Origin of the sequence: Sporofaciens sp. JLR.KK001, from assembly GCF_036941055.1 — a bacterium.
Lineage (GTDB): Bacteria > Bacillota > Clostridia > Lachnospirales > Lachnospiraceae > Sporofaciens.
In genome coordinates this window covers 115,344-1,038,089 of sequence record NZ_JAYMNO010000001.1, presented here as the reverse complement: position 1 = coordinate 1,038,089, position 922,746 = coordinate 115,344, and the positions used below count along the sequence as shown (strand labels likewise).

Sequence of the window (922,746 nt, the reverse complement as noted above, 5' to 3'; positions counted from 1 at the left end):
TCTCCTCGCTTAAGCCCCGCAGGGTAAATACGATCGGTAGACGGCCAAGGAACTCCGGTATCATACCGAAGCTTCGGAGATCTTCCGTCGCAACCTTCTCAAGGATCGTCTTATCATGGTCATATCTGTCTTTCAGTTCCGCGCCAAAGCCGATCGAGGACTGCTTCGTCAGCCGTTCCTTGATGATCATATCCAGATCCGGGAACGCGCCGCCGCAGATGAAGAGGATATTCTTCGTATTCACCGTAGTGAGCGGCACCATGGCATTCTTACTGTTGGCTCCCACCGGAACCTCCACTTCACTTCCTTCCAGGAGCTTGAGCATCCCCTGCTGAACGGATTCCCCGCTCACATCCCTCTGGTTCGTATTCTTCTTCTTCGCGATCTTGTCGATCTCGTCGATGAAGATGATCCCCTGCTCCGCTTTCTCCACATCATTGCCTGCCGCAGCCAGGAGCTTGGATACCACGCTCTCGATATCATCGCCGATATAGCCCGCCTCTGTAAGCGAAGTGGCGTCCGTGATGGCAAGCGGCACGTCAAGAAGCCTTGCCAGCGTCTTGACCAGATACGTCTTCCCGGAACCGGTCGGTCCGATCATCAGCATGTTCGACTTCTCGATCTCGATCTCGTCCATGGTCCCAGTCGCCACACGCTTGTAATGGTTATAGACCGCCACAGACATGGCCTTCTTCGCATATTCCTGCCCCACCACATACTCGTCAAGCTTCCCCTTGATCTTGTGGGGAGCCGGAATATTCCGGATGTCGATCAGAGGCTTCTTCTCCTCCCCTTCCTTCTTCTTCTTGACCTTCTGCTTCTTGGGGATGTTCTTCTCCATATCCGCCATATTCAAGATCTGAACGCCCGGTATATTCATATTCATCAACTGGCTGTAATCGATCTGTCCGCTCATCATAGCGTCAAAGCTCTTCTGCATACAATCGCTGCAGATGGAGATCCCGTTGGGAAGGTCGATCATCTTCCCCGTAACCGTCTCCGGCCGCCTGCACACGAAACAGATCTTCTCATACTCGTCCTCATGGTTTTTGGTCTCTTCTACCTGTCCATTCTCTGCTTTCTCTATATCGTTCTCATGATTATCCTGACTGGACATCTTTTTTCCTCACTTTCTGCTCAATCTATACCTAAGCCCAGCTGGCTAACTCCCTACGCTTCCGCAGTATTCTGCTGCACCATATCAAGAAATGTCTCCTCAGATATGATCGGGATACCCAGGTCGTTCGCCTTCTTATTCTTAGATGATGCGGACGTCACGTCATTGTTGATCAGATAATTGGTCTTGGATGTGACAGACCCCGTCACCTTGCCGCCCAGACTTTCGATCAGTTCCTTGACCTCTCCCCGGTTGGCAAAATGCTCCACACTGCCGGTGATCACAAAATTAATCCCCGCAAATATCTGCTTCGCCTCTTCCGCCTTTTCTTCCGGGATATTAAGCTCCTCTAAAAGCTCCCGAAACCGCCTCACATGCAGCTCGGAGGAGAAATAATCTACGAACGCCTTCGCGATCACTTCCCCGACGCCCGGAATCTCATTTAACTCTTCCTGCGTCGCCCGAAGCATGGCTTCTGCATCATACCCAAATTCCCTGCAGATCATCTTCGCATTGGCAAGACCGATGTTGGCGATCCCAAGCGCATAAATCACCCGGGGCAGCGTCGTCGTCCTCGCCTTGTCTGCGCTGTCGATCAAGTTCTGATAAGACTTCTCCCCGAATCCCTCCAGAGACCGGATCTCATCCCGGTATCTGTCCAGATGGAAGATATCCGCATATTCCCGGATATATCCAAGGGTAATGAATTTCTCCAGAGTTGCCTCAGACAGTCCTTCGATATTCAGCGCGTCTCTGCTGACGAACAGAGCAAACGACTTCACATGCTTGGCCTGGCAGTCGGGATTGGTACAGTACAGCGCCTTCGCATTGGCGACCTGCCGGATCTCGGTCTTCCCCCGGCACACCGGACACTGCTCAGGGATATCCTTCACACCGCTTCGCGTGAGGTTCTCCGCGATCTGCGGAATGATCATATTCGCCTTATAGACCTCGACCCGGTCGCCAATCCCAAGCTCCAGATCCTCCATAATACTGATATTATGGACGCTTGCACGGCTGACCGTCGTACCCTCTAACTCCACCGGCTCGAATATCGCGACCGGATTAATAAGCCCTGTCCTCGACGGACTCCACTCGATCTCAACAAGCTTCGTCTCCCGGATCTCATCCGCCCACTTAAACGCATAGGAATCCCTCGGGAACTTAGACGTCCGTCCAAGAGACTGACCATATGCTATATCATCATATATTAGCACAAGTCCATCCGACGGAAAATCATTATGCGCGATTTTTTCTGAAAATTTTATAACTTCCTGCTCTGCCGTATCCGCCGTCACCATATGGTACTCGACGACTTCAAAACCCTGCTCCCTAAGCCACTCCATCTGATATGCCCTAGAATTATGGAAGTCTACATCCTCCGCCTGCACTAGTGAAAATGCGAAGAACCTGACATTTCTCCTGGCTGTGATCTCATTATTGAGCTGCCTTACAGAACCGCTGCAAAGATTCCTTGGATTCTTATATCTTGCATCCGCATCCTCGATCTCTGCATTGATCCGCTCAAAATCCCGGTATCCGATCACTGCCTCGCCTCTTAAGATCAGCTCCCCCTGATAAGCGATCTGAAGCGGAATATTCTTAAATACCCTGGCATTGTTGGTTATCACCTCGCCGACTTCTCCGTTTCCGCGGGTTACCGCCTTATAGAGCCTCCCCTCACGATAAGTAAGGACGATGGTCAGGCCGTCCAGCTTCCAGGACATCAGCGCCTTCTGATCTCCCAGGAACTTCCTTAATTCTTCCACCTCCTTCGTCTTATCCAGCGAAAGCATCGGACTTTCATGCCGCTCCTTAGGAAGCTCGCTTAACACCTCGTAACCTACGTTCACCGTAGGGCTGCCCGCCAAAGTGATCCCAAGCTCTCTCTCCAGCCCCAGAAGCTCATCATACAGCTTATCATACTCATAATTACTCATAATCTCCCTGGATTCCTGATAATAGGCGCGTCCGGCATCACCCAAGATCTGCACCAGCTCCAGCATTCTGTCTTTCTTCGATCCGCTCATATAATTCCTTTAACTCCTGTTCCGTTAATTTTCTGCTCTCTCCCGTCTTAAGTCCCGAAAGTTCAATATTCATGACCCTTATCCTTACCAGTCTGGTCACCCGGTATCCCAGCGCCTCGCACATCCTGCGTATCTGCCGGTTAAGCCCCTGGGTCAGTACAATGGTAAATGTATATCTGCCTGCCGCCTTCGTCCTGCACGGCCTGGTCACCGCATCAAGCTTCTTCTCCCGGTCTGTGATCCTGACACCTTCTGCCATCTGCCTTAAGAATCCGTCTGTCACCGGCTTATCTACCGTCACCTTGTATTCCTTCTCATGCCCGTATCTTGCCCGCATCATTCCATTGATCAGATCTCCGTCGTTGGTCATGATCAGAAGGCCCTCCGAGTCCTTATCCAGACGGCCCGCATACGTGATCCTCTGAGGGTAATTCAAGTACCGGATAATATTCTTCCGCTCTCTTTTGTCCTCTGTACATACGATGCCCGCGGGCTTATTCACCGCCAGGACGATCCGTTTGCCGCCGCCCCCGATCAGCTTCTTCCCGACTCTGACCTCCTGATGGGCCTCCACCTTCATCCCCGGGACAGCCCTGATCCCGTCAACCGTCACCCGGCCGCTCTCGATCAGCCGGTCTGCCTCCCGCCTGGAACACACTCCGGCATCACTTAAGTATTTATTCAGCCTTACCATCACCTAAGCACCCCGTTTATATTCTCATCCTCTGCAAAAGTATTTCCATTATACAGGAATAATACGCTTGTAATCTTATTCTCTTCCATGATATCATCCAGGCTGCCCTTGTAATACGCCGGGTCGATCACGATCACTTCTCTGTAATAAGGCGTCAGAAACGGAATCAGGCAGTTCGCGTAGGAATCCTTCACAAGCAGCAGCCGGTCCGTAGTATCCGCCGTAGTCCGAATATTTACCCTGGCATGGTCGCCGCCAAGGAACAGACTATATGCGTCAGTTTCCTTAAGCTTCGTCCGGTCATACAGGGTAGACGTCTTCCTGCCCTCATCCACATATTCAACCACGATCTGAGGTTCTTCCCCCTTCTTCTCTGCGTCATATATATAGATGGACTCTTCCACGCCTCCCCCATATCCGCTCCTGGCCGACAGATTCCCGTTAAATATATTCGTAACCACATATTCCTGCCACTTAGGCGTCTTCTCCTGATCAAGCCCCATAGTCTCCGAGAGCTTCTGAAAAGCATAATATGCTCCCCGCGTTGTCCACCGGCTGTCCGTGCGGTAGTAGATCTCTTCCTTCCTGTGCTCCTTCAATGTCTTGCTGACATCTACCCAGACGACCTGCTCTCCAAGCTCCTGACGGATATCTTCAAAGATCTGCTCCTGATCCGCCGTGACCGCGAATCTGGGAAGCTTATCCTCCAGAATATTGGCAGAATTCGGAACCAGCATCAGATACATGGGAACCTTACCGTAGCTTGACCGGAATTCTCCCATGGCATCCAGCTTCTCCTTCATCTGCTCCTGATCCGGCCTGGCCACGTCTTCCAGCAGATATTGATCCTCTCCCTTGAATACACCGTTAGAATCCCGCCTTCCCGCCAGCAGATCCATATCGTTCCGCACCGACAGCCACAGGCTCCGCCCCGTAAACTGATCGGACCGGTACTCCTCATACTGTCTCATAAAGCTCCCGTCTGCGACCGCCTTAAGAGATATCTCTGGCCGTCCCAGGAGCTTGCGGTTCTCCTTTCCCGAGTATGATCTCTGGATCGGAATCAGCTCAATCAGGAACATCAGCCCCAGCATCCCCAGGAGCACTGCCGCCGCTGTTTTTCTTCTATATAGTTTTCCGGCTTTGTTTGATCTCTGTTTCATCATTCTTCTCCGAATTCCCAGAATATCCCTAAAAGGCAAGATACAAAAACGGTCCGTGAGGTCCCGTAGTCAGATACGCAAAACACACCGCAAAAATCAGGGCATATACCGCGGCATTCACCACGGCCCAGCCCTTGTCTCCCTGATCCGCAATGCTGTCAAATCCCTTATGTATGAACGGCATCAATCCCAACACCATGATGATGAACCATGACAGATTCGTGACCAGAAGGTACATTCCCTGATCGTCAACCAATCCAGAAGCTCCCGCCCCGAACATGACTCCCAGATAAGACAAGGCTTCACCGATTCCCGGACTGAAGAAGAATACCCAGCCGATCAGTACCAGCACAATACTGTATATATGTCCCAGGAATCCCGGCAGCCCATCCAGCATTCTCCACAGGAACAGCTTCTCCGCAGCCATCAGGATTCCGCAATACAATCCCCACACTATATAGTTCCATGAGAGACCGTGATACAGACCGACCAGAAGCCATACCGCAAGGATATTCCTCACCTGCCTGCCTTCATCTGTCTCCCCGCCGCCAAGAGGATAATACACATATTCCCGGAACCATCCCCTAAGAGACGTATGCCACCGATACCAGAACTCCGTAGTGCTCCCCGCAATATAAGGATGGTCAAAATTCTTCGGCAGGTCGAATCCCAGCATCTTCCCAAGTCCAACCGCCATATCCGAATATCCGCTGAAATCATAATAGATCTGAAGCGCAAACGCCGCACATCCAAGCCACGCACTCAGTACAGACATCTGCCCGGTCTCGAGCGATATGACCTTCGCGTACACCACTCCTATCGTGTCCGCCAGCACCGCCTTCTTCATAAGCCCAAGAACCAGATACATCATCCCTTCTCCAAGCTTCCCCACCGATAGCTGCCTTGTATGAAGCTGTTTCTCAATGTCGGGATACCTCACGACCGGACCTATAAGAAGCTTCGGGAACATGGTAACATAAAGCGCAAAGTCCATGATATTCTTCTGCGCCTTTACATTCCCTCTGTAAACTTCTATAATATAAGATAATATCTGGAAAGTATAGAAAGTCATGCCGATCGGCAGCCTCTCTCCCTGATACGGTATATCGACCGGAAGCACAGCGCCCAAACCAGTAAGTACCGCTCTTCCGTATTTAAAAAATCCCAGAACACCGAGATTCACCGCCAGATTGATGATCAGACTAAGCCTTGCTCTGCGGCGGTTCTTCGTCTTGCCCGCAATATCCAGCCCGCAGATATAGTTAAATATGACAGAACATATAAGTACAAGTACCCCCACCGGTTCTCCCCAAGCGTAGAATACCAGATTTGCCAGAAGAAGCACCGCCTCCTTAAGCCTGCCCGGCGCCAGGTAATACAGGATCAGAACCACCGGTAAAAATGAAAACAAAAAAACAACACTGTCAAATAACATGAATATAAGCTTCCTTTACTATCTACTACAATTCCGCAATCTCAGCCATATGATCCGCCCATTCCGTGTAGTATTCCGCCGTCAGATGAATGCCATCCTCATAATAGTACTCATCCTTGACCAGACTGCTGTTATCAATAAAAGTTACGCCCACTTCGGCGCATAATTCCTTAAGCTTCTCATTATATTCGGGAATACAGCCGTACAGCTCGTTTTCGTCGGTCACAGCCTGCTCGACCGGCAGAACACTGTTGACATAGATCCTTGTCTCTGGCAGCTTCTCCTTAAGCGTGTCCAGTACGCTCTTATATGCCATTGCAAATATATCCGCATTCCCCGACGCCGCTTCTACATCCTTAAGGCCGTAGCATAAGAACAACACCTGCGGACCTACCTCCGCCGCTCTTGAAACATGATTCTCGATCATGCTGACTTCCGATCTGCATACGCCTGTATCCTGCTCTGCCGTAACATATGCACCGTCCAAAACCGCCTGCTCATACAAGCCCTGGGCAATTGAATCGCCTATCACATATGAATTGGCGAACTTCTCGCTCAGCGGCCTGTTGGCCCACGCCTCATCCGCCGCCCGCTCTGCCTCCTCTAACGCCTGGATCTGACCGTCGATCTCTTCCGTATCTTCCGCCTCCATCTGTTCAAGCCTTGCAAGACCCGCCCTTGGATCTTCCCTGGGGTTCATCACGCCTATGGCAAAAACGATCCCTCCGAAGATCATCCAGACGATCATGGCAGTAACCGCCATGCGCAGGACGATATCCCTGTCTTCACTTTTCTTCGTCTTCTTCTCTTGTTTCTTCACGATAGCCGCGTACTCCCTCTGTCAGGCAACACTTCAGACAAACTGCCCTGTTACATCCATACAGCTTATAATCTGTACACATTGTACTGTTTTTCCCCTTAAAAGTCAAATATATGCTATACTAAAATTATACCCATCAGAACACACCCTAGCGGAAAGGAGATCATTATATGAATCTGTTTACATTATCAGCCAAATCCTGTATGTCTCATCTGCTCCTTCGTGATACCTTCGATCAGTTTGCATTGATCGAGGGAGAGATCACCACATTCTGCAGATATACCATAGACGGCTACCTTCACAAGGATTTCTTCGATGAGAAGCCGGAGCAGGATTACGCCTGCTGGAAGGATCTGCGCGAATATTGCCTGAGCATCATCCGCGGGAAACGCACCCCGCTGAACTTCAAGATCATACTGTCGCTTGCCCCCGGAGACTTCAAAGCATTCCTCCTGGAACATCAGATAACCTCTTTCAGCCCACAAGACATTACCGGGTTGTATCTGAACTTTCATTATGACGGATCGATCCTACAATGTGTCACAGGCATTTCCATGAACACCTTCTCCATGGACAAAACACTGGAAAAGGAATGGGACGCCTATGCCGAAAGATTCCTCTCGTCAAAGGGAATCGAGCGGGAAGCATAGCAATGCATATTGCTGTCGGGGCTTATTTCTGATTGGCCGGCTCGACTGCCACTGATTTCCCTTTGATCTTCGTATGATTCACAGAGTTGATGATCTCCCTTGCATACTCTGTAGGGACCTCTACAAACGTGTATTTATCGTACATATCGATCGTGCCTACGACTCTGCCCGGAATTCCGCTCTCGCCTGCCAATGCCCCAAGGATATCTCCCGGCCTTGCCTTATCCTTCTTACCGACATTAATAAACAGACGGACCATCCCCGGTTCTTCCGCCCCCGTATCGGCAAATGTCTCCTGTGGCTCTTCTTTGCCCCCTGCGCACAGCTTCAAAAGCGCCGCCGCAATATCCATACTGGTATAATCAGAATCGTTGACCTCCGACTGGACCAACTGCAGATATGCGGTCAGATCTTCTTCTTCGATCATCCGGTTCACCGTATCCATCAGCTTCTCTATCTTGGTATTCGCCACGTCATTCAGCGACGGAACCTTCTGCGCATAGATCTTCGTCTTGCAGTACCTCTGTATCTCCTTAAGCTTGTATGCCTCCCTGCCGGAAACAAAGGAAAAGGACCGTCCCACGCGTCCCGCTCTTCCGGTCCGGCCGATACGGTGTACATAATATTCATCATCCTGCGGAAGATCATAGTTGAAGACGGCCTCCACTTCATCCACGTCGATCCCTCTCGCCGCAACGTCCGTCGCCACCAGGATATCCGTCTTCCCCTTGCGGAAGCCCTCCATGACCCGGTCTCTCTGCGCCTGCTTCATATCTCCGTGCAGCCCCGCGGCAAAATATCCCCTGCCTAAGAGCCCGTTTACCAGAAGATCCACCTGCTTCTTCGTATTGCAGAACACGACCGACAGCTTAGGATTATAGATATCAAGGATTCTTGATAACACTTCTTCCTTATTCTTCGGCTTTACTTCATAATAATACTGCTCAATGCTTGGAACCGTCAGTTCCTTCTTGGTCACCTTGATAAGCTCGGCATCCGTCTGGTATTTCTTCGTGATCTCCAGGATCGGCTTAGGCATGGTCGCAGAAAACAGTACCGTCTGACGCTCTTTTGGCACCTCTTCCAATATCGTCTCAATATCCTCCCTGAAGCCCATGTTGAGCATCTCGTCCGCCTCATCTAATACGACCGTGTGAAGCTGGTCCATCTTCACCGTTCTTCGCCGCATATGATCCATCACACGTCCAGGTGTTCCGATAATCAACTGTACGCCGCTCTTCAGGGAGCGGATCTGCTTCACGATCTCCTGCCCGCCGTAGATCGGCAGCACCTTGATGCCGTGCATATAATACGCCAGATTGCGGATCTCCTCCGCTACCTGTATGGCAAGCTCTCTGGTCGGACACAGTACGATCGCCTGCAGCTTCTTATTCTTAGGATTGATCTTCGTAAGAAGCGGTATCCCAAATGCGGCCGTCTTGCCGGTCCCGGTCTGTGCCTGTCCGATCAGATCCTTCCCCGACATCATAACCGGGATCGCTTTTGCCTGGATCGGCGACGCTTCCTCAAAACCCATCTTCTTCACTGCTCTCATGATTTCCGGACACAGTCCCAGATCTTCAAATCTTACTTCTTCCATATAAAAACATTCCTTCCTGATTTATCATATGAACATCATAGACTTTAACACTTTATAACAGCACGGTCTTTGGTAAGATAAAAAATACCCCCTGCCTGATACCAAGCAAAGAGTATTCACATAGTGTCGGTGTTCATCATACCACATCCGCATTCAAGTTGTCTATAATATTTTGCATTTCTAAGTCTCTGCTTGACATTTTCTCAATGTTCCCGCACGATTATATGGAGGTCTCTGATTATATGGCTGATCATCTGATTGGCAGATTATACGAATAATAAGGAGAATTCCTGTAACAAAACGTACCCCGGGGAGTCTAATTAATAAAGGAGGTGATACACCATGGATTTCGAGGAAATGTACCGATTGTATTTCAAAGACGTCTATCTCTTCATCCTGGCCATGAGCAAAAGCCCGGATATTGCCGAGGAGATCACTCAGGAAACCTTCTTTAAGGTATTGAAGAATATCAACAAATACCGCGGCGAATGCTCCGTTAAAACCTGGCTCTTTCAGATTGCCAAGAATACTTACCTGTCCCACATAAAAAAGACGAAACACCAGGAGACAGAAGATAAGATCTCTGACAGTGAGAGTTCTTCACAGCACAGCATGGAATCCATGTGTATCAGCAAGGATGAAGCGCTCTCTATCTATAAGGTCCTTCATTATCTGGAGGAACCTTACAAGGAAGTGTTCACGCTGAGGACGCTCGGCGAGCTGTCCTTCCGGGAGATCGGCGAGATATTCGGCCGGAAGGAAGGCTGGGCAAGGGTCACCTATCACCGGGCAAAATCAAAAATCCGCGAACAGATCATTTTCAAATGAAAGGGGTACGAATATGAATACTACGAATAATACGAATTCCAAACATGACCAAAGCTATCTGAACGCTTCGAAGAATGCACCCGTACCATGCGAGGTGATCCGGGATCTGCTGATCCTGTACGAAGACGACGTTTGCAGTGAAGAAAGCAGCCGAATCATCAAGGATCATATCGAAGACTGCGCCGGCTGCCGCAAGGCCTATGAACAGGCCAAAGAGACGTTCCCGCCTGTCTCTGCCATCCCGGAAGAGACTGACAAAGAAGGGGCGCGGTTCGTAAAATCTCTCAGGAAGTACCGCCAGAAGATCACCTTCCTGAACATTATAATACTCGGTTTCTTTCTATTGGTTGGCGGAGCCTTAGTTAAGATCGGCTGGACGGAATTCCTGGAATCAAGCGTCTTTGCCGTACCGGCAGAAGATATTAAGATCACGGAACTCTACCAACTGGCGGGCGGGGACATCTACTGTACGCTGGAATTCCCGAAGCTGGTCAATCCGCCGATACTGGGATCAATGGACATTATTGACAAAACCTCGGACAAACACGAAGGCTTTTACGAATTACATTGTCAGTATCCGTTGTCTGTAGACGAAGAAAAATATTTTTATTATGACACCATGAGCATCATATTCCCCGCGGAAGTTTCCGGAGATTTCTATTCAAATCTTGACCCTGATTCTACTTATACTTGTACTTCTATCAATTATCGGGGAAAAGGCAAGAAAGACAAGCTTGTGATCTGGGAAGAAGGGCAGACGCTTGAGAAGGCCCCGAAGCATATAGAAGAAAAAGCGATCCAGGCATACCAGATTGACGGAAATGCTCAGAAAGCGCTTGATGAGATGGAATTAATCGGCGAGACAACGTCTCAAGATGAACTCCTTGAACGCTTCATAGATTATTACCGCAATATAAAAAATCCTGCAGATTGCTTCCCTATATATGTTTCTAAGGAATAAAGACAATGCTAAGGGGCAGTCGGCTAATACCGATTTCTTCCGATTTTAAAGAAAAATAGAGACACCCTGCGGAAATGATGCCGTTTAGCACTGGCACATTCTGTGGGGTATCTCTATTTATAGGAGGAAGCATTATTTTTGGCTACACTAAATAAAGGTTCCCCTTCTGTTGAACCACACCTTTCATGAAGCGATATTTTCTTCTTTTTTTCCTTTAAATTTTTGGAGTTTGCTGTTCAAGAAGCGATGATATTTATTGTTATTTCTACCTATCGCATACAGCATAAACTCCTTGTATACATTAGTAATCATTTTACTATATACCACTTTGCATACCGGTTTTTACCTTTTGTCGCAATAATTTTCTCATTTTTTAATATTTGCAATAGATTTGATACTTTTTTTGATTTTTGATTTTCACTCAATACATCCGGTAATGCCTTGTCTAATATATCCATCAATTCATGCTTACTTGCTTCTCCCATAGATTCTAAGGCCTTTACTATTAACTGTTTGCAAATATCATCATCTAATCCTTTGTTTCGTATATAGTCCGCTTTTTGTCCCACAATATCTGCTACTTTAAAAGCCACAAATAAATTTGGATACCTCCCCTCTATCAAGCCTTGCTTTTTTAATATCCTAAAATTTTCTTTAGATATTGTTTCTTTCTTTTGAACCTTATCTAACAAAAATACAGTTTGTATATCTAAATCGCCATTTGAATATAAAAGTTGTGTGTAATTTTTATCTATGATTTTTCCAAATACAGTCACCTTAACCCGGTTGAGTGTTTCTAAATCATATGTTGGTAAAGGAAAACACTTATCTCTTTGAATTTGATACATCATCGGTATTCCCATAGAATTAGTATCAATCATATACAAATTTACCATTGCATTGCACAAAAATACATTTCGATAATAAGGCGGTTTATATCCTGGCTCCAACGCTTGTTCAATAGTTTCCGGGATAAATGCTCCTTCATTCATAAAAACAAGTTTATCCTCAAACTCTTCAATATTGATTTTTCCACGTAAACGATAATCTTGATGAGCAATACAATTATTTATAATCTCCTTTATCAATTCTGGCTCATACTGATCAACCTCATCCGGAAATAGTGTTTGCTGCCCAGCAATATAGCGATACTTTACATTTCTAATTCGAGAATATACTTCGTCTACTGCCAAAAGTAGAGGCATGTCAAAATGCTCATATGTTTTCACTGTATTGTCAGCATTGTACAAAGTCCATGTTAATCTTGGAATAAAACCGTCAAAAAAATAACTGGATTCACTTTTCCCTAAAAGAAGCAATGCTGTCCTGGTAATTTCTCCTTTAATTGTTATTCCCGCTTTATTTAACACTTCAATGTCTGATAACTTTTTTAAAATCTCCTGCGCTTTCTTACGATCCTTTTGGCGTTTTGAAAAAAGTTCACGTGCCCGTTTAATTGCTTCCTCATCCAAATCTTCTATAGATGCTCCTTTTACTATCTCCTTTGACCAGTCCACTCCTATCTGGCTTCTGATTAAATCAACCTTATTCATAGGCAAAGGCGATACAGATTCATGTTCTCTTGCATATGCCGCTCCTTGCCATGTGGTCGGTATTCCCCGTATTGCTGGAGGGATCTGAAATGCAATAATTCGACATCCCTTCATAGTTAGTTCATAGATTTCCATAAATGTCAATCGCTCATTTGTTCCATTCACTATTTCCTTCTTTAGGCTGTGCAGTCCTCCTTGTTTCCGAAATTCCGTTCCAACAATCTCTTTCTCATCAGATATTCCAAAGACCAGCCATGCTTCTTGCAATCCTCGCAAATTAGCTTCATTACTCAAAGCATAAAAATATTTTCCAATATCATTGAAAGAATAATTGCTCCTTGCTTCTTTAAATTCAATTACTTCATTTTCAAAAGTATCCATTAATTTTAAGATCTTCTCTTTTAGCTGATTGTCTGCATAAATCATAGTATCCACCGCCTTTTATTATTTCTATGACTAAATTCTATGACTAATCTATAACTTTCTAGAACTAATTTAAAACTATTTTATACCAAATCAAGTCATTATACAACGACCCCCACAAAATTAGTGAAGCCTTTCAGCATAAAAGACTCCACTTCACTTTGTGTTTCCATTTTTTCTGTAGTTTCCTGTAACACTTGGTCAATTTTAACCTGATTGACCCTCGAGGCAGTCGCCAAATAATTATGCTAGTACATCATTGCGTTAATCTTGAAGTAATAGTGCTTGATATTCGTGTCAGCTGTGCGTCTACGAACCGACGGTGTAGCGGGCTACATCTAGGTTCGAAGGCGTGCAGATGGCATGGATAGCAAGTGCTTATTACTCGAGAATTAATGCAATGTTGTACTAGCATGCTCACTTGGCTTGTTACTCGCAGGAATAGATATACTTGTTTTTACTCAAGAAACTTAGATTTTCTTCCGTAGCTTGTAATGTAAACGCTTTTCTGTGCACGGGTCATCGCAACATACAGCAGACATTTCTCTGATGTTAAAGATTCTGCTTCAGAGATAGAATCCGTTTTGTTGATTGCAGATAATAACGGAATAATTCTGTTATTCACGGCGGCAATAAACACATATTTGAACTCCAGCCCTTTTGATTGAGAGCAAAAAGCAGTTTTCATTTATCTGACTAACTTATTCATTAAAAAATCAATCCGATGTCATTCAGAAAGGCGCACAATCGAATTAGCTATTTCTGCCATATGTGAATCATGCGTGATAATGATACAAATTTTATCTGCAAATAATATATTTACCGATTCCCGCACCAATTCTTGGGTATCGACATCTAAGTTGGATGTTGCTTCATCAAAAATCACAACATCTGGATTTTTGATAATCATTCTTGCAAACGCAATTTTCTGTCTTTGTCCACCAGATAAATTCTTCCCGTTTTCACTTATTATAGTTTTTAGTCCATTTTCAAATTCAGACATATCAAGTCCCGCTTTTTGGAGAATTGAAGTAATTTCGTTTTCTGTCAGCTGTGGTGCAGCATACATCAGATTATCTATCAAAGTTCCAGAGAACAAAACAATATTTTGTGCCACAATGCCTATTTTTTCTCTTAAATCAGATAACGAGATTTCTTTCAATTCTATGTTGTTTATCTTTATAGAACCTTTGTAGTTTTTATAAAATCCCATGAGCAACTTAGCAATCGTTGTCTTACCGCTTCCGTTTTTTCCGAGTAATGCAATTTTCTCATTTTTATGAATAACCATATTAAAGTCTTGAATAACATTGTGGTTCGTGTACCCAAATGAAACATCTGTAAACGATACTTTGGTAACTTTCTCTATTTTTCTCTTTCCCTCAATTTCATTCTCTGTTTTAAGCCTTAAAATAGTACCGATTCTAGATAAAGCAGCAGTCCCCGGCTGCACCATAACACTAATACTTGCCAAAATTTGTATAGGTGCAAATATTACTGTTGCATACTGTGAAACTGCCCAGTAATCGCCCATAGACATTTTTCCATTAATTATAAATAATCCAGAACAGATAATGAGTAAAACTGAAAATATATTAGTAAAACCTTGTATACCCTCAGAAGCAAGGTTCATTTTCTTATTACGTTTTATGGATTGGTCTGCAACATTTCTTATTTGCTTAGCCATTTCATTTGACCGCTGTTTTTCTAAATTCATTTCTTTAATCGTTGAAATACCACCTATATTTTCTTGAATCTTCCCGGATGTTTGTGCATTAGATTCAAGTAATGTTTTTGAAACTTTTTTAATTTGTATACTTGAATAATTAGTAAAGTAATACAAAACAGGCAAAAATATAATCAATATCAAGGATAATTCCCAACGTATCGACAATATAAATATCCACGCTCCAACACACGAAAATATACTGGTCAAAAATTTTAAAAATACAGGTGAGAAAAAAACATTTAGGGAATCAGTTTCTTTTACACGTTCTAAAATATAGCCTGTCTGTTGTTTATCAAAAAACTCCATAGGTAATTTTAAAACCTTTGAAATCAAGTCATTTTTAATATCTGCAACAAAGTAGTTGCTAGTCCGGATCAATGATTGGCTGATTAAATAATTAGCAAAAAAACTGATAATATAAACAAATAGCAGACATATTCCACTCAACAAAACGGTTTTTATTGATAGACTTGCAATACCGTAATCCAGAAGGATTCTTGTAATGAACGGCGGACACAAAGTTATAAAGGATGAAAAGAGCATTAGTGCAAATAACGCACAAACTTTTTTCCTTTTGAAATAGGATAATAAATAGCCATAGTTTTTCATAAATATTCCTCCAATATTTGATTTAATTCAATAAATGCAGACGTTTTTCTTATTATATCAAACGGCTGGCTTGAAAAGCCTGACACAAAAACATTGATAAGCATACTATCTTTTATGGGATTCTCCTTATACATTGTGATAAATTTTTGTATTAATTCTAAAGCTGCATTTTTTTGACTGCTTAGACAATAAACATATGCCATGTTCATATAAACCATAAAATATAAATTGCGGCTTAGCCCTAATACTGTTATAAGAGTGCATTGCTTTTCTAAAATATCTTTTGTGTATGTCAAGTCGTTTTTTATCCAATATGATACCTTATTACGCAATTCATATATCAACTGTATTCCTAACATATTTATTGTTGAATCTATTATGTCAATGGCATTTGCATTATTTTCTCTTAGTATTAGGCTATTCTTCATGTCTATTGCCATAAATTCATTTTCATCAACAAGGCAGGCAGACGCATCTTCGTATTTTTTAATCATAATAAACAAATGTGCAAGCAAGAAATGTTTTTGTGATTGAACGCTATCATCTATACATCTCTGACATATCAAAATCATCTGACGGATTAAATTTTCACGAATTTCGGAATCTTTTTCTAAAACTAGATATGGAAGTACATTTTTTAGCAAATCAATCTTTATCCTATCATTTGTTGGATATAAATAAACCAGCCTTTTAATCCGTTCAATTCCATTAAGACACTTTCCACTTGCAAATAACTTTATACATTCCTGCCTGTTTTTTAGATATTCTTCTTCCGACAAATCATTTGAAAATCCAAACAGACAATCAATGGAAATATTAAAATATCTGGCAATCACGGGGAACAGTGTAATATCTGGATACATTTGTCCATGTTCCCATTTAGAAATTGCTGCGCTTGAAACGCCCAATACTTCCGCTAACTCTTCTTGTGTAATACCCTTTGCTTTGCGTAATCCTTGTATAATTTTTCCAACAGGTAATCGCTCCATAATATTTTTCTCCTCTTCGTATTGTACGATTTTTAAATTCTGATTTCCATGTATAAGCGGTTAACAATAACTACAATTTTTTATAACCTATTGTTAATATAGCATTGTACCCACAAATTATCTACAATAGGTTTTATGGAATAAAGAATGAGAGGGATTCCGTAGTAGTCGGCATTGTGGAAAAATCCAAAAGTTTAGATTTTTCCATAATGCTTATTTTTTGGTCTTTTGTTTCTTTGGTTCGGAATAGTGTGGTACTGGCGGTCTATCTCTTGTTTTCGGTTGCTTGCTTCTTTATCGTACATGAGCATTTGCGCCAGGGTTGTCGTTGCCGTAACCTTCCAGCAGATTGACAACGCCCCAAACGCCAAGGCCAGCGCCCAGCGCGATAACCAGTACCTTCAAAGTGTCGATTGCGCTTGTAAAAAATTCCATACATTTTCCTCCTTAAATTTGTTGTGATTGGTTGGATAGGGACAAAAAAGCCCGCCGGTTGAAAAGTCAATCGGCGGGTGCATCAGACGCGGGCGGCGCTTCGAGTTCACAGCTTTCAAAAGCGTCGTCCGGTCGGACGGTCAATCTCCGGCTCAGATATTTTGCAATCAATGTTAACAACTTAGTAGTGGCATGATATCACAATAGGATTAAGCTATTAAACCAATAATAGCAGATGATAGAAATGATTAAAATACACTGAAAAAAGGGCAGACTTTCCCCTTGGTTGCTATCAGCTGTTTTTTTAGATATGGCGTTTGTATTGTAGAATATAAAGAAACTGGCACCACCACCTTTCTTAAATGGTATTAGTGTGTAGTCTTGTTATTGTAATGATGTTTGACTTTTCTTGGAGTTGTACGTAGATTTGATTCCCCGCTGCCCTTTTTGTCACACACCCGGTGAGATACGGCAAAATCAAATATACAGCGGATGATGCCATACTTTTCTGTGTCTGTATCAGCATCCATATATTCTCCTATATGACGGCTCAGGTATCCGACAAGCTCATTCATGTTTGTCATATATTTGTTCTGATTCCCTTTCTGGTTTATGGTGCTGTCAACAATGCCGTCCGTCTCCCGCTTTATGGCAAGAGCCAGGTTTGCAAGCAATACCGATATCCAGAATTCCTGGAGAACGGAGTTCTCGGAATAGCCCCGGAAATTAGTGAGCCCGATCTTTTCTTTGACAAGCTTATAATTCTCCTCCACCGGCCATCTAAGGAAGTAACACTGGCGGAACAGTTCTTTGGCAAGGTCAAAATCATTTGTGATCAGCGTTTCCACCGTCCCACTTGGGAGGTAAAATTTAAGGATGCGTACTTTCCTGCCATCAAGGAAAAAGATATAGTCACTGATTCCATTTCGATCCGCCGGTACAGGGAGTGCATCAATATCCGTGTTAAATTTAGTCCTTAACCGGAAGAGATATCCGGCATGTAAGGTGTCTTCGATAAAAGAAAATAAATTTTTTGAAGCATATCCCCTATCGAAGACAAATATGGTGTATAATAGATTCGTCCGTGCTTTGCTTTTTATATTTTGCATATGCCTTATGGCAAGGGTACGTTCACCGACGCTCATGGGTTCGAGCTGTGCATCAAGGATGCGGTGATTCAGTACATCAAAAGCAACACTGGCAATGGCAGTGGGAGAGTTTTGGCCTCTCCCTATGCTGCCGTATTTATCAAGAAGAGTCTTACGGTTAGGAAGAGGTATTTTAGAGCCGTCAACAGCAATGATCTGCCGTCCCCATACACCCATGAAACGTGAATGGAAATCCAGGGAATCCCTGCTGCAAAGGAAGTCAAGTACACGTTCGAAGCATTCTTTGAAAATAGAGTGATCAATGCCGGAACGGGCCTTGCTGAAAGCCTGTTGGGAACATTTCACAGTATCAGAGATTGGAATTCCTGATATATGCCGCAATTCGGTAAAGAATTCATCCAGTGATGAAGAAATAGTTTTCTTGGAATTTCTTAATAACAGTTTGATCAATGTCCAATAGGGAAGTTTCCCGCAATTGCGTGTAAAAGCCCCTTTTCTGTTTCTGACCCGTTCAAGGACATGTGGATCAAGTAATGTGTTACAGATAATATCGACTAAGATTTGAATTAAATTCATACGATGCAGCCCCCATAAAAAAGTAATATAAACAAGGGCTGCGCCGCATTTTTTGGAGCTTATGTCAATAGTAAATATGCTGGTTTTTATGGGCGAATTTTGTACAATATTTTAATCGTATTAGTGGTTATAAATAAAGAAAGACACAGGGAATCCCGTGCCAATTAAAAGAAACACTATATGTTGTAGTTGCTTGAGTTAGGTTGTTAACATTGATTACCAATCTGCTGGCTCTGGCGATACGCATACAAACAATGATAGCATCCATCCTTCTGAGGATCGTCCTTGCAGGAGCAATTTCCCATCACATGAAGTGCCTTTTCAAAAATCTCAATCAAGGCATTTTTCTCATGCATCAACTGTTTCAGATAACCAGTACCACCTGGGACAGAATCATAAATCACAAGATACTGCTTACGATAGTCTGCATCAGGAACAGGCACTTCACTTACAGTTGCTCTCAGATGGTCAACATTGCCGAAATACTCTTTCATGCCAAGCATAAATGCCGCAACAAAAGATTCCATTTTTACAGAAGTGGAATCCATTGTGGTTGCAGGAACAAGCAGGCGAAGGATTTCAGTGCTGAATTCACGATACATAAACAGGCATTCTTCATAAGCGTCTGTCTGCATCAATGCAGGCATCTTCCTGGTTTTACAAACAAAGCTATGGTTAGCTTTGCCGTGTTCGGTCTGAATCTTTCCGCAATACCTACAAATTCTAAAGCCCTTACGAACTTCTTCTACACCAGAAACCGATAATTTCTCGCCCGTCATATCACTCTCACCAAAATTGATTTCTCGAAGCGTAGCTTTACGAACAAACTCATAACCAAACGGAAAATCTTCGTTGTCCATACGATATGCACTAGAAATATCTTGGTCTTCATCCACGTCCACCAACAGCTGCTTGCAGTAAAAAACGTTGTTTCGATCATCACTTTCATCGTTAATCAGGCTCTTGGTATTCAACCGCTCTGCACGCAAAACCACACCGTTGAAATCATCTGCCGGGAAGCTGTCTTTATCATACACACACCAAATCTGCCCCTTTTGTAGCTTATTCTTTTTCACGTACCTCTCAGCCATACCAATTACGCGCATTGTCTCTGCAGCACAAGGTACTTTTTCTTCTCCAGATGTTCTTGACGGCGTTTCTTCTTCCATGCCTCCATCCCTGCTTTTTTAGGCACCTACATCACTCCAATCTATAATCTTTTTCAGATAAGGATCTGCACCATATTTACCTTCCAAATACTGTTTATCATACTTTGCGTCCTTACGAACAGATTCTCCCTTATCATTTTTAAATTCAACCAAAGAATATAATCCTGAATTCTGTCCCCTTCCCTTTGCCACAAACCAGATTTCGTCTCTCCTGAATACTTCGTTATTCATGGTAGACAGATCATGTGAAGTAAAAATTAACTGCCCGCCCTTCTTGTTTATACTCATATCTGTAAACAACTTAATTACATATTGAAGTAATACTGGATGAATCTTTGCGTCCAGCTCATCTATGACCAGCGTAGTTCCATAAATCAGACTTTTTGCAATAAACGGAAGTAACCCGAACAATTTTCTTGTACCACTGGATTCTTCCGACAATGTGATTTCTGCACTATACCCATCTACAGTATGCTTTGTAAAAACCTCAATGCGGTCATTATCCTTTTCTTCAATTCTAAAATCTTCGATATCCAAATCCATCTCTTTTATCATATTCAATATTAAATGTTTTATATCTTCGGACTTTGCTATCGCTGTTCTCAGTTCCTGATAGGGATTTCCGTAATTCAGAAAATCAATAGCATCTTCAAACCACTTCAATACATCGCTTACAACCTCATTTTTCTTGTAAGTAATCCCAAGATAAGAAATCAGCGGCAAGGTTGCTGAAAGATCCTCGCTTATCTTTAGTCTTCCAAAAATCCCTTTTAATTCTGTTGAATCTGTATCTCTTCTGAAAAGCGCCGAACGTCTTCCCGTATCCATTTTCACTCGGTCAAGACTTTCATAAACAACTTCATCCTCTTTCACATGAAGAATATAACGATACTCTGCTTTTGCTGTTCTAAAAAATAATTCAAATTCCGTAGGTTCTTCTTTCGCCTGTTCAGAAAACGCAAATGGTTCTACCGGGATTTTACGGGCTTTATAATCGCAATCAGCTTTATCACAAGTAGCGCAGAGCGGTCTTAACACCTTGGAATCCAATGTATGCAATGCTTCTAAAACATTAGATTTTCCGCCTCCATTTGGACCATAAATCGCAGAAATTGGCAAAAACAATTCCCCATCTATATCTTTAATAACTTTATTATCATGATCTCATATTTATATATTTATCGTTCTTTTCATGATAAAATGGGGCAGTCGGCTAATACCGATTTTTTCCGACTTTAAAGAAAAATAGAGATACCCTGCGGAAATGCCACCGTTTAGCACTGGCATATTCTGTGGGGTATCTCTAATCACCAACCCCCACTTCAAGTGGGGGTTTGAAAAACGCCCCCAAGGGCTCTGTTACTGCTCGCCTAAAAGGCGGGTGTCGCAAGCGTATATTACTTGCTGCCGCTAAAAAGCGGCTCCTTCACTTTCTTCTTTCCGGGATTCTTCTGACTGTTCCCGGATGTATTTCTTTATGGCATCCTCTGTTACATTTCCTACTGTTGCCACATAATACCCTCTTGCCCAAAATGCCTTATTCCACTTACTTTGTTGTTCCGGATGCCTGTCATATATCATCAGCGTACTCTTCCCCTTCAGGTATCCCATAAAATTTGAAATGCTTATCTTGGGCGGAATGCTCACGCACATATGCACATGATCGGCACACACTGCGCCTTCTATAATTTCTACTCCTTTGTATTTGCATAAGGTACTTAATATCTCCCGTACATCGTATTTCAACTGACCGAATAATTTCTTTTTTCGATATTTTGGTATGAATACAATATGATACTGGCATTTCCATCTCGTGTGTGATAAACTTTTACTGTCCATTTGGACCGCCTCCTATTCTTGAGATTGGCTTGCGACACCTTTCTCATTTTAACATAGGAGGCTTTTTTATAATATCCTCTTCGTCACAACCTACTCTATTCTCCCCAGCATAGCTGGGGGATTAGCGATTTCATTTATAGGGGGAAGTATTATTTTGGGACACACTAAATAAAGGTTCCTCTTCTATTAAAGAGCTATAAGCATCTTTGCAATGATTCCCGCACATAAAAATGGTCCGAATGCGATCCGCTCCCTTCGGCTAAGCTTCTTTCTAAGAAGCATCCAGATACAATAACCCCCGGCCAAGAAAACTGCCAGTGCGAATGCCTCAAGATTAGCTTCCCATCCCAGGAATATTCCGCTGGCAGCCATTAACTTAATGTCTCCGCCGCCGAAGCATCCCGGCACGATCCATGTAAGGACCAGAAGGGGAACGCTCACACAGAATATCCCGATCCCTCTGTCCGCAAGACTGATTGCAGGGAAAAACGGAATAGAGAAGATACCTGCCGCCGCTATTCCAAGGACGATCACATTGGGGATGCGCCTTGTATGGATATCTTTCCATGCGGCCGTGGCTAATAAGAGAAGAAACATATATTCAATCAATCTTTTCATAATCAATAAATGAAATATCCTATAATAACTTCTTATACATCTGAGAACTCATGCCATACAGCGTCCCTATTTTTTTCAAGTTTACTTACCTCTTGTATTAATCCATAACAATATTCATCATATTCTGGTTTTACAATTATCAGATCATCTTCATCACATTCATAAAACTTGAATGCATTTTTATAATATCTTACCAGTTTTTTCATATCTGACACTTCAAATTCTTCCGTTCTGTCTGCCGCAAACAAATATATGTATTTGCATCCTACACGCTTCGTTATATCTAATATTGTAGGTACTATTTGTTCCCAAAACAACCAAAACCCTAAAGGTATTCCCACTTTCTCAGGTATCTGATAGCTTTCATTTTTACAAAAATGTCTCAGTTCGATTGCCGATACACACTTTTCTACCTTCCAATTTTCAACTTGTCCTGTAGCCTTGGCTTCCATCTTTGATTCCACTCTTTTATCCGCTATCTCAAACAGAACGTCTACTCTTTCACCATATAAGGACAGACCTGCATCATAGTAATTCTCTCTTGCTTTCTCATTCCCCTCTTTTTTGGCTTCAATCAATATATCAACAAACTGTCTTTCATCCTCTGTCAATCTATATTTAAGATTTTCACCGATCAGCAAACCGCATTTAATAGAAAAAAACAAGGCAATTCTGCCGGATTTATCTTTAATCAAGTAAACTCTTGTTTCACCTTCAGTATCCTCAGCCCATGCCTTGTCTTCGCTTGTAATATATAATTCAAGTTGATTCCTGGCTTTTTTCGATACAAAGCTTTTAACCAACTCTTTGTTATAGGGAGTAGATGTTAGTACTTCACATTTGAATTCTCGAAAGTAATTCCGCTTTTCCGCCGTGTTAATAATACTCACCTCATCTCTATGTTAACGCTCTCTTGCAACAAGTTCTTTCGTTGCATCCACCTTCATTGCATCCAGAGAAAGTGCGACATCCCCATCTTCACCCGATGCAAGACCTGCCCTTGCCTTTTTCCATGAAAATTCCTCATGCGACAAGCTACTCAATTTCCAAGAAGAAAGCGATCCATATCTGTCAAGCACTCTTTTCAGCAACTTCTGAGTAGTTTCACTTACCCCTTCCACAGCCGATACAAAGAATGTCTCAAACTTATACTCTCTTCTGACTTCTTTCAATACAGGGCCATACTTCCAACCATAAAAAGTGCCGTCAAATAAAGGCTGATTATAGCACATGAGGGATTCTCTCTGTGAAAAATACATAAGCTTATGCATTTTCATTTCATCCATATATACACCAAATTGCATATAATACATATCATACAACGCTTTTGCTACACACATTGTCTTTTCCATATACATCCCTCCTCGTTTTATTCCCGCTTGCAGCGGATCTTTGATCGTAGTATTAATAATTTACCATTTCCAATATTATTTTACAACATTATACCCCAAAATGACACAGTAAATTTTGTTAAATGATTAGCAAAATGGTAACAGCTTAAACTATCGGCATAGGAATACCTAAGACAGCAGCAACAACTGCTCCTCCCGAAACTGCAGGTAATCCGGCATCCCCTTATCTTCCAGCATCCGCCACTTATCCTTCTGAAGAAACCAGCACAAATTCTGCATATCCTGCCGTTCTTCCCCGTCCCCTTCTTCGCCGCATGGATCCGTCTGCCCTGTCTCCGGGAACAGATAAAAATTCTTCTCAAAAGGCAGCTCCGCCTGTCCCGCAAGCCGCACCCTGATACAGTTCTCCCGCCGTTCTCCCCAGACAGGGATAAATTCATGCGCACGGAATCCGACATAAGCGGTCCCCTCCGGTATCTCTCTTTGAAGCGTAAGCTTCGCGCCCCAATCAAGCGCCTTCATCCTGTGGGCATCAAGCCGCTGGATCCTCGATATATTCTTACATCCGGTAAGGCGCGCCGCCTCCCTCTTGCCGGGATTGGCGAAGATCTCTTTCGTCTTCCCGGATGTGACCACCGCGCCTCTGTCCATGATGATCAATTCTTCACTGAACCGATAGATCTCATCTCTGTTGTGGGACACCAGGATCACAATTCCGCGATAATCCGAGAGCATTTCGATCAATTCCTGCTGCAGCCGGTCCTTAAGAAACATATCCATCGCGGAAAACGGCTCGTCTAATAAGATCACATCCGGTTCATAGGCCATGATCCGTGCGAGCGCCGCCCGCTGCTGCTGCCCTCCGGACAGTTCTCCCGGCAGGCGGTCCTTTAACCCCTCTAGTTGGAAGGTTCGGATCATCTCATCCACTCTCTTTTTCTTCGCCTGTTTCGATCCTTTTAACCCGGCCTCAATATTCTTCGCCACCGTCATGGTCGGGAATAATGCGTAATTCTGAAAAAGATAGCCCACCTTACGCTTCTGCGGCTTCACATTTATCTTTTCATCTGAATGATAGAAGGTATGCCCATTCACCGTGATTTCTCCCTGATCCGGCGTCTCGATCCCTGCGATGCTCTTTAGCGTCATGCTCTTCCCGCAGCCGGAAGCGCCAAGGATACCGATGCGTGAAGACTCGCTCTGAAATTCAACATCCAGACAGAAATCTCCTAATTTTTTCTTAATACGAACCGCAACCCCCATCTGATTTCCCTTTCTTTCGTCATTACTGCGCTGCATTGTCTACCACCGCTTCACCGTCTTCATCCTTTTTCCTAAGATCAGGTTCATCAGGATAATCACCGCAAGCGCAATGAGTATCACAGCCGCGACCCAGATTCCCGCCGTCGCGTAATCACCGTCCTGAATCACCATGGCGATCTTCTGGGATATCGTTCCCGTCTTCCCCGGAATATTTCCCGCCAGCATAGAAGTCGCCCCGTACTCTCCAAGAGCCCTTGCAAATGTCAGGATCGTGCCGGATGCGATCCCAGGCCCCGCACTTGGAATCACCACCGTCCAGAAGATCCGCATCTCGGACATTCCAAGCGTCCTTCCCGCATAGACAAGATTCACGTCGATCTGTTCAAACGCCGCCCTGGCATTCCGGTACATCAGAGGAAATGCGATCACCGTCGCCGCGATCACGCATCCAAGCCAGGTCTGCACTACCTTGATATCAAAATTCTCATAAAGCAAGATTCCAAGAGGTCTTCTCCTGCTGAATAAAAGCAAGAGGAAGAAACCTGCAACCGTCGGCGGAAGAACCATGGGAAGCGTCAGGATCCCGTCTATGACCGCCTTCTTCCCCGACGCCATTTTGACTGTTTTTCTTGCGGCATAGATTCCGAGAAAGAAAGATATAAAAGTCGCCGCCGCTCCTGTTTTCAAGGAGATCCACAGCGGACTCCAGTCCAGATCATTCATAATTTCCATTATCGCTTCCATATCATTACTCCCATCACATTCAATTACTCCCATCATATTCAAAATCCCGCCGCTGGCAGCGGCGCATCAGACATAGAATATGGAACTATTCTACATCCGTATCAAAATAATAAGAATCGAATATCTCCTTCGCCTCATCCGACAGGATAAACTTCATAAAATCATCCGCCGCTGCCTTCTGCGCAGCGTCCGCCTCATCATTCACCACCCGGGCAGCGGGATAGATCACATTCCCTGTCAGATCATAACTTACCGTCTCCAGAATCTTAAGCTGATCCTCATATCCGTAGATATCAGAATAATAAACGGTCCCGACCTCGCAGGAGGCTTCCGCCACCGCAGACAATACCTTGCTCACATTGTCCTGCTCGCTGATCTCTAATCCTCCCAGCGCTTCCGAGACCTGCTCTGCAGTAATCGCAGACACATCCTCAGCTTCCTCTAACACTCCCAGATTCACCAACGCCTGTCTGGTATACTTCCCGGCCGGAACGCTTCCTCCTGCCAGCGCGAAGCTCTCTGCCCGGTTTATGTCTTCAAGCCCGGTCACCTTCGTCCCGCTGTCCTTTAAGGTCACGACCACCACCTGATTGTTGAGCACATCGGCCCTCGTCCCTTCCTCCATAAGCCCGGCCGCCTCTAACTGGTCCATCTGCTTCGACGCCGCTGAGAAGAAAATATCGCACTCATACCCTTCCTGGATCTGAGTAAGCAGCGTACCGGAACTGTCCGCATTATACGTGATCTTCACCTCCGGGTGCTCTTCATTGTATTTCTCCGCCAACTCTGTCATAACCGCATTCAGGCTGGCTGCAATGAATACCTGGATCTCCGTCTCTTCCGCGTCGCCGCCTTCTGATCTCTCTTGCGGTTCTGCGCCGCCTTTCGCGGACGGTTCCTTCGACGCCTGATCCTTGGACAAACTGCCGCATCCCGTCAGCATAACTCCCATCAGGATTCCAATCAATAAATCGCTTACCGCTCTCTTAAACATCCGTATCCTCCTTTTTCGATTACTTTTTTCAAAGTAATCGCTGTCCATTGAAAAAGTCTGCTGCAAGCAAACTTTTCAAATCATATTTTCTCTATCTCCTCCCACAGTCCGAGGTATCTCCCATCAATATCTGGATTCCATGCTCCAGATGCGGCAATATGTATTCCAAGCTCTCCTGAACTGCCTTCCTGCTCCCCGGCAGATTCACGATCACAGTCTTGTTCCTGATCACGGATGCGCCCCTTCCGAGCATAGCCCTTCCGGTTATCGACAATGAATGCATACGGATCGCGTCCGCGATACCCGGCGCATTTCTCGTGGCGACTGCCATGGTAGCCTCCGGTGTCCGGTCACGCTCGGAGAACCCGGTTCCTCCCGTCGTAAGGATCAGGTTCACCTGCCTGCCGTCGGACAGCCGGGTCAGTTCCCTCTCTATCCTCGCCTGATCATCCGGGATGAGCAGCTTCTCCGCGACCCGGTATCCCGCCTTTTCAAGCATCTTACAGATCAGAGGCCCGCTCGTATCCTCCCTCTCTCCCTTGGCGCCCTTATCGCTCATGGTCACTACCGCCGCTGTATACCGCGTATCCTTATCTTCAAGCATCCGCATCTCGTCCCCTACGGAAATGCTTCCGCCGCGGATCACCTGGGCGAATACTCCCTGGGTCGGCATGATGCATTCTCCCATCTTCTGATAGATCTGGCAATGCGTATGGCATTCCTTCCCGATCTGCGTCATCTCCAGGATCACATCATTGCACTGGAATCTCGTTCCTACCGGAAGATTCCTGAAATCATATCCTTCCACCACCAGATTCTCCCCAAAGGCTCCGGGTTTCACCCCCGCTCCCTTCTGGTTAAATGCATCTATCTTCTCCGCTGACAGCAGGCTCACCTGCCTGTGCCAGTTACCGCCGTGGGCATCCCCCTTAATTCCGAATCCCACCTGAAAATCAGCGGTCCCCACATCCTTCTTCTGAATCCCGCGCCTTTCACTGGTGCAGACTGCTCTTACAACTCCCATCTTTATCCTCCTATCCCCGCCATCCGGCGTTTCTCCTGTATATCCTTCTTCGTCTCATCTCCAAATGCATGGCATCTGGGCTTATGATAGATCACATTTTTAAGCAACCTCTCTAACTCTTCATCCGTCATCCCGCTTCGCATCTCTTCTTTGAGATTCACCCGGCTCTCGAAGTTCAGGCAAGGCTTCAAGATCCCGTCAGCAGTCAGACGGATACGGTTACAGCTTTCGCAGAACTCATGGCTGACCGCGCTGATGAATCCGATCCGCCCCTTAAAATCCTCTATCTTGTAATAGCCCGCCGGGCCATTTCCAAGGATCTCATCTACTAATTCCATCGTTCCGAAACGATCTTCCAGAAGTTCCTTGATCTCGTCCTGCAGAATCCTTGCATACCCGGTTCCCATCCCGATCGGCATCATCTCAATAAAGCGGACCGTAATCGGATATTCCTTCGCAAGCGTCGCTATCTTCGCAAGCTCCTCTTCATTGCAGCCCTTCATGGGAATGCAATTGACCTTGACCGGAATCTTCGTCTGCGCAGCTGCATGAATCCCGCTCCACACCCTGCCGAAATCATCACACCTTGTAATCTGGTGAAATTTCTCAGGATCCAGGGTATCCAGGCTAACATTGATACCTGTGATCCCTGCCGCTTCCAGTTCAGGAAGATGCTCTTCCAGTAACGCCCCGTTCGTTGTCAGGGTGACGGATTCGATTCCCGGGATATTCCGAACCTTGCGGATGAACCCGCAGACCCCTTTGCGCACAAGCGGCTCCCCTCCGGTGACCTTTACCTTCCGTATCCCGGTCCCGGCGGCGATCCTTAAGAACCGCAGGATCTCTTCATAAGTCATGATCTCGCTGTGCTCCACGAACTCCACGCCCTTTGCCGGCATACAATACCTGCATCGGAAATTACAACGGTCCGTTACCGATATTCTCAGATAATCTATTTCTCTTTGATACTGATCTCTCATGACATCCCTTTTCCTCTCCGCTCTTATCTATACAGACTCCAGGAATACGTCGATTACGCCGCCGCAGACCATACCTTCTTCTTCGGCATCCTTCCCGGTCATATTGACCTGGCATAATTTCGTCTTTGGTTCCTGACTCCTAAGCATCCACAGCGCCTTTCGCAAGACCTCCGCCTCTGCGCAGCCGCCGCCTATGGTTCCCACACATCTTCCGTCCGGCAGTATCAGCATCTTCGTGCCGACCGCCCGAGGCGCGGAACCCCTGCGGGCTACGATCGTTGTCATTATCTTTCCCTCGTTCACCGAAGCATCCGCATTCTCCTTGCCCTCACCCTGCGGCGTCTCTAAGATTGCCCGAAGCATCTCTTTGGAATACCCGCCGCTTAGCTTCTTCCTGTTCTTTGCTTCTATGATCTGAGCAATAATGCAGACCGCGATCTCCTCCGGCGTCTCCGCTCCAATGTTAAGCCCGATCGGAGAATGTACGCGGTTCACCACATCCGTATCTCCTCCGGCTTCGATCACAAGCTCCTTCACCAGCGCCGCACGTCTCCGGCTCCCGATCATGCCGATATATGCATGCTGCTTTCTCACAATACTCTCCAGACACGCCTGATCATACCGATGCCCTCTCGTTACGATCACAAAGAAGGTATCTCTGTCTCCTTCTATCTTCTTAAGCCCTTCTGCAAATGATTCGCAGATCACCTGCGAAGCTCCTGCCCGCCTTGCGTTGTCTGCAAACATGGGGCGGTCCTCCAGCACCGTAACATGGAACCCTACCATCAATCCCATCCGAATGATAGGAATAGACACATGTCCGCCTCCGCAGATCACCAGCTTCTTCTCTCCTCCCAGCAATTCGCAGAACACCTTCTGACCGCCGACAGATACCAGGCCGTGATCCTGAATCTGTTCAATCTCTTCTCTGTGCTCTGTAAAATATCCTTCATCAGAGGATTCCCAGGCCAGCCTGCGGTCTATGACCAGCGCCTTCTCCCCCGCCGCCTGTCCTTCTACGACGGTCAGTGCAAGATTCTGACGGTTAGGATCCGCATTCTCTATCCTGTTATAAAATTCCATCATATTATGACCACCTTCATTCTTCTTCTCTCCTCTTTGCGCCTACTTGCCAAACCCGCAATTGGGGAATGTACAGACCGGACAGGACAGGCATAAGCCCCCTTCTCCAAGGATATCCAGGTCCTTCTTCTCTAATATCTCTCCCGCCATCACTCTCGGCAGCACCAGGTCGAAGATCGTCCGCTTCGCATACATGACGCAGCCCGGCAGTCCCATAACAGGAATATTCCCCTCATAGTACGCCAGAAGGAACATCGCCCCCGGCAGTACCGGCGCCCCGTATGTTACAACCTCTGCGCCGGAGTTACGGATCGCAAGCGGCGTCTTGTCGTCAGGGTCCACACTCATACCTCCGGTACAGATCACCATATCCGCGCCCTGTCCGATCAGCTTCTGAATACATGCCGTAATACGCTCGTGATTATCGTCGCTGACCTCATGACCGATAATCTCCGCGTCATATTCCGACAATTTTTCTGCGATCACCGGGGTAAATGTATCCTGTATCCTCCCGTGAAATACTTCATTGCCCGTGGTGACGATCCCCACCTTCTTCTTCTGAAACGGCAGGATCGTGAAGACCGGAGCATCACCGCCCGCCTCTTTCGCACGTTCCATCTTCTCCTTCTCGATCACCAGCGGAATGATCCTCGTTCCGGCGATCTTATCTCCCGCTTTCACCGGGAAATCCCCGTGGCGGCTGGCGATCATCATCTCACCCAGCGAATTGATCCGGTTAAGCTTCTCCCTGTCGATCTTGAGGACACCGCCGCACTCTGCGACCAGCTCAATCTTGCCCTCCTTGACCTCGGTCGGCCTCATATGGTCATTCTTGCAGATATCGTATAGAATCTGCGCCGCCTCATTCTCATGGAGCATGTTCTCGTTATTCTCCCAGATATAGATGTGATCCTTGCCTACGCTTAAGAGAACCGGAATGTCCTCTTCGCGGATCACGTGCCCCTTACGGAACACCGCGTCCTTGGTGACTCCCTTGATGATCTGTGTAATATCATGACATAATATCTGTCCTGCTGCATCTTCTGTCTTCATTAATTTCATCTGTGTCTTCTCCCCATTATCTTTTTTTGTTCGATTATTTTTTCAAAACAAATCGGTGTCCAAAAAAATATCTTCAAATAATTCCAGCGCCGCCTTCTCCACCTGTTCTTCATACCGTTCGAACTTATATAACAGCTTCTTGCCGCGCTCCGTTATATAAGCCGCGCCGCCGTTCTTCCCGCCGTGCCGCCGTTCAACGATCTTGTATCCAAGTTCTTCCTCCGCCGTGCGGATGATCGTCCATCCCTTACTGTAGGAGATCCCCATCTTCCCGCAGGCTTCTCTTACCGATTCCAGCCTGTCGATCTGCCGAAGCAACGTCACTGCCCCGGGCCCGAAGAAAGGTCTGTGATTCGCAAGCCTTACCTTCACCTGCGGCCGCATCAGCTTCTCATCATGAAGCTTAAGAATATGCTGATAATTCCCGGGTTCGTCCGCATCCACTATGACTCCTTCATCATCAACCGGCACCTCATACGCCGCAATTCCCAGGGAATCCAACGCACCCTTAAGCCCCCGATCTCCCTGATACTTAAGTATAGAAGGAATCAGCCCTGCATCAAAACGTACCGGATGCCCTCTTCTGCCGTTATACTTAGGGATCACGATCTCCCCCGGCTGCTCTAACAGACTTCTTAATGTCTGCTCCGTAAAAAAGGGAATGTCCACCGGACAGAAAAAAACCTGATCACAGCGGTTCTTCAAATACTCCAATCCCATTCTGGCAGAATCGAACAACTCCGAGCTCTCATAATTCTCCTTCTTCAAAAACGTGACGCCGAAGCGGTGCAGCGACTTCTCAACCTGCTTTGCCGAAGCACCCGTTATCACTGCAATATCCTTAATTCCGGCTCTCTGAAAATTAATGACGATCCTCTCGGCTAACGTCAAGTTCCCGATCTTCACGATCTGTCCGCCGTCATCCGTTCCAAGAGGCCTGTCCGCCGCTGCGATTACTGCACCTACATTCATATCTGTCTCTTCCTTCTGCAAAATATAGCTGCCATTACCTATGAGTGAATGGCCTGATACTTATACAAATGATTGTAACATATTTTATTATTGTAATAATAAATTATCACATTTTAACAAATATGTCAATAATATATATTTATAAAGTAAATAATTCAACACAATGCCTACACATCTTCCTTGAAGCCTTCCCCCACAACCTCATTAGATTCCATAATGATCGTAAATGCCTTCGGATCGATCTGCCTCACCAGCTTCTTGATCGTATACATCTGCTTATTATTGCATGCACACATCACTACATCCTTGTGCTGCTTGGAATAGCTCCCCATTCCCTTCAGGATCGTAGACCCTCTTCCCGAATATTCGTCGATGCATTCCGCAACCTGCGAGCCATGCTCCGTCACGATCAGCGTCATCTTGCCCTCATCGATTCCATACAGGATCCGGTCCATCACGATCGCCATCAGATAAGTCACGATCACACCATAGATGAATCCGTCAATGTCCTTGAACACAAGCACGCTTCCCAGCACGATCGTCGACACATCCAGGATAAAAGTAATGATTCCAAGCGTGATATGAGGCTTCACCTTCTTAATCGACATGCTGATAAAGTCCTGTCCTCCCGTAGATGAACCGCGCATGAATACGACCGCATAGCCCGCGCCGCTCAATATCCCCATACAAAGCGCGGCAAGCAGCCGGTTTCCGTCATACACCGGAAACATCGGCGCAACGTAATCCATAAATACCGAAGATATGATCATCGTCTTGATGGATTTAAGGAAAAACGTCCTGCCAAGGAACTTATAACAGAAGATGGAAACCGGCACATTCAAGAGAAGCGTCCCCGCACCGACCGGAAGCCCGCACAGATGGTAGAGAACGATCGCAATTCCCGAGAACCCTGCCACCGGAAAATTCGCATTCAGCGCAAAATTATAGATCCCTACGGCGATCAGCATGCTCGCCGCAATGTCGACCAGAATATCTATCCCTAATTCTTTCCATTTAATACTCTTCATCACAGTTACCTCCCGCTTCACAACTAATAGCTCAATGATAAAAGAGCAGCTGCAAACTATAAAAGTATAATTCGCAGCTGCTCTTCTGATTATTAGTATATCCAGTAATTATCTCTTTGTCAAGACATCCCTTTCCTGACAATCCTGTCTCCGTACTTCTCCCGCACCTTTGCAAGCGCCTGGTTAAGCTTCTCCCGCTTCGGATCCGGCTGAAACTGCGGGTCAAACAGGCTTAGCTGCTCCGGTTCGTCCTCCTGGACAAGCTTCGAGCTTCGGATACCCAGAAGACGGACAGGCGTGCCGTCCCATAATTCCCGGAACAATACTTTCGCTTCCTCATAGATATCCTGATCCTGGTTCGTTGCCCTGCCAAGCTGCCTCTGATGGGACACGCTCTCGAAAGTATGGTACTTGATCTCCACACTCAGCATCTTCGCCTTCTGTCCTGCCCTTCGAAGCCTTCTGCCGACGCTGGCGGCAAGAACTCGCAACACCTCTTTCGCCTCTTCTTCAGAGACCGCATCCTGAGATAAAGTTGTAGAATTCCCGATCCCTTTCGCCTCCGCCGGCTCAGCCTCAACCACGTCGCTTCCGATACCATTGGCGAATTCCCACAGTTTCCTGCCGTGGCTCTTCAGATGCAGTTCTATAAGCTTCGGATCCATACGCGCCAGATCTCCGATGGTATGGATATCAAGCTTCTGCAGTATCTCTACACTGGAATGCCCCGCCATATAGAGTTCAGATACAGGCAGCGGCCACATTTTCACCTGTATTTCTTCGGGAAATAATGTATGTACCTTGTTAGGCTTCTCGAAATCCGACGCCATCTTCGCCAGAAGCTTATTGCTCGAGATCCCTACATTGACCGTATATCCATATCTTCGGCAGACTTCATTCTTAATCTCCATCGCACCGTCGACCGGCGAACTGTAACGCTTCACGAATTCAGTGACGTCCACATAACATTCGTCCACACTTACCTGCTCAATGCTGGCCGTATATTCTTCCTGACCTCTTGCCGTACCCACCCGGGTATATTCCCTCAGGAAATCCATAAGCCTGTCGCTGTACTGCCTGTACAGCTTGTGATCCGGCGGCTCCATCACAAGTCCCGGGCACTTGCGGAAGGCATTCACGACAGGCTCCCCTGTACGGATGCCGTACTTCTTCGCCGGGATCGACTTCGCAAGCACGACACCGTGCCGTGACTTCTGATCTCCTCCGATAATGGACGGAATCTGTCTTAAGTCTCTCTTCGCACCGTTTTTCAGTTGTTCCGCCGCCGTCCAGCTAAGGTAAGCAGAATTCACATCTATATGAAATATGACTGACACACTTTCCGCCTCCTGACACAAATTTGTTCCAATCATAACACAGATCCGGCTCGTTTGCACTACACAGCTGTGATTCGCTGATACATCAACGGCGCAGTATACACTGCGCCGCCATCCTCTTATACGACCGCTTCTATCAGCAGCTTGCCGTCTAATTTAATCTGCCGCATCCCGGTCTTCTTGCTCTGATTAAAATTAAAACTGAGCATGTATCCCTTTTTCAGATGATAATATTCCAGATATTCCGCCAGTTGCGCTTCACCGCGCCGGTTGTATTCCTGTCCATGCCAGATCTTGAGCTCGACAATACTTTGAATGCCTTTGTAATCAATAATGATATCCGTCCGCTTCATATTACGTGTTCTGGCCTCGATATAGTAATTCCCGCTTCCGTTGATGATCGGTTTTAAGAACATCAGGAATATTCTTCTTCCGTTCTCCTCGATAAATCTGTCGTCTGCATTTGCATAGATCTCTTCAAAATATTCACAGAATTTCTGCATTACCAGCTCCATATGGAGGATGCCGTCTTTGACGAACTGATTCTTCTCCATATCGGCAACTGTAAAGATCCTGCTGTCTGTCTCATTTTCAGAGCTCAGAAGATTATATAGTTTCATCTCGAAAATTCTGTTAGAGACGCTGACCATTCCCTGTTTTTCGGCCAGAAACCCGAACATCTTCCCTATATTGACCTTGTGGTTTTCGATCTCGTAGGCATATTTTTTCCCCTGAAACAGAATGCTATGGATCATCTCTTTTAGTTCAGGATATTCTGCAAGCTTCTTACTCATATCGTCAAATAATGCATTGGGCGCTTTCAACAGTTCCCGGACCGCACCTTGGAACCCCTACCGGCTCCACCCTTCCCGACCGTTCTGCGCCATAATCTGGCACAGCCTGGATACCAGGAATGGATAGCCGGACGTATATTCATATAAGATACTGCTCATCCAGGCAATATCGATCCCCATATTCCAGTCATTTTCATAATCCCTGATCATCGAGGCAATCTCGTCCGGAGAAAAATTGATATCCAGATCAAAGTCAGCCGCGACATTCCATGGGCTGTTGTATTTGGGTTCCGCACCCGGATGGAGCTTGAGTTTCAGATTCTTTATATCGTATACACCGGCAAGTATCACCGATCTGAAAGTCTGATCCTTCCCCTTCATCTGCTCCAGATATTTTTCTCTGAGGAGCCCCAGGAAGGACAGGAAGATCTGATTGTCCGAACTCTTGTCTACTTCATCGATCATCAGAATGACATCCCGGCCGCAGCTCATGCAAAGTTCTGTGATCCTCTGTCCCAGATCATCAAAAGGGAACTCCTGTGATATGGGCTGCTGCCAGTCATTGAGTATAGACCCCTCTATCCCCTGCGCCTTCAAGATCCGCGCAGTCTTACGAATGAATCCCGCGGCCAGTGTATAGAGCGAAACGAATAGTTCGTCTGCGGATTCAAAACTTAAGCTTAACACAATATAGTCATTTTTCAACTGCTCTTCTAAGAGATATAACGTCGTCGTTTTCCCGCATTGTCTTGGACGGTCTATTGTAAAATACTTTCCGGGCGACACATAACGGGCAATAATCTGCTCAATCACCGCCGATGTATCTGCCATGTAATTGAGCTTTGGAATACACACTCCCGCCGTATTAAAACATTTCATAAGATACACCTTTCTTTTACACTGTTGATGACTCATCCGCTTCCTGAGTATAATTATATTCCAGCTATCGTTTTTTTACAAGTGCATCTCCCTCTGGAATCGTTTCCCGAAAAAGTATTATTATTTTACACCCGTACAGGCTGTAAGCTTCCCGTCCGCAACATCGATCAGAATCGTATCCTGTGCACCCACGTCGCCCTTAAGCATCAGCCGCGCGGCAAGGGTCTCCACATTCTTCTGCAGATACCGCTTCAGAGGTCTTGCTCCGTAGGTCGGGTCATAACCGCCCTCCACCACATAATTCTTCGCCTCTTCCGTAAGCGCGATCGAGATCTCCCGGTCTGCCAGCCGCCTGTTCACATCCGCCACCAGTAAGTCAATAATGCCGTAAATATTTCCTTTCGTCAGCGGCTTGAACAGGATCATCTCATCCAGACGGTTCAGGAATTCCGGTCTGAAATGCGCCCGCAGATCATCCATCACAAGCTTCTGACTCTCTTCGCTGATATTGCCCTGCTCGTCAATTCCGTCTAACAGATAGGATGAACCGATATTCGAGGTCATGATCAGAATCGTATTCTTGAAATCCACCGTGCGTCCCTGGGAATCTGTGATCCGCCCGTCATCCAACACCTGCAGAAGGACATTGAACACATCCGGGTGGGCCTTCTCCACCTCGTCAAAGAGCACCACCGAATAAGGCTTCCTGCGGACTGCTTCCGTCAGTTGTCCGCCTTCATCATATCCCACATATCCCGGAGGCGCTCCGATCAGCCTGGATACCGAATATTTCTCCATATACTCGCTCATATCGATACGGACCATGTTGCTCTCATCATCAAACAGATTCTCAGCAAGCGCTTTTGCAAGCTCCGTCTTCCCCACGCCCGTAGGACCAAGGAACAGGAAGGAACCGATCGGCTTGGTCGGATCCTTGATCCCCGCCTTGGAGCGGATGATGGCTTCCGTTACCAATTCTACTCCTTCGTCCTGGCCGATCACACGCTTATGAAGCTCCTCCGCCAGATGAAGGGTCTTGCTCCGCTCACTCTCGTTGAGCTTCGTAACCGGAATACCAGTCCAACGCGACACGATCTTGCCGATCTCATCATCCGTCACGCTCTCATGCACCAGAGACTTGTCTTCATCCTTCACCTTCGCTTCCTGCTCTTCTAACTGCTTCAAAAGCTGCGGCAGCCTTCCGTACTGCAGCTCCGCTGCTCTGTTCAGGTCGTAAGACTGCTGGGCCTTCTCAATATCCTTATTCACCTGCTCGATCTCTTCCCGGATCTTCTGCACACGCTCCACATCGACTTTCTCATTGTCCCACTGCGCCTTCTTTCCGGCAAATTCTTCCCTGTACTCTGCCAACTCCTGCTGCAGATGTTCCAGACGTTCTCTGCTTAAACGGTCGTCCTCCTTCTTAAGCGCCGCCTCCTCGATCTCCATCTGCATGATCCTCCTCTGCAGCTCATCCAATTCCGCCGGCATAGAATCAAGCTCCGTCTTAATCAGCGCACACGCCTCGTCCACCAGATCGATCGCCTTATCCGGCAAAAAACGATCTGAAATGTAACGCTGTGACAGTGTGGCAGCCGCAACCAGCGCGCTGTCCGTAATCTTCACGCCATGAAAGACCTCATATCGCTCCTTCAATCCCCGTAATATAGAGATTGCGTCTTCCACCGTCGGCTCCTCTACCATAACCGGCTGGAAACGGCGCTCTAAGGCCGCGTCCTTCTCAATATACTGACGGTATTCATCCAGCGTCGTCGCACCGATACAGTGAAGCTCTCCTCTTGCGAGCATAGGCTTCAGCATATTGCCCGCATCCATGGCCCCGTCTGTCTTGCCTGCGCCTACGATCGTATGAAGCTCGTCGATAAAGAGAATGATCCTCCCGTCGCTGTTCTTCACATCCTCAAGCACTGCTTTCAGACGCTCCTCGAATTCTCCGCGGTATTTGGCTCCTGCCACCAGGGCGCCCATATCCAATGAAAATATGGTCTTATCCTTAAGACCTTCCGGCACGTCGCCACGGACGATCCTCTGCGCCAGACCTTCCACGACCGCCGTCTTGCCGACGCCCGGCTCCCCTATGAGGACCGGATTATTCTTCGTCTTCCTGGAAAGGATCCGAATCACATTGCGGATCTCCGAGTCACGCCCGATCACAGGGTCTAACTTCTGCTCCCGCGCCCGCTCTACAAGATCTGAGCCGTATTTATTAAGCGTATCGTAGGTGTCTTCCGGATTGTCGCTGGTCACACGCTGATTGCCTCTGACCGTAGACAAGGCTTTGAGAAAATCATCCCTCTTGATCCCCATTTCCCGGAAGATCGTCTTAAGCTCCTTATTCGGATGCTTCATCAGAGACAGGAACAGATGCTCTACCGATACATACTCGTCTCCCATCTGCTTCGCCTCGTCCTCCGCATGGATCAGCGCCTTGTTAAGATCCTGGCCCACAAACTGCTGCCCGCCCTGCACCTTCGTGCGCTTGCGCAATGCTTCCTCTGTACGGTTCACGATAATGTCCTTGTCAATCCCCATCTTCTCCATAAGCTTCAGGATCAGGCTGTCGTCCTGGGTAAGAAGCGCATACAGAAGATGCTCCTGCTCGATCTCCTGATTGCCGTATTCCATTGCTGTACGCTCACAGTCCTGGACTGCCTGGATAGACTTCTGCGTAAATTTATTTATATTCATAGTTACAGCCTCCTTTTAAAAATGCTGAATAGGTAGTTGTTCTATTTACGATATAACAATAACGCATTTTATTAGCCAAGTCAATGGGTGAGTGCTGAAATTGTATGAAAATTTTGTTAAGTCTTTTTAGGCGCAGCAAATCAGCCCACCAATACTCCGTTATTTATGTGGTGGGCGCTTGTAAAATGATTATTCGTTATTTTTCATTCTCATCATCTTTATTTTTTTCATTCTTAATCAATCCACGATAAAACAGCATGGCACAAACTGCTGATATCGTACCTGTCGCTGTCTGGTCTAAGTGAATGTTATGCATATTGCAAAATATACTGATAATCATTAAAGTAATCAATACCACTGCTGCTACAGCAGCCCCTTTTAATAAATGCTTCATAGCTTCCTGCTTCCTTTCCAACAATAAATTCATTTACCATGGAGGTAGTATACCAAAGAAAACGGCAATTTTTTCAAAACAGTCATAAAATGCCCTAATTCATGAATAAGTGCGTTTTTCTTTTCACAAAACACTCGCTTATTCGTCATTTTTGCAAGAGGACGGTTGATATAAAGAATGGTATAAAGTATAATTAGGAAGGTGTTAGTCAATAACTGTGTTGGTAACTCTGTTTGGCGGTTTATGCAATCACTTGAACCTCTATATTTATGAATATTTTGGGTTTACCAACATCTATATATAGTGCTATAAATGTTACCAACACACTTGTTGACTAACACCATTAGGAAAGTAAATATCGTAAGAAGGAATATATTGAAATGCTGCTTTCTTTTTTTCGGCTTTCCCTTGCTATTCGCAATGTATGGCCCCAACATATGAACATCAAAGCGTTTAGTGTGCTTTATATACTGCTGTTGGCTGCCGGAATGCCTGTAACGCTCTTCGCCTGTGTTCCATACGGTCTGTTCGGTATTCTGGCGGCGGTATGTATTTATGGATTGGTTACCTGCCGGGACACCGCACCACAGAATGTTTTTATGGGCATGACCGGATGTGTGCTTGCCGTTATGACAGAGAATTTGTTGTCAATTTTTCTTTATACACTGATTCCCTCACCTTTATCAAATCAGTGGTATTTTTCTTTCGGCGTCAGTTTGATTTATATTTTTCTGTTTTATTGGATCACGCTGCTTTTCGGCAAGCTGCTGAAAAAGATATTCCTATCTGGCAAGGGCATTTTGCGCCTTTCGCAGACATGGTATGTGATAGACGCTGCATTACTGCTCCTTATAACCATCTATCTGTTTGATAATTTGATTCCAGGCCAGAACGGTTCTATCGGCAGAATGATCTACAATAACGTCTTACACATTTCAGGGTATCTGCTTGTGATGTGTTTTTTACTTCTGTCTATGCGCCGCTCCTATCTGGAACAGATACAGGCCGAAGCAAAGCAGAAAGCCCTGCAGGACTTACAGAGCTACACTCAGAATTTAGAAGCTATGTATAACGGCCTGCGTTCCTTTAAGCATGATTATGTTAATATTCTGCTCTCTCTTTCCGGTTATATTGAAGATGGTGATATGGATAGATTAAAATTCTTTTTTGAAAGCAAAATCTTCCCAACGAAGAATCTGATTACGAAGGGAGATTATAAGCTAAACCAGCTTAGCAACATCGGTGTATTAGAAATCAAAAGCCTGCTCTCCGTAAAAATGATTTACGCCCATGAATTGGGGATCGATATCACCATTGATATTCCCGGCAAAGTGGAAAGTTTTCTGATAGACACGGTAGACCTTGCCAGAATACTGGGAATCTTTTTAGACAATGCAATTGAAGCCGCATTGGAGACAGAACAGCCGCAAATAGGCTTAAATATTATTCAAGATAAAGCCGGCGTATCAATCATCATAAGCAACAGTTTTCGGGATAACGGTGTAATGCTGCATAACTTAAAGCGAAAAGGCTTTAGCACAAAAGCCGGGCATCAAGGAATCGGGCTTTGGAACGCCCAGAAAATCATCAGTTCTTATGACAATGTGCTATTGGAAACGACAATGAAATGCAGCTATTTCATACAACATATAGAACTTACTGACAAAAAGGAATAACATCATATTCAGAGAGGAGCTATCTCCCCCCTCTTTCATGAGGGGAATCAGGGGGCTCATAAACAAACTCTCTCTATCACACAGCTATGCGGCTTATCCTTATTATCTCTGGCATAATTGATCCCTATCAGCAGGATTTCTCCAACATATCCGTCAAGCGCCTGAATATACTGTCTGTCCTTAATCTGCTGTATAGCTGCATTTGCAGTTTTGTCATACTTCAGTTCTATCACAAGCGCAGGCTTATTGACTTGCGAAAGCGGCAGAAATACCACATCCGCGAAGCCCCGCCCGGAAGGTAATTCCCTGATGAGCCTGTAGTCTCTCCTCGCGCTGTAATATGCAAGCCCAATTGCACAGCTAAGGGAATTCTCATCATTATAAGTTAATATAGACGCCGCTTCCATATGTGCTTTGTCAAGCCCTAAGGCAACGCTTTCCTCATTCCCGTTCAAAGTATCCGAAAGAAGCTGTTCTGACGCCCTAAGAATACGCATAATCTCCGACCAGCCGCTTACACTCATGGCATTCTCAAATTCTCCGATAATCTCCTTATTCGGAATGAACGCCTCCCCTGTCTCTGGTTCATACCCCAGGTAGCCAAGGTGGATCAGCAACGTAAGGACATCATCCTTCGTCTTAAAATTACGCATATCATTCTGGAAACTCAGAGTATTCACTTTCACCCGCTCCCCGCCGAGCATCTGCACAATATCCATCCTAAGCCCGTCAAAATCCATATCCATATAAATCTTCAGCGCCTCATAAGTCTCCGTAGAAGTCCAGTAATTAGAGAAAATGCGATTCCTCATTGCCGCTACGACCGATCTTGGATTATAGATATGTTTAAACTTTCTAAGACGGTATCCGTCGTACCAATTACTGACCGCGTCAAAGTCCATATTATACCGGCCGCACAGACCTTTTACTTCATCTTCTGTAAAACCGGTATATTCTTCAAAGACAAACTGCTCCGTCATAGAATATTCCCAGAACATATTCAGTGCAGAATGCTGCCCGTACTTCTTCACAGGAAGAATCCCTGTCATATACGCAAGCGCAACATAAGGCTGGTCTTTCAGAAGATTCCTCAGGAAATCAAGGTATCGCTTCTGCAGCGTCTCAGATTCCTGCCGTTCCCGCATCACACAATCCCACTCATCTATCAGAAAGACAAACCGGCTGTCTGTCTTTACATAGATCCGCTCAAGAGCCTCCGCTAAAACAGTTATCCGTTTGGGGATCAGATCGCCGTATTCCTCCCTGAGTTCTTCTATGACAGCTTCTTCGATATATTCTGTCACCTGCCGGTTCTTCGCCCTAATCACAAATTGCTGCATATTCAAGAGAATCACATCATATTGATTCAGATGTTCCCGAAACGTCCCGTTATCTTCTATCTTAAGTCCTTTGAACAGATCGGAAGAATCACACCCCCGGCTGTAATAAGCAGCCAGCATCTTAAGCGCCATCGATTTGCCGAAACGCCTGGGCCTGCTGACGCATACATATTTATCCTCCGTATTAAGAAATCTATTCGTGCATGCGATCAGATTCGACTTGTCCACATAGATCTCAGAATGAACGGATTCCCAAAAACCTTTATTCCCCGGATTCAGATAAATCCCCATAAACCACACCACACTTTCCACAGAACTTAAGAACTCGCCTTTTTATTTAGTTTACCATTGGCGTATGCGGTAACGCAAGGTCTACTTATTCTCCTCCCGCAGAAGCTTCGGTTCCACCTTACTGATATGCGTCTCCAATGTATTCCGATCCACCAGCGCAGGCACAACTCCCTGTCTGGATACACAAAAACCCGCGGCATACGTCGCTATTCGGATCGCGTTATCCATTGAAAATCCTTCGCTCATATAGGATGCAAAAGCAGAGATGAACGCATCCGCCCCGCCCGTCGCGTCAATCGAGACAAAATCCGCCGCCGGATAATACTTCGCAGTATCATCCGTCTTCAGATAACATCCATCCTCCCCAAGTGTAATAATAACCGCTTCTATCCCTTTTTTCAGAAAATATTCTGCCTGCTCCTCCACCGAACTTAAACCGGGACACAATGTAGCCGCCTCCTTGCGATTGGGGATAAAGATATCGGTAAGCTTAAGAAGTTCGTCTGGAATCATCTTTAAAGCCGCAGGCTTCAGAATATTCTTCACACCGTATTCTTTCGCCGTCCTGGCCGCTTCGATGACCGTCTCAACAGGGATTTCCGTCGCAAGAAGACAGAACCCGGCATTCTTGAACAGATACTGCCGCTTGCGGATCCCTGCTGCCGACAGATTCCCATTCGCCCCCGACAGAATCGTTACTGCACTCTCGCCGCCTTTCTCAATATAGATATAAGCCTTCCCGGTCTGTGCGTTCAGATCTCTGTGCACGCCCTGCGTCGTTACATTCTCCCGCTCTAACGTATCAAAGAGAAACGCCGCGTCTGCATCATTGCCGATCTCACCGATCAGAGAAACTTCCCTGTTAAGCTTCGCCGCGCCTACCGCCTGGTTAGCCCCCTTCCCGCCTGCCGCAGTAGCAGAATTCAAGATCGTTGTAGTCCTTCCCGACTGCGGAAGCCAGTCTACATTGAATGTGACATCAAGATTGATACTGCCGACAACCACGATTTTTCTGACGCGCATAAATGACGGCGGCTCCAGGCTGTCCTCATTGTCAAAAACGTACGGCGCCGCAAATAAATATTCCGGGTCATGCTCCCTCTTCTCACATTTATCGATCAACTCCCTGCATATATAACTGCCGAATTCACAATACGGAATCTTAACGCTTGAAATATGAGGAAAGGAAATCCCTTCTCTGACATCGTCCTTCAAACTTACCAGCGACAGATCCGACGGAATATAATAATGCAGCCGTTCCATCTGCTCGTACAATATCAGCGACGACGCAAAATGAGAACTGACAATCCCCGATATCCCGTAATTGATTATTTTAGAGAAATATTCCCTGTCCGAAATATATAACTCCATCTTCTCACTGTATGGTATCTGATTCTCATAGAGACACTTCTTGAAGCCTTCTAACACAAGGGCGGAACGCTGACTCTTCTCTTTGAGCAAACAGGCAAGTCTCGTGTGCTTGTAATCCAACAGCTTTTGAGTCAGTATGTAGCCCATCCGTGCAAAATCTATAAGAAAAGAACACTCTGTATAGCCGTTAATATAATAGACCGAAATGTTCTGCTCCGTAAAATAGCGTTCATACTGCATACTCTGTTCAGATACCGGCTCCCATATGATCCCGTCTGCATTATTCTTACACAGAGACGTAATATGCTTAAGTTCCATCTCCATGTCGTTCCCGCTGTCATACAGCAAAATGCTGTACCCGCTCTCCTGTGCCGCATGCAGGATACCGTTCAGCATCAGGTTCGTCTGAGAACCGCTTCTTAACAGCACCCCAATCTGAAAGCTTTTTGCAGTAGATATGTTTTTCACGTTACCATATGGCGTATAATTATAATCTTTTACAATTTTCAATACACGGCTGCGGGTTTCTGGATTGATATTCTGATCTTTGTTATTAATGATCTTGGAAACTGTAGATATGGAAACACCGGCCAGATTCGCAATCTCTTTAATTGTCATAAGTTTTTCCTCGTCTTATGTTTTATGTAACCATTATGTATGATAATCCATATTTTGTCAACGTCCAAAAGCGTCAAGCTGTATAATATGCACAAGAAAATGCTATAAGAAAAAATTTTTATTATATATTTTTCAAAATATATGTTGACATCCGTAAAAATGTAATGTAGTATATACGCATAAGAAAACTGTTTAGGAAAATATTTTCCTAAACAATATGCCAATTCATACTTTTAACAAGCTTTACAACAGAAAGGAGAATTATGAGTAAGGACGAAGCAAAGAAAGAATGGGAAGCATTTACCAGAAAAGTATTGATCTATATCGCCCTGATCATTATGGCTGTCGCAGCGCTTTTCCCGATTTTATTCTGCCTTTCCGCGTCACTGCGCACACAGGATGATCTGTTTCGGAACATGTTTCCGTTCTCGATCAAATCCCTGATACCCACTGCCGCTACTCTCGAGAATTATGTGATCATTTTTACAAAACATGAATTCTGGCGTCCGATCATGAATACGATGATCGTAACCGTATTCACGATCATATTCGGATGCATCTTAAATTCCATGGCGGCCTTCGCATTCACGTGCTTTGAATTCAAAGGCAAGAAGATTCTCTATCCGCTGGTTTTGATCTCTTTCATGGTGCCTTTTGAAGCTATTGCCATTCCATTATACAGTGTGGCAAGCAACCTCAGTATGGTGGATACATACGCCGGAATGATCATACCCGCCGTTGCCGACGGACTGGTTACTTTCCTTTTTATCCAGTTCTTCAAGGACATTCCCCCAAGCCTGGTAGAAGCGGCAAGAGTAGACGGAGCCAAATGGCCCACGATCTTCACCAAGATCATTATGCCGATCTCCGTTCCCGTGTTTGTTACGGCAGGACTCATGATCTTCATGAACCAATGGAATTCTTATATGTGGCCGTTGCTCGTCGCACGCTCCAAGGACATCCGCACAATCCAGATTGCGATCAGCCAGTTCAGCGGAGAACGTTCTATACAGTGGACCTATATTTATGCAAGCTCCATGGTATCCGCAATCATCCCAATCTGCCTGTTCCTGCCGTTCCAGAAACATTTCGTGGAGGGAATCACAGCAGGCAGCGTGAAAGGATAGACTATGAAGAAAATATTAGTAATAGGAAGCCTCAACCTGGATATGGTCGTGAATGTAGATCATACGCCGGCGACAGGCGAGACAATCTTAAGCAATAATATGGAAATGATCCCAGGGGGCAAAGGCGCCAACCAGGCATGCGCCGCAGGATATCTGGGCGCCGATATCACCATGCTCGGCGCTGTCGGCTGCGACATGTATGCAGATATCCAGATGGCGAGCCTTGGCAGCGCCGGCGTAGACACGTCGCGGATTATAAAAAGAACCGATACAATGACAGGAACCGCACTGATCACCGTAAACAGCGATGGGGACAACTGCATTGTGGTCGTCTCAGGCGCGAACGCCACCTTATCATGCAGCGATATTGACAATAACATAGACCTTCTAAAGGAAGCTGACCTTATCATCTTCCAATTGGAGATCCCGCTTGAAACCGTATGTTACGGCGCAAAAAAAGCAAAAGCATTAGGGAAGACAGTTATTCTCGACCCGGCTCCTGTTCCGAAGGAATTCCCTAAGGAACTATACCGCTATGTAGATATCATCAAACCGAACGAGACTGAGCTTCGGATGCTGACGGGGATCGACCGCATCGAATCTCACCTTCCCGAAGCCTCCAGACAACTCAGAAATCAAGGAGTTAAAAACATTCTGGTAACCCTTGGAGAGAAGGGCGTCTATGTGGATTCCGAAGAGGCCGGGATATGCAGGATCCCCGCCATTCCTGTAGACGCCATTGATACAACCGCTGCCGGCGATTCCTTCACAGCGGCGCTGGCTGTCATGCTGGCAGAAGGAAAGAGCCTCCAAGAGGCCGCCGTCTTCGCAAACTATGTATCCGCTATCGTAGTTACACGAAAAGGCGCCCAATCCTCTATTCCTACGCTTCAGGAAGTACAGCAATACATACAGCATATAGAAGCCGAGAAAGCAAACTGATACAAGCCAAACTGCCCCGCCCAAACTGCCGCGTTCAATCCTCACTCTCCTGCGGCGCGGCGATCCGCAGGAATTCCTGCATAGCCCGTGTCAGATAAGCATTCTTCTTGTAATACAGATATACATCCCTCTGAGCCTCCGGGGCGTCCAGCTTATAATAGATCACCGTCGAATCCGCATGCAGATGCTTGATCAGGGTATCATTGACGATCGAGATCCCCATTCCATACTGAGTGAGATGATAGGTCGTCATTACCTGATCCAGCTTCAGTATATAATTAGGCTGGATATTCTCCCTCTGGCAGATCGCGTCTATCCTCTCCCGCGTATCGTTGTGGGCGCGCAGCACCACAAAAGGATCATCCTTGAATTTCTTGAGCGGCACCCCGGGAAACCTGGGATTCCGGTGAAGGTCCTTCTCCACGTCAGACGCAGTCAACTGGTAATTCGCCGCTCTCCGATTGCTGTCATATGACGCCGGAACCGCCAGTAGAAGCTGTTCGCGAAAACAATGCTTCCTATGGTAGATCTGCGGATTCAGATCATAGTTATCTATCACGATATCCAACTCCCCGTTAAATAACTTCTGTTCCAGCTCCATCGTTGATCCCTCGTAAAAATCCAGGTTCACATGGGGATATTTCTGCCGGAACTGTTCTATAAACGGCGGAAAGATAAAAGAAGCGAAAAAATACGTGCCCCCAAGGGACAGATGGCCTGCCCGAAGTTCCTGGAGATTCCCGACATGATAAGCAAATTCATCCTCCAGATCCAGTATCTTCTCCGTAGTCCGTATATATTCTTTCCCGCACTCCGTCAACTGGATCGGGCTGACACTCCGGTCGAACAGCGGGGCGCCTATCTTTTTCTCTATCTTCTTGATCGCTGCGCTGAGCGCCGGCTGAGAGATATAGAGATTCTGCGCCGCTTTCGAAAAACTTTGCTCCTTATACACTTCCATCACATAGTTCATTCCATGAAACATCTTCTTACCTCATATTCACGGCAGATCATCCGGTTTTTTAATTTATAATATCCCACTTTGCCATCTAATGCAAGTATATGTACATAACCTTTTGACTCTGATATTATATAACATATATAAGCATTTCTTTATAAGCATTTCTTTTACTTACACAGCAGACTATAGTTTTTTTGCAATATTTTCCACATATCATAAGTATTTACTTATAACAAATATATAATTATAAGTATTTGATTTTTATGTCCTGAATTCCTATAATAAAATCATAAGTCAGAATAAACCAGTCAAAAATAATATAACCTGAAAACAGCAAGATAGCATGGAGGACAAATTATGAACTATGCTGAAGAATCATTGAAAATGCATTATAACCTGAAAGGGAAGATCGAAGTCGCTGCAAGAGCCGCCGTAGATTCCAAGGAAGCTCTAAGCCTTGCCTACACGCCCGGAGTTGCAGAGCCTTGTCTGGAGATCCAGAAAAATCCCGACAAAAGCTTCGATCTCACCCGCAGATGGAATACCGTAGCCGTCGTAACCGACGGAACCGCGGTCCTTGGATTAGGAGATATAGGACCGGAAGCCGGAATGCCTGTAATGGAAGGCAAATGTGTCCTGTTCAAGGCATTCGGCGATGTTGACGCGATCCCATTATGTGTACGCAGCAAGGATGTCGACGATATTGTCAAGACTGTGAGTCTTCTGGCCGGAAGCTTCGGAGGCATCAACCTTGAAGATATCTCCGCGCCGCGCTGCTTCGAGATCGAAGAAAAGCTGAAGAAATGCTGCGATATCCCGATCTTCCACGACGACCAGCACGGAACCGCGGTAATCACCCTGGCCGGACTTCTCAACGCCCTGAAGGTAGTCGGCAAGAAGCTCAATGAGGTCAAGATCGTCACTTCAGGCGCCGGAGCCGCCGGAATCGCCATCATCAAGCTTCTGATGTCTATGGGGCTTAAGAACGTGATCATGACAGACCGTCAAGGCGCTATCTACGAAGGACGCGAGGGTCTGAATGATATTAAGAAGGAAATGGCTAAAATTACCAACAGCGCCCGCCAGAAGGGAACTCTTGCTGAGGTAATCAAGGACGCCGACGTATTTATCGGCGTATCCGCTCCTAAAACACTGACTGCCGATATGGTAAAGACCATGGCCAAGGATCCCATTATCTTCGCCTGCGCCAATCCTACCCCGGAGATCTTCCCGGAGGAAGCCAAGGCAGCCGGCGCAGCCGTAATATCTACCGGGCGTTCCGACTACCCGAACCAGGTCAACAACGTGCTTTGCTTCCCGGCGCTGTTCAGAGGCGCTCTGGATGTACGGGCTTCTGAGATCAACGACGAGATGAAGGTAGCCGCAGCGCATGCGATCGCGGACCTGGTGTCACCGGATGAACTGAACGCAGAATATATCCTGCCGCAGCCCTTCGATCCAAGGATCAAGGACGCCGTAGCCGCAGCAGTAGCCAAGGCCGCAAGAAGAACCGGCGCGGCAAGGATCTGACGCATATATTCTGCAGCTCTCAAAACCATGCAATAACAGATACCAACAGAAAGGACGAAAAATAATGAATACAGATAACATGATCACAGAAGAGAAGGATTACCGTACAGAAGAAGACTCTATCGGAGCAAAGGCCGTACCCGGAAGCGTTTACTATGGTGTACAGTCCTTAAGAGCCGCCGAGAACTTCCGTATCACAGGGCTGAACATGCACCCGGAGATCATCAACAGCCTGGCATATATCAAGAAAGCATGCGCGGTCACAAACTGCGAAGTGGGTATTCTTGACCGGAAGATCGCCGACGCCATCGCTAAGGCCTGCGACGAGATCTTAGAAGGGAAGATGCACAAGGACTTCATCGTGGACCCGATACAGGGCGGCGCCGGAACCTCTATTAACATGAACGCCAACGAAGTGATCGCCAACCGCGCTATAGAGATCTTAGGCGGCAAGAAGGGGGATTACTCCATCGTCAACCCCAACGACCATGTAAACTGCGGCCAATCCACCAACGACGTTATCCCTACGGCCGGGAAGATGACCTCCCTGCGCCTCCTTAAGAATCTTAAGGAAGAGCTGCTCCGCCTGCATAAAGCATTGGTTGCCAAGGCCGAGGAATTCGACCATGTGATCAAGATGGGACGCACCCAGATGCAGGACGCCGTACCGATTCGTCTGGGGCAGGAATTCCGCGCGTATTCCGTCGCGATCATGAGAGATATCCGCCGTATGGACAAGGCCATGGAAGAGATGTGTACTCTGAATATGGGCGGTACCGCAGTCGGAACCGGAATCAACGCAGATGCCGCTTACCTGAGACGGATCGTTCCTAATCTTGCGGAGTTATCCGGTATGGAACTGGTACAGGCCTTTGACTTGATCGACGCCACACAGAATCTTGATTCCTTCGTAGCCGTATCAGGAGCCATCAAAGCATGTGCCGTCACATTATCGAAGATCGCCAACGACCTGCGTCTGATGTCATCCGGTCCCAGAGCCGGATTCGCAGAGATCAACCTGCCCGCACGGCAGAACGGTTCCTCCATCATGCCGGGTAAGGTGAATCCGGTCATCCCGGAGGTTGTAAACCAGGTAGCGTTCAACATCATCGGCAATGATGTGACCATCACCATGGCTGCGGAAGCCGGACAGCTTGAATTGAATGCATTTGAACCGATCATCTTCTACTGCATGTTCCAGTCCATCGATACACTGGCCTACGCAGTACAGACCTTCGTCGACAACTGTATCACCGGAATTACCGCCAACGAAAGCCGCTGCCGTTATCTTGTCGAGAACAGCGTTGGAATCATTACCGCCATCTGCCCTCACGTCGGATACCAGAAGGCCGCGGAGATTGCCAAGACCGCTATGAAGACAGGCGAATCCATCCGCTCCCTTATCTTGAAGGAAGGAATCTTGAACGAAGAAGAGCTAGATGAGATTCTGGAGCCTACACATATGACCGAGCCGGGAATCTCTGCCAAAGAACTATTGAAGAAGAGAAACGCAGAAAAACTTTAATATTACTAGGGTGTAAAGTCCTTAACAACTGAACAAGGACTTTACACCTTTAATTTTGGTCATTTAATTGTTACTCTTTTATCTTATCAAGTTCAGTCAGATTAATTCCTGAAGCAGTTAAAATAATTTTTAATTCAATGTACCTGTCTTTCATAACTCTGTACGCCTCAGAATTCTTATCAGATAGCAGCATATAATTCTGTAACCGGGAAAACTCTTCTACATTTTTTTGAAGCATTTCTTTTTCTGTCATATCTTCACCACCTTTTTTAAAGTGCTGTTTACTTGGTACTTTTATTATATCAATCGGTGATTGTGGTGTAAAGCCTTTCCCTTCTTCTAATGAATCCGTATGATCTGCTCATACAGAAGGATCTCCTTGTTGTTCACGCTTCGGTTATCATGGTAATGCCCGAAAAACCACTTCTTATACCGGCACATCTCCTTGATCTTATCAAAATATCTGGTCAGGATGTCCGGCTGATAGGTTCCGTCCGCTATCCTCTCCTGCGTACTGGTCGCGCAGCAATGCGAAAAGATAAAATCCACCTCCCAATCATTCCTGATCAGATTGCGGAGCCCCTCCGCCAATTCATCCTCCGTAGGCATCTCTTCCTTCCACCAGCTTACATGGTTGATCCTGTACAGTTCCTTCTTCTTATCCAGCTTCTTCCTCTTCTCCCGAAGCCTTGGATCTCCAGCCTCCAGGATCCCTCCTGATATATCATGGCTCTTCGCGCCGCCAAAGGTAAATATCTTAAGTCCGCTCAGTTCATAGATCTGTCCCCGCATCAGATGAATGACCGACGGCATGATATACTGCACCTTCCCGCCGCACCACTGTGATACTTTCTGTTTTTTTAACAAATCATAATTCTCATGATTCCCATCTACCCAGAGAGTTGTGAAGGGCTTGCTGTCCAGCCATTTCAGCCAATACTTCTGCTCCCGCGATTCATCCCAATAGCCAAAATCCCCACAAATGATGACATAATCGTCCTTGCCCATACCTTTCTGCTCCGGGAATATTCCTGTGCCAAACCGCCGGTAGTCCCCATGACAATCTCCGGTTACATAAATCATATTCCCCAGTCTCCTCGCATTCTTCTCTTAACTTTAGATTTTAACATTTTTTTACTCTCCAGGCAATTGTTATGCCCATATTCATAAAAGATTATCAACTGGGAAGTCTTTCCAGAAAAAAACGAGGCGGTATCCCGCCCCGTTATCTTACTCAGCCTTCACCTGAACACAATTCTCAGTCAGCCACTCTCTCACCAAATTGTTAAGCACCATATCCTTCAGATCATCTTCCTCTGCAGAATCCTTCAGCGCATCTACATCCTCGTAACCAAAGCTCTCGGCAATCTTCTTGAGCTGCTCTTCGTATTCGTCGTCGCTCATCTTGATCTTCTCTTTGTCCGCGATCGCCTCTGTCACCATAGTCTGTTTGATGCTTGCCTTAGCAGCATCATCCACCTGCTTCTCGAACTCTTCCACGCTGTATCCCATCTGATCCTGGATAAATGTCTCATAATCCTGCTGGTAATACTCTGCCGTCGTCTTATACTGCTCTACCAGAGCGTCGGAGACCTTCTTCACCTCTTTCTCTGGATACTTCTTGATCTCCGTGTTATCAAGAACCTTCTGCCATACAGACTGGCTGATACCGTCTTCATAGTTCTTCTTGTTATCCGATTCCAGACGCTTCTTGACCTCTTCCTTATACTCCTTCACATTCTTGGACTCACTGGACACGCTCTTCACAAACTCGTCTGTAAGTTCCGGAATGGACTGCTTGGATATACCCTTGACCGTGATAGAAAATACAACATCCTTACCCGCATATTCTGCATTATTGTAATCGTCCGGGAACTTCCCCTGCCAGTCATATGCATCTCCGATATTATGTCCGACCACGCTGTCTTCAAAACCCTCGATAAATGTACCTGAACCGATCACCAGCGGATAATCCGTAGAACTTCCGCCGTCGAATTCCTCTCCGTTGATCTTACCTGTGAAATCGATCGTCGCCGTGTCTCCTGACTCTACCGCACGGTCCGTGATCTCTTCCGGGGTCGCATTCGTCTGGAGGGTCGCCTGAATCGCATTCTCCACATCCTCATCCGTAACCTCACCCGGCTTCGCCACTTCGTTAATCTCAACTCCTTTATAAACAGAGATCGTCATCTCATCCGTCTCCAACCCCTTGCTGCCGGAACATCCCGCCAACATCACGGAAGCCGCAGCCACACCTGTTAATAATACTGCAATTCTTTTCTTCATACTACACCTCATCTAAATCATACTATAAATATCGTTTTCATCCTATTATGTTATACCACATTTGCCCCAACTTTCAAAGCATTTTCACATATATTTCACCATTTCTTTTAGAGCACCGGCGACAGCAGCCTGCAGAACTGCTCCTTTATGCGCACCGTAAGATCCCGCTGTTCGTATTTCTTCCGGGTCACCAAGGTACTCCTGGTGATATCATTCTCAAACGCTTCCATCAGCTTCTCCGTAGTCCTCGCGCTGTATACCACCGCATTGACTTCAAAATTCAGGCTGAAGCTTCGGATATCCATATTGGCCGTCCCCACGCAGGTGACCAGACCGTCTACACACATGCATTTCGCATGGAGGAACCCGTTATCATAGGTATAACATCTCGCCCCGGCTTCGATCATCTCCCCGATATAAGAATAGGTCGCCCAATATACGAAGGGATGGTCCGGCTTGCACGGGATCATGATCCGCACATCGATCCCCGACTTCGCAGCGATCACCAGCGCATCCCTGATATCATCATCCGGTATGAAATACGGCGTCTGGATGTAAATGTTCTTCCTCGCCATATGGATCAGCCGCAGATAATTGTCGCGGATCTCCTGGCTGCTGGAATCCGGACCGCTGGAGATGATCTGAACCGGATCCCTTCCGCCCCGCACATAGGTCGGGATCTCAAAAAGCCGGTCCTCCAGGAACAGATTCTCCCTTGCCGCATAATTCCAATCCAACACGAACCGGACTGCCAGTGAAGTGACCGCGGAACCTTCGATGCAGATATGCGTATCTCTCCAGTACCCGAACTTCTTGTTCTTACCCAGATATTCCCGCCCCACATTGAAGCCTCCGACGAATCCGATCCTTCCGTCTATCACCACGATCTTCCTGTGATTGCGGTAATTCACACGCAGCTGCAGCTTCCCCAGAAGCGCCGGGAAGAACTCGGCAACCTTGATCCCCGCTTTCTCCATCCTCGCCCAGTCAGAACGGCGCATGCTTCTGCAGCCCATGCTGTCGAACAGGACACGGATCTCCACGCCCTGCCGCGCTTTACGCGCCAGGACCTCTTCAATCTCCTTCCAGAGTTCGTCATTTCTTATAATATAATACTGCACATGGATATAATTCCTTGCATGGTCCATCTCTGAGAGAAGTGTCTGGAACTTCTCTCTTCCGTCGGTAAATATCCGGATATCATTGTTGTCCGTCAGCACCGCTTCTCCTTCGTTGAGATTATACAGGATCAGCCGCTTGAAACGCTCAAGCTCCGGATCGCGGAGCCTTAATTTCTTCCGGTATATGGATTCCTCCTGTCTGCGGACGGCATACTTGATCTCACCCTCGATCTCCTTCATCTTGAACATCCTGTCCTTGCGGAAATTCTGTCCAAGGATCAGATAGAGGATGAATCCAAGCCCCGGAATAAAATACAGCAGAAGAAGCCACGCCCATACTGTCGTGGGATTCCTCCGCTGAAAAAAGATGATCAGCAATGAAAATACAATATTGATCAAAAAGAGATGGTCAAGCATCCATCGGTATCCTTCGACGGCGCCTTCCCCTATGATCTCCAGCATTCACTTCCTCCTGTCTATACTACTGCTCCATCCGGCCGGAAATTGAACCTCTGATCGGATGGAGCGCTGCGTCACGCCTTGATATATCCCAGGAGCGACTGTGCATCCATCGTAAGCTTGCTCATCTTCCGATAGTTCGCACATTGCGCCTGTCTCTGGCCGTCCGCCACGATCTGCGCGCCGTGAGCCGCAAGCTCCTGCGTAAGCCTGGCGCCTATATCCTCCGGCTTCTCGGCCTCCCCCTTAAGCAGTTCTTCGATCTCGGCAATCAACCGCTCCAGTTCATCTAGCATCTCGTCGGTCACCTTCGCCGTCTTCCAGAACGCATCCTCAGCCGACCAGGCCTCTTTATCTTCCTTCTTGTCGGCTCCCTCCTCAAAACAGTAAGTCTTCTGAGCATTCTCCTTGGCAAGCTGCACGGCAACGTCTTCCTTCAGAAGGCCGAACGCCTTCTCCATGCTGTCAAGCTCTTCCTCCATCGTAAGCTTGCGGTAACGCACAGCGCGGCCCTCGATCTCAAACTCCACACCGTTGAAATCCTCTCCCGTGCTCTGGTCTAACACCCAGACCTCTCTCGTGCCATTCGCATAGCCTTCCCTGATCTTCTCCTGCATCGCCAGATGGGTGCGCGCCAGACTCTCGGCATGATCCCTCACTTCCCTTCCGTCCCTTAACCCCATCTCTTCCTCGTAACGGGCCGACATCTCATTATAGAGATTGCTGCTGGCGCCGTTGGCGCCGATATTGTCAAGCCTCTTCAATATATAAGACCTGCACAGTCCGTCCATCAGGGACAATCCGTCTCCCATAACCAGCTTCGTGCCGTTCTTTGGCAATGCTCCCTCCTCCATAACCGTATCATCCGGTAAATGATCGCGCAGGAAATCCATCCCCTCTTTCGAGATCGACACCTTATCCTTCGATACCGCCTTCTGGGATTCTATGAACTGGTCCGCGAATTCCACGATCTTCGTGCCATTCTGGAATACCTGGACCTGAGAATGATTCCGAACATTCAACTTGTCCAGAAGAAATGTATAATCTCCGTAAATCTTCATAATAAGCCACCACTTTCTCTCTTGGGAACCGCCGCTGCAATTCCTTCCCTTACCTTAACTATCGGCTGTCCTTTTATAAAAGATAAGGTAATACACAAATCTCTTGCACTTGCCTTTAAAGAATGGTACAATATTTCTCATGAAACGCAAGATTTTAGGAGGTTCACTCATGAGTACGTTTACCATCGTAATGCTTGTCATACTGATTGTTTTGATCATTGCATGTATTGTACTGTATTTTCTTGGCAAAAGAGCCGAGAAGAAGCAGGCCGAACAGCAGGAGCAGTTAGCCGCCGTAGCTCAGACCGTATCCATGCTTATCATTGATAAGGGACAACTCCGTCTGAAAGACGCCGGCCTTCCCCCAATCGTTCTGGAGAATACGCCCAAGTATCTCCGCCGTTCCAAGGTTCCTGTCGTCAAAGCGAAGATCGGCCCTAAGATCATGACTCTGATGTGCGACGCAGACATTTACCCGCTGATCCCGGTCAAGAAGGAAGTCAAGGCTACCATAAGCGGAATCTATATCACCGCAGTCAAGGGTCTTAGAAGTCCTCTCGAGACGCCGCAGAAGAAGAAGGGCTTCTTCGCAAGGATGCGTGACAAGGCAAAATCAGCCGCCAAGTAACACTAACTTACATTGATCAAAAGCATTGGATCATTACCGGTCCAATGCTTTTATATTCATATCTATGTTGCAGTCCGCGATCGTCTCGCTGTTGACGTCCAGTGCATAGTTCACATGAACATCGATGCTGCTGTCCGTCACATCCACCTGCATATCCTTCGTATGTGTTCCAACCAGCAGTTCTCCGTAAGGAGTCTCATACTGCGTGATATTGATCTTGTCCTTCTCGAAGATCATATGGGTATTCGATAAACCGCTCTTCATGATCTCAAGCTTCCCGCTCTCTGCGATCCGCACTTTATTCCTGATGGTTCCGGGCATCCCTTCCACCACCTCGTCATAGATGACATAATGCTTATCATTCTTATAGTAGTACGTTGCCGGAGTGATCACTTCAATGGGTTCTTCTCCTCCATCCTCCGGCACACCTGCCGTCTCATAGTGCAGGCCGGATATTCTCAGTAATACTTCCTTCGTCATAACCTCACCTAATATTCTTCTATATTAACTACCTTCGTTGCCGCCACATCATAAGGAAGGATGGTATTCGCAAGCCGGGTGAACTTCTCCGCGGCATCGCTTACATAGAACTCATACGCCGCAGCCTCCTCTGACAGATTCGCCGTCCCGCTCTCATCCAGTATCTTCTTAAGATCCACCGCCGTCTCATATGCTGGATTTACTATATGTACCTTTTCACCGAAATATGCCATGATCCTTGAACGAAGCAGCGGATAATGGGTGCACCCAAGAATCATCGTATCCATATCCGTCTGTCTCATATCCGACAGATAGATATCGATCACTTCCTCCGTGATCCTGTGCTTGGCAAATCCCTCTTCCACTAGCGGTACGAACAGAGGGCACGGCTTCCCGATCACAGCCGCATCCGGACACATCTCCCTTATCACCTTGGTATATGTCTCGCTCTGTATGGTCGCCTCTGTACCTGCGACACCGATCACTTTGTTCTGGGTCGCCTGCACTGCTGCCCGGGCTCCCGGGACGATCACTCCTATGACCGGAATATCCGTCTCTTCCTTCACCGCATCCAGCGCCAGCGCGCTCGCCGTATTACAGGCGATCACGATCGCCTTCACGTCCTTCGTCCGCAGGAATCTGATGATCTGCCTGGAATACCGTATGATATTATTCCTGGACTTACTTCCATAGGGAACCCTTGCCGTATCTCCGAAGTAGACCATATTCTCCCGCGGGAGCTGGCGCATGATCTCTCTTGCTACCGTCAGGCCCCCCACTCCGGAATCAAACACTCCGACAGGCGCCGTTCTATTCGCATTACTCACATCCTGAATCTCCTTTATTCATTCGTAATACTCATTGTACCGCCTGAGGACTGGAATTTCAAGTTCTATCTTCATCATCCAGCTCTGACGCTTAAATTTATACTTACACTCTCAGAGTACATTGGATTTTATTTTCTCATTTTGCTTTATCAACGCAATCTTATTTAAGCCATAAAATCCCTGTATTCTGCTTTTTTAACTTTTGTTGTTATCTGCTCCTTCACCACCTTTCCACATGGTCCTCTATATCAACCGTATTTGTATCTTTTTAGCGATCTCTTCCTTGTATTCTCTCAATGGAGTCTCTTTCATGGATTCCAGTATCCTCCTGTGCTTTTGCTCCCTACTCTGCTTTACCTTTTTCCATATTTTTTCCCAAGCCTCCATGATCTGGCTGATCATGTGCCCAATCTGGATCAGATAATAATGGTTTTTCAGTGCCTGATAATTCCTGCTGTACTGGTGTTCCAGATGGTATCCCTGCCTTTTCTGCGCGTTGAACCCATCATTCTCGATTCTCCATCTCATCCTTCCGCGCTCCACCAGTCCTGCCACATTTTTTCTGGTGATTGGCAGATCTGTGAGAAACCAGAATTCTTTCCGGATCGTTTCTGCTTTTCCCTTTTTCCTGCCCTTTTTGCAGATATGCTCCCCGCTTTCTCCATACTCTGCCAGATTTACCTGATGTCCTTTATAATCTATATCTGTCACGTAATCATACCATTCCTTCCCAGTCTGTGTTTCGCGCTCCTGGTAATTCTTCTCCATTTCTTTCAGTTCTCTGTATTCTTCCCCAATGCTCGGGATGCTCCCCTCCTTATACCGCAGGATATACCGCCAGTTTTTTCCTTTGCATCTCTCAAAGAAACCTTCACAGGCATACAGACTGTCCCCGCACAGGCAGATCGGCAACCTTGGAAACGCTTTTTTCAGCTTTTCCATTAAACGCCAGCAGGCCTTCCTTTCACAGTCCTGTTTCTCCATTTCTTTTCCCTCTTCATTATCCACAAATTCCGTCTGAATACTGATCAGGATTTTCGGATGCAGTACCAGCTTTGCTTCCAGCACATAATAATAGTTCTCCTGATACTCTTTTTCCGTCCCCTTGTTATGGGTCCGGTGCAGGCTTTTCCCATCCAGTTCCCTCCGGCTGCTGCAAAGCTGCGTTCCATCTATGATCACCTGCCAGTACTTGCCCCTGATTCGCATATTTTCAAAAGCCCGGCTGCAAAGAAGCCTGCTGCAAAGGCGGTTTAAGATGTCCTGCAATTTTTCCGGATCTACTTTTTCCAGATACCGGTTGATGGTTTCCCAGTAGGGAAGCTCCTCCACGGTCTGTTCCTCCCCGGATAGATGCCAGATGTTTTTGATCATTTCACTGGAATTGAATTCTTCACTTGTTTTCCTCATACTGCTGATGTAAAATAGAGAAGAAAGGATACGGGTCATAAGAAGTAACACAGCAGGATAGGTAATATAGCTCTGGTTTCTGGGATCTGGAATCTGTTTTAACAGGGGTAAAAGATCTGGGAAAAAATGCCGGATTAGCTTGGCTAATTCACATGCAAGGTTCAACTGTTCCAGGTGTTCCCTAACCTCTTTTCTTCTGATTTTTATTCTTGCTTCATAGTAAAACCTCCTCTCTTTTATGGTGGTGCGAAAAAATAGTTGTTTGGTTACTTCTATTATCGCGCATCTTCCCATAAAATGGGAGGTTTTTTTATTAATTTTTTTTTAAGCGTCAGAGCTGTTCATCATCACGCAATAAAACGCTCCCCAAAAAGGGGAGCGTACATAATATATTCTCACTACAGTGCCAGTTCCTTCGCTATCTCATACTGATATACCGGGATTCCCTTCTGCATGCCAAGCGCCTCATTGATATCAAAATCAACATACTGTCCATGCTTGTATCCCACAACGCGGTTGGATTTGCCTTCGATCAGAAGATCAACCGCCATCGCTCCCATAATAGACGCATAGACTCTGTCCTTACAGGTCGGGCTTCCGCCTCGCTGCATATGTCCGATGATCGTAGCTCTGGTCTCCATACCGGTCGCAGCCTCGATCCTCTCTGCCATCTCTATGGAGCCGCCAATACCCTCTGCATTGATGATGATATAATTCTTCTTGCCGCGCTTCCTGCACTCCTGGATATCCGCCACGATCGCAGCCTCATCATAACCATGCTCCTCTGGCAGAAGAATACGCTCTGCACCATTGGCAATACCGCACCACAGAGCCAGATACCCGGCATCTCTTCCCATAACCTCGATAATGGAGCATCTCTCATGAGATGTGGACGTATCACGTACTTTGTCAATTGCTTCCATCGCCGTATTCACAGCCGTATCAAACCCGATCGTGTACTCGGTACAGGCGATATCCAGGTCGATCGTTCCCGGAACACCGATCGTATTGATCCCAAGATTCGCCAATGCCTGCGCTCCGGCGAAAGATCCGTCTCCGCCGATTACTACCAGCCCGTCAACGCCGTATTTCTTAAGGATCGCAGCAGCTTTCTGCTGCCCTTCTTCTGTACGCATCTCTTCACAGCGGGCTGTCTGAAGAATTGTCCCTCCGCGCTGGATCGTATCAGAAACATCTCTCGCGGACAGGTCAATGATCTCTTCGTCCAACAAACCCTGGTAACCCTTTCTGATTCCTCTGACTCTCAGGCCCTTGGTAAGACCTGTACGGACAACGGCACGGATTGCCGCGTTCATTCCCGGCGCATCGCCTCCACTGGTCAATACTCCGATTGTACGTATTACTTTTGCCATAAATCATTCCTCCATTGTAGTCATTTTATGTACTCTGGGATAGAGAGAACTCGTTCGTATCAATGTTTCCCTTGTTTTTCTCTCGTGCTACATTTTACAGGAATTACCTGACGTTTTCAATGGCTTTTTCTATCACTTTTACACAAGATTCTCCCAGATAATTCGTCATTTTGTTCAGCAATAATTTATCGGCATTCACGCATCTGTTCGCCGGCAGGCGCTTTATGGCCTTCTCCTTCTTGCAGTATATAACAACGCTGTCCTGACCGTCCGAATCCGCAAGCAGCCCCAGCAGTTCTCCCTCCTGCCTAAGGTAGGTATCCTTATCCGGATACTGGAGCCACAGCTCCCTCTTCGTCTGTTCAAACGGAATCACCTTCTCGCAGATCAGCTTGCTGGCCGCCTCGTCCTCCTCGGATACCCTTCCCCGGATGAACACCTTCCCCTCTTCGTCCAGGTATTGCTGATTCTTCTCATAATCCCGCGGGAAGACCACGACCTCCACGGATCCCGCCAGGTCCTCCAGGGTGACGAACGCCATCACCTTATTCTGTTTGGTGTATTTGATCGTCTTCGCCGTGATCATGCCGCCGATCGTCTCCCTGGCTCCGTCGTGTACCTTGGTTCTTCCGGTATCTTCATCCAACTGGAAATCAAGAGTCGTCCTGGTGATATTCTTCCTCCACTTCTCCTCGTACTCTTCCATGGGATGGCCGCTTAAGTAGACGCCCAGCACCTCTTTTTCGAAGGCAAATTTCGTCTCTTTCTCATACTCTCCCACATCTGGAAGCGGGACGTCAAACTCCGCCTTCTGGTCGTCGGCCACCATATCGAACAGGGACATCTGACCCGTCATGGAATATTTCTTCTCCCGGTTCACCTGATCCATGATCTGTACATAGATGACCATGAACTGCTTCCTGGTCCCTCCCAGGCTGTCGAAGGCGCCGGATTTGATGAAGTTCTCTATGGTCCGCTTATTGATATCCTTGCCGGACAGGCGTTCGATAAAATCCTTCAGGTTCTTGAACTCTCCTCTGGCCTCACGCTCTTCGACGATCGCCGCGATCACCGGACGTCCGATGCTTTTGATCGCGGTAAGCCCGTACCGGATATTCCCGCCATCCACCGAGAAATTCCCCACGCCCTTATTGATGTCCGGCGACAGGATATCGATCCCCATCTGCCGGCAGGTATAGATATACTCTGCCACCTTGCTCGGCACGTCGATCACGGACGTCATAAGCGCCGCCATGAACTCTACCGGATGGTACTGCTTAAGCCACGCTGTCTGGTACGCCACCACCGCGTAAGCAGCCGCATGGGATTTGTTAAACGCATATTTGGCAAAATCTATCATCTCGTCATAGATCTTGTTGGCTGTCGTCTCCGGGATCCCGTTGGCGATACAGCCCGGCACTCCCTCGTCTGCATTCCCGTACACGAAGCTCTGGCGTTCCTTCTGCATGACGTCGCCCTTCTTCTTGGACATGGCGCGGCGCAGCAGGTCGCTGCGTCCCAGGGTGTACCCCGCCAGATCGCGCACGATCTGCATAACCTGCTCCTGATAGACGATACATCCGTAGGTCGGCGCCAGAATCGGCTCTAACTGCGGACAATCGTAGGTGATGGTTTCCGGATTATTCTTCCCCTTGATATACTGGGGAATGAAATCCATCGGCCCCGGCCGGTACAGGGAGATCCCCGCGATCACATCCTCCAGGTTCTGCGGTTTCAGTTCCTTCATGAATCCCTTCATCCCGCCGCTCTCCAACTGGAAGATGCCGTCTGTCCGCCCGGTTCCGATCGAATCCAGGACATTCTTATCATTATAATCAATCTGCTCCATATCGATCACGGCGCCCGTGCTCTCGCCTGCCAGCCTTGCGGCGTCCTGGATCACCGTCAGCGTCCGAAGCCCCAGGAAATCCATCTTCAGAAGCCCCAGCTCCTCCAGCGTCGTCATGGTGAACTGTGTCACCACAGAACCGTCCGACCCTAAGGAGAGCGGCACATACTCATCTATGGAAGCCTGACTGATCACGACGCCCGCCGCGTGCATGGACGTGTGTCTCGGAAGCCCTTCAAGCCTTCTGGACATATCGATCAGCTCATGGACCTGCTCGTCCTCCTGGTAAAGCTTCCTGAAATCCGGATTCATCTCCAAGGCGCGCTCTAACGAAACCGGCTGGTTATTCTGCCCTCTCGGGATCATCTTCGCGATCCCGTCTACAAACGCATAGGGAAGGTCCATGACTCTCCCCACATCCCGGATCACACCCTTGGCCGCCATGGTACCAAAGGTTACGATCTGCACCACCCGGTCGGTCCCGTATTTCTCCACCACATAATTGATGACCTCCTGTCTCCGCTCGAAGCAGAAGTCCACGTCAATATCCGGCATGGACACACGTTCCGGATTCAGGAAACGCTCGAACAAGAGCTGATACCGAATCGGATCAATGCTGGTGATCTCAAGACAGTACGCCACGATACTCCCGGCGGCAGATCCCCTTCCGGGGCCCACCATAATCCCGTGATCTTTCGCGTATCTGATAAAATCCCACACGATCAGGAAATAATCTACATACCCCATGGACTTGATCACAGACAGCTCATATTCCAGGCGCTGCGTCAACGCCTCGTCCACATCGGGATAGCGCATCTTAAGCCCCTCATAGCAGAGGTGGTTCAGATATTCCCATGAGGTATATCCCTCCGGGACTTCGTACTTCGGCAGCTTCGTGACTCCGAATTCGATCTCAACATTACAGCGGTCGGCTATCTTCTGGGTATTCTCAAGCGCTTCCAACGCATAGGGGAAGAGCTTCCTCATCTCATCCTCGGATTTGATGAAATACTGACCGCCCTCATAGCGCATACGGTTCTCGTCGGAGAGCTTCTTGCCGGTCTGGATACACAGGAGCATATCATGAGGCTTCTCATCCTCCGCGTAAGTATAATGGACGTCATTCGTCGCCACCAGCTCGATCCCCGTCTCCCTGGACATCCGAAGCAGGGACTGGTCCACAAGCTTCTGCTCCTGCATCCCGTGATCCTGAAGCTCCAGGAAGAAATTCCCCTCCCCGAAGATCTCCTGATACCTAAGAGCGGCTTCCTTCCCCTCCTCATACATATTCCGCAGGATATTGCGCTGAACCTCCCCCGCAAGACACGCGCTTAAGGCGATCAGCCCTTCATGGAATTCCCGCAGGACCTCCATATCCACACGGGGCTTATAATAATACCCTTCCGTGAACCCCTTCGATACGATCTTCATCAGATTGTGATAACCCGTGTCATTCTCGGCAAGCAGCACCAGATGATAGTACCGGTCGTCTCCGCTGCCCGCCGCTTCTTTGTCGAAACGGGATCCCGGCGCCACATAGACCTCACAGCCTAATATCGGTTTAATCCCTTCTGCCTTCGCCGCACGGTAGAAATCAATCACCCCGAACATCACCCCGTGATCCGTGATCGCAACACTGTCCATGCCCAGTTCCTTTACCCGCGCAATACATTCCTTTATCTTATTCGAACCGTCCAACAGACTGTATTCCGTATGGACGTGAAGATGTGCAAAACTCATACTCCCTCCTCGCTCGCTGCCTGTAGAAAAAAAGTGCTCCCCTTCCGCCAGGGAACACTTCGCACATTAGTACACTACTCTCCGTCAACCATGAACTTCACCAGTCTGTCGATATCTTCCTTCTCATATGCAATGATCTCAAGCTCCGGAATCTCTCCGTTGGAGAAGATGTTCGCCATAGATACATACTGTGACAGCTTGGACTTCAGATTCAATCTGTCTCCCTCGCCGGTCACCAATTCAACCTTACCGGCACAATCGTCGATCACAGCAAAAAATTTATCAATATTAGTTATATTCTGCACCTTCATAGTGACATAAGCTCCCTTCTCGTTCTGATACCATCATGTGTCTACTCAATTATATCCTATTTTTGACAGATTTCAATAGATTTTTCACGAATTTCAATCTTTCCTGACTTCAAGAGCCGCCCGACTGCCCGCTTGAACGCATTCTTGCTCAATCCTAATTCCCGCTTGATAAGCTCCGGGTCTGCCTTGTCTGTAAACGGCAGCTTTCCGCCGGATGCTTCCAGGCGTTCCATGAGCATCTGTGCGTCCGTGTCCATCTGAAGAAATGCTTTCTCCCTCACGGCAAGATCCAGTTTCCCGTCCTCCCGGACCTTGATAACACGCGCATGGACACGCTCTCCTACTCTAAGGTTTCCAAACGCCTCTCTCTTTGGTATCAGCGCGGAATAGCAGTCATCTACCGCCACAAAGACGCCGAAATTATCGCTGGTATCGTAAACGATCCCTTCTACCTGGTCGTCCTTCTGGTACGGCGCATCCTGCCGCAGCTTCTCATACACCTTCATCGTCGCGCACAGACGGCCGGACTTGTCCACATACAGGGCTGCAAGCACCTCGTCCCCTTTCCTGACCTTCGCCGTCTGCTCCCTGAACGGAAGAAGCAGATCCTTCTCAAGCCCCCAGTCAAGGAACGCGCCGATCTTTCCCACATCCACGACCTTAAGCACCGCAAGCTCTCCTAATGTGAGCTTAGGTTCGTTCGTGGTTGCGATCAGCCTGTCCGAAGAATCCTTATATAAGAATACCTCCACCGGATCTCCCGCTTCCAGGCCTCTTGGCACCTGTTTCTTCGGGAGCAGCACCTTCTCTTCCTTGTTGCCGAGATATACTCCGAATTCCACTTCCTTTACGATCATCAATCTTACTTTCTTTCCCAAATTATCTGCTAACGCCATAGCTTACCTCTTCTTTCCGTATCACTGAAACTCCACCGCCGCGTAAGGCTTCCCAGCCTTATCACACAGTTCCACTACTGTCCTGCCTTCTTCCTTTGCGGTTCTTGGATAAATAATATCGCCGTATACCGCCGACTTCTTATATTCTACCCGGAGCTGACGCACTTCCTGCGTCTCCTTAATTACTTCTAACGCCATCTGCACATACTGGCAGTTATTCACATGTTCGTTCGTATCGATATGGTATTTCCTGACCGGAAATGCCTCCCCATACTCAAAATCTTTCGGAAGTACGATCTTACGCGGCGCATATTCCATCGGGAACGGTTCTCCTGTACCATAAAGTTCGATCTCACGTTCATCCGGTTTCGCAGGCCGTCCCTTCTCTATATCCATATAGACCCACACCGAATTCGCATATGCCGCTGCCTGCTGCCTCTCGTCTGACATACAGAAATTCCGTGTTCCGAACAGCCCATCGAACTTCGTTGCCCAAGTGCTGACTCTGATCTTTTCTCCCATTACCGGATATCTCTCAACCACCACCTGCCAGGCCGACAATACCCATGCCCTTCTGCGTTCGGCACAGTGATCGATCCCTACTCCCAGCTCTTCCGAATGGAATGTACTGCAATCCTGAAAATAATTGATGATACCCGGCAGCGTGATCCTCTTGGTATGATCCACCTCACTGAACCGGATTCTTCCTTCAAATGTATATCTGTTATTCTTTTGCACTAGCCACATAACTCCTTTCTGCCGTGATCACACACTCATAACGCGGATCTGTGATCTGAAGAAGCTTGATCAGGGTCGTCTTAAGCTCATCCTGCCTCTTCGCATCATATTCATAGGGAATCTCCATATCGAAGATCAGGTTCACCTGTTCCTCTCCATTTATCATACGGAAATCATGGATGGACACCGCCGGATCCAGCGCCTTAACGATCTGCTCCACCTGGCTGTGTACCTGCATCACATGCACATCCTTCGTCTCTACCGGATCCATATGGATCACTAAGAACACGCCGAGCATACGAAACGCATCCCGTTCGATCCGGTCTATAATCTCATGGGACGTCTCGATCTCCACATCGTTAGGCACCTCTGCATGGATGGACGCCATATTCCTGCCCGGCCCATAATTATGTACGATCAGATCATGGCTTCCAAGGACTCCCTCATACCCTTCCACAAATTCCTTGATCCTGGCATATTCTTCCGGCTCTACCGCTTCCCCGATCAGCGGTTCCAGCGTATCCTTCGCGATTCCGATCCCTGCCCACATGACTACCAGCGACACTCCAAGCCCTACGATCCCGTCGATATTGACGCCCGTTATCCGGAAGAAAAGAACCGAAGCAATCGTCGCCGTCGTTGTAACCACATCACCCAGAGCGTCCGCCGACGTTGCCAGCATTACCTTAGAATCGATCCGCCGTCCAAGCTTCCGGTTAAAGAAGCACATCCACAGCTTCACACCGACAGACAGTATCAGAATCACCACCGACACCGCCTGGAACCTTAACTCCTCCGGATCGCGTATCTTCCCCACCGCATCCTTGAGAAATGTGAAGCCGACCTCCATGACCAGAAATGCAACGATCAGCGCGGCGATATATTCGATCCTTCCATGGCCGAAGGGATGATCCTGATCCGCCGGCTTGCTCGCCATCTTCACTCCCACCAGCCCTATCACCGAAGAGCCGGCGTCGGACAGGTTGTTGAACGCATCCGCCATAACAGATATACTGTGCAGGAGATAACCTATCGTCCATTTTACTGCAAATAAAAGCACATTGCAAAAGATGCCCACCACACTTGCCAATACTCCATAGGCAGTCCGGACAGACACCTTCTCTATCTCCGTATATTCCTTCACAAAATGCCTGACTAAAAATTCAGTCATGAATTACCTCCATTATCTCCAAAAAAGAACCATTTTATCTTAAAGTCTGACGTAGCCGTGACCATCTCGTATTCTTCTGCCGTCAGGACCTCCTTAAGGCCCTTCCTGCCCTCATCGCTGACCACCGTACAGGTCGTGTCGGTAAAGCATAAGCTTGGATACAGGACGCACCACCAGTTATGCCCTCTCGCCTCTCCAAGCCTGACTCTGAGCGCCTCATACTCCCCCTGCGGGAAGAAGATGTCGCCGTACTGCTTATCCGGGAAATACGCCAGCTCAAGCTCCGAAGCACAGCCGTATGAGAACCCCTCTTCCTTAAGCACCTGGCCGGCCGTATCTGTGATCTCGTCAAGATGCGCTTCTATCCAGGCTCTCGTCTTCCCGGCATCCGGCTCTTCCTTAAGCTCCGGCGTCATATTCTCTTCCATATATGCAAGAACTCTGTCCCGCACCTTAAGCTTTACTGCCTGGTCTTCTTCACTGTCGCTGTTGGCAAGGACATGGAACCGCAAGACCTCCTTAGCCAGCGTCTCCTGGGTTCTGCTCATCTTCGCCTCCACCCATTCTATCCTGCGCTCCACTAAGATCCCCGTCAGCAATGCAGCAATACAGACACCCAGTATAGCACAGATCACCTGCCGAATTCTATAACGAATCTCAAAATCTTTTCTCATATTCATATGTAACTGCCTCCTTACCTGATCTCTTACTTGATCTCTTATTTGATATCAGGAGTCTTGACATATAAATGAGATTTATTCAGACATTCTGTTATTTATTCAATTCTTCTTAGTGCGTATCACATCCATGACCGCCTCTACCTGATTGTCAATATGCTTACACACGATCCTGGCCGCATCTTCCTTCTCCTTATTCTCGATGTGCCGGATGATCTCTTCATGCTCGGCGAGAAGCTTGGGGTAGGCTTCCGGCCTCTTCAGATATTCGATACGGTAACGGTACATCTGTTCTCTTAAGTTATTCAATAGCTGGATAAGCTTCTGATTGTCCGTCGCCATGTAGATAATATCATGAAAGGCCACATCCGCCTCCGCGATCTGGGTGATATCACCGCTCTTAAGCGTCTTCCTGAATTCTTCCGCCGCACTCTTAAGGTCCGCGATCTGAGCCTTCGTGATCTTGCCACAGGTGAGTGTGACCGCCAGCTCTTCCAATGCCTTGCGGACCTCCAGAACATCCCTTAAGCTCTTCTCCGAGATATCCGCAACCTCTGCCCCCTTCCTTGGAACCATGTGTACAAGCCCTTCTAATTCCAGCTTCCGGATCGCCTCTCTGATGGGTGTCCGGCTGACCCCAAGTTTATTCGCAAGCTGAATCTCCATAAGCCTCTCTCCCGGCTTTAATTCCCCGCGCAGGATCGCCTGGCGCAGCGTATTGAACACCACATCTCTCAAGGGCAGGTATTCACTCATATTCACCTTAAGCTCCATCCTTTATCCCCTCCTTGCATTATGTATGCTGGTCACGTATGTCTGTCTCGTGAGCTTAAGCTCCTTGATCCTTACAGCCGCGCGCCGGGCCTTTCTCTTATCGTCATACAAACCGAAAACCGTAGGGCCGCTGCCGCTCATCATAGCGTTTAATGCACCTTCCCGGCACATGACTGACTTAATCTTATCAATCACCGGATATTCCTCTATGGTGACTTTCTCAAGAACATTGCCCATGTTGGCCGCCACCTCATCCAGATTCTGTCTCTTAAGGCCGCCAATGATCCCGTCGATATCAGGGTGATCTGCGATCTCATGGGAATCAAGCTTCTCATATACCGCCTTCGTAGACACACTGATCGGCGGCTTGGCAAGCAGCACATAACACTTGGGCATAGCCGGCAGCGGGGTCAGCTTCTCCCCGATCCCTTCTGCAAGCACGGTTCCTCGCAAGATACAGTACGGTACATCCGCCCCAAGCGTCACTCCCCGATCCATCAGCTCTTCCATGGTAAATCCCAGCGAGAACATGCGGTTCATTCCGAATAGGACCGCCGCCGCATTCGAACTGCCTCCCGCCATCCCTGCCGCTACCGGGATGTGCTTATCAAGCGTAATCCTCACTCCCTCCCGGATGCGGCATTCCTTCATCAAAAGATCTGCTGCCCGGTATGCTAGATTATTCTCATTGACCGGAAGATAGAAGAGATTGGACGATAGATGAATCCCCGGTTCCCTTATCCGCTCAATCAGGATCTGGTCATAGAGATAGACCGTCTGCATGACCATGCGCACATCATGGTAGCCGTTCTCTCTCTTTCCTAATACATCCAGACCCAGATTGATCTTGCCCAGTGCTTTTAATTCTAATTTATCCATAAATGTTTTCTCCTTGTATCTTGTATACAGTGTACCTATAGTATACTCATATTTTCCTTAAAAATCAATAACCTGTCTCCAGCTTTTATATCTCCAGACTCCAGATCATTGACTTCCATGATTCCTTCCACCGTAGTATTGTACTTCTTGGCAAGATCCCACAGGATATCCCCGTCACGGACAATATACCCCGTGATACCCGGCCGCTTCTCTATCTCCTCCATATCAAAAGGCACAAATTCTATCTCCTTGATATTCCTGATGCGGACCGGCGCTTTGAGGAAGCTGTTGAATGCCAGGACTGCCTTGACTTCGATCTCATCCGTTCCAAGAAGCCCTACCGACAACTGTTCCACCGCATAGGTAAGCCCGTATCTCATATCATCCGCCGTCCCATTGCTTTCCAGCAGATAGGCGAAGGGCACCATCCCCTGCCAGGTATCAAATGGGATCTCATCATCCGCTTTGACATACAGGAAGCTTAAGTGCAGCACTCCTTCTATCTGGATCCCTCCCTCCGTACTCTCGGTATGCTCTATCTGTATCCGCGCGCTGTTGTGGCAGATCTGCAGGATATCGTCCTTGATCTCCGGCAGGGACAATTGTTCGGATACCTTGCATTTGGAATGATTCTGCAGCAGCAATCGTTCCATCTCTTCCTCAGTGATCTTCGGCGTGCATATCTGATCCAGGGAATACGCGTCCGCCAGGATCTCAAGCCGTTCTTCCTCGTACACGGTCAGCCGTACCTCCAGGGTAGCCTCGACTCCAATCAGACGCATCTCGCCGTCTTCGTCCATCCTTACATCTATATTCACATCCGTAAGCTCCGGATAGATCTGATGATACATATGATCCTGTGCCCCGTAACATTCAATCCGCCCTTCATATGGAACTGCCTGCTCGATCCAGTCTGTCTTCCCGTCCAGCGATTCATAGAAGCAGAATAACTGTAATTCTCCCTGAAGCCGCAGCTCGTCGGCTTCCAGACGGGTGTCCAGCTTCCTCCCGGTCACCTCTGTCCACAGCAGTGTCCCGATATTCTCCTTCGTTCCGCTTATAGATACTTCCTCCTTGATCCGATAGGTATCCTTCTTCGTGGTAAATACCTTTAGGAACTCTTTGCTCTCGAACCTCTTGTAGAGCGGCGTCTCACACTCGATATCCACCGTAAGCTCAGACTCCTGTTTCCCTTCAGAACAGATACTAAGCTCCGCCAGCGTCTTGATGCTCAGTTTCCTCGAATGAATCGCCGTGACAGTGATATCTGCGCTTGACGATTGCACAAACAGATTCCCTGCCGGTTCCTGCTCCAGATAGATCATTTCCTCGAAAGGGATCCTCCCTTCCAGGCAGGACAGCCTGGTCTCTCCTTCTTCTGTCACATATAACACTTTAAAATTCAGCTTCCCGGACACCCGTATGTAATTCTCTACCACCTTCATATCTTCTACGGTGAGCGTCCCTTCCCCCAGGATCACCTTCTTCACATCATTCTTCGCGTCAGGTACATTGTAGTCGTCATCAATATAAAACTGATCGGTGATGATATTTCCAGTCTTGTAGGTCTGCATCTGCTTCGTCACATATTCCATGATCGAACCTCCTAATCAAATTCTATCTGCTTATCCGTATACTCTGTCTTTATCACCACATAAGGGCAGGTCTTCTTCTTCAGGATCTTCTCTTCCTTTCCCGGACCTAAAAGGCCGGTCTCTATGTGTATCTCATTCTCCGTCTCATAGCATTTATGGACTTCTACGCTGTATCCGCTGGTCTCCTTCTGTCCATATCCTCTGGCTATATACAGATATCCCTTGTCCCCATAGCTTAATTTGACCTGTCCTTCCTTCGCCTCCTCGATCTGCGCCATGAATTCTTCTGGAACATCATCCTTGTCAATTACGGTAAATTCTATATCTCGCAGTTTTTTATCATCCGCCTTCCTGACAGAGCATGCCGTCAGTATCAGGATGCATATCGGCAGCAGGAGAAGATATGTTTTCTTCACGGGTACTCCTTGGCATAAGGTAATCTCTCTACATCATACACAGTAACTCTATGAAAAATTCCAATTTTGTAGTATAATTAATTTTATTTGACTTGACACTCAACATGAAGGAGATATTTATGAGAGACAAAGAACGACTTTCCGGAATTTTGCTGCACCCCACCTCCCTTCCTTCAGCCTATGGAATCGGAGATCTTGGGCAGGCTGCTTATGAATTTGTTGATTTTCTTGAGAAGGCGGGACAGCACCTATGGCAGATCCTTCCTTTGACGCACACCGGTTACGGTGATTCCCCGTATCAGAGCTTCTCTGCTTATGCAGGGCAGCCGCTTCTGATCAGTCCCGACCACCTGTTGGAGCTTGGACTGTTAGACGCCTCCGATCTTGCCGGCGTACCCGCTTCTGACCCGGAGCATATTGATTACGGAAGCATTATTCCCTGGAAACAGGCCGTCTTCGAGAAGGCATATGAACATTTTACGTCTGACGCGTTCCAGGCGCTTCCGCTTTATTCGGAATTCTTAGATTTTACGGAGAAGGAGAGCGGATGGCTCGATGATTATGCCCTGTTCATGGCCTGTAAGGCGGTGAACGGCGGAGTTAGCTGGTTAGAATGGGAAGAACGGTACCGGCTTCCTACGCCGACCTTCAAGAAGAGACTGCGCAGCGCTCTCAGGTCGCGGATCGGCTTCTATCAGTTTTTGCAATTTCTATTCTATAAAGAATGGCTTGCCCTCAAGGCATATGCCAACGCGCATGATGTGCGGATCATAGGGGATATCCCGATCTTCGTGTCCATGGACAGTGCTGATGTATGGGCGAACCAGCATCTGTTCCAACTGGACTCCAAGGGATTTCCGCTGAAAGTAGCCGGTGTTCCCCCGGATTATTTCTCTGCGACAGGGCAGTTGTGGGGGAATCCGCTGTATGACTGGAAGGCCCATGAGAAGGAAGGCTTCTCATGGTGGATTTCCCGTATCAGGCATCAGCTCCGGTCCATCGATATCCTGCGGATCGATCATTTCCGCGGCTTCGAAGCTTACTGGTCTGTTCCGTACGGCGAGAAGACCGCCATCAACGGCAAGTGGATCCCCGCGCCCGGATATGAACTGTTCCAGGCGATCCAGGATGCTCTTGGAGACGGTCTGCCTATCATCGCGGAGGACCTTGGCATCATCACACCGGAGGTTGACGCATTGAGGAAGGCTTTCCATTTCCCTGGAATGAAGGTGCTGCAGTTCGCTTTCGACAGTCTGGGTGAGAGCAGCTATCTGCCTCACCGGTTCACCACTGTGGACTGCGTCTGCTACACGGGTACCCATGATAATGACACTTCCCTTGGCTGGTACCGAACCCTTGACCCGAAGTGCCAGAGGAAGGTCCGCCTATACACCAACAGTACAGACGCCTTGAAGCCGGGATGGGCGCTGATACGATCGGCCCTCTCAAGTATCGCCGCTTATGCCGTCTTCCCGCTTCAGGATGTCCTGGGATACGGTTCCGACGCCAGGATGAATACCCCCGGCAGCGCTTCCGGCAACTGGGACTGGCGTTTTACGGGCGGCGCCCTGCGTGATGAGCTTGCCGAAGCTCTGAAAGAGATCACTGTATTATACGGAAGACATGTACTGCGGGACACCCCCGAGGATACGTCAGACGAACCGCAGGAGGAGACATTACCCGCCAAAGGCAGCCTGACCGGGGAAGAGACACCGGTCAATGAGAATTCTCCGGCAAAAGACAACAGCAGGACAGGAGGAATCGGCAGATGATACGGTTTATATTATTAGTCCTGTTCCTGTTCTCTTTCTTATTATTCGGGATTCCGGTGTTGATCGTCGAATGGTTCCGGCGCAGGTTTGATCAGGAGGCAAGCGACTACCGCTGCCTGCGGATCGTTCAGTGGGCATTCAAGGGCATTCTTAGGATCACCGGAGTAACGGCTACCGTGATCGGCGAAGAGAATATCCCGGATGAACCTGTGCTTTTTATCGCGAACCACAGAAGTTATTTTGATATCCTGCTGACCTACTCCCGCTGCAAGAGACTGACCGGATATGTGGCCAAGAAGGAGATGCTGCGCTATCCCATCCTGCGGGACTGGATGACACGGCTGCACTGTCTCTTCCTTGACCGGGATAACCCCAAGGAAGGCTTAAAGAGCATCCTCCAGGCAATCGACTATGTGAAAAGCGGAATATCCGTATGCATCTTCCCGGAAGGAACACGCAACGACGGCGAGGAACTCAGTATACTGCCCTTCCACAGCGGTTCCTTTAAGATCGCTGAGAAATCCGGCTGCGCCATCATACCGATCAGCATGAACAATACTCATACCATGTTCGAGAAGCACATTCCAAGGATCGAGAAGACCCATGTGGTGATCGAATATGGGAAACCGATCTATCCCGGAGATCTGGATAAGGAGACCAGGAAACGCATCGGAAGCTATTGCCAGAGTATCATACAGGAGACCATTAACCGCAATCAGGAACTGGTATAAGCAAAATATTAATTTACGAAACGATACACTAGTGCTATAATAGGAAACACTACATTCCAATTCCAAAGGAGCTAGAGAAATGAACAGACGAGATTTAACTTTGCTGACAGACCTGTACGAACTGACCATGATGCAGGGCTATTATGCCCAGGGGCAGCAGGAGAAGGTCATCTTTGACGTTTTCTTCCGTCAGAATCCGTGTAATAACGGATATTCGGTCTGCGCAGGACTTGAACAGGTGATCAATTACATCAAAGATCTTAATTTCACCTATGAAGATGTGGATTATCTGAGAGGTCTCGGCATATTCAGCGAAGATTTTCTGCAATACTTGAGCGGTTTTCATTTTAGCGGCGATATCTATGCCATTCCGGAAGGAACCGTTATATTTCCCAAAGAACCGATCCTTAAGGTCATCGCGCCGATCATGGAGGCACAGCTTGTAGAAACGGCTATCCTTAACATCATCAACCACCAGTCGCTGATCGCCACCAAGGCGTCGCGCGTGGTATTTGCCGCTAACGGCGACGGGATCATGGAATTCGGTCTGAGACGCGCCCAGGGACCGGATGCCGGCCTGTACGGCGCCCGCGCGGCCATCATCGGGGGATGTGTCGGTACCTCCAATGTCCTGGCCGGCCAGCTCTTTGACGTTCCCGTGATGGGAACCCATGCCCATAGCTGGATCATGAGCTTCCCCAACGAATATACGGCTTTCAAGACCTATGCCGAGATGTACCCCGACAACTGCACGCTTCTGGTGGATACCTACGACACCTTGAAATCAGGCGTCCCCAATGCCATCCGTGTATTTGAAGAATTCCGTGACGCGGGGAAAACATTCAAGAAATACGGAATCCGTCTGGACAGCGGCGACCTTGCCTATCTGTCAAAAGAAGCACGGAAGATGTTGGATGCGGCTGGATTCGCGGATGCTTCCATCTGTGCTTCCAACGATCTGGACGAATATCTCCTGCACGACCTTAAGATACAGGGCGCCGCCATTGATTCCTGGGGAGTGGGAACGAACCTGATCACCTCCAAGGACAACCCTTCTTTCGGCGGTGTGTACAAGCTTGCCGCGATCCAGAACGAGGCAGGTGAATTTGTCCCGAAGATAAAAATTTCAGAAAATACAGAGAAAATCACGAATCCCGGTAACAAAACCATTTTTAGGATCTATGATAAAACAACAGGAAAGGTTAAGGCCGACCTGATCTGTTTCGCCGACGAGATCTTTGATACCGATGAGGATATGCTTCTGTTCGATCCCATCGAGACCTGGAAGAAGACGAAGCTTCCCGGCGGATCTTACACCATGCGCGAGATCCTTGTACCTATATTCCGAAACGGTGAATGCATCTATAACTCGCCTTCTGTCAAAGAGATTGCAGAATACTGCAGACAGGAGAAGGAGACTCTGTGGGATGAGACGAAGCGGTTATTCTACCCGCACAGAGTCTATGTGGATCTGTCACCCAGGCTATACGAAGTGAAGAAAGCTCTGCTGAATAAAATGAGTGTTACCGAGTAAGTTACAAAAAAGGAGACTATTGTATGAAGATAATTGTATTAGCGGGCGGGCTCAGCCCGGAGCGCGATGTTTCACTGACTTCCGGCGCCGGAATCTGCAGGACGCTGCGCGGGATGGGACATCAGGCATTTTTGATGGATGTATTTTTCGGTTTCCCATATGACGCCGATAAGCTTGAGGAGGTGTTCAGCCTTCCGGGAGCCGGGCTTGAGATCGCGGACGGTATTAAGACTACGGCTCCGGATCTCGATGCTCTCAGACAGTCACGTCCGGACCAGTCTGACTGTCTGCTCGGCCCTAATGTCATCGAACTCTGCCAGATGGCTGATATCACATTTATGGGGCTTCATGGCTCCATCGGGGAAGACGGCAAATTACAGGCAACCTTCGACGTCCTGGGAATCAGATATACCGGACCCAATGCACTTGGATGTTCCCTGTCCATGAATAAACTTGTGGCAAAGCAGATCTTCAAGATGTCAGGAGTTCCCACGCCGCGAGGCACTTCTCTGACCAGAAAGACGAAGGATACACCGCTTGCAGAACTTGGTTACTATCTTCCTCTGGTCATCAAGCCATGTGCCAGCGGTTCCAGTATCGGCGTATATATTGTACATACTGAGGAAGAATATACAGAGGCAATCCGCCGCTCCTTCGATACCGATATGGAAGAGGAAGTCGTAATCGAGCCGTATATCAAAGGCCGCGAATTCGCCTGCGGCATTATCGCCGGCAAGGCGCTTCCGCTTGTTGAGATCATCCCTAAGAGCGGATTCTTCAATTATGAGAACAAGTATCAGGACGGCGGGGCACAGGAGATCTGTCCGCCCCAGTCTATTGATGCCAAGACACAGGCACAGATACAGCAGGCGGGCGAGAAGGCGTTCGAAGCGCTGCGGATGGATGTATATTCACGGGCGGACTTTATCGTTGACGATGAGGACGGAAGCTTCTACTGTCTTGAAGTGAACGCCCTTCCGGGAATGACCCCTGCAAGCCTCCTTCCTAAGGCGGCCAAAGCGGCCGGTCTTGAATACAACGCCCTGTGCCAGCGGATCATCGAAGAATCCTACAAAGCACGATATTAAGGAGGCCCGTCCCATGAAGAACCTCACATTGAACAATATTACACAGACCTGCCAGGGGACTTATCACGGAGATCCTTCCATCCTTGACAGGGAAGTGGAAGGCGTCGTTATTGACAGCCGTAAGGTCAGACCCGGCTATCTCTTCGTTGCCATTGACGGCGCGAATATCAATGCACACAAATTCATCCCTGATACGATCCGTTCCGGAGCGCTCTGCGTCGTATCCCACGAAGATCTCGGTGAGACGGATTACCCTTATATCCTGGTGGAATCCACCGGACAGGCGCTTCTTGACATCGCGAAGCTCTACCGGGATTCCTTCGATGTAAAAGTTGTCGGTATCACCGGAAGCGCCGGGAAGACTAGTACCAAGGAGATGATCGCCTCTGTCGTCGCACAGAAATACTGTGTGCATAAGACACTGGGGAATTTTAACAACGAATGGGGGCTTCCGATCACCATTTTTGAGATGAACGAGGAGCACCAGGTCGCTGTCTTGGAGATGGGCGTGAATCATTTCGGCGAGATGCGCAGGCTCTCTTCCGTCGCGGCGCCGGATATCTGTGTAATCACCAATATCGGTGTGGCACATCTGGAATTCTTCAAGACCAGAGAAGGGATCTTCCGCGAGAAGACCCAGATGATCCAGGACATGAAGAACGGCGGAACCATCATCCTGAACGGAGACGACGATCTGCTGGCTCAGACGGCGCCTATCAAGGGCGTAAGCCCCGTCTTCTTCGGATTCGGCGATAACAGCCAGTTCCGTGCCGGCAATATGCAGGCTCTTGGACTTAAGGGAACCGCCTGTACCATCTATCTGCCGGACGGAACCTCTTTCGGCTGTACGATACCGCTGCCCGGTATCCACATGGTAAGCAACGCCCTTGCCGGCGCTGCCGTCGGCTATACGCTGGATCTTACTCCTGATGAGATCAAAGCGGGCATCGAAGGGCTGCCCTCGCTTCCGGGACGCAATAACATTATCAAGACCGAACGGCTGATCATCCTGGATGACTGCTACAATGCCAATCCTGTCTCAATGAAAGCCTCGATCGATGTGTTAAACATGGCGATCGGACGCAAAGTTGCGATCCTTGGCGATATGAACGAACTTGGCGAGGATGCGCAGGAGCTGCATCTGAATGTGGGCGAATATGCCGCCCAGCAGGGTATAGACCTGATCTGCGGGATCGGCCCCCTCTCCCGCCACTTAGTTGACGGCGCTGCGGGATGTGATTCCCTGGCCGAAGCGCTCTGGTTTAAGACAAAGGCCGAATTCCTGGATGCAGCAAAAGACCTGATCAAAGAAGGGGATAACGTTCTCGTCAAGGCCTCCCATGGCATGCAGTTCCCTGAGATCGTAGACACATTAAAAGCCTTAGGAGAATAGTATGGAATATCAGATACTTGCTCTGGATCTGGACGGTACGCTTACGAATTCTGCAAAAGAGATCACGAAGCCCACTCTGGAAGCATTGACCAAGATACAGCAACAAGGAAAGAAAGTAGTTCTGGCAAGCGGACGCCCAACCAAAGGCGTCCTGCCGCTTGCCGAAGAACTTCATCTAGAAGAATACGGAAGCTACATCCTCTCTTTCAACGGCGGACGGATCACCGACTGCCGAAGCCAGGAGATCATCTATGAGAAGCATCTCCCGGCGGACGTGGCGGAACCGCTCTTTTATATTGTCAAGAAATATTCCGGGATCGACATCGTCGGCTATACGCCCGATACCCTTCTCTCCGGCATCCGGCCGAATCAATATACGGAACTGGAATCAAGGATCAATCACATGCCGATCATCGAAGTGGAGGATTTCCCTTCACACATAACAGAACCGGCCAATAAGATCCTGATCACCGGTTCACCGGAGATCATCTCTCTAGTGAAAGCAGAGGTTGCAGATTATTTCCACTCTTATCTCTCGGTCTACTGCTCCGACCCCTTCTTCCTGGAGATCATGCCAAGAGGAATCGATAAGGCACATTCCCTGCTGCGGCTCTTAAGCGGCATCGGACTGACTGCCGACCAGATGATCTGCTGCGGCGACGGATACAACGATTTGACCATGATCGAGACGGCAGGACTTGGCGTCGCCATGGCGAACGCGCAGCCGGCGGTACTTGAGAAGGCCGACTATATCACCCGATCGAACGACGAGGGCGGCGTGCTTCATGTGATCAATAAGTTCATGCTCCGCCAAACTCCGGAATAAAGCTCTCAAGGGCGGCTTCGCCCTCCTGGATATAGCCGTATTCCACACCCAGCTCTAAGGCATAATCCACCACCTTCTCATATTCTCTCTTCGTCACTCTTCTCCCCAGATGCTTATGGTCTCTTACCTGCGGCATCGGGGTATACTGGTTCATGATACTGAGCAGGATGCGGTTCCCGTATGTCTCATACAGATAACGAATCACTTCTCTGGACTCCCTTACATGGCCCGGAAGCACCAAATGACGCACAAGGACACCTTTTGTCAGCAAACCGCTCTCTTCTTCTATCTGGAATCCCCCCGTCTGAGATACCATCTCTCTAAGCGCCTCTTTCGCATACGGCGGATAGTCCGGCGCCCCGGAATATTCCGCTGCCAACGCCGAATCCATATATTTCATATCCGGCAGATAGATATCCACATAGCCTTCCAACATCCGGATCGTCTCTGCCCGCTCGTAACCGCTCGTATTATATACGACAGGAAGGTTCATTCCCTTCTCCCTGGCTATCTCTAACGCTTCTATGATCTGCGGCACATAGTGGGTCGGCGTGACCAGGTTGATATTGTTCGCTCCCTGGCTCTCAAGTTCCATGAATATCCCGGCAAGCCTTCTTACCGTGATCTCTGTCCCGATCTCTTGCTTCCCATGCTGCCGTCCGTTTCTGGAAATCTTATAATTCTGGCAGAAGATACACCCAAGATTACAGCCCGAGAAAAATACTGTACCGGAGCCGTTTACCCCGGAAATGCAAGTCTCTTCCCACATATGAAGGGCCGCCCTGGCAACAATAAGCCCGGCGGCCTTCCCGCAATATCCGCGCTGTCCCGCCAGACGGTCGGCATGGCACTGTCTGGGACACAATGTACAATCTGTAAGATAAGCTTCCATCTATGCCCTCCTGCGCACGAACTTAAGCGCCGGATACCGGTATCCGTTGTTCTCGATCTGCTCCGGTTCCTCTTCCAGCAGCATGTATCTGCTGCTCTTTCTTGTGCTGTAATCGTATGCCAGGATCAATTTCTCGAATTCCTCTTCGTCCGCTATATCGATCGCGGCTGCATCCATGATCTCATCCTTCATATGACTCTCTATGAATTCCTCGATCTGTTCCTTGCTGTAGCGCACCTGAATCCGATTCAGTCTCAGCACGTCTTCTTTGTTAAGCTCTTTCGTCTCCTCGTCTTCTGCAACACGGCCCATGAAATCCTTCCTGGACCTCCTCCGCTTATACAGGGGCTTCTCCGACAGCATTTCCACAAGAGACAGATTCAGCTTCTCTGCTGTCTTACAGAGCATCCCGTCCGGATCTTCACTCGCTGCAATGCGGTTCAAGAGCTGCACCACAAGCCCCTTCGTATCCGACTGGCCGCTCAAGAGATAATTAAGCCTCGTCACCGTCGCCCGCACGTATTTCGTGTGCTCCTTGTCCATATTGGATATACGGTGTTCAATGTCGTCGAATCCCCTCTCGATCAGATCCAGGAGTTCATAAATATCGTCTGACATATCTCCCATCATTCTGGCGGTCTTCTGAACATTCTCGATCCAGCCCTCATCCTCGCGCATCTCTCTGAGACATTTCTTAATATCCATCTTATAGATGTAGAAATTGTCGGAGGTCTTCAAGATATGGTATTTCCTGCGCACGACCGCTTCTACATAGCCGTTGAGGTGCTCTTTCAAGAGTTCACCGTATGTCTCCTGTTCCAATAATCTGGCAAAGAACTTGTCCATGTTATGAAGCATATCCTGCAGCGCCTTGTTAAGTCTCCTGGTATTCACGAGGGCTGTGCGCAGCATGCCAAGGTTCCCCCTGGGATCGTTCCGGAAGGAGAAGAGCGTGGCATAGACATTCTGGATATAGATATCCGTCTCCTCCAACTCATCTGAATCCAGGCGTTCGAATGCATCGATAAATACTGCCGAATAGTCCGGGATCACGATATTCGTCACCAGGGTATGGTAATCTTCGATCCGCTTAAGCCATCCAGTCTTAAGAAGCCAGCTTAAAATCCGGGAAGAGGGTGTCTCCAGCATGTCGTACTCGGTCTCATTCTCTTCCGCCTTAAGATCAAAACGCTTCCTGGCGTTCATATCGCTCAATGCCTGGATGCACACTTCCCGGGTGAGAAAGTAGTTGCTGTATTGATATTCTTCGTTAATGCACAGAAGTGCTTCTATGTAAATCTCCCGGTTTACACTTCGGAAGAGACTCCAAAATGTATCCGGGATTTCTTGTCTAAGCTGCATTATATGGACTCCTGAATATTATTTATCTTTGGAAAACAGGGATTTCCAGAAGCCGGGTTTTTCTTCGGGAGCTTCTTTGAAGCCGATCGCAACCGGAGCGCATGCTGGGACTACGAATTCCAGTCCGTCTTCGCTCTCGGTAACGTCCGGGTAGATAATAGTTCCTGCTTCCGTTCCGTCTATTGTGTGGGGATAAATGTATGCAACGACGGCTTCATGGCTGTTCTTCCCTACTCCCTGAGGATACGGAATCTTGATAGTCAGGCCGTCGGAGGATACTTCGTCGGTGTCGGCGCGTTCCCATTCGGCAGCGTCCTGGTTCTTGCGCATCAGGGTGGGATCGTAGGTGTATATGTAGGTCTGGCGGATATCCTGCTTCATGACTGCACCGATCAGTCCTTTCTCGATCTCGCTCGGCGTATCGAAATCCGGGATCCGCCTCAGGCGCTCCGGAACTCTGGATACTCCGGTCTCCAGATCCAGCCTGTACATCCTACCCTTCACTACTGCCACTCCGTGGGGTACCGGTTTCTTCACCACATCATTGATAACGCCAAAGACAACCGGCAATTCTTCCGGGAGCACATAATTCTTGGTGGCAGGGTTGTCGCCAAGCGAATACTTCTTATTCTCGTCTTTCCAGATGAGCCGGATCTCCTGATCGTTTCCCGCTTCCCTGGTGGAAACACCTGTGATCAGATCCGCCGGGAAACTTACCGGCAGCTTCTCGTCAGCCTGATCGGCGGAGAGATACCCTTCCACGCGCAGATCTCCATAGATAGTTACGTCGTTATCCCTGATATTCCCAACCACTTCCAGATCGCCCGTATCCCATTCCAGACGCTTCGGCGTGATGCTCCACTCCTTCGCGGCGCTGACAGGGCCTGTTATGACATAATTGCCCTCATATCCTTCTTCCAGGAAGAAGTCAACCGTGACTCCATAAGTACCGACCTCTGTAGCACTCACAGTTCCGCCGACCGACACCTTGAGCCCTTCCGGCAGGTCTGCCTTAACCTTCAGTGTCTTCTCTGTACCGTCATACTCATAAGAGGTATCTGTCTTCTCCTCCCAGTTGATCTTCGTGACGTCTATCTCTCTCGGGGATACGCTGACCCCAAGAGAACATGCCGCTTCCTTCCCGTTCTCCTTATAGACCAATGTCACGGCAGTCTGTCCTACCCTTAAGCCGCCTTCCTTAATCCCTATTTTATTATTAGATGCAGCCTTGGTTGCTCCCGAGCTGTAGGTCACCGTAACTACCATTCCCGTCCGGTCAAACCGCTCTCCGTAGGTATATGCAGTCTTCTTCGGCGGTGTGGTAAGGCTAATCCCCGTCATCTCACCGGCATCCAATACCTCGAAGGTCTTCGACACCTGATCGTCTCCGTCTTCCGGGTTGGTAAATGTAACCGTGTAGGTTCCTTTTTCCACGACTTCTGCCGGGCTGATCTCCATCTTCCATTCGTCGCTCTTCATCCTGTTAAAAATACGGTTCCTGACTACAACCGTACCGTCTATACGGATGCTGTCTTCGATATATTTCTTCACATATTCGGTATGGTCTTCTCCCGTACCATACAGCATCCTGTCCGGCACCGAGAACATATTCTCCGTCATACCGCTGAGTATATAGAACGCCCCGTCTCCGCCGATATAACCGTTACCTGTCAGGCAGTCCGCGCTTCCGATCCTCAGCGTGCCGTTATTCATCAGGTTGCCGTCCAATGCCAGCGAATACGCCGAAGAGATAGTAAGCGTCTGTCCGTTTGCAATCGTCAATACCTTATTCACCGGTATAGATAAATCTTCTTTGTTCAATGTATACGTACCGTAGACCTGTCCGGCATTACCCTCGAACAATACGCCGGATATAAACCCGTCTTTACCGGCGCTTACGCTCCCTGCATCGATCCATGCCGTTCCGTCCTTATCAGAAACAAGCGAGCCTCCCCCTGTACCTCCGATCTTCGTTGCGCTGATCCTGCCGCCGCTGATCTTGATAGTTCCGCAGTTGGTATTCTTCGTATCCCTTCCGCCGTTATCCTTAGACGTTCCTCCGATCCCCGAACCGGAATCCGGCGCATCCGTTCGCGCTTCCAGCGTTCCGCCTCTCTGCGCGGTGATCTCTACAGACGCCCCCTCCGGTACCGCAACTGCCGCATAGCCTCCGGAATGCAGGATATTCTCTCCCTTCAAGGTCAACGCAGCCTTCGCATCCGGCGCGATATAAAGAGGGTTATACCCGCCGCCGGACGCAGTATTGATCTCTACCTCATCGAACATAATATCATGCTTCTTACCGCTTGCCACCGTAACTACATGATCTGTTTCCTTCCCGTTCGTGGTTATGATATAACCGTCTCCGCCTGCCGGACCTGTCTTCTTCTTGCCGTCTCCCTGCCTGTAACCGTCAGAGCTGATCTCAATATCTCCCTTCGTTAGATCAAGCTCCACATCGGCCGCACAGACCGACATCCCGAGCCACAGGAAACACAGCGCCGACGACGCAAATATGGTTAAGGCTGCTGTTCTTATCCCCTTGATTCTATTCTCCATATGATCCCCTATCTCTTTCTCTTTGTTCTAACCCTTCTTCTGCCAAGCCGGCGGATCTGAAGCAATCCCCATATATCTGCGGCAGCAAGGGCAGCTAAGGCTGTATAAACACCAATCTGTGCCTGATCACCGGTGGAGATTCCCCGGCCATTGCCGGTTCCGCCGCCGGAAGAGCTGCCTGTGCCAGTTCCGCTTCCGCCGCCACTGCCAGTTCCGCTTCCGCTTCCGCCGCCGGAACTATTGCCCGAGCCGTCTCCGTCTCCATTTCCATCTCCTGAACCGTCTCCGTCTCCTGAGCCATCTCCATCTCCTGAACCGTCCCCGTCTCCTGAGCCATCTCCTGAGCCGTCCCCGTCTCCTGAGCCGTCTCCGTCTCCGCCCGGCGGGTTATTGTTATCTCCAGGGTTATTATCATCTCCATCGTTATCAGACGGATCTTCGATCTCCTCCCATCCTACGGCAACCGGCGCCGGTGCCGGGATCGTAAAGCGTATTCCGTCATCCGTCTTAGTTGCCCTAAGATACACGACGGTTCCTGCTTCTACTCCATTGATGGTCTCCGGATATATATAAGCAACGACTCCGTTATACTTATCTCCCGTGATTCCTTCCGGATAAGGCATGGTAACGGTAAGTCCTGCCGAAGGAACAGCGGAAGCCTCCGCCCTCTGCCATCCGGAATCACCCTCACCCCTGCTAAGAAGTGTAAGGTCATAAGAGGTAATGTATCCCGGGGCAACTCCCCTCTTCACAACCTCTTCTACCAGCCTGCCCTCCAACGCGCCCGGAGTCTCATAATCAGAGATCAATCCATCCGGTACCTTGGATATCCTCGTCTCCAGATCCATCCGGTATTCCATCCCGTCTGCCGGCTCAAGCTCCGGCGGAAGACCGATCTCCTCCACTTCATTGACACTGCCGGATACTACCGGAAGTTCCTCCGGCAGATGATAATTCCCCGCTGCGCTTCCTTCAAGGCTTAGCTTATCATCTTCATTCTTCCACTCTAATGAGATGTCCTTATCCTCTCCGGCAACCTTGTCATGTATCCCTGTGATATTCTCTGTGGAATAGCTTGTATTGACATTGCCGTCTCTGATATCGGAATCCACCACTCCGCTTACGCCCAATTCTCCATAGATATTGGCCTCGTCATCTCTCGTATTGCCCACTGCTTCCAGATCGGTTGTATCCCACTCCAGCTCCTTAGGTCTGATGGTCCACTCTAATTCTCTACTGACCACCGTACCGCCTGCATCATCCAGCATGTAACGGTCTTCATATCCCGGCTTCAGCCTGAACTCCACCGTCACCTTGTGCGTACCGGCGTCTGTCGCCTCACCCGTTCCTGTCACGGCCATCTCTACCCCTTCCGGCAGAAGCTCCTCGTCGAAAATAGGACTGTGGGGCTCTCCGTCATACTCGAAGGTTGTATCTTCCTCGTTCCATTCGATCCCCGAGAGGTCAATCTTCTTCTTTCCTACGGTGATTCTCGCCTCGCACTCCAGATCTTCGTCATATCTGCCCGTATAAGCGATCGTAACAGATGTCTGCCCGGCTCTGAGACCTGTGCCGTTCGTGATACTAATGTCGTCTGTGATATCCTCCGTTCTGCCATTCCTGTAGGTTACCGTCACGACCATTCCTGCCGGATCGAAATTATCGCCGTCCACATAGGACACTTTATCCGGAGGCGTAGTCACTTCCATCTTAACTGCCGTGTCGTCAGAATATACCCGAAAGGTCTTCTCTATGGTCCGGTTAAACGGAACCGTTGTAAATGTAGCCGTATATGCTCCTGCATTTCTCACCGTCGCCGGCCGAAGTGTCAGATTATACGGCGGATTCGTAAACTGCCTCCCTTTCAGCGATGCCCGGCACGCAGCCTTAAAGCTGTCCTCCAACTTCGTCTTCACCGACTCCGTCTGATCCTCTCCTTTATCTATCAAATCCTGCGGACCTTCAAAATCATCTGAGAACAGATAATAATTCCCCCCGCTTCCCAGATCCCCATTCCCGGCCAGGCAATTCCTGCTGTCTATGACAATACTTCCCGCTTCTGATGAACCTGCGGCCGCCGCACCAAACGCAATACTATCGGTTCCTGATAATGTCAGTATATGCTTCTTGGGTATGTACAGCACTTTACCTGCATCAACCGTCAGCTTCTTGCCCTGGGAGATTGCGATATTCTGACTCAATGTATAAGTAGTCCCATAAATCTTGCCCTCATCCCCCGAGAATAAAACTCCGCCTAAGAATCTGTTTGTTCCGTCTGTTCCGGAGCCGGTACCCAGCTTCAAACTATCGGCCTCTATCCATGCATTACCGGTTCTGTCGCTTACTAATTCGCCGCTTGGACTCACGCTGCCGCCGACACCGATTCCTGCCGCGTCCGTTCCTCCGGATTTCGCTGACACATAACCGCCGTTGATCGTAATCGTACCTACCTGAATCGAGTTTATGCTGTCGGAACCCGCTACGCTTCCGCTCCCGATCCCTGCACCGGAGCCTGTACCCATGGAGCCCGAAGGCCATGTCGGACCTTTTCCGCCGGTTGCTTCCACATATCCGCCGGTTATCTCAATATTTCCACAGCCGTTGCCATAGTCACCGCCAATCCCGGCAGCTCCGTCTCCGCCGACTGCTGTCACGTGCCCTCCTTTAATTACCACCCGATTCCCCGATGCCGCATTGCTCTCTGCTCCGATGCCTGCAGAACGCTGCCCTCCATTGGCGGTAATGGTTCCTCCGTTGATCTCAAGAGTCCCATAGGACTGGATTCCTGCCGCCTCGTTCGCATTGCCTCCCGTTGCAGTCATCACACCGGTACTATCCTCTGTTATAGACAGAAATGCATCCGGAAAAGCCGGCATTCCTACCAGAACGGCAGATCCAATCCCATGGAATGTATTATTTCCCGTCAATGTCAAATAAACTCTCGGCGCACTGCCGCTATTGTTAACACGCGTCACCGCAAAACAAGTTGCTGCATCCGCTGTCCCCTGCTTCCTGCTAATATTCACATTATCAAACGTAATCTTATGCTCTCCGCCTCTGACGACAATGCCGCAGTCGACCTCTTCGCCGCCGCTCGTGATGATAAAGTCCTGCCCTTCCTGATACTGCCCGCCGTTCGCACCGTTCTGCCTATACCTGTTCTCCTCGATCTCAACCGAACCATTCCGCAGATCAAGCTCGATCACCTCACCGGCGGCGCGCACTGACCCGCCCTTCCATACAAAAGCCAATATAACTGCCAATACTCCCAAGTATATCGCTGCCTGTATATTCTTCTCTCTTATCATATCTATATTCAACCTCATATTCTCTTCCAAGACCGTAATATCCCATTAAACATGATAAGTATAACACAAGTATTTCTAATTTTCTATAAGGCTTTTCGATACTTTTCTGGCTTTTCCGGCAGTATTTTCCATTGGATAAACCTAGTACAGCATTGCATTAATCTTCGAGTAATATGCAATGCTGTACTAGAGCCAGGAACCTGTTTTTAGATTCCTGGCTCTATGACTCTGCCTATGCGCTTCTATCAGCTTTCAAATCGCTATTCATATACTTTACCTGTTTAACTTTTTCTTGTTGGGACATTTCAAGTTCATCAAGGATATTTGTTACTTCTGCTGAAGTCACCGGCTTTTTGGATACGTAGACAGAGCCCTGTAACCAGGAAAAACCGTTTTTCAGCATATGACGTTTAATTACTTCATAAGCGTTATTCCAACTTTCGCTTGGATAATATGTCTCTAAAGCTTTTGTGTCGAGGTCAAAAGCTATTTGTTTTCTCGTCTCTGCCATATCAATACACTGGTGCTGCCAGAACCTTGAGAATGTCACAGTTTTCACCAGGATCATCCTCATCAATCCAGCGCCATGATGCGATTTGATTGAGAACATCATGCTCTCGTTTTAATTCTAGCATCCCTACTTCAAGACAGCCAAACTTATCCTCACCACCGCTAAACACAAGTTCATAAGGATTATTACTGGAATTCTCAACACTGCCGGCACGGTTAGAAAAGGCTTTTTCTGCAATTTTTCGTAATCTTACTAAAGATTCACTAGGTACTGTCTTTTTTATTTCGATAATTGAACTATACATATGGCACTCTCCTTCGAAATGTTTGCCGTTGCTCTTTCAATTTAGTATATAAAATTTTGTACCGGAATTCAAGCCGAATTTACGGTTTGACCATCTGCCATTTAACCCTGACGATACTCTACATTGCATAATCACTACGAAAGAGACGTACATTGTCACTACATTTTCTTCCTGACAGGAATCCATATCTCTGTATAGTAATTCTCGTCACTTGTTCCCTTCGGATACTTGTCCGGCGCGTCATACATCTCAACACAGTATCCCGCAGCAAATTCATAATCCTGCAGTGCCGGAAGCCACTCGGAAAATATCTTGACATTTACATCCTGCATGGACTCCGGGAGTGAGCCCTTACATGGAAAGACCGCCCATGTGAACGCAGGAATGGTCCTCACAGTATACCCTTTGGGGATCTCTGCCGCCGGATGATAAACATCCGCGATCAGATATTCGAACTGCTCGTTCCCCATCTGCGGGTCGATATTGATACCGAACATCCCCCGTACATGTTCACATCTCCCCGCGGTATAATGCTCCTGCCAAAACATTGAAACCGCCTGCTGTGCATTCTCATAACTGAACTCCTTTGATACGCCCAATACCGTAAAAGCCTCTTTTTTCGTAATTCTGTAATCCATAACATAACCACCTTTCAATGCAATTGTGAGTTTCAGCGGTGCGAAGGTCTTAAGCATCGTATAATTCCTGCGCACTGCCAGAGGCGTTGACCCATGAAACCGCGAGAAAGACCTTGTAAAGCTGTCCGGAGAATCATATCCATACTTCATGGCAAGCTCCATGACCGTAACATCACTGGTAATCAATTCCTCTCCCGCAAGCGCCATTCTGCGCTTTCTTATATATTCCATAACGGAATATCCGCACAGCATACTAAACCCCTTGTGAAAATAAAAAGGAGACATATTGACACTGTCCGCCACATCATACAGAGTAATGTCTTCTGTGATATGCCTTTCAATAAATCTAACTGCTTCACTGATTGCTTCTGCCCATTCCATAATGACCAACCTCCTTGCTTCCAAATATACACCTGTTCCTCTCATCTGTCCCGTCATTGTTTGTTTTCTTTTGTCGTTTTTCTTTTGTCTGGAATTTTCTTGAATTTTATGTCGAAAATTGTTATGATATAGGAAATGTGGTATACGCATTAGAATATTAACACAAAAAGGAGGGAGTATTTGTGTCTAATGAATTGAATATTACCAGTGGAGAAGCCGCAGGAAATATCGCAGAGACGTCTACAGGGGAGAATACAGGGGTTATAAGCGATAACAAGATTGTTCCGATTGCGAATAAAACAAACGCTGTTGAACCTGCCGCTGATCCTATACCATCGGCCGCCGATGCCGGGGCTTCTGTTCCCGCTCAGGCAGCACCGCCGGTGATACAGGCTCCGGTACCGGATGTTCAGACATCGGCAGTTCCGGCCCAGCCCATCACCGGGAGTACAGCCACAACCATTCCGGAGCAAGCCGCATCAGAGAACCAGGCAGCGCCTCAGACGGCAACAGAGACCCAGACATCTGCGGCTTCATCCCAAACCACTGCTGAATCTTTGGCACAGAGCAAAGCACAGGAGTCTGAAGCTGCCCCAAAACGTATTTCCAGTACTTCTTCGTACAGAGAAGACCGGGAAGATTCTTTTGATTTCGACGAGGACGACAGACCTAAGAAGCGTTTCTTCCGTTCCCGTCACGAGGAAGAATCTAGAGATAAGCTGATCCTTTCCCGCATCAATGACGATGACCTCTTAGAGTATCTTGCCCTTGAACAGCGCAGGCTTGAATTCCTGCAACAGGCCAAGGAAACCCGTGAGAAACGGCTTCTCATGGCATTCCAGCTTCTAATCTCACTGGCAGCCATCGTTGCGGTTACCTATCTGTTGAAAGATAATCCGACGATACTCATAAGTATCCTTTATATTGTGGGAATCATCGCTGCTCTAATCATATGGAAGAATCCTCATGATAAGGGAAAATGGAGACATTGATGATAGAATATTGGAATATAACTATGCACGCCCGGATTGTTATTAATCTGGACGTGCATTTTCAATTCAGTATATTATCGCAGAGATATTTATTTCGCTTGCGCCATTGAGAATAATGTGTCTTGTAAAAGTTTAGAGAAATTGATATTATTTTTTTCAGCAAAAGTATTCAGCCATGCAGGAATAGTAAGGTTCTTCCTTACAGCTTTTTCACCATATTTTTCCTCATAGGCATCAATGTCCAATAATAACATATTTATCATACACCCATTTTCAGCAGTTATTTCAGAATAGTCTGAAGCATGCGGGATTTTTTCTCCGTCTTCAAGTTCTCCTAATATCCAACCGCTAGCTGCGTCAATCCCCATTTCAATAGCTTGTTCTAAGTTTTTTCCCTCTGTTACACAGCCAGGCAAATCCGGAAATTCCACCATATATCCACCGCTTTGATCTGTAAAAGGCTTAAATACTGCCGGATAAATTAATTTCAATATATTCACCTCCATTAATATCGTTTGAGCAATGAGCTTAAAGCCCCGCTTGTCTCATAATTGATTTTACTGTATCAGGATTCAAATCCCCTCCATGTTCCGGGATTGTAACTTTTCCAGGCATAGTCGGATGTTTGTACTGATGGTGTGATCCTTTTTGCTTTACTTGATACCATCTTTGCCCCATTATAATGCGCATTATGCGCATTGTCAATATACGAATCAGAAATTTAATACATCCCCGCCAGAACCACGCTCGCCGCTAGCCCGGCAAATGTAGCAAGCATCGCCCCCGTAAGCGTATACCTTGTCTTCGTCACCTTTGCCGTCATATAATAGACACTCATCGTATAGAATATGGTCTCCGTACAGGACATACTGATCGACCCGATCAACCCGATATAGGAATCCGTTCCATGCTCCTTGAACAGATCAAGCAGAAGCCCCGTAGCCGCAGAAGATGAGAACATCTTCACCACCGTCAGAGGCACAAGTTCTCCCGGGAAACCTATGTATTTCGTGAATTCCCCGATCAGCTCCGACAGGAAATCCAGGAAACCGGATGCCCGCAGGATTCCCACAGCCACCATCAGCCCCACCAGCGTCGGCATGATCTTGATCACGGTAAAAAACCCGCTTTTCGCCCCCTTAATAAAGGTGTCATATACATTCACCTTCATCATGATCCCATAACATACGATTCCGAAGATCACAAGAGGTACGATAAAATCCGTCATATACAGCAATAATTTCACAAGGCATCCCAACTTCTGCTAACATTTATTTTATTGTATGAACCATCTCCTCGTTTTATACGGATAAGTCAGGACCGCAGGCTGCCCGTGAAAAAAGCTGCCCATAACCTATGAACAGCTTTTTTACAATCATCATATATTTTTAGTAAGATTTGCCCCAGTAAGCCATATGCTTCGCCGGTTTCCCACACCAGATACACTTGTCTGAGATCATATCCTCATCCTCGATCAGACATCTGGTCGCCGCGCCGCCCGTCACATACTTCACTTCGCCTTCACACTCCGGATCACCGCACCAGCAAGCCTTCACGAATCCGCGGTTCGCCTTGAACTTCTCGGTCATCTCGTCCATCGTAACCGCCGTGTCGATGTGGCTCTGAAGGAAATCATCCGCCCTGTCGTACATATCCTGCTGGATCGTCTCGAGGATCTCCCGAAGCTTCGTCTCGATCTCATCCATGGATACCACGATCTTCTCGCGGTTGTCACGGCGTACAACTACTACCTGGTTCTTCTCGATCTCCTTAGGCCCGATCTCGATACGGGTAGGTATTCCAAGGATCTCCTGCTCTGAGAACTTCCATCCCGGACTCTTCTCCGAATCGTCGATCTTCACTCTGTAGCCCGCCTTCTTAAGCGCCGCCAGCAGCGCGTGCGCCTTATCAAGCACGCCTTCCTTGTGCTGTGCGATCGGAATGATCCGGCACTCAACCGGCGCAACATGCGGAGGCAGTACCAATCCGTCGTCATCACCGTGAACCATGATCAGGCCGCCGATACTTCTCGTGGACCATCCCCAGGAAGTCTCATAAGCACTCTGTAACTGGTTATTCTTATCCACATACTTGATGTCGAACGCGTCCGGGAACCCGCTTCCGAAAAAGTGGCTGGTCGCAGACTGCAGCGCCTTGCCGTCGTGCATCAGCGCCTCTATTGTATAGGTATCCTGTGCTCCCGCGAATTTCTCATGCTCCGCTTTCCTTCCTGATACAAAAGGCATCGCCATCGTCTCTCTGTAGCAGTCCTCATATACATGCCACATCTGGATGGTCCTCTCCTCTGCCTCTTCATAGGTTGCATGAAGCGTGTGACCCTCCTGCCACAGGAACTCTCTGGAACGCAAGAAAGGTCTTGTCGTCTTCTCCCAGCGAAGAACAGAATTCCACTGATTCCATACCTTAGGCAGATCTCTGTAGGAACGTACAGACTTCGCCCACAGATCACAGAACAACGTCTCTGATGTAGGACGGAAGCACATTCTCTCCTGTAATCTCTCCATACCTCCGTGAGTTACCCATGCAACCTCCGGTGCGAAGCCCTCTACATGGTCCGCTTCCTTCTCAAGAAGGCTCTCTGGGATCAACGACGGCAGATATACATTCTCTACGCCTGTCTCTTTAAAACGTCTGTCCAGATCCGCCTGGATCAGTTCCCAGATCGCATAACCATTCGGTAAATAGTTAAGGCATCCTTTTACACTTGAATAGTCGCACAGTTCAGCCTCACGCACAACATCCGTGTACCACTGTGCAAAGTTTTTATCACGAGGTGTGATATTTTTTACTAACTTTTCCTTTGCCATGTTTCTCTTCTCCTTTTCTTCTCCGTCAGGGCCCCTGCCCCGCGATTCTAATATACACGCTCGGAAGTTCCCGGCTGCATTTTCCTATGCTGCAGAGCGGTCTTTGCTGCTCAATATTACGCAGGACCGCTTTTCCGGCATAAAAAAACACCAAACCATCGACTCCCTCTGTCAACAAAAGGGACCGAAAAGCTCGGCGGTACCACCCTAGTTAACTGCGACCCTTTCGCAGTTCTCTCTTAACCGTCATTAACGCTGACGAACGCTGCATTTTCACACAGCGGCTCCAAGGTAGGTTCATCACAAGTCAATCCAAGAATCTCTCAGCCGCGGACTCTCTCTCTGTGGGATCTCTTCTGCAATTACTATTCCTCTTCACAGCCAAACCCGCTTAACGCAACTAACATTGCCGGCGGGTTATTCGATTAAACGTAATTCTAATAGACAATGGGCAATTTGTCAAGGAGATTTTATCACCTTCCCAATATATATACAAAAAAGGTCAGATACGCCAATAAGAACAGCGCCCCTTCATTCCTTCTTATCTCCCGCTTGGAAAGCGCCGCCCCGTACACGATCAGGCTGGCCGCGATCAGGATCAGTGTATCATATACCGCCGTAACGTCAAGTACGATCGGCGTGATCGTCGCGGATACACCAAGGATCAACAGAATATTGAAAATATTAGACCCTACCACATTCCCAACCGCAAGGTCGTTCTCCCCTTTGCCTGCCGCCACCATAGACGTCACCAGCTCTGGCAGCGACGTCCCAAGGGCTACGATCGTAAGTCCGATAAATGTCTGGCTCAAGCCGAACCTCACAGCGATCCCCGTGGCGCTGTTCACCACCAGTTCCCCGCCCAAGACAATCCCCGCAAGACCGCACACGATATATACCGCACTTCTTGCCGGAGTCAGCACCTTATATTCCTCTCTGTCTTTGCCTGCTTCGCCTTCATCTTCATCCGTTCCGTCTCTGGATGTGAGCGCCTCTCTCACGGTCGCGTAGAGGAACATCCCAAACAGAATCAAAAACAACATACCGCCCCATCTTCCCAGTACGAATGTCCCGCTTCCGCTTAATACCTTCGTGACAGAAAAATCAGAATTCAGCAGCAGCAATATGACCGCAACGAATATCGAGAACGGAAATTCCTTCTTTAGCAGAGACCATTTTGCCTGCACCGGGTTCACAAGCGCACAGCAGCCCAGGACAACCAGCAGATTGAATATATTAGACCCCAGTACGTTACTCACCGCAAGATCATTCTCCCCCTTAAGGGCCGCGGTGACACTGACCGACAGCTCCGGCATACTGGTCCCAAACGCCACGACCGTCAACCCGATAATGATCGTCGGCACCTTCAGGATACGCGCCACGCTGGAACTCCCGTCTACAAAATAATCGGCCCCCTTGATCAGCAATACAAATCCCAGAATCAACAATATATAATCCATAATCCCAATCCTCATTCTATCTTTTTCTATTTGCATATTTTAACAGATTATGCTTAAATGATAAGAGCAATTCCAATTAAAGTCAAGGAGAAGTTACATCAATGAACTCACGCACCCAATTTCCGGAAATATTATACGAAGACGCACACATCCTGGTATGTGTCAAGCCTCATGGAACCGCTACCCAGAGCCGGCAGGCCGGGAAGTCCGATATGGTGAAGCTGCTGAAAAACTACATTTATCAGAATGCTCCGGACAAAGGCGAACCCTATCTGGCTGTCATCCACCGCTTAGACCAGCCGGTGAAGGGCATACTCGTCTTCGCAAAAACCCCTTTTGCCGCCAGGGAATTGAACCGCCAGCTTACGCATCAGGGATTCGGCAAATACTACCGGGCGCTTGTGGAAGGACGGCCGCCCAAGGATGCAGACACCCTGGAAGATTATATGGCAAAGGATAACCGGACGAACCTGTCTTATATCTGCGCCCATGATACCGCCGGCGCCAGGCTTGCGAGGCTTTGCTACCGCGTTGTCCCTGAAGACAGGCGTTATTTTCGGGAGCCGTCCGGCGATCCGGCCAATCGCGGTATCTTGGGACCGCAATCCGGTACGCCAAGACCGCTGCTTCACGGGGATCATACGGAACTTGAGATCCGTTTGGACACCGGCCGTCACCACCAGATCCGCGTGCAATTATCACATATGGGCTGCCCTATCGCCGGCGACACCAAATATAACCCCAACTGTAATCCTCACGGCTCCTTCTGGCAGAACATCTGCCTGTGCGCCTGCCGCCTTGAATTCCGTCATCCGCAAACCCGTGAATTGCTGCAATTCCGATTGGAAAATGCCGTTATATAAAGAGAGAGAGGGATCAATCCCTCTCTCTCTTTTACTCTTCGTTTTCTTCCAGTGCTTCTTCGTATCTCTCGAGTATAATACTCTGTATACGTTCCCGCGTTCCAGAATTGATCGGATGCGCGATATCTCGATACTCTCCATCCAGTGCCTTCTTACTAGGCATGGCAATAAAAAGACCTTTCTCACCTTCGATGACCTTGATGTCATGTACTACGAACTCATCATCCATGGTAATAGACACAACAGCCTTGAGCTTGCCTTCTTTTGCCACCTTTCTCACTCGTACATCTGTGATCTGCATTTCACTTGCCCCTTTCTTTTTCGTGCACTAACATATCGATAGAATTCTTTCGCAAGTCTCACCAGATATTGAGGAACTGTGCAGAAATAATCTGTACAGCTCCCAAGTAGTCCGCACACTCGAAACAGCACTACAGCGCATATCTCTCGTTCTTCTCAACAACTACTTTAACTCCATTTGCTCCAACATGCCGTGTGTTCGCTCTGATTGTATCGCGGCTTTCAACGATGCAGTTCTCAATGTAAGTATTATCCCCTAGATACACATCATTCAGAATAACTGAATTCTTGATCACACAATTATTCCCGACGAATGTCTTCTTGAATAAAACAGAATTCTCGACCGTACCATTAATGATACTTCCACTCGCCACAAGACTGTTCTTTACGATCGATCCTGGATTATACTTTGCCGGCGGCAGGTCACTCACCTTGGAGTAAACTTCCGGGTCCTCCTTGAAGAAATAATTCCTCACTTCCGGCTTAAGGAAATCCATGTTCGTCTCATAATAAGCCTCTACCGTTGATATGTTGCTCCAGTAATCTTTTATCTCATAAGCGTACATCCTCTTCAGCTTCTTATATCTGATCAGGATATCCGTTACGAAATCATGTCTCTCTTCCTCTGCGCAATGCTCGATCAGATCGATCAGAAGTCTCCTTCTGATAATATAGATCCCGGTCGATATCATATCCGAAGACGCCAGCATAGGCTTCTCTTCGAATTCCTCAATGCGCATGGTCTCATCCATCTTCAATATTCCAAAGCGGCTGGCATCATCATTCGGGTTGCGTCTCTTGCAGACGACCGTCACGTCTGCCTTCTTCTCAATATGATATTCCAGCACCTTATTGTAATCCATCTTATATACGGCATCCCCGGATGTGATGATCACGTAGGGTTCATGGCATTTCTTAAGGAAATCCAGATTCTGACAGATCGCATCTGCCGTTCCCCTGTACCAGTATCCGTTATCTGCCGTTATCGTCGGGGTAAATACATAGAGTCCCCCCTGCTTCCTTCCGAAGTCCCACCATTTGGATGAGTTCAGATGTTCATTCAGTGAACGGGCATTATACTGCGTCAGGACCGCCACCTTCTGGATATGTGAATTCGACATATTGCTCAATGCAAAATCAATCGCCCTGTAGCTTCCCGCAACCGGCATGGCCGCGATCGCCCGCCTCTGAGTCAGCTCACGCATCTTAGGACTGTTGCCGCCTGCTAAAATAATACCTACTGCTCTCATACTCGTCCACCTGCCTTTATCAATGTCTCTCCGCTCTCCAGGATACCGCCTGGATAGTCTTCTCTCGCTGTCAATCCGCTGATGGCCGTATTCTTACCAACCTGTACTCCGTCCGGAATCACAGAGTTCTCACCCACCGTTACAAGGCCGAATGAGTAGATCGCCGGCTTAAGCTTATTCGGCACATCACTGCCGATCCCGAATGTTACATTGTCACCGACCACACAATTCTCTGCAATAATCGACTTGTCGATCACACAGCCCTTCCCGATCCGGACGTCCTTCATAATAATAGAGTCCCTGACCACCGTGCCCTCTTCGATCGTTACGCCTGATCCGACCACGCAGTTATGCACCTCTCCGTATACTTCCGAACCATTGCCGATAATACTCCTGTCAACCACAGCCTGTCCGGAAATATACTGCGGCGGAAGGATCCCGCTGTTCGTATAGATCTTCCAGTATTCCTCGTAGAGATTGAATTCCGGAATAATATCGATCAGCTCCATATTCGCTTCCCAGTAAGACCCCAATGTCCCTACGTCTTTCCAGTATCCGTTATACTCATACGCGAACAGCCGTCCTGTCTTCTCATGGCAATACGGTATGATATGCTTCCCGAAATCACAGCCCGGTACATTCTCCAGCGCGATCAGCGCCTCCTTCAGTACCTTCCAGGTGAAAATGTAGATCCCCATGGAAGCCAAGTTGCTCTTAGGCTCCGGCGGCTTCTCCTGGAACTCTGAAATCTTGCCCTCATTGTCCGTCACCACGATACCGAATCTGCTCGCTTCCTCCTTAGGCACCGGCATAGCCGCGATCGTCACATCTGCATGGTTCTCCTTGTGATAATCCAGCATCACCTCATAATCCATCTTATAGATATGGTCACCGGACAGGATCAGCACATACTCCGGATTAAATGTCTCCATATAATCAAGGTTCTGGTATATGGCGTTCGCCGTACCCGTATACCATTCACTGTTGCTGCTCTTCTCATAAGGCGGAAGAATCGTAACTCCGCCGAAATTACGATCCAGATCCCACGGAATACCGATTCCAATATGTGTATTCAGTCGTAACGGCTGGTATTGCGTTAGCACACCGACAGTATCAATTCCTGAGTTAATGCAATTGCTGAGCGGGAAGTCAATTATCCTGTATTTGCCTCCGAATGCAACGGCCGGCTTAGCCACTTTTGCCGTGAGGACTCCTAATCTGCTCCCCTGGCCTCCTGCAAGCAGCATCGCTATCATCTCTTTTTTCCTCATGTCATCACCCCTTCTCAGTAGTCTGGTTTTCATTATACCACATATTTCGCTCTTAGTGAACAATCTTTACAAAAAAATTGAATAATTTGTAAACATTTTATTAAAATATCACAAAAAATTTTGACTTGGTTTTTTTACCATATATGTATATAATAATATGAATAGAATATTATTTTTATGACCGCTATTTTTTTATGAGGAAGGTATCTTATGTATAAAATTAATTTTCAACAGCCTGTACACGTACACTTTATCGGCATTGGCGGCATCAGCATGAGCGGTCTTGCCGAGATCCTGCTGAAGGAAGGATTCCGCGTCTCCGGATCCGACAACAAAGAGTCCGCCCTGACACATCATCTGGAGAATCTGGGCGCCGCCGTGTTCTGCGGGCAGAAAGCTTCTAATATTATATCCGGGATCAACGTCATAATATACACGGCAGCGATCCGCGAAGACAACGAAGAATACCAAGAGGCAAAGCGTCAGGGACTTCCTATGCTGAGCCGCGCCGAGCTTCTCGGCCAGCTTATGACCAATTACGCTACTCCTGTTGCAGTATCCGGCACCCACGGCAAGACGACGACAACTTCCATGCTGTCCCATATCCTGCTTGCCGGCAAGAAAGACCCGACCATCTCCGTTGGCGGCATCCTGAAGGCCATCGGCGGCAACATCCGGGTCGGAGGTTCGGAAGTATTTGTCACGGAGGCCTGCGAATACACCAACAGCTTCCTGCATTTCTTCCCTAAGATCAGCATCATCCTGAATATTGACGCGGACCATCTTGATTTCTTCAAGGATCTTGACGACATCCGCAACTCTTTCCGCCGGTTCGCCGCCCTTCTTCCAGAGGACGGGACCCTGATCGTCAACGGAGCCATCCCGGATCTTGCCGAGATCACGGACGGTTTGCGCTGCCGGATCATAACATACGGCAATGATCCTTCTTATTGTTACAGCGCCGGGAATATCTCTTACAATGAGATGGGCGAAGCTTCCTTTGACCTGTCCAAAGACGGGAAATATATAGATCGGATCTCTCTTTCCGTAGGCGGAGAACACAATGTATCCAATGCGCTGGCGGCGATCGCGGCAGCCGGACTCCTGTCGGTTCCTCCCGCTGCGGTCAGGGAAGGCTTGAAGGATTTCCGCGGAACAGACCGGCGTTTTGAATACAAAGGCGAGAGAGACGGCGTTACCATCATCGACGACTATGCGCATCACCCGACAGAGATCAGGGCTTCCCTGGCAGCCGCGCGCAATTACCCCCACAGAGAGCTCTGGTGTGTCTTCCAGCCTCATACCTACACCCGTACTAAGGCGCTTTTCCCGGAATTCATCGACGCCCTGGCGGATACCGATCATGTGATCCTTGCCGACATCTATGCCGCAAGGGAGACGGACACGCTTGGAATCACTTCGGAGGAGCTTGCCAAGGCGCTGAGGGCGAAAGGCTGCGATGCATATTACTATCCTTCCTTCCGTGAGATCGAAGATTTCTGTGTGGAAAGATGCCAGAACGGGGACTTGTTGATAACTATGGGCGCCGGAGACGTTGTAAACATTGGGGAAGAGCTTTTGAAGCGTTAGTTATCCACATTTTCCACAGATTTTTATCCACAAAAAACATGGATTTTGACTCAAAAATTACTTTTTTGTCCGGCCTTCTGATGCTATAATAGCTCTTACGAATGAACCAACCGCAAAAGGAGGCTTGGCATAAATATCATGACGAAATTAACCCTGACTAATTACGCACAGTGCAATACCACTGTGCTCGAGAATGAATTTATAGACCGTTATATGCCCATGGCGAACGGCGAATACGTGAAAGTATATCTCCTTCTTCTGCGTCACATGAACAGGACGGAAGGGATTCTGTCAGTCTCTGAGATGGCAGATATCCTGGAATGCACGGAGAAGGATATCCGCCGTGCATTAAAATACTGGAAGAATATGGATCTGGTGGATTACCATGAGCAGTCCGAGACGGACGAGCCGCCGGCTCCATCTCACACGCCGTCAGTCTCTGCGTCCTCCGATGCTCTTCCTGACACTGACACGCCGCCGGCTTCCGTACCGAATATCCAACAGTACCGGGAACGCAAGGAATTCAAGGAGCTGCTCTTTGTTGCGGAGCAGTACCTAGGCAAGACACTCTCGTCTGTAGATATTGATACGATCACTTACTTCTACGATACGCTCCATATGTCGGCCGAGCTGATCGAATATCTGATCGAATATTGTGTCGAGAACGGTCACAAGAGCATGCACTATATCCAGAAGGTTGCCCTGTCCTGGAGCGAACAGAAGCTCACCACGGTATCTGCCGCCAAGGCGAGCGCCGTTCTGTACAACAAGAACTGCTATTCCATACTGAACGCCTACGGTATCAAGGGCCGGGCTCCGGCTGCTGCCGAGACCGCCTACATTAAGAAGTGGAATGACGAGTACGGATTTTCTCTGGATATCATCTTAGAAGCCTGCAACCGGACGATGAATACCATTCACCAGCCGAATTTCGAATATACCGATACGATCCTTAAGAACTGGGCGGACAAGCAGGTCCGCTGCCGCAAGGACATTGACAGCCTGGACGCTGATTTCCAGAAGGAGAAGGAACGCCGCAAGAAGCCTGCCGTCAAGCCGGCAGCCGACGCCAAGGCCAACAAGTTCAACAATTTTACCGGACGGTCTTACGACATGGATTCCCTGGAGCGGCGTTTGGTCCAACAGTAACTAACGGGCTGCATACTGTACCCAATACATTACCTGCAAGGAGAGATTTCCGACTATGGCGCTCACCAACTCACAATATGACCAGATCATGCATGTCTACGAACAACGCCGGCTTAACAATGAATACCGGCTCAGAGACCGTTTTCAGAAGGCGTATACCCTGATCCCCGGCCTTGAAGATCTGGACCGCTCCATCGCATCCCTGAGTGTTCAAAAGGCGCACAGGCTTCTTAGCGGCGATGACGACGCCCTTGATTCACTGCGCGGGGAACTGCATACACTGATCCATAAGAAACAGCAGCTTCTTACTTCCCACGGGCTGCCCTCAGACTACCTGGAGCTTCATTATACTTGTCCGGACTGTCAGGATACTGGATATATTGGAGACCGGCAATGCCATTGCCTTAAGAAGGCAGTGATCGGGCTGCTCTATGAGCAGTCTAATCTTCAGAACATCCTTAATAAGGAGAACTTTTCCACATTTTCACTGGAATACTATTCCCGCAGCCATATTGATCCTAAGACCGGACGGTCTTCACTGGAAGCAATCCAGACCGCATTGAAAGTATGCCATAATTTCACAGATACATTTTCCGCTGAATTTCATAATATTTTGCTATATGGGGACACCGGGGTCGGCAAGACATTTCTGTCGCACTGTATCGCGAAAGAGCTGATCGATACCTCTTATTCCGTGATCTACTTTACTGCCGCCCAGTTATTTGATCTGTTTGCACAGAATAAGTTCGGCAGGCGCGAAGAGCAGAATCCTGACATGCAGAGCCATATCTATGACTGCGACCTGCTGATCATCGATGATCTGGGAACCGAATTGCCGAACTCTTTTACCGTTTCACAGCTATTTACCTGTCTGAACGAACGGATCCTGAGACAGAAATCAACCATTATATCAACCAATCTCGCATTGGATGATATACAATCCATCTACTCGGAGCGGACATTTTCACGAATAAGCAGCAATTATACGATCCTGCGTCTGACAGGTGACGATATCCGCATCCAGAAAAAATTACTTAACCTGGGAGGTACGAATGATGCTACGCCGCAATGACCGTATTCTTGAGAACATACCGATAGGAGCTTTGGGGATCATCGCTCTTGACGGCTGCAAAGAGATGGGCAGCAAAGTAAACGATTATATTGTAAAATGGCGCAGAGACGAGGGACATGCTTTTAAGGACGATGTTGTTTATAATGGTTATGAACGGGATACTTACCTGATCGACGTGAAGGTGCCCCGTTTTGGCTCCGGGGAAGCCAAGGGCATTATCAACGAATCCGTCCGCGGCAAAGATATCTATCTCATGATAGATGTCTGTAACTACAGTCTGACTTATTCACTGACCGGACATATCAATCATATGTCCCCTGACGACCACTATCAGAATCTGAAACGTGTGATCGCCGCTATCGGAGGCAAAGCAAGACGGATCAACGTCATAATGCCGTTCCTGTACGAGAGCCGGCAGCACAAGAGAAGCAGCCGCGAATCTCTGGACTGTGCGCTTGCTCTTCAGGAGCTGGTACGCATGGGTGTGGATAATATCATCACCTTCGACGCACACGACCCGCGCGTACAGAACGCGATTCCTCTGAACGGATTCGAGACCGTGAGGCCGGCTTATCAATTCATCAAAGGGCTTCTCCGCCGTTTCAACGACCTCGAGATCGACAGCGAGCACATGATGGCGATCAGCCCGGACGAGGGCGCCACCGGACGCGCCGTCTATCTTGCCAATGTGCTGAACCTGGATATGGGGATGTTCTACAAGCGGCGTGATTACACGAAGATCGTCGACGGACGCAACCCGATCGTAGCCCACGAATTCCTGGGTTCTTCCGTGGAAGGCAAGGATGTGATCATACTGGATGATATGATCTCCTCCGGCGACAGTATACTGGATGTTGCACGCCAGTTAAAGCAGCGCAAGGCAAGGCGGATCTTCGCCGCTGCAACCTTCGGATTATTCACGAACGGACTTGAGAAGTTCGACAAGGCTTACGAAGAGGGGATCCTGGATGCCGTTCTTACGACCAACCTGATCTATCAGACGCCGGAACTTCTTGAACGGCCTTATTATGTCAACTGCGATATGAGCAAATATATTGCACTCATGATCGATACGCTGAACCACGACGGATCTATCAGCAGTATCCTGAATCCTGTAGACAGGATCCACCATGTAGTGAACAGATACAAAAAAGGAGAGACAGTCTGACGGCTGTCTCTCCTTCTTTGTATCCGTCGGTAACGGTTCAAATCCTTTCTAGGCGATACTCGATCCCCAGTTCATCTAACATCTGCACCTCTCTCTTCTGGCATGTGAAGATCAGCGCCTGCTTCCTGTACCCGGCGAGCCACTTCAGCGTATTCTTAAGACGTCTGTCATCATAGAAGACGAAAGTATCGTCCAATATCACCGGATACTCTTCCTCCCGCAGCACGTCGCCGGCCGCCATGCGAAGCGCAAAGTAGATCTGCTCCACCGTCCCGCGGCTCAGCTGCTCAAGCGGGATTCTTCTGCCTTCCTTGAGCACGCTCATATGGAGCTTCTCTTCGATCAGAAGCTTCGTATACCTGCCCTCAGTGATCTCAGAAAGAATCTCGGAAGCCGCGCCGTTAAGACGTTCCTCAAGCTGCCTCTGCAGTTCGCCGGACAGCTCGTTAAGCCTCTCTTCCGCCAGACGGATCGCCATCCTCTTCTTGTCAAATTCCCGGAAATCCTCGCTGACCTCATCCAGCTCGGCGAGCTGTTCCTTAAGGTTGTCATACTGGATCTGTCTCTCCTTAAGTTCTTCCCGCACATGCGCATACTCCCACCTGAGCTTCTCTAACGGGATCTTCTCTTCCTCAGGCGTGATCTCCTCCAGTATGATCTCCGGCAGCGTCTTCTCCTGCTTCTTGCCCACCTTCATCCGGTTCCACACATACACCCCGCAGGTCAGAAATATAATGATAGAAACCAGATAATTCCAAGGCTTTGCGATGAACATAAATGCCAGGACGATGATCACCGCGAACAGGACCAGCTCCACAGGATGGATCCTCCACTTATCCGGCCTCAGCTCGTCGATCATCCGCTTATTCTCCGTGTTCTCCGCCTCTTCGTATATCTCTTTCTCCTGCCGGTGTCTTAGCTCCTCCGCGATACGTCCGCACTCTTCTTCCAGATGATGTACGTCCCGCCAGACATAGGACGCCTCCTGTTCGATCCGTTCACGCTCTGCCTGCTTCCTGACAAGGGACTCCTTCACTTCCCGCTCCAGCATCTTCTTCTTCTCACGCAGGCATCCAAGCGTCTCCGCAAGGTCGATCTCGTTGTTCCCCGTCGTATAATAATTGGTCGCATAGTTTTTGAATTCTGCCTCCAGCGCCTGCCCGGTCTCTACCTTCATCTGTCCCACAGAGATCGTATTCTCATAGCTTGCAGCCTTCAGCCCGCCAAGCAGCATCTCCAGATCCCCGTCCGCAACCGAGAGCTGCTCTCCGTCATCCTCGCAGATCAGCTCTGCATTCTTCTTATATCTGTCAAAATTCCGGTCTATCCGGAATATCTTTCCTCCGCTCTCAAACCTCAGTGAACCGGAATAATAATTGGGATTCTCCCACGGCTCATAGATGCTGAATGTATCATATACAGACGCCCTTCCGCGCCCCCTCTCCATTCCATACAACATTCCCTTGATAAATGTATGGAGCGTAGATTTACCGGATTCGTTCTCTCCGTACAGGATATTGATCCCGTCTTCCATCTGTATGCGTCTGTCAGTAAATTTACCAAAATTTTTAACTTCCAATTCCTGAATCTTCATAAACCTCTTCTAGTCTCCATTAACGCCTGCACGCCTTCACACAGCGCCAGGTATTCCACGCTGTCCTCATCATAATCCATCAGGCTCTCGATAAATCTCCCCAGAAGGTCTCCCTTGTTCTGCCCAAGAAGTCTGGCAAAATCATAGGCCGGCTTCGTCTCATCCGTCAGATCCGTAATATTCCCGTATGGGTCCATATCGTTAAGATCGAACAGGATATCCGGGTCGCGGAAACCCTTCACCGTCACCCGGTAAATATTCTGCATTCCCAGCTCCTTGATCCTGTCTCTGATACACTCCTTAAGACCATGGCCTGTCATCTTCTTCTGCACCATGACCGGCAGATGAATATACTCTCTTAAAGCGCACGGAATGAATTCTATCCGGCAGCCCGTACCGGTTAGATCTCCTTGAATATATCCGTGTCTGCCCGTATCATTCTTATCGATCGGCTCTAACGCGCCGGAATATGCGATACGGCTCTCATACACAGTACCTGCTTTGGACTGCGTCTCCATCAGATTCCAGCGGTTATCCGCAAGGATCTGCGGCTTATGGATATGCCCAAGCGCCACATAGTCATAGCCAAGCACACTCAGACGCTCTTTCTGTATCGGAATATGCCTCTCATCCCCGCCGTGAGCCAGCAATATCTCATATCTCTGACGCCCCTCAGGCAGCGCCGTGTCATATCTTCCTTCCCTGATCTCTCTTGCGTAATAACTCATGCCGTATACCGCCAGCGATAATTCCGGCAGTTCAACACAGGACAGTTCCTCGCTCAAGATCATATGTACATTCTGCGCCCATTCAAACGTCCGGTAATAGGAATCCCTTTTCAGGTAATCGTGGTTTCCGGCTGTCAGCACTACCTGTGTATCCGCCATCCTCTCAAAGAGACTATTCACTTCCTTCAATTCTCTGAGGAGGGGCTGCCTGTGGAACAAATCTCCCGCGATCAGCAAAACTTCTGCTTTCTCTTCATTACAGATCTCTGTCACCCTTGCCAGGCTGTTCCAGATCTCCTTTTCCCTCTTTGCGCTGTACGCGCTTCCTGCGTCCGGTTTTGCCCCCAAATGCACGTCTGCGATGTGTATGAACTTCATCTGCTGTCCCTTCTTCCTTCTCCGTCTTCACCGGCAGCTCCACAATAAACTGTGTCCGGATATCGTCGCTCTTCGCGCGGATCCTGCCGCCGTGCAGTCCTACAATCTCCTTTGCAATCGCAAGTCCCAGACCTGCGCCTCCGGTCCCGCTGGAACGGGAACCGTCGACACGGTAAAACTTCTCGAATATCGTCTGGAGCATCGCTCCCGGGATCTTATCTCCCTGATTCACAAATACGATCTCAACGTCCCGTTCCTTCATCCGGGCTTCTATCCGTATCTCCGTATTCTCATGGCAGTATGCGATCGCATTCCGCAATATATTGTCAAATACCCGGGCAAGCTTATCCGGGTCCCCGTATACGACCAGGTTATCCTCCACGTCCACCTCACAGGCCAGACGCTTCTCCTGCAGAACCCCGTACAGCTCGTCCGCCAGCTGCTCCAGCATAAAAGACAGGTTGATCTCCACCGCTTCCAGCTCAATATCCTGGAAATTATACCGGGTGATATCGAAAAATTCATTGATCAGTTCTCCTAGACGGATGGATTTCTCCAGCGCTATATGCGTATATTTGATCCGGTTCTCCTCCGGCATCTCGGTATGGCTGTCCAGCATACTCAGGTAGGCGACGATGGAGGTCAGCGGAGTCTTCAGATCGTGCGCCAGGAAGAGTACCAGGTCGCTCTTCTTCTTCTCACCCTCTTCCGCCTCCAATTCCTGCCGTTTTAGAGTCGCTTTGATCTCATTTAACCGGATCTCGATCGGCTTCAGCTCTGTGATGAGATGAATCGGCTCCGTGGACTCCGCAAGGATATTCTCGATCCCGTCCCCGATCTGGTCTACATACTTCATCATCTTGGACAACGCCGCATAATAAAACAGCGCAAAAAGGAGCAGGAAGCCGACGATAATAAAGAAGTACTTATTATTGCCGATCAGCTTCCAGTACAGATTAATAGCCGTCTTCTCCTTCATATTCAGAGACATCAGGAATTCTACGAACATCTCCGCGAAGGTATCGTTATAGATACCGTCGATCACATAATTGAGAATGAATCCTCCGACCAGGACCGTCAGCGCGGTGACCAGGACCGTCTGGAGCAATATGCTGAACTTCAGCTTGCGATAGTTATTCTTCAATCTTGTACCCTACTCCCCATACCGTCTTGATAAAGTCTGATTTGCCGGTGGGTCCGCTCATCTTCTCCCGGAGATGCCGGATATGCACCATCACCGTATTGTTGCTGTTCTTATAATATTTCTCATTCCATACTTTTTCAAATAATTCCTCAGAACTGATCACCTTGCCCCTGTTCTCACACAGAAGCCAGAGAATATCGAATTCTATGGGCGTAAGCGTAAGAGGCACCTCGTTATACACACATTCATGGGAGGTACGGTTCAGCAGAAGTCCGCCGAAATCAATAATGTCTCCCTCTTCCTTCACACCGTCATTATACTGGGTATATCTGCGTATCTGCGCCTTCACCCGTGCAACCAGCTCCAACGGGTTGAAGGGCTTCGGAATGTAATCGTCCGCCCCCAGCGTAAGCCCCGTGATCTTATCCATGTATTCCGTCTTAGCCGTCAGCATAATAACCGGAAATGTGTATTTCTCGCGGATGATCTTCAAAAGCTGAAAACCGTCGATATCCGGAAGCATGATATCCAGGATCGCCAGATCGATCTTCTTGCTCCTTATGCAGCTAAGCGCATCCTCACCTGTATAGAACTTGAACACGCTGTACTGATCGTTCTGCAGATATAATTCTATAACGTCCGCAATCTCTCTTTCATCGTCTACAACTAAAATATTCATACGCTTCGTAATCCTTACAGTTCACAATTATTAACAGTTCTTGGGAACGGGATCACGTCACGGATGTTGCTCATTCCGGTCAGGTACATCACACATCTCTCGAATCCAAGACCAAACCCGGAGTGTCTGGTAGAACCGTATTTGCGAAGATCCAGATAGAACTTGTAATCTTCCTCTTTAAGCCCCATCTCCTTCATCCTTGTGAGCAGCTTATCGTAATCATCTTCCCTCTGGCTTCCGCCGATGATCTCGCCGATCCCCGGAACCAGGCAGTCCACTGCCGCCACTGTCCTTCCGTCTTCATTCTGCTTCATGTAAAACGCCTTGATATCCCTGGGGTAGTCCGTCACAAATACCGGACGCTTGTACACCTCCTCGGTCAGATATCTTTCATGCTCCGTCTGCAGATCCGCGCCCCAGGAAACCTTGTATTCGAACTTGTCATTATTCTTCTCCAAGATCTCGATCGCTTCTGTATAGGTCACTCTGGCAAAATCCGCGGACGCAACATGGCGAAGCCTTTCAAGCAGCCCCTTGTCGACAAATGAGTTGAAGAAATTCATCTCCTCCGGCGCTTCCTCAAGAACATAGTTGATCACGTATTTTAACATAGCCTCCGCCAGCATCATATTGTCATCCAGATCTGCGAATGCCATCTCCGGCTCGATCATCCAGAACTCCGCAGCATGCCTTGTGGTGTTGGAATTCTCCGCACGGAAGGTCGGTCCGAATGTATAGATATTACGGAATGCCTGCGCATACGTCTCCCCGTTCAACTGGCCGCTCACGGTAAGGCTTGTCTCCTTCCCGAAGAAATCCTGGCTGTAATCCACGCTGCCCTCCTCCGTCTTCGGCGGTTCCTCCATATCCAGCGTGGTCACCCGGAACATCTCCCCGGCGCCTTCACAGTCGCTTCCCGTGATCAGCGGCGTATGCACATAGACAAATCCTCTCTCTTGAAAGAACTTATGAAGCGCGTATGCCGTCAGCGATCGCACCCTGAATACTGCCTGAAATGTGTTCGTCCTCGGCCTAAGATGTGAGATCGTCCGAAGATATTCGAAGCTGTGTCTCTTCTTCTGCAGCGGATAATCCGGCGCAGACGCTCCTTCCACCTCCACGGTATCGGCTTGGATCTCAAAAGGCTGCTTCGCCTGCGGCGTCGCAACAAGCGTTCCCGTCACGATCACAGCCGCGCCTACATTCAGCTTGGAAATCTCAGCAAAATTATCCATCTTGTCATGATACACGATCTGCAGCGCTTCAAAAAATGTCCCGTCATTCAACACGATAAATCCAAATGTCTTGGAATCCCTGATGCTGCGCACCCAGCCCCCTACCGTAACCTTCTGATCCAAATACTGTTCTTTGCTCTTGTATAACTCCTTGATCGTCGTCAATTCCATATTCTTTTACTCCTTTTTCAATATATTTCTTTTCCAGATATAATGCACTCTCTTTTGCGCGTGCAGGATTCCTTGACCCGCAAAAGACCGTTTCATACAGCCTGCGGCCTGCACATGTACCCTATTATAACACAATGGAGATATTTTTTAAAGGCAGAGCTTAAGTTCACGTGTCAGTCACGTGTCAGTGAAAACTCCTCAAACTCTGTTTGACTGAAAGCTTGATTTTTTCTATATTCCATGTTATACTTTCAATCGTTGCAAAGCCCGCAAAACCAAGGTCATATTGGGCTTGCCGCCGATTTCCGGCGTTATGGGAAGACAGCAGAGACATCTGCCGGATATCTTTGCTGCCCGCTATGGCGCGTGTGTTCGAGACCTTCCACACGTAAAACAAAACTAAAGGAGACAAAACAATGAACAAATCAAACACAGCTTTTCTAAGCCAGGCAGCTATGATCGCTGCCGTCTATGTGGTGCTCACTTATGTATTCGCACCATTTTCTTTTGGAGAGATACAGGTTAGGATTGCCGAAGCGCTTACTATCCTGCCGGTATTTACCCCCGCCGCCGTCCCCGGTCTTTTTATCGGATGCCTGATCGGCAATATATTAGGCGGTGCAATACTCCCTGATATTATCTTTGGAAGCATTGCTACTCTGCTCGGAGCCTTCTTCACTTACAAATTGTTCGGAAACCGTCCGCTGCTGGCGCCGCTTCCGCCTATCATTGCCAATACGCTTATCGTACCTTTTGTACTGCGTTTTGGATATGGTGTGGCTCTCCCGATTCCGTTCATGATGCTTACGGTAGGGATCGGAGAAGTCCTGTCCTGCGGCGTACTTGGGTTAGCGCTGTATTATGCATTGAAAAAATATAAAAATATCGTCTTTCTTCCGGCTAAGAATTAAGAAATAGAAATGAGGCATAACTTACCGTGTTGGGTGTTATGCCTCATTTTTAATTCGGGGTAACAGGATTCGAACCAGATAAACATAATTTTACGGAAACGGCGTATTTTCAATAAATTCTGAACAGAAGAAACGGCCGTTATGCTCTACCGGACTGGCATAACGGCCGCTTCTCTCTTTCTACACGATTATCTCTCTATCTATATTATCATTCTGCCCTTCTTCTGGCAATCTTTATTTTTTCCCCGGTAAACTACCATCCTTATCCAACGAATTACGCATCATCTCATACAATCCTGTACTGGCCAATCCACACAGCACTATGGATAGGATGATATTTCTTTTTATTGGTACTATTTTCTTTCTACTAATTCCGGCATTTTTCATTTTTTATGTTTTTTCTTGATGATATGGACTTATACAGCATCCCATTTAATATTTTCCGGCATATTCTTTATTCCTCCATCGTTTATTCTGATGTTCTACTACCATCCGCTTGCAGGACAGATAAGTGGCAAGAAAGCAGCTCCCATATACCACAAGGAACAGTACAACTGTGAAACCTAAGTTTGTTGAAATATGGATGTTCATAAAATCCTCTACGATTTCCATTGCTTTTCCCATCAGGACGGCAGAAAAAATACCTGCCACTGCAAGCGGAGCCGCAAAGAAGATTGCTGTCTGAGACAGCAGGGCTCGGTTGATCTGTTCCTTCTTTGCCCCCAGCTTTTGAATCCATAGAACATATCATACATCATGTTCTTTTCCGCATAACGGTAACCGTGGGTATCATCCAGCCCAATCGGGATCATTTTCTGCAAGACCGCATCCGAATCAGCATCTGGCCGGTATAGCACCAAAAGCACATTTACATCTTTCGTAAGACTGTGAACAACCGCATCCGGGACAATCAGCGTCCCCCGGTCATTGTTCCCGACAGAGGTCATAAAGTAGGTTTCCTCTAAAACCGTATCCGATGCCCTTTGCAAAGGAATTCCTGCCAGCACTAAATCCGCATGGCTTTCCAATGCTTCTTCCACATACTGAAAAGTTCCCTTGTAATTACAGTTCAGCAGGTATTGATTTTCTGTCAATGCCACAGGTTCTTTTCCCTGCATTTTAAGGGCGCGGTTAAAATCCGAAACAGCAAGTACAGAAACACTGCTGTCTGAAATCCCTTCGTCAATGGGCCACAGCTCCACATTCTGACCTTCAAACAGACTGCCATAAGTAAAATCTGCTTCATAAATGCTGATCTGCTCCATATTCTCCGCATAGCCGGATAAGTCGGCATCTTTGGATGCGAGATATTCCAAAATGCTGCTGTCACCGTCCATGCTGACATTTGACAGCACATTCAAGTCATAGGGTGTGGCAGACCCGGACAGTTCATTCATGGCAAGCGCGGTGCTTACGCCAACCGATACAGCGCAGATCGTCACTGTGAGCAATCCGCAGACAATCGTCATGATAAAATAATTCGTGCGGATTTTACTGCCAACCTGACGGACGAGGAATGTGTTCAGCCCCCTCAAATAAACGTTACTATTTGCCCGGAGTACCTGGACAAGCACAGTAGACAGGGAATAAAAAAAGAGGAATGTCCCTGCCACAATCAGGATGCCCGCCGCCTGAAAAGACCGGTTCTCCCGCGAGGGCAAAATACCGTTTCTGTAGAACATCACCCCGGAAGACAGGATGCAGGCCAGGGAAACCAAAAACAGCAGCACGGGCAAAAGGCGGCTCTGATTTTGTGATGTTTCATTTTTCCTGCCGGCTGTCAAAAGGTCGATCAACTGTACGCTGGAGACAGACCATACATTAAAGGTCATGACAAGCAGAAAAATAACCGCAAAACACAGGACAGTCTTCTGAAAAGCCCCCATTGAAAAGACAAGCCGGAACTTTGACAGTTCAATGGCAAACAGTTTTAAGGCGACTAATGATATTCCCTGCGATAATGCAACACCAAGGCATAGGCCTGTCACAAGCGCAATCACCCCAACGCAGAATGTTTCCCCTGCAAATATCCGGGAAATGCGGCCCTTTTTCATGCCAAGAACCATATAGAGGCCCAGTTCTTTTTTCCTCCGCTTCAGTAAAAACTGGTTCGCATAAATGATCAGGAACGCAAGGACAACGGCAATCAGCACTGTCAGTGTAGAAAGCAGGATGCCGAGCTGGTCATACAAAAGCGTCTTTGTCATACCCATTTCTGAAAAAGCCGGCTGGTCTGAAATGGAATTAAATGCGTAAAAGACACTTACCGAGATCATAAGGGTCAAAAAGTAGATCAGGTAATCCCGGATATTCTTCCTCACATTTTTTATAATCAGTTTACAAGAGGTCATTCTGCTCACCTCCCAAAACGGAAACAGATTTTCCCATCCTTGATAAAAAGAATGCGGCGGCAGTAGCTTGCAGAAAAGGCGTCATGCGTTACCATGAGGACCGTAGCGTCAAGGCGTTCATTCATTTCTGTCAGCAGCAAATGTTCCGTGAAATGAAACAACAGATCCATGGATTCTCCTATCACTTTTGGAATTCAAAAGTTCCGAAGCTCAACAAGTATAAAAAGAAATCGGATCCAGATCCATTAACATTAATCCGAGAAGAAGACCGACCGTCTGTTTTATCAACCATAGAAGCAATCGAGCGTTTTGTCCTCTGCTCTGAAATCTCTATGGGGATTATCCAGATGAGTGCATTGAATTCTGCATTCGTAGAAATGATTGAACGGCACCGTTACCTCCGGACATCTCACAAAGGCAAAGTGTCCGAGTCAACTGTCATTGATTATCTGAGAAAACATTTTTTTCGGCTTTTGTTCCTGAACCGCCATTCACACATAAGTCGATTAATTCTCAGCATGCAGGAACCGAGTTTTGAAGAAGATAAATCGGCGTAATCACTTAAATCTCTCAAAAACGTTGATTCCTACATATACAATACATTTCTATGCTCCAATATGCAAGCTCTGTAGCTTTTGGGAAAAAGCTCACATTGGACTCGCACCATCATCTTCGTGACCGTTTAGCGGAAGTATCATTATCAGGAAACAGTGTCATGGCGCAAGGTTCCCACACCTTGTTTGCCCTAAAACAGTTCTCGCTCCTGCCTGTTCATCACAGGCAGTCATGGCGTGTTCCGGCACAGCTCGGCTGTTTCATACGTCTTACAGGATTGCCAGTATTCAGTTGTCAGTGATCGGCTCTTTTTAAATCCACATCACAAATAAAATGGTTTCGTCTGTCCAGTTAAATTTCCAGCTTGTCCGCACCGTACTTGCGGATAATCCGGAACAGGATTTCTTTCTCTTTCCCCTCCGATTTTCCGTACAGCCTGCACAGTGTTTCAAGCTCTGTTTCTGTAAGGGTATTGGTATAGGGCTTGTAATTTTCTGTAATGAAAACCCCGCCGCAACAACCCGGTTTTGTATAAATTGGATAATCAAAAGACAATACGAAAATATCATGGTGTATCGTGCGCATAGTAACGCCAAGTTCCCACGCAAGCTCCCTTGACGTTATATGTCTTTTGACGGATAAAATGCTGATAATTTCCATCCTCCGGTGTGCCGTATCCATGCCGCACCTCCTCTCACTTCTCGGCTTGAAAACTGCCGGATTTTTTTATGTATTCCTTTCACAGTACGGTCCGAATTCATGTATGATTGACAGTACGGTTTCCCTGTCTTTTCCCGTACAGTTTACAGCGAGTTTTTCCAAGCATTCCAGTTGTTCATGGGAAAGTGAGTTCTGGTGTTTCCCTGCCCCGTCCATGAGGAAATAGCCGCCGTTATATCCCTGTTTTGCTATCACGGGAAGTTCTTCGCCTATGACTTCAAAATCCCTGCGTATGGCATTCTTCCCGACACTGTACATAGCCATGAGTTTTGGCACAGTCAGCCTTTTCCCCGACAGCAGCATACGCTCAATTTCCCGCCGCCACTGGAATGCGTGGTCTAACATTTTTCCACCCCCTTTCTCCGCTGTTTGTGATGTTAATTGTAGATAAAGGAAGTTCCCGTATACGGGTATGTTCCTCAAAAAAAATCCTGCCTTTTCTTTCAGACAGCTAAAACCAAAAACTTTCCCTTTGAAGTAATAGCAAGCACTGCCTGTGTTCCCTCACAGGCTCCGATTTTCCCAAATCCCCACTTCTGGGAATTTTGAAAAATCTGCTTGCAGGGGGAAGTTTCCCCCTAGCCCCCTCTGCGTTCAGAAACCACGAAATGCCCTGCCGGGATTTCTGATTTTTTCACTCATTTTTTGCACGAACATCCCCCACGGCAGGATTGAATATTGTGTAAAATCTTCTCAAAACCCCATCCGAAGAAAGGAGATAAAAAATGGCAAACAGGGAACGCAAAAATGAGCTGAAAATATACCTGAGTGACAAGGAGCAATACATACTGGAGCAGAAAGTAAAAATCTCCGGCATGAAAAGCAAATCCACTTTCCTCCGCCGGCTGATTTTGTACGGCTTTGTCTATGACATTGACTATTCAGACCTGCGGGATTACAACTACACGCTTGGAAAAATCAGCGGCAATCTGAACCAGATAGCAAAGCGCATGAACGCAACGGGCAACGTATATAAAGCCGATGTTGAGGAAGTGAAAAAACTGATGAAACAGGTATGGGATACACAGAAAGCCATGCTTGCAAGGCAACCCACCATGAAACAGTAAATTATTTCCAAATTCCTTCCGAAAACAAAACATCCCCGTTAAATTTCTCCCACAAATCTGCAAAAGCAAAACCGCAACAGAACCCAAAATCAGACAAATTTCGCACCATTAAAAAAGGTGTACCGCAGGTAAGTTTCATTCTTCCTTGCGATACACCTTGATGTGTAAAGTTATCAATAATTCTTTTGTTTCTTTTAATTCTTTGCATCAATATTTTAAGTTTTCTTTTTCGCATGATTTATCTCCTATAACAACTCGTTTTTCACTAAATTTATCAAAAAGAAATTTATAAATTAGTTCAAAAAAACGGCAGCTTTGATTTTCACAAAGCCACCGTTCCATAGGCATCCACAAGCAACTCTACTCTGCAACAGCTTTTTCTTTTACCGCCATGTGGCGATGATGTCGTGCGGCAAACATTCTTCAAAATATCAATTGTTAATTACCTTGATTTTATAAACTGTTGGATAGTAAAAAGGTGTTTCTTCAACAAAGGAATCTTTCAAAATAACTTCAACGGTATTTCCCGGCTGTAAATCTTCAATTTCTATCTCTTTTCCGTCCATCCCAACTAACTCTGTTTCTTCGCTTATATGAAGAGAATTGAGGGGATTAGAATAGATTTCTGTTGTACGTTCAACGATTAAACGAATTTCTCCATCCGGCTGTATAATGGTTTCTTGAATGACAGCTTCAAAAGATTTTTTTGACCATTTTGGCGATTGGGTAACAACCACCAAAACAGCAACAACTATGACTAAAATAGCCATAACTGCAATCATCAGTTTTTTCTTTTTCATCCTTAACCTCCTTTACGCTGAAACTTGATGTTTTTTGAAACCAAGTCTGGAAAGCGGTATGAACACCGCCGTTAATATCGTGTACACGATTGCTCTTACGGCAAGTGCATCCATAACGAAACCGCCAAATTGATAGGAAATATATTTACTGATTTCGGGCATAGTTGCACGATAGGGCAGTAAGAACAATATTAAGTTATATAATCCGGTTGTTCCATTGGGCGTTAAGAACATGGGGATAAAAAGTACAGGTACAAGCACAATCAATACTACATATGGACTTTTCATATTTGCAGAGAGAACCAGTGTCAGCCCGATCATTGCAAACAAAATCAGGTAGATTACTCCCAAATTGATAAGAACAGCCTGCATAAATGTAAACGGATAAGGTATTGTCGTCCCTGCAATCTGCAAGGGAAGATTCCACCCATCCATGCCAAAGGCTGCAAGCGGCAATCCACAGGCAATTAAGACATGAAGCGTAAACGCAATCAGACCAAAAAGGAATGAGGATATGATTTTTGCTGTTATCAGCTTTGTTTTTCCATATTTGCCCGCCAAAATAACTGCATCCGTCCCCGTCTGGTACTCCCCGGAAAAAACAGGGGCAATCACAATACAAACACAAAGCAACGCAAACATGAAAAGTTCAAAGCTGCTAATAATGATTTCCCATCCTCCGTAATAGCCATATTGTAAGGGTGTATCTACTTTACTGTTCATATTGCTCCAATATGTCTTTTGGGCATCAGATAATTTGCGGGACGGCATATTTAACAATGCTTCAATTTTTTCTTCCCTTGTCTGATAAAAACCTGCTCCGTTTGTCATATCCAAATCCGGCAATTTTTTCAAACCCGTGTTTTCACCCGGCGCATCATAATTTGCGGCTATTGTATTCAAGAGCTTCTCACGCGGAGCAACAAAGTTCCAATAGGCATCACCGATTAAAAACTTTTCATTCCCGTTGTATCCTACTCTTCTGTATCAGGAACTAATATTTGGGAAAAAGCCTTATTCGCAGCCTCCATAGCCTCTATTATTCGGGACTCCCCATCCTCTTTATTCAATACTTCATAAAATATTTCTGTCAAACTCATGATATACCACCATCTCCACTACTATGATGATTTGTTCCAAATGATACCCCAGCTTATCCAAACAAACATATCCTGCCGGCCATACTTTTTCTTTCTGATATTTTCTTTCTGACAGTTTCTTTCAGCATGATCCGAATTAAGCTTCAAAAGCCTGCAAAACAGGGATTTAACAGCATAGTAGACAATAAAACATAATCCTTTTTCTACTTATCCATATGATTATTCTTGACCATACAAATCTATGTTGGATACCATCCTGGTTACTTCTTCATTTATATCTTTTAATTCCTTCTCATCCACCGGATGATTGCCCAAAACCAGCAGAAATCTGCTACTCCAAAATACACGATAAAATCTACCAGATCCTTTCCTTTACATCCACTTTCTATAGCGCATGAAAACCGGCAGTAGGACTATATCCCCTTCCGGCTGCTTCGATTATTTATTGTATTTACGGTATTTTATTTTTAAACCGTACCTCCAATAAACGGGATTGCGCCATATCATCCCTACAGATAAACCCTGGAAATAGTCCTGCCTTCCCCTAGAGAGAACTCTGACAGTGCATAAATACCGCTGCACTTGCCCTATATTATCTTGAATGAAGCTATGATTAATTACAGAAATTACAGTGGCATGACATACCCTCTCAAGTTGGACTTTGGCTTTATCTTAATTTCAAGTTGTCTATAAGTCAAGGATTATCATCATTTTTTTCACTAACTCTGCAATTTATTTATTGCCTGCCGGCATCCCGCCTCAAACATAGGTTCATTTTGCAACAGTTCGTCCTCCTTTTAGAATATATGTTTGTTATATAAGTATTATAATACTTCTTATAGATTACAGGAATACTATAATAAGTATATAATAAAAATGCAAGTAAAATTTCCACATATATCAACAGGAGATGGCAAACGTGGATGAAAATTATGGACGCTTAGAGATTCGGCTGAATGAATTGCTAAGAAAAAGAGGATTAACGAAAAATAAATTATCGCACAAAGCGGAAATGAACTGGAAACAAATTGACAATTACTGTACCAATAATATTACCCGGTTAGATGTATTTGTTTTATGCAAGCTCTGCACCGTACTGGATTGCAGTATACAAGATCTATTGGTTTTTTACCCGCCAGAAAAATCCTGACATCGCGCCATCCTCTTTATGCCCGAAATGTTAGAAAGAAAAAAATTCCGTAAACAAAGAAGCAGGCATATATAAAATACAAGCCGGCATACTTGTGAAAATCACAGTCTGCCGGCTTTTTATGCCAAAAATAATATCTAAGCTATCTTGCTATTTATACACTATTTATTGCAGTTTTCATAGCCTTTACATATCCGCCCACATGCTCCGGCGCTTCTTCCCCATACTTTTCCAGCAATTTGATGATTGCGGACCCTACGATAGCGCCGTCGGAAAGAGCTGCCATTTTTTTCGCCTGCTCCGGTGTGGAGATGCCGAAGCCGATGGCGCACGGCACATCCGTGTTCTCCCGTACTACTTTAATAATTGAGGCAAGGTCGGTCTTGATCTCGCTCCTTGTTCCGGTCACGCCAAGGCTGGACACGATATAGAGAAACCCTTCCGCCTTCTTCGCGATCATAGCGATACGGTTTTGGGACGTAGGCGCAATCAGTGAGATCAAATCCACGCCATACTTACGGCAAAGCGGCAGGAACTCCTCTTTTTCTTCAAAGGGCAGGTCCGGCAGGATCAGCCCGTCAATCCGGATCTCCTTACAGGCGGACAGGAATGCTTCCGCGCCGTAAGAAAAGATCACGTTCGCATACGTCATAAAGACCATCGGGACTTTCACATCCCGGCGGAGCCCACGGACCAGGTCGAAGATCTTGTCTGTCGTCACGCCCGCAGTAAGCGCCCGGAGATTGGCCCCCTGGATGACCGGGCCCTCCGCGGTGGGATCGGAAAAAGGAATCCCAAGCTCGATGAGATCCGCGCCGTTTTCTGCGGCCGTGCGGACAACGGCGGCAGTGGTTTCAAGATCCGGGTCCCCGCAGGTGATAAATGGAATAAATGCTTTCCCGTTTGCAAATGCTATTCTGATATTACTCATGGATATCCTCCCCTCTGTAGCGTGCGATCGCAACACAGTCCTTGTCGCCTCTGCCGGATATTGTAATGACCAGGATCTTGTCTCTTCCCATCGCCGGCGCAAGCTTCATCGCGTGGGCGACGGCATGGGCTGATTCGATGGCGGGGATGATCCCTTCCGTTCTTGAAAGATACTCGAAGGCTTCTACCGCTTCATCATCGGTCACGGGAACATACTCTGCCCTCCCAATATCGTGCAGATGGGCGTGTTCCGGACCGATGCCGGGATAATCAAGCCCTGCGGAGATAGAATAAACCGGCGCGATCTGCCCGTATTTATCCTGACAGAAATAGGACTTCATCCCATGGAAAATCCCAAGCCTTCCGGTGGCAATGGTGGCCGCCGTCTCAAATGTCCCGATACCTCTGCCCGCCGCTTCGCAGCCGATCAGCCTTACGCCCTTCTCTTCAATGAAATGATAGAAACTCCCCATGGCATTGGAGCCGCCCCCGACACAGGCAAGAACGGCATCGGGCAGCCGCCCCTCTTTCTCCTTAAGCTGCTCCTTAATCTCCCTGGAGATCACTGCCTGGAAATCGCGGACGATCGTCGGGAATGGATGCGGTCCCATCACCGACCCGAGGCAGTAATGGGTATCGCTGATCCGGGATGTCCACTCGCGCATGGCCTCGGATACCGCGTCCTTGAGGGTTGCCGTGCCGGTCTTCACCGGGACGACCCGGGCGCCAAGGAGCCGCATGCGGTACACATTGAGCGCCTGACGGACCGTATCTTCCTCCCCCATGAATACCACGCATTCCATCCCCATCAGGGCAGCGGCGGTGGCTGTTGCCACACCGTGCTGTCCCGCCCCCGTCTCGGCAATCAGGCGGGTCTTCCCCATCTTTTTGGCAAGCAGCGCCTGGCCCAACACATTGTTGATCTTATGCGAGCCTGTATGATTGAGGTCCTCCCTCTTTAGATAAATCTTCGCACCGACTAAGTCCTCTGTCATCTTCCCGGCATAGTAAAGCCGGGATGGCCTTCCTGCATACTCGTTGAATAATTCCATCAACTCCCTGTTGAACCCGGCGTCATTTTTATAGTGATTATACGCTTCTTCCAATTCAATCACAGCGTTCATCAGTGTTTCGGGAATATACTGCCCGCCGTGGATGCCGAAGCGTCCGTTTGGATTTGTCATAGCTTCTCTTCCTTTCTGACAGCGGCCGCAAACGCCGCCATTTTTATTTTATCTTTTCTCCCGTCAGTCTCAATGCCGGAGCTTACGTCCACGGCATAGGGGTACAGATACCTTACCGCCTCTCCCACGTTGTCAGGCGAAAGCCCTCCCGCAAGGAAATACGGCCTTTGGATATCTTGTATCAGCTTCCAGTCAAATATCGTCCCCGTGCCCGCGCCGGAATCGAGTAAGATATAATCTGCCGTGCTTCGCTGTGCCTGCGCGGCGTCATATTCATTTTTTACGCAAAACGCCTGGATCACCGGGCAATCCGTAAGCGTCCGCAACTTCTTTATATAGCTTTCATCCTCTCTGCCATGCAGTTGGACAATATCGATAACGCCTTGATCCAGGAGATCCGTCACGGTTTTTGGATTCTCGTCTACGAATACACCCACGGCCCGGATGTCCGGCTCAAGCAGCGCTTTTAATTCTGACGCCTGTCCATAGGTCACATACCGCCTGCTTCCCGGCGAGAATACGAATCCGATATATTCCGGCTTTATCTCATTGGCGGCCCTGATATCGCAGGGATGAAAAAGCCCGCACATCTTAATCTTTGCCATCTTAATCCTTGCCATCATACACCCCGCAGTTCCCGCAGCCTTGCTTTTTTATCAACCGCCCTCATCAAAGCCTCTCCCACCAGCACCGCATCGGCGCCAATCTCCAAAAGCGCCGCCACATCATCCGCGCTATGGACGCCGCTCTCGGAAACGAACAGTACATCCTGCGGAATCAATTTCCGAAGCCTTCTGCTGTTAGCCGTGTCCACGGAAAAATCCTTCAAGTTACGGTTATTGACACCGATCATCCTCGCCCCTGCCCGGAGAGCCATCTCCACTTCGGTTTCATCATGGGCCTCCGCAAGGGCGGACAGGCCAAGCTCGTCACAAATGCCGATATATTCTGCCATCTGTTCTTCTTCCAGAATAGAACAGATCAGCAGCACAGCCGATGCTCCTAACACCTTTGCCTCGTAGATCATATAATCATCCACCGTAAAGTCTTTGCGGAGGCAGGGAATCTTCACGGCATCTGCAATCTCCCGGAGATATCTCTCACTGCCCAGAAACCATTTGGGTTCGGTAAGGACGGAGATGCAGTCCGCCCCTGCCTCCTCATATTCCCCGGCAATCCGGACATACGGAAAATCCGGGGCAATCAGCCCTTTGGACGGGGAAGCCTTTTTACATTCGCAGATAAAAGAGAGCCCCGGCTTTTTCAGCGCGTTTTCAAACGCAAAGCGTTCTCTTGCCGTTCCTGTCAGTGACATGGCCTGTTCTTTCAGTCCTTCAAAAGGCACTTTCTTCCGTGCTTCCTTCACCCGCTCCCTGGCATGTTCTGCAAGCTGGTCTAAGATTGTCATGACTCCGCCTCCGTCATATCTGCAGTCTGCGTTTCCGAAGCGCCTCCCGGACAATTTAAGATCGGCGTTTCCGAAGCATCCTGCGGACGGTTGCTGACCTCGATGAACTTTTTGAGCGTGTCAAGCGCCTTCCCGGAATCGATGAGCTCTGCGGCAAGCGCGATGCCGTCTCTCATGCTGTCTGCCTTTTTGCCGATATAGAGCGCAGCGCCGGCATTCATCAACACAGCGTTTCTTTTGGGTCCCTTTTCGCCGTTTAAGATGGCGAGGACGATCTTCGCATTTTCTTCCGGCGTACCGCCCCGCAGCTCCTCTTTCGTGCAGCGTTCAAACCCGAAGTCTTCCGGTGTGACCACGGAGGATTTGAACCATCCGTCGCGGATCTCACATATCTTGGTAGGCGCGCTCATGGAGATCTCATCCAATTTATCCTGACCGTACACTACCATGCCACGCTTGATCCCCAGATTGATCAGCACCTGCGCCAGCGGTTCCACCAGATAGTCGTCATAGACGCCAAGAAGCTGCATCGACGGCGTGCCGGGATTGGTCAGGGGCCCCAGGATATTGAACACGGTGCGGAATCCAAGTTCCTTACGGATGGCGCCCACGTACTTCATGGACGTATGGTACTCCTGGGCAAAGAAGAAACACATGCCTACTTCTTTCAGAAGTTCTATACATTTGTCAGGGCTTTGCCGAATATTCACCCCAAGGGCTTCCAGGCAGTCCGCCGTCCCGCACTGGGAGGAGGCGGCGCGGTTGCCGTGTTTGGCCACTTTCATTCCGCCTGCCGCCGCCACAAGCGCGGAAGTCGTGGAAATATTAAAGCTATGCGCATTATCCCCGCCGGTGCCGACAATCTCAAACAGTTCCATATCCGTCTCTACTCTGGTGGCGTGCGAGCGCATAGCGGCGGCACAGCCTGCGATCTCGTCGGTCGTCTCGGCCCTGGCGCTCTTGGTGGAGAGCGCCGCGAGAAAAGCGGCGTTTTGTGTAGGCGTCGTCTCGCCGTTCATGATCTCATTCATGACGGTGTATGCCTCGTTGTAAGTCAGGTCTTCTTTGTTTACGATTTTGACGATTGCTTCTTTGATCATTGCTCATATCTCCTTTATGAAATTTCTAAGTATTGTTTTACCGTCGGGCGTCATGATGGATTCTGGGTGAAATTGCACGCCGTAAACCGGATAGTCTCTATGCTGTATTGCCATCACCTCGCCGTCTCTGGTGAACGCGGTTATTTTTAATTCTTCAGGGATGGTATCCCTGTCTGCCGCAAGGGAGTGGTATCTGGCAACAAGAGCCGTTTCAGGGCAATTTCTAAATAGCGGGGAACTCCTGTCAAAGGTCACCTCGGACTGCTTGCCGTGCATCAGTTCCCTGGCATAAGTTATGACCGCGCCAAACGCCGCGCAGATGGCCTGATGCCCCAGGCAGACGCCAAGGATAGGGATATCCCTGCCAAGCTCCCTTGCCGCTTCCATGATCACCCCCGCATCCTGGGGTCTTCCGGGCCCCGGTGAGAGTATGATGCGGCCGGGATGTGTTTCTCTGATTTCTGTTACTGTCATCTCATCATTGCGGATCACCTTGATATCCGGTTCAATCTCCCCTATGAGTTGATAGAGATTATAAGAAAAGCTGTCATAATTATCAATCAATAAAATCATCATTCATCCTCCTGTGCAAGCTCCAATGCTCTAAGAGAAGACTTCGCTTTGTTCAAACACTCCTCAAATTCTTTCTCAGGAACAGAGTCCGCAACAATCCCGGCTCCGCTCCTCACAAATACACTGCCGTTTTTCTTATAAGCAATGCGGATAGCGATACAGGTATCCATATTGCCGGTAAAGTCAATATAACCGACGGCGCCGCCGTAGATGCCGCGCTTGTTGTCCTCCAGTTCTCCGATCAGCTGACAGGCCCGGATCTTTGGGGCGCCGGAAAGTGTGCCCGCCGGAAGCACCGCTTCGATAGCATCCAGGGCGTCGTAATCATCACCGATCTCACCGCTGACCGTAGAACCGATGTGCATCACATGGGAAAACCGCTCGATAGAATGCAGCTTTTCCACCCGTACTGTTCCAAATCGGCTGATCTTGCCGAGATCGTTCCGTCCAAGATCCACAAGCATGTTGTGTTCGGCAAGCTCTTTTTCGTCTGCAAGAAGTTCCGCCTCCAATGCCCGGTCTTCTTCCTCCGTTTTTCCTCTCGGCCTGGTGCCTGCAAGGGGAAATGTGTGGAGAACGCCGTTTTCCAGCTTTACAAGGGTTTCCGGCGACGCTCCCGCAACCTCAACATCCGTACCTGAGAAATAGAACATATACGGAGACGGGTTGATCGTGCGCAGCACCCGGTAAGTGTTAAGAAGGCTGCCTTCAAAGGGCGCCGACAGGCGGTTGGAGAGCACGATCTGGAAGATGTCCCCCTCGCGGATATGGCTCTTTGCCTTTTCAACCATGCCGCAGAACTGTTCCCTGCTAAACAGCGGCGTCACATCCCCGGTCAGCCTGCCTCCCGGTTCCTTTTTCTTTGTGCCGTTACGGAGAAGATCCGCAAGCTGCTTTATCTCCATTACTGCTTTATTGTAACCGGCTTCTGAAGCGGAGAGCCGCATATTCACAATCAGAATGATCTTCTGCCTGACATGATCAAAAGCAATGACCTTGTCAAACAGCATCAGGTCAACATCTTTGAAGGCTTCGGTATCCTTCACCCGGCAACGCACGGCCGGTTCGCTGTATCCCAGATAATCGTAAGAAAAATATCCTACAAGCCCCCCCGTAAAGGACGGAAGATAATCAAAACGGGGACTCTTATAATCAGCAAGGATCTGACGCAGGTAATCCGACGGCCGATCCGTCTTTACCTTCAGATTGCCTGCTTTCATCTCACCGTCAATGCAGGTAATCTCCATCTTAGGATCAAATCCCAGGAACGTATACCGCCCCCATTTGTCATCAGGCTGCGCTGACTCAAGCAGATAACAATGGGCAGATACGTTTTTCAGTATCCTCAGCGTCTCGATCGGTGTGGTAAAGTCAGATAACATCTCACAGCTTACCGGCGCCACATTATATCTGCCTGTTGCTGCAAGCTCCCTGATCTCACTTATGTGTGGTAAAATTTCCATCTGTCTGCCTCCCTAAAAAATAAACCTTTTTGGCTTCACTTCTGCCAAAGGATTTCAGAATACAAAGTTCTCCGTATCATAAAAAAACGCCCCTGACAGAATCATAGAATCTGTCAAGGACGAATAAAGTACATCATCTAAATGTACAACGCTATCCGCGGTGCCACCTTGATTCACGGCATGAGCCGTGCACTTAGCAGGATACCAGCATATCCCCGGCATATGACGTCTGCCTGCAACGTCGCAGAATACTCTGGGAACTCCCCATTTGACTGCGCCCTCCGCGGTCCATTTGACAACTTGTTTCTCACCCGGCTCTCAGCATCCCGGACTCTCTGTAAAGGCATCATTGCCGTTATCTCCGCTTCAACGGTTTGAAGTATTAAATTATTAAATCGTTTTAAACTATAGCACAATATTTTCTAAAAGTCAACTACATATTTTTGCGTCCAGCTCTGAAGAATGAATTTTTAAAATCGAATCCTCCTGCAATGCTTTTCAATGACATTGCTTAATTCCACATTTATCCTGTTTTCTCGGAAAGTTATCCACATTCATATGGTGGACTTCCCCTGTCTAAACTTAAAATGTGGATATTTTTTCAATTTCCTATTTCATTCCATCACCACCTGTTGTATAATAATCTTGCTATTCGAGATATATTGTTGTATATCTCTTGATATACGATACATCTTCATTCGTTACTGGCTGTCTTCGAAAACTTTCCAGCAATCTTGAAGATGTATTTTTTATACTTTGGTTTATGTCCTTTATCAGCGGACTCCATGACAGATAAAGCTGCATCACTATATCTGCTATCTGGGTGATCAGGTAATGATTCTTCATGGCATTGCTGTCTCTGCTGTTTAAATGTTCAATGTCATAAATCCCGTTTTTCTGGTTATTGAATCCTTCATTCTCGATTCTCCAGCGTCCGCGCCCCGCTTCTATCATCTCTTCCAGGTTCCGCTCTGTCAGTTCTATATTTGTGATCCATTGGTATTCATGGATCTCTGTCTCTCCATCTTCCTTTTCTGCTTCATACCAATATCGGTACATATTTGCGGTCTCTTCTTTTCCCGCCACATCTTCCACATGGTTGATATATTCTCCATCCCCACTCTCTCTTCCTATTCTCCCCACTTTCCTTGCCCCACCGCTTTTCTGTATCCACTCGTAACTCTCTGCCAGTACTTTTTGCCGTGTTTCCTTCTGGGTCAGGATATACTTCCAATGATTCTTATTACAGATCTTCATGATCGATTCCGCTGCATATAAAGCATCCCCTTGCAAACAGATGGGCAGTTTCGGGTAATCCTTCCTCAGTCTTTCTAATAGTCTTTTTGCTGCATTGATCTCACAATCATTCTTCGATACTTCCTCATTTTCGTTTTCTATAAATTCTGTATCCAGACTTATCATTATGTCCGCAGACAATACCAGCTTTGCTTCAAGAACCTTATGATAATAACGTTTTACCTTTATTTCCTTCCCGTCCTCTTCACGGGTAATTGTCGTTACAAGGCAGTTCCCGCAATGCTTTTCCTTGAAATAGAACAGTCCTGTCCCGTCAATAATAATTCTCCAATATTTCCCCATTAGTCTTGCACGGTTAAAACTTTTCATCCGGATCAGGCTCTTTACCATATGTTTTCTTACATCTGCCAGACACTTGGGAGACAATTTCTCCAGATAATAGTTCAGAGTATCACAATGCGGCATTTCCTTAAGTTTTTCATCACCAGATAAAATCCGCAGAGTACCACCAAAGCATTGGCAAAAATCACACACAAATCAAAATCATCTATTTTGCAGGGGTTTGGAAGGAGCAATGAAACCTCGACTGCAATTCCATCCGCTTTTGCCATCTTTATCTTCTCTCTCAGCAAAATATCCACTACTGGATTACCCGTCTGACAAGGAAATGACAATGTGGCTGAGACCGTTTTCAGCTTTTGCAGATAGACTTTGCTCTCTTCCAGTTCGTTATTGTTAAGCAGGGCGCTCAATACAGTAAGATGATTTTTAATATCGTGGCGGAATGCTTTTGTCTGTTCATAGCGCATTTGTGCCTCGGCAATATATTTTTTCTGTGCCTGGACTGCCTGGAGCAAAGACTGCATTTCTGTTTTGGTCTGCAAACTGCGGCATAAGTGACGATAGGCATACAAGGTACAAAGTAAAGCTCCCAGCCCTAGGGCTTGCAAAAACAGCAACGCAGTATGTTCCAACAGCAGGGCAGGAGACAGAACATCATAGTAAATCTTTGTGTATGAGGTCTGCATGATATACAGTTCAGCGGTAAAGAAAAACAGAACAGGGAACAATAAGCATCCCATGTTTGTCATGTGCCCAATTTCTTCCGGCGATATGGATTTTATTACGATTGTATAACAGGCAGCACTTATGATCAGGGAGACCGCTGTTGCCGTTATGATCATTGAATATAAAAGTAAGTGGGACGTTACATGGGGAAATATCGCCGCCTCTACCGAGTTGATAAGCCCAAAGGAAAATCGGGAGATGTAATTCGCGAGAATTGCCGCAGCCCAGGACGCAGAGGGACGATTACCCAGAATGAAACGGTTTACCCCATACAAAATAAGCAGCTCTATCCCAATCACTATGACCCACGGGAAAGAAAACTTATTTGCAGTCCAGTCCAAAATGCAAGAAATGAAAATGTATATGGCAAAATGATATGCCCTCTGTTCTTTCCCGGTAAGGCTGGTGCAAAACAGATGTGCATAATGCCCTGGGCAATCAGGCAAAAAATATTAAGCCCTATGCTAAAATAATCCATATCAGCCATTCCTCTCTTTTAAAAGCAATCTTCCGTCCATTCATGTATTGTGAAAGCTGGTTTGAAATTTCCTGCATTATAATCGGTTCATCATCGCAGATTGCGAATTTAATCATTTGTTCACCTACTTTCTTCTGCATGTTATATAATATCAATTTCATAGTAAAAGGACAACCTCACTGTCACAGAATGTCTAAATTATGTAATGAAATGTTCTTGACAAAATGCAGGCTCCAAAAGCCTTGATATTTCCTCTGCACGGGGATGTGCGAAGAAAAACCACAGTTTACCGTTGAAACTGTGGCTTTCTGATACCCTTCAAGAATATATGCTAATTTTTAAAGCAAAGTGCGAAACCCATCTGTGCCACGATATCACTGTAAACCTCACGCCAGGCTTCTTCTATAATTTTTGACCTATTACGCTCCTCTCCCTCGGCAGACCGTCCGAAAACTCATTCCCACAGTCTGCCGGATTTTCTAAGCGGCAGTCGGCTTTCTAAACATCCTGGCAGGATATACCTCATGGACGGCGTCCTCAATGATCTCAAACGCCTTTTTACAATCCTTCGCAGTGACGATAAGCGGCGGAACCATACGGATAATATTGGTTCCGATTGCAGTAAGCAAAAGCTTCCTCTCAAAGCAGGCGTGCTTGATCTCCACACTGCTGATCCCATCCTCAAATTCCACGCCAACCAGCAATCCCTGGCCCCGTACCTCTTTGACATGCGGAAGCGTCTTAAGCAGATCCATGAAATATTCTCCCATCTTCTTCGCATTTCCCGCCAGATCATTATCTAACAGTTCCGTGACTGCCGCCAGCGCCGCCGCGCAGCAGACAGGATGTCCTCCGAAGGTCGAACCATGTGCCCCTGCTGTAAATGCCTTTGCCACTTCTGCCGTTGCGCAGATTGCTCCGATGGGCATGCCTCCTCCCATGGCCTTCGCCATGGAGACGATATCCGGTTTTATCCCGTAATTCATATAACTCATAACCGCGCCTGTTCTGCACCAGCCGGTCTGAACCTCGTCAAGCAGCAGCAATATATCCTTCTCATCGCAGAACTTGCGAAGCCCTCTCATAAATTCAGGCGCCGCCGGATTTACTCCGCCTTCTCCCTGGACCGGCTCAATCATAACCGCGGCTGTGTTCTCAGTACAGGCGGCTTTAAATGCATCAAGATCATTATATTCTGCATAGGTAAAGCCCGGCGTCATATCCCCAAACCCAATCTGGCACGCGTTGTCCGGCTGTCCCGTCGCGCTCATCGCCCCAAAGGTCCTTCCATGAAACGATTTTGCCGCCGTAACGATATTATATCTATCGGGGCCGTATTTTTCAACGCTGTATTTTCTCGCCATCTTGATCATAGCTTCATTTGCTTCCGTTCCGCTGTTCTGGAAGAATATCTTATCCATTCCTGTCGCGGTGCAGACCTTCTCCGCCAGAAGAGCCTGCGGAACAGTATATGGATAATTGAAGGTCTGCATGATCTGCCCTGCCTGTTCCCGGACTGCCTCTACAACTGCCGGATTGCAGTTGCCGACAGAATTCACCGCGATCCCCGCATAAAAATCAAGATATTTCTCGCCCTTCTCATTCCGGACGTACATATCTTTCGCGGTTTCTGCCACAAAATCAAATCTTTCATAAGTCTCAATCATGTATTTGTCCACTTTGTCCTTGATATCCTGTGCGGTTAACCCTGCCTCTTTTAATAACATATTGTCCTCTCTCCCGTCTTAAGCAAATTAGATTCTGTTGTATTTTTCATTTCACCAAATAAAAAAACGCCTACCTACCTTTATGGTAAATAAGCGTCTTTGCTAAAAAAACTGTTTCAGTTGTTCGGAGCTCTCACAACATCTTTACTAGAATCCTAGCACTTCTTTTCACAAATATCAATTGCACAAATTCACAAAAATCTCTTTTTATTTTATGATAAATCTCTCTTTTGCACAAACAGACTGTCAATACCATCGAACTCTTCCGCCGCCAGCCATTTATCCCTCATAATTTCGCTAAGAGGTCTGGAATCAGCCGTTTCAAAGTCTGTTTTTTCCCTGATCATTTCACCTAAAAGCAATGATGAGACACATCTGCGTTCCGGACGGTTATCAAAAGTTCTGGCTGATCTTGCCGCCTCTTCTAACTGTTCGTACATCTGATCAAATCGTTTCAGGCGTGCGAACACGGCAGCCATATCACAGTGAAGCTTCACCGTCCTCCATTCTGCAGGAGCTTCGCCGTCAAAAATAAGTTTCTCCAGCTCAAATGCTTTCCGGCATACCTGCAGGAGTTCTTCATCCTCAAGAAGCCTTTCGTCAATAAGCAGATATATTCCGTGGCAAAGCCCCTCATAGCTCTCCCGTATCCTTCTGTAAACGAACGGGAGTCTTTCGTCTTCATTTAATCCCCACCAGATCTGTGCTTCCCTGCAATATCTTTGGGAGGGCAGCGTCTCATAGATCGCCCTTCCGATCTCCCTGCGCCCCATCTCACAATGGTTAAACGCAAGCCTTCCTGCAGCCTCCAGCCGGATATCCTGATCGGGGCAGTATTTCATGATCCGCTCCCCAAGCATCGTGATCTCAGAGTCATACTTCTGCATATTTTCCTGCCACTCCGGAATGTTTCCGTCACTGTCGCCTGCCAGGAACAGCGCATACATCAGCTTATTCAGCAATTCAAAATTATTGGGATATTCGGCCGTCCCTTTTCTCGCAACAGCGATACAGTCATATATTCTTCCCTGACTGACCGCTTCCTGAAATTGATCCAGATACTCTGCAATCTTCTCCTTTTCCACCGCTTCATCCACGCCCATCAGGCTGTCAACTGTGACTCCGAAAAATTCGGCGATTACCGGTATCAGTTCTATATCCGGATAGCAGATACTATTTTCCCAGCGGGATACGGATTGGCACGCAACTCCAAGGAATTCAGCAAATTCTTCCTGGGTAATATCTTTTTCATGGCGCAGACACCTGAGCTTATTTCCAATATTCAATTTCATTGTTATTCTCCTATATCGTTTTATTCATGTCTTCAACTGAAAGGTGCGCCTCTTTCTGCCTGTTAATTTACCAGATTTACCCGAAACTGACCATAACACGGTGGATGATATTTATTCACGCAAACCGTGATTGGGGTTTAAATCTGTTATGTGAACTCCCGTCAAATACAGAATATCTGTCGTGTCAATTCTTTTCCACTGTTCGTCCACATGATTCTATTGATAAAATCTTCAATTTTCTCCTTGCTGTACCCATTTTCAGAGGCATTGGCAATATAGTCCGCCTCCATTAGAATTTGATAGTCTGCTCCGCTGATGTCGATATACGTGTGATGATGGCCAACAAGAAATGCCACACGGTCAATCTGTTCCGCCGTCAAGCCAGTATCACTGAGGAAATCCCTTGCCATAGTCATTCCCTCAGTCTCCTGATATTTCCCGTTGGTATTGCCATATTTTTCACGGCACAATGGACAGGCAATGTCATGGATAATGGCTGCAATTTCAAGAATATACTGCGTATTAGCATCCAGACATTCCAGTTCTCCAATAGTCCTGGCATACGTCCATACGCGGATAAAGTGATTGATGTCATGAAGATTACCTTTAGAAAATGCAATCATCTTTTCCATAATCTGTGAAATAGTTATCATAAACTGCCTCCCTATAAATCCATATTATCATTTTCTGCCAAACGAGAGAATAAATTTGGAAGTCTGTCAGGCAAATAGTTAATATTTTTTTCCACACTCTTTCCTAAGTCAATTTTAACAATAAAACCTCCATATTCATTTCGCTTTAATAAAACACATCTTCCTGATGGGTCAAAAGCATATGCTAATGGAATTTTACCAGCAAAATGAGAACACCCAATAACATGTATTTCATTTTCAATGGCTCGTGCCTTTGCTAATGAAGTCCATTGTTCAAACTGTAAATTATGATACATTCCTGTTCCGATTATATTAATCAATAAAACCGGATTATCCAAACACATAATCCTCGCTACCTCTGGGAAATGTATTTCATAGCAGATTGGTATTCCAACCTTTCCAAATTTAGTATTCACGCAAGCAATTTTTTCCCCATTCCGTTTTCCTTTTTGCTTTTCTCCTTTAGTCAAAATACACTTCGTATATTTATCAACGATTTTACCATTATCTATGACCAGTGCTTTTTGCTGCCCGTTACTGTCTAAATCCTTGAAACCAGTAATAACATATTTTTCTTTTTCTTTTATAATATCAATTGCTTCCTGCAAAACATTATTATCTAAAAAACCTTCTGGAAAAATATAAAGGTCTGCATTATTTTGCGATAAAAAACTATTTAATTCTTGTACACTGTTATTTTCTTGAGGAACAGCTAACAAAACATTCAAATTCATTTCCTCCCTGTGTTCAAAAAATCCCGATTTTTTCTATTCAAATAAATATGCACACGGCATGGTGATTAAGGCTGCTCTTCTAAGCTGAAAATCTCTGGTCACCATCCAGCAAGCCGGCCACCATCTTAATTGTGATCTTAAAAACTATATTAACCTGTATGAATAAGAAAGCGGCAGACTTGAATTAGTTTACTATTGACGTTTCGCACTCTTTGACAAGTGAATCTAACTTATCTTTTACGGCTTGTTTAGCAATTCTATCCATTTCATCTACTGTTTTTGTTCCACCAGAGGAAGCTAATGCATAGGGATCATTTAACGCCACATTAAAATCTGTCAGCATTGACCAAAGCTGATGATGTGTCCACTGTCGTTCCTCCTTCGGAATATTGGGATCATAATAGTCAGACCAATCACACAAATATTTTGCAGAAATAAATGTCAAACTGTCAATTGGGGCAGAAACAGCTTCTTTGTAAGCGTCAGCATAGTAAGATTTGATAGTATCCTCCGTATCTTTCAACTGCCCTAAATAGGATTCAAAATAAGTCTCACGGGCAATGGAACCGTCGGGGTCAACTTTCCGATAAGGATCAACCTCCAACTTAGGTTGATTTTCACTTTTCCATTGCTTGAGCATATCCATGAAATCTTCTTTTGTCATAGCGCTAAGTTGATTTTCAGCTTTATCCGCCAAAACTTCCAATCTGTCACGCCCCTCTTGAGATATTGTTACTTGATCTCTATTAGAGGTATGATTTACCGCCGTGTTTTTATCTTGTGCCGTTGCAAAGTGAATGGCTCTCATAGAAGAAATTCGGCGATTATCAGTGTTCAATGTCACGTTCATAAAAGGCCTCCTCTGTTAATAATATGACAGAAACAATTATATCATATTCTATATTGAAAGTATATACTCAGCCTTTAGGGCTATACGCTGCTTCTGGCCTCCGCTAAGCTCCACCACACGCAATCAGAAGGAGGTGCCGGTAATGAATCATAATACCGGTGAGGGATGTGCAGAACTCCATCCTGGTGAACATGGGAACCGATGGACAGGTATCCGTCTATTCGGAGAATTACTTTGCAGAAGAAGAGGTGGAACCGAGACCGTTTATCAAGGACAGCTACATTCTCTGCGGTTCTTCTCTTTGCGGCGGCAGAGCTTATGCACTTCTGGCAGATTTTTTTAAACAGACCGAAAAGGCAATGGGTGTAGAGGATGTTGATCCCTACCACATAATGGAGTCTCTGCTGGAGTCGAAAGAGGAAGCGCAGAAAAAAAATAAAACGCTGACCTTTTATTCAGAAGCGCCGCAAGCCGTATAATATTTTCTTCAGATATAATTACGCCGCTTGGATTATTGGGAGAATTTAAAAGAACAGCTTTTGTTTTTTCTGTAATAGCCTGTTCCAACGCTGAAAAATCAATTTGAAAATCTTCCTGCCTGGTTTTGACTTCTACAAATTTTCCTCCCGCCGCTTCGACAAACACTTTATACTCAGGAAAATAAGGGGCAAAAATAATATATTCATCACCCGGAACTGTAAGCGCCTGAGTGATAATCCTAATCCCCGAAGCAGCGCCGCAGGTAATATAGAAATTGTCTGGCCGAAAGGAAGTTCCAAAGCGGAAGTTCAGATTATCCGCAATCGCTTTTCGTGTTTCGAATATTCCCTGCGCTGGTGTATATCCGAACAACTCCACATCATCTTTCTGATTTAACAGCTTTTCCATTGCTCTACGGACACCCGCAGGTGCCGGAACATTCGGATTGCCCAGACTGAAATCAAAAACTTTTTCTTTTCCAATCTGTTCCATCCTCTGTCTGCCATATTCAAAATTTTCTCGGATAGCGGATTTCTTTTCCCCTAAATTTACCATTTCCTCTGCTATCATTTTAACGCCTCCCGTTTTCTCTGGAGATAACGTCCTATCCTCACCATTGCCTCCTTCAATTCATCAATAGAATAAGCATAGGACATACGGACGAAGCCTTCGCCTGACCTGCCAAACGCACTTCCCGGAACAACAGCAACTTTTTCTTTCTCCAGCAGTTCCATAGCAAATGCTTCGCTGGACATTCCAAACTCACGAATGTCCGGAAACATATAGAAAGCCCCTTCCGGTTCAAAACAGGGAAGACCTAAATGTTCTAATTCATAATATAAATAGCGGCAGCGCTGATCATAAGACTCCCTCATGCAGGCAGCATCTGCCTCTCCATTTTTCATTGCTTCAACCGCCACATACTGGCTGACCGTGGGTGCACACATGATCGCATATTGGTGTACCTTTGTCATCTGCTCCATAATTTCCTTATGGGCAAACACATAACCCAGACGCCATCCGGTCATTGCAAAATTTTTAGAAAACCCATTTATCAGGATCGTCCTGTCTTTCATTCCCGAAATGCCGGCAATGCTTATATGCTCTTTTCCATAAGTAAGTTCGCTGTATATTTCATCAGAGATTACAAGTATATTATGTTTTTTAATAACTTCTGCCAATTCTTCCAGATCATCTCGTTCCATAATTGCCCCGGTTGGATTGTTTGGATATGATAAAATAAGGGCTTTGCTCCGTGGCGTAATTACATTTTCGAGCCGCTTTGCGGTTAAACGAAAACGGTTTCCTGCTTTCAGCTCGACAGGCACAGGGATTCCATCTGCCATAACAATACACGGCAAATAGGATACAAAACTCGGCTCAATATATAAAATCTCATCTCCCGGATTGATGATCGTCCGCAGAGCAATATCAATCGCCTCGCTTCCGCCGACTGTAACCAATACTTCGCCCTCCGGCTGGTAAGACACCCCAATCCGTCTTTCCGTATAATTACATATTGCTTTTCGCAGGCTGTATAAGCCACTGTTTGACGTATAAAAAGTCTTGCCTGACTGCATAGCCCATGTTCCCACCTCACGTATATGATACGGTGTTGCAAAATCCGGTTCTCCCACGCCGAGTGATATCACACCCGGAATCTCATTAGCAACATCAAAAAATTCCGGATTCCCGACGGTTTCAGCTGTAATATTTTTTGCGACAGCAATTCTTTCATGGTGTCACCACCATTCTCTCATCCGGCCTGTCCACAGCAAGGCTTACCCCTGATTCTTTATATTTCGTCAATGTGAAATGGGTTGTTGTATTTTGTACTTTGTACTTCCTCAATGGACGCCAGCTTGCCGGACACAAACAGCGAGATTTCCCTTAATGTTTTTCCCTTTACCATTACCATAAAATCATAAGCTCCCGACATCAGGTAAAGCATAACCACCTGGGGAAAATCTTTAATCTTATCTGCCAGCTTTTCATATCCGTCGCCGCCCTGCGGTGTTACCCTCAATTCTACCAGCGCAGTGACATCTTCATCGCTGATTTTGTTCCAGTCAACCAATGTATGATAACCACATATGATATGCGCTTTCTCCAATTCCGCAATTTCCGTATGAACCTTTTCCTCTGGCACTCCGACCGGGCAGCTTATCGAGGACTGCGGTCGGTCAGCAGGTTGTAGGCAACCGCCCCGGAAAGGAGCGGGTCGTACTGAAACACGGTCAGGCAGTTGCTCATGCTGTTGCGGAAGCCGCCTTTCTCGGTGGTTTCCAGCATGGCCTTGACTTCCTCAACGCTCCGGGGCGGCTCGGCGCTGTCTGCCATGTTCACTATTTCCTGCCGTATCTGGGGCGGTAAATTCTGCCATTCGTCTTTCAAGGTTCCTCACTTCCTTTCCGTGTCCTGTGATAAGCGCCGCCCGCTCCTGAATGTCCCCGGAGAGAAGCACGTCCATCAGGTATTCCACCCGGCTCATGTTCTGCAGGGCTTCCACAAACCGGGGGTTCCATGCTTCATCGGGCTGGTGTGGGGCGTATTCCTCCTTCCAGCGGCGCAGGAGATGGTAATAGTCGGACAGCACCCGGAAGCAGTGCCGCTCCATGCGCTTAAATTTCTGTTCCTCTGTTTCCTTCCGCAGTCGTGGCCGGATAGGTTCTTTCCCGGCGTTCCTCCCGTCCTCATAAGGGATGGAGAAGTCCTGTGCCAGCATGAGGGCGGCTTCCCTGCTCCCGATACCGTGGAGCAGGGAAACAAAGTCAATCACGTCCCCGGTGGCTCCGCAGCCGAAACAGTAAAAGCGGCGGTCAACTTTCATGCTTGGGTTCCTGTCGTTGTGGAACGGGCAGACGCACATCCCGTTCCGGTTCACTTTAATTCCATAACGCTCCGCAGCCTGCCTTGTGGTGACGGACTGCTTCACGGCTTCAAATACGTTCAATAGGCGTTCCTCCTGATAATCCCAACGTGGGCGACACAATGTCGCTCACGTTGCCAATAAATTCTGTTCAAAAGAAAAAGGCGCTTGTCTGCGGTTATAAATCACAAAACAAGCGCCGATTTAAAGTTCCATATTCTGTTGTTTCTCTGTCCGGGGCGGCTGGCTTTTTGCTGCCTGCTCCTGCCGGATGCGTTCCTGCCGCCCTTTCAGGCTCTCCTGTACGGACGGCTTCCTCCCCGGATCGGCGGTCTGGCGGTACTGTTCGGATGGCAGCACTTGGTTTAGCCAGTGACGCACGTCACGGAGTACCTTCACGTCCGCCTGAACCGCTTCCAGCTCCTTCCTCTGTCCGGGCAGGGCGGCGGCAAGCTGTTCCCGTTCGGATTCCAAATCTTTACGGGAGTAAGAGTTGCCTTTCAGGTTGGCTTTCAAATACCGGATGGCGGCATTGTAAGCGTCCAGTTCCTCCCGGTGGCTCTCCGCAAACTTTTCCTTTTTCTTCTTCCAGCCGATGGCGGCATACTCCGCATGGACTGGCTTGTTTGCTTCGTATTTGTCAATGTAGGACAGCATGGTGTTGATGGCTTTTATGCGCTTCTCGCTTTTTTTCATGCCCCCCATGACGGAAACAGCGGCATTGCTGATTTCGTCCAGCCGGGTGTCAAGGCTCTCCACGGTGGAGATTCCTTTCTTCCGCAGGAAGTCCATAGCCGCCTGCACTTTATTGTAGTCGGCAACGGTTCCTTTCAGCTTCCCTCTGGAAGTCCAGTCGGCACGTTCCCCGCTCCGCAGTTCCAGATACTGAAAAAGCAGCTCCGAGAGTGTCGGCTCCTTGGCCTCCTCCAACGCTTCCAGCAGCACGGCCTTTTTCTCCTTTAAATCGGCAATCCAGCCCTTTAAGTGGCGCACCATCTGGCGGATGGACTGCATGAGGGAGTTGGCGGCTCTGATGTCCCGGTTCAGGTTGCCGATGTTGGTCTGGATTCCCTTCTTCTCCATCTGGCAGGCGGCTGGCCCCATGTGGACGGTGGGGATTTGGTCAATCCCTTGTCGGGCATAGGAGCGCAGGTCAAGGCGTTCCGGGCGGTCGTTTGCTTCCAGATAGCGGTTGGCCGTGTCCGCCCATCCCTGCCGCCAGATTTCGGCGTACTTCTGGTCGTTCCAGTCCACGGTATTTTCCTTGTGGCTTTTCCATCTGCCGGATGGGAGCCGGATTCTTTCGCCGTTTTCATCAAGGTCGTATACCTTGCGGCTCTTGGGGAGCCATTTCCCTTTTTCGTCCATCGCCCGCATGGTGAGCAGGATATGGGCGTGGGGGTTCCCGTCCCCCTTGTCATGGATGGCAAAGTCGGCAATCATGCCTTTGGAAACAAAAAACTCCCGGCAGTAGTCACGGAAAAGGTCGGCGTACTGTCCCGGCGGGATTTCCCTTGGGATGGCAAGCACGAACCTCCGGGCAAGCTGGGAGTTCCATTGTTTTTCCTGCGCTTCGGCAGAGTTCCATAGGGTGTTGCGGTCTGCAAACTCCGGCGGCACATGGGGCGGGAGCATGATTTCTTTGTGGGTGACTTCGTTCTTGTAAGGATAGTATTTCTGCTCTTGGTCGTATTCAGAGAACAGCTTTTCGCCGCTCTGGTAGGCGGCGGCAGAAACAGCGGATTCATTGTTGCTCCGCTTGATGATGGTGATTTTACAGTGCGGGCATGGCAAGTGTGCGCCCTCCTTTCTCCCGGATTCGGGGCAAAAAATAGCAGGATACCTTTTCAGATTTCCTGCTTGGGTGTGCCGCCGGTGGGCGGCAGGTATTTAGTTTTTTGATAGGCTGTCAGTTCGTCAAACTGGAATTTTATTTCTTATCATTTTTCTTCATTCTTACTTTACCAGTTACGTTTTTTACTACTAGCTTAAAAACTTTTGTATGCGGCATTACTAACTTGTTAAATGGAAAATCCTCTTGATGATAATGCCTCATCAAAATATATAAAGCATTGTATTTTTCGTCATCGGAAAGCATTTCTATGTATCCTTGTCCAATAACGCTTTCATATTCCATTGTACAACTCCCACGTTCCATTTCTGTTACTAATTTATGCTCACAATCCATTTCAAAGCTGGCTCGATTATCTTTTTTGATTAATTCATACTTAGTACCCTCCATAGCCCCATGAAAATACAATTCTATTTTATCTTCTTTTATATCCATTCCAAAATTGAGTGGTAATATATACGGGTAGCCATTATTGTTTAAAGCAATCCGGCACACATCACATTTTTCCATGATAGCTACAATATCTTTAAATTCTTTTACTTCTCTATCCGAACGACGCATTTTTTATCCTCCCTCGTATAACCACGATTTATCGCTGGCACTATTATACAACTTTAACTCGATAAATGGAATACGTTTTCTGAAAGATTTTCGGGCGGCAAGCCCACAAAGAGGTAGCTGGCAGAGCCAGCGCAGGGGAAGGGTAGCTTCCCCTGTGATGATTGGAGCAGATTGGAAATCTACGGAAATCATCCGCTGTCCGCAGGACGCTCCCGGCAGGGCGCAATGCACCACTTCCCTAAGTGGTGTATAATTGCGCCCTATCCAAGAACTCGGATAGGGTGCATTATCCGAGATTTTTAATTATCCGAGGAAATTCTTAAAAACCTTTTGTATGCGGGGGTTCATGCAAAAAATCTCGGATAAAATTTATCCACATGGGCATAGTACAGTTAAAGCTATCAAACAGGAGGTTTTAACTATGGGTTACCATACAAGGGAAACCAACACAGTGCCATGCGGATACCACGAATTGAATCCGGAAATGGAGGCTCTTTTAGCGGAGTACCTTGAAGACGGGAAACGCAAGGGGCTTCAGGAAAGCAGCATCCATCTTCACGATAAGATTGGGCACTACTTTTTATCCGCCCTGGCTGATACAGGCTGCGCAGCGCCGCAGGCAATGAACGCCCAAAATGTAGGAGCGCGTGTTTAATGGTCAGCAGCAAATGGTACCTTTCACACATCCGGACATTCCTCAGATATGCATATCAGGCCAGACATACCGACAGGGATTACAGCGGCATCGTTCCTCTTTTCAAGAGGCCGCAGCCGTACCCTTCTGTTTATACAATAGAAGAAATCCTGAAAATTGAAAACAGCGTAGACCGGGACTCCCCACATGGAAAGCGTGATTACGCAGTGCTGCTTCTTGCGACACGGCTGGGGATCAGGAGCGGGGACATCTCATCCATGACATTCCGGGAACTGGATTTTGGCAGGAACCTGATTCTGCTTACACAGCACAAAACCGGCGTTGACATTGAACTTCCCATGGTCCCGGATGTAAAGGCCGCCCTGAAACAGTATTTAGAGGAAGAACGATCCTGCTATGACAGCCCGTATGTATTTCTCCGCATCGTTCCCCCTTACAGCCATATCTCTGTGCAGGCAATCACCAAGATCGTCAGGACTGCCATTATGGCAGCTGGAATTGATCCGGCGGGACGCAAACAGGGCGCACATGCTTTCCGGTCGTCCCTGGCAAGTTCCATGGTCAATGACAACATCCCTTATGAGGCGGTAAGGAAAGCCCTTGGGCATACAGACCAGAACGCCATCCAATCCTATGCCAGTCTGGATGTGGAGCAGCTGCGGAACTACGCCCTCCCGGTCATGGAGGCGACAGGTACATTTGCCGCTTTTCTGGAGGGGAGGTGGAGCCTGTCATGACACAGTTCCAGTCGGTTTTCAAACATGAGCTTGCAGAATATCTGGAAATCAGCCAGGGGACTGTCAGCGATGGTACTTTGCGGAGTACACGCAGAACCCTTTTTTCGTTCGATTCACTGCTGGTGGCAGAAAACGCCGACAGGGTTACGGAAACAGCCATCAATCACTGGATCAGGGAACTCCAGCAGATAAACGCGCCCAAAACGGTCAGCGATAAGGTAAGCTATCTCCGCAAATTTTTGCGGTACCTTCAATACAAGGGGTACAGTGTTTTCATGCCCGCCTGCCCCAAAACATCAGACAGCTATGTCCCATATATTTTTTCGGACAGGGAAATCCAAACGCTTCTGTCCTGCGCCGACAGCTGGGCCAACAGGCATACAGACCCGAAAACCCGCCGGACAGACATGGAGTTCTGTATGCTGCTCCGGATGCTCCTTGGGTGCGGGTTCCGCCTGGGAGAACCGCTTGCCGCCAGGGTAAAAGATATAAATTTCCGCAATGGGACCATCCTGATTCGCCATGCCAAGAACAACAAACAGCGTGTTGTTCCAATGGACAGGACATTGACAGAGATGCTGGAAAGATACTGCATTGCTATGGGGATCAAAACAGAACCGGAAAGCTGTCTGTTCCCGGCAGCCAGGGGCCAAGAGTTTTCCGTCAGTAAAGGAACCTTTGATTTTCGGTTTAGGAACCTCTTGCGGGAAACCGGCCTGTATGTACAGGAAAAATCCCATTCCAGAGGGCAGTGCCTTCATTGCTTCCGTCACTATTTTGCCATCCATTCATTTGCGCAGGCAGAGAAAAACGGACGCCCGACAGATGACTCTGTTCCTTTCCTGTCAGTCTATCTTGGGCACCATGACATGGACGAAACGGAGAAATATCTGAAATTCAGTGGTGATATGTTCCCTGAATATACGGAGCTGTTTGAAGATTATGCCGCTGGCGTATTCACGGAGGTGGCGTATGAGGAAAAATAAGCTTCCTGAATTCATGCTCCTCCTGGAACAGTTTTTTACGGAATATATGCCGCTCTCGTCAGGGCTTTCCCCTAATACCACGAGATCCTATAAACATGCCTTCCGCCTTTTGTTCCAGTATGTTTATCAGGAAAAGAAGAAAAATGCTGGCGAAATCCTCTTCCGGGATTTGAATTTCGAGACTATTGACGGCTTCCTGAAATGGATCGAAGCAGAACGGGGATGCTCAGTATCCACAAGGAATCTCAGGCTTTCAGCATTGGCCTCTTTTGCCGGTTACGCACAGAACAGGAATTTTGAAGCAGCGACTGTGTTTGCAAATGCGGTGAAAAGAGTGCCTGTAAAAAAAGAGGCCGTCCAGCCGAGGATCACCTTTACGCTTGATGAAGTTTCAATCCTGCTCCGGCTTCCTGATCCCGGGAAACGGATGGGCTTCCGTGACCAGGTCCTTTTGAACCTGATGTATGCCAGCGGAGCCAGGACACAGGAAATCTGCGATCTCAAAGTCAGGGACTTCCTGGCCGAGAAAAACCTCTATAAGCTTACAATTACTGGAAAGGGAAACAAAACCCGGAGGATCGTGATTGCAAGGCCTAGCGGAACTCTCCTGGAACGATATCTGGAGGAAACGGGAAAGGCCGGTCGGTTGGAGGCCTACATCTTTTCCAGCCAGACCCATCCGCAGATGAGCATTTCCTGTATTGAGGAGATTTATAAAAAATATATCATGCTCGCAAGAACCGGGCATCCGGAAATGTTCCTTGAAAAACGCTACACCCCGCACACCATGAGGCATACGACCGCCACACATATGTTGGAAGCCGGGGTACCAATTATGGCAATCAAAAATTTTCTCGGACATTCCTCGATCTCCACAACAGAACGGTATGCTGAACTTTCACAGGGAACCGTAAACAGGCATATCCGGGATTGGAACGAAAAGTGGTTTTCCCATCAAAAAGAAAATCCTGTTACACAAAAGAAAGAGCATCAGCTCCCTGACTTCCTGAAATAGTTCTTACATTATCCGAGGCAACTTCTCCGAAAGCCTTTTATGCTGGAGGTTTTGAGAGTTTCCTCGGATAATTGATTATCTCGGATAATGCACCCTATCCAAGAACTCGGATAGGGCGCACTTATACACGCTTCGCGTGTGTGCGCCCTGCGGGGCTTTGCCTGCCTTCGGCAGTCAACAGGGGAAACGACAATTCCCCTACGGGCTTGCGCCCTACCCTTTAGTGGACTTTGCGTTCAGATAAAGGCTAAAAAGCAGCCTTTATCTGCCCACAAAGTTTTATAGTGCCGCCCGCCACGTTTCGGCAGATAATTTCTATGAATGCTCTTTATTCATTTCCGTCGGGGATTGTGGGTTTACTTTTTCTGTCAAAATATTTTGCATCGTCCGGCGGAAATACGAATCAGAAAAGAGAGTATTCAGAATATCTTTTACTGAATCATCATTCAGGGCGGCAAGCTGTTCTTTGGCAATATTCAGCCTTTCTCTGATAAGGTATTCAAAGTGGCTTCCCCATACGATGTTGCGGTGTCGGCGTTCCTTTTCTGTCATACCTTTTATCTGGTTACGGAGTTTCGCCTGCCTGTGTTGTGCAATGGCAAGCTCGGCTTTCGTTTTCTGCAATTCCGCATCAATTACCGCTCTGTTTCTTAATTTATTTTCGCTCATTTTCTCACTTCCTCTCTGCCTGTAACGCTGTTAATATTGCATATCAATAACAGGCACACAAAAGAGGACACCCGTATCCGGAATGCCCTCTCCTGTGTTTCATCACGCCTGTTTATTTTTCATCATAATCCGTCTTAAACCGTACCGTTATAAGCATAACTTTCCGCACGAGCCTTTCGTACAGTTCCCTGTTGAATCTGCCTTCCTCAATGCTAAGCCTTGCCATGTACGGCTTGAACAGCCGAATCACCTCCTGCATAGCAAAATAATCGCCATTTACTGCCTTTTCCAGTGTTTCAAAGGAAATGTCCCTGTCTTTAAATTTATTCTCCATGACACATTCCCTCCACCAGCCACCGGAGTGTTTTTACCGTATCATTCCTCCATTTGCAGACAGTGCTTTTTCCGTCCATCCGATGAAGTAATACATCAGCACAATCTGTAACTGTCTGTCCGACAGTTCCCTTAATGCCTGTGCCAAATCACCGTCCACTATGCCGATTTCATAACCCATGACATAAAAATAGTCAGCGTGGTATGTATCAAAGATTTTATCAACCGTTTCCAACTGCTTTTCGGAAAACATCTCCATGTGCGATTCCCGTTCCGCCATGCGCTTGCGTTCGTTGTAATAGTTAATTTTTTCGTATCTCAATGCCATGCGGCAGTATGTCACAAACTGGCGCACCACCCTGTCTTTTTTATCTTTGTTTATCAATGTCCTGTCCTCTATTTCTGAAAAATTGATTTATCTGAAACGAAGTTAGGACTGGCGGGGAACGGCAGTGTATTGTTGCTTTTAGAAACAGAAAAGCGCTCATTGGTTTTCTTCCAACAAACGCTTTCCCGCCTAAGTTTCAGTGTAAATATTCCTTTTTCCTAATTTGGGACAACTTCCAAATCAAGCTCTTCTGCAATTTTTCTTATAGTTTTTGCCGAATTGTGAAGTTTCTCCATTTCCTTTTCATTCAAAGAAATAGGAACATGGGTTTCGATTCCGTCTGCCCCTATAATAGCGGGCATACTAAGGGCAATTTCTTTAATCCCATAATTTCCATGCATGATAGAAGATACCGGAAGAATAGATTTTTCATCCCTTACAACGCATTCACAGATACGCTTAACCGACATAGCAATTCCATAATAAGTAGCCTGCTTTTTAGAAATAATATCATAAGCGCTGTTTTTTACATCTTCCGCAATCTCCCGCATTGCTTCCTCATGGTTGAAATGTCCACGCATCTCACAAAAATCATTCAATGGAATACCAGATATATTCGTGCTGCTCCATGCTGCAATCTCACTATCCCCATGTTCGCCAATGATAAAGGAATGAATGCTACGGCTGTCTACCCCTAAATGTTTACTAAGCGCATATTTTAGCCTTGCGGTATCAAGAACCGTTCCGGAACCAATTACTCTTTTTTCAGGAAACCCGCTCAGCTTTACAGCAGCATAAGTAAGAATATCAACCGGATTTGATACAATCAGCAATATTCCTTTAAAATTGCGCTTTGCAATTTCAGGAATGATGCTTTTGTAGATAGCAACATTTTTATGTACTAAATCGAGCCTTGTTTCATTCGGCTTCTGGTTTGCCCCGGCAGTCACAATGACAATAGAAGCATCCATCAGGTCATCATAGCCTCCTGCATAAATCTTCATCTGTCCGGCAAACGGAACGCCATGCGAAATGTCCTTTGCTTCTCCGTCTGCTTTATCATAATTTGCATCAAGAAGCACCATTTCAGTGAACAGCCTGCTCTGCATCAGTGTAAATGCTGTTGCAGCGCCTACAAATCCACAGCCGATGACTGCTGCTTTTCTTGGGTTAATTGTTTTTATCATCTCTATTCCTCCCATTCAATAGCGGGTAGTGTCAAATCTACCACTATATTTTTTGTTGCAAACCTTATAATTCCAAGGATTACACCACTTTTTCAAGAAAAAAAGCAATGACCTCCCTTTTTTGTGTCAATACTATTACTAACCCACAAACACTGAAAGGAAAATCATTGCTTATGGATATTATTACCTATTTACTCTCTCTCATTCAATCTCTTTACCAGCAAAACTGCTGGTTGATCAACTTTATCTGCAGATACATCCCTCTGAAACAGTGGGCCTTTGATGATTCCCATTCTCCAAAATACCAGAAGTTCAAGATTGATGAACTCCCTCTTATCACCGACTTCCGCCAGGACTGGACTTATAAAGAATTAATCCCTTACTTTGAAAAACGTTATGGTAAAAAGATCCGCCCTGTCAGCCGCCGGTCAGAATGCGATATCCCGGATGAATGCACCTGCCCCCGCTGTAATGCGCCGAAACCTTTCCTTTACAAAAATAATGGTTCCAAAGGGCAGCTTCTCTGCAAGGTCTGCAGCGCAAGGTTCTCACCCCATGAAAGCCGCTTCTCCTCTGTAAAACTACGCTGCCCGCACTGCGGCAATGCCCTGGTTCCCAAGAAAGAACGCAAACACTTTATCATCCATAAGTGCGTCAATCCCAAATGCCCTTATTATCTCTACAACCTCAAAAAAGTGGATAAAGAAGACCTCCGAGAGGATTACGGCAAAAACAAATATAAACTCCACTATATCTACCGTGAGTTCACGATGGATTTTTTCAGCATGGATCTAAATACCCTTCCTAAAAATGCCTCATCCCTGAAATTTAGCAAACATAATGCCCACGTAATGTCCCTGTGTCTGACCCTCCATGTCAACCTCGGCCTCTCTCTGCGAAAAACCTCGCAGGCCCTGAAAGACCTGTACAACATCAACATTTCCCACCAGCAGATCGCCAACTACTGCAAGACTGCCGCTGTCTGCATTAAGCCCTTTGTTGACCAATACCCTTACGAAAAAGGGGATGTATTTACTGCCGATGAAACTTATATAAAAATCCGTGGTATCAAAACCTATGTCTGGCTTATTATGAACGCTGCGTCCCGATCCATCATCGGCTATCAGGTATCGGATAACCGTGGTGTCGGTCCCTGTATCCTCGCCATGCGTATGGCTTTCCGGGGACTGACAAAGCTGCCGGAAAACTTCAAGTTCATTGCCGACGGTTACAGCGCCTACCCACTCGCCGCAATGGAATTTGTAAAAAAGTTGGGGAAAGATTTTACCTTCAAAATCACCCAGGTGATTGGGCTTACCAACGACGATGCCGTTTCTACAGAACATCGTCCGTTCAAACAGATGATTGAACGCCTCAACCGCACCTATAAGGCCTCTTACCGTCACACAAACGGCTTTGACAACATCGACGGTGCTAATTACGATCTTGCCCTCTGGGTCGCATACTATAACTTTCTCCGTCCGCATAAACACAAGAAATACAAAGTACTCAACGAAGTAGAAATGCTACAGAGTGCCGACAACATGCCGGGTAAATGGCAGCTTCTCATCTTCCTCGGTCAGCAGACTATCCTGAACATGCAGAAAAATGGAAACCCTGCATCGGAGCGGAGCTGTTGTCAATAGAACCGTGGAATACCGGAGCAGACGGTAGCGCCGTCTGTGAGGATATGCCGCGAAAGTCTATTGACATAAGGCTCACGGATTATCCTGTTTAGCAGAAAAGGGGCAACTGCGCCCTTTTCCTGCCTTCCGGCGAGGACGGGTTCGGGCAGAGCCCGAAAATGGGTCAAGGGACTGGTCCCTTGTGGGTTCTTAGGGCAACGCCCTAAGCCCTCGGAGAGCTTTTCGGAATCAATATCTGCAGTTTTCAAGGTTCATTTGAGCCTATTTTTTTCAGCTCGTTTTTTCATAGATTACTTGACACTACCCAATAGCGGAAACAGGACAGGAACGAACGGCATCCTGTACCATGCTTTCGTTTTCCGATGCAGAGTCCTGATACCCCTCCGCCTTATCATCGTCATTCATACGGAATACATCAGGTGCCATCCCAACACACAGCCCGCATCCAATACAAGCATTCTGATCTACATTCACCCTCATGCCGCATCCCCCTTTCGCTAAAATACAACAACCAGCAACATTTTAAACTGCTCTTTACCCAAGACCGCATGAGGGTGTTTTGCGGGCATTACGATAGATTCTCCCTCATGCAGTTCATACTTTTTGTCATCAATCGTAATCTCGCCAACGCCATCCAAACAAATCACAAAGGCATCACCACTGGACTCATGGCTGCTGATTTCTTCTCCCTTGTCAAAAGAAAACAATGTGACACTCAGCGCATTATTTTGTGCTAAAGTCCTGCTTACAACCTGATTGCTTTGGTAAGCAACCTGTTCCTTTAAAACTAAAATTTCTGCCTTGTCTATATTTTTTATTTTTTCCATACTGTTCGTTTGCTCCTTCCCTCAGCCTGATTTTTAACCACCCGTTCAAGATGTTTCTGTTTTCACCTCAAACCCATGTTTCTCAAAAGTTTCAAAAACTTTGTCCATAGGAATATTTTTTATGGCAGCTCCATTTGGTATCGTCATTACCTTACCCATTACAGCTAAAGACATAGGCTTTATAATTTCCTTAAACCCTGCTTCTGCCAATACCTCTTTTATTTCAGGATTTTCACTTACCAGCTCTGAAACTGTTTTTGTGAAATCAACAACTTTACCCATTCGCCTATCTCCTTTTTTCTAACCATGTAATATATTTCTCCTGTATGCCGTCCTGTTCCGCTTTTTTCTCAAACGCTCTTGTCTGTTCATCAATCTGCGCTTTGCATTCCTCTGACAGTGTTCGTAATGCATAAGTGTAGCAGACGGTATCTTCTTTCTCAATGTGACGCTGCAATAAATCCACATAACCCGATGCATGGGTGACGATATCCAGCTTTCCTTCTGTAGTCGGAACACTGGCATACTGCTTAACTGCGTTCTCCAATTCCCCGATATGGAATCTTCCGAAGTCATGTTCCACCAGCTGTCGCCCAGCAAACTAAAGTTCCTATCTCCCACACAAAAACATCGAATTAAAATCTCATCTTCTTAATACTGTCTATCAGAGCGCGCTGTAGGAAACGGCGCATTTTCCTCTTGACCATTCCTGCCTGTTCCGATATAGTTTTTTTTGGAACAAAAAAAAGAGAAAGAACACCAACCTCCTACAGTTTGTTCTTTCTCTCACACCAGCGTGCCTGCCATATACGGGATCATGTCCCACTCGTGAGGCTTTGGCACTACCGACATATACTATGATAAGAGAAAACTCCCTATTTTGCAAGCTGATCCGTATAAAAACTTCATCAAAAGCACTATTTGAGTCTTTCATGGTTGGATTCCGTCCCCAGCTGCAGACCTGTCCCTTCTGCGGGGCAGCAGGCAGCTGCAAGATCCATGCCTATTATGACCGTTCCCTGGTGGATTTCATAGATGGCGCCCCTGTCCGACACAGCCTCTGCATCCTTCGCCTCATCTGCACCTGCGGCCATACCCATGCCATCCTCCCGGATTTCATCATCCCCTATTCCGGCTACGGCCTGTTCTTCATCCTCCGTGTCCTGGCAGAGTATTTCCTGCACCTCTCTACTATAGAGGGCCTCTGCAGGCGTTTCTCCATCACCCTTTCCCAACTGCACCGTTTTCTGGAACTCTTCCTGGTGCAGAAGGAAGAATGGCTCGGGGCACTTTCCTCTATGGAAGTCTCTTCCCTCTCCTTCCTGAAGACACTGTTCTCCCAGCCCTCCTATTCTGATTTTGCTTCCGCCTTTGTCCGCCGTTTTGCAAAATCCTTCCTCCAGTCCCATAAAAATCCGGCGTCTTACTGCCAACAAGTGTTCGGTCCCTGAACTGCTTTTCCACGACCACACGACCAGGCATGGTCTCCCTGAGGAAACTCCTTTATAATGGCAGAAAACCATTTAAGGAGGATATTTTTATGGACAACAAACAAAAGAACCTTTCGGACGCTGCCGCCATGGCACAGTTCCGGCTTGCCCTCATCGCACCGGTCATCCATGGCCTTTATCCTGATGCGTCCAGAAATGCCTATTACCAACGCATCACCGAGAACCCGCTCACCCTGCCTGATGGTTCCGCCTTCCGCTACAGCCCCAAGACTATCAGCAAGTGGGTGTCTCTCTACCAGAACGGCGGCATCGATGCACTTATGCCCCGGGAACGCTCCGACAAGGGCGGCACACGGGTCCTGACGGATACAGCCATCGAGGAGATCTACCGGCTTAAGGAAGCTTTCCCAAGGCTTAACTCCACGCAGATCCACCGCCACCTTGTGGAAGAGGCGTTCATCCCTGCCTCTGTCAGCGTGTGTGCTGTCCAGCGTTTTGTAAAGAAACATGACCTGAAATCGGCACGTAACCCGAACATGCGGGACAGGAAGGCTTTTGAAGAGGACGCCTTTGGGAAAATGTGGCAGGCTGATACCTGTTACCTTCCATATATCACAGAAGACGGCCTGCGCAGGCGGGTCTACTGCATCCTGATCATCGATGACCATTCCCGGTTCCTGGTGGGCGGCGGGCTCTTCTATAACGACTCAGCTTATAACTTCCAGAAAGTGCTTAAGGATGCTGTGGCTGCACATGGAATCCCTTCTAAGCTCTATGTCGATAACGGTTCCAGCTACTCGAACGGGCAGCTTTCCCTCATCTGCGGCTCCATCGGAACGGTCCTTTTACATACAAAAATCCGGGATGGCGCATCCAAGGCTAAGATAGAACGCCAGTTCCGGACACTCAAGGAAACCTGGCTCTATACCCTGGATCTGGATTCCTTAAGCTCCCTGGCACAGTTCAATGGACTCCTTAAGGATTACATGCGCTCCTATAATACTTCCCTCCATTCCGGCATCGGCACTACACCCCTTTCCCGTTACCAGCAGACCCGCGCTTCCATACGGACACCTGCGTCCAGGGAATGGCTGGAGGAATGTTTCCTGAACCGCATTACAAGGAAAGTGAATAAGGATTCTACCGTCTCCATCGACAAGGTATCCTATGACGTCCCTATGCAGTTTATCTCATCAAAAGTGGAGATCCGCTTCCTCCCGGATGACATGTCCTCCGCCTTCATCCTTTACGAAGGGGTGCATTATCCCATCCGCCCTACGGATAAGAATGAGAACTGCAGGACGAAGCGCAACAATACACCTGGCATCGACTACTCAAAGTTAGGGGGTGGCTGTTGATGTTCCGTTCTTACTATGGATTGTCTTTCAATCCTTTTGACAAACAGATGGCCCGGGAAAAAGACCGTTTCCTTTCCAGGGACATCTCTGAGATGCTCTCCCGGCTGGATTACCTCAAGGATACCAGGGGCATTGGTCTGTTCACGGCACGCCCGGGCATGGGGAAGTCTTTTGGACTCCGCTGTTTTGCAAAGGGGCTCAACCCGAACCTTTACCATATGGAGTACATCTGTCTTTCCACCGTAAGCGTCATGGAGTTCTACCGCCAGCTCTGCTCTGTACTGGGAGTAGAGCCTAGAGGCGGCAAACCCGGGATGTTCCGGGCCATACAGGAGCAGATCCTCTACCTTTACCGGGAAAAGAAGCAGCCCCTTCTTCTGGCCGTTGACGAGGCCCAGTACCTCTCCACAGGCATCCTGGAGGACATTAAGATGCTCATGAACTACGGCTATGACTCCCTGAACTGCTTTACGCTCATCCTGTGCGGGGAACCGCACCTGAACAATACCCTGCGCAAGCCTGTCCACGAAGCCCTGCGCCAGAGGATCACCGTGCATTACAACTTTACCGGGCTCACAGATTCAGAAGTGGCGCAGTATGTACTCCACAAGATCTCCTGTGCGGGAGGCTCTGCCTCCATCATAGAGCAGGCCGCCCTTTCCGCTGTCCACAGCCATTCCCAGGGGAATCCGCGTCTGGTGGATAACCTGATGACAAATGCCCTTACCCTTGGCGCACAGATGGAGAAGAAAGCAATTGACACGGAAGTCATACTTGCCTCCGTCAGCAGCCAGAATCTTGGATAGGGGGTGTTGTTTTTGGAATACAGATGTTTTTTCAGGGATGGTTCCCGCATAGAAACCTGGACAGGGGAGATTATCCTGCTGCGATGGCGGCCTGGATGGTATGAAGCTGAGATGAATGGACGGGGGACATACTTCCACATCCTGGCCGGAGTGCATAAATACGGAAACTACCTGTGCATCCCGAACCATGATGTGGGATGTGAACTATCCGATTTTTCTGATATTTTCTGGAATGAGGGGCGGATCAGCAATCTAATGCGGAAGGTAGATGCCGTAACTGTTGCTGCCGGTTTGGCTTATCTGCCGACTCTGGCTGACAAACAATAAAAAATCCAAATACATCATGTGGCTATGGATCTCATAATGGGATTCATGGCCTTTCGATTTCGAAAGAAAAGCTATACCAACAGCGTGCTGCATTTTCGGCGGTATTATGCATTTGTAGACAGCACTGCGCAGTCAATGCGAAAAAGGTTGGAAAAATAATTTGCCGTTTATGTCTCCCTCAATTCGCCGTCCAACAACCAGCATTCCATTGCGCACCAGTTTTTCTGCAACAGGATCGGAATTATTAAGCATAAACCGAAACAATATCTGTTCTTCCTTTCCATGATGATGCTTGTCTGCATAAGTTCTTGCAAAATCAATACACTCCAGAAACTCCTGAACATCAATGTCTGCCCCCTCAATCACAGCACAGCAGGTTCTCCTTAAATGCTTAGTCAGTGCTACGATATTCTCATGTTCTTTCATCAGTAAATCAATTCCATACATTATTTATCCCGCCTTAATCAATGTGAATGTCTGATTTCCTAAATATTTGTAGGAAAAACCGCTGCCCTCCAAAATACCTGCGACCAGCCTCTCCTTCAGGTCATAATAATGACTGACATCTCCTTGTAATGCTTCCCAATATGGCAAATGTATATCCACAGTCTGTTTCCATACTACTGCCTCCTGACTTATGGAAACCACAGTATTAACCCTGTCACAAGGCATTCCGTTCAATAGCAGATTATCTAAATGCCTATAAACTTCTTCTGCGCTTGTTTTCCCCGACAGTTTCCTGCTCCGTCCATACTCATATGCAGCATTCGCAATATCCGGCATACATTCAGAATGGGCATCCATCGTTGAGATGACCAGAAAAGCAAGGCGGTTTTCAGCGGCAGCGATTTTATCCTGTAACCAGCCATGTATATTACTGTTATCAATCATATTTTCAAGACTGCCTTTCTCCACCGCCCCATACTTTTGTTCCATTTCGGAAAGAATGCCATCATCATACCCGTTTTTGCTTATCATATCTGATAATCTTTCAACTAGCCCGTTTTGGAACTCTATTTTTCCGTATAGCCAGTGATGAATCGAACCTAAAAATGCGCTCATTGCACTCCTCCTATGAATTCAGCTTTTTCAAGAGTTCATCGGCATCCAGCCCATGCACCATGCAGGCATCCGCAAGGCTCTCCATCTGTGAGGACGGGCACCCTAAACAGTGCATCCCCATCTGCATCAACACCTCTGCCGCCTCCGGTTTGGTTCTTAAAATTTCTCCAAGTAACATTTCCTTTGTGATTGCCATATTATTTTCCTCCTATCTTTCTTTCCTGTTACAACACTTGCACTTCCTGATTTTTTTCGCCAAACTTTTCTTTTATCTCGGTGCAGATTTCTTCCCTGCTTATGCCTCTTTGTTCCTGCGTCTTAATCATCTTATACGCTTGAAAAAGCGGTGAAGGTCCAATTTCCGAGCTGAAAAATCCGATCCCCTGATTCCATGCCAAAAGTTCAAACACATCATCCAGCGCTGCGGATTCAAGACCATAGATATATGCCTTTACCAGTTCCCGCACAGCCTGCCTCATTCTTCCTGCGCCAACTGCATTTGTCAGGGAAAGAAGCAGACGCATTTCATAGGGGAGAGTGCGCTTCTCACTCTGCCATGTTGCCTGCCAAAAATCCGCCGCGATACGCCCTAAGTCCTCATCAATCATAGGATAATTCAGCAATGCAAGCGGACGGTATGGTGCAGAGCCTTCCGGCTCTTTTTCCTCTGTCCGGTAAAACCAGACATGAAACTCATTTTCTGCCAGCTTCTCTGTATGATGTATATACCCCAGCATATCCATCTCCTTATATAGCGGGTAAGGTTCAAAAGTCTGTATGACCTCAATTCCCTCCCCGGCTTTTAGCGTCATGGCACGTCTTTGTAAGCCGGGAAAGAAATTTCCCTGCACATGGCGTACATCCACTTTGAAGAAGTCTTTCTTTTTATCCTTCCATTCCTCGTACTTTATCATGATATCCTCCTTTATTTATTTTCTTGCTTTGGTGATTACATTATAGTAAAATAAGCAGAGCAAGTATGTTTGAATTCAAACAAAGAGGTGAGATTTTGGAAAAATTTTTAAACGTATTAAAAAAATGCCCGCTGTTTGCAGGATTATCCGATGACGAGATTTTAACCTCGCTAAAGTGTATCGGAGCAAAAGTCAGAAAAAACGCCAAAAATCAATACATCCTTCAGGCAGGAGATTGTACGGACTGTATCAGCCTGCTTGCGTCTGGGACTGCTTTAGTCATTCAGGAAGATTTATGGGGAAACCGGAACGTTATGACAAATCTTATGCCGGGCGACTACTTTGCCGAACCCTTTGCCGCCATTCCTGATGCAGTTCTCAGCGTCAGTGTTGTTGCGACAGAAAATTGTGAAATTGTGGAAATAAATATGAACCGCCTGATTACCATGTGTTCCGCTGCCTGCAGCCATCATAACCGCCTGATTAAAAACCTGATTACAGCTTTTGCCCAAAAGACACTGTTGTTTAACGAGAAGATAACGCACATGAGCAAGCGAAAAACACGTGATAAGCTGCTTTCCTATTTATCTGCTGAAGCAGCCAGACAAGGATCACTTTCTTTTGACATTCCCTTTGACCGCCAGCAGCTTGCCGACTTCCTCTGTGTAGAACGTGCAGCAATGTCTGTAGAATTATCAAAGCTGCAAAAAGAAGGGCTTCTGAAAACCTTTCATTCTCATTTTGAATTAAGTCCAAATGCCACAAATTAAAACAGGTCAATCTATACATAGCAGATTGACCTGTTTACAAAATACATATTTGTTATCAAATCAGCGGTTGCCTTCTGCAATCCCATAAACGGATTGCAGAAGCATTTTTCCTGATGATGTCTTAAAAACACAATCTATAACATTTCTGATATTGGCTTCCTGATATCCGGATTCGTCAGCATTAACCAAATAATCAGCTTCCAGCAAAATCTGGTAATCAATCCCGTCAACCTCCTGAAAAGTATGATGATGTGCGACCAAAAAGATGATACGGTTCACCATCTCGTTCGACAGCCCTGTACCCTTCAGGAATTCTTCAGCTAATACAGCGCCTTCTTTTTCCTGAAGTTTTCCATTTGTATTTCCGTATTTTTCCCGGCACAAAGGACACGCAATATCATGTATAATAGCCGCAATTTCTATTATTCTCTGTTCATCATCCGCTACTTTCTCACACTCTGCAATCGTTTTTGCATAGGCATACACTTTCATAAAATGATTGATATCATGAAGATTTCCTTTTGAATACTTTACCATTTTAACCATGATTTCTGAAACAGTCATATCATTTCCTCCTGTTATCTATACATCGTCTATAACCAATAGTCCACAAACTTACCAGTCACATCGTACAATTAAAAGCCAACCTTATGGCGAATCGTCATCCAAAACATCAATCCGTTCTATTTTAAAGACATTTAATGTGTCCACATCAGGGCAGGCAAAAACCGCTGTCCCCTTCTCCTGTCCGGGTATTTCGCCGCCGTATCTTAAAATATCAATATATGGAAATGCAACATGCATAGCCATAGGACAGAGTTTTCCACGCTCAGTATCAAAATCAAAACTATCACCTATTTTGTGACCCCTATGACATCCTTTCGTGCCTTTTTGATCAATCAATGTGATCTGGATTCCAGGTTTTTTCATATTTTAAGCACCTCCAACTCCTTCTCAATCGGTATTCCCTTATATATATCTGTATTGTTTCTATTGTTTTCAATCAGGCTGCTCACAGTGTCCATGGCTTTTTTTGTACTGTCATACAGGCTGTTTCCCTCCATCAGTTTTCCCAATAAAACGGAAGAAAAAATATCGCCCGTACCCGGAAACCTGACCGGAATGTTATAAAAAGGAATTGTAAATCTTTGTTTCGTTTTATGATCGAAGCCTGCAACCACATCTTTGCCATCCTGCTGAATGCTTGTGATGATTACCGATTTTGCGCCCATATTACCAAGCCTTTGAATCATTTCATCTACCTCCGAGATTGTTGCAGATTCATGATACTCCACTCCTGTAAGTCTGGCCGCTTCAGTATAATTTGGTACAATATAATCGGCTACTCCTACCAGTTTCTTCATATGTGCAACCGTTTGCTCTGTAACTCCATTGTACAGGGTTCCTTCATCTCCCATAATTGGATCAACAAATATCAGGGTTCCTTTCATGCTTTCCTTTCGACAAAATTCTTCTATGATTTTTACCTGCTCCTCTGAAACAATAAAGCCTGTCGCTATCACATCAAAGCAGAATCCCAATTCCTCCCATACTTTAATAGTGTTCTTCATATAATCTGTTGTTTCAAGAATATCGAATTTTCCATAATCCAACGTATTTGATACTAACGCAGTGGGAAGATTATATATTTGGTACCCCATATATGACATCAATGGAAGCATGACCGATAATGCCACCTTTCCATATCCTGCCAGATCATTTATCAACAATACTTGCTTGCCCATTTTCATCATGCCTTTCAGTTAATTCAATTCATCTATAATGAAATAATTATATACAGGGAGCAGGTTTTCGTCAAGATTTGTGTATACAAGCACCAATATATACATTAAATATCCGCCACACTCCGGAATTTTATGGATTTCTGTTACGTGACTGCTTTTATTGACTTTACCCATTTCACTCAATCCGAAATTCTTATCCCCTGTTCTGCAACTCCCGTAAATGTCTAAGCTGAGCTTCGCTTAATGTTCTCGGTTTCCCAATCCTGACAAGATTTTTGGGTAAAACATAGGTCTTACTTACTTCCGTCCATGACTTTAACCTTATTACCTCTGGAAACTCTTTACATAGCTTATCCATTTTCCGTATCCATGCCAGATTAGCTGTGTAAATTGTTGCTTCGCTTTCATCTGCATTAAAGTTGATAACAACCTCCTGCTCATATCTTGATAATTTCATTCCATGCTCCTTTCTCCAGTACCGAAACTGGCACCAATCCAATTTAACGGTACCCTTCCGGTACCAAATAAATATACTCAATCTTGGGCGGTTTTCTATCATTGCTGTTTTCCCCTTGCTGTTTCCTGACAGGCAACCCTTGTCGGCACTGTGTCGTCCAATATTGGCGCTCAAATTTTCTTAAAATTGGTCTTGGCGGTTTATATCAGCTTGGACAGTCATTCAGTTGTACTGTCATTATCCAACAAAACGCCCTGCTTTCCCGTATATCCACCATGTCAGAAATCTTCCAAAAAACAGATTTTTTCTATCATGCTGGAAATTTTCGGTAGGAATCCGCCTGTTTGTGTGATATTCTGTTTTCGTAAAGGAGAGATTTATCTATGAAAACGCAATTAAGCATACAGGAACGCCTGAAAGACCTGCGTGTAGAAAAGGGAATGACTTTAGAACAACTGTCACAGCAGACAAAAATTCCTGCTTCCACGCTTGGCTCTTATGAATCTGATGATTATAAAGAAATACCCCATAGGAACATCATCGAATTAGCAAAATTCTATGAAGTATCAACGGATTATCTGCTTGGTATGACTGAAAACAGACAGCTTGACAACATTGCCCTGTCCAATCTGCACCTGAGTGACGCTGCCCTGACACTTCTCAAAGACCGCAAAATCAACACACTGCTCCTGTCAGAGCTTATCACTCATGAACAGTTCCGAAAACTCATGCTTGACTTGGAGATATATGTTGACGGTCTTGCTGATATGCAGATCAAATCACTTAATTTTGTGGTGGACACAAGCAGAAAGGCACTGATGAAGCGGCACAATCCTGATGAATACAACCTGCAATTAAACACGCTGAAAGCACAGCACCTTGAACTGAATGAATACTTTTCCCATGTGATTGATGACGATATGCACGCCATTATCAAAGACATCAGGAATGCCCATAAAGGCGATATTGATTCTGCCCCTCCTAAGACCATAACCGAACATTGGGAAGAAATTCTTGAAAAAGCTGAAAACTTTGCAGGCACTTCCAAACAGAAACTTGCTTACATATTCACCCAATTTCTAAAGATTAAACCAACCGAAAAGAATATTGATGATATGGCAGATATGCTTGGACAGTCTGAAATCTTAGAACCTGATGCAAAAAAACGCCGGAACAGTACGAAAAGGAAACAGTCTAAGGACTAAATAACTGCAAAACAAAAGGAACTGCATCTATCCGCAATTCCCTGTTACTGTAACCATATTTTATTATTCCTCTGTCTTAACCAGCTCCACCACATCATTCAAATTGCAATCCAGCGCATCACAAATCCGTATTAGTGAGTCCATAGAGATGTGCTGCCCCTTGTTCATGTTGGCAAGTACATTTGTGGTAAGCCCTGCTTCAATACGCATTTGGCTCTTAGTCATTCCCCTCTCTAAGAGCAAATGCCACAGAGGTAAGTAACTGACTTTCCGCATAGCAACCCTCCATTGTTCGGCTAATTTTTCCTGCCCGTTTTCTGTATCTGTTTTGTTTATTCTATCAGAGATATTGCCTTTTATCAATCAAATCTTGACTGTTGACGGTATTTCCTGTTGTTTTGCCAATCATATTTTTGCTACACCTATTTGGGTATGAAGTGCTTCATGCCCTGGCTTTTTGCTCATGTGAGATAAAGAAGTAAAAGAAGTGTAAAAAATTTTGCCGTTCCCTGTCCGGCTGACTGCCGGACGGGTCGGGCTTTAGTCGGGCAATTCTACCTTGCCGACAAAAGAATAATAGATTTCGATTTCCTGTCTGCGGAGCTTCCCCCGGCGTTTCCCGTCAAGTGAATATTCTAATGCTTGAGAGCCACCAATTTAAAGCTTCGGAGCCACTTGTAATTTAATGTTTGAGGGTCATCTAAGAATACTAGATATAGTATGTGCTATTTTATACCGCTTATTATATTGTTCCAGAATTGCTTTAGAACTGCAAGGGTAAATGCACTGCATTGCAGCCCTTGCAGTTCTAAAGCAATTCTGGTGTAGGGTAATCAAGCGGTTAAGGATAACCTTACTATGCCCGTGGTGTTACTACATATTGTGGTGGCTCTCAAGCATTAAAATATACAAAATCGGTGGCTCCGAAACTTTAAAACAGTGGCTCTCAAGCATTAGAATAATCAATATTTTGAAATCCACAAAATTTGATATTGCATTGGTAAAACCATATTTTAAGACAATTTGCTTTACCCTGCTCCTGCCGATTGTGTTTGCTGCAATCAACCGTTCTTTGCTGACGGGGGTATCATTCGCTATGTGCTTTATTGCCATGACAACGGGATATACCTTTTCCATCACAGAAAAAAACAGCATGGATCGTCTGTTTGGTATTTTACCTGTTCGTAAAAGCGAGCTTGTAATCGGACGATATGTTTTCGTCCTTGCAATGGGGCTTCTTTCCCTGATTATTTCTTTGATTGTACAGCCGCTTGTCTTGAAAGTGCTGGGGGAAACAGTTGGTGTATTTGACATTGTGACTGCCGCTATTGCAGGAATATTCTTATTTGCACTCTATACGGTGTTCCAGATTCCGGGATATTACAAGTACGGTTCAATCAAAGGACGGGTATTTATGTATATCCCAGTGGCCGGTTTTTTGGTGACTTTACTTCTTCTCTCTAAAATTCCAGCTATTGGAAACTCAATTATTTCAGTCGTTGAATCTTTCCCGATACTTCTCGTTTTTCTTGCAGTTTTTGCTATTGTCGTGATGTATGCGGTTTCCATCATCTTGTCCATTAGGATTATGAAGAAGAAAGAAATGTGAGGTGATTGTATGGATTTCACAATTTTAGCAGTTGTGCTTTTGATCGGTGTTGGTGTTCCTATCCGTAATAAACTCATACGGAAATATCGGGATAAAAAGAAACAAGAAGATAATAAGGATAAACTGAAATAATTTATAAACAGCGCCGAGAAGAATATGAAAATATCTTCTTCGGTGCTGCTTTTTAATAGAGTCATATTTTGCTGATAGATTTTCAAAAATCCGTCCGCTGTAACATTTCGCGGACATTTGCCTGTTATACTATCTGCAAAAAGCAAAGGAAGTGAGGATATGAAACAGATTTTAATTGTCGAGGACGACAGTTTTTTGAATAAGATGTTGGCCTATAACCTGACCGCAGACGGGTACGGCTTGACTTCTGCCCTAAATGCCAGGACCGCAGCCGATGTCCTACGCCAGCGGGAATTTGACTTAGTGCTGCTGGACATCAACCTGCCGGACGGGAATGGTTTTGAGCTGTGCAAACTGATAAAGCCCCAGCACCCGGACACCATTGTAATTTTCCTGACCGCCAACGATCAGGAGAGCGACCAGATACGGGGCTATGAGGTGGGCGCGGTGGACTACATCACAAAGCCCTTTGTGATCGAGGCCTTGCAGCGAAAAATCAAAGCCATGTTCGCCATGCTGGAACACCACAAACCGGCCAAGGACATTTACGACGACGGGCGGCTGTTTCTGGACTTCTCGGAGCAGACGGCTTCCTTAAACGGCAAGTCCCTGACCCTATCCCCGATGGAGTATAAAATGCTGAACCTGTTCCGTAAAAATCCCCGGCAAGTGCTGACCCGTGGGCAGCTTTTGGAAAAGCTGTGGGATATAGACGAAAGGTTTGTGGACGAACACACCCTGACAACCTCCATCAGCCGGATTCGCAGCAAGATCGAATCCGACGGCGGCGCGCCCTACATCAAGACCGTTTACGGCATGGGCTATCAATGGACGGGAGGCGAGGCAAAATGAAGGTTAAGAACCTCTCGGTAAAGCGGCTGTTTGGCCGGGTGGCAATGGGGCTTGTCCTCTCCATGTCCGGAATCACCATAGCCCTGTTTCTTGTGACAAAACAGATTGCGGTGCTGCTGACGGGCGGGGCGCTGCTGTTGTGCGCCCTTGTGGGGATTTTTGTACTGACGCAGGCGTTTGGAAAGCGGCTGTCGCAGTTTACCGCTGACCTGTGCCAGACTTTAGACCACATGATCGCCGGGAATGAAGCGCCCCAGCGCCCGGAGGACAGCGAAACCCAGCTTGCCAGAATCGGACACCGGCTGGCAAGGCTTTACCAGATCATGCAGGAGAACCGCCGCCGGGTGGACGAGGAACGGCAGGAGTTACAGACCCTTGTATCGGATATTTCCCATCAGGTGAAAACGCCGGTAAGCAATCTGAAAATGGCGACGGACACCCTGCTGGAAAAGCCTATGACCGAGGCAGAGCGCACCGACTTTATCCGGGGAATCCGCAGCCAGACGGATAAACTGGACTTTCTCTTTCAGGCCCTTGTGAAAACCTCCCGGCTGGAAACGGGCGTGATCCAGTTGGATAAGAAATCGGGCCGCCTCTTTGATACCGTGGCGCAGGCCATGAGTGGGATCGTGTATGCAGCGGAGAAAAAGGAAATCGCCGTGTCCGTGGACTGCCCGGAGGATTTGACCGTTTCCCATGACAGCAAGTGGACATCCGAAGCCCTCTTTAACCTGCTGGACAATGCAGTGAAGTACACCCCGGCAGGCGGGAAAATCACGGTGTCTGTGGTGCTGTGGGAAATGTATGTGGAGATCAAAGTGACCGACACCGGCAAGGGCATTTCCGAAAGCAATCAGGCCGCCATCTTCCGGCGCTTTTATCGTGAGGAAGAAGTACACGAACAGCAGGGCGTGGGCATTGGCCTGTATCTGGACCGCGAGATCGTAACGCGGCAGGGCGGCTATATCAAAGTGTTTTCGAAGCCGGGCAAGGGTTCGGAATTTTCCATTATGCTGCCTACAAAATAGAACGCGGCGGACGGCCATTTCCGGCTGCCCGCCGTAAATTTTTTTGAAATGTCCGAGCATTGTAACATTTCACCCCGATTTTCAATGAAATTTTTTGGCCGCTGTAACATCTCGCGGACATTTGGGTTTTACAATGACCTTATCAACAGGCAAAAAGCCTTGAAAGGAGTTTTGAGTATGAGCGTTTTGCAGACGATTGATCTGAAAAAGTATTACGGCACAGAGCCGAACATCACCCGCGCCCTTGACGGCGTGAACTTCTCCGTGGAGGACGGCGAGTTTGTGGCTGTTGTGGGAACCTCCGGCAGCGGCAAGTCCACCCTGCTTCACATGATGGGCGGGTTAGACACTCCCACCAGCGGAACCGTGATCGTCCGGGGCGAAGAACTGGCAAAGAAGAACGACGAACAGCTCACCATCTTCCGCCGCCGCAACATCGGCTTTATCTTCCAGAATTATAACCTTGTTCCCATCCTGAATGTGTATGAGAACATCGTCCTGCCGGTGGAGCTGGACGGGGACACGGTGGATCAGAAGTTTTTGGACGAGATCGTTCACCTGCTGGGACTGGAAGATAAACTGAAAAATATGCCGAACAATCTTTCCGGCGGACAGCAGCAGCGTGTGGCGATTGCCCGCGCCCTGATTACCAAACCGGCTATTGTGCTGGCCGACGAACCGACCGGCAACCTTGACAGCAAGACCAGCGCCGAGGTGCTGGGGCTTATCAAGCGCACCAGTGCGGAGTTCCGGCAAACTGTTGTGATGATTACCCACAATGACGACATAGCCCGTCTTGCAGATCGGATTGTCCGCATTGAGGACGGCAAGATTGTGGAATAAGGAGGTGGCAAGCTATGACATGGCCTTTTGAAAATGATACCAGCGCCATTACAAAGAAGCTGGCAAACAGAAGCATTAAAGCAGATAAGCGAAGAAACATCTTTATTATTGTAACGATTGCTTTTGCTGCCTGCCTTATGACCGTTCTTGCGCTCTATACATTCGGAAAATCACATGAATTGAAAACATTCTTACAGGGGCGCTACCAAGCGGCAGTTATTGATGTGGATTTGGAAACAATCAATGATTTAAGGCAAGATTCCAACATTGAAATGGTAGGAACAGAGGCTTTAGTTGATAGTTTCCGTGTTGATGATTATACATTGAATGTTAATTTTCGGGACAGCAATAATCTGTATTTGTATTCCACAGAATTTGTTGGGAACTTACCTGATAAGGAAAATGAAGTTGCAGTTTCGGAAGCCTATTTGAAACATATTGGCCGCCCTGTTGAATTGAACCAAGAAATCGAATTACCGTTGCAAAATGGGAAAAATGCAAATTTCACTGTATGCGGTCTTTTACATGACGATGGTGCAAATAGGCGGTATCAAGTATTGGTATCTGATTCTTTTCTGCAATCGTATTTTCAAGATCACATCCCTTATAATGCTACACTACGGATAATGGGAAGCGGATCATTCAAAGAGGACGAATTGAAAAATTTGATTAAATCTTGTTTGACCCCTTATGGAATCAGAGAAGAACAGATCGCTTATAGTTCGTCTTACTTTGATAGTGTTGATAACTCAAGCCGAGATATGCTGGGTGTAGCGGCAATTAGTATTCTAATTGTGATTGCCTGTTCCACCGTTATATACAGCCTATTTTATATTTCAGTCGTTGGGAAAGTCAAAGAATATGGCCGTTTAAGGGTAATTGGCATGACCCAAAAACAGATTAAACGCATGGTAAAAAGAGAAAGCTGGCAATTATCCCGCACTTCAATTCCATTAGGGATTGTAGTTGGCTGCTTAATAGGATATGTGCTTGTACCCAAAGGCTGGAATTGGCTTAATACATTGGCAATTATCGTTGTTATCTCCATATTGACTGAATTATCGGTTGTTCTATCAATTCGCAAGCCGATTAAAATTGCAGCAAGCATTTCTCCCATTGAAGCTGTACGCATATCAACGACAACTGAAAACGAAAAGTTAAACACCAAAAAATTAAGGAGAAAACTAACTCCTGAAAATTTAGCTAAAATCGGTTTTATGCGAAACCACAAAAAAGTGATTTTGACTTTAATATCATTGGGATTTTCAGGAATTTTACTGATGAGTGCAGCAACATTTCTGGCTTCTATTGATGAAGAAGATATGGCCCGGCAGTCATTTGGTGATAAGGAATTTTTGATTACACTTTCCGATGAATATAGCGACAATTCCTTGAAAGATAATCCGCTGGACGATAGCATGATAAATCTTTTGACAGATTCTCCATATATCACAGATGTTAAATCTATAAAGGGATGTTCCGCAGACATTTTACTTCCAGATAAAAAAGAACCGTCCTCGTTCCGTGAAATTATAGGATTGTCGGACGATGAATTTTCCAGCTTATCGAATAACCTACTATCAGAGGAAATAAGCTACCAAGAACTTGTCGAGAAAAATGGTATCTTAATTGACGACACAGCCGGTATGCTAAAGTCATGGGAAGATTATAGTGTTGCTTTAGGAGATGTGGTAACAATAGTATCTTCTTCTGGAAAGAAAATCGAATTATCTGTCGTCGGAACTATTGACATGAGCGATACGGACTACAACGGAACATATTTCTTTGTCCCGGAAAATATACTATCCGAGATATATCAAGAGAAGAAGAATTTTAATACTGAATTTGTCATAAATGCAGATGTGAACCAACTTCCTGCGGCAGAAAATGTCGTCTTAAATGCAATCGGTGACAATCCTGATATTCAATTTAATAGCTTTGATGACGCACTATCTTCCATAAAAATGCACATGACAGGGTATCAGATTCCAATCTACGGGTTAATTGTTTTTATTGCAATTTTCGGTATTATCAACCTTTGCAATACCTTGATGACGAACCTTGTATCCAGACAACAAGAATTTGGCGTATTGCAATCTATTGGTCTATCAAATAAGCAATTATATAAGATGTTGAGAATGGAATGTTTGTATTATGTGTTTGGGACAATGGCAATAACATTTATTTTCGGCACAGCAGCAGGTTATATTCTATGCCAGATATTTAATCAAGTTGGAGTGTTCGGAAAATTGCATTATACTTTCCCATTCTTGCAAGTGCTTCTATTTTTTGCAGTCCTCGTAGTAATTGCATTGATATATTCGACTTTAGCCATTCGCTATTGCCATAAGCAATCTCTTGTAGACCGCATTAAGACAATGGAATAACCTTTTGGGATCGGCGGGGCGGCGTGTGCTGCCCCGCTTTTTTCGCCATTTCTCAAAAAATTTTTGAAATGTCCGAGCTTTGTAACAATTCAGCCTGTTTTTCTGTCGAAATCAAAGGCACCTTGGACATTTGTGTAACATTTGTAGTTTATGCTTGTGGTAAATCAATATTGGGGGTGAGGACATATGAAAAAGATACTGCTGATCGACGACAGCGACACCTATACATGGTGTCTGCAAAAATACTTACAGCACCGGGGCTACCCGGTGAAAACGGCTTGTACACTGAAAGAAGCGCGGGCCGCCATCCAAGAGGAAATGCCGCTGGTGGTCTGCTGTAATCTCGATCTGCCGGATGGTTCCGGCATGGACTTTCTGAACGAGGTGCGGGCCGCAGATAAGGAGCTGCCTTTTATTCTGGCGTCCTGCCATCACAAGGACGACTACGAACAAGAGGCTATGCGCCGGGGCGCGACGCTGTGCATGGACAAAATGAAAGGACTGCTGCTGCAAGATAAGCTGGTGGAATACGCCTACCGGCAGTTATCCGGCGAACCAGATTCAACTTTTCATAAGCTGCTCTTTGTCCATGCGGAAGATACCAGCGCCGGAGTGCTGCGGGCTGCTATGCTGCAAAAGGGCCTTGACCTGATTCTGGTTTCCTCGATTGGGGAGGCCGAGCGCCGGATTTTTGAGGATGAGGAAATAGACCTGATCTTGTGCGATCTGGAACTGCCGGATGGCACAGCAATGGAGCTGTTTCATACGCTGCGGCGGGTGGCAGGGATGTTCCAAATGAAGAATCCCCCTGTCCGGCTTCTGCCGTTCTTTATCCTCACCGAGAACAACGACCTTGCCACGGAATATGAATACCGGCATGAGGGCGTGAACGACTATATAACCGCCCCGGTAAATATCCCGGAGCTGGCCCGGCGGGTTCTGTTCTTTGTGGAATGAAACGAGCCTACATATCCAAACATCTGCCTCCACAGCGGGGAAAAGAAAAAAACCGCTGACGGGCAGAGGATTTCTTGCGCTTTCCTGTATCACTGACGGATACGGCGGTTTTGAGTAGATCAAGGCCGCCGTTTCTTTTTGCTAAAAAGCAGACCTCCAGATGACCCTCAGCAATCAGCATGGGCGGTGTATAGGAGGATACCGCCATGTCTGCAATATTCATTTGTAATAGCTATGACATATATCAATTAAAAAAAGCATAGGCCCTCCTCCGGGATATTATAGTTATCTATCAGTATTATCAATCCATATAAATCAGCATAATCATGGTGTTTTTTGTTGCGCCAGTTTCTCATTGCGAGAAGCTGGCGTTTCTTATTGTCGATTTTTAGGGAAACCTCCCGATGTGTACCGCTGCCGGTCCCCGCCTCCATTCGATTCACCCGTCAACCACGCCTGAATCGAAATGGAGGAAAACTATGGGATTTCACTATGGATACGAAAAAAGGAAGTTTGATGCAGAATGGACCCGGCTGGAACAGGAATACCGCGCAGCCGGTATGGACGATAGGCAGATCGCGGCCATGAAGGAATATGACTGGACCTGGTTTTGCAGCCAGCGGACCTATCAGAACCGCGTACAGGCCCTTCCCAGCGAACAGTGCGAGGATGAGAGCGAGCAGTCCTGCCTGTTTCGGAAATTTGAATCCCTGTCCTGCACCTGGGACACCAGCGATGTGGATTCTCGGCGGTTTGGCTGGCTGTCCTCCCTGGAGGATGAACTGCTGTACCGGCGGCTCTGCAAATTGCCGGAGGACGATCTGGAACTGCTGACCCTGCTCATTGTGGACGGATACCGGCAGGCCGATGTCGCAAGGCTATGGAACTGTTCCCGGAGCGCAATCACACAGCGAATAAATAAAATCAAGATTTTTTTGAAAAAGGCTTAACAAATCGCCTTTCCCAATGCCTACACATTGAAGGGACAAGTCCTCTTGCCCCTCATTGCAGCTTGACAACTGAATATACGGCATAACAGGTACATAACCCGTATCGAAGCGGAAAAGGCGCGCCGCCAGGACGGTTGCTTGCAGGAGGTGATGACAGACAGGCAATCCGAGCGATCTACGTCCAGCCTTAAACCCGGAGATGGCGTTCCGGGCGCGATGATGGTGCGGGGGCTTAAAGATACTTCCTCACGGCCCGCCAAAGACTTGGGGGGAACCCTGCGGCGTGCGAGAAAAACGGCGCTGCGGAGTTATGACAGCTCTGCCGGGAGCGGCCTGTTATGTCCCCGTCGTCAGGGGGCGTGGCAAATATGACGAACCATCCAAACAGAATTGCAGCAGCCGTACCGGACGGTATCCAGCGGCAACCGCTGCCCTTATCTTTCGATACGGCTGCTTTTTAACCATAGAGCAAAAACAATTTTTGAACGGAGGTGCGTCTTTATGACCAAACAGACAACCCCGACAAGCTCCTACAAAGAGGTGCGGATCGGGAAAACAATTTATCGCGTCACCAGCTTTTTTTCGGGAGAAAAGGACCTGGGAAAGACGCTGGAACAGCTGGCAGTCAGACGCGCCATGTCGGAAGCCATTCCAGCTGCCAGCGGTTCCAAATAACAGAAAGCCTCGCGGCCTGCCGTATCCTTGCGCGGCGGTGGATTCTCCGGTAAGATATTCATGCAGGGTAAAACCTGCGGAGCCATTTTGCCGCACGAGGTATGGATTCTGAGATGGTCGGGAGGTAAAAGAAAGATGATGGATACAACATACAACGTGGGCATCTACTGCCGGTTAAGTAACGACGATGAACGTGATGGGGAATCGGTCAGCATTGAGAACCAGAAATTGCTGCTTCAAAACTATGTCAGGCAGCGCGGCTGGAATGAGGTCGATGTCTATATCGACGACGGATACTCCGGCACGAACTTCAACCGTCCAGGCGTCAGGCGGTTAATCGAGGACGCAAAGGCCAAGCGGATCAATGTGATTCTGGTGAAGGACCTTTCCCGTTTTGGCCGCAACTACATCGAATTTGGGCAATATACGGATTACCTGTTCCCCTCTCTTGGATGCCGGTTCATCGCGCTGAACAACGGCATTGACACCATGAGTGACAACGGAAGCACCGATGTCATGTGCTTTTTGAACTTATTTAATGAGTTTTACAGCCGGGACACCAGCAAGAAGGTCAAGGCGGTCAAGAGGGCCTGTGCCGAAAACGGAAAATTCATGGGAACCTACCCCGCCTATGGCTACCGGCGCGACCCGCTGGATAAGCACCATCTGGTGATTGACGAGGAAACCGCGCCGGTTGTCCGCCGTATCTTTGAGATGCGGGCATCAGGCATGGGATTTCACGCCATCGCGGTGGCGCTCAATGAAGAAGGGATTCAGCCGCCCGGTGTGCTGTACTACCAGCGAAAGGGCCAGAGCGACCCCCGCAGGGTCAACCACAAATGGGCTGACCAGACGGTAAAAAACATGGTCCGCAACGAGGTCTACATCGGGAACATGGTACAGGGCAAAAGCGGCACTCTCTCCTATAAATCCCGCAAGCTCGTCAATAAAGCCTAAATGCGTAGAAAGGTGGTATCTTTTCCGCTGACGCTCGGCTTCTTTCCGGCGGCGCACTCTTGCGGCGCAGTCCGGGCAGTATTTTCCACGGTTTGACTTGGGGAGAAAATACCCGCCGCACTCGGTACAGCGTTTCCTGTCTGCCCGGTGGAGTAGGGCGGCTTCCAGTTTCCCGTCCAGCGGCAGCACGGCGGCAATGAACCAGCGGCATAAAAGAGAATAGCTGATACTCTGCACACATACGCAAGGCTCGCCGTTATCCAGCAGGATACAGTTGCCGTTATCGTAGTTGCAAGCTGCGGAAACATTTCTCCCTCTGATACCTACAAACCTGCAAAATGCAAAATGGACGTTGATTTGCGGAAATTTCCCCTTATTCCTTACAACACCACACAAGCCGGAATAGGCGGAGATTTACGGAAATTTCTCTTTGCCTGCCCTCCACGGACAGCTTGCGTATTTGCCAAATGGGAGAGGAAATTTCTTTCTATCCCCTTTGCACGGCATAATACTGGCGATTTTTCAAAATGCCAAAAATGGGCGCAAAAAAACAGGAAACCTTTTCTTGATTTCCTGTCTTGGTGTGCCGTTCCATGTAGCGGCGGTTATTCAGTTTACAAATAAGCCGGATTTAATTTGCCCCAGTGTTGTTCCTTTTCGCAATTACAGCAAGTAATTATTTTCCCGGTTTGCAATCTGCAAACCAACCAATTTGTAGGTTGCATATCCTCCCATAACCAGCGGCTCTGCTTTGCAAATTTCTTCTGCTTCTTCACGGCTCTCTGTTTTTAGGATATACATACCTGCCATTCCCGGATAGCCTTTAAAGACACCGCAGATTTCCAGCTTTCCCTCATCGTCCAGCTTTCTTATGTTCTCAACGTGTTCCATAACTACCTGTTTTGTCATTTTATTATAGGTCTTGCTTTTCTCAATCATCATCATATACATCAATTTTTCCATACGATTTTCTCCTTTACATTCTATGGGGATTCACTGAGGGTATTATATTATATTTATCCGGCAATAGCAATCTGTCTGTCATTCTCTGGAAACAAACTTATAGCCCACGCCTATAACGGTCTTTATGTAGGTAGGCTTGCGGTTGTCCGGCTCTATCTTTTTTCGCAAGTTGCAAATTACATTGGCAACGCTTGACTGGCAGCTTTCACTTTCCATGCTCCATACAGTTTCAAAGATTTGCGCCTTTGTAAATACCCTCCCCGGACTGGTGGCAAGGCAACAGAGTGCGCCATACTCTAAACGGGTGAGATTTATGTCTGCCCCGCCTTTCAGTACCCGGCGTTGGTGTAATCTGATTTCCAATCCTGGAAAAATCAGTGTGGGGAAGTGCGGCGGCGGCATGGCTTCCAGCGGTATTATATGGGCAAGGCCAGCTATGGCTTTTTCAATCGCTTTTTCTTCTGTGCCATTGAATGTAAGCATGACTATTTTCCCGACAAATATCACCTCCCATTATGTAGCCTGTCCGTCAAACCGAAAACGGAACAAAGCAGAGATAAGCCGCTGTTTTATGCTATCCTCGGTGTCTGTATCTATATGACCATTTTCAAGGGCTGCCATACGGATACGCTTGCTGTAATGTCGTAAAACCTCTTCCACGGCTTCCGGCTCTCCGCTGGTCGCCCGGACAATCGTTTCATAAGGCAAAAGATTCGGATTCCCCATGTGAAAGCACCTCCATTTCTTTATGCAGGAGTTGTAAAGTCCTATGGATTTGATACCCGGTCGTACTCCGGCAGCGTCCGTACATTTCCCCGATTTCCCGCTGTGTGTAATGCCTGAAAAAGTAAAGGAAAATGATTTCCCGGTTTTTCTCCGGCAGAGCTAACAGGGCGGCGGCAAGTTTTCCGTTGGTGAGGATAACTGTCTGACCGCACATCGTAATGGAGTATTCTTCATAGGGTGCTTCAAAATATTCGTCTGTTGTGCCTAAAGGGTAAAACTTTTCTTCTGTGAGGTATTCAAGGGATATTTCTTTTTGTCGCCGTCTGCTCCTGTCACGCCATGCGTTGATAGCCGCAAAGCGTATGACGGTCTTGCAAAAGCCGTTGAACGTATACATGATATGTTCTTTGTATGCTTCTGTACAAGCCATAAATGATTCCCCCTTTCTCCCACATGGGGCGTGCATGGTTTCGTTTTAATGCTATATTGCATTTGGTACATGGATAGTTTATCATAGAATAGTGACAAGGGCTGTCACCATTCGGAAAGGAGTTCAAAAATGTCAAAAGCAGAACGGCTTATCGAGATGATGATAACAATAAATGCAAAAAAAGATTTTACTGTAGGCGAATTGGCAAATGAATTTTCCGTATCAAAAAGAACCATACTACGTGACTTGCAAGAATTGGAACAAGCTGGTTTCCCTCTTTACTCCGAAGTTGGGGCGGCGGGTGGGTATCATATCTTAAAAGAACGCATTTTGCCGCCTATTGCTTTTTCAGAAAGCGAAGCAAAAGCTATTTTCTTTGCCTGTCAAGCCTTGCAATATCACCGTGACTTGCCGTTTGAACAGGAAACCATATCCGTCCTAAAAAAATTTTTGAATTGTCTGCCATTAGATGTACAAAACAGTATTACGCAGATTCAAAACAAGGTAGTATTTTGGATTCCAGACAGACATTGCGATTCGCCATTACTTAAATCAATGTTCCTTGTTGTGATAAACCGTCATGCCGCAACAATACGGTATTCGTCAACATATTCTGAAAGTACACGCACAATTATACCTATCGGCTTATATGCTATGAATGGACTTTGGTATTGCCCCGCCTATTGTACAACGGCAAATCAAATCAGAGTATTCCGGGTTGACCGTATTAAAGAAATCATAGAGGAAAAGCCCTATCCAAAAGGGAAATACCCTATTCCTACGTCTATTCAAGAATATCTTGAAAAAACAGATGTTAGGAATGATTACCATATGAAAATCCAACTAACGGATATAGGCGTTAAACGCTGTGAAAGTGAATGTTTACTTGCAAGCGGATTAACAACATTTCCAACGGGCGGCGGGATAATCGACATGGAAATAAATCATGCAGCTTTAGAATGGGTTGCCGATTATATATTGCCATTTGGGAACAACGCCACTGTGTTAGCACCATTGGAGCTAATAAAACTAATGCAGCAAAAAATATATGAATTACATCAGCATTATTGCAGTTTGGAAACAAGTATGAATGAATGAGAGGGATTCCGTCGTCATCGGCATTGTGGGAAAATCTAAACTTTTGGATTTTCCCACAAATCCAAACTTAGAAGAAATCCAAACTTTCCTCTGTAAATCCTTTATTCAAGGCATTTTCTGATATAAAAGTTTGGATTTTGTTTTGTACTTCTCTTGTCAGAAATGAGAATAAATTGATTGAAACAGAGCTAAATAGCAATGTTTTACGCATTTTGTCATAATTGGAGTATTGTACTTTGTGAAACGAAATCCAAACTTTTTTCGGCAAGAATCCCCAATTATCAAGCTGTTTTCAGAAAAGTTTGGATTTTATATAAGTTTGGATTTGTGGGAATGTGTATAACTGGCTGTCTCATGGAATTGTGGGTAACTCTGTTTGCAGGACGTGGGAAAGCTGCACTTTAGCTTTTCCATGTGCTGTGAATAGAGTTATCCATGATTCCATAGCCTGTTATGCACATTTCCATAATGTTTGTCTTTTGGTCTTTGGCTTCTTTGGTTCGGAATAGTGTGGTGCTGGCGGTCTATCTCTTGTTTTCGGTTGCTTGCTTCTTTACCGTACATGAGCATTCGCGCCCGGATTGTCATTGCCGTAGCCCTCCATCAGATTGATTACGCCCCAGATACCAAGCCCGGCTCCAAGTGCTACAACAAGGGTCTGCAAAACGTCTACTGCGCTATTGAAAAATGCCATAAATATATCCTTTCTGCCGCGTCTGCGGCTGTCCGGCAAGCGGACAAAAGGCGGTCAGCGTATGGTCGCCGCCGCATAAAAAAACCGCCCTCTGGTAAAGGCGGCTGTCCCCGCGCTGCGTAAGTCCTGCGGCGCGGCGGTATTCAGTTGTAAGGGGTGCGGCTCCTGCCGCTGTGTACTGCGCCGGAAAGTGGGGGCGCGTATCATGTAGCCGGTATGGATAGATGTGATTGCTTCAATCGCTCCCTTCTGTGTCCTGCTGTGCTGCCGGACGTTTTTTTCAGACTTGCGGGAAGTGAATAGCTTGCGTAGCAAGGTGTTCGCTTCCCGCAAGTTCACAAAGGGGTAGCTGCCGCCAGGCAGCGTAGGGGAAGTGTAGCTTCCCCTGTCCCCCGGCGGTCTGCCATGCTGTCACTGTTGCGGGATAAGCCCCCGGCGCGTGACATACTCCGTTGCAAAACGGCGGTGTTCCGCTTCCTTTTCCCGCCAATACTCCCATAATGCAGCGTCGGCGGCTTCCGCAACATTCATTAAAAACCGTTCAAGCTGCTTTTGTTTTTCCTCTGCGCTACGTTTCCTCATGGTCTGCGCCCTCCTGTAAGTCTGCCGCGTCAATCTCGTAATAGTCAAAAACCTCGTCGGGCTTGACAATGGCGGGGCGGCGTTTAAGGTGCTTTTCCATGTCAAAGGCGTTCTTCGGGTCTGCGTCGGACAGGTACTTGTATTTCGGGTGCTTCGTTATGTCGAATTTGTCCGAAAAGAACGGGCGCACCCCGCGTAGCTGCAAGATACATTTCCCTCCGTCCATGACTGCGATTTCATCTTCCGTCATAAGCTGCTTTCCCAATTTCTGATAGTTCAGCCCATGCGAAAGCTCCCGCCCCCTTGTTTCGGAAGTGTTGAAGCTGTCTATCGTTTCCTTGCCTAAAATCTCCGATATTTCTTTGAGCGTCGTTTTTTCCTTGCCGCCCAAGAAAAGCGTGGTGTCGCAGTTGCCGACTATGGTATCGGCGTTGTCCTTGTAGATTGCTTTTAGCTGTGACTGGCTCTGCAAGATGATTGACGCAGATATTTCCCGGCTTCGTATCGTTGCAATGAGCTTTTCAAACTTTGGTATCTGCCCGATATTGTAGGCTAAGAATCCGGCGCCTTACTGCCTCACGACAGCAGGTTTCCGAACCCTCGCCCCGGAACCGCACGTACACCTCTCGATGTATACGGCTCCCCACTATACATCCTCTACAATTATTTATGGATTCTGTCATAGCAGTCTCCACACACTACAAGCGTTTTTCTTTTCTTCTTGTTCATGATCGCTCCCCATTCTGTATTAACATCAAGGTCGCTCATACTTTTTACTTGATACACTTTGACCGCTGACACGTATGCACCGCACATTTCGCAGACGTTCGCCTTGTATCTGAAAAACAATTCTTTTGGCTTGTTCATCTGCTCATATTCGGGTATGATGTCTGCATAACTCCCAAGGGCATATTTCACCCTGCGGAATCCCTCATTATAGAGGACTGCATACTTTGTACCTTTCTGTGTTTTGTACGGCACTTTAAACTCTTTGTTTTTGGTATATTTTAGCTTTGCTTTTGTCATTGTGATACGGTATTTTGCCGCAACGGTCTTGTACAGGCTGTATTCCATGACATAATGGAACTTATTTAATACGGAAACATTGCTCGCAAGACGGTAGTAATTGTAAATCCCCCGAATCTGCGCATTGTACTTCCGCACCATTTCATGCACTGGCAGGAAAATATAGTCGTTCCGCTGTAACGGCTTCCAGACTTCCTTTTCCCCTGCCCTTGAAACGATTTTCAGCACACCGTAATTTAACAGCTTCCCCACCCATTTCTCTTTTGGCAGGTACAGCTTGATTTTGCCGGTGTAGGCTTTAACAGTCCCTTTTCCTTTGGCTTTTTTCAGCGCACTGTCGTTGCATACCGTAACGTCATAGCCGAGGAACCTCGCTTTGTCGTCACTGTTCGTGATGAGCGTCTTTTCCGCAGACAATTCCAGTTTCAGCGTTTCCTCAAAGAACCTCCCAATATCGGACTTAATCTTTTCAGCATCTTCTTTGCTTCCGATTACGCCGATAAGAAAATCATCGGCGTAACGCACATACTGTATCCGCTTATAGCCTGTGTCCATTGGGTCGCCCATAGGGATTTTCTGGAACTCCCTCTTTAAGTCTGCCAGTCGGCGTACTGCTTCCTGCTTTTCTGTATCACAGTAGCCGTCCCATTCTTTTCGGATTTTGGCTTTGCACCTTTGGCGGTATGACTGTTTTCTGGAGTACTCATTGTTCCTTTTTCTGCCCGTGCCTTTATCAAATCCCTTTTTGTAGTCCTGCATAAATCGGTCAAACTCATTAAGGTAGATGTTTGCAAGGATTGGGCTGATGCCAGAACCCTGGGCTATGCCGCTGAAAGTGGCATTGTACTCCCAGTTCTCCATATAACCTGCACCCAGGAATTTCCAAATCAGCTCAATAAAGGCTTCATCTTTAATCCGCCTGCGCAGGATATTTACAAGGCTGTGGTGGTCTATCGTATCAAAGTACGATTTTATATCCCCCTCCACAAACCATTTCACACCCGTGAAGTTCTGCTGTAACTGTAAGAGTGCCGTATGGCAGCTCCTGCCGGGTCTGAAACCGTGGGAATAGTTGGAGAATGTCGGGTCATAAATACTTTCAAGAATCATCTTAATGACTTCCTCCACCAGTTTGTCGTCTGACGACGATATCCCAAGCGGTCTCATTTTCCCGTTTTTCTTTTTGATATACTGTCTGCGGACAGGGTTCGGTTGATAACTGTGGTCTTTCACCGCATGGATGATTCGCTCCACTCTTTCTTTACCGTAACCGTCGAGTGTCAGCCCATCTATGCCGGGTGTCATTGCGCCCTTGTTGGCGTAGATGTTTTGGAGAGCCTGCAAGTAGAAATCCTCATTATAAAGATTCCTGTACAGTCTCTCATACCTGTAGTTTTCCTCTTTCGAGTGTTTCTGTAGATTCTCCAAAATAATCTTTGGACTTCTCATGATGTCTCACACACCTTTCCTAAATTATTTCAGTCGTATAGCTGTCTCCCTTCGCCATGTGAACGGTATTACCGCCTCGGACTACTATGGAGACTCCGTAGCCATGCAGGATATTCAGACACTGTATGCCATAGCTTAAAATGGTAAGCGTTCCTGTTTAGGCTATCCTCGTTTAGGCTTGTCTGTACAAGCGTGTCATGCTGTCGGCTATGACGTTCGCCGTTTTCCGCTTATTGCGGCTGGTCAGTGCGGAATGTGATGTGTAGACGCAGTTCGCAAACTCTGCGTACACCCTGCACTGCCTGACGTATAATAGCTATCTTCCGTCAGTGCTGACGATAAAGCCCCTCTGGCTGTCATTTAAGCAGTGTAGCTGTTTAACCTCATACATGACATTTCATCTTGATGCCCGTTCACAGCCTGATAACTGGCTGAATAGCACCGTTGCCGACATGCTATACTCCCCGTCGGGTTTCCCTTTCGGATAAGTCGGTTGATGATAGGAATTAGGCTTCAAATGAAGCCCTCACATTGAACCTACTATCTTGCTAAAGATAGATTACAAACAAGCCCGCGCGGAACGAATGGGTTCCGCTTACGAGCGCACCGCAAATTCATCAAGTAAGCACCTTACATGGACGGGAAGCCGCCCGCCGTATTCATCATCTGCTTTGTCGCACAAGAGGTTGAATAGCTGTGTGTAGAGAATACTCACGACAAAGTTAAAGGTGTCGTCGGTGTCGCTGATAATCACGAAAAGGGCGGTCTTTCTGTCGCCTATGGTGTCAAGCTCCATTTCGTCGGTTTCCATAAGCTCCCGCAGCTCCTTAATGTCGAATGGGGCTAACCTCGCGCCGCATGAGATAAGTATGCTTTTTGCGGTCTTTCCTGTTGCAACTTGTCAAGGACATATTCATCATTTTTCATCACTTTTTCTTGGCTTGCCTTGTTTTCCATGCTCTAAATCGTGGAGAATGACACGCTTTAGCTTGTCCTTTACGTTTTGGGTACTGGTATCAGAAAAATGTACCTCGACTAAGTAGGTTGTCTTATCAATCTTCTTTTGCAAACAGGGCGTTAATCGCCCTGTGATGTTGGTCTGAATATTGTCGCTCATGTTCCTCCTTTTGGACGAAAAAAAGGCACATGGTTTACAATTTACTATTCCATGTGCCTTTACGCTGTTATAAGATTGTTTAATTTCTTGCTATGCCATAACTGGTGTTGCTAACTCCTTGACTTCATCAACTGACAAGCCAGAATACAATGCTATTTTTTCTAATGGCAGTTCTCCGTCTTTAATCATACGGAGCGCATTATCTATTCTAACTTCTTTTGCTTTTTCATTCCTCATATCTTCCATAATTTTGCACATGATCGCCACTCCTTTCTCGTCTTGCTTGAAATATCTTGCTTTTTTAGCAAGTGCTTCATAGTTCATATCATCGGGATTAGTGCATGAAAAATCGTGCATTAGTTTGCCGATTTTATCATTGCCCCTGTATTTCCCATTAACATATATGATATGCGAACCGTCACCAAACAATTCATTTCCCTCATTGGTCTCCACATACCGCTGTATGTGATATACAGCTTGATTTTTGCCCATAACATCATTCTCTGTAATAAAAATAACATAACTGTCGGGAATATTTTCTGTGTCATCTCCAGACTTCAATATATGTGCATCTAACAGACTGCTGTTGTGCCTTGCCCTTTTTGCACCTGCTCCTGCGTCTGACCTTTGAATTTCTACGTCAAATTCTCTCTTGGTGCTATCAATTGCATGGACATCTAAAATAGCAGAACGCCCTTGTAAATTCTTCAACAGTTCTTGAGTACGAACCGACTTTATTATTATATCCTCCCGTCCTAAAACAATCCGAAGTATCAGTTCCACGCCCTCATAATTATCTGCAAGGCAGACAGTCATAAAATCATCATCTATATATCGGAGCGATTTCAGACGCTCTAAATCCTGTTGATGAGTATTCGCTGTTATGCTCAAAATATCACCTTCTTTCGCTGTTTTCATTATACATCAGACAATGCCTTTTGAAAATTAAATTTTCCATAAAGTTTCCTTAGCTTTCTATACGCTCTGACACTGTGTAATTATTTTGTTGTGATTGTAGTATGGTAATGGTTGGTAACAAGTTGGAACTTTACTACTGCTTTTTACTAAGTTTCTTTACGCATATCCAAATTACGATAGCAGTAATATTTCCATCTGCCGGGCAGTTCTGTTTTCAAAGCATCAAGTTCCGCATCAGAAAGGAGAACATTATGGAATCTCCCATAAGCGGCGGGGGCGGGCGTGTCTTTCTCTCCCTCTTTCTCTATCTCTTTATCTCTCTCTATCTCTAACTCTCTCTCTACGCTACAAACCTGTTTCAGATTGTTACCACCCGTTTCATCCGTGTTACATTGTAACAGCCTGTCATTTCCGGCAGCCTGTTTTTTCCTCTCCCTATGCTCCCTCACACGCATAGCTGAAGCCGTTTCAGAACCGATGATTGTCGGCACTTCCGTTAGCTGGTACTCGTCATCATCGCCAATCTCTATCAGCCCGTGCCGCTGTAAAAACGCAAGCGTCAGCTTCACATTCTCTGCGTCCTCGTCAAGCGCAAGGGCAATCTCCGAAGCGAAATTGTCCTCCACGCCCTCAAAGTAAAGTTTCCCCTCGTCCTTTAACGACAGCAGCATCATTTTCAGGTAGATAATCGTATGCGTATCGCCGCCCGCTATGGAGCGCAGCTTCTTGATACGCTTGTCCGAAAACCAATCCGCTTTCAGCTTCAGCCAGTAATACCTTTTTGCCATAAATGCCTCCTTAAACGCACAAAAAGGACAGCCCAGACTTTTCCCATAAGTCTGTGACTGCCCTTGCGCTGTGTTTGATGATAAATATTCAAAATCCCTTAAAACATTTTCTGCAAACAGTTGGGAAGAATTGCAGAATCATATGTGGGATTATGTATTCAGTTTTTGATATTTTTGTTCTAAATTTTCAGCTTGTCCGCACCGTATTTGTGAATGATGCGGAAAAGGATTTCTTTCTCTTTCCCCTCTGCTTTATCATATAAGCCGCATAAAGTTTTCTGTTCCGTCAGCGTGAGGGTGTTAGTATAAGGCTTGTAATTTTCTGTGATGAAAACCCCACCGCCCTCGCCCGGCTTTGTGTAGACAGGGTAATCAAAAGACAGTACGATAACGTCATTCATTATCGTGCGCCTTGAAACCTCCAGTTCCCATGCAAGCTCCCTCATTGTCGTGTGCCCTCTGGAGGATAAAATACTGATGATTTCCATTCTCCGGTGTGCAGTGTCCATGCCACGCCTCCCGTCATTTTCTATGTAAAACTTTCACAGTACGGTCCAAATTCATGTATGATTGACAAAACAATTCTCCTGTCCTCTGAACCACAGGTCACAGCAACTTTTTCCAAGCATTCCAACTGTTCCTGCGTGAGTGTGTTCTGGTGCTGCCCCACACCGTCCGCAAGGAGATAACCGCCGTCATATCCCTGTTTTGTGATAACGGGGAGTTCTTCGCCTATGATGTCAAAATCCCTGCGTATGGCTTTCCTGCCGACACCGTACATCTTCATCATTTCCGATGTGGTCAGCTTTTTCCCCGACATCAGCATACGCTCTATGTCACGCCGCCGCTGGAATGCGTTGTCCTTCATGTTTCACCTCCTTCCGCTGTTTGATTTCCTGTGACTATTATAGAAAAAGTAATGTTCCCCCTATGGCTACCTTCCTCAAAAAAGTTGGGTTATTTTTTCAAAAATGGTAAAAGTTATACCGACTTTTTTTGAATAAATCCCGTATTTATCAGCGTTGTCGAAAAAGTCGGTATAACGTCATAGCAAGCACTGCCTGTGTTCCCTCACAGGCTGAATTTTTCCAATTTTCCCAAAAGCGGAAACTTTAAAAAATTGCTTGTAGGGAGAAGTTTCCCCCTAACCCCCTCTGCGTTCAAAAATCACAAAATGTCCTGCCGGAATTTCTGATTTTTTCACTCATTTTTCTGCACGAATATCCCCCATAACGGGATAGAAGATAGTGTAAAATCCTTTCATAATCCCATTACAGAAAGGACAATAAAAATGGCAAACAGAGAACGCAAAAACGAGTTAAAAATATATCTAAGTGACGATGAGCAGTACATACTGGAACAGAAAGTAAAAGCCTCCGGCATGAAAAGCAAATCCGCTTTCCTGCGCCGCCAAATTTTGTATGGTTTTGTCTATGACATTGACTATTCCGAACTTCGGGAATACAATACCGCACTCGGAAAAATCGGCGGCAACCTGAACCAGATAGCAAAGCGCATGAACGCCACAGGAAACGTATATGCAGCTGATGTAAAGGAAGTCAAGGAGCTGATGAAAAAAGTGTGGGATACACAAAAGTCCATGCTCTCAAAACAGCCATGCATGAAACAGTAGACCAAAACAAAATGTCTGCTGAAACACAGGGCAGCAGCAACCGTATTTCTTATACAAATCCTTCAAAGCGAAACCGCATCAAAATCCAAAATCAGACAAATTTCGCGTCCATTAAAAAAGGTGTACCGCAGTGAAGTTTTAATCTTCCTTGCAGTACACCTTGATGTGTAAAGTTGTTCGTGATTCTTTTGTTTCCCTTATTCTATGGAGCGACATTTTCAATTTCCTCTTTCTCATTATTTACCTCCAGATTTAACCCATTTCATTTTAATTTTCCAAATAAAAACGGCAACTTTGTTTTCCAAAGCCACCGTAAAATCAAGGCACTAAAACATGGCTGCTGTACGACGGCTTTTTTTCTTTTGCCGTCGTGCGGCAGATTTAATAATTTTTCTATATGGACTATGCTGCGATATAATTAAGAAAATAACAGTAGTGTCATTGCTGAAATCCTCATTTTATCTCGGCTTTTCTGAAAACTAAGTGTGTTGCTGTCAGTGAAATAACAATTACCGCTGCTGCAAACACCGCCGACAATGCCAGTGTTCTGCTATCGCTCGTTTGTGCAAGGCTAAAACAGGTCAGCCGGAAAACACTCTCGCTGATGAAGTTTCTAAGGATATTGCAGGACACAAAGCTGAACACAACTGTTACAGCTATTCCCGATGTAACTTTTTTGAGGGCAAAGACAATAAACATAACGATACAGATGTTAGCACATATCTGCAATATGACAACCAGCAGCCAAACAAAATCCGTTACAGAAAATATACTGGTGTCAAACCTGTACTTAACAGCAAATCCAATAACTGTTGCAAAAACATAGGTTAAATGAAGCAGCACTGCCATGATAATGGTAGTAATAGTTCTTGCAATAAATACTGAAAAACGGCTGTACCCTGCCTTTATCTCATTATGTATCGTTCGGTTTAGAAAATCATTTCCAGCAAACCAAGCTGCAACAAGTGAAATGATAAACATAAAAGATGTATCGCAAATCGAAAGAGAAAACACCGTTGCTGTATCAAGATTTTCCGGGAGTTTAAGAAGTCCAAGGAAAAATCCTGCTGCTGCAAGAACAATCGCCGCAAGATACATGATAATAAATCTTTTCGCTTTGTATTTTTCAATGATTAACTGATTATACATTGCTGTCACCTCCCGTAATTCTAAGGAAGTATTCTTCAAGACTTTGCCCCGTAACGGAAAGTTTTTTGTCCACGTTCTCTTTGTGTTTCCACCCAATTTTCAACATATCCGCAATCACAGCAGACATAGCGTATAACCGGGATTTTTTTCATCAATGTAAAGGTCGAAGTATAAATATTGTTCCCGCTGGCATGGCGGTTTTGGTTATCGGGAACACGGACAATATTTTGTGAGCTGCATTTAGGGCAGCGTTTTGTATTTTTCATGGTATTATATCCTCCTTACGACAAGTGATAAGCTTAAAACTTCAGCTATGACAATGCAGAGCAAAACCCATATACTTATAGACCACATACCGATAAGCCCTGCAACCAAAAACATAATCAACGGTACAATATACTTTCGTGGGTGGTGCCATAAATCATTTTCCGCAGAATCTATGACCTTGCCCTGAACGGCTGGGGGTGTATGCGGATTGCCAAACAGCTTATGGAGGATAAAATCCCTTCCTTGCTTCCAGCCGCTCCCGTTCCTTCTCCATCTCCGACGGATATCTTCAATGGAAATTTCCAGTGTCCGCAAATAAGCAATTCCGCCCTGTTCCAGTTCCGTTTTGACTGAAAAAAGAGCCGGATAAGCACAGACAAGCCTACATAATCGCTTTGGAAAACCACAACAGGATAACTGCCGTTACTAGCGAAGATACGAAACAGGAAATCGAGATAAAGGTTTCCTGTTTTTTTACGCCCATTTTGCCTATCTTCGGCTTTACAGCGGAGAAAATACCGCCACAAAGCTGGCACAATCTCTGCCACGCAAGCCGGGTGAAAACAGCGAAAGTCAGCACAGCGGAATCCGTCAGTTACTAAGAGCAAGCCCGCCTTTTTGCGGCTTGCGCCGCTTGAAAAAATCCACCCACGAAAGGAGGTTCACAGCCATGAAAAAGTACAACACGCCCCACCGTCACCGAGTTATCAAGACACGCTTGACCGAGGAAGAATATGCAGAGTTTTCCGAGCGTGTCACCCTCTGCAAAATGAGCCAAGCCGAGTTTATCCGGCAAGCCCTAACCAAGTCAAGCATACGCCCGGTCATTACCGTTTCCCCGGTCAATGATGAACTGCTTTCTGCTGTTGGGAAACTCACAGCCGAATATGGAAAGATAGGCGGCAATCTCAACCAGATTGCCCGCTGTCTGAACGAGTACGGCGCACCTTATAACGGCCTCTCCCAAGAGGTACGAGCCGCCATATCCGGGCTTGCCGCTTTGAAGTTTGAAGTCTTGCAGAAAGTAGGTGAAGCCGTTGGCAACATTCAAAAATATCAGCTCTAAAAATGCCGACTATGGGGCGGCTGAACAGTACCTAACCTTTGAGCATGACGAATTTACCATGAAGCCCACGCTTGATAAAAATGGGCGGCTTGTTCTCCGTGACGATTACCGCATTTCCTCTTTGAATTGCGGTGATGAAGATTTTGCAATCGCCTGTATGCGCTCCAATCTCAAATACGGCAAAAACCAGAAACGGGAGGACGTAAAGAGCCACCACTATATCATCAGCTTTGACCCCCGTGACGCACCCGACAACGGCTTGACAGTTGACCGGGCGCAACAGTTAGGCGAGCAGTTTTGCAGAGAACATTTCCCCGGACACCAAGTCCTTGTCTGCACCCACCCGGACGGGCATAACCAAAGCGGCAACATTCATGTGCATATCGTCATAAACAGCTTGCGGATTGCCGAAGTGCCGCTATTGCCCTACATGGAAAGACCAGCCGACACAAGGGAGGGCTGCAAGCACCGCTATACAGACGCAGCTATGGAATACTTCAAAGCGGAAGTCACTCCAACACCTATGACATCATCCCCCGTGAGGAATGGGAAGTCCTTGAGGGCTGCCATGAAGCCATCGTAAGCCCGGAGGACTGGGAGAAGGTGCAGGAACTGATTGACCGCCGCCCTCCCATCATGGAGGGGAACGCCTGCCCCTTCTACAACCTGTTCCACGGCATTATCTACTGCGCCACCTGCGGGAAGTCCATGCAGGTACGCTATGAGAAGGTAGGCAGAACCGGGAAGAACCGCTTTACCGGCGAGGAACGGGAGCCGATAGACAAGGCGTATTATATCTGCCAGACGTATAACCGGCTGGGGAAGAACTCCTGCACCAGCCATAAAGTGGAAGCAAGGGATTTATATAACCTTGTATTGAAGGATATTCAGGAACTTGCGGCAATGGCGTTGAAAGACGTGGAATCGTTCTACCAGCGGATTAGCAGCCGCATGGAGCGGCGGTATCTGGCGGACGCTTCGGAGATGGAGAAGGAGCGGGAACGGCTGGAAGCAAGGAACCGGGAGATTGACGATATGTTTTTGAACCTGTATACCGACAAGGCAAAGGGAATCCTGTCGGAGCAGCGGTTTGTGAAGCTGACGGCGGCAATGGAACGGGAACAGGAGGAAAACCAGAAGCAGCTAAAAGAATTGACCCTCTCCTTGCGCCGTTCCAATGAGCAGGAAAGCGATGTCCGCACCTTTATCCGTGAAATCCGGCAGTATGCCACGATACAGGAATTGGACGAGGGTATCTTAAACCGCCTTATCAGCCGGATTCTGGTGGGTGAGGTGAAAAAGGTTGACGGGGAGAAGTTTCAGTGGACTTTATTGAGGTATTGGCTAAGCTGGAGCCGCCCCTTGACAAGCGGTTTATTAAAATCATGGACGAACAGCTTGACGTAATCCCGTTTGAGTTCTCGGAAATGTTCATTGACGGTTTTAAGCTGGGGGCAAAGATGATGGCGGAAGTTTTCAGAAGCGAGTAGGAGGACGGGGACAGGAAAAAGGCAAACGCTTTGAGGGGAGCGGCTGCCTTTTTTGGGGCTTGCTGATAAGTTGGAATTTACAAATCAACCATCCATTGAAAAATACTTTAAATCTTGAAATTCGTCATCCATAAATTCAAAAGTAAATATATGTATATCATCAAATGATTGTTGTAAATAATTTACTTGCCCATTGTCATAGTTAATAACAGGCTTTCCCAGCTTCTCTTTGATTTCATCAGTGCTGAAATCTCCAAATGGAACCATCCATCTGTATAATCCACTAAAACACTATTTGCCTTATCCCATATATCAGAATTTTTTCCTGACATAATAGAATCCCAAAATACTTTATCTCCTTTTGGGTAAATACCGTTTGGCAAAGTATCCACTGCTGCATTAAGAGCGGCAGCACATTGAGATGCTCCAATTTCATCCAATGCTTGTACCGCTTCACGACCATAGACTGAAAAGCCTTCTTCAAAAAAATTGGGCAAAGCATCGGCTTGTGTTGCACTCTCCATTTCCAATACCAGAAAAAGCACTTTTTGCGTGTGGTTCAGGTTAGATAAATCAAAATCCCCATCCACTCTCTTTGTCACGAAAGACCACAATATTTGTTCTAATGTCCGGGAAAAATCATCATTTTCATCCATAGCAAACAAGGCATTCCAATCTAAGTTTTTAATAATATTCTGCATTTTTGCTTCTTTTTCTGCCCATCGCCTTTGCATATCTTTTTTTGACATTGGCATTTTAATCTTTCCTCTCATTAAATTACGATTATTTAGTTCTATAAACTGGAATTTATCTTTCTAACTTAACAAGATATTCGGTGGTACCTTCTTCATACTTTTTCTGACCTGTCAAATGAAAGCCATGCCTTTGGTAAAAAGAAATTGCTCTAATATTTTTTTCTAATGCCCATAAATTATTTGCATGGAGTTCTTTAATTGCAAATTCAATTAGTTCATTGCCAATTCCCTCACTTTGAAAAGACGTATCTACATATAATTTACAAATTTCTGTTCCGTCCATTTGAATAAAGCCCTTTATCAATCCATTATCAAATACATATATGTTTTTGATAATTTCATCTTTTTTGAAGTAATTATCTACTAATGAAACAACCTGCAACTCCCCAAAAGAAAAACTTTCATCTTTGAATATAGGGAAAAAATTTATCCTATTATTGAATACATATATTTCAGCTACTCTTGATAAATCATCTATTATTGCTTTTCTGATATACATCTTATATCTCCTTTACAAATCCCGATTTTCCAGTATGCCAAACTGGAATTGCTTTTATTGTAAATCATTTTTAGAAATTGCTATTGAAGGATAATGAGAAAGTTCCGTCAAATCAACATTTAGTGGCACACTATAAATCATGTAATAATTATTAGGATTGACGGCAATCAATTCATTCATTTTTTCTTCTGCTAAGTCCTTATTATTCGTAGCATACACAACTGATACAACACCTACTTTATCATTTTCCGTCCCCTGTATATTTCCGCATAATATTATTTTTAATGGGGCGTTCCCATTCAAGCCTTGCTTAATATAGTCCTTATATTCAATAGTTTGCCCTCCATCAATACCGATTTGTTGTTGCGTTCAGTTTAGCACATTTATAGAACATCTACAAGATTCCGTGTATGAAAAAGCAAAAAGAACGCTTTTGATATTGCAAAATATCTGAGCCGGAGATTGACCGTCCGACCGGACGACGTTTTTGAAAGCTGTGAACTCGAAGCGCCGCCCGCGTCTGATGCACCCGCCGATTGACTTTTCAACCGGCGGGCTTTTTTTGTCCCTATCCAACCAATCACAACAAATTTAAGGAGGAAAATGTATGGAATTTTTTACAAGCGCAATCGACACTTTGAAGGTACTGGTTATCGCGCTGGGCGCTGGCCTTGGCGTGTGGGGCGTTATCAACCTGCTGGAAGGTTACGGCAACGACAACCCTGGCGCGAATGCTCATGTACGGTAAAGAAGCAAGCGACCGAAAACAAGAGATAGACCGCCAGCACCACACTATTCCGAACCAAAGACCAAAAAACAAGCATTATGGAAATGTGCATAACAGGCTATGGAATAATGGATATCTCTATTCACAGCACATGGAAAAGCTAGCTTGTTTTATCTGCCTAATCGTATATGATTATATATATGACTGTTAAAAAAAACGAAAAAAATTAAAATTGTTTGTAACAAATCGCACTTGAAAAGAACTAACAATATGAGGTGCTGATATGGATAAAGAAAAAATTGATGAAATATATCGTGAAAACGCCGCCATGATATATAAATATCTATGCGGCTTAACGCAGGACAGCGGACTTGCCGAAGAACTGACGCAAGAAACATTCTTTCAAGCAATTAAAGGAATTGATAAATTTAGGGGAGATTGTAAAATTTCCGTCTGGCTATGCGGTATTGCCAAAAAAATATGGTACAAAGAACTGAAAAAAAGAAGCAGGCACAAAACCGCCCCACTGGACGACACGATACCTTCCACAGAAAATGTTGAAAGTAAAAGCCTTGACAATTTAGAAAAAATTGAAATATTCCGCCTAATGCACAACCTTGATGATGTAACAAGAGAAGTCATGTATTTGCGATTAGCAGGAGAACTACAATTTTCTGAAATTGCGGCTATTTTGGGAAAAACGGAAAACTGGGCAAGGGTAACTTATTATCGGGGAAAACAGAAAATAATGAAAGGAATGAGAGAATGGAACTAAGGGAAAAAGAATTAGCTTGTGAGATTGTCAGAGATTTACTTCCTCTCTATATTGACGAAATGGTAAGTGATGTTTCTAAAAAAAGCATTGATAACCATTTAGAGCATTGTACAGAATGTAGTGAGATATATCACGATATGGCTTGTCATTTGGAAATGGAAACGCCGTCAACAGAAATTTCAGATGTAAAAAGATTTTTGAATAAAACAAAGAAAATGTATCTGTTATATGGCTTAGGTTGTCTTAGCTTTATTGCAATACTGATCTGTCTGATTGTGGATTTGGCGGTAAACAAAGGACTTACATGGTCTTTAATTGTCGGAAGTTCCTGCCTGTTTGCAGACGCTTTTATATATACTCTTTCAACCTGTAAAAAGAATAAAGGCTGTATTGCAATGGCAGTAATAAGCATTGGGGTGTTTGTCCTGCTTTCTGTCATACAGATTACCTGGTATTATCTGATTGGAACAGGGACATTTTGGCTTTTCCGTTATGGTGTGCCTATCCTGCTGTTATGGCTTTTTGTCCTTTGGCTTCCAGTGCTTGCAAGAACATTTCTAAAATGGAATATTTGGGATTGCATAGCATTGTTCCTATTTTTGGTAATCATAGGAAACTATGTCACAAAACTAATCACGGGAGATTATATGTGGGAAGACGCGCTCCATATGCAGGGATTTATAGGCAATGCCCTTGGAGAAGTAATTGGAATTATAATATTTGGAATGATAGGGAGGATTGAAAAATGGAGAAAATAATCAGTGTAAAAAATCTAAGAAAAGCATACAAAAAATCGAACCGGTTCGATTCGGAAACTGCCGTTCAGAATGTATGCTTTGAGCTTGCACCCGGAAATATCATGGGACTATTGGGGACAAACGGGGCGGGCAAAACTACGACATTAAAGATGATTACAAATTTGTGTTCCAAAGATAATGGGAAAATCATCATAGACAACGTATCATTAGACGAAAATCCCGGACTGGCATTGTCAAAGGTTGGGGCGGCACTTGACACCCCTAGTTTTTATCAAGAACTGACTGCAAGAGAAAATATAGAATGTTTTGCACATCTATATGAAAATATCCCAAACGGGCAGGTTATGGAATTGCTTGATTATGTCGGACTTAGTTCACAGGCTGAAAAGAAAGTGAAAAAGTTTTCTCTTGGAATGAAACAAAGACTGGCATTGGCAAGGGCTATGTTAGGACAGCCAAAACTGATTATTTTAGATGAACCGGCAAACGGATTAGACCCGCAGGGACAGATTAACCTATACCGTCTGATTTGCGATATGGCGAAAGAACGAAACACAACATTTATCGTTTCATCACACCAACTGCATGATATGGAAAAATTCTGTACCGATATTTTAATTTTGGATAAGGGAAAAAGTATCTTGCAGGGAAAAACGGAAAACATTTTATCCGAAACAACAAATATCGTGGACTGCATACTGGAAGAAACAAACGCTGCCCGGAGTGTCCTCTCCGGGTGTAACGGAATTAGTTTGGTTTCACAGAAAGGAAATCAGTTTACAATCAGACTTGAAAATATCTGTTTTGATGAATTTGTCAAAAACCTTGTAGCAAGCCATTTGCATATTCACTATCTTTCCATGCGGAAACACTCATTGCAGGATCTTTTTCTAAAACTGACAGGGGGAGCAGAGTCATGTATCCATTAACAAGATTATATGCAAGAAAACTATACAGACAAAAATTGATTTACATTTTTTTTGCCTGCTTTTTTACAGCTTCTTTCTTTTACGCTTTTCTAATTTCAACACCGCAAATGGAAGAAATGCTGAATATCAATATTGGAATTGTCGGGAGAAAAAATTTCCCTGAATTTATGATGCGGTTTTATATCGGAACAGTAGGTATTCTTTTTAATGTATTTCTGCTGACGCTGTTTATTTGTGAAGAAGATAGGAACAAAATGCTTTACCAGCCTTTATTGCATGGAGAAAACCGCAGCAGAATGATACGTTCAAAAATCTATGTTGCTGTCAGTATGTCAATGATTTTTGTTTTGCTGGTGGCTTTTATCAATTACATAACAGCCTTTATGCGTTGGGGCTATGAAATCTTTGAACAGGCAGCCTTTATCAGAACCATAATAAAATATCTGTTATCGGGTATCTATATGTCGGTTATAACGCTTGGGATATTCACACTTTGTATCTGTACCCGAAACGCATGGAAAACAATATTTTTTGTGATTATTTATCTATTGATTGACCAGTTTATATACAGTTCCAATATTGCTTTATTACAAAAAATATGGGTTGGATATTACCTTAATCTTTGGACGTTTGCATATGAGTATCAGAAAATACCATTTAGCGAACTGCTTATAGGAATATCCATTATGATACTGTACGGAATTGCTTTTTTTCAAATATCCCTATACAGAACAAAAAAAATAGATTTTTGAGAGAGGTAAAAAATGATTATAAGATTATTAAATATACAATTTGCACGACTGAAAAGGCAAAAGATATTATACTTATTTTTTGTCGTAATGGCAGTGATTATCATTTCCAATGCGCTTCAAGAAGATAGTGGCACGGCGAATTTCGCCGCGGGATATTATGCAGGCGGTAAATTTCCAACAATGTGTATGCAGTCCTATATTGATATTGTCGGTACACTATTTCTTAGTTTTATCAGCGCAATATTGATTTGCGGAGAAAAGGCAAGCGGTATGTTCAGACAGCCTTTGTTGAATGGCGTTTCCAAAAAACAGCTTTTAATCGCAAAAACTGTCAGTATTTTCACAGTAGCGCTGATCTGTTTTTTGTTTGTGATAATCGTCAGCATTGTAACAGGTTTCTTTTTATGGGGCAGTCATATCTTCGATCATGCACAGGAATATTTGTTACAAATGTTGTTATTGGCTTTTCCGCAGATAACAATGGTTCTGTTTTTAGTGCTTTTATCCTTGTATATGTCGAATATATCCAGTATGATGTGCGCTTCTCTGATTATTTTATTAGTCAATAATTTATTCAGCCAGTTTTTTGGCAGTTACATATCGTTTATAGACTTTATGTATTATCTGTATGCTTTTTCCGGGTATAACGGAATGGAATTAACAGGCAAAATGATTGTATTAGGAATTGCTGTTAATGTCATAACAGGAATTATCCTTGTTTATGGAATTAGCAGACGCACGAATAGTATGATAATGTAAAAACACATTGCACTTTGAAAGTGGGCGATAATATTATGAAAATACTGTTGCTGACATTTGATGAACATGAAGAAAAAGCGATTGACAAAATCTTAGCAACAATCTCTGACTGCGTATCACTTGAAGCTGTTCAGACTATTCCAGTCCCTGCTTCGGCAATGTCTTTTCCGGGACTGGAAATAAGGCTGCACCAACGCCGGGTATTAAAAGACGGGGCAGACATATACCTCACACGTTTGGAATACGGCGCACTCTGCTATCTTACTGCCAGTCCGGGACGGGTATTCACAAAGGCACAAATCTTTGAATCCGTGTGGAGTATGGAAAGCGAAAGCTGCCAGTCAAGCGTGGCAAACGTGATCTACAATCTGCGGAAAAAAATAGAGCCGGACAGTCGCAAACCCACCTACATAAAAACCGTTTTAGGTATAGGCTATAAGTTTGCTTCCGGGGAATAATAACCGAATAACCGCCGCCCATCACAGCGGCATACCATGACAGGAAATCAAAAAAGGTTTCCTGTTTTTTTGCGCCAAAAACCGCGCTGATTTTTCAACTTTGTCGAAAAGTTTTATCAAAAAGTTTCCCAAAACTTTGCCATATTTGCATTTTTCTGCGTAGTAGGAGGAATCCGATATACCGATTGCTCTCTACATTCTAACAGCTTAAGCAACAAGATGGGTAATTCCTTACTGGCTGTAAGGGAGATTAACCATAAATATATTGTAGTAGGCGGAATTGTCATCCCCAATATCACAATCGCATTTACTATGCCGCTATAGTAAACTATCCAACTAAAAAAATATAATAAACAGCAGATAACTATGATGATAATAAAAGGGGATACGCATATTTTTCTGTTTTCTCTGTTTCTAAAAATACATAAAGCAACAATCATCAATACTTGACATACAGATGCTACTGTATCAATCGTTTCTGTGATTGATTTTGACTTTAATATATCGTTTGGCGCAGGAATAGCAAACCAAATAAAATTTGGTATCATAATAATTAGAAATAGCAGTAATCCCCAAATATCAAAACTCAACTTGTATTTTTTTAACATATAATTTCCTCACAAACTTGAAGTTACTCGTCTTTTGGTCTGGGACCATTTGGCAGAGGTTTTCCATTTTTATCTCGGTTAATAGGAGTTGCTTTAAGATGAAATTGTATACAGCCATCAGCACATGGTATATCCATTTCATATTTTTCCTTTTCACCTCTATATGTAAAATCACCACCACATCGGATAACTTCACACCATGTGTATACTTTTATCATTGTTTTAGGACACATTCCAGCAGGACATTCATATGAAAAGACAAATTTATCTCCTTTTTCCAATCCAAGCCGACAGTGTCCTGCTTTTCCCTCTATTGCTGTTAATTCAAATTGCCAATCTTCAGTACACCATTTTTGCATACTAATAACCTCTAATGTTAATATAAATAATCTGCTCAACAATCTCGATTTGTTATTGCGTTTAGTTTAGCACATTTATAGAACATCTACAAGATTCCGTGTATGAAAAAGCAAAATGAATGAATTCTTCACTTGACAATGTGGCAAAGAGTTGATGAGCCAGGATGAGCTTGCGGTGATGGACGGGGGAAAATGTATCCTCCAGCTGCGGGGCGTCCGCCCGTTTTTGTCGGATAAGTATGACATCACCAGGCACCCCAATTTCCAGTACACCGCCGACGCGGACGATAAGAACGCCTTTGACATTGAAGCGTTTTTGTCCACCCGGCTCAAACCAAAACCCAACGAGGTCTACGATGTGTTTGAAGTTGACGTAGACACCGAGGGCGAATAATCCCGTTCCGCGAGAAAGGAGTGATCTTATCTACCCGCCAGGGTCCCTGAAACCTGCCTCGGTTGAGGCCATTGGCGTACAAAGCGGACAGCTCAACAAAAAAATGAAGAAGGAGGATAGCCGGAATCGAGCCGCCCAAAACGCAGGGCGGTTTTGTTGTCCGGCTTTTGTATGCCTATGAACCAACGCTAACCACAAAGCGATTCCGGCTAAATTAAAGTATGGAATTTTTCAACAGCGCAATCGACGTTTTGCAGACCCTCGTGATCGCACTCGGAGCCGGCCTTGGAATCTGGGGCGTCATCAACCTGCCGGAAGGTTACGGCAATGATAACCCTGGTGCGAATGCTCATGTACGGTAAAGAAGCAAGCAACCGAAAACAAGAGATAGACCGCCAGCACCACACTATTCCGAACCAAAGAAACCAAAGACCCAAAGACAAGCATTGTGGGAAAATCCAAAAGTTTAGATTTTCCCACAAATCCAAACTTATATAAAATCCAAACTTTTCTGAAAACAGCTTGATAATTGGGGATTCTTGCCGAAAAAAGTTTGGATTTCGTTTCACAAAGTACAATACTCCAATTATGACAAAATGCGTAAAACATTGCTATTTAGCTCTGTTTCAATCAATTTATTCTCATTTCTGACAAGAGAAGTACAAAACAAAATCCAAACTTTTATATCAGAAAATACCTTGAATAAAGGATTTACAGAGGAAAGTTTGGATTTCTTCTAAGTTTGGATTTGTGGAAATGTGCATAACTGGCTATGGAATCATGGATAACTCTATTCACAGCACATGGAAAAGCTAAAGTGCAGCTTCCCCACGTCCTGCAAACAGAGTTACCCACAATTCCATGAGATAGCCAGTTATATACATTCCCACAATGCCGACTACTACGGAAGCCCTTGTCAATTCTTAATATCTTGACATAACTAATTGAATTTGTTAAAATACAAACTGGATTAAAAAAGGAGGAGCTTTATTTTGCCGAAAATAAAAATTGATAAAGAATCGGTTATCAAGGAAGCTGCATATATAGCAAATACGATAGGCATAGAAAACCTATCTTTAAAAACGCTTGCATCGCAATTAGGCGTTAAGTCGCCATCGCTTTATAACCATATAGATGGGCTTGACGACCTAAAACAGCAGCTTATGCTATATGGTTGGAAAGAATTAGAAGACAAAATTATTCAATCTGTAATAGGATTTTCTGGATATGATGCGATTAGAGCTATGTGCTACGCTTTTCATGAATATGCAATAGAGAATCAAGGAGTTTTTAGCACAATGCTTTGGTACAATCAATTTGAGAATGAACAGATGAATGAAGTGACTTCAAAAATGTTTTCAATTTTTTTCAAAATAACTAAGTCACTAAATATTTCACAAGATAATTGCATTCATTTAGTCAGAATGTTTAGAAGTTTTTTAGAGGGCTTTGCATTACTTGAAAATCATAACGCCTTTGGTAATACACAGTTGATAAAAGATAGTTTTGAATTATCAATAGACATTTTAATTGAGGGAGCAAAAAAATTAGAGGGGAAATGATAGCGCATGGTATATCAGAAAAAAACAAGGGAAAAGGTTTTATGAATCGAAAAATCAGGCAAATCATTTGTGTAATACTGTCACTAATTTGTGTTATTGCTATATGGGATAAGCCTGTTTTGGCATATGAAAAAAGTAGCAATTATAGCGATATTGACAGCCAGATAAAAAAAGAAATAAAGGAATTACATATTCCCGGAATGGCGATAGCCATTGTAGACTCTAAAGAGGTTCTGTTTTCTGAAGCTTATGGAAATTGCGATAATTTAGATACGCCTTTTATTATAGGCTCATTGAGCAAATCATTTACAGCATTAGCTGTTATGCAGCTTGTGGAAGAAGAAAAAGTAGATTTAGACACGACAATATCTGATTATATTGATACATCTGATTATTTTATAAATGTGTCCGACGGAGATAAAATTACTGTAAGACAGCTTTTGAATCAGACAAGCGGTTTAGGGACATATCAGCGTTTTGGAAATGCAAAAATAACAGAAAGTTACGGACAACATCAATATGCAAATATCAATTATGGATTGTTAGGAGAAATCATAGAAACAGTCAGCGGAATTAGCTATTCAGAGTATATGGATAAAAGCATTTTTTCTCCACTAAGTATGAATCATACGGCAGCAACACTTGTACAAAGCAAAGAAAACGGATTGATAACAGGATATCGAAATTATTTTGGACTTCCGATTGCGGGAGAGCCGGACTATCCCGATAAACATTCATGGTCTACCGTTCCGGCAGGTTATTTAAGTTCCAGTGTATCAGATATGGCAAAATATCTGCAAATGTATCTAAATGGAGGAATGGGAATAGTCAATCAGAATAGTTTAAATACTATGCTTTATGACAATGTATATGTAGATGATAACACTCCCTATTATTACGGAATGGGGTGGACTTTGACAGAAGAATATACAGAGCCTGTATTGGGGCATTCAGGGCTGGTTGAGAATTATATGTCTAATATGTATCTATTGCCGGAAAGCGGATTAGGAATCATTTTCCTTATCAATATGAACGATTATCTTGTCACGAATCAATTGGCAGATATTATCTCCCAAAATGTGATATTTGCTCTTTTGGGCAGAGAACAATATGATATATCTGGCAGCCCGTATATTGTAAGACACCTGTTGCTGAATGGAGCATATTTAGCGTTGGTTGCAGTGGCAGTATATCCGATAGCAACAATAAGAAAATGGAAGAAAAAGAAACAGACAACAAGACTGATACTCTTTGACATTACAAGGCATGGCATATTGCCACTATTGTTACTCTGTTTGCCCTATATGGTAGGTATTCCATTATGGGTAGTATGGTATTTTGTAAAAGACTTGTTCATTGTATTGCTGTTAAATTCAAGTTTGCTTTTGGTTATAGGCTTATACAAAATATTTTTTGCAATATTCAAGATATGACAGACTACGTGCTGTTATTTCTCTGAATTATTAAATGTAACTGTCAACCATAAAACGCCCATGTGGGAGAAAGGGGGAAATCACCTATGCCTTGCACAGAAGCATACAAGGAACACATCATGTATACCTTCAACGGCTTTTGCAAGACCGTCATACGCTATGCAGCACTCAACGCATGGCGTGACAGGAGCAGACGGCGGCAGAAAGAAATATCCCTTGAATACCTCACAGAAGAAAAGTTTTACCCTTTAGGCACAACAGACAAATATTTTGAAGCACCTTATGAAGAATACCCTATAACGATATGCGGTCAGACCGTTATCCTCACCAATGGGGAGCTTGCCGCCGCCCTGTTATCCTTGCCGGAGAGAAACCGGGAAATCATATTCCTTTACTTTTTCGGGGATTATACACAACAGGAAATCGGGAAAATGTACGGACGCTGCCGGAGTACGACCGGGTATATAATCCGCAGGACGTTAAAACTCCTGCAAAGGAAAATGGAGGTGCTTTCGCATGGGAAATCCGAATCTTTTGCCCTATGAAACGATTGTCCGGGCGACCAGCGGAGAGCCGGAAGCCGTGGACGAGGTTTTACGGCATTACAGCAAGCGAATCCGAATCGCCGCTATTGAAAACGGGCATATAGACAGGGATACCGAGGACAGCATAAAACAGCGGCTTGTCACTGCCCTGTTCAAGTTCCGTTTTGATGAACAGCCATACCGAAAAACTGAATAACCGCCGCTACATAGAAGCGGCACACCAAGACAGGAAATCAAAAAAGGTTTCCTGTTTTTTTGCGCCCATTTTTGGCATTTTCAAAAATCGCCAGTATTATGCCGTGCAAAGGGGGATAAAAAGAAATTTCTCAAAATTCCCGCCTATTCCGGCTTGCGTGGTGTTGTAAGGAATGAGGGGAAATTTCCACAAATCAACGTCCATTTTGCTTTTTGCTGGTTTGTAGGTATCAGAGGGAGAAATACCGCCGCTGCTTTGGCAAAATCCCCGCTTGCGGCACTAAAGGTATTGAGGGAAGCCCATACAGAGGAAGCCGCCACTTTTTAAGAGCAAGATTCTACCACAGTACCAAAATTCGCTTATCGCTCATTTTGTCCTATGGGAATCTTGTTGGGGTTGCCACCCCAAGCCCGCCTTTTTGCGGCTTACGCCGCTTATGATTACCGCCGCTTTTACGGCAAGCGAAAGGAGGTTCACAGCCATGAAAAGATACAACACGCCCCACCGCCACCGGGTAATCAAAACACGCTTGACCGAGGAAGAATATGCAGAGTTTTCCGAGCGTGTCACCCTCTGCAAAATGAGCCAAGCCGAGTTTATCCGGCAAGCCCTCATTAAGTCAAGCATACGCCCGGTTATTACCGTTTCCCCTGTCAATGATGAATTACTCTCTGCCGTTGGGAAACTCACAGCCGAGTATGGCAAGATAGGCGGCAACTTGAACCAGATTGCCCGCTGTCTGAATGAGTACGGCGCACCCTATAACGCCCTATCCCAAGAGGTACGAGCCGCCATAGCGGAGCTTGCCGCCTTGAAGTTTGAAGTCTTGCAGAAAGTAGGTGAAACCATTGGCAACATTCAAACATATCAGCTCTAAAAATGCCGACTATGGGGCGGCTGAACAGTACCTAACTTTTGAGCATGACGAGTTTACCATGAAGCCCACCCTTGATGAAAATGGGCGGCTTATTCCCCGTGACGATTACCGCATTTCCTCTCTGAATTGTGGTGAGGAAGATTTTGCAATCGCCTGTATGCGTTCCAATCTGAAATACGGCAAGAACCAGAAACGGGAGGACGTAAAGAGCCACCACTATATTATTTCCTTTGACCCCCGTGACGCACCCGACAACGGCTTGACCGTAGATAAAGCGCAGGCGTTGGGCGAGCAGTTTTGTAACGAGCATTTCCCCGGACACCAAGCCCTTGTATGCACCCACCCGGACGGGCATAACCACAGCGGCAACATTCATGTGCATATCGTCATAAACAGCTTGCGGATTGCCGAAGTGCCGCTATTGCCCTACATGGAAAGACCAGCCGACACAAGGGAGGGCTGCAAGCACCGCTGTACAGACGCAGCTATGGAATACTTCAAAGCGGAAGTCATGGAGATGTGCCACCGGGAAAACCTCTATCAGATTGACTTGTTGAACGGGAGCAAGAACCGAGTTACCGAGCGTGAGTATTGGGCGAAACGGAAAGGACAAGCCGCACTGGATAAAGAGAACGCTTCCCAAGCCGCCACAGGAGAGCCGCCCAAACAGACCAAGTTTGAAACCGACAAGGAGAAGCTACGGCGCACAATCCGATCCGCCCTGTCCTCTGCCGTTTCCTTTGAGGACTTTTCCGGGAAGCTGCTGCAACAGGGCGTGACCGTCAAGGAGAGCCGGGGGAGATTGTCCTATCTCACGCCGGACAGAACGAAGCCAATCACAGCTCGGAAATTAGGTGATGATTTTGACCATGCCGCCATACTGGAAGCACTCACCCAAAACGCACAGAACGCCGCCAGAGCCGCCGAAACGTCCGCACCCAGACAGGAATGCCCCCGCAGCATAAAAGACCGTTTACAGCGGAATAAAACCGCCATAAACGCACCGAAACAAGACGCTTCCCAACGGGAAGTTGTACAGCGCATGGTAGACATAGCCGCCAAGAAAGCCGAGGGCAAGGGGAAAGGCTATGAGAAATGGGCGACCTTGCACAACTTGAAGCAAATGGCGGCTACCATGAGCGTTTACGAGGAATCCGGCTTTTCTTCCCCGGAGGAACTGGAAGCCGCCCTTGCCGCTGCCAGTGCCGGACTGCATGAAGTGACCGGGAAACTGAAAACCGTGGAAAGCACCTTGCAGGAGAAAAAGGACTTGCAGAAACAGCTATTGGCGTACATCAAGACCAAGCCAGCCCGTGACGGACTGCGGGCGCAGAAAACGGAGAAAGCCCGAAAAGCCTACCGGGAGCAGCACGAAAGCGAATTTATCATTTCCGAATCTGCCGCCCGGTATTTCAAGGCACAGGGCATTACCAAACTGCCAGCTTCCAAGACCTTACAAACGGAGATTGAGCAGCTTACCAAAGAGAAAAACGCCCTTTACAACGAGTACCGGGAGAAGAAAGCAAGCGTCCGGGAATTGCAGACCGTAAAGGGCAACCTTGACAAAATATTGCGCCGGGAGCCGGAACGGGGAAAGGGGCGGGAAAATGAACGGTAAACGCCCCTACATGGACTACCAGCAGTACAGAGCCGCCCGCCGTCTTGTGCATGAGTGCTGCAACTACGATAACGGCAACTGTATCTTGCTGGATAACGGCGAGCCTTGTGTATGCGTCCAGAGTATCAGTTATTCGCTTATATGCCGCTGGTTCATTACCGCCGTTCTGCCGCTGGACGGGAAGCTGGAAGCCGTCCTTTTGCACCGGGCAGACAGGAAACGCTGTACCGAGTGCGGCGGGTATTTTCTCCCCAAGTCAAACCGGGGGAAATACTGCCCGGATTGCGCCGCAAGAGTGCGCCGCCGGAAAGAAGCCGACAGACAGCGGAAAAGATACCACCTTTCTACGCATTTAGGCTATGAAAGAAGCCCGTAAATCAAGGCTTTTTTGACCGCCCTCAACAGGTAGCCGATACATTTATCCTTTACCCCCGAAAATGTCGTTTTAACTGCGTAACAAGAAGCCACAGACAGGAGGTGAGAACCATAACCGAATACATCACAGCCGACACCATATTGCCCCGTTTTCTGCCCTATCCCTATTTTCTGCTGAAAATGGACTTGTCGCATACCGCAAGGCTGCTCTATGGGCTGCTTCTTGACCGTTCCACCCTCTCACAGAAGAACGGCTGGCATGACAGCGAGGGCAGGACGTATATTGTCTATCCCGTTTCGGAGATAACGGAAATGCTGGATAAAGGCAGCACCGCCATAAAAAGCGCACTGAACGAGCTGGACGCTGCCGGGCTTCTGGTGAGGGAACGCCGGGGCTTCTCCGCACCCAACCGCCTTTATATAAAAATACCGCAAATGCCAGTGGTACAGTTTTCCGACCATATGACAGCCATACAGCCGGAAAACCGACCCTCTGATAGCCGGAAAACCGACCCTCATAAGGGCGGAAAACCGACCTTTGCGTTGGACGGAAAACCGACCCCTAACCAACTTACTATAAACCAACTAAAAGAGAACCAACGAAAAGGAGTGAGTGGGGAGCAGCCCGCACCCTTTGGCAGATATAAAAACCTTTTCCTCTCCGAATCCGAGTATGCGGAGCTGAAAGGGGAATACCCGGACAGGCTGGAACGGTTCATTGAGGAATTGAGCGAGTACATAGCCGTCTACGGGAAAGTGTACGCCAACCATGCCGCCGCTGTCCGTATGTGGGCAAAACGTGACAGGAAAGGCACAGGAAAGAAAGGAATCCCCGATTATTCCTACAAGGAGGGCGAAAGCCTTTGACCGCATAGACACAACGCCCCGTAAACAGGGCGTAAAAGACCATGAACAAGGAGGACGATTTTATGAGTGATTACGATAACGCCATTTTCCGGCTTGCCACGGCACAGGAAGCAGAGCTGGAGGACTATATTGGGGAGGACGGGCTTTTATATTGCGCGAGCTGCCGCCAGCCCAAAGAAGCCTACTTCCCGGAGGGCAAGACCTTTTTTGGACGTGACCGCCACCCCAAAGAATGTGACTGCCAGAGAAAACGCCGGGAAACGCTGGAAGCCAGCCACCGGGAATATAAGCACCGGGAGGAAGTGGAACGGCTGAAACGAAAGGGATTTACAGACCCGGCTATGCGGGAATGGACGTTTGAAAACGACAACGGGAAATGCCCCCAAATGCACAAAGCCCATGCTTATGTGGAGTGTTGGGAGGAAATGAAAGCCGGGAATATCGGTTATCTGTTATGGGGCATGGTAGGCACAGGCAAAAGCTATTTCGCCGGGTGTATCGCCAACGCCCTCATGGAGAAAGAGGTTTCCGTGTGCATGACAAACTTTGCCTTGATACTCAACGACCTTGCCGCCAGCTATAAGGACAGGAACGAGTACATAGCCCGCCTTTGCAGCTTCCCTCTGCTTATCCTTGACGATTTCGGCATGGAGCGTGGCACGGAATACGGGCTTGAACAGGTTTACAACGTGATAGACAGCCGATACCGAAGCGGCAAGCCCTTAATCGTGACAACAAATTTGACGCTGGAAGAATTGCAGAACCCGGAGGACACCGCCCACGCCCGCATTTATGACCGCCTTACGGAAATGTGTACCCCCGTCTGCATTACCGGGGGGAATTTCAGGAAAGCCAGAGCAAGGGAGAAAATGGAACGCCTTAAAAAGCTGCTGAACGGAAAGGAGATTTGCCTATGACCGACACGCCCAAGAAAAGCACCGCCACCACCGCCCGCCGCCCGGATTGCGTGACCGAGGTACGCCGGGGGAACACCGTCCTTGTGGTTTCCGGCTACTTCAAACAAGGCACTACCGCCACCGCCGCCGACAAGATGATGAAAGTGCTGGAAGCCGAAAGCGTAGCCGGACACAAGCCGCCTTTTACCGCCTAAGTTGTGGCATGGAAAAGCGGTCATGCCGTGGAGCGTGACCGCTGGAATAGTAATAAATGACACCATGTTTATTTCTTGCTTGATTGCCGTATTTCATTTGCCAGCAGCACGATACCATACAAACCGCAAATCAGTAGAATTATATCTTCATAGGCATTGAAGATGACTGATTTTATTCCGGTCAATCCCCATATGGTCAGTAAAGCGAGGAGCAGCTTGTTTTTTCTTTTATAGCCAGCATAAACCGTCATGCTTATGCTGATTACGGGGCAAGGCATGATGTATGTTACCATTTGCGGGAAAGAATTACCTAAAAGAATGGAAACAAAAGGGTACGCTAAATAAAGCACCAGTAGAAACATCTGAAATGCGGTAGGTGTTTTGAGTATATCGTCCTTGTTATGCAGACTTTCGTATAGGAACAGAACACCGCAAGTGATATACAACGGAAATGCAAAAAATTTCTGAATAGGCTCTGTTCCATACCAAGCGAAAAATCCAATGCCTATAAAGAGGTTAATAATCCCAAGCGAGAATTTTGCCGCCCACTTTATTTTTTTTGTATAGGACAAAGCAACCGCTATGAGTAAAAAAATGAGTAATGCAATTTGGATTATCCATGTTTGTCTGTTGTAATTGCCGATAACATCCCAAAAAACTTGTGCGTCCATGTGTTGCCCCCGTAGATTTAGTTTGTCACTTTGTAACGAACTAAAGTATAGCATAAAAATTTGATATTTTCTATAATAAGCTACTTGCTATAAACCGTAACAAAAAACCGTGATATTTTTCGACATAAAGTAGCAAAAAGGACTGTACAGACAGCCCCGCCCTATGTTATTGCTTTCTCAAAACATAAAAATAGAACGATGTATTTTGATTTTGGGCATAAACATTGAGCCTGACGATTTGGCAGACTTGAGAAAAAGTATTAACAGGCTGGATGTTTATTGTGCTGCTAGTTCCGGATAGATTTTCCGTTTGGTTTCAATCAGGGCTCCCATAACCCGCCTCCCTTTATCGCTGACCAGATATCTTCTGGAGTGTGGGATTTTCCGGATCAATCCATGGCCCCTGAGTTTTGAAAACTCCCGGCTCATTTTCCCACGACTTTTTGCAGATTCAGCCCCTTTTTTATAGAGACTTTGTCGGATATCGCGGTTGGTAAATCCACGGATCAGATAGCGGCCATCACAAATCGTTTCGAAAAGATGGAAGGTTTCAGGGGACCATACATTATATCCACTGTAAGTTTTTCCCTTTACTTTCTTTTTCTGGCAGACATGATTGATTTCCTCTTCCACGCTTTTTTGAGGAATCACATGGCACATGGATTCTAAAAACCGTTTGTTTGCGGTTTTTGAAATCTCTGCGTACCGATAGAGGTTAGCAATGGATTTCCCCATGGGAACCCACTGCCTGGAAGCCGTTCCGTCCTTATGATGGACCTCCTTATAAACCTTAAATTCCTTTGGGTCATTGATCGTCATTTCTATCCGCAGGCAGTTAAATTTATCATACATCTTGATACTGTTGGACTTCAGCTTGAATTTAATCCTCCAGCCTACTGGGCGTTTTCGGTAATCGGAGACTGCTTCTCCCAGAAACTTTGCATTTAGTTTACGTCCCAGAAAGGAAAATACATCTGTGCATTTGAAGTCATAGAATGCGTGCCCAACCAGGGAGGGATAAAGATCCTCCAGAGCTTCACGGCTCTCAAACATCACATCGGTTGCGAACTCGCATTGGTCAACAGACCAGTGGTAACCCTGATGGAAGATGGTTTCCAGCATATCAAGATAAGGGTTTACTTTATGCGCAAAGAAATCGAGCTGGCGGCAGAGTTTTTTTGAGTCAAATTGATCTGCCAGTTCCTGTGCTTTTGGAATGTCACTGATTTCTGAAAAAGAATTATCATACATACGGTAGGTGATCCCGTTTTTATCAAACACATGCTTCATCATCTCCCTGCCGTTGATGTACACCTGGATCAGAAATGGGAACCATGTTTGGAGTTTTACATGCATGAATCCAAACTCTTTATCGAGGTAATAGAAGTAATAGTATTTACATTTGCGGGTAACGCTGCGCAGTTCCAGGAGCCCGGAGGAGTTCTTTACTGGTTGGAGCGTCTGGCATCCTTCCACAACAGATAAGATACAGATCAGTCCTTGCTCAACAGGATTTTCGAGAAGGATTTTTCGAGCGTTTTCCTCTTTTGATATTTGTGAGGAAGAGAGGTAGACCAAAGGCCGGCCTTCTTTGGCGGCCATTTTCTCAACATAAGAGACAAGGTCATTGGTCATTTGGTTTGCATAGGCAGAAAAGTCTTTGAGAAGGAGGTTCATCTGTGACAAAAAATACATTCTACCCGATACGGAAAAGAAGGGGAAAAGGTAACCTTTTATAATCATGCGGTCAAAAAACGCAAAAGTACCATTGATTTTTTTCTGGAATTGTTCTAATATAGTGTTCATAGGATCATCCTTTCGTATGAATGCTTGCAGGGGAATTTAGTTCCCGATGGATTTGGTACAAGATACCGTATATGTGCATTATAGCACGTGCATCTACGAATAGGATGATTCTTTTTGCTTTTTTGCTTTTAGGTTTGATTGCAGCCGTAGGCTGCGGTATGGTATACTAAGCCTACGGAATAGTGGGACTGGCTGTCGGAAACGGAGGACATTATGTTAAGACAGACCACCCAACAACTCATTACCGCCCTTTATCCGAGATTGTCGCACGAGGACGAGCTTTCCGGGGAATCCAATTCCATAAGCAACCAGAAGCGGATTCTGGAAGCCTACGCAAAACAGAACGGCTTTTCCAACCTCAAATGGTACACGGACGACGGATTCTCCGGGGCAAATTTCCAAAGACCCGGCTTCCAGTCCATGCTTGCCGACATTGAAGCGGGGCTTGTGGGAACGGTTATCGTAAAGGATATGTCACGGTTAGGGCGAAACTATCTGCAAGTGGGAATGTACACGGAAATGATTTTCCCACAGAAAAACGTCCGCTTCATTGCCATCAATGACGGCGTTGACAGCGCACAGGGCGAGAATGACTTTGCGCCTTTGCGAAATATTTTTAACGAATGGCTGGTGAGGGATACGAGCAAGAAAATCAGAGCCGTGAAGCGGTCAAAAGGCATGAGTGGGAAACCTGTCACAAGCAAGCCCGTGTATGGCTACCTCATGGACGAGGACGAAAATTTTATCATTGACGAGGAAGCCGCCCCCGTGGTAAAGCAGATATACAGCCTTTGCCTTGCCGGGAACGGTCCGACCAAGATAGCCCGTATGCTTACGGAACAGCAAATCCCCACGCCGGGAACGCTGGAATACCGCCGGACAGGGAGAACCCGCCGCTACCACCCCGGCTATGAGTGCAAATGGGCGGCGAATACCGTGGTACATATCCTTGAAAACCGGGAATACACGGGCTGCCTTGTGAACTTCAAGACCACCACACAATCCTACAAGTGCAGCAAGATTATCTACAACAGCGAGGACAAACAGGCAATCTTTGAGAACCACCACGAGCAGATAATCGACAAGGACACATGGGAGCGTGTGCAGGAGCTACGCAAGCAGCGCAAACGCCCTAACCGCTATGATGAAGTGGGCTTGTTCTCCGGCATACTCTTTTGTGCCGACTGCGGCAGCGTCATGTACCAGCAACACTATCAGACGGACAAGCGGCGGCAGGACTGCTATATCTGCGGCAGCTACAAGAAGCGCACGGCAGACTGTACGGCGCACTTTATCCGCACCGACCTGTTGACCGCCGGAGTGACCGAGAACCTACGGAAAGTCACCAGCTACGCCGCAAAGCACGAAGCCCGGTTTATGAAGCTGTTGACCGAGCAGACCGAGGACGGGAGCAAACGCCGCAACGCCGCAAAAAAGAAAGAGCTGGAAGCGGCAGAAAAGCGGATTGCGGAACTCTCCGCTATCTTCAAGCGGCTGTATGAGGACAGCGTGACCGGGCGCATATCGGACGAGCGTTTCACGGAACTGTCGGCAGACTACGAAGCCGAGCAAAAGGAACTGAAAGAACGTGCCGCCGTTCTGCAGGGCGAGCTTTCAAGGACACTGGAAGCCACGGCGAACGCCGAAAAGTTTATGAAAGTGGTACGCAAGTACACCAGCTTTGAGGAACTCACCCCTACCCTGTTACGGGAGTTTGTGGAGAAAATCGTAATCCACGAATCGGAAGCCCTTGACGGGAAACGCCGGGGGAAGCTCCGCAGACAGGAAATCGAAATCTATTACTCTTTTGTCGGCAAGGTAGAGTTGCCCGACTAAAGCCCGACCCGTCCGGCAGTCAGCCGGACAGGGAACGGCAAAATTTTTTACACTTCTTTTACTTCTTTATATCACATGAGCAAAAAGCCAAGGCATGAAGCAGGTCACGGCTAATTAGAGGTAACCAAAAGAGGAAAGGAAAAGCACAATCCAGACGGAACCGGCGATACCGTCAAGAAATATTTGTGAGTTAGCAAGAATCCTGATATAATGGGTACAAACGCCCATCCGGGGCAGAAAGGCAGGGAGAAAAATGCACATCAGCTACAAACCGCTCTGGCACACACTGATAGAGCGCAACATGAGGAAAGAGGATTTGAGGCTTGCCGCTGGCCTAACCACAAATATGATAGCCAACATGGGAAAAGAAGGGAAACATATCAGCATGGACACACTTGCCCGTATTTGCGAAACTCTGGATTGTGGCATTATGGACGTGATTGAGCTGGCCAGTGACGAGCCTTCCACCACAGGAGGGAACGGCAATGGAAAAACTGAAAGAAAGAATCACAGAGAACGGCATTGACTATATTCTGGTAGGCGACTACTACATCCCGGACTTGAAACTGCCGGAGGAGAACCGCCCCATCGGACGCTATGGGCGGCTGCACCGGGAATATCTCAAACAGGAACACCCGGCAAGCTACAGCTCCCTTATCCTGACCGGGAAATTGTGGACATACCTTGCCGACCTGAACGAGCAGGCAGAGGAACGGCTTGACCTTATTATAGAGCAGATGAAAGCCGCCGAGGAAGTGACCGAGGAACTAAAAGCCCGGAACCAGCTTGAATGGGTAGGACAAATCCAAAAGTTTAGATTTGGCCTAAAATCCAAACTTATATAAAATCCAAACTTTTCTGAAAACAGCTTGATAATTGGGGATTCTTGCCGGAAAAAGTTTGGATTTCGTTTCACAAAGTACAATACTCCAATTATGACAAAATGCGTAAAACATTGCTATTTAGCTCTGTTTCAATCAATTTATTCTCATTTCTGACAAGAGAAGTACAAAACAAAATCCAAACTTTTATATCAAAAAATGCCTTAAATAAAGGATTTACAGAGGAACGTTTGGATTTCTTCTAAGTTTGGATTTTAGGACGGATGAACAATACCGCAGCCGGGCGGAGGAAATCATAAAAAGTGAGATGATTTATTTATAGAAATGTGGTAGAATCATTTTGGGCAATAAAATCGGGATTTAAGGATGAGGGATAAAAATGATAGAATCGGAATTTAAAACAAAAGCACAGGAATTGATTAAGTTAATGGTAGATACGATTGCAGACAAAGAATATACAAAACTTGTATCCAGTATTCCACCGAAATCTTCATGGGCCTCTTTTATTGACACAGAACAGACATCAGAAAATGCCTGCTTGGGATTTGGAAAATGGTTAGTTGAGCAATTGGCTATGTGGGAAGAATATGAAGATAAAAAGTTTGTGGTAGACCATTTTCAAAAATCCTGTATGGAGGATATAGATGCTATGGATGAAGCAAGGCTTGAAATTGATAATAGGGATATAGTGTGTTACAGGCCAACGAGTTTTGGTGAAGAGTTGGATTTTTGGTTTGAAATAGAGTTTTTCATAGAGAATGGACAAATAAAGGCGGTATTTGATGTAAATATATAAAAGTTCAAGTTCCACTTTATTGAGTAGATAAAGAAAGCGAAAAATCGGGATTTGAATATGCAGAAAGGGCAGGTATGAAATACAAGGAAGAAGTAAAAGACCTATTTTCGGTTTCAGAAGATTATTATTTTGCACACTGTATCAGTGCGGATTTTGGCATGGGGAAAGGGATCGTTGTTGAATTTAACAAGCGATTTGATATGAAACACATATTACAGAGGAAATATCCCGAATACGCAAAACATTTTATGGATTGCAAAATCAGCGGCGATTGTATTTTAGAAGGCAGAGTATTGAATCTCATTACAAAAGAGAGATATTTTCATAAACCAACCCTTGCAGCCATGAAAGCTGCACTACAAAAAATGAAAGAGATATGTGAACGAGAAAGTATCTATAAAATTGCAATGCCGACTATTGGCGCAGGGCTTAATCGTTTGAAATGGTAAGATGTTGCAACCCAAATAAAGAATGTATTTAAAGATACAGAAATTGAAATTTTGGTTTGCAAATTAAAGTAGTTTTTTCGCACGATCAATTTCTGTTTGCTGGTAAGAGAAATAGAATGAAAAAATCGGGTTTTTGAGAGGAGTAACTATCATGATAATTTCGCTTAGAAAATTCCAGTTTATTGAGCAGATAAACAGAGCGAAAAATCGGGATTGATGGAGGGCAAACTATGGAATATAAGGACTATATTAAGCAAGGCTTGAATGGGAACGCCCCATTAAAATTAATATTATGCGGAAATATACAGGGGACGGAAAATGATAAAGTAGGTGTTGTATCAGTTGTGTATGCTACAAATGATAAAGACTTAGCAGAACAGAAAATGAATGAATTGATTGCCGTCAATCCTAATAATTATTACATGGTTTATAGTGTGCCACTAAATGTTGATTTGACGGAACTTTCTCATTATCCTTCAATAGCAATTTCTAAAGATGATTTACAATAAAGGCAATTCCAATTTGTCGGGAAGTTGGAAATCCTACTACTAAAGAAAGGACGTATTTCTGCAAACGGTGTCCTGTTTACTTGAGAGAGGAAAAATTTATGGAACTAAAATTTGAATGGGACGAGGAAAAAGACCGTATTAACCGCCAAAAACACGGCATATCTTTTAAAACGGCTTCATACGTTTTTCGTGATGAATATTACATAGAGATGTATGATTTCGAGCATAGTATGGAAGGAGACCGTTATATTGCAATCGGTATGGTTGGCGATTTATTGTTTGTTGTATTTACCGAGCGAGGGGAAAATATCCGGTTAATCTCTGCAAGATTGGCAACAGAAAGTGAAAGGAGGCTTTACTATGACCAAAACTTTTACAATTAAGGATGGCCAGGCTCCTACGCAGGAGCAGTTGGAGGAAGTCAGGGCAGCGGCAAAGCGGGAAATTCAATTTGATGAAGATTCTCCTGAATTGTCCCCGGCAATGTTTAAGGCGTTCAGGTGTTCCGTGGCACAGCGCAACAGAAAAAAGAAGAACGCATAGAAATTCTGTTACGAATCAAGGGCGCACCACCACGGACTTTCCGGCTTATGTATTGAAAATTGAATAAGAACCACCCAAAATGCCGTTGCATGGAAAAACCTAAGCAACGGCATTTCCTTATCTCCGCTTCATCCGTAAGTAGGAAATAATCCGTATCTGTCAATTCATGTGTATTTCTGATACAATCACTTCAAATTATGGAGGTATTGCCTATGGATAAAAATGAACTTACAAAGACAGAACTCTGGACAAAACGTATCCAGGACTTTCATGAAAGTGGTTTATCCCAGAAAGAATGGTGTCAGGAGCATCAAATTCCACAATCAACTTTTGGCTATTGGATCCGGAAGCAAACAAAAGAACAGCCAGATGAACCTATTTTTGCAAAACTTCCTTCCCAACAGGAAATCTCATCTGATCTTTCAGTCGGCGGTGTGCCTGTAACGATCTATCTTCCCGGAAGCATCCGGATTGAAATTGGTGCCGGGTGTCCTGTCGGACTTATGGCTTCTTTGATCCATACACTGAGTGCTTATGCTTGATCTGGCCGGCGGAACAACTGTGTATCTTGCATGTGGTGTCACGGACTTACGAAAGAGCTACCAGGGATTGGCGGCTATTATAAAACTAAAATTCCATCTGGATCCGTATTCCCGTTGTATGTTTGCCTTCTGTAATCGCAGACGCACATCAATCAAAATCCTCCAATGGGACGGGTCAGGATTTTGGATCTTAATGAAGCGGCTGGACCATCATTCCTTTCACTGGCCGGATACACCAGATGAGTTGAAAAAAGTTACGTTAAAAGAAATACACTGGCTGTGTGACGGATTATCCCTGGATCCCAAGGGCGCTTTTAAGGAGCACCATCCCAAGATTGTCATCTAGCCAAAAACGGAGTCTGTCAATTCGCAAAAAGCTGAAAATCTTAGGATTTTCAGCAATTTTTCCTCTGTTTTTCTGACGCATTTCCCCTCGAAAACAGCACGGTTTTATGGCCTTTTTCACCTGCTCAGAATCGACCCTCGGTCTTCCCCCTGTTCTCCCTCTGGCTCTGGCAGACTTCAACCCCTTGCCTGGGCCTTCTCTGGCCGCTGCATTTTTCCGCATTTTGGACAGCTGTAAATTTTATCCACCTTAAGGTTATTGAGGGCCACCATATGCAGGATGCGCCTGGCAAGACTGGATCCCCTCTTGGACATGTGGACTTTGTCACCATTGAACTTGCCGGACTGCTTCACGGCAGGATCCAGGCCGAAGTAAGCATAAAGCTTCTTTGGGGAAGAAAACAGGTCAAAGGAGCCCATTTCAGCGATCAGGACGACTGCGCTGAGAAAACCGACACCACGCAGGGACTGGAGAAGGAAGATGCGGTCATAAACCGGTGTCCCTTCCAGCTTATCAACAGCCTTATGCAGTTCCTCAAGTATCCTGTCCAGATGCTCCTGGTATTCCCGGTAGGTTTTGATATACAACTGGATCCGGAATGCATTGCTTTGAAGCGCGCGTCCGAAAACAGCGGCATCCTTTGCGGCAGCACATATGGCATCATATTTGGAAACGGCATATTTTTCACCGAAACGTGCGGTTTTGCGTATGGTTTCCACAAGTTCGTCTTTTGGAGCGGCAAGCATGTCAGCGGCAAGGGGGTAAGCTTCCAGAAGCTTTAAGGAAGTCTGGGTAGTGACCTTGCTAAACACCTTCCGATATGCGGGAAAGGACACTTTCAGTTCCGACGTAAGCTTCAATCATGGCTTTCCACGAAATGATGTACGCACAACGCTCTGCCGAAACGGAAAAGGAAATGAAGCGCAGAAAACGGGAAGTCGGACAGGCAAAAAACGGATTGTAGAACTTGACCGTATCTTCAAGCGGATTTATGAGGACGACATAAGCGGCGCAATCAGTCACGACAGATTTTTGAAGCTGTCCGCAGAGTATGAAGCGGAACAGCGGGAACTGGAAGAAAAGGTCAAGGCAGACCAGCAGGAAGTCGATACCTACGAACAGAACAAGAGCGACTTTGACAGCTTCGCCGCGATTATCCGCAAGTATGTGGGGATAAAGGAACTCACCCCCGCAATCGTCAATGAATTTATCAAGAAAATCATAGTCCATGCGCCGGAAAAGGTGGACGGGAAACGGGTACAGAAAGTAGATATTGTTTTCAACTTTGTAGGGGAAATCAATTTCCTTTCTGCCACGCAACCGAAACGGCAAGGCGCATAGGAACTCGAAAAGACGGTACAGCCCTTGTAATCGGGGCTATACCGCCTAATCTGAAATTACTTCCCTCTAACCGTAAACTCTTCCGGGGTAATCTCGCCGGGGACAAAGGACTGCCGGACATGGTAGGCAAGTACATCGTCCGCGCCGCGTACCCGGCCAGTGGTGGAAATGTACTCCCGTTTCGCTAGCAGAAACTCGGCGTCGGCTACCCGGCTGTCACACGCAAAGCCGGTGACGAGCCTGCCGTTATCTGTCTTTTGCGGGTTGGATACATAGTCAATAATGTCACTGACCGCTTGGCTTTCGGTGCGGCCCTTGCCGGTGTGCAGCGGCATGATGCGTGTGGCGGGATGTGTATTGTTAAATCGGGGTTTCCTCCTTTTCCAGTATTCCTTTTTCTACATTGATATGTTATAATAGTAGTGTCTATAAAAACTACTTTATATATAAAGCACTACAAATACACCACAATGTCAAGGAGGAAAAATATGCTGTCCAAACCTGCTACAATGCTTTTAGGTTTCATATACGAAAAACCACTTAACGCATACGAGATAATAAAACGCTTAAACTACATGAACGTGAAATGGTGGTTTAATATCGCTGATTCAACGGTATATTCGACCTTAAAAACCCTTGAGAAAAAGGAATTTATATCTGGCACTACCGAGAAAGTCGGGAATATGCCAGACCGCACCGTTTACAAACTTTCTGATAAGGGGAAAAGCGAATTTATAAACACTTTAAAAGCATCCATCCTGCAATTCAACTACGATACAAACATCTTTTCTATTGCCGCTTTTTTTCTAAGTACATTTACACCTGATGTACAGCAGGAACTTTTGCAGGAACGGCTTAATATTCTGCAAAAGTACCGTGCAGGGATTGAAAAACAAATCAATCCGTTATGGGAAAATGAAGTTTCTTCCGCCCATTCTGCAAATGTAAAAAGAATGATTGACCTTGTAGATGCTGAAATAACGGGAACAAACCGTTTACTTGAAAGCTGCAACGCCAACATATAACATAAATCTGTGAAATGGATAACAGACTGTGAAGTGGCTCTACTCTATGACACGTTCAGCGCAGTGAATGCGCAGACCTGTCTGAACTGTTACGATTTTCTGCAATAATTCAACTATATCCTACCCGTTGCATAATCACGTTTCCGTACTGACAATCGGAATCATACTGGACGGCTTCGTAATCCTTACAACAAATAAAAAATCAAGGAGTTATAAACAAAACGAAACATTTACAATATTTCCGTATGAGCCGCCCAGTGCATTTTATTTTGTACCTGCAAAAAATATAATTGAACTTTCTGCTTTTGGGTCATAATCAATAAGAACGAATATCACGGATACGAGCTAACAATTCATCAAAATACTTTCCGCCTCCGAGATTCTTAAGCCGATCATCATCTAATGCGAACCCTTTTTTCATATATTCCTTCAAAATAGAAGCAGCCCATATTCTAAACTGTGTTCCTCTCAGGGATTTTACCCGATAACCAACGGAAATAATAACATCTAAATTATAGAAATCCATCTGATAGGTCTTGCCGTCAGAAGCAGTGTAGGCAAATTTTGCCCAAACTGCTTCTTTTTCCAATTCTCCTTCTTTAAAAATATTTCTTACATGTTTTCCAATTACGCTTTTATCCCGTTGAAATAATTCGGCCATTTGATCTATAGAAAGCCAAACTGTATCATGGTCAAATGTAACTTCTATTTTTATGACTCCATCTTCTGTAGTGTACATGATGATATTTGATTGCGTCATAATACAACACGAAATATCACACGGAATAGAAAAACCGACGTATATACGTCGGTTTTTAAATCGGGGTAACAGGATTCGAACCTGCGACCTCACGGGGCAACAAGCAACGCATTTACGGGCTTTATAAGGGGTATTTTATAACCCCAACCAAAAGCCAACCAATGACAAATATAAACAAGCGACCCAAGGGTCTGAAAGGAGAACTTGTATATCCGTTTAACAGAAAAGCTTATTAAATTCAATTGATTAGTGAAAAACTACTAGCCATAGATGTTTGTCTATGGCTAATTTTTTGCCATTACACCAACTAAGATTATGTATTCTATTTTGAAAAACTGGCACTTGTCGGCAAACTGAAAGTTGTCGAGTTTTATATATTGACCAAAAGTTTGATTTAAGAACTATAAGACTTTTTTCAAATAATATCTATAATGCTTTTCTGGACAATTTTCTAATATACCAAATACAATATACCCTTGCTTCTCATAAAATTCTTTGGCTTGAAAATCAAATGTATCAAGATGAATAAGTTTAGCACCTTTTGATTTAGCATCATTTTCAACTTCTTCTAAAAGTAAGCTACCAAGTTTTTTCCCTCTATAACTAGAATCGACCCACAATGTATCAACATAAACCACATTCCAACAATACATCCTTGCTACAATACCAGCAACAATCTTATCATCCTTACCGATTTTCTTGCTTAAATCTATGAAATTTTCTTTCTGTTTAGCCTCAACCTGAGATAGATTATATTCCACCAGTCTATCAATGATATAATCCTGTTCTTTCTTTGAACATACATCAATTTTCATAATATAATTTCCTTTCATATAATAAATCGGATTTGTCTAGATTTACAACTTCTAACTTTTCTTGCTGTCAAACTGGAAGTTGATTTTTATAATTTTTGTATCTCCTTCAACGCTTTTTGAATGTCCTTATAAACCAACGACTGCATACTATCGTCATAAACAAATGTATTCGCCTTATGAAGTGCGGAAAGAATATCATTCTTTAATTCCGGCTTACATTTTGCGATAATCGGCAACAGCTTGATACATTGTCGTGCTGTAATGGGTTTGACATCTGTGATGTGCTTCAAATATTTATCAATGACTTCATCAATCTTATAATCTTTATCCCATTTTGCATTATAGGCAAGTAATATAAGCCCTCTTGTGCGAATATAAGAATTATCATTGTCAAGCATATCGCTTAACCTATCCATATACGGATAAACACAATCCGTTTCTTCACTTTCTTTTTGCAAATCTTGTAATGCTTTGTATGCAACATTATTATTTTTATCGAACAACAATTCAAATGTTTCTGCTATATTTGCTGACACAATAATCCCCCTTTAACTTCTGATTTCACGGCTTTGCAAACTGGAAGTTGTCTGATTGTCTTATATCAAATACTCATTAGTAGTACAGTGTTTTTGACGGAGGACATTTCTTTGACAATGACAACGCCTTTTTAGGACAATGGTGAATACACCTATAACAATGTATGCACTTTTCATTATTAAATAATGGGTATCCAATATCGTCCCTACATATACATTGTACCGGGCAATTTACTACACATTTTCCACACGAAACACAATTCTTTTTATGAATGTAAATTGGGGGAGAAAACCGTTGTCCAAAAAATTTATTGGGATAGTTCAAAATGCTGTATATCTTAAAACGTGGAATGTTGGCGATTATTGGGTCATTACAATGCCTGATAAAAGCGCTGACATCATGCTCTACTTTTTTGTCTAATCGTTTCTCATGACAAAACCATATATTCATGGTGGGGGCAATTAAAACGCCGTCAGTAGCCGCACAGCGATAACTCTTGCTTAAAATCGTAATTATATTTTTCTTCTCACACTGTTTTCCGAATATCCTTAAAGTATTTGCTGAATATAATCCACAGGTTGTAAAAAGGAAAGCCGGAATAGATTTTTCAAGTCGCTTTATCTGTTTGATAAAGGTAAGTATGGGCTGTGCAGGGGCGGCGTGAATGGTGGGAAAACCTATCACCAAACTATCATAATTATCTATAGCTATATCCGTTGACAATTTTTCAATAGAAACCAGAGTAGCTTCATGTGAGCCATGCAGTAAATCAAATATTTTTGTAGCAACCATTTTAGTGTTACCTACGCCAGAATAATAAAGAATTAAAATGTTCATAGCCCACACCCCTTTTACAAAATTCTATTCGCTCCATCTGGCTAAGACAAACAAATTCTAATTTTGTTTGACTTTCACTACTCACAGTATAATTTGATTTTATAAAATACACAAGTAAAAATGTATGAGAGACTTTCACACCTCCGCATACCCTTTTATCCATTCCATGCTAATAACAGCAACAGCTCGTTATTCTTTTACGTAACAAATCAATTCGCCAACTTCACAATCAAAATAATCACATAACTTACAAATCAAATTTGCGTCCAGCCTTTGAAATTCATTTCTGCAATATCTGTTAAAATTTGACCTCGGAATATCCAACTCTTTGCAAATGGTATTCTTACTAATACCTCTTTCTTTCAACAATTCTTCTATCCTTAACTCTAAATGTCCATGATTCATATGCATCACCCCTACACAAAGTATATTTAATAAATCTTTATGCAGTAATTCACTGTATAGTGAGGCACTATATAGTTATCCCCGTAGGGAACTTAGGAAAGAGAGGTACATACACATGAAAAGAAAAGTCATAACTACACTTTTATTGCTCTGTTTAATTGCCGGAATCTGCTATTACATCAGTCTGCCCGATTATCATGTCCGTAACAGCATGTCATTCAGCAATCAAGGCACACGAGACACGGAGCTAACTGTTATTGTTTACAAATATTGGGGAATTGATGAGACTATTCGTAAAATCGTAACAGAACACAACAAGATTAACGGCACTCCTACTACCCTTGAAATCAATCTCTATTATTCTGCATGGCTGATTCGTTATGGCGAGAAACCCTTTAAAACCGTTGTTTTTAAATATGACTAAGAAAAAAGAATAACAGACAACACTTTTGCAATCGTGCTGTCTGCTATTCTCTGTATACTTCCCACATCTAGTTCTTTCTTGTTCGTGTTCTTTCAAAAACCAACGTTCCGAAGGATGCCCAGAGCGACGGTTCCTAACAGGGCGGCGGGTCGGCTGGGCAAGTGGACGCCTTAGATTACTTCTGCTATTTCGTCACATATTCGATTGGACTATCTTCAATTCCCTCATATTTCTTTGTAGTAAGAAGATTGTTAATAAAGTCTAATACCTTGTTTGTATCTTCATCATCCAGTAAGTCCAATTTAGTCAAAATGTCAATGTCTGTTTGATTTTCCACTTGTATTGATATGGGTTCAGATATATCCACAACCGCTTTAAATTTCTTCTTTTTATGAACTACATCAATATCTGTAGTCAATCCCATAACATGACTTTTGCTTACGCCAAACAGTTGTGATAACCTATCCCATATAGAATCATCCCTTGGAGTTCCATTCCCATTTTCATAGTTAGTCAGCATACTTTGTGAAATTCCCAACTCTTTTGCCAATTCCGCAACTGTGATGTTATTTTCTTTTCTCAATTCTTTTATTTTATTCATCGCAATCCTACTACGAAAGAAGTGTATTTCTATGAAACTCCAATTTACAGCCATTCAAATTCAGATTCAAAAACAAGTAATACACAAGCACATAAACGTAAAGTATTTGATGAAATGTCGGCTCACAAACAATATGACAGCTTAAAACGCAAGCAAAAGCACTACGAACAAACCCGTTGGGAGATTGCCCGTATTGTTGACTGCAATTTTGATAACAAAACGAAATTTTTAACGCTGACATTTAAAGAGAATATTCAAGACATCACTGAAACCAACAAAGAATTTAAGTATTTTATCCAACGACTAAATTACTATCTGTATCAAACCAAAGTCCAGACATTGAAATATATTGCAACGTGGGAGAAACAGAAGCGTGGAGCAATCCACTACCATGTTATTTTCTTTGATTTTCCATATGTGGCAAAAGAGAAGTTACAGAATTTATGGACTCATGGTTTTATCAAAATAAACCGCATTGATGTAGACAGCATGGAGAACAGAGGACGTTATTTAAGCAAATATTTTGGTAAAGACCTAGAGTTAAAGGAACATAAGAAAAAGGCATTTTTCAAATCTCAAAACCTTAAAATGCCGATTGAACAAAAGTTAATGCTTACGGATGATATTCTACAGGATTTATCACAAGAGAATATTGTCTTTCAGAAAGAATATACCAGACAGGTGTATGATGCAAAATCTATAATTACAAACGGCTCACCCCTTAAAGACAGCAGTGTTACATATCTAAAAACTCAACTACCACCGTCTGAAGACGGTGGGTTGTTGTGGTCTAAAGACCACTTTTTGCGCCTGAAAGTCGCTTGCAGGCTAAAGCCTGTTTCATTTGCGACTAAAGTCGCCTAAAAGCTCTACTCTAAGTAGCTATTGTTCCTCGATTTTGAAATTATCTTCTTCTTTTCCCTGATTTTCGATATAGTTTCTTATCGTCTCTTCATCTACTTCTCCTACTGTCCCGCAGAAATATCCTCTTCCCCACATATGCTGTCCCCAATATCTCTTTCTCAACTCCGGGAACTCATCCTGTAACAACTTTGACGACCTTCCTTTCAGATATTGCATGATCTGACTTGGCGCCAGATTGGTTGGACACGAAAGCAGCATATGCACATGATCCACTCCTATACTGCCTTTCAGTATCTTTATGTTCCGTGCATCACATCCTTGCTGCAGCAGTTCCCGTAGCCTAAAGGCTACATTTTTTCTTAGTATCTTATATCTATACTTCGTTATCCACACAAAATGATACTTAATATCATATACGGTATGACTACTGCTCCTATATTCTGCCATTTCTACAGCACCTCCTATTGCTGTATTTTATCACAATTGCTACTGAAAGGAAATGCCGCTAAAGCTTGACCGCCTAAAAGGCGGTGGATTTAACCTTGCGCTTGGAAATTAAAAAGGGGCGTGATTGTACTGGCTAAACTGAACGCCCTTGAAATCCTGCAATATGAGAAAGCCATTATGTCGAGAGCCGATTCAATAAAGACATTGTATCAAGAATTAAAAGCTGGTATACTTTCGCTAACGGATATACAAGAACAGGTTGATATGAATAAAAAACAAGTTCTTGATTTACACAAAAAAATGTATAACTACTGGCAAGGGAAAAATGGTAAGTGGTACAGCTATTTACCGAAAGAGAGGGTTGAACCGCCAAAAGGAAAGCAGATTGAGAGTGTCAATGAGGAAAAACTGAATAATAAAATCATAGAGTATTATACCAATGAGGAATCTCGAAAAAAACAGAAAAAGGCTTGCCCTACTTTCTTAGAAGTCTACTATATGTGGCGGAGTCTAAAAGATTTGGAATTGACTGACAATTCTATTTACAAATATAATACTGACTGCAAGCGTTTTTTTGAGGATACAGATTTTGGAAATATGCCAATAAATCAGATGACCGAAAACACCATACGGCTGTTTCTTTTACAGACTGTAAAAGAATTAAAATTATGTAAGAAGTCATGTAGCAAACTTTTTGGTTACATCAAAAACACAATTCGTTATGCAAGAGTTGAAAAGATTATCCTTGATAATCCTATAGAGTTTCTCGAACCAAAAGACTTTACAAGACATTCTGTAGAAGTAGAGCGGACAAATGCTTCATACTATACCGACAATGAACTTCTGACGCTTCTAAATGGCTTGCATTGCCATTATAGTTCTGCTCCTACATATATGCCGGCATACGCTGTTGAATTGGCTATATACGGGAATGAGGGTGAGTGAGCTATGTACACTTAAATGGACGGATATTGCCGATAACTATATCAGTATCAACAAATCTGCCAAATTCAATCGAGTACATAAAGTATATTCTGTTGGTAGCACTAAGACGAAAAAAGCACGAGTATATCCGATGGACGCACAAATCACAACGTTGTTTGAAAGAATCAAGCAAGTACAGACAGAATACAGAATTTTGTGTGAATGGATATTCACGGATGGAAATGGTGGATATGTCCATGCAGGAAATATTACCAGCTATATGACTAGATTATGCAGAGAATATGGTTTAAGCGGTGGTGGTATCACCAAGCTACGCAAAACGGCTTCTTCTGACTTACAGACCAGCGGTACACCAAAAGCGATTGTTGCAAGTATGCTGGGTCATACTACAGAAGTCAATGAAAAGTATTATACTTATGACACCTCAAACCTCGACCAAAAGAAAAAGATTATCCAGAACAGAAATGTTAAATTCAAAGAATTAACACCTGCCGGATAATCCCAACCAAAGCCAACCAGCTTTTTTAACACTTTAAAAATCAAAAACCCGCATAAAATGCGGGTAAAGTCGGGGTAACAGGATTCGAACCTGCGACCTCACGGCCCCCAGCCGTGCGCTCTAACCAAACTGAGCCATACCCCGATAGTATTATTTTACCGAATCCTGACAGATAATGCAAGCATTATTTTTAATTCTATGTTAGAATATATATACCATATGCGAAAGGAGTTCAAAAATGAAAATAATCGTAATCGGGCCGCGGGGCAAGATGGGACGATTGATCACTATGGCCGCCGCTTCCCGCGATGATATGGAACTGGTCGCAGGCGTTGGCCCCAGAGGGCGCAGTTATATCGGACAGGATCTCGGAATAGCAGCCATGACCGGTTCAGAACTTGGCGTGCCGGTAACTGACGATCTTAAAAGCGTGATCGACAACTGCGATGTGATCGTTGATTTTTCCACAAAGGAAATGGCGATGGAAGTCTTGGACCTGGCAATTGCACATAAAAAGGCGCTGGTATGCGGAACCACTGGATTTGGCCCCGAAGAGATACAGCGATTCCAAGATGCCTCCAAGAAGATCCCCATGCTCTATGCCGCCAATACCTCCAAGCTTGTCAATGTCATGAATAAGCTGTTGGAACTGGTGACCTCAACCTTGAAGGACGAGATCGACATTGAGATTCTGGAGATGCATGACCAGTGGAAGAAGGACGCGCCCAGCGGAACATCCAAAGAGATGGGGGAGATCATGGCACATGCCCTTGGCAAAGAATTGAGTGATATCGCGGTCTATGGGCGCGAGGGGGCGGCTCCCCGTGAACCCGGAACCATCGGTTACCATTCTCTTCGGGCAGGGAATATACCCAGCAGCCATACCGTATTCTTCGGCGGCATGGGCGAGCGGCTGGAGATCACCCACCACTCTTATAATTGGGAATGCTTCGCGAGAGGCGCATGTGACTGCGCCGCATTTCTTGCAGATAAGGAACCTGGATTCTATACGATCAGAGACGTACTGAATCTATAATCAGCACAGCATAAGAAAGATTACAGATAGGAGGAATTATCATGATTTTAGTTAACACAGATTACATCACAGGAAGAAAATTCGAGATGATCGGTCTGGTACGCGGTACCATGATCCAGTCCGTACATTTTGGCAAGGATATTATGAACAGCTTCAGGACTCTGGTGGGCGGCGAGCTCACTTCCTACACAGAGATGATGAACGAGGCGCGGGCAATCGCTACCAAGCGCATGGCGGAGGACGCTCAGGCAATGGGCGCAGACGCAGTCGTCAACATCCGCTACGCCTCAAGCTCCATCGTACAGGGCGCCGCGGAGGTTCTTGCTTACGGAACCGCGGTAAAATTCATTGACTAAATAAAGGGAGAATAATAAGAAAAGATGATATTGACAAAACCTGCAGTAGAAATTATTGATATGGATGATTATCCGGCAATACTTAAGAAAATCGAGAAGATCGGAAGGGTCTGCTACAAGAGCGAAGACCGGATCACACAAGACTCCGCCGAGAAATTTATCGCCAATATCCTCAAGAGAGGCCACGAGTCTGTAATCGAACATGAATCTGTGACCGTTAAGGTAATCTGTGACCGCGGTGTGACGCACGAGATCGTAAGGCACCGGGTCGCAAGCTACAGCCAGGAGAGCACAAGGTACTGCAATTATTCCAAAGATAAATTCCAGAATCAAATCTCCGTGATAGACCTGTCAACCGGATTCTCCTATGATCTGGACGATCTTGCCGACAGCAGGAAGTATCAGATATGGCGCGACGCCATGGAAGCGTCTGAGAGATATTATTTCCAGATGCTGGAAGCCGGAGCCTCCCCGCAGGAAGCAAGGTCTGTCCTGCCGAACTCTCTGAAAACAGAACTGGTCATGACCATGAACTTAAGAGAATGGAGACATTTCTTCCGGCTGCGGATCGACGGCGGCGCCCATCCGCAGATGCGTGAGCTGGCAATGCTGATCCTGGAGGTATTCAAGGAGAAGCTGCCCGTATTTTTCCAGGATATTGATACTGCGGACTGTACTGAATGATACTGTCAAATACGCAAAACCCATCTCGGCTGCACCTGCCTTGATGGGTTTTATCTGTTATATGCTGAAAATGCAGTCGCATCCCGTCTGTCTCAGGAATTCTTCTTTCACACGCCGCCTTTGTCCTTCATCCTCCAGACCATTTGTCTTCAACTGCACCGATTTTCTCTCTGGAAGATAAGACGGATTCTTAAGAAGCGTTATCCCGCATTTCATACAAAGCATCTGCACCGTCTGAAACAGCATATTCTGATTCACCTTATCCGCAATATGTATCCTCCATCCAATCTGATCAGCCAGACCCTGCAGCTCGTCCTGATACTGCCTGCCGATCATAGGCGATACGAAGGCAAGCTCCAGATATTTCCCTTCCTGATCTGACTTAAGGCTCTTCTTATCCGGTCTGTGCGGCAGTTCTTCGAATGTCTGGTCTATACAGAAGAAAGCCAGATTCTGTTCCGCCATCTCCGTCTGTATATCCCGCGGAACGAAGAAGTCCTCAGGCAGTCCAGCCGTCCCGGACCTCTGCATCACCGCATCCGCCGTTCCCCGGCCCGCGGCATCCGCCGTCTGACCGTTGACCAGCAATGTCCAGCCGGTTGCCTCCCGGAACTTCTCTGCCGCCTCTGATACCATATCGTCCCCGCCGTTCCCGGTGAGCGTAACGGAATAATACTTCTTATCCTGATAATAAGACGTCTTGGCGATCCGATCTCCCAGAAGTACGGTGAGCAGCAGCGCCGCCGCACTATGGTTCATAGACGGGCTGACCTGTATCTTCCAGTCAGATGAAGTACAGAATATATCCGCCGATTTGCGAAATCCCTCCGCGTCAATGCTGTCCGGATAATCGAACTGCATCCATACTTCTCTCTTATCCGGATAATAACTGAGCTTCCGGTATTCATAGCCCGGAAATGCCTTTTGGACCCGCTGTTCAAGTTCCTGTATCGTCAGTTCCCTGGGCGCCGTCGCCTCCGCAACTGCCTCCGGTGTATTTGCCTCAAAGAGGAACAGACGGCGCACATTCGGTGTGAAATACGGACTGCCCATTAACGTCTCCTGCATATTCTGTAGTATCTGATCATCCGTAACGGCTCGTCCATACCAGATCTGCGCGATCTGAGACACTGGAAATATCTTGCCCTGATAATGCTCCCGCCAGTAATCCCAGAGCCGCTTCGCACCTTCCGCGGTAAATTCCTTCTGCATCTGCATAGTATGAGACGGTACATATGTCAACTGCTTTCTCTTGTTATGGAGCAGCACCTCATATTCCTGCCCGCATTCCGGCAGATAGATCTGACGCCGATAATCCTCGGCAGCCAGCTCATTGCCCAATTCGTCTATAGCATCCCGGTTCCCATGTACCAGAAATACACGCCGTGAAGATAACTGTTCCAGAAGCGCCACGATCTCTGATTTATCACCGTGGGCGGACAAACCTACCTGTTCGATCCGGCACTTCACCGGAAGCGTACATCCGTCAATAGTCAGCTTCCGCTCCTTCGTCTCTTCCAACAGATTCAGAAGCTGCCGTCCCGGCGATTCCTCATCCTGATACCCGGTAATGATGATGCATGCATCTTCCCTGGAGGCCAAAAACCTGGCATACTGCGCGCTTGGCCCTCCGGTAAGCATACCGGAACTGGACACCAGGATCACCGGCTCTTGCCCCGATAACAACTCCTCTCTTTTCTGCGTGGGCGCCACAGGCTGGATCTCTTTGGTATAAAAAGGCTCATTCCCCTTAAAGATCCGCCTGCCAAGGGCATTCTTCAGATAAATGGGATTCCGGGTGTATATGGTATTGATGTCACGCACCATACCATCCACATAGACAGGTACAGACGGAATCTCCTGATTCTGTATCGCCGCGCGCAAGATCAGCAGAACCTCCTGCGCCCTTCCCAACGCAAATACCGGGATCAGTATCTTCTTCTTCTGCCCGACACATTCCCGAACCAGCTCAACCAGCCGCCGCTCTTCTACCATTCGGTTCGAGTGCAGCCGATTGCCATAGGTGGTCTCCACGATCGCCGCGTCCGGCCGAAGCCTGGGGATCCGTATCCCCTCGATCGTACGCTGGGGAAATGCCGAGAAGTCTCCCGAATAGAACAAGCTTCCTTCTTCCGTCACCAGATAGACACAGGCCGCTCCCGCGATATGCCCTGCCGGGTAAAATGTCAATGTAAACTTATCAAATATAGGAAAAGGAGTCTGGTAGCCGATCGGATGCACCCTTCCCAGCATGGCAAGCACATCCTGCTCCGAATAATGCGGAATCTCATCTTCTCTATACTTCATGATCTTCAGGCTGTCATAGAGCAGAACCCGGGTCAGCTCCGCAGTCATGGCAGTCATATAGATCCGCGCATTCGGATAGGCTTTGCTGATGATCGGAAGTGTCCCGATATGGTCCATGTGGGCATGGCTGATGATGACGGCATCCACGCCGCCCTGTTCCTGTACAGTCCGAAAATCCGGAATCGGATCCTTGGTTGCCGTCTGCCGGATCCCGGAATCCAATAAGATCCCTCTGCCTGCAATCCTGATATAGATACAGCTTCCGCCAATCTCCATGGCGCCGCCGAGAAAATGTAGATTCATAATCGTGACTTCCAGCCTTTCATTAGAAATTTGTTATTTAATTATAGCTATAATGGATTGCATAGTCAACCATAAGCGCCCGTCATCTTACGGCATCCGTTATCCCTAGAAGTTTCTTAATAACCCTCTGTATTCTCTCAAATTTATTTTTCCGTCGCTATAACTTTCTTCCAACATAGCTGCAAATTCTTCTCTTGTAACCTGATTTTCCCCAGCTCCGTCAGCGTCCTTTGGGACATATTTGCTCAAGTTCTTGAATTCCTCCTCATCTGTATGCTCCTCCTCCGTTCTATCCGAAAATACAACTTTTATTCCTGTCTGCTTAGCTTCCGCCGAAGACTCTACAACCTCTATATTCTTTTCATAGAAATCTTTGACCAACTCCAATTCCTGCTCCCCCTGCGCGGGATACAGACCTTCTTTCAAAGTCCCATCAACCAGTCTGACACATTCCTCCAGATATTCTCTGAGGACTCCGGAATGCCTCTCTGAATAACCTCCAATCGGCATCTCCAGCTTGAAGAAATCGTATCTCTGCAAATATCCCTTTTTCATGGCATGCCGTGAGTATTCTCTCAAGAAATCACGATATGCTTTCTCCCCATTCATATTCCCTGTAATCTTAAGATTCCGGAAACGTTCTAAGACCTTGATAAAAATCTTGTTGCTGTCAATGCTGCAGTAATTGAATATCACAATTTTATCAAAATCCAGCTCATCATTATCGCTAAAGGCAAAATAAAAATCCAGCGCTCGTTCTATGATATCTTCCTTGGCTGACTGAGCAAACGTATCTCTGTCAACATATATATTCAATGCTCTAAAAAGCGATACCCAATCATTTTCTCCCCACCGGAATACCGTTCTGTTGTCCTTGAAAAGATCCCCCTGACACGCCCTGACAAGGAAATCCCGCCATCTTTTTTCTCTTGGTCTCTGATCTTCTTCCAGTACATCTGATATGAAAACCTGCGCTATCGCTTCTGCATTTGTGAATTCTGACCGTCCATTTGCATACAGATTTTTAATAAGGCGGCTGATCTTCTTATTATATTCTATATTCTTGATCAACTCTTTATCTTGATTCAGCAATACATTACCAGACCGTTTTCCTGCCCCTGCGTTAGCGGCGTCTCTCTGCATCAATATTTCCTGATCCGCTTCATCCTGCTGGAACTTGAACTTATACCCCATCAAGATGAGCAATCCTAGCTTATCTTTGTTCTGACGCACGATCTGATTCTTTCTGGCCGATCTGCCCTCAAGCAACATCCTCTTGATATCCTCAGACACAAGACCATACTCGACCCGCTCCTCTTCCCCCGGTATCGTAGTTGACCGCGCTTCTCCAAGCTTACAGCCTGCCACCAGCTCCATAACTGTATATGACATTTCCAAATCTGATTCGTCAGACGGCAATACCAGACGGATCTCATCAATCATATCTCCCTCAAACGCAAGCTCATCATAGATACCGCGGAAGAAATGCTTCATAAAATAAAATGCTATCACCGTCCGCCAGTTCTTTTTATCCGCATATTGCCCAAATCCCACCGTACTGTTGACTTCTGATACGAACTGCTTGACCTTCCTTGGCGTAGGGTTATTCATTGACAACTGCAGCTTCAATGGAAATCCAAACGTCTCCTGAAGTAACCGTTCTATCGAAAAATGCACAAACAAATAGTCAAAATCTTCCGAACGCAGATCCTTATTCACGTTATCCATCTCTGCCAGAGCCTTCTTGATCAGCTTCTTCTCGGATACCGGCGTCAGGTTCATTGTATAGGGAATATACTTTTCTATGTAGTCATACCCGTAGCCTAATACCGCCATTTTCTTCAGATCAAACTCATAGATAACCTTCACATTATGCTGCAAAAGCTTCGCCGTAAGATCCAAGAGCTTCGCTATCTGGTCTTTATTCTCATCAGATATACGGTCAAGATCCTCATACACTAACAGAATCGGATTCTCTAATTTGTCCAGATCCGCACAAAAACCTTCAAACGCCGTAAGGTCACTCGATGCGTCCGGGTACAACGTCTCATAGATCTTATCTGTCCATCCGCTGTTCGCCATCAACCGTTGGAGCCTTCGGGAATATTCGGGATATATACGGTTCCTCCACAATACGTTCTCAAGCTTCTTGAACAGATAAGCATCGATCTTGTCCATATTGCAGGTCAACGGCTCAACTTTGATGACCTCATATTTATCCCTTTCCTTTCTGGTAAATTCATCCACCAGAAATGTCTTGCCGCTGCCCCAACTTCCATTCACACCAACCACGCCGAATGTTTTCAAATATTTTCTTAACCTCTCCAGATCATCAGTACGCTCTGGAAATAATTCTAATCTCTCACCTGGCTTCCTGTGCAATCTTCTCTGCTGCTCCATGATTGCAGACGCATGCCATAGCCAAAAGATAATCATATATTCTATCAGTATCCCGATGAGCAATAGTATCCTGACAAGAGTCATATGACTGATCATGTTCTCTATAGTGCAGCCGCAGGCAAGCTTGGCAAGAACATGGCCGGCCATGATACTGATCCCTGACAGAATGGACGAAAGAAGCATCCGTATATTCTTGCATGTACCGACAGAAAGAAGGATAATGGCTGTTATTACGGTGTACACGCCCAGAAAAACATCGACGGGTGTCTTGTTTAATATGAAATAAAATGTTATGAAGCTGATCAGAGCCAGAGTAAGGCCTTTTGCTGATGCTGTATAGCAGGTATTGTTCCTTTGTATCATAGCCGTCCGCGAATCTCTTTTCCTTATCATTTTCCATTTTTCATTAATTTGTCATAATACTACATAGCTTTCTCTTCCGTAAGATTATAATACTTTTGAAGATTTATAAGAGTTCTTTCCTTTGGAATCTGCTCTGCCAGATTATTCAGAATCTTCTATTGATTTATCATTTTAAAATTTTAACGGATGAAAACAATGTACTTCTCCATATTTAATTTCTTGAATTCCCAACGATTTCTTACTCATATACTCCGCCTACTCATTGTTACTTTATTAACAATATCCTCTTAAAAAAGGTAAGCAAATAAAGAGACTATTAATCTCCTAATTCCTTACCTCTGATAAACCACTATTATTTTATCACACTACTCGCCCTGAAGCAAATCTCTCATAATACTGCTTGGCCTTCTCTTCCGTAAGATCAAAATATTTCTGAAGCTTTACAAGAATTCTTTCCTTGGCAATCTTCTCTTCCAGATTATCCAATATTAATGCCCGTATCCCTTCTGTCCTTCCCTCTTCCCTCCCCTCTTCTCTCCCTTCTGTCCTCCCCTCTTCTCTCCCCTCTTCCCTCATTCCTTCATACTTAATCTGCTCTATCGTACTCACATGTATTACCTCCTAGTATAATAATGGTGTAGTCAAGAATGACTACTGGTTAATAGTTACAAAGTCCAATCTAATAAATCTATATAGATATAACGGAAGGAGGAGTTCCCCCTCCATCAGAAGTTATAAAGTAACATTATTTACCATGTCTGAGGTTTCCTTAATGCACCAGACAAAAGATAGAGGTATAATCACTGGAGGCAGGATCATTGACGACACCTCCTTGGGAACCGGCCTTCCGGCTGGTGAAACCTCTTAGAAAGTCTGTCAGTCCATTCGGTGGTGATTTATGTTTTGGCTGGTTGGGAAGCCCCAGGCTAATACCTGTATAAACCGCTAGGTTGTGTATCCGCCCTCTGGAAATGGATGCCTGCCAGAAAGGATAAAACCATGAAATACCCAAAAGTACTTATGATGCTTGAAAGCATCCCTTATCTCTCAGTCGGGCTTGATGTCGGTGCAGACTTCACCTGGATGTCCATCATGCTGCCCAATGGCATTCTCACCGGGAAACCTTTTAAGATCATTCATTCTGATCCGCAGTCCCGTGAGCTTGCTGTCGCAAAAATAAAGGAAGCACAAGAGATGTATTCCCTCGAAAGCCGCTGCTTCCTTGAGTCCACCGGGATCTACCACATCCCGCTCCTGTACTTCCTTCGTGATAAGGGGTTTGACTGCTCAGTCATTAATCCTATCATCACTAAGAATAGCACAAATATGAACGTAAGGAAACTGCATAATGATAAATTTGATTCAAAAAAAGCTGCCAAAGTCGGCCTGGATGCTTCCCTTAAGACTTCCATCATACCAGATGATGAGGTCATTGACCTGCGCAACCTGGTACGGGACTACTATTACTTCAAAGACCTGCAGTCCGCTGTCGTCCTGAAGCTCACGGCGGAACTGAAAGTGTCCTTTCCCGCATACCGGAAGGTGTTTAGCAAGGTCACTACCCAAACTTCCTTAAAGCTTCTGGAAGCTTACCCCCTTGCCGCAGACATGCTTGCCGCCCCAAAAGACATACTTGTGGAAACCATACGCAAAACCGCACGTTTCGGTGAAAAATATGCCGTTTCCAAATATGATGCCATACGTGCTGCCGCAAAGGACGCCGCTGTTTTCGGACGTGCGCTTCAAAGCAGTGCACTCCGGATCCGACTGTATATCAAAACCTACCGGGAATACCAGGAGCATCTGGACAATATACTTGAGGACCTGCATAAGGCTGTTGATAAGCTGGAAGGGACGCCGGTTTATGACCGTATCTTCCTTCTCCAGTCCCTACGTGGTGTCGGTTTTCTCAGTGCAGCCGTCCTGATCGCTGAAATGGGCTCCTTTGACCTGTTTTCTTCCCCAAAGAAGCTTTATGCTTACTTCGGCTTGGATCCTGCCGTGAAGCAATCCGGCAAGTTCAATGGGGATAAAGTCCACATGTCCAAGAGGGGTTCTAGCCTTGCCAGGCGTATCCTGCATATGGTGGCTATCAATAATCTTAAGGTGGATAAAGGGACAAAAACACCAGTAAATCCAGTTATCCACGGCTATTATACCGACAAATGCAAAAGCAAGAAGAAAAACGTGGCTGTCGGGGCTGTCATGCATAAAATCTGCAATATCATTTTTGCCATGCTCCGGGATAATAAACTATTTGAGATCATCACTCCTCAGGAACACTGTGAGCGGTATCTGGCAGCGCATCCCGACAAGATACAGAACGCAGCCTAACAGGTTTATCATGAATTTTAAAGATTTCCACATGGGTGGGCTTATTAAAGTTACCCTTTTTTACATCAACTGCTTGAAAAAAACTTTTTTAACATTTTTCATTTTACCTATTGACATTTCTTAGCTGGACTTGTGCAACGCTTCATTATCAGAGAAATCTATATACTCTGATACCGTATCCATAAAGTCATCCTTATGCGGATACATGATTGTATTCAGGAAGCGTAAAAGCTCGTATTCTTCGTCTTCCTCATCCCCATTATACACCGTATTTCCCAATTTGATAACCACCAATGTCATCAAATCATAATTTTCTTTGGAAACTGTATTGGGCGCTGTATTCTTGGTATTGACCATCTCATAGACCGATATACTGTACTGGTCCTCCTTAGGAATATCGTCCCTGCAGATCCATATGCTGTAACATTTGGACAGTCGATTATAATCCGTTACGTTCAAGGCAAGGGATAACTGAGAGGATAAACGCCTCGCAAGGTAATACATGCCTCTCTTCTCAATCGGATACCCTACGTCATATGTCTTCTGTGGTTCTACGTCTATATGTAAGTTAATCTGTATATCTTCTGTGGAAATCTGTGGATTCCTGGCTCGAAATGCCAGATCGAAAAGAGACGTCTTCTCATTTAGATTATTATACTCTGTCGCATCACTTCGGATCTTCGTATTCGTTCTTCCCGGAGAGACCTCCATCGTACTGGTTATCGAGTCCACCTCTATAAATCCGGCAACCTCTTTCCAACTATATCCTTTGTATTCTGCGATCGTATCCCGAAGTATAACCGCTAATACTTCTGCGTATTGCAATAGTGATTTACTTTGAGTATCTAACCCCTTCATATCTTCCGTAATCTGGAGCGCGCTGAGCGCCTCCGCGCTTCCCTGGAGTCTATTCATGCTTTACCACCTCACAATGTAGAAAATAATGCTATTTATGCCAAATCATGGCAAGTTTCTACTTTTTATGATGGTACAGAAACGAGGAAATGTCAATCAAAACCATTCGACAATTTTCGACTCAAGACTTATAAAGGCACGGAACTAAAGAATTTCTTCTCCCATTCCTTACCCTTTGATAATTTTTTAATATCTATTACTATCCATCACTATACAGTTATGATATTTTGTTCTCCTGAAGTAAATTTTTCATAATGCTGCTTAGCTTTCTCTTCTGTAAGATTGAAATATTTCTGAAGCTTTACAAGAGTTCTTTCCTTAGGAATCTCTTCTTCCAAATTATCCAATATTAATGCCTGTATCCCTTCTTCTCTTAATTCTTCTGTCAATTCCGCCGCTAACTCTTCTGTCAATTCCGCCGTTAACTCTTCTGTCAATTCCGCCGTTAACTCTTCTGTCAATTCCGCCGTTAACTCTTCTGTCAATTCCGCCGTTAACTCTTCTGTCAATTCCGCCGTTAACTCTTCCCTCATTCCTTCATACTTAATCTGCTCTATCGTACTCACATGTATTACCTCCTTATGCAACGCTTCATTATCAGAGAAATCTATATACTCTGATACCGTATCCATAAAGTCATCCTTATGCGGATACATGATTGTATTCAGGAAGCGTAAAAGCTCGTATTCTTCGTCTTCCTCATCCCCATTATACACCGTATTTCCCAATTTGATAACCACCAATGTCATCAAATCATAATTTTCTTTGGAAACTGTATTGGGTGCTGTATTCCTGGTATTGACCATCTCATAGACCGATATACTGTACTGGTCCTCCTTAGGAATATCGTCCCTGCAGATCCATATACTGTAACATTTGGACAGTCGATTATAATCTGTTATATTCAAGGCAAGGGATAACTGAGAGGATAAACGCCTCGCAAGGTAATACATGCCTCTCTTCTCAATCGGATACCCTACGTCATATGTCTTCTGTGGTTCTACGTCTATATGTAAGTTAATCTGTATATCTTCTGTGGAAATCTGTGGATTCTTGGCTCGAAATGCCAGATCGAAAAGAGATGTCTTCTCATTTAGATTATTATACTCTGTTGCATCGCTTCGGATCTTCGTATTCGTTCTTCCCGGAGAGACCTCCATCGTACTGGTTATCGAGTCCACCTCTATAAACTCGGCAACCTCTTTCCAACTATATCCTTTGTATTCTGCGATTGTATCCCGAAGTATAACTGCTAGAACTTCCGCGTATTGTAATAGTGATTTACTCTGGGTATCTAACCCCCTCATATCTTCCGTAATCTGGAGCGCGCTGAGCGCCTCCGCGCTTCCCTGGAGTCTATTCATGCCTTACCACCTCACAATGTAGAAAATAATGCTATTTATGCCAAATCATGGCAAGTTTCTACTTTTTATGATGGTACAGAAACGAAGAAATGTCAATCTAAACCATTCGACAATTTTCGACATAGAACTTATAAAGACAGATTCCGTCATGGTATTTATATTTCGATATATGGATAAATGACTTCGGTAATATTAACTTTATCATTCGTAATTCCTCCAAATTTTTGACTTTATCCAAACAGTTGTACTGCCTAAAGATAAATGTCCTCATTCCATAATTTTTTAAGTCTCTTATTCCTTTCAATGTAAGTAGTAAATAATCCGTACCTGTTCATAAATCTACGCATTTGGTAAAATATTCCTTAAAGATGAATAGAGATTCATCCGTACTTTGACAAAAAAATCCACCTAACAGTTTCTGCTAAGTGGATGTCCCCTCTGGTCGTTTGGTACGACAGTTTTCCGGTATTGTTTCTGACCAGGGCAATAGTGGAAGAATGTCTTCTTTTGTCGGAAATGGAGCCAAATCTTTCATCTTTTCCAATATGTAGGTCAGATAATTATAGGGCTTGAGTCCGTTCAGGATCGCCGTTTCTGTTATGCTGTATACGGTTGCGCTGGCCTCTGCTCCTTTGATACTCTTAGAAAACAGCCAGTTGCGGCGTCCTACCGCAAAGTTCTTAATGGCTCTCTCAGCGGCCGTATTGTCGATACTCAAATGTCCGTCATCCAAGTATCTTCTTAAGTATTGTTCCTGGTTTATCGTGTACAATACCGCTTCTCCTATTTTCGATGATCTGTCTACTGCATCCTCCAGAGAATGCAGCCACTCAAAGAAGGCATCTAAAAGCGGTTTTGATTGCTTCTGACGCTCGGTATATTTTTCCTCCGGCGATTTGCCGCGGAGCATTTCTTCTATCTTATAGAGCATGCCGATCCGCTCCATTGCCTGATATGCAGTTGTTTCTTTCAGCTGCTCTTTGGTGAAATCCTTTTTCAATGTTGTAAGGGCCTCATCAAAGCGCCGCCTTGCGTGGGCCATGCACCCTGTCACGGTAATCCTCTCCGGGAGGCTATGGTACGCCTGGTATCCATCACAGGTAAAATAACCCTCAAATCTATCTCCCAGAAATTCCACCGGGTGGTAGCCGCCCCGGGTTCTCTCATACTGGAAGAGAACCATTCTCGGAGATCCACTGTTCTCATCCGTAAGATACACCCACATCCAGTTCTGTGTCGTACCTTTCTGCTCCGGTTCGTCTATGACCTGGATCCGTGTCTCGTCGCCATGGATATACTTACTGCAAAGGAATTCCTCCTTCATTAGGTCATAGACCGGCTGGAGATACCGCCCGGCACACAGGATGATCCAGTTTGCCATCGTTTTGGTTGACAGATTCAGATCATACCGTGCGAATTCCCGCTCCTGGCGTGCAAGCGGCATCCCATTTACATATTTGGCGTTCATGATACCTGCAACCAGGGATGGTGTGGCAACACTCCCTTTCATAAGCGCCGGGGACTTCTCTGGCCGCTGCATTTTTCCACATTTCGGACAGCTGTAAATATAAGTGACCTCTTCTACGACTTCAAAACGGGCCGGAATAAATTTCAGATATTTTACTTTCTCTGTCGTCACTACCTTGTATTTCGTCCCGCATTCCGGGCAGAACCGTTCTTCCCCTTCCAGCTTATGTTCGATCACCTCTGTCGTTTCAAAAGAAGAAAGATCTTCTTCCTTTTTTCCAGCAGGTTTTTTGCGTCTGTAAGAGTTCGGATGAATCTCTTCCATTTCCGGTTCCGCTGCATTCGGATCCGCTTCCTGCTCGGCCTCATTGAACAGGTTCATCTGCGTATATCCGTCCGCATATTTTTCACTGGAAGCACCAAACTGTTTCCGCCGGGCAAGTGTCAGCCGGTCAGAAAGCAGCGCATTCATGAACTCCAGCTCCTTCATTTTTTCCGTCAGGAGCTGGATCTTGGTTTCCTGCTTTTGCTGATGTGCCTGCATGGTTGTAAGCAGTGTGATCATATTTTCTTTGCTCATTTCCTGTAATTGTTTCTCAGAAAAAAGTGGTTCCATAGTCCGGTGCTCCTGCCTGTTTTTATCTGAAAAAAGTATACCATAAAACTGTGCTGTTTTCGAGGTGAAACGCATCAGAAAAACAGAGGAAAAATCGCTGAAAACCCTGAGATTTTCAGCTTTTTGCGAATTGACAGACTCTGTTTTTGGGCTAAATGACAATCTTTGGATGGTGCTCTTTAAAAGCTCCCTTGGGTTCCAGGGATAATCCATCACACAGCCAGTGTATTTCTTTTAATGTAACTTTTTTTAATTCATCCGGTGTATCTGGCCAGTGGAAGGAATGACGGTCCAGCCGCTTCATTAAGATCCAAAATCCTGACCCGTCCCATTGAAGAATTTTGATTGATGTGCGTCTGCGATTGCAGAAGGCGAACATACAACGGGAATACGGATCCAGATGGAATTTTAGTTTGATGATAGCAGCCAGTCCCTGATAGCTCTTTCGCAGATCTGTGACACCGCATGCAAGGTATACAGTTGTTCCGCCAGCCAGATCAAGCATAAGCATTCAGCGTATGGATTAAAGAAGTCATGAGTTCAATAGGACATCCAGCACCAATTTCAACCCGGATACTTCCGGGAAGATAGATCGTTACAGGCACACCGTCGGCTGATAGATCAGATGAGATTTCCTGTTCAGAAGGGAGCCTGGCGAAAACAGGTACATCTAGTTGTTCTGGTTTTGTCTGTTCTTTCGTTTGTTTTCTGATCCAATAACCCAAAGTTGATTGTGGGATCTGCTGCTTCTGACACCATTCTTTTCGAGATAAACCGCTTTCGTGAAAATCTTGGATTCGTTTTGTCCAGAGTTCTGTCTTCGTAAGTTTATTTTCATCCATAGACAATACCTCCATAATTTGAAGTTATTGTATCAGAAATACAAATGAATTGACAGATACGGATTATTTCCTACTTACGCTTTAAATCCTCTATTAATCTTTTACATTCCGGCAATACTGGTTCGTATTGCCGGAATGTTATTCTATACGAAAATTCCAGGTTTCATTTATTGCTCTATTCAACTTCCCGATGAGAAGAAAGTTGTTTACTTCTTAGTGATCTTTAAAATATACTGGTATGAAAATTCAATACCTTTACAAGTCAGATTTTCACACATATGGGGCGGGTCGCTTTGAGAAAACCCTGTAGGACGTAATTCAAAACATCTTAGTGAGCTAATAAATCCCTATAAACTATTCCAGCCTTACAGCATATTCTGAAAAAAACGACAAAAGAAAAAGCTCCCTGCTGAAAATCAGGTTTTCAATGACCTCACTTTCAGCAGGGACTATTTTGTCACTATCCAATATTCCCCGTCGCCACAATATTCACACCGCACCCGCATATATCCGGCACGATCACATCATATCTGGCTACCGGAGCCTTGACAGTCTGCTTCCTGATCACTTCCATGCAGTCCATCACCAGCTCTTTCGGAACCGGCTGTTCGGACCGGACCGGAAGCAGATGATCTTCTCTCCCTTCTACCTTCACCGTCGTAGTCAGGATACGGACGGGATGCAGGAATTCCTGACGCCCGTACTCCTCGCCCCTCTTGCATGTATAGCCTTCGATAGAAGTTACACTATCTTCCGTGCCCTCAACATGAATGCGGCATCCCATCGGACAAACCGTACAAATGATCTCTTTCTTCACAGCTATGCCTCCTTCACCACATTGATTATTACGTCGTCTGTTATATCATCCAGCGGAATCTGAATACTGCACATCTCACCCGGGTTCACTCTGCGCTCCTTCTTCGATGCGATCACACGGTCTTGACATCTCGCCTCGATCCGCACATCAAGCTCCGGTGCCAGTACGCGGAAGAATAGATTCGCTTTCGCTCCCTTCTCTTCGCGCAATCTCTGCGGACACAGATAACGCACATTATTGCCGGTTACAGACTCCACTTCTTTTCCTTCCCCGATCTGACCCATAGCATATAACGCGGCATATTTCCCGGCCTGTAGGCTCTCGGTGGTAACGTTATCAACAAGATCGTTAACATGGACGACGTTGCCGCAGGCAAATACAGACGGAACAGATGTCTGCATATATTGATTGACTGCCGGTCCGTTTGTGACCGGAGAAATCTCTATCTCCGCCTGTCTTGTCAGCTCGTTTTCCGGGAGAAGCCCTACCGATAACAGCAGCGTATCACAGGCAATATATTCCTCTGTCTCCGGTATAGGTTTCTTATTCTCATCTACCCGTGCAACATAGACGCCTTCTACCCTCCTGCTGCCGGCAATACGTGTGATCGTATGTGATTATTCTAATGCTTGAGAGCCACCAATTTAATCCTTGGGAGCCACTTATAATTTAATGCTTGAGAGCCATTACAATATACTAGATATAGTACGTCTATTATTTACCGCTTATAACATTGTCTCAGAATTATTTTAAACCTGCAAGGGTAAATACACTGCGTTGCAGCCCTTGCAGGTTTAAAATAATTCTGAGATAGGATAATCAAGCGGTTAAGGATAAGTGTACTTTGATCATAGATACACTATATATTGTGGTGGCTCTGAAAGATTAAAAGAGACTTGTATTGATGGCTCTGAAGCCTTAGAACAGTGGCTCTCAAGCATTAAAATAATCAATGTGATCGTCGGCGTGCTACGATAATTATAGCCGCACTGATCATACACTTTGAGATTCCTGACATCCTTCTGTTTTTTCTTCATACCCGTATGCTCCTTTCAAAGTTTGTTTTTTTCGCATTATATCGGGTATATTTGGAAATGTCAGCGCCTTTTGCCAAAATATTTTCATTTCAATCCAATTTATATAGAGAGTGAAACCCCTCTCACCGCTTCGACAAAGGCCGCCTCAGCTCCATTTTCTTTGCGATCTTCTCCGGCACTTCGATAACTCCGAACCGATAAAGCATAGGATAAATGAAAGAAATACCTCGGATGTCTCCCAGTGACTTCGGTCTGTCAACAATTTCTCCCTGCAGCTCCACCGCCTTCTGAAATGCCAGCATAAAAGAACTCCACACCACCGTCTTGCTTTCCTTTCGCCTGCTCACGATCAGTTCTTTGTTACATTCTCCATTCCGTCCCCTCTTCAGCTCATACACGAATGGCAGCCCGGTCGCCGTATGAAAAGGATAATTCTGAAATGCTACCACCGTCTCCCAAAGCTTATCCTCACCCATATCAGTAGCCAGTTCCCTCACCGCCTGCTGCCTGCTCCGGAATATATTGATCCGCTCCGCATTCAGTGACAGTTCCTCCGGCTTATAAATCGCCTTCGTATAAGGCAGATATCCATTGACAGATGACTTTCCAAGTCCGATTATCCTCTGGATCTCCGCAACCGTCTTTCCAGCATAATACAGTTCATTAACTTCATCTGAAATATCATTGCAGTAGGCTCCGGCCGTGATCAGCAGCTTCCTGATCTTCAGTGCCGACATGCCAAACTCTTCCGCCGTCAACTTCAGCTCCCTGGTTTCATCATAGGACTCCACCACTGCTGCCATCAGTTCCTTCATGATCTTCTCTGCATCGTAGGCAAGTTTCTTCTTCGGTCTAGACATAAGAAACCTCCTACATACCGTACTTTTCAGCAATCTTTTTCAGAGGATCTTCTTTTACAACCATGTCCTGAAAAACCATCGGTTTATAATCTTCAAAGACAGGAATTCCCTTCCACTCCGGTTCAATACATTCCAGATAATAATCCATAGTATCCGAATTGTGTAGATATCTTATAAGTTCCTCCGCAGATGGTTTGCCGCTTTCCCCCCATAGAACTTTTTTCTTAAGAAATTTAACCCCTTTCTCTTGTTTATCAAGTATTCCGTGAACATATGGATTAGTGAAATACTTTATTATTGTGGCATCATCTGTTACAATTACTCCGTCAAATTCCAACCCTGTAAAATCATATACATCGGTACATACAATTTTGATAATATGTTCCTCTTCATAAGCTTCCTCCGGTAACTTGATGTTTGCCAGTTCTTTTATTTTTTTCCAATCTTTTTTTACAATCTTTACACGACGATTAACCTGATCCACGCCTTCTAATATAGGCTTACGTCTTCTGTAGAGTTCAACATCGTCATATGGTTGCAACAACGATTTCATCTCTAAAATGATGAGATAATCATCAATCAAAGCTATAAAATCAAATTCAACATTCCTCCCATCATAAGCCATGAACTCTATTTTATTTGTATTTATTCTGAGACTTTCTACCGACTGAAGTTTCGCAATCAGACTATTCTCCAGTTCTTTACCGATCGGAGCAAGGTTTACATTGTTTCGATCGAGAAACACCTCTATGTTTCGGTCTAGGTTCACCTGATTGATTAAGCCTTCCGATAAAAGAATCATACCAGTTCCTACACTGACCAGTGGATTAGTAAATAAATCTCCTAATCTCTTATTCCGTGATACACTATTATCAAAAACATAAAAATCAATAAGTCTCTTGGCTTTATCATTCTTCAGCCTGGAAACAGAAGCATATTCCCTATACAAGTATTCTAAACTAACCGGCAGAGCAAGATCCTCTTGTACACCCGACCGGATTACAGCACAATAAACCACTTTGCTTAGAGTATATAAGAACACATAGGCATCCAGATATTCCTCAACACAGATATCATTGAACTGTACCGTAAAATAATAAGGTTTATTTCTCTTTTTGGTGGATGCTATTACTGGTTCCGCATACGATTTAAGTATTTTATATTCCTCAGCACCAAAATGGAAAGCCTCGATATCCTTGGTATTCAGCCTGTCAGAGGCAGTCAGATATTCAGAATAAAATCCACCGGGCAAATGCTCCACACCGTCATAATTCAATCCTGTATCTTTTGATTTCCTGCTTACCGAGGCTTTCAGACTCTCATTAGCAGCCTCAATCATGAAATTGTGCTTATTACGCAACCCGGCAGCTATATGAATTTTAAAAGCCTTTTCATCTGACGGCCAAAAGCAATAGCCTTCCTTCCCGTCAGGATCCTTTGAGGTTCCTATATACCATCCTGAATAGCGGAATCCCATTTCCATTCTGGATAATAGAACATCAAGCATTGACAGCGCATCAAGCATTGAATAGTCCGGTGACTCATACGGCGTCTTAAATCCATCTTTTGTATCATCCATGGATATGGCATCATTACCCTTAAGATGAAACACATACCTAAACAGAGCATCCATATCCTCTATCAACTGCTCAAAGCTGTCGCCAAACGAAACATGTAAGTCTGGATTGATAGATGAGTTCTCTGATGCTACCTGCGATTCAAAACCGGTAATATATTCTTGAGAATGCCACCTTTTTGCCATCTCTTCTCTAACAAGATTATTCTGGCTCTGAAAGAACACCAAAAAACTTTGAAATATCTGCGGTAGCGACAGTTCGAGAAATGCGGACTCATTTAACCTCTTCTCATTTTCAACCCTATTGTTATAGAGGCACTCATACAGAAACATAAGCTGCACTAATTCTTTGCAGCTTGAATTAGCCATTTCCTTTGAAACACCGGATCCTTTATTTTTTGACATACGGTCGATATTACTTATAGACAAGATTAGAATCTGCCTGGTTTTATCATAATCATCCGCATTAAAACCATAATTCAATGGATTCTTAAAAAGATTTCCTTCAGAATAGAGCACCTTTTTAAGCCCTCTCTTGTAAAGGAACCAATCATCCCTAGCCATGTTAATAACTGATTTCACGCACCTCCTGATATCACCATCAGTATAAGCTTGCTTAAAGATTTCAGCCTTATCACTAGCCAGATCATCCTCAATATCCTGGATATGCTGAAGGAATGCGTCTTTTCCGCCAAACTGCTCAAAAGCTCCAGTAATGTCCTGTCCTTGCTTTTCAAATTCAGTGAATAGATTTTTATATTTATCGACCAATGTATCGTTTGTTTTTATGCTTTGATTTCCCTTTTTATTGCCCATTGTTTTTTACCCCCGATCAATACTGACCATTTTGAATCATTTCATTTCAATCCAATTCAGCCAAAGACAGAAAACCGCTTTTCACCAGTTTTCTTGATTTTTTTCACAGAGTATTCAAATACTCCATAAAGTTTTGTTTATTCTCTAAAGCGGTTGTAGTTGGTCTTCCTAAGTCTTCTCTCGCACCGATGCTACATTTCACCTCAATAAGGCTTAACTCGTTTCTGTTTTTAGCAGCCTCAAGCTCTCTGTCAAGATTCTCAAAGGTATCAACAGATACAGCATTTGGATAGCCACATGCTTTTGCTATGGCTACCAAGTCGATACTTCCGGCTACTGTAGGCATACCACCAACTGTCTCATGAGCTCCATTATTAATCACCACATGGATCAAATTGTTTGGCTTATTCGCTCCTAACACCGCTATTGAACCCATATGCATGAGAACGGCACCGTCACCATCAACACACCACACTCTTGCATCAGGCTTATTAATAGCCACGCCAAGAGCAATGGAACTACTGTGCCCCATTGATCCCACAGTTAAGAAGTCATACTTATGACTCTGTCCATACGCAACTCTCGTCTCAAACAGCTCACGACTGGCTTTACCCGTTGTAGATACAATAGGATCTTCTCCGGAGGCGACTACGATGTGATGGATGATTTCCTCTCGCACCATCGTATTATCATTCTTGTACTCAACCTTTGGAGCATCAGTCAAAGCGCCCTTACGAATTACAAAAGCCACATCCTTGCCTATAGCTATGATAGAATTGAACTCCTCCATTTTCGCCTTCAGTTCTTCTTCGGTTGTATCAGAACCAACGATGAAGCTTTTAATTCCCATATCCTCAAGGAGTTTCACAGTAACTTCGCCTTGGTAGATATGCTGAGGTTCATCATGAACGCCAGGTTCTCCGCGCCAGCCAACAATAAACACAACCGGGATAGCATAGACCTTATCATTTAAAAGGCTTGCCACCGGATTAATGATATTACCCTCTCCTGAATTCTGCATGTACACAACCGGAACTTTTCCGGTTGCCAGATGATATCCAGCAGCGAGAGCAGTACAATTACCCTCATTCGCTGCAATCACATGATGCTTCGGATCAATTCCATATCTATCCATCAAATAATTACACAGTGCTTTCAGCTGACTATCTGGAACTCCAGTGTAAAAATCTGATCCTATAATCTCAACAAATTTTTCTACCTTCATATGTCCGTTCTCCTCTTACAGTTCATCAATCAGTGTGATGATCTGCTTGATTGGCATAAGTCTGTCATCAACTTCTTTAGCCCTATGGAACTTTAGAATATCCTCTGCTGTCTTCTGCATCGCAGGGAATGCGGATCTGGTGAGCTGATTTGCGTAGATAACGATATTTACACCATGAGAAGCAAGCTCATCCTCTGTGATCGTATTAAAACTGCTCGGAACAACCACAATCGGAGTAGTCTTGTCTTCTTCTCTGAACTTATCACAGAATTCCACAATCTCGGCAGGATCTTTCTTACGACTATGGATCATGATACCATCAGCACCCGCTTTTACGAACGCAAACGCTCTCTCCAGTGCATCATCCATGCCGCGTTCCAAAATAAGACTTTCAATTCTCGCAATGATCATAAAATCATCGGTGAGTTGTGCTTTCTTACCGGCTGCGATCTTTACACTCATTTCTTCGATAGTAGCCTGTGTCTGCTCAACTTCAGTTCCAAAAAGAGAGTTTTTCTTCAGCCCTTTCTTATCCTCGATGATTATGGCACTTACACCCATACGTTCAAGAGATCTTACTGTATACACAAAATGCTCTGTAAGTCCACCAGTATCGCCATCAAAAATAATAGGCTTTGTGGTAACCTCCATGATATCATCAATAGTACGAAAACGGGAGGTCATATCCACTAACTCAATATCCGGTTTTCCTTTTGCTGTACTGTCACATAAAGAAGACACCCACATTGCATCAAACTGATCCAGTTTACCCTCATGTTCAACAACTGTCTTCTCCACGATCAAACCAGTCAAACCGCTGTGAGCTTCCATAACCTTTACAATCGGTGTCATAGAAATTAACTGGCGAAGACATTTTCTTCGATACTCCGGCATAGCAAGCCTTTCACGAAGCTGCATATCAATCTTCTTTACCTTTTCACTATAAGTATATGGAATATCAATAAGTTCACCGCCGTATGATTCCAGTAATTCTTCTACATGATCACGAATTGCCCTTTCAGGTCCTTCAAGCCAATTATCACCATGAATCACATAATCAGGTTGAACCAATGTGATCACATCATTATAAAGCATATCGTTCTGGATTACAACATCTTCAACACCGTCAATCCCTCGATAAAGCTTTACCCTTTCATCCTGACTTATAGTAGGGAATTTATTATATCGAATCGACGCTTCATCTGATAGACATCCTACAATAACCTTCCCTCTTTTATGAGCTTCTTTAATAATATTCAGATGTCCATCATGAATAACATCGGTACAAAAACAAGTATAAACCGTTTTCATTTGGTGTCTCCTTTATAAATCACCGGTGTCTGAACACCTGTTTTTTCAAGTGCTTCTTTGAATACCACAAAGAAATCTTTTATATCAGCTTCATCTATTGCTCCAAGAGCACAAAGCCTGAATGTGTTTGTAGTGCTAATTTTTCCGGGGTAGATTGTGAAGCCACGCTCATAACAGTAATCATGAACAGCCTCAAAGCTCCAATTAGGATCATCCGGGTATATTGCAGAAGAAACAAGACCTGTTTTCCACTCAGGCTTAATTACCTGACGGAATCCAAGCTCATCAAGACCTGCATTGATGGCATTGAATACTCTTGTATGTCTTGCCCACTTCGCTTCTTCGCCTTCAGCCCAGTATTCCTTCAAAGCCTGAATTGTGGCATATATAGTCTGAACTGGCGGAGTGAAATGCATCTCCCCAGTCTTCTCAAAGAACTCGTACTGGAGATAAAGATTGCAGTAATAGGAACGCTTAGGATAAGACGCTGACTTCTCTATAATAGCTCTATTTCCCACTATAAAACTAAGTCCTGTGAAAGCCATAAGTCCCTTCTGAGCAGATGCCATACAGAAGTCGATGTTATCCTCTTTAATATTGATAGGCCTCATGGCGTAAGTACTTGTAGTATCAACCGTAAACACTGCTCCATACTTATGCGCCAATGCGCCAATCTCTCGAATCGGATTCAGAATTCCTGTGCCTGTCTCGTTATGAGTAGTATGAACAAGAGCGATGTCTGGATTATCCTTAATCGTCTGCTCCACCTTTTCAAGATCCGGCCTCTGATTCACAGGGAATTGAAGGTCGATATGAGGAAGTCCGTAGTACTGACAAATCTCTACAGCACGGGTAGAGTATGCTCCATTATTTACAACCAGTACTTTCTTGCCTTCCGGGAGCAAGCTGTTGATAGCCACATCAATATTGATGGTGCCGGAACCGCAGAACAAAACAGATGTATACCTCTCTAAATCACCATGTACGATTTTAACCAAGTCTTCCCGCAGCCCTTTCATGAGAGATCCGAATTCTTTTTCACGTGGACAGATATCCGGTATAACCTGTGCATACTTTACTGTGTCCGTTGTGGTTGAGGGACCCGGATTCAACAAGACATTTTTTTTAATTGGTTCCATTGCGGTTACTCCTTTGCTTTTTTATTCCTGCACTAAACTTATACATTATATACCTCGTCGATTGCTTTAAGTTCATCAAAGGTATCGATTTCAACAATATCTTCGTCGAAGCACTCCATCACTTCGACAGCATAATTTTCTTTCCTATATACCAAAGGGACTTGCTCCCAGTATTTTTCTTTTCCACCAGGGCTTTTATAGATATCCGCTATATCCTGACTCAACTTTTTCCCATCATTTTCATCCCAATAGGAAATTCCTACCATCTGCCAAATATCATCCCCTTCGCCCCCTACTTTTTCTTCGATAATAATTCCGTCCTTCACTTTAAAACACCAATCATCACTTTTATCCTTTTTGATTGCAAGAAAGTCAGATGAATAATGATATTTCTTTATGATTTTAGGATTATTTATCAACAAATCCGCCTCAAACACATACGCATTCGACAACAGATATCTTGCCACCAGCGAGGAGCTAATATTATTTGCTTCATTATATACAGGATTTTCTAAAAATTTGATCATCGGATATTTGTAAGACAACTGATCAAATAATTCCCCTAGGTATCCTCGAACAATATATATTTCATTGATACCAGCAGACAAACATGCATCAATTAAACGATCAATAATCCTGATGCCATGAACCCTAACCAAAGGCTTTGGCGTATTTAATGTAATAGGGATGAGCCGTTTGCCAAAACCAGCAGCAATAAATATGGCCCTCTTTACGCGGTATGGTTCAAGAGCTGCAAGTCCTTCTTCAGTAATGTTATAATTCTCAATATACTTTTTACTTACCAGTTCATCTGTTATTTGACTGATTGTTCGACAATCATATCCTGTAAGCTTTGCTAACACACTCTGATCCAATGCACTTGATGATAATGCTAAGGCTACTAAAACATCAAATTGTTCTCTTGTTAAAATCATAATCGATATCTTCGCTTCTAAAAGAAATCCCCTGAGGGTTTATAACCTTCTGGAAAGACGTATAAATAATCTTTCAATTCTTTTTCTATGTATGCAATATCAGATGCTAATTTAGGAAATCTCATCTTTAATTGTGTGTTATTAATTGACACTTCCGGTTTAAAGTACATTCTGGGTTTAACATGGTCATCAATACCTAAAAATACTTCGATACGTTTTACAGTAATCTCATATTGAAAAATCAAATCTTCAAACTGAACATGCAAAACTCTATCTGATTCCTCTTTAACACAATTATCCCAACACCTCTTATACCAAGTAACAAATTTTTTTGCATCCTGTGATGGGAAACATGCTGTTTCATGCCTTACATTGCCCAAAATATAAATATCCCGAGGATCCCTATCTACAACAATTGTCTTTCCATCCACACAAAATTTCATGCTTAATTCTGGCCTAAATGCAGAAAAAAATTGGTTAAAGACTCCTATCTTACCTTCTACCGAAAACATATCGGCAATATCGTTGAGGTACTTTGAAGTCAAAGTATTAAAATTCGTACAGCAGTAAGCTAAATACATAGCCCGTTGATTCCAATTCGTAACTTTTTTTGAGTAATGATATATTAGCGATGAAATACTTTTTTTTAAGTACCATATATAATATTTCGCCCCTGATAAACGTGTAGAATCAAAGTAGGATCCACCATGCCAAGTATCTTCAACAATCGAATCAATGTATTCCCTGCTTTTTTGAAGGAATAACTGTTTTTTATCTTTGGGCATATCACATCGTAAACATTGATTCCAAAAACGTTGAATTGCCACATCTCCATTAAAATATGTTGCGGTATGATTCATATTATATTCCAGATCAAGCAGACCATCAGGCATATATGCAAATGCAATTTCTTGCTTTACACAGTTAGTTTCACTATATTCCGCCAACAGGTCAATAACAGCACTTGAACCAGAGTAATTGTATCCACTTACACTTACTAACATCTTTTTTCCTCTCAAATAAATCTATTATAATCTTTACCTTCAAGAATATCGGCTATTCTCTCACATGCATGTCCATCACCATATGGATTGCATGCATGTGACATCGCAGCGTAGGCATCTGGATTTTCCAAAAGTTCTTTAAAACTTTTATATATTTCATCTTCACCTGTTCCGACCAATTTTAGGGTTCCTGCTGTCACCCCCTCTGGTCTTTCTGTAGTATTCCGCATGACAAGAACAGGTTTGCCATAGGAAGGACATTCTTCTTGAATTCCTCCTGAATCTGTTAAGCAAAGAAAACACCTCGCCTCAAAATTATGGCAATCAAACACATCTATCGGATCAATAATATGAATCTGTTTATAGTCTCCAAGCTCTTCGTCCGCAGCTTGACGAACGACTGGATTCATGTGTATAGGATAAACTGCTTTGCAATCAGGGTGTTCATTGAGTACTCTCCGAATGGCCCTAAACATATGATGCATTGGTTCTCCGATGTTTTCTCTACGATGGGCTGTTATAAATATTAGTTTGTTATCTCCAACCCACTCCAATTCAGGATGCGTATAATCTTTTTTTACTGTATGATGCATCGCATCAATTACAGTATTTCCCGTAACAAATATTCTCTTTGGATCCTTCCCTTCTCTTATGAGATTCTCCGCTGCAAGCTGAGTTGGGGCAAAATTATACTGTGAAATTATCCCTACACATTGCCTATTAAACTCTTCTGGATATGGTGAGTATATGTTATATGTACGTAACCCTGCTTCAACATGCCCGACCGGAATTTGAAGATAAAAGCATGCAAGAGCAGTAACAAATGTGGTAGATGTATCGCCATGCACCAAGACAATATCCGGAGCTACATCTAATAAAACTTTTCTTATCTTATCAAGAATATTTGTCGTTATATCAAATAACGTTTGCTTATCCTTCATTATCGACAAATCATAATCAGGCTCAACTCCAAAAGTATTTAATGCCTGATCCAACATTTGTCTATGCTGTCCAGTCACACATACAAAGGTCTTGATTAAAGATCGTTTTTTTAGCTCATTTACAAGTGGACACATTTTTATAGCTTCTGGTCTTGTCCCAAACACCAACATAACTTTTTTCATAAATCTCTTTATCCTTTTATATTTTTTTTACTGTATGTCATTGCTGCCGTAAGAATTCTGTTTGATATTCTTTGAACAATGAACGCAGTGATTATCGTACATAGTAAAACAGCAATAATATTTATGCCTATAACCGGAATAATACGAAGCAATGACAACGGACCAATTATAAATATATGATGTGTCAGATAAATAATGTATAAGTATTTATCTGACATATCAAGATAACTATTCTTTTCAATTCTTCCTAAAAGTGCATAAAGGACAACAAATAAGCATATACCAAATGCAACCTTTGAATACTGAATAAAAAAGCTCATCAAGATATCATAGAAACCAGTAAAATTAGGTTCATTTAATTCAACAACTATGCGAACTGCGCACATCAGAATTGCAATAGCTGAAGATACAACTATTAAAACCTTGGGCATTCTCTCTTTACTTTTCTCCACCACAATTGCTATAAAGTATCCTGCAATATAACATATTATGCTATCCGCTCTGAAGAACGAACCAAATAAAGCCCAATATAAAATGTACCCTATTGAAATCAAAACAAAAGCACCAAATTCTGTCTGTCTAAGGATTATCGCTTCTTTACCCATATAAAATCAAACCCTTCTTTTAATTTTATTCAAACAGATACTTATGATTGTTCTAATCGTTTCCCTATATAAAAACGAAATAGCAGCTACTATCACTAGATAAAGAACCACTGAAACTATCCCCATTTCAAAAAATGTATTATACACAGCATAAATAATCGACAAAAAAGCGGATAGCCAGAATTTCAATGGTTTGTGATCAAACCAATAATATCTGTTTCCAAACCCCGTCCGAAGTGAATAAAAGGCGACATATGATAATCCTGTAGAAATCGCTGCTCCTTTTGCACCCAGATATGGGATTAATAACATATTTCCTACAAAATTAACAACACATACGATAGCAGCTATAATAATATGAACATAGCTCTTTTTCTTTACAACTACCCCTGTAACCGTTGTTTCTGAAATTGTATACATAATCGGGTGCAATGCTAAAAAAGGTATTATTTGAGCAGCCTCTCTATACTTTATTCCCAACAACAGACCAAACACGTCCTTGCAAAGAATAAATGTCATACCAAACACAAACATTATCACGGTAATTGTTATGTTATAACGTGTATAAAAGCCACGGTCTTCCGGTGCTTCCTCGTAGTGTTTTACAGATGTAGGTGCCCAAACAGCGTTAAAAGAAGATTGAACAATAGCAAATACAGCAATCAATGTTGTTGCGCTCGAATAAATCCCCACGACTGAATAATCGCATAAATACTTCAGTGAAAGCTTGTCAATCGCTTCAAACAATGTTGTCAATCCCATTGAAAGAATAAAAGGCAAACTATATGTTAACAACTCCGATATTTTAACAGAAATGGATGTTTTTTCTTTCCAAAAAAACCATATATCACGATATGAAATCGTTGAAAAAGCAAGTGCCATTAAATAACCCATTACAAGACCAATTGCCAATGGCAAAAAATCATTTCTTTTAAATAATTCAATAATGATAACTGCAACTATTACATATGAAGATTTATATATTATACTTGCTATAGAGTAATACTTTCCATTACCTTCTAGCCTTAACAAAAGACTTGCAAATCGAAATAATATCTCACAAAAAACACCACAATAAAAAAGAATCCTAATACCTGTAAATTCAAATACTATAGTATCCGTTGCCAATAGCACCTCAAATGCGATACATACTATAGAAAAGACTATAATTGGAATAATAACACAAACCGAAACCAGCCATCTTTTGTAAGAAATACTTTTGTCATGATAATAAAATCTCACCATTGCCTGATCCAAGCCAAGACAAAGAACCATAACAGCAATACCAATATAAAGCGTAAATATATTTAATTTTCCATACTCATCAGGCTCCACTAATCTAGTAAAAATAGGCGTCGAAATGAAGCCTATTACCATATTAATAATAGTGCCTGCCCCTATATGCATTACCGTCTCAAAAAAACTCTCTTTTTTATTCAATACCTTCATTGGTTCACAAACTCTCAACTTTATCAATATTATTCTCGTACCCTATAATTACTGCCCAAATACACCATAGTGTTTCCATACCCATAACTGAACTACAAGAAACTGCTCCTAAAATGTAGGCAAATAGATATGCTGCAAATAAGCGTGAAATAATGGATCCCCTTTTTGAATTATTAATACAAGTAAGAAGAAGTTTCACATAAGAATAAATATATAATGCAAATACAATTGGTCCATATGTAAAAAGAACTTCTAACCACCAAAAGTGTAAGCTTCCTCCCAGAGCCCCCATATGATCGATAATTTTATTAGGCAAATTACCCGCACCTACACCCAAACCATAAGAATCAATGAAGCAATCCCATCCTGTCTTTAGCAACTCTACTCTCAATGTCTCTTCAGACACTTTTATTCTTACAACATCGCTAAATTGAGAAACAATCAAATCTCCAACAGGAGAAATTGCCAGTAGTCCACCTATCATCATCAATGCTACGAAAAATCCAACTCTTTTTGATGATTGCTTAGAACCTATAAGAAAATAAAAGATAATTCCTATAATCAAAGCTATAGCATTTGCTCTTGATTTAGTACAAACAATCAGGTAAATACATGAAATAATTAGACCTCCCCATAACAATCTCATTATTTTTATCTTACTGTTCATAAAACAGATGATTAATACAGTAATCCCAAAAAGTAAAACTGTAGCAAGATTGTTAGGATTAGAAAACACTGATGTAGGGGAACCATCTCTTATCAAAGCATATACTTTAGTTTCATCAGCCCAGCGATATACTCCGGTAGCAATTTCTCGATATGCAATAAAATTATGCACGCCAATCAATAATGCAAAGAAAACACAAGCTTTATTAAATACCCCTGTGTTTACTATATTGTATGAGTAAAACAACACCAGTGCGAATGCGATAAATATAAAAAAAACTGCTTGAAACCATCGTGTCGTATCCGTGCACCACAGATAACTCAAAAGGGCTTCGGCTAGCCATACGGCCATACATATAATATAATTATTTAGTTTTAGGGATTTTAAAATAGTGAGTAAAAATGCTATAACTACAAGTATCCTAAATAGCGATAACTTAAATCCGCCAACCGTTATAGCTAAGAATGTTACCGCAAATAGGGAAAGCCCAAATATAGCCATGCAAAGTATGTCAGTAATTGATATTTTACTAGTTTTTCTTATTATCATTGGTCATTCACTATCAACCTTAAAGAATGATATTTCCTTTTCAATTGTGTTCTTCTTGCTACACTTATCAGAGATAAATTCACTACATTTTCTGGACAATCTTAAATACTCATCGGGATTAGATATTAAATACTCAATCAGTCTAACCATTTCCGTTTCGTTTCTACATTTCAATTTTTCATCTGGAAGAAACTCTGGTATAGCTGTATTATACAATGTAATTGGAACCAACCCACTTGACATTGCTTCACACATAGACACACCTTGCGCATCTTGCCTAGTGGGACAAATGAAAACACCATATTTTTGATGCCAGCTACTTATTTCATTTTGCTGTAACATTCTTCTTTCAAAAGAAACATTCTCATATTTAATAATTGGTGTGATGGTTTTTTCATACAACGGTCCATCTCCAACAACACAAAAGCTCATATTCTTAGCAGCATCATTCTCGTTAAGATCCTTAATGACTTTTACAGTAATATCATTAGCATATTTTCCTGAAGAGAACGCACGAATTGATATTGCATTAAACGCATCATTGGCATTTTTTTCAACATATGGAAATCTCGAATTATTAACGTAATTGGGAATAATCTCCCATCTAAATTTTCCGTTACACTTCCAATTTTTTTCGGCAATTTCTTTCATCCATCCTGATACTGCAATGAAACAGCAATCATGCCTGTTTGTATTAAGAAATCTTCTTATTCGGCGTATCTCAATAATATTATTTATTGAATACTTAATAAATCCCAAGATCAGACGCATATTGCCAAATGTTCCCTTAAAAATTCTCTGATACCAATATAACGCTTCTACCCCATGAACAAAAATAAAAACCTTTCTTTTTGACTCAACCTTATTTAATGCTGAAATCATATCTCCATTAATAAAGTGCATACATATACGTATACTATCATCATTATTAATCATTTTTGCGAGATCATCTGGTGACCCCTTATAGACATGGACATTTTCGTACTCATATTCCGACTTTTTACATTTTTTTTGTACAACAAATACCCTAGTAGGTATTCCACTATCCAAATATCCCAGCACTCGAGAATGCACAAAAGCATTCTTGCTAGGATTTTCTTCACTCACATAACCATTAACAACTACTAGTAACATCTTAACTCCATTCATTTTGAAAACATTCGTTTTTCATCAATACATTTATCTATACTATTTTTTGTATCATCAGCATTTACCAATACCATATCAATATTACTCAATTTTATATGCTTATAGTTTTGTAGTTGCTTGTATATTCTACAACGATTCTTTTTATTTGGGCGACCACCCTTTCTTTTTATCATAATCCTTTTCAGCTGCTGACCATCAGTTGGTGTATTAAGTAAAACTGACTCGTACTTTTCAGTAAAGAGATTCTTGCACCATATGTATTCATCCATCCTCCTATATTCTTCAACATGCATCTGTGTGATTTGAAGTGGATATTTCCCTAATCCAAGGAAAAGAACCTTACAACCAGGAATGGATAACATCTTGCTATACGTTGCTAAATCATCGAAACCTGATCTACTGCTAATCTGTGAGCATGTTAATTCTTTTGCATCAGGTCCCATCACTACCATTGAAAAATGGCTACAATTGCTTCTTATAACTTCATACTCTTTTCGAAACACCTCCGACAAAACACCTGCGGCAGATGGTGTAGTTTTAAGATCAAATATTTTTTCATCTGCACCGTAACAAGGCATTGCCAAATTGGCATCTTTACCAATTATGTCTATTATTATATCTATCGCGCTATTAGGTGTAGATGTATAATTATAGAATTCTCGCCATGCGCAATGAACGATAACACTATCTCCTCTACCTAAACCCATCTCCATCAATGCCCCTTTAAGTGCCTCGCGAGAAATGGGCTTCTTATATAACTGCTTTTCTATAGTTACTTTTTTGCGACGCAAATTATTTGTAATAGATTCATCTTTTTTGCACTTTAGTATTTTTCTCACAAAACCGTGTTTCATTATGAACACCTTAATATTCTAATTATATCGTCTAAATATCTTTTATAACAATCTCTATTCATACCAAACGAACTTTTTAATGGCCTATGAAATTTCATATACCTTGTCCAGAATCTTTACAGCATTATTCCACTCATACTTATATGCTGCCTTCTTCTCGTTATCTGCACATTTTTTCCAGAATGCCCTATCTGTTTTTAGTTTAAAAATCGCTTTCTTAACTTCTTCTATGCTATCAGTGTCACAAGCAATTCCGAAGCCGCCTTCATCTATTTGTTTCGCCATCAACTTATAAGTATTAGTTAGTATCATAGGTGTTCCAGTAACTATGCATTCAAAAAACTTTACCATCTCATCGCATTCACATGACTTTGATACCTGGGTATATCCGGCAAATACTATATCCGAATTTGCGTATAAGTTTGTTAACTCTTTTGTTCCATCAAACGGTCCATGAATAGTCACATTTTCATAGTTTTTTTCTAGTTCTTTTAATTCTTCCAGATCCGGTCCTCCACCATGTACATTGACTCTAACATCCGGCATACCTTTTACAGCCTCAAACAGTGTTGCGAATTCCTTTATCTGTCCCCTAACTGCTCCATGATATCCTATTCTAAACACTTCGCTCTCAGTTTTCGGAACACACTGAACCAGATTGGTATCCGGATAATTCTTGAGTGGAACTAGTTTGTCGTAAACACTTCTATAATTGTCTTTTAAATACAGATTGTTTTCATACAGCGAATAAAAACTTCGCTTGATAAAAAACCCGGTCATCAATCGGTAAATAAACACCGATAACGAAGTTTTGGGTTCATAATCCTCGTAAAATTCATGCATATCAAAGACCATAGGTGCTCTATTCGATTTCGACAAATACCATGTGATCGTACCATCAATGTCATTACAATGATAAAAATCCGGCTTGTGCTTTTTTAGCCATTTTCGACAACATGATATATACTTTAAAAAGGCTGGGATTTGTTTTGCCCCGCTACCTGCTACAGATTCAATATTGAAACGTATAACCTTTATTCCATCTATCTTTTCTTTTTTCGGGAGTGACGATGCATGGTATCTGTCCCAGCATAAAATAGTAACATCCATTCTTTTTGAAATAAGATAAACTGCTTCTTTATATACACGAACATCCGGATCAAAGGCATTCGTTAAGAGCATTACTACTTTTTTCTTTGTATTCTTACTATTCTCTTTCATCTCTATAATCCTTTATGTTTTTCGCATATTTTCTAAAATCTTCATCCGTTTTCCATAGCGATGAATGCTGTGCTCTTTTTATGCTTTCAATACTTGGAATTTCCATGTAATTCCCATACTGCTTCGTTAGATAGGTTTCAATATCATTAGGAATATAGAACTGTACATTTTCAAAATCTGTCTTCCTTACAGGGAAAATGGTTTCTTTTTTCCAGAATGATCTGTTATATTTTCTAAGGTCAGTGTCATAAAACTCACCGCTATTACTATTCCGATATTTATAAATAATCGAAAGCGCTGTTTTTCTTAAACAGTTCTTCGGAAATAGTCTCATCAGTGCAAAAATAGGGATATAAGCTTTTCTTGCTTTATAACGCCGATTGCTGAGTTCTTTTAATACAAGATACTGATTGGCCACATTCATTATCATTTTTTTCAGCTTTTGCTTTGGTGCCGGGAATAATATGAAAATATCAATGTATATCCCCTGATGCATATCATAATTCTTGTATAATTGCTCTAAATATGTCGTATTATTTATACGCAGTTTTGCGTCTGAGATCATCCCATTTACCGGTCTGATTTCCTGCAGGTAATAATCTGAGTTTCCCTTATGCTTAAACAATTCTCGAAACTTCTCATATCCGTCCAACGTCATATAGATATCAACATCATCATCCCAGGGTATGAAGCCTTTGTGACGTTTTGCTCCCAGAGCTGATCCATACGCAAGACAGTACTCTATTCCATTTTCAGAGCAGAATTCATCTATATAGACCAATTCCTCTAATAATTTTGCGTGTAACTGCTTCAGTCCCCAGTCATAATCACATTTATTCTGCGCCACTTTTCCTTCACCTCGGATTTCTTAAAATATCATTGCGGATTGGTATCTATATCATCGTGGGATGCCTTGGATTCCCCATCAACTGCATTTGCGTCATAAAGATCCTTCTTCATTTTGCTACTACTTATTTCCGGTGTTCTCGGAAGATATACTACTTCTACCCCCTCATCTTTTAAGAAATCAAATTTATCCTTCCAATCATCACCCATAACAAATGTATCGATGTGATATTCATGCATATCAGTCTTTTTCTGCTGCCAATTCTCTTCAGGGATAACAAGATCAACATATCTTATAGCTTCCAATAACTGCTTCCTCTGCTCGTAGGAAAAATATGTTTTCTTATGTTTTTCATTCCAATTAAACTCATCTGTAGAAATAGCTACTACCAGATAATCTCCCAACGCCTTAGCTCTTCTAAGCAGGTTTATATGTCCATAATGCAATAAGTCAAATGTTCCATAAGTTATTACTCGTTTCATTAATCTGATCCTCCCTTTGATGATCTTGGATCATCTTTTTTTATTTGTTGAATGCTTGAATGACATCCATAATCTTCAAGCAAATATCGGCATTACTTTGGTCAACTGATTCTGACTCTCTGTTCATTTGACGAAAAACTACTATCTTGTATGTTTCATCATATTCCTTCAATGGCTTGTTCTTTTCTGAAACAGTAGCAGCAAAAGCGCCATCACAATCCATCCCAATAAGCCAATGATCATCTAAAACAAATTCATTATCCAGCGGAGTATCAATATCCGTAATCTTATGTTGTTCACTTAAAAGAGCATTAATAACTATCTGCTTAGTTTGCATTATCTGATCTCCTTAATAGGATTAATTACCATAAAGCCTATAAACTGCCTTCTCCAAACATTCCTTTCATCCCGATAGACGCAAAACCACTTAACGGAAGTTTGACCGGTAAGCCTGTCAACTGGCTTTTATAAATTGCAAGCACCATCTCCAGAGCATTCCTTCCTGCTACTGCATCTACATACGGCTGGCGATCATGCTTTATTGCATCAATCACATCAGCAAATAAAGCCGTATGTCCATTACCGTATACATTACTTGTTTCTTCTTTCATTCCGGCCTTACTTTCTTCCGTATCTGCAAAATTCCATACATCAATGTTATTACAGGAAGTTCCGCCAAGCTTTACAGTACCGGTCTCACCAAACAGATACAATGTTTCTTCCAGATTCTTTGGATAAACATTAACCGTTCCTTCAATCGTTCCGATTGCACCGTTCTTAAACTTCACAACAGCCATGCCGATATCTTCACATTCAAGATAGTCATGATACTGTTGCCTCGTGACGCCATATACTTCGTCTACATCATTTCCCATCATCCAGCGAAGAAGATCTATCCCGTGTATACATTGGTTCATAAGAGCCCCGCCATCTGAAGCCCATTTGCCTCTCCAAGGTGCCTGCTCATAGTATGCTTTGTTACGGTTCCATCGTACATGGATGGATCCATGTGATATAGTACCAAAATGCCCACCATTAACTGCATCCCGCAATTCTTGAACAGCAAGATTAAACCGGTTTTGATGACATGCAGACACCTTCACACCTTTTTCTTTAGCTGTTCTGATTATCTCATCTGCGTCAGCCAGACTCATTGCAATAGGCTTTTCGATTATTACATTTAATCCCTTTTTTATACAATAGAGTGCTATCTCAGCATGAACGCCACTATCCGTAGCTATAGAAACAAGTTCCAATTCCGGATGATTATCTACCATTGCTTTATAGTCATTAAATCTTTCAACCACCTTATCATAGCCTGTCTTATCAAATAAGATATCTATTTGTTCCGGTATTGTATCGCAAACCGCAACCATTTCAAGATTGTTGTTTACTACAGCTTTAATATGATTTACAGCTATTCTTCCACAGCCTATCAGAGCATATTTCATCTTTGGTCTCCTTACTTCAAAACGTTCCTCATAACTTCAATAATGTAATTACGTTCTTCATCATACAGTTCTGGGAAAACCGGAAGAACGAAACTAGTTTTGCTCAGATCCTCGGTTACCGGAAGATCCCCCTCTTTATAGCCCAATTGTGCAAAGGCTCCCTGCAGATGAAGAGGAACAGGATAGTATGTACCCGTAGGAACTCCTGCCTCCTTTATCTTTTTCATTACTTCCTGAGCCTTTGGGTGTTTTAAAGCATAAATATAATATGAGTGCTCACAATATGTTGCTTCTACCGGAGTCATGAATTCTGTATCGTTCAAAGCCTCGTTATATAGTCTTGAGTTCTTTCTCCTTCCTTCAACAAACTCGTCCATATGAGTAAGCTTCTTGCGGAGAATAGCAGCTTGTATTGCATCCAGCCTGGAATTATATCCAATCAGATAGTTATAATACTTTGATTCACCGACAGGCATGTTGTCCGGAAAATCTATTCCTTTTAACTGATACTCCCACTTTAGCGTCCATAACCCATCTTTTCCTGAACCATGAACCTTTAATGAGCGACAAGCACGAGCTATATCCTCTTTGTCCGTAAGAACCATGCCTCCATCTCCATCTCCTCCAAGGTTTTTAGTTGGGAAGAAAGAAAAACAAGAAACATCACCAAGTGTGTGCTTCCGCTCACCCTTATATTTTGTTCCAGCAGATTGAGCACAGTCGGCAACTAAAAAAAGATTATGTTTCTTACAAATTGACCTTAAAGAGTCCATATCACAGCTTTGACCATAGAAATGTACAGACAAAACTGCTTTTGTTCTTTCAGTAATCGCAGCCTCTACGAGATTAACATCCATGCAGTATGTATCCGGATCAACATCTATAAACACGGGGGTTGCTCCAACCGCTGCTATACTTTCAGCCGTAGCAAAAAAAGTCCAGGCTACTGTTATAACCTCATCCCCTCTTCCAATGCCTAATGCACGAAGAGCAAGAACAATGGCATCAGTACCATTCCCACAAGAGATGCCGTACTTAGCGCCTTCATAAGCGGCAAATTCCTCTTCAAAAGCAGCAACCTCTGCTCCTCCAATGTAGCCTCCACTACGGAGAACTTTAAGCGCAGCTTCCTCGTATTCAGCTGCATATACCTCATGTTGACGCCGAACATCCATTAAATTGATTTTCATCCATTTCCTCCACTTTATACTCTATGAGTTCTATAAAACATATCTTTCGTACTCAATACCCATCGAAATTATGACAATTGGTCACAAAGCAACTTATATGTATTTGCCCGATCAAACAATCGTTCCGCACAACTCCGTGAATGCTCCCCCATTTTTCTTCGTAAAACTATATTTTCCGAGAGACCAACTATAGCATCCCTCAAATTATCCTCACTATTGCAACCACAATTGATTCCCATTTCCTCGCCTATTATTAGTTCTTGGTATTCCTCACTTCTCTGAGTGTTAATGACAGGTTTTCCGGAAGCCGCATAATCAGCATGTTTATTAATTATAGTTGCCACTGAACTACCGATTATTGGATTAACAACTATATCACAAGCTAGAAGAACACCACACATTTGTTCATATGGAAGTCTGCCTGTAAAGATAACTGCTAATCCTTCTGCCTGCTTTCTGTACTCTCTTTCCAGCGGTCCATCACCCATAACAATAAAACGGAGATTTTTCAACTTAGCTTTTCTTATTGCTTCAAAAACCAGCGGCAAATTATAGCTTGTTCCAAGCGTACCAGAGTATCCAAGCCAGATTTCGCCTTTATTCTTAACTAGTCCGCAATACCTCCTCCCCCGATTGGTCAGAACGGATTCTTCTAAAAGCTTATAAGTGGCTTTTCTATCAAATCGTTCCGCTGCACACTTTCGGGAGTTTTCACCCATTCGCAGTCTCAATTCCTTATCTACAGATAATACTTTTAACTTCTCAGCAAGATCATTTGCATCATTATTTTTGCAATTGAATCCCATCTGATACTGTTCAATAAGACTTCTATACTCATCACTCTCCTGAGTGCTTATAACAGAAATACCTGATGCCGCATAATCAGCATGCTTATTAATAATACTTTGCGCAGCCATATGTGAAATAGGATTCACAGCAATATCACAGGCTGACACCAGACTGCACATTTGATTGTATTGAAGTCGGCCTACAAACTCAGCCCTAATCCTCTTATTAATCGAATACTCTTTAAACTCCTCTAATCTTGGGCCGTCACCCATAACAACAAGCCTTATCTTAGAGTCATCAAGTAAAGCCATGGCATCTATCACACATGTAATATCGTATGAACTCCCCAGCGTCCCACAATAAGCAAGCCATACTTCATCAGCATTCTTTTCCAATATCGGATTTTCAGCTGCAAATTTATCAAATGTCGATAACTCAGTACCAAGAAAAACTGTCGTGGTGGTATTCACTTTTTTGTTTACTCTCAATGCTCTCTGGCAATATGTATCCGAAACAGCGCATATTGCATCTGCCCGTTTGTAAATCCCGTTTGCCAATGTTTTAAAAGGAGCAAACACCACATCACTCAGCAGTGGAATATTTACAACCATCTGAAATGCTTCTGGCCAAAGATCCTGAACATCTATAACGAATCTTATCTTTTCTTTTTCGCAAAACTTCGCAACAAGATAGGGACCCGTTAGTGATGGTACTGCACAATAAACCACATCAGGTTTTTTATCGCGGTGTCTGATATATTTGATTACATTTTTTCCCCAGATATAATGGCTTAGAAATCTTTTAATACAAACATTCTTGCGATATCCAGGCTCTTCTATAAAAGTAACCTTAAAAGGCCATTCAGCCAAAGGTTCTCGCCTATGTTTTTTTGTTGTATGCCTAAAACTGCTTGTGACTATTTCTACCTTGTTATCATCTGAATTTCTTACCAGCATCTTAGCCAGATATAGAAAGCGATCATTATCTGTAATAGAAAAGTCTTCACAAAATTCTGAAATGATAACAATATCCATCCAATTCCTCGCCTCTATCTTTATCCTCTATATTTAGGAAAGTAGTTCGTTGTTTCAATATTACTTCTTAGCTCTACCAATAAATCATATAGCTCCCTGTTGTATATCTTTTTACCTATGTAGAATCTATTTAAGCCGCCCTTATAGAAAGCTCTTTTAAACTTAAACAGGCTGTCTTCTCCAGATCCGACTCCTCCACCAAGGTATAGTGTCTTGTATCCATTAGCACATCCCCACAGAGCAGCCTGTTGCAAAAGCAGGTTGGTTGGTGCTAAAGAACTGAACTCACGAAGTGATCCTGACAAGTGATAATTCATTCTTCTGTTTGCAGCCAACATAATACTTGCAGCGATGATCTGATCGTCTTTCTCAGCCCAGAATACCTGTGCATTAAGTGGTAGATCCTCTAAGACCGATTTGTAGAACTCCTCTCCAAAGTAGTAGTATTCTTCAGCATGATCCTTGTCCATGGTTTCATTGTATATCACATGAAACTTCTCATAGATTTCCGGGAATCGACCATTATATATCTTGATGTTGTTCTTAATTGCCTTACGAATCATATTCCTGTTCTTACTGATGATGTTATTCCAGATATCTTCTGGACTTGAGAGATCCATATGAACAACTTCTCCCAATTGGATGACCTCATAGAACGATGTTGAGAGATCGTGGTTTTTAACCATCGGATGGAAACGGACAAATTCACTGATTATTCCGTTCTTCTGAATCCAATTTTCGTAGGCTTTGAAGAGTTCTTCAACTTCTCCGCCCTCAATGATCCATCCACCATAGCCATAAGGAGTAGCAAGATCGAAATACTGGTTTTCCTCTATCTCCCCCTTGAAGCGCTCATCCTTGCCAACATCACGTTTCATAACCACATTGATGCCACGAGTATTTGAATCTTCATAGAAAAACAGCAAGGGTTCGCCATCACCATGAATCTGAAATGCTTTAACATAACCGCTCAGCCAGTAAACATCATATTCTTTGAAGGAGCAAACTACAGCATCCCACTGTTCTGACTGTTCTATCGTATAAACCTTAATCATGCCGCCACCTCCGAAATAATTAGAGATGGCAAAAAAATCAGTCTATAACTGTCCCCCCCCCCCGGATAATTTTCACTTCGTTATACTTCATCATATAAATGCCCTCGTCATAGGCAGCTATATTTTTGTGGTTTACCACACCATTCAAGTTGTTAAGAATCAACTGCATATGGTCACATCCACTTTCATAAGCATGTGGATACCCACCGCCAAATCGTGGATTGACCTCACTAATGTAGTACTGTCCGTTGATCTCAAAAATATCTATATCAATCTGACCTCTATAGCCCGCTTCCAGCACAAACTCTTCAATCAAAGCGAAGAGCTCAGGATCTTTAAAACTAACGGACTTATCTGTTTCTCCGGCGCGCATCTTAATCTTCTTCTTTGTGAAGATAGAAACGACTTCGCCGGTAATCATGTCGATATAAACATCCGCACCGATTTCTTGTCCCTTCAATAACTCCTGAATCATCAAATCATCCTCATGGGCAAACAGGACATCAATCGTTTCTCTATCATAGACCTTAGAGATACTGATGCTAGCAGATCCTCTGTACGGTTTAACGAAGACAGGATAAGTAACTATCCCTTCATCCACAGCCTTGTAAAACGCATCCTTTTCCATCCAAGAACGAGCACAATTGTAACCATGCTCTTTCAACCACTTATACATTTGCATCTTATCGAGTGCCATTTCACAGAGCTCATAAGAGCTGCCAACAACAGTTGTCCCTACTGCTTTAAACTTATCTTCGTTAGTAGCAAGAAGGCTTAATTCTGGATCAATAAGGCTCAAAACTCCACTGATCTCTTCCTTTTTACAGATATCTATAATTCTTTCTATGTATCCAGGTCCGTTTATTGGTGGCACAATATAGTATTTATCAGCATCATAGATGGCCGGTCCGAGTGTGCTTGCGTCTGTAGCAACCACATTTCCAATCCCATCAAACGTTCTTTTAAAATACTGGACAATCTTATTTCTTGTTCCAGCTGCTAAAATCAATATATTCATTCAACTATACTCCCAATCTTGTAATCACTCTCAGTCCATCTCTTGCGGACTATTTTAATCGCCTCTCCATCTCTAACATATACATCTGGATACCATTTTATAAACAATGGGGAGAGGCACATGGTATATGCTCCTACCTTGTGATAAACTATTTGATCACCAGGCTGTAACTCTTCCCCTTCCTGAATCTCAAAGAGCCTGTCATGCTCCATACATGTAAAACCTGTGATTATTTGCCTATTAACAATCCTTCGGCCTTGTTTACCAGTATATTTCACTTCATAGAAATATGCACTCTTCGTCATCAATGGGTCAATTTGCGTCCGGCTTCCGTCAGTATTAATGAATGTTGATTTATCTGTAACCTTGACATCCAACACTGTAGTCACAAAATCTACTGTAGCTGCAACTAAAGCATTCCCAGGCTCAACAATAAGCGTTGTATTATCCGGATTATAATACTGACGTAAGGTACGACCCACCATATCGAAATACTCAGGAAACTGAGGCTTGGTTTCTAATCCGCCAAAAAAACCTCCACCTATATCTATATACGATAAATTCAATTCATACTTTTTCCCAATCTCTACAGCGACTTCAGCTATTGCCCTATAAACCTCTGGCATTCTCGTTCTGGAACTCTTATGTAAATGAAGTCCCGTAACTTTTACACCTTTAGTCTCAATCCTAGCGATTGCTTTTTTTAGTTCTCCATTCTCATAACAAAACCCGAATCTTCCACCATCCTTAGGACACTGCTCATGACCGGGATAGCGTCCTTCAATATCAAAATTCACTCGTACCCCTACTTCATATTGACCTTTATCCAACGAATCCAGCCATTCAATCTCATACTCCGAATCAATATTAACTATTGCATGATTTCTAACCGCCTCTAAAAAAGATTCTTTGCTCTTTGCTATTCCGTTATATATGAACTTCGCTTTCGAAACACCTATTGATACCGCTAAAGAATATTCATCATCAGATACAACTTCCGCATAGCATCCCTTTTCCTTGAAGTACTCAATAAACCACGGAAGCGAATTTGTCTTATAAGAATATCCGATAATATAATTATTCCATGCATCTTGTAGGGCGCTATTTAGCTTATTTAACCCTGTATCAAGACCTAATTTATCGATCAAAAAATAGGGTGTCTTCAATTCATATATCATTGCGTCATTTCACTCTTTCTAATTTCATCCAAAAATCCTTCATCAACAGATTCAGGATCCTCAGCCACATCTTCCCGCTTAAATACTTTTTCTATTGTTTTGAGCACTATCTTTACATCTCCAAAAAATGTTATATTGCTCACATATTGCACATCAAAGGCCAATCTTTGATCCCATTTGACTAGATTTCTTCCGTTTACCTGCGCAAGCCCTGACAATCCCGGTCTCACATCATGACGATGACGTTCTTCTTCCGTGTAATATGGAAGATACTGGATTAAAAGCGGTCTGGGACCGATAAGGGACATATCTCCCTTAAGAATATTGAACGCCTCCGGTATCTCGTCCATGCTGGTCCGGCGTAGCCAGGCCCCAAATGAAGTCAATCTATCGCAATCCGGTAACAATTCACCATTATCATCCCTTGCATCTGTCATTGTTCTAAACTTATACAGATTAAAGATTCTTTCTTTGCCTGTATGCGGATCTATTCTTCCTGGTCTCGCTTGCTTAAATATAACCGGCGACCCCATTTTGACCCTAACCAATATAGCAATTATGGAATATAACCAACCGAATAGAATAATGACCATCAAAGAACATATAATATCCAAAACCCTTTTAAAGTATCTCTCATACAAACCTTTTTTTCTCTGAAGTTCCATATTGTAGCTCCAGTCTTAATCTCTTCGGAATAAATCTCTAGTGTAAACTTTTTCTGACACATCATCTAATGAGGAATCATATCGGTTTGCTATAATTGCATCACACTGAGATTTGAATTTATCTATATCATTCACAACAACACTTCCAAAAAAAGTTGTACCATCCTTCAATGTGGGTTCAAAAATGATAACCTGCGCACCATTTGCCTTTATTCGCTTCATTACGCCCTGAATACTACTCTGCCTGAAATTATCACTGTTGCTTTTCATTGTTAAACGATAAACGCCGATAGTAACTGATTTTTCCTTCGAAAAATCATAATCGAAGTCATAATCGTAGCCATAATAGCCGGCTTTAGTAAGAACCTGATGAGCAATGAATTCTTTTCTTGTCTTATTCGCCTCTACAATTGCTCCTATTATGTTTGACGGAACATCATGAAAATTAGCCAAAAGCTGTTTTGTGTCCTTAGGCAAGCAGTATCCACCATAACCAAAACTCGGATTGTTATAATAATCTCCGATTCGCGGATCCAGGCTAACACCCTTTATAATATCAGCTGTGGACAATCCTTTTAATTCAGCATAGGTATCAAGTTCATTGAAATAACTCACACGGAGCGCAAGATAAGTGTTGGCAAATAGCTTTACCGCCTCTGCTTCCGTCAAACCCATATGAAGTACTTCGATATCCTTTTTCTCCGCGCCTTCTACAAGCAATTTTGCAAACATTTCTGCGGATTCCCTTATCTTTTCATCGCTTCCAACGATGATCCTGCTCGGATACAAGTTATCATACAGAGCCTTGCTCTCCCGCAGGAACTCTGGTGAGAAAAGAATCCTGTCTGTCCCAAACTTCTCTCTAACCTTTACGGTATAGCCTACCGGAATCGTACTCTTGATGATCATGACAGCCTTATCGCTGCACTTAAGAACCAGATCAATTACACTTTCAACTGCGGAACAGTCGAAGAAGTTTTTCTGCGGATCATAATTTGTCGGTGCAGCTATAATGACAAAATCCGCATCCCTATATGCCGATGCGCCATCCGTCGTAGCAGTAAGATTTAGTTTTCTTTTTCCCTCTTTTGCTTCAGCGAGAAACTTCTCTATGTATTCATCCTGAATGGGTGAAATATAATTATTCAGCTTCTCTACCTTCTCAGACACTATATCAACCGCTGTCACCTGATTATGCTGTGACAGCAACACTGCTAACGACAGTCCGACATATCCTGTCCCGGCTACAGCTATATTCATAAAGCAATTTAACCTCTCATTTTTGTCAAATAACATTGAGCGTCGATTGATAATTTATTCAAAGCAAGCCTTGATAATATCGATAATCACATCCTGCTGTTCCGCCGTCATCTTGTTATCGCTCGGCAGACACAGTCCTCTGTTGAAGATATCCAAGCCCACATCTACAGCCTCACCCTCTATGTATGCGTTTGTCATTGCTCTTCCGCTGCCGCTTCTGGTGATAAACGGATTCATCCTGTAGATTGGCTACATATGCATCGGTTTCCAGATTGGTCTACCCTCCGCATTGACGGATGCGATAGCTTCCAGTATCTCCGTAGGACAGCTCTTTCCCTTCTCCGGTACATAGAGTGCCTTTGTCTATGATCTCGCCTGCTCGCACATAGCATCTTTGTCTATGATCTGACAGCTCATCCAGAAATTCGGCTCACTGTTCTCCGCATCATACGGATTCATGGATACCGGCAGCCCTTTCAGCCCTTCCCTGTATCTCTCATAGATAGCCTTTTTCTGTGCGATATGCTCTTCCAAATGCGGATACTGACCTCTTACTACTCCGGCAATCACATTAAACATACGGTAGTTGTATCCAATCTCTTCATGCTGATACCACGGAGCCGCTTCCTCAATGATGACGGCTCCGTGCCTGTCGCAGATATCCTTCAGCTCGTCGATCTTGCCTGGCGTACCGTACAGGTGCGCCATGACTACCAGTTTCACTTCCGGATAGATTTCAAAAGCCTTTTCCAGCGATACGGGATCCATGTTCCAGGTATCTTCTTCCGTATCGATGAATACGGGTATGCCTCCCTCATAGCAGATTGGATTCACCGTTGCATCAAAGGTCATATCGCTGGCAAATACCCGCTTGCCGTCAAGCGCCCCTTTATTAAACGCCGGCTGTCCGTACAGTTCCTGCCCCGCAAGCTTCATCGCCAGATGCAGGGCAGCCGTACCTGCAGACAGAGCCACAGCATACTTGCACCCTATCTTCTCGCAGGTGATCCGCTCCACTTCGTTGATGTTCTCGCCGAGCGTAGACATCCAGTTCGTCCTGTAACGCCTTGGTGACATATTCCAGTTCTTCCCCGTGCATAGTCGGAGAAGACAAATATAACTTCTTCTCAAAAGGCTTAAACCTGTTGTTCTCAAAATCAAATGCCATGTCTTATGTATTTCCGCCTTTCCCGTTACGCTTCATCTTCAAAGCGCACCAAACCAATTCTTTTAGAAATCTATCTATGTCCAAGCAGACTTATCCTTCAAAATCTCCGCCGGGGTACTCCCCCGGCGAAGACCGCCCAACCGGAATTCAAAATGAGGATTAACCAAACAATCAAAGCCTCTCAATCCACCCTCAGGCTTTTGACACCGACCGGACAACCTTGCGGGCTTCATGAGAAAAATCCGCTTTGATTGTCATCGTAATCTCGGGTAGTTGGGTGTAAAATTACAACACCTATCACTCTGTATTTTTTCATTTTTCCGGAGGCGTAAAATCCCTTCAAATCTGCCCCTGCTCTACCCAAAAGTTTGCCCTTTTAAAGAAAACTTGAATTCAGGCACCAGAAAATGTCTGAAACCCTTTGTTTTCAAGCACTTTGGCATAGAATGCCCTCGATATTCGCATGATCTGCGATAGTAGAAAATAGGTCATGACCCCTGTGGAAATGTATTGGACTAACCTCACGAAACCCTTTATTTTCAAGGCCTTCCGTGGTTTGTCCTATTATAACGCGTCCATCGATAGATGCAACTCTAATTGCCTTTCCCACTTTCGTCAATCTCTTTTCATCAGGTAAGAGAGTTCCTTCTGTATTTTTTTCATTAGTCATGGATCTAAACTTATAAAGCCGAAATATTCTTTCCTTTCCTGTTTTGGGGTCTATTAGCCCTGGGCGCTCTTGTGAAAAATACCGGAGAACCAATTTTGATTTTTACAATCAGTGCGGTAATCCCAATTACTGGAGAAAACACAATCAAAGCAACAGACGCTAAAAAGCAATCTAATGGACGCTTTACATATCTTTCATATGGTCCATAACATTTATGTTCCATAAACTCGACTTCTCCCTCTATCGTCTAAACTTACTCAAAACACGCTCTGATTACTTTAATAATCTGATCCTGTTGCTCCGGTGTCATCTTGTTATCACTTGGCAGGCATAATCCTCTTTCAAAGATGTCCATTCCGACATCTACAGCCTTTTCATCAATATAAGCATTGGTCATTGCCCTGCCGTTACCTCTGTGAGTAATAAACCCATTCAGTCTAAAGATTGGCTGCATATGCATCGGCTTCCAGATTGGTCTTCCTTCAGCGTTAATGGACGCAATTGCTTCCAGAATCTCTGTAGGGCAGGACTTCCCCGCTTCCTTCACATAGCAGACGTCCCGTTCGCCTCTTACCTGTTTACACATAGCGTCAGAATCTATGATCAGACAGCTGAGCCAGAAGTTAGGTTCACTCATTTCTACATCATACGGATTCATAGATACCGGAAGATCTTTAACTCCCTCTTTATATCTCTCATAGATCGCCTTCTTCTGTGCAATATGCTCTTCTAGATGTGGATATTGACCTCTTACAACACCAGCAATCACATTGGACATCCGGTAGTTGTATCCCAACTCTTCATGCTGGTACCAAGCGGTATTCTCTCTAGCCTGTGTTGACCATTTACGGACCTTATTTGCAGCATCCAGACTATCTGTCAACAGCATTCCGCCTGCAGATCCAGTAATAATTTTGTTGCCATTAAAGCTGATGCAGTTATACTTTCCAAATACGCCGGTTTGGATTCCTTTATAGGATGCTCCTAGTGATTCTGCAGCATCTTCTATAATCATTGCACCATGCTTTTCACACACAGCCTTCAATTCATCAATCTTTCCAGGTGTACCATACAGATGCGCCATAACAATCAGTTTCACTTCCGGATAGATCTCAAATGCCTTTTCCAGAGCAACAGGATCCATATTCCAGGTATCCTCTTCTGTATCAATAAATACCGGAATACCTCCCTCATAAACGATCGGATTCACTGTCGCATCAAATGTCATATCACTGGCGAATACTCTTTTGCCTTCCAATGTACCATGCCCTACATCTGGTTGACCATAGAGATTCTGCCCCGCCAGCTTCATGGCCATGTGCAAAGCCGCCGTACCTGTAGAAAGCGCGACTGCGTACTTGCACCCAATTTTCTCACAGGTTATTTTCTCGATTTCAGTAATATTCTTTCCTATTGTAGACATCCAGTTTGTCTTATAGGCTTCGGTAATATAATCAAGTTCTTCTCCGTGCGTAGTCGGAGAAGAGAGCCATACCTTATTTTCAAATGACTCAAAACTATTGGATTTATTAAATGCCATAACTGTGTCTATCCGCCTTTCTGGTTCCATTTCGTCTTCAACGCGTTATCGAACCATTCCTTAACAAACATATATACTTAAGCAATACTTCTCTTTTAATAATCTCTGCAAAAGTTGTCTTTGGCAGAGACCCAATCTTCCAGAATACCAAGTAGAGAACAATCTAGGCATACCACTTATACCATCAAGCTATTTGATTACTGCAGAGCACCCATCAAGCTTCATAAAAGTAATCTGCTTTGATTATCCCCGCTGTACAGGGAAATTCCGGCAATTCCCTATATTGTCAATTCGCCAGCTAATTACTATCGTCAGTTATCAATATCTGCTCCCCTGGCCCAAGTAATTCACAGATTGTAATCCGCTTTGTCAAGATAAGAACTAGAACCAATTTCATATACAATGGAAGAAGAATTGTAAGTTCTCAAAAATATAAAATCACATCAAAAAATCTTTTCAGGTATTTCTCGTATATCCCTATTTTCGATCTGACCTATGCAAGCGACAACTTTCCTCCTTCCTCAGCAAGCAGACTATCCTGAACATACAAAAAACAGCACTGCTGAAACAGATTAAAGCTGGTATCAATATAAAAAAGTTTCATCTTCAACATACAATAGTCCCTATAATTTTAATATTTCTATCATCTACTAACTCCCGTTCTTCCTTAATAAGCCTTTCATAAGATCCGCCTACCTTCTCCACAAACAAAACCCCTTCATAATACTCCAACTTCTTAAGTGCCGCCGCATGAAACACAATCTGTCTATACGGAGAAAATGTAACATCCTCTATCTCTTCCGCAAGCCATTCACATATTTCAATCACATCATCACTTGCAACAGTCCCAGCAATCATGACCCGTTTTATCTTTTCTTCAGAGTTTCTATGAATCGCGCTCTGCACATTAACCGCTGCAATCTTTATCTGCTCATTCCTTGGAATCTTCGCATAAGGTCCCTCTTCTAACCGGCAGATCCACCGGTCTACAAACCCAAATATCTTCCTCTTCGTTTCTTTTTTCCGAATTACCCCCAACAACGGCATACCAAACTTTTTCTGGAAATTCCGCTCACTATGCAATTTCCCACTTATGACATAGTTCATACAAAATAGCAAACATATTAAACATATCCCGCCAACCATACCAACGATCGCAAACTTGACGGCCGAAGAAACCGGATCCTCAAATACGATCGGTTCACTCTCAATAGTTGTCTCCCCTTCCACCGGTTCCGCCATATCTTGCTTAATTTGTTCCTCTTTCTTCACCTGATTATCTTCAATCGTAGCCTGATATTTATATACTCCCGTAAGAATAGCGAAAAGCACCATACCTACAATGATCCACCTCCATCTCTTCAGGCAATAAAACATTAGATCAATCAGATCAATCTCATTAACTTCCTGATATTCCTCCATCGGCAAATTCTCCTCTCTCAATTTAAAAGCGAAGATATAACCTTCTATATCTTCGCTACAATCTCCAACCCTACCTGTATTTTCTGCACTCTGCCGAACATTGGCATCTCTAAAAATGCTCGACGCTTATGGCGATCGATCTTCTTTATATATCCTTCTTTACCCATCAAAGGCCCCGACATCACTACTACTCTTGAATTTTCAATAATCCCTTCTGATACGGCAACAACTTGCTCCTCTCCTCCAAATGATTTAAGAAAATGTACTTCTTCCTTCGTGAGGGGAACTACCTGATCACCTGTTTTCAGGAGTTTTGTAAGTCCTGTAACTTGCCGCAAATTCGAATACAGTCTCACGACCTCCTGTGAATCCAAAAATACATATCCAGGGAATAAAATCTTCCTCTGCGTCATCCATTCTCCTTTTATATTCCGTTTTTCTTCATAATAAGGGATAAAACAATCCTCCAGCACTTCCGAAGATATATCTTTCTGACACTGCAGTTGAATATTCTCTTCCGAACCGGTGCGCACCTGCATCACGTACCACATAGCCTTCTCCTTATCTTTATTCCTACAAATATCAAAATTAGAAGAACATTCCACATATCCATGCAAACTGTCAAAACATCTGACTTCTTCCTGTCTGCTGAATATCGTGCAATGTCCGATTTATCAAATTACTCTGTAAATCCTAAATGTACATATCTATAATTTTTAAAATAAGCCTCAACAAAATATAAACTTAATAAAATAACACTCCATAACCTTAAATTCCTTCAAGGTTATGGAGTGTTATTTTAGTAAATCTACATTCAAGCAATCAAATACCCTCCCCATTCAAAATGGGTAAGCTTCGCCATTCCGTCTTCAAATCAGGCGGATTACTAATTCTTTCATGACAACTTAAATTTCCAAACGCGGCGAAGCGACGATTTGGAAACCCAAGAATTTTTCATAAAGTTTAAAATCTATAATCTAAATCGAATAACCAACATATTCAATCAGTTACTCCTATAATAAAATAGCCTATTTACATCAATTTGTCAAGCTATTTCATCCATCCCACCACTGGCAATAACTCTCACTTTTGCCTAAATCTTACTGTTTTTACTACTCTCTGTATCACAACAATATATCTGTTATTGCTGCACACTATATCCTGCCATCAATCCTGCTTCTTCCACTGATAAGTCGGCACGATCTCAGCCACGATCTCCTTAATCTTCTCCGACTCATGCTCACTGGCCTCATCCAGCACCTTCAGCTTCTCCTCGAACCAGTCGTCATCCATCTCAATCGGATGTCCGATATGGATCAGCTCATTCGCCGTATCCTGCAAGCCTTCCTCGCTCATCAGAAGCTCCTCAAACAGCTTCTCGCCAGGTCTAAGTCCCGTATATACGATCGGAATATCAATATCCGGCGTATAGCCCGACAGACGGATCAGATTACGCGCCATATCGTCGATCCGAACAGGCTCGCCCATATCCAAGATGAAGATCTCCCCGCCCTTGGCATAATAAGACGCCTGCAGCACCAGAGACACCGCCTCCGGGATCGTCATGAAGTACCGGATGATATCCTTATCCGTGACAGTAACCGGACCGCCCTCTGCGATCTGCTTCTTGAACAGCGGAATCACACTCCCATTGCTGCCCAGAACGTTGCCGAACCGGACCGCCACAAAATCCGTCTCACACTTACGGTCCATCATCTGGATCACCATCTCACATAGACGCTTGGAAGCTCCCATAATATTCGTCGGATTCACGGCCTTATCTGTAGAAATGAATACGAACTTCCTGACTCCAACTCGTGCTGCCGCTTTGGCAGTCTTATAAGTACCGATGACATTATTCTTGATAGCCTCATTCGGACTCTCCTCCATCAGCGGTACATGCTTATGAGCCGCCGCATGGTAGATAATATCCGGCTCATATGTATCCATCACCCAATTGATCCGGTTCGTGTTCCGCACAGAGCCGATCAGGGCGATGACCTCAAGATTCCTATGAGTACGCTTAAGCTCCTGCTGAATCTCATAAGCGTTATTTTCATATATATCAAATATGATCAGACGCTTCGGCCTTGCCTTCGCGATCTGACGGCATAACTCGCTTCCGATAGAACCGCCGCCCCCGGTAACCATAACAACCTGATTCCTAATCGCCGCCAGGATCTCATCATTATTAACCTTGACCTGCGCCCGGCCAAGCAAGTCTGTAATCTCCACGTCGCGGACCCTGCTGACGCTTACCTCTCCATTGATGAGCTGCGCCACACTTGGAACCGTCTGAAGCTTACAGTTCGTCTCCTTACAGATATTCAAGATATCCTTCCGATTCTTCCCGGTTGTCGCCGGAATCGCGTAAATGATATGATTGATCCTGTACTTCTTTACCATCTCCAGGATATCATACCGGTTACCTACGATCGGAATTCCCTCCAAGACTCTGCCCAGCTTATTCGGATTATCGTCAATTACACAGCATACCTTGGTGTGGACTCTCTTGCCGTTGGTCAGTTCCTTGATTAGAACCTGTCCTGCAGCGCCGCCGCCGACCATCATAATCCGATCCGTCTCATCCGCATCCCCATCACTTTTTATCAGATAGAATCTGAAGATCCGATAAGAAAAACGAAGAAACGTCGTAAGCCCGAAGCTTAACATATATCCAACGAAATAATAGGCCTTCGGCATCCTAAGATGCATAAATAACGCTCCGGCAACATATACCAACGCCAGAATCATATATGCCATCACGCTCATCTGAATCTCAGCAATACTCGCCAAACTCCAAACACTGTGATAGAGCTTGCATACATAGAAGATTACGATCGTCGACGCGATCCAGAAAGGCATCGACCACAGATATCCCTGGATATACATGCCCGGAACATTGGTGTACTTGAAATCAAACCGGGCTACCAATGCAACCGCATAGGAAAACATGATAATCAGAGCGTCAATGAATGCAACCATCACGGCCTTATGAACCCAGGTCAATTCAAACTCATGTTTACTCATATTTTTTTACCAACCTACTTTTCCATGTTTTCTTATTCCTATATACGAAAATAAATAACCCAATTGCGATCACTACGGCCGCCGCAATCACTGCTCGCTGTGGATCTACTATTAACATACTTCTCCCGCTCTCTTTCCTCGACTAATTTACTGTAAGCGCTTGGCGAGATCCCCCTCGAACCCAGCGCAAACGACATCATTTTCCCTCTAAAACCAGCCTCATCTTCTCCGACAGCTCTGCGACCGCCGCATCATCCGGCCACATTACATATAGGGGCTGTGATCCAGATGAAAAACAGGTCTGCGTATCTCCTTTACCGCTGGCTGCCTGAGACTCGACATCCCAATCTCCGCCGTCAGATAACTGCATACTAATAAGCTGTGCCATCTCATCCTGCGTCATATTCGTCTCCACCGATTTGCTGATACTCGCCAGTATCTTATTCGCACTGGCAAGAACCGCCGGCGAGGACGCCTTCTTGATAATCGCGGCAAGGACTGCCTCTTGATTCTTCCCCCGCTGGTTATCGCCGTCTGAGAAGCTGTAACGCTCCCGTGAGAATGCAAGCGCCGCGTCGCCGTCCAGATGGTTAATCCCCTCCGAGAAGCTATAGCCGCCCGCGCTGAACGCATATTCAGACTCTACATCCACACCGCCAAGCGCATCTACAATCTTGATCAGGGACGTGAAATTCACCTTTGCATAATAGGATAACTCAACCCCATAGAGATTCTCCAAAGCCGCCATAGACCGATCGACTCCGTAGATACCTGCATGGGTCAATTTGTCTCTGCGTTCCCCTGATATCCCAGGAATCGTCACGTAATAATCTCTTGGTGTCGTTGTCAGAAGAATCTTCTTCGTATCCGGATTCACATTCATAATGATATTGACGTCGCTCCGGCTGGTCGTCGTGATCGCTCCCGAGACATCAATCCCGCTGATATATACATTGAAGGGCTTATTCACACTCCTGCCCGCCGTATCTACCTTCGTCCTGATCTCAAAATGATCCAGAACCTTCACTCTCTCCGAGTATCCCTCTATGGATTCTTCCAATACTCCTGTAAATGCTTCGTTATATACAGCCGCTTGAATCTCACCGTTAAGAAGCGCCGCCGCCTCACTCTGAACTGTATCATACTCAAGAAGCGATATCTCCTGTCCTACACGCGATCTGATCTCACTCAGCATCTTCTCCGTATTCTCCTGGTCCGCATAAGTCTGCCTGCCGAACACATAGTCCTTCGCATCCATAAGATTCTCTGCAGGGTCGTCTATTCTGACAACTACCAGCATATTATCAATCTTATAAGTCGCTCCGCCGACATTGGCAAGCATCGAGTTCGCCGACATGAATATCGTCGCTCCTTTGGCTGCTACCGCCATAAACAGGACGCTCAAGATCATCCCCAGAAGATTCGTCCCAAGACTATCTGAGACCTGCATCACATACGCAGCTATAAGCAGAACAAATACGATTCCCACTATGACAGCAAGCATCTTCATCGGAATCATACCGGTGCTCCACAGGCTGATCACAAGCCATGCAGACATCAAAAGCTGCAATAATATAATGAATTTACCTATGATACCTATGTGTCTCAAGTAAACTTATCTCCTTCTTATAATAAGTATGTACACCCCTCACAGTCTGCTTATTCGTCTCTACTATAAAATACCCTTATTGCGTGCTTTTGTCAAGGCATTTCGACAATCCCATACCTGCAAAAAACGCTTAATTTCTGGTAATTGCGCCTGGAATTTCCTCTATTAGTCAAAAAGGCGCACCCTTACTCTTAGAGTGCGCCATAATCTTACAACATTTACCTTACATTATACAAGCTCAATCAGAACTTCCATCGCAGCGTCACCTTTGCGCTGTCCGATCTTAACGATTCTTGTATAACCACCGTGACGGTTCTCATACTTCGGTGCAATCTCATCGAAAAGCTTCGCAACAAGGTCTACATCCTTCGTATTCTTCTTTCTTCCTGCCTGAGCTGTCGGCACTTCCTTAACCGGATACAGAACCTTGAGCATCTGGCGGCGGGCATGCAGCCTGCTTGGCTGATCCTTCTTGATCTTCTTCTCTACTTCATCGTATACGGTAACCTTCTTGCCGTCTACAACCTCTTTGACCCTCTTGCCGTCCTTGTCCTTGCGGGCAACCTTAGCTTTTACAGTCACTTCGTCGTAGTTATCTCTTTCCTTCACAGCCAGGGCGATCAGATGCTCTGCAATCTTGCGGATCTCTTTTGCCTTCGTTTCTGTGGTAACGATCTTACCGCGGTAGATCAACGCTGTTACCTGGTTTCTCAACAATGCTTTTCTCTGGCTGGATGTCCTGCCGAGCTTTCTATATTTTGCCATTATTCTAATCCTCCATCTATAACACTTGGTTATGCTTCTTCGGGCTTACTAGCCAAATGCTCCGTCATGCTCTTTGGGCTTACTGGCGGACTTCTATTCTTCTCCTCTGCTTAATCCTAAGCCTAATTCATCTAACTTCGCAAGCACTTCCTCTAAGGACTTCCGTCCGAGATTACGCACCTTCATCATATCTTCCGGTGTCCGGTTCGTAAGCTCCTCCACCGTATTGATCCCCGCTCTCTTCAAGCAATTGTAAGAACGAACGGACAACTCTAATTCGTCAATGCTCATCTCAAGGACTTTTTCCTTCTCGTCATCCTCTTTCTCGATCATGACCTCTGCAGCCTGAGCCACTTCAGACAAGTCGATAAAAAGTTTCAGATGCTCGCTTAATACCTTCGCGGCAAGGCTGACCGCCTCATCTGGAAGCAAAGTACCATTGGTATATACGTCTAATGTTAATTTGTCAAAATCTGTAATCTGCCCAACACGTGTATTCTCAACCATAAGGTTTACGCGTTCCACCGGGGTGTAAATAGAATCGATCGGAATCACCGCAATCGGCAATTCATCATTCTTATTCTTATCGGAGCTTACATAGCCCCTGCCCTTTGTGATGGTCAGTTCCATATATAACTTGCTGTCAGCCCCGCCGTTCAATGTAGCGATGACCGTCTCCGGATTCATGATCTCAATATCCTGGTCCACCTGGATATCTGCCGCCGTAACAACTCCTTCTCCTTCAAATTCGATATAAGCTGTCTTAGGCTCATCCGTCTCAGATGTATTCTTAATAGCCAGCGACTTAAGATTCATGATAATCTCAGTAACATCTTCTTTAACACCCGGAATAGAACTGAACTCATGAAGAACGCCGTCAATCTTCACCTGGCTGATCGCAGCTCCCGGCAAAGATGAAAGCATGATTCTTCTCAGAGAATTCCCTAATGTCGTACCATAACCTCTCTCAAGGGGTTCTACAACAAATCTTCCATACTTCTTATCTTCCGAAATCTCAGTTATCTCAATATTGGGTTTATTAAAATCAAACACTAAGTCCACCTCCTGTGGTGTTAAGGGTTATTATTTAGAATACAACTCGACGATTAACATCTCATCTACAGGAACATCGATCACTTCACGCCTTGGAAGCTCCTTCACCGTTCCCTTGAGGTTCTCAAGGTCAGCCTCTAACCACTCTGGAACCAAGCGTCCTCCTGTAACCTCTACGATCTCTTTGTATCTTGGAGAGCTTTTGTGTTTTTCCTTGATTTCAATAACGTCGCCTGCCTTGATCAGGTAAGACGGAATGTTGATCTGCTTGCCGTTTACCATGATGTGCTTGTGATCAACGATCTGTCTTGCCTCACGTCTCGTTCTTGCAAGGCCAAGACGGAACACTACGTTATCCAGTCTTGACTCGAGCAGTCTCATCAGGTTCTCACCTGTCATACCGCTCATGCGCTGTGCCTTCTCGAAGTAATTTCTGAAAGGCTTCTCTAATACTCCGTAGATAAATTTTGCTTTCTGCTTCTCACGCAGCTGGAGACCATACTCGCTCATTTTTCTATTGGATCTCTTTAACTGTCTGTTAGACTTCTTGTCAATTCCCAAATATACCGGGTCCATACCGAGAGATCTGCATCTTTTAAGGACCGGAACTCTATTAACTGCCATGTTATGCTTTCCTCCTAAATTTTTCGAATTACCTTGCGGATGTTCTTCTCTTAGCGTAGATACTCCTCATTATATTCGGAGTATCCGCTTTCCTACCAGGCTCGAAAATACCTCGCCAGGTACTCAATGCGTCGCTAACCTTTTTATGCCTATACTCTCCTCCGCTTCGGTGGACGGCAACCATTGTGCGGTACCGGAGTAACATCCTTGATACTTGTCACATCAATTCCACATGCCTGAAGTGCACGGATTGCTGCTTCTCTACCTGAACCTGGTCCTTTTACCATAACATCTACTGATTTCAAACCATGTACCAATGCTGCCTTAGCTGCTGTCTCAGCCGCCATCTGCGCTGCATAAGGGGTAGATTTCCTTGAACCTCTAAATCCCAGACCGCCTGCACTCGCCCATGAAAGAGCATTACCCTGTGCATCTGTCAATGTAACGATCGTGTTATTAAAAGATGACTGGATATGTGCTTGTCCGCGTTCAACGTTTTTCTTGACACGCTTTTTTGTCACTTTCTTTGTAACTTTCTTTGCCATAATAAAACTAACCTACTCTTTCCTTTTTGTTTTTGTTAATTAAGGTAGTTCTTCTCGCTTTGCTCGAAGAACGGCTTAAGACCTAAGCTCGAAAAAACCTCGCTAAGTTCTTAATGCCTCGCTAAGTGCTCTACTTCTTTTTATTAGCCACTGTTCTCTTCGGACCTTTTCTGGTTCTTGCGTTGGTCTTGGTCTTCTGACCGCGAACCGGGAGACCTTTTCTGTGACGGATACCTCTGTAGCATCCGATCTCCTGCAACCTCTTGATGTTCAGAGCAATCTCCCTTCTAAGATCACCTTCCACCGTCTGGGTCTCATCGATTACTGCACTGATCTTCTTAACATCATCGTCTGTAAGATCTCTGCAGCGAATGTCAGGACTTACTCCTGCCTCTGCTAAGATACGGTTAGAACTCGCTCTTCCGATTCCATAGATATAAGTTAATCCGATCTCAACACGTTTGTCTCTTGGTAAATCTACACCTGCAATACGAGCCATGTGAATTTTCCTCCATTTTCTTTACATTATCGTCTTTAATAGGGACTTTCGTCCAGGCATGTTTCGGTATCATGCCCTTTCCGGCCACCGCGCCAGGATGTTTCCTCTGGCTGCTGGTAAATGACAGGCCGGCATTAGAAGCAATATACGAAGGACATACACCGGCTACAGGTGCTCCTTGTATATTAAATAGTCTACACACATCCTGGTGTGTCGGCTATCAGCCGCCTAATTTAGTTCATTACCCTTGGCGCTGCTTATGCTTCGGGTTCTCGCAGATTATGCGAACGCTTCCTTTTCTCTTAATTACTTTGCATTTTTCGCAAATTGGTTTTACTGATGATCTAACCTTCACGTCAAATCCTCCTTTCATCCATTGCTCTGCCTACATGTCCGCGGCGCATACCAAGCACTAAAATTGCAATCTATATCCCTGTAAATGAATATATTTTCACAAATGCCCAGAAACACGCTTATATATTATAGCACTACCTGTCAACCAAAGTCAATAGACAATTTATAATTCTTTTCATACGAAACAGATAAGCAACCCCCCTACTTATCTCTCCAGATAATCCTCCCCTTAGACAGATCGTACGGTGATAACTCCAGCGTCACCTTATCTCCCGGCAGGATCTTGATGAAATTCATTCTTAACTTTCCGCTGATATGTGCGAGCACCTGGTGCCCGTTCTCCAGCTCTACCTGGAACATTGCATTCGGCAATTTCTCTACTACGGTTCCTTCGATTTCGATTACGTCAGCTTTTGACATCTTAATATTCCTCCATCTTTACTATCTTCCTAATAGCTATATCATCAGCCCCGGCAATATCATACTCTCTGCAGATAACCTGCACATGCTTCTTTTTCTTCTTCTTTAGATTCTTAAGCGTTCTAATACTGCCGTCCGCTAAATATACATATGCGTCGTCAACCTCAATTATAACATAAACTTTTCCTATGTCATGGCCTGCCTTCGATCTTGCAAGCATCCCGGCCTTAAATCTCTCCATACCGCATCCATCCATAATTATGATTCCTGGTTCAGCGTCAGCAGCACCGGCTCTTCCTTCGTGATGAGGACCGTATTCTCATAATGCGCGGACAGGCTGCGGTCCCGGGTTACGACCGTCCATTCGTCGTCTAACCAGTCAACCTCCCAGGTCCCCCTGTTGATCATAGGCTCTATTGCAAGAGTCATCCCGGCTTTCAGCTTGACACCTCTTCTGTTCATCTTATAATTCGGTATCTCCGGCGCCTCGTGCAATGCAGTACCTATCCCGTGCCCGCACAGATCCCTGACTACTCCAAACCCGTGGCTTACGGCATGACTGTCAATCGCTGCTGATATATCAAATAGATAATTGCCTTCTTTTGCATATTTTATACCTTCAAAGAAGCATTCTCTCGTAACACGTATCAATTCCTCTGCTTCTTTGCTGATCACTCCGATGCCATGAGTTCTAGCGGCATCGGAATGATATCCCTTATAGATCACACCTGCATCCAGGCTTACGATATCTCCGTCCCTTAAGATCCTGTGCTTATCAGGAATTCCGTGGACAACCTCCTCATTCACCGACACACAGATCGACGCCGGGTATCCCCTGTAATCAAGGAAGGATGGGATACATCCATAACTTCTGATGATCTCTTCTCCCAGCCTGTCTATGTCCAGTGTGCTCATTCCCGGATGCAGAGCCTTTCCCAATTCATTATGGACAATCTCCAATATACGCCCGGCTTCCTTCATAAGTTCGATCTCTCTCGCCGATTTGATAGTGATTGCCATCGCTTCCTACTCCCCCAATATATCCACGATCGCCTGGAACACGTCATTGATATCGATCGTACCGTCAACCGTCTTAAGAATACCCGCATTCGTGTAGTAATCGATCAACGGCTGAGTCTGCTCGTGATAAACTCCGAGGCGCTTCTTAACTGTCTCCGGCTTATCATCATCACGAAGAATCAGCTCCTTGCCGCATGCATCGCAGATCCCTTCCGTCTTAGTCGGCGCATATTCCAGATGATATGTAGCCCCGCAGCCCACGCACGCACGGCGTCCGGACATACGGTGCACGATATTCTCATCTGGAACATCTACGTCGATGGCATAATCCATCTTCTCTCCGATTGCCGCCAGCGCCTTATCAAGCGCCTCAGCCTGCGGGATCGTCCTTGGAAAACCATCCAGCACATAGCCGTTCGTGCAGTCGTCTTGTTTTACCCTGTCAACCACAAGGTCCACTACCAGCTCGTCCGGAACCAGAAGCCCCTGATCCATGTATGTCTTCGCCTTATTGCCAAGCTCTGTACCATTCTTAATATTCGCCCTGAAAATATCGCCGGTTGAGATATGAGGAATACTGTACTTCGCAGCAATCTTCTTCGCCTGAGTTCCCTTGCCCGCTCCAGGGGCGCCTAACATAATAATCTTCATATGGCTCTTCCTCCTCTTCGCCTATATAGCAGTTTAACCCGCGAAAATATTCCCGCGAGTTGAAACTGTTAACTATTCAAAAATCCTTTATAATTACGCACTAGCATCTGTGATTCAACCTGTTTCATCGTCTCTAATACAACGCTGACAATAATGATCAGGGAAGTTCCTCCGAAGGATACACTTGCTCCAACCCAGCCGTTAAACAGGATAGGAACGATCTGGATCACGATCAGGCCGCATGCACCGATAAAGATCACGTAATTCAATATCTTAGTCAGATACTCAACCGTTGGTTTCCCAGGACGGATACCCGGAACGAATCCTCCGCTCTTCTTCATATTATTAGCAATCTCCAACGGATTGAATGTAATAGAAGTATAGAAATACGCGAAGAACACAGTCAGAATAATATATACGATCAACCCCCAGGTATACTTGATCTGTTCCGGATTACACCAGTTGCTCTGATTCAATCCGTTTAAGATCTCTCCGCCGATGCCGCCTCCCCCGTCTTTGCCAAGGAAAGAAGCAATAATGATCGGAAACTGCATCAAGGATGATGAGAAGATGATAGGAATTACTCCGGCAGTATTGACCTTGAGAGGAATGTTGGAAGTACGCCCTCCATACATCCTTCTGCCTGCCATCTTCTGTGAATAGGATACCGCTATCCTTCTCTCTCCTCCCTGCAGGATCACTACGAACACTACCAGGAGAATAATGATCGCCAATATAATAATAACTGCCAGACCGGCAGATGCAATCGGCTTATCCTTCACAAACTGCTCGAACAATGATGTCATGTCGCTCGGTATTCTTGAGACGATATTGATCACCAGGACGATAGAGATACCGTTGCCAACACCCTTGCTGGTGATCTGCTCACCGATCCACATCAGGAACGCAGAGCCCGCGGTAAGCGTCAGAACTACAATCGCCGCATTTACGAAATTAAAATCTACCAGAAGACCCTGACGTCCGAAACCTACGGCCATGGCCGTTGATTCAAACAATGCCAGACCTACGGTAAGGTAACGTGTGATCGCTACGATCTTCTTCCTTCCATCCTCTCCTTCTTTCTGCATCTCCTCTAACTTAGGGATTGCAATCGTAAGAAGCTGCATGATGATGGAAGACGTGATATATGGCGTGATACTCAGCGCAAAGACTGACATCTGCTCAAAAGAGCCACCAGTGAAAGCGTTAAACAGATTAAACGCCTCACCAGTGTTCTGTGCGAAAAAGTCCTTGATATAGCTGGAATTCACGCCAGGTGTTGGTAACTGTGAACCGATTCGGATCACAATCAACATCAGGAATGTGTAGCCGATCTTTTTTCGGATGTCTTTAATCTGAAATGCCTTCCGAAATGTCTCTAACATTAGATCACCTCTGCTTTTCCACCTACAGCCTCAATCTTTTCTACAGCGCTTTTGCTGAATGCATTGGCCTGTACAGTCAGTTTCTTCGTCAATTCACCGTTTCCAAGGATCTTAACACCATCTCTCGGATTCTTAACGATTCCCTGTTCCAGCAGCGTCTCTACAGATACAACTGCATCATTATCAAACACTTCGAGAGCGCTAATATTAATACCAACGATTGTCTTAGAATTCCTGTTCGTGAAGCCTCTCTTTGGAATTCTTCTATATAACGGCATCTGACCGCCTTCGAAACCTGGCCTTGTTGCTCCTGAACGAGCTTTCTGACCCTTGTGTCCCTTACCGGCTGTCTTGCCATTACCAGAACCGTGTCCACGTCCTCTTCTGAAATTATCACTCTGTTTTGCTCCGTCAGCAGGTCTTAAGTTTGATAAATCCATTGTGACACCTCCTTATCCGATTATTTGAACTATACTTCTTCTACTTTTACCAGGTGCTGAACCTGTTTTACCATACCTCTGGTTGCTGCATTATCCGGCAGTTCAACTGTCTTGTTAAGCTTTCTTAAGCCTAATGCTTCTACAGTCTTCTTATGCTTTGGTACAGCACCGATCGTGGATTTTACTAACGTAATTCTCAAATTTGCCATCTGAATCCGCCTCCTTAGCCTAAGATCTCTTCAACAGATTTACCGCGAAGTCTGGCTACTTCATCCGGAGTCTTGATCTCACGTAATCCGGCGATCGTAGCAAGAACAACGTTCTGCTTATTGTTAGAACCAAGTGATTTGGTACGGATGTTCTTGATTCCAGCCATCTCGATCACGGCACGCGCCGGACCTCCGGCGATCACACCAGTACCTTCCGGAGCCTTCTTAAGCAATACGGAAGCGCCTCCGAATTTGCCGGTAAAATCATGTGTAATACTATCATTATCATCCAATGCAACAGTGATCATGTTCTTTGCCGCATCTTCTTTTCCCTTACGGATTGCTTCTGGAATCTCAGTAGCCTTTCCTAAGCCTGCACCAACATGGCCATTACCATCGCCAACAACTACTAAAGCTGTGAATCTCATATTACGGCCACCCTTAACAACTTTGGTTACACGCTTAATTGACACTACTTTCTCGTTTAACTCTAATGAACCAGCATCAATACGTTCTTGTTTCATGTGTAGCTCCTCCTTCTAGAAATTCAACCCAGCTTCTCTAGCTGCGTCTGCTAATGCCTGAATCTTTCCATGGTATATAAAGCCGCCTCTGTCAAAGACAACATCCTTAATACCCTTCTCGATTGCCTTCTCGGCAATCACTTTTCCTAAATATGCTGCTGCATCAACGTTGTTAGTCTTTTCTAAGTTCGCCTTCACGTCTTTCTGAAGAGTGGAAGCGGAAACCAGAGTATTTCCAACTGTATCGTCAATAATTTGAGCATACATATGATTATTGCTTCTAAACACAGCCAAACGCGGGCATGCGGTTGTACCGCTCAAACGATTGCGTATTCTTCTGTGCTTTTTAACGCGAACTTCGCTTCTTGATTTTTTGCTAACCATTTTCACACTCTCCTTACTTATTTCTTACCAGTCTTACCAACTTTACGTCTGATTACTTCATCAGCATACTTGATACCCTTGCCCTTATATGGCTCCGGTCTTCTCTTGTCTCTGATCTCAGCTGCGTATTGGCCTACTTTTTCTTTATTGATACCTTTAACGACGATCTTGTTCTGTCCTTCTACGACAGTCTCAACACCTTCCGGATCTGTCATTTCAACTGGGTGAGAGTAACCAAGGTTCAATGTAAGCTTGTTTCCGGACTTCGCGGCCCTGTAACCTACACCGTTAACCTCCAGAACCTTCTGGTAACCTTCTGTAACACCGACAACCATGTTGTTCACCAGTGTTCTTGTCAGGCCGTGAAGAGATTTCATCTTCTTCAAGTCATTCGGTCTTGTTACAACTACTGTATCGCCTTCCACCTTAACTTCCATCTCAATCGGAAGCTCTCTTTCAAGAGTTCCTTTCGGACCCTTTACGGTTATCTTATTATTCTCTGCAATCTCAACGGTAACTCCTGCTGGAATTGCAACCGGCAGTCTTCCTATACGTGACATACCTGTATCCTCCTTAACTTAGATTCTCGGAGCAGATGCTAATGTCTGCTCTGTTTTCAGTATTAAATGAAGTTCTCTTCGCATTCGCTCAGAGAACGGCTTATTTTCTAAGTTCATTCAGCGCACCCTACGCTTGAATTCACTAAGAAAATAATGCCTACCAAATATAACACAGCACCTCTCCGCCAACGCCGAGCTTTCTTGCTTCTTTGTCTGTGATCACACCTGCATTGGTAGAAATGATCGCCGTGCCAAGTCCGCCGAATACCTTCGGTACATCAGCGCTTCCTGCGTATACACGAAGTCCTGGCTTGGATATTCTCTTAAGACCTGTGATAACTTTTTCATTCTTGTCCGCACCGTATTTTAATACGATGTGAATTGTCTTGAATACTCCGTCTTCTACGATTTCATAATTCTCGATGTAACCTTCGTCCAGTAAGATATTTGCTATTGCAAGCTTCATCTTGGAAGACGGTACATCTACTGTATCATGTTTAGCAGTATTAGCATTACGGATTCTTGTAAGCATATCTGCGATTGGATCACTCATAGTCATGATTTCTTTTCCTCCTTACCAACTTGCTTTCTTAACTCCTGGAATCTGTCCTTTATATGCTAATTCGCGGAAGCAAACACGGCAGATTCCATATTTTCTCAAATATGCATGTGGACGTCCGCAAATCCTGCAGCGGTTGTATTCTCTGGTGGAGAATTTCTGCTTACGCTGCTGCTTGATCTTCATTGCTGTTTTAGCCATAATTTACCTCCCTACTTTGCAAACGGCATATTGAACTGCCGAAGCAATTCACGAGCCTCTTCGTCTGTCTTTGCCGTTGTAACAAATATGATATCCATACCTCTTACCTTGTCGATCTTGTCATACTCGATCTCAGGGAAGATCAGCTGCTCCTTGATACCAAGAGCATAGTTGCCTCTTCCGTCGAATGCGTTAGGATTCACTCCTCGGAAGTCACGTACACGCGGTAAGGAAAGGTTGATCAGACGGTCAACGAACTCATACATCTTCTCGCCTCTTAAGGTAACCTTACATCCGATTGACATTCCTTCTCTTAACTTGAAGTTAGCAACTGACTTCTTTGCCTTACAGATAACAGCCTTCTGTCCTGTGATCCTTTCAAGATCAGCAACCGCTGAATCCAACAGCTTCGCATTATCCTTTGCCTCGCCGACGCCCATGTTGATCACAACCTTGTCGAGCTTCGGCACTTCCATGATATTTTTATAACCGAACTTTTTATTCATCGCGTCAACGATTTCGTTCTGGTATTGTTCTTTCAGTCTACTCAAAGCACTGGCCCTCCTTCCTCAGATTAATCAATCACTTCGCCTGTTGATTTTGCATAACGAACCTTCTTATCTCCGTCCATCTTGATACCCACTCTGGTCGCTTTACCTTTGTGCATATACATTACATTAGAGGCGTCGATCGGGCCTTCCTGACGGATGATTCCGCCATTCTGATTCGCAGCGTTTGGCTTTGTGTGCTTTGTCAGCATATTAACGCCTTCCACGACAACCTTGCCGTCCTTCTGGTTCACGGCGATAACCTTGCCCTCTTTGTCTTTACCCTTGCCGGCGATAACCTTAACGGTATCACCCTTCTTGATCTTTAACATTGACATCTCCTGCACCTCCTTAAAGAACTTCCGGAGCCAGGGAAACAATTCTCATGAACTGCTTGTCACGAAGCTCCCTCGCTACTGGCCCGAAGATACGGGTTCCTCTTGGTGTCTTGTCTTCTTTTATAATAACAGCAGCATTCTCATCAAAACGGATATAAGAACCGTCTTTACGGCGTGTGCTCTTCACGGTACGAACAACAACAGCCTTCACTACATCGCCTTTTTTAACAACGCCGCCTGGTGTTGCATCTTTAACGGTCGCAATAATTACATCGCCAATACTTGCATACCTTCTTGTTGAACCGCCAAGTACGCGGATACACAGTAACTCTTTTGCGCCTGTGTTGTCTGCTACTCTCAGTCTGCTTTCTTGCTGTATCATGCAGGTTTCCCTCCTTATACTATTTCACTTTTTCCATAACCTCGACAAGTCTCCATCTCTTATCCTTAGAGAGCGGTCTTGTCTCCATAACTTTTACCTTGTCGCCGATGTTGCATTCGTTCGCTTCATCGTGAGCTTTTAATTTATAAGTTCTTTTAACGATCTTCTTATAAAGCGGATGTTTTACATGATCTTCAACCGCAACAACAATGGTCTTATCCATTTTATTGCTGACAACCTTACCCACACGGGTTTTTCTAAGATTTCTTTCCACGGTTTACACTCCTTTTTGTGCCTGTGCCATTACAGTCTGGATTCTTGCGATATTTCTTCTTACTTCCTTGATTCTGCTTGTATTATCTAACTGATTCGTTGCGTTCTGGAATCTCAGATTAAAGAGTTCCTTTTTAGCAGCTACTAATTCTTCATTCAGCTCTGCAGCTGATTTTGTTCTTAAATCTTCTACAAATGCATTAATTTTCACTGTTATCACCGCCTTCTAAGTCTGCGCGAGAAACTACTTTACATTTACATGGCAGCTTGTGTGTAGCCAGACGAAGAGCTTCTCTCGCAACTTCCTCTGATACGCCGGCAATCTCGAACATTACACGGCCCGGTTTCACAACTGCTACCCAGTATTCTAAGGTTCCTTTACCAGAACCCATACGTGTCTCAGCTGGTTTCGTAGTTACAGGTTTATCCGGGAATATCTTGATCCATACTTTACCGCCACGCTTGATATAACGAGTCATAGCAATACGTGCAGCCTCGATCTGATTGGATTTGATCCAGCATGGTTCCATTGCAACGATACCATATTCACCGTTAGTAATCTTGTTTCCGCGAAGAGCTTTTCCCTTCATAGAACCACGGAATTGTTTACGACGTTTTACTCTCTTTGGCATTAACATGATTTATCTCTCTCCTTCCTTTGCTGCTTTTTCCGGAAGAACTTCGCCTTTATAGATCCATACCTTGACACCAACTTTTCCATAGGTTGTGTCTGCTTCAGCGAATCCGTAGTCAATGTCTGCTCTCAGTGTCTGAAGAGGAATCGTCCCCTCGCTGTAGAACTCTGTACGAGCCATATCAGCTCCGCCGAGACGTCCCGATACGGATGTCTTAACTCCAAGCGCGCCTGACTTCATGGTTCTTGACATACAAGACTTCATTGCACGTCTGAAAGAGATACGGTTTTCAAGCTGTAATGCGATATTCTCTGCTACAAGCTGGGCATCTTTGTCCGGTCTCTTGATCTCCTTGATATCAACAACTAACTTCTTATCGGTAAACTGTGTAAGCTCGCCTTTTACTTTCTCAATCTCAGCGCCGCCCTTGCCGATCACTACGCCTGGCTTCGCTGTATAAATGATGATCTTAACACGGTCGGATGCTCTCTCAATCTCAATTCTAGAAACTCCGGCGCTGTATAATCTCTTCTTAAGATACGTTCTGATTTCATGGTCTTCTACTAAGTAATCTGCGAAATCCTTCTCTGCATACCACTTAGAATCCCAGTCTTTGATAATACCGACTCTCAAGCCATGAGGATTAACTTTCTGTCCCATGATTGCCCCTCCTTATCTTTCATCAAGCACCAGTGTAATGTGGCTCATTCTCTTCTCGATCCTGTAAGCCCTACCCTGTGCCCTCGGTCTGATTCTCTTCATTGTTGGCCCTTTATTCGCATAAGCCTCTGCGATATAAAGGTTCTCAGCATTCATACCGTTGTTGTTCTCAGCATTCGCAATCGCTGATTCCAGCAGTTTCTTTATTAAACTAGAAGCATATCTTGGATTGTAAGTTAAAATACCAAGCGCTGTCGTTACATCCTTACCTCTGATGGCATCTAATACATAGCATGCTTTCTGGACAGAAACTCTTGCATAAGATAACTTAGCAGAAGGTCTCGTATCTCTGTTATCATTTCTCTCTCTCTTGATTTGGGATCTGTGTCCTTTTGCCATGGATGAACCCTCCTTTCACAATGTAATTATCTAACTCTTGATTTCTTTTCGTCTTTTCCATGTCCTCTGTATGTCCTGGTTGCAACAAACTCGCCGAGCTTGTGTCCAACCATATCTTCTGTCACATATACAGGTACATGTTTTCTTCCGTCATGTACGGCAATTGTATGTCCAACCATGCTTGGGAAGATCGTAGAACGGCGGGACCAGGTCTTGATCACAGACTTGTCACCAGAAGCGTTCATTGCATCAATCTTCTTAAGCAGACTTGCATCTGCGAATGGTCCTTTTTTAACTGAACGTGCCATAGGTTATAACCTCCTCCATGAAAATTATTTGATTGCTCTGCCATCTCTTCTTCTTACGATCAGCTTGTTAGATGACTTGTTCTTCTTCCTTGTCTTAAGACCAAGTGCTGGCTTGCCCCAAGGTGTACATGGACCCGGACGGCCGATTCCTGTCTTACCTTCACCACCGCCGTGCGGATGGTCATTCGGGTTCATAACAGAACCGCGGACTGTCGGTCTGAATCCCATGTGGCGTTTACGTCCTGCTTTACCGATATTGATCAGGTTGTGATCTCCGTTGCCTACAACACCGATAGATGCGCGGCAATTGATCGGAACCATTCTCATCTCCCCTGACGGGAGTCTCAAAGTTGCATACTTGCCTTCCTTAGCCATCAGCTGTGCGCTGTTACCAGCGGAACGAACCAGCTGACCGCCTTTTCCAGGATAGAGCTCGATATTGTGAATCTGAGTACCTACCGGAATCTCAGAAAGAGGGAGACAATTGCCGACCCTTACTTCGGCCTCCGGTCCGTTCATGACCTTCATTCCATCCTTCAGTCCTTCCGGAGCAATGATATATGCTTTCTCACCATCCTCATAGCAGATCAGAGCGATATTCGCAGATCTGTTCGGATCATACTCAATACCAAGAACAGTTGCGTGGATACCGTCTTTTCTCCTCTTGAAGTCGATAATTCTATATTTTCTCTTAGCGCCGCCTCCGCGGTGTCTAACTGTAATCTTACCTTGATTGTTACGTCCTGCCTGTCTGCTCTTCGGAGCTAACAAAGACTTCTCCGGTGTCTTCTTGCTGATCTCAGAGAAATCAGAACCAGTCATCTGTCTTCTGGAAGGCGTATATGGGCGGTATGTTTTAATTCCCATGATTGCTTCTCCTTTCGAATCCTAATTATTATTGTCACGGAATTGCACCGTATATTGAACACTTAGCGAGGTCCCTCACGAGCTTAGTGTGAAAATACACCTGGATACTTAGCGAGGTCCTTCACGAGCTTAGTAGCCACGGTGTCTCCTTGCCAGGTCTTTCACGAGCTTAGTGCTCCATCATTTTCTCGGTTATATTCACTTCTGCGCGCTCCGCGCGGTGAATGTTCGCTTCGCTAAGCTCGGAAGAACCTCGCTAAGCTCACCGAACAGGGTCCGACTAAGGCTCAGCCTGCGCTGCGCTTGTCTTCGCCAAGTCTTATAACCCTTCAAAAATCTCGATCTCTGCGCTGTCAGCTGTAAGCTTCACAATCGCTTTCTTCGTCTTAGCTGTCTTGCCGAACTGCATGGTTCCGCGCACTCTTCTCTTCTTGCCCGGGCAGTTCATGGTGTTCACGCTCTCCACCTTGGTTCCGTTGAACATCTTCTCAACAGCTTCTTTTACCTGAGACTTGGTTGCTTCCGGGTGAACTAAGAACGTATACTTCTTCTCTCCCATCAGCTCCATACTCTTCTCTGTTACAACCGGTTTAAGGATCACATCATAATATTGAATATTAGCCATTATGCGTACACCTCCTCGATGCTGGCAACAGCAGCTTTCGTTGCGATCACTGTGTTGTACTTCAGGATATCATACACATTGATGGTATTAGTTCTTGCAGTCTTCACATCTGCGATATTTCTCGCAGACAGCTCTGCATTCTTATTGCCGTCCTCTAATACTACCAATGCCTTGGATACATCTAAATTCTTCAGGATATTAGCGAAATTCTTCGTCTTGATCTCATCAAAGCTGATCTCGTCGATCACGATGAACTTCTTCTCCTCTACTCTGGATGTAAGAGCGGACTTAAGTGCTGCTCTCTTCTCCTTCTTATTCATCTTGAATGAATAGTCTCTCGGTACAGGTGCGAATACTACGCCGCCGCCTGTCCACTGCGGAGCTCTCGTTGAACCCTGTCTTGCATGACCGGTCCCCTTCTGTCTCCATGGTTTTCTGCCGCCTCCGGAAACTTCAGAACGCGTCTTGGCCTTCTGCGTTCCCTGGCGTTTATTTGCAAGCTGGCTGACAACTGCCATGTGTACAAGATGCTCATTCACTTCCACACCAAATACAGCATCGTTTAAGTCGATCGTACCAACTTCTTTGCCTTCGATGTTATAAACGGATACGTTTGCCATCTTAAAGTGTCCTCCTTCCTTCGCCAAAGCTTAAATAGCTTTTACTGCTTCTTTAATAGTTACTAAAGACTTCTTCGGTCCCGGTACAGACCCCTTGATCAGAAGCAGGTTGTTCTCTGCGTCCACACGTACAACCTCAAGGTTCTGGATCGTGATCCTCTTGTTACCCATCTGACCAGGCATCTTCTTGCCCTTGAACACCTTGCTCGGATCAGAAGCAGCTCCGTTAGAACCTGCATGACGGTGGAACTTGGAACCATGTGTCATAGGCCCTCTGTGCTGACCATGTCTCTTGATCGCGCCCTGGAATCCCTTACCTTTGGAGATTGCCGTCGCATCGATCTTATCGCCTGCCGCGAAGATATCAGCCTTGATCTCCTGTCCCAATTCATACTCGCCAGCATTCTCGAACTTGAACTCTCTTACAAATCTCTTGCCGGTAACTCCCGCTTTCGCGAAATGTCCCTGCTCTGCCTTCGTAACGCCATGACGATGAACGATTTCCTTCTTACCACTCTTATCCTTGTTGACAATTCTGTCTTTCTTATCAACGAACCCAACCTGAACAGCCTCATAACCGTCATTCTCGACCGTCTTGATCTGTGTTACCACACAAGGCCCGGCCTGAAGAACAGTAACCGGCGTCAGCGTTCCGTCTTCGTTGAAGATCTGAGTCATTCCGACTTTTGTAGCTAAGATAGCTTTCTTCATTATAATTACCTCCTGTTATTTACAGCGGAGCGCATATCACGCTCATCCTAAATGATAGGAACTACTGTTTGCTTTTCATCTTGATATCAATATACACACCTGCAGGCATCTCAAGCCTTGATAACGCGTCAACCGTCTTCTGGGTCGGTGCGATGATATCGATCAGTCTCTTATGAGTCCTCTGCTCGAACTGCTCCCTGGAATCCTTATACTTATGAACAGCCCTTAAGATCGTAACAACTTCCTTCTTGGTCGGAAGCGGTACCGGTCCGCTCACCTTAGATCCGTTCTTCTTAACAGTTTCGATGATTTTCCTGGCGGATGCATCAACCATCTGATGGTCATACGCCTTCAAAGTGATTCTCATTACTTGACTTGCCATAAAAAAAGTCGCCTCCTTATTCGTACTTTTCAACAGTACGACAAGCGGTGACTGTACACTCTCCCGTGTGTGTCGTGAGAACCTCACACGTCGTATATAGCACTTTCCAGCCGTCAAAGGCTGTCTTACGTGCGGTACATGCAGCCCTTAATCTGCGGCGCAGTACCAACGATTACAGTGTTACAGTGACTTGTCGCCAGTTTCCTAACTTGACATTCGCTCCACGGAAAACCTGCCATATATAAGCAGCAACCTCGCGCTTCAACGCTATCAATGTCACAGCTTTTTTAGTATATCTGAGGAAACCGCATTTTTCAAGCCTTTTTTTAGAAATATTGTATTTTTTTTCATACATAGGATCCGCCGGAAATCTAATTTAAGAAAGTTTTAAAAAATATTTTGCATTTTGCCCAAACAAACGCAAGAAATCATTGACTTTTTCGTGCGATAATGATAAATTGATTATATCAGAGATGATAAATCGGGGTATCGTCTTTGAAGAAGCTATACTAATCTATACTAATCTATTCTAAAAGATCTGGAGGGAGAAATTATGTTACTAGCATTACAAATTTTATTCGGCGTACTGGCAGCCGGCACCGGACTCGGACTTATCGTCGACATCTTTAAGAATCGTATGGACGGTCTTAAGAATGCCACCGGCAAGCAGTGGGCATCTGGTTTTGCAGTAGGTATCGTTGCTAACTTCTTAGACACACTTGGCTGCGGCTCTTTCGCCCCATCGACGTTCATGTACAAACTTTTCAACCAAATCGATGATATCGATATTCCTGGTACTCTGAACGTTGGAGATACATTCCCTGTTATTTTTGAGGCATTTATCTTCACGGCTTCCGTAGATTGTGATCCTAAGTTCTTGTGGATCATGTATATCTGTGCCGCTGTAGGCTCTTTCGGATTCGCGACTATCGTAACGAAGTGGCCTCGCAACAAGATCAGATACGCTCTTGGCTTTATTATGATTCCTCTTGCAATTATCATGCTGTGTAAGAACACTGGTGTGGGACCATTCGGAATCGTTGGAACGGCTACCGGATTAACCGGTTGGAAATTGATCGTGGCTGCTGCTCTTAACATTTTGTGGGGCGCTCTCATGGATATCGGCTTCGGTCTGTATGCACCATGTATGGCTACATGTCTTCTGCTCGGCGTTGATGCCGGAGCTTGTTTCCCAGTATTCATGGGATCATGTGCCTGCCTGATGCCGGCATGTTCTATTGAGTTCATTAGGACTCACAGATACGATGTACCGCATACAGTCGGTAACGCTCTCGGCGGATGTATCGGTGTATTTATCGCATGGAAGCTCATCACTAACCTGCCGATGTTCTGGCTGATCAATCTGATCTGTGTAGTTCTTCTTTGGACATCATACTCACTGCTCAGCGCAGCTAACAAGGACAGGAAGGCTGGAATAGCTTAAGCAATTTAATTATAAGAATACATACATAAATGGCCGCTCCGACCGGGCAGCCATTTATGTTTTTTACTACAAAATATTTATCACAGAAATCGGAGAAATAAGATGTTCATAAATGAATACATAATGAATCGAAGACGTTATGATAAATGGGCAACTCCTAAGTTTTGGAAGTTACCTATTTTTTATGTGTACCTTGTCATATTTGTTGCGGGGGTTTTTGGCTGGATCTATTTCGAGAGGGTTAACGCTCCTGCAAGATGGCAGACGATCGGCGCATTCCTTACTTTTGTCGCAGTATACAGGGGAGTTTTTTTCAGATGGATGCACGCCGACAAAACATTCCGCCTTACCCGCGCGAACTACTTCGGCGGCAAGGATTGGACCTGTAAGGTGATCGTAGGTGAGAGGAATATCTCTCTGTATATCAATGGGAAGATCAATAACAAAGTCGAATGGGACCAAATCCTCAGATTCGAAGAGGCCAAATCCTACTTCCGATTATCAACAGACGAATACAACGAAGGCGTCATGATCGACAAAGCATCCTTTACCGAGGGCGATACCGACAGCTTCAGACAATGGATGCTCGATAAACATCCTGAGATCAAATACGGGCCTGTAACCCCATCACTTGATAAATAAACAGCCTCAGACGCTCTCTCCCGCCACGAGGCCTCCTACGGCGTCAGAAGTTCAACATCAAATTGCATAAAACTTTTGTGTACTTATAATAAATAATTGTTATTTTGCATGAAATTTATTTTTACTCTGCAATAGTATTGACATAAAAATACAAAAATGATATATTAAACACATCTTAAATGTATAAACTTTTTCAAACATTACAAAGTGTTTATTTTATGAAAAGTTTATACATTAAGTGACCGTTGCGGTTGTATTTGCAGTTACGCAGCTTGCCGATCGTTTCCCCCAAGAACGTTCTTGCAGCAGCGTACTCAATTAATATATACGCCTCTTTTAGAGGAGCATTCCCCAGCTTTGTATATACAAAACTGCAATGCAACGAGGAAAACCTCTCAATGACATACCAAAAAGAAAGGGCACGACATACAGGTCGTGCCTTTTCTTTTCGTATTTATATCCCGATCACTTATCTATCACCTGTCTATCATCGGTCTGTCATCTCTCTATCGCCTGTCTATCCCTGTCGTTATCCCGATCTCCAAAAAGAAAGAGACCCGCATCGTCAATCCCCGATGCGGAATCTCTTCCAACCTCTCTGAAATTACTTCATCAAACTGCAAAAGAACACCTATCTATTCTCTTGGTCTTTCTGGCGCATCTTCAGTTTCAGAAGCGCCATCGCCTTCCTGCAGTCGAGCGCGACCATGTTGTTTTCCCCCACTACATTGGTCTCCGTTCCATCTGCGCTCTTATTGATGTCTACAATACCGTCCAGATATTCATTCACCACCACGAACTGCGCTACCGTACCGCTGAAATTGAGCCCTGTCACCGGAATTCCCCTTATTCCTAACTGCTCACATGTATTCGTGAAGTCTACGTCACTGTTTCCCCAACCATCAGATGAGATAATCACACCGTCAGCCCGCATCGCTTCCGCCCAGACAGCTGAACGTGTCCCTACCAGCATCTTATCCTTGTTGTCATCCGGCGTTCCTACCAGAAGGATCCCCATCAGATCAAGATCCGTGTCATTAGACACTACATCAAGGAGCGGATCCCTGAAATGATGCAGTGAAGTCTCCTTGGTTGATGGTCCTATTCCCATGTGCTCACCTCCTTATTGCATTGAGCGGATGATTCCGTCCCGGTACTCATTCGGAGTCACCAGAATCGGCATATTCCCCATATCAATGATCGATCGTCCGCCTTCTACCCCAGATGGTTCCTCTGCAAAAAAGTGTGTATCATACATAGCTCCCTGTCCTGCGACCTGCTTGATAATCAACACCCTCTTCTTCCCCGGTCTTACAATGTCGTGATACTCGTGCCTCTCCGTACATTTTTCTCCACGAAATTTCTTCAGCTTCTCACGGTAGGTCTGAATGAACTTATCGCAGGCGCGGTGCGCTGCCGTCGGCCCTGGCCGTTCCTGTCCCATACCGGCAGTGAGAGTTACGTCAAAGGAAATAATATAGTCGTCATCTCCAGGAGTACCTGCCCGATTCAAGTATAACTGATCCTTCAGATTCCCTTCCGATGACCCGAATTCATGGCACTGTTTACCATTCACATCCACACCCGTAAGCATTACATAGACGCCGGTGATCGTGTGCGTAATCCCATCCCCAATCTTGCCAAGAACTTTTGTAGAGATCGGTATAATATCCATGATGGTGTTCGTCCACCTGTCATGGTCGCCCGGCTTAATAAGCTGAATATCGATCTTCTCAATATATTCCTCCTCTGCCGCCAGTCCGTCAAGCATCTCCTTACTGACTGTCATGTTACCGTCTACTTTAATGTCGTTATGCTCGCCCCATTCTACACTATTCATATGGAATGATTTGATCACTAATTTCCTAAGGTCTTTTACTTCATCAGCCACTTTCATCACCTCCGTTAACACAGTCTGCCAAGCAGACCCTCTCATATATGTATTATACAATATATCGAATGATATTCCAATATATCGTCATGATATTTTTCAAAAAAAGGCAGATGTATCATACATCTGCCTCCTGATACTATGAGTTAATTATACCTTAGCAATATACTCGAACGGCAACGGAACGATCTTTCCCGGCGTCTGGATCTCAACCAGCTGTTCCAGAGTAGCCTTTACGATCTGTGTCTGCTGTTCCGGGTTATTCGGAGCTCCAGCATTCGCACCCATAGGTACCAACGGAGCTACCGCACGAGGAGTACCGGTCTGACGAACAACCGGCGGAAGAGCTGCAATAATAATAGTAGGAATTCCAGCCTCTTCAATCGCTCTCTGCACCAATACTGCAGAGCGGTGACAGGTACCTCATCCAGCAGTGAGGATTACCGCGTCAACTTCTTCTTCCTTAAACATCTGTGCAATCGCCGGTCCGGTTTCACCCTTGAACTTCTCCTGGTTTCCGCCGCCTCCCATGAATCCCGCGTGTACAGGAGCACATGCTTTAATAAAACCTTCTTTTGCAAGCTCATGAATTCTGTCGATCGGGAACATACAGTTGATGTCCTTGTTAACATCACTGTTGTCATATCCGCCGTGTGATACCATCAATTCACTAGACGGCATATCATCCGTAACTTTTCTCCATGTAAAGTCGCCTGCCAGGTTGAATCTTTCCTGTTCCTTGTGATGAACACCTGCTGCTGTAGCAAGAGCAATCGTCATATCTTTCAACTCTTTTGTAACAGGAGCCCATACAGACGGCGGAGTAATAGGAACAAATATCTCTGATTGCATTCCTTTAACTAACGTTAAACTCATTGTTATACCTCCTTATTGTTCTGGTTCTTTTCGCGCATCTCTTTCTGACGCCGCGTATAAGTGTCCAGGTTACTTACATACTTTTCATTGATCTCGGGTCCAAGCTGTTCCACAAAACTCATATTCCATGCAACCTCCTGCCCTACCTTAATGGGATAATCACTGATGAACATGCGCATCGGTACCTTCAGATAACCCAGGCGGCCTTTCAGGTCGATCGCCACCGATCCGTCGTGCACCTCCACGATCACGCCTTCCATCCGTATGATCTTATCGCCATATTTCAAATCTGTCATGCTTTTCACCTGACTTTAGTCATATTTTTCCTTACGCTTCTGGCTCATCGGCAGAGATTGCTCATTCTCAACCAGATTCAGTCCTTTTCCTGTTACACTTTCAATTGCTTCCACATTAGAAGACTTCACATTCGGATTCCATTTCTTCTCCGCTGCCTTCACATCTTCTCCGCCCATAGCGTTCTTAAGCATCTGCACTGCGCGGACAGCATCCTCAGGACAAAGTGTATTACAAGCAAGAACTTCGTTCTCAATACCTGACTCAGACTTATTATTATCGACCATATGCGTCATATACTTGTTACCAACAACCAGAGCGCCCTGTACCGCACAGAAGGACATACCCACTACCGGGATTCCCCTCATACCGATCTGCTCATGGTGGCTTGCAAAATCAATGTGATTATTGCCGAAGCCTTCAGTTGTAACGAATGCACCGTCTACATCCAGCATCTCACAGATCTGGCCTACACGCTTAGATACATAGAACTTCTCAGCGTTGATCTGCGGGCTTCCTACAAAGATAACGCCGCACAGGTCGATCTCTTCATCATGCAGAGCTTCAAGAACCAACGGCTCTCTCCAGTAATGTCTGGACATCTCCTTAGATGCAGGTCCGATACATGTAAGAGCATGAATACATCCGTCAAGAACTTCCAACGGAGATACAGCTACCGGAACGTTACCAAGGTCAACATTCGGCTTACCGCCAAGGATACCAACCGGCTCAACCGGAAGGATCAGGTTGTCATGCATAGCGCCCTGTCCCATGATCTCTTTAACGATAACAACTTTCTTCTTGCCTGGTCTTCTGTACTGGTCAAAAGTCTCTGTATCCGTCACAAGGGACTCATCCAACTTCTTCAGGCACTCACGGATCTCCTGTGTGATGATATCGCTTGCACTATGAGCTGCCAGCGGGCCAGGTCTCTCCATGTTCGTTCCTTCTTTGACCGTAACCTGTGTCTTGATGAAGATCTCACCCTTCTCAGGTGCTCCCGGACGTCCCCACATAATATTCTCATCCAGGAATCCTTCCGAAGAACCAAACTCACCGATCTGAACTCCATTCGCGTCTGTACCTGTTACCATCATAACAACGCCGTCAAGAACTCTGGTAACGCCTGATCCAAGTTCATCCTCGCCCTCTTTCGCAGCGATCGGCTGAACATCCATGATCGTCTCCGAATATGTGTGATAATCTGCCGGTGTGATAATATCAATCTTAAGGTCGTAAACTAACTTCTGAGAATCAATACACTCTTTCTCGATACCTTCACGGATATAAAGCGTAGTTCCTTCGATCTTCGTCTCCGGTCCTCTCTTAACTTCCGTGATATTAAAATGCTTTCTCGTAAGGCTTCTGATCAGCTTAGCCTCCTGCTCTGCTGCCGGCGCCGCTGCGACCGCTGCTGCTGCGCCTGCCGGAACCTCTGCCGCTGCTGCGCTGCCTCCGCCAAGTGCTCCAACCGGAATCTCAAGATTGATGTCCTTGCCTTCTCCGATATGGATCTTCAGCACTCCGCCTGCTGCCGGTGCTGCTGCAACTGGCGCCGCTGCCGGTGCCGGTGCTGCTTCCTCTTCCGCTGCCTCCGGTGCTGCCGGTTTGCTTGGTGCTTTTGCCCCTTCCACAACGTCTGCAGTAAGCGGGCAAAGTGAATCACAAGTCTTTGTGAGTTTTGCTCCTAAAACCTCCTCGATGGTCAATGCCCCATCCAGGTTCAGTAATCCAGAATCTACCAGATCGTCAAAGATCGCCGGATCTTCCAGATTAGCAGCTTCGATTGTAATGCCAGCTTCTGCTCTACAACATAATACCGCAGGATCATGAGCGTGCGCTTTCGCTGTTTCAGCTGTGATTGACATATTGTTTTCCCTCCTTAATTTGGTTCGAGCGTCCCTTACAGTCCGCATAAATTATGTTACCCGTTCCGGCACATTGTTATGTATGCCTCGCAGGCGGCCGCGTTCTGCGCGGCCTTGATGTATATATACAGCCGCAGGCAGCACGGAGAGTCCTCTCTTTCTCCATCCAAAGGAATCGGGGGTCCTTCGGATTCTTTGCGTGCAGCAGTAATATCTGGTATTTATTTGCCGTTCGGAAGCTGATCTACCTGCTTGGAAACAGTCAATCTTCTGTACAGCGAATGTCCGATCGTCCTCATCACATGGTCTGTCTGATGGAACGTCTTAAGCTTCATCTTCGGAGCGGATCCCATAACCGTATTCGAACAGTCAGAGCAGTTGCCGATTATGATATATTCTGCGCCGTCCTTCTTAAACTGCAGACACTTCTGCGCCTGTCCCGGACAGTTGCCCGGATTCTCGCACTTCAGCGCCGCGCCCGGCTTCGGCTCAACAGCCTGCTTGCATCTTGCAACAGAAACGACCTTGCCGTTCATCTTCTCACAGATCTCACGCATACGGTCTTCGCTTCCGCCGCACGCGCAGACAAGAAGCCCAACCGGAGCTCCGTGCAGATCAGGGAATTCGATCGTTACGATGATACCGCCTGTCGTCTTCGTAACCGGTGCGTCTAACGCAGTTGACTTCCCTGTAAACGGTCCGCCCATAATGATCTCTCCATAAGGCTCCTCTATGCCGCCGGCCCTCTCGATCATATCGCCGACGCTGGTCCCTACCGGAATATCCATATATACATGCGGCTCGTTGCCGCCGTTCAGCTTGCCTATCACCGTCATATTCTTGCTGTAGCAAGGCTTCTTCTCCTCGATCGCCTCCGCAATACGAAGCAGCGTCTCGCAGTTGATCACCACTGCATCCGCCGCTGAAGGAAGCTGGGTCGGATCAAGCAGTTTATCCAGACACTCTCTTACGACTGCACGTTCCTCTCCCATCGGGTAAATATCAGGAAGAAGGTGAATGGTAAGGCTGTCGTCATCCTTGATCGCATCTCTTAAGATCTGGACTGCCTTCTCGTTCTTCTTCTTGATCGCGATGATACCCTTCGACGCATTGGAGATCTCCATACAATACTTAAGTCCGCGTATGGTAATATCCGCCTTCTCCTCCAACTGTATAACATTGTGACGCAGTCCCGGTTCGCACTCTGCAGCATTGACAAGGACATATCCGCCCTTCAGATCCGTTCCGATCTTAACGCCCGTAGGGAATCCGGCGCCGCCCATACCTACGATACCTGCCTCTTTTACCAAAGCAAGCTTATCATTCTCATCTTCCACTTCGATCGGTACAAACTCTTCCTTCTGCTCTTCGTCGGGTCTGATAACGATCCTGTCTTCCAGGACTTCTTCAACTACGCCGTACACACTGGAAAAAATATTCGCTCCAAGACCAGTCGGCGTTGCGATCTTCGTACCTTTTTTCACTTCGTCCCCTGCCTGTACAATCGCTGCACAGGGCGCACCGACATGCTGACGCAATAAAATCTGTACATTTCCCATTGACATCCTTCTCCTTTACATTAATATATAAGCAACAAAACTTCTCAGTTCGTCTGCTTACTTCTGCAGTTACTTTCCCGCCTATCTATAAATAAACTCTATAAATGATTTCTTTTGGCGAGGGCATGTGGGAATCGAACCCACCCAGGACGCTCTTAACGCCCCACACTGGTTTTGAAGACCAGGAGGCACACCAGTCACCCATCTACCCCCATAATATTAATCTCATGTGCTTTAACAATAGCATAATTCGCGTATGATTTCAACACTTTTTTTGTATTTTTATAATACCAAAAAACCATTGACTTTTCAAGGTTTTTCGTACATAATGTAGTTAAGAAATTGAACAGCATACTAGAACGTAGTCTAATTGTTATTTTTTTGCTGTTCCCACCGGATTTTCTCCTTAATTATATTTGAAAAAGACACGGAGAGAGTAAGGGGCCTTTCAAAGTGCTTTTATAAAAAATTTATAGAATATCTCTATAAATCAAAATCAATCTATTTTTCATTAGGAGGTACAAGAACTATGGAATTAAAAGCAAATGTTAATTTCGAACGTTTCGAAGGCGCATTGCAGGTGGTTGACTCCCATACCGTTGGAGAGTTCTGCCGCATCGTGATCGGCGGTTTCCCTGAGCCGGAAGGAAACACCATGATCGAGAAGAAGAAATGGATGGAAGAGAACTATGATCATGTTCGTACCGCTCTCATGTTCGAGCCTCGCGGACATCATGATATGTTCGGCGCATTCCTGTGCGAACCTGTGAACAAGGAAGCTGACTTCGGCGTTATGTTCATGGACACAGGCGGATACCTGAATATGTGCGGGCACTGTACGATCGGCGCTGTTACCGTTGCTGTTGAAGCCGGACTTGTAGAGTCCAAGGAAGGCGAGAATGAAGTTATTCTGGACGCTCCTGCAGGACTGATCCGCACCAAGGCTGTCGTTAAGAACGGCAAGGTAGAGAACGTTACTCTGACCAACGTTCCATCCTTCGTTTACAAGGAGAATCAGAAGGTTACCATCGACGGCAAAGAGATCGAATTCACCATCTCCTTCGGCGGAAGCTTCTTCGCTCTGGTAGACACTACCAAGCTGGATATCGGCGAGATCAATCCTAAGACCGTTCCGGAATACACGAAGCTTGGTATGAAGATGTTAGATGTCATCAACAAGGAGATCCCGATTCAGCATCCGCTCCTTGACATCACAAGCGTCGACTTAGTGGAATTCTACGGACCGACCCCGAATCCAGAGAAGGCAACCATGAGAAACGTCGTAATCTTCGGCGATGCTATGGCAGACCGCTCACCGTGCGGAACCGGAACAAGCGCGAAGCTTGCTACGCTTCATCACTGGGGCGAGATCAAGGTTGGAGAAGAATTCATCTACGAGAGCTTTATCGGCTCCTTATTCAAGGGCGTGATCAAAGAGACCACGAAGGTCGGCGATTTTGACGCGGTTGTTCCGATGATCACCGGAAGCTGCTACCTGACAGGCGTAGCTACGTATCTTATCGATCCGGAAGATCCGTTGAAGTACGGTTTCCAGGTTGGCTAATCATCAGATAAAAGGTTACTTTTCACACCCACGCCATCTGTATAATAAAGAAAAGGTTGCTGCTTTGGCGTTAAGCTTTAGCAACAACCTTTTCCTGTTTTAGTTTGGGCGGGCGTTTCCGTTCATATATTTCTGTTATCTTCTGATATACATCTACATTTTGTGCGCGTAACAAATAGACTATGCTTAAGCCATTACAAATATCGTTTAAACTTTCTTGGCTCCGCAGAGTAATTGCCTGCTTCTGTTTTCGTTTATAGACTCTTGCCAATCTTTCACATAGGGAATTATTGGCTGGAACCCGTTTATCATGCAGGAACAATAATTCACTTTCTTTATATTCCCTTAACCGGAGAAATAGATTATACCCTTCCCTATAATACTCAGTCGGCGGCTCATCCTGATATTCTTTCTCCGCCTTGTTCAGGATTTCGTCATACCTTTTCTCGAATCCCTCAACAATTATCGGATCAAGTTCTTTCTCCCCCAACCCATTTCGGTAATGCAGCATCTCCTGGAACAATCCGTGCATCTCCTTGTTCCATTCCAGCTGCGGCTCATTCTGCTCGCTTCCGATCAGATAGCGGCAGTCATGCTGGGTACACTCCTGATGTTTTGTTCCATAACGGTAAAATGTCTTGTCATGGTCATGCAAGACAATCCCAACATAATTCTCAAGCGGCGTTCCTTCTATTCCTTTATGCCCTTTTTTCTCCCTGCCTATATAAAGTGCCACATCTGCGATCGGGGATGCAAGTATAAGGACCTGCGCACTGTGCCCATTTACAGATGCGTTTGTAAAATCTGCATTCATGACCGGAGACTGCATTAGTTTCTTTATAATCTCTTTTTTCTCTTCCGCTGTTTTCGCTGAAAATTCCCTGGTAAGACCATTGATCATGCCGTCGGACAGTTCGATCTCGCCTTTTGTCAATTCTGAGATTAGCTTTCTTATTTTTCCATGGGATACGTTGCATTCATTGCTCAGGAGAAAGGCAAGTGCTTTCACCGTCCCGTCATAGTTCACTTCATTAATATATCCTTCTGGAAATGGAGCATGTACACGGGCTCCGGTTCTTTTGTCACGGTATTCCTTTGTCGTATATTCCATGACCGCTACAGACATCTGGATGACCACTTTCTGTTTCCGAATGATTTTTCCTGTCTCATAATAATTCTCTTTATCCAGGTATTTTGCAGGCGCAGGGATTTCATGTGTCTCTGTTACGGCATGGAGCTTCCTGCGGTGTCCGGCATGGCCTGGCTGTCCGCCTGGTTTCCGGTCAGTTTTTACCCGGCTGTTCGGGATTTTTTTCCTGCCGGGTTTCTGCTGGGAAGAGGGGATGGATGAATTCTCAAAATCCATATTGACCTGCGCAGTCAGTTTTTGGTTCAGGCCTTTTTCTTCCTCCAGTTCAGCCCCTACCCTGTAGAATTCCTGTCTTATATCACGGCATTTATCTAATGCTTCATCTCTCTGGCGAACAACTTCCAGATTCTCTTTTTTGAGCTTTGCAATGAGACGGTCCTTCCTGTCAAGTTCTTTCTGGCATTCGTGGTAAAGATCATCATTTGCTTCCATCCATTGATTCCGGACAGACCGGATCTCCTTACGTGCCTGTGCTAATTCTTGTTTTAATTCCCGGATATTTTTTTCAAGTTTCCGAATAATGCTCTTATATTCTTCTTCTAATTTCCGGTATCTCTCGCCGGATTTAAATTCGGCGATCTGCTGTGCCAGTGATTTCACTTTGTACTGTAATGCACTTGTATATTCAAATGGATTCATCTGTACTCTCCTTTGATGAATTAGGGGCGGGAATCTAATACCTGTGCCATCGTTCTGCTTAATTCTATTGTCTCTTCCAGTTGTAATGTCAGCATGGAAATATATTCTTCTTTCTGTTCAAGAAGCTCTTCCGAAGTCCGAATGCATTTTTCCTGGATTCGGATTACATTTTCTGCTTCTTTAAGAGCATTCTCCAATTTAGAGATCTGTAATTCATATTTTTTTATAAGTGATGTTTCTTTACTCATTGCTGCCTCCGCACTTGTAATAAAAAAAGTATAGCAGAAATCTGGAAAAAAAGCGAATGAAGGAAATCTGGTATTCGTCATTTTGCCAGGGATAAATCGTTGATTTTTCAAGACAAATGGATATCAAACCACGCAGAAAAAGATGTGAGAAGGGGATTTTAAGACGAAAAACAGAAAGGAGAAAATGTTATCCACAAGAAATACCTGAGGACAAAATATTATTAACATTTTGTCCTCAAACGTATCATTTACTGTGGATAAAAATTTTTTCAATTTCAGCACATTTACCAACACTTTCTAAAAAGCCTATTACTGGCGTGGGTGTGAAAAGTAACGATAAAAGAAGAATAAAAGAAGCGTTATATTAATCTTTGCATTTTATGCAGAGATATGGTATACTAATCAATGAAGCAAAGAAGCGGGTTACTGTTAGAATAATCCGCTTCTCTTCATATTCATTTACAATCGGAAAGGAGTGATGTCAATGCCACGTAAGAGGCGGTCAACGAAGAGCCGTATTGTAAAAGCTGCGTGGAATTTATTTTACAAGAACGGATATGATAACACAACTGTGGAGGACATTATTACAGCGTCCAAGACCTCCAAAGGTACTTTTTACCACTATTTCAAGGGAAAGGAAGCGCTTTTGAACTCCCTCTCCTACCTATTCGATCAGAAGTATGAGGAACTGGCTGCTGTGATCGATCCCGATATGCCAGCTTATGACAAGCTGCTTTTTCTGAATCACGAACTGTTCCATATGATCGAGACAAGCGTCGATATCAACCTTCTTGCTTACCTCTATTCTTCACAGCTCACTACGAAGGATAAGAAGTCGCTTGCTGACAAGAAACGCTTCTATTACAAATGGGTTTCAGAGATTATCGGCGAAGCCCTGGAATCCGGGAAATTCAGCAATACCAGCACAACTGAAGACCTGATGAACATCTATGCTATGTACGAGCGGGCATTGCTCTATGACTGGGCACTATTCAAAGGGAAATTTTCACTCACCGAACAGAGCGACAGATTACTGCCGCATGTGTTAGATATGTTTGTGAAAGGAGTATAGTTAGTTATGGATGTTACACCCTAAAAGACAGGTATGTTGACCGCAGAATGTACCTGTCTTTTTTCTATTCTTTTTTACGGCAATCGCGCACGGAAGATTTTCTCTTCTCCCTGCCTGCTGTGCCGAAGCGTACCGCTCCGTGCACGCAAAAAGGGATGCCGAAGCATCCCCCTTTCTGGCCGCTGCTCCCCTGCACACGGCTAAACCATACATTCGTGCATCGCTTCCTCTTCAATGCCCGCCCTGCGCATCATGGAGACGATCTGTTCTCTGTCGTCCAGCGCGGCGCACCAGGACAGCCCGCAGCCTGCGGAGATCGCTCTCGGCACCGGGATGATACGCCCCGGAACCTGATATTCCTTGCAGGCCTTCTCCATCGCCATCGCATCTGCAGTAGTATGGAAGGTTACAACCAGTTTTAATTCTTTTTTTCTCATGTTTACTCAATCACCACTTCGAAATATCCGTCCTTCTCGCTGGCCGTTGACTTCCTGCCGTGATCTTTGGCGTATTTCTCAACATTCATCTTCTGATGCGGCTCCGTAACCAGTATCTTCACCGGCCCCGAAGCGCCTTTTAACGCTTCCGCAGTAAGCATTAACGGTTCCGGACAAGAAAGACCTCTTGCATCTACTTCCTTCATATTATTACCTTCTTTCCTAGAATACTATGTATCGTTTATGATTTCAATCCTTTTTTACAGTTTACCGTCAAACCTATTTCGCTTCGTCTCTCTTGTTGGTAAATGCGATAACAAAGCATACGATTATGCAGACAATACAAGCCACTTTTCCATGCGGCGGCACCGCGCCTGCAACAATCTCCTGCGTCTCTGCATTCATCGCCGTTCCGCTTGCGGCAAGTCCCAGATTATGGCACAGAGCCGCACCCACGAACATCCCCATCACCGTCACAGCGGAATCAGAAGATCCCTGTCCCGCAAGGATCAATTGACGCAGCGGGCAGCCTCCTGCAAGAGTCGCCGCAAATCCTACGGTATACATACCAAGGATATTCCACAGATGATCGGAATGCGCGATAATGCCAGGCGTATCAAACCCCAGCACAAAACGGTTCGTCGCCAGATTGAATACAAGCATCACTACAAACAAGCCTGCGATCACGCTGAACAGATCAAAATTCTTCATCAGGATCACATCGCGGATACTTCCCGCGAAACACATCCTGGACTTCTGGGCAACCGCTCCGAACACAAGCCCGCCTATAAGCGACGCAATAAGCGGTGCATGCATACTTCCCGGACCTGCTTCGCTCGCCTTAAGAACAGATGAAACCAATGCAAGGATCAGTATACCGACCATCATTGCCGGAAGCATCGTACCTCCCGATTTATTGACCGCATGCGCCCGTCCAAGGCTGAAGCCCTTCTTAAGTGCAAATACGCCTGTCGCCACGCCAAGAATAAAACCTATCAAAGCAACCCATGCATTCAAGTCTCCCGCAGACATACGGATAATCATACGAAGCGGGCAGCCTAAGAATACAAGGGATCCAATCACAATGATCATTCCCAGAACAAAACGGATCATCGGAGACGAACCTCCCGTAGAACGGTATTCCTTCGTCCCTACAGAGATTATAAACGCCCCGAGCACCAGACCGATAATCTCCGGTCTCGCATACTGAACCACCTCTGCCTGATGCATTCCAAGCGCTCCCGCAGTATCACGGATAAAGCACGCGATACAGAACGCCATATTCGCCGGATTGCCAAGAAATGCAAGACATGCCGCTACAAGTCCGCAGATGACACCGGCAAGTGCCAGTTTTTTCTTTGAATCTGATAAATTCATGTTACTTCCTCCAATCTTTCCTGTGAGTACTCTCCTCCCGGCAGCCAGAACGGCCGCCTTCCCCTTATCTTAAGGCCCGGATATCCGATCACTCTTCATCCGCGGCAAGTTCCCGGACAGCCTTGACGGCAGCGTCCACTTCTTCATCCGTATTATAATGTGAGAAGCTGAACCTTACAGCCCCCTGCTCCACCGTCCCAAGAGCCTTATGCATAAGCGGTGCACAATGTCCCCCTGATCTTGTAGAAATACCATATCCTGTAAGAAGCTCGTCACTAACTTCTGAAGAATCATAATCACCGATATTCAGAGTCACGATCGCACAACGGTCCATCGTATCAAAGTCCCCGTATACCGTCACATTCTCAATGTCTTTTACCCCTTCATAGAACCTCCGCATTAATTCCTGCTCTCTTTTACGGATCGCATCGATGCCATGCTCCTCAATATATCCAAGAGCCGCATGCAGCCCGGCAATTCCGTGCCCGTTCAGCGTACCGGCCTCCAGCGCCGTGGGCATCTGTACCGGCTGAGACTTGCTGTATGTCTGAACCCCTGTACCGCCGGCCTTCAGCGGCCGGATGTTCACACCTTCCCGCACATACATACCTCCGGTTCCCTGCGGTCCCAGAAGGCCCTTGTGCCCGGTAAAGCACAGCACATCTATCTTCATCTCTTCTACATTAATCGGAAATACTCCTGCCGTCTGAGATGCATCCACCACAAACAATATCCCGCGTTCCCGGGCAAATTCACCGATGGGCTTAAGCTCCACATAATTCCCCGTCAGGTTCGATCCGTTCGTACAGACGATCATCTTCGTCTCCGGCCTGACCGCCTTCTTCATATCCTCTATATCAAAGTTCCCGCTTCTGTCACTCTCTATGATCGTAAGGCTTGTCCCCTTAGCCTCCAGGTCATAGAGCGGCCTTAACACAGAATTATGCTCCAGCATCGTCGTGATCACGTGATCTCCCGGATTCAGCAATCCTCTGATCGCTATATTAAGACTCTCCGTGGAATTGCAGGTAAATACGACCTGTCTGGGATCTGTCCCGCCGAACATCCGGCAGAGCCTTTCCCTTGTGTCGTAGATCAGCCTGGATGCGCTTAAGGACGCATCGTTCACTCCCCTTCCCGCATTCCCCATGGAGCCCATGGCGAGCATCACCGCATCGATCACTTCCTGCGGTTTACGCATGGTTGTCGCCGCATTATCCAAATATATCATATTTCCTTCCTCTCTGCCCCCAAAGGCCATCATATCCTGCGTAAAAATACGGTTCCGAAACAAGTTATTTCGGGACCGTTCCTGTAATAAGTATATTCCAATTTCACCGCCAAGTCTAATCGAATTAGCTGATAAGACAGCGCTTTTATAGGTTCTATCTATATCTTTTTAACCTGATATACCTCCTTCACCACTTTGATAAAACGCTCTGCCGACCCGGAGAGCTGATAATTCTTATTATATACCAGATTAATGTCTCGTCCTTCATCTGCACGCGGAATCGGGAATGCGAGCAGATATCCGTCTCTCGTCTCGTCCTTTGTGGCAAGCCGGGACAGCACCGAGACGCCCATTCCCTGGCGCACCGACTTCTTGATCGTCTCCTGATTCTCAATACTGGCAATGATATCCAGATCTAAGGGATTGATACCCGCCTTCTTAAGCTGCTTCCTAGCCTCCTTGCGCGTACCGGAACCTTCCTCCCGCATGATCACATGCTCTTTGAGGAGCCACTGTATATCTTCCGGCGACTCCTCCTGGAATCTGCGGTATTTCTCCGTATTCGGCGTAACGATTACCAGCTCATCCTTATAGAACGGCATATATTTACAGTGCTTCTTCTCAAGTACCGTTCCGGTAAAGCCTACGTCCGCCATGTGGTCTATGATCTGCGTTACAACCTTCGCACTGTCCGTCTCTATGATCTTGATCTGTTCGTTCGGATACTTCTCATTGAACCGGATCAGCACCTTCGGCAGAAGATACTGCGCCGGTATCGTAGACGCCGCAATCGTGATACAGTGCTTTTCTCCGTCCTCCTTCGAACCGAACCTCTCTTCTATCTTCTTCTCCAGATCCACGATCTGTCTGGCATATTTGTACATATCCTTTCCGTCATCAGACAGGCCTACTTCCTTCGTATTCCTGACGAACAGCCTGACTCCCAGTTCCTTCTCCAGAGAAGCAATATGGGCGCTGATGGTCGGCTGCGTCAGATACAATTCTTTGGCTGCTTTCGAGAAGCTGCCGCCTTCTGCCACCTGGACAAAAGCCTCTAATTGTTTCAAATTCATCAGTATGCAATCCTTTCGCTTTCTGCCCCTGTCTTCTTGGTCACCTTGATACTGTCCATATATTCCAGTATCGGTTTCGCGCTCTTTCTGCTGGTCTCAAATAAATCCCTGACCTGAGCGATCGTGATCACCGGATCCTCCGCCAGCTTCTTTTCGATCACTTCCTTCGCACGCTCCATATAGTCCGCAAGCGTATACATATCCTCCGTCACCTTCACGACCTGCTTCTCTTCCAGAAGAATATTCAGGATATCATCCGCCGCTGCCCGATCCGCGCCTCCAAGACCGATCTCCGAGTACCGCGCGAAGTCATATTTCGCCTTTGCAAATGTGTCCAGAAGAAGCTTCGATACCTTATCATAGGTCTTATCCTTCCTCACTTCATATTCCGGCGTACACAGGAATTCATCAACACGCTTCAGACATCCTGCTCCGATCAAAAGCTCCAGGATCTTGTCGAATACGTTCGGCTTGATCTTCTGGAAATGTGTTGCCTGCACCTCCGCCTTCTTCATCCCATACCGATATGGATATTTTTCTTCATAAGCTCTCAGAGTCGTGCCGATGGTCTGCTCGGCTTCCCGCCTGCTGTCTGCATGCCATACATAGGTATCCTTACGCATAGGAAATACGTACACGATTCCCTGGCTTTCAAGCTGAGTTACATCGTCCTGCACTTCCTCAACCGAAAGCGCCGTCAGCTTCGCAAGCTCCGCAAGCGTGATCAGCGTATCTCCATGTCCTTTCACATGCAGTTCGATCACGTCCGCTGTCGAACCAGACTCTTTGCGCTCCAGTTCTTCTATTACATTCTGCTGAAAACGCCGCTTCACTCCCGGATTCGGCTCCAATACCACGCCGCCTCCGATCGTCTCCATCGGTGAATAAAAACGCACCACAAACTTATCGCCGCGCCTTACCGCCGCTTCCTCTTCCAGCCTAAGCTGTACATAACCGCTCTCTCCCGGTCCGATCTCCTCCCGGTCAAGAAGAACCGCACGGCACAGGATCTCGCTGGTCCCAGTGTAAAAATGCAGCCGCATATGATTGGTAAGGACACGCATGGACGAATCCAACACCCGAAGCTTCACATCCAGAAGATCCGTGTTCTTCATACTGTTCTTCGGCGCAAGCACGCATCCCCGCTTAATCTCTCTCTTCTTCACATTGGACAGGTTGATGGCCACGCGCTGTCCCGCATAACACTTATCCTTATCCTGCCCGTGTACCTGGATACTGCGGATCTTACACTCCTTGCCTACCGGATACATCTCCAGCGTATCCTCCTTAGAAATGGTTCCGGATACCAGCGTCCCGGTAATGATCGTGCCGAATCCCGACAGGGAAAACGCCCGGTCCACCGGAAGCCTTGGTATCGTCTGGATATCCTTCGCCACCACTTCATCACTGGTCATCCTCTCGATCGTACTGATCAGACCGTCAAGCCCCTCGCCTGTCGCCGCCGATACCTTCACCACCGGCGCATGTTCAAGGAATGTCCCTTCCAGTTCCTCCCTGACCTCTTCTTCTACCAGCTCAAGCCACTCCCCGTCTACCAGGTCACATTTGTTCAGAACAATAATACTCTTCTCGATTCCAAGCAGACTTAATATATCCACATGCTCCTTCGTCTGAGGCATGATGCCTTCATCCGCGGAGATCACCAGCAGCACCAGATCCATACCTACTACTCCGGCAACCATATTGTTGATGAATCTCTCATGCCCCGGTACATCAATAATTCCCACACGGTCTCCGCCCGGAAGGTCAAAATAAGTGAATCCCAGGTCAATAGTGATCCCTCTTCTCTGCTCTTCCTCCCAACGGTCCGTATTCCTTCCCGTCAGCGCCTTGATCAGCGTCGTCTTCCCGTGATCGATATGGCCTGCCGTACCAACAATTATATTCTTCATATCTTACCCCAATCCAGCTCCTTCAATTGACGCGCAGCCACGTCAAAATACCGGCGCTCTATCGTCCTCACATCCAGAATAACCGTATCGTTGACCGTCCTTGGTATGATCGGCACCGCAAGACGGCGCATACGCTCTTCTAACTCTGCCACGCTGATCTCTTCCGGGTGGATCGCAACCGCCATGCTCGGTATCCGTTCAAGCGGAAGCGAGCCTCCTCCGATCTGCGACTCACAGGCTTCCAGCTCTATCCTTGCAGGAAGCCCCGCCTCTTTTAAGATCCCGCACAAGGTCCCGGCCTCCTCTGTCACCTCGTCCAATGTCCTGGTGATCATGCGAAGCACAGGTATATTCTGGATCGCCTTCTCTTCCGACAGATACTCCTGAAGCACCAGTTCAAGCGCCGTTGCCGTGAATTTGTCGATCCTCAGGGCTCGGGTAAGCTGATTCTTCTTCATCATATCGATATACTTCTTACGCCCGATAATGATTCCCGCCTGCGGTCCGCCAAGCAGCTTATCACCGCTGAAGCACACCACATCGGCTCCCTTCCTGATGGAATCCTGAACTGTCGGCTCATATGTAATGCCATATCTGCTCAGATCAATGAGCACACCGCTCCCAAGATCCTCGATCACCGGGATCCCATGCTCCTTCGCAATCGGGATCAGCTCATCGATCACCACGCTCTCCGTGAATCCCACGATCCTGTAATTACTGGTATGCACCTTAAGAAGCGCCTTCGTCTCCTCCGTGATCGCACTCTCATAATCGTCATAGTGCGTCTTATTGGTAGTACCCACTTCCACCAGCTTCGCACCGCTCTGCTCCATTACATCAGGAATGCGGAACTTGCCTCCGATCTCCACAAGCTCGCCCCGGGAGACCACGACCTCCCCTCCCCTGGCAAGAGAGCTTAAGATCAGCATGACCGCCGCCGCGTTATTATTGACCGCCATCGCGGCCTCCGCCCCTGTGATCTTGCACAGAAGCTCTTCAAAATGAGAATAACGCTCCCCCCTTCTTCCTGCATCCAGATTATATTCCAGGTTGGAATATCCGGTTGCAATGGCAGCCAATCTCTTCATATGCTCCTGTCCGATCGGCGCACGGCCGAGATTCGTGTGAAGGATCGTCCCTGTGCCGTTGATGACCATGCGCATGTTCGGCGTATGCATGGCGGCAACTGCCGCCTCAATATTCACCGGAAGCAGTTCGATCTGCTTCTTCGCCGCTTCCTCATCCTCGCATTCACCGATAAACTTGCGCAGCTTATCCAGCTCGGTGTGAATGGACTCCATCACCGTATCTCTGCTGTAACGCCCGATCAATTCCTGAACGGCAGCATTCTCCAACAGTATATCCACCTTCGGAATACTGCGGTACAACATATTCTTATTCATCATTCCTTATCCTTTTCTCAATATTCTTGCGCAGTGACCGGCCGTCTTGACCGCACCCGTCTCCGGGTACATAAGGATCAAGACAGCCGTATCAGCTTATCGCTCTTTTCTGCCACTCTACCTATGACAGAAACCGTTGTATCCATCCCTGCTCTGTCAAAATCACCCAGCAATTCAGCAAGGTGCTCCGGGGCAACGCTGAGCAGCAGTCCGCCCGAAGTCTGGGGATCATAGAGAAGATCAAGGTAATGCTCTTCAATGCCCTCTGCCTCCACCTTGCCGATCGAGTATCCCCGGTTCTTATAAGCGCCTGCCGGGACCAGTCCCATCTTCGCATAACCGATCGCATCTTCAAAATACGCAATATCCTTCACCCGTATCTCGAAGGTCACTTCACTCGCCGACGCCATCTCCACACAGTGACCGAGAAGACCAAATCCTGTAATATCGGTACATGCCGACACATCGTACTTCTCCACTGCCTGTTTACCCTTCTTATTCAGGGACGCCATCACCGTCTGCGCTTCCCTGACCGCTGAAGCGGAAGCCATCTCGGCCTTGATCGCAGTATTCACGATACCGCTCCCGATCTGTTTCGTCAGTACCAGGACATCTCCCGGCCTGCAGCCATAATTCTTAAATATCTTATCAGGGTGTACGAATCCTGACACACATAGTCCGTACTTCGGCTCGTCGTCCTGTACGGAATGTCCGCCAACCAGTACCGCCCCTGCTTCTTTCACCTTATCCGCGCCACCCGCCAGGATGTCGCCCAATATCGCCGGATCCAGACAATTCGGGAATCCGACTATGTTAAGTGCCACTGCCGGCTCTCCTCCCATCGCCCATACGTCGCTTAAGGAGTTCGCCGCTGCTATCTGTCCAAACATATAAGGATCATCTACGATCGGAGTGAAGAAATCTACCGTCTGGATCATCGCAATCTCGTCAGTGACTTTATAGATGGCTGCATCGTCGGACGTCTCAATCCCTACTATTAAATTATCATCATGAAACTTAGGAAGCTTACTCAAAACCTGAGCAAGGGTCTCTGGACCGATCTTGGCCGCTCAGCCAGCCGTCTTACTTAATTGCGTCAATCTGACATCTGATTTCATTTACACATCCTCCTTGAGATCATATATTTTGAGCGCTCCCGCGCTGCCGCAGGAGAGCATGCCCAACCATCTTAAAAAGCCGGACCCCTGAAATCACAGGAATCCGGCTGATATCTGTCTTGCTTATACCATTACGGTCTGATAATCTTTCCTGCCTTCGCCATTGTCTCAACAATGCTGTACATATTCGTCACAGACCCTACCGCCAGCTTGTCCTTCAATCCATAATAATCCAGACAGGTTCCGCATGTCAGGATCTCTACGCCCTGCGCCTCTAAGGACTTAAGATCCTCCAGAGACTCTGAACCCTCCGCTGTCAAGGTCGCGCCGCCGTTATAGAACAGCATAGTCTTCGGCAGAGTATCTAACTGGGTAACCGCAAAAATAAATCCCTTGATCAATACTTTGCCCAATTCATCATTTCCTATACCCATTCTGTCAGAGGAAACTACTACCACCGCGCTGCTTCTTGCATCCGGCGCACATACCGCTTCCTCAGAAGCCTCTTCCTTCACCGCGCCTTCCATCTGGATCGTGATCTTGAATTCAGCGTCGTTCACCTTCTCGGAAGAAACCTGTCCGCCTGCCTGCGACGCCATCTTCGTTACATTCTGGACTGCGATCTCGTTGTCCACCAGCACTTCGATGGTCTCCGGGCCGGTAAGCGCCTGCATTGCCTTTTTGGTCTTAATGACCGGGATCGGGCAATTGTCTCCCATTGCATTGACTGTAACCATGATTCTTTCCACCTTTCTTCGCCGGTCCCCTAAAAATTCTCATCTTCAACACTTATAGACATATTCTATCACTGTTTGTCGAAAAGGTAAACCGGTAATTAATATATTATAAAATAGTCTGAATGAAAATCTCAGACTTTTTTATATCCATTCTCTGTTTAGATTTCCTGCACTGGCTTCACAGCCATGCCGCCCGCAAGTTCATACTGCTCTTAATATCTATGATATGATACTTATGGTCTGCATAATAAGCAGGCTTCATCTGGCCTTTCTTAAAAACAGCAAGAAATTCCTGCATAGTATGTACCTCTTCCGGGAAATATGTCGCGCAGACGCCTACCTTCTTCGGCACATGGCAATCGCTGGAGCCCAATGTAAACAGATTAAGTTCCATAGCATATTCCGCCGCTTTCATGCAAGCCTCTGCCGATGTACTTCCGTTGAGCACTTCCAGTCCGTCCAGCCCATGTACCGCGCGAAGGTTCTCCTCCAGTCCCCGGTTATTGTTACGGAACGGATGGGCCGCGAAGCATACTCCGCCCTGAGCCTTTACCAGATCGATGAATTCCTGCGCCGGGACGCGCTCCCTGGGATAATCCTCAATTCCAAATGCCACGATATCTCCCTGCCAGGAGAAGAACTCAATCCCCACGAAGACCGGAAAACCTGTCCGCTCCGTATATTCCGCCGCATAGTCCTTAAGTCCCATGCTGTCATGGTCGGTGATACAGATTCCTCCCAGTCCCTTTTGTCTGGCTATGCTTACCATCTCATCCAGCCTTAAGAAGCTGTCTTTTGAATATGTCATCTCATGCATGTGGGTGTCTATAAACATATCTTCTCTCCTATTCCCGTTTACTTCTATTATATAAATCATTGACCCGGGTATCAAATAGAGTTTCATAATATATCATTTTATATATTTGTTATATCTATAATTCAAGCGGACAAAGCTTTCTATATCCAAAAAACCACCGCGTATTCCCTGTACGCGGTGGTTATAAACAATATACTTTTTATATCTTCACTTCTCGATCATATGTTTTTTCCGATATCTCTGCAAATTCCCTCTCCGCCAGATCCGCCGTGATGGGCGATATCCCTGCATAGTCGGTATAAAATAACGTCATCAGAGAAGAGATCATCCCATATACTATGTTACATGCAGTATCTCCGCATCCATAAGCAATCCTTGTTCCGACAGATATCCTATCCGCAGCAGCTTCCTTTAATAGCTTAACGCCTCCTTTACCGGACAAAACGCAATGTACCGCACGCTCCGCCCAAGATCCCTCATGCGGATTAATAATGTTCCATGATCGCCTGCACCGCCTGCTTCGTACCCGCCGACGGGAACAACTCATACCCGACCAATCCGCGGTATCCGCATTCTTCGAGGTGGCGGATGACCTTCTTATAGTTAATCTCTCCGGTCCCCGGCTCATGGCGTCCCGGTGCATCCGCAACATGGATATGCCCGAACTGATCCCCATAGCTGCTGATCGTGTCACAGATACACCCCTCATTGATCTGCATGTGATATACATCATATAATAATTTCAGGCGGGGCGAACCGATCAGGCGGCAGATCTCGGCTCCTGTCTGTGTATATTTCAGGAAATTCCCCACATGGTCCGTCGTAACATTCAGCGCTTCTAAGTTCAGGTTGATTCCTTCCTGTTCTGCCAGCCTTGCACAAGCCAGCAGAGTATCGTACATGGAGCAAAGCTTCACGGTATCAGAGAGCTCATTGTATGCATTCACTACCACTCCGCCTTCTCCCAGTGCATTGGAATGAATCGTAACACTTCCGGCATTAACCGCCTTCGCCGCTTCGATGGATCTCTTAAGCTCTTCCAGATACTTCGTCTTATGCCCGGGATCTACCAGCGAATAATCCGCGTCTCCGTTAAATCCGCTGATCTTAATCCCCGCATCCTCGGCTGCCTCCCGTGTCTCTTTCAGGTCACGGATCCTCCAGTCCCAGAATTCCACTGCAGCAAATCCATCATTTTTCGCCGCCTGGAATCTCTCTCTCCACTCCAGCTCCGTATATAATGTATCGATGCATGCACATTTTCCCAGACTCATCTTATTCTACCTCCGCAATCTTCACTGGTCTTCCTTCTCTGGCTGATCTGGTTGCCGCAGCCGCCATAAGTACCGGATATAACCCGTCCATGCCTGTTACCGGCGTCTCCTTGTTATTCACTACCGCGTCTGCAAACGCCTGTATCTCAGATACAAACGCACCCGTATACCGGTCCCACATTACCGAATAAGTATTTGCATAGCTTGTATTCTCGGCGTCAGAGACAATCACCGTATTCGGGGTGTCATTCTCATTGCGGACACAGCCCTTAGATCCGAATACCTCTACCCTCTGATCATATCCATAGACTGCCTTACGGCTGTTATCGATCATTCCGATCGCTCCGCCTGCGAATTTCAGGGTAACGACCGCAGTATCCACATCACCGGCTTTGCCGATCTCGGGGTCTACCAGGACAGATCCTACAGCGTTCACCTCCACGACCTCGTCGCCGGCGAGGAAACGCGCCATATCAAAATCATGTATCATCATATCATAGAAAATTCCGCCGGATACCTTCACATAATCGATGCACGGCGGTTCCGGATCCCTGGAGCTGATTTTTATCATGTGCACGTCGCCGATCTTACCGGAACGGACTACATCATACACTCCTCTGTGGTTATGGTCAAACCGCCTGCAGAATCCGATCTGAAGCTTGACATTCGCCTCTTTCGCGGTATCAATGGCCTCATGAACCTTTTTAAGGTCATAATCTACAGGCTTCTCGCAGAATATGTGCTTTCCTGCTTTCGCCGCTTCAATGATATACTTCGAATGCGTGTCTGTAGATGAGCAGATGATCACCGCCTCGATCTCCTTATCCTGGAGAATTTCCTCAGCATCTTTTGTTACTTTTGTAACACCGCATTTCCTGACAAATTCTTCCGTCTCCGCATTCATAAATGGATCTGCTACGGTCTTGATCTCAACCTCCGGTACATACATAGATATATTTTTAATATGTACTTTCCCAATTCTCCCTGCTCCGATCACTCCTGCTTTCATGTTGATTTCCTCACTTTCTTTTTTGTTGTTTTTGCAACATCTCTGTGCTTTTGTAACAACATTGTACTCCCGCCGCTGCACATTGTCAACTCCTCTTTTCATGTTTGTTGTAATTGCACATGGAGTTATCCTATGATAAACTATTGTGTAGATTTAAGATTAAGGAATCGAGGAAAAGATAATGAAGAAACGTCCAACGATACAGGCTGTTGCCGACAAAGCGGGCGTATCCCGCGGCACCGTAGACCGTGTGCTGAACAATCGTGCGAATGTCAGCGCCAAAGTATATGAGAAGGTTATCAACGCGCTGGAAGAGACCGGATATCTCTCCCACAAGGAAATACATCTGCAGAACCTGCGAAAAAAAGCGGCCGAGCCTGACACACGGCTTGGTATGCTCCTGCCCAACTGGACAGGACATTTCAAGACTGAGATCCTGCGCGGTATTGAGGCCGCGCGCCGGGAGTTAGAAGACCTCAATGTCGAAATCTTTGTTGAAGAATGCCAGACAGACGTTCCGCAAGAGGCTCTTATACTGCTTGAACGTATGCTTGAGAAGGGCGCCCAGGGCATCGCGCTGTGCGCTCCCGACGTTCCCGCCGTCACAGATCGTATACTTGAATTGAACCGCCGGAAATTCCCTGTCATTACCTTTAACTCGGATCTTCCCAAATGCCAGAAGCTCTGTTTCGTCGGCCAGGATTACCGTCAAAGCGGAAGGATCGCTGCAGAATTGATCTGCAAGTGCATTCCCAGGGACGGCCATGTGCTGGCTGTAATCGGCAATCATGAATTCGAGGGGCACCGCACCCGGCTGAATGGTTTTCAGGAACGTTTTGCTGAATTGAATTTTTCCGAATCACAGCTGGACGTCATCGAATCCTATAATGACTACCAGATTACCTACCGCAAGGTTCTGGATTATCTCAGGGAGCATCCAAAGCTTCATGCCGTCTATATGGCAAACCGAAGCGTATCCGGATGTACGGAAGCTATAAAAGAGGCGGACCGCAAAGGCAGCGTGCGCGTGATCTGCCATGATTTTTCCCAGAGCACGAAGCTCCTGCTTAAGGATGGGAGCATTGATTTTACAATCACGCATGATCTCTTCCGCCAGGGCTACCTGCCGCTTATATTACTCCGCGGCTACCTCATGAAGAACCAGCTTCCAGATCCCAGAGAGAGTCAGCCGCAGATCTCCATCATCTGTTCGCAGAATATCTGACTATGGCGATCGCACGCAGTATGCTTCTTCATGCGGGAACACTCAGGCTGTCTTAAGGTCTTGTGATACAGGGAACCATGTTTCCTGTATCACAAAAAGGACCTGAGATCAACTCAGGCCCGACATCGCCACCCTGTTCAGATGGCTTACATCTTTTCTCTTCGTACTTAGTCTTAACTCTTCTTGTTCTCGCAGGCAATCTAAGATCGCCTCATTCAGCGACAGCATCTTCTCATCTAACGACGACACCATCTCTGCACATTCTCTTAATTCCCGGCTGATATACTCGGGAGCATTTCCTTCGAATTTATAATAGATCTTATGTTCAAGGCTTGCCCAGAAATCCATGGCAATGGTCCGTATCTGTATCTCTACCTTCGTATCTACCACGCTGTCCGACAAAAAGATCGGCACGGATACCAGCATATGATAGCTCTTATAGCCGCTTACCTTCGGGTTCCTGATATAGTCCTTAATCGATAAGACCTTCAAGTCGCTCTGGTTCCCGATCATCTCTCCCAATCGATATATGTCGGATGTGAAGGAGCAGATCAGCCTCACGCCGGCAATATCATTGACATATCTGACCATATTCTCAATGGATATCTCATAACCGTTCTTTCTTAACTTCTTTACAATACTTTCTGGCGTCTTTACTCTTGTCTTGATATGCTCGATCGGATTATACTTATGTACATGTTGGAATTCATCGTTCAATATCTCCAGCTTCGTTCCCACTTCCTTCAATGCTGAATTATACAGAAACATGATAGTCTTCCAACTGTCTACATCCTCATAATTCTTAATCGCATTCTCCATATAGTCTCTCTCCTCTCGTACCGAAGAGTTAATTCGTACTATATATCAGTATATCATATGATTCAGAGGATGTCATGAAATTCACATTTATTTAAGAAATCAGAATTCAATTCCTTTCCTCGCAGACCTTCCCAGATCAAACTGATGCTTCACCTTCCGCACCTCCGTGACATAGTCCGCCATCTCCAACAGATTATCCGGAAGACGGGGACCTGTCATCACGATCTCAAGGCCTCTCGGCTTATGCTGGATGAAGCTTATCAGCTTCTCCTCGCTTAAGACTTCCAGATTCAGCGCGCACAGCGCTTCATCCAGAATCAGCATATCAAAAGGCCCGCAGAACTTAATAATCTCGTCCAGCGCCTTGTTGTTGTAATGCCGGAATTCGATCCGTTCATCCCCGTTCATCTTGCTGACGAACTTCACAGGCTCTCTGCCCGGAAGGCAGGTCACACCCGGCAAAGCCTCCAGGATCTTACGTTCATTCGAAGAATTATCCTTCAAGAACTGGAAGAAGAGCACCTTAAGCCCGCTTCCTGCCGCTCTTACTGCAAGCCCCACCGCAGCGGTCGTCTTCCCCTTACCGTCACCGTAATATATATGTATCCTTCCCGTGCCGGTCATATTCTCTCCCCCTTTTTATCAAAACATTTCTACATATCCAGCTTCATATCTCCGAACTTGATCAGGCCCTTCCTGCGCATGAATTCTGATATCAGAAGCGTTACCGCCGCCGGAAGTATGATCTGGATCACCAGTATCTTAATAAGGACCGTCATTGCCGCCTCCGTCTGTACCATCGTCTGCCAGGTCATGATCTGCCCTACCAGTCCGGCAGTCCCCATTCCAGAACCGGTCGCATTGCTCGTCATATGCAGCGCCATCGTTCCGACCGGTCCCAGGATCGCACTGGACAGAATAGCCGGGAGCCAGATGATCGGCTTCCTTACAATATTCGGCACCTGGAGCATGGAGGTTCCGATCCCCTGAGCCAGTAAGCCTCCGATCTTATTCTCCCGGTAACTTGCCGCTGCGAATCCGACCATATTACAGCAGCAGCCAACCGTCGCCGCACCGGCCGCAAGACCGGACAGGTTCAGTATGATCCCAAGCGCAGCCGAACTGATCGGAAGAGTCAGGATCATTCCCATCAGCACAGATACTACAACACCCATGAGAAACGGCTGCTGCTCCGTCCCCCAGTTGATAAGCGCGCCGAGCCATGCCATGAAGCCAGAGATCGGCGGCCCAAGCAGAAGGCCTACAGCCGAGCCGGTCCCGATCGTAACGATGGGCGTCACCAGGATATCCACCTTCGTCTTCCCAGATACCAGATGTCCGAAGAATATCCCTACATATGCCGCGATAAATGCCCCTAACGGTTCTCCCGGTCCTGCATATATCACCGCTCCCTCCGACAGCAGCGCGCCCGCAAGCAGCTTGCTCGCAAACGCCCCGACCATACCTGACGTTGCCGCCGACACCGTCACCAGCGACGATTCCTTGAATCTATAAGCCACCGCAGTTCCGATTCCCGCTCCCGTCAGCGAAGCCGCCGCCTTGCCGATCACATAGATCATATCCCCGAACGTACCGCCGAGCAGCGTACCGATCTGCTGAATGATCGTCCCGATGATCAGCGTAGCAAAAAGCCCCTGCGCCATAGCGCTTAAGCCGTCAATAAATATCCTGTCCAATACCTTTCTTAACCTGTCCATTCTTCTCTCCTTTTCCATTTTACAACCATCGAAGACATCCTGCAATACTCTGAAAACATTTCACTGTAAACTTACAGGTGTCTTGTCACACGAGTTTACCATAACATGTATTCAAAGTCAAATTAAACTCAATTGAACTCAATTACCGACAAAACTCTTTACATCTTACAAAAAAACAGATATACTTTTAAACTACAGTTTATGGAAATGAGGTGCGATCATGTTTCGATTATGGGGAAAAGAATTCAAGGACAACAGATTAGTCCGGGATACCGTCATCTGTGATGATTCAGACGATACCCGGACTCATAAGGTCTTCCATGCGCTTGACGCCATATGCTATGAATTCGACCTGAGCAAACCGATCTGGCTAGATGCAACGATCGATGAATTCAAACGCCACGACAAGGCGCGTTTTACACAGGATAACTTCGTAGACTCCATTGATTTTGATTATCTGGAGATCCACGTTATTGAAGAATGAGCATATCCTCCTCCGCTCATCTATTCGTTGCGGATAGCCGCGAGCGGACTTAGCTTCATGGCACGCAGCGCCGGGAAATATCCGGCGACCACCCCCACAAGAATGGCGAATCCCATAGACAGCAATACCAGCCATATGGGAATATACGAGATCTCACTGCTAAGCCCCATAGAAGAGGCCCCGTTTTTGGTCAGGAAATTAATAGCCGCCGACATCAGGAAGCTCAGCACGTTGCCCGCCATACCTCCGATCAGGCCGATGAATGCCGCCTCCAGAAGAAACATCTGCTTGATGTTCTTCAGGCTGCATCCAAGCACCTTGATCACGCCGATCTCTTTGGTCCGTTCATAGATGGACATCATCATCGTATTCGCGATTCCGATCGCCGCAACGAACAGAGACACCGCGCCGATGCCGCCAAGCACTGCCTGGATAATAGCGAACTGGCTCTTCATACTGTTCAGATATTCCGCGTTAGTTTCAACGTTATAGCCCATCTCCCGAATTCTTGCCGAGACCGCTTCTACATTGTCTATATCGTCTACATTCACCTGAGCATATGAATAGCAGAATTCCTTATACGGCTTGCCTGATTTTGTGCTGGGCTGTCCCGGAATAACTCTCCCGGCGAACTCCTTCTTAAGAATCTGCCGCAGCGTATCCAGATCACAATAGATATAGTAATAATTCGCCGTATACTCATCCGGGCTTCCCTCTACGACGCCGCTGGCTTTCACCACATGCTTCTGCACGGTTCCTGATTTAGCCTGCTGTCCGCCGCCTTCATCCATGCCGCCCATATCCAATCCGCCGCCCATATTGTTATTGTAACCGTCCTGGTCAAGTATCAGGAATATTGAATCATTGGCAAAATCAATATCCGGCAGTTCTCCGGTCTCATAATATCCCTTTCCGGTTCCCTTTTCATAGAAGCTCGTCGCGATCCCGTTGCCGTATACCAATTCCAGGCTTCCGCTGTTCGGCGCCGGAAGCGTCCCGGTTGCCAACGGGATATTCTTGGCAGCAAGCCCCTCCGGCGTCATCGCCACCAACTGCCCGGAGCCCTCGTACCTGCCCTTCAGCATGTTGACCCACATCTCATATACAGGCGACGCGACGGTCACATGTTCAAGCTGGGCCAGCTCGCTGACTGCCTGATCATTAATATATTTCTTCGATTCCTCCTCTTCCCCCGACATAGAAGAAAAAGCGTACATGGAATCACCCGCGCCCGCGCCTGACACCTTGATACTGGTAAGCCCCCCGGACTGCTCTACCTCCTGGTAAAGCGACTCCTGAAGTCCAAGCCCCAGCGAGATCATAACGACGATGGATGCTGTTCCGATAATAACCCCAAGGACAGTCAAAAAGGTTCGAAGCTTCCGCCTCTTTAAATTGCTACCGCTCATCCTCAGAAGGTCTATCCAGCTCATCCAGCAACTCCTCCTCTTCATTCAGTCTCTTTCTTCTCTTTCTCTTCTTCATGACAACTACGATAATAATGATCACAATAACCGCAGCGGCGGCGATCGCAGCCGGTATCACCGGGAATCCCTGCGGCTCCTCCATCATCTCCATATCCGCCGGCATCATCATATCGCTCTCCATTGCTTCCATGACCTCTAACTGCAATTCCTTCTCAGCCACAGAGATCTTCCCGGACTCATCCTCATAACTCAGCGTCATCTTCACATTCGCCGGACCTCCGGTCGCCTGGGCTCCTTCCAGCATAGCGTCAATGGAAGCCGTCGCCCCCGACTCAACATTCCCTATGAATACCTCTTCCTTCTCAATGCATGCTCCTTCAAATGTTGCCTTAACATTATAGAGCTTGATCCTCCCCATGTTATACAGATTACACATGACATTGGCTTCATCTCCCACCGAGATGCTGACCGGGCTGATCTCAAAATCACTGAATTCAAATCTTGCGTCCTGCTTCACCGGAATGGACAGGCTGGAAGACGCATCTACCGGGGTTCCGTTGGCGCCTTCGTATTTCATACTCAGATCGACGCTGTAAGGCTTCTGCAGCAGATCTGCCTTGGCGTTAAGCTGAATGGAGATATCCGCCGTACCATTCGCCTTGATTCCTTCCATATAGATAGAACTGGAACCGGACACGGGAAGAAATGCAGGCGCCACCGTCTGTGCATCGCTTCCTTCTGTCGGTGCACTCAGGTCGAACAGCATGTTGCTGACCTTCGTAGTCTTTGACGTGTTCTTCAGATGAATGATCAGGTTAAAATTACTTCCTGCGCGCACTTCCGCCGGATCAGTGTTAAACCCGGTAACGATCACCCTGGGAACAGACCCTGAATCTGCGCTTCCTCCGCCGCCGGATACGTCTCCGTTGCTAAACCCGCCGGCATCCGCCGACATCATGTCTCCGCTGATATCTCCTAACGATAGATTTCCCCCGGTAATCTGATCTAAGTCGATCAGTTGATCTCCCGGGTTATCCGCCGGCTTCGCCGTTGTATTGACATAGAACTTCTGGGAAGCGGCCGGTTCCGCACTGTCTTCCGTATATACATCAAACTGCAGCGTATGCCTCGAAGTCGCAACATCCTCACGCTGCTCGAAAACAAAGGTAACCGGTACGGACTCTCCCGCCGGAATCTCCTCTATCCTCTGCGCATAGTTCTGGTATTCCGTCTTAAACGGCCACTCGTCATTAGTGTCTCCAAGCCTGGGCGCGATCACTGCGTTGCTTAACGGCACATTAGAACCATTATGTACGATCAGGGTCCACTCCTGCGCGCCTTCCGTAGTAAATGTAGGCGCCTTGTTCCCATCGGATGTGACCGTGACCGACCCGGACGGCGCCGCCATGATCGTGACCGATCCCACCATCCCGGCCATAAGCGCGGCCACGCATAATCCCATCAGCAGCTTCTTTACTAGTTTCATCTTCTTTTGCCCTCCTCAATCGCTATCTTCCGGTTATCTTCAATCTTAAGAATCTTCCCGTCCCGGATATGGAAGACTCTGTCGGCATAGGTTGCCAGATGCGCATCGTGAGTTACCATCACCAGAGTCTTCCTCTGTTCTCTCACTACCTGCTGCATCAGTCTCATGACCTCTTCTGATGTGTGGGAATCCAAATTCCCTGTCGGCTCGTCTGCAAATATGATCTTCGGATCTACCACCAGGGCTCTTGCAACACCTACTCTCTGCTGCTGTCCGCCCGACATCTGGTTCGGCAGATGCTTCTTGTGCTTCTTAAGCTTCACCAGCTCCAGCATCTTATCCGCCTTGCGCATCCGTATATCCCTTGGGACTCCCCGAAAACTTAAGGGCAGCGCCACATTCTCCAGCGCATTCATGGTTCCCAGCAGATGAAAGGACTGGAAGATAAATCCTACATTCTCCCGCCGGAACCGAACTAATTGCTCCTCCGTCAGATTCTCAATATGCTGCCCCGCGATCACGACATTTCCCTTCGTTGGCTTCTCAAGTCCTGCAAGCATGTTCAAGAGTGTCGACTTACCGGAGCCGGAGGTCCCAACGATCGCACAGAACTCCCCTTCATATATCGCGAATCCGACTCCGTTCAGTGCCCGCACGACTTCATCGCCCACACGGTATAGCTTATACAGATCCTTTACTTCTATTACTTTGTCCATCCGCACTCCTCCCATTTTCTATTCTACCATTATAGAACAATAATCCAAACTTTTTCGATAGAAATTATGAATTTTTTCTTAACTTTACAAAATGATTGCATTTCTTCATAAAATGTATTATAATACTTTACATGCAGATATAGTTCATCGGTAGAATGCTAGCTTCCCAAGCTGGAGAGGCGGGTTCGATTCCCGTTATCTGCTTACCAAAGACCGGAAATGTTGCAGGATCAACGTTTTCGGTCTTTTTGATACTGATATGGTACTATTTTCTTTAAACATCACCCCCGGCGCTCTGCAGGCGGCCGGATCATGATCCCCTTCCCAATTCCTCATCGAATCCATCCAGCACTTCCCGTTCTGCTTTGCTCATCCATGTTGTTTGGAACGATCCTGCGCTTACATGACGGCACAGGAAGAATGGTACATTGACAATATAATAAGAAAATATTTTATTCTTGTTATTACGATACGCAGCAATAGAAGATAAGCGCCCCTGCTCTGGTAAAGTAAGGCGCTTATTTTTATAACACTTATTTTGCCGGCGGTCAGGCTTCATCTGACTAACGGCTCCCTTGTTAAGTATATTATAGCCATTCTCTTCAAAATATGTCAAATATTAGAACACCTACAATGTTATATCCTCAACATTCACCCCCAGAGAAGATAGCTTTGCCGTAGTCACTTTAATGAGATATTCAAGAACTTCATTCTTATGTCCTTCATTAGCCTTTTTAATTTGCTGCAAATCAGTATATCTGTCAATAGTTGTTGTAATTAACTCCTTATCAGTCATTTCTAATACCTCCATGTTTTCACCGCCTTTTAATTGTTAACCATCATATGTTGTATTAATTATATCGGATTATATAGATATTTTCAATGTCTTTCTACGACTTGTCAGATTATAAAATGTGTCGTATAATAATTTTAAGAAACGAAACATTTTTCTACAAAAACAGACATTTAGGAGCTGCAGAAAAATAGACGATCAGATCCTTATGTCCAGGCAGGAGGAGATGTATTGAAAAAATTATTGAAACTGATCGCTGTCAATCTATGTATTGCAGTTACCGCCGTAGTCCTGTATTCGCCGGGTCTTGTAGCATTGCGGCTGTCGGACTACAGTATATTCCGGGCAGGAATGTCCATCATAGCAGCTCTTGTATTGACCGCGCTCTTCTTCCTGTCTAATATCGCCCTGTTAAAAGGCCCGAATCAAAAACCAGTTATGCTGGAAGATGTTCCCGACCTGGAAAAAGCGAAGAACATCCTGAAGGATCACTGCGGCGGCAGATATTTCGGCAGCATGGCTAAGACTGCTTCCGATCAGCTTGACCGCATTATAAAATGCAGGCGCCGGCTATCCGGCATTCTGGAGCAGAAGTTCACCAGGGGTTCTATGAGCTTTGACAAGTTCGACAGCGTGGCAGCCGCAGCGGAAGTCTCCGCCATCAAGAATGTGGTTGCAATGGCGAACCGCATGCGTCTCTTTGACGAGAAGGAATACGCAAGGCTCAAGCACTACCGGGAAGACGATATTCCCGACGATATCCAGGAAGAACAGCTTCGGCTGTACCAGAAGAATTTTGACAATGTCAGATCAACGATCGCCCTCAACGAGAAGATCCTTCTCAAACTGGACGCACTGGCAATGGAGATCTCTTCTCTGACTTCCGGGGATGACGCAAACCTGAACCATGAACTGATCCATGAGATCGAGAAGCTGATCGATGAAACCAAATATTATCAATGAGATCGAGAAACTGATCGATAAAACAAAGAATTATCAATAAGAGGTGAGACACTCACCGACCGTAACGGAGGAACAGCCTATGAATAAGAAAATTGCTGGAATTATGGTTGTCGTAGTCATTCTTGTATGCGCCGCAGTCTTCGGCGGTATCTACGTGACGCGCAACATCGGCAAATCCGAGAAAGTGATTTCCAAAGAAAGCGCCGAAAAACGTCTAACCAGGATGGTAGACAAGATCAACCCCTCAAACGGCACCCCGATCAAGTCGCCGATCGAATACGATTCGGCAGAGGACGAAGCTTCGGAGCTGCCGGATATCGATACCTGCCCGGTTCAGGTCAAAGCCGATACCGGTCTGTACGCCGAGATCTATTCTTCCCCGGAGAAGGCCGGAACCGGGACAGACGGATGGCTCTGCGAGATGGCGGAAGAATTCAACCAGGAGGGATACCAGGTAGGCGGACAGAAGATCTCCGTTCAGATCCGCAATGTCAACAGCGGACAGGCCCTTGACTACATTGCCACCGGCAAAGCCGTTCCCGAGGGATTCGCACCTTCCAGCATGCTCTGGGTAGATATGCTGAACTCCAAAGGCACCGCCACGGAGACTGTCGCCGACAGTCTGGTGGGTAATGTTGCCGGAATCCTTCTCTCCGACAAAACCTACGATCAGATCGTAGAAAAATACGGAAGCGTAGATCTAAAAGCAATTACAGAAGCAACCGAAGCCGGAGAGTTCGCGATGGGCTACACCAACCCCTTTGCCAGCAGTGCAGGGCTTAACTTCCTGATCTGCACCCTGGAGCGATACGATCTTGACAACCCGCTGTCCGAGACGGCAACAGCCGGTTTCCAGAAGTTCCAGAAGAACGTGCCGTTCGTTGCTCTGACAACCATGCAGATGCGCTCCGCCGCCGAGAACGGTTCCCTGGATGGATTCATCATGGAATATCAATCGTATATGAACGATACCATGCTGTCTAAGAACTACAAATTCACCCCTTACGGCTACCGGCATGATAATCCGCTGGTAAGTATCGACTCTGCCAGCCCGGAACAAAAAGAGATCCTGAAGCTTTTTGCAGAATACTGCGCTGACAGCAAGGCTGTAAAACGTGCTGAAGAATACGGTTTCAACGGAATGCCTGATTATAAGTGTGAATATGAACCTGTTTCCGGCGATATCCTGACAGCCGCACAGAAATTATATAAGACGAACAAGGACACCGGACGTCCGGTGATCGGCGTATTCGTAACGGATGTTTCCGGCAGTATGGACGGCGAACCGCTGATCGCTCTTCAGACTTCTCTGATCAACAGTATGAAATATATCAATCCTGATAATTACATCGGACTTGTAAGCTATTCAGACGACGTGACGATCGAAGTACCGATCGGCCAGTTTAACTTAGAACAGCAGACGTATTTCAAAGGAAGCGTAGAAAATCTATTCGCCTCCGGCGGAACCGCCACCTTCGACGCGATCTGCGTTGCACTGGATATGATCCGGGGGATGACGGACGAATATCCCGATGCCAAACCGATGCTGTTCGTCCTAAGCGACGGGGAAACCAATGTCGGTTATAACCTGAACGATGTCCGGGATATCTTAAACGGATTGAAGATACCGGTATATACCATCGGTTACAACGCCGACCTGTCGGCACTTCAGAGCATCAGCTCCGTGAATGAGGCCGCAAGCATCGACGCATCCACCGACGACGTCGTATACCAGCTTAAGACACTATTTAACGCAAGCATGTAACTCCAGTGTACTGTCTGCATCATATTCAGGCAGCACACTAGTACAGCTTGTCCGAACTGTCACAATTCATGAATATAAGGAGTAAGATATATGAGCGGATTTACACTGGATTTACCGAATACCGAAGAAATCAAAAAAGAAGTAGCAGCAGAACTTGCGCCGACCAGCGAAGTGAAGACTGTAATTGCCGGCGCCGTCAAAGACAAAGCCGACCAGATCATGGGCGTGGACCTCGACTCTCTCGCCGAGCGCAGAGAATTCGTCCAGGTAGTAGAGACATTCGGCTCTGATATCGTCAGACAATCTCAGGCCAAAAACAGTATCCTCCAAAAACGTATGGGAGAATTCGGCAAAGCCGGCGGAGAATCCGGCGAAGTGGCAAAAGGGCTGGAAGAGCTGTCTGTCAAGATGAGGGATCTTGACCCGTCTGGCCTTGATTTTACCAAGACAGGCGTGCTTGGTAAGGTCTTCAATCCGATCCGCCGGTATTTTGAACGGTTTAAGACCGCCGACGCCGAGATCGCCGGCATTGTAAAAACATTAGAAAAGGGGCGGAATACGCTTAAGAACGACAACACCACCCTGGAGATCGAACAGGCCGCCATGCGTGACCTGACAAAGCAATTGACACAGAAGATCGAACTCGGAACACAGCTTGACAGCTATCTTGCCAACGCTGTTGAGAACGCCAAGGTCTCCGGCGAATCAGAAGAACGTATCAAGTTCGTAGAAGAAGAGATCATCTTCCCGCTCAGACAGCGGCTAATGGATTTCCAGCAATTACTGGTGGTAAACCAACAGGGAATCATCGCTATGGAAGTAATCCGCAAGAATAACCTGGAACTGATCCGCGCGGTCGACCGCGCACAGACTGTAACGGTTGCCGCACTCCGTGTGGCTGTCACGGTAGCCGGCGCGCTGTATAATCAGAAGATCGTCCTTGAGAAGGTGCAGATACTCAACGAGACGACGAACAATATGATCAGCGCGACTTCAAGAATGTTAAAAGAACAGGGCACTGCAATCCAGAGAGAAGCCGTAGAAGCAAGCATTTCCCCAGACACCTTAAAACAGGCGTTTGCAGATACCCTGTCTGCCCTTGACGATATCAGCACCTATAAGGCAAAGGCGCTGCCACAGATGGCCCAGACGATCCAAGACTTCCGCATGATCGCGGACGAAGGCGAACGCCAGCTTACGAATATGGAGAAGGGACGTAATCTGGGATTTTAGTCAATTCTAAAACCAGGGCAGCGCCCCCATCACCACCGCCGTAATGACGGTACAGACCGTCATCGACGTAACATTCGCCACCGTTCCGTGCACGCCCTCCGGCAGCTTCTCCGAGAAATACTGCGCCACGGGGCCGCCTATAATGCCGCCAAGCACTCCTGCGAACAGGGCAACCGGAACGGTCGCTCCAAAGAACAGCACACACGCCGGTCCTACGCTTACTACCGGCACATAGGTCGCATACCATCCTCCGTCTACAAACTTATCTACATAGAGAAATACTCCGACCGCCGCACCCACGAACTGAGACAGCAGGATCGCCGGAACAGCGCCCGAGCCGTATGCTCCGTGTGTCCCGCAGATGATCGTGTTGATTGACACACCCGCCAGTAAGAAGATCGACGCGACTTCATTTCCATAAAAGGGCGCTTCTGAGAAATCCGCCAGAACTCTTCTGATGAACCAGGACGTACTGTACACATCTTCATTGACGCTCCCGCTTCTGTGCGGCTTTATCTCGGCCTTCTTCACAAATGGAAGAACCTTGCATACCATACAGACTATGATCCCGGTAACCGCCATTGCCGACACATTCGCCACAACTCCGGGAAGGTTCAGCGGCGTAACGATGGCGTTCCCGATCCAGACCGCCGTCGGCGCACAGATCAAGCCTCCAAGGACCGAAGCCGTAAGCAGCGCAGATACGCTTGGCCCGTACAGCAGCATGACTGCCGGGGGCGCGCCTACTACCGTGATAAACGTATTCAGCCATGTCACCTGCGGATCCGCGAATCCTTCGATGTACCGGAACACGAAGAGCGCCAGCGCAAGAGAAAGCACCTGGGACGCCAGTACCCACGGGAACATGGTGCTGCTCCCGTAACAGATATCAAATCCGGCAAACCTGGAATTCTTAAGCGCCAGTATCCACGCCGCAAAGCCTCCGAGAATCAGGCCAATTCCTGCAAATACACTCGCATAGAACTGCGCCTCCGTAAAATTCATAAAAAACCACGCCATCTGCTTCGGGAAAGAATTCAGGATTCCGTCGATCAGATGATTATAGTCCAACGTCTGATTCGATCCGCTAAGAGCCGGCAGGCCAAAATAAAACACAAAACCAATTACAATACACACCGCAAATCCGGCAGCAGATCCCGCCGACCGTCCCCTGCTATGTGTTTTTCCCGTCTCATTCATCTCTATCCTCCTCGTATTTACCATTAGTAATAATGCTCCATGATGTATCTGCTGTACAACTCGGTATACCTCCCAACGCTTGAAAGAGAAATATGCTCATTGACACAATGCGCCATCGCATCATCTCCCGGACCTGCTATGACAAAGGGAATCTGTCTTCCGGTCATCATCTGCGAAGCGTCTGTATAGAAATACAACCCCTTTGGTTCTGTGGAAATTCCGGCACGTTCTGCCTCCTCCATGATACACCGTACAAACGGACTGTCCTCCGGCGTCTCAAGGGCCGGTCTGTTGTTCAGAACCTCTGTCTCCATATGTACTGCCGGATCCATATCCATGATCTCCTCGCAGATCTCCCCTGCCCTGCGTATGATCTCATCATGGGATGTCCCGGGAACCGTGCGTATATCCAGTTCGATCTCGGCACTGGACGGAATAATGTTCGTCATGATCCCCCCGTGGAATCTTGTGACGGACACCGTGTTATGCCCCAGGATGGCATGGCTCTCCTTCCCTTCCACCGCTCTTTTAAGCTTCTCCACGAAACATATTCCATACTCTACCGCATTTACCCCAAGCTCCGGCCGCGACGCATGGGAGGACCGGCCGCGAACGGCTGTTTGCAGCCATAACGCCCCCTTCTCACAGATACCTATCTTCTCATCGGAAGGCTCGCAGATGACAACCTCCTCCACCTGGTCCAGATATTTCTCTTCTACGATGGCACAGATTCCCGTCCCCCTGCTCTCTTCGTCCGCGGTAAAGCAGAAATATACCGGCTTTGAAGGCTTCTTCCCGCTGCGTACGATCTGCCTCAGAGTCAGGATCATCGCGGCGACGCCGCCCTTCATATCGGCGGCTCCGCGTCCGTACAAGATATCCCCTTTTACCTCTGCCTGATGCGGCGGATAGGCCCAGCCGTCCTGCTCGCTGCAAGCCACCGTATCCAGATGCCCGATCAGCGCCAATCCGCCTTCCCCGATCTCCCCTTCCACCTTCACGACCAGAGATGCTCTCCGGGCCGTGTGCTCAAGCTTATGGAACTCAAGCCCGGAAGGAAGCATCTCCATGATCAGGCCGGCAATCTCCCCTTCATTACCCTCCGGCTGGCAGGTATCCACCCTCACCAGCCTTTCTAACACTTCCCGACACTCTTCTATCGTTGGTCTGTATCCCGCTTCCTCTCTCAATTCTCTTCCTCCAATACATCGCCTACTTATATGAGAACATCACAAGCTCCCCGACTCCGGTCTTCCTGACCATGCCAAACTTGCTGACCCATCCGCCGGCTCCACAGTTTCTTCTTACCGCACGGTTCTCAAACGACACGATCTCCCCATTTACAATCGTGTAGGTAGCAAGCTTGTCCGCCTCGTCGACGATGGTCACATTCGCCAGAGCGCCCGCGCCAAGATGTCCTGTCTTCTCTGTCCACCAGTTGTTCGCCGTTCTCCTGGCGATCAGTCCGGCCGGATTGCAAGTCATGGCTGCGACGGACTGACTAAGCGTCAGCACGCCCATATCCGAAAGTTCAAGAATCGCCGGAATGTTATCCCTCGTATCGCCGAATCCCTTCATCGTCGCCTGATTCTGCCCGTCGGAAATCAATATATTGACCTTACCGGAGCTTAAGGCATCGTATGCCAGTTTCTGGGACTGGGCCGGAAGCTTAAGGCCTTCCCTGCTTCCATGTCCCGCACGCAGCATGGTAGTTACGAATTCCGCCGTGATATTCTCTCCGTCAACCAGATCAATAACTCTTCTCATTCCTTCCGCCGCATCCATATGAGTGCCGCATCCCGCCGCCGTCGCATGGGCCAGGTGAAGCGGGCGCCCTTTTGACAAGCTTACCAGCCGCTCTGCGTGATCCGGATCCTGCGTATGCGACATATAGATCAGATTAGCTTTAGATGTGATCTCGAAGATCTTCTCAATATTCTCATCCGGCATGATAAAATGTCCCATATGATCCTTGATCCCTACCGTCAGCGGAGCCGTGGTAATGGTGATCCCGTTACGGCTCATCTTCACAGACAGTGTATCCGCATCCATCTCGCCTCTGAACATCTTGATCAATTCTTCCACCGATAACCGTGTTCCAAGGACATTGACCGCCCCGAGATAGACGCCAAGGTTGATCGGCACACCATGGTCCACCTCTGCCCCCAGCAAAGACGGCGCCATAAATGTATTGCCTGCCCCCGGTGATAACCCCATCGTCACACCGTCCTCTGCCGCACAGAAGATCGGGTTCGTACTCACCTCAAACAGATCTCCCAAGTGAAGATGCATATCGATCAGACCCGGTATGACCAATAACCCCTCACAGTCAATGATCCTGTCTCCGCTCTCAGCCTGAATATCATCTCCTACCTGACAGACCACTCCATTGCCGATCAGGATATCCGTTACCGTATCGACCTGATTCTTTGGATCCACCACATGTCCTCCCTTAAGAATCAGGCGGCCGCTTACAGCGATGTCCCCAATCGTATCCTTCATCACATTCCCCTTTACCGCCGCCATTACGCCGTCCATAAATCCGACCTTGTTCTTGTACATATTCGTACCTCCTTATCGAACCAGTGCATTAAACTACCGTTACATATCCAGTTCATTATATCAGCGCCGGTCTATAATATCATCATCTATATGGTACTAGACTTCCGCCTTTTTATTGTCCTGTAAGTACAATCTCTCCCTGATTAGGACCCGCACGGCCAGGAGCTCGGATCTCTATGAAAGAGCACGGATCTGGTACAGCTTCAGCGCAAGCTCCAGGTTCAGCCTTTGTTCCTGTTCCTGAAGATTCATTTCCAATATCTGGCAGATCTTCCGGTAACGGTATTTCATCGAATTATAATGGATATACAGCTTCTCAGACGCCTCTTTTAGATTCCATCCGCAAGCTGCCAGAACCATCGCCGTTTCCAGAAGCTCCGTGTGGTGCTGCAGATCATACGCCTCGATCCTCTGGACATACAGATGCTGGAACTCTTTGGCCTCCTCACTGGCACTGACCAATGACAGCAGCTTATACACCCCCAGCTCGTCGTAGACCGATATCACATCTTCCCGCAGCATGTTCCTTGAGATGACGACCGACTTCTTCGCCTCCTCCCAGCTGTCATGGATCTGCGCGATATCCTTCTTGTAATTGCCTACGCCGATTGTCGCCGTAAATGCCGATGCACGCTGAATCTCTTCCTTCACTTCCCCAAAAACATTCTTGATCCTCTCCATGAATCTGCTTCTCTTACCACAAGTCTCTGAGATCACAAATGCGATCTGGTCACTCATCCTGCTGTACACATATTGCGGAAATTCCTTCTTAACGATCCGCTTACTGATATTCAAGATCCGCCTCATGATCTCGTCAAGCCTGCGGATCCTCTCCCTGTCAAGCTCCTGCAGGTATTGCTCCTTAAAACGGTCAATATCAACGACGACTGCAATGCCTCCAAAATGAAAATCCCAGTTGTAGATCCTGCCGCGGTTGATGATCTCCTCCTTTGATTTGATATTCCCCGTCAGAATATCCTGGACAAATTGCTCCCTGTACTCTGTCTCTATCTGCGCCGTCGCCATCTGCTTCTGGATCTTAAGCGTCAGGATGATCCCTGCCTGTTCGATCGCGATCTGGTAATAGTCCTGAAAGAACTCATCAAAGCCCTCAAGCCGCTCTCCTAAGATAATATGCCCATACTCCTCTTCATTGATGTGCATCCTGTAAAAATCATATCCTTCTGTCCGCTCCTTCCTATTGCCCGCGTCCACATCCCACTGTTTCCACTCCTGACAGATACTGCTGTCCTCATCCGTCTCCGACGCAAAATACACTTTGGAAAAACGCGGATCTATAAATGCCGTCTCCCTGTGAATGTGCTTTCTTAAGAATGCAAGGATCGCCGGTATCTCTTCATCCTTGAGCACCATCCTGGTAAACGCCTCATGAATGCTCTCGGAGTAAAGCAATTTCCTCGCCTGCTTATCTACAACCTCCCACAGCACGGGATTGATCACATCTGTAAATGCGAATTCATAAGGAATCGATACGATCGGGAAATCCAACTCATCTGCCGCCTCAAGGGCATCCGCCGGAAAATCATGGATAAAGCGGTCGAACTTGACGCCCAGGGCCGCCGCGCCGCCCTTATCCAGGTTGATGATCAGCGACCGGATGTACTCCGGGCGGTCCTTCACCGCATATCCCGTGGTGATCAGGAATTCTCCGCCTTTCATCCACTTGTATATATCCGGGGCGTCCATCACACTGACAGTCCCCACCTCTCTGTCTATCCCGCCTTCCCCGGCAACCACACGGAAATTCCGGAACACCGGCATGGACAATATCTCTCTAAGCTTGATCACTGCTATTCCCCTCTTTCAAAAAGACTCCGCTTTAATAATACCTGATTCTATATTATGTGTACAGCTTAAGATTTTGCTTTTTTCTGCCGATATATGTACAAAGTTTCGTTTTAATGTCACATACATAAGAAGCTACAAAATTGAAAGGAGACATTTGACATGATAAAGCGAATTCAAAATCTTAAGATCAGTTTCAAGCTCTACATTCTTGTAGGCGTTGCGCTGATCGGTATGCTCATCATCGGAGGCATGTCTTTTAATCTGATGGGAAAACTAAATGAAAAGACCAGCGATATCTCAACAAGCTGGCTTCCAAGCGTAGATACGGGAAGGGCTATGACCGCTACGCTCTCCAATATCAGACTCAATGAACTCGGCTATCTCACAGCCATTTCCGACGAAATAGAGCAATTAAGCCTCAAATACGTCGAAAGCGAGAAATCCAAGATGGACTCGCTTCTTACCAAATACGAAAGCCTGATCGATCAGGAAGAAAAACCGTATTACGAGAATGCCTTGAACCTCTGGACGCAGTACAGCCAGGCGGACGACAAACTGATGGCGCTGGCAAAACAGGGCAACACTGATGAAGCCCGTTCTATCTTAGAAGGAGAATGTGTAGAGCTTTATAATTCTCTGAACACCGCTTTCAGCGACATCGTTACATACAACCAGAACGGCAGCGAGGAAGAAACAGTTTCCAGTGAAAGACTTTACCGGAACGCCCTCATCTTCCAGGCCGGTATTATCATAGTTATTATTATTATCGGGGTCTTTTTCTCATTCGTGATCATCCGGGGAATCAAGTTCCCGATCTTCGAGATCGAAAAGGCAGCTTCCCGAATGGCTCAGGGCGATCTAGATATAGATATCTCCTACACTTCCAAGGATGAACTTGGTGTTCTGTCCGACCAGGTACGTGAACTGATCCGCAAGCTCCAGATGATCATCGACGACGAGAACAAGTTCCTGGCCCAGATGGCTTCCGGTGATTTTACGGTGGACTCCACCTGCGAGACAGAATACACCGGCGGTTTTAAGCCTCTTTTGATCTCATTCCGGGCGATCGCAGAGAAGCTCAACCACACGATCCTGCAGATCAGCGAGAGTTCGGCTCAGGTTGCAAGCGGTTCCGACCAGGTATCCAGCGGAGCCCAGGCTCTTTCCCAGGGAGCCACCGAGCAGGCCAGCTCCGTTGAAGAGCTTGCCGCTACTATCAATGAGATATCCGAGAAGGTAAAGCAGAACGCGGAGAATGCGCGGCAGGCTAATCACATGGCAGGAGTTGTCGGAAGCGAGATGCAGACGAGCAATCAGAAGATGCAGGAAATGATGCAGGCTATGAACAATATCAGCAATTGTTCCGATGAGATCGGAAAGATCATCAAAACTATCGAGGATATCGCATTCCAGACCAATATCCTTGCGCTGAATGCCGCAGTAGAAGCGGCGCGTGCCGGAACTGCCGGCAAGGGCTTCGCAGTAGTGGCCGATGAAGTGCGCAATCTGGCAGGCAAGAGTGCGGAAGCCTCCAAGAATACTTCTGTTCTGATCGAGAATTCCTTAAGAGCAGTAGAGAACGGAACCCTGATCGCCGATGAGACCGCGCAATCCTTACTCCAGACCGTAAAAGGAGTCGAGGAGGTTGCCAATATCATCAGCCAGATCTCCGAGGCCAGCAACAACCAGGCCGAGGCTATTTCCCAGATCACCATGGGAATCGACCAGATCTCCAGCGTAGTGCAGACCAATTCCGCAACCGCACAGGAGAGCGCGGCAGCCAGCGAAGAGCTGTCAAGCCAGTCCCAGCTTATGAAGGATCTGGTAGGAAGATTCCGGCTGAGGGGATAAGCTATACTTCGCCTTATCAAATATATACTAAAGAAGAATCCCGCAGGAATCAGGCGGCTTAATGCAATGATACGCCAGATTCCCAGACGGGATTCTCTGTTCTAAAAGGACGCCGTCTTAATATAATCCACGATCCCTTTCCTCTCGATATCGCGGTAGGCCGCCGCCGGCACGCTGACACAGATCAGAAGCGAGATCACTGCTGCGCACGCACAAGGTACCGCTGGTATCACAAAGCCTGTTCCTGCATAGTTCATTGACTGATAGATCTTGTAAGTTACCGCCGTCCCCGCAATTCCCGTGATCACCCAGGCCCCGCCTGCATACAGAAGTCCCTCAAGAATCAGCATCTTCTTCACCTGTCTGCCCGTCATTCCGATACTCTCAAGCACAGCAATCTCCACACGCCTGCTCCGGATATTTCCGACAAATGTATTGACATAATTCATAATTCCGATCAGCGCAAGGATCAGCGCGATTGCGATCCCGATCTCCATCATATTGCCCTGTGCCTTCTCTACTTCTCTCTTCATCTCAATTCTGGATTCATAGGAATAATCCTTGCCGTGAGGGCCTGCATCCAGTACGGAAAGGATTGCGGCTTCTGTCTTCGCGTCATACTCTTCCTGGTATCGGATACCTATCTTATATATGATCGGTTCATCTGCAAATTCCTTCACCACATTTTCACTGACAATGATAGTCGGGGGATATCCCAGCAGCGCCGTATAGTCGTTCACATCAACCAAGCCTCCGATATCAAAGGTCCGCGTATGTGCCCTGTCTCCGTACGCCGCACAGGTGACGGATTTCCCTGTCACATCACTGTTCTTAAGCTCCAGGCCGTTACGGTACAGCAGACAGGTCTTGCCGCTAAGGAATTCTGCTTCATCCACCGGCTCCTCGGACGCCGCATTCAACGCTTCAAAATCAGCCTTACTGATCCCTACCAGCGATGATCCGAAGTTCTCCGGGAACTCCTTATATTCTTCCACCTCGTCTTCATAGGGGATGTTCATCCAGGTCTCGTAGAATTCCCGCATCCACATATCGGCAAATTCAGGCTCCCAGGGCACGGTGATCTCTGCGTAACAAAGAGGCGCCGTCTCGGACACTCCTTCGACAGCATCTAATCTGTCAAGCATCGTCTGATCGAAGATCTGGACACGCTTCTCCTGCTCCTCCTTCCTCATCGTACCGTTTTTCACCACCATATCAAAATCCCGGAAATTATAATTATACTCTCTCCTTGCCTGCGAATTCAGAATCGTCGTTATACACAGGAACACCGACATTCCCGCCGCCAGAGATAACATCACGATCCCCGCCTTCCTCTTATCCTTCGTAATCTGCTCTTTCGCCATGCGCCAGATCCTCGCGGACGGGCTTACAAGCCTCTTCCTTTCAAGGTGTCTGCTGCCGCCAGGCCATCCTCTCCTTTTCACATCCGCCGACGGCCGAAATCCTAACGCTTCCATCGGAGAACACATGACCGCGGTCTTCGCCGGTTTTCCGCCGGCAATACAGACGGTTATTCCCGTCAGCAACAAGGTCAGCAATAAGATCAGCGGGTGGAATGACACCGCAATCTCTCCGCCCTTACCCATACGGATTCCCAATGACTTTACCACGGACGGAACTACAAGAAATGATACACCGCTTCCCAAGAGCACGCCGCCCGCCAAACCAATTCCCCCGATCAGGAACATCTGCCTTCTGATCAGCCCGCAGATCTGCCGCCCCGTCATCCCTATCGTCTGCAGCAGTCCATAATAACGGATATTTCCCGCTACCGACAGATACATGATATTGTAGATCAGAAGATACGCACACAGACAGGTTACCAGCGCAAGCCCTGCAATCCCGGTTAAAATCTGTATGGAGAACGCAGAATCAGCCGTAAAAAATAATCTCTGCTGCTTGCCCAGTTTCATGGAATCTATGAATGTATCCTGCTCCTTCTGAGAGATCAATGGCTGCCGGAAATCGATCAGAAATCTTCCGGAAGCTACATCTGCCGGATCCAACCCCGTCTGCTCATAGAATTTCTCCGACACATAGAAAGCGCTTTTTTCTCCGAAGCCTTCCCAGATTCCCGATATCCGGAAGGTCTTCTCACATTTGACAGCCCCGGCTCCATAGACAGCCGTGAACGTATCGCCCACGTTCAGTCCATGGAATCCGCATTTTTCCAGGGCATATTCTGTCACCATGACCTCGTCCTCTTCCACCGGATAACGCCCCTCTACCCGTTCCCTCGCCGGAGCCATAATCTCATTCCAACAGGCCTCATCCGCCCATATGAGCATCACCTCCGGAGTATTGTCATATTCCGTCTCATCAATATAGCCTGACAAGGCATGCACCCCAAATCTCAGGATATCCGGGTTCTCCCTGCATGTACTTAGCTGCTCATCCGTCACACCGTACATGATCGCATCATATTCCCCGCCGCCCAAGCGGATATTCTGCAGTCTCTGCATCTTGAAATACGTCATCCCCACCGTAAATACACTGAACAGCATAAAGGCTGACAACAGAACCGCCAGGATCATCGTCGCACTCTGCCGCCGGCTGCTCTTAAGCGACCGTCCCGCCATCCGGTTTAAAACCTGTGTATTGTTATTCTTAAGCATGAAGACCACGCCCCTTTCTGATCTTCCCGTCCTCAATGCACACGATCCGGTCTGCCATCTGGGCGATATCCTGATCATGGGTGATCAGAACGACCGTCTGCTGAAACTGCTTCGCCGCCGCCTTCAATAATCCCAATACATCATGGCCTGACGCCGTATCCAGGTTCCCGGTAGGCTCATCCGCAAGGATAATGGCGGGCTTCGACGCAAGCGCTCTTGCAATGGCCGCTCTCTGCTGCTGACCGCCGGACAGATTACCCGGAAATGCTTCCCCCTTCTCCGTAAGCTTCAGCACATCCAGAATCTCTTCCACGAATTCCCAGTCCACCCTCTTTCCGTCCAACTCTATGGGAAGAACCACATTCTCATAGATATTCAGATCCGGCACCAGATTATAATTCTGGAATATGAATCCCACCTTCCTTCTCCTGAATACCGCAAGTTCCTCCTTCGTCATGCCGGACAGGTCTCTCCCCGCCACATATACGTCGCCTTCCGTAGGCGTATCCAGACCGCCCACCATATGAAGAAGCGTACTCTTGCCGCTTCCCGACCTTCCGATGATCGCAACGAATTCTTGTTCTCTGACCGTAAAATCCACACCGTCCAATGCCTTGACCACATTGTCGCCCAGCCTGTAATATTTTTTTAACCCTCTTGTCTCTACCATATTTGACTCCATGTTTTTGCTCCTTTCTGCAAAAAAAATAGTACCATATCCAGCCTGTCACCTGCTATCTGCTGAACATAGTACCATCTTATCAGACAAAAATCACAAAGCTGTCACAATGCAGGATTATCACGAAACTGTGATTTTTATAATTCCTACTAAAAGAATATCACAATGCCGGCTTGTCAGCATCCAGCTTGATTAATTCAATTAGGCAAATATAGATTGAATTCCGAACCTTCGCCCTCCTGTGACCGTACCTCGATATACCCATTCTGCAATTCCAGGATCTTCCTTGCCAGATATAACCCAATACCGATACCGCTCTCATCATGGATCTCTGGCTCCCTGTAAAAACGTGTGAAGATCTCCGCCTGACGTTCGGGCGCGATCCCCTTTCCCGTATCGCGCACACTGATCTTCGCAAATACCTCCTGACACTTCACCGCAACATGGATACTCCTGCCGGATTCCGTGTATTTTACCGCATTATCCAACACATTGAAGACTGCTTCCTCCGTCCACTTCCTGTCATGTCTTACCATAAGATCTTCATCACAATCTACAGACAGCTCTATCCCCTTCTTCGCCGCGGACGGCACGATCTCTCCCACTGCTCCTGCTATCGTCTCGTACAGCTTCATCTCCTGCTGCCGGATGTGAATCATTCCCGTCTCCAGCCTGGACATCTTAACCATACTCTGCAGGAGAAAATCCAGCTTCTCCGTCTGTCCTTCCAGATAGCCAAGGAATTCCCGCCCCTTCCCTGAGAGTTCTTCTTCCTGCAAGAATTCCAGATACAGCTTCATATTGGCAATAGGCGTCTTAGTCTGATGGGAAATGTCAGAGATCAGCTCCTTCATCAGTTCCTTCTCACGTCTTCCCGCCTCTTCCTTCTTCGTCCAGATACGATTCACCCGCCAGAGCTTTTCCCCGCATTTGCCCCATAGAGAATCTGTGATATCTTCCCCTCCTTCTGATATACCCTTCCCGGATATGATATCGTCAAGCGCATTCTCAACCTTCTCTTCAAACCTATAAACATCCCTATTAAGCCGGTACATCCTCCACACGGCAGCAACTGCCGCTCCTGCGGCTGACACCGCAACGATCACTGACCAATCCATTGATATCCCATCCCGTATACATTTGAAATATACTTGTGCTGCTCATCTTCGATCTTCCCTCTGAGACGGTTGACATTCACCGCCAGCGCGTGCTTGTCCATCAACTGACCTCCGTTCTCCCACAATCGGTCCAGGAGAATACTGTAGGTGAGAAGCCGTTCCTTATTCAGTACGAACTCCCTCAGAAGACGCAGCTCGGTGGGCGTGACGCTGCACTCCTCTCCGAGAATAAACACCTTCGCCCGATTTAAGTCAATCTTCAGATTACCGTCGTCAAAAATGCTGTCGTCATCATTTTTCACACGTTTCAAGATCACGTCTATTTTCCTGAGAAGTATTTTCATGGAAAATGGCTTGATCACATAGTCCTCCGCGCCCAGATCATATCCTTCCAATACGTCCTCCTCCATATCCCGTGCTGTCAGGAATAATACGGGGGTATTCTTCTGTTCCTTCACCCACCGGCAGAAGCCGAAGCCGTCTCCGTCCGGGAGGTTGATATCCAGTATGATCAGCCGCACTTCTTCTTTTCTGTATATTTCCCTGGCTTCTCTGACAGAAGATGCTCGGACTGCCGTGTATTTACTCTTCTCTATTGCATAACAGAGAGCCATGTTAAGCTCTCTGTCGTCTTCTACGATTAATATTTTCTGCATGGAATCTACCTTCTGCATTACTTACAATGTGGTAACTGACTCAAGGCATAAGACATTATCCCCTGTCAATCTGACGGCGCCGCATATTTTCTCTCCTGAAAACATGTCTATCATCTCCTGCTTTACCCGAATCTCTTGCTCCTCCGGTGAATAATTCAATATGAAAAAGTATTGTTTCCCATTCTTCTCTCTGACGCACAATTCACATTCTTCCGGAAGTTCGAGCTGTGCTCTGTATGGCTCTAAAATCCCCAGATAGCTAAGCAATGCCTGCACGGTATCTCTGGTAAACGTTCCTCCAAAATGAATCACCCTTCCCTCTCCGACCGCACGTTCCGTCAGCGCCGGCTTTCCTTCATAATAGTTGGACGCAAAACAAGCCAACACCTTCACATCCTCCTTTTCCGTCTCCAGGATATCATTGAAGATACCTGTATCAAGCTTCTTGCCGTTCCACTCCATACATACCTGCCCGTCCATAGCTCCGACAAAGGTAAATTCTTCCACGGACGTACCGCTAAGCTGTGCAAGTTCCCCCGGCATCGGCATCATCACACATCTTCCGTGCTCCTCCTTCTGCCCTGTGCGGGCGCCGATAATGAGACATCCGCCCTTCTCTGCATAATCTCTTAGAAGCTTCGCTCTTCGCTCCGTCAGAATCAGTCCGTGAGGATAGAACAGCACCGGATAATCCTTCAAATCCCCATACTCCGTGCCGTCCGTCAGCAGCACATAATCCATTGGTGTATGACTCAATTGAGACGCTGCGAAAATCTCTTTCTTGCTTGCCTTCTCTACCCGCCTGTGCCATACGTCCACATCCGCATCCCAGAGATTGTCATAATCCTCCAACACACCAAAGCTCGCCCGGTATGCGGCGCCTGCCAGCTCACGGATCGAACGCAGACGCTCATGGAGCGCTCTGATCTCCCGAAGTTTCCTGTTATCCCTGTTGTCATAATCCAGGATACCGTGCCAGTAGATCTCTGTTCCCACTGTACAGGTACGCCATCTAAAGAAACTCACATAGTCTGCTCCATGGGCGATACTCTGCATTGCCCAGAGCGTCATCTGCCCAGGCTTCGGCGCAGGCGCTTCCATCCGGGTATTCCAACCGTTCGCCCCCGACTGCTGCTCCATAATACCAAAATGCGGGCAGACAGAACGCACCCTGGATAAATGGCTGCTCCACTTTCTGTCATTCAGGTCACGGTTATGCACCGGATCCTCCGAAAGACAGTATGCAAAATTCGGATAAGAATCATAAGTATATACATCCAGCGCTTCATCCATCATTCTGTGATTATCAAGATGATCAAACATACCGTTTGTCGTGATAAAATCTCCCGGCTTCTTATATTTCCTGATAATATCGCTCTGCATCCTGCAGAATGCAATCGCGCTCTCCGATACAAACCGGTAATAATCCAGAGTCAGGTGAGGATTCGAGGTATTATGAATGGTCGTGCGCGGCACATAGACCTCATCCCAACTCGTGTACTCCTGATTCCAGAATATCATTCCCAACTCTCGATTCAGATTCTCCAGTGTACCGTATTTTCCTTGCAGATATTTACGGAACGCAGCCGTATCGCTCTCCGAATAGAATACATCCACCTCGCAGTTAATCTCATTATCGATCTGCCAGCCGATCACATTGGGATGTGCTGCATAATGTCCTGCAAATTTCTCTACGATACGAGCGCTCAAATCCTGATAAACCGGTGAATTATAATTATAGTGCCTGCGCATGCCGTGCCGGAACTTCACCCCGTCCATCCGGCAGTTGAGCACCTCTGGATACTTCTCAGTCAGCCAGGCAGGAGGCGTTGCCGTCGGCGTACCAAATATCACCTTCATATCTGCTGCTCTGACTGCATTAAGGAAATCATCAAAGAACTCATAACTGAATTCCCCTTCCCGCGGCTCCACCTTGCTCCAGGCAAATTCCCCGATACGGATCGTCTCGATTCCGGCCGCCTTCATCCGCTTCAAGTCCGCTTCCCATAGAGATCTGTCCCAATGCTCCGGGTAATAACAAGTACCTAATGATATGGTTTCCCATTGAAAATTCTGCTGTTTTCTCATTGATTCACTCTCCTGATCTGGATTGTTATGTATTGACATATTCTTGTAATCCCCTTTTTCTCGTTCTCACTCCTTCACTCAGATTAAATTATACTCCTATTTCAAGAATACTCAACCCTTCTTTCCCAATAATCAGTATTTTGATTTGGTTCTATACCATGCGTCTGTACCGCGCCATACTTTAGGATCTCTTGCACTACCAACAAAAAACGTTCATCTTTTATTTCCCTTATATAAAGCGAAACATCTTCTGTATAGTATGGTACAAATTCCCCGTCAATGATGACTGGACTATATTTACTTTTCGTCCTAAGAGCAACCAATTTTTTATAAAATTCCAGAACGGATCCTTTGGTATTTTCCTGATTATGAGCACTTTCCACTGGAAATCCAGTGAATTAGCCATTATCCCTGCTCATAGATGTGTTCTCTTTCTGTTGCCCGGATTCCGTCCTCCGTCAGAATCTCCATGGAAACGCCAAGAGTCCTTGCGATTTTACAGATGGTTTCAGCCGAGCATTTTTCCAGCCGAGTCTTACCACTGCAGATATCACTCAGAGTTGCATGGGGAATGCCTGCCTCCACTGCAAGACGATATTTTGTCATATTTTGCTTTTTCAACAGTGTGTCCAGAATCATCGTCCTCACGCCCTTCGATACTATTGTATCGGCATACCGAAACAATAGCAAGGATTAGCAACCGTACAGTTGGAAAATTTTTGCATAGAATCAGTGCCCGTATGTCCGCGCCACGGAGCGGCAGGCAACTTTAATATACCTGCTGATTTTTCTAACTTTAATAACATCCGTTCTTCGACAAAAATAGGAGTACTCCCGTTCTCAGCAGAAATACTCCCTTCACTTCAAATTGTCACCCCTCTTCGCAAATCTAAATCTATACAGTCTGTTTTCCATACTGTTCCAAATAGGCGGCTGCCTGTTCTAATGACACGCCAATCCGTTCCTGAATCCTTTTCAGGAGCGCCGCATCATCAAGACCTTCTTCCTGCCCAAGTTCAATTAGCAGCTGCGCTTTTCCCTGACTTATACCTTGACTTATACCTTGACTTATACCTTGACTTATACCTTGACTTATACCTTGACTTATACCTTGACTTATACCTTGACTTATACCTTGACGAATCAATCTCTCCGACTCTGTCTCAATTACTTTTCCGCCCATAATACTCACCAGCCTTTCCTCATTTTTATTTCCATTTGTAATATGTGTAATAATGGTATTTATAAATCCCTTTAAGTCGATCAGTTCATAATCGGTCAATTCCTCCGCTTCATACAAACGAACCAGTTCATTCCTGAAATATTCCAAATCCCGTTCTGCGTTCTCTATACATCCTTCAGATATCATATCCTTTTCATACCTTGCAATATAAAACGGAATATAAGGGAACAGCTTCTTTTCAACAATATATTCCTTTGTAAATTCTTCCAAGATTACGTTTGTGGATTCGTAATTTACTTCCTGTCCGTCCGGAAATGTAAAAGTAATTTTCGTAGTCTTCGGAGTTCTTTCCGTCCGCTTGACATAGATTATGGAAAATCTCGGCATGGGAATCGTCGCATGTCCGATATCCCATGTTGCGAACTGCCTCGCAACAATGAAAGCATATTCTGCAATCCTGATTGCCATAGAGCCGTCATCATAACTCTGACACTCTAACACGTAAACCTCACTCCCGATCTTAATCAGGAAATCAGAAATCTGCTCTTCTATTTCCTTGCTCCCATCTGCTGTCTCGCTTTCAGTCAAGTATCCTTCTGACGGTAAAATTTCCACTTTTGTATCTAACGGATACTCTTTCTCGAAAACGTCATTAATTACGGATATAAACAATCTCTTGTGCTTACTCTTCATAGTCTTAAACACATTATCGTAATCCGGTGTCTTTTTCTGCATATTTTTATCCCTTCACAATATTTTCCTCATCTCAAAAGCAAAATATCTTATTTTTATTATATCGTGATTTTCCCATTCTGACAACAGAGAAATCAAGCACGACAATCCATCCCAGCCAACGGAATCTCACTCACTCCAGTTTAATCCCTTTCAATAACTCTCCGAAAGACGTTCCAATAGATTTCTCCTGGTATTTTCTTTTCTTCTTTTTATCATAAGACTTCTGGGAATCACTTCTTTTTTTCTTATAATGCCGTTCGGTATCTCCCCTCACGGCTTCTCTCACCTCAGGAACCGAAATCCTATTACCTACACGCCCCTTATAATCACTCATTTGCACATTCCGCTTCTTTCTCCCACCAGGATTTATAATTCTTTTCCGCCTTTTTCTCCTACTCTCTATTATACTCTTCTAATCAGAATACTCAACCCTTTCACCTATAATAAGCAGTAACCGGATGCTTTCAGACTCTGCTCTATGGCACGGTCAGCGCAGTGAATGCGCAGACCTGTCTGAACTATCACGGAGCCTTTCAGCTATCTTTTTTATAAACTGATTCTTTTCCAGTTCTCCCGTCTGATATGTGATGCTTTTCGTCACCTCTTCTGACAGGAAAAGATTATACAGCCTTGTTTCAAAGATACGGTTAGCAACTACTGCCTGCCCATCCCTTTCAGTTATAAACCCAAACATTGCCCCTATGTCAATCGCGAAATTGTCTGGGTTATATGGGTAACTCTCTCCTCTAAAAAGAATTGCATAAATTATTTTCCTTAATTCTGGATAATCGGCCATTTTCTTCCGCATATTATCAAACAACATACTTGGTTCTTTATAAAAGTACCTTCACAGCTTCGGCAACGCACTATGCATTTTTATCCGCAGCATAAGCACGCAGCATCCCGGCAATATCAGACGTTGTAAAACTCATATCCACACAAAAATCTGCCGCAATATTCCATGGGCTGTTATATTGATATTCCTCATCCTTTCGGATCCGTTGTCTTAGATTCTTGATATCATATACTCCGGCAAATATGACAGATCGAAAAACCGGACGGGTTGTTCTTTTTAAATACTTACTCCTAATCATGCCCAAAAAATCCAGAAACACCTTATGGCCGCCTGCCTGATCAACTTCATCAATCATCAGGACTACGGGACGCTTTGCCGCGCCGCATAACTCAGATATCATAGCAGAAAGGCTAAATAAATCTTCTACACTGTTATTTTGAACCACTTCATATACGATATTTTTTACAGGAGTTTCTACTGACGGAACTTCATCATAACATATAGCATCATATAAAATCTTACATATCATACTGCAAAAAGAAGCTTCTTTTTCAAAAACAGAATCACCCAACCCTTCAAAGCTGACAGAAAATACCGTATATTTCACAGAAAGATATTGCACCATGAGATTCAGAAGGGTTGTCTTCCCATACTGTCTTGCACGGTTTATCGTAAAATACTTCTTATTGTCGACTAATTTTTCAATCTCTTTCAGACGGCTTTCCATATCTACCATATAATTCTCTTCCGGGTAACAGGTACCGTTTATATTAAAGGTTTTATTCAACGATCTTACCTTACTTTAAATCACAACCTTCTCTCCATTTCACAAAAAACTTTATTTTCTCTTTCAAACCATGTCATTCTTCCTCTTCCTCCGCCGGCCTCCACGCCTGCCCGAACTTCACATCCTTGAACAGCGCCGCAAGCCCCGTGATCTGCTTAAGCCTTAAGATCTCATCCCGGTCCATCCCCAGATGCTTGGAGATCCACGCGTCTGACCGCCCCAGCTCATGCAGTTCCTTCACAATATTCCCCATCAGGTCCACATCATGGCTTCCCCTCGCACGGTTATGCCTGATCGTACTCGCGATCCGCTGATCCATAGGCTTATTGATCACAGAGACCGGAAGCATCCCCATCTCCCTGTCGTAGATATCCTGATGCTCCAGCATGATCCGATACCGATGAAAACCGTCCACGATCACATATTGATCCTCTGCTTTATTATGATAACAGACGATCGGCATGGTATAGCCGTCGTTCTTAATACTCTCATAGAGCAGTTTCATCTCCGGCGGAGCAACGCTGTTAGGATTATAGGTATTCGGCACGACCTTCTCAACCGGAACAGAGATCACATTATAAACCGGGCTCTTATATTCCATAATTCATTTCCTCCACACTCTTGTATTTACGCCTGATCGCATCGATCCGTCTCTGCTGCTCCCTGGTCATGCCAAATCCCATGGAACGGCAGATATGATCGTTTTTCAGGATACAGCAGCACATCCTCTTCCAGCTCGGGATATCCTTAGTCAGCTTAATATCGTCGGTATCGTCCGGGATCTTACCGATGAATACGATCCTGGATTTCTTGCTCAGCGTATAATTCGATACCCCGTTGCGCTTAATCTGATAGCCGTGCTCCGTAAGCTCCTGTATCACGTCTTCATCCAGCCCGCCTCCCGTCTCATGCCAGAACTTGATAGACGTATTGAATTTCTTAACGTAATTATTCCTCAGGCGGATCGGCAGTGTATCCAGAAGAAACATGGTATAAGACTTCCAGGTATGCCCCTGGGGCAGCGATATATTCCGATAGCCCATTGCCTTCGTACGCCCGTAGATCGCGCCGAAATTCGCCCCCTTCACTCTTCCGACCAGCTTCACCCAGATCTTCGGGTCTATCACCCTGTATAGATTAAGAGAATCCTTCGAGTAATCATTAAACGGAGAGGCCACCCTCATCTGTGAGATCTTTAAACCTGCCATATAATACAGGTCGTACAGATGATTATAGTCATAATCAAATATATAATTCGCATGCCATACATCGCCTGCAGACCAGTCATACAGCGGAGACGCACACCAGACATCCTTGAACTGCTTCGTGATCCAGCATCTTCCCTTATAACCGAACTTCTTATTTAAAAATCCGCTGTATCTCTGCAGCGATTCATCCGCCCTTATCCCAAGAAGACAGACGGTCTTCCCGTTGCCGTGAGCCATCCTGTACCAACGCCCGAACTGCTTCGCAAGATCTTCCTGGTGCATACGGTAGCGGTACGTCGTGATAGGATTGGCATTCAGGCTGACGACGTATTTCTTCCTGGGCATCTTTCTGACCCATAATTCCTCCTTCTTATCATCCCACGGATACCAGTACATCTCATAACTGCTGAGAGCCGTCCTGGTTGCCATCGGAAGGCACACCCAGTACGGCTCTACTTTATCCTTAATCCGCTCAAACGTACGCTCCACATATTCTGTCGTTACCGTGTACTGTGCCTCAAAGTCCTGATGGAAGACGCCTACCCTCTTATTCGGCGCATACTTCTGCTGATAATCCATCACCAGGTTCAGCAGCAGGCCGCTGTCCTTTCCTCCTGAAAAAGAAATATATATATTGTCAAATTCCTCAAAAATAAACCGCAATCGTTCCTGAAAGGCTTCATAAACATTCTGTCCTAAATATTCCCGTATCATATCCATCTCCCAAGTGAAATTACCATTTTCTGGAAACTATATGATTGTTAATTTAGCACAGAACATGATTAAATTCAATAAAATTAACTAAAATCCGACAATTTTTGAGTAAATAAGTTACTGTACAAAATGAAAAATTTCAGTTATATTAAAGACAATGATATAAAGCAAGGAGGCTGCATCCCTATGATCTCAACTCTTGGACTGTCTATTAAAGCACTTAAAAAAGAGCCTTTTTCAGGCTCTCACTGCGGAATGCGCTATTATCTGACCCTGACCGACGAACGGCTAACGGTATACCTGTATCCAGAACCCTGGTGCTTCGAGGCAACACCCGAAGACCAGAAGGAGAGGAATGATTTCCCGTTTACCCAGGAAGGACTTGACGAAGCTGTTGTGTGGATGAACGAACGGTTTGAGGCAGAACGCGAGCGCTTTAGTCCGTGATTATCTGCTGATCCTCGCTACATCTATCTTAACGCCCTGGTTACGAAGTTGTTCGAGGATCTCCACGTCCGCATATTCGTCCGTGATAAATACATCCAGATCGGATATGTCCGCAAATTTGGCAAAGGAAACATTCTCCAGCTTCGAGCTGTCTGTAAGGAGGATGCGCTGCTTTGAATTCTCGATGATACGTTCCTTCAAAAGGGCCGTATCCAATTGGGGAGTCGTCGCGCCCTTCTTCATGCTGACCCCATTCGCCCCCATGAAGAATATATCTACGTTCAATTTTGCAATGGCTTCCATCGAGGTATTGCCTACCATATAATGATGTCCTTTTCTCACTTCTCCCCCCGCTATAAATAAGGAAACCTCCGTATTGCTGTCCAGGAAACCTGCAATATTCAGGTCATATGTAACCACCATCAGCTTCTTAAACCCTTTCAGCAGCTTCGCAAGCTCATATACCGTTGTTCCTGCATCCATCGCAATACAGTCGCCTTCGTTGATGTACTTTAAGGCTTCTCTTGCTATACACTGCTTTTCTTTTTGGAATTTATCGTTTTTCTCATTTGTTACCGGTTCAAAATTCGTCTGAGTGTTCGCAAGCGCACCTCCGTGTGTCCTCTTAATCAACCCTTTCTCATGTAATTCATTCAGATCGTTCCGAATGGTAGCCGGTGATACGGAAAACTCTTCGCACAGATCTCCTACCGTCACGCGCATATTCTTATTCACATAGGTAAGTATCTGACGCTTACGCTCTTCCGCAAACATTCCGGCTTCACTTTGACTGTTCACTGCTTGTCCTCCTCTCCATTTCCATGGCAATTTCGCCCTCACAGTTCTGATTATACATCACACGCTCTCCACTTGCAAATATCTAAGATTTTAATGCCTTGCAATAAGGCGATAATTCTTTTGCATAGCGGTTATACTGTTCCTTCAGTTCTGCATAGCGTCCGGCAAGCTCTCTGTTGGGCCTGTATACTTCTTTTACATGCACATGCTCCTCTGCCGCCTTCCTCACGTCTCCGAAAAGCCCGATACCGTCCGCCGCGAGCAGGCAGGCTCCCCAAAGCGCGATATCCTCTCTGTCCAGCCTTTCAAAGGTCTTCTGGCTTACATCCGCCAACATCTGGGTCCATACCTTCGATCTTGCTCCCCCGCCTATGATCTTCACGGTATCCTGACCGCAATCAGGATACTTGGCATTGATCCGGTCAATCGCCGTTGATACCGCGTAAGAGAAGCTCTCCTGCAATGCCCGGTAGAAGTGTTCTTCCCTGTGCACCCAGTTAAATCCCATCCATACACCTTTTAGAGCGCCGTCAAAAGGCATTGCCGTGCCGCCCATCATCCCGATCGCCATCAGGCCTTCGCTTCCTGGAGGAATCTGACCGACCTTCGCGTCCATCCGGGCAAATGCCTCCCCTAAGGATTCCTTTCCCTTTCTGGCAAAATGATCCATGAACCAGTTCAGCGTAATCCCAGAACCCGGTATATAATAATGCGCATACAGATCATCAGGAAACGCACCGTCAAGTATATCAAAATATCTCTGCTCATAATCCGGCCGGAAATCATCAACCAGGCAGCTAAGCCCGGCATAGGATGCCGCTTCGAAGATCATATCGCCCTTTTTCAGCACGTTAGCCCCTACACATCCGGCAATCTTGTCCCCGGCGCCGGAGATCAGCGCAATTCCGCTCCTAAGCCCCGTCGTCTCCGCCGCCTTCTTCGACAGGTGACCCTGGAATTGTCTCAGAACGGGGTAACATCCATGTTTACACAGGCTGATGTGACAAAGCAAGAACAATGGAGAGACTCTGCCGCTGCCGTTATCAAAGAATACGGCCGTATCGATGTGTTGGTCAACAATACCGGCATATTCAAAGACGGCAGCGCGCTGACATCCAGCGAGGAAGATTTCAAGCGCATAATGGATGTCAATGTAAACGGTGTTTATCTCGGCATGCAGGCCGTACTGCCTCAGATGATCCGGCAGCAAAAAGGAGCTGTCATCAATATTGCTTCAGAAGCAGGCCTTATTGCCATCGCAAACCAGATCGCATACAATACCTCCAAGGCAGCCGTGATCATGATGACCAAGAGCGTTGCCGTAGACTTCGCAGCCGACGGGATACGCGCCAACTGTATCTGTCCCGGGCGTATGCACACCTCCCTTGTTCAGCGTATCCTCGACTCCGCCGAAGATTATGACGCGCAGTTCAAGCTTATGTCCGAAGACCGTCCGCTCATGCGTATGGGTACTCCCGATGAGGTCGCCATGGGCGCCGTCTATCTCGCAAGCGACGAGTCGCCGTTTGCAACCGGAAGCGTCTTAAGTATTGACGGAGGCTACGCCTGCGTATAACTTCTGCACATCCATATTTTTATCTTATAGGAAAGTCATAGGCTTTAAGGCTTTATGGCTTTACATCGGCACAGTATTTCCCATAAGAAAAAAACGGCTGCCCAGGAATAAGCCCGATAAACTTATTCCCGGGCAGCCGCCTTGAGGAATTCACTCTACATCCACATGAATGAACTCAATATGACCTGCATTCGGTGTATCCTTTAACTTTTCGCCGATATCTGCATCAGAAATGATCACGTCTATATCTTCAAGCGAAGCAAAATATATAAATGAATTATTTTGAAATTTGCTCTTATCTGCAAGGAGAACCACTCTGCTGGACGTCTGGATCAGCTTGCGCTTAATGTTCGCCACTTCAACATTCGGAGTGCTGAGTCCATGCTCCAGGCTTACTCCGTTCGTAGCAAGAAACAACGTATCGATATGGATCTTATCCAGAGCCTCCATCACAAAGCTCCCCAGAGTACAGCAGAAATGCTTCCGCACAATCCCGCCTAACAACATGATATTCACATCACTGTTATATTCCAGAAAAAGCGCAGTCTCCAAATCATTCGTCACGACCGTCAGATTACCCTCGGATACCAGAAGCTTCGCAAGCTCCAATCCGGTCGTTCCCGTGTCTACTGCAATTGCATCTCCTGCGCAGACGAATCTTTGTGCTTCTTTTGCAATCGCTGCCTTCGCCGCAATGTTCTGCACGACCTTCTCCTTCGATGTCAGCTCATATCCCGCATTTCCGATCATGATCGCTCCGCCGTGCGTCCGCTTCAGCTGGCCGGAGGACTCCAACTCTTTCAAATCCGTTCGTATGGTCGCCGGAGAAACAGTGAATTTTTCACATAATGCGTTTACTGTTATTTTTCCTTCTTTTTGAACCAAAGCGCTAATTTCCTGCCGCCGGACCTCCGCAAATAAACTATTCTGATGTTTTGGCATTTTTCCCCCTCATAAATAACGTTTCTTATTTTTTATAACTTAACATAATTATAAACAAAAAGCAACACAGCGCATTTAAACTTTCGTTTATTATCTTTTATCCTTATTTCACTCTAAAATATCAAATTATTTCTAATAAAACTTAATAAATAAAAATAAATGATTGAATTCAATAACATAATATACTATAATATCGATGAAGCTTATTAATTTCCAATAACGTGAGGTGATAAATTTATGAATAATCAGATCATTCACATCTGTTTGATCGGCTGCGGCCGGGCCGGTATGATCCACGCAAGAAATTACAAAAACAAAGTTGCGAACGCTGCAATCACAGCCGTCGCAGACGCATCCGAGGATGCCGTCAAGGCTGCTGCCGAAGAATTAGGCATTACCAAATATTTTACAGATTACCACGATATCCTCCATGATACAGACATCGACGCAGTCGTCGTCGTTGCGCCTACAAACCTGCACCGTCAGATCGTGATCGACTGCGCCAATGCCGGAAAACACATCTTCTGCGAAAAGCCGATGGCAATGAACACTCAGGAATGCGATGAAATGATAGAAGCCTGTGAAAAGAATCACGTAAAACTGCAGATTGGTTTTATGCGCCGCTTTGACAGCAGCTTTTGCGAAGCCAAACGCCTCCTTGACGAAGGAGAAATCGGCGAACTTGTCCAAGTTCATTCGTGTACCCGCGGCCCGAGCAAGCCGCAGCCCTGGATGTATGACCTTAAGAAATCAAACGGCATTCTCGCCGAAGTCAACAGCCATGATATCGATTCGCTGCGCTGGATGACCGGAAGCGATATTGATACGCTCTATGCGGTCGCCGGTAATTTCCGCAATCCCGAAGCCCGGGAAGATCATCCTGATTATTATGACAGCGTCCTGATGAGCGGAACGACTAAGAACGGAATCCACTTCTGTATCGACGGCGCAGCGTATATCCAATACGGATACGATTCCAAGATGGAACTGATCGGAACCAAAGGCAAGATTCAGGTCGGCCGGTCCGATAAAGAATTCGTTCACTGCACTACTGTAGAAAACGGAACAAAAACTCCTTTTGTCGGCAGTTGGAGAACGCTTTTTATTGATGCTTATCTTGAAGAAGATACCTCATTTGTTCAGGCGATCCTCGACGATACTCCAACCAAGGTGACCGGGATAGACGGCAGAATGGTCGTTGCTACGGTGGAGGCCGGGAATAGATCCATTACTGAGAAAGCTGTGACGGCGGTAAAATAGATATACATAAGAATCCCCGGGGCAATGTACCTTCGGGGATTCTTATTGCATATATCCAAAATGTTTCCTTCTCAATTGGCTTAGAGCCTCTCTTTCTCCCCATATTGAATCCATCCCCTTTTTCATGTATAATCTACCCATAGATAAAAACCCTGATCATGAAAGGCGCTTTCCCATGAGCACTTTAGACGCAACTATATCCATGCTCGAAGCAATGCCAGAAGATGCGAGAATCAAAGTCATGGAATTCACCCAAAAACTATTCACATCCAGAAAACCTGCAAATCCATTCGTCCCGGTCAGTCAGGAACAGATCCTTTCCGACCTTGCCGAATCACGCCAGCAGATTTCTGATAGCAAGGGCCTCGACATGGAAGACATTCTGAAAAGGATGGGGAAACAGCATGGATTTATTTGGCGTAATCATCTCACCAAAAGCATTGTCTCAGCTGAAAAAGCACGGATACCACATCATCCATTTCATGCGGCACCGCTATCTCATGCTTTACCGGATAAAAGGCACAACCGCTTATGTGGATGTCATATACCATCAGCCCCAGGATTATGAAAATACTTTTGCAGATGAATTAGACCTATAAACAAAAAGAGGCTGTCGGTTAATAGATCGCCTCTTATGTGTATTCCAAAATAAGATTCTCATTTTTCTTTCCAAATTTCATATACTAATTATATTCAATATTTTCATTCAAAGATTCGCGTAATATCCTGATACCGGTTGATCACACGATAAATCTCTACAAACTCATTTCCAAATTTATATATAATCACATAATCTTCCCATATCGCATATTTATAATCTGTCCGAAAGCTGACTCTCTTGGAAAGATCCAAACCAATTCCTGGAAACAACTGAAGATTCTCAAACTTACCATAAATTTCCTCTATAGTCTTTGCAGCATATTCTTCATTATCCTCGGCAATATAATCTCGGATTTTTTTCAGATCCTTTGCAACAATCGGATTGATCCGCAGTTTTAACATTTCATTCCCCCACAAGTGCTTTCAATTCATCCAGACCAAGCCAACCTTCACCGTCTTTCACTGCTTCTTCGGCTTCCTGCAGCTTCATCAAAAGCTTTTTCTCTGCACGATCGCTCTCATAATCTTCAATATCCATAACTACGAAACGGCCTCTGCCATTCTTGGTCAAATATACCGGTTCTCCTCTGTGACAATTTTTCAGGACTTCATTATAATTTCTCAAATCAGATACTGGTAAAATATTTGCCATATTCTTTTAGCTCCTTCCTTGATTCATATTATTCCTGCTACTTTCATTATACACAAAAAGCTGTAAAATTCAACGTATATTTTTACAGCTTTTATTGAACATATTTTAGCAGTCCTATAATTTACTAAACTCACACTGGTATACTATCCCGCACACAACGCTCCGTAGTCCACCTGTGTGTTGTTTGTTTACTGCTTATTCTGCCATCAATTCTTACTGTACCATTAGATTTTCTATAACAACTCCTAAAGTTACTTCCCCCCACAGTAATTATAGAAAATGGTGTTAGTCAATAAATATGTTGGTCTAATCTCATTCCAGTATTACCAGACGATAATTGCGTACATCATAGACACCATTGTTGCCACTCCGCATTAATGGTTGTATGCTTCTTATTTTCTTCATGGTCTACATCCATAACCGTACAACCCGTCACTGCCCCCAGACTGTTATAGCTTCGAAGTCCATCTGTAAGTATTAGAGTCTCCTCGCAGATATGTGTGCCAAATATTTCATACAATTCCTTGCCAGATGGCTTTGCGCGGTTTACGGTCTCTGCTATTGCCTTGCCATCACGCTGGATACCTGTGCAGATTGCGATATATTCATTTGAAATCCCTCGTTTTGCTGCCGTAGCTCCATGCTTACGGGCAGTACGGTTCGCTTCCGTTGGAACGGTCTTTCCTTTATAGCAGTCAAGTACAAATGTTTCATCCAGTTCAGTGATACCAGAAAGAAGAACAGGCTCTTTTTCAAGCATGTCCCGAAGTGCCATAAGAACTTTATGCCTCATGTTAAATGCTGTTTGATGAGAAAATCCGAACTTTTCAGCAGAGAAGTCCAGAGATGCACCAACCAGTGTGTCATGAATGAAATCGGCCCAAATGGATCGGCTAAAATGCGAATTGGCCGTCAGTGTACCGGTTGAGTGCAGGTAGGTCTTTCCACATTCTTGACAATAGAAACGCTGTTTCCCATTTGCATGACCATACTTGATAACTTTTGAACTCTGACAGTACGGGCATTGCATTGGGGTCTGTCAGCTAGTACACCGAAAAATATGATACTACTTTGGGTGTCCCAAAATCTGGACGCTCAGCAAGACCAACATATTTTTTGACTAACACCAATTCTATACTATACATCCATCTCTCCTTTCCTCAATTGCTTCAGAGTGACTTTCTTGACTGAAAACTGAGCGGACCAGAATCACAGATATATTATCTTTCTCCCCTCTGTCTATAACCAGCCTGGTAACCTCTCTCCCTTGTTCCGCCATAATCTCTTCATCCGTCAGCTTCTCTGGATCAAATGCCCGATACAGCTCCTGTTCAGTGACCTTATGACGAAAACCATCCGTACACAGCAGATAAACCGCATCTTCTTTCACTGTCCCGCTGTAATATGCCGGTCTGACATTCTTAGACGCTCCAATCCCCTGAAGCAGGACATGTTCACCAGTTTCAGCAGTAAGCTTCGTCTGGATCTGATCTTTTGTTAACTGTGATACTCCTTCTTTGATCTCATAGATCCGGCAGTCCCCTACATGTGCAATATAGTAATCTTTCTGCCATAAAAGCATTGCCGTAACCGTCGTACCTATCCGAATCCGGTGAAGCTGCCCATATTCTGTTATTTCCCGATGTACATTCTGCAAAAGCTCTTCCCATGAATCATACAACTCGTCTTCAAATTCTTCCATTTCCGCTAACTTCGGGAAATCCTTGTCAAACCAGCCGCCAAATAAATGTATTACCCTGGCGCTTGCCACCTCGCCGCGTTTTAAACCGCCCATGCCATCACAGATAACCGCAAGGACAATCTCCTCTCCCCGGTATTCCATCCGTCTGACTAACAGCGAATCCTGATTAACCGCCTTTCTTTTCCCTTTATCCGTACAGCACGCCAACAAATATTCCATTATTTTCTTCCTTCCCGACAGCTACTTTTCATGACAGATCATTGCCCTGCTTGTATATGGATCTCCAATTCTTCATCCCCCAGACGGATTCTTGAACCATTCTCGATCCTTCTCGGTGACTGCCCTGGTTCTAATTGTACTCCATCCACATATGTTTTATTTTTAGAATTATTATCTTCGATAAATAATTGACCGCCCCGAGAATAGAGAATCGCATGAACCCTTCCGATTCCTTTATTTCCCGATATACAGATCTCCGTAACAGCCGGACTTCTTCCTATTCTCATAATCTCTTCACAGATTCGAAAGCTTTCCTGCGTACTGCGGCGGTACAGAATGTATTCCGGCCCTGCAGCGCTCTGTTCCGCTCCTATTATGAATGTTTCATCATCATCCTCTTCCGCTCTGATAAATTCCGTTTTCCCAAAATCCTGTCTCTCAACAGCCCGTTTCTCTAACGCAATCCTTTGAGCCGGAATCGCAATCTCCTGTTCCCGATATGCCACATTTGAAGAATAATTTCCTTTATCACATTCATCTCCGCATGTCTTAACCTGCCCCGGCAGATCCATTCCAGGTATCGCAAATCCTCCAAGACCAGCATCCATATCAGGCACCTTCTCTGACGACTTCTTTTTACCTAACTTCTCCCAAAAACTTTTTTTCTCCGCCTTTTTTTCTTTTTCCGGTTTTTCACTCTTTTCTGATTTATCTTTCTTAAAAAAGAATCCCTTTTTCTCTTTCTTAGGAGCCTCACCCCCGCCCGAAAACAGAATATCAATATCATGCTCTCTTTTCAGGTCATGAACGATCTTCTTTCTATCCTCGTCGGAGATCATAATTGGACTGCCTCCCGCCGCTCCATCCGCTCTAAACGGCTGCGATTGCGGCAGCGGCGGCAGGTATGACCGCGACTGCGATGGTATTTCTGTCGTTCTTGATTCTGCCGTTCCCAATCCCGGCGTTTGTTTCCCTGGTACCTTAAACTGTTCTATCTGCGTTTTAAATGACAGCAGAGAAAGGGATTCAAAGCCGCCAAATAAATTAATCAACGCTACAACATAACTGCAGTCCTCCGTCTGGTCATATTGAATACTCATCAGCAGTTTTTTCAAAAACACATCTATGCTCATCTCTTCACGCTTGACAGGAAGCACGATCATAGAAACTTTCCGTACAGACGGATCAATGTACATATAATCTGCATCCAGCACATAAGACGACAGGCTTAACATATAATCCTCCGCCGCCATAGCTGCATCCACGATCGATTCCATAACGGCCATAATCTTCTCTCTGTTCACTACACCTTTAAGAAATTCACGAAGACTTTTAAGGTTCGTAATATCATACTTCATATAAAACCTGTCATCGATCCTGATATGATTAAACGGAACAACACCGTCGATCCTGTTATTCGACATCATCTCCAGAGTCAGCGTATCAAGTTCAGCCTCCGCCTCCTTTTCATATACCAGATATTTCCTGCCTTCCTGCTCCTCATATGCAAATCCAACCATTTCCGCAAATTCCTCCTGTCTTTTGTATCGTAAACAGTTTCCACAAACATTCTGCGAAGGATCTATGAAAAAGTATTCAACTGAATCAGTTTCCACTCTTCTTCTCCGTCTTCTTCTATCTTGACCGCCGCCGTACCCGCTTCCGAAAAATGTGTTGTTTCAATAAATCGGGGAGTTATGATCAATTTGCCATCTGTATCGATATATCCCCACAAACCGTCTACATACACCGCCGCTAATCCATTTCGAAATGATTCGGCGTCCTCATATGTATAATCAATGACAAGTTCTCCCTCGTCATCTATAAATCCCCATTTACCGTCACGGCATACGGCCGCATAACCGTCTTCCGTAAATGCTTTTGCATCATCAAATTCTTGTTTTCCAATCCCTTTTCCCTTGGAATCGATCAGGCGGTATCCTTTCTTATCCTTTACAAAGATGCACTTCTGATTCGAACAAAAACCACCGCCATCCGTGATTACATCATCATATTCCCGATCGCCTTTTGCTTCTCCATTTTTATCCACCAGGACCCATTTCTTATCTTTCTTTCCCGCTCCTGTGCTGCCTTTGATTCCAGTCAATTCATTCCAAGTAAATTCTCCGGCCGGTTCCATATTTTCATCAAGATATCCGTATTTCCCGTCTTTGCATGCCGCCGCACGTTCTGAACTGATCATACCAAGATCACTGTATTTCTCATCCGGAACTTTCCGCGTCTGTCCATCCCGGTCTATATACATATATGTGCCGTTTTCTTTCCGCGCCAACGCAAAACCATCCTCCGAAAAAGGATATATTTCTTCGTATTTGATTTCTATGATCTCCTGTCCTTTTTCATCTGTGATCCCATAAAGACCGTCTCTTTTCACCACCATGGAATCATTCACGATCTCGCTCATCTCGTCATACCTGCAGTATAACTCCGTATAACTTCCCTTCAGCTTGGAAAACCATTCCCGGGCATTCTCGTTATCTGGATAATTCTCCGTAAAATCCTCCAGATATTTTACAGCTCTATCCTCATAATCGTTGTCCAGATAATATTCCATAAGCATGTCCAACGCTTCTGCATGATCCTGATAGTTTTCTGCTGTATTTTCGCAAACAGAAGTAAACTTATTCGTGTTTCCGCTGTTCAGATATGCTTTGGCCATTTTTATATGAGCCGACACATTGTCCGGAGTATATTCTAATACCTGCTCATATTCCGTTACCGCATCCACATAGATCTCTTTTTCTTCTAATTCAGCGGCTTTTTGCATGTGCTCTCTTGCACGCTTTGGTCGATTTACCGTATCCGATACCGCCGTATACCATGACAGCCCCAATAAGACTGCAAACATCAATATAATATATTTTTTCATCTGCATCTCACATACCAAGTGCCATCGTAAGTACCGTTCCTATGAATATAAACGGGGCAAAAGGTATCTCCTCCTTCAGTTTTATCTTCTTAAGCAGCAGCATCACAATACTGTAAAATGCACTGGCCGCAACCGACAAAAATGCAGCAGCCATGATACTTCCGCTGCCCATATATGCTCCGATCACCGCGAGGAGCTTGACGTCTCCCATCCCCACGCCTCCCTTGGTCAGGAAATGTGCAAGCAGAAACATACCACCGCCAATCAACATCCCTGACAAGGCAGAAATCAATACTGCCAGTCCAAGTTTCGGGAACACCAACCATTCCAGAATAATCAGGATTCCTCTTATTCCCAGCAACACCTTCAGTATTTTGTTGGGAATACGCTTGTTTCCCTGATCGATCCAGGCTGTCAGAAAGAGCGCCGCATATAAGATCAGATAGCGGAGTATCTTTAGAATATTATAAGAAAAGACAGAAAATATTGCGGTCAGACCTATGCCTGATGCCAAAACAACAACCATACAAATTCTGAACTTCTTATCTGTCCATTGTTCCTTAAACCAAGATATATTCTTCTCCATCTGCCCTCCTGTCAGTATATTGCTCTCCTACCAAATTAAAGTATATGCGCACTGGCGGAACTCATATTGTCCAAAATCGAAATCCGGGAACAGGATATTTTCCATCGTATAAGTAACTACGATCTTGACAGTCCCTTTCCTTTCTGTATTATCAAGGCATCTTGTCATTTCAAAATGAAGTCCTGACAATCCATCTTTGATTCCGATAGTTTCCAGATATTCATCCGAATCATCCGATACAAGCATAAGTTCACTCTTAATATTGTTTTTTGTTATTTCACCGGCTACTGCGGTAATAGCCTTCTGTTCTGCACCGCTTTTTAACATACTGAATACGCCTTCTGCCAGGCCGTCCATATCACTGACCGCATTAATAAAGCCTTCAACAGAACTTGTTGCATCATCGATCGTTACTTTTAATTCTTCACTTTTTCTGTTCGTCTCCACTATCCTGCTGCTGATCTTTGTCTTCGTCAGCACATAACTATATGTGGAAATCTGCTTTGCTGTCTGAGTAACCGCGTGATGGATCAGCATCTCTGCCTGAACATACCTCGCCGCATTGATCAATGTACAAAACGCCATAATAAATGGTATCAGGAACAGAAGCGCTTCCACCGTCAGCGAACCTTCATTATAATCTTTTGTCTCCATCTCTTTTCCTCATTTTATCCCCTGTTTTCGCAGGAATCATTAATATCCCAGGATACTCTGATAAGATATCGTATATGTATCATCCGGGAATCCCCACGCTTTACTTCCGCTCCAATCTGATATCTTACGCATAAAAGTTGTCCTTGAGCTGACCTCCGCCTGTACGGACAGCATCGTATATCCCTCCAACAGGTTCATATTCGGTTGATTCGCCTGAATACAATCTGCGATTCTCCCCAATATACCTGTTCCGTTCCCCGTCAGCATAGACAGATTCAAAAAAATTCTCATATACTCAGAGTAATCCAATGTTAAATACTTTTTCTTTGTATTATCTCCCATATAAGGTGCAGTAGCCCACGAATCAGTCTTTTTGATAAGTACCACGCCATATCCCTGCTTGATCTTTGTGATATCGCTTGCCGTCTCAGCACCGGCAAAACCAAGCTTGATCACAACCTTTATTATAGGCACCAGATAAGGCGCCCATCCCCCTGCAATCGTTGTTGCCATTGCGAATGCTATCCCGTCGATCTCATGATCAGTAAAAGCGAAAAATGAATTAAACAATAACCGTATTCCAAAGATCATCATAACCGTATTCAATACATTTATCTTCGATTCATCCTTCCCCCACAGGATATATTCACATTCTGCCTGATATGCGGCATGCTCCGACAGTTTATAGCCGCTGATACCGATAATCTCTCCTTCCGGCCTGTCTTGCCCGTCCTTCTTGTTCACTGTATAATAAGAAAACATTTGCATAGCATATTCAGAAATATATAGGTTTTCTAACCCCTTTGAAACAATCTCATCTACTTTATCCAGGAAAGATACGGCAGCATCCATCGATTCTTGAAATTTCTTTGTCGTCTCTTTTCTGGCTGATGAATTATTCACATCCCCGGAAGCATTCAGATCCGTCAACTGCTCTTCTGCTTTTGACGCATCTTTCCCAACCTTCGAAGACGGGAGTTCTCCTATGGACGACCATTTAAAGTCAGGATAATCATCCGCTTTGTTCGCCTCTTCTCCGGCCTTTTTACTCTCTTCCAGCCTGCCATTCGCTTCATTCTGTTCCTGTTGAGAGTCCTCTTTATTCGATTCTCTGCAATATTCCTGAAGCCTTTTATAAAACGGATGACCGCTGATTGACTTCGAAGCTCCCGCTTCGGATATATCCTTATGTTTGTAATGGTCAGGGAAATACTCTCTATCTCTTATCCGTTTGATATCATTGACGTATTCTGCCTTCGTTCCTTTCATACACGAATCCGCTGCTTTTTTATACTCTTCATACTGGTCAGATGCAGATACAGCTGCGATAGACTGTTCCCAGAATTTTTCACCTTTCAGTACATCTTTTAATTTGTGAAAATATTCCTGGTTCTGCTCCGAATCAGATATCAAGCTGTCCAATTCCTCAAAATCCGCTTTTCCATTTCCATTCGAGGAATAGAAAAAGTCTCTGTACAGCTTCACATCTGCATCCATACTCCCGGTATCATTTCCTGCGCCTTTCAATTCGCCGTTCGCTTTTTCCCATCCATCAAATGCCTCTTTTGCCTTTTTCAATTCTTTCCTTACGGCCGCTAATCTGTCGCATGCTGTCTTTGCCGCATCTTCGGCTGCATTTGCGCTGTCCAGATATTCTTTCAATTTGCCCGAATGCTCATCTATGCACATCTGGGCATATTGACAAAGCAGCTCGGGATATTTTGTAATCTCATTTACTCTTCTTTCATACTTCTCTTTTAACTCTTCAAGATCGACAGACGTCTCTTCCTGAGCATTATTTTCTGTGAGCCTCCCTATCCCGCCCATATCATTGATCGTATTTATATAATACAAACCGCTCAAATAACCGTTAAAGGTATGGTCCGCATACGGCTTTGACAAATCAATATCCTTTGTAGCTATAAAAAACTGATCTACCGTATCTTCCATTTTGCCCCAATCGTGTTCCTTCAACCGATCATCATATTCCTGAATGGCTGCCCGCATCAGCAAAGCATTCGATACAATATTCTCATATTCTTCCTTTGTCCGTGACAGTTCTTGTCCTACTGCCTGTGATTGCATATGATCGATGACGCCATTCAGTGTATCCAACGCTTCTTTTGCTTTTTGGAATTCATTATGACAATCTTCCATAGCTTCACTGAATTCCATCTGCTTTTTCATGGCTTCCGCCATCTTTTTACTGTTTTTTAATTCCTTTATTTTTTCAACTACCAGTTCTGTTAAGCATACCGGCGCCCGATACTTCATGTATTCCAATATCTGCTGCTTCTCTACCTCGGTCTGATATATTTCAGACCCCTGTACATTGATTGCATCAAATTTTTTCGTCAGCAAATCCAGTATCTTTTTATAATCCTCTTCTCCCGGCATCCCTGTCCCATTTAATGAACCATTGAAGAATTTCTCCAAATCACTTTCCATAGCTTCCGGCGATCTGTCCATAACCAGTAATCCATATTCGTCGTGGAGTTCCTCATTATACTGGGCAAGGCCTGCATTCATCGCCATCTCCCCCGCATCCGAGATTACCGCCTTAGACATGCAGATCCGCGCGGCATCCGTCGTCAAACCTCCCAATAACAATACAGGCACAAGTATAATGGTTAAAAATACTGATATGGTTCCTTTATTCTTACAAAAAAACTTCAATGCCTTTCCTCCTGTCAGAGTATCATATCCAGAACTTTATTCGTCTTCTCTAAAAATGTATTATAGCTGTCCGCAAATCCAAATTTCTTCATAATATAAGAAATAAAATCCGTCGCCAAGTCTACGCTTCTGACAAATTCACTTGGGTTTACAGAATAACGATAAGCCGCAACCCGGATCGTTGCCCCGCCTTCATATTTAAGATATTTCAAAACTCCCGGTATCGGAAGCGTATGCCTGATCGTTACCTTGATATCTGTTCCCAGGAATCCTCTGTCAACCTGTATCTCTGGGTTACTGATATTTCCGAGCACGATCAGTGTCGATTCTCTTGCCACATCCGCGAATCTGGAATCATAATCTAACCTGGCGCCTTTTGAGAGCGCTCTGCCGATTCCTCTGTACAGATCTTCCGGTCTGTTATGATAAGCCTTGTAGTAAGAAGTCACCTCGCCCGCTGACGGAACATTCCCCTCTCCCCAGGAGAAATCGATCTCATTGTCACTTCCCATGCCGAACTCTTCATAACCCAAATATGCCTCTTCGCGGGATACGACCGCCGCCACACGCTGCGCCTGGTACATCAGCAGGTATTCCTGCATATTGAATAATGCCAGATATAATAAGGCCATCACGGTACAGAGTACGAGAGGCATGTAGATAGTCGCTTCTACCATGATGGCGCCGTTTTCATTTTTTAATTTTTTCATATTATCCAATAAATTCTGTCAATTTCTCGAACACTGAATTTACCGCATCCAATAACTGTGTTCTAAAAATAGCTGCCACTGCCAATATAATTACAATTAAAACAATAACCGCTACAAGATTCGAATCCCCTTCTTCATCATTAATAAGTCCTTCCAATACTTTCCATCTTAAATTCCATAAAATTGTTTCCACTTTTCTTTGCATTGTGTTTTCTCCTCTTTTTCTGTTATATTTAAGTCAAACTGGTCCACCAGTTGCTTACAGAGACAAAAACGCCGGAACCATGATCATAATCAGAATCCCAATAAAGATCATTGCCGTAGGTATCAGCAGCTTCGAATTCGCCGCCTCTCCTTTCCGCTTCACCAGATGCTTCTTCTCTTCCCACATCTCATCCGACATCTCCTTTAAAAAATACGAGATCTCCGCATTTCCCTTCTGCATATTCTGAATCATCGTTGATGCAAACCTGCGTATCTGCTTCACCGAACATCGATCAGCAAAGTTCCGGTATGCATCCAATTCAGAGATCCCGTTCTTCATCTCCTGCACCGTCACCTGCATTTCCTTATAGAGAACCCGCTCGCCCCCATACGCCACCTTTTTCCATGCCTCCCGCAGCACCATACCGGAATTCACCAGCAAGGTCAGTTTGGACAACATCTGCGGCATATCCGCCAGAAGCTCATCTCTTCTTTCCTCCAGTTTGTCATTCATCAACTCTTCCACATACCACATCAGCAAGCCGGCAAGAACCGGCCCCATGAATACAGCCATCAAAGAATTACCCAAAGCGCCAAGCAGTATAAGCAGCACTAATATCGTGAATCCATAGGTCCATTTTGCCCCGTTAATTACATAGAAATAATATTCCGCATACCGCTTCCCCTGTACTTCGGCAATCTCTTTAATTCTTTTTCTCGCGCTCTTGCTCTTGCTATCAATTTTTAAAATCTTCATCAGAGTCAGCCCGACACAGAACAATTCGGGATACTTATATTCCTTTGGATCAATGGACTGCACCATTGCCGCGTAGGTACTCTCATATTTGGTTGCCAGCATGATCCATGCAAGAACTAATACCGTTGCAAGAATCAATACGATCAATCTGCTAATCTCCATCCCTCACTCCACCTTATGAACCGTATACGAATCACTTTCTTATATCTTGATGTCTATAATTTTTCTTCCCATCACATATGCCAGTGCAAATATCCCTATGCAGACCATCTTCACAAGAACCGCTGCAAGACTATTGGATCCTGCCATTCCGCTTCCTAAGCCTTTCAGCATCACCACAACGATAACCGGCATGATCATCATAATATTCAACTCATTCTTGGAACCCGCGATCATAGTCTCAATCTCCATCTCGACCTCAATCTTGTCATTGATGATCTCTCTGGTATCCGACACAATCCTCTTAAGATCACTTCCCTGCCTGTTACAGATCTCAAATACATTGGCAAAGCTCATCACATCATCCAGGCTGCTCCGTGCAGCGAAATCCTTCAAAAGCTCTTCTATATTAACATTGTGTTTTAACCCGGTGCTTATAATCCTGACTTCCTGTACGATGTCCGCTTCTTCTCCGTATATGGACATCATATCGCTTACTGCGTCGCCAAATGCTTCCACCGTATTCTGCCCGGCAGAATACGATGAAGTTAAAGACTCCAGCAAGTCCTTGAACTGTGCACGCAATTCATTTAACTGCTTTTTCTTCTTAAATTCCCGGTAATACTTCGGCAGTATCTTCGCACATAGGATTCCGCCGACCACCGATAACACGGGGCTGTTAAAAAATGCAAACAATACGATCGACGCAGCCGCGAATCCCAGCGCCCATGCTGTCATAACATCCGGCTTAGTCATATGATAGACATGGTAATCCTTCCCATTGCCCATTATTCCTCGGTTTTCCACATATTCTTCTGTTTTTTTCTTCTTTTTCAACGCCATATTCAGATAACCTCGTTAATTCCTGACATTTTCAGCTTAGAATCATTTTTAAACGGATTGTCGGTGCGCATAAGCTTCCCGGATACTTTTTCCATAGTAGAATTCTCATCCTCCGCAAACCGGTAGATCGGATTCACCTTGATCTTACCGTCTTCATATCCCAGGATCTCGCTGATCTCTATAGTTTTTCTTGTCTTATCCCGAAGCCTTGACAGATGAATGATGATATCCACCGCGGACGCGATCTGCTGCCTGATTGCTTCAAGCGGGAGTCCTTCGGAACCTTGGAGCACCATTGTTTCCAACCGGCTTAACATATCCCTCGTGCTGTTGGCATGGCCAGTGCTTAAGGAACCGTCATGTCCTGTATTCATTGCCTGGAGCATATCTAACGCCTCGCCGCCCCGCACCTCTCCTACTATGATCCGCTCCGGTCTCATACGCAGAGAGGATTTGATCAGATCTCGGATCGTTACCGCACCGCTTCCTGACGCATTCGCATTCCTTGTTTCCATTCTCACCAGATTGTCGATCCCTTCGATCTGAAGCTCTGCTGAATCTTCTATTGTAATAACGCGTTCATCATGCGGAATGAAGTGTGATACTGCATTCAAAAAAGTTGTCTTTCCTGAACCGGTTCCCCCTGAGATGAAGATGTTATACTTCGCTTTGACGAGAAGTTCCAATACATGTGCCACTTCCGGCGTGATCGAACCATATATCAGCAATTGCTGAATCGTCATAGGAGACTTCGAGAACTTTCGGATCGTTACCGTCGCGCCGTTCAGTGATATCGGCGGAAGCACAACATTGACACGGGAACCATTCGGCAATCTCGTATCTACGATAGGATTCGCCTGATTAACCTCTCTGCCCGCCTGTCCGACGATCTTCTGAATAATATCTTCTAATTGTCTCTCATCATCAAATGTTTGATCCAGTTTATATGTGCTGCCCTTTTTCTCTACAAATATCTCATTCGGCCCGTTGATCATAATCTCTGTGATCTTCTCATCCTTCATAATAGAGTCCAGCATCCCAAACCCGCGGATAGAATCATACACGCGTTCTGTGATATCTATCCGTTCTTCAATCGTGACATACTCATCCCGGATCTCTTCGATCAACAGATGTCTGATTATATCTTCCAGCACGTCATCCTCAATAAGATTCAGATCGTATTTATCAAAAAGTTTTTTCTTTAAATCCTTTACAATGTCAGATTTTTTCTCCTCCGTCATCCGCCTCTCCCAATATTGATACGCCGGCTTGGTGATACCAAGCTTAAAAATCTACAGCTTTATATACGGCCAAGCACATCCATCTGCGCAATTTTTTCAGACAATTCTCTTCCGCTAAGCCCCGAGATCTGGTGAATTCCTCCTAAAACCGGAACCGCCGCTGCCGCAAGCTGTACACCGCTCTTAGAACTAAACCGATTATAGAGAAGACAGGTTTTATCCAGAATACTGATATTCTGCCTTTTTTCAATCACATGAACCGTCTCGCAGAATTTCTCAAACTTCATATTTCCGGTCTGTCCGCCGTCCGCCACATACACGATCTTGTCTGCATAATCTCTCATCAGCATAATCATCCGCTCTGTCATATCCCCTGAAATATCCGCAATGATCTCCTTATATCTGCCTAGCTGCGCTATTTCCCGTATCAACGGCTGTATCTCATCATCTGTCAGCTCGAACATATCATAGGCGTTTCTGCATGTATGAAAGAAATCAACTCCTGCCGGATCCGTCTGCAGTACGCTTTCAAGCTTGATCGATAAATTCCCTTTTCTGCTCTTCAATGTATAGATCACGTCTGAAAAACTCAGTTTTCCTTCACCCTTGAAATACAGGTCAGAATCCCCGAATTTCTCCAGATTAAGATAGAATACTTTCTTCCCGGAACTCGTCCTCAGCGCGTATGCCGCTGCCGCCGTTGATGTACCGCTTCCTCCCTGAACAGAAGTAAAAAGAACCATTCTTGTATCTGAATCATTCTTTTTCATCTTTACTTCTGCCGCTTCTTCCGCATATAAATTCAGCATCATCTTATATATTTCTTCTGCCTTTTGATATTTGCAGATCGCAGGAATGCCGTCGATCGTACCGACGTCTGTCATAGCGCTTAAGTAGCCTGCCGCAACCCCATTCGGAATTCTTTCATTTTCTATTTTTATTGACTGATCAAACAATACAAGATCTGCACGATCTTCACTTAAGCTCTGGTACAGAGAACCAGGACTTGAAAATATAGACAAATTAACTCGATCCGCATATTTTTGCTGGAATATTTTTGCAAGTCTATTCATAAACTCTATATTAGGATCTAAAATAGCCACCTTTATCTTCATTGTATTCCTTCTTCTTAATGTTTATTGTAGTTATTATTATACGTTTTATCGAAGTAAGTTGCAATACTAATTCCCCTTATAATTAACAAATACTGACAACATTTATTTTTGGAGGTGATACCCTATTATGGACATATTAGACAAAATCACGCAATTCCGTCTGGAACGCAATTGGTCAGAATACCAACTGGCAGAAGAATCCGGACTCACACAATCAACAATTTCTTCATGGTACCGCAAGAATATGCTTCCTTCCATTACTTCTCTCGGCAAAATCTGTGATGCATTTGGAATCACCTTATCTCAATTTTTCCTGGAGGATGACGATAATACCACCCTCCTCACCGACCAGCAGCGTCAATTGCTCTATCACGCCGCAAAGCTGAATTCTGAACAGTATGAAGCATTAGTTCATTTTCTAAAACTTCTATAATATTCTTTCAATCTGCAAGGTGGAAACCGCAGTAATACCTGCAACTTCTGACAATGATATGTCTTATCATATATTTTATCCAATCAACATAACCGAATAAATCAAGATAACATATCGCTCCATTCTGCCACCTTGCAGAATAACAGTACCAAGACGGCTTGGCCGAACTGTTGCGGACAGTTAATATGCTTCGCTCATCTCAACAATTTCCTCCAGCTCATAGATCTTCGATTCCCGTATGCTTCCCGCCGGATAATCAAAGATCAACGTCTCTTTGTCCACATCGCAAAGATACGGCAATTCCGCCAATACCTCACAGTTGTTATCCATCAATTGCCCAAAACCAATCCCGCCCGCTTCCTTATACCGCGCAGCCAGATAATCGCCTGCCTGTGTCACATCAGTAAGATATGTGTCCTTCTTAAGCCTGGCCACTTCCCTTCCTGTCTTCGCATCATATACCGCCGGTGTCCCGTGCAAAGGTGATTCAATACAAAGATCACCGATTACAAATTCCTCGTCCAGCCCATTACTTATATTTCTTTTCTTGTCATAGCCTTCCCGCAGAAGACTCCCGTCACTCGCCGAATAGACATCCTCTTTCCCATTGTCATATATCACCTCCAGCCAGGACTCTTTTCCATCCCGGATAAACTGCTGATCTATTACCCGGTCTGCCTCTGGAATATCCGCTTCTTTGACCAGCTTCCCTGCGGTATCATAGATTCGGAACTGACGGTAAGAGAACAGCATCACCGTCTGCCTGTCCGCGCTGATCCTTGCCTCGTCATGCTGATAACCCGGATCATAGGTAAATATCTCCGTTTCGGGATTCTCTTCATACTTCATAATCCTGACCGCCGGCCTGTCCATACTACCGATTACCGCCGTACCGCCGGCCATGCCAATGAGGTCGCTTAAGTATTCCTTTCTATAGTGAGAAGTCATCCGCGCGTCCTTGTCAAAAAAGTATATCCCATCTTCCGAAGTCGCAAGCGTATATGCTTCATCCCTTACAAAACGCAAGATATTCTCATCCATAGTAACCAGCGGCGTCTGTTCCCCCGTAACCGGATCTACCTTCACCAGAATATGATCCGACTGGACATAGATTCCATTCTCATCCGCCTGCACTCTAAAATCAGTCTCCCCCTGGAATCCTCCGCATTCTTCTCCCTTTGCCGCATCAATCACCGCAAATGCCGCCTTTTCCTCACCGGATGCGGCAAACGCAAGATATTGGCCGCAAAACCCGCCTTCAAAATGTGTATACCCCGAATCCGCACCGAATACCGTCAATTCATTACAGTCCCCCTGATTATCTGCCCCCTCAAAATCATCTGTCCCGGAATATCCAAGCGTATAGATCTTAAGCGACCCATCCCGGAAGCTGACTCCCAGCAATGAGCCATCTTCATTCAAAGCAAACAGATTATCCTTGATACCGATATTCTGGCTTTTCCCGGCAAAATCAACCTTGTATCTCACTGCTCCTGTCTTCGTATCATATACCGCTGCAAATGTATCTCCTTCACAGATTCCCGCCGCAGTCTTCCCGTCACCGGATACACAGATAGATGAAGCGGCGCCTCCTGTCCATAGTTCACGTCCTTCCCTGATATCGTAGGCCGTCATGCCGTCTTGTCCGTCATACAGGATCGTATGTTCATCCAGATATCGTATCTGTGATATGGAAGATTCGCCCGACGGCAGTTCTGCCGCTGTCTTCGCGCTGACCGTATCAAATACGACCACTTTCTGCCCGCACAGAGCGGCGGCGCTTTTACCGTCCGGCGCAGTTGCTATGTAATGAGGCGCTGACGGCAGTTCTATCGTCTTATATGTTTTGTATCCGTCTGACAAGTCATATGCCCCAACTGCTTCTGTGAGCACTTTCTGTACTCCGGGTATATGCCCCGGCACAAACCGTCCGGAAGACTCTGACAACACCTTTATTGAATAATCAATCGCATCTTCCACATCCCCTTTGTCCAAAGCCGACTGTGCATATTCCGTAAGCTTCATCCAGCTCTCCGTCATCTGCATGCCCTTTAACCCGGCGAATGCCGCAAGACCTCCCGCAAGAAACATTACCGGAAACACAACAGCCGCTATCCGCCGATGCTTTCTCCATCTGCGCATGCGAGGATCATTGGCCCGAAGATTCTGAAAATCCCGCAGCATCTCCCTGGCGTTCTGATATCTCAGATCCGGGTTCGGATCCATAGCCTTGGTAATGATCTTAACGAGCTGAGGATTAAATAAATCATCTGATAGCCTGACAACTTCTTTCGCATTTCTGGACGGCCGTTTCCCGCTGAGCAGGTGATACAATGTAGCACCGATACCATATATGTCTGAACGAACATCCGGCGTTACTATCCTCTTCCTAGAAGAACTTACAGATCCTGACATACTAAAAGAACCCTTATCTCTTGACGTCCACCGCATATTTGCCGGATCCGCATTATCTCCCGCCATCGTAACCGTCAGAGCATCATTCTCCGATACCACAGTCATCGTCAGATCCGTATCATCCGTACTGCCCGCATTCATTATGCGCTCATCTGTCCGCCTGTCGTCCTCTTCCTCATATTTAGACGAAAAATCAAGCCCATAATGCTCCGGCGACGCATATCCTGCGCTGCATCCGATCACACCTTCTTCGCCAAGGGCAAGCGCAATATTAAAATCTATCAGACAGATATTACCCTCCGGCGCAAGCATAAGATTCGCCGGCTTGATATCACTGTGGACAAATCCCTTCGGCGGATGTCCGTGTACCGGACTGTGCAGATAGCAGAGTGCATCAAGAAGCTGGCATGCCCATCCGATCACCTGAGCCTGGGAGAATCTCACGCCTCTCTTTAATGCTTTATCAAGACTCTCTCCCTCAATATAGTCCATTACCGTACAGACTTCTTCTCCTTCCACGAAGAAATCATATACCCTTGGAATATATGGATGGCTTAATTCCTTCAAGATATCAACTTCGCGCCGAAGAAATTCCTTACTGGCAGACAGCTTGCGCTTGTCGATCTTTAATACTACCTTCTTTTTCAGACGCAAATGCTGTGCAAGATAGACATTACCGCCTCCGCCTGCACCCAATCTCTTAATTATTTCATATGTTGAAGCAATAATCTGTGACATACTAATCTTTCACTTTCTTATAAAAATTCATTCTTTCCGTATTCTTCGTCCAACCAGATATCTATACGGATTTTACGAATATGCGAAACAACGAGATATATCATTGCCATTATCAGTGAACCTCCCGCAACGATGATTCCTCCATAAAATAAGATCTCATTCGTCAGCCACCCCATTCTTCGAATCCTTTCTGAAATTATGTTATTTCTTTAATTTGTTATATCGTTATTATTATACGATATATTTTATTGTTCTGCAATTATTTCTTTTCGGTTCAGACAAGCTGCCCTGTTATCTCATCTCTTCAATCAGCTTCAAGTCTTCCCTGGACAGCGTCACTTCCGGCTGGTCATTGATCTTCCACCCAAGACGGCTCGTCCCTTCCTTTACATTCTCTAACATATGCGGTATCTCCGCTGCACGTTCCGCGCAAAATCTGGCGCTGTCCATATCATTAGCCTGCTTATAAAGCTCTGCGCAGTAAGCCAGAGAATTCAGGTAGTCCACATACTCCTCATACTGATACGGCGCTAAACGTATCGCCGTAAGCTTATATCTGACAAACGCTTCTACATCTCCCTGCGAAAATGCTGCCCGTGCCTTTGCACTATAAGCAACCGAAACATGACTGTTTCCCTCCAAGATGGAATCCGCCCTCTTCTCCATCTCCTCCGGGCCTTCCGACATATTCAGAAGTTCGATCTTTGCCATCGTATTACCGCCGTAAAACCGAATTGCCTGTTCCGGTTCTCCTTTGATATAGAAATAATCCGAAGCGCCGGCTATAACCGATAACACCGCGATTACAATCATAGATAATCCTGCCGCTATCTTCGTCAATATGGATATCTTTATCCTCTTAACATTTCGTATATCCAGAAACAACAGCAGCACAAAACACATCATCAAAAATTGAAAATCGTAGTCAAACAGGCTGTGCAGCAGCATAACCGCCAGGATGACTCTGTCCCTTTCAGATGTATTTTCAGACAGAAGGGAACGGATGACTGCGCCATATATAAGTAAGGCAGGAACAATTCCGATATCCAGCATAATCTGTAAAAATTCATTGTGAACACTTACGACAGAATATACCCCCGTCTGCATTTCCTGCTGTACAAAATAATAACCGTAATATCCCATTCCAAAAGGATGGGTAACGATCATTTTTATCGCATCCCTGTCATACAAAAGCCTGCCCCAGAATGTACTGGCATTTCCTCCCATAGACAGCAGACGGTCATAAATCCCTTTGCCGTATCCTCCAAAAGCCAGGACAGCCGCCAGAATTACGAATCCCCCAACGCATAATATACTGTATTTCCGCAATTCCTTCTTCAATATCAGCAGCATGAAGAATACGACTATCGTCATCACCATAACCGTCCGGCTTCCGCTCAGATAGATACCCGTCAAAGCAATCAGTATATGGATCGCTATCATCCAATCTGTCTTCTTAATGCTCATCCGATACACGGAAACCAACAGGCAAACTAACATAAACAGTGCATAAGTATTCGGATACTGAAAGAAACCGGCCAATCTTCCTGCAACGGAAACATATTCCGAAAACGCCGGAAATTGCATCAACGCAAAAGAGAATACTGTCATCAGGCTCCCCATAACCGGCAAAGACTGTATCAATCGCTCTCTTTGCTCCAACACCTGACACATAACAAAAAAATATATCAAAACCGGAAGGAACTTAATTCCTCCCATTAAAGACATTCCTGAATCAACTGCCCACAAACCGGCAAGAAAATATCCCAGCGTCAAAGTTACGACCGCAGCAAGATTCCAGTCAAAAGAAATCCAAAATTCACCTGAACGTATCAGCAGACAGACTGCCATAATCATAAGAACGATCAATAACACTGCCGATACACAGCAAAAATATCCGCCTCCGGCTATACCGGATACGATCAAGATGATGAATAAAAAATAATATAGATAACTATGCTTTCCTTCCGGCATATGAGCCTCCTTAGCCAAAATACACATTACTGCCGCCTATACATGCAAACACACTTGTTTGAGTCACTGTCATTATAAATAGAGATCACTTAAAATTCGTATTATCGTTATTATTATACGCTTTATTCCATTGTATTGCAATAAAAAGAATATCGCAAACAAACTACTACTCCAATACAGAAAACCGGCATGAACTCCTCCACGCCGGTTTTACCGAAAACTTCATTTACTTACTTAATATGTGCCTGCAAGAATGCACACCACAATCCAGAGCATGCCCGCATCATGCCGCATTTCTTCTCCTGCTTGCTGCAGTAACGCCGATTCCCGTTGAGAATACCGCAATCAGCATCCATAATACTGCCGCTGCCTGATCCCCCGTTTTTGGAGATGATACATTTCTAGCCGTACCAGTTCTGTTTGCCCCCGTCACGCTACCATTAGCGCTGCCTGATCCATTTGAGCCAGATATTACACCTGACGCCCCCGGTACTGTAGTATTGCTGCCTGTCTTTGCCAGTACATTCAATTCTGTGTCCACAGAACCATAGGTATAATTCATGGTGACCTTATGTTTGCCTACTGAGAGCGTGTCCAGATACTTTGACAAGAATGTCAGCACAGTTGATCCTTCCTTCAAAGTATAGTTACTCCGATCTACTTCTTCGCCGTCTACGTGTACACTCACAAAATCCTTCAATTCTCCGGTACACTTGATTGTAGCTCCTTCACCGCTGCCGATAATGTATATGTTATCTGTGACCTCCGGGACGATCCTAAGCGGTTTGACCTTATCTGTCGTTGACGGCGGCTTCGGAGTTGCCGGTAATTTGGGCATTAGCCAGCCCGCAAATTTACTTCCCAAGCTGTTTCGTATTTCCTCGGTCCACGTTTTACTGGCAATTGTGCAATAAGCAATCGCTGTTACATCCTCGAAGGGTTCAAGTTGAACCACTCTATCATCAAAAGTAATCTCTGGTGCCTCTCCGTCAAACGTAACCTTTTTTAGACCTGTACATCCTGCAAATATGCCATCCCCCACACTCTTTACACTGCTTGGAAGCGTTACCTCAGGAAGCGTTCCGCAATATGCAAAAGCCCGATAAGCTATCCTCGTCACTTTATTTGGTATGGTCAGGGCCGAAAGGTTGGAACAACCGTAAAATGCATATGCACCTATTTTCACAATACTGGATGGAATAGATACACTTTTTAAACCAATACAGCCATAGAATACATATTCACCTATTTCTGTCATACTGTTCGGAATTGTCACAGTAGTCAGCTCACGGCATCTGTTAAACGCGTGATTTCCTATCTTCGTAACACTATTAGGTATAGCCAGATCAGAAAGGCTTTCACAATTATAAAATGCATACTCACCTATTTCCGTTACAGTTCCCGGTATTACTACTGTTCTTAATCCTCTGTACCACTCAAATGTATGATTCCCTATTCCCGTAACACCGTCTTCGATAACCACCGAGGTAATCCCTTCTATTATCTCATCATCAAACGGCGATTCTCCTGTTTCTCCACTTCCAGAGATCGTAACCACTCTATCTGTCAACGTCCATGTAAGACCATTAGCATCCGTCTCCGTTATTGTATCCGTTCCTTCCCCGGGATTCACTGGCTCCGGGTCTCCCGATTCCGAAGCTGCCGGCTCCAAATCAGATGCTATATCTCTGGCTGTCAAATTCTCATCTTTTTCAGATCGCGCATCTGTATCAGAGTTTATATCTTCGCTGCGATCACCAACTGTTTCAGTCTCATCCAACGACGCATCCACACTTTTCTTTACATTCGAATCTGTCCTTTCTTCAATATTGACTTGTCCTGCATCTTCTTCTCCCTCTGCTGCCCAAGCCATCGAACCGCCAGACACCACCAGGGCTGCCGCCAGAAAGACGGCTGCTAACTTCCTCTTCATTTTTTAATGCTCCTTCTCCATGATATATTTTGCACAATTCGTAATATCGTTTTTATTATACGTTATTACAAAGCAATTTGCAATAGTTTTATATTTTATCTCCATATGGTGCGAAGTTAATAACATAAACTATACAAATTAGCGCAAGTCAAACTTTTCTAGTAAAATGGTTGATTATCTCAAAAAAGCCTTTCTATATGCAGCTTTACGGGCGCACTTTTGCCAGGTACAGGGATTTATACCTAACCCCGGCAAAATGGCGTTCTATCACGTAACAAATCCACAACCAAAGTGGAGCAGAAAGCGGCTGCGCCGCCGGAACGCCCGGCGGACTGCTCCAAAAGGATCTCGTCGTATACCTTTTTCCGTCTCTCCTTGCGCCCTTTCCAGGCTATCTTGATTGCCTCCCCAAAAGCCTTAAAGTCATATCGTGGTACTGGTCTTTTTGCCATATTCATTCACCCTGTTACATTTTACTGTTCACCTTTCTTTTTAGATATGTCTACACAGTTCTATCAGTTAGCCAAAATAATTTTCTTTATTTTCAAAAAGCAGCTTGAAGTTATTCGGTTGGACGTACATAATTATACTGATAGAGATCAGAGAAAAGGTGCATAAAGATGTTAGAGTATATTCCCGCCCCGGAAGCAGCAACAAAATGGGGCATTTCAGAAAGACATGTGCAAAAGCTATGTGAGGAAAACCGCATACCGGGCGTGGCAAAATTCAGCCGCTTGTGGTTGATACCAAAGGACGCTGAAAAGCCCGCTGACGGAAGATACAAGAAACGGGGTGAACGCATTGGTACGGATAGCGATATGTGACGACGATAAGGAAGCGATCAAATCTCATGGGGATATTGTGAAAGACTGTCTGCGCTCTTGCGGAATAGGTTATGAGATTGCAACTTATACACAAAGCAGCAATCTCCTTTTTGATATTACAGACGACCATTATGAAAATCAGTGACAGCATGGCATATCTCAAAAATGGCGAAACGCTTCCAATCAGCCGTTCCCATTTGCAGGAAGTAAAAAAGCAGATAAACAGGTTTTGGGGGGCGCATATATGATGACTTGGTATCAGATACTTTCATTCTTTTTTACAAATGGATTGCGGATATTTTTAGGGCTGTATCTTGTTATAACATTGCAGCAATTAGCTGGAAACAGGAAAAAAGCAAGCGTCATTTCTGTGTGTGCAGCAGCCTTTATTACCGTGCTGTCCTGTTTCCCCATTCAGCAATTTTATATGACGGGTATAGAAATAATTTTTGTAATACTGATTGCATATTATCTATATGCGGCGCAGCCCAGGGTGAGCCTGTTTCTCATTTTCTTTTATGAAGCAACGGTTGCTTTGTGGGAATTTATTCTATCGGCTGGGCTGGGGGATATCTTTCAATCAGACCGTTTTCTTGATATGCGGTCAAATGGATATATAGCGGCAGTTTGGATTGTCTGGCTTTTTATGCTGGGAATTGCTTTTCTTACTGTGAAATCGCATAAAAGAAATGAAAATCTATCACCACGGATAATAGCCGGAATTGCGATAGCTGGTATGCTGGGAGCCGTTCTTTTATCCGGGCAGAATACCGTATCCATAAGTGACGACCAACTGACAACTTGGATCATCTTCTCAATGCTAATCCTTGTAGCAATCTTATTTTTCAACCTTAACCGCCAATATGAAATGGAGAAAAAGATTATGCTGCTTGAAAAAGAAAAAATGCGTTATTGGAGCATGACTATCAGACTCTTAAAAATGTTTATGCCGCTAACGCAAAATTGTTCCATGACTTCCAAAATCATATTGATGTAGTGTATCACTATCTATAAAAAAACCATACAACGGAAGCCGCCCGCTACATTGAAAATCTGCGTTTTCCAATACAAGAACTTACACAGACAGCATGGGTAGGCGACGAAGCCGTAGACTATCTAATCAACAGCAAGATTGCCCTTGCTGCTTCCCTAAATATACAAGTAGGTACAAACATTGAATTTCCACGCCGCACCAATATACAAAGTGTTGACTTAGTTGCGATTTTAGGTAATCTTTTGGATAATGCCCTTGAAGCGATAAAAAATGAGGAAGATAGATTTCGCTTTGTCAATTTAACAATCCGCCGCATAAATGATATGATGGTGATCAAGGTGGAGAACGGGTGTAGTGCTAAACCGACCGAAATGAACGGAAGTTTGCAGACTTCCAAAGAAGATAAAACTTTGCACGGTTGGGGCCTGCAAAGCGTCCGTGCCGCCGCTGAACGCTATGACGGGACTATCGAAACAGAATACAGCAATCAGATATTCCGCGCTGTTGTAACATTATCTTTTGAAGCAGTAAAGGCATAATCAATCTATCAGGAAAGCAGATCGTCCACGCTGGCGGTCTGTTTTTTCATGGACAAAAACCTACCGATTATGGACAAAGCGGAAGAAATGTCGCTTTTGCAGTATGCTATGACTGTAACAGAAGCTTACACACAAAACGAAATGCGTAATCGCTGGTGCTATGCCATTCATATTAGGGCGATTTGAGGGAGTAAATGTTATGCCGCTGGGGTTTGCCGTTCTATGCCTGAATACCCCAATCTGTATATTGCTTTCCTGTGATCCCGGTTTAGAACAGGCAGTCCGAACACTGCCGGGACAGGCAAAAATCATTACTGCGCTTATAATCGCGCTGCAAAGTACAATCTTGTCCGTCCTGTTGGAGTGGTTTTGTCCCGTCCGTAACTGGAGGATTGAAGATGATTTATGGCAACACCCGCGAAAGTATATTGTACCGCTGATTATGTTTTTGATTGCAGGGCTTATCGGTATGTGGTCTGTAAATATATAGGTTTTGCTCTGCATCGCCATAGCTGAAGTTTTAAGCTTATCACTTGTCGTAAGGAGGATATAATACCATGAAAAATACAAAACGCTGCCCTAAATGCAGTTCACAAAATATTGTCCGTGTTCCCGATAACCAAAATCGTCATGCCAGCGGGAACAATATTTATACTTCGACCTTTACATTGATGAAAAAAATCCCGGTTATACGCTATGTCTGCTGCGATTGCGGATATGTGGAGAATTGGGTGGAAATGCAAAGAGAACGTGACGAAATCAAGCGCACATTTGGATAATAAAAGGAGGGCTGCAAAATGGAAAACATTATCCTGCAAACACACGGAATATCCGTAAAATATGGAAATTTCCTTGCGCTTGATGATGTAAGCATTAGTCTTAAAAATAAGCATATATACGGTTTTATTGGTGAGAACGGCGCAGGTAAGACTACATTGATGAAAGTGCTGACAGGGCTGCTTTACCCGACAAACGGTGATTTTTCGCTGTTCGGGAAGAATAGACCATGCGATATTCTGAAAATGCGCCGACATATCGGCAGCACCATTGAAGCTCCTGCCCTTTATCCGGAATACTCCGCTTACCGTAATCTTGAATTACAGCGTATCCTTATCGGCAATCCCGACAAGGAAATATGTGATAAGCTACTTGGAATGGTGGGAATGACCGAGGTTAAGGATAAGAAGGCAGGAAAATTCTCTATGGGCATGAAGCAAAGACTTAGCATAGCAATGGCTCTTGTCGGCAAGCCGAAGCTGCTCATACTTGACGAACCGATAAACGGTCTTGATCCGAAAAACATATCTGAACTGCGCAGCTTGCTCAAAAGGCTGAATGAGGAAAATGACGTAACACTATTCCTATCAAGCCATTTCCTTAACGAGCTTTATCTGCTTGCCACTGATTACTATATTATCCACAAGGGGAGAATAATCAAGTCACTCACTCATAATGAACTTGACGAAAAACTTTCAGTTACGGGGCAAAGCCTTGAAGAATACTTTCTTAGTATTACGGGAGGTGACAGCAATGTATAATCAGCTAATCATTGAAAAATACAAAGCGAAAAGATTTATTATAATGTATCTTACGGTGGCTGTTCTTGCAGCAGCAGGATTTTTCCTTGGATTTCTGAAACTCCCGGAAAATCTTGATACAGCAACGGTGTTTTCTTTTTCGATTTGCGATACATCTTTTATGTTTATCATTTCACTTGTTACTGCTTGGTTTGCAGGAAATGATTTTCTAAACCGAACAATACATAATGAGATAAAGGCAGGGTACAGCCGTTTTTCAGTGTTTATTACAAGAACTATTACAGCCGTTATCATGGCAGTGCTGCTACATTTAACCTATGTTTTCGCAACAGTTATCGGATTTGCTGTTAAATATAGGTTTGACAGTAGTATATTTTCTGTTACAGATTTTGTTTGGCTGCTGGTAGTCATGTTGCAGATATGTGCCAACATCTGTATCGTTATGTTTATTGTCTTTGCCCTCAAAAAAGTTACATCGGGAGTAGCTGTAACGATTGTGTTCAGCTTTGTGTCCTGCAATATCCTTAGAAACTTCATCAGAGAGAGTGTTTTCCGGCTGACCTGTTTTAGTCTTGCACAAACGAATGATAACAGAACACTTACATTGTCGTCGGTGTTTGCAGCAGCGGTGATCGTTATTTCACCGACAGCAACACACTTAGTTTTCAGAAAATCCGAGATAAAATAAGTATTTCAGTTATGATACTACTACTATTTTCCTGATTATATCAGAGCATAGTTCATATTAAAATTATTAAATCTGCCGCACGACGACAAAAGAAAAAAGCCGTCGTACAGCAGAGGTATTACTAGTACACCGAAAAATAAGCTCCTAGCCATATAACGCAGAATGATTTTTCATATGCAAGGCGGAGGAATGAGGCGTAGTGGGCGCTACGCCGATTGACAACAACGACGCAGATGGAAAATCAGGCAAGTTATATGGCTGGTTACTTATTATTCGGTGTACTAGTACGGATGGATATTTATCATCACACATATAAAGCAGATGATTTTCCAATATCATATAAATCGCTTGAAGATACAGGAGGCTTCAAGAACTATTTCATCGAACTAATCCTTGTCATGAAGCCTAAAGGTATGCTGGATACTATAGCCCATGTCCACGGATATCTGCTCCCAGGTATCAAAATACAAATATCTCTTCTCAAGAATTGTTCTCTCTGCTCTATTGGATACCCGCTTTATCATATGTGTGATATCAGTCTTCAAAGAATCTTGTTGCTTTTATTGCCAGATCACGAAAAAAAGCTACCTGCTCCAGCTTGCTGTTGATATCATTATCAATCTTATAGGCCTGGCTCAAATATTCCTTTGCTATCATAAGCACCTCTGAAAAAGTGTTTTTCCTCGGATTGACTCTGATTGCCGTTTATTTATTCTGATTTTCTTCTACTTGCCGAACACTTAATCTCAGCCTTTACCGCATTGATCAAAGCTGACTGTGTACGATCCTTTGATTCCAAAGCCTTCACCTTCTCCCCATATAGTGCTATCAAGTAAGGACTAACAATTTTTTTACATTTCTTTATTCCTTCTTTAGAATTAATCCAAAACAACCATTTCCATAAGTCAGTGATTAAGTTGCTATTCCTTTAATGCAATCTCCAACAATTCTGCCGCAACCTGATCGGACTTGATTCGTATCAGATTATCCCATGCATCTTCTTTGCCCAACAGGTTCATTCCTCCATGCCACACAAGTTCATTGTCTATAATAGCAAAATGTTCTATTACCTCTTCCTTTACAATGACTTGAATACCACTTTCTTTCATATTTTGAATTAATCTCTGACAAAACTCTGAACTTCCACAAGATACGTTCTGTGGTTCTATTGTTATAACTGTCACTGTAATTCCAGCTTCCTGTCTTGCCCTTACAAGATAGGTAAAGCGCTCTATCTTATCCTGTGTAAGCTCTGGGCTGGAAACAATGATTTTCTTTTCCGCCTCAACAATATCCCTCTCAAATACATCCATGTAATTTCCGGAATCATAAATAGAATTTACTGTCTGTTTTGAAAGAATACGATTTGTTATCAATTGAAATCCTGTCCGTTTATAGGTACACAGCCTTTTTGAGTACATATTATCAAAGACCCGGATATGAGAATCTACATAATCATATACTATAACTTCCTTTTTCCCCTCATAATCACGATTCAATCTTCCAATGTACTGCTCAAGCCTGCCTGCAAAGGAAACAGGCGAAGCCAGCATCAGGGTATCCAGCCTCGGATAATCGAACCCTTCCCCTATTTTCTGACCTGTTGCCACCAAAATCAGGCTCTGCGTCCTGGTCACCTCTTTTAGTTTTCTTCTAACTTCTGAGTTTTCCTTATCACTATTATCTCCATATAAGATGAACACATAATCTGCGTCTTTCTGCAAATGGTCATACAAATACTTCGCCTGTTCTTTGTACCTTGTCAAAATTACTGGTGTTCTTCCTTCTTCCACACAAATTCTTGTATCTGCAAGAATCATTTCATTCCGAACGGTATTCATGCTAATCAAAGAATATGCACCATTAATATCATTTTTACTTTCGTTTGTATCAATAACCCTTGTATACCGCGGATATACATAGTGGCCGATTCCTTGTTCTATCGCCCTCTCTTTTGCAGTATAGCTGTGTCTGACCGGACCCAAAAGCATATGAATAATTTCCTCCAGATTATCCCCCCTTTTTGGCGTTGCCGTCACACCATAAACATATCTGGCATTTATCTTCTGCATCACTTTGATAGAAGTATTGGAACCACAATGATGGCATTCATCCATCAGAACCATGCCGTAAGAATTAATAAAACTATTGAATTTTCCTTTACTATACATGGAGCCGACCATGGCCACATCAATAATACCAGTCAAAGTATTTTTACTGCCATGCAAAATTCCAATCACACTTTTCCTACGCTTTTCCCTCCCGCTATTTGTTCGATAGGTTGGCGGTTCCTCGTCTATGATTAAAAATTTATTTAATTCATCCACCCACTGTTCCAGCAAATCTTTACTTTGAAGCAAAATAAGTGTATTTATTTTTCTCTCGGCAATGAGATAGCTGCAGACTACTGTTTTTCCAAATGCAGTAGCCGCACTGAGAACTCCATGATCAAATGCAAGCAAATGCTGTGCCGCCAGGTTCTGCTGCATCTTTAAATCACCGTTAAAAGAAACCCTTATGGGTCTTCCCTTTTCCCTGTGATCTGAAATAACATACTCAACACCTGCCTCCTTGCAGGAAGTAAGCAGATTATCAAAAAGGCCTCTTGGAATGCAAATATAACCATCCGTATCTTTTCCCATATATACAGCGCTGAAATTATAATAATTGGAATATCCAAGCCTTTTATTCTTATAAAACACAGGATTATCAAAAGCTGCCATACTCCGGATCTGATTTTGCAGACGCGGCATCAAATTTAATGTATCAACATATACTCCATCACCAAGAACTATGTGCATTTTTCCTACAACATCAGATTTTACAAATCCCTCTATTTTCTTCCAGGGCTTTGGACGATTCCCAGAAAAGGAAGGGATCAGCATTCCTTTTTCTTTGGCAAGCTCTGACTGCCATTTTGACATATATTTTTCTACATCTTCTTTTGACAGTTTTTCAGTATGGTTAAGTAAAATGTCCCATTGATCCGGATAAGCATTCCAATTTTTATCAACAAAAGCGCTGTTTCCATTCTTCAGTGCCTGTCCCTGCAGCGGCAATGCAATCAGATTTCCTATACTGCTTGCAACATCCTGGGACGGATACATTCGGTCATAATAATGAAAAGATTTCAGATTGATCGAAGAGGAGCCTTTATCAAGCAGAAGGCATCCAAAATTTCTTGCAAGAGAAGCGGATATCGGTTTTTTGAAAAATATCCATACATGTGCGCCTCTGCCTGATCTTGATCTTTCTACTAAAGGCAATATACCATTTCTTTCGCAGATAAGCCTTAATGCATCAACCTCTTCATGCCATTCATCATTCGTATTTGCAAAATCTGTCTTTTCAGCACCTTTCTCATGATTGTCAAAATCAAAAACAATAAATCGGCATGTGCCATCTGGGAACAATGGATATACGCCTAATGCATCCGCACCATCTTCTCTATATCCAAGGAGATGCTCGATAATTTTCTTGGGCTTAAGTTCCGTCCACTTCCTATTCTCACAGGCTTCACAATTGATTTTTTCACCACACTGTTTCGGACATATCCGGTCATTCCATCTATGATCACACTGTGGAAAATAACCTCCCTTCGTGCCTCTTTTGGCATAAACATCCATTCTTCCCCAAAACATTGCAAAATATTTATTTGCCAGTTCTTCTGTAATATATTTATTTTGAATACGTCCTCCCTGGTCAGAATCGTACTCTTCAATGCTTTCTATTTTTTCGTCAAACACATTTTCTGACTCATAAGCAATATCGGCCTTATCCAACAGTTCTTTCAATCTTCTGTTTTCATCCTGAAGGCTTCGCACTAACTTTCGAAGTGAATCTAAATCATAGGCTTCTACATTCATTTATATAATCCTCATCATCTCACCTGTCACTTTATATTTACTATCCAATATCCTTTTTTCTTAGAACCTTTTCTTTCAATGAGCCCCTTTTCTTTCAACTGACGAATTCTTTTTGTAATTGTAGTCATTCCCAACCCAACCTGCCGGCTGATTTCATTTACTTTAATGCTGCTATTTTCCTTCATTAATGAAACTATCTTTTCATCACTATCCTCAAGCAACACTTTTTTGTTTTGGAGCAGAGCAGATTCTGTTCTTTCAGTCTTATTTAATGGAATTGTCACGGTAATAAAATTCTCTGTTATATCGAATACTTCCTTTCCGTATCTGGATACGATCAATGGAACTCCATGCCCTGTTTGTTCAATATAGTCCAACTGAACCATGATCTGCTGAAGTTCGAGATTCACTGGTTTACTTTTCCCCTCATAAAACTCCTCCAGTGTAAGTCCCTCCGGTAAGCCTCCCACTGAAATAATCTCAATACGGTCATCAAACATATATACCGCCGGCGGCGTCTGTCTTGACCAGCGATTATGCAAACATGCATTCAGCCATGCCTCCCTGAAACATGAGAAATCAAACAAGCTTCTTTCTTCTCTAAGACTTCCTCCCACATCTACTATGGTATCATTCAATGCTTCCATATAATCCAGCACCTGTTTTACAGCCACAAGCATGCACTTATAACCATACTCATTCCGCTTGACCAGATCCGTTTTATTTGTTCCACGAAACACTGCCACTTTAATGGAATAACTATTCACATCTGCTAAAATACCTGCCATCAAATTATAAGTCCCATCTCGCGTCAGAAGATTTAAATTTCGCTGAAAAGTATTCTCCCGAAGTGTTAGATTATTTCCTGCATACAATGTTTTTAATTGTTCAAAAGTTAGTTCCTGATTATTCGCCTCAATATTTACAATAGAATCTGATATACTAAGCATCAAACGGCGTAACTGCTGCGGTGATATTTCTCTATCTTCATCCGCTGATCTCATATAATATTTTCCATATGCCGAATAAGGCTTTTCATCTCCTTCAGCAGTGACTTTTATTATATTTTTATCATCACACAGTTCCACAATAATCGTTGGAATAACCTGTGGTTTGATTGCATTTGCAATACCCTGGGATATTTCCCGCATGGTACGGTCTCCTATTTGTTGTCCTATAATTTCACCATCATTCCTTACACCAAAATATAAAGTTCCTTTTCCGTTTTTATTCAACATAGAGGCGATAGAAATAAGGCCTTCTTTTAATTCTCCTGTTGTTTTTTTGAATTCAACCAATTCTGTCTCCATACCAAGATTCATATCAGTACACCTCCTCTCCATAAAGTATATCCTTTTTCGTCAATTTAATCAACACATAATAATCGCTTTATTAATCACACATGTGATTAATAAAGCGATTACTAAATTATGGGCTTCCATCTTCACACTGGTATACTATCCTCCACACACAGCGCCCCATACCCCGCGTATGTCAAGTTAATGTCACAAACTTTTTTACTTTTCCCGCGTGAAAATCGCTGAAACCCGCATAACTTCGTGGAGCGTATGGTTCGCCAATGCTAGGTTAGGGCAAAATTAACGGTGAATCAGTATCAAGTGAAAAGAGTTATTAATCACGGAAATCCATTTTCCAAAACATTACTAATGGGCGAAGGTTTCAAGAATACGGCTAACGGATAGAAAAAGGATCAAAATTTAGTTGGTATCCTTTCTCGTTCAAAGTATAATTTTTGTGTAATGATATAAGGATTTATATACTTCAATTTTACACCAACAGCCGGATTTTTCAAGTCCGGCTGCATTTTTTCCCGGAAAGGGAATTGCGCATAGATTTCGCCTACTCGCCAGGTGCATCGGCGCTTATTCAAATGCAAAGTTTGAGTTATCTATTCATCAATAGTAATTTGTTCTTCTATCATCTTTCCTCTGTCCATTTGGTGCCGCAGCTTTCTATTTTTTACGCTGTCAAAAATAATAGAAAAATCATAATCATCAGGATATAATTTCTCCGCAGCCACATGGAGTTTCATTCTTTTTCGGTTAACCCAAATTTTTTTATCCGCCATCTGTACTCTCAAAACTCCTTTTTCATTGGCTGTCTTGCAGACAATGCCAATCTTTTTATCTGGATATACAAGAACACTGTCTCCCAGTTGAAATTCCAGAGCTTTTTGTGCTGCCTCATTCCTTCTTTTCCTTTTTTGAATACCAGATACCCTCCTCTTTTCTAAATGATTTTTAGAAACCACTTGTTTCAGATTTTCCGATATTTCCTCCTTTCCGTAAGCCGCCTTCATTGCCGTTTTTAACATCTCTTCTGGCATTCCCATTTTCCCGGCTATGTAGAAAGCACAGCTTTCCCCAGCTTCTCCAATAACTAATTGATAAAGAGGTTGCAGACTTTCCTTATCAAAGGTCATCCTCGCATTCTCAATCCTGGCTTTTTTATCTGCATATTGTTTTACCTCTGGATAATGTGTCGTAACGAGAAATAGTCCTCCACTCTTTTGTAATTCTTCCAATATTGCAATGGCAATTCCCATGCCTTCTGTTGGGTCTGTGCCGGAACCAAGCTCATCCATAACTACAAGGCTGTCTCTGTTAACTTTTTTTAATATTTCTAATACATTCACAATATGTGCTGAAAATGTAGAAAGATTCTCTGATATATTTTGCCCGTCACCTATATCACACAGAAAATTACTGTTCATACAAATTTCCGCTTTTTTACATGCCACGTGTAAACCGCATTGTGCCATCATACAATTTAATGCAACTGTCTTAATTGTAACTGTTTTACCGCCCGTATTAGGCCCTGTAATAACTACGCCATCAAAACTCTTCCCTATCTCAAATTGCAGCGGCACGCACTCTGACGGAGCCATAAGGGGATGTCGTCCATCTTCTATTCGGATATATCGTTGCGTATTAATTTTTGGTTCTACTCCATCATATTCTAAACTCAGTTTTCCTTTTGAAAAAATAAAATCTAGTTTTTCTATCATACTGATATTTTGTTCCAAAATCTCCTCATAATCGGCCACCATCGCAGAAAGAGAATAGAGTATCCTATATTCTTCATTTTCTTCATGTATCCGTAGAAGCTGCAATGTCTCATAATATTTCCCCACAGAACTTGGTTCTATAAATAAGGTACCTCCCGTTGAGGATTTATCAATCACATTACCTTTTATTTTATATTTATATATTTTTTTAACAGGAATACAAATATGCCCATTTCTCAGAGTACTGAAATGATCAGACAGGCTTTCCTTATTCGCCCGTATAACTGCATCTACTTTCTCCCGCATGCCTCTTTCATGCCGTTCAATATTATCCCGCAAGGATTTTAAATCTTTGGAAGCATTATCATCTATCCTGCCATTTCTAATCTGCATACTAATGGTTTCTTTCAGATTATCCAGACAATCCAGCTTCTCATCATAATATGCCAACGATATTTCCCATTGTTTACAACGGCTTAGATAGTTCTTTAACCGCATTACAGCAACAAGGGATTTTTCCATATCTTCAAGCTGTGAAATGGATAAACAGTCTCCTTTAGCAGCCTTTTGGATGCATTCTCTAATCCCACTTAAAGAAACCAACGGCGGATTTCCGCTTTTCTCCAATAGTTCTCTGGCTTCACTTGTCTCCCTTTGCCTTGCTATCAATTCATTCTCTGACATGCTGGGAACGGTGTCCTTAATCTTTTCTTTTGCCCACTCTGTAAGTGCCAGTTCAATCCACTTCTCTTTCATCTTATCAAATTCCAATACTTTATCTGTTTGAACCATTTTAACCCTCCTATTACCAAAAATAATTAACTGCTTGCACTCTCATATCTGTGTACTCCATATGACCAAAATGATAATGCAAAAAAAGTAAAAATACACACAATTACTACTCCAAACAACAGACCATTTACTGACAGTGCCCCTATAAATGCTTGTGTCGGCAACGTTGCAATGATTCCATATGGCAATACACAATAAAAAATAAACTTATAAATTCCATAAAAAGCAATCCCTGGTATTTTCAAACACAAGTCAATCGCTGTTTCCTCAATTTTCGTTAAATTGTTTACAGAGTAAACAAAAAAAGCAAAGCATCGTATCAAGAGTTCCATATCGTAGTACAGTATCGTCATCATAAAAACCAGAAACAGATATTTAATAATGTGAGACCATGAAAAACCCATGTCTATTTCTTTCACCCCATACGCAATAATACATGCACTGAAAGCCAATAACGGTATGGAACCTGGATTTATTTTTTCAAAAGTAATTCGCAATAGCGGATTTACCGGTTTGGTCAGATACAAATCCAGTTCACCTGTTTGTATTTTTTCAGGTATGGAAATCACTCCAAAAAAGTAAATTGTCATGTTAAGGGCATTGATCAGGGAAAATGTTCCTACAAAAACAAGGATTTCTCCATGCCTCCATCCACGAATTTTATCCACATGCCCGTAAATTGCCTCAAAGGCAAAAAGCTGAACCAGAAAATAACTGGTGTCAATAAAAAACGGTCCAAAGAATCCCAACCGGAATGTCATGATATGGGATATCCTTAATTTCATTAATTCTGTCAAAAATCTATAATTATCTTTCATATTCCTGCTCCGTCATATTTAATTCGATAATGTTCATAAGTTACTTGATTTAAAACAATAAAGAAAATGCACCATATACTTAAAACAAATAAGCCTGTCACTGCTTCATCCTCACATCTTCCTATAAACAGCATGCTTGGGAGATATGTAACATAATAGAACGGTAGAAATCTCATGCTGGCTATCATCCATTCCGGCAAAAGTGCAAGGGGAATCACTGCTCCTGTCACAACTGCTGATAAATTATCCTTTATCATGAGAAAGGTACTGATCTCCTCAAATTTTAAAGTTAAAATCCCAAGGAAATAATTGAGCTGAGCCATAAACAGCAGACCTAAAACAACCATGATAATTCCGCATAGCAATATCTTCAAATTGACTGTATGTACAATAGAAATCCGGAACAAACAAAACCACAGAACAGTTGCTAAAAAGCCAATGCCTGAAGAAAATGCAAGTTTCCCGACCTCCATCGCCACAAAATAGCCCTGTGTCTGTACCGGTATCACCATATATTTTGAAAAAGTGCCGTTTCTCAACATCCCCGTCATCTGCTGGCTGATTTCAGCAGACTTTTCCATCTGGAATAAATAGGAACTTATGATATAGTAAGAAATCATGGTGTGAAATTTCAATCCTGCTATCTGCTCTTTTCCTTCAAACAAAATACTCCATAAGATCCATGCAAACAATATCTTAGCTACTGACAGAATCACATCAACAAGTACATCTGCTCTCCAGATTAACTGCGCTTTCATATATGCCTTAGCAATTTCCAAATATTTCTTCACGTTTTACACCTCCTTATAGATACGCTCTACTACAGAGCCTATTTCTTCTTCCTCAATTCCAATATCCCGGATCGGATAATGACCTATATACGATTCCAGAACTTTTTCTGTATTTTGTTTTGGTATTTCAAGCACCAGTTTGTCATTTGTTTTTTCTAATATCCTGCAATATTCCGGGACATCAGACTCTACGCTATGCTCAAAATATATCGTCATTTTCTTGCTCTTCTGGTATTGTTCAAATAACATATCCGTATCGCCGTCATATATTTTTCTGCCGTAATTTACTACAATAGAGCGTTTGCATAATGCCTTAATATCCTCCATATAATGTGAAGTTAGCAGGATGGTCGTCCCTCTCGATTCATTTATATTTTTCAAGAAAGTCCGAATCTGTTTACTTGCCACAGCATCCAGTCCAATTGTCGGTTCGTCTAAAAACAGTATTTTGGGATTATGAAGCAATGCAGCAATCAATTCCATTTTCATCCTTTCTCCTAATGATAATGTCCTTACCTGTACATCCATAAGTTCCTGTACCTGAAACAGCTCCACAAAAAAGTTCTTATTTTTCCTATACTCGTCTTCTGGAATCCGATATATTTCTTTAAACAGTCTCAGCGTATCCTCCGCTGTCAGTTCAAAGAACAACTGACTCTTCTGCCCCATAACTACCGCATATTGATGCTTAAATGCCTTCTCCAGCTTATTGGGATAAAATCCCATGACCTGAATTTCGCCGCCTGTTGGCGCAATAATGCCAGTCAGCATCTTCACTAAGGTAGTTTTACCCGCTCCATTCGGTCCAATCAATCCTATAAACTCACCCTCATCCACATCCATGTTAAAGGCATCTACCGCAATTTTTTCTTCATATTCTCTATGGAACAGACCCTTAATACTTCCTATCACTCCCTCCTGCTTCTTATACCGTTTATACTTTTTCGTTATATTTTCTGTCCGTATCATCTTCATGTTTAAAACCTCCAAATGAAATATATTTTCGTTCAAGACACAAAAAAACGTGGTTTCTGCCTATCATAAATAGACTGAAACCACGAATCCATATGTCTCAAATTGACACAGTAAAACAAGGCTTTCCATGAAAGGATACCCGCAATGTCTTAAAACTTGCACTCCATTTCATAGTTGGTCTAAAACAAAAAAAGCATGACCTCTACAGTCACACTTTCCCTAATTCTCATTCATCAAAACAAGACAATCATTCCCAGTGTATGCAGTATTCTGTAAGGCAGAAACAACCAGCATTCAATAATGCTGAAAAGGGTACTATAAATAAAACACTATCCCTAGTGCTTACCCTCTTTCTTAAATTTAGTTGTTCTTTGTCATTACAGATACCACCAACATATACCATATCTACCTTTTCTTTAAAATATGAACCTATATTAACTCATAACTTTTCCAATGTCAATATTTATTTAATGGATATTTTAATTATGGTGGCATTTCTGATAATTGTTTTCATAAATTATATTTTTTATCCGTTTTTTTCCATCCATTTTCCCCATTTTATCAACCATTGTTATTTTCAGAAATATTCATTTCCGGCATACCTGACGTCTTACCCAATCTTCCTGCCCGGATTGCTGCAGCCTTCTCTATCTTTTCCTTTTTTAGCTGCTCTGCCCTTCCCAAATCCACATAATGTGTTGCATAGGCTTTTCAATTTCCGGGTTTCCACTTTTGCTGAAACGAAGGGGATTACCAGCCTCATTGAAAAAAGCATCCTCCCTTAAACTGCCGCTGTAAGACACCACAACATCAATATCCGCTCCGTCGTGGTACAGCCCTTCCCTGGAACGGCTACCATAAACCCTTGCGCCAAGCAGTTCCACTTCCTCCGCAGCCCCATTTCATCAATCTGCGCCTGGGCATAACAGAGTGCTGTTTCCTCTATCCCTGCATGGCTCTGGCCGTTCAGGGCAAGCTCTGGCTCTGTCAATTTCCCGGAAATTTCTGCCGTATGCCATGTACCGAAATGTCCATTTGCAATAACCTCTTTCGTTTCTTCATTAATCTGCATGTTCTCTTTCTTCCCTAACTCCTGTTCCCATATCACTTCTCTTACAAGTCCGATCAATTCGTCCAGCACGGCTGGCAAGAATACATACCTCACGTTCTGCCCCATATACCTCCAAGACTTCCCCTTCGGCATCATGCGCTAAGTGCATCCCGTCAAAATTCTTCCGGATCCCTTCTCTTATCACTCTTACCTTACATTAGCCATTCTCCGCTAATCATCTCTGCTTACTGCATAACCTTCTCAAAATCAGATGCCGGATGTTTGCACAGCGGACAGATAAAATCCGCCGGAATATCCTCTCCTTCGTATACATATCCGCACACCGTACACCGCCACACCGTCTTACCGGCAGCGGCCTTCTCCGGCTTCGGCTTTATATCCGACTGATAATAAGCATAACTCGCCGACGGCACATCAGAGAGCGCCTCCATATCTTCTACAGCTGCAATAAACATCGTGTGACTCCCCAGATCAACACTCTGCTCTATCACCGCGCTGATATAGCCGTTGGTTCCAGCCGTAACATAGTACAGACCATTGGCTGAACGCTTACACTCCGTATAATCAGCAAACTTATCCACATCCCGCCCCGATTGGAAACCAAAATGCTTAAACGTATCAAAGCTTGCCGCTTCACTAAGGATGGAAATATTGAACTTTCCGCTTTCTCTCACCAGGTCATGTGTAAAATTAGACTTATTTACAGTGATGCTGATCCTGTTAGGCTCGCTTGTCACCTGCCCCGCCGTGTTGATAATACATCCGCTGTCCTTCCCTTCTGAAGCAGAAGTAAGAACGAACAAGCCGTAGGTCAGTTTGTACATTGTTTTCTTATCCATGAAATCCTCCTTCATTGATTGCCGCCCTGCTAAGCAAGAGACAATACCGTTTATTAACTAATATTGCCACCTTTGGGATATCCTGTCAAGGAAACTTACGCCCTCGCCGCCATATTCAACTAAACTGTTACTCTCTTATCCCTCCTCACCTCGGCCACCTCTTCTCTTTCTCCAACAACTTCGGAAACTCCCCATGCGGCTCCCGCTGATACCAGTAAGCGACACTCGCCAGATCATCCTGCCGCTCGAACAACCCGTTATACCCCACTCCAATCTGCTGAACCGTTACCTTCAGATCCTCCTCGAAGAAAATCGGATCCATCACATGCCAGCGGTAGAATCCCCGCATCGGCGGACAGTCGTCATTATGATAAGGATTCCATACCAGATCATCATGCCTGGAATAATACGGATATCCAAGAAACGACGTGCTGTAAGTCTGCTCTGCCGTCTTTCCGGCCTCCTGCACGGCGAAGCTCCATGACCCGCCGAAGTAATCCTCCATCCCGGTTCCGCAGATCGTCGGATATTCCCGGTCACCGTCTATGTAGAACTTCACTTCGCCTTCTCCCCACCAATACCGCTGCAGGGTCGAAAGCGCAATATAAGTTCCGATATACTGCCCCTGCCCTTTGATTCCGTCCGCGATCACATAATCCTTTCCAAGCTCCGTCAATTCCTGCCGTCTCCACTGCGCATGGAAATACGCCGTATTCTCAGGAAGGGCATCATACAGAGTATAATCGATCTGATAGAAAAACGCCGGTATCGCATTAACATGCTGATTCTCCAATGTGAGCAGCGCCTTTTTCCCGAAAGGCATCTGAAAATATGCATTCAAGCCTCTGGCCGGAACGACCGTGACCAATTCTGAGTTCACCAGACACTCCTTCCCGAATCCGCAGCAGAAAAAGTCTCCCAGAGGAACCTCCGCCGACGGTTTCTCTTCTCCGTCCCAGTACATACGGAGCACCAGATCGCGCAGTACGAAGCAGTCGCCTTCCGAGGTCTTAGCATCCACCGTCATCCAGATATGATGGATCACTCCTGTCCCGTTGATCTCACCTAACACAACCTTTTCTCCCGGTTGGATATCCTTAAGGCACGGGCTTCCCTTCCGGGACACCCCAAGAGGGCCGGCTGCCATGCCGCCCCTCCCCTTCTCCCCCGTTCGATTCTCTGCATTGATCGCTCTGCTTCTTCCTCTGGTCAGATAAGGAAGCGCCCCGGCGCCTCCCGGAAGTACCATTCCATTCAATCCCTGCTCCTTCATAAACACACCCATCCTTTCATTGCGCACCTATCCTTCCATTACACATCTGCCCTCATATCGCTTGCCTATCCTTTCGTTGCGCCCATCGTCATACCTGCCGTCACCCACTTATTCAGCGCAAAATAGATCAAAAGAGGCGGCAGGATCGAGATAGCGATTGCCGCAAACGTGGAACCCCAGTCCACATTTCCAAACGCCCCGACATAATCCTTCAAGCCCATCGCAACAGTTTTTGCCGAGCCTTCGCTGATGAAGGTATTTGCAAAGATAAAGTCATTCCAGATCAAGATACTGTACATAGACGCGATCGTGATCACCGTGTTTCTTGCCAGAGGAAATACGATCTGGATAAATGTCCGAAACGGCGAGCAGCCATCCACGATCGCCGCCTCGATCAATTCGTTCGGCACAAATTCATAAAAGCTTACAAACATCATGACAGACAGCGGCAGCGCGAATCCCACCTGCGGCAGGATCAGAGAAAAGCTGGTGTTCAGGATTCCCATATCACTGTAAAATATAAACAGCGGAATCAATGTGATCTGAACCGGAACCATGATCCCGAATGTGAAGAATGAAAAGATGATCTTTTTCCCTCTCACCCTGAACTTAGACAGCGCATACCCTGCCGTAGCGCTCAACGCCACAATCAGTATCAGCGAGATTCCTGTGACCTTCAGACTGTTCCACATATACAGACCGATCTTGCCGTCCGAGAGCACATTTACGAAATTTTCCAGAGTAGGATTCTCAGGAAATGCAAACGGCGCGGACGATAACTCAACCGTCGGCTTTATACTTGCGATAAACAGCCAGATTACCGGATAGATCTGGATGATCAGAAATAATATGATCAGGACAGCAAATATAATTTTTATAGCCTTTCCTTTCATCGTCCTTCCCTCCTTCTTTGCCGCCTCTGCATCCGTTCCATTTCCCTGATCTCCCGCTCTTCCTTAGTGGTAAATACCTTCCGGATCAGATAGACCGCCAGAATGCTTTCTACAATAATAAAGACCGCCAGCGCGCTTCCATAGCCATATTGATTACTGGAAAATGCTTTCTTATACATATATGTGGACATCAATTCACTTGCATTTCCGGGTCCGCCGCTTGTGAGCAGGAACGGAATATCGAATCCTCTGAGCGCTCCTGTCAGGCACATAGTAAGCGTCAGCAGGATAATCTCCTTGATCAGAGGCATCTTAATCTTGAATAAGATCTGCAGCTCTGACGCCCCGTCCACCTTCGCCGCTTCATACACTGACGGATCCAGCGATACCAGCGCCGCATAGAAGATCACCATATACATACCGGTGAATCTCCAGCCTTCCGGTATCGAAACTGCCGCCAGCGCAGTACTCACTTCTGCCAGCCACGAAGTTACCATTCCATCAAGACCCGCCGCCTGTAAGAACTGATTCAGCAGCCCCATCGGCTCCGTGGAATAGATGCTTCTGAATAACTGCGTGATCGCAACCGTCGTAATGATACACGGAACATAATACAGGGTTTTCACCAACGTCACATGTCTGGTCATATAGGTCAGCAGGATCGCGAAGAACAGTCCGACGGCAAGCTGCATAGAAACTACGATCACCAGGTAGATCAGATTATTGATAAACGCCGTATAAAAGACCTTATCATGGAACATGGTAATATAGTTCTGAAATCCTACGAATTCTTTATCTCCTATTCCGCCCCATTTCATAAAACTCAGCCGGATAGATTCTTCTATCGGATAGAACACCGCCAATATATAAAACAGCAATCCCGGAAGAAGAAATGCCAAAAACGCCTTTTTACTCTTAATCACTCCCATTATACCCTCCTATTCGCAGGGAATCTACGATCAAATCTACAATTTTAATTTGCATTTTCCGCAATCGAATTATCCACTAATCTGCAGAATTCATCCACGGTAAGATCTCCCGAGGCCAGCAGCAGCAGGTTATCCTGCATAACAGTATTGGTGTTGGAATCCAGATAGGTATCCCATGGCTTTAGGAAATTCTCTCCGGTCTTCTGCATATCGTCCTGAATCTTCAGATATAGATCAGAATATTCCACCTCATCGGAAAGCTCTGTCCTGATCGGTGACATCTGCTGCTTTGCCGCATATAATTTCCCATAATTCTCAATCACATACAGCACGAAGTCTTTCGTCTTCTCATCAAACGTCTCTGCGTTAAATGCCATTCCAATGCCGGAATTCACACAGAATTCATTGGCCTTGGTCTTGCCTCCATCTGTTGCCGGAAGATAGAAATAATCAATCTTTCCCTGCTCATAGGCTTCCTGCATAGCGGCAATTTCCCAGTCGCCGATATAGTACATGGCGGATTTGCCGTCCAGGAACATAGACTGTGCCGTTGCATAATCGGTCGCAGCAAAACCATCGTTAAAATACTGTCCGATCTCTGCCATAAATTCAGCGGCCTCTCTGCCTGTATCACTGTCCATCTTCGCTTTGCCGTCTCTGAGATCGATGATAAAATCATTGCCGGATTCCCTGAACGGAAGCATTGCCAGATACCTCTGAACCGGCCATCTGTCAACTCCGTCCACGGAGATCGGCGTAACCCCGTTGTCTTTTAACGTCTTACACACATTCAGCCATTCATCCATCGTAGCCGGCGGGGTCAGCTCATATTTGTCAAAGATCTCCTTGTTATACCAGGTCATTTCCACATGATACTCCAGCGGCAGCGTATACATGGTGCCGTCCGTGAACTCCTGATACTTCAATGCGATCGGATAAAAATCATCATATTTATCATTCTCCTCCAGAAATTTCTTGACATCCACCAACATCCCGGCATCCACAAGCTCCTGACAATATGGATCTGCGTCGATATCTATGATATCCGGCATATTCTTCCCGGCGATCAAGGTCTTTAATTTCTGAAGATATGACGGCCTGTCCGCAGTCGTCTCGAATTCAATCTTCCATTTCCCGCCCTTTTCCTCACTGTACTGATCGGCAATCTCATGCATGACCTGATCGATCTCTCCGTCAACCGGCCTGGACGTCATCCATGTAACCGTCGTTACACCGTCTTCTTCCGACTTGCTTTCCTTGTCTTTGGCCCCGCATCCTGCTGCCAGTCCCGCCGTTAAACCAACCGCCAACAATACGCTTACTAATCTCTTCTTCATATGTCTTCCTCCTGTTATTTTAATGTTCTGACAACATAGTTACTTAACTTTACTTCTCCCTGCACGGCATAAACTCCCGCATAGCCGCCTTTATGATCATACATTCTGGTTGACAGTACCACTTCATCATTGATATATACCACACAGATATCATCTTCTCTTATGATAAATACATGATAATCATCTGCCGCCGGCAGCCTCCTTGCAGTCTCGATCTGATAGGGAACGTCTCCCTTGATCTGCCACTGGTATCTACCCTGTTCTGACCGCGGCCACATATCCCAGGCCGCCTCTCCTCTTCGCCGGTTCATACGAAGGAAATATCCCCTCTCCAAACCATTATCCACATGTAAAGCAATTCCGAATTCATGGGCCTGCGTTACATGAATGTCCATTTCTATAGAGAAGCTGTCCTTCGGGATCTCGTAAAGCCCCGCTCCCAGCGTATCCGCCGCGATACGGATGCCTCCTGCACACTCCTGCAGCTTTGCTCCGGCGGCAAGCGCTTTCTTCTCTTCCTGCGGTTCGCTGTAGAAGTCCCTGACGCCGGGTATCACCTTGACCCGCAAGGTTCCGTCGTCAGGATTCTGGATCAGCTCGTGGAATACCATCGTTCCGCCCCACTCCCAGGGACCAAAGTCGCAGTTTCCGTACTTGCTGGCGATCCATCCGAAGGCAAATCTGCGTTTTCCGTCCGACGCCGTCTTGATCGCATAATCTGATCTGGTGTCAAACACATCATCCTCCGGGATCATCCACGGCCCCCTTGGACTCTTGCCGATCCGATAATGCGTCGTAAACTGATCCGAGAACGTTGAGAATACCAGATACCAGTAATCCCCCATCTGAAACAATTCCGGGCACTCCATCGTAATGTACATTTCCGGTGCGTAAAATGGTTCTTCGTACGACCAGTGTATCAGATCCTCAGACCTGCAAAGTGCAATGCACCCGCCCCGCAGCGCTCCTCCTCCTTTTATCCGGGAAGCCAGAAGCATATCGTAGCATTGTTCTTCTTCATTCCAGTATACATAAGGGTCGCGCCAGTCGAACTCCTCATACCGGACGCCGTCAGAGACAAACAGGAATTCTTCTATCGTACGGAGATGTTCCAGATCACTTCCCACCGCCTGCATTACGGATTGGATACTCTTTCCATTGATATTGAACTTTTCATTATAAGCTGTGTAAAATGCGTGGTAGAGCCCATCCTTGTCCTTGATCACCGAACCCGTATACGCATTTTTATTCGGTCTGTCATCCCCTCCTCTCCTGATAGCCTCTCCCTTATACTCAAGATGGACAAAATCCTCGGTAGTCACCAGATGCCAGGTCGTCTCTTCCGCATACTCCCTGTCTTTTATTCTTGGATCATGCAGATAGAATCCATAATATGTACCGTTATCATAATATGGGATCAGATCACCCACCCATGCATTTTCCGGTTTATAGAATAATTTGTGCATGTTTTCTCCTTTCACTTTTTGCACCATTTGCATGTTTTTATATTTCCTTTTATGTCTAAAATATTATCATATGCACATTTTATTTTCAATATTTATAGTGCATTTTTATTCTTTTCCCTTTTTTCCACATAATAAAATCCGCTGTTTTATGCATTTTATATATATTCATAAATTAATTTTGTGCATTTCGTGCATTTTATTAATCTCATCATTTTATACTTCCATTTTATATCAGGTAATGTTACAATAGCTGTGGAGGTGAGGATATGAAATGCACCATTAAGCAGATCGCAGAGGAACTGAACCTTTCTAGGAATACCGTCGCAAAGGCTCTGAAGAACAGCGATCAGGTGTCCGCCAAGACAAAGCAATTAGTTCTTAAGAAAGCGAATGAGATGAACTATAAGAATATAGATGAGACATTACTGATGCCCGCCCCGGCAGAATCCACGGCCCCGGCACCTGCGAACAACGGCTTTATCCTGTTCTTAACCAGAACCTACGCCTCGGATTCCGAATTCTGGACTGCTGTTCTGACCGGTATTGAATCTATCTTATCAAGCGCCAATTATCATCTGGTGATCGGCATTATGTCCGAGAGCGACCTGAAGAAGTTAGAATTTCCTTCTTCCATCAACGATCCCTCCATCAAAGGGATTATCATCGTGGAGATCTGCGACGCCGCAGTGTGCAGCGCATTATTACAATACAATCTGCCGATCATCACTGTTGATCTGCCCAAAAAGCATACCAAGGCTCTCGACCGGATCGATGTGATTACCATGGAGAATAAGAAGAATGTGCAGCGTATTGTAAAGCAATTAATTGATAAGGGAGCGGAGCGCTTCGGTTTTATCGGGGACATCTATTCGGCAAACGTTGGTCGGGGATTTCAGGAACGATACGACGCGCTCTGCGAATGCCTGACGGAGAACAGATTAGAACTCGACACCCGCTACTGCCTGTTAAACGAGACGCCGGACGACTTCCGGAATTTTCAATTGGTCGTCAAAAAGATCCAGGATATGCCGTCTCTGCCGGATGTATTCATATGCGGCAACGACTGGACGGCAATCCAGCTGATGTACGCCCTGCAGTTCTTAGGCTATCAGATCCCCAAGGATGTAAGCGTTGTGGGATTCGATGATATTCCGGCATCCGAACGGATCACACCTTCGCTCACGACCATACATACACCGCAGAAATATCTCGGAATCGCAGCCGCGCGCCAGATGTTGGAGAGAATCCAGTACCCCGATTCTCCGCACGTATATTCCGAGTATGAGACACAGCTGATCATACGAGATTCAACGATCTAAGAAAGGAGCATAAGTTAAAATAAAAAATGTTTTAATCATTTCAAGCAGTCCAAGAAAAAGAGGCAATTCACAATTATTGTGCGAGGAATTCAAAAGAGGCGCCGAAGAAAGCGGCAATTCCGTAACGCTTGTCCGCCTGTCAGAAAAGAAAATAGGTTATTGCAGAGCATGTGATTCCTGCATGAAAAATAACGGAGTCTGCACGTTAAACGATGATATGGCAGACATATTAGAAGCTTTTAAAAAGGCAGATGTTTTGGTATTGGCAACACCGGTCTATTTCTATGGAATCTGCGCCCAGATGAAAACATTTATCGACAGAACCTATCCGATCTGGCAGCACTTGGGCGAAAAAGAAGTTTATTACATAATCTCGGCAGGTCTGGGCGAGGACATCATCAAGCGTTCTTTAGGCGATTTAAACGGCTTTGTTGAACACTTGGAAAAACAAGAAATTAAGGGTCGCATCTACGCGTCAAATGTAATGAACGCCGGAGAAGTTACGGAAACCTCCCTCATGAATGCAGCATATGAAATGGGACGCGCCGTTTAAGCAAAATTGCCTGATAAACGGCTGCTTTTTCCCATATAAAAGAGAAACCCATGGAATTTCAGACTTTTTCAAGCCCTACAAATCTCAGGGGTTCCTCTTTCAATTCTTCCCGGACGTTATATGCCGGCTTTAGCCGCCCGGCCAATGAGCGGTCATCAGTCAATATTTGTTTATAGGATTATAGTAAGCACAGAGCCTTACACTCCCTCCAACACTTCCTCCGCGATATTCCGCGCATGGTCAGAGATACGCTCCAGACACACCAGCGCATCCAGGAATACGATCCCAGCATCCGTAGTACACTGGTTTGCGGCCAGACGCTTGATATGCTTGCTCCGAAGGGAGATCTCAAGATCATCCGCCTGCGTCTCCTTCTCAATCACCTTCAGAGCCTTCTCCCTGCTCTGCTCTGTGAATGCCTCGCATGCGAACTTATAGCTGTCCGCACACACATCGAACATTTCCCGCAGATGTGCAGCTCCCGTCTCCGAGAAGGACACCTTCTTCTCATACATGGTCTCCGCGAACTCGGATATATTCTCGCAATAATCGCTGACACGCTCGATATCCGACACCATCTGCAGAAGATGCGCCACATCCTGATGCTCCTTCTCGCTGATTCGAAGCGAACCTAGCTTCACCGCATACTCGGTAATTCCGGCACTCAATTTGTCAACCGTATCCTCTTCCTCTTTCAAGAACTGGATATCCTCTTTCTTAAGAGTAAACAATACTCTCTTGGCCACCTCCAGAGATTCTTCTACGATCTCCGCCATACGGGCAACCTCTCTGACCGTTGACTGCAGTGCGATACCCGGCGTCTCTAAGATACGGTCATCCAAAAGCACAACACTTCTATCCTGCGCATCCTCGTCCACCCTGCCGATCTTCTTGGCAAGCTTGATGATCCACCCCGACAGCGGGAAGAGAACCACCGTTGTACCAATATTGAAGACCGTATGCACCATACTGATCTCTGTCTGGGAAATATAACCAAACCCGATCTCAGGATTCACAAACTCATAGTATATGATCGCCATAATACTGAAAATCGCGGTTCCGATGATATTGAACAGCAGATGCATCAAAGCAGCCGTCTTGGCATTCTTCTTCGCCCCAAGACTTGACAGGATCGCCGTCACACAGGTACCGATATTCTGACCCATGATGATATAGACTGCGGCGCTGAACGGGACCAGACCTGCCGCCGCAAGGCTCTGCAGAATACCGACAGACGCGGACGAACTCTGGATCACCGCCGTCACAACCGTACCGGCAAGGATTCCAAGCAGCGGATTATCCCCAAGCGTCACGAATATATTACAGAAGCTCTCGGACTCCTGCAGAGGCGAAACCGCAGAAGACATGGTCGTGATACCGATAAAGAGCAGACCGAATCCCACGATGATACTCGCAATCTCCTTGGAAGAGCGGCGCTTCCCTGTCAGCATAATGATCACGCCCAGCATAACGGCGATCGGCGCAAGCTTCGACGGGCTTAAGAACTTCGCCCACTCAACCGCAGACACCAGCCATCCGGTCACCGTCGTACCGATATTCGCTCCCATGATCACACCCATGGCCTGCGACAGATTCATGATTCCCGCATTGACAAAACCAACCACCATGACCGTCGTAGCAGACGAACTCTGGATCACCGCCGTGATCGCCGCCCCCAGCATTACCCCCATCAGCTTATTCTTAGTCAGAACCTCTAACAGGGACTTCATCTTGTTCCCGGCCGCATTCTCCAACCCCTGAGCCATAATCTGCATACCATAGATGAACATTCCCAGTCCACCCGCAAATGGTATGATAATATCCAAGTAATTCATTACTTCCTCCTAATGTACATACTGAATCTTTTTAAACCCTACTTTTCTACAATACCATTTGCATACATAGAAAGCAACAAATATTTTTACCGGCGTGAATGGGAATCCATTTCTACTTCTTCATCTTCGGATCGAACATCAGCGAAGCCAGATAACTGAACACCAGCGCCGCGGAGATTCCCACCGCGCTCGCCTTGAATCCTCCCATGAAGATCCCGATAAATCCTTCCTTATCCACAGCCTCCTTCACACCCTTCCACAGCAGATTTCCGAATCCTGTAAGCGGCACGCTTGCGCCCGCCCCGGCAAAATCCTGAAACGGCTGATAGATGTGCAGCGCCCCGAGCACCGCGCCGCTGCATACCAGAAGAACCATCACACGCCCCGGCATCAGTTTCGTCCGATCAAGCAGGATCTGCACCAGCGCACAGATTACCCCTCCGATCCAAAATGCATTTATATAATCCATAGGCTATCTCCCTCTCCTTCACATTCTCGCACATAACTGTTACTGCCAGACATCAGCAATGCTCCAGCACGATACCGTGTGCGATACCAGGCACACTCGCGCCCTCATTATAACTCACTGTCGACATCAACGCCCCGGTCGGTACGAAAAGCACCCTCTTCCACTCCCCGCGTTCAACCTTCGGCAGAATATACGCAGACAGCGTCGTGGCCGCACAGCCGCAGCCGCTTCCGCCCGCGTGGGTGTCCTGCGTCATCTGGTCGAATATGGTCATCCCACAGTCCATATGGTTCTTCTTGATATCATATCCCTTGCCGCGCATCAGATCAAACAGGATACTCTGGCCGACATACCCCAGATCCCCGGTAATGATCCGGTTATAGTCCTCCGCCTTCCTTCCAAAATCCTCCAGATTACGGATAATCGTATCACAGGCTGCAGGAGCCATACAAGCGCCCATATTCTGGGAATCCTTAAGCCCATAGTCAACAATCTTGCCAACCGTCACACCTGTGATCCTCACATGGCTCCGTTTCGTCCCCACCAGGAACGCCCCGCTTCCGGTGACCGTCCACTGTGCGGACAACGGACGCTGGTTCGCATACCCCAGCGGGAAACGGAACTCCTTCTCCGCGCTTCCGAAATGACTCGACGTGACAGCAAGCATACACTCCCCATATCCTGCCGCCACACTCATAGAGGCCAGCGCAAGAGCCTCCCCAGATGTAGAACAGGCTCCAAACAGACCGAACAGCGGAATATTCAGCTCCGATACTCCCATAGAAGTAGCGACTCCCTGCCGCAGAAGATCCCCGCCGAACAGATACCTCACATCCTTCGCCTCCATATGCGCCTTCCCCATTGCAAGAAGGCATGCTTCCTTCTGCATGGTACTCTCTGCCTCTTCCCATGTATTTTCCCCGAACAGGTCTTCTTTCTCTACCATATCAAACATCTTCCCCAGAGGCCCCTCGCCCTCCTTCTTTCCCGCAACAGACGCACTGCTGACCAGGTAGGGAGACTCTTTAAAAGCAATACTCTGTAATCCCTTCGTCATCGTTTCCTTCCCTCCCTGTTTCTACGCGATGATACCGCTGACCTTAAGAAGCCAGTACCCGAATCCCAGCACCCAGCTTGTAAATATACCATACAGGATCACCGGCCCCGCAATCGTGAAGATCTTGCAGCCGATACCCATGACCTGCCCTTCCTTCTTATACTCGATCGCCGGCGCCGCAACCGAATTGGCAAACCCGGTGATCGGAACCAGTGTCCCTGCGCCTCCCCATTTGGCGATCCGCGGATAGATATTGAATCCTGTAAGGAGGACGCTGATGACCACCAGGATCATCGAAGTCCATCCCCCGCTCACATCCTTATCAAGTCCAAGCTTCTCACAAATATTCAGCACGGCTTGCCCGACCGTGCAGATCACGCCTCCCGCGATGAATGCCTTCCCCATATTCGCCGGAAGGTTATGCACCGGCGTCTTCTTCTTCACATAATTCTCATACGCCTGCTGCTGCCGTTCCTTATCCATATCCAGTTTCCTCCTTCTCAAAATCGATTAAAGAAAAATATAAATGCCCCGATCCCTTTCCCCAGTGCAACCCCAAGAATCAAGTATTGAATCCCCCGAAGCAGCTTGACCCTGCGGACGAAGATCGGGAACACATTCAGGATCTCCGCCAGCGCCATCGACCAGCATCCCACAAATATCCCGCCGAATAACCCGAATACCGGTGTAAGCCAAGCGCCGTAGGGAATCTGTATTCCATAGATGAAGAAAATATTTCCCAGGATACCGCCCAGCGCCACACTGTCCTCATACAGAAGGATATGCTCGCCGGTATGCGTCCGGTCCGCAAAATCCGATATCACCCCAAGTCCGCTGATGAACGAGAAGAGACCTCCCGCCACGACCATACCTGCGCTAAGTCCGATGACTGCCAGTAGAATTTGCACCCACATCCAGTTCCTTCTCCTTTCTGGAATACGTCTCGATCAGGGTGGACTGAATGTCGTTCTCATACAGACGCATCTCGACTTCCATCGGCGTTGGGTCCACCGAGAACTTCTTCTTTCCGAAATGATTGAAGAATGTAAGAATCCCTATAACCAGTCCGATACAATAAGTCAGCTCCAGGATGGTGAACCCATCCGATTTATTTCCCGTAAGCAGTTCATAGATCTGGGAAAACATTTTCGTAGTATCAACATCGTTATTAAATGCCATAATAGAGAAGGCGGCTCCGATAAAACTGATCACCACCACCACCGCGGCCTTCATATAATGTACTGCTCCCTCGGCCGTCTGCTGCTCCTCATAAGTCACGATAAAGTCCGTCTCCCCCATATTCTGTACGTCGATATTCGGATATTGCTCATGAATACACTGGATCACCCGCAATATCGACACTGCCGTGCGGTTCTGATGCTTCTTATCCGTATGATGGAACTTAAGCAGCTTCAATGTATTCAGCTTCGGAACCATATTGGGGTTGGAACATTCTATCTTAAGAACATCCCCAAGCGTGACCTCCGGTTTCGTGACCTCCACATTCCTGTCCGCTTTGATATATACAGTCTCACTTCCTGCCATACTTGTCCTCTTCTTTCCTTAATCTTATGCCTGTTCGCCGCCTCGAAGCGTTATATAATGCCGCACAAGCGTCCCCTCATCCATTGTACTGCGCGTCCTCACATCATTAAAATAATAGGCAAACCCAACGATCACCGCCGCCATTACCACACAGATCAGGCATACCCTGAGTTTTTTTCTTGCATCATCCATACTTTCCACCTTCTTTATTCCTTTTGCGGATTAGTATGGATGGTTATCAAGAAAAATATACATGGTATGCCTGTTATATTCGTTCGCGAAGATTTTTTAATATTTTTTTCTCCATCCTCGACACCTGGACCTGGGAAATACCCAGAGCCGCGCCTACCTGCGTCTGTGTCTGGTTTGCGAAATACCTCAGATAGATCAGACGCCGTTCTTCTTTATTAAGATAAGCCAGAAGCTGCTTAAGAAGCATATGGTTAAGGATCTGTTCCTCCTCCCCCTCCGTCTTCTGAAGCTTATCCATCAGCCGGATCTCCTGCCCTTCCTTCTGGTAAATGGGCTTGTGCAGCGATTCGATATCGCCGCTGGCGTCCAAAGCCTGCGACAGTTCTTCCCTCTCCACGCCCAGCTCCTCGGCGATCTCCGAGACAGTCGGATCTCTGCCCCATTTCTCCTGGAGCCTTTCCTGGCAGAGATATGCCTTATAAGCCAGTTCCTTAAGCGAACGGCTGACCTTGATCATCCCGTCGTCCCTTAAGAATCTCTTGATCTCCCCCGATATCATCGGAACCGCATAAGTCGAGAATTTCACGTCATAAGACATATCGAATTTGTCGATCGCCTTCAGAAGCCCGATATTGCCTACCTGGAACAAATCCTCCGCTTCCGCGCCCCGGTTATAGAATCTCTTAACGATACACCAGACCAGCCCCGTGTTCTCTTCCACCAACCGTGCCCTTGCTTCTTCATCCCCCTCGTGAGATCTCTGAATCAAAGCGATTGTGTGGTCCATAGTCTCCTTCCTTTTCCAATGGTTTTTTCCATCCGCACCGTCGTTCCCTTGCCTGGAGCCGAGAACACCTCCAGCCTGTCCATGAACGCCTCCATAAACGAGAATCCCATTCCCGACCGGTCAAGCTCCGGCTTCGTAGTAAAAAGCGGCTCCATTGCCTGCTTCACATCCTCGATTCCTCTGCCTGTATCCTCCACCTCCAGATACAAGGTCTTACCCTCCGTGCGGCACCGGATACAGATACTATGTACTTCATTCTCATATCCGTGAATGATCGCGTTCGTCACCGCTTCCGATACCGCTGTCTTTACATCCGAGACCTCTTCTACCGTAGGATTCAGGGATGTCATAAAGGCCGCCACCGTCACTCTTGCAAATGACTCATTGGATGAACGGCTGTCAAAGATTAACTGCATCTCATTGGTATGCTCCATCTACTCTTCCTCCTCATATATCTGCATGATTTTGGTCACTCCCGACATGGTCAATATCTTCCTCATTCTCTCATTCGCATGCACCGCACACATCTCTCCTCCCAGCAAATAGATACGCTTATAACGCCCCATGATCACTCCGATCCCCGAACTGTCCATGAAATTCGTCTCCTTAAAATCGAAGATCACATACCGGATATGATTATGCTCGATCAGGTGATCCGACTCCTTTCTGATCTCTTCCGCATTGTGATGATCCAGCTCATTGGGCAGGAATACCGTCAGGCAGTTCTCCTGTACCTGATATTTCATATACATCCTCCTTCTTGCGCCTGTTTTTACAGCAGGAGCGAAACCATTCCCCTGCCCGCCGTTTTCCCGGCCTCTTCCTACACATAACAAAAAGGATATGCCTCTCACGCATATCCTCTTCTTTCGTAATTTATAACCTTTTGCCCTGCTTCCAAACAGCCGGATTTTATTCCGTATCGTCTCCTTCGCTGCCGGCAGCGTCCCCTTCGTCTTCCTCTGGCGCGGTATCGCTGTTCCTTGCCTTCAGCGCATCCTTGGCCTCTTCTGCCGCCTCCGTATCCGGATAACTCTCCACAAGCTTCTGGTATTTGAGGTTGGCCTGCTCATTATTGCCGCTCTTCTCATAGGACTGCGCAAGAAGCAGCAGTGCGGCCCCATCGCTGTAACCTTCGTTCATCTGCATTACCTGCTCCAGGTTCGAGATCGCGGTCTCATAATTGGCGACCTGATAGTTCTCCCGCGAGGTGCTGTATAAGGAAGAACACATCCTTGGATACAACTCTGCGGTGATCTCATCATAATCTTCCCGCCCGATCGTTCCAAGCGAATTCGGATTCACCTTCAGAAGCTCCTCCACCATGGCGGCATCGCTCATATCTTCCGCCCGATAATGGGACGCGACCGATATCACGATCTCGTAGCTTTCCTGCGTTGATGCCGCCGTTGCCTGCACGTTCTCTGTCTCTTCACTGGTCGACCGGTATTCCTCCAGTTCCTTCTTGAGCGCGCTGATCTGAGCCGTCTGCGTGGCGATCTGGTCGCTGAATTTCACCGTCTGTTCATTCACCTCATCCTGACGCGACGCATTGATGGCAGGCATGATCAGAAACCACATCACCGCAACCCCCACCACCGTTCCAAGCACGATATTAAGAATGGTATGAAGCCCTGCGTTGTCCTTAATACTGTTGGATACCGGCTGGATGATCGTCTCATTGCCAAGATTATAGGTGATCGTATGCTTGTCCTTCTTCTCCTTCTCCTTGATCTTGACATTCCTGGATCTGCGGATCTGATTCAGTTCATGCATGCAGCGCAAAGTAAACTCATCCGTAGTATCCAGCTTGTACGCTGTACGGATCGACTGCCTCGCATACGCATACTGCTCCGTATGCATATAGATCAGGGCCAGGAGCTGATGAGCCTTCACAAATGTCGGATGCACAGTCACAGCCTTCTTAAGCTGGATGATCGCCAGGTCTTCTCCGTTCTGCCAGCAGTATTCCAGAGATTGATTGTATTTCTTCACGGCCTGATTGATCGCTTCCAGCTCTCCTGTTGTCTCACGGACCTTCTGGATATAATAATTGGCAATGTTGTCATGCGACTGGAAGTTCTTGCTGAGGATCCACTCCACCAACGCCTCGACCACATCTCCGCGTCCGTAGTATACAAGTCCCAGCAGGTTCCTTGCCGCAATATTCGCTCTATTATATTGTAAACTCTTCTTCAAAGACGTGATTGCGCCGGACAGATCCCGAATCTTCGCTTTCTTCAATCCGTCGTTATACCAGTGCATGGACTGGTAGGAAAGCTTCTGTGTATACTCCATATACGATCCTCTACTCTTCTACTTCGCCTGTTCCATCATCTCCCGGAGGATGTCCGTCATATCTGTCAGATCCTCCTGATAGACTGCATTCTCTATATCCTCAACCTCCAGGCTTGGCTGGAATTTCTTGAGTTCCTCTTCATAATCAAGCATGCCGACCGCTCCTTCCTATATGCTTCTTAATCATCCCCGCAAGATACAGGGAACCCAGACAGTAGATATCTCCGTCTTCCCCGCGCTCTTCCTCCGCGGCGCGTAATGCTTCCGCAAGTCCGTCCCTCCTTAAGACCTTCCCCGCGGTATGCTGCCGGAATACCCGCTCAAGCTCTGCCGCCGGAACTCTCCTTGCATCATCTACTTCCGTGACCACATATGCTTTTGCCTTCAGATTCCTGCACAGATATTCAATCATCTGCCCGTACTTCTTGTCACTGACTGCCGAGAAGAGGATCACCGGACCTTCTCCCCTGTCGGCTCCAAGCACCTTCATACTTTCCACAAATGCCTCGATCGCCCCGGGATTATGCGCACCGTCTATGTACAGATGCGAAGCCGCCTCTTCCATCCGCCCTTCCCAGCGGACAGACGCCAGCGCTTCCTGCCACCGTTCACCGTGAATCTCTTCTTCTCTCAAGAGATACTCTGCCGCCTCCAGCGCGATCTCAGCGTTCATCGCCTGATAGCATCCGCAGATCGGAACCCTTACGTTCATAACATCTTTATCATACGCATTCGTCCGCGAAAAAGCAATATATTTCCGGGTAACTTCTTGGATTTCGAACGCATTTTTCGATATTTCTCTACAGGGCGCCCCCCTTTCAAGCGCCGTACTTCGGATCACCTCAGACGCCTCCCGGCTGCTCCCGTCATAGAATACAGGCACCCCCGGCTTAATGATCCCCGCCTTCTCCGCGGCAATCTGCCGGATGGTATCTCCCAGGATCTCCGTATGGTCCAGGCTAATAGAAGTAATGACCGTAAGACACGGATGCTCCGCCGAATTCGTCGCGTCAAGCCTCCCTCCAAGTCCTGTCTCCAGGATGATATATTCCACATCCATCCCGGCAAATGCTTCCATCCCCATGCCGAATAAGAATTCAAAATATGACGGATGTTCGATCCCGTCCTCTTCCATCTGCCTGACAACAGCCATCACCTTCGCGAATACCGCAAGAAACGTCTCATCATCAACGGGGACATTGTTCCTCCTGATCCGTTCATTGACGGTTACCAGATGCGGGGACGTGAAGAAGCCCACGCTCTTGCCTTCCGCCATAAGGACCGCCTGCAGGTACGCGCACACAGATCCCTTCCCGTTGGTTCCTGCCACATGGATGATCTTACGGTCAAACGCCGGATTCCCAAGCCTCCTTAAGAATTCCTTCGTGTGCTCAAGCGTATGCTTCTTCGTGAACCTGGGTATCTCTTCAATATAGGCCGCAGCCTCCTCATACGACAGGAAGCCCGGATGATCCGGGCATTCGAAAATATCCTGGCTGTGTGTATATGAATCCGCCATCCTTCTATCCTTCCTCGTCCAACTGCTCTACCCAGGACTTGGTCTTGTCTGTCGCCGTTCCTTCCTGAACAACCAGCTCCTTATCCTGATAGAGATATTCGTCTGACTTACGAAATGTTGTATTACTTGATCCCATCTGACTTACCACGATCACATCATCCTCATAAAGCTCCGTCTCCGGCAGATCGATCCTGGTATTATTAAGAAATGTGCTCTTCTGCTTCTCACCGTTGACAAATACCTTGCTTGACTTGGTAAAATTCTCTCCGTACAGGCTATAACCCTCTCCGAGATGCGGAATGACGTTCTGAAGCGTCACATCCCTCACTCCCATCACCATATGCCCTTCCGTGATCGGAGGCTTCCCGTCATATACATACTGGTCGCCGTACAGGATATCGTACTGCAATAGCTCCAGGTCCGCCAGATAATTCTTGGTCTTCCTTCTCTCCTGATGGTAATTGAACACCGTACCCGAATGGATGTCCAGACGGTCCAGCACATCCGACATGATCTGATAAGACGGGATGTTGCGGTCTTCCTTCTTAAGTCCGATATTGTCCCATATCACATAATTCGTATTATACAGATAACGGCTCTTCAAGTCCTCCGCCTTTAAGCCCATAGTCGGAAGATGATCTCCGTAGAACACGACCACCGAAGGCTCTCCCCGGTCCTCCAGGGCCTTCACCAGGTTCCCCGCAAACTGATCCATCTCATAGACCTGATTCACATAATACTCCCACTTGTTCTTAGCCGCCTCATCCTCGATCCCCTCCACCAGAATCTTCGGATTCTCGATCACCCTCTCCTCAGGATAGTCGCCGTGACCCTGAACGCTGATGCCGAATACAAAATCCTGCTGCTTAGTGGAATCCATTGCATCCATGATATGCTGGATCAGAATATCATCCTTGGCCCATCCATTTTCCGTCATCTGAAGAATATTCATGAACTCCTTACTGGTATAGCTGTCAAATCCGATATTGTTGAACACCCTTGCCCGGCTGTAGAAATTCCCGCCGTTATTATGGAGCGCATGCGCCCCGTATCCAAGCTTCGTAAGCGCAGTCGCCGCGCTCTCACTGACCTGGTTCTTGAGCACCGTCTTATACGGATACTCCCCTGGCCCGAAATAACGCAGATTCATACCGGTCAGCACCTCGAACTCCGTATTGGCCGTTCCCGCGCCGATAGAAGGCACCTTGAAATATCCGGATGAATACTGGTCATACATGGCATGGAGATTCGGACATGCATCCTCTGAGGTCGTGAAGAATTCCGCCTCCTCCACATCAAAATACGACTCAAGCTGTATAAATATAATATTCGGCAGCTCATCCTCGCCGCGCCCCGTCTCATTCCTGGTGATCTCCCGGTCATTACTGATCTCAACGATCGTCTTCTCATTATAATCATTTGGTTCCGTGATCCCGGTGTTAAACACACTGGCCATAAAACAGTACGGAAGCCCATAATCCTCATATGCAAACGCGATATTTCCGAAATACGTGGACACGATCCGCTTCTCCACAGCCAGGTCTGACATTACCCCGTAGATTGCAAACCAGACAACAACTCCCGCAAGCGCCCACAGGCGGCGCACCTTACCGTCATACTGGCCGCCCCGCCTCCACATGGAGATAACCCAGATCACAACAGCCCCGATCCCAACGGCAAGCCCTACCAGCTCGATCCCGTTGAAATAATTATTGATCAGCGTCAGTCCGTCCTTTGCGACCTTAAAATCCTGGGCGTTAAAAGGCGTAACCCTCTTCATCAGCATATAACCGTTCGCCACGCCAAGCGTCAGCCAGAGGACACTGATGATGATCCGGACAAACATCCTGCGCCTGACCAGATATACGACAGAAAACGTGACAAAGATCATAAAAGCATTATACAGGAACACCAATGGTGTCCCTGTCATATAATTCCATGCCTCGATCGCAGAATGCCTGGAGATCGCTTCTATTACAAAGTTGATCATACACGCCAGGACTGCATGAAGCAGCAGCGAGATCTGGTTCATAAACCGATATACCGGTTTCATCTTCCTGGCAAATGCACTGTTCTTTCTCTCCTCAAGAATCCTCGCCCGTCTCTCGCGCTTTGCCGTCCAGTACGCTTTCACATCTTCCTTTTTCAAGTTTTTTAATTTGTGAACTGCCCCTTTTACATCAGGCTTCCTGATCTGAATCTTCTTCATAATATCCCCTTATGCTCTGTAACCAATCTGCTTTGCAATTCCCGTCTTACTTCTTCGCTTTCAATCCATCTAACCTTTCGCTTACCTGTTCCTTCATCTGTCTGTATTTCTCAAGCTTCTCGCGTTCTTCCTGAACCTTGTCTTTTGGCGCCTTGCTGACGAACTTCTCATTCTTAAGCATTCCTTCTGCACGCGCGATCTCCTTGGATAGCCTCGTCTCTTCCTTGGTCAGACGTTCGATCTCCTGATCGAAATCAATCAACTCCTCAAGCGGAACGTATACGGTCGCATCCGGTACTACGATAGACACGGCGTCCTCCGCGATACCCGCCTTATCATTCTGGATAATGAATTCATTGGCTGCCGCCATCATCACCGCCGAATTGCTTAAGAATGAAAGCCCCGTGCATAACTGCTGGTCCTCACAAACCACATATACGGTCGCCTTGCGGGAATTCGGGACATTCATCTCCGCGCGTACATTACGCACGCCGCGGATGATCTCCTTGAAGTGCTCCACGATATTCTCCGCCATCGGGAAATGATGCTTTTCCTCATATACCGGCCATCTGGACATCATCAGTGACTCTTCCTCCGGCACCAGCTTACTGTAGATCTCCTCCGTGACAAACGGCATATACGGATGCAGAAGCTTCAGGGAATCCTTAAGGACCTCCCTTAAGGTCCACAGCGCATCGTTGGCGCTCTCGGCATCCTCATCCGCATGATAGATCCGGTACTTGGCAAGCTCGATATACCAGTCGCAGAACTCGTCCCACAGGAAATCATAGATCTTGGACAACGCGATGCCAAGCTCGAACTTATCCATGTTCTCGGTTACTTCTTTCACAAGATTATTACACTTGGAGATAATCCATCTGTCTCCCGGACGGAGCTTGAAGTCCTCCGGCTTCTTAAGCTCCTTATCCCCAAGGTTCATCATGATAAATCTTGACGCATTCCACACCTTGTTGGCGAAATTCCGGCTTGCCTCCACTCTCTCGTTATAGAAACGCATGTCATTGCCGGGTGCATTGCCTGTCATCAGCGTCATACGCAGGGCGTCCGCACCGTACTGATCGATGATCTCCAGCGGGTCGATTCCATTGCCAAGGGACTTGCTCATCTTACGTCCCAGGGAATCCCGCACAAGGCCGTGGATGAATACCGTGTGGAACGGTGATTTCCCTGTGTGCTCGTATCCTGAGAATACCATACGGATCACCCAGAAGAAGATGATATCATACCCTGTCACCAATACGTCCGTCGGATAGAAGTAATCCAGATCCTCCGTATGCTCCGGCCACCCAAGCGTTGAGAACGGCCACAGCGCGGAAGAAAACCAGGTATCCAATGTATCCTCATCCTGTGTAAAATGCGTACATCCGCATTTCGGACATTTGTCCGGTACGCTCTTGGCTACCACAACCTCGCCGCACTCGTCACAGTAATACGCCGGGATCCGATGCCCCCACCAGATCTGCCTGGAGATACACCAGTCGCGGATATTCTCAAGCCAGTGTAGATAGATCTTGTCGAATCTCTCAGGCACAAACCTTAATTCTCCGTTCTTGACAGCCTCAATCGCCGGCTTCGCCAGTTCTTCCATCCGCACAAACCACTGCTGCTTTATAAGCGGCTCTACCGTCGTGTGGCACCTGTCATGGGTTCCTACATTATGAGAGTGCGGAACCACCTTCACAAGATAACCCTGCTCCTCCAGATCCTTTACGATCGCCTTCCTCGCCTCATAACGCTCCATCCCGGCGTATCTGCCGCCCTCTTTGTTGATGGTCGCGTCGTCGTTCATAATATTGATCTCAGGCAGGTCATGACGCTTCCCGACTTCGAAATCATTTGGGTCATGGGCCGGCGTGATCTTAACCGCACCGGTTCCGAATTCCTTGTCTACATAATAATCTGCCACGATCGGAATCTCTCTGTTCACAAGCGGCAGAAGCGCTTTCTTTCCTATGATATCCTTGTATCTGTCGTCGTCCGGATGTACGGCAATGGCGGTATCTCCAAGCATCGTCTCCGGACGGGTTGTCGCAATCTCAAGGAACTGATCTGCTCCCACGATCGGATACTTGATATGCCAGAAGAATCCGTCCTGCTCCTCATGCTCAACCTCCGCATCAGACAGGGAAGTCTTACATACCGGACACCAGTTGATGATCCTGGAACCCTTATAGATATATCCCTTCTCATAGAGCCTGATAAATACTTCCTCTACCGCCTTCGAGCATCCTTCATCCATAGTGAACCGTTCTCTGTCCCAGTCACAGGATACTCCCAGCTTCTCAAGCTGCTTCTCGATGGTCCCCGCATACTCTTCCTTCCACTGCCAGGTCCTCTCTAAGAACTTCTCACGTCCCAGCTCCTTCTTGTCGATTCCTTCATCCTTCAACTGGTTCGTTACCTTCACCTCTGTGGAGATGGCCGCGTGGTCGGTTCCTGGAACCCAAAGTGTATTATATCCCTGCATCCTCTTATAACGGATCAGAATATCCTGCATGGTATTATCCAGTGCATGCCCCATATGAAGCTTACCCGTGATATTCGGCGGCGGCATCACCGTGGTAAACGGCTTCCTGCTGCGGTCTACTTCCGCATGAAAATACTTATTCTCACACCATTTCTCATATAACTTCGGTTCAATCTCTTTCGGGTTATAGGTTGTTGCCAGATTCTCACTCATCTCGTCCTCCTTGTCTGTACTGTTATGTACCATGTACTCTTTTCTATACACTCAAGGGCGTTAAAAAAATCGCCCTTTACACCGTAAAGGGCGATCAGACATCTAATCGCGGTACCACCTTTATCTATTATATAGAAGAAACTTCCTTCTATATCTCTCCTCTTATTCTGTAACGGGAACGACTCCGGGACAACCTACTCCTATCGTTTCAATCATCCGGCTCCAAAGCTACCTTCCGCATCTCTGTCCTCAAGCGCCTTCCAGCCGTCAGGATCACAGATAACCCTTGCCGATTCCTGCGGGCAACTCTCTCTGTCAGGATGAAACAATGCGTACTCCTCTTCTTCAACGCCTTTATTTCTTGACTTTAAACAGGATTATAGACACCGGATAGTGGTTTGTCAAGGAGTTTAGGGAATTTTCAGAAAGTCTTAAGGAGTCCTGATTATAATTCATCCAATACCCCGCCTACCATCCTCCAATATGCCGCGCGCTCCTCATCGACCGGGATAATGCCGCCTTCGGCGTAAAGCTTGGCTAACTGGCGGGCAGCATAGCCTTCGTCCGTCTCGCTTGCCTTCTCGTACCACTCAATTCCTTTCTGGATGTCCTTCTTGACTCCGGTTCCGTTAAGATAGAACTCGGCAACCCGTGACTGTGCATAGGCATCCCCCTTTTCCGCCTGCTTAAGACTGCTCTTGAAATCTGCCTTCTCGCGCTTGATCTTCTGTTTCTCCTGGATTCCATTCAACAGCTCCATTGCCTCCTTGTGGCTCTTAGCCGCCGCCTTCTCTAACCACTGGACGCACAACTCTTCATTCTTCTTCACACCCTCGCCATAGTAATAGGCACAGGCAAGCTGATACTGCGCATCCACATGCTCCTTCTCCGCCGCCTTCTGGAAATACTCTGCCGCCTCCCTGGGGTAAGTATAGTATCCGTCGCCCTTCTGGCAATACATACCCATCTCATAATATCCGGAAGCAGTGCTTGGGTTACGGATCCCTGCATCAAACCGCTCCCTGGCATCCTGTATATCTCCGAGCACCTTCTCCACCAACCGCTCCGCCGACTCGTCGCCGAGCGCCGCCCTCTCTCCTAAGATCGCAAGACCCGCATCCACATCCTGTCTGCCTGCCAGGCCATAGATATACGCATCTGCCAGAGCGAACTGCCCCCTGGGATCTCCCGTAGCAGCCGCCTTCTTCACCCAGCTCATACTGAGCTGGAAATTCTGCTTCACCTGCTCTCCGTCCCTGTAGAACTGCATCATCCGAAGCATCGCCGGCACATACTCTTCCTTCGCAGACTCCCGGAACCAGCGAAGCGCCTGCTTCACATCCTTATCCGTCTGTTCGCCATTATAATACATCATGGCAAGGCGGTACATAGAAGCCCCATCTCCCTCTTCCGCAAGCTTAAGCGCCTGCTCATATGACTGCGCATCTGCCAAACCTGATCCTTCTGACTGTTCCGTCCCCGACAGGTCTTCCTGTCCAAACTGCACTTCGGATTCATCCAGATCGTCCGAACCATCAATATCCTCTATATCTTCTAAGTCCTCCAAATCTGTCAGATCCTCTAACTGAATAATCTCAATAGGAAGATGCTCCTCCTGCTCTGATTCTCCGCTCCCTTCCGTCACTTCAATCGCCGGAAAACCGCCCGTCTTCTCCGTCACCTCTATCGTTGTTTTGGCGCCTTCTGCCTGATTCTCCTCCATCCGTCCGCCTTCCGTCGCCTCTGCCGCCGCTCCGGCTCCTCCGGCGGACTCCGGTGTATCTGCATCCTCTGCAGCTCTTCTGCTTCTTACTAAGTCTTCATTGCCGTCCATACCGACTCTCTCTGTGATCCTTGCAGGTGCAACAGACACGGCCGCCTTCTCAAATTCTGCTCTTTCCTTCTGATCTGCCTCCTGAAGATGCTCCCCCTCTTCTTCATCTCCTTCATGCTGCTTCCTCTGTCTGATCATCATATTAAGCACGTCGACCACATCCAGAAATACAGAGACATCCACCTCTCTCGTTCTTCCGTCTTCGTATGTCAGCACGCAGCAGCTATTATTTTCCGGCCGCACTTCGGCTTTCTCCAGAAACATAAGCTCGATCGGCCCCTCGTCTTTATACCGGTCGCCGTACAAATAGCGCTCTGTAAACAAAAACCCCGTCTTACCCGACCTGAACACCGTCGTATCCATCAGGGCAACCACTTCTTCCGGTTTTACAATCTTAGCATACTTCTCTATCGCCTGGCTGACCTGCCTCTCCTTCAGATCCTTCGCCAACTGAAACCCAAATGAATTCTTGCTCCGATAATTCTCTACAGCATATTCGATCCACCGTCTCATACTTTATCCCCTACTTTCTGCCACCTCAAAACAGGTTTTCTCTGCTCCGTATTGTTTTATTCTACCACAACAAAGTATATTTGTCATATACGAGTTGCTTAAGATGCGCCGCAACAAGCTTTTATAGTTTTTATCTATAAATAGATATTCTTATTAATTCTGCAAATTTGACATTCATCCCTATCACCTTTAAACTAAAACTATGACATTTTACAGAACGGAGAGGATAAACCATATGGAAACTTTAGAATTACCAAAATCATTTGACGAATTTGTTGACGCGAGAAAGGCCGGATTCCTGAAGGTAAAAGAGTATGTCGAGAACGGCGGACATCTGGTAGGAATGTTCTGTTCTTACACCCCGTTAGAGCTCTTCGACGCGGCAGGCGTATCCGTTGTGGGACTGTGCGGAACAAGCAACGAGCCTATTGCCGATGCAGAGAAGGTTCTCCCGAAGAACTTATGTCCGCTTATCAAGTCAAGCTATGGATTCGCTTACACAGAGAAATGCCCGTATACATACTTCTGCGACTTCATCGTAGGAGAGACCACCTGCGACGGCAAGAAGAAGATGTTCGAGCTTCTCAATGACATTAAGGAGACTTACGTGCTCCACCTTCCTCAGAGCCAGAAGAGAGATTATGCGAAAGAGATCTGGTATCAGGAAGTGAAGCTTCTCAAGGAATACATGGAAGAGAAATACGGCATTGAGATCACGGATGAGAAATTAAGAGAAGCAGCTCATAAGAGAAATGAGATGCGCAAGACGCAGATGGAATTATATGCATTACAAGGCGCCGTACCTCCGGCAATGAAGGCAACGGAAGTAATGTCCACACTCGCTCAGGGAATGTTCAACTTCGGCGTAGACGCACAGCACGCAAGCTATAAGGCCAAATTAGATGCCGCAAAAGAAGCATTGGCGAACGGCGCAAAACCTGTTGATGAGAATGCTAAGAGAATCCTTCTGACAGGCTGCCCGTCAACCGGCGTCATCCAGAAGGTCGGCATGACCATCGAGAATAACGGCGGCGTCATCGTCTGTCTCGATGACTGCGGCGGCGAGAGAACACAGAAGATGCTCGTCGACGAGAATGCAGACAACATCTTAAGAGCCATCTCTGACCGTTACCTTGAGATCCACTGTTCCGTTATGACGACAAACGAAGGCCGCGTTGCCAATACGAAGGAAATGTGCCAAAAATATAAAGTCGACGGCGTGATCGAGATGGTGCTCCAGGCATGTCATACATTTAACGTGGAAGCTACTCTGATGCAGAACATGTGCGATGATGAAGGAATCCCGTATATGAAACTGGAAACCGATTATTCCACAACAGACAGCGGACAGATCGAAACAAGACTTGCCGCCTTCATCGAAATGTTGTAACATATGAAAAGAGCAGGGGGATTCCAAATGTATCAAGTAGGAATAGACATCGGCTCCAGCGCCGCAAAAGCGGCCATGATCAAAGACAATGAAGTGATCAGAACGCTGCTGCTAGACACCGGATTCAGCAGCCGGAAGGTCGCAGATACGATCTATACTACGCTGGAAGCCGAAGGAATCACAAAAGAAAATACAACTTACGTCGCCACCGGTTACGGACGTATCTCCGTTCCTTATGCCGATCATATCGTGACCGAGATCACCTGCCATGGGAAGGGGTCTCATTTCCTCTTCGGAGAAAACGGCACTGTTATTGATATCGGCGGCCAGGACACCAAAGGGATCTCCCTGAAAAACGGACGCGTCATGAAATTCGTCATGAATGATAAGTGCTCTGCCGGAACAGGCAAATTCCTGGAGATCATGACCAACCGGCTTGGTGTCACACCGGAAGAACTCTCCGCACTTGCGCGGAAGGGCAACGAGATCACCATCAGCTCCATGTGCACGGTATTCGCCGAATCAGAGGTTATCAGCCTGATCGGAAAAGAGACGCCGAGAGAAGACATTGCATTCGGTGTCATTGAATCTGTCGTCAATAAGGTCGTATCGCTTCTTGCGCAGGTTCCCAATGACAAATACTTCCTGACCGGCGGATTATGCGAAGATAACTATATCATCGAACGGCTGTCAAAAGCGTTGAACGCACCCGTAACAACCACGCCGCTTGCGCGGTATGCGGGAGCGATCGGGGCGGCGCTTGCCTGTTAAGAGATTATCCGCCGGATTATTTGAAGAAATCATCTTGACATTTCCAAATATTTTTCATATCATAAATACCGTATTAGGTGAAAGCCTTGATCCACGTCTGTTAGGGAAAATCCCTGACAGGCGTATTTTTTATGGGAGGAACACATTATTATGAACACATTTTTATCACTTATATCTGTAATCATTGGTAATTTCCTGTACGCGCTGACGGTTAAGCTCTTCCTGCTCCCGGCAGGCCTTGTGACCGGAGGGACCACCGGAATCGCACTGACCGTCAACTACCTGACAGACCTTCCGATCTCCTGGTTTGTCCTTGCATTCAACATCCTGATGCTGGTCCTTGGCTTCTTCATCTTGGGGAAAGCCTTCGCCGTCACCACACTTGCCAGCACCTTCTTATATCCGTTGTCGCTGGAACTCCTGGACCGGATTCTGGGAGACTATGTACTCACCCAGGATATCCTGCTGTGCACCCTCTTCTCAGGGCTTGGCATCGGAATGGCGCTTGGGATCGTGATCCGTTCCGGCGCTTCTACCGGCGGTATGGATATCCCCCCTTTGGTGCTTCGCAAGACCTTGCGGATCCCCGTCTCCGTCAGCATGTACGCATTCGACGTATGTATCCTGCTGTCACAGGCGATCTTCCGGCCGGCGGAAAATATCCTGTACGGAGTCGTACTGGTATTAGTCTATACGCTTGTGCTGGACAAAATGCTTCTCATGGGCGCGACACGGACAGAAATCAAGGTTATCAGCGCAAAATCTGATGAGATCCGAGATGCGATCCTGACACAGATCGACCGGGGAGTGACCATACTGAACGGAGAGAGCGGTTATCTGCATAACCCCTCCCCCGTCATCTTAAGCGTCATCTCCAACCGGGAACTGCCGAAGGTAGAAAAAATCATTCACAAAATCGACCCTGAGAGCTTCATAGTGGTCAGCCGGGTTAGCGAAGTACGCGGGCGCGGCTTCTCCCTCAATAAACGTTATCAGTCCAAAACCTCCGCGGTTAATAACAGGACACAAAATATGTTATAATACTTGTGTTGTTGGGTGCTTTTCAAGGCATTCCCCCGCCTTAATTTTATTGCCTATCATCCGCACGCATGATATAATGTTTCTGGAAATGGAAGTAGCATCTACAGCTAAGGAACGGGCATGGAATACTATAAAAGAACCGAAGTAGAGAACAAACTGCATATATCAAACTTTATCAGCTTTCACTATTTTGAATATGTCAAGGAGTTTGCGGGAATCGGGGAGAGTCATGATTTCTGGGAGATGGTATACATTGATTATGGGAATGTAAAGGTAGTATCAGACGACCGGGAATTTCTTGTATCTTCCGGGGAGGGATTTCTCCATGCACCGAATGAACTGCACAATATCCTGTCGGCCGGTGATTTTGCCAGCGCTTTTATCATAAGCTTCGACTGTGACTGTGCAGAACTGTCAGACATCCAGAGCAAGATCCTTAAGTTTTACGGCGAAGAATCCCAGATCGTGAAGAAGCTCTACGCGGTAGGCCAGACAGTTTTTGAAGAACCGTATGACATCTTTTCCCAGCAAAAGCTGATACTGAAGAGCGATATGCCGTACGGCGGATTGCAGGAATTAAAGAATCTGACGGAGATGCTGCTGCTAATCTTAATAAGGAACAGCTCCGTCAAAGGAGACGTCCGGGAGAAGTATCTGAGCAAAGATTTTGCCAATGAACGCATGATCGTCGATAAAGTAATCCGTATTATTCTATCATCAATCTACAAGAAGACGACACTTGATAATATATGCAGCCAACTGTCCTTTTCGAAAAGTTATATCCTTAAGGTATTCAAGAAGCAGATGGGCTGCAGCGTAATGGAATATTATAATCAGATGAAGATCAAAGAAGCCAAGCGGCTCATCAGCGAGGAACAATATACCTATACCCAGATAGCAAGACTTCTGCATTTCAGTTCCGTACATCACTTTTCCAGCAGTTTTAAGCAGATCACGAACATGACGCCGAGCGGCTACCAAAAATCTGTTAAAAACCGCTCAGTAATATAGTTTTCGCCAACTGTTTTTGTCAAAAATTATGACAGAAACAGTTTTTTTATGCGCGCTATTTGTTAAATATATAACATTTTCCAATAAGAAAGGAGAATATTTTGTAAAATTTAAATAATAATCAATAAATACAAAAAATTCAAAAACTTATATAATAAAAACATAAGTTATGCATAACAGGTAGAATAATAATCAAAAAGTAAGAAACGGAGGAAAAGTATGAAAAAAAGAACGAAAAAATTGTTATCTGTTGGTCTTATCGGGGTTATGACACTGAGCCTTGCCGCATGCGGTAATAAAAACGAAACCAAAGATACAAAATCCGAAGGCAGCGGCGGACTGAATTTTACCTCAGAGGAGACGGCGACCTTAGAAGACTGGGGCGCGGCTGTAAAGAAGAATTTCGACGGCACAGAGATCACGGTAGCCATGGCTTCACATCCGTCTACAGACGCTTTTAAAAAGATGGAAAAGGAATTCACTGATCTCACAGGTATTAAGGTTGTGTGGGATATCGTAGAGGAGACGAACCTTAAGAACAAGCAGCTCTTAGACGCACAGGGCGCGGGAAGCTATGACGTCTTCATGGTTGACGCTTTCTGGATGAGCGAATATGCGTCAAAGAACGTCCTCGTTCCGATCAGCGATTACGCCGAGAACGAAGCAAAGACACCGGAATGGTTCGATTACGAAGACATTATGCCGGCATACCGGAACGGTATCGCAGGCGCTAACGATGTAAATTATGGAATTCCGACCGCGGGCGAGACCCGATTTATCGCATACAGAACCGATCTCTTTGAGAAATATTCTAAAAAAGCGCCTGAGACGATGGATGAGTTCTTAGAACTTGCGCAGTTCTTCAATAAGAAGGAGGACGGGCTGTACGGCGTGAGCATGAGAGCACAGAGAGGGATTCATTTTGCATCAGGCTGGATGAGCTTGATGTACAACTTCGGCGGGGGATTCTTAGACCAGGAAACCATCGGATCCGATGACGAGGTCGTGACCTGCACAACAGACGAGACAAAGGAGTCTCTGACATATTTCGTAGATCTGCTGAAATGCGCGCCTCCAGATGTAGGCTCCTACACACACGAGGAAGCGTTGGGCGCATTTATCTCAGGAAAGACGGCAATGTGGTTAGACGCTACGGCGCTTGCAGGTCAGATCACAGATCCCGAGTCTTCAACGGTTGCCGACAAGGTTGCATTCGTTCCGACGCCGACCGGACCGGCCGGAGACGGCGCCGCGCTTGCGGGCTGGAATCTTGCGATCCCGGAATCCTCTAAGAATAAAGACGCCGCATGGGCTTTTATTTCCTACATGGCAAGCAAGGAAAAGGTGACCGAATATGTAGAAAACGGCGGAGTGGCCACAAGGGCGTCAGCGTTCGACAACGCCGAACTCCAGGAGGCCAATCCTTCCTACGAGGCTCAGAAGCTTGCGCTTGAATCTGCAAACGGCCTTGTAGAAAAGGGACTGTCCTGGATTCCGCAGCATGATTCTATCAACCAGATCCTTGACATTGCAGGCGGTTACGGAAGCTCTGCGCTGACAGGAGACACAACGCCCGACCAGGCGTGCGAGGATATGCAGAAGGATATCGAGGACTTGATCAAGTAAAGGATGGGACAGGTTATGCGAAGGAAAGAGAAAGAATATTTAAAATACATTGCGCCTGCAATGGTGACGATGATCGTGCTTTCCGTAGTACCGACCATATTTCTGACAATCATCAGTTTTACAAATTACCAGTTAGGCTGGGATTTTTCAAAAATAGAATTCGTAGGAATCGAGAATTTTGTAAGGCTGTTTTCCGGCGCGGACAGGGATTTCTGGCACTCGGTATTTATCAGCCTGGCTTTCATGGTCCTTGCCACGGCAATTGAATTAACGCTTGGATTCCTGATAGGTCTATGCTTAAACTCTTCGGAGTTTAAGCTGAAGCCTCTCGTGATCGGTATTATGATCATTCCGCTTGTCATCACACCGTCGATCGCGGCGCAGATGTGGAAGCTGATGCTGAATTCCGAATATGGTATCGTAAATCATTTTCTGACTGCGCTTTTGGGACTGAAAATAACCTGGCTCTCTGAAAAGATGGCATTCTGGTCGATCCTTATGGTGGATGTGTGGCAGTATACGCCGTTTGTCACGCTGATCGTGTACGCAGGACTGCGCTCCGTACCGGATGAGCCTTATGAATCTGCAGCCATCGACGGCGCCACAAAGATTCAGGAGTTATTATATATCACCATTCCTATGATCAAGAAGCTGGTGTATCTGACACTTTTATTCCGGGTAATTGATTGTCTGAAACTGTTTGACATTGCATACGTTCTGACACAAGGCGGGCCGGGAACCGCTACGGAGTTCTTAAGCCTTCATATATTCCGTATGGCAAACGCGCAAAACGGTCTGATAGGAAGAGCGGCTGCGATCGCGTTGGTGCTGCTTGTCCTGACAACATGCGTCAGCAAATTTCTGATCAAGAAAATGCGAAAGGAGGAGACGGCGTAAATGAGCAGAAAGGGAAAACGAAGAATGATCAGTCTGATCCGGGGAATATTTCTGCTGCTGGTATGTATCGCCTGCTTATTTCCTTTTATATGGATGATCATGGTAAGCCTGCGTAACAGGGTGGATATTCTCGACCCGTCAAAGATATTCGTAACGCCGACCTTAAAGAATTACCAGTCGATCATAGAAGAAAGCAATATCTTAGACTTTTTTAAGAACAGTTTTATCATTGCGGTGATATCGACGCTGATCTCACTGGCGATCGGCAGCTTCGCGGCGTATGGCTTTGCAAGATACAGTTGGAAAACACGGGAGGACAGAGCATTCTGGGTACTCAGCCAGAAATTCCTGCCGCCGATGGCCGTCGTGATTCCCTACTTCATGATGGCGTCCATATTCGGCCTTCTGGATACAAGGCTGGTGCTGATCATCTGTTATACCACCTTCAATATCCCGTTTACGATCTGGATGATGCGCGGCTTCATTGAGGATATGCCTATCGAACTGGAAGAGGCTGGCTGGGTGGACGGCTGCTCGAGACTGACAGGAATCATCAAAATCCTCCTGCCGCTCATCACGCCCGGACTTGTGGCGACGTCGATCTTCTGCGTCATCAACTCCTGGAATGAATTTGTATTTGCTAATTTCTTAACCAGCATTCAGGCGAAGACGATACCCACATCGGTAATGATGTATTTGTCCGTATCCGGGGTAAAATGGGGCGAAATGGCGGCAACGGGGGTAATGGCCGTTCTGCCGGTATTAATTTTTGCAATAATTGTACAGAAACATATGATCCGAGGTCTGACATTTGGTTCTGTAAAAGGATAATAACAATCAATTTAGGGGGAATAACAATGAGTTCAAGAATTAAAATGGCAATTGTAGGCGCCGGGATCTGGGGTGAAAACCATGCCCGGATCTATCAGGAACATCCTCTTGCGGAGGTAAATGCCGTCTGCGATATGAACCGCAGCAAAGCGGAAGCGCTGGCGGCAAAGCTTGGGATCAAAGAAGTATATGATGATTACAACGAGATGTTTAAAAAGGCAGACTGCGACGCCGTTGCAATCGTAACACCTGATTTCGCACATGCGGACATCGCAGAGGCGGCGGCCGAACATAAAAAGAATATGCTGATCGAAAAACCTCTCGCTACAACGAGGGAGGATGTATACCGTATTGTAAATGCAGTGGAAAAGAATCACGTGCGTGCCATGGTAGACCTGCACAACCGCTGGAGCCCTCCGTTCCATGCGGCCCATGAGGCTGTAGACCGGGGTGAGCTTGGCAATATCTACAGCGCGTATATGAGATTAAACGATATTAAATGGGTCGCTACAGATATGCTTCCCTGGGCGTCAAGATCTTCTATCCTGTGGTTCTTGGGGAGCCACAGCCTGGATACCCTGCGCTGGTTCTTCCATGATGAAGTAAAACGCGTATACAGCGTAAGCCGTGAAGGAGTATTGAAGGGACAGGGCGTAGACACGGTCGATGAATACCTGACGACCATCGAGTTCTGCAACGGCGGAATCGCTCAGATGGAGAACGGCTGGATCACGCCGAACGCGAATCCCTGTGTAAATGATATTAAATTCAACGTGATCGGCGACAAAGGCATGATCAGTATCGACGCAAGCAACCATAATATGATACAGCAGTACACGGACGATAAGGTAATCGTACCGGATGTCATCGTACAGAATAAGATCTTCGGAAAGCATCATGGATTCGCCTTCCAGAGCATCAGCGGATTCGTAGACTGTCTTCTGTCAGGAAAGGAATTCCCGGTAACGCTGAAGGATTCGGCTAATACCGTACTCGCAATACTTGCGATAATGGAATCGGCAAAAACGCGGATGCCGGTGGAAGTAGACTATTAACCGCCATATAAAGCAATACTCACAGCGGACAAGGACCGGTTTCCTTGTCCGCTTAACTTCCCTGCCTTGATTCCTTCTTCCATGTGTACCCCTGCCCATATACAGTCTGAATATAGGAATATGCATCCCTCTTATCCTCTAACTTGCTCCGCAGCCGGTCATCTTATACAATCTGAATTCTCATATCCCGTCTCCTTATCTTGTTTCCTTATCCAATCTCCCTATCCCTGCTCATCCGCCCTGTGATACCTGCCCCTGCGTGGGGCGGGCTGCCGTCCGATAACATAATTATAGAAAATATATGCTTTTTCCACAAGGATAACACGTAAGATAACACGCAAAATACGCCGGAAAATACTTCTTCCAAATTTTTTCAAAAAAATTAAAAAAAGGGGTTGATTTTTGTAGAAAAGCTGTTATAATATAGTTTGTTCGCTAGAGATGATGCGGAATGGTGTAATTGGCAGCACAGCAGACTCTGACTCTGTTAGTAGGGGTTCAAGTCCCTTTTCCGTAGTTCCTTGGCAGGGGCGCTGGGTATCTTGGTGAACAGGATATCCAGTCATATTTATCGGAGTGTGGCTCAGCTTGGTAGAGCGCTACGTTCGGGACGTAGAGGTCGCGTGTTCGAATCACGTCACTCCGACTTTTGGGTGGAACATCTCAAAGCCTTATAATTTCTGGCTTTGAGGTGTTTTTATATTTTCAAAGTATATCCGAAAATTCTCTAAAATCTTCTATATTTTATCCGGTACTAAAAATGTTACTAAAAATCACTCGGCAAGCAATCTACCGGATGATTTGCCCGCAAGCCCTTATGCAAACAGGTCTGCGGCGGCCAGGGATATCTGGCTTAAGTCATTATCACTTGCATTTAACCTCTGCCGTATAAAATGGGAATATATATTCAAGGTCGTCTGGGCATCTGTGTGCCCCAACCAGTATTGAAGTTTCTTAATGTCCCACCCTTTGTTGATCAGTATGGATGCACAGCTATGCCTGAGATTGTGCAAAGTGATTTCTGGTCTGCCAAAAGCCTTCATTGCCTTCTTAAATAATTTGGATATGTAATCCGGGTTGTAGGTACGCCCATCTTCCCAGGTAAAAACATAACCATCATAATTCTGATAATCAGACTGAAAGAACTCTTTATTTCGTAATTGTTCCTTTTCAATCTGACGAAGGCAGCTCTCTGCAGTGCCAAATAAGTTCAGAACACGTTTCCCGGCAACTGTTTTTGTCTCATCCTCGGCATTTACAGTTTTTACACGTACCACTGTATGTTTGATGCTGAGAGTCTTTTTCTCAAAATCAACAGCCGACCATTTTAATCCTAATATCTCAGAACGCCTGAGACCATAATAGGCTCCCATAAAAGTGATTCCTAATAATCTGGGATAATTCTTTGAGATAAAATGCAAAAGCTCCGCGATCTCATCTTCTGTCATGAAAGAATATTCTTCACTGTATTCTTTATTCTTCCGACCGTGAACATGAACATCATTGACCGGATTCACTCTTAATATTCCGTCAATTGTTGCCTGGGCAAATACAGCATAGAGGATATTCCGGTAATCCCTGACAGATCTGACTGATAAGGGCTCTGGCTCCTTTGTCTTTTGATTTATCTTTCCGTATTGCAGACAGTATTTAAAATATGAATCAAGGACTTTAGGCGTAATATCCAATAATTTGTAATGTTTCGCCTCAAAATACCTCTTAATGGCTTGAATTACGGAAAGTATATACCTCAAAAGTGGAATTCTTAATCTCAAATTTTCTGCCGGCAAGCCATATATCCAAGTAATCGCAGAAGGATATATCAGGATTTACTGGAGAATCGTAGCTAAGCGGTAAATCTTCAAGATAAGCGTATTGTTCTAAAATCTGCTTTATCATTGCTTCCGCTTTTCGCTTATTATTCTTTACTTCAAGCCCTGTCGAAATTGTTTTGGCTTTCCATTTGTTTGTTCTGGGATCCTTATAGCTTAAATTAATGTAACCTAATCTCCCGAAAAAATTATACACAGATTGACTGTATGATAGTATGAATCCATTGAAAATACGGGGTTTTTAGGCGCTCCCTCTTTACAAATATGTGTATAAGTTTTATAATATAAGTGAAAATATTATACACATATTTAAAGGAGCAACGGCATGTCATCACTTGTTTACGTCAAAAATCCAAATGGTAAAACCTATGTTTACAGCAACACTTCAATTTAGGATAAGGAAACTAAAAAAGTCAAACATATCCGCAAGAGCATTGGGCATCTGGATCCAGTAACAGGTGAAGTGGTTCCCAACCGCAGGAAAGGCGATGCTGCCCGTAAAAGGGCTCAAACGGAAGAACCTGCTGGCCGCTGTGTTGTGAAAAATACCGGCATACAGTCCCTTTTGGATAAAGCTGTTTCAGACATAGGGCTGATGGAACCGCTCAGTACAGTCTTTCCGGATGACTGGAGATGCATACTGACATGTGCGTATTACCTTGTCAGCGAAGGCGGGGCATTGCGCCACGTTGACCAGTGGCAGCGGATGTATCCATCACCGTGCCGTTCCCTGCTTGCAAGCCAGCGGGTGAGCGAACTCCTTGTAAGGATTACGCCCACACTGCAACAGGACTTTTTCAGCAGGTGGATTGATGTAAACAGCCAGAAGGATGTCTATGCAATGGATATCACCAGTGTATCTTCCTATAGCGAACTGATCGACTTTGTCCGCTGGGGATACAACCGTGACGGGGAAAAACTGCCACAGATCAACCTCCTTATGCTCACTGGTGTCACTTCCCATATGCCGCTGTATTACAGGATCATTCCCGGCAGCATTAAAGATGTGAACGCTCTGGAAGACAGCATAGCTAATATATCCGTTCTGGAGAGCCCAACATGCCATTTTGTCATGGACAAAGGCTTTTATAGTGAACCGAACCTTGACGCAATGTATGCCAGCCATAAAAAGTTCCTGATTGGAGTACCTTTTACTGTCGGTTTTGCCTGCAAGGCAGTGGAACACCACAGAGACAGCATCCGTTCCCATCATAATTACTGTACAGTCTTTGGGGATGGACTGTATGCGGTCACGGAATCTTCCAATTGGAAAGGGCATCGGTTCTATATCCACATCTACCACGATATTTTCAAGGCGGCGTCAGACGAACGGAATTTTGACCATACCCTGCACTGCTGTTATGAAGAACTTTCATGGAAGCGTCATAAAAAGGGGTTTTTTTTACTCTGTGGATGTATGGGATTCAGGAAGTGGCAAGCGGTATATTTTACCAACTGTTTATGGTTGCAGTAGATTTAACCGGGCGGGAAGACTGTCTTGATATGGTACTGAATGCAGTTAACCTGATGGCAGGTCTTGTGCTTTTTTTTATGATGGAGGTTTTAAAGCGTAAGTTGCATCTGCTTAAACGTGATTTCGAGGATCGCGATGGCGTTTATCTTATGTGTATTATTATATTTATTTGTGTTGCAGTCAGTATGACACCAATGACATTTGACGAAGTAAATAATTGGGATGCCAGATATATACATACAGTTGTGATTCCAAGCGGACTGATCGTAATTAGCGGAGAAATGCTGAATGTCTATTCCGTTATCATGTTAGAACGACGTCTGGTGGAACGACTGTCAAAACAGCAATATCAGATACTGGGAGAACACTTAGAAGTTTCAAAGGAGCAATATGAACAACTGATGAAGATTCGGCACGACATGAAAAATCACAGTTTATGTCTTGCACAGTTATTGGAAAAAGGAAATGTAGAAGGAGCCAGACGTTATCTAAAACAATGGAATACCGTCATAGAAGAGGGAGAGACTGTTATTCGGACAGGCTCTATTTTTGCTGATGCCCTGTTAAATCCGAAATACCAACAAGCAAAGAAACTTGGAATCGATATTTCGATTCAGATGAGTGTGCCTGGTGAGGAACTGATTGCTCCTGTCGATCTCTGCTGTTTGTTGGCAAATGCGCTGGATAATGCAATAGAAGCTTGTCAACGGGGAATTACAGCAGGGTATCCAGCAGGATGGATACGAATGAAATCACAGATACATGCCAAATACTGGGTATTTGAAATTTCAAATAGTACCTATTTACCAGTGAAATCACACGAAGGTAGATTTATATCTTTCAAACAGATTCCAGTAAGTGGAATTGGACTACAAAATATTAAGACAATTGTTGAGCAGTATGAAGGGATACTTGACTTAAAGAGTGAAACATGTTTCGCTCTCAATGCTATGTTTCCGCTACCTTAAGCACCAAAAAACAGTCCATTCACAACATTCGTATAAATTTATATGATACATTGACCGATACTCTAATATAACTCATTACAATATTCAACTAAGATTTATATTAGGAGGACTTTGAGATGTTTATTGGAAAAGTAAATAATTTATTTAATGTAGATGCAATAAATCGTAAATTCAATCGAAATACAACGAATGAAGAAGAAAAGGGTTTTTTACGTAATGATATTGCAACAATATCGCCAAAAGGAAAAGCAATGAATACAATAGAAAGGCTAATGAAACAAAAGGATTTTATAAAAGAGTGTAAAGCCTCGTTGCTTGAACAGATGACGAATAATGAAACTGGATATTGCACTGCTGATATAACAAAGAAAATAGAAGAGTATGAAAAGCAATTGGATTCACTTGATGAGCAAATTGCGAAGGAAATGGCAAAGCAAACAGATGGAATGGAAGAAGATAGTTCAAACAGTATGTACAAAAAAAACCAACCTTTGACAAAGCAGGAAGCCAATAATAAAAGAATGGCTGATATTACGAAGATGTCAACAGAGGTAGGAAAAGGTGAAATGATAAATTCAGTTAAAAATAGATTAGAGGGGGAGAAGGGAGTGTTAGAAGCAGAATTGAAGTCAGGAGATTCTGAAATAAAAAGGCAGAGGATAGAAGAAATTGACAATAGAACGGCAGAACTATCAAAAAAAACGGGTGAAACTTTAGCAAGAGTCAATAAGATATCAAATGATTCAGAAGAAACCTTAACAAAGGAAACATCAGCTAAGAGAGAGGATGAAACTGATAGTAAGGATGAAAAAAACAATCTTAAGGGTAAGGATAATGAGATATTAGTTTAAGGAGATAATTATGCGTATTGATATAGGACAGACCACCAATTTATTTCATGTAGATGCGTTAAATAAAAATAGAAACAGTAATGCACAGGAAAAAAAGGAAACTAAGGGAATAAACATATTGCCGCGTAAAGATGTTGTAACGATATCGCCAATGGGTAAAGCTTCAAGCGCATTGCAGAACTTAGTGAATCAGATAGAAGTTAATCAGGAAGGAATCAAAGCTCAGAATCCTCAGAAAGACAGTGGGTATGTGAACGATGAAAATTGTCCGGAAACAGTACAATATAAGATTTCGAAAGAAGGACAGGAGCATTTTCAGAACCAGGTTGAAAATGGAACACAGGGCACATTCTCGGATCAAAATCTGGACTGGAAAAAAGTACAGCCGGATTCTATATATAATGGAATAATAGAAAAATCTGATAATGGATTTAACAACCCTACAATAGAGATGGAGCTTCGTGGCACATATAATGTTTATCTGAATGAGGCATATGAGCAAGGAAAAGCCCCTGAAGTAAATATATATGATGATATTGTGAATATTCATAAAGATAGTCTTATGAAAGCCTATCAGGATGTTTACAATGACATTGTTACGGGATATGAAAATGGTACGCGGGAAGTATGGACACAGGATTTTGAAGAGGGAGCCGACTATATTGAGTTTGAACTGGGGGGGAAAAACTACCGCTTTCATAAGCTTACAATGGAGGAAGAACTTGCCAGGCTTGACAGAGCATACGAGAAAGTGGCAAGGATTGCGGAAGATGGAGCAAATCGTATGATTGATACTCAAAAAATGATAGAAAAGGTCATGCCTGAATATCAGGAAAAGATGAGAGAAATTGAAGCACAACGTGCAGGCAGAAAGCTATCTGAAATGGGGGAAAGTCCGGAGATAATGGCAGAGAGAATAAAGGATAAGCTCTCAATGACAGAGCAAAGTACGGAAAGAATCAATTTGTTTGAAATGTTTATGGAAGCACGGAAAAATTGGTTGAATGCAGAAAAGATATGAAAGCAATGATAGTGTGAATTGGAGGGATCATATAATGAATATATCAGGTGTTTCTTGTCATGGAAATATGCAAAAGGACAGATTAGTGAGGATGAACTTACAGCATATTCTGCTGCATTTGAGAGTAACGTGCACTGCACTCTGAATACGGATCGGAATTCGGTATGGGGTATCAATGCCCTTGTAAAAGAAATGAAAGAGAATATTTCGAAAGGAATTGCCAATACGCCGGATAACCTCAAAACAAAGCTTTCTGTAGACGGAATGGAGGTGACGTGGAAAGAATTGATGAATATGCAAAAGACGGGAGAATATATAGATAAATTTTTAGGCGCCGGAGGTGCAGGCACCTATATGACTTATGCAAACATAGGGATTGCAAGGGCGTATGTGCATAAATCGGGGTTGGGTCTGACGGAACAGCAGGAAAAATTTTTAAGTGAAGCGATAGAAAAAAAGATATACAGGACGCTGGAAACTTCGAAGATTCTTTTAGAATTGGCAGTAGCGGATAAACAAAATCCCATGTGGGAAGGATACTATATCGGTGGAACCAGAACGCAGCCAGTTGCGTCCAATCCAAAGATGATTTCCGAGATTACAGAAGCATTTTCTAAGATTGATCCGAATGATAAAAGTACTTATGATGCGGCAGTGGACAGATTTCAAGAGATAATGCGGCCATGGGAGACGACTTTTGCGAGTTATGTAGCAAGACAGGCACCAGGATACGCAAGTTCTTATGTGCAGGAGAAAGAATATCATTCCCGGGTAGGCTTTCAAGCTATTTGGAATGGAACATATTAAGAAATAAATGGAATTCCCATATTTGAAATGCTGAGGCAGTTATTAATCTTTATGGGATAAATCTCTTTTTGGGAATGTACAAATATCGGAAACCCTCTTACCCAATATAGAATCTAGGTTGAACAGTATGTTCGCTGAAATTCCTAATCGGTTTACAATCGAGTATAGAATTTCAAAAGAAGAGTTCTTGATGTTTATGAGAATTTTTTAAAGAGGTGATAGTTATAGGTGAGATTATGATTTTAAGATTTTCGGACAAAGAAAGGCAAATCATGGAGCAAGTGCGGTCCATCATCAGGAATGAGAACAATGTAGAATATACTGAAATCATGCCAAAGTCGGTATTGTATTTTAAGGACTTAAAAATACAGTTAAAAGAACAGGAAGTCTATCGAAAAGATAAACGGATTCCATTGAGCCATCAGGAATTTCTTGCACTTCGGCTTCTGACAGAGCATCCGGGATGGATATGTACAAAGGAACAGATTTATGATGCGGTATACGATGGAAAATTTAAGGAGGAGATAGATAACATTATTTGGTGTTAGTCAATAAATATGTTGGTCTAATCTCATTACAGTATTACCAGACGATAATTGCGTACATCATAGACACCATGCCAATAGCAACTGTTTCCAATATTGCACAATGAAAGAAACAGAGAAGTTGCTAAACCTCCTGCACACCGGAAAGCTATCGAAAATAGTGCATTGTAACGATTGAGATATTTTGTTGCCACTCCGCGGTAATGGTTGTATGTTTCCTTAATATAGGAATGCATGCTGTTCACTGTATTCAGATTAAACAGCTTCTTATTTTCTTCATGGTTTACATCCATAACCGTACAACCCGTCGCTGCCCCCAGACTGTTATAGCTTTGAAGTCCATCTGTAAGTATTAGAGTCTCCTCGCAGATATGTGTGCCAAATATTTCATACAATTCCTTGCCAGATGGCTTTGCGCGGTTTACGGTCTCTGCTATTGCCTTGCCATCACGCTGGATACCTGTGCAGATTGCGATATATTCATTTGAAATTCCTCGTTTTGCTGCTGTAGCTCCATGCTTACGGGCAGTACGGTTCGCTTCCGTTGGAACGGTCTTTCCTTTATAGCAGTCAAGGACAAATGTTTCATCCAGTTCAGCGATACCAGAAAGAAGAACAGGCTCTTTTTCAAGCATGTCCTGAAGTGCCATAAGAACTTTATGCCTCATATTAAATGCTGTTTGATGAGAAAATCCGAACTTTTCAGCAGAGAAGTCCAGAGATGCACCAACCAGTGTGTCATGAATGAAATCGGCCCAAATGGATCGGCTAAAATGCGAATTGGCCGTCAGTGTACCGGTTGAGTATAGGTAGGTCTTTCCGCATTCATGACAATAGAAACGCTGTTTCCCATTTGCATGACCATACTTGATAACTTTTGAACTCTGACAGTACGGGCATTGGGGTCTGTCAGCTAGGCTTTGATTAACGGAAACGATCCCCATTACAAAGTTAATGATGCGTTCCAAGTCCGAGTTACATAGGTTTTTAATGCAATCAAACAGCGTATTGATTTTATCTTTCATATGATTATCACCTCAAAATTCATTAGATAATCATATGATACTACTTTGGGTGTCCCAAAATCTGGACACTCAGCAAGACCAACATATTTTTTGACTAACACCTATTATTTATTGTTTAATACGTAGCCTGCGTAAAAAACTGGAAACAGATTCACGATATCCTGAATATATTCAGACTGTCAGAGGCGCAGGATATAAATTTGCAATCTCAGAGGAGTAATCCTCTGGGATTATTCTCTGCCCGAAAAAACCTATGTTGTGCGTACAAAAAAACAGTTGCGCTTTTCTGTTTTAGAACGTACAGAGATAGTAAAGATATATTTCAAAAAGTATACTTTTTGGCATAGCAGAAAACAGGCGGAAATCCTGTACCAAAATGTATACATGACGGCTTTTGGCATATACCGGAGAAAGTGTGGACATTTTGGTATAAATCATGGAGACGGTTTCCATTTTATAAAATAAAAGAAAAATGAAGAATCCCGGAGGAGTAATCTTCCGGGGATTTTTTTTGACTTAGAAGGTTGCGTTTAGTGCTGTCTGCCGTATAGAACTGGTAGAAATATATGAAGAAGCACGGTTTGGTATGGTGCTTTATGGGGAGGCGGAAGAATGGCTACGTATGGTTATCATCGAACCAGTACACGGGATCAGCATCTTGACAGGGGGATTCATGAGATTCAAATATTTTGCAAGGAGCATGATTTGGAACTGGAAAATATCTTCACGGACCAGCAGACGGGTAAAAACTTTAATAGGCCGAGATACACAGTTCTTGTGGAAGATGTTCTTCGGGAGGGAGATATCCTGCTCGTAACAGAGCTGGACCGGTTAGGCAGGAATAAGCGGGACACTATGGAGCAGATCCGGAAACTGCAGAGCAGGGATGTCCGGCTGATGGTTCTGGAACTCCCGACAACACTGATGGATCTGTCTAAGATGGATAATTCCATGGCGCGCCTGATGATGGAAACGATTAATAACATGATGCTGGAGCTTTACGCCTCCATCAGCGAATCCGAGATTCAGAAGAAAGAAAAGCGCCAGCGTGAAGGCATTGCCATGAAGAAGCTCCGTGGAGAATGGGATGACTATGGACGACCGCCGGCAATCAAAGAAGAGAAATTTTCTGAAGCCTACCAGAGAGTGACTGCGGGTGAGATCTCGCAGGCAGAGCTGAAACGGGAGTTAGGATTATCTCACACTACTTTTTACCGCTATCGGAAAAAATATTTTGAAAAAAATGCAGAAATTTTCCAATCTCAGAAAAAATGACACTATTACTTATATGAAAGATAAATTTTAGAGGAGGTAATAGCGTTATGAGTGAAAAAAGAGAAGGAGCATTGTTCTATGATAAAGAAAGCGGACGGTATGATATCCGGTTCGGTCTGGATTCGTATTACGGCGGGCTGCACTGTGGGGACTGCTTTGACCTGAAGGTGGACAACGCCTGGGTTCCGGTCAGGATTGAGATGGGTGATGAATGGTATTTGGCAGAACTGCCCCGGATGAGCCTTGACGGGCTGATTGTACGGATGTAAGAGAGATGGCCAGGATTTGTGAGATGGAGAGGTCAATGGATCAGGTACTTATGAGGTTTGAGGAAGATTATGACGTTGTGCTGGAGTGTATTCAGGAGGTATATGGTTTGGAAGGCGATAACCTGCGGCTTGGAAAGGACTTTCGCAAGACTATGGCGCTTCCCTTTATGAAGATGCTGGAGAGGCACTGCGGCGGCATCCAGATGGAGAACTTACATAAAGTATTGTGGGAAGTCTATCAGGAGAGTACGGGAAGAAAGGATTTTCTGGAAAAAGCAGACATCCTTCTGAAGTCATATTGCAGGGAAATATCATCGTCAGAACAAAATGCATGCGTTTGATTGTGTTGCTTTTTATGAGCGTAGGTTTGCAAAAGAAAAATTCCGGCCAGGGTTACTACTCTGCTGGAATTTTTACTTGCCATAGCATACGTAGGAAGCTGCCAGTGGCGGGTTCTGTAGTTGGGATAATCTGTAGTTGATTTTCCTGGCCTGATTACATACAATATGATTATTAATTGCGAATGATAAACAGCCAGCAATCAAAATAAATTGCTAGGATTACAAGATAAGCAGGTGAGATAGATTGAGATATTATATTGCAGACCCACATTTCTTCCATGGGAACCTGAATACAAAGATGGATTACCGTGGATTTGCAGATGTGGAGGAAATGAATGGATACATGCTGCGGAAATGGAACGCAAAAGTCCGGAAGAATGACGAGGTTGTGATTCTGGGAGACCTGTCATGGGGAAAAGCGGAAGAAACCAATGAACTGCTTGGGAGGCTGAACGGGAGGCTCTATCTGATTCAGGGGAACCATGACCGGTTCCTGAAGAATAAGGACTACAATGCCAGCCGTTTTGTCTGGATCAAGCCTTATGAGGAACTGCAGGATAACAAGCGGAAGGTCATCCTCTGCCACTACCCTATCATGTGTTATAACGGGCAGTATCGTCTGGACGGAAATGGGAATCCTAAAGTATATATGCTTTATGGCCATGTGCATGATACCTATGACCAGCGGCTGATTGAACAATTCCAGGAAATAACAAGGGGCAGTATCCGTAAAAATCCGGACGGGGAGAAACGGGCAATTCCGTCGAATATGATTAATTGTTTCTGCATGTATTCGGACTATACCCCACTCACGCTGGATGAATGGATACTCTGCGACAGGAAAAGGAGAGAAAAATTATGTGCGGACGGTTCTATGTAGATGAGGGGACAGCCAAAGAGATTGAACGGGTGATCCGCGGCGTAGATCTGCGGATACAGAAAATGCGTACAGGGGATATTTACCCCTCCCAGCCTGCCGGTATTCTGACTTGCCACAGCCGGCAGAAAAATCCGTTATTGGCAGGTTCTGCAGCGGAAAATTCAACGGCATTGGAACTGAATGAAATGCACTGGGGATTCCTGCAGTATCAGAAAAAAGGACTGCTGATCAATGCCAGAGCAGAGACGGCACTGGAACGGAGGACATTTCGTGAAAGCGTATTGCACAGGCGCTGCGTGATTCCGGCCAGGCATTTTTATGAGTGGGATTCAGATAAGAATAAGGTGATATTTTTCAGAGAAGACAGGCCGGTTTTATTTATGGCAGGATTCTATAACCGGTTTCAGGATGGGGCGCGTTTTATTATTCTTACGACAGAGGCGAACGCTTCTGTAGGTCCTGTTCATAATCGTATGCCGCTGGTTTTGGATGAGGGTGAATTGGAGGACTGGGTTTATGATGACAAATTTACGGAGTATGCGCTTCATAAGACTCCGCCAGAGCTTTGGCGGGAACAGGAATATGAGCAGCAGAGCTTGTTATTGACATGAAAAAGAGCCATCTGAGATATAGTATCTATCGTCAGATGGCTCGGAAATTCAGTCTGTTTTGTTACCCTGTTGCTTATACTGTCTGAAGGTTCGCAAGCTGCTCTACTTCTGCCACGCTAAGGGCTGAGTATTCCGCAATCTCCTCGACTGTCAGCTTTCCCATTTTCAGCATCCTAAGTGCCGTTTCTTTTTTTGTTTCACTAATGCCCTGGCTAATGCCCCGGTTTAAAATGGTTCTTGCTTCTGTTTGAATCAATGGTCCTCTCATCATAGCACCTATGCCTTTCTGCACGTTTTCATACTTTCGTGCGATTTCATTGATCACATCACTGGAAAGATCAATGATCGTTCGTTTGTCAAATGCGCCAATAATACCTTGCTTTTCCAAATCATCAAGTCTTTCTAAAATTATCTGATATTCTGCTTTCAACTCTTCCAGTTTATCTTCATTATTATTATATTCCGAAAAACTTTTCTCATGTGAGAAAATATAAAATGGAATAAGCATTAATAAGCGTTTCTCAAAGATTTCATCCAGTGAATATGACTGCACCTTCATAATCGGGACATCATATTGCACCGTCCCGCCAGGTGTTATTATCACATATTTCATTTTATCCGGAGTCTTTTTATATGCCCGCAGATACATCACCGCCGTATTGGGAAATGTTACCGTCAGAGTTTCTTCTGTAACTTCGCCCTCATCAAGCGCTATCTGGGCATCGTATTCGAAAAGCCGGATTGTGATTCTGCCATCCGGTAAGCTGCTTTCACATTCAAGATGATATTTTTTGGCTGTGATGCCAATAATCTGAAAATTAGTATCTGTAATCCGTTCCTTGTCAGCCGCATCCTGCTGGTCTAAAAAGTGTTCATTAGGGAAAAAGCGAATCTCTTCTTCTCCCGTGTAATGTTCACTAAAAATTTCATTGATTACAGGTATAATCAATTTCCGGCAGTCATTCAGGATTGTCCGGAATGCTCCATCATATATATTTCCCATATGTTTCTACGCTTCGCTTCGGTCCGCGCATTACAGAGGTCCACTGAACCTCTTGCGCCCTTTCTGTTTGGTGATTTTATCATATCATTTTTTACTTTTAAATTCAAGTATAGACGCCTTTGCCGGTATAGCCGGCAGCGTTCCCTATGTTGTTTTTGTGCCTGCTATCATCTGTAATCCTCGCAGCAGTTTTTCAGCATTTTCCCGAAACTGTGGCAGGAATTCCTTTTCCAGATCATAACAGAGATAGAGGATGCCAAAAATCGGACTCCATATTTGCCGCATAGCTGATTCGCCCAAGAGTCTTTCTGTTTCTCTTATGAGCATTACAAAATTTTTCTGGAATGTCGCCCACACAATAAAGAAGTCATCATCAAGCGGAATACCAAAAGAATCAAACCATTCACGTAAAGTCTGTGTTCTGGTATTGTCCCCGCATCCTGGATTCATGTAAAAGTATTCAATCACTGGTGCTTCTGAAGATGTTAATTCTTTTAAGGACAGCTTCAGTTCGTTTGCAATCCGGAAGAGATCCAGCGGTGTCAGCAGGATATCCTCCCGGTTGATGCAGCTTTTCCCACATTGTGTACAGTGAAAACGAAACGGATCATCGGCAGTCAGTTTGTTATGTTCAATAGCGTGCATGATTTCTTCCATTCTTGTATTCATATGTAGTCCTCCTACTTTAAAAAGCCGACAAAAAGTCGGCTTAAGATTGTATAAATATTTAACGATGTAATTATACTGGCTAATAGCTACCACATGTGTTGTACTAAAAATGTTACTAAAACTCTAAGTGTCAAGTAAATATAGAATTTGGAGGATTTTTAAATCTTTTCTTTGTCAGATACGGAGTTAACGGGATTCAAAGCACTTGAAGGGACAATACGAAACTCGAAAGAACAACGTCTCAAATGCTTCGGGACGTAGAGGTCGCGTGTTCGAATCACGTCACTCCGACTTTGAAAACTGACTTAAACACTGAGATTACAAGGTGTTTAAGTCTTTTTTTGTCGTAAAATCATTTTGTCACGAATTTCTTTCCCTTCCTATTGACAAATAAACTTTTCAACGTATAATGGATAATACTGGTCTTATCCCAGGAGAATACATAATGAGAGGAAGTGAAGCATGAAAAACGAGAAAACGAATTGGGGGAATTTCTTCCGGATCGTATTTACAATCGCATTACCTATCGCGTTCCAGAATTTCCTGTCCACCACGGCGAGTATGGTAGACACCATCATGATCGGAAGCCAGGGTGAATTATCCGTAGCGGCGGTTGGGATCTGCTCTCAGATCACATCTTTATTTTTCTCCAGTTATTTTGGCTTCGCAAGCGGAGGGCTGCTCTTCTTCTCACAATACTGGGGTGCGCGCAACGAGAAGGGCATCAACCGTGCCTTCGGCCTGGCGCTTACCTGTATGCTTGTAATATCCTTATTGTTTGGCGGAACGGCAGTTACCAACCCGGAATTCATACTGGGGATCTATACGGACAAAGAAGCGATCATCGCAATCGGCGCTCCTTATATCCGAATCGTAGGCTTTGCATATCCCCTCCAGGTCCTCGCCATGATCGTAAGCTTCCTGATGCGCTCGACTGAGCGGGTGAAACCGCCTTTGATCAGCTCGATCCTCGCGCTGATCACGAATTTCGCCCTGAACTGGATCCTGATCTATGGACGCTTCGGCATGCCTCGGATGGGTGCGGCAGGTGCCGCAGTCGGCACTTTGGTATCCGGTATCGTCAATATCATCGTGCTGTTCATTTTCCTGATGAAGGATAAGAACACACTTGTACTGAGACTGAAGGATATGTTCTCCTGGCAGGATGGATTCCTCAAGGAATATATGGGGAAATGTCTCCCTATTATCCTCAACGAGCTGTTCTACGGGATCGGACAGATGTTGATCAATATAGTAATTGGCCACCAATCCGAGTCGGCCATCGCGGCTATGGCGGCATTCCGTGTCCTGGAAGGCTTCGTATTCGCCTTCTTCGGCGGACTTGCCGATGCATCTTCCGTGGTGGTCGGAAAGGAAGTCGGCTCCGGACATCTCATGAACGGCTACCAGTATGTGAAGAAATTCGCCATACTGTGTCCGACGATCACCTTCTGTATCTGTCTGACCGGCCTGACCTTGAACAGGCCGATGCTATCCCTGTTCGGCCTTGGCGCAGATGCTATGTTCTATGGGAAGTTCATGATCCTGATCTACCTGGCCGCAGGAACCATCCGCACCTGCAACTATATCATGAACAGTTGCTACCGTGCAGGAGGCGAAGCCGTATTCGGCACATTGCTGGAGATTATCTGCCTGTTCACCGTAAGCGTTCCGGCAACCTGGATTGCAGGTATGATACTGAATCTTCCGTTCCTTGCAGTATTCGCCTTCATATATACGGATGAGCTGATCCGGCTAGTCTTCGAACTATGGTACACCAGGAGCGGGAAATGGATCAAGCCCGTAACAGAGCTTGGAAGGGCGGCTCTGCCAGAATTCAAGGAGACGCTGTCGATGAAGAGAAGCTAAAAAGGAAAATAGACAAAATGGCTATCCCCGCCTTGGGATAGCCGCTCCTTTGCTTGACATTATACGACCGCCTCTACAATTACTTTTCCCCCTAACCGAATTGTCTTTACACCGGTCTGTTTGTTTTTATTAAAATTAAAACTCAACATATATCCTTTCTGGATGGACGCTTCATATGGATTATATGATATATTCTGTCCCTCAAACAAAAGTGAAAATAATAATTTACATAACTTCTCATCGTCTTCCAGTTTATTTATCATACTTTCAAACAACGGTATTCTGTCTGTTAAGATTTTTTTCAGCCTCTAAAATTCCATCTTTTGTCCATGCGTCCGATCTTGTTGGATAACACTCTGAACCGGCGATCTTCTCATCAATCAATTTACACATATTGGAAACCAGAACCGGATATCCCGATGAATATAATATCCTCTAAGCTGTGCCAGGAAATCAAGGAATACCTGATTATTGCTGGCGCTGTCCACCTCCTCAACCATTAGTACGATCCCTCTTTCGGTCTCATCACACCAATCTGTATCTCACTGCTCATATATGACCGGCAGCTTCTTAACTGCCGTAATTCACGCGCAAACGCAGCTACAAAACTTGACGCGTCCTGGAAATCTTCATGGCTTAAAAATTGAAAATCCAAATATACAACGATATAATCGCTGCTTAAAAATCTCGCCAGCGCATTCAATGTTGTAGTTTTTCCATACTGTCTGGCACGGTTGATCACAAAATATTGCCCATCATCAATCATTCCTTTTATGTCAGAAAGTCTGGTATGAAGATCCACCATATAATGGATATCCGGATTACATGCCGCAGTTATATCAAACAGCCTTTTGATATGTCCGATACAGCGCCGGCAGCAACGCCGCCGTCAACACTGCATATAACACGATGATAACCGGTATTTCCCCAACAATCTTTCCTCCAATGGAATACAGATTAAAGAAATTAAGTGCATTTCCCGCCTGCAGCAGCTGATCCGGCAACAGCCCAAGGATCTTATTTACCACGGGGCTTTTGATATTACCGACAAAGGAGGGAAGAAAAAGCACCATAACAGGGGCTATCATTGCCATCACCGTCGACTTCGTCCTGGCAGATACGAACATACTCAAAAAAGAGAGGAATAAGCATCCGATATATCCGCCCGCTCCGATCACGAGATACTTCTTAAGATTCGTGATATGGTAAAAATATTTCCATCCCGCCATGCTTGACTGAACCTGGAGATTCCATCCGTCCGCACCCAGATACAGCAGCATGATTCCCGTGTACACGAAGAATATTGCAAAATATACCGCCGTTACAATACATAATCCTGCCTTGATCTTCGCCAATACTGCTCTATTTCTACCATATTCGCTTGAAAAAAAGACAGCATCCGATTTCCAGGCAAATTCATTTGAAAAAACCCCTGACACAAGATAACACAAGATTAACATACTAATCATCACGATCGTCGGCGCAAACTCAAATAACTGCACCCATCCCGCCATGTAATCATAATAAAAGGGCGTCTTAAGGCTCTCGTACCGTTCAATCAGATATTGCTTCTCTTTATCAGAAAATTGATCCTTCGCTTCGCCTTCCAGCCATTCCTTCAACAGCGCCGTCCTGTTCTTGTAGAAATCTGCCGCCATCTCTTCTGTCAGAGAATCTGCTCGGTAGTAATCATATTCCCGGAATCCCTTCGCATAAGCACAATTCAGAAGTTCTCGTATCTCCTTGATCCCCTGCCCCCGGCTGTAAGCGATCTCATTCTGGGTAATATCCTGCGCAAGCGCCTCCGGAGAATTCCGTATTCTCCAATTCTCTGCAATCACCTGACTGATCTTTTTTTCGTCCAGCTCACCCGCCCATTCCTTCTGCGCCGACTTAAGTTTTGAAACTGCATCCAGTCCTCTCTGTGTATTGCCCTCTTCATCCACATAAGAAATATCCAACGCAAAGCAGCAGGTAACGCCCATCACAAGAAACAGCACCAACACCGCGATCTTACTGCTTGTTCTGGAGAAGACTTTCTTCACCTCATATCTCATCATCGTTCTCACCTGCTCTTTCACCAAAATAATCCAAAAATAAATCCTCCAATGTTGCTTCTTCCCTTACGGCGCGGCTATTGGGTTTCTCTGATGATATCAAACGTAAGACAGCCCCTCCCGGTATCGTTTTCACATTAGACACTTTATAATTTCTCATATACCGCTCTATTTCTTTCTTTTCCACCTCAAGAGACCACACCTCTTCCGGCATCGCGGACAGCAGCTCCTCAGCAGTTCCGGATGCCTTGATCTCTCCGCCCTGCATCAGCAGTATCTCATTCGCGATATACTCAATATCCGATACGATATGGGTGGAGAACAGGACCAGTCTCTCACCTGCAAGCTCGCTGATCAGATTGCGGAAACGGATCCTCTCATTCGGATCCAGCCCGGCAGTCGGCTCGTCAAGAATTAAGATCTTCGGATCTCCCAACATGGCCTGCGCGATCCCTACCCGCCGTTTCATCCCTCCTGATAATTTCTTCATCTTCCTTTTTGCCGCTTTCTTCATACCGACCTGATCCAGCAGGAGCTTGATCTGCTGCCGGGCAGCGGCCGGGCGTACCCCCTTGATAGATGCGATATACATCAGATAATCGTAAACCGTAAAATCCGGATAATACCCGAAATCCTGCGGGAGATACCCCAGGATCTTCCGGTATTCCCCATCCATTTCAAATATATCTTCACCATCCCATGTAATACTTCCGCCTGTCGGTTTTAACAACGTACACAGCATACGCATAAGTGTAGTTTTCCCTGCTCCGTTGATGCCCAGCAGCCCATACACCCCTGCTGTCATCGTATATGATACATTTCTAACAGCCGTCATATCTCTGAATTTCTTCGTCAAATTCGACATTTTTAATTCCATAATGTGCTTACCTCCGAACCCATTCTGTTACTGGATAACACCCAAAAGCAAATACAGCAGGTCACAATATACGGAAGGAAAAACTGAATCATCATTTCTTCCGCAAATACGGTTCCAGTCAACACTACCGACAGAGCAGTATTTCATTATTGCGGGATAGTATTTCGTGACAAACCTATCAAATGCATTCTCATCTCCCATACGCATTTTCTGCACCAGTAGAAAATCCTCGTCCACGTCATGATTCCCTCCTTCCTTAAGTTTCAAAAGCGCTTTCTATATACTATAACGTTGGTTGGCCGTAAAAGGATAGTCTAATCATAAGAAAATATATAAATACCGGATTGTTCGAAGCCGAATCTATCTCATCTATGATAAGAACGATAAAGTCGCAATATCGCCGTCTTTCCATACTGTCAAATATGGTTGCCATTTTGGAGAAAAACAGCTATAGTAATATTGTTGCTTTTTAACTTTTATATGATAAGGATAGTACGGATGAATATACGTGATCTAATGCTATTTCAGACCATCGTAAGGGAAAAAGGTCTGACGAAAGCGTCTAAGATGCTTTATATGACCCCGCAGGGTCTGAGCAGAGTCATTAAGAATCTGGAAAACGAACTTAACTGTCAGCTTCTTGTGCGGACATCGTCAGGAATTGAACTCACAGAGAGCGGCACATGCCTGTCAGAATATGCTGATAGGATAACGGCTGATTATGAGCAGCTTCGCAATGAACTCTTACATATTCGGCAGCGGAGCCGCGGTGTCGTCGATCTGCTCTCTGCATACGGCATCCTGCGTCTCGTCACACCCGAATGTATCACGGCTTTTCGGAAGCTGTATCCTGAAATTGAGTTCCACTACAGAGAATATCCCGACAGACAGGTAGAACGGCTCTTTCAGGAAAGAGAGGGAAATGTCGCATTTTCTATTGCGGATTTTGACGAAAGCCTGTACGACATAACAGAACTTGAAACATTTTCCATCAAGCTTCTGGTCAATGAACGGCATCCGCTAAGCGAATGCTCATCTGTTACGATAGACGCTTTACGAGGTGAACCGCTCTATATAGAGAGCCATGAATTTAAGATTCATCATTTGATCAAGAATAAATGCCGGGAAGCCGGATTCGAACCGAACATTATATTCGAGACAAGCGGATTCAGTCTATGCCATAAGATGGTGAAGGACAACAAAGGCATCTCTGTCACTGTAGATTTTGTATTTGACGATATGAAAGAGAAAGGTATGAAACTCATTCCCTTTTCAGACGGGATATATGAATGGAAAATGTGTATGCTCACAAGAAAAGGCGATAAACCTTGTGAGGCTGTTCAGTTATTCAGACAACATATTATAGAATGGATCAAATCGATAGAGAATGGCGATATCACCAGATAATTAAATACCATCAACTATTTGTGAAGATGAAACCACATTTTTGTACACTTTTAATATAATTAAAAGCTTCAAAAATGTGGTTTTTTGTGTATTATTTTACTTTTATTGACAATTATAATAAAATATATGACTTATATACTTTATCTATTTTACATTTCTCAAAAGCATATTTATGATAAACATACAAAACATCCAGAAAACTAAGGAGGAAATTACAATGATGAATGTAAAAATGGGAGCAAAAGAGGTCAGTCTAAGGAAAGTTCAAAAAGATGCCGAGGATTCCTACAAAGGCGGGTATTTCTGCTGCGAAGCAGTCATGAATGCAATCAGGAATAATTTCGAGATCGACGTACCAAAAGAAGTAATCGGCATGGCATCGGCAATGTCTGTCGGAGCAGGCCGTTCTGGTTGCATGTGCGGCGCATTGAACGGCGGAATCCTGGCATTGGGTATGATCTTTGGAAGAACCGAACCACTAGGGCCAAAAGATCCTGACGTGAACAAATGTATGTCTTATTCCAATGAACTCCACACATGGTTCAAGGAGCACAATGGAAAGAACGCTGTCTGCTGCAGGATTCTCACGAAAGAATTCGATATGGGGAAAGGCGAACACAAGGAACAGTGCATCTATTTCACAGGATTATGTGCCTGGAAAGTCGCTGATATCGTCTGTCGTGAACTGGGCATCACTAACACTGACACAGAGACAGAGCCGGCTCCCCGCAGTTAATCCAATGACAGAGAGATGAGGTAGATCAAATGAAAGACAGCATCAAAAGAGTTCCAATACCGCTGTGCGGCGTTATGCTCGGACTTGCGGCGCTTGGTAATCTCTTACAGAGCTATTCCGAAGGCATCCGCTATGTATGCGGAATTGCAGCGGGCCTTCTGCTGATTCTTATATTGCTTAAGCTGATCCTTTTTCCGGCAGCGATAAAAGAAGATATGAAGAATCCGATCATGGCAAGCGTATCCGGTACATTTTCCATGGCGCTTATGCTTCTCAGCGCTTATGTGAAACCATTCATCGGACCAGCAGCATATTACATCTGGCTGTTCGCCATCGCGCTGCATGTGGTTCTGATCATATATTTTACAGTGAAATTCATCGCAAAGCTTCAGATGCCGAAAGTATTCGCAAGCTATTATATCGTATATGTAGGAATTGCAGTCGCGGCGATCACGGCGCCGGCCTATGAGAAGCTAAGTATCGGAAGCGCCGCGTTCTGGTTCGGATTCGTATCTTTGCTCGTACTGCTTGTGCTGGTCACAGTCCGTTATGTCAAGTATACAGAGATCCCCGATCCGGCGAAACCGCTGATCTGCATCTACGCAGCCCCTACGAGCCTGTGTATCGCCGGATATGTGCAGTCTGTAATGCCGAAATCCTACGGAATGCTTATGGCAATGTTTGTATTGGCAAGTGTATTGTATGTGTTTGCTCTTGTGAAAGCGATCGGGTATTTCAAGCTCCCGTTTTTCCCAAGCTATGCGTCGTTCACCTTCCCATTTGTCATCAGCGCGATCGCCTCGAAGCAGACAATGGCATGCTTGGCTAATATGGAACGACCGGTCCCGGCGCTTAAGTATGTGGTTCTGATCGAGACGATCATCGCAGCAGTATTCGTACTGTATACGCTGGTAAGGTTCCTTCAGTTCATCTTCGCAGGACCAAAGAAGTAAACGATACGATCGAAACAGGCTGTCTCCGGCACAGAAGACAGCCTTTCTATAATCAAATCTTTTTGATCCTCTCAATCGCCGCCGCGGTATTCTCATAAGAACCGAATGCCGTCAGCCGGAAATACCCTTCTCCGCTTGGTCCAAATCCTGACCCAGGCGTTCCCACAACATGAGCGCGTTCTAACAGGTGATCGAAGAATTCCCACGACGTCATTCCCTTCGGTGTCTTAAGCCAGATATACGGTGCGTTCACCCCGCCCGACACCTGATAGCCCGCATCCTTCAATCCCTCATAGATGACTTTGGCATTCTTCATGTAATAAGCGACCTGCTCCTTAAGCTGCGCCTTCCCGGCTTCGGAATACACGGCCTCCCCCGCCTTCTGCACGATATACGGCGCTCCGTTATATTTGGTTCCATGACGTCTCGCCCACAGGGAATGGAGCATAACCTCCCCGCACTTCACATCCTTAGGGATCACCGTTGCGCCAAGCCGCACGCCCGTGAACCCGGCATTCTTCGAGAAGCTTCGAAGCTCGACAGCACAGGTTCTCGCCCCCTCGCACTCGTAGATACTGTGCGGCACATCCTCCTGGGAAATGTACGCCTCATAGGCAGCGTCATAGATAATGACCGCTCCGACCTTGTTGGCATAATCCACCCATTCCTGGAGCTGCGCCTTCGTGATGGCAGATCCAGTCGGATTATTGGGAAAACACAGATAGATAATGTCCGGAGTCTCTTTCGGAAGCTCCGGCGCAAAATCCGTCTCCTCCGTACACGGCATATAGATCACATCGCTCCAGGTCTCCTTATCCGTATCATAGGATCCTGTGCGCCCCGCCATCACATTCGTATCCACATAGACCGGATAGACCGGGTCGCATACAGCGATCTTATTATCCTTCGCAAAGATCTCCTGGATATTGCCGGAATCGCACTTGGCTCCGTCCGAGATGAACACCTCATCCGCCTTAATATCGCACCCTCTGTCCTGATAATCATTCTTCGCCATGGCGTTTCTTAAGAACTCATAACCTAGATCTGGCGCATAGCCGTGAAATGTCTCCGCGTGCGCCATCTCGTCCACCGCACTGTGCAGCGCCTCTATGATCGCAGGCGCGAGCGGCTGCGTCACATCACCGATTCCAAGACGGATGATGCTCTTATCCGGGTTCGCTGCCTGGAATGCCGCCACCTTCTTTCCTATTGTTGAAAATAAATAACTGCCTGGTAATTTCAGATAATCTTCATTCACTTTAAACATATACTCTTCCTCCCTGTTGATGTATTCCGGCCGGTAGTTCGATCTCTCCCTCGAATACCGTCACTGCCGGCCCTGTCATATAGACCTTGCCGCTCTCTTCATCCCATTCGATCATCAGGCTTCCGCCTGACAGCTTCACTGTAACCTTCCGCCCGGCAAGTCCGTTCAGGATACTTGCCACGGCTGCGGCGCAGGCCCCTGTTCCGCAGGCAAGCGTTTCTCCGGAGCCGCGCTCCCACACGCGCATCTCTATGGTCTCCCTGTCGATCACACGGACGAATTCTGTATTGATCCTGCGGGGGAATCTCTCATGATTCTCGAACTTCGGACCGATCCTGTCGATATCCAATTTCTCCACATCTTCCAGGAATACTACCGCATGCGGATTGCCCATGGATACGCCTGTGATCTTATATTCCATCCCGTCCACCACAATTGGTTCATCGATCACCTCTTTATCTTGATCTCCCGCATCCGCAGACTGCTCTCCTGCATCCGCTGCAGGCTCCACGGCTTCCTGCCCCACAAACTGTTCATTATCGCCGAATACTTCTTCTCCTAACACCGCAGCTCCATCCGGCGTACCTTCTTCCGGAACCTCGAAGAGAATCGGTATTCTCCCTGCCCTAAGCTCCGGCATCCCCATATCTACTCTGATCTGCACGGCCTTGCCGTCTTCCACCGTCAGATCCAGATATTTGATACCACCCAGTGTCTCAACCGATATACTGGTCTTATCCGTAAGACCATAGTCATAGACATACTTTGCAACACAGCGGATTCCATTCCCGCACATCTCGCTGCGGGAGCCGTCTGCGTTATACATCACCATCTCGAAATCCGCCTTCTCTGACGGACAGATCAGGATCAAACCATCCGACCCGATCCCGAAATGTCTGTCGCTTACATATCTCGCCGCTTCCGCCGGGTTCTCCACCTTCTCCTTAAAACAATTCACATAGACATAATCATTTCCTAATCCATGCATCTTCGTAAATCTCATCTCTTGAACTTCCTTTCCTACTCTGCCATAACGCTCAAAACCATCTCCGCCGTCTCGACCATATTCGTACCGCTGTCCATACTGCTCTTCTGCAGATATCTGTGGGCTTCCGCCTCCGACATATTGTTACGGCTCATCAGCAGCTCCTTCGCCCTCGTTATCACCGCTTTCTGCTGCAAATTCCGATTCTTCTGCTCTAATTTCCGCCTCTTACGCCTCTGCTCTATGGTGCAGTGCATCATTTCCAGGGTATTCATCAGATCATACGCCTTGACCGGCATGGACAGACCGATCACGCCTTCCACAGCGCCCCCGGTCCATTTATCCGAGGATGCTACCAGAAGCATCTCGAAATCACCAGGCAGATACTCCCGAAGCTCCGTATACATCATATCCTTCAACTTATACCCGCACACCACGATTCCCTCATCTGCCATATCTGCATATTGCAGTGCCTGTGCGCCTGCCGTGCAGACTCCGGTGACATCCATCCCGCCGCGCACTATCAGGTTGCGAATCTTGGCCGCATTATCCCTATTGGGAAATGCAACTATAATACTAACCAAACTCACACCCCCTGCCGTCCTACATCCGATGCAGATACCTTCCAATCTCCCACTCTGTAACCTGTGCACGGTAATCCGCATACTCCTTCTCCTTCGCCTGGATCAGCTTCCTTGATAGATCTTCCCCAAGTACAGACTGGATATACGGATCCTTCTTGAATTCTCCTGCCGCCTCCAGGAGACTTCCAGGCAGCTTCTCTATCCCGGCTCTCTCCCTCTGCTCTTCCGTCATCTCGAAGATATTACAGTCAATGCTGGCCGGCGGTAAGATCTCCTGCCTGACTCCCTCCATACCTGCTGCCAGACATACCGCAAAGGCAAGATACGGATTCGCGGTCGGATCCGGACTTCTAAGCTCCACTCTTGCCGATGTCCCCTTGACTGCCGGAATCCGCAGCAGCGGCGTCCGGTTCTTAGCCGACCATGCAATATAAACAGGAGCTTCATACCCCGGTACCAGCCTCTTATAGGAATTCACGATCGGATTCGTGATGAAACTGACCGCTTTCATATGCTTCATGAGTCCGCCGATAAAATAATATGCCTCCCGGCTCAATCCCCTCTCATCCTTCGCATCCGCGAATACATTGACCCCGTCCCTGTGCAGGGACATATTGATATGCATCCCGGAACCGCTGATCCCATACTTGGGCTTGGGCATAAATGCAGCGTGCAGACCGTGCCGCTTCGCGATCGTCTTCGCCACCATCTTAAACGTCATGATGTTATCCGCCATTTCCAATGCCTCGCCGTACTGCAGGTCAATCTCGTGCTGTGCAGGAGCGATCTCATGATGGGACGCCTCTATCACGAATCCCATATCCTCCAGGGTCAGTACCATATCGCGCCTTGCATTTTCCCCCAGGTCGAAGGGACCCACGTCAAAATACGTCGCACTCTCATGTGAAAGAGTGGTCGGCCTTCCGTCCTCATCCGCATGGAACAAGAAGAACTCACATTCCGGCCCCACATTGAAGTCATACCCCGAAGCCTTCGCCTCTGACAGCACCTTCTTCAGAATATATCTCGGGTCACCCTCGAAGATACTCCCGTCCGGCTTATAGACATCGCAGATCAGCCTCGCCACCTTGCCTTGCTGCGGCCTCCACGGAAATATGGTAAATGTATCAAGATCCGGATACAGATACATGTCCGAATCCTCAATTCTCGCAAATCCCTCAATCGACGACCCGTCGAATATGATCTGGTTATCCAGCGCCTTCTCAAGCTGGCTCGTCGTAATGGCGACATTCTTCATCGTACCGAAGATATCCGTGAACTGCAGCCGGATAAAGCCCACGTCCTCTTCTTCCACTAATCTTAAGATATCCTTTCGTGTATAGTGATTCATAGGTATCTCCCTCCTGTTAAATTCTCCCCCATTCGGGCGGACTGCCGTCCGATACAATAATATAAAAATGGGCGTTCTCATGCCATGATGAAAACGCCTTTGTTTTGTCTTATTGATTATAGAATAAAAATATGCAGTTTGTCAACTTCTATTCGGCCTCTTCCCAGCCTCCGTCCGCTCCTGACACATAAGAGTTGCCGTTGTTGTTGCCGCAGCTAATGCCTCTCTTGATCGGCGCAAGACAGAATCCCTTGATCACACCGAACAGAATGCAGCACAGGATTACCAGCACCTTCTCTGCCGGCGTCCAGTCCCTTCCGAAAAATTCCTTAACGCTTTCCCATATATCTCTCACCAGAATATCCTCCTTCTTCATTATAGATACGATTTTAATTAATTATAAGATATTTCCAGCCAAAATGGAAGCCATACATTGAAAAAGTATTTTATATTTGTTAGAATAAGATTGCTGTTCAGGCAATGAATCCTACGAATGAGGTGATAAGACTATGGGACTTGCAATTCCTATTGAGACAAGCGCGCGGCACATCCATCTGTGCCGGGAAGATTTTGATATATTATTCGGAGAAGGAAAGGAGCTGACCTTCAAGGCTGAATTAAGCCAGCCCGGGCAGTACGTCTGCGAAGAACGGCTTGCCGTGAGAGGCCCGAAGAGCTCCTTTGAGAATGTTGCCGTTCTGGGACCTTTCCGTAACGAGACACAGGTGGAGATCTCCATGACCGATTCCCGCAAGCTAGGGATCCCCGGTATCATCCGTCAATCCGGAGATACGAAGGATACTCCCGGCTGCATCTTAGAAGGTCCGTGCGGCCAGATCGAACTGGACCACGGTGTGATCGTCGCTAAGCGCCATATCCATATGACTCCCGTCCAGGCGATCCAGCTCAACGTGAAGGACAACGACGAAGTATTCGTGATCATGGAGAGCTTCGAACGCTCCCTGATCTTTGCCGATGTGGTGGTCCGCGTCCATCCGAACTTCGCACTTGCCATGCATGTAGATACCGACGAAGCCAATGCCTTCGCCAATGAGAATAACCCGACCGGAGCGCTTTTGAAGCTCTTTGGCGGACGTACATATAATTTACAGAAATGGGCGGAAGAACTGCAGAACGGAATCAACCGCTTCTGACTTACGCTACATCTTCGCCGTCAGCGTCTTCGCGCTGACTCCACTGAGCATCCCAAGCTTCCCGGACAGCGAACTGGTTGCGTCCCCGGGCGCATCCAGTACCACACTGATAATCGATACTCCCCGTTCTCTGTAGGGAATCCCCATACGTCCGACTACATACTGCCGGAATTCATGGAGCAGTTCATTGACCGCACCCGCCGACTCTTCCTCCTTAATAATGATACTGATCACCGATACCCTGTTATCCATCGTCTCTTCCTTTCTTCTCCTATTACCGATCCTTCATCTGCCGTCCCGCGGCATCCAGATGATACCCTTCCTTATAGATTAATTCCGACACCGGAACCAGCCGATACCCCTTCTTCTCCAGACCATTGATCAGCTTCTCCAGAGCCTCAGCCGTGTATTTCGTTCCGCTGTGAAGCCGGATGATCGCTCCGTTCTTCAGATTCTCGTCCTTCAATACCGTCTTCGCAATCTGCTTCGCTCCGTAATCCTTCCAATCGAGACTGTCCGCGGGCGATACACCTGACAGTTCAGGAAACCCAAGGGCTGACGGCCAATTTCAACATCAGCTCTTCACCTCAACATATTCCCATGCCATACGGCACATTTTCTTATCATGGGCAATGCCGATACATAAAACCCTGCCTTCTAGCCCCGCATAATATTGCTTGTCCATAATCTGTCTGAGCGCTTCTTCCTTTAACTTCATAATATCCTCGCCCTGCTTAAACTCTATCAAAACATGACACAGCCCAAGCCGCAGCGCTTCTAACCGGATATCACTTCTCCCAAGTCCCATCTCCACGTTGCTTGTCACCTTATAAAGTCCGCGCAAACTGATACACATCCCAAGAAACAACATATGGTACGCATTCTCTTTTGCATCAAAATAGCTTGTACAAGAGGTAACGATTTCCTGATAGACAGACATAAAATGCTCCATATCTCCATTCTGCAGATACCAGAACATCCCACGCAGACTGTCATCCGATATATGTGCTTGTTCCGCCACTATCTTCTGCAGTTCTGCTCTTACTTCATCATTTGGTATACGCATCTTCATGAGTGTATTATCATACCTTAAATGAGAACGTCCATCTATTCTGTCAGGGCCATGCTTCACGGTATGTCCCTGAGTATCATCTGACACCGTCACATACCCCGAATTCACCAGCAGCCCCCACAAACTCTGTGTATCCTGAAGTTCTATGAAAGAAGTTTCCAGGTTCACACCCGCTGTCGTTTCACCCTCTTCTATTAATCTGTCAAAATCCTTCCTGAAATGATTACCCGCGCTTCCAAGTGATTGCCTGATCAGATAATTCGTGGATGTATTGACCCAGTAATCACCTAATCTCTTATTCTTGGCATAGTTCAAGACAGACCATGGGTTATAGATATCCATCCCTCCGAACCGATACCCGTTATATTTACGCCTGACTTCCTCCGTCAGGCCTAATCCATAATGTTCTAATACTTTCTGGGTTTCATCTGCCGTCATACCAAAATATCCTGCATAATCCTTACATACAACAGAATATACCTGCAGGTTGTTCAGCTTTGAGAAAATACTCTCCTTTGCAACTCTCTGGATCCCTGTCAAAAGCGCCTGACTGACATACTCATTTCCTTTCAATGCGGCTCCATACATTGCACTGAAAAAATCCCCCATCTCCTCCCTGTATTCATTCTCATAACTGCAAAGTACAGGCTGATCATATTCATCAACTAATAGAACGGCCTCTTTTCCATAAAAGCGGCACACTGCTGTCAACAAGTATTGAATGGAAAAAGAAAGATCCGTTCTGTCCAGCTTCTTCTCCAAACCATCCTGAAGCGTCTGGTAAAACTGAATATAATACAAATCCTTTTTATCTACCGTTCCTTCAAATATCTCATAATATCTCCGGTATTCCTGAAAAATGCTGTTCCACACAGACTGCATAAGCTCCTTTGGATTATTGCCGGTACAATCTTTGAACGTAAAATAAACTACCGGTCTGGAATTCATCTCCTTGACGTATTCTGTTTCCATAATGTTCAGCCCGTCAAACAATTTGCGGCTATCCCTGGTTATATCCAGAAACTCCCGAAGCATCGTCATATTCAGAGTCTTCCCGAATCTCCGAGGACGTGTGATCAGCGCCGCGGTATCCTTCTTTTCCAGGAATTCCTTAATAAACAGTGATTTATCTACATAGTATTCATTCTTCTCCCGCACCAGCCGAAACTGGTCATTACCAATTGGAAGTGTCCTATTCATAGTAATCTCCTCCATATGACCGGAAAATATGAATGGCAAAATGATATCTCCATCATCTGATTCCCCTGTATTTTTTCATTATACTTTATTTCTTCTCCTTTCACAACCATTATAAAATTCTAACATTCCAAAATAACGAGCAAAAAACTCACCCGAAACATTTATTCAGACTTTCCACAGAATCTCAATAGAATCATCATATACTTTAATTTTTTCAATAAATGCCTGTGCCGTTATCTTTTTCTCTTCAAACTCTAACTGGCCGAATATAATGCCCTGGTAATCCTGTTTTCTATTGCGCTCCGGCGATTGATACCTTTCTAAAAGCTCAGTCTTCCGTGCGTCTAATGATTCCAATTCTTTGTTTATGTACTGCATAGTAATATCTGACGCCTCCGACATCAGATTGATAAGCCTTTGTATTTTATCAGCTATTTCTTTTAGCTCATATTGCCTGTTCCTTTCTTTTTCGGCATCCGGTACCTGTATTTGCTCCTGTCTGCACTCGTCAAGTATCTTCTCTAACTCATTCTGAACCTCATATTCAATCTCTTCCGGTCCCTGGGTAAACGACTTCTTGCTGCAGATATGAAGGTTGCCTCTTCCGCTGCAATAAAGATATTTCTTATCCTTCCATTTCCTCACAGTCAGACTATAACCACACTTCCCGCATTTCAGTAAACCTGTCAGCCACGTACTTTTTCCTTTCCCGGCATTCCCAATCTGCTTATTCTGATCCAGTTTATACTGGCATGCAATCCAGATATCAGAAGGTATTTTCCCCGGGAAATTTGTCAGAGACAAGACATGCTCCTGAAGGCTGGTATACTTTCGTACATTGCCGGTACGTTTTCCAACTACATGTGCGGAACAAGTTCCGTCAAATTCTTCCAACGTATTAGAGAATCGTTTGATTCCTCTGCTTTCATAATAGTAATATATTTTTTCATCTGCCTGAACATAGACAGGAGAATGCAGAATTCTTGACAAAGCTACATTATCCCATGCAGCCCTCTTTTTACATGGAATACCCCGCTTTGTTAAGTCACTTGCAATCGCACCAAGCGAAGTATCCTCCAGAGCATATCTGTAGAATATTTCCTTTACGACTTCAAATTCTTCCGCATAATCCAAAGACGGCACATGACTGCCTTTTTCATTTTTGATTTTCACATTTACCATGCCATACGGCGCGGGACCTCCGGGCCAGTTCCCCTGACGTATCCGCGTATAATAGTTGTCCGTCACACGTTCTCCTATCGTCTCCCGTTCCAACTGGGCAAACACCATAATAATGTAGATCATGGCTCTTCCCATCGGAGTAGTAGTATCAAATTTTTCGTTTACGGACACGAACTCCACCCGGTTCTTTTCCAGTTCATTCCATAGTTGACCAAAGTCAATGATCGACCTGCTCAGGCGGTCCAGGCGGTAGACGATTATTTTACTGATTTTCCCGTCTTTTACGTCTTTTATCATAGACTGAAAACCCGGGCGCAGAGTGTTCTTACCGCTAAATCCTTTGTCTTCATATATAAGTGCAGTTTCCGGATGACTGCACTCGTGTTTGCACAGATCAATCTGGCTCTTGATGGACAGAGATTCTTTTTTGTCTTTGGATTGCCTGACGTAGATTGCTTCGCGAAACACAATCATCCGGTTCACCTCCTCCCGACGGTAGAATTAAAAATCTTTACTTCTGTCTCTTTTCTCCGATTCTTTTATCCGCCTGCAGCTTTATCAGCAGGCTGCGATAAATATGCACAGCCTCCTGCTTCGGTTCATAATCCCTGGTCTTTGGTTTCCTTATGTTCGTCACCTTCATCCATATTTGCCTCCTTCTTGTCTATAAATATGCATGTCTGCCTGTCCCAAATTACGGAAATCAAGGAACCAATAATGGCGATCTCTCTGGTTAGTGAGAAAGCCTTTTCCCAATCCGTGCCATGGGGGTTCACTTACATAAAACATATTCTCTACATTTGCTGACATATGTATCTCTCCTCTCTACTAATGGGCTCCTTCTTAAATTTTCTCCGCACGTGATCCTTCCTCCTGCCTGACAGCATAAAAATAGGGTGAAGTCCCGCAAGAACTTCACCGTAGGTTAATGGTTTCATAGTTATAATATGTAATTGAATAATTGGACTCTTCCATTCTATCGTTTTAACGAAACCCGCTATGAATGGAGACAGATATGGAGAATACATACTCATTTTATTCGTATACTTTTTTGATTTACTTTACAATCCTCGGATAATACTTAAATAATCCTGTCTGTGATCTACCACTGCATATATGATTACTTCCTTTTGGCTTTCGTTAAAGTTCAATCCGCCACCTCCGTCCGAACGATATTATACTTCAAATTAAGTCCTCCTGCAGCATATTTCTCAAATCGTCAAAAGTCTCTCTTACAGGCGCAACTTTTCCGTTGTTCACATCACTCTCTGCCTCGGCAAGAGTCTCTAAAAGTTCGATTCTGGCTTTCATCCGTTTATATTCCTCATAAGCTAATGAAACCGTATCCCCTCTCCCATTCACTGTTATGATAACTACCGTATTATCTTCCCTGCACTGTTTTGATATTTCATGATATTGATTTTTTCGCATAGAGCAAATTACTCCCAATTCAACCTCTTCCATACTACACCCAAGGCTCTTGGCAATCTGCCTGTATAGATACCTATTACACTTTTCATTCTGTATCGCCTGTGTCAATCGACCATTGGATCGGATAATAACCGCATGCCTCTATCACCCTGATCAAGGAATCATCATAACTATCATAGGGCAGGCGGAATAGCTGCATATCCGCACCCGTCAGCGCCTTCACCTTCTCATGAACCTCCATGATCTCCGCACGCTGCTGCTCTTCATCCATCTCCACCATACTCTTATGGCTTTTACTGTGATTGGCAAGGTCATGGCCCTCTTCCTTGATAATACCTGCAAGCTCCGGGTATTTCTCCACCCAGTCGCCGGTAACAAAAAATGTCGTATGGATTCCATGTATTTTCAATATATCCAGAATTTGCCGTATATCCTCGTCTCCCCAGGCTGTCTCAAACGACAATGCAACCGCTCTCTTACTGGTCTCCACAGAACAGATCGGCATCTCCTTACCGTTCACATTGCCGGAAACCGTCGAAAAACTGGAAATATACTTGAAGGATCCCGCGAGCGCAATCATCAGCGTCAGCGCAAGGATCCCGTAATTCTTCCATCTCTTAAGCTTCTCTTCCATATACATAACTCCAGACATTCGCCTTTGTTAACAGTATATGAATTCTCCTCCCGGAAATATACAATTAGTGACGCCGTGTCTTATACTCCCCTATATATATTCTCATGACAACTATACCAAACTCTCATAGGAATTCTCCATCACATTCGGAAGTAGAGAATAGATGTTGCAGCCGCACAATCCATCAAAATACTTCTTAACCTCCATGAACGCCCGCCACTTATCTAAGGTAAAATCCGGCAGACCATTCCTCAGCGCAACATCTACCAGCCTCTTCTCCATGATACATGCCCCGCCGGGCAGCGATACCGCATCACATAACTGTATCAGCTTATCATAATCATCATATTCTATCTGATCCAGATATTCTTCAAGGAAGGCCAACTGATCATCCGAGCAGTCATATCTCCCCGCGAAAGTATGGACGTCCTTCATCGGAAACGAATGGGTCAGGCAGATACGGGCAAGCTTCGGCTGATCAAGCTTCATCATATAGTCATACCCGTCAAAAATGTGCAGGATACCCTTAATTCCCGCCCTTCGCCCAATATCATGCATCAGTCCCATGATATACGCCGTATCGGCATCCATCCCTTCTGCTTTCCCGGCAATCAGCCTGGCATTACCGGCAACGGACAGACTATGCTCCCTCCACGGTCCGGGATTCAGCTCTACTCCCTGTTCCAATTCTCTCTCGGCTTCTCTTGCTGTCAGCACCGCGCATTCCCTCCCTTTGTATCATTGAATTAGCTAATGTGACAGTTAGCCGCAGAACTCAATCCCATTCTCTTCACTCATGCTCTTAACCCGCGCCAGCGACTCTACTCTCACACCCATCTCCCGAATCCTCTGGCCGCCCGGCTGAAATGCCTTCTCAATACAGATACCCGCACCGATCAACGTCGCTCCTGCTTCCCTCACCAGCGCGATCAGCCCCATCAAGGCCGCTCCGTTTGCCAGGAAATCATCGATCAGCAGTACCCTGTCCTCTGGCCTTAAGAACTCCCTGGATACGATAATGTCGTACACCCGCCCGTGGGTAAATGATTCCACCTTCGACGTATATACATCCCCCGCGATATTCTTCGTCTTGTTCTTCTTGGCAAAAAGCACCGGAACGCCGAAGCACTGGGCCGCCACACATGCGATCCCGATTCCCGATGCCTCGATCGTCAGGATCTTAGTGATCTTCTCCCCTTCAAATAACCGCTGAAATTCCTTCCCAATCTCTGTAAACAACTCCACGTCCATCTGATGATTCAAAAACTTGTCCACCTTAAGTACATCATTACCCTTCACGACACCGTCTTTTCGGATCCGGTCTTCCAATAATCTCATAAGTATCTTCCTCACTCTTTTATCTTGTCAATATCTGTCAGATTTACCCCCAGGCTGGTAAGCAATGCCTTCAAAAGCAGGTATTGGTCTTTTAATCTTGCATACGTTCTAACTGCATTCTCTTCCTTTGCCAACATCATATATTCCTGTATATTTTTGAATTCATCCAGGGCATTCTTCATTATCTCTGCACCGTTCATACCATCCCCCCTCTCTTTTGGCATATCATTCATATATTGATTTTATTATAGCAATAAGCGATTTTTATGTAAAGCCTTTTCCGCTCCCGTGGAGAAGTGATATACTTAAATACAGAGAAACTATAACATAAAAGGAATTATGAACGATCATGAAAAAAATACTTTGCAATCTCTTCTACACACTCATCATACTTCTCTTCGCAACTGGGCTGGCATTCTTATTCTTTCATTTTGTGAAGGATAATACCGCCAATATCGCACTGGTCTATATCCTGGCGCTCATCCTGATTGCGCGGGGAACCACCGGATACCTGTACGGCATCCTCTCTTCCCTGTTCTGCGTCATTTTTATCAACGGATGTTTTACTTATCCGTTTTTTGAGATCAACTTTTCCATGAGCGGATATCCGGTCACTTTCGTATGTATGCTGATCATTGCCATCACAACCAGCGCCATGACCACCAAGCTCACCAAACAGGATGAGATGATCGCGGAGAGAGAACGCAAACTCAATGAAGCTGAAAAAGAACGGATCCGGGCAAATCTCCTGCGTGCCATTTCCCACGATCTGCGCACACCCCTGACCAGCATCATCGGCTCTTCTGCTTCTTATATAGAAAACCATACAGAGCTTAGCTCCGAAGAAAAATTAGAACTGATCACCACCATTAATGAAGATTCGAACTGGCTCCTTAACATGGTGGAAAATCTATTGTCCGTCACCAGGCTTCACAGCGACGGACATAAAGTCACCAAAGAACAGGAAATCGTAGAAGAAGTTGTATCTGAAGCAATCGACCGGTTAGAGAAACGTCTGCCTGACGCCTCCATCCTCGTCTCTGCTCCGGATGAGATGCTTATGATTCCCATGGACCCGCTTCTCATCGAACAAGTTCTGATCAATCTGTTGGAAAATGCTGTGGTTCACTCGGAGAGCGCACGGCCTGTAGAGCTGGTTATTACTGACGACGGACCAACGGTCACCTTCCACGTGATCGACCACGGAAAAGGCATACAGGAATCCGCCCTGCCAGATATCTTCAGCGGTCAGTATAAGGGTTCTCTTACCTCTGACACCAAACGCGGCATGGGAATCGGACTCTCCATCTGCCGCACGATCATACAGGCGCATGACGGCACGATAACCGCGCGGAATCATGAAGACGGCGCGGAATTCGCGTTTTCCCTTCCGGCATCATAACATTATAACCGTGATGTCCAAACATCCCGACAGATTCATGGGCACGCTGCACATAGCCCCATTCCCTGATCCTTAATATAATGAAATCAGTAGTTTGATGGTAACCGTACCAAAGAAAGGATGATAGGCTATGAAGCACGAAGAGTTACGTTCTCTGGTCGAGGACAGAAAAGAAGAACTGATTCAGCTATGCAGTGAAATGATTCGCATTCCCAGCGAGAACCCTCCGGGAGAAATGGATGCAATGATATCGTATTTGTGTGCATACCTTGACAAGCATGGAATTCAATATGAGATTGTAAAGGGAAATGAGTCCGCGCCTAATATCATCGCCCGGATGGGGCAAAAAGACGGACGCGTGCTGCTCCTTAACGGACATTGCGACGTTGTCCCGGCAGGCAATCTTGAAAAGTGGGATTTCGATCCTTTCGGCGGCGAAGTACGCGGCGGGAAAATCCTGGGCCGCGGCGCCTCCGATATGAAAACCGGTCTTGCCGGTCTGCTGTTCGCTATGGGGATCCTGGCGGATAATAAGGTGCCCCTCAATGGAGAGGTTGTCCTCAGCATTGTTCCCGATGAAGAAGTCAGCGGCCAGTTTGGTACAAAGTGGCTGGTCGAAAATAACGTAATCCACGGTGACGCCTGCCTGATCGCCGAACCTACCGGATCCTTGAATTGTGAGATCGGACAAAAGGGCTGCTGCTGGCTCAAACTGACGGCATCCGGAGAACCTGCACACGGCAGTCTGGCCCCCTTTGCCGGCGACAATGCAATCAACAGGCTGATCAAAGTCCTGAACAGAATCGAAGCGATCCGTGACATTACGCCGCGATATGATGACGCAACGGCTGCTGTTATGGAGAAATCCCGCGATATGGCTAAAAAGCTGATCCAGGCAAAAGGTGCACAACATGTCCTGAATCACTGTACCGTTAACCTCGGCAAGATTAGCGGAGGAACAAAGGTGAATATGGTACCTGATTACGCAGAGGCCGAGATAGATATCCGTATACCGATCGGCGTTTCCTGTGAGATGGTGGAAGAACAGGTGATCCGCATCATCAAGGAAAGCGGAGTCGCAGGCGTTTCCTACTCCTTCTGCTGGCGATCCGAAGCAAACAGCACTTCCGATACAGAAGAGATCGTAGAGATTGTCGCTGACCACGTTGCCAAGATATGTGGCGAACCGCTGGCACGCACTTATCAGTGGGCAAGCAGCGACGCACGGTTCTTCCGCTATGCCGGTATTCCGACTCTTCAATATGGTCCGGCTAACCTGGAAGGTATCCATGCCTATAACGAAACCGTCGATGTTCAGGATGTTGTCAACGCAGCCAAAATCTATACCTGTACCATCATAGATTATCTGAATGGGAAGAATTAAAATAAGGAGTATCTATGGAAAAACGCTGGAAAGCCGAGCCGCAATACCCAAAATCATAGAACTTGCCAAAACTTTTAAAGACATCGACGCATTGATCTTAAGCTGTGCGGATGATCCAGCAGTTCCAGAATTAAAAGAACAGCTTGATATTCCTGTCATTGGAGCGGGCAGCAGCGTTGCTATCAAGAAGAACGGGGCTGCCAGTCATTGATCCTGTAACGGCAGAGGGTCTTATGACCTATTATGAGTATATAAAAACATTATAAATATGAGAGGAAACGGCAGAAAACAGATATGAATAAGAAGATTGGAGCCATTACAATCGGCCAATCTCCCCGAAACGATCTGATTCCTGAGATCGAATCTTATTTCAGGGGAGCGGAAATACTTCAAATGGGCGCATTGGACGGTCTGGATAAATCCGAGATCCAGAAGCTTGCACCAGACACAGATGACACTGTACTTGTATCAAAGCTTCGTGATAATAGCTGGGCCGTCATGGGAGAACGCAAAGTCATTCCGTTATTGCAGAAATGCGCCGATACGCTGAGCAGTCAAAAAGTATCATTGATCGTTATGTTCTGTACTGGGAAATTCCCGGATGTTCTGCGGGCAGATGTACCGATCATCTATCCGCAAAAGCTGATATACAATATCGTGCCGGTGTTGGCAGACGGAAAACGAATCGGAATTATGAATCCTGAAGCTGCCCAGACCGAGCAATGTATAAGAAATTGGGGCACAGCATCGGATAAAATTATCGTAACAGATCTGAATCCCTATGATCCCAATGCGGATATTGAAGGGGCTGCGTCTATAATGATGAAGAATCATGCGGATATCATACTTCTTGATTGTATCGGTTATACCAGAAGAATGAAATCCCAAATAGAGGAATTGACAGGCAAGCCGGTTATCCTGCCAAGAACATTAATTGCAAGGATTGTGGGGGAACTTCTTGAATAAAGCTGGGAGCTGAGCATATCATAATCACTGGCGCAAGTATCATTGATATACACGGTAATGCTGCAATGTTTGCAGGAAGCCCGGCAGGGGCATGTCTGCTATGACAGTTGAAGGTGCGAAAGTTCACCGCGAACATCTTTCCTGCGGTTACAAACATGGTGTTTTGACTTATATTCAAAAGTAGTGTTGACAGGTCTTAATGAATAGAGTATATTGACGTTTGGAAGATGTACAATAATGTATCGGAGAAGAAAATATGCCAACTCCAAACTATACTGCACTAATCATTGAAGATGAGAAAAATATTACAGATTTTATGTTGAAAGCGTTGAAATCCAACGGCTACCGGGTGATCACAGCAGACTCCGGCAAATCCGGGTTATCACTGATCAGTTCTCAATGCCCGGATCTCGTACTCCTGGATCTGGGACTTCCTGATATTGACGGGAATGATATCATCACATCCGTACGGGAATGGACGAGCTGTCCCATCATCGTGATCTCTGCGAGGACAAATGAACGGGATAAAGTAACGGCCCTGGATCTGGGGGCTGACGATTACATTACCAAACCCTTCGGCACTCCTGAATTAATGGCGAGGATACGCGCTTCCTTACGGCACAGTAACCGGATGGACTCTAATTCCGCCCTTTATATCAGACCGTACAAATGCAAAGGTTTGTATCTGGACTTTGAGAAACGGATGATCGTACTTGACGGTGAAGAGATTCATCTGACCCAAGTCGAATATAAGATTGTCGCTTTTCTGGCAAGAAATTCCGGCAAGGTCATGACCTACTCTGCTATCATGTCCAATGTGTGGGGACCTTACACCAGCGACAACAACCGGATCCTCCGCGTCAATATGGCGAATATACGTCGAAAGATCGAGAAGAATCCTTCTCAGCCGCAATTTATATTCACGGAGGTCGGTGTTGGATACCGGATGCGTGAGGATGAGAATGAATTATGTTAGTTACTATTCGCGGACGATCAGGCCGTGAACTGTAACTTGTGTTAAATTTGTGCTAAGAAACCTTTCAGATACTATCTAAAGGCAGTGAGTATCTGGTAGAATAGAGAGCGAAGGTGGCATATCGTAATAAAGCCTCATTCATTATTCTCTCAAAAAGAGGATGCGCCCATCCCATAGGGCTGCATCCTCTTTTTTGTATCGCTCTAATCATACTGATTCAGCCATTCCTTCATCAACTCCACGTATCTGTCCGTATCCTCCACAAAACACATATGCCGGCATGTCCGGAATAACTCCCACCTGGAACTCGGAATCCTGTCATACATATATTTCGCAATATAAGGCGTACACAGATCGTTGCCGCCGCTGATCACAAGCGCAGGCTCCTTAATATCCGCAAGCTGCTCTGTCACATCATAGTCCTTCAAGGTTCCCATCGGTGTATACTCATTCGGTCCCCATCCTACAACATAAGCTTCCTTCCCTGCCTTCTTCGGACGCTTCAGGCATTCCGGCGAATCTTCCGTCACCTCGCCCGCCGCATGGCGGAGCATGTATTCCGTCTCGGCGGCAATATATGCCGGATCGCTGTAATCGTTAGACGCGGTCGCCTTCTCTATCGCATCCTGCATCTCCTGCGGCAGCTCCTTGATCATACGGTGCTGCTCGATTCCCCACATCCAGGATGCCGGCAATGTACTGGACAGGATCAGACTCTTAAGTCCTTCCGGTTTCCGGTTGCAGACATACTCCAAAAGCTGCATTCCGCCCCAAGACTGTCCCAGAAGATGAATCTCATCAAGTCCCAGATGTTCTCTTAACGCCACCAGTTCATCGACCCATGTCTTCGCATTCCACAGATCCGGGCGGTTCTCAACATAGGATTCCCCGCAGCCGATCTGATCATACATGATAAGCTCACGGCCATCCTCCTGGGCAAGCCGGTCCAGCACTTCAAAATAATTATGCGTAGATCCCGGTCCTCCGTGCAGCAGCACCAACGGCTTCTTATTCCCCGTCTTCTTTCCCACGATACGGTAATATGTCTTGTACTCCAGGTATGGCATATATCCCTCTCTTATCTCCATCTGTATATCCTCCTTTTCTCCCTGTCAGATTATTCGTTTCCATCTCCGATAATACCATGTATTTTCGGAGGTCGTAGTCACCGCCTCTTTCTTAAAATTCTGATGACCGATCCCAACTGCGCTAAGCATAAACACACCTCTATTGCCAGATCATTCTACAAATATAGTATACATGACTTAAAGATAAAATTGCAATAAAATTCCGATACGATATAACAAACACACCAAATACAGAGAATCGGAGGTGATTGTACCTGCTTTTTAAACGAATCACTAATGCAAATTACAATTTATGGTTGACACAAGTACGAAATCAGACTATAATAGCATTTACGGCACAACGAGTCTGATATCGGACTTTAAAATAATATTTAAAAAGGAGTACAACTATGATGCCAGAACTACATCCGGGAATGAAAGAATTCAACCGAATCTTCAAAGAATGTAACCATATTTACCATGACATTGCACTAAAGCTTGGATTGTCTGACAGCGGTTTTGATATTCTGTATACTCTTTGTGAGATCGGAGACGGCTGTCTGCAGAAGGATATCTGTGACGCTACCATGCTCAGCAAACAGACCATCCACTCTTCTGTCCAGAAGCTTGCGAAAGACGGTTATCTCTCCTTGCAGCCCGGCAAGGGACGGGATCTGCATATTCACCTGACTTCTGCCGGTAAGGCACTTATGGAAGAAAAGATAACCCCTGCAATCCAGACCGAAAATATTGCATTTACTGATATGAGCAAGGACGAACAAGAAGAATTTCTCCGGCTCAACCGGAAATACATTGACAGCCTGCGCAGGCATGCCGCACAATTATAAACTACCAAAAGGAGGACATTAAGATGAGAATACAACTGTCTGAACATTTTACTTATAAGAAACTGATTCAATTCGTACTGCCTTCCATCATTATGATGATATTCACTTCTATCTACGGAGTGATCGACGGCCTGTTCGTCTCCAACTTCGTAGGAAAGACGGCTTTCGCCGCCATCAACCTGATCATGCCGCTTCTGATGGGATTAAGCGCCCTTGGTTTCATGATCGGTACAGGCGGCAGCGCTATCGTATCCAAGGCTTTGGGCGAAGGGAAACACGAACTGGCAAACCAGTATTTCTCCATGCTGGTCTATGTCTCCGTCCTTGGAGGCATCATCCTTGCCGTAAGCGGGATGTTTCTGCTGCGTCCGATCGCCATACTTCTTGGCGCAACCGGTGAACTTGTGGAACTCTGTGTGCTGTACGGAAGGATCCTTCTGGTGTCTTTAACTGCATTTCTCCTGCAGAACGTATTCCAGAGCTTCTTCGTAACCGCTGAGAAGCCGCAGCTTGGGTTGAAGGTAACAGTTGCCGCCGGACTTGCGAATATTGTGCTGGATTATCTCTTTATCGCCGTATTCCACTGGGGAATCACAGGAGCCGCCGTCGCAACGGCGATCAGCGAGTTTATCGGCGGACTCTTCCCCATATTCTACTTTTCACGCAGAAATGAAAGCCTGCTGCGTCTGGTCAAAGCACGTCTGGATATCCGTGCCCTTGGACGTGCATGTGCCAACGGTTCGTCCGAGCTGATGACCAACCTGTCTCTGTCGGTTGTCAATTCACTCTACAATCTGCAATTGATATCGATTGCGGGAGAAAACGGTGTGGCGGCATATGGTACGATCATGTATGTGAATTTTATATTTATCGCTATTTTCCTGGGATACTCCATTGGAAGCGCACCGATCATCGGCTACCACTACGGCGCCGGCAATCAGGGTGAGCTTAAGAATCTGCTGCGGATGAGTCTGTCGATGGTGGGAGTCTGCGGTGTCGTGCTGATGTTGCTTGCGGAAGTACTGGCAGCCCCTCTAGCCGATATTTTCGTAGGATATGACAGCGCTCTGGCATCCATGACCTGCCATGGATTCCGCCTGTATGCGGTTTCATTCCTGATCAACGGTTTCAATATCTTCGGCTCTGCGTTCTTCACCGCACTAAGTAACGGGATCGTATCTGCAACGATATCATTCCTGCGGACACTGGTATTCCAGGTTGCGGTTGTGCTGACGCTGCCTCTCGTACTAGGAATCGACGGAATCTGGCTGGCCGTCGCTGTTGCGGAAGCGCTGACACTGGCCATAACGGTTTGGTTCCTGGTAAACTGTAAGAAACAATATCACTATGCATAATACACTTTCAATGTCTTCAGAGGCTCCCTGTTCCTCTCATCCTGCAAAAGCAGACGATACTGAGCGAGCATAGCCTCAAGCTCCTCCTTAATATCGAACCGCGCATAAGGACCAAGCATCTCATAATCCCAAATACTGTCCATCATTTGCGGATACAATATTCCTCAATCATACATTCATGAATCTTTTCTTTTTTCTTATAATTAATCCCTACCAATAATATATCACCTGTATATTCCTGAATCCATGAAGTATATTCTTTACTTTTAATCTGTTCAATAGCTCCCCGGGCCGATTTGTCCCATTTCAATTCTACGGCAAGCGCCGGACGATCCACATCCCGCTTTGGAAGATAAACCACGTCTGCAAAACCTTTTCCGGACGGCAGTTCCAATAGCGGATTCATATAATATGCCTTAGCGCTGTAATATGCCATAAGGATTGTACAAGTAAGCGCATTCTCATTATTGTATTCAAGCATCGAAGCCGTCTCATTGTGTATCACGCCTATTCCTTCTGCCACTGCCTGAGAATCAAGGGCCCATGTACTTTTCAGCAATTCATCCGAGCGGTTCAGCGCATCTGTTACGCCTTCCCACCCCGGCTCATCAACTGCATTCAGGAATTCCTGTGCAATCTCCTGATTAGGGATATAAGTTTTCTCTTTCGTCTCATCATACGCAAGATATCCCAGATGGATCAGCAATGTCAATACATCATCCTTAGTCTTAAATGTAGTCATATCATTCTGGAATTTCCGTGTATTTATCTCACACTGCCCATTTCCCAACATCTTTATGACAGCTTCTTTGAGGCCATCATAATTTCTGTCAATATAGACTTTCAATGCTTCGTAAGTTTCCGTTCCCGTCCAATAACTTCTAATCCTTTTTCTCCGCATTACATCCACAACAGACTTGGGATTATAGATATGTTTCCCATTCAGAAGATAACCGTCATACCATCTCTGTACTTCAACGAAATCCACACCATTCTGAGTACATAGCTCAGCAACCTCTTCCTCAGTAAACCCAAAATATTCAGATAAATCTGCTGAATCTGTCATGGAATACTCATCAAAAATATTGATCGCCGAGTGATCCCCGTACTTTTTGATCGGAAGGATCCCCGTCATATAAACCAATTCCACATAATCAGAACCTTTAAATAATCCACGCAGGAAATTCAAATACTTCTGCTGACAATCCGTGCGGTCTTTCGCCAGGCGAAACACACAATCCCATTCATCAATGATAAAGACGAATTTTTCCCTTGCGTTGTCATATATCTGTTCCAAAATCCCGGGAAGTCCGTATGGATCTTCCTCAAAATACTCTCCATACGCTCTCCTAAGCTCTCTTGTTACCACTGACTGGATTCTGTCAATAAAGATATCGAGATGTGATTCATCAAACAAGAATCTCTGTACATCCAGCCGGATCACATTATGTTTATTGAGATGAGATGCAAATGAGTCCATGCTCTCTATTTTTCTCCCCGCAAATAATTCATCCGCCTTACATCCCCGGCTGTAATATGCAGTCAGCATATCCGCAGCCATAGACTTTCCAAAACGGCGGGGCCTGCTGACACATACATATTTTTCTTTTGTATTCAAAACCGAATTCATACGAGAAATTAACTGGCTTTTATCCACATATATTGTAGAATTTACAGCTTCTTTATATGATTCATTTCCTGGATTCACATAAATACCCATAGTTTCTATGTCTCCTTCATCCTGAAAAGGCGTAGACTGTTCCTATTACCGTATTTTTATTATATCGATTTGAATTTTCTGTGTAAAGCCCCTATTGTGGAATCTCAGGATCCTATATTAATTTCAAGCGCTGCTTTTCATCGCTTTCTTCATCTTATCATCCGTAAGGCCAACCTTCTTTCCCGCGTGGTAAAGATTGTCCAATGTGGCTCTCCTTATAGAGATAAGTAAAAGCGGCAACCAGACTGCTGCATATAACAACTTTGCAGCAGTCTGATTTACCTTGAACACTTTTAAATTACCTTATAACGCAGTCTGATATATGAGTCCTCTAAAACTATACTCTTATCAACAAACAGGATCAAGACGCTTTAATTCATCATTGGAATAAGATAGGATCCGTCTTCGCCAGAGTCCGTGCCATAAGATTATCCATAGATACATAGATACGTTTCTGTCCTTCATCCAGGTGCTTAAGCATGTTTGAAATAATAAAGTTTACTTTATTTTCCTTTATTTTTCATGTCATGTCAACCCTCATTACCCAGATAAATAAAAATGGCAGTCTGATCTGCCTTAATCCTTCTCTGTAAGTTTCCCATATACACAGAGATCATACACATTCCCATCCTTCACAACCGCATTCTTCATAATCCCCTCCAGAGTGAATCCGTTCTTCTCCAGAACCCTTCGGGAAGCAATATTCGGCTCGTAGACGAGTCCTGTGATACGTATAATATCCAACGCTTCAAATGCAAGCCTACAGATTTGCCTTGCAGCCTCCGTCATGATTCCTTTAGACCAGCTTTCTGTTACCAGACAGTATCCAAGCTCTGCATCCTTACCGTAGACATCCGCTTTCTTCTCCACGGAAATATTGCCCACGATATCCCCGTCAACGATAATTGACCGGAATACGCCTTCCTTCCCTTCCTGTTCGCAGACCTTGCCAAGCCACCAATCCGCATCCTCCAACGTGTAAGGATACGGCATCCTGTTGGAGAGGTAATCCCTTGGTACTCTGTTGCATATATTAGCCAGACTCTCCCGGTCGTCTGGCGACCATTTTTTCAATTCAATATTCATGAGTTTACTCCTTATTTTTTATTCACATTTGCACTCCATAAATCTCCTGAAAGCATGAAATCCTGCCGCCTCATAGAATTCCAACGCCCCTTCATTAAATTCCCACACATCCAGTTCAATCCTGTCAAAACCTTTCCTTTTTGCATCCTGCTTCATATACTCCACTAATTGCATACCTATCCCCTGTCTCTGGAATGCCTCATCCACAGCGATCTCCTCAACATGATAATACCTTCTCTCCAGATTATATGGTGATTCAGCCTTCGTAACATACGCGACACACGCCATTGCGCAGATCATGCCGTCTCGTTCTGCCACGATAATATCTCCGTCTCACTCTGTAGAATCTCTCCCGCAACCTCCTGCATCTCACGGCAAAATCCCGGCTTGAATATATCCGGCCTTCCTTCGACATGTACGGTATTCACCTGTCTTCTCAGTTCATTTACCCGATCCAGATCTGTCTCCTTCGCTAACCGCATCGTACAGGCTGCTTCTTCTATATTCTCTTCATAATAATCCGTCTTCTGCACCACCTCAAACCCGCAGGACAGATAGAGCCGGCAGGCTCTCTGATTATCCGAATCCACTTCTATCACGATCTCTTCGCTCTCATCCTTCACTTCATTCAGAATATATCTGACAAACCGCTTCCCAAGACCTTTTCCCCGGTGTTCTTCCAGAACTCCAAGCCCATAGATACAGGTCTCCTCATCATCAAAGCTGACATGGCACACTCCGACAGGCATTCCCTGCCAGTATTCCAGATATCCGCTCCGATTCCCGGCTGGAAGAATCGCTTCCAGGAACACTTCAATCTCATCATCCAGCTCCAACGCTTCTGTCGCCACCGCCCGATATACAGCGCTGTTCTCGATAGTTACAGGCTGAAAACTCACTTCTTTCTCTATATCCGTCTGGAAATCCCGTAATACATGCTCCTCACAAAATGTACGGTCTGACATCCTGCAAGATATATCTTGCGGCTGCCTGGCATTCCATCTCATCTTATATTCCGAGAAAGAATATGCTGCCCGACACCAATGCTCAATTGCTTTCTGTCCTATCTTACAATTTGAATCCACAACATAGATCAGCTTCTGGACGCTTCTTGCCTCACATTCCCTCTTCGCTTTTTCATAAAGAGCGCGAAAACATCCCCTTCTCCGGTACTTCGGGTGCGTATATGCTGTTATCTCCGCCTCCCCCTTTTCCGGCATGAAGAGTATCAGGAAAGCTATTAATTGATTCTTCTCGTACATCAGGTAAAATGCCGGAATCATTTTATCATAATTCAATTCCGTCGATAAATAGACCTGACCTTCTGTCTGATCAAATGTACTGCAGACTTGGTGCAGCTTGAGGATATCTTTTCTGATATGTTCATCCAGTTCCGTCTTACAAATAACATCTTCCACTCCCACTATTCCTCCTTTTTGTTATTTTGACGGTATTCTACGGGCATCATATGATAACGCTTCTTAAATTTTTTATAAAAAGTAGCTTCGCCATAATCGACAATTCTATCTGGCTCCATTGCGGTATGTCGGACAGAAAAGCTAATTTTCAATTTCAACTACACTGCCACACACTCCCGCCGCCGCATCTTTCCAACGCCGGACATTCCCCCTGCACATAAGAATATACTTCCGTCTCCGGCGTCTCTTCGATCACCTTGTCCAACCGCGCCAGCATCTTCTCTTTATCCTTCGGAAGCCTTCCCCGCACACGGAATTCGATAAAATCATGAAACCCGTCATACAGAATATCCGCATTCAATAACTCTATCAGACAGCGTTCCTCCTCAAGATTCTCCCGCTCAGATGCCGGGACGAAACTGCCGTCCAATATGTTCTGATACAGCGGCACCTCCTTATGCAGGAACATGGAGAAATTCACCACATGCGCCGGTTTCGTCCGGTTCAGGAACTCTGCAAGCGCACAGGCATTCTCCGTCCCTCTGCCTCTGCCCGCTACCCCCGTCATGATATGGGCATCATAGATCATACCGATCCGATGCAGGCGTTCAATCGCCTCATAAGCCTGTCCCTGATCATGGTCTTTCTCCATAAGCGCAAGTACATCGTCAAGCCCGCTCTCGATACCAAGGTAAAGATGTCTTACCCCAAGCTTGTAGAATGCTTCCAGTTCCGCATCTGACCGCTTCAAGATGCTTGTTACCGTTGCATCCATATTGATCTCTTCACAATCCGGGAAATACTTCCTGATCATCTCCAGAATCCGCATCAGCCGCTCACTCTTCTGGGCAAATGCGTTCCCGTCTCCAAGGAAGATCCGTCTTGGATTCCCTCCTACATTCTTAACCCTCGCCAGTTCTGCTTCAATCTGTTCAAACGGAAGCTCCCGATACTTAAGATGCCGGAACAGGTTGCAGAACCTGCACCGATTGTAGGAACATCCCACCATGATCGGCAGCATGAACGAAGACCGTTCCATAGGCGCCCGGCAGATTTGTCCTTCATATTCCATCATAACACCTCCCTGTTTTTCTAGAAACCACATTTTAGGATTGATATCCAATTACTTTTTTCATACATGAATCGTACAACAATTACTTTATTATCTTCTTCAGAAATCACATAAAAAACAATATAATTTCTTACCAGGGTCAACCGAATTCCCCAAGAAGCAAGTAACGGATCTTCTACAAGAGGAAATTTTGCAGGAAATGACGACAGGGCATTTATTTTTTCTTCTGCTTCATCCAGCAGATCATCAGCCGCTTTAGGATTTTTCAATACAAATTCAATATAGTCTGAGGCATTTGCCATGTCTTGTTCAGCCGCGGCTGTGATGTAAATAGAATAATTCATCGTTTCCTCCGACTCCTTAAATCCGAAATTGCCTCGGAAAGAGGTCGTGTATTACCGGCTTGAACATCAACCATGCCCTCCCTGATAAGTCCATATAATTCAAAACGACCTGCAAGTTGTTCATATGTCTCAATGCTCATGACAGCCAAATCGCCTTTCCCGTTTTTTGTAATAAATACTGGTTCAGAATACGTATGGCAAAACTCAGAAATATCGTTGTAATTGTTCCGCAAATCAGCGCTTGATCGTATGTTAGGCATTTCTAATCCCTCCTTTTGATAACAAAATTATACAGAAATTCGGGTATACCGTCAAGGACTGTATGCATCTGAAAGCATTTGTTCCAATAATTCGAGACTTTCGCTGTCTCAGAAATTCTAAAAAGCTTCTCTAACATGAGCGCCAATCCCAAATTATCCATGACAAATGCATTTGATGTCATCGATCGCATTCCCGGTAAAAAGAGAGGAACCGGTGTCATCCTCTGTCTGTATGACTCACCGCTCTGGCTCAATGAGAATACTGTTGCACTGCCGGTGGAATTCTGCTAAGAATCATCTATATTGGCATATCATAGACTGCACTGTAAACAGGCTGCCCCAAAGCCGATAGAACACACTTTTGGGGCAGCCCGATATATTTAACGCCTGCTTTATATCTAATTATTTACCCTCTCTTAAGCAGCCTCTTCTTAAATGCCTTAAACTTCATCAGGCAGCCGCTTGTATACAAAACTCCCGTGATCATGATCCCATAGGCAAATCCCAGGGCCGCACTCGCAGCCTCTTCCTGCACTCCTTTAACATCCGCCGCACCCACAAATTCCATCACCAGATACACCGTAAAGGCAATGAGTCCGCAGAAAAGCAGTATGCTCATCCTCTTCGCCAGTCTCTGTTTCTCATGATTACTATAATCCGCCACCTTCAATACGGTATCTTCCATCTCTTTATTCATCTTCTCGCCTTTCCTTTCTCCATCCAGAATCTCCCTGATCTCTACCTCATAATAATCCGCAATCTGAATCAGGACATCCAAATCCGGCATATTTACTCCCGTCTCCCATCTGGAAACTGTCCTGCCAGATACACCAAGTATCTCCGCGAATTGTTCCTGGGTAATCCCCTTCTCCTTCCGCAGATACTTCAGGAACTGTCCAATCTTTTTTAAGTTCATCTTACTGTACTCCTCCTTCCCGGCACAGTTCTTGCGGTACCCATGGCCCGCCCGACTGCGAAATGTAACTCCTTCAGTGCACCTCTTCGTTACACGGTCATAATACCGTATCTTCCGGCAGACGAACACGACACAAAGCAAGAAATGCCGTATTTACCATACCGGACATGAGATGTCTGCCCATTTTGCAGCCTGAATCCTATTTCAAAAAGACATATTCCTTCCCGGATGACAGCTCTTCTTCAAAACGATAACCAAGACGGTCAAATCCTCTGATCTCTTCCACCTTCACGATCTCTCTTTCCGCCATAAAACGGACCATCTCTCCCCGCGCCATCTTCGCCTGTGTTCCCTTCTGAATCACCTTATCTCCCTTCCGTTCTCCAAAAATACAGGTGACACAGGTATCTTCCGGCTCCAGATATTTTTCAATACATTTGAAATATTCTTTGGAAGCAAGGTTCAGGATAATTCTGTCTCCGTCATCTATCTCCCTGTATAATTTATCCCCCCAGAATTCATACAGATTCCCCGTTCTGCCCGCGCACGCCTTCGCCTGCATCTCCAGCCGGTACGGTACCACGCCGTCCAGAGGTTTCAGCACACCATAGAATCCAGACAGGATCCTCAGGTGTTCCTGCACATAATCCCATTCCTTCTGTGTAAATACTTCCGGCGCCATATACTGATACTGGATTCCTTCGTATGCAATCAATGCCGGTGTCAATGCCTTAAGCAGATTCATCTTCTGGAATCTCTCATAATTCAGTGCTGCGATCTTATCGTTACATCGCCACAGATCCTTCGCCTCTTCATAAGAAAGTGCACGGATCCACTCCGTCAACAGCTTTGCCTCATCCAGGAATACCGGACATGCAGCCGGCCGGAACATATCCGTCTCCCTGTTCATCTTCTTCGCCGGTGAAATAATAATCTTCATAGAACTGATCTCCCTCGGTCAATCTTCCTCATAGATAAAAATATCTTCTATACTCATTCCAAAATACCGTGCAATTTTAAAAGCAAGCATAATTGACGGATTATACCTGCCATTCTCCAACGATCCGATCGTCTGCCGCGACACTTCAAGCGCCAGCGCCAGTTCCTCCTGCTTGATCCCCTGCTGCTTCCGCAGCTCTTCCAAACGATTCTTCATCGATAAGTTCCAATCCCTTCTACGGAAAGTATGCTTTCCCCACCTATGTTATCCTAAAATAAAAAAGCTGTCAAGCAGACAGCAAAATACAATAGTGTGGTACAGCGCTGCAGAACCTACTGACAATTCTTAAGGCGCTGTGCGGGAAAATGACAACGGCAGTTCCAGCCCGTGTTTCTCAAGCAATACCCGGTCAGTCAGAATATCCTGTGCCGGCCCGTCTGCAACAATCATTCCTTCTGACAGAAGCACCGCCCGCTGGCAGGTATCATATACAAAATCCAGGTCATGGCTTGCAATGATCTTCGCCCCCGGCAGTTCATTCAGGATACGGATGAGATTCCTGCGGTTTCCCGGATCCAGCGCCACGGACGGTTCATCCAGCAGCATGAGCCTTGTCCCCATAGCAAGTACCGTAGCTATGGATACCAGCTTCTTCTCCCCTCCGGACAGACGGTAGATCTGACGTTCCTTCCGGTCATCCATATATACCTGCTCAAGAGCCTTCATCACCATATTCCTGGTCTCTTCCTCGCTTTTTCCATAGTTGCGCGGTGCGAACGCCACATCATCATACACTGTAGACATGAACAACTGACTGTCTGAATCCTGAAACACATAGCCGATCTCTGCGCGGATCGCTCTGAGATTCTCCTTCTTCATCTCAAGTCCTGCAATCCGAAGCGTTCCCTCCTGCATCTCCAAAAGCCCGGTAAGAAGCTTAAGAAGCGTGGATTTTCCGACGCCGTTTGCCCCGATAAGTCCGACGCTCTCATCCGTTTCCACACACAGATTTATGTGGTTTAATACTTGATTACGATATTTCTCCCGGGGACTTCCATACGCGAAAGAAATATCCTCCATCTCCAATATACTCATCTTTCTCTCCCAATCTCCCGAATTCTGCCGCTATATTGCAAAAGAATTATCCTGCAGTCAGATACCCGGTAACGGAACGTCACGCTTTCAGCGCTTCACAGCAGCGAAGTATTATGCCCCTCACGGCAGCCGCCATATATCCCTGCAAACGCTCCCGCCCGGCTCGTTGCCCACAGGAATAACCTGCAGGCGCTCGTTCATGACAATACCAGCAGCGCCGTAAGCCATACAGCCGCATACAGATAATCGCCTCTTCCCGCTCTCTTCTTGCATCTCAGATAGAATCCCCCGTGATACCCCCTAAGCATCATACTGTCATAGACAATCTGCGCCCGGTCCATGCTCCGCAGAAGAAGCTGCCCGACCATTGTTCCCCAGACCTTATAGTGCAGCCCCTTTTGCCCCGGCGCACGCAGGGCATAGGCATCTGTCATCCGTTCAATCTCTTTGAGCAGAACGATGATATAACGGTACACCAGCATAAGAACAGTCACAAATATCCCGGGAATGCCAAGCTTCCGAAGCGCATAGCACAGATCCTCAATACTGGTCGTAACCATCAGCAGATAAGACGCTGAGACCGCGAAGATCCCTTTGACCATCAGCGTCACCGCCGATACCATGCCGCCGGTAACCGCAAACTCTCCGATCAGGAACAATACCTTTCTGTCAAAAAAAGGATTGGCAATCCCCACCAGACAGACCAGCGCCAGAACCGCCCTCATCCTCTTCACCAGAAGCCTGACGGAAATGTCTCCCAGCACAAAGCTGACGATGAGATATACCCCCATCATCAGGAGTCCGGCAAGGTCATATTTCCCAAATGAAACCGTTATTAGAATGAAAAAAACGGTCACCAGCAATTTCGGCAGCGGGTGGACTCCCTGCAGCCATCCGGATCTCCCCGCCTCCATGTCCATCTTATGTAAATCAGAAATCGCTTCACTGATCTTCTTCATTACCGCGTCCCTTTTTTGGCATTTCCTCTCTCTGCAGTCTGGGCGGACACTGTTCCGGACCGTCTGACCTTCTTAATGACAACACAGACTCCCAGACATACCGCAAGCACGATCACGCCTCCGGCGATTCCGGAAACTGATGTACCGGCAGCGCTCTCACATGACTTAAACGCGTAATCCGGCAGGAACGCCGTGATCTCCTGAATCTTTTCTGCTGATCGATAGATACCGCCCTCTGCCGCCAATTCTGCCGTCCCGGCAACCTTCTCCATCGACCACTCCAATCCATCCGGATTACCGGATGCAAACAGTGACGCCACTGTACCGATAAGCAATGCCAGAACCGCCAGTACTGCAACCGTTCCCTTCCGGCTCATTCTCCCTGCCGTCTCAGTCTTTCCGGCCAGATCCGTCTGTCCTGCCTTGCAGCATAACATTTCCGGCCGCGCCTCATAGACGAATACCAGCACAGCCGCCGTGATCAGACCTTCCACCAGTCCGATCGCCAGATGGATCGGCTGCATCATCCCCAGGAATACCGCAAACGGAAGCTCCGTGATCCCTGACAGCAGCGTCTCAACTGTTACTGAAAATGCACCTAACTGCAGTCCTGCAATACATCCGACGATCGACGCCGCCGTAATGGTCTTCTTCGTCATTTTCTTGCCGGTCATCCCCCTCCATATCAGGCAACCACCGATAAAACACCCGTAAAAAGCCATATTCCATATATTGCACCCTAATGCCAACAGACCTCCGTCCGCGAACATCAGGCACTGGATCGCCAGTATCGCGATCATCGTAAGAAACCCTGCGTACGGGCCCAGCACCGCACTCAGAAGCATCCCTCCGCACAGATGCCCCGACGATCCCGTCCCGGGTATGGTGAAGTTAATCATCTGAGCTGCAAATATGAACGCGCCCATAACTCCCATCATCGGAATCTTCCTGTCCAAATCGTCAATCTGTACCTTCTTTACTGAATATGCCGCCGCCGCTGCGGACGCAGCATACATGGTTCCCGCTACCGCCGGTGAAACCAGCGCATCTGCCATATGCATAATTTTCCCTCCACTATTATATTTCCACTATTATATTTCTGCTGCCGGCGATGATATCCCAAGCCGGTTAATCTGGGACGCCATATATCCGGCGCCGTATCCGTTATCAATATTGACCACCGCAATCCCGTTGGCGCAGGAATTGATCATCGTAAGCAGCGCCGACAGCCCATTCATACTCGCGCCGTATCCTACCGATGTGGGGACGGCGATCACCGGCTTATCCACCAGCCCGCCGATCACACTGGCAAGCGCCCCCTCCATCCCGGCAACCGCCACCACGCACATTGCGCTCTGGATCGTCTCTACTCTGGCAAGAAGTCTGTGGATACCGCTCACTCCCACATCATAGATCCGCTCCACGTAATTTCCGAAGAATTCTGCGGTCTGCGCCGCCTCCTCCGCCACCGGGATATCCGCCGTCCCTGCCGTACAGACTGCAATCTTCCCGGCTCTCTTCTTATCCTTCTTCTCTATCTTCAATATCCTTGACAGAGGATCGTACTGTGCTTCCCCGAATCTCTCCTGTATCAAGGCCGCCTGCTCTGCGGACGCCCGCGTCCCAAGCACTTCCCCCTCTGCCGCATAGATCCTCTCATAGATCCGGCACAGATGCTCATCCGCCTTCCCGCTGCAGAATACCACCTCCGCAAATCCTGAACGCAGTTTCCTGTGCGTATCCAGCTTCGCATACCCCAGCTCCTCAAGAGGCTGCCGCCGAAAATACGCTTCCGCATCATTTACGGACATCTGCCCTAATCTTACCTGTTCTAATATTTCCCTGGTATCCATCCCGTCTCCTTTCTTTCTATGATGTCCCTATCCTGTCTCCTTTTTGCCGTGCCCCATACTTTCATCCGGCGGTATTTTGCCTCAGATCATTTCTATCTGTGCGGTTTAAATATCTATTTCCAGTACACAGGCAAAACCCTAAAAAGACGCACAAACCCCCTTCCGGAAATCTGTACGCCTTCTGAACATACGTTTCAAAAATATACATGCAAGCATCCCAGTGAAACGACACGACAAAGGCTTCTGCCTGTCACAAGACAACTTCTGTTATCTGTTCCTTGATTCACTGTCAAATTACTTCTTCGTTCCTTAACTGCTCTATCACAGCCTCCACCATGTAACTCATGGATGTATTCTTCACACCGACGATCACATTATTACACTGGTTCATGGGAATCAGCAGCTTCTTAGCGTCACTCTGCCCGACTGCCGCTGCCATCGCCGGAGTGATCTCCCCGTACATGGAATCTGCAATGGCAATCCCGACCGGACCGATGATAATATCTGCTTTCCTGCTGCCCACTACTACCGCATTCTCACCCGTGGCAGCGTGGTCTGCTCCTGCCTTCAGCATGTTAGAGGTCGCGATAGAATTCGTTCCCGCTGCCGTGATCTCTGCCTTGGGAAATTCTTTTCTTATCGAGGCGACGAGCTGCCTGCCCATACCGCCTCCCTGTGCGTCTACAATCAATATCTTCATGGATTCGATTATAACAAATCTTTCTTTCGGCTGCAACTGCTATTTTCTTCCCTGCTGCATTTACAAAAACAAAAAAATGTTTGTACCTCTTCTCACATTTCTTCCTATATTTTACGCAAATACCATCTTAACAGAACGCCAATCCAAATAATCGATAATGCAACTGCCGGAAGCATATAAAATAATATATTCTCACAGGCTGCTTTCCCTATCCAAAAAGACGGCAGCAAAGACACCATATATTGCATGTGATCTTCAATAAAAAACGGAACAGCCGCGCCCAAAATAATCAGTGCAGAAAATTTTGTTACCGCCATACCCTCCAGCTTATTTGAGGATATCGTCACGACTAACAGCGCTATGATCATCCCCTGCAAAGTTCCGGCGGCCGCAAATAATACTATGTCAACCGCCAAAAGAGCTGTCAGTTTAAAGACAGGCAATAAGATAACAGTTACCAAAAATGCAATAAAGGCAGGTACACCAAACCGTGCGGACAGATATCCGGTCTTTCTCAGAGGCGTAACAAATAGATAGATGGCTGTCTTTTCATCCGCTTCTTCTAAAGAAACCATTGCAGATACGAAGCAAAACATTGCAGGAGTCAGCATTGCAAAGAATACATCGATCAACCTATAATAGGGGGAAATAATCATCGCCATATGAAAATATTCTGTCAAAATCTCTTCCAAAAAAGGTATTGCAAACCGCACAAAAATACCCGCAAGAACCGGCGCAAGACAGGCGGCAAACAACATCATATCCCGCCGCATATATGCTGTCATCTGTAAAAAACTTAACCGGATAGATCTCATAGCTTCACACCTCCCGTACTGCTCCACATTTTCAAGACGCAGTATTTCGTAAGATAAAATAAAATCGCCAGCAACGCTGTTACAAGAAAAATTCCTGCTATAGACGGGTCATAACCAGATACCATTTCCATACAGGCATTGATCGGATAATGCCGCAACCACAGCGGAGTGATTTTGAATAAATGCAGGATCGCAGGAACAAAACAAATCATTTCTATCGGTACGGTCCATAGAATAAATTGATTAAGACTGGTTATCTGCGTTGCAATGATGATAGCCAGAAGTGTAAATACCATGCTGGATATCACTGTGCCAGACAATATAATATGTATTCTGTCCATATCTGCGGTTAATGCCAATACTGCAGCAACCACAAGAGAAATCACTGACAAAGAACCAGATTTAGCGGCAATGTATTCCTCCGCCCTGACAGGCGAAACAGCAAACGCACATGGCGTATGCTGATTTTTTTCCAGCAGGACGATTGCCCCCATAAAAAACAAACCCATTGACGCCGGATCAGAAAAAATCAGAATAGCTGCAATATTTTCTCTCCAGCTCTCTGGAACAGCCAGAAGAACGATCACATAGATGATCGTCAGGACAGCGTACAAAAAGTAAAAACCATATTTTGCCTGAAAACGCATATCCAGTAAGAACAAGCTTCTTAACCTCATAACAGCGTCCTCCCTGTAATATCCATAAAAATATCATTTAGCGTCGGCTCGCTGCTATGAATCGATTGCAGGCGGTTTTCGGCAATCAGACGTTTCAGCCGTTCATCAGAAGATATGTGCTTAAGAGGGCAGTTCGCACTGTGCTCACCGTCTTCCACCCATGTGTAGGTTACGGTTGCCGCGCCTTTTGACATGATCAGATTGTGTGGACTGTCAAGGGCGCATATCTTACCGCCCGCAATAAATGCTACTCTGTCACAAAGCTCGGCCGCATCCTGCATATTATGAGTGGTTAACAGAATCGTTTTCCCTCTTGCCTTCTCCTTCAAGATCATATTCTTCATCACACGGCTGTTTGCCGGATCCAGTCCGCTGGTCGGTTCATCAAGACATAACAAAACCGGGTCGTGCAGCAATGCTTTGATAAAATTCAACCGTGCTTTCATACCCTTTGAATAATCGGATACACGCTTATCCGCGTCGTGCTCTAATCCTACCATTTCCAAAAGTTCCTCTATCGGGCGCGGCTCCTTTTCATACAGTGATGAGAAAAACCGCAGATTTTCTCTGGCAGTTAATTTCTCATACATAGTTGAAAATTCAAAATCCACTCCTATATCTTCATAAAAACGCCTGGTTCGCTTCTTGCACTCAACGCCATTGACCACAACAGAACCCTGATAAGCAGTCAGCATCCCGATCAGCACTTTCTGCAGCGTGCTTTTACCCGCACCGGACGGTCCCAGAAATCCAAAGATTTCTCCTGAAGAGACTGAAAAGCTCATGCCGGTAATAAAAGGCTGCTTGGTATAACTGAATGAAAGGTTCCTCACTTGTATCATAAATCTCCCTCCTTTTTTATACTATATGACCATTTTAAATTAAATAGTCAATTAAAGATTTGTTTTAAGGAACTGCATGTAAATAACTCAAACCATTTGCATACAGTTCCCAAGTCAATCGCCGGAGCTTTCAAGTCAACGTTATTATATTAACTGTATTACCATCCCGTATATCAGCGTACGCAGCGCCTCATCATACTGTTCTTCTCCAATCTCCGCTTTATGCAGCGTAGCGAAATAGATGGCATGGAACGCGGCGCTGATTACTTTGACATCTGCTTCCTTTCGCACAGGGAGCAACGCAAGCATCCTCTCTATCGTATCCGTATCATCCTGAAAATGCTCTTCTACGATTTCCCGCGGCAGCTTACGCGCAAGCAATTCCACTTCACCTACATCAAGCATTTTCAAAATCAGCATTTCCTCCGTCATCTTATAGAACTCAAAAATCACATCCGTCAGCCTGTCCGCTGTGAGCTCCGCCGGCGCAATGCCTGATATAGTCTGGTAAAGCCTGCGGTTGACGTCCTCCTGCTGCTCCTGGATCACTTCAAATAAAAGCAGTTCCTTGGATTTATAAAATAGATAGAAAGTTCCTTTGGGAATATTGACCCGCTTCACGATCTCATCGACAGTCGTGCGGCGGACGCCATACCTGGCAAGGCATTTGGCCGCTTCTTCTTTCAATCGCTTCCTGATGTATTCCCGTTCCTGATCTGAATAGCTTTTTGGCACTTTATGTTCTCCTATTTGACTATTTTTATCTGTATAGTCATTATATGCAGTCTATCATACTTTGTCAACTAAAAGATACAGATACACTTCAAATTTACTTAGTAGAATTAAAATCGCCGTGCGCATGATATAGATTAATTGTCAGAAAATAGTTGTGAAATCAGATAATCAATATCTGTTGCAAATTGTGGACGTTGCCCTTGGGCATATGCATCGAGGTATGCCTGGCAGGCATCTACAATGGATTTCGTATTCTTGTCAATGATATTTTGTATCAATATAGCAAATCGATTGCCCTCTGTACGATATCGTCTCAGATACTGCTTTGTGACAGGAAACATTTTTATGTAGTGCAGACCATGCCTGTTTTTTGGCCGCGTCGTCGGTCTGGGAGGCAAAGCGAAATACTGGTCTTTTGGAGCAGCTGACGGAATGTTAGAACGAATGGGAATCGCAAAATCATAATTTTTCTTTTTGTATTTCAAGCGAATTACAAGTACATAGGGACGCTTTGATTTAGTAAGAACCTCTGAATCATTTTTATATTTATCAAAAAGTGTTGTGTCAACGGAGACTAGCTTCATACCAATAATATCCTCCCATAAACCAAAAAGGCTTGCCTTGCGGCAAGCCCTTCTACAAGTAAGCGATATTCTACGCTTTACAGCACCCCGTCGCTTGCGGAAGTAAAACATACACGTTCATGATATTCTTGCCGTCATGACCGGCGAGCGCTTTACTCACTATTATTATACTCAATTTACAGTGAAATAGCAATGGAGTTAGAAGAAATTTTTTATCTCAACCTTTCCTCTCCCATTCTCTTACCGTTTCGTCCGCTCATCCAGACAGACTAACAGTATAACTATTGACATCTACTTCCTAATGGAAATGATATTTATCCTGTAATTTTCTCTAAAAGCTCTTTGTACTGCACCAATGTCACATTTTCCATTCTTCCAGCGACTTCCATACACCCCTTTGTGAATCCATTTTTCGCAAAAAGATACAGATACACTTCACCATAACGGAATATCTTACTTCGCCTTATCAGTGTTTCCAGAACACCTGCATCTACCTTTTCGTTTGTCCATTTGCACTCTCCAAACAATGCCGTATCCTTATCTTGTTCGCCCATAATATCGATCTCTGCCTGGCTGCGGGTAGATGGATCCGTTCCCCACCAACGCCCCAGTTCCTTGAACTGTACAGGGGATTCGCCGTTTAGTAATAACTTCCATAGATATTGCCTGCATATCTCTTCAAATACTTTCCCCGTATAATCTGACAGATATGGTTCGATCCGCTTATAAACCAGATCAGCAGCGCCGCGGCTGATTATTGAATTATTCTCCGGCGCAAACCGATACCAAAATTGAAACATATTATCGCCAATAGCATATATTGACTTTCGCGATGCCTTTTCACCATAAGGTGTTTCCTTTTGAACCAGTCCCAATTCCATTAAGTTTCTCAGATAGGTGGCGCAAACACTGGTATCTTCATCAACTTTTGCAGAGATTTCTACCATCCGGGAAGCGCCGGTTGCAATAGCCGTAATGATGGCATTATAAAGCGCCGGTTCCCGTACCTCTTGCTTCAAAAGATTTTCAGGTTCTTCAAAAAGTGAAGATGTTGGATTCAGAAATGAAATCTTCGAAATATCGGCATGTATCCGCGAAATCAAAAGTCAGTATTCTCATCTGCGATGTCCGTCTGCCATAAAGCGGCGCCTTATATGCCAGTACGTGATCCTCCATATAAGACATCGAAGAACCGCAAAGAATCAACATCAATTTAGATCCGTCTTTGTATTTATCAATCAGAAGCTGTAAAGTAGACGCCAGGCTCTTAGAAGAGCGGACCACATATGGGTATTCATCGATCGCTAAAATCAGCTGGTCTTTTTCCGCCAGCTTAAAAAGTGTATGGAAACAAACTATCTTGCTATTATTTCGTCATGCCGATATAATAAGGGTAAACGAGGTGAGGGAACATGATCATAGAAGATTTGCTGAATAAAAGGAACATGACAAAATACCGGCTTGCAGTTGCGGCGGGAGTGCCGCATACAACGCTGAATGACATTTGCAGCGGAAAAACAAAGTTGGAAAAATGTTCCGCGGAAACAGTATATAAAATAGCAAACGCACTGGGCGTTTCCATGGAGATGCTGACAGAAGGCGGGCTTCGGGAAACAAAGCGGGAACGCAGTTTCGAATGCGGCCTGCCGGACTATCTGCAGCATGACCTGGATGCATACAAGGAAGGTTTAAAAACAAAATCCGATATTCTGGACTGCCTGTGGGGAGAGTTGTACGGCAGTATCAACATGGCAGAGATCAGCGAGGGTGTAATTACCCCGGAACATGCGGATTACCTGCGGAAGAAGTATCTTTGGAAAGGGGCGTGTGTATGAGCGGATTTATAGATTTTACTAACTGCAGGCGGATAGTTGACAAGGCATACAATGGTGCGAATGGGAAAAAAATTGCGGTGGAATATGAAGGGCGGCAGTATATGCTGAAATTCCCGCCGTCCGGCCAGTCAAAGCCCACGGAGCTTTCCTATACCAACGGCTGTTTTTCGGAGCACATTGCCTGCAGCATTTTCAACATGCTGGGTGTTGCCGCGCAGGAGACCATACTTGGAACCTTTGATGTGGCAGGAAAGGCAAAAATTGTCTGTGCCTGCCGCGACTTTACCATAGATGGGAAGCAGCTCTTTGACTTCTGCTCCATCAAGAATACGATTCTTGATTCGGACAGCAACGGAAGTGGGACAGAGCTTTCCGATATCCTGGAAACGATAGAAAAACAGCAGTTTGTGGAACCAGGCCGCCTGCTGGAACATTTTTGGGAGGTGTTTGTCATAGACGCACTGCTTGGCAACTTTGACCGGCATAATGGCAACTGGGGATTTTTATACAATCCTGTATCAAAGTCCACCGATCTGGCCCCAGTTTATGACTGCGGAAGCTGCCTGCTCCCACAGGCGGATGAAAGCGTTATGCGAAGCGTTCTGGAAAATGAGGATGCATTAAACAAGAGGGTATTCCAGTTCCCGACTTCTGCCGTGAAACTGGACGGAAGGAAAATTAATTATTATGATTTCCTGACAAAAGCGGGAAATGCAGACTGTAATAAAGCGGTAAAAAGGATTTTTGACAGGCTGGATATGAAGAAAATACATCAGTTCATAGAGGAAACCCTGTATATCAGTGAGCTGCAGAAAGCGTTTTACAAAAAGTATATAGGGGCAAGGATATCCCTGATCCTTGCTCCTGCCCATGAAATGATTCTGGCAGATGAGCCGGGGGCAGATTGAATATGTCCCCGGCCTCAATAGCATTCTACGCTTTGCCTCAATACCTATTTTCATTTTAGATTCCCTTCTTACTTTGCTAAAATAATATCTTCAACTATTACATCTGCGCCATCAATATTCCATTTAACTCCGTAAAATAGTAAGTAGGAAATAATCCGTACCTGTTCATAAATCTACGCATTTGGTAAAATATTCCTTAAAGATGAATAGAGATTCATCCGTACTTTGACAAAAAAATCCACCTAACAGTTTCTGCTAAGTGGATGTCCCCTCTGGTCGCTTAGGGCTGAGATATGCCCGCTTATAACTGTCTCGCTTAAAGGTCGAGATATACCTTCTGTTAAGCCAAAAAGCATTAACCTACATATAGTATACTCAAATACTCCCGAAATATCAACTGACTTTTAAAATTATCAGCTCTGACGCTTAAATTTATACTTACACTCTTAGAGTACATTGGATTTTATTTTCTCATTTTGCTTTATCAACGCAATCTTATTTAAGCCATAAAATCCCTGTATTCTGCTTTTTTAACTTTTGTTGTTATCTGCTCCTTCACCACCTTTCCACATGGTCCTCTATATCAACCGTATTTGTATCTTTTTAGCGATCTCTTCCTTGTATTCTCTCAATGGAGTCTCTTTCATGGATTCCAGTATCCTCCTGTGCTTTTGCTCCCTACTCTGCTTTACCCTTTTCCATATTTTTTCCCAAGCCTCCATGATCTGGCTGATCATGTGCCCAATCTGGATCAGATAATAATGGTTTTCAGTGCCTGATAATTCCTGCTGTACTGGTGTTCCAGATGGTATCCCTGCCTTTTCTGCGCGTTAAACCCATCATTCTCGATTCTCCATCTCATCCTTCCGCGCTCCACCAGTCCTGCCACATTTTTTCTGGTGATTGGCAGATCTGTGAGAAACCAGAATTCTTTCCGGATCGTTTCTGCTTTTCCCTTTTTCCTGCCCTTTTTGCAGATATGCTCCCCGCTTTCTCCATACTCTGCCAGATTTACCTGATGTCCTTTATAATCTATATCTGTCACGTAATCATACCATTCCTTCCCAGTCTGTGTTTCGCGCTCCTGGTAATTCTTCTCCATTTCTTTCAGTTCTCTGTATTCTTCCCCAATGCTCGGGATGCTCCCCTCCTTATACCGCAGGATATACCGCCAGTTTTTTCCTTTGCATCTCTCAAAGAAACCTTCACAGGCATACAGACTGTCCCCGCACAGGCAGATCGGCAACCTTGGAAACGCTTTTTTCAGCTTTTCCATTAAACGCCAGCAGGCCTTCCTTTCACAGTCCTGTTTCTCCATTTCTTTTCCCTCTTCATTATCCACAAATTCCGTCTGAATACTGATCAGGATTTTCGGATGCAGTACCAGCTTTGCTTCCAGCACATAATAATAGTTCTCCTGATACTCTTTTTCCGTCCCCTTGTTATGGGTCCGGTGCAGGCTTTTCCCATCCAGTTCCCTCCGGCTGCTGCAAAGCTGCGTTCCATCTATGATCACCTGCCAGTACTTGCCCCTGATTCGCATATTTTCAAAAGCCCGGCTGCAAAGAAGCCTGCTGCAAAGGCGGTTTAAGATGTCCTGCAATTTTTCCGGATCTACTTTTTCCAGATACCGGTTGATGGTTTCCCAGTAGGGAAGCTCCTCCACGGTCTGTTCCTCCCCGGATAGATGCCAGATGTTTTTGATCATTTCACTGGAATTGAATTCTTCACTTGTTTTCCTCATACTGCTGATGTAAAATAGAGAAGAAAGGATACGGGTCATAAGAAGTAACACAGCAGGATAGGTAATATAGCTCTGGTTTCTGGGATCTGGAATCTGTTTTAACAGGGGTAAAAGATCTGGGAAAAAATGCCGGATTAGCTTGGCTAATTCACATGCAAGGTTCAACTGTTCCAGGTGTTCCCTAACCTCTTTTCTTCTGATTTTTATTCTTGCTTCATAGTAAAACCTCCTCTCTTTTATGGTGGTGCGAAAAAATAGTTGTTTGGTTACTTCTATTATCGCGCATCTTCCCATAAAATGGGAGGTTTTTTTATTAATTTTTTTAAGCGTCAGAGCTGTAAAATTATTTCCGGATAAATATACTGAATGCTCTCCCCACATCTAATCCAACAGACAAGCTTATAGCTTGCCTGCCCCGCCAATTCTGTAAAATAAACAATATTTTTCGCTTTCTGCAAATCTACGGATACATACTATCTTCTCCCCTCAAAATATCCTCTGTAAGCTGCTGATACTGTGGGAACTGCTCAATATAAGTTTGATACCTTCTCCTAATTTCTGCCCGCTCTAACGGATCGGCATTCTTTCTATCATGATCATTCCCGGTATACTCCAACACATCATTGGCAATCTCACACAAAAGCTCTTCGCACAGCATTTCCCCATCCTCAATGATCACCGGCGCCAATGGGATACTTCTGCTGGAAACACTGATCTTCAACAGGATATATCCAATCTTGTCCTGGACATTCGGATATTTCTCCCGAAGGGCGGCAAGATCCACAGATGGGATCCCTGTTTCTTTTCCAGCCGGTAAGCGTTTTTTGAAAGAGACAGAGCCTTCCGGTGTGACCATTTAATGCCGCACCAAACATAGCTTCTTTACTGACACCCCACGTCTTAAGAAATTCATTCATTACTTCTGTGACTACTAATCCCTCCGGATAAGGTAGCTCAGCCCGGCAGATCATGGCCAGGCCTTCCATTTCCATATATGGCATATGCAGAAGCTTCCGCCGGTTGGCGCCTTTATTAATAAGGGAAATACTCAGATATGGCTTTACATATTGGTAATCTTCTATCTGGCTATCCCTCAGCATCAGGTCCAGCTCCCTGCACCCATCCAGCCACAGGCAAAACCCTTGCACCAGTTTACGTCCAATATCAATATATCCGGCTCCTCCATGATCGCCTGCGCGATCGCAAGGCGCTGCCGCATCCCAAGGAAATACTTCTTCACAGGCTTCTTCGATCCGGGATCCAGGCCCACATGCTCCATGATCTGGCTAAGGTACTGGTTATCCTTCTTATTCCGGATCTGATACAGATACGCCAGATTCTTAAGCCCGCTGGCATTCCCAAGGAATGCCGGTTCTTCGATGATGATCCCCACCGAAGAGAGCAGTTCCCCGGCTTCTTCTCCTTCCCGCCGACCATGATCCCCCCGCCGTCTTCCTTCTCAAGTCCGCAGAGGCACTTGAAGAACACCGATTTCCCGCACCCGTTGTATCCCGTGACGCCATAGACCTCCCCTCTCCTGCACGAGATCGAGACATCTGTCAGCACCTCGTTATCCTTGAAGCTCTTCTTTTGATGACCACAGTAAAGGGAACGGAAATCTGGCAAAAGTCACCTGCCCTGTAATGGAAAACGAGCGTTCCTGTAATAGAAATTGTAATGAAAAATCCTACTCCTGGAAACATACATCCGATAACCGCTATGATAATCAACATAAAATCTTCATGTGAATCATAAGGTTCTTTTTCATTTTCACCAGACATATTCGAATCATTAGAACTGGATTCTATCATTTCCGAAGTATCCATTAACAGTGCATCTGTTGAGGATATGGAATGATTGCCCTTTTTGCGATATGGGGTTGTATTTTTCATTCATTTTGCATATAATAAAAATGTGATTATAATACACAGAAATACCTATAAAAATGTGGGAGCGTATATCTATGGAACGATTGATTTTGAATAAGCTGTTGGATTGGAAGAATTCACCCTACCGCAAACCGCTGATCTTAAAGGGCGTGCGTCAGGTGGGTAAGACTTGGACCCTCAAAGAATTCGGCAAACGTTATTATGAAAATACAGCCTATTTTAATTTTGATGAAAATGAAGAATATAAGCAATTTTTTGAGACCACCAAGGATGTTGACCGCATTCTACAGAATCTAATGCTGGCCAGCGGCCAGAAGATCGTGCCAGAAAAGACGCTCATTATCTTTGACGAAGTACAGGACTGCCCTAAAGTTATCAACTCCATAAAGTATTTCTGCGAGAATGCTCCGCAATATCACATTGCCTGCGCCGGTTCTCTGTTGGGAATTGCTTTGGCGAAGCCGTCTTCCTTCCCGGTAGGCAAAGTGAACTTTATGCAGATTGATCCTATGACTTTTATGGAATTTTTGCCTGCCAACGGCGACGAAAATCTCGCCAGATACCTAGAGAGTGTGGACACCATTGCACCAATTCCTGATGCCTTTTTCAATCCGCTTTATGAGAAATTGAAGATGTACTATGTTACAGGCGGTATGCCTGAACCAGTGCTCATGTGGACGGAAGCACGAGACGTCTCTGCTATGCAGGAAGCTCTGTCCGGAATCATCGGCGCTTATGAACGTGACTTTGCCAAGCACCCCAACATCAGTGAATTCCCGAAGATCTCTATGATCTGGAAATCCATACCATCCCAACTGGCAAGGGCAAATAAGAAATTTATCTACAAGGTGGTCAAAGAAGGGGCACGCGCCCGGGAATATGAGGATGCTCTGCAATGGCTGGTGGATGCCAGGCTGGTGCATAAAATCTACCGCAGCGCCGCTCCCGGACTGCCCGTAGCTGCATATGATGATCTATCTGCATTTAAGATCTATCTGGTGGATGTGGGACTGCTCCGCCGCCTGGCTCATCTGGCTCCTACGGCATTCGGAGAAGGAAACCGTTTGTTCACCGAGTTCAAAGGTGCACTGACTGAGAATTTTGTACTACAGGCCTTAATTACGCAGTTTGAAGTGGTTCCCCGATACTGGAGCCAGAATAATCCACCCTATGAAGTTGATTTCCTAATCCAACGGGAAAATGATATTTTCCCCGTAGAAGTCAAGTCCGAAGCCAACACCAACAGCAAGAGCCTGAGGAAATTCAAAGAGCTGTTCCCGAATCAAGTCAAGCTCCGTGTACGGTTCTCACTGGATAATTTAAAGCTGGACGATGATGTACTGAACATTCCACTGTTTATGGTTGACCAGGCGGATCGTCTGATCGGGCTGGCATTAGAAACGCGGTAAACGAAAGGCAAGCCGTCACTATGGATGGTAGCGGCGGCTATTTCTTTTTCCCTTTCAGGGAAATCCAAAAGTTTAGATTTCCCCACAAGGGCGCAAGTCAAATGTGCATGCAAGCATGCCCACTTGGTTCGTTGCTCGCGGGAATAAAGATACAGAACTGAAAAAGGCCAGCATATGTAACATTCTCTTCTACTCCCCTGTTTTTCTTTCATCAGACTTATTCACCTTAAAATACAGAAATAAGTTAAATGGTTTTGTTTGAAGCTCCTGCACAATATGCTCCTGCTTGTCTAATATGGTTTGTATATATTCTTTCTCTTCCGTGTTAATTTTTATTACAAGAAATTTTATATCACACCATACAGCAAACATAAATTCATCATAGAAAATCACATTTGAAATATCATCATAACCAATAGATTTATTATTGAAAATAATTCCGGATTCATCAACGAATGCTTCTGTTAGTCCGCCAATGTCTTCATATACAACCTTATGGACTCTCTCTTCAAACTTCTTACCTACTCTCTGATACCAGATTATCCACACAGTAACCAATACCCCTACCGTTAATTCCACTGCAAACATTACATACTGCCGGAGTTCAAACAAACGCACTGAAAGAATATATGACACCGGTGTTAAAATGTAAAGTACTTTATGAGCTAATTTTCGATTCCCCAGCGGCACGTAGGGCATACAATATTGAAGCGAAAGCATATGTTCCAGCTTCTTTTTGTCATCTTCATTAAAGTCTTGAATGATTTTCATACAACTACTACTCCTTCTAACACCACTTATGTCAAGTTCTTGATTCATTTGAGTCTAACCTATGGCTAAGATAAATTTACTTATTTTGGCTAATGCAGCAAGAATACTGCTTAAAGCTCCCTCCGGAAGCGCGAAAATAGCTATGATCGCCACAACGGCTGCCGCAACTACTACAGTTGCCAGAACTGTAACTGTTTCCGTATTAAACTGCTTATCCCCATTCCCATTAAGCGATATCTTAAAATGAAGCGTTACAGAAATACCAGCCTCCAGTTTACTATCATCCGGCATCAGATTTTCTGTGCTGACCGTAATCGCGAACTCCGCATAATACGAAGTAACCTTATCTATCTCAAATGTTATATTGCCAGATTTCACAGACAATGCTATGTTATTCAAAATCTCTTCGAATGTATCGGCTTCGTTAATTCCATTCAGGTCAAGCTCCGTTGCGAATTCTGCTGTTAATTCAATCTCCCCTTCAGGACTTGCAAATACGCCCAAAGGAATCTCCTTGTTATATTCGTAAGTAGGAAATAATCCGTATCTGTCAATTCATGTGTATTTCTGATACAATCACTTCAAATTATGGAGGTATTGCCTATGGATAAAAATGAACTTACAAAGACAGAACTCTGGACAAAACGTATCCAGGACTTTCATGAAAGTGGTTTATCCCAGAAAGAATGGTGTCAGGAGCATCAAATTCCACAATCAACTTTTGGCTATTGGATCCGGAAGCAAACAAAAGAACAGCCAGATGAACCTATTTTTGCAAAACTTCCTTCCCAACAGGAAATCTCATCTGATCTTTCAGTCGGCGGTGTGCCTGTAACGATCTATCTTCCCGGAAGCATCCGGATTGAAATTGGTGCCGGGTGTCCTGTCGGACTTATGGCTTCTTTGATCCATACACTGAGTGCTTATGCTTGATCTGGCCGGCGGAACAACTGTGTATCTTGCATGTGGTGTCACGGACTTACGAAAGAGCTACCAGGGATTGGCGGCTATTATAAAACTAAAATTCCATCTGGATCCGTATTCCCGTTGTATGTTTGCCTTCTGTAATCGCAGACGCACATCAATCAAAATCCTCCAATGGGACGGGTCAGGATTTTGGATCTTAATGAAGCGGCTGGACCATCATTCCTTTCACTGGCCGGATACACCAGATGAGTTGAAAAAAGTTACGTTAAAAGAAATACACTGGCTGTGTGACGGATTATCCCTGGATCCCAAGGGCGCTTTCAAGGAGCACCATCCCAAGATTGTCATCTAGCCAAAAACGGAGTCTGTCAATTCGCAAAAAGCTGAAAATCTTAGGATTTTCAGCAATTTTTCCTCTGTTTTTCTAACGCATTTCCCCTCGAAAACAGCACGGTTTTATGGTATTCTTTTCTTAGCTTAAAACAATCAGGAGCACCGGACTATGGAACCACTTTTTTCTAAGAAACAATTACAGGAAATGAGTAAAGAAAATATAATCACACTGCTTACAACCATGCAGGCGCATCAGCAAAAGCAGGAAACTAAGATCCAGCTCCTGACGGAAAAAATGAAGGAGCTGGAGTTCATGAATGCGCTGCTTTCTGACAGGCTGGCGCTTGCCCAGCGGAAACAGTTTGGTGCCTCCAGTGAAAAGTACGCGGATGGATATACGCAGATGGATCTGTTCAATGAAGCAGAGCAGGAAGCGGATCCGAATGCAGCGGAACCGGAAATGGAAGAGATCCATCCGAAATCTTACAAACGCAAAAAACCTGCTGGAAAAAAGGAAGAAGATCTTTCTTCTTTTGAGACGACAGAGGTGATCGAACATAAGCTGGAAGGGCAAGAACGGTTCTGCCCGGAATGCGGGACGAAATACAAAGTAGTGACGACAGAGAAAGTAAAATATCTGAAATTTATACCGGCCCGTTTCGAAGTCGTAGAAGAGATCACATATATTTACAGCTGTCCAAAATGCGGAAAAATGCAGCGGCCAGAGAAGGCCCAGGCACTTATGAAAGGGAGTGTCGCCACACCATCCCTGGTTGCAGGTATCATGAATGCCAAATATGTAAATGGGATGCCGCTTGCACGCCAGGAGCGGGAATTCGCGCGGTATGATCTGAATCTGTCAACCAAAACGATGGCAAACTGGATCATCCTGTGTGCCGGGCGGTATCTCCAGCCGGTCTATGACCTGATGAAGGAGGAATTCCTTTGCAGTAGGTATGTCCATAGCGACGAGACACGGATCCAGGTCATAGGCGAACCGGGGCAGAAAGGTACGACACAGAACTGGATGTGGGTGTATCTTACGGATGAGAATAGTGGATCTCCGAGAATGGTACTCTTCCAGTATGAGAGAACCCGGGGCGGCTACCACCCGGTGGAGTTTCTGGGAGATACATTTGAGGGTTATCTTACCTGTGATGGATACCAGGCGTACCATAGTCTCCCGGAGAAGATCACCGTGACAGGGTGTATGGCCCATGCAAGGCGACGTTTTGATGAAGCCCTTACAACATTGAAAAAGGATTTCACCAAAGAGCAGCTGAAAGAAACAACTGCATATCAGGCAATGGAGCGGATCGGCATGCTCTATAAGATAGAAGAAATGCTCCGAGGCAAATCGCCGGAGGAAAAATATACCGAGCGTCAGAAGCAGTCAAAACCGCTTTTAGATGCCTTCTTTGAGTGGCTGCATTCCCTGGAGGATGCAGTAGACAGATCATCGAAAATAGGAGAAGCGGTATTGTACACGATAAACCAGGAACAATACTTAAGAAGATACTTGGATGACGGACATTTGAGTATCGACAATACGGCCGCTGAGAGAGCCATTAAGAACTTTGCGGTAGGACGCCGCAACTGGCTGTTTTCTAAGAGTATCAAAGGAGCAGAGGCCAGCGCAACCGTATACAGCATAACAGAAACGGCGATCCTGAACGGACTCAAGCCCTATAATTATCTGACCTACATATTGGAAAAGATGAAAGATTTGGCTCCATTTCCGACAAAAGAAGACATTCTTCCACTATTGCCCTGGTCAGAAACAATACCGGAAAACTGTCGTACCAAACGACCAGAGGGGACATCCACTTAGCAGAAACTGTTAGGTGGATTTTTTTGTCAAAGTACGGATGAATCTCTATTCATCTTTAAGGAATATTTTACCAAATGCGTAGATTTATGAACAGGTACGGATTATTTCCTACTTACTTATATTCAATACCAATATTCAGGATCTTATCCAAATACCCCAGCGGTTTCAATACATCGTATATAAACTGGTTACGTGCGATCTCTATAATGGCTTCCTGATTTTCTTTCTCTATTTCTTCCGGCGTCTTCTCTTCTACCTTATCAAATGCAGAGATTCCCGTATCCCGCCCGGAATATGCATCCTTATCGAGCGGAAAAGACGGAGCCGACGCGAACGATGTTATCTCGCAGAACTGATCGAACGCCCAATTGAACGGAATCGGGAAACCAAGATTACAACTGAACCCCGTAGACATATCCGCCACAAAGGAAGTCTTGGCTAATCCCAGTTCACTTACTCTGGTACATACATATCGCGGTGCATAGATACCGACCTTATATCTCTTGTAGTTTTTGACACTGTTGAAGAAGATATTAATACATTTGAAATAAGGAATAATATAGGAATCTATCTGATACTCATAACAGTCAAAATCTACCGCGAAATATATCGTCGAATTTTCCGGAACTCCAATCCTCTCCGCAGCTAATGCCGCTGTCTGTGCATCAACCGATCCCCTTGTCGGTTTCTCGAAATACCCCGGATAGCTTCCTCCGTCCTGATATATCGGGAATACCATAAGCCCCGCTTCTTCTATGTAACCGATCTCTTCCAGCGTCATATATTTGGGCGTATATTCTTGGCCGACTGTACCGGTAAGATAACGCCCCACATGGGTATAACCTGCTCTTTTCACATCGAAGGCCTGCTGCCTGTTCAACACAGTAGCGCAATCACATGCTTTGGCGCTCCTTCCTGTATCTCCTTTGCTGGTCAACAGCGATTTCATCGTGGAGACATTGACTTCCCCCGCTTTTACAAGCCCTATACCCGTTAAGCAATAGAATTCCTGAAAAGCTTCTACCATATCGCGGGTTGCCGAATCATATATCCCGTCGAACCGCCCCGGATTATAGCCGTTAAAATATAATCCATACTGCGCTAATTTAGTAAACGGAACATAGGATGCCGAATTCCGTTCTGTGTTAAGGCTGATCGGGAATACATTATAAGCATCGGTGGTTTTTTCTCCGAAGTTAACAGAATTCAAATCTGTTATTAATTCCGTGGTGACTCCCTCTGCCGCCTGCAGTGCCCCCACGAACGATAAAATCGTCTGCCTTGAAGCAACCCCGTCACAAGGTCCCACACCGACGACATCCGACCAATCCCCGTTTAACTGCTTCTGGATCTGCCGTATGACATTATCCCCACCTGATACCTTCTTGAACCAGTTCATGGAAAGAAGGCCTGATCAGACTTTCCAGTCGATTCTGCCGGTCACCTCTATGCCCGCATCCTTCTGCATCTCCTTCACCGCAGCTTCCCCGGCATTGTAATATATACCGGTTACTCCTCCGGCATTATAGCCTTTGCAGAACAGCGCACATTGAATGAGACATACATTAACGCTGCTTTCATCATCCGGATCCATCTTGCTGACGATCGGCAAGCTCTTCATCTTACTGAGTGTGAGCAGCCCTACACTGCCAATCCCGTGTCTACAAATCCATAATTTGTTCCTGCACCTGTAACACGAACCCAGGCTCCGCTTGAATTCTCAACATAGTTGATGCCTTTCCAGTCCGGATGGCTATCCCCTGACAATCCGCTGAGACATGCAACTTTGCGGTTTGCCGCAACTGTCCCCCATAATGATCCGTCAGCCTTATATACATTCCGTGAACGTCTCATGATAAAGGTCATATATTCCGTGCCGTTAATTCTGGCTCTGCCATACGGATAATCCGTACAAGGCGTAAGCGTCCTGTCCGGCGGATTCAGCAGGCACCCATATGACAGCGAACCGCTTGAATTGAGGAAAATGATATTACAGCGGACTCCGTCTCCGCCCCAGTTCCGGTCGTACCCGAATGCCTCTCTGTTCCCGATCGTTCCTATTCTCTGGCTTTCATTCTGATTGGAATAAACCGGTACGGATACTCCGCTCTTGTTCACACAAAAAAGATTTGACATACATATTCTCCTAGTATAATAATGGTGTAGTCAAGAATGACTACTGGTTAATAGTTACAAAGTCCAATCTAATAAATCTATATAGATATAACGGAAGGAGGAATTCCCCCTCCATCAGAAGTTATAAGGCAACATTATTTACCTTGTCTGAGGTTTCCTTAATGCGCCAGACAAAATATAGAGGTATAATCACTGAAGGCAGGATCATTGACGTATTCTCCTTGGGAACCAGCCTTGTAGCTGGTGAAACCTCTTAGAAAGTCTGTCAGTCCATTCGGTGGTGATTTATGTTTTGGCTGGTTGGGAAGCCCCAGGCTATACCTGTATAAGCCGCTAGGTTGTGTAGCCATCTTCTGGAAATGGATGCCTGCCGGAAAGGATAAAACGATGCACTCTCAAAAAGTACTCAAGATGCTCGAAAGCATCCCCTACCTCTCAGTCGGGCTTGATGTCGGCGCTGATTTCACATGGATGTCCATCATGCTCCCCAATGGCATTCTCACAGGAAAACCTTTTAAGATCCTTCACTCGGATCCTGAGTCCCGTGAGCTTGCCGTCACAAAAATTAAGGAAGCACAAGAGACGTATTCTCTCGAAAGCCGATGCTTCCTTGAGTCCACCGGGATCTATCACATCCCGCTCCTGTGCTTCCTTCGTGATAAAGGGTTTGACTGCTCCGTCATTAATCCTATCATTACTAAGAATAGCACAAATATGAACATTAGGAAACTGCATAATGATAAATTTGATTCAAAAAAAGCTGCTAAAGTCGGCCTGGATGCCTCTCTTAAGACTTCCATTGTCCCGGATGACACAATCATTGACCTGCGCAATCTCGTGCGTGACTACTATTATTTCAAGGATCTGCAATCCGCCATCGTGTTGAAGCTTCATGCGGAACTCAAAGTGTCCTTCCCCGCATACCTAAAGGTGTTCAGCAAGATCACGACGCAGACTTCCTTAAAGCTTCTGGAAGCTTACCCCCTTGCGGCGGACATGCTTGCCGCTCCAAAAGACGAGCTTGTGAAAACCATCCGCAGCACGGCACGCTTTGGGGAAAAGTATGCCCTTGCCAAATATGATGCTATATGCGCCGCCGCAAAGGATGCCGCTGTTTTCGGACGTTCACTTCCAAGCAGCGCGCTCCGGATCCGGCTGTATATCAAAACCTATCGGGAATACCAGGAGTATCTGGACAGCATACTGAAAGAACTGCATAAGGCTGTTGATAAGCTGGAAGGGACACCGGCCTATGATCGCATCGTCCTTCTCCAGTCCCTACGGGGTGTCGGTTTCCTCAGCGCGGTTGTCCTGATTGCGGAAATGGGATCTTTTGACCTGTTTTCTTCCCCGAAGAAGCTTTATGCCTACTTCGGCCTGGATCCCGCCGTAAAGCAGTCCGGTAAGTTCAATGGTGACAAGGTCCACATGTCCAAGAGGGGGTCCAGTCTTGCCAGACGTATCCTGCATATGGTGGCTCTTAATAACCTAAAGGTGGACAAAGGGACGAAAACACCAGTAAATCCGGTGATCCACAGCTACTATGCCGACAAATGCAAAAGCAAGAAGAAAAACGTGGCTGTCGGGGCTGTCATGCATAAAATCTGCAACATCATTTTTGCCATGCTCCGAGATAATAAACCGTTTAAGATCATCACTCCTCAGGAACACTGCGAGCAATATTTTGCAGCGCATCCTGGCAAGGCACAGAACGCAGCTTAAGAGGTTCTCATCAATTTTTTAAATTTCCACATAAGTAGGTTTATTAAAGTTACCCTTTTTTACATCAACTGTTTGAAAAAAACTTTTTTAACATTTTTCATTTTAACTATTGACATTTCTTAGCTGGACTTTACTATTTATTCTGATAATCGATTATCTAATAAATAGTAAGAAAGATTGCGGCCATATGTAAACTTAACCGCATCATTTTATTTTCTTTTGGAAATCCTCGTCCGAAAGGACCTCTATGATTCCCTGAACCACAGCCGGTAATGGAATTCCCATAAGTCCCGCATTTTCCATAATACTGATCAACTCGTTCATAGCATAGCCGATACAGATGGTATTCATCACATAATTGGTATCCAGCAAGATATCTAAGCGATTCCCGATTAATACAAATCCAAGTATCATTCCTTTCTTACATAATCCCCTCCATCCTGCTTCACTTTTCAAAAGCCCTCTTTTCGTTTTTCCTGATCTTCGCCAAAAAACAGCGACAGAAATCCCCGTAATATAATCAATGATCATGAATATGACCAATGTCTCCAGCGCAGCTCCCCCCTTATCTACAAATGCCATAACACTGCTCCCGATCACACCGACAATACTACAGAATTTTACTTTCATTTTGAGATACCTTCTTTCATAAATATATTATGAAAGATAATAAGACTTATAGTCGTCTGTCGTAAACTCATTGTCGTATATGAAGTCAAAGACCACGCTACAGAGCAGCGGGGTCTTTGACCCTCGCGGCAGTCGCCAACTGCGCATGCAAGCATGCCCGCTTGGCTCGTTGCTCGCGGGAATAACACGCCAGATTGCGGCGTGCTATTTTCTCTAATTCAATTCCTATAACGTCTTGTTATTCCAATATCTTTCTGCTGACCGCCTGCGTCTCCGGCTCTGCGTAATACAACCGATTCCCTATCTGTATATAATCTGTATATCCGTCCGCCTGAAAGAAGTCCTTCCTCTCCCCGGTCTCCAGATGAATCCCTGAATAATAGTATCCGCTGGAGATACTGTTCCAGAGCCCATATGCCATCTCCGAAGATACATACTGTAATGTGAAGGTTCCCTGAGAAAGAGGATACGTTTGATTCCCAGCCTGATCTTCCATATCGTATACGGACACTTCCGTACTGTCGACATCGCTCATATAAACAATCTTATTCTCGGCAATGACTGCTTCCTCATAGAAGGACAATAAGAGATTCTCACCTTCGGCATCTCTGACAAACAGCTCGTTTACACCCATTTCACCCGCTGAACGATGCCTTGCCAGGAACTGCTTACCCACAGCTTCCTGCGCATACCCTGCATCCAGGACATGATACGGCATCTGCCGGATTGTCTCCCTGTCGTCAGGATGATTTGTACGCATATCCGCCGCCAGATTCTCTTCTTCATATAGCTGAAGCTCCGGCCCCGACTCAATTGCTGCTATGCTGCCGTCGGCGCCTATCCGATATGCATCGACACGGTCAAGAATATCCCGGATATAGAGAACATCCTGATTAATATCCCATTACTAAGAGATACATAGTCCGCCCCATAATATTCGACCCCTCTCGGCTGCTGAACCGACCAATCCCAAGAGGCTACCGTCTCCTCTGGTTCAGCAGCCTCCTGGGCTTCATCTGTATTCATATCCTGATCCTGTGTTCTCTCTTCCGCAGGTCCAGGATCCGTCTGTTCTGATCTCTCTTCTGAATTACTGCTGCACGCTGAAAATATCATCATTATAATGATAATGATCGGTATGAACCTCTTCCTGAAACGTAATAACATAGTTTTCCTCCCTTAAAATCCTAAAATCGAATGATCGAATCTACATATTGGGCAAAAGCTTCCATGAATTTGCCGCGTCTGCTTTTACTGATCTGAATCTCTGTTCCGTCTTTTAAAAATAATGACAGCCCGTCTATACTCCGCACATAACTTAGATTAACTATATTAAGAAGCGTGGCATCTGCAAAAGGTATATGTCTGTAATAACCGTTCGTGCTCTTTCATTTTCTTACTGCTAATATAGGTATCTTCCCGGGTATGTATCTTCGTATTTCTCTCACAAGTCTCTATATAGATCAGATCATCTACATCTATCAGAATCTTGCCTTTATCCGTGTTGTCATAGAATACTTCCGTACTTCGTGTGTCTATCCTTGTCATCAAAACATTCATCTTATCCGCGAACTCCGAGTAATTGAATGGTTTGAGCATATATCCCTCAGCATTCACATCGTATCCTTTCACAGCGAATTTCTCACAGGCGGAAATAAAGACAATCCTCAATTTATGATTCGTCTTTCTAATCTCCTTTGCTATGTCAATACCATTTTTCTGGTATAGCAAGACATCTAAGAATAAAATATCGATTTCAGGATCTTTCTTTAGATATTCTACAAGTCTATCCTCATTTATAAACTGGATGATTTTAAATTCTTTGCAATTTTCTTTTTCATATTGCTTAACATATTTTGTCATCAATTTCAAAAAAAGGCTATCATCATCACAAATACCTATTTTCATATTAGATTCCCTTCTTACTCTTCTAAAACAATATCTTCAACTATTACATCCGCACCATCAATATTCCATTTAAAAAAATAAAATTTATTAATAATAGTTCCTTCTGACACAGTTTCCAAACCACTTTTGCATCCAGAACAATTCAAACGGATTTCTTTCATATCAAAAAAATAATTGCTTTCATCTGTATCATCTAATTCCACTATAAGCGTATTAAATTCCCTCTCTTTAACAACTCCACTTAAATGATACATAATATCATCCTCACCCCCAACCTCACGAGAATTCATAATTTTAACATTTTTCTTATCAATTTTTATTTTGATTCCTATCAATACCAATGTAATTATAAAGATCAAACCCACAAAATAAAATCGTCGCTTCTTTACCGCCATATATTCCTCCGTAAAATATATCTATTCCAACAATTCCACCTTTCCATACTCCCCCAAATATATTCTATTCGGAATTTGAAGATTTCCCGTTGTATTCAAGTATGTAATCTTAATCTGGTCACCAATTCGGAGATTCTCTTTAAATAAATTTAGCCTAACTCCTTTTATTGTGAAAGTTATTTCATCATTCTTTGAATATTGTACTAATATCTCGCTTTCTCTTATTTCCAAAACTTTTCCACATATTCCCCTCAAATATTGACCATTTTTATCATAATCATCATTCAATTCTATTTTCATTATTTTTGTCTGATTGGATATATTCTCAGAAATATTTTTCATCTCTACTATTTTTTTTGCTCCCCTTATATTGAACTGAATACATTCTACTATTAATATTATCAGAAAAAAGGCTATTAAGAATACGCTTATTAATCTTTTCAAACTTATTCCCCCAATCCACAATTAACAAGTGCCTTTTTCATAACATAATTTTGTCCAACGAATTATAAAATTATATTATATGCCACAATCGACAGACAAAAAGCTGTCGCATTAAGAAAAAGCAAATAAAATATCATTGTATCATATTTAACATACAATATCTTCTTTCCTTTTATCTTACTACAACAGCTTTATTTACACAACAGGGCTGATGTAATTTGCTCATACATTATGTCTCTTGAGAAGACTATACTTTTTAATCCCTTACCTTTTTAATACAAAGAGCCGTAACCCCTAACGGATCTGACTCTTCAATCAGCCCATTATATCCTATATTAACAATATCTCCTACTGAAAAAGTTTCCTTCTCCTCCAACAATTTTGTGCTTACAAGTATCTCTTTTCTATAATCAAACGCTTCAACCAATATAGAATTCTCTCTTTTTTCTATAATCTTTGCATCAAAATCGTCTACTATTTCTGATTTTGATTTTTGTGTGCTATTGCTATTTATTCTTTGTCTAAAAAAGGTTAACACAATAATCAGACCACATAACAAAAAAAGTATTGTTAATAACCAATGTTTGCGGAAAAAATATTTATTCATTTCTATACCTATTTAGCACAGAAGCCATGCTTGGCGTTACTTTATTTCCCTGATTCAATAAAGCCGCAGGTATACCTGAGCTATGTATTGCAACCATTCGATTATCTAAAACACGATTCACAACCGGTGATCCACTTTGTCCATCACTCGCATCAACATTATATCTTATTGTATTATTTCTGATTTCTTTAACCTGTCCACCAGCTAACAACATTCTATTTTGTACACTATCAAATCCAATTACTTGTACTACTGTGTTCACTGAAACATCAGATGTCCATCCCATATATCCTCTATTATTTCCAATATTTGTGTTAATATGAAACACACCCCAATCATAATCTGGATTTTTGTTATTCTTATATTCTTCAGGAATAAATACTTGTGTACCGCTTGAATCTGCAAGTGGCCCTGCATTTTGAAACCAAAAAGTAATACTACTTGGCAACTCTCCATTGTTACCAAGCAATACATGTCCTGCTGTTTCCACATCATTCGGTCCAAACAAAAAACCCGTTCCAAGTTTACCACTTCCATCAGAAAATGTAGTACGAACACGGCCAATAGCTGAATATGGCATTAAAGATAATAGCATATCCGGTACTGGTGCCCGATCATCATCACCAATAACCATATTGGGTGCTACTCCTTCTGGTTGATATGCTTCAACATTTAAAATATCTTCTCCAGTTGAAATAATTATTTTTTCAGTTGTTTCTTCACCCGATGTCAAATCTTTCTCGATCATCACTATAGATTCTTCTTTTCCCTCATCATTCGCATAAGCCATTAAATTTCCTTTCATTAATGTAATAGATGCTACAACTACTAAGAGTAATAATAATCTCTTCATATCCTATCTTCCTTCTATTTTTACTCGATTTTTGTTTCTAATCGCTGAATATGTGCCTCTATTCCCTCTGGCTCTTTAACCTTATATACAAAATACGGAACACTTCGACTAGAACTATTCTTTGCCAAATATACTGCCATTTCTTCAATTCTTTTTGCAATTATTTCTTTCATCACATTATTCTCCTCTTCATTTTAATTAATGATAGTCCTTGCATCAAAGATACGAGTATAACAATTATTCCCCATCTTCTATTAATGAATATACCTCCCAAATAACCACAAAATAATATTAGTGTAACAACAGTTTTTATCCAGAGTAACGCCAACCCTTTTACATTACTATATTTTCCCCCGCACGGTGCATATAAAATATATATGACTGTGATTCCCAAGGAAAACACAATAAAATGCATATGACTTATAAACGCATATTTTGACAATATAATTGGAATGAATATCATACTTCCCGTTAAAATCAAACATCCCAAATCTGACTGTGAATGATACCCACCTGTCAAAATTCTCAAAACTGCCATTACAAGAACAGCAATTACTGTTTCTGGAAATATATTACACACACTTCCTATAATCAAATAAATCATTAACTTTAAATTATTATTTAAAAATAATTCCAATCCATATGTAATTACTATTCTCTCAGATTCCGTATATCCTCTATACTCATTCATCTTATCAACAAATCTTATTGCTATTGCGTGTGTATAATCTCTCATACAGCCCCCTTTCTGCATATGATTTTATCCAATCCATTATTCAAAATCAATCCCTATTCCCTGAACGTCAAATTTTCACACATGAACGTCAGAAAACAGGAATTTCTAATCTCTGAATAAACATTCCCTGCTCCACTTTACACTCATGTGCCATATCTTCATGTTCCTGCAGCAGAGACCGAACCGAATATAACCCCCATCCGCGTCCTTCATCTTTGGTCGAATAACCCTTACAGAATATCTTCGATAAGTCTGGCTGGTTCTCACATTCATTCATAACCTGAAAAACGATCCGATTATCCAGCTTCGCTATAATAATGCAAAGTAAACCTTTCCCCTCTTCCAGCGCTTCCACCGCATTATCAATAAAAACTCCTAAGATACGAATCAAATCAGAAATCCCTTCATACACCACATTCACGTTCTCTGATATCTCTACTTGTACCCGAATTCCCTTACCTAATGCTGCCAAAATCTTTTCAAACAACAAACCCTTCATCTCTATTGGTTGAATATTTTTGAGATACTGCCACGCCTGCATTTCATCCAGTTTACTGTAAGCCGGTCTTTTTAACTGTTGGTCAAAATATACCTGTAATTCTCTCAAGCGATTTTCATGAATAAATCCAGACATAGTAGACAGCATATTTTTGTAATCATGCTTAAATATCCGTGTTTCTTCCACCATATTTTCCAGACAAACAATATAATCCTCCAATAATTGCTGCCTTTTTTTCTCTGCTTTTTGCTCTTCTTCATTCTTAACCTGTCGGATACACATAATAATCAAGTAATTACTGATTAATGCACATATTAAAAACAAAATACAGTTAAACTGCACGGCAGAGTTACTGTATCCTACCTGTTCTCCCCAAAACATATTGATTATGAAAAGCATTATGTACATAAATAAATTTGTCAATAACCCATACCTTACTGAATATGACATTTTTTCGATATAATATATTAGATGAATTTTTTGATATATTAAGACACGAAACACTCTGACAATTCCCCATAAGCTAATACAATATGCCACTGAAAATAATATAAAGTATTGTCTTTCAATCACACTCACAGGTATTCCAATGCAAGCAGAGACCATTAACAACACAATGTTGTTAAAAAGAATATTGAACATATATCCCAAACAGGCCAAACAAAGATTTACCAATTTGTTATTTCTAAGCATTAACATTAAAAGCATTAATACTCCGCCAAACATTATCACACCTGTAATACGTCCAACCTGAGGACCCCATCCCCCCATTAAAGTTACATATATTACCAGACATATATATTGCCATATCCTCAATCTTTCGGTCAATAATCCGCAGATTGGAATCAATACACAGAATGCCCCCAACAAGCTATATAATATCTCCATAATCACCGCTCTTTCTACCTATTGGACAACATAAACTTCGCTATACCGTTTAATTCCCGATAAGATACTTCCACCCGGAAGCCTCCCTCCAGATGCAAAAATCTTTCCTTCTTATCCAACTCCCGCATCTTAGATTTGTTCACGATACACGACTTATTCGCATAGATAAAATCCTCACTCAATTGCTCATATATATATTTCATCGATTGTCTCACAGTGATCACACGATTATCCAGATATACCTCCGCCTGATGCTTTCCTGCCACGGACTGAACATAGATGATATCCTCTGTAATAACATCCGTCACCTTTCCTCCGCACGCAAATGCAATTGACGTTTTATTCTTCTTATCGCACAGGCTGTTCAACTTCTCAAAAATACGATCCAATCTCTTCCGCAGACCTTCATGGATTCCCTTCTGCTGAAAATATTCAGGCTCCTTGACCACATAATCCAGAACCTCCAGATTATATTCAAATACCTTGTATGCCAAATGATCGCTTGAAGTCAGGAATACGACAGCGTATTCACTGTTCAGCCATTTCAGCCGCCGTGCCAGATCGAATCCGTCCATATCATATCCGTCCAACTGGACATCTATAAAGAAGACGGCAGGTTGACAATTATCATGCAACTCTGCCATAATCTCCTCCGGATCCTGCCTTGCCGCTACAATCCGGGCATCTATTCTCAGATCCGCGATATACTCCGTTATCATATCTCTAATGCGGTTTAACTGGACTTCCTCATCTTCACATATGTATATATGCAACATTCTTCATCCCTCTGTTCTTTAATTAGATAGATTCAGAAACCATATTTCACTTTTCGACCTATGTTAAAGATGATAACGGATTTTCCCGCTTTTCGCAATATATATCTACATTAAATGTGACATGAATTTTTTATTCTTATTTTATTCTTTTCAAGCAACTATTTTCCAAATGGTATACTGCATCCATATTTTCAAAATCACTTTTCCTATGTGTAATAAAAATTACTGTTTTTTCTTTAAGGTTTTTTAACATTATATCCAATTTATGTAAAAATTCTTTATCAAGATTCGCGTCTGATTCATCTAATAAAAAAACTTCCCCATTTTTACATAATGCTCTAATCAATGCAACATTCTGACGTTCTCCGCCAGACAAATTCTTTCCATTAGTAGTAATCATTTTATTCATTATACTTTTGTTAAGCTCTATGTATATATGGCTACGATCAATGATATCATCATCGTTTAGCTCATGCTTTAAATCAAAATTATTCCGCAGACTGTCTTTAAACAAGAAAAATGTCTGGCTGCTTATACTAAATGTATCTCTATAATCATTGATATCATAATCTGAAACATTTCTTTCATTTAATAATATTTTACCTGATTTTGGAACAATTTCTCTTAAAATCAATCGAACCAGCGTGGATTTCCCGCTTCCGTTATGTCCTATTATTGCAACTTTCTCACCTCTATTTACCAGAAAATCACAATTTTTTAACACATCTTTTTGGTCAAAGGAAAAAGAAACATTCTTAAATTCCAGTCTTTCAAAATCCCCCACCTCTAATTTTCCGTAGTTAATTTCCTCCGGACTTTCTAAAAAATTTGACAAATGAATGATAGATGGTTTTATTTTTGCTATAATAAACTTCACATATAATACAACCGATATCGGTCTGATTATATATTCCGTGTATGTTATAAAAGCCAATAACGCCCCAACACTCAGTTGAGCATTACAAACTAAATATCCGGCATACCCATATATTAATATTCTTACACCGCATTCTAAAATGTTGTCACAGGCCATATTATAGCAGTCTATCATAGTGGCGCTATATTGCTTGTTCAAAATTAATTTTTGTTTCTCTTCAAGCAACGAATTTCTTCTATCAAACAATCTCCACCATTTAATCTCTTTAATCCCCTCTATATTTTCTCCCCACCATTCATAAAATTGTACAGAATCTTTTATTAAATCGGTATTTATTTCTTCAAGTCTACGTGTAAATTTAATAATATATATTAATTTAACCGGGATAAAAAGAAGGACTATCAATGTTAAATACCAATCAATATATGCAAGTCCTATAATTCCTCCCAATGTTATAATTCCATAGTTAAAAACAATCAGTGTACTCCGGTCAAAGATCAAACTTACATTGGAAATATCATTTGTCAATGTATTACTTATAGATGCACTGTTAGTTTTATCTAAACAATTCAAATCAATTTTAACCAATTTATCCAAAATTATTTTATAAAGATATTGAATAAATTGATTCTTAATTTTACAATAATTCCTTGCCTGTATAACTTCGGAAATTTGTTGAAATAGTGTTGCTGCTAATATAATTCCTGCAAAATATATAACTTTAGAATACTCTCTGTTGTTTAGTCCATCATCAATTATCCTTCGTGTTAAAAGAGGCTGGAAATATGCTATGATAACTCCAACCCCCGATAACAAAAGTAATAAGATAAATTTCATCTTCATATTTAAGGCAAAGTGAAAAGTTTCTTTTATCATCTTATCCATTTATATATCATCCCTTCATCTCCCTCTCTGTAAAATTCCATCCTTTATCCTATACTGTCTCTCACTCTTTTTTGCGAATTCCAGGTCATGAGTTACCAGAAGAATTGTTTTATTCATCGTCCTGTGGAGTTTACAGAAAATATCCTCCACAATCTTCCTGGTGTTTTCATCGAGATTTCCGGTCGGCTCGTCCGCAAGCAGCATCGGCGGATCATTGAACAATGCTCTCGCTATGGCAATTCTCTGCTTCTCTCCGCCGGATAACTCTCCCGGATATCTTTCCAATAACTCCTTCTCAATCTCAAGATACTCCGCAAGTTCATAGGCCCGCTTTCGGGATGATCCTCCATCCATCTTCTCCAACAGCCCGGGAAGCATCATATTGTCAAGCGCCGACAGATCTTCCAGAAGAAGATAGTCCTGGAAGACGAATCCCATATTCCTCCTGCGGATATCAGCCAGTTCGTCTTTCCAAAGATCGCTGTAACTTTTTCCATCGATCAGCAGCTCTCCGTCTGTGGGCACAGTCAACAGGCCTATGATCTTAAGAAGGGTCGTTTTACCGCACCCTGATCTTCCAATGATCGAAATATAATCACCCTGCCCGACTGTAAGATCGATCCCTTTTAATACTTCCTGATTTTCATAAGACTTTTTGATATTATTTAACCGGATCTCCATACCCTCATCTCCTCAACTCTCTCTGCCTTTTACAAACTTTCCCGCAGCATTTTCTTATAATTCAGCCTCACCAACGTCCATTGTACCGCAAAATAGAGTCCCCATATCATCATCAGGCAAATGATAAATCTTCCGCTCTCGACAGCGGACATCATGCGCAGATAACAGGTGACAGCAGCAACCAAAACAGATATCCCATACGCCCATAACAGCGGGTAATAAAATGCCTGTCTAAGCTCTCTTTTCAACAGTATTTCATAGTCCCTGCGGTAAATCCCGATATAAGATAACAGCCGGAAACGTCTTATCCTTTCTCTCTTCTCAAATTCTGTCTTCATCATCTGTATCAAATAAATACACATAACCAGCAGAACCATTTCCATAGACAGCGCCGCCTTCTGCAGTATCCGTTCCGCCCGGATATCCGCCGTCTTACTCACCTTGCTATAGTATGGTTGGATCGCACGTGACCACGAAGAATCTTCCCCGTGCCTTCCGGCAAATATATCTAATCCCTTTTCTATCTCTTTTGACGCGCCTTCTTTTGCATTGATCAGATAAAGGAGTGTCGGTCCTTCCGTAATCTCAAGGCTTTCAAAATATTCATCGGAAAATACTACCAGATCCTCCTGCATTCCCCCCTGGAAACATCCGGTCAAAATCTGCCTGTCTTCTCCGGCTGTTTCACGCGGCGGATACATCTGCTCTCTTAACATGAAGCTATAAGCCCTAAGAGGCTGCCCAATTCTTATATACGGGGTCTTCCGGTCCATATACCAATCCAACGGATGCGCCTTCACAGATACATCCTGCTGATAGATAACATAAACGTCATCCTCCCCAAGAGACAGCTTCTTTGGTAAGATTCCCTGTTCTGCGCACAACGCCCTGTAGGTACTCTCCGATATTCCAATGTGTTGTCCCTGTGGCCATATAACACGCCGGTAATAATCATTCGCAACATCGATCCAGTCCGTAGCATCCCCCTGCACCGTCGTCACTCTGGTTATAGGATATGACTGAATCTTAACGCCATCCTCTAGCGACATTTCTTCAAATAATGTCCGGTCATCCTCATACGCCATGCATACATAATCATACGGACAGAGCTGTTCTGCCTTTGGAGCTGCCATATTTCCCGCCATTGCTACAGACAATATTGCCAGAAAAACGACATGGAATAAAAATAATCCTGACCTTAACCCTGTGTTTCGCAGGAAACCGCTCTGAATCGGAATCTTCCCCATAACCTGCGCGAAATCTTCTGATTTGCCGCAATAACTGCGGCTCTTTTGCACTGTGAGAGCAAAAACCGCCAGGATAGCTCCTCCCGCGAATCCGATCAGTACGATATATATATTCTCAGCATTCCTTCGCTGCACATATTCTAAGAAAGAACAGACCAGAAGCAGGATTGCCGCCAGGAACAAAATCACCGCATATCTCCTTTCCGCCGAAAATGCTCTGCTGCGGTTCCCTTTATTTCCCTGCAGAGACCTTCGAAATGTATCATTTACGATAAATGTGGTAACACATGCAATAAAAAGATAGATTCCCATCGTCATCGCATATATATGAAAAGAAGCGGTCAAAGGTAATGAATAACCAAAAACCCCTCGAAGCAGACCTGCAGCAATTCCATACCCTACCGTCCCTGACAGGCATCCCAAAATCAATGAGAATACAATCAAAAGGCCATATTCCGTAATCTGTATCCCTGTCTGCACCGCCTCTCTGGCGCCTAAGATCCATAACATTTTCCGTCGTGGTTTTTGATTTCCTGCATAATTGTAAAGCGCAATTCCTTCAAAAAACACATAGAGAACAACTACCACGATCAACGCATTCATTAAGATCCCATTCAATCCCTGAGATGGCAGCGCGTCTGTGATACCGTATCCTTCCTGAAATTGTGACTTTAGCGCAAACAAAATAAACATCATCCCAAAGAGAATACCGTTCCCTGTATTGATCAGCACAACCGCTTTTTTCTGATGACTTGCCTCCCGCCACATGACCTGAAAAAGTAAACGGTCATATCTGCCCGGGAAACCAAGACGTCTCTTCCGTTCCTCCTTCTCCTTCTTCTCACGGGACTTCTGCTTCTCCCATTCTCTGGTAAAGACCTCATATTCCTGAGCATACTTTCTGACCATAAATTCTGCAAAGGTAAAAATCATTGCAACGAATGCTGCCGGATAGGGTAGATAACCTCCAAATGAAAGGACGGTTGCTACATAGATCAATTGTAAAGCATAGATAATATCCCCCAAAAATCGAAGATGGATGTTGCGTATCAACAGAATGCATTTCACTCCGGACAATATTCCTGCCAAAACCGCAAATATCAGAAAATAGGGAAGCAGATATACAATGCTCTCCTGTCTTGCCATCGCCGCCATATTGTGCTGAATACAGGCCTCCTTGTAAAATCCGAAAAGTGAATACACTTTATCACCACATTGCATCCATGGAAAGAACATAGAGACAAATACGATAAAAAGAAGGATAACACATATATTTTTTAATCTTTTCTTCTTTTTCATAGATCTTTCTCTCCTCAAAATTGTAGAGGCTGTAAAACAACTCTTTCACAGCCTCTATGATATGGCTACGGTACAGTTAATAAAGTCATAAATCTACTCATATCGAGATCCTGCTTCTCACATGTCGTAATGCATGAACACCACCGAAGAACTGTAGCCGTGCAAACTGTGCTATTAACACGTTTTCCCAATCTCTTTTTCATACTTACACCTCCTTTCCAAGAAAATCAATCATTGCGCAATATATATTAGATTTCCTTTTTATCTTTTACATTTTTCGATCACTTCTAATATTCTATTATAAGTCGTAAAACTATCATTAACGATTTCATTTTCTGGAATTCTAATCTCAAAGTTTTTTTCTATATCAAAAAAAATCAACAACAATTCTCTTACAGGCAGATTAATATTTTTTCCGAGTAATGGAACGTTATGTAGCTCTTTATGTATGGAAAAATCTATACCACTTCTCTGCAGCATAATTTTATTAAATTCCTCTATAATTGTACACATTCTTACATTCTCTCCACTTCTCCGTATTCGCTTAATTTTTCTATAATCCCATCCCTCAATCTTTCTATTTCCCCATCTAATTTCATGGCATAAGTCTCATTACTTTTTAATAAAAAGATACTATTCTGTAATGACTCCCTATCAACAGGCCAAGTATGTACTGAGTTATTTTTTTCAGATTCATCTAAATCAAGCATCTGATCTACTATGTTGTAAAAATCTACTTTTGAACCAAGTACATCTTGCACGCTGTTTCCTAGAATTGCTAGAGATTCCTCTGTATAATTTCCATAGAATACATTCAATACTATACAATCAAAGGGTACTGCTCGACGCCAAGAATAAACCTCCAGCCCAAAATCTTCAATAACCTTTCTCCCCAGTATCCCTGCTCCACTCATCAAAACAACAAACAACAAATCATAATGGTTAGTATTTTCGATTTGTTTAACAAAGTGATTTATCTTTACTATATTCTCAACATTATATTCCTCAAAATAGCAATAAAAAGAATCTTTCTGTGATTCTACCTCTTTTGAGTTACTTATCATTCCCACCTTATATCCTTGCTTTTGAAAACTCCTTTGTAATTCAATCGATTCTCTCAAACAGTTAATTTCACTAACAATACCCGTAACATATACTACTGGAATATCAATATCAAATATCTCCTTTTTTCCGCTTTCTTCCGGTTGTTTTTTAATATTATTTTCCATTTATACAAACCCCTTTACATATTCTGTTTCGAAATCATAACCAAGTTCCTTCAAAACACAATAATCTTTAAATAAATTCTCAGTAACACTTCGCATAGTTTTACATGAATTTTTAATATTTTTCTCAGTATTTTTCTTTTCAGCTCCCGCCATTCGAATACAGAAATCACAATACCGATAAGCCCAACATTCTTTACATATTGAACAAGTTATTTTCTCAATATTTAATATGTTTCGCGCTTTATCAATATCTATCCCTTCTTTTATATCTCCGATGTTTGTTTCACTCGATAATTCACACACTCTTTCGCATGGGTAGATAAAACCATCTGAATTCAAAAATATAGTTCGTTCTCCTGGAATACACGGGCCCCCATGATGCCATTTTTCAGGTAATTTATTTACTCCCTGTTGATGTTTACCACCTCTGATGCTTTGCAATGTCCTTAGCTCCGTTCTCATAAGAGGAGAAATATATTTTTTCTCTATCCGCCCCAACGCAAAAAGTAATAGCTTAAAATATTCGTAATAATATTCCGTTTGAAAAGTATCACTAACTTTATTTTCTTCCTTTACCCCTGTATTACTAATTAAAGTTGACGTAATGGAAACTTCCCGAAATATTTTTTCTTTTTTCATAAAATCACTGATTGATTTGTACTTATATCCTTGATTTAAAACCATATTGATGTTGACTTTTTCAATATAATATTCATGATATTTTTGATGCAAATATTCTAGTCTTTTAACAACTGTATCAAAACTTCCCATCCCACTATCTGCATATCTTCTCTGATTATCATGAATCTCTTTAGGTCCATCAAAACTAATCGTAATCTGAAAATTATTCTGTACCAAAAAATCTATGACACTTGGAGTGAGTAACGTTGCGTTTGTTGTAATATAAAAATTAATATTTTTATCACTAGATTTTTGCTCTATATACTCTACACAACACTTGATCAAATCAAATTCTAACAAAGGCTCACCACCATAGAACCCTATTCTTAGTGTATTTATCTTTTTAGAGTGTTCAAACAAATAATCTATTCCTGCCTGAGCCATTTCAAGATTCATTGTTTTATCACTATGTGTCCGCATATTATATTTTCCAGAATACACACAATAATCGCATCTCAAATTACAATTTTGTGTTACCTGTAATGTCAGTCCATGCAATTGATTCTCGTAAAACTCTGATAAAACTGCTCCTGCCGGATGTTCCGTAAGTTTTACTTTATCTTCTCTTAAAAATCCTATCTCTTCTAGGTATTTCAATTGATGATTATATGTATTCCCATTTTCCAAAATTTGATAAGATTCATCACTTATTTTAAATATATTATCACTATTAACATCATATAAATATTTTCCATTTGAACAAGAAAACAAGTGAATAAACGGTTTCTTCATTTTAATATCCTCCTCAATGACTTTTTCTATAAAAGGAGTTTGTCTTGATATCGATAATATCCTCTTTTACGAGAATTATATCTAACATAATTTTAAAAATCAATCCTGTTTCCCTGAACGTCATTTTTTTGAACATGAACGTCATATAACAAAATTCCAACCACTCAATTGGATTATTTATTTGCAAAATCCGCACGGCTCTCTGTCTGAAATCACACATTGTCGTAGTTTAGGCAATTCTACGAGATAATGAAAGTCTACTCGACCATATGTATCATAAATATCCCCACTTCTGTATACAAAAATATCGGGACAAAGCCCGATATTTTCCCTCTATCAAATGTTTCTCATAATGCTCTTTCTCTTCAACCAGAGAACTCACTGAAAAGAATGGAATTTATAACACTCTGCAAAGCCTCCCCTTCTCCATCTCGTACACCTCATCACACAACGCTTCAATATCCTCCCTGTTATGGCTCGCCATCAGGATCGTCTTCCCGCTCTCCTTGATCTTAAGGAACAGCTCCCGCATCTCCCGCACGCCGTCCTTATCCAGTCCGTTCATAGGCTCATCCAATATCAATATATCCGGCTCCTCCATAATCGCCTGCGCGATCGCAAGGCGCTGCCTCATCCCAAGGGAATACTTCTTCACAGGCTTCTTCGATCCGGGATCCAGGCCCACCTGCTCCATGATCCGGCTAAGGTACTGGTTATCCTTCTTGTTCCGGATCTGATACAGATAAGCCAGATTCTTAAGTCCGCTGGCATTCCCAAGGAACGCCGGCTCTTCGATGATGATCCCCACCGACGGGAGCAGTTCGCCGGGCCGCTTCTCCTTCCCGCCGATAAAGATCTTCCCGCCGTCTTCCTTCTCAAGGCCGCAGAGGCATTTGAAGAACACCGACTTCCCGCACCCGTTGTATCCGGTGACGCCATAGACCGCCCCTTTCCTGCAAGAGATCGAGACGTCTGCCAGCACCTCGTTATCCTTGAAGCTCTTCTTTAGATGCTCTACCTTAATATATTCTTCCATGCTGTTCTACTCCTTCTTGATATGCTTCGAATAATTGATATCCTTCACCTTCCACAGGATCAGGACGATACAGATCAGATTCCCCGCAGCCAGATACAGGGCGGCGTCCCCGATCGAAGGTGTTGGCCTACTCTGTCCGATCAGATCCCAGATCCGGCTAAGCCTCATCCAGGTAAACGGCGCGAAATAGATCAGCTTAGTGAACATGAGCATATTCGCCTCCACGATGATGAACGCCGTCTCCAGAGACGCGATACTAAGAGCCGCCGTCCGCGAGAAGAAGAGACTAACCGCGAACATCATATTTCCCAGGAAAGAGATCAGGAGGACTCCGATCCCCAGGGTTAAACCGAGCAATTGAAGAGGCGTATACCTGCTGATCATCTCATAAGTAAAGTCTACCATGATGTTATATTCCTCCGCCATGTTCGTAAGGCTGAGTGTATAGAGGACCTTCCCCCAGTCGTTCTCCCAGGTAAGCTGCGGGAACAATACGATACACGCACTCACGAACACGGATCCCATCAACACCACCGAACTGAGGATTATATTCACGATCTGATGGATCCCCCATCTTAGCTTACCCGTCCGTATGATCCTGTAGATCTGATGATAATTCAGGAACGGCGTGTTGGAGAAGTAATAGATACACACGAACATAAAGAGCAGCAGATAATACATATTATAAAACAGGAACAAGAATCCATATGCCGATACCGGGTGATGCACATTTACTGCGAACCGCCTGACTGGCGCAAGGAATATATGTGTAACAAAAAAATGCAGTACGAATAGCACCAAGACCCGCTTCGTCAGAAAGCTGTTCCTGAAATCCGTAAATATAACTGACCATTCATTTCCGATTCTCTTCATCTTTATATCACCTGTCTTTTTATCATCTGATAGATCGCCGCTCCCAGCAGCACGATCGCCAGAACCGACACACCCCATGCATATGCGAAGGACAGCCAGTCGTGATCCCAGACATTGCAGCTGATGTCGTAGACCGCATTCGGATTCAACTGCTCGTACTGCGGCAGCAGATCGCTGTAATACTGGATAAGATACCACACAATCAACGGCACAGACAATACAAACAGCACATCATGATACAGCAGGGAAAATAACGCCGCCGCCACCGCCAGCACTGCCGCCAGCCATCCGTACTGGATCCCGCAGAATAGATAATACACGATATAATTTCCATTTTTCAGAAACAGGCGGAACGCGCCATACTCCGACAATGTCTCGAAGGTTCCTTCCGTCAGGTCGATCCACGGGAAATTCATGCGCAGCACAAGTACGAACAAAAGCATCCCCATCATCATGGTAAATACAGCCGAAAGAGCGATCACGATCACCTTGGAGATCACATAGGACCGAAGACTCCCGCGTATCACCTGGAACCGGATATAAGCATGCTCGATATCCTCACAGAAGCAGTGTCCGAATGCAAATGTAGTGAAGATCAGGGTCAGCAAGAACGGCATACTGTATATCACATAGTAATAAGAATTCAAGACCGAGAGCTGCCATATCCTGGTCTCCAGCGACGCGATCCCCATGACCAGACAGACACCCAGAATCGATACTATGATCTTCCATGAGCAAAACGCACGCTTCATATCTATGGCGATATACCGCCTAAGTAATCCTCTCTTCATCAGAACAACTCCTCACCGCTGACCGCATCCACCATCAACTGGAATCTGCCCGTTGCCGTAAGCGTAGGCTCTTCCGTGATATCCATGATCCAGACACATTTTAATTCGTAATTCCCTTCACTGTCCTCCACCGGATAATAGCATAGTTCCATGCGGTCGATCGTATAAGTCGCATCTGTCAGGATCATGGAGTATTTCTTGATCACTACATCTGCCACGGCATCCAGACTGGCGAGCTTCTCGGTACTCTCCTTGGGATCGATCAGAAATGTTCTGCCAAGAGACAGATACTCAAGCCCATTTGCAGAGATCATTACCTGTACAGGAGCATTAAAGTCCGCATATTTCTTGATCATATCCGAATAAGGAGTGTGGACCTTTATACCGTTGTAAGTCTGCCAGATACAGAAATAATACCCCTCATCCTCCATCGTCCATTCCGGCTTATACTGAGAACGATCAATGTTCCCGTCCATATCCATCACATATTCCTGCGCCGCCAATGTCTGATAGTCCAAGGCATAGTGCTTAAAAAACGGATCCTCGCCTAGAGAAACCTCCATACGGTCAAACATCCCTTCGATCTCACTCCTTGCGGAGTCTGTGCTCATAAAGGATAATTGAGCTTCCGTAGAATAATGCCCCTCTCTTCCCTCCAGATCAAAGGAATGTCCGATATAATCCCGATAGAACGCCGTAGTATAATCTGCCCCAAAGCTATATACGCTTAAAGATTGTATTTCCGGCCCGGTAAGATACCGTACTTTAAGCACCTCCCCATCGTCTCCTGGATATTCCTTGACCTCGTCTTTGTCAATTGAGATATTTTTGTATATCTCGTCTATAACCTTCTCTTCATTGATAAGTTGCAGGCTAATTTTCGGAATCTTAACTGAACCTTTCCTGATTTCATCGGGGCATATGATATCCGCTTTGAAATATACATTCTCTTCGGTTCTTTCATAGGTTTCCGGTATCTGGATAGATACCGTCTCCACAGATTCCGAAGTCTCACCTGTTTGTTTCCAGTTATCTGATCCGATTGTCTTATGGGATGGGTCCTCTGTTGTTTCCTGCGGCTTTCCACAAGCGCTACACAGACATATAGTCATAAAAACAGTAAAATATAATTTAATTCTTTTCATTTGAAATTCCTCTTTGATTATGGTGTATACCTACTTAAGATACCAGATATTGAGAATATTTTCCACATTTTAGAATAACTTGTCTCTTTTATTGCCTAATCGGGATGAATATCGTCAGCGAAAACAGTTTATCCTCTATTTTATAGCTATACTTCCCGTCATATTTCTTCAAAGAAAGTATGTGAATGCTTCCTGTTCGCGGCATCTATTTCCGCAATATCCTTATATTTTTATCCAATATGCTTATTGCTTTTCATCCTTTTATGCAATATGATAATAATCAGAATATGTCTCAACAAATTTTTGAGAAATCAAAAGGAGGAACTAACTATGGCAAATATCTTAATCACCGGAGGAGCTGGCTACATCGGCAGCCACACAGCTTTGGAGCTTCTGAACCAGGGATACCAGGTGACCGTGTATGACAACCTTTCCAATTCTTCCAGAGAATCTCTGAAGAGAGTGGAAGAGCTTACCGGGAAGACGATCGCATTCTACGAAGGCGATGTCCGCGACGAGGCCTCACTTAAGGATTTATTCCAGAAGGTATCTATCGACGCCGTTATCCACTGTGCTGCGCTTAAGGCTGTTGGGGAGTCTGTGCAGAAGCCATTGGAATACTACCAGAATAACATTACCGGAACACTGACTCTCATGGATGTGATGCGTAATGCGAATGTGAAAAAGATCGTATTCAGTTCTTCTGCCACCGTATACGGAAGCCCTGAGGTGATGCCGATCACCGAAGACTGCCAGAAGGGACAGTGTACCAATCCATATGGCTGGACCAAGTCTATGATGGAACAGATCATGACCGACCTGCAGAAGTCCGATCCGGAATGGAGCGTGATCCTGCTCCGTTACTTCAACCCGGTAGGCGCGCATGAGAGCGGACGCATCGGAGAGGATCCTAAGGGTATCCCGAACAATCTGATGCCGTATATATCCCAGGTTGCAGTCGGCAAACTTGCCAAATTAGGCGTATTCGGTGATGATTACGACACGCCGGACGGAACCGGAGTACGTGATTATATCCATGTTGTTGACCTTGCGGTCGGCCATGTGAAGGCAATCGACTATATCATGACCAACCCTGGCCTTGACGTGATCAATCTTGGGACAGGCGTAGGCTACTCTGTTCTTGATATGGTTAAGGCATTCGGCAAAGCATGCGGCAAGGAGATCCCTTACGAGATCAAGCCAAGAAGAGCCGGCGATATCGCAATGTGTTACGCAGACCCGGCTAAGGCCGCTAAGGTTCTCGGCTGGAAGGCAGAACGCGGATTGGATGAGATGTGCGCAGATACCTGGAGATGGCAGTCACAGAATCCGAATGGATATTGCTAAACACAATTTGGGACGTAGTAAAATTCAATTTTACTACGTCCCAAATTGTGTACTTTATTAAGTTATCCTTCTTCAAACAGATCATCTCTCGTAATATTATTCAGCCACTTCATACTCCGGTAATGCTTAAGCACCCAGGGCCATTTGGCGAATTCATCCGTGCACAGCAAGAAATACACCCACAGAACCGGAAGCCTGAACACGAATGCCGCCAGGAATCCAAGAGGTACCGCATAACACCACATATCAATCACATCACAGATGAATCCGAACCGGCTGTCGCCTCCCGCGCGGAAGACGCCCGCGATCAGCGTCGTATTCACGGCCGCTCCCATAACATAATATGTATTGATCAGCATCATATATTTCAGATAATGCATCGCCTGATCGGTCAGAGACGCATACCGCATTACGACCGGCATAGCCGCAAGGACAATAAGCCCTCCAATCGCTCCGGTGATCACTGTCATCTTCATCACCTTCTTCGCGCCCTCCTTGGCCTCCTCAAGCTTATTCATACCGATAATATTTCCTAACAGGATGCCTCCTGCACTCGCTGTTCCGAAGCATAGGATCGTCCCGAAATTCCGCACCACGATAACGAAGGAATTCGCCGCCACCGCGTCGGTCCCCAGATGTCCGATGATCACCGAGTACATGGAGAAAGCAACGCTCCATGCGATATCATTGCCAAGCGCCGGCAGAGATAACCTTACGAAATCCGAGAACAGCTTCTTATTCCTCATGAACAGGTACCGGAAATCAAGCTTGATATCCTTACTCATAAACGATACCGCGAAGCACGCCGCAAGCTCGATCAGCCTGGATGTTGACGTCGCGATCGCCACGCCCATGGCGCCAAGCTTCGGCGCGCCGAACAGACCGAAGATGAATACCGCGTTCAGCAAGATATTCAGCGAGAATGCCAGCATATTCATCGCCGTACTGATCACAACCCTGCCGATACTGCGAAGAACCGCAAGATAGACCTCCGTGATTCCCCAGCACAGGTAACTGACGCTCATGAATCTTAAGTAGGACGCGCCTATGGTGATCAGCTCTCTGTCATTGGTAAATATATGCATCATCTGTTCCGGCGCAAATAAGGCAGCGCACGCAAATAGCAGCGCGATCAGCAGGGAGAACCGCATCGCGATTCCTTCTATCAACTGGATCGCTTTCATATCTCCCTTGCCGAAATACTGCGCGCTCAGCATAGTAGCCCCTGTGCCCAGACCGTAGAATACCATAAAAAGGATATTGGCATACTGGGACGCAAGAGATACCGCCGATATGGAAGACTGGCCGACATAATTCAGCATGATAACATCGGCAGAACTGACCGCCGCACTCAGCAGGTTTTGAATCACGATCGGCAGCACCAGCTTGAATATCTGCCTGTAAAATGTGTCTTTATTTGTCATACTATTCGTCATATTATTTTCATCCTTCATGTATATTGATCATAACAGGTTTGCACCTGCCGATTGCACATTCTAATGCCCGCACAAATTCACTCAGGCCGCGCCTGTCCTCTTCATCGAATCTTGCAAGAACCGGGCTGTCTATATCCAGCACCCCGATGATCTCTGCATCCCGGTGTATCGGGATGACAATCTCCGAATTCGACGCGCTGTCACAGGCGATATGTCCCGGGAATTCATGCACATTCTCAACCAGCATGATCTCGTCCCGTTCAACTGCCGTTCCGCAGACACCGCTTCCAACCTGGATCTCTACACAGGCTGGCTTCCCCTGGAATGGTCCCAGCACCAGCTTACCGCCCTGCATCAGATAGAACCCCGCCCAGTTGATATCCGTCAACGCCTGATATAGCAGGGCAGATGCATTGGCAAGATTGGCAAGCATATACGGAACCCCGTCTGTCAGCCCTTGAAGCTGTGTTCTAAGCAGGCGGTAGAGGGATCTCTTTTCTGCGGGATATGTGATATTGGTTGTATTCATAGGATCTAAAACTCCTTTGTGATATCGGTCACGCCATACTGCTCCTTGAAGGCCTGCAAGTCCTTCTCATTACGGATCAGCATGATATCTGTAAATTTCCCCGTCTGCAGGTCACGGAAGCCAGCCACCTGTTCTCCGGTGCATATACTACAGCGCAGGATTGGTTTCTGTGTGGATGGGTCGTAAGGCGTTGCCGCGGCAGCGGGTGTGGATTTCTTAAATAGATGGAACATAGGTTACCTCTCATTTTAAACAGCTATTTCATATCTCTCTTTTAAATTATTCAACATACTGTATTTGATCATTCCCTCACGCTGCATTCTTCCAACAACGATCCCTGGAGCGATCTCTTGTTCCTTGGCAAAACTAAGCACTCTTTTCTCTGAATAATCTCTTTCCATTCGGAAAATCTCGAACTTCTTTTCCTCAATCAATGTATCTCCTGACCATGCATCTGCAGCCTTTTCATCTTCATCAGATGTTCCATTCACCTGCCCCACATGTCCAAGAATAATATGCGCCAGTTCATGGAATAGACTAAACCAAAATTTATCAGCATCTTTACCTCTTGCAGTTAACCCTACCACAATTTTATTTCCATCAAGAAATGTTGCCCCTTGTAAAAAAGAGCCCTTCAGATGAGGAAGGAAAACTAAGGCAATTCCACAATCAGCAAGATATTTCTTAATCTGAGGGCAAAATTCCTTTGGTTTTAATAACGTCATCTTACGAATATCAGTTATAGCTGTAATCAACCCCTTGATATTTATTGGTGATGTCTGCACAGTGCGCGCTTTAATTTTAGCTTCCTGTGCCCATGCCATTAAAGCCAGATCGCTCTTCTCCGTAATAGCCAATCTTCTACAGGCAATTCTCATTATCTGTTCATTGCCAAGCAGTGAAAGTTCCACCACTTCAAAGTATTTTCTAAGATATACGACCCTCTCCTTGGCAACCCTTGTCTCCGGAATCCATCCAAATTTTGACATCTCACTATATGGAAATTGTTTTGCTAATTCAACATCCGCATCCATAGCATTCTCAACCTCTGCCTTCACAATCTTTTCCCTGTATATAGCTTCCAGATTGTTCCAAAACTTAGCAGGAATACCTAATACCATTTCTAATCTAACCGCAACATCTGATGTAAGCTGCACATCGCCATTGATGAGCTTACTAATATGCTTCTCAGACATATCCATCCTGGCTGCAAATTCTTTCTGACTCATACTTCTGTCATTTAATTGCTCTTTAATTGTCGCCCCAGGTGGCGTTGCAATAAAACTGCGACTCCTCACCATAGTGCTACCTCCTGATGCATCAGATCCATCGCATATTGCCCTTTCCTATTCTGCGATAAAGGATGACATCTGCCAATATGAAACTGTATCATCATTTCCACTGTATCTGCAGCAGTTATTTCATCTATACGCTGATGTATCTTAACGGCCATCTCTTTACCGTATGCTCTATCTGCAGCCTTGGCATCCGTACATATCTTTTCAACCTTCTTGCTTCTGTACGTGATATCCAACCCATCACCTCTTTCACAATTTACCTTTGAGGTTAATTCATAATAACACAAATCCTTCTCTTCGTCAATATTCCCTGCCGCTTGTCCTTTCCCCTCTCAACTCCCAATAAAACACATACTGCTGCATCACTCCTTCATACCCTTTATACCTCCGCCTTGGAAAACCTCTCTTATAGTGCTTCTCAAGCGCCTGCAAGATATGCGTATCCTTCGGAAATGCCTCCAGATGGTGCAGCCCAAACAGACAGATACAATCTGCCACCTTCTCGCCCACGCCGTATAATTTCAACAGTTCTGCCTTCGCATCCTGATACCGCATCCCCTGTATCTCCTCAAGTCTGACCATACCTTCCGCAATACTTCTTGCCGTCCGCACTACATACTTGCTCCGATACCCCAGATTACACTCCTTCAATTCATCCTCTGGAAGATATGCCAGCGCCTCCGGCACAGGAAATGTATAGTAACTCTCTCCCCGCGGATCCGGCCTCTCTTCGCCGTACCGTTCGCAGAGATTCTGTATACATCTGCGGATCCTTGCGATATTATTCTGCTGCGATATAAGAAATGATGCTGTCATCTCCCATAATTCCTGACGTAAGATACGGATTCCCGAACCGAACTCTACTGCGTTCATCAGATATTCGTCGTTTGGGTTGACGGATTCTATGTATCCTCTGTATTCACAGTCCAGATCAAAATACGCTTTCCAGAATTCCTCGAATTCTTCTTCATCACAGGCAAAGATGCAGTCTCTTCCATATTGTTCTATTTCCAGATATCTGCCTGCGGCAATCACACTGTAGGTATTCTCTTTCTTATGTGTCATCCGAAAGCATTGCCCGGAATCACAGATCTGCCTAATGTCGAAATTATCTATTGTTCTTCTGACCATTCGTCTCGTCCTTTTCCTGTCTACACAACCGCCTCCTAAGCGATCCGATAAATCAAATCTCCTCCAATAACCTGCTAATCTGCAATCTCCTGCGGCAGGAATTGCACATTCAGATCCACATTCCCCGTAATCCCGTCTACTCTCCCTTTCTCCGAATACTGCCAGAAGGAGAAATAATACGGCGTCTGCGGCACAGGCTCATAATCCGCATACCAGATCGGATAATCCGCCAATGCCTCCATATCGTATTCAAAAGCTTCCCAGAGCATATTGCTATAGATCATGGGCTGATAGCCCGCCTCTTTCATCTTCTCACAGAACAGAACCGTATTCTTCGTAAATTGCTCTCCCGTCACGTTGTCTGTGCGGGCCGCATCATCCCTGATCCTCTCCGGGTCAAATACAACCGGAAGCTCCAAACTGTGTCCCTGCAATTGTTCCAGCACAAGTCCGGCTTCCTGCAGCGCCTCATCCACGCTGACAGCCTGAGAGAACAGATAGACGCCCACCTCAACTCCGGCATTGTGCGCATTCACGATATTCTGCTGGAATTTGGCGTCCGCACACAGCGTACCCTGCTCTCCGTATCCTCTGTATCCGATACGCAGAAATGCGAAGTCATACCCCGCCGCCTTCACCCGGCCCCAGTCAATGTCACCCTGATGCTCCGATACGTCTATTCCCTTGCGAATAGTATACCGCTCGTCCCCTGCATACTGGATCCCCGCTTCTGTATTCGTAAGGCAGGACCAGTTGTAATCATGCTTCCTGATGGCAGGATCGATCTCTGTCTCATGCCATTCTCCCCACGCATCGACAAACTTAAGTATCTCCCCATCTGACACCTGGGCATCCCCCTGCCGGGCTTCTTCCCCGGTCTGATCCTCTGCCTGATCTCCCGGGAGTACCAATTCTTCCGCGTCCGTCTTCTCCTTACTTACCTCTGTCTCTTCCTGTCGCATTCTGCCACATCCTGTCAGGAAAATACAGCCCAATACCACCCCAAAAATCATGAAAATATCTATATATCTCTTCATTTTCCTTCCCATCCCCAATATCTATGAAAAAACTTAAGTTTTTTTTAAATATATCTTGCTTTTTGTTCCATACTATATTATACTAAGTGATGTAGAAAGAACACTTTCTACAACCCCTTATTAATTATTTATACTCCCCTCAAAAGACCGATGGCTCCCCCATCGGTCTTTTACTTTTTACCGTTACTTTCCAGCATCCGCAGTATCCGTCCAATATCAATCCGGGAGCACACACTTCTGCTTCATCGCCGTCTTCCGCCCAACAAGCGCAGCACAAATAGTATGATCAAGAAAGGAATGATGATCGGTGCAAGAAGCGAGAAGATACCTCCGACCACCGCAACCGCCAGCATGAGCACTCCTAGAATCCCCAGCGCAAGGATCAGCCTCTTACACCAGGACTGCCAGCCGTACACCCTGACACGGCCTCTCTCTTGCTGCTCCTGCCCGTAAGTCTGACGTCTAGGCTCGTAAGTATATTCTTCCTGAGCACTCCCGCCGCCTGCCGACTCAATGATCGTCCTGGCAATCGCCCACGGATCACCCAGTTCGTCGATCACGGATTCCTCCGATCTTCCCTGCCGAACCTCATCATTGATATAACTATCATAATAATTCACATTCTCCTGTATGATCGGACCGCTCAGATCATTCGCCAGAGCATGTCTCATCTTCTCCAAAAACTCATATTTTGTCATAGGTGTCCTCCACATCATTTTAAGAAACAAAAATCCTTGAACTTAGAATATCACATACTTGTGTGTATTCCAAGTCCAAGGTTCTTAAATTTTCCTAATGTTATACTTTCGGTTATACTTCAAAGATCAGATCCCCATAAGACGGCATCGGCCATGCTTCCTTATCAACGATCATCTCCAGCTTATCCACCGGCGCGCGGAGCGCTTCCATAGCAGGAACCACGTCAAAATGATAGAATCTTGCCTGATCCTCTCCCTCATTCATCGCCGCGGCCTCATCTGTGAGTTTCATAAGCTGCGTTAATGCCTGTTTCGTATCGGCAAGCAGACCGGATATCTCCGCAAGAAGCTCAGCCTGCACCGCAGCATCCGCACCCGCAGCCTTTACCGCGAGAACCGTATCGGCAAGCTCCTTCGTATACTTGATCACCGCCGGGATAAACTGCTTGCTTGCCATATCGATCATGGTCCGTGCCTCGATATTGATCGCCTTCGCGTAATTCTCATACTTGATCTCTGCACGGGACTGAAGTTCCGCCTTCGTAAATACTTTGAACTTCTCGAACATCGCAACCGCTTTGTCCGTTGTAAGGGCAGGGATCGCCTCAACCATAGAGCGGATATTCGGCAGACCGCGCCGCACAGCCTCCTCCACCCACTCGTCGGCATATCCATTTCCATTGAATACGATCCTGTAATGCTCGGTCGCATATCTCTTGATCAGATCATGCAGCGCTTTGTCGAAATCCTCCGCATTCTCCAGTACATCGCACGCCTCTGCAAACGCCTCTGCAACGATCGTATTCAATACCACATTCGGCCCGGCGATAGAGTCACGGGAACCGACCATACGGAACTCGAATTTATTGCCGGTAAATGCAAACGGTGATGTACGGTTCCTGTCCGTCGCGTCTTTCGCAAGATCCGGCAGCGTCCTGACGCCGGTCTCCAGCTTCCCGCCCTTCAGGCTGTGGGTCGCCTCGCCTGTGCTGATCAGCTGCTCTAATACATCCTCCAACTGCTCCCCTAAGAATACCGAAATGATTGCCGGAGGCGCTTCATTCGCTCCAAGCCTGTGATCATTGCCCGGATCCGCCGCAGACTCGCGCAGCAGATCTGCATGCTCATCCACTGCTTTCAGTATACAGGTAAGCACCAGAAGGAATTGAATATTCTCATGGGGAGTCTTGCCCGGATCAAGAAGATTCTTGCCGTCGTCCGTCGTAAGAGACCAGTTATTATGCTTACCGGAACCATTTACCCCGGCAAACGGCTTCTCATGGAGCAGACATTTCATCCCATGCCGGCAAGCTACCCTCTTCAAGGTCTGCATCACCAAATGATTATGGTCAACCGCCACATTCGCCTCCGCATAGATCGGCGCCAGCTCATGCTGTGCCGGCGCAACCTCGTTATGCTGCGTCTTCGCCGTCACTCCAACCTTCCACAGTTCTTCATTCACATCCTTCATGAATCCCGCGATTCTCTGCCGGATGGTTCCAAAGTAATGATCATCTAACTCCTGCCCCTTCGGCGGCATTGCCCCAAAGAGGGTACGTCCGGTATAGATCAGATCCTTTCTCTGCATGAACTTGGCTGCATCTACGAGGAAATATTCCTGTTCCGGCCCAACAGACGGCGTAACCTTCTTTGACGTTGTATTTCCAAACAGACGAATCAGTCTCAATGACTGTGCATTAACTGCTTCCATGGAACGCAGAAGCGGAGTTTTCTGGTCGAGGGCCTCCCCTGTGTAGGAACAGAATGCTGTAGGAATACAGAGCGTCGCTCCAGCCGCATCATGCCTTACGAATGCCGGAGACGTGCAGTCCCATGCCGTATATCCTCTTGCCTCAAACGTCGCCCGAAGTCCCCCTGACGGAAATGAAGACGCATCCGGCTCGCCTTTGATCAGTTCCTTACCGGAAAAGCTCATCAGCACCTTGCCGTTCTCCATCGGCGCAGAGATGAAGGAATCATGCTTCTCCGCCGTTACTCCGGTAAGAGGCTGGAACCAGTGTGTATAATGGGTCGCCCCTTTCTCGATCGCCCACTCCTTCATCTCGTGTGCGATCACATCGGCTGTAGTAAGGCTCAGTTCCTTGCCTTCTTCGATCGTCTTCTTCAGATCCTTATAAACCTTCTTGGGCAAACGTTCCTGCATAACCTTATCGTTGAATACATCTTCCCCAAATATCTCAGCTACATTTAAAAGTTCGCTCATATCTTCTATCTTCCTTTCTATGTAAGAAAAAAGGCACCCCGACCTTCGGTCGGAACGCCTTCGTTCTATCTACGCCTGTTAGTATACATCAATCCATCAGAAAAGGCAAGCAAAAATTTGCACTTTATTACGCTTTTCCTACTGATCCGAATAATTCCATCTTCTCTTTTACCTTATCGATAATTGCCTCATAGCCTGGCTTCAGTAATTTACGAGGATCGAAGCCCTTGCCTTCAAGGTCCTTGCCAGCCTCAATGTACTTACGTGTAGCATCTGCGAATACCAACTGGCACTCTGTATTAACATTGATCTTAGCAACGCCTAAGTCGATCGCTTTCTTGATCATATCGTCCGGAATACCTGTACCTCCGTGAAGAACTAACGGCATATCGCCTGTCAGCTTTTGGATCGCATCCAGAGTCTCGAAGCTTAAGCCTGCCCAGTTCTCAGGATACTTGCCATGGATATTGCCGATACCTGCTGCCAGCATGTCCACGCCAAGATCAGCGATCATCTTACACTCGTTCGGATCTGCACATTCGCCCTGTCCTACAACACCGTCTTCTTCTCCGCCGATCGCGCCTACTTCTGCCTCAAGAGACATTCCCTTCTCACGGCAGATCTCGATCAGCTCTTTGGTCTTAGCAACGTTCTCTTCGATTGGATACTTGGAGCCGTCAAACATGATAGATGTGAATCCAGCCTCGATACACTTCTTACATCCATCATAGGAACCGTGATCAAGATGTGTAGCAACCGGAACAGTGATTCCCATCTCGTCAACCATCGCTGCTACCATATCCTGTACGGTCTTGAATCCGGTCATGTACTTTCCTGCACCCTCGGATACACCTAAGATAACCGGTGACTTCGTCTCCTCGGCTGCTGTCAGGATAGCCTTCGTCCACTCAAGGTTGTTGATGTTGAACTGTCCTACTGCATAGTGGCCTGCTACTGCTTTTTCAAGCATCTCTTTTGCTGATACTAACATATGAATTCCTCCAATTCCTTCTGCCCTCGGATGCTGTGACATCTCATGGCATGTTATATTTTTCACTTTTTTTATTATATATCATAATTGGGGAAAAAACAATAAAAGAATTTGCACCTAGTAATCAATTTCCTGTCTATTTACAATTTTCAAGTAGTTTCTCTTCAAGTCACTGACTGATCCAAAGAATATCTGCTCCGATTTAGAGAATGTATGGTTATTTATCTTTAATTTTAGCAATTCGAATGTACATATCATATCTGCTACTTGAAACAGTCTATAATCCGACGGTTTTACTTTTCGGAATTCTACTCTTGGGAGAAATGCATTGAACAAAGTAGATAAAATTTTGTTTAATTCCACTTGCCCATTATCATAATATATCTTTACCAAATCAAATGACAGCAGAAAACTATAATGCTCTCTGATAAAAACCGATATTTGCTTCGAAAGTTTTCCTGTTGCCTCAACAATATCTTCAATATGCTTTTTCTCAATATAAAAGGACTTATATTTTACTTTGCTCTGCCTCATAAACGTAACCATCTTATTAAATATCTTTCTACGTTCCAAATAATCCATTGCCGAATATTCTTCTTCTTTTCTGATGATAGGTCCTGTATGTATACAGTGATTCTTTAATCCTAAAAGAGAGAGCTCTTTTTCCAAATATTCCATGGGTTCTTGAATGGACACATTCTGGTCATGAAACACCATTGTAACTATATACCACGGAGAATGATAATCATATTCACCAAAATCTCCAGATTCATCAATAAAAATCCCCAATTCCTTCATAAAATACCTTCTCTTTTTAAAATATTAAAAGAAAAAGGCGGGTATCATACCCGCCAATAATGGGGAACCTCCCCATCAGCTGATGGACCCGGGTCTTTCGACCAGCCCAAGCCGTAATGCATTACAGCCTTATTTTATGCATATCATATCACACCTATACACAATTTTCAAGTTCGAATTCACGATGTTACATCTTATTATCCGACAATATGATCTCCAGCTTATCCGCCTGTGTCGTCTTGATCAATTCTTCATTCGTAACAAAGTTAAGCAGCGCGTCGATCACCGCCGTCTCATTCAAATGTGCATAATCCTTATAATAGCTAAAAGGCTCTTCCTTTCCCGCCGACAACAGCACATAGTCCGCCAGGTCCGACACCGGAGACTGGGCAAACGCCGTGATGGCTATCATCTTAAGCCCCTTCGTCTTCCCAAGCTCCATCCCCTGAACTACCTGCTTGGAAGTGCCGGACTGAGAGATGGCGATCAGGATATCACCTTCATCCGCGAGGTTCACATGATTCAGAAAATATTCCGGCGCTACATTATAGGTACTCTTGATCCCAAGCCTCCCCAGGCGGAATCCCATATACTGAGCCAGCGGGCTTGTATTGCCTACCGCCATGATATGGGCCTGCTTACAGCCCTTAAGGAGCTCCACACATCCCCGCATCACCTCCAGATCCAGGCGCCTACCGATCGCAAGCATCGCTTTCGCGAATTCACCGAACATAGCCTCCACCATATCCTTACTGTCGATCAGATTCACGCTGTTATACTGCTGCTTCCCTAGATCCCTCGCAAGGGAGATTCGGAACTGGTAATAACCGGTGTAGCCTATATGATGGCACATGCGTACAACCGTCGCGTCACTGACCTTACTGTTCTTCGCCAGCTCAGACACATTGCATTCCACCGTCTTCTGCGGGTTCTGCAGGACAAAATTAGCCACCTTCTTCTCTGCGGAGAAGATATGGTCGTACTGCTCTCTTATGACCTCAAGCACTTCTCGCTCCAGAATATCATTCTTATTCAACTTGGACACCTCGACTATATCATAATATTAGTACAGAGCTGCCTTCCCCACCGTCTGGAATAACTCAAGCTTATGATATGCCACTTCCTTCATAGCGGCAATACACGGCGGCTCGATCGTATTCGGCTCTCTCAAGGACTTGTCAGCCAGTACCTCTCTCATTTTATCATAATACGCCGCCTTTATGTCACTGGAAATGTTAATTTTGTTGACGCCAAGCGTCACGGCCTTGCCGATCTCATCATCCGGATTATTAGAGCCCCCATGAAGGACGATCGGTACAGAGATTTTAGACTTGATCTCTTTCAGCAGATCCAGCTTAAGCTCTGGCTTCATTCCCTTGGGATAGAGCCCATGGCTTGTGCCGATCGCGATCGCCAGTGTATCGATCCCTGACTCTTCAACGAACTTCACCGCGTCGTCCGGATTCGTATAGATGATCCGGTTCGCACCTGCTTCAGCCTCGGCATCCGTAGATCCGATCGTTCCAAGCTCCCCTTCTACAGATACATTGACCGGATGCGCAGCTTCCGCGACCTTCCGGCAGTTTGCGATATTCTCTTCAAACGGCAGAGAAGAACCGTCAAACATGACAGATGTGAAACCTGACTGGATTGCTTTGATGATCACGCCAAAGTCCCCGCAGTGATCCAGATGGATACACACCGGAATCCTCGACCTGTACGCTCTCTCCGTAACTGCCTTCACCATCTCTGCCCCCACATGCTCAAGTTCATCCGGATGTATCTCGATAATAACCGGCGCATTCTTCTCTTCACACGCCTCCATGATCCCCTTGAACATGGCATAGTGGCTGATATTAAATGCCGGAATCGCAAAGTTGTTCTCATTTGCTTTTTCCAAAATATCCTTCATATTCATCAACATAGTTCTTTCCCTCCGTGTAATTATATTTCTTATATATCCTCTATTTTAGTCCGGCCAACCGTATGTGTCAACGTTTCTGAGAAATTTTATTTCATTAACGTTTGTTCATTTCCCGCTCGCCGAACTTGTAACAGTTCAGATACCTTCACTGTTACCCGAACTTCACATATCCCGGATGCTTCCCGCCAGGATTGCTTGCCCGATATGATGCAACCAGCTTCTCGATCTCATCCTGCGGGAGTTCATTCCACTTCCCCAGTACCTTCGTCAGATAAGTGATCTTAGCATTGTATTCCAAAGTCTCCGTCTTATAATAAGCCTTGATCAGATCTGCCCCTACCGTAACCGTTCCATGATTCTCCAGGATAAATGCATCATAATCCTGAAGATACGGGATCAGCCCGTCCGCAAGCTCCTGTGTGGATGGCTGCGCATAGGGAACGATCGGGACCGCGCCCAGTGCATACACGGATTCCGGAAGTATATATTCATCTAACGGAATGTGTGCTACCGCGAATGTCGTCGCATACGGCGGGTGTGCATGTACCACCGCACCCACATCTTCACGCTCCGAATACACCCTCAGATGTACTTTTACCTCCGAGGACGGCCTGTACTCTCCCTCTAAGGTCTCTCCCTTATCGTTGACCTTGACGATCATCTCCGGAGTCAGATAGCCTTTGCTGATTCCCGTCGGCGTCGTAAGATACTCTCTGTCATTTAACTTCACCGTGATATTACCATCGTTGGCTGCCACGAATCCATTCGTATAGATCCGCTTCCCAATATCACAGATCAATGCTTTTAACTCTGTTTCCTTCACTCTGCCTTCCCCCTTATTCCAATGTCAGGATCACCTTGATCGCTTTCTTATCCGCCACAAGCTGCACGACTTCCTGAATATCCTCCACACTTCTCACATGACTGTAGAAATCCTTAGGATCGATCACACCCTTCCTGATCAATTCCACATTTTCCGCAGTGATCTCATACTGTCCATATGGGAAATTCAACATCTGCAGCCGAGTATTATTCTTAAGCTCCAACAGGTTCAGGGAAGAATCTGTATTGCGAAGAACTCCCATAGAGCCGATGATCCCATAAGGCCGCAGCAGATGTGAACCCTCCAATAATATAGAAGTAAGCCCTACGATATCAATCACTCGGTCAAACAGTCTGCCTTCCAGCGCTTCTTTTTTATCAGTCTGATTAAAATTAATCGTCTCATCTACCTGGGATAAGGTCTTCGCCAACTCAAGCCTGTCCTCCACCCCGTCGATCACCGTGATCGTCTTCGCGCCCAGGTAACGCATATATTTCATGGTGGCAAGTCCCATCGGACCCGCGCCGTAGACCAGGACATCCTTATCAGCCACGTCAAAATTCCTCGCCGCACTGAAGCACTCGTTCAATGTCATAAGATCTCCGCCGTCGATCAGATCGAAATCCGACGGAATCTGTACGCATTCCAATTGCCTTGGTATCAGCTCCGACTCTGATACTCCGTCGTCAATCATCGCCTTCTGGTCCTGCACAAGCGCATAGTCGCACATTGCTCCCCAGGTACACCCATAACGCGTACCCGGCATGATCCGGACGATCGGATTCAAGATACGGTCTCCGATCTTATAATTTCTCACCTTACTTCCCAATTCCACGATATCCCCGACACCCTCATGGCCAAGAAGTGTCGGGAAACTGTCTACTGTAACCGGCATCTCTCCCCGGATGATATGGAAATCCGTCCCATTACAGAAGCCGCAGGTCTTCATCCTGATCAGAGCCTCATAAGGTCCTATTTCCGGAACCGGCACATCGCGCACCAGTTCTACTTCTCCATTCCCAAGCGCCGCAATCCCGCGCATATATTTTCCTTCCATATAATCTCCTCCTTCGGGTAATATTCCACTATCTCTTCATATTCCCAGACAATCTTCCGGATCTCTTCTTCTGATTCTACCTGCCCCATACCATAAGCCTGCAGCAGGGCATTCCCAACCGCTGTTGCCTCCGACGGCCCCACCCGCACAGGAATCCCCGCCGCATCTGCAATGAATTGATTCAGCAGGCTCACACGGTTCGCTCCGCCGATTATATATAAGAGATCTATCTGTTTTCCTGTAACTTCCCGGAGCATCTCAAGCGCTCTCTTCGACTGCAAGGCAATACTCTCATATATAATACGTGTGATCTGGCCGATATCACCATATTCCGGTACTTTCTGCCCTGTACGCGCCAGATAGCCCCGTATTTCCTCCACCATATCGGCCGGATGGACGAATCCTTCATACTCTGTATCTATGATTCCGGCAAATGCTTCTGCCTCTTCTGCCATCTTCGCGATCTCTGCATAGCTGTACCCTTCCAGGCTGATTTCCGCATATTTTTCGTCCCATTTTCTCTTACATTCCTGCAGAAGCCACATTGCCGTGATATTTTTCTTCAGCAAAATATTTCCAAATGCCAGACCAGTGCTGGTAAGCTGATACCGGTACGCCGCTTCATTGCAGTACACCTGCTCCGTCTCCATACTCATCAGGAACCAGGAGCCGGTCGCCAGAAATGCCCAGTTCTCCCCTTCTCCAGCCGGAACAGTAACCGCCGCCGAAGAAGTGTCATGAACGGCAGGGGCTACCACCTTAACCTCTCCTATGCCAAGAAAGCTCCGAAGCTCGCGCCTGATATTTCCCAGAACCGTTCCCGCCGGAACCACCGGAGGCATCAAAGACTTCGGAAGCTGATATGCCTCCAATATCTCTTCCGCCCACATATCCCTCTCTGTACTGTATAACTGGGAATAAGATGCCACCGACACCTCTGAGCACAGTTTCCCGGTGAACAGATACATCAGGAGATCTCCGATAAATAATAGCTTCTTCGCACCGTCGAGTCCTCTGGGATATTCATCCCGGTATGCAAGAAGCTGGCACAAAGTCGAATTCTCAATCCTTCTCTGGGTCGTAAGCCTGTAGATCTCTCTGTAATCCATGACCTGCTCCACCCGTCTGCCATATCCGTCTGTACGCGGATCCCTGTAGAATACCGGTATGGTGACGGCTCCGCTGTCCATATCCAGGATCCCATAATCGGAACACCAGGAATCTATTCCCATCGCATCGATCTTGATTCCTTTTCTTCCAAGCTTCCTGATCACCTCACAGATCCGGTCATAGACAGCAAATACATTCGTCACGGTATGCCCCTCAAGGCTGGTTCTCCCGGTTTCAAACCGGTCTGCCTCTTCCATCGTGAACCTCTTCCTATCATCCAACGCTGCAAGATAGATCTTCACACTGCCCGAACCGATATCCACCACCAAATAGCGCATCTTTACTCTCCCTTATCTCTTCTGTCGCTCATTCACTTCCGTCTCTCATGCTTCACTTCAACTTCCCGGTATAGAAAGAATACATCGCATCCCACTCTTTGTTGCATTTTGGCACATAGATCTCTTCTTGCATATTCTTTCCCGCGATTGCAGGGATCTCCTCCATAGAAGGTACTTCACCTGCTGCCCACAATTGAATCAGGAGATTCCCCATCGCCGTCGCCTCCGGGTGCCCCGCAATCACCCGGCATCCGGTCACATCGGACGTACACTGATTCAGATACCGGTTATTCCTGCCTCCGCCTACAATATAAATCGTATGGATCTTCTCCCCCGTCACCTCTTTGATCTGTTTATTGTGCCTGCGGTATTCGCAGGCAAGTCCCTGAACAATCACCTGCATCACATCCACAGGCGTATCCGGAATCTTCTGTCCGGTCCTTTGGCAGAACTTCCGTATCTTCTCCGGCATATCCCCCGCCTCGGCAAAATCCGGCGCATCCACATCTATAATAGAAGGAAAAGCCTTCTTCCCGGACGCCTGTCTCGCGATTTCAGGGATCTCCACCGTCACGCCGGCTTTCTTCCAACTGCGCACACATTCCTCCATAAGCCACAGCCCGGTAATATTGCGGATCAGCCGGTATCTTCCGCCCGGCTGTCCTTCATTGGCCATCCGATATCTGCACGCCTGCTCTGACCGGTAGGGAGCGTCACAGACGATCCCCTTCACAGACCATGTTCCGCTGCTGATAAATGAACCCCCTTTTCTCCTTGGAATGATACTGACGGCAGACGCCGTATCATGGCACGCCGCCAATACCACCGTTGTATCCTCAAGATTCCTGATTCCCCGGCTGATCTCCCGTTTTAACCGTCCCACGGCGCTCCCCGCCTCAGACAGCGGACCAAAGATCTTACCCGGGATCCCAAGCCCTTCTATCAGTTCATAATCCCACTCTCTCTTCCCGATATCCATGAGCCTTGACGTGGTAGCGATCGTTGCTTCATTCACCGTCTCTCCGGTAAAAAGATACGCCATCAGATCCGGCATGAAAAGCAATCGTTCTGCCTGATCAAGCGGTTGATGACCGCTCTCTCTCATTCCCTTTAAGATGCTTGCCGTACACGTACCGGAGAAGCTGCCGCCAATCCGGGCATACAGGGATTCGTCCTGAAAATATTTCTCGCAGATACCGTTACTGATACTGTCCCGGTACGCGATCGGCTTCTCGATCAATCTCCCATCCCCGTCAAGCAATCCGAAATCCGTCCCGAACGTATCGAACCCGATCGACACGACTGGTTCTCCTTCTCTGGCGGCTTCCCGGATCACCTCTGTCACATTCCTGACAATTCCATATACATCCCAGCGGTAATGTCCGTTCTCCATGACCGGCTCATGCTTAAACCTGGCCAGCACCTTCATAGAGAGACAGCCTCCCGAATAAACTCCCTCTATCACCCTGTAGCTGCTTGCTCCAATATCAACTGCCATCACTCTGCCCATAGAATTACCTCTTAACGTTCAATCCTTCTCTGGGATGCCGTATTCATGAACTCTTCGATCTGCCGTTCACTTCTCACCGCCATATGGCCGCCGATCTGCGTAGAATTCACCGCACCGACGGCACAGGCGAACCTGGCGCTCTCTTCAAGCGTCCTGCCCTTCAATACCGAGTGGATGAAGCCTGCAACGAAGTTATCCCCGCATCCTGTCGTGTCCTTCGCCTCTATATAGAAAGGATCCATATAGAATTCTGTCTTTGCGTCTCTGACGTAGCAGCCCTTTGCACCCAGCTTGATCACCACCGTCTTCACACCGCGTCTTAAGATCTCAGCAGCCGCCTTCCTCTCATCCTGTTCTCCCGTGATATACACTGCCTCATCCATACTTGGCAGCAGATAATCCACATACGGCAGCACATGGTCCATTGCATGAGGCCCAAGCTTCTCCACATCATGGTCCATATCTGCAAATGTGACCGCGCCGGCCTCTCTCGCCGCCTGCATCAGTTCTCTCATTCCGCACCGATCCAGATGATAGGAGGTATACATACTGCCGACACACACCGCCCTGGTATTCTTCAATCCCTCACAGTCAATCTCGTTAAGGGCAATCCCTTCGTTCTCTCCCTTCGCCAGAAAGAACTTATGGTTCCCAGCCGAATCAATCGCAACAAACGCACTGGTAGAACGGCTGTGTTCATCCCTGACGATCTGTGAAGTATCAACACCTTCATTCCGAAGATCCTGATATACCGCATTTCCCGCCATGCCTGTATCTATCTTGGCAAGCAGAGCCGTCTTATTTCCAAGCCTGCTTAAGACCACCGCTTCGTTGGTGGCATCTCCGCCGGAAGTAAAGACTGCCCTCTTTAAGACAGTCACGGAATTCTTAAAATCCTCTTCCTCGATTCCTTCCAACAGAATATCCTGGACACAGGCGCCAATACAAAAGATATCATATTTTACTCGATCCATACCCGCCATCCTTACATCTTAATAATGCCTTTCACAACACTCTGTGCATCTTCTACCACTGTGGCAAATGCTTTGTTTGATTCGTCCAGGGTAAACTCGTGAGTCACGATCTGCTTCACATTGATACTTCCGCCAGAGATCGCCGCAATCGCCACCGGATACAGATTACGGTAACGGAATACGCATTTGATCGTTACCTCCTTCTCCATGGCCTGGAAGAAATTGTACTTGATCTCGCTCTCTGAGGACATTCCTACCAATACGATCGTTCCGCCCTTCTTAGCAACATGAGGTGTCTGCGCAATGGTCACCGGAGAGCCTGCCGTCTCGAACACCACATCCGGCCCGTCCCCAAGGATCTCCCCTATTCTCTGGAGAAGATCTTCCTTCTGGACATTAATCACATAATCCGCCCCCATATTCCGGGCGAATTCCAATCTCTTATCATAGAGATCCGCTACAATTACTCTGGAAGCTCCCCGTGCCTTCGCCGACAAGAGCGTCACCAGACCGATACACCCGGCTCCAAGGATCACCACCGACTGTCCCAGAGATACCCCGCCGAGGCTGGTCGCATGCAGGCCCACCGCAAGCGGTTCCACAAGCGCGCCTTCCATCGTCGATACATTCTCAGGAAGCTTGAAGCACATATCCGCCGGATGTGAGACATATTCCTTCAGCGCCCCTGCAACCGGCGGCGCAGCGAAGAACTTCATCTCCGGGCAGAGATTATATCTTCCTGATTTGCAGAATTCACATTTACCGCAGGCATAACCCGGTTCTAATGCCACCCTGTCATTAACCTTCAGATGCTTCACTCCCCCGCCTACTTCCACAACGGTTCCCGACACCTCATGTCCCAGCACGAATTTATCACGGAGCACACAGTCCCCTACTCTTCCGTCCTTGAAGAAATGCACGTCCGATCCGCAGATTCCATTATATTCAATCTTCACCACCACATGGCCCGGCGTTACTTCCGGCCTTGGTTCCTCTGCGATCTCCATCTTTCCTGGTTCTGTCAAATATACTACTTTCATGTTCATTCCTCCTCTCGTCACAGAATCGCAAGCTCCGTATCCCTGTCAAACAGATAGGCTTTCTCCAGATCAAACGCCAGCCTGATCCCGCCGCCTTCTTTCGCCTCTGTCTTCGCACTCACACTTGCAATGATCCTGTTTCCGGCATATTCAAAATACAGCAATGCTTCTGCCCCCAGAAGCTCGTAGACCTGCACTTTTACGTCTGCAGCCCACTGTTCAAGCCTTTTATCCGAATCATCTAGGGCCTTGATATCCCCCGGCCGGATTCCCATGATGATCTGATTATCTATGTATCCTTTCAGACACTCCTTCTTATTCTCCGGCATCCGAAGCTTAAGCCCCCCTGTTTCCAGATAAATATCTCCTGCTTCCTCCTTCACTGTCATATGCAGGAAATTCATCTGCGGAGAACCGATAAATCCTGCTACAAACAGATTCCTCGGCTTCGCATAGAGGTTATCCGGTGTATCCACCTGCTGGATCACTCCGTCCTTCATGACGACGATCCTCGTCCCAAGCGTCATGGCTTCCGTCTGATCATGGGTAACATATATGATCGTCGCGCCAAGACGCTTATGAAGCTGGGCAATCTCCACCCTCATCTGCACACGCAGCTTGGCGTCCAGGTTCGAGAGCGGTTCATCCATCAGGAATACCTTCGGCTCTCTCACGATCGCCGCCCCCATCGCCACTCTCTGTTTCTGTCCTCCTGACAGTTCCTTTGGTTTCTTCTTCAGCTGGCTCTCCAGATCCAGGATCCTCGCAGCCTCCTGTACCTTCGCATCGAGTTCTGCCTTAGAGAGCTTCTTCCTTCGCAGCCCGAACGCAATGTTATCATAGATCGTCATATGCGGATACAGTGCATAGCTCTGAAATACCATCGCCACATCCCTGTCTCTTGCCGGGACATCATTCATCAGATCGCCGTCAATCATAAGCTCTCCTGCCGTGATATCCTCAAGCCCGGCAATCATCCGCAGCGTGGTGGATTTCCCGCATCCGGAAGGTCCGACGAATATAATGAATTCCTTATCCCCGATCTCCAGGTTAAAATGATCTACGGCGCTCACTCCGTTAGAATATGTCTTACATATATCCTTTAAAGTAATATTGGCCATCCCAAACCTCCTTACTTAACCGGTCCCTCTCCTATCTGTACATGGGACCATAATTCTTACATGCCTGATAGTCCTGACTCTCCTTATCCATGCCGAATGCATTCCAGCACGCCGGGCGGAAGATCCTCTCTTCCTCCACATTGTGCATACATACCGGAATCCGAAGCATAGAACATAATGTGATCAGGTCTGCACCAATATGCCCGAAGCTGATCGCCCCATGGTTCGCACCCCAGTTGTTCATCACGTCATATGCCGACTTGAATGCGCCCGTTCCTGTGATCCGCGGCGCAAACCAGGTACATGGCCAGGTATAATCCGTCCTCTTCCACAAGACCTCTGATACCTCGTCCGGAAGCACTACCGTATATCCCTCTGCAATCTGCATGACCGGACCAAGACCTTTCACCAGATTGATCCTTGACATTGTAACCGGCATACGGGACGCGGTTAAGAACCTGGAAGAATACCCGCCGCCGCGGAAATACCCCAGATCGGCAGGACACCAGTCCGTCGCTTTCAGACATTTCAATATATCTTCCTCTTCCATCTCACCAAACGGCTTGACGATACCTTCTCCGTCCGTATCCTTCACTTCACCGCACATATCCAGACAGGACGCCCCGGAATTGATCAGGTGGATGAATCCTCCCGCCTTCTTCGCGTCCCCGGTAAGCTCATAGCCCGTAACACGCTTCACCGCGTCTTTGGACCAGTACGTCCTGACATCCGAGAACATCTGCGCCCTTCCGCTTAACAGCTTGTTGAGAAGCATAGACACACCGTTCAAAGTATCATTCTCTGTTGCAAAAATATACGGTTCTCTCGCCCCTTCCCAATCAAAGGATGAGTTCAGAAGCGCCTCCGCAAAGTCGGTGTTGGGATAATGGTCCGTCCACTGCCGCTGTCCCTGGAATCCTCCGGCAATCGCATTATGTCCCAACCGCTCTTCCGAATATCTCTCCGGAAGCTTCGGATTGCCGTTCATCAGATCCTTGATGATACACATGGTCTTTACAACGAATTCCCAGTCCTTTTCCTTCTGTTCCCGTGATTTCTGCGCATATTCCGGATTCTTGTCGAATCCTTCCCGGCAATACCGCCTCGTCCACTCCAACGCTCTCTTATATTCCTCTGGATCATAGATCTCTTCCTCTATTCTCCGCAACACCTCGACTTCATCGACAGACTCTACCCGCATCCCCAGATATTCTTCAAAAAATCCCGCGTCAATACTGGATCCCGCGATACCCATACACATGGACCCGATCTGAAGATAAGATCTGCCTCTCATAGTAGCCGCTGCAACTGCCGCCCTTGCGAAGCTTAGAAGCTTCTCCTTCACATCCTTCGGAATCTCAGGATCATCTGCCTCCTGTACCTCTCTGCCATAGATTCCGAATGCCGGAAGACCTTTTTGTGCATGTGCCGCCAACACGGATGCAAGGTAGACCGCGCCCGGCCGCTCCGTCGCATTCAATCCCCACACTCCCTTGATCGTCTGCGGATCCATATCCATCGTCTCCGAACCATAACACCAGCACGGAGTGACACTCAGCGTAATATCCACTCCAAGCTTCTTGAACCGTTCCGCACATGCCGCCGCTTCCGCCGCTCTTCCGATCGTATGCTCGAAGACCACAGCCTGCACCGGCTCTCCGTTACTGTATGTAAGAGAGGACGTGATCAGATCCTTCGCCGCCTGCGCCATCCCCATCGTCTGTTCCTCCAATGAGGCCCGGATATCCAGCATTCCCTTGCGGGCATCAATTACCGGACGAATCCCTATCACGGGATAATCACCGATCAATCGGTTTCTCGCCATACCTTTTCGCTCCTTTCTTCATCTGCATCTCCATCCGAATCAGACACAGGTATACGCACCGTCAACCACGAAATCCGATCCCGTTGTAAATGAACTGGCGTCGCTTGCCAGATACAGCGCAACTCCCTGAAGTTCTTCCGGATTCCCCATTCTCGAAGACGGGGACAGTTCCGTCCATCTTGGGATCAGCTCATGCCCTCTGATCAGATCCGTCATAATGTATCCAGGGCTGATACTATTTACCCGGACATTCTTATCCGCCCATTCCACCGCCAGAGACTTCGTCAGCATGATCACCCCTGCCTTAGAAGCATTGTACGCGACCTGGGGCTGCGGGATATTCACGATATGACCGGACATAGACGCCGTATTGATGATCGAACCGCCGCCCTGCCGGATCATATACCTCCCCGCCGCTGTCGCCGTCAGGAATACTCCCGTTAAGTTAATATCAATCACCTTCCGCCACTGCTCATAGGTCATCTCTTCCGCCGGTACATTGATAGAGATTCCCGCATTGCAGAACGCGATGTCGATCCGTCCCATCTCTTCCGCCATCTCCCTGCACATACGCTCCACCTGCTCAGGAGAGGTTACATCTGCCTGGATTCCCATAGCCTTCACATGATATTCTCCGGCAATCTGTTCTGCCGTCTCTCTGGCCTTCTCTCCGTTGATATCCGCGATCGCAACATCTGCTCCCGCCGCGGCAACCGCAGATGCATAATTGAATCCGATTCCCTGTGCACCGCCGGTTACGATCGCTTTCCTGCCTTTCAGGCAGAATTTATCCATAATATTCATAATCCTTTATACCTCCTGTTCGTGGCACTGCCTTCTTACTCTATAGCTTTATCCCTTCACCGCTCCGGCCGTAAGCCCTTTGATCAGAGACTTCTGCGAGATCCACCCGAATATCATAGGCGGAACACAGGAAATGGACGCCGAGGCAGACAACTGTGCAATAAACTGCCCCTGCTGCTGTCCGAATCTCGCCATGTATACCGGAAGTGTCGCCGTCGCATTTGTCGTCAGGTTATATCCCAGGAAGAATTCATTCCAGATGAATACCGCTACCAGGAGCCCTGCCGTCATGATCCCCGTCTTCGTCAGCGGAATCACAATTCCCATGATCAGCTGGACACTGCTGCACCCGTCGATCTTAGCCGCCTCCACGACTTCCTCCGGAACATCCTTGAAGAACGAATACAACAGCCAGATACAGATCGGCAGATGGAATCCCACATAGAGGAACAAAAGCCCCGCCCTCGTGTGGTTTAACTGCAGTTCGTTGAAGATCAGATACAGCGGGATCAGAACCGCCACCGGAGGAAGCAGGATCGTGGTCACAAACCAGTTATAGAGGCTCTCTCCTTTGCCTTCCTTCTTGAACCTTGCGAATACAAGCGCATATGTGGCCGGTATTCCGATAATCAGGCAGAGACACGTTCCTGCGATCACATGGAACACCGTATTCTTCAGATAATTGATCATAGATGCGTTCGCAAGCACCTTCTGCCAGGTCACAAGCGTCGGATGAAACAACAGCGACGGCACAGCCGCTTCTGCCTCAGTTTTAAAGCCGCTTAAGATCATATATAAGATCGGGAAAAAATAAAGCAGCGCAAAAGCCAGTATCAATATTCCGGCAATCCATCTCCTGGCTTCCCGTCTTGCGGCCGCTTTTCTACTCCTCGAATCACGCTGGATAGCTACCTTCTTCACTTTATCCCTCCTCTACTGATACAGTTCACGGCGTTTCTTGATCGTGCGGAATATCAGATTGATCACCGTAAGTGTCACCACTACCGTGATAACCGATAAACTCGCCGCCCTGCCTACATTGGAACCGCTGAACAGCGCCTTGTAAATATAATACGTCAATGTATAGGTCTTCTGTCCCGGTCCTCCTGACGTAGTCGTGAGGATCAGACCGAATTCCTTCACAAGGAAGATCAGACCCAGCATCAGCGCCACCTGCATATGGTTGAATATCATAGGAAGCTTGATCTTGAAGGTCATCTCGAACCAGTTGCATCCGTCCAGATTCGCACGCTCCAGCACTTCTTCCGGGATTCCCTGCAGACCTCCCAGAAGAACAAGCACGAAGAACGGCATCCATTGCCATACGAACAAGAACACCAACAGAGGTCTGGAATAATAGCTGACAAAATCAATCGCTTTTATTCCCAGCATATCGGCGATCGTTCCTACCCACCCGTAGTTCGTATTCAATATCGTCGTCTTCCAGAGTACGCCTGTGGTGGTCGTCATGACGAAGAACGGGCTTAAGATCAATGTCCGCGAAAGCGTCTTCCCCGGCACATCGCAGTCCAGCATCAGCGCGATCAGATAGCCGAATACCATGCACAGGACCAGCGCCGAACCAATCAGTACGATCGTCTGCAGACAGATGATATAGAATTCCGAATCTGTCAGGTAATATTTGAAATTTTTTATACCAACGAATTTTATCCCCTGGTCGGGACGCAGGATATTCCACCTGAGCGTCGAAAAGATAATCGTGAGGATAAATGGTATCTGTGTGGCAATCGCCACGATTATACATGCAGGCGCAACAAAAGTGCGTTCTATATTTTTATTCATAAGCTTCATTCCATTCTTATTTTAGATAAGGGGCGGCTGTCAGCCGCCCCTGTGAATTTTCAAGGCTTATTTGTTACTCCTTGTAGCCACCTTCTTCTGCAACTTCTTCGAATACCTTCTGTGTCTCTTTGATCGCTTCGTCCAATGTCATCTCATCCGTTACAAACGCCGCAAGATTCTCTGTCATCTTGTCGCCGGCTTCTACGAATTCCGGAATTGCAATGTACTGCAGGCCGACATATGGAACGTCGTCTTTACATGGATGGTTGAAATCAACACTGTTCAGCGCTTCGATCGTCGGCTGTGCATATGGGAATTCCTTGTACTCATCCAGTTCATAGGTTGACTCTCTGACACCTGACGGTGTTGCAGATCCGCTTGGGTCTACTTCAAGACTTAAGGCCACATAATCCTTAGAGCATGCCCATACCATGAAATCAAATGCAGCCTGCTTCTTCTCGTCGGTCGTATTCGGGTTCATGTTCATACCCCAGTTCCACAGCCAGCCTGACGGAGACTGTACATATCCAACCTTACCCTTGATCTTGGAATCCTCTGCCTCAAGATTCGGGCCGTTGGAGGTCGCATCATACCAAATACCGCATTTACCAGAGTTCATCAAACTGATACATTCATTGTAGGTATATGTAATAATATCATCCTGTCCTGCGTCACGGAGAATCTTCTTATACATCTCCCATGCAGCTCTCTGTTCTTTTGTATCTACCGTTGCATTCCAATCCATATCATAGAACTTGCCGCCCATGGCATTGATCATCGTCACGAACGGAGCGCCGCTCATGCCCCAGCCAGGTGCACCGCGCATCGTCATACCGGTGATTCCGGCTTCCTCGTCGTCTACCGCCACTGCGATCTCATAGATATCGTCCCATGTCGGATTGTCCGGCATCTCAACGTTGGCATTCGCCAAAAGTTCCTTATTGTACATGAAGAAGCTTGCCTCGCCAAAGAACGGAAGCGCATACAAGTCGCCTGTCTTCGGATCAGATACGGAATCCAGGATACTTGGGAAGTAATCATCAAGATCCAGGGATGCCTTCTGCTCATCCGTCATCTTATCAATATACGGCTGCAGGTTCTCTGCCCATCCATAATTGATCCAGTAGTTCGCCTCATAAGGACCTGTAAAATACACGTCATATGTAGTTCCGCCTGTGGAAGCCTCCAGATTCGCTTTCTCACGAAGATCATTCTCTGGAAGGATCGCGAAATCGATCGTCACACCTTCCGCCTCATAATACTCTTCCGTGAGATCGGCAAGCTTAGAACAGATCGGATTGTTCAGCATTGCGATAGATACGGTGACACCATCTCCGGATGCTCCCTCTTCTGATCCCTCTTCTGTCTCTGTTCCCTGGGAATCTGATCCGGCGTCTGACCCGGAATCAGAACTTGAGCATGCCGCCAGGCTGCCGCACATAGCTGCCACTAAGAGAAGCGATACTAACCTTTTTTTCATAATCTTTACCTCCTGTTTTCTGATGCTTTATAAATAATCTGCCAACTATCCACCATTGCATCGGGGCCGTAACAGTTCAGACAAGCTGCCCTGTTACATGCAAAAATCCATTTAAAATCGCTTCGCGATGGGATTTTTGCATTCCTGAATCATGTTCTCACGGTCAGCGCAGCAAGTGCGCAGACCTGTCTGTACCGTTACCGGATCCTACTTTACAGTTGATGAAACATGGCAGAATATTTCCTCTTCCTGATTAAAATGTAAATGCTACTTTGACGGATCCTGCTCCGCTGCCGCTCTGTTCAAAAGCCGCCTCGTAATCGCAAAGCTCGAATCTATGAGTCACGACTCCATCTGACTTGAGCTCACCCGAATACAGCCCGCGGATCGTCTCGGGGAAACATCCATAGCTTAAGCTTACTCCATGCATATCGAGCTCTTTCCCGTCTCCGATCACGCTCCAGTCACAGGTCACCGGTTCCAAGAACAGGCTGAATTCGATAAAACGCCCTGCCTTCCGAATGATCTCAAGCCCCTGCTTCACACTGGACGGATGGCCGGTTGCCTCTATGTATACGTCACACCCGTATCCTTTGGTCAGTTCCATAATCACCGCCTCAAGATCTTCCTTCGCCGGATTGACCACCCTGTCACATCCGAATTCCTCTGCCATCTTAAGTCTCTCGTCATTAAGATCCAAGGCAATCAGGCACCTGGGGTTCTTCCTCCTTGCCGCGGTGATCATTCCAAGCCCAAGGCATCCTGCCCCTGAGATCACCACGATATCGTCCGCTTCGATCTTCGCTCTGTCTACCGCGTGCATAGAACACGCATAAGGTTCGATCAGAAGCGCCTGTTCAAGCGGCATATCCTCCGGTATCTTATATATCAGCGATTCCTTCGTAAGCTTCGCATATTCTGCAAAACCGCCGTTCAGATAATTCTTGAAGCCATATACATTGTGCGGTGCACACAGATGATACTTCCCTTCACGGCAATACCTGCAAGTTCCGCAGGGAGCAATCTGCTCTACCGCTACCCGGTCGCCGACCTTGAATTCCTTATCGGCAATCCCGTATGTCTCTTTCTTGTCAATATCTTCCCCTATCTCAACAATATGTCCTACAAATTCATGTCCGCCGATCGCCGGCACTTCCAGATACGGCGGCTTCTTCCCGTCTCCCCAGAATACGCTGCCTCCTTTAAATGCCTTCAGATCACCGGCACAGATTCCGCAGCCTTCTACTTTTATGATGATCTCCCCTGATCCTGCCCTGGGAATCTCCACCTCTTCATAACGGTAATCATGTGCACCGTATGTAACCAATGCTCTCATCTTTGAGCTCATATTTTCTCTCCTTCCCTGTACAGTAAAAAACTGTTTTTACATTTCATCTTGAGTATCTGACATTTTCTGGAAAGAAATTTTATTTCAAATTATACGCATAAATATCCTGTTAATGTAAATATTTGCCATATTTTTACTTTGTTCACTCATATTATTGTGCTTTTTATATAGTATATTATAAAATATTATTTCATAATGTCAATACTTTTTTATAAAAAATGTAAAATCATTTTATTCGCCGTCACTGAAAGTAATATTATTTCACACAAATCAAGTGGCAATCGACTTTCTGATATGCTCCTGCTCCAGTTCATTGATCCTCCGAACCTTTGGAACGGAACTGCTGCCCGCGAAATCACACTCCAGCCAGATATCCACCAGATATTTAGCCAACTCCACTCCTATGACTCTTTCTCCCATACACATAATCTGCGCGTCATTGCTTTTGCGCGATCTCTCTGCTGAAAACGGGTCATGGCATACCGCCGCACGGACACCCGGCACCTTATTGGCACAGATCGCCATACCGATCCCCGTGCCGCACATCAATATTCCCCGTTCATATTCCCCCGAGGCAACCGCATCTGCAACAGAATACGCCACATCCGGATATAGAACTACTTCTCCCTCCCGTGCGCCGAAATCCTGATACTCGATACCTTTGTTATCCAGATGTCTCATGATCTCAATTTTCAATCCATATGCCGCCTCATCACATCCAACCGCAAGTCTCATATCCTTCCCCCTTCCGCATCCTTCAGCAGTTCATCGATCCCGTCCGCCAATGCGCACAAGATGATACAGCAGGACACCGCGCCCGCATCCGGTACTTCTCTGGAGCGCTCTCCCAGTCTGCTGGAACGTCCGTATCTTGCAATAAGCCCTATTGTTGAATCTCTCCCTTCCTCTGCCTTTATTTTCATCCGGATCAGCGCCTCCCCAAGCGGAACACCTTCTTTGACTGAGCTTTTAAGGCTTGCAACAGCCGGAGCAAGGGTATCTACCATCGTCTTGTCGCCCACTCTGGCTTCCACGATCTCATAGAGTCCACATAACCCTGCCTCCAACATCTGTGCCAGTTCCTCTGTTCCAATCTCTTCCTTTCCTTCCCCAGCTTCCGATGCATCCATAAACAAAGTTCCATATATAGGCCCCATCGAACCGCCTATCTCATTGAACAGAATCTCCCCAAGCTCTCCAAGCCCTTGGACAAATCCAATATCTCTATCCTTGATCCGTTCTTCAAATACACGGAACCCCTTGTTCATATTCATGCCGTGGTCCCCGTCTCCGATCAGGCCGTCCACTTCGCCAAGATAAGCTTTCTTCTCCTGGATTGCTTTTGCCATCTTCAATAGGACTGATTTCCCCTGTGCATTCTCAAATATATCCATACTCATTCCTCCGCCTTTTCTACTATATTGTGCACTGCACAGAATACGCTATAGCTGCTTCAAGCCTGCCGTATTGACCGGAAGGTCCAATAACTCCTTCAACTGCTCATCCAACTTCATCACGGTCAGAGTTACCCCCATCATATCCAGCGAAGTAAAGTAATTACCGACATAGGACTTATATACCCGAATCCCCGTCTCTCCCAGAATCCGTTCCACCTCGTTATACAATACATATAGTTCCATCACCGGCGTCGCTCCAAGCCCGGACACAAGCACAGCCGTCTCGTCTCCTGACGCAAACGGATAATCCGGCACTATAATATCCAGCATCCGGCCTGCCATCTGCTTCGCCGTCTCAAGCGGACACACCTCGATCCCCGGCTCGCCATGATGCCCGATCCCAACCTCCATCGTACCCGGCCGAATCTCAAAATTAGGTCTCCAACACCTCCGGTTCCTTGACGTCACCGCTCGCCCGGAAATGCCGGATTCCCAGATGATTCAACGCACCCCCGGCAGCAAGCATTGCCACCATCCCCGGCCAGTCCGGGTTCAGATTCGCCGCCAGAAGAAACGGGCCTTTCCCGTTCTGCGCAACGATCGCTGAAAAATTCGGAAACGCGAAAACTCCATAAGACAGAATCGTTCCGTCCACGCCCTGATCCCGCAGATATTCCGCCTGTTCTTTTGCCGACCTGACGCTATTGACCAGCTTCTTAGCTTCTATCACTTCCACCTGTCCTGAAGCCCTTAATGCCGCTGCAATTGCATCCACCTGATCCTGAACTACACCTTTTAGCTGCTCATGCACCTCCAGATCTCCGTCAGATAACCCAACAATACCCAAAACCGGTTTCTTACTCATCCTTTCATTACCTCCATTTCGCTTCCCATAACTGCCTGAAATGATCAATATCTTCTTTTGGCAGCGGCACCTGCTTTCCAAGCATATTTGCAAAAAACATCGTTTTCGTGATTGCCTCTGCAGCCTCCACCTTATTCATGGCATCCGTGACCGTCTCGCCCACTGCCAGTACACCATGATTCCCCAGCAGAACAATATCCGCATGGGCAAATATTTCTTCCGCTCCGTGCAGGATCTCTTCCGTCCCCGGCCGTCCGTACGGTATGATCTCGAAGGTATCAAAATTCCCCATCATCTCCGGATAAGCATCCGTCGTGACCGGAATATTGCATATCGCATGCGCCGTCATGAATGTCGGATGACAGTGCACAACTCCGCCGATGTTATCCCGAAGCGTATACGTCATCCTATGCATCGGCAGTTCCGATGTGGGCTTACAATTCCCTCCGATCTGATTCCCCTTGGCATCAATAACGGCAATCATCTCTTCTGTCAACAGCGCTTTATTCCTGGTTGTCGGTGTAATGTAGATCTTGTCTCCCTCCCTGGCTGAGATATTTCCTTCGAATGTATTGACCAGATTCTTCTCGTCCAGGCGTCTCGCCACACTCATCACTTCTTTGATCAATTCTCTGTTCATTTTGCCACCTCTTTCTGCGATTATATGTTCGAACTAACAGCATGAACTGATTATAATCTTTCAATCAAACACCGTCTATACTTTGAATGTTCGGTTGATTTTTTACAATTTTCATTCTATAATTCTCTATAGCTATATTTATCACACATTTTCCGCAATATCTGCACAGGATTAAGATTGCATGGCAGGAGGATAAAACATATGAACATAGAACAACGGCGCATGCGCATTTACAATCTGATAAAAGTGAAAAGGGAAGTAATTGTTGCCGAACTGGCTGATTATTTCGCGGTATCTACGATGACGATACGGCGTGATCTGGATTCATTGGAGAATTCCGGCCTTATCCACAGAGAATATGGTAAGGCATTGCTTGTAGATGACACGGTAAATGAGACTAACTTCCATTCGCGGTCACAGAACAATCACTCTGCTAAAATGCAGATCGCCGCAATTGCCGCCCGTCACATGAAGAATGTCTCATCCATCTATATCGACGGCAGCTCCACGGCTTACGAATTCATACGGGCCCTGCCGCCGGACCGGCGTCTCACGGTCTTCACGAACAGCGCGATCGCCCTTCAATATCTAAGCGGATTCCCGAGTATTAATGTATTCGTCATGGGCGGGTTACTCGCCCGTGATAATAATACACTGGATTCTGAGATTACGGCTAATATTGCCAAGAATATCTTCGTCGATGCAACGGTTATCTCCTGCAGCGGCTTCTCCGCGCGCGGATTTTTTAACGATGGTATCACCGGTTCTCAGATCAAAAAAATAATGCTGGAAAATTCCCAGCATAATTATCTGTTAGCGGATTACAGCAAATTCAACTCTCAAGGGGTATTCCTGATCAACACTTGGGACGCGGTCGACACTTTGATCTGTGACCGGGCGTTCGATGATGAGACGAAGAAGAAGATCACTGACTGCGGAGTAGATGTGATATTGGGCAGCGATCATGTGTAACCAGACTTATTTATTATCTGGTTCAATATTCTCCCACCCCAAACGCAAAAAATCTTCTCATTCGTATCAATCAAGACTTTCATATTTCTCCTCCATGGCTTCTCGCAGTTCCTTTTTATAATCTCTGTCGTACAAACCCATTCTTCGAAAATGCTGAATATTCTCATATGCTCTCTGAGCTTTTGTAAGATCTGCTTCCTCTTTAGCCGCAGACAGTCCTTCAATTCCCCGTAATATACTAACTACATAATATATTTTATCATCAGACATATTTTTAATCATCTCAATCGCTTGTTCCTGCATAACGGTCATAATATCGTCCTCCTTGTTCAAAAAAAGCTGAAATTCTTTATCTTCAAAGAATCTCAGCTTCTTGCTCAGTGACTCCAAGGGGAATCGAACCCCTGATTCCAGCGTGAGAGGCTAGCGTCTTGACCGCTTGACCATGGAGCCATATTATTGTCCTTCCGTATCTCGGACTCGTTTAGTATAGCAAACATCCGACAAATATGCAAGTACTTTTTTGTTTTTTTACAAAATTTTTTCCACCTGTACGGTTGCAATCCGGAAATTCAGTTTTATGCAATTTATTGCAATAAAACTGAATCTCCGGATTAGCAACCTACTCATTAATGAGCAAAAAACGGCTGCGTTAGCAGACGTAAGAGTGCGTCAGCACGGTTTTGCGAATGGATGAGTAGGTTGGAGCATCCTTGGATGATCCAACCGTACAGGTGGATTTTTTTCCATTCCTCATATACAGGGCAAAAGCCTGCACTTCTGCCCTGTACATTCGGACGATTATCTTATCTATCCTCTTCTTTTCTTATAGCAGACCATACCGCCCGCCATACCCGCTCCGGCAAGAAGCAGAATCCACCAGAACATCCATCCGGCATCGTCTCCGGTCTTCACCTTCTTCCCTGGCTTCGTATTCCCGGCTGCCATGCTGCCGTCTCCTGGTCTCTCCTCCCCGGGTGTCCCGTTACTGCCCGCTCCGTCTCCGCCTGACACCCCCGGATCTCCAGGCTTCGTTCCGCCCGGATTCTCATCCGGCACCGGGTCCTTTACGACCTGGACCTCCACCTGGGCTTCCAGTCCGCCTGCCGTTCTGACCACCACCGTACAGGTTCCCTTCTTCACTCCGGTCAGGACGCCGTTCTCATCCACTCTGGCAATACTTTCATCCAGACTCTCATAGGTAAGCGTCTCGAATTCCTTCGCATCCAGCGGGTCTGTCCGCACCATGATGCTCTTCTTCTGCCGTATGCCAAGCTTCTTCGTCTTCTCGGCATTCAGGCTCAGCGCTTCCGGCTGCTGCTCTACCGGCAGATAATCTAACATGGCGCATCTCATATTCTGACCGTCGGTTCCATACGCCTCGTAGATTGCCGCCCCTACGGATGCCGTGCGGTATTCTCCTTTGGTGAAATATTCCGGCCCCACAGACACTTCAAATACCGCCTGCTCACTCTCCTGCGGTTCAAGAGCCGGTATCTCACAGGTTCCAAGCGGAGTATCTTGTACCTGATCTTCCTCTCCAAGCTCTATATGGGATAAGACAAGTGTTGTCTCCCCAGACGGCGCATTGCCGCTGTTCCTGATATTCGCGGTCACCTGATACCTGGCCGGCGAAGACGCATCCGCATAATGCAGCGGCTCATAATGGATACTCTCAATATCCAGGCTTGCACCCGAGTAGATGCTCTGCAAGACCGCCGGATTCCCGTCTGCTCTGTACACATTCGATTCTGTCTGCCCTCTTGGTACACTTAAGGACAAGTCCGTCCGCCCGTTAAAATCCTCCGGGACCGTATAACAGAACACAACCTCCGTCTCTTCTCCCGCCGCCAGGGCCGGTACACTCGCTTTGGCCCCTTCCTGCGCGATTGGCGCGCCATTTGCCAGCAAATGCACTTCACTTCCCTCAAGACGATGCACACCTTCATTCCTCACCTTGCCGGTGACGGTGACCGTTTCTCCTGCCCGGGGATACAGATTGGACACGTGAAGCCCGATATTCTCCAACTGATTCTTATCCGCCGCCTGATCTTCTTCCGTCTGATCGCCCGGGGCCGCCGCCAGCTCCGCATAATCAACGGCTGACGGCTTCGCGCCAAGCTTCACGCTTCGCAGGCAGACGGCGCTGCTTCCGTCATCTGCCGCCTCCGAATCCACTACCGTCTCCCGATACAAGGCCTGCAGATTCCCCGCCGCATCCACGGCCGGAGAAATCGCCTGGATATATCGGCTCCCCGTTGTTGTGAATACTGTACTGCCTTTCCCCCAGGTGTAAGCCCCGCCTCCGGCTTGTTCCAGTACCGACATCCGGACCCTCGTTCCCGTCTCCATGCCTTCCGTCCACAGCGCGTAAGTCTTCCCGTCTTCGCCTTTTATTAGTGTGAAATTCTCCATATTGCCGGCATAAGCATTGACCATAGACGCGATCCCTGCCCCGGCAGATTGCCTGCGCCCTGTCGCTTCGTCTTCCGGAATCCCTGCAAGAACCTCCGCTGCATCTGCCGCCGCCATCCGGCCTTCCTGCTTCCACATCAGCATTCCGTCCATAAGCTTCGGATTGCCATGGTAAAGACTGCTATCCTCCGTCACCTCACACTCTGCATCTGCTGCATATCCGTTCTGACTCTGATGCGCAAGGCTCGTCAGATAGATGTGGTTCTCGCTGCCTTCTTCCGCGTCATTTAAGATTCCTGCCTGTTCTCCTTCCGTTACATGGTAAACGCAGACCGGACGTCCATCCACCAGGTCCAGATCCGCCGTCTTCAGAACCTTTCCGGCTCCGCCTTCTGCCAGGATCACACTCTTCGTAAATGCCGTATCCGGATCTGCCAATGAATCGGCCCCCACCGGCAGACTGGTACATGCAAGCACAGAATTGCTCCGCGACAGATCGGCCAGGGTATGTTCTCCCGTCATCCCTTCCAACCCAAGATTCCGGTAGAGCACCACAACTTCCCCGGCATTCTCATCATACACCGCATCCATCACGATCCCGGATACGATATTCTCGTCCTCATCTTCCTTCACCAGGGACTTATATACCATACGCCCCGGATCCGTCTCCGCCTTCCCGCTGTCATAGACCGCCGCTTTGATCACCGTCCGCATATCCGCAAGGCTTAAGGAATCCTTCTTATCTCCGTAGAGGACACTGTTCCAGAGGATGACATATTTACCGTCTCCGATACCCGTAACACACGGATGGAAATTCACGCTGTCACCGTTCGCTCCCGCCTTCTCCTTCGGCTCTATACTATGGAAGATCTTGCCGTCTGCATCGCTCTCGTATCTTCCCGCCGCACTGTCATATACCGCATAACTCAGCACCGCTTTCCCGGCTGCATCGCCCCCAAGCCCGCTCACCAAGCTTCCGTCCACCGTGGCGAGAACCATATATTTCCCGCCTTCCAGCGGATACAGCTTCGGTCTTGAGAACTCGTACGCATCAGAGATCAATGCCCCGCCGTTCCCTACGCTTCCCGGATCTACACTCTGATGATACTCGGCAGGCATTCTAAACTTCAGCTCACCAAGCTTCGCTCTCTGCATCTGACTATTGGCCGCCTCCAGTATCTTCTGCTCTGCCGTCTCCTGTGCCTGCCGATCTGCCGCCGTCTCTCCATTCGCCACGGCGTTCGGGTCATCTGCATCATCCTCACCCGGCAGATAGGGATTGGTATCAAACATGGTCAGATTCGCCGCCTTATAAGAGAAGGTCCTCCCGATCAGAAGCGCCTCTATCCTGCAGTCCACCGTCAGTGACAGTTTCCCGTTCCCGTAACCGAAATCAATCCAGTCGAAGGTCATCTTCCCCGTGCCTCCGCCGGAAACACTTAAGAGCCCATTGACCCCGGCACCTACCGCAAGCCCGATAGACAGGAATACGTTGAAATCATTGCCCGGCTTATAGCTCGACTTCGTTGGATCGTGCATATTGCGCACATCCACATAACCCGCCTCGTCAGACGGCATCACCTGCAGCATGTCGGAGAACCCGCCGCTTACCGTGAGGCTCACGAACATGGGGAAGCCCTCTATCGTAAAGGGCATGTTAAATGTATAGCTTGTATTGAACCCGACCGACATCCACGCCCCGACACACAGAAGATGGGACTGATAATCGATCTCCGCATTATATAAGGCAAGCTGCACCGATACAGAGAAATTCACCGCCAGGACCGACTTCTTAAGCGCCTGCTTTCCGGCAAGCTTCTGCTCCTGCGTCGCCTTGGGCGACATCATCTGCAGCCCGTTCTTCCACAGGTTCGCATAGCCCTGCCAGCCTGTAAGCGCAAACCCGGTGTCCTTCTTAAGGAAATTCTTCGCGGCGCCGAAATTCAGCCCGATCGTCATATAAGTAATATTTCCGCTCTTGCTGGTCGTGAGGATCGGCTTGATCCCCTTCACGCTGAACAGGAAATACATATTGCCAAGTACCGGAATATTGCAATCCACATCCCCCGTATCCGGTATGTAAGAGGCATCGTCGAACTCCGCGATCACAACGGAATATCCGGTATTCACCTCTCCGTAGCTGGTCTGGGCTGCCACATTCCCCTCTTCGTCATAGGTGCGGTTCACCATCTCCACCCAGATCTGATCCCCCTGTTCTGCCAGCATTCCAAGCGCAGCCGACCACAGATATTCCGATCCGTTGTGCTCTCCGGCAACCGCTTCGCCCTTGGGGGTTCCGTCCGCACTCTTAAGCTGGAACAAAACGTCGGTGACCTCCTGGCCCGCCGCCTCGACCGTAGCGCCAAGGATACAGCCGTCCGTCTCATTTTCCAGGTAAATGACGTCGCCGTTCTGCACCGTTCCGTCATAGTCGAAATACCGCACGTTCGTAACCCTCGGCCCCTCATAATAATAGGACAGCTTCATCTCCTGACGAAGACTTCCTCCCTTACTGCCGCCGATCGCCACCTCCTGGATATAATTCCTGTTATTCGCCGTGACCAGAGCCGTGTACGTCTCATCCGGGCGCGCCTTCAGGGTAAATACTTCCGTACTCCCGTCTTCCCGGGTAATCCGCTCTTCCCCCTCCAGCGAGACATTTGCACTCAGAAGCGGCGTGTACATCTCCGACTTCGCGTCCGGCTGATGCAGGACGTCTCCCCCCTGCATATAGACATCCGCCACCACGCTATATTCCTGCCCCGCGTCACATTTCTCGAATTCCAGGCTTACATGGTTGTCCGTAAGAAGCACCGGGAACTGCACCCGGTAGTAGAACCTGCTGCCGTAATAGGTCTTCGTCTGCCCCGACGCCACATCGCGGTAGGACCATTTCGCCCGGTATCCGTCAGCCGGCTTAGCCGCGAATGCCGCAACGGAATTGCAGTCATATTTCCCGTCATATTCCTCCACCGTGCAGGAATCCCCATTCAGATTCTTCGGTTTCCCCGGGAAGTCTCCGTGAGACGCCCCCGACACATTCAGAAGGAGCCTGGCATTCCGGTTTGACACCATAGGCGTCACGGCATAATAACCGGCCGACACCTCGGTGCTCCACTGGGGATCCGTATAATACAGCGGATTCGTCTGGGCAGCCTCCTTACTTGCACCAGAGCAGACCTGGTATGCACTGAAATGATAATCTCCCATATATGCCTTGTTCTCTGTCACACGGAACGCCATCGTGTCGCCATGGGCATAGTAAGGGGAATTCCAGGTAACCGTGGCGATCTCGATCCCATTGTCCTTATACACCGCGCGGCAGTTTCCCATATCGATCTCCGCATTGACCGTATCCATCCCCATCGCCGCAAAGTCCTGCCTGAGCACCTCCACCTGCGACGTCTCCCGTTCGAACACGGGGCGGATCGTGAATGTGTCGTCCGAGATCCTAGTGGAATACTTCTGAATCAGCTCTGAACTCAGGGTAAATACCGGACTCTCCGTCTTCTCAGAATAAAATACCTTGTTATTGCCGTCCAGCAGCTCATAGCCCGTATAATGCGCCGACTCGTCCATCAAGCTATAACTGATCGTATAGGTCTCATCCCGATAAGCCGTATCTATCGTGCTTCCGGACACCGACGAATCCGATGTCAGCGTAAGCTTCAGATCCCCGGCCGGGGCATTCTCCACTCCGTTCTGGATCACGGCGGCCGGACTCAGGATCTTCAATTTATAGCCCTGCTTCACCAGCGCCAGATGTCCCTTATTCCCGTCAAATTCCTGGTTATACAGATTATAACCGATATGGCCGAGCCCGCCGTGCTGCTCTGCCGTGATATATATATGATACTCCCCCGTCCTCGAAACCGACGCATTGTGAATCCCCTGCCCGGTCAGGCTGACCGTGTCCATACGCGCCCCGTAACGGTTGGATTCAATCTGGCCAAGCGCCGTCTTGTTCTCGCAATAATCGGTGTTCGACGCGTAGACATCCAGATGGTCGCCCATGATCGTCCCCACCTGATAGCTCGCTGACAGGCGGATCGCCTTGATCCCCGTAAGATCATAGCTCTGTCTGGTCATGATCGACGCGCTCCGGTTACTCCCGTCGCCGATCCCCGTATCGAAGCTAAGCTCATAACGCTCCCCGTTATCCTTAGAGTCAAATGTGAAGCCGCCTACGGTGGATGCGCCCTTCTCGAACTCCGACATCGGTATATCCACCAGTTCTCTGGAACTCTTAAATGCCGCCCCCTTTGATGCCGCCTGATAGGTAATCTCCGCTTCCGACTGCGCCGCCCTCAGGGTAAATGTCTTTTCTCCCTGCGCATCGGAGGCGATCAGCGGGATATGGACCCGCTGTCTGGACACTCCCGGGGAGAAGGTAAGCTGCGTGCTCTTCAGGATATAGTCTTCCCCGTTCACAGCCGTCTGATCCTCCGCCTCCAGCATATACGCACTGTATCCCGCCGTGTTCCCCGTCCTCTTCACGAGCACCGTCACATAGCCGTCCACAACCTCGGCTGAGTCTTCCACGATGGATATCTCCGGCTCTTCCACCTCTCTCGTCTCCATAAGCGTAACCGCCGTACTGGTATTCTCACCCTTCTTAAGGTCCCCCTCACACTCCAGCACCATAAGCTGAAGCTCCTTATTTCCCACTGCCTGCTCCGGCACCTTCGCGCGGATCCGGATCTCCTTCTCCTGCTCTCCTTCGTCGAATTCCATCTCGAAGACCGCAGAGGCGATCTTTCGGATCTCTTCTTCATTCATCCCGTCCCCGGATAAGTCTGATGCACCATTTTGTCCCGGTTCGTCAGGCGCCTGTGCATTCCCGGCTCCGGTATCCTGATTCCCGGCAGTCTCTCCCTGTCTTCCTGCCGACTCGTCCTGCATAACGTTCGTCCCCGGATAGACATCATAGATGACGCCTCTTCCGTCAAGGATCCGGTTCGCCTTCCCCGGCACCGCCGTTTTATCTGTCAGGATCTCATAGTCCTCCCCATATCCGGCAGACAGATCCAGAACTGCCAGCGTTACCTTCTGCCTGGCCGCCGCATTTCCCTGGCGGAATATATGATAGACCAGTTCCTCGCCCATGTTGACGGACACGCCGCTCAGCGGGAATGTCACTGCCCCCGACGTGTATGCGGCCGCACTCTCACTGTCCAATAATGCCTTCTCCTGTTCTTCCAGATTATACGGCAGAACTTCTCTGTAAACCTCCTCGGCCTTCGCCGGAACCGCCGGAACGGCACACGCAAGCATCACCGCCGCAAGTCCCCCGGCAACAACGCGGGTCATCCGCCTTCTCATCATACTTTCCCACCTTCTTCTACCTATATTCTTATCGTCTCCGGCACCGCATACGATACCTCCTGCCGATCTCGGTCATAAGGACGGCTGCTGCCATCACAAACAGGATCCCCGGAAGAACCGGAACGGCATCCCCTGTATCGGCAGCTTTGCTCTTGCCGCCCTTATCCGCGCCGCCCGATACCACATCATCAAAGGACGGTCCGCCGCCCGAACCACCGGAACCGTTCGATCCCGGATCATTGCCCGAACCATTGGGATCGTCTGCTCCCGGATCACTGCCCGGACCATTGGGATCGTCTGTTCCCGGATCATCCCCGGATGGACGTCCCGGCTTATGAGGCTTCCTCATATCCACATTCTCCGCTATTCCGTCCTGAATCCGGTAATTCTGCCCCGCATCTCCGACAAACACCGCCTTAAAATCATAGATCCGGCTCTCCGGCACATGGATCTCCTCCCAGAATGTCCACTCTCCGTCAATTTCCACAATCTGGATATCCTCTGCCGCTACCGTATATTCCTCCATACCGTGAACCCGCATATAGATCGTCACCGTACCGTTCGGATCATCAAAAACTCCCGGAAGCCGCCCGCGAAGCGTCACCTTCTGCGCATTCACATCCTTCTTATACACGGACAATTCTATCCTGGCTTCTGTCTGCGTGATCACAAGGACGCTCCTTCCCGCCGCCCCGAGATAATGCTCCGTCTCCGGCAGATAGGCAAATACCTGATACGTTCCTGTATCTACAGGTTCCTCGTGAAGCACACGCCGGTTCTCCTGATCCACATACACATATGATACCGGCAGTTCTTCCTCAATGCGCTGATCCTGCGACATCGGCACCGCCTGTATTCCCTGGGGGCTGCCGTCGTAAACCACGGTCCTGTCCTCCATAGCCAACGTGACAGGCGCCTTCAATATCCGGATACATACCACGGACACCGCTCCGTTATACTGCTCATCGCCTGCCTTTACCGCCATGACAAATGCCGTACCCACATCCAGGATCTCTACCGTGCCCTCCGGTGTCACGGACACTGCGCCCGGCGTGCTGATATTCTCCATAAGGCGGTAAGTAACCGCTCCGCTTCCCGGCGCTTCTGACTCGTCAGCCCGGACATCGAAGGCTTCGCATCCATACATCATTCGCAGTAAATGCTGCTCGAACTCTATATGCTGGGGCAGCTTATCCATATCAATCTCTGTAAGTTCTCCCGGCTGTATCTTATAATTCTGCTTAACACCCTCTGTATATACCGCCTTGAAATCATAGATTCCGTCAAGTCCCACGCTGACCTTCGCCGTGAAGCCATAAGCACCGTTCTCTTCCGTAACGGCAAGATCTCCGGTAACCTCCCGGTATTCTCCGGCATTCTGTCCGTCTTCTGCATGCTCCCGCATTAGGATCCTGACGGTCCCTGTCGGTGCATCGAAGACTCCCGGCAGCTTCCCGCGGATCGTCACGATATTATCCGCCTGATTCTTATCGATCACGGTCACCCGCAGGCTGATCGCGGCAGGCGCCTTCTCCACCGTCACGGTATATAATTCGGACTTCTCGATATAATTCCCGGTATCCGGGATTACCGTTACCCTGCAGTAATAGACCCCTGCGTCCGTCACCCCGGTATGGGCCGCTCCCATATCGCCGCTGCCGCCATTTCCCGGCGCCGGCTGGGTGCACGCCTTATCCGTAAAATACTCGTAACGGATCTCGCCCGCAGGCGCCGGCATATTCTGCACTCCCTTAAGCCAGACCTCGTCCAGTACCGCCGGCTGTCCGTCGTAGACCTTCGTCTTATCCCTGCCTATGATCTGCGGCTCGGAGGGGAGTACCGTCAGCGGCACCGCGGCAACAGCCGTCTGGTAATTCACTGCCGTATCCGCATCCGGCGTAAAGCGGACATTTACCTCATAAGTACCGGCATCCATCCTGGTTTGGCAGATCTCACCTTCCGGCAGGAATGCCCCGCTTAATTCTTCCGCCTCTACGCCTGTCGCCAGACCTTCCGCCTCCGACAGGTATCCCATCTCTCCGTAAGTAATATCACTGAGCCTGACATCCGACAGTACCGGAACCGCCTTCTCTACGGTCAACTTCTGAACCGGGCTCTTCGCCGCCTGATAATTATCCCGTTCGGCAAGCCATGCCTGGACATAATAAGTTCCTGCATTCACCGGCGGTTCGATCTCTTCTGCCGCCTCCGGATCGCTGAAGAAATGATATCGGATAAACGGAATGGACTCTGCCATAATATCCTTGCCGGTTTCCGTCTGTACCGTAAGCCCCTGGATCGTCGGAGTCTTCCCGCTGTAGACCGCAGTCTGTTCGGGGATTGCGACATTCACCTGCGCCTTCCGGATCACAAGAAGCACCCTCTCGCTTACCGCCGCCTTATAATCACCCGCGCTCCCTTTCACCGCCCAGCCGTAATAGATCCCGGCGTCCGTGGGATTCTGAATGAATTCCTGTCCGCCGCCGCCCTGCCGATGCCAAATCACAGACGGGCGATACATAACGGCCGTTTCCGCCGTCACGCTCTCATTCTCCACCCCTGTGATAACCGGCGGATCTAAGAGAATCGGCTCTCCGGTGTACACTGCCTGTTTCCCCTGCATCTTCACAGTGCATCCCGCCTGCTCTATGGTAAGCTTCTTCGGTGAACCCTGACTCTCCGTGGATAATGCGGACGTATAGTTGCCGTCTGCTGCCACAGACGCCGTCACCTCGTAGACGCCTGCATGAACCGGGGCGTCGGGGCTGTTGATCTGTTCGGCTGCTGCGGCGCCGGTTGGTTCGGCTGCTGCCGTATCGGCCTGGCTGTCTCCATTTTCATTGACAGGCACGCTGCCGATATAGGTATATTGATAACTTACCGCCCCTGTCACATCCGTCCCGTTCGGAATCCCACTGTCCAGAACCGCAGGCTCTAAGGTCTGCGGATGCCCGTTGTAGGTTACGGTCTTATTGGATATGGCGATCGCAGGCTTCGCCTGATTGATCACCAGCGGGAAAGAAGTCTCGCACTCCAGCAGATTCCTTGTTGCCGGAACAGTAACCTTCATGGTATATGTGCCTGCATGAACCGGAGGCAGCTCAGAATCATAACTCCCTTCAATATAAGAATTTCCGGTATATCGAATATCTGAAATATCTGTAACATCCCCTGCCTTCTCTTCTCCCACCGGTTCCCTCTTGATACGACGGGTTTGAGGAAGTCCATTATACGTCAGCTCAGTCTCATCAATTAGAGAAATATTTTGTTCAACCTTTGACACGGTACAGTGGTATGTAACATAATAATGCGTTGTATCCGCTGCATTTCTAGTCATTACAGTTACATAAGCCGTCGCAGATACGGAACCTGCATTTAAAGGTGTAAATGTCATAGTTCTGTTATTATTCCCTGTTTCCATCTTTGCGACATCATTCACACTCTGATCCGGCATCACCCACTGTACGGCAGAAACATTTGCACCGGGTAGAATGCTGTCTTGAAGCGCCGCTTCTACATTCTCTGTACAGCCTCCGCCGCCATATGCCAAATATACTTCCTTCTCTATCTCTACGGATGAGGTATCAACTTCTAATTGATCCTCACTAATAGAATAATTATCGATATGATTACCCGCGTTATCTGTTACAGGCATATAAGATGCTGTAATCTTAACCTTCTCATCCGCAAAGGATACACCTCCGTCTCCATATTGGATAGATGCATAGTATCCGTTGCCTTCTTTCCGGATCCCTCCTATATCAATCTGCTTCGTCTCACCGCCATCCGTCCAGGAGAGCTGTACCGTTCCCTTTGGTCCTTCCGCCACCGCATTCGTCACATAGACCCGATACTCCTTCGCTCCCTCCGCCCCGGTAAGTGCGCTTACCGGCACCTGCAGAAGCCCTGCCTGTCTTGGCTCAATCGTAATCTTAGAAGCGTTGTCTGCCGTAGTTTTCACATAATTGTAATTCCCCTGCGCTGCCGCCGATGCCAGCACATAATACACGCCCCGATCCACCGGCGGACCGGCAAGCTTACTCTCTTTCTCACATCCTTCACTCGTAAAATATTCATAGGTGATCTTCTGACCGGTATTCTCTCCGTCGATCCCTGCCGCGAACGCTCCTTCCATCACAACCGGCTCGCCGCTGTAGGTGACTGTCTTGTCAGCACCCTTCTGGATCGTCGGCGTTGCCGGAACAACCGAAACCATTCCCTTTCCTTCCGCTTCGGCATAGTTGACCGCATACCGGTCGGCAGGCGTAAACTTCACATCCGCCTTATTGGTTCCCGCATTTGGCTTCTGATTTCCGTCCTTCCATGCAAATGTTCCGCTGATCTTGGACTTGCTCACTCCTTCCGCAGTACCGGTCACCGTCGATTTCGACAACGGATCCCCGTATGTAATCTGTGTTCCCCGCACATTGGAAAGCACCGGCACCGCCTTCTCGATCGTTAAGATTGCCGGTCTGCTCTCCGCCGAGAGGTAATGCGCATCCTGCCTCATCGTCGCCACCACATAATAAATCCCCGCGTCTATGGGCGGACCGTCTATCTCTTCCTGAAGCCCCCACTGCGTCACATCCCCCAATGCCTTATAATAAGTATAAGTAATCGTTCCCGTGGGCGCCGGGTGTCCCTCCGGGTACTTGATTTCCGGAGGATCAATGGTCACATTCCGGTTATTATAGGTCACCGTCTTATCCTGGAGAACCACCTCTGCCTTCAGGATCACATGAAGCTGCATCCAGAAATACGCCGTGCCAAGCTTCTGTGAGATGTCATATTTATCCGGAGAATACAGCGCTTCCACCGGATAGGTGCCCGCGACCTGGTTCTGGCTCTCGCACATCCGGTATTCATAATGTGAGAACTGGTACGGCCCTTTGTATTTGGAATTCGGCGTATAATCGAAGGTGATCACATCCCCGATATGCGTGGCCTTATTCTTCTTGAAACTTCCGATCACTTCCTTCTTGCCATTCTCCTCAACCTGAAGCTGGAAGGAATCAGACCCATCCCCGCCCGTAACCGGAGTCACCGACACAGCGCTGTCTTCCGGGACAACCTGTGAGATATCCACGGTGACCTTCCTCTGCTCGAAGATCGGTTCCACATAGATATCACCAAGACTTTTTATCGCCTTACCTCTCTCAAGATCCTGTATCAGCGCAGCGTCCAGCGTGAAGCTGGATTCTGTCTCGCCGCCCTCGATCCATTTCGTATAGAGAAGATTCTTCCGATCCCTGTCACTGTAGAAACGATACCCCTTAAGCTTGCAGTTATTGGCATCCGCCAGCGTATACTGTACCGTCACACGCTCATCCCGGTAAATGTCCCCCTGACTCCCGGGATCATAAGATTTCCCGTCCTCCAGGCGCATCTTCAGATTAGAGAAGGCGACATACTCCTTCTCGGAACCATTCTCCAACACCTGCTTAGGGTACTCCGGCTGAAGAAGCGCGATACGATGCTTCTTCAAGATCAATGTAAGACCTCCCTGGAACTCTCCGGATCTGCTCTCATTGTCAAAATAAAGCCTTGCGTCATGCATCTGCCACTCATGTGCCAGTCCGAAGAATACATAAGAACTCCCATACTTCGCTTTGATATTCGTACTCCGATCCCGAAAATCCTTAGAATACACATTCTGAGTAACCCGAACCACCAGATTATTGAAATACCACACCGTACCGTTTCCGTCCAGGGTGCCGTTGTTAATATCACCGATATCCATCCTGTGATAGTATTTGTACGGACTCGTATTTATGTACAAAAGGAACTTATCATTACTGGTCTGCTGCGTGTACATGTAAGTCTCCACCTTGTCCACATCCGTCATCTCGTAAGATTGTCCGCTCCTGTAGGTAACTCCGATATTATTCCGGTCCGTGAATGAATTCTTGAACCACATCTTGTACTTCGTCTTCTCACTATTGTCCGGCTCCATCCCGGAGTTATTATTCGTCTTCTCCACACATACAAACGTATCAAGGTCAATGTTCACCCTTCCGCGTACCTTCGCAAGATCAGCCGCCTCTGTGCTGGTGATACTAAGCATCATGCCGGCCATTGCCGCGCAGATCAGCAATACACTATACAATCTCTTCATAACACATTTTCCTTCCTATACGATTACATTCCGTCACACGTTTCATTGTAGAATATTTACAAAAGAAAGGAATATTTTTGTTGTGAATCATGCATTTTTGTTGTAAAATTAAGCGACGGAAGAAGTGATAATCGAATAAAGGCTTTACACCGCAATCACCGATTGATATAATGAAGGTACCAAAGTAAACGGCACTTATAAAAAGGCGGTGAGGATATGACAGGTAAAGAAGTAGTTAATCTTATTCAAAAATTAGAAGCTGAAGGTTTGACAGCCGAAAAGATCATAGAAATTATCAAATATGTTGAAACGGCTGAACCCAAAATAGAAACTAAATAACCAAAAACTGCCGGGAAATCCTAATTCGTACATTATGTACAAATACAGGATTTCCCGGCAGTCTATCTTATCATCTTATATCTGATTCAATCAACCTGTTAAACCAATTTCATTGGATTAATCTTAACGCCAGGTCCCATGGTAGAAGTAAGTGTCACGCTCCTTAAGAACTGACCCTTCACTGCTGCCGGCCTTGCCTTGATGATTGCGTCAATAAGCGTCTGGAAGTTGTCCGTAATCTGCTCCTCAGTAAAGGATGCTTTACCAAGCGGCACATGGATAATGTTTGTCTTGTCAAGTCTGTACTCAATCTTACCGGCTTTGATGTCATGGATTGCCTTTGTTACATCCATCGTTACCGTACCAGCCTTCGGGTTCGGCATAAGACCCTTAGGACCAAGAACACGTCCGAGACGTCCAACGATACCCATCATATCCGGTGTTGCAACTACTACATCGAACTCAAACCAGTTCTCGTTCTGGATCTTCGGAATCAGTTCATCGCCGCCCACGTAATCTGCTCCGGCTGCCTTCGCCTCTTCGGCCTTGGCGTCTTTCGCAAATACAAGGATACGAACCTTCTTACCTGTTCCGTGCGGCAGTACAACCGCGCCACGGATCTGCTGGTCAGCGTGACGTCCGTCACATCCTGTTCTGATATGAGCCTCAATCGTCTCATCGAATTTTGCTACTGCAGTCTTTTTAACCAGTGACACCGCATCCGCAACATCATAGAGATTGCCTCTGTCGATTGCTTTTGCAGCTTCAATATATTTCTTTCCTCTTTTCATCTAAATAACCTCCTTGTGGTAATGTCGGGATAACCCTCCCACTTATTTATTCACATTTTAATCTACATTCGCCAGGGAATCATCTGCTCCACTAGGCTCGAAAACACCTCGCAAGGAATCATCTGCTCCACTAGGCTCGAAAACACCTCGCCAAGTGGCCAGATGGGGTTCGCACTAAGCTCGAAAATACCTCGCTAAGTGCTCTACTCCGCCACCTTAACTCCCATGCTGCGGCAGGTGCCGGCTACCATACTCATCGCTGCTTCTACTGTCGCTGCGTTAAGATCCGGCATCTTCGTCTCTGCGATCTCTCTTAACTGAGCCTGTGTGATCGTCGCAACCTTCGTCTTGTTCGGAACTCCGGAACCTGACTTGATGTTGCAGGCCTTCTTGATCAATACCGCTGCCGGCGGTGTCTTCGTGATGAAGCTGAAGCTCCTGTCACTGTAAACTGTGATAACTACAGGGATGATCAGATCTCCTTGATCTGCTGTCCTTGCGTTAAACTGCTTCGTAAATTCAACAATATTCACACCGTGCTGACCAAGTGCAGGTCCAACCGGTGGTGCCGGTGTTGCCTTTCCGGCAGGAATCTGTAACTTAATGTAACCTTCTACTTTTTTTGCCATCTCAATTACCTCCTTGTGGTGATGTCGGGAAATACGGTCCCTCCCACTGATTTTGATTTACAACTTTTTAACTTCTGCAAAACTGATCTCAACCGGTGTCTCACGGCCGAACAGTTCAACATTGATCGTAAGACTCTGCTTCTGCATATTCATAGACTGGATAGCTCCGACGGTGTCTGCCCATGCTCCGGCAATCACCTGAACCATGTCGCCTTCTGCAAAATCAACCACCATATTCTCCCGCTTGATCCCAAGCGGCGCCATCTCTGCATCTGTGAGCGGAACCGGCTTCGATCCAGGGCCTACGAATCCTGTCACACCCCTGGTATTACGCACCACATACCATGTGTCATCATTCATGAACATATGGATCAGTACATATCCGGGAAACATCTTCTTCTGCGCTGCCTTCTGAACGCCGTTCTTCAATTCTACAACGTCCTGCATCGGAACGCGGACCTCCAGAATCTGCTCTTCTAAGTGCCTATTCTCAATCGTCTTATCAATGTTGGCTTTTACTTTGTTCTCATACCCGGAATAGGTATGCACTACGTACCATTTTGCCTCTGACATAAACTCACCTTTCTTGCCTGCAGATCATCAGTCTATCTTACCAATAAATCCACTCCGTACTGGGCGATAAAATCAACGATCGCAATGATCAATCCCAGGATTACGGATACAGAAACAACTGCTGCCGTCTGTTTTGCTACTGTCATCTTGTCTGGCCAAATGATTTTCTTAAATTCCCTGCTAAGACCCTTGAACCAGCTTCTCTTCTGCGTCTTCTCGCTCATGACAACCACTCCTTTTACGGCGAACTACTTCGTTTCCTTGTGCAGTGTGTGTGATTTGCAGAACTTGCAGTACTTCTTAGTCTCCATGCGTTCAGGATGTGTTTTCTTATCCTTCGTCATGTTGTAGTTACGCTGCTTGCATTCTGTACATTCCAATGTGATTCTTGTACGCACAACTTCCACCTCGCTTTACGTTTTCTCATTGACGTGTTACATGGTAGCTTGCGAGGCTACCCAAAATTAGGCATAAAAAAAAGACCTTCTTCCATTCGCTAAGATAGTTTACCATGACTGCGGTAAAAATGCAAGCCCTTTTTCACAAAACCTTTACATTTAAAACACTTATTGATATAATTAAGAAAGTTTTACACAAGAAGCTTTTCTTTCATATTATAATGTATATAGAAAGTTTGAGGAAGATAAATATGATTTACCAGAATGTATTAGAAGCAATGGGGCAGACCCCTATCATCCAGTTAAACCGCATGGTCCCCAGCGACTCCGCCCGGGTGCTTGTGAAGTTCGAGGGTCTGAATGTGGGCGGTTCCATCAAGACAAGGACCGCATACAATATGATCAGCAAAGCAGAAGAGGAGGGCATCTTAAAGAATGATTCCGTTATCGTAGAACCTACCAGCGGCAATCAGGGCATCGGTCTTGCACTGGTGGGTGCTGTCAAGGGCTATGAGACGGTCATCATCATGCCTGACTCCGTAAGCCAGGAAAGACGGCTCCTGGTAGAACATTACGGCGCGAAGGTCATTCTCATCCATGACGCGGGGAATATCGGCGACTGCATTGAAGAATGCGTCCAGACTGCGAACCGGATGGCCGCCGAGAATCCTAAGGTATTCGTGCCGCAGCAGTTTGAGAATGAGGCGAATCCCATGGTCCACCGCTATCACACCGGACTTGAGATCTTAGAGCAGGTAGCCGGTCCGATCCACGGTTTCTGTTCGGGTATCGGCACCGGAGGAACCATCACCGGCATCGGCGAGACCCTGAAAGCGCTGAACCCGGATATTACCATCTGGGCAGTGGAACCGGAGAATGCGGCGATCCTTGCAGGCGGAACGGTCGGAACACACATCCAGATGGGTATTGGCGACGGCGTGGTCCCCAAGGTACTGAACCGCCAGATCTATGAGGATATTGCTATTATTACCGACGAAGAAGCGCTCCAGACTTCCAAAGACCTTGCAAGGCTGGAAGGGCTGATGTGCGGGATCTCCAGCGGAACGAACGTGGCCGCCGCCATCAAACTTGCCCGGAAGCTTGGCAGCGGAAAGACCGTGGTAACACTTCTTCCGGATACAGCGGAGAGATACTTCTCTACACCTTTATTTGAATAGAACCTTCCTATTATAATATAAAAAAACACCGCCGCGGCTCTGGCAGAGTTCAACGGCGGTATATTTTATTCCCGCTAGGGTCAAAGCCCCCGCTGCTCTGCAGCGTTGCTTACAGCGGGGTCTTTGACTTTGCATTCAACAACTTCTCGATGCTCACCAGTTTCACGCTGAGAACAAATATCTTCGAAGCCAGTTCCAGTTCCTCTACAGTCGGGAACGAAGGTGCGATGCGGATATTGCTGTCTTTCGGGTCCTTCCCATATGGGTAGGTCGCGCCGGCATCCGTCATGATAAGACCTGCTTCTTTCGCCTTTGCAACGATGGCCTTCGCACATCCATCCATGGAATCGAATGAGATGAAGTATCCGCCCAAAGGCTTCGTCCAGGTACCGATACCCAGGCCGCCCAGTTCCTTCTCCAGAACTTCATTCACCTTCTCAAACTTCGGTCTGAGGATCGCGGCATGCTTTCTCATATGCTCATAGACTCCAAGCATATCCTTAAAATAACGTACATGACGCAATTGGTTCAGTTTGTCATGGCCGATCGTCTGGAACTTCATATATTTTCTCGCATCCTCAAGGTTCCCGCGGGATGCTGCCAGCGCTGCGATTCCGGAACCAGGGAAGGACACCTTCGATGTGGAAATGAACTTCAGCACAATATCCGGATTACCTACCTTAATACACTCATTCAGCAGTTCCAGCACAACCACACGCTCATCATCGTACAGATGATGGATCGAATAAGCATTGTCCCAGAAGATGCGGAAATCCTTCGCCGCGGGCTTCAGCCGCGCAAACCTTCTGACGGTCTCGTCCGTATAAGAAATACCCGTCGGGTTCGAATACTTCGGCACACACCAGATGCCCTTGATCGTCTCGTCTTTTGACACCAGTTCTTCAACCATATCCATATCCGGTCCGGTCTCAAGGAGCGGTACATTGATCATCTCGATCCCAAAGAACTCCGTGATCGCAAAATGACGGTCATATCCGGGAACCGGACATAAGAACTTCACGCGGTCCAGCTTCCCCCATGGGGTACTTCCCATGAACCCATGAGTCATGGCACGGGATACGGTATCAAACATTACATTCAGGCTGGAATTCCCATAGATAATTACACTGCGCTCCGGCACCTCCGACAGATCCGCCAATAACTTCCTGGCATCACTGATCCCGTCAAGAACACCATAATTCCTGCAGTCCACGCCATCAGAACTTAACATATCCGACTCGCTTGTCAGGACATCCATCATGCCGATTCCGATATCCAACTGAGCCTTGGACGGCTTGCCCCGGGACATATCCAGATGCAGTCCCTTCTTCTTGATCTCTTCAAATTGCTTCTCAAGGTCACCCTTCAAATTCAATAACTTCTCTTTGCTCAACTTGCTGTACGGCGCCATAATTGGAACTCCCTCCTGTTTTCTGTGTGAATCGGCAGCCTTGCCGCCCTTTTCTACCGTATGTTATTTTACGGATTTTCACATGAAATGTCAAGTCTTTTTTGCATATTTTAATCCTATCACCTTCATTTATACAGGAACGCAAGCCACACAGTCAGTGTTGCACGCAAAGAAATGCAATTTTCATCCGATCAACTTGCAAATATTCTACTTCTCCAGTTCAAACCGAAGCATAACGGGATTATGGTCACTGTACCCAAAATCCGTATCAATATTCTCTGCTTCTGCTTTCACATTCTCGGACACCAGGAAGCCATCCACTACCGTTGTGAAATTCACACCCTTCGTATAAGGAATATCCGCTCCCCGGCAGGTCGGCACTTCAAGCTCATTCTCCGCCCGAACGATCGAGATCCCTTTCGCCATCTCTTCCTGGGTCAAAATGGACACCCACGCCGGAAATCTCTGCTTAGACGGAAATCCTTCTGCTACAGCCTCACCCAACGCATGATTGAAATCTCCGCCCACGATCACATAATTCCCGGCCTGATATTCTTCCTCCATCACAGAATTCAACAGTTCAAGCTGTTGCAGGCGGATCTTGCCGCCCTCGTCATACGCCGACATATGACTGTTGATCAGTACCAGCTCGCGTCCGTTCTCCACCGGAAGGCGCATAACAGCAAAACACCGGTCCAGATCCGTGAACTTCGTAACAAAGCTGTTGTCTACCGGATAACTTCTCCGCTCTGCTTCTGCGATCTGATACCGTGTGAAATTCAGAAGTCCCGCTTCCACCGCGCCATGCGGGTCTGAAAATGGATAGAATAAATATGCCGAGTGAAAATTATTTGCGAAGACATTTCCATAATCAGCAAACTTGTCCTTAAGCTCCTCCGCCTGATTCACATGATAACTCCGATCCGCTTCCACATCCACTTCCTGCAGCAGAAGGAAATCCGCCCTCAGCTTCTCAAGCTCTTTTGCCGCACCCGCCGTATTCCGCTCCACCGATTCCCTACTGACGGCCTTGCCGTACTCTCCCGCCGTCTCAGTCCCGTCCGCCATCTCGCCCGTATCCATGAAGAAACTGTAATCCGGGCCATATGCGCCAAAACCAATATTATAAGTCACCGCCGTGTAAGCCTCCCCGGTCCTTAACGTCTGCTTCGGATTATTCCTGACCTCCAGCTTTGCGTGATCTTCAATCCGATAATAATTTGCCTGCATGTAAATGATGTAACCAGCTATACAGAGTAAGGCAAGCAGGATCAATCCTACAAGTATCTTAAGCACAATCTGTATGCGCTTCTTCGTCTCTGCCTGGCTATCTCTCTTCACTTTCTCCTTCATACTTCCTGCCTCCCGATAATTCCAGCCCTCACCGCAATATTGCCGCATTCCTTCTCCATATATCGCTGCATCTCTCCGTCATCATCATAGAATTCCCTGACAAAATTCCTCATGATCTCCCGCACGGCCTCCTTCGCCTCCTCCCCAGAATACATCCCAAGCAGCGCCTGTATCCTGCAGCGGTCACTCTCCGATACATCCGAACCGTCAAGGGGCTTCTTCAATAAAATATGCTGCACAGCATCCGCAAGGACGATCCCGCAGAGATTCTCGAACATTTCTTCATAATCCCCGGAATACGCGCGCAGCACCCGCCGCACATAATCCTCCGGGAATCTGCCCAGGAATCTCTGTTCAATGCAGATGCAGCGGACATATTCATAGACTGCGTCAATGCCGGAATACTCTACCAGATCCTTAAGCACCGGATAATCCAGAGTAAGGATCGTATTCTGCGGATCGTATTTGATATCATACCACTTCAAGAACTCCGGCACCGCCGCCACCGCATCCTTAAGGGCAATATTTCCATAAGAATGGAAATGCCCGATCAGTTCATGATACATCTCCTTCATCGCCCTTACCTTTGCATCCACAAGCCGGCTGCCCAGCAGGTATGCCTCCTTCGCAGACACCCTCTCTGCAGACGCGATCTCCGTTACGCTCCTATCTTCCGCAGAAGCGCCGCATTCCCCAGTCTTCTCCATAACAGCTGTCTCATACTCATGAATGCAGTAGATCACGGCTTCCATCAGTTGATTCGCTTTCTCATATGTGACAGACGTACTCTCGTATCCCGTATAGCGCTCTGCAAGCTCTGCAACGATCGGAATTAATTCTTCCATCTCATATCCCATATTTCACCCTCCCACTACTGCAGATTCTTCAACGCCTCCAGGTAAACTTTCGGATCCCACCTCTGTACTTCATCAAACTGACTGTATTCCCCCCTTCCTTCCGTCTGTCTATATCCCCGGTAACCGCCCCGCACAGCCTGGGAGAAAATGTCAAGACAGGTCTCCTCCAGATATTCCAGATCACCGTAGCAGACCGTCTCAAACTGCTCCTTCATAAAATGGATCAGCTCCATATCCGTCAGCTCATCCATCGTCTCATTCTTATAGAGATAGAAGATCTCCTGAAGCCGTACCATAGTCTCCAGATAATTGTCCTGGCTGATGTAATCAGAATCACAAAACTCGTAGATCAACTGTGGGAGTATCCCCTGCCCAAATTCCACTCTCTTCTGTTCCTTCAAAGCGCTCCTGCGCTCTGCCACAATCATCTGCGCATCCTCCGAACTCAAAGCAAGACCGTATTTCTGCGTGTACTGATTCATTTCCAGAACTTTTCCCACCTGTGCCTGATCCGCCGCCAGCTCTAACCAATTTCCTTTGCTCAAAGTACATTCCTCCTGTTCTACATGTGCCCTCTCGTAATCGTTCTTTAATTATAGCACCGCCCCGCTCTTCGTGCCAGTCTTGGATTTACTCTGTTTTAATGATATAATAGAATCAGTAAAATTTCACTTCTTTTACTTCTATTCGTATAAAATTCGTAGTAGAATCTGGTCAAGAATTTATACAAATGGAGGTCAAAACTAATGACAAAAAGTGCAAGAAAAAAAACCAATTACAAAAACATTTATTACAACGAAGGAACCAAAAAATACGACGTCAAATACAATTATAAGGAATACGATCCCATATTGCAAAAGAATAAATACAAAAGCCAATGGGTCTACAATTGTATGTCCATCGCCGAAGCAAAAGAAGCGCTGGCAAAACTGCAGATCGGCATCACAAAAACCGAAGACAAAGATATCACCCTTGCAAGTGCTTTTGAACTTTGGAAGACCAAAGCTCTCACACAACAGTTCAGCGAGATGACGATCCAAAGTACAGAACAGAACATGAAAGTAATTTACAAATATCTTCCTGCAAACACAAAATTAAAAGACATAACCGAACATGTTTACTATAAAATATTCGCAGAACTAAGACAAAAGTATTCGGAAGAAACCGTTCACACTCTCAACAGCACATTTCGTAAACTGATAAAGCTTTCTTATAAACGAGGCCTGATCGCAGATAATTTTCTCTTAAAAGCAGACAATATAAAAACCGAACAAAAGAAGAATTATTATCTTCTGGGACATAAAGATTTCCAAAAAATCGATAATTATCTGGGCAATAAGCAAAGCAATCATAACGGATACAATGCCTATCCCAGACTGCAGTTTTTCTATAATGTGCTGTACTATACAGGAGTGAGGCTGTCTGAATGTCTGGCCCTGACCTGGAATGACTTCGAAACATTTCACTATCATAAAGACGCGCACGATCCAAGAGGCAATTTCCACTCTCCGGAATCAACGGCATCTGACAGCGGATATTTGTCGGGCATGAGGATCTCCGTCACCAAATCAACCGGGCGTGAGAAAGATGAATCCGGCAAGGCCATTGTAAAAGGTCCGAAGAACAAGAAAAACCGTACTATTCCAATACCTCCCCATCTCGAGGTAATGTATCACAGAGAACATAGCAAGCATATTGCCGGCGGAGGTGAAAACTCAGACAGGATTTTCAATTATGTACACAGCTATTGTCTGACCAGGATCAAAGACACCTGTAAAATACTAGGAATCGAACCCTGTAACTGCCACGCTTTCCGGCATACCTATATAAGCAATCTAATAAAGAGAAATGTTCCGATCACCGTGATCGAGAAGGTGTCCGGCGACACACAGGAAACGATATTCAAACGGTATTCGCACATGTTTGAGCAGGATGAGATCATGGTGATACGGGCATTGGAGAATCTGCAATAATAATTTTCTTAACAGACTCTAAACAAGAGCAGAAGTGCTCTTGTTTTTTTGCGTTAAGTCCCAGGAACTACCGTGCTTTGTCTTGATTCTTCTATCTATTTGTATATTTCCGTATATTTTTATGTTCAATCTCCTTGAAATCCGCAAAAATAAAGAGGTATTTTTATGATCCGATAATTCGATGTGGAAGACACTCCTGAAACCAGGAAGGAAGGCCTCTTTATTACATATAAAGGGAAGGAATATCAGTACAACGAGGATGTGATTAACTTCCTATGCCTGGGGATCGACAACAGCACCCCGGTGGAGCAGGCCAACGAGATAAAGGGACAAGGGTTGGCGGATGCGATTATTCTGGTGAGTATTAATGTGGAGAGTGGGAAGATTAAGATATTGGCGGTGCCCAGGGATACATACGTGCCAGTAAAAATGTACAACGACCAAGGGCAGTTCCTCGGCGAGAAAAACATGCAGCTCACCCTTCAGTATTATTACGGCAAGACAGCCAAAGACAGTTGCGAATTAATGGTAAATGCGGTTTCTAATCTGCTTTTTAAGGTTCCGATTCAACGTTACTGTGCAATCAACCTGGAAGCGATTCCTATCTTGAACGATGCAATCGGCGGGGTGGACGTCCAGGTATTGGGAGATGTCGAAGTCGGCGGTAAGCCTTATCACGCAGGAGATACCCTGCATTTGCAGGGGAAAATGGCAGAGGACTATATCCGGGACAGAAATACCGATCAATTTGCCAGCAGTATGGGCAGGTTGGAGCGACAGAAACAGTATATGACAAATTACTTCGCCACAGCAATGGCACAGGTAAAAAATGACCTGACACTTCCGGTTTCTATCTATCAATCGTTACAGGGAAATATGTATACGAATATTTCGGTAGAAGATATCACCTATCTGGCGCCGGAAATGTTAGATGTAACGCTTACGGCAGAAGATATGTCAATGATCCCGGGAGAAGTGACACAGCCTGATGAGCATGAAGCATATATGGTGAATTCAGAACAATTGAAAGAGCTTGTAGTGAATTTCTTTTATACAGAAGTTCTGTAAATACAAAAGATTTTAGAATTTAGGAGGATGAACCCATGGATTATGAGAATCCTGAGCATAGGAGAGGAAGAAGGAGCAAATCTTCCGGAAAGACCGGATTGGTTGTAGCACTTATAGCAATCGTAGTCATATTAGCGGGAGCGGGGATTGGATTCTTTGTACATACTTCCAATCAAGAGAAAAAAGCTGCAGCAGCAGAAAAGGCCAAAAAAGCAGATCCCGAGGAGACACAGGAATCCTATGAAAAATTGAAAGAACAGGTAGCCGTCGATGCAGATGACCCGATGTTCCGAAAAATAGACTTTGCGGCTGCGCAGGAAATGAATCCAGATGTGTATGCTTGGATTTGGATACCTGGTACGAATATTGATTATCCGATTCTCCAGAGCGAGACGGAGGATGACGCATATTATCTGAACCATACGATAGAGAAGAAAGAAGGTCTTCCGGGAACGATATATACGGAAAAATACAATGGAAAAGAGTTTTCCAGTCCGGTTACCGTAGTCTATGGGCACAACATGAAGAATGGCAGTATGTTTGCAGACCTTCATAAATATGAGGACAGGGCATTTTTTGACACAAATCCTTATGTATATGTCTACATGCCAGAGAAAACATTGAAGTATCACATATTTGCGGCAACACCGTTTGATGATAGGTATTTGCTTGGCAGCTATAATTTCTCGGCTCAGATGGAGTTTGAGGAATACCTGGATGAATTAAGAAGCACGATCAACGGGAATGTAAATATGGATGTCAATGTATCATTACAGACCGGCATTCTGACACTTTCAACCTGTATTGCAGATTCAGCAAATGAAAGGTTCTTAGTCAATGCAACATTGGAGCAATAGGGGAGAATTAATTAAGGGATATTAAGGCCAACAAAGCTTTAATATATAGTCACACAACGTAACAGAAAATATGGAAGGAGAAAATAAGAACATGAAAATGAAAAAGTTAACAGCCCTTGCATTAGCCGGCGCTCTTTGCTTGGGTATGTCCACAGTTGCTCTTGCAGCACCTAGTGTTGGACCAAAAGATGCTATAACAGCTACTACTGGAAACGGAACAAATGTAGAATTGAATAAAGACGAGATCGATGTTAATCGTTGGAATGAGTTTGACGGTTGGGATTCTACAAATCCGGAAAAGGCTAGTGATGCTATTAAGGATACGTTTGAGCAAGCTTCTGTTGATTATGAGAAAAAAATCACTGAGTTAAAGCAGAAGAATGATCCTAAATTAGCAGGAGTGATTGCTGAATATGAGAAACAGCAGGCTGCATTGAACACATTAGTAGAATCTGATGATTTAATTGAAGTAGCTACACTTGTAGACTTAAGCGTTGCAAAAGATGAAAACGGACAGATTCTTCCTGTTGACCCAGAACATCCATTGATGGTTAAATTTGTTTTAAATAACAGATTAGAGAACCTGGCTGTAGGTCAGAAGATTCGCATTATGCACCAGAATAGTCGTACTCTACTTTGGGAAGTATACGAAGGCGAAGTAAAATGGGATGCAGTAAAATCTGAATTCTATGTAGAGAATGAATTTACAAGTCTGTCACCAGTTGCAATCTTAAGAGTTACATCTGACGGTTCTGTTCAGGTAACACCTCCGGGAGAGCAGCCAGGAAACACAAATCAGCCAGGAGATCAGCCTACAGTTACACCAGATAAGGATGGAAATGTTACAGCGGATCAGCTTGCAGATTTGATTGCAAAGAAACTGCAGACAAATGGCGTGAAGTTTGATCGTACAGCAGCTACAGGAAAAGCTTCACCAAAGACTGGCGAGTAATCTATAGTTTACAAAAGGGGAGCTTAACCCTGTAAAAAAATAAGTAATATGATATGACATAACAGGTCTGTTATTGTGTGTGATATTGAAAAGAGCATTCCACTTTTGGTGGATGCTCTTTTACTAATTTTTCAATCGGATCCAACATCGTTTTTTATAAAAATAGATTCCATAACACATTATCTTCGAATAGTCCTCACGAAATTATTCTCTGTACATTCAGCTATTTATCTGTAAAATTGCCATACGATCCCCAGAATAATCCTGTACGATAATATCACTGCGTCCCTCGCCATGCTCCCTGTTAGATTCTACTGAATATCCGGCTCTGACCAATATACCAGCTAAAAAGATATGATAAAAATCTTCACGATAATCATAATAGCTAATTGTTTTACGAAGTAATCTTGTGATTTCGTTAGTTGCGGACTCAGTGTCTCCAGTCCAAATTGCCTCAAATAATACTTTCCGATTTTATTTTTGTGTGCCTCCTCCGCTAAAACCCAAATATCTTCTTATGCAATTTCCTGTTTTCAGTCCAGCAAACCATATTTTTGAGAAAAGTTGAATCAATCAGCACTTTATTTAATATAATTTCAAACTGTGTGAACATTTTTTGCTAGTAGATAAGGGTATTTCATGCCGGAGATGTCCTTCATCTGCAGGGGAAGATGGCGGAGGACTATATCCGGGACAGAAATACAGATGTTTTCGCCAGCAGTATGGGCAGGCTGGAACGCCAGAAGCAGTATATGACGAATTATTTCGCCACAGCAATGGCACAGGTAAAAAATGACCTGACGCTTCCGGTATACATATACCAATCCTTGCAGGGGAATATGTATACGAATATTTCGGTAGAGGATATCACATACCTGGCGCCTGAGATGTTGGATGTAACGCTTACAGCGGAAGATATGTCGATGATTCCGGGAGAAGTAACACAGCCGGATGACCATGAAGCATATATGGTAAATTCAGAATAATTAAAAAAACTGGTAGTGAATTTCTTTTATACCGAAGTTCTGTAATTACAAAAGATTTTAGAAATTAGGAGGATGAACCGATGGGTTATGATAGGCCTGACCATAAGAATTATGTCAGGAGCAGAAAAAAGTCTTCCGTGAAAACCGGATTGCTTGTGGCGATTATAGCCATTGTAATTGTAGTAGGAAAAAGAAGCCTTAGAAAATTTGATGTCTACAACTGATAAGTTTGTAGTGGGTGCTTTGATGGATGTAAAGGCACCTGGAACAACAGTTGATGATGAGAATGAATTACTGGTTAGATTTGAATTGACTGGCGCTTGGGAAGGCGTTGCCGATGAGAAAACAGTTAATTTATTACATGCTATAACGGATAAAAATGGTAACATCGTTGCATGGGAAGTATTTGAGAATGTACCAATCAAAAAGGATGATAAAGGTGTTCTGTATGTAGAACAGAAATTTGACTCTTTATCACCAGTCGCTATCTTAGAGTTCCTGGTAGTGATAATGGCGGTAATGGAACGAATCCTGACGATCAACCTACTTTAACTCCAGATGCTAATGGAAATATTACTGCTGATCAGCTTGCTGATCTTATCGTAAAGAAATTACAGCAAAGTGCAGATACAAAAAGTTATCCGTGTTGCTTCTGGCGGATGCTCTTTTACTATATTTCTATCCATATAAATGATAAATTGATCTTATTGATCTTCTGGGCAATTATCCTTGAATAACAGAATATTCCTCTGTATAATAAAGCCATAGTAATTTTAAGAAAGGAAGCCACGAATATGAATGAAATGAAGATACCAATCGGACGCTCCGGCTTTGAGGATATTCGGAGAAATGGATACTATTATATTGATAAAAGTGGCTTGATTAGAGAGTTACTGCGAACAGACGGAAGACAGGTCACATTAATAACCCGCCCGCGGAGATTTGGAAAAACTCTGGGTATGAGTATGCTGTCGGAATTTTTTGATATTCGGAGAGAAAACGGCAGTCTGTTTGCAGGACTTTCAATTGCAGACGACAAGGATTTATGTGATACCTGGATGAATAAGTACCCAACACTCTTTCTGTCGTTCAAAAGTGTTGATGGACTGAATTTTCAGAAAGCTTATGATAAGCTCACAGGAGTTATCTCGGATCGCTATAAAGAACATCTGTATCTAATAGAATGTGATAAACTGGATTCTTTCACCAAAGAGACGTATTGTCAGGTGGCTTCACAGAAGGCTGCCCAAGGTGTAATAGAAAATAGTTTGCTTAATCTGACCAGAATGATGCAGACATATTATGGAAAGCCTGTAATTCTACTCATAGACGAGTATGACGTACCCCTGACAAAGGCCAGCGATAACGGATATTACCGTGAAATGCTGGATGTTATGAAAGGAATTATGCAAGTTGTCAAGGACAATAGCGCATTAAAGTTTGCTGTTATTACCGGATGTCTAAGAATTGCAAAAGAAAGCATCTTCACGGGAACCAATAATTTTGTACCAGATACCATTTCGGATACCAGATTAAATGAATATTTTGGGTTCACTCAGAAGGAAGTGGATTTGCTCCTAAAAGATGCAGGGTTAACGAACTATACAACGGTGATAAAAGAATGGTATAACGGATATCATTTTGGGGATTTTGATATTTATTGTCCATGGGATGTGATGAATCATGTAGAAAGGCTGATGCTCAATCCAAATGCAAAGCCTGTTGGGTATTGGAAGAATTCAAGTGATAATAGTATTATTCGCTTATTTATTGATTTCGCCGGGGAGGCTATAACTAAAAAGTTTGAAACGCTGTTATCTGGAAGCTATGTGATTCAGAAAATAGAAGAAGATCTAACCTATAATGAATTATTATCTTCCGAAGATAATCTTTGGAGTATGCTTTATCTGACTGGATATCTGACCCCAGTTAGGCAGACTGAGCTAAATTGTTCTCTTCCAGAGGGGTGTCTCGGATTAAAAATCCCCAACCGAGAAATAAAGGAGATTTTTGAGACTACAGTAAGTAAATGGTTTCAGGAAAGTACACAAAAATGGAATCGAAAAGCGTTATTCGAGGCAGTCTGGACCGGGAATGCTGAGACCGTAACAAAAGAAATGACAAGATTACTTCGCAAGACCATTAGTTATTATGATTATCGAGAAGATTTCTATCATGCTTTTTTTGCCGGTATATTTGCCGGTGCAGGGTATGTTGTGGAATCGAACAGAGAACATGGAGAAGGGCGCAGCGATATTATTGTACAGGACTATTCTGGGGATCGTATGGCGATTTTTGAAGTTAAGTATGCAAGATCTCAAGAAGGACTGGAAAAGGCTTGTAATGAGGCGATTACACAGATAGATAGCCGAAAGTATGATGAAGAGTTTCGGGAGGATTATTCTGTGATGATGTGTTATGGGATATCCTTTTATAAAAAACGTTGTTTGGTTCAATTGAAAGGATAGTTTGCTATAAACTTCTCTAGTTTTTATTGATAAATATTAGTAAAAGAGCATCCGCTAGAAGCGGAATGCTCTTTTCAATATCACACACAATAACAGACCTGTTATGTCATATCATATTACTTATTTTTATTAAGGGTTAAGTTCCCTATTATTGATAAACTATAGATTACTCGCCAGTCTTTGGTGAAGCCTTGCTAGAAGAAACAACACGTACAACCTTTGATGCATCTGCGTTCTGCAGTTTCTTTACAATCAGATCTGCAAGCTGATCTGCTGTAATGTTTCCATTTGTACCTGGGGTTACAGTTGTGTCATCGCCAGGATTTGGTGTTGGGTTAGGTGTATTATTACCATTCTGATCGTCACCATTTGCAGCAGCATCTGTGAATCTTAAGATAGCGATTGGTGACAGGCTATCGAATTCCTGCTCTACGAAAAATCCATCTTTTTCATTCCACTGTACTGTACCTTCAAGTACGATCATCTGACCATTTACCTGATGTAAGATACGAACAACTTCACCTTTTTGGATACCTTCCCAAGCAGTATCTCCGTTTAAGCTAAATTTGATATTGATAGGATTCTCCTCATCAACAACTGCATCTGTAGTGATATCAGCAAGAGTTACAACCGCAAACTTCTTATCTGAACTTAATAATTCATTTAATGTAGTCTGCTCTTCTTTCAGTGCCTTTAATTCCTCACCTGTTAAAGAATCTTCATCTCTTAAATCTTTCTTGATTTCGTCAAGTCTGTCTTCAAGAGTATAACGAACGCTCTCATCAACTTTCTCTGGCTTTTTGCTGTTCCATCCAGCAAAAGTACCTGTCTCTGTGTCAATTGGAGACTGATATACGTTTACGTCTTTTTCATCCTGAGTTGCTGTTACAGCATCTTCCGGCAATGGGCTGGCTGATGCAAATGCTGTTGTAGACATACCCAAGCAAAGCACACCGGCTAATGCAAGGGCTGTTAACTTTTTCATTTTCATATCCTTATTTTCTCCTTCCATATTTTCTGTTACGTTGTGTGACTATATATTAAAGCTTTGTTGGCCTTAATATCCCTCATTAATTATTTCTATTCTTCCCATGTTGCATTTACTAGAAATCTCTCATTGGGCGAATCAGCAATACATGTTGACAGCGTCAAAATGCCTGTCTGCTGCAATACATTTACATCCATATTTACATTGGCATTGATAGAACTTCTCAATTCGTCCAAATATTTTTCAAAATCAACCTGAGAAGAAAAATTATAACTTCCAAGTAAATACCGATCGTCAAATGGTGTTGCCGCGAATATATGATATTTCAAAGTTCTTTCCGGTGTGTAGATATATACATAAGGATTGGCGTCAAAAAAAGCTTTATCTTCAAATTTGTGTAAGTCTGCAAACATGCTGCCATTCTTCATATTGTGACCATAAACTACGGTAACCGGACTGGAAAATTCTTTCCCGTTATACTTTTCTGTATAGATAGTGCCGGGAAGACCTTCCTTTTTCTCTATTGTATGATTCAGATAATACGCATCATCTTCTGTCTCACTCTGCAGAATCGGATAATCAATGTTTGTTCCCGGTATCCAAATCCATGCATACACATCTGGATTTGTTGCCTGTGCAGCTGCAAAATCAATCTTTCTGAACATCGGATCATCTGCATCCACGGCTACTTGTTCTTTTAGTTTTTCATATGATTCTTGTGTCTCTTCCGGATCAGCTTTCTTTGCTTTTTCTGCAGTTGCAGATTTCTTCTGCTGATTGGATGAATATACATAAAATCCAATCCCTGCTCCCGCTACAACAATTACAATGGCAATAATCGCCACAAGCAATCCGGTTTTCCCGGAAGACTTCTTTTTGCCCCTGACATAATTCTTATGGTCAGGCTTATCATAACCCATTGGTTCATCCTCCTAAATTCTAAAATCTTTTGTATTTACAGAACTTCTGTATAAAAGAAATTCACTACAAGCTCTTTCAATTGTTCTGAATTCACCATATATGCTTCATGCTCATCAGGCTGTGTCACTTCTCCCGGGATCATTGACATATCTTCTGCCGTGAGCGTTACATCTAACATTTCCGGCGCCAGATAGGTGATATCTTCTACCGAAATATTCGTATACATATTTCCCTGTAACGACTGATAGATAGAAACCGGAAGTGTCAGGTCATTTTTTACCTGTGCCATTGCTGTGGCGAAGTAATTTGTCATATACTGTTTCTGTCGCTCCAACCTGCCCATACTGCTGGCAAATTGATCGGTATTTCTGTCCCGGATATAGTCCTCTGCCATTTTCCCCTGCAAATGCAGGGTATCTCCTGCATGATAAGGCTTACCGCCGACTTCGACATCTCCCAATACCTGGACGTCCACCCCGCCGATTGCATCGTTCAAGATAGGAATCGCTTCCAGGTTGATTGCACAGTAGCGTTGAATCGGAACCTTAAAAAGCAGATTAGAAACCGCATTTACCATTAATTCGCAACTGTCTTTGGCTGTCTTGCCGTAATAATACTGAAGGGTGAGCTGCATGTTTTTCTCGCCGAGGAACTGCCCTTGGTCATTGTACATTTTTACTGGCACGTAAGTATCTCTCGGCACCGCCAATATCTTAATCTTCCCACTCTCCACATTAATACTCACCAGAATGATCGCATCCGCCAACCCTTGTCCCTTTATCTCGTTGGCCTGCTCCACCGGGGTGCTGTTATCGATCCCCAGACATAGGAAATTGATCACATCCTCGTTGTACTGATATTCTTTCCCTTTATATGTAATAAAGAGGCCTTCCTTCCTGGTTTCAGGAGTGTCTTCCACATCGAATTGTGTAATAAAGCGAAAAAGTATTGATTTTTACGAATTCTTGGAAAAATGTGATTGGAAAATATACGAATTTATACGAATGTGTTCTAAAAGGAACTAGTAAAACTATGTTTAATAGGTCTTGATTAACTCAAATCATCTCAAGTAAGTATTAAAATAATTTTGATTAAAAAGTAGTAAAAACAATGAATTTATGTTATCCTATTGATATTAAAACTTTTCTCTTTGAATAATTAAACTGGAGGTATGATATATTGAGAATTTATCTTGATATGTGTTGCTACAATAGACCATATGATGACCAAGCACAACTGAAAGTGTTTATGGAAACACAATCCAAGCTATATATACAAAAATTAATAAAAGAAAAACAGTTCGAGTTGGTTGCATCATATATGTTAAGATATGAATGTAACAATAATCCATTTGAAATGCGACGTAATACAATTTTAGATTTTATCCATAAGAATACATTTGCATATGTTGGGGTAGAACGTAAAGTAGAAATTGAGACAAAAGCATCTGAAATTATGCAGACAGGAATTAAGTTTAAGGATGCTTGTCATGTTGCATCAGCTATATATGCAGGATGTGAATACTTTATTTCAACAGATATACGGTTATTAAAATATAATACCAAGGAAATCAAAATGGTTTCACCGATTGAATTTGTTACAGAAATGGAGGGCGAATAATATGAATGTAACTACTTCAGAAATCATGCGCAAAGGAATGGAATGTTTAACTCAACAGATGGGAATTGTTGAAGCAGAACAATTTATTTCCGTTATCATACGAGAAAAATTTGATTATACAAAATGGCAAAGAGACTATTTTGATAAAAAATCACCAGAAGAAATAAGCAAAGAAGCTTCTGAATATGAAAAATCACACCCTTTTACAGGCAATGCGATAAGATTATAATTAAAAAGGGAGTCTATGTCAATTGAAAACTAGAAGAAGACTCCCTAAATATCTAATGACATAACGCATCTAATGACTACTTGTTTCATTAAGTACCCAAGCTTTTTAAATTTGATCTTGGAAGTATCAGAGATATGGTTGAATCCAAAATTCTGTTACATCTTCATTTTTATTACTTACCAATTCAAACAAATTATCTTTGGTAGTAAAAAGATTTTTGGGATTGCGACCTATAATAAGATATTGATTATTTTCATCTAAAGAGATAAATTTTCTTGTTTCATCGTCTAATAAAATATCTGCATTGTCAATCACAATCATCTTATTTTTCATTTGTGTTAGCATTTCTTTAATATCTTTTTGATAATCCAAGTAATTCAGACATACAATTTGAGGATTTATAGCCATACATTCTCTGATAAATGAAAATGCGGCTGTCTTCCCGGCAGCTGAAAGTCCGATAAGAATAGTAATATTATTAGAAAATACAAAATTTATTGCAAATGAAGTATGAATTGTTGAGAAATACTTCATCACTTTTGGTTCACATTTCATTTTCCCACCACTTCTTTAATTCTTCATAATCATTAATTATATGGTATTTGGAATTGTTAGCTACTCTCACAGCAGGCATATCAAAGGGTATCATTGCATAATCACTGTAGATATTTCCGTTTTTCAAACTATATAGCAATTCTATTGCATTATCTCCACATTCTTTCATGCAAAATACTTTATTTGGAAAATATAATACATTTAAAATAGTTTTGCACCCTGTTGATAAGCAATCTATATCCAACGCCACTTCATTAAATTTAGACATAATTTTATACTTGCTGAGAAGTTTTGAACCATCAACTTTTTCAATAATTTCTTTTGCATAATTATCTAATTTTAATATTGTCTTTTGATTAAAAAAAATATCATTTAATTCAACATATTCCATATCATCAGATATATCATTTTTATCCTTGTAAATTGTAATCACTACATTATCTCCATTCCCATTTTTGAAAATTTATATTTTAATTGTTCTCATCCAACCCACAGATATCATTTTCTTCTCTTTCGTGTCAATTACAGCATGAATCAATCCAACATTTCCCAATCATTCCCTTAGATACCTCAAAACCTGTATTCCTTGTCAGATCAAATAATAATTTTGCAGACAATTGTTCTATATTATGGTTATCAAGATGATTGTCATACTTTATAATTTCCTGAATCGTCTTATAATCGAATGTTTCAGATTGAATAGATTTAACTAATAACTCATACTTCGCAACCTAAAACTGCTTATCATTACGATTTTATAAGCCTTGCAATAGTAAAAATAAAATAGCTTTATGCCGCAGTGGGCATAGTAAAGCGTTCTCTCCACGGTGTGGGGAGATTGCCGATAAATGTACAGAGCAGTCCGTTGATCTGTTCATCCGAAGCTTTGAAATGCTGTTTCACACTCTGCAGCATGATGTCCAAAATGAGAATGATTGCACAGTCCATCATTTCATTTATGATATCCCGCTGTACCTCATAAAATAGTTCTTCCAGACTTCTGTTATCTGTATTTTGGAAACGCTCAATTGCCAGTATCATGTACCGTATTGCAACGATTACCATATGTGAAGTAATGGCATCATAGCTTGTACTGTGGCATTCCGTACGAAGTTTTAAATAGCTCTTTGACATTTTAAAATAGGTTTCAATTTTCCAGCGCATCGTGTACGCACGGAGGATTTTCTCTTCATCTAAGGTCATGTCAGTGCATACAAAGCATACCCAGTCCTTGCGGTTGCTGTGATTCCGTACGTAGACCAGTTTTGCCTTCATGGCATTCCCGGTACTGTCAGGAATGATAATATCTACAGACAGGAGGTATCTGGAACGCCCCCTGCGCTTTTTGTTCCTGCTGTAGATTTCTTTTACATTCAGTTTTTTCTCCTCGCCTGTTGCGGGATCTCTCCAGATATATTTCGTGCTGTTCTTTTTGATCATCGCTATGACATCTGTTCCTATCCCCTTGAGCGCAGCCAGCTGGGATGGACTGGAAAACCATGTGTCAAACAGGACATAATCGAATGGTATCCCTGCTTTGTGTGCCTGCTTTACCATATGTTGGACAACAAGGGTTCCCTTTGTTTTTGCCATTGCCCGGCGCTTTCCGCGTAGTGTACGGCAATCGATTCGGACATTGGGTCCAACCATTTGTTTCTCATCGCGCGTTGACAAAAGGGACTGTGCAAAAGGAATGAATGTCTCTCCATTTGTCCATCCACCAGTCATCATGCGGTATCCAAGACGGGTCTTATGATCATTATGGTCAAAAACCCTGGCACATAATTCGGTTCCCTTTCCGCCGGTCCGCGCATATAAAGAATCATCAAAAATCAGAGCATTGATATGTTTGTCTGTGGTCTGTGACTCTATATCTAAAATGACATTTTTTGCTGTTTCCAATTGCAGCCTTTCCCAGTTAGCTCCGGGAAGCTTATCAAAACGGTAAAATGTGTCTTGCTTATAATCCCGGAAGAATGTGTCCGTCTTAAACATCAGATACGCACTTGCAGGGGCAAAACACACGAGAAGTTTGTCGATAAGCAGATCCTTGGCACTCACAACTTTCTCAAGGACGGGTGATTGTTTCAGATCACCCAGCAGACGGGAAATCGGGTTATCAAAGTATGTCATCCCGCTGTTGACAAAAATGTCATCGACCATTTTTATGACACCACATTTCCTAAGAAGGGGACGACCAATGTACTTATCAAAAAAATTTTCAATACTATCTAAGAGTTGTTTGCTATTATCAAAGATTTCTGCTATGCTATTCATGGTATAAGCCTCCGTTTTTAAATGGTTTTCGGCTAATTCCATTATAACAAAAACAGAGTGCTTATACCTTTTTATTTTTGATTTTCTCTGTATTTTCAACTAACACAGCACAAATTCAGGTTGCGAAGTATGAGTAATAATTCTCTTGCACGGATTGCCTTTATCCGTTTTACCAGAAATTCATCATCTGGTGCATAAATCCATTTGATAAGTTTATCAAATTCCAAAAGAATATATTCAAAACATATAATGTCTAGCAATATAACATTCTTCTTTATATCTGCATATTTTTTTTATAAATGTTTTCCAAAACATATAACTTGCTTTGTCTTTGCGGTCCTCTATCCAAAGAAATGTTTTTCCATTTATTCATCTCCTAATATAAAATTATCAAATTATAACGACAAAACTTTACTTTTTCCAATCTATACCTATTATACGCAAATCATTAATAACTGTCAATTTTATCATTTTAATTATAGATTAACCCGTTGAGTTTTCAAGTATTCGTATAAATCCGTATATTTAGTCTCCTAATACCCGTTAATATCCGTTAAAGTCAACGATTTTGCAGCCCATAAAACAATTCGATGTGGAAGACACTCCTGAAACCAGGAAGGAAGGCCTCTTTATTACATATAAAGGGAAAGAATATCAGTACAACGAGGATGTGATCAATTTCCTTTGTCTGGGGATCGACAACAGCACCCCGGTGGAGCAGGCCAACGAGATAAAGGGACAAGGGTTGGCGGATGCGATCATTCTGGTGAGTATTAATGTGGAGAGTGGGAAGATTAAGATCCTTGCGATTCCCAGAGATACCTATGTACCGGTCAAGATGTACAACGACCAGGGCAAGTTCCTGGGTGAAAAGAGCATGCAGCTCACTCTTCAGTACTATTACGGCAAAACCGCCAAAGATAGCTGTGAACTGATGGTAAATACCGTTTCTAACCTTTTGTTCAAGGTTCCGATCCAACGCTACTGTGCAATTAATCTGGAGGCTATCCCGATTCTTAACGACGCAATCGGCGGGGTTGATGTACAGGTGCTTGGAGATGTTGAAGTTGGCGGCAGGTCCTATCATGCCGGAGAGACCATCCATTTGCAGGGGAAGATGGCAGAGGATTATATTCGGGACAGGGATTGCGACGTCTTTGCCAGCAGCATGAGCCGTCTGGAACGCCAGAAGCAGTATATGACGAATTACTTCGCAACAGCGATGGCGCATGTAAGAAACGACCTTACGCTTCCGGTATCCATTTATCAGTCCTTGCAGGGGAATATGTATACGAATATCTCGGTAGAGGATATCACGTATCTGGCGCCTGAGATGTTGGATGTGACGCTTACAGCGGAGGATATGTCGATGATTCCGGGAGAAGTAACACAGCCGGATGAACATGAAGCATATATGGTGAATTCAGAACAATTGAAAGAGCTTGTAGTGAATTTCTTTTATACAGAAGTACTGTAAATACAAAAGATTTTAGAATTTAGGAGGATGAACCCATGGATTATGAGAATCCCGAACATAGGAGAGGAAGAAGAAGCAAATCTTCCGGAAAAACCGGATTGGTTGTAGCAATTATAGCAATCGTAGTCATATTAGCGGGCGCAGGGATTGGATTCTTTGTACATACTTCCAATCAAGAGAAAAAAGCTGCAGCAGCAGAAAAGGCAAAAAAAGCAGATCCCGAGGAGACGCAGGAATCCTATGAAAAATTGAAAGAACAGGTAGCCGTCGATGCAGATGACCCGATGTTCCGAAAAATAGACTTTGCGGCTGCGCAGGAAATGAATCCAGATGTGTATGCTTGGATTTGGATACCTGGTACGAATATTGATTATCCGATTCTCCAGAGCGAGACGGAGGATGACGCATATTATCTGAACCATACAATAGAGAAAAAGGAAGGTCTTCCGGGAACGATATATACGGAAAAATACAATGGAAAAGAATTTTCCAGTCCGGTTACCGTAGTCTATGGGCACAATATGAAGAATGGCAGTATGTTTGCAGACCTTCACAAATATGAGGATAGAGCATTTTTTGACGCAAATCCTTATGTATATGTCTACATGCCAGAGAAAACATTGAAGTATCACATATTTGCGGCAACACCGTTTGATGACAGGTATTTGCTTGGCAGTTATAATTTCTCAGATCAAATGGAGTTTGAGGAATACCTGGATGAATTGAGAAGCACGATCAACGGGAATGTGAATATGGATGTCAATGTATCATTACAGACCGGCATTCTGACACTTTCAACCTGTATTGCAGATTCAGCAAATGAAAGGTTCTTAGTAAATGCAACATTGGAGCAATAGGGGAGAATTAATTAAGGGATATTAAGGCCAATAAAGCTTTAATATATAGTCACACAACGTAACAGAAAATATGGAAGGAGAAAATAAGAACATGAAAATGAAAAAGTTAACAGCCCTTGCATTAGCTGGCGCTCTTTGCTTGGGGATGTCCACCGTAGCTCTTGCAGCACCTAGTGTTGGACCAGAAGATGCATACAGCGCTACTTCAAAAGATGGACAGAATGTAGATTTGGATGTAACTAATGTACCAGAATGGGCAAATGGTACACTTCGTGGTACACAGTATGATGGATGGGATTCTGCCGATGCAGAAGACGCCAGTGATGCTGTTAAAGATACTCTTAAGCGTAGTTCTGAACATTATGGAACAAGGTTAGAATATTTGAAGCAGCTTGGTGATCCAGACAGAGCTGGAGAGATTGCAGAATTAGAGAAACAAAGAGCAGCAGTAGATGAATTAGCAAATTCAGATGTATTGATTGAAATAGCTGATCTCGTTGAGTTAAATATTAAGAATCCAAGTAATGCTAATCCTGTTGACCCAAGACATCCTTTAACAGTTAAATTTGTTTTAAACAAGAGGTTAGAGAATTTGGCAGTAGGTCAGCAGATTCGCATTATGCACAAAGTAGATGGTCTTTGGCAAGTATATGAAGGCGAAGTAAAATGGGATGCAGCATCATCTGAATTTTATGTAGAGCATAGCTTTACAGAGCTGTCACCTGTTGCTATTTTAAGAGTTAATTCTGATGGTTCTGCCCAGGTAACACCTCCGGCACAGCAGCCTGGTGACACAAATCAGCCAACAGTAACTCCTGATGGAAATGGACAGATTACTGCTGATCAGCTTGCAGAACTGCTTGTAAAGAAATTACAGGCTAATGGAGCTGTAAAGTTTGATCGTACGGCAACTTCTGGAAAAGCTTCACCAAAGACTGGTGAGTAATCTCCAGTTTACTAAAAAGGGGAGCTTAACCCTGTAAAAAAATAAGTAATATGATATGACATAACAGGTCTGTTATTGTGTGTGATATTGAAAAGAGCATTCCACTTTTGGTGGATGCTCTTTTACTATATAACGAATTCTTTTTTATTCCCGCGAGTAACGAGCCAAATGTGCATACTTGTATGCACATTTGGCGACTGCCACAAGGGTCAAATACCCCGCTGCTCTGCAGCGCTAGAAATTTGATGCCCCCTTGCTTGCTCAGCTCTGACGCTTAAAAAAAATTAATAAAAAAACCTCCCATTTTATGGGAAGATGCGCGATAATAGAAGTAGCCAGACAACTATTTTTTCGCACCACCATAAAAGAGAGGAGGTTTTACTATGAAGCAAGAATAAAAATCAGAAGAAAAGAGGTTAGGGAACACCTGGAACAGTTGAACCTTGCATGTGAATTAGCCAAGCTAATCCGGCATTTTTTCCCAGATCTTTTACCCCTGTTAAAACAGATTCCAGATCCCAGAAACCAGAGCTATATTACCTATCCTGCTGTGTTACTTCTTATGACCCGTATCCTTTCTTCTCTATTTTACATCAGCAGTATGAGGAAAACAAGTGAAGAATTCAATTCCAGTGAAATGATCAAAAACATCTGGCATCTATCCGGGGAGGAACAGACCGTGGAGGAGCTTCCCTACTGGGAAACCATCAACCGGTATCTGGAAAAAGTAGATCCGGAAAAATTGCAGGACATCTTAAACCGCCTTTGCAGCAGGCTTCTTTGCAGCCGGGCTTTTGAAAATATGCGAATCAGGGGCAAGTACTGGCAGGTGATCATAGATGGAACGCAGCTTTGCAGCAGCCGGAGGGAACTGGATGGGAAAAGCCTGCACCGGACCCATAACAAGGGGACGGAAAAAGAGTATCAGGAGAACTATTATTATGTGCTGGAAGCAAAGCTGGTACTGCATCCGAAAATCCTGATCAGTATTCAGACGGAATTTGTGGATAATGAAGAGGGAAAAGAAATGGAGAAACAGGACTGTGAAAGGAAGGCCTGCTGGCGTTTAATGGAAAAGCTGAAAAAAGCGTTTCCAAGGTTGCCGATCTGCCTGTGCGGGGACAGTCTGTATGCCTGTGAAGGTTTCTTTGAGAGATGCAAAGGAAAAAACTGGCGGTATATCCTGCGGTATAAGGAGGGGAGCATCCCGAGCATTGGGGAAGAATACAGAGAACTGAAAGAAATGGAGAAGAATTACCAGGAGCGCGAAACACAGACTGGGAAGGAATGGTATGATTACGTGACAGATATAGATTATAAAGGACATCAGGTAAATCTGGCAGAGTATGGAGAAAGCGGGGAGCATATCTGCAAAAAGGGCAGGAAAAAGGGAAAAGCAGAAACGATCCGGAAAGAATTCTGGTTTCTCACAGATCTGCCAATCACCAGAAAAAATGTGGCAGGACTGGTGGAGCTAGGAAGGATGAGATGGAGAATCGAGAATGATGGGTTTAACGCGCAGAAAAGGCAGGGATACCATCTGGAACACCAGTACAGCAGGAATTATCAGGCACTGAAAAACCATTATTATCTGATCCAGATTGGGCACATGATCAGCCAGATCATGGAGGCTTGGGAAAAAATATGGAAAAAGGTAAAGCAGAGTAGGGAGCAAAAGCACAGGAGGATACTGGAATCCATGAAAGAGACTCCATTGAGAGAATACAAGGAAGAGATCGCTAAAAAGATACAAATACGGTTGATATAGAGGACCATGTGGAAAGGTGGTGAAGGAGCAGATAACGACAAAAGTAAAAAAAGCAGAATACAGGGATTTTATGGCTTAAATAAGATTGCGTTGATAAAGCAAAATGAGAAAATAAAATCCAATGTACTCTGAGAGTGTAAGTATAAATTTAAGCGTCAGAGCTGCTTTAAATGATTTAGACTTGCATTACATATCCAAGTTAGTATACAATGATGATAAAGAACGGAGCTTAAAGGTAAAGGAGAAAAGGGGAGAGCATATTCATGACAAAACTTCTGCCTATCGGAGTTGAAAATTTTGAGGATTTTTCACGCCAGAATTATTATTACATTGATAAGACAATGTTCATCGCTGAACTATTATATAACCGAGGGAAAGTAAATCTCTTTACCCGTCCGAGACGTTTTGGAAAAACTCTTATGATGAGTATGTTAAGAACATTCTTTGAAATCGGACGTGATCAAAGTATGTTCGACGGACTAAATATATTTCAAGAAAAAGAATTATGTGATAAATATATGGGCCAATTCCCCGTGATATCTATTACAATGAAAAGCATAGACGGAGATAATTATCAAGAAGCAATCGACGCATTACGCGCCATAATCGGAACAGAAGCTATGCGTTTCCAATTTCTTGAAGAAAGTAATATATTGACGGAAAATGAGAAAAAACGTTTTCGTGCACTGATAAATGTCAACGCGAAGGGTAAGTTTACAATGGAGGAGGACATTATATTAACAAGCCTTAAAGTCCTTTCCGACCTTCTGTCAAAATATTATAATCAACAGGTCATTATACTTATCGACGAGTATGATGTCCCTCTGGATAAGGCATTTCAAAATGATTACTATGATAAAATGGTCCGATTGATCCGGAATTTATTTGGCAATGTCTTAAAGACGAATGATAATCTCTATTTTGCAGTTATTACCGGGTGCTTGCGCATTTCCAAAGAGAGTATTTTTACTGGATTGAACAATCTGAATGTAATGACAGTTACAGATGAATATTTCAACGATGGTTTCGGTTTTACTGATAATGAGGTCAAGGAATTACTTGCTTACTACAGTCAGAAAGAAATGCTTGAAGTTATAAAAGATTGGTATGATGGCTATCAATTTGGTAATGTTTCGATTTATTGCCCTTGGGATGTTATAAAATATATACAAGCTTTGAAGAAAAATAGGAATGCGATTCCAGAAAATTACTGGGCGAATACTAGCGGGAATGATATGATTCGGCGGTTTATTGCGAAAGCTGATCAGACAACTCGAGATGAGATTGAGCAATTAATAGCTGGTAAGTCTATTTGTAAAGAAGTAAAGCAAGAATTGACATATAAGGAACTTGATGATAGCATTGAGAATCTTTGGAGTGTACTGCTGATGACCGGATACCTGACGATTTCGGAACGCATTTCTGCAAAAGATTATCGATTAAAAATACCAAATGCCGAGATCATGGATCTCTTTATTACACAGGTCAAAGATTGGTTTAAGGAAACATCAAGGGCTGATTTATCAAGAATAGAAACGTTCTGCATGGCTTTCCCCAATGGTGATGTTGCATTGATAAGAGAAATGCTGCATGATTATTTGTGGAATTCTATCAGCGTCCGGGATACGGCTGTAAGAATGAATATGAAAGAAAATTTTTATCATGGTATGGTCTTGGGGCTCTTACAGAGCCAAAGTGATTGGTTGATTCAATCAAATGCAGAGCTAGGTGAAGGCTACAGCGATATTTCAATTTGTATTCCGGGTAAGATTGGCGTCGTAATAGAGCTTAAATATGTAGAAGACGGTAATTTGGAAAAAGGGTGTGATGATGCACTGGCACAGATTGAAACCCGAAAATATGCTGCCGGTCTTCAGCATAAAGGGATGAAAAAAATAATAAAATATGGCATAGCATTTTGCGAAAAAGAATGTATGGTTGTGAAATCTTAGAAGTTGCAAGATACAACGAAACAGGCAATGCAATAAGATTATAATTAAAAAATCAAAGGGAGTCTACGTCACTTGAAAACTAGAAGAAGACTCCCTAAACAACTAATAAAATAAGCAATCGGAATTGTACGAAGAATTGAAGGAACGATACATTGAGTTAAAAGCTATTCTGACAGCTTCAGGAATCAATCTGTCTGAGCTTGCTAAGATTATATGTGTAATATCACAGCACCATTCATTAGCTGTCTATATAATCTGATTATCTAAAAAAAGAGCATCCGCCGAAGACGGAATGCTCTTTTCAATATCACACACAATAACAGACCTGTTATGTCATATCATATTGCTTATTTTTTATCGAACAGGGGTAAGCTCCCTGTCATTTGTAATTTATAGATTACTCACCAGTCTTTGGTGAAACTCTGCTAGATACTACAGTACGGTTAACTGTTACGTTGTTAGCTTTTAATCTATCTACGATAAGATTAACAAGCTCGTCAACAGTAATAGAATCATCTGCATTTGGATCTGCCGGATCTACTGGATCTACTGGTGGATTAGGATTAACGATTGGTGTACCGTCAGAAGCTAATACGAAAGCGATTGGTGATAAGCTGTCAAGCTGAGCTGTTGCCTTACCATCTTTTACAGTAGTCTCTACCAATACCCATGAACCATCTGGCATACCATGCATCAGATAAAGTGTCTGTCCTTCTTCAAGACCATTAGGAAGCATAGCGCTTACATCAAATGTAATTTCGCTTCCCGGTGTAAGGCCGCCTTCATACTCGAATGCGCCAATTACTGCGTACTCTGCATTCTCTTTAAGAGTGATGTTAGTACCTTCAACAGCCTTCTCAACGTCAGCCTTAAGTGTCTCTGGATCTGCTTCCCACTTATCTACAACTTCCTGTGCTTCCGCATTAAGATCACTAGCTGTAATCGTAATTGTGTTACCATCCTTATCTACTGCTACTGCTCCAGCATCTTCTGGTGTAACACTATCAGCAGCAAAAGCAGTTACAGACATACCCAAGCAAAGCATTCCTGCTACTGCAAGGGCTACTAACTTTTTCATTTTCATATCCTTATTTTCTCCTAGTATAATAATGGTGTAGTCAAGAATGACTACTGGTTAATAGTTACAAAGTCCAATCTAATAAATCTATATAGATATAACGGAAGGAGGAATTCCCCCTCCATCAGAAGTTATAAGGCAACATTATTTACCTTGTCTGAGGTTTCCTTAATGCGCCAGACAAAATATAGAGGTATAATCACTGAAGGCAGGATCATTGACGTATTCTCCTTGGGAACCAGCCTTGTAGCTGGTGAAACCTCTTAGAAAGTCTGTCAGTCCATTCGGTGGTGATTTATGTTTTGGCTGGTTGGGAAGCCCCAGGCTATACCTGTATAAGCCGCTAGGTTGTGTAGCCATCTTCTGGAAATGGATGCCTGCCGGAAAGGATAAAACGATGCACTCTCAAAAAGTACTCAAGATGCTCGAAAGCATCCCCTACCTCTCAGTCGGGCTTGATGTCGGCGCTGATTTCACATGGATGTCCATCATGCTCCCCAATGGCATTCTCACAGGAAAACCTTTTAAGATCCTTCACTCGGATCCTGAGTCCCGTGAGCTTGCCGTCACAAAAATTAAGGAAGCACAAGAGACGTATTCTCTCGAAAGCCGATGCTTCCTTGAGTCCACCGGGATCTATCACATCCCGCTCCTGTGCTTCCTTCGTGATAAAGGGTTTGACTGCTCCGTCATTAATCCTATCATTACTAAGAATAGCACAAATATGAACATTAGGAAACTGCATAATGATAAATTTGATTCAAAAAAAGCTGCTAAAGTCGGCCTGGATGCCTCTCTTAAGACTTCCATTGTCCCGGATGACACAATCATTGACCTGCGCAATCTCGTGCGTGACTACTATTATTTCAAGGATCTGCAATCCGCCATCGTGTTGAAGCTTCATGCGGAACTCAAAGTGTCCTTCCCCGCATACCTAAAGGTGTTCAGCAAGATCACGACGCAGACTTCCTTAAAGCTTCTGGAAGCTTACCCCCTTGCGGCGGACATGCTTGCCGCTCCAAAAGACGAGCTTGTGAAAACCATCCGCAGCACGGCACGCTTTGGGGAAAAGTATGCCCTTGCCAAATATGATGCTATATGCGCCGCCGCAAAGGATGCCGCTGTTTTCGGACGTTCACTTCCAAGCAGCGCGCTCCGGATCCGGCTGTATATCAAAACCTATCGGGAATACCAGGAGTATCTGGACAGCATACTGAAAGAACTGCATAAGGCTGTTGATAAGCTGGAAGGGACACCGGCCTATGATCGCATCGTCCTTCTCCAGTCCCTACGGGGTGTCGGTTTCCTCAGCGCGGTTGTCCTGATTGCGGAAATGGGATCTTTTGACCTGTTTTCTTCCCCGAAGAAGCTTTATGCCTACTTCGGCCTGGATCCCGCCGTAAAGCAGTCCGGTAAGTTCAATGGTGACAAGGTCCACATGTCCAAGAGGGGGTCCAGTCTTGCCAGACGTATCCTGCATATGGTGGCTCTTAATAACCTAAAGGTGGACAAAGGGACGAAAACACCAGTAAATCCGGTGATCCACAGCTACTATGCCGACAAATGCAAAAGCAAGAAGAAAAACGTGGCTGTCGGGGCTGTCATGCATAAAATCTGCAACATCATTTTTGCCATGCTCCGAGATAATAAACCGTTTAAGATCATCACTCCTCAGGAACACTGCGAGCAATATTTTGCAGCGCATCCTGGCAAGGCACAGAACGCAGCTTAAGAGGTTCTCATCAATTTTTTAAATTTCCACATAAGTAGGTTTATTAAAGTTACCCTTTTTTACATCAACTGTTTGAAAAAAACTTTTTTAACATTTTTCATTTTAACTATTGACATTTCTTAGCTGGACTTCCATATTTTCTGTTACGTTGTGTGACTATATATTAAAGCTTTGTTGGCCTTAATATCCCTCAATTAACTATTATTCTTCCCGTGTCGCGTTTATCAAAAGTCTCTCGTTCGCTGAATCTGCGATACAAGTTGACAGCGTCAAGATCCCCGTACCTTGGGACACATTCACATCTGCATTTACATTGCCGCTGATACCGCTTCTCAATTCATCCAAATATTCCTGAAAATCTGTTGGGGAAACGAAACTATAACTTCCCAATATATAACGGTCATCAAACGGTGTTGCCGAGAATACCCTGTATTTTATCGCTTTATCTGGCAAATAAATATAAATATACGGATTGCTGTCGAAGAATGCCTTGTCTTCATACTTATGAAGATCCGCGAACATACTTCCATTTTTCATATTATGTCCGTAGACTACGGTTACTGGATCTGTAAATTCTTTGGAATTATATTTCTCTGTGTAAATAGTTCCCGGAAGACCTTCCTTCTTCTCTATCGTATGATTCAGATAGTATGCATCGTCTTCTGTAGCGCTCTGAAGAATTGGATAATCAATATTGGTACCTGGTATCCAGATCCAGGCATATACATCCGGATTTACTGCTTGGGCAGCTGCAAAATCAATCTTTCTGAACATTGGATCGTCTGCATCAACAGCAACCTGTTCTTTTAACTTTTCATACTGTTCCTGCGTTTCCTCCGGGTCAGCTTTTTTAGCCTTCTCTGACGCTGCCGTCTCCTTTTTCTGATTAGAAGAATATACATAGAAACCAGTTCCGGCTGCTGCTACAACCACTATAGCTACAATAGCTGCGATCAATCCGGCTTTACCGGAAGATTTTTTCCTTCTCCTGACAGGTCTTCTTTGGTCAGGCTTATCATAATCCATTGGTTTATCCTCCTGAAATTCATAAATCATTTGTATCTATAGAACTTCTACATAAAAGAAGTTCACTACAAGCTCCTTTAACTGCTCCGAATTCACCATATATGCTTCATGTTCATCCGGTTGCGTTACTTCGCCCGGAATCATTGACATATCCTCGGCAGTAAGCGCTACATCCAGCAACTCAGGAACAAGATATGTGATATCCTCTACAGAAACATTGGTATACATATTTCCCTGCAAAGACTGATATATAGAAACGGGGAGCGTTAAGTCTCCCTTTACCTGCGCCATAGCCGTTGCAAAATAATTCGTCATATACTGCTTCTGGCGTTCCAATCTTCCCATACTGCTGGCAAAAACATCTGTATTTCTGTCGCGAATATAATCCTCCGCCATCTTCCCTTGTAAATGAAGGATATCTCCGGCATGGTATGGCTTACCGCCAACCTCAACATCCTCCAACACCTGGACATCCACTCCGCCGATCGCGTCGTTCAGAATAGGAATTGCCTCCAGATTAATTGCACAGTAGCGTTGAATCGGAACCTTAAAAAGCAAATTAGAAACCGCATTTACCATCAATTCGCAACTATCCTCAGCGGTCTTGCCATAGTAATACTGGAGAGTTAGCTGCATGTTCTTTTCTCGGAGAAATTTACCTTCATCATTGTAAACCTTAACCGGTACGTAAGTATCTCTCGGCACCGCCAATATCTTAATCTTCCCACTCTCCACATTAATACTCACCAGAATGATCGCATCCGCCAACCCTTGTCCCTTTATCTCGTTGGCCTGCTCCACCGGGGTGCTGTTGTCGATCCCCAGACAAAGGAAATTGATCACATCCTCGTTGTACTGATATTCTTTCCCTTTATATGTAATAAAGAGGCCTTCCTTCCTGGTTTCGGGAGTGTCTTCCACATCGAATTGTTTTATGAGGTGGAAATATGCCGATTTCTATGTATTTCTGAATACAAGTAATGGGAAAATATACGGATTTATACGAATATTATTAAAAAAGCAGATAAAAAGGTATCGAAAAGAACTGTTCTATTACCATAAAAGCGACGTTTATTAACGTGTTACAATTGAAAATATCACCCCTACATGATATGATTAAATCAGGCTAGGAAGTTATGCTTTCTGTCAAATTATCGAGGAGGTTTGTGTATGGCGGAAAAAGATATGACAGAAAAAACTCTGGAATCCTACAACGATGTATTTGCTGATATCATCAACGTGTTATTTTTTGGTGGCAAAGAAGTAGTAAAAGAAGAAGAACTGGAGCAGGCTGTCATGAGATCAATCTATAAGACAGATGGGAAGCTTCGTGAGCAAGAACGGGATACTGCAAAGTACTGGCGGAAACATAACATCCGTATATCGCTCTTTGGCCTTGAGAATGAGACTGAACCAGAAAGTGACATGCCGATAAGAGTATTCGGATATGATGGAGCATCCTACCGCGACCAACTATTCTATGTAAAGGGTGAGGATGGAAAATACAGAAAGAACAATAATCCTCGTTATCCAGTGGCTACTGCAGTCTTGTACTTTGGTACTACGCACTGGAACAAACCAACTACTATCTATGGATGCGTGGAAGACAATCTGAATGATGATATGAAGCCATTCGTGAATGATTTTAAGATTAATCTGTTTGAGATTGCTTTCTTGACAGAAGAACAGACGAAGATGTTCAAGAGTGATTTTCGTATCGTTGCGGATTATTTTGTACAGATAAGGAAGAATAAAGATTATATTCCGACAGATACACAAATGAAACATGTAAAAGAAATTCTGCAATTAATGTCTGTATTGACGCAGGATAACCGCTTTGAAGAAGCGGCAAATGTTATAGAGGAAGGAGATGAACCGAAAAATATGTGTGAAGTATTGGATAAAGTTGAACAGCGTGGCAAAAAAATCGGGGAAGAAATTGGCAAAAAAATCGGCAAAGAAATCGGAGAAGAAATTGGCAGAGAAATTGGGGAAATGAGCAGAGCAAAAAAAGCTGCTATTAATATGAAAATGAAAGGATATTCGACTAAAGAAATCTCTGAAATAGTTGAGGTGGATATTGACATTATCAACAGTTGGTTTAGCGAAATAGTGTTGATATAATGGCGAAATAGCAAGATCAAATTTAAGGGAACTTGGTATCCAAGAAACAAATAGTTATTAGATTGCTTATTTCATTAGCCAAGACAGAAATGATCTTATTCATTCTTTCTTGGCTCCTTTTTTCGTTATTCAGTTTTTCCATCCTGCCGTACCACTCTATATATGGTTCGTAGCTCTTCCAGAATTGTCTTCTTGCTCTTGTCTTGAATTCCAAGTTGTTTCAGATCCACGTTCTCAGATCTCATTCTCTCAATGAATTCTCTCATATCACCCTCTATTTTATCCGATAAACCGGGCAGTAGATTTTGATTCCAGTCCAGTAATTCAGTTAAGCGGAAGACATCGTTTTTATGTTTCCTTATGTTTCTACTGTCCACTTGCTCACCGGCAGCTTTTCTGTCTGACAGATCCATCCAGGCCTTGGCCTTAAAAGGAATCAGGTATGGCGCATCTAAAACCGTAACTCCAGCAACACGAATTCTCCCCTGCTTTAAAAATTCGTAGTAATCATCATCGATCAGAATTGCCGACAGGCTGGATACATCTTCATCCATCGGAAGGGGAGAAAGCACCGCATCCTCCGGAAGGATGATTGCATCCACTTTCCTTGTAAACAATTCTATCATAGCCGGATATTCCCGTGACTGAGGATTCGTAAAGCGGTAAAACTGCGGTTCACCTGTGCTTTTATTTCGATGCTCATATCCTGCGGTAACCACATATTCCCAAAATCTTCTGCCAAATGCAGCGTCCAAAGCCTCTATGACCAGAACAAGGTCAATATCTTTTGTCGCCCGAAAATCCAACCCTTCATCGGACATCAACAAATCACAGGCCGTACCGCCTATAATCACATATTGCTTCTCATATCCACAGAACCATTCCTTGAAACTTTCAATTCCTTTTACCATCAATATCCCTCCATACCTGCTCAAGCATCTCTTCTATAGCTTCCTCTATTCTCTCATCTCTGTCTCCGCAAAGTGAAAGAGCAAGGGACAGCCTGTCCACACATTCTCCGGCAGATAATTTCCTCGGATCGTACCTCCAAAGTTCTACTGCACACTGATCTTCCGAGTTTTGCAGCCTGCCTGATGCAACTCTTTCCCACTCTGCAATGCTGACCGTTGCACGGCTCTCGACTGCAGGAGAATTCAACATAGTATACTCAGATAATGCAGAATATCCGCTCACAGGCAATTCCTTTTTGATTTCCGTTTTAGGCACATATACCGTTCGCTTTATCGGATTGCTCATGTAACTTTTCGCAGCCATAAAAAGTTCCTCTGGGGATTTGTCTGAAAAAATAACCTTCTGCACGCCACGCTTTTCCGTCTGTACCAATCCCATTTCCGCAAGCTGTCTGGATGCTCTGGAAATAGATGTAGCTGTAAAATCAAGCTTTTGAGAGGCATCACTCGTCAACAGTTCACCGCAGCCATGATAGATATAATACAAGAGCAGTATTTGCGCGGATGGAATCATAGCCATGGCTGTCTGCTTTTCCCCATCGCCTCGCTCCTGCAGGTATACAGCCATGAACGGAAGATATATTTGCTTTCCCTCCACAATAAATGGAATATGATCACGCAGCAGATATTCTTTCTGTCGATAGGTCAGCTGATCCGGCACAAGGACTGCCGGTGTGTTCGCAGTCCTCTCAATTCTTACCATATGCTTTTTTATGGCGTTTATAGCTTCTAATTCCTTTTTAGGGTAAACAAAAACGGCATTCTTACCATCAAGAGTAACTTCCTGCACTTGATACCGTGTGCAGATAAAATTTGGCAGAGATTTTCGAACATCGCCTTTATATACAATGCGAATTCCAAGTACATGATTCAGATACTCCATCACTTATACTCCTTTTTTCAACTTTAATCTGTATTATAACTTAATTTATGTTTTTATTCAATATTAGAGTTGTAATATTTCTTGATTGCTGATATATATAATAAGAGTGTACATATTTTTATATTCCTGATTTCGAGTGAGTGTATCCCTCCCCCATACAGCCCAAACCTGAATCGCTGGCAAGGAAATATAAACTAAATTTATCTACATCCTCTACAGTTCCAAAAAGAAGCATGAATATTTCCTTTTCTGGGAATCTTCATGCTTCTTATATGTAAATAAAATGCTTCATAATAAATTATCCGTAATGTCCACTAATTCAAAATCAGATTCTTCGATAAACTCAATTTAAAAGGTTAAAAATATCTACATCTAAATGGCCAATCACTTCATAATCAATAATATCCTTTCGAAAATAATATAATTGATTGACCTTTATATACCCTTCCTTACCATTATTATTCTTAACAAACCTATCATCAAACGCAATAGGAAAATTCGCAGGATAATGTTCTAGCTTCCATTGCTTTTGTTTGGCATTTTTAAAAGAAGACATTACATTCGCTATAAAATCATACGATAACCCTTCGATACTATTCGGCTTATCGTCAATAATAACAAACGAATGCCTATCTAAAAGATGTCCTTTTACATTAGACTATCTATTCCCGACAATCCCATTGGCTTCGCCCTTTTCCCATAATATGCATTATGCATTTATTTCTGTATATATTTCTACAGATTTCGACGTGTTTAAAAGTTGTTTTTTAGAAGCATTCGTATAAATCCGTATATTTTCCAATCACATTTTTCCAAAAATTCATAAAAATCAATACTTTTCCACTCTATTACACAATTCGATGTGGAAGACACTCCTGAAACCAGGAAGGAAGGCCTCTTTATTACATATAAAGGGAAAGAATATCAGTACAACGAGGATGTGATCAATTTCCTTTGTCTGGGGATCGACAACAGCACCCCGGTGGAGCAGGCCAACGAGATAAAGGGACAAGGGTTGGCGGATGCGATTATTCTGGTGAGTATTAATGTGGAGAGTGGGAAGATTAAGATTCTGGCAATTCCCAGAGATACCTATGTACCGGTAAAAGTATATGATGAAAATGGTAAATTTCTGATTGAAAAGAATATGCAGTTAACTTTGCAATATTACTACGGCAAAACGGCTGAGGATAGTTGCGAATTAATGGTAAATGCAGTTTCAAACTTACTATTTAAGGTTCCGATTCAACGTTATTGCGCAATTAACTTAGAAGCAATACCGATTTTAAACGATGCAATCGGCGGCGTAGACATCCAGGTATTAGAAGATGTTGAAGTAGGCGGCAAACCTTATCACGCGGGTGATACGATTCATCTGCAGGGGAAAATGGCTGAGGATTATATCCGAGACCGGAATACCGATCAATTTGCCAGCAGTATGGGAAGACTGGAAAGGCAGAAGCAGTATATGACAAACTACTTTGCCACGTCTATGGCGCAGGTGAAGAATGACCTTACGCTTCCGGTATCCATTTACCAGTCCTTGCAAGGGAATATGTATGCAAATATCTCGGTAGAAGATATTACATATCTGGTTCCCGAAATGTTGGATGTTTCTTTAACTGCAGATGATATGTCGATGATTCCGGGTGAAGTAAAGCAGCCGGATGAACATGAAGCCTATATGGTGAATTCAGAACAATTAAAAGAATTGGTAGTGAATTTCTTTTATGTAGAAGTTCTGTAATTACAAAAGAACTGAAAATTAGGAGGATGAACCAATGGATTATGATAAGCCTGACCATAAGAACTATGTCAGGGGCAGGAAGAAGTCATCCGGGAAAGCCGGATTAATTATAGCAATTATTGTTATAGTGGCTGCATTGTCAGGAATCGGTGGATTTTATGTATATTCTGCCACTCAGAAGAAAGAAGCTGCCGCTGCGGAAAAAGCAAAAAAGGCTGATCCCGAGGAAACACAAGAACAATATGAAAAATTAAAAGAACAGGTAGCAGTCGATGCAGATGATCCTATGTATAGGAAGATTGATTTTGCGGCTGCACAAGCTGCGAATCCAGATGTATATGCTTGGATTTGGATACCGGGTACTAATATTGACTACCCCATTCTTCAAAGTACAACGGAAGATGATGCATACTATTTGAATCATACAATTGAGAAGAAAGAAGGATTGCCGGGGACTATTTATACAGAGAAGTATAATAACAAGCAATTTACTGATCCGGTGACCGTGGTATATGGGCATAACATGAAAAATGGAAGTATGTTCGCAGATCTTCACAAATACGAAGACAGGGCATTCTTTGACAGCAATCCGTATGTGTACATCTATTTGCCGGAACAAACACTGAAATACAGGATATTTGCGGCTACACCCTTCGATGACCGTTACATTTTGGGTAATTACAGCTTTGCTTCTCCGACAGAATTCCAAGAATATCTGGACGAGCTAAGAAGCGGTATTAATGGAAATATCAACATGGATGTAAATGTAAATCAAGGTACAGGTATCATAACACTTTCAACATGTATTGCAGATTCAGCAAATGAAAGATTTTTAGTAAATGCAACGCGGGAAGAACAATAGTTAATAGGGATATTAAGGCCATCAAAGCTTTAATATATAGTCACACAACGTAACAGAAAACATGGAAGGAGAAAATTAGGACATGAAAATGAAAAAAATAGTTGCCCTTGCATTAGCTGGCGCTCTTTGCTTGGGTATGTCTACAGTTGCTTTTGCTGCTGATAGTCCGCAGAAGAGCGATGCTGTTCAGGCAACTGAAGAAGGTAAAGAAATTGTTGTAGGAGAAGTAGAAGATCCTGCAATGTCTAATTGGAATGATGTTGCTAAAAACGATCCAGAGAAGCTTGACAAGACTGTTAAGAATACTTTTAAGGATCAGCTTTACGAGCTTAACAAACAGTTAGATGATATCGATCCAGATGAGATCAAACCAAGCGAGCTGAAAAAATTACAGGAACAGCAGAAAGTATTAGAGTCATTGGCAAATGACGATGCTGTATACGAGGTTGTAACAATTGCTGATATCGCAGCAGCAGATGGTACAGTTGTTGATGAAGAACATCCATTAAACGTTAGATTTAATCTTGGTGGACTGAAAGACTTGGCTGCAGGTCAGAAGATCCGCATCTTACACCTGGTAGATGGTTTATGGCAGGTATATGAAACAGAAGTAAAATTAGATGACAATGGCTGGTATGCAGAGTGGGCATTTGAGCACTTTTCACCGGTTGCTGTTTTCAGAGTTAATTCTGATAATTCTGTAACACCAGAGCCAACACCTACACCAAATCCAGATGAGCCAACTGTAACACCAGATCCAGACGTTAATGGATCTATTACAGCAGATCAGCTTGCAGATCTTATTGTAAAGAAATTACAGGCAAACGCAAATGCAACGAAGGTTGTGCGTACATCTGTAAAGGCTTCACCAAAGACTGGCGAGTAATCCAGAAGTAAACTAATAGCAGAGAACTTACCTCTGCTCAACAAAAGTAAGTAATATGATATGACATAACAGGTCTGTTATTGTGTGTGATATTGAAAAGAGCATTCCGCTTTCTGCGGGTGCTCTTTTACTTAATAAAGGCTTTACACTTTAATTGCCGTCTTTTCAGGAATCCAACGTTATATGCGGTTAGGAGATAAGAACACGGAATTGTACGAAGAATTGAAGGAACGATACATTGAGTTAAAAGCTATTCTGACAGCTTCAGGAATCAATCTGTCTGAGCTTGCTAAGATTATATGTGTAATATCACAGCACCATTCATTAGCTGTCTATATAATCTGATTATCTAAAAAAAGAGCATCCGCCGAAGACGGAATGCTCTTTTCAATATCACACACAATAACAGACCTGTTATGTCATATCATATTGCTTATTTTTTATCGAACAGGGGTAAGCTCCCTGTTATTTGTAATTTATAGATTACTCACCAGTCTTTGGTGAAACTCTGCTAGATACTACAGTACGGTTAACTGTTACGTTGTTAGCTTTTAATCTATCTACGATAAGATTAACAAGCTCGTCAACAGTAATAGAATCATCTGCATTTGGATCTGCCGGATCTACTGGATCTACTGGTGGATTAGGATTAACGATTGGTGTACCGTCAGAAGCTAATACGAAAGCGATTGGTGATAAGCTGTCAAGCTGAGCTGTTGCCTTACCATCTTTTACAGTAGTCTCTACCAATACCCATGAACCATCTGGCATACCATGCATCAGATAAAGTGTCTGTCCTTCTTCAAGACCATTAGGAAGCATAGCGCTTACATCAAATGTAATTTCGCTTCCCGGTGTAAGGTCGCCTTCATACTCGAATGCGCCAATTACTGCGTACTCTGCATTCTCTTTAAGAGTGATGTTAGTACCTTCAACAGCCTTCTCAACGTCAGCCTTAAGTGTCTCTGGATCTGCTTCCCACTTATCTACAACTTCCTGTGCTTCCGCATTAAGATCACTAGCTGTAATCGTAATTGTGTTACCATCCTTATCTACTGCTACTGCTCCAGCATCTTCTGGTGTAACACTATCAGCAGCAAAAGCAGTTACAGACATACCCAAGCAAAGCATTCCTGCTACTGCAAGGGCTACTAACTTTTTCATTTTCATATCCTTATTTTCTCCTTCCATATTTTCTGTTACGTTGTGTGACTATATATTAAAGCTTTGTTGGCCTTAATATCCCTCAATTAACTATTATTCTTCCCGTGTCGCGTTTATCAAAAGTCTCTCGTTCGCTGAATCTGCGATACAAGTTGACAGCGTCAAGATCCCCGTACCTTGGGACACATTCACATCTGCATTTACATTGCCGCTGATACCGCTTCTCAATTCATCCAAATATTCCTGAAAATCTGTTGGGGAAACGAAACTATAACTTCCCAATATATAACGGTCATCAAACGGTGTTGCCGAGAATACCCTGTATTTTATCGCTTTATCTGGCAAATAAATATAAATATACGGATTGCTGTCGAAGAATGCCTTGTCTTCATACTTATGAAGATCCGCGAACATACTTCCATTTTTCATATTATGTCCGTAGACTACGGTTACTGGATCTGTAAATTCTTTGGAATTATATTTCTCTGTGTAAATAGTTCCCGGAAGACCTTCCTTCTTCTCTATCGTATGATTCAGATAGTATGCATCGTCTTCTGTAGCGCTCTGAAGAATTGGATAATCAATATTGGTACCTGGTATCCAGATCCAGGCATATACATCCGGATTTACTGCTTGGGCAGCTGCAAAATCAATCTTTCTGAACATTGGATCGTCTGCATCAACAGCAACCTGTTCTTTTAACTTTTCATACTGTTCCTGCGTTTCCTCCGGGTCAGCTTTTTTAGCCTTCTCTGACGCTGCCGTCTCCTTTTTCTGATTAGAAGAATATACATAGAAACCAGTTCCGGCTGCTGCTACAACCACTATAGCTACAATAGCTGCGATCAATCCGGCTTTACCGGAAGATTTTTTCCTTCTCCTGACAGGTCTTCTTTGGTCAGGCTTATCATAATCCATTGGTTTATCCTCCTGAAATTCATAAATCATTTGTATCTATAGAACTTCTACATAAAAGAAGTTCACTACAAGCTCCTTTAACTGCTCCGAATTCACCATATATGCTTCATGTTCATCCGGTTGCGTTACTTCGCCCGGAATCATTGACATATCCTCGGCAGTAAGCGCTACATCCAGCAACTCAGGAACAAGATATGTGATATCCTCTACAGAAACATTGGTATACATATTTCCTTGCAAAGACTGATATATAGAAACGGGGAGCGTTAAGTCTCCCTTTACCTGCGCCATAGCCGTTGCAAAATAATTTGTCATATACTGCTTCTGGCGTTCCAATCTTCCCATACTGCTGGCAAAAACATCTGTATTTCTGTCGCGAATATAATCCTCCGCCATCTTCCCTTGTAAATGAAGGATATCTCCGGCATGGTATGGCTTACCGCCAACCTCAACATCCTCCAACACCTGGACATCCACTCCGCCGATCGCGTCGTTCAGAATAGGAATTGCCTCCAGATTAATTGCACAGTAGCGTTGAATCGGAACCTTAAAAAGCAAATTAGAAACCGCATTTACCATCAATTCGCAACTATCCTCAGCGGTCTTGCCATAGTAATACTGGAGAGTTAGCTGCATGTTCTTTTCTCGGAGAAATTTACCTTCATCATTGTAAACCTTAACCGGTACGTAAGTATCTCTCGGCACCGCCAATATCTTAATCTTCCCACTCTCCACATTAATACTCACCAGAATGATCGCATCCGCCAACCCTTGTCCCTTTATCTCGTTGGCCTGCTCCACCGGGGTGCTGTTATCGATCCCCAGACAAAGGAAATTGATCACATCCTCGTTGTACTGATATTCTTTCCCTTTATATGTAATAAAGAGGCCTTCCTTCCTGGTTTCAGGAGTGTCTTCCACATCGGAAAGATCAGTCTTCAAATTCTTTTCACCCTGAGCGCGCAAATAGAAGAAGCTGCCGGCTATTCCAATGATAATTACAAGTAACGTAGTTACCACACCTAACGTGATCTTCTTCCACCGTTGCATAGGAAGACGTTTTTTCTTCTTTTTTCTCCTAGATCTGCCATCTCCCTTTGGACTCCTATCGTCTAGAGGTCTGTCTTCAAATGAATCATCATAAAGAATCTCTAGCGAATAATCGGAAGAATGGTCTGAGTCCTCCCTCTTCGAGAGAAAATCATCTTTTCTTTTCATCATTACCTCCGCATCAAGTCCACAATATGATAAAAATAATGCGTTTCTATCTAGCATTATACTTTATTTTCGTGGAATGTCAAGAGGAAAAAAGATGAAAATGCAATAAATTTGCAATAAATTTTTACGAGCGAATTATTCAAATGTTAACACTCTTGTAATATAATGTTAATAATTACTATGAAAAGGCGGGAAACATGGAATGTTTTGTAGGAAATGCCTACAGCAGCTACAAATTGTATATTTTCAAATACACTCTTGCTTTCCGCCTAGTACAGCGTTGCATTAATCTTCGAGTAATATGCAATGCTGTACTAGTATCTTCTACTTCTCCAACCCGTGTATCCAGTCCGACTTCAGATAGTATATCAGGAATACCAGAGAGCTTAGGCTCCAGGTAAGCGGATAGGCCCAGAACACTACCTTAATATTAGGGATGAAATGGATCACTACCGTAATATAGCTGATCCGGACTACACACCAGAAGACCAACATAATAATCATCGGGACCATGGATCTCCCGGCTCCACGCAGGATTCCCGCCATACAGTGGGAGAATGCCAGCAGGAAGAAGAAAAATGTCTCCGTATGCGCCTGGCTGGTTCCGTATGCAATCACCTCTGCAGTATCATTGAATGCCGAGAGCAGCATAGGCGCTGAGAAATAAACGAACACACCGATCAGCTCTGCCGCAACGATGGTACAGACGATCCCGAATACAGACCCTTTCCTGGCGCGGTCATATTGCTTAGCTCCTAAGTTCTGGCTGATGAAGGTCGTAAGCGCCATGGATAAACAAGTAATAGGAAGGAAACCGAATCCTTGGATCTTCGAGTACGCGCCGCAGCCGGCAACCGCCATCTGACCGAACTGATTGATATTCGCCTGAACGAATACATTGGCGACGGAGATGATGGAATTCTGGAATCCGGCGGGGAATCCATTTGATACGATCTGACGCAGCATATTCCGGTCCAGACAGATCTTACGAATGGAAAGACGGAATTCTTCCGGACTTCTAAGCAATTGGAACAGACACAGGAACGCGCTGATAAACTGTGAGATGACGGTGGCCAAGGCCGCCGCGCCTACCCCGTAATGGAATACTCCGATCAGCACCAGGTCCAGTACGATATTCACAACCGAGGAAATGACCAGGTAGATCAGCGGATGGCGGCTGTCTCCTACTGACTGCAGGATTCCCACGAAGAAATTGTACATAACAAAAGCTAGTGAGCCGGAAAAATAGATTCGGAAATAGACGATAGAATTCGGAAGAACTGCTTCCGGCGTTCCCATCAGCACCAGGATCTGCGGCGCGGCAAATACGCCTACGACCGTCAGCACACAGCCGCAGATCAGGCCGAAAGCCGTAGTGGTATGGATAGACTTCTGAAGGCCTGATATATCCCGGGCGCCAAAATGCCGGGCGATCACAACGCCTGAACCGATCGCGATCCCGTTGAAGAAGCCTACCATCAGGAAGATCAGGCTTCCCGACGAACTTACGGCGGCAAGAGCTGTATCTCCGAGGAAATTACCGACAATCATAGAATCCGCCGTATTATAAAGCTGTTGGAAAAGATTTCCCCAAAAAAGAGGAACCGCAAATGTAATGATGCGCTTCCAGATAGATCCTTCCGTCATAAGTGTAGACGATGTATTCGCCATGACAACCTTGCCTCCGTTTCCCACAAAATGCTTCTTATAATAATATCATTATAATATAGTATAGGTAGTATAAATTGGAAAATCAAGAATTTTATTACAATGTATACTTGCAAATTTCCGTCAAATGCGCTATATTATCATCAGACGGCTATAAACAGGGAGTTGCCGGCGGCGATTTCCTGCATATTAAGAGCATGAAAAAGGAGTGAACTGATCAATTGGATTCGAGTGACGTCACACAACTCATTATCCTGTTCGTTCTGCTTCTGTTATCTGCATTCTTCTCGTCTGCGGAGACAGCATTGACGACAGTCAACAGGATACGGATTCGTACCTTAGCCGAAGAAGGCAGCAAACGTGCCGATACGGTTCTGGCGATCACCGATGATTCGGGTAAGATGTTAAGCGCCATATTAATTGGTAATAACATCGTGAATTTATCCGCTGCTTCCCTGACCACGAGTCTGGCGTATAGCTTCGGCGGTTCCATGGTTGCGATTGCAAGCGGAATTTTAACAGTATTGATTCTTTTATTCGGAGAGATAACTCCCAAGACGATGGCTACGATACACGCCGAGAAGATGGCGCTGATCTATGCCCCTGTCATCAGCATTTTCATGAAGATCATGACACCTGCGATCTTCATCATCAATGGTCTTTCCATTGGCGTGCTGTTTCTTCTGCGGGTAGATCCGAATGCCAAAAACAATATTATGACTGAGAATGAACTTCGTACCATTGTGGATGTAAGCCATGAAGATGGAGTCATTGAGTCTGACGAAAGACAGATGATCAATAATGTATTTGATCTGGGCGATGCCAGGGCGAAGGATGTCATGGTACCCCGCGTTCATGTAACATTTGCAGATATCGACAGTACCTACGAGGAGTTGATCGACATCTTCCGGGAAGACAAGTACACACGGCTTCCGGTATTCAAGGATACCACGGATAACGTGGTCGGCACCATCAATATGAAGGATCTGCTGTTATATGACAATACGAATGGTTTTCACATTAAGGATATTCTGAGAGAGGCTTATTTCACTTACGAGTATAAGAGTATCTCCGAACTTCTTGTGGAGATGCGTCAGGCTTCATTTAACATCGCGATCGTGTTGGATGAATATGGCGAGACAGCCGGATTGATCACTTTGGAGGATATCTTAGAGGAGATCGTCGGCGAGATCCATGATGAATACGATGAAAATGAAGAAGATTTTATTCAAGAGATAGACGAACGCGAGTATATCGTAGAAGGCTCTACGAATCTTGACGATCTCAACGATCGTCTTGAGCTTGATCTGAGATCGGAGGAATACGATTCACTGGGCGGATTCATTATCGAACGTCTGGACCGCCTTCCGGAAGAGGGTGACAGAATCGACACCGAAGACGGTATCCACATGATCGTGGAGCGATTAGACAAGAACAGGATTGAACTCGTACATCTGTACCTTCCAGAGGCGACTCCTCAACCCGAGGTTGCCGCTGTTGATTGATATATTACTTTGCTGATTATCTGAGATTGCCATTTTCATGAACAGATGGATGTGGCATAATCAGTTTTCAGAATACCCACAATACAGATATGGCATATCACCAAAAAGACAGGTTTCTATTGAAACCCGTCTTTTTACGTTTCTGACTAATACATCAGCTTCTGTATCGTCTCATCCTCCAGATTATCCCTAGTAAGCCAGGTGTAACCTGTGTCAACCACCGCTTCATTGCCCATTGACAACGCTGCCCTAGCCGCCGCTATGATCGTGGCATATCCCATCCCGAAAGGGTTCTGCATCACCAATGCGTCGACCTTCCCCTCTGACAGCGCCTCTATCTCTTCCTGATCCGCATCGAATCCGACCACCGCCGCATCTATCTCATTACGTTCCATTGCATTGACCGTAACCTTCACCGCTTCTCCGTTCGTGGCATAGAAGCCCTTCACCTCCGGGTGCCTGGCAAGGATATGATCGATCACTTCCTCTTCTGTGATCGCCTCTGCTGCCGCCTGCTCTTCCTCCGTCAGCGCCTGCGGCGTATCCTCCGCGCTTTCTGTACCGTCTTGCGTACTGCCGTCTCCGTCCAGGCTTGTCTGATTTCCTTCTGTGTCCCCGTCGGCATCACCGGCGCCGTTCTGCCCCGCTCCGCTGTCTTCTGCCTTCCCATCTTCTGCTTCGGCATCTTCTCCGTAAGTCTTGCCGTTCCTCTCGGCCGCCACCATCTTCTGCATCTTGGGCAATTGATCCATATAGTAGACTTCCGCGATAGAGATCTCCGGGTGGTTCGTCTCTATTTCTTCTTTGAATGCATTCTCACGGTTCATCGCCGACTCAGACTTAGAGTCATGAATGAATAAGATAATCTCACCGGAATCATCCACCAGTTCAGCAAGCCTTACTGCCGCTTCCTTCGCCGATAACTGGTTATCGGTCGATACCATCGCCATCAACCCCTGATAAGCGCTCCCCGAGTCAAATGCCACCACAGGGATATCACTCTCGGCAGCCAGGTCAAACTGCACCTCACATGCATTTACATCGGCGATCGCAATACCAAGCGCCGCCGGATACCGGGCAAGCTCTTCATCCAGAATATTCACCTGTTCATCCACATTGTCCGGGGTTCCCGGCGCACTGTAGGTAACCTTCACACGGTCTCTGCCTTCATAACCGAGATTCTCATTGATGTCCTCCACCGCCTGTTCGGCGCCCCGTTTCACTTCCTCCCAGTAAGGCACGCCGTCTGCTTTCCCGATTACAGAGAGGGCCGTCCCCTCCTCAAGTTCAAGTCCCATCACATTGTCATACGCGGAAGGGTGTATCATTTCCAATTTCTTCTGGTATTTCTTTTCTTCTTTTGCTTCTTTCTTCGTTTCCTTCTTCACATCCTCTGTCTCAGACACTACAGGATCTTCCGGCCTCTCTACGCTGTCCTGGGACGAGCATGCACATACGCACATCGACGTACACAATGCGGCAGCTATTATGCTGTGTATTCTTTTCATCATACTTTCTCTCCCTTTACCTTTTTGCCACACACCACTATACACCAATTCGAGCCGGAATTGTTGAAATTTTTCTTAATTTTTTATAACTTTTGAATTGCTCTTGTATATTTCAGCCTTTTGTATTATGATATGTGTAGGCGAAATCTAAGGTTCTGCCTATATACTAAAAAAGGAGGGTACATACTATGGCACACGTAATTAGTGATGAATGCGTAAGCTGTGGAGCATGTGAAGCTGAATGTCCAGTTGGCGCTATCTCCCAGGGTGCAGATCATTTTGAGATCGACGCTGACGCTTGTGTTGATTGCGGCGCTTGCGCTGCTCAGTGTCCTACAGGAGCTATCTCCCAGGGCTAATACAGGATGTACTGGCGACAAAGACAATAGACAAAGAGACACTGCCATTTCCGCATCGGAAACCGGAGTGTCTTTTTGTTTGCAGATTTATTTTTACCTTCCTGACACCATTTTACTTGTTTCGCGAAATCAATATGCTATGATACAACTGTCCAACATAAATCGGACAAGTTGTAACAGTTCAGATAGTTTCCATTAAAAGCATATCTTGATAAGGGGGTCAGACCATGGGCAATAACGCATTAGAACAATTGAAGAGGGAGACAAAAGATGATGCCAGACTATTTGCCTGCATTAAAGAACTATACGAACAGGGAGTACCTTTCTCCGAGCTGAAAGCGCTGATTCCGGATCTTCGCCGAACCCGCGATCAATTACATATGAAACGGCTGTTGGAACATAACAATGAAGTCCTGTTATCCATGTTTACCAAGGAAATGTCTTTCCTTCTGGATGCAAAGGAGCGTCAGGAAGAAGAAGAGTTCAGAAAATTAGACCAGCTCATCCGTCAGCAGCAATCCTTTCGGAAAAGTGCGGCGGAAGCCGGTCCCGTAGAAAAATTAAAAAGATTATTCCTGCCTGCTTAAGTTGGCGAACTTCGTGTACTCGCCCAACCAGGCCAGATTAACGGTCCCTACAGGGCCGTTTCTTTGTTTGGCTATAATGATCTCCGCCTGTCTCTTGAACTCGGAGTCTTTGTTATAATATTCGTCGCGGTAAATGAACATAACTACGTCGGCATCCTGTTCAATCGCTCCCGATTCACGAAGGTCAGAAAGCATGGGACGCTTATCCGGCCGGCTCTCTACCGCACGGCTCAGCTGGGACAGTGCGACCACCGGTACGTTCAGTTCCCTTGCAAGTCCTTTCAGCGAACGGGAGATCTCGGAGATCTCCTGCTGTCTGGATTCCTGGCTCTTGCCTACGCTTCCTGTCATCAACTGTAGATAGTCTATGATAACCACATCCAGTTCATGCTCCAACTTGTATTTCCTGCACTTGGAACGCAGCTCTGAGATGGAGATACCCGGCGTGTCGTCAATGATCAGACGTGATCTGCCAATAATCCCGGCACCCTCTATCAGCTTCTCCCAGTCAGAATCCTTCATATTACCTGTACGGATAGACTGGGCATCTACCTGGGATTCCAGAGAAAAGAGCCGGTTCACCAACTGCTCCTTCGACATCTCAAGGCTGAAGACGGCAACGCCTCTTTCCTTCTTAAATGCAATATACTGTGCGATATTCAGAACGAACGCCGTCTTACCCATAGAAGGTCTGGCCGCTATCAGCACCAGATCCGAAGGCTGCAGCCCAGACAGCTTATAATCCAGATCAATAAATCCTGTAGGGATACCTGTCACCGTCCCCTTGCTCCTGGATGCCTTCTCAATCCGCTCAAGAGCGTTCAGGACCACCTGCTTGATCGGTACGAATTCGCCTGTATTGCGTCTCTGCAGCAACTCGAATATTGATTTCTCCGTCTTCTCCAACACCGCCTCCAGAGACTCCTTTCCCGCATAGCAGGTATTGGCGATCTCCTCGTTCAGGCGGATCAGCTTGCGCATCACCGACTTGTCGGCTACGATCTGAGCATAGTACTTCACATTCGCCGATGTAGTCACCATCGTCATGAGATCCCTGACGAATTCCAGACTGGCGATCTCCTCCGGGACATCCTTCTCCCGAAGCCGTTCCTGCAGCGTGATCAGATCCACCGGCTTTCCTTCATTATATAGTTCCACCATGGAATCAAAGATCACTCCGTAAGCACTTTGATAAAAATCATTCCCGCTGATGATCTCCGAAGACGTTGTAATCGCATCCTTATCCATCAGCATCGCCCCGACAACCGACTGCTCCGCTTCAATACTGTGGGGCATTACCCTCTTAATGAGCGCTTCCTCCATGATTCCCCCTCTTTAAGCCTCTTCTGTCACGATAACTTTCAGCGCTGCGGTAACCTTCGGATGCAGTTTAACCGGTACCTCATGACTACCCAGGACCTTGATCGCCTCTTTGAGCTGGATCTTCTTCTTATCTATATCCAGTCCCATCTGTTCCTTCACCTCTGCCGCGATCTCCTTGGACGCGATAGAGCCGAAAGCCTTACCGCCTTCACCGGTCTTAATAGACATCTCAATCTTGCCTGCTTCAAGCTTCTTCCCCAACTCCTGCGCCGCTTCAAGCTGCTGCTGTGCAATCTTCGCCTCATTCGCCTTCTGAAGCTTCAAGTCGTTCAGATTCTTACTGTTCGCTTCTACGCCTTTGCCCTTCTTCAGGATAAAATTCCTCGCATAGCCGTCGCTTACATCTACAATATCTCCCTGCTTCCCCAGGGATTTTACGTCTTCTTTTAATATTACCTTCATAATTAAATGTCTCCTCCTTTTATCATGTCGTCAATCACTTCCTTGAGACTCTTCACCGCCTCTTCCATATTCGTGTGGTCAAACTGCGCACCTGACGCATTCAGATGACCGCCTCCGCCGAGACGTTCCATGATCACCTGCACATTTACCTCGTCTATGGACCTGGCGCTCACATAGATCCTTCCGTTATACTCAGTCAATACGAAGGACGCCTTAATCTCACTGATATCCAACAGCTCATTGGCCGCCTGCGCGCCGATGATCGTAGGGCTCTCTATCTTAAGTCCCGCTCCTCTGGCAATGGCAAACTTTTCATAATATACCTCCGCGCTGCTGATGATCTCTGCCTTCGCACGGTATGATTCGATATCATCCCGGAACATCTTGCGCACCAGCGTAATGTCCGCGCCGCACCTGCGCAGGAACGCCGCCGCCTCAAATGTCCGCACTCCCGTATGGTTCACAAAATTATTCGTATCGATCATAATACCCGCGTACATACTGCTTGCCTCTATCTTCGGGATCTTGATATCATCCACAATATACTGCAGCACCTCCGCCACCATCTCACAGGAGGACGACGCATATGGTTCGATGTATGATAACAGCGCATTCTCGATATTATCGCTGCTCTGTCTGTGATGATCGAGCACTACGATCGTCTTCGTCTTCTTCAGCAGTTCTTCGCATTCTGTCATCTTGGGACGGTTCGTATCTACGACCACTACCATAGAATTCTCGTCAGCCATCTCAATCGCCTGGGCAGACTTAAGAAACATCTCGTCCGGATAATTGGAGTCTCTCACGAAGCACTCATACAACGGACGCAGAGACGCTGACACTTCATTGATCACGATATACGCTCTCTTCTCCATCGCAGCCGCAGCCCGGCAGATACCAATCGCCGCTCCGAACGCATCCGCATCCGTAAGCTTATGCCCCATGACAAATATCCTGTCCTTCAAAGTCAGGAATTCTCTGAGCGCTTCTGCCTTCACCCTGGCCTTTACCCTGGTATTCTTAGAGGTCTGCTCCCGCTTGCCTCCGTAGTAGGTAATCCCGCTGCCGTCCTTGATCACTGCCTGGTCACCGCCGCGGGCAAGAGCAAGATCGATCGCCACGCGGGCATAGTTATAACTCTGAGAATAAGAATCCCCGCTCAGGCCAAGCCCGATACTCAAGGTCGCCGGAATCCCGTTGCCGATATTCACAGACTTGACGTCCTCAAGAAGCGAGAACTTATCTGCTTCTAACTGCTTGAAGTATTGCTTCCGAAGTACGATAAAATACTTATCCGTCTCCATCTTCTTGACGATACCGTCAACCCTGGCAATGTACTGGTTGATCTTCCTGTCAACCAAGGCCATCAGCAGCGACTGTCTGACCTCTTCCACACTGTTGATAACTTCATCATAGTTATCTATATAGATCAGCCCCGCGATCAGGCGCTGCTCTTCATTCTCCTTAATATAACGGTTCAGCTCTGTCACATCCTGCAGATGTACAGCGATAAAATACTCTTTCTCCGCCGGCATGTGAAGCAGAAGTCCTGTATCATTAAACCCTTCCACAGACACCTGCCGAAGCTCCGCCTTATATTCCCTGTCCCTGTAATAGACATCCATCTCGATTGTATCCTTGCCCTCTTTGGGAAATATACTGCGGTTCAGCTCCGGAATATACTTGCTGATCGGCACATCCCGTCTTGGCTTGGTGCCCAGTATCTCCCGAAACAGATCGTTCATCCAGATCGTCTTCCCGTCGCTCATCAGGATTGCATAAGGCACTGTCAGCTCCTTCAGCAGCGTATTCTGGACAATCCCGTACTGAGCGGCAAATTCCACCAGATCCTTGAGCAGTACCGTCTTACTGCGCAGATAGAGCGATCCTGCCATTATGATATAGATCAGAACGAAAAATACCATCAGGCTTCCTGCGCGCTTATCGATCATGTAGACCCAGACATTCATCGCCACCAGGAGCACTGCCATGACAGACGGCCATTGGATATACAGCTTCAGCTGTCCTCTCAGTTTAATTTTTTCTTTTTCATTTTTCTTTTCCAGCATAATCCCATCCTCATGTCTTCGAAGAACAAAATGTACAGACATCATTATACCACTTTTTTAGCTAAAAAGAAAGCCACCGACAGAAAAAATCCCGCAAGCCCTTATTCTAAAGGACTCCGGGATTCTGAATCAATGCGGATGACAGGACTTGAACCTGCACGGGAAGCCCACTAGATCCTAAGTCTAGCGCGTCTGCCAATTCCGCCACATCCGCATATTCTATATATAATGTAAGAAGCCGAAAATCCTGTAAACACAAAATTCTCGGAAATCATCTCTACTGAGTATGCCAGGGTTCGAACCCGGGACAACTTTATTAAAAGTCATATTATCCAAACTCGATACATCGCATAAACTCTTATATTCCCATAGTACTATCGGACAAAAATGAGACAACTTATTCTTAAACCGTTAAAAATCATATCACACATCTATAAATTAGTCAAATAATTTTTATTAGTAACAGCTCTGACGCTTAAATTTATACTTACACTCTCAGAGTACATTGGATTTTATTTTCTCATTTTGCTTTATCAACGCAATCTTATTTAAGCCATAAAATCCCTGTATTCTGCTTTTTTAACTTTTGTTGTTATCTGCTCCTTCACCACCTTTCCACATGGTCCTCTATATCAACCGTATTTGTATCTTTTTAGCGATCTCTTCCTTGTATTCTCTCAATGGAGTCTCTTTCATGGATTCCAGTATCCTCCTGTGCTTTTGCTCCCTACTCTGCTTTACCTTTTTCCATATTTTTTCCCAAGCCTCCATGATCTGGCTGATCATGTGCCCAATCTGGATCAGATAATAATGGTTTTTCAGTGCCTGATAATTCCTGCTGTACTGGTGTTCCAGATGGTATCCCTGCCTTTTCTGCGCGTTAAACCCATCATTCTCGATTCTCCATCTCATCCTTCCGCGCTCCACCAGTCCTGCCACATTTTTTCTGGTGATTGGCAGATCTGTGAGAAACCAGAATTCTTTCCGGATCGTTTCTGCTTTTCCCTTTTTCCTGCCCTTTTTGCAGATATGCTCCCCGCTTTCTCCATACTCTGCCAGATTTACCTGATGTCCTTTATAATCTATATCTGTCACGTAATCATACCATTCCTTCCCAGTCTGTGTTTCGCGCTCCTGGTAATTCTTCTCCATTTCTTTCAGTTCTCTGTATTCTTCCCCAATGCTCGGGATGCTCCCCTCCTTATACCGCAGGATATACCGCCAGTTTTTTCCTTTGCATCTCTCAAAGAAACCTTCACAGGCATACAGACTGTCCCCGCACAGGCAGATCGGCAACCTTGGAAACGCTTTTTTCAGCTTTTCCATTAAACGCCAGCAGGCCTTCCTTTCACAGTCCTGTTTCTCCATTTCTTTTCCCTCTTCATTATCCACAAATTCCGTCTGAATACTGATCAGGATTTTCGGATGCAGTACCAGCTTTGCTTCCAGCACATAATAATAGTTCTCCTGATACTCTTTTTCCGTCCCCTTGTTATGGGTCCGGTGCAGGCTTTTCCCATCCAGTTCCCTCCGGCTGCTGCAAAGCTGCGTTCCATCTATGATCACCTGCCAGTACTTGCCCCTGATTCGCATATTTTCAAAAGCCCGGCTGCAAAGAAGCCTGCTGCAAAGGCGGTTTAAGATGTCCTGCAATTTTTCCGGATCTACTTTTTCCAGATACCGGTTGATGGTTTCCCAGTAGGGAAGCTCCTCCACGGTCTGTTCCTCCCCGGATAGATGCCAGATGTTTTTGATCATTTCACTGGAATTGAATTCTTCACTTGTTTTCCTCATACTGCTGATGTAAAATAGAGAAGAAAGGATACGGGTCATAAGAAGTAACACAGCAGGATAGGTAATATAGCTCTGGTTTCTGGGATCTGGAATCTGTTTTAACAGGGGTAAAAGATCTGGGAAAAAATGCCGGATTAGCTTGGCTAATTCACATGCAAGGTTCAACTGTTCCAGGTGTTCCCTAACCTCTTTTCTTCTGATTTTTATTCTTGCTTCATAGTAAAACCTCCTCTCTTTTATGGTGGTGCGAAAAAATAGTTGTCTGGTTACTTCTATTAACGCGCATCTTCCCATAAAATGGGAGGTTTTTTTATTAATTTTTTTTAAGCGTCAGAGCTGGGATAAGACAGAATAGGCTTGAATCATTCTTATAGATGTGCTATATTATAAACAGAGGGAAAGCCATACAAGCGGCTCTACCCCAACATGATTGTTTACCTATTCTTTTAAAATAGGCAAGCCGTCACTATTTGCGGTAGTGGCGGCTATTTCTTTCTTCCCTTAAAGATTGTGTAGCACAATCCCACAAGGGCGCAAATGAAGATACAGAACTGAAATAAATCAGCATATGTAACATACATCGGCATCCCTCCTTTCTCTCGTCCGGAGGGCGTTTGTTCCCTCCAAACTGTACTGGAGGGGTAAAGCCGCCTGGCTTCATGGTCTTTCCCTATCGACAATATAACACAATATCCCCTATGTGGCAAGCGGTTCACCAAAAGAGAAATATTGCTTCGTGTACAAGATAAATCTCATACTTCGCAAACTAAAACTGCTTATCATTACGATTTTATAAGCCTTGCAATAGTAAAAATAAAATAGCTTTATGCCGCATTGGGCATAGTAAAGCGTTCTCTCCACGGTGTGGGGAGATTGCCGATAAATGTACAGAGCAGTCCGTTGATCTGTTCATCCGAAGCTTTGAAATGCTGTTTCACACTCTGCAGCATGATGTCCAAAATGAGAATGATTGCACAGTCCATCATTTCATTTATGATATCCCGCTGTACCTCATAAAACAGTTCTTCCAGACTTCTGTTATCTGTATTTTGGAAACGCTCAATTGCCAGTATCATGTACCGTATTGCAACGATTACCATATGTGAAGTAATGGCATCATAGCTTGTACTGTGGCATTCCGTACGAAGTTTTAAATAGCTCTTTGACATTTTAAAATAGGTTTCAATTTTCCAGCGCATCGTGTACGCACGGAGGATTTTCTCTTCATCTAAGGTCATGTCAGTGCATACAAAGCATACCCAGTCCTTGCGGTTGCTGTGATTCCGTACGTAGACCAGTTTTGCCTTCATGGCATTCCCGGTACTGTCAGGAATGATAATATCTAGATACATCAAGCCTAATCCGAAAAGGATTAATGCCGCCGCCACAATGACCGCCCCGATCACTTCAAGCATGTTTTCACCGTCCTTTCTGTTTAAAAGAAATTATCTCTAATCCAACCAATACCGACAACAAAGATGATTATAATAAGAGCCACCACAAGCACCACTAAACCCATGCATAACAATACTTTGATAATCGGCAACCCTATTTTTAATACAGTTTCTATCATGTTTTCCTGCCTGTCCTTTCTCTGTGCATTTCCTCAACTTCCCTTAAATGGCGTTCATATTCCTCTTGTGCGTCCTGCCGCTTTATTGAGCCTTTGCAATCTGCCCCCTTACAAATTCATTTACCTGCTATGAACCCATTTTAACACGCTCCACGTAATCTTTTAATGTACTTTCTATCTCTTCTACATCTTGCGTGGTTTTCAGCTTGTCCATAAATTTGATAGCTTTTACATAGCGTTCAGCCGCATCCGCTTCGCTCAAATCCCGTACACCGTTGTTGTAAATATTAACCGCATTATTCAGAATATCATCATTCAGATACAAAAATCTTGCTCTCATTGATTCGCTGTCATGCGCACCCGTATTGTAAAAGCTCAATAATTTATCTAATTGGTCTGAAAGTTGATTAAGTACATTCAACTTTGTATCTAACGAGGCGTCAAGTGGTAACTCTGTAACCGGGATTCCGTTTTCCTCTGCCAGTGCGCCAACCGCTTTTTGTACCCAGTAGTTACTCCTGCCGTTTTTTGCAAGCACTTCTTGCAGTTCCGCCATTGTGAGAGGGATTCCCCGAAGCGCATTGATTTTAGATAATGCCGTTTCGTCAATCCTGCTAACCCTTGCCTGTTCCCATGCTTTCAATTTCTCTATTTCCTCCGCTGTTTTCTTCGCCGCCTTCTCCCTTGCGGCAACAATCGACACTTCATAATTAAGCTGAATCTCTTTTTCTTTGGCGGCGTATGTAGGGGTATTGCGTACATAATCCCGTTGTAGTGTCGCAAGTTCCTGTTTCCTTTCTTCTTCCGCTTTCTGCCATGCTGTTTGGTACTCGCTTCTCACATCCCTAAGCAAATTTGTTAAATCATGAATATTTGTCATTGTTCATACCTCATCTTTCTTTTTATTTTTGATTTTCTTTTTGCCAAATAAAGAGTTATTTTGTTTCGCTCTCCTGCTCCCGCCTGACTTCCTGCATATTCTCATAGCTTTCTTTCAACGCTTTATCACTTGTATCTGCTATGTGCTTCTCTAGTGTCTTGACAAAATGCCTGTTGTTCAGATTATCGTAAATAATCCCTATGCGCTCCTTGTGAGACTTTGCGCCCTCAACCTCCGCTTGATATTCCGGCGTGATTTTGTCACGTTCAGCAACGAACATGGGAGAACCCGGCACGAAATTCCTGTTCAGCTTCTTAAAGCGTTCTTCTTTTTTTGCTTTTGCCTTGTCATATCTGCTTTTGTATGTGTCCATGCACACTTTAGCCATGGCAAATATTTTTAATTCTTCTTTCTTCATGTTATTACCTCGATTCTTTTTTATTTTTTTGTAATTTTGGGGACTTACTGCATTAAGTAGCGCTAAAATTGTCAGGCAGCAAAACCCATATGCCATTATTGTCAGATATTTACTTCAACGATTCTTTCAGAAAATATTGAATCGTGGACAAAATAAAATATCCTGCATACTGCTTATCAATGAACTGTACATTGAGGTTAAATCTTGTTTCCCATGCCTTAAGACTTGCCATGTAAGCATTAGGCTTAAACTCTGTCTTGTATGAATGATTGATGATACTGCTATAGCCGCCCATATCCTCAACCATTAAGTAAACCTTACAGCCGTCATTCCCGGCTTTTAAAAACTCTTTCTCAAAGCGTTCTCTATCCCTTGTGAGACTGCCGGACAATTCCTCTAATGAGTTCTTTCTCTCAATCACAATATCATTATGGAAATATATATTGCGGACATCCTGCATGAGTAATCACCATAGGATAGAGTAGTAATCTCATAGGGTATATGATTCTTCTCAAAGTAATCTACTATGTGGTGGTTCTGCTTCTCTCTACTATCAATCAATATAACCATCTGCTTTATCATCTGCTTAATATCCTTGTCAGAATACTTGTACATCTTCACCTATTATCACTTCCTTTCTATGCGCCATATTCGCCCCATACAGGCAGTTAAGGCATAAAGGTATAGAAGTGAAGTATACATATCATGCCATTAATGAGAAAATAGCGGTAAATAAACGCAAAATAAAAGGATATGCGGTTATTGCATACCCTTAATATATCAACGCCTATTCTGCTTTCATTTCCCTCTTGTACTTATAGAAAGTATTCCTTGCAAGTCCTATCAGCTTCATACAATCCACGTCTGACAGATTGCCGCCGAAATCCTTGCTATGCTTCTGTATCTGCTTCTTTGCTTCAATAGCTTTCTTTGTCTCTACCTTGCTACCCTTTGCCCTGCCTATCTGCTTTCCTGCCGCCTGTGCTTTCCTCACGCCCTCGCTTGTCCTTTGGTGGAGATAGTCAACCTCTGCTTGTGCCGTCTGAAATGCAATCTCTATCTGCCGTTCCGCTAACTTCATCATGTATTCATTGACCGCCGATAGAATAATATCTACATCCGTACCAGTCATAGCAACCTTTGATTGTAACGCCTGTCTGAAATTATCGGTATCTATATGGCGTTCTTTCAGAAATACCAAATTCACGCCCATATCATAAAGCATTTTATAATCCTCGAATCCTTCTTTTGCGTTACGGCTCATTCTTGATACTTCATCAAATACAAGCGTTACTTCTGTACCCTTTACATATTCTTTCTTTATCTGCTCTACAAGTTTATTCCATTTCGGGCGGTCTGTAGTTGTTCCCGTGTATTCCTCTGTGATGATAACCGCCCCCGGATATTCACGCTTGATATTGTCAATCTGTCTTTCTATTCTCTGTTTCATTGTGCTTATTCTCGCATATCCAAAAATGATTGATTTACTCATGGTTCCCGCTCCCTTTCGTGGTATATTGTACTTGTTTAAACGTTGGTATAAAATTAGACTGCAGCTCGATCAGAAACCTCTCCTGGTCATAATAATGGTCAAACTGGAATTCATTCACAATTGCAGAAGACTTCAACAGATATTCCCGGTCCCTCTCGTCGATCAGTCCAGAATACAACCTCACCTCAGTCGGGCTCACCACATGCAGGAGCATGGTCTCCCTCAACTCCTCTGGCTTCCCTTTGATATAGTCCACGACTGCCGTCAATGTATTCACCCTGATCTCATCCGCCATATCAAAAGAATGGTAGCGTCTCAGATCCTTATCACAATATGTCTTCCCATCGATCTCTACGATCTTGGGATCCATCCCATTAACTTTCAATCCTACAACGTACTGTAATGCTTCCCTTAATCCTTCCATCATCTTTCTTCTCCTCCTATGCTATGCTTTTCTTCTCATATCAACAATTCTCTCCCCCGAAGGCTTCTCACCTGCAGGCTCCAGAATCTCGCCCGTATCCGCATCAAACGGCAGGCCATCTGCAGATACCTGTGCTGCCTGTGCATCCTCTATAGACATCTGCCCAGGAATCTGACCCGTCGTAACCTCGGCAACATCCACCTCTCCTGTACGGAGATCCTTTCCCATACTAAGGGTAGTATCCATTCCAGCAGCCGGCGCTAAGGCTGACTTAGTCTGAATGTCTATGGGAGCAAAATTCCTGTCTTTGTTTGGCTTAAACGTAATCGTCACCGTAACTTTCCGCTTTGCCAGGGCATCCGTATTGGGATCCTGGATGTTCTCCGTCACTTCCTTTTTTCACTTAACTGCTTAAAAATCTATCCCATACTTCTCCTTCAGAATCCTCCGCTCTTCCGGCGAAGCAATCTCCGCATCCGTCATCCCCACATCACTGCAATCCCCCACAAGCCCGTCAATCAACCTGGACATTTCCGCCGTATCATAGGTACTGCTCCCCCGGAGCATGATATAAGTCCGGTACATCACTCCATCATTTCCCATCCTAACATCCGAAGTAGGCTTTAAATGATACACCTGGGATTCCATTACCTGCTTACTGGCAGCATCCGTATCTGGAATGGGAATTGGAAGCATCTTCCCGTCCACGATCTCCATAAATCCATGCTTTGATAAAAGAATGTTGTGAAGCTCTGCATTGGATGTCCCCAAGATTCCTGCCAACTTCGTGAGAAGCGCCCAATAATATCTATTGGCATCCAGACTTCTCTTGCGCTTATACGGCTTAATCTCCAGACTCAGCTTATCGCAGTCCTTCAACTCCTCATACGCCTGTCCAAAGTCTTCATTCGGTTCAAACAGGATTGTCAGTCTATGGGTCATAAAGTCGATGATCGGCTGCTTTAATTTCCCGGTAAACTTCATTAGGCCGCACACTTCTCCTTTACCTGTTCAAAATGCTGAGTGATATTTTCATGCTGTGACACCGACAATTGGGATAAATCTGAAACCTTGTACGCGCTGCACACCTTCGTCTCATCAACCCCATCGTCCTTGAAGCGTTTTCTGAGCGCATCCAGTTCCTTTTTATCAATCAATTTCTTCTGGGTACCGCCTTTTGAATCTTTATTTGCACCTGCATTTTGACTCTTCTGTTGATTCTTATTCGCGCCTGCATTTCGACTCCGCTGTTGGTTCTTATCATCCTTTGCATTCTGACTCTGCTGCTGATTCTCATTGGTATCCGCGTCCTTCACATCATCCAGAAGAAGCAGCCCATTCAACGCATATTTTCTGGCGTAAGAAGAAGCGGTATCTTTGATATAATACCGGTTACCAATAAATATCAGATCCCATAGAAGAAATGACAGAAATCTCGCTCTGCGTCTTGGTTACAGCCTCAGAAATCTCTTTCCTGACTGTCTTCATATTCGTCGTGGCGTTGTCCCATTTCGCGCCATAGATGCATTCAAGTGGTATGTAGTCCTGCAGGTCATCCGGTACCAGTTCATTGTACGCGGCTTCAATCTCTGCTTTCTTCTCCCTTACACGCTTCTCTTCAAATGCCTGCACCTGGCCATTGATAGAGTTAATCGGCTTATCATACAAAGCAATCAGGTTTTTAGCCTGTGTCTCAAACTCGTTCCATGGCGCCATATACTCATTCTTTGCATCTCGAAGATTCTCTTGAAACTCCTTTTTCTGTTTCCGAAGGCTTGCTACCTGCTTCTTTGCATATGTCTTACTGTCTTCAGTAAAAACAACACCCTCAAACTCTGCAAGCGTTCCCTTGATCGCCTGCTCCACCTGATCGAAGTTACAGGATATCTTCGCACTTTCCTGTGTGATTACTGCTACTGTATTGTTCATGTATCAATTCCTCCTCGTATTCTCTATAATTATCTTTCAGCCTCTCACGAAGGCTCTTCCTGGATGAAAAATATTCCCGTTCCTCAGATGTCATGATGCCCTCCCATTGACGTCATCCTCCTTTTCCGCTATAATAGCGGTAGATACTTCCATGAGCGCTTTAAGATTGCCGCCTTTTACAAGCGCTCTTTTTTGTTATCCTGCGAAAGAACATGCCCCGCTTCTCAAGATGCCTGGCAGTGCGTCCGAGCACATAGCCTATCGTTACAGTGACTACGCCTGCCAGTACCCATCCCGCATGCCGGGCCGGAGACATCCCGAACATGATACTTAAGGACATCCATACCGTCCAGAGCATCCCAATCCGGATGAGGTCTTTCGCCCTCCTCTGCAAGATTGGGCATAATTTCCTCCTTCTCTTGAAATTCTTCAGCTTCATATCTCTACTCCTGCTTTCACTTGCTTCTATCGCTCTTCTCTTACCATTGCTAAGATCTGCTCATCTGTGATTCTCCCAGTTTTCCTCAAAGCCCGAAGTTCTCCAAGCTTAACAAGCTCTGGCTGTCTTATATGCTTGTACAAACAGCTTTCGCTGACGCCAAGCACCTTGCATAACTTGTCCCGCGGGGTATCAATCATTATATGCTTCATGATCTTACGGAAATTATCATCTAATTTTTGAGTACTTAATGTGATCTTGGGCATCTATCTCACCTCCTCTCATTGGCAAATGTTTTACTAATCAATTACATCTGTTTCCACAGGAATCCACATTTCAGGATTGAAATTCAGAGTATATTTATTCTTACTGACATCTCCAGCGGTAATATCCTCAACAACATAAGTTACGTTGTCACTAAGACCAATAAAATGCTTTTTATACTCTCCTTTTTCATCTTCCACAACAACTTCCAATTGATTATCAGATGTATCTGCCGTAATGGACATCTTTCCTGTCATCTGGAAAAGTACATCTCCTTGTAGACAATTAATTACTGTAACTTGGAGGACATCATTAAAGTTATCTGCTTCTAATGAAAGATTATGAGAAACCTTTGAAGCCTCGCTACATCCAGAGAATGCGAACATTGTCGATACTGACAGCAATAATGCCAAAACTTTCCTCTTCATTTCTACCTCCGTTATTCATTCCATTGAGATGTTATCAGTTCAACTGTAATATCATCACAAAACGCCATATACCACAAACCTATCGTAACCAGTACATTAATTCCCGGGCAGAAGAATATCATCCATTTAAAAATCCCATTCTTCTTTGATTTCTCATGCTTTTTCTTAAACCGCCTCAGATTGTCTTTGAAAACAACTCTTATCCCTATGCAAGACAACTGTCATAGAAGACTAAACGCAATATGAAATTTCAATAACCACAACCTTATATCACTCCCCTCTTTCTAAACCTTTTCATTCAACTTTTTTATCAACTTATCTAAAGATTCATAAATTTGACATGCGAATTCGTGGTTTTCCTCCATCTCATGTAACACAAACTTTTCTACAGTTTTGTGAGATTCAGCTGTTATCTTGATATGATAACGGCTGAAATTCCAACAGATACAATGATCGACACAATTGCTGTCACTATTATTGCAACCACTCTTCACACCACCTCCTTCTGCTTGTAAATTTAGAAAATCTAAACATTTCTATTGACTTTCGAAATAACTCCACCTAATATAAAAAGTACCAAACGCCATCTACCCTGGATGAAAGGCGGTGACAAAATGACCAAAGAAGAAATAGAAGCCAAATTGAAAGCAAAAAGAATTTCTTATGGGATGACACAACAGGAAGTTGCTGACAAAATAGGCAGAAAACAACCAATTGTTGGACATTGGGAAACCGGATATTCGCAGCCAGATGAAAACACATTATTTATACTTTGTGATTTATATGGAACTACTGTTGATGATGTATTTGGATTTAAAAAAGAACACCCTTCCTTATCAAAAAGAGACAAAGAGGTTTTAAAAAAATACAATAATTTAGATTCTTTCGGAAAAGAAACCATAGATATAGCTTTAGACCGAGAGACAGAACGAGTTACTTCATTAAAAAAACAAAAAGAACGTATAGAAGAACTGGAAACCACCACAGCATCCACTATTATAGACATCCAACCCCGGCTAGAGAACAACACCCGTTTCATAGAGTACCACCACAGCGCGTCTGCCGGTACAGGAGTTTTCATCCTTGGCAGTGAGGGCGTTGACCAACTGCCGATACCAGATACCCAGGAGAACCGCAAAGTAGACTATGCGATCAAGGTATCTGGGAACTCCATGGAACCGGACTATAACGACGGCGATATCGTCCTCGTCTCCCAGAAAGTAGAATTGAACCACGGGGACGTGGGGATTTTCATTATCAATAACGATGCATATATCAAGGAATATGGTGAGACGGAACTTATTTCACGGAATCCGGATGCCGATAATATCATAATTTCTGAATATGACAATATCGTCTGTATGGGGAAAGTGGTAGGAAAGTATTAAAATGTAAACTGAAAGGAGTTTATCGTGAGTAATAAAGAAAAAATTGTCCAATTATTAGATATTGTACCTGATTATAAAATGGGATATGTACTGGCATATGTACAGGGAATTACTGCTGATGAAGAAGCTGATGATATTTTTTGCAGGAAAATGATCGAAGATTACAAGAATGATACCGACCCAGAAAAGGATGTCGAATATACATTGGACGAATGTAAAAAAGAATGGGGGCTTAACTGATGTATCAAATTATCATCAAGAAAAAAGCTAAAAAATTTATTGATAAACTTCCTCTCAATGAACGCAAACGAATAGTAAACGCTATTGAGCAATTACCAAATGGTGAGGATATAAAAAAGCTAAAAGGATATGATAATTTGTTACGACTCCGTGTCGGTAGTTATAGAATCATTTACTCAATTGATAATGGGAAATGCATTATTTATGTGATTGATGTTGGGAATCGCGGAGAAATTTATAACAGATATTGATTTTCTATGAGTGTACCTATCACTAATAATTGTAACGAAAGGACGTAATCACATGCCAATGCCCCAGGAACGCACTTACACATCAGAAGACTACTGGAATCTCCCGGAAGGACAGCGTGCGGAGCTGATCGACGGGAAGCTGTATGCCATGGCACCGCCAAGCTTTATCCACCAGAAACTCTTAAGCGAACTACACTATGCAATTCTTAATCATGTAAAATCAAAAAAAGGAAATTGTGAAGTCATCCCCGCCCCGTTTGCCGTCAATCTGAACGCCGATGATAAGATATGGGTGGAACCAGACATTTCTATTATTTGCGATAAATACAAGTTATCAGATCGTGGATGCAAAGGGGCACCAGACTGGATTATAGAGATTATTTCACCTAGCAGCACACGGACAGATTGTGCAATCAAATTATTCAAATACCATACTGCAGGTGTCCGGGAATACTGGATTATAAACCCGATGAAGAAAATTGTTCAGACCTATATCTTTGATGATGAGGAAGATGCAAATATGTATTCTTTTGATGATGAGATTCCTGTTTATATTTTTGATGGGCTGACTATCACGATTTCTGACTTATTATAGAAAAACCGCCCCTGCACCAACAGAGACGGTTTCACATAGATGTAACTCGCAAACCAGAGGATTGCGGTATACTCTACCCTGAACAAGTAGATTATACCATAATTCTTCGCATTTTACGAGGGTTATCTTTTATACCCTTTTTCAGGAGGATGTTACTATGGGAAAATACAAAAAAACGCAAAGATGGAAGATACGCGACAACTGTAATGATCGGATATAAGGCTGACGGCCGTCCGAACAATGTTTTTCTGTCTGCCAAGACCGAAAAGGAACTTAGAAATAAGATTGTCCGATCCGATGTTCAGAAGCTGATCAATGATAACCAGGAACATCCACGGACCTGTGAAATCATCAAAATGACGCTTGTCCAAATTTTTAACAGTGCCATAGATGATAAGCTGCTGCATGAGAATGTTGCGAAGAAAGCAACCCCTCCGAAGCGACATAAGGCGGAGAAGCGCGCTCTGACGGCCTTGGAGAAAGAAGCGATAAAGAAAGCGGATTTTACCCAGACGGAACGCGCCCTTGTTATGCTTCTGTTTTACTTTGGACTGCGCCGCGGAGAGGTTCTTGCCCTTACCAAATCAGACATAAACCTCAAAAAGAAGTTGCTGATCGTGAATAAGACTGTCGTGTTCGATGTGAATACTCCAATCATAAAGACCGGGGCAAAAAGTGATGCCGGGAACCGTGAAATACCCATCCCAGACAGCGCAGCACCCTTTTTTAGACAGTTTCAGGCTGTTGAACTTATGGGTCACTCTGATCTGAAGATGATAATGGAAGTGTATGCCCATCTAGATGAAAAGAAAGAAGCTGTACATGAAAAAATAGGGGAATTAATACGAATTGGAACAAACGCTGAAACAGCCCAGAAACCGCTTAAAATCTAGGTTTCTGGGCTGTTTCTTTCACTGAGCGTGCCGGGGTTCGAACCCGGGACAACTTGATTAAAAGTCAAGTGCTCTACCAACTGAGCTACACACCCATAATAACTGGGCTAGTTGGATTCGAACCAACGAATGCAGGAGTCAAAGTCCTGTGCCTTACCGCTTGGCGATAGCCCAATAAAAAGAAAAAAGGGTGGGTAATGGGACTCGAACCCATGATATCCAGAACCACAATCTGGCGCGCTAACCAACTGCACCATACCCACCATATATATTACTTATCGAACTATTGATGTCCAACTAAGTATCACCTTATTCAATTGTCTGTGATTCCAACGAGCCTGGGGGGATTCGAACCCTCGACCTACGGCTTAGAAGGCCGTTGCTCTATCCAGCTGAGCTACAGACTCATAAGAAAGCGGGTGATGGGAATCGAACCCACGTATCTAGCTTGGAAGGCTAGTGTTCTACCATTGAACTACACCCGCATAGATATCGGGGTGACAGGATTTGAACCTGCGACCTCCTGGTCCCAAACCAGGCGCTCTAGCCAAGCTGAGCCACACCCCGACGCGATGTTATATTGTCACGCCACTTCAATCTATTCCCCCGTGACGCAATAACTATTATATACGAACACCCTCAGCTTGTCAACAACTTTTTTATAAATATTCCAGAGAAATATCCACCTCTCCCTGAGGCGCCATATTCATAACCATATAACTGGGTCTGCGGCCCGCCTGACGCGGATATGCCACGCTGCCCGGATTCAGTGTGATCAGTCCCGGCTCCCGGGTAAGCGCCGGTTTATGCGTATGCCCGTACATCACAATATCCGCTCCCCGTTCCCTCGCCTCTTCCTTAAGCCTCTCCTCACTCATTGCCACATAATAATAATGTCCGTGCGTAATGAAGATACGGCGTCCCTCAACTTCAAACTCCTCTTCCTGCGGAAGATCCGAGAAGAAGTCATTATTCCCCCTTATAATATGTGACGGACAGTCTGCCAGAGCCGCTATATAATCTTCCCCGCCTTCTGTGTCCCCAAGATGGATCAGCATGTCCACCGGCTTTACCATCTCCAGAACCCTCTCAAGATTCCTGTGTGACTTATGTGTATCACTTACGACCAATATTTTCATAAGAAACCTCTCTTCAATTACTTATCTGCAGCACAAACGGTCTTCCGTCTCCGGCGCTTATCTTAGCGCCTTGCTTTCCAGAATGCTGCGCATCTTCCGAAGTCCTTCGCCCCTGTGGCTTAACTCATTCTTCTTCTCCGGAGCAAGCTGTGCGCTGGTACAACCGTACTCCGGCAGGAAAAAGATCGGATCATAGCCGAAACCATTCGCTCCGATGATCTCATGGCCTATGATACCTTCCATCGTCCCCCTGACCACTTCGCTGGTCCCGTCCGGAAATGCCGCCGCTATGGCGCACACGAATCTTGCCGTCCGCTTCTCATCCTCCACGCCGCTAAGCCGGTCAAGAAGCGCCTGGTTCTTGATATCATAGGATGTATCCTCTCCCATGTACCGTGCGGAGTAGATTCCAGGCTCCTTGTTCAGATAATCAATCTCCAGTCCGGAATCATCCGCCAGGATCACGGCATTCTCATACTCCGGCATCTGCCTTGCCGCAGCGGCGATCCCTTTCGCTTTGATCAGAGCATTCTCCTCAAAGGTCGTTCCGTCCTCCACTACTTCCGCTTCGATCCCTGCTTCTCGCTGGGACAGCACTTCTATCCCCAGATCCTCAAGGATCATCCGGATCTCCACCATCTTGTGTTCATTCCCTGTCGCAAATATTATCTTATCCATCTTGATCTCCCCCTTAATCTATGAAATTCCTCCAACATGCAGACAGCACAGTGCTGATCACTCAAGAATCAATGTAATGATGTACCAATCCTTCTCGGCGGCTTCGGCCCTTGGAACTGATAAAAATATGTCTTCAGCATTCCGTTATAGATCTTACGGTTCTTATCCGCCTTCCTGCCGAAATACTTCTCGGCATCTTCATAGGAAGTGATCATATACGCCGACCAGGAATCCAGTCTCTTGAAGCTCTCGCCAAATGCCCGGTACAGTTGCGGAAGAGCCTCTTTCTCCTCCAACCGCTCTCCGTACGGCGGATTCGTGATGATGAAACCATATTTCTTCGGATGGCTTAAGTTCCGGACATCTCTTTCCTGAAAATGTATCAGATGACCGACTCCGGCTTCATCGGCATTCCTCCTGGCGATCCTTACCACCGAACTGTCAATATCATATCCCTGTATATCCGTCTCTATGCCGTCCCTGATCCTGTCATTCGCTTCATTCACCGCATCGTACCATAACTTCCTGGGGATCAGATTCTTCCACCCTTCCGCCGTAAACGACCGATTCATCCCCGGCGCGATATCCGCCGCCATCAACGCCGCTTCTATAAGAAATGTTCCGCTTCCGCAGAACGGATCCACAAGTATCCGGTCTCCTCTCCAGGGTGTCAGCATGATGAGTGCCGCCGCCAGCGTCTCGGTGATCGGCGCCTTCCCCGACACCTCACGGTATCCTCTCTTATGAAGAGACACTCCGGATGTATCGATACCCACGGTAACCACATCCTTCTTGAGAAACACGCGGACCGGATATGACGCGCCGTCCTCGGGAAACCATTCTACATGGTACCGTTCCCCAAGTCTCCTTACCATCGCCTTCTTCATGATCGACTGTATATCCGACGGGCTGAATAATCGGCTCTTGACGGACGCTGCCTTCGCCACCCAGAACTTCCCGTCCCTGGGGATATAATCCTCCCAGGGCAGTGCCCTGGTCTTCTCAAATAATTCTTCAAAGGTTACAGCCTGGAAACTGCCGACCTTCCACAAAATCCTCTCCGCTGTGCGTAAGAATACATTCGCATAGCAGACGGCGGCAGCATCCCCGTAGAACGTAACCCTGCCGTCTTCTACTTCCGCGATCTCATATCCCAACTCCAGGATCTCTCTTTTCAATACCGCTTCCAGCCCAAAATGGCAGGGAGCGATCAGTTCAATTCTCATTTTATATACCTCTACATCTTACTTTCTTTCCCTATAGGTTGTCAACTGGCAAAACCAAAAAACAGATCAATCCCGTCCGCAATTCCCTGTACGATCTTACTCTGATATTCCGGAGTCTGCATCAATAGATCCTCTTGCGGATTCGTCATATATCCCATCTCCACGATCGTCACGGGTACGCGGCTCCAGTTATTCCCGCTCATCGTGTCCGTCTCCCATACGCCTTCGCTCCTGCACCCTGTCATTTCACAGTATTTATTCAGAATACAATCTGACAGATTCCTGCTTGCAGAATACAGCTCGGAAGCATACGGGCTCCCCGGAGTCGTACAGATCGTCATCGCGCCCGCCGCCCCCTGGTTCTCCGAGCCGTTCGCATGGATACGCACATAGGCGGCCGCGCCGGCATTATTGGCAACGTTGGCCCGCTCTATACAACTGACCGGCACATCATTGGATTCCCTCGTCATTAATACGGTATAACCTCTCCCCTCTAACTCTGCCTTCAACTGCACAGAGATATTCAGTGTCAGTTCGTATTCCCGCACGCCGCTGGCAACTCCGCTCGTACCGCTGGCATCGGCAGCCTTGTATTCAGAAGAACCCGGGCCAAGCGGTTCTGTTCCGGGCGCAACCACTGCAGAGTGACCGGGATCCAGCACAACCGTCAGTCCGCCTCTGGCATTCATAGCCGCCTGCTGTTCTTCCAGCATTCTTCGTTCTTCCTCTTCCTGCGCCCTCTGCGCTTCCTTCTGCTCTTCCTCTTCCTGCGCTCTCTGTGCTTCCTTTCGCTCTTCCTCTTCCTTATGTTTCCTTTCTTCTTCCCGCCGTTCCTTCTCTTCCTGCTCTTTCTCCTGTTCAATGACAGCCTGCACGTCTATCTCGTCATCTTTTTTACATCCCATAAGTAAAAGGGCGATACAGCAGAAAATAATTAATCTCTTTGCTATTCTCATCCTGATTACGATCCTTCTGATTCTATTGATCCAATTGATATCCGCCGCCTGACATCGCATACTCCGCATTCTTTAAGAATTCCGCATTCTTCCGCTCAGTTTCAGATAAGATTCTGGCGCTGTAATTAGTATCAAAATCAGCGGCGCTGTATTTGCCTTCATACCAGCTCTTACTCTCGAAATACGTCCTGAGCTCATTAGAATCGAACTTTCTCCCGTGTCTGGCGTAGATCTCATTCTTGGCGTAATTCAGCTCCTTCAGTGACAGCCCGGCAATGTCCGAACTTGTCAGAAGCTTGGTATTGCTTGCCGGCAAGATATAATCCTTGTTCTTATCTTCTTCATTCTTATCTTCTTTATTCTTATCCTCTTTGTCCGCATCCTCTTTCGGCTTCTTCGAAGCTGCCTCTTTGGAAGACCCGCTCGCAGAGACAGAGATACTCTTGACTACCTTAGTCTCACCTTCCCCCGGTTCGATTGCCTTCAATGTCTCTGTCTTTCCTTCTGTCCGGGCGGATGCTCCTTGCGTTTCCTGAGAACGGACCAACAGAAAGACGCCGCCTGCGCACACCAGTACGATCGCCGCGGCGAGTACTACAGCAGCAATACGGAATCCGTCTTTTTCTTTTGCTTTTTCCATATTATCTTCTCCTTATTATTTTCTTCTACATTTTCTTAAACTGGAATAAGAACGGCTGTCTTCCCGGCAGCCCTATGATCGCCTCGCCTATATTCAGCCTTGCAATATCCCAGTCCTCAACCACATTGGCATCCCTGACATTTTCTACAATACCGCGTCCCTGCACAGATGCCATATAGACTTCTTTCTTCCGGTTTACACCGTGAAGCTTCTCTATGAATTCCTTCGATGCAGAATCATTTACCCGAAACGCGACTGACGTCAGGAAACCTGACAAGATACTCCGCGCCCTGGATTCTCCATACACCTCGAATACCTGGTCCACATTCTGGATACCTATCATGAATTTCACGCCGAGGCTTCTCCCAAAGTTCACGGCATCATCGACATGCTGCAGGTTAGGGATCAGACGGAATTCATCTGCTATAAAATACACATTGCCTTCGCTTTTCTTCCGGCAAAGCGCCTCCTTGATCGCCATATCGAACAGAAGACTGTAGATCGGCGCCAGCATATTCCCAATTCCCAGATCATATTCGATAAAAATAATCCTGCCGCCTTTCTCTCTGACCAGATTACGGATGGACAAAGTTCCCTTCTTCTTGAAATTCCCAAGAAAGATCTCCCGCGTAAGCTGCAGAAGCTCTGACATCACGCCCTGAGTCTGCGCGGAGCGGTCTTCTGATATGTAACTGGTCAGCGCACGCATATCATCATATTGCTCCAGCATCTCTCTTAACTCTCTTGTCGGCGACTTGTCAAGGAACGCCCTCAGAGATGCATTGTCACTCTCAAGCCTTCCTTTATTTCTTGTAAAATGCGTCAGAATCGCTCCAAAGAGATCCTTTGCCGCATTGGGGAAAAATGGCTGGCTGGACTTCTCTACTTTATCCCGGAACAGAGATTTGCTGATCTCCACAATATTCTCTTCCATATGTTCATCCAGTTCAATCTCATTGAATATATTCCAGTAATCTGTCCCGTCCTGCCCCGTTGCCGTCTCATCATTACTGATCACGATATCACCCGGACGGTAAAATTCTCTATAGAAATCTCCCTTCGTATCAAAGATGATCATAACATCATCCCTTGTTATACCGGCCCGAAGCTGACGGACAATCTGAAAAAATGCATTCGTTTTGCCCGTTCCAATACCTCCCAGAAACATCAGATGCCTGCTCAGTAAATCTGCATCAAACGGCACATAGATATCTCCGCCTACCCGATTCGTCCCCATGAATGCACAGCACGCGTTCCTTACAGGATACGCCGCCGGATCCGGCATAAGCTGATTTCCGTCAAACACATCAATTTGTTTCATTATATGCCGCCTCCCTTCAATAATCTATACCTTCATCCACTTCTATCTCCTTCTCAACCTCGTCTGCTTCTTTCTCAAGCTCTTTTTCCGTCCTAACCGTCTCTTCCTCGAACTCCTTCTCCGCTTTTTCTTCCTCCTCTTCCAGCTCTTTCCTGGCTTTGGCCGCTTCCTCTTCGGCTTCTTCTTCCGCCTCCCGGAGCGCCTTCATGTTGTCTTCTGTAACTTCCGTTTCCTCTTCTTCCGTCTCTTCCTCTGTATACTCTCCAACAACCTTGACCGGCACATCATAGCCCAATTCTTTTGCCGCCATCATGCGATGCCTGCCATCATCCTGAAACTGATATCCATCCTCGTATTTCACAACTTTCATCATCTTATCATCTGCATAGTATGCATCCACAGTATTGCTCAAATGCGGATTCGAGCGAATAGAATCCAGGCTCTCGCCATTCGCCATCCGCTCCTGGATTTCTGGAAGATGGGATGCCAGTTCCATATAGTCTTCCTTCGTGTTGCCATGGTGATTCCAGAAATTATCGGAATCTACATTAAAAATGTCAAAAACAGAATCCGGGCTTGCCGTTTCTATCCTGGGGCTGTCATATGGGCGATAATTCAGCAGTCCTTTTGAGTCCATCTGGCGAAATCCTTCTTCCAAAGTCTGCACCTTCGTCATTCCTTCCGACCACGCCTGCGCTTCGGCTGCAAAGGAAGGCATAGACTGCGGACCCGATATCCCTATGTGCTCTCTCACATACCGCACCAGATCACTAAACGGTATCATTCCCATTCTGCACTCACCTTTCTTCCCTGTTTACTGCCAGAAGCAGTCCCCGCCGGCACAGCCCAAATACAGACTTCTCTGCCTCAAATGCGGGAATTCGACGCTTCAATATCACTCTTCTCTCAATCTCTCTATAGGAGATCTCGCCGTCCGCTTCTCTCCAGACATCATATTCTAACGGTGAGAGCTCCACTTTTCCCCGAAACATAACACTATAGGCATTCGTCTGCAGATCTAATCCTTCTCCTATCCCCTGGCGCATGAACTTAAGCGGCTTCATCTGCGCATAGTCTCCATCAGGAAAGGAAGCCAATAGCCCTGTCTGTATTAATTTATTCATCGTTGGGGAGAATCCCCGAAGATCCGCCTCCGGGAGAGACTTCTCCACTTCCTCCCCATATGCCCCCAGTAGAAATCTTCCCCATATCCTGTACTCCAATGGGATCAACTGCACTGCCTGCTTTCTCAGAGATACCTGGAAAACCAATCTATTCTCAACAATATCCGATCCAAGCGGATAACCCACCGTCAAATAGTACATATTTCTTAATCCACCTTCCATTTACGGATCCCAAAATCTCCCAACTTCTGTATATCTGTGATCATAGAACCCAACTCCTCGATCGCAACATCCGCGTCCTCTCCCGGAAGCACTTCCATAACAGAGACCATACTCTGACGGCTCCAGATCGAGATCGGCTTGTCAGAAGCACATTTTGTCATGATATTAATAGACAGACTCGGCTTCAGGGAGAACAAAAACAGGGCAATCACATATAACACCAATATGATCACTGTCAGGAAAATCCCCATCTTCGACAAGAACGGATGCTCGAATATACTCTTGGCAGAGCTTAATGACACCATACTCATTGAAAAAGCCAGGAACAGCGCTTTGATGTAGTATTTTTTCTTAAATATAAAGAACGGTACTGCCGCCGCAATTCCCAGGATAAATGCCAGAAAAACCGGCAGTTCCGAGAAGAGTCCTCCTAAGGCACACGCCAGCATACTGACCAGAAAACCAAGTAAAAAGTCCCACAGGGCAAAACGTACCCCGTTCGACAATGCTACACCTGCAACTTCGTCTATCGTAAACTCCGTGTGGCTCATGGCCCGTCCGATCCAGGAACGTCCGCTCAGTCGAAAGAGGATCCGCTTATTGGTCACCTGTATCCGGCCCTCCTGCCAGAGTCCGCGAAGTCTGGAACGCGCATTGCACAACTGATACTGCTTGATCGGTATCTCCTGTTCACATGGTGCGATCAGATCCGGCACGATCTTCTTCCCTCTCTCAAAGCACCCTTCCACATCGTTATTGTCAGACTCGCCGATACCGATCAGTTTGCGCAGCGGAATCCAATCCTCCGTAGATATGGTGTACCCTTCATTTGGATTCACCGGCCCCCTGCCTGGCTGTCCGCCGGTCTGCGGGCCGTTATTATAATACTGATTCTGCTGATTTCCTGTCTGTTGATTTCCTGTCTGTTGATTTCCTGTCATCTGACACTGGCAGATCTCCCCGTCAGCCAGTGGTCTTCCGCATTGTGTACAAAATCTTGCCATCTCTCATTCTCCTTTTATTATCTCTCATGTATCGTAACAGTTCAGACAATCTGTCCTGTTGCCATGTGTCTTCATTATCTTCTCTTCTACAATACACTTCGGATGCTGAACGAAGCGATCTTATAGGTGTCTTCATCATATTGGAACGATGCACTCATATAAGAAGTTCCGTCATCCGTCTTGTCTTCTGTGGTCGGTGTATCATTTCTCCATGATGTATAGGTATATGTATATTTCATATCATACTTGTAACTCATCTCTGCCTGAACCATTCCCTGATAAGCGTCATCATAACACTCACACTTAAAATCACTGAATTCCACTTCCTTAAGCTTATAGGCCTCCCTGCCATGTAATTCCGAGACAAGCGAATCATAAGCTTCTTCGCAGGCATCCTGATAATCCGGCAGGAACAATTCTGATATCTCCTCGAACTTCTTCTGTTCCAATGCAGATTGATAGACCTTCTCCAGTGCCTCCTGCATCTTCGCCGCAAATGCCGTCTCCCCTTCTTCTGTCAGCTTCAATGCCTCTGCCGTATAGGTTCCTTCGGCCGAAGCGCTGAATTCGTCCTCATACAGCTCATGCCAGGGTACTGCAGCCTGGATGCTGTGCTTCCCGGCAAACAGCGTGAGACGGTAACAATCCATGCCGCCGTCTTCTGTTGGTTCTCTATCCCCCTCCGGCAGAACCACTCCGTCTACTGCCACGGCTGCGCCGCAAGGACTGTAGATCTGGAAATTCTCTGCTATCTCATCTGCCGGCGAAACCTTCCATGTGTCGAAAAACAACATTGCCTTTTCGCCCTGCTTCATCAAAGTAAGCACTCTGTTGTCTGCATTTTTCCCTTTTTCTGTAAATTGAACTAATAAATTCCTCTGAACCCCGGAGCTCTCCAATGATTTGTCTGACATAATCTCAAAATTCGTAACCTCCGGAACCTCCCTCTGTTCCATCATAACAATAAACTGGTCTTTCTGAAGATATGCTCCGTCCGGAAAATCTGTCAGATCATAGACCTTGGACCAGTCTCTGTCAACGTATGCCTGAAAATATCGTTTTGCTACGGCATTCGCACTGTTCCGGCTGCTTCCAAGCCCATAGAACGCACAGATGATAAGCAGCAGGCACACCGCCTCGATGATTACAGCAATCTGCATCTTCGACAGCTTTCTAATGCTTCCTTTGTATTTCTGCACATTGATCTCCGGCTTCTTTATAGTAATGCTTGATCCGCCCGCAGTCTGCTGATCTGTTCTCTGCTGCTCCTTCATCTTCTTCATCTGAGAAGGACGCAGCGGAACCGATGACGGCTCCCCTTGAACTGAATTCATCTGTTCCGGTTCTTCCCTCCCCGGCGGCACTGGTTCCGAAGCCCCCTGTCCCGCGGCAGCCTGATTCTCCCACGGCAGGCTGCCCATAGTCTGCTGCATATCGGCTGCTGTGCTCCCTGAATTCCAGGGTTCATCCACATTGCCGGCGGCACCGCCGCCTGCCCCTCCTTCATCTCCCGGCGCCGCGGTTCCCGGCACACTGGCAATCCCCTCAAGATTCGTACCGCAGTTGCCGCAAAACCTGGCGCCATCCTCACACTTGGTTCCACATGTCGGACAAAACAACATATGTCTCTTCCTCTCTTTCCCTTCTACATTCCATTTAGAAACTGCAGGAAAATAATTTGTACAGTTTCTTAATATAAAAGAATAGTAAAATTGTATGAATTTTCCATTAACTATTATATACTAAAACCATAAGAAAGAATAGTTCTTTTATTTTCCAAAATTTTAATATATAATTACTATGTCACACTTCCATCGTCAGCGCCGCTATATGCATAAAATATCTTAGCAAGACCAAAAACATTGATCGCCCAAGAAAGGAGCTAACTATGAACACTCCAAAAGAGAATAATCTATTCCGTATTCTGGCAATCGTACTCGCTGTCTTACTGATCTCAGTGACAGCAGGAGGTATCTTCTTACTGCTGCAATCTCCGGGGAATACGGCGACCACCAAGACCGCGGCAGACGAGATCCAGACTTTAGATGTCATATCCCCCCGCAAAGAAGAAGCAGGCACGCATGGAAGTATTACCGTATCTATAGCCTCACCTTCCGATAAATCTAAGACAGATGCTCCGGAAGATGAGCTTACCATAGATGCTCCGGCCGTTACCATGGATAAATTAAGTTCTGTCCATGCCTCCTCAGAGCTGTCCGAAAACAACATGACTCATTCTGCCGGAAGAATCTGTGACGGCAGATCGGAGAATGCCTGGGTAGAGGGATCAGCCGGTCCGGGAATCAATGAATCTATCGTATTCACATTCGATAGTGAGTATAAGGTTTCCGGCATGAACATCCATGCAGGATACCAGAAAAACCCGGACATCTATTACAAGAATGCCCGCCCGCAATCTATAAAACTTACATTCTCCGATGGGACGGGCATGAGCCTGCAGCTTAGCGATATCTGCGGCCCGCAGAATATTGCTTTCGCTCATCCGGTACAGACAAGCGAGATATCTGTTATGATCGAGTCCATTTATCCGGGAAACAAATACGAAGATCTGGCTATCTCTGAACTTGCGTGGTACTAATACAAAAAGATATAATAAGGAGATGGATACGTTATGGGATTAAGATGCATTGCTGCGATCAGCAGCCTGGCTGCGTTAATCGTTTCCGCTGTTCCGGAAGTTCAGAATCTTACACCGCCAGATGAATCATTTCAAGAAGAATCGCTTCCGACACCGGAAGCATCCGCTATGGTAGAGATATTGGACTATATTCCTGACATTAAAGTGGAACTGCGATATGCGACCGAGAATAATTTTACAGGGAAACAGATCTATGATTTCACCGATGCACGTCTGCGGTACGGCACTGTGCTGAAACTAAAGGCCGCACAGGCACAATTGCAGCAGGAAGGACTGACACTTCTGATCTGGGATGCATACCGCCCTGTCTCGGCACAGTTCAACCTGTGGAACGCCTGCCCGGATCCCGTATATGTAGCCAATCCCAATACCGGATACTCCTCACACAGCCAGGGAAATACCGTGGATGTCACTATCGTTCAGACATCCGGCGCACCTGTAGAGATGCCGACGGATTTTGATAATTTTACCGCCAAGGCGGACCGGAATTATGAGGATTGCACCTCCCAAGAGGCTGCAAATGCACAGAAACTTGAAGATATCATGGTTCAGGCCGGCTTCAAGCCTTATTCCGGGGAGTGGTGGCATTTCTCCGACACAGACGCCTACCCGGTTCAGGAATAATGAAAATATATCTCTATGAAGAAAGAGCGCCGCACAAGACACCATTCTTATGCAGCGCTCCTCCTTCTCACTTCTGCTCTTCTCTGTTATTCAGGCTTCGTACAGTTCCCCGCCTTCACAGTCTCTAGTATATCATTGCATTAATTCTTGAGTAATAAGCACTATTACTTTAAGATTAATGCAATGATGTACTAGTAATTGTCGCTGTAATCAGAGCTGTTAGAGTTGGTGCTGTTAGAATTAGAACTGTTGGAGTTCTTGTTCTTAGAAGTTGTGTTGGACGCATTCTGGTTGCTTGCGTTCTTGTTAGATGAATTCTGGTTGCTTGCATTCTGATTTGATGCATTCTTGTTAGATGAATTATAGTTCTTAGCCATGTCAATTCCTCCTAAATATTTTTGTTACATGGCTATTATGTCCGCAGAATTCATAATTTATGTATCGAATTTAAAAATTTTCTTCCTTCTGTCTCGCATTCTCTTCCTGCAGCCTGTCTATCATATAACGTACTGTATTACGGTCTAACTCGTATAATTCTTTTGAAAACATCCCCATCACCTGCTCTATATTCTGGCAGATCTCATAGGTCTGCTCATACATCTTCCGGAAATCCGGATACCTCTCTATCAGCGCTATCACATCTTCCGGCAACAGCCGCCCCTGCCGCTCAATGTAACATCTCCGAAGACTATGTGAAGGAGATTCTGAACTAATGCAATGGGTACGAAAGATAACGAATGCCCTGATCCGTCTTTTGAACCAGGGCATTCTAACATCAGATTATTCTCTTTCGCTGTAATGATGTGCTTCTTCAAGCATCATATCTTTTACTTTCATCAGACGAATCTGTGAACTTCTCTCATTTTCATCCAGCTTCATCGTGATATACTTGATCGTTGCCTGAGCTTCCGGGATTGTCACGTGCTCTAACGCATTTACACGTCGTCTGGTCTTCTCGATCTCAGCCGCCATAAGCTGGCACGCCTTCTCTGTCTCCGCAAGTTTCAGCATATCCGGCAGGATATCTGCCAGAGATTTTACGGCACCATCCAGGTCGCTGGATGTAAATGCGAAACCATAAGAATAGATATCGTTCGCATCCGCAGTCCTTGTCTTAGTCTCGAAGACAGGAATATTAACGCTCATGACGTTCTTCTGTCCCACCTCAAGATTGACTTCCTGCTTCGGTGTCATAAGTGCTGTATTCAGTGTCGCCTCGTCCATTCCGGCCTTGGCTATGACAAAGTTCTTATTTGCAGAGAGGATTCCGGCTTCTACTTTCTGGCGAAGCGCCATGTTCTCCTTGACCAGATCCAGGAATTGACGCATCAGCTCGTCTCGTTTGTCCTTCAGGAGCTTATGTCCCCTTCTGGCTGTGACAAGCTTTCTCTTGGTCTTCGTCAGCTCCATACGGGTAGGAGTGATCTGTTTAGATGCCATTAGCTACCCCCTCCCTTACTGCTTACCGTAAAACTCATCCAAGAACTTATCGTCAATACGTTTCAGCTCTGCTCTTGGCAGCATGGACAATAGTTTCCAGCCGATTGCCAATGTCTCTTCGATAGACCTGTCGTTGGTGTATCCCTGGGATACATACTCTTTCTCGAATGCCTCAGCGAATTCCGCATACTTAAGGTCGATCTCGGTAAGAGCTGCCTCGCCGAGGATGGTCATGAGCTCTTTCGCGTCTTTACCGCGGGAGTAAGCCGCAAACAACTGGTTCATAGTGTTGGCATGGTCTGCCCTTGTCTTGCCTTCGCCGATACCTTTATCTTTCAGACGCGAAAGTGAAGGCAGTACGTCGATCGGCGGCTGCAGGCCCTTACGGTACAGCTCACGGCTTAAGATTACCTGTCCCTCTGTGATATATCCGGTAAGGTCAGGAATCGGATGCGTCTTATCATCTTCCGGCATGGTCAGGATCGGGATCATGGTGATACTACCGTTCTTTCCTCTCTGACGTCCGGCTCTCTCGTACATAGTCGCAAGGTCAGTGTACATATATCCAGGATATCCGCGGCGGCCCGGAACCTCTTTCTTAGCGGCGGAGATCTCACGAAGAGCGTCCGCATAGTTTGTAATATCAGTCAGGATAACCAGTACGTGCATATCCTTCTCAAATGCAAGATATTCTGCTGCCGTCAGCGCCATACGAGGAGTAGAGATACGCTCTACAGCCGGGTCATTCGCCAGGTTGATGAACAGGACTGTTCTGTCAATGGCTCCCGTCTCCTTAAAGGACTCGATAAAGTAGTTGGACTCCTCGAAGGTAATACCCATAGCAGCGAATACAACGGCGAAATTCTCGTCCGTTCCGCGAACCTTCGCCTGTCTTGCGATCTGAGCCGCCAACTGTGAGTGCGGCAGACCAGAACAGGAGAAGATAGGAAGCTTCTGTCCACGAACCAGTGTATTCAGTCCGTCAATGGCGGATACACCTGTCTGGATGAACTCCTCAGGGTATACACGTGCTGCCGGGTTCATAGGCAGACCGTTGATATCTCTTCTCTCCTCCGGAAGAATCTCCGGGCCGTCGTCGATCGGACGTCCCAGTCCGTCAAATACACGTCCCAACATATCGCCGGATACTCCAAGCTCCATGCTTCGTCCAAGGAAACGTACTTTACTGTTACTTAAGTTGATACCGGCAGCATTCTCATAGAGCTGTACAACAACATCTTCTCCGTCTACCTCCAGTACCTTGCAGCGGCGCTTCTCGCCGCTGGCAAGCTCGATCTCTCCAAGCTCGTCGAATGCGACGCCTTCAACGCCTTTTACCATCATAAGCGGTCCGGCAACTTCCTGTATGGTTCTATACTCTTTTGGCATAATTAGAAGTCCTCCTTCCCAAACGCACCTGCTACTTCTGCGCTTAATTCATTCATAATCTTCTCGTATTCTGCCTCGATATTCTCTGCCGTCGTGTATTTGTAACGGCCGATACGCTCTCTTACATCCATTCCAAGGAGAACCTTCATAGAAGCACCTTTTGAAAGGGCCTCTGTAGCCTGCTCATAGAATGCAAGAACCAGCTTCATCATCAGATACTGCTTCCGAAGCGGTGTATAGGTATCTACCTCATGGAAGGAGTTCTGGTGCAGGAAGTCCTCACGGATAGAGCGTGCCGCTTCCATCTTAAGACGGTCGCCGGGTGACAGCGCGTCCATACCTACCATCTGCACGATCTCTTCCAACGCTGCTTCTTCTGTCAGAAGGCTCATCATCTTCTGGCGGCCTTCCATCCAATCCTCTGCTACCGTTCCGTTGAACCATCCCTGCATATTATCCAGATACAGAGAATAGCTGGTCAGCCAGTTGATAGCCGGGAAATGTCTCTTATACGCAAGCGCGGCATCCAGCCCCCAGAATACCTTAACGATACGCAGGGTTGCCTGGGATACAGGCTCGGAAGTATCACCGCCCGGAGGAGATACGGCGCCGATAACTGACAGCGCGCCTTCTCTTGCATCCTTACCAAGGGAAACCACACGTCCGGCTCTCTCGTAGAACTCTGCAAGACGGGATCCTAAGTATGCCGGGTAACCTTCCTCACCAGGCATCTCTTCCAGACGTCCTGACATCTCACGGAGCGCCTCTGCCCAACGGGATGTGGAGTCAGCCATCAGCGCTACGGAATATCCCATATCACGGAAATACTCTGCGATCGTGATACCTGTATAGATGGATGCCTCTCGGGCTGCAAAAGGCATATCTGACGTATTCGCGATCAGAACGGTTCTCTCCATCAATGAACGGCCTGTCTTCGGGTCTTTCAATTCCGGGAACTCGTTCAGAACGTCCGTCATCTCATTACCACGCTCGCCGCAGCCGATATATACTACGATGTCAGCCTCAGCCCACTTCGCAAGCTGATGCTGGATAACTGTCTTACCGCTTCCGAATGGTCCAGGTACGGCTGCAACACCGCCCTTTGCAATCGGGAAGAACATATCTACAACTCTCTGTCCTGTTACAAGCGGAGCATCCAACGGAAGCTTCTTCACATATGGACGTCCTTTACGAACCGGCCACTTCTGCATCATGGTAAGTTCTTTGTCGCCGTCTTTGGTCGTAACGACCGCGACAACTTCTTCTACTGTAAATTCACCGGATTTGATCTCTTTTACCTTTCCGGCAACTCCGTAAGGTACCATGATCTTCTGCTCAACAACGGCTGTCTCCTGAACTGTACCAAGCACATCGCCTGCTTCTACTTCATCGCCGACCTTCGCAACCGGAACAAAGTTCCATTTCTTATCTCTCTTCAGGGAAGCAACCTCAACACCGCGCTGAAGGTTATTTCCTGAAATCTTCATAATATCATCAAGAGGACGCTGAATTCCGTCATAAATACTTGTGATAAGGCCAGGTCCAAGTTCAACGGACATCGGCGCGCCTGTAGATTCTACCGGCTCACCAGGTCCAAGTCCTGATGTCTCCTCATATACCTGGATAGATGCCTCATCTCCATGCATCTCAATGATCTCTCCAATCAGACGCCGCTCGCTGACACGTACAACGTCAGACATATTCGCATCACGCATACCAGATGCGATGACAAGCGGTCCTGCTACTTTTTTAATCGTACCTGTACTACTCATTTGCACGAATCACCCCATTCAATTTAATTTTCCTTGTTACTGCTGTGAAAATACGATATCCGAGCCGACGGCAACCTCTACCGACTTCTTGACTCCTGCGACTCCCGCTCCGGTATTGCCTGCAATACCGGGAATCTGGATGATCGCCGGAGTGATCTGCTCCTGATACCTCGCAATCTCATGTGTAAGCTTGGCAGCCCATTTCTCCGTAATATAGATCACTCCATATTTGCCGGAGGCAAGCCGCGCAAGCTTCTCTGCTGCTTCTTCCCGGGTACTTACTGGGAATGTGTCAAGACCCAGTGTCGCGAAGCCATAGATACTGTCGTAATCGCCTAATACTGCAATCTTATACATACATCTCCCTTACCCTTTCCCGGATTGAATCATCCGGCAAATCGTTCAATTTCCCGGAAAGTATGATTCGTACCGTTTTGATCTCATTCTGTCTGGCAATTACATAGGCCACAACCGGTCCTATGGTAAATGCGTTATATTTCTGCGGACTGATCGTCTGGATGATACGGTTATCGCACCAACGCTCGAACGCTGACGGAGAATCGGCAAGAGCCTCCGCTCCTTCTGCATAAGCAGTTCCCAGCAGATATTCGCGGATCGCATCCTGGCCGCTTAATGCTGCCTTGGATAACTGATCCACACTGATGCTGCTGCATTCAGCCATCGCCCGCTTCATGAATTCTATTGATTTCGCGGTTTTCTGTGAACGCACGGCAATCTTGATGTCAGCAACGGCAACCGTAGATTCCGCATAATCGCGGATGATCGGCGCTTTCGATGCTGTGCCGGCCGCATAGACCGCATCAAGCGCTGCCTTATCGATGATCACATCGCATAACTGCCCGTCTCTGGTGTGAAGAAGCGCCTCGTATGCTTCTTCTGCCGCATGCTGCATATTCGCCGGAAGCTTCCCGAAGTTCTTCTCCTTAATGATCTCGACCATCTCACTGCCGGAGATCTCTACATCATCATAGAAGATATGAAGTCCGTTATCGCTCGTACACACTTCCTTGATTGCGGCTTTCAGATTGTGGAAAAGCTTCGGATAAGAAAGGACCGCGAAGTTCTCCATATCAATGGACAACTCTTTCACGACCTCCCAGATCTTCTCCTCTTCCCTGGTCAGTATCGCCTCCGCATTTCCCGAGGTCTCACTGTCGCCCCAGCCCTTCTCCTCCAGAAACTGCAGGCACTGCCCGTAATCCTGGCAGGCGATGAGCTGATCTATGACAGCATTCGAGAACAGAGACACCTCCAAAGCACGTATGCGCGCAACCGCGTAGGTATATTGTTCACTCATTAGCGCCTCCTACGAAAATAACATACGATGAACCTTATCTGACAATTCATCTCTCTTTGCATCAAACATTGCCCTCAATGTGCAATTCTCTTCTATACCGCCATAGACAAGGACAAAACCATTCTCAATGTTCTTCGCTTCTCTGGATACCTTGAGCGTTCCGCCGTTCGCCTTAGCGCTCTGCTGGGCATCCTGTTCAAATCCTGTCGGCATTCTCTTAAGATCAGCGGCGGAAAAACAGATCTCTCCATCCTGAGGCAGCGCATATTTGCCAAGCAGCTTAAGAAGCATCTCAAAATATTCCTTATCGCCTAATCCTGTCACCGTCTCGTATGCTTTATCAAGAACCGATGCGATCATCTCCTGCTTTGCTCCAAGGATCTTGGTCCGATGCTGCAGGTCGATCGATGATGCAACACGTTCTTTATAATTAGCTACATCTGCTTCGGATTTGCGTGAAATGCTGCTTTTCCTCTTCTCAGCTTCTGCCTTCGCCTGACCGAGGATCTCTTGTGCCTCGGCATTGGCTTTCGCCGTCTTCTCGTCAGCAGCCGCTTTCGCCTCGCTCAGGATCTGACTTTTCATCTTATCTAATCCAGCCATTACTTTAAGCCCCCTAAATCTGTACTGCGTTTACAGCCAGGATAGAGATCAGAAGAGCAAGGATCGCGTATGTCTCAACCATCGCTGGGAACAGCATAGCTTTACCGAACTGATCTGGTTTCTTAGCTACGATACCGATAGATGCAGCAGATGTCATTCCCTGATACTTACCGGAGATCAGACCTACGATACCGATCGGCATACAAGCTGCCAGGATCAGCAAGCCAGTCTGCGGATCTAACGCTGCTGCGCCGCCGCCAAGAAGTCCAACCTTGGATAATGTGATGAATCCAACCAGCAGACCATAGATACCCTGTGTACCTGGAAGAAGCTGCATGATCAGAACCTTCGCGAATTTGCTTGGGTCTTCTGTTACAACTCCGGCTGCTGCCTGACCTGCGATACCAACTCCGATCGCTGAGCCTGCTCCTGCAAGAAATACTGCTACTGCTGCGCCAAGTAACGCATAAACAAGTCCTAAATTACTCCAAATACTCATGATAAAGTTTCCTCCTTAATATCTACATATTTTGTATCTGATTTGAATGGTTCAAATGGTTTGCCGCCGCCCTCGTAGAACTTACCGAAGAACTCTACGAATTGCAGACGGTTCGTGTGCACATATGCACCGAGAAGGTTGATCGCCAGATTCAATGTGTGTCCTACAACGAACACAAGTACAAAACCGATCACACCTACAATTCCTTTGCCGAACATGCTTCCCATCTGGTTTACTACAGATGCGATAACGCCGGTAGCAAGACCAAGCGCCAGCAGACGTGAGTAAGACAACACATCGCTGAGCCATCCTGTAATATTGTATATGTCGTATGCGCCAAGGGCAATTCTAAGTACCGGATTCTTACTGTCACGTCCGGACATCAGCAAGAGTCCTACCGCACCGATGATCGCCAGCGCTTTGGCTGTCATATTCAGGAACGGCGGGAATACGATCTGTGTCTGTGCAATAGACGCGAAGATGTCTGTCGGAAGAAGCATCAGGATCAATCCGATCAGAAATGCGAACCAAAGTACAACGTCACAGAAGAAATCCATCACCTTGCCGTCCTTAAGCTCCATGTATCCCTTGATTCCAAGTCCCACAAACAAGTGGACGACTCCGAATGCCAGTGAATATACGAGCAGGCGCATCGGGTCGTTCAAAGGTATAAACCAGAGCGCCGGCACAGTCACCGCCTTGCCGAAGAATACTTCGGACACGATATCTACAACATTGCCGAAATACCCGCCGAATAAGATACCCCATACCATCGTAGACACGCCGCAGTACATGAACATCTTCATCGACTTAGCTAACCCCGCTTCCATACGCGGGAATTTCTTCAATATTACAAAACATGCGATCGCTATGATCGCGCCGTATGCGGCATCGGATAACATCATACCAAAGAAGAACACATAGAAGAACGACATGATCGTCGTCGGATCGAATTCTCCCTTGTGAGGCAGTCCGTATGAACCGAGCACCCCTTCTACGCTTGCTGAGAACCCGTTGTTCTCAAGGATTACCGGCGGTTCCTCTTCTTCCTTCAGTTCTTCCACATCGATCACACAGTCGAAAGACTCTCCGATTGCTTTCTGTACTGCCGGTACAGCCTTCGCAGCGGCATAACCGCTGATCACGAATGTCCTCTGTGACTGCGGGAGAGTTCCAAGCACCTCATACTTATCTGCCCTCATACGGAAATAATCTCCGATGATCTTGAGATCTTCTCTGGCAGACGCGTAACCCTTGATCTCTCCTTCGATCTTCTCAATCTCATTATTCAGTTCTTTGATCTTTGCCTCCAGGTTCTCCTTCTTCACAGACGGCACCTTACCCGTCATCTGCGAAGGTCTTGCAAAACCTCCGGACCTTAAGGCATCTTCCACTCTTGTCTCTTCTTCCCTAAGACAAAAAACGCTCAGATAGGCCGCATCCTTGTCGCTGTTGATAATGTTGACATCAATAGCGTCTATCTCCGGTTCACGCTTTGCCACCAGCTCATACACTGATTCCAGCGTTGTCTCTCCCGGCATTGTCCCTAACAACATCGATACTTTGGCCGTGCCTTTATAATTCATCGGCACATCCAATGCAAGCCATGGACGAAGCGACTCAATCTGATTCTCTAATTTTAGAATATTCGCCTTATTCTCGGCTATCTCTTTGTTCAGACTTACCAACTGGTTCACCTTCGAGATCAGTTCGCCCTTGCCGTCGGCAACTTCGTTGAACTTCTTCCTGTCAACCAGCTTCTTGCCTTCCAGGCTCGCAAACATCGAACTCTTCTGGGGTGCATATACATCCAGCACTGACAAAGCCTGCTCTACAGCCTGTGCCTGCTTCTCAAAGCTCTGTCTGGGCCCCTGTGTATCCATCCTCTCGAAGCCTTCTTCCTCTTCGGCGATCTGGTTCATCTCGATCACACCCATCGACTGGATCTTCTCTAAGATAGCCTTACGGTCTTTCTTCAGCGCGCAGATACTAATTCTTTGCATCTGCAATACAGCCATAGCCACATCCCTCCTTTACTTCAATTTTCTGTGTGTACGGCCAAGCAAAAGCTATACCAACTCTGCAATTACCGCAGATACCACGTCAGACTCCTTCGAAAGCGCGTCCTTCCTGAGTGATGCGATCTCCTGCTCTACGCTGTCCATCGCCTCCTGCTCCGACTTTCTTCCAGCTTCTTTTGCCGCATCAAGCTCTGCTGCCGCTTGTGCTTTCGCCTCGGCTTCAGCTTTACTCACCATCTCAGCAGCCTCGGCTCTTGCCTTTTCAAGGATCTCGGTATAGGCTGCATCAGCTTTTTTTATGATATCTTCTGCCTCATTCTCCGTCTCCTTGATGGTCCTAATGGTTTCTTCTACCATCTGTTCACCACCTCTCCATCTTAAATACTACTTGAAGTTTGACTAATAAAAAATTGTCACCATACAAAATTATAATATAATATTTCTTAAAAGTCCATAAAATTATGGTTTTTTCCGGTCACTTTTCCATATATCGTCTAATAAAGGAAATAATTTTATCACATTTACCAAAAATTTACTCCCATTCTAATCTGTGAAGCTTCCCCGAAAGCTCCATATCCGCGAAGCCGTTCTGCCTCAGCGCCTCATACAGCACGATCGCCACCGAATTGCCGAGATTCAGGGACCGGATTCCGCCTGACATAGGTATCCGTATACATTCTTCCCTATGATTCACCAGAATCTCCTCCGGTATTCCCGCGCTCTCCTTCCCGAACATAATATAACAGTCCGGCTCGTATCTGACTTCTGTATAGATCTTCGGCGCCTTCGTCGTCGCCATATAGATCTTCGCCCCGGGATTGCGTTCCAGGAATTCGTTATAATCAATATATGTGGTTACATCCAGATTATCCCAATAATCCATCCCGGCCCGTTTCAGATGCTTCTCATTCAGCCGGAAACCTAGCGGCTCGATCAGGTGAAGCCTGACGTCCGCCGCCACACAGGTACGTCCTATGTTGCCTGTGTTCGCCGGGATCTCCGGTTCATGCAGTACGATATTTAACATGATCTAAGCCTCTCTACGAATCTTCCCAATCGCCCGATCGCCTCTTTGAGATCATCTAAGGAATAGGCGTAAGACACCCTGAGGAACCCTTCTCCGCATTCGCCGAAGGCCGTACCCGGCACCGCGGCAACCTTCTCCTCATCCAGAAGCCTGGTGGCAAATTCCTCGGAAGTCATCCCGAACTCCTTGATACTTGGAAATACATAGAATGCCCCGAACGGTTCGAAGCAGGATAACCCCATCTTCCCGAATTCATGGAGCAGATATCTCCTCCTCTGATTATAGGCTGTGCGCATCTGCTGTACCTCGTCGTCACAATTCCTGAGGCCTTCGATCGCGGCATACTGGCTGTTCGTCGGCGCACACATGATCGCAAACTGATGGATCTTCAGCATCTGTTCCGCAATGTGCTTCTGTCCGCAGATATAACCAAGCCTCCACCCCGTCATGGCGAATCCCTTGGAGAATCCATTGATGACCAGCGTCCGGTCACGCATCCCCGGCAGCGCCGCGATAGATACATGGTCGCATCCGTAAGTCAGTTCCGAATAGATCTCGTCTGACAACACATACAGATCGTGCTTCTTCACCACTTCCGCAACAGGCTCCAAGTCCTCTCTGGTCATGATCGCCCCGGTCGGATTGTTGGGGAACGGAAGCACCAGAAGCTTCGTCTTCGGCGTGATCGCGGCCTCCAGTTCCTCCGCGGTCAGCTTGAAGTCATTCTCTTCCTTCAACGATATTACCACAGGCGTGCCGTTCGCCAGGATCGTACACGGCAGATAAGACACATAGCTTGGCTGAGGGATCAGCACCTCGTCCCCCGGATCAAGCATGGCCCTGAGCGCGATATCAATCCCTTCGCTTCCTCCTACCGTCACTATGATCTCGCTGTTGGGATCATAGGAAACATTAATCTTTCTTTGTAAATATTTTCCTATCTCCATCTTCAATTCCTTAAGTCCCGAATTGGAGGTATAGAAGGTTCTTCCACGCTCAAGGGAATAGATCCCTTCCTCACGGATCCTCCACGGCGTATCAAAATCAGGCTCACCGACTCCCAGTGAGATCGCGTCCGGCATCTCACTTACCATATCAAAAAACTTACGGATTCCTGACGGTTTTATTTCAACAATTTTCTTAGATAACGGCTCTCTCATTACGGCGTCACCAGCATCCTTTCCGACTTATTCTTATGGAACATTAAGGTTCCGTGGTCTTTGTATTTCTTCAATATAAAATGTGTGGTCGTGCTTATCACATCCTCGATCGGCGACAGCTTGCCCGAGACAAACCGCGACACTTCCATAAGCGTCTTGCCTTCCACCGTTACGATCAGGTCGTATCCGCCGGATGTCAGATACACGGCGGTCACTTCCGGATAATTACAGATCCTCTCCGCCGTCTTGTCAAATCCCTTATCCCTCTGCGGCTTGACGCTGACCTCGATCAGCGCGTTCACACGTTCCACACCTGCCTTATCCCAGTCGATCAGCGTATGGTAACCGCAGATGATCTTCTCCTTCTCCATCTGCGCCATCTCATTGGCGATGGCCACCTCATCAGAGTCCAGAAGAACCGCCAGTTCTCCCAGGTCAGCCCTGCTGTTCTTCTCCAAATACTTTAATATTTGATTTCTCATCTCTTCCATCGTTCTTACCTCCCATAAATAACTTATATATCTCATCTGGTGCAGGACGGTCAATATATCGAATATCCTCACCATTATGGATCAATTTGTCATTGCCTGCCGTTAAGCGGCCGATCACGGATGCCCTGATCTGCTTCCTCTCCAATGCATCTGCCAGAACCTTGCCGTCTTCTGCAAGCATCAGGAAGCTTCCCGCCGATGCCGTCTGGTACGGATTCAGCCTGTAATGCTCGCAGACCTCTATCGTCTCCTGTAAGATGGATATCCGCTTCATATCCGCCTCTATCCCCATCCCAGTCTCTTTCGCAAGCTTCCACAGCGCCGCCAGGATCCCGCCGTCTGTAATCTGGCGTACCGCCGTCACCTTCATCTCCCTTGCTGTCTCAAGTTCTGCTGCCGAGAATATCTCATCCCTGTAAGACCGGATCTGACTGATGAATACCGGGGCGAATCTCTGGCTCAGTTCTTCTCCCCTCTCATCAAGAATCCTCAGCATCCCTTCCATGCCCGCCCATTTGACTTGCACGATCTCTTCCCCTGCCCTGGCGCCTGTCTGCTCCGCTCTCTCCGGAAGATACCCGATCCCGGAGACCGTAACCGCCGGAGCCGCGTACAAGGGGCACTGTACAAGCTTCGTATCCTTAAGTTCGATCCCTCGCTCACGGCAAGTCTTGCGGATGCATCTCTCCATCGCATAGATCTTCACATGATCTGCGTGCGGCGGGAACATGATCTGCACTTCCATCCCCATACACCCAGCGCCTGCCGCCGCAAGGGAATTCGCCGCCTGCGCAAGCGCATATATGCCTGCCTCTTCCGACCAGCCCCATGAGACGGCTGTCTCGTGCAGAAGCTGTCCTGCTTCCGTATCTATCCTCATATCATCCTGCTCCTATATGCTCGTCCAGACTGTTACACGCTATACCATAAGATATGGAATGATCGTGGTCGCTATCATAGCCACGATAACCACCATGATCACGATGGCTATGATCCTTCTCGTCCTCTTATCATTGAAATTCATATGCTCTACCTTCTTCTTTAATCTGATCATTACACATTTCCTATATTCTATACTCTTTGTCTTACTTTTGCAACAATTAACTGCTTAACTCCACCCGGCAAGCCCTTGCATCCCGGCTGAGCGCGTTCCTCTCCCTGTAGTCAAATAATACATAGATCCCCTTCTGCGCGAAATATTCCAGGTGCGTCATCTTGCGCATCTGGTTCCTGTCATAATCCCTGTAAGCGGGAAGATATCTTCTCTGTGCTTCCTCTTTTTCATAGAAGGTTCGCAGGGTATCCTTGGGAACCTTATATTCTCCCGCGAATTCCGGTCTGGACTTGGCATTTTCCCGCAGATAATAATCATAAGTAAGAAGCTCTCTGAACCGCTCTTCCTCCTCCGGGAATTCTGCGGTAATATACCGGAGCAGGATCTCATATCTGGCGCTCCGCTTATGCTGTACCTGCCCGAGGCCCTGCTCCTCGTAGAACCCGGCCAGACCGTCATACATCAGGAAGGCAGACGGATACCCCGCCTTAAGCGCCTCCAGTGTGTGGGTAAACTGTCTGCTGTTATAATAGACCTCCACCATCTCTTCGATTCCCTTAAGCCGCATCATGTCCTCATAAGAGAGCCATCTGGTATATAATACCTCATAGGGCGGACGGCTCTTATACACAAGACCGTACTCCTGCTTCTTTTCTTCCATATAAGAGCCCTTCAATACCTTGAGGAAGCCCAATTGAAGCTGATCCGGCCCAAGCGCATAGACATCGTCGAAGGATCTGGCAAAGCTCTCCATATCCTCGAAGGGCAGCCCTGCGATCAGATCCAGGTGTTGGTGGATATTGCCCTTCTCCCTGATTCGCTCCACTGCTCCCCTGACCCTGCCGAAATCCATCGTCCGCCGGATCTCCTGGATGGTATCGGGATTCGTGGACTGCACCCCGATCTCCAGTTGGACAAGCCCCGGCCGCATACTGCCTAAGATCTCAAGTTCTTCCTCATTCAGCAGATCCGCCGCCACTTCAAAATGAAAATTCGTAATTCCCCTGTCATGCTCTGCAATATATTTCCATATGGCAGCGGCGTGCTCATGCCTGCAGTTAAACGTCCGGTCCACGAACTTGACCTGCGGCACTTCCTGGTCGATAAAAAACTGCAGTTCCCTCCTGACCTTCTCAAGATCACGGAATCTTAACTGCTTGTCCACAGAGGACAGGCAATAGCTGCAGGAGAACGGGCAGCCCCGGCTGCTCTCGTAATAGATGATCTTATTCCTGAACGCTTCCATATGATAATATACGAACGGGATATCGTTAAGATCCATGACCGGCCGCCAGGGGTTGTCCCTGACTGTTCCGTCCCTATCACGGAACGCGATCCCCCTTAATGACCGAAGCCCCAAGTCCCCTTCACTCCCTTGATAGAAACGGCACAGCCCGGCAAAGGTCTCCTCGCCTTCTCCCTTCATCACACCTGTCACCTCCGGGAGCCGCGCCAGTACATCCGGCGCATCATATGACACTTCCGGCCCGCCAAGCCAGATCGGCATATCCGGCCGAAGCTTCGCCATATCCCGGACAAGCTCTTCTATATAGTCCAGGTTCCAGATATAGCAGGAGAAGCAGAGGATATCCGCCCTTCTCCTGTAAATGTCCATCAGGATATCATCTTTCTGCTGGTTAATGGTATATTCCGCAATCTCAACGTCCGCTTCCTTCACATGCTCCCCGGCATATGCCTGCAGGCTGCAGACAGCAAGATTGGCGTGTATGTATTTGGCATTCACTGCGGCAAGTAATATTTTCAGTTACTTTTCACACCCACGCCAGTAATAGGCTTTTTAGAAAGTGTTGGTAAATGTGCTGAAATTGAAAAAATTTTTATCCACAGTAAATGATACGTTTGAGGACAAAATGTTAATAATATTTTGTCCTCAGGTATTTCTTGTGGATAACATTTTCTCCTTTCTGTTTTTCGTCTTAAAATCCCCTTCTCACATCTTTTTCTGCGTGGTTTGATATCCATTTGTCTTGAAAAATCAACGATTTATCCCTGGCAAAATGACGAATACCAGATTTCCTTCATTCGCTTTTTTTCCAGATTTCTGCTATACTTTTTTTATTACAAGTGCGGAGGCAGCAATGAGTAAAGAAACATCACTTATAAAAAAATATAAATTACAGATCTCTAAATTGGAGAATGCTCTTAAAGAAGCAGAAAATGTAATCCGAATCCAGGAAAAATGCATTCGGACTTCGGAAGAGCTTCTTGAACAGAAAGAAGAATATATTTCCATGCTGACATTACAACTGGAAGAGACAATAGAATTAAGCAGAACGATGGCACAGGTATTAGATTCCCGCCCCTAATTCATCAAAGGAGAGTACAGATGAATCCATTTGAATATACAAGTGCATTACAGTACAAAGTGAAATCACTGGCACAGCAGATCGCCGAATTTAAATCCGGCGAGAGATACCGGAAATTAGAAGAAGAATATAAGAGCATTATTCGGAAACTTGAAAAAAATATCCGGGAATTAAAACAAGAATTAGCACAGGCACGTAAGGAGATCCGGTCTGTCCGGAATCAATGGATGGAAGCAAATGATGATCTTTACCACGAATGCCAGAAAGAACTTGACAGGAAGGACCGTCTCATTGCAAAGCTCAAAAAAGAGAATCTGGAAGTTGTTCGCCAGAGAGATGAAGCATTAGATAAATGCCGTGATATAAGACAGGAATTCTACAGGGTAGGGGCTGAACTGGAGGAAGAAAAAGGCCTGAACCAAAAACTGACTGCGCAGGTCAATATGGATTTTGAGAATTCATCCATCCCCTCTTCCCAGCAGAAACCCGGCAGGAAAAAAATCCCGAACAGCCGGGTAAAAACTGACCGGAAACCAGGCGGACAGCCAGGCCATGCCGGACACCGCAGGAAGCTCCATGCCGTAACAGAGACACATGAAATCCCTGCGCCTGCAAAATACCTGGATAAAGAGAATTATTATGAGACAGGAAAAATCATTCGGAAACAGAAAGTGGTCATCCAGATGTCTGTAGCGGTCATGGAATATACGACAAAGGAATACCGTGACAAAAGAACCGGAGCCCGTGTACATGCTCCATTTCCAGAAGGATATATTAATGAAGTGAACTATGACGGGACGGTGAAGGCACTTGCCTTTCTCCTGAGCAATGAATGCAACGTATCCCATGGAAAAATAAGAAAGCTAATCTCAGAATTGACAAAAGGCGAGATCGAACTGTCCGACGGCATGATCAATGGTCTTACCAGGGAATTTTCAGCGAAAACAGCGGAAGAGAAAAAAGAGATTATAAAGAAACTAATGCAGTCTCCGGTCATGAATGCAGATTTTACAAACGCATCTGTAAATGGGCACAGTGCGCAGGTCCTTATACTTGCATCCCCGATCGCAGATGTGGCACTTTATATAGGCAGGGAGAAAAAAGGGCATAAAGGAATAGAAGGAACGCCGCTTGAGAATTATGTTGGGATTGTCTTGCATGACCATGACAAGACATTTTACCGTTATGGAACAAAACATCAGGAGTGTACCCAGCATGACTGCCGCTATCTGATCGGAAGCGAGCAGAATGAGCCGCAGCTGGAATGGAACAAGGAGATGCACGGATTGTTCCAGGAGATGCTGCATTACCGAAATGGGTTGGGGGAGAAAGAACTTGATCCGATAATTGTTGAGGGATTCGAGAAAAGGTATGACGAAATCCTGAACAAGGCGGAGAAAGAATATCAGGATGAGCCGCCGACTGAGTATTATAGGGAAGGGTATAATCTATTTCTCCGGTTAAGGGAATATAAAGAAAGTGAATTATTGTTCCTGCATGATAAACGGGTTCCAGCCAATAATTCCCTATGTGAAAGATTGGCAAGAGTCTATAAACGAAAACAGAAGCAGGCAATTACTCTGCGGAGCCAAGAAAGTTTAAACGATATTTGTAATGGCTTAAGCATAGTCTATTTGTTACGCGCACAAAATGTAGATGTATATCAGAAGATAACAGAAATATATGAACGGAAACGCCCGCCCAAACTAAAACAGGAAAAGGTTGTTGCTAAAGCTTAACGCCAAAGCAGCAACCTTTTCTTTATTATACAGATGGCGTGGGTGTGAAAAGTAACTATTTTCATGGTCTGGTCTCCTTTTTATTTGGCGGTCTCTTGACATTTGCCCCATAATACATTAAAATTATAAACTGTGCAGCCGGGGTGTTAGCGGTACCTTGTACCTGCAATCCGCTATAGCAGGGGTGATATTGCGCTGAGGGCACAGATTTGTGGAGCTGCCCTTGACAAGTGGCGTTGAGGCTTGGGTCTTACGCGACGGGAATCTGTGAATCGTGTCAGGTCGGGAACGAAGCAGCACTAAGCAGAACCTTCCGGGTGCCGTAAGGGTGCCTGGGCTGAGTTAACTGTCAAGGTAACGTCCGGGAGTCTGCGTTCGACGCGCAATGCACATAAGAAGAGCACAAAGAAGACGGATGAATTACTGATCCTCCGCCTTCTTTTTTGATGTCTTTGATGCCCTTAATTCTTTGAAAAATGCCTTCATCATCTGACTGCACTCGTCGCCCAAGACCCCCGTCGTCAATTCCGCCTGATGGTTGAATTCTTCCATCTGGAGCAGATTCAAGACCGAACCCGCACATCCGGCCTTGGGATTCATACATCCCACGACCACTCTGGTCATGCGGGACTGTACGATCGCACCGGAACACATCTGGCACGGCTCTAAGGTTACATACATCGTACATCCTTCCAGACGCCAGTCTCCCAGCTTCTTACTCGCCTTCTTGATCGCGATCAGCTCGGCATGCGCCAATGTGTTCTTATCCACAGTTCTTCGGTTATATCCCCGGCCCACGATCTTATCCTCGTACACGATCACACACCCGATCGGCACCTCGCCGATGGCATATGCTTTCTTCGCCTGCCGGATTGCTTCCTTCATGTACTTCTCATCCATATTCTGCATATCGTTCCTTGATTAACTCCTTACATTTTCAAAGGCTTCTTCACCTGTCTGCACCAGTATCCGAATTGGTCCTGACTGCTCTTCTCATCGTCCGTCAGATCCATCGTCATATCCTCATGGGGAATGAATTCCGTGAATCCGAATGTACTGGCTGCCTTCGCCTCCTGGGGATGATAGATCCCCGGCACTCCAAGCCTGTAATTCTCCCCGTCGCTTATAAGGGCAAGATGGTGGTAATTATAGTATCCGTGCAGCAGGAAGCTGTTATTCGCCCATTTCCACTCGCATCTGGGCAGTCTTGCCAGATCATTCCTCTGAATCTTCGTACACCGGAACCTCATCTCAGAATCCTGTCTCTCAGGCTCTTCTTCCGGCACGATCTCCTCTTCCCGGGGAAATGTCTCTTCTGTGAACATCTCCTGATCCGTCATATCCGATCCCGTGGCAGGCTCTTCTTCCGGCACGATCTCCTCTTCCTCGCATACCTCCGGCGAAGGATTCTCAAGCGGCAGAGGATTCTCGCCCTGTACAGAATTCACCCCCTGCAGGGTATCCATCCTCCGAACCGTCCCCTCTTCCCGCGGCATCTCCGTCTGTTCCAGGCTCTCTGTCCATTCCGCGGCGTCTGTCTGCTTTGGCCTGTCTTTTACCACGCCCCCGGTTATTTCGGTTTCCGGCATATCCGCCGCATTTCCTTCTTCTGATGCATTCCCGGTCATCCCGACTCCCGCTGCATTCCCGGCACTTCTCTCTTCCGGCATGTTCCGGACCTCCGGCGCATCTCCGCCTCTTCCGGCTTCCGCCGCATTCCCGGCCCCCGGCACATCTCCGCCTCTTCCGGCTTCCACCGTATTCCCGGCCTCCGGTGGCATATCTGCTGCTCTTCCTGTCCCCGGCCTCATAACCTGCATCCGGCTCACATCAACCGGCGAATCATTCCAGACAGCCGCGTATCTGCGTCCGTTCTCACTCTCCAATATGATTCCATTGATTCTTGGAAAATTATCCGGTACGATCACATCTTCCTTCGTATAATACAGCCTGTAGTTGATAGCCGGATTCACATTATCCACCGTTCCCTGGTAGATACCGGTACATTCACCATTCTCATCATAGAAAAGATATAACGCAAGCTGCCGTTCTCCTCTCATGTGCAGTCCCTTGCCGTGAATATGCAGCGTACAGTCCTCTTCTCCCTGCTCTACTTTAACAAAACCTACATTACGCAGTCTCTTGCCCTTATCACACTCATACAGATAACGAATAAACCGCTTCAAGCCTTCACTTCCAATCCTGGTCTTTTTATCACAATCTATTCTCCAGGATCAGAAAAAATACCTTTCATTATAAAATTGCCTTCAATTCCTGATATAACCTCTTCGCATAGCTGTCCGTCATCCCGCAGATATAATCCGTCGCCAGCAAAAGCCGCAGATACAGCCTCTCAATCTCATGCTTCCCCTTGGCCTGACATCTGTAAGCCCTCTTGTAGTTGCTGGAGATAAATGCCGCCATACGCCTGCCAAGAGAATCCATCCCCTCTGCTCCGTCATCATATTCCACGACCGCACCGATGAACATGTCAAGCAGAAAATCCAGCATCGCACCTTCCGCAACCTCCATCTTATAGATCGCATCCGAAGTAAATACCTCACGGAACGCCAGATCCCCCAGCAGATCCATCAGCTTCTGGGCAAATGTCTGGTAGAAGAGGTCATGCCCGTAGCTTCCCTTCATGATCGTCTGGTAATTGGATGTAAATCCATACGTCGCACAGCTGATCAGGAATCCCTGGACTCTCACGATCCAGTTCTTGACCGCATATTCCTCCAGATCTTCCACATGCCTTTCCATGCCCCGCAGATAGAGCTCCTGAAGCTTGTCCGCCGGCAGAAAACCTCCCATCTCATCACGGGCGCAGGACTCCTGAAGCCTGGTAAGCTCCGTAAGCAGCTTGTGGTAGCTTAAGAATCCCTTGATAAAAGCGTCTTCAATATCCGCCGTCTTGTACGCGATATCATCCGCCGCCTCCAGGATGAATGTCAGCGGATGCCTGCAGCCGTTCGTACCCGTCTCTCTTGATATCTCCTCGAAGATCTCCTGATCCGCATAATAATATCCAAGCTTCCTGTCCTTGATATCGCCGGACTTCTCATTGATCTCCATAGAAGACACCGGATACTTCACGATCGTATTCAGCAGCGCATAGGTCAGGTTCATCCCATTCTCATCCACAAGGAAATGTAACTTGCTCACAAGCCGCAGCGCCTGCGCATTTCCCTCAAAATGATAGAGGTCCTCCTTCATCTGCGGCGTCAATACCTGATCAATGGGCCTGCCGCGATACGTCAACACAGGGAGCTTCCTCCGAAACCATTCCCGGATCGCCTCTTCTCCGAAATGTCCGAACGGTGGATTCCCGATATCATGGATCAGCCCTGCGCACTGCAGGATGTTGCAGATATCCTCTTTCATCCCGGGGGTGAAACTGGAATCTTTCTTATATACCAAAATATTTTCTCCGATGTTCTGTCCCAGCGACTTGGCGAAGGAAGACACCTCCAGAGAATGGGTAAGCCTCGTCCGGATAAAATCACTCTTATCCAGAGGAAATACCTGCGTCTTATCCTGCAGGCGCCGAAAAGACGCACTGCCGATAATACGGTGATAGTCTCTCTCGAATTCGCTTCGCAAATCCGCGCTCCGTACATGCTTCCCCGAATTCCCCCTGCTTCTCTTCGTTGACAACAATCGTTCCCAGTTCACGCGATTCCTCTCTCCTTCGTATCTGAATCAATCCAGGTAGATCGGCGGGTCATAATCCTTGCCAAGGAGCTGCTTCTTGCGCTCCTGATACCCCAGGAACGCCCATTCCGTCATATCTGTCCACTGGTGATTCTCTCTGTCGTACACCTGTACATACCCGATTCTTGACGGATGCATACGAACGCTGTTAGACTCATATTCCTGTCCGGTATAAGGATTCAGCTCTCCCGGAACCGTATCCTCTTCCTGTTGCAGTTCTCCCGGTTCTTCTCCGTATTCATATCCGTAATCCGGATATTCCATTCCTTCTGCTTCAGCATAATCATATCCGCCGTTATAATCCCCGCCCGCCGGATATTCCTCTCCATAAGCCGCTTCATAGCCGGGCTCGCGATTCACCGGATACTCCTCCTGATAAGCCGCGCCGTAGACCTCCCCGGCGTTCTCGCCCTGATCCGCCGCACCATATCCTTCCGCCGGATATTCCTGCTCCTTTGCCGCCGGCTGCCTGTCTGTACCGTATGATTCCTCCCGTACTACGGAAGTCTCCTTCCCCAGCTTCTTGAACCGCTGCTTGAAATACGCTCTCCAGCCATGGGGCCGCTCCTCCTGCTTCTCCTCCTTCTTCGGAGGGATCTCCAGAGACTCTATCTCTGCCAGAAGCTGCTCCACCGGCTCCTCCGTCATCTCTCCTGCATATTCCTCCCGGAACTCCTGATATTCTTCCTGATCCCTGCCGGCCTGATCTCCCTGGTATTCTGCCTGGTTCCCGCCGGCCTGATCTCCCTGGTATTCCGCCTGGTCCCTGCCATTCTGATCTCCCTGGTATTCTGCCTGATCCCTGCCAGCCTGATCTCCCTGATATTCCGGTTGTTCCTGATCCGGCCGTTCTCCCCGATATTCCCGGCTCTCCGGCCCGGCGTTCACTGCCGATGTCTCCGGTGCCCCGGACGGCTGCTCTCCCGTCCGCTCTCCGGTCTGCTGCTCATCAGACGCAGCTCCACCCTCATCCAGACCGGAGCCCTTCACCGCACTCTCCAACACATCCAGCTTCTTATGTATATCTACCAATTCACCGATCGTTATATCTCTTTCGTTCGCCATACCGCCGGATTCATTATGATCAGCCGAGTCTCCACCCGGCTCAGCCGGTGCATTGCCGGCGCCGGCATCCTCCTTCGTCTCAGACTGCGCTGTCTCCCCGTTCTCTGCCGGTTCCGTTCCCGCTGCCGGGACATTCTCCGTTCTCTGTATTGTATCTGTCTCATCCTCAGTCTTCTCCGCCGGAATGCTGTCATCCAGAATATTCAGATAGAAGGGACACCCAAGAATCTCCGCGATCATACGCATGTCTCTTTCCTGAAAATTATCCCTGCCAAGCCTCTGCGTCAGGTTCTGACGGGACATCTTCTTCCCGGTACGCCCTTCGATCTTCTTAGCAAGTTCCTTGATCGTCATATCCTTACGGCTCAAAATAATCTTGACCTGTTCTCCAAACGTTAGATCCTGCATTGCTTGTCCTCCTTATTGAACCACTTCAAATTATTTTAGCAAATACTCCAAAAAAATGCCACCCATTTTCTAAAAACATCTTAGATCACGAGCGCATTGCCTAATGTTTTTCCAACTCCTTCCGATATATCTATAGAAACTATGTATCAGACGGAAGACTTAAGGAGGTAGCCATGAGATTAAATTTTTCCCCGGCGTTACAGATTAACAATGCATTTCAGTCATATCAGATCAACCGCAGTGCTGCGAATAAACCCGGTGTGAATGAGGCTGAAGGCTCTAATGAAGAACGCAGAGACACCTTTACTCTCTCCCCGGCCGGGAAGACTCAGAACCTGATCAACAGCCTGATGAAGCAGAAGATGGACATTACCGACCGCAAGAATGCCCTGCTAGCTTCCGTGAAGGAACAGGGCGGTTCCATGGAATCCATCAAGACGCAGTTAGAAGCTTACGATGAACAGCTGCAGAATATTGATATCCAGATATCTGAGGCTATGTCCCGTGAGCTTGAAAAGCAGGAAGAAGAGAAGAAGGCAGGCGATGAGGAACCCAAGACGAAGGAGGAGATTCTGACCGAGCGTATGAACGCTGTAACTTCTATGTCAACTGACGCAGAACGTATCGATTCTCTCGATTCTATCAAGACCAGGGTAGACGGCAGAGTTAAAGTCCTCGAATCCGAGCTTGCTCTTGATGAAGGCAGGATGGGAGACACCGAATACAGAGGCGTCTTAGACTATAAGCGTGAGAAGATAACGGAGCTTAAGAAGAAGTCCGCACAGATTTCAGCCGATATGAATTCCCGGATGGCGGACCTGGCAGAAGAGGTAGCCGAAGAGCGCAGGGAAGAACCGACAGAAGAGGCGGATGAGACAGACGCGGCAGAGGCGGATTCTTCCAATATGACAGAAGAATAATCTACGGGGCAGCCATAGGCTGCCCCGTCTTAATCCGCCGCACCTCACAGCTTCATCTTCTCGTTCAATTCCCGGACCGTTTCTTCCTCAAGCTTGATGATCTCCCTGTCGTATGTCAGGATTCCGTTCGTCTCTTCCTCCACATCAGACAACTGCGTATAGACAGTCGCCGACAATCCATTTGCAATATTGGGAATCACTTCCTTCTCTATCCATTCCCGGTAGCCTCCGGTCAGCTCCGGCTTCTTCGTGTAGATACGGTAACCATATACCTTCCTATACATATGATGCCCCGGTACACTCATGGAATATCCCCCGAACTCTGTCAGCGCTGTCACACGTTTCTCCCGTCTGCCGGCATCTCCCATCACACATTTCCTGAGACGGGCAATCCCCGGCAGGACATCTCCTGCACCGGCGGCTTCTGTCCTGCGAGGCAGCCGCAGCGGGAAGAAATAATCATGGATACTCCGGATATCTCCGCCGCCCTGGTCGAACCAACCGCTCGCCTGGTCGATCAGCCTGCTGCCGTCCATCTCCCTGGCTATCCGAGTCATCGTGTCCGCATGGAACTGCCCCCAGCCTTCATTGAAGATCACCCAGGTGACGATCGACGGATGATTCTTAAGTATATGTATGGTACTGCGCATCTCTGATACAAACTGGTTCCGTCCTCTCTCATCCCGCCTTCCAAGGAGCCAAAGTCTGGAATCCCGCATCTTCAGATGGAAATATTCCATGGCTGTCGCCCCATAAGTGACAAACCAGGACTGATAGTCTCTGCCGCCGTTTACCATATCCTGCCACACCAGCATTCCCAGACGGTCACAGTGATAATACCATCTCTGAGGCTCTATCTTGACATGCTTCCTCAGCATATTGAAGCCAAGATCCTTCATAGTCCGGATATCGTATACCATCGCTTCGTCACAGGGCGCCGTATACAGTCCTTCCGGCCAGTAACCCTGATCCAGCACCCCTTTTTGGAAATATGGACGGTTGTTCAGGTACAGTCTTGGGATTCCTTTCTCGTCCTTCTCCGCACTGATCTTGCGCATGGCCATATAGCTTCTTACCCGGTCTTCTCCCGCCTGAACCTCGATATCATATAGAAACGGATCCTCCGGGCTCCAACTATGCGGGTCAGAGATCGGGATAACGAGCTCCTTCCCTGCGACGCCCTCTGCCTGAACCGGCTGCATTTCCGATGAAGATATGGTAATTGCGAATTCACCTGCATTCCTCTCACCCTGTCCCTTATCATGCGGATGAGACACTGTTCTTACCTTCACGCGGACGGCGCTCTCATCATACAAGGGCGTAACGGACAGATCTGCAATATAATTCTCCGGCACCTGTTCCATCCAGACCGTCTGCCAGATCCCGCTCTGTGCCGTATAAAACATGCCGCCCCTCTTGATCTTCTGTTTCCCTCTGCTGTAATAGAACGCGTCGCTGTAGTCTCTCACCTGTACCGTCAGCTCATTCTCCGTGCTCTTAAGCGCATCTGTCACATCAACCGAAAACGGCAGATAACCGCCGAGATGCCTCTTAACCAATTCCCCGTTCAGATACACCGCGGCATACTGATCCACCGCGCCAAAATGAAGAATCCAACGCCTGCCGGTCTCAGGACGGATTCCCTCCGGCAGTATCCTGCGGTACCAGAGTGTTTCCTGCGGCTTTAGCTGCCGTTCCACCCCGGAAAGCGGAGCCTCCGGCGAGAACGGGACCAGAATATCGCCGTCAAATTGGTTCCTTCTCTCTTTACCGGTAATTGCATATTCCCAGACGCCATTCAGGTTGACATAACTCTCCCGCACAAGCAGCGGCCTTGGATATTCCCCAAGAACATGTTCCCTGTCTATCTGGTCTGCCCATCTTGTTTTTAACTTTTTTCTGCTCATTTGTCACCTCTCACTGTAAATACTTATGATTGCAGCTGCGTTACATGCAGCTCCCCGTCGATCTCCGTATCTGTTGTGCAGACCGCGATCCGGGCGTTCACACCTTCCGCCGTGTACTCCCTGTAAATGTACTCCTCCGGATATTCCTCCGGCTTGCGCACCAGCACCGGTCCCTGCGCTTCATCCCAGCCAATCTCAAATGCTCCAAGATCCAGCGCCATTCCCTTGCGGGTCGCCTTCATGAAGCTCTCCTTCAATACCCAGTAACGATAGAATATCTGCGCCCTGTCAGCCTCCGCATTTCCCATGATATGCTCATACTCCCTCTGACAGAAGAATCTCCTGGCAACCGGTTCCCGGAATTCCTTCATCTCCTCGATGTCGCAGCCTACCTTCGTTCCAATGCGGTCGCTGAATGCACAGAGTACATATTTCCCCGAATGAGAGAGGTTGTATACCGTCTCCTCCGGAAGTCCGTACCTCTCCCGCGCCCGGCTCCAGAGACACCATACCCCCGCACTTTGCGCCCTGTCCCTGGCGAACCGGTATTTATCCGCCTTCTCCCGGCGCCACGCGGGCAGCTCCCGATAATACTGCTGATAGACGGATTCCTCTAATAACGGCGTAATGTCTGCAAGCCATACTTTAACCATTGCTAAAACCCTTCCTAATAAATGTTTTGACGCTTGTACCATATAATTATAACATAGATTGTATTACAAAGAAAATAATGATAGAATTAGAGAATATTAAGATACTCTCTGGTAACAGTTCAGATACCTTCACTGTTACAGGCATCCGGCCATTATGGAAGTTATCATTTAAAAAAGGGATTGACAATTTTTTCTTATTGTTATACTATAATTCCTAGTTTCACACTTTAAACAGCTAAATTATCACAACATAATAATCTTACGGAGGAATACTGACTATGATTATTGTATTAAAACCACGTTCCACCCACGGCGACCTGATCCGCGTGGAACAGATGATAAAAAGACGGGGACTGGACACGCACATTGTTGAAGGTTCTGAGATGACGATCATTGGATGTATCGGCGATACGACACGGATCGATTCCAAGCTTTTTGAGGTTGACTCTGCCGTAGACAAGGTCATGCATGTCCAGGAGCCCTACAAGCTGGCGAACCGCGCGTTTCACCCGGAAGAATCGATCATAGACGTCTCAGGCGTCGAGATCGGGGGCGATAATCTCGCACTGATCGCAGGTCCCTGTTCCGTTGAATCCTTTGAACAGGTATTGGAGATCGCCAAGGCAGTCAAGGCATCCGGCGCCAACTTGCTGAGAGGCGGTGCGTTCAAGCCGAGAACCAGTCCGTATTCATTCCAGGGACTTGGTTTAGAAGGCCTTGATATCCTGTGCGCCGTCAAGGAAGAGACCGGGCTTCCCATCGTAACCGAACTGATGTCCCCGGATCATCTGGATATATTTAACGAGAAGGTCGACCTGATCCAGATCGGCGCCCGCAACATGCAGAACTTCGATCTCCTGAAACAGTTAGGACAGCTTGACCGCCCGATCCTTCTTAAGAGAGGCCTGAACGCAACCTATGAGGAATGGATCATGTCGGCGGAATATATCATGGCTTCCGGCAATGAGAACGTGATCCTCTGCGAACGAGGCGTCCGTACCTTCGAATCTTATACAAGGAATACGCTGGACCTCCAGAGCATTCCTGTGGTGCGCAAGCTTACACATCTGCCTGTTATCGTGGATCCAAGCCATGCGGGCGGCAAATGGTGGCTGGTAGAGTCCATGGCGAAGGCTTCTGTCGCCGCAGGCGCGGACGGTCTGATGATCGAAGTACATAATGATCCCGAGTGTGCTCTGTGCGACGGCGCCCAGTCCCTGAAACCTGCCAAATACGACACCCTGATCCAGGAAGTTGCGCAGATCGCACGGGTTGTTGGGAAGAGGGTCTAGCCTATGAAATTAACTGTGAATCTGGGAGCGGACAGCTACCCTATTTATATCGAAAATAATCTGCTGTCCCGATCCGCCTCATACATCAGAGAAATATTTTCCGGCAGAAGGATCATGATCATCTCGGATGACCATGTCTATCCTCTCTATGGGAATAAGCTTACAGAACAGCTGTCCAGGGATTACGACTGCCGCCGCCTGATACTCCCCCACGGGGAGGCAACGAAGGATTTCCAGACCCTTCCCGCCGTCTACACTGCCCTGCTTGAAGCAAAGATCTCTCGGAGCGACCTGATCATCGCTCTTGGCGGCGGAGTGATCGGCGACCTGGCAGGATTTGCCGCTTCCAGCTTCTTACGGGGTGTGAAGCTGATACAGATACCTACCTCCCTGCTCGCTCAAGTGGATTCTTCCGTGGGCGGCAAGGTAGCCGTTGACCTGCCTCAGGGGAAGAATCTGGTGGGCGCGTTCTATCAGCCGGCTCTGGTGCTGATCGATCCGCTCGTGTTAGATACACTGGACGGACGATTTATCATTGACGGCATGGGCGAAGTGATCAAATACGGCTGCATCAAGGATGCCGGATTATTCCGTATGCTGGAATCCCACGGCTCTTTTGCGGAACTAAAGGAAGAGCTGCCTGCAATCATAGAACGCTGTGTGGATATCAAGCGGGAGGTTGTGGAACATGACCAATTCGATACCGGAGAGCGGATGCTTCTGAACTTCGGGCATACGCTCGGACATACAATAGAGCAATACTATCATTATGGAAGAGAGAGCCACGGAGAGGCTGTGGCGATCGGCATGTACCAGATCACGAAGCTTTCTGAAGAACAGGGATTGACCGTATCCGGAATATCCGAACGCATCCTGGCAGTTCTTAAGTCTTACGGTCTTCCGCATGAATGCGGACTGCCGATGCAGGAATTGATGGGCGCGATTCTGTTGGATAAGAAGAATCTGAATAACAGATTAAATGTGATCCTGCTGCATGATATCGGCGCAAGCTTCATCCATCCTACAACTGCAGATTTCTTCGGACAATATGGAGACGCTATTCTATAAAGGAGATGAATATCTTATGGATCAATTAAAAGGAAAAATCGCAATCGTGACAGGAGCCGGAAAGGGGATTGGCCGGGAAGCCGCCCTTGCGATCGCCGCCGAAGGTGCAGCCGTCGCTGCAGTTGCAAGAACCCAGGCTGACCTTGATGAGACTGTAAAAATGATCGAAGACAACGGAGGCTCTGCCATCGCCATATCCCACGATCTCACGGTAGGAGCCGAGGTGCAGGCAATGGTGGGCGAGATTATGAACAAATATGGAAAGATCGACATTCTGGTCAACAACGCCGGCGGATATCCGTCCGAGATCTACAGGAATATCGAGCATCAGGCTATCAAGCTCTGGGAATGGACGGAGGAGCAATGGGATCAGATCATCAAGACCAATGTCCGTATCCCGTTCCTGTGTATGAAGCATGTCCTTCCTATTATGATCAGCCAGAGAAGCGGTAAGGTTGTCAGCGTCTCTTCCAGGATGGGGCGTATCGCCTCCCAGATGGGCGCATATGCTGTGGCGAAGGGCTCCATTATCACGATGACCAAGACTGCCGCCATCCAGACACAGGAATACGGCATCCAGGTCAACGCCGTAGCCCCTGGGATCGTGGACACACCTGGGCAGCGTGTATATAACCATTCTGTCGGACAGGACGGCGTGCCCATGGGGAGCGCTGCCGATGTGGCTAAAGCAATCCTATATCTTCTATGCGACGCACCGCCGGTGATGACCGGACAATCCATCGATCTGTTCACAACTGTATAAGAATCTGTGTAGAAACATTTCGTTCTTGATTTGTTAACAATTAATTCTTATTTTTATCACACTTTCATCACAGTTTCTGCTTATACTATAGTTGTTCGATGAAACGAACAACAAAATTCTTTTTCATAACTTTTTCCTCAGGACTGCACTCCTCCCAACATGCAGTCCTTTTAAATTGTCCGAATGCAACAAATAACAACAAATATTACACCAACATAGACTTCCAGTTTCGGATATGGTATAATCTGGGGCGTCAATAAAAGCGTCATTTACATAATAATTTAAAAAAAGAGGCTGCCGGAATTCTTCGGCAGTCTCTATTATTTTATTGCAGCATATCGGTTCTATCGCCCCGGCTGTCCATAATAAGCATTCGCACCATGCTTCCGGTAATAATGCTTATCCTGCAGCTCCTGCGGCGCCGGCTGGTTCTTCGGATTGATCAGCTCGCAGCGCGCCGCCATCTTCGCGACCTCCTCTAATACCACCGCATTGTGTACCGCCTCATGAGCGTCCTTCCCCCAGGTGAAAGGCCCATGGTTCTTGCACAATACTGCCGGCGCGGCATGATAATCCAGCCTGCGCGCCTCGAACTCATCCGCGATCAGGATGCCTGTATTCTTCTCATAGGCCTCATCGATCTCTTCTTTGGTCAGATTCCTGACACAGGGGACCTCGCCGTAGAGATAGTCCGCGTGGGTCGTTCCGTAACACGGAATCCCTCTTCCGGCCTGTGCCCAGCTCGTCGCCCAGGACGAATGGGTATGCACGATACCGCCTATCTCCGGAAAACGATTATACAATACCACATGAGTCGCCGTATCTGAGGATGGATTGTAATCTCCCTCAACCTTATTGCCCTCTAAGTCTACGACGACCATATCCTCCGGTCTAAGCTTGTCATACTCTACACCGCTTGGCTTGATCACGAACAGACCGCTCTCGTGGTCGATACCGCTTACATTGCCCCAGGTGAAGGTCACCAGACCGTACTTCGGGAGAAGCATGTTCGCTTCATATACTTCTTTTTTTAACTGTTCTAACATATTGTTCCAACTCCTTTAGCCGCGATCAGATCAGGCTCTCGATCGCCGCCTTCTCAATAGCAATGCCCGTCTTATACCTCTCAGTAAATACTTCGTATCCCTCTACATCCTTTGCATCAGGTTCCATCCGGCTGCCTTCGTTGCCCTCGAACACCTTCTTCGCCAGATAATCCTCCAGAGTCTCCCCGTCGGCTCTGTTCTTCATGTAAGCAGCGAGAAGCGCCATTCCCCAAGGCCCCCCTTCGCCTGCCGTCTCCATAACGGATACCGGCGCGTTGATAGCCGCCGCAAGAATCCTCTGTCCGACGCCCTTGGTCTTGAATAACCCTCCGTGGCCGAGCATCGAGTCGATCTCCACATTCTCCTCCTTCTGCAGAAGATCCATACCTACCTTGATCGCCCCAAGCGCAGTAAATAGGTTCACGCGCATGAAGTTCGCCAGATTGAAATTACTCTTCGGCGACCTTACGAACAGCGGACGTCCCTCATCCACACCTGTGATGAATTCCCCTGAGAGATAACCGTAAGATAACAGCCCGCCGCAGTCAGCGTCGCCCTCCAGAGCCTTGTTATACAGCGTTCCGAATAACTTGTTCATATCCACTTCGATACCGAAGCTCTCTGCAAATTCCTTGAAAATGCCTACCCACGCATTCAGGTCAGAGGTACAGTTATTCGCATGCACCATGGCAACCAGGCTGCCGTCCGGCGTGGTCACAAGGTCGATCTCCGGATACACCTTTTTAAGCTCCTTTTCAAGCACGATCATAGCAAATACACTGGTTCCCGCGGATACGTTACCGGTACGCTTAGCAACACTGTTGGTCGCCGCCATGCCGGTCCCCGCGTCGCCTTCCGGCGGACACATCGGAATACCCGCCTCAAGATTGCCGCTCTCATCTAAGAGCCTCGCACCTTCTTCCGTCAAGGTCCCGGCCGTCTCGCCCGCAACCATGACCTTCGGCATGATCTCTCTTAATTTCCACGGATAATTCTTGTCAGCCACCAGCTCGTCGAACTTACGGATCATATCCTCGTTAAAATCCTTCTTCTCCACATCGATCGGGAACATACCGGACGCATCTCCGATTCCAAGCGCCTTTTCGCCGGTCAGCTTCCAGTGGATATATCCTGCCAGCGTAGTAAAATACGCCACATCCTTCACATGCTCTTCCTCGTTCAAGACCGCCTGATATAAGTGGGCAATACTCCACCGCAGCGGAATATTATACTGAAACAGATCGATCAGCTTCTCTGCTGCCGGACCTGTGGTACAATTCCTCCAGGTACGGAACGGCACCAGAAGCTCCCCGTCCTTGTCAAACGCCATATATCCGTGCATCATTGCACTGAATCCGATGGAACCGATCTTCTTCAGCGTCACGCCGTACTTCTCCCGAACGTCTGCCGCCAGGTTCTTATAGCTGTCCCGAAGGCCTGTCCAGATATCGTCCAGCGAGTAGGTCCAGTTTCCATCCTCCAGACGGTTCTCCCATCCATGGTCGCCGGATGCGATCGGCGTATGATCCTCGCCGATCAGCACTGCCTTGATCCTGGTTGATCCCAACTCAATACCAAGAACGGCTCTGCCGCTCTCAATCACTTCCTTTACATTGCTCATGCTGCTCCTCCTATCCTACTTGCGATACGCAACACTGTTCCACAACAGTTCGTTCTTGAACTGGCGGATGGTCGTATCCTTGTCAATATAGACAGCTTCAATACCCATGCACGCTGCCCAATCGCCCATCTGCTCGGAAGTCAGGTCATAAGAGAATGCAGTATGGTGCGCTCCGCCTGCCAGGATCCACGCCTCTGCTCCTGTCTGAAGATTCGGCTGCGGCGTCCAGAATGCAGTTGCAACCGGAAGCTTCGGCATCGGCTTCTCTACCTTCTTGCAGTCCACATCATTGATGATCAGACGGAAACGGTCTCCGAGATCGATAAGTGAAGTTGCGACCGCCGGTCCTGTCTTCGATGTGAATACCAGCCTTGCCGGATCTTCCCTGTCTCCCATGGAGAGCGGCTGTTCCTTAATACTGATCTTGCCGTCTGCAACCGTCGGGCATACCTCCAGCATATGTGCCTGCAGGATCCCTTCCTTGCCCGGAACCAGATTATAGGTATAATCCTCCATAAATGAAGTACCCTTCGCATCCTTCATTCCCTGAGTCATGATCTTCATAAGACGTACCATGGCAGCCGTCTTCCAGTCGCCTTCTCCGGCGAACCCGTAGCCCTTCTCCATCAATCTCTGGATCGCCAGTCCCGGGAGCTGCTTTAAGCTTCCAAGGTCTCCGAAATGCGTCACGATCGCCTGATAATTCTTCGCCTCAAGGAATCTCTCGAATCCGATCTCAATTCCTGCCTGCACCGCTACATGCTCTCTGAATTCCTTCTCATCTCTGCCTTCCAAAAGTATCTCATACTTATCATAATATTCTTCGACCAGCGCGTCAATATCTCCTTTGGAAACTGCCTCTACTTCTGCTGCTATTTCATTGACCGGATACGCGTCGATCTCCCAGCCGAACTTGATCTGCGCCTCAACCTTATCGCCCTCTGTCACCGCAACATTCCTCATATTGTCGGCAATACGCATCACACGGATATGGCTGCTCTCGATCACGCCCACTGCAGTGCGCATCCAGGAACCGATCTTCTTCTGGACATCCGCGTCCTCCCAGTAACCCATGATCACCTTGCGCTCCATGCCGAGACGGCTGAAGATATGACCGTACTCTCTGTCCCCGTGGGCCGCCTGATTCTCGTTCATAAAATCCATATCAATGGTGTCATACGGAATCTCCCGGTTAAACTGTGTATGGAAGTGAAGCAGCGGCTTCCTGTACTCCTGCAGGCCGAGAATCCAGGATTTGGCCGGAGAGAACGTATGCATCCAGGTGATGACTCCCGCGCAAGTCTCGTCCGTATTCGCCTCGTTCAGAGTCTTCCTGATCAGTTCATTGGTAATGAGCGTCGGCTTCCATACAACCTCATAAGGAAGATTGCCGGATGCATTCAGCGCCTCCACGATCTTCTGAGAATGCTCCGCCACGTGAGCCAGGCACACGTCCCCGTATAAATCCTGTGAACCTGTACAGAACCAGAACTGATAAGTTTTTGATTTTAGCATGATGATTTCCTCACTTTCTTGAAAATGTATTCGGCGCAGCATAACGGCTCATCCGCCATCCCGGCCAAATACACGCCTTATATCTATCTGATCTTATTATATAGATATCCGTCAATTCTCTGCAAGTTCATAACTCTGCCTGTTCACAGAAAAAGTTACCTAATCCGACCTGGCTTCCGGCCAAGTAACAGTTTAGCAAGTGCACGGATCTACCTGAACTGCTACCTGGCAAATCCGCAATTTCAGATTGACAATTGGCTTCCTGTATGACATACTTATTTCAAACCTACATGGAGTGGATTTTTAAAGAGTTATCTTTTTTCGCCACACGATTGCATGCATGCATTTGTGTGGTATTTTTATGTTGGAAGCTAAATACCCCGAGGCAGCCGCCGGATATCCAGGCATGCAGGCATGGATACCTGGCCCGTTGTTTTGCGGGAATAATTCCAGACGAAGGAGGAATAAGATTATGGAACAAACATTCATGAAAGAGAAGAAGATTCTGCCGCTTGTGCTGTCTATGTCCCTGCCCATGGTCATATCCATGGCGGTCAACTCACTTTACAATATCGTAGACAGTTATTTCGTGGCCAAATTAAGCGAGGACGCCATGACGGCGCTGGCGCTGGTCTACCCCATCCAGAACATGATCAACGCCATCGCCATCGGTTTCTCTATAGGGATCAATGCAAGCGCGGCATATTTCCTTGGAGCAAATGACTCTGTCCGCACGAGCAAGACCGCAACCCAGGGAACCTTCTTAAGCCTCCTTCACGGCGTGGCTCTGACGGTACTGTCCATCGCTGTCATGCCTGCATTCCTTGGTATGTTTTCTTCTGATGACACGGTGATCAAAATGGCGCTTGAGTATTCGAACCGGGCGTTCCTGTTCTCTCCGGTCATCGCCCTGACACTGGTATACGAGAAGCTCTTCCAAGCTGTCGGCAAGATGAAGGTCTCCATGCTCTGTATGATGTGCGGCTTCATCGCCAATATTATCCTGGATCCGCTGATGATCTTCGGGATCGGGTTCTTCCCTGCCATGGGAATCGCCGGAGCCGCCTACGCCACCGGAATCGGCCAGGTATTCTCTCTTGCCGTCTATTATCTGTGCAGCAAGATCAGCCCCATTCCCATTAAGATCGAACGGAAATACTGGAAACCCGAGAAAAATATAACGGCAAGATTATATTCCGTCGGCATCTCGGCAACCCTGACTCTGGCGCTCCCGTCTCTGCTGATCTCTGTATTGAACGGCATCCTTGCAGGCTTCTCAGAGACATATGTACTTGTACTGGGCGTCTATTATAAGCTTCAGACCTTCATCTACCTGACGGCAAACGGAATCATCCAGGGAATCCGGCCATTGATGGGGTACAACTACGGCGCGGGTGAAAAAGAGCGTGTCCAGAAGATCTTCCGGACCTCTCTTGCCCTTACCATGGGGGTCATGGTAATCGGAACTTTCTTGTCCTGGCTGTTCCCGGCAAGCTTATTCGGCATGTTCACCTCCAACCCGCAGACCATTAAGATCGGCGTCACTGCCCTTCATATCATCAGTCTCGGATTCGTGGTATCCGCAGTCTCTATTACCTGCTGCGGAGCCTTGGAAGGTCTGGGCAAGGGCACGCCGTCTCTGTGTATCTCCCTGCTTCGGTATGCAGTCGTCATCATACCGGCGGCATATATATTGAGTAAGTTCATCGGCGCAGACGGAGTGTGGTACGCCTTCTGCTTCACGGAATTCGTTACGGCAGGGCTTGCATATATCATTTACAAAAAAGCTCTTGAAAAAAATATAATTTTATAGTAATATCGCAATTAGCATATATACAGCGGGAATCAGGTGCGAATCCTGAGCGATGGGGTCACTGTGAGGACTATGTCCGTAGCCAGAATACCTGTATATGTGTAGAATGGGGCTTCCGTCCAAAGCGAAACATTCTATCCTCTATTGCACTATTATTGGAAGAAGTTTGAGTCCCCTTTTACCATAACGCTATGTTTTTGACATAGCAAAAAAACACACAGCATACAAAAAGGAGGCACAAAAATGGAAAACAACACACAAAAACACTCAGCCAAAAAAACTCTCTTACTGATCGCAGCATTGGTGATCGCAGCAGCAGCCATGTTCTGCATTTACAAGGTATTTATCCCTAAGGGGCAGACCGGCGCCAAAGAGATCACCGTAACCGTCGTACATGCGGATCAGTCTTCAAAAGATTTCGTCTATCAGACCGACGAGGCTTACCTCGGCGCAGTCATAGAAGCAGAAGGCCTTGTAGAAGGAACCGACGGAGATTACGGTTTGTTTATCACTTCCGTTGACGGCGAAACGGCAGACGACTCGAAGGAACAGTGGTGGTGCATTACCAAAGGCGGCGAATCCGTCAACACCTCTGCCGACCAGACTCCTATCGAGAACGGCGATCAGTTTGAGCTGACTATGATGGAAGGTTATTAAAACAGGTAATGGAGAACAACAAGGAACTTGTGAGCATGGGATTTCTCAGCGCTATCCTGCTTATCGGACAGGTTGGGATGTCCTACCTTCCTAATATAGAGATCGTATCCCTCTTAATCTACATATATACCCAGGTCTACCGTAAGAAAGTCTTCTTCATTATCTATGTGTTCGTATTCCTGGAGGGCTGTATCTACGGCTTCGGTCTCTGGTGGTTCGGATATCTGTATATCTGGAGCGTTCTGGCGCTGATCGTTCTCCGGAGCGGCAGACAGCAGACTTCCGTAATTATGACTGCTGTGATTCTCGGCGCATATGGGCTTTCTTTTGGAATGCTATATGCCCTGCCTTATTTTATTGCCGGAGGCTGGGCGACCGGGTTCTCCTACTGGGTATCTGGAATTCCTTTTGATCTGCTCCATTGTGCGGGAAATGTTGCCGTATCCCTGATATGTTACCGGCCGCTTCGGACGCTTCTTGGGAAGCTTAAGAGATGATAATTGCCAAGGAGGCTGTTACATTGACACTATCTGAATTATGCACTTACATTACCAGATATGAGAGAGCGCCGCTGCCTCCCGACCATAAGCTGGGGCCGCGTCTTGTCTGCCCGGAATATTCAAAGTCTGACTGGGAGGTCAAGACTTACCCGCTGCCTCTTAAGGAGCGGATCTTTGCACTGTGCTGGGACATAGACGCTTCCCTTCCGGCGCAGACCTTACACGCTACCCTCCATCCGGCGCCGGAGCCTTTCTGTTACCGGCTTAATTTTCATTCCGGTGAACGGACGCAGCTTCACACGCATGATTACATCGAACTCGCCTATGTGGTTGAGGGTGAATTCCGCCAGAGGATCTTAAGCCATGACATCACATTTTCCAAGGGCGATCTGTGCCTGATCGACAAGAACTGCCTGCATCAGGACTACCTGTTAGACCAGCCCGCCGTCATCTTATTCCTTGGAATTGCCAACGACATGTTCACCGAGATCATGGATGAAAATGTCGCCACACAGAAGATCATCTATTTCCTGCAGTCCGCGCTGCTCAAACAGAAGGATCTGCAGCAATATCTGCATTTCCGCCCAGGCTCCGATCCCGGTGCGGCAGCCGAATTAGAGAGCTGTCTCTGCCTCCTGCTGAATGAACTGCATGATAACAAGATCGGCTCGCACTATATCTGCAAGGGCCTGCTGCTGCGCATTTTTCGCATCATCAGCACCCGCTATGACTTTTCGCTGTCCAAAGAACAGCGAAAAACCATGAACTGGATCGTATTTGAAGAGATATCGGATTACATCAAGCGCCATTTTGCCACAGTCACCATCCAGGAGTTAGTCCGGGAATTTCACTTCCAGGAAGACTACTTTAACCGGCTCATCAAGAGCAAGACCGGTCTTACTTACTCTGCTTATGTACAGCAGATCCGCCTTGAGCGTGCGGCGCATATGCTGATTTCTACCGATAAGAGCGTAGATGAGATCACAGAATCGGTCGGCTACCGCAACAAAGGATATTTCTATAAGATATTCCAGGAAAAATACGGCGCCACACCCTCCAGATACCGGAAACAGATCACTCACTGAACCGGATCCGCTCTATCAGCGAATTCTTCCTCACCGACCGGGATATCCCTGCCGCCAGCGCAATCTGAAGCGCCAGTAATACAATGGATACCACAACTGCCGCCGCTGCCGGGTAGTGATAGGCCGATATATTAAACATTCCGTGCTTTTTCGCATACAGGAATACCGGGTATCCGGCAAGGCTTCCAAGCCCTACCGAGATTGCCAGTGTACCGGCCGTATAGAACAGGCCTTCTAACTGCAGCATCTTCATAAGCTGTGAATCCGACATCCCGATCGCCTGCATCATTCCCAGTTCTTTCCTGCGCACGTGGACACTGTTGATCATAGTATTGATCAGGTTCATCACACTGATCGCCGCCAGGATTCCAAGGAACGCATAACTCGCTCCTCTCGTCGTTGCCAAAGCCGTCCGCCACTGTTCATACTCAGCCTTCCAGGTCCGCATAGACATCCTTCCAGACGCATTTATGATGTCTTGAAGCTTCTTCTCAAGCGTCTGGTCATAGTCCTTGTCTGCAATTACATGGAAGTACCTGGAGGAATTATATTCACTCAGCCGGTCCACGGCCTCCTTCGCCATGATCAGATAGTCAAAATTAGTCAGACCGTTCCTGTAATCCCCGATCGCTGCAATCTCAACTTCCTTATTAAATGTCCGGCCGCCGTCCTGAATCCTCAGGTTCAGCTTATCTCCCACCTTAAGTTCAGGGTGCCAGTACTTAATCGCTTCGTCGATGAGCACCTTATCTCCTGTCTTCAATTCCTCATAAGTCACCTTTCCTTCTGTGACGCCTTTTTCCAGCTCTTTTGCATATTCCTGCGGGATTCCGTTAAGCGAATTCCCCTCTTCCTCTGAAAATACATCTCCGTCTACCCTGAGAGAGGAAAATACATCTACCCTCTCCACACCGGGAAGCGCTTCGATCTGCTGCCTCAGCGTATCATTCAGCGGATTATCCTTCTGGATCTCAGACCATTTCCGCTCCGGATGTTCCTTATTATATTCTTCTATGTCAGGCAGGATCTCATACTGCCCCACAAGAGAGTTATCGGCGCTCTCCCGGGGATCGGCGCAGGACAGAACGGTGGCAACCACCATCAGGAATACCCCTGTAGCCGCCATGGAGACGATCGTGACCGCACTTTTCTTCTTATTCTCTGTAAGGTTCCTCAGAGTCAGGCGCCCGATCGACAGGAACTCATAACCTTTCCGTCTGCTCCTTCGATTCTTCCCGGCAGTCTGCATGCGCATCGCCTCCACCTCAGAGACCTTTGCCGCCATATGCATCGGCCTGGCAAGGGAAAAATACACCGTACACACCGTTACCGCAGCCGCAAGCAGATAGATCCACCAACAGCACAGATTCACTTCACCGTCCGCCAAGACCTCCCTTGCCGTCTCTGCAAACGCTTCCATCGCTTCAGAATCAGTAAACTTAAGGAGCCATTCTATCACTTCCCGGGATACAAATGTACCGATCAGAAGACCTGCCGGAACAGCAAAAGCAGCAATGCATAATCCTTCCCGGAGCACGATCTGCCGTATCTGGCGCTTTGTAGCGCCGATCGCTTTCATCCTGCCGAATTCCCGGATTCTCTGGTTCATAGACACATAGTAGATACTGTATATCGTGATCGCTCCCGCCAGCATGACGATCAGCATGATCAGAACGATCGCCGGAACCATGACCGGGTCTACATAATTTGCCATCAGATAATCTGTGTTAATGTTAATTTCACTTTCCGGGATTCCAAACTGTTCTGCCGCATTCTTGATCCTGTCTTCAATCTCATCTGTCGTAGGCTTATCCTCATCTCCGATCTGAAGAAGAAAACGGTAGGCGATCTCGTCTTTTGGAATCTCATTTTTCAGAAATGCTTCCGATACCAGAGCCGTATAGATCCTTTTCTCATAATTATCCTCACTGTCTTCGAAGAATCCGCAGATCCGAAATTCCTTCTGCTGTGTAAGATCGAGCTCTCCGCCTCGGAAGATCTGATAAGGCACGGTGACCGTATCGCCGATATCCCCTTGCTGGCCAAGCTCCTTAAGAATCCCCGGGGATACCACGATCTCATCCTCCCGCCTGGGAATCGTTCCTTCTGCCGGCGCCATCTTATATAATTCCATCCCCGCTTCATCCACATACATCATAACGACCGATGCCTTATCAAGATTCATGTAGCCTGCGTCGCTTCGGAGGCCGAACTTGGATATATCATGATGCACTGCCAATTTACGGGCCGTCTCCTCATCCACATTCCGGTAAAGAGCATGCCATGACGGATAGAGTCTGTCTGTTACGGCAAACTGAATTTCCAGCATTCCCCGTCCCACCGCGGGAACTATGAACAGCAGCATGGTCGTCAGGATGATCGTGATTCCTATCAGTATATTCCTGTTCTTATAATATTTCATATTGTCAAATGCGACTCTCGTTGTCATCTTCATCAGTCACTCACCACCTTACCGTCTGCGATCTCAATCACCCGGTCCGCCATCTGGGCGATCATCTCATCATGCGTGATCATGATCAATGTCTGCCCGAAGTCCGTCACACAGCTCTTCATCAGGCTCATCACTTCCAGCTCTGTCTGGGAATCCAGATTCCCTGTAGGCTCATCTGCCAGGATGATAGCCGGACGGGTCACAAGCGCCCTGGCAATCGCGGTCCTCTGCTTCTGCCCTCCCGACAGCGCATTAGGCATAGTCTCTTCCTTATCCGTAAGGCCGATCTTCTCCAGCACCTCCTGTACGTCCTCCCTCTTCACCTTCCGGTTATCCAGTCCCAGCGGGAGCACGATATTCTCCCATACATTTAACGACGGGATCAGATTATAATCCTGGAAGATGAACCCGATCTTCTTCCTGCGGAATGCCGCCAGCCTGTCGTCCTTAAGCGCGAAGATATCCTTGCCCTCTATCCATACTTTCCCCTCATCCGGCCGGTCAAGCCCTCCGATCAGATGCAGGAGCGTGGACTTGCCGGAGCCCGACCGCCCCACGATCGCCGTGAACTTCCCTCTCTCTATCTCTAAGCTCGTATGGTCTACTGCCCGTACCTGGTTCTCTCCTGTGCCGTAATATTTCACCAGATCATCCACTGCCAATATCTTACCGTTGTCCATCTTCATATAGTTACCTCCGTTTCATGTGCCGCTTATTAAAAGTTCTATCAAGTATAACTATAATCTCCTATCCTTACATATCCCTTACACCGACTATAACAATTTTGTAAGAATCCCCATACAAAAGCTTTACGCTGAAATCGTCAATTGATATAATAAAGTAACGGGTAAACAACACTGATAGAAAGCAGGTGACAATATGGGACTGACGAATAGGCAATTTCAGGGCTTTGTCAGGCTTACTCTTGCACAGATCGAAAGAGCTTTGAATGAATCGCCTGACAACAAGGAATTGCAGGAATTAAAAGATATTTTTCAATCAATGTTAGAAGACGGTAACTAGGTGAAAGAGGATATTGCCCTGCAAGCGATATCCTCTTTGGTTATGATGGCAGCGTAACCCTGAACACCGTTCCGCCTCCTGTCTTCTGCTTCGCAGATATGGTTCCTCCCTGGCGTTCTAATATCATCCTCGCAAGATACAACCCTACTCCCGCACCCTCTTTCTCCATCTTCGCCGCATCATCTCCCCGGTAGAATCTCTGGTAGATCTTCGGCAATTCTTCCCGCCGTATCCCGATCCCTTCATCCACCACCTCTATCAGGACATTTCTAATCAGAGGCCTCACACGCACCGTAACGGTTGTAAGTTCTCTGGAATATTTCACTGCATTGTCAAGAATATTAACGAACGCTTCTTCTGTCCATTTTGTATCATGGCAGATCACATGGTCTTCCTCCATATCCGCCTGTATCTCAATATTCTTATTCTTTGCTTTCATGTAGACCTGGCTGACCGCCTCTGTAAGCGTCTTCTTAAGACTTGCCGGTACTGGTCTTAACTGAATCATGTGCGCCTCAAGCCTGGACAGATTGACCATCTCCCTGAGAAGTGTCTCCAGCTTCTCGATCTCTCTTCCTTCCTGCTCCAGAAATTCTTCCTGTTCCTTTGCCGCAAGCTGATCGCCTGACACGATCTCATAACACATCCGAAGAGACGCAAGCGGCGTCTTAAGCTGGTGGGAAATGTCCGTAATCAGGCTCTTCGTATTCTTCTCTTCCTCCTCAAGCTTGTCCTTAAGCCCTTCAAAATATACCCCCAGCTCCCGCAAGGATTCCCACACCTTCATCCATTCTTCCGAATACTCCGAAGGCTCCTCTTCATAATCCGGGATCTCACCGAATCTGCCTTCCCTGAACTGCCACAGGCACTCATACAATTCCTGGAGGTGATCCTTGGCGGCCACACTCTTCTTCCGCTCCAGATATCCTGCCGAGGCGATCAGCAGAATACCGGTAAGCATGCCCGCTCCCCAGAATATCCATAATCCTCCCGCGGATCTCGTGTATTTCAGATCATACCCGTATTTATCTTCTATCTTCCCTATTGCGCGGCTGATCTCTTTTCTGTCCAATGTTCCTTCCGGCGCGGCTTCGCCGAAGGGGATCCGAAATCCATGCTTCTCCCATGCGGCTATGATCTCTGTCTCCAATTCCGGATGCTCCGTCATCAAAGTGATCATCCTTCTCCTCTCTTCGGTGATCTCATACCTGGCCAACAGCAGCATGAAGAACGAAAACACTGCAGCAAAGCTCAGACAGATGACAAGATACTTTTTTACCTTCTTATTACTTTTCCGCTCCATATATATCCCAGCCCTCTCACATTCGAGATCTCATCCGTTCCAAGCTTAGCCTTAAGCCTGCTGATATTGACCGTCACCGTATTATCATCCACGAACTGCCCGTCCACATCCCAGATATGTTCCAGGATATTCTCCTTGGATACGATCCGCCCGGCATTCTCCCAGAGATACACTAGAAGCTGCAGCTCCTTCTTACTGAGCGCAACCTCACGGCCGTCCTTATATACCTTCATCTCCCGGCAGTTCACTTCTATATCTTTGCAGGCCATGACTCCCTTCTCTTCCTTCGCACTGCCGATACGCCTCATCAGTGCGTTTACCTTGGAGACCAGCACCATAAGGGAAAATGGCTTGGTGATATAATCGTCGGCTCCCGCCTCGTAGCCATTTACCATATCGATCTCCGAATCAAGCGCCGTCAGATAGATAAAATAGGCGTCGCTGATCTCGCGGATCCTCCTGCCAAGGTCAAGGCCGCTTCCGTCTGGAAGGGTAATGTCGCAGATGATGAGCGAATATCTGGATTCCTCCAGACAGCTCTCTGCTTCCGCCAGCGTAAACGCAGAGGTAACGCTGTATCCCGCTTTCTGTAATGTGAATGTGATTCCCCGATTCAGACTTTTGTCATCTTCCAGTAGTAATATGTCCTGCATGGTGTTTCCTTTCCCGTCTCTGATAAAAGTGCAGCTTTATCAAACCACAGCCTCGATCAATACTTTATCGCCCAGCGATATCTGTTTCACCCCGATCTGCTTCTTTTTATTAAAATTAAAGCTTACCATATATCCATGTTTCAAATGATAGGCATCCAGATAATCCGCAAGCTGTTCTTCGCCTCTCTGGTTATATTCAGTTCCCCGCCATATCGCTTCTCAGCCCATTATACACCCCATCGCCCATTTTGATAACAAAAACTCATAAATTAAAAGAAATCCCCCGACCGTGCCGCAGTACAGTCAGGGGATCATATTATTATCTACTCATATTTGGAAAATATCCTGCTAAACAGGAAGCTCTGTGTATACGCCGCCGCCGCGAACCCCGCGAAGAACCACCAGATCGTCCCGATCACAAAGGTCCGGGAAGTAAACAGCGTTATCACTGCAAGCCCGATGCTGATCACCAGCATCATAACCGTGGACGGCAGATGTGCGGCGCTTAAGAACAGCGCATTCTTGACGGAATGAAATACCGTATTCTCGAACCTCGCGATATACGGGAAGAGATACAGGAAGGTTAACATCCATACTCCAAAGATCATAGCCAGAAGCAGACGTACCACAGTATATAACGTGCCGCCGAACGCACCGGCCAGCCGGAAATCCAGGAATATAAGCGCTCCCGCCGCCGCCATGATCAGCCAGCAGATGGTTGCGGGCTTCCTGTTGCGCCAAAAAGCTCTTATATACTCCCTCAATACAGACGGATCCTCGCCTCTTGCCAGCTTCATCGCCACCGTATACAGCGCAGAGAGCGCCATTCCGACGGTGACCACAGGCAGCGCCGTCACTACGAAGATCAGATTCAGGATGATGATATCCCCGATCCTTCCTAAGAACCTCATCACAGGACTGTCAATTACAAAGAAATTCATTCCATCACACTTCTTTCTCTATTACTTCCCAAGCCGGATCACATTCCAGGACGCCTTGTTAAGCATGCTTGTCATGATACCGCCGTCCATGGAAGAACGTTTTACATTCTTCGGAACTACCCTCTGTTCACCGGCACAGTTCACAAGTTTAAGATCCGACTCTTCCATCACGATGTGCTCCAACACCTTATATCCTTCCATCCCGCGCATATCCGTCGTCAACTGGATATCCTCGTCCAGTGTACGGTTTACCGCGAAGATGGTCAGTTCTTCCTTCTCCTCGTTATATACGGCAACGCTCTCCACATCCGTAACACTCTCATGCTTCGCAGTGTCATGCTTCGGCGTTGACACCATCGGCTGCAGCGCTACGCCTCTGCCGTACTTCGACGCGTGCATGAACGGATAGAAGATGGTCTGCTTCCACGCAGCGCCGCCGCCCGCGTCCGTCATGATCGGCGCGATCACATTCACAAGCTGCGCCAGACAGGCGATCTTCACTCTGTCCGCGTGCTTAAGAAGCGTGATCAGCATCAAGCCCACCAGCAGCGCATCCTCGAATGTATAGATATCCTCCAGCATCGGTGGCGCCACCTGCCACGGATGATTCTCCGTGATATCGTCATCCGCCGCATTGGAATGGAACCATACATTCCACTCGTCAAAGCTGATGTTGATATTCTTGCGCCCGCGCTTCTTCGCCTTCACATAGTCACAGGTCGCGATCACCGTGCGGATGAATTCATCCATATCGTCGGACTGCGCCAGGAAGTCCAGGCTGTCATTGTCCCTGTTGCCGTAATACTGATGCATGGACACGTAGTCCACATGATCATAGGTACACTCAAGGGTCGTTGACTCCCATTTCGGGAAGGTCGGCATATCAAGGGCTGAACTTCCGCAGGATACCAGTTCTATAGACGGATCTATAAGCTTCATGGCCTTTGCCGTCTCTTCCGCCAGGCGCCCATACTCCTCCATGGTCTTATGGCCAAGCTGCCACGGGCCGTCCATCTCATTGCCCAGGCACCACACCTTAACCTTGTGCGGATCCTTCACGCCGTGGGCGATACGCATATCGCTGTACTTCGTCCCGCCCGGGTGGTTGCAGTATTCCAGGAGGTTGCATGCATCAGCGATCCCCCTCGTTCCCAGATTGACCGCCATCATCATCTCCGAATTAACCTTATCCGTCCATTTTGAAAATTCATTCAGACCGACTTCGTTCTTCTCGAGACTCCGCCATGCCAGTTCCAGTCGCTTCGGGCGCTCAGATACCGGGCCTACGCTGTCCTCCCAGAAGAAATTCGACACAAAGTTCCCGCCCGGATACCGGACGATCGGTACATCCAGTTCCTTCACCAGCTCTATCACGTCCTTGCGGAATCCATCCTCATCAGAGAGTGGATTCCCCGGCTGGTACAGCCCGTCGTATACGGCGCGTCCCAGATGCTCGATGAACGAGCCGTAGATCCTCTCATCCACCCGTGAGATCTGGAAATCCTTGTCAATTACCATTTTCGCTGTCTTACTCATGCATTACCTCCTCATTGCATACTTCTTGTAAAATGCTGATTCGCTGCTTATAATATACCACAGTCCGTTATTCTTTTACAGCCCCGGCCGTCATACCTTCGATAAAATACTGCTGGAAACATACGAACAGGATGAAGATCGGGATGATTGAGAAGAACGATCCCACTACAAGAAGGCTGTAGTTGTCCCCATAAGGATTGATCAGCGTATTAAGGCCCAGTGTTAATGTATATTTATTCGAAGAACGGATTACCAACAACGGCCACAGATAGTTATTCCATGCGTTCATACCGTTCAGGATCGCCATCGCCGCGAACGCCGGCTTCATGATCGGGATGATCAGGCGGAAGAAGATCCCGTACTCCGTCGCACCGTCGATACGCCCCGCCTCAAGCAGAGACTTCGGAAGCCCCAGCAAATACTGACGGAAGAAGAAGATCGTCGACGCGTGGGCCACGAACGGCAGCACGATAGCCACATAGCTGTCCATCATTCCCCAGGTTGTCATCTGCTTATACAATGGAAGCATCACTACCTCCAGAGGAATGGACAGGATCAGAAGCACTACGATGAACAACGCGCTCTTCCCCTTGAAATCATACGCCGCGAAGCCATATCCGACGAATGCGCTGACAAGCAGCGTCGCCACCACGGTAATCACCGTCAGGATGATACTGTTGGTAAACCATCTCCAGTATTCATGCTGCCCTGTAAAGAGCAGCGAATAATTGTCAAGACTCATCCGTCCCCAGTCGATCCCCAGGTTCAGACCGTACTGCAGAAGGTCGCCGCCCGGCTTGAAGCTTGCAAGGAAGATGGTATATATCGGTATGATGATCAAGATTGCCAGGATTGTAAAGAATACGATCAGCATGATCGTGGCAAGTGTATTTTTATTCTTCTGACTCTTCATACTATCTCTCCTCCTTGTCAAATGTTCCGGTCGCCTTAAGCTGTACCAGGTTGACAGCCATGACGATGATAAGAAGGATCAGGCCTACGGCACAGGCATAACCCATCGCACGCTTCTCGATTCCCTGCCGGTACAGATATCCTACGATGGTAAGTCCGATATTCTGCGGAGAGTTATTTCCTTTCCATAACATGTAACTCTCAGTGAACATGGACAGACCTGCATAGATACTGATGGTCAGCACGTATACCGTCGTCGGCTTCACCAGCGGGAAGGAGATCTTGACAAACTGCTGCCATTTGCTCGCTCCGTCGATAGACGCCGCCTCATAGATATCCGTGGAAATGCTCTGCAAGCCCGCCAGGAAGTACAGGATATTGACACCTGTCCAGCGCCAGCACGCCAGAAGCAGCAGCGCAAAATAACTGGTCCACTCGCCCTTGAGCCATTTGATCGGTGACATTCCGAATGCCGCGATCACCTGGTTCGCCAGAGATGTATTCATCTCGCCGAACATCAGACGGAAGATCGTGCCTGCAACAACGACTGACGTCAGCGCCGGAATAAAATAGATGGATTTGAAAAATCCGGGCTTCTTCATCAGCTTACTGTTCAAAAGTGTTGCAAACAGCATCGGAAACGGAATCAGCAGTACCAGCGTACCTACCATATATTTCGCGCTGTTATATACCGCCTTTAAAAATATCTTATCTGATAATAATCTCTGATAATTCCCCAGTCCAACCCACTCGTCTTTTAATACATCCTGGAAACTCAGCAATACGCCGTTACCGATCGGAAACAGCCAGAATATCACTACCGTCAAGGCAAATGGAAGGACGAATACATAAGGGGCTAACTTCTGTGAATAGAATAGTTTCTTCATACTCTCACATCTCTTTCCTGAAACACACCGCCATTTCCCATATAACCGGAAAACGGCTCATAAAACGGGGCTGCGCGTCATGCACACAGCCCCCGGTTGCAGCTTACTCGCCAAATTCGTTCTTCAAGGTCTCCTGTGACTCCTCAAGTGCTTCCTTGACATCCATGCCGTTCTCATAGATGTTGTTCAGCGTCACATTACAAAACTCGTTATTGATAGACGGGAACTTCTCGCTCGTAAGTGACTCAAGCGCCATGATACCGTCCTGGATCTCTAACAATGCGTCAAACGGATAGGTATTGAAGTATTTTACAAACTGGTTATCCGGATTCTGAGTCAGTTCTGTGTCTGTCCATACTGCCGTGTTAACCGGGTCAAATCCTAATACGTTCCATACTTCCTTATTTGCTTCCTCAGACAGCTTGATGTATGCGAATACCTCTGCTGCAAGGTCTGCGTTCTCACTGTCAGCAACTACGGCTGTACCGGTACCGCCGCCGCCGATGGACTTCACTTCGTCGCCTTCATTCCATACTGGCGTCGGAGCGATCGCAACATTACCGGACAGGTCTGACATATAGTTTACACATCTGGATGTCTGCCAGAAAGGCATGATCTGTACTGCGTAATCTCCGTTGTTGTAGGACGGATATGCTTCTTCATTATCCGGCTGTCCTCCAGGTACAGTCTCGAACGCGCCTGTCTCCTGCATTCCCTTGATGTACTCAAGAACCTCTACCATCGTGTCATTGGTGATGTCAACATTGCCGTCAGCATCCAGATAATCTCCGCCCTTCTGTCTTAACATCAGGTTGATCATCCACTGTGCGGTCGTCTCTACACATGCGAAGTATTTGCCGGTCTTCTCATGATACTTCACGCCTGCTTCCTTGAAGTCGTCCCAGGTCTTGATAGCAGTGTAATCTACATCACCGGCCTCCAGAGCCTCTGTGTTGTAGAATGCAACCATCGCGCCTACATGTGTCGGGAATCCATAATAAGCGCCGTCTTTGCCGTAGATCTCCAATCTGGATTCGATGATGTTCTCCAAGTACGGCTCAATCTCCGGTGTCAGATCTCTAAGACCGATCTCGCCTGTCATAAATGCCGGGAACTTACCAAGCTCGATATCTACAACGTCCGGTGCGCCTTCTCCTGACTCGAGTGCAAGCGACAGCTTGTTGTGCATATCGTCGTATGCCATATTGCTAAGCACCAGCTTCACCTTCTTGTCTGGATGCTCTTCGTTCCACTTCTCGGCCATGTCCGTGTAGAACTGCTGATGAAGCTCGATGAACGTCCACACTTCGATCTCCGTAGCGTCGCCTTCTACCTCCATCTCGTTCTTTCCTGCGGAGCCTGAGCCTGATGAATCGTCAGAACCGCCTCCCTCGCTTCCGGCACTACAGCCAAGCAGCATAGACGCTGTCATGGCAACACACAATAGTGCAGCAACTAACTTCTTTTTCATGTTGTGTCCTCCTTTTTTCTTTCTTTTTATTTCTTTCAGGGATATGTCCCTGCAAGATTCTTATAACAGTTCCTTTATCCATACCAGCATCTCGCCCGGCTCCCGGTTATTCCAGCAATGGTACGGCACGGCTCTAAGCTTTGTATCCTCGAAGCGGTTCGCTCTCCCGGCATACAGCGCCCCGTCCTGCCACTCGTCCTCTGTCAGGCGTTTCCCTCTGAGCGAAATGGTTTTGATGCCTCCAAGCAGGTCTTCCTCGTAGCTTTCTTCCGGCTTCTGTCTGGTATCTATGAATATCGCGGGCAGGTTCCCGCCGTTATCCGTCTCCTCTAAGCAGTACACCAGAGGTCCCTTCACCAGAGCCGTCTTGCCGGCATCCTCCCTGACCTTCGGATTCGCTCTCACGAACTGCGGCAATACCTGGAAACCAATCGCAACCGCCGTCTCCTTCTCCTGGATTCCTTCTATATAGAGATACCCTTTCTCTATCCGGATCCCGTCTGCCGCCAGACGGGTCTGCCCTTCTAAGGCTTCTGCCGCCGCTTCGCCGTCCCGCCGTATGGTATAGGTCTTCGCGTAATCCGGTATCCGAAGCGCCAGACTATAGCCCTGCTCCCCGCCGTCTCTGACAGCCCTTATCTCAATATGCCCTGAATTCGTCAGGTCACTCTCCATCTCGATTCTTACCCTGCCTCCCGCCAGCTCCGACTCGGCCCGGTTGGATATATATAGATTCACGTACAGGGTGTCCCCGTCGGTGAAGTATATGTACTGCCCCATGGACGCCAGCGTCCTCGCGATATTCGGCGGGCAGCACGCCACCCCAAACCAGGTCTGTCTTACCGGCTTCACATGCTCCTTGGACGTCCGCTCCATACAGTTATCCGGCCATACCTCCAACGGATTCACATAGAAGAAGCTCTTCCCGTCCTGGGCGATCCCGGACAGCACCGTATTGTACAGCGCCCTCTCCGCCGTATCCATATAAGAAGCATCCCTGGTAAGCTGCGCCATCCGCCTGCCGAACAGAGCCAGTCCGATGGATGCGCATGTCTCCGAATAGTTACAGTTGTTGGGAAGGTCATAATCCGTTGTGAATCTCTCCAATATCCCGGAGGAACCGATACTTCCCGTGATATACATCCGGCGCCTTACCATATCCTCCCATAGATTCCTGCACGCCTGCATCAACCCTTCATCCTGATACAGCCCTGCAAGGTCTGCCATCGCACAATACATATATACCGCACGTACTGCATGGCCCTCCGCGGTCCGCTGCTCCCTCACCGGGAGATGGGACTGGGAATACTTCGTATCATACCCCGCGAATTCCGGGAAGATCTGTCTGTATCCGTCTTCCTTCTCTTCTGCCAGGAAATAATTCTCTCCAACTCCCCGCTGATCGATAAAATACTTCGCAAGCCTCCGGTAATCCTCCCTGCCCGTCACGCGGTACAGGCGGATCAGCGCCAATTCTATCTCCTGATGCCCCGGATACCCGTGGCATTTCCCTTCTTCCGGACCGAATACCCGGCAGATCAGGTCTGCAAAACGTTCCACAATATGGAGGAATGTCTTCTTGCCCGTCGCCTCATAATAAGCAACCGCCGCTTCTATCATATGGCCCGCCGTATACAGCTCATGGCCCTCCTTCAGATTCGTCCAGCGCAGATTTGGCGCCTTGATTGTAAAGTATGTATTCAGATAACCGTCCTCACACTGCGCCCTTCCGATCAGATCGATCGTCTCATCCGCAAGACGCTCCAAATCCTTATCCGGCGAAATCTCCAATGCATACGCTACGGCCTCCAGCCACTTCGCCGCGTCCGTGTCCTGGAATACCGCCCCTTCAAAATCCCCGTCGGCTTCCCCTGCCGCAATCCGGAAATTCTGAATACAATGACTCTTCTCCACCCCGTCGATCCGGTCATTCAGGATATCCCACTGGTACGGGATCAGTACATCCTTCACCAGATGGATGTAACGGTCCCAGAACTTATCCTGGATCTGGATCTGCCTTAACGGAACTGTCTCCAGAGGGGTTGCTTCTAATCTCTTCTCTGTCATGATCTTACTACTCTAACCTCGTTAATTAATCGTTTAACCTTTTACACGCTCTTTTTCTAGAAATAAATGTTTTTCCTTTCTATTCGGATCTTTCAGGAATCTGTCACTCCTTGTTTTTCCAAATTTTATACCTTTATTTTCTTGTTACTATTGTTATAACACTTTACCTGCACAATTGCAAGTACAAATTAAACGTTTAATATTATACATTATGCACAAAAGGAACGTAAAATAAGCGTTTCAGACCCTTAAATTGGTTCTAAAACGCTTATTTTTTTTATCTTTATTCGATTTTCCCCTGTTTTTTCTTGAGATTTCCCTATAATTTCCGTCAAATTGATGAATCGTTTTACTCCAGCTTCTCCACCGACTTGCGGATCAGAGGATAACAATTCACACGGTGGACCGGCGATATCTCCTTACACTCTCCCAGCATCTCAAGGATCACTTCGCTTGCCACATACCCTATATCATGCAGCGGCAGCATGATCGTAGACAACGGCGGCTTATAATAGCCCGACAACTCCCTGTTATCATAGCCTGCCACCGAGATGTCCGCCCCCACCTTAAGCTTCCGCTCCTCCAGCCGGTCATAGACGCCGCCCGCCATCAGATCGTTCATACAGAAGATCGCCGTTACGCCCCGGTCAAGCAGCCTGTCCGTATAGCGGTATCCGCTGCCTCTGTTCCAATCCCCGGTACAGACCAGGGAAGGGTCATAGAGGATCCCGCTCTCATACAACGCCCGCTGATATCCCACAAGCCTCTCCTGCGCATGGGGGCTGTCACTCTTGCCGGTTATCACGCCGATCCTCCTATGCCCCCGGTCAATGATGTGCTTCACGATCTGAAACGCGCCGTCCTCATCATTCACTACAATAGACGGTATCTTGTCACTCTCCGTATAGCCGTACGCCATCACCGACGGGATCGGAAGATCCTCCGGTATACACCGGATCGTCCTCTCATGGGCCGCCACATAGATGATCCCCTCCACCTGCTTGGCGATCAGTTTCCAGATCTCATCCCGCACCATACCGTAGAAATCATCCCTATGGTAATAGGTATCGTCGTACTTCTTGAATAACCGCAGATTGATCAGGAGGATCTGATAATTCTTCTCCTCGCAATGCTCTGTGATCCCGTCTACGATATCCGGAATACTGAATATGGTCATATCCTCCACGATGACCCCAATACTTCGTGAATTCTTCGTCTTCAGATTCCTCGCCACCGTATTCGGCGTATAATTCATCTCTTTGATCTTCTCCATCACCATCTTGCGCGTCTCGTCGCTCGCCCCCGGCTTGTGGTTCAATATATTCGACACCGTAGCCACCGAGACATTGCAAGCCCTGGCAATTTCCTTAATAGTAGCCATAAAAACCTCCCTCACCCACTTATAATATATCTTAAATATTCCATTCCCACTTGTCAATATTCGAATTCTGTGTTAGCATAATAGTGCTCTTTATTTTCTGGATAAATGTCAAAGGAATGATTATGAAATCAAAAAAAATGACCAAGCTTCCTGCAGCAGACTTCTTAGTCCGGCAGGAAACTGCATATATCCGGTCCCACACCGTTACGTGGGAATCCCCCTCAGATAACCAATATTATCTCGAATATAGCTACGATCGTTCCGTTTGGTTTGCACTGAACGGCGGAAATGCGATCCCGCTTCCGCAAGACGTATTGGAAGTGACACCTGCGCTTCAGGCGCACGACTCTTCCGGCTGCAAGCTCTCTCTTGCTGCTCTCGAGACGCTGCAGGCAAGATACGGCGCGCCGGAACCAGTATACTTATCAGAAGCAGAGGAAGTAACCCTCCCGTCTCCTGACGCCGAACCGCCGTCTAAGATCACCGTCTCCTATACCAACGGGATGCGCGAGGAACGAACCGTGATCTGGGACGGTCTGACCGGTACGATACAGGAGCCGCGATACGCAGCCCCTCTAATCAGCCACCGCGCCGACCCATATATTTACAGGCACACAGATGGGAAATATTACTTTATGGCGTCCCATACGGACGCAGGGCACAACCTTGACGGCAGATACCAATACTTGTACCTGATCCTGCGGTGCGCAGATACGCTTGAAGACCTGACGGACAATTCCGGCAGATACACGGAGAAGATCATCTACGCGCATGAACCGATCAACGGCGGCGCCATGAGCCCGCACCTGTGGGCGCCGGAGCTTCATTATATCCATGGCGGATGGTTCGTCTACTATACCGCCACGATCTCTGATCAGTCCTCCTGGCGCATCCGCCCTCACTGCCTTGCCTGTACAGGCAGCGATCCCATGCGGGATCCCTGGATTGAAAAAGGGCCGATACGGACCACCGTGGAAGGCGATATCGCATTTACTGATTTTTCGCTGGACCACACTTATTTCAGCCATAACGGCAGAGATTATCTCCTGTGGGCGCAGAAGACCAACAATATCTCGGATATCCTGATCGCCGAGCTTGCAGATCCATGGACGATCTGTACCCCGGCCGTGTGCCTGACCCATCCGGAATACAACTGGGAGCTGCATGGCTTCCCTGTCAATGAAGGACCTGCCGTCATCCGTCATGAAGGACGGATCTTCATGACCTTCTCTGCCAGCGGAACGGACGCTCTGTATTGCGTCGGACTCCTGTATGCAGATGAGAACGCGGACCTTCTTAAGGCCGCATCATGGAAGAAATGCCCGCATCCGGTATTCCAGAGCAGTTCTGTCACCGGATACTACGGTCTTGGACATAACAGCTTTACCAGATCCACCGACGACAGCGAAGATCTGATCATCTACCATGGACGCCAGGAAGCACGGTATCTTGGCGAAGGAGACTACCAGCCCCTTTATGACGCCGGGCGCAATGCTTATGTGGGGAAGGTTTTCTGGGGAAGCGACGGGATGCCCTCCTTCTCTGTACCGGGGGCGCCGATCGCCGCGCGCAGGGCCGACCTGACCGTCACCGCCAAAGTAAAAACCATTTAAAACACAGCAAATTCGGGACTCTCCTTTCTCCGTCCAGACATCCGTCTGTACAGGAAAAGAGAATCCCGAACCTTATTCTCGCATCTTCTTCAGTTCTATAATCCTCTGATTGCTGCTTCCGCGAAATACCAGCGTTACATCCTTGAGCTCCTCCACAAACTCTCCGTCCACCAGTACATCGATAAGAGAAAGCATCTCATCCGTCACCTTCGTGTGCACCTTACCTCCTTCGGCAAGGTCTTCATCATAGAGGTATCCGCTGTAACACCAGATATCCTTCTTCGGATACATCTTCCGGACCCTTCTTAAAAGTTCCACAAGCACACCCTGATTCTCCGGCTCAAAAGGCTCCCCGCCAAGCAGGGTGAACCCTTGGATATACTCCGGCTCAAGCAGCCGTAAGATCTCTGCTTCCGTCTCCTCCGTGTAAGGCTTTCCATATTGGAAATCCCACGTCTCTGGGTTAAAGCACCCCTTACAGTGATGCCTGCATCCCGATACAAACAGACTGACCCGGACTCCCGGGCCGTCTGCGATATCACATTCTTTTATATTCCCATAATGCATATTCTCACCTTTTCCTCAGCGCCGCTCTACAGATGCAGCACCCTGTCCTTGATCTCCTGGGTGCGCCCCTGATTCCAGAACTGTGTGCCGATATATCCGCACGTCCTGCGTGCCACGAACATCTTATCCTGATCCATGTTCTTACAGTTCGGGCATTCCCACTGGAGCTTCCCTGTCTCATCCTCCTTGATCAGGATCTCTCCGTCATACCCGCAGCATTCACAGTAATCGCTCTTGGTATTCAGCTCCGCATACATGATATTGTCATAGATGAACTTCATCACAGACAACACCGCCGGGATATTATTCTGCATGTTCGGCACTTCGATATAGCTGATGGCGCCGCCCGGAGACAACTTCTGGAAATCCGCCTCGAACTTCAGCTTCTTGAAAGCGTCGATCTCCTCGGATACATGCACATGATAACTGTTGGTAATATAATTCTTATCCGTCACACCCTCGATAATACCGAAACGCTTCTGAAGGCACTTGGCAAACTTGTAGGTCGTGGATTCCATCGGCGTGCCGTATACGGAATAACTGATATTCTCAGCCTCCCTCCACTCCTTACACTTATCATTCAGCCTCTGCATTACTGCAAGGGCAAACGGCCTTGCTTCCGCATCGGTATGGGTCTTCCCAAGCATCCTCATACACATCTCATAGAGTCCGGCATATCCAAGAGAGATCGTGGAGTAACCGTTATACAGAAGCTTGTCGATCACTTCACCCTTCTTAAGGCGTGCCAGCGCGCCGTACTGCCACAGGATCGGCGCCACATCCGATACCGTCCCAAGAAGGCGCTCATGCCTGCAGCGAAGCCCTCTGTGGCACAGCTCCAGACGCTCATCCAAGATCTCCCAGAACTTATCCATATCGCCCTCGGAAGAGCATGCCACATCTACCAGATTGATGGTCACCACGCCCTGGTTGAACCTTCCGTAGAACTTATGGCGCCCGTCTTCATTCATCTGGGTATCCTCAACAGTCAGGAAAGATCTGCATCCCATACAAGGATATACCTCTCCCTTCTTAAGCTCCTTCATGATCTTGGCGGAAATATAATCCGGCACCATACGCTTCGCCGTACATTCCGCCGCAAGCTTGGTCAGATGCCAATACTTCGTACCCTCCGTCACATTATCTTCATCCAGCACATAGATCAGCTTCGGGAACGCCGGTGTGATCCACACACCCTTCTCGTTCTTCACTCCCTGCATACGCTGGATCAATACTTCCTCTATGATCAGGGCAAGGTCTTCTCTCAGCTGCCCGTCCGCAACTTCGTCCAGATACATGAATATCGTCACAAACGGCGCCTGTCCGTTACAGGTCATCAGCGTGATCAACTGGTACTGGATCGTCTGGATCCCGCTCTTAACCTCTTCCCTGAGCCTTCTCTCCGTCACTCTGTCGACGATCGCGTCCTCCAGGCTCTCACCGCATTCCCTGCGCTCCTCGACAACGCTTCTGCGCAGCTTCTTCCTGCTGATATCTACAAACGGCGCCAGGTGTGCCAAAGTAAAAGACTGTCCGCCGTACTGGTTGCTCGCAACCTGAGCGACGATCTGCGTCGTCACATTACACGCCGTAAAAAAGCTGTGAGGCTTCTCAATCAGGGTCTCGCTGATCACCGTCCCGTTCTGCAGCATATCCTCCAGATTGATCAGGTCGCAGTTATGCTCCTTCTGGGCAAAATAATCAGAATCGTGGAAATGGATTATCCCTTCTTCGTGTGCATTCACGATCTCCGCCGGGAGCAGCACTCGCTTCGACAAGTCCTTGCTGACCTCTCCTGCCATATAGTCCCTCTGCGTGGAGTTGATCACCGGATTCTTATTAGAATTCTCCTGGGTAACTTCTTCATTGATATTCTCGATCAGAGAGAGGATCCCGTTATCCGTCGTATTGGACTTACGCTTCAGTTCCCTCCGGTAGCGGTAGCGCACATACTTCTGTGCTACCTCATAGCCTCTCATCTCCATGATCCCGCGCTCAACCATATCCTGGATATCTTCTACATTCACCGCATGGGGAAGTTCTCCCACCTGAGCCGCTATATTATCTGCAACCGCGACGATCTGATATTCGTTCATCTGATGGATCCTGTCCACCTCTTCATTCGCCGCCTTAACAGCATTCACAATCTTAGAAAGGTCAAAGACCACTTCCTCCCCATTCCGCTTGATCACATTCGTCTTCACATCCATATTCATCGTATTCCCTCTCTTTCACCTACAAAATATTGATACTCCCACGTGATTTTGCACAATATGTAGCGTCACGTACTATCATACACTAATCCATCCAGAAAGTGAAGAGAAAGTTAGAAAAAAAAATTACCAAATATCCCCCTATTTTTTGCCCTTATTTTCTCCATTTACGACACCCTCCAATTTCCCCATACCCTTGAAAGGTATAATCTATACAAGCCCCATATGCACGAATGCCTTCCACAGTCCATCTTCCATGATCGGCGCCGTCACGAAGTCTGCGATCTCCTTCACCCACTCCGTCCCGTTGCCCATAGCCACACCTGTCCCGGCATACCGGATCATCTCGATATCATTATCACTGTCCCCGACCGCGACCGTATCCTCCCTGCCGCATTCCTTCGCCTTCAGGATCTGCCGCATTCCTTCCGCCTTGGTGCTGTAATTCGGTGTGATCTCACCCGCCCAGATTCCGGGAACAGAGATCCTAAGATCCGTAATGTGGAAAGAATATCCCCACTTGGACAGCACCGTCCGGCTGGTATCGTCCTTGCCGAACACCACCAGCTTCTCAACCTCCGGCACATCCAGAAGTGATTCCACCCATACCGGAACCTGCGGTTCACTGCACATGCTCTTCCCCCGGAATACTTCGTCAAGAATCCTCTGATACTCCGCCCGGCTCTCTCTGAGCACATAGCTCTCCTTGCTGTTCCCCATCTCTACCACACAGCGCTGCTCCAGAAGATCCTTCATAAGCTCAATATAAGCAAGCTGCGTAAAGTATCTGCGCGCGATCTTCTCCCCCTTATACTCAACATATCCTCCCGAGCTGGCGATCACGCCGTCAAACCCGATATCCAGAACTTCCTTCTCAATGCGAAAATATTCCCGTCCCGTATTAATCAATACTTCATGCCCATTCTGCCGGGCCTTGCGGATCGCCTCTGCCGCTGTCGCAGGAACCGTACCGTCAAAATTTCTAATCGTACCGTCAATATCCAGAAATATTATTTTTCCCATGATCCATTACCTCTCTTAGCCCCATCTGTGTTGTCCTTATACTATGTTATCACATTCTCTATCATATGGATAATATTTTTTCATATTTCTGTCTATTTTTTAATACAATTTCAAGATACCCTGCATCCTTTCTATACAAATGTCACAACGAGAAAGCAGTAACCTGTCCCACACAGATTACTGCTTTCTCTCATCCTCCGATAACTGTCCGTCTTCCGGTACCGGCTCATTTTCCTTCTCCAATTTCAAGATATCATTCACATCACATTCCAGGAAATCACAAATCTTCTCCAGTGTATGCAGATCTACGCGGGACACCTTGTTCTTACAGTACCTATTCAGTTGTGTACGCTGTAATTTACACATATAACATAGCTGAGTCTTACTGATTCCCTTTTCAGCCAAAATGCGCTCGATTTCAATTACAATCTTACTCATACTTCAACCTCTTGCATGTTTTTTATAAGTATACCCACATTTTCATTGAAAAAATAGATGTATTAAATTACACTGTAATAAATTACACTGTTTCTTTTAGGAACAGCAACGGAAATACGCACCATTATTGAAAGGAGAAATTCAAAAATATGAAAAATACAAAAAAAGTAAAGAAACTTCTCATGCTTCTGGGGCTGTTCCTGCTGCTGGCTTTCTGCCTGGAACAACGCCGCCCCTATGAAATCCTCTACTCTACGGTCATGACCTCGCCGAATCTTACAGAGAACCAGATCACCCTGGTCGTACACAGTCTCCTCCCCATTGACAGGGAACGGCTTGCCAGAGAAATCGTAGCAGACCATCAGCGGCTGAACGGCGGGCACCCGAATCCGCATTATGAACTGGAGCTCTACCGCACAGGGATCCATTACAGGCTGGGAATCGTATTCGACACCCTCTTCTGTAACGGAGACGGCCAGATCATGCCGGAGGAAGAGCTGTTCTAATATGAACTTAAAAGAAAAGCTGTCAGAATATGTCACTCTCGGACATTTTCTGACAGCTTTTGTTATATCAGCACCCATACAGCCTTCTCGCGTTTTCCTCTGTACAGGCCACTACTTCTTCATAAGTGATCCCCTTAATCTCTGCAATCTCCTCCGCTACATACTGGATATATGCGGAATTATTCCGCTTCCCCCGGTAAGGCACAGGCGCAAGATAAGGGCAGTCCGTCTCAAGGACAATGGACTCAAGCGGAATCTCCTCCACGGTTTCCTTTAATCTGCGCGCGTTCTTGAAGGTGACCACCCCGCCGACTCCGATATAGAAGCCCATCTTCACATACTCCTTCGCCATTTCCCTGGAATAAGAATAACAGTGGATCACACCCTTCAAGCCCCCGGCGTATTCCTTCATGATCTCCATGGTGTCCGCGGCGGCCTCCCGGCTGTGGATCAGCACCGGAAGACCAAGCTCCCTTGCAAGTTCGAGCTGCCGGATAAACCATTTCTTCTGTACCTCGTGAGATTCATTGTCCCAGTAATAGTCCAGACCGATCTCGCCGACAGCGATCACCTTATCCCTTCTGAACAATTCTCTCATGCGGGCAAACCTCTCCTCATTCAGCTCCCCCGCGTGGTCTGGATGGACTCCCACCGCCGCATACATAAAGGGATAATCCTGCACCATATCCGCCACTCGTTCGCAGGACGCATAGGACGCGCTGACATTCACGATCGTTCCCACTCCGTGATCCGCCATAGCACGCAGAAGCTCTTCTCTGTCCTCATCGAACTGGGCGTCGTCATAATGGGCATGTGTATCATATATCATCAAAACTCCCCCTGTCCAAGCTTCATGATTCCGGCGCCCTCCTACAGAAGGCCGGCTCTCAGTTCTTTCGGAGTCTTCATGGACAGCAGGGCAGGTGCAATGTCAAATACAGACTTCGCCCCGCATTCTCCCGCCTTCGCCAGACGGTGCGCCGCCCTCGCATAACAGATCAGTACGCTCGCCGTGAATTCCGGATTGGAATCCAGCTTCAGAGAATACTCGATGATATGCTTACTCCCATCCTCCCCGGTCTCTCCGCTTCGGATCACGAACCCGCCGTGAGGCATCTTGCTATGCTGCGCCTTCAATTCTTCCTCTGTAATAAATGTTACCGTCGTGTCATACTCGTCGAAATAATTAGGCATCGTCTTGATGGCCGTCTCGATCGCCTTAAGATCTGCTCCCTCTTCCGGAACCACATAACATTCCCGAAGATGCTTCTCCCTCGTCGTAAGCGCAGGCTCGCTTCCGCCCCGCACCCGGTCTACCGCCGCCTCGACAGGCACCGTATACTGAATACCGTTCTTCACGCCTTCCACCCGGCGGATCGCATCCGAATGCCCCTGGCTGACACCCTTGCCCCAGAAGGTATACGTGCTTCCCTGCGGCAAGATCGCTTCCGCATACAGCCGGTTCAGCGAGAACATACCCGGATCCCAGCCCACGGAGATAATTCCGATCTTACCGCCTTCCTTCGCGGCCTTATCCATATCCGCATAATACTCCGGTATCCTCGCATGAGTATCGAAGCTGTCAATGGTGTTAAAATCTGCCGCGATCTTCGGCCCCATCACCGGCAGGTCCGTCGCAGAACCGCCGCAGAGTACCATAACGTCGATCTCATCCTTCATGGACAGCATATCGTCCATGTGCTTCACCGACGCCCCCTCCGTGTGAATCTTCACGGCAGACGGATCGCGCCTTGTAAAGACAGCCTTAAGTTCCATATCCTCGTTGCGGGCGATCGCAAGCTCCACGCCTCTTCCGATATTGCCATATCCAACAATTCCAATCCTGATCTTATCCATATCATATCCTCACTTTCTTCACCTAGTACACCGAATAATAAGTAACCAGCCATATAACTTGCCTGATTTTCCATCTGCGTCGTTGTTGTCAATCGGCGTAGCGCCCACTACGCCTCATTCCTCCGCCTTGCATATGAAAAATCATTCTGCGTTATATGGCTAGGAACTTATTTTTCGGTGTACTAGGGACAAATGCTTAACAAATTTCGGCCCCTGCCGGCATCTCCTTCTCCGGCGTCATCAATGCAAGCTTCCCCTCCGCGTCCTCCGCGCACAGAAGCATCCCTTCGGACAAAACCCCTGCCAGCTTCGCAGGTTTCAGGTTCACGAGCACCATAACCTTCTTGCCGACCATCTCCTCCGGCTTATAATACGCCTTGATACCGGATACGATCTGCTTCACCTGGCTGCCGATCTTCACCTGGGAGCAGAGCAGCTTCTTCGACTTCTTCACTTCCTCGCAGGCAATGATCTCACCCACCTGGAACTGCAGCTTCCCGAATTCCTCGAAGGTGATCTCCGGCTTCGCCTCGATATCGATCACCGCCGCGTCTGCTGTGCCTTTCGCTTCACCTTCGTTCTCCTCTCTGACCGGCGGATGAAGCTCTTCTACCTTCTTCATGACCTCTTCGATATCCAGCCTCGCGAATAAGATCTCCGGCTTCTCCGTCACCTTGCCGTCGCCAAGCTGCGCAAGGATCTTCCCGGATGTCTCCGGCATAAACGGCTCGATCAGAACCGCGCCCGCCTTGATACTCTCGATCAGGTTATAGAGCACCGTCTCCAGACGATCCTTCTTCGCCTCGTCCTTCGCCAGCACCCACGGCATCGTCTCGTCGATATATTTATTGCAGCGCTTGAACAGATTGAAGATCTCTGTGATCGCATCCGCGACTCTCAGATCGTTCATCTTCGCTTCCACAACCTTCGGCGTGTTCTCCCGAACAGATTGCAGATCAGCATCTACAGACCGCTCTTCCTCGGTCTCGGCAGCGTTCTTATCCGTCACCGCACCACCGAAATACTTATTCGTCATGGAAACAGTCCGGTTCACCAGGTTCCCTAGGGTATTGGCAAGGTCTGAATTCATACGCTCAACCATCAGCTCCCAGGTGATCACGCCGTCATTGTCGAACGGCATCTCATGCAGCACAAAGTACCGCACCGCGTCTACCCCAAAGAAATCCACCAGCTCATCCGCATACAGCACATTGCCCTTGGACTTGCTCATCTTGCCGTCTCCCTGCAGAAGCCACGGATGTCCGAAGATCTGCTTCGGAAGCGGCAGATCCAGCGCCATCAGGAAGATCGGCCAGTAGATCGTATGGAAACGGATGATATCCTTCCCGATCAGATGCAGATCCGCCGGCCAGTCCCTCTTAAACTGCTCCGTACTCTCACCGCCGCACTCATACCCAATCCCGGTGATATAGTTAGAAAGCGCATCCAGCCATACATAGACCACATGCTTCGGATCAAAATCCACCGGAATCCCCCACTTGAACGACGTCCTGGACACGCAGAGATCCTGAAGCCCCGGAAGCAGGAAATTATTCATCATCTCATTCTTGCGCGACACCGGCTGGATGAATTCCGGATGCGTATTGATATGCTCGATCAGACGGTCCGCATACTTGCTCATCTTGAAGAAATACGCCTCCTCCTTCGCCGGCTGAACCTCGCGTCCGCAGTCCGGACACTTGCCGTCCACCAACTGCGACTCTGTGAAGAAGGACTCGCAGGGCGTACAATACATCCCCTCATAATACCCCTTGTAAATGTCTCCCTTGTCATATAATTTCTTGAAAATCTTCTGAATCTGCTTCTCGTGATATTCGTCCGTCGTGCGGATGAATTTGTCATAGGAGGTGTTCATCAGATCCCAGATCCTTCTGATCTCTCCCGCCACATTGTCCACATACTGTTTCGGCGTTATACCTGCCTCCTCAGCCTTCAATTCGATCTTCTGCCCGTGCTCATCCGTGCCGGTCTGGAAGAATACGTCGTAGCCCTGGCTCCTCTTATATCTTGCGATCGCGTCCGCCAGGACGATCTCATACGTGTTCCCGATATGCGGCTTTCCAGACGTATAGGCAATAGCCGTCGTCATATAATATTTTGGTTTTTCACTCATAACCTTCTCTCCCTTCTTAAACATACAGCGAACCCTCTTTGGCCGCGCCGAGTGTGAAGACAATCATGTCCGGCATGATCCTTCTGCGGCATAAAAAACCGCCTTCTTGGATACATTGTAGAATGTATCCAAGAAGGCGGAATCCTGCCGCGTTACCACTTCTATTCATCCTGCCCTCACGGACAGAACCTCTGCTAGTACATCATTGCATTAATCTTGAAGTAATAGTGCTTGATATTCGTGTCAGCTGTGCGTCTACAAACCGACGGTGTAGCGGGCTACATCTAGGTTCGAAGGCGTGCAGATGGCATGGATAGCAAGTGCTTATTACTCGAGAATTAATGCAATGATGTACTAATGTCCCGGCCCCCCATTTACCGGTTAAGCCGAACACTCTCTCGCTATAACGGGCGAACCCATCGCAGCCTGTATAAGCACAGCTAATGCCTATAGTCGGTGCGCTGCTCAGAAGCCATCTTCAGCCAATCTTCCTCCATCCCTCTCAGCATCCCCGCTGTCTTGCAAAACCAATTCTTGCGTCCATAAGACAACGGCTTGGGAATTCTCTGTAAGATTCCAAATGACTTACTCTCTTCGTCATTGCTTTTTCTATCTGCGTTATGTTAGAAATCCTAACACACGGGACGATAGATTGTCAAGAGGGATAAATAAATTCAGTATCCTTAAGCTCTTCCCTGATTCTTGAAGAATCTATCAGCAATTCTCCTCCAAAGATCCCCACGGGAACCATATCTCCCATGTTATATATCACCGGACAGGAATCCTGTTCAAAAAAGTAAACGATCACCCGAAGTTTCTCTGCATCCACCATCCAATATTCCCTTACTCCGGCGGCTTCGTACTTGTGGAGCTTCAAAAACATATCTTTCCTTCTGGTTGATTCCGATAAAATCTCAATGACAAAATCCGGCGCACCCATAATACACTTGTTAACCATCTTCTCTTTGTCACAATTAACAAGAATATCCGGCTGTACCATAGTCTTATCATCACAGTCAAGCTTCACATCCACCGGCGCATAGAATACTTTGCATTTCCCTTTCTTTCTGGCAATATAATCCCGAAGCTGTGAAAATATCTCTGCCGATACAGCCTGATGCGCAAGACTCGGAGCACTCATATCATAGATCACGCCGTCTATCAGTTCCGCCCTTCGGTCATCTGGCAGTGCATAATAGTCAGCTAATGTACAGAAGCTTTTCTGTACTCCATATACAGCGCCCGTTTCGCAGACCCTGGCGGCAGACGCTTCGGGATATTCCTTCCGGCTGGCCGCTGAAGGTCTGTCCGGCAGAAGCACTCTCTCCAACGCCTGTATCATCTCTTTATCCAGTTCCTTAATTTGTCCGGTAAATATCTTCTGTACCATATCACACGGAACTCCTGATAATTCCGAAAGTTCCTCATATGAATAGCTATTTAACTCGCGCCAATATTCCATCAATGGCAGATTCATATCATCATCCTTTCTCAAACTACAGAATCAATTACACAAACAGTTTAACCAAAAAACAAGCGGTAACAGAGATATCCCAACACCAGCACCGCCACACATACCGCCTGTGTAATGAGCGCCTTTTTATTATCCGTTATATCCCCGTCCCCTTTCTTCAGCGACTCCGGCTCCATCAAGAATCCCCACGGACTGTGCTTCTGCATCTTCAGGGCGATTCCCTTCTTCTCATTCTCCCCGACTGCCTTAAGGAACTCTCTCCAGTTACTCTCTAAAAGCTTCATACCTCTAATCATGTCTGCCTGCATCGTCTGCCCCTTCAAAAGTATCTGAAAGAAACCGGCTCTGTCCGAATACGCTTCCTGCTGCCGGTATACGGTATTCTCCTTCTTCTCCATGAAGGTCTTGAATGCATATTCCAGCCCTTCCTGCACGGCTTTCTGCGGATCCCCTGTCTTCTCATATACATTCGTCGTATAATTATACACCTTGTAGACTCCCTTCTGTGAGAGATAGAAGTCTATCATCTGATTCACAGCGCTCCTCATCGGGGTAGACATCGACTGGTCCCGGCCGGCGCTGGCCGCATACATCTGCCCCTTAATCGAAGTGATCGCGGCCAATAACCCCGCAACCTCTTCATTGCGTGCACTGATGCCGGGATTCTTAAGCAGGTTGCCGCTTCCATTGATATGCGCGGCAAAACGGTTCGCTCTCTCAAGTCCCTTCCCTGTAAGGGCCGCCTTCCCTCCCTGCAGGCTAATCCGGCTTGCACTGCCGTTCCTGGCTTCATTCAATATCCGGTTCCTCTGGATCATCTGCTGCTCACCAGAGTCCTGTCTCACATCATATCCCTGACTGATCTTAACATTCCCGCCCTTCGTCAGCTTATAGAGCGTTCCTCCTTCTTCGGACGCTGCGGACAGACCGCCGGAAGGAACAGCCGTACCGGACGCAGTATACATACCTTTCCTGCCTCTGCCGCCTCCGGCCTGCCATTCCTGTGATTCCGGCATAAAATACCGGGTGTTTCCCGTAGAATTCACCTTTCCCCGGGCATAAAATCTGTCCGCAGCTCTGGCTGAGATCGCCTCGCCGGTCGTCTGCTTGTATACACTGGATTTTACCAGCTTAAGAGTGTCTGTCTGGCCGGTCTGCTTCAGGAATTCCATCAGATCCTTCAGCTCAACGTCTACCAGCAGATTCAGCTTCTGCGCAAGAATCTCATTCAGCCGGTCCATCTGCTGCATCTGCTCTTCCCCCATCGTATGTGTCAGAATCGCCTCAAGAAGCGCCAGATACAGCTTCGACAGCTCATCAAGCTGCGCCGAAAGATTCTGATCACCGACCGGCATCCATTTCTGAAATGCTTCCCAGAGTTCCTGCTCCATCTCCAGAGTCCACGTTATATTCGCATCTTTCAGAAGCTTACCTTCTATTCCAAACCATTTGCTCTGCCGCGAGAGCTCCGGCGTATCCCTCTTCTCCTCCGTCCGGTCTCTCTCGTTCTCCTGCTCCCATTCCTGCTTCCTGGAATCCCGTTCCTTCAGAAGCTCTTCCTTCACTTCCGCCGCATGCCTAGATGCTTCTTCTATCAAGACCTGCCCTGCCTCCATCTGAACGCACTTTCTGGCAAGCCTGTTCTCCATCGCCGCTGCTGCCGCAGACTGAGGCGCCTGGTTTCCTCCGGTTTCCTTCACTCTTGACATTCCAGTTCCTCCTAAGCCGCTATGCCTGTCGCCGGTTCATTCAGCCGCACGCCGTGACAAATCGTAAATCTCTTATAATAATTATCGACCGGGGCGCTGATGTTGTAACCTTGAAATATAATTTCTTTTTATTCCCGCGAGCAACGAGCCAAGCGGGCATGCTTGCATGCACATTTGGCGACTGCCGCGAGGGTCAAAGACCCCGTTGCTTGCAGCGGGGTCTTTGACTTCCAAATGCCGCCGTTTTAATTTTACTGAAATTGCTTTACTGAAATTGCTAAATTTACGATTGCATGCCATTTTATAATATGCTATAATTATTTTCAAGAATTTTTCAAGAATTCAGAAGGGCATTCGCCTTCTATTTTCTATCCGGCAATCACCGGAGGAATATCCCTGATTCATTTTTAAATCCAATATTTTACACATTCAATTGGAGAAGCCTTGATATATTGAAACAGTTAAATTCTTCATAAGATTTCCTTTTCCGAAGCTTCGTTTCATGGTATGATTATAATAATAAATCAAAGTCTTCTTACATTGGATCCTGTAATATCTTGCAGAAGAAAGGAGACTTTTTATGAGCATTACGAACAACACACTGAATGGAACGCAAAGACAAGAAGATTTTATTATGCTCCCCACCAACGATGTCTGCTTTGCCGGACTGATGGAGAATCCGATTGTTCGGAAAGGCTTCTGTGCCGCCGTTATGCGGGTTCATCCAGATGAAATTGGCAAAACAGAACTGCTTCCCACACATTTGCAGCGAGAAAATGCGGATGATAAGCTTGGCATTCTGGATGTACGGGTACGCATGAAAAACGGTACTCAGATCAACATGGAAATGCAGGTAAAATATTTTGATTTCTGGGATGAGCGTGCATTATTCTATCTAAGCAAAATGTTTTCCGAACAGTTGAAGCACGGAGATTCATACGAAAAACTTCAAAAATGTATCCACGTCAGTATTTTAGATTTTATACGGTTTCCGGGTGACGAAAACTGTTATCGTACAATACACTTCCGTGATGATGCTACCAATGAAATTTATAACCGCAAGATGGAATTACAGATTCTAGAGCTTAAAAAGCTTTCCAAAACTATTCTTCCAAAAGAAGATATCATTCATTGGATGCGTTTCTTTAATGGAAAGAACAAGGAGGAATTCGAACATATGGCACAGACAAATGAATATCTGGGAGAGGCCTATGAAGCGTTACAAAGATTGAGTGCAGATGATAAGAAGCGTCTGGAATATGAAGCGCGTGACAAAGCATTGAAGGATTATAATACTCAGATGAGCAGCGCTGAAAAGCGCGGCATTGAAATCGGTGAAAAACACGGCATTGAAATCGGTGAAAAGCGCGGCATTCAACTTGCCTGTAAAGTGTTCCGTTTGCATTCACAAGGTTTTTCAGCAGAAGAAATTGCCGCCGAATGCAACATCTCTGCCGAAAAAGTACACGAAATCCTATAAGGCAGCAATTCGTGCCTGCCTGAATTATCTCGGATTTCCCCACTTCCCCGATTGCACCGGTATGGAAGGCCGAACGCCTGCTTTCCCAAGGACAACCGGCGTAACAAAGGGAACGAAGTCTTCTCTTCGTTCCCTTATAATTCTTCTGGATCCTATTCTGTCTTGCCAGCCTTCTCATAATAGCTGTCGAACAGATCTCCGATTGCACTGTGTGTCTCCTGCGCAATAGATGGAAGTGACTTGCCCCAAGCCTGAGTAGCCTGCTCAAATCCCTTCTCCACTGCCGCCTGCATCTTTTTCATCTTCTCCGGGTCATCTCCCGCGAGAGCATACGCAAAATCAAAGATTCTCTGAGATGTCTGCTTTACACCCCAGTATCCGTCTTCGGAAATTGCTTCCTGAGCTTCTGCCTTCGTCTGCGCGTCAACTGTGAAGTTACCGCTGGCAATCAGCTTCCACATATTGTCGCCCTGTGCAGCGGCGCCGGTAATTCCCTGCTTCTGGAACATCTGGGTCATCATATTCGTAAAACGGGTCATCTGATTATCCAGATCCGCCTTCAGGCTCTTCACCAGTGCGGCCCTCTCAGAATCACTCATCTTACCATTAACTTTCGTATCCTTGCTGAATTCAACACGGTCGGTATTCGTCTTGGAAGTTGTCTTATCCACGGCGCCTACCGCATCTTTACTCTGCTCCTCTGCAGCCTTGGACGCTGCTGCTGTCTTGTTAGCATTCACAGAAGTATATCCTGTAGCCGCCTGTACATTCTGATAATAAAGGTCATCGATTTTCACAGCATTTCCTCCTTTTCCTCTTCTCAATTATCTAGTACAACATTGCACTAGTGTGCCAAGAAAATCATTTTATTTATGTTCATACTGTTATATCGGCGGCAGCGGGAAAAAATTAAGATTGTATTGGGAATTACTTCCTTATTTTTTAACCTTCATCAACCGCACGCAACGACTCCAGGAACGGATTCAGAAGCTCCTGCCCGTACTGCAGGAGAGAATAATGTCCCTGCTGCAGACACCAGTTATAGGTGAGCCCGATCTGAAAGCTTGCGATCATATCCGTCAGGACCGGATAAGAATGCACAGAAACGATCTCTCCCGTTTCGCTTCCTTCCTTAAGGAGCTGCCGGAGGATCTGATAATACCGCCTGTCAGGATTCAGTATATGGCGCACTCCCTCTGTCATGACCTGCCGCCCGTACAGCGACGGATAAAAGGAATGGAAAGGAGATTCCTCCACCGCACGCATCACATAACCGTTGAACGAGATCAGATTATCGACCGTATGCTTCTCTTTATCATAATATTCCTGCAGCCAGATATCATAATCATTATCGTAAGTATAAGCGACCGTAAACAGCAGCTCCTCTTTCCCATGAAAATGATGATAGAATGCGCTGCGCGAAGTACCTGATTTTGCAATGATCTGCGAGATCGTGGTTTCTTCATATCCGTTATCCTGAAATAATTCCCACGCAGCCGACATAATCTTTTCTTTTGTTTTCTTTTTATATGGTCCTCTCATGGAAATCCCCGCTTTCTGTAATTATCATAATCATAACATAATCCGCCGCCCGCATCAAGGCGGCCGCAGATCGCATGCTAACTTCAACATAAATTTCAATATATATACGATATATATTGACTATAATACAGTATCTTTGATAAAATTTAGATAATGTATGATAATAAGAACGCAGTACGGAATTAAGTTTAATTTTAACATTGGAGGCATTTATTATGAAACGATTAAGAATGGATGGGCTTCTGACCGAAAGCAGGAAAAGATATGCCGTTGAAGCTGCCCTGCTGCTTGGATTCCAGACAGAATCCGCAGTATTTCCGATAGCGGGGCCTGACGGTGAGATCCCCATCCCGGAATCAGACGAAGAGCTGCTGTCTCTATGGCACCTGGACGGAGCCGATATGCCGGACGGATATACCCCGGCACAGGCAGCGGGGCCGGTCTTTGAATTGGATTTCCGTAAGAGACACGGGCTTGAATACCTTTTTTCCAGAGGATTCTTCCTTAAGGACGAGAATCATGACCTGCTGCCCGACCGATTGGACGTCAAACTTATCCTCCCGGAAGACACAGATACCGCAATGCTCACGGCTGCCTGCAATCTGGCGTTCCGTTTCGGCATGGAGACGACCGCTTTCGAAGGCGGTATCCTGGCGCCGGAAGGCTATGGAGGGAATGCCGTGATCTTCGAGCACGCCGAACAGGAGGAACTGGTACTTGAAGAGCTTCCCGGCGCCGTACATGTACACATCAGGGGCACCGGACAGAAGCTTCTGGAATTCTCGAACCTGATCTGCGAGAGATTCCCTGTCACCAACGCTTTTCAGAGCTGGCGCGACGTCCTGATGGATATGACGGATGATTTTGCACTCAGAGGAGCAGACGGACAGCTTGCCTATCTTAAGGCCTGTCTGGACAAGGAGCCGGAAGGCTCTCTGACGGAGTACACATTATACGGGGCGCCTGAGATCACCGAAGAACAGAAGGCGCATTTTCCCGAAGGCAGTATTCAGAACCATAAGGCAGGCAAGAAGGTCTGGGAACACAATTTCGATCTGCCCTGGGAAGCAGATACCTTCGAGCAGATCATTAGGGAAGAGATCATCCCGGCTCTTCGCACCGGCGATATCGTCCGAATCGAAGGAGCTCTCAGCGAAGACCCTGAGACGCGGAAAACCATAGCGGACCGTATCCGAGAGACGATCAAGCCCACAGGCGCCGACCTTAAGAGCATTCAGCTTATCTGCGCTTACAAGCAGGGGTATTCATGGATAGACGAGGCGGTAATCCCGGCTATATGCTCTGGTACAACGCAAGATTCACGCGATACAGCGCCTAAGAAAGCTGAGATCTACTTCAAGCCGTTTCTCCCGGAAGGAGAAACCGTCTGGCTTGACGAGAACGGGGCAACACCTTCTTACCATAATCTGAAGGCTGATGATCCTGACAAATGGTATGATCTTCCGATCCGTTATCTTCAGGAATTGTATCCTATTCAGGATAAACTGACAGAGAAGCTGGGGCTTAAGCAGGATGATATAGTGTTTCACGCTTATGAAGGCGCCGAGGAATTGACCTATCTGTGCAGAATTATCATGCAGGATGGAACATGCCGGGAGTTCCGGTATCTGGCGAGATATTCCGAGCGTCCGTACCTTGACGAATACCCGCAGATGGGGAAGGTTCATCCCAGCACCGGTTATATCCAGGTATGGGTGAACGAAGAAGAACGGCTGAACCGCAGGATACCCACCGATCTGGAACAGATCTGGGATATCTACCAGGGGCAGATCCTTCCTTTGTGCCGTAATTATATAGAAGAGAAGACGAAAGGCGCTGCAACTTCCGATATGCAGCCTTTCTTCCAGAAGCTTTTGCTGGAGGTATGGGCAAGCGAGCCGGATTACAGGACCGGAAGCCGGGAAGACCTGATATCCTCTCTGGATGCACTCCATGAGGATATGTATTTCGTGGGCAGCGATTATTTCAAGAACTACGGCTTACAGCAGTCAGATCAGCTCTTCGATGCCCCCGGTCTGATCCTTCCCAAGATACATAAGCGCGAAGGAGCTCCCGCATTCCGGGCTGTACTCTATGAGCGTCAGCAGGAAGAGGCCTGTATTATCCGCAGTCAGAAGACGGACGCCGGCAGCGGAACGATCGCCGTACAGCAATTGCGAAGAGATCAGATAGACCTCCGCATCACACGGATCTGTCCAAGCGGCGGCCGCCTCGTACTGGAGATACCTGTAACCGAGATTTCCTCAGATGTAACGGCTGCCTATGCACAGCTATTTGCGGAAGGAAGACTGAACATAAGCGGCAAGATCGCGGATTGCTATATCCTTAAGTTCCTTGCCGGAGACGGAACGGCTTACGAAGCATCCGCTCCGCAGACGGCAGCGCTTCCCATGAAGCAGATCACTGATATCGATCTTCATGAAAATGAACTGATCGGATACGACACCTGCCTTGAGATCCTCGAAGAGCTCAGATGCGTACAAGGGCTTGAAGTCTTTGAGACCGCTCACTCTTATCAGGGGCGCAGACTCTACGGGATCTGGCTGAAACCAGAATACGAAGGATATCTGTCTATGACAAAACGGCTGTCAAGATGTCCAAGCGAGATCATCAACGCCAGGCATCATGCCAATGAGGTTTCCAGTACGAACGCCGCATTTATATTATTGAAGAGATTACTGACGGAAGATATCTACAGGGACCTTCCCCGGAAGCTGAATCTGATTCTGGTTCCTATGGAGAATACCGACGGCGCTGCCATCCATTACGAACTCCAGAAGGAACATCCTTATTGGAAGTTCCATGTGGCAAGATTCAATGCGGTCGGAAAGGAATTCTATCATGACCATTTCCGCCAGGATACCATACATGCCGAAGCAATGGGGCTTACACGGCTCTTTGAAAAATATATACCGGATATGATCGTAGACAACCACGGAGTACCGAGCCACGAGTGGGAGCAGCAGTTCTCAGGCTACACTTCTCCCTCTTACAAGGGCTTCTGGCTGCCGAGATCTCTGCTCTACGGATACTTCTGGTATGTAACGGATGAGCAATACCGTTCTAATTACTCCGTCAATAAGATGATGGAGGATGTGATCGCAGACGAGATTGCCGCAGATGAAGAGATGACACGGTGGAACCAGGAGTGGAGCGCACAGTTCGAGAAGTATGCTCACGCCTGGATGCCGAAGCTGTTTCCTGCGGATTACTATAAGAATATGATCAATTACTGGATACCCTTCGCCTTTGACCCGGCACACCGGTATCCATCCATCCGCTTCCCCTGGATCACTACGGTGGCATACACCAGCGAAGTGGCGGATGAGACCGCGCAGGGTGAATATCTGAACCTGTGCGCAAGGGCACACGCGGCGCACGACGAAGCAACCATCCGAATGCTGATGGCGGCAGAGCATATACATACCTGCCGGTGCGGGCGCCGGGACGGACAGATCTTTACCGAATACTTGCGGCTAAGACCCATGGCCGTGAACAATTCGGAGCAAAGATAGATACTATTAACACTTTTCACTAGAAGGAGGAGAAGTAAATGGAACTAATTAAACTGGTTGGCGTTCTGATCGTAATTGTCGGGTTTGCATTGAAGCTGGATTCGATCCTCATCATTTTCCTGGCGCTGATTACAACAGGACTCGTAGGGGGACTTGGCATTGACGGCCTGTTGGAAGCGATCGGAACGAATTTCGTAGCAAACAGGAGTATGGCGATCTTCATCATGATTCTTCTGATCACAGGCGTCCTGGAGAGAAACGGGCTGCGCGAGGCCGCGACAGACCTGATCAAGAAGGTCAAAGGCGCAACCGCCGGCAAGGTTATCTGCGCATACGGTGTTATGCGAGGAATCTTCGGCGCATTCAACGTCGGTTTCGGCGGTGTTGCCGGATTCGTACGCCCGGTTGTACTCCCGATGGCAGAAGCGGCTGTCAAAAACCAGGGCCATGAAGCGGCTGAAGAGCATGTGGAAGACATCAAGGGTATGGCATCTGCAATGGAGAATATTACATGGTTCTTCTTCCAGGTATTATTCGTCGGCGGATCAGGCGGTATCCTGGTGCAGAGCACACTGGCTTCCCTGGGCTATGAGGTCGAACTGATCGAGCTTGCGGCGGCAGAGATTCCGGTCGCGGTCGTTGCGTTGATCGCAGGCTGCACTGTTACACTCCTGAATGACAAGAAACTGACAAACAGATATTACAAAGACACGAAGTAGGAGGTGCTTAGAATGGCTGATTTGAAATTTATACAGATAAATGAAGTATTAGGCACGAACCTGCTGAACATGGTATGGGTCATCGTAGGTTTGATCGCTATCTATGCAGGAGTTAAGAATCTGATGGATGAACAGAATCCTTCCAGGATCGGAACCGCCTTATTCTGGTGCTCTTTCGGAGTCGTATGCGCCTTCGGCACCTGGCTTCCTGCGAAGATCTCCGGCGCCCTGGTCATCATCATGTGTCTGCCGCCGATCTTCAAGAAGGTAAAAGTCGGCAAATCAGACGCGCCGACCAGGGAACACACCATAGAACAGTATCAGAAAGTCGGAATGAAGATCTTCTTCCCGGCGGTCTGCGTAGGCTTATTCTCACTGTTATTTGCGTTTTTCAGTAATTTAAGCTCTATGGTTGCAGTCACTCTGGGTGTCATCGTTGCTATGATCATCCTGATGCTCTACAATCCATCTGAAAATAAACCTAAGGTATTCCTTAAGGAATCCGAGAGATTTCTCTCCATCATGGGTCCGTTATGTATGCTCCCGCAGCTTCTCGGCTGTCTCGGAGGCGTATTCACGGCGGCCGGTGTCGGAGATGTCGTTGCCAGTATTGTGGAGAAGATCGTTCCGAAGGGAAATGTCAACGTAGGTATCATCGTATTTGCAATCGGTATGGCAATATTTACTATGATCATGGGTAACGCATTCGCAGCCATCACGGTAATCACCGTAGGTATCGGCGGCCCCTTCGTTCTGGCATACGGCGCCGACCCGATCACCATCGGTATGCTGGCGCTGACCTGCGGTTACTGCGGTACCTTATGTACGCCTATGGCAGCTAATTTCAACATCGTTCCGGTAGCTATCCTGAACATGAAGGACCGTTGGGGAGTTATCAAGAATCAGGTGATCGTAGCCGGAATCATGCTGGTATTCCAGATCTGTTACATGATCATATTCAAGTAAACAGGATCCGGCAGGCACCATAAAATAAAAAAGGATGTGGAAAAAATGTCGCATAATATAGAACGCGGCGCCAAAATCGTGATAGATCATTGGATGCGTGTAAGACGTTGGGACAAGCTGCTTATCGTCACAACGAAAGAACATCTGGAAGAATTAAGAGTCCTTAAGGAATTCGCAGCTAAGCGGACACGGTCAGTAAGTTCTCTGGTCGTAGAAGACACCGGAAGGCATGTGGGAGTCTTTTTTGACATGAATGAAGAAGTCTTTGACCCCTACACGGCGATCATTGCCGCGACAGATTACTCTCTCGTAACGACAAAAGCCGCAAAACGGGCGCTCCAAAAGCACAGGAAATTCCTGTCGCTGCCCTTATCTACCAACGACGGACGGTCCATGCTGGAGTATGATTTCATGACCATGGATACAAAGAAAAGCCGCCTTATGGCTAACGTGATCATGAAATATCTCCGCCACTGTACTACGATCCATGTAACAACGCCTGCCGGAACAGATCTGCGCATATACAAAGCAAACCGGATCCCCGGATTCTTCAACGGTGTAACCAAGGACGGAAAGGGGTATTCTTCCGCCAGCATTGAAGTCTACGTCTCTATTGAAGAGACCAAGACGGAAGGCACCATGGTCCTGGACGGATCTCTCGGGTACATCGGACGCGCAGAAGAACCGACGAAGATCCTGTTCAAAGACGGCCGTATCACCTGGATAGAAGATACCCTCACCGGTGTCAGGCTCCAGCATTATATGGAGGATTATAATGATTCCCGCATCTATATAGGCGGCGAGTTCGGAATCGGCCTGAATTCCTATTCCAGGTGTCTCGGTAACTGCTACATTGAAGATGAATCCGCATACGGTACGTTTCACATCGGGCTGGGAAGGAATCTGGCCCTTGGCGGACAGCAGAATGCCAACGGACATTTTGATCTGGTATGTCTGGAGCCGGATATCTACACAGACAACCGGCAGATCATGCAGCAAGGCAAGATCATCATCCCGGAACCTGTAGTATATTAATTTTAAGGAGAGATTATAACCATGAAAGTATTAGTGACGGGATTCGACCCATTCGGAGGCGAATCCGTGAATCCGGCTTTTGAAGCCGTTAAGATGCTTCCTGACAACATCGCAGGAGCAGAAGTGATTAAGCTTGAGATCCCCACCGTATTCTTAAGGAGCGGCCCGGCAGTCGAAGAGGGCATCAAGAAATACCAGCCGGACATAGTGATCAACGTAGGCCAGGCAGGCGGAAGATCCTGCGTTACGATTGAACAGGTAGCGATCAATCTGGCCGAAGCCCGCATCCCGGATAACGACGGAGACCAGCCGTCCGGCGAGCCGCTGCAGCCAGACGGGGCTCCCGCATATTATGCTACCATCCCGGTAAAAGCAATCTTGAAGAATATCCGTGACCACAAGATACCATGCCACATCTCTTACTCGGCAGGAACCTATGTGTGTAACAGTGTAATGTACAACGTCCTTCACATGGCCGCGGAGAAATATCCGAACATACGCGCCGGATTCATCCATGTGCCTTTCGCGGCGGAGCAGGTTGTTGACAAGCCTAACGGAACACCTTTTATGTCTCTGGAAATGATTGCGAAGTGTCTGGAATATGCGGTTGAAGCATCGGTGAATAATTTCGCAGATATAGACGGGATCTTTGGAGAAACCCACTAAATGTAATACTATATTTGTAAGAAATCCGCCCCAAAATCATGAGCCGCAGCAAGCTGCGCCGATTGATTTTGGGGCGGATTGCAGGAATGCGTTTTTAGACCTTCTGCATCTTAAGGCAGCGGTCGCACCAGCGAAGCAGATCCTTGTACACGTCCTCTCTCTTCGTCTCGTTCAGGATCTCATGTCTTAGTCCGGCGTACAGCTTCACGGCAGTCCTGCACCCTGCTTTCTTATAGCGCTTATACACCTTCCTCACATTCTTACCAAACGCCCCCACCGGATCATCTGCCCCTGCAGTAAATAATACAGGCAGATCCTTCGGAATCTTCGCCATACTCTCCCTGCGGTTCAGGGTCTTCATCCCCTCAAACATCTGATAATACCCTCCAAGCGTGAAACGGAACATACATAACGGATCGCCCACATATCTCTGCTGATGCTCTTCATCTGAAGTGACCCATTCCCTTCCGGTCTTACTTGGTTCAAATCTCTTGTTAAAACTTCCGAAGCTCAGATTATCCACGAACTTACTGCGGTATCTCCAACCCTTGAACAGAGCGGCCGCACGGCAGATCATCTGTCCCGCCACAAGGAGCGGCAACGGCTGATAGCCGGTTCCCATGACGATCACACCCGCGAGCCCTTCCCCATACATCGTCAAATACTGCCGTATCAGAAAAGATCCCATGCTATGCCCCATCATCATATATGGCACGCCCGGATACTTCCTGGCAGTGATCACTCTTAACTGCTGGATATCACCGATTACACACCGATTCCCGTTATCCTCGGGGAAGTATCCATAATCCGCTTCGTCTGTGACCGACTTGCCATGACCCAAATGATCATGGCCCACCACATAATATCCATATCCGCACATATACTCGGCAAATTCATGATAACGCTCAATATACTCTACCATACCGTGGCAGATCTGAAGCACTCCTTTGACCTCGCAGGCCGGCAGCCATTCCACGGCATGAATCTGCGTCTTCCCGTCTCTTGACAGATAATAAAACTCCTCTTTCATTCTAACGGTCTCCCATTCGAATATAATCCCTGTGTTCTGCCAACGGCCTGTATGCCGGACGGATGATCTTATCCACATTCCGAAGCTCTTCCAGTCTGTGCGCGCTCCAACCCACGATACGGGCAGTCGCGAAAATCGGCGTATACAATGCCGGCGGAAGGTCTAACATACTGTATACCAGACCGCTGTAGAAATCTACATTCGCATTAACGCCCTTATAGATCTTCCTCTTCTCGGCAATCACCTTCGGCGCCATATTCTCAACCATCTCATAGAGCGCATATTCCTCCTCACAGCCCTTCTCCTGCGCCAACTGCTTCACAAACACCTTGAAGATATCCGCTCTCGGATCTGATATGGAGTAGACGGCATGTCCCATCCCATAGATCAGCCCCTTCTTGTCGAACGCCTTCTTCTCCAGGAGATCACAGAGATACCTGCGTACCTCATCCTCGTCCGTCCAGTCCTTCACTTCCTTCTTCATATCCTCGAACATCTGCGTTACTTTGATATTCGCGCCGCCATGCTTGGGCCCCTTCAGTGAAGCGAGCGCCGCCGCGATCGTTGAATATGTATCCGTCCCTGAAGAGGTAACCACATGAGTCGTGAACGTCGAATTGTTACCGCCGCCATGATCCATATGGAGCACAAGCGCCATATCCAGGATCTTAGCCTCAAGCTCTGTATACTGCCTGTCCTCACGGAGCATCATCAGGATATTCTCTGCCGTAGACAATTCCGGCGACGGCGCATAGATAAAAAGATCCTCCCCCATCCGGTGGCTGTATGCATGATACCCGTATACCATCAGCATCGGGAACGCACTGATCAGGTTCAGACATTGGCGCAGCACGTTCGGAATCGATGTATCGTCTGCCTTATCGTCGTATGAGTAGAGATTCAGGATCGAACGTGACAGCGTTATCATCACATCCCGGCTTGGCGCCTTCATGATCACATCCCTCACGAATGTCGGAGGCAGCGTACGCCTCTCCACCAGCGTATCGTGAAACATCTCCAACTCCTTCTCTGTCGGCAGTTCCCCAAATAGCAGAAGATACGTGATCTCTTCAAATCCAAAATGCTTGTCCTCAAGAAATCCCTTAACCAGATCCTTGATATTATAGCCGCGGTAGTACAGATTACCCGCACATGGAACCTCTTCTCCGTTCACGACCTTCTTCGCGCATACATCTGATATATTCGTCAGTCCTGCAAGCACACCCTTCCCGTTCAAGTCGCGGAGTCCCCTCTTAACCTCGTATCTGGTGTACAGCTCCTTGTCGATCTCATTATTCTGAATACAGAGTTCTGCAAAATGTTCGATCTCCGGCGTAACCTCAAACAATGAAAAATCCTTCTTTTTATCCATATCTACCTCTCCTTTCTGTCGTACAGATAATTACTGAGCCTTGCAAACTCTTCCAGTGTCAGGGCTTCTCCTCTGACGCCGGTCCCCTTGCCAAGCTTCCCGATCGCCTCCAATATCACCTCTTTCGAAAATACAATCTTATCTGAATTACTCAATCCATTGGCCAACGTCTTCCTACGCTGATTAAAGGATGCCCGTATGACGTCAAACAAGAGACGCTCGTCCTTCACCTCAACCGGCGGATGCTCATGGCAGGTCAGACGGATCACCGCCGACCCTACCCTGGGCCTTGGCATAAAACAATTCGGCGGTACATTCGCCACGATATAGGGGCTTGCATAATACTGCACAGCCAATGACAGCGCCCCATAGTCCTTATTGCCAGGCCCGGTCTGCATACGTTCCGCCACTTCCTTCTGTACCATAACGGTAATGCTCTCCACCGGCACATGCTCTTCAAACAATCCCATAATGATCGGTGTCGTTATGTAATAAGGAAGATTCGCCACTACCTTAACCGGCTTCCCTCCATGCTCCGTCAATGCAAGCTCCCGGATATCAAGCTTCAGGATATCCTCATTGATAATCCTTACATTCGGATATGCACGGAGAGTATCAGACAGGATCGGTATCAGATTCTTATCGATCTCTACGGCTACAACCTTCCCTGCCGCTTCCGCCAGATATTGGGTCATGGTCCCGATCCCGGGACCAATCTCCAATACCATATCTTCCTTATTAATATCCGCCGCACGGATAATCTTGTCAAGTACATGGGTATCAATCAGAAAATTCTGACCAAACTTCTTCTGAAATGAAAAATCATACTTCTGCAGAATCTCTATGGTATTCTGCGGAATCCCTAAGACCGGTTTATTCATATATTTCTCCCGAATTGTGGTAATAGAGATTATTATACATGATTTTCCGTTTGAATCATAGAGTAAAAGAATTAAATAATAATTAAGAATCTATGAATAAACGTCTCTGTCAGTTCCCGGCGCTATACAATGTACTGCTGATCGCGCTCAATAACTGTGTGATATCCACCGGCTTCGCCACATGCGCGTTCATCCCGCACTCAAGCGCCTTCCGCCGGTCCTCTTCGAATGCATTGGCCGAGACCGCGATGATCGGAATCCTGGCAAGCGACGGATTCTTAAGGCTGCGGATGGCCTGCGCCGCATGATACCCGTCCATGACCGGCATCTGGATATCCATCAGTATCACGGCATACTCTCCGGGCCGGGAATTCCTCACCATCTCCACCGCAATACTTCCGTCCGTCGCAGTATCCACAAGGAATCCCTCATCCCTCAGCAGTTCAACCTCCAGTTCCATATTGATCTCATTATCTTCCACCAGCAGAACCTTATACTCCTGCGCCGCATCGACAGAACTCTTCTTCTTCATCTCAGATTGATGCATGCCCTCCTGCCGTATACGGAAATCAAGCGTCACCGTGAATCTGCTGCCTTCGCCTTCTACACTGTTCACCTCGATGCTTCCATTCATCAGATCCACGATCCTCTTCGCAATGGTCAGGCCAAGCCCCGTACCGTGTATACGGCTCATCGTCGTATTCTTCTGTCTCTCAAACGGCTCAAACATACGCTCCTGGAAGCTCTCGCTCATTCCGATCCCGTTGTCCTCAACCACAAACTGGTAAGATACATAATCGTTCTCTGTTCCCTCCAGTTCCTTGACAGTGACCTGGATCCTGCCGCCATCCTCCGTATACTGGACGGCATTGCTTCCCAGCCGCCAGAGAACCTGATTCAGCTTCTCCGGATCACTGTAGACCTCGCAATGCTTCACTCCCGAGACATCCAGAAGGATTGTAATATTCTTCGTATTCGCCTTGGGCAGGATCGCTTCATGCACTTCCTCGACACAGGCGCGGATATTACACTCTTCTTCCTCAAGATTCACTTCCGTGGTATCCATCTTGGATATCTCCAATACGTCATTGATCAGGTTCAGCAGATGTTCCCCGGATTCCTCGATCTTGTTCAGATATTCCCACACCTTATCCCTGTCATCTATGTACCGCTTGGCAAGACTGGTAAATCCTACGATCGCATTCATCGGAGTCCGCATATCGTGAGACATATTGGCCAGAAACGCATCCTTCGCGGCATTCGCCTCCTCTGCGCGCCCCAGCGCATCCTCAACCAGATTCTTCTGCATCATCTCACGCCGGATCTCGTCGTCCACGCTCCGATAGCCCATGACGATCTCCGACACCTGCTCCGCGGGACCTACATTCACCACACGAAGCTGCAGATATTCCACTTTCCCGTCCTTGATGATCCGGTAATTAATATAATACATCCCTGTCTCGGACAGTCTCTCCCGGATATAATCCGGATTCGTCGCCTCCTCCACGATCCAGCGGTCCTCCGGATGCACCCAGGTCTGAATATACTCCGCGTCAAATCCCTCGAACTCACACAGCCACCGTCCGCCGCCGAACTGATACTCTATCCGGTCACTGTGGCGGTATGTCTGAATCCGATTCTCATCCAGATCGGCATAGAAAATAGACTCATAATCCATACTGAGCCCTTCGATCACATTCATATGGCGAAGCTGTTCCTGATTGACAACCTCTAATTCCTTGTCATATTCCTCAATACGCTGCTTAAGGATCTCTTCCTTCTGAAGCTGTTCTGACAGCAGCTCCTCCTTCTCCTCTTCCTTCTGCTGCAGTCTCTCCGTCGCATCCGACAAAAACACATAGAATATATCCCCGACGATCCCGCTGTGGATAAAATGCCCGTAATCCTCCACCCAGCGGACATTCCCATACTTAGTGACAATCCGATATTCCACGTAATCCAGATCATAGCGGCTCTCCTGGATCTGATACCAGATACTTTGCTCTACTTCCTCCAGATCATCCGGATGCACGATCCCGCGAAACGAATTCCCCGTCAATTCAACAAATTCCTCCATCGTATCGCATTCAAATATACGGAGCATCGCCATATTGGCATATATGATCTCTTCATCTCCGCCTGCCTGGTACACGAAGAAACCTCCAGGCATCTCGTCTGTTATCTTCTTCAGCATATCTTCCGCATTCATATTATAAATCTTCAGCAATGAATAAACGCTGTCTATCTCACCTTCCTTATTCTTCTTACGATTATTCAATGCCTCCCCTCCCTTCATCCTACGGCACTCCTGCATTCATCATTCATCATTCATCTTCTCATCTATCGTGATATCCATCTTAATTCCGTCCCGGCCTTCCATACCGGTAAGGAACAGATAGCGCACACCCTCTTTCGTCTCTTCACTGGTATATATATTATAACAACTGCGTCTCATGAATTCCGCCAAACGCAAAAATATGTCCTTTGCTGCCAGAAATGAAAAACTCTTCAGCGACATATGAATCTTAATGCCATCCTCGGCATCTGATTCAACCATATACTCTTCCACTGCCTCTTCCGCCCTGATAAACCCCTCTATATCTTCAAGGCTATCCGCTCCGATCTGCGAACGGAATCCCTCGAATATACGAAACCTGTCTGCCATACCTTACTTCCCCCCATTGCCCTTACCTTAGCATGCATTTTATTATAACACATTTCCTTAGATTATAGAATAAATTTTCATTTAAAAAAGCTTTAAAAAGGCGTCCCTGATAACAGGAACGCCCTTCTGCACTTTTCTCTTATCTATTATCTATTATCTATTATTCGCCCGGTCTTGCACTTCTCAGCTTGAACCGAGAAATCAGGGACTTCAATAACTGAGACTGACTGGATAACTCTTCGCTGGCTGCCGCGCTCTCTTCCGCCGTAGCAGAGTTCGTCTGAACCACGCTGGAGATCTGATCCATACCCATCGTTACCTGTGAGATCGCTTCTGCCTGGCTTACTGCCGCAGTAGAAATCTTATCCACATATGTAACAGCGCTCTTCGTACTCTCCACTGTCTCGGAAATCGCTTCCGCAGTACGGTCTACGATATTCGTACCGTTCTCTACTGCCAGGATCGTTCCCTCGATCAGCACAGTCGTATTGCTTGCCGCTTCCGCACTCTTGGACGCAAGATTACGAACCTCATCGGCTACTACCGCGAATCCCTTGCCGGCCTCACCCGCACGGGCTGCCTCTACCGCTGCATTCAGCGCAAGGATATTAGTCTGGAATGCAATATCCTCGATCGTCTTAATAATCTTGCCGATATCGCCGGACTTCTGGCTGATCTCACCCATAGCAGAGATCATATCCTGCATCTGCTCATTAGATACAGACAGCTTGCTCTGCGCTTCCATAACCTTCTGGCTTGCTTCTCTCGCATTCTCAGCAGTGTTGCTGACTTCTCTTGAAATATCGTTGATCGTTGCCGCCAATTCCTGTACAGAACTTGCCTGCTCGGTTGCGCCCTGTGACAACGCCTGCGCACCGGAAGACACCTGATCGGCGCCGCTTGCTACCTGGTCGGACGCATCATTGATCTGTCTCATCGTATCGCTCAGGCTGCGGTTCATCTTACGGATACATGCTAACAGAGGCTCAAAGTCTCCCTTGTAAATATTGTCCTCAGCAAAGAGGTCGAAATTCCCGCCTGACATCTGATCCAGCAGACGTGTCAGATCCCCTACTACAGCCTCCAGGCCTTCACAGGTATCCTTCACGCTGTTAACCAGCATACCGAACTCATCCGCGGAATCATACTCCAATGACTGCGACATATCTCCTCTGGAAAGCCCTTCCATCGCTTCTTCCACCTGATGAACCGGATGTACGATCATTCTCGTCACCCTTGCACAGATGATCATCGCAAACACGATCGCGACTACGGTAATGGCCAGGAGGATGATCATGCTCATGTTCGTCTCCCTCACGCTCTCATCCATAGTCTCTGCACGGATAGCCGCCGTATTCTCAATTAACTGATTAATATTAGATATCACTTCTTCAAGCGCCGGTGTACACTGTGTCCGCACCAGCTCCGCCGCGCGCATCGCGTCTCCCGACTTTAACTTATTCAGGATATCATCCGCAATACCAAGCCATTTGTTCAAAGAATTCTCAAATTCAGCCACTTCATCCTTATTCAGGATATCCAGGCTATGCAGCTTCTCCAGATTAGACTCAATACTTGCCTTGCTCTCGTCGATCGCCTGCAGGTTCGCCGCGTCTGTCTGCCCTGCTATGATCATATTACGCACATCCGTCGCCGCCATAAATGTTGCAATACGGCATGCCTTGACCGCATCGTCTGCCGCAACTGAGCCTTCCATAAATTCATTCAGATTATTGCTTGCCTTTCTTAGCTGTAAAATGGAATACAAGGATACTAAAATCGTCAGCACGAGCACTACTCCAAATGACACTAACAATTTAGATCTGATTTTTAAGTTCTTCATAGTTCTCTCCTTCTGTTTCTTCTAATCTAGCGGTCTCATCCGCCGTCTCTCTGTTCGGGGAATCCCCCGCTTCTTCTGCCTGCGCCGCCGTTCCTTCGGCCGTGCCTGCGCTGCTCTCATCGGGGCCTGCTTCCTCAGCCGCATCTTCCCCGCTTATATTCGGATCCGCCCCGCTGCCTTTGTCTCCTTCGGCCGCCTCAGGCATCTCCTCCTCTCCATCCTTCTTCCTGCCTATCATTCCTTTCAATTTTTCTTTTATATCCAACAATCTGACTCTAAGCCGAAATCCTGCTTTCTTACACTTATTTGTACAGATTCGTCTAATAAAACGCCAATTGCGGACAATCCAACAAAATACCAATAAAAACGGATACTTCTCAAGCGCCGGGAAAAACTGCATCATGTACTCTCTTGAAGGAAACCACCATGCCTGCTGCTTAAGAGCCCATTCCTTATCCCTGTCACGCCAGTAGAAATCCAGCCTCACCTTCTCACACGGCAGAAGCTCTTCATCCAGATGCTCATTCTCACGTCCGCGTGATAAGATATATTCTTCCAGTTCTATTGCCACCCCATATTGCTGCTCGGCTCCTTCACCAAACCAGAGTTCCGCAAGCAGCTCCGCCTGCCGGATAAATTCCTGCCACTTTGCCTTCTCCAGAAATTCTCTCACTGCCTTCCAGCGGAACTTCTCACCCAGAATCTTCTTAAACTGCCACAGATCCATAATATCCCGAATCTTCAGCTTACCCGTAATATACAGCTCGACCATCCTCGCCGCACGATACAGGTAGACCTCCTCATTCGTCAGCATATGTATGAACTTGTAAGACTCTATGCGCCGATAACTCTTAATAGAACCAGAAAAGTAATGCCTGATCACCTTATTCTCGATCGGCATTCCGTCATAGAATACAATACGGACACCAGGTACTCTCACATAGACCACTCCGCTGCCCATCGCTTCTTCCCGCTGCTCATAATCCATATCCAACATAATTCTATGGATCCTGGGCATCTCCTTCTTGTCCGCAAGAATCTCTATCTGTCTGATATGAGCCATCTCCGGCTTAGGGTACATCTCGGTTACTTCTGAATCTAACAGAAACAAAGCGTCTATCTTATGCCTCTCCAACTGCCACTTGATGACCTCATCTACCTTCTTGTAGGATTCATAAAGAAGAAGCTGCTTCCTGTAACTCTGATAAAACTCTGCTTCGCATTCTTCTGAGATCTCTTTTTCTATTCCTAAAAGCCCTATATAGACAATACTGATTACATCCTGATAATCGGAAACGTCTAAAAGCGTCTCCCATCTCATTCGCTTTCTCAATGTCTGGATCGGTTTCTGGTTAATGATAGCTGCCAGCAATATTAGCATGTATCTGATCTCGTAGCTAATAGCTCATTGCCTCCTTTCCAAACCGTCTGCAAATTAGACTGCCGGCTTTCATCCCCTACTTTTAATTTATCGGACATTTTTAGGCAAATATAACATTTTTTCGCTAATTTTTTAGAATTCTTCTCTCCGCAAAGATATCCATTGATTTCTGGTTATAGATCGAACGCTTCTCGTCCGCCGCCATCCTTCCTGCGATCAGCGTGATACAGCGTCTCTTCATGATCGTAACCAGTCCCCGGGCATGACTCGCTACCAGGATCGTCATCCCTCTGTAGTTCAATTCCTCCAATAGCTGCATCAGGTCCCACGCGGAATCCGGATCAAGATTCGCCGTCGGCTCATCTGCGATCAGAATCTCTGGCTGAACCGAAAGCGCCCTCGCCAAAAGTATCCTTGCCTGTTCACCCCCTGATAACTCGTCCGGGTATGACTTGTACTTCTTCGCAAGACCTACCAGTCCCAGTACCTTAATGATCTTCTCCCGCATACGGTCATCTGCATTCTCCGTTGCGAGCAAAGCTAACTTAATATTATCATATACCGAACGATCTTTCAATAGTCCAACTTCTGGAGACATAATACCCAGCCTGCGCCGGTGTTCAGGGACCTTATTCCTCGTCATGGTATCCACCCTGCGGCCTTCCACTGTGATCTTCCCGGAAGTCACCTCCTCCTGCTTCATGATCAGGTTCAGCAACGTGCTCTTCCCCGCTCCGCTCTTCCCGATGAAGAATACGAACTCCCCTTTATCTATTTCAAAAGAAATATCGTGTAATGCAGTTTCGTTTTTAAATTTTTTCGTCACATGGTCAAAAATAATCTGCGCCATATATTCCCACCTTATTTTTCTTGCACATTTACCGATATATTTCTATTACGATCAATAATAGTTATTGTGTATATTTGTTACATATACTATACTGGTTTAAAATGAAACCGTCAACAACGATTATTTAGACACGGTGAAAATATGAAAAAGAAATTATTATGCGGTGTATTCATTATCGCATTACTGTTATGCCTGTACTTTGTTCGGACCGACCGTGCGTCGGGCGCTGATCCGGCGGCCGCTGACGGTCAGGCAGATAATACTGAACAGGGACCCCCGCCGCCGCGGGTGCTTCCCGACGCTGCCCCTGATCCGGAGGAAGCCCCGGCATTCATAGACGGTCAATACACTCTGTCTATGAGCAGCAGTATCGGCACCCTTACCTACTATAATCAATCCGACGTCCGCTGGGCTGACTTCCTGTACGGAGGACGCGATCCGCTCCATTCATACGGCTGCGGACCGACCGCTCTGGCCATGGTCGTGACAAGCTTTACCGAGCATACGCTCTCGCCTTCCGATATGGCGGCCTGGGCTGCCGACCACAATTACTGGTCCGCCGGCCATGGGACGAAGCACAACTTCATCATCGAAGGCGCAGCCGCGTTCGGCCTGAAGGCCGCTCCTTTCCAGAACTTCACAGAGGAAGGCGTGCTCTCTGAACTGCGTAACGGGCATATCCTGATCGCACTGATGGGTTCCGGGCACTTTACATCTAACGGGCACTTTATCGTCATTGCCGACGACTGGTCCGGCAATCAGGTCCGTATCGCTGATCCCGCCAGCCTGGAGAATACACAGATCCCCTGGGACATCTCGGTGATCTTAAGCGAACTGAACGCCGCCGCCAATTCCGGCGGGCCGGTGTGGAGTATCTCTCCTTAATATGATCATACTGTAAAAAGTCTGCAGCACATTAACTGCTGCAGACTTCTTTTCTTTTGTAAAATTATTTTTATTCTATTATATCGGCAACCCGTTAATGAGCCGCCTGATAATAAGAATCCTTTCCGGCAACTCTGGAATTGAACACCTTGTCAACATCTATCGTCCGTTTCAGGACCTGCTGAAGCTGAGTGCTGAGTTCTAAGATCTTCTTCTCCCCGAACGCTTCCGGCTGATACTTGCCCTCTGCGTTCAGCCAGGATCTGAGCTTCTCCTTATCCTCACCGCCGACTTCGATCAGCATCTGAATCTCCCGCTTCGAATCCAGGAAACGTTCCAATTCGTCCTGCCGCATCTTCATCAATAACTGAGCCGACTCCTGATCGTTCCTGGACAGGGCATCCGCCATCTCCTTCGTCACTCTCTCGATCTCTACCATATGCCTGTAATTTCGCTGTACCCGCTTAAGGATCTCCATCAATAGTTCTTCTCTGTTCTCCATACGACTTCTCCCGTCTATACAGCAGCCGTCTTCTTACTGGCTTCTTTAAACGCATCCCTGAGCTCTGCTACAAGGGGCTTCAATTCATCAACTACAGCGCTGTTACGTCCGGCCTGCAGCCTGCTGAGTTCATAGAGAAAGAACTCATACATCCTTCTCAGCTCATAGCTGATACTATACTCCATATTCAGCGTCTCATCAAGATACCGCACGATCTCCCTTGACCGCTGAACTGACTTCTCAAACAAATCATAGTCTTTATTCCCCAACGCGATCTGTGCCCTGGTGAGCCGTTTGATCAGCTCATCATACAGAAGCAGAAGCATCTCACTATGCGTCATCGTATTCACAGACTGCATCTTATACTGTTGATATCCATTCTGGTACATATTCTTCCCCTTTTTTGCTCTTAATAGCCGCCAAGCTGGCTTAAGAATCCGCTCTGACTATTCATCTGGGAGATCAGTGTCTCTAAGCTTGTAAACTGCTTAATATAGCGGTCTCTCTCTGTTTCCAGTCTCTCTTGGAACTTCGTGATCAACTTCTCGATCTCCTGCAATTGCTTATACATGGTATTCTCTGTAACACTCATCGGCGAACTCTCATGCCCGGCCTTCCGGATCAGGATACCCTTGCTCTCCATTGCTCCGGTAGTATTGACATATTTGTCCATCACATTCTTAAGAGCCGTCGCAATTCCTGTTGAAGTGCCGTTTCCATTGGTATTCGTAACAGATGATTCTGCGAATATCTGCTGTACTCGCTCTGGATTGCTTGCAAGCGCCGCACGGAATTTCGACTCATCAAATGTCAGCTTACCGTTGTCGGAATAAGTGCTGGATGTCGATATACCCATCTCCGCCAATTCCTGAGCGATACCTCCGCCGATTATGAAACGCAGGTCACTGCTTAAGCTTCTGATATCACTGTCTGCATGGAGCAGGCCTTCCTTAGCCTTCTTCTCCCATGCCTCGATCTCGTCCTCTGACAGTTCTTTCTTCTGCTCGGAGGTAAGCGGTGCGTAATCACGGTCCGGTTTGGTGGTCAGTTCCTTGTTGACCAGCTCTATAATGGCGTTGTACTCATCTACCATGGCTTTGACTGCGTCTACGATTGAGTCGGCGTCTACTTGGGCGTCGATTTCTACCGGATCTGCCGTCTTGTCTAATTCCTTAGTACCATCTGCTTTCTCTGTGTATCCAAATTCGCCTTTTACATTGATAGTCAAACCATCCACGGTGAAAGAATTCGTTCCACGAATTAATTCCACTTCTTCATCGGATCCGGCATATTTGATTGCAACGATCGCATCCTGTCCGGTTTCATTTGCTACTTCTGTTCCTGTAAGTCCAAAAAGACTCTTTGCTGGACCTTTAATTTTGACACTTCCGCTAGCGCCGTCTTCTTTTGAAGTAAAGGTAAACTTATCCGCCGCTTCTTGATAGGAAATCGTTACGCGCGCATCGCTGTTGTTGATCCGCTCCATTAGGGAATTCATGGTATCATCTTCATAAACTCTTATCTCCTTATCATTAATCGAAAGGGTTGTATATTTTCTTTCGATTTCTTTCCCTTCGGCATCTGTCGTTTTTTCTGTTTTATTAAAAGTTAACTCAGGATGTTTTAACTTAAGCTGCTCGTTCATATTTACACGGTTAGACATACCATCCTGTAATCCTAATGCGTATTTTACATCACTGCTTCCTGATACTAACTTCAATACAGAGGTTGTATCATCACTGCCGTCTTTAGGATTTTTAGTCTTTAGAGTAATCCCCCCCTCAGTCGATGTACCTACTTCAATCCTTCCCTTACCAAAAACATCGTCTAATTGTATCTGCATGGATTCCTTGATTGCAATCTGTACGGCTTCATTTGCATTGTTATATATAATCTTACCGTCCTTATCCTTTACTGGATATGTTGCGCCCATCAACGCTTGTAAGGAATCCTTATCCGGCATTTTTATCTCTGCCGTCTTTCCATTATAAGAAAAGGTCAACGTCTTACCGTCTAACAAGCGTGCAAGATTTACCTTATCAACTAATTTATCCTTTGCATCTTCTTCTGCTACTTTTGTTTCATTGCTAGAACCAGCTACTGGTTTAAAATCTTTAAATCCTAAATACTCCATAGCAGATCCACCGGTTACTTCGAAATTATTGCCCCCCGGAATCATTGTAAACTGAATCTTTCCACTAGCATCCTTCCCAAACTGAACATAATCAGAAAGGTTCTTCCCGTCAGAAACTTTGATATTCGCTAACTGCTTATTAATTGACTCTATAGCGTTTTCCGGAGTGCTGTAATCATATTTTACCACGGTTCCGTCGGCTAATTTCTCTGATTCTTTCAAGGTAAGAGAATATGTCTTAGCGCTTGAATCATTACCTAATTTAAAATCTATATCCTTCCCGATCAGCTGCTGTATATCGTATGTCTTACTTGTATCAATCTTCCCTGTAGACAAGGTCTGACCTGAAACATTAGCCGAAGTAGACCACTTCGCCTTCTGTGCCAACTGCTTCACGCCCAAGATCGATACGCCATCAGCTGACGACCCGCTTCCCGACACAGACACATACTTGCTGTTCGTACCTGTCACTGACAGTTGATTCCGTCCCCAGAACATGGAACTGAACAGATTCGTCTTAGAACTCCATGATGATGTATATTTATTCGCAAAATCAAGCAGCTGGCTGGCAATGTTCCGTACCGCTGACTGCTTCCATTCTAACTGCTGCTTCTTCTGCTGCTGCTGAGTAATCTTACTGGTAGTACCGGAAGTCATACCCTCAATCAGGGTATCTCTGTCCAGACCGCTGGCAAGACCGCCGTAACCTCTGATACCGTTGCTTGTTGATGTGCTCAATCCGCCTATTGATGTTGACATAGCTATCTCTCCTTTTCATTCTTTGCTTATTAAACATAAAATGCTCAGCCTTAATTGTATCCTGGGCCTTGCATTATCCTGCCCGGTTCCTGTAAACTTACATATAAACCGTGATATTACAAATTCAAAATTATTCTGTACTTATTTATCGGCATATAGTATACTTTAAATAATAGTTAGATTTAGTTTAAATTACGAATGGAGGAATTTATTTTGGCTACTATCATCGCACTTACGAACCAGAAAGGCGGCGTAGGCAAGACAACCACATCCAGCGCCCTGGCTGCTGGTCTGTTCTCTTTTCATGATAAAAAGGTACTGGCAATTGATCTGGACCCGCAAGGGAGCCTTGGCTTCAGTCTCGGTCTCGATATCGAGAACTGTAAGACGATCTATGACGTGCTGACCGGACAGGTGCCTATCAAGGACGCGATCCAGGAGACGGATTATTGCGATATTATTACTTCGAATATTTTGCTGAGCGGCGCAGAGCTTGAATTTACTTCATCTGACCGGGATTTACTGTTGAAGAAGGCTCTGATACCTGTTAAGAGTAATTATGATTATATTATCATCGACACACCGCCCGCTCTGAATATACTTACAGTGAATGCATACGCGGCGTCCAATCATCTGATCATACCGATGGCGCCGGAGATCCTAAGCCTTCTCGGCGTCTCCCAGCTTAAGGAGACTATAGATTCTGTACGGCAGAGCGTGAATCCGAATCTGAATGTGCTGGGTATCATCTTAACGAAGTTTAATCCGCGGACTCTGCTTGCCCGTGAGGTGAAGGAGATGGCGGAGAATATCGCCTCTCAGATGGGTACCCGGGTATTCGCTAACCAGATCCGCACAAGCGTTACCGTTGCCGAGGCTCCGGCACATGGACTCAGCGTATTCGACCATGCGCCCCATGCCAACCCATCACTTGATTATCAGGAATTTGTTCAGGAGGTTGTGACCAGAACCTCATCCAACATAACACAGGGAGGTGCTTCCAATGGCCAGGAGAAGTAATAAGACCGCACATGTACTGAATCTGCTTGCCGGGCATGATGCGCAGAACGATTCACAGAATGATTCACAGAACGAGCCGCAGACTTCAGCCGAAGGAGCAGACAACACGGATGCTTCTGCGGCTGCCAAACCTAAGACGGCAGCCCCATCCGCCCCGGCTGAAAAGGAACCTGAGAGACCTGTTCCCGTTGCTCAGACTGCACCTCAGAACATTTCCGTAATTGATAAGACGGAAGATGATCCTGTTGCAGATCTGATACAACAGAAGTTAATGGACGAATTCGAGCAGAGCCAGCAGAGTTCTCCTGCACAGGAAGCTGCGGCCGAGACTGATGCAGAACCACCGGCTGATACAACAGCCGAAGCTGTAACAGAAGAATCAACCGGGAATGCGGCCGGCACATCTGACAGCACAATCCTTGAAGCTGTACCGGATGAGGATTCCGGCTTAGCTATTGATGCCGCATCAGATAAGAATTCTGACTCATCCGTTGAAGCTGTATCAGATGAGAATTCTGATGCAACTGTTAATGTTGAAGCCGAACCAGAAGAGGCTTCCGGCCCAATTACTGATACTGCACCGGAAGTAGCTGCTGATACAACTGCTGCTACTGCGGCTGATTCGGTAACTGAGACTGAAGCCGCCCATTCCCAGGACATGGCATCTCCTGCACCGGAGATCTCCTCTCCCGAACCAGAGCCGGAGCCGGAGCCGGAACCTGAATTCGCCTATCTGAATGTTATGGAGCGAATTGTTGAGGACAAGATCATATACTTTATGCGGCAGTTCGATGTCTGTACTTGTGCCCGCTGCAAAGCAGATACCGTCGCTCTGACAATGAACGGATTGATGCCCAAGTATATCGTTACCACACCTGCTGCCGTTGACCCGCTTCTAAGCTACTACACGAACAGACTGATTTCTGATGTTACGGTAGAAGCTACGAAGGCATGCATGGTTGTAAAAGATAATCCCCGGCATTAACGGGTATATTATAATGGAGTTGCTGCAAAGCAGGACTATGGTTCAGCGTCCATCTTTGCGGCAACTCCATTTTATCGAGATAGATTCTGATAATCAGACCACAGCTTCTATCAATATCTTATCCCAGCTCCAGGCAATCTATAAGCTGAGTTTCTCCCCGTTCTTATATGCATTACCAGGCGCAAATAGTTTCAGTTCGATAATAAATTGTGTACCAAGGTAATCAATAATCAGATCTGTGCGTTCCTGATTCCTGGTACGCGCCTCTACATAGTAATTACCAACACCATTGATGATTGGCTTTAGATAAAGCATAAAATACCGCCGTCCATCCTCTTCATAGAACTTCTGTCCCCGATCACCATAGATCTCATCAAAATGTTCTACAAATTTCTCAAGGACACGTTTCATGTCAAGCTGTCCCTTCTGAACAAATTGATTTTTATCAAGGGAGGCTCTTTGATATAATTCACCGCCCTGAACTTCCGGAAGCGTAAGAAAATAATTATACAACCGGGTTTCAAATATCCTGTTCGCAATCCGTACCGATCCGTTCTCCGTTTTAACCAATCCAAACATCCTCGCATTTCTGACAGCGCTGTCATCAGCAGCATATGCGACTGGCTGTCCTTGAAATAATTGTCTCCAGATAACGGACTTCAACTCAGGGTATTGATTTATCTTATTTATCAGAGAATCGAATAATGGGTTATTCTCTTCCAACAACATTTTCACAGCTGCAAGATATCCTTCCTCAGTCCATGCGCCTGCCTTGTCTGGATATGCTGCCGTTCCCGCGATCCGTTCATCTATTAATTTACATATGCGCGACACCAAATATGGATAACCAGATGTATAATCATAAAGTAAACCGGCAATCTTTTCAATATCCATACCGGTATGATAAACATCCTCATACTGCCTAAGCATTCCTTCTATATCTTCTGCGAAAAAGCTCATCTCTACATCAAAATCAGCCGCAATGTTCCATGGACTATTCTCCATATGCTCCTCATCCGAACGTGTCTTTCTCTTAATATTACGCACATCATATACCCCCGCAAGAATCACTGATCTGAATGCCGGAATCTCATCTCTGCCAAGATATGCCGCCCGCAATTGTGCAAGAAAGTCAAGAAACACCTGATTATTTGCCGCCGTATCTATCTCATCTACAATTAGCACTACTGGTTGTCGGGAGCATTCACACCATTCGCTGAAACAGGAAAATATCTCTGCCATTCGAACACATCGGCTGCTATTGCCGGCAAGATTGGCAATAGCTTGTTCTACCCCCGCCGGAACCCCGGTCATACGCCTTATCTTTTTATTGACCTCCCTTGCCAAAGCATGCACAAACACACTTCCGTCCATATATTCGCCAGATTCTATATTCTGAAAATCTAAACTTACCACCTGATAATCTTCTTTTAGATATCCGGCAAGAGCACGCAGCAAAGTAGTCTTTCCATATTGCCGCGCTCTGCTGATAACGAAATACTCCCCGCAATCTATCATTGATTTGATCTCCCTAAGCCTACTCTCGAGATCAACAACGAAATGCCTGTCTGGATTGCAGGCACCGCTGACATTAAAAGTCTTACTCATCCGTCAACACCACCTCTCTTGCTCCCATTGTACACAGCATTTCCACAGCAGTCAACAATCCCCGGAAAAAACATCGCCTCAATCTAAGTATATCGTTACCACGCCTGCTGCTGTTGACCCTCTTCTAAGCTACTACACGAACAGGCTGATTTCTGATGTTACGGCAGAAGCCACGAAGGCTAATTCGTTCTTGAAAAAATGATTGCATCTTTCGTCAGTATATGCTATACTCCATTCTAAGAATTCTAAAAGGCATTCGCTTTTTATATTCTGACCGGCAGTTCGCCGAATATTTATCCAATATTTATTTTATAATGCCTGGTTTTTACTTCTTTAGATTTCGAAGATTTTCACCTGCAAAATGCTTTTCTGATACTGTATTTTATGTTATGATCGTACATAATATCAAGGTCTTCTTAATCTGATCCCGTAATTCCTTGCAGATGAAAGGAGACTTTTATGAATCTTACTAACAACACACCAATGGAAACTCAGACACAGGACGATTTTATTATGCTCCCCACCAATGATGTCTGCTTTGCCGGACTCATGGAGAATCCGAAAGTCCGGAAAGGATTCTGTGCCGCCGTTATGCGGGTCCGTCCGGAGGAGATTGCCGAGACGGAGCTTCTTCCCACACACCTGCATCGTGAATATGCTGATGATAAGCTTGGTATCCTGGATGTACGTGTGAAGCTGATAGACGGCGTTCAGATTAACTTGGAAATGCAGGTGCGTAATTACGAATTCTGGGATGAACGATCCTTATTCTATATCAGTAAGATTTTTTCTGATCAGTTGAAGTCTGGCAATTCCTATGGAATGTTACAGAAGTGTATTCATTAGCTTTACAATGACAAGATGGAATTACAGATCTTAGAACTTAAGAAGCTTCCTACGAAAATCCCGTCAGAGGCGGATATCGTTCAGTGGATGCGTTTCTTTAGCGGTAAGAACAGAAAGGAGTTTAAGCTTATGGCACAGACAAGCGAATATTTAGGAGAAGCTTATGAAGCGTTACAGAAGTTAAGTGCGGATGATCTGAAGCGTCTGGAATACGAGGCGCGTGAGAAGGCCTTGAAGGATTATAATACTAACATGAGCAGCGCTAGAAATAGTGGTATAAAAACCGGAATCCGCCTGGCCAGCAATGTATGGCGTCTGCATTCACAGCATCTTTCCGATGAAGCGATTGCCTCTGAATGCGATATTTCTCTGGAAGAGGTTCAGGAGATCGTGGCTTTATTCCATCAATAGGTATATCTTTTAAGAGTTCTTAGGCGCTGACCCAATCTACTTTTGAGTCGGGACAGCGTCTGATAGCTGGCAAATAACAGCGAATCTTTCGAATTGCTACATGCAGTCTTAACGGACTCTCTTTCCTCAACTAATACAGCTCATTTTTTATATTCTGATCGGCAGTTCGCCGAATATTTATCCAATATTTATTTTATAATGCCTGGTTTTTACTTCTTTAGATTTCGAAGATTTTCACCTGCAAAATGCTTTTCTGATACTGTATTTTATGTTATGATTGTACATAATATCAAGGTCTTCTTAATCTGATCCAGTAATTCCTTGCAGATGAAAGGAGACTTTTATGAATCTTACTAACAACACACCGATGGAAACTCAGACACAGGACGATTTTATTATGCTCCCCACCAATGACGTCTGCTTTGCCGGGCTCATGGAGAATCCCAAAGTACGAAAAGGATTCTGCGCCGCTGTTATGCGGGTCCGCCCGGAGGAGATTGCCGAGACGGAGCTTCTTCCCACACACCTGCACCGTGAATATGCTGATGATAAGCTCGGTATCCTGGATGTGCGTGTGAAGCTGATAGACGGCGTTCAGATTAACTTGGAAATGCAGGTGCGTAATTACGAATTCTGGGATGAACGGGCTTTATTCTATATCAGTAAGATCTTTTCTGATCAGTTGAAGTCTGGCGATTCCTATGGCATGCTGCAGAAATGTATTCATGTCAGCATTCTGGATTTTATTCGTTTCTCGGGGGATAAGAAGTGCTATCGTACGATACATTTTCGTGATGATGACGACAATGTGCTTTACAATGATAAGATGGAATTACAGATCTTAGAAATTAAGAAGCTTCCTAAGGAAGTCCAGACAGAGGAAGATATCGTTCATTGGATGCGTTTCTTTAGCGGTAAGAACAGAGAGGAGTTTTTGCATATGGCACAGACTAGCGAATACTTAGGTGAAGCTTATGAGGCGTTGCAGAAGTTAAGTGCAGATGACCTGAAGCGTCTGGAATACGAGGCACGCGAGAAGGCTTTGAAGGATTATAATACTAACATGAGCAGCGCTAGAAATAGCGGAATCCGCCTGGCCAGCAATGTATGCCGTCTGCATTCACAGCATCTTTCCAACGAAGCGATTGCCTCTGAATGCGATATTTCTCTGGAAGAGGTTCAGGAGATCGTGGCTTTATTCCATCAATAAGAATGTCTCTTAAGAGTTTTCAGCCACTGACATATGGCGCAGAAAAGCGCCGCCCCAATCCATTCCCTCTTCATGGATTGGGGCGGCGCTTTTATTCATCTTCTATCTTCCATTCTTAAGCCGGAACCTTCCGGTCTCTTCTCTCAGCAAACGAACCTGATCGAACAATTCTTCGCTGACCGCCGCGGACTCCTGGCTGCTCGCCGAGTTCGTCTGTACAACATCGGCGATCTGGCTGATTCCGTCCGTTACCTGCTTAATAGATTCCGCTTCACCGTTAATTGCCTCGGTAATAGAACTGATCGCACTGTTAGACTCCGTCACAAGCTCCAGAGTCTTAGCCAGAGTTACGGATACCTCGTCAACGATATGTCTTCCCCTCTCCGTAACATTCACAGAATCCTCGATCAATTCCTTCGTCTCCTTGGCCGCCTCATCAGACTGTGCCGCAAGGCTTCTGACTTCATCCGCAACAACAGCGAATCCCTTACCTGCCGATCCCGCGCGCGCCGCCTCTACCGCCGCATTAAGCGCCAGGATATTCGTCTGGAACGCGATATTCTCAATCGTACCGATGATCTCACCGATCTTCTGGGACGCCTGCGTGATATCCTTCATAGCCGCAACCATCTCTTCCATCTGCTGACCGCTGACTGTAACCTGCTCGCCTGTCAGGCGGGCGTTCTCACGTGCGTTGTTCGCCATCTCAACATTCTTGGACGCATTCTTAGAGAGCTCATCCAACGTTGCATAGAGCTGCTCCACGGCGCTCGCCTGCTCGGTCGCACCCTGTGCCAGCGACTGAGATCCGCTTGACAGCTGCTCTGCATTGCCGGAGATCTGATGCTCGGCTCTTCCGATACTTCCAATCGCTGACGACATAGTTGCAGTGAAACTGTCGATTGATTCCTCAATGGAACGGAAATCACCGATGAACTCAGTTGAAGTGCTGACGTTAAAATCACCTCTCGCCAGCTGTCCCATGATCCGGTTGATATCCTCCACATACCCCTGGATTACTGACAGAGAATTTCTTATAACACTTGCCAGTTCACCCAACTCATTATTCGCTTCATAATCAAGATCTAATTCCAGCTTACCTTCCTGCAGCGGACGTACCTGACCGCTGATATATACCATCGGCTTCACGATCTGTTTTAATACATAATGAACCAGGCTCATCAGGAATATAAGCGCCAGAAAGAAACAGATCCCGGATACGATCTGTACGATGTGGAGAGTTCTCTCCATACTCTCCGCACTCTTATCCTTCAGCATCGTTCCCTCTTCCACAACCTCATCCAGATATCCGACCAGCGTCGCCAGATTCCCCTGGATCGTATCCTGATAATACTCCTGCGCACGATCCGGATCTGTCTTCAGCAGATCCAGTACATAGCTGGCAGACTCATGAAGTTCCTTATGCAGCGGCTCCAACTGTTCTCTCAGCCCAAGTACCTTTTCATCATCTGTATCCGCCTCGCCGTAGAGCCACTGTCCCAGGGCACAGGTAGTAGGATCTATACTTCCGGTAAATTCCTTTTCCGCGTACAATGCATTACTTAATCCGGCAGACCATTTGTAATGTGCCACCTCTGCTTTCTCGATCGTGTCCAGCAATGTAGTCGCTGCAATGCTGTCCCTCTGCGTATCTTTGATCACAAAAATATTCGCAGTTACTGCAAAACTATAGATGAGCACGGCAGCAACCGTGGTCGCCACCCGAATCCCCACCATCTTATTGATACTCTTTCGCATGGATAACTCCCTCTTTTCTTCACTGTCAAATATATTTTATGCGGCTGCGGAAAAATTCTTGCCATCCTGCTGCTGCATAGCTTCCGCCGTATCCGGCTCAGATGCCGTCGTAGTCCTCGTCGTTCCGCCCGATACATAGACTCTGCCGCACTCCGGGCAGATCGACGTATGCATCGTAACCGACTGGCTTACTACACGGCGGTCTTCACGCTTTGCAGCCGCACGCTCACGCACCACATGCTCCATCTCATGGCCTTTGACCGCTGAAGCTGCCTGATCCGGCGATATATGTGTAGGTGTTTTAAAAGAAACTCCCGCATCATCCGAACCATCCTGATATTTTCTCTCCTTGCAGGTCTGACACTCGGCGTCCTCTGCCGCCTTCTGCGCTGCGTCTACGCCTGCTCCCTCTTCCTTGGAAGAATCCGCATACTGGATCCGCATACGCACCGCCAGTTCCGCAGGATCCATTCCCTTACGCAGGAATGGGATCGTATTCGCGATTCCGTTCGTCCCGTTCACATTCACAGCCCCTATCGGACTCACAGGCTCTACCGGCGTCCCCGGACTTGCGCCCCGAACCGCACCGCCGGCTCCGATCCATTGGCCTGCCGTCACTCCCGACACAACGCCGGCTCTCTGGCCTGCCGTCACTCCCGCCGCCGCTCCGGCTCCCTGACCGGCAGACACGCCCGGTACAGGAACCGTACTTGCACCGTTAACCTCCCGGCCAGCCGCTACACCCGATACCGGCGTTACCGCTCCGACACCTCTGACACTCTGCACCGGCTGCCCATATGCGCTCCGGGATACCGCATCTACACTCCGTGCACCCTGCAAGGCAGCGCTTGGGCGAACATACCCGGCATATCGTCCCGCATACGGATTAACTGCCGAAATACCTCCTACCATAACATTCACCTTCCCATCACACTAACAAGAATCTATAACAAGAATCTATTCAGTAACAGAGCCGCTTGCCTGAACTGTTACTCTATTCGCTCTCGGACATGCCGACAACATTCTCCCATATGTTGTTCACTTCCTCAACGCAGTCCATATAGATCTGCGCCAGCTCATTCGTTTTAAGTCCGAGTTCCTCAGCTATCTCCTTGATCTCAACCCACTCGGCCTTCTCGTAGCAGAGGATCAGTTCGAACAGGCGTCCCGCCTTACCCTCTCTGGTAACAAGCGCCGTCTTCACTTCCTCCACGATCGGGATATCTTCAAGGATCTCTGCCATCGAGGCGTCGATCATATACTCGAGAGTAGAGAACATACCCATAAGATATGCGTCGGACATATTGATGGTGAAGTTCTTAAGCTTCTTCACCAGCGCAGATGCGAAGTTTGCACGCATGAAAGACGTCTTCAGCAGTTCCTCTGATGAATTCTCCTTATCCTCAAAGCTCAGCAGATAGATCCACTGCTTCAACTGGCTGATTCCCACGCGCACCAACGCCTGACGCACTGAAGTCGTCTCATGATGCACCGCAAAATACGCTGAATTCGCCATACGGAGCAGCGCATATGTCAGCGCCGCATCCCTTGTGATCGTCTCCTCTAATACCTCCACATCCGGCTCATCCTTCGTGATCTCTATAATGAGCTGATACAGATTGCCCTGCATGAAATCCAGCTTATTGGTCTTCGTTATCGTAGCTCCTGAGATATAGCTTCCCTCCACGAAATCCGCATTCAGCTCCACTGCACAGTCATATGCTTCCTTGCTGTTCACGCCTGTTGCAATGAACTTCTTCTGGAATCCGTGAGCCATATCCACAACATTGGCAATAGAACGCTTCTGCGTCTCATCCATATTACCCGTTACATCCAGCTTTATGTAATCTACATATTCCAGCATACTGAAATACTTCGGTGTGAACTGGAAATCATTGATCGCAAAATGATACCCGTCCTCACGGTACTTACTGATCAGGATCGCCGCAAGCGAATGGATCACAATATTGTCTCCGATCTGTATTACAACCTTATCCTTATCAAATATCTTCGGCGTATTCCTGAATAGAAGCGTCGGCGTAAATGTCATGAACGTCTTCTTATCCTTGAAAATACGGTCAGAATTCTCAGACAGGAACGACACCATCGTATTCGCCGCAACGCTGTCCGAACTTGGATTATACAGACTATCCCTGTCCTCCTGGATCACAAGCTCATACCCGATGACCGCATCGGTCGCCTGATCCTTAATAGCCTGTCTTACAACACAACTATCCATTATTACTCTCCTCCCCGGTCTAAGAGCTCATCCATAACCTCTACCAGACGCCCAATCTCAGGCTTCGATAGCTGTTCGTTCGCTCCCAGCTGCTTTCCTTTAATCCGCATCTCTTCGTTGATCAGTGAGGAAAAGATAATAATCGGCATCCTCTTCATCTTCTCGTCATCCTTCACCAGCTTGGTCAGACGATGTCCGTCCATCTCCGGCATCTCAATATCCGTAATCAACAGCGCCGCCCGCTTATAGAAATCAGGCTCGTTGCGGATACTGCTGAGATAATCCCATGCTTCCTTGCCGTTATTAAAATTCATAAGATTACTATAGCCCGCACGGAACAGAGAATCCTTGATCATCTTAGTCAGAAGGATCGAATCCTCCGCAAGGATGATCCTGTTATCCCTTGGAATCCTGTCTCCTAACCTGTCGATCTCATCCACCTGGATGCTTGTCTCCGGTGCGATCTCTGCCACGATCTTCTCAAAATCCAGAATCGTAACCAGTTGTCCGCCGCACTGGGCGATACCTGTCGCAACTCCGTCTTCTCCGTTCGTGAGCGTCTTATCCGGCTTCTGGATATCCTCCCAGGAGATCCTGCTGATTCCAACCACCGTATGCACGCGGAATGCTATATGCATCTTATTGAAATTCGTGACAATGAACAGATCCCTCTCATTCTTATCTCCGCTGTCACCTGTCAGATACTTCGGCAGATTGATCACTGTAAGCAGGATATCCCTTGGCTTGAAAATCCCCTCAACAGCTCCATGAGAATGCGGCACCGGCTTCACTTTATCCGCCATCATGATCTCGCGTACCTTCGCCACATTGATTCCGTACAATTCACCAAATATCGTAAACTGCATAATCTCAATTTCATTTGTTCCTGATTCCAATAAAATCTCTGTATCAGCCATACACACTCACTCCTTTATATTCTATGTATATTTATCGACGCAATATTCTCTCAGAATAAGGGGTTAAAGCATACGTTCCGGCTTCCCGGCCGACCTGATATACACCTGTCCCGTCGCCACATCAAGCAGCATGGTCCTCGCATAATTAGCGCCGGTATCTTCACTGGTGACGCGTAACCCTTCCGCCATCAGGATTCTCTTCACGTTCTGAGCATTCCGTTCACCGATATTACCCAGGCCGCCGCCGCCCTTCATCTCGAACATCTTGGCGCCCCCGGCAATCTTCACTACAAGCCGCCTCTTCGTAGCTCCGAACGCAGTGAGCTTACGAAGCGTCTCCTTAACTCCCGAATCCGCAAACTTAAAGACGTTGCTGTCACTTGCTTTCCCTTTTTCTGGCAGCATGATATGAAGAAGCGCTCCAAGCTTGATCATCGGATCGTAGAACGAGACCCCGATGCATGATCCCAGCGCGTATGTGATCAGTATACCCTCCTGCCTTGTTATCTTCATATCTGCAATTCCGACCGATATCTTTTTTTCCATTGACTTACTCAACTCCTAGCTTTTTCATAAGAACATTCAAAGACTCTACGTCCGGCAGAAGCAGCATTGTGCTGTCCAATGCTTTCCCGTCTATTTTAAAATCTCCTGTTATCATCATAATCTTGTCTGAATGCTGTCCCATCATCGCGATCGGCACGCTCATGATCCCGCCAAGCATATTAATGGCAAGCTGCGGAACAGACAGCTCTACGTTCACTCCCGTCAGGGAAGACATTGCCGTAATATATGAGGATATCACAATATTCCCGATCTCTATCAGAACAGAGGAATCGATCTCCTCCATCGCCAGAAGATCTGACTCCGTCTTGCCAAGCATCCTGAACAGGATCTCATCCGACACTTCTTTTGTCAGGACAAACAGCATGATTCCGCTCACTTCTCCTGCCATCTCTACAAATATAGCTGCAACCAGTTCTTCCGGATCCCCAAGAATTGCAAGCGCCGCATTGTAATCCAGAATCTTTACAGACGGAACAGCCATCTGTACCTGGGTACTCAGCATACTCGACAGTGCGGTTGCCGCGTTGCCGCCGCCGATCGTACCGATCTCTTTTAGGATATCCAACCCCAGCTCGTTCATCTCTTCATACGTTTTTATTGCCATAAGCCACCTCTCTATGCTCTCAGCGTATTGATCGTATTCACAACCTCATCCGATGTCTGTACCATCTTAAGCGCATATGAATACGCCCTCTGTGCCTCGATCATACGTGTAAAATCATCTGCTACATCCACTCCCGACATCTCCAGCGCATGGTCAATGAGCTTCGCGTCCCGCATAAGGAACGGCTCCCCGTTCTTAAGAACCGGCACAAACTCGTTGTTCCCTGTACTCTGCATCCCATCAAGGATATTAAAACCATAGACACCGATCTGGCCGCTTAGTTCCCCAGTATTACCGTCCAGCACCCGGATCGGATTACGGTTCTCATCTAACACAAAATTCCCGTTGTCGTTCACCAGATAAAATTCATTGCCGCGTTTTGACATACTGAAATGCCCGTTTCTCGAATATGTAATCTCGTTCGTAATCGGACTTCTCAGCATAAAGAATCCTTTGCCGTTGATCGCGTAATCAAACTTATCTTCTGTAGTTATGAGACCCTTCGGGCTGAAGTCCGTGTTCGTCTTCTCAACATTAATACCGGCTCCTGCCTTGTATCTGGTGTCCTCTCCGGTATAGTTATTCAGATTATAATACATCAGGTCTGTGAACACCGTCGTCTTCGCCTTATAACCATAATTATTCGCATTCGCAAGATTATGGCCGACGACGTTCAGCTTCTCCTGCTCCTCCATCGCCCCTCTTGCAGCGGTATAAAATGATGTGTACATAAGCCTTCTCTCCTCTCACTATGTAGCAGAACCAATCGTAACAATCTTCGATGTAAGCTGATCATACATCTTCAGAAGCTGCGCGGAACTCTGCAGCACTCTCTGACCGCTCATCATATTCGTCATCTCTTCCGCCATAGATACGTTAGAATCCTCCAACGCCTTCTGCATGGTCTTCGTCGCAAGCGGCGCCGCCTGAGGCTGCGCATTCGCAGCAAATACGCCTCCCGTCACCTTAGTAAGCTGCTGATCATAATCTGTGAAATCCACTATCCTGAGCCTTCCGAAATACTGTCCGTTCTCTGTTCCGGTAATATTGCCCGTCTCATCGATCGTGATCTCATCCGTCGTAAGCCGGATCGGACCATTGGTTCCCTGCACTCTTCCGAATCCCGGCAGAACCAGATATCCCGCGTCATCCAGGTTAAAAGAACCATTCCTTGTATACACCATGCCGTTATCCGTCTGAATCTCGAAGAAACCAGAGCCGATGAGGCCAACGTCCATAGACGCTCCGGTCTCCCGAATACCTCCTTCGGTATAATCCGTTATCCGCTCATCACCGATATTCATCCGCGATACCGTCCCGACTGCTGTCTTGCCGTACTTGTCATACCGATAGATCATCTCGTCCCGGAACGTGCTCTGCATTAATCTGTCCATCTTGAAGCCCGGCGTAGAAACATTCGACATATTATTACTTATAATATTCAAATTCCGGTTTTGTGTGATCATATTAGACGTCAGATCGTAGAATCCTTGAAACATTCTTCTTACTCTCCCTTTCTTCATTGAATCTTTCCATGTGTTTTCTTAGTTTCTTTATAGCATTCGTATGAATCTGGGATACACGCGGCTCACTTACTTCAAGTACATCCGCGATCTGTCTCATATTCAACTCCTCTATATAATACAGCGAGATCACAAGCTGCTCATTATCCTTAAGCATCCCGACCCCTTCTGCCAGAACCTCCGTAAGCTCCTTCTTAAGGAACTTGCTCTCCGGCTGTTCATTCTTCTCCCCCTGGGGCAGCGACACCCCGACTTCATTCCCCTGCGCCTCCGCCAGGACCATATCCAGCGACAAGATATTGAACAGCGCAGCCTTGCGCATCGTCTCCTGATACTTCTCAGGCGTAATATTCAGATACTCCGTTACCTCCTGCACCGAAGGATAGTACCCTAATTTATTATATAACGTTGTCATCGCTTCTTCAATATCTCTCGTGCTCTTTCTTGTACTTCTTGGCACCCAATCCTGCTTCCTTGCCAGATCGATGATCATTCCCTTGATTCTCTTGGAAATAAATGTCTCAAATTTGACGTTTTTCTCTATATCAAACTTATCAATAGAAGACATGATCGCAATCACGCCCTCGCTGATAATATCGTCCACCTGGGTGAAGCTCATGTAAATATCCCTCATCTGAAGCGCGATACTCTTCACAAGATAGATATAACGCATGACGATCTCCTGTTTTACCTCCAGGCTTCCCGTCTCTTTATACAGTTTTAAAAGCTCTTCGTTCGTCTTCTCTTTATACTGTTCCTGTGCATTCATATCGGACGCTCCAATAAATTATTAGTCTACACCGCAATATTTCCTACCGCCTGTATCTGGATGTTATTACTGATCTCGTTAAACGACAGCACAAATACATCCGGGAAGAACTGTTCCACCAGCCTGTAGAAATGTACTCTTACCACCTGGCTGGTCAGGATGATCGGCACCTGTCCGAGCTCCTGGAACTTCCTTACTTCCTCCGTCATCTGTGTGATCACGCCCTGCATCACCTCTGGGCTGAGCGCAAGGTATACCCCATGATCGCCGTTGGTCAGACTTGTAATGATCGTCTTCTCCAACTCCGCATCCAGCGTCACCACTCTCATGCTGTTGCCCTCGCAGAACTTTCTCGTGATGGTACGCTTCAGTGCAACACGGATATTCTCTGTGATCGAATCCAGATCCCGGACCGTCATGGACGAATCCACGATCGTCTCCATGATAGTCTCCATATCCTTGATCGGAATCCCTTCCTTCAGAAGATTGGTCAGGATCTTCTGGAAATTACCGTAAGAGATCAGCTGCGGAATCAGCTCTTCCACAAGCTCCGGCGCCTGCCGCTTCATATTCTCTACCAGGCGTACTACCTCCGGACGGTTCAGGAGTTCATGCGCATGCTTCTTCACCGTCTCGGACAGATGCGTCAGCATAACAGAGAGGGGGTCGATAACCGTATATCCGTAGATCTCCGCCATCTCCTTCTTATCCACCGTGATCCATTTACTAGGAATACCATATGCAGGCTCGATGGTATCTATACCATCAATCTCCTTCTCAAGATTCGGCGGCTCCAGCGCAAGATAGTAATCTACCAATATCTCGCCCTTGGCAACCTCCTCGCCCTTGATCTTGATCACATACTGATTCGTATTCAGGCTGGAGCTGTCACGAAGCCGTATAGACGGAATGACAAGCCCCATCTCCTGTGCATACTGCCGGCGGAAGATCACGATACGGTCGATCATCCTGCCGCCGCTGGCCTCATCCACAAGCGGGATCAGGCTGTAGCCGAATTCCATCTCGATCGGCTCTACAGATAACAGGTCATATACACTGTTGATATCCTTGAAATTCTCCTCGTCCTCCATCTGCATCTGTTCGATATCCGTCGGACTCATACCGCCGCCCGGCGCCATAGCCGGCTCCGGAACCCTGGAGAACTCCTCCATGCGCCGCAGCAGATACCATCCGCCCAGCATCATGGTCAATGCGATCACTGCAAGCTGGAACTTCGGCATCCCCGGGATCGCTATCAGGATTGCCAGCACGCCGCCCGCGATCATGATCGCCTTGGGCTGTGCACCGAACTGTCTTGTTACATCTATATTCAGGCTGTCCTCCGCAACCGCACGGGTTACGATCATACCTGTCGCCGTAGAGATCAGAAGCGCGGGGATCTGAGACACCAGCCCGTCGCCGATCGTCGCGATCGAATACACCTGGAGCACTTCGGTGAACCCCATCGTGCCCTGCACCATACCGATCACACAGCCGCCGAGGAAATTGACCGCCGTGATGATCAGCGACATGGTCGCGTCACCCTTAACGATCTTGGTAGCACCGTCCATAGAACCGTAGAAATCCGCTTCCTTCTGGATCTTATAACGTCTTTCCTTCGCCTCATCCTCCGTGATCAGACCGCTTCCTAAGTCCGCGTCGATCGCCATCTGTTTACCAGGCATAGCATCCAAGGTGAATCTTGCCGCTACCTCAGCGACACGTTCCGCACCCTTGGTGATAACGAGGAACTGTACCAATACGATGATCAGGAATATAATAACACCGACAACAACATTGCCCTGGAGAACGAAGTCGCCCATGGACTGGATCACCTGGCCCGCCGTACCTGAATTACTGAGGATACTTCTTGTTGACGAGATATTGATCCCTATACGGTATAAGGTTGTAATAAGAAGCAGGGACGGGAAGATCGAGAACTCCAGCGCCTCTTTGATATTCATACTGACCAGCAGAATGATCAGCGAAACAGCTATATTTAAAATAATCATTACGTCCAGGAAAAAAGGACTTAACGGTATGATCAACAGCAGTACGATCATTACTACGATCAATGATACCACATTATTCAATATATTCTTCATCTTCTACTCCAACTTTTTATTCAGACGGAATACCTCAACAAGGATCTCCGCTACCACTCCATAATACTCCGCAGGTATCTGTCCGCCAAGGGGGGTCGAGGCATATAATCCCCGCGCAAGAGGCTTGTTCTCGATCACCGTCACCTTGTTCTGCTCTCCGATCTCCACGATCTTAAGAGCGATCAGATCCTGTCCCTTCGCGATCACGACAGGGGCATTATCATGGTCTATGTCATATCTCAAGGCAACCGCATAATGCGTAGGGTTACGGATAATAACATCCGCATCCGGCACCGCCTGCATCATCCTGCTTCTCGCCATACTCTGCTGCAGGCTTCGGATCTTGCCCTTGACCTTGGGATCTCCTTCCATCTGCTTGAACTCTTCTTTGACTTCCTCTTTCGACATCTTGATCCCCTTCTCGTAGGACCAGCGCTGATAGAAGTAGTCGAAGCCGGCGATCGCCGCGAACACCATCCCGATCTTAAGGACCATGCTCATGACCTCTTTAAGGACATAGGCAAATGAATTCGCCGGATCCACATCCATCATCTGTGCGATCATCACCAGCTCATCCTTCAGGATCCCGTATAATACCACCGCCAGAATGATGATCTTGATAAATGCCTTAAGAAGCTCCACGACCTGCTTGGCAGAGAACATATTCTTAATCCCGTTAAGCGGGTTCAGCTTGCTGAGCTTGAATTTCAGCGGCTCCTTTGTGAACAGGAATCTGGTCTGTACCCCGGTTGCAAGCACACCGATGGCAAGGCTGATCACCCCCAGAGGGAAGATGCATTTTGCCAGCGTATTCACAGACTTCATCCCAATCAACTGAAGATTGGAGAGAGACAGCTCCTCCATCTCCGAGATCGACGACACCTGAAATATCAATGCATCCCTCAGCGCCCTGTAGATTGACGGAAATAACATCTGTAGACAATAGAAACACCCGATAAGCGAAGCGACCACAATCACGTCTTTACTAGAGGCAACGTGACCTTTCTTACGTTGGTCTCTTCGCTTCTTAGGTGTGGCTTTTTCGGTTTTTTCATCTGACGCCAAAGGTTTTCACTTCCTTTATGAATCTGTCATTTATAAGAATGTCAGTATCCCCTGGACCGACTTCATCATAGTCGTCATGATCTTCTCTATGAACTCGCCCGTAGGGGCGAAGAGAAGAACCAGCAGTCCTGTACCGACGATTAATTTCATCTGGATATTAATTACAAATATACTGATCTGCGGCACGACCTTATTCAGAATCCCGACGCCCATCTCTATCAGGAATTCCGCCGCCATCATAGGCATTGCAAGCCTTATGCCCATCCCGACACACTGAACGAAGATATCAATGATCTTAAGAGCCAGTCCTTCCGTGAACACGATTCCCCCGTAGGGAACAATCTCCGCAGACGTAAGAAGGATCCTTATCAGCGCGAGATGTCCGTCCACCGCGAAGAAGAGCAGGATCAGCCAGGTCTGGTACAGACTTCCTGTTACAGGCATCTGTGCGTTACTCTGGGGATCATACACGGTAGCCATGGACAACCCCATCTGATAATCTATAATATATCCTGCAAAACTTACAATAAAAAAAAACAAGTGCATGACGTATCCGATTACATATCCCGCTGCGAATTCCTTCAGCAGAAGAAACATGAACTCCACCGTACTGGCGATCTCGAACGCCTCTTCCATCGAAGACGCATACACCGCAAGCGCCAGGATAAAGATGAAACCAGCCTTAACCCGCGCCGGTATATTTCTTCTTCCCAGTATCGGATTCATCAGGATAAACCCTGACATCCTCATAAGGATCAGGGAAAACAGAGTTAACTGCGCGATACTATCAATCGACATGTCATCACTCCCCACATCATCCCTGTATCAACTGGAATATCTTCACTGTAAAGTTCTGCAGAGATTCCAGCATACTATTGCCGGTGAATACGAGGATCACGCCGATCACCAGCAGTTTCGGCACAAACGTGATCGTCTGTTCATGGATCTGCGTAGCGGCCTGTATGATCGAGATCAAGATACCAACCAGCATACTGATCACGAGAAGCGGGCCTGCCAGCTGGACTACCATGATAAATACTTCATACATCAGATCTCCAACTTCTCCATTCGTCATCTAATACGCCTCCTTACCCGATCCGGAAACTGTTCACAATCGTTGAGAACAACAACTGCCATCCATCCACAGTTACGAACAGAAGCAGCTTGAACGGCATAGAGATCATCGCCGGCGGCAGCATCATCATACCCATGGACATCAATGTACTCGAAACAACAATATCTATCAGCAAAAACGGAATATACAGCAGGAATCCCGCGGTAAATCCTTTCTTAAGTTCGCTTGTTATAAAAGAAGGAATGATCACCGTCATCGGAAGCTCCGTGACCTCCTCCACTTCCTCGTTCCCTGACATCTCCACATACATATTCAGAGAACTCTTCTCCGTATTCGTCAGCATGAATTCCTTGAGCGGTATCTGCGCCCGTGCGATCGCTTCCTCCTGAGAGATCTCCTGGTTCTTATACGGCGTATACGCCTGTGTATTGATCTCCTTGATCACAGGATCCATGATAAATAAAGTCAGGAAGATCGCAATCCCTACGATTACCATATTCGGCGGGGTCTGCTGAACTCCTATCGCATTTCTCAGAAATGAAAGAATGATTACTGTCCTTGCAAAAGAGGTTACCATGATCAAAAGAGAGGGCAGAAGTGATATGACCGTCAGCATCAGTAAAATATCCAGCGTAGGAACCTGATTGCCATTCACATTAATTAATGGTGAGTCGTACACTACTTTTTCCCTCCTCTTTTTCCTATGTCACCCAGCTTCTCCATCATCGACTTAAAGTCCGGTATCATGGACGCACCTTCCTGCGCGTCCGGTTCCAGCGGAAATAATTCATCATCCTGGATCTCAGACAGAACATTGACCTGGCCGGATGTAACGCCTACCAACAGATACTTGCCGCCGACCTGCACGATCGCCATGTGTCTGTCCTGACCCAGCGTGATCTGATCTATCAGCCGCATATACTGGGAACTGCCGGCCCGGCTCATCCCCTTACCTATGTACTTGCTGGCCAGATAACTCAGATATATAATCACTGCAACTGCAACAAAGGTAGCAATCACTCTCCACATACAATACCTTCCTTACTATTAATGCTGCTCTAATGCGATCAGGTTCACTTTCATGATCTCAGTGATCCTGATTCCGAAGTTGTCTTCCACAACTACAACATCACCCTTGGCAATGCACTGTCCATTAACAAAGAGATCAACCTGCTCTCCTGCAAGTTTGTCCAGAACTACCAGCGATCCCTTCGTAAAATCAAGGATATCCTTCACCAGTTTCTTCGTTCTTCCGATTTCAACCGATATTTCAAGAGGAACGCCCATGATCAGTTCCATGTTCTCCTCCTGTTCGCCCTCCAGGACAATTCCGTTGTCTGCCTTCAGACTCGTCTGCGCCGGCGCCTGCACATGTATCATCTTCGGTTCAGGCGCAGCCTTCTTCTGCTCCTGACTCTGCATCTGCATCTGCTGCATCTGCTGCATCTGCTGCATCATCTGCTGCATCATCTGCATCTGCATCATAGCCACATCCGAACTCACCGCCTGCTGCGGCACCATCGGCATCGCTGCCTGCTGCGGTACTGCCGGAGCTGCCGGAGCTGCTCCTGCCGGAGCCGGACTTGGCGCCGGAACCGGTACTGGAGCCGGACTTGGCGTTGACGCCGGGGCCGGACTTGGCGCCGGAGTGTCGTCCATTCCGGCTAACATACGCTCGATCTCTTCCTGGGACATGGTCCCCCCTGAAGATGCCGCCGGAGCCGGTTCTGGCGCCGGGGCCGGACTTGGCGCCGGAGTGTCGTCCATTCCGGCTAACATACGCTCGATCTCTTCCTGAGACATCGTCCCCCCTGAAGATGCCGCCGGGGCCGGTTCTGGCGCCGGAGCGCTTGCTTCCTGTCCCTTTGCTCCTCCCGGAACATACGGAATGATCGCCTCAGGCGGAAGGAAACCTTCTACCAGTCCCTTTGCCAACGCGATCGGCATAACATTGAAGAACTCACTCTCAAGCTTATCTGCAATCTTCAGTGTGAATCCAACCACTACCTTCGGCTCGTCATCTACAAAATATTTATTAATAAATTCCTGCTCATTTTCCACCTCGAAAGAAATCGGCGTGGAAATATTGACCATTCTTCCCAGGAATTCGGACAATGCTGTCGCGGACGCCCCCATCATCTGGTTCATGACCTCGCAGACCGCACTGATGTTGATCTCGTTCAGTTCAAAATCCTCATCCGGAATCTCCATGCCCATGACCATCTCTACGATCACCTTGATATCATGCCGCTTAAGGAGCATGACATTCTCGCCTTCTAATCCTGCAACGTAGGTAATCTCGACGCAGACTGCCGGTTCCACCCTGTCCATCTCAAATTCTTCTTTTTTCACGACATTGACGATCGGAGTTGTAATATCTACCCTTGCATTCAACATCGTGGAAACTGCTGTCGCAGACGCGCCAAGGCTGATATTGAGTATCTCGCCTATAGCATCTATTTCCAGTTTACTAAAGCAATCTGAATTCATATTAACCCTTCTCTCCTTCCGGGAACATCACCCCTGTTTCTATTTGCCGATATCAATCGCCCTTTGCGCCATTAACTTCATCGCATTAAAAGCCGTGATATTCGCCTCATAAGCTCTTGTTGCAGACATACCGTCTACTGTCTCTTTGACAAGATCTACGTTCGGCATCATAACATAACCTTCTTCATTCGCATCCGGGTGATCTGGATTATAGACAGGCTGCAGATCTCTCTGATCCTCTACAATCTCCGTTACCCTCACACCGCCCTTAGACGCCGTGCGGTTCAGAAGGCTGTTGAACTTGCTGCGGAAAGAAGTTGAAGGTACTTCCTGCAATACAACCATCTTCCGGCGGTAAGGGCCGCCGCTCTCTGTCCTGGTCGTGTTGCTGTTTGCTATGTTCTCAGATGCTATGTCAAGACGCTGCCGTTCTGCCGTCAGGCCTGATGCACTGATATCAAATGAACTCAAAAAAGACATAACTACCTCCTTACATTATCCAAGGATCTTCTTAACGGTTGAAAGAACACGCTCTGGCTTAAAAGGCTTAACAATGAAGTCCTTCGCTCCTGACTTAATAGAATCCATAACCATCGTCTCCTGTCCCATCGCAGAACACATTACGATCGTTGCTCCTGGATCCATCGCTTTGATCTCCTTTAATGTCTCGAGTCCATCCTTGTTCGGCATTGTGATGTCCATGAAGACAAGGTCCGGCTTCTCAGCCGTATAAGCTTCTACCGCCTTCACACCGTCTTCTGCTTCAATAAGATCCGTATACCCTGCCTGTGTCAGCGTATTCTTTAACATCATTCTCATAAACGCCGCATCATCAACTAATAAAATCTTTGCCATTTTTCTTACCTCACTTTGTTATTGTTTATTATCATTATAATTTATATACTCAGATAATTCCATGGATTTATCTGGTAGTTATACTGCCTCCGCCTCTGTCTCTGCGCTCATAACCTCATCGTCCCCGTCATCCTTATACTCCAGAATACGGTCTTCGATCTTAACTGCAACATTCTTGTTATGTACGCCAAGCTGACCATTGAACCACGGCTGGCCTGCAATATACAGGGAAACCAGTGAATCCTGCGGCTTATTCAGATCGATGACATCACCCACATGCAAGTTGTATACATCGTCCAGATTGAGCCTTGCCACACCAAGCTGTGCGGTGACATCCATTCTGGACTCTCTGATATTCTCCAGGATATCCTCACGGGTATTGCGGATTCCGACTCTATCGCTCTTCTTCGCAAGATGCTTCGTCTTATCAATAATCTCAAATATATTGCTTAAGAGTGTTCCGGGTATACAGATATTCATGGCTCCGTCAATCTCGCCCATCTTGATATGGAGCATGATGATCACGACCGTCTCATCTACACTGATCCCCTGGAACATGCTGGGATTCTCCTCGATACTGTCATACTGTGCTTTCAGGCTGATATAGCCGGACCACACATCATTCATGATCGAAATCGGATACTTGATGATCTTCGCATACAGCGCAAGCTCAATATCCGTATAATTATACGCCATGTCGATGGTCATATCCGTGCCCGAACCACCGAGCATACGGTCGATCATCGACCCCATTACCAGAGGACTGATATGGATCAGCACAGGCGGATTCGTAGAACGGTCGGGCAGATCTACGTCTACGATCGTAAGTACGTCCGACTCATTCAGCGCATTGCCGAACTCATAATACCTCTGTTCTTCAACCCCTACGACTTCTACTTCACTCGCCACACGGAACAGCCCGTTAATCTGTGAGACTAAGATCCTGGAATAGTTATCATAGATGCTGTTGAGCATCTTTAGTTTATCTTTTGTATACTTCTTAGGACTGAAGAAATCATACTTTTTGTATTCCTTCTCGGGCTTTTTCGGTTCTTCTGCCTCAGGCGCGCCCCCCGAATCAGCATTCTGCATCGAATTCAGCAGCGCGTCTATCTGACTTTGCGATAATACATCTGCCATCCTAAACTCCCACTTTCCTTTATAATTATCTGTTCATTTCCTGATAATACTCTTCCAGACTATGTTCAACAGCATCGGATTTCGTGATCAGCAGCTCAACACGGCGGTTCTTCGCACGGTTCTCCGGTGTATCGAACGGAGCGATCGGTCGGAACTGCCCATAACCGACTGCTACGATCTTATCCCCGGAAACCTCTGTCCGCTGCTGAATAAACGCTGCTACACGCGCCGCTCTCTCTGCCGACAGAACTCTGTCGTTCACCGGATTGTTCGGAACATTCGGATCAGCCTGTGCCGTATGTCCAAGAACCTGTACTTCCTTCACAGCATCCTTCACACCAGACATAATGGAAGCAAACTGTGCCAGGATCGCTGTTCCTTCATCCTTGATAATAGAACTGTCCCCATCGAAGAACACGTTATCCTGGAATGTGATAAACGTATACCCATCCCCTTTAAATAACTCAACCTCTCCGTCCAGATTCGCAGCTTCTATCGCTTCCTTCAGACTCTCAAACAGATCGTCGAACTCGTCTACGTCAACGCCTCCCGGTACCTCGTCATTAGCGTCTATATTCGGGTTCTCCGCAATCTGCGATACATCCTTCGCATCCGGGTTAAAACTCTTAACAACCTGAATCCATTTCGCCTGATCCAGCGTCGAGATCGAATATAATAATACAAAGAAACAGAGCAGCAGAGTTACCAGGTCACCATATGTATCCATCCAATTGGCGCCGCCGCCAGACGGCTTATTCCTCTTCTTCATATCTGCCTCCTGCTATTCTTCGCTTGCGCTGCCCTTGCTTGACCCCTCAGAATCCAGAAGCTTCTGACGCTCTTTCTGGCTTACGAATGTAACAAGCTTCTCTCTTAAGAACTTCGGATTATCTCCTGCCTGGATCGCCAGGATACCTTCTATCATGATCTGCTTATACAGAAGCTCTTCGTCATTCCTTACCTTAAGCTTCGCAGCAATCGGAGCAAAAATCAAATGAGCAAGTACACATCCGTAAAATGTTGTGATCAGCGCAGTCGCCATCGCAGGACCGATATCACCCGCGCCGCCTTCGCCTTCCAGGTTCATACCCTTCAGCATGTTAACCAGACCAACCAGAGTACCGATCATACCGAATGCAGGCGCCTTCGCCTCCATCAACTGATAGATACCGATACAGTCCTCATGCCTCGTCAGCATGGCGTCCACATCGCTCTCTAAGAGGTTACGCACTTCTTCCGGCTCCGTCGCGTCCACGATCAGCATGATACCCTGCTTGAAAAACATATCGTCTATCTCATTGGCCTTCTCTTCCAATGCCAAAAGACCGTTCTGTCTGGCAAGCTGAGCCATCTCCACCAGCGTGTCTATGAGCGCGCCGATGTTGTACTTCTTGCCCTGAAACAGAATCTTCGTATGCTTAAGGAGAGTCTTAAGCCTCCCGAACGGATAGCTTGCGATTGCCGCGGCAACCGTACCGCCAAGAACGATCGCGATACTGGCTCCATCCCAGAAGTTACCAAGTTTTGCCGGACTGATACCTACGAATACGATCAGTACCGTTCCGATGATCACACCTAAAATACTTGTTATATCCACGTTATCTTCACCGCCTTATTAATTTATCTATCTGAATGGTCAAAATGGTAACCGTGTACTTTACCATTGTACTCAATTGTTTTCGCTATTATCTCTTCTGCATCTTCTTTCACTATATAAAATTTGCCGTTTGTCATAAGAATCTTCGACTCCGGAATCAGCTCAACGGATTCTATTTGAGCACAGTTCAGTACAATCTTAGTGTTGTTGAGTTTGGTTAGCATTATCATATCATAATTCCTCTAAAAAATATACCCCTGATGTGCTACTCATGACAGGGGGTGCCTGGATGGGTAGTAGATTTGTCGGTGCAGGGTGGACGCGGTTCTGAGGAAACGGCTGTCTCACGCAGACTGGGGCAACACTTCGGTGAACTAACTGCATAACTGCGGCTAAGTCTCTCAGGAATGCCTTCGAGCCTAAGTCTCCGTAAGCAGTGGATTTCACCTTCGTTAAAAGCGCCCCTTGAATGTCTGCTAAGGAACTGGCGTGAAATTATCTGTGCAGATTGCGCCGGATATTTTTCTGAGTGTACGAGTTAAAAAACGTAGGCGTAGCGGGCTACGCTGAGGCTTTTTGACTCGTGCAATCAGGAAAATAGCCAAGTCAAGATGTACAGATAATTTCACGACAGTTCCGCCAAGGCAGCCGTCTCCTCAGAACTGCTGTTCTCTGGCAAAATCTTAAGTAATGTACGGAGCAGGCGCGGGGATGTGATCGCAGCACATCTTGCCCGCTGCCCGCACCCGTATCGGCGCTTTTGCGGCTGTGGAGCGTTGTTGGATGATTCTGTCTGTCCTGTGGCTGTGGTTGGCGCTCTTCTGCCTGTGAAGGTGAGTGTTCACTTTATAATTAAGTTCGTAACTTTTGTGTTTCTTCTATATTAGTTTGCTAGGATTATCGCTTCATGTTTACTAACTCCTGGAGCATCTCGTCTGTTACGGTGATGATCTTGGAATTGGCCTGGAATCCTCTCTGGGTTGTGATCATGTTGGAGAATTCGTTTGCAAGGTCTACGTTCGCCATCTCGAGCCAGCCGCTCTTGATGATTCCAGCCGGGCCGCCGTTCGGTTTAAGAGCCTGTGATTCTCCGGCATTAGCGCCGATGGTGTAGTAGTAGCCGTCTGCCTTCTCCAGACCGTTCGGATTCTCTACAATAGCAAGAGCTAACTGTCCGATTGGAATAGCACGGTTCTGCTTATCTGTACCTATGATAGTTCCGTCTTCATTAATCTTCCAGCCCTGAATCTCGTAACGCTGACCTGTGTCTGGGTCAATTGGAATACGGATGGTGGAAAGAGTGTCTGGATATACTGCTGCAATACCGGCTTCTCTGTCGTTACCTTTATTTGTTTGGATCGCAGTATCTCCAAAATTTGTCGGAACCCATGTGGCCTGGTTTTTCTCCTCCGGTCCTACTACCTTTGCTGTAATAGTTAAATCAACAAAACCTTCCCCAGGCTTATCTTTCTTTGGATCTTGATACCTATTTAAAGCAATACTATAATTTGTAAAATCATATGTCCCACCTGTCGTAGCTCCATCTGGTCTGTCAGTCTTACCAGAAACTGCTGCAAGCCAATCTTGAAGTTGATCTTTGAAATCTTTTTGTTTTGAATTTATCGTAACACCTGCTATAGTAATATCATATGTTGTGTTACCATTTCCATCCTTTTTTTCTGCGATTGTTACTGGTTGATTTGTCATGGTATACTCAGCCGCCGTTGCCGGTTTCTCCGGAATACCTGTTCCTTCTTCCACAGCATATCCATATACATAACTACCCATATCATCTACCAGATAACCGTTGTTATCCACGCTGAAAATTCCTACTCTGGATAAGAATAATCCCGAGCTTTCTATATCAGTAAAAGTACCATTCACCATGTTTCCTACAAGGAAGAATCCTGTTCCGTCAATCATACAGTCCATAGTTCTTGAAGACGGTGACGGTGCTCCTGTAGTGAATACATTGGAGATAGATGATACGGTGGAACCATAACCTACCTGAGAAGCGTTATGTCCTCCGGCCGCTCCGGCTATGATACTTCCTCCGGTACTGTTGATGGAATTCGTATACATTGCGTCTTTGAAGTTGTAACTGTAGGATTTGAATCCCCAGGTATTTACATTGGCAATATTATTACCGATTACGTCCAGCTTTGATTGATGCGCTTTGAGTCCTGCGACTCCAGCTACCATTGATCTGACCATTTTTCATACTTCCTTTCTATTATACCGCTGTCGGGGAGGGCTTGCGAGTCGCGCAAACCCTTAAGCCTCCTCTAATGGTCCGGCTTACATTATGACAGCACTGTCTATATTAGTAAATATGTTCTCTTTCATCTCGGTTCCGGACATGGTTGTTACCACCACGTTGTGAGGGACGTTGACGATAAATGCACCGCTCTCTCCTATGATGACTACGTCTCTGGCGCCCTTGGATCTGGCTTTCTGAACTGCCTGATTAAGGTCGTTAAGAAGATTGTCGGTCATCTCGATTCCGCGTTCCTGTACTCTCTGAACCGCATGTTTTGAAAAATGTACTGATTGGGATCTCTCTGCTTCCTGCTGCAAGAGATCGGCAAACTGTATATTTGTATTTTTATTTGCCGGGGTATCGATTCCCTTCTGACCCGCTGGGCGTGCCTGCAACTGTGTTGCCGATGCATGCTGCAGCTTAAGAGCTCCGGCATTCGTAAGCTTATTCAATTCACTCATTTTGCACCGCCTTTATCTCTCTTGATCCCCTATACTACCTACGCACTGGCATTCTTGTCAGTGTCTGTCCCCTCTGTCTTATTGGTCTGTATCAGTCTTATCGTTGTCTGTCTTGTCAGTGTCCGTCTTGTCTCCGTCTTCCTTCTTCGGAACGTCTCCCACAGCCATGATCTGTGACAGCTCGTATTTCTTGCCGTTCACATATACGGAGGTTGCACCCGTAAGGTCTACCCCTGTTACAACGCCCTTAATCTCTTCTACGATCACTTCTTTCTCTGATCCGTCTGCCTGTTTCTGCTTCTCAGTAATCGCTATGGTTACCTCTTTGCCTAAGAGCCCTGTTGAGTATCCTGTCAAGGTTACCTGTGACAGGTTATTGGTTACGGTTGCGATACTCGCGATAGCCTCTGATAACTGAGTCATAGCGCTCATAGAGCCCATCTGTGTCATCTGGCTCATCATCTCGCTGTTGCTCATAGGATTCGACATATCCTGGTACTTAAGCTGCGCCGCCAAGAGCTGCCAGAAATCATCCATCGTCATATCGCTGTTGTTCGCTACCGCCGTCGTCTGTGTCGCTTTTGTAGCGTCATAGATATATTTGGCCGCATCACTGCTGACATTTGGTGTACTAACTGCCATAATTCTATCCTTTCTATTATTATATTGTATTGATTACTTGCTCCGTTTCCCGGACTTCCGGTCTTCTAACCTACCAGTCCGAGTCTTAGCTTCTGCAGGAACTGCTCTGCATCTTCGCTGTCCTGATTCTTGCTGTTCTCTTTCTGTTTCTGCTGTTCCTGATTCGCCTGTTCGTTCTCGTCTCTTGTCTGGTTCAGATAATCTGTTTCCTGCTTATCTACAATGATGGTAGTCTCACCGCCGAAGTTCTTGCTGAGTACGTTGCCGATATCGCGCGCATTCTGTCCTAATACATCCAGCGCCCGCTTCTCTGAGCATATGATAGAGACGTGTGCCTGTGTTCCCTCGTACAAGATCTTGACTGCGATCTTCCCAAGGTTGGCTGGTTCGATATGGATCTCGAATTCCTTGACGCCTTCTGCAAGCTTCGCAAGTAACTGGTCTGTCACCTTCTCAGGAAGTTCTTCCGGCTGCTCCACATGAATGGTAGTCGGCTGTGCATAAGTATATTCTTGCTTCTCCACGTATACGTTCCTTGGCGCTTCTGATGATGCTGCCGCCGCCGCATGCTCCGCCGCAAAGTTCTCGCTCTGTACCTGAGTATCTTCCTTGACCTGCGGTGTCTTCTCCGTATGCTTAAGCGAAGCTGCAAAGTCCGAAGTCTGCCGGCGGTCCTCTGAACCTTCCGTATGTGCAGGCATTGTTATCTCTTCCGCCTTCACTGCCGTACCGGTCTCTGCCGTCAGATCTGCTTCCCGGCTCTCCGCCGGCTTCACTGCTTCATTCGCCTGCCGGCCCTTAAGCTCTCCCGCAAGCATCTGTCCCCCGCGGTCTTGTACCTCCTCCGGGATCTGTGCCGCCAGTTCAACCTCCGTTCCGGTCTCTGCCGCTGCCATATCCAGTACGGCTTCTGCTGTCTCTGCCTCCGGTACGGTCATAAGGATCTCCGGTCTCATGCTCTGGCTCGCCTGATACGCCGCAAGCATCTCATCCGTCTTGCCGGTATCTTCCTCCGGCTTCTCAGTCTTGACTTCGTCGCCCTTCTCTCCGTCTGTCTTGACCTCGTCCTTGACCTCGTCTGTCTTCTCCGGCTTCGTATCCTTGGATACCTGGCTGCTGTCCTGGCTCTCCTTCGTTCCCTCCTGCTTACTGTTCAGGAGATTACGGAAATCATCAGACACCGTTCCAACCTGATTGCCGGACTTACTGACATTTGCCGTCTGAAAACCCACATCCGCAACCTTCATGCCTAACTGATCCATTGCCATTGGTCTTACCTCCTTTCTTCTATATATAATATTTATAGTAATCTGCTGTGTGCAGGATTACCCCATAACTCTTGCCATCGCTCTCTTGGTGGCTACGAATTCCTCGATGAAGTGTTCTTCTTCCTTCTGGACCTCTTTCTCATATTCCTTGAACTTCTTCTCCTTAAGCTTATCGATGGAGGACGTCTCCTTCTTCGCCTCTACGACCTCTGCCCGCTTCTCCTCTTCCTTCTGCTGAAGCTTCGCCAGCTCTTCGTATTTCTTACGTATCTTTATGCCCAGGGCGTCCAGATAATTCTCATAAGTATGGATATCACTGATCTTCATGCCCTTCATCCGGTTCTCCCTGAACTCTATACAGCATTCCCGGTGCTCCGCTTCCATCCGTTCGATGGCATTCTCACATTCCCTGACCTTCTGCAAGATCCTGGCATGCTCCGCCTTCAGGCCGTCAAGCACCTGCTCCTTATAACTAAGCACCGTATCCAATGAGAAAAAGAACTTCTTCATCGCAATATCTCCTTCATGATCTCTACGGACTGATCCCTAGAGAAACTCTCGTCAATCTTCTGCATCAGAAATGCATTGACTCTGTCGATCCTTGCTATGGCATCGTCAAGCCTTGGATTCGTCCCCGACTTGTATGCCCCGATAGAAATCAGGTCTTCATTCTTCGCATAGATACTCAGGATATCCCTGAGCCTCGCCGCCGCCTCTTTATGCTCCTCCGGGACAATATTTACCATAAGACGGGATATACTGGCATTCACATCGATCGCCGGGAAATGATTCTCGTTCGCCAGCTTTCTTGTCAGTACGATATGCCCGTCCAGAATACCGCGGACGGTATCTGCCACCGGTTCATTGGTGTCGTCGCCTTCTACCAGCACCGTGTAGATGCCGGTGATCGATCCCTTCTCGAACTTCCCGCTCCGCTCTAAGAGCTTGGGAAACTCCGCGTAGATAGAAGGGGTATAACCTCTTGCCACCGGCGGCTCTCCGGTAGCAAGCCCGATCTCACGCTGCGCCATGGCGAATCGGGTGAGAGAGTCCATCATCAGCAGGACATCCTTCCCCTGATCCTTGAAATATTCCGCGATCGTCGTCGCGACCAGCGGACACTTCATACGCAGCATGGCCGGCTGGTCCGAAGTCGCGACCACAAGAATACTGCGCTTCATCCCTTCCGGACCAAGATCCTTCTCTATGAATTCGCGGACCTCACGGCCTCGCTCTCCTACCAGCGCGATGACATTGATATCCGCCTTCACATTCCTGGCAATCATGCCAAGCAGGGTACTCTTGCCCACACCGCTGCCGGCGAATATCCCGATACGCTGCCCCTTGCCGACGGTGTTCAAGCCGTCTATGGCCTTCACTCCGAATTCCAGCGGATCCGTGATGGGCGGACGGGTCAGCGGATTGATATATGTGTTCTCAACATAATAGTATCTGGAAGACGGCAGAGGGCCTAAGTCATCCATGGGATTCCCGGTAGCATCAATGATCCTTCCTCTTAAGAACTCGCCCACCGGTATCTTAAGCCTCTTCCTCGTGTTCCTGACAAAGCTTCCCGCCGAGACCCCGTTCAGGTTCTCGTAAGCCATCAACTGCATCTTATCTCCCCGGAACCCTACAACCTCAACCGGAATCTGCCGATGCTTCTCTTCATTATAAATCATGGCAATATCACCGATGCTGGCACGGTTTCCTGAAGACTCCATTGCCATACCGATGACATTCTCTATTTTCCCTATGTAACTGATCGTCTCAGCCTTCTGTATCATTTCCGGCAATTTCGAAAACATGCCTTCTCACCTCGGTTATACTCTGACATTATTCAGGATGTCCTTGATGTTCTCTAACTGTGTGCCTACGCTTGCATCTATGATCTCGTCCGGGAGCTCTATAATACAGGTTCCCTCTTCACCATTATCCATCGTAACGATCTTAATATTATCCGACAGGCGGGACAGCGCCTCCAAAAACTCCGCATCCACCTCCATGGATACGCCGGCGCTGCACTTGGTAATGTATATCTTCGCCCATTGCTTCTTCGTGATCTTATCCGTAGCCGCAAGGATCATCCTCTTGATGATATCACTGCTGGACTGCAGGCTGGTCTGAACGATCTTCTCCGCTATGGCAAGCGAGATCTTCCTCAGATCATCCACATACTGCTCCAGAAGCTTCTCCTTCTCTATAGAGACACTCTGCAAGACCTCGGATATATTATTCTGAAGTTCCCTGACCTCTTCGTCCAGTATCTTCCTCTGCTCGTCATATGCTTCGCGGATCCCAGCCTGACGGCCTTCCTCGTGCCCTTCCTCGAACGCCTTGCGGCGGAGATACTCCGCCTGCGCCCTGGCGTCGCTAACAAGAATCCTCGCCTTCTCTTCTGCCTCTTCAAGCATCGCTTCAATGGCAGCCTGATCTATCTGCGGCTCTTCTTCAGCTTCCTCTTCTTCCCCGTCATCCTCTTCTTCCTCGCTGTTAAGCCGGTTGTCGATCCTGAACCCCGCGAAAAAGTCATAGGGCTTTATATCCTGTTCTTTCTCTGGTTCTTTTACAATCCTAGGCAATGATTTCATCCTTTCCGCTCTTAACAATAATCAGCTCTCCGGCTTCTTCTAACCTTCTGATCACGCCGACAATACGCTGCTGAGCTTCTTCTACGTCTCTCAGACGTACATTGACTGTAATCTCAAGATCGGACCGGATACTCTCAGCCATACGTGAAGATACGTTGGAGAATACAAGCTCTTTGATATTCTCGTCGGAACCTTTGAGAGCGTATACGATATCCTTGACGTCGCATTCGCGGATGAATCTCTGGATCGATCTGTTGTCCATAGATACGATATCTTCGAATACGAACATCTTCTTGCGGATCGTCTCGGCAAGCTCTTCGTCGCTCTTGCCCAGTTCGTCGAAGATGTACTTCTCGTTCGCCCTGTCCATGTGGTTCATGACGTCTGCTATGTAATCAATACCGCCAACCGTAGTGACGTCTGTAGTAACCATACCTTCGAAGCGCTTCCTTAAGGAATCTTCCACAACCTTGATGGCTTCCGGAGACGCGCTCTCCATTCTGGCGATCGCCTCTACCACCTTGATCCGCTTCTCCTTGGGAAGCTCACCGATAACTGCGGAGGCCTGATCCGAATCCGCATACGCCAATACCAGCGCGATCGTCTGCGGTCTCTCATGCTGCAGGAATGAGATCAGATTCTTCGCATTGCTCTTGCGGATGAATTCGAACGGCCGGATCTTCAGAGACTTCGACAGCTTATCCAGCAAGGACTGCGCCGTGCTCTCACCGAACGCCTTCTCAAGTACCGCCCTGGCGTATTCCATACCGCCGTCGGTCACTACCTTCTGAGTCAGGCAGGTCTTATAAAATTCATCCAGCACCAGTTCCATCTCATCCGGGCTGATGTGACCTAACTTCGCCACCTCTATGGTCAGCCTCTCGATATCGCTCTCACTCAGGTGCTTATAGATCTTAGATGCCTTATCGGCTCCAAGCGATACGATGACCGCTGCCGCTTTCTGCTCCGGCGCCAGCTTACTCTCTCTAGTCTCCTCCATCTCCTACACCCCCATTCAGCCAGTTCTTCAGAAGCTGCGCAGATATCTCCGCGTTCTGTTCCGCGAATTCCCTTACGCTCTGCTTGAGCTGCATTCCTCTGTCGTTCTGGATCTCCTGGATCTCATCATTGAGATCAAGCACATCCGGCAGCTCTTCTCCCTCTTCTTCCTCTTCGATCAGTTCTTCTTCCTCTTCTTCATCCTGTCTGCGGCGTCTTCTGATTACCAGGATCACGATCACTGCGATCAGTACCAGAATCAGCGCAATACCTGCGATGATCGCCCACAGCGGTATATTCTCAAGAATTCTTCCGGAGGAAGCTTCTTCTGAATCATCATCACTGTCAACACCGTCGAACGGAGCGCTCACGATCGTAATCTTCTCTTCCTGTACGTCCGCCGCGATACCGGCCGCATTCCCTACCAAGGATCGGAGCTGGTTCTCTCTCAAACTTCCGTATCCATTGCCATTGATCGCAACCGATACCGTCAGATCATCCAGGTTGCCCGGATCGATCTGCCCCTGCTCCGTCACCTCATTGACCAGGTAATCCCTGACTGTACTCTCACTATATGCGCCGGTCCCATCGGTGGTTCCGTCTGTGTTATATTCTGTCGCGTCCGCGTTGGTCTCTGTCCCCGCAACGCCTCCTGCTCCGTCTGCTCCGCCCGTCTGCTCATTATAGAGCTCTTCATGGCTTACGATCCCGCTCTTGTCCTCCGCGTCGATCTTATCAGGAGTGTTATAGGTCTTCGATTCACGGACCAGCTTCTCCATGTTGACCTTCGCCTTGGCCGACACGCGGACATTCTCATTACCATATATAGGCCCCAGAACCTTCATAACATTATTCGCGATCGCATTCTCCAGGATCAGAGCAAGCTCATCCGCCGTTGAACCGCCGTTCAGGCTATTGTTCTCCGCATTCGAAGAAATATCATTGCCGTTGCCGTCGAACACGGCCACATCCTCAAGCTCCATCTCCGGAATACTCTTCGACACGAGCCGCTGAATCGCAACCGCCTGCTCCGCCGTAGGAGAACCGCCGTCTTTCATAGTCACGACCGCCGTTGCGCTGGACTTCTCTCCATCGTCATTCAGCGCATACCTGCTCTCTTCTCCAAGAGCGATCGTTACCTTAGCGTCCTTCACTCCGTCAAACAAGCGGATGGTAGCTCCGATACGGTCCTGAAGCTCATAGAGCTTATAGGTATTCTTATCCGAATCCGTCGTCAGCATCCCCGCGTTATCTTTGAATGTATCATATGTAAATCCGCTCTTCGGATACCCCTCCTGAACCAGGGTAGCCTTAACCTGATCCACCACATCCTTCTTAACCATGATCGTGGATTCTCCGTTAAAGCGGTAATCTATTTCATCTTCCTGCAGCTTATCAACGATCTGCTGCGCCTCTTCCTGACCCAGCCCCGAGAACAACTCTGTATACGGCCGGTTGTTCAGGACAACCGCGATCACGATCGCCGCCGCGATCAGAACAACCACCCCGGCGACCACCAGCGCGATCGTCTTCCGGCTGAATCTGCCTACAAATTCTTTAAACTGTCCAATCTTTTCTTTCATGATCCACAACTCTCTTCTCGATTTTTAGTGCCGCATAATTGCAGCAAAAAATATCCGCCCGCACACACCAACATAATCCATATAATCCATACCAGATACTCTGACATCTCAGCAAGGTATCTGGTATGGATTATACATGCCTACAGGCTGATACGCATAATCTCATTGTAAGCTTCCAACGCCTTTGTTCTCAAAGACACCAGCATATCTACCGCAAGCTGTGCCTCTGATGATGCAATTCCAACTGTATGTGGATCCTCAATCTGTCCTGTCGCCAGAAGATACTGCTGCTTCACCAGCGTGTCCTCTGTCGATCTTACATTCCCTATCATCTCTTCGAAAATAGACTTGAACGCCGATATCCCTTCTGCCCCCTCTACCTGCGCGGATACGCCGGTCCCCTGTACTTCAGACAGGCTTCTAAGAGGCTGGATCGGGGTTATCTTCCCGGTCAAGTCCAGCGGTTGTATTGGAGTGATAAACATCTCTTCCATAATATTATGTCAGTCCTTTCCTAAAAACTATCCTGTACAAAACAACTATTGCGACTTAATCGCACTCTGGTATCTCTTAATGTCGTTGGTAACCGTCTGCAGAAGATATTGATAATGCAGCGTCGTCCTTGCCATCTTCGTATTCTCAACATCTGCATTGACATTATTCTCATCTACTCTTCCCGAGCTGTCCCAGCTATACTGCAGGCAGTCCGCCTGCTCGATCGCCTGACGCATCGTCGCGCTGTTCTTCGTCTTGCTCGCCGCCTGCAGGCGTCTCCGATAAATATCTTCGAAGGCAACATTCTTATTCTTATAGCCCGGCGTATCTACATTCGCAATATTCGACGCGATCACTTCCTGCTTCTTCCAGAGAAAATCCATCGCTTTATGCGCCATTGAAATTGTATTTCCAAACATCGTGTCACCACTTCCTCATAATATATTTTCTTCTGCCTTATTTCGCTAAAAAATGACATCATACAGCCATTCTCATTCATTATATCGCTCATTTCGCAAAAAGTCCACACTTTTCGTACTGTTTTAGTAATTTTTCAGGCCGGGAATTCCTTCCAGAAGCTCATATATTATTTATATATTCCCTCAAACGCTTCTGTTATAATTTCTTACTTATAGAAAGAAATTATTCCCGTCCGAATTGTCCGAAGACCAGTTCAATGTACTCAGAGAGCTGACTCTGCTGAGCATCTGAAGTCTCATCATATCGACAAAGTACTGTGCGTTCTCTTTCGTCAGATCATATGTACTCTGCAGGGACTTACTGCCCGCTGCCGACAGATATCCCGAAGACAGCCCTACCTGCAGCCAGTCCTGATAATTCAGGCTTGTACCGGATAGCTGGCGCGAATCCCCGTCTGCGCTCTCCGAACCGGATGCGCTTTTTTCTACTGTCTTGCCCGTAGTCAAGTCACCGTTCATATAACCTTTGATTCTGCTGATATAATTCCTCGTCTCCGCGAAAGGCGGGACCCCTCCGTATTTTGCAACGTTCCCGCTTCCTGCATTGTATGCTGCCAGCGCCAGTTCTATGTCTCCGTTATATTGATTCAGCTTCTCGGCTATATATCGTGCGCCCCCCATGATGTTGCTTCTTGCATCAAAGGGATCGTCAACGCCGAGCGCCCTGGCCGTGGAAGGCATCAACTGCATAACCCCCTGGGCTCCGGCAGGTGAAACCGCATTGGCATTAAAGCCTGATTCTGCCTTTCCGATGGCCTTCAGAAGATTCAGCGGTACATTGTACCGTTCTGCCGCTTCCTCGAAGATCGCATCCATGCTCTCAGATCCAGTCTGTATCTGTGCCGCTTCCCTGCCTGCGGACGCTCTCCCGGCGCCGTACACGCTTCCGCTTCCCGCTGCATCCCAGACCGTGTTCCCTCTTAATCTCTGCAGGGTGTTCATAAATTCTTTCGTAAAGCTCTGATCCGACACTGCCGCCCGGCCCGCCAAAGACGTCCCTTGATAATCCGCGCCGCCCTGTATCTGATTCAAAACACTGCTCATATACTTGTACCAGTTCTCATAAATTGTATAGTCTACTGCCATAATCTCTGTCTCCCGGCTCTTGCCAAAATCATATACCCTTAAAACCAATCTATTGTTTAACATTATATTTATACCATTTTTAAGCCCCAATGAAAAGACATTTTGTTTATTTTTTTTCGTTTTCACATATTTTCCATATCTTTTTAACAAATTCCAACAAAATATGGTACAAAACCAGCAAATCAGATATTTACATTCAAGCAAAATCGTAATAAAATAGATTTATACATTGTATTTTTATATTAAAGCAAATAGGAGGAATGAATCGTGTTAAAAAACTTAAAAGTGAGGAGTAAGCTCGCTCTCTCATTCGGCATTTCGATATTGTTCTTTATTATCGCAATTGTCGCGGCGAACATCGGACTGAGCAGTGTACTTGGCGGACTGGAAGATTTCTATGATACGCCGTATCCTATGGTGGAGTCTTCTCTGGAAGCACAGACCTCCACACGTAAGATTCAGCTGAACATGTACCGCGCCGCTGTGGCCACTGATGATGCAACAGCCCAGGCCTTGCTGGATGAGATCGACGGGGTAGCAGCGAAGATGAATACCGCCCTTGATACTCTGAGAGAATCTTATAAAGGTGATCCGTCACTGCTGACCACACTCAACAATGCCGCGGATGACCTTGCATCCGCCAGACAATCCGCCCTTGACTACCTCACCGCCGGCGACAAGGATAATGCCATCGTCGTACTGAACGGTGAATACGCTCAGGCCGGAACTGCCTTTTCCGAGATTGTCGACAAATTTATCGCGGCGGCACAGACTGAGGCTGACACGTATTATGAGTCCGGACATTCGATCAAGAATATTTGTACATGGATCCTGCTTGTATTGGCCGCATTCTGTCTTGTCTTCACCGTATTTATGGCCCTTAAGGTAATTCGTGATATTACTTATCCGATCGCCGAGATCGAGACAGCCGTAAAAGCAATGGCGAAAGGCAACATGCATTCGGAGATTCATTATCAGTCGAAGGATGAACTCGGCGTCCTGGCCGATAATCTTCGTTTTGTTCTTAAGACATTGTCAAGTTACATAGCGCATATCTGCAGCCGGATGGATTCTATGGCGGACGGAGACTTAAGTATCTCCATGGATATGGACTATCTCGGGGAGTTTGAGTCTATCAAGCATTCCGGCAATAAGATCCTGGAGAACATGAACGACGCCATGAGCCAGCTCCATCAGGCGTCCGACCAGGTAGCAGACGGATCCGAACAGGTATCCAGCGGCGCACAGGCGTTAAGCCAGGGCGCGACAGAGCAGGCAAGTTCTGTAGAAGAATTGGTTGCAACCCTAAGCGAATTATCCGATAAGGTTAACGAGACCGCTCATAATGCACGCAGCATCAACGAACAGATCACCCTGACAGCCGCCGAGATCGACAGCAGCAACCAGATGATGGAATCTATGATGGCTGCCATGACGAAGATCAACGACTGCTCCAGCGAGATTGAGAAGATCATCAAGACTATTGAAGATATCGCATTCCAGACTAACATCCTGGCGCTGAACGCCGCCGTCGAGGCTGCCCGTGCAGGAGAAGCCGGCAAGGGCTTCGCGGTAGTTGCGGACGAAGTAAGAAGCCTTGCTTCCAAGAGTCAGGAAGCGGCGAAGGATACTACCGCACTGATCAGCAACTCCTTAGCTGCCGTAACCGAAGGCAATCAGATCGCGGCCGATACTCAGAGTTCTCTGGTGAAGGTAGTTGCAAGCTCCCAGAAGATCGCAGCGAATATGGCTTCTATTACAGAAGCTTCCGATATGCAGGCAGAAGGGATCCAGCAGGTTACCGTCGGTATCGACCAGATCTCTTCCGTTGTTCAGACCAATTCCGCTACAGCCCAGCAGAGCGCTGCTGCCAGCGAAGAATTATTCAGCCAGTCCAGCCTGCTTAAGAGCCTGGTAGGACGTTTCCGTCTGAAGAGCATGGCAGCGCCTATGGCAGCGTCCGCTCCGGCGCCTGTGCCGGCTGCCCCGGAAGCTATGGCTCCGCTTACGGTAGAAGATGATTTTGATCCATATATTCCGGAGACGCCTGCCCCGGAACCGGAGAGAACCGGATTCAAGAGTTCATTCGTGGATGATATGGCGAAATATTAAGATAATATACAATCTTATACAGAGGAGGCAGCGGCTTATAAGCCGCTGCCTCCTTTTCAAGTGCAAAAAAACGAGGATCGTTAAGTCCTTGCCTTTTCTTAGAAATTATTTATTTTACTGCGGAAGACAATAATGGGTGTTCTTGCCCTTTCCTTCTTGGATAAGCAGACCCTTTTCAATCAATTTTTTTAGCAGCCGTCCGCATGATGACTGACCTATACCAAGCAGTATTTCTATTTCTTTTCTTGTAATAAATCCCCGTTGCTTTGTCAGAGCAATCACTTTTTCTTCTGGTGTGCCTTTCTCTGGATTTACTTGCATTTGCCTTGCGGGTTCAGGCATTGCATTCAGATTAGGGAGAGTAATTTTAAATGCATTATCAGATGTTTCAATCTGCGGTATCATTCCGGTTCCCTCATACGCTTCCATGATTTTTATAATTCCGGTTCCATAGGCTTCTATCAATTCCAAACGGTAAAATACATTTGCCAGTTTGAAGTTCCGACAGACGGAAATACCCATTGTTACATCTTTTAAAGACACACCGCTTACCAGACCACCAATAGAGGTAAATTCAAGTCTGTCTGCATAAAGGCTGATGAAAGTACTGGCGCGGAATGAATATTCACGATGCACAAGAAGATTCAAAAGAGCTTCCCTGACTGCTGTTTCCGGATAATCCCGTCTGTCAATACGATATAACTTATCAAAGGTTGAGTGTGTCTGATTACGGAAATCAATAAAATCATATGCTTCATCCATCTGCCGAAACAAGGAGCCGGAGAATTCTCTCCGATCCTTAAATTCACTCTGCGTTGTACCTTGAAAAACAGCGGCTTTAATTGTATGCACACACTGATCCGAAAGCAGTAACCCCAAGTTTGTATAGACACCATCCTGTGTTACCATTCCCAATGTTTTCATTTGTGTGAGACCAAACTTTACATTTCGTTCAGCAAATACTTTTTTTGCACTTTCAAAGGTTAAATTTTGTTCCAAAGACCGCATTTCTTCAAAATGATCTCCGTCAGTTTCTTTAATCATGCGACGGATTGCAGTATTTGTAGCCGGAACAGAGGAATAACCTTGACGGACATAAACGCCTTCAGGACGCAAGCCTTTTTTGGCAATATAATATGGTCGCTCTGTTCCCTGCTGAATATCAACTGCAACGATTTTCTTTCCATCTACCGTTACTGTTTCATAATGAAGAAACATCGTCAGATCCGGTTTAATTGCATCTCGAACCATATTGCTGATTTGCAAAGAAGTTTCGTCTGGGTTATCCAGTCCTGACACAGTTCCGTCATCCTGAACGCCTATATACAGTTTTCCTCCCTCACAGTTTGCAAAAGCAATGACTTCTTTTTTAATATCCTCCACTACAATTGCTTTTAGTTCAACCGTTTCGCTTTCCTGAAAAATCAATTGACCGCCTCCTGATTTTATTCTACCCACATTCTACTCATTCTACTCATTCTTGTCAATCATTTTGTTAGAATGACATCAACTGTTTTTCTTAAGACCTGTTTTTTCAGCCTTATCTCGTAGATAACAAAAAACCCCGAAAAATCGGGGTTTCTGAGAGGCGCAGACCGGATTTGAACCGGTGAGTCAGGGTGTTGCAGACCCATGCCTTACCACTTGGCTACTGCGCCTAGCTATGAACTATAAGCACTTAACGGTTGCCTTTTAACCGCTTACGTGCGATGACTCCGACGGGAATCGAACCCGTGTTACCGCCGTGAAAGGGCGATGTCTTAACCGCTTGACCACGGAGCCATAACGGTCTCACTTCAAGTGCGACCGTTGTCTATTCTAACACAACCATCTGGCTTTTGCAAGTATTTTTTTACTTCATGACCGATTCTATCTCTTCGACCGTCCTTGGAATATCCGCCGAGAGATTCCTGCATCCCCCCGCCGTGATCAGACAGTTGTCCTCCAGACGGAAGCCGATTCCCCATTCTTCATGATAGATTCCGATATCCACGCAGAACACCATGCCTGCCTCTGTCACTGCCTCTCTCGCCGACACCATATCATGCACATCAAAACCGATATGATGCGCTCCGCCGTGCCACATATAAGTCCCGATCTCATCATAGGAACAGCACACTCCGGCTTCCTTCAATTGTCCGTAATTATATTCCCGAATCATCTTATCAACGTCCGGCATAGGTATTCCCGGCTTTAAGATCTCAAACATATGCTGTGACGTCCGGTACGCGCATTCGTATAATAACTTCTGTCTCTCCGAATATTTCCCGTTGCACGGCCATCCTCTGGATACGTCCGTCACCAGATGATCCCACCTGACCCCGACGTCGTTCAACACCATATCTCCGTCTGCCGCTTTGCCCCTGTAGCTGTCATAATGGATACAGAAGTTATTCTTTCCCGCACTGATAATAGATGAGAAACCAGGCTCCAGCACACCGTGCTGAGCCAGAGCATAATCATACTCGGCTTTATACTGGTATTCGTACATTCCTGGCCTGGAGTGTTCCATCATTGCCACTATTCCTGCCTTCGTGATCTGTTCCGCACGTTCCAGAGCTTCTATCTCACAAGGCTTCTTGATCAGACGCATCTTCTTAAGTATCGGAAGAGAATTCCTGATCTCCATCTCCGGGTATCCAGTCTCTATGTACCGCCTCATCCAATCTGCTCCGTTCCAATTCCTGCGTCCCTCTTTGTGATCCAGATCCAGGCAGACCGAACGGATCTTATTCTTCCTGATCGTATCGGCAAGGCAGGACTGCCATTCCTCCAGATATCTTATATCGTTGATCCCGGATACCTCTGCCGCCCTGTCAGGCTTGATCCTCGCTCCGTTCCACCTCTCTTCGAATGCATCCGGCGGAAGGATGAACAACTTCTCAGTATACCCCTCTTCTTCTTTGCATAAGAACAGAATACTGTCTCTCTGCTCTATTCCCGTCAAATATACAAAATTCCGGTTTGCCCAGAATCCATAATCATCATCCGCTGACTTACGAAGCAGTTCACCGCTTAAAAAAACTGCCAGTTCACCGGGATTCATATGTTCTGCAAATGTCCTTCTGTTCTCCAAATAAAATATTGCTTCCATGAATTATCGCGCTCCTTCTCAGATATAAAAAAACCACCGCCCCCGGAGCCATTCAAAGTCTCCAAAAACAGTGATTTTGAGTGCGCGATCAGGGGCTCGAACCCTGGACACCCTGATTAAGAGTCAGGTGCTCTACCAACTGAGCTAATCGCGCGGAACTCTTATTTTCTTTTTGCATTTCCTCAACGCAAGTAATATTATATAACAGTTTTCATGATAATGCAAGAGTTTTTTTCAACTTTTTTCACTTTTTTTAAATTTTTTTCATATCCCTGCTTTTTTCCCGCTTTTTCCTCTCTGTCTGGCATCTTTCGGGCGTCTTCGGATTCTGCGTCCCGTCTTAGGAACGCAGAACCGAAGACCCTATAGCAACATATAACGTGCATCAGATTATGTCCGCCATAATCTCATTCTGTAATCGGAAGATAAGAAGAGCAGCAATATAATCACAATGTATAGATCGGGCGTACCGGTTCACAATTGATCCGCAAGCTCTCTCAACGTGCGGTCAATATTGTTCCCATGAACATACAGGATCTTCTGTCCCTTCTTCCTCTCGCTCATGATCTTATAGTATAGCCCGTGCTTTAAGATATCTGTATTCACAATAATATACTTCTTATTATGGAGCACCGCCGGATCAAAATGCATATGGTCAGATTCCAGGAATTGGCTGTTAGGAAGACAGCGTCTCATCTTCCTCTGCCAGTTCCTATGTCCGCCGATCACGATGCTCTTATCCAGCTTCCCGATCCTGACCTCCTTATCCTCTTCCTTATCTTTCTCAGTCTTCATCCATATTCCAGAACGATCCCTGCCTGTACGGAACTCTTCTTCTGACCGCTTCTCCTCTTCTGTCCTCTCTTCCTTCCTGCGGAGTATGCAGCTTTGCAGTTCCCGAAGCTCTGCTTTGTCTTTCTCATGCTTCTCCTCCCTCTTAAGTGCTTCTCTTTTCAGCCGCTCTATCTGCCGCTGTGCTTCCGCAAGCTTACATTCCCTGTCCTTCCCTTGCCGTTCTAATCCGCAGATCTTCTGTTCCAGCCTGCGCTTCTCATATTCAGCACTTTTTAAGGTGTTTTCCTCACATTCTCTGCGGTATCGGACCTCTTCCGGTACATCATTCTCATACATTGCCTCGATCTGCTGGATATATTTGCACAAGGTCGTAACCAGAAGCAGATATTTGTACCGTTCCCAGTCCTTCTCTTCGAATACGGCACACATGACCTCCGCCTCCCATTTCTCCAGACATAAGCCGTACAGCGCCGCCGTCTCCAGTCCAAATTGTCCGAGCAGGCTTTCCAGCCGCCTCCATAACGCATTGTTCTCCTCGTTAATATCCTCCAGGAATGCACTCACATAATAGGCGCCCGGATTCCAATGCTTCCGCAATAGCTCACGGTATATCCTCTTTCCCTCGGTCATATCGGTTTCCTGACCCGGGCTTCTTAAGCGGTCGTCCTCATATCTTTTAAGCATACAGACCACCTGGCAGAACTCATAATCCTCTGCGATCGGAACGGACAGGTCTTCTGCGATCACCATCTGAACCACCATCCGGGATAGTTCCAGTTCCATCGCAAGCCCCTTGCCCAGAGAATCCCGATATTGCTCCCCTTCCAGGCAGTCAAGCTTCTTGATCACATTCTTCAGCGGACGGTATCCGGCATAGATAATATCCATGATCCCGCGGTATCTCTCCTCATTCCCGCCGTCACCGCCGGCTCTGAGCAAGAGAATCAGACCGGCCGCAAGCTTCGCCGCCCTTCTCTCCGTCAGCAGGAACTTACGCAGGTATGCCGCAGCATTATACTCTGACCGGCGGAACGCGTCTATACAAGAGTCCGCGCAATCCTCCGCAATCCTCTCCAGCATACTTCTGCAGCGTTCATTCCTGACGATCGCGTACATAAGGAACGGTATCACATCTACCCGCATCTCCTTAAGATGCATCATCTCAATCGGTTCTAACAGCCTTTGGTTCACCTCTGTCAACTGCTCCCCGGCGCCCTCCCGGAGACCTTTCCCGAACACATCCTCGTAGATCTGTTCCCTCCGCTCCTCGTCAAGCTCCATCCTCACCGCCACGACTCCCCGGCCTGTGTCTTCGACCGGAAGCAGCTTATCCCGGCGCATCGTCTCCGCGACGGCTCTCGTCAGCATCTTCGAAGAGATCTCCGGGGTATGAAGACATCTGTCTACAAATGCCGCCTTCACATTCACCTTGCAGCATAATCCGTCATATATTATTCTGTTTCTTTCCATTAAAAATCCTCCCGCGTTACAGCCTGTTGAATACTCTGTGACATTGAAATAATCCGGCGACCTGCCGTAGATAAAATGAACTTCTAAGAATATACGAGACTCATATATAATTCTTTGATGTGGTTATTCTAGCACATCTTTTTTGACGGTTCAAGAAAAACCGTTCGACAAATCTATCTGGGAATGGCATATTCTTCCCCGCATTTACATATATTAGTACAACGGACAGTATCGTAATATACCGCTGTACCAGAAAAGGGAGGCCATTCATGCATATTAAGAACATTATAAAAGCCTGCGGCATACATCTGAGAAAATATATCGCTCCCCGGGACATGCCTTATGCTCTCGCAGCGATCCTGCTTGGCTTCCTGAATCATTTCCTCTATCAATTAAGCGGAGGGTCTGCCTTCATAGCCCTGATCTGCCCTATCAACGAATCCGTCTGGGAGCATTTGAAATTATTATTTTTCCCGATCCTATTCGTATCGGCGGCGCAGTATCTAAGATACCGCCCGGAGGCCGTGCGCTTCTTCTATCACCGTTTCCTTGCCGCCATCTGTGCGGTGGGCGCAACGATTGTCGTGTTCTATACCTATACGGGAATGATCGGACGGAATTTCCTTGTCATGGACATCCTGACCTTCGTGTTCAGCATCTTCTCCGCGTTCGCTGCAGATGCTTATTTCTGCCGCAGATGCACAAGAAGGACCTCACAGGCAGCAACCTTCTCCCTGTGGATCCTTGTCTCTTTGTGCTACTTTGTATTCACTTGTTTTCCGCCGGATATCCCGCTCTTCTTCTCGGCCCAGGGATAGTTACGGGTTAAAATCCTGATCGATATCAGATAAGGATAAATTTTTATTTTGCAAAAATGAAACGTATCTTGCAATTAGAATTTGCATATGCTATAATGCCAGTAGGCAAAGAAATGTGGAGAATTCCATGTAGGCAAAGAACGAATCCCCCGACCGTAGTAGCGTACAGTCGAGGGATTCTTCTTTTCTTTTTACAGTGGCAAAGCATCCACTAGGCTATTTGTTGCCCTTGTCGTGCCTGTCTAGCCATTTGCTGATGAGGTGGCAAACCACACCTGCTGTGACAGTCACAAGAAATGTGAAGAATAACTCCATGCAAAACACCTCCTCCCGTTGCCGGGTGTAGGTTGGACAACACAAGTATTATAACATATCCATAGATAATCTTCTATCTCTATCTTAAAAGACCTTCGGATTGCGGTTGACACAATCCGATGCTTGCTATCACTGTGGATGCTTAAACCTTTCTTACTCCTACTCTTCCACCACCGCGCTGATCTCCGCGTTCGCTGCAGATGCCTATTTCTGCCGCAGATGCACAAGAAGGACCTCACAGGCAGCAACCTTCTCCCTGTGGATCCTTGTCTCTTTGTGCTACTTTGTATTCACTTGTTTTCCGCCGGATATCCCGCTCTTCTTCTCGGCCCAGGGATAGTTACGGGTTAAAATCCTCTATTACTTCTGGACACGTTTTCTTCTGGAACTGTATACCATGGTATAACCCGCTGCCGCGGCACATAAGAGCAGCCATGGATATACCGCCGTATAGTCTCCGGTCTTTGGACTTCTTGTTGTGACATTACTGTTTGTGTTCACCGCAGATGCAGCGCCATTCTGGTTCGTTCCTGCCGGCTTCAGATTCTCCGGCACATTTATCTGGGACATAGCCTGATCTGATATTACAAGCAGATAATCGGATGCATGGCTGAACACCAGGCTTACATTGCCCTCTGAATCGATCTGGCCTGCGTCAATGAATACAAGCTTTCCGTTTTTGTCATGATAATACAGATTGCCATACTTTCCTGCATGCTCTGAACCAACACCAATACTCAGTGTCGCCTTGAAGCCGAAGTCACCTTCATGTGCAAGAGAGATCTGCAGACTTGGATTATCGCCTGCAACGGCCGTTACCGTTGAACCCGGGATATTATTCGTATTCTTGGTCACCTTAAGATCGGTACGATCCCTGTTGTATATAGTCTGTATATCTTTGCCGTTGATCGTCCAGCTATATCCGTCCATCAACAGAACTACATTCACATCCTTCCCTTTTGCAGCCTGCAGGATTTCCGTCGGCACGGAAGTCCATGAATTCATATTTAACTGAACGGTCTGTCCCGGCGTTGAACTATTGATCTCTTCGATAACAACACTGACGGCTTTGTCGGGATACTTTATATCTCCTGAGGTTGAACCAGAAGTTGATCCTGACGGGGTTGACGGATTGGATGGCTTGGATGGTTCAGCCGGTTTCTTGATTACTTCCGCGCTTCCGCTGAATGTCATATTATTATTAACAACAAATGTTTCATCCGGCGCCTTGCCTTCCTTCCAGGTAACCTCACCCAAACCTTCAAATTCAGTTAACGCAGTAACAGTCTCTCCCTTTTCCGCTACCTGGCAAAAGATTTTCTCTTCATCACCTGTATTGATGAGGTACCGAACCAGGCAGTTCTCGTATGTGGCCATCACCAAAAAACCCTCTCCGTTTTTTACCGGATCGTTCCCGTTCCATATTATACCAGGAAACCATCCCTTGAATCTCAACCCTTCATAAGACGGCGGCTGTTCTGATTTAGCTGCCAGACCATATCCTCCATAAACCGTCAGTCCTTCTTCCGCAAGCATAGCCTCTCTTTCTGTAAACCACTTGCCCGTCTGATCATAATATTCCCGTACTATCTGTATCCATGTTCCCTCAGCAACCTTTGCCTTCAAAACAACTAAATGCTCAGTTTCTTTCTCTGGGATTACTTCATCTTCTTTGTAAGGAAGTATGTCAGGTTCCCATTCGATAAATGAATATTCCTCTGAAAAATCGTCCGGTACAAATTTCTTGATTTGCTTCAAAATATTTCCAAAGACTTCTCCCTGCTCAAACAAGAATAATCTGTCTACTCTTCTTCCTGGATATATATATCTTGCTCGTATAAAGCTTTTGTCATATTGCGCAATGATATTTACCGTTCCAGAGTGTTTTGAGAGCTCGAAGAACTGCGTATTTTCTGTAACTTCTATTCTTCCCCCTTCTTCCTTCCAACCAATCTGGGTAAGTCCCTCATAATCAGATTTCATTTCCGGAAATATGACCCCAACTTCTTTCAACGACTGACGGCGCTGTACGTTTTCCTTCTTAACCTCACCGACAGTGTAGTAATTCCCTTTCTCATCCAATGCCGAAAAAACAATATTCACATCAAATGCCGAATCATCATAAGTATCACCATCATAAATATACACATAATACGGATCTGTTCCTTTATCCGGAAATTCATTATTTGTCCATACTTGTCCAATTTTAATATAGTCAATATACCACTCACAAGGATACATATCTTCTGTTGTCAGGCTTCCATGATATTTGAAATCTTCTCCCAGCGTCAGCGTCACTTCAACAGGTTCACATTCATCTGACGCTGCCGCAGCAAATATAACCTTTCCGCTTTCCGGCAATTCCACATCGCTTTCATTAGCTACACCTATTGTAATCTCTAATTTTTCACCCTTTTTTATCTTCTGTCCGTTCTTATCCAGCACAACAGATGCAAGCTCCAGCTTTGAGTCCATTTTAGATTCATTTTGCTCCAGTTCCTTTTTGCTTCCCGAAACCTTCTCTTCTAACTCATCTGTCTGCACATCTGACTGATTACCAGACTCTTCAGGTTCACTATCCTTCCCGTCAGTCTCAGCCTCATCTTTATCCTCAGATTCCGGCTCGTCCTCTGTCTCCGGAACAGAATCATCACCTGCATCGACCGATTCATCCGAACCATTCTCAGCGTCCTTTTCAACTGTATCCGCAGCTGTTCCATCGCCTAATTCATCTGCATAACTGCTGACAGGCCAAACCAATGTAACCAGCATCGCCAACAGCAGTGCAAAGACAATCTTTCCTTTCATTTGTCTCTTGCAAACTCTCATTTTTCTTTTCCTCCATAATACCTTTGTTGCTGAATTATATTTTATCCTCTACATAACTTCACTTGCACGCATTCCTCCTTCCCGTTGATATGATAGCGAGCAGCTCCTACTCTTCCACCACCGCGCTGATCTCCACGGACGACACGCTGTCTCCGTTCAGACCGATCGCAAGCTCTGTGTCCCCGCTCTCATAGACCAGCTTAGCCGCGGATTCTTCCGAAGCCTCTCCGTAAACGTCTGTTACCTCATCCTTCGTGCTTCCGATACTGATACCTTTGTCGGTGGACACCGTATCGTCCATGAACACAACGGACAATACATAATCCTTGTCTCCGTCAGGATAAGTATTCAATTTAAAGCCCGGATAGGTATACACCTTGTCGAGTCCTTCGAAAGCACAGCTCTCAGATTCAAAGTATTCATCTGCTTCGCCCAGCCCTTCAATCACCTTGGATGCGTCCGCACCCATCTCGATCTTCGTGGACCCGCTGGTGAATGAATAGCCTCCGTCAGACGCGCCTCCTTTGTCCGAACCGCCGCAGGCGGTAAGTCCGAACACCATGGACAGCGCTGCTGCCGTCATAATTCTTCTCATGTTTCTCATTGTAATCTTCCTCCTTTTCTTCGGTAGCGCCCCCTCGCCTTCGCTCGGCGGCATTTCGTCGGAAGGCATCCTAATAAATGCTTCGCATTTGCCTTCCTCCTTTTCTTCGGTAGCGCCCCCTCGCCTTCGCTCGGCGGCATTTCGTCGGAAGGCATCCTAATAAATGCTTCGCATTTGCCTTCCTCCTTTTCTTCGGTAGCGCCCCCTCGCCTTCGCTCGGCGGCATTTCGTCGGAAGGCATCCTAATAAATGCTTCGCATTTGCCTTCCTCCTTTTCTTCGGTAGCGCCCCCTCGCCTTCGCTCGGCGGCATTTCGGAGGAAGGCATTATAAAAATGCTTCGCATTTGCCTTCCTCCTCTAATAACTCACGATTTCTCCATATTCTGATAATTCTTTGCGCTGAACGGCTTCCATATAATCATAGAACTGGATTTTTTCAGCATATACACTCTGATACTCCGGATCTGCTCTGTGATCCGTAAGCTCGTAATTCTCCTTCAGATATCTTCCAAAGTAACTGGTAAGTTTCTCTGCGCCCGTCAAGTTCATGTGCAGCCCGGCGTCATATGTATCTGTGTTATAGTCGATCCCTACTTCCGAAGCCAGCTTCTCATAGTTGAAATAATCAAGGCCGTATTGTGCCGCATATGCGGCGATCTGCTCGTCCCACTCGTCATACCAGTGGGGGAAGAGGCTCGGCGACTTGACCAGTACCAGTGCGATCCCGTTCTCTTCGCACAATGTCCGCATCTTGTCCAGATACCCCATGGCATTGCTGCCCAGCGTATAGTCCGCCAGAATATCCGGTTCCGGGAATCCTTCGGCAGGCCTTACATCCACCCGCATATAATAACCGTTATGGGAGATCTTATCCTTGCCAAACATATAGGTCAGGTCTTCCGCCGACAGATCGGACCAGCGGGAATGATACCGCAGGATCGGGAACAGGTAATCCAGAGTATTCTCCCTGTCCGTCATCGATGCCTTGATGGCGTCAAGCTTCGTCTTCGAGAATTCCATTCCGTCGATGGTCATACGGTTATAGGCTTCGCTCTGAGGTTCGTCATACTTGAGCGCCAGTACGTTGAATACAACGACCCTGGGCGTCTCGTACCGGAGAGTATCTTCCAGCATATAGTAAGACTGCCAGGCTAACTGCTGGGCGGAACCTCTGATATAACTGCTGATGCCATACTCCTCATACAGCGTGATGGGCGAGAAATTCTCATAGACCTCACAGTCTCCGACGAACAGCACCTCATGACCGGTCGTCTCTTCGTAGTATTCGGCAGTCAGCGCGCCCTCTACAATGTCGGACATATACTTCGGCATCAGAAGCCGCTGCAGGAAGAACAACGTAACAAGCAGGACCGCCAGGAATGCCGCCGCCTTGAAAACCCAGACAAATGATTTCTTATGCATTTGCCTCCCCCCCTCCTTTTAGAATTGATTATAGATAAATTGGCTCTGGTCGAATCCGATTCCATAGGCGCCGAAGATTATGACCGATAAGACCAGCACATAGAAGACCGCATATCTTACGATCTCCGGCGCGGCGAAGATTAGATCCCGCACACTGCCTTTCTTCTCCTCAATCAGACTGACTGCGAACAGCAGGAGCAGACAGACGGACAGCAGGGCGTAATCGGCTCCGGTAAGCCCTAATTCCAGGAATGCTTCTGTATGAAGCTCCGACAGGCGGAAATGTGTGAACATATTTCCGAACATGCGGAATGTAAGGGGTACGTCCCGATAACAGTCGAACATGCGCAGACTGCTCATCAGCAGGATCGTCCGCAGGATCTCAAACACACCATACCAGCGCTTATCTTTTACATGGAATCTGTTGTGGAACTTCTTATATAATGGCTCGCATTCCTGGGAGATCATGATCACTACGAAGTTCATCAATCCCCATACGATGAAGTTCCAGCTTGCGCCGTGCCAGATTCCCGTCGTAAACCATACGGCGAAGGAGGACAGATACACCGGGACACGTTTCCCGATGAAATCTCCGAACTTCGCACGGGAGGCTTTGGAGACGTTCAGCATCGGTTTGCACACGGAGATCGGATAGAAGATATAATCCGTGAACCAGGTCCCCATGGTGATATGCCACCTGTTCCAGTATTCTTTGATATTCTTAGACAGGTAAGGCCGCCGGAAGTTCTCAGCCACGGTGATCCCCATGGTCTCTGCGATACCGATGGTGATGTCGATCCCCCCGGTGAAGTCCGCATACAGCTCGAAGGCATAGAACATCATGCCCACGAATACGAACCCGCCCTGATAGGTGTCCGGATTCTGAATGATGGCGTTCACGGCAGTCAATATCCGGTCCGCGATCACGGCCTTCTTAAAATACCCCCACAGGATCCGATAGAGTCCGTAAGCAACCGTTCTGGTATCAAAATCATGCCGCTCATAGAGGGACTTCGCGAGATCGCTGTATCTGCTGATGGGCCCCTGTACCAACTGCGGGAAGAAGGATACGAACAATGCGAGCCTGAACAGGTTCTTCTCCGCCCGGCACGTTCCGCGGTATACGTCTATGATGTAGCCCATGGTCTGGAAGGTGTAGAAGGAGATCCCCATAGGAAGCACCAGGTCTACGAAGGAGATCTGCCCGCCGCTCCCAAACATCCGCAGGAGTCCGTTAAAATTAGCGATCACAAAATTCGTATACTTCAGCACCGCCAGGATCCCAAGGTTGAACAGCAGGCAGCCGAGCAGCCATTTCCATTGTCTCGCCTTCATGGAAGCCTTGTAAGCCTTCTTCTCTTCCCGGCTAAGGCTTCCCTTATTCGCCTTGATATAGGCGTCCTGCGTCTCCTTAAGGGCGTCCAGCCTGCGGCCTGTCATATAGGTAGATACCGTTGTAGCGCCGATGAAGAGAAGGTAAGACGGACTGGCTATGAAGTAGAAGGTATAACTGGCCGCCAGCAGGAACGGCCATTGACATTTTCTCGGGAGAAGATAATACAGCAGGAAAACCACCGCAATAAACCCGATAAAGCTATAGGATGTAAACAGCATGACAGCTCCTATTCATCTTCCAGCCGCACGATCAATTCATACAATGCCTGCGCGGAATTGAAATTATCCGGCACGATCTCCTCGGCAGGAATCACTACGTCATACTCATCATTGATCTCAGAGATGATGCTGACGATGTCAAATGAATCGATGATCTTGCCGTCCACCAGATCGGTGCTGGTCTCAAAGTCTACCTCCGGGTGCAGATTGGTCAGAATTTTCAATAAAGCTTCCATAATATTTTCTCCTTATCTTTCTTATATTTTCTTACTCTGTGCCATGTTTAGCAGCTTTACGCGGTCTATCTTACCGTTCGCTGTCAGCGGCATCTCCTCAAGCGCATACACCAGGTTCGGCGCCATGTATCTGGGAAGCGTCTTCCTGAGGCTGACCACAAGCTCCTTGGTCTGGGCGTCTCCCGTATAGAAGAGCGTGATCTTCTCTTTCTCCTTATCATAGATACAGCATGCGCTGCGGACACCCTCGAGCCGATTCACATGAACCTCGATCTCGCCAAGCTCGATCCGGTGTCCCATATGCTTGATCTGGTGATCCTTCCTGGACAGGAAGACCAGTTCCCCGCGTTCATTTCGCATACCTATGTCTCCCGTGCGGTAGATCCGCTCATGGTAGTATGGGTTCAACGGGTTCTGAACGAACACTTCATCTGTCTTCTCATGATCTCCGTAATACCCAAGTGTCAGCGCCGTACCCCGGATACAGATCTCGCCGGGATCCCCGGGCCGCGGCGCTCTATTATTCTCATCCAGAAGAAGGATCTCCGTATTCTTGAACGGCCGGCCGATCGGAATTGGTTCTCCTTCTTCAAAGTCCCGGTCGACCTCATAATAACAACTCATCCCGGTCGCCTCCGTCGGACCGTACAGGTTGATGAAACGAGCGTCCGGAAGAGCCTCTTTCCACAGACGGAACTGCCTGATGGGGAATACCTCGCTTCCAAAGGCAACGGTACGCAGATACTTCGGGATGATCTTGTCAAATGTCTTCGTGGACGAGATCATGGTAAGCGCCGAGACTACCCAGCAGACGGTATTGATCTTATATTCGTTCAGGAATTCCACCAACTTGACCGGGAACATGAACAATGACCTGGGTGTCAGGTAAGTGGTCGCGCCGCATTTCAAGCTGGAGAACAGCTCCTTTAAGCACGCATCGAAATACAGCGGTGCCTGATTGGCAAGTACAGACTTCTCTGAGATCTGCAATACCTCCGTTAAGTTCTCGACATAATCAATGACGGATCGGTGGCATGCGGCTACACCCTTTGGCACGCCTGTAGACCCTGAGGTGAATACGATATAGATCGGATCCGTATCGATCGCCGCCTCACGGACAGCGCCAAGCAGTCCGGGATCTGCCGATTCCCCGGCGATCTCATCATAGAGCAGCACCTCGCCGTCAAAATCACGGAATTCCTTCATCTGTTCACGGGTCGTCTCGTCACAGATCACGGCGCGCGGTTTCAGGTTACGGAAGATCAGATCGATCCTGAATGCCGGCATCTCCTCATCCATCGGCACATAGAAGCATCCGCTGTAGACTGCTCCCCAGAACGCGGCGATCATATGAGGATGCTTCTTCATATATATAACGACCGGTTCTTTCTGATAGCCCTTCTTCAGCAGACAGGTCCCGATACTCCGGGACGCATCGGATACTTCCTGAAAGGTCATCCCCATAGATTCATTTGCAAATGCAGTTTTATCAGGATATTTTCTAACTGTCTCTTCCAGATATTCTAATATATTTCTCTGCATGTTCTTTACTCCTTGGTATTATGTGATCAAATTCCGGTATCTCTCCTTAAGTCTGCCCCCGCATCTTAAGATGGATCTCTGGGCCAGGATCTCCATCACGTCCAGGTATCCCCGGCCGATCGGATGATCCCTCTTGATCAGGGAAAGCTCCGTACATCCCAGGATGATCACCTGGGCGCCCTGTTCTCTCAGATGTGAAGATACCCTCCGAAACTTATCTATATCGACAGGCCTTCCTGCCTTTACTTCTTCGTAGATCAATTCCATGACCGATTCCTGATATTCTCTCCTGGGGAGAAATACTTCTATACCCATCTCTTCTAATTCCCGCTGAAATATACGGCTTTGGATCGTCCCGTCGGTAGCCATGATGCCGGCGCTCCTGATCCGGCCGGCCCTAAGCTCAAGCCCCGTCTCCTGTATCGCATGGATGATAGGAACCGGGATATTCTCGGATAATTCTTCGTGAAAATAATGTGCCGTAACACAGGGAATACTGATACAGGCTACCTTCTGCCCGGCAAGCTTCCTGCCGATCTCAATCATATCCCAGACCGGATTCCTGCTGCTTACTCCCAGTATATAAGACGTCCGGTCCGGGATCTCCGGAGCGTTGTACACGATCATGGACAGATGGTCCTGATCCCTCTTCGCATCGGTCATCTGGATGATCAGTTCCATAAAATAAGCAGTTGCAATCGGACCCAGGCCGCCTATGATACCCAGTGTCATATTCATTTCCTCCTAAAGTAACGCTATTTCACCGTAGACTCCTCCGTCGGGGTGGCAGGATACAGGCTTTGATCGAAGATATGGCTGTTCCTGTGATTCTTGGAATACTTAAGGATCTGTGCGTCCGTCTTCATGAAGAAATCGTCGCCGCCTCCCATACGCGGAGTCGCGTCGAAATGGTACCAGCCGTCGCCGCAGTCGATCAGGCTCCAGTAATGGCTGGAATGACTGGTATCACTCTTTACAACATCCAGGTTCGGAATGCCCGCCTGTGTCAGCAGCGCCTTTGCCGTAGCAAAGAAGACGAAGCAATCTCCGCTCTTCTCCGTGAATCCCTGATGGGCTCCGTTCGTCCAGCTGTCCTTCTCGGATTTGTTGACATATCCGATATTCATTCTCGCCCATTCATAGATCGCCTTAGCCTTCTCCTTCTTTGTCATGCCCTTCTTCGTGATTTCTTTCAGGACTTCGTCTGCCTCTTCTAAGACCTCCTCCGGCGTTACATAGTTCTGCGGTTTCTCCTTAATGGTGATCACAGTCGACGCCTCTGCCTTATTCCCGGCCCGGTCGACGGCTGTATAGAATACGTCGTAAGTACCCGCCGTCTTCGTGTCTACCTTGCTGTTATCGACGGTTACGTCCATATCACGCACACAATTATCCGTTACCGTGATCGTAGACTTATAAGAGATCGGTTCGCCGATGAACCCGGTCAGCGGCGCTACGCCGTCGATAACGGGCGCTTCTTTATCTATGATAACTTCGATATCCGCCTCTACTTCCGCGGTGTTGCCACCTTCATCCGTCAGAATGACAACCGCAGATGTGCTGCCCTTTTCCGACAGATCAGGCTTCTTCTTGAAGGAGCATTTGACATCGGTGGCGTCTTCGATATTGTCAACCAGCTCCTTTGCTTTGAGCTTCCCGTCAACGTCGATAACGGCTGGCACAGGGTCCGCCTTCGGAGCTTTCGTATCTTCAACGATCAGCCGTGATTTCCGCTTCTTCCCTTTGACCTCTAATACAATCTCTTGTTCGCCTACATGATCGAGCCTGACCTTAGAGATATCTGTTACAAATTCGCCTTTTACTTTCTCCTTTTTCAGGAAATCCTTCACATCCAGTTCTGTTCCGGCCTCCACCCTGACCTTACGCCGGACGGGACTCCCAAAAAACAAAAGGCGGAACAGGGAGATAACGATAAAAAGAGCGGTGAGCATACATGCCAGCCGTACCGAGAGCGCTATGATCAGGCGCTTTCTGCGTCTGCGGCGCTTCTCCTCACGGATCCTTCTGTGTCTGCGCGCCTCCCGGCGCCTTTGAAGCTCTTCACCGTCAGGTTCCGGCCGCCGGGCTGCCCGCTCATGATTCCCTTCTTCCTGTTGCGGTACTTCCTGTGTTTCCTGCACCCGTCCATACCTTGGATACGGATAGGCCGAAGCTCGCTGCCTATCGGAATAATCTGCATGCCAGCGCGGCTGTCTAAGCTGCTGGGAACTATAATCATGATATCTGTAACTCTGCGGGCTGTAATTATCATATACCGCCGTCTGCCGGGCGTCCTGATACTCTGCGCCGTAATCCTCGTACTGCTCCTGGTAATACTCGGGCTGATAATCGGCGGCTTCTTCCTGATAAGCAGCATACTCCGGCTGATAATCGACAGCTTCTTCCTGATAAGCAGCATACTCTGGCTGTTCCGGGGAAACCTCAGAATAGCCGTCAAATTCCTCGGAATAACCTGTACTGGTGTAGTACCTACCCCTCTTTCTATATGTACCCATGCTCTCATACCTTTTTTACAGCTAAAAATGTAACATTCTATCATATAACCTTGTCCATTTTACCCCCCCCCCAGACTGTCCGAAAACTGTTTCTGACCGTCCGTCATTCTCCACTTTTGCATCTAAACTAATATCATAACCGTTCATTTCATCTATTTTATTCTTATTTGCTATCATATTTTGAATGTTATTCCCCACTTTCAAGATTGACTTTTGAGTTTTCGGACGGTCTGCCCCCTGCCGATTTTGTCAATATCTAAAGAGGAAGTTCAGTCAAATCTTGGAAAATATTGGAATATCATGGAAAGCCCTGGAGTTATAAGCTCAAAGAGATTTTTTAATCAAATAGAAAACATAGCTGCATAGCCGGGATAAAGACAAGGGTAGATTAATTACTATTCTTAACTCTGTTTTGGCGGGTTGGCAAATGGGAAAAGAAAAAAGCCGGAAAACCATCTTGTAGCGTCCGACATTTTCTGATAAAATATTCATACGGGTATTGCCATAACGGTAGGCGGCTAGTTCTTCTGCGGAGGGACTGTGACCCTCCGATTACATAGAAACCTGCTTGCAGGAATCTGGGAAAGGAGGGCTGAGTGGATGTTGACGATTGAAGGATTGATTTCAGTGCTTGGCTTATGCCTGACCTGCTTCGGTCTCGGATACGCCATCGGAAGCAAAGATAATAATAAACCACAAAAATAGCCGCCCTTAGTCTGGAAAACTTTGCGGCTATTTTTGCAAGTTATAAAACGGACTAGCCGTCTATCGGCAGTACCTTTATGTAAGTATATCTTAGCAGATTTATGCGGAATTGTCAAACGCTGCGGAGCGTTCCGCTGAGTTCATTTCTCAGAAAATACGATAAAACACTTGCAAATAAAATATTCTATGTTATAATAATAGTAATTATTACTATATTATACAATTCAGGAGGTACTTATTATGGAATTAAAAGGAAGCAAGACAGAAGCGAACCTGCAGGCGGCATTCGCAGGCGAATCCCAGGCAAGGAATAAATACACCTACTACGCATCCAAGGCAAAGAAGGACGGCTATGTACAGATCGCTAACATCTTCGAAGAGACCGCGGCCAACGAGAAAGAGCACGCCAAGATGTGGTTCAAGCTGCTCCACGGCGGCGCAGTACCGTCAACCATCGAGAATCTTAAGGACGCGGCAGACGGCGAGAACTACGAGTGGACCGATATGTACGCAGAATTTGCCAGGACAGCAAGAGATGAAGGATTCGATGATATTGCCCTCCTGTTTGAAGAGGTCGGCAAGATCGAGAAGGAACATGAAGAGAGATACCGTAAGCTTCTGGCGAATATCGAAGGCGGCCTTGTATTCTCCAGAGAAGGAGACTGCATCTGGCAGTGCTCGAACTGCGGCCACATAGCAGTAGGCAGGCAGGCGCCGGAGGTATGCCCGGTATGCGCACATCCGCAGGCTTATTTCCAGATCAAGGCGGAGAATTATTAATACAGCGTCAAAGACGGCAAAAGGAGCCGCCGGAATATATGATTCCCGGCGGCTCCTTTGCTTTTGATATATTATTTCCCTTGCATCTTCTTGATCACCTTAAGTCTGGTGAATTCTTCTCTTTCCTTCTCCTCCAGTGCATTATTGATCGTATACACCAGATTGCTGTACATCGGGATCGTGATATTCTTCAGCGCATTCGCCCTCTTCTGGGTTTTCTTGATATTCGCCGCAAGGCGGTACGCCGCATTCTCCACCTCAGCCAGCTTGATCGTCAGGTTCTTCACCGCACGGAACGCCTCCCTGGCTATATCTATGGATTCCTTCGTCGTCCCGAACGCGTATGTCAGGTCGTTCTGCCTGTCGTCGTACTTGATATGCGGGATCTCCGTTCCCATGATACTCCTGGTCTGTATCCGAATGGATTCCTCGATCGGAACGGTAAATGCAAGCTCTTCTACCTTGCTGATCCCCTGCTCGATATTCGCACGCTGGAGACACGTATATGCTCTGGTAAATGTACTATCAATCTCTTCCTGTATGTTCTTTGCCTCATCGATCAGTTCCATTAATTCCTTAAGAAGAATATTCCGCTTCTTGTCCATAAGGTCATAGCCCTGATGTGCCAGTGCAAGAGAATTCTTGGCAAGCATCAGATTACCTTTGGTAGGAAATTCTCTTGGATCCATACGAAGACCTCCTTTACTTCTATCGCCCTGTCACCTTCGCGCCGGCGGTGTACTAGACCGCATCCGCGACGGGGCGGGCAAGCGGATAGTATTTATCTATCAACTGCGTATCGATTCGATCCAGTTCTTCTTTCGGAAGGAAGCCCAATAGCTGCCATCCAAAATCCAGCGTATCCTGAATCGTCCGGTTCTCCGTCGGTCCCTGTCCGATATAATGCTTCTCAAACTCTTCGCCGAATTTCAGATACTTCTTATCCAACGGCGACAACTCATCCTCACCGATAACAGACGCTAAGTTCCTCGCCTCTCCTACCTTGGCATAGGCGGAGAACAACTGGTTCGCAAGTCCCTGATGGTCTTCTCTGGTATACCCTTCTCCGATTCCGTCCTTCATCAGACGGGACAGAGACGGCAGGATACTGATAGGCGGATAGATCGCCTGCCCGTGCAGATTCCGGTCGAGAACGATCTGTCCCTCCGTGATATATCCGGTAAGGTCCGGTATCGGATGCGTGATATCATCATTCGGCATAGTCAGGATCGGGAGCTGTGTCACTGATCCCGAAGCGCCTTCGACGATTCCCGCGCGCTCATACAGCGTCGCCAACTCACTGTAGAGATATCCCGGATAACCCTTTCTTGAAGGGATCTCACCCTTTGAAGAGGATACCTCACGCATCGCCTCTGCAAATGACGTCATATCCGTCAGGATGACCAGAATATGCATATTGCACTCGAACGCCAGATACTCTGCAACCGTAAGCGCAACCTTCGGCGTGATCAGACGTTCCACCACCGGATCGTTGGCCAGGTTAAGGAACATGCACACATGATCCGCAACGCCGCTCTCGTCAAATGTCTTGCGGAAGAACTCTGCAACGTCATGCTTAACACCCATCGCGCCGAACACAACCGCGAAGTTCTCGTTCGTCCCGTCGCCCAGGGACGCCTGCTTAACGATCTGCGCCGCCAACTGGTCGTGGGGAAGTCCGTTTCCTGAGAAGATCGGAAGCTTCTGCCCGCGGATCAGCGTTGTCAGACCGTCGATCGCTGAGATTCCCGTGCGGATATAGTTTCTTGGATACTCTCTGCGCACCGGGTTCAGCGGCAGGCCGTTGACGTCTCTTCTCTCCGCCGCCACGATCCTTCCCAGACCGTCGATCGGCACTCCGACTCCGTTGAAGGTCCGCCCCAGCACCTCCGGGGACACGGCAACCTCCATCGGATGCCCGGTGAGCTTCGTATGGGTATTGCGAAGAGACATATTCTCCGTCCCCTCGAATACCTGTATGATCGCCTTATCCTCATATAACTCGATAATACGTCCCATCTTCTTCGTATTACCGTCTACCACAAACTCTACGATCTCATCAAAGAACGCACCCTGCAGCCCTTCCAGCACTACAAGAGGTCCGTTAATATTACTGAGTCCCAGATATTCTATTGCCATGTACGGTTCCCTCCTTACGCATTCTTCGCAATCACTCGATTGTAGAAGTCATCAATATCTTTCTTATACAGATCCAAAAGCTGCAGATTGTCGTTTGCCACATCATACTTGATAGCGATCACCTTCTCGAAGATACCCTCTGCCTTCAGCACGGACATCGGCTGTCCCATCGCCACCAGATTCCTCGCAGTCTTATACAGATACAGGATCACATCCATCATCTTGAACTGCTTCTCCATGGACACGCAGGTATCGTCCTTGTGAAATGCATTCTGCTGCAGGAATCCCAGACGGATCACCTTCGCGATCTCTAACACCAGTTTTTGATCATCAGGAAGCACATCTCCGCCGATCAGCTTCACGATCTCCATCAGGCTGCTCTCTTGATTCAGCAGGGCCATCATCCGGTTCCGGTAATCTACAAACTTCGGCGATACGTGGTCCGCATACCATCCGCTTAAGTCATTCAGATATTCACTGTAGCTTGACAGCCAGTGGATCGCCGGGAAATGTCTGGAATATGCCAGCGATTTGTCCAGTCCCCAGAAGCACCGGACGAACCTCTTCGTATTCTGCGTTACCGGCTCGGAGAAATCACCGCCCTGAGGGGATACCGCGCCGATGATAGACACCGACCCGGTCTCGCCGTTTAACGTCTGCATCATGCCCGCTCTCTCGTAGAAGGCCGACAGCCGGGAAGCCAGATAGGCCGGGAAGCCTTCCTCCGCCGGCATCTCCTCCAGACGCCCGGACAGCTCACGCAGGGCCTCCGCCCATCGCGAAGTAGAATCCGCCATGATCGCCACATCATATCCCATATCCCGGTAATACTCTGCCAGAGTAAGTCCGGTATAGATAGAAGCCTCACGGGCCGCAACCGGCATATTCGACGTATTCGCGATCAGCGTTGTCCTGTCCATCAGCGGGTTGCCCGTCTTAGGATCCACCAGCTCCGAGAATTCCTCCAACACCTGTGTCATCTCGTTGCCGCGCTCCCCGCATCCGATATATATGATAATATCCGCATCCGCCCACTTGGCGATCTGATGCTGGGTCATAGTCTTCCCCGTTCCGAATCCGCCCGGAATCGCCGCGGTTCCTCCCTTGGCGATCGGAAACATCGTGTCCAGGATACGCTGTCCCGTAATAAGCGGCACTGTCGCCGGGAACCGGTGGCTCACCGGCCTTGGAACACGGATCGGCCACCGCTGGGTCATGGTCAGCTCCTTCCTGCCGCCGTCAGGCTGCTCAACCGTCACCAGCACGTCTGTAATGGTGTACTCACCGTCCGGGACAACGGATACTACCGTTCCCTCTACATCCGGCGGCACCATACATTTATGTAAGATCGCCTGCGTCTCCTGCACCTCTGCGATCACCGTCCCTCCGTGAACCGTCTCGCCCTCGGAGACCGTAATATGCGTCTCCCATAATCTCTGTACATCCAGAGAATCCACACTGACGCCTCTGGTGATAAATGCGCTGCCGTTATCCGCGATCCGCTCTAAGGGTCTTTCGATTCCGTCAAATATGTTGTTCAGGATTCCGGGCGCCAGGGTTACGGATACCGCCGCGCCAGTGGACTCAACATACTCGCCCGGGCGAAGCCCTGACGTCTCCTCGTATACCTGTACCGTAGTCATATCCTTATCAAGAGAGATCACTTCTCCGACCAGCTTCTCTTCTCCGACGTACACCATCTCCGACATCTTGAATTCTGTCTTGCCCTTCAGGTAGATAACAGGCCCGTTGATCCCGTAGATCTTACCAGTCGTCACACTATCCAACTTGCACACCTCCCTTGAACAAGAACTTTCTGTATTCATTCTCGATCGCACCCTTGAACGCATGGTCGATCAGTATATTCTTCTCCTGGATCACCGCGCGCACACCTCCGATAAAGTCTTCCTTGCTCACCGTAAGCGCCATACCGGTATGCTCCTCGAGATACTCCTTCTTATCCGCATCCGTCGGATTGATATAGATGGTCATAGCCGCGCCTCCGGCGAATCTTGCCGCCTTCTCGATATACGAGATCAGCAGGCGCGGATACTCCTCCGTCTTCATATATTCCTCAACCACCTCGCGGACTTCCTCAAACAATTTCTTCTTCAATTCCTTCTGTGTCTTGCTCAGTTCACGCTTCAGTTCAAGCTGTGCCTTGGACATCGCCATATTAAGCTGCTGCTGTGCTCCGACACGCTCCGCCTTCACCCGTGTCTCCGACTGGCGCAGAAGTTCTGCCCGATGCTGTTCAAACACTCCGAGCAGCGCGTCCTCATGCTGCTTCATGATCGCATTGCCCTCTGCACGGGCCTCTTCCATTGCCGCGGCCTGCAAATGTGATATCTTCTCTTCTACTGTCAAGTATGCCACCTCGCTTTATAGTTTCAAACCAATCGCCTCATTTACATAAGATGTGATAAAGTCCTTCTTACGTCCGGTTCCGTGTCTGTCAGGAATCTCGATAAGCAGCGGCATAGTACGCTCCAGCTTGATCTCATCGATCAGGTCCGGGAATTCTCTGCCGAACTTCTCCGTCAGCAGGATAACTCCCACCGCCTTATCGTTCATCGCGTTCTCGATCGCCGTCCTCAGCTCCTCCCTCTCGTGGACCACGATCCCGTCAACTCCCGCAAGCCTCATCCCTGTCAGTGTATCGACATTATCACTGATCAGATACATCTTCATCTTACAATTTACCCAGAATCATGAAGGAGATGATCAGTCCGTACAGACATACACCTTCCGCAAGACCTACGAAGATCAGTGACTTACCAAGAGCACTGGAATCCTCGCTGATCGCGCCAAGCGCAGCGCTTGCGGCGCTTGCTACGGCAATACCACCGCCGACACAGGACAGACCGGTTGACAGCGCAGCGGCAAGATAGCCGAACCCAACAGAATTAGAAGCAGCCTCAGAAACGCCCTCTGCCGCTTCCACCGGCGCTCCGCCGAACATCATAATAGCCGCGACAGCGAATGCTCCGAAGTAGAAGAACGCATTGGTCACAATCGCCCTCTTATAACGCTTCTTTGTCTTCTCTCCGATCAGATAGTATCCGAATGGAACGATGATGCCAAGCACCAGTGCTGCAATAAGTAATAATTTCACAGTTAAAGTCATGATTGATATCCTCCTCTTGTCTTTATCTTATTCACTTTTTATTTCGTTTGCTTGTTAAATGGTTTGAATTCCCGTCCGCTTCCCTTATAGAAACGGCTGAACATCTCATAATATTCCAGACGCAGTACCTGGATGCCGACGATCAGCCCCTCCAGCGCGCATACGACTGCATTGCCAAAGATAACCCCGAACAGGTTCGGCGTTCCGCTCTCCGCCCCGGAGAGCATCAGGACTACCTCCATGATCGCCGCATGGCTGACTGCGAATGCCCCGATACGCACATAAGAAAGCGTGTTGGAGAAGTAACTCAGCAACGTCTCAAACAGTTCAAAGAAGCCCTGTACCAGGAACATCGCCTTACTCTCTTCCATCTTCTTATGGTTATGCTCCACCAGATTAGTAAGCGGTTCCTTGAATACGAACAGCAGAACCGGAATTCCCAGGAATATCACCATCAGGATATTGCCCGGAACCTTGTGCCCGGTCATATACAACACGACGGTCAGTACCAGGAATCCATAGAACACAAGCCCTGCCACTCCGTTTGTCGAGAACCACAGGTTCTCTGTGTCATGCGCTTTCGCAGCGTTGGCGATCTGGAAGATCATCACCAGGATATTTAAGGCCATACCAAAAGCGATCGCTATGATGAACACCGTATTCAGCTGTCCGATAAACGGCAGATTCGTCATCGCCTCCACCGGCCTGAGCCAGATTGCCGGAATCACATCCTCGAACCCGAAGACACTGCCGAACATGACGCCGAAGATCATAGAGAAGATCCCCGCGATCGACACGATTCCCGCTAAGTTCATCTTCTTCTTCAGATAGATCAGCCCGCCGAGCGCAAACAGGCAGAAGCCCTGCCCCACATCTCCGAACATAGCGCCGAAGATAAATGTATAAGTGAGCGCCACGAACATCGTCGGATCCAGCTCATCGTGTGCCGGAAGGCCGTACATCTGGATAAACAGCTCAAAAGGCTTGAAGAACTTAGGATTCTTAAGCTTCGTCGGAGGATCTCCGAAGAACTTCTCCCGGTCTTCTTCCACGACGATGAACACCCTGTCATCATCCTTCGACTCTTCAAGCAGGGCCGCCACATCGGCTTCTCCCATCCATCCGCAGAGGATGTAATAGTCTTCCTTGTTATCTCCCACATCCGTCCTTGCCGCCATCTTACGGACATCGAAGTTATTAGACAATTCCTCCAGTCTCTTCCTTGCCCCCAAGAGCTTGGCTGCCCGGCTGCTCATCAGCTCCTCGATCTGCCGGTCGATCTCATCCTTCTCTTTCCTGGCATCGTCGATACTCTTCTGCATGCTTCCGCACGCATCCTTAGGTGTTCCGATATATTCCGGCGGAATCGTGATCCGCTCAAAATGCAGGGAATTAAACGCTGAATCTACCTTGCTCGTGTCCGCATTCGACACGAAATAACATCCGTATACGTAGTTCTCATTCCTTGTTCCCTCGAGGAATACTGCCTGCAGATCATCAAACAGATATTTCTCCAGCTTCTTGTAATGATCAAGGCCGATCCTTCCGAAGCGGATCTTCATATACTTATAACGCATCGTCTTATGCAGATCCAGATTCAGAGGGGTAAACGGTTCCAGGACTTTGAACTTCTCCTTGGCTTCGTCTTCCTTCTTATTCAGCAGTTCCTTCTTCTCCTGCAGATCCAGATAGTCATGATTAAGCTCCCGGATAAAGGCAAGCATCTCGTCTTTTGACATATTCTGGTCAACGTGAGGCATCCCCTCCGGTAAGAGCGCCGCGAACTGTTCCGCCTTCGCAAGCGCGTCTTTGTATGGATTCACCTCCACAAAAGGCAGAAGATTATCTGTCGTCTTAAGCTCCGTGACTGCATTCTCAAGCTGCATCTCATACTTGGACAGATATTTCTCGCACACACGGTCTATATCAATCCTGGGACCGCTGATGCTCAAAAACTTCATCTTTACAATCATTGCATCACACCTCCTAAGTATCCTAACGTCTCTCTTGAAGATAAGCCGTAACGGATACATTCAAGGGCCGTTGTTAATTTGTAGATCTCTTCTTCCTTCAAAAACAGATATGTATTCACCGTCGCGATCGAATACGGATTCCGTCTTCTGTCACTGACATATAACCGCCTCATGTACTCCTTATATGCGGCTTCCAGCGTCTTCCCGCTGATGTCCGCATATTTCTCAGCATAATATGTCTCCTCCAGGCGTTTCTCATACTCTTCGACAGTCGGAGCCTCCACCAGGCCCTTGAACTCGTCCACGCTGAGCCTGTACTGGATCGGTATCGTGAGCGAATAGATGTCCGGCGGCAGCATATTGTAATACTTCTTCGCACGGTAGATCCACTGGATATTCAGCAGATCGATCCTCGAACCGAAGTCCCGGATATACATCTCGCGTTCCTTTCCCTTAAGAAGCTGTCTGCTCTTCCTCCACATTTCAGAGAAATAATACAGATCCAGAGCCAGATCGTAATCAAACAGTGTCGCCCCTTCCGACTCGCGGATCGGCTGAAGCGGCGCGTAATATTCCGTATCCTTCAGATTATCGATCAGCTCTTCAACGTTCCTCGACATGATCAGCTTATCGATCGAGATCTGAGAATATTTATCGAAGAATACCTTCTTATATTCTATATCAAACGGCATATCGTAATGATTGAACACAATCCGCAGACAGTAGTTGATCAGGTCGATCTCATACCTCTTCCAGTACAGCTTAAGGAACTTCTTCTGCTCCATCCCCGCAAACCGGAATATCCGCGTGTAATCATCGAACAATGATTGATACAGGATCTTCTCTATATTCCCCCTGTGATACAGGGATACGTCAATCTGTTCCATATATCTTACATAGGCAGGCTTCTCCTTCAGGTATTCGATGGCTTCCGGCACGCTCCTTAAGTTCGCGATATTCTCAAAATCCCGCCCGTTCAGGAGCTTCGCCTGCATCGCCCGCACCTTCGTGGTCAAGCCGCTGTACGTCATCACATTACCCATGCCCTACACCTCTACTATATGCGCTAAGATCTCCCGGGCATACGCACTGTGGTTCTCCTCGAATTCCTTCTTAAGGTTATCGATCGTCGACCGGTTCTTCTCCCGCTGCTCCTTCAAGATCCGCTCCATCTTCGCATCCGCGTCCTTCCGGATCTGCTCTAACTGCTTCCTGGTCTCGTCCTCAATCGCCGCGTCAAAACGATCCCGCTGATTCTGGATCTTCTTCTCGATCTCGCTCTTCTGAGCCTGAGCATGTTCCACAATCGCCTCTGCAGTTTCCTCGATATCTGCTAATTTCTTAACAACTGTGTCCATTCAGATACCTCCATTTCCCGTCAATTTGCACACAATTATAATATACTCCGTTTTTTCCAAATTTCCATAGTAAAATTCAACAAAAAATGCCTTTTTTGTTACGTTTTTCACACACTTATATTCAATTGACTTTTTTACGCCTGCACGCTAAACTAAAAAACATACTAAAATGCTTAAAAACAGGGGGAATCACGTATGCGCCTTAGAAATATTCCGCGCGCCGTAAGCGTGCTGAACGAGTGTAAAGAAGTTGTTAAGAATGAGAGCGGATACCGCGGCAGATGGCATGAGGTCTTCGGCAATTCTCATCCTATCCATATAGAGATCGGGATGGGGAAAGGCCAATTCCTGCTTACCCTCGCCCGGCAGAATCCGCAGATCAATTATATCGGGATCGAACGCTACTCCAGCGTCCTCCTCCGGGCCGTGGAGAAATTCCAGACGCTAAATCCCAAGCCGTCCTCTGCCGGCGCCGCATTGCCAAATGCTACGGCCCTGCCTAACGTCCGCTTCATCTGCATGGATGCCAGCGATATTGCCGGCGTCTTCGCTCCGGGAGAGGTTGACCGCATCTATCTGAACTTCTCCGATCCCTGGCCCAAGGCACGGCATGCCGGACGGCGGCTTACCTCCCGGGAGTTCCTTGCCCGTTATGACAGAGTCCTTGCAGAAGACGGCACGATCGAATTCAAGACGGATAACCGGCTGCTCTTCGACTTCTCCGTCTCGGAGGTCAATGTCTCTTCCGCCTTCCATATAAAGGGCTGCACCTATGACCTCCACCACGACGATACAATGAATCAGGGCAATATCATGACCGAGTACGAGGAGAAATTCTCCTCCCTTGGCAATCCGATCTGCAAGTTGGTTGTTGGGAGAAATTCTTAACATCAAAAGAGCTGACAATTTATTTCACAAAATTTTCATGTTTATATTTTCCAGTTCATGAACCTCAGCGCCGGTCCCCGCATATATATTTATTGAAGAATTTATGTCTGGATATATGCATATGGGACGCAAAAGGAAATGTAAGAAGAGTATCCGTCAGAAACTCTGTGAATTCACTTACCATAGAAAAGGTCTTCACAAGAAGCTGGTCTGCCTGAAAAAATCTATGGATGAAGTATACCGCACATTGAATCCCGGCTGCTGATCTCCGGGCCGAATACAGGAAAGGTGAACACTATGCTGCATTTGACAGAGAAAAATTTTACGGTTGAGACAAAACGCGGTCCGCTTCCTAACGTTGTCATGTTCTACGCCGTCTGGTGCGGAAAATGCGCCATGATGAAACCGCTTGTCGAAGAGATAGAGAAAAAGTACCGCAAGAAAATCCGGTTCTGCGAAGTAGATATCGATGAATCCCCCTTACTTACCGCGGACTATGAAGCAGATATCGTCCCGACCTTCGTCTTTTTCCAGAATGGCCAATTCCTTGGCAGTATGCAGGGAATCATAGACGAGAATGTATTTGAGCGCCGTCTACAAAAAATCTTTAGAAATTGTTAAGGCTTATTTTATTTGCAAATATTATGGAATATGTTATATTAGTGAAGACTTAAGACACACAACTGGTGTCCTTTTACATTTCACAGGACACCAGGTAAGAACAAAGGGGGTATAGGTGATTACACACCAGACATTATGAAGAACATGAAAAGAATTATACCTGTTATGATGGCGGCCGTGCTGACCTGCACAGGGCTTCCCTTAACAGCCAGAGCAGACAGCGCGAAGGTCGTCACTTTAGGCGCTAACTTGACCGCAGAGCAGAAGACTTCTATGTACAAATATTTCGGCACGACCGCCGACGCGGTAGATACCATAGAAGTTACGAACGCAGACGAGAGAAAATACATGGAAGGCATCGCTTCGGAGGCGCAGATCGGAACACGCACCTACAGTTGTTCTTACGTGGAGCCGACAACCAGCGGCGGCATTCAGGTTAAGGTCGGAAACCTTACCTTCGTGACCAGCTCTATGATCGCCAGCACATTATTAACCTCCGGCGTCGAGAACTGTAACGTCGTTGCGGCTTCTCCGATCGAAGTATCCGGCACCGGAGCGCTGACCGGTATCATGATGGCATACGAGAAGGCAAGCGGCAAGACCTTAAGCGAGGAACAGAAGGCTGCTGCCACAGAAGAACTCGTGACAACCGGCGAGCTTGCAGATTCCATCGGACAGAAGGACGCGGCGGATCTGATGAACGAGGTCAAGCAAGAGGTGATCAAGGATGGCCTGACGGATGAAGGCGAGATTCAAGACGCCATCAATGATGCGGCTAAGACCTACAACATCACGCTTACTGAGGATCAGATGTCGAAGATCTCATCCCTGATGCAGAACATTTCCCAATACGATTATGATGTCAATGCATTGAAGAAGACGCTGGAGAACTTAGAAGGCAAGGGCGGCAAGGAAGGCTTCTTCTCAAGTCTATGGTCCTCCATCAAGGGGATTTTTACCGGCGATTCTGACAGCGGAGACGGCGGCATCATCAATGACACCAATGATGATGTTCTTGGTGCAGACGCCATTATCGACAGTACCTTAGAGGCTCTGGATGAAGAGACCAAGAAGGAAGGCTTCTGGGATAAGGTGACTAATTTCTTCAAGGGACTCTTTGGCGGCAGCGATGACGACGCAGACGAGGAAGAGACCACTGATGAGGAAGATGCCGACAAGGAAGATTCCGAAGATACGGAGAATCCAGAAGACGCGGCGGATACCTCTGATGATGAGAGCCTGGACACTGGCAATCCGGACGGAACTGCGGATCCGGATGCGGCTTTGAATCCTGACGGCACAGACGGAACAGATCCGAATGCTGCCAATGACGGAGTTGATCCGAATGCACAGACAGTTGATCCCGCCTCTTCTGACGGTACAGGCAGCGGCGCTGCCGCGGACGGACTGAGCAGTGATAATGGGCAGACTGCGGATCCCGCTGCCGGGACAATTCAATAGAAGTTTTATTGCATATAGAGAGGCTGTCGAGAAACAACATTTCTCGGCAGCCTCTTTTTCTCACCTAAACATATATTGATACTTCCTTCTCTGCTGTAGAAGTATGGTATACACTCTCTGTTTTACCTCCTTAGAATACACGGAATCTGCCTCTAGCAATCCACGGATCTGCCTCTCCCCAAAATGAAACCACATCTGATCTCCGTACAAATCCTGCGCCGCATCCAACTGCTCATCAAAGGAACGGCAGAACGTCTTCGCCTCCGCCTTGGTCATCTGCATGATCACATCCTGCCCCAAAGGATAATCCATCATTGTATCCGCAAGCAGCGATGCTCCCTGGTCAAAAAACGGGCAATAAGCGTATCCCTCCCGTCCGTCCCACAGCACGGCAATATTATGCGTATGCCGGTCTTCATTCAGAAATAGCGCATCAATCGTCAGCAGCTTACACATATACACTCCACACCCCCTAAGCCCTGTCAGCTTCTCCATCTGCTCAACCAGGAATCTCAGGCGGTTCTCACAATCTCTGATCCGGAAGATACTGCGATACAGGCTCTCACCATAATTATGATAGAACAGTCTCTCCAGCGTGATCATCTGCCACTTCCCTTTCAAGCCCTTCGATGGGTCCGTCAGAAAATCCCGGCTCCTGCACCCTGTATAGCTCTGCGCGCCATAGTGTATCTCCTCCGGCTTATACAATACATACTCGCTCTGGTCCAAAGATGAATACTCAAGAAGTGATGAGACCATATACTCTGCCAAGCCTTCATATCCGGTATAATCCGCCTTATACCAGTAGTCGTCCTTCTTCCACTTCAACTGATTCCCTTTAGAGGACTGTCTTGCTTCTTCCCGTACATCCTGTTCAAATAGTTCAACCATACTGCCGCCTCCCTATTCATATAACTGACTCTCCCGGCCAACCATCGGTTACCTCTCTATCCGTATCCAGAAATCATCCTCCGCCATACGTCCTTCCGTCTTCTCAATGATCATCATCGAATCATAGAACGGCAGGTCATATTCTCTTAGCACAAGCTTCATCTTGTCCCGGGTAGGCGGAAAACAGCGGGATTCAAGGAACTCTTCATACTGCTGATAAGATGGCTTCTCGATCTTCCCAAATGCACGCTTCAGCAGTTGCTTCGTATAATTAATGACCTCGATATTATGATTCTTCTCATCTACATCTATCACCGTACATAATTCATCCCGGAACATATAGGACAATCTGAGGGGCGTCTTCCTCTCTGGAATCTTCTTCTCTTCCTCAATCTGAGGGTAATCTCTTAAGATATTAAGCAAAGTAACGATCGGCCCGGTAATCGGTGTCTTACTGTATTCCCATCTCTCCACCGTCTTCTTCGACACATTCGCGAATCTCGCGAATTCTTCCTGTGTAAGGCCAAGTCCTTTCCGGCACTGCCTGATCTCTTCACCTGTAACCTTCGCTTCTAATGCATATTTTTTCATTCTCTTCCCCTCCTCTCCTCTTTTTACCTCATTTATAGTATTATTTTTATTATTTTATCCTATATTTATCCGTCTGTCAATTCTTTTATTTCCGCGAGCACCGACCGAAGCAGAGCGTAGACCAAATCCCCCGCTGCTCTGCAGCGCTACAAATTTGATGCCCCGTTGCTTACAGCGGGGTCTTTGACTGCATTCAGACAAGCTTCCCCTGTTACATACAACAAGCCGCATGCCCTGTTATCAGACATGCAGCTTGTTCCTTCGTTATATTGCAGCCATACATCCCGTCAAATGTACATGCAAGCATACCCATTTGACTCGTTGCCCGCGAGAATTAAAACTCAAAAATCGCAACTCCATACGGCGGCAATTTATATGCAAATGAAAATGGTCTTCCGTCACATTCCTGCTTCACAGCCTTATATACAACCGGTCTCTCTTCTCCTTTTCCTCCGTACTTCACATCATCGCTGTTCAAGATCAGCTTATATTGCTTCTTGCGCGGCACGCCTACCCTGTAATCGTCTCTCGGCATCGGTGTGAAGTTGCACACGAACAGCAGGTTCTTCTTCTTTCCCTTCGAATGTCTCACAAAACTGAAGATACTCCTGCTCGCATCATCCGCATTGATCCACTCGAAGCCTTCCCAACTGTCATCCATCTCGTACATAGCCCTATTACGCCTATACAGATGCAGCAGATCCCTCATCCAGTTCTGTATCTGCTGATGCTCGTCTTCCGCCAGCAGGAACCAGTCAAGCTCTCGCTCCTCGCTCCATTCCCGAAGCTGCGCGAATTCCTGCCCCATGAACAACAGCTTCTTGCCTGCATGTCCCATCATAAATGCATACCCGACCTTAAGATTGGCAAACTTATCAAATCCCAGCCCCGGCATCTTATTCAGCATGGAACATTTCAGATGCACCACCTCGTCATGGGACAATACCAGAATATAGCGCTCACTGTGCGCATAACTCATGGCAAATGTCATCTGATTATGATGATCCTTCCTGAAATACGGATCCAACTTCATATATTCCGTAAAGTCATGCATCCAGCCCATGTTCCATTTCAAACTGAATCCAAGACCGTCATCCTCAACACTTCCCGTCACCATCGGCCATGCCGTCGACTCCTCAGCGATCATGACTGCTCCCGGATTCCTGCCAAGCACCACAGAATTCAGATGCTTGAAGAAATCTATCGCCTCCAGGTTCTTATTGCCGCCGTATTTGTTGGCAATCCACTGTCCGTCCTGCTTGCCGTAGTCCAGATATAACATGGACGCTACCGCGTCTACACGAAGCCCGTCCACATGGAACTGCTCGACCCAGTACAGCGCGTTGGAGATCAGGAAATTGCGCACCTCATTCTTGCCATAGTCGAAGATCTTCGTGCCCCAGTCAGGATGCTCCCCCTTCTTCGGATCCGCATATTCATAAGTAGGTGTTCCGTCAAAATCCGCAAGGCCGTGAATATCCCTTGGGAAATGAGCCGGTACCCAGTCCAGGATAACACCGATCTTATTCCGGTGCAGATAATTGACCATCCACGCGAAGTCCTCCGGCGTCCCATACCTTGAAGTAGGCGCAAAATATCCGATAACCTGATATCCCCATGAACCGTCAAACGGATGCTCCGCAATGCCGATCAGCTCGACATGCGTATATCCCATATTCTTCAGATATACGGTGATCTCCTTCGCAAATTCCCGGTAATTATAGAAGCCCTCATCCTCTCTTCCCGGATGGCGCTTCCAGGAACCAATATGCGCCTCATAGATCGACATCGGCTGTTCCGTATGCTTCCAGGTCTTGCGGTTCTCCATCCATACATTGTCCGTCCACTTGATCTTCGTAAGATCTGCGACTCTGGATGCCGTGCCCGGTCTCAGCTCTGCATAGGCGCCAAAAGGATCTGCCTTGAATACAAACTCTCCCTGATAAGTCTCCACACAGAACTTGTACATATCATATTCCTTCACATCAGGAATAAAACAAGTATATATGCCAAGAGGTTCTCCTCTCTCCATCGGATTCGCTTCCATATTCCACTCATTGAAATCGCCCACCACGGACACGGAACGCGCATGCGGCGCCCACACTGCAAAATATACACCTTCTTTTTTTCCTTTCTTCACCTTATGGGCGCCCAGCTTCTTATAGATCTCATAGTGATTACCCTGTCCGAAAAGATAATGATCCAGTTCTCCGACTTCATATGGTTTTGCTTTTCTTTGTGCCATATAATCATCCCTCACATTCTGTTGCGATATATTTCTATTATACTTTAGACTGACACAAAAAGAAAGAGTTTTGACCAATCTTACAGACAAAACTCTTCTTTTATTGCATAAATCAATATCGTTCCCTTCAGAGCGGACATTATATCTTGAAATCCTCTTCTTTCAGAATGATCCGGTCAGATTCATCCGTACCTCTTCCGAATACTCTTCTGGCAAGATGCTTGACATTGGCCTTCTGTGAATGCTCGATCGCTTCATCCATGATATCCTTGACCTCCGCAACCGATACGGCATGATCCTCGCGCTGCATCACATCAATACGGCTGTACAGAGCCAGAATACCCATCTCATCCAACTTGTATCCATTCTCCTTCGCATATGTCTGGCCAAAAGTAACCAATTCATCATTGACGAATACCGGAAGCTCCAGCTTAGATGAGAACTTCTTCTTGAATTCCGGGTTCGCTGTCAGAATACGCTCCAGCGGCTTTCTCTGATCCTCCAGCACGAAGAGCATCTCTCCCGTCTTTCTCTCCATCAGGCGATTCAGCTCCTTAATAGTCCTGGAATTCAACTTGCCTGCTTTCTCGACGATAATTGCTCCCCCGCGCAGTTTCTGGATAATATTAGTCAGTTCCTTCTTATTCAAAGATTCTCCTGTTACAATCGCAACTTTTCCCTGCTTGAGATTCCGCTGCTTCTGGATCGCTTTGACGATATCTACCGCCAGCACCGTCTTACCGGAACCTTTGCGCCCGATCACCAGAAGATTTCCTGTCCTGGAAGTTCCTTCCTTGCGGGCTCTCCTGTCATTATCCAGCACTTCCACGATCTGCTCGCTCATTCCCCTTACCGGAACAAAATACGAGAACAGCTTCTTCTGCTCCTCAGTAAGCCCCGCTTTCAGACCGATCTCGCTGGTCGCGCTCAGATCATAACGTCCCGTTACAACGAATCCAGTATCGAATGGAACCCCGCTGCCCTTCGCTTTCTTGATCCTTGCCTGAATCTCTTCTTCGGACGGCTCTTCAATCTCAAGTTCCTCTTCTTCGTCAAATTCATCCTCTTCTTCGAAGTCTTCTTCTTCCTCTTCCTCAAAGTCCTCTTCGTCCAGATCCTCTTCCTCGTAGTCTTCCTCCTCAAAGTCCTCTTCGCCAAAGCCCTCTTCTTCAAAGTCTTCTTCAATGAAGTCCTCTTCGTAATCTTCCTCAAAGTCTTCTTCGTCCAGATCCTCTTCTTCTAGTTCCTCCTCGTAATCTTCCTCCTCGAAGCCGTCCTCATCTTCAAAATCTTCTTCTTCAAAGTCCTCTCCGAAGTCTTCTTCCTCTTCCTCAAAGTCCTCTTCTTCAAATTCCTCTCCGAAGTCTTCTTCCTCTTCCTCAAAGTCCTCTTCTTCAAATTCCTCTTCGAAGTCTTCTTCCTCTTCCTCAAAGTCCTCTTCTTCAAATTCTTCTCCGAAGTCTTCTTCCTCTTCCTCAAAGTCTTCTTCTTCAAATTCTTCTCCGAAGTCTTCTTCCTCTTCTTCAAAGTTATCTTCTTCAAAGTCTTCTCCTTCAAAGTCTTCTCCTTCAAGGTTTTCTCCGAAGTCTTCTTCCTCTTCTTCAAAGTCCTCCTCAGATTCTTCTCCAGTCTCCTCAGCGGCGGCTTCTTCGTAATCTTCCTCTTCCTCAAAGTCTTCTTCCAGATCTTCCTCGTCAAAATCTTCTTCTTCGTAATCTTCCTCGTCAAAGTCTTCTTCAAGTTGTTCGGCGCCGATATCTTCCTTTTCAGAATCAGAAGCATCTTCGCCCAATTCTTCCATGAGCCTTACAATATCATCCGGTATCCGTTGTGTCTTACCGTCGATGGCATCCGGCTTCTCTTCTGGTTTGTCCGCCGCCACCGTCTTCTTCGTAGTCTGTTTTACCTTACGCTTAACCGGCTTCTCTTCAGCTTCTTCATCCAGGCTTCCCTGCTCGCCTTCCACCATCAGATCTATATCCGGAATACTATCCATCAGGTCTGCCAGATCGATCTCCTTTTCCGGTTCCGTATCAGCCAAAGCTTCCGCCGGCTCTTGCACAATTGCCTCTTCTACTGCCGCTTTCGCCGCTTCCGCTGTATTCGTCTCCCCGGACACTTCTTCCGCTGCTTCTGCCTCCCCGGACGCTTCTTCCGCCGCTTCTGCCTTCCCGGACGCTTCTTCCGCCGCTTCCGCTGTATCTGCCTTCCCGGACGCTTCTTCCGCCGCTTCCTCCGCTTCCGCTGCATCCGCCTTCCCGGCTGCGATCGCGCTTGCTTTACGCAGCGCTTCTTCCGTAATCTTACGCGCTTCCTCTTCTGCCCTGCGCACCGCCTCTTCCGCTGCCGCCTTTCTCGCCGCCGCTTCCTCTTCCGCCTTGCGCGCAGCCTCTTCCGCCGCCGCCTTTCTCGCAAGCGCCGCTTCCTCTGCCTTGCGCGCGGCTTCTTCCGCTGCCGCCTTGCGCTCTTCCGCCGCTTTCAGAGCCGCCTTCTCCTTGGCTTCCTTCTCCTCAGCCGCTTTGCGCTCTGCTGCTTTGCGAAGCGCTTCCTTTTCTGCCAGCTTGTTTGCAGCCTCCATTTCCTCAGGAGTCATACCTTCTTCTTTCGCCTTACGCTCCGCGTCTCTGCGCGCAAGCTCTTTCTGCAGACCGATCTCATCCCGTTCTCTTCTTAGCTTCTCATCATCCTCTTCCCGTTGTCTCTCTATGGCTTCCGCATTCGCTCTCTGTTTTGCTTCCCATTCCTGAAGGATCTCTTCGATCCGCATCTGACCCGTTGCACGGAGCGCACTGGTCTTCCTGTCCGTCATAATCACGCCAGTCTTCTCCTTGCGTACCGGTTCCTCCGGCTGCGGCTCCTCCGGCTCCTCTATCTGCAAGGTTTCCTCTGCAGGAGCCGGCTCTTTTGCCTTCTCTTCATCCTTCTTACCATTAATAAGCGCCTCCATATGTATCTGACCGGTAACCTGGCGAATACCCTCCTTCACCCTGGCAACCGTCTTCTCTACGCTCCTCATACCGCTCGCGAATGCCATACCGTTCGCAAGCGCCTCCTGGAGCGTCGCACCCTTCACAACCTTCTTAATAGAAGAGCCCTCTCCCGCATCCGCTGGCAATTCCTGCGGCGCCTCTTCTCTATCCGGATCAGAAGTCTCAGGCTTCTCTCCCGCGTCAACAACAGGCTCCTGCGTCTCTCCCCTGCCGACAGGCGCACTTTCCCCGCCCAGTGAAACCGGCATCTTCGCCGAAGTATTCCTCTTCAACGGGCGCGGTTTCTTGGACGCACCGGGCCATGCGTCGTATTTCTCCTGCTGCAGAGGCGTCAGCGGCTTATACTGCATCTTAAGCTCCATAGCCTGATAAACATACTTGCCTTCACTGAACCACAAGATCAGATCGTCACACTCTTCCAGACATTCTGCCGTCATCCCTGCTTCATGATACAGCCTTGCCAGCTCAAACGCCCATTTCTCAATATATTCTGACTTCTTAAAATCCTCCAGGGCAGCAATCTGCTCACTGAGCGGCGCTCCCTGTGCACTCAATATCCTGTATTTTAATATGAACTGATTCGGATCCTTCGGCGCCAGCTTCACAAATTCTTCATAACAATCCGCCGCCTCTTCCACATCATTGATCTTCAATGCCAGCAGCCCCAGTCGATACGCTATCTTCCTGCTCCCCGGAGAACGATCGAACGCTACAAACAAAATATCCCGGCTCTTCTGAAATTCGCCGTTATATTCATAAATCTCACTTACAGAATTCAGAGTTGCTACATTCTTGACCCTGCGCCAGTCAATCGTATCCGCGATCTCCATCGCTTTCTTGTACTGCTTCTTCTCCATGTACTCCTGCATCTGCTCTGTTTTCACCCTATATTCATATTTATCCAAACTTCTCACCTCAAAAATTTGTTAAAACTGCATCATTCTACATTTTTACGAATATAATTCTATCATACGCCATGAGTAATGTCAAAATATACGGCGCAAATTGCCAAAAAAAGGAGCATCCCTTAAACTATCAATTTAGTTATCCGGTAATGCTCCGTTATTTTTCTATATTAAGTTTTATCATATTCCTATATAAATCGGAGGATTCTTATTTAGATTCAGACGTTCCCTTCTGCCTTTTATCTTATACCTGTCCCGCTACTCTATACATCGTGTCCAAGGTAAATGTATAAAATAAGCTTGCCCCTCACTGGTATAGATCGTTATCCCTTCTATAAATCTTATGGACGCTCGCTACAGCTTGCACAAATCATATCCGTTCTGTTAGGTAATGTTCCTATGCACATCGTCTAATCACTTCGGATCTATGTGGTATAATTCTCAATATGTCTGCAAATCTTCATCTATCTCTTATATCCGGTCTCTTCTTCTCCGACTCTTCTTTTCATTCAATTTACCGGCTTATCTCTCTATGGTTAAGGCTTAGTCTGCGGGAACTTATATCTGCCATACCACTAACATATTGAGTTGTTGAATTCTTTACATTGTCCAATGGATTAAGCCTCCTTCCTTTTATTATCTTTTGGATTGAGTTAATAATACCACTCCCTTGCATATTTGTCAATACTATTTTTGAATTTTCATCTTATAAATTTATAATAAATATATTCCATCAAAATATTCTGATTATTATATTCTTTTCTATCAATTCACACAATACTATACAATTCCGTTTGTTAACCATATCATGTTTTTAGTTGACATTTTATCTGATCTCGCATATACTTAGTCACATACAACTATTCAATCCAGCCAAGAAAGGAATATTTCAATGAAAAACATTACGACAACCAACCAACCATCTGATAAGTCCGGGCGTCTGACCACGCACCGCCTGGTCCTGATCTCCATGGTGACTGCCATTACCTGTGTCCTTGCCCCATTCGCCATCCCGATCCCGGTCAGTCCTGTTCCGATCTCTCTTACGAATCTGGTACTGCTGATCAGCGTCTACATACTCGGATGGAAAGACGCCTCAATCAGCTATTTTGTATATCTGCTGCTGGGCGCCGCCGGACTTCCGGTATTCTCCGGATTCGCCGGAGGTCCCGGCAAGATCGCCGGACCAACCGGAGGGTATCTGCTGGGCTTCATCTTCATGACCATACTGGCCGGAATCTTCGTTGAGCGATTCTCTGACCGGCGTTTCCTTACCGTGATCGGAATGGCGCTTGCAACCGCCGTCGCTTATGCCTTTGGTACGGCATGGCTGGCTTTCCAGATGGAGCTTCCCTTCACGGCGGCTCTCTCGATCGGTGTGATCCCCTACCTCCCCGGAGATACCCTGAAGATCCTTCTTGCAGTCATCATCGGCCCTGCCTTGAAGATCCGCCTGCAAAAACTGCGTTAATAGAATCTCTTTTTGTTATCCGGCGCGGTCTGGTAAGGTTGTACCAGACCGCGCCGGTCATATTACATTTACAGGATCAGATCATCTACTTTCTTATATTCCTTCAGGCTGTACGCTTCTATAATATTTCCCTGAACCACATACAGGGTATCTTCTATATAGAGACCTCTTGAACTCCTCATTCCATTTCCATTGATCTTCTCTTCCATATTACAGATGAATCCATTGTCCTCATCATACTCAAAGAGGAAATATTTCTGACCGCCTTCGGAATCCCCGGGGAATCCGATGATATTCCGTTCCGGGCTGATCAGCGCCGCCTTATAATCATAAGAAACCTCCGTGCTGTATACATTGTTCAGCACATGGGTATCTGACTCCTTCACATCCGTCTTGTCGGAAATGTCGAACATGGTAAGCTTCACGCCGTCTGTTACCAGCGTCTCCTCATCCACATTCATCCCGATTCCAAGAAGCCGGTCTTCCCCATAGAAATGAAGATACTCCGAGAATCCCGGGATCTTAAGCTCTCCGACGATCTTCGGCTTCTTCGGGTTTGACAGATCCGCACTGAACAGCGGGTCGGTCTCGCGGAATGTCACGAAATAAGCCGTATCTCCCATGAATCTCGCCGAATAGATCCTCTCATCCTTCGCAAGCCCCTCGATGGCCCCGACCTGCTCTAATTCTCCGTCCAGAATATACACGGCATTGGAATCTCCTCCCACTCTGTCTTGCTTGGTCACAACCACTCTCAAGCATCCGTCATACTCGTCGATGCAGAAGGAATCCTTCAGATATCCGTCAAACTGCCCCTGTGCTTTCGCCTCTAGCTGTCCGTCCTTGTACGCAACCTTACGAAGGGTTGTGACACACCCGCTGGCCGAATATCCCCATTCCTCCTCGTAGTAGTAGATATTCTGATTGCTCACATACAGGCTTCCGCCTTTCGATAATATCGCCTTGCTGTCCTTCGCCTTATCCGGCTTCTTCAAATCTACCGCCGTGATAATTTCATACATATTAGCCTGAGAGACCGGAGGAAGATAGATATCATCCGCTCTCATCACATCTCCGCCGATCAGCGGAATGAATTCCCTTGGCTCATTCTGGCTTACTTCACTCCAGATATGGTACTCACTGAACAGATACAGATACCCGTTCGACATCCTAGAAGAATTATAATATCCGCTCTGGCTGACCCTTCCTTCCTCCACAGGATTCTTGGGATCCTCGATATCATAAGTCACAGCCACAACCGCCGAGCTGTCGCCTGTTCCCTGGTAAGAAGGGTCCGCCGAATATAACAGGTCTCCACCACCCTGGCTGCAAACTGCCACCAGCTTCTTCTGTTCCGGCACGACATAGAATTCCTCGATATAGCAATTACTGCCCACCTCAATCGATGCCGCCTTCTTCATATCCTGGTTCCTGGAATCAACCACGGCGATCTTATCTCCATCATCTTCCAGAACGTAGAGATAAGTTCCGTCCGTCTTCACGATATCCCCCTCGTCTACGCCCTCCTGCCTTACATTCGTCTCCGAGTATCCGCCCGCTCCGCTTGTGTCCTGTGCTATCTCTGCAGGAGCGCTGTCTGTCGACGCCCTGTCTTCCGCAGTGCTCTCCATCATCTTGGTCTCCCCGTTCATACCTCCGTCAGCCGCCCCTGTTTCCGCCTCATACAGCTCCTCATGCTTTATAACGGACTCTTCCATCTCTCTTAGCCGCCTCTGATATTCCTCCAGGTAACCATAGACCTGATCATAGCTCTCTGCCTGGGCAATCATACGGCTGTCGTCAATCTGTATCTCATCTTGCATATCAATCCCCGATGCCCAGTTCCCAGGCCTTGAATCTGCCGTACCGCCCGCTCCCGAAGTCTTCCATGCAGCTATACCGATCACAGCCGCCGCGCACGCCGCCGCCAATGCACTGGTCTTCCGGACTCCCCATCTGGACTTTTTATTTTCTTTCTTTTCCTTCTCCCTCTCCTTCTCTTCCAGCATTCGGCGGATATTGTCCGGCTCAAGCTTCTCCGGGACCTTTATGTCCGCCGTCCTCTGCCTTACCTGATCTAATACATCCTGTTCTCTCTTATTCATACAGCCGCCTCCTTTCACTTATCTCAACACACATTCCATCTTCTGCAGCGCACGGCTCCTCTTGGAACGAACCGTATTAGGGTTCATCTTCAAGGCATCCCCGATCTCCTTGCTGTTATAGCCGCCGAAGACCGATAAACCCACGATCGTCTGCTCCTCCTCCTCCAAAAGGAAGAATGCCTTCCTGACGTCTACAGCCAGGCCAACATCTGGGTCCTCATAGGCCGCCTGCACATATGTCTCTTCCCCGAAGTAATCCCGCCTTGCCGCTTCTTTTTTCAGTCTCTTCTTGCATATGTTCGACACTATCGTAAATATCCAGCTTCTGAAAGCGTCTGGTTTCTTAAGCTTCCCTATGTTCTCATAAGCTGCAACCACCGCTTCGCTGACCGCGTCCTCCGCCTCCTGCTGATTCTGCATCATGCACAGGGCAAACCGGTACAGATCCACATAGACAGTCTCATACATCTGCGCAAATGTCTTCGCGTCGCATCTCATATCTTCTCCTCCCTGCAATAATCAATTTGCACCGTCTCATTTCCGTATATACATAAGAGTCAAAAAAAGAGGCTACTGTTGCAGCCTCTTTCGAAATATTGCATATTATCCTCTATAATAATTGATCAGGCATCCTTTTAATATAATCTCACGCTCCGCATCCGTCATATCTCCTGTCTTAAGCGTGATCTCCTTCCAGGCTTCTCCGGCCCCCACTACATAGGCCTTGATCTCGGCCTGCTTCTCTTCGACCGCTTTCCTGATCTTTGGCACGAAGATATAATCTCCGTTCTTAAAGCTTAAGCTCTCATGATCTTCTTCCGTGGTAAATGGAAGCATGCCCCAGTTGATCAGATTGGAGCGGTATCTCTTGGTCGCATACTCATTGGCAATATTCGCCCAACCGCCAAGCACCTTCTGACATGATGCAGCCTGTTCCCTGGCAGAACCGTCTCCCGGCTTCACTGCGAAGATCGTGCTGCCGATCCCCAGATTCACACTTCCGATCTCCGGATATGTCTCATGGATCTTCACCATCACCGGCTTAAGCTCCTCAAGCACCTCCGCCGGACACTCACCTGCCTCAATCGCCTTCTCCGCCTTCTGTACCTCTTTGGCCCGGCCCACATACGCCGGATCCTTCCTTGACAGTGCGAACTCCGCCAGTCCCAGAGGATTGGAACGGTAAGAAGATGTCTCCCCGGACGGGATCAGCTCGTCTGTCGTCGTAACCGGGTCGTGGATCTCAGATACTACTTTCAGAAGCAGATTCTCCGGCAATGCCGCCATCTTCGGCCAATCCTTGATATTCGGGCCAAACTTGATCTCCACAGACGGATCCGCCTCCCCCTTGCTGTCGAATACACGGTTCGCGTAGATCTTCCGGTCGAAATGATACTTCCGCCCCTGATACTCCACATCCATAGCCGTCGCCGGAGTCAGGAAGCCCTTGTTCGCCGCCGTCGCCGCGATCGAACGCGCATCCATAAGAGCCACGGACGCGATCTGACCGCTCTGCAGCTTAGAGCCTTCACGGTTGGGGAAGTTCCTCGTTGAGTGACGGACGGAGAACGCATTGTTCGCCGGCGTATCTCCCGCACCGAAGCACGGTCCGCAGAACGCCGTCTTCACGATCGTCCCCGCCTGCATCAGATCCGCAACCGCGCCGTTCTTCACCAGTTCCATATAGATCGGCGTACTCGCCGGATACACACTGAAGGTGAATTCATCCGCACCGATATAGCGTCCGCGTATGATATCTGCCGCCGCGCAGATATTCTCGAATCCGCCGCCTGCACATCCCGCGATGATTCCCTGCTCCACGTACAACCTGCCGTCTACGATCTTGTCCTGCAGCGTATAGTCCACAGCCCCGTCAAGACTAACCTTAGCCTTCTCCTCCACATCATGAAGCACATCCTTAAGGTTCGCGTTGACCTCGTCGATCGTATATACATTAGACGGATGGAACGGCATCGCGATCATAGGCCTGATCTCACTTAAGTTCACGTATACCAGACCGTCATAATATGCCGCAGCTCCCGGATTCAGTTCCTTATATTCTGCTTCCCTTCCGTGAGTCTCATAGAACTCCCGGATCGTCTCGTCCGTCGTCCAGATGGAAGATAGGCAGGTGGTCTCCGTAGTCATAACGTCGACTCCGATACGGAAATCCGCACTTAAGCTCTTGACGCCGGGCCCTACGAATTCCATGACCTTATTATTCACATATCCGTTGCCGAATGTTGCGCCGATAATGGCAAGCGCCACGTCCTGCGGTCCCACGCCCTTAACAGGCTCTCCGTCAAGATAGATGGCTACCACTCCCGGCATCTTGATATCATAGGTCTTATTCAATAACTGCTTCACAAGCTCCGGTCCGCCTTCGCCCATCGCCATGGTTCCAAGAGCTCCATACCGTGTATGGCTGTCCGATCCCAGGATCATCTTACCGCCGCCTGCGAGCATCTCCCGCGCATACTGGTGAATGACCGCCTGATGCGGAGGTACATACACACCGCCGTATTTCTTCGCACAGGTAAGGCCAAACATGTGGTCATCCTCATTGATGGTTCCGCCCACCGCACACAGAGAATTGTGGCAGTTCGTCAGCACATACGGAATCGGGAACCGCTCAAGCCCTGATGCCCTTGCTGTCTGAATGATCCCGACAAACGTAATGTCATGGGAGGTCAGCTTGTCGAACTTGATCTGCAGCCGCTCCATATTCCCTGACGTATTGTGATCCGCCAATATCCGATATGCCATCGTCTCCTTCGCCGCTTCTGCCTGGGATACCTCTCTCCCGGTCTTCGTCCGGACCTCATTCACATCTTCCACGATCTCTGTTCCATTTAACAGATAAACACCTTTATCATATAATTTTACCATATCTTTGTCTTCTCCTGTTCTACTTATCCGCATTCCTGTATCCGTGTTACCTCAACAGCGCTCCTATCCGCCGATATACTTCATATGGTCGGCTACCATCATGGCGATCTTGAAGGTCAGCGCATCCTCGAACACTCTGACGTCAAGGCCTGTCCTCTTCTGTATCTTCTCAAGCCGGTACACCAGCGTATTGCGGTGCACGTACAACTGTCTCGCTGTCTCCGAGATATTCAGGTTATTGTCGAAAAATGTATAGACCGTGATCAATTCTTCTTCCTCGAACTGATCCGCTGTATTTCCTTCAAACACCTCATTCAGGAACATCGAACACAGAGATGCCGGCAGCTGATGGATCAGCCTGCCGATCCCAAGCTCATTGTAGGCAAGAATATTCTTATCCGCATAGAATACCCGCCCTACTTCCAGCGCCATATCTGCTTCCTTGTATGACTTGGACACATCCTTAAGCTCGCTTATGATCGTTCCGTAAGCAATCCGCACACTGACCATGGCTTCCATATTCAAGGTATCCACCAGTTCCCTGGCGATCTGGTCAAGCTGCAGATAATCATCCGTATTCTCCAGCGCCTTCACAAGGATCACGTGCCGCTCATCCACAGCCGTCACGAAATCCTTCGTGCCGGTAGCATACAACCCCTTCAAGGTCTCCAGGATCAGATTCTCCGCCTCATTCCTGGCTTCGATCAGGAACACCGTCCGCCTGAGCTCCACCGGGATCTTCATCTTCTTAGCCTGATTATACACATCGACCAACAGCATATTGTCCAGGATCAGATTTTGGATAAAACGATTCTTATCCATCTTCTCCTTGTACGCAAACAATAGATTCTCCAACTGGCTTACGCCAAGTCTCCCCGCCATCTCCATCTGCGGGCTGCCGCCCTTCAGCACAAGGCTGTAGCAAGGATCCTCGTCGTCATGCACAAGGAACATCCCTACATCCTTCTCTATCCGAAAAAGAAGTTCCTCCGCCGACACAGTCGGCGCCGCCCCGCAGAACTTTGCAACCGCCTGATCAAGGCTTGTCATACGCTCATTCGTCATGACTAAGCAGATTCCCTTCATATCCCATACGGCACATTCTAAACCGGTAATTCTCTTAATATCCTGTACTGCTTTATGTAGTATCTGATTTGATAACATTCGATTACCTCCCTGTTTTGTAACGTACATGTTTTATTCTACCACACAATACCGTATACGGACAAGAGTATACTCTAATTTTCACATATAAGAACGGCAGCCTTCTAGGCTGCCGTTCTTATCACTTATCAGATATTTCATTATCACCAAATTAATACAAAACAAACTAGTTCGTAATTGTGTTCTCTGTCTCTTTGTCGAATACGTGAATTCTGTCAGCATCCAGTGCGAACTTAACAGTATCGCCTGTTCTTGCAGCAGTTCTTGGATCAACTCTTGCTGTCATAGTAGATCCCTCGTAATCGAAGTGCAGGTATACTTCTGCACCAAGCATCTCGTATACACGGATTGTAGCTTCGATGATCGTATTAGGAGACTTAGCAAGGAAGTCTGGCTCATCATGTACATCCTCCGGACGGATACCAAGTACAACAGTCTTTCCGTTGTATCCGCCGTCGATCAGCTTCTTAGCCTTAGCTTCCGGAAGCTCGATAGATGCAGGTCCGGCAACGAGAGAAACCTTCTTGCCCTCTACCTTACACTTAGCATCTACGAAGTTCATCTGCGGCGATCCGATGAATCCTGCAACGAACAGGTTGCACGGACGATCGTACAATGTCTGAGGAGTATCTACCTGCTGAACGATACCAGCGCTCATAACTACGATTCTGGTACCAAGTGTCATAGCCTCTGTCTGGTCATGTGTTACATAGATGATAGTTGTACCCAATCTCTGATGAAGCTTGGAGATCTCAATACGCATCTGTCCACGCAGCTTAGCATCCAAGTTGGAAAGAGGCTCATCCATAAGGAATACCTTAGGATTACGAACGATCGCACGTCCCATAGCAACACGCTGTCTCTGACCACCGGAAAGAGCCTTCGGCTTACGGTCTAATAATGCTTCCAGGTCAAGGATCTTAGCAGCTTCGCGTACCATCTTGTCGATCTCATCCTTCGGTACTTTTCTCAGCTTAAGACCAAATGCCATGTTGTCATATACTGTCATATGCGGATACAGAGCGTAGTTCTGGAATACCATCGCAATATCTCTGTCCTTAGGCTCTACATCGTTAACCAGCTTGTCGCCGATCCATAACTCACCAGAAGAAATATCTTCCAGACCTGCTACCATACGAAGTGTTGTTGACTTACCACATCCTGAAGGTCCTACGAAGATGACGAATTCCTTATCTTCAATCTCAAGGTTGAAGTCCTTTACAGCTTCAAAACCATTTGGATATGTCTTATTAATGTGTTTTAATGATAAACTTGCCATTTTGGGTTTCCCTCCATAATTAAAAAAATTTGTATCTGTGATACCGTCTTGCTCTGTTAAAAAGTATATAAAAAAAGTCCAACTTCCGGTATACCCAAGTTGAACAATCTTTTTGTGAAATATTATACAAGTTGACTATAAATCTGTCTTTTGCTGACTCCCCGATCCTTCGCCACCTGTTTCATGGCTTCTTTCTTCTCCATTCCGCCCTTAAGATAGTGCTCCATATGCTCTTCCACGCTCATGCTCTCCCATCTGGCGATCTCCCCGGCGCGTATCTCCTCCCGGCTCTTTCCCTCGATCACAAGCACACATTCACCCCTGGGCGCGTTCACCTCATAATACGCAAGCGCCTCCTCAAGGCTTGCCGCATATACCGTCTCATGCTTCTTCGTCAGCTCCCGGCATACTCGGATCCTGCGGTTCCCAAGAGTCTCCAGCAATACCCCTAGCGTCCGGACAAGTCTGTGGGGCGCCTCGTACAGCACCATGGTCCGAGTCTCTTCCTTCATTTCTTCAAGAACCGCCTGCCTCTCCTTCTTATCCGCCGGCAGAAATGCCTCGAAGGCAAACCTTCTGGTCGGAAGCCCGGAGACGGTAAGCGCCGTGATACACGCCGCCGCACCCGGCACTGCCGTTACTCCAACGCCTGCTTCCCGGCACATCTGCACCAGCTCTTCGCCGGGATCAGAGATCCCCGGAGTCCCGGCATCCGTGATCAGCGCGATATCTTCCCCTTGAAGAAGACGCTCTACAAGCCTGCGTCCCTTCTCGATCTTGTTATACTCGTGATAACTGGTCATAGGCGTCCGGATCTCGAAATGATTCAGCAGCTTGATACTGTTGCGGGTGTCCTCCGCAGCAATCACATCCACTTCCTTCAGGATACGGATACACCGCAGCGTCATATCCTCGAGGTTGCCGATCGGCGTCGCGCACAAATATAATGTTCCTGATGTATTCCCATATTCTGACATATCTACCACCTTATCTGCACGGATAAGCCTGCCCGTTCCATCCGCTTCTGCCGCACGTCCTACCCACAGCCGTAGATCCGCCGCAGCTCATCCGTATAGCTTCCGTCCTTCTCATACACGATCAACGGCGGCTCCGCCTGCATCCTGGGATTGCCGCCCCGAAGCCCCTCGATCAGCACCATATTAGGCTCCCTGTCCACACGCGGATAGACCATGCGCATCCGCTTAGGCTCGATCCGGTATGCCGTCATCTTCGACAAGATCTCCGGCAGCCGGAAAGGCCGGTGCACCATATAGAACCTGCCCCTTGGCGGCAGGAGCCTTGCACTTTCCTTAAGAACATCCTCCAGCGTACACAGCGCCTCATGCCTTGCTATATACAGCGCCTCATTCTCATTCTTAAGCCCGTGCTCGCCGATCATATAGGGCGGGTTCACCGTGACCACCTGGAAAGAAGCCGGCCCGAAGATCCCCGATGCCTCTCTGATATCTCCTGTTATAATGTCGATCTTCTCCTCCAGACCGTTGTATCTGACACTTCTTCTGGCCATATCCGCGCTCTCTTCCTGTATCTCAAGCCCGGTATAATGAAGCCCTTCATTCTTCGCCTCCAGAAGAATCGGCAGGATCCCCGTTCCCGTCCCAAGATCCAGCGCTCTCTCATTCTTCCTCACATTTGCATAAGATGAGAGGAGAACCGCATCCATGCCAAAACAAAAACGCCCCGGACTCTGTATGATCTCGTATCCTTTGATCTGCAGATCGTCCAGGCGTTCTCCTTCTCTCACTAATTCCCGCTTATTCATCATCTAATTTGGAAGCCGCGTTCTTCTCTTCCAGCGCCTTAAGCTCCGCCATCTCTTCCCTGGACAGCCTCATATCCTTCTTCTTGCGCCTTGGCTTGAACTTAAGATCCCTGGCCTTATACTCACGGATCTCTTTCTCGTCGTTCTCCAGCGTCACAATCACCTTCACAAGCTGCCGCAGCACATTGACCGACTGCACGTCGCCCTTAAGCCCGTCCGGCGTCGTCACATGATCGCCGCCTGACGGCAATCTGCTGTTCAGCTCCTCATAAGTCTCCTCCTCATTGGTCAGGCAGCACATCAGCCTGCCGCACACACCCGAGATCTTGGACGGATTCAGAGATAGATTCTGCTCTTTCGCCATCTTAATAGATACGGGGGCAAATTCTGTCAGATACGTGTGGCAGCACAGAGGACGCCCGCAGATCCCGATCCCCCCGCGGATCTTCGTCTCGTCCCGCACGCCGATCTGACGAAGCTCGATCCTTGTACGGAAGACACTCGCCAGATCCTTGACCAGCTCACGGAAGTCGATCCTCCCGTCCGCCGTGAAGTAGAAGAGAACCTTATTATTGTCAAACGTGTACTCTGCGTCGATCAGCTTCATCTCCAACCCATGCTTACGAATCTTCTCCAGGCAGATATTGAAGGCTTCCTTCTCCTTCTCCCGGTTCTTCTCCTCCTTGCGGATATCATCCTGGGTCGCGATCCGGATCACAGACTTCAACGGCTGGGTGATCTTATCATCCTCCACTTCCTTAAGTCCCAGGACAACCGACCCGAACTCCACGCCTCTCGCCGTCTCAACGATGACCTTATCGCCGGTCTTGACATCATATTTCCCCGGTGAGAAGAAATAGATCTTCCCCGCCGGGCGGAACCTCACTCCAATCACTCTCGTCATACTATTAATTCTCCTTTATTGTCAGGAACAACAGCTCCATCGTCAGTTCAAAATTCACATTCGCCTTAAGCCTTGATTTGGCTCTCTCGAAACTGCTCAGAATCAGTTGGATCCCTTCATAAGAACTGTTCTTCGCCTGCTCTTTGATATAATTGATCTGATCCTTGAACACAACCGTCTCTATATCCCTCGTCGCTTTATATAATAAGACATCCCGATACCATACCATTATGATATCCAGATAATCACTGATCTCTACTTTATATACGGTGATCCGGTTCACCGTCTCAATAATCTCGCTTAATTCCATCTCATGGATATTCCGAAGCATCTGGACCGCTTCCTCGCGTATCTCATTAAAATGCTCCGAGTTCGCCAGCATAATCGCATGTCCCATATTCCCCTGGGCAAATGCCGTACACAGATCGGCTTTATAATCCGGCACCTTCAGGTTCTCCATCAGATACTTCTTGATCAGCACATCCTTGATATAGCGAAGCCGTAACATCACACACCTCGAATTGATAGTAGGAAGCAGGATCTCCGCATTCTCCACCAACAGCATGATCACTGCGTACTGCGGCGGTTCCTCGATCGTCTTAAGCAATGCATTCTGCGCCTGCGGCGTCATCATGTCTGCATGATCGATGATGTAGACCTTATACGGACTCTGGTACGGCTTGATCATGATCGTATTATTGACTTGCTCACGAATGTCATCCACACTGATCGAATTCGGCTTCTCATGCGTCACCCTGATAATATCCGGATGGTTGCCGCTCTCCGCCTGCCTGCAGGAATGGCAATTGTTGCAAGGATCCGGCCCTCCCTTTTCACACTGCAGACTTACAGCGAACAGATTCGCCAGCAGCTTCTTGCCGGCTCCGCGCTCTCCATTCAGAATATATGCATGCGATACCTGATCCTTCTCTACCGCACTCCTGATATAATTAATGATATCTTTGTGGCCTACCACATCCTTAAAGCTTCCCATTTTGTATTTCCCCTATAATCTCTTCTAAGCATCGTGTCCTGTCATAGTTCAAGTATCTCTTGCCAATTCCCGCTTTCGCAAGATTCTCTTCCGAATAATCAACCATATCCGCAAGATATCTTCTGCATAGCTCCGCGTATCCCGGAACTTTACGTCCCTTCTCCCGTTCGAGGGCGCGTGTAAGCCGCTCTCCGTCTTCTACCTCTATATAGATCGGTCTGACATTATCCTCTCCATAATATTCCCTCATCCGATGATAAGACTCAAGCGTACCGATCACCAGATAATCTGCTTCCCGAAGCTCCACCTGCCCGTCGTCAACGGTCGCATATCTCCAGATCCCGTGCATGGTGTCATAAGCCCTCTCCTCAATGATCCTGCCCTGTCTCCCGTAAGCATTCAATGTATCCTCCGATACAAAAAAATATTCCACTCCGTTCCGCTCTCCGTCCCGGGGCGGCCGGGTCGTATAGAGCGTCATAGCCCGAAGCTCCGGCAGCGCTCTCCTAAGTTCTCTTAACAGTGTATCCTTCCCGGAGGAGCTCTTACCCATCATATAGTATATCTTACCCATGCATCAAAACCTCAATACATCCTTCCCTCTTTATGCCTTCCACAGAAAATCCTATCTCATAATACCATTGTAACACATCCGCAGCCTCCTGTGATACCCTTTCTCCCGGTACGATCAATGGCTTCCCAGGCGGATACAGATACGCATACTCTGCCGCCACGCGTCCCACGCTGTCCTGCCATGGAAGAACTGCCGTCTGCCAACTCTTCTTCATTTCTTCTATATCAAAACTATTATATACCACATCTGGCCTGGGAAGGCAAGGAATATCGTATATTAATCCTGAATTTTGTCTGATAGTTTCACCGTCCGCAGCGCCGCACTTTCCACTGTACGGCATCTGGTCCGATAATGCGGCCGTCCCCGTCATACTGTCGATCTCTTCTAACGCCGTCATAAGCCGTTCCATCCCTTCGTCAGTATCCCCGACAGAAGTCATGGCAAGGACATAGGTCCCCGCCGCCATCTCCAACTGGAGATGGTATCTTTCCAACAGTATCCTGTACAGTTCTCTGCCCGTTAGTCCTGTATCCCCCGAGGAGACCACAAGCTTCGAACAGTCATAACACGCAGTCTCTTCGAGTCTCAGCCGGCGCAGCCCCGCAAGTCTCGTCCGCAGCTTCTCAAGCCGCTCTGTATACGAATCAAATAATTCCTCTCTCTGGTTCTCAAGGAGATCCACACAGGAATCAATACTTGCCATCAACACATAAGACGGGCTGCTGCTCTGCAGCATATGCAGATATCTCCTGACCTTCTCCCGCCTGACAAGCCCTCCGTTCATGTGCAGGAGCGCCGTCTGCGTCAGGGAGGGAAGCGTCTTATGCAGACTGTGGATCACAATATCCGCGCCTGCCTGATTGCTATTCTCCGGGAAATAAGGGTGAAAACCAAAATGCGCTCCATGGGCTTCATCAACAATGAGTGGAATACCTTTTTCATGGACCGCTTCCGATATTGCTTCTACATCAGATACAACGCCGTCATACGTCGGCGACACGATAATGACCGCACGGATTCCGGGAACCCTTTCAAGAGCCCTTCTCACATCCTTTGCAGAAACTTCTGTATTAAACTGAACCGACGGATTCACTCCCGGCGACAGATACACCGGATTCAACCCGTTCATCTCGATAGCGTGATACACGGACTTGTGGCAATTTCTTGCCACAAGCACGGTATCGCCTCTATTCGTCACACCGATAACAGCACTTAAGATCCCTACACTGCTTCCGTTGATGAGAAAATGTGTCTCATCCGCATGATAAACCCTCGCCGCACGGGCCTGGGCTTCCTCAAGAATTCCATCCGCATGATGAAGGTCGTCAAAACCGTCGATCTCTGTAATATCGATCTCATACGGCGCCGCCGCCCCCATCATGTTCATCTGCCGCTTGTGCCCCGGCATATGGAATCCATAGTAATCCGAACTGCTGTACTCTATCAATCTGTCATATAGCGTGCACATTATAATCTCTTCAACAACTCTTCTCTTTCCTTCTCGAATCCAGGCTTGCCAAGAAGTGCGAACATATTCTTCTTATAGCTCTCAACCCCCGGCTGATTAAACGGATTCACACCAAGGATATATCCGCTTACGCCGCAGGCAAACTCGAAGAAATAGAACAACTGGCCAAGGCTGAACTCGTCCTGCTTAGGGATATTGACAACCAGATTCGGAACATTGCCGTCCGTATGTGCAAGCATCGTTCCGTTCATAGCACTCTTATTGACGAAATCGACATTCTTGCCCGCCAGGTAATTCAGGCCGTCCAGATCAACCGGCTCTTCTCCGATCACGATCTCTTCCGTGGATTCTTCTACGTTCAGAACCGTCTCATACATAATACGGCTTCCGTCCTGGATAAACTGTCCCATAGAATGAAGATCCGTGGTAAGGTCAACGGACGCCGGGAAGATTCCCTTCTGGTCCTTCCCCTCGCTCTCTCCGTAGAGCTGCTTCCACCACTCAGATACATAGTGAAGGCTTGGCTCATAGTTGGCAAGGATCTCAACGGCTTTGCCCTTCCGGAGAAGAATATTGCGGATCGCCGCATACATCACCGGATCGTTCTCCTCATAAGAATCATTCAGCGCATGCTCTCTTGCATCTGCCGCGCCTTCCATCAGCTTGTCTATATCAGCACCGCTTACTGCGATCGGAAGAAGCCCTACCGCTGTCAATACGGAGAAACGGCCGCCTACGTCATCCGGAACTACGAAGCTCTCATAACCTTCCTCTGTCGCCAGATTCTTAAGCGCTCCTCTTGCCTTATCGGTCGTCGCATAGATCCTCTTCGCAGCTTCCTCCTTGCCGTACTTCTTCTCAAGCATACTCTTGAAGATACGGAACGCGATGGCCGGCTCGGTCGTCGTCCCCGACTTGGAGATAATATTCACCGAGAAATCCCTCTCCCCGATCACATCTGTCAGATGCTTCAGATAGGTACTGCTGATACTGTTGCCTACGAAATAGATCTCCGGAGTCTTGCGGATCTCCTTCGATACCATATTGTAGAAATTATGGCGCAGGAACTCGATCGCCGCCCTTGCACCCAGGTACGAGCCTCCAATACCGATCACAAGAAGAACCTCTGAATCTCCCTGGATCTTCTTCGCTGCATCCTTGATCCGCGCGAATTCTTCCTTGTCATAATCTACCGGAAGATCGATCCAGCCAAGGAAATCATTCCCAGCGCCTTCTCTTCCCAGAAGTTCGGCCTTCGCATTCTCTGCGATCTTCTTCATAGATGCGATCTCATGATCTGAGATAAATGTCTTTGCTTTTGAATAATCAAACGTTACTTTGCTCATATTAGGGCTCCTTCCTTCTATTAAAAGTATAATAGATATTTTACCAAATCAGGAAGATTTCGTCAACTGCCCCAACATCCGGTTTATGCCCAGTTTACGCCATAAACTCTTCTAATATCCGCCGGATCACAACATCCCTGTCTGCCTCCTCCGCCGGGCGTTCCCTTCTTGGCTTCTTCTCCTTCGCCATAGCCGGGCGCTGTACGGCGCTTCTGGTCTGACCGGCATAATCTCCCGAATCCGATACGGCCGCTGCCAGCGCCTCCCTGACAGGTTCTCTGACCTTCTCTGGTTTGGGAAGCTCGACGATATTCTCTTCCGGCGCTGACTCTGCGACGCGAAAAGCGCTGGCGACCTCGCCTGCCTCCAACTCTGCGGAATGATATATCTCGGCAGTCTTACCCGTACCCGACTTCACCGCCCGGTATGTATCCTGCTCTTCCTCCCGTTCCGCCTCCTCTGCCTTCAGCTCCGCTGCAAGAAATGCACTCACGGCGCTCTGGCCCTTTATTGGTTCACGCTTCCTCGTAGCATAGACCTCTTCGTCCGGTTCCCGGGTCTTTGCCGCAAAAAGCGGCTCAGCTTCTTCCTGCGTCCGGTTCTCATATATCTTGCCGGCAGTCTCCTGACTCTTCCCCCCATACGCCTTGCCCGCATATTCCGGGATATTCTCCTGGTCATCCGCCGGCATACTGGTAAAATCTGCCGCCGTTCCTTCCTGTGCCAGAATCTTGATCTCCTTCTGATTCGTCTTCTCATACTTATGGCGGCATACATTCTCCAGATAGTCCACCATATAATTTCTTACGGCTTCCATCTGATACTTCTCGTCCGTCGTCAGGTGGATCAGAAATACGATCGCGGCAAGTCCGCCTCCGACCGCTCCGGTCTTCCACACCGTGCTACTCATTCCATTTACGCTGTATTCAATCCACGCCCCCGCTGCGCCCGCCAGCAGACACAGGCCCGCTGCTGTTTTCTCCATCCGTCTCCAACTGTGAAGCCTCACCCCAAGCACCTTATATTCATACAGATACTTGTCCACAAATACGCTCACATTCTCCACCTTGTCGCTGATCATACTGACATGCTCGAATTTGGCACGTACCAGGCGCATCAGCGGGTGGGTGCTCTTATTCATATTTCCCGCTGCCCGAATCAGCCGTTTCAATGCGACATTCGCAATACACTTACTCATAATCCCTACGGCTGTCAGGATTCCCATAAACACGAATATGATGTGCCTGTCCAACATTGTCTCTAACATAAAAAACCCTCCTTTTGATTAGAATTATAACCGAAATTCAAAAGGAGAGCACAAAAACCGTTCTACAGATTCCGCATCCTTCCATGGGATAATCTGTCATTTCCGAAAATATCATGGAAGGTCTTTCTTCTATATTGCAGGCAGCAATTCCTTCACAAGCCTTACACTGTGGGCAATTGCCTGCCGTTCAAAGGCGGGGTAATCCATGGTCGCACTATTGTCAGCTTTGTCCGAAATGGCACGTATTATGACATACGAAACTTTATTCAAGTACGCTGCCTGGGCAATCCCCGCACCTTCCATCTCAACGCATAGCGGATGGAAATTCTTTACAATATTCTCCTTAACCTCTTTGGACGCGATAAACTGATCGCCGCTTGCGACCCGCCCTATAAATGTATGGATATCAGGGTTCGCCTTCTCGTTGGCCTCCACCGCCTTCTTCACCAGATCCTCGTCCGCCGCAAAGGACAGAACTTCCATCCTTGGAACCTGGCCGATCGGATAGCCAAACTGAGTCGCATCCATATCGTGATGCAGTGCATCCGCAGAGATCACCATATCCCCGATATCGATCCTCGCATCCAGCGAACCGGCAATCCCTGTATTGATCAGCACGTCCGCCTGAAATCTATCCACAAGAATCTGCGCACATATCCCCGCGTTCACCTTGCCGATCCCGCTTCTCACTACGACTGCCTCTTTGCCGCACAGAATTCCTCTGCAGAAGACCATAGACGCCTGCTCCACCGTCTCTTGAACCTCCATAACCTCCTTCAATGCTGCAACCTCTTCTTCCATTGCTCCGATAATTCCTATCATTGTCTTCATTTCCTCCTTTCGTACCCTTACCAGATTAGCACATTCTGTAAGTATAACGCAATATGGAATATCTGAATAGATATACCTTATCGGACGAAGTCCGCCCGCCCTGTCAAGGGCATGTATTACGGTATGCCCTTGGGTATACCTTATCGGACGAAGTCCGCCCGCCCTGTCAAGGGCATGTATTACGGGATACCCAAATGGGTATAGATTTTAAAAGACATTTTTGTTATAATCTCTGTGGATAAAATATTTATAAGGAGGCTTATTGATATGGATTTTAGACCATCTGGTGTCTGTTCACGGCTAATCAGGGTAGATGTGGACGGAGATATTATTAAGAACGTAGAATTTGTCGGAGGATGCAACGGCAATACTCAGGGAATCGCAAGCCTTGTCGTTGACATGAACGTGCATGACGCTATCTCCCGCATGGAAGGAATAACCTGCGGAAATAAACCAACATCCTGCCCGGACCAGCTTGCCAAGGCTCTCAGACAGGCAATCGGAGAATGATATCTCCCTCACAGAATACGTCTGCAAAAAGCCTTCGGCTCGTCTTACGGGCTTTTTGCAGCCAAGTGAGCCTATGGCTTCTCCGGCAACAAGCCGACCCAGCTCTTGACCGTTTCGGCGGCATAGCCTAAGCCTTGTGCGATTTTCTCTACTTCTATTCCCAAATTATAAAAGTTTCTGGCGGCTTCCTGGGCTTTTTTCAGTTCGCCTTTCCGCTCGCCTTTCCGCTCACCCCTTAATTCTCCCCTTAACTCTCCTCTTAATTCTCCTCTTAATTCTGCTTCCATTTTCATTTCTTGGATTGCCTGACACATATCGATTTTCCCCTCTCTTTCTTCATACTTCAATTGGGTATTCGTCATTACTTCGATTACATCTACCGCTCTTCTCTCCACTTCTTTGAACCGCTCCTCATTTTCTCTCAGGATACGATCCAACTCTTCTTTATTCTTCGAATACTTGATAAATAGCAATACCTCCCGGAGACTGGACTGCAATTTCCCAATCTCTTCGTCCGGCATCTGTGCCGGCGCGATCACATGCAGCTTATAATCATTCAAACACGCCTTCACCTTCGGGTCGTCCACTTCCATCATTTCTAACAAGCTCCGCGGTCCCGTCCACTTGTCCGCACCAAAATATATGGTCACCGTTACCGACGGGATTAATCTGTCTTCATTCCAGAACCCACTTAAGAACTCGTGGGAATCCGGTGTTTTCTTCCCTTCTTCTGTACTTTCTTGCCCTATATTCTCTTCACCTGATTCTTGTTTCTGCGCTCTCTCCTTCTGCATCGCTTTGCGATGGGATTTTGCTGCTTCACTCACCTGTCCGGCATATTCCAATGCATCGTAGAGATTATTCCGGACTGCCATCGCATTGTGGATTCTCGCTTGCGCTTCCGCTCCGCAGATCACATATTCCAGTTTCCCATCTGTCATTACCGCACACAACTTCTGCGCATCCCGGAATTTCTGTACCGGCACTGCCGCTCCATCCGCTCCGTAGGGAAGCGCGATCTCTGTGGGATCCCGTTCTTCTAACTGTTCCGGTATGATCACCTGTCGTCCGCCATATATATAATAGTTAAATACGTCTGAGAATATCTCTCTGTCCGATATATAATCTTTTGTAATTGTATCTGCCTTCAATTGACTCTCACCGCCTTTCTATCCTTCCGCGTGAAAACTCTCTAATTTCTTTCCGGTCTTAGGCCCACCCAGCCTTTGACCGTTTCGACGGCATAACCCAAGCCCTGCGCGATTTTCTCTACTTCTATTCCCAAATTATAAAAGTTTCTGGCGGCTTCTTGGGCTTTTTTCAGTTCACCTTTCTGTTCGCCTCTTAACTCACCCCTTAATTCTCCCCTTAACTCCCCTTTTCTTTCTGCTTCCATTTTCATTTCTTGGATTGCCTGACACATGTCGATTTTCCCCTCTCTTTCTTCACACTTCAATTGGGTATTCGTCATTACTTCGATTACATCTACCGCTCTTCTCTCCACTTCTTTGAACCGCTCCTCATTTTCTCTCAGGATTCGATCCAACTCTTCTTTATTCTTCGAATACTTGATAAATAGCAGTACCTCCCGGAGACTGGACTGCAATTTCCCGATCTCTTCGTCCGACATCTGCGCCGGCGCGATTACATGCAGCTTATAATCGTTCAAACATGCCTTCACCTTCGGGTCGTCCACTTCCATCATTTCTAACAGGCTCCGCGGTCCCGTCCACTCGTCCGCACCAAAATATATGGTCACTGTTACCGACGGGATTAATCTGTCTCCATTCCAGAACCCACTTAAGAACTCGTGGGAATCCGGTGTTTTCTTCCCTTCTTCTGTACTTTCTTGCCCTGTATTCTCTTCACCTGATTCCTGTTTCTGCTCTCTCTCCTTCTGCCTCGCTTTGCGATGGGATTTTGCTGCTTCACTCACCTGTCCGGCATATTCCAATGCATCGTAGAGATTATTCCGGACTGCCATCGCATTGTGGATTCTCGCTTGCGCTTCCGCTCCGCAGATCACATATTCCATTTTCCCATCTGTCATTACCGCACACAACTTCTGCGCATCCCGGAATTTCTGTACCGGCACCGCCGCTCCATCCGCTCCGTATGGAATCGCGATCTCTGTGGGATCCCGTTCTTCTAACTGTTCCGGTATGATCACCTGTCGTCCGCCATATATATAATAGTTAAATACGTCTGAGAATATCTCCCTGTCCGATATATAATCTTTGGTAATTGTGTCTGCCTTCAATTGACTCTCACCGCCTTTCTAACCTTCCACATGAAAACTCTCTAATTTCTTTCCGGTCTTAGGCCTACCCAGCCTTTGACCGTTTCGACGGCATAGCCTAAGCCCTGCGCGATTTTCTCTACTTCTATTCCCAAATTATAAAAGTTTCTGGCGGCTTCTTGGGCTTTTTTCAGTTCACCTTTCTGTTCGCCTCTTAACTCTCCTTCTCTTTCTGCATCTATTCTCATTTCTCGGATTGCTTGACACATGTCTACTTTCCCCTCTCTTTCTTCATATTTCAGCTGGGTATTCGTAATTACTTCAATTACATCTACCGCCCTTCTCTCCACTTCTTTGAACCGCTCCTTATTTTCTCTCAGGATTCGATCCAACTCTTCTTTATTCTTCGAATACTTGATAAATAGCAGTACCTCCCGGAGACTGGACTGCAATTTCCCGATTTCTTCGTCCGGCATCTGTGCCGGCGCGATTACATGCAGCTTATAATCATTCAAACACGCCTTCACCTTCGGGTCGTCCACTTCCATCATTTCTAACAAGCTCCGCGGTCCCGTCCACTCGTCCGCACCAAAATATATGGTCACCGTTACCGACGGGATTAATCTGTCTTCATTCCAGAACCCACTTAAGAACTCGTGGGAATCCGGTGTTTTCTTCCCTTCTTCTGTACTTTCTTGCCCTGTATTCTCTTCACCTGATTCTTGTTTCTGCGCTCTCTCCTTCTGCATCGCTTTGCGATGGGATTTTGCTGCTTCACTCACCTGTCCGGCATATTCCAATGCATCGTAGAGATTATTCCGGACTGCCATCGCATTGTGGATTCTCGCTTGCGCTTCCGCTCCGCAGATCACATATTCCAGTTTCCCATCTGTCATTACCGCACATAACTTCTGCGCGTCCCGGAATTTCTGTACCGGCACCGCCGCTCCATCCGCTCCGTATGGAATCGCGATCTCTGTGGGATCCCGTTCTTCTAACTGTTCCGGTGTGATCACCTGTCGTCCGCCATATATATAATAGTTAAATACGTCTGAGAATATCTCTCTGTCCGATATATAATCTTTTGTAATTGTATCTGCCTTCAATTGACTCTCACCGCCTTTCTATCCTTCCGCGTGAAAACTCTCTAATTTCTTTCCGGTCTTAGGCCCACCCAGCCTTTGACCGTTTCGACGGCATAACCCAAGCCCTGCGCGATTTTCTCTACTTCTATTCCCAAATTATAAAAGTTTCTGGCGGCTTCTTGGGCTTTTTTCAGTTCGCCTTTCCGCTCACCCCTTAATTCTCCCCTTAACTCTCCTTCTCTTTCTGCATCTATTCTCATCTCTCGGATTGCTTGACACATGTCTACTTTCCCCTCTCTTTCTTCATATTTCAGCTGGGTATTCGTAATTACTTCAATTACATCTACCGCCCTTCTCTCCACTTCTTTGAACCGCTCCTTATTTTCTCTCAGGATTCGATCCAACTCTTCTTTATTCTTCGAATACTTGATAAATAGCAGTACCTCCCGGAGACTGGACTGCAATTTCCCGATTTCTTCGTCCGGCATCTGTGCCGGCGCGATCACATGCAGCTTATAATCATTCAAACACGCCTTCACCTTCGGGTCGTCCACTTCCATCATTTCTAACAGGCTCCGCGGTCCCGTCCACTCGTCCGCACCAAAATATATGGTCACCGTTACCGACGGGATTAATCTGTCTTCATTCCAGAACCCACTTAAGAACTCGTGGGAATCCGGTGTTTTCTTCCCTTCTTCTGTACTTTCTTGCCCTGTATTCTCTTCACCTGATCCAGTTTCCCATCTGTCATTACCGCACACAACTTCTGCGCATCCCGGAACTTCTGTACCGGCACTGCCGCTCCATCCGCTCCGTAGGGAAGCGCGATTTCTGTAGGATCCCGTTCCTCCAACTGTTCCGGTGCGATCACCTGCTGTCCGCCATATATATAATAGTTAAATACGTCTGAGAATATCTCTCTGTCCGATATATAATCTTTTGTAATTGTATCTGCCTTCAATTGACTCTCACCGCCACTTTCATTATACTAGAATCGACACCTAACTTCAACCAATCTTGAGAAACAGAATTCCGCGAATATCCATATAAAAAGCGGAAAGGGACACAGAGCATTGCTCCATATCCCTTTTGTCTTACTGTACGTTCCTGTATCCGGGAAGACTGTGTGAAGTACCGCATACGACGACTTTGACCCGTTTCGTGGGCCTACGGTTTCTCAAATGTAAGGTCGAAATCAAATTAATAGTTTCCTATTTTGCACCGGATGCGGTACTTCCCACAATCTTCCCGAACGGTTTTTTGTTTTTTTCCGCTAAGTCTTTTGTTTTTTCGGACTCCCGTCCTCAGATTGCATTTTTTTCAATATTCAGTTTTTAATGTACTACATTGGTTTTCTTATTTTTAACACTTTGGATGGATGGTTTGTGCTACTCAATATAAACACCGTCAGTAAAAGAACTACTCAAATCACTATTAGCAGAATGAACACTTCTTACCCTATAGTAATATCCTCCTTCTACTTCTAATGTTCTATTCGACCCCACTCGATCTGTATTTGTATTTTCCTTATGCCAACCAGTATACATTGACCAAGCAGTATCTCCCTTCAGAGCCCTTTCAACAATGACTGATACTTGAACGTTTGCTACTGTATGCGCCGCAATTGTTGTCCCTCCAGCATAAATCTTGCCTGGTCCCAAGCGGACACATTTTGAATAGCCTGTTAACAAATCTTCGCCCCTGGTAATTTTCATATCATACCCTATAGACTCTTCATCATGTGTTAAGTATGAACCATCCAATATAGGATCTTGCTGTGCTGCCAGTGCATTATCTGCTGATATTAGTAGCATGCAAATCATCAACATCATCACACAACACATAGATCCAATTCTTTTAATCATAATTCACCTCCTCTTATACTAATCTTTACCCTCATTAATATAAACACATAACTCCGCAAAAACTTACGTATTTTATGGGAGAAAATGTAAATTATCAATAATTAAAAGGAATTCATCTTCATCCATTGTAGCAATTAAATAATATTCCAGTCCTAAATACTTAAAATTAGCTGAATATCGCTTTACCAAAGTTTCTGGCGTTTGATATTCTTTTATATTTATTTTGCATTCATCTTTTTCAACCTCATACTGATTAACTTTTTCATCTTCAACATCTATTCCCCACGACGATCCTGCAAAAGATGCATTTATAAAATATTTTACATTTTCTCCTTTGTAATCATAGCTTAATTCTGCCAATTGAAATTTTTTGTCAATCTCTGCATTTTTAAATCGCATTCCAACTGGTCCCACTATTATCCTCACTGGATCAACCCCAAACTCATCTTTTAGTTCCTGATATGCTTTCTCTTCATCCTCACCCACAATTATCAAATTATCATCACTAGAATTTATCTTCTCTACTTCTCTGCCACCAACCATCTGAGTGACTATTTGTATTATCCTCTCCGGTCCTCCCAAACTATTCACCCCAACAGCCATTGCCAACACCAACGCTGCCGCAAGCCCGATATACATCCGAAACCGCTTTTTCTTCCGCCTCATCTTGCTCCTGGCCTCTTCTCTCGCTTCTTCCTCCATAACCCTGCGCCCAATCTCAAGAGCTTTCTTATCCGCTTCTGACATATTCGCATACAAGTCTTCTTGCCTCATGGCTTCTATCTTCTCGCTAATCCCCGCAAATAGAGCTGCTTCCATCCCTTCTGGTACACTAAGACTATCGTCTTTCAGGATGGATACCTCTTCCTCTCTTGCGGCTCTGTCAAACTCTTCTCTTATTGCTTGTTCCAGTCGATCCATATTTTCCTTCATTCTCATTCCTCATAATCAGTCATGTGGTTACCTTAATAACCGGCTGCCATATAGTGTAGCACATGGCGCCGTGTGAGTTATTGTTCACCCCTGGACCGTGCACCACGCTGCACGGTCACAGACCAGTACATTATCGGGGCAGGAATCCGGCCTCTTGCCGTAAGGCAACTTGAAATAGCCCTGATTCGCTGCTGCCAACACCATAGGTGTGAACTGTAACCCGTATGAACTGTAACCTGAAATCTTCTTCTTTCTCTTGACCAAATCACCTGTAAACGTATAATATAATTATAACATATATGTCAAAATATATATTCTCATACATTATCAAGATTTGGAGGTCATTATGAAACGCATTATCCTAACTGGCGGCGGCACCGCTGGCCATGTAACACCGAATCTGGCTCTGCTTCCACGCCTCAAAGAATTACAATACGATATCCATTATATCGGCTCTTACCACGGCATTGAGAAGGAATTGATCGAACAATTTGGTATTCCCTACCATGGTATCTCTTCCGGAAAGCTGCGCCGCTATTTCAGTGTGCAAAACTTCACTGACCCTTTCCGGGTAATCAAAGGACTTGGAGAAGCCAAGAGACTTGTCAAGCTCCTGAATCCTGATGTGATCTTCTCCAAAGGCGGATTCGTCTCTGTCCCTGTCGTTCTTGCAGGCAAGAGCCGCCACGTGCCGACGATCATTCATGAATCAGATATGACCCCCGGTCTTGCAAACAAACTATCCATCCCTTCTGCAACCAAAGTATGCTGTAATTTCCCAGAGACTCTAAAACATCTGCCTGAAGGGAAGGCTGTATTAACAGGTTCGCCGATCCGGCAGGAATTGTTGTCCGGCGACAAATACAAAGCAAAAGAATTCCTGCATTTTACGTCCGACAAACCTGTAATCATGATCGTCGGCGGAAGTCTGGGTTCTGTAGCTGTCAACGAAGCTGTCCGCGGCATCCTTCCCGAGCTTCTGCGGTCTTTTCAGGTCGTCCATCTCTGCGGCAAAGGGAAGGTAGATCAATCTCTCAAGGACCTGGAAGGCTATGCGCAGTTTGAATATGTCAAAGAAGAACTGAAAGACCTGTTCGCACTGACAGAGCTTGTAATCTCCAGAGCCGGAGCCAATGCTATCTGCGAATTACTCGCACTCCACAAGCCAAATCTTCTGATTCCGCTATCTGCCAATGCAAGCCGCGGCGATCAGATCCTCAATGCCCGTTCTTTTGAACGGCAGGGCTACAGCGTCGTACTCGAAGAAGAAGAACTTACCAATCAGGTACTTCTGGATTCCATCATACATTTGTATGAAAACCGCAGCTCCTACATAGATGCTATGAAGAATTCTCCGCAGCAGAACTCCATTGACACGATCATAGATCTGATCGAAGCTGCCGCAAGATAACCTAATACCCCTCCGGGGCGGGCGGACTTCCTCCGGCAAGGTATACCCAAGGGCATACCGTAATGCATGCCCCTCCGGGGCGGGCGGACTTCCTCCGGCAAGGTATTGAAAACAGGTGTCGGGATAATCGGCACCTGTTTCATGCTTTATCTAAATGCGCATACTCTTCCGCATAATTTTCGCGCATCCATCTTCTTGCACGATACAATACAGCTTGCAGAACCTCCAGAGTCACACCCATCTTTTCTGCGACTTCTTTCTGTGGTTTTTCCAAAACATATGTAATCGTAACGGCATCATACCATCTTGGACTCTTCGCATACAATGCTTCAAATATTTTCTCTTTCAACTTCATGTACTGCCGCTCCTTCATCTTTCTCAAGAATATATCCTCCGGATTCTCTGCGATCTCAGCAGAGTCCGCTTCCTCTCCGCCAATGAAATCATCTACCAGATATTCCCGTTCCAAGTCTCTATTCCGATTCAACGCCATATATTTGGTTGTCAGAATCAGCCATCCTCTGGCCGCTTCCAGGTTAATATTTTCTCTGTTCACATACAGTTTCAGAAAAACAGTCTGTGAGATTTCTTCTGCTTCATGGTGATTCCCAGAGTACTTTACAGCCGTTTTGTATACGATTTCCGCATTTGTTTTATAAATTTTATCAAAATCTGTATTCCCTCTTAGTTTCATCTCCATTTGCCTATCTTTTGTTTCCGTATCCATTCTACCATCTCATCTTAGCCAGTAATTCCTCTTTATCTTCGTCTGCTAACTCACCCATCTTCCATCCAAGTCCAACGCTATCGTCCTTATATCTCGGAATCATATGCAGGTGAAAATGAAACACTGTCTGTCCTGCAGCCTCTCCGTTATTCTGCACAATATTATAGCCGTCACAGCCAAGGATTTCCGTAAGTTTCGTGATCATCTTCTTTGCCAGAACCAGCACCTTCGCCGCCAGCTCATCATCCAGCTCATAAAGATTCGCATAATGTTCCTTGGGGATAATCAGCGCATGCCCCTTCGCCGCCGGTCTGGCATCCAGGATCACCCTGAAATCTTCATCCTCATACAATGTAGCCGTAGGAATCTCCCCATTAGCAAGTTTACAAAATATACAATTTTCATTTTTCATCTCTCTCTTCCTCCCTGAAAAAAATAATTGATTATTTTTACCGCCAATGCTAAACTGATACATCAGAAAGGGCGGTAATTATTATGTTCTCAACGACAGACTATGACAAACTACGACTTATTATGGAAGAAAGTCCTGAGAAAAAAGAACTTCTCACAAGACTTCTGGAATCTCATCGGATGGAAGTCAGTACCATCAGCCATGAAATCCGTAATCCACTGACACTTGTATATAGTACGCTCCAATTGATCGAAGCGCAGCATCCGGAAGTCCGCTCTATCCGTCACTGGGACTCCATGCGCCAAGATATCGAATATATGAACCAATTACTGGCAGAACTCTCTTCTTACAATAACGGGGAGAAGCTGACTCTTACAAGTTCTGACACAACCGTATTCCTCAGAACACTCGTATTATCCTTCGCTTCTTCTCTTATGGATACCAAGATTGAATTTACCTCCAGGATCGCACCGAACCTTCCGGCGCTCCTTATAGATTCCGTCAAGATCCGACAGACACTTCTGAATCTCCTGCGCAATGCACAGGATGCGGTCTCTTCCCGTACGGATTCACAGAATGCAGTCTCTTCCCCCAGAGACTCCTATCATCCGTCAATCCGTCTGGACGCAGAATATATGAACCATGCTGTCACTATCTCGATCACCGATAACGGTGTTGGAATCGATGCCGGAGAACTGACAACCATCTTCGATCCCTTTGTCACTCACAAAAAAGGCGGAACCGGTCTTGGACTTGCCATTGCCAAACGGATCGTCTCGGCTCACGGCGGCTCCATCTATGCCGAATCAACGCCCGGCGAAGGCTCTTCCTTTATGATCATTCTTCCGGTACAGCAGGACGCTTAACACAAATCCTGTCATCAGCCCTCCGATATGCGCCATATTGTCCACGCCGCCGCTGGTTATTCCATAATAGAGGCTGATGACGATCATAAATACGATCCCCTTACCGGAAATATCCCTGATTCGTCCTCTGTTACGCATGACTACATATAACAATGCACCGATGATCCCAAAAATCGCGCCGGATGCACCGGCTGATACAGCGTACTCTCCTGTCCAGACATCATAAACTGCAGACAGGAGATTGCCTCCCAGACCGCTCAAGATATAGATCAGCAGAAAACGGAACTTACCGATCTCTATCTCCAGGTTCCATCCGATCACAGCCAAAGTGATCATATTATTCATCAGATGCTCAAAACCAAAGTGAAGAAACATACTGGTTAAAAAACGGTAATATTCTCCTTCCTCCTGAATCATCGGGACAAACATTGCACCATGATCTAACAGGAACCTTCCATCCTCTGTCATCCCCTGGCTGGTAAGTAAAAAGAACACGATCACATTGGTCGCTGCCAGTATAACGGTACAGGGTGCCTCTACTCTTCTATTATTCATGTGTGATACAGTCGCTTTCTGGTATATTTTTTTGTTTCTTTTGTCAGTATACCATATTTCCTTAGATATAGTAACCAGCATTTGTTATATTTTACCATTCTGAAAATGTCAATATTAAATGCGACACTTTTTTAAATTTTTTTCACCCGATTTTCTTAAGCTCTTCCTCGAAGAGTTCCCCGGCAGAATGATAGCCATGTATGCGGCGGGGATAGTTGTTTATCCAGTTTTCCATTTCCTCTACCTCTGCGTCTGTCATGCTGTCAAAATTCGTCCCCTTTGGAACCTTTCGCCGTACCATTTTATTAGTAACCTCATTTGTGCCACGCTCCCAGCTGCTATACGGGTGGCAGTAATATAGCTGTGTCCGTTTTCCCTCTCCCAGTATAGAACGTTCCAGCTCTTCACAATATGCAAACTCGCTACCATTGTCTACGGTTATGCTTTTAAAGACTTGCTTAAACATAGCGCCCCATTTTCTTTCCAATGCGTCTAAAGCATCTACTACCGCCTCTGCTGTCTTGTCCGGCAACTTAAATATGATCTCGTCCCGCGTCTTTCTTTCCGTCAGTACCAGCAGGGTATTTTTAGATTTCCCCCGCTGCCCTATCACGCTATCCATTTCCCAATGCCCGAACTCTTCCCGCTTGTCTACCTCTTCCGGGCGCTTTTCTATACTTGTACCCGCCGCCGCCCTTGCCTGCTGCCTCTTCACTTTCTTATAGTCCCTCTTCTTATTTGCCTTTACTGGTAAATCCTTATTTGTAAGCTGTAGAAAGATACCTTTATCAATATAGCTGTAAAGCGTCGTTACGCAGATCGTAACAGAAAATTCCCCCTCTTTCCCCTGTGCTTTAAGCTCCCCCAGGACGGCAGCCGGGCTATATCCCTCATTTACTATTTTATCCTCTATATAGTTTGCTAACTTAATATCGTTGCCGATCTTAAGCACGCCGCCCTTGCTTTTCAGATTCTCCCTGTACTTATCGTCTGCAATATCCGGGCTGTATCGTTCTTCCTGTGTAAGATCAGAGTTAAGCGCGGTATAAACTCCCCGCTTTATTTCCCGGTATATTGTGCTGCGGTGTACATGCAGCATGTCTGCGATCTCTTTTTTACCATGCCCCGCCTTTAGTAATGCCTCTAATTTTATCCGATCTGCCTTTGTCAGATGCTTACCCATTTCCCTTACCTCTCTTTTGTCCCATATACGACGAAAAGCCGCAAACTCTTTTACAAGTCTGCGGCTCGCTATTTTTGCCTCATTTACAGCATTTCTTACAAGCTGTATACTTCTTTTTTGCTTGGCTTAGTGGTATGCTCTTTGGGTTTTTCATTCCAGAACATGTAGGCTTACTATGGTACTTTTTGCTGCTACGGTCTATATATACGATTGTCTCGCCTGCTGGCTGCGCTGCGCGGCTTTTCTTCTCTTCTATGAGAACGTCAAGCTCTATATTACAGCCAAACATTTGTACCCCTCCCCCGGAAATTTCCAGTATTTCTGCGGTGTATCGGGCTTGCGGGTATTTCCGCGCTAAGTCCTTTGCCAGCTCTGCTGATAGATTCCCCAGTACCTTATTGCCCCACTTGATGCACGCGGCAGGCTCTCCATTGTATGTATATTTTTCTACCGTTATATCCTCGTCGCCTGTCATAGTTCTTAATATGTCCTGGCGGTTCTCCCCGTCCTCGTCATCAAAAGTCACGCCTACTAATTTCGTGCGTATAGTTTCCGCAATCCTGCTGCCAGATGCAGCGGCAGGCGTTCCCGTTTTCCTCGGCTCTTCCTGCCGCCCGGCTGCCTCTTTCTCTGGCTTGCGTGCCAGCAGAAAACATACGGCAGCGATCACTATGCAGCCAACACCGCCCGTAATATTCCCGGACGGCAGCGCCACAATTCCACTTACTGCAAATAACGCAGCCACAACATATAAAATAATTTGTTTCTTTGCCATAAAATAAGCCCTCTCTTTCGCCTTTTACTTTAATTCTAATATTTCATCAGCAGAGGCGTTAAGCTCCCTGCATATTTTCGCCAGTGCTATTGCGCTGGGTGTCCTCTCTCCATTCTCCCAGCGGCTTATATCCTTTGGGTAGACTTGCAGGCGCTCTGCAAGTTCTTTCTGCGTCACGCCTGCCGCTTTTCTGGCTTTTTTGATATTTTCGCCTAAATTCATGCCTTGTCCCTCTCTTCTTTAGCTCTCATAATCAAAGCTGCCAGCATTTTTACTATTCCGATCACTACTAAAAAAATGCCTAATTTCAGAATCATGCCCTTTACTCGGCTCTGGGTTTATGCTATATTCTTAGTAGGCGGTGGGCTTTCGCCCACCGTGGCATTTAGCCTAATAGCTTGTCTATTATGATAAGTGCCGCTCCTACGATTAAGTCTATCAGTGCATTTGCCGCCAGCGATTGCCATTTGATAGGCTTTTTCTTTTGTTTCTTCTTACCCATTTCCTGCCGTTTCTCCTTTCCAGTGCTTTACACTTATTTTTCTTATCTCCTTTCTATGATCTTAATTATATACCCTTTTGGGTAACTTGTCAATCAGATTTCAAGAAAATTATGGTAAAAAAATAAAGGGTATGCCGCCCATGAACGACATACCCCAGCAGATACATTATAATCTTGTACAATAGTCCAGCGATACCCAGCCGTCCCTATTCTCTTCATACGCTTTCAGCAGCCCCCAGCCTGCGGCGCTGCCCTCTCCGGCTTTTACCTCTACAATGGTAAATACTCCCACGCCTGTATACTTCCCCGTCTTTTCAAAATCCGTGCCTGCGCCCGTCCTTATTCTAAGATCGGTTATATCTACTTTTACTTTAAAGGGAACCTGTACCGCCTCTGTCTTTCCCTGCTCTGTGTTCCCGCCTGCCCCGGTTCCTGCGGCGTACCTGTCGTAATACTCCTGCCCGTATGCTGCCCGGCGCTGCTTTACTGCCTCGCTCTGATCTGCGGGCTTTTCATACCCTGTCAATACCGCATCAGAGGCAGCCCGTACCGACATTGCAGCCATAAGCGCGGAAATAACGCCCTTGTAGCCCTGTAATTCCTGCCACAAAAAGGCAAGCTGCATATCTAAGCTGCCGATCGACGCGCCCGCCGCTTTCGCATAATCATATAACGCCTGCTTACGGCTGTAATGCGTCCACTGTGCAAGCCCATAACCCGCGCTGTCCCTCACAAAATTTGTATAACTGCCGCTGTCTACAGCCGCCGTATATTCTGCGTCCGTCATTCCCAGCCGCGTATTAAAGGAATTTTGCAGATTATCTGCTTTAAGCCCGCTTTCTGCAAAAAGGTTTCCCATAAGCCCGGCTGCTGCATAAGCATTTAAGCCTTTGCCCGTCAGAAAATCCCAGATCACGCTTTCCGCGCCGCCTGCCGCCGTCTGCTGCTCATTGCCTGCAAAAGCGCTGTATACCGCCTTTCCGTCCCAGTCATACACATTATAGCCAGCAATGCAGGCTTTCTTTGCATTTTCCAGACTTTCAAAAGCCCCCAGCTGCCCGGCTGCATCTTCCCAGCGTTTGCGCACTCTGTAGAGTTTCTTTTCCCCGCTCCCGGCAGAGGCAGCGCCGCCGCTTATCAGCCTTTTAAACTCGTCCCATGTATGCGCCGTTGTATTATATACATACGGGTTAGGGCAGATTTTCCCGGTAACGTCGTAATGTCTTATTACATGATCGGCAGGCACGCCGTACTTATCCATTAAATACCTTGTCAGCTCTGCCGCCGCCTCTACCGTCGCGTCCTCAAAATACCAGTCCTTATCTGTCGCGCCCTGGCTGGCGGTGTTCCTCTTCCTTACGCATAATTCAATGCCTATGCTGTTTGCGTTCCGGCACTCCCCATGCTTATAACTCTTTGCGCCGCAGTGCCACGCTATGTTAGCATCTTCCACGCACTGCCAGATTTCCCCATTATGATCTACAAAATAATGCGCGGACGCATTTCTATTGCCGCCCGCAAAATATTTGCAGTTCGCCTGCGCCCCGCTCAAACCGCCCACATAATGAATCACAATGTACTTGATACGGGAAGCGCTGCCCGGATTGAAATTGTACCCGCTTATCAGCCTGTTAATGTTCCTCATGCTTTTACTTCCTTTCTGCAATGAAATAAGCGCCTACGGTTTCCCGTAAGCGCCCTTTGCCGCTTTTCCTGTCTGATCTCTTATTCTTATCTTTCCTGCTGCTTATGCCCCTCTACGCTGCCCGTGGTGCTGTCCCCGTCCAGTTCGTCCGTGTCCGGCAGCTCGTCCGTATACTTGGAAAGAAAGCCCCTCACGCTCGCCCATACCTTTTTTACAGGCAGCCCGCACAATGCCATATTCTTAAAAATGCTTGTGATCTCATAGGCTATGTAAAGCAGGCTGAAAAACTCCGCTACGCCTACTGTCTTAAGCCCCAGATACCCCCGCGCCGTCTCCGGGATAAACCCGATCAGATTGATCTTGATAAGCATATCAACCGCCAGCATGAATACAAGGGAAATCAGCATTGCCACTTTCCGTATTGCGCCGTCAATCCCTGCGCAGCTGTTGAACTTCTTTTCTTTCACTGCCCGCAGTACCCCGAAAACAGTATCAAATACAATCGCCAGTATTACCAGCTCGATCACCTTATTGTGTGCCGCTGCGTCGATAAATTCCATTATTTTCATTTCCATAAATCCTGCCTTTCTGCTTTCTGCAAATTTAATGCCCGCTCTTTCAGTTCCGCGCCGTCGTACCCTGCTACGCTCTCCCAGTTTTCCAGAGTGGCGGTTAATTCAGCAATAAGCCTGCTCTGCTTTTCAATAGTTTCCTGCTGCTCATGCAGCACTTGTAGCAAAATTTTACTCATGTACTCACTCCTGCGCCTGCTGGCTTTGCTACCTGCGCCCGTTCCTGCGCATCAGCCGCCATTTTTATTATTTTCTTTCGTAAATGCAGGCTGTCGGCGTGTCCTGCGTGTCCCGTCCAGCTTGCAATACTCTTTTGTAGATTTTCCCTTGTGATCTCGCCCCTTTCATATTTCTTGATCGTGCGCTTGATACGTTTAATGCTGTCTGGTCTTACTTTCCTGTGTGTCGCCCTGTGCTTATAGCCCACAAAATCTATGCCATTCTTTGCGCATAAAATGGCGGTCTTTGGGTTCAGCTCTAAAATAAGCTCTTCCCTTAAGAATCTTTCAATATCAGCCAGCCAGCGCCGCAGCTCTTCCTTGTCCGGGCTTAATATAATAAAGTCGTCCATGTAACGCATATACATACCCGCGCCCAGCGTATGCTTTATGTACTGATCTAGCTTATTAAGATAGATATTTGCAAACAGCTGGCTTGTAAGGTTCCCTACTGGTATGCCCGTACCGTCCGGCATCTGCCCGTTATGGTCTATGATCTTGTCGATCAATGCCAGCGCCCCTGCGTCCTTTATTACTTTCCGTATCTCTGCCTTAAGCACGTCATGGTTAATGCTCTGGAAATAGTGGTGTATGTCCGCTTTGATCGCATACAGCGGCGTGTCCGGGTGGAATCGCTGCCACTCATAAAGCCAACTTTTCAGCGTGTCAGACGCGGCGTGCATACCCTTATTTTTCCGGCAGGCGTAAGAATGGAAAATAAAACGCTTTTCAAAAATCGGTTCCAGCACGTTGTTAATAGCGTGCTGTACTACCCTGTCATAAAACGGCAGCGCCATGATCTGCCGCTCTTTCGGTTCATATACCTTAAAATATCGGTACTCGCCCGGCTCATAGGAAAGCCCCAGAATTTCATTTCGTACCCGCTCTAAATTTTCCTCTTTGTCTTTGGTAAATATTAAAACGTCCCTGCGGTATCGCTTGCACTTCCGGGCTTTATTGTATGCTTTCTGCACACTCCCGTAGTCAGCCATAGCCTCTACAAGCGTAAGCCGCCTGCCGTTTTTATCTGTGATATGCCCTATTCGTTTCATGTAAAAAGCTCCTGCCTTTCGCCTTAAGCTACTAACCAGCAGCCCTGCTTTTTCTCTTTGCCTTACGGCGGGACAGCCCCTCTGATTCTGGAATATTAAGCACTCTTAATATTCAAACCCTTGCTAGTGTTCCTTAGATACGCTAAGCCTGTAATGCTTTCACCAAATCACACGCCCCGCGCACGCCGATGTTCGTGTTCACGTTCCACGGGTAATTGTTGCAATTCACGGCACGCGCGCCCGCGTGAACGCCATTGTTCCAGTTACCGCCCGCGATCAGCGCCGCCAGAGGGCTGTAATAAGCGGCTGCCCCATATAAAAAGCTACTTTGCAGCCTTTACCTCTTCTATGATCTCGCCCAGCATAACGCCCAGTTCTGTAAGTTTCCTGCCGCACTCCCCGTAATGCTGCTTATTCATTGCGCTGTATTTCAGATCATTTGCCAGCCGCAGCAGCTCCTTACTCTGCTGCAATGCCACATCTGCCGCGTACAAGTGGCTTTTCGTCGCCGTTTTCTGCCACTTTATAACGTCTTGCAGCATTTCCAGCACGGCGTTTCTGGTTGCCGTCTGCAAGCTGAATTTTTCATATTTGGGGTACTTACTTAGCAGGGGATATATGTATAGCAGAAAATCATATATTTTCTGGTGTAGTATGTCGCCTTTATCTCTTATTGACATTTTTATCCGTCCCCCTGTAGCGGCTGGGCTTTCGCCCGCCTCTACATAGAATCACACGCCCCGCGCACGCCGAGGGCCGAGGACACGCCCCACGGGCAAGGGTAGCAATACCCGGCACGCGCGCCCGCGTGAACGCCATCGTACCAGCCACCGCCCGCGACCAGCGCCGCCAGAGAATACGCGTAATACTGGTAAATGTTGCCTACGTCGTACTTTGTGGCATTATCCCTTAAAGGGCTTTTCTTATCCCAGCCCCACGCCGCCGTAGGGTGGTATTCTGCATTTGTGGCGTGTTCTGCCCGTGTAATCAGATCATTAAGCCATTCCCAGACACGCCCCACGGCATCAACGCAGCCCACGGCAGAAACGGCATTTACCACGCTACCCGTAGTCCCCCTGCCCGTGTTCGTCGTTGCCGTCCACGCGTTTGTATTTGCCCCGTCAAGCCCCTGCGGGCTGCCGAAAGCATAGGCGCAAAATTCGCTGTAGTCCGGCATACGCTTACCGCTCTTCATAAGCCTTTCCGTAAATGTGTACCAGTTCATGCCCTCTGTGCCTGTCATTGGCGCACAATTATATTCTGATTTCAAGCCCTGCGCGCCGTCGTCAGAATTAAGGTAAATGTCTACCCATGTTCCGCCGCCCAGATATACCATACCCTCCGGGCTGCATTTCGGGCGGTGTCCCAGCGTCCACACACTGCGCGGCAGAATCCCGTTGCTTACCGCGCTTTCCCAGCCTGTACCAAAAATAGCGCCGCTGCTGTTCACGGGCTGCATATTATCATTGATCTTGCGGCAACGCCCATAATGAAAGCCGCCGATCTTGCGGCTGTTGCTGGCGTTCCACCCGCTCGGATATGTAGAGTTAAGGGAAATAATATACTGCTCGTCCTGTGCGTCCTGCCTGCTGTCGCAGATATATACATAATAGTCGCTGCCTACAGCAAAAGCCGCGCCTATATCCAGATTAGAGGCATTAAGTACCGTGTTTCCCGTCTTAAAGATACCAGCGCCGCCCACGGCAATTACGCAGCCCTCTATTACTGTGATCTCATTTGCCCCGCTTGCATATAAATACTGGCTCGTCGGCGCTACAATGTCACTGATCGTCGCCAGCTTGTTTACATTTAAAAGCGCCCGGCGGTCTGTCTTTGTCACATCATCAACAAATATCCTACTCATACTGTTTTAACACTCCTTTCAGTGCTGTAATGTCGTCTGCCGTCATGCCTGCCACTGCTGCCGCCTTTTCCAGCCCTATAGCCGTATTATCTGCGGCAATGCCCTTTGACAGTGTTAATACTGTCCTGTCGTTGCCCGTCTCGCCTGCTGCCACTGCCTCATCCGTCTGGGTATGCGTTACCGCCGTGACCGTCCCGGAAATGCCGCCAGCCACAAAAACCATGCCCGGCGCCGCCTCGTCGCAGTAATATACTGTTACTGCTTTCTTTTCCTCTGCCACCGATACAATAGCGCACTGTATATAGCGCTGCTTTTCCAGACTTTCAATTTTTGCCAGCAGATCAGCCGCCGCCAGCTCCCCGGCTGCCACCATAGCAAGGCAGTTGTAGTAATCGTCTTTTGTCTTTAATGTTTTGGGAAATCCTTTCATAATCTGCCCCTTTCCTTAAAATGTATTTGCAAGATAGGAATTGCCGATATATGCAATTCCTAATACTGCCGTTTCCTCTGTTCTTTCGTAATGCTGGCACATGTAGGCAGCGCCCAGATAGCACAAGCCTAAAACGGCATCATGCTTATAATTGATGTTCCAGCCGTTTTCAATCAGCGTAACCCGCCTGTCAAGCTCTGCCAGCGTCTCTGCCGTCGCCGTGCCGCCTGCCTCTGCCTGCTGCCGCAGCTGTTCTACCGCGTCTGTCAGCCCGTCTATTTGCAGTTGCAGGCTGCCTGCAATGTCCCCGCCCAGCTTTTCCTTAATATCCTCAAACCATGCGTTAAACTCGCTTTCTGCCTCTGTCTGGAAAAGCGTAATTTTCGCCATGAAAGCAGTATAGGCTTTCAATAGCTCCGCGTCCCAGCCGTCAAGCGTACTTTCAAAAGAATTGTACCGCTCGCTGAACTGGTTCTCGTACTTGGTAAACAGGCTTTCAGTCATGGTTATGTAATGCTCATAAATGCCCGCGATCTCGCTTAAATACTTTTCCATATCCTGCTTATATACGCTGAACTCGTCCAGCACTGCCTGGCTGTAGGTTTTGAAAAAATCATCAAACTGTTTTGTCAGTACGCTTGCGTCGATCTCTTCTATTGTGCCTTTCACAATGCCGCACAAGGCACTGTTAAACCGCTGGTCTGTAATATCCTTTGTCTGAATCTTTGTTACGCCTTTCCCCACATAAATATCAGCTATGGCAAGCTCCCATATTTCCGTATTCCGGGTTAAGGCTGCCGCCGTAGGCTTTGCAGACGGCACGCCCTTTAAGACGGTCAGATACATGTCCCTCTGCGTCAAGTCCCAGCGTATAATTACCCGGTCTATGCGGTTAAGCGCCCCCTCTGCGGTGCTTAACGTAATACCCATGCTTACAGGGTTTCTGAAAGCGTAACCATTGATAAACGCATACCCGGCGTTTACCTTGATTTCCATTTTGTCATAGGCTATAACCTGTAGCCCGTCGCTGGGTTTCGGAAAAACGCCGTTTGCAATGAACGTGGCAAAATACCACGCCCAATCCTCGGCTTTATATACCCTGTCGTATTCTTCATCTACCAGAATGGCATTGAACGGCAGACAATCAGCCATGCTTTTTACCTCACTTTCCTTATCTGGTCTACCAGCGTAGGCAGGCTGTCCCCAAACGTCGCCTCTATTTCCTCTGCGCCTTTCTGGTATGTCTCTGTTACTTCTGTTATCCGTGCATCAATCTGTATGCCCCACTTTGTTTCCTTGCATGTGATCCTGTCCCCTAAATCAAAGTCCTGCTTAAACTTAAGGTTTGAATTTGTGTTAATGGTGCTTACAAAATTTATGATCTTTCCGTAGTTTTCCAGCTCTGCCGCCGCCCTTGTCTTAAGCATCTGCAAATAGGTATTAAGCGGTATTGTTACCTCTGTTTCCCCGCTCTGGTATTTCCGGGCTATGTCCGTCGCGTCACAAAATACCTCTGTCAGTTCCAAACCAGACGCGCCCTCTCCGTCTACCGTCGTCACGGGCTGGCTGCCGCTGTCGTCTGCCGCTCCCTGTATGTAAATGAAATTCCCGCAGTTTTCTATACTTGCTGTATATTCCTGCTCGTTTACATTGTCAAAATCCCGCGAAAAAATACAAGGCGTGTTTCCCTCGCTGTTTTTCGCGGTAAGGTCTTTGCCCTTATACAGATAAAAGCCGTACTGCCGCGATCTCTCGTTAATCAGAATGTCATAGCCCAGCTTTCCTGCCTGCGCTCTCGCCTTTACTTCCTGCCCCAGCTTTGCGTATACCTCGTTTGCGTACTCTACCGCGCTGCCTGCTATGGTTTCCTGCGCCAGCATGATAAAGCGCGGGAAACGGCGCTTTGTACCCGCACTGCTGCCGCAGTTATTCTTTACCATTGTGTTTATAATGCTCTGGTTCGTCGCCGTCGTTACGATCTGCGGGCTTATGCAGCGCTTGTTAAGCCACTGGCTAAGCATGTAGCCCTGTGCCTCTATCTGCTCTAACCCGTTCTCATCTTTGGTAATGTGTACATAGGTAATCTGCGCAGCCCTGCGCCAGATACCGCCCGCCGCGTCCGTCACTTCCCGCTTTCCGTCATGCTTTACAATAATATTGCCCTCGGTAAGCAGCCGTTTGTTATTGTCCGTGATCGGCGCAAGCAGATTGAACGTGCCTACATCAAAATACTTTACATGCCATAACAGACTTGCCATTTCGTCGATCAGTCCCAGCGGCTCTACCGTCTCGTCAAATACTCTAAGCTCCATGCGTCATACCCCCAGATATTCCCTGTCATAAAAAATAGAGACTTCCATAGAATTTACGCCGCCGTCCGCATCATATCGGAAATTATTGTCGCCTATGTCAAGCTGTATAAATGTACTGTCTACGTCCACCTTGCGGAAATAGTCATACTTTACCCCGTCCCGCGTCAGTGTAGCGCCCTTGCTGCCGTATTTCGTGTTTACTTCGATCACGTCCCCGGTCTGCATGGTTACATTCAGTTTTATAAATTCCTCTGTGTCTACGTTTAAAATGACCGGGTTTGTAACTGTCCCCAGTGCGGTAAACCTTACCCGCATACCCGTTGATACGTCGCCCTCATTAAAGCAGTCCACAATTACGCTTTCTGCGCGATACCCAAAAATCATACTTTTACTGTTGTCCTTTTCAATCACGCAGGGGAAATGCCAGGCAGCTACCCAGCTTGCTATATCTTCCTTTTGCTCGTCCTCTTCCCGCCAGAACGGGTTAAGGCAGTCCAGCTGTAAGCTGAACTGCTGCAAAACGCTTTTTCTCCCTACGTCCGGCTTTCCATGCAGGCGGCAGTTAATAATACGCTTAAAGCTGCCGTACTCATAGGCAAGCGTGCCGCCCAGCTCCGGGTTAAATATCTTAAGCAGCCTGCGGCGCAGTTCGTAAGACTGCTGCTTGTCCCTTGTATTGATATGCCCCAGTATGTCTACGTCCCGCGCCTCTATCCGCTGCCCTACATAGGTGTCTCCATGCTGCCCCATGCTGTTTGTGCTGTAGACTGCATTTGTCACGCCTGCTATTCCGTCTACGTCCTTGCTTACGTTGCAATGGTATACACTGCCTACGCTAAGCTCTATGCTTTCGCCCCTCTCATTGGTATAAACCAGCTTTTCATACATCATGCTAACACCGTCCTTGCTGCCTGCTTAAACTGCCGCTGCGCCTCTTTCTGCTGCTTTGCGTAGTCCGTCGTATTGGCGTATATATTCTGTGTGATATGTACTACCGGGCTGCCTGCTGCCCCGCCGCCTTTCGGCTTTGGTTTCCACGGCTCCCCGTCTATGTCAGCGTCAGAGAAATTGACTTTTGCGCCTACGTCAAATTCCTGCGGTATGCTTTCCTCGATCTGCTTATTTACTTTTTTCATTTCATCAGAAAAGCCTACGCCTATGCCCTGCGCCATGAATAACCCTACCTCGTCCCGGAACTTTTTAGACGGGCTTTCAATCCCTAAAGCGCTCTTTGCGGCATCTAACAGGCTGTTTGCAAGGCTTGAAACTTTATCCTTTAACCAGTTCCAGCCGTTGCTTATGCCGTTCCAGATACCCTGTACAATGTTGCTGCCGATTGTCGCAAAAGAACTGCCGATATTAGAGAAAGCATTTATAATTCCGTTTACGCAGTTGCGCATACCCTCTACCGCCTTATTTTTTACCTCTGTACCCCACTGGGCTACTTTGGAAATAGCGCCGGATATGCTGTTATAGATTTTCTGCGGAATCTCTTTTACTATGTTCACAACGCCCGTAACCATGCTGTTCATTACCTCGCGGGCTTTGCTTACCATATTTGCGCCCCACGTCGCTACCTTTGTCACCGCTCCTATGATACAGTTCCAGATTTTCTGCGGTGTCTGCGTTACAATGTTCACGATTGCCGTAAGCATGTTATTCATTACCTCTTTGGCTTTGCTTACCATGTTCGCGCCCCACGTCGCTACCTTTGTCACCGCTCCTATGATACAGTTCCAGATTTTCTGCGGTGTCTGCGTTACAATGTTCACGATTGCCGTAAGCATGTTATTCATTACCTCTTTGGCTTTGCTTACCATGTTCGCGCCCCACGTCGCTACCTTTGTCACCGCTCCTATGATACAGTTCCAGATTTTTACAGGCGTTTCTTTCACAATGGTTACAATGTTCGTAAGCATTGTGTCCATTACCTCTTTGGCTTTTGCCTGCATATTTGCGCCCCACGTTGCTACTCTGGTAACTGCATTTATGATGCTATTCCAGATTTTCTGCGGCAGTTCCTTTACGATATTGATAACTTTCGCTACAAGCTCTTCTATCACCGTGCCGCCTTTTTCCTGCATACGTGCGCCCCATTCGGCAATTTTGTTTATGCCGTCTGCGATTGCCCCCGCGATCTGGACGGGCAGCTCTGCCAGCTTTGTAACTATGCTTACTACCAGCTGCCCTGCTGCCGCTACGATCTTCGGCAGCCCCTCTACCAGCCCCGTAACAATGGCAACTATGATCTGCGGCATTGCCGCTATCAGCAGAGGGATTGCATCTATAATGCCGTCCACAAGCGCGATCACTATATCGCCCGCGCTTTCCAGAATCTTCGGTATTCCCTCAACCAGCGCATTGATAATGCTGGTTATGATCTGCGGCAGCCTCTCTATGATAACTGGCAGCGCTGCTATAATTCCGTCTGCCAGCCCGGTAACAAGCTGCAATGCTGCATCTATCAGCATAGGCACATTGTTTATAAGCGTTTCCACGATTGTAAGCACCGCCTCTATAATGCTCGGTATAAGTGCGGGTAACGCCTGCCCCAGCCCGTCTGCCAGCCCTGCTATGATCTGTACCGCCCCGTCTGCTATGCTCGGTATCAGCGCTATAATGCCGTCCAGCAGTGTAGTAATGATCTCTGCGGCGCTTTCTGCCAGCGTCGGTATGGCATCTACAATGCCGTCCACTAACGCCGTTATCATATCAACGCCCGCTTTTATGATCGTCGGCGCGCTCTCCACAATGCCACCTACAAGCCCGTTCACAAGCTCTACCGCAAAACCTGTAATCTGCGGCAGCATTTCAGAAAGCCCGCTTACCATATTCCCCAGCGCGTCCCCGAAACTCTGCGCCAGTTTTCCCATATCGCCGCCTGCATCAGCCGCGCCCTGCTGCAATTCATTTGCAAACTGGCTGAAAATTGGTAACGCCTGCTCTCCGATCGGCATGATAAAGCTGGTCTGTAAAATCCTGCCCGCGCCCTGCATTGCCTCCCCGAAAGTGTCATACTTTACGGCGTTGATCTGCCCCATTGCGTCTACAGTCTTGCTTATTTCCCCCTCTACGCCCATAAGTGCTGTGCAGGCATCCGCGCCCATATCTTCCCACATAGTACCCATAAGCCCTACGCCTGCCGTATACTGTAGGCTCTCGTCGTCGCAGTTCTTAAGCGCCTCGCTTATCTGGCTCATTGCCTCTTTTGCGCTGTCGCCCCCGGCTTGGAATTTCCCTACCAGCTCGTCCGCATTAAGCCCCAGACTTGTAAGGTATTCCCCCGCCGTGCCGTCGTTCATTCTTATACTAAATTCCTTGAAAGCGTCGCCCATTTTGTCAACGCTCCATACTCCCGTATCTGCGCCGTTTTTAATGGAATTAAACATATCCTCTGCGCTAAGCCCTGCCTGCGCATACTGGTTGCTGTATTCGTTGATAACGTCCAGTAAATCCCCGTTCTGGTTAAGCCCCTGCTGCGCCCCCTGCGCGATCAGGTTATAAGCCTCGTCGCCGGAAATACCAAATTTCTGCATAAGCTGCGTGGCTGCCCTTGTACTCTCGGCAACGTCCATATCAAACGTATCTCGCAGGGTTAAGGCGTTTGTAGTCATTTTTTCCAGCTCGTCTGCGCCCATATCCCCTGCCTGCTGCTTTACTGTCGCCATTGACGCGGCTATATCCTCGAATCCCTCTCCATAATTGCCGTTATAGATATTCTCCATAACTTGCTTGTACTGGTCTGCCTCGTCCGTGGCTGTCCCTGTCGCGGCGCAGAAATCATTTAACGCGCCTTTCGCCTCGTCTGCCTGGCTTACTGCGTAGCCCAGCCCCGCCACTACCGCCGTGCCTATGGCTGCCGCAGCCGTTCCCACTGCCGCTATGCCCTTTGCCATAACGCCGCCCAGCCCGCCCAGAATACCGCTCAATCCAGAGAACTTGCCGCCCGCTGCCTCTGCCTGCTGCCCGCTTTCCTCTATCTCTTCGCCCAGTTCGTCTGCTGCGTTTTCTGCCTTTTCCAGTTCGTCTGCGGTCTTGTTTAACTCCTGCTCGGTCTTTACCAGCGCCGCCCTCTGGTAATTAAGCTGTGTTTCCAGCTTTTTACTCTCTTCGCTGTTCTCCCCTGTCGCCTGCCTGCATTTCTCTAATGCCTGCTCGGTTTCCTTTACCTTTTTCGCCTGCTCGTCGTAAGTCCTCTGTAAAACGTCCTGCTTTGCTTTCAGCGCCTCCGCGCTGTTGGCATTGTCCCTATATTCAGCCGTTACAAGTTTCATTTCAGAATTAAGCACTTTAAGGGTGCTGTTAATTTCCTTGCAGGCTGCTTTATACTCTGCCTCTCCGTCAAAACTAAGCCGGGTTTTGATATTCTCTGTTTTATCAGCCATAAATTAAAAGCCCCCTAGTGCTACGTCTATGTCGTCCTGTACGGCTGCCTGCGGCTCTGCTGCCGCCTGCCCCTGTCTGAAAATGTGCGGGTTATACTCCCTGTGGTATCTGAATAGGGTTACAATCTGGTAAGGCGTTTTTCTCCACGCCTCGCGCTCCCTGTAGCCCAGCAGTACCATTGCGATATATAAAAGCCGGGCAGTGTCTAACTTTCCTGCCCGGCTTTCATTTCCCCCGCCTCTTCTCTTTCCTCTTCGGTTTCCCCTGTGTTCTCCCCGTCGCCTGCCGTCCCTGCTGCAAACGACGCATAAATAGCACGCTGTACCTCTGCCAGATTTCCTACGTGAATCAGCCGCCCTACTTTCTGCTCTTCCATGATCTCCGCGTTTTCGTCCTCTTCCAGCAGCCCCTCATTGATAAGCAGAGTAAGCAGCCATTTTGTATCTTTTACCCAGTCCGGGTTACTCTGGTTGAAAATCTCATTCAGCTTGTCATAGCCCCCAAATTTTGTCTGAATCTCGTCCAGCGCATTAAGGGTGAAAAGCAATCTGTAATCTTTCCCTTTCAGCGTCACAACGTAGCCGCCGTCTTTTACTGCACTCATTGGCATAATTTAAGGCGCAGCCACGCCGCGCCTCTCTCCTTTCCTCATATTCTTTTTATGCTCCCTGTATCTGCTCTGCGGGTTCCGGCACTTCCGTAAACCATGTGCCAGCTGCCGTCTCTGTCTCGGTTCCCACAAAATCCGCTTTCCATTTCCCGTCCTTTTTCCGCTTATAGAAAGTGGCGGTAATGTCCGGCGTGTTAAACTTGATGCTTTCGCCTTTCGTCTCGTACTTCTCGCCCGGCAGCTCAAATTTACATTTCAGCAGCCAGATATAACGGAATCTTCCCCCGGTCTTTGCCGCCCGGAACCCGATAGCAAGAAACGGCGGCTCGTCACCGTCCCCAGCCCATACAACTTTATTCTGGTCTACCATCTGCCCCAGAACGTCTGCCAGCACTTCCGGCGTAAGGTCTTTAACGCCCAGCTTTAACGTGCCGTTAATAAATTCCTTTACGCTCTCGCTGATCGCGTCGTCTGCGTACAGGTCAGCCGTTGCCGTTTTTACGGAAAGATCAGCGCTCATAGCCTCTGCCAGTTTTTTAGGCAGCCCGTAGCTTTCTACGCCGTCCTTTTCCGTGCAGATCGCATAAAAAAGGTCTTTCAGTCCTAATGTCATTGTTTTTCACTCCTTTAATATTTCGATTGTTACCGGGATAAGCCAGTACCCCGTTTCCGTCTCGTAGTGTTCAGTATCTACGCCGTTGATATAAAAGCCTGCTGCCTCCATTTTCTCTGTAAGCAGTTTCAGACTTTTTTCAAAGTTCCCCTTACAGAAAAGCGTAACCCTGTATAGCTCCCTGTCGCCGCTGTTTTTATCGTCTGCCCTTAACGCAGCGCCTTTATTCAGACGCAGGAAAGTACAGTAAACGGCTGGTTTCTTTTTCCCGGTATATACGCCCCTCTCTGCTGGCAGCCCGGCGCTTTCTATCACTTCCTTTATGCTACACATTGTTTTCACGCTCCCATACTTCCCGCTGCGCCTCTACTACCTTGCTTTGCGCCTTGTCATTTGCCACGGTCATATAAGGGCGGGCTGCCTGGCTGCTTGTCCCGTATTCTGCCACAAATCCGATTGTCGCATAGCGCACATTGCTTTTATCGCCTTTCCTGTCGTTCCCATGTTTAGCCCTGCCATGCGGGAAAACGTCAATATGCTTTTCCCGGCTGTCGCCTTTTACCGCTGTAGCCTTAATGGATTTCACAAAACCGCCCGTTTCATTCAGCCCCATTGCCTGCGCCTCTTCCTGCTGTGCCTGTACAAGAACGGCAGCGCCCGCCTGTAGCATCTTTGGCACTGCCTCTACTGTCGCCTGTTCGCGCCTGCTGAACGCCTCTATTACGTCCTCTAAGCCTACTGTGCTAAACTCTGCCACGCTTACGCCTCCTTGTCCTTATGCCGCAGATCAGTTAGGGTAAGTTCTATGGTGTCGTCGTCTATGTCGTAAGTCTTAAGCACAAAAAAACGTTTCCCGCCCATATCCTCTACGGTGTCCTCGCCCTCATAGTCTGCCTTATGTACCTCACATTTCGCCTCTACCACTTTCCCTGTCTGCTGGCTCTTGAAATATTCAGAATAGCCTACAGATTTCATATTGCAGAAAACAGTACGCTTTTCCTCTTCCTGCTGCACCGGGAACCCGTCTCCGTCTACCCTGCTGCCGTCCGCTGGCGCTGTCTCTTTTACAAGTATGATCTCATCTACCCATTCAGCCATTTTGCGCCCCGCTTTCCCCGCCTGCGGTGTCCGTTTCGGACACGGGCGGCGCTGTGTTATATTCCTTTGACATAGAAAGCCGCGCCTTAAGCAGATCATAAGATCGTCTGAATTTCTCCGCTTTCCCGTTGTACCCAAATTCTGCCTTGCAGTACAGCGTTATTGCCCGCATAATCAGCTTGTCGCGCTCGTCAATGGCTTTTACGCCGTCGTTTGCAAGATCGGCTTTGCAGGCTCCTATACAGTCCTCTATTTCTTCCGTAATCTTTGCGCTTGTGCTGCTGATACGCAGCGCCGCCCGCATTTTCTCTGTTAATGTAGTGGCATCTGTCGCCATACCATGCACCCGCTTTCTTTGCCGCAGCCCCGCCGCGCTTATTCTCTGATCTTCACAACTTTTTCATGTACCAGCACTGCTGCCCGTTCCCGGTCTACTGTAAAGACTTCTCCAGCCTCTTTGATCTGGTTAAACTGCTGGTCTAAGTATCTGGCTACTACTTCCACCCTTACCCCGCCTGCCGCTTTTCCTGCCTCTTCCTGCGCCTTTTCGGTGTCACTGGTGATCTCTGCCGCCTTGTCCTTTTCTGCCGTCTCCTGCCCCGTCTGGGGCGCTCCTGTGGTGTCTCCTGCCCCGTCCCCGGTCTGCTGCCCGGTTCTTTCCTCTGCCTGCTCTCCGGCTGCCTTTCCCGGTTCCGTGGGCGGCTCCCCCGCCCCTGTCTCAATCTCTACAGCCGCGCATCTGGCGGCAATCTCTTTGATTGTCCCCGCGTCGCTTACACCCAGATCACGCGCCAGCTTTTGTATATCAGCTTTTTTATAGCTTTCCAGCTCTTTAACGTCTAAATATCCTTTCATGGTTTCCCCTTTCCGGCAGCCAGCGCAGGAAACGCCAGCCGCCTTATTGATTCCCGGCTTACGCCGCTTTCAGTTTCTGGATAACTACCAGACTGTTTTTATCAACTACCTTGCCGTCTGCCAGCATGATACCCTTTGTTACGGTGTCGTCGGTGTCGTTGTCCTCATACCGCTTTACGCCCATAGCGTAATTGGTATTCAACACATAATCCTTGAAATTGAAGAGGAAAGCAAAAGCCGTGCCTGCTGCCAGTGTTGCCGCATAGCTTTTTACATAATCGCAGCACACTACAGGTCTGCCTAAAAGCGTCCGCTCCGGCTTTCCGGCGATCCCGTAATTTACCCTGCCGATCGGCTGCCCGTTGGCATCTGTCAGCCCGTAATACTGCATGAACGTCTTTTTGCTCATGCACCATACCGCCCCGTTTTCGTATGCCTGCGGTAACGCCGCCTCAGCGTTAATCAGATCAGCATAGGCAGGCGCGGCGCTGTCAATGGTCTGCCCGTCTGCGGGTGTCTCCTGTAAAATTCCTTTCGGTTTCCCTGTCCCGTCGCCGTCAATGATCGCCTGTTCAATCGCCTTTGTCATTGCCTCAACAATATTGTTGATAAGCAGGGTTTCAAAAGCGCTCATTGCCATTGTGTCAACTTCCAGAGATACGGCTACCGCGCAGCGCAGCTTATGGTATGCAAAAGTAATCATGCCGTCTTTCTTGATGTCCTTTTTCTGCTTTTCGCTGCCTGCCCCCTCATTTACCCATGTAGCCACGGGCTTTACCGTGGAAACGGGAATACCCACGCCGCCCTTGTACGCCGTTCTGGTGACAAGGGCTAAGATCATGCCCGTGCTTTCCAGCTTTTCTACGATCTGGTTCAGCACGGTTGTAGGAATAACTGCGCCTACGTCCGTGGTCTTGCTTACTGCGTCTGCCCGGTACTCTGCCGGGATTTTCGCGCCACGGCAGACATACTGCATAAACGCCTTTCTGTATGCCAGGCTGCCGTATTTGTCCCCGTCGCCGTCGCTGTTCTCTGTAGGCTTGAAATTGCGCAGGACATTTACGGGTGCTGTTTCTCCCCCGTCGCCCTCTACAGGCTCGCCGTTTGCGATCTTTTCCAGTAACGCCTTGCGCTTTTCTGCTGCCGCCTGCAATGCCGCCCGCTCTTCCTGCAATGCCGTTACCTCTGTTTCCAGAGCCGCGATCTCTGCCTCTGTCAGCTCTGCCGCCCTTGTGGTAAGCTCGCCCTTGATCTGGGCTAACCTTGCCTCGATTTCTTTTAATCTGTTCATTTCCTGCAATCTCCTTTTCTTTTTTATAAACTGGCTCTGATCTTTAGTAGCCTCGCCCGCTGTAAAAGCCGCTCCTGCCTCTCTGCCTCATAACTCCTATGTGCAAAACTGCGGGCGCTTATTTCAGTACCGCCGTTTGCTGGTATGCTCACGGCTGATACATCATAAACCTTTTTGATCTCCAATATTGTCCTTGTATGCGTTGCCCTGTCGTAGCTGTCCTTTTTCACGGTAAAAGCCCACGACATTTTAGTTATCATTCCCTGCTGTATGTCCTGATACAGCCCCCGCGCTAAATCCGTCCTGCCTAAATCGGCTGCAATCAAAAGCCCCCTATGGTCTGGTATCAGAATAAGGGAATTGTTAGACTGTCTTGCAAATACGCGCCCCTCATGGTCATACTGCATAATTACGTCGCTTATGTCTGCCCCGTCCAGTGCGTGCGCGTCTATTCTTTCGTAAAACTTTGTACCCTCGATCTCATAAAGCAGATACGGGCTGTCAAACGTCGTCGCGTAGCCCTCAACGTAAAAATCCGTGTCTATCCGCTTTGCCGCCGCCTGCGCCGACAATGGCGCTGCCAGCGTCCTGTACTCCCTGTCCTGCTTAATCGGCATCTGTTACACCCTCTTTCTGTCCCTTATCGTCCGGCGCTGGCTCTTCCCCCGGCTCCGTCCCGTCTGCCTGCTGCCCCGGCTGCGGCATCTGCTGTATAATGATCGGCTGCTTTTCCTCACTTTTTCCCAGCTGGCTTACTTCCGTGTATTCCTTGCGTATGTAATACTTTTCTCCGTCCTCTACGTGCGGCATGTTCCATATATCCATTACGCCGTTACGGTTAAGCAGCGCCCGGTCAAAAAGCTGTGTGCTTACTTGCAGCTTTGTAGCATTGCTGGCATATTGCAGGCGGTTAGAAGAAAACGTGATCGCGTTCCCGTGTGCAAGCTCCCTCTGTGAAAATGCCATGTTTGACATAACAAGCGATAGCTGAATTGCAAAAGGTTCTATTTTCCCCTCATAGTAGGCGTTCCATGTTTCCTCGTTAAACTTGTTTTGCAGAATATCCATGTTTGTACCAAAATGTGTGCATACATTATCCTGTATCTGCTGCATTTGCAGCGCGTTTGGTGTATACGGCTTGCTTTCCACCTGTTTCACATCAGTAAACTTGTTATCATAAAGAATCATGCCGCTTTTATTGTCAGCGCTTAAATTGTCCTCTGTAAATCTCTGCCGCTCTGCCCTTATGTCCTCCGGCTTCAGCATATTTGCTATTTTTGCCATAAAGCGTATGCTTGCTGAATTTTTCACGGCGTTAATAATGCCCTCGTTCTGGGTATGTATCAGCTGCATTGTGGGCTTAAGCGTGCTGTTATCCTCTCCGAAAAGGTCGTCGCTGTATTCAAAGTCAGTCATTATGCCGACTTTTTCAAACTCAATCGCCCCATACTCCCCGTTTGCGAAAAGATACCGCAGATACACCCGCCCGGCAGCCTCTACCACTTCGCAGCGCTGCGCCCGCAGGGGATAAAAGCCGCACAGGTTCCCTGCCTCGTCCTCAATAGGCACAATAAAAGCGGTATGTTCTACCGCTAAGATCGTCGCCAGACGCTTTATGAATTTTGTTGTGTCCATGAAATAGTTAGGCTTATACTGCAATACCCTTTCCAGATGCTTTAGGGCGCTACCCTCGATTTCCGGCTTTAGCTTGCTGCAATGTGTGGCAAAACTGTTGATCGCTACCCGCGTCAAATCCATTTCGTATACGCCGCCGTTAAAGCTCGTAAACGTCGGGCTGTAGCCGTTCAGCATTTTAAAATAGCTGTCTATCATTTGCAGCTTTTTCCCGTGGAATAAATAGTCAAAAAATTTCACTCCGCTTACTCTCCTTTCTATGCGGCATTTTTCAGCAGCTCGCCGCACTCTTCCCAGTATTTCTGCCGTACCGTCATTGCATCAATGACAGATACAAAACCGTCAATATGCGCCCGCTGCTCTATCTTTACAGGTCTGAATTTCCTTGTTTCCATGTTGTGCTTAAGCGCAACATTTAAGAAATGCGTCTTTTGTAAACTGTTTTCCGCGATCTTGAAATTGCCGTCTTTAATGATTCCCTCAAATTCCCGGATAACTGGCGTTAAGTTCTCGCCTTGATGTACGTCGTCCATATGGAACCCGTAATTTTTCATATCATTTACAAGGTACTGGGCGCTGTATCGGTCATATCCGATTTTCAGCGGTCTTATTCCGTACACTTCCAGCAGCATAATAAACCAGTTAAAAACGTCGTGGTAATCGACGTAATTATCACCGCTTAAAGTTATCAGCCCTTTCTTTACAAATATGTCATACGGCACGCCGTCCGTGGCTTGCAGGCTCTCTATGCGGTCTTTCGGCATAAAGAACTGTGTAAAGGAATACAGCACGCCGCCCTTTTCGATCACAACACTTGCCGCCGTTAAGTCCGTAGTCTGGCTAAGATCAATGCCGCCCACCGCGTAGCAGTCCCGGAAATCCTCTAATGTCTTTTCTACCCCTGCCCGGTCTACGGTCATATATTCCAGCCATGCAATAGAACTGTTTTGCTTGATATTGCAGTATTTACATAAAAACTCTGCTTTCTTGCTTAAGCTGCCCTCTGCTACGGCTATTTCATCAATGAAAAAGCCCTCTTTTACAGAAACGCCCATATTCGGGTTAGCTTTCTTAAGCTCTTCTATGTCGTTCCACTTCTCTACGTCGTCTATCATGTAGATAAACGGTAAAAGCCTGCGCTCTTTGCTGTTTCCCTTTAAAAAGCTGGTGCTGCGTTTCATAAGTTCATCATATATGCTGTCATTCTCATAACCTGCTGTGCTTATGCTTAAGATCATTGGCTGTGTACGCGCTCCTAAAGCAGACTTCATAACCTCATACTGCTTTAGCCCTGCGTCGCCTCTCCATGCCGCCATTTCGTCACATACTACCAGCTGCGGGTTAAATCCGTCAGACTTCTTGGCATTAAAGGCAATCGGCTTAACAAAACTTTCCGTTTCCTCAATGTAAATATCGCTGCGCCGTTTCCGCGCCAGCTCCAAAAGCTCCGGCTCTGCCTTTACCATCTTGTGAAATCCGTCATATACCAGCGCCGCTTGATCTAACTTAGGCGCTAAGCAATAAATTTCCTGCCCGTATTCTGGTTCTAAAAATGCCATGTACGCGATAAGGGCAGAGGCAAATAAACTTTTTCCGTTTTTTCTGCCGATAACTATAAAAATTTCGCGGAAAACGCGCACTTTTTCTGCGTCCTGTATACCAAAAATGACAGAAATAATAGCTTTCTGCCATAGTTCCAGCTTTATAAGATCACTGCGCCCCTTGCTGTGGTGACAGAAATTTTCAATAAACTTGATCGCCTTATTTGCCGCCTTTGCATTGAAAAAATATTCCTGCTTTTCCAGCCCGTCCACAATGATCTTGTAAATTGCCTTTATCCATTTCCCCGCTACGATCTCGCCGCTTTTTATTTTTGCGTGGTACTCATAGATATAATTCTTATAGGGCAGCACTGCCGCCTACTCGTCCCGCAGGGCAGCCAGCCTGCTTGCCTTTCTTTTTGCGGCTGGCACTAACTCTGTCAGCTGCTTAATGACTGCCGCATAGTTCTTGCTTAATGCTATGTATGTCTCTGCCTCCGGGCTTTTTTTCGTGCCGTACTGGTTTTCACCATTCTTGTACTCGCTCGTCCAGCCCTCCTGCTCTATGGTTTCCTGCAAGTCGTCAAGTTCTATGCTCATAAAAGCAGCCTTTTCTATCAGCGGCGTTACTAAATTTCGCTTATTTTCTTCAAGCTCTGCAAATATCTCCTTAAGTCTTTTTTTCTCGTCCTTGATACGGTTTTCTTTTTTCTTTTTCCGCGCAGCCATTCCCTCTACCTCTCTTTCCTGCCGCCTGCTGCCGCTGCCAGATCACCCCACCACACCCCCTACACCACGTATGCACGCGCCCGGAGGGTAATTTTAGGGTATCCCCCTCGGTAATTTCCCCCTTTATTTTTTGTTTTCGGATAGGGGGGATATGCCGCCCGTCGCATCAAACTTATACCGCAGGCGCGGCTTGCGCTTGTGATGCTCTTTGTTATGGCAATCCTGGCACAATGCCTCTAAATTGTCCCAGCTTAGCGTTATGCCTGCATCGTTAATATTCTCTCTGGTTAAGTAGCGCTTATGGTGCGCTATCTTTGCAGGCTCCCCGCAGCGCTCACATATATAGTCCTGTGACATTAAGTAAGCGGCTCTGGTATTCTCCCACGCCTGCGATAAGTAAAAACTCTTAGCCCATGCTTTCATACTGTCCCCGCTCCTTTCTGCGATACCCAGCGCCCTAGATTTCATGCGCCGGGTGGAGGCTAAAGAAATAAAAAAGAGCAGGCTACTGCTGCCGTGTCACGGCTAAGCTATTGCCTACTCTTTTCATGTTACCATTATACAGCTTTTGAAATACCATGTAAACACCACGATTTTACCACGATATTACCAGCCCGGCTGCTGCTACAGCCTTGCCCGTTCTTCATCAATGCCCCATAACAGTACAGATAATTCGTTTATGATCGCTGTCACCCAGCGTCGCGGCGTGTTCTTCCCGGTTTCCAGTTTCTCTGCGATCTCCGCATACTCCATGCCCTGCATGAAATACAGTTCAAACGCTTTATACTCTACCTCTCTGCCTGCTGCCCTGCGCCTGCGCTCGATCTCTTCTACTGCCGTGTCTATGTGTGCTGTCATAATCAGCGTTTTAAAACGGCTGCGTCTCACGCTTTCCAGATATACCCGCTGCTGCTCTTCTGTCATTCCCTTAAGCTCTAACTGCTCGCCGTCGCTTACTGCGTTCTGGATATGGAAAACTGCATCACGGTAACATTTCATAAGCGTGAAAGTATTATGGTATTTGTTCTGCCGCTTTTCCTTTTCTTCCTGCTTTCTGTACTCCCGCACTGCTGCCCTTGCCGCTTTCTGTATCAGCTCTTCAAATTCAGAGGCGGGAAGTGCTACCCGGCTTTCGCCTGTTTCCTCTCCCCCTGCCACGATCTCTGCGCCTGCTGCCTTAGTTTCTGTTTCCTGCATCTTTTCTACTCCTTTCTTTGAATCCGCTGTCAATCCGTCCGAATATTGCCAGCAGCAAAATAATTATGACTGTCAATAAAAAATCCGTCACTGTTCGCCCTCTCCTTTCTGGCATGGTGGAAACGGGCAGCTGTCACAATCCGGCTTTTCACATTTCCCGCCGTTATTGTCCCGCAGAATATCCCGTATCAGTATATACGGCAATATCCATACAGGCGTAGAAAGAAGAATAAGCCCCTTTGCCAGCAGCCCCAGTATGTATATTGCTATTTCTCCCACCCATTCCATATACGTCCTTACTGCCCCTGTAAGCACCTCTGTGATCTCGTCCATAAACTTTATCATTCCCGGTATCTCCTTTGCTGTACGTCTGCATACGCCCTTTTATCCCTGGCACTCCAAAAAATTACCCTTGTTTTAATTCCTGCTTTATGCAGCCGCTCTTGTATTTCCCTTGTTTCCCGTCTATAAAAATCTTCTCTGCTGCTTGACGGTCTTTTTGTGTAGTCTATCGGCGTTCCTGCTACGTCCAGCAGCTCTTTTAAGATTTCTGCTGTAGTTTTTCCATACCGCCTAAATTGCCCCGTAATAATATAAGCCTTTTGCCAGAAAAATAATTTAAAACCTAATGCCGCCTCGATTTTCTTAAACATTTCCTCATTTTCCGGGAAAACTGATTCATATATCCAATTAGCATTTTTCATTCAAACACCCCGCTTTCATATGCGGTAATGACTGCTGCCCGCAGGCTGTCTGCCGCTACATTCCTGCGCCCTATCTTTTCCGGGCTTACACGCCTTAAATACTCTAAATGATCGCTTTCCATGATCTCCGCTATCTTTTCTGCTGCCCTCTGGCTGTGTGTGATCGCTCTAAGCTCGTCAGCGCCACCCAGCGCGTTTATTTCATACACTGCATAATGACTGCTGCCGTATTCCCTCACTTTCCAGCTGAATATACGCCCTTTAATCTCCAACGGCTGTATATTGTCCGCTACATTCCTGCATACCGTCCCTGCTGAATCAAAAGCCCCACCCATTCCCCGCATTATAGATGCAAAAGCGTTTGTTATCGCCTCTGCCGCTCTTGTGGCTGCCGCTGTAAAGTCCACTCGGCTTATAGTTTTAACTGCCTTTTTCGCAAGTCTGCGCTGCTTTCTCTTATCCAGCAGTAAAGGCGGGTTTACTCCATGCAGTTTTTTATACCTCTTTTTCCATTGCCTGTAATTCATTCTGTTTTACCTCGCTTTCCTGCTTAATCACAATACGCCTGCTGCCGGGCTGCTGTATGATCGCCTCAACATGCAGATAGGCAGGCAGCAATACTGCGCTGCCCGCTCTAAGCTGGTACTCAATGCTTTCTTTCATTTTTCTGTAATCCTCGGCTTTCGCTGCCTTGTCACAGCCTATAAATACAGTTATTTGCTGCTTACTCTTCTTTTTCCGCTGCCGCCTGTTCATTGCTTATCCCTCTTTCCGGCTCTGCTGCCTGTCCTATCTGGTAATCTTCAATGCTCATTTGTCCCGGCAACTGGTCTGCCCCCCCCCGTGTCCGTTTCGGACACTTCCCCGCTGTGTGCGGTAACATCAATTCCCAGAATACAATACCCCTCTTCCAGCCCTGTATAATCTTCCAGCATATAAATAATATCTGCATCTATTGTGCGCCCTGTGTGCTTTCCGTCCTTAAATTCCAACATTTTAAGGCTGTCGCCCACCTTGTACCCTCTGTCATTCTTCCGCAGCTCAAACTTTTTCTTGCCGCTTACAATATCCCCATAGTAAGAAACGGCTATTTTTACCTCATGCGTTTTGTGATCTGCTTTCCCGTCGCTCGGCAGTTTCTCCATTTTCTCCCGGTCTGCCTGCTCCTGTAATTTCTTCTTTGTGTCCCGGTCTATTTTGTCCTGCTCGTCGCTATAACGCTGCTCGTCCGTCTTTTCTGCCTCTGCCTTGTTTATGTACTGATCGCACTTTTCACAAGTCCCCGTTTTCACATTGCAGTCTTTATACCGCTGGCATGAATAGCACAAAGAGGTTATGCTTTCCGGGTGCGGCGTTTCGTAGTCGTCGCCCGCCTTTTTCTCTGCCACCTTTGCCGCTATTTCCTTTGCCCGTATACTCTCGCCTGCTGCCGCCTTTTCTGCTATGGCTTTCTGCTCTTCTGGCGGCAGCTTTGCTGCCTCGTAAGCCGTTGTTACCCCTATATTTCCCTTTGCAAACTCTTCCTTGATCTCCGGCGTGGCATTGTTGTTAATGCTATCCATACGGGCTATATTTGTGGGGCTTTCGTTCATCAGCTCTGCTATAATGTCCCGCAGTTTTCCTGTGATCTCTAACCCGTCCTCGTCTTTTGCCCTTAAAAGCGCCTCTTTCAATCTTTGCGCCTGCTGGGTTTTCTCCCACGCCGTAAGCTCCCTGTTATATGCGTTTCCGATCAGCAGAGACAATTCAAACATTGCCCCGGTCATATCCTTGTACAGATACCGCACTTTCTTATATTCCTCATGCCCCCGCTCAATGTTCATAATGTTTGCAAGGTTCCTGCGGTGTCCGCTCACAATCTTAAATTCACCGTTTACCCTGCCTAATACTGTAGGCTGCTGCTGCCCTACGGTCAAAAAGCTGTCTGCCAGCTCTTCTATGTTCTCCTGTGAATAGAAATTGCTTTCAGAGGGCTTTACATCATACGGGCTTAACCAGATTTCCGTATATTCGCTTATATTGCCTATGCCTGCTGCCCTGCTTTTCGCGTTCATAATATCCGTAATACCAAATTTAGCCTTTCCCATGTTCCTTACCTCGCTTTCCCTAAATGTATCTAAAGTAAATCAAATATATTTTCTGGTTATAGGTCAAATCATTGCTGTAAAGCATTTTCTCAAACTCGCGCTCTGATAAATTCTGTATATTTCTTTTCAATCTATGCAGAAATAGAAATATACTAATAACCGCCTCGTATACCGTCATGCCTTACCTCGCTTTCCCTGTGTATCTGGTTACGAATTTCTTATAATCCTGCGCAGCTCCGCAGCACGGGCTGTACTCATAAATCGGCTTGAATAAAAACGTACTCTCTGCCACTTTCCCGGAATATCTGATAACGCCCAGTAAAGAATAGCTTTCTTTTTCTGCCTCTAACCACTCCCGCCCGGCTGCCTCTCCGTCCGTGTTCTGATACGCCGTAACCAGAACGCCCAGCAGACGCAGCGCCGGGTTAAACTGTCTTGCGTCCTCTATCTGATCTGCCAGAATGTCTAAGCCCTCTAACGCCCACTCGTCTATTTTTACGGGTACTATAACCTCGTCCGTGACCGTCAGCGCATTTACCACGTTAAGCCCTATGTCTGGCGGGTTATCAATAATGCAGTAATCGTAATAAGCGCCCACTGCGTCCAGCTGCGCCAGCCGCTTATACCGTTCAATCTGGTTTCCTGTCTCTTCCGTCGTCAGCTGCCACGTAGCGCCCATAAGTGACATATTTGCAGAAACAATGTCTATCCCCTCGTAATTTGTCCGCTGTATCAGCTCTGCTGCCGCCTGCCATTCCCCGGAAAGCAGTTTTGTGATCGGCGCTACGCTCTCCGCATCATATCTGCCGTATGCCTTGCTTAAATTCCCCTGCTTGTCGTTATCCAGCAGCAGTACCTTGTAACCCCTGCGGTACAGCTCATATGCCATATTTACCGCTGTAAAGGTCTTTGCTACCCCGCCTTTTAAATTCAACAAACTTATAACTTTCATTCTCTGCCTCTCTTTCTTGCGCCGCCTCTGGGCGCAGCTGCTTCATATGCTCTATTCTTTTGTGATCTCTGTTTCCAATGCCTGCCCGCAGTTCTCGCAGAAATTAGATATTTTTATACCCGTTATAAAGCTCCGATCTGCCACAATCCAGCTACATACAGGGCATTTATAGGTTTCATAGTTTTTTAAGCCTTTAGCCGCCAGCTTTTCTGCCTGCTCTCCCTCGAAAATGGTTGTTTTCCTCGGTTCCATTTTCCGGGCTTTCTTCTTTGCCTCTTCCGCTGCGCAGTGCGTACAATCCCTGCCGCAGTTCTCATAAATCTTACAGCCTATTCCTTGCCCCATATCTGCCCCGCCTCTCCTAAATCCTTAATGCGCAGCAGATACTTTTCTATCAGTTCTGCTGCCGCTTGCCAGCCATAACATACCGCTGTAAAATATCCCTGCTGCCGCAGGAAGATTAGCCAGCGCAGCTGTTTTTCAGTTGGTACATTTCTTCCAGCCTTAAGCTCTATGTATAACCCGTGGTACTCTCCCCGTGCTACTGGTAAATGAATATCCGGCACACCCGCCTTTACTCCCTGCCTCTTTAGCGCCGTTGCTGTCGCTGCATCACGCTTGCCGCCGTTTGGTACATGGTACATATATTCCAATTCCGGCATACGTCCCAGCTGATACCCTGCCCAGCTAAATAGCGCCTCTTGGTGTCCGCTTTCGTCGTTCAGCCTAAAGTTTCTCATATATTCCCGCCTCACTTTCCACATATATTTTTCCATAATGCGGCGCTGTATCTGCCGTTCTCTCTCTGGTACTGTTTTTATGACTATTTCCCTGCCGTCTGGCATCCTCGCTTTATATGTCTGCCGCTCCTGTCCTATCTCCCCGCTGCAAAGATCGTAATACTCACACCATAGGCAGCAGTGCTTACAGTTCTTGCCCCGCTGGAATAACCAGTGCTTTAACCTCTGCCTCATTCCCTGCGCCCCTTTCTGTCGTCTATGCCGTTCCAGTATTCCCAGTTCCTCATATCCTCGCTGGCATGATCTATAGCCACTGCTGCCAGGCACATTACAGCGCCCATAAGAACCAGAAACACCACGCCCACGCCTATTACCACAATCCGTACATACTGCATCTTATCCCCCCTCTCCCTCTAATTTGACTAATGTATATCTGAAATACCCGTAGCCGTAATATTCCGGGCTATGTACTCCCTTGCTTATGCTGTCCTTGTCAACGTAATATCCCTTTATCGCCCTCGGCTCTGCCTTGAACCATTGCCGATCTGAAATTATCCGTATTTCCGGCACTGGTCTTACAAGGTTCTTGCTGCTATTCCAGCGCTTACCCTGTAGCGCCCCGTCCTCTTCTTTCCTGTGCTTGTCCGTGTACTTAATCAGATAAGCCGCCAGATCAGCATAGTTGCCGCTGTCGTCCAGAGGAAATACTTTTACCCGGTTATGCCCCTCATATGCCTTGTACCAGCACTGCTGCAATATCTTTGTATCTATCTGGTTAATAACTAAATGGTGGTGCCTGGCTCCCTTGTCCCCGATCTCCATAACATGAATATATTTAAACTCTATCCCAGCCTTTTTATACTCCTTACGGCACTCCCTTAAAAATATATCTATGTCCTGCCGCATCTGCTCTTTTGTCCGTGGCGGCTCTCCCTTTCTGCGTATGTAGTCCAGCACTAAATGATAGTCGCCATAGCCATAGTTTGCATTTATCAGAATACGCAGCTTTCTTTCTGCCTGCCTTGTATTGATCTTTTGCTGTTGCTCTGTGGTGGGCTTTACCTTATCCCCCCTCTTTATCCCCTGCTTTTTATATCTGCTTGTAAAATATCTCTCTACCTCTATGGTCTTACCCGCCCTTGTTATCCTCTCAACGTATGGCATATATTTTTTACTCCTTTTAGGTCTATCTGGTCGGAAAGCTAATTGTTTTATCAAGTGGTAAAACGGGCTTGCGCCCGCGTATTACTTGACATTTCGCCATACAGTGATATACTGGATATAGGTTGTAAAAAGCTGTATAGCTTAGCCCCTATGGTATTCCCGTACCGTAGGGGCTATTAAATTATTCTCATTTAATGCGAATCTACAGGGCTGCCGCTTTCCGCGCTCTCTTAAGGCTCCCGATCTGCGCCAGCAGTCCCTTTTCTTTCTGCGCAAGTTCCTTGTGCTGTTTCAGCTCCTTGTAGTCGTCCCAGAGGCTACGGAAAATAGCAATACTTTTCCCGTTTCTCCCGTGGCGGCTCAATCTGTTTGCCTCATTCCTTAATACTGCTCTCCTTAATTTCCTCATTGTCTGATCTCTCCTTTGCTAAAATGTGTTTCTGCATACTCATAAGCCTGTCTGTAAGGCTCTTTGCAGCAAAATAATGTACATGTATGGAAATGCCTGCCCTTGCAGAAATCGCAGGCGTGTAAGTCCGCATACTGCTTTATAGCCGCCTGTCTCTGCCGTTCCTTGCACTCCATGTAATAACGCAGCTTATCTGCATTTACTACCTCAATCCCCAGTACGTCTGCCGTCTGTATTTCCCGGCTCATGCCCTCGCTTATCCCGTACTTTACGCCCACGATCACAAAATCGCATTTTTTCAGCAGCGCTAAGCCTGCTGCCATTCCTGCCGCCCGTTCCTGCGGCTTGTCCTCATTTAAGCATTGCGTCATGTATAAATGCGGCGTGATCGGCGCTAAGCCCGCCTCTATTGCCTGCTTTGTAAGCGCCTGCGCATACTCTATGTGCCTGTCAAGCTCTGCGCCGTCCTTTGCCCTGTACGGGCTGCATATGTATACTGTCCTCATTCCTGCCCGCCTTTCCCCTCTGCCCGTACTCTGATAATTTCATTGTCTGCCAGAACCTCTGCCATTTTCAGTATGTCGTTTGTGCTTTCATGTTCCAGAAATCCACTGTCACGACAGCACATAGCGTAGCCTTGAATCGTGTAAAACTGCTGGAATATGTCATACTCTGTTTTTTTTATTCTTAAGCCCGCTGATAAGCGCGGTTAATTTTGTAACCGCCTGCATACCCAGTGCGCCGCCTGCGCCCTTTATCGGTATTTCTATTCGTGTTGCCTGCGGCTCCCCTTTGCTATTTATGATTGTCTTTGATCTCATTTCCTGCCTCTCCTGTCCTTTTAATGAAACTTACTGAAATCTCATAAACTGTCTTTACTTCCCTGCCTGTCTCTGCGTCTTTCATATATTCCCGGCTCTGGCATCTTCCCAGCAGCTTTACTTTGTCGCCCGGCAGCCAGCCTGCTACCTCGTCCGCGTTCTCCTGCCAGCAAATACAGGGAATATAGCAGCTTGTCCCTGTAAGCACGTTTTTTACCTCTACGAAAATGTCAGAAATGCGTTTCCCTCTCGGCGTTTCTCGGTATGTCGGCTTATATTTCAGCTCGCCCACAAGCGCTATGTCATTTTGCAACATTGCTTTAGGACTTAAGCCTATGTATTCTGCCAAAACGAATACCAGCACTTTACCGCTCTTAAAATCTTTAAGCGCCTGCTGCCGCCCGGATATTAAAAGCCTGCTACCCAGCAGGAAATAATTTTCAAGCCGCAGCCCGTCCCCGGTCTTTCCCCGGTCTACTGCTGCCTCTGTAAAGGCTACTGCTACCTCGTCAATAATGCCGCTTGGTCTTTTCGTCTCGATCTTTGCCAGATAACCATTGAACCGCAGCCCGCATATGTCCGTTACCTCTTCCAGCTCCGTAAGCTCCCCTGCCAGCCCTGCCGCGTTTCTTATCCTGCCCTTTTCCGTCAGATCGTCCAGAATGTCTGCGTTAAGGTCTGCCAGAAAGTCCGGCTTTTTATCCTGCCCTTTGTTCCGCTTTTTGCTCATACTTTGCGTGATCTCCTTTCCCGCTATAACTTATCAACATTTCTATTGCCCGCTTATAGCACGCTATTTCGTCCTCTTCCTTTACTTTGCAGATACAGCGCTTTCTTACCTCTCCTGCATACTCCCAGATTTCAATAAAGTTATTGCCGTATATGTCAAAGTGCATATGATACCTTAAGCCGTGGCTTTTCTGTATCGGTCTGTATATCTGGTAAAATTTATTTATAAGTGCGCTGCGTTCCCCGTCGTTTCCGTCCATGCCCTGCCCTCACTTTTCCGGCATCTGATATAATCGCGGTATCGCTGCTGCCATAGGCGGCGTAGCCTCGCTGCCTATCAGTAAGCCTGTGTTGCCCGGCGCATATAAATACTGCCCGCATACGCTCTGTATCTCGTCTATGATCTCTATACAGCGCTCTTTGCTTTCGTATATCCCCAGCGTGTACATTGATGTTGCATCCATATTCAGCATTATTCTGTTTTCTTTCATGCCCGCGTTTGTAAATTCTTTATACCTTATCCCACATGATTCTTTGATCGTATAAAGCCCCTCTTTGTCCTGGCTGCGTATGTATACCTCGCTCATTTCCTGCCTCGCTTTCTATCTCTCTCCAAATATTGCTATTGCCTCTGCTAAAATTTCTTGCGTAGGCAGATAGCAAATTTCTGTATTCTGGTAATCTGTATGGTGTGTTAAAAAATACTCTTCGCACGCCTGCTGCTCTGTCAGCCCCTCTAACATCAGCGCCCAAATTATTTCCCTTTCCTCTTCCACAAGCGCCCTGCCGTCGTTAATGATCTCCATGTTTAAAGGCTGCTCTGCTTTCGCGTTTATTTCCTGCAAATACCAGCCCGCCTGCTTATACTCTTCTAAGCGCTCTGGCGTTAATATGCTGTACTCGTCTGGGAAAATCTTTACTTCATGCGGCGTATAGATTTTTGCACACTGCCTGCCGTACTCGTCCACTCCTACCAGTGTTTTTATCTCCGTACCGCTCCAATTTCCCAGCTTATCTTTAGTGGCAGCTTTTCCCTCACGCACAAAGGGTACAGCCCAGTAAATCCCGTAAAGCTGCGGCGCTGCATACTCCGCTACTGGCAGGCTCTTAATAACCATTACCCAGTTGCCCGACGTAATAAGTGTGCGCTCGTCCCGTCTTTCCCTGCTACCGTCGCCCCATTCATCTACATAGTTTCTTTTAAATCCGTACTCGTCTACTGCTGCCTCTGTCTGCTTTCTTCCCACTTCTCTACCTCTCTTTCGTTTCCCGCTAAAAACTGCTATCTATAACCATTTCCTTAGTGAATACCAGATACAGCCCCAGCGGTACTGTAATGATCGCTATTGTTGCGTCGCCGCCTGTCAGCATAACCGCCAGAATGGTAAACAATAAAAGGAATATGCCCGTTAAGCGCTGCTTAAGGAAATACTGGCGGCGCTGCTGTCGCCTGCGCTCCCTCTGCCTGTCCCGGTGTAACCGTTCCATATAATCAGATACAGCCGCCTTGCTGGTTGTATCTGTGTAAATAATCACTGCATACCTCATGCCCTGCCCTACTTCCTGCAATCATAGTCTGCAAAATCTTTGCAGCTGTTAAAGATAATTCTGTTATTTACCCAACGCTGTAAGCGCTTAAGCCTATGCCCGGCTAGTATATTCTGCTTATCATAAAGCATTACATACGGTGCATACCCCAGATCACGCAGAGTATATACCCGCTCTAAATCCTGCTCAAAAGTGGTATTGAAATTACATAGAACGTATACGCCCAGCTTTTTTCTTTCCCAGCCCGTGATTTCCCTAAATTCTTTAAATTTCGGTATGATCGCCTCTTTGTCCTCGTACCTGTCCCACGCAAAATGTATGCGTTTTATCTTCATGCGCTTTATGTACTCCGCTTTTTCCTGCGTCATAATACGAATATCGCAGCCCTGCGAAAAGTCCACCCATGCACCGCTGTTTATCAGCTGATTGCTTAATCCTTTCCATTCTTTGCAGGCAAATAGATTAGCATCTAAAAGCACTATGTTTTTCTGTCCGCGCCAGAACTCCGAAAGATCGGCTACTTTCCTTGCTGCCCGCCCCTCTTTCTGTTCTACTATGCAAAAGTCGCACCCTCTGGGACAGCCTCTAGTAAGAAAACCGTAAGCCGTTTCTCTTACCTCTGGTATCTTCTCAAAGTAAATAGAATAGTCCGGGTAAATATGCTCTATCTCTTCCGGCAGCTCCGCGCCGCCGTCCGGGTAACTATACCCTGTACCGCCTTTTATGATCTCTTTTGCATTTACTGGGTGCTGATAATCTGGCGTAAACGTAAATACTTTGCTCATATATACCCTGTCTGGCTGGTTTAGCCATGCCGTCAGCGGGTTATGCCAGCCTACGCTATCGCCCCGGCTTTTGTGATATGCCGATATTTTCATAAGTGGCAAATTAGGGAACCTGTGACCGTCTACGTCTATCAGCTCTACCCTCATTTCCTGCCGTCCTCTTTTCTATAGCGGCAGCTGTCGGTATGCCTGCTGCCGCTGCCGTGATATATTCCTTGCCTTGCCAAATCCCTTAAACTCTCCCTCCGGGCGGCGCTCTCTGTCTCTTCACTGCTGCCGCTCTCCTGTTCTGGCGTATATTTACCGTATGGGCGCTTTTTCACCTTAAAAAAGCTGCTTAAAAACCTGTTGACCGTCTACATACTCTCTAGCTGGTATGACCGCTGCTATTTTTCTACGGTATACAGATAGCAGCTATTCGCCTGCTGCATCTGCCGCAGGCTCGCCATGCCTGCTACAAAAACGCCCTGCTGGAATCGAACCAGCGCCCCCGCTATATGCCCGGCTGCGGTATTCTCCCACTGAATTAAGGGCGCTTAATGGCGGCAGTGCCGCCTATGTCAAAACAGAAAGCCCTTATCTATCAGAAACTTTATCCAGTCGCAGCCTGTCACGTCGTCCCTTTCTATGAATTTAAAAAATTCCTCTTTAGTTGTTACGCTATCCTCTGCCAAAAACTTCTTTGCTATTGCTACTGCATTTGTTTGAAACACATGCTCTGCATAGAAAGCCTTTTCTATCGTTCCGTAATCATTGCTGCTTTTTGGTGTCCGCATTTCCACTACTACCATAGGCTTATTATTCTTTTTACTTCTGGCTTTTCTTATAACTACTGCCTCGCTGAATAGCCAGCCGTTCCAGCCGTACCGCTGCGGCGCAAATTGAGTGCGTGGCACTTCTACCAGTTCCCCTGCCTGCAATTTCCTAAAGTCAATTTTTTTCACTTCTATACCTCTCTTTCGTCAATCAGATTTATGTATATTCCTCGAAAATGTTCCCCCACTCGTCCATTCTCATTTGTCCGTCGCAGCTATCGTCCTCCATCCACCATTTAAAAACTTTTTTTCCTGTTTTCCATGCGTCCATTACCTTTAGTCCCTTGCGTTTCCTCTCTATAATCATTTTGTCAAACGCTCTTATATACGCCTCTTTATATTTTGGGTATCTCTCAAACTCTTTCCAGCGTTTCTTTGCTGCCATAGGACAACCTATACAGCCAACACGGCAAAATCCCTCTTCATATAGCGGATTTAATTCTATTTTTTCATGCCGGATATACCACCACAAATATTCATCTTCCCAGTCAATCAGCGGATTTATTAAAGTTTTCGTTGTACGGTAACAGCTTTCTACAAGCTGCCGCGTTTCCGCATTGTCTAAATTTAAAATTATTACGCCGCCTTTATCATTAGCGCGTAAATCCTCGCTTTCGTCCGCTTTTCTTTTTAATTCTTTACTTGCTTTTGCAAATACAACTGTGCCTTGATTGTTTTCTCTGCTTTTGCTTTCCGCTTTTCTTACCCCTGTTACCAGCTTTTCCCCGTGTCCTGAATATTCTTTTAAATCAGTGCAACAATACCGCATTAAACGTGTCGGCGGTGTGGCATGATCTACAATCAACTGCCACATTGTACGTCTCGGATAAATGATGTTATATTCAATCCCTGCCGCTCTACATTTTTCCTTTTCACGTCTGATAAAATAAACCGTTTCCGGCGCGTCTACTGTTGTATGATTATGCTGAACCGAAAAGGGCATATTGTATCTTTCCTTTGCCAACATAGCAATATGCTTTAATACACTGCTATCCTTGCCGCCGCTATCGGATATAACGCACCCAGAATTTCCGCATAATAAATGCAATAACTCTATTGCGTCCTTTGCTCTTCTTTCCACTGCATTTCTTTCCTTTCTTTGGTTAAATAGCCCGCTGTGCCAGTTCTGCGCTGTACTGCTGCCGCTTTCCGTTCTCTGCCCCGCCTCTTTGCAGCTCCCGGTATAAAGTGCCTCTGTGTACGCCCACTGCATCAGCTATAGCCTCTGCATTGTTTCCAGCCTTACACATAGCCTCTATTTTCTTCCTGTCCTCATAGCTTAGCCTTTTGTACTTCCTTTTCATTTCCCCGCGCTCCTTTCCGATTTTTGGATAAAAAAATAGTGCGATAGAGTTTTTAAGCTCTACCGCACTATGCTTTTACTATTATCTACCGTAAAAAAATAAATGCGGCAGAGGCTTTAATACCTCTTGTCGCATTTAATTTTAAAACTTATCTATATTTTACCATTCTTCTTAGATATCCACAATCTGATTCCTATAAAATTGTATCTTCTTTAACAAATTCTGTCCATAAATAGTTGCGACTCGAAACAAAATCAAAACAAACGGCCTATAATTCTTCTTCTTCAATATGCAATCCATCCCAGTCTCCCCATTTCGGTTTTCTGCGTTTGCCAAGAAGATGCTTCACCGGAGTCCAAGTCCAAAAGTTCCCTGTCTCCCGCATAACAGACCCTTCCCATTCCTGTTCTTGGTTCAGATCATATCCGCTCCCTGCTTCCAGTTCTTCCTCATCTGCCGCTTCATCTGCCTCTGCCGGCTTCTGCAGACATTCTGCCGTAAGCTTTTCCAGACTATAGTTTTCCTCCATCGTCCTTTTATGGAGCAGGAATATCATCTCAATACCTTCCTGGTCCTGATAATCCGCCTGCTTGACAAAATACTCAGTAAGCCCATGAAACGCCTCCCACAAGTCTTGCTGCGCCGGCGGATAGTAGCAGAAGAAATACCTGTCATTCTCATAGAAGATATATTCCGGGTTGAGCAGGATGCAGTGAATATTTAACAGATAAGTTTCTACTTCCCTCACCACCATTCTCATATCCCTGAGAAACATTTTTATGTCTTGTGAGCTTATTTTACTTCTCTCATACATTGCTTTCATTGATATTTTTCCGCTGACATCATAATCATAATAACTGCTTTCATTCATTCCTCTGCCTCCAGTCTTAAGCAGTCCTTCCAGATTATTCGCCTTCAGCATCCGCATCTGATAATCTTCTCTGTAGAATACTTTCTCCTCAATAGTGATCTTACGCTCCAATCTTACTCCTTCTTTCCCTTCAATCTTCTCAGGTCCCTGATGGTTTTCTCCGGCTCTGTGACCGACGCTCTCTTCATAACAGACACCCTCATATACCGCCGTGACGCATCCGCCGTCACTTCGATCTCATCTTTGCTGATTCTGACTGCTGCACGGGGTCTGGCAAATAATATGCACTTATTCCCTGTGCGTTGATGGAACAGACTTTCCAGTTCGCCTTCCTTCACACCATCTTTCTCCCGAGCCTTCACACTTCCGACAACGGCCGTCTCATATGCCGCACCAGACAATATGTTCTTATCGTGATAATAGAAGACTGCCAGTATACAGCTCATAATCAGGAATAATATCATGGGTACAAGAAACGACATCTCTACCGTGATACTCCCCTGCAGTTCATATCTCTTCATCCTCTCCACCCTCTTCCACTCCTTACCGCAACACACTCATCAAATACCCCGCCGACAGAAACGGGAAAAAGGGAATACTCAGCTTTCTGGACATTTTCCTCGCTGTTAATCCGGCAACGGAGAACACTGCAAGCAGGAAAAAAGCTCCCGCAAGCACCATAAGCAGTTCCCACAGCCCAAGATAGATCCCCAGGATCAGGATTGCCAGGCTGTCCCCATATCCCAGGCTCTCCCTGGTAATTCTGCTGATCAGGAGGAACGACATACCAACTCCTATACCGCCCAGAATCAATATGATATCCCCTCTTCCGATAAAAATCTGATATCCAACCGCCAACAAGCTTCCTATAATCAAACATTTTAACGGTATTCTTCTCTTATAAATGTCTGCCAGAGACAAGCCCGCCAGCAGACCCATGCAGACCATTCTGCTTACCGTCCACATCTGGAACACGCCCCCTTCCCAACCACTTCTGACATTGGAACTGCATAAACCGTCCGCTTTAATCCGCTGCAAGACAGAGAGCTGTGATACCTGTCTCCAGAATCCGTAATATATACGCCTCTCTTCCCGTGCCCCATGCAGCGCTCACAGGGATAATATTTTCCCCCTCCAGTATTGCGAAGCCCCTCGACCTCTTCTGGCTGAACCATATGGATCGATAATTCCAAATATGTACAGTGGTAATCCTTATGATAGACAAGACCCGTCTCCGTCACATATACCGTCTTCTCATCATCCTTTTCGAATCCTGGTTTCTCATACCCGACCCACGCCTTTATCCGCATTTTTTCCCGGCATGTGACCGGCGGCACTCCAAACATCGGAATCGGCAGACGGATCTGATACGTTACTTCCAGTTCTCCGATACCGGTCCGGGAAGACATCCTGGAACCTCCGCACCGTATCCCGCCGCTTCCTCCTTCCACGATACTCCGGTCCAGCCTCTCGGCGCCTGCTGCATGCACCACATCATCTTCCAGCCGCGCCGGCAATACAGCCGTGAGCATGTATGCCTCCTCCGCTGCTTCTTTCCCCGCGTACTGAAGCCCTGAGCGCACTGCCGTACGGATGGCTGTCATCTCCATCAAATACAGAAGACTCACCACAGCAAGAAAGAATATGGGTACAGCCAATGCCGCCTCCACCGTTATGCTGCCTTTTCTTGTTCTTCCTTCAGAGACAGATGCAGATATCCTCCCGGTAATGTATGAATAGATAGATTTTGAGGGGAGCTGTTTCTTATTCATCGAACGAATCCTTCTCCTTTCTTTATATTTTTTGTCCTATATTTGGATCATGTTAAGGAATCTTCAAGAAATAACCTGGTATTTCTTTCGGATTTCTAAGATATCCGGAAGGATATCTGTATCTGTCCCTGTTGGTTTATTATCGGTAACCATAATACGTCTTAAAATCATAACGGATTCCTCTTCTTAAGCTGCAGACCGACTTCATCTCTAACCGGCTGACACACAGATCCGCCCTAAAATACGTCTGTCCATGTACTTTTCTAAGATTCTGTTCTATGATATCGAGCGCCCGCAGCGCGGCCGTGTCCTTCTTCGTCAGAAACAACAGAATCCGAAGATATTCCGAGTAATCCAGCCCATTTTCCGCATCCCGGCCTTCACTACGGTCTTCCTCTGTTCCAAGAGTGAAAAGCTTCGGCAATTGTAGCTGCCAGCTCTCTTTTGTTTTGATCAGCGGAACCTTATTTCCCTTCAGCAGCGACCTAAGATCCATCACAGACTCTCCGTAAGCCCAAGCCAGGAGAATCCCCTGCGCAGCGGCTTCCGTAATAGCCGGTACTGCTAACAGCGTACACAGGGTAAGCGCCATGGACTCTGCCTCTGCTCTCATCTCGCTGTCCGTCTGGATATAAGTATAGTTTGGAACAAACCGCATAAGCAGCAGTTTCTTTACAACCGACTCCAGATTCTCCCGGTCGCTGCCCTTTCCCGCCAGAATATACTCCACTTCATACATAACCGGACGCCGTCCGTCCGCATCAGGGGATGCGTCCGGAGTATTGTCTGTAAATCTGGTAAAATGCTCCAGAAGATATTCCCCCAGGATCAGAGAAGACAGATTCCCGGTCTCTTCCCCGACATCCGCAAATTCCCCGTATCCTGTATTTCGTTCTCTTGCCGACAGCAATTCCTGACAGTCCACCCGTTTCTCTGATACCGTCCTATCCTTTGGCACTACCAGTGACAATATCGGTGATTTCTTTAGCTGTCCTGCATACGCGATAGGGTTTCCTTCGTCAGGCAATTCCCCGCCCTTTTCACTAAGAAGCTCGTCCAGGCGATCCTGGCACGCCTGGTCTTCCCTGGCATACGACTCTGCCTTCTCTTCCTGCTGCCCCCACACAGATGTCATTCCCAGCATATCCTTCATCACATTCAGCCCGTACTTATGCTCCATGTATGCCGAGATCTGGCTGCAGAACCCAAGACATCCCCGGTCCGTAAGGAACTGGATTCGCTCCAGTTCATGCTCCATGCTTCCGGCGCCGTAATATGTCAGTCTGTCTATAATATTCTGCTCCCCATACTGCCCCGTCTCATAGCTGCCGTCCAATGCAAATATATCATACTCCTCCAGAAGCTCCTTCTGATATTCCGCAAAAACACTCTCCATTGCCCGATCCGTATCGGCTCTCCGATAATTCTTGGCCAACTGGATAGACGCGCTCTCCATGATTCCCCCTATAAAAGCGACCAGCAGAATAAAGATCAGACTCAGAAATGCCGTCACCTCTCCCCTGCACATTCTGCCTTGGCATTTACCGCATACTCGCATCAGATACCTGCGCTCTCGCTTACGATCTTGCTGAAAATATTCTGCACCAGACTGGTAAGCTGGGATTTGAAGATAATAACCAATCCGATCAGCACCACCAGGATCAATATGACCTCTACCACACCAACTCCGTCTTCCTCTTTTAACTTCTTCAACACATACCTCATTCTCCACATATCATAACCTCCTTTTATATCTGCACCGACAGAAATGCCGGCACGATCACGATTACCAGGACGATCGCAAGCATCAGGAACATGGGCAGCAGCAGCTTTGTTCCCGCTTCCTCTCCAAGCCTTCTTGCCCTGGCTTTTCGCTCCTCAAAAGCCTGAAGCGCTTCCAGCTTAAGCATCTGTGTCAGCCCCTTCGTCCCTTTTCTTAAGTTCTGCGACAGCATCGCTCCAAATCTTACATAGACCTGCACATCACAGCGCCTTCCAAAATTCTCATAACTTTCTGGTTCCGTGACACCGCTCTCCATCTCATAACAGGCACGCTTCATCTCCTCATATGCATACCTTTCGCCCCGTATTGCCTTCCGCCGTTCGTAATCCTCCACTACTTTTTTCCAAGCACGTTTGGCAGTCATCCCAGCTCCAAGGAAAAGCGTCATCTTGTTCACGATCTCCGGATAATCCATGAGCATCTGCTGCTTTCTCTCTTCTCTCGCCTTTCCTTTGTTCTGAATCTCTAACGCATATAACAGAATTCCAATCAACACAGCCATAACTATCAGCACCAGTCCGCGGCGATCCATTCTCTGATAGTAGGCGGCTTCCTTGCCTAAGAGCGTGTCAGGAAGCTGGAACTCCCTCTGTACCCGGCTCTCTTCTTCTCTCTTCTGGAGCTCTCCTGCCGCCTGTTCTCTGCGCTTCTCCTCTTCCCCCAATGTCCTGGGGAAAATATTCGCAGTACACTGGTACAATGCCTGTTCTTCCTCATTCTCACTGTAGGTAAGAACGGCGCTTAACGCAACCAGCGTTCCTTCTTCCTTCAGCGCATCTTCCTGTATCTCGCCCCTGATATTCATCACATCATAGCGGTCAAGCTCCCAAGAGATCATAACCGGCTCGCCCGGAACCTCCGACAGCAGATTCATATCCTTCTCAACCCTGTCAAGGCTTCTGTTGTCTCCCAGGATCAGCTTCTCCATATGCCGGATGACTCTTTGAAATAATTCCTGGATCTCCTCTGTACTGTACTGCTGTTCTGCTACCTGGATCTCTGCCGGGAATCTTGCTTCTCCTCCCGCTATCGACACCTCCAGCTCTTCTGTTCTGTTTCCCTGTCCATATGTATTTCTCTGAATACTCCCATCTGTCTCCCTCACCGAGCGCAGGTAATCTGCCGCCAGAAGAAATATTCCGCCCGCCAGCAGTACTCCCACCGCCAACGCCTTCACACCTCGATCCTTATCATCCTTACACCAAGATAATAAGCGCCCATATAGATTGCCAAACATACCGTCATCACTCCTATTCCAAGGATATTCCCATATAAGCAGTCCATGAATTCCGGGAAGCTTAGAGACATATACCCAATGATCGCATAAGGAACCGCCGACATTACCCGGAACTCATACCGCTTAGATGCAAGTATCGTGTCGATCTCCCGCTTCACATCAATCTTATCTCCAATCTGCCTGACTGTATCCTGTATAATCGCGATCATATTGCCGCCGCTTCTCTTGGCTGCCGCAAATACTGTCACAAAGTTCTGAACATCCTCTGTCTGGGTGCGCTCCCCGAATTCCTCCAGAATCTGCTCCAAAGGCACATGGATCTGAAGCTGCCGTGTTATGATCAACAACTCCTTAGAGATCCTTGCTCCTTCCGGATAGATCAGCCGTAGCTCCTTCTGCGCTTCCTTGAATGCATTCTCTACCGAATAGCCAGTATTCAGCGCAGAGGACACCGCCTGAATCGCTTCCTTGAACTGCATCTGAAATTCCGTCTCCTTCTTCTTGATCCCCTCTGCTTCCATCATCCGCAGATGCCAGATCAACAATGGAACCAACGGAATGGCCATCAGTAAGGACCGATAATACAGCCACGCCGTAATCATCGTCAAGCCTGCCGCTTTTGCCGCATACCACAGATACTCTTTCTTCGTCACATCCTGCTGCCAGCAATTCTTCCTGTCACGCGTCACACCCCGCCGCCCAGAGCTTCCCCCGGTGCGTGATCTCTCCATATTTTCTCCATTCTCCCTGTATCTTCCCATCCTGTTCCCCTGTCTCCGCGAATTTATACAGTGTCTTAAGCCGGATCTCGCCGTCCTCATATCCCAATATCTCCGATACCTCAAGCACCTTCCTGCTCCTGTCCCTCAACCTTCCCAGATGAACGATCAGATCAATACCAGAGGCAATCTGTCGCTGGATAGCCGGGAGCGGCAATTCCATTCCCATCAAGACCATCGTTTCCAGCCTGCTCAGCATATCCTGCGGACTGTTGGCATGACCGGTGCTTAAGGAACCGTCATGGCCCGTGTTCAGAGCTTGCAGCATGTCTATCGCCTCCTCGCCGCGCACTTCTCCTACCACGATCCGATCCGGCCGCATCCGAAGCGCCGACCGGATCAGATCACGGATCGTAACCGCCCCCGTCCCTTCCACATTCGCATTTCTTGCCTCCAGCCTTACCAGATTCGGTACATCCTGAATCTTAAGCTCGGCATTGTCTTCTATAGTAATGATCCTCTCTGTCTTTGGGATATACTGCGACAGTGCATTTAAGAAGGTGGTCTTCCCCGAGCCTGTCCCGCCGCTTATGAAAATGTTATAGCCCGCCGCCACCAGACCGGCAAGAAATTCCAACACCTCCTCACTGACAGAATTCCAGGATATCAACTGTTCCATGGTAATTGCCTCTTTGGAGAATTTACGGATCGTAACGATCGGCCCGTCCAATGCTATCGGATCCAAGACCACATTGACTCTGGAGCCATCCTGAAGCCTGGCATCGACGATCGGCGAAGCCTCGTTTACCAGACGGTTTGACCCTGCTGCAATCTGTTGGACCACATCTTCCAGCTTGTCCTTGGACAGGAACCTCTTACCCGACTGCAGGATCCTGCCGTTTCTTTCATAGAATATATTCTGCGTTCCATTGATCATAATCTCTGTGATCGTCTCATCCTCCAGGAATTCTTGAAGAAGATCAAGCTTCCGGAATGCATTGAACAGCTCCCGGCCCAGTATGGTCTTCTCATCAAGAGACAGATATTCCTCCTCCGACGCCTCCTTAAGAACATGATAGATCAACTGCGTCAGTTCCTCGTCTTCAATCTCTCTTGTCATATCCATTCTCTCCAGTATCCTGGCATGGAGCTGCTCTGAACCTATCACTTGATCAGCTCCTTCTTCTTCATTTTCTTTCTTACATCATCAAACCCAAGCAAATGCATCTCTCCTTCCATCTGCAGAAGCTTCGCCTCCGCCGCCGGATCTCTGGCCGATGGAACACAGACCTCTGTACACAGACGAAGCAGACCGTATACATCCTTAAGCCCCTCGTCTATATCCAAGATCAACACATCATAGATACTCTGTTCCGTGATCTGAATGATCATACTTGTCCATTCCTCCAGCGGAACCGCCTTAATATCCTCGGACACGCGCACCGGAAGCAGATAGTCCAACGTTCCCATATGCTTCACAAGCGTCGGAAGGATCAATCCCAGATTCTTGCTTTCCTGTCTCGAATAATACAGCGCATCCGCCAGGGTATGTCCTTCCTCCGGGAAATATCCGCCGATTCCTCCGTACAGTTCCATATTGAGGTACAGCACATTCGCCGACGCCGCCATCTCCTGCCCCAGCTTAAGTCCATAGCTTGTCTTCCCGCTCCTGTGAACCGGCGAAAAGATACCTATCACCCTGACCTGACTGGTTTTTAAGGAACGGAGGTACAGATCTTCTGTTTTATTTTCTTTGCTGCATCCGCAGATGATCTCAGCCAGGATCGCTTCGCCTGACTGGTACTTATAGACCGCCACCTCCTTGGGGTTCGTCTTAACAGTCCCAGTCTCCGCAAGAACAAATACACTTCCCGCCTCCAGTTTCCCCCGTTCCCTGACCGGATAATTCCCGCCGATCAGAAGAATATCAATCGGGTGCTCTTCAAGAACCTCTGTCACCTGAGCCAGACTGTCACACACCTGCACCTGAAAGGCCAGTTCCTCTTTCTTCGTCAGAAATATGGCAAAGGCCGCAGCATATCCTTCCTCCTGGTCACAGATTACCAGACTTCTGCTGCTCACATAATATCCCTCCTTTACACACTACTCATTTCTTTTACTCCGTGAATTGCTGCCGATACGGCATCGAACACTTTGAAAACATGATTAACCTGAACTTACTGAAATTTTTTTGATAATAATCTTTTGAATTGTATGAATCTATCGACTATCTTGAAACTATCAGATACAAGTCACTTGATCCGCAACTTGTAGGATGATTATAAACCTCTCTCCCTTGATTTGTCCACCCCATTTTTAGAAAAACCCAAACTTTGTGCAACACCTACAAAATTCCATAGAAAGATATCCCATAGAGAAGCGCAACCCCCGGAGTTCCAAGGATTCCCGATGTCAAAACCGTCCATGGATTCAAGCCTACCTGCACGGTAATCCCCTGTGCGCTCAGGAATTCATTGATGAAAAATATCATGGCGGACCCGATAATTGCCCGTACAATAAAGTTGCTCAGCAGATTCGATCTTTGTTCTGACATATTTCCCTCCGGTTCTGATCATATTTCCTAATACCATATATATCCTTGTACCGGGTATTTTATTCACAAATTCTGCCTATATTAGTATACCCCAAGCTAATTAACCATACGTTTCACTTGTCTAAATTTCCATCTGCTGCGTTGTCGTCAATCGACGTAGCCACCGCTACGCCTCATTCCTCCGCCTTGCAGAATGAAAATTTATCCTGCGCGGAACATATTGGTAATTAGCTTGGGGTATACTAGACTATATCTGGAAACGATTCAACTGTACGGAGGTGGATTATGAGATTATTTGAACGAAGAAATGTAGCAGAAGAAGACATCTACAAACGACTGTCCTACGACCCGGCGGCTAACACTCTGTTAGAAGAGATCGCCGCCGCACGACGTCAGATTGAAGATGCCTATAATAATTTCCAGAATGCTTCTGATCCTGACCTGATCGACTCTTATATCTACATGGGCAACGCCGCCCTGCTGCGCTACCGGTTCCTGCTGCGGCAGGCCAAGATCATCTGAGGATTATTTCGTCCCGAAAATGCGGTCGCCGGCATCTCCAAGCCCCGGGACTATATACTTGTGCTCGTTGAGATGGTCGTCCAGCGCTCCGATATACAGATCTACATCCGGATGCTCTGCTTTCATCCTCTCCACGCCCTCCGGCGCGGCAATGATACACAGGAACCGGATATACTTCACACCCTTGTCCTTCAGCATCTGGATCGCCGCTGCACTGGACCCGCCGGTCGCCAGCATCGGATCCACCACGAACACTTCACGCTCATTACAATCCGCCGGCAATTTGCAGTAATACTCTACAGGCTCATACGTCTCAGGGTCACGGTACAGCCCGATATGGCCCACCTTCGCCGCCGGAATCATCTTAAGGATCCCGTCCACCATCCCCAGTCCTGCCCTTAAAATCGGCACAACCGCAAGCTTCTTGCCGCTAAGTTCCTCCCCGTATGTCTCACAGATCGGAGTCCTGATCTTCACCTTCTCAAGCTTCAGATCCCTGGAAGCCTCGTAACACATCAGCGCCGCAATCTCACTTACGATCTCACGGAATTCCTTTGAGCCCACCTTCTCCTGACGGATATAGGTTATCTTATGACGGATCAACGGATGATCCATAACTTGTATCTTAGACATCTCTTCTCTCCTTCTCGATTATTTGCCGCCGGCGTCTATTATGCGCTGCCCCGCTGCCTTCAGCAGGCGGTTCATGACTGCGCTGCCGATTCCTTCCCTTCCGAAAGCTTCACTGTATATATAGTCGATCCCGATGCCGTCGAATTCCCTCAGTATTCCATACAGACGGCTGGCGATAGTTTCTTCTTCCCCCCTGGCCCCGATACACTTCACCTCTCCCATGCTGTATCTTCCAACAGTCTCTTCGGTAGCAATAATGCCTACCTTGAAGCCTTCGGCAATCTTCTCCCCGGTCAGGCGGATGATCTCATCTACTGTCCGGGAGATGCTTCCCTCTACTACCGTCAGCTCTGCCTTCGGTGCATAGTGGCGGTACTTCATCCCCGGCGCCTTGGGCGCCGCATGGCTGCCGGCATCTATTACAGTCTTGTCCACCGCCACTTCCCCGATCAGTTCCTCCAACATCTCCCTGGTAACCGCCCCCGGTCTTAAGATCATGGGCGGCTTTGCCGTCATATCCAGGATCGTCGACTCCACGCCGATCTCAACAGCTCCTCCGTCTAAGATCATATCTATCTTTCCATTCAGATCCTCCTCCACATGCTGTGCCGTCGTCGGACTCGGACGGCCGGAAGTATTCGCACTGGGCGCGGCGATATAGCCGCCGCCCGCACGGATCAGCGCCCTTGCCGCATTATGATCGGGCATACGGACCGCCACAGTGTTAAGCCCCCCTGTCGTTCCCATCGGTACTTCCCCGGTCTTCTGGAATATCATGGTGAGCGGCCCCGGCCAGAATGCCTCCGCGGCGGCCCTCGCCTTCTCGGGAACGGCTTCTGCAATCCGCCCGATCGCTTCCATATCTGCAATATGCACGATCAGCGGATTGTCCGACGGCCTTCCCTTGGCGGCATAGATCTTCTTCGCCGCCTGTTCATTCAGCGCATCCGCACCAAGTCCATAGACCGTCTCAGTCGGGAATGCCACCAGACCGCCGGCTCTCAGGATCTCTCCGGCTCTTGTGATTATATCCATGTTCATTTGTCTGAAATCAATCTGTTCTACTATCGTCTTCATAGATTCCATTATACTACACTCTAATCAGCCAGACAAGATTCGATTCCCTTCACGATCGCTTTTGCGAGCTGTTTTTGATATTTCTCATCAACCAGCTTCTCCGCCTCCTCATAATTGCTTAAAAACCCGCATTCTACAATAATCGTCGGAACTTCCGTCCGCCGCAGAAGATAATAGGTACTGTCTGCCTTCGCCTTGCGATGGTTGTCTCTATCTACGGACAGCAGCGCCTTCTGCATAATCTCTGCAAGCTTCTCCCCATCTGCCGAATGCGTATAGTAGAATACCTGTGCTCCGTGTACTTCCTCTCCGCTGTAGCTGTTCTGATGGATGCTGACCGCAAGATCAGGCGCCGTATCGTTGATCAGCTTCACCCGCTCCTTCATATCCTGCACCTTCTTGCTTCCCGTACTTCCCTCTGAAAGCATCTGATCCTTTTCTCTTGTCATGATCACCTTTACTCCCTTATCCTCCAACAGCTTCTTAACTCTTTTGGCAACCTGGAGATTGATATCTTTCTCTTTCGCGTCATTTATTCCGATCTTACCAGGATCGGCGCCGCCGTGTCCGGGATCTATGACTACCGTCTTCTTAGTCAGCTTCACCTTACCGCTTGAAACATATTCCCCCAGATTCCTGCTGACGGCCACCAACCCGGCAAGCAGCAGAATCAAAAGGATCAATTCAACTTTTTTACGCAAGAAAATACCTCCTGACAGTCTATATATCCAATATATGACTGCAGAAGGTATTTATATGTGATGAATCCTTCTAATTTACATATTTCTGGATCAGATTCCATATCTCTCCGTTCTCATAGCCCAATGCCCATGCCGCCGTTCCGGCAAGCTTGTTATCCTTCATGAGCTTGAGTTTCGGCTCAATGGACCGCTCATCCTCTAACCACATCTCAAAGGTCGCGCTCTCCACAACCCAGGTCGCGTAATTCTGCTGTGCATTCTCATCCCAGGTCGTCTCAATGCCTGCTTCCGCAAGCTTCGCCTTGGCAGTATTCATATCGAATGCCTGGCTGGTAACCTTCGTGGTATACTGTGCTTCTTCTGTACCTGCCTGATTGGCCAGTTCCTCTTCTGTCTTAGGCACTTCCTCCCATAACCTGGTGAAGAATGGTATGCCGCTGATCACCTTGTTCGCAGGTACTTCTTTCAAGGTCTCCTCGATTCCTTCCTTAACGAAATTATACGAGGATACCGGACCTGCCACAGGCGAACCTGCATAATGCTCATCATAGCCCATAATGATGATATAATCAGCCACAATTCCCTGCTCCTTACGGTTATACTGCATATTGTAGCCCTTTGGAACATAATTATCAATGGACAATACGATCCCGTTCTGCCGGCACCTTACCGACAATTCACGGATAAACTGTATATAATGCTCTCCGCATTCGTCGGAAATCTTCTCGAAATCCACATTGATCCCATCAACACCCACACGCAGAGCCTCTGAGATCAACTGATTGATCAGATTCTCCCTCTTGGATGTAAACCGAAGCAGTTCATAGGACTCTTCATAAGAATTGATTCCTCCGTCGAAATCCCGGATCGCCGCCCACACCTCAATGTTAGACTGATGTGCATAATTGACATAATCCGAGGACGCGATGGAATCCATATTACCATCCGTATCCTTCACGTGGAACCATGTCGGCGCAATTGTCGTAAGACCCTTACTCTCTGCAATCCTCTGCAGCACGCTGTTATTCGCGTCTGTGTTGGTCACGTTGTGCCATGCCATGTTGATCGTGTATTCCTTCTGGATGCTGGTAAATTCCTGTTCGTCAAAGGCTCTGGAAACTACCTTCTTCTCTTCTTTTCTGAGCGCACTGTTCTTGATATATCCGATAAATCCATCTTTCGTGCGGACCTTCTTCCAGTTCTCCTCGCTCTCTATCACCGTAACCTCGTCCTTCTTCTTCACCTGGGACAGAATCGGGCTCTTCACTCCGCCCTGATAGCGTATCTGTGTATTCTTCTTCACCGCAGCTACGGTCGTTTCACCCCAATCGCTGACGATCATCACGCGATTCGGTTCATTGTACAGTTCATATTCAATATTCGTATATTGCTGGATAAAATCCAATGCGATATATGCTGTGCTTCCTTCTGTTTTCAGAATGACGTAGTCTTCGCTCTTCTTCTCTTTGGACACAGAATAATCCTTACTTCCAACCTCTACGGTAACCATATCCTTCGGGAGTGTATACAGGAGAACATTCTCATTCGGATCCCAGTAAAACCGATCGTTAATATAATCTCTTACGATCTCGTATTGAACATACGCCTTGCCGTCCGCTATCATCCCGTGCGGTTCCGCAACCTGATTATCTACAATGACCGCAAGCTGTCCTTCATTCTCAATCCCATAATATTTCTTCAAATCATATTCTTTCTTAGAAGGACTGTATCTCTTCCATAAGAATGCACCTACAACTGCTGCGATCACCAGTATCACGATCAGCGCTGCCTTGATGATAAGATTCCTCTTTCTCTTCCGCCTGGACTGCTGCTTCCTCGCCGGCGGCCGATTCATACCGCTTCTCTGCGGGCCGGGGTTTCTTGCGCCCTGGCCTGGCTGCTTCCTTCTGCCGGCTTCCTTCTGCTGATCCTGGGCTCCCGGCCTTTCCTGCCGTCTCCTGGCCGCTGCTGCCTGGCTTCTGCTCCCTTCTAAACCGGAACTTCCCGGTACCTGACGTCTCCTGCCTTCCGTCTCTTCCTGTCTTGGCTTCCCGGACACCTGACGTCTCCTGCCTTCCGTTCCATCCATCCTCGGACTGCCTGATATCGTCGTTCTGCTGGATTCTGTATCTCTTATCCGACGCATCTGCGGAGTCTGACCCGGTTTCCTTCCGGCCTCTCCCGCGCTCCCTGCGCTTGTCGCCTCTGTGTTCCATTTGCGGTCTGAAGTTGTGCGGCTCCTTCTGTCTTTTTGTTCCATGCTGCACCTCCTACTCGACCCTATTATAACAAAACCCGCGACACTCGTCATTACTTATTTCGACATTTTCTGGTTTTTTACATAGAATACGGGGTATTTCCAATATCTGGTTATCAGTTACTATTAATGCTGTTGAACCACAATGCTTTAATATCGCCTTCCTCATTCAGTACATAGTCTCTCATATACACCGCTTCCTCATGCACGCCGTGCGCCCTGACGATCTGCATGGGACTTGCCGGTATCCCATTTATCTTAAGGTCTATCTGCTTCTTCTCGTACCCTGTCAATTCATTAAACATCTTCTGTAAACGGGTTGCATCCTCCACGTCTGACCTCCTGCTCCATGTCAGAGGATAACTACGGCTGCGATTGCATATCATTTAAGAAAAGGAGATGCCGTGACACAATATTCCTTATACGCCGCAGCTACAATAATAAATTCATATAGAAGATAGTCCTGACACTCTAATACTACATTAACAGTTCATGTGAAAATCTGCCTGAAACGGCTTCTTTCTGATATTTCTCTGATTCGTTGCTGATAGGTTCATAGATTCATATCTAAGAAATGCTATAAAATAAATGTAAGAAATTCTCCCTCCTTTGTTCTAAGAACGTAGTTACCCGGGAAAACTATCTTCTAGTTATTGTTATTATAGCCGATAAAATATCTCTGCGCAAGCACTTTTTTAAATTAATACTTATTTTATGACTTATTTTATTGAACATTCAAGGTTTTCTATGCTATACTACAGTAGGAAGGAAGTGATGACTATGAAGATTGAAAAATTGAACGACAATCAGATTCGCTGCACCCTGACTCGTGCCGATCTAGCTGCCCGACATCTTCAGCTAAGCGAACTGGCCTACGGAACCGAGAAAGCTAAGTCACTTTTCCGAGACATGATGCAACAAGCAGCCTTTGAATTCGGATTCGAGGCAGAAGACCTGCCCTTGATGATTGAAGCAATTCCGGCTTCTTCGGATTCAATTGTGCTGATAATTACCAAGGTCGAGGATCCCGAAGAACTCGATACACGCTTTTCAAAATTTGCACCGTCACCCGGCGGGGACTGGGATTCTCCGAAGAAGGAACCCCCGAGCAAGCTGGAAGGCGCCGATACATTACTTGAATTACTCGACAAAGTAAAGGAAAAGTTCAGTAATTCCATTGCATCGGACGGAAAAGAAGATACCCCTGCGGAGCAGCCCAAGAATGTTCTGCGCCTGTTCTCATTCCCAACGATGAACAGCGTTTTAAAGGCGGCAAGACTGCTAAGCACTATTTATTCAGGTTCCAACACCTTGTATAAAGACCGCGAGGAAGACGTGTATATTCTGGCGATGACTCAGTCGGAGCACACGATCAATGACTTTAACCGTATCTGCAATATGCTGTCAGAATACGGTTCCCTGGAGACCTCTTCAGGCGCGATTCTGGCATTTCTCGAAGAACATTGCGAGATGATCCTGTCTACGGATGCGGTTCAGAAGCTTGCTCAAGTATAATATGCACGATAAAGAACGCCCGAAAGGGTTAAAAGACGGGGCAGTCAGGAGTATAAGGAATCTCCTGACTGCCCCGCTTTTTATCTTACTTTAAGCATTCAATGCTGCACCGATCGTCGCATTCAGCTTCTCGAGCAACAGATCCGGGTCTATACCATGCCCCATTGCACCGTCCTCTATAGACTCCATCTGGGAATGCGGACATCCGATACATCCCATCCCGGCTTCCATCAATACTTCTACGATCTTCGGGCACTTCTCATAATACTCTTCCAACAGCTGACCAAATGTCATATCTTTAGAAACATATGCCATCATAACGCCTCCTTTTCTCTTCAGTGTTTCCATTATAATCGCTTTTTATCATTGTGTAAACATTTTCTATGAATTTCTTCTCAATATTTGAATACTTAAATGTCAACCTGTTTTTCTCTTTTTTTCGACAAAAATCCATTTTTATGATATCTACACAAAACGTTCGTTCTTTTCTTTATCCCGAGTAATCCACCAAATTCGCCACTTTTAATGTGGAAAATGTGGATAAAACTTGAAAACACTTATTTTTCCACCTTTTTTGGCTATTTTATTGTGGAAAACTTGGAAAATTATATTTTCCATTTTTTTACATATTTTTACATTTTTGAACATTTTGTACATTACACTAATCTTCTGACAGTAACGATACTCGTGTAAGTGGCAGGTAAGATCCCGATTCCTCTTGAACTGTTGATCGCATTCACGATCTGTCCGTTTCCCATATAGATGCCTACATGTCCGTTATAGAGAATAATGTCGCCTGGGATCGCCTGATCATAGCTGACAGGAGTTCCCACATTCTCCATATCCCATGTAGTACGCGGAAGGCTGATGCCGAAATGTGCGAATACCGACTGAACAAACCCTGAACAATCCGCTCCGTTCGTCAGGCTTGTCCCACCCCACACATAAGGGTTGCCGATAAACTGGCAGGCATAATCTACGATCGCCTGTCCCGTTCCGGCCTTCGCCGCCGCCTCTTCCTGGGCTCGCGCCGCTGCTTCCGCCGCCTCTGCAGCAATCCTGGCCTCCTCCTCTTCCTTGGACTCGGCGTAAGTAAACACCTCTTCCGGACTATCATTTTCTGACTCCTGCACCATTTCCTGTGCCTTCTGCTCTGCGCTGTTTCCTATTATAATGTATTCGGAATACACGTAGCCAGTCACTTCGCCGGACTCAACCTTCGTCCACTCTCCTACCGGTCCAAGAATCTTCGCGGCATAATCGGGATATAACTTTCCCACCCACTCACTGTCCGTCGTCGGCTCGCTTCTGATATAGAGAAACGACTGGACATCGGCAAACGCCATATCTAAATACTCACCCTTCTCTGTCGGCACCAGATAATCTTCTACCTCGATCTCTTTGTCTGCGACGTAGCAGTTATTCAGTACCTCTTCGATCCCCGTCTGCGGCATTACGTCTTCGGTGTCTGTATCAATAGCATATGCCGTAGCCGGAAATGCTGTTATAGCTCCTGCTGTAGTAACTAGGAACAATCCTTTTTTAAGAATAGAATCCATAAACTCCCTCCTTTATGTTTTCTTATCTTTTGTAAATATTACAGAATTGTTACATATGTTACGCTATTATTATATCATCGTTTTTTCCAGTGTCAACCCTGTTTATACATAATATTTTCGTCATATTATATGATTATATATAAAAATAATACACAACCTGCAATTATATTTATTACAAATTGTTACATTTTAAAATTATTCGTTGACAGATGGCACAGGTCATTCTATAATAATTTTAATAACTATTATCATTATTTAGGAGGGACACACAGATGGCTAATTTAAAATACAGCCGGCAGCGCGCTGCTATCAAAGAGTATCTATGTCATACCACAGAGCATCCCACTGCTGATACGGTGTATCTTCATATAAGAGAAGCATTTCCGAACATCAGCCTCGGTACGGTATACCGTAATCTGAATCTGCTAGCAGATACTGGGGAAGCCATCAAGATCTCTACTCCCGACGGCGGCGACCGCTTTGACGGCAGAACCGATCCTCATTACCATGTGATCTGCAGAGATTGCAAAAGAGTATACGACCTGGAACTGGATGAACAGCACATCCAATCCATTAATGACCTTGCCGGACAGCATTTTGACGGGACCGTTGACTCACACACAATTCTGTTCTATGGAACCTGTAAAAATTGTCTGAAAAAAAATTGTCTGGATAAAAATCCCAAAATGAGATAAAATAATCATTGACAATTTGCTTTACTTATGTTAATTTAATATTAGTAACTATTACTGATATTGAATATATTATTTGAATAAGAAAAGGAGAGATTTGCTATGAAAAAATTTGTATGTACAGTATGCGGCTATGTTCACGAGGGAGATGCAGCACCGGAGAAATGTCCTGTATGCGGCGTTGGAGCAGATAAGTTCAAAGAGCAGGCCGGCGAGAAGACATGGGCTGCAGAGCACGTTGTCGGCGTAGCGAAGGGTGTCAGCGAGGACATCGTTGCTGATCTTCGTGCGAACTTCGAGGGCGAGTGCTCAGAGGTTGGTATGTATCTTGCAATGGCCAGAGTTGCTCATAGAGAAGGATATCCAGAGATCGGTTTATACTGGGAGAAGGCTGCTTACGAAGAGGCAGAGCACGCTGCTAAGTTTGCTGAACTGCTTGGCGAAGTTGTAACAGACAGCACCAAGAAGAATCTTGAGATGAGAGTTGACGCTGAGAACGGCGCAACAGCTGGTAAGTTTGATCTGGCTAAGAGAGCTAAGGCTGCGAACCTTGATGCGATCCACGATACAGTTCATGAGATGGCAAGAGACGAGGCTAGACATGGTAAGGCTTTCGAGGGACTTCTTAAGAGATACTTCGGCTAAGAGAAAAAACGCGTAATATAAGAGTTTTTAAGAGGATGGACAAATTGTTGTCTGTCCTCTTTTTTTACTTTAAAATGGGGGATTCCCGTTGTCTGGTTTGGGACAAATTTGGGACTTCCATATTAATCTGGAAATATTCTTCCTAGAATTGGGACTTGAAAAAGTTGGGACTTATCCTGTCATAACAAGGAGGTCAACATGAGAAAAAATGACACAGGAGTATTCCAACTTGATAACGGATATTGGGGATATCGTTATGCTATCAGGATTGACGGCAAATCAAGAGAAAGTAAGAAAGTAAAAGACGAGTTCGGCAATCCCTTTAAAACAAAATCGTCTGCCGTCAAAGCACGTCAACAAGCTATTATGAATGAAAAAATTAATGCCGCCGCCCCACAACTAAAACGACCAAGAAAAAAGGTTAGTGAGGTCTATGATGAATATTGTGAGTTCGGGAGAGCAGGAAAGGCGTATGCTACTATCGTTAAACAAGACAGCCTATGGAATAACCATATTAAAACTAAGTTCGGTAAACGTTATGTAGATGATATTTCTGTCGCTGAAATCAATGATTATCTTGCAGAACTGTATTACACCCAAAACAGGGCGTACAGCTATACAGAATCATTTCTGAAAATATTTTATCTTATCTTCGGTCAGGCTTATTCTCGTAATTATCTAAATGCAGAGCAGTACGACAAACTCTGTAAGAATAAGGACACCAAAATCCATATGCCAAAAATGAAAATTGATGAAGATACCGATATTGTCACCTTTTCGGATGAACAGATGATAACATTATCGGAATACTTCAAAGATACCAATGCTGAAACAGCTTTTATGTTGGGGAAGTATTGCGGCTTGCGTATCAATGAATGTTATGGATTAAAATGGTGCAATGTTGATTTTGACAATGATATCATCAAAATAGACCGACAAATGCAGTACCAGAAGGGCGTAATCAAGTTAGTATCTTTAAAGACTAGAAATGCCAGACGTGATATTGTCATGGCTACACCACTAAAAGAGTATCTTCTATCTTTAAAGCGGCACAGAGATAAAATCATGGTAGAGTTGACAGAGCAAAGGGAGCAGAATCAGACAATGCTTTCCGATATGGGGAAAGAGACGATATCCAGTCTGGAACTTGTCAATTCATTGGATGAAGGAAAGATACAGACCGTCAATTCTATGAAGTACCATACACAGAAGATAAAAGCACAGCACGGTATTATTTTTAAATATCATTATCTAAGGCACACTTACGGGACAAGGCTTGCTTTGATGAATACACCCATGCACATCTTATGTAATCAAATGGGGCACGCTTCAGCAATGTTACACAGAAGTATTATCTGGGTAATTCTAAGCAGGGTGTAGACATTTTGAGAGCTAACTTAAATAGTATGAAATAGCGTAATAGCAAGGGTTGGAGCGGTTTGTACCGTTCTTTTTTTATGCCATTTTACGGATAGTTTCGACATATAGTCATAACTTAAAAGTTTTGACACCGTTTCACTGACAACGGAAAAATGCGGCTTAGAGCGGTGTCATTTCTTATGGTCAAAAGTACCACAACTAAATTAAGCAAAGGAGCGATACATCATGAAATACGGATATGCACGAGTAAGCACCAAAGGACAGTTAGACGGAAACAGCATTGAGGAACAGTCTACAGCAATTCAGAATCTTTATGCTGACGCTGAAATTGTTGTTGAGAGTTATTCTGGAGCAAAGGAACGACCGCTATTCAATAAGATATTAGAGCAGGCACAGGAAGATGATTATGTCGTTGTAACCAAGCTAGACCGCTTTTGCCGTTCTACAAAAGAGGGGTTAGAGTATATCGACCGCCTTATGAATAAGGGCGTAAAAATACATATCCTGAATATGGGGTTGATAGAAAATACTCCTATGGGACGGCTGATAGTCACAAACCTATTAGCATTCGCAGAATTTGAAAGAGCTATGATTATTGAGCGTACACAGGGCGGTAAGGCTATCGCCAAGCAGAGAGAAGATTTCAGAGAGGGCAGACCGCCGAAGTACAGCAGTAAGAAAATCAATCATGCTTTGGAGCTACTAGAAAACCATTCTTATAAACAAGTAGAAGAACTTACTGGAATCAGTAAATCAACGCTTATTCGAGAAAAAAGAAAACGCACAGTAGCATAGAACGCCAGTATAGGAGAAATTTTATATAATTTTTCCGAGGTAACCTACTCAATACCTTTAAAAACGAAATGGAGTTGCATACCGCACCGTCCTTCTATGCGGCTGATAATCTTCAACGACTTTAGAGCCAGTCGGAAAACAGGCTCTATTTTATTTGCCCAAAAAACAAATCAGAAAAAGAAAGGAGCTATTCATTATGGCAAGAAGAATCAAAAGTAACACAAAATTTAGCAACGTAGACATCCTGGATTTCATGAAAAAGGTTGTAGAAAAACACACACGCTATTATCAGTCTGATTTTGAGATTGATAAGGAGACTTTACGGAGAGCGGCAGTCAGGCAGGAACATCAGGAGAAAACTTTTATCTGGTTATGCCGTACCCATGGTACATGGTGTCTGCTTGAAAGAAATGTGTTCTTAAAGGAAACAAGCGAACATATCACATTCAATTATTATGCAGAGCAGACTACAGAGTCAGTTCTTGCATTTGTGATTGAGATTACAAGCGACACGCAGGATTCTATTACAGGTAATGTGTACCCTTTAGATTATGCGGCACATTGTAATCATGTACGTTCTGTATCTCTTTATCCCGAAACCGTCTTAATGCAGTATAAGCCACATTCAGAAGAAGCATTGACAGCATTGTTGCATAGGGAGAGAAAGGAGGGGGTGTATTATCGTGAAGAGTGCGCAAATGCTTATATAGCAAGGGTTTCATAAAGTTGGCAGGCTAATTTTGAGTATAATTTTGACAGACATCTAGTCACGATACAAACACATTTTATTATTTAATATCGTACGATAGTACGACCCAGACAAGTCGTTAAACTGTCTTTTTTTATTACTCATTTTTACACAGACAAAAGGAGCAAGGACAAATGAACAAATGGTTTAAAGAAGTAAGAACGGTTGAGGAATTACGGAAACAGTACAGAGAGTTACTGAAGAAATACCACCCCGACAATGACGGCGGCAGTGTTGAAGCCACGCAGGAAATCAACGCAGAATACGACAGATTATACGCCATTTTGAGCAAAGAAAAGCAGTCGGATGGCGAATCTTCCACCTACGATACAGAAGCCGAAAATGAAGCGTTTAAGAGCGTTATCAACGACATTATTCATATTAATGCAGATATCGAAATCATTGGAACTTGGATATGGATTCATGGCGGTTACGAGTATCGGCAATTACTAAAAAGTGTTGGTTTTAAGTTTGCACCAAAGAAAAAATGTTGGTGCTGGCATTTTGGCGAGTACAAACGATATCACAAAAAAGAAGTGTCACTTGCTGAAATTCGCATGAAGTATGGCAGTCAGACGGTACACAGCAAGTCCAAACAGTTTGCATTAGATTAAAAGAAAGGAGTGTGAGAAAGTATGAGCAAATCTGATTTCATAAGCATTTTTGAATTGACCCTTGTATCTGCAAATCTTGACATTATCGGTTTGTCTTTGATTGATGACAACACAGCGCAGATAACATTTAAGGGCGGCGGCACAAGACGAGTGAATATTGAAGCAGACAGCCACAGCGCAATCATTCTGGACGTGATGAAGCACGTATATTAATAAGAAAGAGAGGATTTTGTTATGAGTACAGAAATCAAAACTTTAAACGGATGGACAGATTTTGCTGACCGTACAGGCAGGACAAGCATTTATGATTATCTCCGCAAAGGGGATATTGTGGAAGAAAACCTTGTGGATTACTTTATGAACGTAATGCCGCCAAGAGCAATGTCATATGGTTATCTGCAAGTTGGAGAGCCACACAGCCATGTTTACGATATCGACCGACGACTTAAGACAACTTATATGACGTTTGCCGAATGTGACGGAAAATGGAGATTTTACGGAAATTGTTTTCCTTATGAAACTGTTGATAAGACCTATTGCTAAACCGTTAGGCTTTATTTTTTGCCAGAAAGGAAGTGTTACTATGTGTTATTTTCAGGGTCAGGCAGTAGGGGAGTATTGTTCCTGTTGCCGTAATTGCAGTGATTATCTATCAACGTGTGTTCCTATCGTAGGTTACGGCGGCTATGCAGTCGGCGAATGTGATTTTGATTTTTGCAGTTATTGCCCTTGCTATTCAGAATGTGAGGAAATATGGGGAAAGGCGGTAGACTTATGAAATTGCTCAATTACGACAATAAAGATTTAATTTACCAGAATTTACGAACGACTGAAAATAAGCCAGTATCAGACGGGTACACACAATGCCAGTATAAGATTTTATGCAATTTGATTCGCCAGAAAGGTATTGAAAAAAGATTCTTTGATTTTCTACTAGCGGAACTTTATAACCTGTCAGACTGGAAAGAACTGAAATACGAACAAATGTACGAACTGATTCATGTTCTGACATTTTGGGATTATCAAACAAGGAAAGAGAGGACAAACGCATGAGCGAATTATTGAAAATCTATGAGAATGTCGTTAGACACGAGAAAGAAGTGGTACATATGGAGGAACGTGTTATCGAGGAAGTGATCCGACTTTCTAAACCATTTGAGGACAAATTAAGCGTTGATGAATTGGAAACACTGCAAGACGCTATGTTTTCTGTTGCCTTGACTTCACAGCATGAGGGATTTAAGTTAGGCATGAGATATCTTGCAAAATTACTTGCTGAATGTTGGTTATAAAAAGTAGACCTCTTACTTTCTTCTGGTAAGAGGTCAGCTATTCAGATTGCTTTCTTATTTTATAATTCATTAAATAGTTCAGTTCTGCCTGATTTTCCGCTGTCAGTTTCTTGTAATCAGTTAAAAAATCAAAATCCGCTTTTGACAATTCCATAATGTTCTCAATCGGAATATGTTTTGATTGAAGGTGACGCACAAGGGAAATCCCTAAATCATAGGCAGATGTATCTTTAACAGAAGCATCTATTTCAGTAGAAGAACCGACCACCAATTCATCTAATGAAACCTTATAGTATTCTGCAAACATTAAAAGAGTATCTATATCGGGTATCCTTCGACCACATTCAAAATATGAATAAACTGAACGACTTATGTTTAAATTCTCACATAATTGCTTCTGTGTCAAATTATGCTGTTGCCGAAGTTCCAAGAGTTTTAAGCTGATTCTATTTTGCGGCATATATTCACCTCGTTTTATTTTCATATTGTATCAATTATAAAAAAGTATGTGTTTGGTATTAACAAAATAAGAATTATGTTGTAGAATACTAAATGTCGCATATTGTTACATTTATATATAAAGGATAAATGTACAAAAATGAGAACAGAACAGATTTTCGATTAAAGCCACGTAATATTTATATTCTAAAGAAAAGAGAGGAACACAAACATGAGAAAACAATACAATATCATGACATCTTGTGATAATAATTTAGTGCCCTATGTAGCGGTAGGACTTACAGCAATGGCGCATAATCTAAAGGACGCAGACATTGATTTCTTTTTTCTCCACAGCCATGTCAGTCGGAATAACATAGAAATGTTAGAAGCTCTATGTGAGGAACTGGAGAATTGTAAGATTCATTTTCATGAGATTTTAGTGCCACATGCAGAGGTCTATTCAGAATTGGCTGAATATGGAACTGGATGGACTGGCGAAGCATATTATTCTTTATGCGCTCATTTGCTTCTGCCTGATGAAATTGACAGGGTTTTATACCTTGACGCAGGCGACACTCTGATAGTCGGTGATATCGCTCCATATTATCATTATGATTTTCAAGGAAAAAGCCTTGTGGTGACGGGTTCAAGGTATAAGCCATATAATGGAAATCTGGAACTATTTAGTGCGGATGACTTAGGGGATTGGAAAGAAGGACTTCCTGGAATCCTGAGAGGAATTTTTAATTCAGGTTCATACATGATGAATTTGGACAAGATGAGGAAAGATGAAAGAACGTTAGCGGATTATCAATATTTATCTCTAAAGCTCCGAGAACTCTTTGGAGATGATAACCATAATATCTATTGGGGAGACCAAGGACTTCTATCTGCAACATTTGTAGGTGATGTACGATATTATGGTTTTCCTGAAATACGGAATTTATGGTATATGCCTTATAATTTCTGTCTTTGGTATTATGACAGAATGAATGAAAAACCTAATTATTCTCCTGCAATTCTTCACTTCGCAGGAACAGCCTTTAAACCATGGAACGGTACATATCCCATTTTTACAGAAAGGTTCCAGAAAAAAGAACAATTACATTCCATGAATGAATTAAAAAATGGACAAGCAGGATATTTTTATTTATGGCATGAATACGCCATCATGGCAAACACCATTTTGGATAAAATAGGATTTTAAGATTACAAACGGGTAGCGGCTAAGTATCTACTTAATAAGTATAATAAAATTAGTAATGAAATAAAAATGTAATATAACCCTACAAGGGGTACGTTTTAGCGGCGTACCTCTTTTCGTTTGTAAGCTATTGTAAGTTATTTGTAGTAGCTCTTATCAATTGGCTGAACCCTCAGCCGATTCCTAATTTAAAATAACATTCAGATAAAGCAATCAACGTGACACACTTCTGCTATTTTCCATAGCAGTTCGGATGTCTGTTTAATCGACATTTGGATTTCCGCAGTATCCAGATACAACCGACATAAAAAGTCTCATTGTTCTTGTTCCTGTTTTTTGTTAGATAGAGTAGATTCCAGATTACAGCAGTCTACAATGCCTTTAAAAGATATACAGTCACAACACCTATACATGTAAGCCATAGCATAGTAAATCTGACACAATAAGTCTTATCAGGCAGAATATACTATAGATATGCCGTTAGGCAGTAGGGCAGAGGTGTAGAGGGTGTGCATGCTCTGAATGCCTTGTAAATACTGGGCTTATCAGTTGTCAGAGTGATAAAGATACGGATTGTTTTGACACACTTATAGTCACTGTTCAGTATAAATTTCCAGTACCCATTATAAGGCTGTATCCTTTAAAGATATACTTTGCAGAACACAGCCTTTTGGATACATAGACGCTGTTTAATTACATTGTAATTGGATACTTTGGAAGTTATTTCTTTTTTGTCATATCTGAAAACATTGCATCCATTGCCAATTTATAGCCAAGAAAACAATAAAAGCATTCCAAATCATATAAAGAATAATTTAAAACATCCCTTTCACCTTCTAGGTCCTGATAATAAAGAAACCGTCCTCTTTCAATAATTTCATCTGCACATGCAGCCTCATATTCAAGAGTAGGTTTGAATATAAAATCACTCATTGTATTTTCGCCTCCTTTCCATAAGATTTAAATACCTGCTATAATCTTATAAGCTAAATATCATTATGACGCCGACAGGCGGTTAAACTATATAAAGCACAGCCTCACATAATAGCTACAATAGGTATGCTACTACCAGATGATAAGGTAGGGGTGTAAAGGGTGTCTGTGCGCTGAAAGCCGTGTAAATACTGGGTTTACTGGTCGTTAGACCACTAAAGATACGGTTGGTTTCAATAGACATCTAGTCAGAATAATACGTGCTTTATTTAATCATATGTGATATGATTATACTATACTCTTACGGAGGAAAAGAAAATGGTACATACATTTGAATTATCAAAAGTGATTTCAAGAGACACATTTAATGAAATCATTCGTTCTTTAAAACTAAGATACTATCGTTACTATTGGTTTACTACGGCTTACTCTGACAAAGGTTTTGCCGCAATTCGTTTATACAAATTTAAACGTAAAGAAATAAAAACAGAAGTACAAGAAGATAACGACTTCACACATTATTACATGATTTCTTTATCCATAAATACAGCTAATATGTTTAGCGGTTACCAAGACCCACATATACCCCAAAGCATTTTATCCTTTACGCCTGACTATGTAAGAGCCATCTACCGCAAAATATTTGAACTTATCCCATGTTTAGAAATTTATCCAGAGCGGTGCTTTGATGAATGTTGGAAAGATGTGGAAGATTGCACGATTGAAAATGATGAAGCATGGCTTAACAGGAAGAAAAGGTTAAACGAACAATGGCTTGAATTAAATTCTTTTAAAGCCGCCAGGATTGATTTTACATTTGACCTTTATACAATGAACCAACAGTATTTAAAACTTATTGATAAAGGCTACAGCTTGCGGACAGGTTCTTTTGAACGTAACTATTATGGCAATGACGAACCTGATATATCAGAGAACAAAATAACATTATCTGATGAAGAACCAGATGTACCTGATATCGAAGATTTCTTGGCAGAAATACCTAATGATGAATCATCCGATGATTCCGACAGCAAAGCCAACATAAAGACTTATAATTCTGATTTAAGTTACATTTATTATAAGGGCAAGAGCTTAAATATCAATATTTACCATAAGCAAACGGAATTAGAGAAAAGACAGCTTGAATGTGACCCTAATACAGATTATAATTTTCTTAGAATCGAAGTACAAGTTAAAAAAAGTAAACTTAATACACTTGTTAGCAAATTTGGCCTAAAAGGCAGAGAATTACAGTATCTGGTGACACCAGAGATAGAACGTTATATATTGGAGTATTATGTCAGCAAGCTAACAGGCAAAGGCATTTATGTAACATATGACCGTGCAATGAACATAATAGATAACAGCGGCTATACCAAAAGTAAAAAAGTGCGCTTAAAAAAGGTTATTGAAGCAGTTGCAAAAAAACATGGAATAGCAAAAGTATTAGAACAGATTGAAAAAGGTACAATAACAGATTTAGGAACTCTACAAACTGTCAAAAGGTATTTAAAAGAGATAGAAAAGCTTGGCATTAATCCAGTAACCATATCTGCCCGAATGACTGTACCAAAGCAGACAATAAAGAACCAGAGCGGCGGCAAGGATTTATCAGAGAAAATATTATTTAATCTTGTGGATATCTTATCCACCTACGGCGACCAGATGGAAGATTATCAAAAACATGGTGTACCGATAACGGATGAAGTTTTAGAGCAAATAGACAAGCTATATCAATCATAGAATATTATGAAACAGATTAAAACAGTTACCTTGGCTAGAAACAAAAAACCAACAGAGGAACAAATCAAACAGATAGAAGAAGCGGCAAAGAGAGAAATCGTATTTGATGAAGATTCTCCCGAACTTACGCCTGCAATGGAAAAAGCATTCCGATTAGCGGCAAAAAACCGTAATGCGCAAAAAAGAACTTTCGACAATTCCCAATAAAAGGAGACGCAACATGAATATAGAAATTGTCCAGAGCCTATACCGTACAGCAAAAATAAAATGGTCTACTCATTGCCTTGAACGTATGCAGGAAAGAGATATTAGCATAGATGATGTCGGTAACTGTATTATGTCTGGTGAAATCATAGAAGATTATCCTGATGATTTTCCACATCCAAGTTGTTTGATATTTGGATATGCTATTCATCATAAAGTATTGCACACCGTTGTTGGTTTTGATGGTGAAGTTCTTCATATCATAACAGCATATTATCCAAACACTATAAAGTTTATGGAAGATTTAAAGACAAGGAGGAAGAATTAGATGTGTATGTATTGTAAATGTAACGATTTAATCGAATCTACCACAACTCATGTAGTAAATTATAAGGGATGTGTGATTATTGTAAAAAATGTCCCTTGTGAAGAATGTGAGCAATGCGGTGCAAAGTATTATTCAAATGAAACCGCACGCCAATTAGAGAAATTAGTAAATACAGCCAAACAGCTCATGCAGGAGATTTCAGTAATCAATTATACAAAGGTTGCATAGCTTGATGATTAAGAGGTACTTCGGTATCTCTTTTTCTATATCCATAGTAAAATGAAAGGAAGTGATATCACATAATATAAGTCTTTCAGTAACTATTGTTTGGGATAAAGTTGGGACTTTTTCAAGATGAATCCCTTTTTTAAAGGCAAGAATTGGGACTTGATATCTCTTTAACAGACCCTCGAAAGCTTTGCCATGTCTGCCGTTGCTAAGAGAGCTAAGGCTGCGAACCTTGATGCAATCCATGATACAGTTCATGAGATGGCAAGAGACGAGGCTCGACATGGTAAGGCTTTCGAGGGACTTCTTAAGAGATACTTCGGCTAAGAGAAAAAACGCGTAATATAAGAGTTTTTAAAAGGATGGACAAATTGTTGTCTGTCCTCTTTTTCGCTTTAAAACAGGGGATTTCCATACCAAAAGTGGTAAAAAGACGGATACCCTTCTTCTTATTTCACTTCTACAAATTCCATAAAGTGGATACCCTAAATCTTGCCTTATTTCCCCATTCATTAAAGAAGGAAATTAACATGAGCAATAAGAAAGACAGCGGTGTTTATCAATTGGATAATGGTTATTAGAAATCAATGATTGTCTTGCAGAGCTGTATTACACCGAAAACATAGCATACAGCTATACGAAGTCAGAATAACACGTGCTTTATTCAATGATATGTGATATGATTAATCTATACTCTTGTAAATATTCTCTCTGCCTACGGCGACCAGATAGAAGATTATCAAAAACATGGTGTACCGATAATGGATAAAGATTTAGAACAAATAGACAAACTATTTCAATCATAGAATATTATAATTATATTTGGGGAGGGAAACCATGCCACAAAAAGTTCAATCACTATTACTTCAATATTTGAACAAACCGCCTAAATACCATTCGAGGATTGACGAATATATAAATTTGTGATAAATTATATCTATCTTAAGAATCTATATGTTCATTTTAGCAATATCTGCAAAGAATTCAAACACGAATAGGAGGAATACGATATGTCAACACTAGCGCAATATTTAAAGAAAAATAAAGAACACGCATATTCCTTTGCAACTGCTAATACTAAATACGATAAACAAGGACGCCCTGTAATCTCAAAGGAAGACGAATGGGTAGATGAGGCAGAGTGGAATGAATTGTACGATATGTTAAAATTTCAAAAAAAGGTGGAATAATATGGGAAAATTTTTCGAAGGCGAAGTGTGGTTTGTAGGATTTCCTTTAGAAGAAGATCATTCTCAGATCATCAACAGACCGGTCGTTGTATTGGACGAAGATCAATTAGGCGTTCTTTCTGTGAAAATAACAAAACATAAGATACGATATAATGACCCTTATGATACTCCTATTTTGTATTGGCAGCAAGCAAATCTGAGATTAGCCTCCACAGCAAGAGTATCAAAGGTAATGAATCTACAACCAGACGATTTTATTTTTAAGATAGGAGAACTACATCCTGATGATTTAGATAGGATAGAAGAATTATATATCCATTTCATGGATGGAACATTGCCAGATTAATATCATATTCTAACAGTCGATTAGTCCATTTATTTCTTGAAATATCTTCATTAATTCACGTAACTACAAAGATGCACACAAAAAAGGATAACACCAAAATATAGTAACTGTACAACCCAAAGCCGCGCGGCCGCCAAATGTGCATGCAAGCATGCTCACTTGGCTCTTTCTTCTTATCCCGCCGTCATCTATATCTTCTCCACCTCTTCCGGCGTTATCTCCCTCTGCTTTAATTTTAAGTACACAACCTCCCTGAACAGCGCGTAGATCACTGACACAACCGGAATAAATATCAGCATTCCTACCACGCCCATCAGGCTGCCGCCCAGACTGACCGCCGCCAGCACCCAGATCGAAGGCAGTCCCACCGACCCTCCTACAACATGAGGATAGATCAGATTCCCCTCCACCTGCTGCAGCACAAGGAAGAGGATCACGAATATCAGCGCCTTCACCGGATCTTCTATAAAGATCAGGAATACGCCCACCCCGCAGCCTATGAACGCGCCGAATATCGGGATCAATGCGGTAAATGCGATCACGATCCCTACAAGCAGTGCATACGGAAGCTGCAGCACCGCCATGGAGACCACGAACATACTTCCCAGTATGATCGCCTCCACACACTGCCCGGTGAGAAAGCTTGAAAATGTATTGTACGTCAGAGACAGCACCTCAAGCGCAGCCTCTCCGCGCCCTCTCCTGACAAATGCGAACAGCACCTTCTTCGCCTGCAGCCCTAGCTTCTCCTTCTGAAGCAGGATATAGATTGCGAATACGAACGCAATGAAGAACGTCGTGATCGCGCTTACGATACTTTTCGCCGCCGTGATCGTTGAGTCCAGCACGCTTCCGGCGCCGTTCTTGAAGAAGTCAAGCCCCGCTTCCATGATCTTATTCCAATCGAATTCAAGATCATTCACCCAATCCATGATATCCTTGTTATTGTGAAATATATCCTCTGCCCATTCCTGCACTTTGGGGATGAACTCCTGAATACTCGTACCCAGATTGGCAAACGTATTACCCAACTGCGGAATCAGTACAAACATCACAACCGCCACGATCCCGATCACGCCGAATACCACGATCAGCATACTGACCGGACGGGCGATCTTACACATATATTTCCTGCCCTTAATCTTACCCTCGTCAAACAGATGGCGCTGCACAAAATTCATCGGCACATTCAGCACGAACGCGATCGCACCTCCAAGAACAAAGGGAAATATAATGTGAAACACAAAGGCCAAAGCCCCCACCACAACATCATATTTCCACAGGCACGCCGTAGTCAGCGCCGTAAATACGATCAAACCTCTGATCTTCCTCACCGTCTCATTACTTAATTCCATACAAACCTCCGCACCAGTACGATCTCATACTAATTTTTCATCATTTTAAGAAACTGTATCACCGGCAGATTCAAAAACGCCAGCGCGTACATTGTTAACAGCTGTCCCGAACTCAGGTCAGCCACCTTGAATATCCCATGCAGCCCCGGAAGTAGAAGAACCCCCGTGATCAGCGCCGCACCCACAAGAAATGCACCTATTAAATACACATTATTACATATTGCCGGTGAAAATACAACCGGTCTGGATGATTTACAGTTGAAGCCATGCGCCAGACGGCTCAGACATAATGTCCCGAATGCCATCGTGCCCGCAATCTTTGCATCACCGGTCCGGTATCCGATCAGAAACGCAATCACCGTCAACGCCCCGATACATAATCCTTCCGTCCCGATACTCAGCAGATAATCCTTCGTCAGGATGGACTCCTTCATAGCCCTTGGCTTCTGTTCCATAACCTCCGCCCTGTGCGGTTCAAGTCCCAGCGCAATTGCCGGAAGGCTGTCTGTCAGAAGATTGATAAAGAGCAGATGCACAGGCTCGAACGGCACCGGAAGTCCCGCAACAGAAGCGAATAACACCGCCAGGATCGCGGCAAAATTACCTGATAACAAGAACTGGATCGCATTCTTGATATTCTGGTAAATATTCCTTCCGTTCTCCACCGCCTTGATGATCGTAGCAAAATTATCATCCGTCAGCACCATGGCAGCCGCATCTTTCGATACCTCGCTTCCCGTGATACCCATGGCGACGCCGATATCCGCCTGCTTAAGCGCCGGCGCGTCATTGACGCCGTCCCCCGTCATTGCCACGATATTTCCCTTATCCTGCCATGCACGCACGATCCGTATCTTGTGCTCCGGGGATACTCTGGCGTATACCGAGATTCCTTCCACGAACTCCTGAAGCTCCTGGTCCGTCATATTCTCAATAACAGCGCCCTCGCAGGCCTCTGAATCATCCTTAAGTATGCCGATCCGTTTCGCGATCGCCGCCGCCGTCACCTTATGGTCGCCCGTGATCATAACCGGCTTGATGCCCGCCTGGATGCATCTGCCGACAGCCTCCTTCGATTCCTCCCGCGGCGGGTCCATCATAGCGATCAGCCCCAAAAACGTCAGATCTTCTTCATCCTCCAGGGATATCTCCCGCTCCCCATCAAGCTCCTTATAGGCAAATGCAAGGACACGCAGGCCGTCTCGGGAGAATTCCAAATTCTGCCGCTCTATCTCATCTCTGTCTTCCTGAGTGATTCCGGCCATCCGGTCCAATAACATATCCACAGCGCCCTTTACGACCGCAACATTCCGCTTACAGTTAATATCCGTCTGCTCTTTGCCGTCATCCTCCGGCAGCCGCATCCTGTGCACCGTAGACATCCGCTTCCTGTCACTGTCAAAAGGCAGCTCCGAAAGCCTTGGGTAACGCCGTCTCACCTCCGCCACATTTACCCCAAGCTGCTGTGCCAGATTGATCAGCGCCGTCTCTGTCGGATCTCCGATCTCTGCCCCGTCCTCATTCGTAGAATCGTTGCAAAGGATGCTGAAGCGAAGAAGCAGCTCTTGGCTGCGGCTGTTAAGGTCAATCTCTTCGGCCGGTATCCGCCTTCCATCCACATAGTAATACTCTGCCGTCATCTTATTCTGTGTCAGCGTCCCTGTCTTATCCGAGCAAATGACCGACACGCTGCCAAGTCCTTCCACAGCCTGAAGCTTCCTCACGATCGCATGCTCTTTTGCCATCTTCTGCGTTCCGAAGGACAGCACGATCGTGACGATAGAGCTCAGCGCCTCGGGAATCGCCGCTACCGCAAGCGCTACCGCGAATAAAAACGCGTCCACCGCAGAACCGCCGCGCAGAATATTCATCCCAAAGAGAATCCCACAGAAGACCAGTATGATGACCGATAATTTCTTGCCGAATTCATCCAGACTCACCTGGAGCGGGGTCCGTTTTTCCGATGCGGTCTTGATCAGCCTGGCGATCCTGCCGACCTCTGTCTCCATCCCGATCGCCGTCACTACGCAGGTGCCTCTCCCGTAAGTGACAAAACTTCCCGAGAATACCCTGTTCGTCTGATCTCCGATCGCTGCGTCTGCGGGTACATCCTCTAACGATTTCTCCACAGGAAGACACTCTCCTGTCAGGGCGCTCTCGTCCGTCTTAAGGCTTGCACAGCTAATCAGCTGCCCATCCGCCGGGATACAGTCTCCCGTTTCGATCACCACTTCATCACCGATCGTAACCTCCCTGGCGGGAATCTGCACCAGCGTCCCGTCCCTCACCACCTTCGCGGCAGGCGCCGACAGCTTCTTTAATCCGTTTAGAGACTGTTCCGCCTTAACCGTCTGCACCGTACCAAGGACCGCATTCATCGTGATCACCACGAAGATCACTGCCGCACTCTCGGCGTCCCCTAGGAATCCTGATACCACCGCTGCAATAATAAGGATGATCACAAGAAAATCCTTGAATTGCTCCAGAAATATCTGTAAAACACTCTTCTTTTTCCCCTCTGTCAGCTCATTGTATCCGTACCGCTCTTGATTCTTTCTTGCCTGTTCACTCGTCAGCATATACATTTCCTCTCTTTCTTCTCACTTTTTCAGAAATATACTGTGTATAGAAGTCTCCTAGTTTTAGCATTCCCATATTGGGTATATTTGAATACAAAAAGAGACCCCTATTGCATATGAAAATATGCAATAAAAGTCTCACCATTTCATTACGATACGGATGACTGCTGTACCGGCCATCGTACTGACGACATCGTAAACGCCCCGGATCCAAAGCCCCTCAGCAACAGCCAAATATCCATGCAGGCATGGCTGCTTCGCGGGAATGATCCTCTTAAGACGCAAGTTACTCCCTTTTACTTGTTTCTAATATATACCATCCATCACGCTTCTGTCAATATTTTTTCAATTTATCATTCCAGCTCCTCGTTCTTAAGCCGCTTGATCGTCAGCATATAGTGATCTGAAATCGCGTTGCAGATAGCCTCAACATCCCGAGTCTTACAGATATCGACCAATTCTCTGTGGATCGGATATTGTCTCTCCAGGACCGTCTGCTTGTCCACAAATCCCGCGTTACAGCTTAAGATCTCGCCGTATTCCTGATCCTGCCATGCTTTCTTAAGGCGTGCAAGACCTGCTTTCTCTATAATGACCTCGTGAAGCATGCACCCATAGGAAACTATCTTGCTATAATTCTCTATGGTCAGATTCTTCATCAATTCCAGAGCTTCTTCCATCCTTGCGATCTCTTCGTCCGTGAACTGCGCTTCATACAGACGGACAGCGATCATCTCATAATTCGAACGGAGCAGATATGTCTCATAGACATCCTGTATGGTAATCTCCCGCACAGAACAGCCCACATTCCTGGTATATTCAACCATTCCCTCCTGCTCCAACTGCCGAAGGGCTTCCCGTATCGGACCCCTGCTCACTCCCAGCTCATCCGAGAGATCCTGCTCAATGATCCTCATTCCCGGAGTCAACTCCTGATTCAGGATCTTAAGCCGGATCTCTTCTGATACATTTTCACGCAATGTCTTGAATGCCAATTTTCCCATAAGCAGTCCTTTCCCGCCTGATTACTATTTATCATCACCTGTTCCGCTATTTTATCATTTTACCATAGCAGAGTCAATAAGGGAGATGCTGATATCTCAGAAAAACCGGGAAAAATGACCTTCCGCCTGTCAGATCTCTTCTATATCTGTTGTTCTTTTTTCCTTACATAGTCAAGGATCATCTGCACGGCGCCCTCAACTCCTGTCTTGCCTACATTGACGACCATATCATAACATTTCGGATCGTTTCTTTTCGTTCCCGTATACCGCAGATAATATTCATTCCTCTTCTCGTCGCGTTCCTTAAGTTCTGCAAGCGTCTGACCCTGATAATATTCCTGCCCTTCTTTTTCTCTGTAATCGTCATCCGCATAGATAAAGAATGAATACGTGTGCGGCAGCTTGGCCAATACGAAGTTCGCGCACCGTCCAAGGAAGATCCCCGGCTCTTTCTTCGCGAGCTTCAGGATCAGCCTGCTCTGCTCCTCGAATACTCTGGTATCCACAACATCTTCCGCAACTCCCGCGCCCGGCATGGAATACGGGGAAAATGTCAGCGTCTCTCCTTCATTATAGGAATCCAGATATTTCTGGAGATTCTCAATACTTGCAGATTCCATACCGAATCTTTCGCCCAGCATACAGATGATCTGCCTGTCACATACCCGGCACTTAAGCTCCTTTGCCAATGCCTCCGCAATCTTCCTTCCGCTTGCACCGTAGAGACGGCCGATGGCTATATTGATCTGATTGCTGTACTTACCTGACTCGCCTGCCAAACCGCCATGCTGCGCCGAATCCAAGTCATCCGCCAGTTCAGGCGCTTCGGCGTCTGCTTTGCCTTCTCTTGCGATCAGCTCTCTCATCATCTGATCATATTTCTTATCAAGCCTGTAGCATAATGCAATCAGGAACATGAGCAGCCAGATCGCGATCGGCACATACAGGTAGAAGCCCTTGATCACCGCGATCGCCTCAGCCGTCTGCTCTGCCGCCGTGGCCTTCAATCCGTCGAATGCCGCCCAGGACAGAATACTTCCCATTATTGCAGATGTGAAGCCTGATCCTGCCTTCTGCCCCATACTCATGGATGAGAACATCAGCCCTTCGATACGAAGCCCTGTCTTCCATTGTCCGTATTCTATGGCGTCGCTTGGAAGAGAATACTGCACCCCGTAGAACGGGGCGATTCCGAATCCCCTCATGATACAGGTGAGGACTCCCAGAGGTATACTGGTAATATTCATCAGGAACAGAAGCTGTCCGGCAACACCAAGAATACAGCCCGCACAGATCAGGTTCCGTTTCCCGAACTTCGGAAGCAGCTTCGGAAGCAAAGCGATCCCGACGATCGTCGCGATCTTCTCGGATGCTGACAGCGGCATAACAAGATCAACGTCATTTAACACATACTGACAGTAATAAGTAAGATCCGTTCCGATAATGATCTGATATACCGTATAGAACAGCATCAGCCCCAACGCGATCAGGAAATACGGATTGCTTACCGTGGCCTTAAGCGCCGTCCAGAACGGAATATTATCCTTGCTCTTCTGCGCCGTCTGCACCCGTTCCGTACAGGTCGCGTAGGTATTCAGCAGTACGAATACCGAGATGACTGCGTATACGGCCGTTACAAGAATCCACGCTGCCTGCTCATTGCCGATCAGCGCCGCAACCTTATTGATCAGAGGCAGCGTAAATGCCGTAATGACCATACTTGCCGTAATAGACAGGATCATACGAATATTGCAGATCACATCCCGCTCTCTCCTGTCACGGCTCATCAGCGATCCCAGCGCATGGAACGGCTGGCTGATCGCCGTATACACAACGGTATTCATGATGTTATAGGTCACAAAGGCATAGACGACCTTGCCCTTCGGCCCCATGCCCGGCATCGTAAAGAGCACGATAGCAGCCAATGCATAGGGCACCGCAAGCCTCAGTATCCATATCCTTGATTTCCCGTATTTGGAGTGAGTCCGATCGATGATGGTTCCCATCAGCACATCCGAGAATCCGTCGAATACACGGGACACCAGCATGATCATCCCCACAGAACCGGCGGATATGCCGACCACATTGGTATAGAAGTAGATCAACAGTGTCGTCGTCATCGTGTACATCAGCGTCAGAGCCGGGTCGCCGAAACAGTACGCCAGCTTTTCAGACATGGGCACCTTGATGAACTCATCCATATCCTTATTCTTTTGTTTATAATTCAATAGTTCCGCTACTGATTTCATAATTTTTCCTCATATTTGAAGCAATCCCTGCGGACTAGCAATTCAACAGCTCACGTTCGATGATTTCCCGCGCCTTCGGCGCTTCTGTATCCATACGTTCCGGATATCCGAAGATCGATACACAGGAGATCGCATCGCCTCCAACCTTGAACTTCTTGTTTGCAAAATCCATTTTCCTCAGGGTCTCAAAGATACCTGCAAAATCAACGTCCCCCTCTCCCATCGGGTTATGCTGATGGATGGAGACATCCTCTCTCCCCATACTGTTCAGCCACGGCGGGTTCAGGATATATCTGCAGTCTTTGGTCTGGTTGTATGTATCTGCAAATAATACATGGCTCAGATCATCGCCTGCATACTCCAGCATAGAGCGTACGTCGCCCACGCCTTTGTCATAGAAGAATCCATGCGGAGCGGAATATACATATTTCAGATTATCGGAGCGATAACTCTTCACCATATCACAGGTCTCGTTATTCAGCTCACAGAAATCCCACGGGTGCGACTGGATCTCTACGCGGATCCCCTCCTTCTCGAACAGCGGGAGCAGTTCATCCATAGAACGGAACCACATGCCGTTACAGATCTCCTGCTGGTTCGGATCGCCGGAAAGCTCCGTATTGATTACCTGTACGCCCATATTTACCGCGATCTCAACAATCCTTCTCCAATTCGCCACCGCCATCTTCCGCTGCTCCTCTGTCGGGCCGGACCAGCGGTACACAACGATAAAGGAAGAGATCTCTACTCCCGTCTCGCCAAGCGCCTTTCTATACTCCGCCTCGCATTCCCTCGAGAAAAGCGGATGCTTATAGAACGGATTAATGCGCGGATGCGGAGACTGTTCGATATACTTGTACCCCCAGTCCGCTACCTGATGTACCATATCGTTAATACCCATCTGTTTTGCCAATACGTCTACGTCAAACGCTATCTTCATTATTACTCTCCTTCCTGCTGCTGCCGCCTGTTCTTATCTGATATCTCAAACAGATCTATTACAGACCGGTATGCTCGGCAATGTATTTTCTTGCTTTCAGCGCATATTCAAACGGATTCGCCTTCGCCGGATCCTGCTCCGCCTCTACGACTACCCATCCCTGGTAACCAGCTTCCTCAAGTATCTTAAAAATCGGCGCAAAATCCACGTCCCCGTCTCCCGGAACGGTAAATGTTCCCTCGCGCACTCCCTTTAAGAAGCTCCATTTCTCCTTCCGGGACTGCTCTGCCACACTCTTTCTCAGATCCTTCAGATGCACGTGGCGCACACGGTCAACATATCTCCTCAGAACCTTCTCCGGGTCGATCCCCGCGAATGACAGATGGCCGCTGTCGAACAGAAGGAATACCAATTCAGGGTCTACGGACGCCATAAAACGATCGATCTCCTCTTCCGTCTGGACGACCGTTCCCATGTGATGATGGAAGGTCAGCACCATTCCCTTGTCCTTCGCGATCCTGCCCAGTCTGTTAAGCCCTGTTGTAAGCAACTCCCACTCCCCGTCATTCATGACATATTTGCCTTCCTGGATCGGGCGGTCCAACATTCCCTGGATACTGTAGCTCTGTTCGGATACGCCGATGCATTTTGCACCTACCTGTGTCAGGAAATCACACTGCTTAATAAAAGCTTCCTCCGTCTCCTCGTACGGTCTGCTGATCAGGAAAGAAGAAAACCACTGATTGCAGATCGTCATACCTCTAAGATCTAACGCTTTCTTCAGGACTGCCGGATCTGCCGGGTAGTGGCTGCCCACTTCCGATCCGGTAAATCCCGCAAGCGCCATCTCGCTGACAGTCTGCTCAAACGTATTCTCCTTGCCAAGATCCGGCATATCATCATTCGTCCATCCGATGGGTGCGATTCCAAGTGAAACCTTACTCTTGTCTAGCATCTCTTTTTGCTCCTTTACTGTTCGTATGATTTTAAGCGAAATACTTCTCTACAAACGCCTTCGTTACTTCCGCCGCCTTCTTCACATTCTCCTCGTGTGACATCGCATAGTATTCCGGACGGAATTCCTCGATGGTGCACACGCCGTCGAAACCGATCTCCTTCAATGCGCCTGCGATCGCAGCATGGTCGATCACGCCCTCTTCCGGCCACAGTCTCTTGTCATCCCCGCAGGAACCAAGCGGAAGGTCTTCGCAGTCGTTCAGATGGTACGCGAAGATCTTCTTGCCGTCTGCGTTCTTAAGATCCTCGAGCTTCGAGCACATCTCATGGAAATGGAAGGTATCAACCGTGATTCCCACATTATCTCTGTCTACAGCCTTCACTACGTCATATGCCGTGCCAAATTGATTGATGGAGCAGTTCGGAGCACCGCAGAATTCCAGGGAAATCCTGATGTCAGAGCCTACCTTGTCAGACAGATAGCGAAGTCTTGCAACTGCCTCTTCCTTAATCTCGGACACACTCTTATCCTTCACGTCAAACTGAGGAACCGTGATCAGCATCTTCATACCGATCGCCTTGCACACCTCGATAATGAAGTCCGTCTCCTCGTCGATCTCTTTCACACCGGCCTCATCCCTCTGGTTGAAATAGATCAGGGTATTATACGCCCATGGTTTCAGATGATGGTTCTTAAACCAGTCTGCCAGTTCCTCCAACGTATGCTCTTTCAGATAGTCCTTCACGCAGTCGAACCTGATCTCAATATAATCAAACCCATACTTCTCACATGCTTCCAGGTCAGCCATGAGGGACTGTCCCTTACACTCCAGTGCTGTTGCTTCATTAAATCCTAATTTCATAATCGCGGTCTCCTTTTCATCTATTTTCTCTGCTTTTCCTGCCTTACTTGCTTTGCTTGCTTTTCCTGCTTTCCTGCTTTTCCTGCTAATTGCATATTATTTCATAATATTGCTTTGTTTGTCTGTCTGCTTATATCTTACTTTGATTTACTTATTTGCGTGCTCGTGTACGCTCATCTGAAAAATATATACCGCCTGCCGCGGGATCTTTGGCTTGCATAAACTCCAGCTTCTTGGCCGTAATATCCTTCTTACTTATAAAACTCCGGCTTCTCAACCGTTACAACCTTCTCGATATTGCCCGTTTCCTGTGCCTTTACCAATGCGTCTGCGGTAACTGCCGCCAGATATCCGTCCCATGTGGTAGGTCCTTCGATCACATCTTTTGCAGCACAGTCAACCCAGTTCTGGATCTCTGCATCATAAGCATCCTTGAACAGTACGAAACAATCCGTTGTGATCTCTGTAGAAGCCGCCGCATTCTTCCTGATAGAAGGAGCCATCGGAGCGCCCATCTTAAGTGCACCGTCCTCGCATACTACTTCGCAGTTGATATCGTATCCGAACTTACAGTTTACAAAACACTCTACATCGATACAGATACCGCTCTTCGTGCGCATCAGCATGATCTGCGGATCCTTAAGCTCAGAGTGGGAATACTTCGTAACCTTCGGCATGATCACCTGCACACTCTCATAATCATCATTGACCAGCCAGTGACACAGATCTATCTCATGGATCACCGTATCATGTACCGCCATCGGTGTATTGTAATTCGTCCCCACCTCAGGATTCCTGTGCGTACAGTGCATCATCAGCGGTTCGCCGTACTCGCCCGTCGCTATCGCGTCCTTGATCTGGTTATATCCCTTGTGGTAACGGCGCATGAATCCCAGCTGGATCAAATGTCTGCCGGAGGCTGCCTCCGCGTCCATTACCTTCTTGCAATCCTCTGCCGTCGTACAGAGCGGTTTCTCACAGAACACACGCTTGCCGGCCTTGATCGCTTCAAGAAGATCGTCAACATGTGCGAATCCCGGCGATACGACCAGAACCGCGTCAACATCAGGATCGTTGATCAGCGCTTTGCCGTCCGTATAGACCTTGGCTCCTCCTGCGATCTCGGCCGCCTTCTTCGCTCCCTCTTCAAATACGTCTGAAACTGCCACAACCTCGGCTCCCTGGGTTCTCTCTGTGATCCTCTTGATATGATCTCTTCCCATTCCGCCGCATCCGATAACTCCTACTCTTAACATTTTGTTTTCCGCCTTTCTTGTTTTGTTTTATTTTTACTTTTTTGCTTGTTTCTTTATGTCGTTATTTTAGCATTGCGTTCACGTGAACGCAATATGTAATTTGCACAAATATAACAAAATGATTTTATCTATTATGACTATCCGTTAAAAAATACACAAAAAAATTGTGCAAAATATATGTTTTACCAACATATAATCTGCACAATTCTATACATATTGTCTCTGTTCTTCTTATAGAGCTTCGATGGCAGAGCTCGCCAAAATTAAAGAGAATAAAATTTTTGTTTCTTGCTTCGCGGCTTATCTGGTATTGTCATTGCAATTTTCCCCTCATCCAATAATGGATTCAAGTAATCATTTCTAAATGTAGTCCTGTGTTTTATTCCAAGAAACTTCATCATTTCATCTCTGTTCCTCGGTTTTTTACAATATTCAAGCAACGCATTAATCCGTTCTTCCTTTTGAGCGGTTTTTTGAGCGGTTTTTTCTTCCTTTTGAGCGGTCCCGCTCAATTTTTCAATCCCATGCCGATAAAATATAACAACAAAACCATCATCCGGTGTTTCAAACTCCACCTTACATCCCGCTTTGTCACAAGCATCCTTAATACGCTTCAATCCTGTTGCAAAACTTTCCATATCTTTAGAATAATATAATGTACGAGCAATTAACGGATTTCTACGAATTGGCCTTTGATTTCCCATCACATAACTTTCCGGTGTTTTATTTGCAGGAAAAGCACCTGGATTATATATCTCAATTCTATTTTTGAAAATAGTCATTTCATTACTCTGCCCACTATCGAACATTCTATGCCCAAAAGAATTCGTGATCGCCTCTCTGATCGCATCCAATGGAATTTCCGGTATTTCCTTTCTCGTCAAATTCCCAAACTCGACACGCCAATCCATAGCATCAATAATATACTGTTCTGCCTTTTTCTTTAATTCCATAACAGAGCCGCTATATCTGCGTATGTCAGTAAATGTCAATCGCTCATCAGATGCAAATTTCGCAATTTGCAATTCATTGACAATACCACAATCACAGAAAAGAGCAGCACCTGCATTCAAAAGATAATTTCCCTCTATCAGCTCCAATTTATCCAAAACTGTTTTTACATCGGTGTCCTCAAAATCAATCCGCCCGGCTTCTTTTGCTTTCCTCAGATATTCAAAAAAAGCATCTTCATTCACATCGTCAATTGTGTACGCAGATACCCTCTTCTCCCATGAATAATCAACATTATCACGCTTGCGTATCATAGAATCATAAGTATCCTGATCCATAACAAGATCTTCATCCGCTACTCTTATTCTTGGAACATTATATGCGAGATATGGACATCTGCTTCCTTCAAAGCTCACTAAAATAGTCTCTCTATCACCAAATTGCTGAGTTTTTATCTCTGGATAAATAGCAGGTTTAATATGATTCCCAATTGCCTGACTTACTTTCCGCAAAGATTCATCATTAATTTCCTGTCCGATTACTGTTCCATCATTTTTCACACCAAAGTATAGTTCGCCCTTCTGGTGCTTGTTCAATATGGCCGCAATAGAGAACATGGCCTCTTTTAATTCACCAATACTCTTTTTGTATTCAATTTGCTCCGTCTCAGAACCAATATTTACTAATGCCAATATCGTCACCCTTTATTATTAATATTTGATATTGAACCTGACTAATCAGTGAATATCAATGGAATTTCCCTGTATGATATAGAAATCATCTTATGCGAGATTATACTTCGTCTTGATCACAATCTCCGTATAAGCGAATTCCTTCTCCGGCTCTTTCCCGTCAAATATCTTCTCAAACAATATCATAACCGGCTCATAGCCTTGCCTGTAGCCATCCTGTCCGATCAGGAAACGGATCTTCCCTTCCTCCAGATATTGTACATTCTGGGCTGTCAGATCATTGGAGATGACCTTCACCTTATCCGCCAGACCAAGATCGTTAAGAGCCTTACAAACTCCCTGGACACCGGATGCCGCAAGATAAATGCCTGTCAGATCCTCATATTCCTTCAGCATCCCGTTGGTAATCATCTCTGCCATACGGTTATCATCAAAAGCATACTGGACATCCAACACCTGCATATCCTCTCTCAGCATTGCAAATTCCTTTAAAAATCCTTTTGTCCGGTTCTTATGCCCATAAGCAGCAGGATAACCGGATATCACAAGAACCTTCCCGGATGCCGGAAGAATATCTGCCATCAGCCCTGCCGCTACTCTCCCGCTCTGATAAGTATCCTGTCCGACAAAACAGAGACGCCTCGACTCCTCGATATCAGAGTTGAATGTAATGACCGGGATCTCCGCGTCCGCCAGTTCATCGACCGTCGCTTTCAGCTTCTCATCATCCACCGGAACGACCGCAATCCCGTTGCAGCCCCTCTCCTTTAACTCATACATCGCCGCAACCGCTTTCCCCGCATCAAAATCATCAATCTTCCGAATGATCACATCCGCTCCCAGACGCTCTACCTCGGCCTTGGCATCTTCCGCTCCTTCGATGACCTTCTCCATAAACGGCGTATTCGCCGCCTGGATGATCACACCGATCGTGATCGACCTCTTCGACATCGCCAACGCTCTGCCCGCCCGGTTTGGCTGATATCCCATCTCATCTGCGATCTTCCGGATCCGGTCCGCAACCTCCGCATTGATCCTTCCCCTGTTATTCAAAGCTCTGTCCACAGTGCCCCTGGAGACTCCTGCCGCTTCCGCTATCTGCTGCAAGGTTACAGCCATCTCATTTCCTCCCTGTCCGCAGCAGTCATGTACATGCTCTATTGCCGCCGTTTTCTTGTCTTTTATTATAAATACCATAAAAACAATTGTCAAACCTACAATCCATTCCCCAAATCTTTTATTCTCTTAATTGAACTCTTCATCCGGTTTCTATTTATCACATAGGTTTTGGAGCTGTACAATTTTATACATTAGTACATACTATGTATTGACATATACATACATTTATTGTATTATGCAAACATAGCAGGAGGGTTGATTATATGGCAACAACAAGCATTACTATCCGAATGGATGAAAAGTTAAAAAAACAAGCTGAAATTCTTTTCGAAGACATGGGATTGAATATGACAACAGCTTTTACTATGTTTGCAAAAGCTGTCGTCCGCCAAAATAAGATTCCTTTTGAAATTACAGCCGATCCGTTTTTTTCAGAATCTAACATAAGAACATTGGAAGAACGCATTGCTAAGATCGAATCCGGTCAATCCGTTCCGAAAGAACATGACTTGATCGAGGTGTAATGATGGGAATACTGTGGGAAGACGATGCCTGGCAGGAATATCTTGATTGGCAAACGCAAGACAAGAAAACGTTGAGACGGATAAATAAACTCATCAAAGATATACAAAGAACTCCTTTCGACGGAATAGGTCATCCTGAACCTCTATCCGGTAATTTAAGTGGATGGTGGAGCAGGCATATTGATGAAAAGAATCGTATCGTATATAAGACTGTTGGCAATCAGACAACGATCGTATCCTGTCATGGACATTATAACGACAAATAAACGAATGGGGGTATCAAATCTAGTTCATTTTTGTGTATTTTATCCAACTTCCATTCGTATTCACATCACACTGACAGCACTATAGCAAATAACCCCGCAGGAATCAGAACTATCTTTTCCTGATCCCCGCAGGGTTTCGCCTTGACAACAATATCTATAATTTTAAACCATAATCTCAGAGATCTTAACCGGACGATGCTCTTCTAATGACTTCTTCGCCGCAAGGCCCATCAATACAGGCTGCAAGCCGTCTTCAACTCCAAGCGGAGCATCCGTATTATTCTCAATCGCTTCGATAAAGCACTTGATCTCCTTCGCATATGCATCCATATAACGCTCCAGGAAGAAATGCAGCGGCTTCTCGCCTGTTACACCGTCCACATTGCTTATCACTGCCGCACTTGCCGCATCATTGCCGGTAGCAACCATTCCCTTAGAACCGAACACTTCCGCTCTCTGATCGTATCCGTATACAGCCTGTCTGGAGTTGTCGATCACTGCGATCGCACCGTTCTCCATCTTCAGAGTGATCACTGCGGTATCTACGTCTCCCGCCTCTCCGATTGCCGGATCAACAAGTACAGCCGCCTCTACATACACCTCCGCTGCATTGCATCCTGCAAGGAAACGTACCATATCAAAATCATGGATCGTCATATCCAGGAACATTCCGCCGGACACCTTAACATAGTCTGCACACGGCGGCTCCGGGTCTCTGGATGTGATCTTGATGATGTGAGTATCACCGATCCTGCCTGCTGCCACAGCATCCTTCACTGCCTCGAAGTTGTGGTCAAATCTGCGGTTGAAACCTACCTGATATTTCACCGGATTCTTCTTAAGCGCATCGATCACTTCCTTGATCTTAGCCACGTCATGATCGATCGGCTTCTCGCAGAATACATGCTTTCCTGCATTGATCGCCTCCACAGAGATCGGAGAATGCGTATCTGTGGAAGAACAGATCAGCACCGCGTCAATCTCTGGATCTGCGATGATCTCCTTGTAATCCTTCGTCGTATTCTCCACACCCATCTTCTTCGCCCATGCGGCCGTCTCGTCATTCATAAATGGATCCGCAAGGCTTTTGATCCTCGCATTGCCCACCTTCGTGCAAATACTCTCAACATGAACTCTTCCGATTCTTCCTGCTCCGATAATACCTACTGTAACCATAATCTTTTATTCTCCTTTCAAATCATTCGCAAACGTATTTTATAATCCTGTCTTCTCTGCAATAAACTTTCTTGCCTTGACCGCATATTCCAGCGGATTCGCCTTCGCCGGATCCTGCTCTGCCTCTACCAGCATATATCCCTCATAACCATGATCCTCAAGAACCTTGAAAATAGGATCGAAATCAATACATCCGTCTCCCGGTACGGTAAATGCTCCCTGTCTTACACCCTCAAGGAAGCTTAAGTTCTCTTCCTTCACCTTCTTAACGATCTCCGGGCGGATGTCCTTCAGGTGCACATGCTTGATCCTGTCCACATATTTGGTAACCATCTCAAGCGGATCTGCCCCGCAGTATGTAAAGTGTCCGGTATCAAACAGCAGGCTTACATACTCTGGATCTGTATTCGCCATCATGCGCTCCACCTCGTCCGGGTCCTGCACAACCGTTCCCATATGATGATGGAAAGTAAGTGCGATTCCGTATTCATCTTTGGCGATCTTGCCAAGACGGTTCATACCCTCGCAGAATGTCTTCCACTCATCATCATTCATCACATACTTGTGTCCGAAGATCGGTGTGTCCTGCTGCCCCTGTACGCTGTGGCTCTGTTCGGAAGCGCCGATCACCTTAGCTCCCATCGCTTTCAGGAAAGTAAGCTGTGCACGGAATTCCTTCTCCACCTCTTCAAACGGCTTCGTGATCAGGAAAGAAGAGAACCACTGGTTGCAGATCTCGATTCCTCTTAACTCCAAAGCTTTCTTAAGCACCTCCGGATCCTTAGGGTACTTGTTGCCTACCTCTGACCCGGTGAATCCCGCCAGCGCCATCTCGCTGACACACTGTTCAAATGTGTTCTCTCCTCCCAGATCCGGCAGATCATCGTTCGTCCACGCAATGGGAGCGATTCCAAGTTTTACTTTGCTTTTGTCAAACATCTTTGACTCTCCTTTCTCTATATCAATTCTTTTTTTCTCTTTGTCTCTCTGAAAGAAAATATACCATATCCGTACATCTAAAAAAACACTCTTTTTTTTAGTTTTGTTGTTTTGTTTATTCCGTCAGATAAATGTTGTCTTATTTTTAGGTATGAATATTTCTCCTCCGGTAATCCACCGGGCTGCACCCGTTTATTTTCTTAAATGCCTTAGAAAAATAATGATAATCGTTGAACCCGGCTTCCCGCGCCACCTCCTTTATCTTACCGTTCGTGCCCCTAAGCAATGCCCTGGCACATTCCATCCTCAGATCCAGCAGATAAGACGAGAATCCGATTCCCAACTCCTGCTTGAACAAAAAGCTTAAATACGCAGGATTCAGTTCTGCCGCTTTCGCAGCGTCCATTTGCGGCAAGTTCTTCTCCCGCTTTCCGGTTATCAATTCCTATGTACGGAATTCCCTCTGCCAGGATCTTCGTATCATATGCAACGATTCTTATCCCCGCCTCTTCTGCTTCCGCCAGATACGGCGCGTCATAAGAAGAGATCGGAGAGATCGCCAATGCGTCCACATCCTGTCTGATCAAATCATGGATCATCTTCTTCTGCATCCTGTCGTTAGACTCCGAATCAGGAGAAATAATCTTGACAGACACGCCGTAATCCTTGCCCGCCTTCTCCATGCCTGAGCATACGGACATCCAGTATTCACTGTTCCTTGATTTCGTGACGACACCGATCGTATACGGCTTCTCGTCGGACTCCGTTTTCTCATTGCGTGCACATCCAGTTACTGCACAGACTCCCAGCATAATTGCCGCTGCGAATCTTACTGCTCTGCTGTTCCGGCCAAAGCTTCCCATCTTGCTGCCCCTCTGTCGGTTTTCCCCTGTATACAGGCTGTTCTTCTTAATTTCTACACACTTTCTCTATACCATAATATACAAAATATATGTCTGCGTGTCAACACATTTTTTGTAGTATTTTTAATGAAAAGCACACATTTTTTTGCGTGCTTTTATACTTCTGCAGACGCTCTTCCTTTGTCTGCCGTCCAAAGAGCCAATTACTCCCGATTTCAATTGCCTTCTCTTTCCTGACTGTGCTATACTGAATTCATTATGGAGGATATTTTAAATGGGAATTTATTTAAATCCGGGGAACGACGGCTTTTTAGAATCCATCCGTTCCCGAATCTATGTAGACAAAACCGGACTGGCAGCATGTACGAATGAGCTGATCAATACAGAAGAAAAATATCTCTGTATCAGCAGACCGCGGCGTTTCGGAAAATCCATGGCGCTTAAGATGCTCGCCGCTTACTACAGCCTTGGATGCGATTCCAGGGAACTATTCAAGGGAAAGGTTTTGGAGAATGCTGACAGCTTTACAGAGCATCTGAACAAATATGATGTGATTTTTCTGAATATACAACAGTTTTTGATCGGTGCAAAAGATCAAAGCGTAACCGACTATCTGGAACAAGAAGTTCTCGAAGAGCTCCTGGCAGAATACGGCGGATACCTGACAAGACAGGATAAAGGGCTTGCCGATACATTAAAAAGAATCTACGCAAAAACAGGTAAAAAGTTCATTTTCCTGATTGACGAGTGGGATTGTGTCATCCGCGAAAGACAAAAAGAAGAAGGGCTGCAGAAGCAATATCTTGATTTCCTGCGGGGGCTTTTGAAGGATCAGCCTTATGTTGCGCTGACCTATATGACAGGCATTCTGCCGGTAAAAAAATATGGGGAACATTCTGCCTTAAATATGTTCTGGGAATATTCGATGTCAGGTCAGGATATCTTTGAAGAGTACACCGGATTTACTGAGAAAGAAGTACAAAAACTGTGTAAACAGTTTGATATGGATTTCCCGGAGACGAGTCACTGGTACGACGGTTACAGATTCAGCAAATATCACCATATTTATAACCCGAGATCTGTTGTCGCAGCAATGCAGACTCACAGATTTTCCAATTACTGGACTTCGACGGAGACCTATGAAGCGCTGAAGGTTTATATGGATATGAACTTCGACGGACTCCGTTCAGACATCGTAAAAATGCTCGGCGGTGAACATGTCAGGGTAAACACCCTAAGCTTTCAGAACGATATGCGGACATTGAAGACCCGGGACGACGTACTGACACTGTTGATCCATCTCGGTTATCTCGGTTATGATCAGGAGAGAAAAGAGACCTTTATTCCTAACAGAGAAATTGCCGGAGAATTTGAAAATGCAATGAGCGTCGGCGGTTGGGCCGAGGTTATGCGCGTTCTTAATTCCTCCGAAAGACTTCTTGAGGCAACGCTTAACGGAGATGAAAGATGCGTTTCCGAAGAGCTTGACAAAGCGCATACAGAAGTGGCTTCCATCCTGACCTACAATGATGAAAATTCTCTTGCCTGTGCCATAAGCCTTGCCTATTACAGCGCAAGAAAGGATTATCTGATGATACGTGAACTGCCGTCAGGACACGGCTTTGCGGATATTGTATTCTTACCGCTGCCTGCAAAAACAGAAAAGCCCGCACTTGTAATAGAACTTAAGTACGACAAGTCTGCAAATGCAGCAATACAGCAGATAAAGGACAGGCATTATACTCAGTCTCTTGTGAATTATACCGGCGATATCCTGCTTGTCGGTGTAAATTATGACAAGGAATGTACGAATAAGCCTCATAGCTGCCAAATAGAAAGATTGAAGCTCTGATACACCTATCGGTTAGGAGGCTGCCCAACTAATGAGCAGCCTCCTAACCGATAGGGCTATCTAATCCGTTTTACAATTCTCCTCTTGCTTCTCTTGCCACCAGTTCCTCCATAACGGACGAATATTTCTTATCAAGCTTATACAGCGCCAATGTGATCACCGCGATCCCGGCCACAATAACCGGACCGAACTTGTAGATCGTAACAATACAGTTCAGGGCAGATTCCGGCTGTACAGCACTTCCTTCAGACGAACTGATATAACCTGCCGCAGAGAGCATCCCCGTCATAATCGCCGATGCCAGTCCCGCACCGTCCTTCGTTCCGATAGAACCGCCCGCGAAGATCAGGCTTTCCTGCCGAATATGCGTCTTCCACTGACCGAACTCAACTACATCCCCGATCATTCCGAATACCGCAGCGTTCAAAGGCGCCAGACCGATCGCGCGGAGCACGCAGCTTCCCACCATCCAGGTAAAATCATACGGATTCAGGAAGAATATCAACTGGCCGGCCAGTGCGATCACTTGCTGTTCTGTTCTTAAGATTCGGATATCAAGTATTCTATGGTATCAGAATCCGTACATTTTTTAGATTTCTTAGTATTTTACAAGTTGTCATGAATTTGACAATATTTTGTTGTCTTATTTTTAGACCGCAAAATACACGGCTGATTCCCGGCGGTTTTTCCCCTTCCTTTTTAATATTTAAGAATCTGTCCACTTCCCAGATTTTTGATGCTGTAATTCCCTTCTCCTTCTACCCTAACTATAATCTCGTCCCCTTCACGTCTCGCCCAGACTCTCATCACGGTCTTTCCGTCTGCATCCGGTATCTCAGCTTTGGCACAGCCGCCTTCTGTGAATTCAGACACCAGCAGTGTCACACCGTCAGAATAACCATACACCACTGACTCCTCATTATTTCCCATCGGAAGGATCGTATTCTCCCTAAGCAGAAGAGGCAGGGAATGATAATCATGCACTTCCTTCTGCCAACTTCCCCCGTCCTTTTTCTCTCCTGTGATCAGGTTGATCCACTTTCCCTTTGGGAGATAGTAATCTACTTCTCCTGATTCCTTGAAAACAGGCGCCACTAGGAGCGCATCTCCAAGCATATACTGCCGATCCAGCGTATCGCATCCGTGATCTTTGGGGAATTCCAGGATCATTGGCCGAAGCACAGGCCTGCCATACTCGTGGGACTGGACAGCCATGGCATAGATATAGGGCATCAGGCGGCATTTGAGATTGACGAATTCTTTTAATATCACACAAGCCTCTTCATCAAACTTCCACGGAACCCTCAGTGAATCTGCGCCGTGCAGGCGGCTGTGGGAGCTTAACAGGCCAAACTGGCACCATCTCTTATACAGATCCGGCGTCGCAGTATTCTCGAACCCGCTGATATCATGACTCCAGAACCCATATCCGCAGAGTGACAAGGACAAACCTCCCCGCAGAGTCTCCGCCATGGATACATAGCTTGCCGAACAATCCCCGCCCCAGTGCACCGGAAATTGCTGCCCTCCGACACTTGACGACCTTGCAAATACAACCGCGTCTCCATTTCCCCGCTCTCTCTCCAACAAGGAGAAAACCGTCTGATTATAGAGAACCGAATAATAATTATGCATCTTTACCGGGTCAGAACCGTCATGCCAGACGACATCCTTTACCGGAATCCGCTCGGCAAAATCCGTCTTGAAAGAGTCCACCCCCATATCCATCAGAACCTTCAGCTTCCCTTGGAACCATGCACATGCATCCGGGTTCGTAAAATCAACGACTGCCATTCCCGGCTGCCACAGATCTGTCTGCCACACTCCGCCGTCCGCACGTTTCAGAAGATAGCCCTTCTCCTTTCCTTCCGCGAACAGATAAGACTTCTGAGCAATATAGGAATTAATCCACACACAGATATGCAGTCCTTTCCTGTGATATCGCTCAAGCATCGCCTTCGGATCGTCAGTAACCTTTGGATTCCATGTATAATTGCACCACTCTAACATATCCATCCAATATGCGTCGAAGTGGAATACATGCAGCGGAATCTTCCGGTCCGCCATCTCCTGAATATACTCTGATGTAGTTTTCTCGTCATAATGAGGCTTAAATGAAGTGGTCAACCACAATCCAAAAGACCATGCCGGAGGAAGCGCCGGCCTCCCCGTCAAAGCCGTATACTTTTCAACCGTCTTCATGGGACTGCCGCCGCATATGAAGAAGTATTCAAGACACTCTCCTTCTATGCCAAACTGAATCCGCTCCACTTTCTCACTGGCGATCTCATAGGCCACATCCCCCACATGATCTACCAGCACGCCATACCCCTTGTTCGTAATATGGAACGGGATATTCTTGTAGGCAATCTCGCTGGCCGTTCCGCCGTCTTCGTTCCACATCTCAACAGCCTGGCCATTTTTCACAAACGGAGTGAACCGCTCTCCCAGCCCGTACACATACTCATCCACATCAATCAGATGCTGCTCTATCATATATTTCCTTCCTGTATTTGAGTCCCGCATATAGGCCAGGTTATGGTAACCGGATTCCGTCAGGAACTGGTCTCCCTCATAAAATGACAGCCGGTAATGATTCGGTCTTTTGTCAATCACCGCCTTAAGATTCCCGCTGCGATAGACCAGTTCCTCATCTGTCTCGCTGATCTCTGCCTGCGGATTCT

At 46.2% G+C, this 922,746-nt stretch carries 961 protein-coding genes, 17 tRNA genes, 1 other RNA gene, 24 pseudogenes and 2 other annotated features (2 of these 1005 running past the window's edge); of the genes and pseudogenes, 252 read left to right on the top strand and 751 right to left on the bottom strand.

Translation table 11 applies throughout. The features are described from left to right. The 6 genes in view from clpX to VSQ62_RS05590 are tightly spaced (at most 53 nt apart) and all read right to left on the bottom strand, a layout consistent with a single transcriptional unit that may run on beyond the window. Positions 1–1,117 carry the 5' portion of an ATP-dependent Clp protease ATP-binding subunit ClpX gene (gene clpX, locus VSQ62_RS05615; RefSeq protein ID WP_334633674.1) on the bottom strand. 308 nt of this gene lie to the left of the window's left edge, so only the first 1,117 of its 1,425 coding nucleotides appear in the window; the start codon lies at positions 1,115–1,117; the stop codon falls past the left edge of the window. 53 nt (positions 1,118–1,170) lie between these two features. After that, positions 1,171–3,147 (bottom strand): NAD-dependent DNA ligase LigA, encoded by a 1,977-nt coding sequence (ligA, locus tag VSQ62_RS05610; RefSeq protein ID WP_334633672.1) that lies wholly within the window; start codon positions 3,145–3,147, stop codon positions 1,171–1,173. Next, positions 3,095–3,841, bottom strand: a complete 747-nt coding sequence (locus VSQ62_RS05605) for a pseudouridine synthase (protein WP_334637579.1) — start codon at positions 3,839–3,841, stop codon at positions 3,095–3,097. Before VSQ62_RS05605 ends, ligA begins: the two co-directional genes overlap by 53 nt. Next, positions 3,841–5,004 carry a DHHW family protein gene (locus VSQ62_RS05600; protein ID WP_334633671.1) on the bottom strand — a complete coding sequence of 388 codons (1,164 nt, stop codon included), beginning with the start codon at positions 5,002–5,004 and terminating at the stop codon, positions 3,841–3,843. Before VSQ62_RS05600 ends, VSQ62_RS05605 begins: the two co-directional genes overlap by 1 nt. Positions 5,005–5,032: 28 nt before the next feature. Then, positions 5,033–6,439, bottom strand: coding sequence for an MBOAT family O-acyltransferase (locus VSQ62_RS05595; RefSeq protein WP_334633670.1), 1,407 nt, complete (start codon positions 6,437–6,439; stop codon positions 5,033–5,035). Between the two features lie 25 nt (positions 6,440–6,464). Then, positions 6,465–7,259, bottom strand: coding sequence for a GDSL-type esterase/lipase family protein (locus tag VSQ62_RS05590; RefSeq protein WP_334633668.1), 795 nt, complete (start codon positions 7,257–7,259; stop codon positions 6,465–6,467). A 170-nt stretch (positions 7,260–7,429) separates the two neighbouring features. Here VSQ62_RS05590 and VSQ62_RS05585 point away from each other — a divergent pair, with 170 nt between their 5' ends. Then, a complete protein-coding gene (locus tag VSQ62_RS05585; RefSeq protein ID WP_334633667.1) occupies positions 7,430–7,909 on the top strand; it encodes a DUF5721 family protein in 480 nt (159 codons plus the stop codon). Positions 7,910–7,931: 22 nt separating this feature from the next. Here the strand turns inward: VSQ62_RS05585 and VSQ62_RS05580 are convergent, their stop codons facing one another. Beyond that, positions 7,932–9,509 carry a DEAD/DEAH box helicase gene (locus tag VSQ62_RS05580; RefSeq protein WP_334633665.1) on the bottom strand — a complete coding sequence of 526 codons (1,578 nt, stop codon included), beginning with the start codon at positions 9,507–9,509 and terminating at the stop codon, positions 7,932–7,934. A gap of 342 nt (positions 9,510–9,851) precedes the next feature. Between VSQ62_RS05580 and VSQ62_RS05575 the strand changes: the two genes are divergently transcribed. Together VSQ62_RS05575 and VSQ62_RS05570 are read left to right on the top strand one after the other, a co-directional pair. Continuing rightward, positions 9,852–10,337: an RNA polymerase sigma factor gene (locus tag VSQ62_RS05575; RefSeq protein WP_334633664.1), complete on the top strand. Its 486-nt coding sequence runs from the start codon at positions 9,852–9,854 to the stop codon at positions 10,335–10,337. A gap of 13 nt (positions 10,338–10,350) precedes the next feature. Continuing rightward, entirely contained in the window at positions 10,351–11,298 is a 948-nt protein-coding gene (locus VSQ62_RS05570) for a zf-HC2 domain-containing protein (RefSeq protein ID WP_334633663.1), read from the top strand. Between the two features lie 183 nt (positions 11,299–11,481). On the opposite strand, the pseudogene VSQ62_RS32615 reads toward VSQ62_RS05570, so the two are convergent. From VSQ62_RS32615 to VSQ62_RS05445, 27 genes and pseudogenes are all read right to left on the bottom strand, one after another. Further along, positions 11,482–11,598 (bottom strand): annotated as a pseudogene (locus tag VSQ62_RS32615) (transposase); the annotation flags it as partial. 8 nt (positions 11,599–11,606) lie between these two features. Next, complete coding sequence (locus VSQ62_RS05565; RefSeq protein ID WP_334633661.1) at positions 11,607–13,277, bottom strand: DUF8451 domain-containing protein; 1,671 nt, start codon at positions 13,275–13,277, stop codon at positions 11,607–11,609. 454 nt (positions 13,278–13,731) lie between these two features. After that, on the bottom strand, positions 13,732–13,962 hold the full coding sequence (locus tag VSQ62_RS32410) for a 3'-5' exonuclease (RefSeq protein ID WP_350339910.1): 231 nt from the start codon (positions 13,960–13,962) through the stop codon (positions 13,732–13,734). 39 nt (positions 13,963–14,001) lie between these two features. Next, positions 14,002–15,612 (bottom strand): ABC transporter ATP-binding protein, encoded by a 1,611-nt coding sequence (locus VSQ62_RS05560; RefSeq protein ID WP_334633660.1) that lies wholly within the window; start codon positions 15,610–15,612, stop codon positions 14,002–14,004. Further along, entirely contained in the window at positions 15,609–16,601 is a 993-nt protein-coding gene (locus VSQ62_RS05555) for a helix-turn-helix domain-containing protein (protein ID WP_334633659.1), read from the bottom strand. Before VSQ62_RS05555 ends, VSQ62_RS05560 begins: the two co-directional genes overlap by 4 nt. Before the next feature lie 294 nt (positions 16,602–16,895). After that, positions 16,896–17,036, bottom strand: a complete 141-nt coding sequence (locus VSQ62_RS05550; RefSeq protein WP_334633657.1) for a Maff2 family mobile element protein — start codon at positions 17,034–17,036, stop codon at positions 16,896–16,898. Between the two features lie 368 nt (positions 17,037–17,404). Next, positions 17,405–18,721, bottom strand: a complete 1,317-nt coding sequence (locus VSQ62_RS05545; RefSeq protein WP_334633656.1) for an IS4 family transposase — start codon at positions 18,719–18,721, stop codon at positions 17,405–17,407. A 206-nt stretch (positions 18,722–18,927) separates the two neighbouring features. Continuing rightward, positions 18,928–19,890, bottom strand: a complete 963-nt coding sequence (locus VSQ62_RS05540) for a Zn-binding domain-containing protein (protein WP_334633655.1) — start codon at positions 19,888–19,890, stop codon at positions 18,928–18,930. 18 nt (positions 19,891–19,908) lie between these two features. After that, entirely contained in the window at positions 19,909–21,009 is a 1,101-nt protein-coding gene (locus VSQ62_RS05535) for an AAA family ATPase (protein ID WP_334633654.1), read from the bottom strand. 291 nt (positions 21,010–21,300) lie between these two features. Beyond that, positions 21,301–21,729, bottom strand: coding sequence for an IS200/IS605 family transposase (gene tnpA, locus VSQ62_RS05530; protein WP_286145363.1), 429 nt, complete (start codon positions 21,727–21,729; stop codon positions 21,301–21,303). Between the two features lie 186 nt (positions 21,730–21,915). Further along, a complete protein-coding gene (locus tag VSQ62_RS05525; RefSeq protein ID WP_334637578.1) occupies positions 21,916–22,347 on the bottom strand; it encodes a prepilin peptidase in 432 nt (143 codons plus the stop codon). A 32-nt stretch (positions 22,348–22,379) separates the two neighbouring features. Beyond that, positions 22,380–23,237, bottom strand: coding sequence for a hypothetical protein (locus VSQ62_RS05520; protein ID WP_334633653.1), 858 nt, complete (start codon positions 23,235–23,237; stop codon positions 22,380–22,382). A gap of 12 nt (positions 23,238–23,249) precedes the next feature. Next, entirely contained in the window at positions 23,250–23,705 is a 456-nt protein-coding gene (locus VSQ62_RS05515) for a Panacea domain-containing protein (RefSeq protein ID WP_334633652.1), read from the bottom strand. Between the two features lie 162 nt (positions 23,706–23,867). Continuing rightward, positions 23,868–24,962 carry a sulfate/molybdate ABC transporter ATP-binding protein gene (locus VSQ62_RS05510; protein WP_334637577.1) on the bottom strand — a complete coding sequence of 365 codons (1,095 nt, stop codon included), beginning with the start codon at positions 24,960–24,962 and terminating at the stop codon, positions 23,868–23,870. 39 nt (positions 24,963–25,001) lie between these two features. Then, entirely contained in the window at positions 25,002–25,706 is a 705-nt protein-coding gene (gene modB, locus VSQ62_RS05505) for a molybdate ABC transporter permease subunit (RefSeq protein WP_334633650.1), read from the bottom strand. Positions 25,707–25,791: 85 nt separating this feature from the next. After that, the gene (gene modA, locus VSQ62_RS05500; RefSeq protein ID WP_334633649.1) at positions 25,792–26,700 is read right to left on the bottom strand and encodes a molybdate ABC transporter substrate-binding protein; all 909 of its coding nucleotides are present in this window, start codon (positions 26,698–26,700) and stop codon (positions 25,792–25,794) included. Between the two features lie 91 nt (positions 26,701–26,791). After that, the gene (locus tag VSQ62_RS05495; protein WP_334633648.1) at positions 26,792–27,724 is read right to left on the bottom strand and encodes a molybdopterin-binding protein; all 933 of its coding nucleotides are present in this window, start codon (positions 27,722–27,724) and stop codon (positions 26,792–26,794) included. A gap of 2 nt (positions 27,725–27,726) precedes the next feature. Beyond that, positions 27,727–28,704, bottom strand: coding sequence for a GTP 3',8-cyclase MoaA (gene moaA, locus VSQ62_RS05490; protein ID WP_334633646.1), 978 nt, complete (start codon positions 28,702–28,704; stop codon positions 27,727–27,729). A gap of 27 nt (positions 28,705–28,731) precedes the next feature. After that, positions 28,732–29,790 carry an XdhC family protein gene (locus VSQ62_RS05485; protein WP_334633645.1) on the bottom strand — a complete coding sequence of 353 codons (1,059 nt, stop codon included), beginning with the start codon at positions 29,788–29,790 and terminating at the stop codon, positions 28,732–28,734. 39 nt (positions 29,791–29,829) lie between these two features. Further along, positions 29,830–30,849, bottom strand: a complete 1,020-nt coding sequence (locus VSQ62_RS05480) for a molybdopterin-binding protein (RefSeq protein ID WP_334633642.1) — start codon at positions 30,847–30,849, stop codon at positions 29,830–29,832. A 42-nt stretch (positions 30,850–30,891) separates the two neighbouring features. After that, the gene (locus VSQ62_RS05475) at positions 30,892–31,821 is read right to left on the bottom strand and encodes an NTP transferase domain-containing protein (protein ID WP_334633640.1); all 930 of its coding nucleotides are present in this window, start codon (positions 31,819–31,821) and stop codon (positions 30,892–30,894) included. 167 nt (positions 31,822–31,988) lie between these two features. Beyond that, positions 31,989–32,849: a YitT family protein gene (locus VSQ62_RS05470; protein WP_334633638.1), complete on the bottom strand. Its 861-nt coding sequence runs from the start codon at positions 32,847–32,849 to the stop codon at positions 31,989–31,991. Between the two features lie 119 nt (positions 32,850–32,968). After that, positions 32,969–34,222 carry a Y-family DNA polymerase gene (locus tag VSQ62_RS05465; RefSeq protein ID WP_502957712.1) on the bottom strand — a complete coding sequence of 418 codons (1,254 nt, stop codon included), beginning with the start codon at positions 34,220–34,222 and terminating at the stop codon, positions 32,969–32,971. A gap of 83 nt (positions 34,223–34,305) precedes the next feature. Continuing rightward, positions 34,306–35,010, bottom strand: a complete 705-nt coding sequence (locus VSQ62_RS05460) for a GxxExxY protein (RefSeq protein WP_334633636.1) — start codon at positions 35,008–35,010, stop codon at positions 34,306–34,308. Positions 35,011–35,037: 27 nt separating this feature from the next. Next, positions 35,038–35,859: an AAA-like domain-containing protein gene (locus tag VSQ62_RS05455; RefSeq protein ID WP_334633635.1), complete on the bottom strand. Its 822-nt coding sequence runs from the start codon at positions 35,857–35,859 to the stop codon at positions 35,038–35,040. A 120-nt stretch (positions 35,860–35,979) separates the two neighbouring features. Beyond that, on the bottom strand, positions 35,980–38,568 hold the full coding sequence (gene clpB, locus VSQ62_RS05450) for an ATP-dependent chaperone ClpB (protein WP_334633634.1): 2,589 nt from the start codon (positions 38,566–38,568) through the stop codon (positions 35,980–35,982). Between the two features lie 196 nt (positions 38,569–38,764). After that, a complete protein-coding gene (locus tag VSQ62_RS05445; RefSeq protein WP_334633633.1) occupies positions 38,765–38,962 on the bottom strand; it encodes a hypothetical protein in 198 nt (65 codons plus the stop codon). 458 nt (positions 38,963–39,420) lie between these two features. On the opposite strand from VSQ62_RS05445, the gene VSQ62_RS05440 reads away from it, so the two are divergent. After that, positions 39,421–40,638: a sensor histidine kinase gene (locus VSQ62_RS05440; RefSeq protein ID WP_334633632.1), complete on the top strand. Its 1,218-nt coding sequence runs from the start codon at positions 39,421–39,423 to the stop codon at positions 40,636–40,638. Positions 40,639–40,694: 56 nt separating this feature from the next. Here VSQ62_RS05440 and VSQ62_RS05435 read toward each other — a convergent pair whose 3' ends face one another. Both VSQ62_RS05435 and VSQ62_RS05430 read right to left on the bottom strand, forming a co-directional pair. Beyond that, positions 40,695–42,269: an AAA family ATPase gene (locus VSQ62_RS05435; protein ID WP_334637576.1), complete on the bottom strand. Its 1,575-nt coding sequence runs from the start codon at positions 42,267–42,269 to the stop codon at positions 40,695–40,697. A gap of 81 nt (positions 42,270–42,350) precedes the next feature. Next, positions 42,351–44,258 carry a PfkB family carbohydrate kinase gene (locus tag VSQ62_RS05430; RefSeq protein ID WP_334633631.1) on the bottom strand — a complete coding sequence of 636 codons (1,908 nt, stop codon included), beginning with the start codon at positions 44,256–44,258 and terminating at the stop codon, positions 42,351–42,353. Between the two features lie 263 nt (positions 44,259–44,521). Between VSQ62_RS05430 and VSQ62_RS05425 the strand changes: the two genes are divergently transcribed. Continuing rightward, complete coding sequence (locus tag VSQ62_RS05425; protein WP_334633630.1) at positions 44,522–45,385, top strand: carbohydrate ABC transporter permease; 864 nt, start codon at positions 44,522–44,524, stop codon at positions 45,383–45,385. 3 nt (positions 45,386–45,388) lie between these two features. Next, positions 45,389–46,327 (top strand): ribokinase, encoded by a 939-nt coding sequence (gene rbsK / locus VSQ62_RS05420; protein WP_334633629.1) that lies wholly within the window; start codon positions 45,389–45,391, stop codon positions 46,325–46,327. A 34-nt stretch (positions 46,328–46,361) separates the two neighbouring features. Here rbsK and VSQ62_RS05415 read toward each other — a convergent pair whose 3' ends face one another. After that, positions 46,362–47,312, bottom strand: coding sequence for a LysR family transcriptional regulator (locus VSQ62_RS05415; protein ID WP_334633628.1), 951 nt, complete (start codon positions 47,310–47,312; stop codon positions 46,362–46,364). Positions 47,313–47,645: 333 nt separating this feature from the next. Here VSQ62_RS05415 and VSQ62_RS05410 point away from each other — a divergent pair, with 333 nt between their 5' ends. Both VSQ62_RS05410 and VSQ62_RS05405 read left to right on the top strand, forming a co-directional pair. Next, positions 47,646–48,818, top strand: coding sequence for an NAD(P)-dependent malic enzyme (locus VSQ62_RS05410; RefSeq protein ID WP_334633627.1), 1,173 nt, complete (start codon positions 47,646–47,648; stop codon positions 48,816–48,818). A gap of 64 nt (positions 48,819–48,882) precedes the next feature. Next, the gene (locus VSQ62_RS05405) at positions 48,883–50,343 is read left to right on the top strand and encodes an aspartate ammonia-lyase (protein WP_502957711.1); all 1,461 of its coding nucleotides are present in this window, start codon (positions 48,883–48,885) and stop codon (positions 50,341–50,343) included. Between the two features lie 70 nt (positions 50,344–50,413). Here the strand turns inward: VSQ62_RS05405 and VSQ62_RS05400 are convergent, their stop codons facing one another. From VSQ62_RS05400 to VSQ62_RS05380, 5 genes are all read right to left on the bottom strand, one after another. Beyond that, positions 50,414–50,596, bottom strand: a complete 183-nt coding sequence (locus tag VSQ62_RS05400) for a hypothetical protein (RefSeq protein ID WP_334633626.1) — start codon at positions 50,594–50,596, stop codon at positions 50,414–50,416. 86 nt (positions 50,597–50,682) lie between these two features. After that, positions 50,683–51,426, bottom strand: coding sequence for a metallophosphoesterase family protein (locus tag VSQ62_RS05395; protein WP_334633624.1), 744 nt, complete (start codon positions 51,424–51,426; stop codon positions 50,683–50,685). Positions 51,427–51,573: 147 nt separating this feature from the next. Beyond that, positions 51,574–52,629, bottom strand: coding sequence for a trigger factor (gene tig / locus VSQ62_RS05390; protein WP_334633622.1), 1,056 nt, complete (start codon positions 52,627–52,629; stop codon positions 51,574–51,576). A gap of 107 nt (positions 52,630–52,736) precedes the next feature. Further along, complete coding sequence (cls, locus tag VSQ62_RS05385; RefSeq protein ID WP_334633621.1) at positions 52,737–54,212, bottom strand: cardiolipin synthase; 1,476 nt, start codon at positions 54,210–54,212, stop codon at positions 52,737–52,739. 71 nt (positions 54,213–54,283) lie between these two features. Beyond that, positions 54,284–55,270 carry a hypothetical protein gene (locus VSQ62_RS05380; RefSeq protein WP_334633619.1) on the bottom strand — a complete coding sequence of 329 codons (987 nt, stop codon included), beginning with the start codon at positions 55,268–55,270 and terminating at the stop codon, positions 54,284–54,286. Between the two features lie 169 nt (positions 55,271–55,439). Between VSQ62_RS05380 and VSQ62_RS05375 the strand changes: the two genes are divergently transcribed. Further along, positions 55,440–55,898 carry a preprotein translocase subunit YajC gene (locus VSQ62_RS05375; RefSeq protein WP_334633618.1) on the top strand — a complete coding sequence of 153 codons (459 nt, stop codon included), beginning with the start codon at positions 55,440–55,442 and terminating at the stop codon, positions 55,896–55,898. Between the two features lie 33 nt (positions 55,899–55,931). Here VSQ62_RS05375 and VSQ62_RS05370 read toward each other — a convergent pair whose 3' ends face one another. The 14 genes from VSQ62_RS05370 to VSQ62_RS05305 form a co-directional block, all read right to left on the bottom strand. Beyond that, entirely contained in the window at positions 55,932–56,378 is a 447-nt protein-coding gene (locus VSQ62_RS05370) for a YwiB family protein (RefSeq protein ID WP_334633615.1), read from the bottom strand. Between the two features lie 8 nt (positions 56,379–56,386). Next, a complete protein-coding gene (gene murI, locus VSQ62_RS05365) occupies positions 56,387–57,205 on the bottom strand; it encodes a glutamate racemase (RefSeq protein WP_334633613.1) in 819 nt (272 codons plus the stop codon). 243 nt (positions 57,206–57,448) lie between these two features. Then, positions 57,449–58,909, bottom strand: a complete 1,461-nt coding sequence (locus tag VSQ62_RS05360; RefSeq protein ID WP_334633611.1) for a transposase — start codon at positions 58,907–58,909, stop codon at positions 57,449–57,451. 104 nt (positions 58,910–59,013) lie between these two features. Next, entirely contained in the window at positions 59,014–59,988 is a 975-nt protein-coding gene (gene pfkA / locus VSQ62_RS05355; RefSeq protein ID WP_334633609.1) for a 6-phosphofructokinase, read from the bottom strand. A 103-nt stretch (positions 59,989–60,091) separates the two neighbouring features. Next, positions 60,092–63,577, bottom strand: coding sequence for a DNA polymerase III subunit alpha (locus VSQ62_RS05350; RefSeq protein WP_334633607.1), 3,486 nt, complete (start codon positions 63,575–63,577; stop codon positions 60,092–60,094). Positions 63,578–63,651: 74 nt separating this feature from the next. Next, the gene (locus VSQ62_RS05345) at positions 63,652–63,888 is read right to left on the bottom strand and encodes a polya polymerase (protein ID WP_334633605.1); all 237 of its coding nucleotides are present in this window, start codon (positions 63,886–63,888) and stop codon (positions 63,652–63,654) included. Positions 63,889–63,944: 56 nt separating this feature from the next. Next, entirely contained in the window at positions 63,945–64,784 is an 840-nt protein-coding gene (locus tag VSQ62_RS05340; RefSeq protein WP_334633604.1) for a CvfB family protein, read from the bottom strand. Positions 64,785–64,805: 21 nt separating this feature from the next. Continuing rightward, positions 64,806–65,531: an acyl-[acyl-carrier-protein] thioesterase gene (locus tag VSQ62_RS05335; protein WP_334633603.1), complete on the bottom strand. Its 726-nt coding sequence runs from the start codon at positions 65,529–65,531 to the stop codon at positions 64,806–64,808. After that, the gene (locus tag VSQ62_RS05330) at positions 65,509–66,693 is read right to left on the bottom strand and encodes a cation diffusion facilitator family transporter (RefSeq protein ID WP_334633602.1); all 1,185 of its coding nucleotides are present in this window, start codon (positions 66,691–66,693) and stop codon (positions 65,509–65,511) included. Before VSQ62_RS05330 ends, VSQ62_RS05335 begins: the two co-directional genes overlap by 23 nt. Then, complete coding sequence (spoIIR, locus tag VSQ62_RS05325; RefSeq protein WP_334633601.1) at positions 66,690–67,373, bottom strand: stage II sporulation protein R; 684 nt, start codon at positions 67,371–67,373, stop codon at positions 66,690–66,692. Before spoIIR ends, VSQ62_RS05330 begins: the two co-directional genes overlap by 4 nt. Positions 67,374–67,472: 99 nt before the next feature. Next, the gene (locus tag VSQ62_RS05320) at positions 67,473–68,144 is read right to left on the bottom strand and encodes a GntR family transcriptional regulator (protein ID WP_334633600.1); all 672 of its coding nucleotides are present in this window, start codon (positions 68,142–68,144) and stop codon (positions 67,473–67,475) included. 3 nt (positions 68,145–68,147) lie between these two features. After that, complete coding sequence (gene ispE / locus VSQ62_RS05315; protein WP_334633599.1) at positions 68,148–69,023, bottom strand: 4-(cytidine 5'-diphospho)-2-C-methyl-D-erythritol kinase; 876 nt, start codon at positions 69,021–69,023, stop codon at positions 68,148–68,150. 35 nt (positions 69,024–69,058) lie between these two features. Beyond that, positions 69,059–70,618 (bottom strand): DUF3794 and LysM peptidoglycan-binding domain-containing protein, encoded by a 1,560-nt coding sequence (locus tag VSQ62_RS05310; protein ID WP_334633598.1) that lies wholly within the window; start codon positions 70,616–70,618, stop codon positions 69,059–69,061. A gap of 11 nt (positions 70,619–70,629) precedes the next feature. After that, positions 70,630–71,034 carry a protease complex subunit PrcB family protein gene (locus VSQ62_RS05305; protein ID WP_334633597.1) on the bottom strand — a complete coding sequence of 135 codons (405 nt, stop codon included), beginning with the start codon at positions 71,032–71,034 and terminating at the stop codon, positions 70,630–70,632. Between the two features lie 119 nt (positions 71,035–71,153). Here VSQ62_RS05305 and malQ point away from each other — a divergent pair, with 119 nt between their 5' ends. From malQ to VSQ62_RS05275, 6 genes are all read left to right on the top strand, one after another. Continuing rightward, positions 71,154–72,806 (top strand): 4-alpha-glucanotransferase, encoded by a 1,653-nt coding sequence (gene malQ, locus VSQ62_RS05300; RefSeq protein ID WP_334633596.1) that lies wholly within the window; start codon positions 71,154–71,156, stop codon positions 72,804–72,806. Next, entirely contained in the window at positions 72,803–73,537 is a 735-nt protein-coding gene (locus VSQ62_RS05295) for a lysophospholipid acyltransferase family protein (protein WP_334633594.1), read from the top strand. Before malQ ends, VSQ62_RS05295 begins: the two co-directional genes overlap by 4 nt. A gap of 79 nt (positions 73,538–73,616) precedes the next feature. Then, positions 73,617–75,071, top strand: a complete 1,455-nt coding sequence (locus VSQ62_RS05290; protein WP_334633593.1) for a nicotinate phosphoribosyltransferase — start codon at positions 73,617–73,619, stop codon at positions 75,069–75,071. A 23-nt stretch (positions 75,072–75,094) separates the two neighbouring features. After that, positions 75,095–76,159, top strand: a complete 1,065-nt coding sequence (locus VSQ62_RS05285; RefSeq protein ID WP_334633592.1) for a D-alanine--D-alanine ligase family protein — start codon at positions 75,095–75,097, stop codon at positions 76,157–76,159. A 13-nt stretch (positions 76,160–76,172) separates the two neighbouring features. Further along, the gene (locus tag VSQ62_RS05280; protein ID WP_334633591.1) at positions 76,173–77,552 is read left to right on the top strand and encodes a UDP-N-acetylmuramoyl-tripeptide--D-alanyl-D-alanine ligase; all 1,380 of its coding nucleotides are present in this window, start codon (positions 76,173–76,175) and stop codon (positions 77,550–77,552) included. A 1-nt stretch (position 77,553) separates the two neighbouring features. Next, positions 77,554–78,378 (top strand): Cof-type HAD-IIB family hydrolase, encoded by an 825-nt coding sequence (locus VSQ62_RS05275; RefSeq protein ID WP_334633590.1) that lies wholly within the window; start codon positions 77,554–77,556, stop codon positions 78,376–78,378. Here VSQ62_RS05275 and VSQ62_RS05270 read toward each other — a convergent pair. The 7 genes from VSQ62_RS05270 to VSQ62_RS05240 form a co-directional block, all read right to left on the bottom strand. Continuing rightward, on the bottom strand, positions 78,353–79,270 hold the full coding sequence (locus VSQ62_RS05270) for a radical SAM protein (RefSeq protein ID WP_334633588.1): 918 nt from the start codon (positions 79,268–79,270) through the stop codon (positions 78,353–78,355). The genes VSQ62_RS05275 and VSQ62_RS05270 overlap by 26 nt on opposite strands. Further along, positions 79,271–80,632, bottom strand: coding sequence for a Wadjet anti-phage system protein JetA family protein (locus VSQ62_RS05265; protein WP_334633587.1), 1,362 nt, complete (start codon positions 80,630–80,632; stop codon positions 79,271–79,273). An 18-nt stretch (positions 80,633–80,650) separates the two neighbouring features. After that, positions 80,651–83,191 (bottom strand): bacterial Ig-like domain-containing protein, encoded by a 2,541-nt coding sequence (locus VSQ62_RS05260; protein WP_334633586.1) that lies wholly within the window; start codon positions 83,189–83,191, stop codon positions 80,651–80,653. Positions 83,192–83,199: 8 nt separating this feature from the next. Further along, positions 83,200–86,517: a bacterial Ig-like domain-containing protein gene (locus tag VSQ62_RS05255; protein WP_334633585.1), complete on the bottom strand. Its 3,318-nt coding sequence runs from the start codon at positions 86,515–86,517 to the stop codon at positions 83,200–83,202. Between the two features lie 214 nt (positions 86,518–86,731). After that, positions 86,732–87,058, bottom strand: coding sequence for a hypothetical protein (locus tag VSQ62_RS05250; protein ID WP_334633584.1), 327 nt, complete (start codon positions 87,056–87,058; stop codon positions 86,732–86,734). Beyond that, positions 87,012–87,314 (bottom strand): hypothetical protein, encoded by a 303-nt coding sequence (locus VSQ62_RS05245; protein ID WP_334633582.1) that lies wholly within the window; start codon positions 87,312–87,314, stop codon positions 87,012–87,014. The genes VSQ62_RS05250 and VSQ62_RS05245 overlap by 47 nt, the downstream gene beginning before the upstream one ends. Before the next feature lie 158 nt (positions 87,315–87,472). After that, complete coding sequence (locus VSQ62_RS05240) at positions 87,473–88,333, bottom strand: AraC family transcriptional regulator (protein WP_334633579.1); 861 nt, start codon at positions 88,331–88,333, stop codon at positions 87,473–87,475. A 182-nt stretch (positions 88,334–88,515) separates the two neighbouring features. Between VSQ62_RS05240 and VSQ62_RS05235 the strand changes: the two genes are divergently transcribed. Further along, positions 88,516–89,325, top strand: coding sequence for a hypothetical protein (locus VSQ62_RS05235; RefSeq protein WP_334633576.1), 810 nt, complete (start codon positions 88,516–88,518; stop codon positions 89,323–89,325). An 89-nt stretch (positions 89,326–89,414) separates the two neighbouring features. Here the strand turns inward: VSQ62_RS05235 and VSQ62_RS05230 are convergent, their stop codons facing one another. The 5 genes from VSQ62_RS05230 to VSQ62_RS05210 all read right to left on the bottom strand — a co-directional run bounded on the left by VSQ62_RS05230 (position 89,415) and on the right by VSQ62_RS05210 (position 93,613). Then, a complete protein-coding gene (locus VSQ62_RS05230) occupies positions 89,415–89,825 on the bottom strand; it encodes a type II toxin-antitoxin system HicB family antitoxin (protein WP_334633575.1) in 411 nt (136 codons plus the stop codon). Positions 89,826–89,853: 28 nt separating this feature from the next. Beyond that, entirely contained in the window at positions 89,854–90,003 is a 150-nt protein-coding gene (locus VSQ62_RS05225; protein ID WP_350339909.1) for a type II toxin-antitoxin system HicA family toxin, read from the bottom strand. 43 nt (positions 90,004–90,046) lie between these two features. Then, positions 90,047–90,571 carry a spore maturation protein gene (locus VSQ62_RS05220; protein ID WP_334633572.1) on the bottom strand — a complete coding sequence of 175 codons (525 nt, stop codon included), beginning with the start codon at positions 90,569–90,571 and terminating at the stop codon, positions 90,047–90,049. A 142-nt stretch (positions 90,572–90,713) separates the two neighbouring features. Then, positions 90,714–92,153, bottom strand: coding sequence for a proline--tRNA ligase (proS, locus tag VSQ62_RS05215; protein ID WP_334633570.1), 1,440 nt, complete (start codon positions 92,151–92,153; stop codon positions 90,714–90,716). Between the two features lie 176 nt (positions 92,154–92,329). Next, positions 92,330–92,541 (bottom strand) — a binding site (T-box leader). A gap of 85 nt (positions 92,542–92,626) precedes the next feature. Beyond that, a complete protein-coding gene (locus VSQ62_RS05210) occupies positions 92,627–93,613 on the bottom strand; it encodes a calcium/sodium antiporter (RefSeq protein WP_334633568.1) in 987 nt (328 codons plus the stop codon). A 101-nt stretch (positions 93,614–93,714) separates the two neighbouring features. Between VSQ62_RS05210 and VSQ62_RS05205 the strand changes: the two genes are divergently transcribed. Then, positions 93,715–94,476, top strand: a complete 762-nt coding sequence (locus VSQ62_RS05205; protein WP_334633567.1) for an RluA family pseudouridine synthase — start codon at positions 93,715–93,717, stop codon at positions 94,474–94,476. 31 nt (positions 94,477–94,507) lie between these two features. On the opposite strand, the gene spoVG is transcribed toward VSQ62_RS05205, so the two are convergent. From spoVG to VSQ62_RS05190, 3 genes are all read right to left on the bottom strand, one after another. Further along, the gene (gene spoVG, locus VSQ62_RS05200) at positions 94,508–94,777 is read right to left on the bottom strand and encodes a septation regulator SpoVG (RefSeq protein WP_334633566.1); all 270 of its coding nucleotides are present in this window, start codon (positions 94,775–94,777) and stop codon (positions 94,508–94,510) included. Positions 94,778–94,907: 130 nt separating this feature from the next. Beyond that, entirely contained in the window at positions 94,908–96,026 is a 1,119-nt protein-coding gene (gene glgD, locus VSQ62_RS05195; RefSeq protein WP_334633565.1) for a glucose-1-phosphate adenylyltransferase subunit GlgD, read from the bottom strand. Beyond that, positions 96,023–97,297, bottom strand: a complete 1,275-nt coding sequence (locus VSQ62_RS05190; RefSeq protein WP_334633564.1) for a glucose-1-phosphate adenylyltransferase — start codon at positions 97,295–97,297, stop codon at positions 96,023–96,025. The genes glgD and VSQ62_RS05190 overlap by 4 nt, the downstream gene beginning before the upstream one ends. A 210-nt stretch (positions 97,298–97,507) precedes the next feature. Here VSQ62_RS05190 and murC point away from each other — a divergent pair, with 210 nt between their 5' ends. The 4 genes from murC to VSQ62_RS05170 all read left to right on the top strand — a co-directional run bounded on the left by murC (position 97,508) and on the right by VSQ62_RS05170 (position 102,276). After that, a complete protein-coding gene (murC, locus tag VSQ62_RS05185; protein ID WP_334633563.1) occupies positions 97,508–98,887 on the top strand; it encodes a UDP-N-acetylmuramate--L-alanine ligase in 1,380 nt (459 codons plus the stop codon). Between the two features lie 138 nt (positions 98,888–99,025). Beyond that, positions 99,026–100,036, top strand: a complete 1,011-nt coding sequence (locus VSQ62_RS05180) for a DnaD domain protein (protein WP_334633561.1) — start codon at positions 99,026–99,028, stop codon at positions 100,034–100,036. A gap of 55 nt (positions 100,037–100,091) precedes the next feature. Continuing rightward, positions 100,092–101,108, top strand: coding sequence for an ATP-binding protein (locus tag VSQ62_RS05175; protein WP_334633560.1), 1,017 nt, complete (start codon positions 100,092–100,094; stop codon positions 101,106–101,108). Further along, positions 101,092–102,276, top strand: a complete 1,185-nt coding sequence (locus VSQ62_RS05170) for a ribose-phosphate pyrophosphokinase (protein ID WP_334637574.1) — start codon at positions 101,092–101,094, stop codon at positions 102,274–102,276. The genes VSQ62_RS05175 and VSQ62_RS05170 overlap by 17 nt, the downstream gene beginning before the upstream one ends. 37 nt (positions 102,277–102,313) lie before the next feature. Here the strand turns inward: VSQ62_RS05170 and VSQ62_RS05165 are convergent, their stop codons facing one another. From VSQ62_RS05165 to asnS, 5 genes are read right to left on the bottom strand one after another with little or no spacing between them, the layout of a single operon-like run. Next, positions 102,314–103,870, bottom strand: coding sequence for an ATP-binding protein (locus VSQ62_RS05165; protein WP_334633559.1), 1,557 nt, complete (start codon positions 103,868–103,870; stop codon positions 102,314–102,316). After that, entirely contained in the window at positions 103,867–104,967 is a 1,101-nt protein-coding gene (locus VSQ62_RS05160; protein ID WP_334637572.1) for a metallophosphoesterase family protein, read from the bottom strand. Before VSQ62_RS05160 ends, VSQ62_RS05165 begins: the two co-directional genes overlap by 4 nt. After that, a complete protein-coding gene (locus VSQ62_RS05155; RefSeq protein WP_334633558.1) occupies positions 104,855–106,120 on the bottom strand; it encodes a sensor histidine kinase in 1,266 nt (421 codons plus the stop codon). Before VSQ62_RS05155 ends, VSQ62_RS05160 begins: the two co-directional genes overlap by 113 nt. Further along, positions 106,110–106,799: a VanR-ABDEGLN family response regulator transcription factor gene (gene vanR, locus VSQ62_RS05150; protein WP_334633557.1), complete on the bottom strand. Its 690-nt coding sequence runs from the start codon at positions 106,797–106,799 to the stop codon at positions 106,110–106,112. Before vanR ends, VSQ62_RS05155 begins: the two co-directional genes overlap by 11 nt. A gap of 14 nt (positions 106,800–106,813) precedes the next feature. Then, positions 106,814–108,205, bottom strand: coding sequence for an asparagine--tRNA ligase (gene asnS, locus VSQ62_RS05145; protein ID WP_334633556.1), 1,392 nt, complete (start codon positions 108,203–108,205; stop codon positions 106,814–106,816). A 416-nt stretch (positions 108,206–108,621) separates the two neighbouring features. On the opposite strand from asnS, the gene VSQ62_RS05140 reads away from it, so the two are divergent. Continuing rightward, positions 108,622–109,116: a QueT transporter family protein gene (locus VSQ62_RS05140; RefSeq protein ID WP_334633555.1), complete on the top strand. Its 495-nt coding sequence runs from the start codon at positions 108,622–108,624 to the stop codon at positions 109,114–109,116. 432 nt (positions 109,117–109,548) lie between these two features. Here the strand turns inward: VSQ62_RS05140 and VSQ62_RS05135 are convergent, their stop codons facing one another. The 5 genes and pseudogenes from VSQ62_RS05135 to VSQ62_RS05115 all read right to left on the bottom strand — a co-directional run bounded on the left by VSQ62_RS05135 (position 109,549) and on the right by VSQ62_RS05115 (position 113,087). Then, positions 109,549–109,791, bottom strand: coding sequence for a hypothetical protein (locus tag VSQ62_RS05135; RefSeq protein ID WP_334637570.1), 243 nt, complete (start codon positions 109,789–109,791; stop codon positions 109,549–109,551). Then, on the bottom strand, positions 109,740–111,467 hold the full coding sequence (locus VSQ62_RS05130) for an FtsX-like permease family protein (protein ID WP_334633554.1): 1,728 nt from the start codon (positions 111,465–111,467) through the stop codon (positions 109,740–109,742). Before VSQ62_RS05130 ends, VSQ62_RS05135 begins: the two co-directional genes overlap by 52 nt. Before the next feature lie 26 nt (positions 111,468–111,493). Then, positions 111,494–111,595: pseudogene (locus VSQ62_RS05125) on the bottom strand (ABC transporter ATP-binding protein); the annotation flags it as partial. Between the two features lie 778 nt (positions 111,596–112,373). Then, the gene (locus tag VSQ62_RS05120; protein WP_334633553.1) at positions 112,374–112,703 is read right to left on the bottom strand and encodes an HTH domain-containing protein; all 330 of its coding nucleotides are present in this window, start codon (positions 112,701–112,703) and stop codon (positions 112,374–112,376) included. A gap of 45 nt (positions 112,704–112,748) precedes the next feature. After that, entirely contained in the window at positions 112,749–113,087 is a 339-nt protein-coding gene (locus tag VSQ62_RS05115) for a hypothetical protein (RefSeq protein ID WP_334633552.1), read from the bottom strand. A gap of 380 nt (positions 113,088–113,467) precedes the next feature. On the opposite strand from VSQ62_RS05115, the gene VSQ62_RS05110 reads away from it, so the two are divergent. After that, positions 113,468–113,809, top strand: coding sequence for a plasmid mobilization protein (locus tag VSQ62_RS05110; RefSeq protein WP_016287149.1), 342 nt, complete (start codon positions 113,468–113,470; stop codon positions 113,807–113,809). 1 nt (position 113,810) lies between these two features. Here the strand turns inward: VSQ62_RS05110 and VSQ62_RS05105 are convergent, their stop codons facing one another. From VSQ62_RS05105 to VSQ62_RS05090, 4 genes are all read right to left on the bottom strand, one after another. Next, positions 113,811–114,044 carry a hypothetical protein gene (locus VSQ62_RS05105; protein WP_016287150.1) on the bottom strand — a complete coding sequence of 78 codons (234 nt, stop codon included), beginning with the start codon at positions 114,042–114,044 and terminating at the stop codon, positions 113,811–113,813. 196 nt (positions 114,045–114,240) lie between these two features. Further along, on the bottom strand, positions 114,241–114,609 hold the full coding sequence (locus VSQ62_RS05100; protein WP_016287151.1) for a hypothetical protein: 369 nt from the start codon (positions 114,607–114,609) through the stop codon (positions 114,241–114,243). A 12-nt stretch (positions 114,610–114,621) separates the two neighbouring features. Continuing rightward, complete coding sequence (locus VSQ62_RS05095) at positions 114,622–115,512, bottom strand: DUF2705 family protein (protein WP_334633551.1); 891 nt, start codon at positions 115,510–115,512, stop codon at positions 114,622–114,624. A gap of 71 nt (positions 115,513–115,583) precedes the next feature. Beyond that, positions 115,584–115,709 (bottom strand): hypothetical protein, encoded by a 126-nt coding sequence (locus VSQ62_RS05090; protein ID WP_286082411.1) that lies wholly within the window; start codon positions 115,707–115,709, stop codon positions 115,584–115,586. A 910-nt stretch (positions 115,710–116,619) separates the two neighbouring features. Here VSQ62_RS05090 and VSQ62_RS05085 point away from each other — a divergent pair. Continuing rightward, positions 116,620–116,859: a helix-turn-helix domain-containing protein gene (locus VSQ62_RS05085; protein WP_286082412.1), complete on the top strand. Its 240-nt coding sequence runs from the start codon at positions 116,620–116,622 to the stop codon at positions 116,857–116,859. A gap of 154 nt (positions 116,860–117,013) precedes the next feature. Here VSQ62_RS05085 and trpA read toward each other — a convergent pair whose 3' ends face one another. The 10 genes from trpA to VSQ62_RS05035 form a co-directional block, all read right to left on the bottom strand. After that, positions 117,014–117,790, bottom strand: coding sequence for a tryptophan synthase subunit alpha (trpA, locus tag VSQ62_RS05080; RefSeq protein WP_286082413.1), 777 nt, complete (start codon positions 117,788–117,790; stop codon positions 117,014–117,016). Further along, entirely contained in the window at positions 117,783–118,973 is a 1,191-nt protein-coding gene (gene trpB / locus VSQ62_RS05075) for a tryptophan synthase subunit beta (RefSeq protein WP_334633549.1), read from the bottom strand. Before trpB ends, trpA begins: the two co-directional genes overlap by 8 nt. Next, on the bottom strand, positions 118,970–119,578 hold the full coding sequence (locus VSQ62_RS05070) for a phosphoribosylanthranilate isomerase (protein WP_334633548.1): 609 nt from the start codon (positions 119,576–119,578) through the stop codon (positions 118,970–118,972). Before VSQ62_RS05070 ends, trpB begins: the two co-directional genes overlap by 4 nt. A 14-nt stretch (positions 119,579–119,592) precedes the next feature. After that, positions 119,593–120,381: an indole-3-glycerol phosphate synthase TrpC gene (trpC, locus tag VSQ62_RS05065; RefSeq protein ID WP_334633547.1), complete on the bottom strand. Its 789-nt coding sequence runs from the start codon at positions 120,379–120,381 to the stop codon at positions 119,593–119,595. Continuing rightward, positions 120,378–121,481: an anthranilate phosphoribosyltransferase gene (trpD, locus tag VSQ62_RS05060; RefSeq protein ID WP_286082416.1), complete on the bottom strand. Its 1,104-nt coding sequence runs from the start codon at positions 121,479–121,481 to the stop codon at positions 120,378–120,380. The genes trpC and trpD overlap by 4 nt, the downstream gene beginning before the upstream one ends. A gap of 3 nt (positions 121,482–121,484) precedes the next feature. Next, complete coding sequence (locus VSQ62_RS05055; protein WP_286082420.1) at positions 121,485–122,054, bottom strand: anthranilate synthase component II; 570 nt, start codon at positions 122,052–122,054, stop codon at positions 121,485–121,487. Then, a complete protein-coding gene (gene trpE / locus VSQ62_RS05050; protein WP_334633546.1) occupies positions 122,054–123,517 on the bottom strand; it encodes an anthranilate synthase component I in 1,464 nt (487 codons plus the stop codon). Before trpE ends, VSQ62_RS05055 begins: the two co-directional genes overlap by 1 nt. Before the next feature lie 173 nt (positions 123,518–123,690). Next, positions 123,691–123,867 carry a hypothetical protein gene (locus tag VSQ62_RS05045; RefSeq protein ID WP_334633544.1) on the bottom strand — a complete coding sequence of 59 codons (177 nt, stop codon included), beginning with the start codon at positions 123,865–123,867 and terminating at the stop codon, positions 123,691–123,693. A 298-nt stretch (positions 123,868–124,165) separates the two neighbouring features. After that, the gene (locus VSQ62_RS05040) at positions 124,166–125,239 is read right to left on the bottom strand and encodes a transposase (RefSeq protein WP_286082418.1); all 1,074 of its coding nucleotides are present in this window, start codon (positions 125,237–125,239) and stop codon (positions 124,166–124,168) included. Then, entirely contained in the window at positions 125,218–125,640 is a 423-nt protein-coding gene (locus VSQ62_RS05035) for a hypothetical protein (protein WP_334633543.1), read from the bottom strand. Before VSQ62_RS05035 ends, VSQ62_RS05040 begins: the two co-directional genes overlap by 22 nt. A gap of 283 nt (positions 125,641–125,923) precedes the next feature. Here VSQ62_RS05035 and VSQ62_RS05030 point away from each other — a divergent pair, with 283 nt between their 5' ends. Further along, positions 125,924–126,046, top strand: coding sequence for a hypothetical protein (locus VSQ62_RS05030; protein ID WP_334633542.1), 123 nt, complete (start codon positions 125,924–125,926; stop codon positions 126,044–126,046). 255 nt (positions 126,047–126,301) lie between these two features. Here VSQ62_RS05030 and VSQ62_RS05025 read toward each other — a convergent pair whose 3' ends face one another. The 13 genes and pseudogenes from VSQ62_RS05025 to VSQ62_RS04965 all read right to left on the bottom strand — a co-directional run bounded on the left by VSQ62_RS05025 (position 126,302) and on the right by VSQ62_RS04965 (position 137,338). Beyond that, the gene (locus tag VSQ62_RS05025) at positions 126,302–126,481 is read right to left on the bottom strand and encodes a hypothetical protein (RefSeq protein WP_334633541.1); all 180 of its coding nucleotides are present in this window, start codon (positions 126,479–126,481) and stop codon (positions 126,302–126,304) included. Between the two features lie 318 nt (positions 126,482–126,799). Continuing rightward, the gene (locus VSQ62_RS05020) at positions 126,800–128,047 is read right to left on the bottom strand and encodes an aspartate aminotransferase family protein (RefSeq protein ID WP_334633540.1); all 1,248 of its coding nucleotides are present in this window, start codon (positions 128,045–128,047) and stop codon (positions 126,800–126,802) included. Positions 128,048–128,259: 212 nt separating this feature from the next. Further along, on the bottom strand, positions 128,260–129,339 hold the full coding sequence (locus VSQ62_RS05015; protein ID WP_334633538.1) for a helix-turn-helix transcriptional regulator: 1,080 nt from the start codon (positions 129,337–129,339) through the stop codon (positions 128,260–128,262). A gap of 161 nt (positions 129,340–129,500) precedes the next feature. Further along, complete coding sequence (locus tag VSQ62_RS05010; RefSeq protein ID WP_334633536.1) at positions 129,501–129,992, bottom strand: HD domain-containing protein; 492 nt, start codon at positions 129,990–129,992, stop codon at positions 129,501–129,503. A gap of 11 nt (positions 129,993–130,003) precedes the next feature. Then, a complete protein-coding gene (locus VSQ62_RS05005; protein ID WP_334633535.1) occupies positions 130,004–130,720 on the bottom strand; it encodes a carbon-nitrogen hydrolase family protein in 717 nt (238 codons plus the stop codon). A gap of 190 nt (positions 130,721–130,910) precedes the next feature. After that, positions 130,911–131,576 (bottom strand): hypothetical protein, encoded by a 666-nt coding sequence (locus tag VSQ62_RS05000; protein ID WP_334633533.1) that lies wholly within the window; start codon positions 131,574–131,576, stop codon positions 130,911–130,913. A gap of 339 nt (positions 131,577–131,915) precedes the next feature. Beyond that, a complete protein-coding gene (locus VSQ62_RS04995) occupies positions 131,916–132,626 on the bottom strand; it encodes an aminotransferase class I/II-fold pyridoxal phosphate-dependent enzyme (protein ID WP_334633532.1) in 711 nt (236 codons plus the stop codon). Next, a pseudogene (locus VSQ62_RS04990) lies at positions 132,623–133,794 on the bottom strand (aminotransferase class I/II-fold pyridoxal phosphate-dependent enzyme). The gene VSQ62_RS04995 and the pseudogene VSQ62_RS04990 overlap by 4 nt, the downstream one beginning before the upstream one ends. A gap of 57 nt (positions 133,795–133,851) precedes the next feature. Continuing rightward, entirely contained in the window at positions 133,852–134,205 is a 354-nt protein-coding gene (locus VSQ62_RS04985) for an Lrp/AsnC family transcriptional regulator (protein WP_286083260.1), read from the bottom strand. 26 nt (positions 134,206–134,231) lie between these two features. Further along, positions 134,232–134,396 (bottom strand): annotated as a pseudogene (locus VSQ62_RS04980) (virulence-associated E family protein); the annotation flags it as partial. Beyond that, positions 134,362–135,009, bottom strand: a complete 648-nt coding sequence (locus VSQ62_RS04975; protein WP_334633531.1) for a CHC2 zinc finger domain-containing protein — start codon at positions 135,007–135,009, stop codon at positions 134,362–134,364. The gene VSQ62_RS04975 and the pseudogene VSQ62_RS04980, both read right to left, overlap by 35 nt. A gap of 120 nt (positions 135,010–135,129) precedes the next feature. Continuing rightward, positions 135,130–136,719, bottom strand: a complete 1,590-nt coding sequence (mobQ, locus tag VSQ62_RS04970) for a MobQ family relaxase (RefSeq protein ID WP_334633530.1) — start codon at positions 136,717–136,719, stop codon at positions 135,130–135,132. A 136-nt stretch (positions 136,720–136,855) separates the two neighbouring features. After that, a complete protein-coding gene (locus tag VSQ62_RS04965) occupies positions 136,856–137,338 on the bottom strand; it encodes a pyridoxamine 5'-phosphate oxidase family protein (RefSeq protein ID WP_160260403.1) in 483 nt (160 codons plus the stop codon). 421 nt (positions 137,339–137,759) lie between these two features. On the opposite strand from VSQ62_RS04965, the gene VSQ62_RS04960 reads away from it, so the two are divergent. Genes VSQ62_RS04960 through VSQ62_RS04945 form a run of 4 tightly spaced genes read left to right on the top strand, consistent with a single transcriptional unit; the run spans position 137,760 to position 140,731 of the window. Next, positions 137,760–137,993: a hypothetical protein gene (locus VSQ62_RS04960; RefSeq protein ID WP_334633529.1), complete on the top strand. Its 234-nt coding sequence runs from the start codon at positions 137,760–137,762 to the stop codon at positions 137,991–137,993. Then, positions 137,993–138,730, top strand: coding sequence for a tyrosine-type recombinase/integrase (locus VSQ62_RS04955; protein WP_334633528.1), 738 nt, complete (start codon positions 137,993–137,995; stop codon positions 138,728–138,730). Before VSQ62_RS04960 ends, VSQ62_RS04955 begins: the two co-directional genes overlap by 1 nt. Then, on the top strand, positions 138,727–139,716 hold the full coding sequence (locus VSQ62_RS04950) for a tyrosine-type recombinase/integrase (RefSeq protein ID WP_120486950.1): 990 nt from the start codon (positions 138,727–138,729) through the stop codon (positions 139,714–139,716). Before VSQ62_RS04955 ends, VSQ62_RS04950 begins: the two co-directional genes overlap by 4 nt. After that, the gene (locus tag VSQ62_RS04945; protein WP_334633526.1) at positions 139,703–140,731 is read left to right on the top strand and encodes a tyrosine-type recombinase/integrase; all 1,029 of its coding nucleotides are present in this window, start codon (positions 139,703–139,705) and stop codon (positions 140,729–140,731) included. The genes VSQ62_RS04950 and VSQ62_RS04945 overlap by 14 nt, the downstream gene beginning before the upstream one ends. 315 nt (positions 140,732–141,046) lie before the next feature. On the opposite strand, the gene VSQ62_RS04940 is transcribed toward VSQ62_RS04945, so the two are convergent. The 4 genes from VSQ62_RS04940 to VSQ62_RS04925 form a co-directional block, all read right to left on the bottom strand. Beyond that, positions 141,047–141,400 carry a DUF3847 domain-containing protein gene (locus VSQ62_RS04940; protein WP_334633525.1) on the bottom strand — a complete coding sequence of 118 codons (354 nt, stop codon included), beginning with the start codon at positions 141,398–141,400 and terminating at the stop codon, positions 141,047–141,049. A 112-nt stretch (positions 141,401–141,512) separates the two neighbouring features. Next, a complete protein-coding gene (locus VSQ62_RS04935) occupies positions 141,513–141,734 on the bottom strand; it encodes a helix-turn-helix domain-containing protein (protein WP_120439278.1) in 222 nt (73 codons plus the stop codon). A 33-nt stretch (positions 141,735–141,767) separates the two neighbouring features. Beyond that, a complete protein-coding gene (locus VSQ62_RS04930) occupies positions 141,768–142,118 on the bottom strand; it encodes a hypothetical protein (RefSeq protein ID WP_334633524.1) in 351 nt (116 codons plus the stop codon). Between the two features lie 161 nt (positions 142,119–142,279). Next, positions 142,280–143,248, bottom strand: coding sequence for an L-lactate dehydrogenase (locus VSQ62_RS04925; RefSeq protein ID WP_004070524.1), 969 nt, complete (start codon positions 143,246–143,248; stop codon positions 142,280–142,282). 173 nt (positions 143,249–143,421) lie between these two features. On the opposite strand from VSQ62_RS04925, the gene VSQ62_RS04920 reads away from it, so the two are divergent. Next, positions 143,422–144,894, top strand: coding sequence for a DDE-type integrase/transposase/recombinase (locus VSQ62_RS04920; protein WP_334633522.1), 1,473 nt, complete (start codon positions 143,422–143,424; stop codon positions 144,892–144,894). Positions 144,895–145,194: 300 nt separating this feature from the next. Here the strand turns inward: VSQ62_RS04920 and VSQ62_RS04915 are convergent, their stop codons facing one another. From VSQ62_RS04915 to VSQ62_RS04900, 4 genes are read right to left on the bottom strand one after another with little or no spacing between them, the layout of a single operon-like run. Continuing rightward, positions 145,195–145,374, bottom strand: coding sequence for a ferredoxin (locus VSQ62_RS04915; RefSeq protein ID WP_334633520.1), 180 nt, complete (start codon positions 145,372–145,374; stop codon positions 145,195–145,197). A gap of 17 nt (positions 145,375–145,391) precedes the next feature. Then, positions 145,392–145,721 carry a cupin domain-containing protein gene (locus VSQ62_RS04910; RefSeq protein WP_004070528.1) on the bottom strand — a complete coding sequence of 110 codons (330 nt, stop codon included), beginning with the start codon at positions 145,719–145,721 and terminating at the stop codon, positions 145,392–145,394. A gap of 45 nt (positions 145,722–145,766) precedes the next feature. Continuing rightward, on the bottom strand, positions 145,767–146,003 hold the full coding sequence (locus tag VSQ62_RS04905) for a DUF1858 domain-containing protein (protein ID WP_004070531.1): 237 nt from the start codon (positions 146,001–146,003) through the stop codon (positions 145,767–145,769). Between the two features lie 4 nt (positions 146,004–146,007). After that, positions 146,008–146,304, bottom strand: a complete 297-nt coding sequence (locus VSQ62_RS04900) for a hemerythrin domain-containing protein (protein WP_334633519.1) — start codon at positions 146,302–146,304, stop codon at positions 146,008–146,010. Positions 146,305–146,578: 274 nt separating this feature from the next. Between VSQ62_RS04900 and VSQ62_RS32405 the strand changes: the two genes are divergently transcribed. From VSQ62_RS32405 to VSQ62_RS04880, 4 genes are all read left to right on the top strand, one after another. After that, on the top strand, positions 146,579–147,172 hold the full coding sequence (locus tag VSQ62_RS32405) for a DUF6431 domain-containing protein (protein WP_350339908.1): 594 nt from the start codon (positions 146,579–146,581) through the stop codon (positions 147,170–147,172). 89 nt (positions 147,173–147,261) lie between these two features. Continuing rightward, a complete protein-coding gene (locus tag VSQ62_RS04890) occupies positions 147,262–148,530 on the top strand; it encodes a DDE-type integrase/transposase/recombinase (RefSeq protein ID WP_300870027.1) in 1,269 nt (422 codons plus the stop codon). Beyond that, positions 148,530–149,336 (top strand): ExeA family protein, encoded by an 807-nt coding sequence (locus VSQ62_RS04885; RefSeq protein ID WP_120397164.1) that lies wholly within the window; start codon positions 148,530–148,532, stop codon positions 149,334–149,336. The genes VSQ62_RS04890 and VSQ62_RS04885 overlap by 1 nt, the downstream gene beginning before the upstream one ends. A 12-nt stretch (positions 149,337–149,348) precedes the next feature. Then, positions 149,349–149,663: a DUF6618 family protein gene (locus VSQ62_RS04880; RefSeq protein WP_016217795.1), complete on the top strand. Its 315-nt coding sequence runs from the start codon at positions 149,349–149,351 to the stop codon at positions 149,661–149,663. 132 nt (positions 149,664–149,795) lie between these two features. Here the strand turns inward: VSQ62_RS04880 and VSQ62_RS04875 are convergent, their stop codons facing one another. The 4 genes from VSQ62_RS04875 to VSQ62_RS04860 are packed head-to-tail and all read right to left on the bottom strand — an operon-like array spanning position 149,796 to position 151,639. Continuing rightward, entirely contained in the window at positions 149,796–150,110 is a 315-nt protein-coding gene (locus tag VSQ62_RS04875) for a hemerythrin domain-containing protein (protein WP_334633517.1), read from the bottom strand. Between the two features lie 3 nt (positions 150,111–150,113). Continuing rightward, positions 150,114–150,725, bottom strand: coding sequence for a hypothetical protein (locus tag VSQ62_RS04870; RefSeq protein ID WP_334633516.1), 612 nt, complete (start codon positions 150,723–150,725; stop codon positions 150,114–150,116). A gap of 10 nt (positions 150,726–150,735) precedes the next feature. After that, positions 150,736–150,921 carry a DUF1858 domain-containing protein gene (locus VSQ62_RS04865; RefSeq protein WP_004070536.1) on the bottom strand — a complete coding sequence of 62 codons (186 nt, stop codon included), beginning with the start codon at positions 150,919–150,921 and terminating at the stop codon, positions 150,736–150,738. A gap of 28 nt (positions 150,922–150,949) precedes the next feature. Continuing rightward, on the bottom strand, positions 150,950–151,639 hold the full coding sequence (locus tag VSQ62_RS04860; RefSeq protein WP_016283294.1) for a DUF2249 domain-containing protein: 690 nt from the start codon (positions 151,637–151,639) through the stop codon (positions 150,950–150,952). A gap of 65 nt (positions 151,640–151,704) precedes the next feature. Here VSQ62_RS04860 and VSQ62_RS04855 point away from each other — a divergent pair, with 65 nt between their 5' ends. Next, positions 151,705–152,409 (top strand): Crp/Fnr family transcriptional regulator, encoded by a 705-nt coding sequence (locus VSQ62_RS04855; protein WP_004070543.1) that lies wholly within the window; start codon positions 151,705–151,707, stop codon positions 152,407–152,409. 60 nt (positions 152,410–152,469) lie between these two features. Here VSQ62_RS04855 and VSQ62_RS04850 read toward each other — a convergent pair whose 3' ends face one another. From VSQ62_RS04850 to VSQ62_RS04835, 4 genes are all read right to left on the bottom strand, one after another. Further along, positions 152,470–152,973 (bottom strand): HD domain-containing protein, encoded by a 504-nt coding sequence (locus VSQ62_RS04850; RefSeq protein ID WP_004070544.1) that lies wholly within the window; start codon positions 152,971–152,973, stop codon positions 152,470–152,472. A gap of 84 nt (positions 152,974–153,057) precedes the next feature. Continuing rightward, positions 153,058–153,339: a TIGR04076 family protein gene (locus VSQ62_RS04845; RefSeq protein ID WP_004070545.1), complete on the bottom strand. Its 282-nt coding sequence runs from the start codon at positions 153,337–153,339 to the stop codon at positions 153,058–153,060. After that, on the bottom strand, positions 153,336–154,154 hold the full coding sequence (locus VSQ62_RS04840) for a pyridoxamine kinase (protein WP_004070546.1): 819 nt from the start codon (positions 154,152–154,154) through the stop codon (positions 153,336–153,338). The genes VSQ62_RS04845 and VSQ62_RS04840 overlap by 4 nt, the downstream gene beginning before the upstream one ends. A gap of 193 nt (positions 154,155–154,347) precedes the next feature. Beyond that, on the bottom strand, positions 154,348–154,611 hold the full coding sequence (locus tag VSQ62_RS04835) for a hypothetical protein (protein ID WP_004070548.1): 264 nt from the start codon (positions 154,609–154,611) through the stop codon (positions 154,348–154,350). 383 nt (positions 154,612–154,994) lie between these two features. On the opposite strand from VSQ62_RS04835, the gene VSQ62_RS04830 reads away from it, so the two are divergent. Beyond that, positions 154,995–155,816 (top strand): helix-turn-helix domain-containing protein, encoded by an 822-nt coding sequence (locus VSQ62_RS04830; protein ID WP_016306792.1) that lies wholly within the window; start codon positions 154,995–154,997, stop codon positions 155,814–155,816. Between the two features lie 63 nt (positions 155,817–155,879). Here the strand turns inward: VSQ62_RS04830 and VSQ62_RS04825 are convergent, their stop codons facing one another. Together VSQ62_RS04825 and VSQ62_RS04820 are read right to left on the bottom strand one after the other, a co-directional pair. Further along, positions 155,880–156,092, bottom strand: coding sequence for a helix-turn-helix domain-containing protein (locus VSQ62_RS04825; protein WP_160260451.1), 213 nt, complete (start codon positions 156,090–156,092; stop codon positions 155,880–155,882). 264 nt (positions 156,093–156,356) lie between these two features. Continuing rightward, positions 156,357–156,446 (bottom strand): annotated as a pseudogene (locus VSQ62_RS04820) (DUF4368 domain-containing protein); the annotation flags it as partial. A gap of 328 nt (positions 156,447–156,774) precedes the next feature. Here VSQ62_RS04820 and VSQ62_RS04815 point away from each other — a divergent pair. The 11 genes and pseudogenes from VSQ62_RS04815 to VSQ62_RS04765 form a co-directional block, all read left to right on the top strand. Next, positions 156,775–157,425: an ABC-2 transporter permease gene (locus VSQ62_RS04815; protein ID WP_334637565.1), complete on the top strand. Its 651-nt coding sequence runs from the start codon at positions 156,775–156,777 to the stop codon at positions 157,423–157,425. Between the two features lie 9 nt (positions 157,426–157,434). After that, on the top strand, positions 157,435–157,557 hold the full coding sequence (locus VSQ62_RS04810; RefSeq protein WP_262348839.1) for a hypothetical protein: 123 nt from the start codon (positions 157,435–157,437) through the stop codon (positions 157,555–157,557). Positions 157,558–157,716: 159 nt separating this feature from the next. Further along, entirely contained in the window at positions 157,717–158,409 is a 693-nt protein-coding gene (locus VSQ62_RS04805; protein WP_334637562.1) for a response regulator transcription factor, read from the top strand. Next, positions 158,406–159,437 (top strand): sensor histidine kinase, encoded by a 1,032-nt coding sequence (locus VSQ62_RS04800; protein WP_334633515.1) that lies wholly within the window; start codon positions 158,406–158,408, stop codon positions 159,435–159,437. The genes VSQ62_RS04805 and VSQ62_RS04800 overlap by 4 nt, the downstream gene beginning before the upstream one ends. Before the next feature lie 177 nt (positions 159,438–159,614). Beyond that, positions 159,615–160,280 (top strand): ABC transporter ATP-binding protein, encoded by a 666-nt coding sequence (locus tag VSQ62_RS04795; protein ID WP_007890430.1) that lies wholly within the window; start codon positions 159,615–159,617, stop codon positions 160,278–160,280. A 14-nt stretch (positions 160,281–160,294) separates the two neighbouring features. Further along, positions 160,295–162,667: an ABC transporter permease gene (locus VSQ62_RS04790; RefSeq protein WP_160284709.1), complete on the top strand. Its 2,373-nt coding sequence runs from the start codon at positions 160,295–160,297 to the stop codon at positions 162,665–162,667. 186 nt (positions 162,668–162,853) lie between these two features. Continuing rightward, a complete protein-coding gene (locus VSQ62_RS04785) occupies positions 162,854–163,624 on the top strand; it encodes a response regulator (RefSeq protein ID WP_334633514.1) in 771 nt (256 codons plus the stop codon). Between the two features lie 479 nt (positions 163,625–164,103). Beyond that, positions 164,104–164,574, top strand: a complete 471-nt coding sequence (locus VSQ62_RS04780; protein ID WP_334633513.1) for a sigma factor-like helix-turn-helix DNA-binding protein — start codon at positions 164,104–164,106, stop codon at positions 164,572–164,574. 150 nt (positions 164,575–164,724) lie between these two features. Beyond that, positions 164,725–164,946 carry a hypothetical protein gene (locus tag VSQ62_RS04775; protein ID WP_334633512.1) on the top strand — a complete coding sequence of 74 codons (222 nt, stop codon included), beginning with the start codon at positions 164,725–164,727 and terminating at the stop codon, positions 164,944–164,946. 129 nt (positions 164,947–165,075) lie between these two features. Then, positions 165,076–165,249 (top strand): hypothetical protein, encoded by a 174-nt coding sequence (locus VSQ62_RS04770; RefSeq protein ID WP_002578908.1) that lies wholly within the window; start codon positions 165,076–165,078, stop codon positions 165,247–165,249. Positions 165,250–165,384: 135 nt separating this feature from the next. Next, positions 165,385–166,203, top strand: a pseudogene (locus VSQ62_RS04765) (recombinase family protein); the annotation flags it as partial. Here the strand turns inward: VSQ62_RS04765 and VSQ62_RS04760 are convergent. The 5 genes and pseudogenes from VSQ62_RS04760 to VSQ62_RS04740 form a co-directional block, all read right to left on the bottom strand. Continuing rightward, positions 166,201–166,527, bottom strand: a pseudogene (locus VSQ62_RS04760) (cysteine-rich VLP protein); the annotation flags it as partial. The pseudogenes VSQ62_RS04765 and VSQ62_RS04760 overlap by 3 nt on opposite strands. 342 nt (positions 166,528–166,869) lie before the next feature. Beyond that, positions 166,870–167,169, bottom strand: coding sequence for a YciI family protein (locus tag VSQ62_RS04755; protein ID WP_016214548.1), 300 nt, complete (start codon positions 167,167–167,169; stop codon positions 166,870–166,872). Between the two features lie 78 nt (positions 167,170–167,247). After that, a complete protein-coding gene (locus tag VSQ62_RS04750) occupies positions 167,248–167,652 on the bottom strand; it encodes a winged helix-turn-helix domain-containing protein (protein WP_016288520.1) in 405 nt (134 codons plus the stop codon). Positions 167,653–167,682: 30 nt separating this feature from the next. Then, positions 167,683–167,895 carry a helix-turn-helix domain-containing protein gene (locus VSQ62_RS04745; RefSeq protein WP_120425416.1) on the bottom strand — a complete coding sequence of 71 codons (213 nt, stop codon included), beginning with the start codon at positions 167,893–167,895 and terminating at the stop codon, positions 167,683–167,685. Then, a complete protein-coding gene (locus VSQ62_RS04740; protein WP_162227806.1) occupies positions 167,867–168,325 on the bottom strand; it encodes an RNA polymerase sigma factor in 459 nt (152 codons plus the stop codon). The genes VSQ62_RS04745 and VSQ62_RS04740 overlap by 29 nt, the downstream gene beginning before the upstream one ends. Positions 168,326–168,454: 129 nt before the next feature. Here VSQ62_RS04740 and VSQ62_RS04735 point away from each other — a divergent pair, with 129 nt between their 5' ends. After that, positions 168,455–169,423, top strand: coding sequence for a helix-turn-helix transcriptional regulator (locus VSQ62_RS04735; protein ID WP_120425418.1), 969 nt, complete (start codon positions 168,455–168,457; stop codon positions 169,421–169,423). 553 nt (positions 169,424–169,976) lie between these two features. Here the strand turns inward: VSQ62_RS04735 and VSQ62_RS04730 are convergent. From VSQ62_RS04730 to VSQ62_RS04680, 11 genes and pseudogenes are all read right to left on the bottom strand, one after another. Continuing rightward, entirely contained in the window at positions 169,977–170,117 is a 141-nt protein-coding gene (locus VSQ62_RS04730) for a Maff2 family mobile element protein (protein WP_002586628.1), read from the bottom strand. Between the two features lie 54 nt (positions 170,118–170,171). Beyond that, on the bottom strand, positions 170,172–170,432 hold the full coding sequence (locus VSQ62_RS04725) for a hypothetical protein (protein ID WP_334633510.1): 261 nt from the start codon (positions 170,430–170,432) through the stop codon (positions 170,172–170,174). Between the two features lie 96 nt (positions 170,433–170,528). Continuing rightward, positions 170,529–170,699 carry a hypothetical protein gene (locus VSQ62_RS04720; protein ID WP_002569167.1) on the bottom strand — a complete coding sequence of 57 codons (171 nt, stop codon included), beginning with the start codon at positions 170,697–170,699 and terminating at the stop codon, positions 170,529–170,531. Then, positions 170,686–171,246 (bottom strand): annotated as a pseudogene (locus tag VSQ62_RS04715) (type IV secretory system conjugative DNA transfer family protein); the annotation flags it as partial. The gene VSQ62_RS04720 and the pseudogene VSQ62_RS04715, both read right to left, overlap by 14 nt. Positions 171,247–171,362: 116 nt before the next feature. After that, complete coding sequence (locus tag VSQ62_RS04710; protein WP_334633508.1) at positions 171,363–173,174, bottom strand: reverse transcriptase domain-containing protein; 1,812 nt, start codon at positions 173,172–173,174, stop codon at positions 171,363–171,365. Positions 173,175–173,781: 607 nt separating this feature from the next. Then, positions 173,782–174,075, bottom strand: a pseudogene (locus tag VSQ62_RS04705) (type IV secretory system conjugative DNA transfer family protein); the annotation flags it as partial. Positions 174,076–174,090: 15 nt separating this feature from the next. Continuing rightward, a complete protein-coding gene (locus VSQ62_RS04700; RefSeq protein WP_334633507.1) occupies positions 174,091–174,291 on the bottom strand; it encodes a transposon-encoded TnpW family protein in 201 nt (66 codons plus the stop codon). A 90-nt stretch (positions 174,292–174,381) separates the two neighbouring features. Further along, the gene (locus tag VSQ62_RS04695) at positions 174,382–175,209 is read right to left on the bottom strand and encodes a PD-(D/E)XK nuclease family transposase (protein WP_334633506.1); all 828 of its coding nucleotides are present in this window, start codon (positions 175,207–175,209) and stop codon (positions 174,382–174,384) included. A 146-nt stretch (positions 175,210–175,355) separates the two neighbouring features. Continuing rightward, on the bottom strand, positions 175,356–175,997 hold the full coding sequence (locus VSQ62_RS04690) for a phage replisome organizer N-terminal domain-containing protein (RefSeq protein WP_334633505.1): 642 nt from the start codon (positions 175,995–175,997) through the stop codon (positions 175,356–175,358). Between the two features lie 179 nt (positions 175,998–176,176). Then, positions 176,177–176,506, bottom strand: coding sequence for a helix-turn-helix transcriptional regulator (locus tag VSQ62_RS04685; RefSeq protein ID WP_120412820.1), 330 nt, complete (start codon positions 176,504–176,506; stop codon positions 176,177–176,179). Between the two features lie 20 nt (positions 176,507–176,526). Continuing rightward, entirely contained in the window at positions 176,527–176,865 is a 339-nt protein-coding gene (locus tag VSQ62_RS04680) for an HTH domain-containing protein (protein WP_334633503.1), read from the bottom strand. Between the two features lie 423 nt (positions 176,866–177,288). On the opposite strand from VSQ62_RS04680, the gene VSQ62_RS04675 reads away from it, so the two are divergent. Beyond that, entirely contained in the window at positions 177,289–177,630 is a 342-nt protein-coding gene (locus VSQ62_RS04675) for a MobC family plasmid mobilization relaxosome protein (protein ID WP_334633502.1), read from the top strand. A 453-nt stretch (positions 177,631–178,083) separates the two neighbouring features. On the opposite strand, the gene VSQ62_RS04670 is transcribed toward VSQ62_RS04675, so the two are convergent. Then, positions 178,084–178,779: an ABC transporter permease gene (locus VSQ62_RS04670; RefSeq protein ID WP_334633500.1), complete on the bottom strand. Its 696-nt coding sequence runs from the start codon at positions 178,777–178,779 to the stop codon at positions 178,084–178,086. Positions 178,780–178,814: 35 nt separating this feature from the next. Continuing rightward, positions 178,815–179,045, bottom strand: coding sequence for a hypothetical protein (locus VSQ62_RS04665; protein ID WP_334633499.1), 231 nt, complete (start codon positions 179,043–179,045; stop codon positions 178,815–178,817). 671 nt (positions 179,046–179,716) lie between these two features. On the opposite strand from VSQ62_RS04665, the gene VSQ62_RS04660 reads away from it, so the two are divergent. From VSQ62_RS04660 to VSQ62_RS04645, 4 genes and pseudogenes are all read left to right on the top strand, one after another. Then, entirely contained in the window at positions 179,717–180,112 is a 396-nt protein-coding gene (locus VSQ62_RS04660) for a plasmid mobilization protein (protein WP_334633498.1), read from the top strand. Continuing rightward, positions 180,084–180,623: pseudogene (locus tag VSQ62_RS04655) on the top strand (relaxase/mobilization nuclease domain-containing protein); the annotation flags it as partial. The gene VSQ62_RS04660 and the pseudogene VSQ62_RS04655, both read left to right, overlap by 29 nt. Then, positions 180,617–181,519, top strand: a pseudogene (locus tag VSQ62_RS04650) (DUF4368 domain-containing protein); the annotation flags it as partial. The pseudogenes VSQ62_RS04655 and VSQ62_RS04650, both read left to right, overlap by 7 nt. Then, on the top strand, positions 181,498–181,602 hold the full coding sequence (locus VSQ62_RS04645; RefSeq protein ID WP_334633496.1) for a DUF6809 family protein: 105 nt from the start codon (positions 181,498–181,500) through the stop codon (positions 181,600–181,602). The pseudogene VSQ62_RS04650 and the gene VSQ62_RS04645, both read left to right, overlap by 22 nt. Positions 181,603–181,784: 182 nt before the next feature. Here the strand turns inward: VSQ62_RS04645 and VSQ62_RS04640 are convergent, their stop codons facing one another. The 3 genes from VSQ62_RS04640 to VSQ62_RS04630 are packed head-to-tail and all read right to left on the bottom strand — an operon-like array spanning position 181,785 to position 183,189. Further along, the gene (locus tag VSQ62_RS04640) at positions 181,785–182,357 is read right to left on the bottom strand and encodes a DMP19 family protein (protein ID WP_334633495.1); all 573 of its coding nucleotides are present in this window, start codon (positions 182,355–182,357) and stop codon (positions 181,785–181,787) included. A 52-nt stretch (positions 182,358–182,409) separates the two neighbouring features. Then, on the bottom strand, positions 182,410–182,856 hold the full coding sequence (locus VSQ62_RS04635; protein WP_334633494.1) for a GNAT family N-acetyltransferase: 447 nt from the start codon (positions 182,854–182,856) through the stop codon (positions 182,410–182,412). A 54-nt stretch (positions 182,857–182,910) separates the two neighbouring features. Continuing rightward, entirely contained in the window at positions 182,911–183,189 is a 279-nt protein-coding gene (locus tag VSQ62_RS04630) for a hypothetical protein (RefSeq protein ID WP_160584351.1), read from the bottom strand. Between the two features lie 274 nt (positions 183,190–183,463). On the opposite strand from VSQ62_RS04630, the gene VSQ62_RS04625 reads away from it, so the two are divergent. The 7 genes from VSQ62_RS04625 to VSQ62_RS04595 all read left to right on the top strand — a co-directional run bounded on the left by VSQ62_RS04625 (position 183,464) and on the right by VSQ62_RS04595 (position 188,014). Beyond that, positions 183,464–183,604 carry a Maff2 family mobile element protein gene (locus VSQ62_RS04625; protein WP_004060551.1) on the top strand — a complete coding sequence of 47 codons (141 nt, stop codon included), beginning with the start codon at positions 183,464–183,466 and terminating at the stop codon, positions 183,602–183,604. Positions 183,605–183,866: 262 nt separating this feature from the next. Then, positions 183,867–184,358, top strand: coding sequence for an RNA polymerase sigma factor (locus tag VSQ62_RS04620; RefSeq protein ID WP_334633490.1), 492 nt, complete (start codon positions 183,867–183,869; stop codon positions 184,356–184,358). Further along, complete coding sequence (locus VSQ62_RS04615) at positions 184,349–185,116, top strand: zf-HC2 domain-containing protein (RefSeq protein WP_334633488.1); 768 nt, start codon at positions 184,349–184,351, stop codon at positions 185,114–185,116. Before VSQ62_RS04620 ends, VSQ62_RS04615 begins: the two co-directional genes overlap by 10 nt. Continuing rightward, complete coding sequence (locus tag VSQ62_RS04610; RefSeq protein WP_334633485.1) at positions 185,104–186,045, top strand: ABC transporter ATP-binding protein; 942 nt, start codon at positions 185,104–185,106, stop codon at positions 186,043–186,045. The genes VSQ62_RS04615 and VSQ62_RS04610 overlap by 13 nt, the downstream gene beginning before the upstream one ends. Next, entirely contained in the window at positions 186,033–186,797 is a 765-nt protein-coding gene (locus tag VSQ62_RS04605) for an ABC transporter permease (protein ID WP_334633483.1), read from the top strand. Before VSQ62_RS04610 ends, VSQ62_RS04605 begins: the two co-directional genes overlap by 13 nt. A 12-nt stretch (positions 186,798–186,809) precedes the next feature. Next, positions 186,810–187,556 (top strand): ABC transporter permease, encoded by a 747-nt coding sequence (locus VSQ62_RS04600; RefSeq protein WP_334633481.1) that lies wholly within the window; start codon positions 186,810–186,812, stop codon positions 187,554–187,556. A gap of 35 nt (positions 187,557–187,591) precedes the next feature. Beyond that, positions 187,592–188,014 carry a winged helix-turn-helix domain-containing protein gene (locus VSQ62_RS04595; protein ID WP_502957710.1) on the top strand — a complete coding sequence of 141 codons (423 nt, stop codon included), beginning with the start codon at positions 187,592–187,594 and terminating at the stop codon, positions 188,012–188,014. Positions 188,015–188,130: 116 nt separating this feature from the next. On the opposite strand, the gene VSQ62_RS04590 is transcribed toward VSQ62_RS04595, so the two are convergent. Further along, a complete protein-coding gene (locus VSQ62_RS04590) occupies positions 188,131–188,622 on the bottom strand; it encodes a hypothetical protein (protein WP_334633479.1) in 492 nt (163 codons plus the stop codon). Between the two features lie 23 nt (positions 188,623–188,645). Further along, a complete protein-coding gene (locus VSQ62_RS04585) occupies positions 188,646–188,981 on the bottom strand; it encodes a hypothetical protein (RefSeq protein ID WP_334633478.1) in 336 nt (111 codons plus the stop codon). 142 nt (positions 188,982–189,123) lie between these two features. On the opposite strand from VSQ62_RS04585, the pseudogene VSQ62_RS04580 reads away from it, so the two are divergent. The 12 genes and pseudogenes from VSQ62_RS04580 to VSQ62_RS04525 form a co-directional block, all read left to right on the top strand. Beyond that, a pseudogene (locus VSQ62_RS04580) lies at positions 189,124–189,375 on the top strand (VirD4-like conjugal transfer protein, CD1115 family); the annotation flags it as partial. Between the two features lie 221 nt (positions 189,376–189,596). Continuing rightward, positions 189,597–189,737: a Maff2 family mobile element protein gene (locus VSQ62_RS04575; protein WP_084384195.1), complete on the top strand. Its 141-nt coding sequence runs from the start codon at positions 189,597–189,599 to the stop codon at positions 189,735–189,737. Between the two features lie 630 nt (positions 189,738–190,367). Beyond that, positions 190,368–190,937, top strand: coding sequence for a TetR/AcrR family transcriptional regulator (locus tag VSQ62_RS04570; protein WP_016290296.1), 570 nt, complete (start codon positions 190,368–190,370; stop codon positions 190,935–190,937). Between the two features lie 41 nt (positions 190,938–190,978). Next, positions 190,979–192,370 (top strand): serine hydrolase domain-containing protein, encoded by a 1,392-nt coding sequence (locus VSQ62_RS04565; RefSeq protein WP_334633477.1) that lies wholly within the window; start codon positions 190,979–190,981, stop codon positions 192,368–192,370. Positions 192,371–192,456: 86 nt separating this feature from the next. Continuing rightward, positions 192,457–192,915: an RNA polymerase sigma factor gene (locus VSQ62_RS04560; protein ID WP_120480645.1), complete on the top strand. Its 459-nt coding sequence runs from the start codon at positions 192,457–192,459 to the stop codon at positions 192,913–192,915. Further along, on the top strand, positions 192,887–193,111 hold the full coding sequence (locus VSQ62_RS04555; protein WP_120480646.1) for a helix-turn-helix domain-containing protein: 225 nt from the start codon (positions 192,887–192,889) through the stop codon (positions 193,109–193,111). Before VSQ62_RS04560 ends, VSQ62_RS04555 begins: the two co-directional genes overlap by 29 nt. 481 nt (positions 193,112–193,592) lie before the next feature. Continuing rightward, positions 193,593–193,988, top strand: coding sequence for a plasmid mobilization protein (locus tag VSQ62_RS04550; RefSeq protein ID WP_334633476.1), 396 nt, complete (start codon positions 193,593–193,595; stop codon positions 193,986–193,988). Next, positions 193,960–195,606: a relaxase/mobilization nuclease domain-containing protein gene (locus tag VSQ62_RS04545; protein WP_334633475.1), complete on the top strand. Its 1,647-nt coding sequence runs from the start codon at positions 193,960–193,962 to the stop codon at positions 195,604–195,606. Before VSQ62_RS04550 ends, VSQ62_RS04545 begins: the two co-directional genes overlap by 29 nt. Continuing rightward, positions 195,596–195,982: a cysteine-rich VLP domain-containing protein gene (locus VSQ62_RS04540; protein WP_334633474.1), complete on the top strand. Its 387-nt coding sequence runs from the start codon at positions 195,596–195,598 to the stop codon at positions 195,980–195,982. The genes VSQ62_RS04545 and VSQ62_RS04540 overlap by 11 nt, the downstream gene beginning before the upstream one ends. A gap of 122 nt (positions 195,983–196,104) precedes the next feature. After that, positions 196,105–196,848 (top strand): replication initiator protein A, encoded by a 744-nt coding sequence (locus VSQ62_RS04535; RefSeq protein WP_502957809.1) that lies wholly within the window; start codon positions 196,105–196,107, stop codon positions 196,846–196,848. Positions 196,849–196,910: 62 nt separating this feature from the next. Then, positions 196,911–197,765, top strand: a complete 855-nt coding sequence (locus VSQ62_RS04530; RefSeq protein ID WP_160216428.1) for an ATP-binding protein — start codon at positions 196,911–196,913, stop codon at positions 197,763–197,765. Further along, positions 197,762–197,959 (top strand): transposon-encoded TnpW family protein, encoded by a 198-nt coding sequence (locus VSQ62_RS04525; protein WP_120487255.1) that lies wholly within the window; start codon positions 197,762–197,764, stop codon positions 197,957–197,959. Before VSQ62_RS04530 ends, VSQ62_RS04525 begins: the two co-directional genes overlap by 4 nt. 68 nt (positions 197,960–198,027) lie before the next feature. Here VSQ62_RS04525 and VSQ62_RS04520 read toward each other — a convergent pair whose 3' ends face one another. Both VSQ62_RS04520 and VSQ62_RS04515 read right to left on the bottom strand, forming a co-directional pair. Continuing rightward, positions 198,028–198,630, bottom strand: coding sequence for a DUF6064 family protein (locus tag VSQ62_RS04520; RefSeq protein WP_160562461.1), 603 nt, complete (start codon positions 198,628–198,630; stop codon positions 198,028–198,030). Between the two features lie 276 nt (positions 198,631–198,906). Further along, the gene (locus VSQ62_RS04515) at positions 198,907–200,436 is read right to left on the bottom strand and encodes a hypothetical protein (RefSeq protein WP_334633472.1); all 1,530 of its coding nucleotides are present in this window, start codon (positions 200,434–200,436) and stop codon (positions 198,907–198,909) included. A gap of 213 nt (positions 200,437–200,649) precedes the next feature. Here VSQ62_RS04515 and VSQ62_RS04510 point away from each other — a divergent pair, with 213 nt between their 5' ends. The 10 genes from VSQ62_RS04510 to tnpB (VSQ62_RS04465) all read left to right on the top strand — a co-directional run bounded on the left by VSQ62_RS04510 (position 200,650) and on the right by tnpB (VSQ62_RS04465) (position 206,299). Beyond that, the gene (locus tag VSQ62_RS04510) at positions 200,650–202,272 is read left to right on the top strand and encodes a recombinase family protein (protein ID WP_334633470.1); all 1,623 of its coding nucleotides are present in this window, start codon (positions 200,650–200,652) and stop codon (positions 202,270–202,272) included. 253 nt (positions 202,273–202,525) lie between these two features. After that, on the top strand, positions 202,526–202,798 hold the full coding sequence (locus tag VSQ62_RS04505) for a helix-turn-helix domain-containing protein (protein WP_334633468.1): 273 nt from the start codon (positions 202,526–202,528) through the stop codon (positions 202,796–202,798). Then, positions 202,758–203,117, top strand: a complete 360-nt coding sequence (locus tag VSQ62_RS04500) for a TnpV protein (protein ID WP_334633467.1) — start codon at positions 202,758–202,760, stop codon at positions 203,115–203,117. Before VSQ62_RS04505 ends, VSQ62_RS04500 begins: the two co-directional genes overlap by 41 nt. A 376-nt stretch (positions 203,118–203,493) precedes the next feature. Next, positions 203,494–203,910 carry a hypothetical protein gene (locus tag VSQ62_RS04495; RefSeq protein ID WP_334633465.1) on the top strand — a complete coding sequence of 139 codons (417 nt, stop codon included), beginning with the start codon at positions 203,494–203,496 and terminating at the stop codon, positions 203,908–203,910. 74 nt (positions 203,911–203,984) lie between these two features. Continuing rightward, complete coding sequence (locus tag VSQ62_RS04490) at positions 203,985–204,359, top strand: macro domain-containing protein (protein ID WP_334633464.1); 375 nt, start codon at positions 203,985–203,987, stop codon at positions 204,357–204,359. Between the two features lie 230 nt (positions 204,360–204,589). Next, entirely contained in the window at positions 204,590–204,868 is a 279-nt protein-coding gene (locus VSQ62_RS04485; RefSeq protein ID WP_004060894.1) for a hypothetical protein, read from the top strand. Between the two features lie 98 nt (positions 204,869–204,966). Continuing rightward, the gene (locus tag VSQ62_RS04480) at positions 204,967–205,251 is read left to right on the top strand and encodes a BrnT family toxin (protein ID WP_334633463.1); all 285 of its coding nucleotides are present in this window, start codon (positions 204,967–204,969) and stop codon (positions 205,249–205,251) included. Further along, on the top strand, positions 205,229–205,411 hold the full coding sequence (locus VSQ62_RS04475) for a hypothetical protein (RefSeq protein WP_004060899.1): 183 nt from the start codon (positions 205,229–205,231) through the stop codon (positions 205,409–205,411). The genes VSQ62_RS04480 and VSQ62_RS04475 overlap by 23 nt, the downstream gene beginning before the upstream one ends. A 212-nt stretch (positions 205,412–205,623) precedes the next feature. After that, complete coding sequence (tnpA, locus tag VSQ62_RS04470; RefSeq protein WP_304472369.1) at positions 205,624–205,953, top strand: IS66 family insertion sequence element accessory protein TnpA; 330 nt, start codon at positions 205,624–205,626, stop codon at positions 205,951–205,953. A 19-nt stretch (positions 205,954–205,972) separates the two neighbouring features. Continuing rightward, on the top strand, positions 205,973–206,299 hold the full coding sequence (gene tnpB / locus VSQ62_RS04465) for an IS66 family insertion sequence element accessory protein TnpB (protein ID WP_334633104.1): 327 nt from the start codon (positions 205,973–205,975) through the stop codon (positions 206,297–206,299). A gap of 224 nt (positions 206,300–206,523) precedes the next feature. On the opposite strand, the pseudogene VSQ62_RS04460 reads toward tnpB (VSQ62_RS04465), so the two are convergent. Continuing rightward, positions 206,524–207,159, bottom strand: a pseudogene (locus VSQ62_RS04460) (transposase); the annotation flags it as partial. On the opposite strand from VSQ62_RS04460, the gene VSQ62_RS04455 reads away from it, so the two are divergent. After that, entirely contained in the window at positions 207,095–207,640 is a 546-nt protein-coding gene (locus VSQ62_RS04455) for a DUF4368 domain-containing protein (RefSeq protein WP_334633462.1), read from the top strand. The pseudogene VSQ62_RS04460 and the gene VSQ62_RS04455 sit on opposite strands and share 65 nt — an antisense overlap. A 77-nt stretch (positions 207,641–207,717) precedes the next feature. Here the strand turns inward: VSQ62_RS04455 and VSQ62_RS04450 are convergent. Beyond that, positions 207,718–207,975, bottom strand: a pseudogene (locus tag VSQ62_RS04450) (relaxase/mobilization nuclease domain-containing protein); the annotation flags it as partial. Positions 207,976–208,128: 153 nt separating this feature from the next. Here VSQ62_RS04450 and VSQ62_RS04445 point away from each other — a divergent pair. Next, a complete protein-coding gene (locus VSQ62_RS04445; protein WP_334633460.1) occupies positions 208,129–208,665 on the top strand; it encodes a PadR family transcriptional regulator in 537 nt (178 codons plus the stop codon). Positions 208,666–208,981: 316 nt separating this feature from the next. Here VSQ62_RS04445 and VSQ62_RS04440 read toward each other — a convergent pair whose 3' ends face one another. The 5 genes from VSQ62_RS04440 to VSQ62_RS04420 all read right to left on the bottom strand — a co-directional run bounded on the left by VSQ62_RS04440 (position 208,982) and on the right by VSQ62_RS04420 (position 212,019). Further along, a complete protein-coding gene (locus VSQ62_RS04440; protein WP_502957709.1) occupies positions 208,982–209,404 on the bottom strand; it encodes a virulence RhuM family protein in 423 nt (140 codons plus the stop codon). A gap of 422 nt (positions 209,405–209,826) precedes the next feature. Next, positions 209,827–210,240, bottom strand: a complete 414-nt coding sequence (locus VSQ62_RS04435) for a GNAT family N-acetyltransferase (RefSeq protein WP_334633459.1) — start codon at positions 210,238–210,240, stop codon at positions 209,827–209,829. 86 nt (positions 210,241–210,326) lie between these two features. Then, a complete protein-coding gene (locus tag VSQ62_RS04430; protein WP_334633458.1) occupies positions 210,327–210,776 on the bottom strand; it encodes a HEAT-like fold family protein in 450 nt (149 codons plus the stop codon). A gap of 76 nt (positions 210,777–210,852) precedes the next feature. After that, entirely contained in the window at positions 210,853–211,614 is a 762-nt protein-coding gene (locus tag VSQ62_RS04425; protein WP_334633456.1) for an EFR1 family ferrodoxin, read from the bottom strand. A gap of 189 nt (positions 211,615–211,803) precedes the next feature. After that, positions 211,804–212,019, bottom strand: a complete 216-nt coding sequence (locus VSQ62_RS04420; RefSeq protein ID WP_334633455.1) for a helix-turn-helix domain-containing protein — start codon at positions 212,017–212,019, stop codon at positions 211,804–211,806. Positions 212,020–212,134: 115 nt separating this feature from the next. Here VSQ62_RS04420 and VSQ62_RS04415 point away from each other — a divergent pair, with 115 nt between their 5' ends. Beyond that, positions 212,135–212,443: a hypothetical protein gene (locus VSQ62_RS04415; protein ID WP_334633454.1), complete on the top strand. Its 309-nt coding sequence runs from the start codon at positions 212,135–212,137 to the stop codon at positions 212,441–212,443. A gap of 184 nt (positions 212,444–212,627) precedes the next feature. Here VSQ62_RS04415 and VSQ62_RS04410 read toward each other — a convergent pair whose 3' ends face one another. Further along, complete coding sequence (locus VSQ62_RS04410; RefSeq protein WP_334633452.1) at positions 212,628–213,044, bottom strand: helix-turn-helix domain-containing protein; 417 nt, start codon at positions 213,042–213,044, stop codon at positions 212,628–212,630. A 21-nt stretch (positions 213,045–213,065) separates the two neighbouring features. Between VSQ62_RS04410 and VSQ62_RS04405 the strand changes: the two genes are divergently transcribed. After that, complete coding sequence (locus VSQ62_RS04405; RefSeq protein WP_502957708.1) at positions 213,066–213,908, top strand: rolling circle replication-associated protein; 843 nt, start codon at positions 213,066–213,068, stop codon at positions 213,906–213,908. Positions 213,909–213,926: 18 nt separating this feature from the next. On the opposite strand, the gene tnpA (VSQ62_RS04400) is transcribed toward VSQ62_RS04405, so the two are convergent. Beyond that, a complete protein-coding gene (tnpA, locus tag VSQ62_RS04400; RefSeq protein ID WP_334633451.1) occupies positions 213,927–214,355 on the bottom strand; it encodes an IS200/IS605 family transposase in 429 nt (142 codons plus the stop codon). Between the two features lie 177 nt (positions 214,356–214,532). On the opposite strand from tnpA (VSQ62_RS04400), the gene VSQ62_RS04395 reads away from it, so the two are divergent. Both VSQ62_RS04395 and VSQ62_RS04390 read left to right on the top strand, forming a co-directional pair. Next, positions 214,533–215,300, top strand: a complete 768-nt coding sequence (locus tag VSQ62_RS04395; protein WP_334633450.1) for a site-specific integrase — start codon at positions 214,533–214,535, stop codon at positions 215,298–215,300. Next, positions 215,212–215,799: a tyrosine-type recombinase/integrase gene (locus VSQ62_RS04390; RefSeq protein WP_334633449.1), complete on the top strand. Its 588-nt coding sequence runs from the start codon at positions 215,212–215,214 to the stop codon at positions 215,797–215,799. Before VSQ62_RS04395 ends, VSQ62_RS04390 begins: the two co-directional genes overlap by 89 nt. Before the next feature lie 69 nt (positions 215,800–215,868). Here the strand turns inward: VSQ62_RS04390 and VSQ62_RS04385 are convergent. Next, positions 215,869–215,943: transfer RNA gene (locus VSQ62_RS04385), tRNA-Pro, on the bottom strand. 94 nt (positions 215,944–216,037) lie between these two features. On the opposite strand from VSQ62_RS04385, the gene dapB reads away from it, so the two are divergent. The 3 genes from dapB to thyX are packed head-to-tail and all read left to right on the top strand — an operon-like array spanning position 216,038 to position 217,875. Then, complete coding sequence (gene dapB, locus VSQ62_RS04380; RefSeq protein WP_334633448.1) at positions 216,038–216,835, top strand: 4-hydroxy-tetrahydrodipicolinate reductase; 798 nt, start codon at positions 216,038–216,040, stop codon at positions 216,833–216,835. A gap of 41 nt (positions 216,836–216,876) precedes the next feature. Next, positions 216,877–217,191 (top strand): YbjQ family protein, encoded by a 315-nt coding sequence (locus tag VSQ62_RS04375; protein ID WP_334633447.1) that lies wholly within the window; start codon positions 216,877–216,879, stop codon positions 217,189–217,191. Positions 217,192–217,215: 24 nt separating this feature from the next. Then, positions 217,216–217,875: an FAD-dependent thymidylate synthase gene (gene thyX / locus VSQ62_RS04370; RefSeq protein WP_334633446.1), complete on the top strand. Its 660-nt coding sequence runs from the start codon at positions 217,216–217,218 to the stop codon at positions 217,873–217,875. A 57-nt stretch (positions 217,876–217,932) separates the two neighbouring features. Here the strand turns inward: thyX and VSQ62_RS04365 are convergent, their stop codons facing one another. From VSQ62_RS04365 to VSQ62_RS04355, 3 genes are all read right to left on the bottom strand, one after another. Next, a complete protein-coding gene (locus VSQ62_RS04365) occupies positions 217,933–220,485 on the bottom strand; it encodes an MBL fold metallo-hydrolase (RefSeq protein WP_334633445.1) in 2,553 nt (850 codons plus the stop codon). Between the two features lie 105 nt (positions 220,486–220,590). After that, a complete protein-coding gene (locus VSQ62_RS04360) occupies positions 220,591–223,278 on the bottom strand; it encodes a P-loop NTPase fold protein (protein ID WP_334633443.1) in 2,688 nt (895 codons plus the stop codon). Between the two features lie 330 nt (positions 223,279–223,608). Beyond that, complete coding sequence (locus VSQ62_RS04355) at positions 223,609–223,857, bottom strand: hypothetical protein (RefSeq protein WP_334633441.1); 249 nt, start codon at positions 223,855–223,857, stop codon at positions 223,609–223,611. Between the two features lie 390 nt (positions 223,858–224,247). On the opposite strand from VSQ62_RS04355, the gene VSQ62_RS04350 reads away from it, so the two are divergent. Further along, positions 224,248–225,582 (top strand): IS110 family RNA-guided transposase, encoded by a 1,335-nt coding sequence (locus VSQ62_RS04350; protein ID WP_334633440.1) that lies wholly within the window; start codon positions 224,248–224,250, stop codon positions 225,580–225,582. A gap of 120 nt (positions 225,583–225,702) precedes the next feature. Here VSQ62_RS04350 and VSQ62_RS04345 read toward each other — a convergent pair whose 3' ends face one another. The 73 genes and pseudogenes from VSQ62_RS04345 to VSQ62_RS03985 all read right to left on the bottom strand — a co-directional run bounded on the left by VSQ62_RS04345 (position 225,703) and on the right by VSQ62_RS03985 (position 286,828). Continuing rightward, on the bottom strand, positions 225,703–226,497 hold the full coding sequence (locus VSQ62_RS04345; protein ID WP_334633439.1) for a PD-(D/E)XK nuclease family transposase: 795 nt from the start codon (positions 226,495–226,497) through the stop codon (positions 225,703–225,705). A gap of 209 nt (positions 226,498–226,706) precedes the next feature. Continuing rightward, a complete protein-coding gene (locus VSQ62_RS04340) occupies positions 226,707–227,861 on the bottom strand; it encodes a hypothetical protein (protein WP_334633438.1) in 1,155 nt (384 codons plus the stop codon). A 421-nt stretch (positions 227,862–228,282) separates the two neighbouring features. Beyond that, positions 228,283–229,944 carry an IS66 family transposase gene (tnpC, locus tag VSQ62_RS04335; RefSeq protein WP_334633437.1) on the bottom strand — a complete coding sequence of 554 codons (1,662 nt, stop codon included), beginning with the start codon at positions 229,942–229,944 and terminating at the stop codon, positions 228,283–228,285. 151 nt (positions 229,945–230,095) lie between these two features. Beyond that, complete coding sequence (gene tnpB, locus VSQ62_RS32400) at positions 230,096–230,449, bottom strand: IS66 family insertion sequence element accessory protein TnpB (protein WP_302585407.1); 354 nt, start codon at positions 230,447–230,449, stop codon at positions 230,096–230,098. Further along, on the bottom strand, positions 230,442–230,786 hold the full coding sequence (tnpA, locus tag VSQ62_RS04330) for an IS66 family insertion sequence element accessory protein TnpA (RefSeq protein ID WP_334633436.1): 345 nt from the start codon (positions 230,784–230,786) through the stop codon (positions 230,442–230,444). Before tnpA (VSQ62_RS04330) ends, tnpB (VSQ62_RS32400) begins: the two co-directional genes overlap by 8 nt. A 460-nt stretch (positions 230,787–231,246) precedes the next feature. Continuing rightward, positions 231,247–231,603, bottom strand: coding sequence for a DUF1667 domain-containing protein (locus VSQ62_RS04325; protein WP_334633434.1), 357 nt, complete (start codon positions 231,601–231,603; stop codon positions 231,247–231,249). 2 nt (positions 231,604–231,605) lie between these two features. Continuing rightward, the gene (locus VSQ62_RS04320; protein ID WP_334637557.1) at positions 231,606–232,202 is read right to left on the bottom strand and encodes an FAD-dependent oxidoreductase; all 597 of its coding nucleotides are present in this window, start codon (positions 232,200–232,202) and stop codon (positions 231,606–231,608) included. A 249-nt stretch (positions 232,203–232,451) separates the two neighbouring features. After that, positions 232,452–232,640: a hypothetical protein gene (locus VSQ62_RS04315; RefSeq protein WP_334633433.1), complete on the bottom strand. Its 189-nt coding sequence runs from the start codon at positions 232,638–232,640 to the stop codon at positions 232,452–232,454. 122 nt (positions 232,641–232,762) lie between these two features. Further along, positions 232,763–233,500, bottom strand: coding sequence for a hypothetical protein (locus VSQ62_RS04310; protein ID WP_334633432.1), 738 nt, complete (start codon positions 233,498–233,500; stop codon positions 232,763–232,765). Between the two features lie 10 nt (positions 233,501–233,510). Further along, positions 233,511–235,892: a hypothetical protein gene (locus tag VSQ62_RS04305; protein ID WP_334633431.1), complete on the bottom strand. Its 2,382-nt coding sequence runs from the start codon at positions 235,890–235,892 to the stop codon at positions 233,511–233,513. A gap of 103 nt (positions 235,893–235,995) precedes the next feature. Then, the gene (aepY, locus tag VSQ62_RS04300; RefSeq protein WP_334633430.1) at positions 235,996–237,117 is read right to left on the bottom strand and encodes a phosphonopyruvate decarboxylase; all 1,122 of its coding nucleotides are present in this window, start codon (positions 237,115–237,117) and stop codon (positions 235,996–235,998) included. 15 nt (positions 237,118–237,132) lie between these two features. Beyond that, positions 237,133–238,428 (bottom strand): phosphoenolpyruvate mutase, encoded by a 1,296-nt coding sequence (gene aepX / locus VSQ62_RS04295; RefSeq protein WP_334633429.1) that lies wholly within the window; start codon positions 238,426–238,428, stop codon positions 237,133–237,135. Then, a complete protein-coding gene (locus VSQ62_RS04290) occupies positions 238,425–239,567 on the bottom strand; it encodes a 2-aminoethylphosphonate aminotransferase (RefSeq protein ID WP_334633427.1) in 1,143 nt (380 codons plus the stop codon). The genes aepX and VSQ62_RS04290 overlap by 4 nt, the downstream gene beginning before the upstream one ends. 38 nt (positions 239,568–239,605) lie before the next feature. Further along, the gene (locus VSQ62_RS04285; protein WP_334633426.1) at positions 239,606–240,502 is read right to left on the bottom strand and encodes a sugar phosphate nucleotidyltransferase; all 897 of its coding nucleotides are present in this window, start codon (positions 240,500–240,502) and stop codon (positions 239,606–239,608) included. A gap of 17 nt (positions 240,503–240,519) precedes the next feature. Then, positions 240,520–241,506 (bottom strand): sulfotransferase family protein, encoded by a 987-nt coding sequence (locus VSQ62_RS04280; protein WP_334633424.1) that lies wholly within the window; start codon positions 241,504–241,506, stop codon positions 240,520–240,522. Between the two features lie 11 nt (positions 241,507–241,517). Continuing rightward, the gene (gene wecB / locus VSQ62_RS04275) at positions 241,518–242,630 is read right to left on the bottom strand and encodes a non-hydrolyzing UDP-N-acetylglucosamine 2-epimerase (RefSeq protein ID WP_334633422.1); all 1,113 of its coding nucleotides are present in this window, start codon (positions 242,628–242,630) and stop codon (positions 241,518–241,520) included. Between the two features lie 8 nt (positions 242,631–242,638). Then, positions 242,639–243,235 carry a hypothetical protein gene (locus tag VSQ62_RS04270; RefSeq protein WP_334633420.1) on the bottom strand — a complete coding sequence of 199 codons (597 nt, stop codon included), beginning with the start codon at positions 243,233–243,235 and terminating at the stop codon, positions 242,639–242,641. A gap of 6 nt (positions 243,236–243,241) precedes the next feature. Continuing rightward, positions 243,242–244,684, bottom strand: a complete 1,443-nt coding sequence (locus tag VSQ62_RS04265; protein ID WP_334633418.1) for an oligosaccharide flippase family protein — start codon at positions 244,682–244,684, stop codon at positions 243,242–243,244. Between the two features lie 4 nt (positions 244,685–244,688). Beyond that, positions 244,689–245,900: an O-antigen ligase family protein gene (locus VSQ62_RS04260; RefSeq protein WP_334633417.1), complete on the bottom strand. Its 1,212-nt coding sequence runs from the start codon at positions 245,898–245,900 to the stop codon at positions 244,689–244,691. 3 nt (positions 245,901–245,903) lie between these two features. Further along, the gene (locus tag VSQ62_RS04255; protein ID WP_334633416.1) at positions 245,904–247,034 is read right to left on the bottom strand and encodes a glycosyltransferase; all 1,131 of its coding nucleotides are present in this window, start codon (positions 247,032–247,034) and stop codon (positions 245,904–245,906) included. A gap of 11 nt (positions 247,035–247,045) precedes the next feature. Further along, the gene (locus tag VSQ62_RS04250; protein WP_334633415.1) at positions 247,046–247,903 is read right to left on the bottom strand and encodes an AAC(3) family N-acetyltransferase; all 858 of its coding nucleotides are present in this window, start codon (positions 247,901–247,903) and stop codon (positions 247,046–247,048) included. A gap of 84 nt (positions 247,904–247,987) precedes the next feature. Beyond that, positions 247,988–249,124, bottom strand: coding sequence for a glycosyltransferase (locus VSQ62_RS04245; RefSeq protein WP_334633414.1), 1,137 nt, complete (start codon positions 249,122–249,124; stop codon positions 247,988–247,990). Continuing rightward, entirely contained in the window at positions 249,111–249,971 is an 861-nt protein-coding gene (locus VSQ62_RS04240) for a LicD family protein (RefSeq protein ID WP_334633413.1), read from the bottom strand. Before VSQ62_RS04240 ends, VSQ62_RS04245 begins: the two co-directional genes overlap by 14 nt. Before the next feature lie 29 nt (positions 249,972–250,000). Continuing rightward, complete coding sequence (tagD, locus tag VSQ62_RS04235) at positions 250,001–250,453, bottom strand: glycerol-3-phosphate cytidylyltransferase (protein ID WP_334633411.1); 453 nt, start codon at positions 250,451–250,453, stop codon at positions 250,001–250,003. A 40-nt stretch (positions 250,454–250,493) separates the two neighbouring features. Then, positions 250,494–250,790, bottom strand: coding sequence for a hypothetical protein (locus tag VSQ62_RS04230; RefSeq protein WP_334633410.1), 297 nt, complete (start codon positions 250,788–250,790; stop codon positions 250,494–250,496). A 37-nt stretch (positions 250,791–250,827) separates the two neighbouring features. Continuing rightward, positions 250,828–251,904, bottom strand: a complete 1,077-nt coding sequence (locus VSQ62_RS04225) for a Gfo/Idh/MocA family protein (protein WP_334633409.1) — start codon at positions 251,902–251,904, stop codon at positions 250,828–250,830. Between the two features lie 11 nt (positions 251,905–251,915). Beyond that, positions 251,916–253,094, bottom strand: a complete 1,179-nt coding sequence (locus VSQ62_RS04220; RefSeq protein WP_334633408.1) for a DegT/DnrJ/EryC1/StrS family aminotransferase — start codon at positions 253,092–253,094, stop codon at positions 251,916–251,918. Positions 253,095–253,162: 68 nt separating this feature from the next. Then, positions 253,163–254,917, bottom strand: a complete 1,755-nt coding sequence (locus tag VSQ62_RS04215) for a glycosyltransferase (protein WP_334633407.1) — start codon at positions 254,915–254,917, stop codon at positions 253,163–253,165. Positions 254,918–254,937: 20 nt separating this feature from the next. Next, positions 254,938–255,972 (bottom strand): GNAT family N-acetyltransferase, encoded by a 1,035-nt coding sequence (locus VSQ62_RS04210; RefSeq protein ID WP_334633406.1) that lies wholly within the window; start codon positions 255,970–255,972, stop codon positions 254,938–254,940. A 37-nt stretch (positions 255,973–256,009) separates the two neighbouring features. Next, positions 256,010–256,990 carry an ATP-grasp domain-containing protein gene (locus tag VSQ62_RS04205; protein ID WP_334633404.1) on the bottom strand — a complete coding sequence of 327 codons (981 nt, stop codon included), beginning with the start codon at positions 256,988–256,990 and terminating at the stop codon, positions 256,010–256,012. Then, complete coding sequence (locus tag VSQ62_RS04200) at positions 256,987–258,168, bottom strand: type III PLP-dependent enzyme domain-containing protein (protein WP_334633402.1); 1,182 nt, start codon at positions 258,166–258,168, stop codon at positions 256,987–256,989. Before VSQ62_RS04200 ends, VSQ62_RS04205 begins: the two co-directional genes overlap by 4 nt. Beyond that, positions 258,165–258,833 (bottom strand): sugar transferase, encoded by a 669-nt coding sequence (locus tag VSQ62_RS04195; protein ID WP_334633401.1) that lies wholly within the window; start codon positions 258,831–258,833, stop codon positions 258,165–258,167. Before VSQ62_RS04195 ends, VSQ62_RS04200 begins: the two co-directional genes overlap by 4 nt. A gap of 15 nt (positions 258,834–258,848) precedes the next feature. Beyond that, a complete protein-coding gene (locus VSQ62_RS04190) occupies positions 258,849–260,093 on the bottom strand; it encodes a nucleotide sugar dehydrogenase (protein WP_334633400.1) in 1,245 nt (414 codons plus the stop codon). 54 nt (positions 260,094–260,147) lie between these two features. Next, positions 260,148–261,261 (bottom strand): annotated as a pseudogene (locus tag VSQ62_RS04185) (DegT/DnrJ/EryC1/StrS family aminotransferase). Positions 261,262–261,688: 427 nt separating this feature from the next. Further along, positions 261,689–262,154, bottom strand: a pseudogene (locus VSQ62_RS04180) (sugar transferase). A gap of 30 nt (positions 262,155–262,184) precedes the next feature. Further along, a complete protein-coding gene (locus VSQ62_RS04170; RefSeq protein WP_334633398.1) occupies positions 262,185–263,471 on the bottom strand; it encodes a DegT/DnrJ/EryC1/StrS family aminotransferase in 1,287 nt (428 codons plus the stop codon). A gap of 606 nt (positions 263,472–264,077) precedes the next feature. After that, positions 264,078–264,893, bottom strand: coding sequence for a hypothetical protein (locus VSQ62_RS04165; protein WP_334633397.1), 816 nt, complete (start codon positions 264,891–264,893; stop codon positions 264,078–264,080). 44 nt (positions 264,894–264,937) lie between these two features. Then, positions 264,938–265,444, bottom strand: a complete 507-nt coding sequence (gene loaP / locus VSQ62_RS04160; protein WP_334633396.1) for an antiterminator LoaP — start codon at positions 265,442–265,444, stop codon at positions 264,938–264,940. Positions 265,445–266,060: 616 nt separating this feature from the next. Beyond that, positions 266,061–267,923: a polysaccharide biosynthesis protein gene (locus tag VSQ62_RS04155; RefSeq protein ID WP_334633395.1), complete on the bottom strand. Its 1,863-nt coding sequence runs from the start codon at positions 267,921–267,923 to the stop codon at positions 266,061–266,063. A gap of 196 nt (positions 267,924–268,119) precedes the next feature. Continuing rightward, entirely contained in the window at positions 268,120–269,532 is a 1,413-nt protein-coding gene (locus VSQ62_RS04150) for an LCP family protein (protein ID WP_334633393.1), read from the bottom strand. A 228-nt stretch (positions 269,533–269,760) separates the two neighbouring features. Then, on the bottom strand, positions 269,761–270,297 hold the full coding sequence (locus tag VSQ62_RS04145) for a bL17 family ribosomal protein (protein WP_334633391.1): 537 nt from the start codon (positions 270,295–270,297) through the stop codon (positions 269,761–269,763). Positions 270,298–270,390: 93 nt separating this feature from the next. Beyond that, on the bottom strand, positions 270,391–271,350 hold the full coding sequence (locus VSQ62_RS04140; RefSeq protein ID WP_334633390.1) for a DNA-directed RNA polymerase subunit alpha: 960 nt from the start codon (positions 271,348–271,350) through the stop codon (positions 270,391–270,393). Between the two features lie 30 nt (positions 271,351–271,380). Further along, positions 271,381–271,974, bottom strand: coding sequence for a 30S ribosomal protein S4 (gene rpsD / locus VSQ62_RS04135; protein WP_334633388.1), 594 nt, complete (start codon positions 271,972–271,974; stop codon positions 271,381–271,383). A gap of 149 nt (positions 271,975–272,123) precedes the next feature. Continuing rightward, entirely contained in the window at positions 272,124–272,519 is a 396-nt protein-coding gene (gene rpsK, locus VSQ62_RS04130; RefSeq protein WP_004607272.1) for a 30S ribosomal protein S11, read from the bottom strand. Positions 272,520–272,649: 130 nt separating this feature from the next. After that, a complete protein-coding gene (rpsM, locus tag VSQ62_RS04125) occupies positions 272,650–273,018 on the bottom strand; it encodes a 30S ribosomal protein S13 (RefSeq protein ID WP_334633386.1) in 369 nt (122 codons plus the stop codon). 241 nt (positions 273,019–273,259) lie between these two features. After that, positions 273,260–273,373 (bottom strand): 50S ribosomal protein L36, encoded by a 114-nt coding sequence (gene rpmJ, locus VSQ62_RS04120; RefSeq protein ID WP_005339020.1) that lies wholly within the window; start codon positions 273,371–273,373, stop codon positions 273,260–273,262. Positions 273,374–273,573: 200 nt separating this feature from the next. Beyond that, on the bottom strand, positions 273,574–273,792 hold the full coding sequence (gene infA, locus VSQ62_RS04115; RefSeq protein ID WP_004607275.1) for a translation initiation factor IF-1: 219 nt from the start codon (positions 273,790–273,792) through the stop codon (positions 273,574–273,576). Between the two features lies 1 nt (position 273,793). Continuing rightward, positions 273,794–274,033: a KOW domain-containing RNA-binding protein gene (locus VSQ62_RS04110; RefSeq protein ID WP_334633385.1), complete on the bottom strand. Its 240-nt coding sequence runs from the start codon at positions 274,031–274,033 to the stop codon at positions 273,794–273,796. Positions 274,034–274,050: 17 nt separating this feature from the next. Further along, positions 274,051–274,812 carry a type I methionyl aminopeptidase gene (gene map / locus VSQ62_RS04105; RefSeq protein ID WP_334633384.1) on the bottom strand — a complete coding sequence of 254 codons (762 nt, stop codon included), beginning with the start codon at positions 274,810–274,812 and terminating at the stop codon, positions 274,051–274,053. A 6-nt stretch (positions 274,813–274,818) separates the two neighbouring features. Continuing rightward, on the bottom strand, positions 274,819–275,463 hold the full coding sequence (locus tag VSQ62_RS04100; RefSeq protein ID WP_334633382.1) for an adenylate kinase: 645 nt from the start codon (positions 275,461–275,463) through the stop codon (positions 274,819–274,821). Positions 275,464–275,531: 68 nt separating this feature from the next. Then, positions 275,532–276,848 carry a preprotein translocase subunit SecY gene (gene secY / locus VSQ62_RS04095; RefSeq protein WP_334633381.1) on the bottom strand — a complete coding sequence of 439 codons (1,317 nt, stop codon included), beginning with the start codon at positions 276,846–276,848 and terminating at the stop codon, positions 275,532–275,534. Next, a complete protein-coding gene (gene rplO / locus VSQ62_RS04090) occupies positions 276,848–277,288 on the bottom strand; it encodes a 50S ribosomal protein L15 (RefSeq protein ID WP_334633379.1) in 441 nt (146 codons plus the stop codon). The genes secY and rplO overlap by 1 nt, the downstream gene beginning before the upstream one ends. A 29-nt stretch (positions 277,289–277,317) precedes the next feature. Next, complete coding sequence (rpmD, locus tag VSQ62_RS04085; RefSeq protein WP_334633378.1) at positions 277,318–277,497, bottom strand: 50S ribosomal protein L30; 180 nt, start codon at positions 277,495–277,497, stop codon at positions 277,318–277,320. 14 nt (positions 277,498–277,511) lie between these two features. Further along, positions 277,512–278,021 (bottom strand): 30S ribosomal protein S5, encoded by a 510-nt coding sequence (rpsE, locus tag VSQ62_RS04080; protein WP_334633375.1) that lies wholly within the window; start codon positions 278,019–278,021, stop codon positions 277,512–277,514. Between the two features lie 15 nt (positions 278,022–278,036). Next, positions 278,037–278,405, bottom strand: coding sequence for a 50S ribosomal protein L18 (gene rplR / locus VSQ62_RS04075; protein ID WP_334633374.1), 369 nt, complete (start codon positions 278,403–278,405; stop codon positions 278,037–278,039). Positions 278,406–278,422: 17 nt separating this feature from the next. Continuing rightward, the gene (gene rplF, locus VSQ62_RS04070; RefSeq protein WP_334633373.1) at positions 278,423–278,965 is read right to left on the bottom strand and encodes a 50S ribosomal protein L6; all 543 of its coding nucleotides are present in this window, start codon (positions 278,963–278,965) and stop codon (positions 278,423–278,425) included. Positions 278,966–279,122: 157 nt separating this feature from the next. After that, entirely contained in the window at positions 279,123–279,524 is a 402-nt protein-coding gene (rpsH, locus tag VSQ62_RS04065; RefSeq protein ID WP_334633370.1) for a 30S ribosomal protein S8, read from the bottom strand. A gap of 15 nt (positions 279,525–279,539) precedes the next feature. Further along, on the bottom strand, positions 279,540–279,725 hold the full coding sequence (locus tag VSQ62_RS04060; RefSeq protein WP_016220062.1) for a type Z 30S ribosomal protein S14: 186 nt from the start codon (positions 279,723–279,725) through the stop codon (positions 279,540–279,542). A gap of 11 nt (positions 279,726–279,736) precedes the next feature. Further along, complete coding sequence (gene rplE / locus VSQ62_RS04055; RefSeq protein WP_334633368.1) at positions 279,737–280,276, bottom strand: 50S ribosomal protein L5; 540 nt, start codon at positions 280,274–280,276, stop codon at positions 279,737–279,739. Positions 280,277–280,299: 23 nt separating this feature from the next. Beyond that, positions 280,300–280,611: a 50S ribosomal protein L24 gene (rplX, locus tag VSQ62_RS04050; protein ID WP_334633366.1), complete on the bottom strand. Its 312-nt coding sequence runs from the start codon at positions 280,609–280,611 to the stop codon at positions 280,300–280,302. Between the two features lie 13 nt (positions 280,612–280,624). Further along, positions 280,625–280,993 (bottom strand): 50S ribosomal protein L14, encoded by a 369-nt coding sequence (gene rplN / locus VSQ62_RS04045; protein WP_334633364.1) that lies wholly within the window; start codon positions 280,991–280,993, stop codon positions 280,625–280,627. A gap of 19 nt (positions 280,994–281,012) precedes the next feature. Then, on the bottom strand, positions 281,013–281,267 hold the full coding sequence (gene rpsQ, locus VSQ62_RS04040) for a 30S ribosomal protein S17 (protein ID WP_006445004.1): 255 nt from the start codon (positions 281,265–281,267) through the stop codon (positions 281,013–281,015). A gap of 3 nt (positions 281,268–281,270) precedes the next feature. Next, entirely contained in the window at positions 281,271–281,477 is a 207-nt protein-coding gene (gene rpmC, locus VSQ62_RS04035; RefSeq protein WP_334633363.1) for a 50S ribosomal protein L29, read from the bottom strand. Then, positions 281,467–281,904: a 50S ribosomal protein L16 gene (gene rplP, locus VSQ62_RS04030; protein ID WP_334633361.1), complete on the bottom strand. Its 438-nt coding sequence runs from the start codon at positions 281,902–281,904 to the stop codon at positions 281,467–281,469. The genes rpmC and rplP overlap by 11 nt, the downstream gene beginning before the upstream one ends. 3 nt (positions 281,905–281,907) lie before the next feature. Continuing rightward, a complete protein-coding gene (rpsC, locus tag VSQ62_RS04025) occupies positions 281,908–282,561 on the bottom strand; it encodes a 30S ribosomal protein S3 (protein WP_334633360.1) in 654 nt (217 codons plus the stop codon). 12 nt (positions 282,562–282,573) lie between these two features. Next, positions 282,574–282,960 carry a 50S ribosomal protein L22 gene (gene rplV / locus VSQ62_RS04020; protein ID WP_334633359.1) on the bottom strand — a complete coding sequence of 129 codons (387 nt, stop codon included), beginning with the start codon at positions 282,958–282,960 and terminating at the stop codon, positions 282,574–282,576. Positions 282,961–282,986: 26 nt separating this feature from the next. After that, complete coding sequence (gene rpsS, locus VSQ62_RS04015; protein WP_159750270.1) at positions 282,987–283,268, bottom strand: 30S ribosomal protein S19; 282 nt, start codon at positions 283,266–283,268, stop codon at positions 282,987–282,989. A gap of 24 nt (positions 283,269–283,292) precedes the next feature. Continuing rightward, entirely contained in the window at positions 283,293–284,135 is an 843-nt protein-coding gene (gene rplB / locus VSQ62_RS04010) for a 50S ribosomal protein L2 (RefSeq protein WP_334633357.1), read from the bottom strand. Positions 284,136–284,454: 319 nt separating this feature from the next. Further along, positions 284,455–284,760: a 50S ribosomal protein L23 gene (gene rplW, locus VSQ62_RS04005; protein ID WP_334633356.1), complete on the bottom strand. Its 306-nt coding sequence runs from the start codon at positions 284,758–284,760 to the stop codon at positions 284,455–284,457. Next, the gene (gene rplD / locus VSQ62_RS04000; protein WP_334633355.1) at positions 284,760–285,380 is read right to left on the bottom strand and encodes a 50S ribosomal protein L4; all 621 of its coding nucleotides are present in this window, start codon (positions 285,378–285,380) and stop codon (positions 284,760–284,762) included. Before rplD ends, rplW begins: the two co-directional genes overlap by 1 nt. Before the next feature lie 30 nt (positions 285,381–285,410). Continuing rightward, positions 285,411–286,091, bottom strand: a complete 681-nt coding sequence (gene rplC, locus VSQ62_RS03995; RefSeq protein WP_334633353.1) for a 50S ribosomal protein L3 — start codon at positions 286,089–286,091, stop codon at positions 285,411–285,413. A gap of 61 nt (positions 286,092–286,152) precedes the next feature. After that, the gene (rpsJ, locus tag VSQ62_RS03990) at positions 286,153–286,473 is read right to left on the bottom strand and encodes a 30S ribosomal protein S10 (protein ID WP_334633350.1); all 321 of its coding nucleotides are present in this window, start codon (positions 286,471–286,473) and stop codon (positions 286,153–286,155) included. A 172-nt stretch (positions 286,474–286,645) separates the two neighbouring features. Beyond that, positions 286,646–286,828 (bottom strand): hypothetical protein, encoded by a 183-nt coding sequence (locus VSQ62_RS03985; protein WP_334633349.1) that lies wholly within the window; start codon positions 286,826–286,828, stop codon positions 286,646–286,648. Between the two features lie 198 nt (positions 286,829–287,026). Between VSQ62_RS03985 and VSQ62_RS03980 the strand changes: the two genes are divergently transcribed. Continuing rightward, positions 287,027–287,917: a permease gene (locus tag VSQ62_RS03980; RefSeq protein WP_334633347.1), complete on the top strand. Its 891-nt coding sequence runs from the start codon at positions 287,027–287,029 to the stop codon at positions 287,915–287,917. Positions 287,918–288,019: 102 nt separating this feature from the next. Next, entirely contained in the window at positions 288,020–288,559 is a 540-nt protein-coding gene (locus VSQ62_RS03975) for a YcxB family protein (protein ID WP_334633345.1), read from the top strand. A gap of 631 nt (positions 288,560–289,190) precedes the next feature. Here the strand turns inward: VSQ62_RS03975 and VSQ62_RS03970 are convergent. The 8 genes from VSQ62_RS03970 to VSQ62_RS03940 form a co-directional block, all read right to left on the bottom strand. Beyond that, positions 289,191–289,670, bottom strand: coding sequence for a glycine/sarcosine/betaine reductase component B subunit (locus tag VSQ62_RS03970; protein ID WP_334633343.1), 480 nt, complete (start codon positions 289,668–289,670; stop codon positions 289,191–289,193). A gap of 12 nt (positions 289,671–289,682) precedes the next feature. Beyond that, positions 289,683–290,456: a proline reductase cluster protein PrdD gene (gene prdD, locus VSQ62_RS03965; protein ID WP_443029396.1), complete on the bottom strand. Its 774-nt coding sequence runs from the start codon at positions 290,454–290,456 to the stop codon at positions 289,683–289,685. A gap of 144 nt (positions 290,457–290,600) precedes the next feature. Next, positions 290,601–290,846 carry a hypothetical protein gene (locus VSQ62_RS32610; RefSeq protein ID WP_502957707.1) on the bottom strand — a complete coding sequence of 82 codons (246 nt, stop codon included), beginning with the start codon at positions 290,844–290,846 and terminating at the stop codon, positions 290,601–290,603. A gap of 27 nt (positions 290,847–290,873) precedes the next feature. After that, positions 290,874–291,326 carry a glycine/sarcosine/betaine reductase selenoprotein B family protein gene (locus VSQ62_RS32605; protein ID WP_502957706.1) on the bottom strand — a complete coding sequence of 151 codons (453 nt, stop codon included), beginning with the start codon at positions 291,324–291,326 and terminating at the stop codon, positions 290,874–290,876. 2 nt (positions 291,327–291,328) lie between these two features. After that, entirely contained in the window at positions 291,329–291,613 is a 285-nt protein-coding gene (locus VSQ62_RS03955; RefSeq protein WP_334637556.1) for a CBO2463/CBO2479 domain-containing protein, read from the bottom strand. Positions 291,614–291,637: 24 nt separating this feature from the next. Continuing rightward, the gene (prdA, locus tag VSQ62_RS03950) at positions 291,638–293,488 is read right to left on the bottom strand and encodes a D-proline reductase (dithiol) proprotein PrdA (protein WP_334633339.1); all 1,851 of its coding nucleotides are present in this window, start codon (positions 293,486–293,488) and stop codon (positions 291,638–291,640) included. Positions 293,489–293,709: 221 nt separating this feature from the next. After that, positions 293,710–295,047 (bottom strand): proline reductase-associated electron transfer protein PrdC, encoded by a 1,338-nt coding sequence (gene prdC / locus VSQ62_RS03945; RefSeq protein WP_334633337.1) that lies wholly within the window; start codon positions 295,045–295,047, stop codon positions 293,710–293,712. Positions 295,048–295,162: 115 nt separating this feature from the next. Then, positions 295,163–295,260, bottom strand: a tRNA-Sec gene (locus tag VSQ62_RS03940). Between the two features lie 316 nt (positions 295,261–295,576). Between VSQ62_RS03940 and VSQ62_RS03935 the strand changes: the two genes are divergently transcribed. After that, complete coding sequence (locus VSQ62_RS03935) at positions 295,577–296,611, top strand: proline racemase family protein (RefSeq protein ID WP_334633334.1); 1,035 nt, start codon at positions 295,577–295,579, stop codon at positions 296,609–296,611. Positions 296,612–296,681: 70 nt separating this feature from the next. Here VSQ62_RS03935 and VSQ62_RS03930 read toward each other — a convergent pair whose 3' ends face one another. Beyond that, positions 296,682–298,400 carry an IS66 family transposase gene (locus VSQ62_RS03930; RefSeq protein WP_334632907.1) on the bottom strand — a complete coding sequence of 573 codons (1,719 nt, stop codon included), beginning with the start codon at positions 298,398–298,400 and terminating at the stop codon, positions 296,682–296,684. A gap of 20 nt (positions 298,401–298,420) precedes the next feature. Continuing rightward, positions 298,421–298,648, bottom strand: a complete 228-nt coding sequence (locus VSQ62_RS03925) for a hypothetical protein (protein WP_120397181.1) — start codon at positions 298,646–298,648, stop codon at positions 298,421–298,423. Between the two features lie 484 nt (positions 298,649–299,132). On the opposite strand from VSQ62_RS03925, the gene VSQ62_RS03920 reads away from it, so the two are divergent. Continuing rightward, complete coding sequence (locus VSQ62_RS03920) at positions 299,133–299,720, top strand: TetR/AcrR family transcriptional regulator (RefSeq protein ID WP_334633332.1); 588 nt, start codon at positions 299,133–299,135, stop codon at positions 299,718–299,720. Between the two features lie 200 nt (positions 299,721–299,920). Here the strand turns inward: VSQ62_RS03920 and VSQ62_RS03915 are convergent, their stop codons facing one another. The 13 genes from VSQ62_RS03915 to iolG (VSQ62_RS03855) form a co-directional block, all read right to left on the bottom strand. Next, positions 299,921–300,157 (bottom strand): putative Se/S carrier protein, encoded by a 237-nt coding sequence (locus VSQ62_RS03915; RefSeq protein ID WP_334633331.1) that lies wholly within the window; start codon positions 300,155–300,157, stop codon positions 299,921–299,923. 2 nt (positions 300,158–300,159) lie between these two features. Continuing rightward, positions 300,160–300,363, bottom strand: a complete 204-nt coding sequence (locus VSQ62_RS03910) for a sulfurtransferase TusA family protein (RefSeq protein WP_334633330.1) — start codon at positions 300,361–300,363, stop codon at positions 300,160–300,162. Positions 300,364–300,436: 73 nt separating this feature from the next. Next, a complete protein-coding gene (yedE, locus tag VSQ62_RS03905; protein WP_334633329.1) occupies positions 300,437–301,534 on the bottom strand; it encodes a YedE family putative selenium transporter in 1,098 nt (365 codons plus the stop codon). Positions 301,535–301,622: 88 nt separating this feature from the next. Continuing rightward, entirely contained in the window at positions 301,623–302,765 is a 1,143-nt protein-coding gene (locus tag VSQ62_RS03900; RefSeq protein ID WP_334633328.1) for an aminotransferase class V-fold PLP-dependent enzyme, read from the bottom strand. Positions 302,766–302,923: 158 nt separating this feature from the next. Beyond that, positions 302,924–303,838 carry a selenium metabolism-associated LysR family transcriptional regulator gene (locus VSQ62_RS03895; RefSeq protein WP_334633326.1) on the bottom strand — a complete coding sequence of 305 codons (915 nt, stop codon included), beginning with the start codon at positions 303,836–303,838 and terminating at the stop codon, positions 302,924–302,926. Then, complete coding sequence (gene selB / locus VSQ62_RS03890; RefSeq protein WP_334633324.1) at positions 303,838–305,751, bottom strand: selenocysteine-specific translation elongation factor; 1,914 nt, start codon at positions 305,749–305,751, stop codon at positions 303,838–303,840. Before selB ends, VSQ62_RS03895 begins: the two co-directional genes overlap by 1 nt. Next, entirely contained in the window at positions 305,748–307,154 is a 1,407-nt protein-coding gene (selA, locus tag VSQ62_RS03885; RefSeq protein ID WP_334637555.1) for an L-seryl-tRNA(Sec) selenium transferase, read from the bottom strand. Before selA ends, selB begins: the two co-directional genes overlap by 4 nt. A gap of 77 nt (positions 307,155–307,231) precedes the next feature. Beyond that, on the bottom strand, positions 307,232–308,272 hold the full coding sequence (gene selD / locus VSQ62_RS03880) for a selenide, water dikinase SelD (RefSeq protein WP_334633322.1): 1,041 nt from the start codon (positions 308,270–308,272) through the stop codon (positions 307,232–307,234). Positions 308,273–308,403: 131 nt separating this feature from the next. Next, the gene (yedF, locus tag VSQ62_RS03875; protein ID WP_334633321.1) at positions 308,404–309,009 is read right to left on the bottom strand and encodes a sulfurtransferase-like selenium metabolism protein YedF; all 606 of its coding nucleotides are present in this window, start codon (positions 309,007–309,009) and stop codon (positions 308,404–308,406) included. Between the two features lie 178 nt (positions 309,010–309,187). Beyond that, positions 309,188–309,844, bottom strand: coding sequence for a PHP domain-containing protein (locus VSQ62_RS03870; protein ID WP_334633320.1), 657 nt, complete (start codon positions 309,842–309,844; stop codon positions 309,188–309,190). Between the two features lie 181 nt (positions 309,845–310,025). Then, on the bottom strand, positions 310,026–310,268 hold the full coding sequence (locus tag VSQ62_RS03865; RefSeq protein ID WP_334633319.1) for a hypothetical protein: 243 nt from the start codon (positions 310,266–310,268) through the stop codon (positions 310,026–310,028). A gap of 43 nt (positions 310,269–310,311) precedes the next feature. Further along, positions 310,312–311,100, bottom strand: coding sequence for a TIM barrel protein (locus VSQ62_RS03860; RefSeq protein ID WP_334633318.1), 789 nt, complete (start codon positions 311,098–311,100; stop codon positions 310,312–310,314). A gap of 1 nt (position 311,101) precedes the next feature. After that, positions 311,102–312,109 carry an inositol 2-dehydrogenase gene (gene iolG, locus VSQ62_RS03855; RefSeq protein WP_334633317.1) on the bottom strand — a complete coding sequence of 336 codons (1,008 nt, stop codon included), beginning with the start codon at positions 312,107–312,109 and terminating at the stop codon, positions 311,102–311,104. Between the two features lie 181 nt (positions 312,110–312,290). On the opposite strand from iolG (VSQ62_RS03855), the gene VSQ62_RS03850 reads away from it, so the two are divergent. Further along, positions 312,291–313,334: a LacI family DNA-binding transcriptional regulator gene (locus VSQ62_RS03850; protein ID WP_334633315.1), complete on the top strand. Its 1,044-nt coding sequence runs from the start codon at positions 312,291–312,293 to the stop codon at positions 313,332–313,334. Between the two features lie 108 nt (positions 313,335–313,442). Here VSQ62_RS03850 and VSQ62_RS03845 read toward each other — a convergent pair whose 3' ends face one another. The 3 genes from VSQ62_RS03845 to VSQ62_RS03835 all read right to left on the bottom strand — a co-directional run bounded on the left by VSQ62_RS03845 (position 313,443) and on the right by VSQ62_RS03835 (position 315,871). Next, positions 313,443–314,153, bottom strand: coding sequence for a GTP pyrophosphokinase (locus VSQ62_RS03845; RefSeq protein WP_334633314.1), 711 nt, complete (start codon positions 314,151–314,153; stop codon positions 313,443–313,445). Positions 314,154–314,252: 99 nt separating this feature from the next. Continuing rightward, complete coding sequence (locus VSQ62_RS03840) at positions 314,253–314,777, bottom strand: cob(I)yrinic acid a,c-diamide adenosyltransferase (protein ID WP_334633312.1); 525 nt, start codon at positions 314,775–314,777, stop codon at positions 314,253–314,255. Positions 314,778–314,806: 29 nt separating this feature from the next. Beyond that, positions 314,807–315,871 (bottom strand): PTS sugar transporter subunit IIC, encoded by a 1,065-nt coding sequence (locus VSQ62_RS03835; RefSeq protein ID WP_334633311.1) that lies wholly within the window; start codon positions 315,869–315,871, stop codon positions 314,807–314,809. 220 nt (positions 315,872–316,091) lie between these two features. Between VSQ62_RS03835 and VSQ62_RS03830 the strand changes: the two genes are divergently transcribed. Then, positions 316,092–316,355: a hypothetical protein gene (locus VSQ62_RS03830; protein WP_334633309.1), complete on the top strand. Its 264-nt coding sequence runs from the start codon at positions 316,092–316,094 to the stop codon at positions 316,353–316,355. 20 nt (positions 316,356–316,375) lie between these two features. Here the strand turns inward: VSQ62_RS03830 and VSQ62_RS03825 are convergent, their stop codons facing one another. Genes VSQ62_RS03825 through VSQ62_RS03815 form a run of 3 tightly spaced genes read right to left on the bottom strand, consistent with a single transcriptional unit; the run spans position 316,376 to position 319,984 of the window. Then, entirely contained in the window at positions 316,376–317,788 is a 1,413-nt protein-coding gene (locus tag VSQ62_RS03825) for an ABC transporter permease (protein ID WP_334633307.1), read from the bottom strand. Next, on the bottom strand, positions 317,754–319,268 hold the full coding sequence (locus tag VSQ62_RS03820; RefSeq protein ID WP_334633305.1) for a COG1361 S-layer family protein: 1,515 nt from the start codon (positions 319,266–319,268) through the stop codon (positions 317,754–317,756). Before VSQ62_RS03820 ends, VSQ62_RS03825 begins: the two co-directional genes overlap by 35 nt. Next, entirely contained in the window at positions 319,265–319,984 is a 720-nt protein-coding gene (locus VSQ62_RS03815) for an ABC transporter ATP-binding protein (protein ID WP_334633304.1), read from the bottom strand. Before VSQ62_RS03815 ends, VSQ62_RS03820 begins: the two co-directional genes overlap by 4 nt. A gap of 133 nt (positions 319,985–320,117) precedes the next feature. Here VSQ62_RS03815 and VSQ62_RS03810 point away from each other — a divergent pair. Then, positions 320,118–320,188 (top strand) — tRNA-Gly (locus VSQ62_RS03810). A gap of 106 nt (positions 320,189–320,294) precedes the next feature. Here VSQ62_RS03810 and VSQ62_RS03805 read toward each other — a convergent pair. Continuing rightward, the gene (locus VSQ62_RS03805) at positions 320,295–320,600 is read right to left on the bottom strand and encodes a hypothetical protein (RefSeq protein ID WP_334633303.1); all 306 of its coding nucleotides are present in this window, start codon (positions 320,598–320,600) and stop codon (positions 320,295–320,297) included. A 12-nt stretch (positions 320,601–320,612) separates the two neighbouring features. Then, positions 320,613–320,795, bottom strand: a complete 183-nt coding sequence (locus VSQ62_RS03800; RefSeq protein ID WP_334633302.1) for a hypothetical protein — start codon at positions 320,793–320,795, stop codon at positions 320,613–320,615. A 213-nt stretch (positions 320,796–321,008) separates the two neighbouring features. Here VSQ62_RS03800 and VSQ62_RS03795 point away from each other — a divergent pair, with 213 nt between their 5' ends. The 3 genes from VSQ62_RS03795 (at position 321,009) to VSQ62_RS03785 (ending at position 324,738) form a co-directional block, all read left to right on the top strand. After that, positions 321,009–321,740, top strand: coding sequence for a hypothetical protein (locus tag VSQ62_RS03795; RefSeq protein WP_334633301.1), 732 nt, complete (start codon positions 321,009–321,011; stop codon positions 321,738–321,740). 79 nt (positions 321,741–321,819) lie between these two features. Then, entirely contained in the window at positions 321,820–323,505 is a 1,686-nt protein-coding gene (locus tag VSQ62_RS03790) for a vWA domain-containing protein (protein ID WP_334633300.1), read from the top strand. A 90-nt stretch (positions 323,506–323,595) separates the two neighbouring features. After that, complete coding sequence (locus VSQ62_RS03785; RefSeq protein ID WP_334633298.1) at positions 323,596–324,738, top strand: toxic anion resistance protein; 1,143 nt, start codon at positions 323,596–323,598, stop codon at positions 324,736–324,738. 6 nt (positions 324,739–324,744) lie between these two features. Here VSQ62_RS03785 and VSQ62_RS03780 read toward each other — a convergent pair whose 3' ends face one another. The 4 genes from VSQ62_RS03780 to VSQ62_RS03765 all read right to left on the bottom strand — a co-directional run bounded on the left by VSQ62_RS03780 (position 324,745) and on the right by VSQ62_RS03765 (position 330,309). After that, on the bottom strand, positions 324,745–325,938 hold the full coding sequence (locus tag VSQ62_RS03780; RefSeq protein ID WP_334633297.1) for a hypothetical protein: 1,194 nt from the start codon (positions 325,936–325,938) through the stop codon (positions 324,745–324,747). A 23-nt stretch (positions 325,939–325,961) separates the two neighbouring features. Beyond that, complete coding sequence (locus VSQ62_RS03775; protein ID WP_334633295.1) at positions 325,962–327,128, bottom strand: M20 family metallopeptidase; 1,167 nt, start codon at positions 327,126–327,128, stop codon at positions 325,962–325,964. A 22-nt stretch (positions 327,129–327,150) separates the two neighbouring features. Further along, complete coding sequence (locus VSQ62_RS03770; protein WP_334633294.1) at positions 327,151–328,500, bottom strand: amidohydrolase family protein; 1,350 nt, start codon at positions 328,498–328,500, stop codon at positions 327,151–327,153. A 174-nt stretch (positions 328,501–328,674) separates the two neighbouring features. After that, on the bottom strand, positions 328,675–330,309 hold the full coding sequence (locus VSQ62_RS03765) for a PucR family transcriptional regulator (RefSeq protein WP_334633292.1): 1,635 nt from the start codon (positions 330,307–330,309) through the stop codon (positions 328,675–328,677). Between the two features lie 159 nt (positions 330,310–330,468). Here VSQ62_RS03765 and VSQ62_RS03760 point away from each other — a divergent pair, with 159 nt between their 5' ends. After that, on the top strand, positions 330,469–332,160 hold the full coding sequence (locus tag VSQ62_RS03760; RefSeq protein ID WP_334633290.1) for a methyl-accepting chemotaxis protein: 1,692 nt from the start codon (positions 330,469–330,471) through the stop codon (positions 332,158–332,160). A gap of 101 nt (positions 332,161–332,261) precedes the next feature. Here the strand turns inward: VSQ62_RS03760 and VSQ62_RS03755 are convergent, their stop codons facing one another. The 12 genes from VSQ62_RS03755 to VSQ62_RS03700 form a co-directional block, all read right to left on the bottom strand. Further along, complete coding sequence (locus VSQ62_RS03755) at positions 332,262–334,796, bottom strand: FtsX-like permease family protein (protein ID WP_334633288.1); 2,535 nt, start codon at positions 334,794–334,796, stop codon at positions 332,262–332,264. After that, positions 334,789–335,478, bottom strand: coding sequence for an ABC transporter ATP-binding protein (locus VSQ62_RS03750; RefSeq protein WP_334633286.1), 690 nt, complete (start codon positions 335,476–335,478; stop codon positions 334,789–334,791). The genes VSQ62_RS03755 and VSQ62_RS03750 overlap by 8 nt, the downstream gene beginning before the upstream one ends. A 194-nt stretch (positions 335,479–335,672) precedes the next feature. Next, positions 335,673–336,593 (bottom strand): sensor histidine kinase, encoded by a 921-nt coding sequence (locus tag VSQ62_RS03745; protein WP_334633285.1) that lies wholly within the window; start codon positions 336,591–336,593, stop codon positions 335,673–335,675. Then, on the bottom strand, positions 336,578–337,249 hold the full coding sequence (locus VSQ62_RS03740) for a response regulator transcription factor (protein WP_334633284.1): 672 nt from the start codon (positions 337,247–337,249) through the stop codon (positions 336,578–336,580). The genes VSQ62_RS03745 and VSQ62_RS03740 overlap by 16 nt, the downstream gene beginning before the upstream one ends. Before the next feature lie 21 nt (positions 337,250–337,270). Beyond that, positions 337,271–339,337, bottom strand: coding sequence for a beta-galactosidase (locus VSQ62_RS03735; protein ID WP_334633283.1), 2,067 nt, complete (start codon positions 339,335–339,337; stop codon positions 337,271–337,273). Positions 339,338–339,742: 405 nt separating this feature from the next. Continuing rightward, complete coding sequence (locus VSQ62_RS03730; protein ID WP_334633281.1) at positions 339,743–339,976, bottom strand: helix-turn-helix transcriptional regulator; 234 nt, start codon at positions 339,974–339,976, stop codon at positions 339,743–339,745. A gap of 256 nt (positions 339,977–340,232) precedes the next feature. Further along, a complete protein-coding gene (locus VSQ62_RS03725) occupies positions 340,233–341,255 on the bottom strand; it encodes an RpnC/YadD family protein (protein ID WP_334633280.1) in 1,023 nt (340 codons plus the stop codon). A gap of 130 nt (positions 341,256–341,385) precedes the next feature. Next, entirely contained in the window at positions 341,386–341,589 is a 204-nt protein-coding gene (locus VSQ62_RS03720; RefSeq protein ID WP_334633279.1) for a hypothetical protein, read from the bottom strand. A 153-nt stretch (positions 341,590–341,742) separates the two neighbouring features. Further along, positions 341,743–342,051, bottom strand: coding sequence for a hypothetical protein (locus tag VSQ62_RS03715; protein WP_334633278.1), 309 nt, complete (start codon positions 342,049–342,051; stop codon positions 341,743–341,745). Between the two features lie 70 nt (positions 342,052–342,121). Next, on the bottom strand, positions 342,122–342,787 hold the full coding sequence (locus VSQ62_RS03710; protein ID WP_334633277.1) for an AAA family ATPase: 666 nt from the start codon (positions 342,785–342,787) through the stop codon (positions 342,122–342,124). 124 nt (positions 342,788–342,911) lie between these two features. After that, entirely contained in the window at positions 342,912–343,439 is a 528-nt protein-coding gene (locus tag VSQ62_RS03705) for an IbrB-like domain-containing protein (RefSeq protein WP_334633275.1), read from the bottom strand. After that, positions 343,429–344,760: a phosphoadenosine phosphosulfate reductase gene (locus VSQ62_RS03700; RefSeq protein ID WP_334633274.1), complete on the bottom strand. Its 1,332-nt coding sequence runs from the start codon at positions 344,758–344,760 to the stop codon at positions 343,429–343,431. Before VSQ62_RS03700 ends, VSQ62_RS03705 begins: the two co-directional genes overlap by 11 nt. A gap of 186 nt (positions 344,761–344,946) precedes the next feature. Here VSQ62_RS03700 and VSQ62_RS03695 point away from each other — a divergent pair, with 186 nt between their 5' ends. Further along, entirely contained in the window at positions 344,947–345,207 is a 261-nt protein-coding gene (locus VSQ62_RS03695) for a GNAT family acetyltransferase (protein WP_334633273.1), read from the top strand. Here VSQ62_RS03695 and VSQ62_RS03690 read toward each other — a convergent pair whose 3' ends face one another. Together VSQ62_RS03690 and VSQ62_RS03685 are read right to left on the bottom strand one after the other, a co-directional pair. Continuing rightward, a complete protein-coding gene (locus VSQ62_RS03690; protein ID WP_334633272.1) occupies positions 345,208–346,005 on the bottom strand; it encodes a DeoR/GlpR family DNA-binding transcription regulator in 798 nt (265 codons plus the stop codon). Between the two features lie 82 nt (positions 346,006–346,087). Continuing rightward, on the bottom strand, positions 346,088–347,023 hold the full coding sequence (locus VSQ62_RS03685) for a xylulokinase (RefSeq protein WP_334633271.1): 936 nt from the start codon (positions 347,021–347,023) through the stop codon (positions 346,088–346,090). Between VSQ62_RS03685 and VSQ62_RS03680 the strand changes: the two genes are divergently transcribed. Continuing rightward, positions 346,988–347,581, top strand: a complete 594-nt coding sequence (locus VSQ62_RS03680; protein WP_334633269.1) for an SDR family NAD(P)-dependent oxidoreductase — start codon at positions 346,988–346,990, stop codon at positions 347,579–347,581. The two genes, VSQ62_RS03685 and VSQ62_RS03680, sit on opposite strands and share 36 nt — an antisense overlap. Positions 347,582–347,731: 150 nt before the next feature. Here the strand turns inward: VSQ62_RS03680 and VSQ62_RS03675 are convergent, their stop codons facing one another. Then, on the bottom strand, positions 347,732–348,523 hold the full coding sequence (locus tag VSQ62_RS03675) for a DeoR/GlpR family DNA-binding transcription regulator (protein ID WP_334633268.1): 792 nt from the start codon (positions 348,521–348,523) through the stop codon (positions 347,732–347,734). A 237-nt stretch (positions 348,524–348,760) separates the two neighbouring features. Here VSQ62_RS03675 and VSQ62_RS03670 point away from each other — a divergent pair, with 237 nt between their 5' ends. Continuing rightward, positions 348,761–349,783, top strand: coding sequence for a Gfo/Idh/MocA family oxidoreductase (locus VSQ62_RS03670; protein ID WP_334633267.1), 1,023 nt, complete (start codon positions 348,761–348,763; stop codon positions 349,781–349,783). 175 nt (positions 349,784–349,958) lie between these two features. Further along, complete coding sequence (locus VSQ62_RS03665; RefSeq protein ID WP_334633266.1) at positions 349,959–350,351, top strand: hypothetical protein; 393 nt, start codon at positions 349,959–349,961, stop codon at positions 350,349–350,351. 134 nt (positions 350,352–350,485) lie between these two features. On the opposite strand, the gene VSQ62_RS03660 is transcribed toward VSQ62_RS03665, so the two are convergent. From VSQ62_RS03660 to VSQ62_RS03590, 15 genes are all read right to left on the bottom strand, one after another. Next, on the bottom strand, positions 350,486–350,785 hold the full coding sequence (locus VSQ62_RS03660) for a type II toxin-antitoxin system RelE/ParE family toxin (protein ID WP_334633265.1): 300 nt from the start codon (positions 350,783–350,785) through the stop codon (positions 350,486–350,488). A gap of 1 nt (position 350,786) precedes the next feature. After that, positions 350,787–351,035 (bottom strand): type II toxin-antitoxin system prevent-host-death family antitoxin, encoded by a 249-nt coding sequence (locus VSQ62_RS03655; RefSeq protein WP_334633264.1) that lies wholly within the window; start codon positions 351,033–351,035, stop codon positions 350,787–350,789. Between the two features lie 346 nt (positions 351,036–351,381). Next, a complete protein-coding gene (locus VSQ62_RS03650; protein ID WP_334633263.1) occupies positions 351,382–352,065 on the bottom strand; it encodes an IS1595 family transposase in 684 nt (227 codons plus the stop codon). 102 nt (positions 352,066–352,167) lie between these two features. Beyond that, entirely contained in the window at positions 352,168–352,956 is a 789-nt protein-coding gene (locus VSQ62_RS03645) for a PP2C family protein-serine/threonine phosphatase (RefSeq protein ID WP_334633262.1), read from the bottom strand. Positions 352,957–352,994: 38 nt separating this feature from the next. Beyond that, complete coding sequence (locus VSQ62_RS03640; protein WP_334633261.1) at positions 352,995–354,476, bottom strand: DUF6382 and FHA domain-containing protein; 1,482 nt, start codon at positions 354,474–354,476, stop codon at positions 352,995–352,997. Positions 354,477–354,538: 62 nt separating this feature from the next. Continuing rightward, positions 354,539–355,846 (bottom strand): WG repeat-containing protein, encoded by a 1,308-nt coding sequence (locus VSQ62_RS03635; protein WP_334633259.1) that lies wholly within the window; start codon positions 355,844–355,846, stop codon positions 354,539–354,541. Positions 355,847–355,853: 7 nt separating this feature from the next. Then, complete coding sequence (locus VSQ62_RS03630; protein WP_334633257.1) at positions 355,854–356,432, bottom strand: prepilin peptidase; 579 nt, start codon at positions 356,430–356,432, stop codon at positions 355,854–355,856. Between the two features lie 27 nt (positions 356,433–356,459). Next, positions 356,460–357,086, bottom strand: a complete 627-nt coding sequence (locus VSQ62_RS03625; protein ID WP_334633256.1) for a hypothetical protein — start codon at positions 357,084–357,086, stop codon at positions 356,460–356,462. 39 nt (positions 357,087–357,125) lie between these two features. Continuing rightward, positions 357,126–359,762 (bottom strand): DUF5702 domain-containing protein, encoded by a 2,637-nt coding sequence (locus VSQ62_RS03620; protein ID WP_334633255.1) that lies wholly within the window; start codon positions 359,760–359,762, stop codon positions 357,126–357,128. A 14-nt stretch (positions 359,763–359,776) separates the two neighbouring features. Continuing rightward, positions 359,777–360,472 carry a hypothetical protein gene (locus VSQ62_RS03615; protein WP_334633254.1) on the bottom strand — a complete coding sequence of 232 codons (696 nt, stop codon included), beginning with the start codon at positions 360,470–360,472 and terminating at the stop codon, positions 359,777–359,779. A gap of 1 nt (position 360,473) precedes the next feature. Next, entirely contained in the window at positions 360,474–360,677 is a 204-nt protein-coding gene (locus tag VSQ62_RS03610; RefSeq protein WP_334633253.1) for a Flp1 family type IVb pilin, read from the bottom strand. 54 nt (positions 360,678–360,731) lie between these two features. Further along, positions 360,732–361,595 carry a type II secretion system F family protein gene (locus VSQ62_RS03605; protein ID WP_334633252.1) on the bottom strand — a complete coding sequence of 288 codons (864 nt, stop codon included), beginning with the start codon at positions 361,593–361,595 and terminating at the stop codon, positions 360,732–360,734. A gap of 39 nt (positions 361,596–361,634) precedes the next feature. Further along, positions 361,635–362,435 (bottom strand): type II secretion system F family protein, encoded by an 801-nt coding sequence (locus VSQ62_RS03600; protein ID WP_334633250.1) that lies wholly within the window; start codon positions 362,433–362,435, stop codon positions 361,635–361,637. 2 nt (positions 362,436–362,437) lie between these two features. Further along, positions 362,438–363,676, bottom strand: a complete 1,239-nt coding sequence (locus tag VSQ62_RS03595; RefSeq protein ID WP_334633248.1) for a TadA family conjugal transfer-associated ATPase — start codon at positions 363,674–363,676, stop codon at positions 362,438–362,440. A 59-nt stretch (positions 363,677–363,735) separates the two neighbouring features. Then, positions 363,736–364,791, bottom strand: a complete 1,056-nt coding sequence (locus VSQ62_RS03590) for a P-loop NTPase family protein (protein WP_334633246.1) — start codon at positions 364,789–364,791, stop codon at positions 363,736–363,738. A gap of 127 nt (positions 364,792–364,918) precedes the next feature. Here VSQ62_RS03590 and VSQ62_RS03585 point away from each other — a divergent pair, with 127 nt between their 5' ends. Further along, positions 364,919–365,224, top strand: coding sequence for a helix-turn-helix domain-containing protein (locus VSQ62_RS03585; protein ID WP_334633245.1), 306 nt, complete (start codon positions 364,919–364,921; stop codon positions 365,222–365,224). Between the two features lie 180 nt (positions 365,225–365,404). Here the strand turns inward: VSQ62_RS03585 and VSQ62_RS03580 are convergent, their stop codons facing one another. From VSQ62_RS03580 to VSQ62_RS03565, 4 genes and pseudogenes are all read right to left on the bottom strand, one after another. Beyond that, the gene (locus VSQ62_RS03580; RefSeq protein ID WP_334633243.1) at positions 365,405–368,377 is read right to left on the bottom strand and encodes a protein kinase domain-containing protein; all 2,973 of its coding nucleotides are present in this window, start codon (positions 368,375–368,377) and stop codon (positions 365,405–365,407) included. Positions 368,378–368,668: 291 nt separating this feature from the next. Further along, complete coding sequence (locus tag VSQ62_RS03575; RefSeq protein ID WP_334633242.1) at positions 368,669–370,351, bottom strand: O-antigen ligase family protein; 1,683 nt, start codon at positions 370,349–370,351, stop codon at positions 368,669–368,671. A gap of 283 nt (positions 370,352–370,634) precedes the next feature. Continuing rightward, positions 370,635–372,284: a leucine-rich repeat protein gene (locus VSQ62_RS03570; protein WP_334633241.1), complete on the bottom strand. Its 1,650-nt coding sequence runs from the start codon at positions 372,282–372,284 to the stop codon at positions 370,635–370,637. A 338-nt stretch (positions 372,285–372,622) separates the two neighbouring features. Continuing rightward, a pseudogene (locus VSQ62_RS03565) lies at positions 372,623–372,736 on the bottom strand (transcriptional regulator); the annotation flags it as partial. A gap of 168 nt (positions 372,737–372,904) precedes the next feature. Here VSQ62_RS03565 and VSQ62_RS03560 point away from each other — a divergent pair. The 8 genes from VSQ62_RS03560 (at position 372,905) to VSQ62_RS03525 (ending at position 376,867) form a co-directional block, all read left to right on the top strand. Further along, on the top strand, positions 372,905–373,108 hold the full coding sequence (locus tag VSQ62_RS03560) for a helix-turn-helix domain-containing protein (protein WP_334633239.1): 204 nt from the start codon (positions 372,905–372,907) through the stop codon (positions 373,106–373,108). Continuing rightward, positions 373,077–373,253: a hypothetical protein gene (locus VSQ62_RS03555; protein ID WP_334637777.1), complete on the top strand. Its 177-nt coding sequence runs from the start codon at positions 373,077–373,079 to the stop codon at positions 373,251–373,253. Before VSQ62_RS03560 ends, VSQ62_RS03555 begins: the two co-directional genes overlap by 32 nt. 99 nt (positions 373,254–373,352) lie before the next feature. Beyond that, positions 373,353–374,105, top strand: a complete 753-nt coding sequence (locus VSQ62_RS03550; RefSeq protein ID WP_334633237.1) for a hypothetical protein — start codon at positions 373,353–373,355, stop codon at positions 374,103–374,105. 239 nt (positions 374,106–374,344) lie between these two features. Continuing rightward, positions 374,345–374,641, top strand: a complete 297-nt coding sequence (locus VSQ62_RS03545) for a GHKL domain-containing protein (protein ID WP_334633236.1) — start codon at positions 374,345–374,347, stop codon at positions 374,639–374,641. A gap of 199 nt (positions 374,642–374,840) precedes the next feature. Then, positions 374,841–375,131 carry a hypothetical protein gene (locus VSQ62_RS03540; protein ID WP_334633235.1) on the top strand — a complete coding sequence of 97 codons (291 nt, stop codon included), beginning with the start codon at positions 374,841–374,843 and terminating at the stop codon, positions 375,129–375,131. 67 nt (positions 375,132–375,198) lie between these two features. Continuing rightward, a complete protein-coding gene (locus VSQ62_RS03535; protein WP_334633233.1) occupies positions 375,199–375,420 on the top strand; it encodes a hypothetical protein in 222 nt (73 codons plus the stop codon). A gap of 18 nt (positions 375,421–375,438) precedes the next feature. Beyond that, positions 375,439–376,179: an ABC transporter ATP-binding protein gene (locus VSQ62_RS03530; protein WP_334633232.1), complete on the top strand. Its 741-nt coding sequence runs from the start codon at positions 375,439–375,441 to the stop codon at positions 376,177–376,179. Continuing rightward, on the top strand, positions 376,172–376,867 hold the full coding sequence (locus VSQ62_RS03525) for an ABC transporter permease (protein ID WP_334633231.1): 696 nt from the start codon (positions 376,172–376,174) through the stop codon (positions 376,865–376,867). The genes VSQ62_RS03530 and VSQ62_RS03525 overlap by 8 nt, the downstream gene beginning before the upstream one ends. A 534-nt stretch (positions 376,868–377,401) precedes the next feature. Here the strand turns inward: VSQ62_RS03525 and VSQ62_RS03520 are convergent. The 15 genes from VSQ62_RS03520 to VSQ62_RS03445 all read right to left on the bottom strand — a co-directional run bounded on the left by VSQ62_RS03520 (position 377,402) and on the right by VSQ62_RS03445 (position 394,946). Further along, entirely contained in the window at positions 377,402–377,524 is a 123-nt protein-coding gene (locus VSQ62_RS03520) for a hypothetical protein (protein WP_334633229.1), read from the bottom strand. 263 nt (positions 377,525–377,787) lie between these two features. Then, on the bottom strand, positions 377,788–380,493 hold the full coding sequence (locus VSQ62_RS32600; RefSeq protein ID WP_502957808.1) for a TOTE conflict system archaeo-eukaryotic primase domain-containing protein: 2,706 nt from the start codon (positions 380,491–380,493) through the stop codon (positions 377,788–377,790). 266 nt (positions 380,494–380,759) lie between these two features. Next, entirely contained in the window at positions 380,760–382,055 is a 1,296-nt protein-coding gene (locus VSQ62_RS03505) for an RNA-binding domain-containing protein (RefSeq protein ID WP_172497363.1), read from the bottom strand. 587 nt (positions 382,056–382,642) lie between these two features. After that, positions 382,643–384,553, bottom strand: coding sequence for an endonuclease MutS2 (locus VSQ62_RS03500; protein WP_334633226.1), 1,911 nt, complete (start codon positions 384,551–384,553; stop codon positions 382,643–382,645). Between the two features lie 26 nt (positions 384,554–384,579). After that, positions 384,580–385,371, bottom strand: a complete 792-nt coding sequence (locus tag VSQ62_RS03495; RefSeq protein WP_334633225.1) for an ABC-2 family transporter protein — start codon at positions 385,369–385,371, stop codon at positions 384,580–384,582. Continuing rightward, positions 385,368–386,162 carry an ABC transporter permease gene (locus VSQ62_RS03490; protein ID WP_334633223.1) on the bottom strand — a complete coding sequence of 265 codons (795 nt, stop codon included), beginning with the start codon at positions 386,160–386,162 and terminating at the stop codon, positions 385,368–385,370. The genes VSQ62_RS03495 and VSQ62_RS03490 overlap by 4 nt, the downstream gene beginning before the upstream one ends. A gap of 3 nt (positions 386,163–386,165) precedes the next feature. Then, positions 386,166–387,137: an ABC transporter ATP-binding protein gene (locus VSQ62_RS03485; protein ID WP_334633222.1), complete on the bottom strand. Its 972-nt coding sequence runs from the start codon at positions 387,135–387,137 to the stop codon at positions 386,166–386,168. Between the two features lie 610 nt (positions 387,138–387,747). Beyond that, on the bottom strand, positions 387,748–387,900 hold the full coding sequence (locus VSQ62_RS03480; protein ID WP_334633221.1) for a hypothetical protein: 153 nt from the start codon (positions 387,898–387,900) through the stop codon (positions 387,748–387,750). A gap of 18 nt (positions 387,901–387,918) precedes the next feature. Next, positions 387,919–388,314, bottom strand: a complete 396-nt coding sequence (locus VSQ62_RS03475; protein WP_334633220.1) for a hypothetical protein — start codon at positions 388,312–388,314, stop codon at positions 387,919–387,921. 119 nt (positions 388,315–388,433) lie between these two features. Then, on the bottom strand, positions 388,434–389,048 hold the full coding sequence (locus VSQ62_RS03470; RefSeq protein ID WP_334633219.1) for a flavin reductase: 615 nt from the start codon (positions 389,046–389,048) through the stop codon (positions 388,434–388,436). Between the two features lie 145 nt (positions 389,049–389,193). Beyond that, positions 389,194–390,297, bottom strand: coding sequence for a glycoside hydrolase family 172 protein (locus VSQ62_RS03465; protein WP_334637553.1), 1,104 nt, complete (start codon positions 390,295–390,297; stop codon positions 389,194–389,196). A gap of 89 nt (positions 390,298–390,386) precedes the next feature. Continuing rightward, a complete protein-coding gene (locus VSQ62_RS03460) occupies positions 390,387–391,214 on the bottom strand; it encodes a carbohydrate ABC transporter permease (protein ID WP_334633217.1) in 828 nt (275 codons plus the stop codon). Further along, entirely contained in the window at positions 391,211–392,143 is a 933-nt protein-coding gene (locus tag VSQ62_RS03455; RefSeq protein WP_334633216.1) for a carbohydrate ABC transporter permease, read from the bottom strand. Before VSQ62_RS03455 ends, VSQ62_RS03460 begins: the two co-directional genes overlap by 4 nt. A gap of 44 nt (positions 392,144–392,187) precedes the next feature. Beyond that, a complete protein-coding gene (locus tag VSQ62_RS03450; RefSeq protein WP_334633215.1) occupies positions 392,188–393,480 on the bottom strand; it encodes an ABC transporter substrate-binding protein in 1,293 nt (430 codons plus the stop codon). A 14-nt stretch (positions 393,481–393,494) separates the two neighbouring features. After that, positions 393,495–394,946 (bottom strand): glycoside hydrolase family 32 protein, encoded by a 1,452-nt coding sequence (locus VSQ62_RS03445; protein ID WP_334633214.1) that lies wholly within the window; start codon positions 394,944–394,946, stop codon positions 393,495–393,497. 266 nt (positions 394,947–395,212) lie between these two features. Between VSQ62_RS03445 and VSQ62_RS03440 the strand changes: the two genes are divergently transcribed. Both VSQ62_RS03440 and VSQ62_RS03435 read left to right on the top strand, forming a co-directional pair. After that, entirely contained in the window at positions 395,213–396,265 is a 1,053-nt protein-coding gene (locus VSQ62_RS03440) for a LacI family DNA-binding transcriptional regulator (RefSeq protein WP_334633213.1), read from the top strand. Between the two features lie 19 nt (positions 396,266–396,284). After that, entirely contained in the window at positions 396,285–396,818 is a 534-nt protein-coding gene (locus tag VSQ62_RS03435) for a flavodoxin family protein (RefSeq protein ID WP_334637551.1), read from the top strand. Positions 396,819–397,015: 197 nt separating this feature from the next. Here the strand turns inward: VSQ62_RS03435 and VSQ62_RS03430 are convergent, their stop codons facing one another. The 16 genes from VSQ62_RS03430 to VSQ62_RS03355 all read right to left on the bottom strand — a co-directional run bounded on the left by VSQ62_RS03430 (position 397,016) and on the right by VSQ62_RS03355 (position 413,777). Then, entirely contained in the window at positions 397,016–398,653 is a 1,638-nt protein-coding gene (locus VSQ62_RS03430) for a Na/Pi cotransporter family protein (RefSeq protein WP_334633212.1), read from the bottom strand. Between the two features lie 112 nt (positions 398,654–398,765). Continuing rightward, positions 398,766–399,122, bottom strand: coding sequence for a stage V sporulation protein AE (spoVAE, locus tag VSQ62_RS03425; RefSeq protein WP_334633211.1), 357 nt, complete (start codon positions 399,120–399,122; stop codon positions 398,766–398,768). Between the two features lie 52 nt (positions 399,123–399,174). After that, positions 399,175–400,179, bottom strand: a complete 1,005-nt coding sequence (locus tag VSQ62_RS03420; RefSeq protein ID WP_334633210.1) for a stage V sporulation protein AD — start codon at positions 400,177–400,179, stop codon at positions 399,175–399,177. A gap of 21 nt (positions 400,180–400,200) precedes the next feature. Continuing rightward, the gene (locus VSQ62_RS03415; protein WP_334633208.1) at positions 400,201–400,662 is read right to left on the bottom strand and encodes a SpoVA/SpoVAEb family sporulation membrane protein; all 462 of its coding nucleotides are present in this window, start codon (positions 400,660–400,662) and stop codon (positions 400,201–400,203) included. A 17-nt stretch (positions 400,663–400,679) separates the two neighbouring features. Then, positions 400,680–401,093 (bottom strand): stage V sporulation protein AB, encoded by a 414-nt coding sequence (locus VSQ62_RS03410; protein ID WP_334633207.1) that lies wholly within the window; start codon positions 401,091–401,093, stop codon positions 400,680–400,682. Further along, positions 401,056–401,724 carry a stage V sporulation protein AA gene (locus VSQ62_RS03405; RefSeq protein ID WP_334633206.1) on the bottom strand — a complete coding sequence of 223 codons (669 nt, stop codon included), beginning with the start codon at positions 401,722–401,724 and terminating at the stop codon, positions 401,056–401,058. Before VSQ62_RS03405 ends, VSQ62_RS03410 begins: the two co-directional genes overlap by 38 nt. Positions 401,725–401,748: 24 nt before the next feature. Continuing rightward, entirely contained in the window at positions 401,749–401,916 is a 168-nt protein-coding gene (locus VSQ62_RS03400) for a hypothetical protein (protein ID WP_334633204.1), read from the bottom strand. A gap of 73 nt (positions 401,917–401,989) precedes the next feature. Further along, positions 401,990–402,703, bottom strand: coding sequence for a SigF/SigG family RNA polymerase sporulation sigma factor (locus tag VSQ62_RS03395; protein ID WP_334633202.1), 714 nt, complete (start codon positions 402,701–402,703; stop codon positions 401,990–401,992). Then, positions 402,682–403,137: an anti-sigma F factor gene (gene spoIIAB / locus VSQ62_RS03390; RefSeq protein ID WP_334633201.1), complete on the bottom strand. Its 456-nt coding sequence runs from the start codon at positions 403,135–403,137 to the stop codon at positions 402,682–402,684. The genes VSQ62_RS03395 and spoIIAB overlap by 22 nt, the downstream gene beginning before the upstream one ends. Next, positions 403,138–403,449, bottom strand: coding sequence for an anti-sigma F factor antagonist (spoIIAA, locus tag VSQ62_RS03385; RefSeq protein ID WP_334633200.1), 312 nt, complete (start codon positions 403,447–403,449; stop codon positions 403,138–403,140). Between the two features lie 166 nt (positions 403,450–403,615). Then, positions 403,616–405,001 carry a tetratricopeptide repeat protein gene (locus VSQ62_RS03380; protein ID WP_334633199.1) on the bottom strand — a complete coding sequence of 462 codons (1,386 nt, stop codon included), beginning with the start codon at positions 404,999–405,001 and terminating at the stop codon, positions 403,616–403,618. An 18-nt stretch (positions 405,002–405,019) separates the two neighbouring features. After that, positions 405,020–405,154 carry a hypothetical protein gene (locus VSQ62_RS03375; RefSeq protein ID WP_334633198.1) on the bottom strand — a complete coding sequence of 45 codons (135 nt, stop codon included), beginning with the start codon at positions 405,152–405,154 and terminating at the stop codon, positions 405,020–405,022. After that, positions 405,147–406,520 (bottom strand): bifunctional folylpolyglutamate synthase/dihydrofolate synthase, encoded by a 1,374-nt coding sequence (locus VSQ62_RS03370; RefSeq protein WP_334633197.1) that lies wholly within the window; start codon positions 406,518–406,520, stop codon positions 405,147–405,149. The genes VSQ62_RS03375 and VSQ62_RS03370 overlap by 8 nt, the downstream gene beginning before the upstream one ends. A gap of 4 nt (positions 406,521–406,524) precedes the next feature. Continuing rightward, positions 406,525–408,729: an LTA synthase family protein gene (locus tag VSQ62_RS03365; protein ID WP_334633196.1), complete on the bottom strand. Its 2,205-nt coding sequence runs from the start codon at positions 408,727–408,729 to the stop codon at positions 406,525–406,527. A 46-nt stretch (positions 408,730–408,775) separates the two neighbouring features. Further along, on the bottom strand, positions 408,776–411,430 hold the full coding sequence (locus tag VSQ62_RS03360) for a valine--tRNA ligase (protein ID WP_334633195.1): 2,655 nt from the start codon (positions 411,428–411,430) through the stop codon (positions 408,776–408,778). 83 nt (positions 411,431–411,513) lie between these two features. Beyond that, positions 411,514–411,788, bottom strand: a binding site (T-box leader). A gap of 87 nt (positions 411,789–411,875) precedes the next feature. After that, positions 411,876–413,777 carry a tetratricopeptide repeat protein gene (locus VSQ62_RS03355; protein ID WP_334633194.1) on the bottom strand — a complete coding sequence of 634 codons (1,902 nt, stop codon included), beginning with the start codon at positions 413,775–413,777 and terminating at the stop codon, positions 411,876–411,878. A 235-nt stretch (positions 413,778–414,012) separates the two neighbouring features. Here VSQ62_RS03355 and VSQ62_RS03350 point away from each other — a divergent pair, with 235 nt between their 5' ends. The 8 genes from VSQ62_RS03350 (at position 414,013) to VSQ62_RS03315 (ending at position 422,399) form a co-directional block, all read left to right on the top strand. Then, a complete protein-coding gene (locus VSQ62_RS03350) occupies positions 414,013–415,167 on the top strand; it encodes a double-cubane-cluster-containing anaerobic reductase (protein ID WP_334633193.1) in 1,155 nt (384 codons plus the stop codon). A 27-nt stretch (positions 415,168–415,194) separates the two neighbouring features. Continuing rightward, positions 415,195–415,938 carry an acyl-CoA dehydratase activase gene (locus VSQ62_RS03345; RefSeq protein ID WP_334633192.1) on the top strand — a complete coding sequence of 248 codons (744 nt, stop codon included), beginning with the start codon at positions 415,195–415,197 and terminating at the stop codon, positions 415,936–415,938. Positions 415,939–416,088: 150 nt separating this feature from the next. Then, on the top strand, positions 416,089–416,979 hold the full coding sequence (locus VSQ62_RS03340; RefSeq protein WP_334633191.1) for a YitT family protein: 891 nt from the start codon (positions 416,089–416,091) through the stop codon (positions 416,977–416,979). Positions 416,980–417,099: 120 nt separating this feature from the next. Continuing rightward, on the top strand, positions 417,100–417,990 hold the full coding sequence (locus tag VSQ62_RS03335) for a helix-turn-helix domain-containing protein (protein WP_334633190.1): 891 nt from the start codon (positions 417,100–417,102) through the stop codon (positions 417,988–417,990). A gap of 219 nt (positions 417,991–418,209) precedes the next feature. Then, a complete protein-coding gene (locus tag VSQ62_RS03330; RefSeq protein WP_334633189.1) occupies positions 418,210–419,616 on the top strand; it encodes an ABC transporter substrate-binding protein in 1,407 nt (468 codons plus the stop codon). Between the two features lie 15 nt (positions 419,617–419,631). Continuing rightward, the gene (locus VSQ62_RS03325; RefSeq protein WP_334633188.1) at positions 419,632–420,513 is read left to right on the top strand and encodes a carbohydrate ABC transporter permease; all 882 of its coding nucleotides are present in this window, start codon (positions 419,632–419,634) and stop codon (positions 420,511–420,513) included. After that, on the top strand, positions 420,514–421,344 hold the full coding sequence (locus VSQ62_RS03320; RefSeq protein WP_334633187.1) for a carbohydrate ABC transporter permease: 831 nt from the start codon (positions 420,514–420,516) through the stop codon (positions 421,342–421,344). 26 nt (positions 421,345–421,370) lie between these two features. Continuing rightward, positions 421,371–422,399: a Gfo/Idh/MocA family protein gene (locus VSQ62_RS03315; protein WP_334633186.1), complete on the top strand. Its 1,029-nt coding sequence runs from the start codon at positions 421,371–421,373 to the stop codon at positions 422,397–422,399. Between the two features lie 52 nt (positions 422,400–422,451). Here the strand turns inward: VSQ62_RS03315 and VSQ62_RS03310 are convergent, their stop codons facing one another. Then, positions 422,452–422,553, bottom strand: a complete 102-nt coding sequence (locus VSQ62_RS03310; RefSeq protein ID WP_334637549.1) for a hypothetical protein — start codon at positions 422,551–422,553, stop codon at positions 422,452–422,454. Between the two features lie 291 nt (positions 422,554–422,844). Here VSQ62_RS03310 and VSQ62_RS03305 point away from each other — a divergent pair. Together VSQ62_RS03305 and VSQ62_RS03300 are read left to right on the top strand one after the other, a co-directional pair. Further along, positions 422,845–422,916, top strand: a tRNA-Gln gene (locus VSQ62_RS03305). Positions 422,917–422,971: 55 nt separating this feature from the next. Further along, a tRNA-Pro gene (locus tag VSQ62_RS03300) sits at positions 422,972–423,045 on the top strand. 169 nt (positions 423,046–423,214) lie between these two features. On the opposite strand, the gene VSQ62_RS03295 is transcribed toward VSQ62_RS03300, so the two are convergent. After that, on the bottom strand, positions 423,215–424,153 hold the full coding sequence (locus VSQ62_RS03295; RefSeq protein ID WP_334633185.1) for a tyrosine-type recombinase/integrase: 939 nt from the start codon (positions 424,151–424,153) through the stop codon (positions 423,215–423,217). A 499-nt stretch (positions 424,154–424,652) separates the two neighbouring features. Here VSQ62_RS03295 and VSQ62_RS03290 point away from each other — a divergent pair, with 499 nt between their 5' ends. From VSQ62_RS03290 to VSQ62_RS03265, 6 genes are all read left to right on the top strand, one after another. Beyond that, the gene (locus tag VSQ62_RS03290; RefSeq protein WP_502957807.1) at positions 424,653–425,705 is read left to right on the top strand and encodes an IS1634 family transposase; all 1,053 of its coding nucleotides are present in this window, start codon (positions 424,653–424,655) and stop codon (positions 425,703–425,705) included. Continuing rightward, a complete protein-coding gene (locus VSQ62_RS03285) occupies positions 425,663–426,673 on the top strand; it encodes a sensor histidine kinase (protein WP_334633183.1) in 1,011 nt (336 codons plus the stop codon). The genes VSQ62_RS03290 and VSQ62_RS03285 overlap by 43 nt, the downstream gene beginning before the upstream one ends. A 116-nt stretch (positions 426,674–426,789) precedes the next feature. Continuing rightward, positions 426,790–427,524, top strand: a complete 735-nt coding sequence (locus tag VSQ62_RS03280) for a hypothetical protein (RefSeq protein WP_334633182.1) — start codon at positions 426,790–426,792, stop codon at positions 427,522–427,524. A gap of 10 nt (positions 427,525–427,534) precedes the next feature. After that, a complete protein-coding gene (locus VSQ62_RS03275; protein WP_334633181.1) occupies positions 427,535–428,545 on the top strand; it encodes a hypothetical protein in 1,011 nt (336 codons plus the stop codon). Between the two features lie 54 nt (positions 428,546–428,599). Continuing rightward, positions 428,600–429,352 carry a hypothetical protein gene (locus VSQ62_RS03270; RefSeq protein WP_334633180.1) on the top strand — a complete coding sequence of 251 codons (753 nt, stop codon included), beginning with the start codon at positions 428,600–428,602 and terminating at the stop codon, positions 429,350–429,352. Positions 429,353–429,624: 272 nt separating this feature from the next. Continuing rightward, a complete protein-coding gene (locus VSQ62_RS03265) occupies positions 429,625–429,900 on the top strand; it encodes a winged helix-turn-helix domain-containing protein (protein ID WP_334633179.1) in 276 nt (91 codons plus the stop codon). A 26-nt stretch (positions 429,901–429,926) separates the two neighbouring features. Here VSQ62_RS03265 and VSQ62_RS03260 read toward each other — a convergent pair whose 3' ends face one another. Beyond that, positions 429,927–430,922 (bottom strand): IS1595 family transposase, encoded by a 996-nt coding sequence (locus VSQ62_RS03260; RefSeq protein ID WP_334633178.1) that lies wholly within the window; start codon positions 430,920–430,922, stop codon positions 429,927–429,929. Between the two features lie 103 nt (positions 430,923–431,025). Here VSQ62_RS03260 and VSQ62_RS03255 point away from each other — a divergent pair, with 103 nt between their 5' ends. The 6 genes from VSQ62_RS03255 (at position 431,026) to VSQ62_RS03230 (ending at position 434,298) form a co-directional block, all read left to right on the top strand. After that, the gene (locus tag VSQ62_RS03255) at positions 431,026–431,142 is read left to right on the top strand and encodes a winged helix-turn-helix domain-containing protein (protein WP_334637548.1); all 117 of its coding nucleotides are present in this window, start codon (positions 431,026–431,028) and stop codon (positions 431,140–431,142) included. A gap of 392 nt (positions 431,143–431,534) precedes the next feature. Continuing rightward, positions 431,535–432,197, top strand: coding sequence for a recombinase family protein (locus tag VSQ62_RS03250; protein ID WP_334633177.1), 663 nt, complete (start codon positions 431,535–431,537; stop codon positions 432,195–432,197). Between the two features lie 47 nt (positions 432,198–432,244). After that, positions 432,245–432,466 carry a DUF5348 domain-containing protein gene (locus VSQ62_RS03245; RefSeq protein ID WP_334633176.1) on the top strand — a complete coding sequence of 74 codons (222 nt, stop codon included), beginning with the start codon at positions 432,245–432,247 and terminating at the stop codon, positions 432,464–432,466. A 35-nt stretch (positions 432,467–432,501) separates the two neighbouring features. Continuing rightward, a complete protein-coding gene (locus VSQ62_RS03240) occupies positions 432,502–432,807 on the top strand; it encodes a hypothetical protein (RefSeq protein WP_334633175.1) in 306 nt (101 codons plus the stop codon). A gap of 244 nt (positions 432,808–433,051) precedes the next feature. Next, positions 433,052–433,687 carry a metallophosphoesterase gene (locus VSQ62_RS03235; RefSeq protein WP_334633174.1) on the top strand — a complete coding sequence of 212 codons (636 nt, stop codon included), beginning with the start codon at positions 433,052–433,054 and terminating at the stop codon, positions 433,685–433,687. Beyond that, entirely contained in the window at positions 433,666–434,298 is a 633-nt protein-coding gene (locus VSQ62_RS03230; protein ID WP_334633173.1) for an SOS response-associated peptidase, read from the top strand. The genes VSQ62_RS03235 and VSQ62_RS03230 overlap by 22 nt, the downstream gene beginning before the upstream one ends. Positions 434,299–434,371: 73 nt before the next feature. Here VSQ62_RS03230 and VSQ62_RS03225 read toward each other — a convergent pair whose 3' ends face one another. Together VSQ62_RS03225 and VSQ62_RS03220 are read right to left on the bottom strand one after the other, a co-directional pair. Further along, positions 434,372–435,301, bottom strand: a complete 930-nt coding sequence (locus tag VSQ62_RS03225; RefSeq protein WP_334633172.1) for an RpnC/YadD family protein — start codon at positions 435,299–435,301, stop codon at positions 434,372–434,374. A 144-nt stretch (positions 435,302–435,445) separates the two neighbouring features. After that, positions 435,446–435,970: a YkgJ family cysteine cluster protein gene (locus VSQ62_RS03220; protein WP_334633171.1), complete on the bottom strand. Its 525-nt coding sequence runs from the start codon at positions 435,968–435,970 to the stop codon at positions 435,446–435,448. Between the two features lie 462 nt (positions 435,971–436,432). Between VSQ62_RS03220 and VSQ62_RS03215 the strand changes: the two genes are divergently transcribed. After that, complete coding sequence (locus VSQ62_RS03215) at positions 436,433–437,839, top strand: MATE family efflux transporter (RefSeq protein ID WP_334633170.1); 1,407 nt, start codon at positions 436,433–436,435, stop codon at positions 437,837–437,839. Positions 437,840–438,338: 499 nt separating this feature from the next. Here VSQ62_RS03215 and VSQ62_RS03210 read toward each other — a convergent pair whose 3' ends face one another. Genes VSQ62_RS03210 through VSQ62_RS03195 form a run of 4 tightly spaced genes read right to left on the bottom strand, consistent with a single transcriptional unit; the run spans position 438,339 to position 441,040 of the window. After that, entirely contained in the window at positions 438,339–438,644 is a 306-nt protein-coding gene (locus VSQ62_RS03210; protein ID WP_334633168.1) for a hypothetical protein, read from the bottom strand. A gap of 34 nt (positions 438,645–438,678) precedes the next feature. Further along, positions 438,679–439,899, bottom strand: a complete 1,221-nt coding sequence (locus VSQ62_RS03205) for an ABC transporter permease (protein ID WP_334633166.1) — start codon at positions 439,897–439,899, stop codon at positions 438,679–438,681. After that, a complete protein-coding gene (locus tag VSQ62_RS03200; RefSeq protein WP_334633164.1) occupies positions 439,886–440,773 on the bottom strand; it encodes an ABC transporter ATP-binding protein in 888 nt (295 codons plus the stop codon). The genes VSQ62_RS03205 and VSQ62_RS03200 overlap by 14 nt, the downstream gene beginning before the upstream one ends. A 27-nt stretch (positions 440,774–440,800) precedes the next feature. Further along, complete coding sequence (locus VSQ62_RS03195; RefSeq protein ID WP_286145361.1) at positions 440,801–441,040, bottom strand: RNA polymerase sigma factor; 240 nt, start codon at positions 441,038–441,040, stop codon at positions 440,801–440,803. Positions 441,041–441,271: 231 nt separating this feature from the next. Here VSQ62_RS03195 and VSQ62_RS03190 point away from each other — a divergent pair, with 231 nt between their 5' ends. The 3 genes from VSQ62_RS03190 (at position 441,272) to VSQ62_RS03180 (ending at position 443,869) form a co-directional block, all read left to right on the top strand. Continuing rightward, entirely contained in the window at positions 441,272–442,180 is a 909-nt protein-coding gene (locus tag VSQ62_RS03190) for a LysR family transcriptional regulator (RefSeq protein ID WP_334633162.1), read from the top strand. A gap of 220 nt (positions 442,181–442,400) precedes the next feature. Further along, positions 442,401–442,916, top strand: a complete 516-nt coding sequence (locus VSQ62_RS03185) for a C-GCAxxG-C-C family (seleno)protein (RefSeq protein WP_334637547.1) — start codon at positions 442,401–442,403, stop codon at positions 442,914–442,916. A 29-nt stretch (positions 442,917–442,945) separates the two neighbouring features. Further along, positions 442,946–443,869: a TDT family transporter gene (locus VSQ62_RS03180; protein WP_334633161.1), complete on the top strand. Its 924-nt coding sequence runs from the start codon at positions 442,946–442,948 to the stop codon at positions 443,867–443,869. Between the two features lie 52 nt (positions 443,870–443,921). Here VSQ62_RS03180 and VSQ62_RS03175 read toward each other — a convergent pair whose 3' ends face one another. The 5 genes from VSQ62_RS03175 to VSQ62_RS03155 all read right to left on the bottom strand — a co-directional run bounded on the left by VSQ62_RS03175 (position 443,922) and on the right by VSQ62_RS03155 (position 448,411). Continuing rightward, a complete protein-coding gene (locus tag VSQ62_RS03175) occupies positions 443,922–445,136 on the bottom strand; it encodes an LL-diaminopimelate aminotransferase (protein ID WP_334633160.1) in 1,215 nt (404 codons plus the stop codon). Beyond that, the gene (dapF, locus tag VSQ62_RS03170; protein WP_334633158.1) at positions 445,129–446,139 is read right to left on the bottom strand and encodes a diaminopimelate epimerase; all 1,011 of its coding nucleotides are present in this window, start codon (positions 446,137–446,139) and stop codon (positions 445,129–445,131) included. Before dapF ends, VSQ62_RS03175 begins: the two co-directional genes overlap by 8 nt. Before the next feature lie 17 nt (positions 446,140–446,156). Further along, a complete protein-coding gene (locus VSQ62_RS03165; protein ID WP_334633156.1) occupies positions 446,157–446,705 on the bottom strand; it encodes an ANTAR domain-containing response regulator in 549 nt (182 codons plus the stop codon). 19 nt (positions 446,706–446,724) lie between these two features. Further along, positions 446,725–448,056 carry a type I glutamate--ammonia ligase gene (gene glnA, locus VSQ62_RS03160; protein ID WP_334633155.1) on the bottom strand — a complete coding sequence of 444 codons (1,332 nt, stop codon included), beginning with the start codon at positions 448,054–448,056 and terminating at the stop codon, positions 446,725–446,727. Between the two features lie 148 nt (positions 448,057–448,204). Continuing rightward, on the bottom strand, positions 448,205–448,411 hold the full coding sequence (locus tag VSQ62_RS03155; RefSeq protein ID WP_334633154.1) for a hypothetical protein: 207 nt from the start codon (positions 448,409–448,411) through the stop codon (positions 448,205–448,207). Positions 448,412–448,565: 154 nt separating this feature from the next. On the opposite strand from VSQ62_RS03155, the gene pduL reads away from it, so the two are divergent. Next, positions 448,566–449,210, top strand: coding sequence for a phosphate propanoyltransferase (gene pduL / locus VSQ62_RS03150; RefSeq protein ID WP_334633153.1), 645 nt, complete (start codon positions 448,566–448,568; stop codon positions 449,208–449,210). A 6-nt stretch (positions 449,211–449,216) separates the two neighbouring features. Here the strand turns inward: pduL and VSQ62_RS03145 are convergent, their stop codons facing one another. The 11 genes from VSQ62_RS03145 to VSQ62_RS03095 form a co-directional block, all read right to left on the bottom strand. Beyond that, entirely contained in the window at positions 449,217–449,462 is a 246-nt protein-coding gene (locus tag VSQ62_RS03145) for a TM1266 family iron-only hydrogenase system putative regulator (RefSeq protein WP_334633151.1), read from the bottom strand. 22 nt (positions 449,463–449,484) lie between these two features. Continuing rightward, positions 449,485–449,676, bottom strand: coding sequence for a polysaccharide deacetylase family protein (locus tag VSQ62_RS03140; RefSeq protein WP_334633150.1), 192 nt, complete (start codon positions 449,674–449,676; stop codon positions 449,485–449,487). Between the two features lie 108 nt (positions 449,677–449,784). Further along, positions 449,785–451,482 (bottom strand): AAA family ATPase, encoded by a 1,698-nt coding sequence (locus VSQ62_RS03135; protein ID WP_334633149.1) that lies wholly within the window; start codon positions 451,480–451,482, stop codon positions 449,785–449,787. Between the two features lie 165 nt (positions 451,483–451,647). Continuing rightward, positions 451,648–453,138: a recombinase family protein gene (locus VSQ62_RS03130; RefSeq protein WP_334633148.1), complete on the bottom strand. Its 1,491-nt coding sequence runs from the start codon at positions 453,136–453,138 to the stop codon at positions 451,648–451,650. Between the two features lie 37 nt (positions 453,139–453,175). Continuing rightward, complete coding sequence (locus VSQ62_RS03125) at positions 453,176–453,307, bottom strand: hypothetical protein (protein WP_334633147.1); 132 nt, start codon at positions 453,305–453,307, stop codon at positions 453,176–453,178. After that, positions 453,304–453,474, bottom strand: coding sequence for a hypothetical protein (locus VSQ62_RS03120; protein WP_334633146.1), 171 nt, complete (start codon positions 453,472–453,474; stop codon positions 453,304–453,306). Before VSQ62_RS03120 ends, VSQ62_RS03125 begins: the two co-directional genes overlap by 4 nt. A 372-nt stretch (positions 453,475–453,846) precedes the next feature. After that, positions 453,847–454,095 carry a type II toxin-antitoxin system prevent-host-death family antitoxin gene (locus VSQ62_RS03115; RefSeq protein WP_334633145.1) on the bottom strand — a complete coding sequence of 83 codons (249 nt, stop codon included), beginning with the start codon at positions 454,093–454,095 and terminating at the stop codon, positions 453,847–453,849. A gap of 85 nt (positions 454,096–454,180) precedes the next feature. Next, a complete protein-coding gene (locus VSQ62_RS03110; RefSeq protein ID WP_334633144.1) occupies positions 454,181–454,729 on the bottom strand; it encodes a polysaccharide deacetylase family protein in 549 nt (182 codons plus the stop codon). 111 nt (positions 454,730–454,840) lie between these two features. Further along, the gene (locus VSQ62_RS03105) at positions 454,841–455,446 is read right to left on the bottom strand and encodes an HD domain-containing protein (protein ID WP_334633143.1); all 606 of its coding nucleotides are present in this window, start codon (positions 455,444–455,446) and stop codon (positions 454,841–454,843) included. Positions 455,447–455,491: 45 nt separating this feature from the next. Continuing rightward, complete coding sequence (locus VSQ62_RS03100) at positions 455,492–456,067, bottom strand: xanthine phosphoribosyltransferase (protein ID WP_334633142.1); 576 nt, start codon at positions 456,065–456,067, stop codon at positions 455,492–455,494. A gap of 11 nt (positions 456,068–456,078) precedes the next feature. Continuing rightward, on the bottom strand, positions 456,079–456,267 hold the full coding sequence (locus VSQ62_RS03095; protein WP_334633141.1) for a hypothetical protein: 189 nt from the start codon (positions 456,265–456,267) through the stop codon (positions 456,079–456,081). 149 nt (positions 456,268–456,416) lie between these two features. Here VSQ62_RS03095 and VSQ62_RS03090 point away from each other — a divergent pair, with 149 nt between their 5' ends. The 5 genes from VSQ62_RS03090 to VSQ62_RS03070 all read left to right on the top strand — a co-directional run bounded on the left by VSQ62_RS03090 (position 456,417) and on the right by VSQ62_RS03070 (position 460,795). Beyond that, a complete protein-coding gene (locus tag VSQ62_RS03090; RefSeq protein ID WP_334633140.1) occupies positions 456,417–457,469 on the top strand; it encodes a sensor histidine kinase in 1,053 nt (350 codons plus the stop codon). Between the two features lie 130 nt (positions 457,470–457,599). Further along, a complete protein-coding gene (locus VSQ62_RS03085) occupies positions 457,600–458,853 on the top strand; it encodes a M20 family metallopeptidase (protein WP_334633139.1) in 1,254 nt (417 codons plus the stop codon). After that, on the top strand, positions 458,840–459,064 hold the full coding sequence (locus VSQ62_RS03080) for a hypothetical protein (RefSeq protein WP_334633138.1): 225 nt from the start codon (positions 458,840–458,842) through the stop codon (positions 459,062–459,064). The genes VSQ62_RS03085 and VSQ62_RS03080 overlap by 14 nt, the downstream gene beginning before the upstream one ends. An 83-nt stretch (positions 459,065–459,147) precedes the next feature. Further along, on the top strand, positions 459,148–459,819 hold the full coding sequence (locus VSQ62_RS03075) for an AroM family protein (protein WP_334633137.1): 672 nt from the start codon (positions 459,148–459,150) through the stop codon (positions 459,817–459,819). 256 nt (positions 459,820–460,075) lie between these two features. Further along, a complete protein-coding gene (locus VSQ62_RS03070) occupies positions 460,076–460,795 on the top strand; it encodes a response regulator (RefSeq protein WP_334633136.1) in 720 nt (239 codons plus the stop codon). Between the two features lie 203 nt (positions 460,796–460,998). Here VSQ62_RS03070 and pepI read toward each other — a convergent pair whose 3' ends face one another. After that, on the bottom strand, positions 460,999–461,883 hold the full coding sequence (gene pepI, locus VSQ62_RS03065; RefSeq protein ID WP_334633135.1) for a proline iminopeptidase: 885 nt from the start codon (positions 461,881–461,883) through the stop codon (positions 460,999–461,001). Positions 461,884–462,272: 389 nt separating this feature from the next. On the opposite strand from pepI, the gene VSQ62_RS03060 reads away from it, so the two are divergent. Together VSQ62_RS03060 and VSQ62_RS03055 are read left to right on the top strand one after the other, a co-directional pair. Continuing rightward, complete coding sequence (locus VSQ62_RS03060; protein ID WP_334633134.1) at positions 462,273–462,710, top strand: MarR family winged helix-turn-helix transcriptional regulator; 438 nt, start codon at positions 462,273–462,275, stop codon at positions 462,708–462,710. A gap of 23 nt (positions 462,711–462,733) precedes the next feature. After that, positions 462,734–464,065 (top strand): MATE family efflux transporter, encoded by a 1,332-nt coding sequence (locus VSQ62_RS03055; protein WP_334633133.1) that lies wholly within the window; start codon positions 462,734–462,736, stop codon positions 464,063–464,065. On the opposite strand, the gene VSQ62_RS03050 is transcribed toward VSQ62_RS03055, so the two are convergent. From VSQ62_RS03050 to VSQ62_RS02940, 23 genes are all read right to left on the bottom strand, one after another. Further along, positions 464,056–464,211, bottom strand: a complete 156-nt coding sequence (locus tag VSQ62_RS03050) for a hypothetical protein (protein WP_334633132.1) — start codon at positions 464,209–464,211, stop codon at positions 464,056–464,058. The genes VSQ62_RS03055 and VSQ62_RS03050 overlap by 10 nt on opposite strands. Beyond that, positions 464,208–465,785 carry an AAA family ATPase gene (locus tag VSQ62_RS03045; RefSeq protein ID WP_334633131.1) on the bottom strand — a complete coding sequence of 526 codons (1,578 nt, stop codon included), beginning with the start codon at positions 465,783–465,785 and terminating at the stop codon, positions 464,208–464,210. The genes VSQ62_RS03050 and VSQ62_RS03045 overlap by 4 nt, the downstream gene beginning before the upstream one ends. A 576-nt stretch (positions 465,786–466,361) precedes the next feature. After that, a complete protein-coding gene (locus VSQ62_RS03040) occupies positions 466,362–466,871 on the bottom strand; it encodes a GNAT family N-acetyltransferase (protein ID WP_334633130.1) in 510 nt (169 codons plus the stop codon). An 18-nt stretch (positions 466,872–466,889) separates the two neighbouring features. Further along, the gene (locus VSQ62_RS03035) at positions 466,890–467,189 is read right to left on the bottom strand and encodes a GNAT family N-acetyltransferase (protein WP_334633129.1); all 300 of its coding nucleotides are present in this window, start codon (positions 467,187–467,189) and stop codon (positions 466,890–466,892) included. After that, on the bottom strand, positions 467,168–468,289 hold the full coding sequence (locus VSQ62_RS03030) for a GNAT family N-acetyltransferase (RefSeq protein ID WP_334633128.1): 1,122 nt from the start codon (positions 468,287–468,289) through the stop codon (positions 467,168–467,170). The genes VSQ62_RS03035 and VSQ62_RS03030 overlap by 22 nt, the downstream gene beginning before the upstream one ends. Before the next feature lie 154 nt (positions 468,290–468,443). Then, positions 468,444–469,361 carry a radical SAM protein gene (locus VSQ62_RS03025; RefSeq protein WP_334637545.1) on the bottom strand — a complete coding sequence of 306 codons (918 nt, stop codon included), beginning with the start codon at positions 469,359–469,361 and terminating at the stop codon, positions 468,444–468,446. Between the two features lie 20 nt (positions 469,362–469,381). Continuing rightward, positions 469,382–469,705, bottom strand: a complete 324-nt coding sequence (locus tag VSQ62_RS03020; protein WP_334633127.1) for a type II toxin-antitoxin system RelE/ParE family toxin — start codon at positions 469,703–469,705, stop codon at positions 469,382–469,384. Further along, a complete protein-coding gene (locus VSQ62_RS03015) occupies positions 469,702–469,965 on the bottom strand; it encodes a type II toxin-antitoxin system prevent-host-death family antitoxin (protein ID WP_334633126.1) in 264 nt (87 codons plus the stop codon). The genes VSQ62_RS03020 and VSQ62_RS03015 overlap by 4 nt, the downstream gene beginning before the upstream one ends. 406 nt (positions 469,966–470,371) lie before the next feature. Then, on the bottom strand, positions 470,372–470,881 hold the full coding sequence (locus VSQ62_RS03010; protein WP_334633125.1) for a helix-turn-helix domain-containing protein: 510 nt from the start codon (positions 470,879–470,881) through the stop codon (positions 470,372–470,374). A gap of 199 nt (positions 470,882–471,080) precedes the next feature. Continuing rightward, positions 471,081–471,821: a peroxide stress protein YaaA gene (yaaA, locus tag VSQ62_RS03005; protein WP_334633124.1), complete on the bottom strand. Its 741-nt coding sequence runs from the start codon at positions 471,819–471,821 to the stop codon at positions 471,081–471,083. 18 nt (positions 471,822–471,839) lie between these two features. Beyond that, the gene (locus tag VSQ62_RS03000) at positions 471,840–472,037 is read right to left on the bottom strand and encodes a helix-turn-helix transcriptional regulator (protein ID WP_334633123.1); all 198 of its coding nucleotides are present in this window, start codon (positions 472,035–472,037) and stop codon (positions 471,840–471,842) included. Positions 472,038–472,166: 129 nt separating this feature from the next. Next, positions 472,167–472,916 carry an energy-coupling factor ABC transporter ATP-binding protein gene (locus tag VSQ62_RS02995; protein ID WP_334633122.1) on the bottom strand — a complete coding sequence of 250 codons (750 nt, stop codon included), beginning with the start codon at positions 472,914–472,916 and terminating at the stop codon, positions 472,167–472,169. Between the two features lie 197 nt (positions 472,917–473,113). Next, positions 473,114–473,875, bottom strand: a complete 762-nt coding sequence (gene cbiQ / locus VSQ62_RS02990; RefSeq protein ID WP_334633121.1) for a cobalt ECF transporter T component CbiQ — start codon at positions 473,873–473,875, stop codon at positions 473,114–473,116. Beyond that, a complete protein-coding gene (locus VSQ62_RS02985; RefSeq protein WP_334633120.1) occupies positions 473,875–474,936 on the bottom strand; it encodes an energy-coupling factor ABC transporter permease in 1,062 nt (353 codons plus the stop codon). The genes cbiQ and VSQ62_RS02985 overlap by 1 nt, the downstream gene beginning before the upstream one ends. 30 nt (positions 474,937–474,966) lie before the next feature. Continuing rightward, on the bottom strand, positions 474,967–475,728 hold the full coding sequence (larB, locus tag VSQ62_RS02980) for a nickel pincer cofactor biosynthesis protein LarB (protein WP_334633119.1): 762 nt from the start codon (positions 475,726–475,728) through the stop codon (positions 474,967–474,969). A 289-nt stretch (positions 475,729–476,017) separates the two neighbouring features. Next, positions 476,018–476,428: a DUF3842 family protein gene (locus VSQ62_RS02975; RefSeq protein ID WP_334637544.1), complete on the bottom strand. Its 411-nt coding sequence runs from the start codon at positions 476,426–476,428 to the stop codon at positions 476,018–476,020. Between the two features lie 104 nt (positions 476,429–476,532). After that, the gene (locus VSQ62_RS02970; protein ID WP_334633118.1) at positions 476,533–477,243 is read right to left on the bottom strand and encodes an Rv2686c family ABC transporter permease subunit; all 711 of its coding nucleotides are present in this window, start codon (positions 477,241–477,243) and stop codon (positions 476,533–476,535) included. Beyond that, entirely contained in the window at positions 477,240–477,920 is a 681-nt protein-coding gene (locus VSQ62_RS02965) for a fluoroquinolone export ABC transporter permease subunit (RefSeq protein ID WP_334633117.1), read from the bottom strand. The genes VSQ62_RS02970 and VSQ62_RS02965 overlap by 4 nt, the downstream gene beginning before the upstream one ends. After that, positions 477,917–478,762 carry an ABC transporter ATP-binding protein gene (locus VSQ62_RS02960; protein ID WP_334633116.1) on the bottom strand — a complete coding sequence of 282 codons (846 nt, stop codon included), beginning with the start codon at positions 478,760–478,762 and terminating at the stop codon, positions 477,917–477,919. The genes VSQ62_RS02965 and VSQ62_RS02960 overlap by 4 nt, the downstream gene beginning before the upstream one ends. A 144-nt stretch (positions 478,763–478,906) precedes the next feature. Next, on the bottom strand, positions 478,907–479,497 hold the full coding sequence (locus VSQ62_RS02955; protein WP_334633115.1) for a TetR/AcrR family transcriptional regulator: 591 nt from the start codon (positions 479,495–479,497) through the stop codon (positions 478,907–478,909). 134 nt (positions 479,498–479,631) lie between these two features. Continuing rightward, the gene (locus tag VSQ62_RS02950) at positions 479,632–480,081 is read right to left on the bottom strand and encodes a hypothetical protein (protein WP_334633114.1); all 450 of its coding nucleotides are present in this window, start codon (positions 480,079–480,081) and stop codon (positions 479,632–479,634) included. Between the two features lie 314 nt (positions 480,082–480,395). Then, positions 480,396–481,100 carry an ATP-binding protein gene (locus VSQ62_RS02945; protein WP_334633113.1) on the bottom strand — a complete coding sequence of 235 codons (705 nt, stop codon included), beginning with the start codon at positions 481,098–481,100 and terminating at the stop codon, positions 480,396–480,398. Positions 481,101–481,116: 16 nt separating this feature from the next. After that, positions 481,117–481,365: an ATP-binding protein gene (locus VSQ62_RS02940; protein ID WP_286083078.1), complete on the bottom strand. Its 249-nt coding sequence runs from the start codon at positions 481,363–481,365 to the stop codon at positions 481,117–481,119. A gap of 128 nt (positions 481,366–481,493) precedes the next feature. Here VSQ62_RS02940 and VSQ62_RS02935 point away from each other — a divergent pair, with 128 nt between their 5' ends. Both VSQ62_RS02935 and VSQ62_RS02930 read left to right on the top strand, forming a co-directional pair. After that, on the top strand, positions 481,494–481,916 hold the full coding sequence (locus VSQ62_RS02935) for a helix-turn-helix transcriptional regulator (protein WP_286083079.1): 423 nt from the start codon (positions 481,494–481,496) through the stop codon (positions 481,914–481,916). Next, positions 481,913–482,824 (top strand): HipA domain-containing protein, encoded by a 912-nt coding sequence (locus VSQ62_RS02930; protein WP_286083080.1) that lies wholly within the window; start codon positions 481,913–481,915, stop codon positions 482,822–482,824. The genes VSQ62_RS02935 and VSQ62_RS02930 overlap by 4 nt, the downstream gene beginning before the upstream one ends. A gap of 751 nt (positions 482,825–483,575) precedes the next feature. Here VSQ62_RS02930 and VSQ62_RS02925 read toward each other — a convergent pair. The 5 genes and pseudogenes from VSQ62_RS02925 to VSQ62_RS32390 form a co-directional block, all read right to left on the bottom strand. Continuing rightward, complete coding sequence (locus VSQ62_RS02925; protein WP_334633112.1) at positions 483,576–484,862, bottom strand: transposase; 1,287 nt, start codon at positions 484,860–484,862, stop codon at positions 483,576–483,578. A gap of 166 nt (positions 484,863–485,028) precedes the next feature. After that, positions 485,029–485,424, bottom strand: a complete 396-nt coding sequence (locus tag VSQ62_RS02920) for a hypothetical protein (protein WP_334633111.1) — start codon at positions 485,422–485,424, stop codon at positions 485,029–485,031. Positions 485,425–485,482: 58 nt separating this feature from the next. Continuing rightward, positions 485,483–485,668, bottom strand: a pseudogene (locus VSQ62_RS32595) (hypothetical protein); the annotation flags it as partial. Beyond that, positions 485,668–485,973 carry an ATP-binding cassette domain-containing protein gene (locus VSQ62_RS02915; protein ID WP_502957805.1) on the bottom strand — a complete coding sequence of 102 codons (306 nt, stop codon included), beginning with the start codon at positions 485,971–485,973 and terminating at the stop codon, positions 485,668–485,670. The gene VSQ62_RS02915 and the pseudogene VSQ62_RS32595, both read right to left, overlap by 1 nt. 17 nt (positions 485,974–485,990) lie before the next feature. Beyond that, a pseudogene (locus tag VSQ62_RS32390) lies at positions 485,991–486,134 on the bottom strand (ATP-binding cassette domain-containing protein); the annotation flags it as partial. A gap of 397 nt (positions 486,135–486,531) precedes the next feature. On the opposite strand from VSQ62_RS32390, the gene VSQ62_RS02910 reads away from it, so the two are divergent. Then, positions 486,532–487,866 (top strand): ATP-binding protein, encoded by a 1,335-nt coding sequence (locus VSQ62_RS02910; RefSeq protein WP_334633108.1) that lies wholly within the window; start codon positions 486,532–486,534, stop codon positions 487,864–487,866. A gap of 189 nt (positions 487,867–488,055) precedes the next feature. Here VSQ62_RS02910 and VSQ62_RS02905 read toward each other — a convergent pair whose 3' ends face one another. Together VSQ62_RS02905 and VSQ62_RS02900 are read right to left on the bottom strand one after the other, a co-directional pair. Beyond that, entirely contained in the window at positions 488,056–488,637 is a 582-nt protein-coding gene (locus VSQ62_RS02905; RefSeq protein WP_334633107.1) for a hypothetical protein, read from the bottom strand. A 54-nt stretch (positions 488,638–488,691) separates the two neighbouring features. After that, positions 488,692–489,141, bottom strand: a complete 450-nt coding sequence (locus VSQ62_RS02900) for a hypothetical protein (RefSeq protein ID WP_334633105.1) — start codon at positions 489,139–489,141, stop codon at positions 488,692–488,694. A gap of 99 nt (positions 489,142–489,240) precedes the next feature. Between VSQ62_RS02900 and tnpA (VSQ62_RS02895) the strand changes: the two genes are divergently transcribed. The 3 genes from tnpA (VSQ62_RS02895) (at position 489,241) to tnpC (VSQ62_RS02885) (ending at position 491,728) form a co-directional block, all read left to right on the top strand. Beyond that, a complete protein-coding gene (tnpA, locus tag VSQ62_RS02895) occupies positions 489,241–489,570 on the top strand; it encodes an IS66 family insertion sequence element accessory protein TnpA (protein WP_304472369.1) in 330 nt (109 codons plus the stop codon). 19 nt (positions 489,571–489,589) lie between these two features. Next, positions 489,590–489,916 (top strand): IS66 family insertion sequence element accessory protein TnpB, encoded by a 327-nt coding sequence (tnpB, locus tag VSQ62_RS02890; RefSeq protein ID WP_334633104.1) that lies wholly within the window; start codon positions 489,590–489,592, stop codon positions 489,914–489,916. A 150-nt stretch (positions 489,917–490,066) separates the two neighbouring features. Further along, positions 490,067–491,728 carry an IS66 family transposase gene (gene tnpC, locus VSQ62_RS02885; RefSeq protein ID WP_334633103.1) on the top strand — a complete coding sequence of 554 codons (1,662 nt, stop codon included), beginning with the start codon at positions 490,067–490,069 and terminating at the stop codon, positions 491,726–491,728. Between the two features lie 112 nt (positions 491,729–491,840). On the opposite strand, the gene VSQ62_RS02880 is transcribed toward tnpC (VSQ62_RS02885), so the two are convergent. Genes VSQ62_RS02880 through VSQ62_RS02870 form a run of 3 tightly spaced genes read right to left on the bottom strand, consistent with a single transcriptional unit; the run spans position 491,841 to position 493,864 of the window. Next, a complete protein-coding gene (locus tag VSQ62_RS02880) occupies positions 491,841–493,127 on the bottom strand; it encodes a glycoside hydrolase domain-containing protein (RefSeq protein WP_334633102.1) in 1,287 nt (428 codons plus the stop codon). Between the two features lie 15 nt (positions 493,128–493,142). Further along, the gene (locus tag VSQ62_RS02875) at positions 493,143–493,340 is read right to left on the bottom strand and encodes a peptidoglycan-binding domain-containing protein (RefSeq protein WP_334633101.1); all 198 of its coding nucleotides are present in this window, start codon (positions 493,338–493,340) and stop codon (positions 493,143–493,145) included. A gap of 29 nt (positions 493,341–493,369) precedes the next feature. Beyond that, positions 493,370–493,864 (bottom strand): hypothetical protein, encoded by a 495-nt coding sequence (locus tag VSQ62_RS02870; RefSeq protein WP_334633100.1) that lies wholly within the window; start codon positions 493,862–493,864, stop codon positions 493,370–493,372. A 387-nt stretch (positions 493,865–494,251) separates the two neighbouring features. Between VSQ62_RS02870 and VSQ62_RS02865 the strand changes: the two genes are divergently transcribed. Continuing rightward, positions 494,252–495,586 (top strand): IS110 family RNA-guided transposase, encoded by a 1,335-nt coding sequence (locus tag VSQ62_RS02865; RefSeq protein ID WP_334632994.1) that lies wholly within the window; start codon positions 494,252–494,254, stop codon positions 495,584–495,586. Between the two features lie 204 nt (positions 495,587–495,790). Here VSQ62_RS02865 and VSQ62_RS02860 read toward each other — a convergent pair whose 3' ends face one another. From VSQ62_RS02860 to VSQ62_RS02755, 22 genes are all read right to left on the bottom strand, one after another. Next, positions 495,791–496,216 (bottom strand): phage holin family protein, encoded by a 426-nt coding sequence (locus tag VSQ62_RS02860; protein ID WP_334633099.1) that lies wholly within the window; start codon positions 496,214–496,216, stop codon positions 495,791–495,793. A 238-nt stretch (positions 496,217–496,454) separates the two neighbouring features. Next, entirely contained in the window at positions 496,455–496,976 is a 522-nt protein-coding gene (locus tag VSQ62_RS02855) for a hypothetical protein (RefSeq protein ID WP_334633098.1), read from the bottom strand. Positions 496,977–497,053: 77 nt separating this feature from the next. Beyond that, positions 497,054–497,383 (bottom strand): hypothetical protein, encoded by a 330-nt coding sequence (locus VSQ62_RS02850; RefSeq protein ID WP_334633096.1) that lies wholly within the window; start codon positions 497,381–497,383, stop codon positions 497,054–497,056. Positions 497,384–497,548: 165 nt separating this feature from the next. Continuing rightward, positions 497,549–498,124 (bottom strand): LytR/AlgR family response regulator transcription factor, encoded by a 576-nt coding sequence (locus tag VSQ62_RS02845; protein WP_334633095.1) that lies wholly within the window; start codon positions 498,122–498,124, stop codon positions 497,549–497,551. A gap of 14 nt (positions 498,125–498,138) precedes the next feature. Then, the gene (locus VSQ62_RS02840) at positions 498,139–498,519 is read right to left on the bottom strand and encodes a hypothetical protein (RefSeq protein WP_334633094.1); all 381 of its coding nucleotides are present in this window, start codon (positions 498,517–498,519) and stop codon (positions 498,139–498,141) included. 21 nt (positions 498,520–498,540) lie between these two features. After that, positions 498,541–498,963 carry a hypothetical protein gene (locus VSQ62_RS02835; RefSeq protein WP_334633093.1) on the bottom strand — a complete coding sequence of 141 codons (423 nt, stop codon included), beginning with the start codon at positions 498,961–498,963 and terminating at the stop codon, positions 498,541–498,543. A gap of 256 nt (positions 498,964–499,219) precedes the next feature. Beyond that, the gene (locus VSQ62_RS02830) at positions 499,220–499,570 is read right to left on the bottom strand and encodes a hypothetical protein (protein ID WP_334633092.1); all 351 of its coding nucleotides are present in this window, start codon (positions 499,568–499,570) and stop codon (positions 499,220–499,222) included. Beyond that, complete coding sequence (locus VSQ62_RS02825; protein WP_334633091.1) at positions 499,563–500,423, bottom strand: trypsin-like serine peptidase; 861 nt, start codon at positions 500,421–500,423, stop codon at positions 499,563–499,565. The genes VSQ62_RS02830 and VSQ62_RS02825 overlap by 8 nt, the downstream gene beginning before the upstream one ends. A gap of 20 nt (positions 500,424–500,443) precedes the next feature. Beyond that, positions 500,444–500,596, bottom strand: a complete 153-nt coding sequence (locus VSQ62_RS02820) for a hypothetical protein (RefSeq protein ID WP_334633089.1) — start codon at positions 500,594–500,596, stop codon at positions 500,444–500,446. Further along, positions 500,596–501,159: an accessory gene regulator B family protein gene (locus tag VSQ62_RS02815; protein ID WP_334633088.1), complete on the bottom strand. Its 564-nt coding sequence runs from the start codon at positions 501,157–501,159 to the stop codon at positions 500,596–500,598. Before VSQ62_RS02815 ends, VSQ62_RS02820 begins: the two co-directional genes overlap by 1 nt. 88 nt (positions 501,160–501,247) lie before the next feature. Further along, positions 501,248–502,546, bottom strand: a complete 1,299-nt coding sequence (locus VSQ62_RS02810) for a sensor histidine kinase (protein ID WP_334633086.1) — start codon at positions 502,544–502,546, stop codon at positions 501,248–501,250. A gap of 14 nt (positions 502,547–502,560) precedes the next feature. Beyond that, positions 502,561–503,322, bottom strand: a complete 762-nt coding sequence (locus VSQ62_RS02805) for a LytR/AlgR family response regulator transcription factor (RefSeq protein ID WP_334633085.1) — start codon at positions 503,320–503,322, stop codon at positions 502,561–502,563. Between the two features lie 136 nt (positions 503,323–503,458). Continuing rightward, entirely contained in the window at positions 503,459–505,084 is a 1,626-nt protein-coding gene (locus VSQ62_RS02800; RefSeq protein WP_334633084.1) for an ABC transporter ATP-binding protein, read from the bottom strand. 15 nt (positions 505,085–505,099) lie between these two features. Next, positions 505,100–505,765, bottom strand: coding sequence for an ABC transporter ATP-binding protein (locus tag VSQ62_RS02795; protein WP_334633083.1), 666 nt, complete (start codon positions 505,763–505,765; stop codon positions 505,100–505,102). 29 nt (positions 505,766–505,794) lie between these two features. Beyond that, positions 505,795–508,311, bottom strand: coding sequence for a hypothetical protein (locus VSQ62_RS02790; RefSeq protein WP_334633082.1), 2,517 nt, complete (start codon positions 508,309–508,311; stop codon positions 505,795–505,797). Positions 508,312–508,572: 261 nt separating this feature from the next. Beyond that, entirely contained in the window at positions 508,573–508,824 is a 252-nt protein-coding gene (locus tag VSQ62_RS02785; protein WP_334633081.1) for a hypothetical protein, read from the bottom strand. A gap of 2 nt (positions 508,825–508,826) precedes the next feature. Next, positions 508,827–509,540 carry a hypothetical protein gene (locus VSQ62_RS02780; RefSeq protein ID WP_334633080.1) on the bottom strand — a complete coding sequence of 238 codons (714 nt, stop codon included), beginning with the start codon at positions 509,538–509,540 and terminating at the stop codon, positions 508,827–508,829. Next, on the bottom strand, positions 509,541–510,953 hold the full coding sequence (ccpM, locus tag VSQ62_RS02775) for a Cys-rich peptide radical SAM maturase CcpM (protein ID WP_334633079.1): 1,413 nt from the start codon (positions 510,951–510,953) through the stop codon (positions 509,541–509,543). 397 nt (positions 510,954–511,350) lie between these two features. Then, a complete protein-coding gene (locus tag VSQ62_RS02770) occupies positions 511,351–511,989 on the bottom strand; it encodes an ATP-binding cassette domain-containing protein (RefSeq protein ID WP_334633078.1) in 639 nt (212 codons plus the stop codon). 6 nt (positions 511,990–511,995) lie between these two features. After that, positions 511,996–512,862 carry a hypothetical protein gene (locus VSQ62_RS02765; RefSeq protein ID WP_334633077.1) on the bottom strand — a complete coding sequence of 289 codons (867 nt, stop codon included), beginning with the start codon at positions 512,860–512,862 and terminating at the stop codon, positions 511,996–511,998. Between the two features lie 2 nt (positions 512,863–512,864). Further along, on the bottom strand, positions 512,865–513,653 hold the full coding sequence (locus VSQ62_RS02760; protein ID WP_334633075.1) for a hypothetical protein: 789 nt from the start codon (positions 513,651–513,653) through the stop codon (positions 512,865–512,867). Then, positions 513,653–514,798 carry a hypothetical protein gene (locus VSQ62_RS02755; RefSeq protein WP_334633074.1) on the bottom strand — a complete coding sequence of 382 codons (1,146 nt, stop codon included), beginning with the start codon at positions 514,796–514,798 and terminating at the stop codon, positions 513,653–513,655. The genes VSQ62_RS02760 and VSQ62_RS02755 overlap by 1 nt, the downstream gene beginning before the upstream one ends. A 330-nt stretch (positions 514,799–515,128) precedes the next feature. Here VSQ62_RS02755 and galE point away from each other — a divergent pair, with 330 nt between their 5' ends. After that, positions 515,129–516,145: a UDP-glucose 4-epimerase GalE gene (gene galE / locus VSQ62_RS02750; RefSeq protein ID WP_334633073.1), complete on the top strand. Its 1,017-nt coding sequence runs from the start codon at positions 515,129–515,131 to the stop codon at positions 516,143–516,145. Between the two features lie 62 nt (positions 516,146–516,207). Here the strand turns inward: galE and VSQ62_RS02745 are convergent, their stop codons facing one another. From VSQ62_RS02745 to VSQ62_RS02595, 31 genes and pseudogenes are all read right to left on the bottom strand, one after another. Next, complete coding sequence (locus VSQ62_RS02745; RefSeq protein ID WP_334633072.1) at positions 516,208–517,581, bottom strand: MATE family efflux transporter; 1,374 nt, start codon at positions 517,579–517,581, stop codon at positions 516,208–516,210. Between the two features lie 7 nt (positions 517,582–517,588). After that, the gene (gene msrC / locus VSQ62_RS02740) at positions 517,589–518,110 is read right to left on the bottom strand and encodes a free L-methionine (R)-S-oxide reductase MsrC (protein ID WP_334633071.1); all 522 of its coding nucleotides are present in this window, start codon (positions 518,108–518,110) and stop codon (positions 517,589–517,591) included. A 5-nt stretch (positions 518,111–518,115) separates the two neighbouring features. After that, positions 518,116–518,343 carry an aspartate dehydrogenase gene (locus VSQ62_RS02735; RefSeq protein WP_334633070.1) on the bottom strand — a complete coding sequence of 76 codons (228 nt, stop codon included), beginning with the start codon at positions 518,341–518,343 and terminating at the stop codon, positions 518,116–518,118. A 15-nt stretch (positions 518,344–518,358) separates the two neighbouring features. Then, on the bottom strand, positions 518,359–519,411 hold the full coding sequence (locus tag VSQ62_RS02730; RefSeq protein WP_334633068.1) for a helix-turn-helix domain-containing protein: 1,053 nt from the start codon (positions 519,409–519,411) through the stop codon (positions 518,359–518,361). Then, entirely contained in the window at positions 519,405–519,644 is a 240-nt protein-coding gene (locus VSQ62_RS02725; protein ID WP_334633067.1) for a plasmid maintenance system killer protein, read from the bottom strand. The genes VSQ62_RS02730 and VSQ62_RS02725 overlap by 7 nt, the downstream gene beginning before the upstream one ends. Positions 519,645–519,708: 64 nt before the next feature. Then, on the bottom strand, positions 519,709–520,539 hold the full coding sequence (locus VSQ62_RS02720; protein WP_334633066.1) for a DNA-3-methyladenine glycosylase family protein: 831 nt from the start codon (positions 520,537–520,539) through the stop codon (positions 519,709–519,711). 74 nt (positions 520,540–520,613) lie between these two features. Beyond that, complete coding sequence (locus VSQ62_RS02715) at positions 520,614–521,576, bottom strand: glycoside hydrolase family 25 protein (RefSeq protein WP_334633064.1); 963 nt, start codon at positions 521,574–521,576, stop codon at positions 520,614–520,616. Between the two features lie 242 nt (positions 521,577–521,818). Next, complete coding sequence (locus VSQ62_RS02710; protein WP_334633063.1) at positions 521,819–522,274, bottom strand: DUF1700 domain-containing protein; 456 nt, start codon at positions 522,272–522,274, stop codon at positions 521,819–521,821. A gap of 112 nt (positions 522,275–522,386) precedes the next feature. Continuing rightward, a complete protein-coding gene (locus VSQ62_RS02705; protein ID WP_334633061.1) occupies positions 522,387–524,498 on the bottom strand; it encodes a glutamine synthetase III family protein in 2,112 nt (703 codons plus the stop codon). A gap of 127 nt (positions 524,499–524,625) precedes the next feature. Continuing rightward, positions 524,626–525,489 (bottom strand): class II fructose-1,6-bisphosphate aldolase, encoded by an 864-nt coding sequence (fba, locus tag VSQ62_RS02700; RefSeq protein ID WP_334633060.1) that lies wholly within the window; start codon positions 525,487–525,489, stop codon positions 524,626–524,628. Positions 525,490–525,606: 117 nt separating this feature from the next. Next, a complete protein-coding gene (locus VSQ62_RS02695; protein ID WP_334633059.1) occupies positions 525,607–526,287 on the bottom strand; it encodes a DUF3800 domain-containing protein in 681 nt (226 codons plus the stop codon). A 187-nt stretch (positions 526,288–526,474) separates the two neighbouring features. Next, positions 526,475–527,332 (bottom strand): MurR/RpiR family transcriptional regulator, encoded by an 858-nt coding sequence (locus tag VSQ62_RS02690; RefSeq protein WP_334633058.1) that lies wholly within the window; start codon positions 527,330–527,332, stop codon positions 526,475–526,477. 18 nt (positions 527,333–527,350) lie between these two features. Continuing rightward, positions 527,351–528,211 carry a ketose-bisphosphate aldolase gene (locus VSQ62_RS02685; RefSeq protein ID WP_334633057.1) on the bottom strand — a complete coding sequence of 287 codons (861 nt, stop codon included), beginning with the start codon at positions 528,209–528,211 and terminating at the stop codon, positions 527,351–527,353. A gap of 151 nt (positions 528,212–528,362) precedes the next feature. Beyond that, the gene (locus VSQ62_RS02680; protein ID WP_334633056.1) at positions 528,363–529,034 is read right to left on the bottom strand and encodes a class II aldolase/adducin family protein; all 672 of its coding nucleotides are present in this window, start codon (positions 529,032–529,034) and stop codon (positions 528,363–528,365) included. A 13-nt stretch (positions 529,035–529,047) separates the two neighbouring features. Next, positions 529,048–530,091, bottom strand: coding sequence for a zinc-dependent alcohol dehydrogenase (locus VSQ62_RS02675; RefSeq protein ID WP_334633055.1), 1,044 nt, complete (start codon positions 530,089–530,091; stop codon positions 529,048–529,050). Further along, positions 530,040–531,539: a rhamnulokinase gene (locus VSQ62_RS02670; protein ID WP_334633054.1), complete on the bottom strand. Its 1,500-nt coding sequence runs from the start codon at positions 531,537–531,539 to the stop codon at positions 530,040–530,042. The genes VSQ62_RS02675 and VSQ62_RS02670 overlap by 52 nt, the downstream gene beginning before the upstream one ends. 52 nt (positions 531,540–531,591) lie before the next feature. Beyond that, complete coding sequence (locus tag VSQ62_RS02665) at positions 531,592–533,049, bottom strand: rhamnulokinase (RefSeq protein ID WP_334633053.1); 1,458 nt, start codon at positions 533,047–533,049, stop codon at positions 531,592–531,594. Positions 533,050–533,060: 11 nt separating this feature from the next. Continuing rightward, the gene (locus tag VSQ62_RS02660; protein ID WP_334633052.1) at positions 533,061–534,023 is read right to left on the bottom strand and encodes a carbohydrate kinase family protein; all 963 of its coding nucleotides are present in this window, start codon (positions 534,021–534,023) and stop codon (positions 533,061–533,063) included. Between the two features lie 11 nt (positions 534,024–534,034). Then, the gene (locus VSQ62_RS02655; protein ID WP_334633051.1) at positions 534,035–535,063 is read right to left on the bottom strand and encodes an NAD(P)-dependent alcohol dehydrogenase; all 1,029 of its coding nucleotides are present in this window, start codon (positions 535,061–535,063) and stop codon (positions 534,035–534,037) included. Between the two features lie 17 nt (positions 535,064–535,080). Then, complete coding sequence (locus VSQ62_RS02650; protein WP_334633050.1) at positions 535,081–536,184, bottom strand: ABC transporter ATP-binding protein; 1,104 nt, start codon at positions 536,182–536,184, stop codon at positions 535,081–535,083. 31 nt (positions 536,185–536,215) lie between these two features. Beyond that, on the bottom strand, positions 536,216–538,009 hold the full coding sequence (locus tag VSQ62_RS02645) for an L-fucose isomerase (protein WP_334633049.1): 1,794 nt from the start codon (positions 538,007–538,009) through the stop codon (positions 536,216–536,218). Between the two features lie 39 nt (positions 538,010–538,048). Beyond that, on the bottom strand, positions 538,049–538,813 hold the full coding sequence (locus VSQ62_RS02640) for an SDR family oxidoreductase (protein WP_334633048.1): 765 nt from the start codon (positions 538,811–538,813) through the stop codon (positions 538,049–538,051). A 48-nt stretch (positions 538,814–538,861) separates the two neighbouring features. Beyond that, complete coding sequence (locus VSQ62_RS02635; RefSeq protein ID WP_334633047.1) at positions 538,862–539,734, bottom strand: carbohydrate ABC transporter permease; 873 nt, start codon at positions 539,732–539,734, stop codon at positions 538,862–538,864. A gap of 12 nt (positions 539,735–539,746) precedes the next feature. Then, on the bottom strand, positions 539,747–540,616 hold the full coding sequence (locus VSQ62_RS02630; RefSeq protein WP_334633046.1) for a carbohydrate ABC transporter permease: 870 nt from the start codon (positions 540,614–540,616) through the stop codon (positions 539,747–539,749). A 73-nt stretch (positions 540,617–540,689) separates the two neighbouring features. After that, a complete protein-coding gene (locus VSQ62_RS02625) occupies positions 540,690–542,096 on the bottom strand; it encodes an ABC transporter substrate-binding protein (RefSeq protein ID WP_334633045.1) in 1,407 nt (468 codons plus the stop codon). Between the two features lie 253 nt (positions 542,097–542,349). After that, positions 542,350–543,444: an alcohol dehydrogenase catalytic domain-containing protein gene (locus VSQ62_RS02620; protein ID WP_334633044.1), complete on the bottom strand. Its 1,095-nt coding sequence runs from the start codon at positions 543,442–543,444 to the stop codon at positions 542,350–542,352. 270 nt (positions 543,445–543,714) lie between these two features. Further along, complete coding sequence (gene rpiB, locus VSQ62_RS02615) at positions 543,715–544,179, bottom strand: ribose 5-phosphate isomerase B (RefSeq protein WP_334633043.1); 465 nt, start codon at positions 544,177–544,179, stop codon at positions 543,715–543,717. Beyond that, positions 544,176–544,838 (bottom strand): dihydroxyacetone kinase subunit DhaL, encoded by a 663-nt coding sequence (gene dhaL / locus VSQ62_RS02610; RefSeq protein WP_334633042.1) that lies wholly within the window; start codon positions 544,836–544,838, stop codon positions 544,176–544,178. The genes rpiB and dhaL overlap by 4 nt, the downstream gene beginning before the upstream one ends. Before the next feature lie 48 nt (positions 544,839–544,886). Further along, positions 544,887–545,279, bottom strand: a pseudogene (locus VSQ62_RS02605) (dihydroxyacetone kinase subunit DhaK); the annotation flags it as partial. Continuing rightward, on the bottom strand, positions 545,275–545,706 hold the full coding sequence (locus tag VSQ62_RS02600) for a hypothetical protein (RefSeq protein ID WP_334633041.1): 432 nt from the start codon (positions 545,704–545,706) through the stop codon (positions 545,275–545,277). The pseudogene VSQ62_RS02605 and the gene VSQ62_RS02600, both read right to left, overlap by 5 nt. Before the next feature lie 7 nt (positions 545,707–545,713). Then, positions 545,714–546,346 carry a class II aldolase/adducin family protein gene (locus tag VSQ62_RS02595; protein ID WP_334633039.1) on the bottom strand — a complete coding sequence of 211 codons (633 nt, stop codon included), beginning with the start codon at positions 546,344–546,346 and terminating at the stop codon, positions 545,714–545,716. Positions 546,347–546,547: 201 nt separating this feature from the next. Here VSQ62_RS02595 and VSQ62_RS02590 point away from each other — a divergent pair, with 201 nt between their 5' ends. Beyond that, positions 546,548–547,318: a DeoR/GlpR family DNA-binding transcription regulator gene (locus VSQ62_RS02590; protein ID WP_334633038.1), complete on the top strand. Its 771-nt coding sequence runs from the start codon at positions 546,548–546,550 to the stop codon at positions 547,316–547,318. Positions 547,319–547,384: 66 nt separating this feature from the next. On the opposite strand, the gene VSQ62_RS02585 is transcribed toward VSQ62_RS02590, so the two are convergent. From VSQ62_RS02585 to VSQ62_RS02570, 4 genes are all read right to left on the bottom strand, one after another. Next, positions 547,385–547,630: a dihydrodipicolinate reductase gene (locus VSQ62_RS02585; protein ID WP_334633037.1), complete on the bottom strand. Its 246-nt coding sequence runs from the start codon at positions 547,628–547,630 to the stop codon at positions 547,385–547,387. Positions 547,631–547,699: 69 nt separating this feature from the next. Further along, positions 547,700–547,771: transfer RNA gene (locus VSQ62_RS02580), tRNA-Glu, on the bottom strand. A 357-nt stretch (positions 547,772–548,128) separates the two neighbouring features. Then, a complete protein-coding gene (locus VSQ62_RS02575) occupies positions 548,129–555,058 on the bottom strand; it encodes a CARDB domain-containing protein (protein WP_334633036.1) in 6,930 nt (2,309 codons plus the stop codon). 28 nt (positions 555,059–555,086) lie between these two features. After that, positions 555,087–561,173: a hypothetical protein gene (locus VSQ62_RS02570; protein WP_334633035.1), complete on the bottom strand. Its 6,087-nt coding sequence runs from the start codon at positions 561,171–561,173 to the stop codon at positions 555,087–555,089. Between the two features lie 216 nt (positions 561,174–561,389). On the opposite strand from VSQ62_RS02570, the gene VSQ62_RS02565 reads away from it, so the two are divergent. Beyond that, positions 561,390–561,512: a hypothetical protein gene (locus VSQ62_RS02565; RefSeq protein WP_334633034.1), complete on the top strand. Its 123-nt coding sequence runs from the start codon at positions 561,390–561,392 to the stop codon at positions 561,510–561,512. Positions 561,513–561,610: 98 nt separating this feature from the next. On the opposite strand, the gene rplA is transcribed toward VSQ62_RS02565, so the two are convergent. The 5 genes from rplA to rpmG form a co-directional block, all read right to left on the bottom strand. Next, positions 561,611–562,303, bottom strand: coding sequence for a 50S ribosomal protein L1 (gene rplA / locus VSQ62_RS02560; protein WP_334633033.1), 693 nt, complete (start codon positions 562,301–562,303; stop codon positions 561,611–561,613). 203 nt (positions 562,304–562,506) lie between these two features. Then, entirely contained in the window at positions 562,507–562,932 is a 426-nt protein-coding gene (rplK, locus tag VSQ62_RS02555) for a 50S ribosomal protein L11 (protein WP_334633032.1), read from the bottom strand. Between the two features lie 57 nt (positions 562,933–562,989). Next, positions 562,990–563,505: a transcription termination/antitermination protein NusG gene (gene nusG, locus VSQ62_RS02550; RefSeq protein WP_334633030.1), complete on the bottom strand. Its 516-nt coding sequence runs from the start codon at positions 563,503–563,505 to the stop codon at positions 562,990–562,992. Between the two features lie 32 nt (positions 563,506–563,537). Then, a complete protein-coding gene (secE, locus tag VSQ62_RS02545) occupies positions 563,538–563,729 on the bottom strand; it encodes a preprotein translocase subunit SecE (RefSeq protein WP_334633029.1) in 192 nt (63 codons plus the stop codon). Positions 563,730–563,753: 24 nt separating this feature from the next. Further along, a complete protein-coding gene (rpmG, locus tag VSQ62_RS02540) occupies positions 563,754–563,903 on the bottom strand; it encodes a 50S ribosomal protein L33 (RefSeq protein ID WP_005332089.1) in 150 nt (49 codons plus the stop codon). Positions 563,904–564,154: 251 nt separating this feature from the next. Between rpmG and cysK the strand changes: the two genes are divergently transcribed. Then, positions 564,155–565,081: a cysteine synthase A gene (gene cysK / locus VSQ62_RS02535; RefSeq protein WP_334633028.1), complete on the top strand. Its 927-nt coding sequence runs from the start codon at positions 564,155–564,157 to the stop codon at positions 565,079–565,081. Between the two features lie 109 nt (positions 565,082–565,190). Here the strand turns inward: cysK and VSQ62_RS02530 are convergent, their stop codons facing one another. The 4 genes from VSQ62_RS02530 to VSQ62_RS02515 form a co-directional block, all read right to left on the bottom strand. Further along, positions 565,191–566,492 (bottom strand): aspartate aminotransferase type Ic, encoded by a 1,302-nt coding sequence (locus tag VSQ62_RS02530; protein WP_334633027.1) that lies wholly within the window; start codon positions 566,490–566,492, stop codon positions 565,191–565,193. A gap of 207 nt (positions 566,493–566,699) precedes the next feature. Further along, positions 566,700–567,845 carry an endonuclease/exonuclease/phosphatase family protein gene (locus tag VSQ62_RS02525; protein WP_334633026.1) on the bottom strand — a complete coding sequence of 382 codons (1,146 nt, stop codon included), beginning with the start codon at positions 567,843–567,845 and terminating at the stop codon, positions 566,700–566,702. After that, on the bottom strand, positions 567,842–568,702 hold the full coding sequence (locus VSQ62_RS02520) for a DUF6179 domain-containing protein (RefSeq protein WP_334633025.1): 861 nt from the start codon (positions 568,700–568,702) through the stop codon (positions 567,842–567,844). Before VSQ62_RS02520 ends, VSQ62_RS02525 begins: the two co-directional genes overlap by 4 nt. A gap of 14 nt (positions 568,703–568,716) precedes the next feature. Further along, complete coding sequence (locus tag VSQ62_RS02515) at positions 568,717–569,247, bottom strand: DUF6323 family protein (protein ID WP_334633023.1); 531 nt, start codon at positions 569,245–569,247, stop codon at positions 568,717–568,719. Between the two features lie 201 nt (positions 569,248–569,448). Here VSQ62_RS02515 and VSQ62_RS02510 point away from each other — a divergent pair, with 201 nt between their 5' ends. The 4 genes from VSQ62_RS02510 (at position 569,449) to VSQ62_RS02495 (ending at position 573,552) form a co-directional block, all read left to right on the top strand. After that, positions 569,449–570,675: a tyrosine-type recombinase/integrase gene (locus VSQ62_RS02510; protein WP_334633022.1), complete on the top strand. Its 1,227-nt coding sequence runs from the start codon at positions 569,449–569,451 to the stop codon at positions 570,673–570,675. A gap of 183 nt (positions 570,676–570,858) precedes the next feature. Further along, positions 570,859–571,743 (top strand): LCP family protein, encoded by an 885-nt coding sequence (locus VSQ62_RS02505; protein ID WP_334633009.1) that lies wholly within the window; start codon positions 570,859–570,861, stop codon positions 571,741–571,743. A gap of 35 nt (positions 571,744–571,778) precedes the next feature. Then, entirely contained in the window at positions 571,779–572,600 is an 822-nt protein-coding gene (gene srtB / locus VSQ62_RS02500) for a class B sortase (RefSeq protein ID WP_334633020.1), read from the top strand. Between the two features lie 91 nt (positions 572,601–572,691). Next, a complete protein-coding gene (locus tag VSQ62_RS02495) occupies positions 572,692–573,552 on the top strand; it encodes a hypothetical protein (protein WP_334633019.1) in 861 nt (286 codons plus the stop codon). A gap of 219 nt (positions 573,553–573,771) precedes the next feature. Here VSQ62_RS02495 and VSQ62_RS02490 read toward each other — a convergent pair whose 3' ends face one another. Next, on the bottom strand, positions 573,772–573,942 hold the full coding sequence (locus VSQ62_RS02490) for a PD-(D/E)XK nuclease domain-containing protein (RefSeq protein WP_334637543.1): 171 nt from the start codon (positions 573,940–573,942) through the stop codon (positions 573,772–573,774). A gap of 236 nt (positions 573,943–574,178) precedes the next feature. Between VSQ62_RS02490 and VSQ62_RS02485 the strand changes: the two genes are divergently transcribed. From VSQ62_RS02485 to VSQ62_RS02470, 4 genes are all read left to right on the top strand, one after another. Next, positions 574,179–574,538: an LCP family glycopolymer transferase gene (locus VSQ62_RS02485; protein ID WP_502957804.1), complete on the top strand. Its 360-nt coding sequence runs from the start codon at positions 574,179–574,181 to the stop codon at positions 574,536–574,538. Between the two features lie 80 nt (positions 574,539–574,618). Continuing rightward, a complete protein-coding gene (locus tag VSQ62_RS02480; protein ID WP_334633017.1) occupies positions 574,619–574,762 on the top strand; it encodes a hypothetical protein in 144 nt (47 codons plus the stop codon). Continuing rightward, complete coding sequence (locus VSQ62_RS02475) at positions 574,749–575,090, top strand: hypothetical protein (protein WP_334633016.1); 342 nt, start codon at positions 574,749–574,751, stop codon at positions 575,088–575,090. Before VSQ62_RS02480 ends, VSQ62_RS02475 begins: the two co-directional genes overlap by 14 nt. A gap of 242 nt (positions 575,091–575,332) precedes the next feature. Continuing rightward, entirely contained in the window at positions 575,333–577,006 is a 1,674-nt protein-coding gene (locus tag VSQ62_RS02470; RefSeq protein ID WP_334633014.1) for an AAA family ATPase, read from the top strand. 166 nt (positions 577,007–577,172) lie between these two features. Here the strand turns inward: VSQ62_RS02470 and VSQ62_RS02465 are convergent, their stop codons facing one another. The 3 genes from VSQ62_RS02465 to VSQ62_RS02455 form a co-directional block, all read right to left on the bottom strand. After that, positions 577,173–577,997, bottom strand: a complete 825-nt coding sequence (locus VSQ62_RS02465; protein ID WP_334633013.1) for a hypothetical protein — start codon at positions 577,995–577,997, stop codon at positions 577,173–577,175. 89 nt (positions 577,998–578,086) lie between these two features. Continuing rightward, positions 578,087–578,914 (bottom strand): class B sortase, encoded by an 828-nt coding sequence (gene srtB, locus VSQ62_RS02460; protein ID WP_334633010.1) that lies wholly within the window; start codon positions 578,912–578,914, stop codon positions 578,087–578,089. Positions 578,915–578,949: 35 nt separating this feature from the next. After that, positions 578,950–579,834, bottom strand: a complete 885-nt coding sequence (locus VSQ62_RS02455) for an LCP family protein (RefSeq protein WP_334633009.1) — start codon at positions 579,832–579,834, stop codon at positions 578,950–578,952. Positions 579,835–580,094: 260 nt separating this feature from the next. Between VSQ62_RS02455 and VSQ62_RS02450 the strand changes: the two genes are divergently transcribed. Both VSQ62_RS02450 and VSQ62_RS02445 read left to right on the top strand, forming a co-directional pair. After that, positions 580,095–580,535, top strand: a complete 441-nt coding sequence (locus tag VSQ62_RS02450; protein ID WP_334633008.1) for a hypothetical protein — start codon at positions 580,095–580,097, stop codon at positions 580,533–580,535. Position 580,536: 1 nt separating this feature from the next. Continuing rightward, positions 580,537–580,764 carry a hypothetical protein gene (locus VSQ62_RS02445; protein ID WP_334633007.1) on the top strand — a complete coding sequence of 76 codons (228 nt, stop codon included), beginning with the start codon at positions 580,537–580,539 and terminating at the stop codon, positions 580,762–580,764. A gap of 126 nt (positions 580,765–580,890) precedes the next feature. Here VSQ62_RS02445 and VSQ62_RS02440 read toward each other — a convergent pair whose 3' ends face one another. From VSQ62_RS02440 to VSQ62_RS02430, 3 genes are all read right to left on the bottom strand, one after another. Continuing rightward, positions 580,891–581,319: an ABC transporter ATP-binding protein gene (locus VSQ62_RS02440; protein ID WP_334633006.1), complete on the bottom strand. Its 429-nt coding sequence runs from the start codon at positions 581,317–581,319 to the stop codon at positions 580,891–580,893. Further along, complete coding sequence (locus VSQ62_RS02435; RefSeq protein ID WP_334633005.1) at positions 581,309–581,752, bottom strand: DUF4869 domain-containing protein; 444 nt, start codon at positions 581,750–581,752, stop codon at positions 581,309–581,311. Before VSQ62_RS02435 ends, VSQ62_RS02440 begins: the two co-directional genes overlap by 11 nt. A 356-nt stretch (positions 581,753–582,108) precedes the next feature. Next, complete coding sequence (locus tag VSQ62_RS02430) at positions 582,109–583,596, bottom strand: IS4 family transposase (protein WP_334633004.1); 1,488 nt, start codon at positions 583,594–583,596, stop codon at positions 582,109–582,111. A gap of 568 nt (positions 583,597–584,164) precedes the next feature. On the opposite strand from VSQ62_RS02430, the gene VSQ62_RS02425 reads away from it, so the two are divergent. From VSQ62_RS02425 to VSQ62_RS02405, 5 genes are all read left to right on the top strand, one after another. Further along, the gene (locus tag VSQ62_RS02425) at positions 584,165–585,073 is read left to right on the top strand and encodes an LCP family protein (RefSeq protein WP_334633002.1); all 909 of its coding nucleotides are present in this window, start codon (positions 584,165–584,167) and stop codon (positions 585,071–585,073) included. A 35-nt stretch (positions 585,074–585,108) separates the two neighbouring features. Further along, on the top strand, positions 585,109–585,930 hold the full coding sequence (gene srtB / locus VSQ62_RS02420; RefSeq protein ID WP_334633000.1) for a class B sortase: 822 nt from the start codon (positions 585,109–585,111) through the stop codon (positions 585,928–585,930). 91 nt (positions 585,931–586,021) lie between these two features. Then, positions 586,022–586,876: a hypothetical protein gene (locus VSQ62_RS02415; protein ID WP_334632999.1), complete on the top strand. Its 855-nt coding sequence runs from the start codon at positions 586,022–586,024 to the stop codon at positions 586,874–586,876. Positions 586,877–587,183: 307 nt separating this feature from the next. After that, complete coding sequence (locus VSQ62_RS02410) at positions 587,184–588,644, top strand: transposase (protein ID WP_334632997.1); 1,461 nt, start codon at positions 587,184–587,186, stop codon at positions 588,642–588,644. A 263-nt stretch (positions 588,645–588,907) separates the two neighbouring features. Continuing rightward, positions 588,908–590,596, top strand: coding sequence for an AAA family ATPase (locus VSQ62_RS02405; protein ID WP_334632996.1), 1,689 nt, complete (start codon positions 588,908–588,910; stop codon positions 590,594–590,596). A 397-nt stretch (positions 590,597–590,993) separates the two neighbouring features. Here VSQ62_RS02405 and VSQ62_RS02400 read toward each other — a convergent pair whose 3' ends face one another. Continuing rightward, entirely contained in the window at positions 590,994–591,680 is a 687-nt protein-coding gene (locus VSQ62_RS02400; RefSeq protein ID WP_334632995.1) for a hypothetical protein, read from the bottom strand. A 391-nt stretch (positions 591,681–592,071) separates the two neighbouring features. Between VSQ62_RS02400 and VSQ62_RS02395 the strand changes: the two genes are divergently transcribed. Next, entirely contained in the window at positions 592,072–593,406 is a 1,335-nt protein-coding gene (locus VSQ62_RS02395; RefSeq protein ID WP_334632994.1) for an IS110 family RNA-guided transposase, read from the top strand. A 201-nt stretch (positions 593,407–593,607) separates the two neighbouring features. Here VSQ62_RS02395 and srtB (VSQ62_RS02390) read toward each other — a convergent pair whose 3' ends face one another. Both srtB (VSQ62_RS02390) and VSQ62_RS02385 read right to left on the bottom strand, forming a co-directional pair. Continuing rightward, complete coding sequence (gene srtB, locus VSQ62_RS02390; RefSeq protein ID WP_334632980.1) at positions 593,608–594,432, bottom strand: class B sortase; 825 nt, start codon at positions 594,430–594,432, stop codon at positions 593,608–593,610. A 36-nt stretch (positions 594,433–594,468) separates the two neighbouring features. Further along, on the bottom strand, positions 594,469–595,353 hold the full coding sequence (locus VSQ62_RS02385) for an LCP family protein (protein ID WP_334632993.1): 885 nt from the start codon (positions 595,351–595,353) through the stop codon (positions 594,469–594,471). 249 nt (positions 595,354–595,602) lie between these two features. On the opposite strand from VSQ62_RS02385, the gene VSQ62_RS02380 reads away from it, so the two are divergent. Then, the gene (locus VSQ62_RS02380) at positions 595,603–596,556 is read left to right on the top strand and encodes a transposase (protein WP_334632992.1); all 954 of its coding nucleotides are present in this window, start codon (positions 595,603–595,605) and stop codon (positions 596,554–596,556) included. Between the two features lie 125 nt (positions 596,557–596,681). Here VSQ62_RS02380 and VSQ62_RS02375 read toward each other — a convergent pair whose 3' ends face one another. Then, positions 596,682–597,467, bottom strand: coding sequence for a hypothetical protein (locus tag VSQ62_RS02375; RefSeq protein WP_334632990.1), 786 nt, complete (start codon positions 597,465–597,467; stop codon positions 596,682–596,684). Continuing rightward, entirely contained in the window at positions 597,451–598,410 is a 960-nt protein-coding gene (locus VSQ62_RS02370; protein ID WP_334632989.1) for a winged helix DNA-binding protein, read from the bottom strand. The genes VSQ62_RS02375 and VSQ62_RS02370 overlap by 17 nt, the downstream gene beginning before the upstream one ends. A gap of 862 nt (positions 598,411–599,272) precedes the next feature. Between VSQ62_RS02370 and VSQ62_RS02365 the strand changes: the two genes are divergently transcribed. From VSQ62_RS02365 to VSQ62_RS02355, 3 genes are all read left to right on the top strand, one after another. After that, positions 599,273–600,157: an LCP family protein gene (locus VSQ62_RS02365; RefSeq protein WP_334632986.1), complete on the top strand. Its 885-nt coding sequence runs from the start codon at positions 599,273–599,275 to the stop codon at positions 600,155–600,157. 34 nt (positions 600,158–600,191) lie between these two features. After that, positions 600,192–601,019 carry a class B sortase gene (srtB, locus tag VSQ62_RS02360; protein WP_334632984.1) on the top strand — a complete coding sequence of 276 codons (828 nt, stop codon included), beginning with the start codon at positions 600,192–600,194 and terminating at the stop codon, positions 601,017–601,019. 82 nt (positions 601,020–601,101) lie between these two features. Beyond that, positions 601,102–601,905 (top strand): hypothetical protein, encoded by an 804-nt coding sequence (locus VSQ62_RS02355; RefSeq protein ID WP_334632982.1) that lies wholly within the window; start codon positions 601,102–601,104, stop codon positions 601,903–601,905. A gap of 483 nt (positions 601,906–602,388) precedes the next feature. On the opposite strand, the gene VSQ62_RS02350 is transcribed toward VSQ62_RS02355, so the two are convergent. The 4 genes from VSQ62_RS02350 to VSQ62_RS02335 form a co-directional block, all read right to left on the bottom strand. Then, the gene (locus VSQ62_RS02350) at positions 602,389–603,075 is read right to left on the bottom strand and encodes a hypothetical protein (RefSeq protein WP_334632981.1); all 687 of its coding nucleotides are present in this window, start codon (positions 603,073–603,075) and stop codon (positions 602,389–602,391) included. 87 nt (positions 603,076–603,162) lie between these two features. Continuing rightward, positions 603,163–603,987 (bottom strand): class B sortase, encoded by an 825-nt coding sequence (gene srtB / locus VSQ62_RS02345; protein WP_334632980.1) that lies wholly within the window; start codon positions 603,985–603,987, stop codon positions 603,163–603,165. 36 nt (positions 603,988–604,023) lie between these two features. Continuing rightward, positions 604,024–605,208: an LCP family protein gene (locus tag VSQ62_RS02340; RefSeq protein ID WP_334632978.1), complete on the bottom strand. Its 1,185-nt coding sequence runs from the start codon at positions 605,206–605,208 to the stop codon at positions 604,024–604,026. 321 nt (positions 605,209–605,529) lie between these two features. Continuing rightward, the gene (locus tag VSQ62_RS02335; RefSeq protein ID WP_334632976.1) at positions 605,530–606,876 is read right to left on the bottom strand and encodes an MATE family efflux transporter; all 1,347 of its coding nucleotides are present in this window, start codon (positions 606,874–606,876) and stop codon (positions 605,530–605,532) included. A 218-nt stretch (positions 606,877–607,094) separates the two neighbouring features. Here VSQ62_RS02335 and VSQ62_RS02330 point away from each other — a divergent pair, with 218 nt between their 5' ends. Continuing rightward, on the top strand, positions 607,095–608,378 hold the full coding sequence (locus VSQ62_RS02330; RefSeq protein WP_334632974.1) for an HlyC/CorC family transporter: 1,284 nt from the start codon (positions 607,095–607,097) through the stop codon (positions 608,376–608,378). A gap of 146 nt (positions 608,379–608,524) precedes the next feature. Here the strand turns inward: VSQ62_RS02330 and VSQ62_RS02325 are convergent, their stop codons facing one another. Then, complete coding sequence (locus VSQ62_RS02325; protein ID WP_334632972.1) at positions 608,525–609,889, bottom strand: substrate-binding domain-containing protein; 1,365 nt, start codon at positions 609,887–609,889, stop codon at positions 608,525–608,527. Positions 609,890–610,074: 185 nt separating this feature from the next. On the opposite strand from VSQ62_RS02325, the gene fdxA reads away from it, so the two are divergent. Both fdxA and VSQ62_RS02315 read left to right on the top strand, forming a co-directional pair. Continuing rightward, a complete protein-coding gene (fdxA, locus tag VSQ62_RS02320) occupies positions 610,075–610,245 on the top strand; it encodes a 4Fe-4S ferredoxin (protein ID WP_009247925.1) in 171 nt (56 codons plus the stop codon). 227 nt (positions 610,246–610,472) lie between these two features. Further along, positions 610,473–610,832: a hypothetical protein gene (locus VSQ62_RS02315; RefSeq protein WP_334632970.1), complete on the top strand. Its 360-nt coding sequence runs from the start codon at positions 610,473–610,475 to the stop codon at positions 610,830–610,832. Here VSQ62_RS02315 and dnaB read toward each other — a convergent pair. The 19 genes from dnaB to VSQ62_RS02220 form a co-directional block, all read right to left on the bottom strand. Then, positions 610,815–612,155, bottom strand: coding sequence for a replicative DNA helicase (gene dnaB, locus VSQ62_RS02310; RefSeq protein WP_334632969.1), 1,341 nt, complete (start codon positions 612,153–612,155; stop codon positions 610,815–610,817). The genes VSQ62_RS02315 and dnaB overlap by 18 nt on opposite strands. A gap of 12 nt (positions 612,156–612,167) precedes the next feature. Next, positions 612,168–612,617: a 50S ribosomal protein L9 gene (rplI, locus tag VSQ62_RS02305; RefSeq protein ID WP_334632967.1), complete on the bottom strand. Its 450-nt coding sequence runs from the start codon at positions 612,615–612,617 to the stop codon at positions 612,168–612,170. 2 nt (positions 612,618–612,619) lie between these two features. Continuing rightward, positions 612,620–614,686: a DHH family phosphoesterase gene (locus VSQ62_RS02300; protein ID WP_334632965.1), complete on the bottom strand. Its 2,067-nt coding sequence runs from the start codon at positions 614,684–614,686 to the stop codon at positions 612,620–612,622. A gap of 133 nt (positions 614,687–614,819) precedes the next feature. After that, positions 614,820–614,900, bottom strand: a tRNA-Leu gene (locus tag VSQ62_RS02295). Positions 614,901–615,313: 413 nt separating this feature from the next. Then, a complete protein-coding gene (locus VSQ62_RS02290; RefSeq protein WP_334632963.1) occupies positions 615,314–616,774 on the bottom strand; it encodes a transposase in 1,461 nt (486 codons plus the stop codon). A 530-nt stretch (positions 616,775–617,304) separates the two neighbouring features. After that, positions 617,305–617,895: a transposase gene (locus tag VSQ62_RS02285; protein ID WP_334632961.1), complete on the bottom strand. Its 591-nt coding sequence runs from the start codon at positions 617,893–617,895 to the stop codon at positions 617,305–617,307. Positions 617,896–617,915: 20 nt separating this feature from the next. Beyond that, positions 617,916–618,053, bottom strand: coding sequence for a hypothetical protein (locus tag VSQ62_RS02280; protein WP_334632959.1), 138 nt, complete (start codon positions 618,051–618,053; stop codon positions 617,916–617,918). Between the two features lie 127 nt (positions 618,054–618,180). Then, a complete protein-coding gene (locus tag VSQ62_RS02275) occupies positions 618,181–618,933 on the bottom strand; it encodes a hypothetical protein (RefSeq protein ID WP_334632958.1) in 753 nt (250 codons plus the stop codon). Positions 618,934–618,988: 55 nt separating this feature from the next. Further along, complete coding sequence (locus VSQ62_RS02270; protein ID WP_334632957.1) at positions 618,989–619,351, bottom strand: hypothetical protein; 363 nt, start codon at positions 619,349–619,351, stop codon at positions 618,989–618,991. A 109-nt stretch (positions 619,352–619,460) separates the two neighbouring features. Continuing rightward, positions 619,461–619,811, bottom strand: a complete 351-nt coding sequence (locus tag VSQ62_RS02265) for an ERCC4 domain-containing protein (RefSeq protein WP_334632956.1) — start codon at positions 619,809–619,811, stop codon at positions 619,461–619,463. 327 nt (positions 619,812–620,138) lie between these two features. After that, positions 620,139–620,843, bottom strand: coding sequence for a recombinase family protein (locus tag VSQ62_RS02260; protein ID WP_334632955.1), 705 nt, complete (start codon positions 620,841–620,843; stop codon positions 620,139–620,141). After that, on the bottom strand, positions 620,836–621,270 hold the full coding sequence (locus VSQ62_RS02255) for a hypothetical protein (RefSeq protein ID WP_334632954.1): 435 nt from the start codon (positions 621,268–621,270) through the stop codon (positions 620,836–620,838). Before VSQ62_RS02255 ends, VSQ62_RS02260 begins: the two co-directional genes overlap by 8 nt. An 18-nt stretch (positions 621,271–621,288) precedes the next feature. Then, complete coding sequence (locus VSQ62_RS02250; RefSeq protein WP_334632953.1) at positions 621,289–621,657, bottom strand: hypothetical protein; 369 nt, start codon at positions 621,655–621,657, stop codon at positions 621,289–621,291. Positions 621,658–621,678: 21 nt separating this feature from the next. Then, on the bottom strand, positions 621,679–622,251 hold the full coding sequence (locus VSQ62_RS02245) for a NinB/YbcN family protein (RefSeq protein WP_334632951.1): 573 nt from the start codon (positions 622,249–622,251) through the stop codon (positions 621,679–621,681). Further along, positions 622,251–622,649: an ERF family protein gene (locus VSQ62_RS02240; protein ID WP_334637542.1), complete on the bottom strand. Its 399-nt coding sequence runs from the start codon at positions 622,647–622,649 to the stop codon at positions 622,251–622,253. The genes VSQ62_RS02245 and VSQ62_RS02240 overlap by 1 nt, the downstream gene beginning before the upstream one ends. Positions 622,650–622,659: 10 nt before the next feature. Next, positions 622,660–623,196, bottom strand: coding sequence for a DUF1351 domain-containing protein (locus VSQ62_RS02235; protein WP_334632949.1), 537 nt, complete (start codon positions 623,194–623,196; stop codon positions 622,660–622,662). A 160-nt stretch (positions 623,197–623,356) separates the two neighbouring features. Continuing rightward, positions 623,357–623,635: a hypothetical protein gene (locus VSQ62_RS02230; protein WP_334632947.1), complete on the bottom strand. Its 279-nt coding sequence runs from the start codon at positions 623,633–623,635 to the stop codon at positions 623,357–623,359. Positions 623,636–623,661: 26 nt separating this feature from the next. After that, complete coding sequence (locus VSQ62_RS02225; RefSeq protein WP_334632945.1) at positions 623,662–623,901, bottom strand: hypothetical protein; 240 nt, start codon at positions 623,899–623,901, stop codon at positions 623,662–623,664. Positions 623,902–623,934: 33 nt separating this feature from the next. Next, positions 623,935–624,327 carry a beta-sandwich lipoprotein gene (locus VSQ62_RS02220; RefSeq protein WP_300695782.1) on the bottom strand — a complete coding sequence of 131 codons (393 nt, stop codon included), beginning with the start codon at positions 624,325–624,327 and terminating at the stop codon, positions 623,935–623,937. Positions 624,328–624,941: 614 nt separating this feature from the next. Here VSQ62_RS02220 and VSQ62_RS02215 point away from each other — a divergent pair. The 5 genes from VSQ62_RS02215 to VSQ62_RS02195 all read left to right on the top strand — a co-directional run bounded on the left by VSQ62_RS02215 (position 624,942) and on the right by VSQ62_RS02195 (position 627,694). Next, entirely contained in the window at positions 624,942–625,715 is a 774-nt protein-coding gene (locus VSQ62_RS02215; RefSeq protein WP_334632944.1) for a S24 family peptidase, read from the top strand. A 24-nt stretch (positions 625,716–625,739) separates the two neighbouring features. After that, positions 625,740–625,955, top strand: a complete 216-nt coding sequence (locus VSQ62_RS02210) for a hypothetical protein (RefSeq protein ID WP_334632943.1) — start codon at positions 625,740–625,742, stop codon at positions 625,953–625,955. Further along, positions 625,955–626,206 carry a type II toxin-antitoxin system RelE family toxin gene (locus VSQ62_RS02205; RefSeq protein WP_334632941.1) on the top strand — a complete coding sequence of 84 codons (252 nt, stop codon included), beginning with the start codon at positions 625,955–625,957 and terminating at the stop codon, positions 626,204–626,206. Before VSQ62_RS02210 ends, VSQ62_RS02205 begins: the two co-directional genes overlap by 1 nt. A 52-nt stretch (positions 626,207–626,258) precedes the next feature. Next, the gene (locus VSQ62_RS02200) at positions 626,259–626,801 is read left to right on the top strand and encodes a Uma2 family endonuclease (protein WP_334632939.1); all 543 of its coding nucleotides are present in this window, start codon (positions 626,259–626,261) and stop codon (positions 626,799–626,801) included. A 149-nt stretch (positions 626,802–626,950) separates the two neighbouring features. Beyond that, positions 626,951–627,694, top strand: a complete 744-nt coding sequence (locus tag VSQ62_RS02195; protein ID WP_334632937.1) for a site-specific integrase — start codon at positions 626,951–626,953, stop codon at positions 627,692–627,694. Positions 627,695–627,716: 22 nt separating this feature from the next. On the opposite strand, the gene VSQ62_RS02190 is transcribed toward VSQ62_RS02195, so the two are convergent. From VSQ62_RS02190 to VSQ62_RS02115, 16 genes are all read right to left on the bottom strand, one after another. Then, positions 627,717–627,789: transfer RNA gene (locus tag VSQ62_RS02190), tRNA-Lys, on the bottom strand. A gap of 7 nt (positions 627,790–627,796) precedes the next feature. Then, positions 627,797–627,868 (bottom strand) — tRNA-Gln (locus VSQ62_RS02185). A 15-nt stretch (positions 627,869–627,883) separates the two neighbouring features. Next, a tRNA-His gene (locus tag VSQ62_RS02180) sits at positions 627,884–627,957 on the bottom strand. A 70-nt stretch (positions 627,958–628,027) separates the two neighbouring features. Then, positions 628,028–628,101: transfer RNA gene (locus VSQ62_RS02175), tRNA-Arg, on the bottom strand. Between the two features lie 7 nt (positions 628,102–628,108). Further along, positions 628,109–628,179 (bottom strand) — tRNA-Gly (locus VSQ62_RS02170). Positions 628,180–628,186: 7 nt separating this feature from the next. After that, positions 628,187–628,261: transfer RNA gene (locus VSQ62_RS02165), tRNA-Pro, on the bottom strand. A gap of 92 nt (positions 628,262–628,353) precedes the next feature. Continuing rightward, complete coding sequence (locus VSQ62_RS02160; protein WP_334632936.1) at positions 628,354–628,833, bottom strand: metallophosphoesterase family protein; 480 nt, start codon at positions 628,831–628,833, stop codon at positions 628,354–628,356. A gap of 57 nt (positions 628,834–628,890) precedes the next feature. Continuing rightward, complete coding sequence (gene rdgB / locus VSQ62_RS02155; RefSeq protein WP_334632935.1) at positions 628,891–629,511, bottom strand: RdgB/HAM1 family non-canonical purine NTP pyrophosphatase; 621 nt, start codon at positions 629,509–629,511, stop codon at positions 628,891–628,893. A 68-nt stretch (positions 629,512–629,579) separates the two neighbouring features. After that, on the bottom strand, positions 629,580–630,737 hold the full coding sequence (locus VSQ62_RS02150; protein WP_334632934.1) for a THUMP domain-containing class I SAM-dependent RNA methyltransferase: 1,158 nt from the start codon (positions 630,735–630,737) through the stop codon (positions 629,580–629,582). Between the two features lie 41 nt (positions 630,738–630,778). Continuing rightward, positions 630,779–631,693 (bottom strand): N-acetylmuramoyl-L-alanine amidase, encoded by a 915-nt coding sequence (locus VSQ62_RS02145; RefSeq protein ID WP_334632933.1) that lies wholly within the window; start codon positions 631,691–631,693, stop codon positions 630,779–630,781. Positions 631,694–631,715: 22 nt separating this feature from the next. After that, a complete protein-coding gene (locus VSQ62_RS02140) occupies positions 631,716–632,333 on the bottom strand; it encodes a YARHG domain-containing protein (RefSeq protein ID WP_334632932.1) in 618 nt (205 codons plus the stop codon). A 25-nt stretch (positions 632,334–632,358) separates the two neighbouring features. Further along, positions 632,359–633,654, bottom strand: coding sequence for a type IV secretory system conjugative DNA transfer family protein (locus tag VSQ62_RS02135; RefSeq protein WP_334632931.1), 1,296 nt, complete (start codon positions 633,652–633,654; stop codon positions 632,359–632,361). Between the two features lie 16 nt (positions 633,655–633,670). Next, positions 633,671–634,444, bottom strand: a complete 774-nt coding sequence (locus tag VSQ62_RS02130; RefSeq protein WP_334632930.1) for a hypothetical protein — start codon at positions 634,442–634,444, stop codon at positions 633,671–633,673. Between the two features lie 7 nt (positions 634,445–634,451). Then, positions 634,452–634,979 (bottom strand): hypothetical protein, encoded by a 528-nt coding sequence (locus VSQ62_RS02125; protein WP_334632929.1) that lies wholly within the window; start codon positions 634,977–634,979, stop codon positions 634,452–634,454. Between the two features lie 5 nt (positions 634,980–634,984). After that, entirely contained in the window at positions 634,985–636,004 is a 1,020-nt protein-coding gene (locus VSQ62_RS02120) for a hypothetical protein (protein WP_334632928.1), read from the bottom strand. Positions 636,005–636,090: 86 nt separating this feature from the next. Beyond that, positions 636,091–637,626 carry a zinc ribbon domain-containing protein gene (locus tag VSQ62_RS02115; RefSeq protein ID WP_334632927.1) on the bottom strand — a complete coding sequence of 512 codons (1,536 nt, stop codon included), beginning with the start codon at positions 637,624–637,626 and terminating at the stop codon, positions 636,091–636,093. Between the two features lie 266 nt (positions 637,627–637,892). Here VSQ62_RS02115 and VSQ62_RS02110 point away from each other — a divergent pair, with 266 nt between their 5' ends. Together VSQ62_RS02110 and VSQ62_RS02105 are read left to right on the top strand one after the other, a co-directional pair. Beyond that, complete coding sequence (locus VSQ62_RS02110; protein WP_334632926.1) at positions 637,893–638,603, top strand: NADase-type glycan-binding domain-containing protein; 711 nt, start codon at positions 637,893–637,895, stop codon at positions 638,601–638,603. 33 nt (positions 638,604–638,636) lie between these two features. Continuing rightward, on the top strand, positions 638,637–639,287 hold the full coding sequence (locus tag VSQ62_RS02105) for a M15 family metallopeptidase (RefSeq protein WP_334632925.1): 651 nt from the start codon (positions 638,637–638,639) through the stop codon (positions 639,285–639,287). A 191-nt stretch (positions 639,288–639,478) separates the two neighbouring features. On the opposite strand, the gene VSQ62_RS02100 is transcribed toward VSQ62_RS02105, so the two are convergent. The 17 genes from VSQ62_RS02100 to VSQ62_RS02020 all read right to left on the bottom strand — a co-directional run bounded on the left by VSQ62_RS02100 (position 639,479) and on the right by VSQ62_RS02020 (position 653,826). After that, complete coding sequence (locus tag VSQ62_RS02100) at positions 639,479–639,664, bottom strand: hypothetical protein (RefSeq protein ID WP_334632924.1); 186 nt, start codon at positions 639,662–639,664, stop codon at positions 639,479–639,481. Positions 639,665–639,734: 70 nt separating this feature from the next. After that, positions 639,735–639,938 (bottom strand): hypothetical protein, encoded by a 204-nt coding sequence (locus VSQ62_RS02095; RefSeq protein WP_334632923.1) that lies wholly within the window; start codon positions 639,936–639,938, stop codon positions 639,735–639,737. 129 nt (positions 639,939–640,067) lie between these two features. Continuing rightward, positions 640,068–640,727, bottom strand: coding sequence for a V-type ATP synthase subunit D (locus VSQ62_RS02090; RefSeq protein WP_016221879.1), 660 nt, complete (start codon positions 640,725–640,727; stop codon positions 640,068–640,070). Between the two features lie 15 nt (positions 640,728–640,742). Then, positions 640,743–642,116 (bottom strand): V-type ATP synthase subunit B, encoded by a 1,374-nt coding sequence (locus tag VSQ62_RS02085; RefSeq protein WP_334632921.1) that lies wholly within the window; start codon positions 642,114–642,116, stop codon positions 640,743–640,745. A 2-nt stretch (positions 642,117–642,118) separates the two neighbouring features. After that, positions 642,119–643,888, bottom strand: coding sequence for a V-type ATP synthase subunit A (locus VSQ62_RS02080; protein ID WP_334632920.1), 1,770 nt, complete (start codon positions 643,886–643,888; stop codon positions 642,119–642,121). Between the two features lie 36 nt (positions 643,889–643,924). After that, complete coding sequence (locus tag VSQ62_RS02075) at positions 643,925–644,245, bottom strand: V-type ATP synthase subunit F (protein ID WP_334632919.1); 321 nt, start codon at positions 644,243–644,245, stop codon at positions 643,925–643,927. Continuing rightward, a complete protein-coding gene (locus VSQ62_RS02070) occupies positions 644,238–645,206 on the bottom strand; it encodes a V0D/AC39 family V-type ATPase subunit (protein WP_334632918.1) in 969 nt (322 codons plus the stop codon). Before VSQ62_RS02070 ends, VSQ62_RS02075 begins: the two co-directional genes overlap by 8 nt. A 9-nt stretch (positions 645,207–645,215) precedes the next feature. Then, positions 645,216–645,809, bottom strand: a complete 594-nt coding sequence (locus tag VSQ62_RS02065; RefSeq protein WP_334632917.1) for a V-type ATP synthase subunit E — start codon at positions 645,807–645,809, stop codon at positions 645,216–645,218. A 13-nt stretch (positions 645,810–645,822) separates the two neighbouring features. Next, the gene (locus VSQ62_RS02060) at positions 645,823–646,308 is read right to left on the bottom strand and encodes a V-type ATP synthase subunit K (protein WP_016221873.1); all 486 of its coding nucleotides are present in this window, start codon (positions 646,306–646,308) and stop codon (positions 645,823–645,825) included. Next, positions 646,305–648,326: a V-type ATP synthase subunit I gene (locus VSQ62_RS02055; RefSeq protein WP_334632916.1), complete on the bottom strand. Its 2,022-nt coding sequence runs from the start codon at positions 648,324–648,326 to the stop codon at positions 646,305–646,307. Before VSQ62_RS02055 ends, VSQ62_RS02060 begins: the two co-directional genes overlap by 4 nt. A 51-nt stretch (positions 648,327–648,377) precedes the next feature. Further along, entirely contained in the window at positions 648,378–648,686 is a 309-nt protein-coding gene (locus tag VSQ62_RS02050) for a hypothetical protein (RefSeq protein WP_334632914.1), read from the bottom strand. 175 nt (positions 648,687–648,861) lie between these two features. Next, positions 648,862–649,356, bottom strand: coding sequence for a tRNA (cytidine(34)-2'-O)-methyltransferase (locus tag VSQ62_RS02045; protein ID WP_334632913.1), 495 nt, complete (start codon positions 649,354–649,356; stop codon positions 648,862–648,864). Continuing rightward, on the bottom strand, positions 649,350–650,516 hold the full coding sequence (locus VSQ62_RS02040; RefSeq protein WP_334632912.1) for an aminotransferase class I/II-fold pyridoxal phosphate-dependent enzyme: 1,167 nt from the start codon (positions 650,514–650,516) through the stop codon (positions 649,350–649,352). The genes VSQ62_RS02045 and VSQ62_RS02040 overlap by 7 nt, the downstream gene beginning before the upstream one ends. Continuing rightward, entirely contained in the window at positions 650,516–650,998 is a 483-nt protein-coding gene (locus tag VSQ62_RS02035) for an Lrp/AsnC family transcriptional regulator (RefSeq protein ID WP_502957803.1), read from the bottom strand. Before VSQ62_RS02035 ends, VSQ62_RS02040 begins: the two co-directional genes overlap by 1 nt. Further along, positions 650,952–651,887, bottom strand: a complete 936-nt coding sequence (locus VSQ62_RS02030; protein WP_334632910.1) for an AIR synthase-related protein — start codon at positions 651,885–651,887, stop codon at positions 650,952–650,954. The genes VSQ62_RS02035 and VSQ62_RS02030 overlap by 47 nt, the downstream gene beginning before the upstream one ends. A 39-nt stretch (positions 651,888–651,926) precedes the next feature. Beyond that, positions 651,927–652,061: a hypothetical protein gene (locus VSQ62_RS02025; RefSeq protein ID WP_334632909.1), complete on the bottom strand. Its 135-nt coding sequence runs from the start codon at positions 652,059–652,061 to the stop codon at positions 651,927–651,929. A gap of 46 nt (positions 652,062–652,107) precedes the next feature. Continuing rightward, a complete protein-coding gene (locus tag VSQ62_RS02020; RefSeq protein WP_334637541.1) occupies positions 652,108–653,826 on the bottom strand; it encodes a B12-binding domain-containing radical SAM protein in 1,719 nt (572 codons plus the stop codon). Positions 653,827–654,160: 334 nt separating this feature from the next. On the opposite strand from VSQ62_RS02020, the gene VSQ62_RS02015 reads away from it, so the two are divergent. The 3 genes from VSQ62_RS02015 (at position 654,161) to ffs (ending at position 656,520) form a co-directional block, all read left to right on the top strand. Further along, positions 654,161–654,388 (top strand): hypothetical protein, encoded by a 228-nt coding sequence (locus VSQ62_RS02015; protein ID WP_334632908.1) that lies wholly within the window; start codon positions 654,161–654,163, stop codon positions 654,386–654,388. A 20-nt stretch (positions 654,389–654,408) separates the two neighbouring features. After that, positions 654,409–656,127 carry an IS66 family transposase gene (locus tag VSQ62_RS02010; RefSeq protein WP_334632907.1) on the top strand — a complete coding sequence of 573 codons (1,719 nt, stop codon included), beginning with the start codon at positions 654,409–654,411 and terminating at the stop codon, positions 656,125–656,127. A 130-nt stretch (positions 656,128–656,257) separates the two neighbouring features. Beyond that, an RNA gene (ffs, locus tag VSQ62_RS02005) (signal recognition particle sRNA large type) lies at positions 656,258–656,520 on the top strand. 27 nt (positions 656,521–656,547) lie between these two features. Here the strand turns inward: ffs and tadA are convergent. The 4 genes from tadA to VSQ62_RS01985 form a co-directional block, all read right to left on the bottom strand. Further along, complete coding sequence (gene tadA, locus VSQ62_RS02000; RefSeq protein ID WP_334632906.1) at positions 656,548–657,036, bottom strand: tRNA adenosine(34) deaminase TadA; 489 nt, start codon at positions 657,034–657,036, stop codon at positions 656,548–656,550. Positions 657,037–657,056: 20 nt separating this feature from the next. Further along, the gene (locus VSQ62_RS01995; RefSeq protein ID WP_334632905.1) at positions 657,057–658,313 is read right to left on the bottom strand and encodes a DUF6128 domain-containing protein; all 1,257 of its coding nucleotides are present in this window, start codon (positions 658,311–658,313) and stop codon (positions 657,057–657,059) included. Between the two features lie 67 nt (positions 658,314–658,380). Beyond that, the gene (locus VSQ62_RS01990; RefSeq protein WP_334632904.1) at positions 658,381–659,802 is read right to left on the bottom strand and encodes a deoxyguanosinetriphosphate triphosphohydrolase; all 1,422 of its coding nucleotides are present in this window, start codon (positions 659,800–659,802) and stop codon (positions 658,381–658,383) included. Between the two features lie 27 nt (positions 659,803–659,829). Continuing rightward, on the bottom strand, positions 659,830–661,314 hold the full coding sequence (locus VSQ62_RS01985; RefSeq protein ID WP_334632903.1) for a hypothetical protein: 1,485 nt from the start codon (positions 661,312–661,314) through the stop codon (positions 659,830–659,832). A gap of 173 nt (positions 661,315–661,487) precedes the next feature. Between VSQ62_RS01985 and VSQ62_RS01980 the strand changes: the two genes are divergently transcribed. After that, a complete protein-coding gene (locus tag VSQ62_RS01980; RefSeq protein ID WP_334632902.1) occupies positions 661,488–662,234 on the top strand; it encodes a hypothetical protein in 747 nt (248 codons plus the stop codon). 44 nt (positions 662,235–662,278) lie between these two features. On the opposite strand, the gene VSQ62_RS01975 is transcribed toward VSQ62_RS01980, so the two are convergent. Next, positions 662,279–664,141 carry a glycoside hydrolase family 2 TIM barrel-domain containing protein gene (locus VSQ62_RS01975; RefSeq protein ID WP_334632901.1) on the bottom strand — a complete coding sequence of 621 codons (1,863 nt, stop codon included), beginning with the start codon at positions 664,139–664,141 and terminating at the stop codon, positions 662,279–662,281. A 23-nt stretch (positions 664,142–664,164) separates the two neighbouring features. Continuing rightward, a complete protein-coding gene (locus VSQ62_RS01970) occupies positions 664,165–664,794 on the bottom strand; it encodes a 4'-phosphopantetheinyl transferase family protein (protein WP_334632899.1) in 630 nt (209 codons plus the stop codon). Between the two features lie 278 nt (positions 664,795–665,072). On the opposite strand from VSQ62_RS01970, the gene aroF reads away from it, so the two are divergent. The 3 genes from aroF to VSQ62_RS01955 are packed head-to-tail and all read left to right on the top strand — an operon-like array spanning position 665,073 to position 667,917. Next, a complete protein-coding gene (aroF, locus tag VSQ62_RS01965) occupies positions 665,073–666,086 on the top strand; it encodes a 3-deoxy-7-phosphoheptulonate synthase (protein WP_334632897.1) in 1,014 nt (337 codons plus the stop codon). Between the two features lie 3 nt (positions 666,087–666,089). Then, the gene (gene aroB / locus VSQ62_RS01960; RefSeq protein ID WP_334632895.1) at positions 666,090–667,154 is read left to right on the top strand and encodes a 3-dehydroquinate synthase; all 1,065 of its coding nucleotides are present in this window, start codon (positions 666,090–666,092) and stop codon (positions 667,152–667,154) included. 16 nt (positions 667,155–667,170) lie between these two features. Continuing rightward, positions 667,171–667,917 carry an SDR family NAD(P)-dependent oxidoreductase gene (locus VSQ62_RS01955; protein ID WP_334632893.1) on the top strand — a complete coding sequence of 249 codons (747 nt, stop codon included), beginning with the start codon at positions 667,171–667,173 and terminating at the stop codon, positions 667,915–667,917. 344 nt (positions 667,918–668,261) lie between these two features. Here VSQ62_RS01955 and VSQ62_RS01950 read toward each other — a convergent pair whose 3' ends face one another. Genes VSQ62_RS01950 through araA form a run of 3 tightly spaced genes read right to left on the bottom strand, consistent with a single transcriptional unit; the run spans position 668,262 to position 672,099 of the window. Further along, positions 668,262–668,963, bottom strand: coding sequence for an L-ribulose-5-phosphate 4-epimerase (locus VSQ62_RS01950; protein WP_334632892.1), 702 nt, complete (start codon positions 668,961–668,963; stop codon positions 668,262–668,264). 25 nt (positions 668,964–668,988) lie between these two features. After that, positions 668,989–670,584: a xylulokinase gene (locus VSQ62_RS01945; protein WP_334632891.1), complete on the bottom strand. Its 1,596-nt coding sequence runs from the start codon at positions 670,582–670,584 to the stop codon at positions 668,989–668,991. 15 nt (positions 670,585–670,599) lie between these two features. Beyond that, positions 670,600–672,099 (bottom strand): L-arabinose isomerase, encoded by a 1,500-nt coding sequence (gene araA, locus VSQ62_RS01940; protein ID WP_334632890.1) that lies wholly within the window; start codon positions 672,097–672,099, stop codon positions 670,600–670,602. A 472-nt stretch (positions 672,100–672,571) separates the two neighbouring features. On the opposite strand from araA, the gene VSQ62_RS01935 reads away from it, so the two are divergent. The 4 genes from VSQ62_RS01935 to VSQ62_RS01920 all read left to right on the top strand — a co-directional run bounded on the left by VSQ62_RS01935 (position 672,572) and on the right by VSQ62_RS01920 (position 676,154). Beyond that, a complete protein-coding gene (locus tag VSQ62_RS01935) occupies positions 672,572–673,912 on the top strand; it encodes an MATE family efflux transporter (RefSeq protein WP_334632889.1) in 1,341 nt (446 codons plus the stop codon). 243 nt (positions 673,913–674,155) lie between these two features. Next, positions 674,156–674,569: a DUF4430 domain-containing protein gene (locus VSQ62_RS01930; protein WP_334632888.1), complete on the top strand. Its 414-nt coding sequence runs from the start codon at positions 674,156–674,158 to the stop codon at positions 674,567–674,569. 35 nt (positions 674,570–674,604) lie between these two features. Beyond that, entirely contained in the window at positions 674,605–675,066 is a 462-nt protein-coding gene (locus tag VSQ62_RS01925; RefSeq protein ID WP_334632887.1) for a hypothetical protein, read from the top strand. Continuing rightward, entirely contained in the window at positions 675,063–676,154 is a 1,092-nt protein-coding gene (locus tag VSQ62_RS01920) for a helix-turn-helix domain-containing protein (RefSeq protein ID WP_334632886.1), read from the top strand. The genes VSQ62_RS01925 and VSQ62_RS01920 overlap by 4 nt, the downstream gene beginning before the upstream one ends. On the opposite strand, the gene VSQ62_RS01915 is transcribed toward VSQ62_RS01920, so the two are convergent. After that, positions 676,144–678,609, bottom strand: coding sequence for an ABC transporter permease (locus tag VSQ62_RS01915; protein ID WP_334632885.1), 2,466 nt, complete (start codon positions 678,607–678,609; stop codon positions 676,144–676,146). The two genes, VSQ62_RS01920 and VSQ62_RS01915, sit on opposite strands and share 11 nt — an antisense overlap. Beyond that, positions 678,609–679,286, bottom strand: a complete 678-nt coding sequence (locus VSQ62_RS01910; protein WP_502957801.1) for an ABC transporter ATP-binding protein — start codon at positions 679,284–679,286, stop codon at positions 678,609–678,611. Before VSQ62_RS01910 ends, VSQ62_RS01915 begins: the two co-directional genes overlap by 1 nt. Positions 679,287–679,485: 199 nt before the next feature. On the opposite strand from VSQ62_RS01910, the gene VSQ62_RS01905 reads away from it, so the two are divergent. After that, complete coding sequence (locus VSQ62_RS01905) at positions 679,486–679,629, top strand: hypothetical protein (RefSeq protein WP_334632883.1); 144 nt, start codon at positions 679,486–679,488, stop codon at positions 679,627–679,629. A 40-nt stretch (positions 679,630–679,669) separates the two neighbouring features. Here VSQ62_RS01905 and VSQ62_RS01900 read toward each other — a convergent pair whose 3' ends face one another. From VSQ62_RS01900 to VSQ62_RS01855, 10 genes and pseudogenes are all read right to left on the bottom strand, one after another. Next, the gene (locus VSQ62_RS01900; RefSeq protein WP_334632882.1) at positions 679,670–680,932 is read right to left on the bottom strand and encodes a sensor histidine kinase; all 1,263 of its coding nucleotides are present in this window, start codon (positions 680,930–680,932) and stop codon (positions 679,670–679,672) included. Continuing rightward, positions 680,905–681,585 (bottom strand): response regulator transcription factor, encoded by a 681-nt coding sequence (locus tag VSQ62_RS01895; RefSeq protein WP_334632881.1) that lies wholly within the window; start codon positions 681,583–681,585, stop codon positions 680,905–680,907. Before VSQ62_RS01895 ends, VSQ62_RS01900 begins: the two co-directional genes overlap by 28 nt. A 39-nt stretch (positions 681,586–681,624) precedes the next feature. Then, positions 681,625–681,798 (bottom strand): annotated as a pseudogene (locus VSQ62_RS01890) (ATP-binding protein); the annotation flags it as partial. Between the two features lie 110 nt (positions 681,799–681,908). Then, on the bottom strand, positions 681,909–682,526 hold the full coding sequence (locus VSQ62_RS01885) for a YesL family protein (protein ID WP_334632880.1): 618 nt from the start codon (positions 682,524–682,526) through the stop codon (positions 681,909–681,911). Between the two features lie 21 nt (positions 682,527–682,547). Next, positions 682,548–684,062, bottom strand: a complete 1,515-nt coding sequence (arfA, locus tag VSQ62_RS01880; protein WP_334632879.1) for an arabinosylfuranosidase ArfA — start codon at positions 684,060–684,062, stop codon at positions 682,548–682,550. Positions 684,063–684,129: 67 nt separating this feature from the next. Then, complete coding sequence (locus tag VSQ62_RS01875) at positions 684,130–684,975, bottom strand: carbohydrate ABC transporter permease (protein ID WP_334632878.1); 846 nt, start codon at positions 684,973–684,975, stop codon at positions 684,130–684,132. A gap of 1 nt (position 684,976) precedes the next feature. Next, the gene (locus VSQ62_RS01870) at positions 684,977–685,861 is read right to left on the bottom strand and encodes a carbohydrate ABC transporter permease (protein ID WP_334632877.1); all 885 of its coding nucleotides are present in this window, start codon (positions 685,859–685,861) and stop codon (positions 684,977–684,979) included. A 103-nt stretch (positions 685,862–685,964) separates the two neighbouring features. Next, positions 685,965–687,332 carry an ABC transporter substrate-binding protein gene (locus VSQ62_RS01865; protein WP_334632876.1) on the bottom strand — a complete coding sequence of 456 codons (1,368 nt, stop codon included), beginning with the start codon at positions 687,330–687,332 and terminating at the stop codon, positions 685,965–685,967. Positions 687,333–687,392: 60 nt separating this feature from the next. Continuing rightward, entirely contained in the window at positions 687,393–689,399 is a 2,007-nt protein-coding gene (locus VSQ62_RS01860) for a glycoside hydrolase family 127 protein (RefSeq protein WP_334632875.1), read from the bottom strand. Positions 689,400–689,748: 349 nt separating this feature from the next. After that, complete coding sequence (locus VSQ62_RS01855) at positions 689,749–690,780, bottom strand: LacI family DNA-binding transcriptional regulator (RefSeq protein WP_334632873.1); 1,032 nt, start codon at positions 690,778–690,780, stop codon at positions 689,749–689,751. Between the two features lie 122 nt (positions 690,781–690,902). On the opposite strand from VSQ62_RS01855, the gene VSQ62_RS01850 reads away from it, so the two are divergent. After that, entirely contained in the window at positions 690,903–692,393 is a 1,491-nt protein-coding gene (locus tag VSQ62_RS01850) for a family 43 glycosylhydrolase (RefSeq protein ID WP_334632872.1), read from the top strand. A 72-nt stretch (positions 692,394–692,465) separates the two neighbouring features. On the opposite strand, the gene nrdG is transcribed toward VSQ62_RS01850, so the two are convergent. The 4 genes from nrdG to VSQ62_RS01830 form a co-directional block, all read right to left on the bottom strand. Then, complete coding sequence (gene nrdG / locus VSQ62_RS01845) at positions 692,466–692,960, bottom strand: anaerobic ribonucleoside-triphosphate reductase activating protein (RefSeq protein WP_334632871.1); 495 nt, start codon at positions 692,958–692,960, stop codon at positions 692,466–692,468. 26 nt (positions 692,961–692,986) lie between these two features. After that, complete coding sequence (gene nrdD / locus VSQ62_RS01840) at positions 692,987–695,176, bottom strand: anaerobic ribonucleoside-triphosphate reductase (protein WP_334632869.1); 2,190 nt, start codon at positions 695,174–695,176, stop codon at positions 692,987–692,989. A 207-nt stretch (positions 695,177–695,383) separates the two neighbouring features. Then, entirely contained in the window at positions 695,384–696,196 is an 813-nt protein-coding gene (locus VSQ62_RS01835) for an HAD family hydrolase (RefSeq protein WP_334632868.1), read from the bottom strand. Between the two features lie 177 nt (positions 696,197–696,373). Beyond that, positions 696,374–696,634, bottom strand: coding sequence for a helix-turn-helix domain-containing protein (locus VSQ62_RS01830; protein ID WP_334632867.1), 261 nt, complete (start codon positions 696,632–696,634; stop codon positions 696,374–696,376). A 149-nt stretch (positions 696,635–696,783) separates the two neighbouring features. On the opposite strand from VSQ62_RS01830, the gene VSQ62_RS01825 reads away from it, so the two are divergent. Further along, positions 696,784–697,140 (top strand): hypothetical protein, encoded by a 357-nt coding sequence (locus VSQ62_RS01825; RefSeq protein WP_334632866.1) that lies wholly within the window; start codon positions 696,784–696,786, stop codon positions 697,138–697,140. Positions 697,141–697,207: 67 nt separating this feature from the next. Here VSQ62_RS01825 and VSQ62_RS01820 read toward each other — a convergent pair whose 3' ends face one another. From VSQ62_RS01820 to VSQ62_RS01800, 5 genes are all read right to left on the bottom strand, one after another. Next, the gene (locus VSQ62_RS01820) at positions 697,208–697,969 is read right to left on the bottom strand and encodes a TatD family hydrolase (RefSeq protein ID WP_334632865.1); all 762 of its coding nucleotides are present in this window, start codon (positions 697,967–697,969) and stop codon (positions 697,208–697,210) included. Positions 697,970–698,010: 41 nt separating this feature from the next. Beyond that, on the bottom strand, positions 698,011–698,997 hold the full coding sequence (locus VSQ62_RS01815) for a diaminopimelate dehydrogenase (RefSeq protein ID WP_334632863.1): 987 nt from the start codon (positions 698,995–698,997) through the stop codon (positions 698,011–698,013). A gap of 196 nt (positions 698,998–699,193) precedes the next feature. Then, positions 699,194–701,155: a methionine--tRNA ligase gene (gene metG / locus VSQ62_RS01810; RefSeq protein ID WP_334632862.1), complete on the bottom strand. Its 1,962-nt coding sequence runs from the start codon at positions 701,153–701,155 to the stop codon at positions 699,194–699,196. Between the two features lie 631 nt (positions 701,156–701,786). Continuing rightward, on the bottom strand, positions 701,787–702,608 hold the full coding sequence (locus tag VSQ62_RS01805) for a Uma2 family endonuclease (protein ID WP_334632861.1): 822 nt from the start codon (positions 702,606–702,608) through the stop codon (positions 701,787–701,789). 44 nt (positions 702,609–702,652) lie between these two features. Continuing rightward, positions 702,653–704,314, bottom strand: a complete 1,662-nt coding sequence (locus VSQ62_RS01800; protein ID WP_334632860.1) for a hypothetical protein — start codon at positions 704,312–704,314, stop codon at positions 702,653–702,655. A gap of 580 nt (positions 704,315–704,894) precedes the next feature. Here VSQ62_RS01800 and VSQ62_RS01795 point away from each other — a divergent pair. Then, positions 704,895–705,794, top strand: a complete 900-nt coding sequence (locus VSQ62_RS01795; protein ID WP_334632859.1) for an Rpn family recombination-promoting nuclease/putative transposase — start codon at positions 704,895–704,897, stop codon at positions 705,792–705,794. A 152-nt stretch (positions 705,795–705,946) separates the two neighbouring features. Here VSQ62_RS01795 and VSQ62_RS01790 read toward each other — a convergent pair whose 3' ends face one another. Continuing rightward, complete coding sequence (locus VSQ62_RS01790; protein ID WP_334632858.1) at positions 705,947–706,591, bottom strand: hypothetical protein; 645 nt, start codon at positions 706,589–706,591, stop codon at positions 705,947–705,949. Between the two features lie 145 nt (positions 706,592–706,736). Next, positions 706,737–707,336, bottom strand: coding sequence for a TetR/AcrR family transcriptional regulator (locus tag VSQ62_RS01785; protein ID WP_334632857.1), 600 nt, complete (start codon positions 707,334–707,336; stop codon positions 706,737–706,739). 215 nt (positions 707,337–707,551) lie between these two features. On the opposite strand from VSQ62_RS01785, the gene VSQ62_RS01780 reads away from it, so the two are divergent. From VSQ62_RS01780 to pcp, 5 genes are read left to right on the top strand one after another with little or no spacing between them, the layout of a single operon-like run. Further along, positions 707,552–710,872 carry a M14 family metallopeptidase gene (locus VSQ62_RS01780; RefSeq protein ID WP_334632856.1) on the top strand — a complete coding sequence of 1,107 codons (3,321 nt, stop codon included), beginning with the start codon at positions 707,552–707,554 and terminating at the stop codon, positions 710,870–710,872. 38 nt (positions 710,873–710,910) lie between these two features. Continuing rightward, the gene (locus VSQ62_RS01775) at positions 710,911–711,591 is read left to right on the top strand and encodes a DUF969 domain-containing protein (protein WP_334632854.1); all 681 of its coding nucleotides are present in this window, start codon (positions 710,911–710,913) and stop codon (positions 711,589–711,591) included. Positions 711,592–711,603: 12 nt separating this feature from the next. Next, positions 711,604–712,557 (top strand): DUF979 domain-containing protein, encoded by a 954-nt coding sequence (locus tag VSQ62_RS01770; RefSeq protein ID WP_334632853.1) that lies wholly within the window; start codon positions 711,604–711,606, stop codon positions 712,555–712,557. A 45-nt stretch (positions 712,558–712,602) separates the two neighbouring features. Next, complete coding sequence (locus VSQ62_RS01765) at positions 712,603–713,592, top strand: aminopeptidase (RefSeq protein ID WP_334632852.1); 990 nt, start codon at positions 712,603–712,605, stop codon at positions 713,590–713,592. A 21-nt stretch (positions 713,593–713,613) separates the two neighbouring features. Further along, on the top strand, positions 713,614–714,258 hold the full coding sequence (pcp, locus tag VSQ62_RS01760) for a pyroglutamyl-peptidase I (protein ID WP_334632851.1): 645 nt from the start codon (positions 713,614–713,616) through the stop codon (positions 714,256–714,258). Between the two features lie 94 nt (positions 714,259–714,352). On the opposite strand, the gene VSQ62_RS01755 is transcribed toward pcp, so the two are convergent. The 8 genes from VSQ62_RS01755 to VSQ62_RS01720 form a co-directional block, all read right to left on the bottom strand. Further along, positions 714,353–715,288 carry an alpha/beta fold hydrolase gene (locus VSQ62_RS01755; protein ID WP_334632850.1) on the bottom strand — a complete coding sequence of 312 codons (936 nt, stop codon included), beginning with the start codon at positions 715,286–715,288 and terminating at the stop codon, positions 714,353–714,355. 1 nt (position 715,289) lies between these two features. After that, entirely contained in the window at positions 715,290–716,660 is a 1,371-nt protein-coding gene (locus VSQ62_RS01750) for a citrate/2-methylcitrate synthase (RefSeq protein WP_334632849.1), read from the bottom strand. 2 nt (positions 716,661–716,662) lie between these two features. Further along, on the bottom strand, positions 716,663–717,541 hold the full coding sequence (rsmA, locus tag VSQ62_RS01745) for a 16S rRNA (adenine(1518)-N(6)/adenine(1519)-N(6))-dimethyltransferase RsmA (protein ID WP_334632848.1): 879 nt from the start codon (positions 717,539–717,541) through the stop codon (positions 716,663–716,665). Positions 717,542–717,650: 109 nt separating this feature from the next. Then, positions 717,651–719,837, bottom strand: coding sequence for a hybrid sensor histidine kinase/response regulator (locus VSQ62_RS01740; RefSeq protein ID WP_334632847.1), 2,187 nt, complete (start codon positions 719,835–719,837; stop codon positions 717,651–717,653). Between the two features lie 21 nt (positions 719,838–719,858). Then, on the bottom strand, positions 719,859–720,206 hold the full coding sequence (locus tag VSQ62_RS01735; RefSeq protein ID WP_334632845.1) for a hypothetical protein: 348 nt from the start codon (positions 720,204–720,206) through the stop codon (positions 719,859–719,861). A 160-nt stretch (positions 720,207–720,366) separates the two neighbouring features. Then, a complete protein-coding gene (locus tag VSQ62_RS01730; protein ID WP_334632844.1) occupies positions 720,367–722,049 on the bottom strand; it encodes a methyl-accepting chemotaxis protein in 1,683 nt (560 codons plus the stop codon). Continuing rightward, on the bottom strand, positions 722,024–723,430 hold the full coding sequence (locus VSQ62_RS01725) for a nucleotidyltransferase family protein (protein WP_334632843.1): 1,407 nt from the start codon (positions 723,428–723,430) through the stop codon (positions 722,024–722,026). The genes VSQ62_RS01730 and VSQ62_RS01725 overlap by 26 nt, the downstream gene beginning before the upstream one ends. A 124-nt stretch (positions 723,431–723,554) precedes the next feature. Further along, the gene (locus VSQ62_RS01720) at positions 723,555–724,280 is read right to left on the bottom strand and encodes a cell division ATP-binding protein FtsE (RefSeq protein WP_334632841.1); all 726 of its coding nucleotides are present in this window, start codon (positions 724,278–724,280) and stop codon (positions 723,555–723,557) included. 141 nt (positions 724,281–724,421) lie between these two features. Between VSQ62_RS01720 and VSQ62_RS01715 the strand changes: the two genes are divergently transcribed. Further along, positions 724,422–725,165: a C39 family peptidase gene (locus VSQ62_RS01715; protein ID WP_334632839.1), complete on the top strand. Its 744-nt coding sequence runs from the start codon at positions 724,422–724,424 to the stop codon at positions 725,163–725,165. Positions 725,166–725,259: 94 nt separating this feature from the next. Here VSQ62_RS01715 and VSQ62_RS01710 read toward each other — a convergent pair whose 3' ends face one another. The 3 genes from VSQ62_RS01710 to fliD are packed head-to-tail and all read right to left on the bottom strand — an operon-like array spanning position 725,260 to position 728,560. Continuing rightward, positions 725,260–725,667, bottom strand: a complete 408-nt coding sequence (locus VSQ62_RS01710; RefSeq protein ID WP_334632838.1) for a hypothetical protein — start codon at positions 725,665–725,667, stop codon at positions 725,260–725,262. A 14-nt stretch (positions 725,668–725,681) separates the two neighbouring features. Beyond that, positions 725,682–726,056, bottom strand: coding sequence for a flagellar export chaperone FliS (gene fliS, locus VSQ62_RS01705; RefSeq protein ID WP_334632837.1), 375 nt, complete (start codon positions 726,054–726,056; stop codon positions 725,682–725,684). 20 nt (positions 726,057–726,076) lie between these two features. After that, positions 726,077–728,560 (bottom strand): flagellar filament capping protein FliD, encoded by a 2,484-nt coding sequence (fliD, locus tag VSQ62_RS01700; protein ID WP_334632836.1) that lies wholly within the window; start codon positions 728,558–728,560, stop codon positions 726,077–726,079. Between the two features lie 213 nt (positions 728,561–728,773). Between fliD and VSQ62_RS01695 the strand changes: the two genes are divergently transcribed. Together VSQ62_RS01695 and VSQ62_RS01690 are read left to right on the top strand one after the other, a co-directional pair. Continuing rightward, complete coding sequence (locus VSQ62_RS01695) at positions 728,774–729,580, top strand: ParA family protein (RefSeq protein ID WP_334632835.1); 807 nt, start codon at positions 728,774–728,776, stop codon at positions 729,578–729,580. Further along, positions 729,564–730,565, top strand: coding sequence for a late competence development ComFB family protein (locus VSQ62_RS01690; protein ID WP_334632833.1), 1,002 nt, complete (start codon positions 729,564–729,566; stop codon positions 730,563–730,565). Before VSQ62_RS01695 ends, VSQ62_RS01690 begins: the two co-directional genes overlap by 17 nt. Before the next feature lie 138 nt (positions 730,566–730,703). Here VSQ62_RS01690 and VSQ62_RS01685 read toward each other — a convergent pair whose 3' ends face one another. After that, positions 730,704–732,173: an ATP-binding protein gene (locus VSQ62_RS01685; protein ID WP_334632832.1), complete on the bottom strand. Its 1,470-nt coding sequence runs from the start codon at positions 732,171–732,173 to the stop codon at positions 730,704–730,706. Between the two features lie 459 nt (positions 732,174–732,632). On the opposite strand from VSQ62_RS01685, the pseudogene VSQ62_RS01680 reads away from it, so the two are divergent. Continuing rightward, a pseudogene (locus tag VSQ62_RS01680) lies at positions 732,633–733,430 on the top strand (PD-(D/E)XK nuclease family transposase). Positions 733,431–733,773: 343 nt separating this feature from the next. After that, complete coding sequence (locus tag VSQ62_RS01675) at positions 733,774–734,640, top strand: Rpn family recombination-promoting nuclease/putative transposase (protein ID WP_334632831.1); 867 nt, start codon at positions 733,774–733,776, stop codon at positions 734,638–734,640. 102 nt (positions 734,641–734,742) lie between these two features. On the opposite strand, the gene VSQ62_RS01670 is transcribed toward VSQ62_RS01675, so the two are convergent. The 34 genes from VSQ62_RS01670 to VSQ62_RS01505 all read right to left on the bottom strand — a co-directional run bounded on the left by VSQ62_RS01670 (position 734,743) and on the right by VSQ62_RS01505 (position 765,208). After that, positions 734,743–736,398, bottom strand: a complete 1,656-nt coding sequence (locus VSQ62_RS01670; RefSeq protein ID WP_334632830.1) for a methyl-accepting chemotaxis protein — start codon at positions 736,396–736,398, stop codon at positions 734,743–734,745. Positions 736,399–736,434: 36 nt separating this feature from the next. Beyond that, positions 736,435–737,310, bottom strand: a complete 876-nt coding sequence (locus VSQ62_RS01665; protein WP_334632829.1) for a hypothetical protein — start codon at positions 737,308–737,310, stop codon at positions 736,435–736,437. 82 nt (positions 737,311–737,392) lie between these two features. Further along, on the bottom strand, positions 737,393–738,637 hold the full coding sequence (locus VSQ62_RS01660; RefSeq protein ID WP_334632828.1) for an EAL and HDOD domain-containing protein: 1,245 nt from the start codon (positions 738,635–738,637) through the stop codon (positions 737,393–737,395). Between the two features lie 2 nt (positions 738,638–738,639). After that, entirely contained in the window at positions 738,640–739,554 is a 915-nt protein-coding gene (locus tag VSQ62_RS01655; RefSeq protein ID WP_334632826.1) for a chemotaxis protein, read from the bottom strand. Between the two features lie 63 nt (positions 739,555–739,617). After that, positions 739,618–740,100 (bottom strand): chemotaxis protein CheD, encoded by a 483-nt coding sequence (locus VSQ62_RS01650; RefSeq protein WP_334632824.1) that lies wholly within the window; start codon positions 740,098–740,100, stop codon positions 739,618–739,620. A 4-nt stretch (positions 740,101–740,104) separates the two neighbouring features. Then, entirely contained in the window at positions 740,105–740,725 is a 621-nt protein-coding gene (locus tag VSQ62_RS01645; RefSeq protein WP_334632823.1) for a chemotaxis protein CheC, read from the bottom strand. An 11-nt stretch (positions 740,726–740,736) separates the two neighbouring features. Continuing rightward, positions 740,737–741,456 (bottom strand): flagellar hook-basal body protein, encoded by a 720-nt coding sequence (locus tag VSQ62_RS01640; protein WP_334632822.1) that lies wholly within the window; start codon positions 741,454–741,456, stop codon positions 740,737–740,739. A gap of 18 nt (positions 741,457–741,474) precedes the next feature. Further along, positions 741,475–742,224 carry a flagellar hook-basal body protein gene (locus tag VSQ62_RS01635; RefSeq protein WP_334632821.1) on the bottom strand — a complete coding sequence of 250 codons (750 nt, stop codon included), beginning with the start codon at positions 742,222–742,224 and terminating at the stop codon, positions 741,475–741,477. Continuing rightward, positions 742,193–743,017, bottom strand: a complete 825-nt coding sequence (locus tag VSQ62_RS01630) for a sigma-70 family RNA polymerase sigma factor (protein ID WP_334632819.1) — start codon at positions 743,015–743,017, stop codon at positions 742,193–742,195. The genes VSQ62_RS01635 and VSQ62_RS01630 overlap by 32 nt, the downstream gene beginning before the upstream one ends. Before the next feature lie 26 nt (positions 743,018–743,043). Next, on the bottom strand, positions 743,044–745,122 hold the full coding sequence (gene flhA / locus VSQ62_RS01625; RefSeq protein ID WP_334632817.1) for a flagellar biosynthesis protein FlhA: 2,079 nt from the start codon (positions 745,120–745,122) through the stop codon (positions 743,044–743,046). A gap of 3 nt (positions 745,123–745,125) precedes the next feature. After that, positions 745,126–746,187 carry a flagellar biosynthesis protein FlhB gene (gene flhB / locus VSQ62_RS01620; protein WP_334632816.1) on the bottom strand — a complete coding sequence of 354 codons (1,062 nt, stop codon included), beginning with the start codon at positions 746,185–746,187 and terminating at the stop codon, positions 745,126–745,128. Between the two features lie 30 nt (positions 746,188–746,217). Continuing rightward, complete coding sequence (gene fliR, locus VSQ62_RS01615; RefSeq protein WP_334632815.1) at positions 746,218–746,985, bottom strand: flagellar biosynthetic protein FliR; 768 nt, start codon at positions 746,983–746,985, stop codon at positions 746,218–746,220. A 16-nt stretch (positions 746,986–747,001) separates the two neighbouring features. Next, on the bottom strand, positions 747,002–747,262 hold the full coding sequence (locus VSQ62_RS01610; RefSeq protein ID WP_334632814.1) for a flagellar biosynthetic protein FliQ: 261 nt from the start codon (positions 747,260–747,262) through the stop codon (positions 747,002–747,004). A 13-nt stretch (positions 747,263–747,275) separates the two neighbouring features. Then, the gene (gene fliP / locus VSQ62_RS01605; protein WP_334632813.1) at positions 747,276–747,941 is read right to left on the bottom strand and encodes a flagellar type III secretion system pore protein FliP; all 666 of its coding nucleotides are present in this window, start codon (positions 747,939–747,941) and stop codon (positions 747,276–747,278) included. Further along, positions 747,941–748,291 carry a flagellar biosynthetic protein FliO gene (gene fliO / locus VSQ62_RS01600; protein ID WP_334632812.1) on the bottom strand — a complete coding sequence of 117 codons (351 nt, stop codon included), beginning with the start codon at positions 748,289–748,291 and terminating at the stop codon, positions 747,941–747,943. The genes fliP and fliO overlap by 1 nt, the downstream gene beginning before the upstream one ends. Before the next feature lie 18 nt (positions 748,292–748,309). Further along, positions 748,310–749,752 carry a flagellar motor switch protein FliN gene (fliN, locus tag VSQ62_RS01595; protein WP_334632811.1) on the bottom strand — a complete coding sequence of 481 codons (1,443 nt, stop codon included), beginning with the start codon at positions 749,750–749,752 and terminating at the stop codon, positions 748,310–748,312. A gap of 39 nt (positions 749,753–749,791) precedes the next feature. Beyond that, positions 749,792–750,232 (bottom strand): flagellar basal body rod protein FlgC, encoded by a 441-nt coding sequence (flgC, locus tag VSQ62_RS01590; RefSeq protein WP_334632810.1) that lies wholly within the window; start codon positions 750,230–750,232, stop codon positions 749,792–749,794. Positions 750,233–750,247: 15 nt separating this feature from the next. After that, on the bottom strand, positions 750,248–750,607 hold the full coding sequence (locus VSQ62_RS01585; RefSeq protein ID WP_334632809.1) for a response regulator: 360 nt from the start codon (positions 750,605–750,607) through the stop codon (positions 750,248–750,250). Positions 750,608–750,685: 78 nt separating this feature from the next. Next, positions 750,686–751,747 carry a flagellar motor switch protein FliM gene (locus tag VSQ62_RS01580; RefSeq protein WP_334632808.1) on the bottom strand — a complete coding sequence of 354 codons (1,062 nt, stop codon included), beginning with the start codon at positions 751,745–751,747 and terminating at the stop codon, positions 750,686–750,688. 25 nt (positions 751,748–751,772) lie between these two features. After that, a complete protein-coding gene (locus tag VSQ62_RS01575) occupies positions 751,773–752,516 on the bottom strand; it encodes an OmpA/MotB family protein (RefSeq protein ID WP_334632807.1) in 744 nt (247 codons plus the stop codon). Positions 752,517–752,528: 12 nt separating this feature from the next. Next, entirely contained in the window at positions 752,529–753,344 is an 816-nt protein-coding gene (locus VSQ62_RS01570) for a motility protein A (RefSeq protein WP_334632806.1), read from the bottom strand. A 23-nt stretch (positions 753,345–753,367) separates the two neighbouring features. Further along, positions 753,368–753,568 (bottom strand): flagellar FlbD family protein, encoded by a 201-nt coding sequence (locus tag VSQ62_RS01565; RefSeq protein ID WP_334637539.1) that lies wholly within the window; start codon positions 753,566–753,568, stop codon positions 753,368–753,370. A 673-nt stretch (positions 753,569–754,241) separates the two neighbouring features. Further along, positions 754,242–755,558, bottom strand: coding sequence for a flagellar hook-basal body complex protein (locus VSQ62_RS01560; RefSeq protein WP_334632804.1), 1,317 nt, complete (start codon positions 755,556–755,558; stop codon positions 754,242–754,244). An 84-nt stretch (positions 755,559–755,642) separates the two neighbouring features. Further along, positions 755,643–756,065, bottom strand: coding sequence for a TIGR02530 family flagellar biosynthesis protein (locus VSQ62_RS01555; RefSeq protein WP_334632803.1), 423 nt, complete (start codon positions 756,063–756,065; stop codon positions 755,643–755,645). 78 nt (positions 756,066–756,143) lie between these two features. Continuing rightward, on the bottom strand, positions 756,144–756,707 hold the full coding sequence (locus VSQ62_RS01550) for a flagellar hook assembly protein FlgD (RefSeq protein ID WP_334632802.1): 564 nt from the start codon (positions 756,705–756,707) through the stop codon (positions 756,144–756,146). 65 nt (positions 756,708–756,772) lie between these two features. Then, the gene (locus tag VSQ62_RS01545; RefSeq protein WP_334632801.1) at positions 756,773–757,975 is read right to left on the bottom strand and encodes a flagellar hook-length control protein FliK; all 1,203 of its coding nucleotides are present in this window, start codon (positions 757,973–757,975) and stop codon (positions 756,773–756,775) included. Positions 757,976–758,032: 57 nt separating this feature from the next. Beyond that, positions 758,033–758,485, bottom strand: a complete 453-nt coding sequence (gene fliJ, locus VSQ62_RS01540) for a flagellar export protein FliJ (protein ID WP_334632800.1) — start codon at positions 758,483–758,485, stop codon at positions 758,033–758,035. Beyond that, positions 758,482–759,783 carry a flagellar protein export ATPase FliI gene (gene fliI, locus VSQ62_RS01535; protein WP_334632799.1) on the bottom strand — a complete coding sequence of 434 codons (1,302 nt, stop codon included), beginning with the start codon at positions 759,781–759,783 and terminating at the stop codon, positions 758,482–758,484. The genes fliJ and fliI overlap by 4 nt, the downstream gene beginning before the upstream one ends. Before the next feature lie 15 nt (positions 759,784–759,798). Then, positions 759,799–760,566, bottom strand: a complete 768-nt coding sequence (locus VSQ62_RS01530) for a FliH/SctL family protein (protein ID WP_334632798.1) — start codon at positions 760,564–760,566, stop codon at positions 759,799–759,801. After that, a complete protein-coding gene (fliG, locus tag VSQ62_RS01525) occupies positions 760,550–761,566 on the bottom strand; it encodes a flagellar motor switch protein FliG (protein WP_334632797.1) in 1,017 nt (338 codons plus the stop codon). The genes VSQ62_RS01530 and fliG overlap by 17 nt, the downstream gene beginning before the upstream one ends. Next, complete coding sequence (gene fliF / locus VSQ62_RS01520; RefSeq protein ID WP_334632796.1) at positions 761,553–763,148, bottom strand: flagellar basal-body MS-ring/collar protein FliF; 1,596 nt, start codon at positions 763,146–763,148, stop codon at positions 761,553–761,555. Before fliF ends, fliG begins: the two co-directional genes overlap by 14 nt. Positions 763,149–763,288: 140 nt before the next feature. After that, the gene (gene fliE / locus VSQ62_RS01515; protein ID WP_502957800.1) at positions 763,289–763,645 is read right to left on the bottom strand and encodes a flagellar hook-basal body complex protein FliE; all 357 of its coding nucleotides are present in this window, start codon (positions 763,643–763,645) and stop codon (positions 763,289–763,291) included. Positions 763,646–763,687: 42 nt separating this feature from the next. Further along, entirely contained in the window at positions 763,688–764,062 is a 375-nt protein-coding gene (gene flgB, locus VSQ62_RS01510) for a flagellar basal body rod protein FlgB (RefSeq protein WP_334632794.1), read from the bottom strand. Between the two features lie 210 nt (positions 764,063–764,272). Next, positions 764,273–765,208, bottom strand: coding sequence for a lytic transglycosylase domain-containing protein (locus VSQ62_RS01505; protein WP_334632793.1), 936 nt, complete (start codon positions 765,206–765,208; stop codon positions 764,273–764,275). A 267-nt stretch (positions 765,209–765,475) separates the two neighbouring features. Here VSQ62_RS01505 and VSQ62_RS01500 point away from each other — a divergent pair, with 267 nt between their 5' ends. Beyond that, positions 765,476–767,320: a methyl-accepting chemotaxis protein gene (locus tag VSQ62_RS01500; protein WP_334632792.1), complete on the top strand. Its 1,845-nt coding sequence runs from the start codon at positions 765,476–765,478 to the stop codon at positions 767,318–767,320. Between the two features lie 114 nt (positions 767,321–767,434). On the opposite strand, the gene VSQ62_RS01495 is transcribed toward VSQ62_RS01500, so the two are convergent. The 6 genes from VSQ62_RS01495 to VSQ62_RS01470 form a co-directional block, all read right to left on the bottom strand. Further along, entirely contained in the window at positions 767,435–768,748 is a 1,314-nt protein-coding gene (locus VSQ62_RS01495) for an RNA-binding domain-containing protein (protein ID WP_334632791.1), read from the bottom strand. 158 nt (positions 768,749–768,906) lie between these two features. Continuing rightward, positions 768,907–768,978, bottom strand: a tRNA-Cys gene (locus VSQ62_RS01490). Between the two features lie 52 nt (positions 768,979–769,030). Then, a tRNA-Glu gene (locus tag VSQ62_RS01485) sits at positions 769,031–769,102 on the bottom strand. Between the two features lie 70 nt (positions 769,103–769,172). After that, positions 769,173–770,414, bottom strand: coding sequence for an aminopeptidase P N-terminal domain-containing protein (locus VSQ62_RS01480; RefSeq protein WP_334632790.1), 1,242 nt, complete (start codon positions 770,412–770,414; stop codon positions 769,173–769,175). An 81-nt stretch (positions 770,415–770,495) separates the two neighbouring features. Next, positions 770,496–770,568 (bottom strand) — tRNA-Lys (locus VSQ62_RS01475). A gap of 320 nt (positions 770,569–770,888) precedes the next feature. Then, entirely contained in the window at positions 770,889–772,679 is a 1,791-nt protein-coding gene (locus VSQ62_RS01470; RefSeq protein WP_334632789.1) for a hypothetical protein, read from the bottom strand. 269 nt (positions 772,680–772,948) lie between these two features. On the opposite strand from VSQ62_RS01470, the gene VSQ62_RS01465 reads away from it, so the two are divergent. Continuing rightward, entirely contained in the window at positions 772,949–773,497 is a 549-nt protein-coding gene (locus VSQ62_RS01465; RefSeq protein WP_334632788.1) for a DUF6512 family protein, read from the top strand. A gap of 675 nt (positions 773,498–774,172) precedes the next feature. Here the strand turns inward: VSQ62_RS01465 and VSQ62_RS01460 are convergent. From VSQ62_RS01460 to VSQ62_RS01420, 9 genes are all read right to left on the bottom strand, one after another. Further along, the gene (locus tag VSQ62_RS01460; protein WP_334632787.1) at positions 774,173–776,641 is read right to left on the bottom strand and encodes a hypothetical protein; all 2,469 of its coding nucleotides are present in this window, start codon (positions 776,639–776,641) and stop codon (positions 774,173–774,175) included. 106 nt (positions 776,642–776,747) lie between these two features. Beyond that, on the bottom strand, positions 776,748–777,245 hold the full coding sequence (locus VSQ62_RS01455; RefSeq protein ID WP_334632786.1) for a hypothetical protein: 498 nt from the start codon (positions 777,243–777,245) through the stop codon (positions 776,748–776,750). Positions 777,246–777,401: 156 nt separating this feature from the next. Next, positions 777,402–777,590 carry a hypothetical protein gene (locus VSQ62_RS01450; RefSeq protein ID WP_334632785.1) on the bottom strand — a complete coding sequence of 63 codons (189 nt, stop codon included), beginning with the start codon at positions 777,588–777,590 and terminating at the stop codon, positions 777,402–777,404. Between the two features lie 13 nt (positions 777,591–777,603). Further along, a complete protein-coding gene (locus VSQ62_RS01445; protein WP_334632784.1) occupies positions 777,604–778,668 on the bottom strand; it encodes an SGNH/GDSL hydrolase family protein in 1,065 nt (354 codons plus the stop codon). Positions 778,669–778,686: 18 nt separating this feature from the next. Beyond that, positions 778,687–780,282, bottom strand: coding sequence for an MBOAT family O-acyltransferase (locus tag VSQ62_RS01440; protein WP_334632783.1), 1,596 nt, complete (start codon positions 780,280–780,282; stop codon positions 778,687–778,689). An 8-nt stretch (positions 780,283–780,290) separates the two neighbouring features. Next, on the bottom strand, positions 780,291–780,518 hold the full coding sequence (locus VSQ62_RS01435) for a phosphopantetheine-binding protein (RefSeq protein ID WP_334632782.1): 228 nt from the start codon (positions 780,516–780,518) through the stop codon (positions 780,291–780,293). A 21-nt stretch (positions 780,519–780,539) separates the two neighbouring features. After that, positions 780,540–782,060: an amino acid adenylation domain-containing protein gene (locus tag VSQ62_RS01430; protein WP_334632781.1), complete on the bottom strand. Its 1,521-nt coding sequence runs from the start codon at positions 782,058–782,060 to the stop codon at positions 780,540–780,542. Between the two features lie 18 nt (positions 782,061–782,078). Continuing rightward, positions 782,079–782,792 carry an aspartate/glutamate racemase family protein gene (locus VSQ62_RS01425; RefSeq protein ID WP_334632780.1) on the bottom strand — a complete coding sequence of 238 codons (714 nt, stop codon included), beginning with the start codon at positions 782,790–782,792 and terminating at the stop codon, positions 782,079–782,081. A gap of 23 nt (positions 782,793–782,815) precedes the next feature. Beyond that, complete coding sequence (locus VSQ62_RS01420; protein ID WP_334632779.1) at positions 782,816–784,576, bottom strand: transglutaminase domain-containing protein; 1,761 nt, start codon at positions 784,574–784,576, stop codon at positions 782,816–782,818. Between the two features lie 945 nt (positions 784,577–785,521). Here VSQ62_RS01420 and rbr point away from each other — a divergent pair. Continuing rightward, on the top strand, positions 785,522–786,061 hold the full coding sequence (gene rbr, locus VSQ62_RS01415) for a rubrerythrin (RefSeq protein WP_334632778.1): 540 nt from the start codon (positions 785,522–785,524) through the stop codon (positions 786,059–786,061). 71 nt (positions 786,062–786,132) lie between these two features. Here the strand turns inward: rbr and VSQ62_RS01410 are convergent, their stop codons facing one another. Genes VSQ62_RS01410 through VSQ62_RS01370 form a run of 9 tightly spaced genes read right to left on the bottom strand, consistent with a single transcriptional unit; the run spans position 786,133 to position 794,658 of the window. Next, complete coding sequence (locus tag VSQ62_RS01410; RefSeq protein ID WP_334632777.1) at positions 786,133–786,750, bottom strand: V-type ATP synthase subunit D; 618 nt, start codon at positions 786,748–786,750, stop codon at positions 786,133–786,135. Between the two features lie 52 nt (positions 786,751–786,802). Next, positions 786,803–788,200: a V-type ATP synthase subunit B gene (locus tag VSQ62_RS01405; protein ID WP_334632776.1), complete on the bottom strand. Its 1,398-nt coding sequence runs from the start codon at positions 788,198–788,200 to the stop codon at positions 786,803–786,805. A gap of 14 nt (positions 788,201–788,214) precedes the next feature. Next, positions 788,215–790,026 (bottom strand): V-type ATP synthase subunit A, encoded by a 1,812-nt coding sequence (locus VSQ62_RS01400; RefSeq protein WP_334632775.1) that lies wholly within the window; start codon positions 790,024–790,026, stop codon positions 788,215–788,217. Next, a complete protein-coding gene (locus VSQ62_RS01395) occupies positions 789,980–790,567 on the bottom strand; it encodes a V-type ATP synthase subunit E (protein ID WP_334632774.1) in 588 nt (195 codons plus the stop codon). The genes VSQ62_RS01400 and VSQ62_RS01395 overlap by 47 nt, the downstream gene beginning before the upstream one ends. 15 nt (positions 790,568–790,582) lie before the next feature. Next, entirely contained in the window at positions 790,583–790,891 is a 309-nt protein-coding gene (locus tag VSQ62_RS01390; RefSeq protein WP_334632773.1) for a V-type ATP synthase subunit F, read from the bottom strand. Position 790,892: 1 nt separating this feature from the next. Then, the gene (locus tag VSQ62_RS01385; protein WP_334632772.1) at positions 790,893–791,327 is read right to left on the bottom strand and encodes an ATP synthase subunit C; all 435 of its coding nucleotides are present in this window, start codon (positions 791,325–791,327) and stop codon (positions 790,893–790,895) included. Positions 791,328–791,365: 38 nt separating this feature from the next. Continuing rightward, the gene (locus VSQ62_RS01380; protein WP_334632771.1) at positions 791,366–793,300 is read right to left on the bottom strand and encodes a V-type ATP synthase subunit I; all 1,935 of its coding nucleotides are present in this window, start codon (positions 793,298–793,300) and stop codon (positions 791,366–791,368) included. Then, entirely contained in the window at positions 793,297–794,343 is a 1,047-nt protein-coding gene (locus tag VSQ62_RS01375; protein WP_334632770.1) for a V0D/AC39 family V-type ATPase subunit, read from the bottom strand. Before VSQ62_RS01375 ends, VSQ62_RS01380 begins: the two co-directional genes overlap by 4 nt. Positions 794,344–794,346: 3 nt before the next feature. Further along, positions 794,347–794,658 carry a hypothetical protein gene (locus VSQ62_RS01370; protein WP_334632769.1) on the bottom strand — a complete coding sequence of 104 codons (312 nt, stop codon included), beginning with the start codon at positions 794,656–794,658 and terminating at the stop codon, positions 794,347–794,349. 195 nt (positions 794,659–794,853) lie between these two features. Here VSQ62_RS01370 and trmB point away from each other — a divergent pair, with 195 nt between their 5' ends. The 4 genes from trmB to VSQ62_RS01350 all read left to right on the top strand — a co-directional run bounded on the left by trmB (position 794,854) and on the right by VSQ62_RS01350 (position 797,628). Beyond that, positions 794,854–795,546 carry a tRNA (guanosine(46)-N7)-methyltransferase TrmB gene (gene trmB, locus VSQ62_RS01365; protein WP_334632768.1) on the top strand — a complete coding sequence of 231 codons (693 nt, stop codon included), beginning with the start codon at positions 794,854–794,856 and terminating at the stop codon, positions 795,544–795,546. A 121-nt stretch (positions 795,547–795,667) separates the two neighbouring features. Next, positions 795,668–795,811 carry a hypothetical protein gene (locus tag VSQ62_RS01360; protein WP_334632767.1) on the top strand — a complete coding sequence of 48 codons (144 nt, stop codon included), beginning with the start codon at positions 795,668–795,670 and terminating at the stop codon, positions 795,809–795,811. Positions 795,812–795,843: 32 nt separating this feature from the next. Next, positions 795,844–796,167 carry a thioredoxin family protein gene (locus VSQ62_RS01355; RefSeq protein WP_334632766.1) on the top strand — a complete coding sequence of 108 codons (324 nt, stop codon included), beginning with the start codon at positions 795,844–795,846 and terminating at the stop codon, positions 796,165–796,167. Positions 796,168–796,311: 144 nt separating this feature from the next. Then, complete coding sequence (locus VSQ62_RS01350) at positions 796,312–797,628, top strand: DUF1002 domain-containing protein (protein WP_334632765.1); 1,317 nt, start codon at positions 796,312–796,314, stop codon at positions 797,626–797,628. A gap of 60 nt (positions 797,629–797,688) precedes the next feature. On the opposite strand, the gene VSQ62_RS01345 is transcribed toward VSQ62_RS01350, so the two are convergent. From VSQ62_RS01345 to VSQ62_RS01330, 4 genes are all read right to left on the bottom strand, one after another. After that, positions 797,689–798,519, bottom strand: coding sequence for a hypothetical protein (locus VSQ62_RS01345; RefSeq protein WP_334632764.1), 831 nt, complete (start codon positions 798,517–798,519; stop codon positions 797,689–797,691). A gap of 48 nt (positions 798,520–798,567) precedes the next feature. Beyond that, positions 798,568–799,110, bottom strand: coding sequence for a helix-turn-helix domain-containing protein (locus VSQ62_RS01340; protein ID WP_334632763.1), 543 nt, complete (start codon positions 799,108–799,110; stop codon positions 798,568–798,570). 334 nt (positions 799,111–799,444) lie between these two features. After that, positions 799,445–801,355 (bottom strand): 1,4-alpha-glucan branching protein GlgB, encoded by a 1,911-nt coding sequence (gene glgB, locus VSQ62_RS01335; RefSeq protein WP_334632762.1) that lies wholly within the window; start codon positions 801,353–801,355, stop codon positions 799,445–799,447. A gap of 139 nt (positions 801,356–801,494) precedes the next feature. Continuing rightward, positions 801,495–805,250: a hypothetical protein gene (locus VSQ62_RS01330; protein WP_502957705.1), complete on the bottom strand. Its 3,756-nt coding sequence runs from the start codon at positions 805,248–805,250 to the stop codon at positions 801,495–801,497. Between the two features lie 892 nt (positions 805,251–806,142). On the opposite strand from VSQ62_RS01330, the gene VSQ62_RS01325 reads away from it, so the two are divergent. Beyond that, positions 806,143–806,721 carry a biotin transporter BioY gene (locus VSQ62_RS01325; RefSeq protein WP_334632760.1) on the top strand — a complete coding sequence of 193 codons (579 nt, stop codon included), beginning with the start codon at positions 806,143–806,145 and terminating at the stop codon, positions 806,719–806,721. A 68-nt stretch (positions 806,722–806,789) separates the two neighbouring features. On the opposite strand, the gene VSQ62_RS01320 is transcribed toward VSQ62_RS01325, so the two are convergent. The 14 genes from VSQ62_RS01320 to VSQ62_RS01255 all read right to left on the bottom strand — a co-directional run bounded on the left by VSQ62_RS01320 (position 806,790) and on the right by VSQ62_RS01255 (position 823,316). Further along, the gene (locus VSQ62_RS01320; RefSeq protein ID WP_334632759.1) at positions 806,790–808,826 is read right to left on the bottom strand and encodes a beta-propeller domain-containing protein; all 2,037 of its coding nucleotides are present in this window, start codon (positions 808,824–808,826) and stop codon (positions 806,790–806,792) included. 18 nt (positions 808,827–808,844) lie between these two features. After that, positions 808,845–809,324 carry an RNA polymerase sigma factor gene (locus VSQ62_RS01315; RefSeq protein WP_334632757.1) on the bottom strand — a complete coding sequence of 160 codons (480 nt, stop codon included), beginning with the start codon at positions 809,322–809,324 and terminating at the stop codon, positions 808,845–808,847. A gap of 105 nt (positions 809,325–809,429) precedes the next feature. Beyond that, positions 809,430–811,715: a hydratase gene (locus tag VSQ62_RS01310; protein ID WP_334632756.1), complete on the bottom strand. Its 2,286-nt coding sequence runs from the start codon at positions 811,713–811,715 to the stop codon at positions 809,430–809,432. 63 nt (positions 811,716–811,778) lie between these two features. Further along, positions 811,779–812,879, bottom strand: coding sequence for a PucR family transcriptional regulator (locus tag VSQ62_RS01305; RefSeq protein WP_334632755.1), 1,101 nt, complete (start codon positions 812,877–812,879; stop codon positions 811,779–811,781). Between the two features lie 166 nt (positions 812,880–813,045). Next, on the bottom strand, positions 813,046–814,158 hold the full coding sequence (locus VSQ62_RS01300) for an ABC transporter ATP-binding protein (protein ID WP_334632754.1): 1,113 nt from the start codon (positions 814,156–814,158) through the stop codon (positions 813,046–813,048). Between the two features lie 122 nt (positions 814,159–814,280). Beyond that, the gene (gene rsmI / locus VSQ62_RS01295) at positions 814,281–815,135 is read right to left on the bottom strand and encodes a 16S rRNA (cytidine(1402)-2'-O)-methyltransferase (RefSeq protein ID WP_334632753.1); all 855 of its coding nucleotides are present in this window, start codon (positions 815,133–815,135) and stop codon (positions 814,281–814,283) included. 59 nt (positions 815,136–815,194) lie between these two features. Further along, positions 815,195–815,941 carry a tRNA1(Val) (adenine(37)-N6)-methyltransferase gene (locus VSQ62_RS01290; protein ID WP_502957799.1) on the bottom strand — a complete coding sequence of 249 codons (747 nt, stop codon included), beginning with the start codon at positions 815,939–815,941 and terminating at the stop codon, positions 815,195–815,197. Then, entirely contained in the window at positions 815,934–816,845 is a 912-nt protein-coding gene (locus VSQ62_RS01285; protein ID WP_334632750.1) for a PSP1 domain-containing protein, read from the bottom strand. Before VSQ62_RS01285 ends, VSQ62_RS01290 begins: the two co-directional genes overlap by 8 nt. A 4-nt stretch (positions 816,846–816,849) precedes the next feature. Then, complete coding sequence (holB, locus tag VSQ62_RS01280; RefSeq protein WP_334632749.1) at positions 816,850–817,839, bottom strand: DNA polymerase III subunit delta'; 990 nt, start codon at positions 817,837–817,839, stop codon at positions 816,850–816,852. Further along, the gene (locus VSQ62_RS01275) at positions 817,826–818,413 is read right to left on the bottom strand and encodes a nucleoside/nucleotide kinase family protein (RefSeq protein WP_334632748.1); all 588 of its coding nucleotides are present in this window, start codon (positions 818,411–818,413) and stop codon (positions 817,826–817,828) included. The genes holB and VSQ62_RS01275 overlap by 14 nt, the downstream gene beginning before the upstream one ends. Continuing rightward, positions 818,406–819,881, bottom strand: a complete 1,476-nt coding sequence (locus VSQ62_RS01270) for an aminotransferase class I/II-fold pyridoxal phosphate-dependent enzyme (protein WP_334632747.1) — start codon at positions 819,879–819,881, stop codon at positions 818,406–818,408. The genes VSQ62_RS01275 and VSQ62_RS01270 overlap by 8 nt, the downstream gene beginning before the upstream one ends. Beyond that, positions 819,881–821,227 (bottom strand): glucose-6-phosphate isomerase, encoded by a 1,347-nt coding sequence (locus VSQ62_RS01265; protein WP_334632746.1) that lies wholly within the window; start codon positions 821,225–821,227, stop codon positions 819,881–819,883. The genes VSQ62_RS01270 and VSQ62_RS01265 overlap by 1 nt, the downstream gene beginning before the upstream one ends. Positions 821,228–821,321: 94 nt before the next feature. Then, on the bottom strand, positions 821,322–822,494 hold the full coding sequence (locus VSQ62_RS01260; protein ID WP_334632745.1) for a hypothetical protein: 1,173 nt from the start codon (positions 822,492–822,494) through the stop codon (positions 821,322–821,324). A 129-nt stretch (positions 822,495–822,623) separates the two neighbouring features. Then, positions 822,624–823,316, bottom strand: coding sequence for a 5'-methylthioadenosine/adenosylhomocysteine nucleosidase (locus VSQ62_RS01255; protein WP_334632744.1), 693 nt, complete (start codon positions 823,314–823,316; stop codon positions 822,624–822,626). A gap of 276 nt (positions 823,317–823,592) precedes the next feature. Here VSQ62_RS01255 and VSQ62_RS01250 point away from each other — a divergent pair, with 276 nt between their 5' ends. Continuing rightward, a complete protein-coding gene (locus VSQ62_RS01250) occupies positions 823,593–823,835 on the top strand; it encodes a TIGR03905 family TSCPD domain-containing protein (RefSeq protein WP_334632743.1) in 243 nt (80 codons plus the stop codon). Positions 823,836–823,906: 71 nt separating this feature from the next. Here VSQ62_RS01250 and VSQ62_RS01245 read toward each other — a convergent pair whose 3' ends face one another. The 8 genes from VSQ62_RS01245 to VSQ62_RS01210 all read right to left on the bottom strand — a co-directional run bounded on the left by VSQ62_RS01245 (position 823,907) and on the right by VSQ62_RS01210 (position 830,221). Further along, positions 823,907–824,986 carry an Rpn family recombination-promoting nuclease/putative transposase gene (locus tag VSQ62_RS01245; RefSeq protein ID WP_334632742.1) on the bottom strand — a complete coding sequence of 360 codons (1,080 nt, stop codon included), beginning with the start codon at positions 824,984–824,986 and terminating at the stop codon, positions 823,907–823,909. A gap of 41 nt (positions 824,987–825,027) precedes the next feature. Then, positions 825,028–826,095, bottom strand: a complete 1,068-nt coding sequence (locus VSQ62_RS01240; RefSeq protein WP_334632741.1) for a hypothetical protein — start codon at positions 826,093–826,095, stop codon at positions 825,028–825,030. 41 nt (positions 826,096–826,136) lie between these two features. Continuing rightward, positions 826,137–827,180, bottom strand: a complete 1,044-nt coding sequence (locus tag VSQ62_RS01235) for an Rpn family recombination-promoting nuclease/putative transposase (RefSeq protein ID WP_334632740.1) — start codon at positions 827,178–827,180, stop codon at positions 826,137–826,139. A 41-nt stretch (positions 827,181–827,221) separates the two neighbouring features. Further along, positions 827,222–827,920 carry an Rpn family recombination-promoting nuclease/putative transposase gene (locus VSQ62_RS01230; protein ID WP_334632739.1) on the bottom strand — a complete coding sequence of 233 codons (699 nt, stop codon included), beginning with the start codon at positions 827,918–827,920 and terminating at the stop codon, positions 827,222–827,224. Continuing rightward, positions 827,818–828,120 carry a hypothetical protein gene (locus VSQ62_RS01225; protein ID WP_334632738.1) on the bottom strand — a complete coding sequence of 101 codons (303 nt, stop codon included), beginning with the start codon at positions 828,118–828,120 and terminating at the stop codon, positions 827,818–827,820. The genes VSQ62_RS01230 and VSQ62_RS01225 overlap by 103 nt, the downstream gene beginning before the upstream one ends. A 427-nt stretch (positions 828,121–828,547) precedes the next feature. Further along, a complete protein-coding gene (locus VSQ62_RS01220; protein WP_334632737.1) occupies positions 828,548–829,024 on the bottom strand; it encodes a hypothetical protein in 477 nt (158 codons plus the stop codon). Positions 829,025–829,096: 72 nt separating this feature from the next. Beyond that, on the bottom strand, positions 829,097–829,957 hold the full coding sequence (locus VSQ62_RS01215) for a DUF4367 domain-containing protein (RefSeq protein WP_334632736.1): 861 nt from the start codon (positions 829,955–829,957) through the stop codon (positions 829,097–829,099). A gap of 84 nt (positions 829,958–830,041) precedes the next feature. After that, the gene (locus VSQ62_RS01210; RefSeq protein WP_334632735.1) at positions 830,042–830,221 is read right to left on the bottom strand and encodes a hypothetical protein; all 180 of its coding nucleotides are present in this window, start codon (positions 830,219–830,221) and stop codon (positions 830,042–830,044) included. Positions 830,222–830,303: 82 nt separating this feature from the next. Here VSQ62_RS01210 and murG point away from each other — a divergent pair, with 82 nt between their 5' ends. Beyond that, the gene (murG, locus tag VSQ62_RS01205; RefSeq protein ID WP_334632734.1) at positions 830,304–831,368 is read left to right on the top strand and encodes an undecaprenyldiphospho-muramoylpentapeptide beta-N-acetylglucosaminyltransferase; all 1,065 of its coding nucleotides are present in this window, start codon (positions 830,304–830,306) and stop codon (positions 831,366–831,368) included. 139 nt (positions 831,369–831,507) lie between these two features. On the opposite strand, the gene VSQ62_RS01200 is transcribed toward murG, so the two are convergent. Together VSQ62_RS01200 and VSQ62_RS01195 are read right to left on the bottom strand one after the other, a co-directional pair. After that, on the bottom strand, positions 831,508–832,095 hold the full coding sequence (locus VSQ62_RS01200; RefSeq protein WP_334632733.1) for an RNA polymerase sigma factor: 588 nt from the start codon (positions 832,093–832,095) through the stop codon (positions 831,508–831,510). Position 832,096: 1 nt separating this feature from the next. Beyond that, the gene (locus VSQ62_RS01195) at positions 832,097–832,507 is read right to left on the bottom strand and encodes an HIT family protein (RefSeq protein ID WP_334632732.1); all 411 of its coding nucleotides are present in this window, start codon (positions 832,505–832,507) and stop codon (positions 832,097–832,099) included. An 83-nt stretch (positions 832,508–832,590) separates the two neighbouring features. On the opposite strand from VSQ62_RS01195, the gene VSQ62_RS01190 reads away from it, so the two are divergent. After that, entirely contained in the window at positions 832,591–833,373 is a 783-nt protein-coding gene (locus VSQ62_RS01190; protein ID WP_334632731.1) for a sensor histidine kinase, read from the top strand. Here VSQ62_RS01190 and VSQ62_RS01185 read toward each other — a convergent pair. The 64 genes and pseudogenes from VSQ62_RS01185 to VSQ62_RS00870 form a co-directional block, all read right to left on the bottom strand. Then, complete coding sequence (locus VSQ62_RS01185; RefSeq protein ID WP_334632730.1) at positions 833,314–833,928, bottom strand: rhomboid family intramembrane serine protease; 615 nt, start codon at positions 833,926–833,928, stop codon at positions 833,314–833,316. The genes VSQ62_RS01190 and VSQ62_RS01185 overlap by 60 nt on opposite strands. A 142-nt stretch (positions 833,929–834,070) precedes the next feature. Then, a complete protein-coding gene (locus tag VSQ62_RS01180; protein ID WP_334632729.1) occupies positions 834,071–835,111 on the bottom strand; it encodes an IS30 family transposase in 1,041 nt (346 codons plus the stop codon). 79 nt (positions 835,112–835,190) lie between these two features. After that, entirely contained in the window at positions 835,191–835,886 is a 696-nt protein-coding gene (locus VSQ62_RS01175) for a hypothetical protein (RefSeq protein WP_334632728.1), read from the bottom strand. 24 nt (positions 835,887–835,910) lie between these two features. After that, on the bottom strand, positions 835,911–836,108 hold the full coding sequence (locus VSQ62_RS01170) for a helix-turn-helix domain-containing protein (RefSeq protein ID WP_178679577.1): 198 nt from the start codon (positions 836,106–836,108) through the stop codon (positions 835,911–835,913). 446 nt (positions 836,109–836,554) lie between these two features. After that, entirely contained in the window at positions 836,555–838,033 is a 1,479-nt protein-coding gene (locus VSQ62_RS01165; RefSeq protein WP_334632726.1) for a phage tail tip lysozyme, read from the bottom strand. Between the two features lie 86 nt (positions 838,034–838,119). Further along, positions 838,120–838,608: a phage holin family protein gene (locus VSQ62_RS01160; protein ID WP_172523892.1), complete on the bottom strand. Its 489-nt coding sequence runs from the start codon at positions 838,606–838,608 to the stop codon at positions 838,120–838,122. Further along, the gene (locus tag VSQ62_RS01155; protein WP_103240981.1) at positions 838,599–838,784 is read right to left on the bottom strand and encodes a hypothetical protein; all 186 of its coding nucleotides are present in this window, start codon (positions 838,782–838,784) and stop codon (positions 838,599–838,601) included. The genes VSQ62_RS01160 and VSQ62_RS01155 overlap by 10 nt, the downstream gene beginning before the upstream one ends. After that, positions 838,781–839,875 (bottom strand): reverse transcriptase domain-containing protein, encoded by a 1,095-nt coding sequence (locus VSQ62_RS01150; protein WP_334632725.1) that lies wholly within the window; start codon positions 839,873–839,875, stop codon positions 838,781–838,783. The genes VSQ62_RS01155 and VSQ62_RS01150 overlap by 4 nt, the downstream gene beginning before the upstream one ends. A gap of 323 nt (positions 839,876–840,198) precedes the next feature. Beyond that, positions 840,199–840,555: a diversity-generating retroelement protein Avd gene (gene avd / locus VSQ62_RS01145; RefSeq protein ID WP_103240983.1), complete on the bottom strand. Its 357-nt coding sequence runs from the start codon at positions 840,553–840,555 to the stop codon at positions 840,199–840,201. 41 nt (positions 840,556–840,596) lie between these two features. Beyond that, the gene (locus VSQ62_RS01140; RefSeq protein WP_334632724.1) at positions 840,597–841,739 is read right to left on the bottom strand and encodes a phage major tropism determinant; all 1,143 of its coding nucleotides are present in this window, start codon (positions 841,737–841,739) and stop codon (positions 840,597–840,599) included. Next, positions 841,732–842,169 (bottom strand): hypothetical protein, encoded by a 438-nt coding sequence (locus VSQ62_RS01135; RefSeq protein ID WP_334632723.1) that lies wholly within the window; start codon positions 842,167–842,169, stop codon positions 841,732–841,734. Before VSQ62_RS01135 ends, VSQ62_RS01140 begins: the two co-directional genes overlap by 8 nt. A gap of 15 nt (positions 842,170–842,184) precedes the next feature. Then, positions 842,185–843,321 (bottom strand): hypothetical protein, encoded by a 1,137-nt coding sequence (locus VSQ62_RS01130; protein WP_334632722.1) that lies wholly within the window; start codon positions 843,319–843,321, stop codon positions 842,185–842,187. A gap of 5 nt (positions 843,322–843,326) precedes the next feature. Further along, entirely contained in the window at positions 843,327–844,481 is a 1,155-nt protein-coding gene (locus VSQ62_RS01125) for a siphovirus ReqiPepy6 Gp37-like family protein (protein ID WP_334632720.1), read from the bottom strand. Positions 844,482–844,484: 3 nt separating this feature from the next. Further along, positions 844,485–845,372, bottom strand: a complete 888-nt coding sequence (locus tag VSQ62_RS01120; protein WP_334632719.1) for a phage tail family protein — start codon at positions 845,370–845,372, stop codon at positions 844,485–844,487. Next, positions 845,369–848,866, bottom strand: a complete 3,498-nt coding sequence (locus VSQ62_RS01115; protein ID WP_334632717.1) for a phage tail tape measure protein — start codon at positions 848,864–848,866, stop codon at positions 845,369–845,371. The genes VSQ62_RS01120 and VSQ62_RS01115 overlap by 4 nt, the downstream gene beginning before the upstream one ends. 206 nt (positions 848,867–849,072) lie before the next feature. Further along, entirely contained in the window at positions 849,073–849,477 is a 405-nt protein-coding gene (locus VSQ62_RS01110; protein ID WP_334632715.1) for a hypothetical protein, read from the bottom strand. 49 nt (positions 849,478–849,526) lie between these two features. Next, entirely contained in the window at positions 849,527–850,090 is a 564-nt protein-coding gene (locus VSQ62_RS01105; protein ID WP_334632713.1) for a major tail protein, read from the bottom strand. Between the two features lie 6 nt (positions 850,091–850,096). Next, a complete protein-coding gene (locus VSQ62_RS01100; RefSeq protein ID WP_103240991.1) occupies positions 850,097–850,423 on the bottom strand; it encodes a hypothetical protein in 327 nt (108 codons plus the stop codon). After that, the gene (locus tag VSQ62_RS01095; RefSeq protein WP_103240992.1) at positions 850,416–850,847 is read right to left on the bottom strand and encodes an HK97 gp10 family phage protein; all 432 of its coding nucleotides are present in this window, start codon (positions 850,845–850,847) and stop codon (positions 850,416–850,418) included. The genes VSQ62_RS01100 and VSQ62_RS01095 overlap by 8 nt, the downstream gene beginning before the upstream one ends. Positions 850,848–850,849: 2 nt before the next feature. Then, positions 850,850–851,188, bottom strand: coding sequence for a hypothetical protein (locus VSQ62_RS01090; RefSeq protein ID WP_334632711.1), 339 nt, complete (start codon positions 851,186–851,188; stop codon positions 850,850–850,852). Further along, the gene (locus tag VSQ62_RS01085; protein WP_334632709.1) at positions 851,181–851,525 is read right to left on the bottom strand and encodes a phage head-tail connector protein; all 345 of its coding nucleotides are present in this window, start codon (positions 851,523–851,525) and stop codon (positions 851,181–851,183) included. Before VSQ62_RS01085 ends, VSQ62_RS01090 begins: the two co-directional genes overlap by 8 nt. A gap of 38 nt (positions 851,526–851,563) precedes the next feature. Further along, complete coding sequence (locus tag VSQ62_RS01080) at positions 851,564–852,043, bottom strand: hypothetical protein (RefSeq protein WP_334632707.1); 480 nt, start codon at positions 852,041–852,043, stop codon at positions 851,564–851,566. Positions 852,044–852,101: 58 nt separating this feature from the next. Continuing rightward, a pseudogene (locus tag VSQ62_RS01075) lies at positions 852,102–853,328 on the bottom strand (phage major capsid protein); the annotation flags it as partial. A gap of 29 nt (positions 853,329–853,357) precedes the next feature. After that, on the bottom strand, positions 853,358–853,951 hold the full coding sequence (locus tag VSQ62_RS01070) for an HK97 family phage prohead protease (RefSeq protein WP_172526946.1): 594 nt from the start codon (positions 853,949–853,951) through the stop codon (positions 853,358–853,360). Continuing rightward, the gene (locus VSQ62_RS01065) at positions 853,941–855,209 is read right to left on the bottom strand and encodes a phage portal protein (protein ID WP_172526945.1); all 1,269 of its coding nucleotides are present in this window, start codon (positions 855,207–855,209) and stop codon (positions 853,941–853,943) included. The genes VSQ62_RS01070 and VSQ62_RS01065 overlap by 11 nt, the downstream gene beginning before the upstream one ends. 17 nt (positions 855,210–855,226) lie before the next feature. After that, a complete protein-coding gene (locus tag VSQ62_RS01060) occupies positions 855,227–856,882 on the bottom strand; it encodes a terminase large subunit (protein ID WP_334632703.1) in 1,656 nt (551 codons plus the stop codon). A gap of 6 nt (positions 856,883–856,888) precedes the next feature. After that, positions 856,889–857,239, bottom strand: coding sequence for a hypothetical protein (locus tag VSQ62_RS01055; protein ID WP_172526943.1), 351 nt, complete (start codon positions 857,237–857,239; stop codon positions 856,889–856,891). Positions 857,240–857,362: 123 nt separating this feature from the next. Beyond that, positions 857,363–857,662 carry an HNH endonuclease gene (locus VSQ62_RS01050; RefSeq protein ID WP_334632701.1) on the bottom strand — a complete coding sequence of 100 codons (300 nt, stop codon included), beginning with the start codon at positions 857,660–857,662 and terminating at the stop codon, positions 857,363–857,365. Between the two features lie 201 nt (positions 857,663–857,863). After that, positions 857,864–858,436, bottom strand: a complete 573-nt coding sequence (locus VSQ62_RS01045; protein ID WP_303661638.1) for a hypothetical protein — start codon at positions 858,434–858,436, stop codon at positions 857,864–857,866. An 87-nt stretch (positions 858,437–858,523) separates the two neighbouring features. Continuing rightward, complete coding sequence (locus tag VSQ62_RS01040; protein ID WP_334632699.1) at positions 858,524–858,781, bottom strand: hypothetical protein; 258 nt, start codon at positions 858,779–858,781, stop codon at positions 858,524–858,526. Further along, positions 858,778–859,089, bottom strand: a complete 312-nt coding sequence (locus tag VSQ62_RS01035; protein ID WP_334632697.1) for a hypothetical protein — start codon at positions 859,087–859,089, stop codon at positions 858,778–858,780. Before VSQ62_RS01035 ends, VSQ62_RS01040 begins: the two co-directional genes overlap by 4 nt. A gap of 47 nt (positions 859,090–859,136) precedes the next feature. Next, positions 859,137–859,667 carry a hypothetical protein gene (locus tag VSQ62_RS01030; RefSeq protein ID WP_303661635.1) on the bottom strand — a complete coding sequence of 177 codons (531 nt, stop codon included), beginning with the start codon at positions 859,665–859,667 and terminating at the stop codon, positions 859,137–859,139. After that, positions 859,636–859,896: a hypothetical protein gene (locus VSQ62_RS01025; protein WP_251209183.1), complete on the bottom strand. Its 261-nt coding sequence runs from the start codon at positions 859,894–859,896 to the stop codon at positions 859,636–859,638. Before VSQ62_RS01025 ends, VSQ62_RS01030 begins: the two co-directional genes overlap by 32 nt. Positions 859,897–859,943: 47 nt before the next feature. Further along, entirely contained in the window at positions 859,944–861,227 is a 1,284-nt protein-coding gene (locus tag VSQ62_RS01020) for a ParB/RepB/Spo0J family partition protein (RefSeq protein WP_303661634.1), read from the bottom strand. A gap of 181 nt (positions 861,228–861,408) precedes the next feature. Continuing rightward, positions 861,409–862,179 (bottom strand): ParA family protein, encoded by a 771-nt coding sequence (locus VSQ62_RS01015; RefSeq protein ID WP_303661633.1) that lies wholly within the window; start codon positions 862,177–862,179, stop codon positions 861,409–861,411. A 51-nt stretch (positions 862,180–862,230) separates the two neighbouring features. After that, positions 862,231–862,524 carry a hypothetical protein gene (locus VSQ62_RS01010; RefSeq protein ID WP_303661632.1) on the bottom strand — a complete coding sequence of 98 codons (294 nt, stop codon included), beginning with the start codon at positions 862,522–862,524 and terminating at the stop codon, positions 862,231–862,233. Beyond that, positions 862,509–863,153, bottom strand: coding sequence for a VRR-NUC domain-containing protein (locus tag VSQ62_RS01005; RefSeq protein ID WP_303661631.1), 645 nt, complete (start codon positions 863,151–863,153; stop codon positions 862,509–862,511). Before VSQ62_RS01005 ends, VSQ62_RS01010 begins: the two co-directional genes overlap by 16 nt. Further along, positions 863,150–863,314 (bottom strand): hypothetical protein, encoded by a 165-nt coding sequence (locus VSQ62_RS01000; protein ID WP_334632695.1) that lies wholly within the window; start codon positions 863,312–863,314, stop codon positions 863,150–863,152. The genes VSQ62_RS01005 and VSQ62_RS01000 overlap by 4 nt, the downstream gene beginning before the upstream one ends. A gap of 1 nt (position 863,315) precedes the next feature. After that, positions 863,316–864,083, bottom strand: coding sequence for a rolling circle replication-associated protein (locus tag VSQ62_RS00995; protein ID WP_334632693.1), 768 nt, complete (start codon positions 864,081–864,083; stop codon positions 863,316–863,318). A gap of 202 nt (positions 864,084–864,285) precedes the next feature. Further along, positions 864,286–864,492, bottom strand: a complete 207-nt coding sequence (locus VSQ62_RS00990) for a hypothetical protein (RefSeq protein ID WP_303661628.1) — start codon at positions 864,490–864,492, stop codon at positions 864,286–864,288. Further along, entirely contained in the window at positions 864,489–864,998 is a 510-nt protein-coding gene (locus tag VSQ62_RS00985; protein ID WP_334632692.1) for a DUF7768 domain-containing protein, read from the bottom strand. Before VSQ62_RS00985 ends, VSQ62_RS00990 begins: the two co-directional genes overlap by 4 nt. Positions 864,999–865,157: 159 nt before the next feature. Further along, positions 865,158–865,313, bottom strand: a complete 156-nt coding sequence (locus VSQ62_RS00980) for a hypothetical protein (protein ID WP_334632690.1) — start codon at positions 865,311–865,313, stop codon at positions 865,158–865,160. Further along, complete coding sequence (locus VSQ62_RS00975; RefSeq protein ID WP_303661626.1) at positions 865,288–866,043, bottom strand: single-stranded DNA-binding protein; 756 nt, start codon at positions 866,041–866,043, stop codon at positions 865,288–865,290. The genes VSQ62_RS00980 and VSQ62_RS00975 overlap by 26 nt, the downstream gene beginning before the upstream one ends. Beyond that, positions 866,012–866,302, bottom strand: coding sequence for a hypothetical protein (locus tag VSQ62_RS00970; RefSeq protein WP_334632689.1), 291 nt, complete (start codon positions 866,300–866,302; stop codon positions 866,012–866,014). The genes VSQ62_RS00975 and VSQ62_RS00970 overlap by 32 nt, the downstream gene beginning before the upstream one ends. 9 nt (positions 866,303–866,311) lie before the next feature. After that, on the bottom strand, positions 866,312–866,629 hold the full coding sequence (locus VSQ62_RS00965) for a hypothetical protein (RefSeq protein ID WP_303661625.1): 318 nt from the start codon (positions 866,627–866,629) through the stop codon (positions 866,312–866,314). Positions 866,630–866,644: 15 nt separating this feature from the next. Continuing rightward, positions 866,645–867,289, bottom strand: a complete 645-nt coding sequence (locus VSQ62_RS00960) for a hypothetical protein (protein WP_103241019.1) — start codon at positions 867,287–867,289, stop codon at positions 866,645–866,647. A 25-nt stretch (positions 867,290–867,314) separates the two neighbouring features. Continuing rightward, positions 867,315–867,590 (bottom strand): hypothetical protein, encoded by a 276-nt coding sequence (locus tag VSQ62_RS00955; protein WP_103241020.1) that lies wholly within the window; start codon positions 867,588–867,590, stop codon positions 867,315–867,317. A gap of 8 nt (positions 867,591–867,598) precedes the next feature. Then, positions 867,599–868,522 carry a radical SAM protein gene (locus tag VSQ62_RS00950; RefSeq protein ID WP_303661624.1) on the bottom strand — a complete coding sequence of 308 codons (924 nt, stop codon included), beginning with the start codon at positions 868,520–868,522 and terminating at the stop codon, positions 867,599–867,601. Then, entirely contained in the window at positions 868,519–868,698 is a 180-nt protein-coding gene (locus VSQ62_RS00945; RefSeq protein ID WP_334632688.1) for a hypothetical protein, read from the bottom strand. Before VSQ62_RS00945 ends, VSQ62_RS00950 begins: the two co-directional genes overlap by 4 nt. A 138-nt stretch (positions 868,699–868,836) precedes the next feature. Then, a tRNA-OTHER gene (locus tag VSQ62_RS00940) sits at positions 868,837–868,911 on the bottom strand. 24 nt (positions 868,912–868,935) lie between these two features. After that, complete coding sequence (locus tag VSQ62_RS00935; protein WP_334632687.1) at positions 868,936–869,319, bottom strand: hypothetical protein; 384 nt, start codon at positions 869,317–869,319, stop codon at positions 868,936–868,938. 28 nt (positions 869,320–869,347) lie between these two features. Next, positions 869,348–870,271 carry a phosphoadenosine phosphosulfate reductase family protein gene (locus tag VSQ62_RS00930; protein ID WP_334632686.1) on the bottom strand — a complete coding sequence of 308 codons (924 nt, stop codon included), beginning with the start codon at positions 870,269–870,271 and terminating at the stop codon, positions 869,348–869,350. A gap of 22 nt (positions 870,272–870,293) precedes the next feature. Beyond that, complete coding sequence (locus tag VSQ62_RS00925) at positions 870,294–870,494, bottom strand: helix-turn-helix domain-containing protein (protein WP_303661622.1); 201 nt, start codon at positions 870,492–870,494, stop codon at positions 870,294–870,296. A 268-nt stretch (positions 870,495–870,762) separates the two neighbouring features. Next, entirely contained in the window at positions 870,763–871,476 is a 714-nt protein-coding gene (locus tag VSQ62_RS00920) for a DUF6382 domain-containing protein (protein ID WP_334632685.1), read from the bottom strand. A 2-nt stretch (positions 871,477–871,478) separates the two neighbouring features. Next, entirely contained in the window at positions 871,479–871,886 is a 408-nt protein-coding gene (locus VSQ62_RS00915) for a TadE family protein (RefSeq protein WP_334632684.1), read from the bottom strand. Positions 871,887–871,908: 22 nt separating this feature from the next. Then, positions 871,909–872,331: a prepilin peptidase gene (locus tag VSQ62_RS00910; RefSeq protein ID WP_334632683.1), complete on the bottom strand. Its 423-nt coding sequence runs from the start codon at positions 872,329–872,331 to the stop codon at positions 871,909–871,911. After that, positions 872,319–873,137, bottom strand: a complete 819-nt coding sequence (locus VSQ62_RS00905) for a TadE/TadG family type IV pilus assembly protein (protein WP_334632682.1) — start codon at positions 873,135–873,137, stop codon at positions 872,319–872,321. Before VSQ62_RS00905 ends, VSQ62_RS00910 begins: the two co-directional genes overlap by 13 nt. Positions 873,138–873,276: 139 nt before the next feature. Next, positions 873,277–874,695, bottom strand: coding sequence for a DUF5702 domain-containing protein (locus VSQ62_RS00900; RefSeq protein ID WP_334632680.1), 1,419 nt, complete (start codon positions 874,693–874,695; stop codon positions 873,277–873,279). Continuing rightward, the gene (locus tag VSQ62_RS00895; RefSeq protein WP_334632679.1) at positions 874,695–874,871 is read right to left on the bottom strand and encodes a Flp1 family type IVb pilin; all 177 of its coding nucleotides are present in this window, start codon (positions 874,869–874,871) and stop codon (positions 874,695–874,697) included. The genes VSQ62_RS00900 and VSQ62_RS00895 overlap by 1 nt, the downstream gene beginning before the upstream one ends. 14 nt (positions 874,872–874,885) lie before the next feature. Then, the gene (locus VSQ62_RS00890) at positions 874,886–876,157 is read right to left on the bottom strand and encodes a type II secretion system F family protein (RefSeq protein WP_334632678.1); all 1,272 of its coding nucleotides are present in this window, start codon (positions 876,155–876,157) and stop codon (positions 874,886–874,888) included. Further along, positions 876,094–876,888, bottom strand: coding sequence for a type II secretion system F family protein (locus tag VSQ62_RS00885; RefSeq protein WP_334632677.1), 795 nt, complete (start codon positions 876,886–876,888; stop codon positions 876,094–876,096). Before VSQ62_RS00885 ends, VSQ62_RS00890 begins: the two co-directional genes overlap by 64 nt. After that, complete coding sequence (locus tag VSQ62_RS00880) at positions 876,836–878,044, bottom strand: TadA family conjugal transfer-associated ATPase (RefSeq protein ID WP_334632676.1); 1,209 nt, start codon at positions 878,042–878,044, stop codon at positions 876,836–876,838. The genes VSQ62_RS00885 and VSQ62_RS00880 overlap by 53 nt, the downstream gene beginning before the upstream one ends. Beyond that, positions 878,041–878,958: a P-loop NTPase family protein gene (locus VSQ62_RS00875; RefSeq protein WP_334632675.1), complete on the bottom strand. Its 918-nt coding sequence runs from the start codon at positions 878,956–878,958 to the stop codon at positions 878,041–878,043. Before VSQ62_RS00875 ends, VSQ62_RS00880 begins: the two co-directional genes overlap by 4 nt. Positions 878,959–879,220: 262 nt before the next feature. Next, positions 879,221–879,430 (bottom strand): pro-sigmaK processing inhibitor BofA family protein, encoded by a 210-nt coding sequence (locus VSQ62_RS00870; protein ID WP_334632674.1) that lies wholly within the window; start codon positions 879,428–879,430, stop codon positions 879,221–879,223. A 285-nt stretch (positions 879,431–879,715) separates the two neighbouring features. Here VSQ62_RS00870 and VSQ62_RS00865 point away from each other — a divergent pair, with 285 nt between their 5' ends. Next, positions 879,716–879,952, top strand: coding sequence for a DUF2508 family protein (locus tag VSQ62_RS00865; RefSeq protein ID WP_334632673.1), 237 nt, complete (start codon positions 879,716–879,718; stop codon positions 879,950–879,952). A 3-nt stretch (positions 879,953–879,955) separates the two neighbouring features. On the opposite strand, the gene upp is transcribed toward VSQ62_RS00865, so the two are convergent. From upp to VSQ62_RS00840, 5 genes are all read right to left on the bottom strand, one after another. Next, entirely contained in the window at positions 879,956–880,585 is a 630-nt protein-coding gene (upp, locus tag VSQ62_RS00860) for a uracil phosphoribosyltransferase (RefSeq protein WP_334632672.1), read from the bottom strand. 18 nt (positions 880,586–880,603) lie between these two features. Then, positions 880,604–881,671: an L-threonylcarbamoyladenylate synthase gene (locus tag VSQ62_RS00855; protein WP_334632671.1), complete on the bottom strand. Its 1,068-nt coding sequence runs from the start codon at positions 881,669–881,671 to the stop codon at positions 880,604–880,606. 11 nt (positions 881,672–881,682) lie between these two features. Then, the gene (locus VSQ62_RS00850; RefSeq protein ID WP_334632670.1) at positions 881,683–882,363 is read right to left on the bottom strand and encodes an N-acetylmuramoyl-L-alanine amidase family protein; all 681 of its coding nucleotides are present in this window, start codon (positions 882,361–882,363) and stop codon (positions 881,683–881,685) included. A gap of 70 nt (positions 882,364–882,433) precedes the next feature. Then, positions 882,434–884,623, bottom strand: coding sequence for a glycosyl hydrolase family 18 protein (locus VSQ62_RS00845; protein WP_334632669.1), 2,190 nt, complete (start codon positions 884,621–884,623; stop codon positions 882,434–882,436). Positions 884,624–884,736: 113 nt separating this feature from the next. Next, positions 884,737–884,952 (bottom strand): hypothetical protein, encoded by a 216-nt coding sequence (locus VSQ62_RS00840; protein WP_334632668.1) that lies wholly within the window; start codon positions 884,950–884,952, stop codon positions 884,737–884,739. A gap of 448 nt (positions 884,953–885,400) precedes the next feature. Between VSQ62_RS00840 and VSQ62_RS00835 the strand changes: the two genes are divergently transcribed. Then, positions 885,401–886,135 (top strand): adaptor protein MecA, encoded by a 735-nt coding sequence (locus VSQ62_RS00835; RefSeq protein WP_334632667.1) that lies wholly within the window; start codon positions 885,401–885,403, stop codon positions 886,133–886,135. 90 nt (positions 886,136–886,225) lie between these two features. Here VSQ62_RS00835 and VSQ62_RS00830 read toward each other — a convergent pair whose 3' ends face one another. Then, on the bottom strand, positions 886,226–886,453 hold the full coding sequence (locus VSQ62_RS00830) for a DUF1858 domain-containing protein (RefSeq protein WP_502957704.1): 228 nt from the start codon (positions 886,451–886,453) through the stop codon (positions 886,226–886,228). Positions 886,454–886,791: 338 nt separating this feature from the next. Next, positions 886,792–887,694, bottom strand: a complete 903-nt coding sequence (locus tag VSQ62_RS00825) for a C40 family peptidase (protein ID WP_334632666.1) — start codon at positions 887,692–887,694, stop codon at positions 886,792–886,794. 272 nt (positions 887,695–887,966) lie between these two features. Between VSQ62_RS00825 and VSQ62_RS00820 the strand changes: the two genes are divergently transcribed. The 10 genes from VSQ62_RS00820 to VSQ62_RS00775 all read left to right on the top strand — a co-directional run bounded on the left by VSQ62_RS00820 (position 887,967) and on the right by VSQ62_RS00775 (position 893,860). After that, complete coding sequence (locus VSQ62_RS00820; RefSeq protein WP_334632665.1) at positions 887,967–888,389, top strand: Fur family transcriptional regulator; 423 nt, start codon at positions 887,967–887,969, stop codon at positions 888,387–888,389. A gap of 99 nt (positions 888,390–888,488) precedes the next feature. Beyond that, positions 888,489–889,031, top strand: a complete 543-nt coding sequence (locus VSQ62_RS00815; RefSeq protein WP_334632663.1) for an NADH peroxidase — start codon at positions 888,489–888,491, stop codon at positions 889,029–889,031. 198 nt (positions 889,032–889,229) lie between these two features. After that, positions 889,230–890,411: a tyrosine-type recombinase/integrase gene (locus VSQ62_RS00810; protein ID WP_334632662.1), complete on the top strand. Its 1,182-nt coding sequence runs from the start codon at positions 889,230–889,232 to the stop codon at positions 890,409–890,411. A 225-nt stretch (positions 890,412–890,636) separates the two neighbouring features. After that, positions 890,637–891,206, top strand: coding sequence for a recombinase family protein (locus VSQ62_RS00805; RefSeq protein ID WP_334632661.1), 570 nt, complete (start codon positions 890,637–890,639; stop codon positions 891,204–891,206). Positions 891,207–891,402: 196 nt separating this feature from the next. After that, entirely contained in the window at positions 891,403–891,930 is a 528-nt protein-coding gene (locus tag VSQ62_RS00800) for a hypothetical protein (RefSeq protein ID WP_334632660.1), read from the top strand. A 158-nt stretch (positions 891,931–892,088) separates the two neighbouring features. Beyond that, positions 892,089–892,568 (top strand): J domain-containing protein, encoded by a 480-nt coding sequence (locus VSQ62_RS00795; protein ID WP_334632659.1) that lies wholly within the window; start codon positions 892,089–892,091, stop codon positions 892,566–892,568. Between the two features lie 21 nt (positions 892,569–892,589). Continuing rightward, a complete protein-coding gene (locus VSQ62_RS00790) occupies positions 892,590–892,781 on the top strand; it encodes a hypothetical protein (RefSeq protein ID WP_334632658.1) in 192 nt (63 codons plus the stop codon). A gap of 21 nt (positions 892,782–892,802) precedes the next feature. Next, positions 892,803–893,111, top strand: a complete 309-nt coding sequence (locus VSQ62_RS00785) for a hypothetical protein (protein ID WP_334632657.1) — start codon at positions 892,803–892,805, stop codon at positions 893,109–893,111. Positions 893,112–893,151: 40 nt separating this feature from the next. Then, a complete protein-coding gene (locus VSQ62_RS00780; RefSeq protein WP_334632656.1) occupies positions 893,152–893,346 on the top strand; it encodes a hypothetical protein in 195 nt (64 codons plus the stop codon). A 271-nt stretch (positions 893,347–893,617) separates the two neighbouring features. Then, entirely contained in the window at positions 893,618–893,860 is a 243-nt protein-coding gene (locus VSQ62_RS00775; RefSeq protein WP_334632655.1) for a hypothetical protein, read from the top strand. Positions 893,861–893,897: 37 nt separating this feature from the next. Here VSQ62_RS00775 and VSQ62_RS00770 read toward each other — a convergent pair whose 3' ends face one another. Further along, the gene (locus VSQ62_RS00770) at positions 893,898–894,320 is read right to left on the bottom strand and encodes a helix-turn-helix domain-containing protein (RefSeq protein WP_334632654.1); all 423 of its coding nucleotides are present in this window, start codon (positions 894,318–894,320) and stop codon (positions 893,898–893,900) included. A 210-nt stretch (positions 894,321–894,530) separates the two neighbouring features. Between VSQ62_RS00770 and VSQ62_RS00765 the strand changes: the two genes are divergently transcribed. Beyond that, a complete protein-coding gene (locus tag VSQ62_RS00765; RefSeq protein ID WP_334632653.1) occupies positions 894,531–895,508 on the top strand; it encodes a glycosyltransferase family 8 protein in 978 nt (325 codons plus the stop codon). 717 nt (positions 895,509–896,225) lie between these two features. On the opposite strand, the gene VSQ62_RS00760 is transcribed toward VSQ62_RS00765, so the two are convergent. After that, positions 896,226–896,438 carry a hypothetical protein gene (locus tag VSQ62_RS00760; RefSeq protein ID WP_334632652.1) on the bottom strand — a complete coding sequence of 71 codons (213 nt, stop codon included), beginning with the start codon at positions 896,436–896,438 and terminating at the stop codon, positions 896,226–896,228. A gap of 318 nt (positions 896,439–896,756) precedes the next feature. Between VSQ62_RS00760 and VSQ62_RS00755 the strand changes: the two genes are divergently transcribed. The 7 genes and pseudogenes from VSQ62_RS00755 (at position 896,757) to VSQ62_RS00725 (ending at position 900,477) form a co-directional block, all read left to right on the top strand. Next, positions 896,757–898,181 carry a hypothetical protein gene (locus tag VSQ62_RS00755; protein ID WP_334632650.1) on the top strand — a complete coding sequence of 475 codons (1,425 nt, stop codon included), beginning with the start codon at positions 896,757–896,759 and terminating at the stop codon, positions 898,179–898,181. Positions 898,182–898,187: 6 nt separating this feature from the next. Further along, positions 898,188–898,388 (top strand): hypothetical protein, encoded by a 201-nt coding sequence (locus VSQ62_RS00750; protein ID WP_334632649.1) that lies wholly within the window; start codon positions 898,188–898,190, stop codon positions 898,386–898,388. A gap of 13 nt (positions 898,389–898,401) precedes the next feature. Further along, positions 898,402–898,713: a DUF4258 domain-containing protein gene (locus VSQ62_RS00745; protein WP_334632648.1), complete on the top strand. Its 312-nt coding sequence runs from the start codon at positions 898,402–898,404 to the stop codon at positions 898,711–898,713. Continuing rightward, positions 898,714–898,941: a type II toxin-antitoxin system MqsA family antitoxin gene (locus tag VSQ62_RS00740; RefSeq protein ID WP_334632647.1), complete on the top strand. Its 228-nt coding sequence runs from the start codon at positions 898,714–898,716 to the stop codon at positions 898,939–898,941. It begins immediately after the preceding gene. A 204-nt stretch (positions 898,942–899,145) separates the two neighbouring features. After that, positions 899,146–899,268 (top strand): annotated as a pseudogene (locus VSQ62_RS00735) (NADH peroxidase); the annotation flags it as partial. A gap of 683 nt (positions 899,269–899,951) precedes the next feature. After that, positions 899,952–900,131 (top strand): hypothetical protein, encoded by a 180-nt coding sequence (locus tag VSQ62_RS00730; protein WP_334632646.1) that lies wholly within the window; start codon positions 899,952–899,954, stop codon positions 900,129–900,131. Position 900,132: 1 nt separating this feature from the next. After that, a complete protein-coding gene (locus VSQ62_RS00725; protein ID WP_334632644.1) occupies positions 900,133–900,477 on the top strand; it encodes a type II toxin-antitoxin system PemK/MazF family toxin in 345 nt (114 codons plus the stop codon). A gap of 188 nt (positions 900,478–900,665) precedes the next feature. On the opposite strand, the gene VSQ62_RS00720 is transcribed toward VSQ62_RS00725, so the two are convergent. From VSQ62_RS00720 to VSQ62_RS00670, 11 genes are all read right to left on the bottom strand, one after another. Next, complete coding sequence (locus VSQ62_RS00720) at positions 900,666–901,832, bottom strand: AI-2E family transporter (RefSeq protein ID WP_334632643.1); 1,167 nt, start codon at positions 901,830–901,832, stop codon at positions 900,666–900,668. A 29-nt stretch (positions 901,833–901,861) separates the two neighbouring features. Beyond that, a complete protein-coding gene (locus VSQ62_RS00715) occupies positions 901,862–904,411 on the bottom strand; it encodes a cation-translocating P-type ATPase (protein ID WP_334632642.1) in 2,550 nt (849 codons plus the stop codon). Positions 904,412–904,549: 138 nt separating this feature from the next. Continuing rightward, positions 904,550–904,696 (bottom strand): hypothetical protein, encoded by a 147-nt coding sequence (locus tag VSQ62_RS00710; protein ID WP_334632641.1) that lies wholly within the window; start codon positions 904,694–904,696, stop codon positions 904,550–904,552. A gap of 68 nt (positions 904,697–904,764) precedes the next feature. Further along, positions 904,765–905,415 carry a GntR family transcriptional regulator gene (locus tag VSQ62_RS00705; protein WP_334632640.1) on the bottom strand — a complete coding sequence of 217 codons (651 nt, stop codon included), beginning with the start codon at positions 905,413–905,415 and terminating at the stop codon, positions 904,765–904,767. A 140-nt stretch (positions 905,416–905,555) separates the two neighbouring features. Beyond that, on the bottom strand, positions 905,556–907,664 hold the full coding sequence (locus tag VSQ62_RS00700; RefSeq protein WP_334632639.1) for a cytidylate kinase family protein: 2,109 nt from the start codon (positions 907,662–907,664) through the stop codon (positions 905,556–905,558). 34 nt (positions 907,665–907,698) lie between these two features. Beyond that, positions 907,699–908,604, bottom strand: a complete 906-nt coding sequence (locus VSQ62_RS00695; RefSeq protein ID WP_334632637.1) for a sugar phosphate isomerase/epimerase family protein — start codon at positions 908,602–908,604, stop codon at positions 907,699–907,701. Positions 908,605–908,662: 58 nt separating this feature from the next. Continuing rightward, the gene (gene iolE / locus VSQ62_RS00690) at positions 908,663–909,559 is read right to left on the bottom strand and encodes a myo-inosose-2 dehydratase (protein ID WP_334632636.1); all 897 of its coding nucleotides are present in this window, start codon (positions 909,557–909,559) and stop codon (positions 908,663–908,665) included. Positions 909,560–909,590: 31 nt separating this feature from the next. Further along, a complete protein-coding gene (locus tag VSQ62_RS00685) occupies positions 909,591–910,424 on the bottom strand; it encodes a sugar phosphate isomerase/epimerase family protein (RefSeq protein ID WP_334632635.1) in 834 nt (277 codons plus the stop codon). Positions 910,425–910,675: 251 nt separating this feature from the next. Next, positions 910,676–911,680 (bottom strand): Gfo/Idh/MocA family protein, encoded by a 1,005-nt coding sequence (locus tag VSQ62_RS00680; RefSeq protein WP_334632634.1) that lies wholly within the window; start codon positions 911,678–911,680, stop codon positions 910,676–910,678. Positions 911,681–911,943: 263 nt separating this feature from the next. Beyond that, complete coding sequence (locus VSQ62_RS00675) at positions 911,944–913,323, bottom strand: Fic family protein (RefSeq protein WP_334632633.1); 1,380 nt, start codon at positions 913,321–913,323, stop codon at positions 911,944–911,946. Positions 913,324–913,413: 90 nt separating this feature from the next. Then, a complete protein-coding gene (locus tag VSQ62_RS00670) occupies positions 913,414–914,535 on the bottom strand; it encodes a LacI family DNA-binding transcriptional regulator (RefSeq protein ID WP_334632632.1) in 1,122 nt (373 codons plus the stop codon). A 170-nt stretch (positions 914,536–914,705) separates the two neighbouring features. Between VSQ62_RS00670 and VSQ62_RS00665 the strand changes: the two genes are divergently transcribed. Together VSQ62_RS00665 and VSQ62_RS00660 are read left to right on the top strand one after the other, a co-directional pair. Beyond that, positions 914,706–914,966: a type II toxin-antitoxin system RelB/DinJ family antitoxin gene (locus VSQ62_RS00665; RefSeq protein ID WP_334632631.1), complete on the top strand. Its 261-nt coding sequence runs from the start codon at positions 914,706–914,708 to the stop codon at positions 914,964–914,966. Positions 914,967–914,968: 2 nt separating this feature from the next. Continuing rightward, complete coding sequence (locus VSQ62_RS00660; RefSeq protein ID WP_334637537.1) at positions 914,969–915,232, top strand: Txe/YoeB family addiction module toxin; 264 nt, start codon at positions 914,969–914,971, stop codon at positions 915,230–915,232. A 162-nt stretch (positions 915,233–915,394) separates the two neighbouring features. Here the strand turns inward: VSQ62_RS00660 and iolG (VSQ62_RS00655) are convergent, their stop codons facing one another. From iolG (VSQ62_RS00655) to VSQ62_RS00640, 4 genes are all read right to left on the bottom strand, one after another. Continuing rightward, entirely contained in the window at positions 915,395–916,408 is a 1,014-nt protein-coding gene (iolG, locus tag VSQ62_RS00655) for an inositol 2-dehydrogenase (RefSeq protein ID WP_334632629.1), read from the bottom strand. A 39-nt stretch (positions 916,409–916,447) separates the two neighbouring features. After that, entirely contained in the window at positions 916,448–917,347 is a 900-nt protein-coding gene (gene iolE, locus VSQ62_RS00650; protein ID WP_334632628.1) for a myo-inosose-2 dehydratase, read from the bottom strand. 145 nt (positions 917,348–917,492) lie between these two features. Then, a complete protein-coding gene (locus tag VSQ62_RS00645; RefSeq protein WP_334632627.1) occupies positions 917,493–917,690 on the bottom strand; it encodes a helix-turn-helix transcriptional regulator in 198 nt (65 codons plus the stop codon). Further along, positions 917,626–918,210: a substrate-binding domain-containing protein gene (locus tag VSQ62_RS00640; protein WP_334632626.1), complete on the bottom strand. Its 585-nt coding sequence runs from the start codon at positions 918,208–918,210 to the stop codon at positions 917,626–917,628. The genes VSQ62_RS00645 and VSQ62_RS00640 overlap by 65 nt, the downstream gene beginning before the upstream one ends. A gap of 274 nt (positions 918,211–918,484) precedes the next feature. Between VSQ62_RS00640 and VSQ62_RS00635 the strand changes: the two genes are divergently transcribed. Further along, positions 918,485–920,062: an AAA family ATPase gene (locus VSQ62_RS00635; protein WP_334632624.1), complete on the top strand. Its 1,578-nt coding sequence runs from the start codon at positions 918,485–918,487 to the stop codon at positions 920,060–920,062. 70 nt (positions 920,063–920,132) lie between these two features. Here VSQ62_RS00635 and VSQ62_RS00630 read toward each other — a convergent pair whose 3' ends face one another. Together VSQ62_RS00630 and yicI are read right to left on the bottom strand one after the other, a co-directional pair. Further along, positions 920,133–920,588, bottom strand: a complete 456-nt coding sequence (locus tag VSQ62_RS00630) for an MFS transporter (RefSeq protein WP_334632623.1) — start codon at positions 920,586–920,588, stop codon at positions 920,133–920,135. Between the two features lie 173 nt (positions 920,589–920,761). Next, a protein-coding gene (yicI, locus tag VSQ62_RS00625; RefSeq protein WP_334632622.1) for an alpha-xylosidase crosses the window boundary here: on the bottom strand, positions 920,762–922,746 show its 3' portion. 259 nt of this gene lie beyond the right edge of the window; only the last 1,985 of its 2,244 coding nucleotides appear in the window; its start codon lies beyond the right edge, outside the window — the gene reads right to left on this strand; its stop codon occupies positions 920,762–920,764.

Coding starts and splice junctions, on each gene's coding strand:
- ligA (WP_334633672.1), bottom strand. CDS start 3,147: ATGAGCGGATCGAAGAAAGACAGAATGCTGGAGCTGGTGCAGATCTTG.
- VSQ62_RS05605 (WP_334637579.1), bottom strand. CDS start 3,841: ATGGTAAGGCTGAATAAATACTTAAGTGATGCCGGAGTGTGTTCCAGG.
- VSQ62_RS05600 (WP_334633671.1), bottom strand. CDS start 5,004: ATGAAACAGAGATCAAACAAAGCCGGAAAACTATATAGAAGAAAAACA.
- VSQ62_RS05595 (WP_334633670.1), bottom strand. CDS start 6,439: ATGTTATTTGACAGTGTTGTTTTTTTGTTTTCATTTTTACCGGTGGTT.
- VSQ62_RS05585 (WP_334633667.1), top strand. CDS start 7,430: ATGAATCTGTTTACATTATCAGCCAAATCCTGTATGTCTCATCTGCTC.
- VSQ62_RS05580 (WP_334633665.1), bottom strand. CDS start 9,509: ATGGAAGAAGTAAGATTTGAAGATCTGGGACTGTGTCCGGAAATCATG.
- VSQ62_RS05575 (WP_334633664.1), top strand. CDS start 9,852: ATGGATTTCGAGGAAATGTACCGATTGTATTTCAAAGACGTCTATCTC.
- VSQ62_RS05570 (WP_334633663.1), top strand. CDS start 10,351: ATGAATACTACGAATAATACGAATTCCAAACATGACCAAAGCTATCTG.
- VSQ62_RS05565 (WP_334633661.1), bottom strand. CDS start 13,277: ATGATTTATGCAGACAATCAGCTAAAAGAGAAGATCTTAAAATTAATG.
- VSQ62_RS32410 (WP_350339910.1), bottom strand. CDS start 13,962: ATGAAAACTGCTTTTTGCTCTCAATCAAAAGGGCTGGAGTTCAAATAT.
- VSQ62_RS05560 (WP_334633660.1), bottom strand. CDS start 15,612: ATGAAAAACTATGGCTATTTATTATCCTATTTCAAAAGGAAAAAAGTT.
- VSQ62_RS05555 (WP_334633659.1), bottom strand. CDS start 16,601: ATGGAGCGATTACCTGTTGGAAAAATTATACAAGGATTACGCAAAGCA.
- VSQ62_RS05550 (WP_334633657.1), bottom strand. CDS start 17,036: ATGGAATTTTTTACAAGCGCAATCGACACTTTGAAGGTACTGGTTATC.
- VSQ62_RS05545 (WP_334633656.1), bottom strand. CDS start 18,721: ATGAATTTAATTCAAATCTTAGTCGATATTATCTGTAACACATTACTT.
- VSQ62_RS05540 (WP_334633655.1), bottom strand. CDS start 19,890: ATGGAAGAAGAAACGCCGTCAAGAACATCTGGAGAAGAAAAAGTACCT.
- tnpA (WP_286145363.1), bottom strand. CDS start 21,729: ATGGACAGTAAAAGTTTATCACACACGAGATGGAAATGCCAGTATCAT.
- VSQ62_RS05525 (WP_334637578.1), bottom strand. CDS start 22,347: ATGAAAAGATTGATTGAATATATGTTTCTTCTCTTATTAGCCACGGCC.
- VSQ62_RS05515 (WP_334633652.1), bottom strand. CDS start 23,705: ATGTATATGGAAAAGACAATGTGTGTAGCAAAAGCGTTGTATGATATG.
- VSQ62_RS05510 (WP_334637577.1), bottom strand. CDS start 24,962: ATGGGGGTTGCGGTTCGTATTAAGAAAAAATTAGGAGATTTCTGTCTG.
- modB (WP_334633650.1), bottom strand. CDS start 25,706: ATGGAAGCGATAATGGAAATTATGAATGATCTGGACTGGAGTCCGCTG.
- modA (WP_334633649.1), bottom strand. CDS start 26,700: ATGTTTAAGAGAGCGGTAAGCGATTTATTGATTGGAATCCTGATGGGA.
- VSQ62_RS05495 (WP_334633648.1), bottom strand. CDS start 27,724: ATGGGAGTTGTAAGAGCAGTCTGCACCAGTGAAAGGCGCGGGATTCAG.
- moaA (WP_334633646.1), bottom strand. CDS start 28,704: ATGAGAGATCAGTATCAAAGAGAAATAGATTATCTGAGAATATCGGTA.
- VSQ62_RS05485 (WP_334633645.1), bottom strand. CDS start 29,790: ATGATGGAATTTTATAACAGGATAGAGAATGCGGATCCTAACCGTCAG.
- VSQ62_RS05480 (WP_334633642.1), bottom strand. CDS start 30,849: ATGAAATTAATGAAGACAGAAGATGCAGCAGGACAGATATTATGTCAT.
- VSQ62_RS05475 (WP_334633640.1), bottom strand. CDS start 31,821: ATGAATGTAGGTGCAGTAATCGCAGCGGCGGACAGGCCTCTTGGAACG.
- VSQ62_RS05470 (WP_334633638.1), bottom strand. CDS start 32,849: ATGAAGAGTATTAAATGGAAAGAATTAGGGATAGATATTCTGGTCGAC.
- VSQ62_RS05465 (WP_502957712.1), bottom strand. CDS start 34,222: ATGATTGGAACAAATTTGTGTCAGGAGGCGGAAAGTGTGTCAGTCATA.
- VSQ62_RS05455 (WP_334633635.1), bottom strand. CDS start 35,859: ATGAAATGTTTTAATACGGCGGGAGTGTGTATTCCAAAGCTCAATTAC.
- clpB (WP_334633634.1), bottom strand. CDS start 38,568: ATGAATATAAATAAATTTACGCAGAAGTCTATCCAGGCAGTCCAGGAC.
- VSQ62_RS05445 (WP_334633633.1), bottom strand. CDS start 38,962: ATGAAGCATTTATTAAAAGGGGCTGCTGTAGCAGCAGTGGTATTGATT.
- VSQ62_RS05435 (WP_334637576.1), bottom strand. CDS start 42,269: ATGGGGATTTATCTGAATCCGGGGAATAAAGGTTTTTGGGAATCCGTT.
- VSQ62_RS05430 (WP_334633631.1), bottom strand. CDS start 44,258: ATGACAATTAAAGAGATTGCGAATCTGGCCGGTGTTTCCATATCTACA.
- VSQ62_RS05425 (WP_334633630.1), top strand. CDS start 44,522: ATGAGTAAGGACGAAGCAAAGAAAGAATGGGAAGCATTTACCAGAAAA.
- rbsK (WP_334633629.1), top strand. CDS start 45,389: ATGAAGAAAATATTAGTAATAGGAAGCCTCAACCTGGATATGGTCGTG.
- VSQ62_RS05415 (WP_334633628.1), bottom strand. CDS start 47,312: ATGTTTCATGGAATGAACTATGTGATGGAAGTGTATAAGGAGCAAAGT.
- VSQ62_RS05410 (WP_334633627.1), top strand. CDS start 47,646: ATGAACTATGCTGAAGAATCATTGAAAATGCATTATAACCTGAAAGGG.
- VSQ62_RS05405 (WP_502957711.1), top strand. CDS start 48,883: ATGAATACAGATAACATGATCACAGAAGAGAAGGATTACCGTACAGAA.
- VSQ62_RS05400 (WP_334633626.1), bottom strand. CDS start 50,596: ATGACAGAAAAAGAAATGCTTCAAAAAAATGTAGAAGAGTTTTCCCGG.
- VSQ62_RS05395 (WP_334633624.1), bottom strand. CDS start 51,426: ATGATTTATGTAACCGGAGATTGTCATGGGGACTACCGGCGGTTTGGC.
- tig (WP_334633622.1), bottom strand. CDS start 52,629: ATGAAGAAAAGAATTGCAGTATTATTAACAGGTGTGGCTGCGGCTTCC.
- cls (WP_334633621.1), bottom strand. CDS start 54,212: ATGCTGGAGATCATAGGGGAAGGCGCCGTCGAAGGATACCGATGGATG.
- VSQ62_RS05380 (WP_334633619.1), bottom strand. CDS start 55,270: ATGAAGATTTACGGAGATTATACATTTCTTCTGGACAAGTTGAATGTT.
- VSQ62_RS05375 (WP_334633618.1), top strand. CDS start 55,440: ATGAGTACGTTTACCATCGTAATGCTTGTCATACTGATTGTTTTGATC.
- VSQ62_RS05370 (WP_334633615.1), bottom strand. CDS start 56,378: ATGACGAAGGAAGTATTACTGAGAATATCCGGCCTGCACTATGAGACG.
- VSQ62_RS05360 (WP_334633611.1), bottom strand. CDS start 58,909: ATGGGAAGATGCGCGATAATAGAAGTAACCAAACAACTATTTTTTCGC.
- pfkA (WP_334633609.1), bottom strand. CDS start 59,988: ATGGCAAAAGTAATACGTACAATCGGAGTATTGACCAGTGGAGGCGAT.
- VSQ62_RS05350 (WP_334633607.1), bottom strand. CDS start 63,577: ATGAGTTTTGCACATCTTCACGTCCATACGGAATACAGTCTGTTGGAC.
- VSQ62_RS05345 (WP_334633605.1), bottom strand. CDS start 63,888: ATGAAGGTGCAGAATATAACTAATATTGATAAATTTTTTGCTGTGATC.
- VSQ62_RS05340 (WP_334633604.1), bottom strand. CDS start 64,784: ATGGCGTTAGCAGATAATTTGGGAAAGAAAGTAAGATTGATGATCGTA.
- VSQ62_RS05335 (WP_334633603.1), bottom strand. CDS start 65,531: ATGTGGCTAGTGCAAAAGAATAACAGATATACATTTGAAGGAAGAATC.
- VSQ62_RS05330 (WP_334633602.1), bottom strand. CDS start 66,693: ATGACTGAATTTTTAGTCAGGCATTTTGTGAAGGAATATACGGAGATA.
- spoIIR (WP_334633601.1), bottom strand. CDS start 67,373: ATGAATATGAGAAAAGATTTTGAGATTCGTTATAGAATTCGGCAGGTG.
- VSQ62_RS05320 (WP_334633600.1), bottom strand. CDS start 68,144: ATGGAGCTTAAGGTGAATATGAGTGAATACCTGCCCTTGAGAGATGTG.
- ispE (WP_334633599.1), bottom strand. CDS start 69,023: ATGGATAAATTAGAATTAAAAGCACTGGGCAAGATCAATCTGGGTCTG.
- VSQ62_RS05310 (WP_334633598.1), bottom strand. CDS start 70,618: ATGGAATATGTGACGAAGCAGATGCAGACCTACAAGACTGGAAATATC.
- malQ (WP_334633596.1), top strand. CDS start 71,154: ATGAGAGACAAAGAACGACTTTCCGGAATTTTGCTGCACCCCACCTCC.
- VSQ62_RS05295 (WP_334633594.1), top strand. CDS start 72,803: ATGATACGGTTTATATTATTAGTCCTGTTCCTGTTCTCTTTCTTATTA.
- VSQ62_RS05290 (WP_334633593.1), top strand. CDS start 73,617: ATGAACAGACGAGATTTAACTTTGCTGACAGACCTGTACGAACTGACC.
- VSQ62_RS05285 (WP_334633592.1), top strand. CDS start 75,095: ATGAAGATAATTGTATTAGCGGGCGGGCTCAGCCCGGAGCGCGATGTT.
- VSQ62_RS05280 (WP_334633591.1), top strand. CDS start 76,173: ATGAAGAACCTCACATTGAACAATATTACACAGACCTGCCAGGGGACT.
- VSQ62_RS05275 (WP_334633590.1), top strand. CDS start 77,554: ATGGAATATCAGATACTTGCTCTGGATCTGGACGGTACGCTTACGAAT.
- VSQ62_RS05270 (WP_334633588.1), bottom strand. CDS start 79,270: ATGGAAGCTTATCTTACAGATTGTACATTGTGTCCCAGACAGTGCCAT.
- VSQ62_RS05265 (WP_334633587.1), bottom strand. CDS start 80,632: ATGCAGCTTAGACAAGAAATCCCGGATACATTTTGGAGTCTCTTCCGA.
- VSQ62_RS05260 (WP_334633586.1), bottom strand. CDS start 83,191: ATGGAGAATAGAATCAAGGGGATAAGAACAGCAGCCTTAACCATATTT.
- VSQ62_RS05255 (WP_334633585.1), bottom strand. CDS start 86,517: ATGAGGTTGAATATAGATATGATAAGAGAGAAGAATATACAGGCAGCG.
- VSQ62_RS05245 (WP_334633582.1), bottom strand. CDS start 87,314: ATGTATAGTTCAATTATCGAAATAAAAAAGACAGTACCTAGTGAATCT.
- VSQ62_RS05240 (WP_334633579.1), bottom strand. CDS start 88,333: ATGGAATGGGCAGAAGCAATCAGTGAAGCAGTTAGATTTATTGAAAGG.
- VSQ62_RS05225 (WP_350339909.1), bottom strand. CDS start 90,003: ATGGGGCAAAGATGGTATCAAGTAAAGCAAAAAGGATCACACCATCAG.
- proS (WP_334633570.1), bottom strand. CDS start 92,153: ATGGCAAAGGAAAAGTTAGTAAAAAATATCACACCTCGTGATAAAAAC.
- VSQ62_RS05210 (WP_334633568.1), bottom strand. CDS start 93,613: ATGGATTATATATTGTTGATTCTGGGATTTGTATTGCTGATCAAGGGG.
- VSQ62_RS05205 (WP_334633567.1), top strand. CDS start 93,715: ATGAACTCACGCACCCAATTTCCGGAAATATTATACGAAGACGCACAC.
- spoVG (WP_334633566.1), bottom strand. CDS start 94,777: ATGCAGATCACAGATGTACGAGTGAGAAAGGTGGCAAAAGAAGGCAAG.
- glgD (WP_334633565.1), bottom strand. CDS start 96,026: ATGAGAGCAGTAGGTATTATTTTAGCAGGCGGCAACAGTCCTAAGATG.
- VSQ62_RS05190 (WP_334633564.1), bottom strand. CDS start 97,297: ATGAGGAAAAAAGAGATGATAGCGATGCTGCTTGCAGGAGGCCAGGGG.
- murC (WP_334633563.1), top strand. CDS start 97,508: ATGTATAAAATTAATTTTCAACAGCCTGTACACGTACACTTTATCGGC.
- VSQ62_RS05180 (WP_334633561.1), top strand. CDS start 99,026: ATGACGAAATTAACCCTGACTAATTACGCACAGTGCAATACCACTGTG.
- VSQ62_RS05175 (WP_334633560.1), top strand. CDS start 100,092: ATGGCGCTCACCAACTCACAATATGACCAGATCATGCATGTCTACGAA.
- VSQ62_RS05170 (WP_334637574.1), top strand. CDS start 101,092: ATGCTACGCCGCAATGACCGTATTCTTGAGAACATACCGATAGGAGCT.
- VSQ62_RS05165 (WP_334633559.1), bottom strand. CDS start 103,870: ATGAAGATTCAGGAATTGGAAGTTAAAAATTTTGGTAAATTTACTGAC.
- vanR (WP_334633557.1), bottom strand. CDS start 106,799: ATGAATATTTTAGTTGTAGACGATGAAAGAGAGATTGCGGACGTTATA.
- asnS (WP_334633556.1), bottom strand. CDS start 108,205: ATGGAATTGACGACGATCAAGGAGTTATACAAGAGCAAAGAACAGTAT.
- VSQ62_RS05140 (WP_334633555.1), top strand. CDS start 108,622: ATGAACAAATCAAACACAGCTTTTCTAAGCCAGGCAGCTATGATCGCT.
- VSQ62_RS05130 (WP_334633554.1), bottom strand. CDS start 111,467: ATGACCTCTTGTAAACTGATTATAAAAAATGTGAGGAAGAATATCCGG.
- VSQ62_RS05120 (WP_334633553.1), bottom strand. CDS start 112,703: ATGGATACGGCACACCGGAGGATGGAAATTATCAGCATTTTATCCGTC.
- VSQ62_RS05115 (WP_334633552.1), bottom strand. CDS start 113,087: ATGTTAGACCACGCATTCCAGTGGCGGCGGGAAATTGAGCGTATGCTG.
- VSQ62_RS05110 (WP_016287149.1), top strand. CDS start 113,468: ATGGCAAACAGGGAACGCAAAAATGAGCTGAAAATATACCTGAGTGAC.
- VSQ62_RS05105 (WP_016287150.1), bottom strand. CDS start 114,044: ATGCGAAAAAGAAAACTTAAAATATTGATGCAAAGAATTAAAAGAAAC.
- VSQ62_RS05100 (WP_016287151.1), bottom strand. CDS start 114,609: ATGAAAAAGAAAAAACTGATGATTGCAGTTATGGCTATTTTAGTCATA.
- VSQ62_RS05090 (WP_286082411.1), bottom strand. CDS start 115,709: ATGAGTTTGACAGAAATATTTTATGAAGTATTGAATAAAGAGGATGGG.
- VSQ62_RS05085 (WP_286082412.1), top strand. CDS start 116,620: ATGGCAAACGTGGATGAAAATTATGGACGCTTAGAGATTCGGCTGAAT.
- trpA (WP_286082413.1), bottom strand. CDS start 117,790: ATGAGTAATATCAGAATAGCATTTGCAAACGGGAAAGCATTTATTCCA.
- trpB (WP_334633549.1), bottom strand. CDS start 118,973: ATGACAAATCCAAACGGACGCTTCGGCATCCACGGCGGGCAGTATATT.
- VSQ62_RS05070 (WP_334633548.1), bottom strand. CDS start 119,578: ATGGCAAAGATTAAGATGTGCGGGCTTTTTCATCCCTGCGATATCAGG.
- trpC (WP_334633547.1), bottom strand. CDS start 120,381: ATGACAATCTTAGACCAGCTTGCAGAACATGCCAGGGAGCGGGTGAAG.
- trpD (WP_286082416.1), bottom strand. CDS start 121,481: ATGATCAAAGAAGCAATCGTCAAAATCGTAAACAAAGAAGACCTGACT.
- VSQ62_RS05055 (WP_286082420.1), bottom strand. CDS start 122,054: ATGATTTTATTGATTGATAATTATGACAGCTTTTCTTATAATCTCTAT.
- trpE (WP_334633546.1), bottom strand. CDS start 123,517: ATGGAAATTTTACCACACATAAGTGAGATCAGGGAGCTTGCAGCAACA.
- VSQ62_RS05045 (WP_334633544.1), bottom strand. CDS start 123,867: ATGATGCCTTTACAGAGAGTCCGGGATGCTGAGAGCCGGGTGAGAAAC.
- VSQ62_RS05040 (WP_286082418.1), bottom strand. CDS start 125,239: ATGCCGCATTGTGATACTCTGAACTATTATCTGGAGAAATTGTCTCCC.
- VSQ62_RS05035 (WP_334633543.1), bottom strand. CDS start 125,640: ATGCAGTCTTTGCTCCAGGCAGTCCAGGCACAGAAAAAATATATTGCC.
- VSQ62_RS05030 (WP_334633542.1), top strand. CDS start 125,924: ATGATCAGGGAGACCGCTGTTGCCGTTATGATCATTGAATATAAAAGT.
- VSQ62_RS05025 (WP_334633541.1), bottom strand. CDS start 126,481: ATGAAATTGATATTATATAACATGCAGAAGAAAGTAGGTGAACAAATG.
- VSQ62_RS05020 (WP_334633540.1), bottom strand. CDS start 128,047: ATGTTATTAAAAGAGGCAGGGTTAACCGCACAGGATATCAAGGACAAA.
- VSQ62_RS05015 (WP_334633538.1), bottom strand. CDS start 129,339: ATGAAATTGAATATTGGAAATAAGCTCAGGTGTCTGCGCCATGAAAAA.
- VSQ62_RS05010 (WP_334633536.1), bottom strand. CDS start 129,992: ATGATAACTATTTCACAGATTATGGAAAAGATGATTGCATTTTCTAAA.
- VSQ62_RS05000 (WP_334633533.1), bottom strand. CDS start 131,576: ATGAACGTGACATTGAACACTGATAATCGCCGAATTTCTTCTATGAGA.
- VSQ62_RS04995 (WP_334633532.1), bottom strand. CDS start 132,626: ATGATAGCAGAGGAAATGGTAAATTTAGGGGAAAAGAAATCCGCTATC.
- VSQ62_RS04965 (WP_160260403.1), bottom strand. CDS start 137,338: ATGCGTCGTTCGGATAGAGAAGTAAAAGAATTTAAAGATATTGTAGCT.
- VSQ62_RS04960 (WP_334633529.1), top strand. CDS start 137,760: ATGGGTTACCATACAAGGGAAACCAACACAGTGCCATGCGGATACCAC.
- VSQ62_RS04955 (WP_334633528.1), top strand. CDS start 137,993: ATGGTCAGCAGCAAATGGTACCTTTCACACATCCGGACATTCCTCAGA.
- VSQ62_RS04950 (WP_120486950.1), top strand. CDS start 138,727: ATGACACAGTTCCAGTCGGTTTTCAAACATGAGCTTGCAGAATATCTG.
- VSQ62_RS04945 (WP_334633526.1), top strand. CDS start 139,703: ATGAGGAAAAATAAGCTTCCTGAATTCATGCTCCTCCTGGAACAGTTT.
- VSQ62_RS04940 (WP_334633525.1), bottom strand. CDS start 141,400: ATGAGCGAAAATAAATTAAGAAACAGAGCGGTAATTGATGCGGAATTG.
- VSQ62_RS04935 (WP_120439278.1), bottom strand. CDS start 141,734: ATGGAGAATAAATTTAAAGACAGGGACATTTCCTTTGAAACACTGGAA.
- VSQ62_RS04925 (WP_004070524.1), bottom strand. CDS start 143,248: ATGATAAAAACAATTAACCCAAGAAAAGCAGCAGTCATCGGCTGTGGA.
- VSQ62_RS04920 (WP_334633522.1), top strand. CDS start 143,422: ATGGATATTATTACCTATTTACTCTCTCTCATTCAATCTCTTTACCAG.
- VSQ62_RS04915 (WP_334633520.1), bottom strand. CDS start 145,374: ATGAGGGTGAATGTAGATCAGAATGCTTGTATTGGATGCGGGCTGTGT.
- VSQ62_RS04910 (WP_004070528.1), bottom strand. CDS start 145,721: ATGGAAAAAATAAAAAATATAGACAAGGCAGAAATTTTAGTTTTAAAG.
- VSQ62_RS04905 (WP_004070531.1), bottom strand. CDS start 146,003: ATGGGTAAAGTTGTTGATTTCACAAAAACAGTTTCAGAGCTGGTAAGT.
- VSQ62_RS32405 (WP_350339908.1), top strand. CDS start 146,579: ATGATAAGAGAAAACTCCCTATTTTGCAAGCTGATCCGTATAAAAACT.
- VSQ62_RS04890 (WP_300870027.1), top strand. CDS start 147,262: ATGGACAACAAACAAAAGAACCTTTCGGACGCTGCCGCCATGGCACAG.
- VSQ62_RS04885 (WP_120397164.1), top strand. CDS start 148,530: ATGTTCCGTTCTTACTATGGATTGTCTTTCAATCCTTTTGACAAACAG.
- VSQ62_RS04875 (WP_334633517.1), bottom strand. CDS start 150,110: ATGTATGGAATTGATTTACTGATGAAAGAACATGAGAATATCGTAGCA.
- VSQ62_RS04870 (WP_334633516.1), bottom strand. CDS start 150,725: ATGAGCGCATTTTTAGGTTCGATTCATCACTGGCTATACGGAAAAATA.
- VSQ62_RS04865 (WP_004070536.1), bottom strand. CDS start 150,921: ATGGCAATCACAAAGGAAATGTTACTTGGAGAAATTTTAAGAACCAAA.
- VSQ62_RS04860 (WP_016283294.1), bottom strand. CDS start 151,639: ATGATAAAGTACGAGGAATGGAAGGATAAAAAGAAAGACTTCTTCAAA.
- VSQ62_RS04855 (WP_004070543.1), top strand. CDS start 151,705: ATGTTTGAATTCAAACAAAGAGGTGAGATTTTGGAAAAATTTTTAAAC.
- VSQ62_RS04850 (WP_004070544.1), bottom strand. CDS start 152,973: ATGACTGTTTCAGAAATCATGGTTAAAATGGTAAAGTATTCAAAAGGA.
- VSQ62_RS04845 (WP_004070545.1), bottom strand. CDS start 153,339: ATGAAAAAACCTGGAATCCAGATCACATTGATTGATCAAAAAGGCACG.
- VSQ62_RS04840 (WP_004070546.1), bottom strand. CDS start 154,154: ATGGGCAAGCAAGTATTGTTGATAAATGATCTGGCAGGATATGGAAAG.
- VSQ62_RS04835 (WP_004070548.1), bottom strand. CDS start 154,611: ATGAAATTATCAAGATATGAGCAGGAGGTTGTTATCAACTTTAATGCA.
- VSQ62_RS04830 (WP_016306792.1), top strand. CDS start 154,995: ATGAAAACGCAATTAAGCATACAGGAACGCCTGAAAGACCTGCGTGTA.
- VSQ62_RS04825 (WP_160260451.1), bottom strand. CDS start 156,092: ATGCGGAAAGTCAGTTACTTACCTCTGTGGCATTTGCTCTTAGAGAGG.
- VSQ62_RS04810 (WP_262348839.1), top strand. CDS start 157,435: ATGGATTTCACAATTTTAGCAGTTGTGCTTTTGATCGGTGTTGGTGTT.
- VSQ62_RS04805 (WP_334637562.1), top strand. CDS start 157,717: ATGAAACAGATTTTAATTGTCGAGGACGACAGTTTTTTGAATAAGATG.
- VSQ62_RS04800 (WP_334633515.1), top strand. CDS start 158,406: ATGAAGGTTAAGAACCTCTCGGTAAAGCGGCTGTTTGGCCGGGTGGCA.
- VSQ62_RS04795 (WP_007890430.1), top strand. CDS start 159,615: ATGAGCGTTTTGCAGACGATTGATCTGAAAAAGTATTACGGCACAGAG.
- VSQ62_RS04790 (WP_160284709.1), top strand. CDS start 160,295: ATGACATGGCCTTTTGAAAATGATACCAGCGCCATTACAAAGAAGCTG.
- VSQ62_RS04785 (WP_334633514.1), top strand. CDS start 162,854: ATGAAAAAGATACTGCTGATCGACGACAGCGACACCTATACATGGTGT.
- VSQ62_RS04780 (WP_334633513.1), top strand. CDS start 164,104: ATGGGATTTCACTATGGATACGAAAAAAGGAAGTTTGATGCAGAATGG.
- VSQ62_RS04775 (WP_334633512.1), top strand. CDS start 164,725: ATGACAGACAGGCAATCCGAGCGATCTACGTCCAGCCTTAAACCCGGA.
- VSQ62_RS04770 (WP_002578908.1), top strand. CDS start 165,076: ATGACCAAACAGACAACCCCGACAAGCTCCTACAAAGAGGTGCGGATC.
- VSQ62_RS04755 (WP_016214548.1), bottom strand. CDS start 167,169: ATGGAAAAATTGATGTATATGATGATGATTGAGAAAAGCAAGACCTAT.
- VSQ62_RS04750 (WP_016288520.1), bottom strand. CDS start 167,652: ATGCTTACATTCAATGGCACAGAAGAAAAAGCGATTGAAAAAGCCATA.
- VSQ62_RS04745 (WP_120425416.1), bottom strand. CDS start 167,895: ATGGGGAATCCGAATCTTTTGCCTTATGAAACGATTGTCCGGGCGACC.
- VSQ62_RS04740 (WP_162227806.1), bottom strand. CDS start 168,325: ATGGCTTGTACAGAAGCATACAAAGAACATATCATGTATACGTTCAAC.
- VSQ62_RS04735 (WP_120425418.1), top strand. CDS start 168,455: ATGTCAAAAGCAGAACGGCTTATCGAGATGATGATAACAATAAATGCA.
- VSQ62_RS04730 (WP_002586628.1), bottom strand. CDS start 170,117: ATGGCATTTTTCAATAGCGCAGTAGACGTTTTGCAGACCCTTGTTGTA.
- VSQ62_RS04720 (WP_002569167.1), bottom strand. CDS start 170,699: ATGAGGAAACGTAGCGCAGAGGAAAAACAAAAGCAGCTTGAACGGTTT.
- VSQ62_RS04710 (WP_334633508.1), bottom strand. CDS start 173,174: ATGAGAAGTCCAAAGATTATTTTGGAGAATCTACAGAAACACTCGAAA.
- VSQ62_RS04700 (WP_334633507.1), bottom strand. CDS start 174,291: ATGAGCGACAATATTCAGACCAACATCACAGGGCGATTAACGCCCTGT.
- VSQ62_RS04695 (WP_334633506.1), bottom strand. CDS start 175,209: ATGAAAACAGCGAAAGAAGGTGATATTTTGAGCATAACAGCGAATACT.
- VSQ62_RS04690 (WP_334633505.1), bottom strand. CDS start 175,997: ATGGCAAAAAGGTATTACTGGCTGAAGCTGAAAGCGGATTGGTTTTCG.
- VSQ62_RS04685 (WP_120412820.1), bottom strand. CDS start 176,506: ATGGACACTGCACACCGGAGAATGGAAATCATCAGTATTTTATCCTCC.
- VSQ62_RS04680 (WP_334633503.1), bottom strand. CDS start 176,865: ATGAAGGACAACGCATTCCAGCGGCGGCGTGACATAGAGCGTATGCTG.
- VSQ62_RS04675 (WP_334633502.1), top strand. CDS start 177,289: ATGGCAAACAGAGAACGCAAAAACGAGTTAAAAATATATCTAAGTGAC.
- VSQ62_RS04670 (WP_334633500.1), bottom strand. CDS start 178,779: ATGTATAATCAGTTAATCATTGAAAAATACAAAGCGAAAAGATTTATT.
- VSQ62_RS04665 (WP_334633499.1), bottom strand. CDS start 179,045: ATGAAAAATACAAAACGCTGCCCTAAATGCAGCTCACAAAATATTGTC.
- VSQ62_RS04660 (WP_334633498.1), top strand. CDS start 179,717: ATGAAAAAGTACAACACGCCCCACCGTCACCGAGTTATCAAGACACGC.
- VSQ62_RS04645 (WP_334633496.1), top strand. CDS start 181,498: ATGGACGAACAGCTTGACGTAATCCCGTTTGAGTTCTCGGAAATGTTC.
- VSQ62_RS04640 (WP_334633495.1), bottom strand. CDS start 182,357: ATGCCAATGTCAAAAAAAGATATGCAAAGGCGATGGGCAGAAAAAGAA.
- VSQ62_RS04635 (WP_334633494.1), bottom strand. CDS start 182,856: ATGTATATCAGAAAAGCAATAATAGATGATTTATCAAGAGTAGCTGAA.
- VSQ62_RS04625 (WP_004060551.1), top strand. CDS start 183,464: ATGGAATTTTTTACAAGCGCAATCGACACTTTGAAGGTACTGGTTATC.
- VSQ62_RS04620 (WP_334633490.1), top strand. CDS start 183,867: ATGGATAAAGAAAAAATTGATGAAATATATCGTGAAAACGCCGCCATG.
- VSQ62_RS04615 (WP_334633488.1), top strand. CDS start 184,349: ATGGAACTAAGGGAAAAAGAATTAGCTTGTGAGATTGTCAGAGATTTA.
- VSQ62_RS04610 (WP_334633485.1), top strand. CDS start 185,104: ATGGAGAAAATAATCAGTGTAAAAAATCTAAGAAAAGCATACAAAAAA.
- VSQ62_RS04605 (WP_334633483.1), top strand. CDS start 186,033: ATGTATCCATTAACAAGATTATATGCAAGAAAACTATACAGACAAAAA.
- VSQ62_RS04600 (WP_334633481.1), top strand. CDS start 186,810: ATGATTATAAGATTATTAAATATACAATTTGCACGACTGAAAAGGCAA.
- VSQ62_RS04595 (WP_502957710.1), top strand. CDS start 187,592: ATGAAAATACTGTTGCTGACATTTGATGAACATGAAGAAAAAGCGATT.
- VSQ62_RS04590 (WP_334633479.1), bottom strand. CDS start 188,622: ATGTTAAAAAAATACAAGTTGAGTTTTGATATTTGGGGATTACTGCTA.
- VSQ62_RS04585 (WP_334633478.1), bottom strand. CDS start 188,981: ATGCAAAAATGGTGTACTGAAGATTGGCAATTTGAATTAACAGCAATA.
- VSQ62_RS04575 (WP_084384195.1), top strand. CDS start 189,597: ATGGAATTTTTCAACAGCGCAATCGACGTTTTGCAGACCCTCGTGATC.
- VSQ62_RS04565 (WP_334633477.1), top strand. CDS start 190,979: ATGAATCGAAAAATCAGGCAAATCATTTGTGTAATACTGTCACTAATT.
- VSQ62_RS04560 (WP_120480645.1), top strand. CDS start 192,457: ATGCCTTGCACAGAAGCATACAAGGAACACATCATGTATACCTTCAAC.
- VSQ62_RS04555 (WP_120480646.1), top strand. CDS start 192,887: ATGGGAAATCCGAATCTTTTGCCCTATGAAACGATTGTCCGGGCGACC.
- VSQ62_RS04550 (WP_334633476.1), top strand. CDS start 193,593: ATGAAAAGATACAACACGCCCCACCGCCACCGGGTAATCAAAACACGC.
- VSQ62_RS04540 (WP_334633474.1), top strand. CDS start 195,596: ATGAACGGTAAACGCCCCTACATGGACTACCAGCAGTACAGAGCCGCC.
- VSQ62_RS04530 (WP_160216428.1), top strand. CDS start 196,911: ATGAGTGATTACGATAACGCCATTTTCCGGCTTGCCACGGCACAGGAA.
- VSQ62_RS04525 (WP_120487255.1), top strand. CDS start 197,762: ATGACCGACACGCCCAAGAAAAGCACCGCCACCACCGCCCGCCGCCCG.
- VSQ62_RS04520 (WP_160562461.1), bottom strand. CDS start 198,630: ATGGACGCACAAGTTTTTTGGGATGTTATCGGCAATTACAACAGACAA.
- VSQ62_RS04515 (WP_334633472.1), bottom strand. CDS start 200,436: ATGAACACTATATTAGAACAATTCCAGAAAAAAATCAATGGTACTTTT.
- VSQ62_RS04510 (WP_334633470.1), top strand. CDS start 200,650: ATGTTAAGACAGACCACCCAACAACTCATTACCGCCCTTTATCCGAGA.
- VSQ62_RS04505 (WP_334633468.1), top strand. CDS start 202,526: ATGCACATCAGCTACAAACCGCTCTGGCACACACTGATAGAGCGCAAC.
- VSQ62_RS04500 (WP_334633467.1), top strand. CDS start 202,758: ATGGAAAAACTGAAAGAAAGAATCACAGAGAACGGCATTGACTATATT.
- VSQ62_RS04495 (WP_334633465.1), top strand. CDS start 203,494: ATGATAGAATCGGAATTTAAAACAAAAGCACAGGAATTGATTAAGTTA.
- VSQ62_RS04490 (WP_334633464.1), top strand. CDS start 203,985: ATGAAATACAAGGAAGAAGTAAAAGACCTATTTTCGGTTTCAGAAGAT.
- VSQ62_RS04485 (WP_004060894.1), top strand. CDS start 204,590: ATGGAATATAAGGACTATATTAAGCAAGGCTTGAATGGGAACGCCCCA.
- VSQ62_RS04480 (WP_334633463.1), top strand. CDS start 204,967: ATGGAACTAAAATTTGAATGGGACGAGGAAAAAGACCGTATTAACCGC.
- VSQ62_RS04475 (WP_004060899.1), top strand. CDS start 205,229: ATGACCAAAACTTTTACAATTAAGGATGGCCAGGCTCCTACGCAGGAG.
- tnpA (WP_304472369.1), top strand. CDS start 205,624: ATGGATAAAAATGAACTTACAAAGACAGAACTCTGGACAAAACGTATC.
- VSQ62_RS04445 (WP_334633460.1), top strand. CDS start 208,129: ATGCTGTCCAAACCTGCTACAATGCTTTTAGGTTTCATATACGAAAAA.
- VSQ62_RS04440 (WP_502957709.1), bottom strand. CDS start 209,404: ATGTACACTACAGAAGATGGAGTCATAAAAATAGAAGTTACATTTGAC.
- VSQ62_RS04435 (WP_334633459.1), bottom strand. CDS start 210,240: ATGAAAATTGATGTATGTTCAAAGAAAGAACAGGATTATATCATTGAT.
- VSQ62_RS04425 (WP_334633456.1), bottom strand. CDS start 211,614: ATGAACATTTTAATTCTTTATTATTCTGGCGTAGGTAACACTAAAATG.
- VSQ62_RS04420 (WP_334633455.1), bottom strand. CDS start 212,019: ATGAATCATGGACATTTAGAGTTAAGGATAGAAGAATTGTTGAAAGAA.
- VSQ62_RS04415 (WP_334633454.1), top strand. CDS start 212,135: ATGAAAAGAAAAGTCATAACTACACTTTTATTGCTCTGTTTAATTGCC.
- VSQ62_RS04410 (WP_334633452.1), bottom strand. CDS start 213,044: ATGAATAAAATAAAAGAATTGAGAAAAGAAAATAACATCACAGTTGCG.
- tnpA (WP_334633451.1), bottom strand. CDS start 214,355: ATGGCAGAATATAGGAGCAGTAGTCATACCGTATATGATATTAAGTAT.
- VSQ62_RS04395 (WP_334633450.1), top strand. CDS start 214,533: ATGTCGAGAGCCGATTCAATAAAGACATTGTATCAAGAATTAAAAGCT.
- VSQ62_RS04390 (WP_334633449.1), top strand. CDS start 215,212: ATGGCTTGCATTGCCATTATAGTTCTGCTCCTACATATATGCCGGCAT.
- dapB (WP_334633448.1), top strand. CDS start 216,038: ATGAAAATAATCGTAATCGGGCCGCGGGGCAAGATGGGACGATTGATC.
- VSQ62_RS04375 (WP_334633447.1), top strand. CDS start 216,877: ATGATTTTAGTTAACACAGATTACATCACAGGAAGAAAATTCGAGATG.
- thyX (WP_334633446.1), top strand. CDS start 217,216: ATGATATTGACAAAACCTGCAGTAGAAATTATTGATATGGATGATTAT.
- VSQ62_RS04365 (WP_334633445.1), bottom strand. CDS start 220,485: ATGAATCTACATTTTCTCGGCGGCGCCATGGAGATTGGCGGAAGCTGT.
- VSQ62_RS04360 (WP_334633443.1), bottom strand. CDS start 223,278: ATGATAAGGAAAAGAGATTCGCGGACGGCTATGATACAAAGGAACAAT.
- VSQ62_RS04350 (WP_334633440.1), top strand. CDS start 224,248: ATGAAATACCCAAAAGTACTTATGATGCTTGAAAGCATCCCTTATCTC.
- VSQ62_RS04345 (WP_334633439.1), bottom strand. CDS start 226,497: ATGAATAGACTCCAGGGAAGCGCGGAGGCGCTCAGCGCGCTCCAGATT.
- VSQ62_RS04340 (WP_334633438.1), bottom strand. CDS start 227,861: ATGAATAGACTCCAGGGAAGCGCGGAGGCGCTCAGCGCGCTCCAGATT.
- tnpC (WP_334633437.1), bottom strand. CDS start 229,944: ATGGAACCACTTTTTTCTGAGAAACAATTACAGGAAATGAGCAAAGAA.
- tnpB (WP_302585407.1), bottom strand. CDS start 230,449: ATGCTTGATCTGGCTGGCGGAACAACTGTATACCTTGCATGCGGTGTC.
- tnpA (WP_334633436.1), bottom strand. CDS start 230,786: ATGGATGAAAATAAACTTACGAAGACAGAACTCTGGACAAAACGAATC.
- VSQ62_RS04315 (WP_334633433.1), bottom strand. CDS start 232,640: ATGAAGAAAAAACAGAAGGATGTCAGGAATCTCAAAGTGTATGATCAG.
- VSQ62_RS04310 (WP_334633432.1), bottom strand. CDS start 233,500: ATGTCTAGACCGAAGAAGAAACTTGCCTACGATGCAGAGAAGATCATG.
- VSQ62_RS04305 (WP_334633431.1), bottom strand. CDS start 235,892: ATGGGCAATAAAAAGGGAAATCAAAGCATAAAAACAAACGATACATTG.
- aepY (WP_334633430.1), bottom strand. CDS start 237,117: ATGAAGGTAGAAAAATTTGTTGAGATTATAGGATCAGATTTTTACACT.
- aepX (WP_334633429.1), bottom strand. CDS start 238,428: ATGAAAACGGTTTATACTTGTTTTTGTACCGATGTTATTCATGATGGA.
- VSQ62_RS04290 (WP_334633427.1), bottom strand. CDS start 239,567: ATGGAACCAATTAAAAAAAATGTCTTGTTGAATCCGGGTCCCTCAACC.
- VSQ62_RS04285 (WP_334633426.1), bottom strand. CDS start 240,502: ATGATTTTAACAAGAGAACAATTTGATGTTTTAGTAGCCTTAGCATTA.
- VSQ62_RS04280 (WP_334633424.1), bottom strand. CDS start 241,506: ATGTTAGTAAGTGTAAGTGGATACAATTACTCTGGTTCAAGTGCTGTT.
- wecB (WP_334633422.1), bottom strand. CDS start 242,630: ATGAAAAAAGTTATGTTGGTGTTTGGGACAAGACCAGAAGCTATAAAA.
- VSQ62_RS04270 (WP_334633420.1), bottom strand. CDS start 243,235: ATGGGTAAAGAAGCGATAATCCTTAGACAGACAGAATTTGGTGCTTTT.
- VSQ62_RS04265 (WP_334633418.1), bottom strand. CDS start 244,684: ATGAAGGTATTGAATAAAAAAGAGAGTTTTTTTGAGACGGTAATGCAT.
- VSQ62_RS04260 (WP_334633417.1), bottom strand. CDS start 245,900: ATGATAATAAGAAAAACTAGTAAAATATCAATTACTGACATACTTTGC.
- VSQ62_RS04255 (WP_334633416.1), bottom strand. CDS start 247,034: ATGTTACTAGTAGTTGTTAATGGTTATGTGAGTGAAGAAAATCCTAGC.
- VSQ62_RS04250 (WP_334633415.1), bottom strand. CDS start 247,903: ATGAAACACGGTTTTGTGAGAAAAATACTAAAGTGCAAAAAAGATGAA.
- VSQ62_RS04245 (WP_334633414.1), bottom strand. CDS start 249,124: ATGAAAGAGAATAGTAAGAATACAAAGAAAAAAGTAGTAATGCTCTTA.
- tagD (WP_334633411.1), bottom strand. CDS start 250,453: ATGAAACGAGTAATAACTTATGGAACATTTGACTTATTGCATTATGGA.
- VSQ62_RS04230 (WP_334633410.1), bottom strand. CDS start 250,790: ATGCAAACTAAGCAGATAGTTATTAATGCTCTTTTAAGTGAACAACAT.
- VSQ62_RS04225 (WP_334633409.1), bottom strand. CDS start 251,904: ATGAAATATGCTCTGATAGGCTGTGGAAGAATAGCTGTAAATCATATT.
- VSQ62_RS04220 (WP_334633408.1), bottom strand. CDS start 253,094: ATGAAAATCAATTTAATGGATGTTCGGCGTCAACATGAGGTATATGCA.
- VSQ62_RS04215 (WP_334633407.1), bottom strand. CDS start 254,917: ATGGATATTGTTATCATTTCAGAATTTTGTGAAGACTTTTCTATTACA.
- VSQ62_RS04210 (WP_334633406.1), bottom strand. CDS start 255,972: ATGATTAAGGTTTATACGATAGAACAGTCAGAACAGTGGGATGCTGTA.
- VSQ62_RS04205 (WP_334633404.1), bottom strand. CDS start 256,990: ATGAATATATTGATTTTAGCAGCTGGAACAAGAAATAAGATTGTCCAG.
- VSQ62_RS04200 (WP_334633402.1), bottom strand. CDS start 258,168: ATGATATATGAATTGAAGACACCCTATTTTTTGATCGATAAATTAGGT.
- VSQ62_RS04195 (WP_334633401.1), bottom strand. CDS start 258,833: ATGGAACTTCAGAGAAAAAAAGGTTTGTATGAGAGATACTTTAAAAGG.
- VSQ62_RS04190 (WP_334633400.1), bottom strand. CDS start 260,093: ATGAATATAGCTGTAGCCGGGACAGGATATGTCGGACTGTCGTTAGCA.
- VSQ62_RS04170 (WP_334633398.1), bottom strand. CDS start 263,471: ATGGCATTTAATAAATCCAATAGTTTTGAGTCATTTGAAAATAAGGTA.
- VSQ62_RS04165 (WP_334633397.1), bottom strand. CDS start 264,893: ATGGAGGAATATCAGGAAGTTAATGAGATTGATCTGATTGATCTAATG.
- loaP (WP_334633396.1), bottom strand. CDS start 265,444: ATGTGGTACGTGATGCAGGTGCGCACCGGTTCGGAAGAGAATATTCAA.
- VSQ62_RS04155 (WP_334633395.1), bottom strand. CDS start 267,923: ATGAGTAAACATGAGTTTGAATTGACCTGGGTTCATAAGGCCGTGATG.
- VSQ62_RS04145 (WP_334633391.1), bottom strand. CDS start 270,297: ATGGCAAAATATAGAAAGCTCGGCAGGACATCCAGCCAGAGAAAAGCA.
- rpsD (WP_334633388.1), bottom strand. CDS start 271,974: ATGGCAGTTAATAGAGTTCCGGTCCTTAAAAGATGCAGATCTCTCGGT.
- rpsK (WP_004607272.1), bottom strand. CDS start 272,519: ATGGCAAAGAAAGTTACAAAGAAAGTGACAAAAAAGCGTGTCAAGAAA.
- rpsM (WP_334633386.1), bottom strand. CDS start 273,018: ATGGCTCGTATTGCAGGTGTAGATTTACCAAGAGACAAACGTGTTGAG.
- infA (WP_004607275.1), bottom strand. CDS start 273,792: ATGTCAAAAGCTGACGTAATCGAAATCGAAGGAACCGTAGTAGAGAAA.
- VSQ62_RS04110 (WP_334633385.1), bottom strand. CDS start 274,033: ATGGAGAGATTTAAGGCCGGGATGCTTGCAAGATCGAAGGCAGGCCAT.
- map (WP_334633384.1), bottom strand. CDS start 274,812: ATGGCAATCACTATCAAATCGGCGAGAGAGATCGAACTTATGAAGGAA.
- VSQ62_RS04100 (WP_334633382.1), bottom strand. CDS start 275,463: ATGAAGATTATTATGTTAGGCGCCCCTGGAGCGGGCAAGGGAACTCAG.
- secY (WP_334633381.1), bottom strand. CDS start 276,848: ATGTTAGAGACATTTCGGAAGGCATTTCAGATTAAAGACATCCGAAAA.
- rplO (WP_334633379.1), bottom strand. CDS start 277,288: ATGGATTTATCAAACTTAAGACCTGCTGACGGAGCAAAACAGAGTGAT.
- rpmD (WP_334633378.1), bottom strand. CDS start 277,497: ATGGCAAATTTGAGAATTACGTTAGTAAAATCCACGATCGGTGCTGTA.
- rpsE (WP_334633375.1), bottom strand. CDS start 278,021: ATGAAACAAGAACGTATTGATGCTGGTTCATTAGAGTTAAACGAGAAA.
- rplR (WP_334633374.1), bottom strand. CDS start 278,405: ATGGTTAGCAAAAAATCAAGAAGCGAAGTTCGCGTTAAAAAGCACAGA.
- rplF (WP_334633373.1), bottom strand. CDS start 278,965: ATGTCACGTATAGGAAGACTGCCGGTTGCAATTCCAGCAGGAGTTACC.
- rpsH (WP_334633370.1), bottom strand. CDS start 279,524: ATGACTATGAGTGATCCAATCGCAGATATGCTTACAAGAATCCGTAAT.
- VSQ62_RS04060 (WP_016220062.1), bottom strand. CDS start 279,725: ATGGCTAAAACAGCAATGAAGATCAAGCAGCAGCGTAAGCAGAAATTC.
- rplX (WP_334633366.1), bottom strand. CDS start 280,611: ATGTCAATGTTAAAGATCAAGAAGGGTGATACCGTTAAGGTTATCGCC.
- rplN (WP_334633364.1), bottom strand. CDS start 280,993: ATGATACAGCAAGAAAGCAGACTGAGAGTAGCAGACAACACAGGCGCA.
- rplP (WP_334633361.1), bottom strand. CDS start 281,904: ATGTTAATGCCAAAGAGAGTAAAACGTCGTAAACAATTCCGTGGTTCT.
- rpsC (WP_334633360.1), bottom strand. CDS start 282,561: ATGGGACAGAAAGTTAATCCTCATGGCTTGAGAGTCGGTATTATCAAA.
- rplV (WP_334633359.1), bottom strand. CDS start 282,960: ATGGCAAAAGGACACAGATCCCAAATCAAGAGAGAGAGAAATGATAAC.
- rpsS (WP_159750270.1), bottom strand. CDS start 283,268: ATGGCACGTTCAGTTAAAAAAGGACCATTCGCAGATGCAAGTCTGCTT.
- rplB (WP_334633357.1), bottom strand. CDS start 284,135: ATGGGAATTAAAACATACCGCCCATATACGCCTTCCAGAAGACAGATG.
- rplW (WP_334633356.1), bottom strand. CDS start 284,760: ATGGCTAATATTCAATATTATGATGTGATCCTTAAACCGGTTGTAACA.
- rplD (WP_334633355.1), bottom strand. CDS start 285,380: ATGGCAAACGTATCCGTTTATAACATCGAAGGCAAAGAAGTTGGTACG.
- rplC (WP_334633353.1), bottom strand. CDS start 286,091: ATGAAGAAAGCTATCTTAGCTACAAAAGTCGGAATGACTCAGATCTTC.
- rpsJ (WP_334633350.1), bottom strand. CDS start 286,473: ATGGCAAGTCAAGTAATGAGAATCACTTTGAAGGCGTATGACCATCAG.
- VSQ62_RS03985 (WP_334633349.1), bottom strand. CDS start 286,828: ATGTATGAAAAAAAATACAATATTTCTAAAAAAAGGCTTGAAAAATGC.
- VSQ62_RS03980 (WP_334633347.1), top strand. CDS start 287,027: ATGTTACTAGCATTACAAATTTTATTCGGCGTACTGGCAGCCGGCACC.
- VSQ62_RS03975 (WP_334633345.1), top strand. CDS start 288,020: ATGTTCATAAATGAATACATAATGAATCGAAGACGTTATGATAAATGG.
- VSQ62_RS03970 (WP_334633343.1), bottom strand. CDS start 289,670: ATGGGAATAGGACCATCAACCAAGGAGACTTCACTGCATCATTTCAGG.
- prdD (WP_443029396.1), bottom strand. CDS start 290,456: ATGAAAGTGGCTGATGAAGTAAAAGACCTTAGGAAATTAGTGATCAAA.
- VSQ62_RS32605 (WP_502957706.1), bottom strand. CDS start 291,326: ATGAGTTTAACGTTAGTTAAAGGAATGCAATCAGAGATATTTGTTCCT.
- prdA (WP_334633339.1), bottom strand. CDS start 293,488: ATGTCAATCACAGCTGAAACAGCGAAAGCGCACGCTCATGATCCTGCG.
- prdC (WP_334633337.1), bottom strand. CDS start 295,047: ATGGGAAATGTACAGATTTTATTGCGTCAGCATGTCGGTGCGCCCTGT.
- VSQ62_RS03935 (WP_334633334.1), top strand. CDS start 295,577: ATGGAATTAAAAGCAAATGTTAATTTCGAACGTTTCGAAGGCGCATTG.
- VSQ62_RS03930 (WP_334632907.1), bottom strand. CDS start 298,400: ATGAATCCATTTGAATATACAAGTGCATTACAGTACAAAGTGAAATCA.
- VSQ62_RS03925 (WP_120397181.1), bottom strand. CDS start 298,648: ATGAGTAAAGAAACATCACTTATAAAAAAATATGAATTACAGATCTCT.
- VSQ62_RS03920 (WP_334633332.1), top strand. CDS start 299,133: ATGCCACGTAAGAGGCGGTCAACGAAGAGCCGTATTGTAAAAGCTGCG.
- VSQ62_RS03915 (WP_334633331.1), bottom strand. CDS start 300,157: ATGAGAAAAAAAGAATTAAAACTGGTTGTAACCTTCCATACTACTGCA.
- VSQ62_RS03910 (WP_334633330.1), bottom strand. CDS start 300,363: ATGAAGGAAGTAGATGCAAGAGGTCTTTCTTGTCCGGAACCGTTAATG.
- yedE (WP_334633329.1), bottom strand. CDS start 301,534: ATGAATTTATCAGATTCAAAGAAAAAACTGGCACTTGCCGGTGTCATC.
- VSQ62_RS03900 (WP_334633328.1), bottom strand. CDS start 302,765: ATGATATATTTGGATAATGCGGCGACAACCATGCGTAAACCGCAGGAA.
- VSQ62_RS03895 (WP_334633326.1), bottom strand. CDS start 303,838: ATGAATTTGAAACAATTAGAGGCTTTTGTCCAGGTGGCAGAAGGCGGC.
- selB (WP_334633324.1), bottom strand. CDS start 305,751: ATGAAGAATATAATTGTTGGTACGGCAGGCCATATCGATCACGGGAAG.
- selA (WP_334637555.1), bottom strand. CDS start 307,154: ATGAATAAGAATATGTTGTACCGCAGTATTCCGAAGGTGGATATACTG.
- yedF (WP_334633321.1), bottom strand. CDS start 309,009: ATGGTTACAGTCAATGCAATGGGAGACAATTGCCCGATCCCGGTCATT.
- VSQ62_RS03870 (WP_334633320.1), bottom strand. CDS start 309,844: ATGTTTATAGACACCCACATGCATGAGATGACATATTCAAAAGACAGC.
- VSQ62_RS03860 (WP_334633318.1), bottom strand. CDS start 311,100: ATGAGTCTGGGAAAATGTGCATGCATCGATACATTATATACGGAGCTG.
- iolG (WP_334633317.1), bottom strand. CDS start 312,109: ATGAAAGCAGGAGTGATCGGAGCAGGGAGAATTGGGAAAGTACATATT.
- VSQ62_RS03850 (WP_334633315.1), top strand. CDS start 312,291: ATGAAGAAACGTCCAACGATACAGGCTGTTGCCGACAAAGCGGGCGTA.
- VSQ62_RS03845 (WP_334633314.1), bottom strand. CDS start 314,153: ATGGAGAATGCGATTAAGAATTATGAGGATGTAGACAGTTGGAAGACT.
- VSQ62_RS03840 (WP_334633312.1), bottom strand. CDS start 314,777: ATGACCGGCACGGGAAGGATACATATATATTACGGTGACGGTAAGGGG.
- VSQ62_RS03835 (WP_334633311.1), bottom strand. CDS start 315,871: ATGGACAGGTTAAGAAAGGTATTGGACAGGATATTTATTGACGGCTTA.
- VSQ62_RS03830 (WP_334633309.1), top strand. CDS start 316,092: ATGTTTCGATTATGGGGAAAAGAATTCAAGGACAACAGATTAGTCCGG.
- VSQ62_RS03825 (WP_334633307.1), bottom strand. CDS start 317,788: ATGAGCTGGATAGACCTTCTGAGGATGAGCGGTAGCAATTTAAAGAGG.
- VSQ62_RS03820 (WP_334633305.1), bottom strand. CDS start 319,268: ATGAAACTAGTAAAGAAGCTGCTGATGGGATTATGCGTGGCCGCGCTT.
- VSQ62_RS03815 (WP_334633304.1), bottom strand. CDS start 319,984: ATGGACAAAGTAATAGAAGTAAAGGATCTGTATAAGCTATACCGTGTG.
- VSQ62_RS03800 (WP_334633302.1), bottom strand. CDS start 320,795: ATGGAGGTATTAGAAATGACTGATAAGGAGTTAATTACAACAACTATT.
- VSQ62_RS03790 (WP_334633300.1), top strand. CDS start 321,820: ATGAATAAGAAAATTGCTGGAATTATGGTTGTCGTAGTCATTCTTGTA.
- VSQ62_RS03785 (WP_334633298.1), top strand. CDS start 323,596: ATGAGCGGATTTACACTGGATTTACCGAATACCGAAGAAATCAAAAAA.
- VSQ62_RS03780 (WP_334633297.1), bottom strand. CDS start 325,938: ATGAATGAGACGGGAAAAACACATAGCAGGGGACGGTCGGCGGGATCT.
- VSQ62_RS03770 (WP_334633294.1), bottom strand. CDS start 328,500: ATGTACAAGAACAAGGTCGGATTTATGGACGGCGTAATGGCGGCGGTA.
- VSQ62_RS03760 (WP_334633290.1), top strand. CDS start 330,469: ATGATAAAGCGAATTCAAAATCTTAAGATCAGTTTCAAGCTCTACATT.
- VSQ62_RS03755 (WP_334633288.1), bottom strand. CDS start 334,796: ATGCTTAAGAATAACAATACACAGGTTTTAAACCGGATGGCGGGACGG.
- VSQ62_RS03750 (WP_334633286.1), bottom strand. CDS start 335,478: ATGGAGTCAAATATGGTAGAGACAAGAGGGTTAAAAAAATATTACAGG.
- VSQ62_RS03745 (WP_334633285.1), bottom strand. CDS start 336,593: ATGGATTGGTCAGTGATCGTTGCGGTGTCAGCCGCAGGAGCGGCAGTT.
- VSQ62_RS03740 (WP_334633284.1), bottom strand. CDS start 337,249: ATGCAGAAAATATTAATCGTAGAAGACGACAGAGAGCTTAACATGGCT.
- VSQ62_RS03735 (WP_334633283.1), bottom strand. CDS start 339,337: ATGAGAAAACAGCAGAATTTTCAATGGGAAACCATATCATTAGGTACT.
- VSQ62_RS03730 (WP_334633281.1), bottom strand. CDS start 339,976: ATGATTCTGGACACACTGTTGAAAAAGCAAAATATGACAAAATATCGT.
- VSQ62_RS03725 (WP_334633280.1), bottom strand. CDS start 341,255: ATGCAGAAAAAGACACCGGATTACGATAATGTGTTTAAGACTATGAAG.
- VSQ62_RS03720 (WP_334633279.1), bottom strand. CDS start 341,589: ATGAGTGATTATAAGGGGCGTGTAGGTAATAGGATTTCGGTTCCTGAG.
- VSQ62_RS03715 (WP_334633278.1), bottom strand. CDS start 342,051: ATGGCCGATTATCCAGAATTAAGGAAAATAATTTATGCAATTCTTTTT.
- VSQ62_RS03710 (WP_334633277.1), bottom strand. CDS start 342,787: ATGGTAGATATGGAAAGCCGTCTGAAAGAGATTGAAAAATTAGTCGAC.
- VSQ62_RS03705 (WP_334633275.1), bottom strand. CDS start 343,439: ATGGAATATAAGAGCCCGGTTTATAATGTGATCTCTGTTCCGGTTGAG.
- VSQ62_RS03700 (WP_334633274.1), bottom strand. CDS start 344,760: ATGATACGGGAATATTTAGGACAGAATGTTTATGAAGCCTTTCAGGAA.
- VSQ62_RS03695 (WP_334633273.1), top strand. CDS start 344,947: ATGATCTCAACTCTTGGACTGTCTATTAAAGCACTTAAAAAAGAGCCT.
- VSQ62_RS03680 (WP_334633269.1), top strand. CDS start 346,988: ATGTTTACACAGGCTGATGTGACAAAGCAAGAACAATGGAGAGACTCT.
- VSQ62_RS03675 (WP_334633268.1), bottom strand. CDS start 348,523: ATGCCAAAACATCAGAATAGTTTATTTGCGGAGGTCCGGCGGCAGGAA.
- VSQ62_RS03670 (WP_334633267.1), top strand. CDS start 348,761: ATGAATAATCAGATCATTCACATCTGTTTGATCGGCTGCGGCCGGGCC.
- VSQ62_RS03665 (WP_334633266.1), top strand. CDS start 349,959: ATGAGCACTTTAGACGCAACTATATCCATGCTCGAAGCAATGCCAGAA.
- VSQ62_RS03660 (WP_334633265.1), bottom strand. CDS start 350,785: ATGTTAAAACTGCGGATCAATCCGATTGTTGCAAAGGATCTGAAAAAA.
- VSQ62_RS03655 (WP_334633264.1), bottom strand. CDS start 351,035: ATGGCAAATATTTTACCAGTATCTGATTTGAGAAATTATAATGAAGTC.
- VSQ62_RS03650 (WP_334633263.1), bottom strand. CDS start 352,065: ATGCAATGCCCGTACTGTCAGAGTTCAAAAGTTATCAAGTATGGTCAT.
- VSQ62_RS03645 (WP_334633262.1), bottom strand. CDS start 352,956: ATGGAATATTTGTTGGCGTGCTGTACGGATAAAGGGAAAAGAAAGGCG.
- VSQ62_RS03640 (WP_334633261.1), bottom strand. CDS start 354,476: ATGGTTGGATTTGCATATGAGGAGCAGGAAGGCAGGAAATATCTGGTA.
- VSQ62_RS03635 (WP_334633259.1), bottom strand. CDS start 355,846: ATGAAAAAATATATTATATTGATGTTTGCAGTCTTATTGGGGCTGTCA.
- VSQ62_RS03630 (WP_334633257.1), bottom strand. CDS start 356,432: ATGGAGAAGAATATATCTTGGTTTAAGGAACAATGGACAGATAAGAAG.
- VSQ62_RS03625 (WP_334633256.1), bottom strand. CDS start 357,086: ATGGAGACAAAAGATTATAATGAAGGTTCGCTGACGGTGGAAGCGCTT.
- VSQ62_RS03615 (WP_334633254.1), bottom strand. CDS start 360,472: ATGAAAAAATTAAAAAATGAAAACGGCGCCATCATGGTAGAAGCGACT.
- VSQ62_RS03610 (WP_334633253.1), bottom strand. CDS start 360,677: ATGCAAAGAAAAGTGGAAACAATTTTATGGAATTTAAGATGGAAAGTA.
- VSQ62_RS03605 (WP_334633252.1), bottom strand. CDS start 361,595: ATGGAGATTAGCAGATTGATCGTATTGATTCTTGCAACGGTATTAGTT.
- VSQ62_RS03600 (WP_334633250.1), bottom strand. CDS start 362,435: ATGGCGTTGAAAAAGAAGAAAAAAACAGAAGAATATGTGGAAAACCGA.
- VSQ62_RS03595 (WP_334633248.1), bottom strand. CDS start 363,676: ATGACGGAGGAGAAAAAATCTGACATTGTAAAGGATTTAAAGAAAAAA.
- VSQ62_RS03590 (WP_334633246.1), bottom strand. CDS start 364,791: ATGAAGATAAAGGTGGCTATTTTAGATCCTAATATAGAGTTTATGAAT.
- VSQ62_RS03585 (WP_334633245.1), top strand. CDS start 364,919: ATGGACATATTAGACAAAATCACGCAATTCCGTCTGGAACGCAATTGG.
- VSQ62_RS03580 (WP_334633243.1), bottom strand. CDS start 368,377: ATGTCACAGATTATTGCTTCAACATATGAAATAATTAAGAGATTGGGT.
- VSQ62_RS03575 (WP_334633242.1), bottom strand. CDS start 370,351: ATGCCGGAAGGAAAGCATAGTTATCTATATTATTTTTTATTCATCATC.
- VSQ62_RS03570 (WP_334633241.1), bottom strand. CDS start 372,284: ATGAAGAGGAAGTTAGCAGCCGTCTTTCTGGCGGCAGCCCTGGTGGTG.
- VSQ62_RS03560 (WP_334633239.1), top strand. CDS start 372,905: ATGTTAGAGTATATTCCCGCCCCGGAAGCAGCAACAAAATGGGGCATT.
- VSQ62_RS03550 (WP_334633237.1), top strand. CDS start 373,353: ATGATGACTTGGTATCAGATACTTTCATTCTTTTTTACAAATGGATTG.
- VSQ62_RS03540 (WP_334633235.1), top strand. CDS start 374,841: ATGCCGCTGGGGTTTGCCGTTCTATGCCTGAATACCCCAATCTGTATA.
- VSQ62_RS03535 (WP_334633233.1), top strand. CDS start 375,199: ATGAAAAATACAAAACGCTGCCCTAAATGCAGTTCACAAAATATTGTC.
- VSQ62_RS03530 (WP_334633232.1), top strand. CDS start 375,439: ATGGAAAACATTATCCTGCAAACACACGGAATATCCGTAAAATATGGA.
- VSQ62_RS03525 (WP_334633231.1), top strand. CDS start 376,172: ATGTATAATCAGCTAATCATTGAAAAATACAAAGCGAAAAGATTTATT.
- VSQ62_RS03520 (WP_334633229.1), bottom strand. CDS start 377,524: ATGATAGCAAAGGAATATTTGAGCCAGGCCTATAAGATTGATAATGAT.
- VSQ62_RS32600 (WP_502957808.1), bottom strand. CDS start 380,493: ATGGATGTTTATGCCAAAAGAGGCACGAAGGGAGGTTATTTTCCACAG.
- VSQ62_RS03505 (WP_172497363.1), bottom strand. CDS start 382,055: ATGAATCTTGGTATGGAGACAGAATTGGTTGAATTCAAAAAAACAACA.
- VSQ62_RS03500 (WP_334633226.1), bottom strand. CDS start 384,553: ATGGTTCAAACAGATAAAGTATTGGAATTTGATAAGATGAAAGAGAAG.
- VSQ62_RS03495 (WP_334633225.1), bottom strand. CDS start 385,371: ATGAAAGATAATTATAGATTTTTGACAGAATTAATGAAATTAAGGATA.
- VSQ62_RS03485 (WP_334633222.1), bottom strand. CDS start 387,137: ATGAAGATGATACGGACAGAAAATATAACGAAAAAGTATAAACGGTAT.
- VSQ62_RS03480 (WP_334633221.1), bottom strand. CDS start 387,900: ATGAGGCTGGTAATCCCCTTCGTTTCAGCAAAAGTGGAAACCCGGAAA.
- VSQ62_RS03475 (WP_334633220.1), bottom strand. CDS start 388,314: ATGGGGCAGAACGTGAGGTATGTATTCTTGCCAGCCGTGCTGGACGAA.
- VSQ62_RS03470 (WP_334633219.1), bottom strand. CDS start 389,048: ATGGATAAGAAAACAATGTACAAACTGACCTACGGCTTGTTCGTTCTT.
- VSQ62_RS03465 (WP_334637553.1), bottom strand. CDS start 390,297: ATGGTACTTCCGGGAGGCGCCGGGGCGCTTCCTTATCTGACCAGAGGA.
- VSQ62_RS03460 (WP_334633217.1), bottom strand. CDS start 391,214: ATGAAAGGAAAGGCTATAAAAATTATATTTGCTGTCCTGATCATATTA.
- VSQ62_RS03455 (WP_334633216.1), bottom strand. CDS start 392,143: ATGGGAGTGATTAAGAGTAAAAAGGCGTTTTTGGCATTTCTTCTTCCG.
- VSQ62_RS03450 (WP_334633215.1), bottom strand. CDS start 393,480: ATGAAGAAGAGATTAGTAAGCGTATTGTTGGCGGTTGGTTTAACGGCG.
- VSQ62_RS03445 (WP_334633214.1), bottom strand. CDS start 394,946: ATGCACAAATTATTCTATAAACCGGAAAATGCATGGGTGGGTGATCTG.
- VSQ62_RS03440 (WP_334633213.1), top strand. CDS start 395,213: ATGAAATGCACCATTAAGCAGATCGCAGAGGAACTGAACCTTTCTAGG.
- VSQ62_RS03430 (WP_334633212.1), bottom strand. CDS start 398,653: ATGAATTACTTGGATATTATCATACCATTTGCGGGTGGACTGGGAATG.
- spoVAE (WP_334633211.1), bottom strand. CDS start 399,122: ATGGATTATATAAATGCATTTTGGATCGGAGGGGTAATCTGTGCGCTG.
- VSQ62_RS03420 (WP_334633210.1), bottom strand. CDS start 400,179: ATGACGAAGGGATTACAGAGTATTGCTTTTAAAGAGTCTCCCTACCTG.
- VSQ62_RS03415 (WP_334633208.1), bottom strand. CDS start 400,662: ATGGATAAGGAACGGCAGCAGCAGGCGTATGAGAATTATGTGAAGAAG.
- VSQ62_RS03410 (WP_334633207.1), bottom strand. CDS start 401,093: ATGTGGGTGCAAATTCTACTGGCAGTCATCGGACTTAGCGCAGGTATG.
- VSQ62_RS03405 (WP_334633206.1), bottom strand. CDS start 401,724: ATGGCAGGAAGTGAGACTGTATATATCAAAGCGGACAGGAATGTGGAG.
- VSQ62_RS03400 (WP_334633204.1), bottom strand. CDS start 401,916: ATGGATGATGCAAGAAAAAAACTCAGGGTATGCCTGATCTGTGTGGTA.
- VSQ62_RS03395 (WP_334633202.1), bottom strand. CDS start 402,703: ATGGACCACACAATCGCTTTGATTCAGAGATCTCACGAGGGGGATGAA.
- spoIIAB (WP_334633201.1), bottom strand. CDS start 403,137: ATGGAGCATACCAATGAGATGCAGTTAATCTTTGACAGCCGTTCATCC.
- spoIIAA (WP_334633200.1), bottom strand. CDS start 403,449: ATGAAATATCAGGTACAGGAGAACTGCCTGACGGTATTCCTGCCCAAT.
- VSQ62_RS03380 (WP_334633199.1), bottom strand. CDS start 405,001: ATGGAGTATACACAGAAGCTTTCCTACCAGTCCATGCACTGGTATAAC.
- VSQ62_RS03375 (WP_334633198.1), bottom strand. CDS start 405,154: ATGCTTGATTATGAAGAGGAACTCAAGAAATTCCAGCCAAGCCTGGAG.
- VSQ62_RS03370 (WP_334633197.1), bottom strand. CDS start 406,520: ATGGCGGATTCATATACACACAGCCAGGATATTTTCGAATGCCCGGAT.
- VSQ62_RS03365 (WP_334633196.1), bottom strand. CDS start 408,729: ATGAAGAAGATTCAGATCAGGAAGCCTGATGTAAAAGGGGCAGTTCAC.
- VSQ62_RS03360 (WP_334633195.1), bottom strand. CDS start 411,430: ATGAGTGAGAATCTGGCAACAACCTATAACCCGAAAGAGATTGAACCG.
- VSQ62_RS03355 (WP_334633194.1), bottom strand. CDS start 413,777: ATGAGACGGTGGATCGAATATGCTGTAGAGAATTATCGGAGCAAGAAT.
- VSQ62_RS03350 (WP_334633193.1), top strand. CDS start 414,013: ATGGAAACTTTAGAATTACCAAAATCATTTGACGAATTTGTTGACGCG.
- VSQ62_RS03345 (WP_334633192.1), top strand. CDS start 415,195: ATGTATCAAGTAGGAATAGACATCGGCTCCAGCGCCGCAAAAGCGGCC.
- VSQ62_RS03340 (WP_334633191.1), top strand. CDS start 416,089: ATGAACACATTTTTATCACTTATATCTGTAATCATTGGTAATTTCCTG.
- VSQ62_RS03335 (WP_334633190.1), top strand. CDS start 417,100: ATGGAATACTATAAAAGAACCGAAGTAGAGAACAAACTGCATATATCA.
- VSQ62_RS03330 (WP_334633189.1), top strand. CDS start 418,210: ATGAAAAAAAGAACGAAAAAATTGTTATCTGTTGGTCTTATCGGGGTT.
- VSQ62_RS03325 (WP_334633188.1), top strand. CDS start 419,632: ATGCGAAGGAAAGAGAAAGAATATTTAAAATACATTGCGCCTGCAATG.
- VSQ62_RS03320 (WP_334633187.1), top strand. CDS start 420,514: ATGAGCAGAAAGGGAAAACGAAGAATGATCAGTCTGATCCGGGGAATA.
- VSQ62_RS03315 (WP_334633186.1), top strand. CDS start 421,371: ATGAGTTCAAGAATTAAAATGGCAATTGTAGGCGCCGGGATCTGGGGT.
- VSQ62_RS03280 (WP_334633182.1), top strand. CDS start 426,790: ATGTTTATTGGAAAAGTAAATAATTTATTTAATGTAGATGCAATAAAT.
- VSQ62_RS03275 (WP_334633181.1), top strand. CDS start 427,535: ATGCGTATTGATATAGGACAGACCACCAATTTATTTCATGTAGATGCG.
- VSQ62_RS03265 (WP_334633179.1), top strand. CDS start 429,625: ATGGAGCAAGTGCGGTCCATCATCAGGAATGAGAACAATGTAGAATAT.
- VSQ62_RS03260 (WP_334633178.1), bottom strand. CDS start 430,922: ATGAAAGATAAAATCAATACGCTGTTTGATTGCATTAAAAACCTATGT.
- VSQ62_RS03250 (WP_334633177.1), top strand. CDS start 431,535: ATGGCTACGTATGGTTATCATCGAACCAGTACACGGGATCAGCATCTT.
- VSQ62_RS03245 (WP_334633176.1), top strand. CDS start 432,245: ATGAGTGAAAAAAGAGAAGGAGCATTGTTCTATGATAAAGAAAGCGGA.
- VSQ62_RS03240 (WP_334633175.1), top strand. CDS start 432,502: ATGGATCAGGTACTTATGAGGTTTGAGGAAGATTATGACGTTGTGCTG.
- VSQ62_RS03230 (WP_334633173.1), top strand. CDS start 433,666: ATGTGCGGACGGTTCTATGTAGATGAGGGGACAGCCAAAGAGATTGAA.
- VSQ62_RS03225 (WP_334633172.1), bottom strand. CDS start 435,301: ATGGGAAATATATATGATGGAGCATTCCGGACAATCCTGAATGACTGC.
- VSQ62_RS03220 (WP_334633171.1), bottom strand. CDS start 435,970: ATGAATACAAGAATGGAAGAAATCATGCACGCTATTGAACATAACAAA.
- VSQ62_RS03215 (WP_334633170.1), top strand. CDS start 436,433: ATGAAAAACGAGAAAACGAATTGGGGGAATTTCTTCCGGATCGTATTT.
- VSQ62_RS03210 (WP_334633168.1), bottom strand. CDS start 438,644: ATGGTGGATCTTCATACCAGACTTTCTGACATAAAAGGAATGATTGAT.
- VSQ62_RS03205 (WP_334633166.1), bottom strand. CDS start 439,899: ATGATGAGATATGAGGTGAAGAAAGTCTTCTCCAGAACAAGCAGTAAG.
- VSQ62_RS03200 (WP_334633164.1), bottom strand. CDS start 440,773: ATGGAATTAAAAATGTCGAATTTGACGAAGAAATTCAGAGATATGACG.
- VSQ62_RS03190 (WP_334633162.1), top strand. CDS start 441,272: ATGAATATACGTGATCTAATGCTATTTCAGACCATCGTAAGGGAAAAA.
- VSQ62_RS03185 (WP_334637547.1), top strand. CDS start 442,401: ATGAATGTAAAAATGGGAGCAAAAGAGGTCAGTCTAAGGAAAGTTCAA.
- VSQ62_RS03180 (WP_334633161.1), top strand. CDS start 442,946: ATGAAAGACAGCATCAAAAGAGTTCCAATACCGCTGTGCGGCGTTATG.
- VSQ62_RS03175 (WP_334633160.1), bottom strand. CDS start 445,136: ATGTTTAAAGTGAATGAAGATTATCTGAAATTACCAGGCAGTTATTTA.
- dapF (WP_334633158.1), bottom strand. CDS start 446,139: ATGAGATTTACGAAGATGCATGGATTAGGAAATGATTATGTCTATGTG.
- glnA (WP_334633155.1), bottom strand. CDS start 448,056: ATGAATCACTATACACGAAAGGATATCTTAAGATTAGTGGAAGAAGAG.
- pduL (WP_334633153.1), top strand. CDS start 448,566: ATGGGACTTGCAATTCCTATTGAGACAAGCGCGCGGCACATCCATCTG.
- VSQ62_RS03145 (WP_334633151.1), bottom strand. CDS start 449,462: ATGGATAACAGGGTATCGGTGATCAGTATCATTATTAAGGAGGAAGAG.
- VSQ62_RS03135 (WP_334633149.1), bottom strand. CDS start 451,482: ATGAATAGGACACTTCCAATTGGTAATGACCAGTTTCGGCTGGTGCGG.
- VSQ62_RS03130 (WP_334633148.1), bottom strand. CDS start 453,138: ATGATTGTGTTTCGCGAAGCAATCTACGTCAGGCAATCCAAAGACAAA.
- VSQ62_RS03125 (WP_334633147.1), bottom strand. CDS start 453,307: ATGAAGGTGACGAACATAAGGAAACCAAAGACCAGGGATTATGAACCG.
- VSQ62_RS03120 (WP_334633146.1), bottom strand. CDS start 453,474: ATGTCAGCAAATGTAGAGAATATGTTTTATGTAAGTGAACCCCCATGG.
- VSQ62_RS03115 (WP_334633145.1), bottom strand. CDS start 454,095: ATGCGAAAAAATCAATATCATGAAATATCAAAACAGTGCAGGGAAGAT.
- VSQ62_RS03110 (WP_334633144.1), bottom strand. CDS start 454,729: ATGGAAGAGAAGCTTAAGAGATGGAAGAATTACGGGATCCTTGCGCTG.
- VSQ62_RS03100 (WP_334633142.1), bottom strand. CDS start 456,067: ATGAGATTATTGGAAGACCGGATCCGAAAAGACGGTGTCGTGAAGGGT.
- VSQ62_RS03095 (WP_334633141.1), bottom strand. CDS start 456,267: ATGAACGGTGCAGAGATAATGAAGAATGCCCTGGATGAATTCAAAAAT.
- VSQ62_RS03090 (WP_334633140.1), top strand. CDS start 456,417: ATGAAAAAAATACTTTGCAATCTCTTCTACACACTCATCATACTTCTC.
- VSQ62_RS03085 (WP_334633139.1), top strand. CDS start 457,600: ATGAAGCACGAAGAGTTACGTTCTCTGGTCGAGGACAGAAAAGAAGAA.
- VSQ62_RS03080 (WP_334633138.1), top strand. CDS start 458,840: ATGGGAAGAATTAAAATAAGGAGTATCTATGGAAAAACGCTGGAAAGC.
- VSQ62_RS03075 (WP_334633137.1), top strand. CDS start 459,148: ATGAATAAGAAGATTGGAGCCATTACAATCGGCCAATCTCCCCGAAAC.
- VSQ62_RS03070 (WP_334633136.1), top strand. CDS start 460,076: ATGCCAACTCCAAACTATACTGCACTAATCATTGAAGATGAGAAAAAT.
- pepI (WP_334633135.1), bottom strand. CDS start 461,883: ATGGAGATAAGAGAGGGATATATGCCATACCTGGAGTACAAGACATAT.
- VSQ62_RS03060 (WP_334633134.1), top strand. CDS start 462,273: ATGATGCCAGAACTACATCCGGGAATGAAAGAATTCAACCGAATCTTC.
- VSQ62_RS03055 (WP_334633133.1), top strand. CDS start 462,734: ATGAGAATACAACTGTCTGAACATTTTACTTATAAGAAACTGATTCAA.
- VSQ62_RS03050 (WP_334633132.1), bottom strand. CDS start 464,211: ATGATGGACAGTATTTGGGATTATGAGATGCTTGGTCCTTATGCGCGG.
- VSQ62_RS03045 (WP_334633131.1), bottom strand. CDS start 465,785: ATGGGTATTTATGTGAATCCAGGAAATGAATCATATAAAGAAGCTGTA.
- VSQ62_RS03040 (WP_334633130.1), bottom strand. CDS start 466,871: ATGAATATTGAATTGAAAAAATGGTCGCCAGACGACCGGGAGAGTCTG.
- VSQ62_RS03025 (WP_334637545.1), bottom strand. CDS start 469,361: ATGGAATATGAAGGACAAATCTGCCGGGCGCCTATGGAACGGTCTTCG.
- VSQ62_RS03020 (WP_334633127.1), bottom strand. CDS start 469,705: ATGAATTATTCTATTTACATCACAGCCGCGGCTGAACAAGACATGGCA.
- VSQ62_RS03015 (WP_334633126.1), bottom strand. CDS start 469,965: ATGCCTAACATACGATCAAGCGCTGATTTGCGGAACAATTACAACGAT.
- VSQ62_RS03010 (WP_334633125.1), bottom strand. CDS start 470,881: ATGAACTTAAAAAAGATTGGACAGTTCCTGAAGTATCTGCGGAAGGAG.
- yaaA (WP_334633124.1), bottom strand. CDS start 471,821: ATGAAGATTATTATTTCACCGGCGAAGAAGATGAACAGGGAGACGGAT.
- VSQ62_RS03000 (WP_334633123.1), bottom strand. CDS start 472,037: ATGAAGAATCGTTTGGAAGAGCTGCGGAAGCAGCAGGGGATCAAGCAG.
- VSQ62_RS02995 (WP_334633122.1), bottom strand. CDS start 472,916: ATGAGTATATTGGAGATGGAGGATATTTCTTTCGCGTATGGAAGTCCC.
- cbiQ (WP_334633121.1), bottom strand. CDS start 473,875: ATGAAGAAGATCAGTGAAGCGATTTCTGATTTACATAAGATGGACATG.
- VSQ62_RS02985 (WP_334633120.1), bottom strand. CDS start 474,936: ATGCATATGGCAGATGCGCTGGTTTCACCGGCGGTAGCGGGAACCATG.
- larB (WP_334633119.1), bottom strand. CDS start 475,728: ATGGATACCAGGGAAATATTAGAACAGGTAAGATTAGGGCAGATGTCC.
- VSQ62_RS02975 (WP_334637544.1), bottom strand. CDS start 476,428: ATGAAGATATTGATTGTAGACGCACAGGGAGGCGGTATGGGCAGGCAG.
- VSQ62_RS02970 (WP_334633118.1), bottom strand. CDS start 477,243: ATGAGATCTATCCGGTTAAGTTTTTTACAGATGACAGCATATATGCGG.
- VSQ62_RS02965 (WP_334633117.1), bottom strand. CDS start 477,920: ATGAGGTTAAGAAGCTTGTTCTTACTGGATATGCGTTTTCAGGCAAAA.
- VSQ62_RS02960 (WP_334633116.1), bottom strand. CDS start 478,762: ATGATACAAGTGAGGAACCTTTCATTCAGTTATACCAAGCAGCCTTTT.
- VSQ62_RS02950 (WP_334633114.1), bottom strand. CDS start 480,081: ATGAAGCTAGTCTCCGTTGACACAACACTTTTTGATAAATATAAAAAT.
- VSQ62_RS02935 (WP_286083079.1), top strand. CDS start 481,494: ATGATCATAGAAGATTTGCTGAATAAAAGGAACATGACAAAATACCGG.
- VSQ62_RS02930 (WP_286083080.1), top strand. CDS start 481,913: ATGAGCGGATTTATAGATTTTACTAACTGCAGGCGGATAGTTGACAAG.
- VSQ62_RS02925 (WP_334633112.1), bottom strand. CDS start 484,862: ATGGGAAGATGCGCGATAATAGAAGTAACCAAACAACTATTTTTTCGC.
- VSQ62_RS02920 (WP_334633111.1), bottom strand. CDS start 485,424: ATGGTCACACCGGAAGGCTCTGTCTCTTTCAAAAAACGCTTACCGGCT.
- VSQ62_RS02910 (WP_334633108.1), top strand. CDS start 486,532: ATGGAACGATTGATTTTGAATAAGCTGTTGGATTGGAAGAATTCACCC.
- VSQ62_RS02905 (WP_334633107.1), bottom strand. CDS start 488,637: ATGAAAATCATTCAAGACTTTAATGAAGATGACAAAAAGAAGCTGGAA.
- tnpA (WP_304472369.1), top strand. CDS start 489,241: ATGGATAAAAATGAACTTACAAAGACAGAACTCTGGACAAAACGTATC.
- tnpC (WP_334633103.1), top strand. CDS start 490,067: ATGGAACCACTTTTTTCTAAGAAACAATTACAGGAAATGAGTAAAGAA.
- VSQ62_RS02880 (WP_334633102.1), bottom strand. CDS start 493,127: ATGAACTGGTTCAAGAAGGTATCAGGTGGGGATAATGTCATACGGCAG.
- VSQ62_RS02870 (WP_334633100.1), bottom strand. CDS start 493,864: ATGTCAAATCTTTTTTGTGTGAACAAGAGCGGAGTATCCGTACCGGTT.
- VSQ62_RS02865 (WP_334632994.1), top strand. CDS start 494,252: ATGCACTCTCAAAAAGTACTCAAGATGCTCGAAAGCATCCCCTACCTC.
- VSQ62_RS02860 (WP_334633099.1), bottom strand. CDS start 496,216: ATGAAAGTAAAATTCTGTAGTATTGTCGGTGTGATCGGGAGCAGTGTT.
- VSQ62_RS02855 (WP_334633098.1), bottom strand. CDS start 496,976: ATGCGTACAAATCATCCTGACGACAGGGAGACAATCCGGCAGATGCCG.
- VSQ62_RS02850 (WP_334633096.1), bottom strand. CDS start 497,383: ATGTTATTACGTTTCAGGAAGAGGTTCATACCGATCATTATCATTATA.
- VSQ62_RS02845 (WP_334633095.1), bottom strand. CDS start 498,124: ATGAAAATAGGTATTTGTGATGATGATAGCCTTTTTTTGAAATTGATG.
- VSQ62_RS02840 (WP_334633094.1), bottom strand. CDS start 498,519: ATGGCGGTAAAGAAGCGACGATTTTATTTTGTGGGTTTGATCTTTATA.
- VSQ62_RS02830 (WP_334633092.1), bottom strand. CDS start 499,570: ATGAATAAATATTTTTTCCGCAAACATTGGTTATTAACAATACTTTTT.
- VSQ62_RS02825 (WP_334633091.1), bottom strand. CDS start 500,423: ATGAAGAGATTATTATTACTCTTAGTAGTTGTAGCATCTATTACATTA.
- VSQ62_RS02820 (WP_334633089.1), bottom strand. CDS start 500,596: ATGAAAGAAATAATTGCAAAAAGAATTGAAGAAATGGCAGTATATTTG.
- VSQ62_RS02815 (WP_334633088.1), bottom strand. CDS start 501,159: ATGAGAGATTATACACACGCAATAGCAATAAGATTTGTTGATAAGATG.
- VSQ62_RS02810 (WP_334633086.1), bottom strand. CDS start 502,546: ATGGAGATATTATATAGCTTGTTGGGGGCATTCTGTGTATTGATTCCA.
- VSQ62_RS02805 (WP_334633085.1), bottom strand. CDS start 503,322: ATGTTGCATATATACATATGTGAAGATGAGGAAGTCCAGTTAAACCGC.
- VSQ62_RS02800 (WP_334633084.1), bottom strand. CDS start 505,084: ATGGATAAGATGATAAAAGAAACTTTTCACTTTGCCTTAAATATGAAG.
- VSQ62_RS02795 (WP_334633083.1), bottom strand. CDS start 505,765: ATGGAGATCCGGTTAAATAATATCAAAAAGTCTTATGAAAATCAGGAA.
- VSQ62_RS02790 (WP_334633082.1), bottom strand. CDS start 508,311: ATGAAAAAGAAGAAAAGATTAAAAAATATATGTGTTATCCTTCTTTTT.
- VSQ62_RS02785 (WP_334633081.1), bottom strand. CDS start 508,824: ATGTGTACAATTATAGAGGAATTTAATAAAATTATGCTGCAGAGAAGT.
- VSQ62_RS02780 (WP_334633080.1), bottom strand. CDS start 509,540: ATGGAAAATAATATTAAAAAACAACCGGAAGAAAGCGGAAAAAAGGAG.
- ccpM (WP_334633079.1), bottom strand. CDS start 510,953: ATGAAGAAACCGTTTATTCACTTGTTTTCTTGTTCAAATGGAAAATAT.
- VSQ62_RS02770 (WP_334633078.1), bottom strand. CDS start 511,989: ATGGAAGAATATATTAAGGTAGAGCATCTAAAGAAGAGCTTCAAGGAT.
- VSQ62_RS02765 (WP_334633077.1), bottom strand. CDS start 512,862: ATGAAGAGAATCGGAAATGAATGGTCAGTTATATTTACGGATTTCAGG.
- VSQ62_RS02760 (WP_334633075.1), bottom strand. CDS start 513,653: ATGAAGAGAGGATTACTTAGGCGGTATATCGCCATAGATATGAAGCGT.
- VSQ62_RS02755 (WP_334633074.1), bottom strand. CDS start 514,798: ATGAAAAGAATTAAATTATATTTTACTGTTTTTATGACTATATGTCTG.
- galE (WP_334633073.1), top strand. CDS start 515,129: ATGGCAAATATCTTAATCACCGGAGGAGCTGGCTACATCGGCAGCCAC.
- VSQ62_RS02745 (WP_334633072.1), bottom strand. CDS start 517,581: ATGACGAATAGTATGACAAATAAAGACACATTTTACAGGCAGATATTC.
- msrC (WP_334633071.1), bottom strand. CDS start 518,110: ATGAATACAACCAATATCACATATCCCGCAGAAAAGAGATCCCTCTAC.
- VSQ62_RS02735 (WP_334633070.1), bottom strand. CDS start 518,343: ATGTTCCATCTATTTAAGAAATCCACACCCGCTGCCGCGGCAACGCCT.
- VSQ62_RS02730 (WP_334633068.1), bottom strand. CDS start 519,411: ATGGTGAGGAGTCGCAGTTTTATTGCAACGCCACCTGGGGCGACAATT.
- VSQ62_RS02720 (WP_334633066.1), bottom strand. CDS start 520,539: ATGGTCAGAAGAACAATAGATAATTTCGACATTAGGCAGATCTGTGAT.
- VSQ62_RS02715 (WP_334633064.1), bottom strand. CDS start 521,576: ATGAAGAGATATATAGATATTTTCATGATTTTTGGGGTGGTATTGGGC.
- VSQ62_RS02710 (WP_334633063.1), bottom strand. CDS start 522,274: ATGACAAAATATGAGTTTTTGGAGAAGATGAGACATGCTCTGGCGAAT.
- VSQ62_RS02705 (WP_334633061.1), bottom strand. CDS start 524,498: ATGAGCGAACTTTTAAATGTAGCTGAGATATTTGGGGAAGATGTATTC.
- fba (WP_334633060.1), bottom strand. CDS start 525,489: ATGTTAGTATCAGCAAAAGAGATGCTTGAAAAAGCAGTAGCAGGCCAC.
- VSQ62_RS02695 (WP_334633059.1), bottom strand. CDS start 526,287: ATGAAGGAATTGGGGATTTTTATTGATGAATCTGGAGATTTTGGTGAA.
- VSQ62_RS02685 (WP_334633057.1), bottom strand. CDS start 528,211: ATGTTGATGAATATGAAGGATATTTTGGAAAAAGCAAATGAGAACAAC.
- VSQ62_RS02675 (WP_334633055.1), bottom strand. CDS start 530,091: ATGGAAGGAAAATATATGCGCGGGATTGCGGCGCTTGGGAATGGAGAA.
- VSQ62_RS02670 (WP_334633054.1), bottom strand. CDS start 531,539: ATGCGCTATTTGGTGGTGGATATCGGTTCGGGCAGTGTGAAGATCTAT.
- VSQ62_RS02665 (WP_334633053.1), bottom strand. CDS start 533,049: ATGGGCAGAGTGATGGCAGTTGATATTGGAGCAAGCAGCTACAGGGTG.
- VSQ62_RS02660 (WP_334633052.1), bottom strand. CDS start 534,023: ATGGATCGAGTAAAATATGATATCTTTTGTATTGGCGCCTGTGTCCAG.
- VSQ62_RS02655 (WP_334633051.1), bottom strand. CDS start 535,063: ATGAAAGTAGTATATTTGACAGAACCAGGAAAGATGGAGATCGCAGAG.
- VSQ62_RS02650 (WP_334633050.1), bottom strand. CDS start 536,184: ATGGCCAATATTACTTTAAAGGATATATGTAAGACATATTCTAACGGA.
- VSQ62_RS02645 (WP_334633049.1), bottom strand. CDS start 538,009: ATGGCGAGAAACCGATTGATCGGTGATTATCCCGTGATAGGGATTCGT.
- VSQ62_RS02640 (WP_334633048.1), bottom strand. CDS start 538,813: ATGAATATTATGGATAAATTCTGCCTGAAAGGCAGGAAAGCGATCGTA.
- VSQ62_RS02630 (WP_334633046.1), bottom strand. CDS start 540,616: ATGAATAAAAATATAGAACGCACTTTTGTTGCGCCTGCATGTATAATC.
- VSQ62_RS02625 (WP_334633045.1), bottom strand. CDS start 542,096: ATGAAAAAAAGGTTAGTATCGCTTCTCTTAGTGGCAGCTATGTGCGGC.
- VSQ62_RS02620 (WP_334633044.1), bottom strand. CDS start 543,444: ATGAGCTCAAAGATGAGAGCATTGGTTACATACGGTGCACATGATTAC.
- rpiB (WP_334633043.1), bottom strand. CDS start 544,179: ATGAGACTTGCGGTTGGATGTGATGAGGCGGCATATGGATTGAAAATT.
- dhaL (WP_334633042.1), bottom strand. CDS start 544,838: ATGGATATATTTGAGAATGCACAGGGGAAATCAGTCCTATTGAAGATG.
- VSQ62_RS02600 (WP_334633041.1), bottom strand. CDS start 545,706: ATGAGTAAGAAACCGGTTTTGGGTATTGTTGGGTTATCTGACGGAGAT.
- VSQ62_RS02595 (WP_334633039.1), bottom strand. CDS start 546,346: ATGAACAGAGAATTGATCAAAGAAGTGATGAGTGTGGCGAGACGCCTG.
- VSQ62_RS02590 (WP_334633038.1), top strand. CDS start 546,548: ATGAACATAGAACAACGGCGCATGCGCATTTACAATCTGATAAAAGTG.
- VSQ62_RS02585 (WP_334633037.1), bottom strand. CDS start 547,630: ATGACCGTTATGCAGGAACAAGCGATTGAGATGATTAAAAATATGTCT.
- VSQ62_RS02575 (WP_334633036.1), bottom strand. CDS start 555,058: ATGATGAGAAGGCGGATGACCCGCGTTGTTGCCGGGGGACTTGCGGCG.
- VSQ62_RS02570 (WP_334633035.1), bottom strand. CDS start 561,173: ATGAAGAGATTGTATAGTGTATTGCTGATCTGCGCGGCAATGGCCGGC.
- VSQ62_RS02565 (WP_334633034.1), top strand. CDS start 561,390: ATGACAGGTAAAGAAGTAGTTAATCTTATTCAAAAATTAGAAGCTGAA.
- rplA (WP_334633033.1), bottom strand. CDS start 562,303: ATGAAAAGAGGAAAGAAATATATTGAAGCTGCAAAAGCAATCGACAGA.
- rplK (WP_334633032.1), bottom strand. CDS start 562,932: ATGGCAAAAAAAGTAGAAGGTTACATTAAGTTACAGATTCCTGCCGGA.
- nusG (WP_334633030.1), bottom strand. CDS start 563,505: ATGTCAGAGGCAAAATGGTACGTAGTGCATACCTATTCCGGGTATGAG.
- secE (WP_334633029.1), bottom strand. CDS start 563,729: ATGAGCGAGAAGACGCAGAAGAGAAGCTGGTTCAAGGGTCTTAGCAGG.
- cysK (WP_334633028.1), top strand. CDS start 564,155: ATGATTTACCAGAATGTATTAGAAGCAATGGGGCAGACCCCTATCATC.
- VSQ62_RS02530 (WP_334633027.1), bottom strand. CDS start 566,492: ATGGCGCCGTACAGCAAGTTGAGCAAAGAGAAGTTATTGAATTTGAAG.
- VSQ62_RS02525 (WP_334633026.1), bottom strand. CDS start 567,845: ATGAAGGAGAAAGTGAAGAGAGATAGCCAGGCAGAGACGAAGAAGCGC.
- VSQ62_RS02520 (WP_334633025.1), bottom strand. CDS start 568,702: ATGGGATATGAGATGGAAGAATTAATTCCGATCGTTGCAGAGCTTGCA.
- VSQ62_RS02510 (WP_334633022.1), top strand. CDS start 569,449: ATGACAAAAAGTGCAAGAAAAAAAACCAATTACAAAAACATTTATTAC.
- srtB (WP_334633020.1), top strand. CDS start 571,779: ATGGATTATGAGAATCCTGAGCATAGGAGAGGAAGAAGGAGCAAATCT.
- VSQ62_RS02495 (WP_334633019.1), top strand. CDS start 572,692: ATGAAAATGAAAAAGTTAACAGCCCTTGCATTAGCCGGCGCTCTTTGC.
- VSQ62_RS02480 (WP_334633017.1), top strand. CDS start 574,619: ATGGGTTATGATAGGCCTGACCATAAGAATTATGTCAGGAGCAGAAAA.
- VSQ62_RS02475 (WP_334633016.1), top strand. CDS start 574,749: ATGTCTACAACTGATAAGTTTGTAGTGGGTGCTTTGATGGATGTAAAG.
- VSQ62_RS02470 (WP_334633014.1), top strand. CDS start 575,333: ATGAATGAAATGAAGATACCAATCGGACGCTCCGGCTTTGAGGATATT.
- VSQ62_RS02465 (WP_334633013.1), bottom strand. CDS start 577,997: ATGAAAATGAAAAAGTTAACAGCCCTTGCATTAGCCGGTGTGCTTTGC.
- srtB (WP_334633010.1), bottom strand. CDS start 578,914: ATGGGTTATGATAAGCCTGACCATAAGAATTATGTCAGGGGCAAAAAG.
- VSQ62_RS02445 (WP_334633007.1), top strand. CDS start 580,537: ATGAATGTAACTACTTCAGAAATCATGCGCAAAGGAATGGAATGTTTA.
- VSQ62_RS02440 (WP_334633006.1), bottom strand. CDS start 581,319: ATGAAATGTGAACCAAAAGTGATGAAGTATTTCTCAACAATTCATACT.
- VSQ62_RS02430 (WP_334633004.1), bottom strand. CDS start 583,596: ATGAATAGCATAGCAGAAATCTTTGATAATAGCAAACAACTCTTAGAT.
- srtB (WP_334633000.1), top strand. CDS start 585,109: ATGGATTATGAGAATCCCGAACATAGGAGAGGAAGAAGAAGCAAATCT.
- VSQ62_RS02415 (WP_334632999.1), top strand. CDS start 586,022: ATGAAAATGAAAAAGTTAACAGCCCTTGCATTAGCTGGCGCTCTTTGC.
- VSQ62_RS02410 (WP_334632997.1), top strand. CDS start 587,184: ATGGGAAGATGCGCGATAATAGAAGTAGCCAGACAACTATTTTTTCGC.
- VSQ62_RS02405 (WP_334632996.1), top strand. CDS start 588,908: ATGACAAAACTTCTGCCTATCGGAGTTGAAAATTTTGAGGATTTTTCA.
- VSQ62_RS02400 (WP_334632995.1), bottom strand. CDS start 591,680: ATGAAAATGAAAAAGTTAGTAGCCCTTGCAGTAGCAGGAATGCTTTGC.
- VSQ62_RS02395 (WP_334632994.1), top strand. CDS start 592,072: ATGCACTCTCAAAAAGTACTCAAGATGCTCGAAAGCATCCCCTACCTC.
- srtB (WP_334632980.1), bottom strand. CDS start 594,432: ATGGATTATGATAAGCCTGACCAAAGAAGACCTGTCAGGAGAAGGAAA.
- VSQ62_RS02380 (WP_334632992.1), top strand. CDS start 595,603: ATGGCGGAAAAAGATATGACAGAAAAAACTCTGGAATCCTACAACGAT.
- VSQ62_RS02375 (WP_334632990.1), bottom strand. CDS start 597,467: ATGGTAAAAGGAATTGAAAGTTTCAAGGAATGGTTCTGTGGATATGAG.
- VSQ62_RS02370 (WP_334632989.1), bottom strand. CDS start 598,410: ATGGAGTATCTGAATCATGTACTTGGAATTCGCATTGTATATAAAGGC.
- srtB (WP_334632984.1), top strand. CDS start 600,192: ATGGATTATGATAAGCCTGACCATAAGAACTATGTCAGGGGCAGGAAG.
- VSQ62_RS02355 (WP_334632982.1), top strand. CDS start 601,102: ATGAAAATGAAAAAAATAGTTGCCCTTGCATTAGCTGGCGCTCTTTGC.
- VSQ62_RS02350 (WP_334632981.1), bottom strand. CDS start 603,075: ATGAAAATGAAAAAGTTAGTAGCCCTTGCAGTAGCAGGAATGCTTTGC.
- srtB (WP_334632980.1), bottom strand. CDS start 603,987: ATGGATTATGATAAGCCTGACCAAAGAAGACCTGTCAGGAGAAGGAAA.
- VSQ62_RS02340 (WP_334632978.1), bottom strand. CDS start 605,208: ATGATGAAAAGAAAAGATGATTTTCTCTCGAAGAGGGAGGACTCAGAC.
- VSQ62_RS02335 (WP_334632976.1), bottom strand. CDS start 606,876: ATGGCGAATACATCGTCTACACTTATGACGGAAGGATCTATCTGGAAG.
- VSQ62_RS02325 (WP_334632972.1), bottom strand. CDS start 609,889: ATGATGAAAAGAATACACAGCATAATAGCTGCCGCATTGTGTACGTCG.
- fdxA (WP_009247925.1), top strand. CDS start 610,075: ATGGCACACGTAATTAGTGATGAATGCGTAAGCTGTGGAGCATGTGAA.
- VSQ62_RS02315 (WP_334632970.1), top strand. CDS start 610,473: ATGGGCAATAACGCATTAGAACAATTGAAGAGGGAGACAAAAGATGAT.
- dnaB (WP_334632969.1), bottom strand. CDS start 612,155: ATGGAGGAAGCGCTCATTAAGAGGGTAATGCCCCACAGTATTGAAGCG.
- rplI (WP_334632967.1), bottom strand. CDS start 612,617: ATGAAGGTAATATTAAAAGAAGACGTAAAATCCCTGGGGAAGCAGGGA.
- VSQ62_RS02300 (WP_334632965.1), bottom strand. CDS start 614,686: ATGCTGGAAAAGAAAAATGAAAAAGAAAAAATTAAACTGAGAGGACAG.
- VSQ62_RS02290 (WP_334632963.1), bottom strand. CDS start 616,774: ATGGGAAGATGCGCGTTAATAGAAGTAACCAGACAACTATTTTTTCGC.
- VSQ62_RS02285 (WP_334632961.1), bottom strand. CDS start 617,895: ATGCTTGAAGTGATCGGGGCGGTCATTGTGGCGGCGGCATTAATCCTT.
- VSQ62_RS02280 (WP_334632959.1), bottom strand. CDS start 618,053: ATGATAGAAACTGTATTAAAAATAGGGTTGCCGATTATCAAAGTATTG.
- VSQ62_RS02275 (WP_334632958.1), bottom strand. CDS start 618,933: ATGACAAATATTCATGATTTAACAAATTTGCTTAGGGATGTGAGAAGC.
- VSQ62_RS02270 (WP_334632957.1), bottom strand. CDS start 619,351: ATGAAGAAAGAAGAATTAAAAATATTTGCCATGGCTAAAGTGTGCATG.
- VSQ62_RS02265 (WP_334632956.1), bottom strand. CDS start 619,811: ATGCAGGATGTCCGCAATATATATTTCCATAATGATATTGTGATTGAG.
- VSQ62_RS02260 (WP_334632955.1), bottom strand. CDS start 620,843: ATGAGTAAATCAATCATTTTTGGATATGCGAGAATAAGCACAATGAAA.
- VSQ62_RS02255 (WP_334632954.1), bottom strand. CDS start 621,270: ATGATGGAAGGATTAAGGGAAGCATTACAGTACGTTGTAGGATTGAAA.
- VSQ62_RS02245 (WP_334632951.1), bottom strand. CDS start 622,251: ATGAAGTTTACCGGGAAATTAAAGCAGCCGATCATCGACTTTATGACC.
- VSQ62_RS02235 (WP_334632949.1), bottom strand. CDS start 623,196: ATGAACAATACAGTAGCAGTAATCACACAGGAAAGTGCGAAGATATCC.
- VSQ62_RS02230 (WP_334632947.1), bottom strand. CDS start 623,635: ATGAAGCTGAAGAATTTCAAGAGAAGGAGGAAATTATGCCCAATCTTG.
- VSQ62_RS02225 (WP_334632945.1), bottom strand. CDS start 623,901: ATGCCCAAGATCACATTAAGTACTCAAAAATTAGATGATAATTTCCGT.
- VSQ62_RS02220 (WP_300695782.1), bottom strand. CDS start 624,327: ATGAAGAGGAAAGTTTTGGCATTATTGCTGTCAGTATCGACAATGTTC.
- VSQ62_RS02215 (WP_334632944.1), top strand. CDS start 624,942: ATGACCAAAGAAGAAATAGAAGCCAAATTGAAAGCAAAAAGAATTTCT.
- VSQ62_RS02205 (WP_334632941.1), top strand. CDS start 625,955: ATGTATCAAATTATCATCAAGAAAAAAGCTAAAAAATTTATTGATAAA.
- VSQ62_RS02200 (WP_334632939.1), top strand. CDS start 626,259: ATGCCAATGCCCCAGGAACGCACTTACACATCAGAAGACTACTGGAAT.
- VSQ62_RS02195 (WP_334632937.1), top strand. CDS start 626,951: ATGTTACTATGGGAAAATACAAAAAAACGCAAAGATGGAAGATACGCG.
- VSQ62_RS02160 (WP_334632936.1), bottom strand. CDS start 628,833: ATGAAAATATTGGTCGTAAGTGATACACATAAGTCACACAGGAATCTT.
- rdgB (WP_334632935.1), bottom strand. CDS start 629,511: ATGGATAAGATAATATTTGCGACAGGGAATGAACACAAGATGGTGGAG.
- VSQ62_RS02150 (WP_334632934.1), bottom strand. CDS start 630,737: ATGAGAATTGAACTGATCGCTCCCTGCCATTTTGGGCTGGAAGCGGTA.
- VSQ62_RS02145 (WP_334632933.1), bottom strand. CDS start 631,693: ATGAGAATAGCAAAGAGATTAATTATTTTCTGCTGTATCGCCCTTTTA.
- VSQ62_RS02140 (WP_334632932.1), bottom strand. CDS start 632,333: ATGGAAAAAGCAAAAGAAAAAGACGGATTCCGTATTGCTGCTGTAGTA.
- VSQ62_RS02135 (WP_334632931.1), bottom strand. CDS start 633,654: ATGAAACAAATTGATGTGTTTGACGGAAATCAGCTTATGCCGGATCCG.
- VSQ62_RS02130 (WP_334632930.1), bottom strand. CDS start 634,444: ATGGGAATGATACCGTTTAGTGATCTGGTGCGGTATGTGAGAGAGCAC.
- VSQ62_RS02125 (WP_334632929.1), bottom strand. CDS start 634,979: ATGTACTATTTGACGGTGGGTTATCCGCTTGGATCGGATATTGTTGAG.
- VSQ62_RS02120 (WP_334632928.1), bottom strand. CDS start 636,004: ATGGCAAGATTTTGTACACAATGCGGAAGACCACTGGCTGACGGGGAG.
- VSQ62_RS02115 (WP_334632927.1), bottom strand. CDS start 637,626: ATGTTGTTTTGTCCGACATGTGGAACCAAGTGTGAGGATGGCGCCAGG.
- VSQ62_RS02110 (WP_334632926.1), top strand. CDS start 637,893: ATGAACACTCCAAAAGAGAATAATCTATTCCGTATTCTGGCAATCGTA.
- VSQ62_RS02105 (WP_334632925.1), top strand. CDS start 638,637: ATGGGATTAAGATGCATTGCTGCGATCAGCAGCCTGGCTGCGTTAATC.
- VSQ62_RS02100 (WP_334632924.1), bottom strand. CDS start 639,664: ATGGCTAAGAACTATAATTCATCTAACAAGAATGCATCAAATCAGAAT.
- VSQ62_RS02090 (WP_016221879.1), bottom strand. CDS start 640,727: ATGGCATCTAAACAGATCACTCCTACCCGTATGGAGCTGACGAAGACC.
- VSQ62_RS02085 (WP_334632921.1), bottom strand. CDS start 642,116: ATGCCAAAAGAGTATAGAACCATACAGGAAGTTGCCGGACCGCTTATG.
- VSQ62_RS02080 (WP_334632920.1), bottom strand. CDS start 643,888: ATGAGTAGTACAGGTACGATTAAAAAAGTAGCAGGACCGCTTGTCATC.
- VSQ62_RS02075 (WP_334632919.1), bottom strand. CDS start 644,245: ATGTATAAGATTGCAGTATTAGGCGATTACGACAGTATCTATGGCTTC.
- VSQ62_RS02070 (WP_334632918.1), bottom strand. CDS start 645,206: ATGAGTGAACAATATACCTACGCGGTTGCGCGCATACGTGCTTTGGAG.
- VSQ62_RS02065 (WP_334632917.1), bottom strand. CDS start 645,809: ATGGCTGGATTAGATAAGATGAAAAGTCAGATCCTGAGCGAGGCGAAA.
- VSQ62_RS02060 (WP_016221873.1), bottom strand. CDS start 646,308: ATGAGTATTTGGAGTAATTTAGGACTTGTTTATGCGTTACTTGGCGCA.
- VSQ62_RS02055 (WP_334632916.1), bottom strand. CDS start 648,326: ATGGCTGTATTGCAGATGCAAAGAATTAGTATCTGCGCGCTGAAGAAA.
- VSQ62_RS02050 (WP_334632914.1), bottom strand. CDS start 648,686: ATGGTAGAAGAAACCATTAGGACCATCAAGGAGACGGAGAATGAGGCA.
- VSQ62_RS02045 (WP_334632913.1), bottom strand. CDS start 649,356: ATGTTAAATATCGTACTGCATGAACCGGAGATCCCGGCGAACACAGGC.
- VSQ62_RS02040 (WP_334632912.1), bottom strand. CDS start 650,516: ATGAGAGAGCCGTTATCTAAGAAAATTGTTGAAATAAAACCGTCAGGA.
- VSQ62_RS02035 (WP_502957803.1), bottom strand. CDS start 650,998: ATGAGAAATCAAATATTAAAGTATTTGGAGAAGAACAGCAGGGCTGAC.
- VSQ62_RS02030 (WP_334632910.1), bottom strand. CDS start 651,887: ATGAGGATAGATACGGAAGCAGGACAGCTTCTGCACGAGACAGCCGTC.
- VSQ62_RS02025 (WP_334632909.1), bottom strand. CDS start 652,061: ATGATCAGATTAAAGAAGAAGGTAGAGCATATGAATTTCAATGATAAG.
- VSQ62_RS02015 (WP_334632908.1), top strand. CDS start 654,161: ATGAGTAAAGAAACATCACTTATAAAAAAATATAAATTACAGATCTCT.
- VSQ62_RS02010 (WP_334632907.1), top strand. CDS start 654,409: ATGAATCCATTTGAATATACAAGTGCATTACAGTACAAAGTGAAATCA.
- tadA (WP_334632906.1), bottom strand. CDS start 657,036: ATGCAGAATATGGATGAGAAGTACATGAAGGAAGCAATCCGGCAGGCG.
- VSQ62_RS01985 (WP_334632903.1), bottom strand. CDS start 661,314: ATGCAGGATCTAACGTTTGGAGAACAGGTCAAGATTATTTTGAGCCGT.
- VSQ62_RS01980 (WP_334632902.1), top strand. CDS start 661,488: ATGAGATTAAATTTTTCCCCGGCGTTACAGATTAACAATGCATTTCAG.
- VSQ62_RS01975 (WP_334632901.1), bottom strand. CDS start 664,141: ATGAGCAGAAAAAAGTTAAAAACAAGATGGGCAGACCAGATAGACAGG.
- VSQ62_RS01970 (WP_334632899.1), bottom strand. CDS start 664,794: ATGGTTAAAGTATGGCTTGCAGACATTACGCCGTTATTAGAGGAATCC.
- aroF (WP_334632897.1), top strand. CDS start 665,073: ATGATTATTGTATTAAAACCACGTTCCACCCACGGCGACCTGATCCGC.
- aroB (WP_334632895.1), top strand. CDS start 666,090: ATGAAATTAACTGTGAATCTGGGAGCGGACAGCTACCCTATTTATATC.
- VSQ62_RS01955 (WP_334632893.1), top strand. CDS start 667,171: ATGGATCAATTAAAAGGAAAAATCGCAATCGTGACAGGAGCCGGAAAG.
- VSQ62_RS01950 (WP_334632892.1), bottom strand. CDS start 668,963: ATGTTAGAACAGTTAAAAAAAGAAGTATATGAAGCGAACATGCTTCTC.
- VSQ62_RS01945 (WP_334632891.1), bottom strand. CDS start 670,584: ATGAGCAATGTAAAGGAAGTGATTGAGAGCGGCAGAGCCGTTCTTGGT.
- araA (WP_334632890.1), bottom strand. CDS start 672,099: ATGCTAAAATCAAAAACTTATCAGTTCTGGTTCTGTACAGGTTCACAG.
- VSQ62_RS01935 (WP_334632889.1), top strand. CDS start 672,572: ATGGAACAAACATTCATGAAAGAGAAGAAGATTCTGCCGCTTGTGCTG.
- VSQ62_RS01930 (WP_334632888.1), top strand. CDS start 674,156: ATGGAAAACAACACACAAAAACACTCAGCCAAAAAAACTCTCTTACTG.
- VSQ62_RS01925 (WP_334632887.1), top strand. CDS start 674,605: ATGGGATTTCTCAGCGCTATCCTGCTTATCGGACAGGTTGGGATGTCC.
- VSQ62_RS01920 (WP_334632886.1), top strand. CDS start 675,063: ATGATAATTGCCAAGGAGGCTGTTACATTGACACTATCTGAATTATGC.
- VSQ62_RS01915 (WP_334632885.1), bottom strand. CDS start 678,609: ATGAAGATGACAACGAGAGTCGCATTTGACAATATGAAATATTATAAG.
- VSQ62_RS01910 (WP_502957801.1), bottom strand. CDS start 679,286: ATGGACAACGGTAAGATATTGGCAGTGGATGATCTGGTGAAATATTAC.
- VSQ62_RS01905 (WP_334632883.1), top strand. CDS start 679,486: ATGGGACTGACGAATAGGCAATTTCAGGGCTTTGTCAGGCTTACTCTT.
- VSQ62_RS01900 (WP_334632882.1), bottom strand. CDS start 680,932: ATGGAGCGGAAAAGTAATAAGAAGGTAAAAAAGTATCTTGTCATCTGT.
- VSQ62_RS01895 (WP_334632881.1), bottom strand. CDS start 681,585: ATGCAGGACATATTACTACTGGAAGATGACAAAAGTCTGAATCGGGGA.
- VSQ62_RS01885 (WP_334632880.1), bottom strand. CDS start 682,526: ATGAATTTCTTTGTAATTGACAGTCCTGTGATGAGGTTCTTAGGAAGG.
- arfA (WP_334632879.1), bottom strand. CDS start 684,062: ATGAGTAAGACAGCGAAAATGGTAATTGACAAGGATTTCCAGATCTCA.
- VSQ62_RS01875 (WP_334632878.1), bottom strand. CDS start 684,975: ATGAAGAGTCAGAAGAATAAAAATACACTTGCCACGATCATGCTGATC.
- VSQ62_RS01870 (WP_334632877.1), bottom strand. CDS start 685,861: ATGAAGAAACTATTCTATTCACAGAAGTTAGCCCCTTATGTATTCGTC.
- VSQ62_RS01865 (WP_334632876.1), bottom strand. CDS start 687,332: ATGAAAAAGAAGTTAGTTGCTGCACTATTGTGTGTTGCCATGACAGCG.
- VSQ62_RS01860 (WP_334632875.1), bottom strand. CDS start 689,399: ATGACAGAGAAGAGATTAGAAGCAACCCCTCTGGAGACAGTTCCGTTA.
- VSQ62_RS01855 (WP_334632873.1), bottom strand. CDS start 690,780: ATGGCTACTATTAAGGAAATTGCCAGGGCTTGCAATGTCTCGGTGGCT.
- VSQ62_RS01850 (WP_334632872.1), top strand. CDS start 690,903: ATGAAATCAAAAAAAATGACCAAGCTTCCTGCAGCAGACTTCTTAGTC.
- nrdG (WP_334632871.1), bottom strand. CDS start 692,960: ATGCATTATGGGAATATAAAAGAATGTGATATCGCAGACGGCCCGGGA.
- nrdD (WP_334632869.1), bottom strand. CDS start 695,176: ATGAATATGGATGTGAAGACGAATGTGATCAAGCGGAATGGGGAGGAA.
- VSQ62_RS01835 (WP_334632868.1), bottom strand. CDS start 696,196: ATGGGAAAAATAATATTTCTGGATATTGACGGTACGATTAGAAATTTT.
- VSQ62_RS01830 (WP_334632867.1), bottom strand. CDS start 696,634: ATGAGTAAGATTGTAATTGAAATCGAGCGCATTTTGGCTGAAAAGGGA.
- VSQ62_RS01825 (WP_334632866.1), top strand. CDS start 696,784: ATGAAAAATACAAAAAAAGTAAAGAAACTTCTCATGCTTCTGGGGCTG.
- VSQ62_RS01820 (WP_334632865.1), bottom strand. CDS start 697,969: ATGATATATGATACACATGCCCATTATGACGACGCCCAGTTCGATGAG.
- VSQ62_RS01815 (WP_334632863.1), bottom strand. CDS start 698,997: ATGGATAAGATCAGGATTGGAATTGTTGGATATGGCAATATCGGAAGA.
- metG (WP_334632862.1), bottom strand. CDS start 701,155: ATGTTTAAGAAGGGAGAGAAGGTTATGAGTGAAAAACCAAAATATTAT.
- VSQ62_RS01805 (WP_334632861.1), bottom strand. CDS start 702,608: ATGAATCTGCCATTGATGGAATATTGGCGCGAGTTAAATAGCTATTCA.
- VSQ62_RS01800 (WP_334632860.1), bottom strand. CDS start 704,314: ATGTCAAGAGTGAAGGAAACCGGAGGAAACCAGGCGCCTCAGTCTGCG.
- VSQ62_RS01795 (WP_334632859.1), top strand. CDS start 704,895: ATGAGCATTACGAACAACACACTGAATGGAACGCAAAGACAAGAAGAT.
- VSQ62_RS01785 (WP_334632857.1), bottom strand. CDS start 707,336: ATGAGAGGACCATATAAAAAGAAAACAAAAGAAAAGATTATGTCGGCT.
- VSQ62_RS01780 (WP_334632856.1), top strand. CDS start 707,552: ATGAAACGATTAAGAATGGATGGGCTTCTGACCGAAAGCAGGAAAAGA.
- VSQ62_RS01775 (WP_334632854.1), top strand. CDS start 710,911: ATGGAACTAATTAAACTGGTTGGCGTTCTGATCGTAATTGTCGGGTTT.
- VSQ62_RS01770 (WP_334632853.1), top strand. CDS start 711,604: ATGGCTGATTTGAAATTTATACAGATAAATGAAGTATTAGGCACGAAC.
- VSQ62_RS01765 (WP_334632852.1), top strand. CDS start 712,603: ATGTCGCATAATATAGAACGCGGCGCCAAAATCGTGATAGATCATTGG.
- pcp (WP_334632851.1), top strand. CDS start 713,614: ATGAAAGTATTAGTGACGGGATTCGACCCATTCGGAGGCGAATCCGTG.
- VSQ62_RS01755 (WP_334632850.1), bottom strand. CDS start 715,288: ATGAAAGAGGAGTTTTATTATCTGTCAAGAGACGGGAAGACGCAGATT.
- VSQ62_RS01750 (WP_334632849.1), bottom strand. CDS start 716,660: ATGGATAAAAAGAAGGATTTTTCATTGTTTGAGGTTACGCCGGAGATC.
- rsmA (WP_334632848.1), bottom strand. CDS start 717,541: ATGAATAAACCGGTCTTAGGGATTCCGCAGAATACCATAGAGATTCTG.
- VSQ62_RS01740 (WP_334632847.1), bottom strand. CDS start 719,837: ATGAAGGGAGGGGAGGCATTGAATAATCGTAAGAAGAATAAGGAAGGT.
- VSQ62_RS01735 (WP_334632845.1), bottom strand. CDS start 720,206: ATGGCAGACAGGTTTCGTATATTCGAGGGATTCCGTTCGCAGATCGGA.
- VSQ62_RS01730 (WP_334632844.1), bottom strand. CDS start 722,049: ATGAAGAACTTAAAAATCAGATCTAAATTGTTAGTGTCATTTGGAGTA.
- VSQ62_RS01725 (WP_334632843.1), bottom strand. CDS start 723,430: ATGCTAATATTGCTGGCAGCTATCATTAACCAGAAACCGATCCAGACA.
- VSQ62_RS01720 (WP_334632841.1), bottom strand. CDS start 724,280: ATGGCGCAGATTATTTTTGACCATGTGACGAAAAAATTTAAAAACGAA.
- VSQ62_RS01715 (WP_334632839.1), top strand. CDS start 724,422: ATGAAAAAGAAATTATTATGCGGTGTATTCATTATCGCATTACTGTTA.
- VSQ62_RS01710 (WP_334632838.1), bottom strand. CDS start 725,667: ATGGAGAACAGAGAAGAACTATTGATGGAGATCCTTAAGCGGGTACAG.
- fliS (WP_334632837.1), bottom strand. CDS start 726,056: ATGTACCAGAATGGATATCAACAGTATAAGATGCAGTCTGTGAATACG.
- fliD (WP_334632836.1), bottom strand. CDS start 728,560: ATGTCAACATCAATAGGCGGATTGAGCACATCAACAAGCAACGGTATC.
- VSQ62_RS01690 (WP_334632833.1), top strand. CDS start 729,564: ATGGCCAGGAGAAGTAATAAGACCGCACATGTACTGAATCTGCTTGCC.
- VSQ62_RS01685 (WP_334632832.1), bottom strand. CDS start 732,173: ATGAGTAAGACTTTTAATGTCAGCGGTGCCTGCAATCCAGACAGGCAT.
- VSQ62_RS01675 (WP_334632831.1), top strand. CDS start 733,774: ATGAATCTTACTAACAACACACCGATGGAAACTCAGACACAGGACGAT.
- VSQ62_RS01670 (WP_334632830.1), bottom strand. CDS start 736,398: ATGCGAAAGAGTATCAATAAGATGGTGGGGATTCGGGTGGCGACCACG.
- VSQ62_RS01665 (WP_334632829.1), bottom strand. CDS start 737,310: ATGGTAGGAGGTATTTCGGCAGTTAATCCGTATGCGGGACGATATGCC.
- VSQ62_RS01660 (WP_334632828.1), bottom strand. CDS start 738,637: ATGGATAGTTGTGTTGTAAGACAGGCTATTAAGGATCAGGCGACCGAT.
- VSQ62_RS01655 (WP_334632826.1), bottom strand. CDS start 739,554: ATGGCTGATACAGAGATTTTATTGGAATCAGGAACAAATGAAATTGAG.
- VSQ62_RS01650 (WP_334632824.1), bottom strand. CDS start 740,100: ATGGAAAAAAAGATATCGGTCGGAATTGCAGATATGAAGATAACAAGG.
- VSQ62_RS01645 (WP_334632823.1), bottom strand. CDS start 740,725: ATGGCAATAAAAACGTATGAAGAGATGAACGAGCTGGGGTTGGATATC.
- VSQ62_RS01640 (WP_334632822.1), bottom strand. CDS start 741,456: ATGTACACATCATTTTATACCGCTGCAAGAGGGGCGATGGAGGAGCAG.
- VSQ62_RS01635 (WP_334632821.1), bottom strand. CDS start 742,224: ATGTTTCAAGGATTCTACGATCTGACGTCTAATATGATCACACAAAAC.
- VSQ62_RS01630 (WP_334632819.1), bottom strand. CDS start 743,017: ATGAATGCACAGGAACAGTATAAAGAGAAGACGAACGAAGAGCTTTTA.
- flhA (WP_334632817.1), bottom strand. CDS start 745,122: ATGAAGAATATATTGAATAATGTGGTATCATTGATCGTAGTAATGATC.
- fliR (WP_334632815.1), bottom strand. CDS start 746,985: ATGTCGATTGATAGTATCGCGCAGTTAACTCTGTTTTCCCTGATCCTT.
- VSQ62_RS01610 (WP_334632814.1), bottom strand. CDS start 747,262: ATGACGAATGGAGAAGTTGGAGATCTGATGTATGAAGTATTTATCATG.
- fliO (WP_334632812.1), bottom strand. CDS start 748,291: ATGTGGAGAGTGATTGCTACCTTTGTTGCAGTTGCAGTGATTATATAT.
- fliN (WP_334632811.1), bottom strand. CDS start 749,752: ATGAATTCAGATTGCTTTAGTAAACTGGAAATAGATGCTATAGGCGAG.
- flgC (WP_334632810.1), bottom strand. CDS start 750,232: ATGTCTTTTTTGAGTTCATTTGATATCAGTGCATCAGGCCTGACGGCA.
- VSQ62_RS01585 (WP_334632809.1), bottom strand. CDS start 750,607: ATGGCAAAGATTTTATTAGTTGATGATGCGGCGTTTATGAGAATGATG.
- VSQ62_RS01580 (WP_334632808.1), bottom strand. CDS start 751,747: ATGGCAGATGTATTATCGCAAAGTCAGATAGACGCGCTGCTGAATTCG.
- VSQ62_RS01575 (WP_334632807.1), bottom strand. CDS start 752,516: ATGAAGAAGAGGAATAAGCCGTCTGGCGGCGGCGCCAATTGGATGGAT.
- VSQ62_RS01565 (WP_334637539.1), bottom strand. CDS start 753,568: ATGCTAACCAAACTCAACAACACTAAGATTGTACTGAACTGTGCTCAA.
- VSQ62_RS01560 (WP_334632804.1), bottom strand. CDS start 755,558: ATGGTCAGATCAATGGTAGCTGGAGTCGCAGGACTCAAAGCGCATCAA.
- VSQ62_RS01555 (WP_334632803.1), bottom strand. CDS start 756,065: ATGAGTGAATTGAATAAGCTTACGAATGCCGGAGCTCTTAAGCTGCAG.
- VSQ62_RS01550 (WP_334632802.1), bottom strand. CDS start 756,707: ATGGCAGTTAGTACACCAAATGTCAGCAGTGATGCGGCCAAATATATC.
- VSQ62_RS01545 (WP_334632801.1), bottom strand. CDS start 757,975: ATGGCAATGGATCAGTTAGGCATGAAGGTTGCGGATGTGGGTTTTCAG.
- fliJ (WP_334632800.1), bottom strand. CDS start 758,485: ATGAAGAAGTTCTTTTTCTCATTGGATACGGTGCTTAGTTATAAGGAG.
- fliI (WP_334632799.1), bottom strand. CDS start 759,783: ATGTTTTCGAAATTGCCGGAAATGATACAGAAGGCTGAGACGATCAGT.
- VSQ62_RS01530 (WP_334632798.1), bottom strand. CDS start 760,566: ATGAAATCATTGCCTAGGATTGTAAAAGAACCAGAGAAAGAACAGGAT.
- fliG (WP_334632797.1), bottom strand. CDS start 761,566: ATGGAGGAGACTAGAGAGAGTAAGCTGGCGCCGGAGCAGAAAGCGGCA.
- fliF (WP_334632796.1), bottom strand. CDS start 763,148: ATGAAAGAAAAGATTGGACAGTTTAAAGAATTTGTAGGCAGATTCAGC.
- flgB (WP_334632794.1), bottom strand. CDS start 764,062: ATGTTTGGAAATACAATTTCAATGGCGCATAAAGCGATGGATTTTCTC.
- VSQ62_RS01505 (WP_334632793.1), bottom strand. CDS start 765,208: ATGGCAGTAGACTATACAATTTATGAGAACTGGTACAAGTATATGAGC.
- VSQ62_RS01480 (WP_334632790.1), bottom strand. CDS start 770,414: ATGGAAGCAATATTTTATTTGGAGAACAGAAGGACATTTGCAGAACAT.
- VSQ62_RS01470 (WP_334632789.1), bottom strand. CDS start 772,679: ATGGAAAGAAACAGAATAATATATGACGGATTATGCTGCAAGGTGAAT.
- VSQ62_RS01465 (WP_334632788.1), top strand. CDS start 772,949: ATGCATATTAAGAACATTATAAAAGCCTGCGGCATACATCTGAGAAAA.
- VSQ62_RS01460 (WP_334632787.1), bottom strand. CDS start 776,641: ATGAGAGTTTGCAAGAGACAAATGAAAGGAAAGATTGTCTTTGCACTG.
- VSQ62_RS01455 (WP_334632786.1), bottom strand. CDS start 777,245: ATGAGAAACATGAGAAGAATTATGACGGCAGCAGCGCTGTCCATGGTG.
- VSQ62_RS01450 (WP_334632785.1), bottom strand. CDS start 777,590: ATGCGAAGCATTTTTATAATGCCTTCCTCCGAAATGCCGCCGAGCGAA.
- VSQ62_RS01445 (WP_334632784.1), bottom strand. CDS start 778,668: ATGCATAAGAAATCATTTGTCTGGGTTTTCAAGGCGGCGGCATTCCTG.
- VSQ62_RS01440 (WP_334632783.1), bottom strand. CDS start 780,282: ATGCTGTTTACATCCTATAGCTTTATCGGGTTTATTGCGGTGGTTTTC.
- VSQ62_RS01435 (WP_334632782.1), bottom strand. CDS start 780,518: ATGGAAGCTTTATTGAAAATTCTGACCAATCTGCACCCGGAGGTAGAC.
- VSQ62_RS01430 (WP_334632781.1), bottom strand. CDS start 782,060: ATGCAGAGAAATATATTAGAATATCTGGAAGAGACAGTTAGAAAATAT.
- VSQ62_RS01425 (WP_334632780.1), bottom strand. CDS start 782,792: ATGACACTGGGTATCATAGGCGGCCTGGGTCCGATTGCAACTGCTTAT.
- VSQ62_RS01420 (WP_334632779.1), bottom strand. CDS start 784,576: ATGGGTACATATAGAAAGAGGGGTAGGTACTACACCAGTACAGGTTAT.
- rbr (WP_334632778.1), top strand. CDS start 785,522: ATGGAATTAAAAGGAAGCAAGACAGAAGCGAACCTGCAGGCGGCATTC.
- VSQ62_RS01410 (WP_334632777.1), bottom strand. CDS start 786,750: ATGGATCCAAGAGAATTTCCTACCAAAGGTAATCTGATGCTTGCCAAG.
- VSQ62_RS01405 (WP_334632776.1), bottom strand. CDS start 788,200: ATGGCAATAGAATATCTGGGACTCAGTAATATTAACGGACCTCTTGTA.
- VSQ62_RS01400 (WP_334632775.1), bottom strand. CDS start 790,026: ATGAATACAGAAAGTTCTTGTTCAAGGGAGGTGTGCAAGTTGGATAGT.
- VSQ62_RS01390 (WP_334632773.1), bottom strand. CDS start 790,891: ATGAAGATGTATCTGATCAGTGATAATGTCGATACACTGACAGGGATG.
- VSQ62_RS01385 (WP_334632772.1), bottom strand. CDS start 791,327: ATGACTTTAACTGTGAAATTATTACTTATTGCAGCACTGGTGCTTGGC.
- VSQ62_RS01380 (WP_334632771.1), bottom strand. CDS start 793,300: ATGATTGTAAAGATGAAGTTTTTGAGCATCAGCGGTCCCAGGATTGAT.
- VSQ62_RS01375 (WP_334632770.1), bottom strand. CDS start 794,343: ATGGGTAATGTGATGACGTACAGCGGCTTGACCACGAAGGTGCGGGCG.
- VSQ62_RS01370 (WP_334632769.1), bottom strand. CDS start 794,658: ATGGACACAGTTGTTAAGAAATTAGCAGATATCGAGGAAACTGCAGAG.
- trmB (WP_334632768.1), top strand. CDS start 794,854: ATGCGCCTTAGAAATATTCCGCGCGCCGTAAGCGTGCTGAACGAGTGT.
- VSQ62_RS01360 (WP_334632767.1), top strand. CDS start 795,668: ATGGGACGCAAAAGGAAATGTAAGAAGAGTATCCGTCAGAAACTCTGT.
- VSQ62_RS01355 (WP_334632766.1), top strand. CDS start 795,844: ATGCTGCATTTGACAGAGAAAAATTTTACGGTTGAGACAAAACGCGGT.
- VSQ62_RS01350 (WP_334632765.1), top strand. CDS start 796,312: ATGAAAAGAATTATACCTGTTATGATGGCGGCCGTGCTGACCTGCACA.
- VSQ62_RS01345 (WP_334632764.1), bottom strand. CDS start 798,519: ATGGTTGAACTATTTGAACAGGATGTACGGGAAGAAGCAAGACAGTCC.
- VSQ62_RS01340 (WP_334632763.1), bottom strand. CDS start 799,110: ATGAAAAAATATGCATTAGAAGCGAAGGTTACAGGTGAAGAGATCAGG.
- glgB (WP_334632762.1), bottom strand. CDS start 801,355: ATGGCACAAAGAAAAGCAAAACCATATGAAGTCGGAGAACTGGATCAT.
- VSQ62_RS01325 (WP_334632760.1), top strand. CDS start 806,143: ATGAAAAACATTACGACAACCAACCAACCATCTGATAAGTCCGGGCGT.
- VSQ62_RS01320 (WP_334632759.1), bottom strand. CDS start 808,826: ATGAATAAGAGAGAACAGGATGTATTAGATCAGGTAAGGCAGAGGACG.
- VSQ62_RS01315 (WP_334632757.1), bottom strand. CDS start 809,324: ATGAGATGCGACGCGAAGACATTTGCGCAGATGTATGAGACTGTCTAT.
- VSQ62_RS01310 (WP_334632756.1), bottom strand. CDS start 811,715: ATGGTAAAATTATATGATAAAGGTGTTTATCTGTTAAATGGAACAGAG.
- VSQ62_RS01305 (WP_334632755.1), bottom strand. CDS start 812,879: ATGTTATCAAATCAGATACTACATAAAGCAGTACAGGATATTAAGAGA.
- VSQ62_RS01300 (WP_334632754.1), bottom strand. CDS start 814,158: ATGGCAAGTTTATCATTAAAACACATTAATAAGACATATCCAAATGGT.
- rsmI (WP_334632753.1), bottom strand. CDS start 815,135: ATGTCAGAATATGGGAATACATCAGGAACATTATATTTGTGCGCGACG.
- VSQ62_RS01290 (WP_502957799.1), bottom strand. CDS start 815,941: ATGAATAAGCGGGAATTAGTGAGAGAAGGAGAACGCCTGGACGATCTG.
- VSQ62_RS01285 (WP_334632750.1), bottom strand. CDS start 816,845: ATGACGAGAGTGATTGGAGTGAGGTTCCGCCCGGCGGGGAAGATCTAT.
- holB (WP_334632749.1), bottom strand. CDS start 817,839: ATGGGAAGCTTTAAGGATGTGGTAGGCCACAAAGATATCATTAATTAT.
- VSQ62_RS01275 (WP_334632748.1), bottom strand. CDS start 818,413: ATGGGTAAGATATACTATATGATGGGTAAGAGCTCCTCCGGGAAGGAT.
- VSQ62_RS01270 (WP_334632747.1), bottom strand. CDS start 819,881: ATGTGCACGCTATATGACAGATTGATAGAGTACAGCAGTTCGGATTAC.
- VSQ62_RS01265 (WP_334632746.1), bottom strand. CDS start 821,227: ATGAGCAAAGTAACGTTTGATTATTCAAAAGCAAAGACATTTATCTCA.
- VSQ62_RS01260 (WP_334632745.1), bottom strand. CDS start 822,494: ATGTTAGAGACAATGTTGGACAGGCACATCATATTCGTGTTTATGGGA.
- VSQ62_RS01255 (WP_334632744.1), bottom strand. CDS start 823,316: ATGATAGGAATTATCGGAGCAATGGAAGAAGAGGTTGCAGCATTGAAG.
- VSQ62_RS01250 (WP_334632743.1), top strand. CDS start 823,593: ATGGATTTTAGACCATCTGGTGTCTGTTCACGGCTAATCAGGGTAGAT.
- VSQ62_RS01220 (WP_334632737.1), bottom strand. CDS start 829,024: ATGATTAAAAGAATTGGATCTATGTGTTGTGTGATGATGTTGATGATT.
- VSQ62_RS01215 (WP_334632736.1), bottom strand. CDS start 829,957: ATGAAGGAAAATATGGATCGACTGGAACAAGCAATAAGAGAAGAGTTT.
- murG (WP_334632734.1), top strand. CDS start 830,304: ATGAAACGCATTATCCTAACTGGCGGCGGCACCGCTGGCCATGTAACA.
- VSQ62_RS01200 (WP_334632733.1), bottom strand. CDS start 832,095: ATGGATACGGAAACAAAAGATAGGCAAATGGAGATGAAACTAAGAGGG.
- VSQ62_RS01195 (WP_334632732.1), bottom strand. CDS start 832,507: ATGAAAAATGAAAATTGTATATTTTGTAAACTTGCTAATGGGGAGATT.
- VSQ62_RS01190 (WP_334632731.1), top strand. CDS start 832,591: ATGTTCTCAACGACAGACTATGACAAACTACGACTTATTATGGAAGAA.
- VSQ62_RS01185 (WP_334632730.1), bottom strand. CDS start 833,928: ATGAATAATAGAAGAGTAGAGGCACCCTGTACCGTTATACTGGCAGCG.
- VSQ62_RS01180 (WP_334632729.1), bottom strand. CDS start 835,111: ATGGGTAAGCATCTGACAAAGGCAGATCGGATAAAATTAGAGGCATTA.
- VSQ62_RS01175 (WP_334632728.1), bottom strand. CDS start 835,886: ATGGCAAAGAAACAAATTATTTTATATGTTGTGGCTGCGTTATTTGCA.
- VSQ62_RS01170 (WP_178679577.1), bottom strand. CDS start 836,108: ATGAATTTAGGCGAAAATATCAAAAAAGCCAGAAAAGCGGCAGGCGTG.
- VSQ62_RS01165 (WP_334632726.1), bottom strand. CDS start 838,033: ATGAGGAACATTAACAGGCTGATAAGCGGGTACAATTTCAATCCGGGC.
- VSQ62_RS01160 (WP_172523892.1), bottom strand. CDS start 838,608: ATGGAAATGAAAATAATGGAATTTATCGACGCAGCGGCACACAATAAG.
- VSQ62_RS01155 (WP_103240981.1), bottom strand. CDS start 838,784: ATGAGTAAAATTTTGCTACAAGTGCTGCATGAGCAGCAGGAAACTATT.
- VSQ62_RS01150 (WP_334632725.1), bottom strand. CDS start 839,875: ATGAAACGAATAGGGCATATCACAGATAAAAACGGCAGGCGGCTTACG.
- avd (WP_103240983.1), bottom strand. CDS start 840,555: ATGTCAATAAGAGATAAAGGCGACATACTACACCAGAAAATATATGAT.
- VSQ62_RS01140 (WP_334632724.1), bottom strand. CDS start 841,739: ATGAGTAGGATATTTGTTGATGATGTGACAAAGACAGACCGCCGGGCG.
- VSQ62_RS01135 (WP_334632723.1), bottom strand. CDS start 842,169: ATGAAAGGATTTCCCAAAACATTAAAGACAAAAGACGATTACTACAAC.
- VSQ62_RS01130 (WP_334632722.1), bottom strand. CDS start 843,321: ATGGCTGATTGTCTGCCGTTCAATGCCATTCTGGTAGATGAAGAATAC.
- VSQ62_RS01125 (WP_334632720.1), bottom strand. CDS start 844,481: ATGGAGCTTAGAGTATTTGACGAGACGGTAGAGCCGCTGGGACTGATC.
- VSQ62_RS01120 (WP_334632719.1), bottom strand. CDS start 845,372: ATGATGTATGAAAAGCTGGTTTATACCAATGAGAGGGGCGAAAGCATA.
- VSQ62_RS01115 (WP_334632717.1), bottom strand. CDS start 848,866: ATGGCTGATAAAACAGAGAATATCAAAACCCGGCTTAGTTTTGACGGA.
- VSQ62_RS01110 (WP_334632715.1), bottom strand. CDS start 849,477: ATGCCAATGAGTGCAGTAAAAGACGGCGGCTACGTTGTGACGCTGAAA.
- VSQ62_RS01105 (WP_334632713.1), bottom strand. CDS start 850,090: ATGACATTAGGACTGAAAGACCTTTTTTATGCGATCTGCACGGAAAAG.
- VSQ62_RS01100 (WP_103240991.1), bottom strand. CDS start 850,423: ATGTGTAGCATAAAGGAAGTGATAGAAAGCGCCGGGCTGCCAGCAGAG.
- VSQ62_RS01090 (WP_334632711.1), bottom strand. CDS start 851,188: ATGGCTGAATGGGTAGATGAGATCATACTTGTAAAAGAGACAGCGCCA.
- VSQ62_RS01085 (WP_334632709.1), bottom strand. CDS start 851,525: ATGGCGACAGATGCCACTACATTAACAGAGAAAATGCGGGCGGCGCTG.
- VSQ62_RS01080 (WP_334632707.1), bottom strand. CDS start 852,043: ATGAAAGGATATTTAGACGTTAAAGAGCTGGAAAGCTATAAAAAAGCT.
- VSQ62_RS01070 (WP_172526946.1), bottom strand. CDS start 853,951: ATGCCGATTAAGCAGGACAGGGAGTACAGGACGCTGGCAGCGCCATTG.
- VSQ62_RS01055 (WP_172526943.1), bottom strand. CDS start 857,239: ATGGCTGCGCGGAAAAAGAAAAAAGAAAACCGTATCAAGGACGAGAAA.
- VSQ62_RS01050 (WP_334632701.1), bottom strand. CDS start 857,662: ATGAAAGCATGGGCTAAGAGTTTTTACTTATCGCAGGCGTGGGAGAAT.
- VSQ62_RS01045 (WP_303661638.1), bottom strand. CDS start 858,436: ATGCAGGAAACAGAAACTAAGGCAGCAGGCGCAGAGATCGTGGCAGGG.
- VSQ62_RS01040 (WP_334632699.1), bottom strand. CDS start 858,781: ATGATAAAGTTTATGGACGAGATCACAGAGGTGCTTACAGGGGCAGTA.
- VSQ62_RS01035 (WP_334632697.1), bottom strand. CDS start 859,089: ATGTTTAAGAAAATCGAGGCGGCATTAGGTTTTAAATTATTTTTCTGG.
- VSQ62_RS01030 (WP_303661635.1), bottom strand. CDS start 859,667: ATGAATTACAGGCAATGGAAAAAGAGGTATAAAAAACTGCATGGAGTA.
- VSQ62_RS01025 (WP_251209183.1), bottom strand. CDS start 859,896: ATGAACAGGCGGCAGCGGAAAAAGAAGAGTAAGCAGCAAATAACTGTA.
- VSQ62_RS01020 (WP_303661634.1), bottom strand. CDS start 861,227: ATGGGAAAGGCTAAATTTGGTATTACGGATATTATGAACGCGAAAAGC.
- VSQ62_RS01015 (WP_303661633.1), bottom strand. CDS start 862,179: ATGAAAGTTATAAGTTTGTTGAATTTAAAAGGCGGGGTAGCAAAGACC.
- VSQ62_RS01010 (WP_303661632.1), bottom strand. CDS start 862,524: ATGGGGCAAGGAATAGGCTGTAAGATTTATGAGAACTGCGGCAGGGAT.
- VSQ62_RS01005 (WP_303661631.1), bottom strand. CDS start 863,153: ATGAGGCAGAGGTTAAAGCACTGGTTATTCCAGCGGGGCAAGAACTGT.
- VSQ62_RS01000 (WP_334632695.1), bottom strand. CDS start 863,314: ATGCAGTATGTACGGATTGTGGTAATAGGCGTGGGCGTGGTGTTTCTG.
- VSQ62_RS00995 (WP_334632693.1), bottom strand. CDS start 864,083: ATGCCATACGTTGAGAGGATAACAAGGGCGGGTAAGACCATAGAGGTA.
- VSQ62_RS00990 (WP_303661628.1), bottom strand. CDS start 864,492: ATGAGGAAATTAAGGAGAGCAGTATTAAGGAATGAGGCAAACAGATTG.
- VSQ62_RS00985 (WP_334632692.1), bottom strand. CDS start 864,998: ATGAGGACAGTATACATATGCAGCCCGTACAGGGCAAAGGACGGCGCA.
- VSQ62_RS00980 (WP_334632690.1), bottom strand. CDS start 865,313: ATGAGATCAAAGACAATCATAAATAGCAAAGGGGAGCCGCAGGCAACA.
- VSQ62_RS00975 (WP_303661626.1), bottom strand. CDS start 866,043: ATGAGCAAAAAGCGGAACAAAGGGCAGGATAAAAAGCCGGACTTTCTG.
- VSQ62_RS00970 (WP_334632689.1), bottom strand. CDS start 866,302: ATGGACGGAAACGACGGGGAACGCAGCGCACTTATAAATAAATTTTAC.
- VSQ62_RS00965 (WP_303661625.1), bottom strand. CDS start 866,629: ATGAGCGAGGTATACATACGCAGCCAGGACAAAGAGGGGCTTTATACG.
- VSQ62_RS00955 (WP_103241020.1), bottom strand. CDS start 867,590: ATGAGGTATGCAGTGATTATTTACACAGATACAACCAGCAAGGCGGCT.
- VSQ62_RS00950 (WP_303661624.1), bottom strand. CDS start 868,522: ATGAGGGTAGAGCTGATAGACGTAGACGGTCACAGGTTCCCTAATTTG.
- VSQ62_RS00925 (WP_303661622.1), bottom strand. CDS start 870,494: ATGAAAAGGAAGTACAAAAGGCTAAGCTATGAGGACAGGAAGAAAATA.
- VSQ62_RS00915 (WP_334632684.1), bottom strand. CDS start 871,886: ATGAAGAGATATGAACTGCAGGGGAGTATCACGGTAGAGATGTCGTTT.
- VSQ62_RS00910 (WP_334632683.1), bottom strand. CDS start 872,331: ATGTGGACGGTAAGCAGAATGGTCTGCATGGGTCTGCTGGCGGGCTTG.
- VSQ62_RS00905 (WP_334632682.1), bottom strand. CDS start 873,137: ATGAATAAGAAACAGCTCCCCTCAAAATCTATCTATTCATACATTACC.
- VSQ62_RS00900 (WP_334632680.1), bottom strand. CDS start 874,695: ATGCGAGTATGCGGTAAATGCCAAGGCAGAATGTGCAGGGGAGAGGTG.
- VSQ62_RS00895 (WP_334632679.1), bottom strand. CDS start 874,871: ATGTGGAGAATGAGGTATGTGTTGAAGAAGTTAAAAGAGGAAGACGGA.
- VSQ62_RS00890 (WP_334632678.1), bottom strand. CDS start 876,157: ATGTTTGGCAATCTATATGGGCGCTTATTATCTTGGTGTAAGGATGAT.
- VSQ62_RS00885 (WP_334632677.1), bottom strand. CDS start 876,888: ATGGAGAGATCACGCACCGGGGGAAGCTCTGGGCGGCGGGGTGTGACG.
- VSQ62_RS00870 (WP_334632674.1), bottom strand. CDS start 879,430: ATGTCAGAACAAAGATCGAATCTGCTGAGCAACTTTATTGTACGGGCA.
- VSQ62_RS00865 (WP_334632673.1), top strand. CDS start 879,716: ATGAGATTATTTGAACGAAGAAATGTAGCAGAAGAAGACATCTACAAA.
- upp (WP_334632672.1), bottom strand. CDS start 880,585: ATGTCTAAGATACAAGTTATGGATCATCCGTTGATCCGTCATAAGATA.
- VSQ62_RS00855 (WP_334632671.1), bottom strand. CDS start 881,671: ATGGAATCTATGAAGACGATAGTAGAACAGATTGATTTCAGACAAATG.
- VSQ62_RS00845 (WP_334632669.1), bottom strand. CDS start 884,623: ATGGAACAAAAAGACAGAAGGAGCCGCACAACTTCAGACCGCAAATGG.
- VSQ62_RS00835 (WP_334632667.1), top strand. CDS start 885,401: ATGAAGATTGAAAAATTGAACGACAATCAGATTCGCTGCACCCTGACT.
- VSQ62_RS00830 (WP_502957704.1), bottom strand. CDS start 886,453: ATGATGGCATATGTTTCTAAAGATATGACATTTGGTCAGCTGTTGGAA.
- VSQ62_RS00825 (WP_334632666.1), bottom strand. CDS start 887,694: ATGGATTCTATTCTTAAAAAAGGATTGTTCCTAGTTACTACAGCAGGA.
- VSQ62_RS00820 (WP_334632665.1), top strand. CDS start 887,967: ATGGCTAATTTAAAATACAGCCGGCAGCGCGCTGCTATCAAAGAGTAT.
- VSQ62_RS00815 (WP_334632663.1), top strand. CDS start 888,489: ATGAAAAAATTTGTATGTACAGTATGCGGCTATGTTCACGAGGGAGAT.
- VSQ62_RS00810 (WP_334632662.1), top strand. CDS start 889,230: ATGAGAAAAAATGACACAGGAGTATTCCAACTTGATAACGGATATTGG.
- VSQ62_RS00805 (WP_334632661.1), top strand. CDS start 890,637: ATGAAATACGGATATGCACGAGTAAGCACCAAAGGACAGTTAGACGGA.
- VSQ62_RS00800 (WP_334632660.1), top strand. CDS start 891,403: ATGGCAAGAAGAATCAAAAGTAACACAAAATTTAGCAACGTAGACATC.
- VSQ62_RS00795 (WP_334632659.1), top strand. CDS start 892,089: ATGAACAAATGGTTTAAAGAAGTAAGAACGGTTGAGGAATTACGGAAA.
- VSQ62_RS00790 (WP_334632658.1), top strand. CDS start 892,590: ATGAGCAAATCTGATTTCATAAGCATTTTTGAATTGACCCTTGTATCT.
- VSQ62_RS00785 (WP_334632657.1), top strand. CDS start 892,803: ATGAGTACAGAAATCAAAACTTTAAACGGATGGACAGATTTTGCTGAC.
- VSQ62_RS00780 (WP_334632656.1), top strand. CDS start 893,152: ATGTGTTATTTTCAGGGTCAGGCAGTAGGGGAGTATTGTTCCTGTTGC.
- VSQ62_RS00775 (WP_334632655.1), top strand. CDS start 893,618: ATGAGCGAATTATTGAAAATCTATGAGAATGTCGTTAGACACGAGAAA.
- VSQ62_RS00770 (WP_334632654.1), bottom strand. CDS start 894,320: ATGCCGCAAAATAGAATCAGCTTAAAACTCTTGGAACTTCGGCAACAG.
- VSQ62_RS00765 (WP_334632653.1), top strand. CDS start 894,531: ATGAGAAAACAATACAATATCATGACATCTTGTGATAATAATTTAGTG.
- VSQ62_RS00760 (WP_334632652.1), bottom strand. CDS start 896,438: ATGAGTGATTTTATATTCAAACCTACTCTTGAATATGAGGCTGCATGT.
- VSQ62_RS00755 (WP_334632650.1), top strand. CDS start 896,757: ATGGTACATACATTTGAATTATCAAAAGTGATTTCAAGAGACACATTT.
- VSQ62_RS00750 (WP_334632649.1), top strand. CDS start 898,188: ATGAAACAGATTAAAACAGTTACCTTGGCTAGAAACAAAAAACCAACA.
- VSQ62_RS00745 (WP_334632648.1), top strand. CDS start 898,402: ATGAATATAGAAATTGTCCAGAGCCTATACCGTACAGCAAAAATAAAA.
- VSQ62_RS00740 (WP_334632647.1), top strand. CDS start 898,714: ATGTGTATGTATTGTAAATGTAACGATTTAATCGAATCTACCACAACT.
- VSQ62_RS00730 (WP_334632646.1), top strand. CDS start 899,952: ATGTCAACACTAGCGCAATATTTAAAGAAAAATAAAGAACACGCATAT.
- VSQ62_RS00725 (WP_334632644.1), top strand. CDS start 900,133: ATGGGAAAATTTTTCGAAGGCGAAGTGTGGTTTGTAGGATTTCCTTTA.
- VSQ62_RS00720 (WP_334632643.1), bottom strand. CDS start 901,832: ATGGAATTAAGTAATGAGACGGTGAGGAAGATCAGAGGTTTGATCGTA.
- VSQ62_RS00715 (WP_334632642.1), bottom strand. CDS start 904,411: ATGCTGACGAGTGAACAGGCAAGAAAGAATCAAGAGCGGTACGGATAC.
- VSQ62_RS00705 (WP_334632640.1), bottom strand. CDS start 905,415: ATGGGAAAATTGGCATTCAAGACATTGCGTGAAAATGTATCAGAAGAG.
- VSQ62_RS00700 (WP_334632639.1), bottom strand. CDS start 907,664: ATGAAATCAGTAGCGGAACTATTGAATTATAAACAAAAGAATAAGGAT.
- VSQ62_RS00695 (WP_334632637.1), bottom strand. CDS start 908,604: ATGAAGATAGCGTTTGACGTAGACGTATTGGCAAAACAGATGGGTATT.
- iolE (WP_334632636.1), bottom strand. CDS start 909,559: ATGCTAGACAAGAGTAAGGTTTCACTTGGAATCGCACCCATCGGATGG.
- VSQ62_RS00685 (WP_334632635.1), bottom strand. CDS start 910,424: ATGAAATTAGGATTTAATGAAGCAACAGCACTGGAGTGTAAGGGACAG.
- VSQ62_RS00680 (WP_334632634.1), bottom strand. CDS start 911,680: ATGTTAAGAGTAGGAGTTATCGGATGCGGCGGAATGGGAAGAGATCAT.
- VSQ62_RS00665 (WP_334632631.1), top strand. CDS start 914,706: ATGGCAACAACAAGCATTACTATCCGAATGGATGAAAAGTTAAAAAAA.
- VSQ62_RS00660 (WP_334637537.1), top strand. CDS start 914,969: ATGGGAATACTGTGGGAAGACGATGCCTGGCAGGAATATCTTGATTGG.
- iolG (WP_334632629.1), bottom strand. CDS start 916,408: ATGGTTACAGTAGGTATTATCGGAGCAGGAAGAATCGGAAGAGTTCAT.
- iolE (WP_334632628.1), bottom strand. CDS start 917,347: ATGTTTGACAAAAGCAAAGTAAAACTTGGAATCGCTCCCATTGCGTGG.
- VSQ62_RS00640 (WP_334632626.1), bottom strand. CDS start 918,210: ATGGGAAGCTTTGGCCGGAACAGCAGAGCAGTAAGATTCGCAGCGGCA.
- VSQ62_RS00635 (WP_334632624.1), top strand. CDS start 918,485: ATGGGAATTTATTTAAATCCGGGGAACGACGGCTTTTTAGAATCCATC.